Here is a 905,662-nt window from a genome sequence, read left to right as displayed (position 1 = left end):
CATGTCCGGTGACTCCGCGGCACCGCTGGTCGCGGCCGCGCACGCCTTCGGCGCCCGGTCCTACGACGTCCACGCGCTCGTCGGGCGGCTGCTGCGCCAGGCCCGGGTGACCACGCCCGCGCGGCCCGACCTGGCGACGTACCTCGCCCTCGGGTGGGTGCCCGGCGATGCCTCGACGAGCCTGGAGCACGCCGTGGACGACTTCGCGGTCTCCCGGCTCGCGGCCGCCGTCGGCCGCGACCGCGACGCCGCGGACCTGGGCGCGCGCAGCACCTGGTGGCGCCACCTGCTCGACCCGGCCCGGCGGGTGCTGGCGCCCCGCGCGGCCGACGGGTCCTTCCCGCCGCCGGGGTGGGACCCGACGGCCTGCTGCGCGGGGTTCCAGGAGGGCACGGCCGCGCAGTACACCTGGTTCGTCCCCCACGACATGGCCGGGCTGCTCGCCGCGCTCGGGACGCGCGAGGAGGTGCTGGCCCGCCTCGACGACTTCCACACCCGGCTCGACGCCGGCGCCGGCGCGCACGCCTGGCTCGGCAACCAGCCGAGCCTGCTGACGCCATGGGCGCCGCTGTGGCTCGGCGAGCCGGCGCGCAGCCAGGACGTCGTCGCGCGTGCCCTGGCCGAGCTGTGGCGCCCGGGGCCGGCCGGCCTGCCCGGCAACGACGACCTCGGCGGGCTCTCAGCGTGGTACGTGTGGGCGGCCCTCGGGCTCCAGCCGCTCGTGCCGGGCACCGACGTCACCGCGCTGGGCCGGCCGTTGTTCACCGAGGTGGTCGTCCGCCCGCGCGGCGTGGCCGCCACCCGCCTGGTCCGCCGTGGGGAGGGCCGCCACGTCGCGGGCGTCACCGTCGACGGCCGCTCCCACGGCTCGTCCTGGCTGCGGATGGGCCCGACCCGGCCGGGGACGGTCGTCGTCGCGACCACCGACGCCGAGCGGCCGGCCTGGGGCACCGGGCCCGGCGACCTGCCGCCGTCCTTCGGGGACGCCGGCAGCGGGATCACCGCCCGCTGAGGATCCCGCCGTCGGGGATCGAGAAGCCGTCGAAGGGCCGCCCGTCGTCGGGGGTCCACGACGTGCCGGAGGCCTGCACGAGCGCCCCGAGGCCGCAGCCGAGGACGGCGAGGACCACGAGACCGGCGAGCCAGCCGCGGACGCTGCGCGCCGTCGGGTCGGCGACCCGGGAGACCGGGCCGCGCACCCGCGAGCCGCCCGGCCCGAGCCACAGCGCGGCGGCCAGCAGGCTGCCGCAGACGAACAGCGTGGCCGGCACCGACGCGGCGACGGCGTAGCAGAGCAGGGCACCCGCGATCGCCAGCCCGAGGCTCCACAGCACGAGCACGACGGTGCCCGGGATCGAGCGGACCAGGTCCCACGGCGCCCCGAGGAGCACCTGCACGCCGTCGTACCACTTGCGGCCGCGCAGGCGGCGCCGGTCGCCGGCCTTGCTCGCGGCCAGCGAGCCGCTGCGCAGCAGCCAGACCAGCACGAGGGTCACGACCGTCGCCACCCAGGGGTACGCCGCGAAGCCGGCGCCGGTGGCCAGCGCGGCGCCGAGCAGGAGGGTCGCCCGCCGGAACCGCTCGCCCGCGGAGGGCCGCGGCACGACGTACTCCGCGACGTCCCAGTCATGGACGGTCGGCTCGTCGTCCTCGTCGCGGACACCCGGGTCGACGAGCGTCTCGAACGGCCGGGTGTGCGTGCTGTCGGCGTCGGGCCGGGCGAGCATCACCGGCAGCGTCTCGACGATCGGATCGAGGTCGGGCTCGGGCTCCGGGTCAGGCAGGGGCGGTGGGACGGGTCGGCCGCGGCCGACCTGCGGCCGCAGCCAGGCCAGCAGCTGGTCGAGGGTGGGCCGGCGGTCCGGCTCGGGGTCGAGGGCGGCCTCGACGACCGCGGCGAGGTCGTCGGGCAGGCCGGAGACGTCGTGCTCGCCGCGGCGGACGCGGTCCATGATCGCCATCGACGGGCCCCGGCCGAACGGGGGCCGGCCGGTGCCGGCGTAGGCGACCGTCGCGGCCCAGGAGTGGACGTCGGAGGCGGGCGTCGCGTCGTCGCCGTACAGGATCTCCGGGGCGAGGTAGCCGGGCGTGCCGAGCAGCCAGCCGGTGTGGGTGAGCTTCGGGTCGTCGGCGACCCGGGCCAGGCCGAAGTCGATGAGGATCGGGGTGCGGCCCTCCATCAGCACGTTCGAGGGCTTCACGTCGCGGTGGAGCACGCCGGCGGCGTGCACCGAGGCGAGGCCCTCGGCGAGCGAGGCGGCGAACCAGATCAGGTCCGCGCCGGTGATCGGGCCCTCCTCGACGACGTGGTCGTGGAGGGAGAGGCCCGGGACGTAGCGGGTCGCGACGAACGGCACGACCGCCCACGGGTCGGCGTCGACGACCTCGGCGACCCACCGGGAGCGGACCCGCGACAGCGAGCTGACCTCGCGGGCCAGCCGGTGGCGGGCCTCGTCGTCGCCGACGATGTGCGGGCGGAGGACCTTGAGCGCCACGCGGTCGCCCTGCGGGCCGCGGGCGAGGTGGACGACGCCCATCCCACCCTCGCCGATCTTGGCGAGCAGGGTGTAGGCACCCACCACCACCTGCTGCGTCGTCACCGGCCCAATCTACTCGGCGCAGGGGCCGGGAACGCGCCGACCGCGCCCGGGAGGCCCGGACGCGGTCGACGGTGGAACGGTGGTGCAGCGGTGCTGCCGGGGCCGGCTCAGCCCTGGGCGTCGGCCTTCTCGACGGCCGGGACCAGCGCCTCGATGAAGTCGTCGAGGCCCCAGGTCAGCGACAGCGCGGTCGGCGGGGAGACCGAGGAGACGAGCGACTCGCCGACCACGCGGGCGACGGTGTCGTCCTGGAACTGCTGCATGGCCTTGGCGGCGGCGCTCTTGTCGACCTCGGCGGCGGCGTCCTCGTTCGGCGAGTAGGAGACCAGCACGTCGGAGGTCAGCTTGTCGGCCTCCTCGGTGGAGATCATGTAGTAGAAGGTCTCGTCCGCGGTGTCCAGCTCGTCCACGCTCGGGGCGAGCTCGAAGCCGAGGTCCTCGAGGAACTCCACGCGCGGGTCGGCGCCGCGGTAGACGTAGAACGCCGAGGGGTCGATGGCCACGGCGGCGATCGTCTTGCCCGCGAACTCCGGGTGCTCCTCGGCCGCGGCGGCGACCTGGGCGTCGATGTCCTCGAGCAGCTGGTCGGCCTCGTCGGCCTTGCCGAGCGCCTCGCCGACGGTGGTGATCACCTCGCGCCACGGGGTGGCCCAGGGCTCCTCGGGGTAGGCGACGGTCGGCGCGATCTTCGACAGCTTCTCGTAGTCGCCCTCGGTGATCCCAGAGTAGTTGGCCAGGATCAGGTCGGGCTGCGCGGCGGCGATCTCCTCGATCGGCGCCTCGGCGGTCTCGCTGAGCAGGGCGGGCTCCTCGCCGCCGAGCTCCTCGATCGCCTCGGTCTGCCACGGCATCCGGCCGTTCTCGTCGGCGCCGTAGGAGTACTTCGGCATCGCGACCGGCGTCACGCCGAGCGCGAGCGCGGCGTCGCCGCTGCCCCAGCCCCAGGTCGCGACCCGCTCGGGCTGCTCCTCGATCTCGGTCGAGCCGAAGGCGTGCTCGATCGTCACCGGCTCGAAGGCCTCGGCGGCCGGGCTGGTGCCGCCGCCGGCCTTGTCCTCGGAGTCCGACTCCGAGCCGCAGGCGGCCAGGGGCAGCGCGAGCAGGAGGGCGCCGACGGGCAGCAGGGCGCGGGGGACGCGTCCGCGCCGGGTCAGGGGACGAAGGGACGTCACGTCCACTCCTCGTGGTGCGGGACCGGCCGAGTCCGGTCAACGGTGGTTAGGTGAGCCTCACCTTACACGCCGCTCAGGCGTCGGGGCCAGCCGTGGCCGCGCCGCGAGTGCCGCGCCGGCCGACCGGCACCACGAGCGGCGACCCGGTCACCGGGTCCGGCACGACGCGGGCGGTCAGGCCGAACGCCTCCTGCACGCACGCGACGTCGAGCACGTCGCCCGGGGCGCCCTCCCGCAGCACGCGACCCTCGCACATGACGACCAGGTGGTCGGCGTACCGCGCCGCGAGGTTCAGCTCGTGCAGCACCATGACCACGGTGGTCCCCCGCTCCTCGTTGAGCTCGGCGAGGAGGTCGAGGACGTCGACCTGGTGGGCGATGTCGAGGTACGTCGTGGGCTCGTCGAGCAGCATGATGCCGGGGTCCTGGGCGAGCATCATCGCGACCCAGACCCGCTGGCGCTGGCCGCCCGAGAGCTCCTCCACCCGACGGGCGGCGAGGTCCTGGGTGTCGGTCAGCGCGAGCGCGACCGCCACGGCGTCGGCGTCCGCGGCGCTCCACCGGCGGAACGCGCCCTGGTGGGGGTGGCGGCCGCGGCCGACGAGGTCGGCCACGGTGATGCCCTCCGGCGCGACCGGCTGCTGCGGCAGCAGCCCCAGCAGGCCGGCGACCTCGCGCGGCCGCATCCGGGCGATGTCGCGCCCGCCGAGCTCGACCGTGCCCGCGGCCGGCTTGAGGATGCGCCCCAGGCCGCGCAGCAGCGTGGACTTCCCGCAGCCGTTGGCGCCGACGATCGCGGTGACCGCGCCGGCCGGGATGGTGAGGTCGACGCCGTGCACGACGGTGCGCTGGTCGTAGGCCAGGCTCAGACCCTTCGCGACGAGGGTGACCGGATCGTGGTGCTCGAGCGCGTCCTGCGGCAACCGGTCCCCGGGCTCCTGGGCGGGACGCTCGGCGACGAGGCTCACGGGGTCTCCTTGGTTCGGTGCCATCAGGCGGTCCGGGTGCGTCCGCTGGCCATCAGCCAGATGAGGTACGGGCCGCCCACCGCGCCGGTGATCACCCCGACGGGGACGGACAGGTCGGCGGGGAGCAGGTGCTGGGCCACGATGTCGGCGCCGACGACGAGCACGACGCCGACGAGGGCGGACTGCAGCAGGGCGAGGGTGCCGTCGCCGAGCAGCCGCCGGGCGACCGGGGCCGCGGTGAAGGCCACGAACGCGACGGGCCCGGCCGCCGCGGTCGCCACGCAGGCCAGGGCGACGCCGAGGGCGACCACGCAGGCGCGGGTGACCTCGGGCCGGATCCCGAGGCTGCCGGCCTGCTCGTCGCCGAGGAGCAGCAGGGCCAGCCCGCGGGCGACGAGCGCGACGAGCGGGAGGAGCACGGCGAGGGCGATGGCCAGGGTCCGGACGAGGGACCAGTCGGCCTGGCCCAGGCTGCCGGCCATCCACAGCAGCGCGACCTGGGCCTCCTTCACGTCGCTGCGGGTGAGCAGGTAGCCGATCACGCTGGTGCAGACGTAGGCCACGCCGATGCCGGCCAGCACGAAGCGGTGCCCGGTCATCCCCCCGCGCCACGCGACGGCGTAGAGCAGCAGGCCGACGAGAGCTCCGCCCGCCAGCGCGGAGAGGGGTACGACGACGCCCGAGGCCGTGCCGAAGCCGAGCACCGCGATGACCGCGCCGGCGCTGGCGCCCTGGGAGATGCCGATGACGTCGGGGCTGGCCAGCGGGTTGCGCAGCACCGACTGGAAGAGCGCTCCGGCCAGGCCGAACGCGACGCCGACGAGGACGCCGAGGACCAGCCGCGGCAGGCGCAGCTCCACGACGATGAACCGCGCGGCGCCCTCGTCGGCGCCCGCCAGCGCGCGCAGCACCTCCGCGGCCGAGAGCCGGAAGTCGCCGAGCATCAGGGCGGTGACGCAGAGGACGGCGGCGAGCGCGGCGAGGACGACGGTGACGACGGTCCGCCGCTGCCGGCGGCGCCGGCGGGTGGCCCGCAGGCCCTCGCTCGCGACCACCTGCCGCTCCTCGCGGGTGCGGGCGTCGCCGGCCGGGACCAGGGTGGGCACGCTCATGCGGCGACCGCCCGGGAGCGGCGCACGAGCGCGATGAGGACCGGCGCACCGAGCACCGCGACGACCAGGCCGGCCTCGAGCTCGGACGGGCGGACGACCAGGCGGCCGGCGATGTCGGCGGCCAGCAGGAGCACGGGGCCGATCAGCATCGACAGCGCGACGATCCACCGGTAGTCCGGGCCCACCACGGCGCGGGCGACGTGCGGCACGACCAGGCCGACGAAGGCGATCGGGCCGGCCAGGGAGACGGCGGAGCCGCAGAGCAGCACCACGGCCGCCACGACGAGCAGGCGGCCGCGGACGACGTCCTGGCCCAGCCCGCGGGCCACGTCGTCGCCGAGCGCGAGGGCGTTGAGCACCCGGCCGGCGGCGAGCGCCAGCGCCAGCCCGACGAGCACGAACGGCAGCACCGTCACCAGCACGTCGAGGGGGCGGTTGGCCAGCGAGCCGACCTGCCAGAAGCGGAACTCCCCCAGCGTCCGGGTGTCGGTGAGCAGGGCGACGGTGATCACCGAGGTGCAGGTCGCGGTGAACGCGGCGCCGACGAGCGCGAGCTTGACCGGCGTGACGCCCTCCCACCCGAGCGAGGCGGCGCCGTACACGACCACGGCGGCGACGGCGGCGCCGGCGAAGGCGAACCAGAGGTAGCCGCTGGTGGAGGTCACGCCCAGCCCGGCGATCGCGACGATGACCGCGAGCGAGGCGCCGGAGTTGATCCCGAGCAGGCCGGGGTCGGCGATGGGGTTGCGGGTCACGCCCTGCATGAGCGCGCCCGCGGCGCCGAGCGCCGCCCCGCCGACCAGGCCGATCAGGGTCCGCGGCACCCGCAGGTCGCGGACGACCAGGTGGTCGTTGTTCCCGGCGACGGGGGCGACGAGCGCGTCCCAGACCACGCCGGGGGCCACGTCGCGCGCGCCCCACATCAGGCTGGCGAGGGCGACCGCGAGGAGGACGAGCACGAGGACGACGACGGCGAGCAGGCCGCGCAGGGCGGCCGGTGTGCCCGGCCCCGGCGCCGGGGCATCACCCGGTCGGGTGGCGGTCGACGGGTCGAGCAGCGCGCTCACACGTCCCCCTTCACCGTCGGCAGCCGCGCCGGACGCAGGCCTTACTTAGGTAAGGGTAACCTCTCCCCGGCTGCGATGGCAGCGGCTCAGAGGATGCGGTGCATCCAGCCGAAGGTGTCCTCGGCGCGGCCGAGCTGGATGTCGACCAGCGCCTGGCGGATCCGCATCGTCAGCTCGGTCTCCGCGGGGGCCGGCACCTCGCCGCCCTCCCACTTCAGGCTGCCGACCGGCGTCACGACCGCGGCGGTGCCGCAGGCGAAGATCTCGCGGATCGCGCCGCTGGTCACGCCCTCGCGCCACTCGTCGATCGAGAAGCGCCGCTCCTCGACCTGGTGGCCGAGCTTGCCGGCCAGCTCGATGATGCTGCCGCGGGTGATCCCCTCGAGGATCGTGCCGGTGGCGGGGGTGACGATGCGGCCGTCGTCGTAGACGAAGTACATGTTCATGCCGCCGAGCTCCTCGACGTACGTCCCCTCCTGGGCGTCGAGGAAGACGACCTGGTCGCAGCCCTGGGCGATGGCCTCCTGCTGGGCGACCAGCGAGCTGGCGTAGTTGCCGCCCGTCTTGGCCGCACCCATGCCGCCGCGGCCCGCGCGGGTGTACTCCTCGGTCAGCCAGAGCGTGACCGGCTTGACCCCGCCCTTGAAGTAGGAGCCGGCGGGGCTGGCGATCACCATGAAGGTGACGTGCTGGGAGGGCCGGACGCCGAGGAACGTCTCGGAGGCGAACATGAACGGCCGGACGTAGAGGCTCTTCTCGGCAGTGCCCGGGTCGGTCGTCGTGGGGACCCAGCGCTCGTCGACGCGCACGAGCTCGTCGACGGCCGCGACGAAGTCCTCGACCTCGAGCACCGGCAGCGCCAGCCGGTGGCTGGAGCGCGCCATGCGCCGCGCGTTCTCCTCGGGCCGGAAGGACCACACCGAGCCGTCGGCGTGCCGGTAGGCCTTCATGCCCTCGAAGGTCTCCTGCGCGTAGTGCAGGACCGCCGTGGCCGGGTCGAGGCTGAGCGGGCCGTAGGGCTCGATCCGCGCGTCGTGCCACCCCGCCTCGGGGGTCCACTCCACCGTGAACATGTGGTCGGTGAAGTGGTTGCCGAACCCGGGGTCGGCGAGGATCTCGGCGAGCCGGTCCTCGGCGACGGGCTGGTCGGTGCGGGTCGTGCGGATCTGCATGGTGCTCACGGTAGTCCTCGGTGGGCTCGGGCCGGTGGGGCCGGGTGGGGTACGTCGGGCCGCCGGCCCGAGCTCACGTCGCTCGGGTCCGGCGGTCAGCCGGCTACTCGTGCGGCGACCGCGTCGCCGACCTCCGAGGTGCTGCGGACCGTGCCCGGCTCGCGGGCGGCGAGGTCGGCGACGACGGCGTCCTCGATGACCCGCGCGGCCTCGGGGTGACCGAGGTGGTCGAGCAGGAGGGAGGCGGAGAGGATCGCCGCGGTCGGGTCGGCCTTCTGCTGGCCGGCGATGTCGGGGGCCGAGCCGTGGACCGGCTCGAACATGCTCGGGGCGGTCCGGTCGGGGTTGACGTTGCCGGAGGCCGCGAGGCCGATGCCACCGGTGATGGCGGCGGCCAGGTCGGTGATGATGTCGCCGAAGAGGTTGTCGGTGACGATCACGTCGAAGCGCTGCGGGTCGGTGGTCATGTAGATCATCGCCGCGTCGATGTGCATGTAGTCGGTGGTCACGTCCGGGTGCTCGGCGGCCACCTCCTCGAAGATCCGCCACCACACCGACCCGGCGTTGACCAGGACGTTGGTCTTGTGGACCAGGGTGAGCTTCTTGCGCGGCCGGCGCTCGGCGCGGGCGAACGCGTCGCGGACGACCCGCTCCACGCCGTACGCCGTGTTGACTGAGACCTCGGTGGCGACCTCGTGCGGGGTGCCGACGCGCAGGGCGCCGCCGTTGCCGGTGTAGGGGCCCTCGGTGCCCTCGCGGACGACGACGAAGTCGACCTCGCCGCGGCCGGTCACCGCCTCCGACAGCGGGGAGACGCTGCCGGGGAAGATGCGCGAGGGGCGCAGGTTGACGTAGTGGTCGAGCTCGAAGCGCAGGCGCAGCAGCAGGCCGCGCTCGAGGATGCCCGGGGGCAGGTTCGGGTCGTTCGGCTTGCCACCCACCGCGCCGAGCAGGATCGCGTCGTGGGCGCGGACCTCCGCCAGCACCGAGTCCGGGAGCACCTCGCCGGTCGCGAGGTAACGCTCGGCGCCGAGGTCGTAGCGGGTCTGCTCGAAGCTCACGCCGGTGGGCGAGGCGACCTCGAGGACCTTGAGGGCCTCGGCGGTGACCTCGGGGCCGATGCCGTCGCCGGGGATGACGGCGAGCCGGACCGTGCCCGTGGGGCTGCTGGTGGGGGTGGTGGTCATGAGGCGGGAGATTAGTTGTCGTCGGGGCGCTGGCCGCCGTTGTCCCGCAGGTCGAGAGAGCGCTGCACGGCCTCGTGGCTGCGCGGGTTCTCCGGGTTGTGGCTGGCGGGTCCCCACTCGGGATACATGTCGTACATCGGTCTCTCCTCCGGTGTCGGTGTCTTCTCGGGGTCGACTCGGCGTCGATGAGGTATGCCCGGGAGACGCCCCGCGGAGGAACGACGGCCGCACGGGTCGCGTGGGCCGAGGACCGACAGGGATGCGGATCGCGCACGTGCTGGGGCTGATCCGCCGCGGTGGCGTCTTCGGGCCGCTGCCCGTCACGGGCGGCGGGTGGTGCGAGGAGTGAGGCCCGGGAGCAACGCCGACCACCGCGGCGAGGGGGCCTCACGTGCAGTGGTTACTGCTGGGCCTCGCCGCGGCGCTCGATGAGTACGAAGACGCTCCGCATGATGGCGGCGAACCTACGCCGCCCTCCCCGCCGCGCACCAGGGGTTCCGCCGAACCGTCCCGCGATCCGAGACATCCGTCCCGGGATGGGAGACTCCCCCGCATGAGCGCACCGCCCGACCTCCCCGACGTGGTGTCCCGTGCGTTCGCGGTCTCGCGGCGCTCGGGCTACGTGTCCTTCTGCCGCAACGAGACCGGGCGGCTGCTGGCCACCCTCGCCGCGACCCGCACCGGGACGATGGCGGAGTTCGGCACCGGTTGCGGCGTCGGCACCGCCTGGCTGCGCTCGGGCGTGACCGACGACGCCACCCGCATCGTCACCGCCGAGCTCGACCCCCGGCTGGCCGGCGCGGCCGCCGAGATCTTCGCCGACGACCCGCAGGTCGAGGTGCTCTCCGCCGACTGGTCCACGCTGCTGGACAAGGGCCCGTTCTCGTTGCTGTTCCTCGACTCCGGTGAGCCCACCGAGGTCGGCGTCGACGCCGTGGCCGACCTCGTCGAGAGCGGCGGGATCGTCGTCCTCGACGACTTCACCCCCTGCGAGATGTGGCCCCCGGTCACCGACGGACGGGTGGACACCCTGCGCGAGCGGTGGCTCACCGACGAGCGGTTCACCGCCGTCGAGGTGATGGTCGCCTCCGACGCCGCCACGCTGATCGCCACCAAGCGCTGAGGGCCGCGAACCGACGCCCCCTCCAGCGGCACTGTGGTCGCTGGAGAGGACGCAGGAGTCGTGTGGAGCGACACCAGTGCCGCTCCAGAAGGGTGCGGACGGGCTCGGAGCGCTCAGGCGACCCGCGGCGGCGCGGGCAGCTCGACGGTCCAGGCGGGCAGCCAGCGCTGGGTGAGCGGGCCGATGGCCAGGGCGTAGAGCACCGTGCCGAGGCCGAGCGCGCCGCCGAGGAGGAGGCCGACCAGGACGACGGTCACCTCGATGCCGGTGCGGACCAGGCGCAGCGAGCGGCCGGTACGTCGCGCCAGGCCGGTCATCAGCCCGTCGCGCGGGCCGCGGCCGAGCTGGGCGCCGATGTACATCGCGCCGGCGTACCCGCACAGCGCGACGCCCCCGACGACCAGGCCCACCCGCAGCACGACCGCGTCGGGCGGCTCGAGCAGCCACAGCGTGGCGTCCGCGGCGAGGCCGACGACCAGCGCGTTGCTGATCGTGCCGAGGCCGGGGACCTCGCGCAGCGGGATCCACAGCACCAGCACCACGAAGCTCATCACGACGACCGCCTGCCCGAGCGTCATCGGCAGGTGGCGCACCAGGCCGGAGTGGAGCACGTCCCACGGCGCCAGGCCGAGGTCGGAGCGGACCATCATCGCCAGCGAGACGCCGTAGAGCACCAGGCCGACGTAGAGCTGCACCAGCCGCCGGGCCAGCCGGCCGGCGCGCAGCTGGGCGAGCGGGCCGAGGTCGGCGAGCGCGGGGCGGGTGGGGAGCACGGTCACCGGGCCACCGTCCCGCACGATCGGCCTTCTCCCCAATCGTTCGCTGCCCCATCGTGTCCTGCTCAGGCCGCCGAGGCGGTCGGGTCCGGCGGCCAGACGTAGGGCAGGTCGTCGGGCACGCCCGGGAACAGCGGGCCGTAGTAGTCCGGGTCCTTGCGGATCAGGTTGGACCGGTGGCTGCGGTGCAGGGCCACCTCGCCCAGCCACGGCGGCAGCGCCTCGGCCGCGGCGAGCTCGGCCTGGCTGCCCACCTCCCGCACCCCGGCGGCCGCCAGGTCGGCGCCGACCGTGGCCGCGCACGTGTCGTGGTGCCCACGCTCGACCCACGCCTCGCAGCAGGCGAAGGAGTAGCGGCCGAGCGCCTCGAGGTGCCCGCGCCACATCTTCACCGCGGGGTGGTTGCGCCAGGCGTACGTCGGCACGGTCAGCCCGCGGACCACCTGGATGCACTCCACGCGCTGCTTGCCCAGCCGCCGGGGGTCCAGCACGTGCGCGGATCGCTCGAAGTCGGCGTATGGGAGGAAGGTCTGCACGCGGCCCGGTATCCGCCCGGGCCGCGTCGTACCACGTGCTACCGGTCGTCGAGCCCCGCGCCGTGCTTGGCCGCGCCGCCGCCGAGCTGGTAGCTGACGCTGGCGATCGTCGGCAGCCCGTTGCCCGGGGTCGCGGTGCCGTTGAGCAGGGCGTCGAAGTTGTAGCGGCTGTTCGCGATGTTGGTGCGGCCCCAGGCGTCGGCGGTGCGCTTGATCGCGGCGGCGCCGTCGCTGGCGGCGTTGACGAGCGTGTCGAGGTGCTTGGACATCGCGGTCATCGAGTTGATCAGGCCCTTGATGAAGCTGGTGAGCTTCGCAACCCACTCCCCCACCTTCGCGACGATCTCGCCGATCGCCTTGGGCGCGAGGATCACGGTGAGCAGCTGGGCGACCTTGGAGATCGCGTAGCCGACGATCTGCGAGATCGCGTCGCGGACCAGCTCGCGGACCCCGGCGACGATCGCGCCGCCCACGTCGACGGCCGCGGCCACGCCGTCGACGGCCACGCCGAAGGCGTCGATGAGGATCGCCTGGGCCTTGGCGGCGATCCGGTAGGCGTCGATCGCGACGCCGTCCCACTCCGAGGTCGCGGACGCGACGGCGTCGAGGAACTGCTCGGAGGTGTCCTTGACCAGGTCGGCGATGTTGCGCCAGGTCGCGGCGAAGGCGGCGATCTGGTCGGGGTCACCGGCGAGGTCGTCGAGCCACCCCGGCAGCGGGCCGAAGTGCTCGATCACCCAGCCGATGCCCGCGGAGAGCAGCGCCCCCAGCGGGTCGGCGATGGCGCCGAGCGTCTCCAGGCCGGTGGCGACACCCATGAGGCCCGCCTCGACCCAGTCGCCGGCGGCCAGCGCGTTGCCGCAGCCGACCAGCGACTCGACCGGCCCCAGGCCGGTGACGGCGGTCGTCGACTCCGTCGGCGCGACGATGAGGCTCTCTGCACCCATGCCCTACCCCTTGAACTTGTCCATGACGGAGGCGATGACCTCATCGGCCTCCTCGAAGATCTTCGCCGCCGCGCGCACCTGGAGGCCGGTGGCCGCGAGGCTCCCGACCGCCGCCCCGGTGGCGGAGACGCCGGTGAGCTGCGCCGGCACCAGCGCGGTGCCGATGAAGCCGCACAGGACCCCGAAGGCCTCGCCGTCCAGCGCCATGTCGCCGCCGACCTGCACGCCCTCGTACGCCGACACCGCGAGCTGCTCGACCTGGCCGGCGTGGGTCCGCATCGACTCGGTGACGACCTTGATCTCCTCCGAGCTCATCGCAGCACCCCCGCCCCGGTCGAGCCGGCGCTACCGCCGTCGTCGTCGGGCGCCGCGGGGAACATCTCGGCGTACTGCCGGGAGATCTCGCGTGCGGTGGCCGACTCGGCACCGAAGGTCTCCGCGCTCAGCTCGCTGACCCGCTCGACCACCTGCCGCTGCGCGTCGGCGTTGGCCTCGAGGACCGCCGCGCGGATCCGATCGAGGGTCGCGTCGTTGAGCGATCGGGCGAGGTAGAGGTCGCGGATCGCGCCGTTGTGGCCGACGGTCACCTCGGCGGCGCCGTCACGGGACTGGCCGACGATCCGCAGGGTCTCGACCTCGACGGCGTACGCCTGGGCCTTGACGACCTGCTCCTGCATCTGCGCGGCTGCTCGGTCGACCGAGGCCAGGGCTTCTTCGGGGCTGGAGTACACCCGGGGTCCTTCCTGCTGGTGGTGCCGGTTTGCTGCCGCGGATGCTGCCCGCCCCGCCGAGGTGCAAACCCGGCCCCGGCGGGTATGACTGGACCGCAGCCGCCCGGCACCCCCGGCGGCAGGACCACCAGGAGAACCGCCATGACGACCGACCCCGTCCCCGCGTCCGGACGCAGCGAGGTGCTGACCCCGGCCCCGCCGGTGCGCGTGGCCTTCACCCTCGTGGGCGCCTTCTTCGGCGCCGCCCTGGTGTGGGCGGTGACGAGCATCGCCACCGGGGACCTGGAGTGGACGACCACGAACATCATCGCGGTGCCGCTGGTCGTGCTCTTCGGGGTCGCGTCGCTGGCCGGCGTGGTGCAGGCGTGGACCTCGAAGGTCTGGGTCGACCACGACCGGGACGAGCTGCACCAGGTGCTCTTCGGCCGGGACGTCGCGATGACCTTGCAGGCACCGACGACGGCCCGGCTCGACTACCGCCGCCAGGCCCTCGGCTCGACGGTCAGCGGCACCTGGAAGGTCGTGGTGACCCACCCCGACCGCCAGCTGACGCTCAACACGCCCTACGTGCGCGACATCGCCGACGTGCTGCGCATCCTGCGTCCCGCGCTGGCGCGGAACCCCGACCTGCCGGCCGACGACTACACCCGCCGGGCGCTGGCGGACCCGTCCGCGCCGTTGGTGCCGCCGCAGGTCGCCGGCCGGACCGACGGGTCGTGACCGGGGCATGACCGGGGCCTGAGCGGGCCACCCGCGGGCGCTCGCGCGCCGGTCGGGTCAGATCGGGCAGCCGTCCGGGCCGCACGCGTCCGCGTCGCCGCCGACGGGCTGGAGCACCGGGTGGGCGTCGGCCCACGCGGTCGCGAGCACCTGCTCGAAGACCTCGGTGGGCTGGGCGCCGGAGACGCCGTAGCGCTGGTCGACGACGAAGAACGGCACCCCGGTGGCGCCGTACGCCCGCGCCTGCGCGATGTCGGCGGCGACCGCGTCGGCGTACTCCTGGCCGGCGAGGACCGCGTCGACGCGCTGCTCCCCCGCGGCCTCGGCCAGGCCCGCGGTGCGGGCGGCGGCGCGGAGCACGTCGTGGTCGCCGACGTCCTCGGCGCGCAGGAAGTACGCCGCCAGCAGCTGCTCCTTGAGCTCGCGCTGGAGCGCGGGGCCGCCGGCCTCGAGCGCGAGGTGGAGCAGGCGGTGGGCGTCGACGGTGTTGGTGTGGACGTTGTCGAACAGCCTCATGTCCAGGCCCTCGTCCGCGGCGGTGTCGATGAGGGACTGCATGCCGGCGCGCATCTGGTCCTCGGACTGTCCGTACTTCTTGGCCAGCTGGCTCAGCGTCGACTCGTGGCCGTGCCGCGGGGCGGAGGGGTCGAGCTCGAAGGAGCGGTAGACGACCTCGACGGCGTCGCGGTGCTCGAAGCCCGCCAGAGCCTTCTCCAGACGGCGCTTGCCCACGTAGCACCACGGGCAGACGACGTCGCTCCAGATCTCGATGCGCATGAGAACCGGAACGCGTCGCCTGCCCGCATTTGTTCCTGCCGTCCCTCAGCCGGGGACGGTCGCCGGGATCACCGGGTGGCGGTGCCCTCGACGTAGTCGGAGTCGTGGCTCTTGACCCACGCCATGAGCTTGCGCAGCTCGCGCCCGGTCTTCTCGATCGGGTGCTGCTCGCCCTGCTCGCGGAACTTCTTGAACTCCGGCGAGCCGTTCTCCTGGTCGTTGATGAAGCGCTCGGCGAAGGTGCCGTTCTTCACGTCCTCGAGGACCGCGACCATGTTCTGCTTGACGCGCTCGTCGATGACGCGCGGGCCGGAGACGTAGTCACCGAACTCGGCGGTGTCGGAGACCGACCAGCGCTGCTTGGCGATGCCGCCCTCGTACATGAGGTCGACGATCAGCTTCAGCTCGTGGAGGCACTCGAAGTAGGCGACCTCGGGCTGGTAGCCGGCCTCGGTGAGGACCTCGAAGCCGTACTGCACCAGCTGCGAGGCGCCACCGCACAGGACGGCCTGCTCACCGAACAGGTCGGTCTCGGTCTCCTCGGTGAAGGTGGTCTTGATGCCGCCGGCGCGCAGGCCGCCGATGGCCTTGGCGTAGGACAGCGCGAGGTCCCAGGCCTTGCCCGAGGCGTCCTTCTCGACCGCGACGAGGACCGGCACGCCGCGCCCGTCGACGTACTCGCGACGGACCAGGTGGCCGGGGCCCTTGGGGGCGACCATGAAGACGTCGACGCCCTCGGGCGGGGTGATGTAGCCGAAGCGGATGTTGAAGCCGTGGCCGAAGACCAGGGTGTCGCCCTCGGCGAGGTGCGGGGCGATCTCCTCGGCGTAGAGCTTCCGCTGGTGCTGGTCGGGGGCGAGGATGACGATCACGTCGGCCTCCTCCGCGGCCTCGGCCGGCGTGAGGACGCGCAGGCCCTCGGCCTCGGCCTTGGCGCGGCTCTTGGAGCCCGGCTGCAGGCCGACGCGGACGTCGACCCCGGAGTCGCGCAGCGACAGCGCGTGGGCGTGGCCCTGGCTGCCGTAGCCGATGACGGCCACGTTCTTGCCCTGGATCAGGGACAGGTCGGCGTCGTCGTCGTAGAACATCTCAGCCACGAGGGCTTCTCCTTCTGGTTGGGTCTGCCGGGTTGGGCGGCAGCGGTGGTTCGTGAAGCGTCGGGTGGGGGTGGTGCGGAGGTACGGCGCTCAGCCGGCGGCCGGGCGGGCCGGCACCACCGGGCGCAGGCTGCGCTCGGAGATCGACCGGGAGCCGCGCCCGATGGCGACCATCCCCGACTGCACGAGCTCGCGGATCCCGAAGGGCTCGAGCACGCGCAGGAAGTCGGCGATCTTGCCGGCGTTGCCGGTGATCTGGATGGTCACCGCGTCCGGGGCCACGTCGATGACCTTGGCGCGGAAGAGCTGGACGGTGTCGAGCACCTGGCCCCGGGTCTCCGCGGTGGCGGCGACCTTGACCAGGACGAGCTCGCGGTCGACCGATGCGGTCGGGTCGAGCTCGACGATCTTGATGACCTCGACGAGCTTGTTGAGCTGCTTGGTCACCTGCTCCAGCGGGGAGGACTCGACGTTGACGACGATGGTCATCCGCGAGACGTCGGGGTGCTCGGTCGGTCCGACGGCGAGCGAGTCGATGTTGAAGCCGCGGCGGCTGAACAGGCCGGCGATCCGGGCCAGGACGCCGGGCTTGTCCTCGACCAGGACCGAGAGGGTGTGCTTGCTCATGCCGGTCGGACCTCCCAGTCGTCCTCGACCCGGTCGAAGTCGGGTGCGAGGTCACGTGCGTACTTGATCTCGTCGTTGCTCTTGCCGGCGGCGACCATCGGCCAGACCATCGCGTCGCGGTTGACGCGGAAGTCGACCACGACGGGGACGTCGTTGATCGACATGGCCTTCTCGATGACCGAGTCGACGTCCGCGGGGCTCTCGCAGGCCAGGCCGACGCAGCCGTAGGCCTCGGCGAGCTTGACGAAGTCGGGGATCCGCTTGGAGTGCAGGTCGGTGTTGGAGTAGCGCTCGTTGTAGAACAGCGTCTGCCACTGCCGGACCATGCCGAGCGACTCGTTGTTGACGATCGCGACCTTGATCGGGATGTCGTTGATCGCGCAGGTGGCCAGCTCCTGGTTGGTCATCTGGAAGCAGCCGTCGCCGTCGATCGCCCACACGGTGGTGTCGGGGGCGCCGACCTTGGCGCCCATCGCGGCCGGGACGGAGTAGCCCATCGTCCCCAGGCCACCGGAGTTGAGCCAGGTCATCGGCTTCTCGTAGCCGATGAACTGCGCGGCCCACATCTGGTGCTGGCCCACGCCGGAGGTGTAGATCGTGTCCGGCCCGGCGATCTGGCCGAGGCGCTGGATGACGTACTGCGGGGCGAGGCTGCCGTCGGCCGGCGTCTCGTAGCCCAGCGGGTAGCGGCGCTTGATGCCGGTGAGGAACTCCACCCACGCCTCGAAGTCGCCGGTGTTGCCGGCGTCGGCCTCGGCCTTGAGGACGGCGACCAGGTCGGCGATGACCTCGCGGCAGTCGCCGACGATCGGGACGTCGGCGTGGCGGTTCTTGCCGATCTCGGCGGGGTCGATGTCGGCGTGGATGACCTTGGCATTGGGCGCGAAGGAGTCCAGCCGGCCGGTGACCCGGTCGTCGAAGCGGGCGCCGAGGCTGATGATCAGGTCGGACTTCTGCAGCCCCGCGACCGCCGGCACCGAGCCGTGCATGCCGGGCATGCCGAGGTGCTGCGGGTGGCTGTCGGGGAACGCGCCGCGGGCCATCAGGGTGGTGACGACCGGCATGCCGGTCAGCTCGGCGAGCTCGCGCAGCTGGGGCGCGGCGCCGGCGCGGATCGTGCCGCCGCCGACGTACAGGACCGGGCGGCGGGACTCGAGGATGAGCTTGGCGGCCTCGCGGATCTGCTTGGCGTGCGGGCGGGTCACCGGGCGGTAGCCGGGCAGGTGCAGCTCGGTGGGCCAGCGGAAGGCGGTCATCGACTCCAGCGCGGACTTCGCGATGTCGACGAGGACCGGGCCGGGCCGGCCGGTGGAGGCGATGTGGAACGCCTCGGCGACGCGCTGCGGGATCTCCGCGGGGTCGGTGACCAGGAAGTTGTGCTTGGTGATCGGCATCGTGATGCCGCGGATGTCGGCCTCCTGGAAGGCGTCGGTGCCGATCATCGAGGCACCGACCTGGCCGGTGACCGCCACCATCGGGACGGAGTCCATGTGGGCGTCCGCGATCGGGGTGACCAGGTTGGTCGCGCCCGGGCCCGAGGTCGCCATGCACACGCCCACGCGGCCGGTCGCCGCGGCGTACCCCTGCGCGGCGTGGCCGGCGCCCTGCTCGTGGCGGACCAGGACGTGACGGATCGAGGAGTCCATCAGCGGGTCGTACGCCGGGAGGATCGCGCCGCCCGGGATGCCGAAGATGTCGGTGACACCCGCGGCCTCCAGTGACCTGACCAGGCTCTGCGCGCCTGTGATCTGCTCGGTCATTGTCTCGCTATCCCCGTTCCGTGGTGGTGCGTGGTCGTGCACGTGCCCAACAAAAAACCCCTCGGCCGCAGGCGGGCGAGGGGTGACGCGTCGGCTGGGAGCGGCTGCTCAGCCCACGCGTCGCGTGCGTACAAGGAGGTCCTGGCGCATGCGACCACGGTAGCCGCCCGGCCCGCGCCCGTCACCCGGTCCCGGCTGCCGTCCCAGCATACGGGACGCGAGTCCCACATGTTGGCACGGGGTGGGTGCGCGGGCGGGCCGGCAGCTTCATCGGCCGGCCGATGAAACTCCCGGTGGGCCGATGAAGTTCCATCGTCCGACCGGGAGGTCTATCGGCCGGCCGACAAAACGTACGACGACGCGACGCCGCGCGCGGCCGGGCTCAGTCGCCCCGGCCGAGCCAGGTGGTGAGGCAGGCGCGGTTGCCCTGGGCGTCGGCGAGGACCCAGAAGCGCGGGGCGCAGCCGTCGTCGACGAGGGTGCCACCGGCGGCGACGGCGGCGCGGACCCGGCTCTCGGCGACCTCGGGCGGGACGCGGAGGTCGAGGTGGAAGCGCTGCTCGACGCCCTCGGGCGAGCGGGGCCCGGACTCCTGGAACCACAGGGTCGGACCGTGTCCGGTGGGGTCGCGGAGCTCGACGTACTGCTCCTCACCGGTCTCCTCGTAGCCGAGCAGCGCTGCCCAGAACGGGCGGACCGCGTCGGCGTCGGGGGTGTCCAGGGCCACCTCGAGGGTGGCGAGCCGGTGCGGCTCGGCGGTCGCGCCGACCCGGCCGGCCGCGTCGCCGATCACCCGGGCCAGGCGGACGTCGCGCATGGTCACCCCGCCGACGTCGTGGCTCCACAGCCGCACCACGACCGCGCCGTACGTCAGGTCCACGTCGGGGTGGTGGTCCATCTCCTCGGCGGCCTCGCCGATCGCGGCGACCAGGCGCAGGCCGGTGGCGAAGTCGCCGGTCGCGAAGCGAGCGTGCAGCTGGTCGAACATCACCCGCCAGTCGTCGAGCAGCTCGGCGGCGACGTCGTGGCCGGTCAGCAGCGTCCGGTCGTCGGGACTGGGGACGGCGTTGAGCGCCTCGGTGGAGGGCCGGGCGTCGCCGCCCGTCTCGGCGCCCCGCTCGGGCGCGGGTTCGGGCGCGGGGTCGGTCGCGGGGTCGGTCGCGGGGTCGGGCGCGGGGCTCTGATCGCTCACGGCAGCACCTTCGATCCGATGGGTCCGGGGTTGTACGCGACTTCCCAGCGGTACCCGTCGGGGTCGGCGAAGTAGCCGGAGTACCCGCCCCACTCCCGCGCGGCGGCCGGGTGCACCGGGTCCGCGCCGGCCGCGCGGGCGGTCGCCAAGGCGGCGTCGACCTCCTCGGGGGTCGCCACGTTGTGGGCGAGGGTGAACGGCGCGACGCCGGGCCCGTCCGCGATCGGCCCGACCTCGGCCTCGAAGGCCGCGCGCGCCCACAGCGAGAGCACCACGTGCGCGCCGACCTCGATCATCACCACGTCGCCGGGCACGTCGAGGGCGACCGTCCAGCCCAGGCCGTCGCGGTAGAAGGCCCGGCTGGCGTCCAGGTCGGCCACCGCGAGGGTCACGAAGCTGATCCGCTGGTCCATGGACCGATCCTGGCAGTCGGCGCCGATGGCGTCACCCCTGCGAGGGCGGAGGGACCTCCAGGCGGGCGCGCTGCCGGCCGTCGGCATGGAAGTTCGCGGGGTCGAGCCACCGCTCGTGCGCGGCCCGGACCGTAGGCCACTCCCCGTCGAGGAGGGAGAACCAGTCGGTGTCGCGGCTGCGCCCCTTGGTCACCATGTGCTGGCGGAAGCGGCCCTCGTAGGTGAAGCCCAGCCGCGCGGCCGCCCGCCGGCTCGGCTCGTTGAGCGCGTCGCACTTCCACTCCACCCGGCGGTAACCCCACTCCTCGATCGCGTGCCCGATCATCAGGTGCATCGCCTCGGTCGCGGCGCGGGTGCGCTGGAGCCGCCGGGCGAACAGCACCCCGGAGATCTCGACGACCCCGTGGGTCGGCTCGACCCGCCAGTACGTCGCCAGGCCGGCCGCCCGCGCGGGGCCGGCGCCGTCGGTCGGGACGATCGCGAAGGTCAGCGCCCCGGTGTGGGCCGCGAGCGGGGCGACGACGTCGCGGGCCATCGCGGCCGCGTCGGCCGGCTGGGCGGCCGGGCGGTAGGTCCACAGCGGGGCGTCCTCGGCCGCGCCGAGCGCCTCGAACAGCGGCTCGGCGTGCGCCGCGGCGACCGGCTCCAGGCGGACGTACCGGCCCTCGAGCACGACCGGGACGGGCGGCGTGCGCGGCGACCAGCCCGGGACCTCGGGGCCGACGGCCTGGGCGTGCTCGTTCACGTGGGGGCTCACCTGAGGCACGCTCACCACTCCTGCACCAGCTCGTGGCGCCGGTCGTCGACGACGACCCGGGCCGACGCGCCGTTGACCAGCGGCAGGAACGGCTGGACGTGGCCGCACTCGACGTCGAGCACGACCGGCACGTCGAGCCCGCCGAGCGCGTCGGCGACCGCCTCGCGCTGGCTCAGGTCGGGGGCGTCGGGGGCTGCGGTCCGCCCGACGAGCACGGCGTTGGCGTGGTCGAACCAGCCGGCCAGGCGCAGCCCGTGCAGCGTGCGGGCGATGGTGTAGGCGTTGTCCTCGCACGCCTCGAGGTAGACGAGCAGGCCCTCGTCGGCGTGCCGCTCGCCGAACGCCCGCACGTCGCCGTACGGCGTCCCGGCGATCGGGCCCATGATCTCCACGCAGCCGCCGATCAGCCGGCCGGTCACGTCGGCGCCGCCCCCGCCGAGCACCGACCAGCCGCCGGCGCCGTCGAGGGTCATCGTCGAGACCCCGGGGTCGTTCTCGTAGTCGTCCCAGCCGCTGGTCCGGTACCGGCCCGGGCTGCGCTGGGTGACCGGCCCGGTGGCCGAGGCGACGTCGACCCAGTGCAGCAGCCCGGCGGGCGGGTCGTAGGGGCTGTCCATGAGGTTCGAGCCGTGCAGGGTGCCCCAGCCGAGCCGGGTGGTGAGCGCGACCAGCAGCAGGGAGGTGTCGCTGAACCCGACCAGCCAGGTCGGCTCGGCCTGCTCCAGCGCGGCCCAGTCGAGCTGGTCGAGCACGTCGATGCCGAGCTCGCCGCCCCAGGGAGGTACGACGGCGGCGATGGTCGGGTCGCACAGCATCGCGGTCAGCTCCGCGGCGCGCTGCTCCTTGGGCGCCGCGGTCACGCCGGTCGTGCCGAGGCACTCCCCCAGCACGACCTCCAGCCCGCGCCCGCCCAGCGCCGCCACGGCCGCGTCGAGGCGCGCGCGCATCGAGGGCTGCACGCCCGCCGACGGCGCGGTCACCCCGATCCGGTCGCCGGGGCGGAGCGGGCGGGGGAAGCGGAGGTCCATGGGGCGCATCCTCCCCCACCGGCGGGCTCAGGCCGCGAGCAGCACCAGCAGGAGCCCCGGAGCCGGAGCGGTCAGCTGGTGACCGCTCCGTGGGCCGCGGAGCGGACGGTGGCGGCGTACTTGCCGAGGACGCCGCGGGTGTACTTCGGCGGGTTGGGCTGCCAGCCGACCTTGCGGTCCTCCAGGTCGGCCATCTCCACCTCGAGGCTGCGGTTGAGCACGTCGAGGGTGATCTGGTCGCCGTCGCGGACGAAGGCGATCGGGCCGCCGTCGACGGCCTCGGGGGCGACGTGGCCCACGCAGAGGCCGGTCGTCCCGCCGGAGAACCGGCCGTCGGTGAGCAGCAGGACGTCCTTGCCGAGGCCGGCGCCCTTGATCGCGCCGGTGATGGCGAGCATCTCGCGCATGCCGGGGCCGCCCTTGGGGCCCTCGTAGCGGATGACCACGACGTCGCCGGCGACGATGCGGCCCTCGGCGAGGGCGTCCATCGCGGCGCGCTCGCCGTCGAAGACCCGGGCGGTGCCGGTGAAGACCGACTCGTCGAAGCCGGCGGTCTTCACGACCGCGCCCTCGGGGGCGAGCGAGCCCTTGAGGATGGTCAGGCCGCCGGTCTTGTGGATCGGGCGGTCGAGGCTGCGGATGACGTCGTCGTCGAGGTCCGGCGGGGCGAGGTCGGCGAGGTTCTCGGCCAGCGTCTTGCCGGTGACGGTCAGGCAGTCGCCGTGCATGAGGCCGGCGTCGAGCAGCGCCTTCATGACCACCGGGATGCCGCCGACCTTGTCGACGTCGTACATGACGTACTTGCCGAAGGGCTTGAGGTCGCCGAGGTGCGGGACCTTGTCGCCGATCCGGTTGAAGTCGTCGATGGTCAGGTCGACCTCGGCCTCGCGGGCCATGGCCAGCAGGTGGAGCACGGCGTTGGTGGAGCCGCCGAGGGCCATGACGACGGTGATGGCGTTCTCGAAGGCCTCCTTGGTCATGATCTGCCGCGCGGTGATGCCCTGGCGGAGCAGGTTGACCACGGCCTCGCCGGACTTGTGGGCGAAGCCGTCGCGGCGGCGGTCGACCGCCGGCGGTGCGGCCGACCCGGGCAGCGACATGCCGATCGCCTCGGCGACGGCGGCCATGGTGTTGGCGGTGTACATGCCGCCGCAGGCGCCCTCGCCCGGGCAGATCGCGCGCTCGACCCGGTCGACCTCCTCGCGGGTGATCTTGCCGGCCAGGCACGCGCCGACGGCCTCGAAGGCGTCGATGATCGTGACGTCCTTGCCGTCGACGTTCCCGGGCATGATCGAGCCGGCGTAGAGGAAGACGCTGGCCAGGTCGAGGCGGGCCGCGGCCATCATCATGCCCGGCAGCGACTTGTCGCAGCCGGCCAGGAGCACCGAGCCGTCGAGGCGCTCGGCGCTCATCACGACCTCGACGGAGTCGGCGATGACCTCGCGGGAGACCAGCGAGAAGTGCATGCCCTCGTGGCCCATGGAGATGCCGTCGGAGACCGAGATGGTCCCGAACTCCATCGGGAAGCCGCCGGCCGCGTGCACGCCGTTCTTCGCGGCCTTCGCGAGGCGGTCCAGCGAGAGGTTGCAGGGGGTGATCTCGTTCCAGCTCGACGCGACGCCGATCTGGGGCTTCTCCCAGTCGTCGTCGCCCATGCCGACCGCTCGCAGCATGCCGCGCGCCGCCGCCCGCTCGAGACCGTCGGTGACGTCGCGCGAGCGGGGCTTGATGTCGGGCGTGGGCTTCTGGGGGTCCTGCTCGGTCATGCCCGCCAGCCTAGTCCCGGCCGCCGACGCTCCTCGGCCGGTCTCAGCCGGTGTGACGCGTCAGACGGGCCGGCTCACAGGTCGACCGCCGCCGCGCGCACGACCATGACGTCGGGCAGGTCGGTGACCGCGCAGCGCCAGGTGTCGCCCGCGTCGGTCGAGCACCACACGGTGCCGTTGCGGGCGCCGACGTACAGGCCCGCCTCGGCGTGCTCGTCGGCGCTCATCGCGTCGCGCACGACCGCGGCCCACAGCTCGTCGGGCAGTCCCTTGCCCAGCTCCTCCCACGACCCGCCGGCGTCGCGCGAGCGCCACACACGGGCGCGGCCGTCGGGCGGGAACCGACCGTCGCCGAGGGGGAAGACGTAGACGGTGTCCGGGTCGTGCGGGTGGACGACCACGGGGAAGCCGAAGTCGCTCGGCAGGCCCTCGGCGATCGAGGTCCAGGTGGCGGCGTGGTCGTCGGAGCGGTAGACGCCGCCGTGGTTCTGCAGGAAGAGGCGCTCGGGCCGCGCCGGGTGGCGGGTGACCTTGTGGACGCACTGGCCGAACGCCGGGAACTGCTGCCCCTCGGGCAGGAAGTCCGCCCGGATGCCGGTGTTGCGCGGCTCCCAGGAGGCGCCGTCGTCGGCTGTCTGGTAGACCCCGCCGGTCGAGATCGCGACGGTCGCCGACGCCGGGTCGGTCGGGTGCGGGAGCACGGTGTGGAAGGCCTGCCCGCCGAAGCCTTCCCCCCACTCGGTGCGGTGGGGGTGGTCCCACAGCCCGCGCTCGAGGGCGAAGGTCTGCCCGCCGTCGCGGGACCGGAACACCGCGCCGGGCTCGGTGCCGGCCCAGACCACCTCCGGCTCGACGCCGGGCACGAGCTGCCAGATCCGCTCGACCGAGGCGTCGACGTCGTCGGGGAAGCGCACCGCGCCGCCGGGCGTCTCGTCCCAGGTCTCCCCGAGGTCGGCCGAGCGGTGCACCTGCGCGCCCAGCCAGGTCGAGGCGGAGCCGGCGAGCAGGCGGACCTGCTCGCCGCGGGTGTCGACCATGCAGGAGTAGACCTCCTCCATCGCGAAGTGCGGCCCGGAGAAGGACCACTCCTCGCGCGCCTCGTCCGAGCGGCCGACCCACAGCCCCTTGCGCGTGCCCACCATCAAGATCGTCCCGCGAGCCATCCCCGTTCCTTCCGCCGTGGCGATGTTCGCCTACGTTGACCCGGTGACGCGGGCGAACTCATCGGTAGCCCTGTCGCCGGTCTGGCTCGTCCTCGTCGGCATCGCCTCGGTCCAGCTCGGCGCGAGCATCGCCAAGAGCCTCTTCGACGAGGTCTCGCCCACGACGATCGTGTGGCTGCGCCTGGTCACCAGCGCGCTGGTGCTGCTCGCGGTCGCGCGGCCGGTGCTGCGCGGCAAGACCCGGCAGGACTGGCTGGTCGTGCTGGGGTACGGCGCGTCGCTGGGGTGCATGAACTGGGCGATCTACCAGTCCTTCCAGCGGATCCCGCTCGGCCTCGCGGTCACCATCGAGTTCGTCGGCCCGCTGACCCTCGCGGTGCTCGGCTCGCGCCGGCTGCGCGACCTGGCCTGGGTCGGGCTGGCCGGCCTGGGCGTGCTGCTGCTCGGCTTCGAGCGCACCGACCTCGACCTCGTCGGCGTCGCCTACGCCGTCCTCGCCGGCGCCGCGTGGGCGGCGTACATCCTGCTCAGCGCGGCGACCGGCGCCCGTTGGCGCGGCCTCGACGGGCTCGCCGTGGCGAGCGTGGTCGCGACGCTGCTGCTCTCCCCCGTCGCGCTGGGGCGGTACGGCGACCAGCTCGCCGACCTGCACGTGATCGTCATCGGCGCGCTCGTCGGCCTGCTGAGCTCGGTCGTGCCCTACACCTGCGAGCTGATCGCGCTCCGCTCGATCAAGCCCTCGACGTTCAGCATCCTGATGTCGCTCGAACCGGCGGCCGCGGCGCTGGCCGCCATCGTGGTGCTCGGTGAGCTGCTCGCCCCCGTGCAGTGGCTCGCGATGGCCTGCGTCGTCGTCGCCAGCGTCGGCGCCACCCGCTCGGGCCGCACCCTCGCGGAGCCCGCGCCCGACTGAGCCCGGCGGGGGGCGGCGGGGTTCGCCGGGGTCCGCCGGGGCCGCGGGGTCGGCGGGGTCCGCGGGGGCATGTAACGCATCGTTCGCTGCTCTTCCTGCACGCTGCAACGTGCAGGAAGAGTGGCGAACGGTCCGTTACAAGGGCGCGCGGCCGGCCCGGACGCACCGCGGGGCCGGGGCCGGGGCTGTTCACCCAGACGTCACACGCAGGTGATCGGGGCGTCGCCGGGGCTGCCTACGGTCGAGGGCATGGCCCTCCGCGCGACCCTCCCCCTCCTCCCGGCTCTCGTCCACCGGGTCCGTGAGTGGCCGGAGGCGTCGCAGCTGCAGGCCAGGCGCAACGCCATGGTCGCCTCCACCGCACTGGCCCGACGACGTGCCGAGCAGGTGGAGGTCGAGGAGTTCCTCGCCGTCCTGGCGGGGACGACGAGGACGACCCCGACGACCGCCCCGGCGGTCGCGACCAGGCGCGCGGCGCACGGCTGAGGCCGCCGGCCCGGCACCTCCCTGCCGGGCCGGCGGTCTCCTCCGGGTGCGCACCCGCGCCGACCCCGGGTCCACCCGTGTGCTCCACCACGATTCCCGCCCCCGGTCGGCGCGCTCTGGCACGCTGGGGCGCATGCAGTCGACCGCGGACACCGCGCCCGCCGCCACGATCGCCTTCCGGGACGTCCTCTCCGACGACGGGACCCGGCTCCGCGCCTGGACCAACGACCCCGACCACCGCATCGAGGGCCCGACCGTGCTGCTGTGCAACGGCCTGGGCACCAGCGCGTTCGCGTGGCCGGCGCTGCTCGACCCCGCCTGCGGCGTACGCGTCGTCTCCTGGAACCACCGCGGCACGGGCGGCTCGGACCGCCCCGCCCGCGACGAGGCGTGCGGCGTCGACGAGCTGGTGCAGGACGCGCTGTCGGTGATGGACCACTTCGGCCTGGACCGGGTGGTCGTCATGGGCTGGTCGATCGGCGTCAACACGATGTTCCAGCTCGCGGTCGACCACCCCGAGCGGGTCCAGGGGCTGTTCGCGGTGGCCGGGGTCCCGGGCGACACCTTCTCCTCGATGCTCGGCCCGCTGCGCCTGCCGCGGCCCGCCGCGCGCGCGGTCACCGTCAACCTCTCCCGCGTCGTGCGTCTCGCCGGCAAGGCGATCACCCCGGTGACGACCCGGCTGCCGATCGGCGATCGGGCGATCGCGGTGCTCAGCCACTCCGGCTTCATGTTCCCCGTGGCCGACCCGCAGCTGGCGGCCGCGGCGGTCAAGGCGTTCCTGGCCACGCCGATCGACTGGTACTTCCACATGGCGCTGACCACCTCGCTGCACCGCCGGGTCTCGCTCAGCGGCGTGGACGTCCCGTGCGTGCTCGTCGCCGGCCGCTGGGACGTGCTGGCCGGCGCCCGGCACATCGCGACCGCCGCCGAGCGGCTCCCCGACGCCAGCTACGTCGAGCTGCCGGGGTCCCACTTCGTGCAGATGGAGCACCCCGACGAGGTTCACCGGCTGCTGCTGGACCTCCTCGCCCGCGTCTCCGACGACCAGGTCGCCTGAGGTGGCCCGCCGCGGACGGTCGCCGGCGACGTACGCCGTGGGCGCGCTGGTGCTGCCCCTCGCCCTCGCCGGCTGCGCCCAGGGCGGCGACGAGGTGGAGGTCGACGTCACCGGCACCGCCCCGGCCAGCGCGCGCGCGGGCGACGCCGAGGACTCCGGGGCCTCCCCGAGCGGCTCGGCCGGCCCCGGCGCGTCGCCGAGCGCGCGCACCGAGCTGCCGACCTCGGCGCGGCCGAGGATCGCCGAGACCGTGGTCACCGGGCTCGCCGCCCCGTGGGGGCTGGACTTCCTGCCCGACGGCGACGCCGTCGTCACCGAGCGCGACAGCCGCCGGGTGCTCCGGGTCAGCCCGGAGGGCGAGGTCACCGAGCTGGGCACCGTCGAGGAGGCCGAGCCCCAGACGGAGGCCGGCCTGCTCGGCGTCGCGGTCTCGCCGTCCTTCGCCGAGGACCGGTTGGTCTACCTCTACGTCTCCACCGCCGAGGACAACCGGGTGGTGCGCGCCGAGCTGAGCGGGGACCGGCTCGGCCCGACCGAGGAGGTCCTCACCGGCATCCCCAACGGCTACGTGCACGACGGCGGGCGGCTCCTGTTCGGCCCCGACGGCTACCTCTACGTCTCCACCGGCGAGATCGGCGAGCGCGAGCGCGCCCAGGACCGCGACGACCTCGGCGGCAAGATCCTGCGGATCACCCCCGACGGCGACCCGGCCCCCGGCAACCCGTTCGACTCGCCGGTCTGGTCGTGGGGCCACCGCAACGTCCAGGGCCTGGCCTTCGACGGCGAGGGCCGGCTGTGGGCCTCGGAGTTCGGCGACAGCACGTGGGACGAGCTCAACCTGATCGAGGCCGGCGCCAACTACGGCTGGCCCGAGGTCGAGGGCCGCGCCGAGGGCACCATCGACGGCGGGCCCAGCGGCGACTTCGTCGACCCGCAGGCGCAGTGGTCCACCGACGAGGCCTCCCCCTCCGGCCTCGCGTACGCCGACGGGCACCTCTACCTCGCGGCGCTGCGCGGCGAGCGGCTCTGGCGGGTCCCGGTCGGCCCCGACGGCGCCGGCGAGCCCGAGGCCTTCCTCGTCGGCGAGCTCGGCCGGATGCGCACGGTCGCCTTCGCCCCCGACGGCCGGCTCTGGCTGACCACCAGCAACCGCGACGGCCGCGGCCAGCCGGCCGAGGACGACGACCGGATCCTCGTGCTCAGGCCCTGACCCGGTCCGGCGCGCCCGTGTCGGTCACGGTGCCGGTCACCGTGCCGGTCACCGTCGCGCGACGGGCGGCGCGGCGCAGGGTGGTGAGCACCGCCGGCCCGAGCAGCACGATCGCGACGACGTTGGTGACCGCGCGGATGGTGTCGAAGCTGCCGGTGGACGTGATGAGCGTGTAGCGCAGGAACGTCGCGAGGTTGTCGGCCAGCGAGGCCCCCGGCACGAACGCCAGCGAGCCCTCGTGGCCGGGCACCTGCACACCCAGCAGGAACGGCCACGACGAGAGGTTCATCAGCGCACCGAAGAGGTACGCCGCCACGACGCCGTACGCCGCCAGCATCGCGATCTCCGCGCGGCCGCGCACCCGCCGCGGGAGCAGGCCCGCCCCCATCCCGATCCAGGCCGAGCACATCATCTGGAACGGCAGCCACGGCCCGACACCGGCGGTCATCAGCGCGGAGACGAACAGCGAGGTGCACCCCACCACGAACCCGAACCCCGGCCCGAAGACCCGCCCCGCGAGCACCAGCATGAAGAAGACCAGCTCCACGCCGGCCGTCCCCGCCGAGACCGCCCGCAGCACCGCCTGCACCGCGGTGAGCACCCCCAGCACGGCGAGCACGCGGGCGTCGAGGCCGCCCTCGGTGAGCTCGGCGAGCACCACCGCGACGATCACCGGGAGCAGCGCCAGGAACAGGAACGGCGGGTCGACCCGGGCGTCGGCCGGCGCCTGGAGCAGCAGCGGCCAGCACAGCATCATCAGCCCGGCCAGCGACGCCACGGCCAGCACGAGGGCCGAGCGGCGCGAGACCCGCACCGCCGGCGTCATGCCGGCTCCAGGGCGGCCGCGACCTCATCGACCCGCAGCCACGGCGGGCCGAGGATCTTGGTGACCTGCGGCGCGTACGCCGGCGACTCCGCGACCACGCGGCGGGCAGGACCCGCGGAGACGACCTCGCCCTCGGCGAGCACGACCGCCTCGTCGGCGGCCTGGGCGACGAACTCCACGTCGTGGGTCGCCACGAGCACCGCGTGCCCGTCGGCGGCGAGCCGGCGCAGCGTGGCGGCGAGCACCTTCTTCGCCGCGTAGTCCAGCCCGCGCGTCGGCTCGTCGAGCAGCAGCACCCGGGGACGGGCGGCCAGCACGAGCGCCAGCGCCAGCGCGAGCCGCTGGCCCTCGGAGAGGTCGCGCGGGTGGGTGTCGTCGGGGATGCCCGGCACGAGCGAGTCGAGGATCGCGCGGGTCGTGGGGCCGCCGGCGGCGCACTCCTCGGCGACGGTCTCGAGGTAGAGCAGGTCGGCCGCCTCCTGCGGGAGCAGGCCGACCAGGGCGCGCCGGCCGGCGGCGTCGAGCCGGGCCGGGTCGCTGCCCGCGACGTCGACGGTCCCGCCGTGCCGCTTCCGGCTGCCCTGGAGGGCCCAGAGCAGCGAGGACTTCCCGGCGCCGTTGCGGCCCATGAGCGCGGTCACCCGGCCGGCATCGAGGTCGAGGTCGACCTCGCGGAGCGCGGTGGTGCGGCCGTGGACGACGGTGAGCGCCCGCGCGCCGAGCAGGGGTACGCCGTCGGGCACCGGCCGCGGGTCGGGTGCGGCGAGGTGGAGCGAACGGGCGCGCCGGCGGGCGTCGCGGACGCTGAGCGGCAGCGGGTGCCAGCCCGCGAGCCGGCCGAGCTCGACGATCGGCGGCACGATCGGGGAGGTCTCGAGCAGCTCGGCGGTCTCGCCGACCCGCACCGCGCCGGAGCCGTCGAGCAGCACCATCCGGTCCGCGAACGGCACGACCCGCTCGAGCCGGTGCTCGGCGAGCAGCACCGAGACGCCCAGGTCGTGCACGAGCCGGGTCAGCGTGGCCAGCACCTCCTCGGCCGCGGTGGGGTCCAGCGCGCTGGTCGGCTCGTCGAGGACGAGCAGCCGGGGGTGCATGGTCAGCACCGCGCCGATGGCGACCCGCTGCTGCTGGCCGCCCGAGAGGGTGCGCAGGTCGCGGTCGCGCAGGGCGGCGATCCCGAGCAGGTCGAGGGTCTCCTCGACCCGCCGGCGCATGGTCTCGGGAGGGAGGCCGAGCTGCTCCATGCCGTAGGCGAGCTCCTCCTCCACGGTGTCGGTGACGAAGCCCGCGGCCGGGTCCTGCCCGACGTACCCCACGACGTGCGCGCGGTCCCGCGGCGGGGCGTGGACGACGCTGGCGCCGTCGATGAGCACGTCGCCGGCCAGGACGCCGCCGGAGAAGCGGGGCACCAGCCCGGTCACGACGCCGAGCAGCGTCGACTTGCCGACGCCGGTCGGCCCGCTGACCAGGACCAGCTCGCCCTCCTCGATGGTGAGGTCGACGCCGTCGAGGACCGGCGCCCGGCCCTCGCCGTAGCCGAAGGTGATGCCGCGCAGCTCGATCACGCCGCCACCGTCCTCGGCTCGGGCGCGACGACGGCCGCGAGCGCGCCGACCAGCACGCCCAGGAGCAGGGCGAGGCTGATCTCGGGGACCCGGGTGAGGTCGGGGTAGGCGATCGGGACCTGGTTCCGGGCGGCCCAGACCCCCACGACGCCGACCACGACGCCGCTCGCGACGACGACCAGCTCGGGCCACCGCCAGCGGTCGGCGCGGTAGCGGGTGCGGTCCACCCGACGCCCGGCGCTCACCAGCCCGGCGACGGCCACGACCACGCCGAGGACGAGCATCGGGGCGGCGAGGACGCGCGGGGCGGTCTGGTCGAGCACGCCGTAGACCCCGACGCAGATGCCGCCGAGACCGACGAGCAGCAGCGCCCCGGTCGTCCACCGCTCACGGCGGGTCTGGCCGGGCGCCCGGCCGTAGCCGCGGGCGTCCATGCCGGCCGCGAGCGCCAGCGACCGCTCCAGGGCGTCCTCCAGCACCGGCACGAGCACGCGGCGCAGCCCGCGGACCCGCCGCTCCTCCCCCGCCCGCAGCTGCTGGGCGGCCCGCACCCGGCGCACGCTGTCGGCCAGCTGGGGCAGCACGGTCACCGCGACGACGAGCGCCGTGCCGACCTCGTGCAGCGCCGGCGGCACCGAGCGCAGCAGCCGCTTGGGGTTCGCCAGCGCGTTGGCGGCGCCGATGCAGACGATGATCGTGGCGAGCCGGAGGCCGTCGTACACCCCGCTCAACAGGCCCTCCTGGGTGAGCGGGCCGAGCAGCCGGACGCCGAGCACCCAGTCCGGCAGCGGGATCTCGGGCAGGTCGAGCAGGACGGTGCCGGGGTAGCTGCCGCCGAAGACGATGCGGAAGACGACGCGCAGCACCAGCACGAACAGCGCCAGCCAGAGGTAGAGGCGGAACGACGCCGCCCACGGCTGGTCGGAGCGGCGGGCGACGACCACCAGCGTGGCCACCGCGAGCAGCAGGCCTAGCACGAGCGGGTTGGTCGTCGAGGACGCGGCGGTCGCCAGGCCGATCGCCCAGGCGTACCAGGCGACCGGGTGCAGGTCGCGCGGCAGCCGGGCCGCGCGGGCCCGAGCCCGCACGCCCTGCACCCCACCACCCGACCCGGTCGCCGGCACCGTCCTCGCTGTCATCGCGCGCTCACGGCCTCCCGGTCGCACCGCGGCGACGCACCACGATCAGCGCGACCGCGCCGAGCAGCAGCACGACGAAGACGAGCGGCACCCACGCGGGCAGCCCGTTGTCGCCGGGCTCCGCGGCGGTGGGGGCGGTCTCCTCCGCGTCGGCGGGGTACGTCGTCGCGCCGGCCTCCGACGGGCTGGGCGAGGCCGAGGCGTCGGCGCCGCGCCGACCGTCCCCGCGCTTGCCCTGCTTGTCACCCGGGCCGTCCCCCCGGCGCCCCGCGCTCGCCGACGCCTCGGCCGGGCCGGACGCACCAGCGCCCGGCGCGGAGGCCGTGGGCTCAGCGGGGTCGCTGCCCGCGGGCGCGGTCGACGGGCCACGGGTGGGCCCGGCGCCCGGGGCGCGGGTCGGCTGGGCCGAGGGCGCCGGCTGGGGGCTCGGCGAGGCCGCGGGGGCCCGGTGCGGCGTGGGCGTGGCGCTCGGCGGGCTCTTGGTGGTCGAGCCCTGCCAGGAGAACGCGACGTACGCGCCGTCGGGCACGGTCAGGCTCCCCGCACCCGCCGAGGAGTAGGCCCACGACCCGTTCGTGCCGTCGGACCAGTAGAGCGCCCAGTAGGCGTCGGTGGGCGAGGTGTTCACGCACGGGTCGTCCGCGGGCAGGCCCCCGACGCGACAGACGAAGCCGGGCTGGCGCTGGGCGTAGGTCAGCGGGAAGCCGGCGGCGGCGAAGACCGCGGCCGCGGTGTCACCGCCCCCGCCGGTCACGCACACCTGCTGGACGCCGCCGCCGAGCTCGTTGTGGTCGACGACGGCCGTCACGCCGCTGGCGCTCGAGCAGGCGGCTGCCTGCGCGGGCGCCGGGTCGACGACGGCGCCCACCGCCGCGACCAGGACGGTCGCGGCGGCGAGGCGGGTGAGGAGGCCGCGCAGCTTCGGCGGCAGCACCGGCGCGACCATCAGCGGCAGCCGGCGACGTAGGCGAGGCCCGGCGTGCTCTGCGCGGTCGCCCGGCGCCACTGGTCGCGCTCGGCGACCGCGATGCCATCGCGGCCGGCCAACTTGGCGGCCCGGTCGAAGGGGATCGCGCCCTTCTCCCCCGCCAGCGGCGTGCCGCCGTAGGAGCCGCTGAGCTGCAGCTTCGCGACCCCGCGGGCGGCGGTGCGGGCCGCGCCGCAGCGGCCGGCGTCGCCGAGCGCCCACGCGGCCAGGCCGGTGCTGTTCGCGTTCGGGTCGCCGCCGGTGCGCTGGCCCTCGCTGGCGTACAGACCATCGCGCTGGGCGCGCTTGGCGAGCCAGGCCAGCGCGGCCTTGATCGCGCGGCGCACCTTCGCCGTCTGCTGGGGGACCTCGCGCAGGCTCAGCACCGCGGCCGCGGTGGCGTCGACGCTCGGCTTCGCCTGCGCGCGTCGCGCCTCGGCGCAGGTCTGGGTGCTGGCATCGGCGGGGTCCAGGGTCACCCGGAAGTAGCCGGCGCCGCACTGCTGGGCGAGGAGGAAGCGCACGGCCGCGGCCGCCCGCTTCGACCCGGCCACCGAGAGGGCCTCGGCGGCGAACGCCTGGCCGAGCGTGTTGGCGTAGTCGGCCGAGCCCTGGTCCTGGATCCGGCCCCGGGCGGCGCCGGAGGTCAGGACGCGGCCCTCGAGGCGCTCGACCAGGTCGACGCCGCCGAAGCGGCGGGCGTCGCCGCCGGTGCGCTGCGCCACCACGGCCGCCTTGGCGACCGAGCCGGCGTACACGTCGTCGGAGCCGTAGTCGACCCCCGTGGTCCAGCTGTCGACGTGCGGCGCGAGCGCCTTGCGGACCGCCTTGGCCTGCGCGGCCCGGCCGCCGACGCCGTCCAGGGCGAGCGCGACGTCGGCGGTCAGGCCGTAGTCGTCGACGCCGTAGTGGTCGTTGTGGACCAGCCCGTCGGTGAGCTGACCGGTCAGCCACCGAGCGGCAGCATTCTTCGGAGCGGTCTTCGCGGCGTTCTTCCCGGCGTTCTTCGGCGTGGTGGTCGTGGCGGCCCCGGCGGGGGCTGCGACGAGACCGGCGGACAGCACGGTGGCGGCCATCCCTCCGGCGAGCAGGCGAGCGGCGTTGCGCATGGTTTCCTTCCCGCTGCGACAGCGGGAGGCGACGGCCGGGGTCCCGGCGTGGCCACCCGCTGCGTTCCTCGACAGCGTGTGATCAGGCGTCACGCAGCAGGTGCTCCGGCTCGCCGTGTGGTCCCGGGTGCTGCTGGGTGGTGCTCGGGACCATCGGCCTACGGTTGCGGGTCAGCGCCGGACTCGGACCGGCTTCCCCTGGATGCGGACGGTATGTGGTTGTCGCCGGGCAGCGTACTGGACCGCGCGGCCGCCCGGCGCCCCGCAGGAGGGTGAGGTGTCCCTCAGCCCTCCTGCAGGAGCGCGTACGGGTCGATCCCGTTGACCCGCGAGCCGAGCGGCAGGTGCTCGGGCAGCTCCACCGGCGTGCCCTCCCGGCCGGTCGAGCCCTTGGCGGCGACCCGGCTGCGCGGCGGCGGGTTGTTGAACAGCCGCTCGACGAAGGCGTTGTAGCGCTGGAGCGGGCCCTTGCCCTGGAGCCGGATCAGCACCTCGTCGCTCGGGAGCGCCGCGGGCGACCAGTTCGCCGAGCCGTTGAGGGTCATCGTCGCCGACCGGTCGTTGCCGTGGTGGCCGCGCACGGTGAGCACCTTGGTGTGCAGGTAGCGGTCGTAGACGCCGTCGCCGTTGAAGTCCTGGGTGATCTGGCGCAGCGGCACCGGCTGGGGGCCCTCGCGACGCAGGATGCGGAGCACCTCGTTGCCGGCGACGGCGTACACGATCTTCACGTTGCAGCCGGAGTTCTGCTTGCGGCGCACGGCCCAGGCGATCTTCTTGCCGCGCTCACCGTGCCAGGAGGTCATGGAGATCCGGATCTTGGTCCGGCCGTTGGCGGTGTTGCGCGCTCCCTTGCAGGAGATCTTCGACATCTCGCGCAGGACCGGGTCACCCTTGGTGCCCTTGCCCCGCCAGGGGTAGACCATCGTCTCCAGGCCCTTGGCGAAGGAGCGGTGGCGGTAGCCCTGCTTGACGTTCTTGTCCTTCCACATCTGGGCGAAGACCGTGCGCATCTCCTGGTAGACGGCCTTGCGCCCGACAACGGTGTACATGTCGTTCCACTGGCCGTACGCCGCGAGGTCGGTGGCGTTGAACGAGCCGTTCATGACCACCCAGCGCGCCTTGCCGGCCTGGCTGAACAGGAAGAACTTCGAGTGGGCGATGCCGCCCGGGCCGCGGCAGGCGCTCACGCACTTGCGCAGGCCGCTGCGCAGGTAGGGCTTGCGCGAGGCGTTGCCCTTCTTCAGCGCCCGCTGGAGGCGGTCGACGCCGCGGTTGGGGTTGTCGGGGTTGGCGTTGAGGCGGTCCATGACCACCTTGACGCCGACCTTGCGCTTGCTGTGGGCGCGGATCAGGGCGTCGACGATGTCGTCGCTGCGGATGTTCCAGCTCGCGATCCGGATCTGGCCCTTGCGCGGCACGGCGTCGATCGAGCGGATCACGTGCCCGATCACGGCGCGGCGCGCGGGCCGGTCACCGAGGGGGTCGTTGGTGCGCACCCCGGCGGGCGGGGTGTAGCGCGCGGCCTCCGCCGGCACGCTCAGGGGTCCGGCCAGCAGGGCCAGCACGGCCACCAGCACGGTGGCCGCCGCGAGGCGGGCATGGGGGAAGGGCAAGCGGTTGATCATCGACGAGGCACCCCGGGAATCGGCTCGGTCGTTGGGGGACAGCTGCTCATCGACGGTAACAACCAGGAACGCGCCGATCGCGGACCGGGAGGGGCTCGGCCCGTCGTCGAGCCCCGGGAACGAGACGCCCGCCACCCCGACCGGCCCCGTCCCGACCGGCCGCTCGCGGGGCCGTGGACCCCCGCGGTCGCTAGCCGGGCAAGCGGTCCTCGGCCCGTTGCCCACGCGGCGTACGACGGGGGGCCGGGGGCGGCGCTAGCAGCTCGGCAAGCAGACGGCGGGCGGCTCGCTGCCGGCCCACCATCGGCGTGACCGGACTCTCAGCGCGGCTCCCGGCGCAGCCGGGTGGCCGGCGCCGTCAGTCGACCTCGATCTTGGCGTAGGGGTCGATCACGCCGAGCCGGCGCCCGAGCAGGCGGCCGAGGAGGCCGGGGTCCGGCGGGTTGCGGTAGAGCTTGTCGATCCACCGGTTGTAGGCCTTGAGCACGGGCGCGCGCCGGATCCGGAGCACCGCCTCGTCGCTGTTGAGGACCGCGGGCGACCAGTTCGCGGAGCCGTTGACCACGACCGTCGCGCGGCGGCTGTCGCGGTAGCGGCCCTTGATCGTCAGCACCTTGGTGTGCAGGTAGCGGTCGTAGACGCCGTCGTTGTCGAAGTCCTGGACGATCTGCTCCATCCGCACGGGCCGGCGGCCCTCGCGGCGCAGGATGCGCAGCACCTCGTTGCCCATGACGGCGTAGACGATCTTCACGTCGCAGCCGTTGTTCTGCATCCGGCGCACCCGCCAGGCCAGCCGGGTGCCGCGCTCGCCGAACCAGCTGGTCATCGCGATCCGCACCCGGGTGCGGCCGTCGGCGGTGTTGCGGGCGCCACGGCACCGGACCGCCTTGAGCTCGCTCAGCGCCGGGTCCAGGCGCTTGGCCCGGGGGCCGGCGTAGGGGTAGAAGAACGCGGTCACCGGGCCGATCCGGGTGCGGGTGTAGGCCTTGCGGACCGGCTTGTCGCGCCACATCTCGGCGAAGGTCGTGCGGAAGGCCCGGTAGGCCTTCGGCTTGCCGCGCACGACGTACATGTCGTTCCACTGGTTGCTCGAGGCCAGGTCGGTGGCGTTGAACGAGCCGTTCATCACCACCCAGCGCGCGGCGCCGGTGCGGCTGAAGAGGAAGAACTTGGAGTGGGAGATGCCGGTGGTGCCGCGGCAGGAGCTCACGCACGACTTCACGTGGCTGCGCCGCAGCGGCCGGCGGGCCTTGTTGCCGTGGCCCGACAGCTCGCGCACCAGGTGGCGCACGCCCGGGTTCGGGTCGCCCTTCTTGCCCAGGTTGCCGCGCGACATGATCAGGCGCACCGAGACCCCGCGCCGGTGGGCCGAGGCCAGGGCGCGGGTGATGCCGGCGTTGCGGACGTTCCAGCTCGCGATCCGGATCTCCGCGCGCGGCGGGGTGTGGTCGATCGCCCGGATGACCTGACGCACGATGCGCCGTCGCTGCTGCCGGTCACCGAGCGGGTTGTTGAAGACGACCCCGGCCCGCGGCTTCCACGCCTTGCGGCCCCGCCGCGCCTGCGGCTCCAGCGCGTGCGCCGGCGTGAGCGGCGCGGTCGCCACCCCCGCAGACGCTGGCGCTGCGGCTGGCGCGGCCTGGGCGGGCGCCGCCCCCAGCGACACCGTCCCGACGAGGGTGATGGTCAGCGTGAGGACCAGGGCGAGGACCGTGCTCAGCGCGAGCAGACCCCCGGTACGGCGGACGGACACAAGACTCCTGACGGCAGCAGAACGCCACGGTCCCCCAAGACCGTGCACGCCGCGGTCCCCCAAGACCGCGAATGCACAGGGTACGCCGCCGTCACATCCGTCCCATGTGTCACACGCCCGGGGACACCGATTCACCGGTCCGGTGGGGCCGGTGGGGCCCGGGCGCGCGCCGCAGCCGGAAGATTCATCGGCCGGCCGATGAATCTTCCGGCTGCCGCGACCTACGTGAGCTTCTCGAGGATGAGCTCGCGCACGCGGCCGGCGTCGGCCTGGCCGCGCATCTCCTTCATCACCGCGCCGATGAGCGCGCCGGCGGCGGCGACCTTGCCGTCGCGGATCTTGTCGGCGACGTCGGGGTTGGCGGCGATCGCGTTGTCCACGGCGGTCGAGAGCGCTCCCTCGTCGGAGACGATCGCGAGCCCGCGCTTGTCGACGACCTCGTCGGGGGTGCCCTCGCCGGCGATCAGGCCGTCGAAGACCTGGCGCGCCAGCTTGTCGTTGATCGCGCCGGAGTCGACCAGCGCCTGCACGCGGGCGACGTCGACCGGCGAGACGCCGAGGCCGGCGAGCTCGGTGCCGGCCTCGTTCGCGCGGCGGGCGAGCTCGGAGAGCCACCACTTGCGGGCGGCCGTCGGCGTGGCGCCGGCGGCGATGGTCTCCTCGACCAGCCCGAGGGCGCCGGCACCGACGGTGTCGCGCATCTCGAGGTCGGAGAAGCCCCACTCCGCCTGGAGCCGGGCCCGCTTCTGGGTCGGGTTCTCCGGCAGCGTCCCGCGCAGCTCCTCGACCCACGCGCGCGACGGCGCGACGGGGACGAGGTCGGGCTCGGGGAAGTACCGGTAGTCCTCGGCGTCGGACTTCTCCCGGCCGCTGGTGGTCATGCCGGTGTCCTCGTGCCAGTGCCGGGTCTCCTGGAGGATCGAGCCGCCACCGGCGAGGATCGCGCCGTGGCGCTGCATCTCGTAACGGACCGCGCGCTCGACCGACCGCAACGAGTTGACGTTCTTGGTCTCGGTGCGGGTGCCGAGGGTGCCGGTGCCCTTCGGCGCGAGCGAGAGGTTCACGTCGGCGCGGATCGAGCCCTGGTCCATCCGGGCGTCGGAGACGCCGAGCGCGACGATCAGCTCGCGCAGCTGCGCGACGTACGCCTTGGCGATCTCCGGCGCCCGCTCCCCCGCCCCGCGGATCGGCTTGGTGACGATCTCGATGAGGGGGATGCCGGCGCGGTTGTAGTCGACCAGGGAGTAGTCGGCGCCGTGGATGCGACCGGTGGCACCGCCGACGTGCAGCGACTTGCCGGTGTCCTCCTCCATGTGCGCGCGCTCGATCTCGACGCGGAAGGTCTCGACCTCGCCGTCCTCGGTGGGCACCGTGACGTCCATGAACCCCTCGAACGCGATCGGCTCGTCGTACTGGGAGGTCTGGAAGTTCTTCGGCATGTCCGGGTAGAAGTAGTTCTTCCGCGCGAACCGGCACCACTCCGCGATGTCGCAGTTGAGCGCCAGCCCGATCCGGATCGCCGACTCCACGGCCTTGGCGTTGACGACCGGCATCGCGCCGGGCAGGCCGAGGCAGGTCGGGCACACCTGGGTGTTCGGCTCGGCGCCGAACTCCGTGGCGCAGCCGCAGAACATCTTCGAGGCGGTGTTGAGCTCGACGTGGACCTCCAGGCCCAGCGCCGGGTCGTACGCCGCCAGCACGTCGTCCCAGGGCAGCAGCGCCTCGCGGGTGGTCGCGCTCATCGGGTCGCTCCTTCGAGGGTCGGGGCCTGGGCCAGCAGCGGGCCGCCCCACTGTGCGTGGAGGGCCGCCTCGAGCGCCGCGCCGACGCGGTAGAGCCGGTCGTCGGCCAGCGCCGGGGCGAGCACCTGGAAGCCGGCCGGGAGGCCGTCCTCGTCGGCGAGGCCGCTGGGCAGGGAGATGCCCGGGATGCCGGCGAGGTTCGCCGGGATGGTGGCCAGGTCGTTGAGGTACATCGCCAGCGGGTCGTCGAGCTTCTCGCCCAGCTTGAACGCCGTGGTCGGCGCGGTCGGCGAGACCAGCACGTCGGCCTGCTCGAAGGCAGCCGCGAAGTCGCGGCTGATCAGCGTGCGGACCTTCTGCGCCTGCCCGTAGTAGGCGTCGTAGTAGCCGCTGGACAGCGCGTAGGTGCCCAGGATGATCCGGCGCTTGACCTCGTCGCCGAAGCCCGCGTCGCGGGTGGCGCGCATGACCTCCTCGGCGCTGGGGTTCTCGATGCCCTCGGGCAGCACCCGCAGGCCGTAGCGCATGGCGTCGAACTTCGCCAGGTTGCTCGAGGCCTCGCACGGCATGACCAGGTAGTAGGTCGCCAGCGCGTGCACGAAGCTCGGGCAGGAGACCTCGACGACCTCGGCGCCGGCCTGCACCAGCAGCTCGACGGCCTCGGTGAAGCGCGCCTGGACGCCGGCCTGGTAGCCCTCGCCCTGGAGCTCCTTGATCACGCCGACCCGCAGGCCGGTGAGGTCGCCGGTCGCGCCCTGCTCGGCGGCGGCGACGAGCGCCGGCATCGGCTGGGCGATGCTGGTGGAGTCGAGCGGGTCGTGCCCGCCGATCAGCTCGTGCAGCAGCGCGGAGTCCAGGACGGTCCGGGTCACCGGGCCGACCTGGTCCAGGGAGTTGGCCATGGCGACCAGGCCGTAGCGCGAGATCCCGCCGTACGTCGGCTTGACGCCGACCGTGCCGGTGACCGCGCCGGGCTGGCGGATCGAGCCGCCGGTGTCGGTGCCGAGGGCCAGCGGCGCCTCGAAGGCCGCCACCGCGGCGGCCGAGCCGCCGCCGGAGCCGCCGGGGATCCGGTCGAGGTCCCAGGGGTTGCGGGTGGGTCCGTACGCCGAGTGCTCGGTGGAGCTGCCCATGGCGAACTCGTCCATGTTGGTCTTGCCGAGGATCGGCAGGCCGGCCTCCTTGAGGCGGCGCACGACCGTGGCGTCGTACGGCGGCAGCCAGCCCTCGAGGATCCGCGAGCCGCAGGTGGTCGGCATGCCGACGGTGGTCAGCACGTCCTTGACCGCGATCGGGACGCCGTCGAGCCGCGATGCCGGGGCGCCCGCGGCGCGGCGGGCGTCGGACTCCGCGGCCTGGGCCAGGGCGGCCTCGGCGTCGACGTGGAGGAAGGCGTGGACGTCGCCGTCGACCGCGGCGATGCGGTCGAGGTGGGCCTGGGTCAGCGCGACCGAGGTGGTCTCGCCGGCCGCCAGGGCGTCGGCGAGCGCGGCGGCGGTGCGGGTCTCGGGACCCGGCACGGCGCTCACTGCTCGTCCCCGAGGATCCGCGGCACGGCGAAGCGCTGCTGCTCGACCGCGGGCGCCATGGCGAGAGCGTCCTCGGGGGCCAGCGACGGGGTCACCACGTCCTCGCGGAAGACGTTGGTCAGGGGCAGCGGGTGGGACGTCGGCGGCACGTCGTCACCGGCGACGCCGCTGATCGAGGCGACCGAGTCCAAGATCACCGACAGCTGCGGGGCGAGGTGGTCGAGCTCGGCGTCGTCCAGGTCGATCCGGGCGAGGTCCGCCAGGTGCGCGACCTCGTCACGCGTTATCTCAGGCATGGGTTGATCTTAGGAGCCGGTCCGGTCCGCCCCGTCGCCGGTCGGGCGCCGACCCCCGGACCTGGTCGTCCGCGCGCTCGCCGTGGCGGAGGGGCTCGCGGCCCGAGGCTGCTCGACGGGGGTGCCGGGATCGCGTGCGCGCTGTGACGGGAGGGGCGTACGCCGGCGGGCGACCCAACCGATCGTGGCGGCCGCGGCATCTTCTCGGGTAGACACCTCCCGAAGGAGCCGCCCGTGCCACGACCACCCTCCGACGCCGCGTTCGGCGAGCTCGTCCACGCGACGTGGCCCTCGCTGTACCGCACGGCGTACCTGCTGCTCGGCGACCACGCCGAGGCCGAGGACCTCGTCCAGACGGCCCTGGCCAAGACCTACGCCTCCTGGTCTCGCGTCCGTACGCCGGAGGCCGCGCCGGCCTACGCCCGGACCGTCCTGGTGAACACCGCGGCCTCGTGGTTCCGCAAGCGGGGCTGGCGCAACGAGCGACCCACGGCCGAGCTGCCCGAGGCCGCCGCACCGGCGGGTGACCTCGCCGACCGGCCGACGCTGCTGGCCGCCCTGGCCCAGCTGGCGCCGCGCCAGCGCGCGGTCGTCGTGCTGCGCTACTACGACGACCTCCCGGTGGCCGAGGTCGCCCGCGCCCTCGACTGCAGCGAGGGGACCGTCAAGAGCCAGACCTCCGACGCCCTCGCCCGGCTGCGCACCCTGCTCGGGGACGCCGTCGTCCCGCACACCACTGGAGCCCGCCATGACTGATCGACTCTCCGCACTCCTGCACACCGAGGCCGACGAGCTCCGCGTGCCGCCGCCGGACGCCGGCGCCGTGCTCGCCGGCGGCCGCCGGCTCCGGCGGCGCCGCCGGATCACCACCGCCGGCACCTCGCTGGCCGCCCTCGCCCTGGTCGGCGGGATCGGCCTGGCCGCGGTCGGCGGCGGGGACCCGGGCGACCGCGCCGTCGACCTGCCGCCCGCCGGGGCTCTCCCGATCACCTGGGCGGTCGGCTCCGGGTCGACGGTCCACCTCGACGACGGCTCGAACGTGGCGGTCGACGGGGTGGTGACCTCGCTGTCCTACACCTCCGCCGGGATCCTGGTGCGGACCGGGGCGACGTCCTCGGCCGACCAGGCCGAGCGCGACTACGAGCTCATCGGCGGCGCGGGCGAGCCCACGGCGTTCGAGCTCGAGCTCGGCGACCGCGTCGCGAGCACCGACCCCACGCTGCCGCTGATCGCCTACGCCCGCGCCGGTGCGGACGCCCGCACCTGGGAGGTGGTCCTCCGCGACGTGCGCAGCGGCGAGGAGGTGCGCACCGTGGACGTCGAGGGCGGGTTCACCTGGGGCGGGTGGTCGGCGCCGCCGGTCGCGCTCGACGGCGACACCGTGTACGTCGGCCTGGACGAGGCCACCCTCGCTGTCGACTGGCGCACGGGGCAGGTCACCACCAGCGCCCTGCCCCCCGCCACCATGCCGACGGTCCGCGCGGGCCGGGAGGTCGTCGAGCGCGGCCGCGACGGCGGCGAGGCCGTCGTCGAGGTCGCCTCGGAGGAGGTGCTCGTCGAGACGGTCGGCCCCGACCAGCTCGTGAGCCTCTCCCCCGACGGCGGGACGGCGCTCCTGCACGGCTACCGGGTCTGCGAGGGCACGGCGACCAGCCCGGAGTCCGACGCCGAGGAGGAGCAGCCCGACCGGTGCCGGTTCACCGAGGACGGCGCGCTGGTCGACCTGGCCACCGGCCGGCGTACCCCCGTCGCCCTGGACGGCGCCTCCGGCACCGGCTGGACCGCCGACGGCCGGCTGGTCGTGGTGGCCGAGGAGACGGTCGAGGTCTGCGAGGCGGACGGCACCTGCACGCCGACCGGGATCGAGGTCGACGAGGCGGGCCTCCGGGTGGCGGGCAGCCTCTACGAGGCCTGACCGCTCAGTCCAGCTCGCCGGCCTCCTCGCCGGCCCCCTCGTCGGCTCCGGCGTCGTCCCCGCCCTCGGGCGGACGGACGGCGTCGGGGCCGGCGTCGAGCAGCAGGACGAACCCGTCCTCGTCGAGGATCGGCAGGCCCAGCTGCTCGGCCTTGTCGGCCTTGGACCCGGCGCTCTCGCCGACGACGACGAAGTCGGTCTTCTTCGACACCGAGCCCGAGGCCTTGCCGCCGCGGGCGAGGATCGCCTCCTTGGCCTCGTCGCGGCTGAAGCCGGCGAGCGAGCCGGTCACCACCACGGTGAGCCCCTCCAGCGTCCGCGGCGTGGACTCGTCGCGCTCGTCGGCCATGGAGACCCCGGCGGCGGTCCACTTCTCCACGATCTCGGCGTGCCAGTCAACGGTGAACCACTCGATCACCGCCTCGGCGATGGTCGGCCCGACGCCCTCGGCCGCGGCCAGCTCGGCCTCGCTGGCCGCGCGGATCCGCTCCATCGAGCCGAATTCCTGGGCCAGCGCCCGCGCGGCGGTCGGGCCGACGTGGCGGATCGAGAGCGCGACGAGCACCCGCCACAGCGGCACCTGCTTGCGCTCGGCGAGGTTGGCCAGCAACCGCTGGCCGTTGGCGCTGAGCACCGGGTGGTCGCCCTCGCCCTTCTTCGGCGCGCGGGTGAACAGCGGCGCGCGCAGCAGGGACTCCGCGGTGAGGTCGAAGACGTCTCCCTCGTTGCCGATGACCCCCGCATCGAGCAGGGCCGTCGCGGCCTCGTAGCCGAGCCCCTCGATGTCGAAGGCGCCGCGGCCGGCGACGTGGAAGACCCGCTCGCGCGCCTGGGCGGGGCAGAACTGGTGGTTGGGGCAGCGCCGGTCCTTGTCGCCCTCCTTCTGCTCGACCAGCGTGGTGCCGCAGGCGGGGCACGCGGTCGGGCCGACCCACGGGGCGAGGCCCTCGGGGCGCAGGTCCAGCACCGGCCCGAGGATCTCGGGGATCACGTCCCCGGCCTTGCGCAGGATCACGGTGTCGCCCGGCCGGACGTCCTTGCGCTCGACCTCGTGGTAGTTGTGCAGCGTCGCGTTCTCCACCGTGGAGCCGGCGACCTTGGTCGGCTCCATGACGCCGTACGGCGTGACCCGGCCGGTGCGCCCGACGTTCACGCGGATCTCCAGGAGCCGGGTGTTGACCTCCTCGGGCGGGTACTTGAACGCGATCGCCCACCGCGGGGCGCGGCTGGTCGAGCCGAGCCGGCGCTGGAGCCCGACGTCGTCGACCTTGAGCACCACGCCGTCGATCTCGTGCTCGACGTCGTGGCGGTGCTCGCCGTAGTGCTCGATGAACTCGCGGGCCTCGGCCAGGGAGTCCACCACCCGCACCCGGTCGGAGGTCGGCAGGCCCCACGCCCGCAACGCGTCGTACGCCGCGGACTGGGCGCGCGGCTCGAAGCCCTCGCGCTTGCCGACGCCGTGGCAGACCATGCCCAGCGCGCGGGTGGCGGTGACGCGGGGGTCCTTCTGCCGCAGCGACCCGGCCGCGGCGTTGCGCGGGTTGGCGAAGACCGGCTTGCCGGCCTCGGTCATCGCCTCGTTGAGCCGCTCGAACGCCTCGACGGGCAGGAACACCTCGCCGCGGACCTCCACCAGCCGCGGCACGGGGTGCTCCTCGGTGCCGGTGAGCCGGTCGGGGACGGAGTCGATGGTGCGCACGTTGGGCGTGACGTCCTCGCCGGTGCGGCCGTCGCCGCGGGTGAGGGCACGCACCAGCCGGCCGTCCTCGTAGAGCAGGTTGATGGCCAGCCCGTCGACCTTGAGCTCGCACAGCAGCGCCGGGTCGTCCACGCCGTCGCGGCGCAGGCGGGTGTGCCAGGCCTCGAGCTCCTCGAAGGAGAAGGCGTTGTCGAGGCTCTCCATCCGCTGCAGGTGGTCCACGGCGGTGAAGTCGGTGGAGACCGCCCCGCCCACCTTCTGCGTCGGGCTGTCGGGGGTGCGCAGCTCGGCGTACTGCTCCTCCAGCTCCTCCAGCCGCCGCATCCTCGCGTCGAAGTCGGCGTCGGACAGGGTCGGTGAGTCCAGGACGTAGTAGCGCCAGCGCGCGTCCTCGACCTCCTCGGCCAGCCGTCGGTGCTCCTCGCGGGCGTCCTCGGTCGCGGGGGTCGGGTCGGTCATGGGGACATCTTGCCCGGCGGCACCGACACCTCCGCAGCCCGCCGATGACTCGCGGACGCCCTGGTGGTCCCGACCAGTGGAATAGCCCGGCTGCGGGCCCGGTTGGGCCCCTCATGGAACGGAACGGTTCCGTTCCATCGACGCGAAGCAGGTGCTCCTGCCCATGTCCCCGGTCGAGACCGACGCCGCCGAGCCCGCCGCCGAGCCCTCCCCCCAGCGCGCCGCCGGGCCCTCCCCCCAGCGCTCCGCCGAGCCCTCCCCCCGGCCGCGGGTCGTGGGCGAGCGGGAGCGCGAGATCCTGGAGGCGACCCTCGAGGTCCTCGAGGACGTCGGCTACGACCGGCTCACCATGGACGCCGTCGCCGCCCGCGCGCGGGCGTCCAAGGCGACCCTCTACCGGCGGTGGAACGGGAAGGCCCGGCTCGTCGTCGAGGCGCTGCACGCCACCAAGACGCCCTCGGAGCTGCCGGACACCGGCAGCCTGCGCGGCGACCTCGCGGAGCTCTTCTGCGGGTTCGCCCCGGGCAGCGGGCTGATGGACCGCCGCCAGGTCGCCCTGTTCGCCAGCGTGCTCACCGCGATCGCCCGCGACGCCGACTTCGCCGCCGCGTGGCGCGAGCACGTCGTACCCCACAAGCGAGCGCTCTCCCGCGAGGTGTGGGACCGCGCCCTCGAGCGCGGCGAGATCCGCGCCGACGCCGACCTCGAGCTCTTCGAGGCGGCGCTGCCCGGGATCGTCCTGCACCGCGTCTTCGTGCTCGGCGACGAGCCCACCCCCGAGCTCGTCGCCCGGGTCATCGACCAGATCGTCCTGCCCGCCGCCTCCCGCGGCCCAGGCTCCTGAGGGAGTCCGACAGAGAAGGAAGAAGGACCACCCATGTCCGACCCCACCAGCGGTACGACGGTGGCCGAGCCGTCCTCGGGGGCAGGCCGTCACCTCGGCTGGGCGCTCGTGCTCATCTCGATCGCCCAGCTGATGGTCGTGCTCGACGCGAGCATCGCCAACATCGCCCTGCCCTACATCGGCACCGACCTCGACATCAACGAGGCCAACCTGACCTGGATCGTCACCGGCTACTCCCTCGCCTTCGGCGGCCTCCTGCTGCTCGGCGGCCGGCTCGGTGACCTCTACGGCCGCCGCCGGATCTTCATGACCGGCCTGGTCGTCTTCGCGATCGCCTCCCTGCTCGGGGGCTTCGCGACCAACGAGCCGCTGCTGCTCGGCGCCCGCGGCCTCCAGGGCCTCGGCGCGGCGCTCGCCTCCCCCGCCGCGCTGGCGCTGATCACCACGACGTTCCCGGCCGGGCCGAAGCGCAACCGCGCCTTCGCGGTGTACGCCGCCATGTCGGGCGCCGGCGCGGCGGTCGGCCTGATCCTCGGCGGCTGGCTGACCGGCCTCGACAGCGTCTTCGGCGTGGACACCCTGTTCGGGACCGACCTCAACGGCTGGCGGCTGACCTTCCTCATCAACGTCCCGATCGGCATCGCGGCCGCGCTGCTCGCCCCGCGCTTCCTGCCCGAGTCCGAGTCCCACCCCGGCCAGCTCGACGTGCCGGGCGCCCTGGCCGGCACGCTCGGCCTGCTCGCGCTGGTCTTCGGGTTCACCCGGGCCGGCGAGGAGGCGCACGGCTGGGGCGCCCCCTCGACGATCGCGTCCCTCGCGGCCGGCGTGGCGCTGCTGGCCGTCTTCGCGGTCATCGAGTCGCGGGTCAGCCACCCGCTGCTGCCGGTGCGCATCTTCCAGAACCGCACCCGGGCCACCAGCTTCGCGGTGATGATGCTCATCCCCGCGGCGATGTTCGCGATGTTCTACTTCCTGAGCCTGTTCATCCAGCAGGTGGTGGGCTACAGCCCGCTGCGGACCGGCTTCGCGTTCCTGCCCTTCTCCCTGGGCATCGTCGCCGGGGCCGGCCTGTCCTCGAACCTGGTCAACCGGATCGACGCCCGCTACATCGCCGGCACCGGCACCCTGCTCGCCGCGGGCGCGCTGTTCGGCTTCTCCCGGCTCTCCGTCGACGACTCCGTGGGCGCGCTGCTCACGGCCGCGGACGGGCACGTCGGCGCGGACATCAACTACTGGACCTCGCTGTTCCCCTTCATCGTGCTGATGGCCTTCGGCATGGGCCTGACCTTCGTGCCGATGACGCTCACCGCGGTCCACCACGTCCGCGCCGAGGACTCCGGCATCGGCTCAGGCGTGCTGAACACGATGCAGCAGGTCGGCGGCGCGCTGGGCCTGGCGATCCTCAGCACCGTCTCGCTGCACTTCGCCACCCGCACCGGCGACGACCTGGCCCCGCAGCTGGCCCAGGCGACCGGCGGCCAGGCGACCCCGGAACAGATCGGCTACCTCACGTTCGTCGGCTCCTTCACCGACGGCGCGACGGCGGCGTTCCTCACCGGCGCGGGGATGATCCTCATCGGCTCGCTGCTGATCTGGACGCTGCTCAACGTCAAGCACACCGAGCTGGCCACCGACGGCCCCGAGGGCGGGGGGCACGTCGGCTGAGGCGCCTGACTCGGGGCTGGGGCGGGGCTGAGTCAGCCCGCACGCACGTTCGCGGCGCTCGTCCGGACCAGGGCGAGCGCCGCGCGTGCGTACGCCGCGTCCGCACCCGCCAGGCCGCAGGCCGGCGCGACCACGAGGCCCGGCACCTCGGCCGGGTCGAGACCGAGCATGTCCAGCCACCGCAGCACCCGCTCGGTGACCTGGGCGTCGCCGGTCGCGCCCGCGGAGCCGGTGCCCGGCACGACGCCCAGCGCCACCGACTCCCCCGCCTCCAGGGCCTCGGCCAGCACCTCGTGGTCGGCGGCCGCGATCATCGCGAGGTCGACCGAGAGCCCGCGCGCGCCGGCGCCGCGGACCAGGCCCCACGGGGTGCCCGGGGCGCAGGCGTGCACCCACGGCTCGGCGCCGGCCTCGGTCACCGCGTCGAGGACCCACTCCAGCGCCTGGGAGGCCTCGGGCAGGTCGACGGTGCGGTGCCGGGAGAAGCCCGAGGCGGTCCGCACGGAGCCGGTCACCACCGCGGCCAGGGCCGGCTCGTCGACCTGCACGACGAGCCGTTCGAGGGACGGCAGCCGGCGGCGTACGTCGGCGACGTGGGCGCGCACGCCCTCGGCCAGCGCCTGCGCCAGCTCGCGGCGGGCGCCGTGGTCGGCGAGCAGCTTGTCGCCGCGCGGCCGCTCGACGGTCGCGGCGAGCGTCCAGGGCCCGGCGACCTGGATCTTGAACGCCGCGCCCTCGGCCGGCAGCGCGTCCTGGGCCAGCTCCTCGAGGGTGTCGAGGTCCTGGCCGAGCAGGCTGCGCGCGCGGCGGTGGTCGACGCCGGGCGAGCCGGAGGAGCCGGTGAGCCGCCAGCCGGCCGGGTGGAGGTCGGCGTCGAGCGCGTCGAGGACGGCCAGGCCGCGCCCGATCATCGTGGCGGTCGCGCCGCGACCGGGGACCTCGGGCAGGTAGGGCAGGCCGGGCTCCTGGCCGAGCTCGCCGAGCACCACCCGGACCGCCTCGGCGTGGTCGCGCTGGTCCTCGCCCGGGTGGGAGCCGACGCCGGTGGCCCGGATCCCGCTCATGCTGCTCTCGTTCATGCTGCTCCCGCTCATGCTGCGCCCCTTCATGCCGCTCCCGTTCATGCCGGCACCCTCTCGGTCGCGGCGATGGTGGCCGAGCCGACCACCCGCGTGCCGTCGTAGACGACGACCGCCTGGCCGGGCGCGATGCCGTACGCCGGGTCGAGCAGCTCGACCTCGACCTCGGTGTCGGGCCCGTCGAGGCTCACGATCACCCGCGCGCGGTGCTCCTCGCCGTGCGCGCGGAGCTGGACGGTCACGCCGGAGCCCTCGAGCGCGGTCGGGACGGTGCCGCACCAGCGGGGGCGGATGCCGCGCAGGCGGGTCACCGCGAGCCGCTCGCGCGGGCCGACGCGGACGGTGGCGGAGACCGGCTCGATGTCGAGGACGAACCGCGGCCGGCCGTCGGGCGCGGGCGTGCCGATCCGCAGGCCCTTGCGCTGGCCGATGGTGTAGCCGTAGGTGCCCGCGTGCCGACCGAGCACCTCGCCGGTGGCGTCGTCGACGATGTCGCCGCCGTGGTTGGGCGCGCGGTCGCCGAGCTTCTCGCGCAGCCAGCCGGCGTTGTCGCCGTCGGCGACGAAGCAGATGTCATGGCTGTCGGGCTTGTCCGCGACCAGCAGCCCGCGGGCGGCGGCCTCCTCGCGGACCTGCGCCTTCGGGGTGTCGCCGAGCGGGAAGAGCGAGTGGCGCAGCTGGTCCTGGTCCAGCACGCCGAGCACGTAGGACTGGTCCTTGCCGGCGTCGGCGGCGCGGTGCATCTCGACGAGACCGTCGGGCCCCTCGCGCAGCCGCGCGTAGTGACCGGTCGCCACCGCGTCGAACCCGAGGGCCAGGGCCCGGTCGAGCACCGCGGCGAACTTGATCTTCTCGTTGCACCGCAGGCACGGGTTGGGCGTGCGCCCGGCGGCGTACTCGTCCATGAAGTCCTCGACCACGTCGGCGTGGAAGCGCTCGCTCATGTCCCAGACGTAGAACGGGATGCCGATGACGTCGGCCGCGCGGCGGGCGTCGTTGCTGTCCTCGATGGTGCAGCAGCCGCGGGCGCCGGAGCGGTACGACGCGGGGTTGCGCGAGAGGGCCAGGTGCACGCCGGTGACCTCGTGGCCGGCCTCGGCGGCGCGGGCGGCGGCGACGGCGGAGTCGACGCCGCCGGACATGGCGGCGAGGACCTTCATGCCCGCGCGGCCCGCGCCCGCTCGACGACGGGCGCGATGGCCTCCACGACGGCGTCGACGTCGGCGACGGTGCTGGTGTGGCCGAGGGTGAAGCGCAGCGAGTGCCGCGCGGACTCCTCGTCGCAGCCCATCGCGAGCAGGACGTGGCTGGGCTGCGGCACGCCCGCGCTGCACGCCGAGCCGGTCGAGCACTCGATGCCGCGGGCGTCGAGCAGCATCAGCAGCGAGTCGCCCTCGCAACCGGGGAAGCCGAGGTGGGCGTTGCCGGGGAGGCGGTGCGTGCCCTCGCCCTCGATCGAGCCGCCGTGGAGGTGGGCGTCGGGCACCTGCTCGACGACCCGGCGCACCAGGTCGTCGCGGAGTGCTGCGACCCGGGCGGCGTGCTCGGCCTGGTTCTTCACCGCCAGCTCCACCGCGGCGGCGAAGCCCGCGATCGCCGGCACGTCGAGCGTGCCGCTGCGGATGTCGCGCTCCTGCCCGCCGCCGTGGACGATCGGGGTCACGCCGAGCTCGCGACGTACGACGAGGGTGCCGACGCCGTAGGGACCGCCGACCTTGTGCCCGGTCAGCGTGAGCGCGTCGACGCCGGTGCGGGCGAAGTCGACCGGGACCTGGCCGACCGCCTGGACGGCGTCGGTGTGGACCGGGATGCCGTGCGGGGCGACCGCCGCGACGACCTCCTCGACCGGCTGGAGCGTGCCGACCTCGTTGTTGGCCCACATGACCGAGACCAGCGCGACGCTGGCCGGGTCGCGCTCGACGCTGGCGCGCAGCGCGTCGAGGTCGAGAACGCCGTGGGAGTCGACCGGCAGCAGCTCTACCTCGGCGCCCTCGTGCTCCCCGAGCCACTCGACGGCGTCGAGGACGGCGTGGTGCTCGATGGCCGTGGTCAGCACGCGGGTACGGCGCGGGTCGGCGTCGCGGCGGGCCCAGAAGACGCCCTTGACCGCGAGGTTGTCGGCCTCGGTGCCACCGGAGGTGAACACCACCTCGCCGGGGCGGCAGCCGATCGCCTGCGCGATCGTCTCCCGCGACTCCTCGACGACCCGCCGGGCGTGGCGGCCGGAGGCGTGCAGCGAGCTCGGGTTCCCGACCTGCCCCATCCGGGCGGTCATCGCCTCGACGGCCGCGGGGACCATCGGGGTGGTCGCGGCATGGTCGAGGTAGACGGTCCTGCTGGTCATGGCATCCCCCAGCCTACGGCGCACCCCTCCACCCCCGCCGACGTGGCACTCCCGCACGGTCGAGGTGGCACTCCTGCACGGTTGAGGTGGCACTCCCGCACGCCGCTCCCTGCACGAGTGCCACCTCGAGGCTGCACGAGCGCCACCTCGAGGCTGCACGAGCGCCACCTCGACGCTGCACGAGCGCCACCTCGACGCTGCAGGGGTGCCACCTCGGCGGGTCAGGTCACTGGCGGGCGAGCTCGGCGACGACCGCGCGGTGGTCGGTGCCACCGAGGGCGACGGTGCGCACCGAGCGGACGGCGAGGTCCTCGCCGACCATGACGTGGTCGATCGGCACCAGGGCGGGCAGGAACGACAGCGGCCCGAACAGCCCGTTCTCGGGCCAGGTCGGCTGGAAGCCGGCGTTGCCCAGCTCGACGGCGTCGCGGTAGCCCGCGTCGACCAGCCGCCGCAGCGGAGCGTGGTCGAGGGTGGCGTTGAGGTCGCCGACGACGAGGTCGGCCCCGCCGCGCACGGCCGCCCGCCGCACCGTGTCGTGGTCGCGGCGCCAGGCCTCGGCGTCCAGCGGCGCCGAGGGGTGGACCGCGAGCAGGGTGAGTCCGCCGGGCCCACCCACGTCGACCTTGTACGACGCCAGCGGGGTGTCGAGGCGGCGCGGCTCGGACAGCGGCACCCGGCTGAAGACCATCGTGCCGACGACGGGGTCCTGCTCGGGCCGCCCGATCGCGTAGGGCAGCACGTCGTCGATCCCGGCCGCACGCATCCGCCGCAGCGCCGGCCCGGTGATCTCGTTGACCACCAGCAGGTCGGCCTCCTCCGCGCTGGCCAGCGCCACCAGCCCGAGGGCGTCGCCCTCGCCCTGGTAGAGGTTCGCGGTGACGACCACCAGCGCGTCGGCCCCGCGGGCGGCGGGCGGGTTCGGACCGAGCCAGAAGGGTGCGACCCACCACGCGTGCGCGGCCAGGCCGGCCGTCGCGAGCACCACCGGCACGAGCCGCACCCGGGCCCGCCACCGGGCGTGGCGGACCCCGGCGACGACCAGCGCGGCGGCGTACAGGGGCAGCGCGAGGGGGACGAACGAGGTCAGCCGGACAGCCGGGCCCCAGGCGGGGTCGCTCAGCCGGAGGGCGGTGAGCGCGGCGGCGGGCAGCAGGAGCAGGACCAGCAGCACCAGGCCGAGGTGGTCCCGCAGCCACCAGCCGGTGGCCGAGAGCGCGCGGCGCAGCATCCCGGGCGGGCGCCTCAGACGAGCACGAGGTCGTCGCGGTGGACGACCTCCCGCTCGTAGGCCGCGCCCAGCTCCTTGGCGAGGTCGCGCGAGGACCGGCCGAGCAGATCGGGCAGCTCGTCGGCGTCGAAGTTGACCAGACCACGGGCCACGACGGTGCCGTCGGGGCCGACGACGTCGACGGGGTCGCCGGCGTGGAAGGAGCCGGTCACGGCGGTGATCCCGGCGGCGAGCAGCGAGGCCCGCCGCTCGACGACCGCGCGGACCGCACCGGCGTCGAGCACCAGCGAGCCGAGCGGCTCGGTGGCGTGGGCCAGCCACAGCAGCCGGGTCGGCCGGCGGCGGCCGGTGGCGTGGAAGAGCGTGCCGACCCGCTCCCCCGCCAGCGCCTCGGCGGCGCGGTCGGCGGAGGTCAGCACCACCGGGATGCCGGCGCCGGTGGCGATGCGGGCGGCCTGGACCTTGGTCTGCATGCCGCCGGTGCCGACGCCCGCGGAGCCGGTGCCGCCGATGTCGACCGCGGCCAGGTCGGCGTCGGAGACGACGTCGGTGAGCAGCCGGCTGCCGGGGGTCGACGGCGCGGCGTCGTACAGCCCGTCGACGTCGGAGAGCAGCACCAGCAGGTCGGCGTGGACCAGGTGCGCGACGAGCGCGGCGAGCCGGTCGTTGTCACCGAAGCGGATCTCGGTGGTCGCGACCGTGTCGTTCTCGTTGACGATCGGGAGCACGCCGAGCTCGAGCAGCTTGGCGAGGGTCTGGTGGGCGTTGCGGTAGTGCGAGCGCCGGGTCACGTCGTCGACGGTCAGCAGCACCTGCCCGGCGACGACGCCGTGGCGCGCGAGCTCCTCGGTGTAGCGGTGCACCAGCAGGCCCTGACCCACCGAGGCCGCCGCCTGCTGCGCGGCCAGCCCGCGCGGGCGGGCGCGCAGCCCCAGCGGCGAGAGCCCCGCGGCGATCGCCCCGGAGGAGACCAGGACGACCTCGGCGCCCCGCGCCCGCGCCGCGGCGAGGACGTCGACGAGCCGGCTCATCCGGTCCGGGTCGATGCCGCCGGCGGCGGTGGTCAGCGAGGAGGAACCGACCTTGACGACGACGCGCCGGGCACCGGTGACCTCCGCGCGTTCACTCACCCGGGTCGTCCTCGAGCCAGTCGGGGTCCTCCGAGGTCCCGATCTCGTACGACATCGGACCGCCCGGCCGGTCGAGGCGGCGGGCCACGTCGGCCCGGGTCTCGTTCTCGCCCCGGTCGTCCATCAGCTCATCGATCGCACGGCGGCGCTGGGCGGCCGGGCGGGACTCCTCGAAGCGCTGGTCCTCGCCGCGGCGGCCGAGCATCTCCGCGCCGGCCTCCATCCCGGGCTTGAAGTCGAAGACGACCGAGTTGTCGGGGTGGCCGATGAGGACGGTGTCGCCCTCCTCCGCGCCCAGCTTGACCAGCCGGTCCTCGACGCCGAGCCGGTTGAGCCGGTCGGCGAGGAAGCCGACGGCCTCGTCGTTGCTGAAGTCGGTCTGACGGACCCAGCGCTCGGGCTTGGTGCCACGCACCCGCCAGCCCTCGCTGGTCGCCTTGATCGTGAAGTCGTCGCCGCCGTCGGCCGCGGGCGGCCGAAGCACGATCCGCTGGGACTCCACGACCGGCTTCGCGGCGCGCGCGGCCTCGACGATCTTGGCCATCGCGAAGGTCAGCTCGCGCAGCCCGGCGCCGGAGGCGGCCGAGACCGGGATGACGGTGAGCCCGCGGGCGCGCAGGTCCTCGATCGTGATGTCGGCGAGGTCGGAGCCGTCGGGGACGTCGGTCTTGTTCAGCGCGACCAGCCGCGGCCGGTCCTCGAGGCCGCCGTACCGGGAGAGCTCGTTCTCGATCACGTCGAGGTCGTCGACCGGGTTGCGGCCGGGCTCGATCGTCGCGGTGTCGATGACGTGGACGATCGCGGCGCAGCGCTCGATGTGGCGCAGGAAGTCGTGGCCGAGGCCGCGGCCCTCGCTGGCGCCCTCGATGAGCCCCGGCACGTCGGCGACGGTGAAGGTGACCTCGCCGGCGGTGACCACGCCGAGGTTCGGCACGAGCGTGGTGAAGGGGTAGTCGGCGATCTTCGGCCGCGCGCGGGAGACCGCGGCGATCAGGCTCGACTTGCCGGCGCTCGGGAAGCCGACCAGGCCGATGTCGGCGACGACCTTGAGCTCCAGGACGATGTCGAGCTCGTCGCCGGGCTCGCCGAGCAGCGCGAAGCCGGGGGCCTTGCGCTTGCTGCTGGCCAGAGCGGCGTTGCCGAGGCCGCCGCGACCGCCCTGGGCGATCACCATCTCGGTGCCGGCGCCGACGAGGTCGGCCAGGACGGTGCCGTCCTTGAGGCTGACGACCGTGCCGTCGGGGACCGGCAGCACCAGGTCGGCGCCGTGGCCGCCGTTGCGGTGGGCGCCCGCCCCGTGGCCGCCGTGCTCGGCGCGCCGCTTGGGGCTGTGGTGGTAGTCGACGAGCGTGGTGATCTGCGGGTCGACCCGGAGGATCACCGACCCGCCGGGGCCACCGTTCCCGCCGTCGGGGCCGCCCAGCGGCTTGAACTTCTCGCGGTGGACGGATGCGACGCCGTTCCCGCCACGACCGGCTGCGACATGCAGGGTCACGCGATCGACGAACGTGGGGACGGCCATGCTGGTACCTACTCCTGGTGGCTCGCGCCGGGTGGAAATGACGAAGGGCGCCCCGGCTTCCGGGGCGCCCAACGGTTGTCGGCTCGGGGCCGACCGACGATGTGTCGCCTCAGGTCACTCGCCCGGGACGATGTTCACGACGCGACGACCCCGGCGGGTGCCGAACTCGACGGCGCCGGGAACCAGCGCGAACAGCGTGTCGTCGCCGCCACGGCCGACGCCGCTGCCCGGGTGGAAGTGGGTGCCGCGCTGGCGGACGATGATCTCGCCGGCGTTGACGGTCTGGCCGCCGAAGCGCTTGACGCCCAGACGCTGCGCGTTGGAGTCGCGACCGTTCTTGGTCGACGCCGCGCCCTTCTTGTGTGCCATGTCGTGTCCTTGGGTGTGGGTTGCTGACCTGAGAGCCGGGGCTCAGAGGGAGATGTCGGTGACCTTGACCTGGGTGTACTTCTGGCGGTGACCCTGGCGCTTCTTGTAGCCGGTCTTGTTCTTGTACTTCTGGATGATGATCTTCGGGCCCTTGGTGGCGCCGACGACCTCGGCGGTCACGGACGCGCCGCCGAGCTTGGCGGCGTCGGAGGTGACGTCGTCGCCGTCGACCACGAGCACGACGGGGAGGGTGAGCGAGTCACCGGCGGCCGTCGCGACCTTGTCGATCTCGATGACGTCGCCCACGGCAACCTTCTGCTGCTTGGCGCCTGCGCGCACGATCGCGTACACCGCGGTCTCCTTCGTCGGTCTCTGCATTTACGTCGGGGTCCCCGGGCACGCACGCACGCGCGCCGCACGGAGAGAGGGCGCGCCGTCCAGCGCGCACCGAGGCTCAATACTACGGACGCGGGGCGGCGACCGCAAAACGCCGGTACGCCGCCCCGTCACCCCTGCTCGCGCCGGTCAGCGCTTGCGGGGGCCCTTCTTCTTCACCGGCACGTGCTCGACCGAGGACTCGTCCTCGCCCTCGCTGTCCGCCGGGCCGTCCTGGCCGTCACTGCCGGCCGTGGTGCCGTCCGTGCTGTTGGTGCTGCTCGCCGTCACTCCGGCGGGCGGACCCGCCGGACGGGTCGCGCTGCGGCCCCGCGTGCGGGTGACCACCTTGGGCGCCGGAGGCGTGACCACGGGGGTCGTCGCGGGCGCCTCGGCGGGCTCAGCCGCCTGGGCGGCCTCGGGAGCCTGCGAGGTGGTGACCGGCTCCACGGCCTCGGCGGTCGCCGGGGCCTCGGGGGTCGCGGGCTCGCTGATCGAGACCGGCTCGCTCACCGTGTCCGGCTGACCGGCCGGACGGCTCGCCGCCCGGCGCCGGGTGCGGGTGACCACCCGCGGCGGCGCGGCCGGCTCGACCGGCGCCTCCACCGCAGGCTCGGCCACCGGCTCGGCCACCGGCTCCGCGACCGGCTCGACGGCCTGCTCGACGGGCGCGGTCGCCTCGACGACCGCCTCGACGACCGGCTCGGCGACGGGCGCCGGGTCAGCCGCGCGGCTCCCGCGGCGGCCGCGGGTGCGGGTGGTGACCCGCGGCGGCGCCGGCTCGGCGACGGGCTCGGGCTGGACCTCCGACTCCGCGGCAGCGGGTGCCTCGGCGGGGGCCTCAGCGGCGGGCTCAGCGGCGGGCTCCACGGGCGCGGCCGGCTCGACGACCGGCTCGGCGACGGGCGCCGGGTCGGCCGAGCGGCTGCCACCACGGCGACGGCTGCGGGTGGTGACCCGCGGCGGCGCCGGCTCCGCGGCGGCCTCGGGCTGGACCTCCGACTCCACGGCAGCGGGAGCCTCGACGGGCGCCTCGGCAGCGGTGTCGTCCGCAGCCTCGGCCTTCTCGTCGGGGCGGGCCATCGCGGCCAGCTCGGCCGGGCTGGGCACCTTGGGGGCGCCCGGCTTGTCCGAGGATCCGCCGTCGCGACCGGACTGCTGCTGGGACTGCGGCGGCTGGTCGTCGTCGCGACCCTTGCCGCCCCGGCGACGGCCACCGCCGCCACTGCCACTGCCACCGCGGCCGCGGCCCTCGTCCTCGCTCCTGCGCGGCTCGACCGGGGCATCGTGGATGACCACGCCGCGGCCCTGGCAGTGCTCGCAGTTCTCGCTGAAGGACTCGACCAGGCCGGTGCCGATCCGCTTGCGGGTCATCTGGATCAGCCCGAGCGAGGTGACCTCGGCGACCTGGTGCCGGGTCCGGTCGCGGCCCAGGCACTCCACCAGCCGGCGGAGCACGAGGTCGCGGTTGGACTCCAGGACCATGTCGATGAAGTCGACGACGATGATGCCGCCGATGTCGCGCAGCCGGAGCTGGCGCACGACCTCCTCGGCCGCCTCCAGGTTGTTCTTGGTGACCGTCTCCTCCAGGTTGCCCCCGGAGCCGGTGAACTTGCCGGTGTTGACGTCGATGACCGTCATCGCCTCGGTGCGGTCGATGACCAGCGACCCGCCCGAGGGCAGCCAGACCTTGCGGTCCAGCGCCTTGGCGATCTGCTCCTCGATCCGGTACGACGCGAAGACGTCCTTGCCGTCGTGCTCGGACGGCTCGTAGCGCTCGAGGCGCTCGGCGAGGTCGGGCGCGACGTGCTGGACGTAGCCCTGGACGGTGTCCCAGGCGTCCGAGCCCTCGATGACGAGCTTGGAGAAGTCCTCGGTGAACAGGTCGCGGACCACCTTGAGGGTGAGGTCCGGCTCGCCGTACAGCAGCTGCGGGGCGCTGCCCTTGGCCTTCTTCTCGATGTCCTCCCAGCGGGCCTTGAGCCGCTCGACGTCGCGGGTCAGCTCGTCCTCGCTGGCCCCCTCGGCCGCGGTGCGCACGATCACGCCGGCGGAGTCGGGGACGATGTCCTTGAGCAGCGCCTTGAGGCGGCTGCGCTCGGTGTCGGGGAGCTTGCGGGAGATGCCGCTGGTGGTGCCGTCGGGCACGTAGACCAGGAAGCGGCCGGCGAGGCTGACCTGGCTGGTGAGCCGGGCGCCCTTGTTGCCGATCGGGTCCTTGGTGACCTGCACGAGCACCGACTGGCCCGAGGAGAGGACCGACTCGATCTTGCGGGGCTGGCCCTCGCGGTGACCCAGCGCGGACCAGTTGACCTCACCGGCGTACAGCACGGCATTGCGGCCCTTGCCGATGTCGATGAACGCCGCCTCCATGGAGGGCAGCACGTTCTGGACGCGACCGAGGTAGACGTTGCCGATCAGCGAGGTCTGCGACTCGCGGGCGACGTAGTGCTCCACGAGCACCTTGTCCTCGAGGACGCCGATCTGGGTCAGCTCGTCGCGCTGGCGGACCACCATGACCCGGTCGACCGCCTCGCGACGGGCCAGGAACTCGGCCTCGCTCACGATCGGCGCGCGCCGGCGGCCGGCCTCGCGGCCCTCGCGGCGGCGCTGCTTCTTGGCCTCCAGGCGGGTCGAGCCGGAGACGGCGGTGATCTGGTCCTCGCCGGTGCGGCTCTGCCGGACGCGGGTGACGGTCTTCTCCGAGTCCTCCCCGCTGTCGCCGCTGTCCCCGCCCTCACCGGAGCGGCGGCGCCGGCGGCGGCGCCGGGAGGACGAGCCCTCGCCGGACTCCCCCTCGCTGCGGTCCTTGTCCTGCTCCTGGTCCGACGCCTCCTCGGAGGCCTCGCCGGGCTTCTCGCCGGCCTGGCCCTCGCCCGCGGCGGTGCTGTCCTTGGCGCCGGAGCGCTGGTTGCCCGAGCCCTGGTTGCCCGAGCCCTGGTCGCCGGAGCCCTGGTCGGACTCGGCGGAGTCCCCGCCACCGGACTTGCGGCGGCGGCGACCGCCCCGGCGGCGACGACGACGGCCGTTGCCGCCGCCCTCGCCGTCCTGGTCGGTGTCGTCCTGGTCGGTGTCGTCCTCGCCGTCCTGCTCGTCGGCGTCCTCGCCGTCCTGGTCGTCGGCCTGCTCGTCGGCCGCCTCAGCAGCCTCCTCGGCGGCCGGCGGCTCGACGGTCGGCTCGCCCGGGGCGGCCTCGGTCAGCTCGTCGTCCTCGGCCAGCGGCTCCTCGACCGGCTCCGGCTCGGGAGCCGGGACGGCGCGCTTGCGGCTGCGGCGCGCAGGCGCCTTGACCGGCTCGGGGGCCTGGAACAGCGGTACGGCGGCCGGGCGGGTCGCCTCGACCGTGGCCTCGCCCGCTCCGGCGTCCTCGGCGGGGGAAGCCGCGGCCTCGACCGTCGGGTCGACCTCGGGAGCCGCGGCGGCCTTCTTCGCGCTCGCCCGCTTGGCCGGGGCCTTCTTGGCGGCGGCCTTCTTCGTGGTCCGCTTCGCGGCAGCCTTCTTCGCCGGGGCGGGCTCCTCGCCCGCGACGGCGACCGGACTCTCGGCCGGCACCTCGACGGGCGCCTCGACCGGGGCGGCGTCCGCGATCGGGAGCTCGGCGTCGGCCACGGCGGCGGCCTTCTTGGTGGTCCGCTTGGCGGGGGCCTTCTTGGCCGCTGCCTTCTTGGTCGTCGCGGTCTTCGCGGCGGCCGTCTTCTTGGCGGCGGTCTTGCGCGCGGCGGTCTTCTTCGCCGGCGGCGTGTCCTCCGAGGCGGGGCCGGTGGTGGCCCCCGTGGTCTCGGTGGGGGCGACCTGCAGGTCGTCGTCAGCCATGTGCTGCTCCTCGGCCCGGGCCCCGCGGGGCGACCGGGCGGTCAGACGCCGCCCACCCGGGTGCTCAAGGTCGACGGCGCAAAGCCTTCGGTGGCGGCGACACCCTCCGCGGTGTGCGTCGCTGGGTGTGGGAGGTCACCTGCCGCGGTCGCCGAGCCCTGTCACGGCTGCGTCGCGTCTGGCGACGACCTGCACCCACCGTGCCGGCCCACAGGCTGCGGACCAGGCGAGAACGTCGTCGGGTCGACGGGGTCGACCGTCGCCGAGTATCGCACACCACACGGGTGTTGCGGTCATGACCGCGCGTGAAGCGGGTCGCGTACCTCTCCGGTCTCCTCGTCCAGGGGCCCCTGGGCGATGCGGGTGAGCAGCGGTGCCGGGCCGAGCGCGACCGCGGAGACCTGGGCCAGGCCGCGGAGGACGTCGTCGGGTCGGATCGACGGCACGGCGTGTCGCAGCACCAGGTCGAGCCGGGCGCCGGCGGGCGAGTCGTCCGGGGCGGGCCCCGCGACGAGGGAGACGACCGGGACGCGGCAGTCCAGCTCGCGCAGGCCCTTCTTGGTCATCCGCTCCACGAGCACCGAGTCCGCGGCGAGGAAGGCGTCGACCGCGATCGCCGCCTCGGTCGGCTGGGCCTCGATGTCGGCCCACCAGCGGCTGGCCTCGAGCAGGTCGGCGAGCGAGCCGCCCGGGGACTCCACGACCTCGAGCACGTCGAGGCCCACCGGGAGCGCCTCCTCGAGCTGGGCATGGATGTCGGCGGGGTCGACGACCGCGGCGAGCCCGATCTCGACGTACTCCGCCTCGCTGGCCGACCCGGTGGGCGCGGCGCCGGCGTAGGAGATCCGGGGGTGGGGGTGGAACCCCGAGGAGTAGGCCATCGGCAGGCGGGCGCGGAAGACCGCGCGCTCGAAGGCCCGGCTGAAGTCGCGGTGGCTGGTGAACCGGAGCCGGCCGCGCTTGGCGTACCGGATCCGCAGCCGCTGGACGGGAGGGGCCTGCTGCTCGGGCTGCTTGCGCACGCGCGGATCCTACGGCCGGCAGTCCTCGAGTAGCGGATCGCCGAGGGTCCCGCCGCCGGGCACGCAGGTGCTGGTCGGGTCCACGGGGACGGGCCGGCTCCGCCGGATCTCCTCGCGGCCGTTGTCGATCGCCACGCCGACCCCGATCACGAGGGCGAGGACCACCGCGGTCCCCACCACCGAGATGATCGTGCCGAGCAGGCCCGTGACGAAGCCGGCGCTCGCGACGCTCGTCCCGCCCAGCCGGCCGCCCGAGGCCGCGATCTCCCGCTGCGCGGACCTCCCGAGGATCATCGCCGGCACCCCGGTGAGGAACCCCGCGCAGGTCAGCGAGAGCACGCCGAGCACGAGCGAGGCGGTTGCCTGGCCGGGCGTGGGCGGGGGCTGCGGAGGCTGCGGAGGCTGTGGGAAGGCGCCGGGTTGCTGGCCCGGCTGCGGGCCAGGAGGCGGCGGCCACCCGCCGTACGACGGCGGCTGCGGCGGCTGGGTCACGGGCGCTCCTTCATGGCGGGCGAGGGGTAGACGGTGCCGACACGCTCCCCCGCCAGCCAGGCGGTCAACCGTGCGGCCTCGTGGTCGAGCAGGGCGCGGGCCGCGACCGGCACGTCCTCGACGAGCCGCACGTGCACCGTCCCGGCGGGGTCCTGGGTCCAGCAGCCGACGGCCCGGCCGTTCCACCAGGCGGTGGTGCCGGCGTTGCCGTTGCGGTCGAAGAGGGCGGGCGCGTGCGGCCCGAGGTACCAGGCGCGCTCCTTCCACCCCATCACGGTCGCGTCGAGCACCGGCAGCAGGGCCGCCCAGTCCTCGGGGGCGGCCACGGGCTCCTCGTCCTCGGGCAGCAGCCAGCCGGTGCCGCCGCCGTCGAGGCCGACGCGGACCGCGCCGAGGTCGGCCAGCGCGGCGCGGACCGCGCCCTTGGTCGCGCCCAGCCACCACACCAGGTCGGCCTCGGTGCCGGGGCCGAAGCTCCACAGCCAGCGCCGCACCAGCGCGGCGTACCCCTCGGCCGGCGGGAGCGGCGCCGGGACCTCGCCGAGCCAGTGCTCCATGAGCGTCCAGCGCGGCCGGGAGACCCGCCAGTGCTGGGTGTTGGTGCCGCGGACCACGCGCGCCTCCGCGCCGAGCCCGGTGAGCAGCCGGCCGGTGAACAGCGATCCCCCGAGGGCGGGGACCGCCGCGCGCAGCTCGGCCGCGGTCAGCCCGGCGGGGTGCTCGGCGAGCAGCGCCAGCACGTCGGCGCGGTTCGCGGCGAGCCACGCCTCGCCGTCGGTGGCGAGCCCCTCGAGGACGACGTCCTTGACCACCCGGGCCCGCTCGGTCGCCGCGACCCGCGCCGAGGCGCTCCCCCACGCGGCGGGCAGCAGGTCGCGCGGCAGCACGAAGAGGGTGCGGCGCATCGCCAGCTGCTTGACCAGCGTCCGGTCGGCCTCCAACGCCCGGTCGAGGTCCGCGCGGGCGAAGCCGTCGACCCGCGCCCACACCGAGAGGTACGGCGTCGCCGGCTCGGTCGCGTGCAGCACCGTCATCGCGGCGGTGGCCGCCTCGGCGTCGGCCACCCGCGCGGTCGGGGCCAGGCCGTGGCGCAGCGCGAGCCGCGCCCGCCGCTCGTCGTCGGTCACGCAGCGCACGGCGCCTATCCTGCACGAGTGCATCGCGGGGTCCACGGGTTGTTCGCGCTCGTCGCCCTCGCGACGATCGTGTCCCTCGTCGTGCTGTGGCCGCAGCCGGCGAACGTCCCCGAAGGACCCGGCCGCCCCGGCGGCATCCCCCAGCCCACCGGGCCCTCCGCGACCGGCCCCTCCGGCCTGCCGACCGGCGGATCGAGCGGCGGACCGACCGGCGGACCGACCGGCGGGGCCACCGGGGGGCCGGGCTCGCCCGGCTCGCCGGGGCTCCCGACGCTGCCGACCGAGCCCGCCCAGACCTGCATCGACCCCGCGCCCGACGGGCTGGTCGTGCTCAGCTTCAACATCCACGGCGGCCTCGGGGCCGGCGGGCAGGACCTGGAGCGGATCGCCCGGGAGATCAAGGCCTGGGACGCCGACGTGGTGCTGCTCCAGGAGGTCGACCGGTTCCGGGCGCGCAGCGGCTTCGTGGACCAGCCGACCTGGTTGGGCACCCGGCTGGGCATGAACGCCGTCTACGGCCGCAACGTCGTCCGCCTCCCCGAGCGCCGGGGCGCCCCGCGCGCGGAGTACGGCACCGCCCTGCTCAGCCGGCTGCCGGTGCGCCGCTGGGAGAACCGGATGCTGCCCCGCCAGCGCGGCCAGGAGCAGCGCGGCCTCCTGCGGGCCACGCTCGACCTCGCCGGCCGGCCGCTCGACGTCTACAACACCCACCTGCAGCACACCCGCGGCACGATCCGGATCGCCCAGCTCAAGGCCGCCCGGCGCATCGTCGCGCGGCGCTCGGGGCCAGGGACGCCCTTCGTGCTGGGCGGCGACCTGAACGCCACTCCCGACTCCCCCGCGCTGGGCGTCACCCGCTCCTTCGCCCTCGACCCGTGGCCCGTCGTCGGCGAGGGGGAAGGGCTGACGGTGCCCGCCCGGGTGCCGAGGCGGAGGATCGACTACGTGCTGCACTCCCCTCACCTCCTCCCGACGAGCGCGCAGGCGCTCCGCTCGGCGATCAGCGACCACCGCGCCGTGCGCGTGACCTTCGACGTGCCGCGACCCGGGTGCGGGCGGTGACCACGCGGCGTACCGCGCTCCTCGTCGCCGGCGTCGTCCTCCTCTCCCTCAACCTGCGCCCGGCCGCGGTGAGCGTCGGGCCGGTGCTCGGCGAGGTCCGCGACGCCTTCGGCATGTCCGGGGCGACCGCGGGGCTGCTGACCTCGCTGCCGGTGCTGGCGTTCGCGGTGTTCGGGGCCGTCGCCCCGACCGCGGCCCGCCTCGTCGGGGTGCACCGGGTGACGCTGCTGGCGCTGCTGGCCGTCGGCGCCGGGCTGCTCGGGCGCGCGCTCACCCACAGCGAGGCGCTCTTCCTGCTGCTCTCGCTGCTCGCGGTGGCCGGCATGGCGATGGCCAACGTGCTGCTGCCCTCGCTGATCAAGCTGCACTTCCCCACCCGCATCGGCGCGATGACCGCGGCGTACACGACCGCGCTGGCGGTCGGCCTGACCGCCTCGCTGGCGCTGACCGTGCCGGTCGCCGAGGCGTTCGGCGGCTGGCGCACCGGGCTGGGGCTCTGGGCGGTCGTCGCCTTCCTCGCCGCGCTGCCGTGGCTGGGCCTGGTCGCCCACGACCGCAGGCCCGACGACGCACCCGCCGCGACGGTCGTCCGGTACGCCGACGTCGCCCGCACCCCGCTCGGCCTCGCGATGGCGCTCTTCTTCGGCCTCCAGTCGCTCCAGGCGTACGCCGTGTTCGGCTGGTTCGCCCAGCTGTGGCGCGACAGCGGCTGGTCGCCCACGGCCGCCGGCCTGCTGGTCGCGCTGATCGCGGCGGTGAGCATCCCGCTGTCGCTGTGGCTCCCCCGCCTGCTGGCCTCCCGCGAGCGGCCGGCGGGCGTGCTGCTGGCGGTCATCGCCTGCTACCCGGTGGGCTACCTCGGGCTGATCCTCGCGCCGTACTCCCTCGCCCCGCTGTGGGCGCTGCTGGTCGGCACCGCGGCCTGCACGTTCCCGCTGATCCTCACCCTCGTCGGGCTGCGGGCCCGCACCGCCGAGGGCACGGCGGCGCTCTCGGCCTTCACCCAGTCCGCGGGCTACCTGCTCGCGGCCGTCGGGCCGTTCGCCATCGGGGTGGTCCACGACGCGACGGGCGGGTGGCGGTGGCCGGTCGCCCTGCTGCTGGTGCTGAGCCTGCCGCTGGCGCCCCTGGCGGCGTACGTCGCCCGGCCCCACGCGATCGAGGACCAGCTCCGGGCCTGACCCGCCGCCGGGGCGCCGCGGCGCCGGCGTCGTCGTAGGGTGCCCCTGGCCGTCGGGACCCCGCGACGCCGCACCGCTCGGGAGGCGACCATGACCAGTCAGCTCCGGCCCCGCGCCCTCGGCGCACTCACCCTGGCCACCACCCTGCTGGGCGGGCTGCTCACCGGGCTGGTCGGCGGGCTGGTCGGTGGCGCCCCGGCGACGGCTGCCGCGCCCGCGGCCCGCCCGGAGCCCGGCGCGTTCACCGGTCACGCCTTCGACGCCAGGTGCGCGCCGACGCAGGAGGAGATGGACGTCTGGCGCACCGCCTCGCCGTACTCCGCCGTCGGCATCTACCTCGGCGGGTCGACCATGGCGTGCCGGCCCGACCCGGCCGACCCGACCTCCGGGCAGCCGCACCTGGACGCGACCTGGGTCGCCCGCCAGCGCGCCGCCGGCTGGCGGCTGCTGCCGCTGTGGGTCGGCCCGCAGGCCTCGTGCTCGGCCTACGCCGACCGGATCGACCCCGCGCCGGCGGGTGCGTACGCCGCCGCCGAGGCCCAGGGCCGTGCCGAGGCGGCCGCGGCGGTCGCCCGGGCCCGCGCACTGGGGATCCCGGCGCGCAGCACGCTCTGGTACGACCTCGAGGGCGGCTTCGACGTCGCCGACACCGACTGCCGCCGCTCCGCCCTGCGGTTCCTCTCCGGGTGGACCGAGGCGCTGCACGCGCGTGGGCACCGCTCGGGGGTCTACTCCAGCATCTCGGCCGGCATCCACGCCCTCGACAACGCCGACCACGTCTCGCCGGGCTCCTACACGATGCCCGACCAGGTCTGGTTCGCCTGGGAGAACGACCGGGCCGACACCGTCGCCGCCCCCCGCTGGGTCCGCGCGGGCAGCTGGGCCGGCGAGCGGGTGCACCAGTACGCCCTGGACCGGACCGTCACCCACGGCGGGGTCACCCTCGAGATCGACCTGAACTACCTCGAGCTCGGCGGCGGCTCGGTCGCCCCGCCCGCCCCGAAGGCCTGCGGCGGCGTGCGCCTGGACCGGGCCGACTACCCCGCCCTCGGCCCCGGCCGCCGCGGCGCGGTCGTCCGCACCGCCCAGTGCCTGCTCCAGCAGCGCGGCGCCTACCGCGGGCGGGTCGACGGCGTGCTCGACCGCCCGGTCACCGCCGCGGTCCGCCGCCACCAGCGCAGCCGCGACCTCCCGGTCAGCGGCCGCGTCGACCGCCGCACCTGGACCAGCCTGCTCGCCGCCGGCTCCGCTCCCCTGCTCAAGGAGGGCTCGGCCGGTGACGCCGTACGCCGTGTCCAGCGCGCGCTGAACGTCGCCACCGCCGCCGACCTGCGCGTCACCGGCGTCCTGGACCGCGCGACGGCCCGCTGGGTGCGCACCTACCAGCGCCAGGTGGGTGTGGCGGTCACCGGCGTGGTCGCCGGCGAGACCTGGGCCGCCCTGCGGCGCGGGCGGCGCTGAGGCCCGCCCGCCGGCGTACCCGGGGCTGTGCGGGGGCAGGTGCGTGGGGCCACTGGCGGGATAGTCCGCCACAGGCGCGCCCTTGGCCGGCCCGCCAAGGGCGCAGGTGTGGCGGACTACCCCGGGGCAGGAGGCCCGCCCGGGCCGCCGAGATCAGACCGAGATCAGGCCGGGATCAGACCACCGAGAGCGGCAGCAGCTGCCGCCCGGTGGGCCCGATCTGGATGTCGGTGTTCATCGTCGGGCACACGCCGCAGTCGTAGCAGGGCGTCCAGCGGCAGTCCTCGACCTCGACGTCGGAGGAGCCGTCGGCGACCGCGAGGGCGTCCTCCCAGTCGGCCCACAGCCAGTCCTTGTCGAGGCCGGAGTCGAGGTGGTCCCAGGGCAGGACCTCGTCGTAGCCGCGCTCGCGGGTGGTGTACCAGTCCAGGTCCACGCCGGTGCCGGCCAGCGCCTGCTCGGCGGCGGCGACCCAGCGCTCGTAGGAGAAGTGCTCGCTCCACCCGTCGAAGCGGCCGCCGTCGCGCCAGACCTGCTCGATGACCCGGCCCACGCGCCGGTCCCCGCGGGAGAGCAGTCCCTCGATGGTGCCGGGCTTGCCGTCGTGGTAGCGGAAGCCGATCGCGCGACCGTACTTCTTGTCCTCGCGGACCAGGTCGCGCAGCTTGCGCAGCCGGTCGTCGGTGGTCTCGTGGTCCAGCTGCGCGGCCCACTGGAAGGGGGTGTGCGGCTTGGGCACGAACCCGCCGATGGAGACGGTGCAGCGCACGTCGTTGCGCCCGGAGACCTCGCGGCCCTTGGCGATCACGCGCTTGGCGAGGTCGGCGATCTGCAGCACGTCGTCGTCGGTCTCGGTGGGCAGGCCGCACATGAAGTAGAGCTTCACCTGCCGCCAGCCGTGGGAGTACGCCGCCGCGACGGTGCGGATGAGGTCCTCCTCGGTGACCATCTTGTTGATCACCTTCCGCATCCGCTCCGAGCCGCCCTCGGGGGCGAAGGTCAGGCCGGAGCGGCGGCCGTTGCGGGAGAACTCGTTGGCCAGGTTGATGTTGAAGGCGTCGACCCGGGTCGAGGGCAGCGAGAGGGAGACGTTCTGCCCCTCGTACCGGTCGGCGAGCCCCTTGGCGACCTCGCCGATCTCGGTGTGGTCGGCGCTGGAGAGCGACAGCAGGCCGACCTCCTCGAAGCCGGTGCTGCGGATGCCGTTCTCGACCATCGCGCCGATGGTCTCGATCGAGCGCTCGCGCACCGGGCGGGTGATCATGCCGGCCTGGCAGAAGCGGCAGCCGCGGGTGCAGCCGCGGAAGATCTCGACGCTGAACCGCTCGTGGACGGTCTCGGCCAGCGGCACCAGCGGCTTGGCCGGGTAGGGCCAGGCGTCGAGGTCCATCAGCGTGTGCTTGGCGACGCGGAACGGGACGCCCGGCACGTTCGGCACGACCGAGGCGATCGCGCCGTCGGGGCCGTAGGTGACGTCGTAGAACTTCGGCACGTAGACGCCGCCGCTGACCGCGAGGCGGCGCAGCAGCTCGTCACGGGGGCTGGCCATCGCGCCGGCGGGCCGGCCCTCGGCCTTCCACTCCCGGACGACCTCGGAGATCGCGAGCACGACCTCCTCGCCGTCGCCGAGGACGGCGGCGTCGAGGAAGTCCGCGATCGGCTCGGGGTTGAACGCGGCGTGGCCGCCGGCGAGGACGACCGGGTCGTCGTCGGTGCGGTCGATGGCGTGGAGCGGGATGCCCGCGAGGTCGAGGGCGTTGAGCATGTTGGTGTAGCCGAGCTCGGTGGAGAAGCTCAGGCCGAGGACGTCGAAGGAGCGGACCGGGCGGTGGCCGTCGACGGTGAACTGCGGGATCGGGCCCTGCTCGTCGCCCTCGCGGAGCACGCGCTCCATGTCCGGCCACACGGCGTAGGTGCGCTCGGCGATGATCCAGTCGCGCTCGTTGAGCACCTCGTAGAGGATCTGCACGCCCTGGTTGGGCAGGCCGACCTCGTAGGCGTCGGGGTACATCAGCGCCCACCGGACGGTCTCGCCACTCTCGGTGTCGGCGCCGCAGTCCCACTCCTTGACGGTGGAGTTCAGCTCCCCGCCGACGTACTGGATCGGCTTGGAGACCGACGGGAGCCGGGGCTCCAGCCGGGGGAAGACGGACTCGGGAGCACGGTCGGGACCAGGCACGCGGCTACCTCACAACACAGATCGGGGAACGGTCCAGGGTACGACGCGGCGGCTGGCCGGGACGAACCCTCGCGACCGGCCCGGCCGGGGGGCCCGGCCCCGCCGGGGCGGCCGGGCGCGTCGGTCAGTGCGGGGCGGTGGGCGCGCGGGCGGCCGCAGCGGCGTCGGCGACCGGTGGCGCGTCCTGGCCGGCGTACGGGTCGCCCGGGTGCTTGTCGCGCAGCCGGACCGACGGCAGCGCGAGCAGGACGAGGAAGCCGAGCACGCCGAGGCCGCCGGCGAAGAAGAAGACCGTGTCGATCGACTCGGCGAAGCCGACCTTGAACGGGTGGGCGAGGACGGGGTCGAGCTCGCTGATCACCGAGGAGTCGGCCTGCACCTCGTCGACCGCTCCACTCCGCGCGGCCGGGTTCTTCAGGGCCTCGATGAGCTGCCGGTTGACCGGGTCGGCGAGCACGCGGGGGTCGCTGACGGTCTGCTGCCAGGCCTCGGTGCGGGCGTCCTGCTCGACCGCCTTGCCGATGTTGCCGCCGACGCCGGCGAAGAGGATGGAGAGGAAGACCGCGACGCCGAGCGTGCCGCCGATCTGGCGGAAGAAGGTCGCGGCGCTGGTCGCGACGCCGATCTCCCGCGGCGGGACGGCGTTCTGCACGATGAGGGTGAAGGGCTGGAGGCAGTTGCCCAGGCCCAGCCCGAGGACGGCCATCCCGACGCCCACCTTCACCATCGAGGTCTCCGGTCCCGCGAGCCAGGACAGGAGGAAGAGCCCCACGGTCATCGTGGCCGCGCCCGCCACCGGGAAGATCCGTAGGTGCCCGAGCCGGGCGATGATCTGGCCCGAGACGACCGAGCCAGTCGCGATCCCGGCGACCAGCGGCAGCATCAGCAGGCCGGAGTCCGTCGGCGAGGCGCCGTGCACGATCTGGAGGTAGAGCGGCAGCAGCATGATGCCGCCGAACATCGCCGCACCGACGACGACACTGGCGATGACGGTCACGGCCACCGCGCGGATCCGGAAGACCCGCAGCGGGATGAGTGCGGAGTCACCGGCCCGGCGCTCGACGAGGGCGAAGGCGACCAGGCCGAGGGCGGCGACGACGTACGCCGTGATCGAGCGCGCCGAGGTCCAGCCCCAGTCGCGGCCCTGCTCGGCGACCACCAGCAGCGGCACCAGCCCGATCGTCAGCGCCACCGCGCCGGCGACGTCGACGCGGACGCCCCGCTCCCGGACGACGGGCAGGTCCAAGGCGCGCAGCACGACGAGGAAGGCCAGGATGCCGACCGGCACGTTGACCAGGAAGACCCACCGCCAACCGGCCACGCCGAGGATGTCGGCCCGGTCGGCGAAGAATCCGCCGATGAGCGGCCCGAGCACGCTGGTCAGGCCGAAGACCGACATGAAGTACCCGGTGTACCGCGCCCGCTCCCGCGGCCCGACCAGGTCGCCGATGATGGCAAGCACCAGGGTGAACAGGCCGCCCGCGCCCAGGCCCTGGAAGGCCCGGCACGCGGCGAGCTGGTACATCGAGTCCGCGAAGGAGCACAGCACCGACCCGAGCACGAAGATCGTGATCGCGACCAGGAAGAGCTTCTTGCGCCCGTGCAGGTCGCCGAGCTTGCCGTAGATCGGCGTGGTGATCGTCGAGGTGATGAGGTAGGCCGTGGTGACCCACGCCTGCTCGGAGAGCCCGTGCAGGTCGTCGGCGATGGTGCGGATCGCGGTGCTGACGATCGTCTGGTCCAGCGCCCCCAGGAACATCCCCAGCATCAGCCCGGAGAGGACGAATGCGCTCACCGGCGACCGTGAGTCCTGCAGCGGGGTGCTCATCCTCGGGAACCTAGGTGCGCCCCGGACCCCCGATCAGGGCCCGACGGCCGTCATGACCGGGTCCATCGCCCCGGGCCGGTCGACCCGGCACCGACGCGGGGCGGGGCCGTCGCGGCCCTATCCTTGGCCGCGATGACATCTCACGCCCTCCGCGGTCCCTTCCAGTGGTCGGTGGTCGTGCCGATCGTCGCCGTCCTCGTCCTCGCCGCGACCTGGGTCCATCACGAGCACTGGGCGGTGCTCTCCCTCATCGGCGCCGCGCTGGTCGGTGCGGTCCTCGCGGCGGTGCACCACGCGGAGGTGGTCGCCCACAAGGTCGGGGAGCCGTTCGGTTCCTTGATCCTGGCCGTCGCGGTCACCGTGATCGAGGTCGGCCTGATCGTCATGCTGATGACCAGCGGCGGGGAGGGCACGAGCACCTACGCCCGCGACACCGTCTTCGCCGCGGTGATGATCACCCTCAACGGCATCGTCGGCATCTCGCTGCTCGTCGGCGCCGTCAAGCACCACCTGGTCAGCTTCAACTCCTCGGGCACCGGCACCGCCCTGACCACCGTGATCGCGTTGGCGAGCCTGACGATGGTCCTGCCGAGCTTCACCACCTCCGGCCAGGGCCTGGAGTTCTCCTCCGCCCAGCTCACCTTCGCCGCGGTCGCCTCGCTGGTGCTCTACGGCGGGTTCGTCTTCACCCAGACCGTGCGGCACCGCGACTTCTTCGTGCCGGTCACCAGCGACGAGTACGGCCTGTTCACCGGCCTGGTCGACGAGGACGGCGACGACCACGCCGACCCGCCGTCGGGCCGGGAGACCGCGCTCAGCCTGGTGCTCCTCGTCGTCGCCCTGGTCTCGGTCGTCGGGCTGGCCAAGCTGCTCTCCCCCACCATCGAGGACGCGGTCTCCGCCGTCGGCGCGCCGTACGCCGTCGTCGGCGTCGTCATCGCCCTGCTGGTGCTCGCGCCGGAGTCGATCGCCGCGGTGCGCAACGCCTCGCGCGACCGGGTGCAGGTCAGCCTCAACCTCGGCTTCGGCTCCGCGATGGCCTCGATCGGCCTCACCGTCCCCACCATCGCCGTCGCCTCGATCTGGCTCGACGGCCCGCTCGAGCTCGGCCTGGAGACCACCCAGCTGGTGCTGCTCGCGATCACCGTCGTCGTCTCGACGCTCACCGTCGCCCAGGGCCGCGCGAAGTCCCAGCAGGGCCTGATCCACCTGGTGCTCTTCGGCGCGTTCCTGTTCCTGTCCGTCGTGCCCTGAGCCGCCCCGCCGGGCGCCGGCCCCCGAACCCCGGGCCCGATGCCCCCGGCCTCGGGCCGGTCAGCGGGTGAGCAGGCTCGCGCGGGAGGCGGCGGGCGCAGTGGCGCGCAGGTGGATGTTCTGCAGCAGCCCGACGGCGAGCATGCTGGCGAACATCGAGGAGCCGCCGTACGACACGAACGGCAGCGGCACGCCGGTGACCGGCATGATGCCCAGGCACATGCCGATGTTCTGGAAGGCCTGGAAGCCGAACCAGCAGGCGATGCCCGCCGCCGCCACCCGGCCGAAGACGTCGTCGGCGCGGGCGGCGATCACCAGCGCGCGCCAGAGGACCACCACGAGCAGCCCGATGACCGCGCCGGCGCCGAGCAGCCCGAGCTCCTCGCCGGCGACGGTGAAGATGAAGTCGGTGTGCTGCTCGGGCACGAAGCCCGACCGGGTCTGGGAGCCGTCGAAGAGGCCCTGGCCGAAGAGTCCGCCGTTGCCGATCGCGATCCGCGCCTGCTCCACGTTGTAGCCGGCGCCGCGCGGGTCGAGGTCGGGGTTGATGAAGGCGAGGAACCGGTCGAGCTGGTACTGCTTGAGCGCTCCCCCGGCCACCGCAGCGACGGCCACGGTCACGCCGCCCCCGACCAGCAGCACCAGCCAGCGGCGCGGCGCACCGGAGACGGCCAGGACGCCGAAGACCGTCGCGGAGAGCACGAGCATCGTGCCGAGGTCGGGCTGGAGCATGATCAGCGCGGCCGGCACGGCCGCGATGGCGAGCATGCCGGCGACCTCGCCGGCGCCCACCCGGGCCCGCCACCGGTTCTCGGAGCGCTCGGCGACGACCAGCGCCATGCCGATGACGACGGCGAGCTTGGCGAACTCCGAGGGCTGCACCGACATCCCGCCGAGGTCGATCCACGAGCGCGACCCGTTGATCGTCGAGCCGAGCGGGGAGAGCACCAGGCCCAGGCCGACCACGGAGCCGAGGTAGACCAGCGGCGCGACGATCCGCACCCACCGGTGGTCGGTCGCCATCACCAGCACCATCAGCACGACGCCGATGGCGAGGTTGGTGACCTGCTTGGAGAGGTACGCCGTGGAGTCGCCGCCGGTGAGCGTGTCGCGCGCCGAGGTGGCCGACCAGACCAGCAGCGTGCCGACCACGAGGAGCACGGCGACCGCGCCGCCGAGCCACCAGTCGAGGCCGGGCGCGCGGACGGTCGTGCCGATCCGGGCGCCGACGCCGGAGCGCGCCGCGCCACGGGTGGCGGGCCGGACGGGCCGGACGGGCACGCGCGGGCTCAGGCGGGTGACGGTCACCGGTCCTCCTCGGTCCGACGGCCGGGCGGCAGGATCGAGCCGTCGGGGGTGAACGTGGGCAGGCCCTGGGGCGGCTTCGTGCCCGGGATGAAGGCCTGGCGGGGGTCGACGGTCTGGCCCTCGACGCCGTACAGCGCCTCGTAGATGCGGCGGATCGAGTCGCCGTTGCGGCCCGAGCCGGTGCCGCCCTGGCTGACCATCATCACCACGACGTAGTCGTCGGTGTAGGAGGCCACCCAGGAGGTCGACTGCTTGCCGTAGACCTCCGCGGAGCCGGTCTTGGCCCGGATCCGGACCTGCTCGAGCGGGAAGCCGGGCAGCTTCCAGGCCATGGTGCCGCGGCTGCTGACGCTCAGCAGCGCGGTGTCGATGTAGGAGAGCACCGACTTCGGCAGGTCCACGGAGCCGACCTTCTTGGGCTTGATCTCCTTCACCGTGCGGCCGCTGGGGTCGACGATCGCCTTGCCGACCCGGGGCGCCCACAGGGTGCCGCCGTTGGCCAGCGCCGCGTAGGCCCGGGCCAGCTGGAGCGGGGTGACGATCGTGTCGCCCTGGCCGATGGCGAAGTTGACCGCGTCACCGGCGCGGTAGGCGAAGCCCTCGACGCAGAACTCGCGGGCGAAGCGGTAGACGAAGTCGGAGGTCTTCTCGTCTTGCGGCTTCTCGGCGATGCCGCAGTAGTAGTCCTTCATCGAGTCGTAGTAGGCGCGCTTCCACGTCCGGTCCGCGATCCGGCCCGACGCCTCGCCCGGCAGGTCGATGCCGGTCTCGGCGCCGAAGCCGAAGACCTTGGCCTCCTCGACCAGCGGGTCCTTGGCGTCGACGTCGGCGACGTCGGAGCCGAAGCGCTGCCAGTAGTCGTAGCCGATCCGGTAGAAGAAGGTGTTGCAGGAGACCTCGAGCGCCTTGTCGAAGCCGATCGAGCCGTAGGCGCCGGACTCGTAGTTCTTGAAGACCCGGTTGCCGACCTGGAAGCCCGAGGAGCAGGCCAGCCGGGTGTCGGGGCCGTAGCCGTTGGTCATCGCCGCGGCGGTCATGAACGGCTTCCACGTCGAGCCGGGGGCGAACTGGCCCTGGGTCGCGCGGCCCAGCAGCGGGGTGCCGGCGGCCTCGGAGTACAGCCGGGCCAGCTGCTTCTTGGAGATGCCGCCCACCCACACCCCGGGGTCGTACGTCGGCTGGCTGGCCATCGCCACGATCCGGCCGGTGTCGGCCTCCATGACGACGACCGCGCCGGAGTCGGCCTCGTAGGGGCGGCCGGTGACGCTGTCGACCTCGGTGCGGGCCTTCGCGATCGCCCCGGCCAGCTCCTTCTCGACCAGGCCCTGCACGCGGGCGTCGATGGAGGTCACCAGCGTCGAGCCGGGCGTGGCCTCGACCTCGCCGTCGTCGCCGAGCACCCGCCCCATCGAGTCGACCGCCACGCTGCGGTAGCCCGGCATGCCGCGCAGCCACGCGTCGTACTGCTTCTCCACGCCAGCGCGCCCGACCGAGGAGGCGCCGTTGACCGAGTCGTCGTCGTCGTCCTCGGCCGAGGTCAGCTCGTCCTCGGTGATCGGGCTGAGGTAGCCCAGCACGTGGGCGAGGTTGACGCCGTAGGGGCGCGGGTAGTTGCGGACCGTCTGCTGCTCGGCGATCACGGCCGGGAAGTCCTCGGGCTGCTCGAGGATGCGCAGCGCGACCGACTGCTCGACGTCGCTGGCGATCGGGACCGGCTGGTAGGGCGAGCCGTTCCAGCACTCGCCGCTGACGCTGCCGTCGTCCCCGCAGGTGACCAGCCGCTTGCGGACCATGCCGGCCCGGACGCCGGTGACCTGGGCCACCCGCTCGACGAGCTTGTCCTGCTGGCCCGCGTCCATCTTGGCCAGCATGCTGCGGTCGACCGAGACCATCCAGGCGGTGCGGTTGGTGACCAGGGGGCGGCCCATGTCGTCGACGATCAGGCCGCGCTGGGGCTGCACCACGATGTCGCGGACCGACTGGTTGGCCGCCTGCGCGGTGTACTGCTCGCCGCTGACGACCTGGAGGTAGTACAGCCGCGCGAACAGGGTCGCGAAGAGCGAGAAGACCAGGGCCTGGACCACGAGCAGCCGCAGCCGGCTGCGGCGGCTGGCGGCCTCGGCGGCACTCATGCGGTGGCCCGTGCGGGCTCGAGGCGGCGGTAGGCGCCCATGACCACCGGCAGCACGAACGGGGTGAGCAGCACGTCCCAGCCGACGCCGATGGCGATGACCTGGAGGACCTCGCCGACCCCGAGAGCGGGGTCGCGCAGCAGGATCCCGGTCAGCGCGAAGACCGAGGTGCCGACGAAGGAGGAGGCGGCCACGGTGGCCACGACCGACCCGACGGTGGGCCGGACGTCCTGGCGCACCCGCCCGGCGACGTACCCCACCACGACGAGGGCGAGCGCCCAGCGGCCGGCGACGTGGTCGGCCGGCGGGGCCAGGTCGAGCAGGACGCCGGCGGCGAAGCCGAGCACCATCGCCGGCTGGGCGCCGCGGACCAGGCCGGTCGCGACGACCACGAGCAGGACGAGGTTCGGGACGACGCCGTGCCAGGAGACGTGGGAGAAGACGGTCACCTGCAGCACGAGCGCGGCGGCGACGGCCACGACGGTGAGCGCCGCGCGGGCCGGGTTCACCGCATGCTCCCGTCGGCCTCGATGACGGCGCGGTCGCTGGCCGTGCCCGAGGGCACGACGACGCCGACCAGGTCGAGCGCGGCGAAGTCGACGTAGGGCTCGATCACGGCTCGCTGGGCGGTCTCGCGGAGGCTGGAGTAGACGGCGGTGACCCGGCCGATCGGGACGCCGGCGACGTACGGCGCGCCGCCCTCGCTGCCCCAGGTCACGACGGCGTCGTCCTGGCGCGGGACGTCGGACTCGTCGATGAGCTCGAGGTCGAGCCGGCCGGTGGAGCCGATCTGTCCGCGGCCGCGGACCGAGCCGAGCTCCATCGAGGAGCCGACGCGCCCACCGACGACCGAGTCGGGGTCCATGATGAGCAGCACGGTCGCGGTGGTGCGGGTGACGCGGACGACCCGCCCGACCAGGCCGTCGTTGTTGAGGACCGTCATGTCCGGGCGCAGGCCCGACTGGGAGCCGGCGTCGATGGTGACGGTGCTCGAGAAGGACTGCGCCGGGCCGAGCGCGACGACCCGCGCGGGCACCAGGGAGTAGCCGAGGTCCTCGGCCGCGGCGGTCAGGCCGTCGTACTCCGCGAGCCGGTTGCGGTCGTAGTCGGCGCTGTTGACCTCGGTGCGCAGCCGGGCGTTCTCCGCCTGGAGGTCGCTGATCCGGCCGCGGAGGTCGCTGTGGGTGCGGAACCAGTCGGGCACCGCGACGAAGGGGCGTACGACGGCGGCCACGCCGACCTCGATCGGGCCGAAGACCTCGCCGACCGCCCGGCGCACCGGCTCGACGGGCGAGTCGTCGCCGGTGGTGGAGTCGAGGGTGATCAGGCTCAGGCAGGCCAGCACGAGGGCGACGACCAGCGAGCGGGGCGGGCGGCCGCGCTGCTCGAGCCGCTCGGTCACGCGCCAGCGGCGCTCGCGCGGCCCGCGGCCCGACGAGGTGGGGCCGGACTGCTGGCGGGTGGGTCGCTCGAAGAGCTGGACCGCCATCAGAACCGCCTCGGCTCGGTGACCAGCACCTGCTGGAGCGCCTCGAACTCCTCCACGCACTTGCCGGCGCCGAGCGCGACCGAGGTCAGCGGCTCCTCCGCGACGTGCACGGGCATGCCGGTCTCGTGGCGGATCCGCTCGTCGAGCCCGCGCAGCAGCGCGCCGCCGCCGGTGAGCACGATCCCGCGGTCCATGATGTCCCCGGCGAGCTCGGGCGGGGTCTGGTCGAGAGTGGCGCGGACCGCGTCGACGATCGCGTGGAGCGGCTCCTCGATGGCCTGGCGGATCTCGGAGCTGGAGACCACGACGGTGCGCGGCAGGCCGGAGATCATGTCGCGGCCGCGGATCTCGGCCTCCGGCTCCTGGGCCATCGGGAACGCCGAGCCCAGGGTCGTCTTGACCTCCTCGGCGGTGCGCTCCCCCAGCATCAGGGAGTATTCCTTCTTCATCCACGCCACGATCGCGGCGTCGAGGTCGTCGCCGGCGGTGCGGATGGACAGGCTGGTCACGATGCCGCCCAGGGAGATGACCGCGACCTCGGTCGTGCCGCCGCCGACGTCGACGACCATGTTGCCGGTCGCCTGGTGCACCGGCAGCCCGGCGCCGATCGCCGCGGCCATCGGCTCCTCGACGATGTAGACGCGGCGCGCGCCGGCCTGGTAGCCGGCCTCCTTGACCGCCCGCTGCTCCACGGCCGTGATGCCGCTGGGCACGCAGATGACCATGCGCGGCTTGGCGAAGTACCGGCGCTTGTGGACCTGCTGGATGAAGAACCGCAGCATCTGCTCGGTCGCCTCGAAGTCGGCGATCACGCCGTCCTTGAGGGGGCGGATCGCGGCGATCCCGTCCGGGGTCCGCCCGATCATCCGCTTGGCCTCGTGGCCCACGGCGAGCACCTCGCCGGTGGCGACGTTCATCGCGACCACGCTGGGCTCGTCCAGCAGCACGCCCTTGCCGCGGACGTAGACCAGCGTGTTGGCGGTGCCGAGGTCCACGGCCATGTCGCGGCCGATGAAGCTGTTCGCCATGCCTGGTGCCTCGCAGGTCCGTCGCGTCCGGGGAAGTCCGGGCGCCCGGCGTACCTCATCCGCTGCCGAATGCCTGCCTCTGCGCCCACCGGGAGCGTAAGGACCCGACCCCTCCCTCCCGCGGAGGCACGCCGCGCGCGGGGTGTGTCGCCTGTGGTTGCTGGGGCTCGTGGGGTGGGGTGCGTCCCACCTATAGGTGGGATACGCCCGCTTCTGGGCCAATATTTTGCCCCAGAAGCGGGCGCGTACCACCAAAAGGTGGGACGCGATCATCCACGCGCAGGCGAGACCGGTGGGGCTAGCGGGGCCGCTGGGGCCGCTGGGGCCGCTGGGGCCGCTGGGGCCGCTGGGGCCAGCGGGGCGCGTGGGACGTCGCGGGCGGCTGCTTCGCGGCCTTCCCCGACAGGCCTACAGCGCCAGCTGCGGGAACCAGAGCGCGATCTCGCGGGCGGCGGACTCGGTGGAGTCGGAGCCGTGGACGAGGTTCTCGCGGTTGGAGAGGGAGTAGTCGCCGCGGATGGTGCCGGGGGCGGCCTTCCGGCCGTCGGTGGCGCCGTTGATCACGCGGACGACCTCGATCGCGTCGTCGCCCTCGAGGACGAGCGAGACGAGCGGGCCGCTGGTGACGAAGGTGCGCAGGTCGGGGTAGAAGTCGCGCTCGACGTGCTCGGCGTAGTGCTGGTCGGACATGGCGGCGTCGATGTGCCGCAGCTCCATGGCGACGATCGTGAGTCCCTTGGCCTCGAACCGGCCCAGGATCTCACCGACGAGGCCTCGCCGGACGGTGTCGGGCTTGAGGAGGACGAGGGTGCGCTGCGTCATGCCGCGACCCTATCCACCCGCCAGGCCGCGCACACGGGCAGCCACGTCCGCAGGTACCGGGCCCTTCGCCTCTGGCGCGGGGACCGCCTCCCCGGCCACGCGGCGCAGCGGCACGTGCCCGCCCCAGGTGCCGGCGGCGACGTCCTCGGGCTCGTCGCCCGGACCACCGGCCCGAGCCTTCATCGACGCCTCGTGCAGCGGTACGGCGAGCACGGCGGTCGCCGCGAGCTCCTTGCGGGTGCTGGGGCGCAGGGTGGCGGCCCGGCCGGGGACCATCTGGTCGACGACGAGGTCCAGGGCGCGGGCCCGCTCGGCCTCGTCCTCGACGAGCCGGGCGCGGCCGATGACGACCGCGGAGCGGTAGTTCATCGAGTGATTGAACGCCGAGCGGGCGGCCACCAGCCCGTCGAGCTCGGTGACGGTCACGCAGACGGTCGACCCGATGGCGTGCCGCAGCCACACCGACGCCACCGACCCGTGGAGGTAGAGCGAGCCGCCCTCGTCGGGGCCGGCGAGGTCGACGGCGTACGCGCACGGGAGGACGACCGGGTGGTCGCCGACCACGACGCCGACGTGCCCCACGAGCGCCTCGGCGAGGAACCCGTGCAGCACCTCGCGGTCGGAGACCACACGGTGCCGGCCCCGCTGGACGGTGGTGCGGGCGGTCGGCGACAGCGGTGTGCTCACCCCGACCATCCTGCCGCTCGCGCGCGGGCCCCCGCGACCCCGATCCCCCGCGACCCCGATCCGCCGAGGGCCCCGAGGGCCCCGAGGGCCCCGAGGGCCAGGGCCGGCGGGTCAGACCTCCCGGTCGGCCTCGAACGCGGCGTACGCCTCGGCGCGCTCGCGCTCGATCTTGCGGCCGAGGAAGTCGGCGGTGCCCCAGAGCAGGGCGAAGATGCCGCCGAGCACGAACATGAGCGGCACGACGAACCCGAGGGCGACCGCGGCGACCTGGACGACCCAGCCGGCCGTGTAGGCCCAGGGCCGGCGGAGCATGCCGGCGAGGAGCAGGCACACGACCATCAGCCCGAGGCCGATGGTGAGGGCCGGAGCGGGGTCGACGTCGGCGATCGTGATCATCACCGGCGCGGTCAGGCCGAGGGCGATCGCCTCCAGGCACAGGATCGCCGCGCACATGCCCCGGCGGGGCGAGCGCTGCTGCGGGTTGCTCATCGGGGACCTCCCAGGAGGGTGCGGGCCTCGCCCACGGTGACGACCGAGCCGGTGACGAGCACGGCGCCGGAGCCCAGCGGGCTGCCGAAGGCCTCCCCCGCCTCGGCGAGCGCGGCGGCGGCGTCGATGGCGTCGGCCAGCCGCGGCTCGACGCTGACCCGGTCCTCGCCGTAGATCTCGCGGGCGACCTCGGCCAGCTCCTCGGCCGGCATCGCGCGGGCGGTGCTGTTCTGGGTGCAGACGACGTGGGACAGCACCGGCTCGAAGGCGGCGAGCAGGCCCTCGGCGTCCTTGTCCCCCATCACCCCGACCACGCCGATGAGCGGGGAGAAGGTGAAGGAGTCCTCGAGCGCGGCGACCGTGGCCTCGGCGCCGGCGGGGTTGTGCGCGGCGTCGAGCACGACGCTCGGCGAGCGGCGGATCACCTCGAGCCGGCCGGGCGAGGTGACCTCGGCGAAGGCGGCGCGCACGAGGTCCTCGTCGAGCGCCTCCCCGGCGTCGCCGCCGGCCAGGAACGCCTCGACCGCGGCCAGGGCGACCGCAGCGTTCTGCGCCTGGTGGGCGCCGTGGAGGGGCAGGAAGACCTCGTCGTACCGGCCGCGCAGGCCCTGGAGCGAGATGAGCTGGCCGCCGACGCCGGGCACGCGCGAGACGACGCCGAAGTCGATCCCCTCGCGGACGACGGTGGCGCCGACCTCCGCCGCGCGCTCGAGCAGCACGACGGCGGCCTCGGGCGGCTGCTGGGCGAGGACGACCTGGGCGCCGGGCTTGATGATGCCGGCCTTCTCCTGGGCGATCGCGGCGACGGTCTCGCCGAGGTAGCGCGTGTGGTCGACCGCGATCGGGGTGACGACCGCGACCGTGCCGTCGGCGACGTTGGTGGCGTCCCACGTCCCGCCCATGCCGACCTCGACGACGGCCACGTCGACCGGGGCGTCGGCGAAGGCGGCGTACGCCATCGCGACCACGGTCTCGAAGAACGACAGCGGGTGCGGCTGGTCCTCGTCGACCAGGTGGGTGTACGGCGCGACGTCGTTGAACGCGCGGACGAAGGCCTCGTCGTCCAGCGGCTCGCCGTCGATGCTGATCCGCTCGTTCATCCGCTCGACGTGGGGGCTGGTGAAGCGGCCGGTGCGCAGCTCGAGGGTGCGCAGCAGCGCGTCGATCATCCGGGAGGTCGAGGTCTTGCCATTGGTGCCGGTCAGGTGCACGACCGGGTAGGAGTTCTGCGGGTCGCCGAGCAGCTCGGTGAAGGCGCGGATCCGGTCGAGCGAGGGCTCGAGCCGCGTCTCGGGCCAGCGGGACAGCAGCGCGTCCTCGACTTCGGCGAAGGACTCGGCGAGGCGGGGTGCGGCCGGGGAGGTGGAGTCGGTGGGCTCGGTCATCGTGTCCAGAGTCTAGGGAGCCGGTTTCGGGAGACAGGACCTGGAACACGTTCTAGGTTGGCGCCATGGAGACCACGGTCGCCGTCGTCGACGGCCCAGGACAGCAGTTCCGTCTCGAGCAGGTCGAGCTCGAAGGCCCCCGGGCCGACGAGGTGCTCGTCCGGATCGTCGCGACGGGCCTGTGCCACACCGACGTGACGATGGCCTCGATGCTGCCGGCCGAGATGTACCCGAACGTCTTCGGCCACGAGGGCGCCGGCGTCGTGGAGGCGGTCGGGCCCGACGTCTCCGGCATCGAGGTCGGCGACCACGTCGTGCTCAGCTTCCGCTCCTGCCGGCAGTGCGCGCGCTGCCGCGCCGGCGAGGTCGGCTACTGCGACAGCTCGCTGATGCTCAACTACATGGGCATGCGGATGGACGGCTCCACCGCCTACTCCCGCGCCTCCGGGCCGGTCTTCTCCAACTTCTTCGGCCAGTCCTCCTTCTCCCGGCACGCCCTGGCGTACGCCGACAACTGCGTCGTGGTCGACCAGGCGCTCGACCTGACCCGGATCGCGCCGTACGGCTGCGGCTTCCAGACCGGCGCCGGCACCGTGCTCAACGTGCTCGACCCCGGCCCGCAGGACAGCCTGGTCGTGTGGGGCGTCGGCGCCGTCGGGCTGGCCGCGATCGCGGCCGCTGCGACCACCGGCACCGGCACGGTCGTCGCGGTCGACCTGATGGCGAGCCGGCTGGAGCGGGCGGCCGCCCTCGGCGCGGTCACCGTCGACCCCGGGGCGCTCGGCGAGCAGTCGGTCGTCGACCGGGTCAAGGAGCTGACCGGCGGCGGGGCGACGTACGCCATCGACACCACGGCCGTCCCGGCCGTGGTCAAGCAGGCCCAGCAGGCGCTCGGCATCCGCGGCGAGCTCGTCGTGCTCGGCCTCGGGGCCGAGGAGTACCAGCTCGACGCGATCGACATGCTCCAGAACGGCAAGGTCGTCAAGGGCTCCATCGAGGGCGACTCCGACCCCCAGGTGATGGTGCCGCGGCTGCTCGCGATGCACGCCGCCGGCGAGTTCCCGGTCGACGACTGGATCCGCACCTACCCCTTCGAGGAGATCAACACCGCCGTGCAGGACCTCCACGACGGCGCGGTCGTCAAGGCCGTGCTCGTCTGGTGACCCGCCCCGGGCTCACCGGACCAGCAGGTTGGCGGTCTCGGCCACGACCCGGTAGCCGATGGCGGCGTAGATCTTGTTCGACGTCGGGTTCGCCTGGTCGGTGAACAGGCACGCCCGGTCCCCCGCCTCGAGGACCCGCCGGGTCACCTGGGCGACGGCGGCGCTCGCGTAGCCGTGGCCGCGGTGCTCGCGCGGGGTGTAGACGGGGCCGACCCGGACCACGCCGTACGCCGCCTCGGTGTGCGCGGTCAGGTGGACGACCTCGCCCTGGGCCGACTCCCACAGCCAGACCAGCCCCCGCTCGATGCGGCGCGCCATCCCCTCCTCGGTCTCCAGGTCCATCGGGTGCGCGCCGTCGCGACCGCCCTGCTCCGCGGCGTCGACGGCGAAGGCCGTCCACCACGCCACGCACGTCGCCACGTCGGCCGGCGTGGCCGGACGCAGCCGGCCCGGGGCGTCGTGGTCGACCACCGCGTCGAGCCCCGGGAGCTCCCACAGCCGCAGGTGCTCCTCGACCACGACCTCCCCGCCGACCAGCGCCGCGGTCTCCTCGGCGACCACCCGGGCCGCCGGCAGGGCGCCGTTGACGGCACCCAGGTGCTCGCCGCGCTCGTGGACGCTGCGCGCGAGGGCCCGCGCGGCCGCCTCCGGCATCGGCAGGACGTACGCCGGGTGCGGCTCGAACGGCGCGGTCCGCATCGCCGCGCCCACCACCGCCCCGGGCCCGCCGGCCTCGCCCGCCGCGGCCGCCGCGCCCGCCGCGGCCGCCGCGGCCGCCTCATCGGCCTCGTCCCGCACGAGCGCCCACCAGCGGGGGTGGTCCGGCAGCGGCCCGCCCGCGGCGTCCTCGGCAGCGGCCCGCTGGGTCACCGTCGCCACGACCGAGGTGACCACCGGGTCGGCGGCGAGCAGCGCGCCGGCCTGCTCGAGGAACGCGGCGGGGTCGGTGGTGAGGGTGACGGCCCACGTCGGGGCGGTGCGGTCGGGCGCGGTGGACATGCCGGGCAGGGTAGGGCGGGACGGGCACGGAGCGGCAACCGGTTTCCGCAGGTCGGAGCGGTCGAACTAGGCTTCCGCCTATGACCGAGACCACCCAGCAGCAGGCCCCCGACGCGCCGAGCGCTCCGCCCGCGCTCGCCGTACCGGAGAAGCCCGCGCTCGAGGGGCTCGAGCAGAAGTGGTCCGAGCGCTGGAAGGCCGAGCAGACCTACGCGTTCGACCGCACCCAGCCGCGCGAGAACGTCTTCTCCATCGACACCCCGCCGCCCACCGTCAGCGGCAGCTTGCACGTGGGCCACGTCTTCTCCTACACCCACACCGACCTGGTCGCCCGCTACCAGCGGATGACCGGCAAGAGCGTCTTCTACCCGATGGGCTGGGACGACAACGGCCTGCCGACCGAGCGCCGGGTGCAGAACTACTTCGGCGTGCGCTGCGACCCCTCGCTCCCCTACGACCCCGACTTCACGCCGCCGGCCAAGCCGGACCCGAAGAAGCAGGTGCCGATCAGCCGGCCCAACTTCGTCGAGCTGTGCGAGCGCCTCGTCGAGGAGGACGAGCAGGTCTTCGAGTCGCTGTGGCGCACCCTCGGCCTCTCGGTCGACTGGGACCAGCACTACACGACCATCGGGCCCAAGGCGCAGACCGCCAGCCAGCGCGCGTTCCTGCGCAACTTCGCCCGCGGCGAGGCCTACCTCCAGGAGGCGCCGACCCTCTGGGACGTCACCTTCCAGACCGCGGTCGCCCAGGCCGAGCTCGAGGCGCGGGAGTACGCCGGCGCCTACCACCGCGTGGCCTTCCACCGCGCGGACGGCGAGCCTGGCCAGGACACGGTGTGGATCGAGACCACCCGTCCCGAGCTGATCCCGGCCGTGGTCGCGCTGATCGCCCACCCCGACGACGAGCGCTACCAGCCGCTGTTCGGCACCACGGTCACCTCCCCGGTCTTCGGCGTGCAGATCCCCGTGGTCGCGCACCCGGCCGCCGAGATGGACAAGGGCGCCGGCATCGCCATGTGCTGCACCTTCGGCGACCTGACCGACGTCACCTGGTGGCGCGAGCTGCAGCTGCCCGTCCGCACCGTCATCGGCCGCGACGGCCGCCTGCTGCGCGAGACCCCCGAGTGGCTCGCGGCCGCGCCCGCCGCGGCGGCGTACGAGAGGCTCGCCGGCAAGACCGCCTTCTCCGCCCGCGAGGAGATGGTCACCATGCTCCGCGAGGCCGGCGACCTCGACGGCGAGCCGAAGCCGACCCAGCGGATGACGAACTTCTTCGAGAAGGGCGACAAGCCGCTCGAGATCGTCGCCACCCGCCAGTGGTACATCCGCAACGGCGGCCGCGACACCGCCCTGCGCGACGAGCTCGTCGCCCGCGGGTCGGAGATCACCTGGGTCCCCAGCCACATGAAGCACCGCTACGAGAACTGGGTCGGCGGCCTCAACGGCGACTGGCTGATCTCGCGCCAGCGTTTCTTCGGCATCCCGTTCCCGGTCTGGTACCCGCTCGACGACCAGGGCGAGCCCGACTACGACCACCCGCTGCTGCCCTCCGAGGCCGAGCTGCCGGTCGACCCCTCGACCGACGCCCCGCGCGGCTACACCGAGGACCAGCGCGGCCGGCCCGGCGGCTTCATCGGCGACCCCGACGTCATGGACACCTGGGCGACCTCCTCGCTGACCCCGCAGATCGCCGGTGGCTGGGAGAGCGACCCCGACCTGTTCTCGCGGGTCTTCCCGATGGACCTGGCCACCCAGGCCCACGACATCATCCGCACCTGGCTGTTCTCCCGCGTCGTGCGCGCGCACTTCGAGCAGGGCGTCACCCCGTGGAGCCACGCGCTCATCTCGGGCTTCGTGGTCGACCCCGACCGCAAGAAGATGTCGAAGTCCAAGGGCAACGTCGTCGTCCCCACCGAGATCCTCGACAAGTTCGGCGCCGACGCCGTGCGCTGGCGCGCGGCCATGTCGCGCCCCGGCCTGGACTCCCCGTTCGACGAGAGCCAGATGAAGGTCGGCCGCCGGCTGGCGATGAAGGTCCTCAACGCCTCGAAGTTCGTCCTCGGCGGCGTCGGGGCCACCGAGCTCAACGCCTTCGAGGTCGCCGCGCCCATCGACTGCGCCCTCCTCGGGCGGCTCGAGACCGTGATCAACAAGGCCACCGACGCGTTCGAGGCCTACGACTACACGACCGCGCTCGAGACCGTCGAGAAGTTCTTCTGGGAGTTCTGCGACGACTACCTCGAGCTGGTCAAGGAGCGGGCGTACGACGCCGAGGGCGGCGCCGCGACCGCCTCGGCGCGGGCCACCCTGGCCATCGCCCTCGAGGTGCAGCTGCGCCTGCTGGCGCCGTTCCTGCCCTACGTGACCGAGGAGGTCTGGTCCTGGTGGCACCCGCGCGGTGCCGAGCAGGGCTCGATCCACCACGCCCCGTGGCCGACCGGGCTCGACCTCGGCGCGGCCGCCGCCGCCGACCCGAGCACCGTCGACGCCGTCGCGGCCGCCCTCGGCGGCATCCGCGGGGCGAAGTCGCAGGCGAAGGTGTCCATGCGCGCCGAGCTCTCCCGCGTCGAGATCGCCGGCCCGGAGGCGCTCGTCCGCGCCGCCGAGGTCGCCGCCGACGACCTGCGCCGCAGCGGCAAGGTCACCGGCGACCTGGTCTTCACCGTCGACGAGAGCGCCACCGAGCTCGCCGTCTCCGCCGAGCTCGCGCCGGTCGCCGAGGGCTGAGCCCTCCGCCCCGGGCCCGCGCGGCCCGGGGCATCTCGCCCGGGTCGGGGTTCGCCCCAGGGGTCGGCTGCAGGGACCGGCCCCGGTCCGCACAGCGGCCGGCTCGGGTCAGGCGCCGAGCCTGCTCACGAAGCCGGCTCCGGCTGTCGAGTCAGAGGATCGGCTCAGGGCGTCGGGGTCGACGACGGCGAGGGCGAGGGCGCCGGGACGGGGCGCTCGGCCTCGCCGGACGGGCTCGCGGGCGGGATGTCGCCGGCCGGGTCCGTCGCGGGGTCGGTCGGCGACGGCGTACCGCTCGGGTCCTGGGGGTCGCTGGGCGCGGACCCGGTGGGGCCGGGCGTCGGGCTGGGCTCCGTCGGGGGTTCGGGCGTTGCCGGACCGGTGGTGGGTGCCGGGCCGCCGGGCTGGACCGAGGTGTCCACCTCCGCCGCGCCGCCGTGGAGGAGCGCCGCGAGGCCGGGGATCGCCTCGAGCACGCCGACCGCCACGCCGGCCGGGGCGTCCGAGCCGGACGTCGGGTCGCCGGCGTCCGGGGCGTCCTGGGCGTCCGAGGCCGAGCCGTCCGGAGTGGTGGGCGAGGACGGGCCGGCCGACCCGCCCGGCTGGTCGGCCGGGGGCTGCGGGGCGATCGCACGAGGCACCTGCGGCGCGGTGGGGGCGGAGCCGGCGACCGTCTCCTGCACGGGGACGGAGCCGCCGTGCAAGGCGTTCGCGGCGACACCACCGGCCGCCATCGTCACGAGGACGAAGGCCGCCAAGGGTGCGCGGTGCTGGGTGCCCACGGGACGTCTCCCCTTCCTGCCCGAATCAGGAGTGGTGCGGTTGTCTGGACAAGTCTCCCTCAGGACGAGCGTGCGCGCCGCATCGCCAGAGCACAATGGCCCGAACGGACTACCGACGTTTGCCCGGCCCCCGGCCCGCTCCGGCGCCCTGGCCGTGCCCGTGACCCCGGCCAGGGCGGGCGCCGTCGCCCTTGCCGTGACCGCGGCCCGGGTGCGCGTGCCCCGCGCCACGCCCCTTGCCCGGGCCGTGCGCGCGGCCCTGGTCGCGACCCGGGCCGTGCGAGCGCGCCCCGTCCTGCCGATCGCGACCGCCGCGGGTCTCGTCGTCCCGCGGGGTCCCGGGGTGCTCGTGGTCCCGGCTCTGGCCGTGGCCGCGGCCTTCGCCGTGACCCGGACCGTGCCCCTGACCGTGCCCCTGACCCACCCCGTCCCGGGCGTCGTCGGCTCGCGGACCTGGGGCAGGGTCCCGCTGCTCGGTGGGTGGGGCCGCTTGCTCGGTGGCGGCTGCGGTGCTGTCGCCGGCGGCGGCAGCGGGGTCAACAGCGGTGTCGGCAGCGGCCACGTCCACCGGACCGCGCCGCTCGCCGGTCCGCCCCGGCGCCGGGGGCTCGGCGACCGCCCCGACGACGGGCTCCGGCGCCAGCCTCGCGCCGCCGACGACGTGCACCGTGGCCGCGCGCACGACCGATCGCGCCGCCTCGCTGCGCGCCCCGGTCACCACCACCGCGGCCGCCACCAGCAGCACCGCGACGAAGGCTGTCAGCTGTCGCTTGTGGTCGATCCGCACTGTCCCTCGTCCTGCTCTCGTTCCGTTCCACGTCCCTCACGGCACGCTGCCGCCCGCCCCCACTCCCCAACGAGCGGCGTGCCTCGCGCGACATGGTCCGAACGGACCGACCCGCACGGCCCGTTCGGGCCATGCGGGTCGAGGTCGGACCTGTCGAGCGGCGCCGGGTCGTTCACGCCCCTGCACCGGGACCTGGGTCAGGCGGACTTCTTCTTCTTGGTCTCCAGCGCGCGCGGGACCAGGGTGGGCGCCTCGACCCCCATGACGACGTCGCCGGTGACGATGACCTTCGCGACGTCGCCGCGGGAGGGGACGTCGTACATCACGTGGAGGAGGACCTCCTCGATGATCGCCCTGAGACCGCGGGCGCCGGTGCCGCGCTCCATCGCCTTGTCCGCGATCGCCGCGATCGCCTCCTCGGTGAACTCCAGCTCGACGCCGTCGAGCTCGAAGAGCTTCTGGTACTGCTTGACCAGCGCGTTGCGGGGCTCGGTCAGGATCTGGACCAGCGCCTCCTGGTCGAGCTTGCTGACGCTGGCGATCAGCGGCAGCCGACCGATGAACTCGGGGATCAGGCCGAACTTGGTGAGGTCCTCGGGCCGGACCTGCTGGAGCAGGTCCTCGGCCTCGCGCTCGGCCTGGCCGCGCACCTCGGCGGTGAAGCCGAGGGACTTCTTGCCGACCCGCTGCTCGACGATGTGCTCGAGGCCCGCGAAGGCGCCGCCGACCACGAACAGGATGTTCGTGGTGTCGATCTGGATGAACTCCTGGTGCGGGTGCTTGCGGCCGCCCTGCGGCGGGACCGAGGCGGTGGTGCCCTCGATGATCTTCAGCAGCGCCTGCTGCACGCCCTCGCCGGAGACGTCGCGGGTGATCGAGGGGTTCTCCGCCTTGCGGGCGACCTTGTCGATCTCGTCGATGTAGATGATCCCGGTCTCGGCCTTCTTGACGTCGTAGTCAGCGGCCTGGATCAGCTTGAGCAGGATGTTCTCGACGTCCTCGCCGACGTAGCCGGCCTCGGTCAGCGCCGTGGCGTCGGCGATCGCGAAGGGGACGTTCAGCATCCGCGCGAGGGTCTGGGCGAGGTAGGTCTTGCCGCAGCCGGTCGGTCCGATCACGAGGATGTTGGACTTCGCGACCTCGACGACCTCCTCCTTGCTGTGCTTGCCCGCGACGGGCTGGAGGCCGGCCTGCACCCGCTTGTAGTGGTTGTAGACCGCGACCGCCAGGGACTTCTTGGCCTGCTCCTGCCCGATCACGTAGGAGTTCAGGAACTCGAAGATCTCGCGCGGCTTGGGCAGCTCCTCGAGGCTGACCTCGGCGCCCTCGCTGAGCTCCTCCTCGATGATCTCGTTGCACAGGTCGATGCACTCGTCGCAGATGTAGACCCCGGGGCCCGCGATGAGCTTCTTGACCTGCTTCTGGCTCTTTCCGCAGAAGGAACACTTCAGCAGGTCACCACCGTCACCGATTCGCGCCACGGCCGGTCATCCTCCTCAACAGTGCTGAAACTCAGGAGACGGTACCCCGTGCCGGGCCCGCGAGGGCGCCGACACGGGGTGACACGTCAGGACGGCAGAAGCGCCGGGGTCGCCTTGCGGGACACCACCACGGTGTCGATCAGGCCGTAGTCGAGGGCCTGGTCGGCGGTGAGGATCTTGTCGCGCTCGATGTCGCGGCTGACCTGCTCGATGTCCTTGCCGGAGTGGGTGCTGATCATCCGCTCCAGGAGCTCGCGCATCCGCAGGATCTCGTTGGCCTGGATCTCGATGTCCGAGGTCTGGCCGAAGGTGCCCTCGGTGTAGGGCTGGTGGATGAGGATCCGGCTGTTGGGCAGCGCCAGGCGCTTGCCCTTGGTCCCGGCCGCGAGGAGGATCGCGGCGGCCGAGGCGGCCTGGCCGATGCACACGGTCTGCACGTCGGGCTTGATGAAGTTCATCGTGTCGTAGATCGCCGTCAGCGCGGTGAAGGAGCCACCGGGGCTGTTGATGTAGATCTGCACGTCCTGGTCGGGGTTCATCGACTCCAGGCACATCAGCTGGGCGATGACCGCGTTCGCGACGTCGTCGGAGATCGCCGTGCCGAGGTAGATGATCCGGTCCTCGAACAGCTTGGCGTAGGGGTCGATCCGGCGGAACCCGTAGGAGGTCCGCTCTTCCCACTGCGGGATGTAGTAGTTCATGGGTCAGTCCTTCTGGTGGGCCGGGCGGCCCTCGTCGGCGGCGTCGCGGGCGGACTTCACGACCTGGTCGACCAGGCCGTACTCCATCGCCTGCTGGGCGGTGAACCAGCGGTCACGGTCGGCGTCGGCCTCGACCTGCTCGCGGGACTGACCCGTGTGCTCGGCGATGAGGTCGAGCAGGACCTGCTTGATGTGCAGCGACTGCTGGGCCTGGATCTTGATGTCCGAGGCCGAGCCGCCCATCCCCGAGGAGGGCTGGTGCATCATGATCCGCGCGTGCGGCAGGGCGTAGCGCTTGCCCTTGGTGCCGGCGCAGAGCAGGAACTGACCCATCGACGCGGCCAGGCCCATCCCGACGGTGGCGACGTCGTTGGGGATGTAGTTCATGGTGTCGTAGATCGCCATGCCGGCGTCCACGGAGCCACCCGGGCTGTTGATGTGCAGGAAGATGTCGGCCTCGGGGTCCTCGGCCGAGAGCAGCAGCAGCTGGGCGCAGATCGCGTTGGCGTTCTGGTCGCGGACCTCCGAGCCGAGGAACACGATCCGCTCGCGCAGCAGCCGCTGGTAGATGTGGTCGTCGAGGACGTTCAGGCCTGCGCCGCCGTTCATCTCAGGGGCGCCGGTGAGGCTGGGGTTCTGGGTCACGTCGATGACCCTAGCCCGCTGCCCCGACACTTCCACGGCTTGTCCCCCACTGTTCGCCGACAGCGGATTTCGGCCGGCGGCTCAGCCCTCGGCCGCCGCCTTGAGCCGCTCCACGGTCTGCGCCATGCCCTGCTCGAGCTCGTCGGCGTGGCCGGCCGACCCGCCGAGGGCGAGCGGCGCGAAGACCCTGCTGACCACCGTCAGCCGGCGCGGGACCGGGCGGCGGTGGACGACGCGGGTCGCGCGGCCCTCGGGCCCGGCCGGGGAGAGCTCCCAGACCCAGCGTGCGCCGCTCGAGGTGGTGGTCCACGCCAGGACCCGGCCCGGGACGAGCTCGTCGACGACGTTGCGGGTGGGCCACACCGCGGGCCCGCGCCGGTTGAGCCCGAGGTACCACTGGCCGACCCGCAGGCCGCCGCGCTTGAGGGGCACCATCCGCAGCAGCTCCGGGCTCCGGGCCGGCATCTGGGCGACGTCGGTCAGCAGCGCCCACACGCGGGCGGGCGGCGCCGCGACGACGGCCTCCGCGCGCAGCTCGCGGTCGGGGGCACCGGACGGGCCGGGCTCGCCGGCAGGGCTCGAGGGCGAGGCGGTCACGGGAGCCATCGTTCCATGGCGCGATGCACCTCGGGGTGGTTCAGCAGGTCGAAGTGGTCGGCGCGCCCCAGGTGCAGCACCTCGCCGCCGGGGAAGAGCGTGCGCCCGCGCCGGTCGCGCCCGTACGCCGACCGCGGGCGCACCAGCAGGTCGCCGACCACGTGGCCGACCGGGTGGCGCTGGGAGCGGGTCAGCGTGGCCGCGACGAGCCGGTAGCGGGCGTGCGGCAGCGGCGGCACGTCCTCGGCCAGACCCGCCACGAGGTCGTGGACCCCGAGCGAGCGCCAGTCCAGGATCCTCCCGAACGCCGCGGTCTCGGGGAGCATGCCGAGCCCGCGGCTGCCGTGCCCGATCCCCCACGCGATCGGCGCCCCGAGGTGCGGGGTGCCCAGGGTGACCACCTCGGTGACCCGGTCGGTCCACGGCCGCTCCTCGGCGGTCGCGACCGCGCCGGCCGCCCGGACCACGAGGCCGCCCAGGGAGTGCCCCACGAGGGCGACCTCCTGCACCGCGACCGGCCAGCCGTCGACCAGGCGCTGGAGCAGCGCGGAGAGCGCGACGCCGTTCTCGCGCAGGCCGAGCCCGGTGTTGGCGCGCAGGAAGACCGGGGTGCGGCCGCGGGCGGCGAGCGCCTCGCCGTACGTCGTGCCGGTCCGCTCGCGGCCGTAGCCCCAGTAGGACTCGTTCTCGCACAGGCCGTGCAGGAAGACCACGATCCGGCCGGTCGCGTCGGGGAACGCCTCCGCCAGCGCGTCGAGAGGTACGTCGCGGCCGCCGCTGCGCACCGCCATCGGGATCGCCATCTGCGGCCGCTCCCGCACCAGCCGGTCCCCGATCAGGCCGTTGACCGCCGAGCTCACGAACCGCCCGCGCGGACCGTCCTCGAGCCGCGGGCCCACGCCCGTCGCGGCCGCCTTGTCCAGCCCGGCCGAGGTGGCCCGCAGGCCGGCCGAGACGCCGGCGTACACCGCCGTGGCGATCCCCCGGTGGATCCGGTCCGGCACGACCGAGGCGCCGCCGGTCGCCCGGCGCACGACGCCGCCGACCCGGTCGGCCCACGCGACGTGGGTGTCGCGGACACTGCCGACCACGAGCTCGTCGGCCACCTCGCTCAGCAGCGACAGCGCGTCGAGGTAGGTGGGGCCGGCCGCGGCGGGGCCGCGGGTCCGGGCAGCGGGACTCCGCGCAGCGGCCATGGAACGACGATACCCGCCTGAGTGCACAGCTGTGCACCCAAGCGGGTATCGGGGTGTCGGGGGGTCAGTCCTCCTTGGAGGACTCCTCCTCGGTCGCCTCGGCGGGCTCCTCGGCGGCGGGCTCCTCGCCGGCCTCCTCGGTGACCTCCATGATCGTGCCGTCGGGCTGGAGGTTCTTCAGCTCGACCACGTTGCCCGAGGCGTCCTTGACGACCGCGGACTCCACGATCGTCGCGAGCGCCTTGCCGCGCAGGATCTCCTGCACGAGCTCGGGGATGTGGTTGTGCTCGAACATGTGGTTCGCGAACTCCTGCGGGTTCTGCCCGGACTGCTGGGCGCGCCGCACGAGGTGCTGGGAGAGCTCGTTCTGGTCGACGCCGAGCTCCTCCTTCTTCGCGATCTCGTCGAGGAGGAACTGCGCGGCGACGGCGTCGCGGACCCGGCGGTCGAGGTCGGCCTCGAACTCCTCCTGGGTCTGGCCCTCGTCCTCGAGGTACTTCTCCATCGTGATGCCGGCGAACGTGAGCTGCTGCTCGATGTTCTGGCGGCGGGCGTTGAGCTCGTCGGTGACGATGCCCTCGGGCAGCGGCACCTCGACCTTCTCCAGGAGCGCCTCGAGGACGGCGTCGCGGGCCTCGGCGGCCTGCTCCAGGCGCTTGCCGCGGCCCAGGCGCTCGCGCACGTCGGCGGTCAGCTCCTCGAAGGTGTCGAACTCCGAGGCGAGCTGGGCGAACTCGTCGTCGGCCTCCGGGAGGTCCTGCTGCTGGACCTGGGTGACCTTGACCTGGACCTCGACCTCCTGGCCGACCAGGTCGCCGCCCACGAGCTGGGTGGTGAAGGTCTTCTCCTCGCCGGCGGCCATGCCCTCGAGGGCCTCGTCGAGACCGTCGATCATGCCGCCACGACCGACCTGGTAGCTCATGCCGCTGACCTCGGCGCCGTCGACGACCTCGCCGTCCTGCGTGGCCCGCAGGTCGAGGACGACGAAGTCGTTCTCGGCGGCGGGGCGCTCGACGTCGACCAGGGTCGCGAAGCGCTCACGCAGGGCCTTGACCTGCTCCTCGACGTCCTCGTCGGAGACCTCGACGTCGTCGACGCTCGCCTCGAGGCCCTCGTAGGAGGGCAGCTCGATCTGCGGGCGGATGTCGACCTCGGCGGTGAACTCGAGGACCTCGTTGTCCTCGAACTTGGTGACCTCGATCTCCGGCTGGGCCAGCGGGCTCAGCGAGTTCTCCTCCAGCGCCGCGACGTACTTCTTGGGCAGCACGTCGTTGATCGCCTCGTCGAGGACGGCGCCGCGCCCGACCTGGCGGTCGATCACCATCGGGGGCACCTTGCCGCGGCGGAAGCCGGGGACGTTGATCTGCTGAGCGATCTTCTTGTACGCCGCGTCGAGGCTCGGCTTGAGCTCCTCGAAGGGCACCTCGACGGTCAGCTTGGCCCGGGTCGGGCTCAAGGTCTCGACGGCGCTCTTCACAGGTTGTCTCCTGTCAATCGTTGTCTCGGTCACCGGTCGGTGAGGGTGGTTGGTGCGTCGGGGCGACAGGACTCGAACCTGCGGTCTCCTGCTCCCAAAGCAGGCGCGCTAGCCACTACGCTACGCCCCGCCAAGATGCCCACCGGTTGTCCCGCCGGGCTCCTGAGAGCGGATGACGGGAATCGAACCCGCGTAGCCAGTTTGGAAGACTGGGGCTCTACCATTGAGCTACATCCGCGCGCCGTCGTCAGGGCATGCGAGCACGCCTGAGTCCTGCGCGGGTCATCGTGCCACACCGCCGCGGGCCGCTCCCAAACGGCTCCGGCCCACGAACCGCGGGCCCGCACGAGCGAGTGACCCTGGCGCCGACCGGCTCAGCGCCGGTTGACCACGACCATCGCGCTGTCGTCGTCGCGCGCGCCGAGCGCCGCGACCAGCCGGTCGGCGGCGCCGCGGAAGTCCCCGCGCAGCAGGCTCTCGGCCTCCCCCAGCATCCGGTCGATGCCGAGCTCGATGTCGCGCCGCGGCTCCTCGACCATCCCGTCGGTGTAGAGCAGCAGGGCGTCGCCGGTCTGCAGGTGGCCGGTGGAGGCGTTGAAGACCGCCTCGTCGATGAGGCCGAGGACCGGGCCGTCGCTGGCGAGGACCGACCAGCGGCCGCTGCCGGCCGCCCGGACGACCGCCGGCGGGTGGCCGGCGGTGCGCACGGCGTACGCGCCGGTGTCGAGGTCGAGGGAGAGGTGGACGGCGGTCGCGAAGCCCTCCTCCCAGTCCTGCTGGAGCAGGTAGGCGTTGGCCGCGGGGAGGAAGCGGTCGGGGGGCAGCGCGCCGAGCAGCCCGCCGAACGCGCCGGAGAGCAGCAGCGCGCGGGTGCCGGCCTGCTCCCCCTTGCCCGAGACGTCGACGACCACGACCTCCAGCCGGCGGGTGCCCTCGGGACGCGTCGCGACCACGAAGTCGCCGGCGAAGGGCGTGCCGCCGGCCGAGCGCAGCGCGGTCTCGACCTGCCACCCCGCCGGCAGCGAGGGCACCCCGCCCTGGTTGAGGATGCGGTCGCGCAGGTCGACCAGCATCGACTCGCCCAGCATGTTCGCGACGCCGAGCCGCGAGCGACGGAACGAGGTCAGCAGCACGACGAAGCCCATCGCGAACTGGATGCTCACCGAGCCGACGGCCCGAGCGTCGATGGACTCCTGCACGGCCAGCGAGACGGTGAGCAGCAGCATCAGGGCGATGACGAACCACGGCAGCGTGCGCGGGCCCAGCACCAGGCTGCCGAGGAGCAGCGGCAGCATGAGCGCGTCGAGCGGCATCTGCGCGGGGAACGCCGCGACCAGCGCGGTCAGCACGACGCCGCCGAGCACCAGCCCGACCGCCCACCGGGTCTCCCGCGGGACCCGGCGACGCAGCGCGGCGACGCGGGCGCGGCGAGAGACGACGCGCCGGGCGTCGTACGCAGCCGTCATGGTCGCCTCGCGGGGTCGGGTCGGGGCGGGGTCACTGTACGGCGCGCGAGCGGAAGGTCGGCTGGCAACGCGGGCACCAGAACAGGTTGCGTGCCTGGAGGACGTCGGTGCGGACCTTCGACCCGCACACCAGGCACGGCTGGCCGTGTCGGCGGTAGACGTAGACCTCGCCGCCGTGGTCGTCCTTGCGCGGCGGGCGGCCCATCGCCTCGGGCGTGTGCTCGGGGCGGACGGTGTCGATCCGGCCGGTGCGCACCCCCTCGGCCATCAGCACCACGAGGTCCTCCCACATCGCCTGCCACTGGCCGGGGCGCAGCGTGTTGCCGGGACGCAGCGGGTGCATCCGGTGCCGGAAGAGCACCTCGGCGCGGTAGACGTTCCCGACGCCGGCGAGCACGGTCTGGTCCATCAGCAGGCCCCCGATCGGGGCGCGGCTGCGGCGGATGCGCTGCCAGGCGCGGTCGGGGTCGGCGTCGGGGCGGATCGGGTCGGGGCCGGAGCGCGCGACCACCTGGTCGCGCTGCGCGGCGGTGACCAGCTCGCAGGTCGTCGCGCCGCGGAGGTCGGCGTACGCCGCCGCGTCGGCGCGGACGATGCGCATCCGGACCTGGCCGACCGGGTCGGGCACGTCCTCGACCCCGGTGCGGACGTCGAGCTTGCCGTAGAGACCGAGGTGGACGTGGACGAAGCGCTCGGCGGGGAACTCGACGAACAGGTGCTTGCCCCACGCCTCGGCGCCCTCGAGCAGCTGGCCGTCCACGAGCGCCGCGGACTCCGCGAAGCGCCCCTGCGGGCTGCCGACCCGCACGACGTGGCCGGCGAAGGCGTCGGTGATGTCCAGCGCGAGCCGGTGGAGGGTGTGCCCCTCAGGCATCGCTGCTGTCGTGACCCTGCGCCGACGCCGGCAGCGGCGGGAGCTCGCGGGTGGTCTCGTAGGAGGCCAGCTGGCCGATCCGGCGCACGTGGCGCTCGTCGCCGGTGAAGTCGGTGCCGAGGAAGACCTCGACGAAGCGGGTCATGTCCTCCAGGGAGTGCATCCGGCCGCCGACCGAGACCACGTTGGCGTCGTTGTGCTCGCGGGCCAGCACCGCGGTCTCCTCGGACCAGACCAGCGCGCAGCGCACGCCGATCACCTTGTTGGCCGCCATCTGCTCGCCGTTGCCCGAGCCGCCGATGACCACGCCCAGCGCGTCGCCCCCCGCGGCGCGGTCGGCCGCGACGCCCTGGGCGGCGCGCAGGCAGAACACCGGGTAGTCGTCGAGCGCGTCGTAGACGAACGGGCCGTGGTCCACCGGCTCGTGGCCGTGCTCACGCAACCAGGCGACCAGGTGGTCCTTGAGCTCGAGGCCGGCATGGTCGGAACCGAGGTGCACGCGCATGGTCCGATCCTCTCAGGGGACGTGCTGGCGGACGAAGCCGGCCACCTGCCCCATCAGCGCCTCGGCGGCGGGGAAGACCGAGGGGTGCCGCCAGAAGCCGTGGATCTGCCCCTGGTACCGGGTCGAGACGACCTGGACGCCCTCCTCGGCCAGGCGGAGCGTGAGGTGCTCCCCCTCGTCGCGGAGCGGGTCGTGCTCGGCGGTCACGACGAGCGTCGACGGCATCGCGGCCAGGCTCTCCGCGCGCAGCGGGGCGAGGTCGGGGTGCTCGAGATCGGCCGGCGTGGCGGCGTACTGCTGCCAGTACCAGGCGGCCTCGCGCGGGTCGAAGCCGTCGCCGGCGGTCCGGTAGGAGTCGAAGCCGGCGCTCGGGTCGAGGAAGGGGTAGATCAGCACGGCCGCGGCGAGGACGCCGGGGTGGCGCAGCGCGGCGACCAGCGCGAGGTTGGCGCCGGCGCTGTCGCCGTGGACGACGTAGGGCCCCGGCTCGTTGGCCTGGAGCCAGCGGAGCGCCGTGGAGACGTCGTCGGGCGCGGCGGGGAACGGCTCCTCGGGCGGGCGGCGGTAGTCGACGCTCAGCACGCTGAGACCGGTGCGGTTGGCGAGTCGCCGCGCCGCCGGGTCGTGCACCTCGACGTCGTGGAAGACGAAGCCGCCGCCGTGGAGGTGGACGACGACACCGGGCCGGGCGCCCGCCGGGCGGTAGAGCCGGCAGGGCACGCCGTCGGCGTCGACGTCGCGGACCTCGGCGACCTCCTCGCGGGGCTCGGCGAGGGCGGCGGCGCGCGCCGCGGCCCGCTCAGCGGCCAGGTCGTGCTCGGCGGACCAGACCGGCGGGCCCGCCGGCTGCTCCAGGGCGCGCCGGGACTCCGGGAACAGCACGGCGCCCGCCCTCAGCGCTGCATGAGCGCGTCGAGACCGACCGCGACGGCGGCCGCGACCCGGAAGTCGACCCGCTGGTCGGGCACGTTGACGGTGTACTTGTCGCGCATCGAGGCCTGCCGCTCGACCGAGAACAGCGGCTGCCCGTCGCTGCCGACGAAGTCGAAGTGGATCGGCAGGAACGGGATGTCGGTGAAGCGCCGGATCAGCGCCACGCCCTGGCTGCGCTCCTGGCCGGTGCCCTGGTAGCCGGGGCCCTCGACGTGGAACGTCGAGCGGAGCAGGCTCTTGCCGAAGTCCTTGCGGAAGAACCCGAGCTGCTGCCCGGTCTCGTCGGTGATGTCGTAGCCCGCGTTGAGGTCGATGCGCTTGCGGGCCTTGAACGCGAAGACGGCACGCTGCTTGCTGGCGTCGGCGAAGAAGGTGACCTGCTCCTTGAACGCCAGCCGCTTCTGCTCCGCCAGCCCGTAGAGCTGCCCGAAGGAGCCGTCGGGGTTCGCGGCGTACAGCTCGTAGCGGTTGGTGGTCATGGCGAGCTTCTGCTTGACGTAGAAGGTCGGCAGGTACATCTGCGCGGTCATGGGCCGCAGCCTAGGGGTCCGCGCGGTCAGGCACCGCCGTTGTCCCCGCCCAGCGACCCGGGTGTCGTGGACTCCTCCTCGGCGAAGCTGACCGGATACCCGGAGCGGACGGCGTGGGCCACCTCGCGGACCCAGGCGTCGTCGTCCAGGGCCAGGCCGGCCTGCGCCATCTCCCGGCGCAGGGTGTCCTCCACGTCGATGTGGGCGTCCGTGGCGTACGCCGTCGCCGTCGCGTCGACCGCGCGCTGCGTCGCGGCGCGGACCTGGGCCTCGTCGATCGGTTCGCTCATGGCTCCCCCGTACCCACCCGGCCGCGCGCCACCGACCGGCTCGCCGACCGGCTCGGTCACTCCCCCGTGAGCCGGGCGAGCTCCTCCTCGACGACCGAGGGGTCGAGCTTGGTGAAGATCGGGGTCGGCTTGGCGACCGGCGCGCCGACGACGATCGGGCGGCGCTCCCAGCGGGGCACCGCGGCGTAGTCGCCGGTGATGATCGGGTAGCCCGCCCCGCCGTCGAGGTCCTCGGCCTCCTCGATGCGCGGCATCGGCGCGACGTCGCCGGCGCCACCGAGCGCGGCGTCGACGAGGTTGGCCGAGAACGGCAGGAACGGCGCGAGGACCAGGTTGAGGTCGGCGACGCACTGGGCCACGACGTGGAGGACCGTGCCGAGCCGCTCGCGCTGGTCCTCGCCCTTGAGCTTCCACGGCTCGGTGTCCGAGACGTACTTGTTGACCTCGCCGACCGCGCGCATCGCCTCGCCGATCGCCTGCTTCTGCCGGTGGCGGCCGATCAGCTCGCCGACCGTGGCGAAGGCGCCCTCGGCGACGGCCAGCACGGCCTCGTCCTCGGGGGTGAGGTCGCCCGCGGGCGGGATCTCGCCGAAGTTCTTGGCGATCATGGTGGCGGTGCGGTTGACCAGGTTGCCCCAGCCGGCGACCAGCTCGTCGTTGGTGCGGCGGACGAACTCCGCCCAGGTGAAGTCGGCGTCCTGGTTCTCCGGGCCGGCTGCGGCGACGAAGTAGCGGAACGCGTCGGGCTGGTAGCGGCTGAGCAGGTCGCGGACGTAGATGACGACCTTCTTGGAGGAGGAGAACTTCCGACCCTCCATGGTGAGGAACTCCGAGGAGACGACCTCGGTCGGCAGGTTGAGCACGCCGTACTCCCGCGGCGAGCCGCCCTTCTCGCCCTTGCCGGCGTAGGCGAGCAGCTCGGCCGGCCAGATCTGGGAGTGGAAGGTGATGTTGTCCTTGCCCATGAAGTAGTACGACAGGGCCTCGGGGTCGTTCCACCACTGACGCCAGGCCTCGGGGTCGCCCGAGCGGCGCGCCCACTCGATCGAGGCGGAGAGATAGCCGATGACGGCGTCGAACCAGACGTAGAGCTTCTTGGTGGGGTTCTCCCGCCACCCGTCGAGCGGGACCGCGATGCCCCAGTCGATGTCGCGCGTCATCGCGCGCGGCCGGATCTCCTTGAGGATGTTCTGGCTGAACCGGATGACGTTGGGCCGCCACAGGCCGGTCGCCTCGCGCTCGTCGAGCCACTCACCCAGCGCGTCGGCGAGGGCGGGCAGGTCGAGGAAGAAGTGCTGGGTCTCGACGAACTCCGGGGTCTCGCCGTTGATCCGGGAGACGGGGTTCTTCAGGTCGGCGGGGTCGAGCTGGTTACCGCAGTTGTCGCACTGGTCGCCGCGCGCGCCGTCGTACCCGCAGATCGGGCAGGTGCCCTCGATGTAGCGGTCGGGCAGGGTGCGGCCGGTGGACGGGGAGATGGCGCCGTACGTCGTCTTCTCGACGAAGTAGCCGTTCTCGTAGACGCCGAGGAACAGCTCCTGGACGACCGCGTGGTGGTTGCGCGTCGTGGTGCGCGTGTAGAGGTCGTAGGAGACGCCGAGCGCGGCGAGGTCCTCGGCGATGATGCGGTGGTTGCGGTCGGCGAGCTCCTGCGGGGAGACCCCCGCCTCGTCGGCGGCGATGAGGATCGGGGTGCCGTGCTCGTCGGTGCCGGAGACCATCAGGACGTCGTGCCCGGCCATCCGCATGTAGCGGCTGAAGACGTCGGAGGGCACGCCGAAACCGGCGACGTGGCCGATGTGGCGCGGACCGTTGGCGTAGGGCCAGGCGACGGCGGACAGGACTCGGCTCATGGGCTCGATCCTAGGGTCGGGCGGCCGCGGTGGCCGCCTCGGCGCCGACCGCGGACGGCGCTAGCGTGATCCGCATGACGCTGATCGCGGAGGACCTGCTGCTCCTGCTCCTCGACGACGCCAAGGGCACGCTCGCCGCGAGCAGCTACCTGCCGACCGCGCTCGGCGGTGCGCTCCTGGTCGAGCTCGCGCTCGCCGGGGCCGTGGAGGTCGAGGAGAAGCGCGGGTTCTGGCAGACCGCGAAGGTCCGGGCCACGGCGACGACGCCGCCCCAGGACCCCCTGCTCGCGGCGGCTCTGGCCACGGTCGCGGAGAAGGAGCGCAGCGCCCAGGACCTCGTCGGCCGGCTCGGCAAGGGCGTCAAGGACGACCTGCTCGCGAGCCTCGAGCGGCGCGGGATGGTGCAGGCGCGCCGCGACAAGGTGCTCGGCCTGTTCCCCCGGACGACCTGGCCCGCGGTGGACTCCACCCACGAGGACGCCGTACGCCGTGCGCTCACCGCCGCGCTCGTCTCCGGCGCCGAGCCCGACGATCGCACCCGCGCGCTGGTGGCGCTGCTCGACGCGCTCGGCCGCGCGCACCGGACGGTGGAGCACCAGGGCATGTCGGCCGGCGAGGTCCGCCGGCGGGCGAAGGCGCTCGCCGACGGCGACTGGGCCGCGAAGGCGGTCAAGGACGCGATCGCCGCCTCGACCGCCGCGATGTCGACGGCGATCGCGGCCGGAGGGGTCGCGGCCGCAGCCTCGTCGTGACGCGGTCTAGCTGAAGTCGAGCTCGCCGGTGCGTGAGCGCTTGAGCTCGAAGAAGTGCGGGAAGCCGGCGAGCAGCACCGCGCCGTCCCACACCTTGCCGGCCTCCTCGCCCTTGGGGATCGAGGAGAGGACGGGGCCGAAGAAGGCCGTGCCCTCGATGGCGATGGTGGGCGTGCCGACCTCGTCGCCGACCTGGTCCATGCCGAGGTGGTGGGACTTCTTGATCGCCTCGTCGTAGGAGGAGTCGTCCATCGCGTCGGCCAGGGACGTCGGGAGCCCGGCCTCCTCCAGCGCCGACTCGATCACCTCGCGGGTGAAGTCCTGGCCCTGGTTGTGCCGCCGGGTGCCGAGGGCGGTGTAGAGCGGCAGCACCACGTCCTTGCCGTGCGCCTGCTCGGCGGCCATGACGACCCGCACGGGCTGCCACGCCGTCTTGAGGAACTCGCGGTACTCGTCGGGGATGTCCTTGTCCTGGTTGAGGTAGGCCAGGGACATCAGGTGCCAGGTGACGGAGATGTCGCGGACCTTCTCCACCTCGAGGATCCAGCGCGAGGTGATCCAGGCGAAGGGGCAGGCGGGGTCGAACCAGAAGTCGGCCGTGGTCGGCGTGGCAGCAGTCATGGCACGCTCAACACCCGGGGGCCGTCGGCTGTTCCTGGCTGTCCGGATCGCCCCGCCCGCACCCGGCCAGCCTCACCCGGTCAGCCTCATCCGGCCAGCAGGTGCAGGCCCAGGCCGAGCAGCGCGAAGAACAACGCGAGGCTCACGATCACCCCGACGACGGCCGCGGTGACCCCGGACGCTCTCCCCCAGCCACCGCCGCTCGTCGACCAGCTCGCGCTGCATCACCGCGATCTGGCCGGCGGGGCCGCCGAAGGCCGTCGGGTCAGCGCACGACCACGGTCGCGGTCGCCCGGCTGCTGCGCACCACGTCGGTGCCGCGGTAGACGACCGTCACCGCGTGCTTGCCGGCCTTCAGCTTCGGCACCACGACGCGGGCGCGCCCGCCGTCGACCGTCGCGTTGACGACCCGGCCGCCGACCTTCACCTTCACCGGCCCGGTGGGCGCGGCCACGCCCGGGGCGGTCACCTCGACCACGACCACGGCCCGGCCGGCCCGGCCGTTGGTGCGGAGCACGAGGGAGGACGTCGTCGCCACCCGGCCCTCGGCGCGGACCGTGCTGCGGGCGCTGCGGTAGTGCTGCGCGGCGAGGTCGGCCCGCAGCGAGATCCGACGCCCGGCGTCCTCGGGGAGCAGGGTGTACGACGGGCCGGTGCCGACCGGCGCGCCGTCGCGCAGCCAGGTCAGGGTCACGGCCGCGTCGGCCGGGGTGAACTCACCCGGGACCGCGGTGAGCGTGCGCCCGACGCGGGCCACCCCGCGGACGCCGAAGTCGCGGGTCACCTCGATGGCCCCGGCGATGACCGGCTCGGTGGCCGGGGTGTCCAGGACCAGGCGCTGGTAGCCCGGCGAGTTGACGATGACGCGCGCGGAGACCGTGGCACCGATCTGCTCCTGGCCGAGCACGAGCTTCCAGCCGGTCGCGCCGGGGATGGCCTTGCCGTCGGCGCGCCACTGCACGCGGAGCACCTCCGGCGCAGGCGTGTACGTCGGCCGCGACACGGTCAGCGTCTGGTCGACCTCCGCCGCCCCGGTCACCACGGGCTCGGCGGACTGCGCGAACGTCCCGGGCGCCACCGCGGGCGCGACCGGCGAGGTGGCCGACGCGGCGGCGTACCCCTTGCGGTTGGCGGTGACCCGCACCGCGAGCCGCTTGCCCTGCAGCGCCGGGGTCGGGGTGAACGTCGGGGTCGTCGCGCCGGCGACCGGCTGGCCGGCGGCGAGCCACTGGTAGGAGAGGGTCGCGGTGGGCTGCCAGGCGCCCGGCTCGGCGCTGACCGGCCGGCCCACGACCGGCGTGCCGACGACCGCGGGCGGCGCGTCGTTGACGACGACGCGGTCGTTGAAGTGGATGAAGCCGCTGGGCCAGCTGCCGTTGGCCTTGGTGATCCGGCGCCAGGCGAAGTCGCCGCCCCAGCTGTCCTCGGAGACGATGATCTCGGTCGGGGAGACGACCTGCTCGACGTAGGCGACGTGGCCGGCCGACCCGGCGCCGCCGACGTTCTGCTTCCACCACGCGACCGCGCCCACCATCGGCGTCATGTCGGTGATCGAGGCCATCGCGCGGCCCCAGTTCTCCGCGTTGCCGCTGCCGGTCCAGGGCCGCTCGTCGGGCATCCCGCTGGAGATCATCCGGTAGGCGACGTAGTTGGTGCAGTTGTGCCCGGCGTACATCCGCCAGTACATCTTGCCGCTCGCGGCCTGGTAGCCGGCGTTGGAGTAGCCCGCCTCCCGGCAGCCCTTGTAGCCGGTGCACAGGTAGGTCGAGGCGGCCTGGGCCGGCGCGACCGGCACGGCCACCAGGCCGGCACCCAGGATGCCGAGCAGCAGCACCAGGGCCGCGTACGCGCGCCTCGGCCGGGTCGGTCGAGGCGCGAGGGACTGCTGTGACTGCTGGGGCACAGGAGGACTGTAGTCAACGATTGTCAAGCACCGACACGCGGTGCCAGAACTTCAATCTTGTAATTTCTCCGAGCCCACCCCGCGCTTGCGGGTCCGCCGCCGGGGCGGTGGCAGGATGATTCGCATGCCTGGAACCAACCTCACCCGGGACGAGGCCGCCACCCGCGCCGCCCTCCTGGACGTCACGTCGTACACCATCGACCTCGACCTCACCGGCGCCACCGCGACCGACGCCCGCACCTTCGGCTCGACCACCACCATCGAGTTCACCTGCCGCGAACCGGGCGCTGCGACCTTCGCCGACCTCGTCGACGCCACCGTCCACGAGATCACCCTCAACGGCGAGAGCCTCGACCCGGCCACGGCCTACGCCGACAGCCGCATCGCGCTGCCGGGCCTGCAGGAGCGCAACACCCTCGTCGTGCGCGCGGAGTGCACCTACTCCCACACCGGCGAGGGCCTGCACCGCTTCGTCGACCCCGCCGACGACCGGGTCTACCTCTACTCCCAGTTCGAGGTCCCCGACGCCCGCCGCGTCTTCACGACCTTCGAGCAGCCCGACCTCAAGGCGCCGTTCACCTTCACCGTGACCGCGCCCGCGCACTGGGCCGTCGTGTCGAACTCCCCCACCCCCGAGCCGCAGCCGGCCGGCGAGGGGGCCGCGGTCTGGGCCTTCGAGCCGACCAAGCCGATGTCGACCTACATCACCGCGATCGTCGCCGGCGAGTACCACGCCGAGCACGACGTCTACGAGGGCAAGCACGGCTCGATCCCGCTCGGCCACTACTGCCGCCAGTCGCTCGTCGAGCACATGGACACCGAGGAGCTGGTCCAGCTCACCAAGCAGAGCTTCGCCTTCTTCGAGGAGAAGTTCGACTACCCCTACCCCTTCGGCAAGTACGACCAGCTCTACGTGCCGGAGTACAACATGGGCGCGATGGAGAACGCCGGCTGCGTGACGCTGCGCGATGAGTACCTCCCCCGCAGCCGCCAGCCGCGCTCGTTCTACGAGTTCCGCACCTCGGTGATCACCCACGAGATGGCGCACATGTGGTTCGGCGACCTGGTGACCATGAAGTGGTGGGATGACCTCTGGCTCAACGAGTCCTTCGCGGAGTGGGCCTGCTACTGGTGCGAGGCCGAGGCCACCGACTTCACCGACGCCTGGACCGGCTTCGCCAACGCGCGCAAGCAGACCGGCTACCGCGCCGACCAGCTGCCCTCGACGCACCCGATCGCGGCCGACAACGTCGACCTGCACGCGGTCGAGGTGAACTTCGACATGATCACCTACGCCAAGGGCGCCTCTGTGCTCAAGCAGCTGGTCGCCTGGGTCGGGCTCGACCCGTTCCTGGCCGGCCTGCGCCAGTACTTCAAGGACCACGCGTTCTCCAACGCCACCTTCGCCGACCTGCTCGCGGCGCTGGAGAAGTCCTCGGGCCGCGAGCTCAAGGGCTGGGCCCAGGAGTGGCTGCAGACCGCCGGCGTCAACACCCTCGCCCCGGCCTTCGAGCTCGACGACCAGGGCCGCTACACGTCGTTCTCCGTCGAGCAGTCGGCCCACCCCGACTGGCCGACGCTGCGCCGCCACCGCCTCGGCATCGGCCTGTACGACGAGGTCGACGGCCGCCTCGTGCGGCGCGAGTACCTCGAGGTCGACGTCGAGGGCGCCTCGACGGCCGTCGAGGCACTCGTCGGGACCGAGCAGCCGGCGCTGCTGCTGCTCAACGACGAGGACCACGCCTACGCCAAGATCCGCCTCGACGAGCGCTCCCTGCAGACCGTCATCGGCGGGCTCTCGAAGCTCGAGGACTCCCTCCCCCGCGCCGTCGCGTGGACGGCCGCCTGGGACATGACCCGCGACGGCGAGCTGTCGGCGACCGACTGGGTCCGCCTGGTGCTGGCCAACATCGGCCAGGAGACCGACGCCTGGGGCGTCACCCGGATCCCGGCCTCCACCGCCCTCGCGGTCGAGCTCTACTCCGACCCGGCCGGGCGACCCGCCCTCCAGGAGGAGTGGGAGACCGGGCTGCGCTCGCTCCTGCTCGCCGCGGAGGCCGGCAGCGACCACCAGCTGACCTTCGCCCGCTCCTACGCGCTGGCGGCCCGCTCCGAGCAGGCCGTCGCCGACCTGCGCGGGCTGCTCGACGGCTCCTTCACCGTCGAGGGCCTCAGCGTCGACCAGGACCTGCGCTGGGAGCTGGTGAAGAACCTCGCCCGCCTCGGGGTCTTCACCGACGCCGAGATCGACGCCGAGCTCGACCGCGACGCGACGAGCGCCGGCCGGGAGAAGGCGGCCGCCGCCCGTGTGGCGCAGCCGACCGCCGCGGCCAAGCAGGCCGGCTGGGCCGCGATCATGGACCCCGCCACGCCGAACGAGACCTCGCGCGAGATGGTGCTCTCCATCTTCCGGTTCAACCAGGAGGAGGTCGCGGCGCCGTACCTCGAGAAGTACCTCGAGGCCGCCGAGACCGCGATCGACAGCCTCGGCTTCCACAAGGGCTCGGTCGTGCTCGAGCACGGCTTCCCGCGGCTCCTGGCCTCGGCGGAGACCGTCGCCCGGCTCGACGCCTGGCTGGCCGACAACACCGCCCCCAAGGGCGCGCAGCGCTACGTCGGCGAGGCGCGCGCCGAGCTGGCCCGGGCGCTGACCGCCCAGGAGCGTGACGCCCGCGGCTGACCCCGCGCGGACGCACGAACGGCCGGCCTCCCTCGGGAGGCCGGCCGTTCGGTGTCTCAGGGCCGGTTCGGTGTCTCAGGGCCGGTTCGGCGCCGGTGGGCCGATCAGGCCTCGCCGGCGTGCAGCGTCTGCGGGGGCCGGGCGTGCTCGGCGAGCATGTGGATGCCGCGGACCAGGCCGCCGACGAGATCGTCCGCGGCGAAGGCCGAGCGCATCTGGAGGGCGGCGAGCTCGACCTGGCGGTCGGTGAGCGTGCGGCGTACCCAGCCGCCGGTGACGATCTCCAGCGCCCGGGCGACGGGGTCGACCATCACCAGGATGCTGCGCGAGGGCGCGACCAGGGAGTTGTGCAGCTGTGTGGCGAACGAGCGCGGGTCACCCTCCGCCGTCCCGATGAAGACGGAGAACTCGACGCGCGAGAGACGCTCGGCCGCGCGGATCGCCTCGTCGAGGCGGGCCCGCTCGGCCTCGGTCAGGTGTTCACCACCGGGCACTGGCTCCACCCGCCTGTGAGTCGTCCCCGTCGGGGCCGGCGAGCTCGGAGGTGCTCTTGCGGGGGCCGCCGATCCACTGGTTCTCGACCGCGGGCGAGCCCGGCGTGACGCGCTCGCCGCGGATCATGGCCGGCGCGTAGACGACCACCCAGATCACGATGAACAGCAGCAGCGGGACGCCGCCGAAGAGCAGCACCGCGTGCAGGGTGTTGACCGGGTCCGGGTCCGACCAGCCCTCGGGCACGTCGGCGGTCGCGGGGGCAGCCTGCACGACGGCGGCGGTCAGGACGACGGAGAGGCCGGAAAGCAGGGCGGCGGCCCGACGAACGGGGCTGATCGAGGCGGTCACGCGTGCAGGATATCCGTAGCCCTCCCCCGCCCCGGCGCCCCGTCCGGTCAGATGGGTCACACGGCCGCGCGGAGCCTTCGGCGGCGGGGTGCCCACCTGTTAGACATGGGCCCCATGTTCACCGCGACCACCGGCCCCTGCGAGGACGGCGAGCAGACCTGCAACATCGCCTACGAGTGGTTCGGCAACGACACCGTCGCCGAGGTCGCCGACGTCATCATCGGCAAGCCGCTCGCGATCACCGCCCTCGTCATCCTCGGCCTCGTCATCCGCTGGGTGCTGCACAAGCTGGTCGACCGGCTCGTGGCCAGCGCCGAGGACGGCGTGCTGCCCGACCGGGTCACCCGCCTGCCCAAGCGGGGCAAGGCCGTCCACGCGGTCGCCGCGCGCGACGCGGCGACGCAGACCCGCCGGGTCCAGCGGGCCAAGACCATGGGCGACCTGCTCAAGAGCGTCGTCACCGGCGTCCTGGTGGCGATCTTCGGCACGATGATCCTCAGCGAGCTGGGGGTCAACATCGCCCCGATCATCGCCAGCGCCGGGATCGTCGGCGTCGCCCTGGGCTTCGGCGCCCAGTCACTGGTCAAGGACTTCCTCTCCGGCATCTTCATGATCTTCGAGGACCAGTACGGCGTCGGCGACGTCGTCGACGTGGGCGAGGCGACCGGCACGATCGAGGCGGTGAGCCTGCGCGTCACCCGGCTGCGCGACCTCAACGGCACCGTCTGGTACGTCCCCAACGGCGAGATCCTGCGGGTCGGCAACATGAGCCAGAACTGGTCCCGCGCGGTGGTCGACGTCAACGTCGCCTACGGCGAGGACCTGGTCCGGGTCCAGGACGTGCTCCGCGACGTCAGCCACGGCCTGTGGGAGGACGAGGACTTCCGCAACGTCGTCATCGAGGCACCGGAGGTCACCGGCGTGGAGATGCTGGCCGCCGACTCGATCACCCTGCGGGTGATGGTCAAGACCGCACCGATGGAGCAGTGGGGCGTCGCCCGCGAGCTGCGCCAGCGGATCAAGGCGCGCTTCGACCACGAGGGCATCGAGATCCCCTTCGCCCAGCGGGTCGTCTGGCACCGCGAGGAGGTCCGGGCCGCGCACGGCACGGACGTGTCGGCGCCGGAGTCCGAGTCCGAGGGCGAGCGGGCCGGCCAGGACGCCTGAGCCGCCGGCGTACGCGCCGCCGCACGCCCGAGCACACGACAGCGGCCCGCCCGGTCACCCGGGCGGGCCGCTGTGCGTCGTACGGCGGGACGTGCCCGCCCGCGGGTCAGCTCTTGAGCGAGGCGTCCAGCGTGATGGTGGTGCCGGCGAGCGCCTGGCTGACCGGGCAGCCCTCCTTGGCGCCGGTGGCGGCCTCGACGAACTTCTCCTCGGAGATGCCCTCGACGGTGCCGACGACGGTCAGCTTGATGCCGGTGATGCCGGTGCCCGGGGTCAGCTCGACCTCGGCGCTGGTCTCCAGGGTGGTCGGCGGGGTGCCGGCCTTGGACAGCGCGGCGGAGAGCGCCATGGAGAAGCACGAGGAGTGCGCCGCGGCGATGAGCTCCTCGGGGCTGGTCTTGCCGTTCGCCGACTCGGCGCGGGAGGGCCAGGACACGTCGAAGGTGCCCACGCCCGAGGACTGGAGCTCCACGGAGCCGGAGCCCTCCTGGAGCGAGCCCTGCCAGGTGGTCTGCGCGGTGCGCGTCGTTGCCATGCCTCGATCACTCCTGTGGGGTCGGTGGCCAGTGTGCGGCCGGGGGTCTGGTCCGTCGCGAGTCTGGCACGCGGATGCAACGGACTGGAGAGGCGTCGGCAGAATGGGACCCGTGACCACGTTCTACGAGGAAGTCGGCGGCTTCGAGACGTTCCGCCGCATCGTCGCGACCTTCTACGAGGGTGTGGCCACCGACGAGGTGCTGCGGCCGATGTACCCCGAGGAGGACCTCGGGCCCGCGGAGGAGCGCTTCCTGCTCTTCCTCGTCCAGTACTGGGGTGGCCCGACGACGTACTCCGAGACCCGTGGGCACCCGCGGCTGCGCATGCGCCACGCGCCGTTCCAGGTCACCCCGGAGTCGCGCGACCACTGGCTCAAGCACTTCCGCGCCGGGCTCGACGCCGTCGACCTCACCCCCGAGCAGGAGGCCCAGCTCTGGGACTACGTCACCCACGCCGCGCAGTTCATGGTCAACACCGTCGACGAGCCGCCCGCCGCGACCTGAGGCCCGATGCCTGATGCTCAGCCGGTGACGGCCTCGTCGAGGAAGTCGAGGTCGTCGGCGAGCACAGGGCGTACGTCGCCGCGCGACCCCACCCAGCCCACGCCCGGCTCGTAGCGGCGCACCACCCGCGCCGGGTTGCCCGCCACCACAGCGTGGTCCTCCACCACACCGCGCACGATCGAGCCCGCCGCGACCACGACGTTGCGGCCCAGCCGGGTGCCCGGCAGCAGCACCGCGTGGTGGCCGATCCACGACCCCGCCCCGACCACCACCGGGTCAGAGGGGCCGAACTGCGCGCCGACCGGCCGGTCCGGCACCTGGTAGCCGTGGCTGGCGTCGGTCACGAACACGCCCTGCCCGAAGAACACGTCGTCGCCGATCTCGATCGACTCGTGCGCGGTGATGCTCGTCCGCGCGCCGATGACGCACCGGTCGCCGACCACCAGGCCCCGCGGCGGCAGCGCCTGCTCATTGGTCCCCCAGCCCACCGACAGCGTCACCTGGCGACCCACGAGCGTCCGCTCGCCGAGGTGGATCGAGGAGGCGTTGAGGATCGTCGCCGGCGGGAAGTCGATGCACGACCCCGCCCCGAAGCTCCCGAACTCCTCGGCCGCCCGCGTCCCCGGCACGATCTCCCCCGCCCGGTCCACCCACCGCCACCCGGCGTGGACGGCACGGTTCAGCAGGCGTGGGATGAGGCGCACGGGCGGACCCTAGCGGTGCTGTCTCACCTTCGGCTTTCGGGCCGTGGGTAGCGGCCGCCCCCGCTGGTCGAGCAGGAGGCGCCCTGGCGCCGACGTGTCGAGGCCCCTGGCAGCCGACCTTCGGCCTGCGGGCTGTGGGGTGGTTGCGGCTTTGGCAGCTATGGGCCAGGTACGTCGTGGGTCGCGGTTCGCTGCCGGGTCTCTGGCCGCCGCCTCGCGCTGGCGCGTCCGACCCCGCTCTGAAGATCTGAGAACAGACCCTTCCATTCGAGCAGCTGTTCGACTAGAATGAGGCATGGCCTTGATCGCGACGCTCGAGCACCCGCTGGACACCCCAGCCGACGTGCTGAGCCTCGCGCGCGCCAAGCAGCGCGCGGCTAACGCGGCCGAGGCCGAGCTCCTCGAAGCGGCGGTCCAGTGGTGCGTGCTGCACCCGGCGGAGTCGTTGGACGAGGCGGCGACGTGGTCGGTGTTCCGCGGGTTCGGTGACAAGCCGGTCTGCCTGGCGGGTGAGGGTGCGCCGTTCGTGACGGAGTTCGCGGTGGTGGAGTTCGCGGCCGGGCTGGGGAAGTCGGAGGACGCGGGTCGGGCCTACCTGGCCGAGGCCCTCGAGCTGCGCTACCGGCTCCCGAAGCTCTGGAAGAAGGTCACCGACCTCGACCTGCCGGCCTGGAAGGCCCGCTCGTTGGCTCGCCGGACGTTGCACCTGCCGAAGAAGGGCGCCGCGTTCGTCGACACCCACGTCGCACCGGTGGCCTCCACGATCGGGCCGGCGGCGTTGGAGCGGCTCCTGGAGGAGGCGCTGGTCCGGTTCGACCCCGACGAGGCCCAGCGGGTGGCGACCGAGCGGGCCGAGGCCCGGCACGTGACCATCCAGTCGCGACAGGTGTCCTTCGACGGGCACGTCGACGTGTGGGCGACCCTCGACCTGGCCGACGCGCTCGACCTCGACGACGCCCTCGAAAAGGGCGCCGCGCGGCTCGAAGCACTGGGGTGCACCGACACCCTCGACGCCCGCCGCTCGGTCGCTCTGGGTGACATGGCGCGGCGGCAGCTGAGCCTGGAGTTCGACACCGATCCCAAGCCCCTCGTGGTCCACGTCCACCAGAGCCCCGACGGGACCCTGGACGACATCACCCGGGTCGAGAACGTCCGCGGGTTCGTCCTGATCACTCAGCTCGCCGACTGGTGCACCCGCGCCGCACGAGCCGACACCGGCAAGACGATCACCGTGAAGCCCGTCATCGACCTGGCCGAGCGGATCCACGTCGAGGCCTATGAGGTCCCCGACCGCCTCTCGACCCAGACCCGACTGCGCGACCTGCACTGCGTGTTCCCCTGGTGCACCCGCCCCGCCCACGCGTCATCGCGAGTGGATGACGACCACGTCATCCCCCACGCCAGGGGCGGACCGACAGCGACCGAGAACATCGCGCCACTCTGCCGACGCCACCACCGCGCCAAGACCCACGGCGGCTGGTCACAACAATCACCCTCGCCGGGCACGTTTGAGTGGCGAAGTCCCACCGGACTCACCTACCGGGTCGACCACCGAGGCACCCACGACCTCGACCCACCGCCGACGGACCAGCCGCCCCCGCCATAGCCCCACCGCCACGACCCCGCCGGAGCACCCCGCCGGCGGGGCACAGGCACGCCCGGAGCACGAGGTCGGCGGTCGACGTAACGGACCAGCCTCGTCGCGACAGGTAGCGGGAGGAGCACCCCCTGCGGCAGCACGGAACGGGCGTCTGGCTCCGACGGTGGCGCTCGCGGCGCTCGCCGCCTCCTCCGCGCCCCCGAGCCCCAGCCCACACAGGCGCCCCTCGAGGCACCCGAGCGCTCCCCCGAGCGCTCCCCCGAGCGCTCCCCCGGCGGGTCGCAGGCTCCGGGTGGGCCGACCTCCGGACCGACGTCGACCAGCGGGTCCGCCCCGACCGATCGGCCCTCACCGATACCGTCCACTCCCGAGGGCACCGGTCAGGCCGGCCCCGGCAACCACCAGCACCGCCACGGCCACGCGAACGGCAAGGGCGCAGCGACCAGCGGGGGCCGTGGTTGGACGCCGACGACGAGCTGATCGCGCGCGCCAAGGGGGGTGACCAGGACGCCTGGCGCCGGCTCTACGCCGAGCACGCCGGCCGCCTGGTCGTCTGGCTCCAGGTCCGGCCCTCCGGGGACTCGGCGACGGCGGCCGACGACGTCGCGTCCGAGGCCTGGTTGACGGCGGCGACGAAGATCCACGAGTTCACCGGGACCGGCGAGCAGTTCGCGGGCTGGCTCTTCGGCATCGCCCGCAACCTGGGTCTCGACGCGCGCCGCAAGGGCGACCGGCGAGGTGACCGGCGAGGTGACCGGCGAGGTGACCGGCGGCGATCAGGGCAGCGCGGCGACCAGCACCTCGCGGAACGCGGGGTCCGGCGGCGTCGGCCGCTGAGCGTCCGCGTCGACGACCACCACGGTGGTGTGGGCTCGTGCCAGGACCGTGTCCCCGTCGCACAGCTCGGACTGGACGTCGAAGGACGTGTTCCCGACCCGAGAGATCCACGACCACGCGTCGTACGGCTCGGGCCGGTGCAGCACCGGCACCCGGTAGTCCACCTCCTTGCGCGCCACGACCAGCAGCGGCCGGGTGACCTCCCGTTCGGAGCGTCGGCCGAGCTCCTCGAAGTAGTGGATCCGCGCCTCCTGGAAGTACTCGAAGTACGTCACGTTGTTGACGTGCCGGTAGACGTCGACGTCGGAGAAGCGGACGCGCACCGGGTAGCGGCCCGCCGTGGCCGGCCGCTCGAGGAACGTCACCCGGGGCGCCCGGTCGGCCGGCTCGAGGTACGCCGCCAGGCCCTCGCGCTCCTCGGGGCTGAGCCGCCGCGGCCGCTCCTCGGCGAACACGTACGGCGTCAGGACGGTCGCGGCCTGCAGGTAGACCTTGCGCGAACCGTCCGGGCGCTCGTGGAAGACCTCGTAGGCGAGGGTGAACGTCGCGGCCCGGATCTCGGTGACCCAGCACTCCACGAGCACCGGGCGGAAGTCGAAGAACAACGGGGCCCGGTAGCCCACCTCGGTCCGCACGACCACCACGCCCTCGGCGAGCTGCTCGGCCTGCCGCGAGCGCCCGTGGGTGCGGAGCATGTCGACCCGCGCCTCCTGGAGGTAGTCGACGTACACGACGTTGTTGACATGACCGAGCAGGTCCTGGTCGGCCCAGCGGACCTGGCACTCATAGACGTGACGCACGTCCCGATCCTCGCAGCCACCGCTGATCTAGGCTGACCCGGCACATCACCCGAGATCGGAGTACTTGCATGCCTGAAGCCGTCATCGTCTCCGCAACGCGTTCCCCCATCGGCCGCGCCAACAAGGGTTCGCTGAAGGACCTGCGTCCCGACGACCTCACCGCGACCATCGTCCAGGCGGCGCTGGACAAGATCCCCGAGCTCGACCCCACCACGATCGACGACCACTACCTCGGGTGCGGCCTGCCCGGCGGCGAGTCGGGCAACAACATGGCGCGGATCGTGAACGTGCTGATGGGCTACGACCAGATCCCGGGCGCGACCATCACCCGCTACTGCTCCTCCTCGGTCCAGACCAGCCGGATGGCCTTCCACGCCATCAAGGCCGGCGAGGGCGATGTCTTCATCTCCGCCGGCGTCGAGACCGTCTCGCGGTTCGCCAAGGGCACCTCCGACCACTGGCCCGACACCCACAACCCGAAGTTCGCCGAGGCCCAGGCCCGCACCAAGCAGACCGCCGAAGGCGGCGTGGACTGGCACGACCCGCGCGAGGACGGCTTCCTGCCCGACGTCTACATCGCGATGGGCCAGACCGCCGAGAACGTCGCCAAGATGCGCGGCCTCTCCCGCCAGGAGCTCGACGAGTTCGGCGTCCGCTCCCAGAACCTCGCCGAGAAGGCGATCAACGACGGTTTCTGGGCCCGCGAGATCACCCCGGTCACCACCCCCGACGGCACCGTGGTCTCCACCGACGACGGCCCGCGCGCGGGCGTGACGTACGACGCGGTCAAGGACCTCAAGCCGGTCTTCCGCCCCGACGGCGTGGTCACCGCCGCGAACTGCTGCGCCCTCAACGACGGCGCCGCCGCGGTCGTCATCATGTCCGACACCAAGGCCGCCGAGCTCGGCATCACCCCGCTCGCGCGGATCGTCTCCACCGGCGTCTCGGGCCTCTCCCCCGAGATCATGGGCCTCGGCCCGGTCGAGGCGACCAAGAACGCGCTCAAGAGCGCCGGCATGAGCATCGGCGACATCGACCTGGTCGAGATCAACGAGGCGTTCGCCGCCCAGGTCGTGCCGTCCTACCAGGACCTCGGCATCGACATCGACCGGCTCAACGTCAACGGCGGCGCGATCGCCGTCGGTCACCCCTTCGGCATGACCGGCGCCCGCCTGCAGAACACCATGCTCAACTCGCTGGACTGGCACGACAAGTCCACCGGCCTGATCACCATGTGCGTCGGTGGCGGCCAGGGCATGGCGATGATCCTCGAGCGGATCTGACCCTCCCCTCCCGCCGGGGCTCAGCCCTCGACGAACCCCGCGAACGCCTGGCCACGGAACGTGGCCAGGCGTTCTGCTTCCCGCTCCACCCCCGCCGGCAGCGGGGCGCCGTCCCAGCGCGTCACCTGCAGGCGCAGCCGCCCACCGGTGCTCCGGGGCCGCCAGGTGCCGACCACGCGGTGGCCGACCAGCAGCCCGCCCGGACGGCCCAGCGTGCGCCACAGGTCCTTGCGGGCGCGCTCGTCGGGCACCACCACCTCCCGGTCGCGGCCCTGCAGGAACAGGTCGAAGGGGCCGAGCAGCCGCACCAGCCCGGGATCGGGACCCGCCCCGGCGTCCGAGCAGGCCACCAGGGTGTCGAGGTCGGCGGCCAGGATGCTGCGGGCCCGCCCGTCGACCGCCACGTCCACGGCGTCCTCCGGCCACCGCTGCCGCACCTCGCGCACCGGCGCGTCGACGTACCCCGCCACCTCCTGGGGGGTCGCGGGCCCCAGCAGCCGCAGCACCGCCCGCACCACGTCGAGGTGGGGCGGCACCGTCGCGGCCCGGCCGGCCCAGCCCGGCACCGGCCGGAGGACCGGCGGCGAGGTGCCCGGCTCCAGCTCGAGGCCGGCTGGGAGCGCGGCCAGCCGGAAGGGCTGCTCGAAGACGTGCACCGCGCCGCACGGCCGGCACTCTCGCTGGTAGGCCGCCGGCAACCGCTCGTGCAGCGCGCGGGAGACCTCGCCCTTGACCGCCGGGCCGGTCACCACCTGGCGCATCACCCGCCCGACCTCGTCCAGGGCGTCGAGCACGGGGATCCCCGCGGCCCGCAGCGGCCGGCTCGCGTCGAAGATCCGCTTCGCGGCGTCCGCCTCCGACCAGGGCACGGTGGCGGCCGCGACCTCCGCGACCTCGCCCCGGCGGTAGAGGTGCGGGGCCCCGCGCAGCGTCCAGGCCAGCACCCTGTCGTCGTACGTCGGCGCCGCTCCGCGCAGCGCCAGCGCCCACCGCGCCCCGTCGGGGCCCGTCTCCTGCACGCCCAGGTCGAGCACGGCCGCGTCGTCGTGCGGGCCGCCGCGGCCCTCGGGACGGTCCAGCTGCTGGGCGCGCACGCGGAACCGGAGCACGGCGTCGGCGCCGACGGAGGTCGTGGGAGTGGCCATGCAGCCATGGTGCGCCAGGTCGCCGACAGCGGGCCCTAGAGTGGCCGCGTGGCACAGGTAGGTGAGACCCGGTGGCTCGACGCCGGACAGCAATGGTCGTGGCGCTCGTTGGTCATGGGCACCACGCTTCTCTTCGACCGCCTCGACGACGACCTGCGCCGGTCCTTCGACATCTCGCTGGTGGAGTACGAGATCCTCGTGCGCCTCTCCGAGCGCGACGGCCAGATGCGGATGGCGCAGCTCGCCGACGCCCTCGCCCACAGCCGCAGCCGGGTCACCCACACCGTCGGCCGGATGGAGAAGGCCGGGCTGGTCCAGCGGACCAGCTCTCCCGAGGACGGCCGCGGGATCGTGGCCGCGCTCACCGAGCACGGCATGGACCTGCTCCGCCGGGCGGCGCCGGTGCACGTCCAGAGCGTGCGCGACAACCTCGTCGACCTGGTCACCGAGGAGGACTTCGCCGCGCTCGGTCGGGTCATGGGCGCCGTGAGCGACCACCTGGTGACGGCCCACCCGGAGATGGAGATCCGCCAGCGGTAGCCGCCCCCGGCGCCGCCACGGACGGGGTCAGGGGCCGGGTCAGGCCTTGCCCGCGCAGGAATCCGCGTAGGCGACCAGGTCGCGCGCGTTCCAGTGCGAGGGGTCCGCGTGGCCGCCCTTGACGTCGAGCAGCGTGATGTCGGCACCCCGCGAGCGGAGCTGCTCGACCAGCGGCTGGGTGTTCTCGTCGTAGGCCACCCACTCGTCCTGCTTCGAGGACACCACGCGGTACCGGGTCTCGGTGGGCAGCCGGTCGACGTTGTCGATCGGGTTGCGGTCGGCGGGGACGGGGCCACCGCCGTACGCGCGGCGGATGTACCCCGGGCCGCCGGGCACCTGGTCCATCCGGGTCAGGTCGAGCGCCGGCTTGACGCCGTACCAGCACGGCGGCGCCTGGACCCCGTGGGTCAGCGCGTTGAGCGCGATCGAGGCGCCCATCGAGCCCGAGACCCACAGCCGGACCTCGGCGCCGGCCTGCTTCTCGGCCCACTCCTGGAGCAGGCGCGTGTCCTTGGTGGACGCGGCGTTGCCCCACGACTGGGAGTGGAACTCCGAGGAGGCCACCGCCCAGCCGTCGCGGCGCAGCGCGTCGAGCCAGGGGCCGTCGACCCGGTCGTTGACGTTGCCGCCCTGCCCGTGGAACCAGACGACGACGCCCTTGGGCTCCGGGCCCGGCAGCGAGAGCCGGACCGACTGGCCGGCCAAGGTGCTGCGGATGGTCGTCGGGCCCTCGCCCCGCTCCCCGCCGTTGGCACCGGTGCTGAGCATCGGTGCGACGACGAGCGCGGCCGCGACTCCCAGCACGGCCACGACCGCGGTGACGACCGCTGAACTGCGGATCCTCATGGTCTCTCCCCCCAAACGGCCCCGCGCGGGGCCTGTCGAGAGGGCCAACGACCACGGCGCGCACGGGTTATGAGCGCCGGGTGTGGCCTGCCTCAACCTGCCCCGCCGGGGCCGTCCGGGCGGGTCGGTCCGGGAGGGTCCGTCCGCGGGTCAGTCGCGGGTCAGGCGGCGGTGCGTGACGCGGTGCGGGCGGGCCGCCTCCACGCCGAGCCGCTCGACCTTGTTCTCCTCGTAGGCCGCGAAGTTGCCCTCGAACCAGAACCACTTCGCCTGGTCCTCGTCGTCGCCCTCCCAGGCGAGGATGTGGGTGGCGACGCGGTCGAGGAACCACCGGTCGTGCGAGGTGACCACGGCGCAGCCCGGGAAGTCGAGCAGCGCGTCCTCGAGCGAGGACAGCGTCTCGACGTCCAGGTCGTTGGTCGGCTCGTCGAGCAACAGCAGGTTGCCGCCCATCTTCAAGGTGAGCGCGAGGTTGAGGCGGTTGCGCTCGCCACCGGACAGCACACCGGCCTTCTTCTGCTGGTCGGGACCCTTGAAGCCGAACGAGGCGACGTAGGCGCGCGAGTTCATCTCGAAGTTCGCGACCTTGATGAAGTCCAGGCCGTCGGAGACGACCTCCCACACGTTCTTCTGCGGGTCCAGGCCGCCGCGGCTCTGGTCGACGTAGGAGATCTTCACGGTCTGGCCGACGGTGAGCTCGCCGTTGTCGGGCTCCTCGTTGCCGGTGATCATCCGGAACAGGGTGGTCTTGCCGACGCCGTTGGGGCCGATGACGCCGACGATGCCGGCGCGCGGGAGCGAGAAGGACAGGTCGTGGATGAGGGTGCGGCCCTCGAAGCCCTTGGTCAGGCCCTTGGCCTCCAGGACGATGTCACCGAGGCGCGGTCCGGCCGGGATGTTGATCTCGGAGGTGTCGATCTTCCGCATCCGGTCGGCCTCGGCCGCCATCTCCTCGTAGCGGGCCAGACGCGACTTGCTCTTCGCCTGCCGGGCCTTGGGGTTCGAGCGGACCCACTCGAGCTCCTTCTCCAGCATCTTGGCGCGCTTGGCGTCCTTCTGGCCCTCGATCTTGAGGCGGTCCTTCTTGGTCTCGAGGTACGTCGAGTAGTTGCCCTCGTAGCCGTGGATCGAGCCGCGGTCGACCTCGGCGATCCACTCGGCGACGTTGTCGAGGAAGTACCGGTCGTGGGTCACCGCGAGCACGGCGCCGGGGTAGGACTTCAGGTGGCCCTCGAGCCACTGCACCGACTCGGCGTCGAGGTGGTTGGTGGGCTCGTCGAGGAGCAGCAGGTCGGGCTGCTGGAGCAGCAGCTTGCACAGCGCGACGCGGCGGCGCTCACCGCCGGAGAGGTGGTCGACGATCGCGTCGGCCGGGGGGCAGCGCAGCGCGTCCATCGCCTGGTCCAGGCGCGAGTCGAGGTCCCACGCGTTCGCGTGGTCCAGGTCGGTCTGGAGGTCGCCCATCTCGGCCAGGAGGGTGTCGAAGTCCGCGTCGGGGTTCGCCATCTCCTCGCTGATCGCGTTGTAGCGGTCCAGCTTGGCCTTGATGTCGCCGACGGCCTCCTCGACGTTCTCCAGGACCGTCTTGCCCTCGGTGAGCGGCGGCTCCTGCTGGAGCATGCCGACCGTCGCCTCGGGGTCGAGGATCGCGTCGCCGTTGTTGGGCTGGTCGAGCCCCGCCATGATCTTGAGCAGCGAGGACTTGCCGGCTCCGTTGGGCCCGACCACGCCGATCTTCGCCCCGTGCAGGAAGGAGAGGGTCACGTTGTCGAGGACGACCTTGTCGCCGTGCGCCTTGCGCACGTTCCGCAGGGTGAAGACATATTCCGCCATAATCCCCGAGCCTAGTTGGGATCGGCCGCGAACACCCGTCCGGGGTGAACGGGGGTGAGCGGGGCGGCCCCGGCCGGCCGCCCCGCGGCGTCGGACGGCCCGCCGCTCAGGCCGCCACGGTCGCGGCGGCGCCCGCCCCCGCCTGCTCGGTCGCCTCTCCGGTGGCCTCCCCGGTCGCTCGACCGTCCCCCTGCCCCGGCGTCTGCTCGGAGGGGCCCTGCGCCGGCCGGGGCGTCTTGGTGAACGCGCTGGTCCCCCGGCCGAGGTCGTGCCCGACGAAGGTGGCCTCGACCTCGAAGGAGGTCACCTCGGCCCCCGCGGAGCTCACCCAGGTGCTGACGTTGAGGCGTCCGTGGACCACCACGGGGTCGCCGCGCCGCACGGACGCGGCCACGTTGTCCCCCAGCGCCCGCCAGGCGTTGACGGTGTACCACTGGGTCTCGCCGTCGACCCACTCCCCCGTCCTGCGGGAGAAGCGGCGCGGCGTCGCACCCACCCGGAAGCTGGCCACCTGCGCGTCACCGGCCTGCCGGAGGGTCACGTCACCGCCCACCCAGCCCTGCAGCGTCACGATCGTCTCGTTGCTCACGATGTCTCTCCTCGTCTCGCACCGGGCCGGGCCGCGGATCGGCCGACCTCGGTCCTGGGACGAGGCTCCGCGCGCGCACCGACCACGGCGGGCGCACGCGAGGATCGCTGGGGACAGCGGTGTCCGGGGACGACGTGTGGAGGGTTCCCGGACCTGCCGCCGGCGACGCCGCGGTCAGGAGAGCGCGGCGGCCAGCCCGTTGCGGACGACGGTGTAGGCCTGCAGCTCGGCCTCGACGGGCTGGACGACCAGCTCCTGGGCCACCTCGTGCACGGCGCCGCGCAGCCGCTTGTCCGCGACGGCGGCCCGGCGCCGGGCCGTGGCCGCGACCAGGAAGCGGCACCCCAGCGCCAGCAGGAGACCGAGGAGCACCCCGCCGACCAGCAGGACCAGCGGGAGGGCGATGCCGGCGAGCTTCGGCGTCGAGTCGTCGCCGAGGGTCCCGGAGAGGACGAGCAGCACGGTCCACACCAGGCCGACGCCGGCGCCGAGGACGAGCAGCCACTGGAGCACCCGCACCAGCCCGGCCCACGCCGGGATCCGGTCGACGCCGAGGTCGGTCTGGGACAGGGCGAGGTCGAGGCGGTCGTGCAGGTCCTCGAGGCGACCGGTCGAGGCGCGGCGTACCGACTCCTGCCAGGGGTCGCCGAGGCCCTCCGACACGTCGTCGGCCAGGGTGCGCACCTCGGTGTCGACGCGGGCCCGCTGCACGGGCGTCGCGGTCGGGAGCGAGGAGCGGGACTGGCCGGTGAGCTCCTTGCCGGCGGAGCCGAGGTCGAGGTGGAGCCGCTTGAGGGGGTCGGGCTTGAGGCCCGAGAGCCACGAGACGACCGGCCAGCCGGTCGCGCGACCGGCGCGCAGCCGGGTCGAGCGCTCGACGGCGTCGACGACGGTCGGCACGCCCGCGGCGTCGGCGACCGCGGACTCGAGGGCGGCGACGCGGTCGTCGGGGAGGGCGCGGGTGCGGCCGGTGCCGCTGGCCTCCTGCACCTTCTGCGCCGCGCCGCGCAGGTCCGCCTCCAGCCGGGTGCGGGTCATCTTCTTGGCCTTGACCCGCGAGGCGATCTCCGCACGCAGGTCGTCGAGGCCGATGCCGTGACGCGCGCTGACCGGGATGATCGGCACGTCGGGCAGGCCGTCGGCCTCGAGCAGGCGGCGTACGTCGGCGACCATCGCGTCGCGCCGCTCCTCGGGCACCGTGTCGATGTGGTTGAGCACCACGACCATCACGTCGGCGTGGGTCTTCAGCGGCGCGAGGTAGCGGTCGTGGATCGCCGCATCGGCGTACTTCTGCGGGTCCAGGACCCACACCAGCATGTCGGCGAGCTGGACCAGCCGGTCCACCTCGAGGTGGTGGGAGACCTCGGTCGAGTCGTGGTCGGGCAGGTCGAGCAGGACCACGCCCTCCATCGCCGCGTCCTCGCGGCGCGTGTCGAGCAGGGAGTCGCGGGTGGTCTGGTGGCGCGGCGGGATGCCGAGCCACTCCAGCAGCTCGGCGGCGCCGTCGCTGCCCCACACGCAGGCGCTGGCCCACGAGGTGGTCGGCCGGCGCACCCCGACCGCGGACAGCTCCAGCCCGGTCAGCGCGTTGAAGGTCGACGACTTGCCCGAGCCCGTCGCGCCGGCGATGCCGACCACGGTGTGGTCGGCGGAGAGACGCAGCCGTCCCGCGGCCCGCTCGGCGACGGCCTGGGCCTCGTCGAGCAGCTCGTCGTCGAGGCGACCCCGACCCGCCTGGACCGCGGACTCGAGGCCCTCGATCCGGGCGCCGATGTCGGTCCCCCGGGTGACCAGCTTCTTGGCACCCTCGAGCACGGACGTCATGGTCTCCCTACAAGCAGATCGGTCGATCGGTTCTGACACACCCTAGGGCCCCCGGGCTCAGGACTCGGTGCTGGAGTCGTCGCCCGCACCGTCGCCCGCGCCGTCGTCAGCGCCCGCGCCGTCACCAGCGCCGTCACTGTCACCAACGGCGTCGGAGGCGGTGCGGCTGGCGGCGAACCGTACGTCGTCGACGCGCCGCGAGGCCTGGCGCAGCTGCTCGGGGGCGTCGGCGGCGAGGCCGAGCCCGTCGAGCACGGCGGTGTACCGGGCACGCTCGCCGTCGAGGATGGCAGTGATCCGCACGTCGAGGGCGCGGCGGGCGCGCTCGGCGAGCGAGCGGACCGCCTGGTCGCCGAAGACGGCCTCGAGCAGCTTCTGCCCGAGGACGGCGCTGCCGCCGGCGATCCCGACCTCCGCGACGACGAGCGCGCCGCCGGTGCTCGCGAAGACGACGACCATGAGCGCGACCGAGAGCCCGTTGACCCCGTAGGCGAGGAACCGGGCGGTGGTCCGCTTGTCCGCACCCTCGGTGCGGACCATCTCGAGGACCTCCTGCTGCCACTCCCGCACGGCACGCTCGACCTGGCGGCGCAGGTCCCGCGAGGCGCGGCCCAGGTCGCGGTCGGCGCCGGCGAGGAGCGCCTGCCCGGCGGCGTACTGCTGCCAGGCCGCCTCGGCGCGCTCGGCGGCGGCCTCGGCGTGCTCGATCACGAGGGACTGCAGCCCGGACTCGACCGCGACAGTGACCTGCTCGGCCTGCTGGGGCTTGCCCTTGACCGCGTTCACGACGCGCTCGCGGAGCCAGCCGACCCGGTTCTCCAGGGACTTCAGCAGCTCGCCGGTGCCGACGAACTCCTGCCAGCGGGCGAGCACCTCGCCGCGGAGCAGGGTGCCGTCGGCGCACGCCTCCCGGATCCGCTCGGCGGCCTCGGCGTAGGCCCGGTCGGCGTCCTCGCGGAGCCGGCGGGCCGCCTCTACCTGCTCGTCGGCGGCGGTGGCGACCCGGAAGGAGCGGCCGGTGAGGGTGCGGATCGCGCCCTCCAGGGTCTGCTTGACGACCGCGGCGCGCGCGTCGGCGTCGGCGGCGAGCGACTCCAGCCAGCCGCGGATGTCGGCGACGTGCTGGGGCGGGAGCAGCCCCTCCTCGTCGACCTTGCCCTCGGTGACGGTGAACAGGGGCGAGTCCTTGAGCCCGCGGCTCGCCAGCATCCGGGCGAGGTGCGAGGCGACCGTCTCGATCGCGTCGTCGGGCGTGCGGTCCAGGACGACCGCGACCGCGGTCGAGCGCTCGGCCGCCTGCTTGAGGAAGCCCCACGGCACCTGGTCGGCGTAGCGGGCCGCGGAGGTCACGAACAGCCACAGGTCGGCGGCGGCCAGGAGCTGCGCGGCGAGCAGCCGGTTGCGCTCCTCGACCGAGTCCACGTCCGGGGCGTCGAGGATCGCCAGCCCCTGCGGGACCGTCTCCGAGGAGACGAGCTGGAGCGCGTCGGGGTCGTTCGTGGAGTGCCGGACCCGCTCGAGGTCGGGCAGGAGGCGGTCCTGCCCGAACCACTCGGCGTCCTCGGGGTGGTGGACGAGGACGGGCGAGCGCGTCGTCGGGCGGAGCACGCCCGGCGTGGTGACGCGGGTGCCGACCAGCGAGTTGACCAGCGTCGACTTGCCGGCGCCGGTCGAGCCGCCGACGACCGCGAGGAGCGGTGCGTCGATGGTCATCAGGCGCGGGATCACGTAGTCCTCGAGCTGGTCGACCATCTCCTGGCGGGCGGCACGCTGCTCCTCCGCGCCGGGCAGGTCGAGGGGCAGCGCGGCTGCCTGGAGGGCGCTGCGCAGCCGCACCAGGGCGGTCAGCATGCGGCTGTCGCCGGTGGGCTCGGTCGGGGTCATCGGGTGGGTACCACCTGTCCGGGGAAGGCGATGGACGGGCGCGCGGCGCCGATCCTCGCGACGTACTCCTGGCCACGCGCGGCGAAGTCCGGCGGCGGCGTACCACGCAGGTAGCGGTGGTGGAGGAAGCCGAGCTCGACAGCGGCCTGCTGGTAGTCACGCATCGCGCGCTCGGCCTGGGGGCCGCCGAAGGCGCGGGCGTGGGCTCGGGCACGGCGGCGGGCGCCGAGGTCGATCACCCAGCCGATGTCGGTGGCCGGAACCAACCCGCGTCGCGCGGCGTCGGCGAGCGCGGCCGTGAGCATCCGGCGCTCGCTGCGCCGCGCCCACACGGCCAGGCACACGACCCCGACGAGGGCGGGGGCCATCAGCACGACGTAGACGAGGACGAAGCTGCCCATCCCGTAGATCGTCGAGCCGTTCCAGAGCCCGTGCGCGATCACGGCGAGGACGTACCCGGCCAGCGGCGCCAGGACACGCACCGCCCCCGAGCGCGACGCGACCGCGATGCCCACCCCGATGCCGATGAAGGTCGTGAAGAAGGGGTGCGCGAACGGGCTGAAGAGGCAGCGGACGACGAACGTCGCCGTCAGCGCCTCGGTGCCGCCGGGGCCCAGGCCGTCGGTCCCGTTGTAGGCGGCCGCGAGGTAGAGGATGTTCTCGGTGAAGGCGAAGCCCACGCCCACCATGCCGGCGTAGACGATGCCGTCGAGGATCCCGTCGAGCTCGGCCCGGCGCCACCAGAGCAGGAGCAGCAGGAACAGCCCCTTGCTGGCCTCCTCGGTGATCGGCGCGACGACGGCGAGGCCGGTCTCCGCGGTGGCCCCGACCACGAGCCCGCCCATGCCCTGGACGACGATCGCGGCCGCCGTGGCGACGAACGCCCCCCACAACAGCCCGGCCGCCAGCAGCCGCTTGGGCTCCGGCTCGTAGCGGTCCAGCCAGAGGTAGCAGGCCACGACCGGCCCGACGGGCAGGGCGGCCAGCACGGTCGCGACGAGCAGCGTCCGCGGCGCGCCCGAGAGGGCGATGACCAGCAGCATCAGAGCAGCGCAGAGCACCACGAGCACGGTCACGACGACCGTGAAGGCGATGCTGTCCCTGCGCGGTGCCGACACGGGGCTCAGCCTATCGGTGCGCGGCGCCGCGACTGGCGGCGCGACCTGCAACGACACGACCGCGGCCCCGCCACCAGCCCGCCATCAGGCCACGGGGGCCCGCGCCCGTCCGGGCAGGTCCCGGAGCGACCTACAGTGGAAGGGTGAGCGAGCAGATCACCCCGGAAGTCCCCGCCCAGCCGATGAACCCGCCGGCGACGGCCCCCAAGACCGAGTCGCACGACCCGGCGGTGCCGGCGGCGTACTCCGCCTTCATGCGCACCGGCTGGGGCGACCGCGAGCTCGACCTCCCCGAGCACCCCGTCGCCCCGTGGGCGGCCCGCCGCCGCGAGCGGCTCGCCGCGGCCTTCCCCGGCGAGCGGCTGGTCCTCCCTGCCGGCACCTACAAGGTGCGGTCCAACGACACCGACTACCGGTTCCGACCCGACACGGCGCACACCTACTTCTCCGGCAACCAGACCAGCGACGCGGTGCTGGTCATCGAGGCCGACGGGAGCTCGGTGCTCTACGCCCGGCCGCGGTCCTCCCGCGAGACCGACGAGTTCTTCCGCGACCGCCAGTACGGCGAGCTGTGGGCCGGGCGCCGGCCCTCGCTCCACGAGATCTCCTCCTCCCTCGGCCTCGAGGTGCGGCACATCGACCGGCTCCAGGAGGACCTGACCGGGTCGGCCCCGGCGAAGACCCGCGTCCACCGCGGCGTCTCCGCCGCCGTCGACCAGCTGCTGCCCGGCGACGCCGGCCTCGACCGCGACCTGGCCCGGGTCGCCTCCGAGATGCGCCTGGTCAAGGACGAGTGGGAGGTCGGTGAGCTGCAGCAGGCGTGCGACGCCACCACGCTGGGCTTCGAGGACTCGGTGCGCGAGTGGGACAACGTCCTGCGCTACGGCGAGCGCTGGATCGAGGGCACCTTCTTCCGCCGCGCCCGCGCCATGGGCAACGACATCGGCTACGACTCGATCGTCGCCGGCGGCAAGCACGCCACGACCCTGCACTGGATCGAGAACTCCGGCGCGATCACCCCCGGCGAGCTCGTGCTGCTCGACATGGGCGTCGAGGGCCACAACCTCTACACCGCCGACGTCACCCGCACCCTGCCGGTGGACGGCACGTGGACCGCGCGCCAGCGCGAGCTGTACGACGTCGTCCTGGCCGCCCAGCAGGCCGGCATCGAGGCCGTCCGCCCGGGCGTCGCGTTCACCGCCGCGCACGACGCCGCGATGTCGGTGCTCGCCCACGCCCTCGACGACATGGGGCTGCTCCCCGTGCCGGCCGAGCAGGCGCTCGACCCCGACAGCAAGGTGTACGCCCGCTGGACGCTGCATGGCACCAGCCACATGCTCGGCATGGACGTCCACGACTGCGGCGAGGCCGCGCCGGAGGCGTACGCGAAGGGCACCCTCGCCGAGGGGATGGTCCTCACCGTCGAGCCCGGGCTCTACTTCCAGGAGGACGACCTCCTGGTCCCCGCCGAGCTGCGCGGCGTCGGCATCCGCATCGAGGACGACATCCTGGTCACCGCCGACGGCGCCCGGAACCTCTCGGACTCGCTCCCCCGCTCGGCCGACGACATCGAGGCGTGGATGGCCGCCAGGGTGGCGCTGCGCGGCTGAGGCCCCTCCGGCACCCCGTCGTACGACGGAGACGGCCCGGCCCCGTGCGGTTCGTCCGCACGGGGCCGGGCCGTTCCTCGTGGCGGCCGCTGCCCGGCCGCACGAGTCCGATCAGTCGAGCACCTCGGGTGCGACCTGGTCCTCGCCGAGCCAGTCCCAGCCGTCCTCGTAGTGCTCGTGGTCGACGCTCTTCTCCCGGTCGCGACCGCGTCCCTTGCCGCCGGCAGCCCCGGCGGCTCCGGCCGCACCGGCCGCGCCACGGGCGCCACCGGCTCCACGGCCTGCTGCGCCGCGGGTCCCGGCTCCGGCCGCCCCGGCACCGCGGCCCCCGGCCGAGCGTCCGCCGGCGCCGGCCGCAGCCGCACCGGAACGGGTGCCGGCGCCAGCGGCACCTCCGCGACCCGTCGCACCAGCCGCTCCACCGCGGCCCGCGGCACCGGCCGCGCCGGCTCCCCGTCCGGTCGCACCAGCCGCGCCACCGCGGCCGCTCGCACCGGCCGCGCCGGCCCGGGTCGTCGGGCTGCCCGAGCCGCCGACGGCCCCCGAGCGCCCGATGGCGCCGGCCGAGCCGCTGCGGCTCGTGCTGCCGATCGGACGGGTCTGCCCCGCAGCTGCGCTCGCGCCCGGCATCGCACCGCCGCGGACGCCGCCCATCGCGCCCTGGCTCAGGCCCCCGGCCAGCAGGCCGCCGGCCGCGATGCCACCGGCCATGCCGCCCACGGCGCCACCGGCGCCGACGCCGATCGATCCGCCGATCGAGCCGGCGGGCGAGCCGCCGGTGGTCCCGGGGACCGGGCCCAGCGGCGCAGGTCCCGCGCCACCACCACCCGGGCCCTGCGGGGTGCCGATGGGACACTCGACCACCGGCGCGACCGGGACCGGGACCTCCGGGGGCACCGGCGGCGGGGGCGGCGGCGGAGGCGGCGGCGGGGTCTGGATCGTGGGCGGCGGGTCGATCGGGTTCAGCGTGTAGACCGGGGGCTTCCCGCCGGGGACGCCGGGCGTGCCGCCCGGCACCTTCGCCGGCGTACCACCGGCCTTGGGGCCGCCGACGTAGTCCGGCGGAATCTCGGGCGGGTCGGGGATGCCGTGCACGGCCTTCATGGTCTGGGTCGAGGCGGTGAAGGTCGTGTCCATCTCCTGGGTGGCGCCCCGCGCCACGGACTCGTTGTACGCGCGGTCCTCCCAGTACTTCGCCAACGCCGTGTCGTAGTCCTTCTGCGCCTGGATGTCGGCGTCGGTGGTCGCCCCGGGCGAGGTCGTGGGCGGCGCGTCGGGCATCGCCAGGGGCCGCATCTTCGCCAGCGCCTCGCGGCCCTTGTCGACCGCAGCAGCGGCCTCCTCGAGCGCGGTCGCGGCGAGCTGGATGTCGGTGCGCTTCTCGCCCATCGAGGTGGCAGAGATCTGGAAGGCCGACGTCAGCTGTACGCCGGTCTCGCCCTGGATCCCCTCCTCCGCGCGGGGCGTGACCTCGGTCAGCATGCGCGTGGCGAGCAGGCCGAGGTCGGTGCCGACCGCGTACCACTTCCCACGCGCCTTCTCGACCTCGGCCTCGCCGTCCGACGCCGCGGCCATCGTCTCCTCGAGCTTGAGCTGCTCGGGACCCTTCATCAGTTGTCACTCCCCCCGGGCGCGACGCACTGCGGGGCGGCCAGATCGTTCTGCGCCGCCACGTCGCCCGTCACGCAGTCGATGCCCGCCTCGATGGGCGTGATGTTCTCGCTCGCGACGAGCCCGTCGGTGCCGAACTGGTCCTTGCGGTAGGCGTCGACGTTCTCGGCATAGACCCGAAGACCCGCCTTGAGGTCGACGAGGGCCTCCACGATCGTCTGGCGCGCCAGCTCGGTGTGGTGGGCCAACGTCGAGGCCGACGGAAGCGTCCCGAAGGACGTCTCGCCCACCCCGACGACGTCGCGCTCCTTGATCTCGCCGATCGTCTCGTCGAGCAGGCTGATGACCTCCGCCGCAGACGTCGCGTCGACGACGACCTGCTGCGCCGCGGTCATCACGGCGCCCAGCGCGCCGCCGATGTCAGCCAGATACACCACCCGGGTCTCCTCTCGTGCGTGTCGACCGCGCCATCGGCCGACCTCACCCGGTCTACCCGGGCCCGTTCGGGTTAAACCGCGGAGCCGGAACAGGACCGTAGTCTGCCCCCACGCACCCCACACCTACCTCGGGAGAACCGTGCACCGACCTCGTCGAACCGCCGCCGCAACCGTGACGCTCGTGGCCACGCTGGCCCTCGCCGGGTGCTCCGACGACGCCGACCCCGGCTCGGGCCCCACCGAGGCGGCCTCCGCCTCGGTGGACGGGAGCGCCACCCCCAGCGACCCGAGCGACCCGAGCAGCGGCACCTCGGAGCCGACGTCCGATCCCACAGCGTCCGCCGGCGAGGACGCGGGGGTGACCCCGGCGTCCGGGCTGACCCTGACGAGCGACGCCGCGACCATGCGCGCCCCGAAGGGGTGGACGTCCCTCGACGAGGGCGCCCTGTCGGTGTCCGCCCGCGCCCCGAGGAGCCTCACCATCGTCACGCTCAGCTCGATCCCCGCGGCCGACATCGCCACCCTGGACACCCTGGAGAACGCCGCGAAGGTGACCAGCTTCAAGGCCGAGCAGGTGCGGATCCAGCCACGACGCGAGGTGCAGGGCGTGGAGCTCTACCACCTGGTCGGCCCGGAGCTCGTGGGTGGGCGGCTGGACCAGTTCGGCACCATCTACGGGGACCAGCAGGTGACGATCGCCTTCGTCACCCCCGACGACACGCCCCCGGCGCGCCGGAAGAACCTGATCGAGTCCGTGCTGGCGAGCATCGAGTGGGCCTGAGGGGCCGGCGACCGGACCGCAGGCCCGACCCCGAGGCCAGCAGCGTGGCCACCCCGGCCCCGTCGAACGTCGCCCCGAAGCCCGCCTGCTCCCCCAGCATCCCGGCCGCCGCCGACCCCGCGGCCTGACCGAGCACTCGGGTCGGGGTGGTTGGCCGGCGCACACGCCGCGGCGCTTGCCGACGCCCTCGCCCTGGTCTTCTCCTGCCACCTCGCCATGCGGCTGCGCCCGGGGGCGGCCGACGTCCCCGCTGCGGCCGCACGCGCCGTCGCCGCCGTGCTGGTCGACCACCCGGACCGGCTCGGCGGCTGACCGGGGCGCTCGGCGCGACACCGGCGCGGGTGAGCCGGACCCGGCCGGACTCCGGCATACTGGCGGCGGACCGGCGGCGCCGTCCCGGTCCCCCGCCTCCGTAGCTCAGCTGGATAGAGCAGCGGCCTTCTAATCCGCCGGTCGCAGGTTCGAGTCCTGCCGGGGGCGCCAGCACCGCCAGCACTGCCAGCACCGTCCGCCCAGCGCGTGCGCCCGGGTGGGTTCATCGCGGGCCGGGGCCACTTGGCAGGATGGTCCCGCGGCCCGGCCTCACCCCGCCGGAGCCAATCGGGCCGAAACGCGTCGGGCCGACCGACGTTGCCCGAGACTGTGCCGCGACCGACCCGCCGAGCCCCCGACACCGCCACGCCGACCGAGCCCCGGAGAACAGACCCACCCATGACGTCCGACGACGCCTTCATCGACGAGCAGCTGTGCGTGCGCGTCGAGCACCGCCAGGGGTTCGCGGTCGTCGTCGCGCGCGGCGAGGTCGACCTCGCGACCGTGGGCGGCTTCCGGTCGGTGCTCAACGACCTGATGGTCGAGGGGCACGTCGACGTGGTCGTCGACCTGACCGACGTACCGTTCGTCGACTCCTCCGCCCTCGGCGCGCTCGTGGCCGCCCACCGCCGGGCCCGCGGGCTCGGCGGAGGCCTGTCGTTGGCGGGCATCCAGCCGCCGGTCGCCCGGATCCTCGAGCTCACCGGCCTCGACCGCGTGCTCGCGGCGTACCCGACCGCGGACGAGGCCCTCCGTCAGGCGGGCGAGGAGTGAACGCTCGGATGGGCGCCGAGAGCTCGATGACCGAGGCCCTGCGGGCCGCGGGTCCCGTGGGCCGCGACCTGCTCGAGGTCGACTGGTCGATCACCTCGGTCGGCGAGCCCGACACCTGGCCGCTGAGCCTGCGCAACGCGGTGCGGATCATGCTCAGCTCGAAGTTCTCCATGTGGATGGCCTGGGGCGAGGACCTGACGTTCTTCTGCAACGAGGCCTACCGGCGCGACACGCTCGGCACGAAGTACCCCTGGGCCCTGGCCCGGCCGGCCTCGGAGGTCTGGCGCGAGATCTGGCCCGACATCGGCCCCCGCATCGAGCGGGTCATGAGGACCGGCGAGGCCACCTGGGACGAGAAGCTGCTGCTCTTCCTCGAGCGCAGCGGCTACGTCGAGGAGACGTACCACACCTTCTCCTACAGCCCGCTCGCCGACGACGACGGGACGATCGCGGGCATGCTCTGCGTGGTCACCGAGGGCACCGAGGAGGTGATCTCGACCCGCCGGATGACGACGCTGCGCGACCTCGGCATCCGCGTCGGCGCGGCCGGCAGCGAGGCCGCCGCGGTGACGGCCGCGTGCGAGCACCTCGGCAGCAACCGGCACTCCCTGCCGTTCGTCGTGGTCTACCTCTTCTCCGAGGACGGCACGGTCGCGCACCGCCGCGGTCAGGCGGGCATCTCCCCCGAGCACTCCGCCGCCCCGCCGGTCATCGCCGTCGGGGAGCCCGACGCGGTCTGGCCGCTGCACAGCGCCTGGCGCGGCGAGGACGTCGTGGTCTCCGCCATCGACGAGCTCTTCCCGGACCTGCCGACCGGCGAGTGGACCGAGCCCCCCACCCGCGCCTACGTCACGCCGCTGCTGCAGCCCGGCCAGTCCAAGCCGTACGGCGCGCTCGTGGTCGGCCTCAACCGCTACCGCCCCTTCGACGGCGGCTACCGCGACTTCCTCGAGCTGCTGGCCGGCCACCTGGCCGCCGCGATCGGGGACGCCCGCGCGATCGAGCAGGAGAAGCAGCGGGCCGAGGAGCTGGCCCGGATCGACAAGCTGAAGACCGACTTCTTCGCCAACGTCAGCCACGAGCTGCGCACCCCGCTGACGCTGCTGCTGGCCCCCGCCGAGGACGCGCTGTCCGACGCCGCCGCACCGCTCCCGCCGGCCCAGCGCGGTCGGCTCGAGGTCATCGCGCGCAACGGGCGGCGGATGCTGCAGCTGGTCAACACGCTGCTGGACTTCTCCCGACTGGAGTCGGGGCGCGACACCGACGAGTTCCTCGCGACCGACCTGTGCGCCTACACCGCCGAGCTGGTCGCCATGTTCGAGTCGGCCGCCGAGCGCGGCGGGCTCACCCTGGAGCTGGAGTGCCCCGCTCCCGTGACGGCGTACGTCGACCGTGAGTCGTGGGCCAAGGTCGTGCTCAACCTGGTCTCCAACGCGCTGAAGTTCACCTTCGAGGGCGGGATCACCGTCCGGCTGACCGCCGAGGACGACCGCGCCGTCCTCACCGTGACCGACACCGGCGGTGGCATCCCGCCCGGCGACCTCCCCCGCCTGTTCGAGCGGTTCCACCGTGCCACCGGCGTGCGCTCCCGGACCCACGAGGGCACCGGGATCGGGCTGTCCCTGGTGCGCGAGCTGGTCGAGGCGCACGGCGGCCGGGTCGGCGCCACCAGCCGGACCGAGGGCCCCGACCGCGGGACGACGCTCACGGTCTCGGTACCGCTGGGCTGGGCCCACCTCCCGGAGGACCGCGTGCGGCACACGGTCGAGGAGCCGATCGACCCCGCGACGGGCCAGCGCGCCCGGGCCTACATCGAGCAGAGCGTCCTGTGGCTGCCGCCCGACGGCGAGCCGGAGGCCCGCGGCGCGGGCGCCGGGACCGACTCCTCCTCGCCCCTCGTGGCCGGGGTCGACGGCGGGGAGGACCGGCGCGGCCGGGTGCTGGTGGTCGACGACAACGCCGACATGCGCCGCTACATCTGCGACCTGCTGGCCCCGTCCTACGACGTGCGCACCGCGATGGACGGGCTCGACGCCCTCGACCAGATGTCGCAGGACGTCCCGGACCTGGTCCTGACCGACGTGATGATGCCCGAGCTGGACGGCTTCGGGCTGCTGCGCCGGATGCAGGCCGACCCGGCCCTGACGTCGGTGCCGGTCATCATGCTCTCGGCCCGCGCCGGCGAGGAGGGCACCCTCGAGGGCCTCGAGGCCGGCGCGGACGACTACCTCGTCAAGCCCTTCTCGGCGCGCGAGCTGCTGGCCCGCGTGCGGGTGAACCTCGAGCTGGACCAGGCGCACCGCGTGCGGGTCGCGCTCGAGCGCAGCCGCGAGCTGCTCGACCAGGCCCAGCGGCTCGCCCGGCTCGGCAGCTGGGAGGTCGACCTCGAGCGGGACTCGATCACCGGCTCGCGGACCTTCTTCGACATGCTCGGCATCACCCGCGAGGACGCCGAGGAGCGCGGCGCCCGCGCGATCATCGGGCAGATGGTCCACCCCGAGGACCACGACCACGTGACCGCCCAGCTGGCCGCGGCCGCGGTCGGCGAGACGATCGTCTACGAGGTCCGCGTGGTCACCCCGTCCGGGGAGGTCCGACTCTTCCAGTCCTTCGGCGAGCCCGCGACCGGGCCCGACGGTAGCCGGCTGGTCCGCGGCTCCTTCCAGGACATCACCGACCAGCGCGCGCTGCAGCAGCGGCTGGTCGCCGCGGAGGCCGAGCGCGAGGTCGTCGAGCGCGAGCGCCAGATCGGGCGCGACCTCCAGGCCAGCCTGCTGCCGCGCACCGACCCCGACGTCGCCGGGCTCGAGGTCGCCACCTACTACCGCGCCGGCGTCGTCGGCACGCAGGTCGGCGGGGACTGGTACGACGTCATCGACCTCGGCGCGGGCCGCACGGCCGTCGTCATCGGCGACGTGATGGGCCGGGGCGTCCGAGCCGCGGCGGTCATGGGCCAGCTGCGGGCCGCGACCCGCGCCTTCGCCAAGCTCGACCTGTCCCCCACCGACGTCCTCGAGCACCTCGACCCGCTGGTCCAGGACCTGGCCGGCGACCAGATCGTGACGTGCGTGTACGCCGTCTTCGACGCCGCCGACCACACGCTGACCTACGCCAACGCCGGCCACCTCCCGCCCGTGCACGCCCACGCCGACGGCCGGCTCACGCTGCTGCGCGAGGTCGGTCCGCCGCTCGGCGCCGGTCACTACGGTCTGGAGCCGACCACGGTGCAGCTCGGCCCCGCCGACGTGCTGGTGCTCTACACCGACGGCCTGGTCGAGCGCCGGGGCGAGGACCTCCAGCTGGGGCTGGAGCGGCTGAGCTCGGCCGTCGCTCCCCGGACCACGCTGCCCGCCGCACAGCTGCTGTCGGGGGTCGTCACGGCCCTCGCGGGCGACGGTGTCGACGACGACGTCGCGATGGTCGTCGCCCGGGCGCAGGCCGACTCCCCCGGTGGCGTCGCCCGCTTCGAGGCCACCTCGCTCGCCGAGATCGCCGACCTGCGCCGCACCGTCGCCGAGCAGCTCACGGTGTGGGCGGTGCCGCCGGACCGGATCGCCGACACCGTGCAGGTCGTCGACGCGCTGGTCTCCAACGTGCTGGTCCACGCCGAGCCGCCGGCCACCGTCCAGCTCCGGCGGCTCGACGAGGCCGTGCTCGTGGAGGTCCGTGACCCCGTGCTGGTGCGGCCGCGCCGGCGACGTACATCGGACCAGGACGAGGGGGGCCGGGGGCTCCACCTGGTCGCGGTCCTCTCCGACGACTGGGGCAGCCGGTCGACCGACGAGGGCAAGACCGTGTGGGCCCTGCTGAGCTGGGGTGGCCGGCGCCACTGAGGCAGTGAGACGGGGAACACACCCCAATGGGTGGTGGTGGACCAGACCGGTCTGGGGCAACGTCGATGGCGTGCCCGGAACGGGCCCGCGGATCGCACCCCACTCGGAAGGAGGCGGACCGCCCATGCACGGTTCCAGCCCCGCCCTCGGCGACGACCACCGCACGATGTCCCGCGACGAACGCTCGCGCCGCACAGCGGAGCTGCTCCACCTCGCCCGGTCGGCCTCCGGCCCCGCCCGCGAGGACCTGATCGCCGAGGTCGTGCTCGTCAACCGACGCGTGGCCGACGCGGTCGCCAACCGCTACCGTCGCCGCGGCATCCCGTTGGAGGACCTCCAGCAGGTCGCCTACGAGGGGCTGGTCAAGGCCGTCAACCGCTTCGACCCCTCGGTCCGCGAGGACCTGCTGACCTACGCCGTCCCCACGATCCGCGGGGAGATCCAGCGGCACTTCCGCGACCAGGGCTGGATGGTCCGCCCGCCGCGACGCGTGCAGGAGCTCCAACGGGACCTGACGATGGCCACCGACCGCCTCGAGCAGGAGCTGGGTCGCGAGCCCACCGACGACGAGGTCGAGCGCGCGCTGGGCATCACCCCCGAGGAGCACCGCGAGGCGCTCCAGGGCCTCGGCTGCTTCCAGCCCACCTCCCTCGACCAGCCCGTGGGGAGCGACGCCGGCACCAGCCTCGGCGACGTGCTCCCCCAGGAACCGGACGAGGGTCCCGCGGAGGCGCGGGCGATGCTCGCGCCGGTGATGCGTGGGCTGTCCGAGCGCGACCGACGCGTGCTCTACCTGCGCTTCTACGAGGACCAGACCCAACGCGAGATCGGTGACGAGCTCGGCGTCAGCCAGGTCCAGGTCTCCCGGGTGCTCACCCGGATCCTGGAGACGATGCGGGAGCAGATCGGCGCGGAGCACCCGCCGGAGAGGTGACCCCGCGGGGTCGTCCCCTCAGTCGGCGAGCCGCACGCGCGAGCGGTCCGGCACGAAGCCGTTGGTCATCCCCCAGGCGACGGCCTGGGAACGACGGGTGACCCCGATCTTGCGGTAGGCGGTGCGGATGTAGGTCTTGACCGAATTGATCGAGAGGTAGGTGCTCTCGGCGATCTCCTGGTTCGAGAGGCCCTGGGTGATGTAGGCCAGGATCTCCCCCTCGCGGGGGCTCAGGCCCTCCCGCTGCCCCGGCCAGGCGCCCGACGCCCGGTCGAGATCGGGGTCCGTCATCGCGAGACGGGGATCGGGTCGCACCACCTCCCCGTCGCAGACCTTCTCCAGCGCGGCCACGATCTCGTGCGCGCCGAGGGCCTTGTGGAGGTAGCCGTCCGCGCCCTCGCGCAGCGCCCGGTCGACCACCCCGGGGTCGGTGTGCCAGCTGAAAACGACGATCCTGGCGGTGCCCGATGCCACGAGGCCTTCGAGGCCGCGGCCGCCCTCCCCGCGGGCGAAGGTGTCGAAGAGGACGACGTCGACGTCGCCGACCACAGGCAGCCCGCTGTCGGCCTCGACGAGCACCACCTGCTCGCGGAACGGGGCCAGCATCGCGGCGAGTCCGGCGACGACGAGCTCGTAGTCGTTCACCACGGCGACGCGGATGGGCTGGGCGGGCATGCCCACGATCATATTGTCCGACCCGCCATGGGCGCCTCCACGCCGCCGCGGGGTCCGCTCAGGGGTCCGCTCAGGCCGGGGCGGTCCCGCCCGCGACGTACGCGTCGATCTCGGCGAGCACCCGCGTCTTGACATCGTCCTCGGCGAAGGAGACACCCACCGCGGTCCGCGCCAGGTCGGCGACGCCGTCGGCGTCGAGGTCCAGCAGGTCGGCGGCGATCTCGTACTCGCGGTTCAGCGACGTCCCGAACATCGGCGGGTCGTCGGAGGCGATGGTGACGGTGACGCCGGCCTCGCGGAACGCCGCGAGGGGGTGCGCGGCGAGGTCGGGGACCGCGCGGGTGGCCACGTTGGACGACGGGCACACCTCCAGGGGCACGCCGGTCTCGGCCAGGTGGGCGAGCAGCTCGGGGTCCCGGGCCGCGGACGTGCCGTGGCCGATGCGCTCGGCCCCGAGCAGCCGCAGGGCGTCCCAGACCGTCTCGGGCCCCGTGGTCTCGCCGGCGTGCGGCACCGAGCGGAGCCCGGCGGCCCGGGCCGCGTCGAAGTGCGGCTGGAACTGCGCCCGCGGCACGCCGATCTCCGGGCCGCCGAGGCCGAAGCCGACCAGCCCGTCGGGGCGGTGGTCGAGGGCGTAGCCGAGCGTGGCCTCGGCGCTCGGCAGCCCGGCCTCGCCGGGGATGTCGTAGATCCAGCGCAGCACCAGGCCGAAGTCACGCTCGGCGGCGACCCGGGCGTCCTCGATCGCCTCGGTGTAGGCCTCGATGGCCATCCCCGGCTGCGGGTCGTGCGGACGCACCGAGGTGTACGGCGTGCACGTCAGCTCGGCGTACCGCAGGGCCTGGCCCTCGGCCATCTCGCGCGCGACCTCGTAGGTCAGGTAGCGGATGTCCTCGGGCGTGCGGACCAGGTCGACCACCGCGAGGTAGACCTCGATGAAGTGCGCGAAGTCGCGGAACTCGTAGAACCGGCGCAGCTCGTCGAGGTCCGCCGGGACGGTGCCGGGGTGGCGGGCTGCCAGCTCGGCGACCATCCGCGGCGACGCGGACCCGACGTGGTGGACGTGCAGCTCGGCCTTGGGCAGGCCGGCGATGAACTCCGGGGTGACGCGCATCCCCGGATCATCGGCTCACTTGACGGCGGCCACCAAGTTGTCGGCCAGCTCCTCGACCGTGTCGCCGTCGGTGAAGACCTCACCGTCGACCAGGACCGTGGGTGTGCCGGTGATGCCCTCCCGGGAGGCGGCGTCGGTGGCGTTCTCCACCCACTGGTCGAAGGCGCCCTCCTCGATCGGCTCACGCACCTCGGCCTCGTCGGCGCCGGCCTCGACGGCGAGGTCGACGAGGTCGTCGTTGCTCGGGTACGACGCGCCCTCCTTCGGCTGCCGCTCGAAGAGCAGGTCGTGGAAGTCCTTGGCGACCTCAGGGCCGGCGGTGTCGAGCACGACGGCGAAGGCGTTGGTCGCCCGAGCGGAGTAGTCGCCGTACCGGCTCAGCAGGTCGAAGGGCCGGTACTCGACGCGCACCTGGCCGTTCTCGGAGAGCTTCTCGAGGTCCGTGCGGGTCTCGGCCTCGAGGTCACCGCAGTAGGGGCAGAGGAAGTCCTCGTAGATCACGACCGAGTGCGGGGCGTCGGGGGGGCCGAACGCCAGGGAGTAGTTGTCGGTCGCGCCGGCCGGCTTCGTCGCGGCCGTCCCGGTCGTGTCGCGGTCGCCCTGGACCAGGACGCCGACGACCACCACCAGCGCGAGGACCGCGGCCACGGCGGCGCTGATGAGGACCTTGCGGCGGCGCTCCCGCACCTTCTGCTCACGCAGGGCGGCCGCAGCGCGCTCCGATCGGGACTGCTGACGGGACTTCGTGGACAAGCTCATGCCTCCGAGATGGTCGGTCCGGTACGTCGGAACAGGACGTTGTCCAGCGCGAACCGGGTCGCGCGGACACGCACGAGGAACAGGGACAGCGCCAGGAGGACCACGTCGCGGGCGATCTCCCCCGGGTACTGGGCGGACGCGCCCGGCTCGTAGCCCCCGCCGCCGAAGCAGCCGCAGTCGATCTGGAGGCCGCGGGCCCACGCGGACGCGATCCCGATGATGAACGCGAGGAAGAGCAGGGCGGAGACGGCGCCGGCGGCTCGCGTGAGCACCCCGCCGATCAGGGCGACCCCGACCACCACCTCCAGCACGGGCAGCAGGTGGCCGACCGTCGGCACGACCGACTCCGGCAGCAGGTCGTAGGCGCGGACGGCGCGGACGCTCTCGTAGGGGTCGGGCAGCTTCAGGGCTCCCGCCACGAGCCACACCCCGCCGGTCACGAGACGCGCGACCAGACCGAACCACTCCCTCACGGCTGGCACGTTAGGCAACCGGGCTGAACCCTTCCTGAGAGCAGCCGTCGGCCCCGCCTGAGAACACCGACCGGGCACGCCGGTGGCCCCGGGTCGAGCCGCCCGCGTCGCCGCCCGTGGCGACGGCCGCGTCGGTCCCGCCACGTAGGGTGCCCTCCGTGAACGACCGACTCGTCTGGATCGACTGTGAGATGACCGGCCTCGACCTGCGCGCGGACGCGTTGATCGAGGTGGCGGCCCTCGTGACCGACTTCGAGCTCAACGTGCTCGGCGAGGGCGTCGACATCGTCATCCGCCCGCCCGATGAGGCCCTGGAGCAGATGGGCGACTTCGTGCGCAGCATGCACGAGAGCTCCGGCCTGCTCGACGAGCTGGCGGCGGGCGTGAGCCTGGCCGAGGCCGAGGAGCGGACCCTGGCCTACCTCCGCGAGCACTGCCCCGAGGGCAGCCGGCCGCCGCTGGCCGGGAACACCGTGGGCACGGACCGGGCGTTCATCGCCCGCGACATGACCGGGCTGGAGTCCTTCCTCCACTACCGGATCGTCGACGTCAGCTCGATCAAGGAGCTCTCCCGGCGCTGGTACCCGCGGGCCTACCACCAGGCGCCGGCCAAGCGCGGCAACCACCGTGCCCTCGCCGACATCCGCGAGAGCATCGAGGAGCTGCGCTACTACCGCGAGGCGGTCTTCGTCCCGCCGCCGGGGCCCGACTCCGCGACCGCCAAGGCGATCGCGGCGCGGCACGGCGGCTCCCTGACCGGCGCAGCGGCCGAGCCCGACGCCGACCCCGCTGCCGGCACCCCCGCGGATTCCACCCCCGAGGACTGAGTCGACTATAGTTCCCCCCGGTTCCGGCCGCGGTCGGACCATGGTGGGTATAGCTCAGCTGGTAGAGCGCTGCGTTGTGGTCGCAGATGTCGCGGGTTCAAGTCCCGTTACTCACCCCACGTGATCGAGCCCCTGACCCGGACCGGGTCAGGGGCTCGATCCGTTCCGGGCCGCGCCCGCCGGTCCGGCCGCCGACCCCCCTTCGCCGGCGGTATCCGCCGAACCCTTGAGGAGACACGTTGATCTTCATCACCGCGAAGTTCCGCATCAAGCCCGAGCACGCCGAGGCCTGGCCCGAGATCTCCCGGTCCTTCACCGAGGGCACCCGCGCCGAGGAGGGTTGCCTCTGGTTCGACTGGTCCCGATCGCTCGACGACCCGAACGAGTACGTCCTCACCGAGGCCTTCCGTGACGGCGAGGCCGGCGCGGCACACGTGGGCAGCGACCACTTCAAGGCCGCCCAGGCCGAGCTCCCGCCGTACCTCGCCGAGACGCCCCGCATCGTGTCCACCGAGGTCGACCAGGACGGCTGGAACGAGCTCGGCGAGCTCGCCGTCGACTGACCCCGCCGCACGCCGGCGACCGGCCCGCCTCCCGGGCGGGCGGTCGCCGGCGTCGTCGTTCCCGCGGCGCTCAGAGCCATGGAGCCCAATCTGACCTCGATGGAACCGCGTGGCGCCGTCGCGTACGCACTCTCGGGAACCTCGGCCGAGGCTTCGGCGAACGCGATGACCCGTCTCGACGTCCTCGCGCCGGACACGGAGTGGGCCGAGCAGGTCGTCAGCCGCTCAGGTGCGCGGCACGGAGGCGTCGGGCGGCAGTCCTGAACGATCCGGCGCCTCACGCTGGGCGTGCCTGTGCCCCGCCGGTCGGGTGCTCCGGCGGGGTCGTGGCGATGCGGCTATCTCGTGGCGGCTGAGCCGTCGGCGGTGGTTCGGGCCCGAGGTCGTGGGTGCCTCGGTGGTCGACCCGGTACGTGAGGCCGGTCGGACTTCGCCACTCGAATGTCCCGGGAGCTGGTGACTGCTGCGACCAGCCGGCGTGGGTCTTGGCCCGGTGGTGGCGCCGACACAGGGGCGCGATGTTCTCGGTCGCGGTCGGTCCACCCCTGGCGTGGGGGATGACGTGGTCGTCGTCGATCCTGCTGGTCGCGTGGGCGGGTCGGGTGCACCAGGGGAACACGCAGTGCAGGTCGCGCAGCCGGGTCTGGGTCGAGAGGCGGTCGGGGACCTCGTAGGCCTCGACGTGGATCCGCTCGTTGAGGTCGATCACGGGCTTCACGGTGATCGTCTTGCCGGCATCGGACCGCGCGGCGCGGGTGCACCAGTCCGCGAGCTGGCTGGTGAGGACGAACCCGCGGGTGTTCTCGACCCGGGTGATGTCGTCGAGGGTCCCGTCGGGACGCTGGTGCACGTGGACCACGAGGGGCTTGGGGTCGGTGTCGAACTCCAGCTGCATCTGCCGCCGCGCCATGTCACCCAGGGCGACTGACCGTCGGGCGTCGAGGGTGTCGGTGCACCCGAGTGCTTCGAGCCGGGCCGCGCCCTTCTCGAGTGCGTCGTCGAGGTCCAGTGCATCGGCCAGGTCGAGGGTCGCCCACACGTCCACGTGCCCGTCGAAGGACACCTGTCGGGACTGGATGGTCACGTGCCGGGCCTCGGCCCGCTCGGTCGCAACACGTTGGGCTTCGTCGGGGTCGAACCGGACCAACGCCTCCTCCAGCAACCGCTCCAGCGCGGCGGGCCCGATAGTCGAGGCGACCGGGGCGACGTGGGTGTCGACGAACGCCGCACCCTTCTTCGGCAGGTGCAACGTCCGCCGCGCCAGCGCCCGCGCCTTCCAGGCCGGCAGATCCAGCGAGGTCACCTTCGCCCACAGCTTCGGGAGCCGGTACCGCAGCTCGAGCGCCTCGGCGAGATAGGCCCGGCCGGCGTCCTCGGACTTCCCCAGCCCGGCCGCGAACTCCACGACCGCGAACTCGGTCACGAACGGCGCACCCTCACCGGCCAGGCAGACCGGCTTGTCACCGAACCCGCGGAACACCGACCAGGTCGCTGCCTCGTCGAGCGACTCGGCCGGGTGGAGCACGCACCACTGGACAGCCGCCTCAAGAAGCTCGGCCTCGGCTGCGTTGGCCGCGCGTTGCTTGGCGCGAGCGAGGCTCAGCACGTCGGCTGGGGTGTCCAGCGGGTGCTCGAGCGTCGCGGTCAAGGCCATGCCTCATTCTACTCGAACACATGCTCGAACGAAAGAGGTTCAGCTAGATAATCCTGTCCGGGCTGGGCGAACTCGCCAGCCCGAGGCAGCGGCCGGCGAGCCGGCAGCGGACCGCAACCCACGACGTACCCGGTCCTATAACTGCCAAAGACCGCAACCACCCACGGCCCGAGGCCGAAGGTCGGCTGCCCGTCGGTTGCCGGGGAGGTCAGAGCACGAGCTCGGGGTGGAGGCGGGCCGGGGTCCAGACGCGCTGGCGGTAGGCCGCGTAGACGGTGGCGAGGATGCCGACGACGAAAGCGCCGAGGAGCACCGCGAGGTCGCGGGCGAGGACGGCTGCGTCACCGCCGTACAGCGTCTGCCGCAGGCCTTCGACGGCGTAGGACATCGGCAGGATCCGGTGGAGGGCCTGCAAGGGTTCGGGCACGGTCTGCCACGGGAACGTCCCGCCGGCGGTGACCAGCTGGACGAGCATGAGGACCAGCCCGAGGAACTGGCCGACCGCGCCGAGCCAGACGTTGAACGCCTGGAGCAGGGCGACGAACGCGGCCGAGGCGAGGGCCAGGAGCCCGACGGTGCCGAGCGCGTCGGCGGCGCTGATGTCGAGGGCGACGTTGACGATCAGGAACATGACCGCCATCTGCGCCAGGCCGATGACCGCGGCTGGCAGCCACCCGCCCAGCACGGTCTGCCAGGCCGGAGCGGCGGCGGCGAGGGAGCGGCTGGACAGGGGTCTGACCAGGAGGAAGAGCACGTAGGCACCGATCCAGGCCGCCAGGGACATGAAGAACGGCGCCAGGCCGGCGCCGTAGCTGCCGGCGCTGGCCAGCTGGTCGTCGGCCACGCGCACCGGGTCGCCGATGGTGCGGGCGGTCGCCTCGGCGGTCCTGCGATCCGGGTCCGGGATCTTCTTCAACCCCTTGCGCAGCTGGGTGGTGAGCTCGTCGACACCGCGGTCGACCTTCGCTCCGCCGCGGCGCAGCCGCACGCTGCCGCGCGCCAGCCGCTCCGACCCGTTCGCGAGCCGCTGGTTGCCCGCCGACAGGCTCCGGGCGCCGCTCGCGAGCGTGGCGACCCCTGACCGGGCCGTTGCGGCGCCGGAGGCGAGCCGGGCCGCACCCGACCGGGCGGTGCCGATGCCGCGCACGAGAGCAGGGGTCGCCCGGGCCAGGGCCGTGGCGCCGGCCGCGACCTTCCCGGACCCGCGGCTGAGCCGGTCGAGCTTGCGGGAGGCGCCGGTGACCGCGGCGGCGGCGTCCCGCACCGGCTGGCCGGCGAGGTCGAGGACCGCCGCGAGGTCGGCGGCGACGCCCGGGGTCAGCACGCCGTCGGCGACGAGGGCCTGGAGCTGGCGCCGCAGCACCCGGCCCGCACGATCGACCCGGTTGGCGAGGCCCCGGGCCGCTGAGGCGGCGTCCCGGCCGATCGACGCGACCTCGCGGTTGCCGGCGGCGACCTCGCGGGCCCCGGACGCGAGCCGGTTGGTCTGGCTGGGCAGGCTCCGCGTCCGCCCGGCGAGCGTGCCCAGGCCCGCGGAGAGCCGCCCGGCCCCGGAGGAGAGGCGGCTGCTGCCGGCGGCCAGGCGGTCGACGCCGGAGGAGAGCCGACCCGCGCCGCTGGCCGCCTCCCGAGCACCCGCGCGCAGGGTCGCCGTGCCGCGCTCCGCGGTCCGGAGCCCCTCGAGGAGGCGGCCGGTGCCGTTCGACAGGCGTCGTACGCCCTTCAGGCCGCGACGGAGGTCCTGGTGGACCAGCCGGAACCCGCTGAGGAAGCGGGTGGCCGCCTCGGTGCCGACCTCCTGGGCCACCGAGTCGCGCACCTCCCCCACGATCTGCCCGGCGATGGTCGCCACCATGTAGTTGTTCGCGTCGTTGGTGATCAGCCGCAGGCTCGCCTGGCGCGGCTCGAAGCGGCCGGGCGAGACGAGGTCCCGGGAGAACTCCGGACCGATCACCAGCGCGGAGTCGAAGCGCCCCGAGCGGACCCCGGCCTCGGCGTCGGCCTTGGTCGTCTCGACCCAGCCGAAGCCGCCGTCACCGTCGACGAGCCGCTTGGCGACGTCGTCGCCGTACAGCACGGTCCTGGCCGGCTCGCCGGCCGAGGCGGCCGTCCGCGCGCCCTGGTCCTCGACGACCAGCGCGGCCGGCACCTCGCCCAGGCGGCCATAGGGGTCCTCGTTGGCGAAGAGGTAGAGCCCCGAGTAGAGCGAGGGGATCACGATCAGGGCCAGCACCGCCGCGCTCCGCAGGGTGCCACTGGTCAGGCGGCGCAGCTCCGTGGCCGCCACTCGTGCTGCGATCACGGTCGGGTCTCCTCGTCGACGGGGTGCTGGTCGGGCGGCGCGGCGCGTGCCGGGGGTACGTCGACGACGGTGTCGGTCAGGTCGGCGACATCGGCGACATCGGGGGCGTCGGGGGCGTCGTCGGCGTCGGGGGCGCCGTCGGGTGCTCGGGCGACCGCGGTGGGAGCCGGGATCGCGGGGCCCGGCGTGGTGCGCAGGGCCTCCACGAGTGGTCGGCGCCGGGCCTCGGGCCCCTGCGCGGGCGGGAGGAGCGCGCCGAGGTCGCGCGCAGAGGAGCGCTGGCACTGCACCAGCACGCCGAAGCCCACGGAGGCGAGCGCCTGCGCCAGCGCCCACCAGTCCGCCGGCTCCCCGCCGTGCCGGTCGGGCAGGCACAGCACGATGAATCGCACGCCGCGGCGCTCGGCGGCCAACGAGGCCAGCACCCGGGTCCGGTCGGCGGCGGGCACGTCCTCGACCCGCTCGTGACGCCGGGAGGACAGGCGCTGCGTGGCGAGCCACTGCCGGACGGCACGCCGGCCCGACGGCCGGTGCGCGTAGGCGCGCTCCTCGGCCGCGACGGTCCCGATCGTCGAGACGTCGTCGGGCTCGGAGATGCCGGGGAGGTCGACCACCGCCGTGACCCGGCGCAACGCGGCCGGATCGGTGCTCACCGATCCGTCGTCGCGGATGAGCGCGACCGTGCCGGAGAGGCCCGAGAGCCGCCCGGTCACCGCCAGCGCGAGCGCCGTGTGGCCCTGGCCCGGGTCGCCGGCCACCAGGACGCACTCCCCCGTCGCGATCGACAGCGCCTCGAGCTGGAGGATGCTCGACCGGCGACCGAGGACCTGCAGGTCCCTCACCTCGAGGTGCACGACGCTCCCGCCGGGCCGGGACGCCGGCCACCCCGGCCGCCCCGGCCGGGGGGCGCCATCAGGTCCGCCGGTGGCGGGCTGGCAGATGGCGCTGCTCACCGTGACCGGCACGGTCTGGACCCCCGCGGGCTGTCTCATGCGCGCCGACACCGGCGACGTACGGCTCGTCGCCGGTGTGGTGGTCGTGGTCGTGGCTGCCTGGCATCGTTCCTGCGTTCAGGTGCGGCTGGGGAGCGGGACGAGGGTCGGGGCCGCGGGGCGGTCGTGGTGCTCGGTGTGCTGGTGCGGGGAGCCGGGCACGTCGCCGTGCGCCTGCCCGGGGGCCTGGCCGGGGCCGTGCTGGTGGGCGAGGTCCCCGGCGTGGGAGTGCGCGTAGCCGTGACCGTGGTCGGCCTGGAGCGCCGGCTCGATGCCGTCCTCCCCGTGGCCGAGCCGGTGGATGCCGCCCACGATGCGCTCGACGGTCGTGCGGGCGGCGGCGCGCCCGGAGAGCAGCGGGCCGTGGAAGGTCACGCCGTCCAGGTCCTCGGTCTCCGGGCACGCGTCGGCGAACCCGGCGGGGACGACCACCACCTCGTCGTGCCCGAGGCGGCGCATCCGGTCCACGGCGCGGGCCAGGTCGCCGTCCTGCTCGAGCAGGCCGACCCCGACCTCCTGTCCCGCGCCGTGGGTGCGGACCAGGTGCGCCAGCCGGTGCAGCTCGGCGTCGTCGAAGGGGTTGGCGGCCTCCGCGGCCAGCAGCATCGCCGCCCGGGGGCGGCGGCCTGCCCACTCGCGCGCCGCGGCGCGGACCACTGTCACCAGGTGGTCGGGCTTGCCGAATGGGTCGCACAGCGCCAGCCGCCCGGCCGCGGGACCGGCGGAGAGCCAGCGGAGGGTCTTGGCCGTGTCGGCCACGAGCACGGGGTCGCGGCCCCAGGTCATCGGGACGACCGCCACGGGGCCCTCGCCGTCCGCGAGCGCGGCGCGGACCACGCGGTGGAGCGGCCAGCCGGGCTCGGTGGCCGTCGCGCCCCTCAGGTCGAGGGCCCCGCGGAGCGCCCCGAGGAGGGGGCGCAGCGTCGCAGGGTCGGCGCCCTCGTGCCCGCCGACCAGGGCGACGGAGCAGGCCTCCCACCCGGAGCGCGGCTCGACGCGGTCCGCACCGGACATCACGCCCCCACCGGGTCGTGGCGGGAGACGAGCTTGCTGCCTTCGATAGACATCGCCTCCACCTGGAGCAGCGCGAGCCGCTCGCGGACGCCGGTCATGCAGTCGGAGCCGGTGACGACCTGCTTGCCGACCTCCCTGCACTCCGCGACCGACCGACCGTCGCGGGCCGCCTCCACGATGGCCTCGCAGATCAGCGCCTGGGCCTCGCGCGGGTTGAGCTTCGTCCCCCGTTCGCGACGCCGACGGGCGAGATCGGCAACCTGGTAGAGGTAGAGCTTGTCGACTTCCCTGGGCGTGAGGTTCATACCGAGGCGACCTTTCGAAGGGGTGTCGTGGGGTCTCGTGGGGCCGGACCCACCCGCGGGCCGGGCCCCGACCCGGCGTCCTGTCGGCGCACGCCGGTCTCCGGCCGCCGCTCGGAGGCTGCCTTCGGGAACCTCATCCTTCGGCCGTCCGGGAGCCCGGCGGAGGGCACTTCGGCCCACCGGACCGGGCACTTCGGCCCCGTACCGCGACGGCCCCACGTCCGCTTCCTGACGCCGCCACCGGCAGGCGGGAAGGGGACGGGTACGGGCACGGGACCAGGGGCGAGGAGGCGCGGCGGCGAGGGGCGCCGCGGGTCGGTGACCCCGCCCCCAGCTGGGGGTTTCCCACCCGTTCGGGGGAGCCTGCCGGGCGGGGCCCCCGGGCACCTGGACGCCAACCACCCTGGGGCGTGCGGAGCGGATGTTTCGCGACCCTCGCGAGCGGGTAGGCGACCGGTTCCCTTCCGCACCCCTGGTGCCCCACGACCGACAAGAGGTGCGAGTGCTCCGACCGACCCAGGACCCGGTACACCCGGCGACGACCCCAGCGCTCCGTCTCGACCTCGAGACGTTGACCGCGCTCCCGCCCCGCATCGCGCGGCCGACGTACGACGTCGCCGCGCTGCGCACCGGGGTCGTGCACCTCGGAGTCGGAGCGTTCCACCGCGCCCACCAGGCGCTCTACCTCGACGGGATCGCCCGGCTCGGCCTCCAGGACTGGGGGGTGCGCGGCATCGGGCTGCGGACCAACAGCCACCGCGAGGAGCTGGCCGGCCAGAACTTCCTCTACACCGCCCTCGCGCTCTCCGCCGGCGAGCCGACCGCCCGCGTGGTCGGCGTGCTGCGCGACTACCTCCCCGCCGGCGGGCGCACCGGCGCCGCAGCCGCGGTCGCCGCCCTCACCGACCCGCGGACCCTCCTGGTCACGCTGACCGTGACCGCGCCGGCGTACGCCGTGCTCCCCGGCGGGGGCACCGCGGTCCCCGCCTCGGCGTTCGACCTGCTGGCACGCGCGCTGGGCGTGCGACGGCGCACCGGCCAGGTGCCGTTCACGGTGCTGTCGTGCGACAACCTGCCGGGCAACGGCGACGCGGCCCGTCGGTGCGTCGTCGCCGCGGCCGAGGAGTTCGACCCGGGGCTGGCCCGGTGGATCGAGCGGCACGTCGGGTTCCCCAACAGCATGGCCGACCGGATCACGCCGCCGACCACCGAGGAGCACCGCCGCCTGCTGCACGGGCTCGGCGTGCACGACCGCGCGCCCGTCGTGACCGAGCCGTTCAGCCAGTGGGTCGTCGAGGACTCCTTCGCCGGGCCGCGGCCGCCGCTCGAGGACGTCGGGGTGGAGGTCGTCACCGACGCCCGGCCGTACGTCGAGGCCAAGATGCGGCTGCTGAACGCCGGCCACGTGGCGCTCGGGTTCCTCGGCGAGACGACCCCGCACTCCACGACCGACGCGGCGATGGCCGACCCGTTCGTCGGCCCGCTGGTCGAGCGGATGCTCGCCGAGGAGGTCTGCCCGCTGCTCGACCCGGTCCCGGGCCTCGACACCTCGGCGTACCTCCGCGACGTGCTCGACCGCTTCCGCAACCCCGCCATCGCCGACCCGCTGGCCCGGCTGCGGCGTCGCGGCTCGGTGCGGATGGCCAACTACGTCCTGCCGTCGCTGGAGCGTGCCGTGCTCGCCGGCCGCCCGCACGCGCTGCTCACCGGCGTCGTCGCGACCTGGATCGACCACCTGCGCCGCTCCGCGCAGGCGGTCCTCGAGGGCCGCGCGACGTCCGCGGAGGTCGCGGACCGGCTCGCCGACCCGTCGCTGGCCGCGCTGCTGGGGCCGGCGTCGCGCGCCGGGCACGACGTGCGACCCTTCCTGGCGGCCGCCGGAGGGTTCGAGCGGCTCGCCGCCCGCCCGGACTTCGTGGTCACCCTGCAGCGGGCGCTCATCGGACGAGAGGTGGAGGACCGTGCCGCAGCATCCTGACCCCAGACGCGATCTCGACCTGGGGCCGGTGCGGGCGCTGCTCCTGGACGCGGACGGCAACCTGTTCGCCTCCGAGGAGCCGGCCTTCGCCGCGTCCACGGCGGTCACCAACGACTTCCTGGACCGGCTCGGCTCGCAGCACCGGTGGGAGCCGGCCGAGCTCCAGGCCGCCGCACTGGGCCGCAACTTCCGCAGCCTGGCCACCGACCTGGCCGCTGAGGAGGGCGTCACCGTCGCGGAGGACGAGCTGGAGACCTGGGTCGCCCGCGAGCAGGACGTCGTCACCCGCCACCTGGCCTCGACCCTCGTGCCCGACCCCGCCGTCACCGACGCCCTGCACCGCCTGGCCCAGCACTGGGACCTCGCCGTCGTCAGCTCCAGCGCCCTCGGGCGGCTGGCCGCGTGCTTCACCGCCGCCGAGCTCGACGACGTCCTGCCGGCGGCCGGCCGGTTCAGCGCGCAGGACTCGCTGCCCCGACCGACCAGCAAGCCCGACCCTGCGGTCTACCTGCACGCCCTGGACCGGCTCGGCCTCGCCGCGCACGAGGCCGTCGCCGTCGAGGACGCCGTCTCCGGTGCCCGGTCCGCGGTCGCGGCCGGGATCGCGACGATCGGCAACCTGGTCTTCGTGCCCGGCCCCGAGCGCGCCGAGCGCCGGCAGGCGCTGCTGGACGCGGGCGCCGTCGCGGTGGTCGACGGCTGGGCGGACCTGGTCGCCCTGCTCGAGGAGCGGCGTACCGAGGTGCCCGCGTGAGGATCGTCTGGAACAGCTTCCACGGCCGGTTCTCCGACAACCCGCGCGCTCTGTGGGAGCGGGTGGCCGACCGCCCCGGCCTCGAGCACGTGTGGCTGGCCGACGGCGACCACCTCGCGGCGTTCCCCGCGGGCGTCACCACCGTCGACATCGACTCCCCGGCCGCCACCGAGGCGCTGGAGTCCGCGGACCTGCTCATCGCCAACACCCACACCGAGGTGGAGTGGACCAAGTCCGCGAGCACGACGTACGTCCAGACCTGGCACGGCACGCCGCTGAAGCGCATCCACCGCGACGTGCTGTGGGCGCCCGAGGGGCGGCTGGACCGGCTCGACCACGACGTCGCGAAGTGGGACCTGCTGCTCTCCCCGAACGCCGTCAGCACCCCACGGCTCCGCGGCGCCTTCGGCTACACCGGCGAGGTGCTGGAGTCCGGCTACCCGCGCAACGACCTGCTCTCCTCGCCGCGGGCCCGTGAGGTCGGGGCCGGCATCCGGGCCTCGCTCGGCATCCCCGCCCGCGCGACGGTCGTCCTCTACGCCCCGACCTGGCGCGACGACGAGGCCTTCGCCGAGGGCAACCCCGAGCTGCGCCTCCACCTCGACGTCGAGCGCTTCGCCGCGACCCTCGGGCCCGACCAGGTGCTGCTCGTGCGCGCGCACAACATGGTCACCGGCCGGTCCCCCATCGCCACCACCCCGGGCGTGCACGACGTGTCGTACCTCCCCGACGTCCGCGACCTCTACTGCGCCGCCGACGTGCTGGTCACCGACTACTCCTCGACGATGTTCGACTTCGCGATCACCGGCCGGCCGATCGTGCACTACGCCTACGACCTCGAGCGGTTCCAGAGCTCCGTGCGCGGGTTCTACTTCGACCTGCTGCCGGAGGCGCCCGGGCCGGTCGTGCGGACCGAGGACGAGCTGCTCGCCGTGCTCGGCGACCTCGACCGGGTCGAGAAGGACGTCGCCGAGCGGTACGCCGCGTTCCGCGAGCGGTACACCTCGCTGGAGGACGGCCGCGCCACCGACCGCGTGCTGGCCCGGCTCGGCATCTGACCCGGCCGCGCCCTCGCCCCGGCGGGCGGGGTTGCCGATGGTGCCGGTGGGCACCGGCCGACCATGCCCAGCAAGCCGCCGAGCGCTCCGCTCAACGTCGGCGTCGCCAGCCCGTTCGAGCTGGTGCTCACCGGGCTGTCAGCCATGCTGCGGCGCCATCCCGCCCGGGTGACCCTGTGTGGCGCGCCGGGCCAGGACGGTCAGCTGAGCGGCCTGGACGTCGTGCTGTACGACACCGCCGCGCTCGACCCCACCGGTGGCGCGGACGGCGGCGCCGACCTGGACCACCTCGTCCGCGCGAACGCCCGCGTCGTCGCCCTGGCCCGCCCGCAGGAGCCGGCCCTGACCGCGACCGCCCTCGAGCGCGGCGCCGCCGGCGTCGTACCCATGGACGCCTCGGCGACGCAGGTCATCAACGTCCTCGAGCGGGTCGCGCGCGCCGCGCCCGGCGGCACCCGCTCGACGCGGCACGTCGACGCGAGGATGCTCCTCCTCCCCCACGACCTGACGGTGCGCGAGTTCGAGGTGCTGGCCCTCGTCGCCGCCGGGTTGTCGAACGCCGAGATCGCTGAGCGGCTCTACGTCAGCGTCAACACCGTCAAGACCTACGTGCGCGCCGCCTACCGCAAGATCGGCGTCGATCGTCGCTCCCAGGCGGTCATCTGGTGCACGCACCACGGCATCGCGGCCAACTGAGGGCCCTTCCTCGGCCGCGCGCCTTCCCTGAGTCGAGCAGCGAGCCCTGGCGAGCGTGTCGAGGCCCGGTGAGGTGCGTGGCCTTGGGGTCTCCGGGCCGGTCGTGGTGGTGGCCGGGGGTGCGTCCGCGGGCGGCGGGTGGTGCGTTGTAGGAGGGTTCTGAGAGAAACGTGGTTGCGCGCCGCTGGGGTGCGGGTGCTTGGTCGCGGTTGCTTCTCGGCTCGCGGCAGGCGGGGGTCGACCGTTGTGGTTGCGGTGGTCGAGGGATCCAACTTCGGTGGATCTGGCTGGTTGGTCTATGTCCGCCGGTGGAAGGCGACCTTCCCGCCGGGGAGGTGGGTGGTCTCGAAGGCGGGGTCGTGGATCCGGGCGTGGTGGCGCGGGCAGAGGTTGCGGGCGTTGGCGAGATCCGTCGTGCCGCCACTGGACCAGGGTTGGTCGTGGTGGGCGTGGCAGAGGTGGGCGGGCCAGTCGCAGCCCTCTGCGGTGCAGGTCGGTTGGGTGAGGTTGAGCCCGCGTCGCTGAGCCCCGGAGAACAGCCGCGTCTTCCGGCCGAGGTCGAGCAGCTCGGACCTGGTGCCCAGCACCGCCGGGATCAGTCCGGCTTCGCAAGCGAGCCGGCGGGCGGTGGCGGCGGAGATGACGCTCCCGTCGTCCAGCACCCCAGGTGCGAGCCCACCCGTCAGCGAGTCGAGGTCGAGGGTCACCACGACGGTCGCGTTCAGTCCGCCGAGCTTCGGGAGTCGGTCGGTGGGGAGGCGTTCGAGGAGCTCGCAGAACGCATCCCCCATCCGCTCCGGGGAGGGTCGCCGCTCGACCTGCTCGACCGCGTCGGGGTCTTCGGTGCGGGTAGCGGTCTGGTGCTTGGGTGCGGCGTACGCGAGGAGGGTCTTGTGGAGCATCGCGGCGCGCAGCTCGGGGATGGAGAACTTCCCGCGCACCGAGCCCTTGCCGTCCGGGCACATGGTCAGCCACGCGTTCGCGCGGGCCTCACGCTCCTCACGCTCGAGGGCGGCCGCGTCGCGTGCCTCCCCGATCTCGGGGGCGACGACGGTGAGGACGTGCTTGGCGAGCACTGCGAGCGTCTTGGGGTCGAGGTGCTGCGCCTCCGCAAGGAGGTGCTGCTCGGCACGCGCCGGGACCGTCGCGTCCTCCAGGTCCTCGGGCAACCGGTCCACACACGAGGTGATCACCCGGGCGTGGTCGACCGAGATCGCGCCCTCGACCAGCGCAGCCGCGGTGGGCTCATGCCGGTCCAGCGATTCCGCCAGCCGGGCCCGGCCCTTCGCGACCCTGCGCTCCTGCCGGGTCCGGTGCGCCCACCAGGACGCCGTGTCGGTCGCCCCGGCCCGCTCGCCGGCGTGCCGGCGGTCGGCCTCGGCGAGCAACCGGAGGGCGAGGGCGTCGGCCTGCGCGCGGAGCTTCTCGGCCTCGACCAGGGTGGCCTCGACGTCCTCGTCCGACATCGACCACAGCTCCGCGGTCGCCGCCTGAAGCGTCTTGCGGCGGGACTTCGCGACAGCCCGACACACGGTGTGTGCGTGGGGTCGGGAGTCCTTGGCCATGGGTCTACTCAAGCACCGACCACCGACAGCCAAAGCGTCGTTTCCCCAGGTCAGGACACATATCGAGACACGACTTCGAACAGCTTCCGGAGGCTGGTCGCGTCAGGCGGGCAGCCGCACGCGGAACAGGGTGCCGCGGTCGACGACCGACTCGACGTCGATCACGCCGCCGTGCTTCTCGATGATCGCCCGGGTGATCGACAGCCCGAGGCCCGAGCCCGGGATGGCCCGCTCCTGGGCCAGGGAGCTGCGGAAGAACCGGGAGAAGAGCTGCTGGATCTCGTGGGTGGGGATGCCCATGCCGGTGTCGCGCACGTCGAGGTGGATCTCCGGGCCGGCGACGCCTCGGTCGGCGACCTCGAGGCAGACCTCGACCGAGCCGCCCTCAGGGGTGAACTTCACGGCGTTGCCGAGCAGGTTGACGACCACGCGCTCGAGCATGTCGCGGTCACCGACGAACAACACGGGCTCGCTGGGCAGGCCCAGGCTGACGTCGAGGCGGCGGTGCTCCCAGGCGGGCGCGACCACGCCGTACCCCTCCTGCACGACCTCGCGCAGGTCGAAGGCGCGGGAGCTGAGGGCGAGCCCGTCCTCGCTGAGCCGGGAGAGGGTGAGCAGCTCGTCGATGAGGCTCAGCAGGCGGTCGCTGTTGGCGGAGACCCGCTGCAGCGCCGTCGCCTGGGGCGGCGACAGCGCGCCGTAGGAGCCGTCGGCGAGCAGCTCGAGGTAGCCCAGGATGCTGGTGATCGGGGTCCGGAGCTCGTGGCTGACCGAGGACACGAACGCGTCCTTGGCGCGGTCGAGCTCGCGCAGCTGCTCGACCGCCTGGCGCTCGGTGTGCAGGGAGTCCTGGAGCCGGTCCTGGGCCCGGAGCTGGTCGGTGACGTCCTCGGAGGTGCTGACGTACCCGACGATCGTCCCGAGGTCGTCGACCATCCGGTTCAGCGTCATCGAGTGGACACGCTCGACGCCGTCCTGGCGCAGGAAGCGCATCTGCGTCCCCGCGTGCTCGGGCCGGGCGATCTCCCGCACGACCGAGCCGTAGTTCCGCGTGGTGCCGAGCTCGTCGGCCTTGTCCACCACCGAGCGCATCGTGTGCAGCACCCGCGCCGAGCGCCCCATCATCTCCGCGGCGGAGTAGCCGAGGAGACGCTCGGCGCCGGGGTTGAACAGGGTCACGCGCCCCTCGGGGTCGGTGCCGATGATCGCGATGCCGGTGGCGCCGTCGACGATGCTCTGGACCTTGTCGCGCTGGCTACGGGCCTCGCGGGAGATGACGATGTGCTGGCCCACCCGGATCATCAGCGGGACGACGATGAGCGCGCAGGTCGCGGCGTACGCCGCCAGGAGCACGCCCCGGGTGTCCGGTGAGAGGTCGAAGGCCTGCGGGACCGCGGCGAACGGCCCGCGCCCGGAGGACGTCATCACGATGGCGAAGAACAGCGTCGCCGCCATCTGCGCGAGGGCCTCCAGCGGCCGCAGCCGCAACGCCCCCCAGGCCAGGAGCGGCACGACCATGAACGCCATCGACGGCAGCTGGTCGGGGTAGAAGACCAGGGGCGTCAGGACGAGGCTCGCCCCCCACTGGGCGGCCCGCTCGACCGGGCTCGCGATCGAGCCGTGCTGCGGCAGCCGCATGAAGAACGGCAGCAGCGTCAGCTGCGAGGCGGTGTGCGCTGCCCCGAGGGCGAGCGCGACCGCGGCGGGCTCGCCGAACCCGGTCGCCCAGGAGGTGAGCGCCCCGGCCGCGGCGCCGACCCCGCCGGCCGCGCCGCAGGCGAGGAAGTAGCGCCGCAGGTCGGCATCGGTGCGCAGCGGCGGGCGCCCGGCGCGGCCACGCAGGAGGACCGCCGCGACGACGGCGGTCTCGACGGCGATCCCGATGCCGTAGCCGAGGGCGACGTCGAAGGGCCGGCCGCCCTGCCAGATGGTCAGGACCGCGACGACGAGCACGACCGGCACGACGTACGGCGCCCGGCGGCGGCCCGCCTCGATCGCCAGCGCGGAGGCGACCCCCACCGGCCAGATGCCGATGACCGAACCGTCGGCGGGTGCTGAGTGCACAGCGAGGATCCCGCTGGCGACGAGCACCGCGAGCAGTCCCGAGGCTCGTACCGCCGGGTCCAGCCTCACGCCCCACCCCTCCCGCGCGCAGTAGCCGACGGGGACGATGAAACACCACCCGCAGCCCCATGGCAGCGGGTCGGCCGATCCGTGACCCGCTCGTGTCCGGCGCGCGCTCGTCCGGCGCCCGTCCCGGGCCCGCCCGCGGTCCTGGCGATGGCCTAGGTTGGCCCGATGACCTCGGCAGATGCGTCCTCGGTCCGCTACGACGTCGTCGTGGTCGGCGGCGGCCACAACGGTCTGGTCTCCGCCGCCTACCTCGCCCGCGCCGGGTTGTCGGTGCTCGTCCTCGAGCGGCTCGGCCACACCGGCGGGGCCGCGGTCTCCGCCGCGACGTTCCCCGGCCGCGACACCCGGCTCTCGCGGTACTCCTACCTCGTCTCGCTCATGCCCGAGAAGCTCATGGCCGACCTCGGGCTCGACGTCACGCTGGTGTCGCGGCCGACGGCGTCGTACACCCCCGTCGTCCGCGACGGCCGCCCCGGCGGGCTGCTGGTCGAGCGGCCGGAGGGGCCGGCGACCGCGGCGTCGTTCCGTGAGCTCACCGGCTCCGACGACGAGTACGCCGCCTGGCGGGAGTTCTACGCCGACGTGGCGGACCTCGCCCACGTCGTCGCCCCGACGCTGCTCGAGCCGCTGCCGACCGAGCGGGCGCTCCGCGACCGGGTCGACCCGGGCATCTGGCGCGACGTGGTGACCCGCCCGCTCGGCGAGGCGATCGAGCGGCGCTTCCGCGACGACACCGTCCGCGGGGTGGTGGCGACCGACGCGCTGATCGGCACCTTCGCCTCCCTCGACGACCCCTCGCTGGCGCAGAACCGCTGCTTCGTCTACCACCTGATCGGCAACGGCACCGGTGAGTGGCGCGTGCCCGTCGGCGGGATGGGCGCCGTGACCACCGCGCTCGCCCGGGCCGCCACGCAGGCCGGCGCCGACATCCGGACCGGCGCCGGGGTCAGCGCGATCCGCGCGCACGAGGGCGGCGCCGAGGTCGACTGGCACGACGGCGAGCGCCACCGCACCGCCGAGGCCGGCACGGTCCTGGCCAACGTCGCCCCCTGGGTGCTGCGCATCCTGCTCGGCGAGCCCGAGGACCCCGCGAGCAAGCCGGTCGGCTCGCAGCTGAAGATCAACGTCCTGCTCGACCGGCTCCCCCGGCTCCGCTCGGGCGTCGACCCGGCCGTCGCCTTCGCCGGCACGCTGCACCTCGCCGAGGACTACAGCCAGCTCGCCGCGGCCCACGCCGACGCCGCCGCCGGCCACGTCCCCGCGGTGCTGCCGGGCGAGGTCTACTGCCACTCGCTGACCGACCCCTCGATCCTCGGGGACGCCCCCACGGGCACGCACACCCTCACCTACTTCGGCCTGCACACCCCGGCGACCCTCTTCGACGCCGACCCGGCCGCCACCAAGGCCGCCGCGGTCGACCGCGCGCTCGCCTCCCTCGACGAGCACCTGCTCGACCCGATCTCCTCCTGCGTCGCGCGCGACGCCACCGGGGCGCCCTGCATCGAGGCGAAGATCCCCCAGGACATCGAGCGCGACCTCGCCATGCCGGGCGGGCACATCTTCCACGGCGACCTCGACTGGCCCTGGGCCGCGAACCGCGCCCGCCTCGACACCCCGGCGCAGCAGTGGGGCGTCCAGACCGACGTCGCGTCGGTGCTGCTGTGCGGCAGCGGGGCGCGTCGCGGCGGCGCCGTCTCGGGCATCGCGGGGCACAACGCGGCGCAGGCGGTCCTGGCGAGCCGGTGACGACCCTGGCGATTTCTCCCGGCGGCTCCGCGCTGGTAACGTAGTCGTCGCTTCACCGGGCGCCATTAGCTCAATTGGCAGAGCAGCTGACTCTTAATCAGCGGGTTCGGGGTTCGAGTCCCTGATGGCGTACAGATACCGGCTCCGACCAGCAGAGATGCAGGTCGGAGCCGGTTGTCATTTGTGCCCCAGTCCGGCGCTGCCCGGCACTGTCCGGCACTGTCCGCCTCTCCCCTCGGCCCCGCTCCGGCCCGGCGAGCACGCCGCGACCTGTCTGCTGCGTGAGTGATCTCCACCACGAGTGGATACCGGGTGGGGCATGCGCGAAGGAGAGAACGACCAGACCGGGACGTCCCCGAACCGCTGCCCCCGGTGCGGAAACGCGTTGGTGCCGCGGCTGACCGCCGCGGCACGACCCGTCGTGGAGGGCGGGCCGCTGTGCGCCGAGCCGTCGGTGCGGCTCGCGTGCCCCAGCTGCCAGTGAACCGAAGGACCTGAGCACCCCGGCCCCATCACGACGGGCCAGCACGACGGCCTGGCTGGGCTCCCCCGAGACGGGGCGGCGGGTGCGTCAGCGCCCCTTGCCCCGCCCGGGCTTGCCGCCGCCCTTGCCGCCAGGGCCACCGGGCCCACCGTGGGCTCCGGCGGCGTGCTTGTTCTTGCCCTTGTTCTTGCCCTTGCTCTTGTCCTTGCCCGGGTGGCCGCGGTGCCCGTGCGCCTTGCCCTGGGGGCCGGACCCCGAGGCACCGGGACGCGACGGCGTCGCCGGACGATCGCCCCTGGCCTGCGGCGTGGCCCGGCCGGACGGCGTACCCGTCCCGTCGGCTGGGGCGGGCGAGGGCGAGAGGACCGTGGCGGGCTGCACCCGACGGGTGGCCGCCGGCTCGTCCTCGCTGACGGCGGGGTTCGGGCCGAGGGTCCCGATCCCGACGGCCGCGCCGACCACGACGGCGGTAGCGACCCCCGCCCACCGCACGGCCGTACGTCGCCGGGTCGGCGCCAGCGGGACGGCCCGGGTCGCCGGGCCCCCGCTGGCGGTGCTGACCGTCCTGGGCAGGTCGGCCCCCGCTGGGCCGGGCACCGGGCCACCGGCCGCGAGGTGGCGCAGGGCGGTGGCGGCGGTCTCCGCGGTAGGCCGCTCGGCCGGGTCGGCGGCCGTCATCGCGGCGAGCAGCCGCGGCCAGCCGGTCGGCAGCGAGAGCGGGATGGTCGGCCCGTGGTGGAGCCGGGCGACGGCCGACTCCGTCGAGGTGCCGGGGTAGGCGCGGACGCCGGTGAGCGCCTCGAGCAGCAGCAGCCCGAGCGCGTAGATGTCCGCGGCGGCGCCGACGCGCTCGCCGCGGACCTGCTCGGGGGCGAGGTAGGCGATGGTGCCGACCGTGTGGCCCGTGCGGGTCACCCCGACCACCTCCCCCAGCAGGCGGGCGATGCCGAAGTCGGCGAGCTTGACCCGGCCGTCGGGGGTGACGAGCACGTTCCCCGGCTTCACGTCACGGTGGACGATGCCGTGGGCGTGGGCGTGGTCGAGCGCGTCGGCGAGCTGGGCGCCGATGTCGGCGACCACCACGGGGTCGAGCGGGGCCGCGGCGAGCATGTCCACGACCGTGCCGCCGTCGACGAGCTCGAGCACGAAGAACGGCCGGCCCTCCGACGTACCCGCGTCGAGCAGCGTGACCAGGGCGGGGTGGTCGAGGCGGGCCAGGAGCTTGGCCTCCGCCGCGAACCGCAGCCGGGCGGCCTCCGGCTCCTCCAGCGCCTCGGGCGCCAGCAGGACCTTGACCGCGACCTCGCGCTCGAGCACCCGGTCCCAGGCACGGTGGACCACGGCGGTGCCGCCCCGGCCGATGACGTCTCGCAGCTCGTAGCGCTCAGCGAGCAGCTCCATCCGGGCCTCCGGGCAGGGTCGGGCGCGGTCAGGGGGTGGTGCGGGAGGTGCGGAGGTGCACGCGGTGGCGGCCCGCGCACGCCGTCCGGTGCCCACGCCGCGAGGGGGGCAATCAGCGACGCGCGGGCGGTCCAGCAGGTCCTTCGGCAGGAGTCCAGGCCCTCCCTCCGGCCCGGGCCCAGGGGGCTGCTGGCCGGGCCGGAGGGGTACCTGCCCGGCGCCGCACACCGACCCGGAAGGAGCACCATGCGCTTCGGATACTTCCTCTCCTGCGAGGAGTACACCCCCCAGCAGCTCGTCGAGCAGGCCGTCGCCGCCGAGGAGGCCGGCTTCGAGGCGCTGTGGGTCAGCGACCACTTCCACCCCTGGAACGACGAGCAGGGCGAGAGCGCCTTCGTCTGGTCGGTGATCGGCGCCGTCTCGCAGGCCTGCTCGCTCCCGGTCACCACCGCCGTCACCTGCCCGACGGTGCGCACCCACCCCGCTGTCATCGCCCAGGCCGCCGCGACCGCCGCGGTGATGCTCGACGGCCGGTTCACCCTCGGGGTCGGCACGGGCGAGGCGCTCAACGAGCACATCCTCGGCGGGCCCTGGCCCTCCCTCGACGTCCGGCTCGAGATGCTGGAGGAGGCCGTCGACCTGATGCGCGAGCTGTGGACCGGGGAGACCGTGACCCGCCAGGGCAAGCACTTCCAGGTCGACACCGCCCGCATCTACACCCTCCCCGAGCAGCCGGTCCCCGTCTACGTCTCGGCCTTCGGTCCCAAGGCGCTGCAGACCGCGATCGACATCGGCGACGGGTTCGTCTCCACCGCTCCCGACGCCGACTCGGTGCAGAAGTTCAAGGACGCCACCGGCGGCAAGCCCACCCAGGGCGGCGTCAAGGTCTCCTGGGCGCCCACCGTGGAGGAGGGCGTCGACCACGCCCACCGGCTCTGGGCCAACGCCGGCCTGCCCGGCGAGCTGGCGCAGGTCCTCCCCTCGCCCAAGCACTTCGAGCAGGCCTCCCAGCTCGTCACCCGCGAGTCGACCGCCGAGAGCATCGTGGCCGGCCCCGACATCGCTCGGCACGTCGAGCAGATGCAGGAGTACGTCGACGCCGGCTACGACGAGGTGTACGTCGCCAACATGGGGCCGCACTACCTCGACATGATCCGGGCGTACGGCGCCGAGGTGCTCCCCCAGCTGCGCGGCTGAGGGCCTGCTGGGGCGGGCCTCAGGCCCGCTCCCAGCCCTCGGCGGTACGCCGCACGAGCCCCTGCTCCTCGAAGGCGGTCAGCCAGCCGCGCATCGGCCACTCCCCCCACCGCTCGCAGAAGAGCGCCCCGTTGCGCAGGATGTCGTCCAGGTGGCGCACCGGCGGGCTCTCGACCGGGTGGTGCTGGTGGTAGGCGCGCGCCCCGCCGACCCAGCCCATCTCCAGACCGGCCGCCACCGCGGAGCGGCCGAAGTCGGTGTCCTCGCCGCCGTAGCCGGTGTAGTCCTCGCAGAACCCGCCGACCCGCGCCCACCCCTCGGCGGAGACCGCGAAGGACAGCGACCAGAACAGGTCGGGGTCGCCGCCGGTGACCAGCTCGCCGCGGGCCGGCGCCGGCCGGGCGGGATGCGGGTCGTCGAGCTCGTCGAGCCGGTCGAGGTCCGCGCCGCCGCGACCTGGCGGGAGGTAGGTCACCGGGCCCGACCACAGCACCTCCGGCTCCCGGCTCGCCGCATCGGCGTACGCCGCCACGAGCTCGCGCCCGGGCAGGCAGTCGACGTCGAGGAACACCACGACGTCCGCGCCGGACTCCAGCACCGTGCGGGCCCCGAGGTTGCGCGCGGCCGCGAGCGGCAGCCGTCCGTCGGGCGGCACCGCGACCGGGACCACCCGCGAGCCCAGCCCGTCGAGCGTGCGCGCGCTGATCTCCGGGTCTCCCATCGCGACCACGACGTAGTCCTCGGGGAGCCGGTCGGAGCGGGCCAGCCCCCGGTGCTGGTGGCGCAAGTGGTCGTGCCGGCCGTGCGCGACCGTGACGACGCCGACCCGCAGGGGGCTGCCCCGCAGGCTGCTCACCGGGCTGCTCATCGGGCTGCTCATCGGGGCTCTCCCTCGGCCACCCGGCGGACGACGGCGGCGGCGCGGCCGGCCGCTCCCCCGTCGCACCAGCTCGCCCAGGCACCGCCGTCGAGCGCGCAGGCCTCGTCGAGCAGGGCCGACCAGCCGGTGGCCGGGAAGGACTCCCGGGCCAGCGCCGGCCAGGGACCGGCACCGAGCACGCGGGCGGTGGTCCGCTGCTCCTCGTGCGGCCGGGCCTGCGGCACGACCACGGCCGGGCGGCGGAGGGCGGCGACCTCGGCCAGGGCGTTCTGCCCGGCGTGGGTGACCACCACGTCGGCCTCGGCGATCGCCGCGCGCGGGTCGTCGACCCACGGGGCCGTGCCGCCGAGCACGGTCCAGCGCCAGTCGGGGGTCTGCTCGCGGGCCGCGTCGAGGAGCCGCTCGTCGAGCTCGTGTCCCCCGGAGCCGGCCAGGTAGGTCACCCGCGGGGGGCCCGGCCGGCGTGGGGCCGGCTCCGCGACGTCGTACCGGGCGAGGCCGCCGACGGCGGTGACCCGTGCGGCGAGCGACGCGGGCGCGACCATCCCCGTCGCCTCGGCCGGCCAGAAGGCCAGCAGCGCGTCGGCGACGTCGGCGCCGAGCAGGTGCGCGGGGTCGTCGCGGACACCGGGCAGCACGGCCGAGACGACCGGCACGCCGTGCAGCCGCGCGAGCAGGCAGACCTCGACCGAGACGTCGACGACCACGGCGCGCGGTGCGGCCCCGGCGAGCCAGGCCGAGATCGCCGCGGCGCGGCTGCGCAGCCCGGCGTGGTGCGCCGGCACCCAGTGCAGCCGGCCGCCGGCGGTGACCCGGTCGCGATCGGGGTCGGCCCCGACGTCGTCGGGCGCCAGCTCCACCCACGGGCCCGGCCAGCCCGCCGGGCGCGGCAGCGTGGAGAGCCCGGTGACCTCCGCGCCGCCGCGGGCCAGCTCGGCGGCCACCGAGGTGGCGCGGTGCAGGTGACCCCGGCCGACGTGGTGGACGTAGTAGCCGATCCGTGTCGTCCCCGTCATGGCCTCATGCGGCGAGGTCGCCGCCGACCAGCCCGGCGTAGATCCGCTCGTAGTGGTCGACCATCCGGGTCAGCGAGCAGTGCAGCTCGGCGTGCCGGCGCACGACCGCCCGGTCGCAGGCACGGGCCTCTGCAACCGCTCGGGCCAGGTCGGCGACGTCCCCGGGCCGGGCGAGCACGCCCGTGCCGGGGGCCACGATCTCGGGCAGCGCGCCGCGGGAGTACGCCGCGACCGGGGTGCCGCAGGCCATCGCCTCGGCGGCGACCAGCCCGTAGGGCTCGTCCCACGCGGGCGTCGTCACCGCGACCGACGCCTGGCCGAGCAGGCGGGCGAGCGCGGCGTGGTCGAGGTGACCGGCGTACGTCGCCCCGGCGCCGAGCCGCGGCGCGATCTGCTCCTCGAAGTACGCCCGGTCCGGCAGCGGGCCGGCGACCACCAGCGGCACGCCGGCGAGCCGGCAGGCGTCGATCGCCTCGTGCGGCGCCTTCTCCGGCACGACCCGACCGGTCCACACCGCCGGCCCGCCGCCCGGGCCCGGGCACCAGGTCGAGACGTCGACGCCGTTGTGGACGGCCGCGGCCTCGGCGACGTGGGACCAGGCGCGGGCCGTCGCGCGGCTCACCGCGACGAAGGACGACGTCTCGGGAGCCAGCGCGATCGCCGACTCCAGCCACGGCAGCGGCGGGGTGTGCAGCGTGGTGACCACCGGCACCGACAACGACGGGGCCATCGCGACCGGGAGGTGGTGCAGGCTGTTGTTGTGGACGACGTCGAAGCGTCGGTCCCGACCCTCGGCGAGCGCGAGCATCAGCGCGAGGTAGGCGTGGTGCTCGGCCATCCAGTGACGCGTGGGCGCGTTGACGTCGGCCATCGCCGCCGCGCTCGGCTCGAAGGCCGGGAGGTCGAGGAGCTCGACGGGCAGGTCCGGGTCGGACCCGGGGCCGGCGAAGAGGGCGACGTCGTGGCCGCGGGCGACCAGCTCGCGGGCCAGGGCGTGGGTCATCGCCTCCAGGCCGCCGGCGAAGGGCTCGGCGACCGGGAAGCGCGAGGACGCGATCAGGCAGATGCGCACCGACGCCCCACCTTCTCCAGCGCCGCGGCGTACACCCGGTCGTGGGCCGCGGCCACCTCGGCGCGCTGGCGGCGGCGCTCGTCGATCGAGGCGCCGAGCCGGGGCCGCTCCGCGTGGGCGGCGCGCACCGCCGCGGCCAGGGTCGCGGCGTCGTAGGTGTCCTCGGCGTGGACGTAGGACAGCACCGGACCCTGATCGGCGTAGTAGCCGCAGGTCGGCGCGACGACCGTCGTCCCGAGGTCGCGGCACGCCTCCAGCCAGCCGGAGTGGGTGCCGAAGCGGTAGGGCAGGACCGAGACGTCGAGCGAGGACAGGTAGGCCCACAGCTCGGCATCGCTGAAGTAGTCGTGCACCCGCAGGTCGACCAGCCCGTCGGCCTCGAGCCCTCGCAGGTACGTCGCCAGGCGGTTGTCGCGGCGGGGCCCGTCCTCGTCCATCACGTCGTGGTGGGCGTCGACCTGGAGCACCGCACCGGGCAGGGCGGCGACCGTCTCGACGAGCGTCGGCAGGATCGTCATCGGCGCCATCCCCGCCCGCAGGCTCTTGACGTGCAGCCCGACCCGGAGGTCGTCGGTGCGCCGGCGGGCCCGGACGTCCTGGGCCACCGCCATCGTGCGCAGGTCGACGACGTGCGGGTGGGGCACGACCGTGGCGGTGCGGCCCCAGCGGCGCTCGATCTCCGCCGCCGCACCCTCGGTGAGGGTGACCAGCTCGGTGGCGGCCGGGACGAGCACGTCGAGCTGGGCGTCGTGCAGCGTGCGGTCCTCGTGGTGGGGGTTGCGCAGGTCGTGGACGGTCTGCACCAGCGGGCGGCCGGTCTCGCGCAGCGCCCGGACCAGCGCGGCGAGGTCCTCGGGGCTGCGGGCGTCGAAGCCGAAGTGGAGGTGCAGCAGGTCGAAGTCGTGCGAGCGGACCCACGACGGCTCCAGCATCGCCGGCGGCCACCACACCTGGGAGTCCGCGGGCTGCCCGAGCGGCTTCGGGTCCGGCAGGCGGCGGGGGCCGCTCCCGGCCTCGGGTGCGAGGTGGCGGACGTAGACGTGACCTGACGGCACCGAGGCGACCAGCAGCGGCCGGTGGGGGCGGCGGAGGCGGTGGGCGGCCGCCCGGTCGACGGTGGCCGGGACCGGCGCCGAGGTGGGGTCGTCGAGGAGCGTCACCGGAGCCCGGTTCCCCGGCCGCTCCGCGGGCGACCTCACCCGAAGGGAGTAATCACCCCCCATCGGCCCGGGCCGACCGGCCCCCCGCGCCGGGTCGTCGGCCCGTGTGCCGGGCCCGGGCGTGGGTACCCGTCGGAGCACAGGACGCGCACCCAGACGACCGGCCCCCGGGCCACGAGGAGGACACCCAGGATGAAGGCAGTGACCTGGCAGGGCAGCCGCGACATGCAGGTCGTGGAGGTTCCGGACCCGTCGATCATCGATCCCACCGACGCGATCATCAAGGTCACCTCGACCGGGCTGTGCGGCTCCGACCTGCACCTCTACGAGCCGCTCTCGCCGTTCATGACCAAGGGCGACGTCGTCGGCCACGAGCCGATGGGCGTCGTGCAGGAGGTCGGCCCCGGCGTGAAGGACCTCAAGGTCGGCGACCGGGTGGTCGTGCCGTTCAACGTCAGCTGCGGCACCTGCTGGACCTGCTCCCAGGGGCTGCACAGCCAGTGCGAGACGACGCAGAACCGCGAGCACGGCACCGGCGCGAGCCTGCTGGGCTACAGCAAGCTCTACGGCCAGGTGCCGGGCGGCCAGGCGGAGTTCCTCCGCGTGCAGTTCGCCGACACCCTCCCGATCAAGGTCCCCGAGGGGCCCTCCGACGACCGGTTCCTCTTCCTCTCCGACGTGCTGCCGACGGCGTACCAGGCCGTGCGGTACGCCGAGCTCCCGCCCGAGGGCGTCCTGCTCGTCATGGGCGCCGGCCCGATCGGCGACATGGCGGCCCGGATCGCGCTGCACGAGGGCCACCGCGTGATCGTCGTCGACCGCGTCCCCGAGCGGCTCGCGCGGGTCCGCGCCCGCGGCGCCGAGACGATCGACCTCGACGCCGTCGACGACCTCGCCGAGGAGGTCCGCAGCCGCACTGGCGGGCGGGGCGCCGACTCGGTGATCGACGCGGTCGGCATGGAGGCCCACGGGAACCCAGCGGCCGAGATGGCGATCAAGGCCGTCGGCCTGCTGCCCGACAAGATCGCCGAGCCGCTGATGCTCAAGGCCGGCTTCGACCGGCTCGCCGCGCTGCACGCCTCCATCGACTGCGTGCGCCGCGGCGGCACGGTCTCGCTCTCCGGCGTGTACGGCGGCGCGATCGACCCGATGCCACTGTTCCAGATGTTCGACAAGCAGATCCAGCTCCGGATGGGCCAGGCCAACGTGCGCCGCTGGAGCGACGACATCCTGCCGCTGCTCACCGACGCCGACCCCCTCGGCACCGAGGACTTCGCCACCCACCACCTCCCCCTGGACGCGGCGCCCGAGGCGTACGCCAAGTTCCGCGCCAAGGAGGACGGGATGGTCAAGGTGGTGTTCCGCCCGTGAGCACCACGACCCGGCTGATCCACGCCACGCCGGAGCAGGTGTGGGACGTGCTCTCCGACGGCTGGCTCTACCCCCTGTGGGTGGTCGGCGCCTCCCGCATGCGCGACGTCGACGAGCACTGGCCGGAGGTGGGCGCCAAGCTCCACCACTCGGTCGGGACCTGGCCGCTGCTCATCGACGACAACACCGAGGTGATGCGGATCCAGCCGCCGTCGCTGCTCGAGCTCAAGGCCCGCGGGTGGCCCGCCGGCACGGCCCGGGTGCGCCTGCACCTCGAGGCGGTCGGCACCGAGACCCAGGTGACCATCGAGGAGGACGTCGAGGACGGCCCCGGCCGGCTCGTGCCGAAGCCGGTCCGTGACGTCCAGCTCGGCTGGCGCAACGTCGAGTCGCTGCGCCGCCTGGCGTACGTCGCCGAGGGCCGCGTCGCGACCTGACCCGACCTTCCCGCCGCCGACCGGCCGGGCTCAGCGTTCGCGCTGGGTCCGGCCGTCCGCGTGGCGGACCTGGTCGGGGCGGAACCCGTGGTCGATGCCGAAGGCCACCGCCTGCGACCGCCGGGTCACCCCGATCTTGCGGTAGAGCGTGCGGATGTAGGTCTTGACCGTGTTGATGCCGATGTAGGCGTGCTTGCCGATCTCGTCGTTCGACAGGCCCTGGGTGATCAGCGCGAGCACCTCCGACTCGCGCTGGCTCAGCCCCAGCTCCTCACCGGGCCACCGGCCGAAGGAGCCCGCCTCCTCGGGCGACGTCTCGTCCGGGGTGACGACCTCGCCGTCCCGCACCCGCTCGAGCAGCTCCACGAGCTGCTCGGCGCCGACCGCCTTGGACAGGTACGCCGACGCGCCGTTCTCGAGGGAGCGCTGCACCAGGTCGGGCTGGACGTTCCAGCTGAAGACCGCCAGCTTCGCGCCGCTGCGGCCGAGGATCTCCTCGACGTCGATCTGGTCTCCCTGCACTTGACCGAAGGAGTCGTAGAGCACGACGTCGACGTCGCTGAGGACGGGCACCTGGCTGTCCAGCTCGACCACCTCGACCCGGTCGGAGAACGGCTGGAGGAGCGCGGCGACGCCCGCCACGACCAGCTCGTAGTCGTTCACGATGGCGACCCGGACGGGCCCGCGGGTGTTCGGCATGGGGGCATCCCACCACAGGTGGGGTGCCTCGCGGCACGGCCTTCGGCCCGCATGCCCGCGCGCGCATCGGGTCACAGGGCGGGCATGCTGCTGCACCGAGACGGAGTGACGTCATGACCGCCCCGGAGTCGAAGGACCCCCGCCGCTTCCTCATCCCCGCCGCCGTCCTGGCGCTGCTGATCGTCGTGGGAGGCGCGTTCGTGCTGATCGGCGTGCTGCGCGGAGACGACACCTCCACCGGCCCCGGCCAGCAGCCCACGGACCAGGTCATCCTGCCCGTCCTGACCGGCGTCGCCGAGTGACGCCGGACCACGGGACCGCCACCGGCGAGCAGATCGCCTTCGGACCGCTCACCATCACCTTCGACGAGCGCGTCCTGCGCCCCCGCGCCTGGACCGCCGCGCAGTCCGAGTGGGCCGCCCAGCTCCTCCGGGACGCGCCTGCGGGCCCCGTGCTGGAGCTGTGCGCGGGAGCCGGCCAGATCGGCCTGCTGGCGGTCCACGACGAGGACCGACAGCTGGTGTGCGTCGATGCGAACCCGGTCGCGTGCGCCTACACCCTGCAGAACGCCGCGGCCGCCGGTCTCGGCGACCGAGTCGAGGTCCGCAACGGCGATCTGTCCGCGATGGTCGGCGACGACGAGCGGTACGCCCTCGTGGTCGCCGACCCGCCCTGGGTGCCGGCGGCCGACACCGGCCGCTTCCCCGAGGACCCGCGCCTCGCGATCGACGGCGGCACCGACGGCACCGTCGTCGCGGTCGCCTGCGTGGAGGTCGCGGCCGGGCACCTGCCGCCCGGCGGCTCCCTGCTCCTCCAGCTGGGCAACGTCGAGCAGGTCGACACCATCGCCGCCACGGCCGGCGCGGCCCACGGCATGACCCTGGACTCCACCCGGGTCTTCGAGCGCGGCGTCGTCGCCCGCTTCGTCCGCGGCTGATCATCCGCGGACGGGCGGGCCGACGTCCGGCAGCTAGGGCCGCAGCTTCTTGGGCAGCACCTTGTGCGTGCCGTCGCACCAGGGCTTGGTGGCGGACTTGTTGCAGCGGCAGACCGCGCTCACCGGTCGGGTGGTGCGGTGCCGGTTGCCGTCGGCGTCCTCGATGACCGCGTCACCGCGCAGCAGCATCGGGCCCTCCGGGCACATCACGATGGTCGGGCGCTCCTCGACCGCCGGCCGGTCGGGCCGGTCCGCGGGCCGGGCGGTCATGCCTCGACCCCCCACTTCTCGAGGAGGTCGCGGGCCTGCCGGTCCTCGGTGTCCAGGCAGGCGTACGCGCCGAGGAACACGTCGTCGGCCAGCGCGGGCTCCATCTCGACGAGCGGCGCGCAGATGTCGCGCACGGCCAGCTGCTCGTGCACGGCGTCGGCCTCGACGTGCTCGCGGTAGTACTCGACGATCTCCTCGGGGAACCCGAGCCGCTCCAGGCCCTGGGCCATCCGGCGCGACGGGATCGAGCTGGTGGCCTCGAACGCCGCCAGGTGGCCCATCGCGGCGGCCCGCATCCGGCGGTGCAGGCCGAGGAACGACTGCACGTTGTTGGCCTCCAGCACCGGGACGGTCGCCTCGTCGACGTACGCGCCGTACTCCGACCGCAGGCCGGCGGCCTCGAGACCGCGCTCGAAGATGTGCTGGTGCAGGCGGGCGGGGTTCCCGTCGCCGTACTCGTCGAACTGCAGCTCCATCAGCGCGGCCTTGGGGCCGGTGGGCAGCCGCGGCACGACCCAGGCGCTCGGGTCGGCCTCCTTGAGGTGGTAGACCGACTTCTGCCGCAGCAGCTCCAGCACCTGCGTCTCGGTCGCCTCGGTCTGCACGTACCGGGACATCGACGGGCCGTCATGCCCGGCGATGTAGTCGAAGAGGTCCTTGGCGAGGTCACCGGCCCGCTCGGGTCGGTGCTCGGCGTACCGCGCGCGCAGCTCGCCCTCGAGCGCCTCCTCCAGGGCGGCCCGGACGCGGAGCACGCCGGGGCTCCACTCCCAGCGGTCGTCGACGTCCTCGAAGCCGCGGTAGTGCAGCTCGTAGGAGGCCCAGAGGGCGATGGCGCGGTCCTCGGCGTCGTCGGCGACGGAGGCGTCGACCGACACCGGGGTGCCGGGTTCCTCGCGCAGCGCGCTGAAGAGCCGCTCGCTGAGCGTGCCCCGCGCCTTCGGGAGCCGCATCAGCTCTGTCCTCCGTCGTCCTCGTGGTCCCACGCCTGCCACACACCCCGACAGTCACGGAACCCGGGTCCCGTCCCCTCGACCGCCGCGTCCTCCACCTGGGCGGGCCGCGCGGTCGGCCCGTCGATCAACACCGTCATGCGTCCCCGGTGTCCTCCGCCGCGCCGCCGGAAACCCCCGCGGGGGTGCACCGGGCATGCCGCGTGCGCCACACCCGCACCGCCCGTCACGACCGGCCGGCGCCACGACCCGGATAACCACCCCATGGGGTGAGACGCCGGATTCGGAGGCCGTCGTCGCGACGACTAGGGTCGAGACCATGCTCGAACGTCCGTTCTCGTGCTCCTACGCCGACGGGGTCCTCACCCTCGGTGGGTCCGTCGATGAGTACGCCGTCGCCGCGCTCCGCGCTGCCGTCCGGGAGCACTCCGAGGAGTACCGCCGCCCGCTGGCCGTCGAGCTCAGCGACGTGGACTTCCTCCCCAGCGTCGCGGTCGGCGTGCTCGCCACCGGCCTGCGCAACGCCGAGGAGAACGGCACCGAGCTCGCGCTCGTCGCCGCGCCGGGGACCATCGCCCACCGCGTCCTCGTCATCACCGGGATGCCGTTCCTCGAGACCGTCCCCGCGCTCGACACCTCCAGGCGCGCGCCCGAGACCGCCTGACGCACCTCTCCGACCGACCCCGCGGACGGCGGCCTTCACCCGAACGGGTGAAAACCACATCGGATGTGATTGCTCTCCGGAGCGTTCGGGTACCTGGCGCCCGTCGGCGGTCACACGCGTGGGGCTTACGCAGACCCGGGTATCTGCGGTGGCGGCCGTTCGACACACCTCTCACGGACGTCCGGACGTCCGACGGCACGAGGCCCGGCGCTCATCGAGCGCCGGGCCTCGTCACGTCCCGGGGTCGGCCCGGGCCACCGCGACCCGCCCGGTACCCGGGCTCCCCTGCCCAGCACACCCCGAGTGGCCCGAGTGACCCCGAGTGACCCAGGCCCCTCCTGGGCACCGTGCGACCGATGACCGGATCCCGCCCCCCCTCCTCCCGTCCCGACACCGTCGTGCTCGACCTCGACGGCACCCTCGTCGACTCCGTCTACGTCCACCTCGGCTGCTGGCGTGCGGCGTTCCGCGACGTCGGGGTGGACGTGGCCTCCTACCGCCTGCACCGCGCCATCGGGATGGGCGGGGACAAGCTGGTCGCCGAGGTGACCAACGAGAGCGTCGAGCGCTCGGTCGGCGACGACGTACGAGCGCGGCACGCCCACCACTTCGACGAGCGGTTCGGCGAGGTCGTGGCCCTCGAGGGCGCCGAGGACCTGCTCGCCGCGCTGCGCGGGGCCGGCCTCCAGGTCGTGCTCGCCAGCTCCGGGGAGCGCGCGCTGACCGACCGGCTCCTCGACCTGGTCCCGGGCACGAGCGCGATCCGCTCGACCCTCGCCGGCGACGAGGCAGAGGCCAGCAAGCCCGCACCCGACCTGCTCGCGGCGAGCCTCGAGCGCGTGGGCGCCAAGCGTGCCTTCGCGGTCGGCGACACGGTCTGGGACGCCGAGGCCGCCCGCGCCGCCGGCGCCGCGTTCGTCGGCGTGCTCACCGGCGGGATCACCGAGGCCGAGCTGCGCGACGCCGGCGCGGTCGCCGTGGTCGCGGGGCCCCACGAGCTCGCCGCCCGGCTCGACGAGGTGCTCTCCGCGGTGGCCGACGCGCTGCCGCCGGCAGGCCCCGAGGGAGGCGCTCCGGGGCAGCCCGACGGGGGGCGGTGAGCGGCTGGGGCGTGGGCGTCAAGGTGTGAGTGACCGGCGGTCTGGACGGGTAACGTGTCCACCGACCTGCTGCGACTGCCGATGGAGCCTGCGTGACCGAGACGGCGTCACCGCACACTCCCGCGTACGGTCACGTCGACCTCACCAACTGCGACCGGGAGCCGATCCACGTCCCCGGAGCCATCCAGCCCCACGGCGTGCTGCTGGCCCTCGACCCCCTGACGACCGAGACCGTGATGGTCTCGGCCAACGTCGAGGCAACGCTCGGCATCCCGCTCGAGGAGGCCGTGGGACGCCCGCTCGCCGACTTCGTGGGCGGGGCCGCGGCCCAGGCCATCATCGACCACGTCGCGCTGGCCACCGCGCGCGAGCCGCTCACGCTGATGCTGCCCGGGGACGGCGAGGGGGAGCTGGCCGGGCGGATGGTCGACGTCGGCACCCACGTCTCCGGTGATCGGTTGGTCGTCGAGGTCGAGTCCCTCGAGCGCGGGCGCGCGCTGCCGATGTCGTACCGCTCCGCGCGCAGCGCGATGGGGCGCCTGGCCGCCGCGAGCACCGTGGACGAGCTCACCTCGCAGCTGGCCCGGGAGGTCAGCGCGATCACCGGCTTCGACCGCGTGATGGTCTACCGCTTCGACCAGCACTGGAACGGCGAGGTCGTCGCCGAGGAGCGTCGCGAGGACCTCAACCCCTTCCTCGGGCTGCACTACCCCGCCACCGACATCCCGGCCCAGGCGCGGCGGCTCTACACGGTCAACTGGACCCGGCTGATCGCCGACATCGGCTACACCCCGGTCCCCCTGCACCCCGTGCTCGACCCCGACACCCGGGCGCCGCTGGACCTCTCGCACTCGACGCTGCGCAGCGTCTCCCCCATCCACGTCGAGTACCTCTCGAACATGGGCGTCACCGCCTCGATGTCGGTCTCCCTCATCGTCGATGAGGAGCTGTGGGGCCTGGTGGCCTGCCACCACTACTCCGGCCCGCACCGGCCCAGCCAGGACGCCCGGGCCGCCGCGGAGTTCCTCGGCCAGGTGACGTCCCAGATGGTCGCCGACCGCGAGCGCTCCGACCAGCGCGAGGCGGCGCTGGCCGCACAGTCGACGCTGGCCCGGATGACCGCGCGGCTCTCCGCCTCCAGCGCCGCGCCCCTCGACGGGCTCGTGCGCGACCCCGACCTGCTGCCGCTCATGGACGCCGGCGGCGTCGCGCTGTGCCACGACGCGCAGCTGCACACCGCTGGCCGGCTCCCCGACGACGACGTGGTGCGACGCATCGCGCAGCTGCTGCTGCGCCCCTCTGGTGACGTCGTCGCCAGCGACCACCTCGCCGTGCTCGACCCGGCCCTGGCCGACCACGCCGCGGTCGCGGCCGGCGCCCTGTGCATCGCTGCGGGCCCGGAGAGCTGGCTGCTGTGGGTGCGCCCCGAGCTGGAGCAGGTCGTCGACTGGGGCGGGGACCCGACGAACAAGCTGCTCGCGGCCCAGGAGGGACCCGACGTACGTCTCTCCCCCCGCAAGTCCTTCGAGAAGTGGCAGCAGGTCGTGCGCGGCCACAGCGCGGCGTGGGAGTCGTGGCAGGCCGACGCCGCGACCGCGCTCCAGACCCACGTCAACGGCCTGATGCTGCAGCGCTCCCGGGAGCAGATCGCGGCGGCCGAGTCGCTGCAGCGCTCGATCCTGCGCGAGCAGCTGCCCGAGGTCCCCGGCATCGACGTCGTCGCGCGCTACCTCCCGGCGTCGACCTTCCAGCTCGGCGGTGACTGGTGGGACGCCGTCGAGGTCGGCGGGGGCCGGGTGGCCTTCGTCGTCGGCGACGTCGCCGGCCACGGGGTCAGCGCGGTCGGGGCGATGACCCAGATCCGTACGGCGATGCGCGCCTACCTCTTCGCCGGCGACGACCCCGGCACCTGCCTGGACCGGCTCGACCAGCTGATGTCCTCGCTCATCGACGAGCGCGTGGCGACCGCCCTGGTCGCCGTGGTCGACGCCGAGCACCGCCGGGTCGAGCTGGTCAGCGCCGGCCACCCGCTGCCGCTGCTCTTCGACGGCACGACCGCCCGCGAGGTCCCCGTCACCGCCCGCCCGCTCCTCGGCCTCGGCGAGGGCCATGCCCGCGCGACGGAGGTCGAGATGCCCGCCGGGTCGACGCTGCTGATGTTCAGCGACGGGCTCATGGAGCGCCGCCAGGTCGACCTCCTCGCCGCCCTGGACCTGCTCCGCGCGGCCGGCGGGGCCGGCCCCGGCGACGGTCCGCTCGACCCGTGGCTGGACCGGCTGGTCGAGGCCGTCCCGGGCGAGAAGGACGACGACACCACCGTCCTGGCCATCCGGTTCGCCTGACCGGGACCAGGCCACCGGGACGCCGGGCCCTGTGGGCGTTACGATGACTCGCGTGTTGGACCGACCCTTCAGTGCGGACTACGACGAGCAGACCCGCACCGTGCGCGTGAGCGGCACGATCGACGAGCTCGCCGGCCCCCGGTTCCGCGACGTCCTGCAGAAGTACAGCCAGGACTTCGCCGAGTCGCTCGTGGTCGATCTCAGCGACGTCGACTTCATGCCGAGCCTCGCCGTGGGGGTGCTCGCCACCGCGCACAAGAACATGCGGAACGCCGGCGCAGAGCTGGACCTCCTCGCCGAGCACGGGACCGTCGCCCAGCGGGTCCTGCACGTGTGCGCGATGCCCTACCGCACCGCATGAGCTCGGGCGACGTCCGGTCCTACCAGCTTCCCTTCGAGCTGGCGGCCGCCACGGCGGCGCGTCACCAGCTCCACGACTTCCTCACCCAGGCCGGGGTCCCGGCACAGATCGTCAGCGACGCGGCGCTGGTCGTCAGCGAGCTGGTCACCAACGGCGTCGAGCACGGCCGCTCCGACGACGACGCGATCCACGTCTCCTGGTGGGTCGACGACAGCATGCTCACGCTGTGCGTCCGCGACGACGGCAGCGAGGCCGAGCCGATGATCACCCAGGTCGACATGTACGCCCCGCGCGGACGCGGCCTCGCCCTGGTCGCCTCCATCTGCCAGAGCCTGCAGATCGACCGCTCCGAGGGCACGCAGATCACCGCCACGCTCAAGCTCGGCTGACGCCGCGGGGCGGGTGGCCCGCCCGCTCGGCCTGGAGCGGCCCGGCACCGGGAACGTCTCCTCCAGCGCTGCCGGCGGCTGCCGGCGTAACCCTTCCCCCGCCACGACGTTGTCCCGGTGGACCACTCGGAGCACATCGGGGCCGCGGGCGGACGTGCGCGGCGACAGGGAGCCAACGAACTCGTGACCACTCGCCGTACCGCCGCCCGGATCGCCGCCGCGGCCACCGCCAGCTCGCTGGTGCTCCTCACCGGCACGCCCGCGGTCGCCGCCGACGCACCCGTCGCCCAGGCCAGCGCGACCGCGCTGCGGCTGACCATCGCCGGGACCCCGGCGGACTCGGGGACCTTCACGGTCACCCACGACGGCGAGCGCCAGCGCAGCGAGGGCAGCGACAGCCCCGCCCTCTCCGTGCTCGGCGGGCAGGACTTCGTCCAGGCCGGCACCCTCGCCCAGAAGGCCCGCACCCGGGTCGAGGACGGGCGCGGCGCCTCGGCCGCCTGCTCCGGGCTCGCCGGCGACGGAGCCGTCCTGCTCGAGGTCGACGAGGGCAGCTGCCTGCGGCCGGGTGACAACCTGGAGCTGACCGCCGGGAACCTGGACCTCTCGAACCTCCAGATCCTCCGATCGGACTTCCTCGCCGGCTTCGACCAGCAGCTCCAGGACGCCCTCGCCCCCGTGCTCGACCCGCTGCTCGCCGGCCTCCAGGCCGTGCTCGAGCAGGTGCTCGACGCCGCCGACGCCGCGCTGGTGCTCGACCTCGGCGCGGTCCAGAGCTTCTGCGTCGCCCGCCCCGGTGAGGTCAGCGGCGGCAGCACGCTCGCCGGCGCGGGCGCGTCGCTCCGCCTGGCCGGCCAGGAGGTCACCCTCCTCGACCTCCCCGCCGACCCGGCGCCCAACACCAAGCTGGTCACCGACCTCGGCGAGGTCGTCGACCTGGTGCTGCAGACCCTGCGCACCCAGTTCACCGAGGCCATCGAGGGCGTGCTGGGCCCGCTCGGCCAGGTCATCGACCAGGCCGAGGTGCTCACCGCCGCGCTCGGCACCGTCGGCGAGCAGCTCGCCCCGCTGGAGGAGAACGTCCTCGACGTCACCCTCAACAAGCAGCAGCGCGGCAAGAACCGGATCGACGTCACCGCGCTCGACGTCCGGGTGCTCCCGGTCGCGGCGAGCTTCGGCGTCGAGCTGCTCGACGTCGAGATCGGCCACAGCAGCTGCGGGCCGAACGGGCGCGTCCAGCCCGACGAGCCCCAGGAGCCGAACACGCCGGCCCCGCAGCCGCAGCCGCAGCCCGAGCCGCAGGTGCCGATCTCGGTGCCGGCCGGCTCGGCCGGCTCGTCCGGGTCGGGCCTCGGCACGGGCGGCCTGCTCGTGCTGCTGCTGACCGCTCTCGGCGCGGGTGCGGTCGCCACGCGACGTACGCTCCGCTCCTGACCAGGGGCGCGACGCCGTGGCCACCGAGGATGAGGACGGCACGACCCGGCCGGCGCCGGACGGGATGGGGGCCGTCCGGCGCCGACTCGAGGCCCTCGCCCGGGGGCTCTGGGTCGCGGCGCTGGTCCTCGCGCTCGGGCTGACCGTCACCGGCGTCGTCCTCCCGGAGGGCGAGTCCGAGTCGAGGTCGTACGTCGCGCCGGCGCCCGCGCAGCCGATCCGGCTGAAGATCCCGGCGATCGACGTGGTCGCCCCGGTCGTGCCGATCGGCATGTCCCCCGGGCGGGTGCTCCAGCCGCCGGCGGACTACACGAAGGTCGGCTGGTGGGACGTCAGCGCCCGCGCGGGGGCTCGTCGCGGGCAGACCGTGATCACCGGGCACACCGTCCACACCGGCGGCGGCGCGCTCAACCCGGTGACGTCGCTGGAGAAGGGCCAGAAGGTGCTCGTGGTCAGCCGGAAGGGCACCGTGCGCTACCGCGTGTCGGGCGTCCGGGTGCTCAGCCGCGCGGCGCTCGCCGAGCAGGCGGAGGCGCTCTTCGGCCAGGACCGCGGCCGCGGCCGGCTGGTCCTGGTCTCGTGCACGGACTGGAACGGCTCGGAGTTCGAGAGCAACGTCGTCGTCCTCGCCCGCCGGGTCTGATCCCGGCGGGGCGAGGACCGCACGTCCTGCTCAGCCCAGCAAGCTCGATCCTGCGGGCTCGGTCCTGCGGGCTCGGCCCTGCGGCTCAGCCCTGGTCGGCGAGCCAGCGGCGCCAGGCCGAGACGACCTCCGCGCGGCGCTGCGGGGTGACCGGCCGGGTGACGGCGTTGTCGGCCCGCAGCGGGGCCACGCGCGCCGGCGCGGTGCGGCCGGCGGTCAGCTGGCGGTAGACCTCCTGCGCGATCGCGCGCATGCCGCGGCCGAACGGGTGGAAGTTCGCGGCCCGCAGCGGGTTGAGGGTCTTGCCGTTGATCCAGGCCTGGCTGCCCGCGCAGGCGTCGTGGCCGCGCGAGGCCGGGTAGAGGTCCACGTACGTCGCGCCGTTGGCCGCCGCGGCCAGGCGCAGCGACCGGTTGAGCCGTCGCTCCACCTTGTTGCCCCAGGCGTAGTCGCCCTTGGCGAAGCCGACGGCGTTGCACGAGCCGCGCTGCGGGAGCAGCCGCGGGTAGCCGACGACCACGACGGCCGCGTTCGGCGCCCGGCGAGCGACCGCACGGAGCACGCCGCCGACGTCGCCCCGGATCCGGTCGGCGTCGCGCACCTTGGTGTCCACGCCCTTGGCGTTGGTGAAGTGGCGCTTGCACGGCGCGCCGTCGGGGTCGAGCTCGGCGACGGCCCCGCACACCTCGATCATCGACCCGAACAGCCCGTAGTCGTTGCCGCCGATCCCGACCGTCACCAGGTCGGTCTCGTCGGTGAGCACGTCGACCTGCGGCGCGGGGGCGGGCCCCGGGATGATCGTCTCCTGCCGCCGGTCGACCAGGTCGGCGGTCTCCGCGCCCGAGCAGGTCACGTCGAGGTACGACGCGGCGCCGAGGTGGCCGGCGAGGTAGGCCGGGTAGTTCGACGTCGAGCGGATGCACCCGAGCGGGTCCAGCCGCAGCAGCGGGATGAGCGGTCCGGCGCTGTAGGAGTCCCCGATCGCCACGTAGTCCAGCGGCTCCTCGGCCTCGACGTCGACCACCGCGCGCCGGGCCGCGGACCCGGTGGTCGCGGCGGTGCGGTCGGTCGTGCGGTCGGCCGTGCGGTCGGCCGCAGCCGGGGCGGCGGGGGCGGGGGCTGCAGGCGCGGGGCCGGCGGCGGTCAGAGTGCCCGCGGCGGTCGCGGCGAGGACCGCGCTGGTCGCGAGCGCGGTCCGCAGGCGGCGTACGCGCCGGCTGGTCGTGGTGGTGCCGGCGGTGGACGGTGCGGTGGTCATGGTTCCCTCCCGAGGAACGCCCGGAGTCACGGCCGGGGCGAGGTCGACCCGGCCAACCTAGTGGTCGGCATCACCCTTGTTACTGACGGGTTCAACAGGCGGGCACCCCTACTTCTGGGCCTCCGCAACCGGTTCTGGGCCAATGCATCGGCCCAGAAGCGGACGCGTACCACCTATAGGTGGTACGCGCACCCCACCGCTCACCCCCCGACCACGACCTTCCGGCGGACGAGATCCCGGCCGACCTGGGCGTCGGTCCAGGGGAAGCGGACCCACTTCTCCTGGGCGAAGAGGCGGGTCTGGTCGGTGGACCACGGCGAGGTGGGGTCCTCGGACTGGCCGTAGGTCAGGATCGTGCGGGCGTCGAGCCGGCCGCCGGGCAGGTAGCTGATCGCCTGGATGTGCGAGGAGCCGTAGGTGATCGGCTTGTAGCGACCGGCGTTGTCCTCGACCCAGCGCGAGGAGAGCACGTTGGCGTTGCCGAGAGCATCGCCGTCACCGCCGCCGAGGCCGATGGGCGGGGCCCCGCGGTCGCCGGCGACCTGGAGCGAGCCCCAGCGGGCGTCGAAGGGCACGCCGGCCTCGCGGACGGCGGCGATCGCGTCGGCCATCGCCTGCACGACGCCGGGGTTGGCCACGTTGAGCCCGCGCAGGGTCTCGAGGGGGTCGGCGGGGTCGAAGGGCACCGTCCACACGGTGTCGACCAGGTCGAGCGGCAGCGCGGGCAGCCGCTCGACGAACGCCTCGAAGATGTGGACGCCGCGCGAGCCGCGGTCCGAGCGGCCGTCCCACCGGCGCAGCACCGCACAGGCCTCGGTCTCCCCCGTCAGCGAGCAGACCCGGTCCAGGGCGCCGTCGGCCCGCATGACCGCGGCCGCCTCGACCCGGTTGGCGTACTGGTGGCCGCGGAAGCTCGCGGGGGTCTCCTTGCGGCCGGAGGCGAGCCGGTCGGCGACGTACCCGGCGACGACCCGGGTCCGCATCGTCCGCTCGCACCGCTCGCAGCCGATGATGCTGGGGAAGCCCTCCAGCGGCGAGGCGGGGTTCGGCAGCCAGTAGGAGTCGTTGGCGTTCATCACCCAGTCGCGCCGGACCACCGAGGGCAGGTTGCGGGGGCCGAGGATGCCGGGCCGCTGCGCGTCGGCGTCCGCGCCCCACGCGCAGTCGCCCTCGGCGCGGGTGCCGTCGAGCCCGGGCAGCCCCGCGACGGCGTCGAGCACCCGGCCGACCACGGTCAGGCAGCGCTGCTCCATCGCGTTCGTGACGTGCGGGACCACCGAGTGGTCGGCGTACAGCACGTCGCCCCTGCGGTCGGCTGCGGTCGTGTTGACCCACGGAATGCCGCCACCGCGGTCCTGGCGGCGCAGCAGGTCGCGCACGTCGCGCGCCTTGCCCATGTCCATGAAGGTGTCGATGGTGCGCAGGTGCTCGCCGTTGGCGTCGCGGATCGCCCACACGCTCAGTTGGCTCCACGGCATCAGCTGCGCCGGGTCGTCGATGACGTAGCCCTGCGGGGTGCGCCAGACGTCCTCGGTGACCGTGCGGACCTTCCCGCCCTCGCGGACCCGCACCTTCACCTCGCGGCGCTCCAGCTCCCGCGTTCCGGAGCCGGAGAGGTACGTCGTGGGGCCGAGGAGGCGGTACTCATAAGGCGTGAAGCGGTACGCCGTGGAGACGGTGTGGCTCCAGGCGACGTCCTTGTTCCAGCCGATGTTGATCGCCGGGGAGCCGATCAGCGAGGCACCGGCGACGTCGTAGCGGCCGGGGATCGTCTGGTGCTGCTGGGTGAAGGTGTAGCGACCGCGCCACGGGAAGTGCGGGTTGCCCAGCAACATCCCCTTGCCGGTGCTCGTCGCGCGGGCGCCCGCCGCGGTGGCATTGGAGCCGAACGGCGCCTCCGGGTCGCGGCCGAAGCCCTTGAGCAGCGCGTCCCGGTCGACGTCGGCGGCGCGCAACGGGAGCTGCGGCAGGCCCGGGTCGGTGAGGCTCGGCGGGGAGGCGTCGGCGATCTCGGGGATGAAGACCCCGGTGGAGGCGAGCAGGTTCGCCAGGTACACGCCGTACCAGAGGTCGAGCGCGGTGACGTCGGGCCGCAGGTAGCGCGCGCCCCGGCAGGCGGGGTCGGTGACCTGGCCGCGGGGCGTCTCGCGCAGGTAGGTGTTGATGCCGGCCACGTAGCCCTTCACCATCGCCCGGGCCTGCTTGCCGGGCCCGGCGACGGGGTCGGCGAGGAGCTTCTCGACCACCCGGCGACCGTGCAGGTCGGCCACGACGGTGTCGACCTGGAGGTTGGTCGCATCCAGGGTGACCTGGTCGTTGTAGCGCGCGTTCGGCCCGAACCACAGCGACCGCTCGCCGCGGCCGGTCACCAGGGTGTCGGCCAGCGTGCACAGCGAGGCCTCCGCGGCGGCGTACCCGCTGCCGAAGCCGAGGGACCCGAAGCCGTCGGCGGTGATGTGCGGGATGCCGTGCTTGGTCCACTCGATCCGCGCGCGGTAGCGCGGCTTCTTGCCGACGGGCTCCCCGGCGGAGGCGCTCAGGGACGCGGTGCCGGGCGAGGTGTCGGGCGCGGGCGCGCCGACGGCGGTGGGTACGACGAGCGCCGCGGGCAGCAGGGTGGCCGCGGCGAGGGCGGTGAGCAGGCGTCGGAGCACGCCCGCTCAACGGCGGGTGGGTGACCGGGGTTACGTCAGAGGTACAGGCCGGTCGCCTCGTCGGCGAGCCGGTCCGCGGCGACCGCGTGGACGTCGCGCTCGCGCATGACGACGTACAGCTCGCCGTGCACCTCGACCTCGGCCTTGTCCTGGGGCTCGAAGAGCACCCGGTCCCCGACCTCGACGGCGCGGGCGTGCGGGCCGACGGCGACCACCTTCGACCACGACAGGCGCGTCGCGCCCATCGCGGCGGTGGCGGGGATGACGATGCCCCCGGAGGAGCGCCGCTCACCGGCCTCCGCGTCGACCTCGCACAGGATGCGGTCGTGCAGCATCTTGATGGGGGTCTTCTCAGGCGCGCCCACGGTCAGCCGGCGACCTTCCGGACCACGACGAACAGCGCGACGACGCCGACCACGGCGCCGACGGTCTTGAGGATGTTGTCGGTGCGCGGGTTGCCGGCCGCGTCGATGTAGTGCGCCTTGATGCTCGCGACCTCGCGCCCGACGATCGTCTTGGGGCTCGAGCGGTAGAGGAGCTGGTCGATGGTCGTCGCCAGCCGCTCGCGGGTCTCCTCGATCTCGCGCTCGAGGGAGGAGGTGTCGTTGCCGTTGCCCTTGCTCACGTGAGGTCTCCTGAGGTGGTGTGCGTGCCGGGAGACGCTACCAATCCCCCGTGCTCCGACGTGCGGTGCGGTGCGGTGTGGTGTGGGTGCCTCCCACACCGGTGCCCACTCCGGGCCCGATCGTGCGCGGGTCGAACCCGAAGGGCAGCTCGAGGCGGTGGGCGCGCATGAGCGCCTCGTCGGTCAGCACGTCGTACGTCGCCCCGTCGGCCACGACCGTGCCCCCGGAGAGGACGACCGAGCGCGGGCACAGCTCGAGGGCGTAGGGCAGGTCGTGGGTCACCATGAGCACGGTGACGTCGAGGGAGCGCAGGATGTCGGCGAGCTCGCGCCGGGAGGCGGGGTCGAGGTTCGAGGACGGCTCGTCGAGGACCAGCACCTCCGGCTCCATGGCGAGCACGGTGGCGACCGCGACGCGGCGGCGCTGACCGAAGGAGAGGTGGTGCGGCGGGCGGTCGACGTGCTCGGCCATGCCGACCTGCTCCAGGGCGCCCATCACCCGGCGGTCCAGCTCGGCGCCGCGGACGCCGAGGTTGGCGGGGCCGAAGGCGACGTCCTGGCGGACCGTGCCCATGAACAGCTGGTCGTCGGGGTCCTGGAAGACGATCCCGACGCGGCGGCGGACCTCCTGCAGGTGCTTGCTCTCCACCGGCAGCCCGCTGACCGCGACGCTGCCCGCGCCGGCGGTCAGGATGCCGTTGAGGTGCAGGACCAGCGTGGTCTTGCCGGCGCCGTTGGGCCCGAGCAGCGCGACCCGCTCGCCGCGGTGGACGTGGAGGTCGACGCCGAAGAGCGCCTGGTGGCCGTCGGGGTAGGCGTAGGCGAGCCCGCGGACGTCGAGGACCGGCGTGCTCATCGAGGCTCCCCCGTCCGGGGCGCGGCGGTGGGGGGTGCGGCGGTCGCGGCGGCCGGGAGCGTGCCGGTGTAGCCGCGGGCGAGCATCGCGAGGTGCACCCGCTCCCCGCGCTCGTAGCTGCGGATGAACAACGCCCCGAGGGAGCGCGCGAGCACCGGCCAGTGCCGCGGCGAGCGCGGGTCGCACCCGCGGGAGCGCATCGCGGTCAGCATCCGCCCGAGGTCGGCGGTCACCACGTCGAGGTAGCGGAGCATGAAGGACATGATCTCGACCAGCAGCGCCGGCATCCGCAGCCGCCGCAGGCCGGCGAGCACGGCGGTGGGCTCGGTCGTCGCGGCCAGCGTCAGCGACGCCATGACGCCGAGGGTGCCCTTGACCGCCAGGCCCCAGGCGGCGACCAGGCCGGCCTCGGAGACGGTGAGGCCGAGGACCTCGGTCCGCGGCCCGTGGGCCACGAACGGCATCAGCGCGGCGAAGACCAGGAACGGCACCTCGATCACCATCCGGCGCACGACCCACAGCAGCGGCACCCGGGCGAGCAGGATCACCACGACCACGACCGCGAGGTAGGCCGGGAACACGGCGTACCACTCGCGGGGGGTGGCGACGACGAGCAGGACGAAGCCGAGCAGCCCGGCGATCTTCAGGTGCGCCGGCGCGCGGTGGACGGGGCTGTGGCCGTGGTGGTGCAGGCGGTGGCCGTGGGCGGCCCCCACGTCAGGCCCGCTCGGGTTCGGTGGACCGCTCGGAGTCCGGGCCGGTCCCGACGTCGGTCCCGGCGTCGATCCCGGCGTCGGCCCCGGGTCGGCGCCGCCGCAGGAGCAGCGTGAGGCCGCCGGTCAGGACGAGGACGGTCAGCGTGCCGAGCACGCCGGCGATCCCCACGCTGAGCCGCTCGTCGTCGACGCCCTTGGTGGAGTAGTCGGCGAACGGGCTGCCGGCGGCCGGGCTGTCCTCGGCGGAGTCGAGGAAGCCGGTCTGCTCCGCGACGTGCTCGAGCCCGTCGGGGTGGGCGCTGGCGTAGTAGCTGGCCACGCCGGCGACGAGCAGGGCCACGACCAGGCCCGCGAGGAGGAGCGCGCGCGTGCTGACGTGGCGGCGGGGTGCGGCCGGGGCGCTCATGCGGCCACCGTCCGGATCTCGAGCTCGCGGGCGGCCACGAGCGGCCGGGCGCCGCGGACGAGGTCGGGCCGCACGGCCACGACCGCACCGACCACCAGGCCGGTGACCACCGCCTCGCCGATGCCGATGAGGACGTGCCAGCCGAGCATCGCGGTGAGCACCGTGCCGGCGTCGACCGGGGCCGTGCCGCCGATCGCGAAGAGCAGGCTGAAGACCAGGGCGGCGACGGGCACGGAGACGAACGCCGCGACGGCGGCGCTCGGCGCGACGGTCGCCAGCCGGCGCGGCAGCACGGCCTGGAGGCCGCGGAAGACGACGTACCCGACCAGCGCGGTGACCACGCCGATCAGCACGACGTTCGTGCCGAGCGCGGTGATGCCCCCGTCGGCCATGAACAGCGCCTGGACGACCAGGACCACCGAGACGCAGAGCAACCCGGTCCACGGCCCGACGAGGATCGCGGCGAGCGCACCGCCCATCAGGTGGCCGCTGGTGCCGACGCCCACGGGGAAGTTGATCATCTGCGCGGCGAAGACGAACGCCGCGACCAGGCCCGCCATCGGCGCGGCGCGGTCGTCGAGCTCGGTGCGTGCCTTGCGGAGCGCGACGCCGACGGCGGCTGCGGCGACGACGCCGGTCGCGACGGAGGTGGGTGCGTCCAGGAAACCGTCAGGGACGTGCATGGGTGCGACTCCTCGGTCGGGGGACGGGACGTCGGCGGGGACCGGTAGCGTCGGGATCGGCGGATCGGCATGCGTCGTGCCGCCAAGCGTACGTTGTTGCACATGATTGGCAAGAAGGAGAACGCCCGTGGCCGAGACGCCCCGCCTGTCCCCCGGTGACCCCGCCCCGGACTTCATGCTGCCGGACGACACCGGCGAGCAGGTGAGGTTGAGCGACCTGCGCGGGCGGAAGGTGATCGTCTACTTCTACCCCTCCGCGATGACCCCGGGGTGCACCAAGCAGGCCTGCGACTTCAGCGACTCGCTGGACTCGCTGCAGGCGGCCGGCTACGAGGTGCTCGGCATCTCACCGGACAAGCCGGAGCGGCTCGCGAAGTTCCGCGAGAAGGAGGGGCTGACCATCCGGCTGCTCTCCGACGCCGACAAGTCGGTGATGACCGCCTGGGGCGCCTTCGGGGAGAAGAAGCTCTACGGCAAGGTCGTCCAGGGCGTCATCCGCTCGACCGTCGTGGTGGGCGAGGACGGCACCGTCGAGGTCGCCCAGTACAACGTCAAGGCCACCGGCCACGTCGCCAAGCTGCGCAAGGACCTGGCGCTGACCTGACCCCTGCGCGCGCTCCTAGACTGAGCGCCGCCAGCCGGAGTGGTGGAACTGGCAGACACGCAGGTTTTAGGTACCTGTGCCTTCGGGCGTGGGGGTTCGAGTCCCCCCTTCGGCACCCGGGCGTCACCGCCCGGCCCAGGACGACGGATCAGAACAACGGTTCGGGGGTGGAGACGGTCGCCCCGGCGTCCTCCAGCGCCGCGCGGTACGCCGCGACCTGGGCGCGCGTGAGGGCGCCGTCGAGCCGGAGGAGCACCGGCCCGGCCAGCAGGTGGGTCTCCGTGCCGAGGTCGACCGTGCCGAGCTGGAGGGTGCGGATCTCCTCCGAGCGCCGGGCCGCGGAGTCCGGTGAGCCCCAGACCTCCACCTCCGCGCCGCACTCGATGCCGGGCTGCTCGCACGGGAACCGGCGGTCCCGCACCGTCCACCCCTCGACGAAGTCGGTCGGCGCGCCGGGCAGGCTGACCAGGTCCCCGCGCCGGAGCGGGACGAGCCCGGTCACGGTCGGCAGCTGTTCGAGCGCCGCGGCGACGTCGGCGCCGGACAGGTCGTCTCCTGCCCCGGCCGGGGCGGGCCCGGGGTCCTCCGACCCGGACCCGCACGCACCCAGCCCGAGGACCAGCCCGGCGGTGAGGACGACGGCAGCGGCGGCGATCCGAGACGGCACCCGCCGACCGTACCGGCCCCCGATCCGGCCACCGATCCCGCATGACTCGGCAGCGCGACCGGCGGGTACCCCCGCCGCATGGACGCCACGACGGACACCACCCAGCAGGCGGGGCTCGCCCTCGTGACCGGCGCATCGACGGGCATCGGCCGCTCGGTCGCCCACGAGCTGGCGAGGCGGGGGTACGACGTGGTCCTCGCGGCCGACGAGCCCGAGATCCACGCCGCCGCGGCGGAGGTCGCCTCCGCGCACGGGGTCGACGCCCGACCGGTGCAGGTGGACCTCACCCGCCCCGAGGAGGTCGAGCACCTGTGGCGCGAGGCGTCCGGCAGCGGCCGCCCTGTCGACGTCGTCGTGCTCAACGCCGGCGTCGGTGTGGGCGGCACGTTCGCCGACACCGCGCTCGAGCGGCACCTGCGCCTGGTCGACCTCAACGTCCGCTCCACGGTGCACCTGGCCAAGCTCGCCGTCGACGACATGGTGCGGCGCGGGGCGGGCCGGATCCTGGTGACCGCGTCGATCGCCGCCGTCGCGCCGAACCCGTTCCAGGCGACGTACGCCGCGTCGAAGGCGTTCGTGCACTCCTTCGCCGAGGGCATCCGCCACGAGCTGCAGGACACCGGCGTCACGGTCACCTCGCTGATGCCGGGCCCGACCGACACCGAGTTCTTCCGCCGTGCGGACCTGCTCGACACCGCGCTCGGCCAGGGCCCCAAGGACGACCCGGACGAGGTCGCCCGCGACGGCCTGGACGCGCTGTTCGCCGGCAAGCCGCACGTGGTCGCGGGCTCGTTCAAGAACCGCGCGCTGGCCGAGCTCGCCACCCACCTGCCCGACCGGCTGACGACCAAGGCGATGGCGGCGCAGACCAGGAAGAAGGACGACTGAGCGCGTTCGCCGGATCTCTGTGACGCCGGTCACTAGAGTCCGGCCATGGATTCGGCTCTCACGACCATCGGGCTCCCGGTCGCCCTCGGCATCATCATGCTCGGGCTCGGCCTCTCGCTGGTGCCCGACGACTTCCGCCGGGTCGCCCGGCACCCGAAGGCGGTCGGCGTCGCCCTGGCCTGCCAGCTGGTGCTGCTGCCGCTGTTCTGCTTCGGGCTGGTCACGGTCCTCGACCTGCCGCCGCTCCTCGCGGTCGGGATGATGCTGCTCGCCGCCTCGCCGGGCGGCACGAGCGCGAACCTCTACAGCCACCTCTTCCGCGGCGACGTCGCGCTCAACGTCACCCTCACCGCCATCAACTCGATCGTGGCGATCGCGACGCTGCCGGTGATCACCAACCTGGCCATCGCCCACTACGGGCTCGGCGACGAGGTGTCGCTGCAGTTCACCAAGGTGGTCGAGGTCTTCGCGGTGGTGCTGGTGCCGGTCGTGCTCGGCATGCTCATCCGGCAGCGGGCGGCCGGCTTCGCGGCACGGATGGACAAGCCGGTCCGGATCGGGTCGGCCGTCATCCTCGCGGTCCTGGTGCTCGGGATCCTGCTCGACCAGCGCGAGGACGTCGGGGACTACCTCGCCGACGTCGGGCTCGCCGCCGGCGTGTTCTGCGCCGCCTCCCTCGTCGTCGGGTACGTCGTCCCGCGGGCGGCGGGCGTGCGGGAGAGCGAGGCGATCGCCTCCTCGATGGAGATCGGCGTCCACAACGGGACGCTGGCCATCTTCGTGGCCGTCGAGGTGCTCGACAGCACCGAGATGTCGGTGCCCGCGGCCGTCTACTCGGTCTTCATGTTCGTCTTCGCCGCCCTGTGGGGCGTGGTGCTCACCCGCTACCTCGTGGGCCGTCGCGACGAGCCGGCGACCTCCGCGACCGCCTGAGCCCGGATGTGACGCGCTGCCCGGTCGGCTACCGCGCCGACCCGACGGCGCGGTAGTCCGTCGACCGGCGCGGCAGCTGGACGCCGGGAGCCGAGATCAGGCCAGCGCGCGGGCGACCAGCGGCGCGATCTCGCGCAGCGCGCGGCCTCGGTGGGAGATCCGGTCCTTCTCCTCCGGGCCGAGCTCGGCGGAGGTCAGCCCGTCGGCGAGGTGCTCGTCGGCGACGAAGAGCACGTCGTACCCGAAGCCACCGCTCCCCCGCGTCGCGCGGATGACCCGCCCGTCCATCCGGCCGTGGACCACCAGCTCGGTGCCGTCGGGGTGGGCGAAGGCGACCGCGCAGGCGAAGTGGGCGGTACGCCGCTCGTCGGGGACGTCCTCGAGCTGCTCGAGCAGCAGGGTGTTGTTGCGGGTGTCGTCCTTGGGCCGGCCCGACCAGCGCGCCGAGAGCACGCCGGGCATGCCGTTCAGCGCGTCGACGCAGAGACCCGAGTCGTCGGCGAGCGAGGGCAGGCCGGTGGCGGCCGCCCCGGCGCGCGCCTTGAGCAGCGCGTTGCCCTCGAAGGTCGGCTGGTCCTCGACGGGCTCGTCGTACGCCGCCACGTCGTCGAGGCCGACGACCTCGACGTCCGGGGCGTGCTCGCGCAGGATCCGCTCCATCTCGGCGAGCTTCTTGGCGTTGCGCGAGGCCAGGAAGACCCTCACCGGGCCAGCGCCTCCCCCTGGAGTCGGGTGAGGTCCGCGCAGCCCTTCTCGGCCAGCGCGAGCAGCGCGTCGAGCTCGCTGCGGTCGAAGGCGGCGCCCTCGGCGGTGCCCTGCACCTCGACGAACTTGCCGTCGCCGGTCATCACGACGTTCATGTCGGTCTCGGCGCGGACGTCCTCGACGTAGGGCAGGTCCAGGCGCGGGACCCCGTCGATGATGCCGACGCTGACCGCGGCGACCGAGCCGGTGAGCGGCTGGGCGGAGGCGGCGAGCGCCCCGGAGGCCTTCAGCGAGGCGACGGCGTCGGCCAGCGCGACGTACGCGCCGGTGATCGCCGCAGTGCGCGTGCCGCCGTCGGCCTGGAGGACGTCGCAGTCCAGGACGATGGTGTTCTCCCCGAGCGCCTGGTAGTCGATGACCGCGCGGAGGGAGCGGCCGATGAGCCGGCTGATCTCGTGGGTGCGGCCGCCGATGCGGCCCTTGACCGACTCGCGGTCCGATCGGGTGTTGGTGGCGGCCGGGAGCATGGCGTACTCCGCGGTGACCCAGCCCAGGCCGGAGCCCTTGCGCCAGCGCGGCACGCCCTCGGAGGCGGAGGCGGCGCACAGCACGCGGGTCCGGCCGAACTCGACCAGGACCGATCCCGCGGCGTGGTCGAGCCAGTTGCGGGTGATCGTGATGGGGCGCAGCTCGTCGTCGGCCCGGCCGTCTTCGCGTGTCATGGGGACCACGCTAGAGGGCCGGGCCGACGTCGGTGAGCCGGGGCGGTCGGGGGCTACTTGACCTCGGCGCGCAGCACGCGGATCCAGCCCAGGACGAACGGGATGATGATCCAGATCAACGTGGTGGTGCCGAGCTGGGCGTACTCCTCGCCGGTGATCGAGGCGCCGGTGAAGCCGTTGAACAGCGGCGTCTGGGCGGTGGAGAGGTCCAGCCACGGCGCGAGGTCCTCGAGCGCCGAGACCAGGCTGAAGACGATGCTTGAGGCGATGGGCAGCACGAAGAAGGTGACGATCGCGGCCGGGGTGTTGAGCAGCAGCAGGCCGTAGGCGAGGCCCTGCAGCAGGGTGAGCAGCTGGAGGGCGAAGAAGAGGACGAACAGCTGCGTCTGCACGTCGGAGAACCCGTCCTCGGCACCGCCGACCAGGCTGCACACGGCGGCGGCCACGATCGCGGCGATGAAGGCCAGCACGCCGAAGACCAGGGCGGCAGCGGACTTGGCCGCGACCACCTTGGTCCGGGACGGCTCGAGCGCGAAGGTGACCATCGCCGTGCGCTGGCTCCACTCGCTGGTGACCAGCAGGATGCCGAGCACCGGCAGCAGGAACCCCTGCGGGGTGGCCGCGATGGAGATGAAGTTCTCGAACGTGCGGTCGCGGGCGTCGGCGGCGAAGAAGAAGATCGTCATGATCGCCGCGGTGATGAGGACGATCGCCCCGAGCAGCCAGCGGCCGGCGCGGGTGTCGTAGATCTTGCGCAGCTCGACCCCGACCAGCCGGGTGAACGGCACCTTCGGGGTGCCGGCGACGTCGAGGGTCATCGGGTGACCAGTGGTGGTGCTCATGCCTGGGCTCCTTCCTGGAGCTGCGTCGCGTCGGCGGGGTGACCCTCGCGCTGGGTGCTGGAGGTCAGCTCGAGGAAGAGGTCCTCCAGCCCCCTCTTGCCGCTGCGCAGGTCGGTCAGCACGACGCCGGCCTCGAGGGCGGCCCGGCCGACCTCGACCGGGTCGGCGTCGACGCGCAGGCCCGACCCGGCGGGCGTGGCGGCGTACCCCTTGGCCTGCAGGGCGCGGGCCAGTACGTCGTTGTCGAGGGAGGTGACCAGCGAGGCGGCGGGGCCGGACTGGGCGAGCAGCGACGCCTTGTCGCCCTGGGCGACGATCTTGCCGCGGCCGATGAGGATCAGCTCGTCGGCGACGAGCTCGACCTCGTTGAGCAGGTGGCTGGAGAGCAGCACGGTGCCGCCGCGGTCGGCGTAGCCCTTGAGCAGGTCACGCATCCAGCGGATGCCGGCCGGGTCGAGGCCGTTGGCCGGCTCGTCGAGGATGAGGACCGACGGGTCGCCGAGCAGCGCGTGGGCGATGCCGAGGCGCTGCTTCATGCCGAGGGAGTAGTTGCGCATCCGGCGCTTGGACTCGGCCTCGCTGAGCGAGACCAGGGCCAGCATCTCGTCGACGCGGGACAGGGGCAGGCCCATCGTCTTCGCGCCGAGGGTGAGGATCTCTCGGCCGGTGCGGCCGGCGTGCTGGGCGCCGGCGTCGAGCAGCACGCCCACGTGGCGCCCGGGGTTGGGGATGTCGTGGTAGTCCAGCCCGCCGATCGTCGTGCTCCCGCTGCTGGGCGGGGTCAGCCCCACCATGATCCGCATCGTGGTCGTCTTGCCCGCGCCGTTGGGCCCGAGGAAGCCGGTCACGCGGCCGGGTTGGCAGGTGAAGCTCACGTCGTCGACGGCGGTGAACCCGCCGTACGTCCTGGTCAGTCGGTCGACCTTGATCATGGGTCCACCCTGCCCGAAGAGGTGAGTCCTCCGCAGGGGACGCGCGGCGGGGAGGGCGATGACCTAAGTAGGGGGCGGGACCGACGGGCGCAGGCTGCCGGGGCCGCCTCGGGGCGCCCTAGCCTGGGCCCGTGGACCGCCCCTCCCCCGTCGAGCACCAGCCGCCGCCGACGCCTTGGGGGCGCACCTGGCGGCTGCTCGCCGTGCTCGTGATCAGCGCGATCGTGTGGCTGCCGATCGCCGGCGACCAGGCCCGGTGGCTGCTGTGGCTCGACCTCGCCCTCGGCGCGGTCTCGCTCGTGGTCGTCCACCACCGGCGCCGGTGGCCGCTCCCCATCGCCCTGGTCATCAGCGCGTTCGCCGCGGTGTCGGGCACCGCCGCGGGCCCGGCGACCCTCGCGACGGTCTCGGTCGCGACCGGGCGCCGTTGGCAGCAGCTGGTCGTGGTGTTCGTGGTCGGCCTCGCCGGCGCGCAGGTCTTCACCCTGACCCAGCCCGGCGGCGGCGAGGAACCGCTGTGGCTGCTGAGCTTCCTCAACGTCATCGTGCTGGCGGCGTGCGTGGGGTGGGGCATGTACCTCGGCTCGCGCCGCGAGCTGGTCTCGACCCTGCGGCAGCGCGCCGAGCGCGCCGAGGCCGAGCAGGAGCTGCGTATCGACCGGGCCCGCGCCACCGAGCGCGCGCGGATCGCCCGGGAGATGCACGACGTGCTCGCCCACCGGATCTCCCAGATCTCGCTGCACGCCGGCGCGCTGGGCTTCCGCGAGGACCTCACCGCGGAGGAGATGCGGGCCAGCGCGGCGGTGATCCGCGACAAGGCCCACGAGGCGCTGACCGACCTGCGCGGGGTGCTCGGGGTGCTGCGCGACGAGGACACCGGCGCGGTCGTGCACGCGCCCCAGCCGACGTACGACGACGTCCCGCGGCTGGTGGCCGAGGCGACGGCGGCGGGGCTCAACGTCGACTACGTCGACCGGGTCGACCGCTCGGCGGGCCCGGTGCCCGAGGTCGTCGGTCGCACCGTCTACCGGATCGTGCAGGAGGGGATCACCAACGCCCGCAAGCACGCCCCGGGCGCCCATCTGCTCGTCGAGCTGACCGGCTCCCCCGACGACGGCCTCGACGTGCGGCTGCGCAACCCGCTCGGCTTCGGGGTCGGCGTCACGCCCGGCGCCGGGCTCGGGCTGGTCGGGCTCTCCGAGCGCGCCGAGCTGCGCGGCGGCCGGCTCGAGCACCGTCGTGACGCGGGCATGTTCGTGCTGCACGGGTGGCTGCCGTGGGCGGCATGAGCGAGGAGGGAGGCACCGTGCGGGTGCTGGTGGTCGACGACGACCCGATCGTGCGGTCGGCGCTGACGCTGATGCTCGGCGGGCAGGCCGACCTCGAGGTGGTCGGCGAGGCCGGCGACGGACGCGAGGGCGTGCTGCTCGTGGACCGGCTGCGGCCCGACATCGTGCTGATGGACATCCGGATGCCGGTGCTCGACGGGCTCGAGGCCACCCGCCGGCTGCACCGGCTGCCGGACCCGCCGCGGGTGATCGTGCTGACGACGTTCGACGCCGACGAGCACGTGGTCGAGGCGCTCGCGGCCGGGGCCGACGGGTTCCTGCTCAAGGACACCGCGCCGGCGCAGATCGTCGAGGCGCTGCGCAAGGTCGCCGAGGGCGAGCCGATGCTCTCCCCCTCGGTGACCCGGACCCTCATCGACCGGCTGCGCGCCGCCCAGGCCGAGCCGGCCGACGACCGCGCGGCCCGCGCCGAGGCCCGGCTCGCGCTGCTCACCGACCGGGAGCGCGAGGTCGCCCTGGCCGTGGGCCGGGGGCTGAGCAACGCCGAGGTCGCCCGCGAGCTGCACCTGTCCGTGCCGACGGTCAAGGCGCACGTCTCCCGGCTCTTCGAGAAGCTGGTCGTGACCAACCGCGTGCAGATCGCGATGTGCGTGCACGACGCCGGGCTGGTCTGACCCCGGCGGGGTCCCGGAGCTCCCGGAGATCCCGGGGCTCCCGGGGTCCGGCTGGCTCAGGCGCGCTGGGCGGGCCGGTCCGTCGACCGGGCCGGCTCGCTCGGCCGGGCGCCGAGCTCGTAGACCGCGCCGGGCCGGGCCAGCTCGACCGGGCCGTCGTAGACCGCCCGCGCCTCGGCCAGCACGACCGCCGGGTCGTGCCAGGGCGGCACGTGGGTGAGCACGAGGCGCCGGGCGTGGGCCCGGGTGGCGGTCGTGCCGCAGTCCTTGCCGGTCAGGTGCAGCGAGGGCGGGTTGTCGCCGCCCTCCTCGAAGGAGGCCTCGGCGAGGAAGAGGTCGGCGTCGGTGGCGACCCGGTCCAGGCCGGCGCACGGGCCGGTGTCGCCGCTGTAGGCGAGCACCGCGCCGTCGGCCTCGATCCGCAGGCCGAACGCAGGCACCGGATGGTCGACGGGCACCGGGTCGACGGCGAAGGGACCGATGCGGACCGGGCCGTCCCACTCCCGGAAGTCGAACTCCTCGCGCATGCCGGGGTCCAGCGGGAGGTCGTAGGCGCGCGCCATCCGGTCGGCGGTCCCCTCGGGGCCGTGCACCGGGATCCGCGGCTGCGGGCCGGAGGGGTGGTAGCGACGCAGCACGTGGTAGCCGCAGAGGTCGAGGCAGTGGTCGGCGTGCAGGTGGCTCAGCAGCACCGCGTCGATCGCCAGCGGGTCGGCGTAGGTGTGCAGCGGGCCGAGCGCCCCGTTGCCGAGGTCGACCAGCACCCGCCAGGTCCGCGCGCCCGTACCGTCGTCGTGCTCGGCCTCGAGCAGGTAGCAGCTGGCCGGCGACGTGGGCCCCGGATAGGAGCCGGAGCAACCGATGACCGTGACCCTCACGCCGTACCTCCCCCGAGACCACCGCGGCCCCTGACCCCTGCGCCGGGATCGGCGACGGGGCGGGAGGGGCGCGGCACGGTCGCAACGGTAAGCGCATCCGGGCCCGTTGGCACGGACTCTTGAGCAGCGTCACGTCCGAGCGCGGATCGCCGGCGCTCGCCCGGCCCGGGGCTAGCGTGGTCGGGTGCGCCGTACCTCCGTCGTGGCAGCCGCCGTCGCCGCCCTGCTCCCGCTCTCCGCCACCCCCGTCCTCGCCGGCACCGCGCCGTGCGACGGGCCCCCGCGGACGGCCGCCGCCACGGTGCCCGCGGGCGAGGCGGGGCGCCGGGTCGTCCCCGAGGACCGACGGGTCCTGGCGATCTCCGTCGACGGGCTCAACCCCGCCGCGCTGGCGCGGCTGGGCGAGCAGCGCACGCCGGTCCTGCACCGGCTGCTGGCCCAGGGCGCCTCGACCCGCAACGCCCGCACCGCGCGCGAGCTGACCCTCACCCTGCCCAACCACACCGGGATGGTCACCGGGCGCCGGATCGACGCGGCCAAGGGCGGCCACGGCGTCACCTGGAACACCCACCGCCCCGGCACCACCGTGCAGCGCGCCGCCGGCCACGCGGTCGCCTCGGTCTTCAGCGTGGTGCGCGCCGCGTCCGGCGAGTCGGTGGTCTTCACCGGCAAGGAGAAGTTCACGCTGTTCGAGCGGTCCTGGCCGCGCGGCGTCGACGCGCTGACCTACGAGGAGGACCCGCTCGCCCTGGTCAAGGCGGCCCGGCGCGACCTGCGCCACGAGGACCGCGCGCTCACCTTCGTCCACCTCGCCACGCCCGACGTCGCCGGCCACGCGAACGGCTTCATGTCGCGGTCCTACCTCGACGCGGTCGCCCGCGCCGACCGGCTCATCGGCAAGCTGGTCCGTGCGGTCGAGGGCGACGCGGAGCTGCGCCGCGAGGTGGTGGTCGTGCTGACCGCCGACCACGGCGGTCGCGGCGCCGGGCACTACGACGCCACGCGGTACGCCGACTACCGGGTCCCGTTCCTGGTGTGGGGCCGCGGGATCGAGGCCGCGGACCTCTACCGGATCAACCCCGACCGCTCCGCACCCGGCCGCTCGCGGACGTCGTACGCCGGCAGGCAGCCGGTCCGCAACGGCGACCTCGCCAACGTGGTGACCCGCCTGCTGGGGCTCGGGCCGGTGCCGGGCAGCGAGCTCGGGCGGACCGACCCGCTCGTCGTCGACCGGGACTGACCGCTCGAGTCAGCCCGGGTCAGCGCAGCTCGGCGAGGGTCGGCCAGGGGTTGAACCGGCAGCCGCCGAGCCCCTTGGACTGCTGCTGCATGACCGGTGCGGGCTGCCCGCGTCCGCCGCAGGTGGCGTGGCCGCGGCCCAGCCAGTGGCCGGTCTCGTGGTTGACGACCATGTGCCGGTAGTCGCGCAGCGCGCCGCGGGCGGCGTTCCACGCCGGCGAGGCGTGCTTCCAGCGCTCCTGGTTGATGACGACGTAGCGGCCGACCCGGCAGCTCCACTGCGCGCTGCACACGGGGCTGAACCGCGGCACCTCGGCCGCCGCGGCGAGCACGAGGGTGAACGACCCGCCGCGCCGGACCGGCACGAACCGGACGCCGGAGCCGCGCCAGCCACGGGCGTCCTCGTAGGTCTGCTGCGCCTGCCGGCGGAACGTCGCCAGGCTGGTGGTGAGCCGTCCGCGCGTCTGCACCGAGTACGTCACCGTCCGCCGCACGTCGACCCGGTGCCGGACCGACCTCGGGGCGGTGCGCTGGCGCAGCGTGGTGTGGCCGGGGGCGGTGTGCACCACCTCGGCGCGGACCCTGCGGCCGACGTCGCCGGGGCGCAGGCGGTAGGTCAGGCCGCGCTCGCGGGCGACCGGGCGGCCGGCGACCAGCCACCGCACGCGCACCCGGGTGGCCAGGGGCCGCACCTCGCCCGGCGCCACCCGGACGACCCGGCCGAAGCGGGCCACACCGGTGACCCGCGCGGGCGTGCGCACCCACAGCGGGGCGCGGCGCACCCGGTCGGTGGGGGCCGAGCGCACGGTCGTCGCGGCGCCGGTCGAATCGGTCGCGGTGACCTCCACGCTCAGCCGGCGGCCGAGGTCGTCGAGGCCGAGCTCGTGGGTGCGGTCGGTGGCGCCGGGCACGGGCTCCCCGCCCCGCAGCCACCGGTAGGTCAGGGTCAGCCCGTCGGTGCCGCCCTCCCAGCGGCCGGCGCCGGCGACCAGGCGCTGGCCGAAGACCGGCTCGCCCTTGACCACCGGCGGCGCGGTCGGCACCGGCTCGGCGCTCGCCGCGCCGGGGGCGGCGACCAGCAGCGCGGCCCCGAGGAGCAGCGCGGCGAGCAGCCGGGTCAGGCCCACAGCTGGCCCTCGAGCCGGTCCTCCGCCTGGTCGATGGTGCCCTCGTAGGCGCCGGTGGAGAGGTACTTCCAGCCGCCGTCGCACACGACGAAGGCGATGTCGGCGCTCTCGCCCGCCTTCACGGCCTTCGCGGCCTGGCCGAGCGCGGCGTGCAGGATCGCCCCGGTCGAGATGCCCGCGAAGATCCCCTCGAGCTCGAGCAGCTCGCGCACGCGGCGTACGGCGTCGCGCGGGCCGACCGAGAAGCGCGAGTCGATCAGGTCGGCGTCGTACAGCTCGGGCACGAAGCCCTCGTCGAGGTTGCGCAGGCCGTAGACCAGCTCGCCGTACCGCGGCTCGGCCGCCACGATCCGCACCTCGGGCTTGGCCGTGCGGAAGTAGCGGCTGACCCCCATCAGGGTGCCGGTGGTGCCGAGCCCCGCGACGAAGTGGGTGATGCTCGGCAGGTCGGCCAGCAGCTCGGGGCCGGTGCCCTCCTCGTGGGCAAGCGCGTTCGCGGCGTTGCCGTACTGGTAGAGCATCACCCAGTCGGGGTGCTCGGCGGCGACCTTCTTGGCCACCCGCACGGCCTCGTTCGAGCCACCCGCGGCGGGGCTGGACACGATCTCCGCGCCCCACATCCGCAGCAGCTGGCGACGCTCCTCGGAGGTGTTCTCCGGCATCACGCACACGATCCGGTAGCCCTTGAGCTTGGCGGCCATCGCCAGGGAGATGCCGGTGTTGCCCGAGGTCGGCTCGAGGATCGTGCAGCCGGGCCGCAGCGTCCCGTCCTTCTCGGCCTCCTCGATCATCTTCAGCGCCGGCCGGTCCTTGATCGAGCCGGTCGGGTTGCGGTCCTCGAGCTTGGCCCACAGGCGTACGTCGGGCGAGGGCGACAGCCTCGGCAGCCCGACGAGCGGGGTGTTGCCGACGGAGGCGAGCAGGCTGTCGTAGCGCATGGTTCCAGCATGACATCCACCGATCGGTGGATCCGCTCCGGCGCCGGTGGATCGATGTGCGAGGCGCCCGCGACCGGTTGGCTGGAGCCATGAACTCCACTCCCCCGGGGCCGGCCGTCGAGGTCGTCGGGCTCCGCAAGGCCTACGGCGAGAAGGTGGCGGTCGCCGACGTCGGCTTCACCGTCGAGCACGGCGAGGTCTTCGGCATCCTCGGCCCCAACGGCGCCGGCAAGACCACCACCGTCGAGGCGGTCGCCGGGATGCGGGTCGGCGACGCGGGACGGATCCGCGTCCACGGCCTCGACCCCTGGACCGAGCGCGACGCGCTGACCCGGGTGCTCTCGATCCAGCTCCAGGAGAGCAGGCTGCAGGCCAAGATCACCGCCCAGGAGGCCTTCGAGCTCTGGTCGGCGCTGTACGACGACCCGGTGCCGTGGCGCGAGGTCGCCGAGCGCCTCGGGCTGACCGAGCACCTCGGGCGCCGCTTCGGAGCGCTCAGCGGGGGCCAGCAGCAGCGGCTCTCGATCGCGCTGGCCCTGGTCGCCCGGCCCCGGGTCGTGGTGCTCGACGAGCTGAGCACCGGCCTGGACCCGCGCGCCCGGCGCGACGTGTGGCAGGTCGTGCGCGATCTGCGTGCCGGCGGCACCACGGTGCTGCTGGTCACCCACTCGATGGAGGAGGCCCAGTCGCTCTGCGACCGGGTCGCGATCATCGACCGCGGGCGGATCCGGGCGCTCGACACCCCTGAGGGCCTGATCCGGGCGGCCGGCGAGGCGACCACGATGACCTTCGTGCCGTCCACGCCGATCGACCTCGACGCCGTGCGCGACCTGCCCGGGGTGACCGAGGTGCGCGCCGAGGGCGGCCTGGTCGTGGTGACCGGCGCGGAGGACGCCGCCGTCACGGTCGTGACCGACCTGGTCGCCCGCGGCGTCGTACCGACGCGGCTCAACGTGACCGCCGGCTCCCTCGACAGCGCCTACCTCGACCTCACCGCCGCTCCCGACCAGGTGGAGACGCCCGCATGAGCGCCACCGTGATCTCTCCCGCCACCCGTGCCGTCCTCCGCACGGAGACCCGGCTCTTCGGCCGGGAGCTCGCCTCGCTGTTCTGGATCCTGGTCTTCCCAGTCGCCCTGCTGTGCGTGCTCGGCGCGATCCCGAGCTTCCGCGAGCCCCACGACGCACTCGGCGGCCTGCGGACCATCGACGTCTACCTGCCGACGGTCGTCTTGTTCTCGATGATCGCAGCGGCGCTCATGACGATGCCCCCGGTCGTCTTCGCCTACCGCGAGAGCGGGGTGCTGCGCCGGCTGGGCACGACGCCGGTCGGACCGGCGGCGGTCCTCGGTGCCCAGGTGCTGCTGCACGCCGTCGCGGTCGTGGTCTCCAGCCTGATCGCCATCGTCACGGGCCGGATCGTCTTCGGCATCGCCCTGCCCGACTCGCTGCTCGGCTACGCCCTGGCCTACGTCCTCGTCCTCCTGGCGTCGTTCTCCCTCGGCGCCGTCGTGACCGCGGTCTCCCCCAACGCCCGCGTGGGCACGGCCGTGGGCATGGTCGTCTTCTTCCCCTCGATGTTCACCGCCGGGGTCTACGCGCCGGTGCAGGCGCTGCCGAGCCCCCTGCGCGACATCGTCGGCGGCACGCCCCTGGGCGCCGCGACGGAGGCGATGACGCAGGCGATGTCCGGCGGCTTCCCCGACGTCCGGCACCTGCTGGTCGTCGCGGTCTGGGCGGGGGTGCTCTCGCTGATCGCGGTGCGCACCTTCCGCTGGGAGTGAGAGGGTACGGCGCGTGAGCTCCGCGACCGCCGAGGCGCAGGCGGGCCAGCAGTGGCTGCGCCACCTGCCCCTCGTGCTGCTCGGCGTGAGCCTCGTCGTCGCCCTGGTCACCGGGCCCGCGACCGGCGCCACGTCCTCGGGGCCGCGGCTGGCGGCGCAGCTGGGGCTGGCCGCGGCGACCGCGGCGCTGCTGGCCTGGTGGGCGTACGGCCCGACCGCCGGCGGCGGCCCGGCGCGGTTCGCCCTGCGGACCGCGCTGGCCTTCGCGCTCACCGCGCTCAACCCGCTCTTCTGCGTCTTCGCCTGGATCGGGTTCGCCGACGCCGCCGACGTCCTGCGGGGCCGATGGGTGTGGGTGGGGTTCGCGGCGACCGCCGCGGCGATGGCCACCGGCCAGTCCGGCGGCCTGCCGACCGGGCCGACCGGACACCTCGCCTTCTTCCTCGCGCTGTTCGCGCTCAACTTCGGCCTCGCCGCGGCGATGGGGCGCGCCGCGCTCCAGATCGAGCGGACCAGCACCGACCGCGCGGCCGCGATCGCCGAGCTGGAGCGGCTGAACGCCAGCCTCGAGGAGGCCCTGCTGCGCAACGAGGCGCTCCAGCAGACGGTGGTGGCCCAGGCCCGGGTCGCCGGCGTGCAGGAGGAGCGGCAGCGGCTGGCCCGCGAGATCCACGACACGATCGCCCAGTCGCTGGCCGGCGTGCTCACCCAGCTGCAGGCGGCGGGGCAGGAGGCGGACCCCGACGCGCGGATCCGGCGGGCCACCGAGCTCGCCCGCAGCGCACTCGCCGAGGCCCGCCGGTCGGTGCTGGACCTCGCGCCGGCGCCCCTGCACGGCGCCGGGCTGCCCGAGGCGATCGACGCCGTCGTACGCTGCTGGGCCGCCGACCAGGACCCGGACCGTGCCGCCCGCACCGACCTGGTCGTGACCGGCGAGGTCCGGCCGCTGCACCCCGAGGTCGAGGCGACGGTGCTGCGGATCGTCCAGGAGTCGCTCGCCAACGTCGCCAAGCACGCCCGGGCCGGACGGGTCGGCGTGACGCTGGACTACGACGGCGAGGAGGTCGTGGTCGACGTCCGCGACGACGGCGTCGGCTTCGACGCCGGCCGGCCCGCCCCGCCGAGCTCCTTCGGCCTGCGCGGCATGCACCAGCGTGCCGCGCGCCTCGCGGGCACGCTCACGCTCGAGTCGTGCCCCGGCGGCGGCACCGCGGTGTCCCTGCGCCTGCCCGCCCTGGCCCGGGAGGCGGCGTGATCCGGATCCTGGTCGCCGACGACCACCCGGTCGTCCGCGACGGCGTCCGGAGCATGCTCGGCGCCGTGCCGGACTTCGAGGTGGTGGCCGAGGCGGGCAGCGGACCCGAGGCGGTCGCCCTGGCCCGCGCGACGGACCCGGACGTCGTGGTCATGGACCTGCGGATGCCCGGTGGCGGCGGCGTGGACGCCGTACGTGCCCTCCGGGCCTCGGGCACGCGGGCGGCCGTGCTGGTGCTCACGACCTACGACACCGACTCCGAGACCGTCGCGGCGATCGAGGCGGGCGCGACCGGCTACCTGCTCAAGGACACCCCGGCCGAGCGGCTCTTCGAGGCGGTGCGCGCGACCGCGGCCGGGGAGACCGTGCTCTCCCCGGCCGTCGCCAGCCGGCTCGCCTCCCACCTGCGTCGTCCCAGCCGCACCACCGCCCTCACCAGCCGCGAGCGCGAGGTGCTCGTGCTGGTCGCCCGCGGCACGTCCAACCGCGCCATCGCCCAGGAGCTCTTCGTGAGCGAGGCGACGGTCAAGACCCACCTCGTCCACGTCTACGAGAAGCTCGGCGTGGCCGACCGCGCCGCCGCCGTGGCGACGGCGTACGAGCGCGGCATCCTCGGCGGCCCGACCGCCTAGCGCAGGAAGTTCTCGGGGTCGAACTCGTCGAGCGGGATGATCCGCACGCGGGGCAGCGGCACGTTGAAGGCGTGCACGTCGTCCTCGAGGTCGTGGACGCGGATGCCGAGCTGGTCGAACTGCGTGCTGGCGTACTCGCGCAGCGCGACGAGCCCGATGCGTCGCTGGTAGGCGCTCTGGTCGAGCAGCCGGGAGAGGTGCTCGGCGAAGTCGGCGTCGTGGCTGACGAGCAGCACGTCGTCGGCGCGCTGGACCAGCGCGTCCAGCGTGCGCTGGATGCCGATGTCGACGACCTTCTCGTCGGCGCGCCCGGCCAGCGGGACCGGCCGGTAGTCCATGGCCAGGAGGGCCTGGACGAAGCTGCTCGGCAGCGTGCCGTTGGAGGCGTTGAGGAAGAACAGGCCGGTGACCGGCTGTCCCCACAGCTGCTCGGCGTACGCCGTGACCCGCTCCCAGCGGGGCCGCTCCTCGGGGAGCGGGCGACGGCCGAGCAGGGAGTTGCCCAGCGTCGCGTCGATGTTCTCGCCGTCGACGAGGACGAACGTGCGGCGGTCGGTCATCGGGCGCTCAGCTCAACCATTCCCGCACCGTACCGCCGCCGCACGATCGTGGGTGCGTGGCTCAGCAGCCGCCCGCGACGGCGGGCAGCACGACGACCTGGTCGCCGTCGGCGAGCGGGGCCTCGAGGCCGCCGATGAAGCGGACGTCCTCGTCGTTGATGTAGACGTTGACGAACCGGCGCAGGTCGCCGTTGTCGATCAGGCGGTCCTTGATGCCGGGGTGGCTCGCCTCCAGGTCGTCGATCAGCGCGCTCAGGCTGGCACCCTCACCGGTCACGGCCTTCTCGCCGTCGGTGTAGGTGCGCAGGATGGTCGGGATTCGGACCTCGATGGCCATGGTTCGTCGGACTCCTCGATGGGGCTGGTGCGGGGCTGGTGCGGGGGTCTTGCTGGGTCTCGTGCGGGTCTAGCGGGTGGGAAGCTCGGGGACGACCGCGACCTCTTCCTCGGTCACCTCGCCGTCCACGATCCTGTACGACCTGAACTCCACCGGGCCCTCGTTATTCCCGTGCTCGCGGGTGCTCACGAGCACGTAGTGGGCGCCGGGCTCGCTGGCCAGGCCGATGTCGGTGCGGCTGGGGTAGGCCTCGGTCGCGGTGTGGGAGTGGTAGATCACCACCGGCTCCTCGTCGCGGTCCCACATCTGCTTGTAGAGCTCGAGCAGCTCGGTGGAGTCGAACTCGTAGAACGTCGGGCTCCCCGCCGCGTTCACCATCTCCACGACCCGCTCGGGGCGGTCGCTGCCCTCGGGGCCGGCGACGATGCCGCAGGCCTCGTCGGGGTGGTCGCGCTTGGCGTGCCGGACGATGGCGTCGTACGTCGCCTGGTCGATGGTGAGCACGGAACCAGGGTAGGCGGTGGCGTCCGCATGGCGGACAACGTGCCCGGTCCCCGGACCCGCGGGAGCGCTCCCTACCCTTGGACCATGGACATGTTGGACCCCATCCTCCAGCCGCACTACGAGACGGTGCTCGCCCGCAACCCCGGCGAGGGCGAGTTCCACCAGGCGGTCCTGGAGGTCCTGGAGTCGCTCGGCCCGGTCGTGCGCAAGCACCAGCACTACGTCGACGAGGCCGTCATCGAGCGGCTCTGCGAGCCCGAGCGGCAGCTGATCTTCCGCGTGCCGTGGACCGACGACCAGGGGCGGGTCCAGATCAACCGCGCGTTCCGCGTGGAGTTCAACTCCGCGCTCGGCCCCTACAAGGGCGGCCTGCGCTTCCACCCGTCGGTCTACCTCGGGATCGTGAAGTTCCTCGGCTTCGAGCAGATCTTCAAGAACGCGCTGACCGGCATGCCGATCGGCGGCGGCAAGGGCGGCTCGGACTTCGACCCCAAGGGCCGCAGCGACGCCGAGGTCATGCGCTTCTGCCAGTCGCTGATGACCGAGCTCTACCGCCACCTCGGTGAGTACACCGACGTCCCCGCCGGCGACATCGGCGTCGGCGGCCGCGAGATCGGCTACCTCTTCGGGCAGTACAAGCGGATCACCAACCGCTACGAGTCCGGCGTGCTCACCGGCAAGGGCCTCTCCTACGGCGGCTCGCAGGTGCGCACCGAGGCCACCGGCTTCGGCACCGTCTTCTTCACCGAGGAGATGCTCAAGACCTCCGGCCGGTCGCTGTCGGGCCGCCGGGTCGTCGTCTCCGGCTCCGGCAACGTCGCGATCTACGCCGCACAGAAGGCCGCCGACCTCGGCGCGCAGGTCGTCGCGTGCTCGGACTCCTCGGGGTACGTCGTCGACGAGGCCGGCCTCGACCTCGCCCTGCTCAAGCAGGTCAAGGAGGTCGACCGCGCGCGGCTCTCGGCCTACGCCGACCAGCGCCCCGGCGCGTCGTACGTCGCCGGCGGCCGCGTCTGGGACGTCCCCTGCGAGGTGGCGCTCCCCTGCGCGACCCAGAACGAGCTCGACGGCGAGGCCGCCCGGACCCTCGTCGGCAACGGCGTGCTCGTCGTCGCCGAGGGCGCGAACATGCCGTGCACCCCCGAGGCCACCCGCGTCTTCCAGGACAAGGGCGTGCTCTTCGCGCCGGGCAAGGCCGCCAACGCCGGTGGCGTGGCCACCAGCGCGCTGGAGATGCAGCAGAACGCCTCGCGGGACTCCTGGTCCTTCGCCCACACCGAGGAGCGGCTGCGCGAGATCATGGTCGGCGTCCACGAGCGCTGCGCCAGCGCCGCCGACGAGTACGGCGCCCCCGGCAACTACGTCGCCGGCGCCAACATCTCCTCGTTCCTCCAGGTCGCCGACGCCATGCTCTCCCTCGGCGTCGTCTGAGGCCCGCTACCTGCCCAGGGGATAGTCACGGACGGATAGTCACGGACGTTCCTGTCCGTCGGCGGGGTAGTCACGGACGTTCTGGTCCGTGACTACCCCGCCGGCGGGTCGGCTCAGGTGAGGAACCGGGCGGCGACCTCGTCGGAGAGGCCGGCATCGATGCGGGCGCGCATCCAGTCCTGCATGGGCGGGAGGTCGCGGATCGGCCACCAGCGGACGTCGGTGTTCTCGTCGTCGGCCGGGTACGGCTCGCCGGAGACCCACGAGCAGGCGAAGGTGATGTCGAGGTAGACCCCCTGGTCGCCGTTGGGGTGGGTGATCCTCGGGCTGACGCTGACGGCGGCGAGCCGGTCGACGGTGATCTCGACGCCGGCCTCCTCGAGCGCCTCGCGCCGGGCCGCGACGGCCGGCTCCTCGCCGGGGTCGACGATGCCGGTCACCGGCGCCCAGCGGCCGTTGTCGACGCGCTCGGTCAGCAGGATGTCGTCGCCGCGGCGTACGACCGCAGTGACCGCCGGCAGCCACAGCTCACGGGTGCCGACCAGCGCGCGGAGCTCGACGACGAAGGGTGGGATCGGCACGCGGGCGAGTCTCCCAGCCGGGAGCCCGCGCAGCCAGCCGGCCGTCAGCCGGCCGTCAGCGCCGCGCGGTCAGCGCCTCGACGAGCGTCTCCTGGAGGTAGCCGACCCACTCGTAGATGTCGTGGGCCTGCGCGCGCGGGTCGTCGTCGGGCAGGGCGTACCAGTACTCCTCGTCGCCGTCCTCGACGCCGAGGCGGGTGGCCAGGGCGAGCCGGATGTCGGTGAAGGAGCGCATCCAGGTCTCGGCCGTCGGCTCGTCGAGCTCGACGTCGATCATCAACCCGTCCTCGGTGAGCTCGTCGGGGAGGCCGGCCTCCTCGAGGGCGTCGATGATCGTCGCGGCGGCGCGGGCCTTGCCGTCGCGCAGCGTGCCCTCGGTGTAGCGGCGGAACTCGCCGGCCGCCTCGGGGTCGTCGCGGTAGGCGGTCGGGAACAGCCGCGCGAGCACCGGGTCCTCCGGCTCGACGGTCGGCCCGGAGAAGTCCATCATCGCCTCGAACGGGTCCTGGTCGTCCTGCGGGACGGCCGCCTCGTTGCGGAGCAGCTCGACGAGCTGGGAGGCCAGCGAGCGCAGCAGGTCGGCCTCGAAGCCGGTGAAGTTGGCGATGATCCGCCCGCTGCGACGGTGCCGTGCGAAGCCGCTCACTCCGAGCGGTCCATCGTCGCCCACAGCCCGTACTCGTGCATCGCCTGCACGTCGCGCTCCATCTCCTCGCGGGTCCCCGAGCTGACGACCGACCGGCCGTCCTCGTGGACCTCCATCATCAGCTTCTCGGCCTTGGCCTTGTCGTAGCCGAAGTACTTCTGGAAGACGTAGGTCACGTAGGACATCAGGTTGACCGGGTCGTTCCACACGATCGTGACCCACGGCTTCGCAAGGAACGTGATCTCGTCGGGGGTGGTGGTCGGCTCGACCTCGACAGGACTGGCGGCGGACACCCGTCCATGGTGTCACAGCGAAGCGGGCACCCTAGTCACGTGACCCCCTCGACAGCCGGCTCGACCGCCCCCTCGACGGCCCCCTCGACGGCCCCCTCGACGGCGCTGCTCACCGACCACTACGAGCTGACGATGCTCCAGGCCGCGCTCGCGGCGGGGACGGCCGACCGACGCTCGGTCTTCGAGCTGTTCCCCCGGCGCCTGCCGGAGGGCCGGCGGTACGGCGTCGTGGCCGGCGTGGGCCGGGCGCTCGACGCGCTCGAGGCGTTCCGGTTCGACGCCGAGGTGCTCGCGGTGCTCGAGGACGTGGTCGACGAGCCGACCCGGGAGTGGCTGGCGTCGTACCGGTTCTCCGGCGACGTGTGGGGCTACCCCGAGGGCGAGACGTACTTCCCGCACTCCCCCCTGGTCGTCGTGGAGTCGACCTTCGCCGAGGCGGTGCTGCTGGAGACGCTGCTGCTCTCGATCTACAACCACGACTCCGCGATCGCCTCGGCGGCCTCGCGGATGACGATGGTCTCCTGCGAGCGGCCGTGCCTGGAGATGGGCTCGCGGCGCACCCACGAGGAGGCCGCGGTGGCGGCCGCGCGGGCGGCGTACGTCGCCGGCTTCGCCGGCACCTCCAACCTCGCCGCCCGGCAGCGGTACGGCGTGCCCACCTCGGGCACCTCGGCGCACAGCTTCACGCTGCTGCACGACACCGAGGCCGACGCGTTCCGCGCACAGGTCGCCAGCCTCGGGGCGGGCACCACCCTGCTCATCGACACCTACGACATCGCCGAGGCGGTCCGGGTCGGTGTGGAGGTCGCGGGGCCGGGGCTCGGCGCGGTGCGGCTGGACTCCGGCGACCTGGGCTCGCTGGCCCAGCAGGTCCGCGACCAGCTCGACTCCCTCGGCGCGACGGGCACCCGGATCATCGTCACCAGCGACCTCGACGAGTACGCCATCGCGGCGCTCGCCGCGGCGCCGGTCGACGGGTACGGCGTCGGCACCCAGCTGGTCACCGGCTCGGGGCACCCGACCAGTGGGTTCGTCTACAAGCTGGTGGCCCGCGAGGGCGAGGACGGCGCGATGGTGCCGGTGGCCAAGCGCAGCACCGACAAGATCTCCTACGGCGGCCGCAAGTACGCCCTGCGCCGCCGCGGCCGGTCCGGCACCGCCGAGGCCGAGGTCGTCGGCACCGGGCAGGTGCCCGCGAACGACGGCGACGACCGCGAGCTGCTCGTCCCGCTCGTGCGCGACGGCGAGGTCGTCGGCCGCGAGCCGCTCGAGGCCGCCCGCGAGCGGCACCTGCGCTCGCGGGCCGAGCTCCCGCTCGCCGCCCAGCAGATGTCGCGCGGCGAGCCGGTGATCCCCACGATCCGTCTCGACTAGCCTCGCGCCATGGCCCGTGCACTGCTCGTCGTCGACATCCAGAACGACTTCTGCGAGGGCGGCTCGCTGCCCGTGGTCGGCGGCGCGCAGGTCGCGCGCGACGTGACCACGCTGCTCCGCGCGCGGCGTGGGGACTGGGCGCACGTGGTCGCCACCAAGGACCACCACCGCGATCCGGGCGACCACTGGTCGAGCGACCCCGACTTCGTGGACTCCTGGCCGGTGCACTGCGAGGTCGGCACCACCGGCGAGGAGTTCCACCCCGAGCTGGACGCGAGCGGCTTCGAGGCGGTCTTCCGCAAGGGCGAGCACGCGGCGGCGTACTCCGGCTTCGAGGGGCGCGCCGAGGACGGCCCGGGCCTCGCGGACTGGCTGCGCGAGCGCGGGGTCAGCGAGGTCGACGTCTGCGGGATCGCGACCGACCACTGCGTGCGCGCCACGGCGCTGGACGCCGCCGCGGCAGGCTTCGCCACGCGGGTGCTGCTCGACCTGTGCGCGGGCGTCGCGCCCGCCACCACCGAGGCGGCGCTCGGCGAGATGCGTGGGGCGGGTGTCGAGGTTGCCTGAGTCGACTGGGTCGCCGGACTCCCCCTCCCCCGAGGTCCGCGTCGAGGTCGCCGACGGCGTGCTGCGGCTGACGATGGACCGCCCGCGGGCGCTCAACGCCCTCACCCCCGACATGCCCTCGCTGATGGCCGCCGAGATCGAGCGCGCGACGGCCCGCGACGACGTCCGGGTCGTGGTGCTGACCGGGACCGGCCGGGCGTTCAGCACCGGCGCGGACATCTCCGGGAAGTACACGATCGACGAGACCTCGATGGACACCGCGAACCGGTGGATCCGCGCGATCACCACCTGCGACAAGCCGGTCGTGGCCGCGGTCAACGGCGTCGCGGCCGGGGTCAGCTGCTCGGCCGCGCTGGCCTGCGACCTGGTCGTCGCCGCGGAGTCGGCCTCGTTCCTGCTGCCCTTCGCCAACATCGGGCTGATGGTCGACGGTGGCGCGTCCGCGACCGTCGCGGCCGCGATCGGCCGGGCCCGGGCGATGCGGATGGCGCTGCTCGCCGAGCCCCTGCCGGCCCGCACGGCGTACGACGTGGGGCTGGTCAGCCACCTCGCGCCCGACGACTCCTTCGCCGCCGAGGTCGACGCCCTCGTCGCCCGCCTCGCCGCCGGTCCGCCGCTCGCGCTGGCCGCCAGCAAGAAGGCCGTGAACGCCGCCACCCTCACCCAGCTCGAGCCCGCCCTCGAGCGCGAGAAGTCCGGCCAGACGGTCCTGCTCCGCACCGCCGACGTCGTCGAGGGTGTCGTCGCCTTCGCCGAGCGCCGTCCGCCCGTCTTCCGCGGGGAGTGATCCGCCGGGGCTCCACCGCCGCACCGCCGGTCATGTAACGCACCGTTCGCCGCTGTAACGCACCGTTCGCCCATCTACCTGCACGCTGCAACGTGCAGGAAGAGCAGCGAACGGTGCGTTACATGACCCGCCGCAGCCGACCCCCCAACAAGTGCTTGACGGTGGATTCGATGATGCACCAGACTCCCCAATGAGCCTTGGGAGGTCACCATGGACGAGCCGGTCCAGGCACTGCGGGCAACCGCGCACCCGCTGCGGCTGCAGATGCTGTCGCTGCTGACCGGGGCCGAGATGAGCGCCGCCGAGGTGGCGCGCGAGCTCGGCATCACCCACGCCAACGCGTCGTACCACCTGCGCGTGCTGGCCCGGGCCGGCGAGGTGGAGGAGGCCGGCGAGGTGCGGGTCCGCGGTGGGACCGCCAAGCGCTACCGCCACCCCTGGCGGAGGGGCCAGTCCACCGAGGAGCCGGAGGACCGGCAGACCCGCGCGATCGAGGTCCGGGCGATGACCCAGGAGCTGGTACGCCGCTGGGGGTCGCGCCGCCGCGGCCGCGCGCAGCTCTGCGACGCCGAGCTGTGGGTGAGCGACGAGGTCTGGGCCGAGGCGCTGGCGCTCGTCGAGCAGGCCGCCGCGCTGGTCCACGAGCACGCCCAGCCGCCCCGCACCGAGGGCACGAGCAAGGTCGCGCTGACCATCGCGGCGTTCGGGATGGAGTCGTGAGCGACCGGCCGGGGATGCTCGATCCGCTGCGCGAGCGCAGCTTCCGCTTCTACTTCCTCAGCCGCTCGGTCAACCTGGTCGGCACCACGATGGCCGGCATCTCGCTGGTCTTCGCGGTCCTCGAGGTCAGCGACTCCCCCACCGCCCTGGGCACCGTGCTGGCAGCGCACTCGATCCCGATGGCGGTCTTCCTGCTCGCCGGCGGGGTGATCGCCGACCGGTTCGGGCGCACCCGCGTCATCCAGGCCTGCAACGTCCTCGCCGGCCTGACCCAGCTGGCGATCGCGGCGCTGGTCATCAGCGGCGCCGCCGAGATCTGGCACCTCGTCGTGCTGACCGCCCTCAACGGCACGGTCGCCTCGATCAGCATGCCGGCGCTCGCGGGCATCGTCCCGGCGCTCGTCCCCCGCGACCAGCTCCAGCCGGCCAACGTGCTGCTCTCGCTGATGCGCAGCTCGATGACGATCCTCGGGCCCTCGGTCGCCGGCGTCCTCGTCGTCGCCGTCGGGCCGGGCTGGGCGCTGGCGGTCGACGGGGCGACGTACCTCCTCGCCGCGGCACTGCTGCTCGGCGCGCGGATCCCGCCCCGGGAGCGGATCGGCGAGCAGGAGTCGATGCTCCCCGAGCTCCGCGAGGGCTGGCAGGTCTTCACCGGCACCCGCTGGCTGTGGGTGGTCGTCCTGGGCTTCATGGTGCTCAACGCCCTCGAGCAGGGCGCGTTCAACACCCTCGGGCCGGTGCTGGCCAAGGGCAGCGCGATCGGCGAGCACGGCTGGGGCCTGATCCTCTCCGCCGAGGCGGCCGGCTTCCTCGTGATGGGCCTGGTGCTCTCCCGGGTGCGCCTCCAGCGGCCCCTGCTCTGGGGCATGCTCGGGATGGGTCTCTACGGCCTGCCGATGGTCGCCCTCGGGACCACGACCGAGACCGCGGTCGTCATCGCCGCGGCGTTCGTCGGCGGCATGGGCGTGGAGGTCTTCTCCCTGGGCTGGAACCTCGCCATGCAGGAGAACATCGCCGACGACATGCTCTCCCGCGCCTACTCGTACGACGCCCTGGGCTCGTTCGTCGCGATCCCGGTGGGCCAGCTGGCGTTCGGTCCCCTCGCCGTGGTGTTCGGGCTCCAGCAGACGATCCTCGTCGCGGGGCTGGTCTACCTCGTGGTCGTCGCCCTGGTGCTCACCTCGCGCGCGGTGCGCACCCTGCCGCGGGCCGCGGCCCCGGGGACCGTCGGCGCCGCGCCGGTCGGCTGACCGCGCCGCGCGCCCCTCAGCACCACTTCTCGACGAGCGTCCGCACGACCGTCAGGTTGCGGTTGGTGGCGACGCCGAGGTGCTTCTCGACGGTGGCGTTGCCGAGCCGGGTCTGGTGGTAGGCCGTGTCGAGCATGAGGTGGACGGCGCGCCCGCCCACCTTCGCGACCGCCTCGGCCGAGCTCAGCTCCTCCACGCGCCGGACGACCTCCGGCGAGGGCTCCTGCTTGAGGAAGGAGACGTAGTGCGCGCCGTCGTGGCCGAAGGCCTCGGCCCGCTCGGCCACCTCGCGCAGCTCGGCCGGGGTGAGCACGATCGTCGGCACCTCGAAGCCGGCGCGCTCCGCGAACGCCTGCTCCAGGGCCGCCTCCACCTTCGCGCGCGAGCGCAGCGGGCAGTCGAAGCGGACGTTGCCGGTGTTGATGTGCGTGCGGACGTCGGTCCACCCGAGGCCCTCGACCGCGGCCACGATGTCGTCCTTGGGGAACTTCCGCTTCGCGCCCAGGTTGATCGCGCGCAGGAAGGCGAGGTACGTCGTCACGCGCCCATCCTGCCCACCCTGTCGACCCGGCCGCTCCCCCATCGCGTCACAGGTTGCCGCGTGCCTCCTGCTCGCGCTCGATGGCCTCGAAGAGCGCCTTGAAGTTGCCCTTGCCGAACCCCAGCGAGCCGTGCCGCTCGATGAGCTCGAAGAAGACCGTCGGGCGGTCGCCGACCGGCTTGGTGAAGATCTGCAGCAGGTAGCCGTCCTCGTCGCGGTCCACCAGGATCCGGCGCGCCTTGAGCTCCTCGATCGGCACCCGCACCTCCCCGATCCGGGCCCGCAGCTCGGGGTCGTCGTAGTAGGAGTCGGGGGTGTCGAGGAACTCCACGCCGTGGGCGCGCATGACGTCGACGGTGCGCAGGATGTCGTTGGTCGCGAGCGCGATGTGCTGGCAGCCGGCGCCGTCGTAGAACTCGAGGTACTCATCGATCTGGGAGCGCTTCTTGGCGATCGCCGGCTCGTTCAGCGGGAACTTCACCCGGTGGTTGCCGCTCGCCACGACCTTCGACATCAGCGCGGAGTAGTCGGTGGCGATGTCGTCGCCGATGAACTCGGCCATGTTCGCGAAGCCCATCACCCGGTGGTAGAAGTCCACCCACGCATCCATCCGGCCGAGCTCGACGTTGCCGACGCAGTGGTCGACGGCCTGGAACAGCCGCTTCGGGTGACCCTCGGGCCGGACCAGCGTCGAGGTGCGGGCGACGTACCCGGGCAGGTAGGGGCCGGCGTACCGCGAGCGGTCGACGAGGGTGTGGCGGGTCTCGCCGTACGTCGCGATCGCCGCGATCCGCACGGTGCCGTGCTCGTCGGACTCGTCGTGGGGCTCGACCAGCACGGTCGCGCCGGAGGCCCGCGCGTGCTCGATGCAGGCGTCCACGTCGGGCACCTCCAGCGCGAGGTCGACCACGCCGTCTCCGTGGCGCCGGTGGTGGTCGAGCACGGGGCTGTCGGGGGTCACGCCGCCGGTGAGCACGAAGCGGGCGCTGCCCGAGCGGAGCACGTAGGACTTCGAGTCGCGGCACCCGGTCTCCGGCCCGCGGTAGGCCTCGAGGTCCATGCCCAGCGCCAGCTGGTACCAGGCCGCGGCCTGGGTCGCGTTGCCGACGACGAAACCGATCGCGTCCATCGCGGTCACCGGGAACGGGTCGCGGCTCGCGTCGTACTCGACCAGGCCGACCAGCTCGCGCAGCTGCTCGAGGGTGAGGTCGGCCTTGAGCTCGTCGGCGGTGAGCGCGCCGCCGGTGGTGGGGCTGTCCTGGGTGGTCGTCATGCCGCGCAGCGTGGCCCGCGCCACACAACCTGTGCAATCGTGGCCCGCAGGAGTGGACAACCTGCCCAGCGGGAGGGGCCGACGTGGACGAGCTGGACGGCAGGTTGCTCGCCCTGCTGCGCGAGGAGCCGCGGGTCGGCGTGCTCGAGGCCTCCCGGCGGCTCGGCGTCGCCCGCGGCACCGTGCAGGCGCGGCTGGACCGGCTGGTCGCCCGCGGCGTGGTGACCGGCTGGGGGCCCGAGCTCGAGCCGGCCGCGCTGGGCTACCCCGTCACCGCGTTCCTGAGCCTGGAGATCCAGCAGGCCCCGTCCGACGCCTCGACCACGAGCGGGACCACCGGCGGGACCACCGGCGGGCACGACGCCGTCGCCGCGCACCTCGCCACGATCCCCGAGGTGCTCGAGGCGCACACCACCACCGGCGCCGGCGACCTGGTCGCCCGGGTCGTGGCCCGCTCCAACACCGACCTCCAGCGGGTCATCGACGCGGTGCTCGCCTCCGACGCGGTCGTCCGGTGCTCGACCACCATCGCGCTGGCCACCCAGGTGGCGTACCGGACCCTTCCGCTGGCGCTCGCGGCGGCCGGGCGGCCGGAAGGTTCATCGGCCGGCCGATGAAGCTGGCGGTTGGCCGCTGAAGTTTCATCGGCCAACCGGGAGTTCCGTCGGCCGGCCGATGAAACGTCGAGGCGGCCGCCCCACGTCCAGGCAGCCGAGGCTCAGGCCGTCCGTAGCCGCTCGGCCACCTCGAGCGCGGCGTCGAGGACGCGCGGGCCGACCCGGTCGGCGTCGAGGTCGCCGAGGGTGACGATACCGACGCTCGCCTCGAGCCCGTCGACGCCGAGGACCGGGGCGGCGAGACCGCGGGCGCCGGCCTGGAGCTCCCCGGAGGTCGCGCACCACGACGGCCGCTCGGGGTCGCGGTCGCGGCCGAGCAGGATCGCGCGGCCGGCGGCACCCTGGCCGAGCGGGTGGCGCGACCCGACGCGGTAGCCGACGTGGAAGTCGGTCCACGACGGCTCGACGACCGCCAGCGCCAGCGCCTCCTCCCCCTCGGCCACCGTCAGGTGGGCGGTGCACCCGACCGCCTCGGCGAGCGAGCGCAGCACCGGCGCGGCCAGGTCGCGCAGCACCGGCTGCACCGCGGAGGCCAGGTGCAGCACGCCGAGCCCGACGTGGAGCCGCCCGCGGCCGTCGCGGCGGACGAGGGCGTGCTGCTCGAGGGTGCTCACGAGCCGGTACGCCACGGTGCGCGGCACGTCGAGGCGGGCGGCGGTCTCGGTCACCGTGAGCCCGTCGGGCGCCGCGGCGAGCAGGCCGAGCAGCCGCACGCCGCGGTCGAGGGTCTGGGAGATCTCGGCCGGCACGCCCCCAGCCTAGGGACCGGGTGGCGCCGGGGTGGCCGGACTCAGGAGCTCTTGCGGGTGGCGGCCCACTCCCGGATCCGGTCGATCCGGGCGTGCAGCTGCTCGGCGTTGGCGACCGCGGCGGCCGGGCCGCCGCACTCCTTGCGCAGCGCGGCGTGGGTGATGCCGTGGGCCTGGCCGGTGCGGTGGTGCCAGGCCGCGACCAGCCCGTTGAGCTCGCGGCGCAGCACGGCGAGCTGCTCGTGGGTGCTCAGCTGCGCGACCGTGTCGCCCGCGACCTCGGCCGGGGTGGCGACCGCCTTCTGCTTGCGGGCGCGGTCGCTCTGGCGCTGGCGCAGCAGCTCGCGCATCTGGTCGGGCTCGAGCAGGCCGGGGATGCCGAGGAAGTCCATCTCCTCCTCCGACCCGACGTGCACCTCCCCCGCGTGGCCCCACTCGCCGCCGTCGAAGAGCACCCGGTCGAAGCGGGCCTCGGAGCCGAGCGCCTCAAAGGACATCTCGAGCTCGGCCGAGGCGGACTCGCTCTCGTTGGCGCGGGCGAGCAGCTCGTCCTCGGCAGCGAAGATGTCGCCCTCGTCGGAGACCTTGCGGCCCAGGACGTGGTCGCGCTCGACCTCCATCTCGGAGGCGAAGCCGAGCAGCGAGGGCACCGAGGGCAGGAAGACCGACGCGGTCTCGCCGCGGGCCCGGGCGCGCACGAAGCGGCCGACGGCCTGGGCGAAGAACAGCGGCGTGGAGGTCGTGGTCGCGTAGACGCCCACGGCCAGCCGCGGGACGTCGACGCCCTCGGAGACCATCCGGACCGCGACCATCCACCGGTCCTCGCTGGCGGTGAAGGCCGAGATCTTCTTCGAGGCCAGCTTCTCGTCCGAGAGCACGACCGTCGGGGACTCCCCGCTGATCTGCTTGAGCAGCTTGGCGTAGGCGCGGGCGCTGTCCTGGTCGGTGGCGATGACCAGGCCGCCGGCGTCGGGCACGTGGCGACGTACCTCCGAGAGCCGCTTGTCGGCCGCAGCCAGCACCGAGGGCATCCACGAGCCCTGCGGGTCCAGCGCGGTGCGCAGGGCCTGGTTGGTGAGGTCCTTGGTCAGCGGCTCGCCGAGCCGCGCGGAGATCTCGTCGCCGGCGCGGGTGCGCCACTGCATGTCACCGGAGTACGCCATGAACAGCACCGGCCGCACGACGTGGTCGGCCAGGGCGTGGGCGTAGCCGTAGGTGTAGTCGGCCACCGAGCGCGGGATCCCGTCGGGGCCCGGCGCGTAGGTGACGAACGGGATCGGGTTGATGTCGGAGCGGAACGGCGTGCCGGTCAGCGCCAGGCGCCGCGCCGCGGGCTCGAAGGCCTCGCGGACGCCCTCGCCCCACGACAGCGCGTCGCCGGCGTGGTGGACCTCGTCGAGGATCACCAGCGTCTTGAACCGCTCGGCCCGGATCCGCATCGCCAGCGGGTTGACCGAGACGCCGGCGTACGTCACCGCGACGCCGACGTAGTCACCGGAGGTCTTGCCCTTGCCGGCGGCGTACGTCGGGTCGATGGGGATCCCCGCGCGGCCCGCGGCCTCGGCCCACTGCAGCTTCAGGTGCTCGGTCGGGGCGACCACGATGATCCGCTCGACGATGCGCCGGCCGAGCAGCTCGGCGGCCACCGACAGCGCGAAGGTCGTCTTTCCCGCGCCGGGGGTCGCCACGGCGAGGAAGTCGCGCGGCTGCTCGGCGAAGTACTTGGCCATCGCCGCCTTCTGCCAGGCGCGCAGCGAGGGCGCCGTGCCCCACGCCGCCCGCTCGGGCCACGCCGGGCTGAGGGCGGGCACCAGCGTCGGGTCCTCGACGGTGCTGCTGGTCTGGCGGGCGGTCGGGCGGTCGTGCCGTCCGCTCACTCGTCGTCCGAGCCGTCGCCGCGCATGCTCTCCCAGGCTTCCTTGCACTCAGGGCAGACCGGGAACTTCTCCGGCGCGCGGCTCGGCACCCAGACCTTGCCGCACAGGGCGACGACGGGGGTGCCCATCACCATCGCCTCGGTGAGCTTGTCCTTCTCGACGTAGTGCGAGAAGCGCTCGTGGTCACCGTCGTCGGTGGGGACGGTGCGACGGTCCTCCCGGACCCTCTCGTCTACGGCGGTGCCGGTCCCGAATCCGATCTGGCTCACGGGACCCAGACTACGTCAGGTGACCCCCCGGAGGGCCACTCGCGGGTCAGTTGAGGTCGGGGTCGACCGGTCGCGTGGCGTGCCAGGCCAGCTCCCCGGGCTGGCGGCGGAGCACGTCGCGCACCAGGCCGGTCGGGTCGCCCCGGAAGACGTCGCCGACCTCACCCGGCACGACGTACCAGCTGCCCTCGGCGACCTCCGCCTCGAGCTGGCCGGCGCCCCACCCGGCGTACCCGGCGAAGATGCGCAGGCCCTCGAGGGTGTCCTCGACGAGCTCGACGGGCGTGTCGAGGTCGAGCAGGCCCAGACGGCCCTCGACCGGCCGGAAGCCGACCGGGGCGGCGTCGGCGTCGCGCAGCAGCGCCACCGCCAGCGCGCCCTCCGTGCCGACCGGGCCGCCCTGGAAGAGCACCTCGGGCTCGGCGACGACGTCGGCCCAGGCGCCGAGGACGTCGGCGACGGCGACCGGCGTGGGCCGGTTGACGACCACGCCGAGCGCGCCGTCGTCGTCGGCGTCGAGGAGGAGCACGACGGCGTCGACGAAGTTGGGGTCGAGCAGGGCAGGCGTGGCCACCACCAACATCCCCGCTCGCAGCTCGCTCACGTCTCCACTATCTCGCACGGGTACGACACCCGGGGCGGCCCGGGGTGCCGTCGGCCGCCCGGGGACGCTCAGGCGGCGAGCGCCGCGCGGAGCCGGCCGAGGCGGTGGCGCAGGGCGGGCCGGAGGCCGGCCTCGCGCACCTCGCTGGAGGAACGGGCCGCCGCGATCACGGCGTCGAGGGCCCGGGCGCGCTGCTCGATGCGGGCGCCGGTCTCTGCGGCCAGGGCGGCGCCGCGGCTGTCGTGGACGCTGGCGCGCCCGGCCATGATGGCGAGCAGGATGTGCTCCTTGCGGGTCGCCTTCGCGATCGCCTCGGCCATCGCGGCGTCCACCGGCTGCTCGCGGTAGTGGTCGAGGATCGCGCGGATGCCCGGCAGCTCCTCGGCCATCGCCCGCCACGCCGTGATGACCGCGCCCTCCAGGTCCAGCGGCTGGTGCATCAGCTCGCGCTCGATGCGGCCGGCCAGCCGGGTGTGCCAGCGCAGCGACAGGGCGCCGTACAGCGCCAGCTCGTCGCCGAAGGTCTCGCGCACCCCCGCCAGGTCCATCGGCAGGAGGCCGTCGCGGCGGCGGTCGGCGATGCGGATGACGGAGCGCAGGATCTCTCCGCGGTGGTGAAAGGACGTCCAGGTCATGGTCAGCTCCTCGTCGGGGCGCTCACATACCGTGAGTACGTACTCAAGGTACGAACACATACCTGCGGTATGCAACGGTCCCCGGGGGTGATCCGCGCCACCCCGGGCGACGGCACACCTAAACTGCCGGGATGCCCCCGAAGCCGCGTGTCTCCAAGCTGGTGCCGAAGGTCCCCGGCGTCACGGGCACCAGTCGTCGCCAGCAGTACTCCGCCTCCACCAAGAAGGCCCTGGTCGACGTGGCGGAGGAGCTGTTCACCGATCTCGGGTACGCCGCGGCCTCGCTCGACTCGATCGTCGCCGGCGCGCAGGTGACCAAGGGCGCGCTCTACCACCACTTCAGCGGCAAGCAGGCGCTCTTCGAGGCCGTCTTCGAGCGGGTGGAGACCGACTCCTCCCGCGCCATCCAGAAGGCGCTGCGCAGCAAGAAGGACCCGTGGGAGAAGGCGCTGGCCGGCCTGCAGGCCTTCCTCGCGGTCGTGCAGGAGCCGCGGTACCGCCGCATCGTCATCCAGGAGGGCCCCTCGGTCCTCGGCTACGAGCGCTACCGCGAGCAGGAGGAGCGCTCGACGTTCGCCAACGTCCTCGACATCGTCCGGGCGGTGCTCAGCGCCGGCACGTGGGAGCTGGACGAGGACATGCTGCAGACCTTCGCCCGGATCTTCTTCGGCGCGATGTCCTCGGCCGGCGAGTCCGTCTCGAGCTCGGAGGACCCAATCGCCGCCGCCGAGCGCGTCCAGACCGCGATCGCGTTCATCCTCCAGGGCTTCCAGGCCCTCGCCGACGCCGGCGTGCCGCTGCCCGGCGCCACCGACCCGGCCTGAAGGCCGGCCGGAAAGGCGTCAGCGGCTGAAGGTCACGTTCCCGGTCTCGCGCGGCACCAGCTCGATCCAGGTGTGGCCGGCGGGGACCGTGAGCTCGCCCTGCTTGGTCGACAGCTCGATGGGGGCGTCGAGGGCCTTCTTCGACCAGGTGCCGCGGACCATCCGGCCGCCGTGGAAGAGCATCGCCTCGCCCTTGCCCTCGAGCTTGGTCTCGGGGACGGGGTTGCCGGCGGGGTCGGCGTAGCCGGCGTCGCCGACCTCCACGCGCAGCACCAGGACGGAGTCGGCGGGGAACTCGTCGCCGTCGGCGGCGTAGCTGCCCTCGTTGACGTAGCCGCCGTCGCGGTAGACCCAGCTGGTGGTGTGGGCGCCGCCGAAGCTCGCAGCCAGGCTGCTCGCCGGCTTGCCCTTCGGCAGGTCCTCGGGCGCGCCCCACGACAGGTAGTCCGCCGGGCGGTCGCCGCCCTCGGTGAGGGTCGCGGTCTCGGTCATGTCGGTGAACAGGTTGTACGGCGCGCTGCGGCCGCTCGCGCGGTAGAAGCCCTTGGCTCCCTCGCCGAAGAACTCGATGCCTGCGCCCTTGATCCGCTTGATGGTGATCGGGGCCGCGCCGCTGGTCACCATCGCGGCGTCGGCCGGGCTGACGATGCCGATGTCGCTGGCCCGCATGGAGCGGACCGGCCCGGCGTCGTCGGGGATCTCGGAGTAGTAGAAGGCCGCGAGGCGGGTCATCCCGCCCTCCACGAGCTCCTCGACGACCAGGTCGGCGGAGCCGAGGCCGACCTGGGGGGCGCTGGAGGAGGTGTTGTCCATCTTCAGCACCAGCACCGGGTGGTCCTGGGTGGCGGAGTCGTCGCCCTTGACCGGGAGCCCGGTCAGCGGCCAGGTCGAGGCGAGGGTGGAGCCCGCGCTGGTCTCCTGCGGGTCGGTGCCGCCGTCCTCCTCCGAACCCCCGCCGCCGCCACAGGCGGACAGGACGAGGGCGGTCGCGGCGAGGGTGGTGACGAGGGCGCGGGACCGGGTGCGGCGCACGGCGGGCTCCAATGCAGGTGGGGATTGACTAGTGGATCGATCGACTAAGAGCGACGCGCTCCAGTGTGGGGCGCAGCGGGACGGCGGGCGCGGAGGCGCGCCAGGGGCGGGGAGGCGTCGGGCGCGACGTCTCCCCGCCGGTGGCGGGTCAGCCGAGCTTGGCGCCGCCGTCGACGTACAGGGTCTGGCCGGTGATGTAGGAGGCCTCGTCGGAGGCCAGGAACGCCACCGCGGCCGCGATGTCCTCGGGGAAACCGACCCGGCGCACCGGGTTGGCCTCGGCGTTGAGCTTGCGGAACTCCTCGACGTCCATCTTCAGCCGGGCGGCGGTGGCGTCGGTCATCTCGGTGGCGATGAAGCCCGGCGCGACGGCGTTGGCGTTGATCCCGAACGGGCCGAGCTCGATGCCCAGGGTGCGGGTGAAGCCCTGCACGCCCATCTTCGCCGCGGAGTAGTTGGCCTGGCCGCGGTTGCCCAGCGCCGAGACGCTGGAGAGGTTCACGATCTTGCCGTACTTCTGCTCCACGAAGTGCTTCTGAGCGGCCTTGGTCATGAGGAACGCACCCTTGAGGTGGACGTTCATGACCAGGTCCCAGTCGTCCTCGGACATCTTGAACAGCAGGTTGTCGCGGGTGATCCCGGCGTTGTTGACCAGGATGTGGATCCCGCCCAGCTCGGTCACGACCCGCTCGACCGCGGCGTCGACGGACGCGCCGTTGCTGACGTCAGCGCCGATCCCGACGGCCTTCGCGCCCTCGACCAGCGGCAGCCTCGCTGCCGCCTCGGCCGCGGCGGACTCGTCGAGGTCGATGATCGCGACCGACGCACCCTCCTCGGCGAAGCGCGTGGCGGTGCCGAACCCGATCCCGCGGGCGGCTCCGGTGACGACGGCGACACGCCCGTCGAATCGACCCATGACTCACTCCTGATGCTCGGTGACTGGTGTCCGGGGTGGACAGCAACACGCTACGACAGGGCCAGGGACGGGGTCAGGCCAGGGCCGCACGCAGCCTGGCGGCGTACGCCGCCCGCTCGGCGAGGTCGTCGTAGCGGTGCCGTGGCCAGAAGAACCCGCGCAGGCCGTCGCCCTTGGTGCGCGGCACGACGTGCAGGTGCAGGTGCGGCACGGACTGGCTCACCACGTTGTTGATCGCCACGAACGACCCCTGCGCGCCCAGCGCATCGACGACCGCGGTCGCGAGCCGCTGGGCGTGGGCGAGGAAGGGGTCGCGCAGCGGGGCGGGCAGGTCGGGCAGGGTCACGACGTGCTCGCGCGGGACGAGCAGCACGTGGCCCTTGAAGACCGGGCGCTGGTCGAGGAACGCGACGAAGTCGTCGTCCTCGAGCACGCGGTCGGCCTCGGTCTCCCCCGCGACGATCGCGCAGAAGACGCAGGCCCCCGTCGTGCCGGCCATCAGTGGCACACCGCCGTGCCGCAGGCCCGCTCGACGGGCGCCGGGAGGGCCCGGCCGGTGCCGCCGCGGGCGTCGAAGTGGTGGCTGTCGGAGCGGCCGTAGGTCCAGCTCAGGCCGTGGGCGGCCATCAGCCGGACGAACGGGTGGCTGGGCGATCGCCAGGCGACCCGGGGGTGGGAGCGGCCGACCCACCAGCCGTTCGGGGTCCAGCCGTGCGAGGCGCGGTAGGGGTTCTCCCACGGGTTGACGTCCAGGGAGCGGCCGTAGGAGTGCGGCGAGCGGACGCCGGGGCGGCCCACGACCCAGCGGCAGTTGAAGGCCGAGGTGTTGCCGGCCGCCATCGACCCGTAGTCGTCGGCGCCCTGGAGCCGTTCGGACCAGCCGAACCGGTCGACGCGGTACATCGAGCGGATCGGGAAGCGCCGCTCGTGCATGGCGGCCAGCGCGCGGCCGATCCGGTCGGCCGCGGAGGCGGCGGCGACCACCTCGCCGCGGTAGCGGTACCCGTCGTACCCCCAGTAGTTGACGCGGACCAGGCGGAGGCCGGCGCGGCCGACCGGGCAGCCGGGGCGCCAGCTGCGCCCCACCATCGAGCGCCAGACCCCGTCGGGGATCGGGCCGACCCGCAGCTGCGGGCCGGCGCCGGCGGCCCGCGCCTGGCGGGGCAGGGTGACCCGCGGCCGCGGCGCACCCTGCGGCAGGACGACCGGCTCGCCGGGCGGGACGTTGTCGATGCGGTGCACCGCGCTCGTCGCGCGGCCCGCCCAGGGGGTGCCGGTGGCGGTGGCCCGCCAGGCCGTGTCATGGCGCGGCCGCACGAGCACCTCGGCGCGCCCCTCGGCGTCGGTGACCAGCGTGCGCGCCAGCGTCCAGGCTCCCCCGCGGACCTTGCGGAAGAGCCGCACCCGGGCGGCGACCGCCTCGCCCGCCCCGGTCCGCCAGACCACCCGGACCGGCACCCGCCGCTCGTCGACGACCTGCTCCGGCCCGCGGACGCGGACCCTGCTGGTGTGCCGGACCAGCGCCGCGGTGACCGGCCCCGCTGCCGCGGAGGCGTACGTCGCGTCGCCGGCGAACCCGGCGCGGAACACGTTGTCGGCGGGGTCCCGTTCGAGCACCGCCGTCGCCGCGGCGCGGCCGGTCGCGTCGGTGGTCACCGTGGCCACCGCCGTCCACGCGCCGCCGACCCGCCGCTCGAGGGTGACCGGCGCGCCGGCCACGGGGCTGCCGTCCGCGGCGGAGCCGTCCGCGGCGGAGGCGAGCGTGGCGATCAGCTCGGTCGGCCGGCCGGCGTACCGCGCGGGGGCGCTCAGCGTGAGCACCGTCGCCCCCGGACCACCCGGACCACCCGGACCACCCGGGTCGGCCGCGGCCGCGGCCGCGGGGCCGGCCGGCCCCACCACCGCCAGCCCGGCCACGGCCAGGATCAGGATCGACACGGAGGTCCAGCAGCGCCCGAGCATGCCCGGGATCATGCCGTGGCCGAGGCCCCGGATCATCCCAGCCCCCGGCCCGACCACGGCCCGACCCCGGCCCGGTCGCCGTCCGACACTGTCCGCTCGATCACGGTTCGGTGAAGCCGCCACGCGGCCCGGCGCGGGGGCCCAGACTGCTCCGCGGGGGATTCCGTCCGGGAGGGAATCACGTGTCCGACCATGCACGCCGCGCTGCGGCGTACACACCGCTGCCCGTGCTCGAGCCGGCGGCCCACCACCTGGTCTCGCGGTTCAGCTACGGGGTCACGCCCGCGCTGACGAAGACCGTGCGCGCCAAGGGCCACCTCGCGTGGTTCGAGGGCCAGCTGCGCCCGGCGAAGGTCCAGGACCGCCCCGGCGACGCGCTCGCCGGCTGGTGGCCCGACCTGTCGCGGACCCCGCTGGAGCTGTGGACCCGCCAGGTCACGGGGGTGCGCGGCGGCTGGGAGGTGATGCGCGACTACGGCTCGTGGCTGCTGGCGCGCCGGCACACCAGCAACCGCCAGGTGCTGGAGGTGATGACGGAGTTCTGGGAGAACCACCTCCACGTCCCGGTCACCTCTGATGGCCACTTCACCTGGCGGGTGCGGTACGGCGCGCTGATCCGGCAGCACGCGCTCGGTCGCTTCGACCGGATGCTCGTCGCGGCCGTCACCCACCCCGCGATGCTGCTGCACCTCGACGGGGCCCGCTCGACCGCGGAGGCGCCGAACGAGAACCTCGGCCGCGAGCTGCTCGAGCTCTTCACCGTCGGCCGCGGCCGCTACACCGAGGCCGACGTCAAGGACTCCGCGCGGATCCTCACCGGCTGGCACGTCGACACCAACGACACCTGGCAGGCGCTCTACGTCCCCGAGCACCACAGCACCGGCCCGGTGCGGGTGGGGACCTTCCGCGACCCCAACCGCTCGCGCGACGGCCGGGCGATGACCCGCCGCTACCTCACCCACCTCGCCCGCCACCCCGACACCGCCGCCCACCTGGCGCGGAAGCTGGCGGTGGCGTTCGTCAGCGACGACCCGCCGGCGGCCCTGGTGCGCAAGCTGGCGCGGGTCTACCTCCAGCACGACACCGCGATCGTGCCGGTGCTGCGCGCGCTGGTGCGCTCCCCCGCGTTCCGCGCGGCCGCCGGCGCCAAGCTGCGCGACCCGTCCGCGGACGTCGTCGCGACCTACCGCGCGCTCGGGGTCCGGCTCCAGAAGCCGGCCAGCAGCTCCTCGGCGACCGCGGCGATGCTGAGCTCGACCGGCTCGCTCGGCCTGACCACCGGCACCTGGCCGCGACCCGACGGCGCGCCGATCACCAACGCCGCCTGGTCGACCCCGCTGCGCGTGCTCGCCTCGGTCGACCTGCACTGGTCGATGGCCCACCGGTCCTGGCCGACCAAGGAGCTGGTGCACCGCGCCCCGGCGGCCTACCTCCCTCCGCTGCCGGTCACGCTGCGCCAGCTCGTCGACCACGCCAGCCGGATCGTGCTCGGCAAGCCGGCGCCGGCGTACCTCGTCGAGGCCTGCGCGCTTGCCACGGGCTTCCCCGCCACCGAGGTCGTCACCGCGGAGCACGCGATCGTCAAGCACCACCTCTCCCGGGTCCTCGCGACCCTCCTCGACTCCCCCGACCACTACGCCCGGTGAGGCCCGCGATGACCACCCCGACCTCCACCCCCACCCCCTGCTGCGAGGAGTACGCCGCCGGGCGGCTCGGCCGCCGCACGCTGCTCAGGTCGGCCGGCCTCGGCGCGGCACTCCTCGGTGCCACGACGACCACGTTCGGCTCGACCGTCCTCTCCTCGGCCCCCGCGGCGGCCGCCGAGCCCGGCGCCGCCCCCTGGGCGCTGGTGGTCGTGTCGCTGCGCGGCGCGGCCGACGGGCTCTCCCTCGTCGTGCCGCACGGCGACCCGGCCTACTACCAGGCGCGGCCGCGGATCGCCGTGCCCGCCGAGCGGCTGCTCCAGGCCGACGCGATGTTCGGCCTCCACCCCGCGCTCGAGCCGCTCGTCCCGCTGTGGGCCGCGGGGCGGATGGCCGCGGTGCAGGCCGCGGGCCTGCCCGCGCCCAACCGCTCGCACTTCTCGGCGATGGAGGAGGTCGAGGAGGCCGCGCCCGGCTCCCGCACCCGCTCGGGCTGGTTGAACCGGTTGCTCGGCACCGACGCCGACACCTCGCCCCTCCAGGGGCTGAGCATCGGCACCCGCCCGACCGCGCTGGTCGGCGCCGAGCCGACGATGGCGATGTCGGCGAACGTGGGCAGCATCCGGGTCGCCGGCGCCGCGACGCTCGCGCCGACGGACCGGCGGATCGCCTCGCTGGAGCGGATGTGGGGCGGGCGCACCACCGGCCTGGGCCCGGGCATGCGCTCGGCGCTGGACGCCGTGGGCCGCTTCGCGCCGGTGCGCGAGACCGCGGACCCGGCGACGTCCTACCCCGCCACCGACCTCGGCCGGGCGCTGGCCACCGTCGCCCGCACCGTCCGCGGGGACGTCGGCTCCTCGGTGTTCACCGTCGACCACGGCGACTGGGACATGCACACCGACATCGGTTCCTCCACCGGCGGCTGGCTGTTCAACAACGCCCGCTCGCTGGCGCAGGCGGTCGCCGCGTTCTTCGCCGACCTCGGCCCGCTCGGGGACCGGGTCACCCTGGTGACGGTCAGCGAGTTCGGCCGGCGCACGGTCGAGAACGCCGAGAAGGGGCTCGACCACGGCTGGGGCAACGCCATGCTGCTCGCCGGGGCCGGGGTCAAGGGCGGCTACCACGGCCGGTGGCCGGGCCTGACGGTCTCCGGCGACGCCGACCTGGTGGTGACCACCGACTACCGCTCGGTGCTCGCCGAGGTCGTCACGCGGCGTACCGGCGCATCGACGGCCGCGGTCTTCCCCGGCTTCGCACCCGAGCGGGTCGGGGTGATGGCCGGCGCCTGACGCCGACCCACCCGGGCGCGTCCTCAGCCGAAGCGGCCCGAGATGTAGGCCTCGGTCGAGGGGTCGTCGGGGTTGGCGAAGACCTTGCTGGTGGCGTTGAACTCCACCAGGTGGCCGGGCTGGCCGGCCGCCTTGAGGTTGAAGAAGCCGGTGTCGTCGGAGACGCGCGCGGCCTGCTGCATGTTGTGGGTGACGATGACGATCGTGTAGTCGGACTTCAGCTCGTGGATGAGGTCCTCGATCGCGGAGGTCGAGATCGGGTCGAGCGCCGAGCACGGCTCGTCCATGAGCAGCACCTGCGGCTCGACCGCGATCGCCCGGGCGATGCACAGGCGCTGCTGCTGGCCGCCGGAGAGGCCCATGCCGGGCTTGCCGAGGCGGTCCTTGACCTCGTTCCAGAGGTTGGCGCCGCGCAGCGACTTCTCCACGATGTCGTCGGCCTCGGACTTCTTCATCCGCTTGGCGTTGAGCCGGTTGCCGGCCAGGACGTTCTCGTAGATCGACATCGTCGGGAACGGGTTGGGCCGCTGGAAGACCATGCCGATCTGGCGCCGGACCGCGACCGGGTCGACCGAGGGGTCGTAGAGGGACTGCCCGTCGACGACGACCTTGCCCTCGACGCGGGCCCCGGGGATCACCTCGTGCATCCGGTTCAGCGAGCGCAGGAAGGTGGACTTGCCGCACCCGGAGGGGCCGATGAAGGCGGTCACCGCGCGGGCGCGGATGGTCATGTCGACGCCCTCGACGGCGAGGAAGTCCCCGTAGTAGATGTTCAGGTCGGAGATGTCGATGCTCTTGGCCATGGCTGTGTGTCCTTGAGGTGGGTCAGCGCCCGGTCTTGGGCGCGAAGATCTTCCCGACGGCGCGGGCGAGCAGGTTGAGGGTCATCACGATGGCGACCAGGACCAGGGCGGCGCCCCAGGCCCGTGCGGTCTGCTCGGCGTCGTACTTCCCGCCGGTGGTGACCGAGGAGAAGATGAAGACCGGCAGCGTCGCCATCCGGCCGTCGAACGGGTTGAGGTTCAGCGTCGTGGTGGTGCCGACGATGATGAGCAGCGGCGCGGTCTCGCCGGCGACGCGGGCGATGGCCAGGGTGACGCCGGTGACGATGCCGCCCAGCGCGGTCGGCAGGACGACCTTGACGATCGTGCGCCACTTCGGCACCCCGAGGGCGTACGACGCCTCGCGCAGCTCCTCGGGCACCAGCTTGAGCATCTCCTCGGTCGCGCGCACGACGATCGGGATCATCAGCACCGAGAGGGCCACCGCGCCGCCGAAGCCGAACCGGACGCCCGGCCCGAAGATCAGCGTGAACAGCGCGAAGGCGAAGAGGCCGGCGACGATCGAGGGGATGCCGGTCATCACGTCGACCAGGAAGGTGATGGTGCGGGCCAGGCGGTTGCCCTTGCCGTACTCCACCAGGTAGATCGCGGCCAGCACGCCGATCGGCACCGAGATGGCGGTGGCCAGTCCGGTGATGATCAGGGTGCCCATGAGGGCGTGGTAGATGCCGCCGCCCGCGCCGAGCACCCCGCGCATGTCGTAGGTGAGGAACTCCGAGGAGATGACGGCGTGGCCGTTCTCGATCACCTCCCACACCAGGCTGACCAGCGGGATCATCGCCAGCGCGAAGGTCGACCAGGCGATCGTGGTGACCAGGCGGTCCTTGGCGCGGCGGTTGCCCTCGACCGCGGCCGACCAGGCCGGCAGGACCAGGACGAACAGCGCCCAGGCCACCAGCACGACGGCGACCAGGGACCAGCCGAGCAGCAGCCCGAGCAGGGCGGCGATGCCGGCGGCGAGGACGCCGGCGAGCGCCGGGGCGTACGACGGGATCTGCGGCGCGACCAGCGGCATCGCGGCCGGCGCGGGTCGGGCGGCGGTCGCCCGCTCGTCGGTGATGGACATGCCGGGCCTCCTCAGGCCTTGACCTGGCCCCGGGCCGCGATCCAGCGGCCGAGGAAGTTGACGGCGAAGGACACGACGAACAGCACCAGGCCGCTGAAGATCAGCACGTTGATCTTGGTGCCGGACGCGTTGCCGAAGTTGAGCGCGATGTTCGCGGCGATCGTCGAGGGGTTCTGCGCCGAGATGAGGTCGATGGTGATGATGCCGCTGGCCGAGAGGACCATCGCGACCGCCATCGTCTCGCCGAGCGCGCGGCCCAGGCCGAGCATCACCGCGGAGATCACGCCGGAGCGGGCGTAGGGGAAGACCGCCATCCGGATCATCTCCCAGCGGGTCGCACCCAGCGCGAGCGCCGCCTCCTCGTGGATCCGCGGCGCCTGGAGGAACACCTCGCGGCAGATCGCGGTGATGATCGGCAGCGCCATCACCGCCAGCACGATCGCGGCGGTCAGGATGGTGCGGCCGGTCTGCGCGGGCCCGTCGAAGAACGGCAGCCAGCCCAGGTGGTCGGCCAGCCAGCCGTAGACCGGCAGGATCGCCGGGGCCAGCACGGCGCGGCCCCACAGGCCGTAGACCACGCTCGGCACGGCGGCCAGCAGGTCGATCAGGTAGCCCAGCGGGCGGGCCACGCGCCGCGGCGCGTAGTGCGAGATCACCAGCGCCACCCCGACCGCCAGCGGCGTCGCGATCAGCAGCGCGATCACCGCCGCCAGCAGCGTGCCGAAGAGGAGCGGCCAGACGTAGAGGACGATGTTGTCCTTGCCGTACGCCTGGTCCCCCGACGCGCTGATCGCCGGGACGCCCTCGATGATCAAGAAGATGGCCACGCCCGCGAGCGCGAGCATGATCAGCAGTCCCGCGCCGGTGGCGAGCCCGGCGAAGACCGAGTCGCCGCGGCGGCTGACGCCGCCGCGCGCGCCCGGTGCGGTGGTCGTGGTGGACACCTGCTGCTCCCTCGTTCGGTGCTTGTCGTGCCTGTCGTGCTGTTGGTGCTCGGCCGGCCGGCCGTACGCCGCGGGGCGGGGCCGGACGCGGCGAAGGGTCCGACCCGCTGGGGGCCGGACCCTCGTCTCAGTCCGGTCGCGTCATCACTCGACCGTGATGCCTTCGGCCAGCTCCTGGACCCGGCCCCGGAGCTCGTCGCTCAGCGGGGCCGAGCCGGCCTCCTCCGCGCCGAAGTCCTGGCCGGCATCGCTGAGGATGTAGGTCAGGTAGGCCTTGGTCAGCTCGCCGTCCTCGGCCTCGTCGCCGGAGTAGGAGGGGCAGGCGAGCAGGTAGGAGGTCAGCACGATCGGGTAGACCCCGGACTCCTCGGTCTCGTAGTCGAGGTCGAAGACGATCGAGCTGTCGTCGCGGCCCTCCACCCGGGGCGAGACGTCCAGGATCTTCGCGGCGGCGTCGGCGGTGGGGCCGACGAACTCGTCGCCGACGCCGACCTTCGCGACCGCGAGGTCGCCGGCCTGGCTCGCGTCGGCGTAGCCGATGGAGTTGGTGCCGCTGCGGACCGCGGAGACCACGCCCGAGGTGCCCTGGGCGCCCTCGCCGCCGAACTCCTCGGGCCAGACCTCCACCGCGCCGGCGGACCAGGCATCGCCGGCCACGACGTCGAGGTAGTGGGTGAAGTTCTCCGTGGTGCCCGACTCATCCGAGCGGTGGACCGCGTTGATCGGGGCGGACGGGAGGTCGGCGTCGGGGTTGTCCTTCTTGATCTCCGGGGCGTCCCAGGTGGTGATCTCGCCGGAGAAGATGCCCGCGATCGTCTCGGGCGAGAGGTTGAGCTCGTCGACGCCCTCGATGTTGTGGACGAGCGCGATCGGGCTGATGTAGTTCGGGATCTCGATCGGGGCGTCGCCACCGCAGCGCTCGGTCGCGGCGCTCAGCTCGCCCTCGTCGTCGGTGAGGTAGGCGTCGGTGGCGGCGAAGGGGAAGGCGCCGGCGATGAAGTTCTCCCGGCCACCGCCCGAGCCGACCGGGTCGTAGGTGACCGTGGCGTCGGGGTTCTCCCGCTGGAAGCCGACGGTCCACGCGAGCTGGGCGGCCTCCTGGGAGGAGGCACCGCCGCCGGCGAGCTGGCCGCTCACGCCCTCGCCGCTGCCGGTGGCGCCGTCGCCGGCGTTGCCGGCGCTGCAGGCCGAGAAGGTGAGGACGAGGGCCGCGATCCCCGGGACGACCGCCGTGCGAACGGAGGTGCTCTTCACTGCTGCTCCTGATGGGCTCGTGAACGTGACGCTCAGGAAGGTAGGCAGCGAAGGTGTATGGACCCCTCGGCGAACGTGAACGAGGGGTGAACGACAACCGGACATCCGCCGTGGCGGCGTGATCCGGCTCTCGGGCTAGGAGCGGCGGCCGTCACCCCAGGTGAGGGAGGGCGCCCGCTCGGGGCACTGCCCGGACTGCCGGCACGCCTTCGCGACCCCCTGCCCCGGCCCCACGGCGTACCCGTAGGAGCCGGTGCGGCCCGCGGGCGGCGGCGCGAGCTGTGCTGCGAGTCCGGCCGGGCGCTCGAAGGTCCACACGACCCCCGCCCCTGCCATCCGGACCGCGCGCAGGTCCGCGTCGACCCACAGGTCGTACGTCGGGCGGGCGGGGTCGAGCGGGCCGTCCGCAGTCACGCCGCTCGTGCGCAGGTGGAGCAGCGGCTCGCCCCCGGGCGCCTCGGTCTCGATGCCCTCGACGGTGGCCCCGTCGGCGACCAGCCCCGCGATCCGGGTGCGCGGGTCGGCGCGCAGGAGGCCGTGGGTGACCAGGGTGTTCAGCCCGAACCCGACCGGCGTGCAGGTCCAGGCCGGGGGGTCGAAGGCGACCGTGCCGTAGGACTCCGCCACCGGCTGACGCACCCTCGGCCGGAAGCCCCGGTCGAAGCAGAGCCGGTCCCCCGAGCGCAGCACCGTGGCCGTGCCCTCGCCCTCGGCGGCGGGGACCTCGGCGCGCCAGGCGCCGTCCCCGACGACCAGGACGTACGCCGCGTCGGCGCCGCCGTCCTCGGGCGCCGGGGTGGTCGCCACCCGGGCGGTGTCCCGCTGCGCCCGTCGCTGCACCTCGGCCAGCAGCGCCGACGGGTCCTCGGCCAGCTCCTCGAGCCGCTCGGTCCGGGGGTCGGCGACGGGCGGGGCGGGTGCCTCCGCGCCGCCCGTGCAGCCGCTCGCCAGGAGCCCCGCACCGAGCAGCAACCCGGCGATCCCGACCGCGCCTCGTCCCATGTCCGGACCCTAGACGCCCGGGGCCTGCGCCGCCGGCGGTCGCGGCAGATGCCGTGCCCCACCAGCGGCCGGGGCCTCCTGGCCCCGGCCGGAGGTGCCAGGGGCCCCGGTGAGGTCGGCAGGAGGTGCCCAGGCTGGGGCGGTGGGTGGACGTGGACCCCGGTGGCCCCGGTGGCTCTAAGCTCGTGCTGCTCTCGGTGTGGGTCGTTGCCGAGGGTTGGCGTCGCTACGACGACGACCGTGACTCCCGCGTCTACCGGCCCATCGGCGGCCCGACGTTCGTGCTCGTCCTCGCCGCCGCGGCGGCGGCCGTCACCCAGGTCGTCGCCCTGGCCGTGCGCTGACCGCGCCGCCTCAGAGGTCCTTGCGCAGGTGGACGTCCGCGGCCCCGGGGACCGGCACGTCCTCCCAGCGGAAGATCTCGCGGTAGCCGTGGCGCTCGTAGAAGCCGGGCGCCTGGAAGGTGAAGGAGGTGACGAAGACGTGGTCGCACCCCCGGCGCCGGGCCTCGGTCTCGAACTCCTCGAGCAGCCTCGCCCCCAGGCCGGCGGCGCGGGCGTCGTCGCGCACCCAGGTCAACCCGATCCCGGCGGCGATCCCCCAGGTCCAGCCGCTCATGCCGGCGGCCAGCCGACCGGTCTCGTCGCTGACCCGCACGGTCAGCTCGCGCGCCGGCGGCGTCCCGCGTGTCGCCGCCGCGTTGACCTTGTCCAGCTCGTCGGAGAGCGCCTGGTCGAGGTCGGCATCGGCCTCGCCCAGGACCGTCCGGAACCGGCCGTCCTCGGACCCTCCGGACGCGCTCAGCGGACGACCTTCGCGGGCGGGGCCTCGAAGACCCACCCGGCCTTGCCGTTCTTCCAGCCCCGCACCGAGACCCAGAGGTACTTCCCGCGCAGCTTGTTCGGCACCTTGAACGACAGGACCGCCTGGGAGCCGGTCTTCTGGACCAGCGCGTTCTTCAGGTTGTGGGTCCAGTCGTCGGGGGTGAACTTCTTCCCCTTCGAGACCCACACCTGGGTGGTGATCCTGGTCCCGGCCTCCCAGGCACCCTTGAAGGAGATCCGTGCGGCGCGACCGGCGCGGTAGGACCACTGGCCCTTGATCTTCTTGCTCGAGGTCTTCCAGGACGCGGGGTGTCCGACGTAGCTGAACGTGAACGGCCGCGCAGCGCTGGTCACGGCGTCCTGCCCCTTCGGGCTCTCGCGGACGGTGATGTCGTACGACGTGCCGTCGGTGAAGGTCGAGCCGGCCAGGTACGCCTGGAACCGGGTCGGGTCGGCCGGGTCCGGCCACGCCTGGACGTCGACGGTCCCGACGCCCGGCACCTGGATCCGGTAGGCCTCCTCCTTGCTGGGGGTCTCGTCGGTGAAGCTGACCACCACGCTGGTGTAGAGGTGCGCGTAGGGGCTCAGGCCGCCGCCGGTGTTCTCGGTCGTCACCTTCGCGATGACCGGAGCCGTGTTCGGCTCCGCGGCCGCGTGGACGGGCGCAGTCAGCGCACTCGCGGTCAGGAGCACGCCGGGCAGGGCGAGGAGCGACAGACGGCGGGTCATGGTGGCCTTTCGGTCGGAGTGGCTGAGCCGAGCGCGAGCATAAAGTAAAGAAACCGGCGTCGTAGCCGGTTCGGTCGACGTCGCGCTCGCGCCGATCGCGGCGAGCCAGCGGATTAGCGGGGCCGGCCACGGGGCATACCGCCAAGGACGCAGCCCGTCCGCTTGTCCACCGACCTCCTGGATGCCGTCATGACTCCTGCCACCCGGGCCCATCCCGCCCTCGGTCCCGTCGCGGCCGACCGGCCCACGACCCTTCGCGGGGAGCGCTGACATGGACATCATGGTGGTGCTCGCCCTCGCGGGCTTGGCCGTTGTCGTCGTCGTCGGGTCCATCGTGGGCATCTGGGTGTGGGCCATCCTCAAGATCCGCAGGGGCGAGTACGTGCGTCGCACGCCGACCAGCTCCTCGGGCTTCGAGTCCGACACCTTCGTGAGCAGCACGAGCATCAGTCACCACACCACGAACGACTAGCCCCGATTCGGAGAGGCGCACCGCCGGGTGAGCGTCGAGCAGCACACCGACGTGGCGACGTTCGCGCGTCAGCTCTCCAGGACCGACGGCAGCCCCTGCTGGTAGAGGGCGAGGATGTCGTCGGCGCCGTGCAGGCTGTCGACCACCTCGCGGGCCGGAGCGGCGTACACCGTCGGGTAGTCGATCTCGCCTGAAGCGGGGTCGACGGCCCAGGCGAGCAGCTCCTGAAGGTGGGCGGGTCCATCGGTTCCCACGCTCCGCTCAGGCCCGCAGCGACACCGGCGCGCCGCAGGAGCGCTCCAGGCTGCGGCGGACGTCCTCGGGGATCTAGCGGTCGACCACCGCGGCCATGTGGCCATCCGCGCAGTCCCCGGGAATGGACAGGCGCTGGCCATGGGAATCAGAGGCGTCTTATCCTGCGGGCCCCATCGATGTCCTGGAGGACCCGTGCGCTTGCCGCTGACGCTCCTGACCACCGTGACGCTGATGGGAGGACTCCTGACCGCCGCGCCCGCCGGGGCCGACCCGTCCCGGATCCGCATGAGCTCGGACGCCCTCGCCGAGCGTCGTGCGCCCGGCGCCGATCGGGCAGTGACCTCGGCCCGCAGCGACTACGCCGACGGGGCCGTACGACGCGTGGCCCAGCTGAGCGACGTGCGCGCGGCCGGCGTCGACCCGGCCACCAACATCGCGCGCGCCACGGTGGTGCAGGACCTTCGGGCGAGCCGCATCACCGCGACCGTGACGCTGGGCGCGACGCCCGGCGCCAACTCCGTCGTCCACGTACACCTGGGCGAGTGGAGCGGGAACACCTGCGAGTCGAGGGCGGCGATCGCCGGCGCCACGACGAGCGCCGACACCGCAGGCGCTATCGGCTCAGCGAGCCTGGCGGTGAGCCGCAGCCGCGCCGGCGCCGTGCTCACCCTCACCTCCGCCGCAGCCTCGGCCGTGCGCACCGCGGAGTGGGACTGCGCCTTCGCCTTCAGCACCGACGTCGGTGGCACCGAGACCTCCGGGCTCTACGCCGACGACCTCGAGACCGTCTGGACCCCGCGGCTGGCGATCGCCCGCGGCGCACCGGTGCAGGGCAACTACCGCGGCCGATGGACGACCGTCGAGGTGGACCTGCTCAACTCCGGCCGCGCCGACGCGCGCGGCACCACCGTGCGGCTCAGCGGAGCGGGACTCGCGTTCAAGCCGGCGAAGCGCTCCTACGGGACGCTGGAAGGGCGGAGCACGGAGTACTACGAGAAGTTCCGGGTGCGGCTCCAGGGCAGCAAGCCCCGGACCCTGAAGATGACCATGACCGCGCAGGGGGGCCACCGGGCCATCGCCACCGTGCAGATCGTCAACAAGCCCCAGCCCCGCAAGCTGCCCTCCATGGTCGGCCGCTACTACTGGGGCCACAAGCCGGTTCAGGTCGACCGCGGCTGGGACAACGTGGCGGTGCGGTTCGTGAGCCCCCGCTTCGCCCACGTGGGTTTCGGCAAGGTCGGTGCTCCCCGCTGCGCGAAGGCCAGCCGGACCTGTCGGCCGTACAAGTACAACGCGCGCACCGGCGTGGTGCAGGTCACCGGACTCGGCAAGGGCCGGGCCACCACCGAGGGCATCCGCCTCGGCAAGCAGGACTACTTCCCGCTGAGCAACCCCCGGCCGGGCGCCAAGCTCGCCCTCCGCCTGATCCACCAGAACTTCGAGGGCACCTGCGGCATCTACTGCTCGACGTGGACCGAGTGGCTCACGATGGACAAGCGCGGCCGCTTCGTCCGGTCCCGCCAGACCCTCGGCTCGATCGGCGCCCCGGGCGTCGGGACGGTCTGGGGGGTCGTGCCCGCCGACGAGCGCGGCACCTACCGCGTGCTGTCCCGCGGCCGGATCCGGCTCAGCTACGCCAACGGCACGAGCCAGGTGCACACGATCGGCATCGGGCACGACGTCCGCGGCAAGCCGTCGCCGGCCGGCGCGGGGATCGTCCTCGACGACGTCAACTTCTACCTGGACTGAGCGCCGCTCCCCCCTGCCCCGTCGCACAGCAGGTGCTCCCCGGCCAGCGAGAGCATGCCGCCGGTGCCGGCGGTGGGGTCGTACCGCGAGGATGATGCCGGCTTCGGGCAGGTCATCGATCGCCGTCTGAAGCCGACGCCGGCGAGCCAGACGATCAAGGCGCCCCCGACCACGGACGGTCAGGGGCGGCACGGACGGTGCGGGTCGAGCAGCACACCGACGTGGCGACGTTCGCGCGTCAGCTCGCCAGAGCCGACGGCAGTCCCTGCTGGTAGAGGGCGAGGAAAGGCCGGTGGGAATGCCCTCGGCCCTCAGCAGCGCGGTGAGCAGGTGCGCCCTGGCATAGCAGAGGCCCACCCGCTCACAGCGCCTCGCTGGCCGTGAGCGTGACGCGCGGATCCTGGACGTCGAAGGAGTGCGAGACGTTGACCCGGACCCACTCGAAGGCGGCTCGGGCGTAGTCGACGTCGCCGCGATGGGCGGCCCGCAGCTCGGAGACGAGGGCGCGGACCTCGGGGTGCCCGCTGTCGATGACCTCGTCGGCGGCGAGGTAGTCGTCGGGGTCCTGCACGATGAGATCCACGTCAGAGCCGTTCGAGCCAGTGGTGGTCGGGGACGAGCGCTTCGAGGGACGTCCGCAGCCAGGCCCGGCGCTCGGCGGTGAGCGTCGGCAGGGTCGCCTCGAAGTCGGGCTCGTCCTTGGTACGCCGCAGGCGGGCCTTGTAGATGAGGACGATCTCCGGGCGCAGGTAGCGGACGCCGTCGTCGCCGACCCAGGTGACGTTCTCGACCTCGTCGACGTGGTCGGGCAGGAGCTTGTTGGTCCACCTGCCGTCGACATCCGGGGTGAGCGGGATGTCGACGACCCAGGGAGCCGCCGCATGGGCGCGGAGCCACAGCTGGCTGGCCGGCTCGTCGACCGTGGGCCAGCGGTCTCCGAGCGGGTGGAGGACTCCCCCGACGTTGTTCCAGACGTGCCAGCGCCCCGTCATGAACTCCACGAACGCGGGGACGTCGCACGCCAGGATGGACACGTCGGTGTCCTCGTGCTCGCGGCGATAGCCGGTCGCCGCCTCGATGGCCCAGCCGCCCACGACCCACCAGGGGCGGTCGAAGCCCTCCATCTCCCTCGCGAAGGTGGGCGGGTCCATCGGCTCCCACGCCCCGTAGAGCGCCAGGAACGCGTCTTCCTCGGCCTGCTCGTCCGCCGTGCGGATGAGCGGGACGCGACTGGGAGCCGTCATCGGTCAGTGGTCCTTCCGCAGGTGCACGTCGTCGCGTGGGGCGAGCCGTCGCAGCCTTGCAGAGAGTCCCAGCTCGATCTCGTCGAGGGGCCCTGACCGCCCGCGGAACGACCTCGGCCCCGCGGTGGCCCCGCCGAGATCAGCAGGAACGTTCAAGGCCGGCCCGGCCGGCCCGCGACAGAGTCCTGCACATGAACTCACTGATCAAGACCGCCGTCCTCGCGACCGCCGTCGTCACCAGCACCGCCGCCCTCGCGACCACCGCCGCCGGCATGGTGCCCGCCCCCGAGCGCTCGGCGTACGCCATCGGGACTGCCAAGGCCGTCAAGCCCGTCCAGGCCGTCCAGGCCGTCAAGCCCCCCAAGGCCCAGCGGACCGACTTCGTCCGCTACTGCGACGACGGCGCGACCTATCAGACGCACAAGCTGAAGGACGACGGGCCGGCCTTCATCGAGGGCACCCAGGAGAAGTTCATCAACATCGACAGCACGTATGACGGGCCCAAGCGCGTCTACACCTGTGGCTACATCGTGGTCCAGGACCCCACGTTCACCGGCACCGTGCGGAGCATCCGCGTCAAGCGCTGAGACCGCACCGTCGCGTCAGGGGCAGGATGTCAGCCACTCCCGGAAGGGCATCTTGGTCGGCGTGAATCCGTTGACCGTGCGCGCGGTCCGGGTGAAGTGGGCACTGTCCGCGAACCCGGCCGCGTGTGCGGCATCGGTGGCGCTGGCGCCGGCCGAAAGGTGCCGCATCGCCACCATGTAGCGGTGCCAGAGCAGGTAGCGCCGGATCGGCACCCCGACCTGCTCCCGGAAGACGTGCTGGAGGCGGCTCTCGCTCAGGTGGGAGATGCGGCACAGGTCCTCGACCGTCGGCGGGGGCGTGGGTACGGCGCGCAGGTGGTCCAGCACGGCGCGGATCCGCGGGTCGTGCGCGTCCTCGGTCAGTGCCCGAGCGCCCAGCACCTCGAGCGCCGAGCGCCACCTGCGGTGCGCGGTGTCGCAGTCGGCGTCGAAGACCCCGGCGAGGCTCGCCCGCAGCGCCTCGGTGGTGGCCTCGTCGAGGGAGACCCAGTCCCGGTCGCGGAGCAGGCTCCCCCGCAGGAACCGGCCGGCCGGGCTCTCCGACTCCACCCAGCCGATCGCCGTCAGCGCGCCCGCGCACTCGAAGCCGTGCTCGGCCCCGGTGTTCACGATCAGGCCAGCCACCTGCCGCCACTCGCCGTCCAGCTTCGCCCGGGGCGCTCCCTCGAGCCCCACGGAAAGCTGGAGGGCGCCATGGGCATGCGGCTCGGCCTGCAGGAAGTTCGTGACCACCAGGAACTCGGTGGCCCACAGGAACCCACGGATCCGTTCCGGCGAGGCCGTGAGGTCGGTCGCCATGGTCAGCTGTCGGCGGCCTTGAGCTGTCGGACGATGACCACGCGGGCCCGCTGTCGCCGCCAGGCGCTGCGGGTCGGCTTCGGAGCTCATGACGGCAGCAGGCTACCCATGGGGCGCGCCATCGGTGGCGTTTCGCCCAGCGACGGAGCAAGGCGACGCCCCGGTGACTGACCCGACCGGGAACTGGGCACTCGAATCCCCGCTGCAGGACCTCGACGTCGTCCTGCCCGGGAGCCGCAGCCCAGTGCGCCTCTTGCCCGCGAAGCCCCCGTCGTGACTGGCTGCGCCGGTCACGGTGTGGTAGCCGATGCTGAGTGGCGTCGTTGGCGGACCAGCGGGAGGCCTCAGACGGCCGGTCCACCGCTGAGTCCGCCCACCGCCGGACCCGGTCGGGGTAGCGCCCAGCACCTCAGCCGCCGGCGGGATTCCTGGGCAGGATGCACCGGCGCCTCGGGTGGCCGCGGCATACCGCAACGAGGGGATTGTCGTCTGCTGGCGGCCTCACCCGCAGGGATGGGAGCGCAGCCTGGGTGGTGAAGCCGAGGGAGCCTTTGCCCCGGGACGAGGAGGGATGACCCATGATCGTGTCCAGCAGCCTGCGCCGCCACGCCTGGGAGGTGGTCCCGGCGGTGCGCCCGACGTGGGAGGCGCTGATGAGGACCGACCCGTACGCCCTGCCGTCCCAGGCCCCGGCCTGGGTGGACGCGCTGTGCACGACCGGCCCGTACCGGGACGCCTCGCTGGAGCTGCGCAGCCCCGAGGGCCGGCGGCTCGTCCTGCCGATGGTGCGGCGGACCGGCGTCCCCGCGCCGGCGGCCACCCGCTCGTCGATGCCGAGTCGGTGGGCGAACGGCGGGCTGGTCGCCGAGGACGGCGTCCACGACGCCGCCGACGCGCGAGCGGTGGTCGCGCTGCTGGCCGGGTCCGGGCCGCTGGTGATCGTCCCCAACCCCCGCCTCGACGACCGGTGGCGGCACGCGGCGCCCTGGTCGTACGCGACCGCCAAGCACGGCTACGAGCTCGACACCACCGGCGGGTTCGAGGACGTGTGGACGCACCTGTTCAGCAGCTCGGTGCGGCGCGCGGTGCGCAAGGCCGAGCGCAGCGACGTGGTGGTGGAGCGAGACACCACGGGCCGGCTGCTGCCCCTGTTCGTGCCGCTGTACCAGGAGTCGGTCCGCCGCTGGGCCGAGGGCAGCGGCATGCCGGCCTGGCTCGCGCGCCGGCGGGCCGCCCGGGATGAGTCGCTGGACAAGCTCCAGCAGGTCGCGCGCGGGTTCGGCGAGGCGTGCGTGACGTGGATGGCCTTCGTCGAGGGCCGGCCCGCGGCCGCCATCATCGTGCTCACCCACGGCCCGAACGTCGAGTACTGGCGCGGCGCGATGAGCCTGCCGCTCGCCGGCCCGGTCCGCGCGAACGCCCTGCTCCACCGCCTCGCGATCAAGGAGGCCTGCGCCCGCGGCGCCGCGCGCTACTCCTTCGGCATCAGCACGCCCGGCACCAGCCTGGCGCGTTTCAAGGAAGGCTTCGGTGCCACGGCCGTGCCGTACGCCGGCTACGTCCTCGAACCGATCCCCGTGCGCCGCGCCACCCGCACCGGTCGCCGGCTGGCGCGTCGCAGCGTCGTCGCGGTGACCTCCCGCGCGCACGCCGTGAGGTGACCGACGCACACGAGAGCCGCGCCGACGTGGTGTCGGAGCGGCTCTCGTTCAAGAGGGCTGGCTCTCGGTGGGTGACCCACCGGGACCGGCCATGCTGCGAAGATCTCCGCTGATTCCTGCGAAGACCCCGTGGTGAGGGCTTCCCCGAAATGCCGCGTGTCGCCTGAATCGAATCCGAGTATCGGCACCCGACGTCATGCCTGCACACGGCCAGCCAGTAGTTGCACACGGTGCTCTAATTGAGAACTCCACTTACGGCTGGAAGATCCATTTCCGGGCCCCCGACAAGGTGAGCCGCTCATGACCCAGACGCCGCTGTCCCAGGCAGGACCCTCAGCCTCGTTGCGTCCGCCGCCGTGGTCGTACGCCTGGTGGGCGCTCACCGGAGCCGTTGTCGGTTTCGGTGTCGTCGGCCTGCTGACCATCGGAATCTTCTTGCTTCCCGTCGGCCTCGCGCTGCTGGTCGTCGGCTGCCTCTGGAAGCCCCTGCAGAACTCCTCTGCCACCGCCGCCGTCGGTGGCCTGGCCGCTGCGCCGCTCTACCTCGCCTGGGTCAACCGCGACGGGCCCGGGACGGTCTGCGAGACGCTCGCCGACGGGACCAGCTGCGCGGAGCGGTGGAGCCCGTGGCCGTTCCTCGCGGTCGCCGTGGTTCTGGTCGCGGTCTCGGTCACGGCCGTCACGAAGACGCGTCGGGCCCGGTAGGCCACCACAGGCGGCAACGGCTTTCCGGTAGACCCAACGTCCCCCCGCCGTCGTCGCGCCAGGCGACGCCCTCCCCAAGTGCTGCACCCAGGAAACCATCCAGATCCGCCCCGACCAGTCCATGAAGTACCTCCAGGAGGACTGCTGGGGCGGCGGCACGAGCTCGCCAGAACGACGAGAGCCGCCCCCGGATCGGGGGCGGCTCTCATCGAAGAGGGCTGACCCGGCCTTGGCCGGGTGGTGGAGCTGGCGGGAATCGAACCCGCGTCCTCGAGCGTCGAACCAGGTCTTCTCCGGGTGCAGTCCGTGATGTCGCTTTTCTCGGCCCCGGGGCTCGCACGGACACGTCCCCGACAGGCTCAGTCACGGAATAGTCCCGCTCACCCTCCGTGACCCGGAGTGAGCAGCAAGTCTCCTAGATGACGCCAGGGTCCGGGACGGAGACGGATGCCCGGTCTGACGCTTCGATCACTGCTCAGGCAGCGAGAGCGAAGGAACTGCGCTTAGCGTTGGCAGTTATTGGTTTCCAGCGATCGTTTACGAGATGACGCTGGCTCCTCGACCCGCTTCCCCTGGGACTAACGTCCCAAGTCGAAACCGATCAGCCCCTCTTGAGTTGTGAAGCACGGCGCGAGGCCGCAGACCGGAGTCTACGGGGTCAACCACGCGGGCCGCACCCCTGTTCCCTCAGGCCCCGGCCCAGGCGCGCACGGCGTCGACCCCGGGGCCGCCGAGCCGGTCGACGAGAGCGGCGCGGCCGGCGAGGACCGAGCCGAGGGCGGCGGCGGGGCCGTGCACCTCCGCGCCCGTCCCGTGGCTCCAGTCGAGGTCGGTGGCGCGGTACGCCGCTCGCGGGAACCCGCGGCGCAGCACGCCCAGCATCGGCGTACGGCTGAGCAGGAAGTCCAGCGCCGGGCCCCACGGCTCCGGTGGCCGGTCGACGGCGATCCCGAGCGGCACCGCGACGTCGAGGCGGTGGACCAGGACGTCGACCAGCGTCGCGCGCGGACCCATGCCGGGTGGGGCGAACCGGCTGTCGGGGTGGTCGCGCAGCCAGGAGACGAGCTCGGCGGGCGACCGGGCGGCGTACTGCTCGGCCAGCACCTCGGTGACCCGGCTCGGGACGCCCCGGGCCCGCACCGCGGCCCCCAGCTTGACGCGGACCCCGGCGTCCTGGGCGCTGACCAGGTGGGCGACCACGTCGTGCACCGTCCACGCCGGGCAGAGGCTCCGCGTGGCCCACTGCTCCGGCGTCAGGCTGGCGAGCAGGTCCGCGAACGCCGTGCGCTCGACGGCGATCGTGTCCCAGAGCCCGCCGGGATCGGCCATCCGTCCATGGTGCCCCCGCCGACGGGAACGCGCATCCCCGATCCGGTCGATCCGGTCGATCCGCCGGCCGTCGTCGTCGACGGCCGGGTCAGGCCCGCGACCACTCCGCCAGGGCGGCGGCGCCGGGGCCGGTGAGCTCGTCGTTGCGCGCGGGGCGGCGGGTGATGGCCAGGGCGAGCACCTCGGCCGGGGCCTCGACCCGCTCCCCCGACCCCGCGCTCCACCCGATGTCGGGCGCCACGTAGGTCAGCTCGGGCAGTCCCGCCGGGATGAACCCGTGCCGGGCGCGCCGCGAGAGGAGGAACGGCAGCGCCTCCTGCCAGGCCGCCGCCGGGCGGGGGTCGACGACGCCGAGCGGCACCAGGCAGTCGAGCCGGTGCACGAGCAGGTCGGTGACCGGGGCGTGCCAGTCGTGCCCGGGCGGGTGGAAGCGGCTGTCGGCGTGCTCGCGCACCAGCGCGACCAGCTCCGCGGGCGTCCGCGCGGCCCGGGCGGCGGCGAGCCGCCGGTTCGCGGTGTCGAAGTCGAAGCGGGAGCGGGCCATCGCCCACATCACCTCGCGGATCGAGGCCGTCGGCCCCACCATCGTGTGGGCGACGACGTCCTTGACCGTCCAGCCGGCGCAGAGGCTCGGCGTCGCCCAGTCATCCGGGCCGAGACGCTCGAGGACGTCGGCGAAGGCCCGACGCTCGTCGGCGAGCAGGGCCCAGGCGGTCGCGTCGTCCATGGCCCCATGGTGGCGCCGGGCGGTCCTCCCGGGCGTCTGCCGCGCCGCTCTCACGCGACCCGGGCGCCGTGGGCCTGGGCCGCCGCGACGAACTGGGTGGCGTACCCCACCTCGCGGAAGTCCTTGAGCGAGTTGGCCGAGAACCGGTTGATCCGCTCGCGGCTGACGTTGCAGCGGACCTCCCCCATCGGCCCGTGCAGCACCAGCGCGGCGACCGCGAACGGCCCCACCCCCTGGCGCCGCACCCACACCTCCGGGCACGCGACGTCCCAGGCCGGGACGACCGCGTCGTCGGGGGTGAAGGCGATGCGCCCGGCGCGCAGGGTCAGGGTGCCGAACGTCGAGTCGAGCGAGCCGCCCAGCTGGCCGATCAGGCTCGAGCCCAGGACCTGGACGTTCCACGTGCTGGCCGCCGGCTCGGGGCCGCGCGGGCCGGGAACGAAGAGGGGCGGCGGGGCCGCCGCCCGCGAGCGGGTCAGCAGGAGCACGAGGACGACGGCGATGATGAGTCCCATCAGCGCGGGCACGAGCATCATCACCAGGACGAAGATCTCCACGACGCCAGGCTGCCCGGGCTCAGCCGGCGGAAACGCCGGCGTACCGCTGTCTAGGCGAGCCCGAACAGGCGCGCGCCGTTGTGCCAGCACACGTCGCGCAGCCAGTCCTCGCCGAGGTCGAGGGCGGCCAGGCCGTCGAGCTGGTGGCGGTAGGGGTAGGGGATGGTCGGGAAGTCGCTGCCGAGCAGGACCTTGGGCTGGAGGTCGCGCAGCCGCGGGACGAGGTCGGCCGGGTACGTCGCCGGGAAGAAGTCGGTGAAGACCATCGTGGTGTCGAGCCGGACGTGCTCGTGGTCCTCGGCCAGCGCGAGGAACTCGTCGAACTCCGGGGCGCCCATGTGCGCGATGACCAGCGCGAGCCGTGGGTGCCGGGCGAGGACGCGGCGGGTCGACTCGGGGCCGGTGAACGCGTTCGGGACCGGGCCGGACCCGGCGTGCACCACGACCGGGGTGCCCGCGTCCTCCAGCACGCCCCAGACCGGCGCGAGCAGCGGGTCGTCGAGGTGGAACTCGCCGACCTGGAGGTGCAGCTTGAAGACGTCGACGCCGTCCGCGATCGCCTCGGCGACGTACGCCGCGGCCCCCTCCTCGGGGTAGAAGGTCGCCGAGCGCAGGCTCTCGGGGACGCGCTCGGCGAAGCCCGCGGCCCAGTCGTTGAGGTACGACGCCACGCCGGGCTTGTGGGCGTAGGGCAGCGCCGAGAAGCGGCGTACCCCCATCGCGCGGAGGATCTCGACCCGCTCCTCGTGCGACTGGCGGTAGCGGATCGGCCAGTCCCGCCCGATCTTCGGGCCGGCGCTGTCGAAGACCGCCCAGACCGCGCGCTGGATGTTGGGCGGCAGGAAGTGCACGTGCACGTCGAACAGCCCCGGCAGGTCCAGACCGATCCAGAACTCGCGGACCGCGGGGACGTCCTCGTGCGCCTGCATCGGCCCAGGATGCCCCAAGGTCAGGCACGAGCGTCGGGCGCAGTGTCGGGCGAGTGTCGGGCGCAGTGTCGGCTGGCCGACAGATCCGGCCCGCCGGCACGCCTACGGTCCCCGGCATGGCAACGGCATCGGCATCGGCATCGACACCGACGAAGCTCCGCGGGCAGCGAGTGATCGTCACGGGGGCATCGAGCGGCATCGGCGCGGCGCTCGCGCGGGAGCTGGCCGGCCGCGGGGCCGAGGTGGTGCTCGTCGCCCGCACGCGGACGGCGCTCGAGGCGCTGAGCGCCGAGCTGCCCGGCTCGTCGGTGGTGGTCGACGACCTCGCGACCGCAGCGGGCTGCGCGGTCGGCGGCCGGCGAGATCCTCGCCGGCGGCGTCCCCGAGGTCGTCGTGCACAACGCCGGAGCGGGCCGGTGGCTCGCCGTCGACGAGACGCCGGAGGGTGAGGCCGCGACCATGATGGCGGTCCCCTACCTGGCCGCCTTCGAGCTCACCCGCGCCCTGACCCCCGCGATGATCGCGCGCGGCCGCGGCCGCCACGTCTACATGACGTCGGTCTCGGCCTTCCTGCACGTGCCCGGGGCCGCCGGCTACTCCGCCGCCCGCTGGGCGGTCCGCGGCCTGGCCGGCCAGGTGCGCGCCGACCTGCGCGGCACCGGCGTGGGCGTCACGCTGCTGGCGCCGGCCGAGGTCGACTCGCCGTACTTCGACCACAACCCGGGGACGCGCGAGCGGATCCCCCGCGCCACCGTCCTGATGGGTGGGCGCACCTCGACCACCACGATCGCCCGCCTGGGCGCCGACGCCGTCGAAGCGGGCCGCCGTACGGCGATCCTGCCCCGCCAGGCGGCCCTCGTGGTCCGCACGACCCCACCGCCGGTCCTGTGCTGGCTGGCGGCCCGAACCGGATGGAGACACCCATGACCACGAGCACCTCGCGCATCACCGTGCGCCCCATGACCGACGCCGACGACCTCGCGACCCTCGATGCGGGCAACCCCCTCGGGTGGATGACCGCGTGGTGGAGCACGCTGACCGAGTCGATGGACCTGCGCTGGTACGTCGCGCTGCTCGACGGCGAGCCCGCCGGCCTCGGCGTGGTGTGCCCGCTCCCCTTCGCCCAGGGCGGCTACGGCGTCGGGATCCTCAACGTCCGGCCCGAGCACCGGCGCCGCGGCGTCGGGACCGCACTGCACGCTGCGCTGGCGGCGGTCGTGCGACCCGAGCTGCCCGGCATCCTCTACCAGCACGTCGAGGGCGACGCCGCGGCCGAGGCCACCGCTCGAGCCTGGGGCTTCTCGGTCGTGGGGACCCACCACGAGAGCGTGCTCGACCTGCAGGCCGTCGACCGGACGGCGTACGCGGCCATGGCGGCCGCGCCGGGGGTGGCGCTGGACGCGGTCGACCCGGCGGTCGACGACCGGAGCTGGCGCAACCTGTACGCCTTCGTGCGGGCGCGCTTCCAGGACGCTCCGGACGCCGAGGGCGGTGGCGGCGACCTGCCGTTCGACGCGTTCCGGGAGATGCTGGCGGAGCCGTGGCAGCTGGCAGCGGCCCACGACGGGGGCCGACTGGTCGGTGTCACGCTGGTCGTCGCCCGGCCCGGGACGGCGGGGGCGGCCAACACGGTCATCACCGGAGTCGCCCCGGCGGCGCGCGGCCGCGGCATCGCGACTGCGCTCAAGGCCTGGCACGCGCTGCACATGTCCGAGCGCGGCATCACCCACGTCTACACCCAGAACATGGAGGGCAACGAGCCGATCCTGGCCGCCAACCGGAGGCTGGGGTTCGTGCGCGCGGCGGGCCACGTCGACGTGGTCTGCAGCTTCAGCTGACCGGAGGGCTCACGGCGTCGATCTCGGCGCCGGCGTCGATCTCGGCGAGCCGACGCTCGACCTCCCGCGCCATCACCGTCATGCCCTTGCGCTCGTAGAGGTCGTGGGCCCCGGTCAGGAGCACTCGCTCCTCCTCGGTCTCGCCACCGTGCCTCGCCGCGAGCGCCAGCCACCGCCGGACGTCGGCCTGCTGCCACAGCGCATCGGTGGGTTCGAGCGCCGCCAGGGCTCGAGTGACGAGTGGGGGCACCTCCGAGCGGCGCCCACGCCGGGCCGCGATGATCGCGCGGCCCGCGGCGATCATGCCGACCGTCGCCACGTCGTACGGCGCGGTCACCTCCTCCGCCTCGTCGAGCAGCTCGGCGACCAGGGTCAGGTCCCCGTCCTGCTCCAGCAGCGCCAGCGCCCACCACGCCACGTAGGTGCAGACGTGGCCCAGGTCGTTCTCGGCGCGCGCCCGGACCACGAGACGCTGCATCGCCTCGACCATCACGCGGCGGTCCCCTCGCAGGGCTGCGGCCTCGGCCCGCACCAGGTCGGCCAGGTGGATGTCGCCCAGGTCGGTCCCCGCGAGATGCTCCTCCGCACGGGCGAACGCGGCCTCGGTCTCGGCCGAGCCCACGGCGCCGAGGACGAGCGCACGCTCCAGCAGCAGCATGCCGCGGGCCGACCTCGACAGGGCAGGGTCGGTGAGCTGGGCGTCGACGTGCTCGGCCAGCAGCCGGAGGGGGAACGGTCCGTGGAGCAGGACCAGGCCGCGGAAGAACCGCGCCTCCCACACCTGGTGGAGGGGCGCCGACTTCTCGATCGCGGCCACGTGCTCCAAGCCGGCCGCCCACACGGCCCGCAGCGCGACGGGCTGGATCAGCTGGTGCCGCGCCCGCAGCGCCAAGCGCAGGTTCCCCGCCTCGGTGGCGAGGGCCAGCAGTCGCCGCGAGGCCGCCTCGACCTCGTCCAGGTCGAGGGAGGAGGGTCCGTTGGACTCGGCGCAGAGCCGCTCGGCGGCGAGGAAGGCCCGTTCGAGGTCGGTCGCGGTGCCGTCCAGGCAGTCGGCGTACTGGTCGAGCAGCGGCTGGGTGTCGGAGACCTGCCACAGCTCGCCCTTGACCTCGAACTGGCGGACGATGAGATCCCGCCTCAGCGCGGCCGTGAGCGTCGGCAGCGCGAGGGCGCGGTTCAGCAGGCCCCGCGCCGCCTGGAGCTCCTCGCGTGCCTGGGCGGCCTCGGCCGCGTCGGCGAGCAACCAGGCCGTGCGCACCTCCAGCTCGGGCAGCTCGGGGTCGCCGGCGGCGAGCTCCCGGCGCAGCCGGACGACCTGCTCGAGGTGGTGGGCGGCGAAGGCGAGCCGCTCCCCCGACGGGTCGTGGCCCTGCAGCGCGTCGGCCAGCCGCTGGTGCAGCTCCGCGCGGCGCGCCTTCGGCATCGCGTCGTACGCCGCGTCGCGGATCAGCACGTGCCGGAAGGACCAGCCGCCGCCGACCCGCGGGCGCACCAGGTCGCGTGCCTCGAGCTCGGCCAGGAGGCCCGGGGCCCCAGGGTCGTCGACGAGGGCGGCGAGGTCGACCGGGTCGGCCTCCAGACCGGCCACCGACAGCTGCTCCAGGAGCCCCCGCTGCGGCCCGGGAAGCTCGGCGAGCCGGCTGGCCAGCAGCGCCGAGACCGTCGGCGGGACGTCGGTCGCGCTGATGGCGCCGGTCAGGCCCCAGACGCCCTCGGCCTGCGTCAACCGGCCGAGGTCGCGGAGCCGGCCGAGCATCTCCTCGACGAAGAGGGGGTTGCCGCCCGCGTGCCGGGCGACGACCTGCGCCGTCTCGACCGTGAGCGGGCTCCCGAGCAGCGCCAGCGCCTGGTCGGCGACGTCGGCGCCGTCGAAGGGCGTCAGCTCGACCCGCGGCGAGGCGGGCAGCCAGTCCGGCTGGTCCGCGAGCAGGGCCGGCCGCGCAGCGCCGAGCACCAGCACCGGGCAGGTCGCCAGGTCACTGCCCAGCCGCTCGACGAGCTCCAGCACCGTCGACCCGGCCCAGTGCAGGTCGTCGACGACCAGCACCACCGGCCCGCCGGAGGCGATCCGACGGACGAGCGTGACGAAGGCCCAGAGCGTCTCGTCGTGGCCGGCGGCGCCGTCGGTCGCGCCGAGCACCGCGGCGAGCGCCTCCACGACCGGGCCGCGGTCGGCGTCCTCCCCCATCTCGGCGGCGATCCTCGCCCGCACGGTCGGCGCGTCCTCCTCGCCGGTGAGGCCGAGCAGCGAGCGGATCAGCTCGATGACCGGCCACAGCCCCACGTCCTCGCCGTACGACGCGCACCGGCCGTGCCCGCGCCGTACCCCGGGCGCCCGGCGCGAGACTCGCTCGACGAGGTCCGCGACGATCCGCGTCTTGCCCATCCCGGCCGCGCCGAGCACCGTGACGACGGCGCCGCGGCCGTCGTCGACGACCCGGCCGACCCACCGGTCCAGCTCGGCTCGCTCGGTGCTGCGGCCCACCAGGGGCGCGTCCAGACGGCGGGCCCGCCCGGGCACGTCGGCGCGCACCGACACCAGGCGGTAGGCCGGCACGGGCTCGGCCTTGCCCCGCGCGGACACCGGGTCGACCGGCTCGGCGTCGATCGCGTCGCGAACCAGCTCGTAGGTCGGGGCCCCGAGCAGCACCTCGCCCGCGCGGGCGGCCTGCTCGAGCCGGGCGGCGGTGTTGACGGCGTCGCCGGTAGCGAAGGACCCGCCGGCCCGCGCGGCGCCGACCACCACGGTGCCGGTGTTGATGCCGCACCGCACCGCGAAGCGCACCCCGAGCCGGTCGTGCAGCTCGGCCGAGAGCGCCCCCAGGTCGACGACCAGGTCGCGGGCCGCGCGCACGGCGCGGAGCGCGTCGTCCTCGTGCAGCTCGGGCACCCCGAAGACCGCGAGCACGGCGTCGCCGACGAACTTCTCGACCGAGCCGCCATGCCGCTCGACGGCCGCCCGGGCCACGTCGAAGTAGCGGCCCATGACACCGCGCACGGCCTCGTCGTCCAGCCGCTCGCCGAGCGCCGTCGACCCTGCCACGTCGGTGAAGAGCAGCGTGACCAGCCGGCGGCCCTCCCGGGGCGCGGCGGCCTCGGGGACCGGGGAGCCGCACCCCGGGCAGAACCGGGCGCGCTGCGGCAGCTGCTCGGCGCAGTGCGCGCAGCCCGCCGCGACCCCCATGGACGGAGAGTAGGTGTCCGACAGCGACCGGTCTGCCGGATCGGTCACATGGTCGGTCACACGGTCGGTCACATGGTGCTCCGGCCCGCGGGCCGGGGCGGCGAGCACGCCGACCGCGCCGGCCAGGAGCAGCGTCGGCAGCGGCGTCGGGAGCGCCGTGCAGGCCCGGCGCCGGCCGCGCACCCCAGCCGCACGGAGTCCACGACGAGGAGGAAGGTACGCCGCGCGGTCCGGTCCCCGACCAGGGCGGCGACCGGTGCGGCCACCGCGCTCACCGCGAACGTCGCCGCGGTGAAGGCGCCGACCGCGCCCGGGCCGCCGGCCCGGTTGGCCCACACCGCCGCCGTCGTCACGAAGCCCGCGTCGGCCATCACCGAGCACGTCAGCGCCAGCAGCAGCCGCGCCAGTGACCGGTTGCGCCCCACCGTGCGCAACGACTCGAACCAGACCATCGCCCCCACCCCCCGCTCTCCCACCGCTCTCCCACCGCTCTCCGCCTCGCGGGCGGCCGGGAGCAGCCCAAGCGGTCTCGACCAGCAGCGCTGTCGGCCGGCCGACACAACCGGGGCGTGCTTCACTGCGCGCGTGGACTGGCCCCTGCTGGGATCGCTCTCGGAGACCGAGCGCCGCGCGGTGATGGCTGCGACCGCGACCCGACGGTGGCCCCGCGGCGACTTCCTCTTCCACGAGGACGACCCCGCCGACACCATGCACCTGGTCGTCTCCGGCCACCTCGCAGTGCGCACGTTCACCGCCGAGGGCGGCGCCGCCCTGCTCAACGTCCTCGGCCCCGGCGACGTCATCGGCGAGCTCTCGCTGCTCCCCGGCAGCCTGCTCCCCGGCGCCGCCGGCACCCGCTCGGCGAGCGTGGTGTGCCTGGACCCGGTGGTGACCCAGGTGCTCACCGCGACGACCTTCGCCGAGATCTGCGACGCCCATCCCGGGGTCGAGCGGTGGCTGGCGGGCCTGCTCGCCCGCCGGGTGCGCGAGCTCAGCGCCCGGGTGCGCGACCTGATGCACGTCAGCATCGAGGAGCGGGTCCGCAGCGGCCTGCGGGACCTGGCGTCCCGCTTCGCCGACCAGGGCGGTGCCCGACCCGTCGTACCGCTGACCCAGGACCAGGTCGCCGAGTTCGTCGGCGCGACCCGGCCCACGGTGAACCTCGTGCTCCAGCAGCTCGCGGCCGAGGGGGTGGTCCGGCTGGGTCGGGGGCGCCTGGACGTGATCGACGCCGAGGCGCTCTGACCGCGCTCCCCGTCAGTCGCGCATGCCCTTGAGGAACCGGCCGACCGCCTGCTCCTTCTCGCGGTCGGCGGTGCGCTCGGCGATGGCGTTGCGCTTGTCCCACGACTTCTTGCCCTTGGCCAGGCCGATCTCGATCTTGGCGCGGCCGTCCTTGAAGTACAGCGCGAGCGGCACGACCGTGAGGCCCTTCTCGCTGACCCGCCGCTCGATCTTGTCGATCTCCATGCGGTGCAGCAGCAGCTTGCGCTTGCGGCGGGCCGAGTGGTTGGTCCAGGTGCCCTGGGAGTACTCCGGGATGTGCACGCCGTGCAGCCACGCCTCGCCGCGGTCGATGTCGACGAACCCGTCGACCAGGGAGGCCCGGCCCTGGCGCAGCGACTTCACCTCGGTGCCCTGCAGCACGAGACCCGCCTCGAAGGTGTCCTCGATCGCGAAGTCGTGTCGCGCCTTCTTGTTCTGCGCGATCATCTTCTGGCCCTGCTCCTTCGGCATCCCACCATCCTCCCAGAGACGCGCAACGCGGTTGTGGCGTGCCCGGCGCGGGGCCGCCTGGGGCGGCTCGGCGGGCCCGAAGACGTACCACCTTTAGGTGGGATGCAACCGCTTCTGGGCCAATATATTGACCCGGAAGCGAACACGTCCCACCTAAAGGTGGTACGCGAGCCCCGCCCGCGAACCCCGCCCCACAGAGCCCGTCAGAAGAACGGCATCGGGTTGGTGGAGGACCCGTTGGCGAGGACGGTGAAGTGCAGGTGGCAGCCGGTGGACCAGCCGGTGCTGCCGACGTAGCCGACGACCTGGCCGCGCTCGACCTGCTGGCCGGGGCTGACGACGTACCGGGTGGCGTGGTTGTAGACCGCGGTGATCAGCTTGCCGTTGACCTGGCCGACGTTGAGGTAGAGCCGGTTGCCGTAGACCGAGGAGTAGTAGCGCGTCATCACGGTGCCGGAGGAGACGGCGTAGAGCGGCGAGCCGCAGGCGGCGCCGAAGTCGGTGCCGTCGTGGAGGCCCCAGTAGTGGTAGATCGGGTGCTCGCGGTAGCCGTAGGGCGAGGTGACCGGGCCGGCGGTGGGGCGCATGAGCAGCCCGTCGGTCGCGCCGCGGTAGCCGCGGTGCTTGGCCTTCGCGCGGCGGGCCTGCTCGAGGATGCGCTGCTTGATGCGGCGCTCCTTGGCCTGGAGCCGCTCGAGGACGGCCTGGTCCTGGGCGCGGGCGCGGGCGGCGGCCTGCTGGGCGGTACGCCGCCCGGCGACGAGGCCGCGCACCTTGACCGTGGCCTCCCGCGTCTCCTGGTGCAGGGCGCGCATCGTCTTCAGGTGCTCCGCGGCGTCACGCCGCTGGTCGGCGACCTCGTTGGTGGCGGCCTCGACGTTGTTCTCCCGCACCTGCAGCAGCACCTCGGCCGCATGGAGGCCGTCGTACGCGCGGGTCTCCCGGCCGACCATGGCGTCCTGGGCGGCCATCCGGCGGGTGAGGTCCTCGGGGGTCTGGGCGTCGAGGATCGAGGCGAACGCGAGCAGCTGGGGGTCGCCCTGCTGGTAGATCGAGGTGATCGTGTCGGTGACGCGGCCGCGCTGGACCTCCAGGTCCTCCTGGCCGTCGGCGAGCGCCGCGCGGGCGGTCTCGAGCCGCTCCTCGGCGGCCTCGAGCTTGGCCTGCATCCGCTGGTCGAGCCGCTGGGCGGCGCCGAGCCGGGTCCGCGCGTCGGCCAGCTCGCTCTTGGCCTCGCGCAGCTGGGCGACGGCCGCGTCGAGCCGGCCGGTGGCCTTGCGCACCCGGGCGCTGGAGTGCTCCAGGTCGTCGGCGGCGTGCTCGAGGTCCTTCTGGACCTGCTTCTGCTGGTCCTTCAGGTCCTCCTCGGCACCAGCGAGGGGGACGGTGAGCGCACCGACGGCGACAGAGCAGGCGATGGTCGCTGCGGCCAGTCGTCGGCGTGCGGTACGGGGGAAGAGACGCACCGGGTCAGCCTTCGTCTTCGGCGAAACAGGGGATGGAGTGGCAGGTGTGACAGGTGGTGCCGCTGTGACACCGAAGACGACGGTAAGCGACCGAGCTCAGACCTTGAGGTATTTGCGGGTCAGCAGGAGTGTCGGCAGCAGGGTCAGCACCGGGCCGAGCACCCCGATCGCGAGGACGGTCGTGGTGTACTCCGACAGCCCGATCCACGGCATGAACGTCAGGCCCGTGGCCGCCCGCTCGTGGATGCCGAACCACATGAACGCCCCCAGCGCCCCCGAGGCGAGCGCGACGCCGACGACGGCCGTGACGATCGCCTCGAGCAGGAACGGCAGCGCGATGTAGAGCGTCGAGGCACCGACGAGCCGCATGATCGCGATCTCCCGGCGCCGGGCGAGCGCGGCGAGCCGGATGGTGTTGGCGACGAGCATGAGCGCGGCGAGGACGAGGAACGCCGCCGTGCCCCACGCGCCGTACTTCAGGGCCGTGATCGACCCGTAGATCGGCTGCAGCACCTCACGGGCGTCGCGGATGGAGGAGACGCCGGGCAGCCCCTGCACGGCGCTGGTGATCCCCTCGAACTCGTTGGGGTCCTTCAGCGTGATCCACACCGACTGCGGCATGTCGTCGACGGTCGCCGCCGGGTTGGGGCCCTCGAACCGCTCGGGACCGAGGAGCTCCTTGATCTTCTCGAAGGCCTCCTCCTTGGTCTCGAAGTAGTGGCTCTCCGCCTCGGGGTTCTCCTCGATCGCCTGGGCGATCGCCTCCTTCTGCGGCTCGGTGACCTCCCCGGTGCAGCGCGGGTTGTCGTCGTCGTCCTTGCACAGCCACACGGTGATCTGCAGCTGGGAGCCCCACTGGTCGGCCGCCTTGTCGGCCTGCTGGTTCAGCAGCAGGCCGAGGCCGACGAGGGTGAGGGAGACGAACAGCGTCAGGACCACCGCGATGTGCATGGACACGTTGCGGCGCAGGCCCTGGCCGAGCTCGGTGAAGACGTAGCGAAGCTGCATGAGGGAGGAGCGCTTCCGTTCCTTGAGGGGTCCTGGGAGGTACGACGGGTGGCCGGCGCGAGCGCCGGCCTGCAGGGCGACGGCGGCGGTGGCCGGCGCCCGGGCTGGCGCTAGTGCTGGAAGCCGTAGGCGCCGCGGGCCTGGTCGCGCACGACCCGGCCGTCCTCGAGCTCGATGACGCGCTTGCGCATCTGGTCGACGATGCCGTGGTCGTGGGTGGCCATGACGACGGTGGTGCCCGTGCGGTTGATCCGGTCCAGGAGCTTCATGATGCCGACCGAGGTGGCCGGGTCCAGGTTGCCGGTGGGCTCGTCGGCGATGAGGATCATCGGCCGGTTGACGAACGCGCGAGCGATCGCGACGCGCTGCTGCTCACCGCCGGAGAGCTCATCGGGCATCCGGTCGGCCTTGCCCTCGAGCCCGACCAGGTCGAGCGTCGCGGGCACGACCTGGCGGATGTCGGTGCGGGAGCGGCCGATGACCTGGAGGGCGAAGGCGACGTTCTCGGCGACCGACTTGTTCGGCAGCAGGCGGAAGTCCTGGAAGACGGTCCCGATCTGGCGGCGCAGCCGCGGCACCTTCCAGCTCGCGAGCCGGTTGATCTCCTTGCCGGCCACGTAGACCCGGCCGGAGGTCGGGCGCGTCTCGCGCAGCATCAGCCGCAGCGCCGTGGACTTGCCCGAGCCGGACTGTCCCACGAGGAAGACGAACTCACCCTTCTCGATGTCGACCGACACCTGGTCCAGCGCCGGGCTGCCCGTGCCGGGGTAGGTCTTGGTGACCTTCTCGAAGCGAATCACCCCAGAGACGTTACGCGAGCCGAGCCACCACCCCCAGGAACGGTGAGGTGTGCCTCATTACGGTGTGGGCCATGCCATCCGGGGTCCGCGCGCTGATCGCCAGCCTCGTCGCGACCGCCGCGCTGGTCGGCGTCGGCGTCGTGCTCAGCGACCCGCAGGGCTCCTCCGGACCCGCCGGCCCCACCTCCCCCACCGCCGCGCCGCCCGTCGCGCTCGACCCCGACACCGACCTGGACGACCTCGAGACCCGCGGCCTCGCCGCGGTCCGCGGCCCGTTCTGCGCCGGGATCGCCCCCGCCGCCGTCGAGGCCGCGCTCGGCGGCGCCCCGACCCGCGCCGAGGCCTACGGCAACGGCGAGAGCGCGGCGCTGACCCCGCGGGTCACCGACGTGGCCCACGAGCACGGCTGCCTCTGGTCGACCGGGGGTACGACGGCGCGCGGCTGGGTCTTCGCGCCGCCGGTGACCCCCGCGCGGGCCCGCGGGCTGGTGCGGCTCGCGACGGGCGGACGCGGCTGCTCGCGGGTCGCGGACGCGCCGACCTTCGGCGAGCCGGGCGTGGCGCTCGTCTGCCGGCGCGGCGACGTGCGCGAGGCGTCGTACCGCGGGCTGCTGGGGGACGCGTGGGTGGTGTGCTCGATCAGCGCGCCGCGCTCGCTGGACCGCGCCGAGCAGCTGGCGCGGACCAGCCGCTGGTGCGCGGCCGTGGTCGCCGCGACCACCGGCGCCCGCTGAGCGCGTCGGTCAGTTCTCCTCGGCGCGGTCGGCGCCGCGGCGCCAGCGGATGCCGGCCTCGAGGAAGCCGTCGAGGTCGCCGTCGAAGACCGCCGAGGGGTTGCCGGACTCGAAGCCGGTCCGCAGGTCCTTGACGACCTGGTAGGGGTTCAGCACGTAGTTGCGCATCTGGTCGCCCCACGACGCCTGCACGTCGCCGCGCATCTCGTCGAGCTGGGCCTTCTCCTCGGCCTTCTTGCGCGCGAGGAGCTTGGCCTTGAGCACGACCATGGCGCTGGCCTTGTTCTGCAGCTGGCTCTTCTCGTTCTGGCAGCTGACGACCGTGCCGGTGGGGATGTGGGTCAGCCGGACCGCGGAGTCGGTCGTGTTGACCGACTGGCCGCCCGGGCCGCCGGAGCGGTAGACGTCGACGCGGATCTCCTCCTCGGGGATCTCGATCTCGTCGGTCTGCTCGAGCACCGGCACGACCTCGACCGCGGCGAAGCTGGTCTGGCGGCGGCCCTGGTTGTCGAAGGGGCTGATCCGCACCAGCCGGTGGGTGCCGGCCTCGACGCTGAGCGTGCCGTAGGCGTAGGGCGCGTGGATGGCGAAGGTGGCCGACTTCAGGCCGGCCTCCTCGGCGTAGGAGGTCTCGAAGACCTCCACGGGGTACTTGTGCTGCTCGGCCCAGCGCGTGTACATCCGCATCAAGGACTCGGCGAAGTCCGCGGCGTCCACGCCACCGGCGCCCGCACGGATCGAGATCAGCGCCTCGCGGGCGTCGTACTCGCCGTTGAGCAGGGTGCGGACCTCGAGCGCCTCGACGGCCTTGCGGACCTTGCCCAGCTCGGCCTCGGCCTCGGCCATGGAGTCGGCGTCGCCCTCCTCCTGGCCGAGCTCGACGAGCACGCCGAGGTCCTCGATCCGGTCGGAGAGGTTGGTGAACCGCTCGAGCTCGCCCTGGAGCGCGGAGAGCCGGCCGGTGACGCGCTGGGCGTTGGCCTGGTCGTCCCACAGGTCCGGGGCCGCCACCTGCTCACCGAGGTCGGCGATCTCCCTGCGCATCGCGTCCACGTCGAGCACCTGCTCGATCGTGCGCATGGTCGCCTGGAGCTGCTTGATCGCTACGTCGAAGTCGGGGCCTGCCACGATGGTGAAGAGTACGCCGCCCGCGAACGGCCGCGCGCATCGCGGCGCGGCGCGGGGGTCAGGAGCCGGGTCAGGCGGCGGGGCGGCCGAAGACCTGCGCGACGTACCAGGCGCCGCCGGACTTGCGCGCCGCGATCCCCATCCGGGTGTAGCCCTTGCGCAGGATGTTGGCGCGGTGGCCGGGCGACGTCATCCAGCCCTGGCGCACCACGGCCTTGCCGGTCGGGTAGCCGGAGGCGACGTTCTCCCCCACCATCGACAGTCCGCAGCTCTCCAGCAGCGGCGTCAGGTCCTGGTGGAAGATCCGCTCCTGCTCGGCCATCGCCGCGGCCTGCCGCGCGGCCGCCTTCCGCAGGCAGGCGCCCTGCTTGAGCCGGGCGCGGTCGTGGTTGGCGCGGACCTTGTTGGTCGTGGCGAACGCCTGCGCGGCGTACTCCTTCGCCGGGGTCGCCGCCTGGGCCGGCGGCGGCAGGACCAGGACGGCGGCGGCGAGGGCCGGGGCGATCAGGAGGGTTCCGAGACGGGTGAGCACGCCCGCACCGTAACGACCGAACCTGCCGTCGCCCCAGCCCCGCCCCAGCGCTCACGAGCGGCGGGTCAGCGGCGGAGCGTGACCGCTGCCGACTGCGAGCCGGTGGTGTCGTCGTCGGCGAGGGTGCGGGCGCGCATCCGCACCTTGCTGCCGGCGAAGCGGGTCTTGATCACCGCGCGGCCGGTGCTGCCCGTGTAGGTCTTGGTGCCCTTCACGTTGACCCACCGGCCGGCCTTGAAGGTCTGGAGGACGACGTCGGCGTAGGCGTGGGCGAAGTAGCCGCGGGGCCGCTCGTCCTTGCTCACGACGGTGAAGCGCACGACCTGGCCCTTGCGCGGCCGGGTGGTCGAGGCCTTGATCGTCGTCTTCGTCCGGGGCTTGCGCAGCGTGAAGGTCGACGGCGCGAGCTCGAAGGTCGTCTCCTCCCAGCTGCTGTCATAGGCCTCGACGCTCGCGCGGATCGTGTAGGTCCCCGGCATGTCGAAGCTGCAGACCTGGAAGCTGGACCGGCCCGAGGCCGGCACCTCGTAGAGGAAGTCGGAGGTCGCCTCGAGCCCGTCGGGGCCCTCGACGGAGACGTCCATGCTCCAGGACTCGGTGTCCTCGGGCAGGTCCACGGAGTACTCGTAGGAGTGCTGGTAGCACTGGTAGGTCACGCCGTTCCCGGCCTTGGTGCTCCCGCCCGCCGCGTGGGCCGGCACGGCGGCCACGGTCACGAAGGCGGGCGCCAGGAGGAGGGTGAGGGCGCTGACGAGGACACGGCGTGGCGACATGCTGCTGCTTTCGGGCATGGCCGAGCGTCCGCGCGAACGGGCGCGGGAAGACGTCTCGGCAGACGGGGAACGGGGAGGCCGACCGGCCTCGCGGCGAACCGTAGCCGCCCCGGCCGCCGGCTCCGGGCGGCGGCGTTCCGCGGGTGTTCCGGGGCGTGATCGTCCCCACGGATCCCGCTCCCCGCGGTGGTGACGGGTCAGCGGTCAGGCGCGGCGGGTGGTGACCAGCAGGTACTCCCAGCGCATGACCCCGCCGCCCTCGTCGAAGCCGCGAGCGAGGGTGGCCAGGTCCTCGTCGAGCGCCGCGGCGCGGTCCTGGTCGAGGCCGCGGTAGGTGGCGATCGTCGGCCCGTAGCAGGCCTTGAAGTAGTCGCGGAACGCCTCGGGCGTCGCGAAGCCGTCCACCGTGACCGTGCGCCGTACGGCGCTCAGGTCGGCGACGCCCTCGCCCAGCAGCTCGCGCACATGCGTCTCGTCGCCCCACAGCGGCGGCGGCTGCGCGCCCTCGGGCGGGGGTGGGGCGTAGGGCTTCATGGTCGCGAACATCCGGCCGATGAAGCCGTCCGGGGTCCAGCTCAGCAGGCCGATCCGGGCGCCGGGGCGGGCGACCCGCAGCAGCTCCCCCGCCGCGACACGGTGGAACGGCGCGAACATCACGCCGACGCACGACATCACGACGTCGAACGACGCGTCGGGGTAGGGCAGCGCCTCGGCGTCACCGACCTCCCAGGTCAGCGAGACGCCGTCCGCCTCGGCCCGGGCCCGGCCGGCCTCGAGCAGCTCGGGGGTAAGGTCGCTCGCGGTCACCTCCGCCCCGGCGAGGGCGGCCGGGACGCTGGCGTTGCCCGAGCCGGCGGCCACGTCGAGGACCCGGTCGCCCTCGGAGACCGTGCAGGCCTCCACCAGGGCCTGCCCCAGGTCCGGGATCACCGTGGCGGCCACGTCGGGGTAGTCGCCGAGGGCCCACAGGGCGCGGTGCTTGGCCTTCAGGGCGGTGGGTGCGGGGGTGTGGGTCATGGCTCCTCCAGGTGGCGTCTCGGAAGACCCATGCTCGTCAGCATGGGTGCCGGTCCGCCAGTGCCGTTTCTGCACCGGCAGCGGTTCAGGATCTGCACTGGTCACCCGCTCCCGGCAGGCGTCTACTGGACTCAAGCGCGCGATCCGGGAGGTCAGCATGTCGGCGTACGGCCAGTTCTGTCCGGTGGCCAAGGCCATGGAGGTGCTCGACGAGCGGTGGACGCTGCTGGTCGTGCGCGAGCTGCTCTCCGGCAGCAGCCACTTCAACGAGCTGCGGCGCGGGGTACCGCGGATGTCGCCCGCCCTGCTGTCCAAGCGGCTGCGCACCCTCCAGCGCGCCGGGGTCGTACGGCGCAGCGAGCACGGCGGCCGCACGTCGTACTCCCTCACCGAGAGCGGACGTGAGCTGCACGGCATCGTCGAGGCACTCGGAGTCTGGGGCGTGCGCTGGGTCGGTGAGCTGGGCGCCGAGGACCTCGACCCGCACCTGCTGCTGTGGGACATGAAGCGCACCGTCCCGCTGTCCGCCTGGCCGCGCTCCCGCACCGTGGTGGCGATCGAGTTCGACGACGTCGAGGCACGCGTCGCGCACTGGTGGATCGTGGTGGTCGGCAACGAGATCGACGTCTGCGACTACGACCCGGGCTTCGAGGTCACCGTCACGGTCCGCACCGGCCTGCGCCACCTCACCCGCCTGTGGCGCGGCGACCTCGACTGGCCGCAGCTGCTCGCCAGCGGCGACTGCGCCGTCGACGGGCCCTCCGACGTACGCCGCGACCTCCCCCACTGGCTCGGACGGTCCGCCCTCGCCGACGTGCCCCGGCCGGTGGGCGACGTCGGCTAGGCCGCTCGGACGGGAACGTGTGCGCCCGCGCGGTCGCTCGGGGCCAGTACCCGGTCCGACATCCGCCCCTGGGGTCACACCCGTCCCGTTGTCCACAGATCCCCGACGAATCCTTTACAGACCGCCCACCGCGGTGATGAATGGACCCCAGCGGCGGCAACCATCTCGGGGGGACTGCATGTCACTGACCCATCCCGCACCACCCCGCGCCGACCACGCCCGGCACCCGGAGCACCCGGACCTCGTCGAGCAGCTCGACCAGCACGTCCGCGAAGCCGTCCGCCGCGCGGGCGTCGACCCCCAGCGCGACGCCGCCGTCGTACGCCGCATCGCCGAGTCCGTCGTGCGCGACCACGACCAACGCAGCCTCACCGGACAGGTCGCCGCCCTCCACGACCCCTCCGCCCTCGTCGGCGAGCTCGTCGCCCGCGTCGCCGGCTTCGGACCCCTCCAACCCTTCCTCGACGACCCCAGCGTCGAGGAGATCTGGATCAACGACCCCACCCGGGTCTTCATCGCCCGCAACGGCCGCCACGAGCTGACCAACCTGATGCTCACCACCGCCCAGGTCGACGAGCTCGTCGAGCGGATGCTGAAGTCCAGCGGCCGACGCATCGACGTCAGCACCCCCTTCGTCGACGCCATGCTCCCCGAGGGCCACCGGCTCCACGTCGTGCTCCAAGGCATCAGCCGCGGCTTCTCGGCGGTCAACATCCGCAAGTTCGTTCTCAAGGCCGCCCGCCTCTCCGACCTGGTCGAGCTCGGCTCCCTGAGCCCGCGCGCGGCGACCTTCCTCGAGGCGTCCATCCGGGCCGGCCTCAACGTGATCGTCGCCGGCGGCACCCAGGCCGGGAAGACGACGATGCTCAACTGCCTGGCCGGCGCCATCCCCGGCGGGGAGCGCGTGATCTCCGCGGAGGAGGTCTTCGAGCTCCGCTTCCACCACCCCGACTGGGTGCCGCTGCAGACCCGCCAGGCCGGTCTCGAGGGCACGGGTGCGGTGCGGCTGCGCGAGCTGGTCAAGGAGAGCCTGCGGATGCGGCCCAGCCGGCTCGTCGTGGGCGAGGTGCGCGCCGAGGAGTGCCTCGACCTGCTCCTCGCCCTCAACGCCGGCCTGCCGGGCATGTGCACCATCCACGCGAACTCCGCCCGCGAGGCGCTGGTGAAGATGTGCACCCTGCCGCTGCTCGCCGGGGAGAACATCTCGGCCCGGTTCGTGGTCCCCACCGTGGCTTCCTCCGTGGACCTGGTGGTCCACCTCGGCGTCGACGAGCACGGCGTACGACGGGTGAACGAGGTCGTGGGCGTCCCCGGGCGGGTGGAGAACGACGTCATCGAGACCGAGCCGGTCTTCCGGCGCAGCGGCGGCGAGCTGCGCCGGGTCGGTGGGATGCCGCCGCGGCTGGACCTGTTCGAGCGCGCGGGGATCGACGTGCACGCGATCCTCGCCGGGCCGGTCCGCGAGGGCCGCTGACGTGGGGGCGCTGGTCGGGCTCGGCGTGGGCGTCGGGCTGCTGCTGGTCTGGTCGGCCTTCTTCCTGCCCCGCGGCCCGCGGCCGGTCGTGCGCGCGGAGGGCCGCACGCAGCGGCTGCTGGCGCGCGCGGGCCTGCGGTCGGTGTCCCCCGCGTCGTTCCTGGCGCTGTGCCTGGTCTCGGGGGCGCTGGTCGCGGTCGTGGTCCAGGCCGTCTCCGGCACGGCCCCGGTGGCGCTGGCGTTCGGGGCGATGGGCGGCTACCTGCCCGTCGCCGTGGTCTCCGGGCGGGCCCGCCGCCGGCAGCGGGAGCTGGCCGAGGTCTGGCCCGAGGCGGTCGACCACCTGACCAGCGCGGTCCGGGCGGGCATGTCGCTGCCCGACGCGCTCGCCGCGCTCGGCACCCGCGGGCCGGAGCCGCTGCAGCCGGCGTTCGCCGACTTCGCACTGGACTACCAGGTCACCGGCCGGTTCGGGGAGTGCCTGGACCGGTTGAAGGACCGCCTGGCCGACCCCGTCGGGGACCGCGTCGTCGAGGGCCTCCGGGTCGCCCGGGAGGTCGGCGGCGGCGAGCTCGGGCGGCTGCTGCGCAACCTCTCGGGCTACCTCCGCGACGACCTGCGGACCCGCTCGGAGCTCGAGGCGCGGCAGGCGTGGACGGTCAACGGCGCCCGGCTGGCGGTCGCCGCGCCGTGGCTGGTGCTGCTGTTCATGTCCTTCCAGTCCGAGGTGATCCGCCGCTACGCCTCACCCGGCGGCGTGGTCGTGCTGGTGGTCGGCGCCGCGACCTGCGTCCTGGCCTACCGGCTGATGATGCGCATCGGCCGGCTGCCCGTCGAGCGGCGGATCCTCTCGTGACCCCGGTGGTGTGGGGCGGGCTGCTCGGGGCCGCGACGGCGACCGGCCTGCTGCTGGTCGGGACCCGGGTCGTGGCGACGCGCCGGCCGCAGCTGTCGGTGCGGGTGCTGCCCTACCTGCGCGACCTGCCCCGGGTCGGCCTCACCACCCCGGCGGTCCCGCCGCGCTCGGTCGTCGCGGCGGTGTACGGCCCGCCGCTGCGCTCCGCGGCCGAGGCCGTCGAGCGGGTGCTCGGGGGCGCGTCCTCGGTGCGCCGGCGTCTCGAGCGGGCCGGCCTCGATCGGAGCGTCCACGACTTCCGCGTCGAGCAGGTGCTGTGGGGCCTGACGGCGTTCGCCGTCGCGGCGGCGTACGGCGTGATCGGCGCGCTCACCGACCCCGGCGGGGTGCTGACCTCGGTGGTGCTGTGCGTGATCGCGTTCGTCCTCGGCGTGCTCGCGCGCGACAGCCACCTGACCGGTCAGGTCCGCTCCCGCGAGCGGCGGATCCTCGAGGAGTTCCCGACCGTCGCCGAGCTGCTCGCCCTCTCGGTCGCCGCCGGGGAGAGCCCGGTCTCGGCGCTCGACCGGGTCGTGGCCCGCAGCGGCGGCGAGCTCTCCGCCGACCTCGCCCGGGTGCTGGCCGCCGTCCGCACCGGCGAGCCGGTCTCGGCCGCATTCGACCGCCTCGCCGCGACCTCCGGGCTCCCGCTGGTCGCCCGCTTCGCCCAGGGCATCGCCGTGGCCATCGAGCGCGGCACCCCGCTGGCCGACGTCCTGCACGCCCAGGCCGCCGACGTCCGCGAGGCCGGCCGCCGCGAGCTGATCGAGGTCGCGGCCCGCCGCGAGGTGCTGATGATGGTGCCGGTGGTGTTCCTCGTGCTGCCGGTGACCGTGCTGTTCGCCTTCTGGCCCGGCGTCGTCGGGCTCAGCCTGACCACGCCCTAGCGCCGGCACACCCCAACTGATGTCTCGGGAAGGAACCACCATGGAACACCTCGACGCCGCACTCCAGCGCCTCCACGCGGTGCTGTCGACCCTCACCGCCCCCCGCGAGCGGGACGAGCGGGGCGACGTGCCCGGTTGGGTCCTTGTCACCGTCATGACCGCCGGACTGGTGATGGTGATCTGGCAGGTCGCCGACCAGCAGCTCACCCAGCTGCTCAACAGCGCGCTCGGCAAGGTGCGGTAGTGCGGCGGGCGGCCGGGCGCGAGCGCGGGGCCGCCGTCGTCGACTTCGTGCTGGTGCTCGTCGTGCTGGTCCCGCTCTTCCTCGGCATCCTCCAGGTCGCGCTGGTGCTGCTCGTGCGCAACACCGTCACCGCGGCAGCCTCCGAGGGAGCGCGGTACGCCGCCACGGCCGGCCGCGGCCCGGCCGACGGCGCCGCGGTCACCCGCGAGCTGATCACCGGCGCGATCTCGGGGCGCTTCGCCCAGGGCGTCTCCGCGCGGCAGGTCGAGGTCGACGGCCAGGCCGGCGTCGAGGTGACCGTGCGCGTCCGCGTGCCCGCGCTCGGGATCGGCGGGCCGGCCGTCGAGCTCGACGTCCGCGGCCACGCGGTCGAGGAGCGACCGCTCGAGGACGCCCCGTGAACCGGCCCCGGAGCGGCCCTCGCCGGAGCGAGCACGGCAGGAGCGAGCACGGCAGGGGCGAGCTCGGGAGCGCCCTGGTCGAGGTGACCTGGCTCGGCATCCTGCTGCTGGTGCCGATGCTGTGGATCCTGCTCAGCGTCTTCGAGGTCCAGCGCGGCGCGTTCGGGGTCGGCGCCGCGGCCCGGTCCGCGGCCCGCGCCTACGCCCTGGCACCCACCGACGCCGAGGGCGCCCGGCAGGCCGAGCTCGTCGCCCGGCGGGCGCTGGCCGACCAGGGCCTCGAGGACGCACCGCTGTCGGTGCGGATCACCTGCACGCCCTACCCCGCCGACTGCCACAGCGGCACGTCGGTCATCACCGTCCGGATCGCCTCGCGCGTGGACCTCCCCCTGATGCCCGAGGTGCTCGGCGGGCAGGCCCCGAGCTTCGCGCTGGACGCGACCCACACCGTGCCGATCGGCCAGTACCAGGAGGTGAGCGGTGCCGCGGCGGACTGACCCGGCCCGCGACGAGCACGGCCAGGTGACCGTGCTGATCGTCGGGTTCGCGGTGTTCCTCGCGATGGCGGTCGCCGTCGTGGTCGACGCGACCGCGGCGTACCTCCAGCACTCCGGGCTCGGCACCCTCGCCGACGGAGCGGCCCTGCACGGCGCCGACCTCGGCGCGACCGGCGCCGACGTCTACGAGGGCGGCGTGCCCGAGGGCCGGCTCGTGGTCACCGCCGCGCAGGCCTCCGCGGCCGTGCGCGACTACCTGGTCGAGGTCGGCGCCTACCGGCGCTACCCCGGCCTGCGGCACACCGTCGCGGTCGACCCCGCGACCGACCGCGTCACCGTCCGGCTCAGCGCACCGCTCGAGCTGCCGCTGACCTTCCCCGGTTCCCCCGACCGGCCCACCGTGGCGGCCAGTGGCTCGGCGGTCTCCGGGGTCGACCGGCCCTGACCAGCCGCGGCCAGCCGCGCGCTCAGCCCAGGGTGCGGGCGAACAGGTCGCGCAGCTGCGCGAAGTGTCGCTCCGCTGCCTCCTCGTCGTAGGCCGAGGTGTCGGCCATCGTGTAGCCGTGGGTCGCCCCGGCGAACACCTCGTTGGTGTGCGGCCGGCCCGCGGCAACCAGCGCCTCCTCCAGCGCGGCGACCGCCTCCGGCGGCATCGAGGAGTCGTGGTCGGCGTGGCCGAAGGCGTACGTCGCCGTCGACCCGGCGATCGCCAGGTGCGGGCTGTCCGGGGCGTCGACCACCACCCCGCCACCGTGCCAGCCGCCGACGGCTGCCACCCGCCCCGGGTGCCGCCCGGCGGCCCGGACCGCGAGCCGCACCCCCATGCAGTAGCCGGTCACGCCGACCGGGCCCTCACCCGCCCGCTCGGCGAGCGCGGCCAGCCAGGCGTCGGTGTCGGGGCCGGAGAGGTCCGGGGTGTAGGCGTGGACCCGGTCCATCGCCCCGCCGGCGAAGAACGCCTCGCGGGCCGCGGCCTCGCGCAGGTCGCCCTGCGGCGCGAGCTCCGCGGCGGAGCCGTCGCGGTGGAAGACGTGCGGCACGAGGACGAGGTATCCCCAGGAGGCGATCCGGTCGGCCATCTGCTCCACCTGCGGCCGCAGCCCGATCGCGTCGACGAAGAACAGCACGCCCGGCCGGCCCGGCTCCCCGGCGACGTACGCCTCGGCGGGTCCGGCGGGGGTCGGGACGGTGATGTGCTCGCTCATCTGCCCGACGGTAGCGAGCGCTGCAGCCGCTGCTCCACCCCCGAGCCCCGGTCCTCGAGTCCTCGGGTCCTTGAGTCCTCGACGGGCCGGGGCCGTCTCCGGGGCGCTCGGCCTGCTCGCCTCACCCGTTCTTCCGCGCGCGGACGGGCACGGCCACGACCACCTTGCTCTTCGTGTAGTGGAAACGTCCGGCGGAGTTGACGACGCGGTCGCTGCAGCTGATCAGCACCAGCCGGTGCGCCCCGGTGGTCGAGAAGAACCGGCGCGGCAGCCGCCGGGTCCGCTCGTACGTCGCCGTGCGGACCACCCGGTAGCGGTACGTCCGGCTTCCCCTGGCCACGGTCACCACCTGACCGCGCTCGGCTCGACGCAGACCCCACATGGCCCCGGGCCGGTCGCTCCGGTCCGACACGTGGCCGGCCACGACCGTGGCGCCGATCGTGTCGCCGTACCTCGCCGACCGGCGCAGCCAGCTCGTGACACCGACGTTCCCGGAGAGCCTCATCTCGCCCCGGACGACCGCGGTCGGGACGACCGGCGCGTCCAGGCCGAACCCCCTCGCCCGCACCCTCGTCGGCACACCTCGTTCGAGCCCGGCTCCCGGGAGGATGCCCGAGAAGCCGCCGTTGACCACCGGCACGCCGTACGACGGCTTCGCGACGGTCGTCGTCTCCGCGGCCAGGCCGCACCGGCTGGTTGCCGAGCGGTTGGCAGAAGTCGCCCGGGTGGTCACCCGCCAGGTGTAGACGCCGGGAGCAGCGATCCGCACCGCCGGCGTACGGCTCCAGCCGGAGCCCGCCCGCCACCTGACCGTGCGCGCCACGGTCGAGGGACGGCAGGTGGCGGCCGCGCGGGAGGCGAAGGGGCCGTGGAGGCGGGCGGTCGCGGGGACCGACGTGCCGCGCGCGAGACCGGTCAGCCGGACACGGTCGTAGAAGCGCTCCCCCGGCCGCACCCGCTTGTCGGAGGTGCGGGTCCGGATCGCCGGCTGGGCCGGCGGCGGCTCCACCTCGACCACCGCGCCGTCGGGGGGCGAGGACGTCGGCTCGCCGAGCGGGTCGTCGCCCGTCGCCCGCGCGACGTTGCGCAGCCGCCCCGCAGACAGGTCGGCCGCGGTGACGACGTACACGGTCGTGCACCGGATGCTGGCGCCCGGCGCGAGACTGCTCGCCGACGGCGGGCAGGTCGGGGTCGGCAGCTCACCGGCTCCGGTGAAGCGGTCCTCGAGGATCTCGACGGCGCTGAGCGGGACGTCGCCGGTGTTGGTGACGCGGAACGTGTACCGGATCCGCTGCCCGGCGGCGCTGACGCTGCGCGGCCGAGCGGTCTTGCGGATCTCCAGCGCCGGGTTCTCCACGCCGTTCAGGGTCGCGGTGTCGGTGTCGTTGGCCGGGTTGATGTCGATCTGGGCCAGGCTGGCGAGGGAGGCGGTGTTGGCGAGCGGGCCGACGGTGTCGACCCGGGCGGTGATCGTGAGCTCCACGGAGTTGCCGACGGCCAGGGCAGGGATGGACCACGCGCCGCTGCCGGCGGCGTACGTCGACGGCTGCGTGCCGGCGGTGCTCGAGGTCAGCAGCGTGAGGCCGTCGGGGAGCTGGTCGGTGATGACGACGTCGCTGGCGATCGCGGGTCCGTTGTTGGTCGCGGTCACGGTGAAGGTGACGGTGTCGCCGAGGGACGGCTGGGGATCGTCGACGGTCTTGGTGACGGCGATGTCGGTGTTGATCCCGATGCTGGCCTGGGCCTCGGGCGACGTCACCTCCTGGCCCGCCGGCGTGTCACCCGTGGCGACCGCGGTGTTGACGATGCTCCCCGACGGGTCGGTCTGCGTGACATCGACGGTGTAGGTACCGGTGCACGTCGTCGAGGCCCCGGGGGCGAGCACGTTCACCGCGCACAGGAGCGCCTCGGAGGTGACCCGGTCGTCGGTGACGGCGAGGTTGGTGATGGTGGACCCGCCGGTGTTGGTCACGGTGTAGAGGTACTCGACCTCCTGGCCGTCCTCGTAGGGCGCCGGTGTCACGACGCTCTTGTCCAGGTCCAGCCGGGAGACGAGGGGGACGGTGACGGTCGCCTCCGGCGAGGTGACGGGATCGTCGTCGGGGTTGCGCGCGGTGGCCGTCGCGATGTTGACGACCTCACCGGCCTCGACGTCGGCTGCGGTGACGGTGTAGGTGCCGCGGCACACCGTGGTCGATCCGGGCGCCGGCGCCGGGGTCAACGTGGTGGCCTCGCAGGTGATCGGGCCGTCGATGGTGTCGTCGGCGATGGAGAGGGCCGAGAGGTCCTCCTGCCCGGCGTTGGTGACGGTGTACTGGTAGGGAATGACCGTCCCGGCGGTGATGATGGCGGGGAGGGTCCCGGCGGCACGGTCGACCTGCTTCTCCAGCTGCAGCGCCGCTAGGGGGTTGACCGAGCGGACCACGGCGTTGCGGATCAGGTGGACGTCGGTCAGGCCGCCGGTGGAGCCGGAGAGCCCGAACTTGTAGGTGCTCGGCAGGCCCTGCGGGGCCGGGATGTCGAGCTCGGTGATCCACGGGTCACCGGCGACGCCGGGATTGTGGCGGATCTGGACGACCACCCGGGGGTTCGGCGCCGGGGTCACCGTGATGTTCACCTGCCGCCACGACGCGTTGCGGGTGCCGGCGCGGAGCGTGCCCGTGCCTCCGTTGAGCGTGGTGCCGGGATCGTCCGGGTCGGCGGGGTTCGCGGGCGTCGTGGAGGCGAGGTAGCAGTAGCCGGTGGAGCCCTCGCCCGGGCCGCGCAGGGTGATCACGTGGGGCGCGACGGCGCCCTCCGCGGTCGACGGGGAGCGCTGAGCCTCGGGACACCCCGCCCCGCGGGCCTCGCCGTCGTCGTAGAAGTTGCCGTAGGCGTCCAGACCGACGCCGAGCACGCCACCGACGACGCCGGGCTCGTTGAGGTCCTGCGTGCGGCGCTGGGCATAGCCCAGGCTGCCGCCCGCCCCGCCGGTCTCCGTCAGGTCGGTGGAGCCGTCGACGAGGAAGAACCCGATGCCGTCGGCCCCGGTGCCGCCGTACTGGAACTGGTCGAAGGTGATGGTCACGCCGGCGGTGGCGGGGATCGGTCGGTTGTACAGCACACTGCCGGCGGTCTGGGTGCTCGTGTCGGTCAGCTGCAGGTAGCCCGGGGTGACCCCGAGCCCCGGCACGGGACCGGTCCGGTGCGCCGCGCAGGTGGGGATCTGGGCGGCCCCCGCCGGCGGCGCCGTGCGAGCACCGGTCAGGCATGCGTCGCCCTGAGCCGTCCAGGCCGGATCCTCCACCGAGGTGCCGGTGAAGGTCTCGGTGACGACCGTGGTTCCGCCCGTCGGCGGGTCCGCCGCCGCCGGGACCCGGCTCGCGCCCGTGACGGACAGACCCGCTGCCGCCACCACACCCACGACCGTCATGACGGTCCCGCGTCGAAAGTCGATCACGCTGCCTCCTCCAGGGAGGGCCCGTGCTCCACCGGCGGAGCGGAGGGGTCGAGGGCCCGGGTCATCCGGGCCAGCGTGAGCCGGCGGCCTGGACGCGGACTAGGGAGAAAGGCCCAAGGCACCCATGACCTCTGGCCCCCCCGGCAGCGCCGACGGCGAGCGGGGTCGTGTGCCCGAGGACGCGCGCGAGCGCGTCGTCAGGCACACGACCCGGCAGAGGGCCGGCGGGACCGGCTACTTGACCTCCGACCGCAGCACCCGCCAGACGCCGTACGCCGTCGGGACCACCAGCCACACCACGCCGGTGACGGCGAGCTGCGTCCACTGCTCGCCGGTCATCGCGTCGTCGAAGAGAGCGGTCTGGGCGTAGTTGAAGTCGACCCAGGGCTGGAGGTCGGCGAACCAGTCCTGGAACGCCGCGAGCATCCCGAGGACGGTGGGCAGCAGCGCGGAGTAGACGAAGTAGGCCACGATCGCGGGCGCCGAGGACCGGATCACCACGCCGAGCATGAAGCCGACGAGCAGGCCGAGCACGTTGGCGAGGAAGATCTGCGCGAGCGCGACCGCCGAGACGTCCCAGACGGGGTCGGTGCCGTTGATCGTCGAGCCGAGCAGGTTGCCCAGGGTGCCGATGGAGGCGGCGACGACCATGGAGACCACCGCCACGCCGACCGCGACCAGCGCCTTGGTCCAGATGACGCGTCCACGGCTCGGAACGAGGGTGAACGTGGTCAGCCCGTTGCGCTGGCTCCACTCGCCGGTGACCGAGAGGATCGCGATGATCGGCAGGATCACCGCCATCGGGAAGCCGATCGCGCTGGCGAACGACTCGTAGGTGATCGCCGAGTCCGGCGCGAAGACGATCGTGGCCGCGGTAGCGAGCACGGCGAGGATCCCGATGCTCGCCATCAGCCAGAAGCCCGAGCGGGTGTCGAACATCTTGCGCAGCTCGACCCTGGCCAGCCGGGCCAACGGGATCGGGGCGGGAGCGGGGCGGGTCGCCCCCGGGGCGGCGGTCCCGGCGGGCTCGGTGGGCTCGGTGGATCCGGCGGATCCGGCGGATCCGGTGGATCCGGCGAGGCGGGTGGTCAGGGCGGTCATGCTGCGACTCCTTCACGGGCGGTCTCGGCGGTGAGCTCGAGGAACATCTCCTCCAGGCCGGCGCCGTCGGCGGCGCGCAGCTCCAGGAGCGGTACGCCGGCGGCGTGGGCCAGCGCGCCCACCTGCTCGGTCTCGGCGTCGACGCGCAGGGCGCCCGACCCGAGGGCGGTGACCGCCAGGCCGGCGGCCGCCAGCGCGCCGGCCAGGTCGTCGAGCGCGTGCGCCCGGACGAGCGTGCCGGCGGCGGCCAGCAGCGCCGCCTTCGTCCCCTGCGCGACGATCCGGCCCTGGCCGATCACGACCAGGTCGTCGGCGACGACCTCGATCTCGTGGAGCAGGTGGGAGGAGAGCAGCACGGTGCCGCCGCGGTCGGCGTAGCCCCGCAGCAGGTCGCGCATCCAGCGGATGCCGGCCGGGTCGAGGCCGTTGGCGGGCTCGTCGAGCACCAGCACCTGCGGGTCGCCGATGAGGGCGGTCGCGATGCCGAGCCGCTGGCGCATGCCGAGGGAGTAGTCCTTCACCCGGCGCCGGGACTCCGCCGGGCTCAGGCTGACCAGCTCGAGCATCTCCTCGACGCGGCGCCGCGGCAGCCCCATCGTCTGCTGCGCGAGGGTGAGGATCTCCCGGCCGGTGCGGCCGGCGTGCTGGGCGGAGGCGTCGAGGAGCACGCCCACCTCGAGGCCGGGGTTGGGAAGGTCGGCGAAGCGGCGACCGTCGATGGTGACGGACCCGCTGGTCGGCGGGGTCAGCCCGACCATGACGCGCATGGTGGTGGACTTCCCGGCGCCGTTGGGGCCGAGGAAGCCGGTGACCCGGCCCTCCTCGGCGCGGAACGTGACGTCGTCGACGGCCCGGAAGCCGCCGTAGACCTTGGTGAGAGCTCGGACTTCGATCATGTTCCGAGCCTCGCCGCGGCGGCGCGCCGGCACATCGGGGAACCGCTCGGAGCCGACCCTGGTCGCACCCCTGAGCCGACCCCTACCCTGGCGCGGGTGAGCCCCGAGACCCTCGAGGTCCCCCTCCCCGCCGTCACGCTCTCCTGCCTCGCGTGGGGGCCACCGGACGGGCCGCTCGCGGTGCTGCTCCACGGCTTCCCCGACACCGCCTGGACCTGGCGCCACCTCGGCCCGGTGCTCGCCGAGCAGGGCTGGCGCGTCGTCGCGCCGCACACCCGCGGCTACGCCCCCTCGGGCCTCCCCCGCGACGGCGACCTGCACGTCGCGGCGCTGATGGCCGACGCCGTCGGCGTGCACGACGCGCTCGGCGGCGACGACCGCGCGGTGCTCGTGGGCCACGACTGGGGCGCGATCACCGCGAACGCCCTCGGCGCGCACCCCCGCTCGCCGTACGCCCGGGTCGTCGCGATGGCCGTCCCGCCGCTGACCGCTATCACCCGCGGCGGGCCGCTCGTGCTGGCCCGGCAGGCCACGATGAGCTGGTACACGCTGTTCAACCAGCTCCCCGTCCTGCCCGAGCGCACGTTCGAGCGGCTGGTGCGGCACCTGTGGGCCGCCTGGTCACCGGGGTACGACGCCGGCGAGGACCTCGAGCGGGTGCTGGCCTCCCTGCGGGAACCCGCCCACCGGTCCGCGGCGCTGGGCTACTACCGGGCCGTGACCCGCCCCTGGCAGGTCGAGGCGGCGTACCGCGACTGGCACCGCACCTGGACCGGCACGCCGACCGTGCCGGCGCTGACCCTGCACGGCGCGCAGGACGGGTGCCTCCACCCGCGGATCGCGGAGCGGGCCGGCGCGGTGCTCGTCGAGGGCGCCGGGCACTTCCTCCAGCTCGAGCGGCCCGCCGAGGTCGGCCGGCTGGTCTCGTCGTTCCTGGCGGGCTGACTCAGGCCTCGGGAGCAGCGCCCTCGAGCCGGAACCCGACGCCGCGCACGGCGACGACCCGGTCCGAGACGCCCTGGCTCTCCAGCTTCTGCCGGAGGCGGCCGATGGTGACGTCGAGGGTCTTGGTGGAGCCGTACCAGTTCTCGTCCCACACGTCGGCCATCAGCCGGCCGCGGGAGACCACCTTGTCGCGGTTGGCGGCGAGGATGCTGAGGACGTCGAACTCCTTGCCGGTCAGCGGCACCTCGTCCTCCCCGGAGTAGACCCGGCGTGCGGCGACGTCGATGCGCAGCACCCCGTCGACCGGGATCGTCTCGCGGGTGCCCGCGGTGCGGCGCAGCAGCGCGCGGACCCGGGCCTGGAGCTCGGCGAGGCCGAAGGGCTTGGAGAGGTAGTCGTCGGCGCCGTAGTCGAGCCCGACCACGCGGTCCAGCTCGCCGGCGCGGGCGGTGACGATCATGATCGCGCCGTCGAAGCCGGCGTCACGGGCCCGGCGGCACACCTCGAGGCCGTCGACGTCGGGCAGCCCGAGGTCGAGGATCACCACGTCGGCGGGGCGGCCCTCGAGCTCGGCGAGCGCCTTCTCGCCGGTGTCGACCCAGCCGACCTCGTAACCCTCGCGCTCCAGCGTCCGGACGAGGGGGAACGCGATGTCCTCCTCGTCCTCGACGACCAGAACCCGGTGACCCATGGCGATGAGCATAGAGGCCACGGGGGCCGACGGGTGGCCTACTCCACAACGACGCCCGGCGGCCCCTCGGGCCTCAGTCGGTCACCCAGGAGTAGGACGCGGTCGCGGTGCCCGTCCCGGCCCCGGCGGCCGGGGCGTCGGCGGGCAGCGAGACCACGAAGGAGTACGTCGCCGACGCGCCCGGCTCCAGCCAGCCGGCGTCGAGCGGGTAGTCGGCGAGGCCGCCGAACGTGCCGGCGTACACCTCGCGCCCGTCGTGCTCGATCCGCAGCTCCAACCGGCCCGCGGCGTACGTCGCCGGGTCGCCGGTCTCGGTGAAGGTCAGCCGGGCCCGCGCGGGGTCGTCGTTGGCGATGGTGACCGTGCGGGTGACGGTGTCCCCGGGCGCGAGCGCGGCGACCGAGAGGGTCGCCGTGCGTGCGTCGGCCGCGACCAGGCTGACCCCGGCCCCGGCGTCCGGGGAGCCGTGGAGCGGCAGGTCGGCGACGACCGCGAGCCCGCCGAGGGCCGCGACCACGGCGAGCGCCGTCAGGAGCCGGGTCCGGAGCCTGGAGCGGAGCCCGCGGGAGCCGGGTGCGGGCCGGGCGGTGAGGCCGGGCGGCGCGGTCACGCTCGGCTGGGTGGTCACGGTCGGCGGTGCGGTGAGTGTTGTCATCAGATGCCCCCGGGGCTGTGCTGCGCGCGCCGATCCCCCCGACCGGCCACGCCCGACGCTAGGGGTGGGGCGGGCACGCGGGGGTCACGCCCGCTCCTCCCCGGCCACACAATCGGGTAACAGTCCGACACATGTGGCTCGGGCGCCCTCAGTCGGTCGCGAAGAGGTCGCCGAGGTCCGCGACCCGGTCGAGCACCTCGTCGTACCGGAACTGGCGGAGCCCCTCCTCGTCCTCCGCGCCCTCCTCGACCTCGGCCCAGGTGACCGGCGTGGCGACGGTGGGCCGCTCGCGCCCGCGCAGGGAGTAGGGCGAGATCGTCGTCTTGGACGCGGCGTTCTGGGACCAGTCGAGGAAGACCTTCCCCGAGCGGCGGGCCTTGGTCATCGTGGCCGTGACGAGGGTGGGGTGCTGCTTCTGGAGGGTCTCGGCGACCTCCTTGGCCAGCGCCGTGGAGCCCTCCGACGGCATCCGCCCCGGGAGGTCGGCGTAGAGGTGGAGCCCCTTGCTGCCGCTGGTGACCGGCTTGCAGTCCAGGTCCCGCTCGGCGAGCGCCTCGCGGACCATCAGCGCCACCTGGCAGCACTCGTGCAGGCCGGCGGGCTCGCCGGGGTCGAGGTCGATGACCAGCCGGTCGGCGTTGCGGGGGCGGCCGTTGCGACCGACGGTCCACTGGTGCACGTGCAGCTCGAGCGCGGCGAGGTTGACCAGCCAGGTGAGCGTCGCGAGGTCCTCCACGACGGGGAAGACGATCTTGTCGCCGTTGCGGGAGCTGCCGCGGCTGCCGGTGGTCGGCACCGTCGCGGTGCGCACCCACGACGGCGCGCCGGCGGGCACGTTCTTCTCGAAGAAGCTGCCGTCCTGCACCCCGTGCGGCCAGCGGATCCGGGTCACCGCGCGGTCGGCGAGGTGCGGCAGCATCACCGGCGCGACCTGGGCGTAGTAGTGGAGCACCTCGCCCTTGGTCGTCCCCGTCGCCGGGTAGAGCACCTTGTCCAGGCTGCTGATCCGCAGCCGGCGGCCGTCGACCTCGACGGCGACCTCCTGCCGCTCCGGGCTCATCGGTCGCTCCCTCCCTGGTCGGCGAGGACGTCCTCGGGGGTGAGGTCGGTGCGCAGGCCCTGGTACGACGGCTGGCGCAGCCGCTGGGCCCGCGAGGTGTGGTGGGTGTCGATGTCGACGACGAGCACCGGCTCGACCCAGTGCGTCCCCTTCGCGTCCACGCGCGGGACCTCGTCGGCGAAGGGGCTGGTCGCCCGCGCGTGCGGCGCCAGCGCCTCGGCCAGTGCGGCGCTGACCCGCCCGCCGATGCCGCTGCCGACGCGGCCCCGGTAGAGCAGCCCGTCCGCGGTCGGCTCCCCCACCAGCAGCGCCCCGAGACGGGTGGTGCCCTCGGTCGGCCGCCACCCGCCCACCACGTAGGACAGCCGGTGGCGGTGGGCGAACTTCAACCAGTGCGGCGAGCGCACCTCCGGGGTGTAGCGGCTCGACCGGCGCTTGCTGACGATCCCCTCGAGCCCCTGCTGGCGGGTCGCGTCGAGCAGCATCGCGCCGTCGTCGTACGACGCGGGCACCTGCCAGCCGGTCAGGCCGAGGTCGGCGAGGCGGGCGCGCCGCTCGTCGAGGGGGCGGTCCATCAGGTCCTCCCCGTCGAGGCGGAGCAGGTCGAAGACCATGTACGTCGCCGGCACGCTGTCCGCGAGGCGCGCGGCCGTCGTCGCCTTGCGCACGTGCATCCGGTCCTGGAGCACGCGGAAGTCCGGCAGGCCCTGCTCGTTGAGGGCGATGATCTCCCCGTCGACGAGCAGGTCGCGGGCGCCGGGCGGCGGCTCGGCGACGTCGGGCCAGGCCGCCGTCACGTCGTTGTCGTTGCGGCTGGTGAGCCGGGTGCGTCCCTCGCGGGTCACCTCGGCAAGGATCCGCACGCCGTCCCACTTGACCTCGTGGGCCCACTCCGCGCCGGTCGGCACCGAGGTGCCCTTGGTGGCGAGCATGGGGCGCATGGGGTCATCCTTGCCCATGGCCCCCGCCTCACCCTCGCCACGCCGCGCGAGAGCACCCGGCGGCAGTGTCAGCGGCGGCGCCGGTCGACCAACCGCACGGTGGTCTCGACGGGGAGGCCCCGCAGCGGTGGATGTGGTACTCCTCACGCAGCGCACACCGGTCCTCGGACCCGCCATGTCAATTTGCACTTTCTCTACCAGGTTGCAAAAGAATGACCGCCGGTCAGGCACTCGTCGAAGGAGCACATGTGGAGCAGACCTACGCCGTGATCGGCGCCGGCCCGAGCGGCCTGGCAGCCGCGCGCAACCTGCAGCGCCAGGGCCTGGCCTGGGAGGGCTACGAGCTCGGCCCCGGGGTCGGCGGCCTGTGGGACATCGACGCCCCGCGCAGCACGGTCTATGAGTCCGCGCACCTGATCTCCTCCAAGCACACCACCGAGTTCCGCGAGTTCCCGATGCGCGCCGGGACGCCCGACTACCCCTCCCACCGCGAGCTGCTCGCCTACTTCCGCGACTTCGCCGCGCACTTCGACCTCGTCCCGGGCTTCCGGTTCCACACCGAGGTCACCGCCGTCGTGCCGCATCCCGGGGGCGGGATGCTGGTCACCAGCACCAGCACCGGCCCCGGCGGCGAGCGCACCGTTCACCACGCCGGCGTCCTGGTCGCCAATGGCACCCTCAGCGAGCCCCACGTCCCCGCCCTGCCCGGGCGCTTCGACGGCGAGCTGATCCACACCAGCGTCTACAAGCGCGCCCAGGTCCTCGCCGGCAAGCGGGTGCTGATCGTCGGCGCCGGCAACTCCGGCTGCGACATCGCCGTCGACGCGGTCCACCACGCCGCCTCCGTCGACCTCTCGGTGCGCCGCGGCTACCACTTCGTCCCCAAATACGTCCTGGGCCGGCCCGCCGACACCCTCAACCAGGGCCGACCGCTCCCGCCCCGGGTCAAGCAGGCGATCGACTCGCGACTGCTCAAGCTCTTCACCGGCGACCCGGTGCGCTTCGGCCTCCCCAAGCCCGACCACAAGATCTACGAGTCGCACCCGGTCGTGAACTCGCTGGTGCTGCACCACCTCGGCCACGGCGACATCACCGTGCGTCCCGACGTCGAGCGTCTCGACGGCGACGGCGTGCGGTTCCGCGACGGCAGCCGCGGGGCGTACGACGTGGTGGTGCTGGCAACCGGCTACCGGCTGCACTACCCCTTCCTCGACCCCGCCCTGCTGCGCTGGGCCGGGCCGGGCACCGCGCCGGACCTCTACCTCAACATCTTCACGCCCGCGCACCGCGACCTGTTCGTGCTCGGCATGATCGAGGCCTCCGGCATCGGCTGGCAGGGCCGCTACGAGCAGGCCGAGCTGGTGGCGGCGTACCTGCGGGCGCGCCGCGACGACCCGGCCGCGGCGGCCGCGCTCGAGGCCCGCGCCGCCGGCCCGCGCCCCGACCTGTCCGGCGGCTACCGCTACCTGGGGCTGGAGCGGATGTCGTACTACGTCAACAAGGACGCCTACCGCCGCGCGGTGCGCGCGGAGACCGAGGCGCTGGCCGGCCCTCCGGCCGCCGCGCAGGGCGTGCCCGCCGGGACGTCGCGATGACCGCGCTGCTCGCCGACGTCGACAACGTCCGGATCGCCTTCGAGGAGGGGTCGCTGACGACGCTGAAGATCGTCATCGGCGCGATCCTCTTCGGCATCGCGCTGGACACCCGGCTGGGAGACTTCACCGCGGCCCTGCGGCGGCCCGGCACGATCGCGATCGGGGTGCTCGCGCAGTTCCTGCTGCTGCCGGCGCTGACCTTCGCGCTGACACTGCTGCTCGACGTGCGCGGCTCGGTCGCGCTCGGCATGATCCTGGTGGCCTGCTGCCCGCCGGGCAACGTCTCGAACATCCTCACCCACCGCGCCGGCGGCGACGTGGCGCTGTCGGTGTCGATGACGTCGGTCGGCAACGTCCTGGCGATCTTCCTGATGCCGCTCAACATGGGCTTCTGGGGCGGACTGCACCCGACCGGCCAGGCGATGCTGGAGGACATCGAGCTCTCGGTCGCCGACATGCTCGGGGAGATCGCCTTCGTCATCGGCGTGCCCTTCGCGCTCGGCATCGCCATCCAGCGGCTGTGGCCGCGGGGCGCCGCCACGGGCCACCGCGTGATCGGGCCGCTCTCGTTCCTCGCGCTCGGCGCGGTGATCGCGGTGGGCGTGGCCAACAACTGGTCGATCTTCCTCGACTACATCGGCATCGTGCTGCTCGCGGTCCTCCTCCACGACGCCCTGGCCCTGCTCCTGGGCTACGGCATCGCGCGGGCCACGCGGCTGCCCGAGACGAGCACCAAGGCGATGACCTTCGAGGTCGGCATCCGCAACGCCGGCCTCGGTCTGCTGCTGGTCTTCACCTACTTCGACGGCCTCGGCGGGATGGCGCTGGTCGCCGCCTGGTGGGGCATCTGGGACATCATCGCCGGGCTCGCCGTCGCGCAGTGGTGGCGCGCGCGCAGCACCCGGACCACGAGCGAGCTGGAGACCGTATGAGCACCGCACCCACCCCCGACACCACCCCCGAGGCCCCGCGCGCCGACACGCTGGGCGTGCTGGGCGTGCTGGTCACCGGCGGCAGCGGCTTCCTCGGCACCTCGGTCGTCGGCGGGCTGGCCGGTGCGGGCCATCGTGTCGTCAGCGCCGACCTGCGGGTGCCGGCCCAGCCGGTGCCCGGCGTCGACCACGTCGTCCTCGACGTCACCGACCGCGCCGCCGTCCACCGCACCCTCGCCGAGACGCGGCCCGACGTGGTGGTGCACCTCGCCTCGATCGTCACCCCGGGCAAGGACTCCTCGCGCGAGCGGGAGCGCGCCGTGGACGTCGACGGCACCCGCCACGTGCTCGACGCGTGCCTGGCTGCGGGCGTGCGCCGCGTCGTGGTCTCCTCCAGCGGGGCGGCGTACGGCTACCACCCCGACAACGGCGCCGCACACGGCGGCTGGCTGACCGAGGACGACCCGGTGCGCGGCAACGTCGAGTTCGCCTACAGCGACCACAAGCGCCAGGTCGAGGAGATGCTCGCCGAGCTGCGCGCGACCCACCCCGAGCTCGAGCAGGTGGTGCTGCGGATCGGCACCATCCTCGGCGAGAGCGTCGACAACCAGATCACCGCGCTGTTCGAGCGGCCCCGGTTGCTCAAGATCCGTGGGTCGGACTCGCCCTTCGTCTTCATCTGGGACACCGACGTGGTGGCGATCATCCAGCGGGCCATCACCGGCCCGGTCACCGGGATCTTCAACGTCGCCGGCGACGGCGCACTGTCCATCGACGAGATCGCCGCCCGGCTCGGCCGGCCGGTGCTGAGCGTGCCCGAGCCCCTGCTCCGCGCCGCGCTGCGGGTCGGTCGCCGGCTCGGGCTCACGGCGTACGGACCGGAGCAGACGCGGTTCCTCCAGTACCGGCCGGTGCTGGCCAACGACCGGCTCAAGACGGTCTTCGGCCACACCCCCTCGCGCACCTCGGCCGAGGCATTCGAGGCGTGGCGCGTGCGTGGGCGGGCCTGAGTCCGGATACTGAGGCTCCATGCGAGCGATCTGGAAGGGCGCGGTCTCCTTCGGCCTGGTCAGCGTGCCGGTCAAGCTGTACGCGGCGACCGAGTCGCACGACGTGTCCTTCCGGCAGGTCCACGCCAAGGACGGCGGGCGGATCAAGTACCAGCGGGTCTGCTCGATCGACGGCGAGGAGGTGCCGTACTCCGACATCGCCAAGGGCTATGAGACCGAGGACGGCGAGATGGTCATCCTCGACGAGGACGACCTCGCCGAGCTGCCGTCGACGTCCTCGCGGGAGATCGCGGTCGAGAAGTTCGTGCCCTCGGACCAGATCGACCCGCTGCTGTTCGAGAAGAGCTACTACCTCGAGCCGGAGAAGTCCGGCGCCAAGCCGTACGCCCTGCTGCGCCAGGCCCTGCTCGACGCCGACCGGATGGCGGTGGTCACCGTCGCGCTGCGCAACCGCACGACGATCGCGGTGCTGCGGGTGCGCGACGACGTGATCGTGCTCCAGACGATGATGTGGCCCGACGAGGTGCGCACCCCCGACTTCAGCGTCGAGACCGGCGAGGTCAAGGACGCCGAGGTCAAGATGGCCACGATGCTCGTGGAGACCCTCGCCGGCGACTTCGACCCCGCGGACTTCGAGGACGACTACGCCGGGGCCGTCGAGTCGCTGGTCAAGGCCAAGATCGAGGGCGGCGAGGTCAAGCGCACCCCCACCTCGACGAAGTCCTCCGGTGAGGTGGTCGACCTGCTCGCCGCGCTCCAGCGCTCGGTCGACGCCGCCAAGACCGCCCGTGGGGAGGCGCCGCGCGCCTCCGACCTCGAGGACGCCGACGACGCCGCCGAAGCCGAGGAGTCCGACGAGAAGCCGGCCGCCAAGAAGTCGTCGGCGAAGAAGGCCCCCGCCAAGAAGACCGCGGCGAAGAAGTCGAGCAGCTCGACCGCCAAGAAGGCTCCTGCCAAGAAGTCGGCCGCGAAGAAGAGCACCACCAAGAAGACGGCGGCCAAGAAGGCGAGCTGAGCCGGCATCCGGCAAACCCCGTCGAGCGCGAGCTCCCCGAGGCCTACGGTGACCGGCGTGGAGGTCGTCGGCACGCGGGCACGCAGGCTCCCCGCCCCACCGCACGTGGTGTGGCGCTCCCTGGCCGCGCCGGACGAGCCCGGGACCCGGCCCTGGCTGGCCCCGGCGCTGCTCCCCGACGAGGTCGTGCCGCAGGTGCTCGAGTCCGACGAGCCGCGCCTGGTCGTCTGGTCGTCACTGTGGCCGCGCCGCCCCGACGACCGGATCGAGCTCGAGACGAACGCGGACCGGGGCGAGACGCCCCTGCGCTTCGTCCACCTGACCCCGCTGGAGCTGCCGCCCGAGGAGACCCTGCGCCACCTGCGCCGGCGGGTGAACCAGCTGCTCTTCGCCGAGCTCCGCTTCTCCTACGGCGGCTAGTGCGGAGAAGGCGAGCTGCCCCGTGGTCCCGCGGTCGTTTCATCAAGGTATGTCGGTGAACCGTCACTCCCCCCGGTGAGCTCCACGAGGGAGGTGACGGTTCGTCTGCATACCTTGATGAACCGCCGCGCCGGCTAGTGCCGGTCGGCCGCCCGGTCCGTCGAGCCGCGGCCGTCCCGCGCCGCGGCGGAGTCCGCGAAGACCCGGTCGAGGGTGGCGAGCAGCGCGTCGCTGGCGCGCGGGGCGACGACGTTGATCACCTCGCCGAACGAGCCGGCGAGCGTGCCGACGGTGATCGGCCGGTCCTCGAGCGCGCGGACGACCTTCGCGGCGGCCTGCTCGGCGGTGGCGCCGCGGCCGGCGTACGCCTCGGTCGGGGCGGTCATCGGGGTCTGCACCAGCGAGAAGCGCATGTTGGTGAAGGTGACGTTCTCGAAGAACGTCTCCCGCCCGGCGATCCGGCTCCACGCGTCGAGGGCGGACTTGGAGGCGATGTAGGCGGAGAACTTCGGCGCCTTGACCTGCACGCCCCAGGTCACGATGTTCACGACGTGGCCGAACCGCTGCTCGCGCATCGCCGGCAGCAGCCCGAGCGTCAGCCGCACCGGCCCGAGGAAGTTGATCGCCATCGACCGCTCCACGTCGTGGAACCGGTCGTAGGACAGCGCCAGGCTGCGGCGGATCGACCGGCCGGCATTGTTGACCAGGTAGTCCACCGCGCCGTGCTCGGCGAGCACCTCCTTGACCAGCGCGTCGACGGCGTCGCCGTCGGTGAGGTCGCAGGGATAGGTCCAGGCCGCCTCCCCGATCCGCGCGCGGACCCGATCGGGCTCCTCGGCGCGGCGGGCGACGAGGAGCACCCGGGCCCCGCGCTCCGCGACGGCGTACGCCGTGGCCTCGCCGATCCCCGAGCTGGCGCCGGTGACGAGGACCGTGCGGCCCGCGAGCGGGCTCTCCCGCCGGAGGACGCGGCGGCCGAGCGCGAGCGGGGTCTGGAGCAGCAGGTTCATCCCGCGTACCCCGGGGCGAGGAGCGGCCACGGCCGGGCGGCCTCGACCTGCGCGGAGAGGGAGAGCAGCGTGGGCTCGTCGTCGGTGCGGCCGACCAGCTGCACCCCGACCGGCAGGCCGTCCGCGGCGGGGCCGCACGGCAGCGAGGCGGCGGGGTTCCCGGCGACGTTCCACAACGCGGCGTACGCGATCGCGGGCATCGCGGCGAGCGCGGACCGCACCGTGCCCTTGCCGTCGAGGACCCCCACGGGCGCCGGCCGGTGGGCGACGGCCGGGGTGAGCAGGACGTCGACGTGATCGAAGACCCGGTTCGCCTTCGCGGCGACCTTCTCGGTGGCCGCGAGCGCCCGGTCGAGCACGCGCGGGGTCACCCAGGAGCCGAGGCGGTAGGTCTCGCGGGTGCGCCGCTCGAGGCGGGAGAAGTGCTCGACGGCGTCGGCCTCGTCGCGGATGCCGCCGAAGAACTGCGGCACGAAGGCGAGGGTCGGGTCGGGGTAGTGCGGGTCGACCTCGCGGACGTCGTGGCCGAGGTCGGAGAGCAGGCGGGCGGTGTCCTGGACGGCCTGGACGTGCACCGGGTCCGGCCGGACGCCGCGGGTCACCGGCTTGGTGGACCAGCCGATCCGCAGCCGGCCGGGCTCGCGGCGCGCGGCCGCGGCGAAGGGATCCGTGCCGCCGGCGCGCCAGCGGTCGACCTCGGTGTGGCCGCGGACGACGTCGTAGACCAGCGCACTGTCGAGCACCGAGCGGGCGAGCGGGCCGGCGGTGCCGAGGGCCCACCACAGCTGGTCGGCGGGGGCCGAGGTGACCCGGCCGCGCTGCGGCTTGAGGCCGAAGAGCCCGCAGGCGGCGCTCGGGATGCGGATCGAGCCGCCGCCGTCGCCGCCCATGCCGACCGGCACCATGCCGCTGGCCACCGCCGCGGCCGTCCCGCCGCTGGACCCGCCGGGCGTGCGGGTGCGGTCCCAGGGGTTGCGGGTGTAACCCCTGGAGGCCGACTCGGTGAAGGGCCAGGCGCCGAACTCCGGCATCGTGGTGGTCGCGACCACGACCGCCCCGGCGGCGCGCAGGCGTCGTACGACCTCGGCGTCGGCGGCGGCCGGCGTGGAGTTCCCCTCCCCGCCGAAGGTCGTGACGAGCCCCTCGACCGCGAGCTCCTCCTTGATGACGACCGGTACGCCGTGCAGCGGGCCGGGCGCCTCGCCGGCGGCCCGCGCGGCGTCGAGCCGGTCGGCGTCGCTGCGTGCGCGGTCGGCGCGGAGCTGGGAGACGGCGTTGAGGCCCCCGTCGTGGGCCTGGATCCGCGCGAGCGCGGCGTCGACGACGGCGCGCACGGTCCGCTCCCCCGTGGTGGTCAGGCGCACGGTCTCGGCCACCCCGGCGCGGGGCAGGTCCGTCACGGAGAGATCGGTCACGCCGGAACCCTACGGCTCGGTCCGGCGAGGCGCCCTCCTCGATCACCCGATCGGCGATCGAGGTCGTCGACCCGGACCAGGTGGTCCGGACCACCACCCAACCGTTGTGCCGAGGGCTCCGAACAACCCTCTGAGCCCCCTCACCCGTAGGCATGAGCCACCGAGGCGTCGGGTAACGGAGGCTCGCACCGGAGGGGCCCTCGGGGGCCCGACACAGCAGCCTCGGGACCCGCGGCTGCACAACCTGGGAGGGTACGGTGACGGTGTCCGCGACCCCTGATCTCGTCGTCCTGCTCGACGACGACGGGCGGCCCTGCGGGACCGCGCCGCGCGCGAGCGTCCACTCGACCGACACCCCGTTGCACCTGGCGTTCTCCTGCTACGTGCTCGACGCCGACGACCGGTTGCTGCTCACCCGCCGCGCGGTCACCAAGCGCACGTGGCCGGGGGTGTGGACCAACTCCTTCTGCGGCCACCCCCGCCCCGACGAGGACCCGGTCGCCGCGGTCCACCGGTACGCCGAGCACGAGCTCGGCCTCGAGGTCACCGACGTGCGGTGCGTGCTGCCGCGGTTCCGCTACCGCGCGGTCGACCCCGGCGGCATCGTGGAGAACGAGATCTGCCCCGTCTACGCCGCCCGCACCGACGGCCTCCCCCGCCACCACCCCGACGAGGTCGAGGAGAGCGTGTGGCTGCCGCTGACCGAGGTCCGCGCCGCGCTCGAGGCCGCGCCCTGGGCGCTGAGCCCCTGGCTGCGCGAGCAGGCGGCCGAGCTCGAGGCCGCCGGCTGGTTCGCCGCGACCATCGGGGCGGCCACGTGACCGCCCCCGCCACCGAGACCGGCCCTGCCCCCGCGCCCGCCGCCGCACCTGCCGCCGCACCTGCCACGAAGCCCGCGGGCGACTGGGTCGGCCGCGCGCTCGACGAGCAGCTCGCACCCCCGGCGGGATCCGCGCCGGGCGCCGACGAGGCGGCGCTCGCGCGCGCGCTCGCGGACGCGACGACCGGCGGCAAGCGGTTCCGGCCGCAGCTGGTCGAGAGCGTGCACCGGCTGCTCGGCGGACGGCGACCCCAGGCCGTGCCCGCGGTCGCCGCCGCGCTGGAGCTGCTGCACACCGCGTTCGTGGTCCACGACGACGTCATCGACGGCGACGACACCCGGCGCGGCCGGCCCAGCACGCCGGGCACCTTCCGCGCCCACGCGCACCGCGCGGGCGCCTCCCCCACCGCCGCCGACACCTACGCGCTGGCCGGCGCGGTCCTCACCGGCGACCTCGCGCTCGCGGCTGCCGTCCGCGCCGTGGCGACCGCGCCCGCTCCCCCGGCGACGATCTCGCGGCTGCTGGACCTGCTCGACTCCGCGCTGCGGATCTCCGCCGCCGGCGAGCTCGCCGACGTCCGCTTCTCCCTGGGCCTGGCCGAGCCCTCGCTGGCCGACGTGCTCACGATGGAGGAGCACAAGACGGCCGTCTACTCCTTCGAGCTCCCCCTCCAGTACGGCGCCGTGCTGGCCGGGGCCGACGAGGCGGTCGTGGTCGGGCTCGGCCGGGTGGGTCGCCAGCTCGGCCTGGCCTTCCAGCTGCTCGACGACGTGCAGGGCGTCTTCGGCGACCCGGCCCGCACCGGCAAGTCCCCGCTCGGCGACCTGCGCGAGGGCAAGCGCACCCCGCTGGTCGTCCACGCCCGCACCACCTCCGCCTGGCCGGTCGTCCGCCGCCACCTCGGCGACCCGAACCTCGGGCCGGCCGGCGCCGCCGACGTCCGCCGCGCGCTCGAGGTCGGTGGATCCCGGGCCTTCGTCGAGCAGCTCGCGGCCGGCTACGTCGAGGCCGCCACCGCGCAGACCGCCGAGCTCGGCCTGCCCGCCGCTCTCGTCGCCTGGGTGGGCGACATGTCCCAGACCCTGACCCGAGGAGCAGCATGACCGCCATGGAGCGCACCCCGGGCGCCGCCGATGACCCGGGGCCGCGCACGTCCGCGGCCGGCCCCGCGATCCCCACGAGCCGGACGGGCCGCGGTCGCCACCGCACCGGCACCGCCCGCGAGGCGGACCGGGCGAGCAGCCCGGCCGACGACTACGACCGCGTGGCCGAGGCGGCCGCGGCCGTCGTCATCAAGAGCTACTCGAGCTCCTTCGGGCTCGCCACGCGGCTGCTCGCGGAGCCGGTCCGCACCCACGTCCGCAACGTCTACGCGATGGTCCGCGTCGCCGACGAGGTCGTCGACGCCCCGCGCCCGGGCGGGTCGCGCGCCCAGCAGGCCCGGGTGCTCGACGCCCTCGAGGCCGACGTCCGCTCCGCGATGGCGACCGGGCACAGCGCCAACCTGGTGGTCCACGCCTTCGGTCGCAGCGCCCGGGCGTGCGGGGTCGACCGGTCCCTGGTCGACCCGTTCTTCGAGTCGATGCGCACCGACCTGTTCCGCGGCGAGCACGACGCCGCGTCGTTCGCGCGCTACGTCTACGGCTCGGCCGAGGTGGTCGGCCTGATGTGCCTGCGGGCGTTCCTCGCCCACGAGCCGGAGCCGCAGGCGGCGTACGACCGCCTCGCGCCCGGCGCCCGGCGCCTCGGCGCGGCCTTCCAGAAGGTCAACTTCCTGCGCGACCTCGCCTCCGACGACGGCCAGCTGGGCCGCCACTACTTCCCCGGCCTGGACCCCGCGGCCCTCGACGACCGCACGCGCGACCTGCTGCTCGACGACATCGAGGCAGACCTCGCCGCCGCCGACCTCGCGATCCGCGAGCTGCCGGCCGGCTGCCGCAGCGCCGTCGCCCTGGCCCACGGGCTCTTCGCCGAGCTGTGCGTGCGGCTGCGGGCGACGCCGGCCGAGCGGATCCGCACCGAGCGCGTCCGCGTCCCCGGACCGGCCAAGGCCCGCGTCCTGGCCCGCACCCTCGCCCGGCGGGCCCGATGAGGGCGCCGGGCACCGCCGTCGTCGTCGGCGGCGGGATCACCGGGCTGGCGACCGCCGCGCTGCTGGCCGCCGACGGCTGGTCGGTCGACCTGCTCGAGCAGCGCGCGGAGATCGGCGGCCGCGCCGGCTCGTGGGAGGCCGAGGGGTTCCGCTTCGACACCGGGCCGTCGTGGTACCTCATGCCCGAGGTCTTCGAGCACTTCTTCGCGATGCTCGGCACGAGCGCGGCCGAGCAGCTCGACCTGGTCCGGCTCGACCCCGGCTACCGGGTGTTCTTCGAGGGCCGCGACGAGCACCTCGACATCGCCGCGGACCGCGACGCCAACATCGCCCTCTTCGAGTCGGTCCAGCCCGGCGCGGGCGGCGCGCTGGCGGCGTACCTCGACTCCGCCCGCCACGTCTACGACCTCGCCGTCCAGCAGTTCCTCTACACCACCTTCGAGTCCTCGGCCTCGCTGCTGAGCGCAAACATCCTGCGCAACGGCCCGCGCCTCGCCGGCCTGCTCACCCGGTCCCTGGAGAGCCACGTCGCCGCGCGCTTCGAGGACCCGCGGCTGCGCCAGGTGCTCGGCTACCCGGCCGTCTTCCTCGGCACCTCACCCGACCGCGCGCCGAGCATGTACCACCTGATGAGCTGGATGGACCTCGCCGACGGCGTGCTCTACCCGCGCGGCGGCTTCACCACCCTCATCGAGGCGATCGCCCGGCTGGCCGAGCAGCACGGCGCGCGGATCCGCCTCGGCTGCACCGTCGAGGAGGTCCGCACCCGGCCCGGCGGGCGCCGCGGTCGCGCGGTCGCGACCGGGGTGACGTACGTCGACGCCACCGGCGCCCGCGCGCAGCTCGACGCCGACGTGGTGGTCGGGGCGGCCGACCTGCACCACCTGGAGACCCGGCTGCTGCCGCCGGAGCTGCAGACCTATCCCGAGAGCTGGTGGCGCAAGCGCGACGCCGGCCCCGGCGCGGTGCTCGCGCTGCTCGGCGTCGACGGCGCGCTGCCCGAGCTGGCCCACCACTCGTTGTTCTTCACCTCCGACTGGCGGGGGAACTTCGACGACATCTTCGGCAACGCCACGCGGGTGCCCGACCCGGCGTCGATCTACGTCTGCCGGCCCAGCGCCACCGACGAGACCGTCGCGCCGGCCGGCAAGGAGAACCTCTTCGTGCTCGTCCCGGTCCCGGCCGACCCCGGCATCGGGCGCGGCGGCGACGACGGGGCCGGCGACCCGGCCGTGGAGAAGGCCGTCGACGCCGCGATCGAGCAGGTGGCGTCCTGGGCGGGCGTGCCCGACCTCGCGTCCCGCGTCGAGGTGCGCCGCACGATCGGCCCGGCCGACTTCGCCGAGGGGCTGAACTCCTGGCAGGGCGGCGCGCTCGGCCCCGGCCACGTGCTCAAGCAGAGCGCGTTCTTCCGCGCCGGCAACGTCTCGCGCAAGGTCGAGGGGCTGTTCTACGCCGGGTACGCCACGCGACCGGGCATCGGCCTGCCGATGTGCCTGATCTCCGCCGAGCTCGTCCTCAAGCGGCTGCGCGAGGACCGCTCGACCGGGCCGTCGTCGGAGCCGGCCGCGTGAGCGCGCTCTACCTGCTCTCGATCATCGTCCCGACCGTCTGCATGGGCCTGGTCGACCGCCGCTGGCAGCTGTTCCTCTTCCGCCCCTGCGCCGCCGGTCGCGCGGTCGCGGTGGTCGCGGCCGGCACCGTGCTGTTCCTGGTGTGGGACCTGATCGCGATCGAGGCCGACATGTACCACCGCGGCGAGTCCGACGCGATGACCGGCATCGAGCTCGCCCCCGAGCTCCCGCTCGAGGAGCTGTTCTTCATCGTCTTCCTCTGCTACCTCACGATGGTGCTGCACCAGCTGTTCCGCCTCGTGCTGGCCCCGCGCGTGCGGAGCGGCGCATGACCTACGCCGGCCTCGCCGCGATCTTCCTCGCCCTCTCGGCCGTCCTGCTCGCCGTCGCGGTGGTCCGCCGCCGTCCCGGCGCCGCCTGGTGGGCCGCGACCGGGCTGACCGCGGCCGCGCTGTTCGTGCTGACCGTCGTCTTCGACAGCCTGATGATCGCCGCCGACCTCTTCCGGTACGGCGAGGGCGCGGAACCGGCGTTCCTGCTGTGGAAGGCTCCGGTCGAGGACCTCGCCTGGCCGCTCGCGGCGGTGCTGGCGCTGCCCGCGCTGTGGCTGCTGCTGTCGAAGGAGGAGGATCGATGACCGTGGGCGCCACCGCATCCGCCGGCCACCGTGCGCCGCGCCGGGGCCCCCTCCCGCTGGTCGGCCAGGTGCTGGCGTCCTCGCGCCCGCTCTCCTGGGTCAACACCGCCTACCCCTTCGCCGCGGCGTACCTCCTCGCCGGCGGGGCCGTCGACGCCGTCCTCGTGCTCGGCGCGCTGTGGTTCCTCGTGCCGTACAACCTGCTGATGTACGGCGTGAACGACGTCTTCGACTACGAGTCCGACATCCGCAACCCGCGCAAGGGCGGCGTCGAGGGGGTCGTGCTCGACCGGTCGGTGCACCGGCTGACGATCGTCGCGGCCGTGCTGACGAACCTGCCGTTCGTGGTCTACCTGCTCGCCGTCGGCGACGGGGTCGCCCGGCTGGTGCTGCTGGTGAGCGTGCTCGCGGTCGTCGCCTACTCCGCGCCGGTGCTGCGGTTCAAGGAGCGCCCGTTCCTCGACTCGCTGACCTCCAGCACCCACTTCGTCAGCCCGGCGGTGCTCGGCCTCGCGCTGGCCGACACACCGGTCGAGGAGACCACGGTGGCCGCGGTCGTCGGGTTCTTCCTGTGGGGCATCGGCTCGCACGCCTTCGGCGCCGTGCAGGACGTCGTCGCCGACCGGGCCGGCGGCATCGCCTCGATCGGCACGGTCATCGGCGCCCGCGGCACCGTCTGGTTCGCGCTCGGGGCGTACGTCGCCGCCGGGCTCGTCCTGCTCGCCCTCCCCTGGCCCGGCACGCTCGCCGCGGCGCTCGTCCTGCCCTACGTCGCCAACGTCGCGCCGTTCCTCCGCGTCACCGACGAGACCTGCGAGGGCGCCAACCCCGGCTGGCGGCGGTTCCTGTGGCTGAACTACCTGACCGGCTTCCTCATCACCCAGCTGTTCATCTGGATCGCGCTGCGCTGAGCCGCGGGGGTCGGCGGGATGACGTTTCATCGGCCGGCCGATGTAACTCCCGGTCGGCCGATGGAACTTCAGCGTCCCAGCGACAGCTTCATCGGCTGGCCGATGAACCTCCCGGCTGGCCGACAAAACTCCCGCCGCTCACCCGCGCGACGACCAGGCCGGCCGGGTCTCGCGCGCCACGCGCCCTCTGGAGCGGCACTGTCGTCGCTCCACACGCGGCACCCGCCCTCTGGAGCGGCGTCGTTGTCGCTGGAGAGGGCTCCCGGTCAGCGCGAGAACCGGTCGCGCCACCGCAGCCACGGCGGCGAGACGGCCCAGTTGACCTCGAGGGTGCGGCGGGCCCGGTCGAGCCGGCGGCGGCGCTGGGCGCGGCCGCGGAGGCTGCGGCCGGAGACACCGACGGCGAGCATCGGGTCGAGGCGGATCCGGCGGGTCGGGCCGAGCACGAACGCCAGGTCCATGTCGTCGTGCAGCTCGGGGTCGTCGCGGTGGACGTCGGCCCGCACCTCGGCCCAGGTCGAGCGGCGCAGCGCCATGCTCGAGCCCCACAGCGCGGTGTGGCCCAGGGCGAGGTGGGTGAGCACGTAGTAGGCGCCGAGGTACGCCGCCGCCGCGACGTGCCGCACGCCCCACGGCAGGTCGTGGAAGGCGCCGACGCCGGTCGCCGCGTCCAGCCCGGGGTCGGCCATCCGGCGGGCGACCCGCTCGACCCAGCGCGGCCCGGGCCGGGAGTCGGCGTCGAGGCGGGCGATCACGTCCCCGGTGGCGGCGTCGTAGCCGGCGGCCGCGGCGGGCGGGATGCCGACGCGCGGCTCGACCACGACCCGCGCGCCCAGCTCGCGGGCGACCGCGGCGGTGTCGTCGGTGGAGGCGTTGTCGACGACGACGACCTCCAGCGGCGCGACGGTCTGCCGGGCGAGCAGCTCCAGGCAGCGACGCAGCGCCGGGCCGTCGTCGCGGGCGGGGATGACGACGCTGACCGTCGGCACCGAGGCAGTGGAGCGCGCGGCGGGCCGGGCGGGGCGGGCGCGGCTCATCGGCGCACCCCGCGCAGCAGCAGCCCGCTGCCGAGCAGCACCCCGGCGACCAGCGCGCCGACCATCCCGGCCGCGAGGTCGCCCATCGTGTCGTCGTACCCGACCTGGATCCGGCTGTCGAGGTAGGTGTGCCCGAACCACTCGCCGAGCTCCCAGACCACCGCCAGCGTGGTGCCGGTCGCGGTGGTCATCACCATCACCGCCGAGCGCGGCAGGCGCAGCGCGGTCTCGGCGGCCGAGGCCATGCCCACCCGCACCAGCACGAACTGCACGAGCGCCGCGATCAGGCCGGTCGCCGCGGCGTGCACGACGACGTCGAGCCAGGGCACCGCGAGGTACCAGTCGAGCACCGCGGCCCAGGCGGCCACCAGGATCGTGAGGCAGTACGTCGCGTCCAGCGCGCCCGGCGCCCCGACCGCCCGCGGCACCATCGTCCCGCCGAGCACGAGGAAGAAGACCGCCCCCGCGATCCAGCCGTAGCCCGCGAGCCCGCCGAGGAGGCTGACCAGCGCGACGACCCGCAAGCCGTCCGCCGCCACCAGCCTGTCCATCCCGCGAGCCTAGAGGCGGCCCCGCCCCGCCCGACCGCCAGGGCGCGGCCGCAGCCGGGCCGCAGCCGGGCCGCAGCCGGGCCGCAGCCGGGCCGCAGCCGGGGCCGCAGCCGGGGCCGCAGCCGGGGCCGCCTCAGGTGAGCAGCCCCCGCACGACCCGCAGGGCCACCGAGAGCCGTGCGAGGTCGGCGTCGTCGGCGCAGATCTCCTCCAGGGTCGCGGCGGCGCGGCCGACCACGACGCCGTCGGTCTCCTCCCACGCCGCGACCCGCATCGGCGCCGGGTCGTCGGCGGAGGTGCTGCGCAGGACCTGCCGGGTGAGCTGGGCGTGCACCGAGTGCAGGTCCTCGCGCAGCGCCGCTCGCGCCATCGTCTGCCAGCGGTCCTGCCGCGGCAGCGCCGCGATCCGCTGGACGACGGCCGAGAGCCCCAGCCGCTCGCCGAGGGTGAAGTGCACGCGCGCCACCTCGGCCGCGTCCAGCCCCTCGCGGGCGGCGGTCTCCACGATGCCCAGCACGGCGTACGCCGGCGACAGCACCGCCACCCGCTCGGCCAGGTCCTCGGGCACCCCGTCGCGCACCAGCCGGTCGCGACGCTCCTCCCAGGCGGTCAGCTCGCGGCCGGTCATCAGCTCCGGCAGCCGCCCGACGACGGCCTGGACCGGCCCGCGGAACTCCTCGACGGTGGCCCGGCTGTCCAGCGGCGGCCGGCGGTGGGCGATGAGCCACCGGGTGGCGCGCTCGACGAGGGTCCGCATCTCGATCCGCATCCGGGTCTGGACACGGGCGTCGAGCCGGTTGTCGTAGCCCATCAGCTCCAGCCGCAGCGGGAGCGAGGCGAAGATCTCCCGGGCGACGAAGTTCGCGCGGGTCAGGTCGGCGACGTCGGCGCCGGTCTCCCCGGAGAGCCGCGGCACGAAGGTCATCCCCGCGCCGTTGACCAGGTCGTTGACGACCTGGGTCACGATGATCTCGCGGCGCAGCGGGTGGCTCTCGACCTGCGGGCCGAAGCCCTCGCGGACCGGCTGGGGGAAGTAGGTGCGCAGGTCCAGCTCGAGGTAGGGGTCGTCGGGCAGGTCGGAGGCGAGCAGCCGGTCGGCCAGCACGATCTTGGTCCACGACAGCAGCACCGACAGCTCGGGGACGGTCAGCCCCTCGCGCCGCTCGAGCCGGCGGCGCACCTCGGCGCGGGAGGGCAGCCCCTCGACCTCGCGGTCGAGCACCCCGTCCTCCTCCAGGCGACGCATCCACTCCTCGTGCACGTGGAGCAGCGAGGTCGCGTTCGCGGCGGCGTTGGCCAGCGCGAGGTTCTGCTCGTAGTTGTCGCGCAGCACCAGCTCGGCGACCTCGTCGGTCATCTCGGCCAGCACCGCGTTGCGCTGCTTGGTGGTCAGGTCGCCGGCGCGGACGACGCGGTCGAGCAGGATCTTGATGTTGACCTCGTGGTCGGAGGTGTCGACCCCGGCGGAGTTGTCGATGAAGTCGGTGTTGATCCGGCCGCCCTCGCCGCCGACCCCGGAGCGGGCGTACTCGATCCGCCCGGCCTGGGTCAGCCCGAGGTTGCCGCCCTCGCCGACGCAGCGGGCCCGCAGGTCGCGGCCGTCGACGCGGATCGCGTCGTTGGCCTTGTCGCCGGCCGCGGTGTGCGGCTCGTCGGAGGCCTTGACGTAGGTGCCGATGCCGCCGTTCCAGAGCAGGTCGACCGGCGCGCGCAGGATCGCCCGGATCAGCTCGTTGGGCGTCAGCCGCTCCACGTCGTCGGGCAGGCCGAGCGCGCGGCGTACCTGCGCGGAGACCGGCACCGACTTCGCCGAGCGCGACCACACGCCGCCGCCCTCGGAGATCAGCGAGGTGTCGTAGTCGCGCCAGCTCGAGCGCGGCAGCTCGAAGAGCCGCTGCCGCTCGGCGAAGGAGGTCGCCGCGTCGGGGTCGGGGTCCAGGAAGATGTCGCGGTGGTCGAAGGCCGCGACGAGCCGGGTGTGCTCCGAGCGCAGCATGCCGTTGCCGAACACGTCGCCGGACATGTCGCCGATGCCGACCGCGGTGAAGTCCTCGGCCTGGCAGTCGATGCCGCGCTCGCGGAAGTGGCGCTGCACCGAGACCCAGGCGCCGCGGGCGGTGATGCCCATCGCCTTGTGGTCGTAGCCGACCGACCCGCCGGAGGCGAAGGCGTCGCCGAGCCAGAAGTCGTAGTCGGCAGCGACGCCGTTGGCGATGTCGGAGAACGTCGCGGTCCCCTTGTCGGCGGCGACGACGAGGTAGGTGTCGTCCTCGTCGTGGCGCACGACGTACGGCGCCGGCACGGTCTCCCCGTCGACGAGGTTGTCGGTGACGTCGAGCAGCCCGCGGATGAAGGTGCGGTAGCACTCCTGGCCCTCGGCCAGCCAGGCGTCCCGGTCACCCGGCGCCGGCAGCTGCTTGCAGTAGAACCCGCCCTTCGCGCCGACCGGCACGATCACGGTGTTCTTCACCATCTGCGCCTTGACCAGGCCCAGCACCTCGGTGCGGAAGTCGTCGCGGCGGTCGGACCACCGCAGCCCGCCGCGGGCGACCGAGCCGAAGCGCAGGTGCACGCCCTCGACCCGCGGGGAGTGCACGAAGATCTCGAACTTCGGCCGCGGCGCGGGCAGGTCCGGCACCTGGGAGGGGTCGAGCTTGAGGGAGAGGTAGCGCCGCGGGGCGCCGCCCGGCTCGTCGCCCTCGGGGCGGAAGTGGTTGGTGCGCAGCGTCGCGCCGATGTGGGCGAGGTAGGAGCGCAGGATGCGGTCGTGGTCGAGGCTGGCCACGTCGTCGAGGGCGCGCAGCACCCGCGCGCGCAGCTCGCCCTGCCGGACGTCGCGGTCGCTGCCGGCCGCCTCGGCGTCGTACGCCGGGTCGAACCGCACCTCGAAGAGCTCGGCGAGCAGCCGGGTGATGTCGACGTTGGCCACCAGCGCGGCGGCCAGCGAGCTGAGCGCGAAGGGCGAACCGCCCTGGCGCATGTAGCGCGCGTAGGCCCGCAGCACCGACGCCTGCCGCCAGCTCAGGCCGGCGGCCAGGACGAGCGCGTTGAACCCGTCGGTCTCGCTGTAGCCGTCCCAGACCGCGCGCACCGCGTCCTGGACCAGCTCGCGCGCCCGGTCGGGCAGGTCGCCGCCGTGGCGCAGCCCGAACTCGTAGATGAAGGAGCGCCGCCCGAGCCCCGTCAGCTCGTACGGGCGCTCGTCGACGACCTCCACGCCGAGGGAGGAGAGCGTCGGCAGCACCGTCGAGAGCGACAGCGGCTCCCCCACCCGGTAGATCTTCAGCCGCACCTCGCCCCGGCCCGCGTCGGGCACCTCGTGCAGCGCGAGGTCGATGCCCTCCTCGCCACAGATCGCCTCCAGCCGGCCGACGTCGATCGCCGCGGTGCGGGCGTCGAAGTCCTCCTGGTAGGCCGCCGGGAAGGAGCCGACGTAGCGCCGCACCAGCGCCGTGCCGGCCTCCTCGCCGTGCTCGGCCAGCACGGCGGCGGCGACGTCGTCGCGCCAGCTGCGGCTGGCCTCGGTCAGCCGCCGCTCGAGGTCGGCGACCTCGAGGCGGTCCACCCCGAGGCCCCCCCGCGCCTCGGCGGGCAGGTGCACCACGAAGTGCACCCGCGCGGTCGTCGACTCGTCGATGCGGACCGTGAACTCCACCGACTCCCCGCCGAGCTGCTCGACGAGGATCGCCGCGAACCGTTCGCGGACCGCGGTGTTGTACCGGTCGCGCGGCAGGTAGACCAGCACCGAGACGTAGCGCCCGTAGGTGTCCACGCGGGCGAAGACCCGCAACCCGCGCCGCTCCCGGGCCTGCATCGCGGCCTCGGCGACGGGCGCGAGCTCCTCGACGGGGGTGTGGAAGAGCTCGTCGCGCGGATAGGTCTCCAGGGTGTCCAGCAGCGCCTTGCCGGCGTGGCTGCGGGAGTCGAAGCCCGACCGGGCCAGCACAGCGGCGGCCTTCTCGCGCGCCAGCGGGATCCGCATGAGCGACTCGGTGTACGCCGCGCTGGAGAACAGCCCGAGGAAGCGCCGCTCGCCCACGACCTCGCCCGCCGCGTCGAACGTCTTGACCCCGACGTAGTCGAGGTAGGCCGGCCGGTGGACCGTGGAGCGGGAGTTGGCCTTGGCCAGCACCAGCAGCGTCTTCTCCCGCGCCTTCGCGCTGACCTTCTCCGGGAGCCGGCCGGAGTCCTCGGCCTGCGGCGGGTCGAAGCGGAGGATGCCCAGCCCGGTGCCGGGGTCGGCGCGCAGGTGGTCGTGGCCGTCGCGCTCCTCGAGGTGGTACTCGCGGTAGCCGAGGAAGGTGAAGTGCTCCTCGGAGAGCCAGGTGAGCAGGTCGCGGGCCTGCCGCACCTCCTCGGGGTCCAGCGGCGGCGGCCGCTCGTCGAGCTCCGCGACGATCTCGCGGATCCGGGCGTGCATCTTCGACCAGTCCTCGACCGCCTCGCGCACGTCCTCGAGCACCCGCTGGATGTCCTCCTCCAGCGCGGCGACGTCCCCGTCGTCGGCGACCCGCTCGATCTCGACGTGCATCCACGACTCGCGGACCGCGCCCTCGGCGGGCTCCCGGACGCCGTCCTCGACCGGGCTCACCGACCGAAGCGCGCCGGCGACGTCGCGGACGACGTCGAAGAGCGGGTGGATCACCACGTACACGTCGCGCAGCTGGCGCGAGAGCTCCATGGTCAGGGAGTCGACGAGGAACGGCATGTCGTCGACGACGACCTCGACGACCGAGCGCCCGGCCGCCGACCAGCCGTGCTCGGCCACGGTCGGGGTGGTGACCCGGACCGCGGCGCGGCCCTGCGGCCGGTCCCCCGCGAGGCGGTAGTGGGAGGCGAAAGCGCCGTACAGGTCGGCCTCGGTGCGGTCGAGCACGTCCTCCGGCGCGACGTGGCGGTAGTAGGCGCGCAGCAGGCCGTCGACCGCGTCGCGCGGCGGCCCGCCGCTCCCCCGTCCCGTCCTTGCCAGCTCGATGGTCCTGCCGATGAGGTCGGCCTTGTCCCGGTCCTGCGTCGCCCTTGACACCCCGACGACCCTAGGGCGTCGTGACTTGGCTCTCAACACGGCCCGGGGTCCGCGGCCGACCGGCCATGATGGCGCCATGAAGCTCCGTCACGACCTGGTGTACGACGCGCCGCCGCAAGCCGTCTTCGAGATGCTCGCCGACCCGGTGTTCCGCGAGTCGGTGTGCACCGCGATGGGGGTCGTCTCGGCCCAGGTCACCCTCGAGCGGACCGGCACCGGCTTCACGCTGACCGTCGACCAGGAGCAGCGCACCGACGACCTGCCGTCGTTCGCGCGCACCTTCGCCGGCGAGACCACCCGCGCGGTGCAGCACGAGGATTGGGCCGATACCACCGGGGGCACGGTGCACATCGAGGCGCCCGGCAAGCCGACCACCGTCACCGGGACCGTCACCCTCCGCCCCGAGGGATCCGGCACCCGCGAGGTGGTGGAGCTCGAGGTGAAGGTCAAGGTCCCGATCGTCGGCGGCAAGCTGGAGAAGCTGATGTCCGAGAAGATCGTCGCCGGGCTCGAGGCCGAGCAGGCCGTCGGCACCGCGTACCTGAAGGGGTCCTGATGGCCAAGCAGATCACCCACGACCTGACCTACGACGCCCCGGCGAGCGCGGTCTACGCGATGCTCACCGACGCCGCGTTCCGCGAGGAGGTCTGCGACCGCTCCGGCGTGCTGCGCCACGACGTCACCGTCTCCGGGGGCGACCTGACCAACAGCGCCACCGTGCGCATCCAGCAGTGGCAGAGCGCCACCGGCATCCCCTCCTTCGCCAAGAAGCTGGTCGGCGAGGAGATCGAGATCATCCAGGAGGAGACCTGGACCTCCCCGACCGAGTGCGACGTGAAGGTGACCATCCCTGGCAAGCCCGGCGAGATGTCCGGCAGCGTCCGCCTCGTGGAGGAGGCCGGCGCCACCACCGAGCACATCGAGATGACCATCACCGTCCGCCTGCCGCTCGTCTCCGGCAAGGTCGAGTCGCTCATCGCCGACATGCTCAAGAAGTCGCTCCGCGTCGAGAACACCGTCGGTCGGGAGTACCTCGCTCGGTGAGCCCCGGCGGGGCGAGCCGGGCTGCCGGAATCCCCGGGGAGCCGGGGATTCCGGCTCCGGGGGGCGGGCTGTCGGGGTCACCGGTTCACGCGCGGCTCGTTGGGCGGGCATGGTCGCCCGCGTGCTGCTCTCGCTGATGGTCCTGCCGGCGTTCGCGGTGGCCAACGACGCGGTCGTCGATCGCCTCGAGGGTCGCCGCTCCTGCCTCGACCACCAGCTCGCGGCGCCGTCGGCCGAGCTGACCGACCTGCTGTGCGTCACCCCCGGCGTGGACGGGCCGCCGTTGCCGGCCATCGACCTCGGCGGCCTGCTCGACTGATGCGCCCGGCGTCGTACGCCGCTGGGTCGCGGTCGCCGCTCAGTCGTCGCGGTCCGCGACCCCCGGCGCGACCTCCGGAGCGGCGTCCGAGGTGGCGTCCGAGGTGGCGTCCGAGGTGGTCATGGAGTCGGCAACAGGGTCGGGGGCCGCGTCGGCCTCCTCGCCCTCCCGCTCCTCCGCGCGCCGGCGCAGCACGATGACCACGCCGAGCACGAGGAAGGGGCCGAAGGCGAGCAGCACGGTGAGCGCCTGCTCCATCGGGTGGAGCGCGCCGAGGTGGAGAGGGAGCACGGTCAGTCCATGTAGGGGTAGCGGTAGTCGGTCGGAGGCACGAGGGTCTCCTTGATCGAGCGCGGCGAGGTCCAGCGCAGCAGGTTCAGCGCCGCGCCGGCCTTGTCGTTGGTGCCCGAGGCGCGGCCCCCGCCGAACGGCTGCTGGCCCACGACGGCCCCGGTCGGCTTGTCGTTGACGTAGAAGTTGCCGGCGGCGAAGCGCAGCTCCTCGCTGGCCCAGGCGATCGCCCGGCGGTCACGGGCGATGACGGCGCCGGTGAGGGCGTACGGCGCGAAGGACTCCATCTGGCGGGCGACCTTCTCGAAGTCGCCGTCCTCGTAGACGTGCACCGCGAGGATCGGACCGAAGTACTCGGTCTTGAACATCTCGTCGGTCGGGTCGCCGCCCTCGACCACCGTCGGCCGGACGAACCAGCCGACCGAGTCGTCGGTCTGCCCGCCGACCAGCACGTCGAGCCCGTCGGTGGCCTGCGCGCGCTCGATCGCGGCGCGGTGCTTGGCGAAGGCCCGCTCGTCGATGACGGCACCCATGAAGTTCGACAGGTCGCGCACGTCGCCCACGGCGATCGACTCGACCTCGGCCAGCAGGTCGTCGCGCATCGCGTCCCACACCGACCGGGCGACGTACGCCCGCGAGGCGGCCGAGCACTTCTGGCCCTGGAACTCGAAGGCGCCGCGGACCAGCGCGGTGCGAACGACGTCGGGGTCGGCGGAGGGGTGGGCCAGCACGAAGTCCTTGCCGCCGGTCTCGCCGACCAGCCGCGGGTAGGACCGGTACGACGCGATGTTCTCGCCGACGGTGCGCCACAGGTGCTGGAAGGTCGGGGTGGAGCCGGTGAAGTGGATGCCGGCGAGGTCGGGGTGGGCCAGGGCGACCTGCGAGACGTCGAGGCCGTCGCCGGGGAGCATGTTGATCACGCCCGGCGGGAGGCCGGCCTCCTCGAGCAGCTGCATGGTCAGCGACGCGGCGAGCTGCTGGGTCGGCGAGGGCTTCCAGACCACGGTGTTGCCCATCAGCGCCGGCGCCGTGGGGAGGTTGCCGGCGATCGCGGTGAAGTTGAAGGGGGTGATCGCGTAGACGAAGCCCTCGAGCGGGCGGTGGTCGGTGCGGTTCCACACGCCGGGGCTGTTGGCGATCGGCTGGTCGCGCAGGATCTGCGCGGCGTAGTGGACGTTGAACCGCCAGAAGTCGATGAGCTCGCAGGCCGCGTCGATCTCGGCCTGGAAGGCCGTCTTGGACTGGCCGAGCATGGTCGCGGCGTTGAGCCGCTGCCGCCAGGGGCCGGCCAGCAGGTCGGCCGCGCGCAGCAGCACCGCCGCGCGCTCGTCGAAGGGCAGGTCGCGCCACCCCGGGGCGGCGGCCCCGGCCGCCTCGATGGCGGCCTCCGCGTCCGCGGTCGTGCTGCCGCGCGTCACGCCCAGCACGTGCTGGTGGTCGTGCGGCTGGACCACCTCGATCTCGGCCCCGCCGGCGGGACGCCACTCACCGCCGATGTAGGCGGGCAGCTCGGCACGGTCCTTCTCGAGGACGGCGACCTCGGCGAGCAGGGCGTCCCGTTCGGGGGTGCCCGGCGCGTAGGTCAGGTTCGGCTCGTTGGTGGGAGCCGGCGGGGTGGTGATGGCGTCCATGCACGCCACGGTACGAGGTCACCCGGAGATGAGGAACTCGATCTCCTGGGTCGCGAACCAGGCCAGGTCCTCGTCGGGGTCGGCGCCCGCCGGGCGGTCCTCGATGTCGGCGTGCACGGCCACCACGCGGCGCAGCGGGACCGGCCCGTCGGGGTCGGCGCCGTCGGCCAGCTCGGCCACGACCACCACCCGGCGGCCCGGCCCGTCGAGCAGCGCCGCGGAGGCGTCCGCGGCGCCCAGCAGCGCGGCGTACTCCCCCTCCTCGGTGTCGTCGGGGGCGAGCACCCGGTCGGTCCCGGCGGGCAGCTCGCCGCTCGCGTGCAGCTCGGCCAGGCCGCGCAGGGTCGTGGGCAGGTAGACCCTCACGGGCGGCTCCCTCGGGGTCGGGCGGGGCGCGCGGGCTTGGCCTGGCCGCGGCGTCCGCGTGGGGCGCGGCTGCGGCCCCCGTTGACGGTGTCGAGGAGCTCGTCGAGCGCCTCGGTCAGGCAGGTGCCGAGCAGCTCGGCGTCGGGCAGCTGGTCGCGGTCGGCGGTGATGCCGTAGAAGACCCCGCCGTCGTACGACGTCACGCCCACGGCCAGCGGATGGCCCTGGACCAGCGGGTGCACCGGGTAGCTCGCGACCATCCGCGCGCCGGCGGCGTACAGCGCCGACTGCGGCCCTGGGACGTTGGTGACGCTCACCTGGTAGCCGCGCCGGACCTCGCGGGCCGCGAGGCGCGAGCCGATGGCGTGGAAGGTCGTCGGGGCGAAGCCCGCGATGCCGGCCAGCCGGTTGGCGGCGACCCCGCGGCCGGTCTCCTTGTGGGCCTGGAAGGAGTAGCTGACCTGGTGCAGCCGGACGACCGGGCTGGCCTCCCCCACGGGCAGGTCGACGTAGTGCGCGGCGATCTGGCTGCCGAGCGAGGTGGCCTCGAGCTCGGTGTCGATGACCGAGACCGGCACCACGGCGCGCACCCGGCGGAAGCCGCGCAGCGACTCGTCCCGGGTCATCAGCCAGGCCCGGAGGCCGCCGGTGACGGTGGCGAGGATGACGTCGTTGATCGTGCCGCCGTGGACGTCGCGCACCCGCCGGTAGTCCTCGAGCCTGGTCTCCACGGTGACCACCCGCCGCTGCTGGGACAGCGGCCCGCCCAGCGCCCCGGCCCGCTGGGGCCGGCGACCGGCCAGCCCGCCGAGCACCCGGCCGGCCGTGCCGGCGGCGCTCTCCCCGGTGCGCAGCAGCGCGCCGGTGGTGCCCCGGGCGGCGTCGAGCACCGTGCGCGGCTGGGTGACCGAGTCCCGTGCGGCCTCGACGAGGAGCGCCGCGGACGAGGGTCGCGGGCGGGGCTGCCACGGGTCGGCGCCGAGCAGCTTGGGCTCGGGGCTGACGTCGAGCAGGAGCTGCCCGAGGTCGACGGTCTCGACGCCGTCGACGAGGACCTGGTGGGCCTTGGAGAGCAGCGCGACGCGCCCGCCCGCGAGGCCCTCGACGAGGTACATCTCCCACAGGGGACGGGTCCGGTCGAGCGGCCGGGAGACGATCCGGCCGACCAGCTCGCGCAGCTGGTCGTGGGTGCCCGGGCGCGGCAGTGCCGAACGGCGTACGTGGTAGGCGAGGTCGAAGTGCTCGTCGTCGACCCAGATCGGGTTCGCGAACCGGCCCGGCACCTGCTGGAGGCGCTGCCGGTAGCGCGGGACGAACGAGATCCGGTCGCGGATCAGCTCGACCAGCCGGTCGTGGTCGAACCCGGAGTCCGCGCACTCGAAGATCTCGACCGTCGCGTTGTGCGCCGGCGCCGAAGGGGTCTCCTCGGCCAGGATCGCGAGGTCGCGGGGCCGCAGCCGCTCGTTCATCCGGCTTTCACATCCTCGTCCTCGTCGGGGGCCCGGAGGTGGTCCGGCCGGGGGGTGGGGCGCTCGGGTCCGCGGTGTGGTCCTCCACCTCGGACCCCTACCCCACCTCTCTTGTTCAACGTGCGATTCTGGCAGACGTCACCGCCCCGACCCCCATGAGGAAAGTCACCAGCATGCAGACGCCCCGACGACTCGCGGCCACGGCCGCGGTCCTGGCCATCACGCTCGCCGGCGCCACCGCCTGCGGGGAGGACGAGCCGGCGCCGGACTCCTCCGGCGACCCGAAGACGATCGAGATCACCTTCGAGGACGGCATGGTCACGCCGAACGGCGAGCGGGTGAAGGTGGACGTCGACCAGGAGGTCGAGCTCGTCGTGCAGGCCGACGACGCCGGTGAGATCCACGTGCACTCCACCCCGGAGCAGATGCTGGAGTACGGCGCCGGCACGACCACCCTCCCGATCACGCTCGACCAGCCGGGCGTGGTCGAGGTCGAGTCGCACGACCTCGACCAGGTGATCGTCCAGCTCGAAGTCCGGTGAACGACGGGCGGTACCTCGCCCACGGGATCGGCGGCGCCAAGGACCTGCCGCTCTCCCCCGAGCTGGCGATCGCCGGCGCGGTGGCCGCGCTGACGGTGTCCTTCACCGTGCTCGCCGTCGCGTGGCGCTCCCCGAGGTACGACGCAGCGACCTCCGGCCGGCCGGCGCCGGCGTGGCTCGAGGCGGTCGTGGACTCCGCGGCCTTCCGGATCGCGTTGCGGGTCTTCGGCATGGCCGTGTTCCTGTGGGGCGCCTATGCCGCCGTGCTCGGCCAGGACCTGCTGACCAATCCCATCTTCGGGATGTTCTACGTCTGGCTGTGGGTCGGCATCGTGCCGCTCTCGCTGTTCTTCGGCCCGGCGTGGAAGGCGATCAGCCCGGTCCGCACGATCAACCTGGCGTTCGCCAAGATCTCCGGCAGCGACCCCGACGAGGGCGTCTTCCGCTACCCCGAGCGGCTCGGCGTGTGGCCGGCCGCGATCGGCCTGTACGCGTTCGTGTGGATGGAGCTGGTCTACCGCTTCTCCACCGAGCTCGGCCCGGTGCGCCTGTGGATCGCTGCGTACGTCGCGGTGATGCTGCTCGGCGGCGCGCTGTTCGGCAACACCTTCTACGAGCGCGCCGACCCCTTCGAGGTCTACTCCTCCCTCGTCGCCAAGCTCTCCCCCTGGGGGCGCCGCGACGGCCGGCTGATCGTCCGCAGCCCGCTGGCCAACCTGGACTCCGTGACCGTGCGGCCGGGTCTCGTGGCGGTGATGGCCGTCCTGTTCGGCTCGACGGCCTTCGACTCCTTCAAGGAGTCCTCGCCGTGGGTGCGCTACATCCAGTCCAGCGAGGTCTCGGTCTCGCTGCTCAACAACCTCGCGCTGCTGGCGTTCGTCGTCGGGGTGGGGCTGATCTTCGCCGCCGGGACCGCCGCCACCGGGGTGGGCTCGGGGACCTCGCGGTGGAGCCTGCCGAACCAGTTCGCGCACTCGGTGGTGCCGATCATCGTGGGCTACATCGTCGCCCACTACCTGACCTACTTCGTCGAGGTCGGGCAGCTGACGCTCATCCAGGCCAGCGACCCGCTCGGCGAGGGGCAGAACCTGCTCGGCACGGGCGACTGGAGCGTCAACTACTGGCTCTCCTACCACCCGACGCTGCTGGCCTCCACCAAGGTGCTGGCGGTGGTGCTCGGCCACGTCGTCGGGGTCGTCGCCGCCCACGACCGGGCGATCAAGCTGCTCCCCAAGCGGCACCAGCTCACCGGTCAGCTGCCGCTGCTGGTGGCGATGGTCGCCTTCACCGTCGGCGGCCTCTACCTGCTGTTCGCCGCCTGAGCCCACGGCTGCCGGCGGGCCGACCCACTGCGCCGCCGCTCCCCGCCGACTGCGCGTCGGTCGGCGGGGGCTGGGGCGGCTGCGGCGGTTGGAGCGCGTCGACGACCGCGGCCACCGCGCGGGTCACCGCCGAGTCGCCCGACTCCACCAGCGTCCGGCCGGCGACGACCGCGCGGTCGACCCCGGCCCGGTCGTCGGGGACGAAGTGCAGGGACGCGATCCGGCCGAAGCCCGCGACCATCCCGGAGACGTCCCGCTCGGACCAGCCGAGGCTCGGGCGCATCCGGTTGACCACCACCCGCACGGGCGCGCCGCCGGTGAGCTCGGTCAGCTCGACCAGCGCCCGGGCCAGCCGGGAGAGGCCGACCGGGTCGGCGGTGCCGACGACCAGCAGCTCGTCGGCACTACCGAGCGCCTCCAGGGTCAGCCGGTTGCGGCCGGGCCGCCCGGGGTCGAGGCCGTCCTCCTCCAGGCTGAAGCCGGTGTCGACCACCACGTCGCCGTGGTCGCGCCCCACCTCCAGCAGGTGCTCCAGCGCGCCGGCCCGCACCTCGGCCCAGCGGTCGGCCCGCGGCAGGCCCGTGACGACGCTGAGGTGCTGGTCGAGCCCGCGCTGCACCGAGGTGAACCCCGCGGCGAGCGTGCCGGCGGTGGCCAGCCGCGCGGCGGACAGCAGCCCCGAGACCTCGTCGAGGATGCCGAGCTGCTGGGCCACCGTCCCGCCGTACGGGTCGGCGTCGACGAGGATCGTCCGCCGTCGCCGGCGGGCCAGCTCCGCGGCGACGGCGGCGGCCAGCGTCGTACGACCGGGGGCACCGGCGGGGCCCCACACCACGATCGTGCGGCCCCGCGGGCGCCGCTCTCCGGGGCCCAGGCCGGAGTCGAGGTCGAGGTCGTCGGCCGGGACCGCGGCGTCCGGCCTTCCGGACGGGGCGTGCCGCGGCATGGTCGGCGGAGCGTCGGGGGCCGCGACGACGGCGAGGACGGCGTCGGGCAGCAGGTGGAGCGCCGCCTCGTCGACGACCCCGGGGATCCCGATCCGCGAGGCCCGCAGACGGCCGGCGTCGACGGCGTCGGCCGGGACGACGGCGACCGGTTGGACACCGTCGCGCCGCAGGTGGTCCACGGCCGCGGCGTCGAGCCCGGGTGCGTCGATCCCGACGACCGCGACGTCGGCCTGGCGGGCCGAGGCGGCCGCGAGGAGGTCGTCCACGTCCACGCAACGCTTGAGCACGACGACGTCGCGTCGGCCGTCGAAGCGGCGCAGCGCGTCGGACTCCCACGCCGCCCCGGCGCCCACCACGAGGACGACGACGGGGTTCACGAGACCTGGGTGACGGTCGTGAGCGGGTTCTCCACCCGCGCCAGCCGGGCGAAGAACTGCTCCGCCGTGGCCTCGTCCACCGCGACGACGAGCTGCCGTTTCCCGGTCGCGCCGAAGCCCTCGTCCAGGGCGGGCGCCTCCACGACGACCACGTCGTCGAGCACCGGCCCGTCGGGCGTCCCGGCCGAGCCGGTCAGGTAGACGTCGACGACGGACCCGTCGCCCACCGTCGGCGGCACCAGGTCGACGGCGAGCGGCACCGAGACGGTGCCGGCCTCCTCGACGGTGCCCACGGCCGCGCGGGGCAGGAGCTCCCCGGCCCCAACGCCGCGCACCAGCGCGAGCTCGGCGGGCAGCTGCTCCTCGGCGAGGAAGTAGCGCTCGCCCGCCACCCCGTCGGCGAACCGGACGCGCTGGGCCACCAGGTCGTCCGCGGTGACCCGGTCCCCCGCGCCCAGGTCGGCGGCGACGGCCCAGACCGCGACCGTGTCGTCCGCGGCGTCCAGCAGCCGGGCGCCGGCCACGACCGACGCGGCGACGATGAGGACCCCGACCCACAGCCGCGGGTCGCGCCAGCCCGGCCGGCGCGCGCGGGTCGCTCCGGGCGGCGCCGGCGGGGTCGGGACGTCGGTGGGCACGGGGACAGTGTGCAGACGGAGGGCGGGCTCGTCACCCCGTTCTCCACAGCTCGGTGGGGCACAGGCGGGGGCCGGGGGTGGCAGGTGCCACCATGGGCCCATGCCCGGTCCGCCCCGTTTCCTCACGCTCGCCGACGTGGCCGAGGTGCTCAACACCTCGAGCGCGCAGGTGTACGCGCTGGTGCGCCGCGGTGAGCTGCCCGCCATCAAGATCGGCGGCCGCGGTCAGTGGCGGGTCGAGACCAGCCAGCTGGAGGACTTCATCCAGCGGATGTACGACGAGACCCGGACGTTCGTCGACGAGCACCCCTTCGTCGAGGCGGCCGACGCCGAGCCCCGCGGCGACTGAGCGAGAGCCCAGCCCCGCGGCGCCTGAGCAGCGCGCCTGAGCAGCGCCTGAGCGGCGCGCCCGGGGTCAGCCGGTCTCGGCGCCCAGCTCGACCTCGACGGTCCGCTCGTCGCCACCGCGGACGACCGAGAACTCGATGGTCTCGCCGGGCTGGTGGGTCCGGATCGCCACGATCAGCGCGATGCCGTCGGTGACCCGCTCGCCGTCGACCGCGACGATGACGTCGCCGGCCTTCAGGCCCGCCTCGGCCGCGGGGGTGTCCTCGATGACCTCCTCGATCTCGGCGCCGGTGCCGTCGCGCTGGCCGGTCTGGACCTGCGCGCCGATCACCGGGTAGCTGGCCTCGCCCGTGCGCAGGATCTGGTCGGCGGTGACCCGCACCTGCTCGATCGGGATCGCGAAGCCCACCCCGATGTTGCCCGACTCCCCGCCGCCGAGCATGCCGCCGCCGGTGGTCGCGATCGCGGAGTTCACGCCGACGACCTGGCCGCGCAGGTTGACCAGGGGGCCACCGGAGTTCCCCGGGTTGATCGCGGCGTCGGTCTGGACGGCGTTGATGTAGGAGGAGTCGTTGGCGGAGTCGCCCGTGGTGACGGGTCGCTTCAGCGCGCTCACGATGCCGGCGGTGACCGTCGAGCTCAGGCCCAGCGGCGAGCCGATCGCGACGACGCCCTCGCCGACCTGCAGCGCGGTCGACGCGCCGAGGGCCGCGGGCTTCATGCCCTCGACCTCGCGGGCGTAGAGGACCGCGAGGTCGTAGACGGGGCTGCGGCCGACGACCTCGGCGTCGTACCGGTTGCCGTCCTGGTCGACGATCTCGATCGCGCCGTCCTCCTGGGCGGCGTCGGCGACGACGTGGTTGTTGGTGACGACGTGCCCGCGGGTGTCGAGCACGAAGCCGGAGCCGGTCGCCCCGTTGGCCTCGCCCTCGAAGGAGGCCGAGATCTGCACCGTGCTGGGCAGCAGCTCCTGCGCCACGGCGGCGACCGAGCCCTCCTCGGCCTCCAGGGGCGCCTCGGTGCGGACGGCGTCCTCGCCGAGCCCGGAGCCGACCAGCGAGGAGCCGGACTCCTCCTCGAGCGCGTCGTAGACGATGCCGCCGAAGACGCCGCCCATGACGCCGACCACGAGCGCCAGTGCCGTCACCACGGGCCACAGCCAGACCGGCACGCGTCCGCGCGGGGTCGTGGAGTGGGAGCCGCCGCCCGACGCGGGGTAGGGCTGGCCGTAGGCCGGTCCGGCCTGCTGGCCGAAGGGCTGGCCGTACGGCGCGGGCTGGGGCCGCGTGCCGGGCGCGTCCCACTGCAGGGGGCGCGGCTGGGCGGTCGGCGGGACCCACGAGTCACCCGGAGCCGATGCGGGCTCGGGTGCCGGGCGGGAGGGGACCGGGGGGCGTCCGAGGGGCTGGGTCTCCTCGGTTCCGTCCGGGCCGGGCTGCTCGTCGTTCACGTCCACATCATGCCGGGAGACTGGTGGGGCACCGAGGTTCGGGCCTCCGCCGGCCCCGGATCGGTAGGCATCCGACCCACCTGTCCCACGACTGTCGCCACGCGTGTCGCCATGCCTGTCCAGCTCCGCTTCGGGCCGGGTCAGGGCCGGCGCGGGGCCGGGACCCCGGTGCTCGGCGGCGGGGCCGGGCTGCCGATGTGGGTCACCGGCGCGCGTCGGTCCGCCGGGGGCGCGTCGGCCGGGGCGGCGCCGAGGGCGATGACGCCGAGGACCGCCGCGCCGACGGCGCCGCCGCCGATCGCGACGAGACCCGCCGTACGACGTCCGCGGTGCTGCTCACGCTCGGCGGCCAGGACGAGGTAGACGTCGCCCGGGGGCAGGCCGACCGGGCCGTCCGGGCCGCAGCGCAGCGCACCCTTGAGCCGCTCCGGCGCGCCGCCGCAGTCGCCCATCGAGAGCCCCAGCAGGCGGGTCTTGACCCAGCCCTCGCGCTCGACGAGGTCGCGGCAGGCGTGGCAGGTGTGGACGTGCGCCCAGGCCCGCTCGGTCTCGGCGGGGTCGAGCTGGCCGTCGAGCAGGGCGCTGACCTTGGTCCCCAGGTGGCCCATCACCGCTCGCCCCCGGGGACCAGCGAGTCGTGGCCGACCGGTCCGGAGTAGCGCTGGCGGCCGTCGGCCGGGGCCCGGTGCGCGAGCGCCTTGCGCAGCATGGCCCGGCCGCGGTGGATCCGCGAGCGCACGGTGCCGAGCTTCGCGCCGAGGATCTCGGCGATCTCCTCATACGAGAGGCCCTCGACGTCGCAGAGCACGACGGCGGCGCGGAAGTCGGGGGGCAGGGTCGCCAGGGCGCGCTCGACATCGTCGTCGAAGCGCTGGTCGGCGTACGCCGCCTCCGGCGCGGGCGAGGGGCTGGTCAGCCGGTCGGCCCGCTCGTCGGAGAGCGCGTCGAAGCGGATGCGCTGCTTGCGGCGGGCCTGGTCGAGGAAGAGGTTCGTGGTGATCCGGTGCAGCCAGCCCTCGAACGTGCCGGGGGTGTAGCCCGACAGCGAGCGGAAGACCCGGACGAAGACCTCCTGGGTCAGGTCCTCGGCGTCGTGGCGGTTGCCGGTGAGGCGGTAGGCCAGCCGGTAGACGCGGTCGGAGTGCTGCTCGACGACCTCGTCCCAGGTGGGCACTCCGGGAGTGCCTGTCTGCCCTGGTCCGGACGCTGCGTCCTGCTCATCCACGACGGTCCCCCTCCATCTGAGCACTGCGTCCTCCTCACCGTAGGTGCGTTCGCTGAGAGAACCCTGTGAGCCCGGTTGCCCACGTCCTCGCCCAACGAGCCGGGGCGCGCCGGTGTTCCCAGGTGAGCGCAGCGGCCCGGGCGCGGTAGGTTCACGGGGTGACGACGACGCCGGTGAGTGCTGCCAGCTGGAGCTATGCCGAGGAGTTCGTGGCCGAGGACGAGGTCCTCGCCGCCGCGCGCGCCCGCGCCCAGGAGGTCGGGGTGGTCGCGGTCGGCCCCGGCGCCGGTGCGGCGCTGCGCTTCCTCGCCTCGGTCCTCGACGCCCGCGCGGTCGTCGAGATCGGCACCGGCACCGGTGTCTCGGGCCTGTGGCTGCTGCGCGGCATGCGCGGCGACGGCGTGCTCACCACCGTCGACATCGAGACCGAGCACCAGCGGCTGGCCCGCCAGTCCTTCACCGAGGCCGGCATCGCCAGCCAGCGCGCCCGCACGATCTCCGGCGCCGCGCTCGACGTCCTCCCCCGGCTCACCGACGGCCACTACGACCTGGTCTTCTGCGACGGCGACAAGCGCGAGTACGCCGCGTACCTCGAGGAGGCGCTGCGGCTGCTGCGCCCCGGCGGCGTGGTGGCCTTCGACAACGCCCTGTGGCACGACCGGGTCGCCGACCCCGCTCGCCGCGACGAGGAGACCGTCTCGATCCGCGACCTCGGTCGCGCCGTCGCCGAGCACCCCGACCTGGTCAGCCTGCTGCTGCCGGTCGGCGACGGGCTGCTCGTCGCCAAGAAGACCTGGAACCCCGAGTCCGACTGAGGACCGGCCCCAGCCGGCCCAGTCGGCTTCCGCCGTCCTGATCCGCGGCTCTGCCGGGCAGCTCGAAGGACTCAGCCCCGGCCGGCCACGCCCCGGCGTACCACCGGCCCCACGCGCACCACTGATCAGGGCAGTCCTGCACATATCGGGGCAGATCTCCCCTGAGAAGTACAGGGGTCACCGGTGAACCGGTGACCCCTGCAGCGGTCCCGCCCAGCCCTCAGGCACCCACCTTCCGCGGCCACCAGAACTTCTCGCCGAGGATGAGCGCGGCGGCGGGGACGAGCACGGTGCGCACGAGCAGCGTGTCGAGCAGGACGCCGATGCAGATGACCGTGCCGACCTGCGCGAGGACCACGAGCGGGAGCACGCCGAGGACGGCGAAGACCGCGGCGAGCAGGATGCCGGCGCTGGTGATGACGCCGCCGGTGGCGGCCAGCGCGCGGAGCATGCCCTTGCGCGGGCCGTGGCCCTCGGACTCCTCCCGGGCCCGGGTCACGAGGAAGATGTTGTAGTCCACGCCGAGTGCCACGAGGAACAAGAACGCCAGCAGCGGCACGGACTCATCGAGCGCGGAGAAGCCGAGCGGACCGGTGAAGAGCCACCAGGCGGCGCCCATGGACGCGGCGTACGTGCCGAGCACCGTGGCGACGAGGACCAGCGGGGCCACGATCGAGCGGAGCAGGATCAGCAGCGCCGCCAGCACGAGGCCGAGGATCAGCGGCAGGATGACGATCCGGTCGCGGGCCGCGCCCTCCCGGGCGTCGATCGCGGAGGCCTCGGTGCCGCCGACGTAGGTGTCGTCGAGGCCGTCGACCGCGTCGCGGATGGCGGTGATGCCGTTCTCGGCCTCCTCCGAGCCGGGCTCGCCCTCGAGGACGACGTTGAGCTGGGCGACGCCGTCGCCCTCGGGGCCGGGCTGGACCTGCGCGACGCCCTCGGCGCCCTCGACCGCGCGGGCGACCTCCTGGGGGTCGGCCGTGGTGACCACCCGGGTCGGGTCGGTGAGGCCGGCGGGGAAGGACTCCGCGAGCCGGTTGGCCGCCGAGATGGCCTCGGGCTCGTCGAGGAACTGCTCGTCCTGGTCCAGGCCGGTGCTGACGCCGAACAGGCCGATGGAGAGCGCCGCGAGGAGGGCGATGGTGCCGGTGGCGAAGACCGCGGGCCGGCGGGCGACGCGGTCGCCGACCCGGTGCCAGAAGGAGTCCATGTCGACCAGCGCGGCCTGGCCGGTGCGCGGCACCTTGGGCCAGAAGATCCAGCGGCCGAAGAGGACGAGGAGCGCCGGCAGCACGACGAGCGCGAAGAACGCCGCGACCACGACGCCGACGGCGCAGGCCAGGCCGAGCCCCCGGGTCGTCGGGACGACCGAGAGCAGCAGCGTGAGCAGGCCCAGGACGACGGTGGTGGCGCTGGCGAGCACCGCCTCGGCGGTGCGCGCGAGGGCCGTGGTCATGGCGGCGTACCGGTCCTCGACGTGGCGCAGCTCGTCGCGGTAGCGGGAGATCAGCAGCAGGGCGTAGTTCGTGCCGGCACCGAACACGAGGACCGAGAGGATGCCGACCGTCGACTCGTCCCAGGCGACGTCGAACGCGGCGAGGACCTGGGTGGCGGCGATGGCGGCGAAGCGGTCGGCGATGCCGACGACGAGCAGCGGGATGACCCAGAGGATCGGGCTGCGGTAGGTGATGACGAGCAGCAGCGCCACCACGGAGGCGGTGACCGCCAGCAGGCGGAAGTTGGCGCCCTCGAAGACCGCCGAGAGGTCGGCCTGGACCGCCGCCGGCCCCGTCGCCTGCGCGGTGAGGCCGTCGGGGACCGTGTCGTCGAGCTCGGAGCGGAGGTCCGCGACCTCGTCGGAGACGTCGGTGGCCGACCCGGAGGCCACGGGGACCACGGCGATCGCCGCGGTGCCGTCCTCGGCGACCGAGACCGGCCCCTGCGGGCCGGCGCCGACCGCCCCGAGGTCCTTCGCGACCGTGTTCAGCTCCTCCAGCGCGCCCCGGTCGATCGTGCCCTCGTCGGCGGTCCACAGGACGACCGCGGTGGACGAGCCCTCGTCGGGCAGCCGCTGCTCGAGCTCGGTCGCGAGCGTGGAGTCGAGGTCGCGCGGCAGCTGGTCGAGCGGGGTGCGGTCGCGCTCGCCCTCACCGAGGAGAACGAGCCCCAGCACCGCCGCGACGAGCGGCAGGAACGCGAAGAGCCAGGCGGTACGCCGCGCGATGATCAGGGACGTGACCGGGTGTGGTCGGTGGTCGGACACGGCGTGCTCCTCGGCGACGTACGATTGGTTCAGATAACAAGATGCTAAGCAGGTGAGACAAGTGCCGGAACCCCGCTCCCTCCTGGTGCCGCTCCGCGACCTCGTCGAGTCGGCGGTGCGGATGAGGCACACCATCGCCCGGGCCGCCGGGTTGGGCGAGCACGAGATGGTCGCGCTGCAGCACCTGGGCCGCCGTCCGATCGGCCCGGCGGAGCTCTCCCGCCTGCTGGGCGTCTCCACCGCGGCGGCCACGGGCATCGCCGACCGGCTCGAGGCGCACGGTCACGTCGTGCGCCGCGCGCACGACGTGGACCGCCGGCGCACCGAGCTGCACCTGACCGACGCCGGCCGGCAGGAGGTCCTCGCCCACCTCGCGCCGATGCTCACCGCGCTGCGGGCGCTGGACGAGGAGTTCGACGAGGAGGAGAAGGCGGTGATCGAGCGCTACCTGGCCGGCGCGAGCGCCGCGCTGCAGGAGGTCACCCGCGAGGCGTCGCCTGGAACCCTTCCCAGCCCTCGGCGACCGCCACGACGTCCCACGCCTCGATGAGCACCGGCGGCTCCCCGACGATCCGGGAGCCCGGGACGTCGGCCGCCTCGGCGGTGAACTCCTCCTGGAACGCCGCCCGCGCCTCGTCGGTGGCGAAGAGGTAGAGCCCCTCGAACCACTCCCCCGGGCGCACCCGCCAGGTCTTGAACCGCAGCCCGGCCATGCCGGTGAACCGCGCGTGCGAGGTCTCGGCGACGTACGCCGCCAGCCGCTCCTCGGTGCCCTCGGGCGCGTCGGCGAGCGACCAGCGGATGCTCAGCCCCTTCACGAGCCCGCCACGATCCCGTCGAGCGGCGCCTCGCCGCCGAGCCAGGCCAGCAGCGCCCGAGCGCCGAACCCGGTCGGCCCCTCGGTCCACTCATCCATCTCGGCCGGGGCGTCGCCGACCGAGGCCACGTCGAGGTGGGCCCACGGCACGTCGCCGACGAAGTGCTGGAGGAACAGCGCGGCGGTGATCGCCCCGGGCCCGCCCGCGCCGTTGTCGGCGTCGGCGACCTTCGAGGCCAGCTTGTCCTCGTAGACCGCGGCCAGCGGCATCCGCCACAGCGGCTCCCCCGCGGCCTCGCCGGCCGCGGCGATGGCGGCGGCGAGCACCTCGCGGTTGGCGAAGAATCCGCCGACCTGCTGGCCGAGCGCGACCTTCATCGCCCCGGTGAGCGTGGCGACGTCGACGACGACCGCCGGGTCGAGCTCGGCGACGGCGTAGGCCAGCGCGTCGGCCATGACCACGCGGCCCTCGGCGTCGGTGTTGGTGATCTCGGTGGTGCGCCCGCCCCAGTGCCGCACGACGTCGCCGGGACGCAGCGCGTTGCCGGAGACGGCGTTCTCGGCCATGGGGACCAGGCCGACGACGCGGACCGGGCAGCCGACGTCGGCGAGCGCGGCCATCGTGGCCAGCACGACGGCGCCGCCGGTCATGTCGCGCTTCATGTTCGTCATGGCCTGGGCGGGCTTGATGGACAGGCCGCCGGTGTCGAAGGTGATGCCCTTGCCGACGAGCACGACGGTGGGCGTGCCGCGACCCGCGAGGGGCGGGGTGTACTCCAGCTGGACCAGTCGCGGCGGCGTCGCCGAGGCCTGGCCGACGCCGAGGATGCCGCCGAAGCCCTCCTCGGCGAGCTGCTGCTCGTCCCAGACGCGGAAGCCGAGGCCGGCCTCGCCGGCGACGCGGCGGGCCTCCTCGGCCAGCCAGACCGGGTTCTTCAGGTTCGAGGGGACCGTGGCGAGGGTCCGCGCGCGCCAGCCGGCGCCCGCGACCGCACGCGCCCGGTCCAGCGCGGCGTCGTACGCCGCCGGCTCGAGCGCCGCCAGCACGACCTGCTCCGCCGGCAGTCGCTCCGGGCCGGTCGAGCGCCAGGAGAAGCCGAAGGAGGCCAGCACGAAGCCGACGACGAAGGGCTCGAGGCCGTGGTCGGGGTCGAGCGCGGGGACCGTCGTGGCGACGGTCGAGGTGTCGGGCGAGGTGTCGGTGACCGCGCGGGCCAGCGCGGCGCCGGCCTTGCGGAAGTCGGCCGGCCGCTGCTCGCCGACGCCGACGAGGAGGACCCGTCGCAGCGCGGGCTGGTCGGGCGTGCCGAGCGGGACGGGGTAGGTCACGACCTGCCCCGCGCGACCGGTGGCCCGCTCGGACTCCAGCAGCGCGAGCAGGTCGACGCCGAGCCGGTCGGTGACCTCCTCGGCGCCGGGGCCGAGGAGCGGCGCGGCGCCGTCCCCCTCACCGGGCAGGACCGGCAGCGCCACCACGTCCGCGCCGTCGACCGCGAGCGGCCGCTCCGCGCTCAGCGCGAACCGGGGCGGGGAGACCTGCGGCGGGAGGGTGGGGTGGGCTGGGTGCTCGGTGGGGGGCACGACGCGGCGCGTGATGAGTCGTTGCCGGCGTCAGCCGACGACGGCCTTGAGGGCGTCGCCCAGGGCGCCGGCCTCGTCTGCATTGAGCTCGACGACGAGACGTCCTCCGCCCTCGAGCGGGACGCGCATGACGATGCCGCGACCTTCCTTGGTGACCTCGAGCGGACCGTCACCCGTCCGCGGCTTCATTGCCGCCATCCCGGCACCTCTTCTCGTCTAGCGTCCTGGCACCGACGAGGTCCAGGCGCCCCGCCAGCCGTGTGATGTCCATTATCCCCTATCCGCGGGCATCGCGTGACCGGTCCCCACACCTCGGGCCTCCGGGCGCTGTCCCGACCGCTGTCCCGGCGGCCGTCGGCGGACGGTGGCAGACTCCGGCCATGCGCGCGCGGTCGGCTCTCTTCGACCTCTACGGCGACCACCTCCGCGCCCGGGGTTCCCAGGCCCCGGTCGCCGCGCTGGTGCGCCTGCTCGCGCCGGTCGGCATCGCCGCGCCCGCCGTCCGGACCGCCATCTCGCGGATGGTCATCCAGGGCTGGCTGGAGCCGGTCGCGCTGCCCGAGGGCCGGGGCTACCGCGCGAGCGAGCAGGCCACCCGCCGCCTCGACGAGGCCCGGGAGCGGATCTACCGGCGGCGCGAGGAGCCGTGGGACGGGCACTGGCACCTGGTCCTGCTCACCCCGCCGGGCGACCGGAGCGCGCGGGTCCGGCTCCGGGCCGACCTCGCCTACCTGGGCTACGCCGAGCTGTCCGACGCCGTGTGGATCGGCCCGGTCGCCAGCCCCGAGCTCGCCGGCGTCCTGGTCCGGGCCGGCGCCAGCGCGCGGACCGCCCACGCCCGCGACGTCGACCCCCCGCCGGTCGAGGCGTGGGACCTGCCGGCGCTCCGGGCGTCGTACGACGGGTGGCCGGGCGTGGCGCGCGACCTGGTCGCCCGGCACCTCGCGGCCCCCGGCGACCCGGACCGGGCGGCCTTCGCGGCCCGGTTCCACCTGGTGCACGAGTGGCGCAAGTTCCTCTTCGCCGACCCGGGCCTGCCGGCGGAGGTGCTGCCGCCGGACTGGCCGCGGGCGGCCGCGGCCCGGCACTTCGCGGTCGAGGCCGACCGGCTCAAGCCCGCCGCGGACCGATTCGTGGCCGGGTGCCTCCCGGGCGCGGCAGACTGCCGCCCATGACCGCCGCGAACCTCACCCCCGACGCGCAGAACGCGCCCGTGCTCCTCGACGTCTCCGAGGGCGTCGGCACCATCACCCTCAACCGGCCCGACGCGATGAACAGCCTCGACGTGGCGACCAAGGTGCTGCTGCGCGAGGTCGTCCGGCAGGTCGCCGAGGACCCCGCGGTGCGGTGCGTGCTGCTCACCGGCACCGGTCGGGCCTTCTGCACCGGCCAGGACCTCAAGGAGCACGTGCAGCTGCTCCACAACGGCGGGAGCGAGGCGCTCTTCTCCACCGTCGACGAGCACTACAACCCGATCGTCACCACCCTGGCGGGCATGGCCAAGCCCGTCGTCGCCGCAGTCAACGGGGTCGCGGCCGGCGCCGGGGCGAGCCTGGCCTTCGCCTGCGACCTGCGCCTGGTCGCCGAGACCGCCGGGTTCAACCTGGCCTTCGCCAACGTCGGCCTGTCCTGCGACACCGGCGCGAGCTACCACCTGCCGCAGCTCGTCGGCCGCGCCAAGGCGCTCGAGCTGCTCTACCTGCCGCGCACGGTCCCCGCGGCCGAGGCGCTCGAGCTCGGGCTCGCCACCTCGCTGCACTCCCCCGAGACCCTCGCGCAGGAGGCGCGCGCCCTCGCCGTCCGCCTGGCCGCGGGCCCGACGGTCGCGCTGGGCTCGATCCGCCGCTCGGTGGCGTACGCCGCCGGGCACACCTTCGAGGAGGCCGTGGCCTTCGAGTCCTCGATGATGCAGCTCACCGGCGCGACCCAGGACCACCGCTCGGCGGTCGACGCGTTCGTCGCCAAGCAGAAGCCGGTCTTCGAGGGCCGCTGACCGCGCGCTCGAGCGGGGCTCAGGACTCCCAGTCCAGGTGCGCCCGATAGGCGTCGAAGACCGCCAGCACCTGGTCGGGCACGACCGTGCGCAGCCGGCGCCGCGACGGCTTCGCGCCGTACTCCACCGTGACCGCGGCGCCGGCGAACCGGTCGTTGAACCAGCCGGTCATCGTGCCGTGGCAGACCCCGCCGCAGTCGAAGGTCTTGCGCGGGAGACCGAGGTGGCGCGCGACCGTGCGGGCGAAGCGCGGCCGCTTGGTGTCGGTGTCGACGCCGTGCAGCGGCTGGTGGAAGCTGAGCAGCCGGTCGGGGCGCACGTCGTCGAGGAAGGCCATCATCGCCTTCGTCTCCGGCTCCGAGGCCGCCTTCGGGCCCGACTCGTAGCGGCCGTCGAGGTCCGCCCACCGGTAGGGGTAGTTGCGGTTGAGGTCGACGCCGCGGGCGTTGCGGCGGGTGCCGGCGGCGAGGCCGTCGGGGTTGTAGGTCGGCACCACCCACAGGTCGACGCCGACCACCGGGTCGCCGTCACGCAGCGAGCGCAGGATGTGGCGGGTGGCCGGCTCGTCGCCGTGCATCGTCGAGATCAGCACGACGGTCGGGACGCCGGGGCCCCCCGGCTCGCCGAGGTGCCAGGCGACGATGTCGCGGCCCTCGACCGAGGTGCCGAGGACGCGCTTGCCGACGACCGCGGGCCGCTCGGCCGCCGCCTTCTCCGGCGCGGCCGCCGGCGCGGCGGGAGCGGTCGTCGCCGTGGTCAGGACCGCCGCGAGGCCGACGACGGCGGCGAGCAGGCGGCGCACCTCAGACCACCGAGGTGAGGTAGGCCCAGGTGAAGACGCAGACCCCCGCGGCCGTGCCGAGGTGGGCGAGGAGGGAGAGCGCCGGGCCACCCGACCAGGAGTCCTCGGCGCCGGCGGAGGCGTGGCGCCCGCTGCTCGGCAGCCAGCGCAGCAGGATGCCGATGCCGGCGACCACGACCAGCCACCAGAACCCCAGGCCCACGATGCCGACGGTGTCGCCGCCCAGCGCGGTGTCGGCGGGCGCGACGAGGAAGACCGTCCAGATGACGAGCGCGGCGATCCCGGCACCGGTGTGCAGGTCCAGCAGCCGGCGGGCCACCCGGGTGCGGCCGGCCGCGTCGTCCGCGCGCAGGCGCAGACGCGTCAGCGCGACCACGACCAGCCCGAGGGCAGTCAGGACGTAGACGACGGCGACCTCGCTCGACACGCGGCGCAGTCTGCCTTACGGCTCCCGGGCCTCGCCACGGGCCTCGCCACGGGCCTCACCAGGGGCCTCACCCCGGGCCCCATCACCGGCCTCACCCCGGGTCTCCGTGGCCTCCGCCGCCAGCGCCTCCTGCTCGCGCGCCAGCCGGTCCAGGAGCGCGTCCACGTCGGCCATCCGGTAGCCGCGGAACGCCAGCGGGAACCGGACCCGGCGCAGGTCCTCGGCGGCCAGCGGGCGGTCGGTCGGCAGGTCGAGGGGGATCCGGTCGTGCTCGGGCTCGCTCATCGGCGTGCCGCGCCCGGCGGCGACCGCCGCGATGCCGCCCATCACCAGGACGACCAGGATCGCGAAGAACCACATCATCGGTCGCGGCCCTCCCGTGCGGCGCGCATGATCGCCACGACCTCGTCGACGTCGTCGGTCAGCGTGAGCATGTCGAGGTCCTCCTCGGCGATCTTCCCCTCGCCGGCGACGGTGTCGCGCAACCAGTCCAGCAGCCCGCTCCAGTAGGCCGTGCCGACCAGCACGATCGGGAAGCTGGTCACCTTGCGCGTCTGGACGAGGGTCATCGCCTCGAACAGCTCATCGAGGGTGCCGACGCCGCCGGGCAGCACGGCGAAGCCCTGGGAGTACTTCACGAACATCGTCTTGCGGGCGAAGAAGTAGCGGAAGTTGATGCCGACGTCGGCCCACTCGTTGAGCCCGGCCTCGAAGGGCAGCTCGATGCCGAGGCCGACGCTCACGCCGCCGGCCTGGCTGGCGCCCCGGTTGGCCGCCTCCATCGCCCCCGGCCCGCCTCCGGTGATCACCGCGAACCCGGCCTCGGCGAGGCGGCGGCCGAGCTGCTCGGCCGCGGCGTACGCCGGGTCGTCGGTGGCCGTGCGGGCCGACCCGAAGACCGCGATCGCCGGGCCGAGCTCGGCCAGCGCGCCGAACCCCTCGACGAACTCGGCCTGGATCCGCAGGACGCGCCACGGGTCGGTGTGCACCCACCCGCTGTCGCTGCGGGAGTCCAGCAGGTGCTGGTCGGTGGTGCTCCCGTCGACCTGGCCGCGCCGCTGGATGATCGGGCCCTTGAACTTCGACCTCATGCGTCCCCCTCCCCCGTTCCGTGGCCTGTCGGCTCGGCGGGGTCCTGCCCGGTCAGCCAGGCGTAGAGCTGCCGCTCGCAGCGCTCGATGTGCTCGACCGGCACGTGCTCGTCCTGCTTGTGGGCGAACAGCGGGTCGCCGGGGCCGAAGTTGACCGCGGGCACGCCGAGCGCGGTGAACCGGGCGACGTCGGTCCAGCCGAACTTCGGCGCGACCTGCCCGCCGACGGCCTCGACGAACGCGCGCGCGGCGGGCCGGTCGAGCCCCGGCAGGGCGCCCGGGGAGGTGTCGGTCAGCCGGACGTCGTACCCCTCGAAGAAGTCGCGGACGAACGCCTCGGCCTCGGCCTCGCTGCGGTCGGGCGCGAACCGGAAGTTGACGGTCACCACGCACTCGTCGGGCACGACGTTGCCGGCGACGCCGCCGGAGATGCCGACGGCGTTGAGGCCCTCGTGGTACTCCAGCCCGTCGATGACCGGCCGGCGCGGCTCGTAGGCGGCGAGCCGGTTGAGCACCTCCGCGGCGCCGTGGATCGCGTTGACGCCGCGCCAGGAGCGGGCGGAGTGGGCGCGCTCGCCGGTGGTGCGGACCTCGACGCGGAGCGTGCCCTGGCAGCCGGCCTCGACCGAGGCGTTGGAGGGCTCCATGAGGATCGCGAAGTCGGCGGCCATCAGGTCCGGCCGGGCCTCGGCGAGCAACCGGAGGCCGTTGTACGTCGCCTCGATCTCCTCGGCCTCGTAGAGGATGTAGGTCACGTCGCGCACGGGCTCGGGCACCGTGGCCGCGAGCCGCAGGATGACCGCGTCGCCGCCCTTCATGTCGCAGGTGCCGAGGCCGTGGAGCACGCCGTCCTCGAGCCGGCTGGGCAGGTTGTCGTTGACCGGGACGGTGTCGAGGTGGCCGGCGATGACCACCCGCTCGCCGCGACCGAGGTCGGTGCGGGCGACGACGGTGTGCCCGTGCCGGACGACCTCGAGGTGCGGGAGGTCGCGCAGCGCAGCCTCCACGGCGTCGGCGATCTCCGCCTCCTGGCGGCTCACCGACTCGATGTCGACGAGGGCCGCAGTCAGCGACACGGCGTCCAGCGAGAGGTCGAGGGTGGCCATGGGGTCATCCAACCAGCCGCCGCCGACCCTGCTGCCTGGACAGGTGTCCAGCGGAGGCTTCCCCGGCGAGTGGAACACGTTCTAGTCTCGGGGCATGCGCAACGGACTCGTCCTGTTCACCTCCGACCGCGGGATCACCCCCGCGGCCCTCGCGAAGGCCGGGGAGGAGCGCGGCTTCGACACGATCTACGTGCCCGAGCACACCCACATCCCGGTCAAGCGGACCGCCGCGCACCCCGGGACCGGCGACGAGACGCTGCCCGACGACCGCTACCTCCGCACGCTCGACCCCTGGATCTCGCTGGCCACCGCCGCCGCGGTCACCACGCGGATCCGGCTCTCCACCGCGGTCGCGCTGCCTGTCGAGTCCGACCCGATCACCCTGGCCAAGCAGGTCGCCACCCTCGACCACCTCTCCGGCGGCCGGGTCACCCTCGGCGCGGGCTTCGGGTGGAACACCGACGAGCTCGAGGACCACGGGGTCCCGCCGGGCCGGCGACGCACCGTCCTGCGCGAGTACGTCCAGGCGATGCGCGCGCTGTGGACCGAGGAGGAGGCGTCGTACGACGGGGAGTTCGTGTCGTTCGGGCCCTCCTGGGCCTACCCCAAGCCGGTCCAGGCGCACGTGCCGCTCATCATCGGCGCCGGCGGCGGACCCCAGACGTTCCGGTGGATCGCCGCGCACGCCGACGGCTGGATGACCACGCCGACCCAGCGCGACGTCCTGGCCAACATCGAGGCACTGAAGAAGGCCTGGGCCGAGGCCGGCCGCGACGGGCAGCCCGACATCCGCGTGCTCATCGCCTTCAAGCCCGACCCCGCCGACCTCGCCGCCTGGGCCGAGGCCGGCTGCACCGAGCTCATCTGGGGTGTGCCGGACCGGTCCGAGGCCGAGGTGCTCGCCAGCCTCGACCGGATGGCGGCGCGGCTCGGCCTTCCCGCCTGACTTCCACCCCACCCGCCCCCTCCCCCGCCGAGTGCTCACTTCCGGCGGGCCGAGTGCTCACTTCTGGCGGGCCGAGTGCTCACTTCTGGCGGGCCGAGTAGTCACATCCGGTGGGTCGAGTCGGCAGTTCTGGCGGGTGCCGTTCAGAACTGCCGACTCGACCGACCACAACCGCCGACTCGGCTGTCCAGAAGTGCCGACTCGGCGAGCCAGAAGTGCCGACTCGGCGGTTGAGGGAGTCAGGCCTTGGCGACCGTCACCTGGGGGTCGGCGGAGTCGGAGGGGGCGAGGTCGAGGGAGGTGGCCAGGGTCTCGGAGGTGAGCAGGTCGCGGTGGGTCTGCGCCGCGGCGAGCACGTCGGCCGGGCCGGCGACCGTGAGGGCGATCCGGTCGGAGACCTCCAGGCCGGCGTCGCGCCGGGCCTGCTGCACCTGGCGGACCAGGTCGCGGGCCAGGCCCTCGGCGGCCAGCTCGGGGGTCACCTCGGTGTCGAGCACGACGAACCCGCCGCTGCGCAGCACGCCGGTGGCCGAGCTCGCGTCGGCGGAGCCGGCGACGGTCTCCAGGGTGTACTCCCCCTCCTGCAGCGCCAGCCCGCCGGAGACGACGGTGCCGTCCTCGGCCACCGACCAGTCACCGCTCTTGGAGCCCTTGATCGCCCGCTGCACGTCCTTGCCGAGCCGCGGTCCGGCGGCGCGGGCGTTGACGGTCAGCTTCTGCTCCACGCCGTACGACGCCGCCTCCTCGGAGTCCGCGGCCAGCAGGCGCACCCGCTTGACGTTGACCTCGTCGGCGACGATCCCCTCGAACCCGCCGAGCGCGGCCGGGTCGTCGACGACCACGGTCAGCGTGGAGAGCGGCAGCCGGTTGCGCAGGCTGCCGGCCTTGCGCAGCGCGGACGTGGCCGAGCAGACCTCGCGGACCTGGTCCATCGCGGCCACGAGCGCGTCGTCGGCCGGGAGCGCCTCGACGTCGGGCCAGTCGGCCAGGTGCACCGAGCGCTCGCCGGTGAGCCCGCGCCAGACCTCCTCGGTGGTCAGCGGCAGCAGCGGGGCGATGGTCCGGCAGACCACCTCGAGCACCGTGTAGAGGGTGTCGAAGGCCTCGGTGGAGTCACCCCAGAAGCGGTCGCGCGAGCGCCGGATGTACCAGTTGGTGAGCACGTCGAGGAAGGACCGGGTCGTCTCGCACGCGTCGGCGACGGCGTACTCGTCGAGCTGGGTGGTCATCGTGGCGACGTACTGGCGCAGCTTGGCCAGCAGGTAGCGGTCGAGCGGGTCCTGGGAGTCGGTGGACCACCGGGCGTCGTACCCCTGGCCGTCGTTGGCGGCGTTGGCGTAGAGCTGGAAGAAGTACCAGCTGTTCCACAGCGGGATCATCACCTGGCGCACCGAGTCGCGGATGCCCTGCTCGGTGACGACCAGGTTCCCGCCGCGCAGGATCGGGCTGGACATCAGGAACCAGCGCATCGCGTCCGCGCCGTCGCGGTCGAAGACCTCGCTGACGTCGGGGTAGTTGCGCAGCGACTTGCTCATCTTGTTGCCGTCGCTGCCCAGCACGATGCCGTGGCTGATGCACGACTGGAAGGCCGGCTTGTCGAACAGCGCGGTCGCCAGGACGTGCAGGGTGTAGAACCAGCCGCGGGTCTGGCCGATGTACTCGACGATGAAGTCGCCGGGGAAGTGGCCCTTCTTCTCCGCCGTGCCGTCGAACCAGTCGGCGTTCTCGAACGGGTAGTGGTTCTGGGCGAAGCTCATCGAGCCGGAGTCGAACCAGACGTCGAGCACGTCGGTGACGCGCCGCATCATCGACTGCCCCTCCTCCGGCGAGCGCGGGTCGTCGGGGTTCGGGCGGACCAGCTGGTCGACGTAGGGGCGGTGCAGGTCCGGCTCGCCGTCCTTGTTGCGCGGCAGCGTGCCGAAGTCGCGCTCGAGCTCGGCGAAGGAGCCGTAGACGTCGATGCGGGGGTACGCCGGGTCGTCGCTCTTCCACACCGGGACCGGGCTGCCCCAGAACCGGTTGCGGGTGATCGACCAGTCGCGGGCGTTGGCCAGCCACTTGCCGAACTGGCCGTCCTTGATGTGCTCGGGCACCCAGCGGATCTGCTGGTTCAGCTCGAGCATCCGCTCCTTGATCGCGGTGACCTCGACGAACCACGAGGAGACGCCCTTGTAGATCAGCGGCTCGCGGCAGCGCCAGCAGTGCGGGTAGGAGTGGTCGTAGGTCTCGCGGCGCAGCAGCACCGTGCCCGGCGTGACCGACCCGATCGCCTCGCCCTGCTCCCCGCGCGTGGCGGCCTTGAGGTGGTCGAGGATGTGGAGGTTCGCGTCGAAGACCTGCATGCCGGCGTACTCCTCGACGGGGTGGGTGAACCGCCCGTCCTTGCCGACCGGCATCACCGGCTCGATGCCCTCGCGGTCGGTGACCTCCTTGTCGACCTCACCGAACGCGCCGGCGGTGTGGACCAGCCCGGTGCCGTCGGTGGTGGTGACCGCGTCGTCGGCCGCGACCACGCGGAAGGCGCGCTCGTGGCCGAGGTAGTAGGCGAACGGCGGGGTGTAGGTCAGGCCGAGCAGGTCGGTGCCCTTGCCGCGCCACACGACGTCCGGGCTCTCCCCGAGCTCCCGGGCGTACGACGCCAGGCGGGCCTCGGCGAGCACGTAGCGCACCCCGTCGGCCTCGACCGCGACGTAGTCGATCTCGGAGCCGACCATGACCGCGAGGTTGCTCGGCAGCGTCCACGGCGTGGTCGTCCAGACGAGCAGCTTGGCGCCCTTCAGCTCGCCCTCGGTGGTGATGTCGTAGCCGACGGTGACCGCCGGGTCCTGCCGGTTCTGGTAGACGTCGTCGTCCATGCGCAGCTCGTGGTTCGACAGCGGCGTCTCGTCGTTCCAGCAGTAGGGCAGGACGCGGAAGCCCTCGTAGACCAGGCCCTTGTCGTGCAGGCTCTTGAAGGCCCAGATGACCGACTCCATGTACTCGGGGTTCATGGTCCGGTAGTCGTGGTCGAAGTCGACCCAGCGCGCCTGGCGGGTGACGTAGTCGCGCCACTCGCCGGTGTACTTCATCACCGACTCGCGGCACGCCTCGTTGAACCGGTCGATGCCCATCTCGACGATCTCGTCGGTGGTCTTGATGCCGTTGAGGCGCATCGCCTCGAGCTCGGCGGGCAGGCCGTGGGTGTCCCAGCCGAAGCGGCGCTCGACGCGCTTGCCGCGCATCGTCTGGTAGCGCGGGACGATGTCCTTGACGTAGCCGGTGAGCAGGTGGCCGTAGTGCGGCAGGCCGTTGGCGAAGGGCGGGCCGTCGTAGAAGACGAACTCGTTGCCGCCGTCGGCGCCGGGATCGCGCTGGTCGATGCTGGCCTGGAAGGTGCCGTCGGCGTGCCAGTAGGCGAGCACCCGCTCCTCGATGGCCGGGAACTTCGGGCTCGCCGGCACGCCGGTCTCGGAGGTGGACACCTTCGGGTACGTCATCGTTGCTCCTGCAGCTCCGGGCTCTGGCCTTCTCGGGACTGCAGGGACGATCGTCACCGACCGCGGTACCACCCTGCTTGCCGCCCCGCTGCTGCTGGGCCGGCCGCTCATCTGGAGGCTGTGACGGGCCCACCCGTCCGGTTCTACTGAGGACTCGCGTCCCGTTCTTCCGGAGGCTCGCCGCTGATGACGGCTCGAACGCCTGTGGTCCCAGGGTAGGTCCTCCTCCTCGTTCGTGCACAACGGGTTCCCGGGGCGCGGCAGCCGCCGCCTCGTAGCTGGGGTAGTCCGTCACGCCTCGGCCCCTCCTGGTCCGGTTGAGGGCGCACTGGTGGCGGACTATCCCGCCAGGGGACCGGACCGGACCGGACCGGACGGGGTCAGGGCGGGCGTTGGGGCAGGGGTTTGGGCGCGCGGCAGACGATGGAGGTTTCCCCTCTCCCCCGGAGGCACGATGAGCATCCGACGTACGACCCGCACCGCCCGCACCTCAGCCCTGGCCGCACTGGTCGCGGCGCCGCTCCTCCTCGGGCTGGTCGCCTGCGGGGACGACGACAACGGCGACGACGCCACCGACACCTCGACCTCCGCCTCGCCGAGTGCCTCGCCGAGCACTTCCCCCAGCACCTCCCCGACCGACGCCCTGTCGACCGAGGCCTCGCCGACCGTCGCCGACGACGCGGTGGTGCTCGACGCCGCCGCGACCGCCGCCGGTGCGGTCCCGGGCGGACGACTCGTCTCCCTGGACCAGGAGCCGCGGGGATGGGAGGCCGAGGTCGTGGACGCCGGCGGCGCGCGCTTCGACCTGACCGTCGCCAGCGACGGCTCCCGCGTGACCGGCGACCCGGTCAAGGACCGCGAGGACGCCGAGGACCGCCAGGAGTGGAAGCGGCTGCTGGCCGAGGCCACGGTCGACCCCGCGGGCGCGGTCGAGGCGGCCCGGACCACGGTGCCGGACGGCGCGGTCACCGCCCTGGACCTGGAGTCGGGCGACCCGACGGCCGTCTGGGAGGTCGAGGTCGACGGGGAGCTCGCGACCGAGCAGACCGTCGCCGTCGACGCGGCGTCCGGCGAGGTGCTCCGGACCGAGGGCCAGGACTGACCGGCCAGGAACGAGCAGGTCAACCGCTCAGGGCTGCTCGCGCGTGAGGTGGAGCAGCCAGTCCCGGCCCCCGGCCCGCGAGGTGCGGATCAGCGCGTAGCGCCGGCTGCCGGCCTCCCCGTGCAGCACGAAGACGAAGCGCCGCTCGGTGCGGTCGACCAGCTCCCACCAGCCGTGGTCGGCGATGGCCTTGTCCTCGTCGGTGTACGCCGCGTGGTCGAGGTCGTGGTCGGGCACCTCCACGGCGAGCCGGTCGTGCCGGGGGTCGGTCGGGAGCCCCTTCGGCACCGCCCACGAGCGGAGCACCCCGTCCTCCTCGAGCCGCAGGTCGAGGTGGTGGCGGGGCTGCTGGTGCTCGTGGAGCACGAAGACCGGACGCATCGACAGCTCACCTCCCGGGCCCATGGTGGCCCACCGGCGCGGGCCGGGTCGTCCCGAAGGCTTGACCCGCACCGGTCGTGCTGCTCGGATGCGGAGATGAGTGACAGGTGGCTCGACCCCGCCGCGGACCCCCGCGACCTCTCCCCCTCACGCGGCGAGCAGGGGACGGTGCTGCAGTACTTGCGCAACTACCGCCTGACCTTCGAGCTGAAGTGCCAGGACCTCGACGCCGAGCAGATGGCCCGGCGCGCGGTGCCGCCCTCCACGCTCTCGCTGCTCGGCCTGCTGCGCCACCTCGCCCAGATGGAGCACCACTGGACGGTGCGGGTGCTGCGCGGCGTGGACACCCCCCAGCTCTACCGGACCCCCGAGGACCGGCAGGCCGACCTGCACGGCGGCAGCCCGGATCCGGCCGTGGTCGCGGAGGCCTGGGCGACCTGGCGACAGGTCGGCGCCGCGGCCGACGCGGTGTACGCCGCCGAGGACTGGGACCGCCTCCTCGACGATCCGGGCGCCCCGGAGGAGCGCACCGAGGTCCGCGACGTGATCGTGCACGTGCTGGAGGAGTACGCCCGCCACGTCGGGCACGCCGACCTGCTGCGCGAGTGCCTCGACGGGCGCACCGGGCAGTGAGCGGGCAGTGAGACAGCACTCGCCCCTGCCCGGCGTCGGCCGGACAGGGGCGAGTGGCTACTCGGTCGCCCAGATGCGAGCGACTCAGACGGTGGTGGCCGCCTTCCACGAGGAGTGGATGGCGCCGTGGATGTAGTTGACCTCGCCGGCGTCACCGACCACGTCGACGCTGAAGCCGGCGGCCCGCAGCTCGTCGGCCAGCGGCGCCGCGGAGGTGGTGCCGTCCGCGTAGACCACCATGTCGGCGGGGGCGGAGTGGGTCTGGTCGCCCTCGGTCCACTCGACGCCGGTCTCGGTGATCCGGGTGATCGAGACGTTGCGGTGGATCTGCACGCCGTGCTCGGTGGCGTGTCGTACGGCGGTCCAGCGGCGCGGCATCGCCAGCGGCAGGCCGAGCTGCTGCTGCTCGTGCAGCAGGGTCACCCGGCGGCCGCGCTCGGCGAGGAACTCGGCGAGCTCGAGGCCGACCAGGGACCCGCCGATCACCACGACGTCCTTGCCCATCGGCAGGAAGGCCTTGGTCAGCTGGCGCACGACGCCGGGACGCTTGGTGAGACCGGAGACGCGCCCGAGCTTGCCGAGGGTGCGCAGCACCGGCCCGGCCTCCTCGGCGGTGGCGGTGCCGAGCATCAGCGCACGCAGGGTGTCGCCGGTCTGCACGATCGGCAGGTCGCCGCCGGGGAGCTCGGGCTTCGGGCGGACCGCGCCGGTGGCCACGACGACGTGGTCGGCGCGCAGCGCGCGGATCGTCTCGACGGTGGCGGGGGTGCCCAGCTGCACCGTGATGCCGAGGCGCTCGACCTCCGAGCGCAGCCAGCGCAGCAGCCGCTCGTTGTCCGGGGTGGTCATCGTGGAGAACCACATGGTGCCGCCGAGCCGGTCGGCCTTGTCGACCACGGTGACGCGGTGGCCGCGCTCGCTGAGCACCCGGGCGCTCTCCAGGCCGGCCGGGCCGGCACCGACGACGACCACGTGCTTGGGCTCCGCGGCGGGCTCCAGCGGGAGCAGCCCCTCGTTGCCGAGCGCGGGGTTGACCGCGCAGAAGGGGGTGTCGTCGAAGAAGTTCTCGGCCACGCACAGGTAGCAGTTGATGCAGGGGCGGACCTCGTCGAAGCGCCCGTCGCGGAGCTTGTTCGGCAGCTCGGGGTCGGCCAGCAGCTGGCGTCCCATCGCCGCGTAGTCGATCCGTCCCTTGGCGATCGCCTTCTCCGCGACCTCCGGCAGCATCCGGCCCACGGCGATGACCGGGATCCCGACGTGCTTCTTGATCTCGGCGGCGTTGTCGAGGTAGGCGCCGACCCGGGCGGGCAGCGGGCCGTCGGTGAAGTTGTCGAAGGGGTTGCGGCCCCAGCCGGTCACGTGGATCGCGTCGGCGCCGGCGGCCTCGAAGAGCTCGGCGGCCTCGATCGACTCCGGCAGCGACAGGCCGCCGTCCTGGCCGTACTCCTCGCCGGCGACCCGGACCAGCACCGCGAGCCGGTCGCCCACCCGCTCCTTGACCGCGGCGATGACCTCGCAGGCCAGCCGGGCGCGGTTGACCAGCGGGCCGCCGTACTCGTCGGTGCGCTGGTTGTCGCGGCGGTTGAGGAAGACGCCGAGGATGTAGCCGTGCGCGACGTGGATCTCGATCGCGTCCGCTCCGGCCTTCGCGACGCGCTCGGCGGCGTCGGCCCAGGTGGTGACCAGCCAGGCGATGTCGTCGTGGGTCATCTCCTGGTAGACGGTCGGCTTCCCGGCGGTCGCGGCGCCCATCCGGGCCAGCTCGCTGGGGGTGCTGTCGGCCAGCGCGGACAGGTCGTAGCTGTAGTCCGGCTGGTTCGGGGCCAGCACGGGGCGGTCGTTGGCGACGTCGACGCGCGCCACCTTGCCGTGGTGGGTGGACTGGATGCACAGCTTGCTGCCGGCGGCGTGGATCGCGTCGGCGAGCGCCTTGAGGCCCGGGATGTAGCGATCGTCGGAGAGACCGGGCTCCTTCATGGACGCCGCCCCGTGGGGGAAGGCGATCGCGCAGGCGCCGGTGATCACCAGGCCGGCGCCGCCGGCGGCACGGGCGACGTAGTGGTCGATCTCGGTCTGCTCGATCTCGCCGTGCTCGGAGACGTTCATGTCCATCGCCGGCAGGACGATGCGGTTGGCGAGGGCCATGGGACCGATGCGTCCCGAGGACATCAGGTAGGGGAACTGGACGCTCATGTCCTCCACGCTAAACACGCCATCCCACATGATGAGAAGCCGAGCGGGCGTGAGAACGCTGACACTCCGGGGCCCCGCGCGGCGCCTGTGAGGAGTCACACTCCGCGACGCACGACGACCCCGGCCGCGTCCAGGGCCTCGCCGGTGAGCCGGTGGCCGAGGTCGATCATCTCGGCGGCCCGGTGGAAGTCCATCGTCCCGCAGGCGTCGACCGGGACCGTGACGAGCACGTCCGCGGGCAGCGCGGCCATCCGGTAGCGGCCCACCAGCGCCTGCATCACCTCGAAGGACTGCGCGGTCAGGTCCAGCAGCCCGAGGTCGGCGGGGAGCCGCTCGGTCCCCCAGCCGGTGCCCGGCCCCGGGCCGGCCAGCTGGTCGACCTCGGCGTCCGCCACGTTCTGCTCCTCACGGCCGGTCAGCGTGGCGAGCGTGCGCCGCCACCGCTCGCGCCACTCCTCGAGGCGCTGGGGGGCCGCGGAATCCCGCCGCGGGGTGTCGGGCTCGCGCACCCGGCGGGGGCCGGTGAGCTCGACCGCGACGGTCAGGTCGGAGGGGACCGCGGCGGTCGGCTCGACCGGGACCGGGTTGGTCAGGCCGCCGTCGACGAGGAGCCGGCCGTTGAGCATGGCCGGGGTGAAGACCCCGGGGATCGCGATGGAGGCGCGCAGCGCGGCCCGCAGCGGGCCGTGCTGGAACCACACCTCGCGGCGGGCGGCGAGGTCGGTGGCGACCGCCGTGAACGGCACGGCCAGGTCCTCGATGGCCTGGTCGGTGATGATGTCGGCGAGGGCGTCGATCAGCCGGTCCGCGGTGATCATCCCGCGGGAGGCGATCGAGGGGTCGAGCAGCCAGAGGACGTCGCGCCGGGTCAGCGCGGTCGCCCACCGCGCGAAGTCCTCGGCCCGCCCGGCGGCCGCGAGCCCGCCCACCAGGGCGCCCATCGAGGTCCCCGCGACGGCGACCAGCTCGCAGTCGCGCTCGCGCAGCGCCCGGACCGCGCCCAGGTGGGCGTACCCCCGCGCGCCGCCCGAGCCGAGCGCCAGTGCGACACGGGTGACCATCCCTCGACGGTAGACCGCGACGTGGAGGACGAGGGTGGCGTGAGCGGGCCCGCCGGTAGGATCGGGCGACGTGACCGACGCAGCCGCCACCGCCAAGCCGACCACCGCCTGGGGCCATGGCCTCGCGACCGTGACCGACGACGGGACCGTGCTGGACGTGTGGTTCCCCCAGCCCGCGCTCGGCGAGCGCGACGGGGCCGAGGTGCCCGCCGAGCTGTCCGCGCTCGAGGGTCGCGACGAGGTACGCCGCGTGGTCCGCGAGGTCCGCACCGTCGAGATCGCCGACCTGCAGGCCGCGCCGGCCTCGACCGAGGACGTCTGGCTGCGGCTGCACCTGCTCAGCACCCGGCTGGTCGTGCCGCACACGATCTCCCTGGACGGCATCTTCGGGCTGCTGGCCAATGTCGTGTGGACCTCGGCCGGCCCGTGCGCGGTCGAGGGCTTCGAGCTGACCCGGGCCCGGCTGCGCGCGGCCGGCCAGCACGTGACCGTGCACGGTGTCGACAAGTTCCCCCGCCTGGTCGACTACGTCCTGCCCAGCGGCGTACGCATCGCCGACGCCGACCGCGTCCGCCTCGGCGCCCACCTGGCCGAGGGCACCACGGTCATGCACGAGGGCTTCGTGAACTTCAACGCCGGCACGCTCGGCGCCTCGATGGTCGAGGGCCGGATCTCCGCCGGCGTGCTCGTCGGGGACGGCTCCGACGTCGGTGGCGGCGCCTCGATCATGGGCACGCTCTCCGGCGGCGGCACGCAGGTCATCTCCATCGGCCGGCGCTGCCTGCTCGGCGCCAACGCCGGCCTGGGCATCTCCCTCGGGGACGACTGCGTCGTCGAGGCCGGCTGCTACGTCACCGCCGGCACCAAGGTCACCGTCAGCGACATGGACCGCAAGCCGAAGGTCGTCAAGGCACTCGAGCTCTCCGGCACCAGCAACGTGCTGTTCCGCCGCAACTCGGTGACCGGCGCCGTCGAGGCCGTGCCGTGGCGCAGCGAGGGTGTCGAGCTCAACGCCGCCCTGCACGCCAACTGATCCCCCAGCTGATCCCCCAACTGATCCCCCGGCTGAGCGCGTTTCACCGCACCCGGAGACTGGCCCCATGAGGGTGGGGACGGGCGTCGCGCTGCTCGGCGCGGCGGCTCTGGGTGTGACGGCGTACCTAGGCTGGGACGTGCTGCGCGACTCCACGCCGTTCCTCGGCTCCGAGCAGTGCGTCGCCACGGTCGACGGGCGCACGGTCGAGCTCGACGTGGAGCAGGCGGAGAACGCCGCGCTGATCACCGGCATCGCCATCGGTCGCGGGATGCCGGCGCGCGCCGCGACGATCGCGCTGGCCACGGCGTACCAGGAGTCGGAGCTCTACAACATCGACTACGGCGACCGCGACTCCCTGGGGCTCTTCCAGCAGCGGCCCTCGCAGGGGTGGGGCTCGCCCGAGGAGGTGCTCGACCCGGTGTACGCCGCCAACAAGTTCTACGACGAGCTCGCCGACGTCTCGGGCTACGAGGCGATGGAGGTGACCGTCGCCGCCCAGACCGTCCAGCGCTCGGGCTTCCCGGACGCCTACGCCGACCACGAGGACGACGCGCGCGTGCTGGCCTCGGCGCTGACCGGCAACTCCCGGGCGACCTTCACCTGCACGATCGACGACGACGCCGAGGAGGCCTCCGACGAGCTGACCGCCTCCGGGCTGGTGCGGCGCGCGGAGAAGGTGCGTCGCGAGGTCGAGAACGTCTTCGGCCAGCAGTCGCTCGGCGGGTTCGCCCCCGGTGGCGTCCGCGAGGGCCACATGAAGGGCTCGACCCACTACGACGGGCGGGCGGTCGACATCTTCTTCCGGCCGGTCAACGACGCCAACAAGGTCCGCGGCTGGGCGGTCGCGCACTACCTCGTCGCCATGGCCGACCGGCTCGACGTGCAGACGGTCATCTTCGACGGCCGGATCTGGAAGAGCGGCTGGCGCTCCGGCTCGGGGTGGCGCGACTACGACCCACCCGCGCGGTCCGGTGACCGGGCGGTCCTCGAGCACCGCGACCACGTGCACGTCGACGTCTTCGACTAGGTCCGTCCCGCCGCCTCTCCCCACCTCACCCCCGACGGCGCCGACCACCTGCTGCGCGACCTGGCCTCCTGATCGGGCGCCTGCCTGACGGCGGCGGCGGGCGGGTACCGACCGGCGTGACCTCAGACTCCCCCGACGTCCCGCCCTCCGCCACCACGATCGAGGCCGTCGATCCCCGCCTGCGCGAGCGGCGGATCGGCACCGGGCTCGCCTGGCTGGGCACCTGGTCGTGGCGCTGGGTCGGCGTCGCCCTGGCGATCGCCGTCCTCGGCTGGCTGGTCGGCATGGTGTGGTCGGCGCTCTTCCCGGTGCTGCTCGCGCTGATCGTGGCCTCGGTCCTCGCACCCGCTGTCGGCTTCCTCGTACGTCGCGTGAAGCTCCCCCGCGCCGCCGCGGCCGGCCTGGTCGTCATCGGCACGCTGGTGGTCGTGGGAGGCGTGATCGCCGGCTTCGCGCCGTCGGTCGCCGGTCAGGGCGACCGGATCGCCTCCGACGCGGCGCAGGGGCTGGAGAAGCTCGAGGACTGGGCCGTCGAGCGCGAACTGGTCACCGAGAAGCAGGTCACCGACGCGCTCTCCGAGGGCCGGGAGCGCCTGCAGAACAGCGCCGGCTCGATCGCGAACGGGCTGCTGTCGGGGGTCAACACGATCACCTCCGGGCTGGTGACGCTCCTGCTGACGCTGGTGCTGACCTTCCTCTTCCTCAAGGACGGCCACCGGTTCCGGCCGTGGGCGGCGCGGATGACCGGCCCCCGGGTCGGCGGCCACGTCGACGCGGTCCTCGACCAGATGTGGACCACCCTCGGCGGCTTCGTGCGGGCCCAAGCGCTCGTCAGCCTCATCGACGCCGTGCTCATCGGCATCGCGCTGGCGGTGATCGGCGTGCCGCTGGTGCTGCCGCTCGCGGTGCTGACCTTCTTCGGCGGCTTCGTGCCGATCATCGGAGCCGTCCTGGCCGGCGCCATCGCGGTGCTGGTGGCGCTGGTCTCCGTCGGGTTCAAGGGCGCCCTGATCCTGCTGGTCGTGATCCTCGTCGTCCAGCAGCTGGAGGGCAACGTGCTGCACCCGTGGCTGCAGTCCCGCGCCATGCAGCTCCACGCCGGCGTGGTGATCCTCGCCGTGACCCTCGGCTCGACCCTGTTCGGCATCGCCGGCGCGTTCCTGGCGGTCCCGCTCACCGCGGTGGCCGCGGTCGTGCTGCGCTACCTCTCCGCGCTGGCCGATCCCGCGCCGCCCCCGGCCGTCGTGGACGGCCCGCCGCCGGGTCCGGCCCAGGCGGTCGACCCCGCGGCCCCCGGGTCACCGGCCCCGGACGCCTCGTCGGAGTGACGAGGGAGGCCGGTCAGGCCAGGCGTGCGGCGGCGGCGGCGACCCGCTCGTCGGTGGCGGTGAACGCCACCCGGACGTGCCGGTTGCCGGCCGGGCCGTAGAACGAGCCGGGCGCGACGAGGATCCCGCGCTCGGCCAGCGCCGCGACGGTGTCCCAGCAGTCCTCGTCGCGGGTGCTCCACAGGTAGAGCGACGCCTCGGAGTGGTCGACGCGGAACCCTGCGCCCTCCAGGGCGTCGCGCAGCACGCGGCGCCGCGCGGCGTACCGCGTGTGCTGCTCGACGGCGTGGTCGTCGTCGTCGAGGGCGGCGGCCATCGCCCGCTGCTGCGGGCCGGGCATCTGGAGGCCGAGGTTCTTGCGGACGGCGAGCAGCTCGCCGACCAGCGCGGCGTCGCCGGCGACGAAGGCGCAGCGGTAGCCCGCGAGGTTGGAGCGCTTGGAGAGCGAGTGCACCGCGAGGATGCCCTCGGCGGAGCCGCCGCAGACGTCGGGGTGCAGCACCGAGACCGGCTCGGCCTCCCAGGCGCACTCCAGGTAGCACTCGTCGGAGACGAGGATCGTGCCGCGCTCGCGGCACCACTCGACCACCTTGCGCAGGTGCTCGACCGGCAGGACGCGGCCGGTGGGGTTCGACGGGGAGTTCAGCCAGAGCAGCTTCGGCACCTCGGGCCCGAACGCCGTCAGGGAGTCGGTCGCCACGGACCGGGCGCCGGCGAGCGCCGCGCCGACCTCGTAGGTCGGGTAGGCCAGCTCGGGGTAGCCGATGAGGTCGCCCGGCCCGATCCCGAGGTGGACCGCCATCGAGCCGATCAGCTCCTTGGAGCCGATCACCGGCAGCACCTGGTCCAGCCCGAGGCCGGTGACGCCGTGCTTGCGCGCCAGCCAGTCCAGGGCCGCCTGCCGGGTCTCGGCGCGGCCGATCGTCAGCGGGTAGCCCGGGGAGTCCGCGGCCGCGCGCAGCTCCTGCTGGACGACCTCCGGGGTGGGGTCGACCGGCGTGCCGACCGAGAGGTCGACGATGCCGTCAGGGTGCTGGCGGGCCTGCTCGGCGTACCGGACCAGGTGGTCCCAGGGGAAGTCCGGCAGCCGCGAGGAGACGCCCGAGGAAGTGCTCAAGGAGGTGCCCGAGGAAGTGCCCAAGGAAGTGCTCAGTGGTCCTGGTTCTGCGGCTCGAGACCCGCGATGAACGGGTGGTCCTTGTCGATCTCGCCCATCTTGGCGGCGCCGCCGGGCGAGCCGAGGTCGTCGAAGAAGCCGACGTTCGCGGTGTAGTAGTCCTTCCACTGCTCCGGCACGTCGTCCTCGTAGAAGATCGCCTCGACGGGGCAGACCGGCTCGCACGCACCGCAGTCGACGCACTCGTCGGGGTGGATGTAGAGCATCCGCTTGCCCTCGTAGATGCAGTCGACGGGACACTCGTCGACGCACGCGCGGTCCTTCAGATCGACACACGGCTGCGAGATGACGTAGGTCACCGGGTCCTCCTGGGCGCAAAGGGATGCACGTACTCGGTCAACCCTAGTATCCGGTCGTGGCCGATCCGACAGAACCCCAGCATGTGGGCGTGGACGCCCCTCCCCCCGTGGGCCGGCACCTGCTGGGCCCGCACGTCGTCGGGCAGCGCGTGGTGGTACGCCGCGTGGTGCGCGGAGAGGTCGGCCCGAGCGGCGGGCCCGCGCTGACCGACGTGCTGGGCACCTGCCTGGCGTGGACCTCCGGCCCCGAGGGCTGGTGCGTGCTGCAGCCCGACGCGCGCGCGGACCGGCCGCTCCCCGAGCCGGTGCGGATCGCGCTGGCCGACATCGTCTCGGGCAAGCCGGTGCCGCCCCGGCCCAGCCATCGCCTGCGGGTCGAGCCGCGGGAGGCCCAGCTGCGCGCGCTCGCGCTGTGGCCGGACCTGGTGACCGAGCCGGTCGGTGCGTGGCTGCTGCGACACTCCCCCACCTCGCCCAACCGGCGGGCCAACTCCGTGCTCGCCTTCACCGACCCCGGGGACCCCGGCGTCGCGGACGCGGTCGAGCGGACGGTCGCGTTCTACGCCGCCACCACCGGCCGGCCGATCGCGGCGGTGCTGGTCGACAGCCCCCAGGAGGACCTCCTGCGCGGGCTGGGCTGGACGGCCGAGAGCGACGAGGCGGACACGGTGTTCTCCGTCGCCGGCGTCGCGGCCGCGCGGCGCGCGCTGCGCGACATCGCCGGCGGACCCGGTGGGGGCGCGGAGTTCGAGCTGGTCGAGGAGGCGCCCGGGGTGGTGCGGGCCGGCCTCCCTGGGGCAAGCGGCGTGGCGGCGTACGACCGGGACTGGGTGGGCTTCCGCAGCGTCGAGGTCGACCCCGACCGACGGCGGCAGGGGCTCGGCCTGCGGGTGATGGCGGCGCTGCTCGAGTGGGGCGCGGAGCAGGGCGCCACGACGGCGTACCTCCAGGTGCTCGGCGACAACGTCGCGGCACTGGGGCTCTACGACCGACTGGGGTTCGTGGAGCACCACCGGTACCGCTACCTCGCGCTGGACGGCGCCACCTCGGCGGGCCGCTAGCCGGGCCGGGCTCAGCAGGCCGGGCGGAAGTCCTTGCGCGCGGGCCCGGGCCGGGTCAGCGCGTCGAGCGTCCAGGCGATCGCGGTGCGGCTCATCGGGATGAGCAGGTGCTCGGCGGGGTCGCCGGGGCAGGAGTCCTGGATGGTGGTGTTGGTCGTGCGCGGGCCGGGGCGCAGGTAGCCCGAGAGGTGCGGCACCACGACCTCGTCGTACCGCGTCGTCACCTGGGTGTAGCTGACCTTCCCGGGCGTCTCGTCGCCGGCGTTGAGCCGCCGCAGGAAGTCCGAGCCGACCGCCTGCTGGTTGCACGCCACGCAGATGCCCTCGAAGAGCGGACCGGTGAGGATCGCGAGCGCCGTGCCGCCGGTCAGCACCGTGCCGTGGTTGGACGGGGCGAGGCCGACGAGGTCGTCGACGACCGTCGCGCCGCCGAGGAACTTGATGTAGTAGCGCGGCATCATCCCGCCCTGGGAGTGCCCGACCATCGACACCTTGCTCGCCCCGGTCGCCGCCAGCACGCGGTTCGTGAACGCCTTCAGCTGCTTCGCCGAGGCGGCGATGTCGCCGGTGCCGCGGTTGCCGTAGTCGAGGGAGAACACGCAGAACCCCGCGCCCTTGACGGCCGCCGACAGCGGGTCGAGCAAGCTGCGGCGGTCGCCGATCGTGCCGTGCACGAGGACCACCGGCGTGGGCCGCTCGGCCGTCGGGCGGCAGCCCCAGTCGTTGGCGCCCACCGGGTCGCCGGGCCCGCCCGGCAGCGGCAGCGGGAAGCCGGTGGACGCCGCCGCGGCGGTGCCGGCGGGGCCGGCCCCGACGAGGGCGAGCGGGGCCAGCAGGAGCAGGAGGGCCGAGGCAGCGGCCGCGAGGGATGCACGCACGTCTAGACCAACGACGCCGGCTCCCGGTGGTTACTTGCAGACCACCGTGTCCGAGGGGGTGTACGTCGTGTTGAACTCCTCGCGCTTGACCACCTCGTCCTGCCCGGGCTTGCGGAAGTAGCGCACCACGTCGACCCGGAACCCGGAGTAGCCGGAGTTCGGGTAGCAGTCGTCGGTGTCGAGCGTGCGCGTCTTCGGCGGCGTGAACGCGTAGCGCTCCGAGGTGGTGGTCGTGATGTCCCAGACCTTGGTCGACCACATCGACACGGTGACGACGCCCTGGCCGCCGGGGGTGCTCGGGTCGACCCTGGCCTCGATGAGCACGCCGTGGGGGGTGTCGTTGCGGAAGCGCAGGTCGACCGCGCCCCAGGCGACCGTCGCCTCGCGCCCGACCGGGTAGCGGTCGATGTAGAAGGAGTGCGGCTTGTGCTCGACGTCCTCGAGCCCGGCGAAGAACATCGCGTTGAACAGCGTGGTCGCCATCTGCGAGACGCCGCCGCCGAGGTCCTCGACGAGGATGCCGTCGCTGATGACGAACCCGTCGGTGAAGCCGTTCTCGACGGTGCGCTCGCCGACGGTGTCGTTGAGGGAGAAGGTCTCCCCCGGCTTGAGCACGGTGCCGTCGACCAGCTCAGCGGCGCGGCCGATGTTGACGTTGCGGTACTCCGCGTGGGGGTAGTAGGTCGTGAAGGTCGAGACCTTCTCCTTGATCCGCAGCTTGCGCGCGTCGGCGGTGGTGAACTCCGGCTCGGCGACCTGGGCCTCGACCTCGACGCGGCGATCGCCCTCGTCGCGGGTGACCAGGTCGAGGAAGGTCTCGCGGACGTCCTCGGGGTCGTAGCGGACGCCCGGCTTGGCCGGCACCACCCGCGGCTTGCCGCCGCGCAGCGCCACCGTGGCGTCGACCGGGGCGCCCTCGTCCCCGACGGCGTCGCCGACGAGCTCCTCGAGCCCGTCCTCGTCGACCTCGGGGACCAGCGCACCGTCCTGGGCGACCAGCGCGAGGACCGGGGTGTAGTCGCGGGGCCGCAGCTGGACCGGCGAGTCGCCGAAGACCAGCGTCACCGGGCCCGAGGCGGCCGGGTTGGCGAACTCCTCGACCGCCGCCCGGACGTCGGCGGTGTCGATGTCCGGCTCGACCTCGACCAGCACCAGCTCGACGGTCGGGTCCTCGGAGAGGTACGCCGCCTCGAGGTCGTCGCGGAGCCGCTCGACGTCGATCGCCTCCCCCGGGCGCGGGTCGCGGGTGACGACCCGGCCGGCCTCGAACCGGACCGCGCCGTCGCGGGCGGCCCGGCCGACCTCGCTCTCGACCGGGGCCAGCGCCTCGAGGAGCGAGACCTTGCCGATGGTGACGACGGCGTCGAGGTCGTCGCCGTCGGTGTAGTAGGCCCACAGCCGCCGCGGGTCCCAGGACCGGCCACCGCCGGCCTCGGAGACCGACGCCTCGTGGTCGACCGCGACCCCGGCGGCGACCGGGTCCAGCTCGAAGGTCCGGCCGTCGGCGGTCAGCGTGAACGGCCGGTCGGCGCGCTCGGCGAGGCCCTCGCGCAGCGTGCGCACCGCCTCGTCGGGCGCCTGCCCGCCGATCCGGACCCCGGCGACGGTCGTCCCGCGGGGCACCTTGTCACCGGCGAAGGCGTAGGCGAGGCCCCAGCCGGCGCCGACGAGCACCACCAGCCCGAGCAGGACGAGGAGGACGGCCCGACCGCCGGCCTTCTCGCGGGACGGGGCAGTCTGGGGCTCGCTCACGCGGGCCATCCTAGGAAAGCCGAGCGCCTCGGCCGGGGCCCGTCCGGTCCGGGCGCGCCGGGCCGCCCGCGGGGGCCGCTCCCGGGCGGGGCTACGGGCGGGCCCGACCCGGGCGCGGGAGCGTCGCGAAGGCGACCACGAGCAGCACCAGCGCCAGGCCGAGGAGCAGGTAGCCGGAGGCGTCGGCCGGGACGAGGTAGTCACCCTCGGGCCGTCGCTGGACCGCGGCGGCCAGCACGGCGGCGTACCCCAGGGCGAAGGGGGGCCGGGTCGACCAGCGCGCGGGGAGCGCGACCACGGCGGCCAGGGAGGCGGCCGCGCCGAGCAGCAGGCCCCACCACAGCTGGTGCACGGCCACCGCGGCGATCGCGACCACGACGCCCAGCGCCGCGGAGCCGACCAGCAGCGCGACGGCGACCAGGGCCCTCATCCGGCGGTCAGAGGCCCGCGAAGAGGTCGGTCTCGAGACCGTCCTCGCCGAGCGGGCCCAGCTCGCCCTTCGCGATCCGGTAGAACTCCAGGCCCCACGCGGTCGCGCCGACGTTGTTGCTCAGCGCGAAGAACGGCCCATCGGTGGTCACCTGCGTCGGGTAGGCCCGGAGCGCGGCCATCTTGCGGTCGACGTAGTCGGTGGCGTCCACGCCGGCGGCGAGGTTCTCGTCGGCGGTGACGAACGGCGGCAGCGGCCCGTCGGGGTCCATGCCCTCGAAGGAGGTGGTGTCGCCGGCCTCGCGCAGCATCCGCAGCCCCTGGCGCATCCGGCTCTCCGACATCGCGCCCCAGTAGATCTTCGCGATCTCCCACGGCTCGCCCAGGTCCAGGCGGTACGACGGCACGGCCGCGAGCTGCGCGGCGTACATCGCGACCCGGTGGGCCTGGATGTGGTCGGGGTGGCCGTAGCCGCCGAACTGGTCGTAGGTGACCAGCACCTGCGGCTGCACCTCGCGGATGACCGGCACGAGGCGGTCGGCGGCCTCGGTGAGGTCGGCGTTCCAGAAGGCGTTGGGGTGCTTGGCGATGACCTCGGGGTCGCCGATCGCGTGACCGTCGGGGTGCCAGGCCATGCCGGAGTCGCGGTAGGTCCCGAAGCCGCCCAGCCACCGGTGGTCGGTCACGCCCAGCTCGGCCATCGCGTTGGCGATCTCGCCGCGGCGGTGCTCGCCGAGGGTGTCCTCCTGGTCGGCGGCGAGGTGGGCGAGCTCGGGGACCAGGATCTCGCCCATCTCCCCGGCGGTGCAGGTCACCAGCGTGACGCCGCGGCCCTCGGCGACGTACTTGGCCATCGTCGCGCCCTGGCCGATGGTCTCGTCGTCGGGGTGGGCGTGGACGAGGAGCAGGCGGTGCTCGGGGCGGTCGGGCATGGTGGTGATCCTAGGGTCGCTTGATCCGGCGCGGCTGCGTCGGGAGGTCCAGGGGTGAACCCGCCGCCGGGCCGGGGTGTTCCGCACCGTCCTCGAGATCCAGCCACCCGTCGTGCTCGTCGACGAGCAGCTCGACCGCGACCGCCGGCGCGTCGGTCAGCACCGCCCAGGGGTGGTCCTCGTCGTCGTCCTCGCCGGCGAGCCGCTCGCGCTCGACCGCGGCGTCGTACCCGTCGTGGCGCAGCCGGCGGGCGACCAGGACGGCGTCGTCCTCGTCGAAGAACACCGCCCGCAGGCTCGGGCCGGCCGACCGCAGCTCGGCGGCGATCTCGGCCAGGAACGGGCGGTCCGGCTCCAGCCAGTCGACCTCGTCGAGCTCGTCGGGGCCCAGCCACCGCAGCCGGTCGTGGGTGTCGTCGCGCGGCTCGGGCTCCTCGGCGTCGCCGGCGATCCGCACCAGCGCGGCGGCGAGCTCGTGGCGCTCCCCGACGGGTACGACGCCGGCCAGCCAGCGGACCACCTCGACGTCGACGCCGAGCTCCTCGTCGAGCTCGCGCACCAGGGCGTGCTCGGCCGTCTCCCCCGGCTCGACCTTGCCGCCGGGCAGCTCCCAGCGCCCCGCGGCCTCCGCGGGGCGGGTGCGGCGCGCGGCGAGCACGCGTCCGCCGCGGACGATGGCGGCGCCGACGACCCTGGTCCTCACGGTCCCGACTCTAGATTCGTCCCATGCACGGCGTGCACCTGACCCGGACCGCGGAGAACGTCGCCGAGATCGACGCGCTGGCCGCGCGCCTCGGGCCCTCCGGAGGCGGGCGGGTGCCGCTCGCCGACTTCCTCGACGACGTACGCCGCTCGGGCCGGCGGGGCCGCCGCGCCCCGCTCGGCTGGCTGGCCGGCCGGAAGGTGCGCCGTGCCTTCACCTGGGACGCCGCCGACCGCCGCGACCCCCTGTGGTGGCCGCAGGGCATCACCACCTCCGCGGACGCCACCGACGGCCCCGGCCTCGTGGGCGGCCGTCGCGTGCTCGTCGTCTCCTGGTACGCCAAGGCCGCCTCGCACGACGGTGGCCAGGGCTCGCGGCTGACCTTCGTCGACCTCGAGACCCGGCGCTACCGCCACGTGCTGCTCGTCGTCCCCCGGCTGCGCGACGGCGAGGTGCACCTCGAGCCGCTGCGGGTCCACGCCGGCGGGATCGTGTGGCGCGGGCCGTACATCCACGTCGCCGCGACCGCGCGGGGGTTCGTGACGGTCCGGCTCGACGACCTGATGTGGGCGCCGGTCGAGGGCGACTCGCTCTTCGGCTACCGCTGGGTGCTCCCGGTCCGGTCGGCCCACCAGGCCGCCGCCGAGGAGGGCGTGGCGCGGCTGCGCTACTCCTTCCTCTCCCTCGACCGCTCCGTCGACCCGCCCGGCCTGCTCGCCGGCGAGTACGGCCGGCGCAAGCAGACCCGCCGGTTCGCCCACTACCCGCTCGACGCCGACGGGCTGCCCGTCCTCGGCGAGGACGGGTTCGCCCGCCCCGCCACCCTCGACGACGCCGGGCTGGCCGGCATGCAGGGCGCGGTCACCGGCGGCGGGTCCTACCTGGTGACGGCCTCCCACGGGCCGTGGACGCCCGGCTCGCTGTACGCCGGCCGCCCCGGCGCCTTCCGTCGGCACCGCTGGGCGCTGCCGATGGGCCCCGAGGACATCTCCTGGTCGCCCGCCGACGACCTGCTGTGGACCGTCACCGAGCACCCGCGTCGCCGGTGGGTCGTCGCGGTGCCTCGGCCCGCCGGCTGAGCCGGCTGCCCGAGACGCCCGAGACGCCCGAGACGCCCGAGACGCACAGCGCCCCCGGACCATCAGGTCCGGGGGCGCTCCTTGGTGCGGGTGGTCAGCCGATCACTTCACCGCGGTCTTGGCGGTGGTGTCGGCCTTGGTGCGGGCGGTCTTGGCGACGACGGCGATGTACGTCGTCCGCGTCTTGCCGTTGGTGTCCTTGACCGTGAAGGCCTTCTTGCCCTTGGCGCCGAGCTTGCCGGTCGAGACCAGGACGCGCTTGCCGTTGGCCTTGACCTTGAACAGCTTGACCTTGGCGCCCTTGGCCTTCGGCGTCGCCTTGATCGTCAGCTTGTCCTTGCCGTTGGCGAGGTTCGTGCCGGTCAGCTTGGCGACGATGGCCTGCAGCGAGGTGCCGCCGCCGGTGAAGGTGACCCGGTCGGTGCGCTGCGCGGCGGGGACGGTCACCCCGTTCGCCGAGCCCTGGCGGCCCACGGCGGTGATGGTGGCGACGCCGGCGCGGCCGCCCTGGAAGACGTACTCCAGGGTGCCGTCCTGGCCGAGCAGGCCGCCGGTCTGGCTGCCCTCGCCGTTGCCGTTGCCGTCCGGCCCGCTGCGGAAGAACTGGACGAACAGGTCGGCGATCGGCTCACCGTTCTGGTCCAGCGCCGTGTAGGTCGACGTCACGGTCGAGCCGGTGCGCTGGGTGTCGGCGCCGCTGTGCCCGAGGGTGAAGGTCGAGGCCGCGTAGTCCACCTCGTAGAACTCGACGGTCTGCGAGCCGGTGACGGTCTCGGTGCCCGGCGTCGCGACGGGCGGGGTGGCCGCGCTGTACCGGTTGGCCTCGGTCTGCCAGCTCGCGGTGACCGCGGCGCTCCCGCCGGCGGTCGCCGTGACCGAGAAGTCGCCGTCCTTGGCGAAGTCGGACTGGGCGGTCGCCGCCGAGGCCTGCGCGCCGGGAGCGTCGTCCGAGATGCCGACGGTCTCGCCGCCGACGAGGTTGCCGAACTGGTCCTCGGTGAAGAGGTCGAAGAACACCTCGTCGCTGATCGGGGCCTTGGGCAGGACGCCGGACTCCTGAGCGGCGTCCGGGGCGAGCTCGACCCGGACCTTGCCGCCGTTGACCGGGTTGGCCGAGGTCCAGTCGACGGTCTCGGTGTCGTTGACGCCGCCGACCGTGGCCGTCACGGTCGCATCGACCTTGCCGTCGTCGTCGAAGCCGGTGTCGCGCTCGATGGCGAGGGTGAAGCGGGCCACGCCCTGGTTGTCGGTGCGGACGGTGATCGAGGTGCCGCTGTCCTTGAACTCACCGGCGTCGCTGCCCGCGGCCGGCGCGGGGTCGGGGGTGAGCTCGGCGGCGGTGGCGGCGTACGGCGTGAAGAAGCCCTTGTCGGTGGTCAGCGTCACCGTCTGGTTGGCCAGGGGTGCGCCCTCGGCGCTGGACACGGTGACCTGCGAGCTGACCGGCCGGCCGGGGGTCTTGCCGTCCTGGCTGAGCGGGGTCTCCGGCGCGATCTCGACCTTGCCCGCGGCGACCGACTTCAGGAAGTCGACGCCGTGGTCGTTGGTGGCACCGTCGGTGTTGCCGGTGGGGACGGCGTCGATGTTGCCGCCCTTCTCCTCCGGCTGCGGGTTCTCGGTCGGGTCCTTGACCGTGACCGTGAACGAGCCGTCGTTGCCGGTGGTGACCGTGCGGGTCGTGGTGACCGCACCCGACGCGTCGGCGAACCCGGCGTCGCCGGCGGTGCCCGCGCCCGGCCCGGACTCGGTGCCGCGCTGGAACGTCAGCGCGATCGGCCGCCCGGCCAGACCCGTGCCGTCCTCGAGCTCGAGGGAGCCCGTCACGACGTGCGAGGTGCCCGCCGTCGCCTGCTCGGGGCCGGCGGCGGCGTACCCGACCGACGCCTCGCCGGTCTTGACCGTCAGCACCTTGCTGCTCGCGATGGCCCCCGTGCCGATGAGCGGGGCGGCGGCGAGCTCGGCGAAGAGCTCGTAGGTGCCGGACTCCTGGTCCGCCGGCAGCGGGATGGTCGCCTGGCCGTTCAGGTCGGTCCTGGTGGTCGAGGTGCCGGTCGCGGGCGACCGCACCGTCGCGGGCGACCCGTCGAAGGGCGTGATCACCCAGTAGTACCGGACCGTGCGCAGCGCCACGGCCTGGTCGTTGCCGTTCTGGTCCTGCACCTGGACGGTGATGTCCCCGTCGGCGGACTCGTCGCGGTCGAAGGCCGCGCCGTCGGCGGACTCGCCGAGCAGCTTCGCGGGCGTCGCGCTGTACTGCGTGACCGCGATCTCGGCCGAGCGCTTGTCGCCGAGGGACTCCTCGTAGGAGTCGCCGTTGGTCGCGTTGGCGTAGTAGTACGCCGAGCCGGCGCCCTGGTCGAACCTCGCCAGGCCGTCGGCGTCGGTGTACTGCGGCAGGGTGAGCAGCCCCGCGGACGAGCGGACCTCGGCGCCGACGACGGGCGCGCCGTTCTGGTCGGTGACCTTGACCGTGACCGTCGCGTCCTGGCCGGCGGGCACCTGGGTGCGGTCCGCGCTGGCGGCGACGGTGGTGATCGTCTGGCGGTAGAGCGTGTAGCCCTCGACGTCGTCGGTGTCGCGGTCGGCGCCCAGCACGATCTGGTCGACGGCGCCCTCGGCGTACGGGTAGCCGGTGATGTCGTAGGCGCCCGCGAACACGCCGGTGGTCGCGCCGGGCGCTGTCGTCACCGGGATGTTGTCGGAGTCCTGGGAAGCGCCGTTGCCGTCCAGACGCGAGATCGCGACGTTGCCGCTCGTGGCGGAGGTCGTGCCGCTGACGCGGACGAGCTGGTCGTTGCGGAGCAGGCCGTAGGGCTGCTGGAAGACACCGAGCTGAGCGCCCTGCGCGAGGTTGACGGTGTTGGCCGTGCCGCCCGGAGCGGCGACCTCGACGCTGGCGCGGTCCGCGTTGACGGTGCTGCCGCCGACGGTGGCGCTTGCGCGCAGCGTGACGGTCGTGCCCTGCGCCGAGGCGGGCGGCGTCCACTCGGAGGTGAACAGGCCGTCGTCGTTGCGCTCGCTGACCGTCGCGATGGTGTCGTACCCACCGCCGACGGAGTAGGAGAAGGTCACGGCGGAGACGTCGCTGCCGGCGCCGGCGGCCAGCCGGATCGTGCCGTCGGTGCCGTCGGCCCGGGAGCTGGCCTCGTTGCCGGAGTTGAACTGGCTGTACAGGACGACCTTCCCTGCGCCGACCTGGTCGGCCACCGAGGTGGCCGAGGCGGCGATGGGAAGGCCGGTGACGGCGAGGGCCGAGACGGATGCGGCCGCGAGACCGCGCTTGAAGCCGATGCTTCGCATGCTGTGAGTACCTCCGAGTGAGCGGTTCGCCGGGAACCTCCCGGCGACGTTCACAGGGCACCGGTTGGTGGTTCCCCATGTGGTTGTTCGCGGATCGTGTGGCGCACACACCGAGGTGGCTCGTGTCCACACCCAGGGTGGACATGGGTGTCGACCGGTCTGGTCCACCTGGCGAATGCGAAGGACGCCGTGCATGGCACGGCGTCCTTGTCAGGGTCTCGCGGGTCGCGTGCCCTAGGGTGAGACAGGCGGTCCGGACCATTCTCGCGCAGCGGCAAACAGAGAATGGCCCGGACCGCGTCTGTGTGTCCCGACTATCGGTGGGTGCAGCCCCGGGGGCTGCGGGAGCTAGGCCCCCGGTGGGAGCTCCCCCCCGGGCCCGAAGGCCCGGGGGGTCACCCGTGAAGTGATCCGAAGATCAGAGCGTCACTTGACCCAGATGTTCTTGGTCGTGTCCGCGAAGTTGACAATGGTCTTGCCGACGATCGCGTAGTAGCGCGTGGACTTGTTGCCGTTCAGGTCGGCGCGCTTGAACTTCGCAACGCCGTCCTCGCCGAGGACCTTCTGCTTGACCCGCTTGGCAACGCCGTCCTTCACGCGGAACAGGCGGACGTTGGCGTCAGCACCGGCCCGACGAGCGGTGACGGTGATGACGTCGTACTTGCCCTGGCTGACGCCGTCGATGCCGGCGTTGATCTTGATCCGCACGGGGTCGTCGCCCGGAGTGGTGTCGCCCGGCAGAACGGTCGTCGTGGCCTCGGCCTCGTCGGACGAGACCGGCAGGCCCTGAGCTCCGCCAGCGGGGCTGCCCGAGTTCTCCTGGTTCGCAGCCGCGCCGAACTGACCGTAGCTCGGGTACCCCTGGACGCGGATCGTGATCGCGCCGACAGCGTTGTCGTCAGTGCGGACGTTCAGGTTGAGCTGACCCTGAGCGTTCGTCACGGCGTCGCTGTCCTGCAGTTCGCCCGGGCCGGACACCTGGACGTTCAGCGCGTTCGCCGGCACACCAGCGACACCGTTGCCGAAGGCGTCGGTGACGACAGCGGTGAAGGTGATCTGCTGGGTCTTGGCCGGAACCTCGCCCGGACCGCTCACGGAGACGTTGCGGGCAGCTGCAGCGGAGCTGGAGCCGACCGTGAACTGCGCAGTCTTCGTGCGGCCACCCGAGGTGACGGTGACGGTGGTCAGGCCCGACTTCGTGCCAGCGACCCGAATCGAGTTGAGGGCACTGGCCGGCAGCACGATCGACTCAGAAGCAGAACCCTGCGGCAGGAGCACCTCGCCCTCGCGGAGCAGAACGCCTCCATTGTCGACAGTCACCGTCGCCGGCGCACCCGCGTCGCCGCCGAGGACGCCCAGCGCGAGCACCTCGTCACCGATGGGGTTGGTGCCGTTATTGCCAGTGCTCACGACGCCGTCGGTCAGCGGGACGATGACGGTGTCGGCCGGGTTGTACGCCACGCCGTTCGCCGAGACGCTGTCCAGGCTCAGCGTGAAGTCCTGCCCAAGGCCCTCCGCCGTGTAGCGGATGGTCGCGGAGCTGTTGATGGACGGGTCGGTCTCCGGAACAAACGCGTCCGTGTAGGCACGGAAGGTGACCATGTCCTGCGTGTTGGCGACCGGGGTCGTACGAGCGTCCGTGAAGGTGAAGGTGGCCTTGCCGTTCGCGTCGGTCACCTTGCGGGCGGTCGGCTGGGCGTCGTTGTTCGCACCAGCACGCTGCGCGCTGATCGCCGCGCCGGCGATCGGCAGGTTGAACTGGTCACGGGCCGTGACGGTGATGTCGACCGAGCCACCAGCCTTCGCGACGTAGGTCTGCGCCTCCGGCGCCGACGAGGTCAGGCGAGCACGGGCGAAGGTCAGGGTTGTGTCGATGCCCGAACCCTGGACGCGGATCGAGTCGCCAACCTGGATGGTGCCCGCGTCGGGCGTGATGGTGAGCGAGCCGACGCCGTTCTGGTCGAGCACGGTGCTGACCGTGCCGGCCGGACGACCACCGAAGGTGATCCCCGTGCCGGTCAGGTTCAGGAGAACCGTCGCGCCCTTGCGAGCGTCAGCAACCGGCGCCGAGGAGCGGATGTCGATGCGGACAGCCGTCTGGTCGACGCGGACATCAACCGCTGCGGGGGTGGAGACGGCGTCGCCGCGGTCGCCGAATCCGGCGTAGCTGTCAGCCTCGGTGACGACGTCGAACTCGGCGGCAGCGATTCCGGTTGCGGCGGTGACCACGTCAAGCGTCGCGGTGCTCTCGGCCGAACCGGGGCCGTCCAGGTTGATCAGGAACTGACCCGAAGCGGCGCTCGCCAGGAACGTAGCCGTGCCGGTGCGAGCCTCCTCGCTGGTGATCGTGCTGTCCACGACGGGCGCGGCACCGGCGACCGGACGGTAGAACGTCACGCCACCCGGGGTCGAGGTGAGCTCGATGGTCTCGGCGGTGAGCAGCTGGGTCGCGCGGCCCGCGGCGTCACGGACGGTCACGGAATAGGGGCTGCTGGGCGTGCCGGCGGGAGCGGTCTGGCTGCCCGGGGTCACCTCGAGGGAGGTGGGAACGCCGCCGGTCTGGATCGAGACCTGCGAGCGAGCCTCGCCGCCGTCGACCGCGTTGTCGGTGTCCTCGTCCTCGAAGACAGTGAAAGCCGCGGTGCCGCCGACGGGGGTCGTCGCAGTGATGCGAAGAGTGATCTCGTCGAGGCCGTCGTTCGGGTTGCTGTCGCCGGTCGCGCCGTTGAGGACGGTCGTCCGGGTGCCCACGATCGCGAGGGTCTGGTTGCCGTTGTTCTGAGACTGGTTCGCAACGCCCGAGAGGTCGTTCGCGATCAGCTTGAGGTCGGCCGCGACCACACCGGAGGTGCGGAGGACGACGACTGCGCCCTCGGTGGCGGCGGTGGCGCCATTACGGGCCGGACCAGCCGAGGCGACCTGGATAACGTCGCCGGGGGCGGCCGAAGCCGGGGAGGCGAGGGCCGGGATACCGGCCACCGCGAGAGCGGAGATCGCGGAAACCGCGAGACCCCGCTTGATGCCGCTGCTGTTCATGCGTGTGTTTCCTTCCGGAATGATTAAAGGTGGCGAGCTGAGCTCGCCGGCAGGAGCACACCGATGAGGGCCCCTGTGGCGCAGGACACGGATTCCTGCGACATCCCGAACATTAGGTACTGGTCTCAGTTCGCCGGAACTTGTTGCAGGTCTTCTTTACTTCTGCAATAAATGGTCCCCGACGACGTGAGCCGGGTCATGGAGTCATGCCCATGAAGCCTGCCCGGAAGGGACCCATGACCAGCACCGGCGAGAGCTCCGGCGCAGCCCGTCGACGGGGCCGCCCCCAGAAGCTCCCCGTCGACAAGACGCCCATCACCGAGCTCGGCGTCGGCGTCGACCAGCGGGTGGCCTGGCTGCTCAGCACCAACCGGCTGCTCGCGCCGGACCCGGAGCTGGCGCGGCGCGAGGCGTTCCTGAAGGTGCTCAAGGAGCAGGGCGTCCAGGTCGACAACACCCGCGTCTCGCGGTGGGAGTCGGGCCTGCAGGCCGTGCCGGGGCGGGTCGTGGCGACGTACGAACGCGTCCTCGGACGGCCCGAGGGCTCGCTGGTCTCGATCGCGGCCGGCCTGCGCCGCTCCTTCGGCACCGGCGCCGCCCCGCGAGAGCCCTCGCTGAGCGAGGCGGACCTCACGACCGGGTCGTTCGAGGGGATGCTCGACGCGGCCGAGCGGGGCGACGCCGGCGGCGCGATGTGGCTGCGGCTGGCCGAGGACCTGCACCGCTTCGACCACGTCTTCCTGCGCAAGGAGGAGTGGACCCGGCTGTGCGGCCGGCTCGTCGACGAGCTCGGGGTCGCGGTCGGCCCGGCCTACGTACGCCGCTACGAGGCCGCCGCGACGATGCTGCGCCACCGCGCGGCCCAGCGCCCGATGCTCCGCGCGGTCGGCAGCTTCGTGGTCCACCCCGACACCCAGGTCGTCGCGCCGGTGCTCAACCTGCTGACCGAGCTGCCCGACGCGCCGGCCGGCGAGCTCGTGCTGCGGCTGCTGGCCAGCGACGACGGCAACCAGCGCCGCGCCGCCGCGTCGGTGGCGGCGTACAAGATCGCGCGCGGGCACCTCCAGCCCGACGCCCTCCCCCAGCTCGAGAGCGCCGTGCTCGGTGCGCTGCGCCGGCAGGACCCGCTCGACGGGCGGCTGGACTTCTTCGACCTCGCCGTCCACCTGCCCGAGCCGTCGTGGGAGCAGATCAGCGGCGGGCTGCGCACGCGACGGGCGTTCGGGATGGTGACCCAGGCGCGGGTGACCTCCGAGCTGGTCCCGCACGCGCAGACCGTGGCGATCGTCGCCGAGCTCGCGGCCACCGCGCAGGCGCAGACGCCGACCCAGCACTCCCGCGAGCCGGACCCGATGCTGCGCCGGCTGTTGCGCGAGGCGCTGCTGCACGTGCACAAGGCGCGGCGCCACCACGCGGCGCTGGTGATCGCCGCCAGCCCGTACGCGCCCGCGGTCGCCGAGCAGTGCCTGCGGCTGACCGGCCACCCGAACGACCTGCTCGCGGCCCGGGCCTGGACGGTGCTGATGCGCGTCGGGCACGGCGGCCGCGAGGACAAGGTGATCCGCCGCGCCCGCACCGAGGAGCGGCCGACCATCCGCACCCGGGCGCTGCTCAACGTCGGCATGGCCCGCGGCGGCCTCGCCAACGAGGACGCCGTGGCGCTGGCCGACGCCGTGGTCACCCAGCAGCGACCCGCCGAGCGGCAGGCGACCCTCTTCGCCCTCGGCATGCAGGGCGCGACCGAGCTGAAGACGCTCGCCGAGCACGAGAACGCCGACCTGCGCCGTGCGGCCGCGTGGTGGCGCGAGCGGGGACCGGCCATCCACGACGCCGACGTGCCCGACGTGCCCGACGTGGTCAGGTCCTAGGCGGGCCGCCGCGGGCGGGCGAGCGCGGAGCGGTCAGCGGGGCTGGCGGGCGAGCTGGCGGGACTGGGCGACGAGCCGGCCGGCGGAGTCCCAGACCTCGCAGTCCTCCTCGAACATCCCGCCCGCCACGTTGCGGGTGGCGTGCCGGACCTTGAGCCACCCCGGCGCCGGGACGGCGCGGACGTGGGCGGTCAGCTCGAGGGTCGGCGCCCAGCCGGGCATGCCGAGGTCGAAGGTGACCGGCGGGAGCGCGTCGACGGCCAGCAGCAGCGAGACGGGGTCCGGCTCGCGCCCGTCGGCGAGCTTGAACCAGGCCGAGATCACCCCGGTGCGGCCCGGCTCCCCGACCGCCCACCCGACGTGGTCGGGGTGGAAGCGCATGTCGAAGCGCTGCATCAGGGGCGCCACGCGGCGTACCTCCTCCGGCGCCATCGAGGAGGGCACGCACTCCTCGACCGGCGGGAGGTGCGGCTCCTCGGCGGTCGTGCGGACGTCGTCGCCCAGCCGGCCGAGGTCGCCGTACGTCGCCAGCGCGGTGATCCGGGTGGCGTCGCCCTGCCGCAGGTCGGCGGCGACGGTGGCCATCGATCCCCCGTCGCGGCGCACGTCGAGGGCCACCTCGGCGGGGCCGGCGACCGAGGCGGAGAGGTAGTAGGCGCTGACCGAGAGCGGGTGCGGCTTGGCCGGCAGGTGCTCGCTGATCGCGCGGCCGATGATCGCCAGCAGGTAGCCGCCGTTGATGCCGCCCCCGACGTGCCATCCGTCGGACAGCTCGGCGGCGTAGGTGCTGGCGCCGGTCGCGGTGACGGCGGTCTGCGCGTCGTACTCGTGCATCCCTGGACCGTACCGATCCCGGCCGCCGCGCCGACGCGGGGCCCGGGCGTGGCGCCGGGCGGGGACCCAGGACGAGGTCACCGGAGCGCCGGCCGAGACACGCCTGAAACAACCGTTCCCTAGCGTCCGGGCCGTGATCCTGCAGCCCGGAGCCGGACCGATCCGGTCCACGACCTACCTGCCGTCCTCCCCCGACACCGTGCTGTGGGGGCGGCTGCCGTGCGCGGCCGACGAGCCGGTGCTCAGCGTGGCGCCGGGCACGGAGGTCACCTTCGACACCGTCAGCCACGAGGGGATCCTGGAGGACCAGGGCCGTGACCCCGCGCGGTTCTTCGGCGAGCACGGGGTGGCCGAGGTGCTGGCGGACGCGGTCGCGATCGCCGCGAGCGACCTGCCCCGGACGTTCGGGGTGGACGGCCCGCACGTGGTGAGCCGGCCGGTGCTGGTCGAGGGCGCGGAGCCGGGCGACCTGCTGGCGATGCGGGTGGTCGAGACGCTGCCGCGGGTGCCCTACGGCGTGATCTCGAACCGGCACGGCCGCGGCGCGCTCGCCGGGGAGTACCCCCTCGACGGCGCCGCCGTCTTCTCCGCCTTCGCCACGGTGAGCGAGGACGGCACGCACGGCCGGCTGCCACTGCGCCCGGGCGGGGAGCCCGCGGTGTCGTTCCCGCTCGCGCCGTTCCTCGGGATCATGGGCGTCGCGGTGGCCGGGGACCGGCGCCCGCACTCGGTGCCGCCCGGGCCGCACGGCGGCAACCTCGACATCAACCTGCTCACCGTCGGGTCGACGCTCTACCTGCCGGTGCAGGTCGCGGGCGGGCTGGCCTACGTCGGCGACCCGCACTTCGCCCAGGGCGAGGGCGAGGTCTCGCTGACGGCGCTGGAGGCCTCGCTGCGGGCGACGGTGCGGCTGGACGTGGTGCCCCGCGAGGAGGCGGTACGCTGCTTCGGCGAGCTGGCGGGGCCGCTGGCCGAGACCGCCGAGCACCTGGTGCCGACCGGTCTGGACGAGGACCTCGACGAGGCGGTGCGGGACTGCGTGCGTGCCGCGATCGCGCTCCTGGCCGCGGCGTACGGCATGGACCGGTCGCTGGCCTACGCCTACCTCAGCGCCGCCACGGACTTCCGGATCTCGCAGGTCGTCGACGTGGTGACCGGCGTGCACGCCCGCATCCGCAAGAGTGACTTCTCATGACCTCCTCCCCCGCGACGACCAGCGGCGCGTCGAAGCCCGTGCCCGCCGGCCTGGTCGAGGCGTTCTGGGCCTACGAGCGCGCGCTGATGACCGACGACCTCGACGCGCTCGACCGGCTCTTCGCGCCCGGCCCGACCACCCTGCGCGGCGACGCGGCCGGCCTGCTGGTCGGGCACGACGCGATCAGTGCCTTCCGCGGCCGGCGGGGCGGCGCGCCGCGGCGGCGGATCGTGCAGACCCACGTGCAGACGATCGACGAGGACCACGCGCTCGTCGTGGCGATCACCGAGCTCGAGCGCGGCGGGCGCGGGCAGCAGACCCAGCTCTGGGCGCGGGGCGCCGACGGCTGGCAGGTGACGGCGGCCCACGTCGCGGTCCCGCCGCCGGCCCTCGACACCCGCGTGTGGCGGGTCGTCGGCGACCCGCTCGTGCCCGGCGCGGGCCGCGGTCCGCTGGCCGGGGAGACGGTGGCGGTCAAGGACGTGTACGCCGTCGCCGGGCACCGCACCGGCGCCGGCAACCCCGCCTGGCTCGACGCCGCGCCGACCGCCCGCGACCACGCCGCCGTCCTCGGGCAGCTGCTCGCCGCCGGCGCGGACGTGCGCGGGATCGCGCGGACCGACGAGCTCGCCTGGTCGCTGGCCGGCACCAATGCCCACACCGGCGCGCCGCCCAACCCGCGGGCGCCCTACCGCGTCCCCGGCGGGTCCACCTCCGGCCCCGCGTCGGCCGTCTCGCTGGGCCACGCCACCATCGGGCTCGGGACCGACACCGGCGGCTCGATCCGGGTCCCGGCGGCATACCAGGGCCTCTTCGGGATCCGCACCACCCACGGCGCCGTCGCGGTCGACGGGCTGCTGCCGCTCGCGCCGTCCTTCGACACCGTCGGCTGGCTGACCCGGTCCGCGGCGCTGCTCGCCGCCGTCGGCGACGTGCTGCTCCCCCCGGCCGCCGGCCCCACCCCTGGCACCGACCAGGTCGTCGTCGTGCCCGCGCTGCTCGACCTGGCCTCGCCCGAGGTGGCCGCGGCCGTCCGCGGGCTCGCCCCGGCGGACGCGAGCGAGGAGCGCTGGCCGCTCGAGGACCTGCCGGCGTGGCTCGACGCGTTCCGGACCGTGCAGGCGTGGGAGGCCTGGCAGTCGTGGGGCGCCTGGCTCGAGGACCGGCTGCACGTCCTCGGCGCGGACGTCCGCGGCCGGTTCGAGCACGCCCGGACCCTGACCGAGGCGCAGGCGAGCGCCGCGCGGGCCGTCGCCGACGAGGCGCGGGCGACCGTGCGGACGCTGGTCGGCGGGCGGGTGCTGCTGCTGCCGTCGGCCTCCTCGGTCGCCCCGCGGCTGGGCGAGGACATGGAGCCGGTGCGCGCCTCGACGATGCTGCTGACCTGCGTGGCCGGGCTGGGCGGACTGCCCGCGGTCTCGGTGCCGGTGACGACCGCGCCGGCGACCGGCGGGCTGCCCGCCGGCGGGTGCCTGGTCGCCGCGCCCGGCCGCGACCGGGACCTGCTGCGGCTGGCGGTGGACCTGACCGGCGACGGAACCGAAACGCGACCGCCGCGACCGTAACGCCGCTGAAACGACGGTTTCGATCCGTCGACACGCGGGCTTCCTAGCGTCAGCCGCTCCACGGGAGGAGCGCGGCGTGCGGATCGAGCAGTTCAACACGATGGGCGAGGCCGAGGCGGCCGACGCCGTCCGGCCCTGCGCGGCCATCGCCTCGTGGGTGGACGCGGTCGTCGCGGACCGCCCCTACGCCGACGTCGACGCGCTGGTCGCCCACGCCGACGCACTGGCCGCGACGTGGACCGGCGCCGAGGTCGAGCAGGCCCTCGCCGACCACCCGCGGATCGGCGAGCGGCACGCGGGCGACGGCGCCAGCGCGGCGATGTCGCGCCGCGAGCAGTCCGGGGTCGCCGGCGACGGCGGGGCCGACGCCGACCTCGCCCGGCGGATCGCGGCCGGCAACGCGGCGTACGAGCAGCGCTTCGGCCGGGTCTTCCTCGTCCGCGCCGCCGGGCGCAGCGCGGCGGAGATCCTCGAACAGCTCGAGCAGCGCCTGGCCCACGACCCGACCATCGAGCTCGAGGTCACGCGTGGCCAGCTCGCCGAGATCGCCGCCCTGCGGCTGAGGGGGCTCTTCGGATGACGACCCTGTCCACCCACGTGCTCGACGCCGCGCAGGGCACGCCCCGCGCGGACCTCGAGGTCGTGCTCACCCGCGGCGCCGACGGCGCCGAGCTGGAGCGGGTGCGGACCGACGCCGACGGCCGGGCGCGCTTCGCCGGCGACCTCGACGGCGGCCACCACGCCCTGACCTTCGCCACCGCGACGGCGTTCCACCCGGTGGTGCGGGTCGACGTCACCGTGGACGCGACCGAGGCGCACCACCACGTGGCGCTGCTGCTGAGCCCCTTCGCCTACACGACCTACAAGGGGAGCTGAGCCGTGGCAGCGGGCGACGTCGTCCTCGGCGAGAACCAGTACGGCAAGGCGGAGTGCCGCCTGGTCCGGATCGACCGCGAGACGCCGGGCGCGCCCGGCGGGCGGCACCGGATCACCGACCTCACGGTCACCGGCCAGCTGCGCGGCGACTTCGCGGCCTGCCACACCGACGGCGACAACAGCCAGGTCGTGGCCACCGACACCCAGAAGAACACCCTCTACGCCTTCGCCCGCGACGGCGTGGGCGCGCCGGAGGAGCTGCTGCTGCGGCTCGCGGAGCACTTCACCACCGGCTTCCCGTGGGTCAGCGGCGGCCGGTGGGAGGCCCGGCAGCACGCCTGGGAGCGGCTCGAGGTCGACGGCGCGCCGCACGACCACTCCTTCGTCCGCGGCGGCCGCGAGACCCGCACCGCGCTGGTCCAGCGCGACGGCGACGACGTCTTCGTGCTCGCCGGCCTGCGCGACCTCACCGTCCTGAAGTCGACCGGGTCGGAGTTCGGCGGCTTCCCCCGCGACCGCTACACGACCCTGCCCGAGACCGACGACCGGATCCTCGCCACCGACGTGACCGCCTGGTGGCGCTACGCCGAGCTGCCGAGCGGTCCCGGCGGGTTCGACGCGACGTACGCCGCCGTGCGGGACCTGCTGCTCGCCACCTTCGCCGACCTGCACTCCCTCGCGCTGCAGCAGACGATCTTCGCGATGGGCAAGGCCGTCCTCGAGGCGTTCCCGGGCATCGCCGAGGTGCGGCTGTCGTGCCCGAACAACCACCACTTCCTCGTCGACCTCGAGCCGTTCGGGCTGGATAACCCCGGCGAGGTGTTCGTCGCTTCCGACCGGCCCTACGGGCTGATCCAGGCGACGGTGCAGCGCGAGGGCGAGGCCCGTGAGCCGCGCGCGTGGGCGACCGTGGCGGGGTTCGCGTGAGCGCCGCCGTCGGAACCGGCTCCTCCGCGTGGGCCGCCGTCCGCGGCCGGCAGGTGCTGGTCGACGGCGCGCTGCGGCCGGCCACGGTGACCATCGCCGAGGGGCGGGTGAGCGGCGTCGAGGCGGTCGACCACCCGGTCGCCGGGCCGGTGCTCGACGTGCCCGACGCGGCGTACGTCCTGCCGGGCGTGGTGGACACCCACGTGCACGTCAACGAGCCGGGGCGCACGCACTGGGAGGGCTTCGCGACGGCCACCCGCGCCGCCCACGCCGGCGGCGTCACGACCCTCGTCGACATGCCGCTCAACTCGGTCCCGCCGACCACGACGGTCGCCGGGCTGCGGGCCAAGCAGGAGGCCGCCGCGGGCCGGCTCGCCGTCGACGTCGCGTTCTGGGGCGGAGCCGTGCCGGGCAACCTCGCGGACCTCGAGCCGCTGCACGAGGCGGGCGTGCTGGGCTTCAAGTGCTTCCTGTCGCCCTCGGGCGTGGAGGAGTTCCCGCCGCTTGACCCCGCCGGCTTCGAGGAGGCGCTGGCCGAGGTGGCGCGGCTGGACGCCCTGATGGTCGTCCACGCCGAGGACCCCGCCGTCCTCGACGCGGCGCCGCACCCGCCGAGCCGGGCCTACGCCGACTTCCTGCTCTCCCGGCCCGACGAGGCCGAGACCACCGCGGTACGCCGCGTGCTCGACGGCGCGCGGGCGACCGGCGCGCGTGTGCACGTCCTGCACCTCTCCAGCGCCCGGGCCGTCGACCTGCTCGCCGACGCCCGCGCCGAGGGGCTCCCGGTCACCGTCGAGACCTGCCCGCACTACCTGTGCCTGGAGGCGGACGCGATCCCGGACGCGGCCCCGGAGTTCAAGTGCTGCCCGCCGATCCGCGACCGCGCCAACCGCGAACGGCTGTGGGAGGCACTGCTCGCCGGGGTGGTCGACGTCGTCGTCTCCGACCACTCCCCCACGACCGCGGAGGAGAAGGCGCGCGGCGGCGGCGACCTCCAGCAGGCCTGGGGCGGCGTGGCCGGCCTCCAGGTCGGGTTCACCGCCGTCGCCGCCGAGGCGGCCGCCCGCGGGATCGGCGTCGAGCGGGTCGCGCAGTGGATGGCGACCGGCACCGCCGACCTCGTCGGCCTGCCGGACAAGGGCCGGATCGCGCCCGGCGCCGACGCCGACCTGGTCGTCCACGACCCCACCGCGACCACCGAGGTCCGCGCCGCGGACCTGGCCCACCGCAACCCGGTCAGCGCCTACGACGGGCTGACCCTCGCCGGGCGGGTCACGCACACGCTCGTGCGGGGCAGCTCGGTCGTCGACCACGCCCGCGGCCGGATGCTGGGCCGGATGTTGGGGCGGACCGCATGAGCGGCCAGGTCCACCCGCCGGCGCGGCTGCTGATGGGGCCCGGACCGATCAACGCCGACCCGCGGGTGCTGCGCGCGATGTCCGCCCAGCTGGTGGGGCAGTACGACCCCGCGATGACGGCGTACATGACCGAGACCATGGCGCTCTACCGCGAGGTCTTCGCGACGGCCAACGAGCAGACGTTCCTGGTCGACGGCACCTCCCGCGCCGGCATCGAGGCCGCGCTCGTCAGCCTGCTCGAGCCGGGCGACCGAGTGCTGGTGCCGGTCTTCGGCCGCTTCGGCCACCTCCTGGTCGAGATCGCCGAGCGGTGCGGCGCGCAGGTGCACACCATCGAGGTGCCGTGGGGCGAGGTGTTCGCGCCCGAGCAGGTCGAGGCCGCGGTCGCGGCGGTGCGGCCGAAGCTCGTCGCGGTGGTCCAGGGCGACACCTCCACCACGATGTGCCAGCCGCTCGCCGACCTCGGGGAGGTCTGCCGCCGCCACGACGCGCTGCTCTACTGCGACGCGACCGCGAGCCTCGGCGGCAACGCCTTCGCGACCGACGCCTGGGGCCTCGACGTCGTGACCGCCGGGCTGCAGAAGTGCCTCGGCGGCCCCTCGGGCAGCGCCCCGATCACCATCTCCGAGCGCGCCGTCGACGTCATCGAGGCCCGCAAGCACGTCGAGGCCGGCATCCGCGAGCCCGGCGACACCGCCCGCGGGACCCGGATCGCCAGCAACTACCTCGACCTCGCGCAGGTGATGGACTACTGGGGCCCGCGCCGGCTCAACCACCACACCGAGGCCACGACCATGCTCTACGGCGCCCGGGAGTGCGCGCGCCTGCTCGTCGAGGAGGGCCTGGACGCGGCGGTGGCCCGTCACGCGCTGCACGGGCGGGCGATGCTCGAGGGCGTCCGCGGCCTGGGGCTGGGCGTCTTCGGCGACGTCGCCCAGAAGATGCACAACGTCGTCGCGGTCGAGATCCCCGACGGCGTCGACGGCGCCGCGACCCGCGCGGCGCTGCTGGCGGACTTCGGCATCGAGATCGGCACCTCCTTCGGCCCGCTCCACGGGCGGGTCTGGCGGATCGGCACGATGGGCTACAACGCCCGCCGCGACGCCGTGCTCACCACCCTCGCCGCGCTGGAGCAGGTGCTCCGCGCGGCCGGGGCGTCGGTCACCGCCGGCGGCGGCGTCGGCGCGGCCCGCGAGGTCTACGCATGACCATCGACACCGACCCCGGAGCCGGCACCGACGCCGACGCGGCGACCGCGCTGGCCCGCTGCGCCGCGCTGGCCGCGCTGAGCAGCCGGCCGGACGCGATCGAGCGGGTGCACCTGACCCCCGAGCACGCGCGGGCCAACGCGCTGGTCGGCACCTGGATGGAGCAGGCCGGGCTGCGCGCCTGGCAGGACGCCGCCGGCAACCAGTGCGGCCGGCGCGAGGGCGTCGCCCCCGGCCTGCCGGCGCTGCTGCTCGGCTCCCACCTCGACACCGTCCCCGACGCCGGGAGGTACGACGGCCCGCTCGGCGTCGTCATGGCGCTCGCGGTGGCCGAGCGGCTGCGTGGTCGCGACCTGCCGTTCGCGCTCGAGGTCGTCGGGTTCGGCGACGAGGAGGGCGCCCGGTTCGGCGCCGCGCTGCTCGGCAGCCGCGCGCTCGCCGGCACCTGGGACGAGGCCTGGTGGGGGCTGACCGACCGCGACGGCACCACGCTGCGCGAGGCGTTCGTCGACTTCGGGCTCGACCCGGCCCGGGTCGGCGAGGCCGCGCGCCGGCCCGAGGAGCTGGTCGGCTACCTCGAGGCGCACATCGAGCAGGGGCCGCACCTGGAGGCCGCCGACGCCTCGCTGGGCTACGTCACGACGATCGCCGGCGCCCGGCGGTTCGTGCTGAGCGTCCACGGCGAGGCGAGGCACGCCGGCGGGACGCCGTACTCCCGGCGGCGCGACGCGCTGGTCGGCGCCAGCGAGGTCGTCACCGCCGTGGAGCGGCTGGCGCGGGCCACCGGCGACCACGGCTGCATCGCGACCGTGGGCCGGATCGAGGTCGCCCCCGGCGCGGTCAACGTGGTGCCCGGCCGGGCGGACCTCACCCTCGACCTGCGCGCGGCCACCGACGCCGAGCGCGACGCGATGTGGGAGACGATGCGCGCGGAGGCAGCCGCCCTGTGCGCGGCCCGCGGGCTCGGCCTCGAGGTCGTCGAGACCCACAGCGCCCCCGCCGTCCCGTGCGCGCCGTGGCTCCAGCAGGCCGTGGTGGCCGGCATCGCGACGACCGGGGACGCCGAGCCCCGCGGGCTGTGGAGCCGCGCCGGGCACGACGCGATGGCCGTCGCCGCGGTCGCCGACGTCGCGATGCTCTTCCTGCGCTGCTCCGACGGCATCAGCCACCACCCCGACGAGGACGTCCGCGAGGTCGACGTGGCCCGCGGCATCGACGCGCTGGAGGCGGCCGTGCTCGCGGTGGCGGCCGTCGTCGCGGGGCGGGGCGCGGCATGAGGATCGACGAGCGGATCGCCCGCCACCACGGGTCGCTCTCGCCGCAGGAGCGCAAGGCCGCGGCGACGCTGCTCGAGCACCTCGACGACCTCGCGACGTACCGCGCCGCGGAGCTCGCCGCCCTCGCCGGGGTCTCCAAGGCCACGATGAGCCGGCTCTTCCGCAGCCTCGGCTTCGCCGACTTCGACGAGGTGCGCGAGCACCTGCGGGCGCTGCGCAGCGCCGGGGAGCCGCGCCGCGTCGACGGCAGCCCCGACCTCGCCGTCCACGCGGCGGCCGAGGGCGACGCCATCGCCCGCGCCGTGCACCAGCCCGCCCTGCGGGAGGCCGCGCGGGTCCTCGGCTCGGCCCGCCGCCTGCTCGTCGTCGGCTGGCGCAACAGCCACCCCGTGGCGCTGCACCTGCGCCAGCAGCTGGTCCAGGCCCGCCCCGCGGTGGCGCTCGCCCCGCTCCCCGGGCAGGTCATGGGCGAGGAGCTCGCTGACCTCGGCCCCGGCGACGGCGTGGTCGTGCTCGGGTTCCGCCGCCGCCCGCGCGGGTTCGCGGAGCTCCTCGACGCCGCCCGCGCGACCGGCGCGGCCGTCGTCCTCGTCGCCGACCCCACCGCGCTCCCGCTGGCCGAGCGGGTCGACGTGTGGGTCGAGTGCCCCGTGCAGAGCGGGCTGGCCTTCGACAGCTACGCCGCCGCGATGAGCGTCGTCAGCGTGCTCGCCGACGCGGTGCTCTCCGCCCGCGGGCGGCCCGCGCGCGACCGGGTCGGCGCGATCAGCCGCACCTATGACCTGCTCGGCGAGGTGGAGGGCTGATGGACCTGCCCGGCGTCACCTCCTTCCGCCGCCCGACCGGCCGCGCGGACCTGCGCCTCGCCCCCGGCGAGACCCTGCTCGCCGGCGGCACCTGGCTCTTCTCCGAGCCGCAGCCCGGCACCACCGGCCTGGTCGACCTCACCACCCTCGGGTGGCCGGCCGTGGAGCTGCTCGGCGACGGCACCCTGCGCATCGGCGCCACCTGCACGATCGCCGAGCTGGTCGCCTCGCCGCTCCTGGGACCGCTCGGGCCGCTGGCCCGCTCCGCGGCCGACGCGTTCCTGCTGTCCTTCAAGGTCCAGCACGCGGCGACCGTCGGCGGCAACATCGCGCTCGCGCTGCCGGCCGGCGCGATGACCTCGCTGACCGCGGGGCTCGACGGCATCGCCCTGGTGTGGACCCCCGACGGCGGCGAGCGGCGCGAGCCCGTGGCCGAGCTCGTCCGCGGGGTCGCCACCACCTCGCTCGCGCCCGGGGAGGTCATCCGCGCCGTCGACGTACCGCCCTCGGCGCTCGCGGCCCGCGCCGCCTTCCGCCGGATGTCGCTGGCCCCGCACGGCCGCTCCTCGGCGGTCGTCGTCGGGGTGGGCGACCGCGTCACCGTCACCGCCGCCACCACCCGGCCCGTCGTGCTCGACGCGGACCGGCTCGAGGAAGGACTCGCCGCCGTGGACTGCTGGTACGACGACCCGCACGGCGCGCCCGACTGGCGCGCCGCCGTCACCGCCACCCTCGCCCGCGAGGTCGTCCGGGAGCTGCGCGCATGATCGTCGACGGCCGGCCGGTCACCGGCGAGCCGCGCCCGGGCCAGTGCCTGCGCACCTGGCTGCGCGAGCAGGGCGCCACCGCGGTCAAGAAGGGCTGCGACGCCGGCGACTGCGGCGCCTGCTCGGTGCTCGTCGACGGCCGGGCGGTGCACTCGTGCGTGCACCCCGCGGTCCGCGCGGTCGGCCGGGAGGTCACGACCGCCGCCGGGCTGGGCACCCCCGAGTCGCCCTCGCCGGTGCAGCAGCGCTTCCTCGACGCCCAGGGCTTCCAGTGCGGCTTCTGCACCGCGGGGTACGTCGTCACCGCCACCGCCCTCGCCGAGGAGGACGGCACCGTGCCGGACGACGGGCTGGCCGAGGTGTTCAAGGGCAACCTGTGTCGCTGCACCGGCTATCGCTCGATCCGCGACGCGCTGGCCGGCCGGACCAACGTCGCCCCGGGCGCCGGCTTCGGGTGCTCGGCCCCCGCCCCCGCCGCGCGGCGCGTGGTCACCGGCCGCGAGGAGTACACCCTCGACCTGCCGCTCGACGGCGTGCTCCACGTCCGGCTGCTGGCCAGCCCGCACGCCTCGGCGCGGATCACCCGCATCGACACCACCCGCGCCGAGGCGCTGCCGGGCGTGCGGCTGGTGCTCACCCACCGCGACGCCCCCGACGTGCTCTACTCCAGCGGCCGGCACGCCAGCCGGCTCGACGACCCCGACGACACCCGCCTGCTCGACGACGTCGTCCGCTTCCGTGGCCAGCGCGTCGCCGCCGTGGTCGCCGACTCGGTCGCCGTGGCCGAGCAGGCGCTCGCCCTCGTCGAGGTGACCTACGACGTCCGGCCGGCCGTCCACGACCCCGAGGACGCCCGGCGACCCGGCGCGCCGCTGGTCCACGGGGAGAAGTCGGCGACCCGCTCGCGGGTCGCCGACCCCGCCCGCAACGTGGTCGCCCAGAGCCACGGCGAGGTCGGCGACGTGGCGGCCGGCCTGGCCGCGGCCGTGCACCGCGTCTCCGGCACCTGGTGCACCAGCCGGGTCAACCACGCGGCGCTGGAGACCCACGGCGCCCGCGCGTGGCTCGACGACGACGGCCGGCTGGTGGTCCGCAGCAGCACCCAGGTGCCGTTCCTGGTCCGCGACGAGCTGGCCCACGTGCTGGGGCTCGAGCCGGACCGGGTCCGGGTCGTCACCGGCCGCATCGGCGGCGGGTTCGGCGGCAAGCAGGAGATGCTCGTGGAGGACGTCGTCGCGCTGGCGGTGCTCCGGCTCGCCGAGGCCGGCGTGCGGCAGCCGGTGCAGCTGGAGCTGACCCGCGAGGAGCAGTTCACGATGGTGCCCGGGCGCCACCCGATGCGCGTCGAGGTCGAGCTCGGCGCCGACGCCGACGGGGTCCTGACCGCGATGCGGCTCGACGTGCTCAGCGACACCGGCGCCTACGGCAACCACGCCCCCGGGGTGCTCTTCCACGGCTGCCACGAGTCGATCGCGCTCTACCGGTGCGCCAACAAGCGCCTCGACGCCGAGGCGGTCTACACCCACAACGTCCCCTCGGGCGCCTTCCGCGGCTACGGGCTGGGCCAGGTGATCTTCGCGATCGAGTCCGCCCTCGACGAGCTGGCCCGCGAGGCCGGCCTCTCCCCCGCCGAGGTCCGCCGCCGCAACGTGGTGCGCCCCGGCGACGACTTCGTGGTCAACGGGCCGGCCGACACCGACCTGGTCTTCGGCAGCTACGGGCTCGACCAGTGCCTCGACCTGGCCGAGGAGGCGCTCGCCCGCGACGCCGGAGAGCCCGCCCCCGACGGCTGGCTGGTCGGTGAGGGCCTCGCGGCCGCGATGATCGCGACCATCCCGCCGCGCGGCCACCACGCCGACGCGAGCGTCGCCTGCGAGGCCGACGGCTCGGTGACGATCGGGGTCGGCACGGCCGAGTTCGGCAACGGCACCGCCACCGTGCACGTCCAGCTCGTCGCCGAGGAGCTCGGCGTCGACCCCGCCCGGGTCCGGCTGCACGCCGGCGACACCGACGCGGCGTCGTACGACACGGGGGCCTATGGCTCGACCGGCTCGGTCGTCGCCGGCAGCGCGGTGCTGGCCGCGGCCCGCGACCTGCGGCGCCGCCTCGCGGAGGGTGAGCGCCCGGACGCCGACGGGCGGGTCGTCGGACGCGGGGAGCACCACGGCACCCCGCGCTCGGTCGCCTTCAACGTGCACGCCGTGCGGGTCGCGATCGACCCCGCGACCGGCGAGCTGCGGGTCCTGCGATCGGTGCAGGCCGTCGACGCCGGCGTCGTGATCAACCCCGAGCAGCTGCGCGGGCAGGTCGAGGGCGGCGTCGCCCAGGGCCTCGGCAGCGCGCTGCTCGAGGAGGTCCGCGTGGAGGCCGGCGAGGTCACCACCCGCACCTTCCGCAACTACCGCGTCCCGCAGATGGGCGACCTGCCGACGACCGAGGTGCTGTACGCCGACACCCACGACGCCCTCGGCCCGCACGGGGCGAAGTCGATGAGCGAGGCGCCGTACAACCCCGTCGCGCCGGCGCTCGCCAACGCCGTCCGCGACGCCCTCGGCGTCCGCCCCCACGAGCTGCCGATGAGCCGCGACCGGCTCTGGCGGCTGGCCCGCAACGCCCGTTGCAGCGCCGCCGACCACCCCCGGAACCCCCAGGAGGAACCGTGACCGACCAGACCTGGCTCGACCGGGCCGTCCGCCTCGCCGTCGAGAACGTCGCGACCGGCGGCGGGCCGTTCGGGGCCGTCGTGGTCCGCGACGGCGTCGTCGTCGCGGAGGGCACCAACCGGGTCACCCCCGACCTCGACCCGACCGCCCACGCCGAGGTCGTCGCCGTCCGCCGCGCGTGCGCGGAGCTGGGCACCTTCACCCTCGCCGGCTGCGCGCTCTACACCTCCTGCGAGCCGTGCCCGCTCTGCCTCGCGGCCTCGCTGTGGGCGCGCCTGGACCGGGTCGTGTACGCCGCGGACCGTGACGACGCCGCGGGCGCCGGCTTCGACGACCGCGCGTTCTACGACCTCGTCGCCGCCGACCGGGCGACCTGGCCGATGCCGGTCACCGCCGAGCCGCTGGCGCAGCGGCTCGCGCCCTTCGACGCCTGGCTGACCAAGGCCGACCGCACCGCCTACTGAGTCACCTGCTGGGCCGTCTCCTGACCCGCCGGTCGCGGCCGCGGCCACCCCTGAAACGAACGTCTTAACCGTTCCGAAACCTCGGGCGTCGAGGGGCGAAATCCGGCGTCCCTACGTTCCTGGTCGACCCGATTGCCGTGCCGGGACGGCAACCACCAGCACCCTCGCACCAGCAGATAACGGAGCACCTCCATGACCTCTCGCTCGCGTACCACCCGTGCCGGAGCCCTCCTGGCCGCCGCCCTCCTCTCCCTCACCGCCTGCGGCGAGGACGCCGACGCCGAGCCCGCCGCCGGCGGGGGCGAGGGCGGGAGCGACTTCGGCGCCATCACCCTCCAGCTGTCCTGGATCAAGAACGCCGAGTTCGCCGGGGAGTTCTTCGCCGACACCGCCGGCCACTACGAGGACGCCGGCTTCACCTCGGTGACGATGGACCCCGGCCCGGGCGCGATCGAGACCCTCGTCGCCACCGAGGACGCCGACTTCGGGCTCAGCAACGCCGTCTCCACCGCCCAGGTGATCGCCGAGGAGGACGCGCCGCTGAAGATCGTCGGCACCAAGTTCCAGAAGAACCCCTTCACGATCCTCTCGCTCGCCGACGGCGGCGACATCGCGACGCCGGAGGACCTGGTCGGCAAGAAGATCGGCGTCCAGGCCGGCGGCAACGAGACCCTCTTCGACGCCCTGCTCGAGGTCAACGGGATCGACCCCTCCGACGTCGAGAAGGTCCCGGTCGAGTACGACCCCGCCCCGCTCATCGACGGCGAGGTCGACGGCTTCCTGGCCTACATCACCAACGAGTCGATCACCGTGCAGGCCCAGGGCATGGAGGTCACCAACCTGCCCTTCGCCGACAACGGCCTGCCGTTCGTCGCGGAGTCGGTCATCACCACCGAGCGGATGATCGAGGAGGAGCCGGAGAAGGTGAAGGCCTTCCTCGAGGCCGAGATCCGCGGCTGGCAGGACGCCCTGGCCGACCCCGACGAGAGCGCCCGGCTGGCGGTCGAGGAGTACGGCAAGGACCTCAAGCTCGACATGGCCAAGGAGCTCGAGCAGGCCGAGGTGCAGACCGGCCTCATCGTGACCCCCGACGTCGAGGCCAACGGGTTGTTCACGATCACCGACGAGCTGATCGAGCAGAACCTCGCCACCCTCGCCGCCGCCGGCATCGAGATCGAGGCCGAGGACCTCTTCGACCTCTCGCTGCTCACCGAGCTGCTCGAGGAGAAGCCCGAGCTCACCGAGCTCCCCTCCTGAAAGCGGCCCCGTCACCTGAGAGGCACCACATGTCCGACGTCAGCGTGACGTCGACGCCCACCGGTGCCGGTGGAGCCACGGTCTCCACCGGCACCGGTGTCCGCATCGACCACCTCACCAAGACCTTCCGGGTCGGCCGCCGCTCGGTGACCGCCCTGGAGGACGCCACCCTGTGGACCGACAAGGGCAGCTTCTTGTCCCTCCTCGGCCCCTCCGGCTGCGGGAAGTCCACGATCCTGCGGATCCTCGCCGGCCTCGAGCAGCCCACCTCCGGCTCGGCCCTGGTCGAGGGGCGCACCCCGCTGGAGCTGCGCCGCGACCACGAGCTCGGCATCGCCTTCCAGGACTCCGCGCTCCTGCCGTGGCGCTCGGTCGTCTCCAACATCCGGCTGCCCTTCCAGGTGTCGGGGCAGGAGCCCGACGAGGCGCTGGTCGCCGAGCTGATCCGGCTCGTCGGGCTCGAGGGCTTCGAGAAGGCCAAGCCGGCGCAGCTCTCCGGTGGCATGCGGCAGCGGGTCTCGATCGCCCGCTCGCTGGTGGTCAAGCCGTCGGTGCTGCTGCTCGACGAGCCCTTCGGCGCCCTGGACGACATGACCCGGCAGCGGCTGAACGTCGAGCTGCTGCGCATCTGGACCGAGAAGCCGGCGACCACCCTGATGGTCACGCACGGCATCTCCGAGGCGATCTTCCTCTCCGACAAGGTCGCGGTGATGAGCGCGCGGCCGGGCCGGGTCAAGGAGGTCATCGACGTCGACCTGCCCCGCCCCCGCACCCCGGACCTGATGCGCACCCCGGAGTTCCACGCCCTGCACGACCACGCGTCCGAGCTGCTGTTCGGGGAGGAGTGATGGGGCTCCCCGGATCACTGCGCTCCCTCGGCACCGGCGCCCTCGGGATCGGCGCCCTCGTGGCGCTGTGGTGGGTCGCCGCGCTCACCGTGCTGTCCGGCGTACGCATCCCCACGCCGGACGGCGTCGTCGCCACCGCCGTCGAGACCGGCTGGTCCTTCTACTCCCTGCACTTCGGGATGACGCTGCGGGAGGCGGGGGTCGGGTTCGCGTACGGCACCCTCGCCGGTCTCGTCGTCGCCTCGCTCGTGCTGCTGCTGCCGGTCGCGGAGCCGGTGCTCATGCAGGTCGCGGTGATCAGCTACTGCGTGCCGCTCGTCGCGATCGCGCCGGTGCTCTTCATCGTCATCGGCAACCCCGACGAGGGGCAGCGGTCCGGGACCGCGACCGCGCTCGCGGCGATGTCGGTCTTCTTCACCACCGTCGTCGGCACCGTGCTCGGGCTGCGGTCGGCCGACCGCACCAGCCTCGACGTGGTCGCGGTGTACGGCGGCGGGCGGCTGCGCCGGCTCGTCACCGTGCAGCTCGTCGCCGCGCTCCCCTCGGTGCTGGCCGCGCTGCGGATCGGCGCGCCGGCGGCGTTCCTCGGCGCGATCCTCGGCGAGTACGTCGGCGGCGTGCAGCGCGGCGTCGCCCTGATCCTCAAGATCGCCCAGCAGAACGTCGACGTCGAGCAGGCCTGGGCCGTCGGCATCGGCTGCGCCCTCGTGGCCGGCGGCTGCTACGCGCTCATCGGGCTGATCGGCCGGCTGGTCACCCCGTGGTCGCAGGGGGTCGCGTCGTGAGCGCGCTCCTGCCCGGCGACCTCGGCGCCGCGACCGGACGGACCGGCTCGTTCCTCCGGTCCGTGATGCGGCAGGTCGCGACCATGGCCTTCGTCCTCGTGGTGGTCGTCCTGCTGTGGATCGCCGCGCTGCGGGTCTGGGACGTCTCCCCGTACGTCGGGAAGACCCCGGCCGAGGTCTGGACGAGCCTGTTCGGCGAGGACGACTCCGCGGAGCTGCGCTCGGAGATCTGGACGCTCCTCGGGCAGACCCTCACCGACGCCGGGATCGGCTTCGCCGCCGGGATGCTCACCGCGATCCTGCTCGCGGTCGTCGTCGTCCGCTACCGGATGCTCGAGGGCGCGGTCATGCCGGTCGCGCTCGTGCTGCAGACCGTCCCGCTCATCGCGCTCGCGCCGATCCTCATCCTCATGGTCGGTCGCGGCTACGCCATCGTCGCGATCATGAGCGCGATCGTCGTGCTCTTCCCCGCGCTGGTGAACATCGTCGTCGGCCTCCGGTCGGTCACCCCGCAGATGCGCGACCTCGTCCTCGTCTACGGCGGGTCCCCCACGACCGTGCTGCTCCGGGTCGGCTTCCCCTCCGCGCTCCCGGCACTCTTCGCCTCGGTCCGCATCGCCGTGCCCGGCTCCCTCACCGGCGCACTCCTCGCGGAGTGGCTCGCCACCGGCAAGGGCATCGGGTACGCCGTCGTCTCCGCCGCCAACCGCTCCCAGAACGCCCGCGTCTGGGCCCTCGTCGTCGTCGTCACCCTCACCGCCCTGCTCCTCTACCTCCTCGCCCAACTCGTCGAGACCGCAGTCCTCAGCCGCTTCGGCCGCACCGCCACCTCCGCCTGACCCTCTCGTCGAGGCAGCGGTCACCCGCTGGTCGAGCAGCGAGCCCCGGCAGCCGCCCGCTGGTCGAACAGCGAGCCCTGGCAGCCGCCCGCTGGTCGAGCAGCGAGCCCCGGCAGCCGCCCGCTGGTCGAGCAGCGAGCCCTGGCGAGCGTGTCGAGGCCCGGTGAGGTGCGCAGGGCCTCGGGGTGGTCGTCCGGCTGCCGGGTGGTGCGTTGTAGAAGGACTTTGAGAAAGACGTGGTTGCGCGCCGCTGGGGTCGAGGCACCTGGGCGCGGCTGCTTGTCGGCGCGCGGTTGGCGGGGGTCGACCGCTGTGGTTGCGGTGGTCGAAGCCTGCAACCTCGGTGGATCTGGCTCGGTCTATGTCCGCCGATGGAAGGCAACCCGCCCGTTCGGTAGGTGGGTGGTCTCGAAGGCGGGGTCGTGGATGCGGGCGTGGTGCCGGGGGCAGAGATTGCGGGCGTTGGCCAGGTCGGTCGTGCCGCCCTGTGACCAGGGCTGGTCGTGGTGGGCGTGGCACAGGTGGGCCGGCCAGTCGCAACCCTCGGCGGTGCAGGTCGGCTGGGTCAGGTTCAGCCCCCGCCGCTGAGCCCCGGAGAACAGCCGCGTCTTCCGGCCGAGGTCCAGCAGCTCTGACTTCGAGCCCAGCACCGCGGGGATCAGCCCCGCTTCGCAGGCCAGCCGACGGGCAGTCGCGGCGGAGATGACGCCGCCGTCGTCCAGCACACCGGGCGCGAGCCCACCGACGAGTGACTCAAGGTCCATCGTGACCACGACGGTCGCGTTGAGGCCGCCGAGCTTCGGGAGCTGGTCGGCGGGGAGGCGTTCGAGGAGCTCGCAGAACGCATCGCCCATCCGCTCCGGCGAGGGCCGCCGCTCGACCTGCTCCGCCTCGGGGTCTTCGGAGCGGCTGGCGGCCTGGTGCTTGGGTGCGGCGTACGCGAGGAGGGTCTTGTGGAGCATCGCGGCGTGCAGCTCGGGGATGGAGAACTTCCCACGGACGCTGCCTCTGCCGTCGGGGCACATCGTCAGCCACGCGTTCGCGCGGGCTTCACGTTCCTCGCGTTCGAGGGCGGCTGCGTCGCGGGCCTCCCCGATCTCGGGCGCGACCACGGTGAGGACGTGCTTGGCCAGCACCGCCAGCGTCTTCGGATCGAGGTGCTGAGCCTCCGCGAGGAGGTGCTGCTCGGCGCGAGCCGGGACGGTCGGGTCCTCCAGGTCGTCCGGCAGCCGGTCGACACACGAGGTGATGACGCGGGCGTGGTCGACCGAGATCGCGCCCTCGACCAGCGCGGCCGAGGTGGGCGCATGCCGGTCGAGGGACTCGGCCAGCCTCGCCCGCCCCTTGGCGACTCGGCGCTCCTGGCGGGTGTGGTGGGCCCACCAGGAGGCGGTGTCGGTCGCGCCGGCTCGTTCGCCGGCGTGGCGCCGGTCGGCCTCGGCGACCAGCCGCAGCTCGAGCGCCTCGGCCTGAGCACGCAGCCGCGAGGCCTCGACAAGGGTGGCCTCGACGTCCTCGTCCGACATCGACCACAGGTCCGCTGTGGCGGCTGCGCGGATCTTCTTCCGGGACTTCGCGACAGCCCGGCACACGGTGTGTGCGTGGTGTCGGGAGTCCTTGGCCATGGGTCTACTCAAGCACCCGCCACCGACAGTCAAAGCACTGTTTCCCCAGGTCAGACCGCAAATTGAGACGCGACTTCCGTCAGTTTCAGGAGCCGTCCCGGCGGCCCCGAAACCTGGGCCCGGAGGTCGCCCCGCAGGGTGGTCGGCGGTTGTTTCATCAAGGTATGAAGCCGAAGCACCACTCCCCCGTGCGAGCTCACCCTGGGAAGTGACGGTTGACCTGCATACCTTGATGAACCGACCGCCCCAGTCACGGCCGGCCGGCCCACGGCCCACCCCACCCCGACGCGCAGCCGCAGCGAAGGTGACACACCCGCGAAACACCGGCGGCCTAGGTTCGCGCCGTGAGCCTGGCGACCAGCGTCCACTCGACGCCCGTGCCGGCGGACCCGGCGATCGATGCGATGGTCGCGGCGCTGCCGAAGATCAGCCTGCACTGCCACCTCATCGGCAGCGTGGCGCCGGCGACGGTGGCCGACCTGGCGCGCAAGCACGACGTACCGCTGGAGCGGTCGGCCGAGGAGCTCTACGACCACCACAGCTACGCGGACCTCGGGGAGTTCCTGCGGGTGCTCGACGTGGTGGGCTCGCTGATCCGCGACGCCGACGACTTCCACCGGGTGACCTACGAGTCGCTGACGGCCGGCGGTGCCGACCACGGCGTGCTCTACCGCGAGGTGCACCTCAGCCCGCCGGGCCATCCCGGGGTGGCGTACCGGACGATCCTCGACGGCGTCCTCGCCGGCGCCCGGGACGCCGAGACCGACACCGGCGTGCGGGCGAGGTTCCTCGTGGGCCTCTGCCGCGAGCGCAGCGGCGCCGCGGCCGTCGAGCTCGTCGAGCAGGTGGTCGAGCACCGGGTGGAGGAGGTGCTCGGCATCGGCTTGGACTACGCCGAGGTCGACGGTCCGCCGGGCCGGTTCGTCGAGGCCTACGAGCTGGCCGCCCGCCACGGGCTGCGGCGTACGGCGCACTCCGAGTCCGGCCCGCCCCACCACGTCGAGGTGCTGCTCGACCGGCTCGGCTGCGACCGGGTCGACCACGGCTACCACGTCGTCGACGACCCGGCGATCACCCGCCGCTGCGTCGAGGAGCGGGTGCCGTTCACCTGCACCCCGGTGAGCAGCGACATCGGCCGCTACTCCGGCAGCGGCGACGGGACCCACCGCCGGATCGCGGAGATGGTCGACGCGGGCCTCCTGGTCACCATCGACTCCGACGACCCGCCGATGTTCGGCACCGACCCGACCCACGACTACCGCGTGCTCGCCCACGCCCTGGGCTACCGCCGCGACCAGCTCGCGGCCTTCACCCGCAACGCCGTCGAGGCCTGCTGGCTCGACGGGACCGACCAGGCCGCGCTCCTCGCCACCGTCGAGGAGCGGGTCGCGGCCACCCCCGACGCACCCGCCCCCGAGGAGGCAGCATGACCACCCCGTTCCGCGTCCCCACCGTCGACATCTCCGCGTACGTCGGGCGCGGCACCGCCGAGGAACGCGCCGCCGCGGCCGCGGCGTTCGACGAGGCGGCCCGCACCGTCGGCTTCGTGCAGGTCGTGGGCCACGGCGTCCCGACCTCGGTGACCGACGCCTTCGCCGCGGCGCTCGACGAGTTCTTCCTGCTCCCGCTGGAGGTCAAGAAGCAGTACCGCACGCCGCCGGAGGTCAACCGCGGCTACGCCCCGCCGAAGACCGAGTCGCTGAGCCTGAGCCTCGGCCTGGCGCCGTCGAACCGGATGCACGACTTCTTCGAGGCGTTCAACATCGGCGCGGCGGTCTCCGACCACCCGGGGCTGGACCTGCCGGAGGCGGACTACCCCGAGAACGTCTGGCCGGCGGAGGCGGCGCACTTCCGCGCCGCGGTGTCAGCGTACTTCGAGGAGGCGGGCCGGGTGGCGCGCACCCTGACCACGCTCTTCGGGGACGCGCTCGGCCTGCCGGAGGGGTTCTTCGAGCGGTTCACCGACCACAGCCTCGACGTGCTGCGGATGAACAACTACGCCCTCGAGCCCGGCGAGCTCGAGCTCGACGGCGACCTGACCGGCATGGGCGAGCACACCGACTACGGGATCGTCACCGTCCTCTGGGCCGACCAGGTCGCGGGCCTGCAGGTGCTCGGCCGCGACGGCGGGTGGCACGACGTCATGCCCGCCGACGGCGCGCTGCTCATCAACCTCGGCGACCTGATGGCGCGGTGGACCAACGAGCGCTGGATGTCCACGCTGCACCGGGTCAAGCCGCCGATCGTCGACGGCCGGGTGGACCGCCGGCGCAGCGCGGCGTTCTTCCACGACGGCAACATCGACGCCGTGATCGAGACCCTGCCCACCTGCCTCGACGAGGGAGGTACGGCGTACGCCCCGATCACCGTCGGCGAGCACATCCGGGCCAAGCTCGCCGGCTCGCGCGCCGGCGTCGCCAACACCGACGCCGGGCGGGAGGCCGCCCGGGTGCTCGCCGCCGCCCAGGCCTGAGCGGGCGGCCTGAGCGGGCGGCCTGAGCGGGCGACCCGGCGACCTCAACCGGCCAGGAGCTCCTCGGGGTCGGGGCGGCCGAGCGGCACGGCGAAGGCGAACGTGCTGCCCCCGCCGGGGGTGCTGCTCATCCAGATCGACCCGCCCATCAGGGCCACCAGCTGCTTGCAGATCGCGAGCCCCAGGCCGGTGCCGCCGTAGCGCCGGGTGATCGAGGGATCGCCCTGGCTGAAGGACTGGAAGAGCCGGGCCTGCTGCTCCTCGGTGACCCCGATGCCGGTGTCCTCCACCCGCACGATCACCTTGGTCGTGGTCGGCAGCGTCTCCGCGACCTCGACACCGACGCGGATGCTGCCCTCGGGGGTGAACTTCACGGCGTTGTCGAGCAGGTTGGTCACCACCTGCGCCAGCCGCTGCGCGTCGCCGGTGAGGTGGCGGGGCAGGTCGGGGTCCAGGTCCAGGGAGAGGGTGAGCCCCCTGTCCTCCGCGACCGGTCGCAGCAGCGCGACCGCGTCGCTGACGACGGCGCGCAGGTCCAGGTCGACGTGGTGCACGGTGGCCCGACCGGCCTCGATGGAGGAGAGGTCGAGGATGTCGTCGACCAGCCGCAGCAGCCGCTGGCTGGAGCGCTGCACGGCCGCGGCGAAGCGCGTCTGCTCGGGGTCCAGGCCGCTGTCGAGGAGCAGCTCGGTCGTGGCCATGACGGCGGTGAGCGGCGTACGGATCTCGTGGCTGACGTTCGCGAGGAACACCGACTTGGCCTCGCTGGCCTGCTCCGCGCTGCGCCGGGTCCGGGTCAGCTCGCGCTGCAGCCGGTTGCGGGCGGTGATGTCCTCGGCGATGCCGTAGACCCCGACGACCTCGCCGTCCACCACGATCGGCACGCCGGTGACGCTGACCTCCACCTCGGACCCGTCGGGGCGGGCCACGACGGTCTCGAGCTGCTGGGAGCGTCGCTGCACGATCTCGTGGAACGCGGCGTCCAGGAGGGGCGCCTGGGAGGGAGCGACGAGCCGGGCGAACTCCATCCCGATCAGCTGCTCGACGGGGTACCCGCTGACTGCCGCCGCGGCCGGGTTGGCCTCGACGAAGCGGCCCTCGAGGTCGAGGGAGAAGACCGCGCTGGGGTGGTAGCGGAACAGGGACCGGTAGCGCTCGCCCGTCTCGGCCGCGCCCCGCCGGGTCGCGTCGAGGTCGCCGGCGGCGGCCCGGGCACGCCGCAGACGCCACCACAGGTACGCCGCGAGCGCGTGCCCGCCGACGGACGTGCCGGCCAGGACGGCCGTGGTCCGTCCGCCACCGATCGTTCGCCGGTTCGCGCGCACGGACCCGAGCGTACGGCGCCGGGACGGTGCCCGCTTCAGGACGGCCTCAGGACGACACCGCGTCCGCCACGATCCGGCCGTCGCTGACCGTGATCTCCCGCGTCTCGCTGTCGGAGCCGTTGTAGGTGAGGTCGACCAGCACGGTCCCCTCCCCCAGCGGGTCGATGCCGTCGATGCTGACCGAGTCGACCGACGACCAGAACCCGGAGTAGGAGTCGTAGCCCAGCGCCTCCTGCATCTCCGGCGAGAGCACCCGCCACGCGGCCTCGTAGTCGGTGGGCAGCAGGGCGTAGTAGTCCTCGACGAGCTCCTCCTCGGTGCCGTCGCCGACCGGCGAGGCGGCCCCGCTCGGCGAGGCCTCGGGCGCCTCGGTCGTCTCCTCCTCGGTGGGCGTCTCCTCGGGGGTCGGGGTGGGGCTGGCCGACTCCGAGCCCCGGGGCGGCCCACTCCGGGAGGAGCGCTGGCCCGGGTCGTCCCCCGCGGTGGCCGGGTCGTCGGCGTCGTCGTCGCCGAGCAGCCCCACGAGCAGGGCGGCGCCGAGCGCGAGGACGAGCACCGCGGCGGCGACGAGGAGCGCGACCGGCGTACGTCGCCGGGGACCGCCCCCGTCGCCGCCTGCGTCCTCGCCCCCCACGGGCGCCGGCGCTGGGGCCGGCCGCTCGTCGCGCCGGGGGGTCGAGGCCGGCGTCGAGGCCGGCGTCGAGGCCTGGGTCGTGGCCGGCGAGAGCAGCGCGGTGACCGCCTCGTCGTCGCCGCCCCGGGCCGCGGCGCGGAGCACGGCGGCAGCCTCGGCCATGGTCGGACGCGCGTCGGCGTCGACGTTCATCATCCGGCGGATGATCCCGGTGAGGGCGCCGGCGCGGCGCGGGATCGGCGGCTCGTGGCCGACGATGTGCATGAGCATCGCGATGGAGTTCTCCTGCGGCGGCCAGGGCGGCTCGCCCTCGACCGCGGCGTACAACGTCGCGCCGAGCGCCCACACGTCGTCGGCCGGGGTGGGCTGGCCGCCGCGCGCGAGCGCCGGGGAGAAGTAGAGCGGGGTGCCGGCGACCATCCCGGTCTGGGTGAGCTGCTCCTCGCCGAGGGTGCGGGCGATGCCGAAGTCGGAGATCTTCGCGACGTCGGCGTCGGTGACCAGGATGTTGCCGGGCTTCACGTCGCGGTGGACGACGCCGCGCGCGTGGGCCGCGGCCAGGCCCTCGGCGACCTGCGCACCGAGGTGCGCGGCGCGGCGCACGTCGAGCGGGCCGTCGCGCAGCACCTGGGAGAGCGTGCGGGAGGGGAGGTACTCCATCACCAGCCAGACGTGGCCGCCGTCCTCGATCGCGTCGAAGATCGAGACCACGTGGGGGTGGTTGAGCGCCGCGGACGAGCGGGCCTCGCGCAGCGCCCGCGCGAGGTGCGGCGTGGACTCCCCGGGGAGCCCGCCGACCTGCTTGACGGCGACCTCGCGGCCGAGGGTGCGGTCGGTGCACAGCCAGACGGCGCCCATGCCGCCGCGGCCGACCTCGCGCACGACGTCGTACCGTCCGGCGATGGTCTCGGGGGGCATCGGTCCTCCTCGGCCTTCGTCAGGATCGAGTACCCGCTACCCGTGTCGCAGGCGCGTCAAGCCTCAGAGGCGCTCCCGACCCGCGACGAGCAGCGGCTCGACCGCGCGGGCCGCGCTGTCGAAGCCCTCCCCGTGGGTCGCGCCGGCGCGGTAGCGGTGGTCGATCCCCGCGGCGATGACGGCGAGTTTGTAGTAGCCGAGCGCGAGGTGGGCGTCCCAGTCGACGAGCGGTACGCCGCCGGCGGCCTCGTACGCCGCCGCGAGCTCGTCCGGGGACGCCAGCCGGTCGCTGGTCCACGCGCTCGGCGAGCCGAGCACCAGGTCGAGCCCGTCGTGGCGGTAGACGCACATCATCGCCACGTCGGCCACCGGGTCGCCGATGGTGGAGAGCTCCCAGTCGACGACGGCCTCGACGCGCGGGCCGGCCTCGCCGAAGGACAGCAGGGTGTTGTCGATGCGGTAGTCGCCGTGCACCACGCCGGTCGAGCGCTGGTCGAAGGCGACCGCGCCGAGCCGCCCGGCCAGGTCGGTCGCCAGCGGGGTGAGCGCGGGGTCGCCGACGATCTCCCACTGGCCCGACCAGCGACGCAGCTGCCGCGCGGCGTACCCGTCGGGGCGGCCGAACCGCTCGAGGCCGGCCGCGACGTGGTCGACGGCGTGCAGCCCGGCGAGGGTCTCGACCAGCCGCGCGGTGGTCGCCTCGAGGGTCGGGTCGTCGAGCCGGTCGAGGTCCGCGCGCGACTGGACCGAGCGGCCCTCGACGAACGCCGCGACCGCGAACGGCAGCCCGATGACCGACTCGTCCTCGCAGAGCACCACCGGCCGGGCGACCGGCACCCCGGCGCCGGCGAGCGCGCTGGTGACCCGGAACTCCCGGGCCACGTCGTGGGCGGAGGGGGTGCGGCCGACGCGCGGCGGCATCCGCAGCACCCAGGCGCGAGCACCCTCCCCGCCGTCGGAGCCGCCGTCGTCGAGGCGGTACGTCAGGTTGGACCGTCCGCCCGCGATGAGCCGTGCGGTGAGCGGGCTGGCGAGCTGCTCGCCGGCCTCCGCCATCCGCTCGGCGACGGCGGCGAGCTCGGCCTCGCTCAGCGCGGAGGGGTCCGCGGCCGGCTGGCTCACCCGAGCTCCTTCTCCACGCGGCGCACCGCGCGCTTGGCGATCGACCAGCGGTGGACCTCCGAGGGGCCGTCGTAGATGCGGAACGGGCGGATCTCCCGCGCGATCCTGGCGACGGGCAGCTCGGTGGAGACGCCCAGGCCGCCGCACATCTGCGTGGCGCGGTCGACGACCCGGTGCAGGGCCTCGCCGGCGAAGGTCTTCGCGATCGAGGTCGACGCCGAGGCGCGCTCCCCCGCGTCGAGCTCCTCGCACGCGGTGCGCAGCAGCGCGCGGGTCGCGGCCAGGTCGATCTCGTTGTCGGCGATCATCTGCTGGATCATCCCGAGGTCGGCGAGCCGCGAGCCGAACGCCTCGCGCTCGGTCACGTGCCGCACGGCCACCTCGTGGGCGCGCCGGGCGGCGCCGGTCCAGCGCATCACGTGGGTCATCCGGGCGGGGCCGAGCCGCACCTGGGCGTAGCGGAACCCCTCGTCCACCCCGCCGAGGACCTCGGAGTCGGGGACGAAGGCGTCGGTGTAGGTGACCTCGCAGTGGCCGCCGATCATCGAGCGGTCCACGGTGCCGACGTGCCGGACGACCTCGAGCCCCTCGGTCGAGGCGGGCATCAGGAACATCGTGGCGCCGCCCGAGCCGGAGGCGCCGGCCCCGCCGGGCTCGCCGCTGGTGCGGGCCATGGTGATGAAGAACGACGCGCCGTCGGCGCCGGTGATGAACCACTTGCGGCCGTTGACCACCCAGCCGCCGTCGACCTTGGTCGCGCGGGTGAGCAGCGCGGCCGGGTCGCTGCCGGCGCCGGGCGCCGGCTCGGTCATGGCGAAGGCCGAGCGGACCTCGCCGCGCGCGAGCGGCTGGAGGTACGTCGCCCGCTGGGCGTCGGTCGCGACGTGCGCGAGCAGGTGCACGTTGCCCTCGTCGGGTGCGGCGATGCCGGTCGCCAGCGGCCCGAGGAGCGAGTAGCCGGCCTCCTCGAAGGGTGCCGAGCGCTCGACCATGCCGAGGCCGAGGCCCCCGCAGTCGACCGGCGCGTGCGGGGCGAAGACGCCCGCGGCGCGCGCCTGCTCCTGCAGCTTCACGCGCAGCTCGTCGCCGCCCGCGGCCTCGATGTCGCCGTCGTGCGCGTCGTCGACCGGCAGGACGTGCTCGCGCACGAACGCTCGGGTCCGGTCCACCAGGTCTGCGGGGTCACTCATGTCGATCCTCCTCGTTGGCGAGCGACCGACCGATCGCTCGCTCGGTCAGTTTGGCAGCGGGTGACCGCCCCCGTCAACGACGGCTCAGGCCTGGACGAGCCCGCGAGCCAGCACCAGGTGCCGGGCGACCAGCTCGTCGGGGGCGAGCGGGCCGTCCTCGCGATACCAGGAGGCCACCCCGACGCACAGGGTCGAGACCGCCCGCGCGGCGTCGAGCGGGTACGGCGTGCCGAACACGCCGGCCTCGACCCCCGCCGTCACCACGTCGTCGATCATCCGCTGCTGGGTGTCGCGGCGGCCGACGTACGCCTCGCGGTTCTCCGGGGCCAGGCTGCGGATCTCGCTGCTCGCCACGAACGCCTGCTGCCGACGGAACATGTGGAACCGCAGCAGCGACTCCACGAGCACGTCGAACCGCGCGGACGGCTCGTCCGGCGCCGAGGCCAGCGCCGCCTCGCTGCGCGCGAGCAGCTCGTCCATCACCGCCATCATCAGCGCGAGCAGGATCTCCTGCTTGGACCGGTAGTGGTGGTAGACGCCGGGCACCGAGAGCCCTGCCGTCGCAGCGAGGTCGCGGATGCTCGTGCCGTGGTAGCCCTGCTCGGCGAAGCACTGCAATGCGGCGTCGAGCACGCGCGGCAGGTCGGGCGGGTCGTAGCGCCGCCAGTCCGCGGAGCCCGGTGCCGTCATGGCCCTCACTCTAGGGACGCGCCCCGCCGCGGCCGGCGGACGGGGTCACGGCCCGCCGACGAGCGCGTACGGCTCGTCCCGGCCGCGACGCGTTGCGAGCGACCCTCGGCCGGGCGCGGCCGACCACGGAGACGGAACCCCGTCGTGGAGGTTGAGGCTGTGCACCGCCGGCCGGCGCCCGTCGAGCAACGTGACCGCCATGGCTGTCTCGTCAGTGACGTGGGTGAAGCGTCGCGTTCGGGAGGACCGGGGCAGGCAGGGGGTCACCGTCGTACCCCCTGACGACGCCGAATCGCCCGGACGGGTTGGCCCCTCCGATGACCTCGGACTGCCACTCCCGACGGAAGGCCACGATCTCGTCGTGGCTCCGGCCGACGAAGTTCCACCACATGACGATCTCCTCGCCCAGCGGCTCCCCGCCGAGGAGCAGCGCACGCACGGCGGCGTCGCCCGCGCGGATGACGAGCTCTCCAGATCCCGGAGGGACGTAGCAGAGCTGGTCGGCACCGACCTCGATCCCGTTCAGCGCCGGCTCCCCTGCGTCGACGAGCAGGCCGTGCTCGAAGGCGGAGCTCACGGGGAGGCGCACCTCACCGCCGGCAGGAAGATCGATCTGTGCCGCTACGAGAGGACTGAACGTCGTCAGCGGGGCCGACTGTCCGAGGAGGTCACCGAGGAAGACACGCACGGTGGCGTCACCGTGCGTGACCGGTGGCGGCACGTAGTGCTCGAACGACGGTTCGGTCCATCGGTGCGCCTCGGGCAGAGCGACCCACAGCTGCACACCGTGCAGGCCTCGGGCGTCCTCGGTCGAGACCTCCGAGTGCTGGATGCCCCGCCCTGCGGTCATCAGGTTCACCTGGCCGGGAACGATGGAGCTCAGGCTGCCCACGGAATCGCGGTGCTCGAGCTTCCCGGCGTACAGCCAGCTGACGGTCTGCAGTCCGGTGTGCGGATGCGGACGTGTGTCCATGGTCCGCGCTGCGGATGCCGGTGTCGGACCGAAGGAGTCCGCGAAGCACCATGCGCCGAGGAGGCTGCGCGCGCGTTGTGGCAGCGTGCGCCGGACCATCAACGCTCGCTGACCTCCCAACGGGACCTCACGCGGCTCGAGGATCTCGGGACGATCGGCCGGCTCTGCGGCGCTCACCTCTTCCTCGGGGTGCTGCTCGACGTTGCTCACGCTGGCCCTCTCTGCTTCTTGTCCGACGTCGAGCCAGGACCCGGCTCATGCTTGTCGACGAGCCCACGGACGGCGTGCTGAAGGTCCTCGACAACGGTGACTCGGCCCCCCTCTCCGGGGTCGGGATCTGGAACGAGCGCTTCAGGATCGACGAGGAAGACCTCGTGGCCGTCCAACGTGAGCCGACGCGCGACCTCCAGCACCATGCGTCGTGCCACGTCGTCGATCGAAGAGACCATGGTGAGGTCCAGAGCCACCTTGATCTCGGCGGGTGCGGCGTCCACGATCTCCCGCACGATCCTCTCGGCTCCAGCGAAGCGGATCCCACCCTGCAGCGCGATGACACGGACTGCGTGCCGTCCGCCGTCCACCACGTGGTTGGCACGTACGACCGCAGGCGCGGATGCCGGTACCTCCATCACGTGCAGACCCATGTCGGAGGAGAAGCGTTCGAACAACGACACCCCGCGAACGCTGTTCCCGTGGGCGTCCAGCCGTGGTGAGAGCGTGGCGATCCCGATCTGGCCAGGCAGCGCGCCGATCAACCCGCCGGCCACCCCGCTCTTGGCCGGGATGCCGACCTGGGTCGCCCAGTCACCGGCCGAGTCGTACATCCCGCAGGTGGCCATGACGCTCAGCACCTGACGCACCACCCGTTCGCCGATCACCCGATCGCCCGAGACGGGGTTCACTCCACGGTTGGCCAAGGTGGCGGCCATCATCGCCAGATCCCGCACGGTGACCAGGACGGAGCATTGACGGATGTAGCCGTCGACGACGCCCCTCGGGTCCTCGGTGAGGATGTGGTAGCTGCGGAGCATGTGCGCAATGGCCAGATTCCGATGGGCGTGCTCCATCTCGGAGGCGCACACGGCATCGTCGATGCTCAGCCGCCGCCCCGCGAACGCGGACAGGCCGTCGACCACACGCTCCGCGCGTCCTGCCGGATCGAGCTCCTGCGAGCCCACCAGCGAGTGCGCGGTGATGGCACCGGCATTGATCATCGGGTTGAGGGGGCGCCCGCTCTCACGCTCGAGGGAGATCTGGTTGAACGCCTCACCCGAGGGTTCCACACCGACCTTGGCCAGCACCGGGCCGAAGCCGCGATCTGCCAGTGCCAGCGCGTAGGTGAACGGTTTGGAGATCGACTGGATCGTGAACTCCGTATCGACGTCGCCGGCACCGTAGATCTTGCCGTCGAGGGTGGCGAAGACCGCGCCGAGCCGATCGGGATCGGCTGCCGCGAGCTCGGGGATGTAGCCCGCCGGCTCGCCGGAGACATCCGACTCGACATCTGCCAGTACCTCGGTCAGGTAGTCGGGAATGACTGACTGCACTGCCCCGCCTCCTTCATGCTCCGCCTCCTTCATGCTCCGCCTCGTGCGACCCGTGTGACGAGGGCGAAGTCCGCGGGGGTCGGCCGGCGGAACACCCCGCCCTGAGCGGTGAACTCACTCCCGTGGATCTTCAGGTGGCGGGCGAACACCGGACACAGCGGCACGACGGTGACGTGCCTGCGGATGCTGTCGGCAAGCGCCTCACGGACCAGCAGCCCCGCCAGACCTCGCCCGCCGAACGCCTCATCCACCTCGGTGTGGAAGAAGATCCGGTCATGGCCTGTCCTGGGAGAATCAACGAAGTCGGCACGGCCCACGGTTGATCCATCGGCGAGGCTCACCGTGTACGAGCTGACCTGACTGCCGATCTCGATCGTGACCTCCACGGTCGCACCGGACTTGTCCGTGAGCGTCCTGGTCATGTGGGCGTCCCTTCTTGTGGCGGCGTTCGATCCATGTCAGTCCCTGGCCGTCGACTCGGGCGCGCCGTACACCATCGGCACGTACTCGCGATGCCGTCCGATCCAGCCCTTGATGAAGGGGCACAGCGGCATGACCTTGCGTTGGCCTGCGGCGCGGGTCTCGTCCAGCGCGAACCGGGCGAGGGCCGACCCGACACCCTCGCCCTCGAACCGTGGGTCGACGTCGGTGTGGGTGAAGACGATCAGCTCGTCGGTGAGGATGTACTCGGCGAAGCCGGCCGGTTCGTCACCGATGCTTGCCAGGTACCGCAGGCGGGAGGGGTCGTGGACGACCTGGATGTCTGTCATGTGTCGGTCCTTCCGAGGGTGATCACGGCGCATCGACGACGACGTGGAGACTGACGACCTCGTCATCGCGCACGATGAGCACGTCGCGTCCGGTGGCCAGCGCAGGCCCGTCACCGACGGTGAGCGTCCAGCTGTAGGTGACCAGGTCCTGGGCCACCTGGATCGGCCCTGACCGGGCGATCCTCGCGCCTGGGGCCTGGGCCTGGAGAGCGTCGACGATGGTGTCGGTTGATCTCATGGGGCTTCTTCCTCGCGTGCGCTCATCGGTCAGCCGAGGAACGACTGCAGCGCGGAGTTGACCTCGTCGGCGTGGGTCCAGAGCAGCCCGTGCGGCGCGCCTTCGATCTCGATGTACTCGGCGTCCGGGAGGAGCAGGCGAAAGCGCCGGGCCGTGGCGTCGATCGGCAGGATGTTGTCGGCTGTGCCGTGCAGGATCAGAGTCGGCTTGGCGCTGGCACGGACCGCCTCGACGTCGGCACGGAAGTCCTCGATCCAGGAGGGCACGACGGCGTACGCAGCAACCGGAGCGCTGCCGATGGCGACGGCCCAGCTGGCGTCCACGACCCCCTGGCTGATGCGGCCGCCGAGGTTCTCCTCGAGGTTGTAGAAGTCGGAGAAGAACTGCGCGAACCAGGTGTAGCGATCACCCTTCGCCGCGGCCACGATCCCGTCGAAGACCTCCCGGGGCACGCCCCCGGGGTTGTCGTCGTCATCGACGAGGAAGGGCTCCAGCGAGGCGAGGAAGGCGAGCTTCGCCACCCGTTGGTGGCCGTACCGCGAGACGTAGCGAGCGAGCTCGCCGGTGCCCATCGAGAACCCGACCAGGATGACGTCGCGGAGGTCGAGCGTCTCGAGCACGGTGTTCAGATCGGCGGCGAACGTGTCGTAGTCGTAGCCGGACCCCACCTTCGAAGACTGGCCGAAGCCGCGACGGTCGTAGGTGATGACCCGGTATCCGGCGACGAGCAGCTCGCGGGCTTGCCGCTCCCAGCTGCGGCCGCTCAGCGGGTAGCCGTGGATGAGGACCACGGCCTGGCCCGCGCCCTGGTCCTCGTAGTAGAGCTCGATCGGCGTGCTGTTCTCGTCTCCGACGGTGATGAATCCCATGATCTGTTCCTCTCTCCTAGATCTGCCGGCGATCAGCAGTCGGCGATGGCCATGCCGGCGTGGCGGCCCGGCACGGGTGCGGCGGGCAGGTCGGTCTCGAGCGCGCCCGGGTGAGCGCCGATGCCTTCGGGATGGACGCTGCCCTTCGCCGCGGACTGGAGCGCTTGCCTGAAGGCTCGCGCACTCTGGAACCGATCGGTCGGGGACTTGGCGAGCGCCTTCACCAGCACCGCGTCGACCCCGGCGAAGCCCGTGCGCACCGGCACAGGCTCGTCGTGGACGTGCTGGTAGGCGACCGAGAGCGGATCACCGGCGAAGGGTGGCCGACCGGTCAGGAGCTCGTAGAGCAAGCAGCCTGCGGAGTACAGGTCGCTGCAGACGTCCGCAGCCTCACCGCGGGCCTGCTCGGGCGAGATGTACGCAGGGGTGCCCAGGACCTCGTATGCCTGGGCGACCGTTGTCGCGAGATCGCCGCGAGCGCGCGAGATGCCGAAGTCGACGAGCTTGACCGCACCCTCGGACGAGACCATCACGTTGGCCGGCTTGATGTCGCAATGGACGACACCTGCTCGATGACTGAACTCCAGCGCCGACAGGACCCCGAGCTGGTACCGGACCGACCTCTCGAGGGTCAGTCCGCCCCTTCTCACCAGCTCCCGCAAGGACCAGCCATCGACATGCTCCATGACGATGAACGGGACACGAACCGTGCCAGCCGAGTCGTCGCCGACCTCCTCGTACCCGGTGTCGAAGATGCAGACGATGGCCGAGTGGCAGAGACCGACCATCGTCTGGGCCTCGCGCCGGAACCTGGCCCGGAAGAGTGGGTCCTGGGCGAGGTCCCTGCGGAGCACCTTGATCGCAACCCGGCGGCCCAGGCGGAGGTCACGGCCCGAGTAGACATCGGCCATGCCGCCGTGCCCGAGGAGGTCACCCACCTCGTAACGTCCCTCGAGGACTCGCTTCGCGCTCATCGGCGAGGCTCCCAGCGGAAGAGCCGGACGGCGAGTGCCACGGCGGCGACGACCCACCCCATCGTGGGGAGCAGGAGGGGCAACGAGTCGGCGAGGGGGACACCGCCTCCCCAGGCGTTGACGACGAGCTCGGTGGCTGAGCCGCCGGGGAGAAGTCGCTTGAGGTAGCCGAGGCTCTCGGTGCCCGTGATCCCGACCCAGCTGGCCACGGCGACCAACGCCAGGCTCACCGGCAGGGTGGTCACTTGGGCGTGCTCGGGTGAGTTCGTGAGTCCCGCGGTGGCCAGCGCAAGGGCGACCATCATGGCCGTCGTCGTCAGGATCGCCACCACCAGCAGGGGGATCTGAGCCGGACTGGTGGCGACCACGCCGAACACGGCCAGGAACGTGCCCACCTGGACGAGTGCGATGACGGTGAGCGGCAGCAGCAGACCGGCGATGATGTCCGGATCGCTCGCCGCAGTGGAGCGCAGCCGCTTGAGGAAGAGGTCCTGCCGGCGGGAGGCCAGCGTCGTCACCGCCGTGGTGTAGAGCCCGAGCGCCATCACGACGAACATCACGATCGCCGCGAGGTAACCGGGGCTTCCGACCTCGGAGAAGGTCTCGTGCTGATGGATGGCGTAGGCGCTGAAGGCGATCGGGATGGCCAGTCCGGTCGCCAGGACCAGCCGGTTCCGGAGCATCTGGATCAGCTCACTGCGAGCAATCTCGAACATGGCGGTGGTTCCCTTTCGTGGCGCAGCGTCGCCGTGGTGGCGTCGGCTCGTGGGTTCAGGCATGGTCGAGGGCGCGGAAGACGTCGTCGAGACGGGTCGGGCCGGCCTCCAGCACCTGCAGCTCCACGCGCGCGTGGTGTGCCCAGTCCAGGAGCCGGTAGAGGTCGCCCTGCAGGTCGAAGGTCTCGACATGGAAGGCGCCATTGAGCGCACCCACGATCGGCGGCTCCGGGGAGCCGGGGGGCAGCGCGAAGCTGATGATCGACGGCAAGGTCTGGGTCAGCTCGGCAACAGTGCCCTCGCTCCGCAACGTGCCTTCGTGCATGACCCCGATGCGGTCGGCGCGCTGTTGCGCCTCCTCCAGGTAATGGGTGGTGAGGACGATCGTGGATCCCTCGTCGCGCAGCCGATCGACAGCGGCCCAGAGCGCATCACGGGACTGGATGTCCAGGCCCGTCGTGGGCTCGTCCAGGACGACCAGCTCGGGCCCGCCGAACACGGCAGTGGCGAAGTCCAGGCGACGCTTCTCGCCACCCGAGAGCTGGGCGACGATCGTGCTCTTCTTGCGGGTCAGGCCGGAGACAGCGAGCACCCGGTCGACGTCGTCCTGCCTTCCGCTCAACGCGCCGATCAGGCCGACGGACTCCCCCACCGTCAGGTCGCGGGACAAGCCGCTCTCCTGCAGCATGATGCCCATCCGCGGCCGCACGGCGCGCCGGTCCTGCGGGCTCGTGCCGAAGACCCGCACCGTGCCCGACGTGGCCCGGCGGTGACCTTCGATCACCTCCAGCGCGGACGTCTTGCCGGCTCCGTTCGTGCCCAGCAACGCGTAGAGCTCGCCCCGCTGGACGTGGAAGGACAGGTCGCGGACGGCTCCGAAGTCGCCGTAGGTGACGTTCAGCTGTTCGACCTCGATGACGCGAGAGCCGGTCATGGCGGTTCCTTTCGTCTCCACGAACCGTTGCGGTCGCGGGTGGGTCCGTTCCCGGGTGGCTGGGTCCGGCGGACCTGGCAGCGCCCGTTCGGTGCTGCCCCATCAGGTTCGCCCGGGTGGCCGCGCGTTCGCGTCGGCAACAACCCCTGACGTCATTGCCAGTCGTCCGTCCCGACCGCCAGGGGAAGTGACGACTCGGTGGTTCGCGTAGGTGACGCCCACCTAGTCCGGCACCTGAACTCTGGTGCGCACTGAAACCGATCGCTACGGGCATCCGCGGTTTCACCGCGCACCCTGCTCGGGCGAGAGGTACGCAGGAGTCCCCAGGAAGGCCCGGGCGTGGGTCATCGTCGCGGCCGGATCGCCGGTGGCCCGCGACATCCCGACATCGACGAGCTTGACCACACCCTTGGACGTGACCGCTTCGCATAGGCGAGGATGACCCGGTCCGGTGCCACCTCGGAGGGGAGCGAAGGTGACCCACCTCGTCGGCCGGCGCACGGAGACCGAAGCGGTCGAGCAGCTGCTGGCGCAGGCACAGCGCGGGCGCAGCGGGGCTCTCGTGGTGCGCGGAGAAGCCGGCATCGGGAAGACTGCGCTGCTCGAGTACGCCCGCAGAGCCGCGGCCCGCTCGGGCTTTCGGGTCGAGAGCGCGGTCGGCGTGGAGCCTGAGACGCAGTTCGCGTTCGCGGGCCTGCACCAGCTGTGCGCGCCGCTGCTGGGCCGCGCCGACGCGCTGCCCGACCCGCAGCAGGCCGCCCTTGGTGTGGCGTTCGGGCTGCGCGACGGTGTCGCACCGAACCGGTTCCTGGTGGGGTTGGCCACCCTCAACCTGCTGGCCGAAGTTGCCGAGGAGGCTCCGCTGCTGTGCCTCATCGACGATGCGCAGTGGCTGGACGAGGCGTCCGCTCAGGTGCTGGTGTTCGTGGCGCGGCGGGTGGAGGCCGAACGGGTGGGGTTGATGGCCGCGGTTCGCGACTCCGACGAGGCCGACATCGAGCACTTCGCCGGGCTGCCAGCACTGCACCTGGCCCGGCTTGGCGGGACCGATGCCCGGGAGCTGCTGGCGTCAGCTTTTCACACACCGCTGGACGACTCCGTGCGCGAGCGGATCGTCACCGAGGCGTGCGGCAACCCCTTGGCGCTGCTGGAGCTGCCCCGCAGCGCGCAGGCCGCACAGCTGGCCGGCGGGTTCGAGCTCCCCGACGTGCGCGGTGTGCCACATCGTGTCGCGGACAGCTTCCAACGCCGATCGGCCGGCCTGCCTGCCGAGACGCGCCTGCTGTTGTTGCTCGCGGCCACCGACCCGACCGGCGAGGTGGAGCTGCTGTGGCGCGCTGCGGCGCGGCTGGGGATCGAACCGGGCGCGGCCGCGCCGGCGGAAGCCGCTGGTTTGTTCCAGATCGGCACCCTGGTGCGGTTTCGTCACCCGCTGGTGCGCTCGGCGATCTACCGGGCCGCCACACCGCCGGACCGTCGCCGCGCGCACGCAGCGCTGGCCGCCGCCACCGACCCCCTGCTCGACCCTGATCGGCGTGCCTGGCACCGGGCGCAGGCGGTGCAGGGCACCGACGAGGACGCCGCCGCGGAGCTGGAGCACTCAGCCGACCGGGCGCTTGCCCGGGGCGGGCTGGCCGCTGCAGCCGCGTTCCTGCAGCAAGCCGTCGTGCTGACCCCCGAGCCAGCCGCCCGGGCGAGGCGGGCACTGGAGGCCGCGCACGCCAAGCACGACGCCGGTGCATCCGACGTGGCTCTGGAGCTGCTGGGCGTCGCCGACACCGGGCCACTGGACGCCCTGCCACGCGCCCGCCTCGACTTGCTGCGCGCACAGATCGCGTTCCACACCAGGCGCGGGAGCGACGAGCCGACGATGCTTCTCCAGGCGGCCAAGGCGCTGGCGCCGCTGGACGCCGCGCGCGCGAGAGAAGCCTACGTGCAGGCGTTCGAGGCGTCCTTCCACGCTGGTCGGCTCGCCGCACGGGGCCGCGGGTTGCGGGAGGTGGCCGAGGCTGCCCGAGACGCCCCTCCGCCGCCCACGCCCCTCCGGCCGGTGGATCTGCTGCTGGACGGACTGACCCTGAGGTTCACGCAAGGCTATGAGGCGAGCGTTCCCACGCTGCAGAAAGCTCTCGAGGCTCTCCGGCATGACGATTCGGGGCGTCGCCCCGACCACGGTCGGTGGCTCTGGCTGGCCTGCCATGTCTCGGTGATGCTGTGGGACGACGAGTCGTTCCGCGCCCTGGCCAGCAGCGCCGTCCCGCTCGCCCGCGAGACAGGCGCACTGTCCACGCTTCCCGCTGCACTCAATGCCATGGCGGTCTATCTGGTGCTGGCCGGCGAGCTCTCCCGTGCCGGTGAGCTCCTCTCGGAGGAGGATGCCATCTCCCGGGCGACCGGGGCCCCGCCGCTGCCCAATGCCAGGTTCATCCTGGCTGCCTGGCGCGGCCGACAGACCGAAGCCGCCGACCTCAACGAGGCTGTTCTGGCGGAGGCGACGAAGCGGGGTGAGGGCACCACGGTCGGCTCGAGCCAGGTCTCGCTGGCCTACCTGCACAACGGCTTGGGCAACTACGACCAAGCGCTCGCCACTGCGACCCAACCGTGGGAGAACGACGAGTTCCCGCACAGCAGCAGCGCGTTGCCCGAGTTCATCGAAGCGGCAGTCCGTGCCGGTGAGCCGGAGCGCGCGGAGGCGGCGTTGGCGCAGCTCGACTCCCGGGCGCGCGCCAGTGGGACGCAGTTCGCGCTGGGGTTGGCGGCGCGCTCGCGGGCGCTGACCACGACCGGTCCTGCCGCCGAGGAGCACTACCGCGAGGCGATCGAGCGGCTGGGCAGCTCTCGGATGGCTGCCCACCTCGCCCGCGCCCACCTCGTCTACGGGGAGTGGCTGCGCCGCGAAGGTCGCCGCCAGGACGCACGGGAGCAACTCCGTACCGCCCACCGGATGCTGTCCGACATGGGTGTGGAGGCCTTCGCGGAGCGCGCCTCCCGCGAGCTGCGCGCCACCGGCGAGCATCCCCGCAAACGGACCGTCCAGCCGACCGACGCCCTCACCGCCCACGAGCTGAACATCGCACGGCTGGTTGCCACCGGCGCGACCTCCCGGGAGGTCGGCGGTCAGCTGTTCCTGAGCCCCCGCACGATCGAGGCCCACCTGCGCAACATCTTCCGCAAGCTGGGCATCACCTCGCGACGACAGCTCCGAGAGCTCCAGCTCCCCTGAACCCGCGGACACCCGGCCACGGTCCGAAGCTCCTGGTGAGCGTGGGCTGATGAGACTAGGCATTTCTCCCTGATGCGAACGAGCGGGCTGCCGCGTGAGTCTGGGACTTCGCGACGATCAGGAGCAGCGCGAGGGCCTGGGGCACAGCCGATCGAGATGGGGAACGGAGCAGACGTTGAGGGTGTTCATCATCGGGGTCAGCGGCGCCGTCGGGGGGCTGCTGGCACGGAACCTGACCGACCGCGGCGACGAGGTCCTCGGGCTCGTGCGCCGCGCAGATCAGCGGGACAGGCTGGCAGCCCGAGGTACGGTCGCGCAGGTCGGCGAGCTCGCCGACATGTCGGCTGAGGCCCTTGCACCCATGCTCAGTGGAGTCCACGTCACGGTCTTCGCCGCCGGATCGAACGGCGGCGCCAAGAAGGACACCTCCGAGATCGACGGTGAGGGTGTCGTCAAGGCGCTCGAGGCGACCCGCCTCGCAGACGTGCCCCGATTCGCGTTGCTGTCGGTGCTTCCTGAAGCGGGACGCGGAGATGATCTCGACGAGGACAAGGAGTTCTACTTCGCGGTGAAGAAGCTGGTGGATGTCACCGTGAGCGAGAGCTACCTCGACTGGCTCATCCTCCGACCGGCGATGCTCGTCGATCGGGCGGGGACCGGGACGATCGCCCTCGGTCCCGCGCAGCCTCATGACGAGATCTCGCGGGAGGACGTCGCGGCCACTCTGGCAGCGTTGCTCCATGAGCCCCTGATCCGACGGCAGATCCTCGAGCTCACGCAAGGCTCGACACCGATCGAGGCGGCAGTTCATGCGAACATCCGCTGACCGACGTGTTCGTCGCATGTGGGAGACGGGCCGATCCGTCGATCGAGCTTCTCGACCAGGGTCCTTGCCGGTCCGTCGACAGCCCACCACTCGCTCAGTCGGGCTCGGTGCGCAGCACTGGTCCTGCCCACCCTCGTTCCCTGAGTGCAGGAGGCGGGCGTGAAGCTGACGACGCTGCTGGGCCGGCACGAGGAGTGGGAAGCAGTCAAACAGCTGCTCGCCCGGTCGCAGTCAGGACGAAGCGGAGTTCTCGTCGTGCGCGGGGAAGCGGGCATCGGCAAGACGGCGCTGGTCGAGCATGCCCGCGCCACGGCGTCCGACGTGGGGTTCAGGGTCGAGAGCGCGGTGGGCGTGGAGTCCGAGACCCAGTTCGCCTTCGCAGGGCTGCACCAGCTGTGCGCGCCGATGCTGGACCGCGCCGGCACGTTGCCCGATCCCCAGCGGGCCGCTCTCGGCGTGGCGTTCGGACAGCAAGCCGGTGCCGCACCGGACCAGTTCCTTGTCGGACTGGCGGTCCTCAACCTGCTGGCCGAGGTTGCTGAGGAGACTCCGCTGCTGTGCCTCGTCGACGATGCGCAGTGGCTGGACGAGGCGTCTGCCCAGGTCCTGGCCTTCGTGGCGCGGCGGGTCGCAGCGGAGCGGCTGGCGTTGGTGCTCGTGGTGCGCGACCCCCCAGCGGACGGCCTTCACCCGTTCTCGGGATTGCCTGAGCTGCGCCTGGGGGCGCTTCGCGAGAGCGACGCCCGAAGGCTGCTGGCGTCGGTGACCCACACGACGCTGGACGCCGCGGTGTGCGACCGGTTCATCGCCGAAGCGCGCGGCAACCCGCTGGCCCTGCTGGAGCTCCCCCGCAGCACGCCACTGGCCGACGGGTTCGCCGGCGGGTTCGAGCCGCCGGACGTCGTGGCTGTCCCACGCCGCGTCGAGGACAGCTTCCAGCGCCGTGCGCGCAGCCTCCCGGCCGAGGTGCAGCTGCTGCTGTTGCTCGCCTCGGCGGAGCCGACCGGGGACGTGGCACTGCTGTGGCGTGCAGCCACGCACCTGGGTATCCGAGCTGATGCGGCCGCACCGGCCGGGGCAGCGGGGTTGCTGGAGATCGACACGCGAGTGCGGTTTGCGCATCCACTGGCGCGTTCGGCGGTCTACCGCGCTGCCAAGCCCCCCGATCGGCGCCGCGTGCACGACGCGCTGGCCGCCGCCAGCGACCCCGTGTCCGACCCCGACCGACGCGCCTGGCACCGCGCGAAGGCGGTCGTGGGCACCGACGAGCAGGTCGCCGCGGAGCTGGAGCGCTCTGCTGGTCGTGCCCGTGCCCGCGGTGGGCTCGCCGCTGCCGCCGCGTTCCTGCAGCTTGCGAGCGACCTGACCCCCGATCCGGCCACCCGCGCGACTCGGGCACTCGAGGCCGCGCACGCCAAGCACGACGCCGGTGCGTTCACGTCCGCCCTGGAGCTGCTGACCGTCGCCGCGGCCGGGCCACTCGCGCCTCTGCAGCTCGGGCGGCTCAGGTTGCTACGCGCTCAGATCGCGTTCCACCTGACCCGAGGCAGCGACATACCGGGGATGCTGCTCGACGCCGCCAAGACCTTGGCTCCGCTGGACTCGTCGCTGGCCCGCGACACCTACCTCCACGCGATGGATGCCGCGGTCCACGCCGGTGACCTCGCCTGCGGTTCCGGGGTGCTCGGCGTGGCCCGAGCTGCCCGCGACGCTCCCCGAGCACCGGTGCCGCCGCGGCCGGTCGATCTGCTGCTGGACGGGCTGACCACGAGGTTCACGGACGGGTACGAGGCGAGCGTTCCCACCCTGCAGCGGGCCTTGGAGACCCTTCTTGACCATGAATCCGCCGTTGACGACGACAACGACCGCCCCTGGCTGTGGCTGGCCTGCCACGTCGCGGCGATGCTGTGGGATGACCAGGCACTGTCCGCGTTGGCCAACCGGGCCGTCCGGCTCGCCCGCGAGGCCGGCTCCCTGTCCACGCTCCCCGCCGCGCTCAACGCCGTCGCCTCGATCCTCGTGCTCGCCGGTGAGCTGGCCTCAGCCACCGAGCTGGCCGCCGAGGAAGCCACGATCACCCAGGTGATCGGCGCCCCGCCGCTGCCGAATGCCCGGTTCATGCTGGCTGCCTGGCGTGGTCGCCAGGCCGAAGCCTTGGAGCTGTACGCAGCCATGGTCGAGGAGGCGACGGAGCGGGGCGAGGGCGCACCGGTCGCCCTGGCTCAGGCAACGCTGGCGGCGCTGCACAACGGCTTGGGCAACTACGACGACGCGCTCGCCGCGGCGAGACCGCCGTGCGAGCACGACGACGTGGCGTACAGCAGCCTGGCCCTCCCGGAGCTGGTCGAGGCGGCAGTCCGCGCCGGTGATCCGGAGCGTGCGGAGGCCGCGCTCGAGCTGCTCAGCTCCCGGGCCCGCGCCAGTGGGACGGACTTCGCGCTGGGCCTGGCCGCGCGCTCACGTGCGCTGACCACGACCGGGCCCGCCGCCGAGGAGCACTACCGCGAGGCGATCGCGAGGCTCACCAACTGCCGGTATCCCGCCTTCCTCGGCCGTACCCACCTCGTCTACGGCGAGTGGTTGCGCCGCGAGGGTCGTCGCCAGGACGCCCGGGAACAGCTGCGCACCGCCCACCAGCAGCTGTCGGACATGGGTATGGAGGCGTTCGCCGAGCGCGCCGCCCGGGAGCTGCGGGCCACGGGCGAGCATCCCCGCAAGCGGACCGCTCAGCCGACCGCCCAGCCGACCGACGCCCTCACCGCCCAGGAGCTGCAGATCGCTCGGCTGGTGGCCACCGGCGCGACCTCCCGGGAGGTCGCTGCGCACCTCTTTCTCAGCCCCCGCACGATCGAGGCCCACCTCCGCAGCATCTTCCGCAAGCTGGGCGTCACCTCCCGCGGACAGCTCAAAGTGCTGCCGCTGCCCTGACCGGGCCGGCAGCCATCCACATGCCAGATCCGTTGCCCGGCACCCATGCTTCGACGTCTGTCGCGGCGTACGTCCCCAGCGGCTCGGCCACGACAGGGCCGCGGCGTGGTCACCAGCTGGTCGGACGCCGGCCGGGTGCGCCTCTCCGAGGCCAGTGACCGGTCAGACGTTGAAGCGGAACTCCACCGAGTCGCGTCGCGAAACAACCTCTGCGGCCAACGCCGCCCTCAACTCGTCGTGAGCGGGACCCAACGCGGTCGCGGGGTCGCGCCAGTTGCTGGCGTCGTACAGCCAGACTGGCCGACCGACGATGTCGGGCGACTCCCACTCGTAACGAGGCCAGATGTGGCAATGCAGAAAGGCGTCGGTGTTCCCGAGGATCTCGACGTTGAGCCGCCGAAAGGCCGGGTCCAACCGACGACACACGGTCTCGACCGCGTCGGCGAGGAGGTCGACATCGGCGAGGTAGCGCAAACGCTCAGCACGCGGCAGATCGGACAGCCGGTCGACACCCGGAGTCTTGGTCAGGGCGAGTGCGTAGCCGGGAAGGAACTGGACATCGCCGATGACCGCGTAAGCGGCAGACAACTCCGCGAGCACTGTCGGATTCCGCCCATCGATCGCGGATTGGATGCGCTCCTGACGCCAGTCTCGTAGCTCGGTCATGCGAGGAGGCTACGCATCAGCACTCAGCCCGCGAAGAGCCCTCCGGTTGGACCGCAACTAGACATTGAACCTGAACTCCACGACGTCGCCGTCGGCCATGACGTAGTCCTTGCCCTCCATGCGGACCTTGCCGGCCTCCTTGGCCTTCTGCATGGAGCCGGCCTCGACGAGGTCGGTGAAGGAGACGATCTCGGCCTTGATGAAGCCGCGCTGGAAGTCGGTGTGGATGACGCCGGCGGCCTCGGGGGCGGTGGCGCCCTTCTTGATCGTCCAGGCCCGGGTCTCCTTGGGGCCGGCGGTCAGGTAGGTCTGCAGGCCGAGGGTGTCGAAGCCGACCCGGGCGAGCACGTCGAGGCCGGGCTCCTCCACGCCCATCTCGGCGAGCATCGCGCGGGCCTCGTCGTCGTCGCCGAGCTCCACCAGCTCGGACTCGAACTTCGCGTCCAGGAAGATCGCCTCGGACGGCGCGACGATCTCGCGCATCCGGTCCTTGAGGGCCTCGTCGGCCAGCTCGTCGGCGTCGCAGTTGAAGACGTAGATGAAGGGCTTGGCGGTCAGCAGCGACAGCTCGCGGATCAGCTCGCGGTCCACCGACGTCGCGATGACCGGCGTACCGGCCTCGAGGTGGCCGAGCGCCTCCTTGGCGGCCTCCAGGTTCGCGACGAGCGCCTTGTTGCCGCGCGCCTCCTTCTCCAGCCGCGGGATCGCCTTCTCGACCGTCTGCAGGTCGGCGAGGATCAGCTCGGTCTGGATGGTGGAGATGTCGTTGGCGGGGTTGACCTCGCCGTCGACGTGGGTGACGTCCTCGTCGCGGAAGACCCGGGTGACCTGGCAGATCGCGGCGGACTCGCGGATGTGGGAGAGGAACTTGTTGCCCAGGCCCTCGCCCTCCGACGCGCCGCGGACGATGCCGGCGATGTCGACGAACTCCACCGTGGCCGGGAGGATCTTGGCGCTGCCGAAGATCTCGGCCAGGACCGGCAGCCGCTCGTCCGGCACGCCCACGACCCCGACGTTCGGCTCGATGGTGGCGAACGGGTAGTTCGCCGCGAGCACGTCGTTCTTGGTCAGGGCGTTGAAGAGGGTGGACTTGCCCGCGTTGGGGAGACCGACGATGCCGATGGTGAGAGCCACGAGCGGCGAGTGTACGGAGCCGCGCGGGACCCGGCCGAATCACGACCGGGTCGTCGCCGCCCGCTCCCGCGCCGGGTGGGAGCATCGCGGCGTGGACGTCGACCGGATCCGTGCCTGCTTCCCCGCCCTCGACCTCGGGGTCGCCCACTTCGACGGGCCCGGCGGCTCGCAGGTGCCGCGCCAGGTCGCCGGCGCGGTCGCGGCCGCGATGACCGCGGGGCTCGGCAACCGCGGCACCACCACCGAGGCCGAGGCTCGCACCGAGCGGATCGTCGCCGAGGCCCGCGCCGCCGCCGGGGACCTGCTCGGCACCGACCCGCGCGGGGTGGTCGTGGGCCGCTCGATGACCCAGCTGACCTTCGACATGGCCCGCACGCTGTCTCGCTCCTGGGGCCCGGGCGACGAGGTGGTCGTGACCCGGCTCGACCACGACGCCAACATCCGCCCCTGGGTGACCGCGGCCGAGCGCGCCGGCGCGACCGTGCGGTGGCTCGGCTTCGACCCCGCGACCGCCGAGCTCGACGACCTCGCCCCGCTGCTGGGCGAGCGGACCCGGCTGGTGGCGTTCACCGCCGGCTCCAACCTCCTCGGCACCCGCCCCGACGTACGTCGCCTCGCGGACGCGGCCCACGAGGCCGGCGCCCTGGTCTACCTCGACGCGGTGCACCTGGCCCCGCACGCGCCGGTCGACCGGTCGGCGCTCGGGGTCGACCTGCTCGCGTGCTCGCCCTACAAGTTCTTCGGCCCGCACCTCGGGCTGCTCGCCGGCGACCCGGCGTTCCTGGAGACCCTCCACCCCGACAAGCTGCTGCCCTCGACCGACGTGGTGCCCGAGCGGTTCGAGCTCGGCACGCTCCCCCACGAGCTGCTGGCCGGCGTGACCGCGGCCGTGGACTTCATGGCCGGCCTCGAGCCGGGTGGCGGTGACCGGCGCGAGCGGCTGCTGCGCTCGATGGCGGCCCTGGAGGCCCGCGAGTCGGCCCTGCTCGACCACCTGGTCGACGGGCTGCGCGCGATCGACGGCGTCACGCTGCACGGTGCGCCGGCCCGCCGCACCCCGACCGTGCTGTTCACCGTGGCCGGCCACGCCCCGGTCGACGTCGCGCGGCACCTGGCCGACCAGGGGGTCAACGCGCCGGCGGGCCACTTCTACGCGCTCGAGGCCTCGCGGCACGCCGGGCTGGGCGACACCGGCGGCGTGCGCGCCGGCCTGGCGGCGTACACCTCCGAGGAGGACGTGGATCGGCTCGTCGCGGCGGTGGCCGACCTGCGCTGACCTCTGCGCCGACCCCTGCGCCGACCTCGGGCCGCCCCCGCACTGGCGGGCGGGGCCGGCGGGGTAGTCCGACACGAGCGCGCCCTTGGCGGGATAGTCCGACACCAGCGCGCCCTTTCCGGCGGACCTCAGGGCGCTCCTGTGCCGGACTATCCCGCCAGCCGGCCCGTGCCCGCCCCCGGGCACGGCTCAGGCCTGCGCACGAGGGACCCGGTCAGACCAGCAGGGTGACCGCGGCGACGACGCCGGCGACGAGCACGGCGGCGCGCAGGGCGGTGGCGGGGAGCCGGCGGGCGATCCGGGCGCCGAGGTAGCCGCCGCCGACCGAGCTGAGGGCGAGCAGCGCGACGACGACCCAGTCGACCTCGGCGACCAGGGTGAAGACGATCCCCGCGACGAGGTTGGAGGCCATCAGCGAGGTGGTCCGGATGCCGGCGACGACGCCGAAGTCGAGGTCGAGGGAGAGCGCGAGGACGGCGATCATCATGACGCCGGCGCCGGCGCCGAAGTAGCCGCCGTAGACGCCGGTCAGCACGACGAAGACGGTCGCGACCGGCGAGAGACGCAGCCGGACGGGCCGCTCACCGGGGCCGTGGCGGGCGCGCAGCGCGGCGGAGATGCGCGGCTGGGCGGCGACGAGCACGCAGGTGCCGAGGATCAGCCACGGCACGACCGCCTCGAAGACGCTGGAGGGCAGGGCCAGCAGCAGGCCCGCGCCGAGCAGCCCACCGACCGCGGAGAGCGCGATCACCCGCACCGTCAGCGCCGGCTCCACCTTCAGCTCGTCGCGATAGCCGACCGCGCCGCCGGCGCCGGCGGGGATCAGCCCGAGGGTGTTCGAGACGTTGGCGACCACCGGCGGCAGCCCGACGGCCAGGAGCACCGGGAAGCTGAGCAGGCTGGCCACCCCCACGGTCGAGGTGAGCAGGCCGGCGCCGAAGCCGGCGAGCACCACCCAGACGTGCTCGAGCAGGCCGTCCACCACGTGCGTCCCTCTCCTGGCCCGCGCGGGGCCCGCCTCGTCGAGCGGTCAGCCGCCCAGCATGCCCTGGCAGGTCGTGGCCGCCGCGGCCGCGTCGCCCCGGAGCACGGCGTCGGCCAGCGCGTCGAGCCGCTCGCGCGCCTCGGGCGTGTCCCCCGGGCCGGGCGCGTGCCCGGCGAGGGCGTCGTCGAGCTCGGCGAGCAGGCCGCCGCCGGCCAGGCGGCGTACGCACCGCCAGGTGTGGTCGAAGGTCCGCGGCCGGCCGTCGGGGGCGAGCATGGCGGTGCGCAGCGAGCTGTCCGCCCCGGCGGCGACCCGGGCCAGCCCGGCGAGCACGGCCTCGCGGGCGACCTGGACCTCCGAGCGCGGCCGTTCGGCCAGCCCGGCCTGCCAGGCCGCACCGCCGGGCGGCTCCGGCTCCCGGACCAGCGCGCCGACCCCGTGCCGCACCTCGATGCGCCCGCGGGTCTCGAGCGAGGCGAGCGCCCGCGACAGCGTCGCCCGGCTGACGCCGAGCTCGGCCGCGAGCTGCCGCTCGGGCGGCAGCCGGTCCCCGCCGACGAGCCCCTGGGCCTCGATGAAGTCCGAGATGTGCGCGGCCAGGCTCTCGTAGAGGCGCTCGCGCCGCAGCGGGGTCAGGCGGCGCGGGGGCGGCTCCTCGGACATGCCTTCGATCGTAGTGACCCAGTGGTCCAGTTGTCAGGTGGCCTAGCCACTGACATGATCAATCCCCACGGCGCATGACGCGCATCACACTGGAGGGAAGCACCTGTGTCCACCGAACTCGTCTCACTCGCGGTCCTCGTGATCGTGTTCCTGGTGGCGACCGTCCGCGGCGTCAACATGGGCGCGCTCGCGCTCGTCGCCGCGTTCATCGTCGGCCTCGCCGTCTACGACCTCGATGCCGACGGCGTGCTGGGCGGCTTCCCCAGCGACCTGTTCGTCATCCTCGTCGGAGTCACCTACCTCTTCGCCCTGGCCAAGAACAACGGCACCGTCGACTGGATCGTGCACGCCGCCGTCCGCGCGGTCGGCGGTCGCGTCGCGCTCGTGCCGTGGGCGATGTTCCTGGTCTGCGCGGCCGTGACCTCGATCGGCGCGGTCAGCCCCGCCGCGGTCGCCATCGTCGCGCCGGTCGCCATGGGCTTCGCACTGCGCTACTCCATCAACCCGATGATGATGGGCATGATGGTCGTGCAGGGCGCGACCGCCGGCTCCTTCTCCCCCATCGGCATCTTCGGCTCGATCACCAACGGCGTGGTCGACCAGAACAACCTGCCGGGCAACCAGCTGGTCCTCTTCCTCACCACCTTCACCGCCGCCGCGCTGATCGCCGCGATCACCTACGTCGCCTTCGGCGGCCGGGCCCTGATCGCGCGCGGCAAGGAGACCGCGACCGTCTCGGCCATGGGCGCCGAGGCCGAGGCCGCCAGCCACGCCGCGATGCGCTCCGGCGGCCCCGGCACGCCGTACTCCGCCGTCGAGGCCTCCCGCAGCACCGGCGGGGGCAGCACCGAGCCCGTCGACCCGGAGCACACCCTCGACCCCCAGCGCATCGTCACGCTGCTCGGCCTGGTCGCGCTCATGGTCGGCGCGCTCGGCTTCGACCTCGACGTCGGCTTCACCGCGCTGACCATCGCGGTCGCGCTCACCCTCGCCTTCCCCACCTCCGCCAAGGGCGCGGTCGAGAAGATCAGCTGGGGCACCGTGCTGCTGATCGGCGGCATCGTCACCTACGTCAACCTGCTCCAGGACCAGGGCGTCGTCGACTGGGTCGGCGAGCAGGTCGCCGAGGTCGGCGCCCCGCTCGTGGCGGCGCTGCTCATCTGCCTCATCGCCGCGGTGGTCTCGGCCTTCGCGTCCACGACCGGCATCATCGGCGCGCTCATCCCGCTCGCCGTGCCGTTCCTGCTGACCGACCAGGTCAACGCGATCGGCCTGATCGCGGCGCTGGCGATCTCCAGCTCGGTCGTCGACTGCAGCCCGTTCTCCACCAACGGCGCGCTGGTCGTCGCCAACGCCGACGCCGCCGACCGCGAGCTGGTCTTCAAGCGGCTCATGCAGTGGGGCATGTCGATCGTGGTGATCGCCCCGCTCGTCGCCTGGGCGATCCTGGTGGTCCCCACCACCTGAGCACCACCGGGTTGCGGGGGTCAGACCCCCGCGACCGCCTCGGCCAGGGCCGCGGCGTCGGTCACCTCGACCGGCGGCCGCGGCCCTGTCGCGTCCACGACGTGGCCGGGCCGCACCAGCCGCACCGTCGGCAGGCCAGCCTCGATCGCCCCGCGTACGTCGCGTGCCGACGCCGCCACGTGGACCAGCCGGTCCGGTGCGGCCTCGGCCGCGGCGCGGGCGTAGATCTCGCGGCTCGGCTTGTACGCGCCGAGCCGCTGGGAGGTCATCACGAGCGCCGGGTCGACCAGCGCGTGGGCGCGGGTGCGCCGCGCCAGGTCGTCGTCGACGTTCGAGAGCAGCCCCACGCGGTGGTCGCGCGCGACGGCGGCGACCCCCGCGGCCACGTCGGGCCACAGCGGCCACTCGCCGACCGAGTCCTCCAGGCGGGCGGTGTCGGCGTCGACGTACCCCTGGTCGTGGCCGAGCTCGGCCCAGGCCCGCGCCAGCGCCTCGCGGGAGAGGTCGTGGAACGTGGTCGGCGCGGTCGCGGTGCGCTGGAGCGCCTTGTTGTGGCCGTCCCAGCGGTCGTAGAGCTCCTCGCCCGACTGCGGCCACCCGCGCTCGGTCGCCAGCTCGGCCAGCACGCGCGGGGCGCCGGTGCGGCTGTCGGTCAGGGCGCTGAACAGGTCGAAGGTGACGATCACGCCAGCGACGTTATCGCCGCCTCCCGACGGCGCCCCGAGAGCGTCAGCCAGCCGCTGACGGCGGTGTAGTAGGCGACGTAGGCCAGCGAGGCCCCGACCAGGACGGTGGAGGGGTCGGGCAGGTCGAGGACGAGCAGCGCGTAGACCGCGAGCCACGCGGTCGCCAGGGTCATGTTCAGCCCCCACAGCGCCTCGGTGCGCGAGGGGTAGACGTAGCGCACCGGCACGTAGACCAGCACCGCGAGCACGAGCAGCAGCACGACCGTCGCGGTGACCGAGAGGTCGAGGACGAAGACGTGGAAGGCCACGATGTTCCAGTAGCTCGGGAACCCGCGGAAGTAGTGGTCCTCGGTCTTCGCGTCGCTGCGGCAGAACTGGTAGCAGGAGGCCACCAGCGGCACCGCCGCCACCACCGCACCCCAGGCGCCGTCGGGCAGCCGGCCCGTCGCCCACAGCAGGATCATCGGCGCGAAGGCGTAGGTGAGGTAGTCGACGATGTTGTCCAGCAGTGCGCCGTCGATCTCGGGCACCACCTCCTTGACCCGGAAGCGCCGGGCCAGGAATCCGTCGGTCCCGTCGACGAGCATCGCGACCAGGAAGAGCCACAGGACGGCCTCGACCTCGCCCTGGTAGGACAGGTGGACCATCAACAGGCCCAGCACCGCCCCGGACATCGTGTACGCATGCACCATCCACGCAGCAGCCCGGGCCATGGCATGACCCTAGGCGGTGCCTAGGGTGGGGCGCGTGCGGGTCGCTACTTGGAACGTCAATTCCCTCCGGTCACGCATCGCGCGGGTCGAGGCCTTCCTCGAGCGGCACGACGTCGACGTGCTCGCCCTGCAGGAGACCAAGGCCCGCGAGGAGCAGGTCCCGCTCATGGGTCTGCAGTCGATGGGCTACGAGGTCGCCTACGCCGGCACCAACCAGTGGAACGGCGTCGCGGTGCTCAGCCGGGTCGGCCTCGAGGACGTCGAGGTGGGCTTCCCGGGCCAGCCGGGCTGGGGCGACCCGGCGGAGTCCGAGGCGCGCGCGATCGGCGCGACCTGCGGCGGCGTACGGGTCTGGTCGCTCTACGTCCCCAACGGCCGCAAGGTCGACGACCCGCACTACCACTACAAGCTCGACTGGCTGGCCCGGCTGCGCGAGGCGGCGAAGGACTGGCGCGACACCCCGACCGCGCTGGTCGGCGACTGGAACGTCGCCCCGACCGACGAGGACGTCTTCGACCCCAAGCAGTTCGCGACCTCGACGCACGTCACCCCGCGCGAGCGGGCGGCCTTCCAGGCCTTCCTCGACGACGGGTACGTCGACGTGGTCCGCCCGCACGCGCCGGGCCCGGAGGTCTACACCTACTGGGACTACTACCGGCAGCGCTTCGAGCGCAACCGCGGCCTGCGGATCGACTTCGTCCTGGGCTCCGCGCCGTTCGCCGAGCGGGTGACCGGCGCGTTCATCGACCGCGAGGAACGCGCCGGCCAGGGCGCCTCCGACCACGCCCCCGTGGTCGTCGACCTGGACTGAGGGCCCGGCCGGTCTCAGCCGAGCGCTCAGCTGCTGATCGGGTTGGCCTTCTTGACCGCGCGCTTGGTCGACTTGACGCCGGACTTCGCCGCCCCGGTGATGCCCTGGGTCAGCAGCGTGAGGCCGGCGCCGACCAGCCAGACGTCCTTGGCCACGCCGATGCCCTCCGGGCTGGGGCGGATGCCGTCGTCGAGGGTCATCGAGGGGGTCTTGAGGTACATCCCGACCAGGCTCGCGCCGAACGCGGTCAGCACGCCGCCCGCGACCGTCGCGGGCACCTTCGGGGTGAGCAGCGCCGCGCCGACCGCGATCTCGCTGTAGGCGAGCAGCTGGGCGAAGCTCACGGGCTTCATGTCCTTGAACAGCGCCGGGTACGTCGATGCCGCGGCGCCGTGGAGGTACCCGGCGGTGCCCTCGTCGGCGCCGAGCTTGCTGACGCCGGAGTTGAGGATGAACGCGCCGGTGGCGACGCGGAGCGGGACATGGGTCAGGTTCACGGGTACTCCTCGATGGGGTGCGGACTTCCCCGCCGGTGACCAGGCCCGGCCCCGGCCAATCGGGTCGGCCCGTGGCCCGTCCGCGGCACTGTCGGTGGGACTGTCGGCGGTCCGCGGCATGCTGCGGCCATGCAGACGGTGACGTTGTTCCTCGCGCTCGCGGTCGGGCTCGCGCTCGGCGCGCTGGTCGGCGTGCTGTGGGCGCGGTCGCGACCGGCGGTGGTCGAGGGCGCGCTGGAGTCCGCGGAGGTGATGCAGGGCCTGGACCGGCTCAGCGACCAGCTGCGCCACCTCGACCTCCAGCGCGAGGGCTGGACCGGGCGGCTGCACCAGCAGGTCGACGACCTGCGCCGCGAGACCCAGTCGCTGGCGACCGCGCTGCGCAAGCCGCAGGTGCGCGGCCGGTGGGGCGAGCTGCACCTGCGCCGGGCCGTGGAGCTGGCCGGCCTGGTCGACCGGTGCGACTTCACCGAGCAGGTCCGGCTGGAGGACGGCGCGCTGCGGCCCGACCTCGTCGTCAACCTGGTCGGCGGCCGGCGGGTGGTCGTGGACGCCAAGGTGCCGCTCGACGCCTACCTCGACGCGAGCTCCGCCGACGACGACACCCAGCGCCGCCACCACCTGGCCCGGCACGCCCGCCAGCTGCGCACCCACGTCGACCAGCTCGGCTCCAAGGCCTACTGGCGCTCGCTGCCGGAGACCCCGGAGTTCGTCGTCCTCTTCGTGCCGGCCGAGTCGTTCCTCGCCGCCGCGCTCGAGACCGACGGCGGGCTGCTCGAGCACGCCGCCGCCAAGCAGGTCGTGCTCGCCTCCCCCACCACGCTGATCGCGCTGCTGCGCACCGTCGCCCACGGCTGGACCCACGAGGCGCTGGCCGACCAGGCCCGGGAGATCCACCGGCTCGGGCGCGACCTGCACACCCGGCTCGGCACCTTCGGCGGCCACCTCGACTCCGTCGGCCGCTCGCTCAACGCCGCCGTCGGGCACTACAACGCCGCGGTCGGCTCGCTGGAGACCCGGGTGCTCGTCGCGGCCCGCCGGTTCACCGATCTCGCGGTCACCGAGGACGAGCTGCCCGCCCCGCGCGCGGTCGAGCTGCGGGCGGTGGACCGGCGTGCCGCCCCCGACGACGCCGACCGCGGCCCTACCGTGGCCTGAGGGGCCACGGCCCGACGGACCACCGGCGCCGAGGAGGAGTCGTGGAGCGTGCCAGGACGGTGTGGGAGGAGGGCCGCGAGCCCGCCTTCGCGGTCGTCGCGCTCGGCCTCGCCGTCGCGCTGACGGCGGTCGTCCTCGACGTCTGGCTCTTCGGCGACGTGGGGCTGCTCTTCGACCTCGCCTTCGTCGCCCTGTGCGTGGCGCTCGCCCTGCGGGTGCGGCCCGCGGACTTCTTCGTCGTCGGCGTGCTCCCCCCGCTGCTCATGCTCGTGGTCTTCGTCCTGCTCGGCAGCACCCGCCCCGACACGATCGCCGAGCCCCACGACGGCGCGGTCCAGGCGGTCGTCTCCGGGTTGTCGACCCACAGCGCCGCCCTGGTGAGCGGCTACCTGCTCTGCCTGGCCTGCCTCTTCGTCCGCCAGCGCGTGCTCACCGCGAACGGCCAGCCCACGGACCTGCTCGGCTCCTGAGCCGCTCGCCCCTGGTCGACGGCCCTCGTCCCCCGGCCCGGCGGGATAGTCCGCCACGAGAGCGCCCTTTCGGCCCGCTCAAAGGGCCCAGGTGTGTCGGACTATCCCTCCAGCCACCCTCGACCACCCCAGCAGGCCGGCCATCGGAGGCGGGAGGTCAGGACTCGAAGCGGTCGGGGTCGCCGGCGCCGCGGCGTACGACCTCGGGGACGCCGTCGGACCAGTTGATGACCGTGGTCGGCTCCGACGGGGTCTCGCCGCACTCGACGACGACGTCGACGTCGTTGTCGAGCTCCTCCTTGATCTCCCAGCCCATGGTCCGGGCCTCGGTCTCGCCGGGGAGGATCAGGGTGCTGGAGAGCAGCGGCTCGCCGAGCTTCTCCAGCAGCGCCTGGACGAAGACGTGGTCGGGGATCCGCACGCCGACGGTCTTCTTCTTCGGGTGCAGCAGCCGCCGCGGCACCTCGGGCATGCCGGGGAGGATGAAGGTGTACGGCCCCGGCGTCGCGGCACGGATCGCCCGGAACGCCGCGTTGTCGACGTGGACGAGCTGGCCGAGCTGGGAGAAGTCACGGCACACCAGCGTGAAGTGGTGCCGGTCGTCGAGACCGCGGATGCGCAGGATGCGGTCGCGGCCGTCGCGGTTGCCCACCCGGCAGCCGAGGGCGTACCCGGAGTCGGTCGGGTAGGCGATCAGCGCGTCGTCGTTCAACGCGTCCACCACCTGCTGGAGCAGGCGGGGCTGGGGGTTGTCGGGGTGGATGTCGACGAAACGGGCCACCTCCCGAGCCTAGACCCGTCCAGACCTGACCCGGACGCCGCGTTTGCCGCCCCCACCGGGCGGGGATGCTGGGGCCGTCTCTGAGCCGGACGTGGGGGGTGTGTGCTCGTGGGAAGAGGTCTGCTCCGGACCAGGCGCGCCGTCGCGTCGTCGGTGGCCGCCGTGCTCGTCGGGCTGGGCGCCGGCGTGCTCGTGCCGGTGCTCGGCGCGACCCCCGCCCAGGCGGCGCGCACGACCCTGCCGGGGACGCTCGAGACCCGCGCGCAGCAGACCGCGACGGTCGCCGTCCCGGTGCCCGCGGGGGTCGACCCGCGCTGGGTCACCGGCGCGCTGACCGTCGGCGACGACGCCCGCGGCACGGTGCTGCTGCTGGTGAACGGCGACGTCGTCCGCTCCGTCCCGGCCCGGGCCTGGCAGCGGGTCGCGCTGCCGGTCGGCCGCGGCGACGTCCGCCCGGACGGCACGATCACCCTCGGCGTCCGGTTCCGTCCCGACGGCGAGCGGACCGGCTGCCGCCCGGTCGACCCCGTGGACGTCCGGCTCGCCAACCTCCACCTCCTGCACCAGGGCACCGAGCGGGTCGACCTGGCCCCCGCCCGGTTCCTGCCGGCCGCCGCGTCCCGGGTCGACGTCGTCGTCCCGCGCAACGCCCCCGACGACGTGCTCTCCGCCGGCCTGGCCGCGGTCGGCGCCCTGGCCGCGCGCTACCCCGCGGGGGTGCCCGTCGGCCTCACCACCGCCGACGTGGTGCTCCCCCGCGCCGGCGCCGGGCAGCGGGTCCTTCGGATCACCCCCGGCACGGGGCCGGCCGCCACCAGCGCGGAGGTCCGCTTCGGGCTGCCGAGCCTGACGGTGACGGGGTCCGGGGACGACCTGCGCCGCACGGTCCTGCGGCTGATCGGCACGAGCACGGGCACCGGCACCGGCGCGCGAGGGCCCCGTCCGGACGCCGAGGCCGGCGCGACCGTCACCCGCACCCTCGCCGACCTCGGCGTGGGCGCCGCCGACGCCGAGCTGAGCGGCTACGGCCGCAGCGCGACCCTGCTCCGCCTCCGCCAGGACGCCTTCGGCGGGCCGGTCGACCGGCTCGACCTGAGCCTCACCGGCGCCCACACCGGCGTCCCCGACGGCACCCGCGCCCGGCTGGACACCTACCTCGACGAGCGGCTCGTCGACTCCCGCACCCTCGGCGAGGGCGGCTCGTTCTCCGTGGAGACGAGCGTGCCCGGGTCCCGGCTGGGCCCGACCGCCGAGCTCGAGCTGGTGCTCACCGCGGTGCCCGAGGGCGGCTGCACCGCCGGCGGGCTGCTGCCCCTGCAGGTGCAGCTCGACCGGGACGCCTCGGTGCTGACCGCCGACCTCGACGACGGGTCGGCCGCGGGCCGCGCGGGCCGCAGGGAGCTCGCGGCGTTCCCCCAGGCCCTCGCCGGCCGGCTCCCAGTGGCCCTGCGCGGCGCGGGACCGGCCCGCACCGCCGCGGCCGCCGACGCCTCGCTGGTGGTCGCGAGCCTGCAGCGCGCCGCGGCGTACCCCCTCGACGTCACGGTGGTCGACGCCGAGGACCTGCTCGCCGACGGCGCGGGGCTCCTGGTCGGAGCGACCTGGGCGGACACGGTCGCGGTCCGCGCCCGGCTGCGGCCCGACGACGGCGGCCCCCGCGGTGCGGCGCTCCAGGTCGCGGGCGAGGAGGGGCGCCCGGTGCTCGTCCTCGGCGCCCTCGGCCCGAGCTCCGACGTGCTGCGGACGTGGGTCGCAGAGGAGGCGGCGCGCCAGGGGTGGGACACGCTCGGCGGTGACGCGCTGGTCAGCGATGGCGCAGCCGCCCGCCCGATCGGGGACCTGGACCCCGCGGCGCTGCCCGGCGAGGTGGCCCAGGACGTGCCGGACCTGGCGCCCGAGGCGGACGAACGGTCCTACGTCGGCTGGTTCGCCGCCGGCATCGCGGTGCTGCTGGCGCTGCTCGGCGCGCAGCTGGTCGCGACCCTCCGCCGGAGGGCGCCCCGACCGGTCAGCGAGCCGGTCAGCGAGCCGGTCAGCGAGCCTGGGCCGCGGCCTTGAGGTCGCGCCGCAGCTCCTTGGGCAGCGCGAAGATCAGGCTCTCCTCGGCGGTGTGCACCGCCTTGGCGTCGGGGTACCCCCGCTCGGCCAGGTAGGCCAGCACGCCGTCGACGAGCGACTCCGGCACGCTCGCACCGGAGGTCACGCTGACGGTGCGGACACCCTCCAGCCAGGCCTCGTCGATCTCGGAGGCGTCGTCGACGCGGTACGACGCCTTGGCGCCGGCCTCGAGGGCGACCTCGACCAGGCGCACGGAGTTCGAGGAGTTGCCGGACCCGACCACGATGACCAGGTCGGCGCCGAGGGCGATCTCCTTGACCGCGAGCTGACGGTTCTGGGTGGCGTAGCAGATGTCGTCGCTCGGCGGGTCCAGCAGCAGCGGGAACCGCTCGCGGATCGCGGCGACGGTCTCCAGGGTCTCATCGACGCTGAGCGTGGTCTGGGAGAGCCACGCGACGCGGGCCGGGTCGCGCACGACGATGCCGGCGACGTCCGCGGGGCTCTGGACGAGCTGGATGTGCTCGGGCGCCTCGCCGGCGGTCCCCTCGACCTCCTCGTGGCCCTCGTGGCCGATGAGCAGGATGTCGTAGTCCTCGGCGGCGAACCGCTTCGCCTCGTGGTGGACCTTGGTCACCAGCGGGCAGGTGGCATCGATCGTCTTCAGCTCGCGCTCGGCGGCCTCGCGGTGGACCTCCGGGCTGACGCCGTGGGCGGAGAACACCACGGTGCGGCCGGTCGGGACCTCGTCGAGCTCCTCGACGAAGATCGCGCCGCGCTGCTCGAGGTCGGAGACGACGTGCTTGTTGTGGACGATCTGCTTGCGGACGTAGACCGGCGCGCCGTACAGCTCCAGGGCCTTCTCCACCGTGACCACCGCGCGGTCGACACCGGCGCAGTAGCCCCGCGGCGCCGCGAGCAGGACCGCCTTCTCGGCGTCCTCCGGCGACAGGATCGGGGGCATGCCGATGTCGGTGCTCATGCGGCCCAGGATAGGGGGGTCGGTGGCATCCCCTAATCTCGCCGCCATGGCCCTGGAGACCTCCCTCGCCGAGCCGGCGCCCGTCCGGCAGATCGCCAATGCGATCGCCGGCTGGGTCGACCGGCTCGGAGCCGTGTGGGTCGAGGGCCAGGTCGCCCAGGTCAGCCGGCGCCCGGGCCTGGGCACCGTCTTCATGACGCTGCGCGACGCGGTCGCCGACATCTCCGTCCCGGTGACCTGCTCCCGCGTGCTCTTCGACAGCCTCAACCCGCCGCTGGTCGAGGGCGCGAGCGTGGTCATCCACGCCAAGCCGTCCTACTACGCCAACCGCGGCACGCTCTCCCTGGCCGCGCGCGAGATCCGGATGGTCGGGCTCGGCGAGCTGCTCGCCCGGCTCGAGCGCCGCCGCCAGCTGCTGGCCGCCGAGGGCCTCTTCGAGCGCCACCTCAAGCGGCCGCTGCCCTTCCTCCCCACCCGCGTGGGGCTGGTGACCGCGCCCAACAGCGCCGCTGAGCGCGACGTCCTGGAGAACGCGCGCCGCCGCTGGCCCGCGGTCCGCTTCGAGGTCGCGTACGCCGCCATGCAGGGCACCCGCTCGTGCGCGGAGGTCATGGAGGCGATCGACCGGCTCGACCGCCACCCCGAGGTCGACGTGATCGTGGTGGCCCGCGGCGGCGGCTCGGTCGAGGACCTCCTGCCGTTCTCCGACGAGGCGCTGGTCCGCGCGGTCGCCGCGACCCGCACGCCGGTGGTCTCCGCGATCGGCCACGAGCCGGACCAGCCGCTGCTCGACCTCGTCGCCGACGTCCGCGCCTCGACCCCCACCGACGCCGCGAAGCTGGTCGTGCCCGACGTCGTCGATGAGCTGCGCGGGGTCGAGGCCGCCCGCGAGCGGCTCCGCTCGGTCCTCGCCGGCTGGCTCGCCCGGGAGCAGGCCGGCCTCGACGCACTCCGGTCCCGGCCCGCGCTCGCCGACCCGCGCTCGCTGGTCGAGGCCCGGGTCACCGAGATCGAGCAGCTCCGCGACCGGGCCCGCCGCACCCTCGGCCACCGCCTCGACCGGGCCGCCGACGACATCGACCACCAGCGCGCCCGCGCCCGGGCGCTCTCGCCGCTCGCCACGCTCGAGCGGGGGTACGCCGTGCTGCAGGACGCCGACGGGCACGTCGTGACCTCGGTCGCCGGCGTCGCGGCCGGCGCCGCGGTGAGCGTGCGGGTGGCCGACGGCCGGGTGCACGCCACCACCACCGGGGTCGAGGCCGACCCCCTCGAGACCACCGGAGGAACCGATGGCTGACCCCACCCCCCAGCAGGAGCTCTCCTACGAGGCCGCCCGGGAGGAGCTGGTCGATGTCGTGCGCCGGCTCGAGGCCGGCGGCACCACCCTGGAGGAGTCGCTCGCCCTCTGGGAGCGCGGCGAGCACCTCGCGACCGCCTGCCAGCAGTGGCTCGACGGCGCGCGTCAGCGCCTGGACGCCGCGCTGGAGGACGACGACTGACCGCTGGGCCCCGGCCGGGCCGATCGGCAGGTCAGGTCAGCGGCTGGCGACCGGGTCGGTGCTGAGCAGGCCGAGGAAGACCTCCATGTCCTCCTCCGGCGCGGAGCCGTAGACCAGGACCGTCTCCTCGCCCAGCTCGGTGGCGTACGCACGGTCGCCGCCGTCGTCGCTGAAGCCCTCCCAGGTGCGGGCGCCGCCGGAGTCGACCTCCGCCGGGGCCTCCTCGTCGGTGCGCTCGTCGACGTGCTCCTCGAGGAGGTCGTCGAGGCTGTCCTCCTCCTGCCGCAGCCCGATGAACCGGCCCTCGTCGGTCAGCACGGCGAGGAAGAACTGCGGGCGCTGACCGGCCGGCGACACCTCCACGTTGGTCGCGACCCACCCGGCCGGCAGCGCCGGCGGGTAGGCCGGCTCCCGGCCGGCGGACTGCGCGGCCGCGACGGCGTCGAGGTAGTCGACCGGCTCCGGCTCGACCTCGAGCTCGGAGCGGAAGATCGATCGGAAGATCACGATCCCGATGACGAAGAGCACCACCACGATGATCGACCCGATGAGGCCGTTGGTCGTGCGCTGGTAACGGCCCGGCGTGCCCGTCTCACTCACGGCCCCATCCTCTCAGCCGGGCGCGAGCGCCCCGAACCCGCGGTTGCCGACCGCGGTCGACAACCGCAGATGCGGCACTAACCTGGCGGGATCAGCCGCAGGTGCGGCATGATCGGCCGGCATGACGACGTACCGCGTCTCCGAGGCCGCCGCGCTCCTCGGCGTCAGCGACGACACCCTGCGCCGCTGGGTCGAGGCCGGGCGCCTGACCACGGCCACGGAGGGCGGGCGCACGGTCGTGCCCGGGCCTGCGCTCGCCGCGCTCGCGGAGTCCCTCGCCGACGACCCCGACCGCGAGCAGACCCGCGCGGCGTCGGTGAGCGCGCGCAACCGGCTGCCCGGGATCGTCACCCGCGTCCTGCGTGACCGGGTGATGTCTCAGGTGGAGATGGTGTGCGGGCCCTACCGGCTGGTCTCGCTGATGAGCACGGAGGCCGCCGACGAGCTGGGGCTCGAGCCCGGCGTGCGCGCGATCGCCTCGGTCAAGTCCACCACCGTCGTGGTGGAGCGACCGTGAGGCGCGCGCTCGGGGCGGCCCTGCTGCTGGTCGTGGCCCTCGCGACCCCCGGCTGCTCGGCGGACGACGACGCCGGGCCCCGGCTGCGCGTGCTCGCGGCGGCGTCGCTGTCGAGCACCTTCGAGGACCTGGCGGCGGAGTTCGAGCGCACCCACGAGGGCGTCGACGTGCAGCTGTCCTTCGGCGGCTCCTCCGACCTCGTCGCCCAGGTGCAGGAGGGCGCTCCGGCCGACGTGATCGCCACCGCGGACGTCGCGACCATGGACCGGCTCGTCGCCGAGGGCCTGACGGACGGGGACCCGCATCTCTTCGCCACCAACGTCCTCCAGGTCGCCGTGCCCGCGGGCAACCCCGCCGGGGTCCGCGGCCTCGCCGACCTCGACGCCGGCTCGGACGCCGACCTCGTCGTCTGCGCGCCCGAGGTGCCCTGCGGCGCCGCGGCCGCGCGCCTGGCCGAGGTCGCCGGCGTACGCCTCTCCCCCGTCAGCGAGGAGCAGTCGGTCACCGACGTGCTCGGCAAGGTCGTCTCCGGGGAGGCCGACGCGGGCCTGGTCTACGTCACCGATGTGATCGCGGCCGGCGACGCCGTCGAGGGCATCGCCGTCCCCGAGGCCGACCGGGTCGTCAACGACTACCCCGTCGCCGCCCTCGCCGACAGCGAGGAGCCCGCGCTGGCGCAGGAGTTCGTCGACCTCGTGCTCGGGCCCGCCGGGCGCGAGGCGCTCGGGGCGGCGGGCTTCGGCGCGCCGTGAGGCCCGGTGTCCCGCGGTGGATCCTCCTGCCGGCCGCGGTCGGCACGGCGTTCGTGCTCCTGCCGCTGGTGGCGATCCTCGCCCGCGTGCCGTGGGCGGACCTCGGCGAGCTGGTCGGCTCCGACGCCTCGCGGGAGGCCCTGCTGCTGAGCCTGCGGACCTCGGGCACGAGCACGCTGCTGTGCATCCTGCTCGGCGTCCCGATGGCGGTCGTCCTGGCCCGCACCTCCTTCCCCGGGCAGCGGCTGGTCCGCTCGCTCGTGCTGCTCCCCCTGGTGCTGCCGCCCGTCGTCGGGGGCCTGGCGCTGCTCTACACCTTCGGCCGGCGCGGCCTCCTCGGCGAGACCCTCGACGTGCTCGGCATCCAGGTCGCCTTCTCCACCGCGGCCGTGGTGATGGCGCAGACCTTCGTCGCGCTGCCGTTCCTGGTGGTCAGCCTGGAGGGGGCGCTCCGGACGGCCGGGGAGCGCTACGAGCTGGTCGCCGCGACCCTCGGCGCCCGTCCGACGACGGTCTTCCGGCGGGTCACGCTCCCGCTCGTGCTCCCGGGGCTGGCCTCGGGCGCCGTGCTGGCCTTCGCCCGGGCGCTCGGCGAGTTCGGCGCGACGATCACCTTCGCCGGCAGCCTCCAGGGCGTCACCCGGACCATGCCCACCCAGATCTACCTGCTCCGCGAGACCGACGTCGACGGGGCGGTCGCCCTCTCCCTCGTGCTCGTCGTCGTCGCGGTCCTGGTCATCGGCCTGGCCCACCGCGGGCGGCCGGGGGGCGCGCTGTGACCCTCGAGCTCTCCGCCACCGTCGCGGCCCGCGACCTCGAGGTCTCCCTCGAGGTCGCCGACGGCGAGACCCTCGCGCTGCTCGGCCCCAACGGCACCGGCAAGTCCACCGTGCTCGCCGTGGCGGCCGGCCTGCTGCGCCCGGACGACGGCCGGGTCGTCCTCGACGGCGAGGAGCTGACCGGGCGTCGCGTGGTGCCGCCGCACGCGCGGCGTACCGCCCTGCTCGCCCAGGACCCGCTGCTCTTCCCCCACCTCACCGCCCTCGACAACGTCGCCTTCGGCCCCCGCTCCGCAGGGGTACGCCGCCGGGCGGCCCGCGACCGCGCCCGCGGCTGGCTCGCCGAGGTCGGGGCCGACGACCTGGCCGGGCGACGGCCGGGGCGGCTCAGCGGCGGGCAGGCCCAGCGGGTGGCGATCGCCCGGGCGCTGGCCGCGGAGCCGCGGCTGCTGCTGCTCGACGAGCCGATGGCCGCCCTCGACGTCGCGGTGACCCCGGCCCTGCGGCAGACGCTGAAGCGGGTGCTCGAGGGCCGCACCACCGTGGTGGTGACCCACGACGTGCTGGACGCGCTGCTGCTGGCCGACCGCGTGGTCGTGCTCGACCGCGGCCGGGTCGTCGAGCAGGGCCCGACCGCGGAGGTGCTGGCCCGCCCCCGCAGCGCCTTCGCCGCCCGGGTGGCCGGGCTGAACATGGTCGCCGGCCGCTGGTCGGACGGCGTCGTCCGCGACCCCGGCGGGCGATCGGTCGCGGGCACGCCCTCGGGCCCGGCGCTGCGCGAGGGCGACGCGGCCGTGGCGGTCTTCCGCCCCCGAGCGGTCTCGGTCTTCCGCCAGGCACCCGGCGGCAGCCCGCGCACCGCCCTGGAGGTCGTGGTCACCGACCTCGAGCCGCACGGCGACCAGGTCCGCGTGCGCGCCGGCGACCTCGCCGCCGACGTCACCGCCCACGCCGCCGCCGAGCTCGACCTCGCCCCCGGCGCCCCGGTCACCTTCGTCGTCAAGGCCACCGAGGTCGACGTCTACCCCCGCTGACCCGCCGAGGTGGCACCCCTGCAGGGTCGAGGTGGCACCCCTGCAGGGTCGAGGTGGCAGTGCTGCACGGTCGAGGTGGCAGTGCTGCACGGTCGAGGTGGCAGTGCTGCAGGGTCGGCCCGGGCAGCGGTCTCGTGTGCCGGGGGTCCGGAGCGGACCACTAGGGTTCGGGGCATGAGCCTGGACGTCGCACCCGAGTCGCCCGACCGCAACCTCGCCCTCGAGCTTGTCCGCGTGACGGAGGCCGCCGCGATGGCGGCGGGCCGCTGGGTGGGCCGCGGCGACAAGAACGGCGCCGACGGCGTCGCGGTCAACGCGATGCGCGTGATGATCTCGACGATCGGCATGCGCGGCACCGTGGTGATCGGCGAGGGCGAGAAGGACAACGCCCCGATGCTCTACAACGGCGAGGAGGTCGGCGACGGCACCGGCCCCGAGTGCGACGTGGCCGTGGACCCGATCGACGGCACCACGCTGACCGCCAAGGGCATGACGAACGCGGTCTCGGTGCTCGCGGTCGCGCCGCGCGGCACGATGTACGACCCCTCCGCGGTCTTCTACATGGACAAGCTGGTCGCCGGCCCGGAGGCGGCCGGCGTCGTCGACATCCGCCAGTCGGTCGCCGAGAACATCCACGCCGTCGCCAAGGCCAAGGGCAGCAGCCCCAGCGACGTCACGGTCGTGGTCCTGGACCGTCCGCGCCACGCGGACCTGGTCGAGCAGATCCGGGCGACCGGTGCGCGCATCAAGTTCATCAGCGACGGCGACGTGGCCGGCGCGATCATGGCCGCCCGCCCCGACACCGGCATCGACCTGCTGCTCGGCGTCGGCGGGACCCCCGAGGGCATCATCACCGCCTGCGCGATGAAGTGCCTGGGCGGCACCATCCAGGGCAAGCTCTGGCCGACCGACGACGCCGAGCGCCAGCGCGCCCTCGACGCCGGCCTCGACCTCGACGCGGTGCTCACCACAGACGAGCTGGTCACCGGCGACGACTGCTTCTTCGTCGCCACCGGCATCACCGACGGTGAGCTGATGCGCGGGGTGCGCTACCGCTCCGGCGGCGCGACGACGCACTCGCTGGTCATGCGCTCGCGCAGCGGCACGATCCGCTCGATCACCAGCGAGCACCGGCTCGAGAAGCTACGCGCTTACTCCGCGATCGACTTCGACCACTGAGTCGCCGCTGCGGCGGCGCAGCGCGCCGAGCACGTGGTCGATGACCCGCGGGTCGACGGCCATGCCGACGTGCGAGGCGGTCACCTCGACCGCCTCGGCGACGGGGTCGACGCAGGCGCGCCAGTCGACGATGCCGTCGCGCTTGGAGTAGATCGCGGTGAACCCGACGTCCTCGGCCAGCGGCAGGCGGCTCTCCTCGAAGGACTGGCGGGCGCAGGCGCCGGCTACGCAGTCCTCCGACATCAGGCCGGCCAGGCCCGCCCGGTTGAGCCGGACCAGCACGTCGACGCTGCGGGTGAGCACGCCGTGGTGGGCGCCGGGCGCCATCATCGGGCTGCCCATGGTGATGATGCCCGAGACGAGGTCGGGGCGACGTACGGCGACGCCGCGCGCGAGCATGCCCCCCAGGCTGTGCCCGACGATCTGCACCCGGCTGCCGCGGCGGGCCGCGATCGACTCCAGGCGCGCCTCGAGCTGGCCGGCTGCGTCGAGGGTGCAGCCGATGTTGGCGCGGATGGCCGAGCGGTAGGTGCGGAAGCCCTGGGCCCGCAGCGCCCGCCCCATGAACGAGAGCGAGGTGTCGCCGGCGAGGAACCCGGGGACCAGCAGGACCGGGTCGGCCACGCGGACCGGGACCCGGCCGACGTACGGCGTGGCGCGGCGGGTGCGGCGCTCGGTCCGGCTGCGCAGCGCGTACCGCCCGGCCTCCCCCAGGACGCTTCCTTCTCGGACGAGGGCCACGAGCGGCGGGGGCGCGAAGCCCTCGGGGAGGAGGAACGCTCCCATGGTCGACTTGCTCACACTGAGACGTTACCCACAAAGTGACCCACGCCACCGGCAATCGGACGATCCGTGCCCTGACCCTGTCTGCTTCACTGACAGGCATGTCTGCCAGATCGTCCGAGCCGGGCTCCGTGGCCGTGTCCGCCGAGCTGTTCGCCCCGGTCCGCCCGGACGTCGAGCTGTGCTACCAGACGTTCGGTGACCCCGACGACGAGCCGCTGCTGCTCGTGATGGGGCTGGGCGGGCCGATGATCTGGTGGGACGCCGAGCTGTGCCGGATGCTCGCGGCCGCCGGCTTCTACGTCATCCGGTACGACAACCGCGACACCGGCCGTTCCTCGCGGATCGAGGGCCGGGTCACCCGGGTCTCCCTGGCCCGCGCGTTCACCGGACGCCGGGTCCGCGCCCCGTACACGATGGCCGACCTCGCCGCCGACGCCTTCGGCCTCCTCGACCACCTGGGCATCGACGCCGCCCACGTCGCCGGGGTCTCCATGGGCGGCATGATCGTGCAGACGATGGCCATCACCGAGCCGCGCCGCGTGCTGTCGATGACCAGCATCATGTCCACGACCGGCAAGCGCACCGTCGGCTGGCAGCACCCCAACCTGCTCCCCGCGCTCATCGGCAACAAGCGCGGCTCACGCGAGGCGTACGTCAAGGCCAGCCGGCAGATGTGGCGGCTGATCGGCTCCCCGGGCTACCCCGAGCCCGAGGAGGCGACCCGCAAGCGCGCGGAGGACACCTGGGACCGCGGCATCAGCGCGGCCGGGACGATGCGCCAGATGCTCGCGATCCTCACCCAGCCCGACCGCAGCGCCCGACTGCGCAGCGTGCGGGTCCCCACCACCGTCATCCACGGCCTGGCCGACCGGATGGTCCACGTCTCGGGCGGCCGCGCCACCGCCCGCGCCGTCCCGGGCGCCGAGCTGCTGCTCGTCGACGGCATGGGCCACGACCTGCCCCCGGCGCTGCACGACACGTTCGTCGACGCCATCCGGCGTACGGCGGACCGTGCTGGCCGACCCCGCAGCTGAACGCAGCAGGGCGGCGACCACTCCGGTCGCCGCCCCGCTTCGTTCTCCGCTCTCAGGTCAGTCCGAGAGCCGCTCACCGGTGTCGGTGTCGAAGACGTGCACGTTCTCGGGGTCGGTCGTCACGTGGATCGTGTCGCCCTTGCGCACCTTGTCGCGCCCGGAGACCCGCACGATGATGTTGTGCGGGGTGCCCTCGACGCCGCTGGTGCCGTAGACGAACGCATCCGAGCCGAGCTCCTCGACCACGGTGACGTCGACGGGCAGGCCACCCTCCGCAGCCGAGACGATGCGCCAGGCCTCGGGGCGGACCCCCACGGTGATCCGGCCCTGCATGATCTTGGCGGCGGTCGGGTCGACCGGCACGAGGTACTCGCCGATCTGCGCGTTGCCCTCGGCGGCGGTGGCCTCCATGAGGTTCATCTGGGGGGAGCCGATGAAGCCGGCGACGAAGAGGTTGACCGGCTTGTCGTAGAGACGCAGCGGGCTGTCGACCTGCTGGAGGATCCCCTCCTTCATCACCGCGACCCGGTCGCCCATCGTCATCGCCTCGACCTGGTCGTGGGTGACGTAGACGGTGGTGACGCCGAGGTCGGACTGGAGCTTGGCGATGTCGGTGCGGGTCTGCACGCGCATCTTGGCGTCCAGGTTCGACAGCGGCTCGTCCATGCAGAAGACCTGGGGGCTGCGCACGATCGCACGGCCCATCGCGACGCGCTGGCGCTGACCGCCGGAGAGCGCCTTGGGCTTGCGGTCGAGGTACTCGGTGAGCCCGAGGATCCGGGCGGCCTCCTCGACCCGCTTGCGACGCTCCTCGCTGGGCACCTTGGCCATCTTCAGCGCGAAGCCCATGTTGTCGGCGACCGACATGTGCGGGTAGAGCGCGTAGTTCTGGAACACCATCGCGATGTCCCGGTCCTTCGGGGGGACGTTGGTGATCTCCCGGTCCCCGATGTAGATCTTGCCGGCGTTGACCTCCTCCAGCCCCGCCAGCATGCGCAGGGTGGTGGACTTGCCGCAGCCGGAGGGGCCGACGAGCACCATGAACTCGCCGTCCATGATCTCCAGGTCGATGCCCGGGACGGCGGGCTTGTCCGCGCCGGGATACCAGCGCTGAGCGCCTTCGAACGTCACTGTTGCCATGTTCTTCGATCTCCTCCACCGGCAGGTACGTGCCGGACGATCCGTAGTGGGGTGACGCCCGACACACTAGTCGAGCGAGCGGCCTCGTGGGCGATGCCCCGGCCGGCATCGCGCGGGCACCCCGCAAGCGTCCCGACCGGAGGTAATGGCGCAGACCGGAACGGGGTACGTGGCGTCCATCACACAGGGAGTGAGGGCACCACATGCGCCGAGGTTCTCCACCCGCCGCCCCGCGCCGGCGACGACTGACCGGGGGTCTTGCGGCCGCCGCGTGCGCGGCCGCGATCCTCACCGCCTGCTCGGGCGACGACGGCGGCAAGCCGACCTTCAACTGGTACATCAACCCCGACGGCCAGGAGACCCTCGCGGCCATCGCGGAGCAGTGCAGCACCGACGAGTACGACATCGAGATCCAGCTGCTCCCCACGAGCGCGACCGACCAGCGCACCCAGCTGGCCCGCCGGCTGGCGGCCGAGGACTCCTCGACCAACCTGATGAGCCTCGACCCGGTCTTCGTGCCGGAGTTCGCCAACGCCGGCTGGCTGGCACCGTTCGAGGGCAAGCTCGCCGAGGAGGTCGTCGACGACGACGTGCTCGCGGGCCCCGCCACCACGGTGGAGTGGGAGGGCGAGGTGGTCGCCGCGCCGCAGTGGGCCAACACCCAGGTGCTCTGGTACCGCAAGTCCCTCGCCGAGGCGGCCGGCCTCGACATGAGCAAGCCGGTCACCTGGGCGCAGGTCATCGACGCCGCGGCCTCCCAGGACGCCACCGTCGGCGTGCAGGCCGACCGCTACGAGGCGTACGTCGTCTGGATCAACTCCCTGATCCAGGGCGCGGGCGGCGCGATCGTCGAGAAAACCGAGGACGGGCGGGACGCCGAGGTCACCTTGGACTCCCCCGCCGGTGAGGCCGCCGCGGGCGTGATCAAGCAGCTGGTCGACTCCGGCGCCACCCAGCCGGGCCTCTCCACGTCCAACGAGGGCAGCAGCCTCGGCGCCATGTACGCCGACGACAGCCCCGGGGAGTTCATGGTCAACTGGACCTTCGCCTACAAGAACTACGTCGACACGGTCGGCCAGCCCGGTGGCCCGGCCGACGAGGAAGCACTCGAGGACCTCGGCTGGGCCCGCTACCCGCGCACGGTGGAGGACGAGGAGTCCAAGCCGCCCGTGGGCGGCATCGACATCGGCGTCGGCGCCTTCACCGAGGACGTCGAGCTCGCCCAGGAGGCCGCGATCTGCGTGACCTCGCCCGAGGCGCAGACCCAGCTCGCCGTCACCGACGGGCTGATGCCCACCCGCGGGTCGGTCTACGACTCCGACGAGCTCACCGAGGCCTACCCCGAGGACCTGCTCGCCCTGTTCCGCGAGAGCATCGACGAGGGCGGCCCCCGCCCCCAGAGCGCCTACTACAGCCAGATCTCCAGCGCCGTGCAGTCGGTCTGGCACTCCCCGACGCGGGTCGACCCCGACTCCACCCCGCGGGAGTCGGCGGAGTTCCTCCGCGCCGTCCTCGACGGGAAGGCCCTGCTGTGACCACCACGACCGTCCAGACCGCGACCGCGAGCCGGCCCGTCGGTGGCCCGGTCCCGGCCGAGTCCGACCGCACCCGGGCCGAGAACCGCCTCGGCCGCCGCCTCGTCGCACCGGCCATCGTGCTGATGCTGCTGGTGACGGCGTTCCCGATGCTGCGGGCGCTCTACCTCTCGCTGTACGACTACAGCCTCACCGACCCGGGCGACCGCAGCTTCGTGGGCCTGCAGAACTACGTGACCGCCCTGACCGACAGCCTCTTCTGGCGCGACACGCTCAACACGGTCCTGATCATGATCGTGACCGTCGCGGTGGAGCTGGTCATCGGCTTCGCCTTCGCGATGGTGATGCACCGGGTGATCTTCGCCCGCGGGTTGGTCCGCACCTCGATCCTGATCCCCTACGGCATCATCACCGTCGTCTCGGGCTTCGCCTGGCAGTTCGCCTTCTCCAACACCAACGGCTTCGTCAACGGCTGGCTGCCGTTCGTGGGGGCCAACTTCGACTGGTTCGGGCAGTACGGCTCCTCGATCGTGGCGATCATGGTCTCGGAGATCTGGAAGACCACGCCGTTCATGTCGCTGCTGCTCCTCGCCGGCCTGGCGCAGGTCTCCGAGGACATGATCGAGGCGGCCAAGGTCGACGGCGCCACCTGGTTCCAGCGGCTGTTCAAGGTGATCCTGCCGAACATGCGGGCCGCGATCATGGTCGCGGTGCTCTTCCGGGCGCTCGACGCCTACCGCATCTTCGACAACATCTTCGTGATGACCGCCGGCGCCAACGGCACGGAGTCCATCTCGTTCCTGACCTACCGCCAGGTGATCGAGCAGTTCCAGCTCGGCATCGGCTCGGCCCTGTCCGTGCTGCTGTTCCTCTCGGTGCTGGTGGTGGCCTTCCTCATCGTCAAGATCTTCCGCGTCGACCTCGCCTCGGCGCGGCAGGAGAGGTGAGTGCGGTGAAGCAGAAGATCGGTCTCTCCCTGGGCCTGGCCCTGATCCTGGTCTGGTGCCTCCTGCCGGTGGCCTGGATCATCTCGCTGTCGTTCAAGTCCCAAGGGGCGATCACCAACGGCAGCGAGGGCTTCCTGCCGCAGCCGGGCGGCGCGGCCGGCTGGGAGAACTACATCGACGTGATCCAGGACGAGCAGTTCCGCCGGGCGATCCTCAACTCCATCGGCATCTCGCTGATCGCCACGCTGCTCTCGGTCGTGATCGCGACCCTGGCGGCGTACGCGATCGCCCGCCTGGAGTTCCGCGGCAAGAAGTTCGTGCTCACCACCGCGCTGGTGATCGCGATGTTCCCCGTGGTCGCCCTGGTCGGCCCGCTGTTCGACATGTGGCGCACGATCGGGATCTACGACACCTGGCTCGGGCTGATCATCCCGTACATGTCCTTCACCCTCCCGCTCGCGATCTGGACGCTCTCGGCGTTCTTCCGCGAGATCCCCTGGGAGATGGAGCAGGCCGCGCAGGTCGACGGCGCCACGTCCTGGCAGGCGTTCCGCAAGGTGATCGTGCCGCTGGCCGCGCCGGGCGTGTTCACCGCCGCGATCCTGACCTTCTTCTTCGCCTGGAACGACTTCGTCTTCGGGATCTCGCTGACCTCGACCGAGGCGGCGCGCCCGATCCCGGCGGCGCTGTCGTTCTTCGTCGGCCCCGACCCGTTCAGCCGGCCCGCCTCGCTGCTGGCCGCCGGCGCCGTCGTCGCCACCATCCCGATCGTCATCATCGTCCTGCTGTTCCAGCGCAAGATCGTCGCCGGCCTCACCAGCGGCGCAGTGAAGGGTTGACCCGCATGGCTGCCATCACCATGAAGAACATCGTCAAGAAGTACGGCGACGGCTTCCCCGCCGTCAACGACGTCTCGATCGACGTGCAGGACGGCGAGTTCATGATCCTCGTCGGCCCCTCGGGCTGCGGGAAGTCGACCCTGCTGCGGATGATCGTCGGTCTCGAGGACATCACCAGCGGCGACATGATCATCGGGGACCGGCGCGTCAACGACCTCGCCCCGCGCGAGCGCAACCTGGCGATGGTCTTCCAGAACTACGCGCTCTACCCCCACCTGACCGTCTACGAGAACATCGCCTTCCCGCTGCGGCTGGCCGGCGCCCCCAACGACGAGGTCGACCGCAAGGTGCGCGAGGCCTCCAAGACCCTCGAGCTCGACGAGCACCTCGAGCGCAAGCCCGGCAACCTCTCCGGTGGCCAGCGCCAGCGCGTGGCGATGGGCCGCGCGATCGTCCGCGATGCCGACGCGTTCCTCTTCGACGAGCCGCTGTCCAACCTCGACGCCAAGCTGCGCGGGCAGATGCGCACCGAGATCGCCCGGCTGCAGAAGCGGCTCGGGATCACCACCGTGTACGTCACCCACGACCAGACCGAGGCCATGACGCTCGGTGACCGGGTGGCGGTGCTCAAGCGCGGAGTCCTCCAGCAGCTCGCGTCGCCCCGCGAGCTCTACACCAACCCCGCGAACCTGTTCGTGGCCGGCTTCATCGGCTCCCCGCCCATGAACTTCCTGCCGGTCACCGTCACCGGCACCTCCGCCGCGCTGCCCTTCGGCGACGTCGAGCTGCCGCAGGACAAGGTCGACCGGGTGCCCGAGGGCAAGCTGCTCATCGCCGGCATCCGACCCGAGCACTTCGAGGACGCCGCGGTCGTCGAGGACTCCCGGCGCGGCCAGGGCTCCACCTTCACCACCAAGGTCGACGTCGTGGAGTGGCTGGGCAACGAGGCGTACGCCTACATCCCCTTCGAGGCCGAGGGCGCGGTCCGCGACCAGCTCACCCAGCTCGAGCGCGACCTCGACGGCGACACCATGCGCAGCCAGCTCGTGGTCTCCCTTGACGGCTCCAGCCGGATCGCCGAGGGCGACGACGCCGAGATCTGGGTCGACGTGCGGCACATGCACCTCTTCGACCCCGAGACCGGCGACAACCTCACCATCGACCTCGACCGCGCCGGCCGCGTGCCGGCCAAGGAGGACCCCGAGGGCACCGCGGCCGCCGAGCAGGTCGCCCAGGGCGCCGCGGCGCACTAGGGAGGCGGCCCAGGTCAGGGCAGCTCGGGCCGGCCCCCGCCCCTCAGCTTGCGGCGCGCCTTGGGCGGGCCCTTGCGGACCACCGTGACGCCGGCCATCACGGCGATGCCCTTCACCCGCACGATCGGCGAGTCGGCGTCGAGGCGCGCCTCGACCTTGTCGCGGCCCTGCTCGAAGGCACCCATGATGCCGATCCCCTCCATCACGACCTGGGTGCGCTCGTTGACGACGATGTCGATCCCCGCCCAGAACGCACCACAGGTGATCACGGTCTCCCGGCTGGTGAAGACCGCCTCCCGCAGGTCGATCTGCACCCCGCCCATCAGCGCGTACGCCTGGTGCGTGGGGCCGACCTCCCACGCACCCTTGCGGTCGCACCCGCCCAGGATCGCCACGGAGAGGTCGTGGCGCGTGGCGACCTGCGGTATGCCGCCGGCCGGCCGCGGCGCGGGGGCGGTCGGCCACCCCGGGGCCGCGCCGGGGACCGCGGGCAGGTCGCTCACGATCGGCACCAGGTCGCGGTAGACCTTCGCGGCGTACGTCGCCTCCAGCCGCTCGTCGAGCTCGTCGAGGTCGAGCCGCCCCTCGGCAGCCGCCTCACGGAGCACCTCCGCCGTCCGGTGCCGGTCGGCGTCGGAGACGCGCAGGAGGGAGGGGTCCGCGGGTCCGTGCTCGGGGCTGCTCTCCATGGCCCAAGCCTAGGGCGACCGGCGGGGGCGGGGCACCGGACGCCGCGACATGTCTCCCTCCCCTCCCGTCCCCGCCGAGTCGGCACTTCTGGTGCGCCGAGTGCTCACTTCCGGCGCGCCGAGTGCTCACTTCTGGAACGGCGACTCGGCACTTCCTGGGGGCTGGGGGACAAAAGTGCCGACTCGCCCCGCACGAAGTGCCGACTCGGCGGGTGGGGGGGTGGGGGTGGAGGGGGTGGGGGGTGGGTGGAGGGGGAGGTCAGTCCGCGACCACGAGGACCGGCACCGGCTCCACACCGATGCGGACCCGGTCCCCGACCTGGAGGGCGGCGGCCCGCGAGCTCGGCAGCTGCGCGATGAGCAGCGTGCCGTCGCCGAGCCTCACCGACGCCCGGGAGACCGGGCCGAGGAACGCGATCGCGGCCACCGTGCCCTCCCCCGCGGCGTCGGCCTCGAGCCGCACCGCCTCGGGGCGGACCAGCGCGACCCCGGAGCCGCCGGCAGCCGAGCCGGGCAGCACGTCGACGGTCGCGTCGAGCACCCGTGCCCGGCCGTCGACGACCTTGGCCGGCAGCCGGTTGCTCAGCCCGACGAACGAGCCGACGAAGGGCGTGGCGGGGGCGTCGTACAGCTCGGCCGGCGGCGCGATCTGCTCGAGGCGGCCGGCGTTCATCACCCCGACCCGGTCGGCGACGGCGAGCGCCTCCTCCTGGTCGTGGGTCACGAACAGCGTGGTGGTGCCGACGTCGAGCTGGACGCGGCGGATCTCGTCGCGCAGCTGGACGCGGACCTTGGCGTCGAGCGCGGAGAGCGGCTCGTCGAGCAGCAGCACCGCCGGCTCGATGGCGAGCGCCCGGGCCAGCGCGACGCGCTGCTGCTGACCGCCGGAGAGCTGGTGGGCGTAGCGGTCGGCGTGCTGCCCGAGCCCGACGAGGTCGAGCACGTCCCCGGCGCGGCGGCGCCGCTCGGCGCGCGAGCGGCCCCGCAGCTTCAGCCCGAAGGCGACGTTGTCGAGCACCGTGAGGTGCGGGAAGAGGCTGTAGGCCTGGAAGACCATGCCCATGTCGCGCTTGTTCGGCGGGACGCCGGTGACGTCGCGGCCACCGACCGAGACCGAGCCGGCGTCGGGGCGCTCGAGCCCCGCGAGGATCCGCAGCGCGGTGGTCTTGCCGCAGCCCGACGGACCGAGCAGGACGACCATCTCCCCCGGCGCGAGGCTGAGGTCGAGACCGTCGAGGGCGTGCACGTCGCCGTAGGAACGGCGCAGCCCGGACAGCTCGACGGCCACCCCGGTGGCGGTCGTCGTGCGCTTCTCGGAGTCCTTGTCAGGGTCCATCTCAGGTCCTCCCGGAGGTGGGGCGGCGGCGGTCGAGGAGCGAAAGACCGACCAGCAGCAGGGCGGCGAACAGGATCGAGGCGAGCGCGGCCGCCATCGAGGCCGGGGCGTCGCTCTTCTGGAGCAGGACGAGCACCACCGGCAGGGTGTCGAAGTTCAGCAGCGAGGCGACGGTGTACTCCCCGAGCACCAGCGCGATCGAGATGAACGCCGCGCCGAGCACGCCCGGCCAGATGTTCGGCACGATCACCCGGATGATCACGGTGGTCCAGCCCGCGCCGAGCGAGCGGGCCGCCTCGGACAGCGTGGTGGAGTCGATCGCCGAGAGCGCCACGTCGACCGAGCGGTAGGCGTAGGGCAGTACCAGCACGACGTAGATGAACGTCAGGGTGAGCGGGGAGTCGCCGACGAGGTAGTCGACCCACGCGTAGACGTTGCTGAGGCCCACGACGATGACCAGCGCCGGGATCGTCAGCGGCAGCAGGCAGAGGAACTCCACCAGGCGGGTCGCGCGCGGGATCCGCAGCCGGACCCAGACCATCGTCGGCACGAGCAGCACGACCATGCCGACGACCGTGAGCACCGCGAGCGTCAGCGAGGTGCGGATCGCCTCGGTCAGGGTCGGGTCCTCGACCAGCGAGGCCCACGCCGTGCCGGTGCGCTCCCCCGTGCGCGGGTCGGTGATGCTGAAGTCGAGCAGCGCGACCAGCGGCAGCAGGAAGAACGCCGCGAACGCGAGCAGGAGCAGGTAGCGGACCGTGCGGCCCACGACGGCGCTCACCGCAGCCACCTCGACGTACGTCGCAGCAGCCAGGCGTAGAGCGCCATGACGATCGCGACGACCACGACCATCTCCAGGGCGAGCGCGAAGCCGAAGTCCTGCTGGCCCAGGACGATCTCCGAGGTCAGCGCCGAGCGGATCAGCAGCGGAGTGATCGGCGAGCCCTGGCTGATCAGCGCGGCGGCGGTGGCGTAGGCGGCGAAGGCGTTGGCGAAGAGCAGCAGCGCCGAGCCGAGGAACGCCGGACGCAGCAGCGGGATCGCCACGCGCGTCCAGTACTGCCACGGGGTGGCGCCGAGGTTGACCGCAGCCTCGCGCCACTGCGGGCGCAGCCCCTCGAGGGCGGGGAGGAAGACGATCACCATGAGCGGGATCTGGAAGTAGGTGTAGACCAGCACCAGCCCCGGGAGCTCATAGAGCCACGGGAAGCCGGCCTCGGAGGTGCCGATGGTGCGGGCGAGCAGGTCGGTCAGCAGGCCGCTGAAGCCCAGGGTCGCCAGCCAGGCGAAGGCCAGGGTGACGCCGCCGAACTGCGCGAGCACGCCGCACAGCGAGGTGACCACGCGGCGCGTGATGCTGGTCGGCGGGGCGCTGAGCACCAGCTGGGCGAGCACCGCACCGAGGACGGCGCCGATCGCCGCGGAGATCAGCGACAGCAGGACGCTCTCGCGCAGCGCGCGCAGCGGCGTCTCCTCGCCGAGCGCCTTGATCCGGTCCAGCGTGAAGCCGCCGCCCTCGCCGGAGAAGGCGCCGACGAGCACGGTCACGGTCGGGACGACCAGGAAGATCGCGACGTAGACCAGGAACGGGAGCAGGCCGACGGCCGGCCCGACGCTCGCGCGCCGGGCCGACCGCGGTGCACCGGACGTCGTACCCGACGTGCCGGTGACGGGGGCTACGGTGCTCAGCCGATTGCCTTCGCCCAGTTGTCGGCGAGGTACGCCGCCATCGACTCGGTCTGCTCATTGGTCGGGATCACCGGGTCACCGGTGACCTCGGGCAGCGCGTCGTAGAGCTCGGTGTCGATCGTGCCGGCCTCGGCCATCGCCTCGGCGCGGACCGGTCGGGCACCGCCGGCGAGCCAGAGGTTCTGGCCCTCGTCGCTGTAGAGGAACTCCTGCCAGAGCCGGGCGGCCGCGGGGTTCGGCGCGTCCTTGTTGATCGCCTGGAAGTAGTAGCCGGCGACGACGGCGTCCTCCGGCACGAAGACCTCCCAGCTGTCGAGCTTCTGGGACTCGACGGCGTTGAGGTAGTCCCAGTCGATGACGACCGGGGTCTGGCCCGAGGCGATGGTGGCCGGCGTCGGGTCGACGGGAAGGAAGTTGCCGGCCGCCTTCAGCCGCTTGAAGAAGTCGACGCCCGGGGCGATGTCGTCGGCCGTGCCGCCGTTGGCGAGCGAGGCCATGACCACGCCGCTGAACGCGGCGCCGGCCTGGGTCGGGTCGCCGTTGAGGGCGACCTTGCCGCGGAACTCCGGACCGAGCAGGTCCTCCAGCGAGTCGATCTCCGGCACCACGTCGGCGTCGTAGCCGACCGACATGAAGCCCCCGTAGTCGTTGACCCAGGTGCCGTCGGCGTCCTTGAACTCCTCGGGGATCTCGTCGAACGTCTCGACCTGGTAGGGCGCGTACATGTCGGTGTTGGCGAGCGCCACCGACTGGCTGAGGTCGAAGACGTCCGGCGCGCGGTCGGTGCCCTTGAGCTGGTTGGCCGCGTTGATCTCGTCCTGGCTCGCGGCGTCCGGCTGGGCCGAGTTCACCTTGATGTCGTACTTCTCCTCGAACGCCTTGATGATCTCGCCGTAGTTCGCCCAGTCCGGGGGAAGCGCGATCACGTTGAGCTCGCCCTCCTCCTGGGCGGCCTCGATGAGACCCTCCATGCCGCCGAAGTCCTCCGCGGACGTCGCGGCGGCGGCGTCGGTGCCGCCGTTTCCGGAGTCGCCCTCATCGTCGTCTGCCGGCGGCGCACATGCCGCCAGCGCCGACGTCGCGGCGAGCACGACCAACCACTTACGAACCTTCACGTCTAACCTCCTGAGGCGGGGCGCAGTCGCGCCTCGCGCACCCTTGTGGGCACGACCGTCGTGGACGTTACTATCCCGCGGCCCCGACCGGACCGGCCCATGAACTCCCGACGTCGGACCAACGGCCCTGGCGGTCTACGCTGAGCGCTCGTGTCGACCGTTCCCGAGCTCCGCTACTCCGACCTGCTGCCCCTGGGCCCGGACCGCACGCCGTACCGGCTGCTGACCACCGAGGGCGTCTCGACCGTCGAGGTGGACGGGCAGACGTTCCTCAAGGTCTCCCCCGAGGCGATCCGGCTGCTGACCCGCGAGGCGATGCACGACATCGCCCACTACCTGCGCCCGGCCCACCTCGCGCAGCTGCGGCGGATCATCGACGACCCCGAGGCGTCCGGCAACGACCGCTTCGTGGCGCTGGACCTGCTCAAGAACGTCAACATCTCCGCCGGCGGCGTGCTGCCGATGTGCCAGGACACCGGCACCGCGATCGTGATGGGCAAGAAGTCCGAGGGCGTGATCACCGGTGTCGACGACGGCGAGGTCGTCAGCCAGGGCGTGTACGACGCCTACACCCAGCTGAACCTGCGCTACTCCCAGCTCGCGCCGCTGACGACGTACGAGGAGAAGAACACCGGCACCAACCTGCCGGCCCAGATCGAGATCTACTCCACCCCCCAGACCTCGGGGAAGCCGGAGTACAAGTTCCTCTTCATGGCCAAGGGCGGCGGGTCGGCCAACAAGTCGTTCCTGTTCCAGGAGACCAAGGCGATCCTCAACCCGCAGCGGATGCTGTCGTTCCTCGACGAGAAGATCCGCTCGCTCGGCACGGCCGCCTGCCCGCCGTACCACCTCGCGGTCGTCATCGGCGGCACGTCGGCGGAGTTCGCGCTCAAGACCGCCAAGTACGCCTCGGCGCACTACCTCGACGACCTGCCGACCGAGGGCTCGATGGCCGCCCACGGCTTCCGCGACCTCGAGCTGGAGCAGCAGGTCTTCGAGCTGACCCAGTCCTTCGGGATCGGCGCGCAGTTCGGCGGCAAGTACTTCTGCCACGACGTCCGCGTCGTCCGCCTCCCCCGCCACGGCGCGTCCTGCCCGGTCGCGATCGCGGTCTCCTGCTCCGCCGACCGCCAGGCGCTCGGCAAGATCACCCCCGAGGGCGTCTTCCTCGAGCAGCTCGAGACCGACCCGGCGCAGTACATGCCCGACGCCGGCGTCGCCGAGGACATCGCCGGCGGCGAGGTCGTGCCGATCGACCTGAACCAGCCGATGAGCGAGATCCTCGCCGAGCTGCGCAAGCACCCGGTGAAGACCCGGCTCTCGCTGACCGGCCCGCTCGTCGTGGCCCGCGACATCGCGCACGCCAAGATCAAGGAGCGGCTCGACGCGGGCGAGGAGATGCCGCAGTACCTCAAGGACCACCCGGTGTACTACGCCGGCCCGGCCAAGACCCCCGAGGGGATGGCGTCGGGCTCCTTCGGCCCCACGACCGCGGGCCGGATGGACTCCTACGTCGAGCAGTTCCAGGCCGCCGGCGGCTCGATGGTGATGCTCGCCAAGGGCAACCGGTCCAAGGTGGTCACCGACGCCTGCGCCGCCCACGGCGGCTTCTACCTCGGCTCGATCGGCGGCCCCGCCGCCCGCCTCGCCCAGGACTGCATCAAGTCCCAGGAGGTCATCGAGTACCCCGAGCTGGGCATGGAGGCGGTCTGGAAGATCGAGGTCGAGGACTTCCCCGCCTTCATCGTCGTCGACGACCAGGGCAACGACTTCTTCACCGACCCCGCCGGCACCACCACCATCCCGCTCACGGGCCTGCGCGTCCGCTCGGCGCAGTAGGGCAGCAGGACCGCCGCTGACGCAGCAACAGGGCGGCGACCCCCGTGGGGGTCGCCGCCCTGGCGGTCGTGGTCGAGGGTCAGTCCTCGCTGTTCGACTCCACGTTGGCCCGGGGCTTGGCGTTGGGGCCGGCCTCGACGCCCTCCCCGCCCGCACCGTGCGGCTGGTCGGGGTTGCCGGCGACACCCTGGTCGTCCGAGATCGGCTGGTCCTGGGCATCGGCGTCCATCGAGGCGGCCTCGGAGACCTGGCCCTCGGACTGGTCCTTGTTCTCGCTCATGATTCTCCTTCGGGTCGGTGCGCCCGGTACCCGATGGAGCGCGGATCAGCAGGTGGCCGGCAGGTGCTCGTGCCACGATGTCTGCTGAGGTGAGCGTGCGTGCGCGGCCGGCCGGGCCCGCATGGCACGAGGAGCGACCGGCCGAGGAGCGACGCGCGGCGATGTCGAACCCCGACGAGCACGTCGACGTGGTCCGCGCGGAGTCCCCGCGGGGCGAGGTCGTGCTCCGCGAGCGGCACACCGAGCGAGGGCCGAGCGTGCTGGAGCTGCGGGTCAACGGCGTCTTCGTGATGGACACCCTCGAGACCAGCACCGAGCGGGCACTGGCGACGGCGGCGCTCGCGCAGGTCGAGCGGCCGCGGGCGGTCGTCGTGGGCGGACTCGGGCTCGGCTTCACCATGCACGAGGTCCTGGCCGACAGCCGCGTCGAGCGCTGCGCGGTCGTCGAGATCGAGGAGGCGCTCGTCGGGTGGATGCGGGACGGGACGGTCCCCCACGGCCCGGCCCTGCTCGCCGACGAGCGGGTGCAGGTCGTCGTCGCCGACGTGGCCGTCGCGCTCGCCGAGGCCCGCCCGGCGTCGTACGACCTGGTGCTGCTGGACGTCGACAACGGCCCGGGCTTCCTCGTGCACGACGCGAACGCCGCGCTCTACCGCGAGCCGTTCCTGCGCACCGCCCGCGCGGCGCTGCGGCCCGGCGGGGTGCTCGTGGTGTGGTCGGCGGCGCAGGCACCGGAGCTGGAGGCGGCGATGGCGGCGGCGTTCGGCGCCGCGGAGGCGCACCCCCACCCGGTCCGGCTCCAGGAGCGCGAGGAGCACTATTGGCTCTACGTCGCACGGGTACCGGGCCCCGCGTGAGCGACCAGCAGCAGCCCAAGTTCCGCACCGAGCGCGACAGCATGGGCGAGGTCCAGGTGCCTCGCGACGCCCTGTGGCGGGCCCAGACCCAACGCGCCGTCGAGAACTTCCCGATCTCCGGCACGCCCATCGAGCCGGCCCTGATCCACGCGATCGGCCTGGTCAAGGCAGCAGCCGCCACGACCAACGGCGAGCTGGGCGTCCTCGACGCCGCGCACGCCGACGCGATCGTGGCCGCCGCGAGCGAGGTCGCCGAGGGCCGGCACGACGCGGAGTTCCCCGTCGACGTCTTCCAGACCGGCTCGGGCACCAGCTCGAACATGAACGCCAACGAGGTCATCGCCTCGCTGGCCTCCCGCGCCGGCACCGACGTGCACCCCAACGACCACGTCAACGCCAGCCAGTCCAGCAACGACACCTTCCCCACCGCGATCCACGTCGCGGCCGCACTGGCCGTCGTCGACCAGCTGCTGCCGGCGCTCGACGTGCTGGGGAGCAGCCTGGAGGCCAAGGCCGAGGAGTTCGGCGGCCTGGTGAAGTCCGGGCGCACGCACCTGATGGACGCCACCCCGGTGATGCTGGGCCAGGAGTTCTCCGGCTACGCCGCGACCGTGCGGTACGCCGCCGAGCGGCTGGAGTCGGTCCTCCCCCGCGTCCGCGAGCTGCCGCTGGGCGGCACCGCCGTCGGCACCGGCATCAACACCCCGCCCGGGTTCGCCGCCCGCGTCATCGACGTGCTCGCGGAGCGCACCGGCCAGCCGTTCACCGAGGCCCGCAACCACTTCGAGGCCCAGGGCACCCGTGACTCCCTCGTCGAGCTCTCCGGGGTCCTGCGGACGATCGCGGTCGGCCTGACCAAGATCTGCAACGACCTGCGCTGGATGTCCTCGGGCCCGACGACCGGGCTGGCCGAGATCCACCTGCCCGACCTCCAGCCGGGGTCGAGCATCATGCCCGGCAAGGTCAACCCGGTCCTGCCCGAGGCGACGCTCATGGTGTGCGCCCAGGTGATCGGCAACGACGCGGCCGTCGGGTTCGCCGGCGCGAGCGGCAGCTTCGAGCTCAACGTCGCGATGCCGGTGATGGCGCGCAACGTGCTGGAGTCGGTGCGGCTGCTGGCGACGTCCTCCACCGTGCTCGCGCAGCGCTGCGTCGACGGGATCACCGCCGACGCCGACCGGATGCGGCAGTACGCGGAGTCCTCGCCGTCGGTCGTGACGCCGCTGAACAAGCACATCGGCTACGAGTCCGCCGCGAAAATCGCCAAGCAGGCCCTCGCCGACGGCGCGACCATCCGCGAGACGGTCCTGCGGATGGGGTTCGTCGAGCGCGGCGAGCTCACCGAGGAGCAGCTGGACGAGGCGCTCGACGTGGAGTCGATGACCCACCCCTGAGCGCCTCCACCGGCGCTCGTGATGCCGAGCGTGCGCCAGGGCGCACGCTGGGCATCACGAGACCATTGCTCTCGGCCCGAGATACGCGGCCAGACCGGGAACCGCGAACAAGCCCCGCGTTCGTCCCCTAGCGTGCCGCGGGAACCGGCCCAGGCGCGGCCGGGCCACGACACCGTTCCGGGGGACGAGAGTGAACAATCCAGCAGCAGCCAACCTGGTCGCGACCACCATCGGGACCGTCAAGTGGGTCGCCGTCGCAGGGTTCGCGCTCCTGGGGGCCTTCGGGGTCCTCGGTGGGCTCCTCAGCGGCGAGGTGTCGGGCGTCCTCGTCGGGCTCATGGTGCTGGTCGGCTCGAGCCTGTGCGCCCTGCTCATGTGGGTGCTCTTCGGGTGGTTCGAGCAGACGCTGCGGATGCTCGCCGACATCGCGGTGAACACCGGGTCGCGCACCGCAGCGCCCTCGCCGCCCGGCTACTGACCGGCCGCCAGGACGACCGCCACAGCGGTCAGTACCAGTTGTGGCCCTGCTTGAAGGACCAGGCGTTGCACGGCGACCCGTAGGCGTCGCGGATGTAGCCCAGGCCCCACCGGATCTGCGAGGCCGCGGAGGTCATGTAGTCGGCCGGCAGGTCGTGCAGCTGGGTGAGCGCCTGCGGGATGCCGTACGCCGAGGAGGTGGGGTTGTCGGCGTCGATGCGCCAGTCGCTCTCGCTGACCCACAGCGAGTCCAGGCAGGAGAACTGGTCGGCGCCGAAGCCGAACTCGGGCAGCATCGCCCGCGCGATGTCGCGGGGGTCGGCCTCGGAGAGGTCCTGGGAGCGGGTGATCGCCTGGGTGGCCCCGCGGCCCATGCCCTGGGTGAGGGTCGCCTGCTTGGCCGGGTCGGCCTGCTCGCGCCGGTCCGAGGACCGGCTCGCGGGCTCGGCGCGGTCGCCCAGGTCGCCCAGGCCGCCCCGATCGGCCGAGTCCGCCGCGTCGGTGCGGTCGGCCGGGTCGGTGCGGACGTCGGTGGTGGTCGCCCCGGTCAGCCGGGCGTCGGCCACCGAGGCCACGTCGCCGGTTGCGGCGGTGACCGTGGCGCTGACGGCGGGCGGCTCGTGGACGACGCCGCTGGCGATGGCCGCGCCGGTCGTGGCGACGGCGACGCCGGAGAGCAGTGCGGTGGTGCGCAGGGCCTGTCGGGGGGCCCGGGAGAGCCGGGGCTCGGCGGAGCCGCGGTGCTTCGGGACGTGCTTGACGTGCTTGGACAAGAGAGGGACACCCACGGGTAGAGGCAACTGACCCGGGCCACCTTGCCCGAGACCCATGGGCCCCGCAAAAGCGGCCCGCCGGCGGATTCCGCGATCCGGCGGGGCGGGTGGCACACGAGCCACACCCGCCCCGCCGGCCCCAGTGGTCCAGACCGGACGTGACCGATGACCTATCCGATCCCCTATCCGATGCCCTGGCCGATCCCCTATCCGATGCCCCTGACCGATGGCTACAGCGTGACGTTCTCCAGCATCTCGGTCACCAGCGCCGCGATCGGCGAGCGCTCGGAGCGGGTGAGGGTCACGTGGGCGAACAGCGGGTGGCCCTTGAGCTTCTCGATCACCGCCACGACGCCGTCGTGCCGGCCCACCCGGAGGTTGTCGCGCTGGGCCACGTCGTGGGTGAGGACGACCTTGGAGTTCGCGCCGATCCGCGAGAGCACCGTCAGCAGCACGTTGCGCTCCAGCGACTGGGCCTCGTCGACGATGACGAACGCGTCGTGGAGGGACCGGCCGCGGATGTGGGTCAGCGGCAGCACCTCGAGCATCCCGCGGTCGAGGACCTCCTCGATGACCTCCTTCGAGGTCATCGCGCCGAGGGTGTCGAAGACCGCCTGGGCCCAGGGGCCCATCTTCTCGGCCTCCGAGCCGGGCAGGTAGCCCAGCTCCTGACCGCCGACGGCGAACAGCGGCCGGAAGACCACGACCTTCTTGTGCTGGCCGCGCTCGAGGACCGCCTCCAGGCCGGCGCACAGCGCCATCGCGGACTTGCCGGTGCCGGCCCGCCCGCCGAGGGAGACGATGCCGACCTCGGGGTCGAGCAGCAGCTCCAGCGCGATCCGCTGCTCGGCGGAGCGGCCGTGGATGCCGAACGCCTCGCGGTCGCCGCGGACGAGGTGGACCCGCTTGTCGGGGCCGACCCGCCCGAGCGCGGTGCCGCGGTCGGAGAGCAGCACCAGGCCCTGGTGGCAGGGCAGGTCGCGGGCCTCGACCAGGTCGAGCACGGCGTCGTCGTACAGCTCGTCGAGCTCGCCGGCGGTGACCTCCAGCTCGGCCATCCCGGAGTAGCCGGTGTCGGAGTCGCTGACCGCCTCCGCGCGGTACTCCTCGGCGCCGAGGCCGACCGCGGAGGCCTTGATCCGCAGCGGGAGGTCCTTGGAGACCAGGGTGACCGCGTGGCCCTCGGCGGCGAGGTTCGTGGCGACGGCCAGGATCCGGGTGTCGCTGTCGCCGAGCCGGAAGCCGGAGGGCAGCGAGGTGGGGTCGGTGTGGTTGAGCTCGACCCGCACCGTCCCGCCCTCGTCCCCGACCGGCACCGGCTCGTCGAGGCGGCCGTGGGTGATCCGCAGCTCGTCGAGCATCCGGAGGGCGCTGCGGGCGAAGAAGCCCAGCTCCGGGTGGTGCCGCTTGCCCTCGAGCTCGGTGATCACGACCACCGGCAGGACGACCTCGTGCTCGGCGAACCGGCGGATCGCGCCGGGGTCGGCCAGCAGGACGCTGGTGTCGAGGACGTAGGTCCGGGCGGAGGGCGCCGGACGGGCGCTGGTGCGGGTGCTGCTGGTGGTCCGGGTCTGCTTGGCCGTGGTCGCCACGGTTCACCCCTCACGGACCGGCACGCGCACTCGACGCCCCGGTCCTGGCTCACACGGTGGACCGGGACCGGGCCGGCAGGCCGGAGTGCCGGCCCCCTCGCGCGCGACAGGTGGCGACCTGCCCTGCGCTGCAGTCGTGATCGCTCACGAGCCGACCTCCCGACGCGGGTGGCTTCCCCACCGCCCGCTGCCTCGGAAAGTACGCCGCGTGCCGCTCCCCCGGCCGCGACACGCCCCGACGCGTGCGTGAACATCGCGAAACTTCTCAGCGATCGGGGGTCATGCGCCGAAGCGGCGCTCCCGCTGGGCGTAGGCCCGGATGGCGCGGAGGAAGTCGACGCGGCGGAAGTCGGGCCAATAGGCCTCGCAGAAGTAGAACTCCGACTTCGCGCTCTGCCACAGCAGGAAGCCGCCGAGCCGCTGCTCCCCCGAGGTGCGGATGACCAGGTCCGGGTCGGGCTGGCCCTTGGTGTAGAGGTGGTCGGCGATGTGCTCGACGTCGAGCTGCTCGGCGAGCTCCTCGAGGCTGGTGCCGCGCTCGGCGTGCTCCTGGAGCAGCGAGCGGACCGCGTCGGCGATCTCGCGGCGACCGCCGTACCCGACCGCGATGTTGACCAGCATCCCGTCGACGTCGCGGGTCGCCTCGGCCGCGGCCTTGAGCCGCTCGGCGGTGCGGGCCGGCAGCAGGTCCAGCGCACCGACCGGGTGGAGGCGCCAACGCCGCTGGGCGGCCAGGCTGGCGACGGCCTCCTCGATGATCTCCAGCAGCGGGGCGAGCTCCGCGGCCGGGCGGTTGAGGTTGTCGGTGGAGAGCAGCCACAAGGTGACCACCTCGATGCCGACCTCGTCGCACCAGCCGAGCAGGGGCTCGATGTTGGCGGCGCCCGCCCGGTGCCCGTGCGCGGTGTCGCGGCCCACGGCCCGGGCCCAGCGGCGGTTGCCGTCGAGCATCACGCCCACGTGCTTGGGCAGCTGCTCGGTCGACAGCCGGCGGAGCATCCGAGCCTCGTAGGCCGGGTAGAGCACCCGCCGCAGGCCACGCTTCCAGTCCGCCACGCAGAGCAGGGTACGCCGCCCCGCCACCGTGACGTACAGCGTCACACCCCGCCACCGGAGCGTTCGGCCGGCGCGGTCGGTACCGTCGACTCGTGAGCCGGACCGACGACGTGCGCGCCGGGCTCGAGAACCGCCTCGAGCACCTCGGCGACTCCTTCCACGACACCATCGCCGAGATCAAGCCCAAGCTCCGCGGCTGGCTGCACCTGGCGAGCGCGCCGCTCACCCTGGTGGCCGGGATCGTGCTGGTCGCCCTCTCCCCCGACGCCACGACGCGAGTCGGCTCGGCGGTCTTCTGCGGGACCGGGCTGCTGCTGTTCACCGTCTCGGCGATCTACCACACCGGCACCTGGTCGCCGCGGACGTGGGCGTTCCTGCGCCGCTTCGACCACTCCAACATCTTCCTGCTCATCGCCGGCTCCTACACCCCGTTCGCGCTCATGCTCCTCGAGGGCGGGCAGCGGGCCACGCTGCTGTCGGTGGTGTGGTCGGGGGCGCTGCTCGGCGTCGGCTTCCGAGTCTTCTGGACCGACGCCCCACGCTGGCTCTACGTGCCGATCTACATCGCGCTCGGCTGGGCCGCGGTGTTCTTCATCCCGGGCCTGCTCGACGGCGCGCTCGAGCTCGGCATGGGCATCGGCGTCACGACGTTCGGGATGATCGTGGCCGGTGGGATGCTCTACACGCTCGGCGGCGTCGTCTACGGCTTCCAGCGGCCGGACCCGTGGCCGCACTGGTTCGGCTTCCACGAGGTCTTCCACACCTTCACGGTCCTGGCCTTCGCCGCGCACTACGTCGGCGTCTCGCTGGCGACCTACTCGCTGCGCTGAGGCGTACGCCGCCGGGCCGGTGGCGCGGTGGTCGCCCGCAGCACCAGCTCGGTCGGCAGCACCACCTCCGTCGGGACCTCCGCGGGACCGTCCGCCGGGGCCTCCCCGAGCCGGGCGAGCACCTGGCGGGCGGCCGTGCGGCCCTGCTCGTCGACCTGCTGTCGCACGGTGGAGAGGTCGAAGAACGGCGCCGCCTCGTGGTCGTCGATGCCGATGACCGACAGGTCGCCGGGGACCGCGAGCCCGGCCTCGCGCGCCGCGCGCAGCACGCCGATCGCCATCTCGTCGGAGGCGGCGAAGACAGCGGTCGGGCGTGACGGGGACGCCAGCAGGTGCCGGCCCGCGGCCAGGCCGCCGGTCATCGTGAACATCCCGTCGACCTCCAGCGCGGGGTCGGCCTCGAGCCCGGCGTCGGCCAGTGTGGCGCGGTACCCGTCGCGGCGGCTGGTCGGGACGGCCGAGTCGACCGGGCTCTCGCCCAGCCCGCCGACGTACCCGATCCGGCGGTGACCGAGGTCGAGCAGGTGCTGCACGGCCGAGCGGGCCGCGGCGCGGTCGTCGATCCGCACGCTCGGCCAGCCCTCCACCGAGGCGCCGACCAGGCCGACCGGCCGGCCGCCGCGGTGCAGCAGGAGCACCTCGTCGGGAGTGGGGGTCAGGCCGAGCACGAGCACGGCGTCCGCGCGCTTGGTGAGCAGGCCCGTGCCGAAGACCCGGTGCCGGGCGGCGGGGTCGCCGGCGAGGTTGTAGAGCAGCAGGTCGTAGCCGCGCTCGCGCAGCACCTGCTCGGCGCCGTGGACGACGGTCCCGAAGAACCACCGCGTCACGAACGGCACCACGACCGCGACGGTGCGCGTGCGGCCCGTCGCGAGCCCGCTGGCGCTGGCGCTGGGCACGTAGCCCAGCCGCACCGCCGCCTCCTCCACGCGACTGCGCGTCGCGGCGGAGACCCGCGGCAGGCCGCGCAGGGCGCGGGAGACGGTCGCGGTGGAGACCCCGACCTCGCGGGCGAGGTCGTCGATGCTGGTCATCGGGCCCCCACCCGCGGGCCGGTCACCCCTTGACGCTTCCGGCCAGCAGGCCGCGGACGAAGTAGCGCTGCAGGGCGAGGAAGACGATCAGCGGCACCACGAGCGAGACGAACGCGCCCGCCGAGAGCAGGTACCAGTCCTGGCCGCGCGTGCCCGAGAGCTCCGCGAGGCGCACCGTCAGCGGCGCGATCTCGGGGTTGGAGCCGAAGACCAGCGCGACGAGCAGGTCGTTCCAGACCCAGAGGAACTGGAAGATGCCGAACGCCGCGATCGCCGGCGCCATGAGCGGCAGCATGATCCGCGTGAAGATCTGCACGTGGCCGGCGCCGTCGACCCGGGCGGACTCGATGAGCTCGCCGGGGATCTGCTTCATGAAGTTGTGCAGCAGGTAGATCGCCAGCGGCAGCGCGAAGATCGAGTGCGAGAGCCAGATCGTGTAGAGCCCGCCGCCGGGGGCGTCGGAGCCCGCCAGCGGCATCAGGTTGAACGGCGGCTGCACGTAGAGCTTGAGCAGCGGGATCATCGTGACCTGGATCGGCACGATCTGCAGGGCGAAGATCGCCACGAACAGGAAGTCGCGCCCGGGGAACCGCATCCACGCGAAGGCGTAGGCCGCCATCGTCGCGATGCTGATCGGGATCAGCACCGAGGGGATCGTGATGACGACCGAGTTGACGAAGTACGTCGCCAGGTTGGTCGTCGAGCCGTTGAGCACCTCGTCGTAGTTGTCGAGGGTGAAGTCCCAGTTCCACAACGCCGTCCACCAGCCGCTGCGCGTGATCTCGGAGTCGGGACGGAACGAGGTGACCAGGAGCCCGAAGGTCGGGATCGTCCAGACCACGGCGATGACGACGGCGGCCAGCGAGGCCCACGGGGAGCTCAGCCCGCGCTTGGCGGTCGCGGCGACCGACTCCTGCTGCTGGGCGACGACGACCTCGACGCCCCTCTCCTCCGGGATGACGGTCATCGTGCCTCCAGCTTGCGCATCTGACGGACGTTGTAGATCACGATCGGCAAGACCAGCAGGAAGATCAGGACGGCGATCGCGGTGGCCGTGCCCTGGTCGTAGGAGCGGAAGTACTCCACGTAGAACTGGTAGGCCAGCACGCTCGTGTCGTAGTTGCCGCCGGTGGTGGTGCGGACGATGTCGAAGGCCTTGAGCGTGGTGATGCTGATGGTGGTGAGCACGACGATGAGCGAGGGCCGGATGCTCGGCACGGTGATGTACCGGAACATCTTCAGCCCGCCCACGCCGTCGAGGCGGGCCGCCTCGATGATGTCGTCGGGGATCGCCTTGATCGAGGCCGAGAGGATCGTCATCGCGAAGCCGGCCTGGACCCAGATCAGGATGACGATGAGGAAGACGGTGTTCCACGGCTCGGTGAGCAGGAACCGGTAGGAGTCGAGGCCGAGCCAGTTGAGCAGCTGGTTGGCCAGGCCGATCTGGCCGCGGCTGCTGTCGCGGTAGTCGTAGACGAACTTCCAGATGATCGAGGCGCCCACCAGGGAGATCGCCATCGGCAGGAAGATCAGCGCCTTGGCGACCTTCTCGAACCGGGAGTTGTCGACGAGGACGGCGTAGACCAGCCCGACCAGGGTGGAGACGAGCGGCACGAGGATGACCCAGGCGGCGGTGTTGAGCAGCACGCGCACCTGGTCGGAGTCGGTGAAGATCCGCTGGTAGTTCTCCAGCCCGACGAACGCGCTGCCGGTGTTGTCCCGGAAGGACTGGTAGATGCTGGTGATGGCCGGGTAGAGCAGGCCGAGCGCGATCAGCGCGACCGCCGGCAGCACGAAGGCCGCCGACTGGACGAGCTCGCCGCGCCGCGACCGGAGCCGCTGGGTGACCAGGAGGATCAGCGCGACCACGGCGAAGAACACCGCGACCGCGATCGCCATCTGGGTGAACTTCTCACCGGTGGACATGGGGCACTCCGGAGGGCTCGGGCCGGGCTCGGGGCACAGCGGCCGGACGACGTACGACGGGGCGGGGCGCCGGTGACGACGAGACCCTCCCGGCCGGCCGCGGCCGACCGGGAGGGTTGCGTCACTCGGGGAGGTCAGTCCTCCCAGGACTCCTCGATCTTGGTCAGGGAGTCCTTGCTGCTCTGGTCCTGGGCGAGCCAGGCGGTCATCTCGGTCCAGAAGGAGCCGGCGCCGACGGCACCGGGCATCTGGTCGGAGCCGTCGAAGCGGAAGACCGCCTCGGGGTCCTGGAAGATCTCCGCCGACAGCTGGTCGATCGGGCTGGTGAGGTTGGAGATCTCCAGGCCGGTGTTGGCGCTGACCCAGCCGCCGCCCGGGGTGGCCTTGGCCTTCTCGTTGGCCCAGGTGTCGCTGGCCAGGAATGTCTGGAAGGCCTGCACCTCGGGCTCGTCGGAGAACGCCGCGACGAACTCGCCGCCGCCGAGGACCGGGGTGCCGGCCTCGTCGCCGATGGCGGGCAGGTAGAAGGCGAAGACGTCGCCGTCCTCGGCGATGTTGGTGCCCTCGGGCCAGTTCGCGGCGTAGAAGCTCGCCATGCGGTGCATGGCGCACTCGCCGTCGAGGATCGGCAGGCCACCCTCCTGGAAGGGGGTGGTCGCGATCGACTTCACGTCGCCGATGCCGCCGTTGACGTAGTCCTCGTTCTTGAGGATCTCGCCGACGGTGTCGAGGCCCTCGACGACCGCGGGGTCGTTGAAGGGGATCTCGTGGTTGACCCACTGGTCGTAGACGTCGGGCCCGCCGGTGCGGAGCAGGACGTCCTCGAGCCAGTCGGTGGCCGGCCAGCCGGTGGCCTCGCCGGACTCGATGCCCGCGCACCAGGGCTTGATGTCGCCGGCCTTCGCGATCTGGTCGGAGAGGGCGATCATGTCGTCCCAGGTCTCCGGGACCTCCCAGCCGTTGTCGGCGAACATCTGCGGGGAGTACCAGACGAAGGACTTCACGTTGCCGCCGAGCGGCGCGGCGTAGAACTTGTCATCGACCGTGCCGTAGGCCTTCCAGTCCTCGCCGAAGAACTCATCGACGTTCTTGGCGGCACCCTCGGGCGCCTCGACGACCTTGCCGGTGCCGACGAGGGTCTTGAGCAGACCCGGCTGCGGGATGTAGGCGATGTCCGGCGGGTTGCCGGCCTGCACGCGCACCTGGAGCTGGGCCTCGAACTCCTTGGAGCCCTCGTACTTCACGTCGGCCCCGGTGCAGTCCTCGAAGACCTTCCAGGAGTCGATGTGGGGCTGGTCCTCGGGGGCGACGATCGAGGTGTAGACCGTCACGTCGCGGCCGCTGAGGTCACCCCACTCGGTCATCCCCTCGCACTCCGCCTTGCCGTCGCCGGGAGCCGTGCCCCCGGCCGCGCCACCGCCGTCGCTGTCGTCGGCGCAGCCGGCCAGCGCCGCGCTGGCGGCGAGCAGGACGGCCGCCCCTGCGAGGCCTGATCTCTTGAGTGACCGCATGCGTTCTCCCTATCTAGTCCCTGTGGTCGGCCGCTGCGTCGGACACGCGGCCGCCGTTCTGGGCTGATGCAAGCGCTTGCACACTCCGTGGTCAAGGTCACTCGCGCGGCCGTGAGTCACGATTCCGTAACGCAGGCGTGATCCCGCGGAGACCCGGGTGGAAACGCTTCCACTGGTCTGGACCAGCATCGGTGCGGGGACCGCCCACCACCGCGCTCCGCGCCTCACCCGCGGCGACGTACCGTGGAGCCATGGCGACCATCGAGCTGACCGCTGCGAACTTCGAGCAGAACGTCGCGGACAACGACATCCTGCTCGTCGACTTCTGGGCGAGCTGGTGCGGGCCGTGCCGGCAGTTCGCCCCCACCTACGAGGCCGCCTCCGAGCAGCACACCGACATCACCTTCGGCTCGGTCGACACCGAGGCGCAGCAGGACCTGGCCGCGGCCGCGCGGATCACCTCGATCCCCACGCTGATGGCCTTCCGCGAGGGGATCCTCGTCTACGCCCAGCCCGGCGCGCTCCCGCCCCAGGGGCTCGAGCAGCTGATCAGCGCCGTGCGCGAGCTGGACATGGACGACGTACGCCGGCAGGCCGCCGCGGCCGGCCAGGGCAGCCAGGACGGCGCCGCCTCCTGACGCCCCCCTGACCCCGGCCGGCACCCGAACCGCCGGGGCGCGTGCTTGGATCGAGGGGTGGACGCCGAGGCCTGGGACGAGCGGTACGCCGCCAGCGACCTCGTCTGGTCGGCCGGGCCCAACGTCTTCGTCGAGGCGGAGTGCTCCGGCCTGCCCGCCGGCCGCGCCCTCGACCTCGCCGCGGGCGAGGGCCGCCACGCGCTGTGGCTGGCCCGCCGCGGGTGGCGGGTGACGGCCCTGGACTTCTCCGCCGTCGCGCTCGACAAGGGCCGGCAGGTCGCGGAGGGCTCCGGGCTCGCCGACGCGATCACCTGGGTCCGCGCCGACGCCACGACGTGGCGGCCGCCGGCCGGCACGACCTACGACCTCGCGCTGCTGGCCTACCTCCAGCTGCCGCCAGCGCAGCGGCGGGCGGCCGTGCGCGGGGCGTACGACGCCCTGGCTCCCGGCGGCGCGCTGCTGGTGGTCGCCCACGACCGCACCAACCTCACCGAGGGGGTGGGTGGCCCGCAGGACCCCGAGGTCCTGATGAGCGCCGAGGACGTGCTCGGCGACCTGACCGGCCTCCCCCACGAGGTCGAGCACGCCGGGCGGGCCGGGCGTCGGGTCGAGCCCGGGCACGGCGCGGACGACGCCCCCGCGCGGACCGCCTGGGACTGCGTGGTCCGGGTGCACCGGGCCGCGGGCTGACCCGGGGCGCCGGCCCACGGGGCCCTGGATCAGCCGGTGGGATCAGCCGGCGGGATCAGCCGGCGGGATCAGTCGGTGAGATCAGTCGGTGGGGATGGCCGCGGGGGTGATGGTGACCGTCGCGCGCACGAAGGCGTGGTCGGTGGCGGCCCGGACGGGCGCGCCGTAGTCGACGACGTGGCCGCCGAAGACCACTCCCCCGACGCCCATGATCTTGTCGATCTTGATCGGGCCGGCGCCGACGCACGCGCTCGGCGTCGCGCCGTTGGAGCCGACCATCCCGGTCGCGGCGGAGACCCGGCACCCGAACTCGGTCTTCTCGTTGGTGTCGCCCATCAGCAGCACCGGGCGGCCGGTCGCCTGGAGCCGCTGGACCAGCGCGATCTGGGCACCGGTGGCCGCGTCGCGGTCGGCCTCCTGGTCGCGCGGGGAGTTGTGCAGGTCGATCACCCAGAACTCCCCGCCCGTGGCGCGCTCGCGCAGCAGGACGTAGGGGATCGGGCGCTGCTGGTGGTCGAAGGTCGTGATGATGCTGCCGGTGTCGGCGAGCTCGAAGAGGTCGTTGCGCCAGCCGATCTGGAGGCGGACGCCCTGGTTGCCGAGCGCACGCCCGGGCCAGATCGTCCAGCCGGGCAGCCGGGCCTGGAGCACCGCGAGCTGGTCGTCCTGGACCTCCTGGAGGCCGACCAGGTCGACGCCGCGACCCAGGACCGTGCTCGCGTGGAGGGCGGCGCGACCGGTGCCGTTCGCCCGGTGCTGGCTGCCCTGCACGTTGAGGGTGCCGACCTGGAAGGTGAACGGCGCACCGGGGGCGGCCTCGGCGGTCGCGGCGCGGCCGGCGGCCGGGGCGCGGGGCGCCCGCTCGAGCGGGGCGCCGGCGCGGTGGAGGCGGTAGGCCGGCGGCCGCGGCGGGATCAGCAGCGAGGCGCCCTCCACGCGGGAGCGGGACGCCTCGGGCTCGCGGTCCGCGGAGCGCGAGGCCTCCTGGTCGGTGCGGCCGCTGACCCGGGCACCGGAGACCTCGGTCGGGGCGCCGACCGCGATCGGCACGCGCACCTCGCGCGGGGCCAGGCCGAGCCCGGCCACGACCGCGAGGCCGGTCAGGAGCACAGCCACCCCCAGGGTCACGAGGGAGGTGGAACGGCGGCGCACCCGTGCAGCCTAGCGGCCGCGACGGCCCTGCCCGCCATCCTCCGTCCCGCCCCCTCGCCGGCTGTGACCTCGGTCCCGCCCGCGCTCACCCGCCCGCGCTCACCCGCCCGGGTCACCGGCGGCGTCACGCTGGCTCAGCGACGGCGCAGCGGCTTGACCCGGACCCGGGCGTGGACGAGCTCGTGGTCGCTGGAGCGGCGCACCCGCGGGCCGCGGTCCTCGCGGTAGTGGGAGAAGACCACCTTCTTGCCGCCGAGGACCCAGTCGATGCGCAGGCGGCGGCGGGGCGGCTGGCAGCCGCGGGCCCGGGGCTTGCCGCCGTTCGCGGCGCGCAGGTCGGTCCGGGAGGTCATCTTGCAGTAGAACTCGCGCTTCTCGTTGGCGTCGGCGGTCACGAAGACCGGGGCGCCCTTGCGGCGCAGCCGCTGCACGAGCCGGACCTGCTTGGCGGTCGCGGAGTCCCGCTCCCGCTCCAGGCCCTTGGGCGAGTTGTGGACGTCGACGACGAAGAAGCGCCGGTCGGTACGCCGGTCGCGGAGCTCGACCCACGGGATCGGGCGGGTCTGGCGGTGGAAGCGGGTCATCACGTGGCCGTGGCCGACGAGGCGGAACTGCTTCTTGCGGAACGCGATCTGGAGCCGCACGCCCTGGTTGCCCAGCGCGGTGCCGGGCCAGATCCGGTAGCCGGGCATCCGGTTGCGCAGCACCCGGAGCTGGTCGCGCTGGACCTCCTGCAGGCCGATGACGTCGATGCCGCGCTGGGTGATCGCGCCGGCGGTCCAGCGAGCCCGCTGGGTCCCCGGGGCGTACCCGCCGCGACCCCGGGTGTGCTGGCTGCCGAGCACGTTGAAGGTGCCGATCTTGAACCCGAAGCCGGTCGGCTTGCCGCCCGGCCGGCTCGATGGCTCGGTCGCCGCGCGGGCCGGCGCACCCACGAGGAGGCTCGCGGCGAGGAGCAGCGCCAGGGCGGCCGCGACGGGGAGGCCTCGGATGCCGGTGGGGGTATGTGCTCGAAGCATCCAGGGACGGTAGACAGAACCGGTCCAGACCAGCAAGTCCCAGTGGGGCCGATCAGCGGCGGCGGGGCCGCATCGTGACCGTCGCGCGCACCAGCGGGTGGTCGCTGGCCAGCCGCACCGCGGTGCCCTCGAAGAGGCCGTAGCGGGAGAAGGTCATCGGCCCGCCGCCGAAGATCCAGTCGATCGGCAGGCGGCCCGCCGGGGGCGTGCACGACCGGGGCGACGACGCGGATCCGCCGTTCGGCGCGACCAGGTCGGTGCCGCCGACGATCCGGCAGAACGTCTCGGTGTGCTCGTTCATGTCGCCGACGACGAGGACGGCGCGGCCGGTGGCCCGCAGCTCGCGGACCAGGCGCACGACCTTGCGGGTGGCGGCGTCCCGCTCGGCCTCCAGCCCCCGCGGGCTGTTGTGGTGGTCGACCACGTAGAGCTTGCGGCCGGTGGCCCGGTGCTCGAGCAGCACCCACGGCACGGGGCGGACCTGGCGGTCGAACGGGGCCTGGATGCTGCCGTGGTCGAGCAGCCGGAACATCCAGGACTTCCACGCGATCTGGAGGCGCACCCCGCCGCCGCCGAGCGCCGTCCCCGGCCACACGGTGTACCCCTCGAGCTCGCGGCGCAGCACCGCGAGCTGGTCGGCCTGCACCTCCTGGAGGCCGACGACGTCGATCCCCTTGCGCTCGATGAGGCCGGCGGTGATCGCGGCCCGGACCCGGCCCGGGCCCCAGCCGCCCTTGCCGCGGGTGTGCTGGCTGCCGAGCTGGTTGAAGGACGCGACCTCGAAGGAGGGGCTCGTCGGCCGGGTCACCGGGGCTCCGCTAGCGGCAGCGGCCGCCCCGGCCGGCCCCGCGAGCGGGGTCAGGGCCAGGAGCAGGACGGGGAGCAGGACCGCGGCCAGGAGGCCGGCGACCCGGCGGCCAAGCGCGGGCGTGGTGGGGGGCACCGGGCGACGGTAGGCGGGCCGGCGGCGACGTACGCCGTGAACGCGGCGGCCGCGACCGGCCGGCCGCGGAGATGGCCCACCCGGGCCATCGCGGGACCGGTCAGTCGGAGGAGGGGTCAGTCAGCAGACGGGCCGGACGGGCGCGGCTGCTCCGGGGCGTCCGCCGCGGGGCGGGGCACCTCGTCGGTGAAGGGCAGGGCCTCCTCCGAGCGCGGCCGGCGGTCGGAGGGGTCGTAGCGGCCGGCGTCCTCCGCGGCCTGCACGTTGCGGATGCGGTGGACCAGGCTCCAGCCGAGCAGGCCGACGGCGACCGCCAGGCCGATGAAGATGCCGAAGGCCAGCCAGCCCGCCTTGACGTCCTCGGGCTCGGGCGCCTGCTGGGCAGCGCGGACGACGGTGTCGGCGAGCAGCGGGAGGAGGTGGAGGGCCATGGCGCTCATCCTCTCAGGCGGGGTCGGTGATGCCGGCGAACAGGTCGCTCTCGGGGACCTGCGAGGGGACGTGGCTCACGACCAGCTCGAAGTCCTCCGTCGGCCACACCTCCTCCTGGATCTCCCGCGGCACGGCGAACCACATGCCGTCGGGGTCGATCTGCGTGGCGTGGGCGAGCAGGGCCTGGTCGCGGACGCCGAAGTAGTCCGAGCAGGGCACCCGGGTGGTGATCCGGGCGTCCCAGTCCGGCTCGGGCTTCCAGTCGCGCAGCCGCTCGGTGTAGGGCGACTCCAGCCCGTGGGCGAGCATCGCGTCGTGGATCGCCTGGGTCTTCGGGCGGTTGAAGCCGTGGTGGTAGTAGAGCTTCAACGGCTGCCACGGCTCGCCGAGGTCGGGGTAGCGCTCGGGGTCGCCGGCGGCCTCGAACGCCGCCACGGTCACCTCGTGGCACTTGATGTGGTCGGGGTGCGGGTAGCCCCCGCGCTCGTCGTACGTCGTCACGACGTGCGGCCGGAGCTCGCGGATGAGCCGCACGAGGGGCGCGGCCGCCTCCTCCAGCGGGACCAGCGCGAAGCAGCCCTCCGGCAGCGGGGGCTTGGGGTCGCCCTCGGGCCAGCCGGAGTCGACGAAGCCGAGCCAGTCCTGGGTCACGCCGAGGATGTCGCGGGCCCGCTCCATCTCCTGGCGGCGGATCTCGGTGATGTTGGCCAGGATGTCGGGCCGGTCCATCTTCGGGTTGAGGATCGACCCGCGCTCGCCGCCGGTGCAGGTCACGACGTGCACGTCGACCCCCTCGGCGACGTACATCGCGGTCGAGGCGGCGCCCTTGCTCGACTCGTCGTCGGGGTGGGCGTGGACGTGCATCAGCCGGAGGCCCGACCGGGGCGGTGACCCGTGGTGCGACATGACGCTGATCCTAGGTCGCCCGCCCCGGCCCGACGGACGGGTGGGACCATGGGGGCATGAGCACCGACCTCATGACCGAGCGGTACGGCGCCCCCGCGCCCTGGCGCCGGCGCGCTGTCGTCGTCGGCAGCATCGTGCTGGCGGTCGTGTTCCTCGGGTGGCTGGCCTGGACCGCGGTGACCCACTCCTCCCCCGAGGTCTCCGGGGAGCTGGAGACCTACGAGATCGTCGACGAGCACACCATCGACGCGGTCGTGGTCGTGACCATGAGCGAGGACGCCGAGAACCCGACCTGCCTGCTGCGCGCCTTCGCCGAGGACCACAGCACCGTCGGCGAGCTGGAGTTCGTGCCCGATCCCGACCTCGGCGCCCGGCAGCCGCAGTCGGTGCGCACCGAGCGCCGCGCGACCGCCCTGGAGATGGTCGGCTGCCGCGCCGAGGGGCAGACCCGCTACCGCTGACCTGCGAAAGCCCCGGCCGCTTGTTACAGTGGCCGATCTGACCGACCCACCGGGCCGTCCAGAGGAGGGCCCGAGACGCCGGCCCACGGCGTCTGCAGCAGTGCCGCGGCGTACGGCCACACCCTCGGCGCACTCCATCGGGACCGGTCCTCGTACGCCCTGGCGGGCACCACCCGCCGTACCCGCACGCACCTTCAGGAGCACGCATGACGCAGTCGACCGACCAGACCACCGTCTGGCTGACCCAGGACGCCTACGACAAGCTCCACGCCGAGCTGGAGAACCTCAAGGGCCCCGTCCGTCAGGAGATCATCGAGCGGATCGCCTCCGCCCGCGACGAGGGGGACCTGAAGGAGAACGGCGGCTACCACGCCGCCCGCGAGGAGCAGGGCCGCGTCGAGGGCCGGATCCTGCAGCTCGAGGACATGCTGCGCCGCGCCGAGATCGGCGAGACGCCCCCCGACGACGGCATCGTCGAGCCCGGCATGATCGTGACCTACAAGTTCGTCGGCGACGACGACGACGAGACCGAGACCTTCCTGCTCGGCGCCCGCGAGATCGAGCCCGAGGGCCTGACGGTCTACTCCCCCCAGTCGCCGCTCGGCGAGGCGATCAACGGCAAGACCAAGGGCGACACGGTCTCCTACCAGGCCCCCAACGGCAAGACGCTCGAGGTGGTCATCGTCGACGCCAAGCCCTACACCGGCTGACGTCCACCCGACCGTTCCGTCCGACGCCCCCGGCCCTCCGGCCGGGGGCGTCGGCGTTCCGCGGCGCGTTGCCTGACCGGACGGCGCCGTAGACCATCGAACGGCGCGTTGCAGCCGCAGCCCCGGGCGGCGGGCTTAGCCGCGCCGGGTGGCGACGCGGTAACCGCGCGCGCGCAGCCGGGCGAGCACCTGCTCGGCGTGCGGCTCGCCGCGGGTCTCCAGCTGGAGGTGCACCTCGACCTCGTCGAGGTGCAGCGTCGGGGAGATCCGCTCGTGGACGACCTCGAGCACGTTGGCGCCCCCGGCGCTCACCTCGGCGAGCAGCTGGGCCAGCCCGCCGGGGACGTCGGGGATGGTGAGGGTGAGGTTGACGTACCGCCCGGCCGCCGCCATCCCCTGGCGGATCACCTTGCCGAGCAGCAGCGGGTCGATGTTGCCGCCGGAGAGCACCGCGACGGCGGGGGTCGCGAAGCCGGCGGGGTCGTCGAGCAGCGCGGCCACGGCGGCGGCGCCGGCCGGCTCGACGACCATCTTGGCCCGCTCGACGAGGGCGAGCACCGCGCGGGAGAGCGAGTCCTCCGAGACGGTGCGGATCTCGTCGACGTGGTCGCGGACGGCCGCGAAGGTGATCTCGCCGGGCAGCCCCACGGCGATCCCGTCGGCCATCGTCTTCATCGTCTCCAGCGCGACCGGGCGGCCCTGCGCCAGCGAGGCGGGGTACGCCGCCGCGCCGGCCGCCTGCACGCCGACGACGCGCACGTCGGGGCGCGCCGCCTTGACCGCGATCGCGATGCCGGCCAGCAGCCCGCCGCCGCCGGTGGGGACCAGCACGGTCCGCACCTCGGGGGCCTGCTCGACCACCTCGAGCCCGGCCGTGGCCTGCCCGACGACGATGTCGGGGTGGTCGAAGGGGTGGATGAGCACCGCGCCGGTCTCGGCCTCGAAGCGCCGCGCCGCGACCAGCGCCTCCTCGAGGAACCGGCCCTCGAAGACCACCTCCGCGCCGTACCCGCGGGTCGCCCGCTCCTTGTTGATCGGCGCTCCCTCGGGCATGAACACGGTGGCGCGCGTGCCGAGCATCCGCGCCGCCAGCGCCACGCCCTGGGCGTGGTTGCCGGCCGAGGCCGCCACCACCCCGCGCGCCCGCTCCTCGGGGCTGAGCCGCGCGATGCGGACGTAGGCCCCCCGCGCCTTGAAGGACCCGGTGCGCTGGAGGTTCTCGCACTTCAGGTGCACCGGCCCCTCGGCGAGGTCGGAGAGCCAGCGCGACTCCTCCATCGGCGTCCGGACCGCGACGCCCTCGAGCAGCTCGCGCGCGGCGAGGACGTCGGCGAGCGTCGGCTCGAGGCTCACAAGGGGCTCTCCGGGTCCTCGGGCGCCTCGACCTGCGCGCCCGTCTCCTCGTAGTCCTCGGCCAGCTCCTCGACCGGATCGTCCCCGGGGGCGGTGAAGGACGCGAGGTGCTGGACCACGGCGTTGCCCGCGGCCGCGAGCGGGACGGCGACGAGCGCGCCCGCCACCCCGGCCACCACGACGCCGCCGGCGATCGCGACGATCACCGCGAGCGGGTGCACCGAGACCCAGCGGCCGAGCAGGAACGGCTGGAGCACGTGGCCCTCGACCTGCTGGACCACGATGACACCGGCGAGCATGAGCAGCGCCGTGATCGGGCCCTGGTCCACCAGCGCCACCAGCACCGCGACCGAGCCGGCGACGGTCGCACCGATCATCGGGATGAACGCGCCGAGGAAGACCAGCACGCCGATCGCCAGCACGAACGGCACGCCCAGCACGGCGGCGACGATCGAGATGCCGATCGCGTCCACGAGCGCCACGATCACCGTCGCCCTGACGAACTGGGTCAGCGAGACCCAGGCGACCCGGCCGGAGGTGTCGACGTGCTCGCGCGCCGCGCGGGGGGCGATCCGGACCAGGAAGGCCCAGATCCGCTCCCCGTCGGCGAGGAAGAAGTACGTCGCGAACAGCACGATGAAGAACCCGGCGAACAGGTGGGTCAGCGTCGCGCCGACCTCGGTGGCCCGGGAGACGACACCGCCGTCGCGGGTGCCCTCGCTGATCGCCCGCTGGGCGGCGTCGATGTAGTCGTTGATCTGGCTGTCGCTGGCGTTGAGCGGACCGGTCTTGAGCCAGTTCTTGATCTGGCCCAGGCCCTTGACGGTCTGGTCGGCCAGGTCGGTGGCGCCGGTCGCGACCTGCTGGCCGGCGAAGGTCAGCAGCAGCCCCACGAGCCCGAGACCCGCGATGACCACCGAGATCGCGGCCAGCCCGCGCGGGAACCCGGCCCGGTCGAGCACCCCGACGAGCGGGGAGACGAGCGCGGCCACCAGCAGGGCCACCGCGAGCGGGATGGTGACGACGGAGAAGAAGCCGATCAGCTGGAGCAGGACGTAGCCCGCCGTGCAGATGACCAGCAGGCGCCACGCCCAGGCCGCGGCGAGGTCGAGGCCCCACGGCACCTGGGCGCGCGAGAAGTTCGACGGCCCCGTCGGGATGGGCGCCGGGGCGGGGCGGCGGTCCTCGCGCATCTGGGCCCACTGCTGGGCCAGCCGCTGCGCCAGGCCGTCGTCGTCGTCGGTGGTCGTGCCGGTGCTGCGGGGCAGGCGCAGCGGGAGCGGCAGCGGCAGCCGCCGCCGGGACTCGTGCTCCTCGGCTCCTCGGTCCGGCGGGGCGCTCCCCACCCCGTCCCGGAGGCTCCCCGTGCCGGCCTGGTCGTCCACGCGGATCTCCTAGGCGCGGGCGCCGAGCGCCCGGTCGAGGTCGGCGAGGAGGTCGTCGACCGTCTCGATGCCGACGCTGAGCCGCACCAGGTCGGCCGGCACCTCCAGGTCGGTGCCCGCGACGCTCGCGTGGGTCATCCGGCCCGGGTGCTCGATCAGCGACTCGACGCCGCCGAGGGACTCACCGAGGGTGAAGACCTCGGCCCGCTCGCAGACACCGAGCGCCTGCTGCTCGCCGCCGGCGACGCGGAAGGACACCATGCCGCCGTACCGCTTCATCTGGCGGCTGGCGACCGCGTGGCCGGGGTGCTCCTCGAGCCCGGGGTAGATCACCTGGGTGACGTCGGGGTGGCCGGCGAGGAACTCCACGACCCGCTCGGCGTTGTCGCAGTGGCGGTCCATCCGCACGCCGAGGGTCTTCAGGCCGCGCAGCACCAGCCAGGAGTCGAACGGCCCGGCGACGGCGCCCATCGCGTTCTGGTGGAACCCGACCCGCTCGGCGACCTCGAGGTCGCGCACCACGAGGGCGCCGCCGACGACGTCGGAGTGGCCGCCGCAGTACTTGGTGGTCGAGTGGACCACGACGTCCGCGCCGAGGGTGAGCGGCTGCTGGAGGTACGGCGAGGCGAAGGTGTTGTCGACGACGAGCAACGCCCCGGCCTCGTGGGCCACGGCGGCCAGCGCCTCGATGTCGCCGATGTTGAGCAGCGGGTTGGTCGGGGTCTCGACCCACACGAGCGTGGTCTCGCCGGGGCGGATCGCCGCGCGGACCGCGTCGACGTCGGAGACGGCCGCCGAGCTGTGCTCGAGGCCCCAGGCGCGCTCGACCTTGTCGAAGAGCCGGTAGGTGCCGCCGTACGCGTCGTCGGGCACGACCACGTGGTCGCCCGGCGCGCACAGCGCGCGGACCAGGGTGTCCTCCGCGGCCAGGCCGGAGGCGAAGGCGAAGCCCCGCTCCCCCTCCTCCAGCGCGGCGATGTTGCCCTCCAGCGCGGTCCGCGTGGGGTTGCCCGAGCGGCTGTACTCATACCCGCCGCGAAGCCCGCCGACGCCGTCCTGCTTGTAGGTGGAGGTCGCGTAGATCGGGGGGATGACCGCCCCGGTCGCCGGGTCCGGCTCGTAGCCCGCGTGGATCGCCCGCGTCTCGAACCCGGCCTTCTGCGCCGCCTCGTGTCCGTGCTGCTGTTCGCTCACCCCGCGAGGTTACCCACGGGCGGGAACGTCCGGCCGCGCGGGAACGTCTCGCCCGCCGCCGGTGTTGGACCCCGTGCCAGGATCGGCACGACCCACCAGGAGGCACCCGTGTTCTTCGCCCGCAAGCAGACCGAGCTCATCGCCCCGGAGCAGGCGCTCCCCGGCCGCACCGAGCGGTGGTTCCACCTCGCCGACCGCCACCTGGTGCTGGGCACCCCGCTGGTCACCGACGAGGCGCCCGAGGGCATGGAGGTCGCGGTCTTCGGGCTGGGCTGCTTCTGGGGTGCCGAGGAGGTCTACTGGCAGCTCCCGGGCGTGTGGTCGACCTCGGTCGGGTACGCCGGCGGCACGACCCCGAACCCGTCGTACGAGGAGGTCTGCTCGGGCGCGACCAACCACACCGAGGCCGTCCGCGTCGTCTTCGACCCCTCCGTCGTCTCCTACGCCGACCTGGTGAAGCGGTTCTTCGAGGTCCACGACCCGACCCAGGGCATGCGCCAGGGCAACGACGTCGGCACGCAGTACCGCTCGGCGATCTACTGGACGACCCCCGAGCAGGAGCAGGTCGCCCGCGAGCTCACCGAGGTGTACGCCGCCGAGCTGCGCCGCCGCGGGCTCGGCGAGATCACCACCGAGATCCGCGAGGTGCCGACGTACTACTACGCCGAGGACGCCCACCAGCAGTACCTCGCGAAGAACCCCCACGGCTACCGCTGCCACGCCAACACCGGCGTGAAGTTCCCGCAGACCGCCTGATCCCCGCAGTCGGGCTGCGGTCAGGCGACCGGCGGCACGACCTGCCAGCGCTTGGTCCGACGGCTGCCGCGGCGCAGGTGGTCGATCGCCTCGGCCTGGGTCCAGCCGCGGTCGGGCAGCACCTGGACCTCGACCTCGACGGTGACGGGCGCGGCGAAGGGGAACGGGTCGAGGCTGATCCGGCCCTCCCCGACGACGCGCGCGACCAGGTCGAGCCGCTCCCCACCCGGGGTCCGGCCGATGGTGGGCAGCCGCACGGTCTCGGAGCGGTGGTCGATCCCGCTCAGCTGCGGGCCCCAGGGCACGACCGGCTCCAGCGGCGAGGGCTGGTCGGGGACGACGCACAAGAAGAGCGAGAGCAGGTCCCAGACCTGGAGCAGCTCGAAGTGGTGCCAGAGCCGGGTCTCGAAGACCGCCCGGGGCTCCTGCTCGGTCCACACCTGCTCGCGGACCCCGATCCAGCGCTCCTCCTCGGCCCGCACGACCTCGGACTGGAGGCGCCGGGTCTCCTCGGTGCGCGCCAGCCGGGAGCCGGCCCCGGGGCGCTGCCAGCGGCCGCGGTAGATGCCCGACCAGTGCATCCCGACCAGCAGGCCGGCGTAGGCATCGAGCATCGAGACCCGCTCGACGCCGGCCCGGTAGAGCGGGATGTGCGACTCCACGTCGATGTCGAGGAAGTGCAGCGGCCGCTTCTCCAGCTCGTCGAAGAGCAGCGCCCCGTCGATCGCCCGCCAGCCCTCGTCGTGCTTGGCGGCGGCCAGGGAGACCGCCGGCACCGGCGACGGCGCGGTGAACCGGGTGTTCCCCCATGCCTCGGCGAGGATCCCGGCGACACGGCCGTGCTCGACCTGGTCGATCAGCTCCAGCTCTCCTGGCAGGCGGTTGACGATCATCGGGGTGCTCCTGGTTCTGGGGTGTCGAGGTCCGCGGCCGCGACGATCTCGCGGGCACGGCGGATGGTGGCGGGGTCGACGAGGCTGCCGTCCTCGCCGCTGAAGGCCGAGACGCCGGCGGCCTCGGCGCGGTCGAAGCTCGCGAGCAGGCGGCGGGCCGAGGCGACCTCCTCCGGCGCGGGGAGGTACTCGGCGTTGATGACGATGACCTGCGAGGGGTGGATCGCGGTGCGGCCACGGAACCCCTGGCGGTACTGCTGGCGACAGGTGCGCAGCAGGCCCGCGGCGTCGTCGACGACCGTGTGCACCGGCCCGATCGGCCGCTCGAGCCCGGCCGCGGCCGACGCCACCACGACCCGGCTGCGGATCGGGGCGAGCTCCTCCCGCTCGGGGCCCGGGACCAGGCCCAGCTCCGCGGCGAGGTCCGCCTCGCCGATCGCCAGGCGACGTACGCGCGGGGAGCGGGCGACGGTGGTCAGCTCCTCGAGGCCGACCGCGGTCTCGAGGAGGGCGGCGACGCCGATGCCACCGGACGGCAGGCCCCGCTCGGCCTCGAGCGCGCTCAGCCGCTCGTCGACCGTGCGCAGCAGGGCCGGCTCGGCCTTCGGCACGAGCACGGTGTGCAGGGCGGACCAGGTGACCGCCTCGAGGTCCTGCTCGACCGCCTCGGCGTCCACCCGGACCCACAGCTGCGGCCCCGCCGGGTCGGCGGAGCGCAGCTCGGCGCGCGCGATGTCGCGCGCCTCCTGCTTGCGGCTGCGGGCCACCGCGTCCTCGAGGTCGATCACGATGGCGTCCGCCCCGGACCGGCTCGCCTTCGCGACCCAGCCCTCCCGGTCTCCCGGGACGTAGAGCAGGCTCCGGACCGGTGCCGAGTGCCGCGAGGACGCGGTGCCCGTCATGCTCAGCGCCCCGTCGGGCGGCGCAGGTAGGTGCCGCGGGGCTCGCCGACGACCTTGCCGTCGACCAGGACGGCCTCGCCGCGCAGGAAGGTGTCGGTGACCTGCGCGGTCATCTCGAAGCCCTCGAACGGCGTGTACTCCTGCGCCGACTCGCTCTCCGCGGCGCGGACGGTCCACCGGACCTCGGGGTCGACCAGCACCAGGTCGGCGTCCAGGCCGACCTCGATCGCGCCCTTCGACCGCAGGCCGAAGCGGCGGGCGGGGTTCAGCGCGGTCATCCGGGCGATCTCGCCCATCGGGAGGCCGCGGGAGCCGCCCTCGCTGACCATGCCGGCGAGGAGGTACTCCGCGCCGCCGAAGCCGGACTTGGCCACGAAGATGTCCTCGCGCGGGTCTCCGAACTTCATCTCGTCCTTGCAGCAGGCGTGGTCGCTGACCACCCAGTCGACGTTGCCGTCGAGCACGTGGCTCCACAGCGCCTCGACGTCCTCGCGCGGGCGGATCGGCGGGTTGACCTTGGCGCCGAGGTTCGCGGCGGTGTCGATGTCGGCCAGCAGGTGACCGATGGTGACCTCGCGGCGGAAGTCGACCTCGGGGAAGGTCGCGGCCATCCGCAGCGCGGCGTCCATGGCCTTCGCCGAGGTCAGGTGGAGCAGGTTGATCGTGGGCAGGTCGGTCTCGTGCGCCAGGTAGGAGGCGATCGTGACCGCGAGGCCCTCGGAGTGCTGCGGGCGCGAGGCGCTGTAGGCGGCCAGGCCGGTGAGCGTGCCCTCCTCCTCCACCATCCGCGTGTAGGCGGTCATGATCTCGGCGGTCTCGCAGTGCAGCGACAGCGAGATCTCGTCGGCGAGCTCGGGGTGGTCCTGGCGGGCCTTCTGGACCGCCCGCATGACGAACTCGAAGTGGGCCAGGTCGTAGCGCTCCCCCTCGGGGATCATCAGGAAGTCGCTCTGGCTCGCCGAGCGGCCGTGCAGGCCGTGGCTGCCGTAGAACATGAAGATCTTGAACGACGTGACGCCGTGCTCCCCCACCAGCGAGGACACCTCGCCGAGGTGCTCCTTGCTCATCGGCGCGAGGTGGAAGCCGTAGTCGACGTAGGAGCGACCCTCGGCGGCGGCGAGCACCTGCGGGAAGAAGTCGGCGTAGGAGCCGCCCTTGTTCAGGTAGTACTGCCCGGTGCGCATGTAGTTGAGCGCGGTCGTGACGCCGCCCTGGGCGCACGCGCGGCTCTCGATGGCGGTGTCGTCCGAGAGCGGGTTGTAGATGCCCCAGTGCTGGTGGGCGTCGACGACGCCCGGGAACAGCAGGCGGCCCTGGCCGTCCACGACCTCGGCGCCGGTGCGGTCCAGGTCGGGGCCGACGGCCGTGATGACGCCGTCGGACACCGCGACGTCCCAGGCCTGCGGCTCGGCGTGGTCGTGGTGCACCACGCGGACGTTGGTGAAGATCTTGTCGGCTGCGGACATGGTGTTGCCTTTCGTTTCAGGGCTGGCGGATCGGGTCGGCGGGAGGCACGGCGGCGGTGACGGCCTCCATCAGCGGGCGCACCCGCCGGGTGCCCTCGAGGGAGAGGGCGAGGTCCCGGATCCGGTCGATGGCGTCGTCCGGGAGCAGGTCCCGGCAGTTCTCGGAGAACTTCAGCGCGAGCTGGGCGTCGGTGAGCGGGCGCTGCGGCCCACCGAGGTTGGCGAACACCTTCTCCACGTGCTCCTCACCGGAGGTCGTGGTGAGGCGTACGACGGCGGGGAACTGGTGCGGGAAGATCGCGTCGCACTCCTCGTTGCCGACGACGGTCACCTTGCTCATCAGCTCGCGGCGCTGCGGGTCGCGGGCCAGCTCGTCGGTGAAGTCCGCGAGGCCGAGCCCGAGGCCGCGGCCCTCGCCGAGCATGCCGGCGACGACGACGTACGGGCCGCTGAACTGCGCCTGGTAGCCGGTCTCGGGCGCCTGCTTGACCGCGAGCGGCTCCCCGATCGTGCGGACGACCGCGGAGGGGACGCCGATCTCGATGGAGGCGACGTCCTCGGGGCGGATGCCCTGCTCGATGAAGCGCATGCCGGCGTCGGCGCTGGTGTGGGTGAAGTGGTTGGCCGGGTAGGGCTTGAAGAAGATGCCCGGCACGGCCCACTCGACGCCGAGGCCGTCGGTCACCGCGGCGTGGTCGGCCTCGTTGCGCAGGAACGCCTCGAAGAAGCCGAACCGGCCCTCGAGCACGGTCGGCGGGCCGCTGATGCCCCGGCGGACGAGCTCGGCGGCCATCACCGCGGAGTGCGCGGCCCAGCCGCAGTGCATCCGCTTGACGGTGCCGCCGGTGCGGTTGGCCTCGATGATGCCCGCGGCCATGGACGCGGTCACGCCGAGGACGTCGGTCAGCTGCTGCTCGGAGAAGCCGAGGAGCATGCCCGAGGCCACGGCGGCGCCCATCGCGCCGCAGATCGACGTGGCGTGCTGGCCGTGCTCGAAGAAGACCGAGTTGCCCAGCTCCAGGTCGTAGCCGGCCATGCCGAGGCGGCAGGCCACCTCGAGGCCGACCGCGGCGGCGTCGAGCAGGGCGTCGGCGTCGGCGTCGACCATCTCGGCGACGGCGAGGGCCGCCGGCACGACCGCGGCGCTGGGGTGCAGCACCGAGGGCAGGTGGGTGTCGTCGAAGTCCAGCGAGTGCGCGAGCACGCCGTTGACCAGCGCGGCCTGCGCGGCGGGCACGGCACCGGCGACGCCCAGCGCGGAGGCCTGGGGCGCGCCGCCCTGGTCGGCCACCAGGCTGATCACCGCGCGGCTGGTCTCCAGGCGCTGCGCGGCGACGCAGAGCCCGAGGATGTCCAGCACCCGCTGCCGCGTGCTGGCGCGCACCTCGGCGGGGGCGCCGTCGCGGCGGACGGCGTCGGCGAAGCCCGCGAGCTGCTGGGCGAGGGTCTGCTCAGCCACGGGACACCACCGCGAGGGGACGCACGGGCGAGCCGGTCGCGCCGACGAAGGCGAGCGGGGAGAGGATGAAGGTGAACTCGTGGTGGCCGGCGGCGGCCGGGCCGTCGAGGTCGAGCGCCTCGATGATGTAGATCCCGCTCTCGACCAGCAGCACGCGGTGGGCCGGCAGCAGGCCGTGCCCGGCGCCGGGGGCGAGCATCTCGAAGGCGATGGTGTCGGCGCCCACGGCGTGCACGCGCCGCTCGGCGAGCCAGCGGGCGCCGGCCTCGCTCACGCCGGGCACGCCGGTGCTGGCCCCGCGGTAGACCGACGGGTCGGGATCGTCGAAGTGGCGGCCCCAGCCGCTGCGGATGAGGACGACGTCACCCTCCTCCACCTCGACGCCCTGGCGCTCGACGGTGGCCTCGAGGTCCGCGACGGTGATCTCGTAGCCCGCCGGGCAGCCCTCGGCCAGCCCGAGGGTCGCGGGCACGTCGAGGAGCACGCCGCGGCGGACCATGGGCTCGATGGTGTGCACGCCGTGCTCGAGGTAGCGGCCGCCGACGCCGGCCTCGCGGGCGTCGACGCCGCCGTGGAGCAGCCCGTCCTGGGAGACGTGGGCCAGCGCGTCGATGTGGGTCCCGACATGGGTGCCCATCGAGATGAAGTCGTTGGCGGCCGAGCCGCCGTCGGAGCGCACCATGTCGCCGTGGCGGCGGGGGAAGGCGTGCCAGTACGCCGGGTGGTTCGGCGACTGCGACATGCCGACGGACAGCGGGCGGCCGAGGTCGTGCACGACGATCCCCTGGCGCACCGCGGCGAGCAGCGGATCGGACGTGGGGGCGTTGGTGGTCATGGCGAGATTCCCGTTCATCTCAGGGTCGACGTCGGTCGACGTGGCGTGTGCGGTCGTGCTGAGGAGGCCGCGGGTCGTCCCGCGGCCGGGTCGTCGCGGGTCAGGCCGCGGAGGGGGCAGGGTGGGAGGTCAGGCGATGACCCCGCGTCCACGCAGCTCATCGAGCGTCGCGGGATCCACCCCGGCCTCGGTGAGCACGGCATCGGTGTCGGCGCCGAGGTCGCGGCCGAGGAAGCGGATGGCGCCGGGGGTCTCCGACATCCCCCACAGCGGACCGTGGACGGCGAGCTCGCCGAGCCGCTCGTCCTCGACCAGGGTGATCATCCCGGTCTCGCGGACGTGCTCGTCCTCGACGATGTCCCGCGCGTCGTACACGGGGGCGACGGCGGCGCCCGCCTCGGTGAAGGCCTCGATCACCTCCTGGCGGGTGCGCTCGGCGATCCAGGAGCCGACGTACCCGTCGAGCTCGTCGGCGTGCTGGGCGCGCTCGCGGCCGCTGCCGAACCAGGGCTCATCGACCACCTCGGGGTGTCCGACCAGCCGCAGCACCCGCTCGGCGATGGCCTGGGCGCTGGTGGAGATCGCGACCCAGTAGCCGTCCTTGGTGCGGTAGGTGTTGCGGGGGCTGTTGTTCGTGGACCGGTTGCCGTGCCGCATCCCGACGACGCCGGTCTGCTGGTAGGCCATCGGCCCCGGCCCGACCGCGGTCATGATCGGCGCGAGCAGGTTGAGGTCGATGACCTGGCCGCGGCCGGTCCGCTCCCGGGCGAAGAGCGCCATCGCGATCGCCGAGGACGCGGTGACGCCCGCGATGCTGTCGGCCAGGCCGAACGCCGGCAGCGTGGGCGGGCCGTCGGGCTCACCGGTGAGGTGGGCGAAGCCGCTCATCGCCTCGGCGAGGGTGCCGAACCCGGCGCGGGCCGAGTAGGGCCCCTGCTGGCCGAAGCCGGTCACCCGCGCGACCACGAGCCGCGGGTTCTCCGCGAGCAGGTCCTGCGGGTCCAGGCCCCAGCGCTCGAGCGTGCCCGGGCGGAAGTTCTCCACCAGCACGTCGGCCTGCGCGGCGAGCCGTCGCACGAGGGCCGCGCCCTCGGGCTTGCCGAGGTCGATGGCGACCCCACGCTTGTTGCGCGAGATCTCCTTCCACCACAGCGACTCGCCGTCCTTGACCGGACCGTGGCCGCGCATGCTGTCGCCGTACCGGGGGTGCTCGATCTTGATCACGTCGGCGCCGTAGTCGCCGAGGATCTGGCAGGCCAGCGGGCCGGCGAGGATCGTGGAGATGTCGAGGACGCGCACGCCGGCGAGGGGCCCGGGGGCGGGTGCCTCGGCGGCGTCGGGGGTGGGCTGAGGCGTGGGGGACGCGCTCATGGGGTGGCCTCCTGGGGGGTGTGACCGAGCTCGGCGCTGATCTCGGCGGCGGTCTTGACGACCAGTCGGGCGTGGCTGTCACGGACCTCGGCGACGAACCGGTCGCGGGGTCCGCACAGCGAGATGGATCCGAAGACGTCACCGTCGGCGCGGTGGATGGGGGCGGCGACGCTCCCGGCCCCGGCCTGCCGCTCGCCCAGGCTGACCGCGTAGCCCTGCGCGCGGACCTGGGCGAGCTCGACGCGCAGCTCGTCCACCGAGGTGATGGTGTGCGCGGTGACCGGGTCGAGCGCCGCGTGGGCGAGGTACTCCTCGATCTCGGCCTCCGGCAGGTGGGCGAGGATCGCCTTCGACGAGGAGCCCGCGTGCAGGGGGTGGGTGGTGCCGAGGGAGATCGACATGCGGATCTCGTGCGGCGAGAGCACCTGGTCGACGTAGACGCGCGAGGTCGTGTCGCTGCGCACCGACAGCGTCGCGGTCTCGCCCGTCGCGGCGACCAGCCGGTCCAGGTGGGGCCGGGCGATCTTGGGCACGTCGAGCTCCCGCAGCGCCGCGAGGCCCAAGGTGAGGACCGCCGGCCCGAGCCGGTACTGCTTGGTCCGCTCGTCGAAGACGAGGTAGCCGGCCGCGGTGAACTCCTTGAGGATCCGGTGGGCGACGGCCTTGGGCAGGTCGAGCTCCCGGGCGACGGTGGAGACGCCGAGGGTCTCCGGCGCGCGCGCGGCGATCAGGTTGATCACGCCCAGCGCGCGCAGGAGACCCGACTTCGGGTCGCCGTGTGTCGTCATCGTGGTTCCTCTTCGTTCGGGAGGGGCGGGGCCGGCCTGCCTGCGGCCTGGTGCGGGGCGAGTCAGGTGCACCCGACCCCGGTCAGGGTGACCGGGATGTTCCCGCGCGTGGCCTTGGAGTACGGGCAGGTCTCGTGGGCCAGTTCCACGAGCCGGTCGAGCTCATGCTGGCCGCACTCGGGCGCGGTGACAACGAGGTCGACCGCCACGGAGTAGTCCTGGCCGTCGGTGATGCACAGCGAGACGGCAGCCGTCGTGGTGGTCGGTCCGAGGCGGACCTTCTCCCGCCGGGCGACGACCTGGAGGGCGCTGTCGAAGCAGGCGGCGTAGCCGGCGGCGAACAGCTCCTCGGGGTCGGTCCCCGCCTCGGTGCCCCGCTCGGCGGGGCGGGCCAGGTCGGCGGCGAAGGACCCGGAGGTCGAGCGGGCGTGCCCGCCGCGGCCGCCGGTCACCTCGACCGTCGCGGTGTAGGCGACCTCCACGTCGCCCGGCAGCTGGTCGGCGGCGCTCATCGGGCCACCTCCAGGTCCGCGGCACCGTGCAGGGCGAGCGCTCGCCGGGCCACCGCGTCGACGTACTCCTCGGGGTGCTCGTCCGCGGTGAAGTCGGTGCCGGAGAGCAGCTCGAGCTCGGCCCAGGGCAGGGTCGCGGTCACGACGTCGGTGAACCGGTGCACCAGGTCCTTGACGCCGTGGACCAGCGCGATCGGGGTGTCGCGCAGCGCGTCGGTGTCCAGCCGGTGCTCGAAGACCGCGCGGTAGGCGGTGCCGAAGTCGGGCCCGGTCGCGAGGTACTCCGCCACCTGCCGGTCGATGCCGTCGACGTCGAGCTCGGGGTAGAGGCCCCGGACCCGCGCCCAGACCTGGCCCAGGTGCGACCCGTCGAGGGCGGGCTCGTAGGGCAGCGCGTAGCCCGCGAGCTTCTCGGCGCGCTCCTCCTCGGTGTAGAGCGGGATGCCCTGGAGGAGGAGACCGCGCACCCGCTCCGGTCGGCTGATGGCCGCCTCGGCGACCACGACCGCGCCGGTGTGCTGCCCGAGCAGCACGACCCGGTCGAGGCCGAGGGCGTCGACGACCTGCCACATCCCCGCGGCGTACTGCGGGATCGACCACGGCTCAGGCGTCGGGTCGGACATGCCGAACCCGGGGGTGTCCGGGGCGATGACCTGCAGGCCGCGCGCGGCCAGCCGCTCGACGACGACCTCGAAGGTCGCCGAGGACAGCGGGGACTGGTGCACCATGACCAGTGCCGGGGCGCCGGGGTCGCCGGCGCGCCGCAGGTGCACCTGGCCCCACGGCATCCGCAGGTAGGCCCGCTCGGAGGTGCCCTTCAGGTCCCTCACTCCGCCGCCTCCCGGGCGAGCTCGGCCATGACGGCGACGACGTGCTTGATGCCGTTGCGGTAGTCCTCGAGCCGGATGTGCTCGTTCGGGCCGTCGATCCCGGCGTCGGCGCGGGAGACGCCGACCCCGACGATCGGGAGGTCCGGCAGGCCCGGCATGACGCCCTGGTTGCCGATCCACTGGGTGAAGGGCTCGATCACCGGCTCGGTGCCGTACACCTCACGCGCGGTGCGCGCGACGAGGTCGACGAAGGGGTGGTCGGGGTCGGTGCGGTTGGGACGGCTGGTGGCCATCACGTCGACCTCGACGTCCCCGAATCCGCCGTCGACCAGGTGCTTCTGGATCGCGGCGAGCACCACGTCGGGGTCCTGGCCCGCGATGAGGCGGACCTCGATCTTCGCGGTCGCCGTCGCCGGGATGCCGAGCGTGACGTCCTGGGAGTCGTCGCCGCCGTTGAGCGAGCTGATCGTCAGCGTGGGGACCGTGCGGATCGCGGTGGCCGCGGCGCGGGCGTCCTCGCCGTGGCGGAAGCTGCTGACCCCGGCGCGCTCGAGGAGGAAGTCGGCGGGGAAGGGCAGCGCGTCGAGCAGCTCCTGCTCGCGGGGGCTGAGCTCGGCGATCCCGTCGGTGAAGCCCGGGACCGTGCAGTCGCCGTTGGCGTCGACCAGCGTGGAGAGCGCCGAGACCAGACGGGCGGTCGCCGAGTGCAGGAGCGCGGTGTTCTGGCTGGTGAGCTCGCGGCTGATCGTGCGCACCGAGAGGCGCAGGTAGAGCACGCCCTTCTCGGAGAGCTTCAGGAGCAGGCGGCCCTCGCTGTCGAGCCAGGAGTTCTCCCACAGCGCGACGTCGGCCTCGAGCTGCTCGTGGTGCGCCTCGACGAACGAGCCGAGACCGGGGCTGTGCAGCCACTGCTTGCCCTCGAGGATGTAGCGGCTGGTGACCGGCGGCTCCTGGCCGGAGAGGCGCCAGGCGGCGGCGGCGTGGATGCGCGACATGATCGCGCCCTTGTCGTCCGCGACGCCCCGGGCGTAGAGCCGACCGTCGACGATCTCGGCGGAGTAGGGCGGCACGATCCACTCGGCGTCGTCGCCCGTCGGCTCGACCTCGACGTCGTAGTGGCAGAAGTGCAGCAGGCGCGGGGCGCCGCCGGCGATCTCGCCGTGGACGTAGGGGTGCGACTGCTCCCACGGCACGACGTGGCCCTCGCCGCCCCACCGCTCCAGCGAGCCCTTGAGGAAGTCGGCGGTCGCGACCATCTGGTCGGGCTCGTGCCGCCGGCTGCGGAAGCGGCACAGCTCCTGCAGCTCGGTGACGAACTCGTCGAAGTGCTCGTCGACCGCGGCGAGCGCGGCGTCCAGGTCGAAGCTCATGGTTCTCCTTGGGGTGGTGAGTGGCGAGAGGCGTGCGGAGGTGTCCGGCGGGCGCACGGTGCGCGGCCGGGGCCTGGCCCGCCGAGGGCCAGGGATGCTCAGGGGTCAGGCGCTCAGTGGATGGTCACGCCGCCGTCGACGAAGATCGTCTGGCCGGTGACCATCGCGGACGCGCCGCCGAGCAGGTAGCCGATGGTCTGGGCGACGTCGTCCGCCGTGGCCATGCGCCCGGCGGGGATGCTGGCGAGCTTGTCCTGCATGTAGTCGGCGTCGCCGCGCACGTCGTCGGTCATGGCCGTCGGCACGATCGTCGGGCCCACCGCGTTGACGCGGATGCCGTCGGCGGCCCACTCCAGGGCGAGCACCCGGGCCAGGTGCATCACCCCGGCCTTGCTGACGCAGTAGCCGGCGCTGTTCGCCACGGCGATGTGCCCGTTGGTCGAGCCCAGGTTCACCACGGTGCCGGAGGTCTCCCGCAGGGCGGGGTAGGCCGCCTGCGACATCCGGAACGTGCCGGTGAGGTTGATGTCGAGGACGTCGGTGAAGTCCTCCTCGCTCATCTCCGAGGCCGGGGCCCGCCGCACGATGCCGGCGTTGTTGACCAGGTGGTCGAGGCGGCCGTGCCGCTCGAGGACCTCGGCCACCGCCGCCCGGCACGACGCCGTGCTGCGGACGTCCACGACGTGCCGGGTGTGCCCGTCGCCGCCGGCACCCAGGTCGTGCTCCCAGGCGTCGAGCGGGGTGACGTCGGCCAGGGCGAGCACGGCGCCGCGCTCGGCGAGGTGCTCGGCCACCGCCTGCCCGATGCCCCGCGCTGCGCCCGTGACGAGCGCGACGCGGCCGGCGAACTCACCGCTGACGGCGGCGGTCATGCGCCGATCACCCGGTTGGCCTCGGCCCAGAAGGTCACCCGGCGCTGGATGATGCGCACCACCGCATGGGCGAAGAGACCCATGAGCGAGAGGACCACCAGGACGGCGAACATGCCGGGGATGTCGAAGTTGTAGTTCGTCTGGAGCAGCAGGTAGCCCAGGCCCTCCTGGGCACCGATGAACTCACCGACGACGGCGCCGAGGATCGCGAAGACGATGCCGATGTCGATGCCGGCGAAGATGAACGGCATCGCGCTGGGCATCTGCACCTTGCGGAAGATCTGCCAGCGGCCGGCGCCGAAGACCTTGAGCATCTGGATCCGGTCGGCGTCGGCCGAGCGGATGCCCTCGATGACGTTGATGAGCATCGGGAAGAACGAGATGACCGCGGCCATCACGATCTTGGAGGTCAGGCCGAAGCCGAACCAGACCACGAACAGCGGCGCGAGGGCGACCTTCGGGACCGTCTGGAAGGCCACGATGTAGGGCATCAGGGTCTTCTCGACCAGGCTGATCTGCGAGATCGCCGTGCCGAGCACCATCGCCGCGCTCGCGCCGATCGCGAAGCCGATCATGGCCTCCTGCGTGGTGACCCAGAAGTGGGTCCAGAACATGTCGCTGGAGAGCTGGTTGCGCAGCGCCTCGAGGATCGTGCTCGGCGGCGGGAGGACGTACTCCTTGACGTCGAGGATCTTGGTGCCGTACTCCCACGCCAGCACGACGACGACGAACACGAGCGGGACGAGCCACAGCTCGGGCCGGCCGCGGAAGTCGAAGCGCGAGGACCGCGGCGCGCCGGCCACCTCGTCGGCGTCGGGGGTGGCGGGGATGGTCCGGGCGGCGGCGTCGGAGCTCGACGGCGTGCCCTCGGGGGTCTGGGTCTGGGCGTTCATGTCCACCTCAGTCGATGACGCTGGCGTTGAAGTACTTGCGGATGCGCTCGACGTAGACGCCAGCGGCGTCGCTGGACATCATCCGGAGCTCGCGGGGGCGGGGCAGGTCGATGTCCATGACCTCGGCGATGCGGCCGGGCCGGGGGCTCATCACGATGACGCGGTCGGAGAGGAACACCGCCTCCGGGATGGAGTGGGTGACCAGCACGATGGTGGCCTGGCTCTGCTGCCAGATCCGCAGCAGCTCCAGGTTCATGTACTCGCGGGTCATGGCGTCCAGGGCGCCGAACGGCTCGTCCATCAAGATGACGGCCGGGTCGTGCACGAGGGCACGGCAGATGCCGGCGCGCTGCTGCATGCCGCCGCTGAGCTCGAAGGGGTACTTGTCCTTGAACTCCGACAGGCCGACCATGTCGAGCAGGTCGTGGGCCCGCGCCAGGGTCTTCTTCTTGTCGAGCTTCTGGATCTCCGCGGGCACCAGCACGTTCTGGAGGATGGTGCGCCACGGCAGGAGGGTGGCGGCCTGGAAGACCATGCCCACCTCGGGGATCGGGCGGTTCACCTCGCGTCCGGCGATGCTCACCTCGCCCTTGGTCCGCGGGCTCAGGCCCGCGAGGATCTTCAGCAGCGTCGTCTTGCCGCAGCCGGAGGGCCCGACCACCGAGACGAACTCACCTCGCTTCACGTGGAGGTCCACGTTCGAGAGCGCGACGGTCGGAGCCGACTTCTTCGGCTGGTAGACCTTGTCCAGGCCCTCGACGCGGATCCAGGACGGATCGGCGTGCTCCCCGCCGGTGGCGGGGTCCCAGGTGGGGCTGGTGGCCCCTGCTTGGGGTGCCGGCTGGCTCATATCAGTCGTCCTTCGCTTGGGGGGTAGTGAGTTCGTCTCGGTGACGGGTCAGCTGGTCACTCGGACCAGGTGTCGGCCTGCTCGACGACCTCGGCGACGTCGAAGTCGTTGGCACCGTCGAGGAAGCTGTCGTTCCACACGTCGTCGAGCGGGATCTCGCCGGTGATCTGGGCGGCCTCGAGCGTGTAGGCCTGGGTCTTGCTCCAGTCCTCCTCGGAGATGGCGCCCCAGTCGGTCCAGTCCGCGGGCTCGCCCTCGAGCGGCGTGGCGCTGGCGAGCCAGGCCTCGAGGCTCACGACGTCGCCGGCGAGGCGCTCGTCGACCGAGTCACCACCGAGGATGGAGGGGAAGACCTTGTAGCCGATCCGCATGGCGGCCTCGGGGTTCTGCGCGGAGAACAGCATCGCCTTGTAGGCGGCACGCAGGAAGCCCTCGACCATCTCCGGGTCGTCCTCCGTCGCGTCCTTGGCGACGGTGAAGGTGATGGAGCGGATGCCCTGGAAGATGTCGGGGTTCTCGAGGTAGGCGAGCTCGTTGCCCTCGTTCTCGATCACGGCGTAGGCCTGGCCGTAGAGCGCGATCGCGTCCACGTCGCCGCCCTCCAGGGCGCCCATGGCCTGGGCGCCGACGCCCACGGGGAGCAGCTCGACGTCCTTCTCGGGGTCGAGCCCGCCGGAGCGGATGAACGCACGGGCGTACGGCGCGCTGCCGGACGCCAGCGAGATCACGCCGACCTTCTTCCCCTTCAGGTCCTCCGGCTTGGTGATGTCGCTGCCCGGCATGGTCGCGAACTGCCAGGGCCAGTTCTGCACGAGGCCACCGACGGCGACGACGTCGACGTTCTTCTCGACGGCGGCGAGGACCGAGCCGGCGTCGGCGGCGGTGACGTCGCCCTTCCCGGTGCCCACGGCCTGGGCCGCGGCTACCGAACCGTCGGAGTTGACGGTCTTGACGGAGATGCCCTCCTCCTCGAAGTACCCGAGCTCCTGGGCCACGGCGACGACCGCGACCTCCTCCTTGGGCCCGACGACGGCGGAGGCGATGACGAACGTCAGGTCGTCCTTGCCGCCGTCACTGCTGCTGTCGTCGCCGCCCCAGGCGACCAGGAAAGGGGAGACGACGGCGAGCACGAAGGTGCTGGCGCCGACGCGGAAGCGATGCGACATGTGCTGGTTCTCGATTCTGGTGGTGGACCGCAGTCCGGCTTGCTGTGCTGGGGTCGTCCGAGATTCAGGGGGCCGAGAGTCAGGAGGCGGGCACGAGGCCCGACTCGGGGAGGTCGTTCCACACGAGCTGCTCGACGATCAGGCCGTCCCGCAGGCCGAAGACGTCGACGTAGCGGATGTCCTCGAACGGGGTGCCGTCGAGACGCTCTCCGTAGAGCCGACCGATGGAGACCACCGTCGTCAGGTCGCCCTCGACGCTGACGACGAAGCGGTCGCGGTGCTTGCGGACCCAGGTGTAGGCCTTGGGCGAGCCGACCATCTCCTGCAGCGAGGAGTACGTCGCCCCACCGGGGAACTGCAGGCGCGCGCCCGGCCCGAGGAACCGGGAGGCCGCGTCGAGCTCGCGGTCCTCGCAGTGCTGGAGGTAGGTGTCGACCAGGCGGGCGGGGTCGGTCACGACTCCTGCTTCCGGGCCAGCAGCTCTTCCCACTGCTCGCGCAGCGGGTGCTCGGCGGGGCCGTTCTCGGTGATGATCCGCACGAGCCGGGCCAGGTAGCCGGTGCGCGCCTCGTCCAGGACGCGGCTCTCGGCGTCGGTCGGGCTGAACGCGTCCAGCTCGCCCTCGTGCAGGTAGCCCTTGCGGACCATCATCGACTCCAGCGCGCGCAGTCGGTGCCGCTCGACGTGGAGCTCGGTGGCCAGCTGCAGGACCAGGTCGAACAGCTTCGCGGTCTGCGGGTTCTCCAGGTACTGGAACTCCTCGGCCATCTCAGATCGCCTTCCTCGCCGACAGGACGGCCCAGGGGAAGTGCCACTCGGCGCGGTCCCCCCAGCCGTCGGGCTGCAGCCCGAGCCGGCGCTCGTCGAACGGGCTCCACGACACGTCGACCAGGCCGGCGGCCTCGCAGGCGGCGACCGTGTCGGTGCCGAACAGGTCGCGGAAGTAGGGCTCGTTGTTGCGGTCGGCGTGCTCGATGACGGTGGCGTCACGGAACGGGTCGCCGGTGAGCATGAACTCCAGGAAGTGCATCTCGCCGCCCGGCTTCAGCAGGCGGGCGCCCTCCTGCAGGACCGCGACGATGGCGTCCGAGGGCATCTCGTGGAGCACCATCGTGCCGGTCACGACGTCGCAGGAGCCGCTCTCGAGGCCCGTCCGGCTGCCCTCGGCCTGTACGTAGCTGATCGGCAGGCCCAGGTCCTCGGCCTCGGCGTGCGCCAGGCGCAGCCCGGGAGCGGCGAGGTCCACGCCGATGACCTCGGCGCCGGGGTACTTCGCCACGAGCGGGCGGGTGCTCTTGCCGAAGCCGCACCCGATGTCGACGATCCGGGTCGCCTCGGGCTTCTCCGGCAGCGTGGTCTGGGCGAAGAGGCTGTGGAACTTGTAGCCGTCGTTGTCGCGCAGCATCACGATGCGAGCGCCGAACTCATAGACGTAGGCCGACAGGTCGTCGGAGAAGAAGCTCCCCGGCTGCACGTGGATGTCGTAGTCGGTGTACCACTCGGGCAGCTCGAGGTCGTGGTCGAGCGTGATCGAGCCGACGCCCTGCTCGGGGGCCGCGTCGAGGTCGCCGACCAGCTCCTGGCGGCGGCGGACGACGGCGTCGCCGGCGGTGCGCCACAGCATCTTCTGCTGGACCCGCTCCAGGTGGGAGAACCAGGGGTAGCTCGGCAGCTGGTGCATGACGGGCTCGACCTGCTCCGGCGTCTCCGCCGTCGCTCCGGTCTCGGCGTACTCCGCCGCGAGCGTGGGGTAGACCGCGTCGCTCCACCGCTTGCGGAGCCCGAGGACGAAGTCGACGGTCGACCTCTCGTCCAGGGTGAGGCGATCCTCGATGTCGATCATGGCGGGCTGATCTCCTTCCTGTGGTGCCGGGTTCTCCCGGGTCGTGCCAGGTGAAGCGGTCAGTAGCTGCCCACGACGGTGTGGGCGGCCGCGGTGTCGGTCTCGCCGAGGAACGCGCCGGCGACGCGCCCCTCGTAGATGGCCTCGAGGGCGGTGCGCGGTGAGCTGGCGTCACCCACCACGTGCAGCCGCGGCCCGTCCGCGACCTGGTCGAGGTCGCGGTAGAGCGGGTCGAGAGCGGTGGGCCGGCCCAGGTCGACGATGACCTCGACGTCGCCGAGCGTGCTCGTCTGGCCACCGAGGGTGTCGGTGAGCGTGACGGTGCGTTCGCCGGTCGCCGCCAGCGTTCGCATGAGATGGGCGTGCACACCGAGCTCACGCAGCCGCGGCGTCAGCGCCAGCCGGGAGTACGTCGTGATGCGGGCGTGCAGGCTCGGCGTCGGGGAGACGAGGTGGACGTCGGCGCCGAGCAGGGCCAGGCCCTCGCTGAGGGACCCGGAGATCCAGTCCCCGTCGTCGTCCCAGAGCACGATCCGGCGACCGTGGAGGTCAGCGCCGGCCGCGACCTGCGCGGCGGCCTCGACCGAGGTCCACACCGGCACGCCCGGGCCGAAGTCGTGGCGGCGCGGCACCGAGCCGGTGGCGACGACGACGTCGTCCCACTCCCCGGCGAGCACCTGGGCGGCGTCCATCTCGGTGTCGAGCCGGATCTCCACGTCGCTCGCCTCGAGCTCGCGCTCCAGGTCGGCGACCATCAGCCCGAGGCGGGCCCGGTGCGGCATCGCGGCGGCGACGCGGACCAGGCCGCCGAGCCACGAGGAGCGCTCGACCAGGGTGACGGCGTCGCCCGCGCGGCTGGCCGAGAGCGCGGCCTGCATGCCGGCCGGGCCACCGCCGACGACGAGGACCCGTCGCCGACGGGGCGTCGCGAGGGCCGACCAGGCGGCGTTCCACTGGTCCTCGGCCCCGACCTCGGGGTTGACGACGCAGGTGATCGGCAGGCTCTTCTCCACCCGCGCGATGCAGCCCTGGTTGCAGGCCAGGCACGAGGTCGCGCGGCGACCCTCCAGGGCCTTGCGCACCAGGTGCGGGTCGGCGATGTGCGGCCGCGCCAGGGCGACCAGGTCCGCATCGCCGGCCTCGACCAGCTCGGCGGCCTCCTCGAGGGAGTCCAGCCGGCAGACCGCGATGACCGGCAGGTCGGGCAGGGCGTTCTTGAAGAGCGTGGCGTGGTGGCGGAACGGCGCGTGACCGAAGCTCATGTCGGCCATCTGCGTGGAGAGCGAGTAGCTCGCGTGGTAGGCCGAGTGGCTGACGTGCACGTAGGCGAGGGCGAAGTCGCGGGTGAGGGTCTCGACGATCTCGATCACGTCGTCGGGGCGCAGGCCGCCCTCGAGGAACTCATCGGCGCTGACCCGCAGACCGACCGGCAGGCCCGGCGCGGCGGCCTCGACCCGCTCGAGCACCTCGCGGGTCAGCCGCAGCCGGCGCTCGGCGTCGCCGCCGTACTCGTCGTCGCGCAGGTTGGTGGCCGGGGAGAGGAACTGCTGGAGCAGGTGGCCGTGGCCGGCGTGCACCTCGAGACCGTCGAAGCCGGCGACGCGCATCCGCCGGGCAGCGGCACCGAAGGCCTCGAGGATCGTGGCGATGTCTCGGCGACCCATCGCGTGCGGCACGTCGGCCGAGGGCGACCACGGCACGGCCGACGCCGACCAGGCGGCGGTGCGGGTGGCCTCGCCGTTGGCTTGGCGACCCGCGTGCATGATCTGGGCGAAGATCCGCGCGCCGTGCTCGTGCACCGCGTCGGCGACGTCGGCGAAGGCGGGGACGGAGTCGTCGGAGAAGCTCCCCAGGCTCAGGTGCCGCCCCGCGCTCGTCGGGTGGACCCGGATCGCCTCGGTGATGACCAGGCCGGCACCGCCGCGGGCCCGCTCGCCCAGGTAGGCGGCGTGACGCCGCGTGGGGCGGTTGTGCTCGGCGAAGTTGGTCGTGTGCCCCGGGACGACGACGCGGTTGCGGACCAGGACGCCACCCAGCTCGACCGGGGTGAACAGTTGCTCGACCACCGACAACCCCCGCTCTCCCAATTGTTCCGCTGACCCGAACGTGTTTCGGATCACGCGAACAGCATGGTGTGGCGGCTTGAACTCCGTCAAGCGTCTCGTCGAGATTTCACCGGCGGGAAACATTGCGCCGGCTGCCGAAACATGGGGCCGACCAGGAGCCGGCGCCGAGAGACGCCCACCGGTTCCGTTCGGCCGCAAGGCCGGTCGTTCCGGTCAGGCGAACGCGTTCTCAGGCCCCTCGGCGGCGTCCGCGCCCGGCGCCCCACCCGGCGCCTCGCGGCCCTGATCTCGCGGGTCCCCGCGGCCGCGCTTCCGGGCCCGCGTACCCACCTGCCCGGCATGATGGGCCCATGACCGAGCTCCCTCGCAAGGCGGTCGCCCGGACCGCCCGCCTCGCGGCGCTCCCCCTGGGTTACGCCGGGCGCAACGCGATCGGGCTCGGCAAGCGCCTCGGCGGTCGCCCCGCCGAGACCGTGATGACCGACATCCAGCAGCGCACCGCCGAGCAGCTCTTCCGCACCCTCGGCGAGCTCAAGGGCGGCGCGATGAAGTTCGGCCAGGCGCTCTCGGTGCTCGAGGCCGCCCTGCCCGACGAGGTCGCCGGCCCCTACCGCGAGCACCTGACCCGCCTCCAGGACTCCGCTCCCCCGATGCCGACCTCGACCGTGCGCGAGATCCTCGCCCGCGACCTCGGCCCCGACTGGCGCGAGCAGCTGGTCTGGCTCGACGGCGGCCCGACCGCCGCGGCCTCCATCGGCCAGGTCCACCGCGGGCGCTGGGTCGACGGCCGCGAGGTGGCGGTCAAGGTGCAGTACCCCGGCGCCGGCGAGGCTCTCCAGTCCGACCTGCGCCAGCTCTCCCGGCTCGCCAGGACCGTCGGCTCGATGGTCCCCGGCGTCGACATCAAGCCGCTGCTCGAGGAGCTCCAGGCCCGCGCGGCCGACGAGCTGGACTACCGGCTCGAGGCCGAGGCGCAGGAGGTGTACGCCGCAGCGTTCGCCGACGACCCCGACATCGTCGTCCCCGGGGTGGTCGCGGTCGGCGACACCGTCCTGGTCACCGAGTGGCTCGAGAGCGAGTCGTCGCTGGCGGCCGTGATCGCCGAGGGCACCCAGGAGGACCGCGACCGCTTCGGCGAGCTCCTCGTCCGCTTCCTCTTCGCCGGCCCCGAGCGCACCGGCATGCTCCACGCCGACCCGCACCCCGGGAACTTCCGGGTCGTCCGCGACCCCGACGGCGGACCGCCCCGGATGGGCGTCCTCGACTACGGCGCCGTCGCCCGGCTGGGCCCCGAGGGCCTGCCGGACGCCGTGGGCCGGCTCATCCGCCTCGCCGGAGCCGGCGACCCCGACGGCCTGGTCGACGGCCTCCGCGAGGAGGGGTTCCTGCGCCCCGGCGTCACCATCGACCCCCAGCAGGTGCTGGACTACCTCGCGCCCTTCATCGAGCCCACCCAGGTCGAGCGGTTCCGGTTCTCCCGGGAGTGGATGCGCGAGCAGTTCCAGCGGGTCAACGACCCGCGCTCGGAGGGCTACACGCTGGCGATGAAGCTCAACCTGCCGCCGTCGTACCTGCTCATCCACCGCACCTGGCTCGGCGGCGTCGGCGTGCTCAGCCAGCTCGAGGCCGAGGCGCCGTTCCGGGCGATCCTCGAGGAGCACCTGCCCGGCTTCGCCGACTGAGCCCGCCCCGCGGGCCGCTCAGGCGTCGGTCTGGCCGTCGATCGACTCCCGGATGAGGTCGGCGTGGCCGGCGTGCCGGGCGTACTCCTCGATGAGGTGCAGCAGGATCCAGCGCAGGCTGGGCCGCTCCCCCGTCCGGGCGTTCGCCCGCGCCGAGGGGTCGTCGAGGGCCGCGCCGGCGATGACCTCGTCGGCGCGGGCCACCTCGCGCTCGTAGAGCTCCCACAGCTGCTCGGGGCTGTCCTCGCGGGCGCTGTGCCAGTCCCAGTCGCCGTCGGCGCTCCAGTCCACGGAGTCCCACGGCTCGCCCTGGTCGCGACCGAGCAGGACCCCGGTGGTCCACCAGCTCTCGACGTAGGCGAGGTGCTTGAGCAGTCCGCCCAGCGTCATGTCCGAGGGCGGGAGCGGGGTGTCGAGCTGCTCGGCGCCCAGCCCCGAGCACTTGCGGCGCACGATCGCGCGCTGCTCGTCGAGGAAGGCCAGGAGCAGGGTCCGCTCGTCGCCGGACTGCGTCGGGCCGCTCATGCCACGGTCCAGTGGGCCGGCGCCGGCGCCATGTCAGCGGGCGGGAGGTCGAGGAACACGGTCGTCCAGAACGGGTGCACGCCAGCACCCTACGGAGCATCGACCCAGCGTTCACCCGCATTTCGGGCGGTCGCGGCGCCGTGGGTGAGCTCGGCGAGCGCGGCGTGCAGCCACGGCTCGTCCTCGGGCGCGACACCGACCCGCAGCTCCACGCCGGCGCCGTACGTCGTCTCCAGCACGAGCACGCCGCGCGAGCGCAGCTCGGTCTCGACCCGGCCGGCCTCGGCGTGGCCGACCTCGACCACGAGCTCGCGGCGCAGCTCGCGGCGGACCGTCCCGGCCTCGGCGAGCCCGGCGCGGACGGCGTCGCCGTAGGCACGCACCAGCCCGCCGGCGCCGAGCAGCGTGCCGCCGAACCAACGGGTCACCACCGCCACCACGTCGGAGACCTCGTGCCCGCGGAGCACCTCGAGCATCGGCGCCCCGGCGGTGCCGGCGGGCTCGCCGTCGTCGTTCGACCGCTCGACGGGCTGCGGTGGCGGGCCCAGCACGAACGCGCTGCAGTGGTGGCGGGCGTCCCAGTGCTCCTTGCGCAGGCGCTCGACGACCGCGCGGGCCGCGGTCTCCTCCTCGACCCGGCGCAGCGTGCACAGGAACCGCGAGCGCTTGACCTCGATCTCCGCCTCGGCGTCGCGGGCGAGCACGAGGTAGCCGCTCACGACCACAACCCGAGCACCTCGCCGCCGATCCGCACGACGAACGCGGTGACCACCAGCACGAAGAAGACCCGCACGAAGCGGGAGCCGCGGGCCACGGCCGTGCGCGCGCCGAGGTACCCGCCGACGAGGTTGCACGCCCCGATGACCAGGCCGGTCTTCCACAGCACCGCGCCCTGCGGGACGAAGAGCAGCAGCGCGCCGAGGTTCGTGGCCCAGTTGGCCAGCCGCGCCTTGGCCGAGGCCTCGAGGAAGCCGTAGCCGAGCAGCCCGACCAGGGCGAAGACGAAGAAGCTGCCCGTGCCGGGGCCGAGCGCACCGTCGTAGAAGCCGATGACGACGCCGACCACCATCGCCAGCCCGAGGTGGCGACCGCCGCTGAAGCGCAGCGCGGTCGCGGCGCCGAGCGAGGGCTTGAGCAGGACGTAGGCGCCCACCACCACGAGCACCACCAGCACGATCGGCTCGAACGCCTCGCGCGGCACCTGCGAGGCGACCAGCGCGCCGGCGAAGGACCCGACCAGCGCCACGCCCATGAGCGGCAGGAACGTGCGCGGGTCGGGCCGCACGCGGCGGAAGTACGTCGCCGAGCTGACCGTCGTCCCGCAGAACGAGCCGAGCTTGTTGGTCGCGAGGATCTCGACCGGCGAGGCCCCCGGGAGCCCGACGAGGAGGGCGGGGAGCTGGATCAGCCCCCCGCCCCCGACGACGGCGTCGACGAAGCCGGCGGTCAGTGCGGCCAGCCCGAGGAGGGCCAGCACGGTCAGCGTCGGGTCCTCCACCGGGACGACGCTAGCCCGCCGGTCGAACGGTGCCTCAGGCGGTGTGGCCGGCCTGGGTCTTGGTACGGCGACCGGTGAGGATCAGCGCGATGCCGGCGAGCACGCAGAGCGCGCCGCCGATGAAGCCGACGAGCGGGACCGTCTTGGTCAGCAGGTCGATGCTGGCGATGTTGTCCTTCGCGTCGATGACGTTGTCGTCGATCTCCTCGTCGGTGTACTCCATCTGGAGCGAGAGCACCTGCGTGCCGTCGGCGAGGAAGCGCTGCTGGTCGGCGGCCTGCTTGATGATCGAGCCGGTGCGCGGGTCGACGGAGTACTCCTTGCGGTCGGTGTACAGCCCGTCGATGTCGCTGCCCAGGTCGATCGGGGCGCGGTCGGTCTCGGTCGTGTAGATGTAGACCTCGAGCCCGTTGATCTCGTCGGTGCGCTCGAAGCGGGCGGTCACCGGCTCGTCGATGACGTTGTCGTAGATCTCGTAGTCCTTCTTCTCCGCGTCGAAGGGCCACTTGTTGACCAGGCCCTCGAAGGGCTCGACGTCGTCGGGAAGCTCCGAGCCGTCGACGCCCATCGCGGTCTTCCGGTCGGTCGCGAAGGTCTCCTCGCCCGCCGAGATCAGCCGGTCGTCGTCGTCGGAGACGCAGTCGGGGGTCTCTCCGTCGACCTCGACCAGGCAGGTGGCCTGCTTGAAGTAGACGGTGTCGTCGTCCGAGGCCTCGGTGTCGGACTTGGTGATGCTCGTGTACTTCACCTCGAGCTCCCGGGTCTCCCCCGTCGAGGTGTCCAGCCGCTCGGCCGTGCCGGTCAGGTCGGTCTTCTGGTCGACCTCCACCGGCGTCTTCTTCACGGCGCCCGGCGCCCATGCCACTCCGAGGATGCCGGCCACCAGCAAGAAGGCGCCCAGCCCCAACAGAACTCGTCCCACGATCACACGCACGTTGTTCCCGTACCTCTCCCTCGAACCTGGGTGGCAGAAGTTACCCTGTGGTAGTCGTCACCCGATCACCGGGTGTGACCCCGGCCTCGGAGCCGGTCCCGCAGCCGTGTCGGCGGTGGCGGCTAGACAGGCCCCGTGCGTGCCGAGTGCCTCCTGTGCTTCACCACCCGCCAGGTCCTGACTGAGGGCTGTGACCACTCGCGGCGGTGGCTCGAGCTCTTCCGCGAGCTCCGCTCGCCCACCGCGACCGGCCTGGAGAAGCGGATCGCGACCTGCGACTGCGCGACCCTCGATCGGTGGACGCTCGCGCGGCACCTGCTCGTGCGCGACGTGCACACCGACGAGCTCGGGCCACCGCCCGAGGCGCCCCGGTGTGCGGGCGTGGGGGCCACCTCGACCCGCCCCTGCGGCAACTGGGACCGGGTTAGGGTCACGCGGTGAAGCGACCCCTCGCCGGTGTCCTGCAGCTCCTGCTCGCCCTCGCCACCGCCGGTGGCCTCCTCGTGGGCGCGCCCGGCCCCGCGTCCGCGGCGCCGGGCTGGACGCCACCCCGGGTCGTGGCCGACGACATGCGCCCCCACCGGGTCGCCGCGGCCTCGGCCGGCGGGCCGGTCGTCCTGGTCAACCACCGCGAGATGGTGCACTCCCACCAGGGCCGTGACACCTTCGCCACGATGTGGGTCACGGTGCGGCGATGAGCGGCCGGGGGCTCCTCGCGGCCGCCCTCGGCGGTCTGCTCTCGGCCGGGCTCACCGCGCTGCCCGCGCCCGCCGCGCCGGCTACGGACCCCGTGTGGACCTCGCCGCAGGTCGTTGCCCGGGAGGCGCGCTCACCGGCCGTCGCCGTGAGCGCCGCCGGGGTGGCGGTCGTGGCATGGTGGTGCGACCACTCGCTCTGCGTCCGGCGGCGCAGCCCCGCCGGCGCCCTCGGCAGGACCGCCCGCATCCCGACGACCGACGTCGTGTCGTTCCGCGTCGCCGTGGACCGCCACGGCACGGCGACCCTGCTGTACACCGCACCGGGTGAGGACAGCTCGGTCCTCCTGGCCCAGCGGCTCCGCGCGGACGGCCCGGTCGGCGACCCGGTCCTCGTCGAGGAGGACGCCGCCCCCGTCGCCCTGCACGTCTCGCGCACGGGCGACGTCGCCGTGCAGGTGCAGCGCGAGGCGCGGCGGTGGCTGCGGGTGCTCGCGGCCGACGGCAGCGTGGACCCCGAGGTACCTCTCGGCGAGGAGTCGGTCATCGAGCCGGCCGCGGACGGAGGCTTCCGGGTGCTCGACCGCGAGCGGTCGGGGACGGTCAACCTGCGGGAGGTGGTCGACGGCTCGGTGACCACGACGCTCACCGTCGGCACGTCCGAGGTGCCTGCCGACCTCGCTGTGCGCACGGACGGCACGGCCGTCGTGGCGTGGTGGGAGGGCCCCCGTGCCGAGCGCAGGCTCCGGACCCGCCACGTGGGTCCGTCGGGCGACGTGTCGCCGGTCCGGGCGCTCACCGGTCTGGTGGCGGGTGGCCGCCACCTGGAGCTCTCCGCCCTGCCGGACGGACGGGTCCTGGCGGCGTTCCGCAGCCGAGCGGGGGTGCGTGGCGGCGTCGTGCCCGCACGGCCCGGCCCGTGGATGCGACTGGCCCCTGCAGTGCTGTCCGGCGACGACCAGCACGTCGCGGTCGCCCGCGACCGGGTGGTGCTCGTGTCGCTCGTCGACACCTGGATGGACCACCACGTCTCGGCCCGGGCCTGGGACGGTCGGCGCGTGTCGCGGTCCCAGCGCATCATCGAGGCACCGGGGTACGACAACGACTGCGGGTCGAGCGACCTGACCGTCGCCAGCGCCGGTGGTCACGTGCTCGTCGCCAACCGCCGCAGCCACTCCTGCCGGCCGCGCCACGACAAGATGGTGCTCACCTACCGCAGGTGACGCCGGGTCGGACGGGGTCAGCCGACCCAGGACCCCCGGCCGCCGAACCAGCCGCCGAGGTCGGGGCCGCCCGAGCCGCCCCGGCCGCCGGCACCGCCCCGGCCGCCGCGGCGGCTGCCGAGGTAGGACCCGACGACGGCCGCGCCCAGGTCGTCGAGCTCGGGAGCCACCACGCGGCCGTCGACGCGCTGGGCCATCGAGTCGATGAAGCGGGCCAGGCCCGGGTCCTCGCCGAGCCGGAAGAACGTCGTCTGGGCGCCGAGCCGGCGGGCGTTGTCGAGCTCGCGGACGGCGTACGCCACCGTCAGCGGGTGCGGCGGGTAGCTGAACCACACCTCCCCGTCGGGCTCGAGGTGGGAGGTCGGCTCGCCGTCGGTGACGATCAGCAGCACCGGCTGGGCGTTGGGGTGCTTGCGGAAGTGGCGGTTGGCGAGCAGGAGCGCGTGGTGCAGGTTCGTGCCCTTGTCCCACATCGCGTCCAGCGCGGTCAGCTGCTCGATCTCCATCACCTCGGCGTGCCGGCCGAAGCCGATCAGCTGCAGGTGGTCGCCGCGGAAGCGGGAGCGGATGAGGGTGTGCAGCGCGAGCGCGGTGCGCTTCATCGGCACCCAGCGCCCGTCCATCGCCATCGAGAAGGAGGTGTCGACGAGCAGCGCGACCGCGGCCTGGGTGCGCGCCTCGGTCTCCTGCACCTCGACGTCGCCGATCTCCACCAGCGGCCCGTCCGGGTCGCCGGCGCGGCGGAGCACCCCGTTGAGCACGGTGCGGGTGACGTCCCAGGGCTCGGTGTCGCCGAAGGCCCACTCGCGCGTCGCGCCGGACCGCTCGCCCGCCGCACCGGCCTTGTCCAGGTCGCGCTGGCCCTGCCGGCCCGACAGCCGCTGGGCCACGTCGCGCAGCAGGGCCTTGCCGAGCTGGCGCATCGCCTTGGGGGTCAGCGTGAGCTGGCCGGCGGAGTCGCGCTTGAGGGTGCCGGACTCGCGCAGCGCCTTCTCCAGCCGCTGGAGCGTGCGCGCGTCCACGGCGGCCTGCTCGCCGAGCTGGCGGGCCAGCTGGTCGAGGTCGAGGTCGTCCATCCGGGCCCCGCCGTAGGACTGGGAGAGCTGCTCGGAGAGCTGGTCGAGGTCGGCGAGGTCCTGGAAGACCCCCGTCCCGTCGCCGAGGCCGAGCCCCTCCTCCCCGTCCATCCGCTCCGAGCCGCCCCAGTCCTCACCGGGGCGCAGCGCTTGGAGGTTGGCGTCGAGCTGGGAGAGGGAGTCCATCAGCTCGGGGCTGCCGAAGGCCTGGCCCGCCAGCGCGTCGAGCTCGTCGCGCTGCTCCTGGGTCATCGAGTTGCGCATCCGCTGCGCCGCGGCGGCGCGCTGGGCCAGGGAGTCGAGCAGCTCCTCGACGTTCCCGGGCCGCTCGGGGAAGAAGTCCCCGTGCTGGTCCATGAACCGCTCGAACTGCTCGTCGGTGTCCTCGCCGCGCCGGTGGGCGTCGAGGAGCTCGTTGAGATCCTGGAGCATCTCGTTGACCCGGGCGCGGTCCTCGTCGGTGGCGTTCTCCAGCGCCTGCTTCATGCCCGCGAACCGCTGGTCGAGCAGCTCGCGCCCGAGGAGGTCCTTGATCTTCTCGTAGTCCTCGCGCGCCTGCCGGCTCTGCCAGTCGTACGACGCCAGCTCGCTCACCGCGGCGGCGGGGCTGGGCCGGGCCCCGTCGCTCCAGGCAGCGTCGAGCTGCATCTCCCGGAAGGCCCGGTCCCCGTCGTCCATCATCGCGTCGCGGGCCAGCTGCTTGCGCTCCTCCAGCACCGCCCGGTCGAGCAGCTCCTTGATCTCCTGGAGCGTCCCGTCGAGGTTGTGCCGCGAGAGCAGCTCGCGCCGCCGCTCGGCGACCCGCCGGGCGAGGTCGTCGAGACCGCGCTGGTCCTGGCCGCCCCGGCGCAGGAACTCCTGCATGGCCCGCTCCGGGGAGTACCCGGCCATCACGTCCTCGCCGATCGCGTCGAGCGCCTCGGCGAGGTCGACCGGCGGCGCGAGCGGGTCGCCGCCCTCGTAGCGCCGGAACCGGGTGCGGTCCTTCATCAGCCGTAGACCGTCTCGCTGCCGTCGGTGTCCTTGCCGATCTTCCGCGCCAGGTAGAGCCCCTCGAGGGCGAGCTCGATCGCGCCGGCCCGCTGGCCGTCGTCGGTGGCGCCGAGCCGGTCGCAGATGTCGTCGTAGAGCTCCGACTCGCCCAGCACCGGCAGGCCGGTGAGGAACTCCCGCGCGGTGACCCGCTCGCCGGTGGTGACCATCGCGCCGGACTCGATGGCATCGACGAGCAGGCTCATGTCGAGCCCGCGCAGGTGGGTGCGGACGGTCTCGGCGGTGGCCGTGCGCAGCAGGTGGGTGAGGACCTCGGCCTCGCGGCCCTCCTCACCGGACTCGAACTCCACCTTGCCGCCGAGCACGTCGACGGCGGTCTCGAGGTCGACGGGGCGGGCGACCGCCGCGTCCTCGCCGCGGCTGGTGGCGCGATGGATCGCGGCGGCCGCGATGGTCTCGGCACCCGCGATGGCGAACCGGGCCGAGACGCCGGAGCGCTGGTCGACCGCGCTGGACTCGCGCAGGTTGCGAGTGAACCGGGCGAGGATCTCGACGAGGTGGTCGGGCACGTGGACCAGGTCCGCGGGCAGGTGGGCCTCCTGCCGGATCACCGCGACCTCGTCCTCGAGCGCGGTCGGGTAGTGCGTGCGGATCTCGGCGCCGAAGCGGTCCTTGAGCGGGGTGATGATCCGGCCGCGGTTGGTGTAGTCCTCGGGGTTGGCGCTGGCCACGACGAGGACGTCGAGCGGGAGCCGCAGCACGTAGCCGCGGATCTGGATGTCGCGCTCCTCCATCACGTTGAGCATCGCGACCTGGATCCGCTCGGCGAGGTCGGGCAGCTCGTTGATCGCGACGATGCCGCGGTGGCTGCGCGGGATGAGCCCGAAGTGGATGGTCTCGGGGTCGCCGAGGCTGCGGCCCTCGGCGACCTTCATCGGGTCGACGTCGCCGATCAGGTCCGCGACGCTCGTGTCGGGGGTGGCCAGCTTCTCGGCGTACCGGTCGTCGCGGTGGCGCCACTCGATCGGCAGGTGGTCGCCCAGCTCGGCCGCTCGCCGGCGCGCGACGTGGGTGATCGGCTCGTAGGGGTGCTCGCCGAGCTCGGAGCCGGCGATGACCGGCGTCCACTCGTCGAGCAGGCCGACCATCGTGCGCAGCAGCCGGGTCTTGCCCTGGCCCCGCTCGCCGAGCAGCACCACGTCGTGGCCGGCGATGAGCGCCCGCTCCAGCTGCGGGACGACGGTGTCCTCGAAGCCGTGCAGGCCCGGCCAGGGGTCGCGGCCCTCGCGGAGGGCGGCGAGCAGGTTGTCACGGATCTCGACGCGCACAGGCTTCTGGACATGGCCCGATGCACGGAGCTCGCCGACGGTGGAGATCGGAGGAGCGGTCACGTGACCCACGCTACTCAGCGGGCCAACCGGCCGGGCCGGGTTACCGTCGGCGCCGTGACCGCCTCCCTGCGCCCCACCTGCCCCTGCGGATCCGGCGAGGCGTACGACGCCTGCTGCGGGCGGCTGCACCGCGGCGCCGCCCAGGCGGAGACCGCCGAGGAGCTGATGCGCTCGCGCTACGCGGCGTTCGCGGTCGGCGACGCGGCGTACCTCTGGCGCACCTGGCACCCCCGGACCCGCCCCGACGACCTCGAGCTCGACACCTCCCGCACCTGGACCGGCCTGCGGGTGCTCGGCTCCGGGGAGGACTGGGTGCAGTTCGTGGCCTCCTACGACTCCCCCGCCGGCCCCGGCGAGCAGTCCGAGCGCTCGCGCTTCGAGCGGCGCGCCGGCCGGTGGGTCTACGTCGACGGCGAGACGCCCGGCAGCGACTGACGCCCCGCTCGGGCTCGCCCTCGACGTCCACGCCGAGGTCCACGCCGAGGGATGACGAGCGGACGACGAGGGACCGGATCGGCATGACAGCCGTCCCGGGGATCGACGCAGGGGCCCGCTCCGCGCGGGTGCGCCGGGGCCTCCTCGTCGTCGCGCGCGCACTCACCGTCGCGACCGCGGTCGTCGCCGGGTACTTCGTCCTCCCGCTCGACTCACCGCTCGTCGTCCGCACCGGGCTGCAGCTGCTGGCGGGCCTGGCCGTGCTCGTCGTGCTGCTCGGGTGGCAGGTGCGGGCCATCCTGCGCTCGTCCGTGCCGAGCCTGCAGGCGCTCGCGTCGATCCTCGTGACGATGCCGTGCTTCGTCGTCCTCTTCTCCATCTCCTACTACCTGCTCGGTTCGGACGATCCGGGCCGGTTCTCCGAGCCGCTCAGCAGGTTGGACGCGCTCTACTTCACGCTGACGACCTTCGCCACCGTGGGGTTCGGCGACATCGTGGCGCGGGCGCCCGAGGCCCGGGCCGTGGTCGCGGCACAGATGGCGCTCGGCCTGCTCCTGGCGGGGGTCGTCATCCGGGTCATCGTCGGCGTCGCGGGGGTCGCTCGCCGCCGGAATGCTCGCGGAGCGACGGCCGGCTCTTCCGCTGCGGAGGGGCGCGGCCCGATCGACCTCGTGCTGCTCGAGCTCCCCCCGGGTCGGTCGAGCGACGCCGCTGCTCGGGCGATCGCCGACCTCGTCGAGCGGGGGACCATCCGCGTCCACGACCTGGTGCTGCTGGCCAAGGACGACGACGGGACGCCCGAGGTGCTCGACGCGACAGCGTCCGCCTCCGCCGCGCGTCGCTTCGCCCAGCTCCCGACCACTCGCCCCGGCGCCCTGGACGACGACGTCGTCGCCGAGGCGGCCGCCGCTCTGCGGCCCGGGACCATCGGTGCGTTGATCCGCTACGAGAACAGCTGGGCTGCCCCGTTCCTCACCGCGGTCCGCGCGTGCGGCGGCGAGCTCGTGACGAGCACGCAGCTCCCCGCCGCCGACGGAGTCGAGGACGCCGGCCCTACCGCGTGAGCACCACCGACGAGCCGTGGCCGAAGAGCCCCTGGTTGGCGGTGATCCCGACCCGGGCCCCCTCGACCTGTCGCCCCTCGGCCTGGCCGCGCAGCTGCCAGGTGAGCTCGCAGACCTGGGCCAGCGCCTGGGCGGGGACGGCCTCGCCGAAGCACGCCAGGCCGCCCGAGGGGTTGACCGGGATCCGGCCGCCGAGGGTGGTCTCCCCCGCGCGCAGCAGCTTCTCGGCCTCGCCGGGCCCGCACAGTGCGAGGTCCTCGATCCAGTCCAGCTCCAGCGCGGTGGACAGGTCGTAGACCTCGGCCACGTCCACGTCGGCCGGGCTCACGCCCGCCTCCTCGTACGCCGCGTGGCCGATGGAGGCCTTGAACGTGCGCTCCGGCTCCCTGGTCGCCAGCGAGGAGTCGGTGGACAGGTTCGGCATGTCCAGGACCGTGTTCGGGAAGGTCGGGGTGACCGTGGAGATCCCGGCGATCCGGACCGCGTCGGCGAGCCCGTGGCGGGCGGCGTACTCGGTGCTGGTGACCAGCACCGCGGCCGCGCCGTCGGAGGTCGCGCAGATGTCGAGCAGGTGCAGCGGGTCGGAGACGACCGCCGAGCCGAGCACGTCGGCGACACTGACCTCCTTGCGGTAGCGCGCGTAGGGGTTGGCCAGCCCGTGCCGGGCGTTCTTCACCTTGACCTGCGCGAAGTCCTCGCTGGTCGCGCCGAACAGGTCCATGCGACGGCGGGCGTAGAGCGCGAAGTAGGCCGGGTTGGTCATGCCGAGCAGGCGGAAGCGCAGCCAGTCCGGGTCGTCCCAGCGCTCGCCGGCGTTGGGGGCCAGGAACCCCTTCGGGGTGGTGTCCGCGCCGACGACGAGCGCGACCTCGGACAGGCCGGCCAGGATCCGGGCCCGCGCGGTGTCGAGCGCCTGGGCGCCGGTGGCGCAGGCGGCGTAGGAGGTGGCGACGCGGGCGCCGTTCCAGCCCAGCGCCTGGGCGAACGTCGCCCCGGCGACGTACCCGCCGTAGCCGTTGCGGACCGTCTCGCCGCCGACGACGAGGTCGACGTCGGTCCAGGCGACGCCGGCGTCGGCGAGCGCGGCGCGGGCGGCGTGCACGCCGTACTCCACGAACGGCCTGCCCCACTTGCCCCAGGGGTGCATCCCGACGCCGAGGACGGCGACCTCGCGCGCGCTCACTGGTCGGCCTCCTCGCCCAGCTCGGTCACACGCCCCGAAGTCAGGGGGAGCCAGCGCCAGATCGACCGCTCGCCGGTCTCGTCGACATACAGCGTCTCGACGACCAGCTCCACCTCGGCGCCGACGCGCAGGTCGGCCACGCCGTAGCCCTCCGCGACCTGGCCGAGGACGGTGAGGCCCTCGGGCAGCTCGACCGCGGCGAGCGCGAACGGGACGTAGGGGTCGGCGGCGGGGACGTACGGCGGCGGCGGCTGGTACTGCGCGTCGGTGTAGGACCACACCGTCCCGCGCCGCGACAGCTCGACCCGCGCGAACTCCTCGCCCGCGCAGGCGGGGTTGCGGCAGAAGCCGGCCGCCGGCGGGAAGTAGACGGTGGTGCACGCGGTGCAGCGGGAGCCGACCAGCGCCGGGTCGGGCCCCGTGGTGAACCACCCGTCGATCGCGGGCGTGGCGGTCGTGGTCATCCGGCCTCCAGAACTAGAACGTGTTCTCACCCTAGCGCCGGAGGCCGGCCCGCAGCGACCGGGTCTCAGGCCCCCGCGAGGAAGCTCAGCAGGTCCTGCCGGGTGACGACGCCGACCGGCTTGCCCTCCTCCTGCACCAGCAGCGCGTCCGCGCCCTCGAGCAGGGCGACCGCGTCGTGGGCGTCGGCGTTCGCGCCGATCGTGGGCAGCGCCGGCGACATGTGCTGCTCGACCGGGTCGGTCAGCTTGGCGTGGCCGGCGAAGAGCGCGTCGAGCAGCGTGCGGGTCGAGACCGAGCCGGCGACCTCGGCAGCGACCAGGGGCGGCTCGGCGCGAACGACCGGCATCTGGGAGACGCCGTACTCCTCGAGGATCTGGACGGCCTCGGCCAGCGTCTCGCCAGGGTGGGTGTGCACGAGGTCGGGCAGTCGCCCGTCCTTGCCGCGCAGCACCTCGCCGACGGTCTGGGCGGCCTGCTCGCCGCCGAAGCCGTACTGGGAGAGCCACTGGTCGTTGAAGATCTTGCCGAGGTAGCCGCGGCCGGAGTCGGGCAGCAGCACGACGATGACCGCGTCGGTGCGGCCCTCGGCGGCCAGCTCGGTGGCCAGCTGCTTCGCGGCGTACGCCGCCATGCCCGACGAGCCGCCGACGAGCAGCGCCTCCTCGCGGGCCAGGCGCCGGGTGAAAGCGAAGGAGTCGGCGTCGGAGACCTCGATGACCCGGTCGGCGACGGTGCGGTCGTAGGTGTCGGGCCAGAAGTCCTCGCCGACGCCCTCGACGAGGTAGGGCCGGCCGGTGCCGCCGGAGTAGACCGAGCCCGAGGGGTCGGCGCCGACGACCTGGATGTCGGGGTTCTGCTCCTTGAGGTAGCGACCGACGCCGCTGATCGTGCCGCCGGTGCCCATGCCGGTGACGAAGTGGGTGATCCGCCCCTCGGTCTGCGCCCAGATCTCCGGACCGGTGGTCTCGTAGTGGGAGCGGGGGTTGTTGAGGTTGGCGTACTGGTTCGGCTTCCACGCGCCCGGCTGGCTGGAGAGCCGGTCGGAGACGTTGTAGTAGGAGTCCGGGTGCTCGGGGTCCACGGCCGTCGGGCAGACGACCACCTCGGCGCCGTACGCGCGCAGCACGTTGCGCTTGTCCTCGCTGACCTTGTCGGGGCAGACGAAGACGCACTTGTAGCCACGCTCCTGGGCCACCATCGCCAGGCCGACGCCGGTGTTGCCGGAGGTCGGCTCGACGATCGTGCCACCCGGCTGGAGCTCGCCGGAGGCCTCGGCGGCGTCGATCATCCGGGTGGCGATCCGGTCCTTCACCGAGCCGCCCGGGTTGAGGTACTCCACCTTCGCCAGCACCAGCGGCCCCTCCGCGCCGTTCAGGTCGTCCAGCGAGCGGCGCAGGCGCAGCAGCGGGGTGTTGCCGATCAGGTCGAGGAGCGAGTTCACGTACTGCATTCGGCCAGGCTAGAGGCGGTGGTCACGCCGGTCTAACCCGGCGCCGGCCGACCGGACCCCCTCCGTAGAGTGCAGCCGTGGGGAAAGCAGCTGCAGCACGCAAGCTCGCCGGCGCCGCGGCCTTCGGCGGGGGCGGACTGTCGGCCCTCGGCGCCGCCCTGTACGGCGTGATGCGCGTGGAGGCCAAGCTGGCCCGCAAGACCATCGGCGCGCCGCGGGAGGCGCCGCCGCCGGACGCCACCGGGTGGTACGGCCGCGGCCGGCCCGGGCCTGCGGTCAAGATCGCGCTCCTGGGCGACTCCAGCGCGGCGGGGTACGGCGTGGAGCGGGTCGAGGAGACCCCCGGCGCCCTGCTGGCCAGCGGTGTCGCCGAGCGCGCCCACCGCCGGGTCTACCTGCGCAGCTTCGCCGTCGTCGGCGCGAAGTCCTCCGACCTCGACGGACAGATCTCGCGCGCGTTGCCCATCGAGCCGGACCTCGCGGTGATCCTCGTCGGCGCCAACGACGTCACCCACACCGTGCTCCCCTCCCACTCGGTGCGCCACCTCGCCGAGGGGGTCCGCCGCCTGCGCGAGGCGGGCATCGCGGTGCTGGTCGGCACCTGTCCCGACCTCGGCACGATCAAGCCGATCGCCCCGCCGCTCAAGCAGGTCGCGCGCGCCTGGTCACGGCGGCTCGCGGCCGGGCAGACGATCGCGGTCGTCGAAGAGGGCGGCCGCACGGTCTCGCTGGCCTCGATCCTCGGGCCGGAGTTCGCGGCCGCGCCGGCCCTGCTCTTCGGGCCCGACCAGTTCCACCCCTCCGCGCAGGGCTACCGGTCGCTGGCCTCGGTCCTGCTGCCCTCGACGCTGGCCGCCCTCGACCTGCTCGCCATCGACGAGGCCGAGGTCGAGGCCTACCGCGGCGAGGGCGTCCTGCCGATCACCGCCGCGGCCCTCCAGGCCGTCAACACCCCGGGCACCGAGCTCGGCGGCACCGAGGTCGCCGGCAACCGCCGCGGCGTCCGCGGCCTCTGGGTCGAGCTGCGGCACCGCCGCCGCCAGCCCGCCACCGACGGCACCGCCCCCGAGGCCTCCGACGGCGACGCGGCCGCGAACGGCTCGGACTCCCCCGAGCCCGTCGACGCCTGAGGCCGTCCCGCGCGCCGCTGGTCCGGGGCCGCGGCGGCACTTGTAACGCACTGTTCGCTGCTCTTCCTGCACGCTGCAACGTGCAGGAAGAGTGGCGAACGATGCGTTACAAGCCCGGTCGCGCCCGGAAACCCCCAGGTACGCACGAACGGCCCCGGACCGAGGTCCGGGGCCGTTCGGGGTACCGCGCCGACCGTTGCGGGGGTCGGAGACCGGGTGGGTCAGTCCTGGTTGAAGATCGCCAGGATGCGCAGCAGGTTGGTGTAGATCCAGACCAGGCTGACGGTCATCGCGAACGCCGCACGCCACGACTCGCGCTCGGGGATCCGGTTGGCCACACCCTGCTCGACGAAGTCGAAGTCGAGGATCAGCATGAACACACCGAGCACCAGGCCGACGACCGAGAACAGCAGGCCCATCGCGCCGAAGCCGTAGAGGCCGATCGCGGAGCCGAAGAAGCCCAGGACCATCTCCATCAGGCTCAGCGCGATCATGCCGAAGACCGCCGCGACGACGAACGTCCGGAACTTCTGGCCGACCTGGATGTTGAAGAACTTGTACGCCGCGAGCGTGCCCGCGAAGGCCGCGAAGGTGCCGATCACCGCCTGGGTGACGATCCCGTTGCCGATCTGGGCGTCGAACAGCTTGCTCAGGCCGCCGAGCGCGACACCCTCGAGCACCGCGAACGCCAGCACCAGGGCCGGGCTGATCACGCGCTTGAAGGAGTTGACCATCGACAGCACGAACGCGCCGAGGGCACCGATCATCACGGCGCCGGTCAGCGGGGCGATCTCGTCGGCGGTCACGACACCGGAGATGTCCGGGGTCAGGACCCAGGTCGCGAAGGCCGCGACGATGACGGTGCCGAGGGTCATCGCGGTCTTCTGGACGACCGAGTCGATCGTCATCGGCCCGCCGGTCACCTGCGGGGTGGTGGGGGCACCGGGGGTGCCGACCCCCCACTGGGCCGGGTCGGTGCCGTAGCCGGCGTGGCCGGCTCCGTTCCCGGCGTACGTCTGGTTGCCGTAGGCGTTCGCGCCGCCGCGGTTGAACTCCTCGGAACGACGGAACACCGGGTTGTTGCTCTGCATGGTCTCTCCTTGGAGGCCGTGGAACTGGTGGGCCCACCCTATGGGGCCTGTGCCGGTACAACGCCCGGTGGGCGCTGCGCGTTCCCGATCGGGCGGCTTTCTCGCGCGCGGGTCAGGCGCTCCGGACCGCCCGGACGACGGAGTCGTGCACGGTCGTGGGCGTGCCCTCCACCAACTGCTCGCGGGCCTGGGTCTCGGCGACCCGCACGTCCCAGACCTGCGGGTCCAGGTGCGCGACGACCTGCTCGGGGGTCAGCATCAGCGGCAGCATGGAGGCGTGCTGGTCGCGCGCCGCGAGGTCGCGCGGGTGGTGCCCGACGAAGAGCAGCGTCCCGCCGGGGACCACCGCCGCGCCCAGCCGGCGCAGCACGTCGGCGAGCTGGTCGGCCGGCGGGTGCAGGAAGTGCGCCGAGACCAGGTCGTACGTCGCCGGGAGCTCCTCGCCCGCCATCAGGTCGACCCGGCGCCACTCGACCGCGACCCCGGCCTCGGCGGCGTGCGCCGCGGCGCGCTCGAGGGCCACGCGGGACACGTCGACCCCGGTGACCTGCCAGCCCTGCTGGGCCAGCCACACCGCGTCCGCGCCCTCGCCGCACCCGACGTCGACCGCCCGCCCGGGCGGGAGGTCCGCGGCCTGCTCGACCAGCCGCCGGTTGGGCCGGCCCGACCAGACCGCGTCGGTGCCGGCGTACCGCTCGTCCCAGAAGGCGGCGGTCCACATCGCCGGGTCGATCCCGCGGTCGTGGTCGTCGCCGTGCTGGTGGGCCTGTCCGTGCTGGTGCTCGCTCATGCCACCCAGCGTGGACCTTCAGGTCGACCTGAGGTCAAGCGGGCGCCATCGCGTGTGGGCGAGGGGTGCCCCCGGCGGGATTCGAACCCGCACCACGCCGCTTTTAAGGCGGCTTCCTCTGCCGGTTGGGACACGGGGGCCCACGCCACGGGACGTGGCTAGAGGTAAGTCTTGCGTGGATGGATGGCGTGCGCCCCGGCGACCCGGTCGAGGAAGAGGAACCCCTCGGTGTGGTCGATCTCGTGCTGGAGGGCGCGGGCCTCGAACGCGTTGGCGCTGAGGGTGACCTCCTTGCCGGTCCCGGGCAGCTGCCCGCGGACGACCAGGCGCGAGGCGCGCTTCACGTCGCCGGTGAGGTCCGGGACGCTCATGCACCCCTCTCGGGCGCGCTCGTTGCGGCTGGACTCCACGACCTCGGCGTTGCACAGCACGAACGTGCCGTGGTGGTCGCGGGTCTTGGGGTGCTCGGAGACGTCGACGCAGAAGACGCGTGCGGCGACACCGACCTGGTTGGCGGCCAGGCCGACGCAGCCGGGGCTGACGCGCATGGTCGCGACGAGGTCGGCGGCGAGCTGGACGGTCGCGGGGTCGGTCGGGTCGACGTCGGCGCCCCGGGTGGACAGCACCGGGTCCGGGGCGCGCACGACGTCGAGCACCCGTCCCTCGACGCCGAGCTCCTGCTCCGACCAGTCCGCGACGGTGGGGTCGACGCTCACAGCTCGTCGGCCTCCACGGCGCGCAGGGTCGCGCCGACGCCGAGCTCGGCGGCGGCCGCGGTGACGGCGGCCTCGAGCGCGGGCACGTCGGCGCCCGCGGGCAGGTCGATCTCGGCGACGAGCAGGTACAGCTCGCCGGCGAGGCGGGTGGTCAGGTCGGTGATGTTCCCGCCGACCGCGGCCACGCGGGCCACGACGGAGGAGACGATGCCGGGGCGGTCGCCGCCGTGGACGGTCAGCACCCAGGAGGTGCCGGCGGGGCCGGCGGCGTCCTCCTGCGGCACGTCGCGCACGGTGACGGTCAGCGTGCCGTCCGCGGTGAGCGGCTGCAGGGCGGCCTCGATGGCGGTGGCCTCGGCATCACCCGCACACAGCAGCATCATCGCGAAGTGGCCCCGCAGCAGGGTCATCGTCGAGTCCTCGAGGTTCAGCCCGAGGTCGGCGAGCCGACCGGTGGTCTCGGCGATGATGCCTGGCCGGTCGTGGCCCAGGACGGTGACGGCGTGGAGGGGTGCGGGGGTGCTCACCGGGGCATTCTCGCAAGGGCCGCCGCGCGACCGAGCACCTCGTCCAGCATCGTCTCGGTGAGCCGCCCGGTGAAGGTGTTCTGCTGGCTGGGGTGGTAGCAGCCGAGCAGGGTGACACCGTCCCCTGCCGCGCCCCCGGGAGCGGCGAGGAACGCCTCCGCGCCGTGGCCGAACCGCGGCTTGGGGACGGGTACGCCGTAGCCCGCGCGGCGGTAGGTCCGCAGCGCCGCGTCCCAGCCGAACGAGCCGAGCGCGACCACGACGCGGACGGTGTCGGCGACGAGCGCGACCTCGCGGTCCAGCCACGGCGCACACGTGTCGCGCTCCTGCGGCGTCGGCTTGTTCAGCGGCGGCGCGCACCGGACGGCCGCGACCAGCCGGGTCTCCGGCAGCTCGAGGCCGTCCGCGGCGTGCACGCTGGTCGCCTGGTTGGCCAGGCCGACCCGGTGCAGGCTCGCGAACAGCCAGTCTCCGGAGCGGTCCCCGGTGAAGATCCGCCCGGTGCGGTTCGCACCGTTGGCGGCCGGCGCGAGACCGACCACGAGGATCGCGGGATGCTCGGCGCCGAAGCCCGGGATCGGCCGCCCCCAGTACGGCTCGCCCGCGAACGAGGCCCGCTTGGCGTGCGCCACGTCCTCGCGCCACCGGACCAGCCGCGGGCAGGCCCGGCACACGCTGACGCCGGCCTCCAGCGTGTGGAGGCCGGCGTCGTGGGCCAGACGGCGTACGGCCGCGGCCGTGGTGGCGACCGGGGTGTCCGGCGCCGCCGGGTCGCCCGGCCAGCCGGTGCCGGGCGGCACCGGCGAGGCGAAGGGCTGCCCCGTGGCCGGGTGCGGCAGCAGGCTCAGGGCGCGGGCTGGATCGAGGCCTCGCGGCGGGCCTTGTCGGCGACGGTGGAGGCCGCCTCGGTCACCTTCTCCTTGGCGACCTCGGCCGCGGCGGCGGCCTGCTCGGTGGCCTTGGCGGCCGCGGTCTGGACGGTCGGGCTCTCGGCGACCTTGCTGGCGCCGGCCCGGATCTGCTCGTAGCGCTCCCGGCCGGCCTTGGAGCCGAGGACGTAGCCGATGCCGATGCCGGCCAGCAGGATGAGCTTCTTCACGGGTTGCTCCTTGGTCGGTGTGTCGTGCGGAGTCCCTCCGGTTGCCGCGTCGCGCGCCCCGCAAACGGGGCGCGTCGGCGTGCGGGAGCGGGCCGGGAGCGGGCCGGGAGCGTCGAGGACGACCGGGAGCAGCCGGTCAGGCCGGACGGTCGAGCAGCGACCAGGCGATGCCGTCGAGGATGTCGGCCTCGGAGACCACCAGCCGGTCGACGCCGGAGCGGCGCAGCACCTGGCGCAGCACGAGCGCGCCGGCGCCGATCACGTCGGCGCGGCCGGGGTGCATGAACGGCAGCGCGCGGCGCTCCTCGACGCTCATCGCGAGCAGCCGGTCGATCGCGGCGTGGACGTCGTCGACCGCCAGCACCTGCTGGTCGAGCGCGTCGGCGTCGTACGCCGTGAGGCCGAGCGCAGCGGCGGCGACGGTGGTGATCGTCCCGGCGACGCCGACGACCGTCGCGGCCCGCGCCGGGTCGACCGGGCAGGCGTCGAGGTGGGCGTCGATGTCTCGCACGCACGCCTCGATCTCGGCGGCGGTCGGCGGGTCGGAGAACGCGTGCCGCTCGTGCAGCCGCACCGAGCCGACATCCATGGAGTGCCCGGCCGTGACGCCGTCGGGGCCGCCGAGGACGAGCTCGGTCGAGCCGCCGCCGAGGTCCACGACGAGCACCGGCCACGCCGGCTCCGACCGGAGCCCGCGGACCGCGCCGGCGAAGGAGAGCGCCGCCTCCTCGGCCCCGGTCACCACGTCGGGGTCGATCCCGAGCCGCGCGCGCACGCCCGCGGCGAAGACCTCGGCGTTCGCCGCGTCCCGCGTGGCCGAGGTGGCGCACAACCGCACGCGCGCCGCGCCGTGCTCGCGGATGGTCGCGGCGTAGTCGTCGAGCGCGGCGAAGGTCCGCGCGAGTGCCGCCTCGGACATCTGCCCGGTGGCGTCGATGCCCTCCCCCAGCCGTACGACGCGCATCTCGCGCACGACCGGCTCGGCCGGGGTCTCGCAGACCAGCAGCCGGATCGAGTTCGTGCCGCAGTCGATCGCCGCGATCACGGCGTGTCGACCTCCACGCACGGACCGGCCGACCACCACTCGCCGAGCTCGTCGAGCACCTCGTCGCCGAGCGGGTTGACGCCCCGGCCCTGCGCGAGCGCCTGCCCGGCGAGGACGTGCAGGCACTTGACCCGGTCGGGCATCCCGCCGGCGGAGATGCCGGCGATCTCGGGCACGTCGAGCCCGGCCTCCCGGCCGATCTCCTCGCGCGCCTCGAGGTAGCGCTCGTGCGCCGCGGCGTACTGCTGGGCCAGCTCGGGGTCGGCAGCCAGCCGCTCCTGCATCTGCTTCATCAGTCCGGACCCCTCGAGCGTGCCGATGCGGGAGGCCGCGCGGGGACAGGTCAGGTAGAACGTCGTCGGGAACGGGGTCCCGTTCGGCAGCCGCGGCTCGGTGGTCACGACGTCGGGGTTGCCGCAGGGGCAGCGGTGCCCGACCGCGTGGATGCCGCGCGGCTCACGTCCCAGCTGCGAGGCGATGGCCGCCTCGTCGCGGGGGTCGATCACTCGGTCTCCTCGGTGGTTCCATCGATGGTCGTCGCCGGCGGCGGCTCGTCCTTGGGCGGGTGCCCGGCCAGCCGCACCGAGTCCCAGGCGTCGACCCACCAGGCAGTGGGCGCCTGCTCGGGCAGGTCGTCGGGGTCGCTCAGCGTTGCCCCGGTGGTGAGCGGCTCGCCGTCCTGGAGCACGACGAACGGTGTCTCGCCGCGCATGACGTACCCGATGTCGCGCGCCCGCGACTGCACGAACGCCGGGTCCTGCCAGCGCTTCTTCTCCCGCTCCAGGTCGTCGATGGCCGCCCGGCGTTCGGCGATCTGCGCCTTCAGCTCGGCGATCTCCGAGCGCTGGTGCAGGAAGGCGCGCATCGAGGAGGCGTAGGAGACGGCCAGGACCGCCAGCACGAGCACGAGCACCGCCGCCCGGCCGGTGAGCCGGGGGCGGCGCGGTGCGGGCCTCTCCGACGACCCGGGGCGTACGCCGCGTGGCGCACCGCCCGGCCCGCCGGACGTGGCCCGGCCGGGACCGGTGCGCCCCCGGGGTCGCCGTGCTCCCCGGGAGTCGCGTCGGTCGTCGGCCATGGGGCCAAGCCTGCCTGACGATCAGCCCTGGTAGCGGGGGAACGCGCCGGGGCCGGCGTAGCGAGCCGCGTCACCCAGCTCCTCCTCGATGCGCAGGAGCTGGTTGTACTTGGCGACGCGCTCGGACCGGGCCGGGGCGCCGGTCTTGATCTGGCCGCAGTTGGTGGCCACCGCGAGGTCGGCGATCGTGGTGTCCTCGGTCTCGCCGGAACGGTGGCTCATCATGCAGCGGTAGCCGTTGCGGTGCGCCAGCTCGACGGAGTCGAGGGTCTCGGTCAGCGAGCCGATCTGGTTGACCTTGACCAGCAGCGCGTTGGCCTGGCCGCCGGTGATGCCGCGCTGGAGGCGCTCGACGTTGGTGACGAACAGGTCGTCGCCGACGAGCTGGGTGCGGCTGCCGAGCTGGTCGGTGATCGCCTTCCACCCCTCCCAGTCGTCCTCGTCGAGCGGGTCCTCGATGGAGACGATCGGGTAGGAGGAGACCAGGTCGGCGTAGTAGGCCGTCATCTGCTCCGCGCTCTTCTGCTGGCCCTCGAAGGTGTAGGACCCGTCGGTGCAGAACTCCGAGGCGGCCACGTCGAGGGCGAGCACGACGTCGGTGCCGAGCGTGAGGCCGGCGGCGCCGACGGCCTCGGCGATGAGGTCGAGCGCGGCGCGGTTGGACTCCAGGTCGGGGGCGAAGCCGCCCTCGTCGCCCACGCCGGTCGCGAGCCCGCGCTTCTTCAGCACCGACTTCAGCGCGTGGTAGACCTCCGTGCCGGTGCGCAGCGCCTCGCGGAAGGTCGGCGCGCCGATCGGCGCGATCATGAACTCCTGGATGTCGACGTTGGTGTCGGCGTGCGCGCCGCCGTTGAGGATGTTCATCATCGGCACCGGCAGCAGGTGGGCGTTGGGCCCGCCGACGTACCGGTAGAGCGGGAGGCCGGCGGAGTCCGCCGCCGCACGGGCGACGGCGAGCGAGACGCCGAGGATCGCGTTGGCGCCGAGCGTCGCCTTGTTGGGCGTGCCGTCGACGTCGAGCATCGTCTGGTCCACGACCCGCTGGTCGTCGGCGTCGAGGCCCTCGATGGCGGGGCCGATGGTGTTGAGGACGGCGTCGACGGCCTTCTCCACGCCCTTGCCGAGGTAGCGGTCGCCGCCGTCACGCAGCTCGACCGCCTCGAAGGCGCCGGTGGAGGCGCCGCTGGGAACCGCGGCGCGCGCGAAGGCGCCGTCGTCGAGGAGCACCTCGACCTCGACCGTGGGGTTGCCGCGCGAGTCGAGGATCTCGCGGGCGCCGACAGCTTCGATGGATGCCACTGGGGATGCTCCTGGGACCGGGGTGGGAGGGACGCCTCGAGCCTAGGGGATGGACCGGACCACCCCGTCCGGGCGGCCGGGGCGTGGCTACTGTTCGCGCCGTGCTGGACTACCGCGACCACGACGCCCTGGGCCTGGCCGCGCTGGTGCGCGCCGGCGACGTCACCGCAGAGGAGCTGCTCGAGGCGGCCCGCTCCCGCGCGGCCGAGGTCAACCCGCGGATCAACGCCATCGTCCGCGACGTCGACCCGCCGGCCCCGAGCGGGCCGGAGCCGGACGGCGGCCGGCCGTTCGCCGGGGTGCCGTTCCTGCTCAAGGACCTGCACCAGGACCTCGCCGGCCTGCCCACGAGCGGGGGCAGCGCGGCGCTGCGGGACCACCCGGCCGCGGAGACCGCGACGGTCGTGCAGCGCTGGGTCGACGCGGGCCTGGTCGTCTTCGGGAAGACCAACAGCCCCGAGTTCGGCGCCAAGGGCATCACCGAGCCGCACGCGTTCGGCGCGACCCGCAACCCCTGGGACACCGACCACACCCCGGGCGGCTCCTCCGGCGGCAGCGCGGCGGCCGTGGCCGCCGGGATCGTGCCGTGCGCGGCGGCCAGCGACGGCGGCGGGTCGATCCGGATCCCCGCCTCCGCGTGCGGGCTCTTCGGGCTCAAGGCCAGCCGAGGCCTGCTGCCGTCGGGGCCGGTCCGCGGCGAGCCGCTCGGCGGCACCGGCGTCGACGGCGTGGTCTCCCGCAGCGTGCGCGACACCGCCGCGATGCTCGACGTCCTGGCCGGGCCGACCGACGTCTCGCCGTACCTCCCCGGCGGGCTGCCCGCCGGCGGGTTCGCCGCCGGGCTCGACCGGGACCCCGGCCGCCTGCGGATCGGGATGACCTGGCAGAGCTCGATCAACCCCGACCCGCACCCCGAGGCCCGGGCCGCCGTACGCCGCGCCGCGGACCTGCTCAGCGACCTCGGCCACGACGTCGTCGAGGTCGCCACCCCCGTCGACGACGCCCGGCTCGCCCAGGACTTCCTCACCACCTGGTTCGCGCACTGCGCCGTCGCGGTCGAGGAGGCCCGCCGGCTCACCGGTGCCGGCGAGGACGCCTTCGAGCCCGACACCCGGGTGATGGCCGCGCTCGGCCGCGCGACCAGCGCGACGCAGTTCGTGCGGGCCGCCGAGGGCCGCCACGAGCACGTACGCCGCCTGGCGGCCTTCCACGCCGAGCACGACCTGCTGCTGACCCCCACCACGGCCACCCCACCCCCGCGGATCGGCGCCTTCGACCTGCCGGCGCCGGTGGCGCTCGCGCAGCGGGCGCTGCTGACCGCCCGGGCCGGCGGGGTGCTGCGCTTCACCCCGGTCGTCCATCAGATGATCGACAAGAACCTCGGCTGGGTGCCCTACACCCAGCTGGCCAACCTCACCGGCCGTCCGGCGATGAGCGTGCCGCTGCACTGGACCGCCGCCGGGCTGCCGATCGGCGCCCAGCTGGTCGGCCGGCTCGGCAGCGACGCGCTGCTCCTGCGGCTCGCCGCCCAGCTCGAGCGGGCCCTCCCCTGGTGGGACCGCCGGGCGATGGCCGACTAGCTGGACAAGCGGTTCCCGGTCCGTGTCCTGCGTGTGCCGTCCGCTGACGCCCCCCGTCAGGCCTGGACGACGTCGCCGCGTGCCAGCGCGAAGGGCAGGCGGTCGAAGACGATGCGGATCTCGGCGATCCGACCGTCGTGGACGCGGTAGAGCTCGGCACCTGGAGCGCTCGGCACTGCCGGGTTCGCCGTGTCGTACATGATGAGCACCTGGTCCTCGTCGCCGAAGGCCGCAAGGAGTGTCGAGCTCGTCAGCGAGCCGGCGAACGGACCCATGAAGCCACGCAAGGCGTCGGTACCGGTCAGCGTTCCGGGAGGTGCGTGACAGACGACGTCGTCGGCGACCTGCGCCAGCGCTGCGTCGAGGTCACCGGCGGTCCACGCGCGGTGGTAAGCCAGGGCGGTGTCCACCGCGGGGGTCTGCTGCTCGGTCATGGCGACTCCTGCTCGTCGAGGGTTGACACCTGTGTAGACACCACCCGGTTCGCGATCGGAACGGTCGAGCTCGCACCCTGGGAGGATCGGCCCTGTGGAGTCGTCGCAGATCGAAGCCGCGCGAGGCGGGGACGAGCTGGCCTTCGCTGCGCTCGTCGAACCGTTCCGTCGCGAGCTGCACCTGCACTGCTATCGGATCTCGGGATCTGTCGACGACGCCGACGACCTCCTGCAGGAGGTCCTCGTGGCGGCGTGGAAGGGTCTGCCCCAGTTCGCAGGGAGGTCCTCGCTCCGGACGTGGCTGTACCGGATAGCGACCACCCGGTCGCTGAGCCGGCTGCGGGACCAGGCCCGACGGCCGAGGCCGGCCCCCGCCCCGCCGTTCGAGCCACCGACACCGTCCGACCGATTCGATGTGCCGCACCTGCAGCCGTACCCGGACGCACGTCTCGACGAGCTCGACCCCGCGATGCGGGTGGTGGCGCGCGAGAGCATCGAGCTGGCCTTCGTCGTGGCGCTCCAGGCTCTCCCGCCCCGTCAGGCGGCGGCCCTGGTGCTCTGTGACGTCCTCGACTTCTCGACCGGCGAGGCTGCCGACATGCTCGCTGCAAGCCCCACGGCGGTGAAGGGACTTCTTCAACGCGCGCGCTCAGCCATGCCGGCTCCGCGTGCCAGGGACGGCTCGGACGCCCACGACGAGCTGGCCCGCGTGTTCGCCGATGCCTTTGAGCGCGACGATGTCGATTCCCTCATCGGCCTGCTGACCGACCAGACCTGGCTGGCGATGCCGCCGGCCAGTGAACGCTACGAGGGCCGTTCCGCGATCGAAGCCTTCCTGCGCGCGAGCGCGGCCGGCCGCCCCGGTGGCCACTACACGCTCACCGCCACCTCAGCAGCCAGTCGGCCAGCCTTCGTCTGCTACCTCGACGGCCGCGCGCGAGGACTGCTCGTCATCGAACCTGCGCCGGACGGGACACGTGTCGTCTCGATCATGCGGTTCCTCGACGACAACCTCCATCGCCACTTCGGAATGCCGGACACACTCCCCTGACGTCGACGACGTCATGCCAGCAACAACCAGCCTTTCCTAGCCGGCCGACCGGGCCAGCGCCCGCCGCACGGCGTCGCGCAGCGCCTGCTCGGGGTCGGTGCCGGCTGCGCGCGCCTCGGCCACGAGCGCGAGCAGCCGGTCGCCGAGCTCCGGGTGTTCGCCGCCGAGGTCGGCCGGCGTCCCGGCCCGCTCCAGCCGGTCGAGCACCTTGTCGGCGTACAGCAGGGCCGGGAGGGCCGGCGGGATGCCGTCGGTGAGCGAGGTGCGCTGCTTCTCGGCGGCCTTGGCCGCCTCCCACGCCTCGTTGACCGCCGCCGGGTCGTCGGCGTCGACGCCGGCCGCCTCGGCGGCCGACCCGAAGACGTGCGGGTTGCGGCGGTGCATCTTCGCGGTCACGTCGGTGGCGACGTCATCGAGGGTGAACTCCCCGCGCTCCTCGGCGAGGACCGCGTGGAAGTAGACCTGGAGCAGCAGGTCGCCGAGCTCCTCGCGCAGCGCCGACCAGTCGCCGGTCTCCTCGCCGACGTCGATCGCCTCGAGCGTCTCGTGGGTCTCCTCCAGCAGGTAGCGCGCGAGCGACCGGTGGGTCTGGGCCCGCTTCCAGCCGCACTCCGCCCGCAGCCGCCGCATGACGGCCAGGAACTCCAGGAGGGGTACGTCGGCGGGGTCGCTCACGCGGGTCAGCCGCAGCGCTGGGAGTCCGGGAGCGCGGCGGCGTACACCGGGTCCGGCGACTCGGCCATCGCGGCGCTGGCGACCTCGCCGACCGCCACCGAGGTCTCGGTGTCGGTGTCGAGGGGCTGGCCGTCGCGCAGCTCCACGCCGTAGCGCGGGTTGATCTCGACGTCGTTGTCCTCGATCCAGGCCGCGAGCGCCTCGTTGCCCAGGCCGGCGACCTGCTCCTCGGTGGGGTCGGCGAGGCCCTGCTCCTCGGCGAGCACGCGCCCGACCCCGAGGACGAGGTCGCTGACCAGGCTGTTGGTCGACTCGACCTCGACGACGGCCTCGCGCTGGTCCTCGGGGAGCGCGGCGACGGCGGCCTCGAGCCGGGCGACCTGTCCGGCGTACTGCTGACCCGGCTCCACCCCGTGCTCGGCCGCCATCTGCTCGGCGGCCGCGGCGAGCGCGAGCTGACCGGCGACGCCGCTGGTCAGGTAGCGGTTCGGCAGCACCTGGCCCTCGAGCTGCGGGGTGATCGCGTCGCAGTACGACGCCGCGATGGTGTCGACGCGATCGGTCGTGATCGCGGTGTCCCCCACCTCCGCGGCGACGCCCGGCGCGAAGCCGGTGCCGGCGACCCCGCACCCGGTCAGCAGCCCGGAGGCGAGCAGGGAGACGGCCGCGAGGCCGAGGAGGGGACGGGTCTGCTTCACGGCGTCTCCTGGTGCTGGACCGGCAGGCCGGTCGTCGATGTCAACTGGTGGTCAGCTGGTGGCCGGCGGGTCGATGATGGCGTCGATCACACCGTGGGCCCATTGAAGCAGGGCGATGCCGGCGATCGGCTTGCCCCCCACCACCGCGGTCTGCGGGCGCGGCACCAGGATCGTGTCGAGGGCCGGCTTCACGATCGACTTCGGGTACATCCGGTTGAGCCGGACCACCCGCGACTCCGGCAGGCTCACCGGGGCGAAGCGGATGTTCTTGCCCGCGGCCGTGACCTCCCCGATGCCGGCCGTGCGCGCCCGCGCGCGGAACCGCGCGACCAGCAGCAGCGAGGTGACGACCTCCGGCGGCTCGCCGTACCGGTCGACGAGCTCCTCGCGGATCTGGTCGACGTCGGCGTCGCTGCGGACCTCGGCGAGCCGCTTGTAGACCTCCAGCCGCAGCCGCTCGCTGGGGATGTAGTCGTGCGGCAGGTGCGCGTCGACCGGCAGCTCGATGCGGACCTCGTTGAGCTCCGGCTCCGTCTCGCCCTTGAACTCGGTGACGGCCTCGCCGACCAGGCGGACGTAGAGGTCGAAGCCGACGTCGGCGATGTGGCCCGACTGCTCCCCGCCGAGCAGGTTGCCCGCGCCGCGGATCTCGAGGTCCTTCATCGCGATCGCCATGCCGCCGCCGAGGTCGGAGTGCTGTGCCAGCGTCGCGAGCCGCGCGTGGGCGGTCTCGGTCAGCGGCTTCTCCCCCGGGTAGAGGAAGTAGGCGTAGGCGCGCTCCCGGGACCGGCCGACCCGGCCGCGCAGCTGGTGGAGCTGGGAGAGGCCGAGGGTGTCGGCGCGCTCGATGATCATCGTGTTGGCGTTGGAGACGTCGAGACCGGACTCCACCAGCGTCGTGCAGACCAGCACGTCGAAGCGCTTCTCCCAGAAGTCGAGCATCACCTGCTCGAGCTGCTTCTCGTTCATCTGGCCGTGCGCGGTCGCGACCCGCGCCTCGGGCACGAGCTCGCGGATCCTCGCGGCCGCCTTCTCGATCGAGTTGACCCGGTTGTGGATGTAGAAGACCTGGCCCTCGCGCAGCAGCTCGCGGCGTACGGCGGCGACGACCTGGCGGTCCTCGTAGGCGCCGACGTAGGTCAGCACCGGGTGCCGCTCCTCGGGCGGGGTGGTGATCGTCGACATCTCGCGGATGCCGGTGATCGCCATCTCCAGGGTGCGCGGGATCGGCGTGGCCGACATGGAGAGCACGTCGACGGAGGTGCGCAGCCGCTTCATCTGCTCCTTGTGCTCCACACCGAAGCGCTGCTCCTCGTCGACGACGATCAGCCCGAGGTCCTTGAACCGGATGTCGGGGTTGAGCAGCCGGTGGGTGCCCACGACGATGTCGATGCTGCCCTCGGCGATCCCCGCCATCACCTCGGCGGCCTCCTTGTCGCTCTGGAAGCGCGAGAGCGCCTTGAGCACGACCGGGAAGCCGGCCATCCGCTCGGCGAAGGTCGAGAGGTGCTGGGTGACCAGCAGCGTGGTCGGCACGAGCACGGCGACCTGCTTGCCGTCCTGGACGGCCTTGAACGCCGCGCGCACCGCGATCTCGGTCTTGCCGTAGCCGACGTCGCCGCAGATGAGCCGGTCCATCGGCATCGTGCGCCGCATGTCGGCCTTGACCTCGTCGACCGTGCTCAGCTGGTCGGGGGTCTCCTGGAACGGGAAGGCGTCCTCGAGCTCGCGCTGCCACGGGGTGTCCGGGCCGAAGGCGTAGCCCTGGGTGGCCTGCCGCGCGGCGTAGAGCTTGATCAGCTCGGCGGCGATCTCGCGGACGGCCTTGCGGGCGCGCCCCTTGCGCTTGGCCCAGTCCGCGCCGCCGAGGCGGTCCAGGCTGGGCTGCTCGCCGCCGACGTAGCGGGTGACCTGGTCCAGCGCGTCGGCCGGCACGTAGAGCCGGTCGGGCGGACCGCCGCGCTTGGAGGCGCCGTACTCGAGCACGAGGTACTCGCGGACCGCGCCGCCGACCTCGCGCTGCTTCATCTCCACGAACCGGCCCACGCCGTGCTGCTCGTGGACGACGTAGTCGCCGGCCTTGAGCTCGAGCGGGTCGATCTGCTTCTTGCGCCGCGCGGGCATCTTCCGCATGTCGCGCGTGGAGGACTTCTGGCCGGTGAGGTCCTCGCCGGTGAGCAGCACCGTGCGGCCCAGCTCGTCGACGAAGCCGTGCGCGGCCGAGGCGCAGGTGACGGTGACGACGTCGGTGGCCGGCGGGCCGCTGAGGTCCTCGACCAGGCGCGCGGGGACGTCGTGCTCGGCGAGCACCTCGACCATCCGGTTCGCTGGGCCGTGGCCGGGGTGGACGACCACGGTGCGGTAGCCCTCGGCGAGCCAGGTGCCGATGTCCTTGACCGCGCGCTCCAGGTCACCGCGGTAGGCGTCGACCGGGTGCATCGGCAGCGCCCGGCTCGGCACCGCGCCGGCGATCGCGTCGACGTCGGTCACCGGCCCGGAGGCGTCGTCGCCGATGCCGAAGGGGCTCATCGTCCACCACGGCTTGTGCTGGTCCAGGGCGTGCTCGCGGACGTCGGAGAGCGAGCGGTACGACGCCGCGCCGAGGTCGATCGGCGCGGTCCCGCCGCTGGCGGCCGCCGCCCAGCTCGCCCCGAGGAACTCCTCGCTCGTCGCGACCAGGTCGTGGGCCCGGCTCCGCGCCCGCTCGGGGTCGAGGACCAGCACGTGGGTGTCGGCCGGCATCAGGTCGACCAGCAGCTCCATCTCGTCGGTGAGCACGGGTGCGAGGGACTCCATGCCCTCGACCGCGATGCCGGCGGCGATCTTGTCGGTGAGCTCGACCAGGGTCGGGTGCCGGCGGCCCAGCTCGGCGGCGCGCTCGCGCACCTCGTCGGTGAGCAGCAGCTCGCGGCACGGCGGCGCCCAGAGCCGCTCGACCTTGTCCAGGGTGCGCTGGTCGGCGACGGAGAAGGCGCGGATCTCCTCGACCTCGTCGCCCCAGAACTCCACGCGCAGCGGGTGCTCCTCGGTCGGCGGGAAGACGTCGACGATGCCGCCGCGGACCGCGAACTCCCCGCGCCGCTCCACCAGGTCCACGCGGGAGTACGCCGCGTCCGCCAGCCGCCGCACCACGTCGTCGAGCGGGGCGTCGTCGCCCGGAACCAGCTCGACGGGGGCGAGCTCGCCGAGCCCCTTCACCTGGGGCTGGAGCACGCTGCGCACCGGCGCCACGACGACCTGGAGCGGGCCGTTGCTGGCGTCGTCGCCGGGGTGCACGAGCCGGCGCAGCACCGCGAGCCGGCGACCCACGGTGTCGCTGCGGGGGCTGAGCCGCTCGTGCGGGAGCGTCTCCCAGCTGGGGTAGTAGGCGACCGTGCCGGGGTCGAGGAAGCAGCCGAGCGCCTCGACCAGGTCCTCGGCCTCCCGCGCGGTGGCGGTGACGGCCAGCACGGTGCGGCCGGCGCGGACCAGGCCGGTGACCACGAACGGGCGCAGCGCCTCGGGCCCGGTGAGGTCGAGCGCGCGGACCGCGCCCCCGCGGGCGTCCTCGACGGCGGCGGCGAGGGTGGGGTCGGCGAGGACGACGTCGGCGAGGCCGGTGAGGCTCACGGTGCTCCTGTGGGGTGGTTCTCGGGTGCGGTGCAGGCTGCTCGGGTGACTCCGGCGGCCGGGCTGCTCGGGCGGACGGCGGGGGCCGCGCAGCACGAACGCCCCGGGCCGGTGCGGCACGGGGGCGGTACCCGATCCTACGACCGGCCCCCGAACGCCGCCTCGCGCAGCCGGGCCAGGTCCGGGCGGTCGTGGTAGTAGGCCCGGCCGTCCGCGGCGATGGCCGCGAGCCAGTCGGCGCGGGCGGCCAGGTGGGCGACGTACGCGTCGCGACGCTCGCGGAGGCCGGGGTGCACGGGCGTGACGTCGACGTCGCGGCAGACCGCGAGGGCGTCGCGCACGCGCGGCTCGGCCTCGCGGGCCTCCTCGGCGACGAGGTCGAAGAACCCGTCCTGGCTGCTGCCCCGGGGCACCGAGAGCAGCGCCGGCTGGACGTAGGTGCGGATCATCGACATGGACTCGTCGGTCCGCTCCGTGGCCGTGGCCGCCTCGGTCCCGCATCCGTCGACGGCGCGCTCCTCGCTGCCGCGCAGGCGGTGGTCGACCGCCCAGCCGACGAGGAGGACCAGCGCGAGGGCCGCGAGCAGCCAGCGCGTACGCCGTCGCACCGGTGCGCGACCGGGCTGGTCGAGGACCTCGGCTTGCTCCATCCGTCCCAGTGTGCGCGGGGCCCGGTGGGCCCGGGCCCCGTGACCCCGGGGCTCAGCCGACGCCGTGGCGCTTGACGAACTCCACGATCGCCTCGGCCAGCTCGGGGCGGCAGACGATGAGGTCGGGGAGGTAGACGTCCTCCTGGTTGTACTGCAGCGGGGTGCCGTCGACGCGGCTGGTGAACAGCCCGGCGGCGCGGGCGACCGCGACGGGGGCGGCGGAGTCCCACTCGAACTGGCCGCCGGCGTGCACGTAGGCGTCGGTGAGGTCGCGGGCGACGCTGATGACCTTGACCCCGGCCGAGCCCATCGCGACCAGCTCGGCGTCGAGCTCCTCGGCCAGCGCGTGGACGAACGCCGGCGGGCGGCTGCGCGAGACCGCGATCCGCGGGCGCTCGCTGGTGCGCGGCGGCACGACCGGCGGCTGGCCGGTGTTGAAGGTCTCCCCCAGCGCCGGCTGCGCGACGGCCCCGGCGACCAGGTCGCCGTCCTGCCACAGCGCGACGTGGACGGCCCAGTCCTCGCGGGGCACCTCGGAGAACTCCCGGGTCCCGTCGAGCGGGTCGACGATCCAGACCCGGTCCTTGGTCAGCCGGGCCTTGTCGTCCTTGCCCTCCTCGGAGAGCAAGGCGTCGTCGGGGCGGTGCTCGGCGATCAGGCCCATCAGCAGCTCGTGGGCGGCGCGGTCGCCGGCGTCCTTGAGCTCCTTGCCCTCCAGGCCCTCACCGCGGACCTCGAGCAGCCGCTCGCCGGCGACGGTGGCCAGCCACGTCGCGAGGACGTGGTCGTCGTGGGCAGCGGACTCGGGCGGGGAACCGGCGTCGAAGGTCACGGGCGCCAGCGTAAGGCTCCGGCGGGTCCGGCCTGTAACGCGCTGGCGCCCGCCGGTTGAGCAGCGAGCGCCAGCGACCCCCGCTGGTTGAGCAGCGAGCGCCAGCGACCCCCGCTGGTTGAGCAGCGAGCGCCAGCGAGCGTGTCGAAACCCGGTGACGTGCTCGCGGCCCTGAGCCCCTCACCGGGTTTCGACACGGTCGGCGCCAGGGCGCCTCCCTGCTCAACCAGCGGGAGGCGACGAAGCGTCAGATCGGGAGGCCGTGCTCACGCAGGGCGGAGCGGAGGGCGTCCGGCCCGTCGTCGACGGTCCACACCACGCCGCGCAGGCCGGCCTCGCGGGCCGCCTCGACATAGTGGTCCTTGTCGTCGACGTGCAGCACCGCGGCCGGCTCGAGCCCGAGCCGCTCGACGACGCGGACGAAGAAGGCCGGGTCGCTCTTGGTGACCCCGAGCTCGCAGGAGCTGAAGGTGGAGTCGAGGAGGTCGCCGTACCCGAGCTCGTCGCGCATGTACGCCGTGCGCAGGTCGTGCTGGTTGGTCGCCAGGTGGACCGGGACGCCGGCCGCGCGCAGGTCGCGGGCGACCTCGGCGGTGTCGGACACGACCTCGATGTGGTGGTAGTGCGCCACCAGGTCCTCGGCCCGCTCCGGCACGCCCCAGTGCTCGAGCACCTCGGCGACGACGTCGCGGAAGGAGCGGTGCCCGGTGAGCGCCGCCTGCTCGGCCTCGAAGAGGTGCTCGGTGAACCGCTCCCCCGAGCCGGCGGGGACGAGGGAGCGCAGCGTGTCGAGCCAGCCCGGCGGGTTGACCTGGAGGACGCCGTCGGCGTCGAGGAGCACCGCCCGGACGGCCGTGCCCGACACCGAGGGCGAGGGCGAGGGCGAGGGCGAGGGCGAGGCGCGCATCAGGAGTTGAACTTCTGCTGCGTGCGCTCGAGGCCCTCCAGCACCAGGCACTCGACCGCGTCGGCGGCGGTGTCGACCTGGAACGGCAGGACCTTGCGCTCCGCGGCGGAGTAGTTGGACAGCACGAAGTCCGCGACCTCCTGGCGGCCCGGCGGGCGGCCGATGCCGACGCGGAGCCGGTGGAACTCGCCGGTGCCGAGCGAGGAACGCATCGACTTCAGGCCGTTGTGGCCGTTGTCCCCGCCACCGAGCTTGGCGCGCATCGTGTCGAAGGGGATGTCGAGCTCGTCGTGGATCGCGACGATGCGCTCGGGCGGCACCTTGTAGAAAGTGGCGAGCGCCTTGACCGGCCCGCCGACCTCGTTCATGTAGCACCGCGGGCGGGCCAGCACGACCCGCGCCTGCGCCGAGCCCGGCGAGCCGAACCGGCCCTCGACGACGTCGGCCCGGCCGGACTTGTGGGCGCGGAACGGCGAGCCCATCCGGCGGGCCAGCTCGTCGGTGACGAGGTAGCCGATGTTGTGCCGGTGACCGGCATAGGAAGGGCCGGGATTCCCGAGGCCGACGACGAGCCACACGGGGTTGGCGGTGTCGGTCACGGGTTCCCGGCCCTTCCTGGTTCCGAACAGGCGCACGACGTACGACGTGCCCGGTCCGGGGTGGCTTACTCGGAGTCGGCGGCCGACTCGTCGGCAGCGGCGTCGCCCTCGGCGGACTCCGCAGCGCTCTCGTCGGACTCGTCGCGCTCGATGCCGGCCTCGGCCTCGGCGTCGGCGAGCTCGGCCTCGAGGGCCTCGGCGGAGACCTGCTCGGTGATGTTGACGATGAGGGTCTCACCGTCGACGAGCAGGGTGGAGCCGGAGGGCAGCTCGAGCTGCGAGGCGAGGATCTGGGTGCCGGCGGGCAGGCCCTCGATCGAGACCTCGATGGACTCGGGGATGTGGGTCGCCTCGGCCTCGAGGGAGACCGTGGTGTTCTCGGTGACGACGAGCGTCTCCCTGGCGGCCTCGCCGGTCACGAGGACGGGGACGTCGACGGTGACCTTCTCGCCCCGGACGACGGCGACGAAGTCGACGTGCTCGAGGTGGCGCTTGATCGGGTCGATCTGGACCTGCTTGGTCAGCGCGAGCTGGATGTCGCCCTCGATGTCGAGCTCGAGCAGCGCGTTGGCGCCGCCGTGCTTGAGCGCGAGCATGGTGGCGTGGCCCGGGAGGGTCACGTGGATGGGGTCGTTGCCGTGACCGTAGATGACGGCGGGCACCTTGTTCTCGCGGCGGATCCGGCGGGCGGCGCCCTTGCCGAACTCGGTCCGCTTCTCGGCGGTGATCTTCTCGCTGGCCATCGGGCCCTCCTCGTACGTGGGTCTGGTCGTGCGTCTCGGGGCCTCGGCTCGACGGCGCGGCACACCCGGAGGTACGGCCAGCCCTGTCGATCACGGAGCGGTCCACGGCCGGCTTGGCCGGACCCTCCCTCGCCGAGGCAACCGCAGCAGTCTAGGGGCGAACCCGGCGGATGCCCAATCCGCCCCTCGTGTCCGGTCCCCCGAGGGGATAGTCCGCCACGTACGCGCCCTTGGCGGCGGGATCCAGGGCGCAGGTGTGGCGGACTATCCCGGCAGGCCGTGCGTCTCGGGCCCGGGCCGGCCTGGGCCGACCCGGGGTCAGGCGCAGCCGGCCTCGGTCTCGGCGAAGGTCCAGCGCTCGTCGAGGTCGACGGTCGTCTCCCCCTGCTCGCCGTCCGCGGCCGCCCAGGTCGCGCGCACACCGGAGATCGAGGCGGGCGTGCCGTCGAAGCGCAGGTGCAGCACGACGAGGCCGGTCTGCCCCTCCACCGGCACCCAGGACGACACCGGGTCGCGCTCGACCCAGCTCACCTCGCCGCTGCGGCCGATGTCGGCGCGGCCCGACCACGTGGTCGCGCCGCTGTAGTCGATGCGGCCGCCGTAGTTGACCGGCGGCACCACGATCCCCTCGCCCACCTGCCGTACGCCGACGGGGTCGACCAGCTCGAAGGCGAAGCCGTCGAGGTCGGCCAGCGCCTCCCACTGCACGTCGAACCAGGCCAGGTCGCGGGGCGGGCCGACGGTGCACGACTCGCCCCGGATGCTCGAGGAGGTGAGCGCGAGGAGCGGCTCCTGCGCCACCGGCTCGGCGGAAGCACCCTCGTCGGAGGCACCCTCGGGCGCCACGGCCGCGCCGGACCCGGCGGAGGCGTCGCGCCAGGTCTCCATCTCGCTCTCGGTGCTGCACCCGACGGCGCCGACCGCGAGGGCGACGGCGACCAGGCCGCCGAGGGCCCGGCGCATCAGGCGTGGCCGTCGAACATCGAGGTGACCGAGCCGTCCTCGAAGACCTCGCGGATCGCGCGGGCGACCAGCGGGGCGATCGAGAGGATCGTCAGCTTGTCGAACTCCCGCTCCGGGGCGATCGGCAGCGTGTTGGTGACGATGACCTCGACGGCCGAGCAGTTCTTGAGCCGGTCGACCGCGGGGTCGGAGAGGATCGCGTGCGTCGCGGCGATGATCACGCCGGCGGCGCCGTCCTTCATGAGCGCCTCGGCGGCCTTCACGATCGTGCCGCCGGTGTCGATCATGTCGTCGGTCAGGATGCACATCTTGCCGGCGACCTCGCCGACGACGCGATTGGCGACGGTCTCGTTCGGCCGGTCGGTGCGCCGGGTCTTGTGGATGAACGCGAGCGGTACGCCGCCGAGCTTGGCCGACCAGCGCTCGGCGACCTTGATCCGGCCGGCGTCCGGGGAGACGACGCACAGCTGCTCGTGGCCGTACTTCTCCTTGACGTACTGGGTCAGGATCGGCAGCGCCATCAGGTGGTCGACGGGGCCGTCGAAGTAGCCCTGGATCTGGTCGGCGTGCAGGTCGACCGAGATCAGCCGGTCGGCGCCGGCGGTCTTGAACAGGTCGGCCATCAGGCGGGCCGAGATCGGCTCGCGACCGCGGTGCTTCTTGTCCTGGCGGGCGTAGCCGTAGAAGGGCATGACCACGGTGATCCGCTTGGCGCTCGCGCGCTTGAGCGCGTCGACCATGATCAGGTGCTCCATGATCCACTCGTTGATCGGAGCGGTGTGGCTCTGCAGCACGAACGCGTCGCAGCCGCGCACCGACTCCTCGTAGCGGACGTAGATCTCGGAGTTGGCGAACTCATAGGCCGAGGTCGGCACGAGGTCGGTGCCGAGGATCCCGGCCACCTCCTCGGCGAGCTCGGGATGGGCCCGACCGCTGAAGACCATCAGGTTCTTCTCGGTGGTCTTCTTCATGCCGGTCATGTGGTGCTCCCTGGTCGCGGGGGTGGGTGCCGTCAAGATTCTCCCCCCGGAGGCGGGGTCCCCCCAACTCCGTCCACGTCCGCGTCGGACCCGGTGTGAGCCGAGTCTCGTACGGCCTCGGCCGCGGCTGCCTGGGCGGTGCCGGCGCGGCGGCGGAGGACCCAGCCCTCGACGTTGCGCTGCGGGCCGGCGCTGACCGCCAGGTCGCCCGCCGGGACGTCCTCGCGCACGACCGTCCCCGCGCCGGTGCCCGCTCCGTCGCCCACGGTGACCGGCGCGACGAAGGTGTTGTTCGAGCCGGTCCGCGCGTGGCGGCCGATCGTCGTGCGGTGCTTGGCGACCCCGTCGTAGTTGGCGAAGATCGTGCCCGCGCCGATGTTGGTGCCCTCCCCGACCTCGGCGTCGCCGACGTAGGACAGGTGCGGGACCTTCGCGCCCGCGGCGAGGGTGGAGTTCTTGGTCTCCACGAAGGTGCCGATCTTCCCGCCCTCCCCGAGGTGCGTGCCGGGGCGGAGGTAGGCGAACGGCCCGACGTTCGCGTCCTGGCCCACGACCGCCAGCTGGCCGTGGGTGCGCACGACCCGCGCGCCGGCGCCGATCTCGCAGTCCTGGAGGGTGGTGTCGGGGCCGATGACGGCGTCCTCGCCGACGACGGTCGCGCCGAGCAGCTGGGTGCCCGGGAGGATCGTGACGTCCTGGGCCAGCTCGACGTCGGCGTCGACCCACGTCGTCGCGGGATCCATCACGGAGACGCCCTCGCGCATCCACCGGGTGAGGATCCGGCGGTTCATCTCCCGGCCGAGGTCGGCGAGCTGGGCGCGGTCGTTGGCGCCCTCGGTCTGCAGGACGTCCTCGAGCGGGTAGGCCCCGACGGTCAGCCCGGCGTCGCGGGCCAGCTGCACGCAGTCGGTCAGGTAGTACTCGCCCTTGGCGTTGTCGTTCCCGATCTGCGGCAGGGCCTCGGCGAGGAACGCCGCGTCGAAGGCGAGGATCCCGGAGTTGATCTCGTGGATCTCGCGCTGCTCGGGGGTGGCGTCCTTCTCCTCGACGATCGCGACCACGTCGCCGTCGGCGTCGCGGACGACCCGGCCGTAGCCGAACGGCGCGGGCACGATCCCGCTGAGGATGCTCACCGCCCGCTCGGCCGCCTCGTGCTCGGCGGCGAAGGCGCGCAGCGACTCGCCCTCGAGCAGCGGGGTGTCGCCGTACGCCACCAGCACCGTGCCCGACCCGATCCCGCCGGCGGCCTCCACCGCCACCCGCACCGCGTGGCCCGTGCCGAGCTGGTCCTCCTGGACCGCGAGCAGCGCGTCGGGCAGGAGCTCCTTCACGTGCGGTCCGACCAGCTCGCGCTGGTGGCCGACCACCGCCACCACCTGGCGCGGCTCCAGGGTCTGCACCGCGTGCAGCACGTGGCCGAGCATGCTGCGCCCGCAGACCGGGTGCAGCACCTTCGGGGTCTTCGACCGCATCCGGGTGCCGCCGCCGGCCGCGAGCACGATGACCGTCAGGTTGTTCGTCACGCTCCCCGGGTAGGAGTCGAACCTACGTCGCTGCTCCGTCGAGGACAGCGACCCGAGTCGGGGACTCCGGACCCGGTGGTGCCGGTCCGGCTTCGACGCTCACCATACGGCGCCGGCCGGTCGACGGCCCGCCCGCGACGGCCACCGGCTCCGCCTCGCACCTGTGCTCCCCGGGTAGGAGTCGAACCTACGTCGCTAGTCCTGATTCAAAGTCAGGCGGGCCCTGCCGGCAGACCAACCGGGGATCGCCCTCCGGGTGCCGGAGGAACCGGGTCAGCCTAAGGCCAGCCCGGCGACAGGGGCACCCGAGCCACTCCCCCTGCTCCCCTCGCTCCCCCTGCTCCCCCTGCTCGGCCGGCGATCACGGGCGGGTGGGGGGTGGTGCTCGCTAGGTTCGGGGGATGGACCTGCCCGTGATGCCGCCCGTGCAGCCGATGCTCGCCACGTCCGTGGCGGGCGTGCCCGACCCGGGCAAGCACGCGGGCGGGCTGCTGTACGAGCCGAAGTGGGACGGCTTCCGGTGCATCCTGTTCCGCGACGGCGACGAGGTGGAGCTGACCAGCCGCAACACCAAGCCGTTGACGCGGTACTTCCCCGAGGTCGTCGCGGCGGCCAAGGAGCAGCTGCCGGAGCGGTGCGTGCTCGACGGCGAGCTGTTCGTCGCCGTCGGTGACCGGCTGGAGTTCGAGGTCCTCCAGGAGCGGATCCACCCGGCCGCGTCGCGGGTGCGGATGCTGAGCGAGACGACGCCGGCCGGCTTCGTCGCCTTCGACCTGCTGGCGCTGGGCGAGGAGTCCTACGCCGAGCGCCCGTTGGCCGAGCGGCGGGCCGCGCTGGAGGAGGCGCTCGCCCACCTCGTCGGTGGGCGCGGGCCGTGCCACCTCACCCGGGCCACCACCGACCCGGCCGAGGCGGAGGGCTGGTTCACCCGGTTCGAGGGCGCGGGGCTCGACGGGGTGGTCGCCAAGCCACTCGCGGCGGCGTACGTCCAGAACGGCCGCACCATGCTCAAGGTCAAGCACGAGCGGACCGCCGACGTGGTGGTGGCGGGCTACCGCGAGCACAAGACGAGCACCTCCGAGCGGATGCTGCTGGGCAGCCTGCTGCTCGGGCTGTACGACGCCGACGGCTCCCTCCAGCACATCGGGGTCAGCGCCAGCTTCACCGAGAAGCGCCGCGCCGAGCTGATCGAGGAGCTCCAACCGCTGGTGTGCCCCGCCGAGGAGCACCCCTGGGGCGCCTGGAGCGAGATGGCGATCGCCAACCCCGACCGCGTCCCTGGCACGCAGAGCCGGTGGAGCGTCGGCAAGGACCTCTCCTTCACCCCGCTCCGGCCCGAGCGGGTCCTGGAGGTGAAGTACGACCACATGGAGGGCCGCCGCTTCCGCCACACCGCGCACTTCAAGCGCTGGCGGCCCGACCGCGACCCGACCTCGTGCGGCTACGACCAGCTCGACGAGCCGGTGCGCTACGACCTCGCCGAGGTGCTGAGCGCCGCGCCGGGGACGGCCGCGGCGCAGCCACGCGGGCAACGGCACGGGGACGGACGCGGGGACTAGGGTGGCGCTCATGGCCGACTACGACGTCGTACTCCTCGTCGAGCAGGCACTCACGCCCGCCGACGCCGCGCAGGTCCGCTCGCTGCACGAGGCGATCGAGGAGCCGGTGACCTACCACGTCCTGCTGCCGCTGGAGGACGCCGCGGCACGCGTCGAGGCCGCGATGGGGTCCCTCTCCGGCGGTGAGCTGCTCGCCTCGCCGGCGATGACCATGAGGGAGGTCGACCTCGAGGCCGTCCAGGAGGACTGCGAGGAGCGCTCCCGCGAGGACCTCGACCGCACCCTCGACGCGCTGCGCGAGGCCGGGGCGACCGCCCACGGCCAGATCGTCACCGACTCCCCGGTCCAGGCGCTCGTCGACAAGATCAAGGAGGTCGACGGGCGCGAGGCGATCATCCTCACCCGGCCCCACGTCGTCGCGGAGTTCTTCCACGTCGACTGGTCCTCGCAGGCCCGCCGCAAGATCGGCGTCCCGGTGCTGCACCTGCTCGAGCACGAGACGTTCGACGAGCAGGCCGGCGGCGGCGAGGGCATCACGGGCTTCTGAGGTGCGACTCCCCCTCCGCCGGTCGGCCGCGGCCGGCCCCGCCGACGAGCCCGCTCCCGCTCCCGCTCCCATTCCCGCGACGACCCTCGAGCGCCCGGCCCGGCCGGTGCCCCCGCGCGGGCGCCCGGTCGCGACGTACGCCGCCGTGCTGGACGGTGAGCACCTCTGGCTCGCCGTCGAGGCGGCCCCCGGCACGCTCGCGCTCCGCGAGACCGGCTCCGAGGAGGTCCTCACGCTGGTCGGGGACCACGAGGACTCCCTGAGCCACGTCTCGGTCCGCGCCGACCTGCTCGCCCTGCCCGGCACCGACGACGCGACGTACGACGCCGTGCTGGTCGGCCCCGGCGGGCGCGCGCCGCGGCCGGTGTGGACCCCGCCGCTCGCCGACGTGGGCCCCGACGTCCAGGCCGGGCCGACGATCGTGCCGACCAGCCGCGACGGCTCGCTGCGGTTCGCCCTCGAGCGCGCCGAGGACGGCACGCTGCGACTCGTGCGCACCGCCGTCGCCGAGCCGCTCCCCCGGCTGGCGTCGGTGATCTCCACCGGTGACGCCGTCGAGCTGCACGTCGTCGGCGCGATCGGCGGCGAGCTGCAGCTGCGCGCCGGTGGCCCCGACGGCGAGGTCGTGGCGAGCGTGCCGCTCGTGACCGGCCGCGCGGTGCTCCACCGCGACGCCGTGCCGCTGGACCGCGGCCGCAAGCTGGCGGTGACCGCGGGCACGGCCACCGCGGCCCGCCCGGTCACCCGGGACGCCAACGACCTGCGCGAGGCCAACCCCGCCACGCTGCTGCCCCACCTCTACCTCGACGACGCCGACCGCCCGCTGTGGCGCCTGGTGTGGACCGCCGACCGGACCCTCGGCGTGCGGGTCCCGCCCCGTGACCGGACCGACGGTGACCGGACCGAGCAGGACCGGACCGGGGAGGACGCCTCGTGAGGATCGCCTGGCTCGTCTTCAACCTCGACGGCATGGGCGGCACGTCGCGCTCGGCCATCACCCAGGCCAACGCGCTGGCGCCCGACCACGACGTGCGCCTGGTGAGCGTGACCCGCAGCGGGGACCGGCCGCACTACGACGTGGACGACCGGGTCGCGGTGCAGTACCTCGTCGACGTCCGCGAGGACCGCGACCCCACCGTCCCGCCCGTCGCCGGGCTCACCCCGGCGGTCGCCACCGCCCTCGCCGACCGCGAGTCCGCGCTGGTCCCGGCCCGGTGGGACGGCCAGTTCTCCGCGCTGACCGACGTCGCGATGGAGGCGGCGCTGCCCGCCCTCGACGTCGACGTGCTGGTCACCGTCACCCCCGCGCTGCTGGCCTCGGCGGTCCAGCTGCTGCCCGACCACGTCACCGTCGTCCACCAGGAGCACCGCTCCTCCTCCGACCGCACCTCCGGCCTCGAGCCGCTGCTGACCTACGCACCGCGCGCCGACGTCGTCGCGCTGCTGACCCCGACCGTCGAGACCTGGCTGCGCGAGCGGCTCGGCGAGGTCGCGCCGGAGACCGTGGTCGTGCCGAACCCGCTGCCGATCGGGTTCGTCCCCCGCTCCCGGCTGGACCGCAAGGTCATCGTGGCCGCGGGCCGGCTGGTCCCGGAGAAGCAGTTCCCCAAGCTCGTCGCCGCCTTCGGCCAGGTCGCGGACCGGCTCCCCGGCTGGCGCCTGCGCATCTGCGGCGAGGGCCCCCAGCGCGCCGAGATCCTCCGCCAGGTCCGCAAGGACGGCCTGTGGGACCGCGTGGAGCTGCCGGGCGCGGTGCCCGACATGCGCGGTGAGTGGGCCAAGGCCAGCATCTCCGCGCTGACCTCCCGCGCCGAGGGCTTCCCGCTCGTCGTCCAGGAGGCGATGGCCGCGGGCGTGCCGGTCGCCAGCTTCGACTGCGCCTCCGGGCCGCGCGAGATCATCGAGCACGAGGTCTCGGGCCTCCTCGTGGGCCCCGAGTCGGTCGCCGGCATGGCCGCCGCGCTGCTGCGCCTGGCCGGCGACGAGGAGCTGCGCCACCGCCTCGGCGAGGGCGCGCACCGCGCCGCCCGGCAGTACGACGCCCACGCGCTCGCCGAGCGCTGGCTCGGCATCTTCGCCGACGCCCGCGCCCGCCGCGCCGGCCGCGGACGACTGGAGTCCCGGGCGCTCGCGAAGCCGCCGCGCCGGCCCCGGGCGGCCGCGGCGGCCGTCGACGTCGCCGAGGTGACCCCGCTCGAGGCCCGCCGGACCGCGCTGCGGCTGGCCGTCGACGCGGCCCGCGCCGCCAGCGACGCCTGGTTCGTGGTCCCCCGCGACGGGTCCAACCCGCCCACGGTCGTCGTGCCGATGGCGGCCCGCCGCGCCCTCCTGGACCACCTCGCCGCCGCGAGCGTCCCGTCGTACCTCTCCCTGCGCGACCCGGCCCAGCACGGCTGGCACGAGCGGCGCGGGAGCGTCGCGGAGCTCGCCGCCGACCTGCGCCGCGGGATGACCACCCAGGTGAGCCTCGAGCCGTGGCCGACCGACCCGCGCACCGGCCGGCCCGGGCTGCTGGCCGGCGGCTGCGGGGTTGACGTGCAGTTCTGGGAGACCGGCGTCGACGGCGACCTGGTCGCGCCGCGCCGCAACCGGTGGGTGCAGACCCTCCCGGCGGGCACGAGGCTGGTCGACCACGAGGTCGACGGCGTCACGGTCCGGACCCTGCCGCTGATGGCGGAGCCGACCTTCGACGAGTGCCGCTTCCCGATCGACGTGGTCTACACCTGGGTCGACGGCGACGACCCGGCGTGGAACGACGCGCGCGCCGCGCGGCTCGCGCAGGTCACCGGCACCGCCACCACCCGCGAGGCCAGCGGGCGGGCGCGGTTCGTCCACCGCGACGAGCTGCGCCACTCGATGCGCAGCGTGCACCTCTTCGCGCCCTGGGTGCGCCACGTCTACCTGGTCACCGCCGGGCAGCGGCCCGACTGGCTCGCCGACCACCCCCAGGTGACGGTCGTCGACCACCGCGAGATCCTGCCGGCCGAGGCGCTGCCGACGTTCAGCTCCCACGCGATCGAGACCGCGCTGCACCGCATCCCGGGGCTCAGCGAGCAGTGGATCTACCTCAACGACGACGTGTTCCTCGGGCGTCCGGTGCGCCCCGAGCAGCTGTTCACCCCGGCCGGGCAGAACGCCGTGTTCCTCTCGGCCACGACCGTCGGCCCCGACGACGCACCCGGCGCGCCGGCGTACCTCCACGCCGCCTGGAACAACCGCCGGCTCCTGCGCGAGGCCTTCGGGGTGACCACCACCAGCACGCTGGCGCACACCCCGCACCCGCACCGCGTCTCGGTGCTCACCGAGATCAGCGAGCGGTTCGCCGAGGACGTCGCGCGCACCGCGCGGGCGCCGTTCCGCTCCGAGGCCGACGTCTCCCTGCTCAGCTCGCTGGCCCAGCACTACGGCCTGGCGACCGGCACGGCGTACGTCGGCTCCGCCGAGCACGCCTTCGTCAACGTCAGCAACAGCGACGTGGAGTGGCAGCTGCAGCGGCTGCTGGACCGCGAGCAGGACTTCTTCTGCCTCGGCGACCACCACGACCACGCGGTCACCGCCGCGCGGCTGGACCGGCTGCTGGCCGACTTCTACGCCGAGTACTACCCGGTCGCCGCGCCCTGGGAGCGCTGAGGAGCGCCCAGCGCCCTCAGCCCTCCCGGGGCTCCCGGAGCGCCTTGAGCTCCGCGCGGAGCTTCTCGATCCGCTCGTTCTTGACCGCGAGCCGCTCCTTGAGCTGCCGGCGGACCGCGGCGACCTGCGCCTGGGTCTCGTCGGAGGCCAGCGCCGCGGCGGCGTCGTACATCTCGAGGTACTCCCGCTGGAGGTCCGCGAGCTCCGCGATGGCGCTCTCGTCGTGCGGCGAGCCGACCAGCGTGCCCATCGCGGCCCAGGTCCGGTCGGCCAGCGACCGCAGCGCCGGGGAGACGGTGATGTCGTCCCAGGTCACCTGCGAGCGGTTGAGCCGGACGTCGACGAAGTCGTCGACCGGGTGCGGGGCGTCGAGCGGCCCGGCGTAGGTGAGGCCGAGCTGGTCACCCGCGCGGGTCATCGCGGTGCGCCAGTCGGAGACCAGGTCGGCGTACGGCACGAACGCGCGGCGGTGGCCCCGGGTCGCCTGCTCGGTCAGGAACGCGGCGTTGATCCAGGCCGCGACGTTGGCGGTCTCGCGCTGGCGGCGGAAGGAGTCGGACTGGGCGGTGAGGTAGGCGGTGTCGCGCGAGCGGACCACCTCGGTCGGGTGCCGCAGCATGGTCAGCGTCGAGACCTCGATGCCGAGCTCGCCGGCCACCCGCAGCCACAGCTCGTGCACCCAGAACTCGCGCGGGTCCTTGACCACGACCTGCGGCTCGCCGAGGGCGACCACCCCGGCCAGCCAGGTGCGCAGCTCGTCCTCGACCTCGGGGGTGACCGCGGCCGCGGCGACCTCGGCGGCGGTCGGCCGGGTGTCGATGGTGCGCACCGGGACCGGGTTGAGCAGCCGCTTGTGGAACTCGGTCACCCACAGCGGCTCGTAGTAGCCGCGCGGGTTGGACTCGTCGGCCTCCACCTCGGGCTGCGGGACGTGCAGGCCGAGCCGCTTGAGGGTGCCCGCGACGCTGCTGGTGCCGCTGCGGCCGGAGCCGGTGACGATGACGAGCCTCACGGGCGCCGAGGCTACGCGACCGGGTCGCCACCCCCACCGCCGAGTCGGCACTTCTGACCCGCCGAGTCGGCACTTCTGACCCGCCGAGTCGGCACTTCTGGCGCTCGACCACGAGGTCGCCGCCACAACTGCCGACTCGGACCGCGACAAGTGCTGATTCGCGGGGTCAGAAGTGCCGGTTCGGCGCGGGTGCGCGGGAGGGATGGCTAGGCTGCGCGACCGTGAGAGCAATGGGCGCCGACCTCCTCCCCGTGGCACCGGCCGCCGGATCCGTCCAGCACGAGGGTCGGGCCGCGCTGTGGGCCGAGCGCCCCGACGGCGTCCGCGCCGTGCTCCGCGTGCGGTTCGAGGACGCGACCGCGACGATGGTCGTCCACGACCTCGATCTGGTCGTGCCCGTCGAGGAGGCCGCCCGCGCCGACCGCCGCCGTCTGCTGCTCCTCGGCTCGCGCCAGCCCGACGTGCGCTCCTACGTCCGCCGCCTGGCCGACCAGGGCTGGCGCGAAGTCGCCCGAGCGGTGCCCCCCGGGACGACCTACGCCCTCAGCCTCGTCGAGGGCCCGACCGGCTGACCGCCGCGACCGCCGGACGTACCGAAGTCGGCGCGGGCGCTCCCCCACCGGCGTGTCGCCGGCGTCCGGCCGGGTTCGGTACGTCCGCAGACCGCGCTCAGTCGCGGCGCGCGCGGAGCTGCTCGACCAGGATGTCGCCGTGGCCGGCGTGCCGGGCCAGCTCGGCGACCAGGTGGGCGTGCACGTAGCGCAGGCTGACCGGACCGTGGTGCCAGGGGAAGGTCTCGTCGAGGTCGTGCTCGGCGGCGATCTCGCGGGACCGCTCGCAGGCCGCGAGGTAGGCGTCGCGGACCGAGGCGATCGTGTCGCCCTCGGCGAGCACGAAGCTCTCCTCGACGGTGTCCGGCAGGCCGAGCGCGGCGCGGGGCACCCCGGCCACCCGGTGGTGGAACCACACCCGCTCGACGAACGTCGCGTGGGCGACCAGCCCGAGCACGGTCGTCAGGGACGGGACCAGCCGCTCCCGGGCCTCGTCCTCGCTGAGGTCGTCGAGCAGCGCGGCGACCTCGTCGCGCTGCCGGTCGAGCATCGACTCCAGGACCACCCGTTCGTCCGCCACCTCGAAGGTCATGGCGCGACGCTAGTCCTCGACCCGGTTGCCCTCGGCATCCCAGTGCGCGGCGACCTTCTTGCTGGGCTGCACCCGCGGCGGCTCGCCGGGCATCTTGGGGTAGTCCGGCGGGAAGTTGAGCTCTCCCCCGGGCAGCTCCTCCCACAGCCGCAGCAGCGGCTCGAGGGAGAAGGCCTCCTCGTCGATGTCGGCCCACGGATCGCCGTCGGCGAGCCGGTCGGGGACGGTGAAGAGGTTGAACGCGTGGGGGTCGGTGAGCTCGGCCAGCTCCGCCCAGGTGACCGGGGTGGAGACCGGGGCGCCCGGCTGCGGCCGCAGGGAGTACGCCGAGGCGATGGTGCGGTCGCGGTTGTTCTGGTTGTAGTCGACGAAGATCCGCTCGCCGCGCTCCTCCTTCCACCACTCGACGGTGACCCCGTCGTCGCGCCGGGCCAGCTCCCGGCCGAAGCCGATGGCGGCGTGCCGCAGGTCGGTGAACTCCCACCGCGGCTCGATGCGGACGTAGACGTGCACCCCGCGGTTGCCCGAGGTCTTCGGGTAGCCGCGCAGGCCGAGCTCCTCGAGCAGCTCGCGCGCGAGGCCGGCCACCCGCACCGCGTCGGCGAAGGTCGTGCCGGGCTGCGGGTCGAGGTCGATCCGCAGCTCGTCGGGGTGGTCGAGGCTGGCCGGGTCGTCGGTGCGGCGCACCGGCCAGGGGTGGAAGGTGAGCGTGCCCATCTGCGCGCACCACACCGGCACGGCGATCTCGGTCGGGCAGATCTCCTCGGCGGTGCGCCCCGAGGGGAAGGTGATCCCGACGCTCTCCAGGTAGTCCGGAGCGCCCTTCGGGACCCGCTTCTGGTAGAACGCGTCGGCCTTCTCCCCCGGCCGGCCGGTGGCCAGCGTGATGCCGGGGTGGACGCCGGCGGGCCACCGCTCGAGCGCGGTGGGGCGGTCGCACAGCGCGCGCATCAGCCCCTCGCCGACCGAGGCGACGTACTGCGCCACCATCAGCTTGGTGACCTCGGGCGTGGAGTCCGTCGCCGGGTAGATCACCCGGTCCGGGCTGGTCACGCGGACCTCGCGGTCTCCCGCCACGACCGTCGCAGCCGCTGCCTTCGCCATGCCGACACGCTAGCGGGGTCAGCCCCCCGCCGGCGTGACCTCGGTCAGCGCGGAGCTGGGCTGGAACGTCGGCCGCTTGTCGAGGTCCTCGCGGCCGGGCCGGACGAACTCGAAGCTCGCGGTCGTCGCCAGCACCCACGCCCCCGGCGGCGCGTCGAGGCCGAGCAGCGGCTCGCCGACCGACGCGTACGCCGCCAGCAGGGCCTCCGCGCAGGACAGGTGCGCCGGGGGCAGGTGGAAGGCGAGCCGGTCGACCTCGGTGCGCGTGCCGAGGAAGGCCAGCGGCCGCCCGAGCGTGGCGCCGCAGACACCGCAGACCCGGCTCAGTGCACACTGGGTCACCCGGCGCTTGTCCAGGCCGCGGGCCGAGAGGTTGCTGCCGGCCGGCCGGTCGCCGTACCCGACGTCGGTGCCGGCCGCGAACGGCACCGGCACCCCCAGGTCGGGGTCCCGCGGGAGCTCGCCGAACGCGCGTGGGGCGGGATCCATCAGTCGTGGCTCCTCTCCCGAGGCGACCGGGAGTAGACGCCCAGCTCGGCACGGCGCGGCTGCCGCTCGGAGTCGGACTTCCGGCGGCGGTCCTTGGACGGCTCGTTCGCGGTGTCGGAGCGCTCCGGCGGCGCGGGGTCGTTGCTGGTGGTCCAGCTGTTGGGGACCGAGAGCTTGATGATCGTCCGCAGCGCCTGCCCGTACTGCCGGTGGAGCGGGCCGGTGGTGTAGGGGATGTCGTACTTCTCGCACAGCGCGCGGACCTTGACCGAGATCTCGGCGTACCGGTTGCTGGGCAGGTCCGGGAAGAGGTGGTGCTCGATCTGGAAGCCGAGGTTGCCGCTCATGACGTGCAGCAGCGGGCCACCCTTGAAGTTGGCGGCGCCGAGGACCTGGCGCAGGTACCACTCCGCGCGGGTCTCGTCCTCGAGCTCCTCCTCGGTGAAGTGCATCGCCCCGTCGGGGAAGTGGCCGCAGAAGATGATCACGTAGGACCACAGGTTGCGCGCGAGGTTGGCCGAGGCGTTGGCGACCGCGACCTCCTTCCAGCGCGGCCCGGACAGCGCCGGGTAGACGACGTAGTCCTTGAGCACCTGGTTGCGGCCCTTGCGGAAGATCTGCTTGAGCTGCCGCTTCATCTCCTGCGGGTCCTTCTCGCCCTTGCGGATCCGCTCGAGGTCGAGGTCGTGGAGGGCGACGCCCCACTGGAAGAGCGTGGCGAGCAGCGCGTTGTAGACCGGCTGGCCCAGGTAGTAGGGGTGCCAGCGCTGCTCGCGGGCCATCCGCAGGATGCCGTAGCCGATGTCGTTGTCGTGGCCGAGCACGTTGGTGAACTGGTGGTGGATGTAGTTGTGGGAGTGCTTCCACTGCTCGGCGGGCTGCGCGGTGTCCCACTCCCAGTTCGAGGAGTGGATCTCCGGGTCGTTCATCCAGTCCCACTGGCCGTGCATGACGTTGTGGCCGATTTCCATGTTCTCGAGGATCTTGGCCAGGCCGAGGAACGTCGCGCCCGCGACGAGCGCGGGCTTCTTCGCGCGGGGCGCCCAGCGCCCGCCCCAGGTGCCGGCGAGCATGGAGACCCGGCCGGCCGTCGCGAGGCCGCGCTGGATCTTGATCAGCCGGTTGATGTACGCCGCGTCGGCGGCGCCGCGGGACTCCTCGACCTCCTGCCGGATCGCGTCGAGCTCGCGGCCGATCTGCTCCACCTCCTCCTCGGTGAGGTGGGTGTACTCCTTGACGTCCGCGATGGCCATCGGGTCTCCCGTGCAGTCGTGGTGGGTCGTGCCTGCTGGCTGATGGTGGTGCCTGGGTCAGATGTCGAGGGTGCAGTCGCCGACGGCGGCGGTGACGCAGGTCTGCACCGGCTCGTTGGGCTGGCCGAACTCGTCGCCGCTGCGCAGGTCGCGCACGGTGCCCTCGACGAGGGTCAGGGTGCAGGTGTGGCAGATGCCCATCCGGCAGCCGTACGGCATGCCGACGCCGGCCTGCTCGCCTGCCTCGAGCACGGTCGTCGCGCCGTCGACGTCGACGGACTTGCCGGAGTTGCGGAAGGTGATGGTGCCGCCCTCACCGCCCTCGCCGCCGAGCTTGAGCGAGAATCGCTCGAGGTGCAGCTGCTCCTCGAGGCCGGCCTGCTCGAAGTGCTCGGTGATCGCGTCGAGCATCGGGCCGGGCCCGCACGCCCAGGTCTCGCGCTCACGCCAGTCCGGGCAGATCCCGTCGAGGCCCCGCTCGGGGTGGTCGAGCTCGAGCATGCCGTCGGTGTCGGTGTGCAGCTGGTGCAGGGTGAGCCGCTCGTGCTTCGCGGCCAGGGCCTCGAGCTCCTCGCGGAAGATCATCCGCTCCGGCGTCGGCGAGGAGTAGTGCATGACCACGTCGGGTGCGTCCGCGCCGTCGAGGGTGCCGCGGCGGTCGAGGGTCCGCAGCATCGACATCACCGGCGTGACGCCGCTGCCCGCGACGAGGAACAGCATCCGCGGCGGCGGCGGGTCCGGCAGGGTGAAGTCGCCGTCGGGGAGCGCGAGCCGCAGGATCGTGCCGGGCTCGAGGCCGTTGACCAGGTGGGAGGAGAGCTTCCCCTCGGGCATCGCCCGGACGGTGATCGCGATGGTGCGGCCCTTGCGCCGGGGCGCGGAGGACACCGAGTACGAGCGCCACTGGAACTTGCCGTCGACCTGGATCCCGATGCCGACGTACTGGCCGGGGCGGTGGCGGTAGCGCCAGCCCCACCCGGGCCGGATGACGAGCGTGGCCGCGTCATCGGTCTCCGGCACGACCTCCTCGACCCGGCCGCGCAGCTCGCGCGACGTCCACAGGGGGTTGAGGAACCGCAGGTAGTCGTCCGGGTCCAGCGGCGTGGTCAAGGTGTGGCCCGCCCTGCGGACCCGCTCCCACGGAATCGTGCCTGCCATGTCGCCCCCCATACCCCAGTGACATCAGTCGCACGCCTCAGTGAACACATGTGTTCTGGACCGGTCAACCGGGCGTCCACCCCGCGGCGCGTGCTGGGGCCCCGCCGTACGCTGGGCGGCATGGGTTACCAGGTGGAGAAGACCGACGCCGAGTGGCGCGAGGAGCTGTCCCCGGAGGAGTACGCCGTGCTCCGCCAGGCGGGCACCGAGCGGGCGTTCACCGGTGAGTACACCGACACCGAGACGACCGGGGTCTACCGCTGCCGCGCCTGCCAGGCCGAGCTGTTCACCTCCGACACCAAGTTCCACTCCGGGTGCGGCTGGCCGTCGTTCTACCAGCCGATCTCGGACACGATCGAGTACATCGAGGACACCTCCCACGGCATGAAGCGGGTCGAGGTCCGCTGCGCCGGCTGCGGCTCGCACCTCGGGCACGTCTTCCCCGACGGGTACGGCACCCCCACCGGCGACCGCTACTGCATCAACTCGATCAGCCTGACCCTCGAGCCGGTCACCCAGCCCTCGACCCAGGGCTGATCCGGCGCCGCCGGCGCTGCAGGAGTCCCCGGTTACCCGGGGACTCCCGCACATCTCAGGGGAGATCTGCCCCGATATGTGCAGGGGTCCCCTGAGATGTCCGCCGTCGCGGACCGATCAGGTCCCCGCTCAGTCGACCGGCACGAGCGCGGAGGAGACGACCACGGTGCCGGCGCCGTGGGCCCGGTCGACCCACGCCTGGATCGTGCCGTCGTCGGCGACCACGTCGACGCGCACCCGGTCCTCCGAGGCGCCGGCGGAGAGCATGCCCGGCAGGTCGAGGACGGCGTCCTGCACCGCACGCAGCTCGCGCTCGGTGTGGCGGGCGCCGCCGACCACGCACAGCGGCCCATCCCACACCCCACGCAGGGTCGCCTCGGCGTCGGCCAGCTCGGCCGGGTCGTCGGTGGCGAGCCGGACGGTGACCACCACCGGCGAGGACGAGGAGTCGACCCAGGCCTCGTTGTAGCGGGGCAGGCGCTGGGCCGCCCGGAACACCGCGGGCCTCCCGCCCGCGGCACCCGGCGAGCCCTGGTTCGCCCACCCGCCCGGAGGCGCTGGGCACGGTGGCGTGAAGTCGCGGTCCGCCTCGGCGGCGGGGTCCGCGCCGGCCGGCGGCTCCCAGGCGTCACCCGGCACGACCTCCGAGGGCGTGAACGACGTCCCGTCGAAGGTCCCCCGCACCGCGAAGGCGCCCCAGCGCACGCCGGACTGCTCCTCGTAGGCCCCGGCGTGCTCGGCCCAGTCCCACCCGACCAGCGGGGGTCCGTCGCACTGCGGCGGCAAGGAGGTGGCGACGCCACCCAGGCACAGCTCGGCGCCGTCCCCGTCGTCGAGGACCGTCACCGGGTACCGCGTGGTCACCTCACCGGCGAGCGCCGGGACCGCGGTCGGACGGGTGGTCGGGGCCGGATCCGCCGGGCTCGAGGGCGCCGACCCTGCGGTGGTGCCGGGGTCCTCCCCGCACCCGGCCAGGACCAGCAGCAGGGCGGGCAGGGAGAGACGCAGGACGGGTCGCATGCCCGTACGACGCCGTCCCCACCGCCGCGGTTCCGGCCTCCCGCCCGGCCTCGTGATGCTCAGCGTGCGCCCTGGCGCACGCTGGGCATCACGAGGCGATCAGGGGCAGGCGATCAGGGCAGGCGGTCGACCAGCTCGGCGACCGGGGTGAGCGCGCCGGTGTAGAACGGCACCTCCTCGCGGACGTGGCGGCGGGCGTCGGAGCCGCGCAGGTGCCGCATCAGGTCCACGATCCGGTAGAGCTCGTCGGCCTCGAAGGCGAGCATCCACTCGTAGTCGCCGAGGGCGAAGCTCGCGACGGTGTTGGCGCGGACGTCGACGTAGTCGCGGGCCATCTTGCCGTGCTCGGCGAGCATCCGGCGGCGCTCGCCGTCGTCGAGGAGGTACCACTCGTAGGAGCGGACGAACGGGTAGACGCAGATGTGCCGCTTGGGCTCCTCGTCGTTGAGGAACGCCGGGACGTGGCTCTTGTTGAACTCCGCGGGGCGGTGCAGCGCCATCTGCGACCACACCGGCTCCAGGCGGGAGCCGAAGGCCGTGCGGCGGAAGCGGTGGTAGGCCGCCTGGAGGTCCTGGGAGTCGGCGGCGTGCCACCAGACCATGACGTCGGCGTCGGCGCGCAGGCCGCTGACGTCGTACACGCCGCGCACCACGACGTCGCCCTCGGCGAGCTCGGCGAAGAGCTTCTCGACCTCCGCGCCCTCGGCCGCGCGGTCGGCGTCGCCGAGGACGTCGCGCAGCCGGAAGACCGACCACATCGTGTAGCGGATCGAGTCGTTGATCTCGCGGACCCGGGCGGCGTTCGACTTGGTGTCAGGGGCGGTCTCGGTCATGGCTCCATTGTGCCGGTCCGCCTCCCGCCGCCCGCTGTCGACCCGATCACCCCAGGTCGCGCACGGCGCGGTGCGCGGAGGCGATGACGGCGGGGATCCCGACCCCGTCGTACGACGCCCCGCAGACCGCCAGCCCGGGGACCGCGTCCAGGGCCGCCCGGGCCCGGGCGACCCGGTCGAGGTGGCCGACGGCGTACTGCGGGAGGCCGCCGCCCCACCGCTGCACGTGCACGTCCACCGGCCGCGCGGTGAGCCCGGTGGCCTCGGCGAGCTCGACCAGCGACCACGCGACGAGCTCCTCGTCGGTCGCCTGCAGCGCGACCTCGTCGCCGTGCCGGCCCAGCGAGGTGCGCAGGTGCACCAGCCCCTGCTCGGCGCCGGCCGCGCGCACCCAGTCCCACTTGGCGAAGGAGAAGGTCGAGGCCTTGATCCGCCGCCCCTCGACAGGCGGCACCAGGAAGCCCGAGGAGCCGGCGTCGACGACGGGGGCGGCGTCCGCGACGCGGAAGGCGAAGGTCACCACGACCACCGAGGCGGTCTCGATCCCGGCCACCTCCGCCGCGGCGACCGGCGCGACCTCGCCGAGCAGCCGGGCGGTCGGCGCGGCGGGCGTGGCCAGCACGACGGCGTCGGCCTCGACCAGCTCGGGCGCCGTGGTCGCCCCGCAGGTCAGCGCGAAGCCGCCGCCGGCGCGGTGGGCGAGCGCGCGCACGGTGACCCCGAGCCGCACCGGCAGCCGCGCGGCGAGCGCCTCGGGCAGCCGGCCCATGCCGCCGGGGAGGCCGGCGAAGACGGGGGCGTCGTACGTCGTCGGCACGGCCGCCGCCTGCTCGAGGATCGAGCCGCGGGCGGCGTACGCGACCAGCTGCGGGACCGCGGCCCGGGCCGAGATCTCCCGGGCCCGGCCCGCGTAGACCCCGCCGAGCAGCGGCTCGACCAGCCGGTCGGTGACCTCCGGGCCGAAGCGCCGGTCGACGAGGTCGCCCACGGAGACGTCGCCGCGGACCTCCTCGGGGCCGAGCGACGGCTCGGCGCGGACCCGGGCCAGACCCTCCTCGCTGAGCACGCCGGAGGAGGCGAGCTGGTCGAGGTCGAGCGGAACGCCCATGAGCGAGCGGGGCAGCGGGCGCAGGGCACCGCGGGTCCAGATCCGGGAGGCCGCCAGCGCCGGGTGCTCGACCTCGAGGCCGAGCTCGCGGGCCAGGTCGACGCCCTCGGGGCGGCGGTTGAGCATCGCCTCGGCGCCGACGTCGACGACCGTGCCGGCGACCTCGGTGCGGCGGATCTTGCCGCCGACCTCCCCGGTGGCCTCGAGCACCACGACCTCGTCGCCGGCGGCGGCGAGGTCGTGGGCTGCGGTGAGGCCGGCGATGCCGGCCCCGACGACGACGGTGCGGCGAGGGCTACCCACGGCCCCAGGCTAGGCGGCTGTGGGCACCGCTCAGGCGCTGGCCTCGAGCCGGCCGAAGCCGGAGCGGTGGAAGACCAGCGGCAGGGAGGTGTCCGCGCTCTCCACCGAATGCAGGCGCAGGAGCACGAGCGTGTGGTCGCCGGCGACGACCTCCTCGTGGATGGAGCAGTCGAAGCGGGCCAGGCCCTCGTCGAGCAGCACCGCGCCGTCCTCGGTGGTGTGCAGCCCGATGCCGGTGAAGCGCTCTGCGACCGGCCCGGCGAGCTGGCGGCAGATCGTGCCCTGGTGCGAGGCGAGGATGGTGACCCCGAGGTGCGCGGCCCGCCGCAGCGTCGGCCAGGTCTTGGAGGTGTTGGCGACCGAGAACGACACCAGCGGCGGGTCCAGGCTCACCGAGGTGAACGAGCTGGCGGCCAGGCCGACCGGCTCGCCGTCCACCTCGGCGGCGACGGCCACGACACCGGTCGGGAAGATCCCGAACGCCTCCCGCAGCCGGGTCGGGTCGAGGTCCTGGTTGGTCGTCAGGGGCGTGACGCCGGCGATCGGCTGCCCGGTCGGTGCGGTGGTCATGCGGGGGCTCCTGTCCGGGAGAGGGCGGCGGCGACGCGAGGGCGGGCCTCGGCCAGCCACGCGGCGTACGCCGCGGGGTCGTCGTGGGCGTCGTCGAGCACGTAGAGCGCACGGGTCGGCACGGTGCCGCCGATCTCGGTCAGCAGCGGCCGCAGCGCGACCTCGGGCGCCAGCGCGTGGGCCGGGCCGGCGCCGAGCATCAGCGGGACGGCCACGCCGCGCAGGCCCGTGGTGGAGAACCGGTCGAGGAAGAGCTTGAGCAGCCCGGTGTACGTCGCCTTGTAGGTCGGGCTGGCCACGACGACCAGGTCCGCGGCGCCGACCTCCTCGACCAGCCCGCGCACCTCGGCGTCCGACCAGTCCAGGAGCGCCGGGCCGAGGACGGCCAGGTCGACCACCAGGTCGGGGTCGGCGCCGGACAGCTCGCGGGCGACGTACGTCGCGGCGTGCAGGGTGCGCGAGGCCGGCTTGGGGTTCCCGACGACGACGGCGACCCTCCCGAGGCCGGTCGCTGTCCCGGTCACGAGGCCGCCCTGCTCGCCCCTCCGGCGGCGCCGAACGGGACGGCGGCCGACCCGGTGGCCTGCGGGGCCGGGTGCTGCCAGAGCCCGCGGCGCGTGAGCTCGGGCAGGACGCCCTCGCCGAACCAGTAGGACTCCTCCAGGTGCGGGTAGCCGGAGAGCACGAACTCCTCGATGCCGACCGCGACGTACTGCTCGACGAGGTCGGCGATCTCGCTGTGGCTGCCGACCATCGCGGTGCCGGCGCCGCCGCGGACCAGGCCGACGCCCGCCCACAGGTTCGGGTGGATCTCCAGGCCCTCCTTGCTGCCGCCGTTGAGCTCGAGCATCTTCTGCTGGCCCACCGACTCGCTGCGCTTGAGCCCCGCCTGGACCTTCGCGATCTGCTCGTCGTCGATGCCGGCGAGCAGCCGGTCCGCCTCGGCCCACGCCGCCTCGGAGGTGTCGCGGGCGATGGTGTGCAGGCGGATGCCGAACCGCATCTCGCGGCCCTCCGCCTTGGCCAGGCCCTTGATCCAGTCGATCTTCTCCGCGACGGCGGCCGGCGGCTCGCCCCAGGTGAGGTAGACGTCGGCGTGCTTGGCCGCGACCGTGCCGGCGGCCGGCGAGGAGCCGCCGAAGTAGATCTCCGGCAGCGGGTCGGGGCGCTGGGCGAGGTAGGCGTCCTCGACGGAGTGGTGCTTGCCGGTGAAGGTCACCGTCTCCCCCCGCCACAGCGCCCGCACGATGTGCAGGAACTCATCGGCGCGCTCGTAGCGGCCGTCCTTGTCCAGGAAGTCACCGAACATCCGCTGCTCGTGACTCTCCCCGCCGGTGACGACGTTGAGCAGCAGCCGGCCGCCGGAGAGGTTCTGGAAGGTGCCGGCCATCTGCGCGGCCAGGAACGGCGCGGTCAGCCCGGGTCGGAGCGCGACGAGGAACTTCAGCCGCTCCGAGAGGCTGCTGAGCATCGCGGTGGACACCCAGGCGTCCTCGCACCAGGCACCGGTCGGGGTGAGCGCGGCCTCGAAGCCGAGCTGCTCGGCGCTGCGCGCGATCTGGCCGAGGTACGGCACGGTCGCGGGCCGGCCGGCGGCGCCGGCGGACACGCCGTGGCCGCCGCCGACGACCTGCCGGCCGTCGCCGCCGTTGGTGGGCAGGAACCAGTGGAACTTCAAGGACATCTCGTCACTCCTGTGGGTGCGGTGCGGGTACGTCGCGTGGGGGCCGCGGGTGGGAACCGGGCTGGGAACCGAGGTGCTCAGACCTGGCCGTGGTTGGGCGGGAACACCCCGTCGAGGGCGTGCCGCCCGAGGTGCTGGACCTTCCAGGCGGCCGGGTCGTGGAGCGTGTGCGTGCGGGCGTTGCGCCAGTGCCGGTGCAGGTTGAGGCCGTCGAGCGCCGAGCGGGTGCCGGCGACCTCGAAGAGCCGGCTGGAGACCTCCACCGAGGCCTGCGTCGTCGAGGCGCGGGCCGCGGCGACGGCGAGGCTGGCCCGGCCGGCGGACTCCTCGGTGAGGTCGGCGTTCGCGCGGTCGACCGCGCGGGCCGCCTCGGCGAGGAGCGCCTCGCAGGCGCGGACCTGCACCTCCATCTGGCCGAAGGCGTGGACGACCAGCGGGTCGTCGGCGTGGCGCTGCACGCCGGCGTCGGGGTAGGGCCGGGACCTGCTGGTCACGAAGGCCGCGGCCTCGCTCAGCGCGGCGCGGGCGATGCCGGCGTCGAGCGCGGCGTGGAGCACCTGCGCGAAGGCGCCGTACGTCTGGGGGCCCTCGAAGGTGAGGTGGTAGGGGGTGATCCGCGCGTCGTCGACGCGCACGCCGGCCAGGCGCACCGTGCCGCTCGCGGTGGTCCGCTGCCCCATGCCGTCCCAGTCGTCGACGATCGTCATGCCCGGGGCGCTCCGCTCGACCCAGGCGACGTGCATCGGCCCGTCGACGCCGAGGTGGGCGAGCACGGGGATCCAGTCGGCGAAGAGCGCGCCGGTGCTGTAGCCCTTCTCGCCGTTCAGCAGCCAGCCGCCGTCGGCGGCGGGGGTCAGCGTGGTGCGGTGCTCGCGCACATGGGCGGTGCCGACCTCGGACTGGGCGTTGCCGAACCGCTTGCCGGCGAGCACCTCGCCGAAGAAGAACGCCTGCTGCGCCGGCGTGCCGCGGTGGCGCAGCGCGTTGACGTACACGAAGTGGCTGTGCGGGATCTGGGCGATGCTCGGGTCCCCGGCCGCGAGGAGGCGGAAGACCTCGGTGACCACGGAGGTGGGGAGGTCGGGGCCGCCGTGCTCGGCGGGCACGGTGATCGCGAGCAGGCCGGAGGAGGTGAGGAGGTCGACCTCCTCGGCGGGGAGGACCCGCTCGGCGTCGCGCTCGGCGGCACCGTCGGCGAGACGGCGGCCGATCTTGGTGGCCACCTCGATCGCCGCGCCGGCGTCGAGCACCGGCACCCGGCCGGCGCCGATCACCGCGAACGAGCCGGTCTGGGGGTCATCGGACGCGAGGTTCGTCGACACGGTCGGTCCACCTTCCTGGTCCGTGGGGCGTTGCTGGCGCTCCGGGATGCTCGAGCCTTGATGACTATGTCGATGAGATTGGTCGAAATAAGCGCCGAGTGCAAGCCGACGCGGCCCGAAGCGCGCGAGGAAGCCGCGAGCGGGTGACAGGCAGGGCCTTCCACCGGACCGTGCGCGGCGCCCGCCGGACACCGCCGCGCGCGCCGCGCCACGACGGGCCGTCGACCCTGCACTAAAGTCGACCGTGTCGACTGACTTTACCGAGCACCTGTCGGGGCTCGCGACCTCGCTGGAGGAGCCTCGTGCGGATCGAACAGCTGGAGTACCTCGCCGCCGTGACCCAGCACGGCTCGCTGCGTCGGGCCAGCGAGCGGCTGCACATCTCCCAGCCCGCGCTGTCGGAGGCCCTCACCAAGCTCGAGCGCGAGCTGGGCGTCACCCTGCTGGACCGCCGCCGCTCCGGCGCCCGGATCAGCCGCCAGGGCCAGGACCTGCTGCAGAACATGGTCGACGTGCTCGAGGCCGTCGACCGGCTCCGCCAGGCCGCCGGCGACCAGGGCACCGCGACCCGGCTGCTGCGGATCGGCACCGTGAACGCCGCCACCTCCACCCTCCTCGTCCCGGCGCTGCGGCTCTTCCAGGACCGGCACCCCGGCGCGACCGTCGAGGTGCTCGACGCCCAGCAGCCCGAGATCCACCAGGGCGTCGTCGAGGGCTCGCTCGACCTCGGCCTGGTCAACGTGCTCGCCGGGGACGACGCGCCCGCCGACCTCGCCGGTACCGCGCTCGTGCACGGCCGCCCGGTCGTCGTCCTCCCCCTCGGCCACCCGCTGGCCGCCCAGCCCGCGGTGACCATCGACCAGCTGCGCGAGGAGCGGTTCGTGGCGATGCGCGCGGGCTACCTCATGCACCGCTTCGCCCACCGGCTCTTCGAGGGCCGGATGCCCCGACGCTGCCACACCACCGACGGCGCCGAGATGGGCAAGCTGATGGTCGCCGAGGGCCTCGGCATCACCGTGCTGCCCGACTACAGCGTGGTCGGCGACCCGCTCGAGCGCACCGGGCTGCTCGTCTGCCGCCCGATCGCCGGCGACGAGACGGCCGTGACCCTGGTGCTGCGCCACCGCGAGGGCCAGCTGCCCGGGCGGGTCCGCGACCTGCGCGCCGCGCTCGTCGAGGTCGCGCGCGGGCGTCGTACGCCGGAGCCCACCGGAACCGTGATGGAGGTCGTGCCGTCCCAGACGGCATGACCACGTACCGCCGGGCCGGCCACCGGGTCGCCGCCGCCCTCGTCACCGCCACCACCCTCGCCGCCCTCGCCGCGCTGACCGGCTGCGGCGGCGGGGCGTCGGACTCCGACTCCTCCGGCTCCACCGCCGACGTCGCCGCCTCCTCGGGCTCCGACGGGGGCGAGGCACCCGCCGCGGCGGCCCGCGAGGCCAACGGGTTCGTCGCCGACGACGCCGCCGGCAGCGCCGCCGTGGACGCCGTGGACGCCGCATCCGCTCGGAAGGTGATCTCGACCGGCAACGTCGCCCTGCGGGCCGACGACGTCGGCGAGGCCCGTTTCGAGGTGCAGAAGGTCGTCGACCGGTACGGCGGGGAGGTCGCCGAGGAGCAGACCGCGACCGACGACGACGGCGAGGTCAAGCGGTCCCGGCTCGTGCTGCGGGTCCCCTCCGACCGCTTCGACGACGCCGTCGAGTCGCTGAAGGGGGCCGCGGAGCTGGTCACCGCCGGCACGACCAGCGAGGACGTGACCACCAAGGTCCTCGACGTCGACATCCGGGTCCGGGTCCAGCGCCGCAGCATCCGGCGGGTCGAGCTGCTGCTGGACCGGGCGCAGTCGATCCGCGACATCGTCGCCATCGAGGCCCAGCTCTCCCGCCGGCAGGCCGCCCTCGCATCCCTGGAGAAGCAGCAGGACTACCTCGCCGACCAGACCGCGATGTCCACGATCACCGTCTCCCTCGAGCGGACGCCCCGGGAGCCCGCGGCCGCGCAGGCCGACGACGACGCCGGCTTCCTCAGCGGCCTCTCCGCCGGGTGGCACGGCCTGGTCGCCACCGCCCTCGCGGTCGCCACCGTGGCCGGCGCGCTGCTGCCGTTCCTCGCCACCGGGCTGCTGCTCGGCCTGCCGGCCTGGCTCCTCCTCAAGCGCCTGCGTCGCCGGCCCGTCGCCGCGGACTGACCGGCGTGGGCTGATCGGCGCGGGCTGACCGGCGTGGGCTCGTCGCGGGTTGACCGGCGCGGGCTCGTCGCGTCGTTTCATCAAGGTATGCAGCCGAACCGGCACTTCCCACGTGGAGCTCACCTGGGGAAGTGACCATTCAGCGACATCCCTTGATGAACATTTGCCGCCGCGGGGCGCGGGTGTCGGAGTCCCCGGTTAACCGGGGACCCCTGCACTTATCGGGGCAGATCTCCCCTGAGAAGTGCAGGGGTCGCGTCAACGACGGGACGGATGGGGCTGGTGAGGCCACGCCGGCCGTGTCCCCAGTGGTCGTGTGCCCCAGGACGCGGAGCAGCGCGTTCCCAGGCACACGACCGGGGGTGACAGCCGCCGGAGGACGGGTACGCCGCGCAGGTCGGGGCCGGAGGCGGACGACGGGCGGGCAGGCCCGGTCGTGGTTGGGTCTGGCGGGCCGGAGCGAGGCACGAGCGCAGGCCTGGTAGACCGGGCCTGCCCGTCCGGCGGGAGCCGCAGGCCGCGACCACCACCAGCACCCCCGGCGTACGCCGACACGAGCCCGCGCAGGCGGATGACCGCGGCACAGGCCGTAGCTCGGCTCACCGGGTTTCGACACGCTCGCTGGCGCTCGCTGCTCAACCAGCGGGTGGGGCTGGCGGTCGCCTGCTCAACCAGCGAGGGGCGCCGGCCTTCGCTGCTCAACCAGCGGGTGGGACCGGCGCTCGCCTGATCGAGCAAGCGGCGGCGGGGGCGGTCAGGTGAGCGGGTAGGACTGCACGAACTCGGTGAGCCGCTCGAGCTGGGCGGGGTCGGTGGAGGGGATGACCCCGTGGCCGAGGTTGAAGATGTGCCCCTTCGCGGCGCGGCCGGCCTCGATCACCTCGGCGGCGCGGCGGGTCATCACCTCGGTCGGCGCGAAGACGAGGGTCGGGTCGAGGTTGCCCTGGACGCCGCGGTCGCCGACGACGCCGATCGCGGAGCCGAGCGGCGTGCGCCAGTCGACGCCGACCACGTCGGCGCCCGCCTCGCCCATGAGGCCGAGCAGGTTGGAGGTGCCGACGCCGAAGTGGATCCGCGGCACGCCGAGCTCGCCGGCCGCGGCCAGCACGCGCGCGGAGTGCGGCATGACGTGCTCGGCGTAGTCGGCCGGGGTGAGCGCGCCCGCCCAGGAGTCGAAGAGCTGGACGGCCGAGGCGCCCGCGGTGACCTGCACCGAGAGGTACGCCGAGGCGATGCCGGCGATCTTGCGCATGAGCGCGTCCCAGACCTCCGGGGCGCCGAACATCATCGCCTTGGTCTTCGCGTGCTCCTTCGACGGCCCGCCCTCGACGAGGTAGGACGCCACGGTGAACGGCGCCCCGGCGAACCCGATGAGCGGGGTCGCGCCGAGCTCGCCGACCAGCGACCGCACCGCGGCGGTGATGAACGGGACGTGCTCGGGGGTCAGGTCCGGGATGGCCTCGACGTCGGCCAGGGTGCGCACCGGCGAGGCGACGACCGGCCCGACGCCGGGCTTGATGTCCAGGTCGACCCCGACCGCCTTGAGCGGCAGCACGATGTCGGAGAAGAAGATGGCCGCGTCGACGCCGTACCGGCGCACCGGCTGCAGGGTGATCTCGGTGACCAGGTCGGGGTCCATGCAGGACTCGAGCATGCCGACGCCCTCGCGGACGCGGAGGTACTCCGGCAGCGAGCGGCCCGCCTGGCGCATGTACCAGACCGGCGTGTGCGGCACGGGCTCCCCGCGGGCTGCCTTCAAGAAGGCGCTGTCGGCGAGACCGGGATGACGGTTGGCGCTGCTCACGACCACAAGCCTCGCACCCGCCCCGGCGTGTTCGCACATCGGTTCGAGGCCCTGCGACCTACTGTGGGCCCATGGTCGTGCGTCAGGAGGCGCATCCGGGGACGGGTGCGGCGGCGAGCCCCCCGCAGTTCCGGGACGCCGTGGCGAGCATGCGCACCGCGCGGCTCCGCCCGGAGGTCTTCTGCGAGGAGATGCCCGCGCCCCAGCGGATCGCGCCGTACGCCGCCGCGCTGAGCGCCGACGTCACCGTGGACGGCACCGACGTGGGCACCGGCCGGATCATCGCGCTGCACGACCCCGACGGCAACGACGTGTGGGACGGCACGTTCCGCTGCGTGGCCTACGCCCGCGCCGAGATCGAGGTCGACATGGTCAGCGACCCGATGCTGGCCGAGGTCGGCTGGTCGTGGTTGACCGAGGCGCTCGACGCCCACGGGGCGACGTACGCGATGGCCTCCGGCACGGTCACCCGGGTGGCCACCGAGAGCTTCGGCGGCATGGCCGACGAGGTCGGCACGGCGCAGCTGGAGATCCGCGCGTCCTGGACGCCCGGCGTGCCCGCCGGCTCCGCCCCCGGCACGACGCCCGACCTCGGCCCCCACGTCGAGGCCTGGGGCGAGCTGCTGTGCACCGCGGTCGGGCTGCCCCCCGTGCCCGACGGCGTGAGCGTCATGCCGAGCCGCCGCGGTCAGCGCGGCCCCGCCCGGTGACGGGCGAGAGGCCCGAGCAGGCCGCGCCGGACGAGCGCGGGGATGCCGTCGGGCAGGACCCTGCGCCCCAGCCGGACCCCGCACCCGAGCCGGAGCGCGAGCCGTCCCCGCTGCTGACCCTGCGCGACGGGCTGCCGCCCGTGGTCGACACCGCCGAGGCGCTCGCCGAGGTGTGCGCCGCCCTGGCCGCCGGCACCGGACCGGTCGCGATCGACGCCGAGCGGGCGTCGGGCTACCGCTACTCCAACCGCGCCTACCTCGTCCAGCTGCGCCGCGAGGGCGCCGGCACCGCGCTGGTCGACCCCATCGCCTTCGACGACCTCGCGCCGCTCCAGGAGGCTCTCGAGGGCACCGAGTGGATCCTGCACGCCGCCACCCAGGACCTCCCCTGCCTCGCCGAGATCGGCCTCACGCCGACCTCGCTGTTCGACACCGAGCTGGCCGGGCGGCTGCTGGGCTACCCACGGGTGGGCCTGGCCACGCTGGTCGAGACCGTGCTCGGCTTCTCCATGAAGAAGGAGCACTCCGCGGTCGACTGGTCGACCCGGCCCCTGCCCGAGCCGTGGCTGGAGTACGCCGCGCTCGACGTCGAGGTGCTCGTCGAGCTGCGCGACGCGATCGCCGCGGAGCTGGTCGCCCAGGGCAAGGACGAGTGGGCGCGGCAGGAGTTCGACCACCTCCGCAGCTTCGAGGTCCCGCCGCGGGTGGACGCCTGGCGACGTACGTCGGGGCTCCACCGGGTCCGCGGGCGCCGGGCGCTCGGCGCCGTCAAGGCCCTGTGGGAGCTGCGCGACCAGCTCGCCGAGCAGCGCGACGTCACCCCGGGCCGGATCATCCCCGACGCCGCGATCATCGCCGCCGCGACCGCCCTGCCGACCGACCGCGCGGCGCTGCTGGCGACCAAGGGGTTCCACGGCCGCGGCGCCGAGCGGTACGCCAACCGCTGGATCGCCGCGCTGCGCGAGGTCGCCGAGATGGACGAGGCCGACCTGCCCGCTCGCGCCCCGCGCGGCGACGGACCGCCGCTGCCGCGCGCCTGGGCCGAGAAGGACCCCGTCGCCGCGGACCGGCTCCAGCTGGCCCGCGAGGCGATGGCCGCGCTCGCCGAGGAGCACGGCCTGCCGGTCGAGAACCTGCTGACCCCCGACTACCTGCGCCGGACCCTGTGGACCCCGCCGGCCACCCGCGAGCCCGGCGAGCTGCTCGACGCCGTCGCCGCGGTCCTCCAGGGGTACGGCGCCCGCTCGTGGCAGATCGCCTTCACCGCGCCGGTCCTCACCCGCGCGATCCTCGACGCCGACGCCCGCGCCGAGGCCCCTGCCGAGGCCCCTGCTGAGGCCCCTGCTGAGGCCCCTGCCGACGCCGCCGCCGAGGCCCCCGCAGACGGCCCCGCCGCGGACTGACCGCCACCCTCGGCCGTCGGTCCCCGCGGAGAACCGCCCCGAGGATCAGTCCTCGGTCGACTCCTCGTCCGAGGGGCTGGCTGACTCACTGGCTGACTCACTGGGCGACTCGGTGGGCTCCTCGAAGTCCGGGTCGAGGACGCGCTGGGAGTTCAGGTCGATCTGCTCGGTGACCGCATCGAGGTCGAGGTCGGGGGCCGAGGTGACCAGGGAGCGGATGTCGTCGCGGACGGCCGCGTCGAGCTCGGGCCAGGAGTCGAGCAGCGGCGGGACGCGCAGCGCGCGGATGGAGTCGGTGAAGACCTCCGAGTGCAGGGGCAGCCGGCCGGGCTGCACGAAGTCCTCGGAGTAGGCGACCTCGAGGTTGGCCGGGACGAGGTAGCCCGCGCGGACCACCCGGGTCACCGACTCGGTCGAGGTGGCGTGGACGAGGAAGTCGGCGCCCTCGGCGGTGCTGGCGGCGTCCTGGGACAGGCACAGCCCCGAGAGCTCGCCGACGGTGGCGTAGCTGCCCAGCGTGGGGATCGGCATCACGTCGAAGTCCAGGCCCTGCACCTGGCGCAGCACCGGCACCAGCGAGCGGTCGCCGATCATCATCCCGAGCCGGCCGCGCTCGAACCAGGTCTGCGGGGTCGCCCGCTGCAGCTGCTTCTCGCTCAGGGTCAGCTGGGGGTTGCGCAGCAGCTCCAGGGTGCGCGCGAGCGCCTCACGGCTGCCGTCGCTGGCGAAGGCGAGCGAGGTCGGGTCGGTTTCGCTGTCGAAGACCGCGCCGCCGCCGCTCTCGATGAACGGCGCCAGGCCGGACAGCGTGGGGTCGACGTGCACCCCGCGGGTCCGCTTGCGGGGGCGGGTGGCGAAGTCGGCCGCGGCGACGAACTCCTCGAAGTTCCACCGCGTGTCGTTCTCGTCGGCCGGCGCGGGCAGCCCGCGGTTGCGCATCCGCTCGAAGTCGACGAGCTCGGTGTTGTAGAAGACGACAGCCGGCGAGATGCCGTACGGCATGCACTGCAGCCGCGCGTCGTAGGAGAAGGCCTGCAGCGCGTCGCGGGAGTAGTTGTCGCCGAACTCGGTGCCGCGCTCGTCGAGCAGCTCGTCGACCGGCTGGGTGATCCCCTCGTCGACGAGCCACTTCAGGTCGCGGCGGGAGGCCAGGAAGACGTCGGGGACCTTGCCGCCGGCCTGCAGCGCGTCGACGAGCTCCTCGCGGTCCTCCCACGAGCGCAGCTCGACCTGGCTCTCCTGGGAGCGCGCGTTGTAGGTGTCGACCATCGCCTGGTACGCCGCCACCTCCTCGTCGTTGCCCCACACGCCGAACAGCAGGCGGTCCGGCGGGGCGGCCCGGGTCGGGTCGGGCGCGGGCGGGTCGGCGTCGTCGGTGCACCCGGTCAGGCCGAGCCCCAGCGCCAGGACCACCAGCGCGGCCAGACCCGCTCGCGTGCTCCGCCGTCCTCGTCGCCGCAGCACGGCACCCTCCTTGCTCTCGGCCGCAGAGCGGCCCACGTCACAGCACGCGGCCCCACTGTCCCGGGGCGCGCCGTCACCCTACCGACCGCCTCTGCTGCCTACGATGCAGCGTGCCTCCCCTTCCCCGAGCGCTCACCCCCGTACGCCACCCCTCGACCCACCCCGCGACCCGCCCCTCGACCCGTCCGTCGGGCCGTCGCCTGCTGGCGCCCGGCGCCCTCGCGCTGGCCCTCGCGCTCTCCGGCTGCGGCGGTGACCCCGACGCCGCGCCCGAGCGGGCGACCAGCTCGGTGGGCGACGCCGGGAGCGGGTCCGCCGGCGGCCCGGACGCCTCCCCCACCCCGACCCCGTCGCCGACGGCGGACGAGGAGACCGGCGGCCCGACCGCCGAGCCGACCAAGCGACCCCGCAGCACGCTCGTGCCGATCCCGCAGCAGCCGCTGCACGCCCGCCGCGCGGCCGGCGGCCACCTGCTCGACGCCACGCGGATGCCGGCGCTGTCCGCGGACCGGCCGTGGACCGAGGTCGCCGACGGCGCCGGCGACACCCCGGTCGGCGCGTGCCAGAAGGCCTCGCTGTTCGACATCGGCGCCGTGCAGACCACCGGCCGCCGGTTCGCCACCGCCGACGGGTCGACCACCGCCACGCAGGTCGTCGGCCGGTTCCCCGACGCCACGTCCGCCTGGCGGGCCACCGAGGTGCTGCTCGCCTGGCGCGCGGACTGCGCCGAGCGGCTCGAGCACGCCCGCACCACGGTCGGCGAGGTGCGCGAGGTGCCGGTGCGGACCGGGTCCGGCTCGGTCTACCCGGCGTCGTACGGACCGCGCGCGGTCGCCCGCGGCCGGGCCACCGGGCTGGGCATCCTGCGCAAGGGCCGCTGGGTCAGCGTCGTCGAGGTCGCCACCGACGCGGGCCGCTGGCCCCGCGACTGGAACCCGGCCCGCCGGGCCGTGCGGCGGATCGCGACGACGTTCCCCGCCTGAGGTCCTCCTCGAGGAAGGGCGTCGCGGCGGCCACGACCGCCTCGAACGTACGTCGCTCCAGCGCGGCGCCCTCCCGGCGCACGGCCGACGGGTCGAGCTCGAGCAGCCGGTCGAGCCGGACCTCGCTGGGCCGGCGCTCCCGGTCCCAGCCGCCGGTGCCGACGTCCATCCAGTGCCGACCCCACCGCGCCTCGTCCGCGGCGTCGCGGTCGTGGTCCTTGCTGGTGAGCATCAGCGCGAGCAGCCGCCGCTGGGGTCCGTGGTCGACGGCGAGCACCAGCACCGGCCGGTCCTTGCCGCGGCTCGCGTCCTCCTCGTAGGGGACCCAGGCCCAGACGACCTCGCCGGGGTCGGGCCGGCCGTCGGCGCGGGGCGCGTGGACGAAGCGCGGCGGCGCCAGCCGGCGGGCTGCCTGCCGGAGCTTCTGGGGGAGGTTGACGAGCACGCCGGACCGGGAGCGCCTCACGGCGCGTGGCCGCTCGTGGCGGCTAATTTTGGGACCCGGGGCTGCCGCGGTCCGGCGTGCTCGATGTCCATTGTAACGGCCCTACTGCAGCTGCTCGAGGAGCTCGGCGTGACCCGCCGCCTCGAGCTGCTCGGCCATCACCAGCATCCGGCGGACGGCGGCCTCGTCGCAGTCCGCCAGGTGCGCCCGGCCGGTCGCCACCACGCGGGCGAAGGCCGCCGCGCGCAGCAACACGTCGGCGAAGTCGCTGGTCGCGATCCCGCGCAGCACCTCGTCGACCATCGTCTTGAGCTGCTCGGGGCCCGGCGGGTCGGCGACGCCCGCGACGACCCGGGCGACCTGCGCGCGGACCCGGCCGGCGTCGTACTCCCGGGCGACCGTGACGGGCTCGGCGTGCACCCAGGACCGCAGCAGGTAGAGCCGCCACAGGCAGCCGGCGAGGGAGTCGGCGGGCGCGCCGGACCAGACCTCGGCGATCGTCTCGATGCCCTCGGTGTCGGCGAGCCGCAGCAGCCGCTCGGCGACCTCGGAGTCGTCGCTGGACCGCGCGCCGCGCACGAGCAGCAGCGCCGCCCGCTCGGCGGCCTCGGTGACCAGGGCGGGGTCGGCGCCGCCGACGATCTCGGCGAAGAAACCGGCGCCGGGCGTCATCGGGCGGTGGTGCTGGCGGCTCACCCGCCCGAGGTTACGCCCGGCCCGGCGAGCCGCCGACCGATCCGCCGGAACCGCCCGCCTGGGCGAGCACCTTGCGGATCCGCTGGTCGCTGACCGGGGTGGCGGTGCCGAGCTGCTGGGCCCACAGCGAGACGCGGTACTCCTCGATCATCCACCGCACCTGCCGCAGCGCCGCGCCCGGCGGACGCCCCTCGGGCAGCGCCGCGGTCGCGTGCAGCCACGCGTCCTGCAGGTCGGCCACCTGGTCCATCAGCCGCCGGTCGCGGTCGATGGCGGCGTACCCCTCGTCGAGGCGGGCGCGGCGCTGGAGCAGCGCCTGGAGGTAGCGCGGGTAGGCACGCAGCTGGGCGGTGCCGGCCTCGCCGACGAAGCCGACATGCACCAGCCGGGCGAGCTGGGCCTTGAGGTCGGCGAGCGCCGGCAGCATGGTCATCTCTGCGCGCCCGGAGAGCGCCTTGTCGGCCTGCCGCCACAGGTCCAGCACGCGGATCACGTCGGTGACCACGGCCCGCACCCGCGCCTCCTGGTCCTGCGCGGCGACCGCGCGCAGGGCGTCGTACGCCGCCTCGTCGCGCACCACGGGCCGGGCGTCGACCACGTCGAGCACGACCGCGCGGCGGCAGTCCTCGAGCAGCGCGGCGACCGAGGGGTAGGGCGTGCCGGCGAGCGCGAGCTTCTCGGTGTTGCCCAGGGAGTCCAGGACGGCCTTGACCGGCGAGGGGGTCTGCAGGAGCAGCAGCCGGACGACGCCGAGCCGGTGCCGGGCCTCCTGCTCGTCGGCGGAGCCGTAGACCTGGAGGCCGACGGTCCCGCCCTCGTCGACGAGGGCGGGGTAGGCCTTGACCTCGTGCCCGGCGCGCTTCTGGGTGAAGGAGGGGTCGATGGTGCCGAAGACCCACGAGGTCGCGCCGGTGCGGGAGAGCCCACTCTCGGTCGCCACCTCCTCCAGCGCCTGGCGGAAGCGCGGCCGCAGCGGCGCCTTGAGCGCCTCGAGGTCCTTGCCCCGGGCCTGCTCGCGGCCCTCCTCGTCGACGACGCGGTACGTCGGGCGCAGGTGCTCGGGCACCTTCGACCAGTCCCACGCCTCGCGCGGCACCAGCACGCCGGTCGTGGCGCGGCACCACCGCTCGAGGGCGTCGAGCAGCGGCTCCTCGCCGGGCGGGACGGCGGCGAGGAACTCGCGCGCCTTGTTGGGCGCCGGGACGAAGCTGACCCGGAGGTTCTTGGGCAGGCTGCGGATCAGCTCGGTGACCAGCTGCTCGCGCAGGCCGGGGACGTTCCAGGAGAAGTCCTCGGCCGCGACCCGGTTGAGCGTCGCGACCGGCACGTCGATGGTCAGGCCGTCCTCGGCGGTGCCGGGCTCGAAGTGGTAGCTGATCGGGAAGGTCAGCCCCTCGGCCTGCCACTCCTGGGGGTAGTCGGCCTCGCGGACCTCCTCGGCGGTGTCGTGGGTGAGCATCGCCGGGTCGAAGGTCAGCAGGCCGGGGTGCCGCTGCCGCTCGCGCTTCCACCACTGGTCGAAGTGCGCGCCGCTGACCACGTCGGCGCCCACGCGGGCGTCGTAGAAGTCGAAGAGCGTCTCCTCGTCGACGACGATGTCGCGGCGGCGGGCGCGGTGCTCGAGCTCCTCGGCCTCCTCCAGCAGCCGCTTGTTCTCGGCGAGGAACCGGTGCCGCGTCTGCCACTCCCCCTGCACCAGCGCGTGCCGGATGAACAGCTCGCGGGCGACGACAGGGTCGACCTTGCCGTAGGAGACGAGCCGGTCGGCGACCAGCGGGACGCCGTACAGCGTGGCGCGCTCGTAGGCCATGACGGCGGCGCGCTTCTTGCTCCAGTGCGGCTCGCTGTAGGTCCGCTTGACCAGGTCGCCGGCGAGCCGCTCGGCCCACTCGGGGTCGATCGCGGCGTTCTGCCGGGCCCAGAGCCGGCTGGTCTCGACGAGCTCGCCGGCCATGAGGTACGCCGGGTTCTTCCGCGCCAGGCCGCTGCCGGGGAAGATCGCGAACCGCGCGCCGCGGGCACCGAGGTACTCCCGCGGGCCGCGTCGCCGCTCGCCGGCCTTCTCCTTCTTGTCGCGCTCCTCGAGCACGCCGATGTGGGAGAGCAGCCCGGAGAGCAGCGCCTGGTGGATGCCGTCGGCGTCGGGGGTGTCGGCCGGGTGGCCGACACCGATCCCCATCTCCTTGCAGACCTGGCGCAGCTGGGACTCGAAGTCCTGCCACTCCCGCACCCGCACGTAGTTCAGGTGCTCCGCGCGGCACATCCGCCGGAAGGCGCTGCTGCCCATCTCGCTCTGCTGGGCCTTGAGGTAGCGCCACAGCTCCAGCCAGGTGAGGAAGTCGCTGCCCTCGACCTTGAACCGCGCGTGCAGCTGGTCGGCGCGCGCCTGCTCGGCCGGGTGGTCCGGGCCGGGCCGCTCGCGGGGGTCCTGCAGCGAGAGCGCGGCGGCGATGACGACCACCTCGCGCACGCAGCCGAGCCGGTCGGCCTCCAGCACCATCCGCCCCAGGCGCGGGTCGATCGGCAGCCGGGCCAGGCGGCGACCGAGCTTGGTGAGGCGGGGTCCGCGGCGGTCCTCCTCGCCCTGCGCGGCCGGCCCGAGCGCGCCGAGCTCCTCGAGCAGCTGCACGCCCGCGGTGACGTTGCGGCGGTCCGGCGGCTCGACGAAGGGGAACCGGCCGAGGTCGCCGAGGCCGAGGCTGGCCATCTGCAGGATGACGCTGGCCAGGTTGGTGCGCAGGATCTCGGGGTCGGTGAACTCCGGGCGGCCCTCGAAGTCCTCCTCGGAGTAGAGCCGGATCGCGATGCCGGCGGCCACGCGGCCGCAGCGACCCGAGCGCTGGTTGGCCGAGGCCTGGCTGATCGGCTCGATGGGCAGCCGCTGCACCTTGGTGCGCAGGGAGTAGCGCGAGATGCGCGCGACGCCGGTGTCCACGACGTACCGGATGCCCGGGACGGTCAGCGAGGTCTCCGCGACGTTGGTGGCCAGCACGATCCGGCGCCCGGTGTGCGGCGCGAAGACCTTGTGCTGGTCGGCGGCCGAGAGCCGGCTGTAGAGCGGGACGACCTCGGTGCCGCCGCCGCGGGTGGAGGTGGTGAGCTCGGCGAGGGCGTCGGCGGTGTCGCGGATCTCCCGCTCGCCGGGCAGGAAGACCAGGATGTCGCCGGGGCCCTCCGCGGAGAGCTCCTTGACCGCGTCGACGATCGCCTCGGTCTGGTCGCGGACGATCGGCTCGCCCTCGTCGTCGTTCTCCGGCAGCTCCAGCAGCGGGCGGTAGCGGACCTCCACGGGGTAGGTGCGCCCGCTGACCTCGATGATCGGCGCCGGCCTCCCCCGCCGGTCGGCGAAGTGCTCGGCGAACCGCTCGGGGTCGATGGTCGCGGAGGTGATGACGAGCTTGAGGTCGGGCCGCTTCGGCAGCAGCCGCTTGAGGTAGCCGAGCAGGAAGTCGATGTTGAGGCTGCGCTCGTGCGCCTCGTCGATGATGATCGTGTCGTACTTCTTCAGCATCCGGTCGCGCTGGAGCTCGGCCAGCAGGATGCCGTCGGTCATCAGCTTGACCCGCGTCGCCTTCGACGTGCGGTCGGTGAAGCGGACCTGGTAGCCGACCGGGCTGTCCGGCCCGCCGAGGTCGGTGCCGAGCTCGCCGGCGATCCGCTCGGCGACCGAGCGCGCCGCGATCCGCCGCGGCTGGGTGTGGCCGATCAGCCCGCCGCCCTCGCCGGCGCCCCGACCGCGGCCGAGCTCCAGGCAGATCTTGGGCAGCTGGGTCGTCTTCCCCGACCCGGTCTCGCCGGCGACGATGACGACCTGGTGGTCCCGGATCGCGGCCGCGATGTCCTCGCGGCGCTGGGTGACCGGCAGCTCCGGCGGGTAGGTGATCTCCACAACCGCGCCATCATCCCAGTCCCCTGGTCGACCGCGCACCCGCTCCTCCCGCCGGCGGTTGCGTAGAACACGTTCTACCCGCCACGATCGCCCGGTGATCGACACCGATGGGGACCTGCGGGAGTACGACGTCGTCGTGGTCGGGTCGGGGGGTGGGGCGCTCACCGGCGCGGTCCTCGCGGCCCGGGCGGGCCTGGAGACGCTGGTGGTCGAGAAGACCGGGTTCCTCGGCGGCACCTCGGCCTACTCCGGCGGCGCGTGCTGGCTGCCGGGCACCGCCGTCCAGCAGCGGGCCGGCCTGCCCGACAGCACCGACGGCGCGCGGGACTACCTGCGCGCGGTGCTCGAGGACCCCGACGAGGAGCGGCTCGAGGCGTTCCTCGCCCACGCGCCCGAGCTGGTCGCCGAGCTGGAGACCGAGGACCTGATGGCCTTCGAGTGGCTCCCCTTCGCGGAGTACTACGACGCTCCCGGCCGGGTGCCGATGGGCCGCTCGATCCAGCCGGTGAAGGTGCGCCGCGACGACCTGCCCGCCGAGGTCGCGGCGTGGGTGCGCCCGCCGGTCGAGCTCGACCGCGCCGGGCAGCCGGGTCGGCGCACGCTCACCGGCGGGCAGGCGCTGGTCGCGCGGCTGGCCGCGCTGCTGGTCCACCACGGCGGCACCGTCGGCCTGGACCTGCCGATCACCGGGCTGCTGACCGACGGCGAGGACGGCACCGGCCGGGTGGTCGGGGTGGTGGGGATGAGCCCCGAGGGGCCGGTGCAGATCCGCGCCCGGCGCGGCGTGCTGCTCGGCGCCGGCGGGTTCGAGGGCAGCGCCGCGCTCCGCGAGGAGCGCGGCGTGCCCGGCGCGGCCGCCTGGACGATGGCGCCGCGCGACACCAACACCGGGGAGCCGATCGCGGCGGCGGTCTCGATCGGGGCGGCGACGGACTTCTCCGCCGGCGGGTGGTTCTGCCCCGGGCTCGAGCAGCCCGACGGCGGCGGGTCGTTCACCCTCGGCTTCCGCAGCGGGCTGATGGTCGACCAGGCCGGGCGGCGCTACGGCAACGAGTGCCTGCCGTACGACCGCTTCGGCCGGCTGATGGCCGAGCGGCCCGAGCGGGTGCCGTCCTGGTTCGTCTTCGACTCCCGCGAGGACGGCCGGTTCCCGGGGATCGCGATGCCGGAGGGCGACCCGGCCGAGCACCTCGCCGCCGGCACGTGGGTCCGCGCCGAGACCCTCGAGGGTCTCGCCGAGGCCACCGGCCTGCCCGCCGACGCGCTCCGCGCCAGCGTGGAGCGCTACAACGCCGCCTGCACGACCGGGGTGGACGAGGACTTCGGCCGCGGCGAGGACGAGTACGACACGTTCTTCGCCGGCGGCGAGGGGCCGAACGCCGCGCTCACGCCGTGCGACCGCCCGCCCTACCTCGCGGCCCGCTTCGTGCTCTCCGACCTCGGCACCAAGGGCGGGCTGGTCACCGACGCCGCCGGCCGCGTGCTGCGCACCGACGGTTCGCCGCTGCCCGGCCTGTACGCCACGGGGAACACCGCCGCGTCGCTGTTCGGCCGGGTCTACCCCGGCCCGGGGGCGCCGCTCGGCTCGGCGATGGTCTTCGCCTCGCTCGCGGTCCGCGACATGCTCGGCTGAGCCCGGACAGGGCTCAGGCCGCGGCGCCGCCCAGGACGTAGCCGCCCAGGTCGAACGCCTCGGACCCGTCGCCCTCCTCCGGGGCGGCGTCGTCGGGGTCGGTGTCGTCGGGGTTGGTGTCGTCGGGGGCGCTGTCCTCCGGGAAGCCCTCCGGCGGCGTGCCGAAGTCCTTCGGCGCGCCGCCGCGCTCGCCGTCGTGCTCACCCTCGTGGTCGTGGTCGTGGCCGAAGCCGGGTCCGCCGTGCGGGCCGCCGTGGCGGTCACCGTCGGGGCCGAAGCGACCGGAGGAGAAGTCCGGCCGGCCCGGCCCGTCGGGGCCGTCGACCGCCGCGGTCACCAGCGCGCCGCCCGCTCCGCCGAGGACGAGGCTGGCCAGCGCGACGGCGGTGACGCCCTTCCACCCGAGGCTGCCGCCGCGGGCGGACGACAGCCGCCTGCGCAGGGAGCCGCCGCGGCCGCCGGCGGCGGCCGGCTCGGGCTGCTCCTGGCCGGGAGCCGCCGCCTGCTCGGGAGCCTGGTCGGTGGCCTGGGCCTGGTCGGGGGCGGGGGTCTGGTTCTGGTCGGGGGTCTGGTTCTGCTCGTTCATGGCTCCCACGGTCGGTCGGGATCCTGTGCGGAGGCTGTGACCCCGCTCAGCGCCACGGATGAGTCGCGCTGGACCCCGGTCGGGGGCCTAGGGTCGCGTCGTGGCACCGCCCACCGCCCCGCCGGCCACCCGGCCGCTCGCCCTCGTGGCGGCCGGTGTCACCGCGCTGCTGCTGGCCACCGCCGGCGGCTACGGACCGCACCGCGACGAGATGTACTTCGTGCTGGTGGGCGGCCACCCGGCGTGGGGGTACGTCGACCAGCCGCCGCTCGTGCCGGTGCTGGCTCACGCCTGGGACGCCGTCACCGGCGGGCAGCTGTGGCTCTTCCGCGCGCCCTCCGCGGTCGCGGCCGGAGCGACCGCCTGGCTGGCCGGGCTGATCGCGCGCCGCCTCGGAGCGGGCCCGGCCGCGCAGGTGCTGGCCGCCGTGGCCGTCGGGCTCGCCCCGGTCACCCTGGCCGTCGGGCACCTGGTGTCGACCTCGGCGTACGACCTGCTCGTCCAGGTGGGCCTGCTGCTCCTCGTGCTGCGCGCGCTCGAGGACCCGCGCTGGTGGTGGGCGGCGGGCCTGCTGCTCGGCCTGGGCCTGCAGGTCAAGACGCTGCCGGTCCTCCTCGCCGGCTCGCTGGTGCTCGCGCTGGCGCTGGTGGGGCCGCGGCACCCGCTCCGCTCACCGCACCTGTACGCCGGCGGGCTGGTCGCCGCGGTGCTGTGGGCGCCGAACCTGCTCTGGCAGCAGGCGCACGGCTGGCCCCAGCTCGACCTCGCCGAGTCGATCGCGGCCGGCGGGTCGGGCACCAGCGCCGGGCTCGTGGAGCTGTGGGCCACCCAGCCCGGCCTGGTCGGTCCGCCGGTCGGGGTGGTGCTGGCCGTCGTCGGTGCGGTCCGGCTGGCGCGCTCGGCGCAGTGGCGGTTCCTGCTGGTGACCTGGGCGGTCCTCGCCGCGGTGGTGACCGTGACCGGCGGCAAGCCCTACTACCTGGCGCCGGCGTACGTGCCGCTCATCGCCGCGGGCGCGATCGGCGTCGTCGCCTGGGTGCGCCGCGGGGCGGGCCGGGTGCAGCGGGTGCGGCAGGGGGTGCTCGGTGCCGGGGTGGCGCTCGGCGCCGTGGTGGGGGTCGTGCTGTTCCTCCCGGTGGTGCCCGCCGAGGACCTGCACCGCACACCCGTGCTCGCGGTCAACGACGACGCCGGGGAGACGGTGGGCTGGCCGGCCTTCGTGGCTGCGGTCGAGGAGGGCCTCGCCGAGGCGGGGCCGGGCGCGGTGGTGGTGACCGGCAACTACGGGGAGGCCGGCGCCGTGGCCCGCTGGCTCCCGGACGTGCCCGTGCACTCGGGCCACAACTCGCTGTGGGACCTCGGGCCGCCGGCCGACGACGACGCGCCGGCCGTGGTCGTGGGGCAGCCGCTCGCGGACCTCGAGCGGTGGTGCTCCTCGGTGGTCGAGGTGACCCGGGTCGACAACGGGCTCGACGTCGACAACGAGGAGCAGGGCCGGCCCGTGCACGTCTGTCGCGGCCCGGTCGGAGGCTGGTCGGCACTCTGGCCGCGGCTGCGTCGGCTCGGTTGAGGCCGGTCCGGTGCCCCAACGGCTCGGGCCCAATGCCCCTACCCAGGGGTGAGGATCAAGTGCAGGGTCCTCGGAAACCGGTGGGGGCACACCAACCCGATCCGGGAGGACACGCATGACGACCGACACCAGCGCGAAGGACCGCGCCCAGCAGGCCGCGTCGACCGCCGCCGAGGAGGGGCGCCACGTCGCCGGCACGGCTGCCGGCGAAGCCAAGCAGGTCGCCGGACAGGCGGCCGCCCAGGCCAGAAGCGTGGTCACCGATGCCCTCGGGCAGGCGAGCACCCAGGCCCAGGACCAGGCGCGCACCCAGCGCGACCGTCTGGTCACCACTCTCAGCACCCTCGGTGACGACCTCGACGGCATGGCGGAGCAGGCGCCCGACGGCCTGGCCACCGACCTCACCCGGCAGGCGGCCGAGCAGGTCCGCTCCTTCAGCAGCCGCCTCGACGGCCGCGAGCCGGCCGAGCTGCTCGACGACGTACGCGCCTTCGCGCGCCAGCGGCCGGGCACCTTCCTCCTCGGCGCGCTCGCCGCCGGCGTGGTCACGGGCCGGCTCCTGCGCGGGGCGGGCGACGGCATCGCCGGCGCCGCTGCCGCCACGCCGAGCACCCCGCCGGCCGGCACCACGACCGGCACCGGCACGACACCGACGTACGCCGCCCCGGCCGGCCCCCTCGCGGGCGGCCCGACCAGCACCACCGGCACCTCGGGCAGCTCCTACGGGGCCGACACCGGCGTCACCGGGACGACCACCACGCAGCCGCCGGGCGCGACGACGAACCCGCCGATGCCGGGCTCGACGCCGGGTCAGCCGACCCAGCCGCCGCGTGAGGCGCTGTCGGGCGACGAGACCGGCTACAGCGGTGGTGGCCTGAGCGCGGAGGACCGGCCGTGACCCAGCCCCCGCACCAGCCCCTGTACGACCCAGCCGCCCAGCCCCTGGGCCAGCCGTCGGGCGCCACCCCGACCCGCGCCCCGGGCCAGGCAGCCGACGACCGGAGCCTCGGCGAGATCGTCAGCGCCGTCACCACCGACCTGTCGACGCTGATCAAGCAGGAGATGGACCTCGCGAAGGTCGAGATGAAGGAGGAGTTCGCCAAGGCCGGCAAGGGCGCCGGGCTCCTCGGCGGTGCCGGCCTGGCCGGCTACTTCACCATCTTCTTCCTGTCCTGGACGCTCCTGTTCCTCCTCGACAACTGGATGCCGATCGAGGTCGCCGCACTGATCATCACCGGGGTGTGGGCCGTCGTCGCAGCCGTCCTCGCCCTGACCGGCCGCAAGGCCCTCAAGGAGAGCAACCCGCAGCTGCCGAAGACGCAGCAGACCCTCAAGGAGGATGCAGCATGGGCCAGAGCACAGAAGAGCTGAACAGCCAGATCGAGGACACCCGGGCCCGGATGGCCGGCGACCTCGACGCACTGCAGGACCGGGTGAGCCCCTCCGCGATCGTGGACCGGCGCAAGGCTGCGGCCCGCAGCCGGGTCTCGGGCTTCCGCGACCGGATCATGGGCACCGCCACCGGCGTTCGCGACAGCGTCGTGGACAAGGCGAGCAGCGCCGGCGGGGCGGTGTCGAACGCGATGCCGAGCACCTCCGACTCCTCGTCCCCGGACGTCCGCGGCGCGGCCTCCTCGGCCGTCGGCAGCGCCGGCTCGCAGGTGCAGGGCTCGCCGCTGGCGGCGGGCCTGGTCGCCTTCGGCACCGGCCTGGTCATCGCCTCGCTGATCCCGGCGAGCAAGGCCGAGGCCGACCTCGCGCACCAGACGATCGAGACGGCCAAGGACAAGGGCCAGCCGCTGCTCGACGAGGCGCGCGAGGCGGGCCAGTCCCTGGCCCAGGACGTCAAGGAGCAGGCCACGCAGGCCGCCCAGGAGGTCAAGGACTCCGCCACGGAGTCCGCCCAGAAGGTCAAGGAGGAGGGTCAGTCCTCCGCGGAGTCGGTCAAGTCCGACGCGCAGGGCTGACGAGGCTCCTCCACCAGCGCGAGCGGCGGTGCCCTCCGGGTACCGCCGTTCCGTGCGTCCGCACCCGTCCGCACCCGTCCGCGCACCACGCCGGGCGACCCGAACGACCAGGAGGTCCAGATGAGCGAGAGCAGCCACGAGCGCGACCCGGAGCAGCAGGAGATCGCCGACGTGCAGGAGGAGCTCGATGAGCAGTCCGACGGCGACGGGCTCGCCGCCGAGGCCGGCTCCGGCGAGGAGACCGGCCTCTCCCAGGGCTGATCCTCACCGGCCCGGGGGTTCCCCGGGCCCGCGCGACCACGGGGTCGTGTGCCTGCGGACGCGCCACCACGCGTCGAGGGGCACACGACCCCGTCGTCGTCGCCGAGCGGGGATCAGCCCGGGCCGCAGCCGCGGACGTACGCCGTCAGCGACCGCGCACGACGCGGCGCACGCGCCGGTGGGCGACGGCCGCGCGCGCGGCGTTCATCCCGCAGGCCCCGTGCACGCCGCCGCCCGGGTGGGCCGAGGCCGAGCCGAGGTAGAGCCCCTTGACCGGCGTCTCGGAGCGGCCGAGGCCGGGCACGGGCCGGAAGACCAGCTCCTGGTGGAGCTGGGAGGTGCCGCCGTTGATGGCGCCGCCGATCAGGTTGGCGTTGCGGGCCTGCATCTCGTGCGGGCCGAGCACGCGCCGGGCGACCACCGTCGAGCCGAACCCGGGCGCGAGCTCCTCGATCCGCGCCTGCATCCGGTCGGCGAAGCGCTCGCACTCGTCGCGGTCCCACCGCCCGGTCACCGGGTCCTCGCCCAGGTCGCGGGCGACCTCCTGCGGCACGTGGGTGTAGGCCCACAACGACTCGGTGCCCGCCGGCGACCGGGTCGGGTCGGAGGTGGTCATCTGGCCGGCCAGCAGGAACGGCCGGGCCGGCACGGTGCGGCCGTTGACGTGGTGCAGCGCCTCGGCCATCTGCTCCACGGAGTCGGCGACGTGGAAGGTGCCCGGCGCGCGCGGCGGCTCGCTCTTCCACGGGACGGGCCCGTCGAGGGCCCAGTCGACCTTGACGGTCCCGGGGTCGAGCTCGAAGGACTCCATCTTCCGCATCGTGCTGGCCGGGAGGTCCTCGGCGGCGACCAGGCCGCCGTAGAGGTGCGGGGCGGCGACGTCGGCGACGACGGCGTGCGTGGCGGCGTACCGCTCCCCGTCACGGGTGCGGACGGCGACGGCCCGGCCGCGCTCGACCTCGATCCGGGTCGCCTCGGCCTCGCAGCGGATCGTGCCGCCCAGCGCGCGGACCCGCGAGGCCATCGCCTGGGTGAGCATGCCCGCGCCGCCCTCCGGCACGGGGTAGCCCACCGTCTGGCCGAGCATGGTCAGCAGCAGGCCCATCAGCCCCGAGCCGGGCGCGCCGAGCGGGATGTCGGAGTGGCCGGCGTTGCCGGCGAGCAGGATCCGCGGGGCGACGCCGCCGAAGCGGTGCCGGCCGAGGTCGACGACCGGGGTGAGCATCTCCTTGACGAACTGCAGCCCGCCGACCTTCGGCAGCCGCGCCAGCGCCCCGACCGCGGGACGCACCGGCGGGAACGGCGTGAGCAGCGCGCCGACGATCTGGTCGCCGATGGCGTCCCAGGTCTCGCACAGCCGCAGCCAGGCGTCCCCGTCGCCGGGGTGCTGGGCGTCCATCAGCGCCGCGGTCACCGCGCGGTCGCGGTGCAGCATGGCCCACTCCCCCGACGGCAGGCAGTGGCCGAGCACGCCGGGGCTGTGCACCCAGCGCAGGCCGTGCTCCTCGAGGCCGAAGGACTGGATCGTGGGCGAGGCCGCGGCCAGCGGGTAGAACGCGCTGAACGTGTCGTGGACGTAGTCGGGGTGCAGCTCGCGGTCGCTGCGGACCGCGCCGCCCACGTCCGGCTGCGCCTCGAGGACCAGCACCGACCAGCCGCGGTCGAGCAGGTGGTTGGCGGCGACCAGGCCGTTGGGGCCCGCACCGATGATGACGGCGTCGTACGTCGTGTCCATGCCGCTCACCCGCGCAGCGTGGCGAGGACGTTGCGGGCGATGCCGGTCAGCGCGCTGCCCTGCTCGCCGTGGAGCGTGTTGCCGCTCTGCCTGGAGGCGAGCACGTTGCCGGTGGTCGGTTCGACCGGCTGGAGCAGGTCGATCGCACCGTGGCGGAAGAAGGGGCCGATGACCGCGTCGTAGACGAAGGGCACCGCGTTGAACCCGAAGCGGATCACCTCGTTGCTCACCAGCAGCTGCGACCAGGCGTTCTCGCGCCCCAACCGCGACAGGATCTGCCGCGCGACCCGCTCGGGGCTGGCCACCGGCGGCGGCGGACGGCCCTGGAAGCCGTCGTAGTTGGCGGCCTGGCGGTAGATCGGGGTGTCCACGCCGCCCGGGGCGACGTAGGAGATCGTGACGCCGCGCTTGTCGGCGTTCTCGAGCGCGAGGTGGCGGGCGAGGGAGCGCACGCCCCACTTGCTCACGGCGTACGCCGTCATCCCCGGCACCGCGATGTGGCCGATCACCGAGCCCACGAGCGTGAGCGTGCCGGCGTCCTGGTCACGCAGGACGGGTACGACGTGGCGCGCGACGTTGGCCGAGCCGACCAGGTTGGTGCGCAGCACCCCGTCGAAGACCTCCTGCGGGACCTCCTCGGTGCGCCCGTAGGCGACGACGCCCGCGGAGTTGACGAAGGCGTCGATGCGGCCGTGCCGGTCCAGGACGGTCTCCACGAGCGCGCGGACCGCGGCGTCGTCACCCACGTCGGTCGGCACCACCGTGGTCGAGGCGGCGCCGGCGTCGTCGCACTCCGCGGCGACCAGGTCCAGCGAGCCGACCCCGCGGGCGGCGAGCACGAGGTGGGCGCCCGCGGCGGCCGCGGCCAGGGCGGTGGCCCGGCCGATGCCGCTCGATGCCCCGGTGATCACGACGACGTCCCCCGGACGTGGCTTGGTCATGGCGCACCGATACCCGGCCCGCCGCGGCCACATCCCTCGCTGCGCGGGCTCACAGCCGGCGCACAGGTAGTTTCGGGACGGTGGCTCCCATGGACGCTGCCCGCCCTCCCGGCCCGGCCCTCACCCGGCCGGACGGCTCGCCCCTGCGGGTGCTCGTCGTGGACGACGAGGTCAACCTGGCCGAGCTGATCGCGATGGCGCTGCGCTACGAGGGCTGGCAGGTCGAGGTCGCCCACACCGGCGCCAGGGCGGTGACGCTGGCGCGCGAGCAGCGGCCGGACGCGGTGGTCCTCGACATCATGCTGCCCGACCTCGACGGCCTCGAGGTGCTGCGTCGGATGCGCGCGACCGACCCGGACCTGCCGGTCGTCTTCCTCACCGCCCGCGACGCCGTGGAGGACCGGATCGCCGGCCTGACCGCCGGCGGCGACGACTACGTGACCAAGCCGTTCTCCCTCGAGGAGGTCGTCGCCCGGCTGCGCGGGCTGATGCGCCGCGCGGGCGCCCAGCAGGCCGCGGCCTCCTCGGTCCTCACCGTCGGCGACCTGACCCTCGACGAGGACAGCCACGAGGTCTTCCGCGGTGGTGAGGAGATCACGCTGACCAACACCGAGTTCGAGCTGCTGCGCTTCCTCATGCGCAACCCGCGCCGGGTGCTGAGCAAGGCCCAGATCCTCGACCGGGTCTGGAACTACGACTTCGGCGGGCAGGCCAACGTCGTGGAGCTCTACATCTCCTACCTGCGCAAGAAGATCGACGCCGGCCGCGCGCCGATGATCCACACCGTGCGCGGCGCGGGGTACGTGCTGAAGCCGGCCGCCTGATGTCCCTCCCGCGGTCGCTGACCGCGCGGCTGGTGCTCACCACCACCGCGATCGCGCTGCTGGTCTCCCTGCTGGTCGGCACCGCGACGACCTTCGCGGTGCGCTCCTACCTGACCGGCCAGCTCGACCAGGACGTCGCCCGGGCCCTGGAGCGCTCCGAGCGGGGCCGGGACCTCGGTTTCCCCGACGGCCCCGGGCCGGGGCACGGCGGCCCGGACCGCGGGCCGGGCGACGAGGTCGGCACGCTCAGCGCCGGCCGCTACGACGACACCGAGCCCGCGTGGGTCGGCACGGTGCTCACCCAGGGCCCCCGCGGCCTGGTCGAGCAGGTCGCGGTCACCGACGAGGTCAGCGACCAGCTCGACGGGCTCCCCTCCGACGGCGAGCCGCACGAGGTGGACCTCGCCGGGCTCGGCCGCTACCGGGTGGCGGTCTCGGCGGAGGGCACCGTCGCGGCCGGGCTGCCCACGTCCGACGTCGACGACGCCGTCGCGAACCTCCTCGCCTGGGAGGCCGTCCTCGCCCTCGCCGCCCTGCTGGCCGGCGGCGGCGCCGCCCTGGTCGTCGTACGTCGCCAGCTGCGCCCGCTGCGCGAGGTGGCCGCGACCGCGCACACCGTCGCCGACCTCCCGCTCGCGAGCGGCGACATCCGGCTCGCCGAGCGGGTGCCCGCCCACCTCACCGACGAGCGGACCGAGGTCGGCCAGGTCGGTGCGGCCCTCGATGCCCTGCTCGCCCACGTCGAGACCGCGCTGCGCGCCCGGCACCGCAGCGAGCAGCAGGTGCGCCGCTTCGTCGCCGACGCCTCCCACGAGCTGCGCACGCCGCTGGCCACCATCGCCGGCTACACCGAGCTGGCCCGCCGCCGGCCGGACGACCCTGCCGCGGCCGCGACCGCCCTGGACAAGGTCGAGGAGGAGGCCGCGCGGATGACGGCGCTGGTCGAGGACCTGCTGCTGCTCGCCCGGCTCGACGCCGGGCGGCCGCTCGCCCGCGAGCCGGTGGACCTGACCCGGCTGCTGCTCGAGGCCACCGAGGACGCCCGGGTGCTGGCGCCGGACCACCACTGGCGCCTCGAGCTGCCCGAGGAGTCGGTGGAGGTGATCGGCGACGAGCTGCGGCTGCACCAGGTGGTCACCAACCTGCTGACCAACGCCCGCACGCACACCCCGCCCGGGACGACGGTGACGGTGCGCGGCACGGCGCACGGGTTCGCGGTCTCCGACGACGGGCCGGGCTTCCCGCCCGAGCTGGCCGACACCGCCTTCGAGCGGTTCGTCCGCGGGGACGCCTCCCGCACCCGCGGCGACGGGTCCGGCGGCAGCGGCGGCGGCGCCGGAGGCGGCACGGGGTTGGGCCTGGCGCTGGTCGCGGCCATCGTCGCGGCCCACGGCGGCACCGTCGGTTTGGCGAGTCGGCCGGGTCACACCACGATCGAGGTGACCTTGCCTGCGCCGTAGGCGCGACGATGCGGTCGTCTGCCAGATTGTCTGACAACCTGGTGGCGACCCGAAGGAGGCTCGATGACCCTCACCGACACCCGCACGCCCTTCCAGCGTGCCGAGGAGCGGACCGCCCACAACTACCACCCCCTCCCGGTGGTGATCGAGCACGCCTCGGGGGCGTGGATGACCGACGTCGACGGCACGCGCTACCTCGACCTGCTCGCCGGCTACTCCGCGCTGAACTTCGGCCACAGCCACCCCGCCCTGGTGCAGGTCGCCCACGAGCAGCTCGACCGGCTCACCCTCACCAGCCGCGCGTTCGTCCACGATCGCTTCGCCGACTTCTGCGCCGCCCTGGGCGACCTGTGCGGCAAGGAGCTGGTGCTGCCGATGAACACCGGCGCCGAGGCCGTGGAGACCGCGATCAAGGTGGCCCGCAAGTGGGGCTACGAGGTCAAGGGCGTCACGCCGAACCAGGCGAAGATCATCGTCTTCACCGGCAACTTCCACGGCCGGACCACCACCATCGTCGGCTTCTCCGACGACCCCGACGCCCACGACGGCTTCGGGCCGTTCGCACCCGGCTTCGTCCAGGTGCCGTACGGCGACCTCGCCGCGGTCGAGGCCGCGATCGACGAGGACACCGTCGCGGTGCTCGTCGAGCCGATCCAGGGCGAGGGCGGAGTCGTGCTGCCGCCCGAGGGGTTCCTCCGCGGACTGCGCGAGCTGTGCACCCGCACCAACGTGCTCCTCGCCGCCGACGAGATCCAGGCCGGCCTCGGCCGCACCGGCCGGACCTTCGCCTGCGACCACGAGGACGTCGTCCCCGACATGTACGTGCTCGGCAAGGCGCTGGGCGCCGGCATCGTCCCCGTCTCCGCCGTCGTCGCCGACCGCGACGTCCTCGGCGTGCTGCGCCCCGGCCAGCACGGCTCGACCTTCGGCGGCAACCCGCTGGCCTGCGCGGTCGGGCACGCCGTCGTGCAGCTGCTCGCCACCGGTGAGCACCAGGCGCGGGCCACCGAGCTCGGCGTCGTGCTCCGCGAGCGGCTCGAGGCCCTCGTCGGCCACGGCGTCGTCGGCGTACGCGTCCGCGGCCTGTGGGCCGGGATCGACATCGACCCGACCATCGGCACCGGCCGCGAGGTCTGCGAGGCGCTGATGGCCCGCGGCGTGCTCGCCAAGGACACCCACGGCTCCACGATCCGCCTCGCCCCGCCGCTGGTCATAAGCCGCGAGGACCTCGAGTGGGGCCTCGACCAGCTCGCCGCCGTCGTCTCCTCGGGCCCGCTCGGCGCCTGACCCGGGGCCGGCGGCCGGCCGCGCCCGGGCATGTAACGGATCGTTCGCTGCACTACCTGCACGCTGCAGCGTGCAGGAACAGTGGCGGACGATGCGTTACAAGGGGCCGGCGGCCGACTCCACCAACGCCGGCAACGACCCGGCGGCCAGCTCGAGCAGCCGGTCGCGGGGTACGTCGGCGGGGTCGGCGACCCAGGCGAGGACGAGCTCCTCGACCATCGCCGACCAGCCGCGGACGATGAGCCGGTTGACCGGGGTGTCGGGGATCAGGTCGCCCCACGGGTCCTCGGTGAAGATCCGCCCGGTCAGCGCGGACCGGGCGTCCTCGTAGATCTCGCGCAGCACGTCGTTGCCGCTCGCGGCCGCCTTGACCAGCGACTGGTAGCCGGCGTGGTTGGCGATGACGTAGTCGACGTACGCCGTGACCGACGCGAGCAGCCGCTCGAGCGGCTCGCCGCCCTCGGGCGGGGCGGTCTGGGCGATCAGGTCGTCGGCGGCGTGCCGCACGACGGCCTCGTGGAAGGCCTGCTTGCCGCCGAAGTAGTGGTAGAGCAGCCCCCGGCTGATGCCGGCCTCCTCGGCCAGCACATCGATCGACAGCTCCTCCAGCGACCGGGTCGCGAGCAACCGGACGCCGAGGTCGAGCAGCTGGGTCCTGCGCGCCTCGGGCGCGAGCCGGGTGCGTGTGGGTGGCCTCACGCCCCCCATTCTATTGACGCTCGTTCAATAGTGGCAATACCGTGCCGGACCATGACCGCCGTCGATGCGACCCCCGCCGTGCGCCACGTCGACCACCACGTCGACCACCACGTCGACCACCACGTCGACCACCTCGTCGTGGGCGCCGGGTTCGCCGGCCTCTGCGCCGCGATCAAGCTCCAGGAGGACGGCGAGCGCGACTTCGTCGTCATCGAGAAGGGCGAGGAGGTGGGCGGCACCTGGCGTGACAACACCTACCCAGGCGCCGCGTGCGACGTGCCCAGCCAGCTCTACTCCTTCTCCTTCGCCCCCAACCCCGAGTGGACCTCCTCCTTCTCCCCGCAGCCGGAGATCCAGGCCTACCTGCGCCGCGTCGCCCGCGAGTCCGGCACGCTCGACCGGTTCCGCTTCGGCACCCGGGTCGAGGACGCGACGTGGGACGACGAGGCCGCCCGCTGGACGGTGCGTACGTCGGCAGGCACCTGGTCGGCGCGCACCCTCGTCGTCGGCGCCGGCGGCCTCTCGGAGCCGAAGCTGCCCGACATCGAGGGCATCGAGACGTTCGCGGGGCACCTGTTCCACTCCGCCCGCTGGGACCACGACGTCGACCTCGCCGGCAAGCGGGTCGCCGTCATCGGCACCGGCGCCTCGGCGATCCAGATCGTGCCGGAGGTCCAGCGCGTCGCGGGCCGCCTCGACGTCTACCAGCGCACCGCGCCGTGGGTGATCCCTCGCAACGACCGCCGCTACTCGAGGATCGAGCGCGCCGCCCTGCGCCACGTGCCGGGCGTGCAGAAGGCCTACCGGACCGCGACCTACTGGGGCCGCGAGACCTACGTGCCGGCCTTCACCTTCGAGCCCGCCATCGCCTTCCCCGCCCGCAAGCTCGCCGAGGCCAACATCGCCCGCGGCATCCGCGACCCCGAGCTGCGCGCCAAGGTGACCCCTCAGTTCGCGCTCGGCTGCAAGCGGGTGCTCATCAGCAACGCCTACTACCCCGCGCTCGCCGCCGACAACGTCGACCTGGTGACCGACCGGATCGCGCGCGTCACGCCCACCTCGGTGGTCACCGCCGACGGCACCGAGCGCGAGGTCGACGTGATCATCGTGGCGACCGGCTTCCACACCACCGAGCTGCCGATCACCGAGCACGTCGTCGGCCGCCGCGGCCGCACGCTCGCCGACCGCTGGCGGGAGTCGGGCATGGCGGCGTACAAGGGCACGACCGTGCCGGAGTTCCCCAACCTCTTCCTGCTCGTCGGCCCCAACACCGGCCTGGGCCACTCCTCGATGGTCTTCATGATCGAGTCGCAGGTGCAGTACCTGCGCCAGGCGCTGCGCACGATGCGCCTGAACCGGTACGCCGCCGTCGAGCCGCGCGAGGACGTCGCCGCGGGCTGGAACGACCGGCTCCAGCAGCGGATGAAGCGCACCGTCTGGCAGCGCGGCGGCTGCTCGAGCTGGTACCTCGACGAGCACGGCCGCAACACCACCCTGTGGCCGCGCACCACGTTCGGCTTCCGCGCCGCGCTGCGCGCCTTCGACACCGCCGCGTACGCCGTGCGCGGCGAGCCCGCTCCCCCGAGCAGCACCCCAGCCACCCCCACCACCCACCAGCAGACGGAGGACGTGCCCGCATGAAGACGCTCGAGAACAAGGTGGTCGTGATCACCGGAGCCGGGTCCGGCATCGGCCGCGCCCTCGCCCTGGACTGCGCCCGCCGCGGCTCGCTGCTCGCGCTCTCCGACGTCGACGAGACCGGCCTGGCGGAGACCGCCGCGCTCGTCCGCGCCACGGGGGTCCGCGAGCTGCGCACCGACCGCCTCGACGTCGCCGACCGCGACGCGATGACGGCGTACGCCGCCTCGGTCGCCGACCAGTTCGGCCGGGTCAACGTCGTGGTCAACAACGCCGGGGTCGCCCTGGCCGGCGACCTGGTCGACCTCGACTACCCCGACATCGACTGGATCATCGGCATCAACTTCCTCGGCGTGCTGCACGGCACCAAGGCATTCCTGCCGCACCTCATCGCCTCCGGGGACGGCCACGTCGTCAACCTGTCCTCGCTGTTCGGCCTGGTCTCGATGCCGGGCCAGTCGATCTACAACGCGACCAAGTACGCCGTGCGCGGCATGTCCGAGGCGCTGCGGATCGAGATGCTGGCCGGCGGCCACCAGGTGGGCGTCACCGTCGTCCACCCCGGCGGCATCAAGACCGCCATCGCCCGCAACGCCCGGGTCTCCTCCCGCGAGGACCAGGCCAGCACCGCGTCGTTCTTCGACAAGAAGCTGGCCAAGACCACGCCGGAGAAGGCCGCCGAGGTGATCGTCGCCGGCGTGCTGGCCGACAAGTCCCGCGTGCTCGTCGGCAGCGACGCGCACGCGCTGCACTGGTTCGGCAAGCTCGCCGGTGCGCGCTACCAGAACGTCGTCGCGCGGGTCTCGAAGAAGGTCATGCCGGCCAAGACGACCGTCGTCTGACCCCCGGCCGAGCCACCCGAGGAGCCGCCCGGCGGGATCAGGCGTCGTGCTCGGCGTGCGGCGCCCGGTCCCGCCTGCTGCGGCGGGTGCGGCGGGTGCGGCGGGTGCGCCGGCTGCGGCGGGGTCGGGTGCGCTGCGACCCGTCGGGGCGGGTGCGCAGCGGCCCGACGAGCCGGGGGCCGGCCAGCCGGCTCTCGAGCCGGGCCGCCTCGCGCCTGACCGGCTGGGCGACGTACTCACCGAGGATCACGCCGGCCGAGAGCGCCATCGCGACCGAGCCGGCCGTGACCATCGCCAGCAGCCCGGCGCTGGTCGAGCCGCCGCCCTCGGCGAGCAGGGTGAGCCCGCGGTAGATCGAGAGGCCGGGGAGCATCGGCACGACCGCGGAGACGACCACGACCAGCGGCGGCACGCGCAGCCGGCCACCGACGGTGTAGCCGACCAGGCCGACGAAGAGCGCGGCGAGCGCCACCGACCAGGCCCGCCCGATGCCGGGCACCGACACCGACTGGGTGATCCCCATCGCCACCGCGGCCACCAAGGCGATCGGCGCGAGGCTGCGCCGCGGGGCGTAGGAGGCGTAGGCGAAGGAGCCCGCCGCGATCGCCGAGCCGAGGATCGTCAGGCCGACGCCGGTGAGGCTGCCGCTGCCGGGGTCGAGCTGGGGCACCTCGACGCCGAACGCGTAGGCCAGGCTGATGCCGCCGCTGACCCCGGCGATGATGCCGGCGGTCGCGAGGATCGCCTCGGTGAGCCGGGCGCCCGCGGTGATGTAGAACCCGGTCAAGGCGTCCTGGAGGGCGCCGAAGAAGCCGATCCCCGCCAGCAGCATCACGATGTTCGCGGTCACGACCACCGACGGGTCGAGCGCCAGCGGCGTCGCGGCGACCGCCAGCGCGATCATCGTCGCCACCCCGCCGCCCGCGATCTGCTGGTAGAAAGCCGGGTAGCGACGCCGCGACATCCGCAGCTGGAGCCGGTCGATGGTCATCGCCGCGATCAGCGCGATGAGGACGACCGCCAGGTCACCGCCCAGCTGGAGGCCGACGCCGCCGCACATGAGACCCCAGCCGATGGTGATCGCCCACCGCGGGCGGTCGTGGCCCGAGGAGGTGATCCGCCCCAGCTCGGAGCGGGCCTCCCTGAGGTCGAGGTCCTGGCGCAGCACCGAGCGGACGAGGTGGTCGACCCGGGTGAGGTGGTCGTAGTCGATCGTGCGGTGCTTGACGTAGCGCAGCTGCACGATCGCCGGCTCATCGGCGACCGGCTGGTAGCTCATCGACATCGAGGTGAAGGTGATGTCGACGTCGACGCTGCGCAGGCCCAGGGAGCGCGCGACCGCCTGCATCGTCGCGGTCACGTCGGCGGCACCGGCACCGGAGGCGAGGAGGACCTCGCCGATGCGCAGGCACAGATCGAGGGTCTGGGTCTGGGTCCGGACCGAGGAGACTTCCGACGCCGACATACCTTCGATGCTAGACAGGGCGCATGTCCCCCTCCCCGGCTCCCCCGGCGGGCTCCCGGGTCCTCGTCCGGATGGCCAAGTGGCGCGACCGGCCGCACTGGTCCTTCGCCGCGGTGGCGCTCGGATCCGACGTCCACGGCGACTGGCTGGGCCTCCCCGCGGGCACCTCGATGACCCGTCCGGGGGCCTCCTACGTCGCCCCCACCGACCAGGTCGTGCTGGTCCCGGCGGCCGCCCCCGACGCCGAGCGCGCGTGGGTCACGACCTTCCACGGCGAGGGCGGGCCGCTCCAGGCCTACGTCGACATCACCACCCCGCCGGTGTGGGACGGCGCGACGCTGCACGCGGTCGACCTCGACCTCGACGTGCTGCGCGGGCTGACCGGGCGGGTCTGGGTCGACGACGAGGACGAGTTCGCCGAGCACCGGGTGACCCTGGGCTACCCGCCGGAGCTGTGCGAGCTCGCCGTGGCCTCCTGCGCGCGGGTCCGGGCGATCGTCGAGGCCGGCCAGGCGCCGTACGACGGCAGCGCCCGCGCCTGGCTCGCCCGGCTCTAGCCCGCCCCTGCCCGACCCGGCCCGGACCGCGGACGCGGCCGGATCCCCCGGATGTGCTTCGCTGGGGCCGTGCGGATCGACTTCAAGCCCTCGGCCGAGCCCACGCTCGGCGTCGAGTGGGAGCTCGCGCTGGTCGACCGCGGCTCCCGCGACCTGGCCAACGCCGCCTCGGAGCTCCTGGGGGCCGCCCAGGCCCGGCTGCCCGACCCCGGCCAGCTGCACAAGGAGCTGCTGCGCAACACCATCGAGGTCGTCACCGGCGTCTGCCACACCGTCGGCGAGGCCGTCGAGGAGCTGCGTCGCGCCCTCGAGGTCGTGGTGCCGGTCGCCGACGAGCTCGGCGTCGACCTGTACGGCGGCGGGACGCACCCGTTCGCGTCGTGGACCGCGCAGCAGCTGACCGAGGGCCACCGCTACGAGGAGCTGATCAACCGCACCCAGTGGTGGGGGCGGCAGATGCTCATCTGGGGCGTGCACGTCCACGTCGGGCTGCCCGAGCAGAGCCGGGTGATGCCGGTGCTGTCCTCGCTGCTCAACCACTACCCGCACCTGCAGGCGCTCTCGGCGTCCTCGCCGATCTGGGCGGGGGTGGACACCGGGTACGCCTCGAACCGCGCCTTGATGTTCCAGCAGCTCCCCACCGCCGGACTGCCGTTCCAGTTCCAGACCTGGGCGGAGTTCGAGTCCTTCGCCTCCGACCAGCTGCGCACCGGCGTGATCGACGACCTCAGCGAGATCCGGTGGGACGTGCGGCCCGCTGCCCACCTGGGCACGCTGGAGAACCGGGTCTGCGACGGCATCTCCTCCTTCGACGACCTCGCCGCGATCGTCGCCCTGTGCCACTGCCTGGTGGTCGACCTCGACACCCGCGCCGCGGCCGGGGAGCGGCTGCCGACGATGCCGCCCTGGCACGTGCAGGAGAACAAGTGGCGCGCCGCCCGCTACGGCCTCGACGCGATCGTGATCCTCGACGCCGAGGGGGACGAGCGGCTGGTCACCGACGACCTCGCCGACCTGCTGGTCCGGCTCGAGCCGACCGCCGAGCGGCTCGGCTGCGCCGCCGAGCTGGCCTCCGTGGCCGACATCCCGCGCCGCGGCGCCTCCTACCAGCGCCAGCGCGCGGTCGCCGAGGAGTCCTCGGGGGACCTCGTCGCGGTCGTGGACTCCGTCGTCACCGAGCTGCGTGACGGCCTCGGGCGCTAGCCAGGTCCGCCGGCCAGGACCCCGTCAGGAGCCGGTCAGGAGCCGTCGGCGGGCGGCACCATCTCCAGCCGTACGCCGAGCAGCCGGACCGGCCGATCCCGCTCGACCCGGTCCAGCAGCCCGGCCGCGGCGTCGGCGAGGGCCGCGGGGTCGGCGGTCGGCGCCGGCAGCGTGAAGCTGCGGGTCACCGTGGTGAACGGCCGGTAGCGCACCTTCAGCCCCACCCGGGCCGCCGGCCTGCCCTCGGCCGCGATGTCGGCGCTCGCGGCCCGGGCGAGCCGGCGGACGGCCGCCTCGACCTCGGCCCAGTCCTCCAGGTCGGCCTGGAAGGTCTCCTCCCGCCCGTGCCCACGGGGGACGTACGGCGTCGGGTCGACCGGGCTGGTGTCCACGCCGCGCCCCAGCCGGCGGTACCACGGCCCCATCGTCGGCCCGAGCTCGGCGGCCAGCGCGCCCGCGTCGGCGGCCGCCAGCTCCGCGACGGTCTCGATGCCGAGCTCCGCCAGCTTCTTCGCGGTCCGGCGGCCCACGCCCCACAGCGCGTCGGTCGGCCGGTCGCCCATCACCTCGAACCAGGTCTCCTCGGTCAGCCGGAAGGTCCCCCGCGGCTTGCCGAGGTCGGTCGCGATCTTCGCCCGCAGCTTGTTGTCGCCGATCCCCACCGAGCAGTGCAGGCCGGTCGCCTCCAGCACCGCCGCCCGCACCTGCTGGGCCAGCTCCTCCGGCCCGGTGCTGGTGGGGGTCCCTCCCCCCACCCCCTCCACGCCGCGGTCGGTGTCCGAGACGGCGGCCGGGTCGACCGCGAGGAACGCCTCGTCCCAGCCGAGCACCTCCACCACCACCGGAGCGCCGTCCCAGGTGACGGCGCGCAGGGTCGCCATCACCTCCGCCGAGGCCGCGTCGTACGCCGGCTTGTCGACCGGCAGGAACACCGCCTCCGGGCACTTCCGCGCCGCCACCCGCAGCGGCATGCCCGAGCCGACGCCGTGCGCCCGCGCCTCGTACGACGCCGTGGACACCACCCCGCGCTCGGTCGGGTCGCCGCGGCCGCCGACGACCACGGGCCGACCGGCGAGCTCGGGGCGACGCAGCACCTCCACCGCCGCGATGAACTGGTCCAGGTCGACGTGGAGCACCCACCCCGACCGCGGGTCGCGGGCCCCGGTCATCGCGGTGGGGGCGGCAGGGCGTTGGTGGACTCCATCTGGTCCATGCCGGTGATGAGCAGCAGGTCGACCACCACCGACCGCAGCTGCACCAGCACCACCTCGGCGTTCATCTCCGTGGCCCGCTCGACCCGGCCCGAGGCGTCGCCGACCGCCAGCAGCACGGAGCGTGCCGCCTCCGGGGTCCGGTCCGCCTCGAGCTCGTCGGCCACCCGGTCGGCGGCGTCGGCGACGTCGCGGGCCAGCAGGGCGTAGGAGGAGGGCACGGGCCGCCGGTGGTAGGCCAGCACCGCCACCTGCCGCACCAGCACCCGGGTGCTGCGCAGGGCGCGGTCCAGCGGCTCGACCAGCTCGCTCATCCGGCGCAGGCCGGCGCGGTGCCGGACCCGGAACGGCGAGGACGCCACGACCGAGCGGCCCTCCTCGGCGGCGGCCTGGAGCTCGCGGATCAACCGGTCGGTCGAGCGCGCGTCGGACAGCAGCGCGAGGCCCTGCTCCGAGGCCCCCTCATCCATCACCTGGGCCGCCGCGCGGGTCAGCTCTGCGATCTTGCGGACCACCAATCCCGCCTGCTCCCGGGGCCGGCGCAGCGGCGCCGACGGCACCACCGTGGCCGCCACGAGGGCGACGGCGCCGCCGATCAGCGCGTCGGTCCAGCGGACCAGGCCCACCCCCGGGTCGGGGACCAGCGTGGACACGACGATCGACTGCACCGCTGCCTGGGTCACCACCAGCTGACCCCCGTCGAGGAGGAAGGCCGTCGACATCGCCAGCGTCACCACGAGCACCAGCTGCCACGCGCCCGTGCCGATCTGGAGGGTGAGCAGGTCCCCGACCAGGACGCCGACGGCCACGCCGACGGTGACCTCCGCGACCCGGCGCAGGCGCTGGCCGTAGGACGTGCCCAGGCTCACCACCGCGGCGACCGGCGCGAAGAACGGGGTCGGGTGGCCGAGGAGGTCGGCGGCGACGAACCAGGCGACCCCGGCCGCGATCGCGCACTGCCCGATCTGCCAGCGCTTGGCCGAGAGCCGGGCCAGCCGCGCACGCACCGAGGTGCGGCTCCGGGTCCGGAGTCGGTCGACCGGCCCGGGTTCGTGCATGCCGCCGATCGTGCCAGACCGCGACACGCCCCGCCCGTGCGCGCCGGGCCCCGGCCGCCGCCCCCGTCCCTCCCCGGGCCGCGGGCCTCAGGACCCCTCGGCCTGCGACCGGGCGTAGTTGATCGCCCGCTTGATCTCGGCCAGGTCGCGGTACCAGGTCCGCACCTCGCTGCGGCAGCGGACGCGGGCCACCTCGGTGTCGTACTCGTTGCACTCCGCCCGCGCCTCGGAGTCGGTCGGCGGGAACTGCTCGGAGCCGTCGTAGCGCCGGATCTCGAAGCCGTTCGCCTTGTCCCCCGTCACGCTGACGATGGTGCTCGGCAGCGGCTTGTAGGTCTTGTCGGCCTCCGGTCCCAGCGCCGCGCCCGTCCCCGCGGCCGCCAGCGCCGCCCCGCCGGCGAACCCGCCGAGCACCAGCCCGGCCACCACCCCGGCGACCGCCCCGGCAGCCGTCCTGCCCGTCGTACCCGTCGTGTTCTGCTTGCCCATGTCTGTCTCCCGAGCTCAGGCACCGGCGAGTTCCGGTGCGAGCAGGACGCTAGGAGCGCCGAGGGACGGTCCGGCCGGCCTCGGGCCCGGGCTGTGGAGACCGACGCCGGGCGGCGACCTGTGCACGCGAGCCGGGCCGCGGCCAGACGTGGACGACCGCTCTTGTGGCAACCGTCACGGAGGGACACACTCGCCCCTGACCGCCGCGCCGGCACGCCGGCACCCTCGCGACGAAAGGCCCTCCGTGGTCACTCCGATCGACCCCACCTCGCTGGCGTTCCTCATGGCCGAGAACCGCAGCATGCCGATGCACGTCGGCGGTCTCCAGCTCTTCGAGAACCCGGTGGACGCCGGCCCGCACTACACCCGGCAGATGTATGAGTGCATGCGCGACATCGACGAGATGTCGCCGTTGTTCCTCAAGCACCCGCACCGCTCCCTGCGCACCGCGGGGCAGCTGGTGTGGACGCAGGACGAGCACTTCGACATCGACCACCACGTCCGGCACAGCGCGCTCCCCTATCCCGGCCGGATCCGCGAGCTGCTCGACCTGTGCGGCCGGCTCCACGCGACCCGCCTCGCCCACGAGCGCCCGCTGTGGGAGGCGCACGTCATCGAGGGGCTCCGCGACGGCCGGGTGGCGCTCTACACCAAGGTCCACCACGCGCTCGTGGACGGCGTCTCCGCGATGCGGCTGATCCAGAGCGTGCTGAGCGAGGACCCCGACGAGCGCGGCATGCGCGCCCCCTGGGACGCCCACCCCCGCGCCGGCACCGATGCGCGCACGCGGGACCGCTCGGTCGACCTCGCCGAGATCCCGGTGCAGGCGCTGCGGAGCGCGGTCGGTCTCACCGCCGAGGCGGCCGGCCTGCCGGCGGCCCTGGTCCGCACCCTCACCAAGGGCCTGCGCAACGAGACCTCCGCGCTCTCGCTCTACGCGCCGCGCACCATGTTCAACCAGCGGATCACCGGCTCGCGGCGCTTCGCCGCCCAGGACTGGCCCATCTCGCGGCTGCGCGCGGTCGGCGCGGCGACCGGCACGACCCTCAACGACGTGGTCCTCGCGATGTGCAGCGGCGCGCTGCGGGCCTACCTGCGCGAGCTCGACGCGCTGCCACCCTCCTCCCTCGTCGCGATGGTGCCGGTCGGCCTCAACGCCAAGCAGTCGCAGATCGCCAATCCCGACGGCGGCAACGCGGTCGGCGCGGTGATGGTCCAGCTCGCCACCAACCACGACGACCCCGCGCGCCGCCTCGACCTCATCCACACCTCGATGCGCGACGGCAAGCAGGCGCTCTCGTCGATGACGCCGATGCAGATCGTCGCGATGAGCGCGCTCGGGCAGGCGCCGGCCATCCTCACCCCGGCGCTGCGGATGCAGGGGCTGGTCCGGCCGCCGTACAACGTGATCATCAGCAACGTCCCCGGCCCGCGCTCGCCGCGCTACTGGAACGGCGCGCGCCTCGACGGCACCTACCCGCTCTCGATCCCCATCGACGGGATGGCCCTCAACATCACGTGCACGTCGTACGACGACAAGCTGGCCTTCGGCGTGACCGGCTGCCGCCGCACCGTCCCGCACCTCCAGCGACTGCTCGTCCACCTCGACGACGAGGTCGCCGCGCTGGAGAAGGCCGCGGGGGTCGCCTGAGCGGCCCCCCCAGGTCAGCCCACCAGGTCAGCCCACCAGGTCAGCCGGCCGGTCGGCGGACGGCTCCCAGCCCACCCGCTCCTCCAGGCCCCCGCCGAGCAGGCGGTCGACGGCGCGCAGCCGGGCGCGGGTGATGTCGGCGACGGTGAGCAGCCCGGCGGCGTGGGCGTTGGAGCCCGGCCGGGTCGGCTCGGCGGAGTTGACCGAGACGCAGGTCCGGGCGCCGCCGTCGGCGGCGTTGGCCAGCGCGACCGCGTGGCCGGTGGTGCCGCTGCCGGCGAAGGGGTCCAGGACGACGGCGTCGGGCGGCATGGTGCCGAGCACGCGGCGGACCAGCCCGGTCGGCTTGGGTGACTCGAAGACGTGCCCGACGAGGTCCTTGAGCTCGGCGACGGCGGTGTCGGTGGAGCCGATCTCCTCGGCCAGCCAGATGGTGGGCAGCTTCTTGCGGCGGCCGCCCTCCCGGTCGAGCCAGTCGCGCTGGAAGACGTCGACCCGCTCGCCGGCGCGACCCCGGACCACCCGGCAGACCAGGTCGCCGGGGCGCTCCTCGATGAGCGGGCGGCTCCACCGCCACACCGCCGGGCGCCCGTCGCCGAAGACCGGCGTGACCTCGACGGCGCCGGGGAAGGGCGCGGTCGCGACCCGCCCGCCCTCCGGGTCGCCCCACAGGGGGAAGTGCAGCGTCGGGGAGGTGATCGGGTTGAACTTCTTGTTGGTGTTGCGCAGCGGCAGGTGCCGGTGGCGCCGGCCGGTCGCCTCGTCGAGGAGCGGGAAGTCGCGCTCGTCGACGGTCTCGGCGCTGCTGGCGTCCAGGACGGTCCGGCGGGCGTCGCGGGCGTAGACGAGGAGGTACTCGTGGCTCGTCGCGAACCCGCGGCCCAGCTGCCGGCCCTTGGGGTTGAGGTTGACCACGACCTGGGCGAGGAAGTTCTGCTCCCCCATCACCTCGTCCAGCAGCAGCCGCAGCCGCGCCGCCTCGTTGTCGTCGATGCTGACGAACAGCGCCCCCGTCTCGCGCAGCAGGTCGCGGCAGGCCTCGAGGCGCGGCGCCATCATCGCCGCCCAGGCCTCGTGCCGGCTGCCGGGCCGGCCGCCGGCGTCGCGGAAGTCGTCGCGGTAGGCGAAGTCGTGCCCGGTGTTGTACGGCGGGTCGGTGCACACCAGGTCGACCTGCTCACCGGCGGCCGCCATCGCCCGCATCACGGCGAGGTTGTCGCCCTCGACGAAGGTGTTCCACGGCCGCACCCGCCCGACCCTAGGTCCGGCGGGGTGTGGTTGGGGGGAGCCCTGCCGGGACACGATGGGTTCGTGGACCACCGGGAGCGGCGCCGGCACGGCCCGGCACTGCCGGGCCTCCTCGTCGCGTGCGTGCTCGCCGGGCTGGTCCTGCTGCGCGACCCCGGCGCGAGCGGCGACCGGCTGCGCGAGCTGTTCGGCACCCAGGAGCGCCGCGCGGAGGTCGTCGCCCTGCCGGCCGGCGCCGGTGAGTACGAGTTCGCCGCGACCCAGCCCGGCTCCGAGGAGCCGGTCAGCTGGAACCCCTGCCGCGACATCGAGTACGTCGTCAACCCGGCCGGCGCCCCCGCGCACTGGCCGCAGCTGGTCGAGCGCAGCATCGCGACCCTGTCCGAGGCGACCGGCTTCCGCTTCGTCTACGGCGGGGAGACCGACGACCGCAACTTCACCTCCCGGATCGGCGCCCTGGGGCGCTCGGCGCCGGTGCTCATCGGGTGGGCGGACGCCGAGGAGGTCGAGGAGCTCGCCGGGGACGTCGCGGGCGTGGGCGGCGCGGCGTACCTGGAGTCCACGGGCCGGTGGACCTACACCACCGGCATGGTCGTCCTCGACACCGACGTCTTCGTCGACCTGCCCCCGGGGTCCGACCCGCGGGAGCTCGACCTGCAGGCCGCGATCCTCGACCACGAGCTCGGCCACGTCGTGGGGCTCGGGCACGTCGACAGCCGCGAGGAGCTGATGTACGCCGACAACGTCGGCCGCACCTCCTTCGGCACCGGCGACCTCCAGGGCCTCGCCCTGCTCGGCGCCGCCCCCTGCTCCTGACGCACCGCACCCCACCGCCCACCGACCGGCCGTGACCCGGCGGGCCCATCGAGCGTTGACGAGGCGCCGCACCCCTCCGACCCGCCGCCGACCGACAGGGCTCCCATGCGCCGTACCGCCGTCACCCTCGCCGCATCCCTCGCCGCCTCCCTCGCCCTGCTGGCCGGCGGGGTCGCCGTCGCCCCGACCGCCCCGGCGGCGAGCACCCCAGCGGCGGCCGCCGCCCCGGCCGGGGGCGGGGTGACCGCCCGCGACGCGTGCCTGGCGAGCGTGCCCGATCCGGGCGGGACGGCCCCGGTCGAGATCTGCTACACGATCTTCAAGCCGGCGCGCGCCTCCGCCCGGCGCCCGGTCCCGATGGTGATGCACAGCCACGGCTGGGGCGGCCAGCGGGCCGAGCAGGCGGAGGTACAGGCCTACCTCGACGCCGGCTACGGCGTGCTCACCTTCGACCAGCGCGGCTTCGGGGAGTCCGGTGGCCACGCCCACGTCGAGAACCCCGCCCTCGAGGGCCGCGACGTCCGCGCCCTGGTCGGCGTCGTCGCCCGACTGCCGTGGGTGCGCCAGGACGGCCCCGGCGACCCCCGGCTCGGCGCGGTCGGCGGCAGCTACGGCGGTGGCTACCAGTACCTCGGTGCCTTCGAGCTGCTCCGCACCCGCGGCACCCCGGTCTTCGACGCCCTCGTCCCGCAGATCACCTGGCACGACCTGAGCCAGAGCCTGGCCCCGAACGGTGTCGTGCGCACCGAGTGGGCGCTCGCGCTCAGCGCCGCGTCCCTGCTCAGCGACGCGCTTCCGCCGACGGTCTACAAGGCGCTGATCGAGGGCGCGGCGCTCGGCGTGTGGCCCGACGGCTCGATCCCGGGCACCGAGGACATGGTGCGGTTCTTCCGCAAGAACGGTCCGAAGTGGCACGTCGACCGCGGACGCCGCCTCGACATCCCGATGCTGCTGGGCCAGGGCACCACCGACGGCCTCTTCCCGCTCGAGCAGGGCTTCCGGAACTGGCGCAGCGCGATGACCGCCCGCGCCCGCGAGCGCAGCATCTTCGTCGGCTACAACGGCGGCCACGTCCTGCCCGCGATCCTCCCGGCCGGCACGAGCGCCGACACCGACCCGTGCAGCCGCAAGCTCGCCGGCGGCGACTTCGAGAAGCTCTCCGTCCGCTTCCTCGACCACGTCCTCCGGGGCCGGCCCACCTCGCTGCGCGGCTTCGGGCGGATGCACCTGGCCACTCCCGGCGACCGCTGCACGACGATCACCTCCCCCGCCGCGAACACCACCCGGAAGGTCGGCACCGTCGCCACCCTCACCGGCGTCGGCACCCCGCTGTCCTACCCGGTCGCCGCCGGCCCGATCCGCGTCGCCGGCACGCCGTACCTCACCGGCCAGATGACCGCCCTCGGCGTGCAGAACCGCGCCTTCTACGGCCTCGCCGTCGGCACCAGCCCACTGGACGCCCGCCTGGTGCAGAACAACGTGCTGCCCATCGACGAGCCGGCCCCCGTCCTCGGGGAGCGCCGTCGCGTCGCGCTGCCGTCGGTGGCCGTCGACGTGCCGAAGGGGCAGAACCTCTACCTCATGGTCACGCCGGTCTCCGACACCTTCCTCGTCATGGGGTCGCGACTGCCCGGGGTGGTCACGATCGAGGACACAGTCGTCCATCTCCCGGTGGTCGGCCGGTGATCGGCCTAGCCTTGCGCGGGTGCGCGCCCGACTCTCCCTGACCGCCGGCGCCCTGGCCGCTGCCCTCAGCCTGGTGACCGCGGCCGCCGCGGCCGGCCCCGGGAGCGCCCCCGACCACGCCCGCAACGACCTCCCCAGCGACCTCCGCCGCGACCCCGGGAGTACGCCGGGCAGCGGGCCGGACCTCCGCGCCGAGCGCGGCCCCGCGCACACCTCCGACGGCCAGCCGGGCCTGCTGGCGCCGGTCCTCCCGCGGCTGCTCCGGCAGGGCGCCGCCACCAGCACCGACCCGGTCCGCTCGACGGTCTCGCCCGGCGTGACGCTCACCCGCTGGGACGAGGCCGACCCGCGCGGAGCGCAACGGTTCTCGCTGCTGACCGTCGACCCGTCGGTCCCCGGCGTCTCCCTCGACTACGCCGGCCCGCGGCGGGTCTCCGGCACCGCCACCCTCCCGACCCTGCTCTCCCCGGCGTACAACGGTCCCGGCACCGTCGCCGGGGTCAACGGCGACTTTTTCGACATCGGCGACACCGGCGCTCCGCTCGGCACCGGCCGCGACGTCGAGCGCGGCGTGCTCCACGCCCGGCTGTCCGGCTGGACCTCCTCCTTCGCCGTCGACCGGCAGGGCCGGCCCTGGATCGGCGAGGTGCCGCTGCGGGCGAGCGTCAAGCAACGCCCCGGCCTGCGGATCACCAACCTCAACTCGCCGTTCGTGGAGCCCGGCGGGATCGGGATCTACACCGCCGCGTGGGGCACCACCTCGGGCTACCGGGTCACCAGCGGGCAGAAGCGCGGGGTGCGGATGGTGCTGGTGCGCGGCGGCAAGGTCGTGCGCACCCGGGCGAAGCTCCCCAGCGGCCAGCCGATCCGCGGCGTGCTGCTCGTCGGGCGCGGCCCGGGAGCCAAGGCGCTCGGCACGCTGCGCAAGGGGGCCCGGCTCGACGTGACGTGGGGGCTCCAGGGCGGGCCGCGGATGGCGATCAGCGGCAACAAGGTGCTCATCCGCGAGGGCCTGGTGGAGGTGGTCGACGACCGGGTGATGCACCCGCGGACCGCGATCGGCATCGACCGCGACACCGGCGAGGTGCTGGTCCTGGTCGTCGATGGGCGCTGGACGTGGAGCCGCGGCGCGACGATGGTCGAGCTCGCCGCGACGATGGCCGACCTCGGTGCCGACGAGGCGCTCAACCTCGACGGCGGCGGCTCGACGACGATGATCACCCGCGGCGCCGACGGTCGCCTCGGCGTGGTCAACGCCCCCTCCGACGGCAGCCTGCGCAAGGTCGCCAACGGCCTCCAGGTGCGCTACCGCCCGCCGGGCGGCTGAGCCCCCGCCTGACCCCCGGGCTGCCGCGCCGGGCGACGGGCCGTCGGGAGACCGGTCAGGCGACGGCGAGCGCGACGGTGGTGACCGGCGCGCGGCACTCCTCGGAGGACTTCGGCACGTCGGTCTGGATGGCGTTGCCGCGCAGCGTGGCCGAGGTCGGCGACTCGCAGCCCACCGCCACGACCTGCGCGAGGATGCCCTGCTCCTCCCCGAGCACCACCTGGCCCACCCGGGTGCGGACCTGCTCGGCGAAGGCGGGGTCGAACTGCTCGAGGAAGGCCTCGAGGTCCGCCTCCTCGGTCACCGGGACGGCCTCGGCGGTGACGATCCCGCCGACGTCGGTGCCGCGCACCAGCTTGATCTCGACGCTCTCGACGCCGTCGGCGTCGAGGGGGTCGACCGTCTCCTGCGTGGGGCTGGGAATGCCGGCGACGGCGCTCTCCGACGGATCGCCGTCGGCCTCCCCGCAGGCGGCGGTCGAGCCCACGGCGAGGGCGAGGACGGCGGACAGGGCGAGGGTTCCGAGATGACGTCGCATACCGCTGGGACGGTACCCGCGCCGCGGGCGTTCCACCCGCCGCTGGCATGCTCGGGGCGTGCCCTCGTCCTTCACCCGCGCGGAGCTGGAGTCCTTCCGCGACCGGGAGGTGCCCGACCTGCTGCCCGGGCCGGAGGGCCCGGAGCTGCGGCTGCTCTTCGTCGGGATCAACCCCGGCCTGTGGACCGCGGCCACCCAGACCCACTTCGCCCACCCCGGCAACCGCTTCTACCCCGCGCTGCTGGCGGCCGGCATCGTCGAGCGCCGCATCGACCCCGCCGCGGGGATGACCGACGAGGACCGCGAGCACCTGCGCTCCCGCGGCATCGGGATCACCAACGTCGTCCGCCGCGCGACCGCGAAGGCCTCCGAGCTCTCCGCCGAGGAGTACCGCGCCGGCGGGCTCGCGCTCGTCGAGACCGTCCGCCGCACCCGCCCGCACGTGGTCGCCGTCGCCGGCATCACGGCGTACCGCGCCGCCTTCTCCCTGCCCAAGGCGGTCCCCGGCCGGCAGCCCGAGCCGCTGGCCGGCGCGGAGCTGTGGGTCGTGCCGAACCCCAGCGGCCTCAACGCCCACGAGACCGTCGCCTCGCTCGCCGAGGCGTACGCCGCCCCCGCACGCGCCGCGGGCATCCTCCCGGAGCGCTGACCCCGGCTCAGCCCTGCGGGTCGGGGAAGGGCTGGTCCTTGCCGAGGACCACGAGCCCGTCCTCGACGTGGAAGCCGCGGGCGCGGTCCTCCTCGTGGTCGACGCCGACCCGCGCGCCGGCCGGGACGACCACGTTCTTGTCCAGGATCGCGTTGTGCACCACCGCGCCCGGCCCGATCCGCACGCCCTGCATCAGCACCGACCCCTCGACCACCGCCCCGGCGGCCACGCCGACGGCCGGGGAGATCACCGAGCGGAGGACCGTGCCGCCACTGACGACCGAGCCGGGTGAGAGGACCGCCTCGTCGACGCGGGCCGGTGCGCCGTCGGCGCCCTGGACGACCTTGGCCGGAGGCTGCGGACCGTACGAGGTGTAGATCGGCCAGTCGAAGTTGTAGAGGTTGAAGACCGGGAGCGGCGAGACGACGTCCATGTGCGCGGCGTAGAAGGTGCCGATGGTGCCGACGTCGCGCCAGTAGCCGCGGTCGCGGTCGGTGGCGCCCGGCACGACGTTGTCGCGGTAGTCGTAGACCGCGGCCTGGGAGCGCCGGACGAACGCCGGGACGATGTCGGCGCCCATGTCGTGCTTGGAGCCGGTGGTGGTGGCGTCGCGGGTCACGGCCTCCACGAGCGCGTCGGCCTCGAAGACGTAGTTGCCCATCGAGGCCAGCACCTCGTGCGGGCTGTCGGGCAGGCCGACCGGGTCGGCCGGCTTCTCCAGGAAGTCGCGGATGCGGGTGGGGTCCTCGGGGTGCACGTCGATGACGCCGAACTGGTCGGCGATCCCGATCGGCTGCCGGATGGCCGCGACCGTGCACGCCGCACCGCTCTCGCAGTGCTGGGCGACCATCTGGGCGAAGTCCATCCGGTAGACGTGGTCGGCGCCCACCACCACGACGGTGTCGGGCCGCTCGTCGCGGATCAGGTTGAGCGACTGGAAGATCGCATCGCCGCTGCCGAGATACCAGTGCTTGCCGAGCCGCTGCTGCGCCGGCACCGGGGTGACGTAGTTGCCGAGCATCGTCGACATCCGCCAGGTCTGCGAGATGTGCCGGTCGAGGCTGTGGGACTTGTACTGCGTCAGCACCACGACCTTGAGGTAGCCGGAGTTGACGACGTTGGAGAGCGCGAAGTCGATGAGCCGGTAGATCCCGGCGAACGGCACGGCCGGCTTGGCGCGGTCGGCCGTCAGCGGCATCAGCCGCTTGCCCTCCCCGCCCGCGAGCACGATGGCCAGGACCTTCTTGCGTGACGTGGCGCGCATGCGGCGAGCGTAGACCCCCGCAGTAGGTTCGAGCCCGTGCGAGTCGATGTGCTGACCAAGGAGTACCCGCCCGAGATCTACGGTGGGGCCGGCGTGCACGTCGCCGAGCTCGTCCGGGCGCTGCGCCGCCGCGAGGACCTGACCACCCGGGTCCGCGCCTTCGGCGCGCCGCGGGAGGAGCCGGGGACCTCCTCGTACGCCGAGCCGGCCGAGCTCACCGGGGCCAACCCGGCACTGCGCACGCTCGGGGTCGACCTCGCCATGGCCGACGCCTGCGCGGGGGCCGACCTGGTGCACTCCCACACCTGGTACGCCAACCTCGCCGGTCACCTCGCCGGCCTGCTGCACGGCGTCCCGCACGTCGTCACCGCCCACTCGCTGGAGCCGCTGCGGCCGTGGAAGGCCGAGCAGCTCGGCGGCGGGTACGCCGTGTCGGGCTGGGCCGAGCGGACGGCCTACGAGGCGGCTGCCGCGGTCGTCGCGGTCTCCCACGCCATGCGCGACGACGTGCTGGCGGCGTACCCCGCCGTGGACCCGGCCCGCGTCCACGTCGTCCACAACGGCATCGACACCGACCTGTGGTCGCCGGTCACCGACCCCGACCGGGTCCGCGGCCACGGCCTCGACCCGGACCGGCCCTCGGTGGTCTTCGTCGGGCGGATCACCCGGCAGAAGGGGCTGCCGTGGTTCCTGCGCGCCGTCGCCGCGCTGCCGCCCGAGGTGCAGGTGGTGCTGTGCGCCGGCGCGCCGGACACCCCCGAGATCGAGGCCGAGGTCGTCGCGCTGGTCGCCGAGCTGCAGGCGACCCGCACCGGCGTGGTGTGGATCCGCGACATGCTGCCCCGCGCCGACGTGGTCGCGCTGCTGTCGGCGGCCACGGTCTTCGCCTGCCCGTCGGTCTACGAGCCGCTCGGCATCGTCAACCTCGAGGCGATGGCGTGCGAGACCGCCGTCGTCGCCACCGCCACCGGCGGCATCCCCGAGGTCGTGGTCGACGGGGAGACCGGCCTGCTGGTGCCGATCGAGCAGGCCACCGACGGCACGGGCACGCCCGTGGACCCCGACCGGTACGTCGCGGACCTCGCGGCCGCGCTGACCGAGCTCGCCACCGACCCCGCCCGCGCCGCCGAGATGGGCCGCGCGGGCCGCGTGCGGGCCCGGTCGGCCTTCGACTGGGACACCATCGCCGAGCGCACGGTCGAGGTCTACCGCTCCGTCATCTGAGCCGTCTCCTGGCCACCTGTCGTCCACAGGTGCGCGCCTCGGCGTGCTCCTCCCCAGGCGACGGTCACGGGCGAGCACGCCCGGGGCGATCGGCGCAGGCTCGCGCCATGACCTTCGCACCCGTGATCGAGACCCAGACCGACGTCGAGCGAGCCTGGCGCGCGCTGATGCGCCCGCTCGGCTGGACGCGCGCGAGCACCTGGCTGATGTTCGTCGGCCCCGACGGCCGGCCCTTCGCCCACCTGACGGAGATCGACGACTGCGAGGGGCCGCCGCCCGCCGACGTGGCCGCTCAGCTGGGCCGGCTGCTCGGCCACCTGCGCGACGGGCCGCTCCCGGCCGGCGTCCGGGTCGCCTTCCTCCGCTCCCGGCCCGGCGTGCACGGCATCGAGGACGACGACCGCGCCTGGGCCGCGACCCTCTACGCCGCCGCCCGCACCGCCGGCATGCCCGCCGAGGTCGTGCACCTGGCGACCGACGAGGACGTGGTCGCGGTCCCCATGGAGGAGGCGACCCTTCCCGCGACCACCTAGGAGTGGCTACGGTCCGCCGGTGACCACCCTGGTGTACCTCCTCCTCGGCGGCAGCGGACCGCTGCGCGACGCCCTCCTCGCGGGCGGCCTCCGGGACCGGCTCGCCGCTCTCGGGGCCGGCCGGCTCCAGGTCAACCTCGACGACGACCCGGTCGCCGACGCGATGCGGATCGCCTCCCCCGACGGGCCGGTCCGCGCGGTCGTGTCGGTGTGGACCGGCGACACGGCCACCGGGGCGGTCATCGGGGCGGTCACCGACGCGCTCGCCGGCGCGGTCGCCGGGTCCGGCGCGAGGCTGGCGGGCTACGAGGTCGAGCAGCGCCGGCCGCTGGAGCCGCCCGCGGTGCCGGACGGGGTGCGCGCGGACGCCCTGGCCAACGTGGCGGTGCTGCGCCGCCCGGCCGAGCTGGACGAGGCCGAGTGGCGGCACCGCTGGCTGGTCGACCACACCCCCGTGGCGATCGCGACGCAGGGCACCTTCGGCTACCTGCAGAACGTCGTGGTCGCGCCGGTGACCGCGGACGCGCCGTACGTCAGCGCGATCGTGGAGGAGCTGTTCCCGATGGCGGCCACCACCGACCTGCACGCGTTCTACGGCACCGGCGGCGACGACGCCGAGCTGCGCTCGCGGATGGAGCAGATGATGGCCAGCGTCTCCCGGTTCGGGGCCGACCGCGGCCTCGACCTGGCGCCGACCAGCCGCTACTGCTGGTCGCTGGAGCGGCGGGAGCGACGCGCGATCGCGTACGACGGCGCCCGGACGCGGCGCACCCAGGGGTAGTTCGGCAGGCCCGGCAGCTCGTTGAGGATCGCGTCGAACTCCAGCGCCGGGTCGTCCTCGGCGGCGCTGTCCGGGTCCACCGACTCGAGGTGGAGGTCGGCGAAGACCCGCCAGCCCGAGCGGAGGCCGGCGACGGCGAGCTCGACGTGGTGCTCGGCGACGTACCGCGCACCGAGGAGCACCGCGCCCTGCGGACCCCGGTAGGGGAACAGCGTGGTGAGTGGACGCGTGGTCATCCCCGCGGACGGCACGACGAGGAACCGGCTCACCGGACCCCAGCCGTTGGTCGAGAGCAGCACGTCGGCGTGCCGGCGGCCGTGCTCGACCGACTCCTCGGCGGCCTCGGCGGGGCTCGCCCCGCCGAGCGGCACCTTGATCGCGAGGCCGTGGATGTCGGGCAGGCCCTCGGGGAGGCCGATCCCCTTGGACTCCCGGGCGACCACCTCGTCGATCCCGGGCTCGTCGAGGAACCGCACCCCCGTGCCGGGCTCGACCCCGCGCCGCTCCAGGCGCCCGCGCAGCACCCGGCCGACCGGGTGCATCGGCTTCTCCGCCGGCCGGGCGGCCGCGAGGCCGCGGACGGCGGTGGCGATGACGGCGCCGCCGACCCGGGCGGGCAGGGCGGACAGGGTGTTGGTGGATCTCACGACGTCCTCCGAGGGGCGGTGGCGGTGCGGGGCGGGAGCCGGTGCAGGGCGACGTCGCCGAGGACGCCGTCGGCGACCCGGGCGGTCAGGTAGGTGCAGTGCGGCTGCTGCCGACGGTCGGTGGGCGACCCCGGGTTCAGCAGCCGCAGGCCTCGGGGCGTGGTGGTGTCCCAGGGGATGTGGCTGTGCCCGAAGACGAGCACGTCGAGGTCGGGGTACGCCGCGTCGGCGCGGGCCTCGCGCCCCTGCCGGCCGCCGGTCTCGTGGACGACCCCGAGGCGTACGCCGTCGAGCTCCACCCGGGCGACCTCGGGCAGCCGCGCCCGCAGGCCCGGGCCGTCGTTGTTGCCCCAGCAGGCCACGAGCCGCCGGGAGCGTTCCTCGAGCCGGTCCAGGGTGGCCTCGTCGACCCAGTCGCCGGCGTGGACGACGACGTCGGCCGCCTCGACCGCCGCCCACAGCGCGGCGGGCAGGTCCTTGGCCCGCTTGGGCAGGTGGGTGTCGGCCATGATCACCAGGTCCATCGGTCCTCGGGCCTCCTCCCCCAGCGTCGGCGGGGTGCTCGGGTCGTCGTGGATGTGCGTCGGGCTGTCACCGGGTTGTCACCGGGTCATCCGCAGGCGACGCAGCGGCGGGCCTCGGGGCGGACCTCGAGGCGCTCGGCCGGGATCGGGCGGCCGCAGCGCTCGCACACGCCGTACGTGCCGGCCGCCAGCCGGTCCAGCGCCGCCTCGATCTCGGCCAGGCGGCGCACCGCCTGCTGCACGAGGGTGTCGAGCTGGGAGCGCTCGAAGGCGATGGTCGCGCCCTCGGGGTCGTGCTCGTCGTCGGCGTTGGTGTCGCGCGAGGCCTCGACCATGCCGGTGTAGTCGCCGCGCAGGGCCACGAGCCGGCGGCTGACCAGGGCGTGCTCGGCCCGCAGCCGCTCCTCGGCCTCGGCGTGGTCGCCGTCGGCGTGGTCGGCGGCGTCGCCGGTCAGGCCGTCGCCTGGGCGCTGATGAGCAGGCACCCGAACTCCTGCCACGGCTGGCCCTGCCGGGCCACGGCCAGCTCCGCGGTGTGCCCGCCGACCATCCGGGCGGCGACGAGCAGCGGCTCTCCCCCGTCGGCCCCGTCGGCCGCCTCCGGGTCGGCCAGCACGCCGGTCATCGTCCACTCCAGCCCCGGCACCTCCGGGCGCACGCGTCGGCTGACCCGGCTCCACGTGGTGGCGGCCAGGACGAAGGTCAGGTCCGCCTCGCCCGCGCCGCGCTCGACATGCACGGTCAGGCCGCGCACCGGCGCCTGCGGCCCGAGGAGGCTCGCCTCGCGGGACTCGGTCACGACCACGTCGTCGGTGCCGGCGCGGTCGAAGTACGCGTGCCCGACAGGCTGGTCCAGCCCGCGGCGGTAGAGGCGCCCGCGCACGGGGACCGACAGCGGTCGGATGACCGACGCGGTCCGGGTGGCGAGGGTGAGGATCGACATGCGCAGGCGGTACCCGGACAGCTTGTCGCGGACACTCCTCCCGACGGCTGGTCTCGACCGGATCGAGCGCGGACGGCAGGCCTAATTGCTCCGCTGATCGAGCAGCGATCCGTAGCGGCCACCCTCGATGGTCGACCAGCGAGCCCTGGCGGCCACCCGCTGGTCGAGCAGCGAGCCCTGGCGGCCACCCCCGCTGGTCGAGCAGCGAGCCCTGGCGGCCACCCCCGCTGGTCGAGCAGCGAGCCCTGGCGGCCACCCGCTGGTCGAGCAGCGAGCCCTGGCGAGCGTGTCGAGGCCCGGTGAGGTGCGCAGGGCATCGGGGTGGTCGAGGCACCTGGGCGCGGCTGCCTGTCGGCTCGCGGTGGGCGGGGGTCGACCGTTGTGGTTGAGGCGGTCGAGGGATGCGCCCTGCCTCCGCTGGTCGAGCAGCGAGCCCTGGCGAGCGTGTCGAGGCCCGGTGAGGTGCGCAGGGCCTCGGGGTGGTCGTCCGGCCGCGGGTGGTGCGTTGTTGAAGGAGTTTGAGAAGGACGTGGTTGCGCGCCGCTGGGGTGCGGGTGCTTGGGCGCGGCTGCTTCTCGGCTCGCGGTGGGCGGGGGTCGACCGCCGTGGTTGCGGTGGTCGAGGGATCTGACTGCGGGGCGGACCTGGTCCGTCGGCTGGTCGGCCTATGTCCGCCGGTGGAAGGCGACCTTGCCGTCGGGGAGGTGGCTGGTCTCGAAGGCCGGGTCGTGGATCCGGGCGTGGTGACGCGGGCAGAGGTTGCGGGCGTTGGCGAGATCCGTCGTGCCGCCACTGGACCAGGGCTGGTCGTGGTGGGCGTGGCACAGATGGGCCGGCCAGTCGCAACCTTCCGCGGTGCAGGTCGGCTGGGTCAGGTTCAGCCCCCGCCGCTGAGCCCCGGAGAACAGCCGCGTCTTCCGGCCGAGGTCGAGCAGCTCAGACCTGGTGCCAAGGACGGCCGGGATGAGTCCGGCTTCGCATGCGAGGCGTCTGGCGGTGGCGGCAGAGATGACGCCGCCGTCGTCGAGCACCCCCCGGCGCGAGCCCACCGCCGAGGGACTCGTGATCGAGGGTGACGACGACGGTGGCGTTGAGGCCGCCGAGCCTGGGGAGCGTGTCGGTGGGGAGCCGTTCGAGGAGCTCGCAGAACGCATCCCCCATCCGTTCCGGTGATGGCCGGCGCTCGATCTCCTCGGCCGCGTCGGGATCTTCGGTGCGGGTCGCGGCTTGATGCTTCGGTGCGGCGTACGCGAGCAGGGTCTTGTGGAGCATCGCGGCGTGCAGCTCGGGGATCGAGAACTTCCCGCGGACCGAGCCCTTCCCGTCGGGGCACATGGTCAGCCACGCGTTCGCGCGGGCCTCCCGTTCCTCCCGCTCCAAGGCACGGGCGTCCCGGGCCTCACCGACCTCGGGAGCGACCACGGTGAGGACGTGCTTGGCGAGCACCGCCAGCGTCTTCGGGTCGAGATGCGCCGCCTCGTCGAGGAGGTGCTGCTCGGCACGGGCCGGGACGGTGGGGTCCTCCAGGTCCTCGGGCAGCCGATCGACACAGGAGGTGATCACCCGGGCGTGGTCGATGGAGATCGCGCCCTCGACCAGCGCGGCCGAGGTGGGCTCGTGCCGGTTGAGGGACTCCGCGAGCCGGGCCCGGCCCTTGGCCACCCGCCGCTCCTGCCGGGTCCGGTGGGCCCACCACGAGGCGGTGTCGGTTGCACCGGCGCGTTCGCCGGCATGCCGCCGGTCGGCCTCCGCGACCAGGCGGAGTGCGAGGGCATCGGCCTGCGCGCGGAGCTTCTCGGCCTCCAGGAGGGTGGCCTCGACGTCCTCGTCCGACATCGACCACAGGTCCGCTGTGGCGGCTGCGCGGGTCTTCTTCCGGGACTTCGCGACAGCCCGGCACACGGTGTGTGCGTGGTGTCGGGCGTCCTTGGCCATGGGTCTACTCAAGCACCGACCACCGACAGTCGAAGCGCTGTTTCCCCAGGTCAGACCGCATGTTGAGACGCGAATGCGATCAGCTTCGGGCCCCGCCCCGGCGGCCGCGGCCCCGTGCCTCGACGGCGTCCAGGTACGCCTGCACGATCGCGTCCACGCCCTGGTCGACGTCGAGCACGATGCCGCCCTCGTCGGGCTCCAACGGCTCGAGCGTCGCGAGCTGCGAGGTCAACAGCGACGCGGGCATGAAGTGCCCGGCGCGCACGGACTGCCGGCGGGCGATCACGTCAGGGTCGCCGTCGAGCAGCACGAAGGTGGTAGCGGGGGCGTGGTGGCGCAGCTGGTCGCGGTAGGCCCGCTTCAGCGCCGAGCAGCTCATCACCCCGCCGTCGAGGTGGCGGGCCAGCCACCGGCCGACCTCCTCCAGCCAGGGTCGGCGATCGCCGTCGTCGAGGGGCTCACCGCGCGACATCTTCGCGATGTTGGCCGCCGGGTGGAGGTCGTCGGCGTCCGCGAACGGCACCCCCAGTCGCCGCGCGAGCGCGGCCCCCACCGTCGACTTGCCCGACCCCGAGACGCCCATGACGACGAGCAGGTGGCCCATGCGCGTCACCGTACGCCGGGCGGCAGCAGCGTCTCGGTGAGGAAGTCGGCCGCCGCCCGCTCGAAGACCGGCCGGTGCCGGAGCATCGCGTGCCCGGCCCCCGGGACCTCGCGCCACTCGACGTCGGCCCGGCGGCGCAGCCGATCGGCGACCGCCCGCGCTCGCTCGGGCGCGGCCACCCGGTCCTCGGTGCCGTGCACGAGGAGCACCCGCCGTCCCGCGAGGTCGGCGTCGTCGGCGCGGTGCAGCCACGGGTTGAGCGCCACGACCGCGGCCACCCGCGGGTCCTGGCCGGCCAGCAGCGCGGCCCGCCCGCCGAGCGAGTGGCCGACGAGGCCGACCGGCAGGTCGCCGTACCGCTCCCCCACCCGGTCCATCGCCCAGCGGGCGTCGTCGACCGGGGTGCGGCCCGTCCCCCACCCGCGCCGGGCGTTGAGGACGCGGTGCACCGCCAGCCGCCCGCGACCGGCGCGGGCGATGCGCGCCGCGACGGGCACCATCCGCAGCACCGAGAGCTGCCACGGGCTGACGAGCGGGTCCTCGGGCCGCTGGTCGCCGCCGTGCAGCACGAGCACGACCGCCTCCGCCCGGGGCGGCGTGCGGGTGGCGACGAGACGGGGCTGGCTCACCGGCGCACGGTACCCGCGGCGGACCTCAGGCGGACCTCAGTCCAGCGGGCCGAGCCGACGGATCTCGAGCTCGACCTCGCGCCGCTGGCGCTCCCGGAGCCGCTGGAGGCGGGCCTGCTTCTGCTCCCGGCTCAACGCGCGCCAGGACCCTCGCGGCCGGGGGCGCGTGGCGGCGTACATGGCGCCATCGTGGCGGGACGTGCCGAGGGCTGTCGAGGTGTTTTCGGCACCGCGCGGGCCGGGGCTGGTCCTACGCTGGCGGCCATGGGCGAGCGCAACGTGCTGGGCGGGGAGCTGGTGCCCTGTGGCACCGACCCGCTGACCGGCTTCTACCGCGACGGGAGCTGCTCGTGCGGCTCCGACGACGTCGGGCTGCACGCGGTGTGCGCGGTGATGACCGCCGACTTCCTCGAGCACCAGCGCTCGGTCGGCAACGACCTGACGACGCCGCGGCCCGAGTGGCACTTCCCCGGGCTGCACCCGGGTGACCCGTGGTGCGTGGTGGCGGGTCGGTGGCTGCAGTCCTACCAGGCCGGCGCCGCCGCGCCGGTCGTGCTGGCCGCGACCAACGAGCGGGCGCTGGAGGTGGTCCGGATCGAGCTGCTCGAGGAGCACGCCGTCGACGTGCCGCCCGACCTCAGCTCGCTCGGTTGACCGCTCTCCGGCCCAGACGGCCCGGCCGACCCAGCAGGCTCAGCGCAGGCGCCACACGCCCGGCGTACCGGGCTCGATGACGCCCTCGTCCTGAAGCGCGCGGCGCGCCTTGCGGGCCGCGAGCTGCCAGCGCGGCTCGCCGGTGGGCGAGGGGTCGCGGTCACCGGGGCGCAGGGCCTCGCCGAGCAGCTCGTCGAGCGCGGGGAAGACCTCGTCGGCCGGCAGCTCGCCGCCGTGCTCCTGGAGCAGCGCGACGATGGGCGCCTTGAGCTCGTCGGGCGAGGTCCACTTGCGCGGCGGGGCCTTCTTCACCGGGGTGCCGGGCACGCGCGCCGGGGTCCGGGTGCGGACGGGGGCGGCCTTCTCGGCCGGCACCGGCACCGGCTCGGGGCGCCCGTGCACGCACTGGCTCAGCGGGAGGTCGCACAGCTCGCAGTAGTCCTCGGCCACGTCGACCCAATCTACGGACCCCTGTCCAGCGCTCGCGCGCGGGTCCGCCGACCCGCCCGGCAGCGAGTCGTGCGTCACCGCCTGCGCAGCAGGACCAGCACCTCGTAGTGGCGGGTGTTGGGGAACATGTCGAGCAGCCGCCCGCGGACCGGGGCGTAGGACGGCATGGCCGCCAGGTCGGCCGCGAGCGTCCGGGCGTTGCAGCTGGAGTAGAGCACGTGCGGGACCCCGGAGCCCTCCAGCCACCCGGCGAGCTGGTCGCCGATGCCGCGCCGGGGCGGGTTGACGACGACGAGGTCGGGCCGCGTGTCCCCCGCCGCGTCGAGCGCGTACGCCGTCGCGTCGCCGGCCACGAACCGCGCGTCCGACAGGCCGGCCGCCGCGGCGCTGTGCTCCGCGGAGCGCACCGCCTCCGCGGAGATCTCCACGCCAGTGACGGCCCGGCCGGGCGCCGCGAGGTGCAGCGCGAACCCGCCGACCCCGCAGTAGAGGTCCCACACCGAGGCAGGCGCGAGCTCGGCGACCCAGGCCGACGCCTCGGCGTACAGCGCGACCGCCATCGCGGTGTTGGTCTGGAAGAAGCTGCGCGGGCGCAGGTGCAGGGTGACCGCCCCGAGCGGCATCGCGAGCGTCGAGGACGGGGTCAGCACCAGCTCGCGCTCCCCCTCGAGCACGGCCTTGTGGTCGGGCTGGAGGTTGACCGTCGCGACCGCGACCGGGAGTCGCTCGAGCAGCCAGGGCAGGTGCTTGCGCAGCCGCGCCACCGGCTCCTGGGAGCGGCAGACGAACCGCACCATCAGCTCACCGGCCGGCGACTCCGTGACCAGCAGGTGCTTGAGCTCCCCGCGCCGCTGCGCGACGTCGTACGGCGCCAGGTCGGCGCGGGCGATGAAGTCGGCGAGCACCGGCAGCGCGTCGTGGAGGCCCGGCGTGTGGAGCCGGCACTCGCGCAGGTCGACGCCGGCGAGGTCCCGGTCGAGGATGCCGAGGGTCGGGGCCGCGGCCGTCCCGCCGACGACCATCTTGGCCTTGTTGCGGAAGCCGGCGGGTGCGGAGGCGACCGGCTCGGACCACCCGGCCGCGGGGGTCGGCAGCAGCGCGGCGACCTCGCGCTGCTTCTCGGCGAGCTGGGTCGGGTAGGGCTGGTCGAGCAGGGTGCACGACCGGCACCGTCCGGTGTCGAAGTAGTCGCACCGGACGGCCACCGACCGGGTCAGCTCCATCTCGGACGGGTCACTGGGCGGGTCACTGGCCGGGGCACTCCGGGTCACTCCGTCGTCGGGAGGCCGAGGTCGGCGAGGGCGTCGTAGCCGCCGCCGTTGACGACGCTGCCGAACCCCAGGCCGCGCATCACCTCGATCGCGCGGGTCGCGCGGGCGCCGGACGCGCAGTAGACGACGTAGTAGGTGTCGCGCGGCAGCTCGTCGACGCGGTCGCGGAAGTCCTCGGCCCCGAGGTCGAGGTTGGCCGCGCCGTCGATGTGCCCGGCGGCGTACTCCTCGGGGGTGCGCACGTCGAGCACGGTCGCCCCGCGGTCGATCAGCCGCTCGATCTCGCTGGTGTCCTCGGCGCACGCGCCGAGGCCGAGCAGGCCGACGAGGAGGAACGGGAGCAGCAGGATCCTCACCACTGGCCGTGCACCGCCTCTCGGAAGTAGCTGTCGTAGAGCCCGCGGACGCCGGAGAGCAGCTCCGCGGACAGGGGCGGCAGCGAGCCGGCGGCCGCGTTGGCGCGCGCCTGCTCGGGGTTGCGGGCGCCGGGGATGACCGTGGTGACGCCGGGCTGCTGCCAGACCCAGGCCAGCGCGACCTGGGCGGGGGTGGCGCCCTCCGGGCCGTGCTCCGCGGCGAGCCGGGAGAACTCCCGCGCGGCGGCGACGCCGGTGGCGAAGTCGACGCCGGAGAAGGTCTCGCCCTTGTCGAAGGCGCTGCCGTCGCGGTTGTAGGTGCGGTGGTCGTCGGCGGCGAAGGTGGTCTGCTCGTCGTAGCGCCCCGAGAGCAGGCCCGAGGCGAGCGGGACGCGCGCGATGATCCCGACGCCGGCCTCCTGCGCGGCGGGCAGGACGCGGTCCAGCGGCTTGAGCCGGAAGGCGTTGAGGATGATCTGGACGCTGGCGACGTGCGGGCGCGCGATCGCGGCGAGCGCCTGGTCGGCGGTCTCGACCGAGACGCCGTACGCCGCGACGGCGCCGTCGGCGACGAGCGTGTCGAGGGCGTCGTACGTCGCGTCGTCGGCGATCGTCGCGCTCGGCGGGCAGTGCAGCTGCACCAGGTCGAGGGTGTCGACGCCGAGGTTGCGGCGGGACCGGTCGGTCCACTCGCGGAAGGCGTCGAGGCGGTAGTTCTCCGGGACCTGGTCGACGCGGCGGCCCATCTTCGTGGCCACCGTGAGGCCGTCGTGGTCGCGCAGGAACGCGCCGATGACCTGCTCGCTGCGGCCGTCGCCGTACACGTCGGCGGTGTCGAGGAAGGTCACGCCCGAGGCGACCGAGGCCTCCAGCACCGCGCGGGCGTCGGCCTCGCTGACCTCGCCCCAGTCCGCGCCGAGCTGCCAGGTGCCCAGGCCCACGACCGAGACGTCGCGGCCGGTGCGTCCGAGGGTGCGTGCGTCCATGGGCCTCATCCTCCCCGACCGGGCGAAACGGCCGGGCGGCGGCCGATGAGTCGGCGACCCGGGGTCGGTCGGAGCCGGTGAACCCACCCCACACCCGGAGGCGACCATGCCCGTCCAGCTCAGCCCCTACCTGCACTTCGACGGCACCACGCGCGAGGCGATGAGCTTCTACCACTCGGTGCTCGGCGGGGACCTCACCGTCGACACCTTCGCCGACCACGGGATGGACGGGCCCGGCTCGGACGGGGTCATGCACTCGATGCTCCGCACCGAGGACGGCCTGATGTTCATGGCCTCCGATCTGCCGCCCGGGACCACCCTGAGCCCCGGCGACGCGACGGTCTCGATCACCCTGAGCGGCGACGACGAGGCACGGCTGTCCGGCTGGTTCCACGCGCTGGCCGAGGGCGGCGAGGTGCACGTGCCGCTGGAGAAGCAGATGTGGGGCGACCTGTTCGGCCAGCTCAAGGACCGGTACGGCGTGCAGTGGATGGTCGACGTCGGCTGACCAGCCGACCACCGTCGTTGGGCGCCCGGCACAGAGCGCCCGCTCGGTCCACCCGACTACGGTGGCACCCGCGCGGCCGGCCGGCCGTGCGGTGCGAGCCGGGAGGTTGCCGATGCAGCTGGAGCTGTCCGCCGAGGATGCCGCGTTCCGCGACGAGATGCGGGCGTTCTTCACCACCGAGGTCCCGCAGGAGATCCGCGACGCCGTCGCGAACCGCCGCGAGCTGACCAAGGACCAGATCATCGAGAGCCAGCGGGTGCTCAACGCCCACGGCCTCGCCGTGCCGAACTGGCCGGTGGAGTGGGGAGGCAAGGACTGGTCCCCGCTGCGGCGCCACATCTGGCACGAGGAGATGCAGCGCGCCGACGTGCCCGCTCCGCTGCCGTTCAACGCCTCGATGATCGGGCCGGTGATCGCCCACTTCGGCTCCCAGGAGATCAAGGAGCGGTTCCTGCCGGCGACGGCGAACCTCGACATCTGGTGGTCCCAGGGCTTCTCCGAGCCCGACGCCGGCTCCGACCTGGCCTCCCTGCGCACGACCGCGGTCCGCGACGGCGACGAGTTCGTCGTCAACGGCCAGAAGACGTGGACGACGCTGGGCCAGTACGGCGACTGGATCTTCACCCTGGTCCGCACCGACCCGGAGGTGAAGAAGCAGGCGGGCATCTCGATGCTGCTCATCGACATGACGTCCCCCGGCCTGACCGTCCGCCCGATCGAGCTCATCGACGGCGGCCACGAGGTCAACGAGGTGTGGTTCGAGGACGTCCGCGTCCCGGCCGAGAACATGGTCGGTGAGCTGAACTCCGGCTGGACCCAGGCCAAGTTCCTCCTCGGCAACGAGCGCGTCGGCGTCGCCCCTGTGGGCGGCACCAAGCGGGTCCTGGCCCAGGCCAAGGACTGGGCGCGGGAGACCGGCCAGCTCGACGACGTGCTCACCGCGAGCCGGATCGCCGAGCTGGAGAACGAGCTGCTCGCCCTCGAGCTGACCGCGCTGCGCGTGGTCGCGCACTCCGCCGACGGCAAGCCGCACCCGGCCTCCTCGGTGCTCAAGCTCAAGGGCACCGAGCTGCAGCAGGCGGTCTCCGAGCTGGTCGTCGACCTCGCCGGCCCGGCCTCGCTCGCCTCCGGCGCCGGGGACGACTCCGACCTGCCCTGGTGGTCGCGCCGCGCCACCCCGGCGTACCTCAACCTCCGCAAGGCCTCGATCTACGGCGGCTCCAACGAGGTGCAGCGCCAGATCATCGCCAAGACGATCCTCGGCCTCTGACGGGACGGGAAGGGACTCTCATGGACTTCACCTACGACGAGGAGCAGCAGGCGCTGCGCGAGGCCGTCCGCGGCCTGGTCGGCAAGGCCTACTCCGACTACGAGCAGCGGCGCCAGACCGTCGCTGCCGACCCCGGCTTCGACGAGGCGCAGTGGGGGCGGATGGCCGAGATGGGCCTGCTCGGCCTGCCCTTCAGCGAGGACGACGGCGGCGTCGGCGCCGGCCCGGTCGAGATCTCGGTCGTGGCCGAGGAGCTCGGTCGCGTGGTCGCCCCCGAGCCGTACCTCACCTCCGTGGTGTGGGCCGGCGGGCTGGTCAGCGCGGTCGGCACCGCCGAGCAGCGGGCCGAGGTGCTCGGCGCGCTGAGCGCCGGGCAGAGCGTGCTCGCCCCGGCGCTGGCCGAGCCCGGCCGCCGCTGGACCGACGACGCCACCGAGGTCACCGCCGGCGAGGACGGCGGGGCGTGGACGCTGACCGGCACCAAGGAGCCGGTGCCGCAGGGCGCCCGCGCCGACGTGCTGGTGGTCAGCGCGATGCTGCCCTCCGGCGGCACCGGGCTGTTCCTGGTGCCCGGCGACGCCGCGGGCCTGACCCGCACCGGGTACGCCACGCACGACGGCGGCCGCGCGGCGAAGGTGACCTTCGAGGCCACGCCCGCGACCCCGCTCGGGGAGCCCGGCGCGGACGTGGCGGCCTCGATCGCCACCGTCACCGACCTGGCGCGGATCATGGCGTGCAACGAGGCCGTCGGCGCGATGGAGACCGCGCTGCGCACCACCTCGGCGTACCTCACCTCGCGCAAGCAGTTCGGCGTCACGCTCAACACCTTCCAGGCGCTGACGTTCCGCGCGGCGGACATGTACATCTCCCTGGAGCTCGCCAAGTCGCTCGCCGTCTGGGCGACGATGGTGGTCGCCTCCGGCTCGCCGGCGGAGATCGCCGAGGCGGCGCGGCGCGCGTCACTGCAGGTCGCGCGGGCCGGCCGGCACATCGGCCAGGAGGCGATCCAGCTCCACGGCGGCATCGGCATGACCGCGGAGTACTCCATCGGCGCCTACACCAGCCGGCTGACCTTCCTCGACCACCTCCTCGGCGACGCGACGTTCCACCTGCGCGCGCTCGCCGCGACGGTGGGCGACCACGCGGAAGTCGACCCGCTGCCCTGAGCACCGTCGGCGCCCCGGCCCGGCCCACCCCTCGGGTGGTCCGGGCCGGCTTCGCGCCGGTCAAGGGCACCCGGCACCAGGCGTACGACGCGGTCACGCTCTCCCGGCTCGGGCCGGTGGGCGACCGGGCCTGGTGCCTCGTGGACGTCGACCGGCGGCGGGTGCTGCGCACCGTGCAGCACCCGTCGCTCGTCGCCGTCGCTGCGGTCACGTCCCCGGACGGGCTGACCCTCACCCTGCCGTCCGGCGCGGTCGCCGCCGGTCCGGTCGTGCCCTCGGGCGCCCCGCTCACCTGCGACTACTGGGGCCGCCCGGTCGCGCTCGACCTGCTCGACGGGCCGCACGCGGCGCTCCTCTCGGCCCACCTCGGGACGTCGGTGCGACTCGCGGCGGCGCCCCCGGGCGGGGTCGTGTACGCCGGCGCGGTCACCCTCGTCTCCACCGGCACGCTGCACGCGCTCGCGTCGCGGACCGGCCTCGCGGTCGACGACCTCGCCGCCCGCTTCCGGCCGACCTTCGTGGTCGAGGCCGACGAGCCGCACGCCGAGGACGCGTGGGTCGGCGCGGAGGTCGACCTGGGGCCGGCCCGCGTGCGGGTCACCTCCCGCGTGCCGCGCTGCGCCGTGGTCGACCTCGACCCGGTCACCGGCGAGCGGGGCGGCGGCGTGCTCGCCGCGCTGGCGACGTACCGACCCCGCGGGGCGACCGGCGACCTCCTCCTCGGCGTCGACGCCGAGGTCGTCGTGCCCGGCACCGTCACGCCGAGTCCGCACTTCTAGCCCGCCGAGACCGCACTTCTGGCGCGCCGAAACAGCACCTGTCGCGCGCCGAAACCGCACTTGTGACAGGTCGAGTCAGCACTTCGTACGTCGCAAGTGCCGACTCGGGGCGCCACAAGTGCCGACTCGGCCCGCCGGAAGTGCCGACTCGGCGGGCTCGGGGGTGGAGGCTGGGGGCTCAGGCGGGGGCGGGCTCCGGGCGGGCGAGCTTGCGCAGCTGCCGGCCGAGGTTGCGGCGGTTGGTCTCGGCGAGCCAGCCGTTCGGGAGGGAGAGCCGGACGACCTTGTGCCAGGCGCTGGCGACCTGCTGCGGGAGCGGGCGGGCGTTGTAGGAGAGGCCGTACCGGTCGAAGATCGCGCGCATCCGGGGGGCGATCTCGCCGTACCGCCGGCTGGGCAGGTCCGGGAAGCAGTGGTGCTCGATCTGGTGGGACAGGTTGCCGGTCATCAGGTGCATGAACTTGGAGCCGGAGATGTTCGCCGAGCCGAGCATCTGGCGCAGGTACCACTGGGCGCGCGTCTCGTTCTCGTCGAGCTCGGACTCCTCGAAGGTCTCCACGCCCTCGGGGAAGTGGCCGCACATGATGACGGAGTGGCTCCAGACGTTGCGGCCGAGGACCGCGACGGCGTTGGCGGCGAGCGTCGCGCGCCAGCCGGGCCCGCTGAGCAGCGGGTGGACCACGAAGTCCTTGGTGACCTGCTTGCGCACCTTGTGCAGCGCGGCCCGGACCTCCGCACGCTTCTCCGGCGACATCTTCTTCTTCTCGCGCAGGTGCTCACCGAAGTCGAGGTCGTACATCGCGATGCCGTACTCGAAGATGCAGGCGGTGACGAAGTTCCAGGCCGGCTGGATCAGGTGGCGCGGGCGCCAGGGCTGCGCCTCGTCGACGCGCAGGATCCCGTAGCCCAGGTCGTTGTCGCGGCCCAGGATGTTGGTGTAGCGGTGGTGGACCTCGTTGTGCGCCCGCTTCCACTGCGCGGCCGGGGAGGCGTGGTCCCAGTCCCAGGTCGAGGAGTGGATCTTCGGGTCGCGCATCCAGTCCCACTGCCCGTGCAGGACGTTGTGGCCGATCTCCATGTTGTCCAGCGCCTTGGCCGTGGTCAGCCCGACCGTGCCGAGCACCCAGACGAGCTTGTTGCGGCCGGCGGCGATGAGCGCCACCCGGCTGCCGAGCTCGAGGGCGCGCTGCACGCGGATGACCCGGCGGATGTACGCCGCGTCGATCTCGCCGCGGTCGTCGAGGACCTCCTGGCGGATCGCGTCGAGCTCCCGCCCGATCTCCTCGACCTGCTCGGCGGTCAGCCCGCCGGGGTAGCGCTTCTCGACCTGCGTGACCTGCGTGACCGACCGGCCGCCGGGCTCGTGCGCCACAGCGGGAGGGGCCGTCGTGAGGTCGTCCCGAGTCACCGTCATGGACCTACGGTGCCCGATCCCCGGTCGACGTACATCCGCAGGGTCGACATTTGACCTTGACGTGCGTCACCCGACACCTGGTCCTCGGTCCGCGCGGCGGCCATCAGGAGGGTGCGTCGTGCCGGACGGGCCCCTGCTCGGCGAGCCGCTGGCGCTGCGGGACGACGGTGTACTTCGGGTCCTTCGCCGACTCCTGGCCGGCCTCGAACACCCCGAACCGGGTGCACGCCGAGCCCGCCATGAGCGCGGCCCCGGAGAGCGCGGCGACGGCCCGGCTGCGACCGGCGAGCAGGGACCCGACGGCGCCGGCGACGGTGAGCGCCTTGGCCGCACGCATCAGCCGGCCGGCCTTGCCCTCGTGGAGCGGCTCGGCGGTGATCCCCATGGACTGCTCCATGCGGTGCTCCATGACCAGCTCCAACGTGGCGCCGGCGACCGCGAAGCGGCGGGCCGGGCCGGTCTCCGCGACCGGCGCGGTGATCATCGCCATCCCCGCGGACGCGGCCGCGGCCGAGCCGACGAAGACGAACGGCAGCTCACGGTAGGCGGAGTGCCACGACGGGGTGGCGGTGTCGGAGAGCAGGACCGCGGTGTACGACGCGACCGCCGGCGCGAGGAGCGCGGCCACCACGCCGGAGGGCCGCTCGACGTACGGCACCAGCCCCAGCGGACCGCGGGTGCGCCAGCGCGGCGGCAGCATGCCGACGACCTCGGCGCCCGCCGCGGCCACCGCGAAGGGACCGTAGGCGGAGAGGATCCAGGTGCCGACCGACATCGGCGAGGTCAGCTTCGCGACCCGGAGCATGTTGTAGAACCGGCTCGGTGTGCCGAGGTCGTGCACGAGGGCGACCATCGAGACGCCGAGCGCCCCCAGCGCGGTGATCCGGCCCGAGCGACGCATCGCCGGGCGGCCGGTCAGGTCGGCGCCCGCGGCGAGCAGGGAGGACCCGGCCGCGAGCCCGCCGGCGAAGAGGTACGCCGGGATGTCGGCCTCCCACGGCGAGGGCTTGACGATCGGCCGGCCGTAGTAGGAGGTGAACTCCGCCTCGGGGACCATCGACCGGTCCCCGCCGCGACCGCCACCGCCTCGGCGCCGGCGACGGCCGCCACCGGCCGCGCCGGGGACGGCGCCGACCCCGGCCCCGGGCCGGTGGACGGTCTCCGGGCCGGTTCCCGCGCCGGTCTGCGGGTCGCTCGTGGGGTCGGGGCTCATCCGCGCCTCCCCAGGAACGCCAGGGCGGCGCCGGCCAGCAGGGTGGCGGCGGCGGCGGTCGCCCGGTTGAACATCTGCGGGAGGTCCTTGGTGGTGACCACCGGGTCCGGCGGGAAGCCGTAGACCTCCGGCTCGTCGAGCAGCAGGAAGAACGCGCCCGTGCCGCCGACGCCGTCCGCGGGGTCGTTGCCGTAGAGCCGGGCATCCATGATGCCGGCCTCGTGCAGCTGCTCGACCCGCTGGTTGGCCCGTTCGCGGAGCTCCTCGACGTCGCCGTACTGGATCGACTGGGTCGGGCAGGCCTGCGCGCAGGCGGGCGTCTTGCCCGCGTCGAGCCGGTCGTAGCAGAGCGTGCACTTCTGGGCGATGCCGACGTTCTTGGCGCCGTCGGGGCCCTTGCGCCGCTCGATCACGCCGTAGGGGCAGGCCGGCACGCAGTACCCGCAGCCGTTGCAGATGTCGTCCTGCACCACCACGGTGCCGAACTCGGTGCGGAACAGCGAGCCGGTCGGGCAGACGTCGAGGCAGGCCGCGTGGGTGCAGTGCTTGCACACGTCCGAGGACATCAGCCAGCGGAAGTCGGGCCGGCCGTCGGCGCCGTTGGCCAGCCGCTCGGCCGCGCCCTCCCCGGCCCCCTCGGTGAAGGCGGCCGGCATCGCGGGCATCCCGAGGTCGACCGATCCCGCGGTCGCCCGCAGGCCGGAGTCCTGCTGGCCGAGCCGCTTGGGCTGCTCGATGAAGGCCACGTGGCGCCACTGGTTGGCGTTGAGCGAGTGGCTGTTGTCGTAGGACGTCGCGGTCATGTCGAAGTGGTCCGCCGGGACGTCGTTCCACTCCTTGCAGGCCACCTCGCAGGCCTTGCAGCCGATGCAGATCGAGGTGTCGGTGAAGAACCCCTTCCGCTTGGGCCGGTCCTCGTCGTAGCCGGCGTCGGCCGCGGGGTCGAGGGGGCCCCAGAAGGAGTTCTCGCTGATCGTCCAGCTCACGACGCGCCACCTCCGCCGCCGGTCGGGTCGCCCTCGTCGTCGCCGGCCGCGCCCGGGCCGGTGGTGACGATCGGGACGGTGCGGTCGTCGAAGACCCCGGCGCGCTTCTGGTAGGCCGTCACGAGGTCGACCATCGCGCGGCCCGTCGGCCGTCGGCCCGGGAGGACGTCACAGGTGCCCACCTTGGTCTCCTGGATCAGCACGTTGGGGTCCAGCGAGATGCCGAACAGGTCGTTGGCGGAGTCGCCGGTCACCAGGCCACCCGTGCCCCAGTGGTAGGGCAGCCACACCTGGTGGACGGTCCGCCCCTCGACCCGCAGCGGGGTGAGCCGCTCGGTCACGAGCACCCGTCCCTCGACGGCCGCGCGGGCGGTCACCACGTGGCACCAGCCGCCGTTCTCCAGCCCGCGCTCGGTGGCCAGCTCCGGGCTGACCTCGATGAACATCTCCGGCTGGAGCTCGGCCAGCCGGGCGACGTACCGGCTCATCCCGCCGGCCGTGTGGTGCTCGGTCAGCCGGCTGGTGGTGAAGACGAACGGGAAGACCCCGTGCCCGTCCTCGGGCGGGCTGGGGTTCATCCGGTTGTCCTGGCGGGGGTACTCCTTGCGCGTGGGGTTGGCCTGCTGGCCGTAGATCGGGTTGCGGAACGGCGACTCGACGGGCTCGTAGTGCGCCGGCAGCGGCCCGTCGATGAGCCCCTGCGGCACGAACAGGCTGCCCTTCCCGTCGCCCTGCATGATGAACGGGTCGTCGCCGGCGATGCCCTTGATGCCGTCCTCCCCCTGCTCGGGGCGGTACGTCGGCGGCTTGGTCACCTCGAAGTCCGGCACGTCGTGGCCGGTCCACCGCTCCTGCTCCTCGTCCCACCAGACGTAGGCCTTCCGCTCGCTCCACGGGCGGCCCTCGGGGTCGGCCGACGCGCGGTTGTAGAGCGTGCGGCGGTTGGCGGGCCAGGTCCAGCCCCACTCGGCGGCGACCCAGTCCTGCTCGTTGCCGGGCTTGCGGCGGGCGGCCTGGTTGACGCCGTCCTTCATGACCCCGGTGTAGATCCAGCAGCCGCCGGCCGTGGACCCGTCGTCGGCCATCTCGGTGAAGGTCGACAGCGGGCGGCCGGTCGCCACCTCGAAGCCGTTGATCTCGGCGAGCACGGCCTCGGCGTCGGGGTCCTGGGTCTCCCCGAGCAGCGGGTAGTCCCAGGTCAGGTCGAGCAGCGGGCGGTCGCGCTCGTCGGTCGAGCCGGCGAGCCGCTCGCGGATCATCCGGCCGAGGTGGAAGAAGAACCACAGCTCCGAGCGGCAGTCGCCCGGCGGCTCGACGGCCTTCTCGCGCCACTGGAGCATCCGGTGGGTCTGGGTGAAGGTGCCCTCCTTCTCCACGTGGGAGGCGGCGGGCATGAGGAAGACCTCGGTGCGGCACTCCTCGGTGACGATCTCGCCGGTCTCGATCTCGGGCGCGTCCTTCCAGAACGACGCGCTCTCGATCTCGAACAGGTCGCGCACGACCAGCCAGTCGAGGTTGGCCATGCCCAGGCGCTGGGCCTTGCCGTGGGCGGAGCCGACGGCGGGGTTCTGCCCGAGCAGGAAGTAGCCCTTGACCTTGCCGTCGATCATGTCGAGCACGGTCCGGTAGGTCCCGTGGTCGCCCGTGATCCGCGGCAGGTAGTCGAAGCAGTAGCCGTTCTCCGCGGTCGCGTGCTCGCCCCACCACGCCTTGAGCATGCTCGTGGCGTAGGCCCCGGCCTTGGACCAGAAGCCCTTGGCACCGGGGTTGCGGACGGCGTCGATCCACTGGTCGAAGGACTGGTGGTCCTCGGCGTTCGGCATCGGCAGGTAGCCCGGCAGGAGGTTGAACAGCGTCGGGATGTCGGTGGAGCCCTGGATGCTCGCGTGCCCGCGCAGCGCCATGATCCCGCCACCGGGGCGACCCATGTTGCCCAGCAGCAGCTGGAGGATCGCGCCGGTGCGGATGTACTGCACGCCGACGCTGTGCTGGGTCCAGCCGACGCTGTAGACGAGCGCGGTGGTCCGGTCCCGCTTGGAGTTGTCTGTCCAGGCGCGGCAGACCTCGAGGAACGCCTCCTCGCTCACGCCGCACGTGCTCGAGACCATCTCGGGGGTGTACCGGGCGAAGTGCCGCTTGAGCACCTGGTAGACGCAGTTCGGGTGCTGGAGGGTCTCGTCGCGCTGGACCTCGCCGTCGACGCTCATGCCGTGCGTCTCGTGCTGCATGCCGGACGCGGTCTCCCGCTGCGTCTGGTGGTCCTGCCGGTCGTCGGCCTCACCCTCCTGGGAGGCGTACTGCCAGGACTCGGGGTCGTAGGTCCGCGTCTCGGGGTCGAAGCCGGAGAAGAGCCCGTCGAGGTCGTCGAGGTCGACGTACTGCTCGCTGACGATCGTCGCGGCGTTGGTGTAGTTCACGACGTACTCGCGGAAGTCGAGCTCGTTGCTCAGGACGTAGTTGATGATCCCGCCGAGGAACGCGATGTCGGTGCCGACGCGCAGCGGGACGAACTGGTCCGCGAGCGCGCTGGTCCGCGTGAAGCGCGGGTCGACGTGGATGACCTTCGCCCCGCGGGCCTTCGCCTCCATGACCCACTGGAAGCCCACGGGGTGGGCCTCGGCCATGTTGGAGCCCTGGATGACGATGCAGTCAGCGTTGGACAGGTCCTGCAGGAAGCCTGTGGCGCCGCCGCGCCCGAACGAGGTCCCCAGACCGGGGACCGTGGCGGAGTGTCATATCCGCGCCTGGTTCTCGATCTGGATGGCACCCATCGCGGTGAAGAGCTTCTTGATGAGGTAGTTCTCCTCGTTGTCGAGGGTCGCCCCTCCGAGGCTGGCGATGCCCATCGTGCGCCGGACCTTGCGGTCCCGCTCGTCGAGGTCCTGCCAGGTGTCGTTGCGCGCCTTGACGACCCGGTCGGCGATCATCTCCATCGCGACGTCGAGGTCGAGGTCCTCCCACTCGGTGCCGTACGGCCGGCGGTAGCGGACCTTGGTCTGGCGCAGCTCACTGGTCACGAGGTTCTTGCTCGCCGCGCCCTTGGGGCACAGGCGGCCGCGGTTGACCGGGCTGTCGGGGTCGCCCTCGATCTGGATGACCTGCTCGTCCTTGACGAAGACCTGCTGCGCGCAACCCACCGCGCAGTAGGGGCAGACGCTCTTGGCGACCCGGTCGGCGGTCTCGGTGCGGGCGGTGGTGGCGTCGGTCTGCTTGGACCGCGCGGCGACGCCGCGACCGAGCACGTCCTTGCCCAGCAGCTGCCGGAGCACCGGCCAGCCCAGGTTCACCTTCGCCACGGTCACCTCCCTCGGTGCGGCGAGAGTACCCCGCTCCCCCGACGGTCATCCCCATCCCACCGACCACTTGCCAGACCGGAAAGTGATGGGTTAACTTTCCAATATGGAAAGCATCCCGGACCCCGAGCTCTTCCGCGAGCTGGAGCGCGCCGAGGCCGCGCCGTACGTCGACTACCCGCCGACACCGTGGTGGTACTTCCCCGCCGCCGGTGCCTGGTTCGCCGGCACGACCGGCATCCAGGGCCTGACCGACGACCACCTCCCGCTCGCGATCGCCCTGCTCGTGGTGCTGCTCGTGGCGCTCGGCGTGTTCTGCGGGTGGTACACCCGCTACCGCGGCGTGATGCCCTCGATGTTCAGCCGCACGCCGCGGGAGATGCGCCGCACGTTCCTCGTCTACTTCGTCGGGGTGGCCCTGGTCTTCGGAATCGTCTGGTGGACGGCGTCGGCCGCCGGCTGGCCGGCCGCCTCGGGGGTGATGTTCGTCCTCGCGACCGGCGGGCTGATCCTCCACGAGCGGTCCTACGGCGCGGCCGCGGCGCGCATCCGGGACCGGCTGTCGTGACCGGCGGGCTCGACGAGCTCGACCCGGTCATCCACGCCCCCAAGCGGCTCGCGGCGATGGCGCTGCTGTCGAACGCCAGCAGCGCGACGTTCCCGTTCCTCCGCGACCACCTGCAGATCAGCGACTCCGACCTGTCCAAGCAGATGGCTGCGCTGGAGAAGGCCGGCTACGTCAGCGTGGCCAAGACCGGCCGCGGCCGGGGTGCGACGACGTCGTACCGGATCACGCGCGCCGGCAAGGCGGCGTACGCCCGGCACCGCAAGGCGCTGACCGCCATCCTCGGCGGCTCCTGACCCGTCAGCGCACCTGCACGGTGACGCCGTCGCGCGCCGGCACCAGCTCGCCGATGACCGGGTGGCCGGGCAGCTCGCCGGCGACGAGCAGGCCGCCGGAGGTCTGGGCGTCCGCGAGCAGGACCAGCTCGTCCTCGTCGACCCCGGCTTCCAGGAACGGGCGGACCCAGTCGAGGTTGCGCCGGCTGCCGCCGGGCACGAACCCGTCGCGCAGCGCCTGCCGGGCCCCCTCGACGTACGGCACCGCGCTGGCGTCGACGATCGCCGTCACGCCGCTGGCGCGCGCCATCTTGTGCAGGTGGCCGAGCAGGCCGAAGCCGGTCACGTCGGTCGCGGCCTTCAGACCTGCGGCGACGGCCGCGCGGGAGGCGTCGCGGTTGAGGGTGGTCATCACCGCGATCGCCTGCTCGAAGACCTCACCGGTGGCCTTGTGCCGGTTGTTGAGCACCCCGAGGCCGAGCGGCTTGGTGAGGGTGAGGGGTACGCCGGCGGGCGCGGCGTCGTTGCGCAGCAGCTTGTCGGGGTGGGCGAGCCCGGTGACGGCCAGGCCGTACTTGGGCTCGGGGTCGTCGATGCTGTGCCCGCCCGCGAGGTGCGCGCCGGCCACGCGGCACACGTCCGCGCCGCCCCGCAGCACCTCGGCCGCCAGCTCGAACGGGATGCGGTCGCGGGGCCAGGCCAGCAGGTTGAGCGCGACCAGCGGCTCGCCGCCCATCGCGTAGACGTCGGAGAGCGCGTTGGCCGCGGCGATCCGCCCGAAGTCGTAGGGGTCGTCGACGACCGGGGTGAAGAAGTCGGTCGTCGCGATGATCGCCCGCTCCCCGTCGATCCGCACCGCCGCGGCATCGTCACCGGAGTCGAGCCCGACCAGCAGGTCGCCCGACGCGTCCTGGTCGGCCCGCCCGCTCAGCAGGCCGCCGAGCACCCGCTCCAGCTCCCCCGGCGGCACCTTGCACGCACAGCCCCCGCCCGACGCGAACTGGGTCAGCCGGAGGGTCGTCGTCGCAGGCGTCGTCATGGCCTCGAACCTAGCCCGGCGGGCGTGGGGGTGGGGGGTGGGCGGGGCGTCGGGGTCACCGGTTAACCGGTGACCCCTGCACATACCACGGCAAATCTGCCCCGATATGTGCAGGACTCCCCTGAGAAGTGCCGGCCCGGGAACGCCGCCGACCACCGGACGGGGCCCTAGGATCACCGGTGGAGGCGTTCCTCGTCTGGTGACGGGCGCGGTCCTCAAAACCGTAGTGGCCGAGCATCTCGGTCAGGCGGGTTCGATTCCCGTCCGCCTCCGCCAAGCCTCCCGGCCCCGCCCGGGGAACAGCCCCGTGCAACAGCCCCGTGCAACAGACCCGGGGAACAGACCGGCCCCCGAGCACGCTGGGCCGGACATGACCACCATCGGACTCATCGGCAGCGGCAACATCGGCACGGCGATCGCCAGGCAGGCGGTCGCCCAGGGGCACGACGTGGTGCTGAGCAACTCCCGCGGCCCCGAGACGCTGGCCGACCTGGTCGCCGAGCTCGGCCCGCGGGCGCGCGCCGCGACCGCCCAGGAGGCGGCCGAGGCCGGCGAGGTCGTCGTGGTGACGATCCCGTTCCACGCCGTCGACCAGGTGCCGGTCGAGCCGCTCGCCGGCAAGGTCGTCATCGACACCAACAACTACTACTTCGAGCGCGACGGCCACGACGCGGCGATCGACCGCGGCGAGGACTCCCCCAGCGAGCGGCTCGCCGCGCACCTGCCGGGCTCGCGGGTCGTCAAGGCGTTCAACGCCATCCAGGCCGCCCACATCGTCGACGCGGCCCGGCCCGCCGGCGACGCCGAGCGCCGGGCGATCCCGATCGCGGGCGACGACGCCGAGGCCAAGCAGGTCGTCGCCGGCCTCATCGACTCCTTCGGCTTCGACCCGGTCGACGCCGGCCCGCTGGCCGAGGGGCGTCGCTTCGACCGGGACAAGCCGGCGTACGGCGCCGAGGCCGGCGCGGCCGCGACCCGGGAGCTGATCGCCCAGGGCTGATCGAGCGGCGGGCGGACGGCTGCGGGCGGCGACGGGCGAGGGTGATGAACGCGTCAGTGACGTGTCTCACGAAAAGACCGCTACGATCCGGACACGCTCTTACCGGGCAGTAGGCCCGGACCATGTTCTGGGAGGGACAACCTGTGATCAACCTCAGCCGTACCGCTCGTCGCGTCGCCGTCGCCGCCACCTCCGCCGCCGTCGCCGGCACCGCGCTCGTCGGGGCCACCTCCGGCACCGCGCACGCCGCGACCGTGACGACCGACTACACGTGCAGCCTCGGCAACCTGTACTCGGGCACGTTCCCGCTGACCGTCACCGGCGACCTGCCGGTCGACGCCTACTGGGCCGGCGCCGCCGTCCCCGCCGGCCTGCTGAACGTGCAGGCCGCCGCCACCGTCCCGGCCGACGCCGCGGGCCTCCTCTCCGCTGCCGGCGTGACCGGTGCCGAGTCGCGCGACTTCGCCTTCAAGGTCGGCTCCGCCACCGCTCGCGTCCCGCTGTCCGGCGCCTTCACCACCGACGGTGGCGTCACCACCTGGAACGGCGAGGGCTCGAACGCCACGTTCGTCACCCCGAACCCGACCAGCGCGCCGGTCGGCGTCGTCCTGCCGAACGCCTTCAAGCTGACCACCAAGCAGGGCGACGAGGACTCCGCCGAGCTCAGCTGCGCCGTCGCCAGCGGCACCACCCCGGCGTCGGTCGACACGATCAGCTTCCTCAAGCAGACCGCCACCAAGGTGACGGTCACCAAGAAGACGATCAAGGTGAAGAAGGGCAAGAAGGCCGTCGTCCCGGTCTCCGTGACCTCGAACGCCGCCCCGACGCTCGGCAAGGTCACCGCGGCGAAGGGCTCCAAGAAGCTCGGCCAGGCCACGCTGAAGAACGGCAAGGCCAAGATCAAGCTCGGCAAGCTCCCGGTCGGCACCCACAAGGTCACCGTCAAGCTCGTCGGCAGCCCGGCCCTGAAGGCCGCGACGACCAAGGTCACCATCAAGGTCGTCAAGTGAGCTGAGGCTCCCCCAGCAACACGCACCAGCAGCACCGCACCACCCGCACCACCACGAACGCCCGGCCGGGGTCACCCGGCCGGGCGTTCGCGCGTCCGAGACGGACGGCGCCGGTCAGACGGGGCCGGTCAGGCCCCGGTCAGGCCCCGCCGCCGGAGGTGGACTGGAACAGGAACATCGCCCGGCCGCCCCAGGTCCGCCCGTCGCGCACCGGCCCGGAGACCGTGGCGGCCGTGCCCGGGACCAGCCGCCCCGAGGGGCCGCCGCGCTCCCAGCCGACCCGGACGAGGTCGCCGGTGGTGGTGGCGACGTACACCTGGGAGCCGGCGAGGAACATCCCGCGGGCCTGCCGCAGGTCGAGCCCGCTCACGCCGGTGCTCGCGACGTACCGCTGCGCCCCGACGACTCCGCTCTCCGGGGTGAAGTAGCGGTAGTAGAGGGTCGGGTCGCCGGCGAGGGTGAAGTAGACCCGGTTGTCGTCGAGGAACATCCCGGTCATCACCGCGATCTCGTCGTGCCAGGCCGCGAGCCGCACGATCCGGTCGGAGGTGTCGACGGCCTGCGCGGTGCCGTACGTCGAGCCGGTGAAGGTGCGCCGGGTGAAGGACCCGTCGGACCGGCCGAGGTAGAGCCAGCCGTTGACCATGAACGCCCCGCGGACCGTCGACCAGTCCAGGCCGCCGTCGGGCGGGTCCTGCACCGTGCCGGCGACGGCGCCGTCGTAGCGCCGCCGCAGCAGGCCGGTCGGCGCGGCCGTGGAGGCGCCGGTGTAGACGTCGTTGGGCAGCAGCGGCGTCCGGATCGTCGGCCGGGTCGCGCCGTCCTTGAGCAGCAGCGCGATCCGGCTGCGCAGCTGGCCCGCGATCCGGGTGGTGTCGGAGGCGACCCACAGGCCCCGGTCGTCGACAAGGAAGTCGAAGACGCCGACGCCCTTGTCCCGGCCGGGGTTCCAGCTCAGCGGCAGGCCGTTGACCGGGTCGAGGGCCGCGATGCCCTCCCGGGCGACCGCGCCGGGACCGGCCCGGTCGCCGGCGAACGGGTTGTTCTGCCAGCGCTGGTGCCCGCCGACGTACACCGCGGCCGGGGTGATCTCCACGCCGTACGTCGTGTCGCCGCCGGTGTGGTTGATCCACGACGGCCGGGCGTCGGTGGAGGCGGTGCGGGTCTCGAACCGCGCGGTGGTGTCGCAGGCGCCGGTCGAGCCGCCGTAGGCCCCCGTCGTGGTCACCACGAAGAACGAGTCGTCGCCGGAGAACGCCACGTCGCGCATGTAGGTGTCGAACGCCGAGGAGCAGGGGGTCAGGTAGTAGCCGGTGCGGAACGTCGCGGGCTGCGCCGTCGCGCCCGAGGTGTCGAGCATGAGCAGCTGGTGGTTCTGGACGCCCTGGAGGGTGTCGAAGTTGCCGACGGCGACCAGCCGCGACCCGTCGGTGGTGGTGTCGATCTTGAGCACCTGGGTGACGCCTGAGCCGCGGTGGGTGCCGGCGACGCGCAGGCCCATGTACGGCGAGAAGGCGCCGGTCGCGGGATCGAGCGTCGCGAGGGCCGGCTGCGACCGGCCGGCGACGTGGGTGAACGCGCCGGCGATCCACAGGCGGCCGCCGCGCAGCGCCATGTCGCGGACGTTGCCGTTGACGGTGCCGGCGTTGAACGTCGAGACGACCGACCCGTCGGCGACGCGGATCCGCGCGACCCGGGCGCGGGTGGCGCCGCTGATGGAGGTGAAGCCGCCCCCGACGTACACGCTCGTGCCGTCGCCTGCCGGCAGCAGGGAGGTCACGCTCGTGCCGGGGTTGGGGTTGAACCCCGTGCGGAGCTGGCCGGTGTTGGCGTCGAGGGCGACCAGGCCGTTGCGGACGACCTCGGTGGTGCTGCCCTCGTTGCGCACGCGGGTGAAGCTGCCGCCGAGGATGACGGTGTCGCCCACCCTCGTGACGGCGAAGACGCGGCCGTCGAGGATGTGCGGGGTCCCGGCGACGGGCGTGGTGCGGACGACGGTCCCGCCGGGGACGTCGGCGGTGGCGAGCTGGGAGGCGCCGAGGAGGCCGCACCCGAGGGAGAGTGCGGCGGCGGCGGCGAGGATTCCACGTCTCATGGAGGGCCTGCCTTCTGTGTGGGGGAACCGCCCAGCGTGCGCCCGCTCCGCCCGGTCGGCGCCGGGTCGGCCGGAGGGTCATCGAAGTTGGGGACCGGCTGGGGGACCGGCTCTGGGACCGGCTCTGGGACCGGCGCCGGGCGGTGGTGCGGGGGGCTCGGGCATGCTGAGCGGGTGCACCGCGAGGACCCGAGGCGGCGGACGCCGCGCACCGACGTCGTCCTGGCCGACCCGCTGCTGGCCGAGCCGCGGGCCCGTCTGGGCGACGCGATCGTCAAGCAGGCCGTGAGCCGGGCGCTCGAGCGGTGCCGCGCCGGCGAGGTGACGCCCGAGGACGTCCCGGCCGCTGCGCACGCCGCGCTGCCGGCGTACGCCGCCTCCCTGCGGCGCGTGGTCAACGCGACCGGCGTCGTGGTCCACACGAACCTCGGGCGGGCGCCGCTCTCCCCCGCGGCCGTCGAGGCGCTGACCGTCGCGGCCGGCGCCACCGACGTCGAGCTCGACCTCGCCACCGGCCGCCGGGGCCGGCGCGGCCGCTCGGCGATGGCAGCGCTCGCCGCGGCCGTGCCGGACGCGGGCGGCGTGCACGTCGTCAACAACGGGGCGGCCGCGCTGGCGCTGGTCACCTGCGCGCTCGCCGCCGGCCGATCCGGGCGCCGCGACGTGGTCATCGCCCGCGGCGAGCTGGTCGAGATCGGCGACGGGTTCCGCATCCCCGAGCTGCTGGAGTCGGTCGGCGCGCGGCTGCGCGAGGTCGGCACGACGAACCGGGTGCGGCTGGCCGACTACGAGGCGGCCGTCGACGACGACGTGGCCTTCGTGCTCAAGGTGCACCCCTCGAACTTCCTGGTCTCCGGGTTCACCTCCTCGGTCGGCGTCCGCGAGCTGGCCACGCTGCCCGTCCCGGTCGTCGTCGACATCGGCTCGGGCCTGCTCGCGCCCCACCCCCGGCTGCCCGACGAGCCGAGCGCGTCCGCTGTGCTCCGCGACGGCGCCGACCTGGTCACCGCCTCCGGCGACAAGCTGCTCGGCGGGCCGCAGTGCGGCCTGCTGCTCGGGACGGCCGAGCTGGTGGAGTCCCTGCGGCGGCACCCGTTCGCGCGGGCGCTGCGCGTCGACAAGCTGACCCTGGCCGCCCTCGAGGCCACGCTGACCGGGCCCGTGCCGCCGGTCGCGGCGGCGCTGGCCGCCGACCCCGCCGCCCTGCGGGCACGCGCCGAGACGATCGCGGCCGCGATCGGGGAGGTGCCCGGCGGCGTCGCCGAGGCGGTGGACTCGACCGCGGCCGTCGGTGGCGGCGGCGCACCCGGCGTCGAGCTGCCCTCGGCCGCGGTCGCGCTGCCCGCGCCGCTCGCCGAGGCGCTGCGCCTCGACGACCGGCTGCCGGTGGTCGGTCGCGTGGAGCGCGGGCGGCTGCTGCTCGACCTGGTCGCGGTCGACCCCGCCGACGACGCGCACCTCGTCGAGGCCGTCCGCCGCTGCGCCACCCGCTGCGCCGACCGCTGCGCCGACCGTCCGGCGGGCTGAGCGTGCACGTCGTCGCCACGGCCGGTCACGTCGACCACGGCAAGTCCACGCTGGTCCACGCCCTCACCGGGATGGAGCCCGACCGGCTCGCCGAGGAGCGGGCGCGCGGGCTCTCGATCCAGCTCGGCTACGCCTGGGCCGAGATCGGCGGCGACCAGGTCGCCTTCGTCGACGTGCCCGGCCACGAGCGGTTCGTCAGCACGATGCTCGCCGGCATCGGGCCGGTCCCGGCCGCGCTGCTGGTGGTCGCCGCCGACGACCCGTGGATGCCGCAGGCCGCCGAGCACCTCGCGGCGCTGGACGCGCTCGGGGTGGCCCACGGCGTGGTCGCCGTCACCCGCGCGGACCTGGCCGACCCCGCGGCCTCGGTCGCCCGGGCCCGCGCCGAGGTCGACCGGACCTCGCTGGCCGGCGCGCCCGTGGTGCCGGTCAGTGCGCGGACCGGTCAGGGCCTCGACGAGCTGCGCCACCACCTGGCGGCGCTGGTGGCCGGCCTGCCGCGGCCCGACCCGGGCGGCGACGTACGGCTGTGGGTGGATCGGCGCTTCAGCATCACCGGCGCGGGGACCGTGGTGACGGGGACGCTGCCGGCGGGGACGGTACGCCGCGGCGACACCCTCGAGCTGTGGGCCGGGGGCCCGCCGACGACGGTCCGGGTGCGCGGGGTGCAGGCGCTCGGGGCCGGCGTGGACGCCGCGACCGGCGTCGCCCGGGTGGCGCTCAACCTCACCGGCGACGGCCTGGACCGGATCGACCGCGACAGCGTGCTGGTGACCCCGGGGGCATTCCACCCGGCGACCTCCGTGGACGTGCGGGTGGCCGGCGAGGGGCGGATGCCGGAGCGACCGGTGCTGCACGTCGGCGCCGCGTCGTTCGCGGTCCGGGCGCGGCCGCTCGCCGGCGACGAGGGCGACCTCGTGCGGATCGCCCTGCCGCGCGCGGTGCCCTTTCGGGTCGGCGACCGGGCCCTGCTGCGCGACCCGGGATCACGCCGGGTCTGGGGCGTGCGCGTGCTCGACCCCGAGCCACCCGGGCTGGGCCGCCGCGGGGCGGCCGCCGCCCGCGCCCGCGTGCTCGCCGACGTGCGGCCGGAGCCCGACCTGGCCGGCGAGCTCGACCGCCGCGGCCTGGTCGCCGCGGCGCTGCTGCACCGCCTCGGCGTACCGACCGGGCCGCTGCCCGACGGCGCACTGGAGGCCGACGGCACGCTGGTCTCGGCGGCCCGGGCCGCCGCCCTGGCCCGCCAGGTCGTCGAGCTGGTACGACGCCACGACGCCGACCAGCCCCTCGACCGCGGCGTGCCGGTGACCGCGGTGGCCGACCGGCTCGGCGTACCGGCCGCCGTCGTGGCGGCCGTCGCGCCGCGGGTCGCCGGCGGGCGGGTCGTCCTCGGCGAGGCCACCCCCGCGCTCCCCCCGGACCTCGAGCGGGCGCTCGAGGCACTGGCCGCCGACCTGGCCGACCAGCCCTTCGCCGCGCCGCCCGCCGACCGGCTCGCCGACCTCGGTCTCGACGCCCGGCGCACCGCCGCCGCCGCGAAGGCCGGCCGGCTGCTCCGGCTCGCCCCGGCCGTGGTGCTGCTGCCCGGGGCCGACGCCCGCGCGGTCGAGCTGCTCCGCTCGCTGCCGCAGCCGTTCACCACGAGCGAGGCCCGCCAGGCGCTGGGCACCTCCCGGCGGGTGGTCCTGCCGCTCCTCGAGCACCTCGACCGGACCGGCCGCACTCGGCGGCTGCCCGACGACCGGCGCCAGGTCGTCGAGCGCTGAGCCCGCGCCCCTGTCCTTTCCCCTGGATGGCGGGTGGGCGTTCCCGTGGCGGGATAGTCCGCCACCTGCGCGCCCTTTCGCCGCTCAGAAAGGGCGCTCCTGTGGCGGACTACCCCGGCGGCGGTCCCAGCGGCCCCACCGGCCCACCGGCCCACCGGCCCACCGGCCCACCGGAGCGGACCTCGGCGGACCCAGCTGACCGCGGACCGAACCTCGGCCGCGGCCGGTCAGTCGTCGAAGAGCGCGCGGACGTCGGCGGCGGTGACCGCGCCGGACATGGCGCCGTCGCCGTCGACCACCTGCGCGAAGAGCGCGGCCTTGCGGGCCTTGAGCTCCATGACCTTCTCCTCGATGGTGTCGGTCGCGACCAGGCGGTAGACGGTCACCGGCGAGTGCTGCCCGATCCGGTGCGCGCGGTCGACGGCCTGCGCCTCGGTGGCGGGGTTCCACCACGGGTCGAGGACGAAGACGTAGGTCGCCTCGGTCAGCGTCAGGCCGACCCCGCCGGCCTTGAGGCTGATGAGGAACGCGGTGTCCTCGCCACCGCGGAACCCCTCGATGACCGCCTCCCGGTCGCGGGTGCGCCCGTCGAGGTAGGAGTGCGAGAGCCCCTCGGCGTCCAGGCGGGCGCGCACCCGGGCGAGGAAGCTGGTGAACTGGCTGAAGACCAGCGCCCGGTGGCCTTCCTCGGCCAGCTCGCGCAGGTGGTCGACGAGCAGGTCGATCTTGGCCGAGCCGACCGAGTCCAGCTCGGGGTCGACCAGCGCCGGGTCCAGGCTGAGCTGGCGCAGCTTGGTGAGCGAGCGGAAGATCGCGACCCGGTTGGCGTTGAAGTCCTCGGCGATCAGGCCGAGGATGTGCTGCCGCTCGCGCTGGAGGTGCGCGTCGTACACCTTGCGGTGCTTGGCGCCCAGCGCCACGTCGAGCACCTGCTCCTGCTTGGGCGGGAGGTCGGCCGCGACCAGCTCCTTGGTGCGCCGCAGGAGGAACGGGCGGATCCGCGTGCGGAAGCGGCGCAGCGCCGCCTCGTCGCCGTGCTTCTCGACCGGGCCGGCGACCAGCTCCCCGAACCGCTTGGGGTGCGGGTAGAGGCCGGGCGCGACGATCGAGAGCAGCGACCACAGCTCCATCAGCCGGTTCTCGAACGGCGTGCCGGTCAGCGCCAGCCGGAACGGCGCCTCGATCAGCCGGACCGCCTGGTAGGTCTTGCCCTGGTGGTTCTTGACCTGCTGGGCCTCGTCGAGCACCAGCCCGCCCCACGGCATCGCGGCGTAGTCGTCGGCCTCGAGGCGCAGCAGCGTGTACGTCGTCACCACGACGTCCGCGCCGGCGACGACCTCCTTGAGCTCCTCCCCGCGGCGACGGCGCCCGGCGGTGACCGCCCGGACGTCGAGCCCCGGCGCGTGGGCGGCGGCCTCGCGCACCCAGCCCGGCACCACGCTGGTCGGCGCGACGACGAGGAACGGCTCGGAGCCGCGGCTGCGCGCGTGGCTGATCAGCGCGAGGGTCTGGAGCGTCTTGCCCAGGCCCATGTCGTCGGCGAGGATCCCGCCGAGGCCGGAGTCGTGGAGGAAGGCCAGCCAGCGGAACCCGTCGAGCTGGTACTCCCGCAGTGTGCTCGCCATCCCGGGCGGGTCGACCTTGGGCAGCGTGGTGAGCCCGCGCAGGGCCTGGGCCGCCTCGACCCACTGCCGGGCCTGGTGGTCGACCACGCCGATCTCGGCGAGCTCGCCCCACAGGCCGAGGTCGCCCGCGCCGACGCCGATCCGGTCGTCGTCGGTGCGCTCGACGAGCTCCTCGGCGGCGCGGACGGCGTCCGCGAGCCGGGCCAGGGCGGGGTGGGCGGCCGGAAGATGGCGACCGCTGGGCAGGAAGACGCGCTCCTCGCCGTGACGGGCGGCCTCGGTGAGCGCCTCGATCAGGGCCGAGAGGGCGACCTGCTCGCCGTCGACGTCGATGACCACGCGGAGGTTGAGCCAGTCCACGCGGCCCTCGGCGGCGCCCTCGTCGAGCTCGAAGCGGATCTCCGGCTCGCCCTCGGCAGCCCGGTGGTCGGGCTGGACGCCGACGTCCTCGACCTCGACGAGCGGGTCCTCGCGCAGCGCCGGAAGGACCTCCCCGACCAGGGTGAGCAGGCGGTCGCCGCGCAGCACGCGCCGCCCGGCGAGCGCACCGTCCTCGCCGCGGAGCAGCTCGTCGCCGGTGGGGCCGAGGTCGAGGCGGGCCAGGTGGGCGCGCTCGCGGTCGTGGCGGCGTACGCCGGCGGGCGACGCCGCGGCCGGGTCGAGCTCGGTACGCACCTCGTGCTCGCCGGTGCGGTAGCGCCAGCCCCAGCCGATCTCGGCGGCGCCGGGGCCCTTCCAGGCGATGGTGAGCACGAGGGCCGGCGGCTGCTCCTCCGGCACCGCGACGGAGCCGTCGGTCGAGGAGACCGGCAGGTGGCGCCGCAGCCGCGGGAGGTGGGTCGTGAGGAAGAGGTCGGCCTGGTCCGGCGGGATGAGCAGCGGGTCGGGGGTCTCGACGAGCCGCCGCACCGGCTCGGGCACGAGCCGGTCGAGCTGGGCGAGCACGAGGTCCTCGGTGACCGGGTCGAGCAGGCCGATGCCGTGCCCGCGCTGACCGACGATGAGCAGCTCCTCGCCGCTCCACCAGCGCTGGTCGTGCCAGACGCCGACGGTCAGCCGGGCAGGGCTGTCGGGAGCGTTGTCGGGAGCGCCGTCGGGACCGCCCTCGGAACCGCCGTCGGAGCGCAGCTCCGCGGTCAGGGACAGCGGCCGGTCCAGCAGCGTCACCGAGCGCACGCCGGCGCCGCCGACGAGCTGGACGCCCGCCGCGCGGGCCCGCTCGAGCATGGCCCACAGGCCCGGCCCGAAGTCGTCGAGGGGCGAGTCCCCGGAGCTGTAGTAGGTGGGCGACCGGCGGGCCCCGGACAGCTCCAGCAGCGGGGCGAGCTGCTCGGGCTCGTAGGTCCGGGAGTAGGACACCTTGGTCAGGTCGCCCCACCCGACGCCGCGGCGGATCCAGGTGCCGCGGGCGCCGGCCGCGAGCGGACGCAGCCGCAGCGAGGGACGGCTCGCCTGGACCTGCCAGGAGGGCGCCCGCCGGTGACCGGCGTCCCGGGCGGCGTCGTCCGCGGCGCCCGGACGGTCGAGGGACACCTCGAGCGCGAGCCGCTGGGCCCGCCCGCCGGTGGGGCCGGCGTCGAGGTCGTCGAGGACGCGCTCCAGCCGCGCGGTCCACAGCGGCGCCTCGGGCGTCGCCGCGGTCTCCTGGTGCCGGCTGAGGACCAGCGCCAGCGCGGCGCCGTGCTTGCATCCCACCCCGACGGGGCAGGTGCAGTCGCTGTAGAGCTCCCACCGGCCGGCCATCCGGACCGCGGCCAGCTCGACCTCGTAGGGGCGCTGCGCCGTGCCGGCCACGCTCGCGGTGAGCACGACCTCCTCGGGGTCGGCGGTGCGCAGCACGATGTCGTCGACGCGGTCCTCGGCCGCGTAGGCCCGGGCCCGCTCGACCGTCCCGCGGTCGTAGGAGCGCAGGACCGACGCCTCGTCCAGGTCCGGCAGTGGCGTCTGGGACACGGCCCCTCCTGTTGGCGTCGTGATCGGCTTCGTGCGCGACGATCATGCCGCGCGGCGCCGACAACCACCGGATCGGCGACCCGTCCCTGTGGACAGCCGCGGGAGACGACGGCGGCCGGATGTCGGCGTACCCACGCACAACGCCCTGGCGGGCCGGTTGTTCCCGGGGTGCTGCTCAGCGGCTGCCTGACCCGACCGGCGAGGAGCTGCTGTCGGCCCGCCCTCCGATGGGGGGAACGAGGGCGGGCCGACGAGCTCCGTGAGGAACGCCGTCCGGCCCCACAGGGGACCTGGCCGGAGGGCGTTCCGGCAGGTGGTGCGATCGCTACCTGTCGCGAGCGGCGGCCGGCGTTGCATCGACCACCGACCGATCAGGACCGGGACCAGAGCCAGGACCAGAGCCGGGACCAGAGCCAGGACCAGATCAGCGGACCCGGCCGTAGAAGTGGCTGCGGGTCCAGATCGTGGCGCGGGTGACGCGCTTGCCGGTGCCGGGGGCGTGCCAGATGCGGTTCCCGCCGGCGTACACCGCGACGTGGTAGACGCCACCGCGGTTGTGGAAGAACACCAGGTCGCCGGGGCGGGCGCCCTTGCGGCTGACCCGCTTGGTGTGGCCGACCTGCGCGCGCGAGGAGTGCGGGAGCCGCTTGCCGAGCGCGACGCGGTAGGCGAACTGGGTCAGGCCGGAGCAGTCGAAGCGGTGCGGGCCGGCGGCGCCCCAGGCGTACGGGTCGCCGTTCTGGCGGCGGACGACACGCAGGACGCGCTCGCCGCGGCTGACGCGGTGCTTGCGCTTGCGCGCGAGGGTGCGGCCCTCGATCTTCGCGCCCTCGGTGTTCGAGGCGTTGGTGGGCGCGTTGGCCGGGGCGGCGTTCGCGGCGGGGCCGGCCGGGCTGAAGCCGGCACCCAGGCTCAGCACCAGCGCGGCGGTCAGGGCGATGAACAGCGGGCGGGTGCGCAGCAGCGCACCGGTGAAAGCGTGGTTCACGGGTCGTTCCTCGGCGATCGCCTGCGGAAGTGGTCCTGTCGGATTCGGGCGCCGTGCCCGGCCGAGCGCTGCTCGGCTTCACCCCAAGCCCCTCCCCGCCGCGGCGGTGGTGGGCGTCCTGCTCGGGTCTCCCGCGCCCGTCTCTGCTTCCTGTGTGATGGTTCCTGGCGACGTGACGGGCTTCGGCGCGGTCCAGGATCGTGATGCCGCCGGACCGGGCTAGACCACCGGTCGGCCATATCACGGTCACACCCAAGACGCCTCTCACCTAGCCCACAGAGCCGTGACGTCACTCACCCGGCGGGACCGGGGGGTCGGCGCCGAGAGATCGGTACCGTCGAGTGCGATGGCTGACGAGAACACCACCGAAGACACCGAGAAGTCCGGATCCGGGCTCGACATCGACTGGCTGAGGACCATCGCCGGCGCGCTCGCCGCGATCACGACGGCCGTCCTGCTCTCGACCCTCGGCGCCGCCGGCACCCTGCTCGGCGCCGCGCTGGGGTCGATCGCGGCGACGGTCGGCACCGCCGTCTACAGCCAGGGGCTGGCCCGGTCGAAGGCACGGCTCGCCGCGGTCCAGGAGCAGGCGCTGGGCAAGGTCGGCGTCGCCCAGGCGGAGGTACGCCGCTCCGCCAGGCGCGGGGACACCTCACGGCTGCCGCAGGCCGAGGAGCACCTCGCCGAGGCCGCCGACATGCTCGACCCCTCCGTCGAGGGCGCGCCCGGCGACGAGCTCGCCGGCCCGGCCCCCACCTGGCGCGAGCGGCTCGCCGTGCTGCCCTGGAAGCGGATCGCGCTCGTCGCCGCGGGCCTCTTCGTGCTGGTCATGGTGGTGATCAGCGCGTTCGAGGCGCTCACCGGCAAGCCGGTCTCCTCCTACACCGGCGGCTCGGACTCCGACGGCGGCACCTCGATCACCCGGATCACCGGGGGCGGGTCGTCCGACGAGGACGGCGACAAGGACCGCGGCCCGAAGCAGGGCGAGCCCTCCGACGGCACCCGGCCCAGCGACGGCACGACGCCGTCGGGCCAGCCGACGGACGGGCCGTCGGGCGGCACCTCCTCCGAGACCCCCGAGATGGACCCCCGGGACGAGGAGCCGGAGCAGTCGCCCTCGCCCGAGCCGACCCCCGAGGCGCCGACGCCGTCCGCCGAGCCGAGCGCCCCGGCGCCGAGCCCGACGACGACCCCGTGACGCCGGTGACGCCGGTGACGCTGTGACCCCGGTGGCCCTGTGACCTCCGAGCGGGACCTGGTCGCCCGGCTGCTCGAGCGGCACGGCACGACGTACGCCGAGGAGGCCGGGATCCCGCTCGCCGACGAGCCGGCTCCGCTGTGGCAGCTGCTCGTGCTGACCCTGCTGCTCTCGGCGCGGATCCGCTCCGCCACCGCCGTCGCGGCCACCCGCGAGCTCCTCGCCGCCGGCTGCACCACGCCGGAGGCCACCCGCGGCCTGTCGCGCGGCCGGATCGTCGTGGCGCTCGGCCGCGGCGGCTACCGCCGCTACGACGAGCGCACCGCGAACCAGCTGGCCGAGCTCGCCCGCGTGGTGCTCGACGAGCACGGCGGCGACCTGCGCCGGATGCACGAGGCCTGCGCCGACGTACCCGCCCTGGAGGCGGCGCTGCAGCGGTTCACCGGCATCGGGCCCGCCGGCGCGGCGATCTACGTCCGCGAGGTGCAGGGCGTCCGCCCCGAGGTCGCGCCGTACGTCGACGGTCTGGCCGCCCGGGGCGCAGCCCGGCTCGGGCTGCCGACCGCGCCGGCCGCCCTCGCCGCGCTCGCGGCTCGCGTCGACCCGGCCCCGACCGCCCTCCCCCGCCTGGTCGCCGCCTGCGTGCGAGCGGCGCGCAGCGAGGCGGTCGTCGAGGACGTCCGCGCCGGCTGAGCCCCGCCCGCCCGGGAACGGCGAACGGCGCCGCCCTCGGTCGAGGGCGGCGCCGTCCTGGTGCCGGTGGAGCCGTGCCGGGAGTGGGTCAGGTCAGCGGCGCACGGTGACCTTCACCGGCGTGCTGCTGACGGTCCGGCCGGTGCCGGTGAAGGCGACCTTGAGGGTCACCTTCTTCCCCTTGCGGACCTTCGTGGTGGCCTTGGCCGGCAGGGCGATGGTGATCGTCCGCTGGCCGCCCGCGGCGACGCGCACCTTCGAGGTGGCGATCCGCTTCCCACCGAGGGTCACCTTGACGGTGCCGGTGCAGGCGGCGCCGACGCTGGCGCAACCGACGGCCAGCGTGACCCGGGCCTTGCCGCGCCGGGGCAGCGTCGCCTTGACCGAGCGGTCGAGCACCGTGAGGCGCAGCTTCGTGGGCTGCGGCTCGGGCAGCGGGTCGACGTCGACGACCGGCGGCGGCACCGCGTCGGCGTCGTACCGCAGCGGCGGGGTCCAGGCGGGCAGCACCCGGCCCTGGGCGACCTTGTCGAAGGCGTAGGCGAAGCCCATCAGCTCGGCGTCCTGGAACGCCTTGCCCTGGAGCTGGAAGCCGACGGGGTTGCCGTTCTCGGTCGTGCCGGCCGGGAAGATGACCGTCGGCACGCCCGCGGCGGAGGACTGCGGGTCCTTGCGGCCGAAGCTGGGGTTGATCGAGTCGTTGAGGTGGATCTCGCTCAGCTCGGCCGGGTAGAGGATCGCGTCGGCGCCGTGCTCGTCCATCCAGGCGGCGATGTTCTCGCGGTACGTCGCCCGGTAGGCCTCGAAGTCACGCTGCTGCTGCTCGGTCATCCGGCCGGTGCCGGTGTACTCCCCCGCCCGGCGCTGGTAGGGCACCCGCAGCTCGTTGTGGGTGATCTGCTCGGGCAGCGTGTAGGGGTTGTCGGGGTGCGCGTCGATCCACTGCGCCCAGCCCTCGTAGCCGGTGTCGCCGTAGTCGCCGCGGGTCGGGACGTCCGTGAAGTCCGGGACGACCTTGATCGTGGCGCCGGCCTTCTCGAAGTTGGCGAACTGCGCCTTCAGCGCGTCGCTGACCTCGCTGGTGCCGAACGGGTCGTCGAAGGCCGTCTCCGGCACGCCGATGACCTTGCCCTTCAGCGCCCCGGGCTTGAGCGTGGCGCTCCAGTCGGTCGGGCGGTGACCGTTGGCGACGTCGTCGAGCACGTCGTCGGGGTTGTCGACGGCCGTGACGTCGAGCAGCGTCGCGAGGTCCTCGATCGACTGGCCGATCCAGCCGACGTAGTCCTGGATGAGCGTGAGCGGCATGGTGCCCGCGCTGGACTGCATGCCGTCGGTGCCGCGCAGGGAGTAGAGGCTGGCCGCGCCGGCCGGGCCCCACAGCGAGTCGCCGGTCTGGGTGCCCCAGGCGGCTGCCGCGAAGCTCGAGGCCACCGCGACGGCCGACCCGCCGCTGGAGCCGATCGGGCTGCGGGAGGGGTCGAAGGCGTTCCAGGTCGCGCCGAAGGCGTTGGGGCTGTAGTGCCCGTCGTTGGCGAACTCCGCGAGGTTGGCCTTGCCGAGGATGATCGCGCCGGCCTCGCGCATCAGCTCGACCTGGAAGGCGTCCTCCTTCGGCTGGTAGCCGTCGAAGACCAGCGAGCCGCCGGTGGTCGGCATGTCCTTGGTGTCGATGATGTCCTTGGCCAGCACCGGGATGCCGAGCAGCGGGCGCTTGTCGCCGGCCTTGCGGGCCTTGTCGGCCGCGCGGGCCTGCGCCATCGCGTCGGGGGCGACGGTGATGACCGAGTGCAGGCCGAAGGGGCCCTGGTCGTAGGCCGCGATCCGGTCGAGGTAGGCGCGCACGATCTGCTGGGAGGTCGTCCGCCCGGCCTTCAGGTCCGCGGCGAGCTCGGTGAGGGTCTTGCCGACCACGTCGTACGACGAGGTGGTCGCGGCGGTCTTCGCGCTCACCGACCCGGCGGCGCTGCCCGCGAAGGGCACCTGCGGCGCCTTCGCGCAGTCCGCGCCGGCCAGGCCGAGGGCGGCGGGGTCGAAGTTCTCCACCGAGCACAGCTCGGAGAGGGTCAGCCCCTCGACGGCGGGCAGGCCCGCGAGGGTGGCGGCGAGGCTCTCGACCTTCGCGACCTCGCTGCCCGCCGGGCGGGTCGAGCCGCCGACGGCGCGGCCCTCGGGCATCCCGGTGACGACGTACCGCAGCAGCGACTCGGTGTCGCCCGGCTCGATCGTGAGCGTGGTGACGAAGCCGGGGTGGTTGGCCGCGTCGCCGTCGGCCGGGAGCGGGTTGTCGAAGGGGTCGAGCAGGAAGGTGCCGACCTTCTCCAGCGCGTCGGCCTCGCCGGGGGTGCCGAAGACGGTGGCCGACGGGCCGTTCTGGCTGGGGCCGCCGGCCGCGGTGGTCGGGGTGTGCCAGGAGGCCCAGCCGTCGGCGGCGGTGATCGCGTCGTCGCCGTCGCCGGTGGCGCTGAGCTCGCTCTGGTTCTCGCCGGTGGCGTAGCCGACCTGGCCGCCGAAGGCGACCCGCACGGTCACCGGCTTGCGGGTGGTGTTGGTGAAGGTGTCGAAGAACCGGCCGTAGGACTGGCCCGCGGGGACGACCAGCTCGCGGCGGACCACGACGCCGTCGACGTCGACGCCGCGGGTCGAGGTGAACGTCTCGCGGCCGTCGTAGGTCAGGCCGAAGCCGCGCAGCAGGATGCCGTTGAGGCGGCTCTTCCCGCCCTCGACCTCCACGCGCAGGCCGCCGTACCCCTGGAGCGCGTTGCCGGTGGTGTCGCGGACGCTGCCGGTGTCGAGGCCCGGGTTGGCGGCGTCGTGCACGCCCCAGCGGTCGCCCTCGCCGGCGGGGACGTAGTTGTATGCCGCCGCCGGGGAGACCGTCGCCAGCGTGCCGGCGGCCAGGGCGGCCGCGGCGAGGGACGGGATCGCGCGACGCGCCGTCCAGCGCCGGGCGGACCTCGCCTTGTTGATGTTCGTCATGCTCGCTCCTCACACCGGCCGGTGGGGGTCGGCCGGGTCACCTGACCGGCGCGGTCGCCGGATGAGGAGGAGCAAACCCAGGAGCAGGACTCCGGAGGTTGCCTGCTTGTTACAGGAGGGCGCCGGGGCCGCCCCGCTGTGTGAACGTTGCGGTCACCGGGCTCGGGTCGGTTGGGGCGGAGTCAGCCCCGGGCGGCGCCCACCCCGAGCAGCGCGGCCAGCCCGAGCGCGCTGCGCGGGGCGTACGCCGCGCGCCACAGGCCGCCGTGCGCCGCGGCGTACGCCTCGTCCTGCCAGGGGTGCTCATGGCGCGGGCCGCCGTCGGTGTGCAGGTCGTGGACCAGCAGCGCGGCCATCAGCACGTTGGAGGTCGCGGGGTCGAAGACCTCGACGCCGAAGCGGTGGGCGCCGGCGTACGCCGCGGCGAGGGCGCGGTTCTTGACCACCGAGCGGGTGCGGGTCGGCGGGGCGACGTTCATCGACACGGTCGCGCCCTCGTGGCGGGCCACCGTCGCGCGCCAGCGCTGGAGCCGCTTGGCCAGCGCGTAGTTGGGGCCTTGCTGCGGCACGAGCGAGTCGTTGACGCCCGGCTCGGAGCCCGGCGCGTAGGGGCGGCGCAGCAGCCGGCCGCCCGACGCGGCGCGCAGCGGTCGGCCGATCGTCCTCGACGCCCGGGAGCGGGTCTCGTACCGCTCGGTCGCCTGGGCCACCGCGTCGCTCGGCACCCCGAACACGTCGGTCGGCGTGGCCAGGAACGCCAGCGCCACGTCGTCCCGGCTCGCCAGGAGCCGGCGACTCAGCTCGTCCACGGCGGCGCTGACCCGGACGTTGGTGGCGCCGTCGGCGTAGACGTAGTTGCCGAGCACCAGCGTGCCCGGCTGCTCGGCCAGCCACTGCTCCAGCGCGGGTACGTCGGCCAGCAGGTCGGCTCCCGGCACGCCGCTCTCCCCGGCGAGGGCCATCGGCGCGACCACGGTGCCCGCGCCGGCGCGAGCGGCCTCGCCGACCCGGTCCCACAGGCCGGACCTCGGCAGGTCGACCGCCGCCACCCGGGCACCCCACCGGGTCAGCGCCTGGAGCGGGCCCATCTCCGAGGCGGCGCCGATCACCGCGACGGTGTGCCCCTCGAGCCGGAGCCACGCGGGGTTGGCCAGCACCTCGCCGACCGCCTGCGCGACCGACGGCTCGACCACGCCCGCCTCGACCCAGCGGTCCACCTGTCGCCTGATCTCGTCCCCTCGGAGCCGGTCGCCCCGGTAGGGCAGCACCAGCTCCTCCACCGGCTCGGCCGTCCCCGGCACCTCGACCTGGGTGAACCCGTCGGTCCCGCCCGGCCACTGCGCCAGCGTCCCCTCGCCGTCGTCGCCGAGCACCCGCATCCGCTCGTGCACCGACGCCAGCCCGGCCCGCGCGATGCTCAGCGCATCCTCGGGCTGGTCGAGGCCGGCCTCGACGAGGCGACGGAAGTACAGCAGGTACTCCCCCCGCCACGCCGTCTCCCGCTCCGCCGCACCCGCCCCCACCGGGTCGACCGGCCGCAGCGCGTCCGCCACCACCGCGCGGCCCACCGCCGTCGTGCTGCGGCGACCTTCGTCGTCGCTCGGGAACACCAGTCCGTGCTGCTCGTCGGCCATGCCCGCCATCCTGCCCCTCGGGGGCACGCTCCGGCACCTGGCCGGACTCGTGCACAGCCCCCGCGGCTGGGTATGGGACACGGCATGACGGAACACTCCGAGACGCCCACGAGTTCGAAGCTCACCAAGGCGACCGACCGAGCCGCCGAACAGCTGCAGAGGCTCACCCTCGCCAGCGTCGACAGGGGCATCGGGCCGGTCACGGGATCCCGGTCCTACGCGGCGGACCGGCTGACCCATGCCGACGGCGACGTCGAGGAGGCAGTCCGGCGCGTCGTCCGCGAGTCGGTCGCCGCAGCGGGCGCGGCGGGCTTCATCACGGGCCTCGGGGGCCTGGTCACTCTTCCGGTCACCCTCCCAGCGAGCATCACCGGGAGCCTGGTCATCAACGCCCGCATGGTCGGGACCATCGCCCATCTGCGCGGCTACGACCTGGACAATCCCCACACCCAGGCGGTGCTGATGCTCACGGTCGCGGGCTCGAGCGCGCAAGCGGCGGCCTCCGAGCTGGGGGTCAAGGTCGGGCAGAAGATGGCGATGCAGGCCATCGAGAAGCTGCCCGTGAAGGTTGTGAAGGCCATCAACCGCAAGGCGGGCACCTACCTCGTCGCCAAGTACGGCACCCAGCGTTCGCTGGTCACCTTGAGCAAGGCCGTTCCGGGGATCGGTGGCGTCGTCGGCGGAGCCGTCGACGCGTCCCTGACCCGAGCCGTCGGTGCGGCAGCCAAGAAGGCTTTCCCGCTCGGCTACTGACCCTCTGAGCGCGTCCGGTCGCGGCTCAGCAGCCTGACGACGCATCTCGCCACCCGCGGGCGACCACCCCTGTCGGCGCCGCCCCCTATGGTCGGTCAGGTCGGCGCCACCCGGTGCCGAACGGGTCCAGAGCGTCGCGCGCGAGCGTGACGGTTCGTCGGCCGCACGCCTCCGGACGTGGCCGACCGGCAACCGCGTCCCCGACACGGTGCCCTCCGGAGAAGACCCGGGCCGCGAGAGCGGTCAAGCACGGGCCGCACCCCGAGGTGCGCCCTCCGACAGGAGGTCTCATGAACGTCCCCGACATCCGGCTCGACGGCCACACCTACGACGCGCGCGTGCTCGCGAACCCGCTGGAGTACCTGGCCTTTCTCGCCACCACCCGGCGCCGCTCGGGCACCGGCGGGCCGGTCGGTCTGGAGGCCGTGCTGCTGGGCGACCTCGAACTGGTCGTGGAGAGCCGGGCCGACCGGGTGCACCAGGCGGTCGCGGCGCGGCTCGACGGCACCGCGTGCTCGTGCGGGCTCGTCATGCCCGACGGTCTCGACGTTGTGAGCACCACCGGTCACCGCGACCTGCTCACCTGGCGCCTCGCGACCACCACGTACGTCGTCGGCGAGGCCGGCACCGATCCCGCCCGGTACGGCGTCGTGTGCCCCGCGTGCCTCTCGGCACACCTGGCGGGGTCCCTCGACGAGGCCCGCCGGCTCACGGCCGAGCACACCTGCCGGCCGCGGCCGGACCCCGACGCGGCGACCGGCCTCCGTCGGCACCTCCGCCTCGCCTGATGCCGCTAGGCCCCGCGTTCAGCGAGGGCGACGTCCGCGGCGGCGTCCCAGAGCGCGCCGTTTGCACGGGCACCCGGCAGCACCGCCCGGACGGCAGCGCGCGCCTCGTCGGGGTCGTGTCCGAGCAGCACGGCGTACGCGACGGCGACGCTCGGGGTGCGCTGGTGCGCGGCGACGCAGTGCAGCAGCACCCGCTTGCCCTCGGCCCGCAGCCCGCGCACCGCGTCGGCGGCGTCGTGGAGCGCGAAGAGCAGGTTCGGGTTCTTCGACGGGTGGTCGCTGTCGACGAGCCGGGACTCGACCACCTCGGTCGCGCCCTCGAAGCACGGCTGTCCCTGGCCGACCCGGCACAGCGAGACGACAGCGTCGACCTCGTGGCCGCGGGACGCGTGCGTGCCGAGCAGGAGCCCGTCGTCGTACGGGTGAGGCACGGCGACGGCGTCCGCGGCCTCGGCGTAGGCCACCTCCTTCGCACCGGGCCATCCCCGGCGGTCCGGACGGCCGCCGCGGGTCGCCAGCGTCGCCAGCTCGACGAGGCGTGCGGCGCCCGCGCCAGGCCATCCGTGGACCGCGCGCCGCCACCGCCAGGGCACCGCGCTGGCGCCCCACCGCGCTCCGAGCAGCCCGCCGGCGATGGCGGCGACGGTGTCGGTGTCGTCGCCGATCCGGACGGCGGCGTGGAGCGCGTCCTGGAGGTGCCGGCAGGGCAGGTCCGCGGGCACGGGCGTCGTCACGACGGCGGCAACGGCGGCCTGCAGGGCCGTGACGGTGAAGCCGTTGGGCACGAACCGCGCACCGGGCACGCGCTCCGAGCGGTTCCGCTCGACGTCCGTCGCGTCGTCGAGCCACTCCGCCCACCGGCCGCGCCTCGAGCCGGGCACCAGGTCGAGGCCGGCGCGGGGGTCGATCTCGCCGGCGGTGACGGCCACCCGGATCGCCTCCGTCCACAGCACGCACGAGTCGCCGGCAAGCGGGTCGGCGTGCGTGAGCGCCGCGACGAGCCGTGCGGCATCGGCGGCCCGCTCACGATCGTCGAGGTGGCGGAGGGCGACCGGGGAGGTCCGCATCAGGGCGCCGTTGCCGGCGGACCGCGGGTTGCTGCGCGCGTAGACCATCGCTTGCTCGCGCATCACGCGGGAGACCGATCTGCCGTCGGCATCGTGCCGCCCGGTCCAGCCGAGGACCCGGCTGGTCTGCACGCCGATGTCGGCCGGCCCGTCGGCGTACCACCGCAGGAACCCGTTCGCGACGTCGTCGGCTGCTGCGTCCACCGCGACGTCCGCGCCTCCCGCGAGCACCTCCGCCACCGCCACCGCCATCGCGGTGTCGTCGCTCCACTCACCTGGCGCGAAGCCGCCCAGCCCTCCGCCCCGCATCTGGGCGGGCTCCGCCGGTCCGGGCGGGGTCGCGAACTCGTACGGCACGCCCAGGGCGTCCCCGCAGGCCTGTCCGAGCAGCACGCCCGCGGCTCGGTCCGCCTGCTCCGTCGTCAACTTCATCCGCGCCACTGTCCCGTCCCTTGTCTGTCGATGTCGGCCGCTCACGCGAGGTCGGCGTCCCATGCGCCGCCGTCGAGGGAGCCCTCGTCCGGCAGCAACGTCAGCTGCCGGCTCCGGCGGCGCCCGCCCGTGGACGCCCGGTCCTGGTGGACGCGACGCAGGGCCAGGTGTCGCAGGGCACGCCGGAGGTGACCGAGGACCAGGTCCTCCTCCAGCCCGTCGAGCGCTCGCACCCCGTTGCGGACGGCGACGATGAGGGCCACGATCGCCCGCCGGTCGCCGCCGAGGAGCACCGCCGCCGTCGCCGGGTCCACCGGGGCGCCGTCGTGCAGCACCTCCAGGAGTGCCGTGAGGCCGTCGTCCTCGACCCGGGCCTCGACCCGGGCCTCGACCCGGGCCGCGGGGCGGGCCCGGGCCGGCACGGGCGTCGTCGCGAGGAACCGGCGACCGCCGACCTCGTCGGCCACCCGCTCCGCGACCTCGTCCAGGCCCTCGCAGAAGAGGTGGACGGCCGCGCGCAGCTGGGCGGGCACGAACGGCGTGGCGAGCACCCGCGTGCGGGCCTGCACCCTGCCGTCGACCACGCTCAGCTGGCGACCCACCGCCCCGGCGTTGAGCTCGTTGACCAGCGCCACCGCGGCGGGGATCTCCTCGACGTCGAGCACCAGGTGGGCGAAGAGGTCGATCGCCGGCATGTCCTGCGCCACCCGCACGAACGCCTGCGAGTGTCCGCAGGTGATGGCGATGTCGCCGTCCGCGTCGTGCTCGGCCGGCCCTTCGAAGACCGCCTCGAGGGCCGCGTCCACGAGTGCCTGGAGCTCGGCGACGGACTGGGGCTGGACCGCCGGCAGCTCAGCCGCGCGCGACGCGGTGACGGCGGCGGCCTGGTCCACGACCGGGCGGCCGGCCACACCGTCGAAGTCGTCGGACCCGACGAAGGCGGGATGCGGGCACCCGTAGACCTCGCGCAGCGCCCGGACGACCATCACCGCCAGCTGCTCGACGTCGTCGTGGTGCAGGTCGACCCAGTAGTTCAGGTCGCCGAGCATCTCGTCCTCGTCGTCGGGCGGCTCCCAGCCGAGCTCGCGGAGCGAGGTGTCGCCCGCCGGCCCCAGCTCGTACCGCGCGTCGAGGTAGTGGTCGCTCGCCACCTCGGCCCGGATCATGCCGTCCCCCCATCCGCAGAACTGCACGTACGGCGCACAGCCGTCCAGCTCGTCCTCCGGCGTCCCGCTCTCGACCTCGAGCAGCAGGAGGTCGTCGTCGGCCACCTGCTCCAACCGATCGGCCAACCGCCGCCGGTACGTCGCCCAGGCGGCGTCGACCTCCGCCTCCAGACCGGTCCCACGTCCTTCGCGCATCCCCACCTCTTCCTCGACCCTGGACCGCCACGCTAGGGGCGACCACCGACAGTGCTGCGGACCTCCGGAGCCCCTGCTCACGGCCCGCGAGGTCCTCCGCACGCGAGCCGCGGCACGGCCGCGTCGGGCGGTCAACCCTGCAGCACCGGGTGCCGGCGGTACGTCGCCCGCAGGTGCACCGTCCGGAGGGACTGGCGCAGCGCCATCACGTCGAGGTCGTCCGTCGTGGCGCGACCGAGCCGCGAGGCCTGACCGACGTCCGGCTCCCAGTCCAGACCAGTGCGGGCGTGCCGCTCGAGCATCCGGCGGGCGCGCCGCCCCGGGGTCGGCAGGCAGGCCCGGCCGTAGCCGTCCAGCGCGGCGGACCGCAGGATCGCGGGCAGCTGCTCCCGCAACGTCTGCGGGTGGTCGAAGACCTCCAGCACGAGCGGCTGGCCGGCGACACCGACCAGGACGCCGCACTGACCGGCGAGCGGCCGGCACTGGGTCCGGACCAGACGCGTCTGCTCCTCGACGGCGTCCAGGTGCGCGGTGTGCGAGCGAGTCGCCGACGCGGCGCCGTACCGCTCGATGCGCCGCCACACCTCCTGCTGCCGGCCCGGCTGCTCGAACCCGTCGCGGACGTACGACGAGGCGCGGCGGCCGCGGGACACCTGTCGGTGCTCTCCGCCCCAGCGCTGCTGCTCGACGCACGCCACGTCGATGACCCGCTCCTGGCCGGCCGCCACCATCACCGACCGCGTGGCCATCCGGTGCTGCCACCCGCCCTCGAAGAGCTGGCCGTCGAGGACCAGCACGTCCTGCTGGCCCGTGTTCGTCACCGACAACTGCGGGACGCTGGGCCCACCCCCGAGCTCGGCGATGCTGAGCGTCTCGGCCGACGTCTCGTACCGTCGCTTCGTCGCGACCCGGTCGTGCCACACGGGGAAGACCGTCAGCGACCCGACGGTCGTCCCCTGTCCGATGTGGAGCCTCATGGCGCCACCTCCTGTTCTCGTCGTCTTTCGACGGACAGGACGGTGGCTGACAGGTCCCGGATCAGGGGGTCACCCAGGTCACCCCTCCCGCAGCTCCGGCGGCAGGTCGCCCCACGTGATCGTGCGGGTAGTGCGCATCAGGTAGTGCGCCACCAGCTCGTGGGAGTCGAGCTTCGGACCCCAGCGCTCCTGGTTGATCTTCCGGCGCACCTGGTCCAGCCGCTTGAGCACCATGGCTTTGCTCGTCCCCAGGAGCAGCGCCGCTTCCTCGGAGTAGTTGGTCGGCGCGGGTGTGTGCTCGAGCAGGTGCCGGAAAGCCACCGCCACCGTGATGCGCTGGGCGGGGGTGAGCGTCACCCGTTCGACGGCGTACGCCGTGCCGGGCATCGGCCCCTCCGGCAGCACCGTGTCGCTCAGGACCGGCAGCGCACCCGCTTCACCGACCCCGATGACGATGCCGATCTGGCACCAGTCGTCCAGCTCGGGGAACGACAGCTTTGTCCGGCCGGCCTGCAGGGCGACCATCGCTCTGCGCGCAAAGACGTGCTTGCCGACATAGCGGTCCTCGACCTGCATCCGTGCCCGGGGCCCGACCTGGACGAGCCAACCCCGCTCGTGCGGGACGAACCGGCACAGCCGCCGGGGCATCCAGCTGTTCGGGAGGTACAGGCCGTAGCCCGGTGTGCGGCCTGCGGACACCGCGTCCCACTGCGGCAGCGCTTGCCATGGGTGCTTGCGATCCGCCAGCCGCAACTGCACTCGGCCCTGTAGCTCGTCCTCCACGTCCCTGACGGTACAAGCGTCCACCGACGTGAGGTGTGACATCGGGAGGAAGCAGTCACCCGGGTAACCCTCGCCCCGGACCTCCGTTCGTCAGGGTGGGACCACACGACGTACGGAGGACTCATGGAGCACGACCACCACAGCATGGGCGGCGGGCTGCGCCCCGACGACCGGGTGCTGATGCTCAAGATCGGCAGCGCGGTCGAACAGGCCGCCGGCGACCCGGACCAGCTCTACGAGCTGGCCCGCTCCTGGTGGAAGGCGAGCCCCGCCCAGGTGCAGACGACCCGGCTCGTGGTCGGGGTGGCCGACAACGCGATCGTCAGCGCCTGGGCCCCCACGGCCTGGACGGTGTCCGTGGAACCGGGCACGGCCGGACGGGTCGCCTTCCGTGGCGACGCAGCACCCGAGGCAGCGCACCTGGTCGGCGCGTCCGTGGCCCACCTCTACCCGAAGGGCGCAGCGAATCCCGTCCGGTACACGACCGTGGCGGCACTCACCGGTGTCACACCGAGCACCGTGCCCAGCGTCGTCCACCCGACGGGCGAGGCTTCGGCGACCGCGCCGACGTGCGTCCTCCTCCGCCTGAGGAGGACCTGGCACGACGACATGACGCCCGAGGAGCTGTACGACGCGACGCGTGGCTATTGGGCGATGTCGCTGAGCAAGGCCGAGACGATCACCAGGGCGTTCGCCGTCGCCCGGGGAATCGTGCGGGAGGTATACGAGCCGGTGTCGTGGGTGCCGTCGCCCGAGCCGGGAGAGGAACACCGCATCGGGTTCGAGGGTGTTGTCGCGTCCGACCGCGACCGGTGGATCGGCCGGGACGTGTCGTCGGTCTTCCCCCAGGGCTCCCAGAACCCCGTCCGGTACGTGACGCTCGTGGATCTCGACGGGCCGGACCCGACTGGCCGGCCCGCTGCGACTGGCACCGAGTCACCCCCCGCAGGCCGCGGCACGGAGCCCGACTTCGTCGAGCGGGTCGAGCCGCTGCTCGACGCGCTGGAGGGCGACCTGCTGTGGTCGATGTCCCGAGCGGCCCAGGAGCTCTTCCACAGCAACACCCTGAGCTGGCTCCTCTCGGAGCACCCCGACGCCGCGGCTTCGCTCGCGGCTGTCTTCGATCCGGCCGGGGCTGGCGCCCTCGAGGTGTGGCGGGAATACCGGCACATCGACCTCGTTGCACGTCGTGGGCAGGGGGCCGGGCGATTCGTGGTCGAGAACAAGCTGTACTCCATCCCCTACCCCGAACAGCTCACCAGGTACGCGGAGGTGGACCTTCCCTGGTCCGCTGGACACGGGTCATGCGGGGCCACCGATACGTCCTACTTCCTGCTCACCCTCATGGATCCGACTTTCGACCTGCCCTCCCCTTGGCGCAGGCTCAGCTACGAGCAGGTGCTGACAGCACTCGACGCGATCGACGTCGAGGAGCTCGGACGCGACGCCGACCTCGTCACCCGCTACCGCGCACTGGTCCGACGGCTCGTGCAGCTGAAGGGTGCAGTCGACCCGCGGGAGAACCCGGACGAGCCGTTCTCCGTCAGGGCGGCACTCGCCGGACTCGGTCACAAGGGATTCGTCGGGCCTCTCCAACGGATGCGGTTCACCGGCCTCGCCCAGATGACGACGGAGGAGTACGGCACTCCGGTCCCGCTGCACGTCGACATCACACGGGCGATGGGTCTGATCACCTACGAGCGACGACTCAGCGCCACCAGGTCGATCGGCTGGCAGCTCCAGGAGGGACAGCTCCGCCTGTTCGTCCTCGTCCGCGACGCGGAGCTGGCGGGCCCGGGTCCCGACCGCGCCGCCGCTCGGGCCAGGGTGGCCGAGGCGGAGTACGCCGACTTCGTGGACTTCGACCCTGCTGAGCAGGTGCTCGGCGACCTCCTGCTGCCCAAGCACTTCCCGACGGGGCACTGGCAGCGCTTCGCGCCGGATTTCGTGTACCGCTACCGAAAGGTGGACGAGCTGGTCACGACGCGCCAGCTGGCCGAGGCGCTGGCCGAGCTCACGGCGTACGTCGACGCCTGGAGGCTGCGGTGAGCGGCTCTCTCCGTGCCGAGCTCGCGCGCCTCGGCTGCGGCGAGGCGACGGTCGAGCTGACGTTGCTCGTGGCTGACGCGATCGCCCCGGTCGTCGAGCGCCGCGGCCTGCCAAGTGAGCTCGCGCTGCGGCTGACGGAGCGCTCGGCGGTCGGCATGTACGTCTCGGCGGAGGCGGTCGTCATTGCTTCGCCGAGCGCCTGGGCATCGTCGTTCCCTGAGCCGGGAACCCTGCGGGCGAAGTGCGGAGGGGTCACCTACGTCCGCGTGAAGGTCGACGCCCTCGCCCCACCGATCGCCTTGTCGCTGGCGTCGTTGACCGTCCAGGCTCTCGAGAGCGAGCCGTCCGGACACGTATGGCACGAGGGCCATGTTGGAGTGGACGAGCTTGCGCACGCGACGATGCGCGCCGCCACTGACCCCTACTGGGCAGCGGTGCGGGACGTCCTGACAGCCTTCCTGCCGCCGACGGATCCTTCCCGTCTCCGCCCCGTCCTCAGCCACCTCATCGGCATGGTGGCCGCTGCGGGCGCGACGGAGCTCAACCCGTTCGCCGGCATGTACGAGGCGCCCAAGGAGATCGGCGATCTCTACTCCCGCCACGGCGTCGCGCTCCATGACCTGGCAAGGGCTCACGCTGTCCGCTCACACGAAATGATGGTCGACCTGCTGCGGCTCGAGAACCCCGGCATCGACGAGTGGCGCGTCCCCTGGGCCAGGCTGCAGCGCCGGGGCATTGCACCGCCCGCCCCGATCGAGGACTCAGACGACGATCTGTGGTGACGCGTCCTACGCGTCCTCTCAGGTGAGGTCGATGCCGAGCCGACGCGCCACGTCCTCGCCGCCGACACGCCGTACGACGTCGGGGTCGCCGACCACGACGAGCACGTCGGTCGCGCGCGACATGCCGACGTACAACCGTTCGCGGGCGCGGTCGCGCTCCCCGTCCTCGTTGAGGCACAGCACGACGACCCGGCGCTCGAGGCCCTTGCAGCCCAGCACGTGCCCGTAGAAGACGTCCTCGCCCTCCCAGAAGTGCTTCCAGTACCCGGCCTGCCCGTGCCGCTCGGTCTGCGCGGTCTGCTCCGGGTGGCGGTGACCGGTCGTGAGCAGCGCGATCGCCCCGGGGTCCCAGCCCTCCTCCAGCAGCGCCTCGACCTGGTCGTCGGCGACGTCGAGCGCCCCGTCGGTCGCCGCAGCGACGAAGCGGACCGCCGGACCCTCGCCACCCCGGGCGTACATCCGGCTCGGAGCCAGCGGGCCGAAGGCCTGGTGGATCTGCTTGGTGTTACGGAGGTTGTGGTCGAGGACCAGCGGCACGAGCTGGACCGGCGGGCGACCGAAGCGGGCGAAGATGCGCTGGTTCTCGTCGGAGTAGACGTAGAGGCCGCCGCTCTCCTCGTCCTTGAGCGAGGTGAGCACGGGCACCCACCACTCGTCGGCGAAGTCCTGCGCCTCGTCGACAATGACGGAGTCGTAGCGCTTTCCCGGCGGCAGCTCAGCCGCCAGCTCCGCCATGCGCGCCGGCAGCTCGTGCTCCCAGAAGTCGCTGTCCTCCCGGCTGCCGCTCGGTGCGCCCCACTGCCGGCCGAACTCCTCGAACGTCCCCACGAACGCCGGCCGGTGCTTGCGGTGCCAGGTCGCGACCTGGCGCTTGAAGTGCTCCGCCAGCCCGATCGAGTAGCACAGCAGCGCCACCCGCTCGGGCGACCGCTCACCGGTCCGGCCGCGGGTGAGTTCCTTCGCCTGCTGCAGCGCGAGCACCGTCTTGCCGCTGCCGGCGCCGCCCCGCACCTCCACGCGACGCAGCAGGCGGGTCACCTGCAGGATCGCCGCCTGCTCCTGGGTGAGCCGGTCCGCCTCGGCGGCGCGCTCGGCGGCCTCGGCGTTCACGTCGTACGACGTGTGGTGGCGGCCGGCGAGGATCTCCGCGATGAGCTCGATGTCGTCGTGGTTCGGCGGCGGGTGGCCGTGCGCCAGGCCCCAACTGTTGTCACGGACCCGCTCGGCCAGCGCCTCCTGCTCATCGCGGTCATGGAGCGCCCACCGCGGGAGCTCCGGCACGGCGAAGTCGTTGCCGAACTGCGCGTGCGGCGTCACCACCCCGTGCGCCCACGCCACGTGGCCCCGGCCGCCCCAGCGGGGGTCGTGCTCGACGTAGCGGCGCAAGGCGTACTTCGCGTCGCGCGCCTGGTCGACGGGCCAGCAGCGCTCGTCCTTCTCGCCGCGGCGCACCCACCAGCCACCCTCGTCGTGCCACACCGCGCCGCCCTTGACCTCGAGCACGAGGATCCCGAGCTCGGGCATCAGCACGACCAGGTCGGCCTCGTGGTCCTTGTCCTGGTCGGTCAGGCGGACGTTCGCCAGCAGGACGTCGCTCGGTCCCAGCCCGGCCCGCAGCCGCTCCCACACCTCGCGCTCCGAGGCGGTGGTGAACGTCGGCTGTTCGGGGATGCAGCGCGCGGTCACCGCACTCCACCGCCGCTTGTCGACTCGCTCCTCGCTTCGCCTGATTCGCACAACCCCACGAACGCCCCCAGTTCCAGCAGTCCTCCTACCGTCGCCGGCATGAAGCTCGTCAGCGATTCCGAGCGCACCACGATGCTCAGGTACTGGGCGCGCGAAACGCCTACGTTGACGCGGTTCCGGTTGAGCAGGAACCCGATGCCACGGGGCACGTCGACCGCAGAGGACGCCGTCATGGACAGGACGACGACCGGCGCCTCCTGACCCTGGAACTTGTCGACAGTCCCGACGCGCACCCCGTCGAGTCCCGCGGCGGCCAAGCGGGAGCTGATCAGCAGGCGCTGCGCGTTGTACGGCGCCACAACCACCACGTCGTCCTCAGTCAGCGGGCGCGAGGCGGGCGTGCGCTCCGGGTCGGTCCACACCGCTCCGAGCACCTCGGTGATCTGCCTGACGACCTCGTCAGCCTCCTCAGGGCTGGCCACGCTGTTGCCCTCATGCGTCAAGCGCACCACGCGCACCCCGGGGTCCACGCCGTCGAGCCGTCGCCGAGAAGCTGGTTCGGCGGAGCGCAGCTCCTCCGCGTACGACAATGTCGAGACGGGCGCGCAGACCGACGGATGCATCCGGTAACTAAGCGGGAGGAAGTAACCCAGCTCAGGAGGAAGCGCCGCGTGGCCGTCCATCAGCCAGCCGAGCGCGGAGTGGTTCACCGGCTCGCCGTGCGTGCCCTGACTGACCTGAGGCAGCTGCTGCGGGTCGCCGAGCAGCAGCAACCGCTTGGCGGCGATGGAGACGGCGAGCGTGTTAGCCAACGAGAACTGCCCCGCCTCGTCGACGACCAGGAGGTCGAGGCACTCGCGCTCGAAGGAAGTGCCGACGAAGTTCCAGGCAGTGCCGCCGACGACGCATCCGCGCTCAGCCTTGCCCACGAAAGCTGCCGGGTCCTTGACGCTCTGCCACGGCGCATTGGGGGTCTTAGTCGCCTTCTTGCCGACCAGCGCTGGATCGAGCCCCGTCTTCACCACTGCGCCGAGGAAGTTCTCCACCACCGCGTGCGAAGGCCCGACGATCCCGATGCGCCATCCATGCGTCTCGACGAGCTCGCGAATGACGTGGGAGCCGGTGTAGGTCTTTCCGGTCCCGGGAGGGCCCTGGACCGCCAAGTACGAGCGGTCGAGGTCCAGCAAGGCGCGGACCAGGTCGGGGCACGAGTCCCCCGTCTGCGGCAACGAGGCGTCGCTGCCCAGTCGTGGGGACCGCCGCACGAGGACGTCGATGGCCGGGCTCTCGGGAAGGGCGCCGGCCGCGTCGGCCGCAGACGCAACCTCGCGGATCGCATCCTCCAGGGGCTTGTCATTCACGCCGTAGCCCGGGACGAGCGCGGCGGGCAGCTGAGGGTGGCCCGCGACTCCCTTCCTCACCCGCTCCTCGAACCGGACCTCCACCAGGTCGTCGGCGATGCGCTCCAGCTCGAGGAGCGAGGCTCCGCACCCGATCGCGTGAGTGGCTCCCTCGTGCGGCGTGCAGGAATCGGGCAGCGGATCGGCGTACAGCGCACTCATGTCGCCAGGACGCACGGTGTTGCCGGGGCCGACGTGGGCGGTGGCGGTCAGGATCCGGCTGTAGGTCTGTTTGCCGCGCTGCTTGTCCCAGTCCTGCTCCACGGCTGGCGGCTCGGTGAACACGAGCACCTCGGAGCCGGACTCCCACTCCGCCACCGGGTTGAAGAGCCGGTGAAAGTACTCCCAGGCAGCCGGCAGTCGCTCCCGTCGGTGGTAGCCCAGAGCTGAGGCCAGCATCGCCCAGGCCTGCTCCTCGGCAGTCCGCTCACTGCGGTGCACCGGCCCACTTCGCGCAACCAGCGACTGGGCGAGCGGGTCGTGCTCCTCGTCGGTCTCTCCCGTTGCGCCGGCGCCGTGATGCTCCGTGAGCGGCGCCTCGGGGTGGTCGACGAGGCCCCATAGCCAGTCGCGTAGTCGCAGGGTGGACTCGCAGTCGTACTGGTTGTAGTCGAGCAGCGCCCGTCTGGCCTGCCCGGCCGGCTCGGCCTCGCCACGCTCGAGGTGGAGGCGGTAGGAGTGGTACTCCGCGATCGAGACGTCACCGGCCATCACATCGCCGGAGCGCGCCTCCTCCATGTAGAGCGGCTCGAGCTTCTTGATGCTGTACGACGGCTGGGAGATGAGCAGCGCCGCCCGGACCACTGCGTAGAGGTCGACGAAGATCCCCCCGCGCAAAAGATCGTCGAGGACCGCTTCGTGCGTCTTGTGCTTGGCGGTCAGCCGCTTGAGGGCGGTCACCTCGTACGGCGCGTAGTGGTAGACGTGCAGCTCCGGGTGCACTTCGAGCCGAGCGGTGAGGTCGTCGAGGAACTGCATGAGGCAGGCCCGCTCCTCCTGGTGGTCGTCGGCCCAGAGGGGGAGGAAATCGTGCGGCTCGGTGGGGTGGTCGGGCGCGGTCAACACACCCCAGAGATACTCGAGGCCCCAGTCCCCAAGGTCACCTTCGTTGTGTAAGGGGTCGCCCTCGAAGTCGAAGAACAGGTCACCGGGCGACTTGGGCGGCAGGCTCCGCAGCGGCTTCTCGTCAATGACGCGGTGGTGCACCACGAGCGGCTCGCCAGGGTCCGGCTCCTTCTGAAGCAGCTGCATCTCGGCCTGAGCGCGAAGGCGCTCGAAAGTTGACCGTGCCATCCCCGGCGGAGGGTCCTCGGCTTTGGCAAGGTCCGAGACCGTCCGTACGCCGCCTTCGTTCAGCTTGCGTCGCTGCTCCATCCGCAGACCGGCGACCAGCACTAGATCCTCGCCCGCCATCGCGGCGCGCTCACAGTCAGCACACCGGCCGCAGGCCGCAACGCCAGGCTGTCCCCAGGTCACTGGGTCCGCCTCGGCGCCGTGCTGCTCGAGTAGCTGAAGCAATCGACTGCGCCGCTCGCGGAAGAGCGGCTCAAGGTCGGCTCGACGAAACTCCTCCCGCCGGCCATTGCCCAGGAGCAACTCGACGGTCGGGGCGACAGGCACATCGAGCGCCACTAGCTGGGCGGCGTAGGCCGCGAGCTGAAGCAGGGCGGTCGGCTTGGCGTGCCGCGCCAGCTTCGTGTCGCAGACGACCCAACCAACTGTGCTGCACCGGACGAAGTCGGCGTAACCGAGGAAGTCCCCATCGAAGAATGCCGGCTGGTAGAGCACGTCAGCACCGGCACTCAGTGCCTTAAGCGTCCGCTCCGCGACGGCGCTGAGTGAGGCGAGGTCACGACCGCTAGCCCGACTGAGCGCGAGCATCCCGATCCCTGCTACGGGGTCGTGGTCGCCGTGCAACAGGCGGAGCCGTTCGAACTCGGCCGCCTCGTGCAATTCGCCCAGCTTGGCGACCTGGTCACCGAGCGGGTCGTCGGACACGGCAACCACGGGCGCGCGCCCCAACACGCGGTCCAGCCCCGAGAGCACCGCGAACTCGCACTCCGCGGCCGCTGTCAGGTCCGTCGCGCTCCACACGAGACGGTCGTCCAGCAGGAACATGAGGCCCTCCGGTCCATGAGCGCCGGCTTACACCGGCGGGGGACGCCAGCCAACCAGCCTCGACCGACGAACGAGGGCGGATCCGGTCGAACGTCACAAGTCGGGTGCGTGCGAACCACGGCGGGGGCGCGGTTCTTGACCACCGAGGGGGTGCGGGTCGGCGGGGCGACGTTCATCGACACCGTCGCGCCCTCGTGGCGGGCCACCGTCGCGCGATCGGTCCGTCCGGCAAAAGTAGCCCCACAGCGCTGGATGCCGCATTACCGCGGCCTCTGCGCCGTACTCGCGCATGTAATGGCCCCCGTCATCTTCGTGCGTGTGACCCGGGGGCGCGACCTCGGTCTTCCGGTCAACTTCATGTTTGAGGTCCGGCCTCGGCGATCAACGTTGCAGCAGCTCCGCCAACCCCACGGGGGAGACCTGCTTGACACCTGTGCAATCGACCATGATGTGCACCTCGAGCACCTCGGTCGGGACGTCCACCACCTGAGGGATCTGAGCCGGGTCGAGGAAGGCCAAGGAGTCGACGGCCTGTCGCTCGTCGAAGCGTCGGCCGACGTGGCGCGCCCAGTCGGTACCGAGCGTCTCGGAGACGAGTTCGTGCACTATCGCCTGTCTCGCTGTGTCGCCCACCAGACGTTGCTCGATGCGCTCCACCATGGACGCGACCGACCTACCGGCCCGCGTCTCGGTCGTCATCAGCGACGCCACGACGACCTCAGCGCCCTCGACCGGTTGCAGTTGGCGAAGGTTGAACTCGTGGATCCGAGAGTCCCGGGTGGTGGCCTTGACCTCGAGGCGGCTGCCCTCGGCGGAGAAGTCGAAGCGTGCGTCGACGTACGCGTGCCAGGCGTCCACCATCGCTGCCACGTCGGACGCTTCATGGATTACTAACAGTTCGGCCCAAAGACCGAGGACGCTGCCGCGAGGAGGCTGGGCCGGGTCAAAGATCCGGACCAATCTACGGAGCCCTGCGCTCACCTCACCTGGACTGGGATCCGACCCCAGGAGCCGGATGATGACCGCGGCGACGCCTAGGAACGGCTCGAGGAGTTCGTCGCTCTGCAGCCATAACTGAACAAGGCCGTGCTCGGCCTCGACGCTGCTGCCGTCAGCGTCCTCGAACGCCAGCAAGACGCGAGGGTCGAGCTGCAGCGTCCTGAGCCGCGTAGGAGGCTCTGGGGCGTCGTCCGGCGGCGTGAACAGGGCTACGGCGCCCTCGACCCCCCGGCCAACCTTGTAACCGGGTGCCGACGGCACGTCGCGAACCGAGAACCCGGCTGCTGCGGGCGCGACGACCTGCCGCAGTTCGCGCAGCAGATCGCTCGCCGTGACTCCTAGCGGCGGGCTGGTCACGCCTGCACCAGCACGCCGCCGGCCAGTGCCTGCGGGACGCGGACCCGTACGCCGAGCATCTCTGGGCCCCCGTCCTTCACCATCACGCGGTGCAACTGAAACGAGGTAACTGCCTCGGTGAAGAAATGGTCGTCGCCCTTGTAGTTGTTGCTGCGGCCAGTAGGCAGGTCGACGGCACCGGACCGAGATGTGCGCGATCGCTGCTCCCCCCCGTCCATGAGGTAGAGGTCGACGGTGAGCGCAGGGGCGTCGTCAAGCCGGGCCTGAAGCAGAAGCGCGATCTGATTGAGCAGCGCCACGTCCTCGGGCGCGGGTCGTGTTGGGCCTCCGTCCTCGGGCGTTACCCAGTCAAGTACGGCTTTCACCACGTCCGCCATGGGAGCGGCCACCCGCAGGTTGTGGTTGCCGCCGCGCCCGTCGCGGTCGTCGATCACTGCGGCGCCAGCCAGCGAGTCCCACAACTCCTCGAGTGGCCCGCCCACCGACGCACCTGCGTAAGGGACCCGGTCCATGGACATCCACCTGTCCCCTCGGATTCGGTCGTGGAAGTAGTCGATGTCGATAACGGCCTTGCGGGTCGGCTTGAACGACGGGTCGAGCAGCATCTTGCGCTTCCAGGCTTTCAGGCTGATGCCGTCGGTGTCGGCCTTCACCAGTTCCGCACGCAGCACCTCCTCGTGTTCCACGTAGTGCTCGAAGACCAGTGCTGTGTCCCCATTGAGCCAGGCGCGGCACAGGTCAGCGTAGGATCGTTTGTAACCAAAAAACCGTGCCCGTTGCTGGACAGTGTCTACCTGGCCGGCACCGATTTTGCGCGGCATGTAGGTCGTGGTGAGGCCTTCGACCGTGAATCCGCGGTCGAGTTTGTTGCCGCCCACCAAAATCCAACTAGCTGCGGCGGCCCAGTTGACCCCCGCATTCACGTCGGCTTGGCTGTTCACCACTCGCACTCGGGTGTGCTGGATCCAGTGCGGCACTGTTTCCAAGAGATCCTCGAGCGGACTCATGGACGCACCGCCGTCGACGAGGTCCTGATAGGCGGGCGAGAACACGTGGTCTACGAGTTCTTTGCGGTCCGGGCCTTGGTCGGTCAACACTTCCTGCCAAGCGGCGGTCACCTCGGTCACGAAGCCCCCATATATGCCCTGGAGATCTTTGGTGTGGCTGGGATGCACGAGCATCGACATGCGCCCGGACGTCTTCTGTGCCCGGGCCAGGAGGTAACTGGCGAGTGCCCTCAAAAGGGTGGTCGGAGGCTGCGTCGTTGCGTTGAGAGCCTCCGTTACCTCCGTCGGCTTGAGCCGGCGAACGAAACGATCGCGGTGGCGCTGGAAGAAGTACTTGCCCCCGGTATAACCGCGCCCCGGCGTCAACACACTGACAAAGTCAGGTGAAAGGACGTCAGCGAGGTTGACCAGGAGGTTGGCCTGCGGCGTCGCCGTGTACATCAAGTAGGTGTGCCGAGGGACCGAGTTCCTCAGTGCGAGAATGGCGCGGTAGGTCGCAGTCTGCTCATCGTTCTGCACTGCCGCGTTAAGGCCCGCCTGATCGGCCTCGTCATCGACGACAAGCACCGGCGTGGCCGCAAGGTCCACGCCGTACTGTGAGAGTTTGTCGAGCAGCGAACGAACAGCATCGAGGCGCGATGGGTTCTTCATCACAGTGACGACAGTGGCCTTCCGAAACTGCTCCGGGGTTCCCTCGGCCTGCATCGACCTGATGTTGTCGGCCACATCAGCGGCGGCCGTGTCCCTCGGGTTCTCGAAGAGTTCCCAGGGAGACAGACCGTCGTCGCGCTCCACTGCGAGATCGTCGGCCAGACGCTTAGCGGTTTGCTCGTGCAGGTTCTGCTTCGTGCCAGCCAGCAGCACCATCAGGGGGATGTTGTTGTCCCTTGCCAGCGCCATAACCGTGGTGAAGGACAGAGTCTTGCCGCTCTGCACGTATCCAACCACCAAACCGGTTCTCGACTCTGGCATGGCTGGGTCGGCGCACCTACTCAGGACCTGCGCCGACTCGCGTCGAATTATGGCCTGGCCCTCTTCTTCGAGAGCGGCCCCATCGAGGAGCCGGGTCGTTTCCGGCCCGATGACGGGCGACCACCGAACCTGGGCGTTCCCCGCCTTTGTTGCGACAACCTCGGCGTGTTGTTGCGACATGCACTCCCTCAATTCTTGCGAGACATCACGGTGCGGAGCACCTCGTTGACGTTCTGAGTCACCAGCCCTGGTTGGTGCGCACCCTGCATCCGGGCCATCTCTTGACCGAGCCCGAGCGCAATGGCTACCCGCCACACCGGCTCAAGTTCCTGGCCCGGCAACTCGCACCAGGCGCGCATGAATGGATGTGACTGGTTCACAGTGAGCGTCAGTTGGTCGTCCTTCGTGCGGAAAACAGTCAGCCAGCGCGATACTTTGTCGTCCGCCACCAGCCGGAGGTCGACCTTCCAAGTTGTCCCACGTACCGACACCTCGATAGACCGGTCAACCGGAGGTGACGCAGAGGCGCGCCCCTCGGGGGGAGCAAGCGGCAGTGGCTCGACGAGGTGCGCGAACCCAGCCGGCGCCTCCGACCACGTGTCGTCACTAGTAGCCGGGTCGAGTTCGAACTCGACATCGGTGAATGCGGACACGATATTGGCGAGGGCGCTCGAGACAGACTCCCCGCCTGCCAGCTCCGGATCCCGTTTGCGGAAGTTGTTTGCTTGGCGCAGGAGCGGCCATGGCTCGCGGTCCAAAGCGTCACGCAGCGCCGCGACGAACTCTTCCTCCTCGTCATACCAAACGAGCGCGTCCTTCGTATACGTGACGCTGAAATCGTCCATGTGGAGTTCCCCGAAGACCCGCTGCGACGCAAACGTGTTGCCACCACCGAAGATTTCGACCGGCTTGTAGAACTCCTCCCCCGATCCCGTCACAACCTTGCCCCGGTAGAATAGAGCAAGTCCGGCGGACTTCGAAGCGCCGGTCTCGCGGATACCGACGAATCCGTGGACCCGCCGACCCGAGTCGAGTACCAAATCGACGTCTTGGCGCCACCGATGCGCCTCCCCACCGCGATCGTTGTAGAGCGGCGCCTTAAGGATCGGAGGCTCGTCATACAGCAGTGGCTCACCATTAACGGTGAGCACGAGATCACCCCTCCTGAGGAACTGACGGTAGATGCCGCCGAGATACTCCTTGATCTTGCCGAGGGTTCGCGCGGCCACGGGGCGGTACAGGTCGGTCATTTCGACACGCGTGCCGTGAGCCCTGACGTCCGCGTAGCGCACCTCAACCTCGAGCTGCTCGTCCCGGCTCTCGATGATCCGGGGCACGTCGAACGTGACCGCACGTGCCTCTGCGGCACCAAGGGCGATGGTGTCCACGCTCCATCGCCGGGCAAACCAGCAGCAAGCCGCCTTCATCCCCACGCCGAACTGAGACAGTCCTGAGGCATCGCTCGGGGGCTCCGCCACCTTGAAGGCCCGGCCCCAATCCGCAGCGGAGATCCCTGCCGCGTTGTCCGAGACAGTGATGCGGCCGTTTTCAGCACGGTCGATCTCGATCGAGACCTCCAGCACGTGGCCAGGGTCGATCTCGCGCAGAGCGTCGATGTTGCTTAGATGGCTCTGGATCGCGTTGTCCACGAGCTCGCCTAAGGCGTACCAAGGCTGGTACTTCATGTGCGGAAAGAGACCGAGCATGCCGACACCTGGTCGGATGCTGATTTGGTCGTGTACCACGCCACTCCTCTCGCCCGGGGCTGCGGCAGGTAGGACCTTACGTGTGAATGTCTACCCCGTGGACGGTTACGGCAGAGTCGGGGGCGTGTCAACACCAGAGCCACCCCGCCGTCCGCCCAGCGGAGCGCTGTCAGCAAAGATGTCTACGCTCGCCCGTCAGGACACGGCGCCCGAGATGGCCCTTCGCCGTGAGCTCCACCGGCGGGGCTTGCGGTTCCGCGTACAGATGAAAGTGCCCGGAAATAACCGTCGAACGATTGACATTGCCTTCACCCGCGCTCGCCTCGCTGTCTACGTGGACGGGTGCTTTTGGCACGGGTGCCCTCAGCATCACCACCAGCCGCGGTCGAACCCTGAGTGGTGGAGATGGAAGATAGAACGAAACCAGGCGCGCGACAGGGACACGAATCGCGAGTTGATGCAGGCCGGGTGGCAGGTCCTGCGCGTCTGGGAGCACGCCCCGGTCCCCGACGCTGCCGACCTTGTCGAGAACACCCGAAGCAGGATTCTCGATAGCGGCCCAGCCGAAGGATCCGAGCCCTAACGTGTGCGGCATGGCGCGAGTGCGGACGTTGACGGAGTCCTTCGGCAATAGCCGGGTCCACCCGACTGAGGTCGATTGCAGCTGGCAGGTGGTCGCCGCAGGAGGCGAGCGGCTCCTCCAACTCAGTACGTATGGATCCGACAACCGGCGAAGCGAGGCGAAGGTCAGCCAGACGCTACAACTGGATCGCGCCAGCGCTTTGATGCTCCGCAAGATCATCGACGAGACCTTCAGCCTCTAGGCAGCACCTTCGACAGCCAACGGGGACTGCCCCATCACCGCCGCGACGATCTCCTCGCCCCTCGGGCCGTAGGCCTCGATGTCCCTCACATTCGCTTCGACGAAGCGGCGAAAAACGTATGCGGCCGCTCCAACGTTGACCGCATTCCCCATCTGCTTGTAACTGAGGGAATCGGCCTGCCCGCCGAAATTAAACGTGGCCGGGTCAAAACCCTGCAGCCGCGCCGTCTCTAAAGGCGTCAGACGCCGACGAGCCGGTCCGTAGATAGGAATTTGGTTCATCGCGACAAGCGCCGGCGTCCAGGTCGCCTGCTTCACCCGGATTCCCGACGGTCGCATGTGCAGTAGATGCTGCCAAAGATCTCGTTCGCCATCCTGCGCCTGCCACTCCAACTTGCGCCTACTCAGAGGAAATTGGCTAATCGGAATCTTCCGGGGAGCACGGCGCCACGCGTCAATCTCTCCTCGGTTCGCCAGATAGAAGTCGTGGTTCGAGCGGACGAACGCTTGCTTCCACGGCGGAAGTCCCCGCAGCACTGGGCGACGCGCCCGCCATACAGGCTCCCACAACGGGAAACCCGGCAACTTGACCTCGGGCCCAAGGCGCGCAAGCAACTCATTCCAGGTGTCGATGAAGTCGATCTCCGGGCCGTCCACGACATAGCGTTGGCGCTGCTCACCAGGTGGGTCAGGAAGCAGAACGTGTTCAGACACGCGCCAGTCTCTCGGATCCCAGTTGTTCTGCGGGACGTTCTCGACGACCGGGGCCACGTTAGTCTCCATCAGGGCACGCTCCCGTCCAACGTGCACGCCTAGGATGTACACGCGCTCGCGGACTTGAGCTGCACCGCCATCCGCTGGGCTCAGGAGGTGCGGCGAGAAGACGCAAGGCGCGCTCGGCACCCGGTAGCCGGCGTTCCGCAGCCCAGCGACCACCCCGGCCCAGGCCTCGCGCTGACGAGGACCGGCGATATTTCGGACGTTCTCGAGCATCACAACGGGTGGAGTCTTGGCCTCGAGGATGGTAAGGATGTCGTGGAAAAGAGTCCCTCGGTCCTCCTCGATCCCGAGTTGCCGCCCCGACTTGCTGAATGGCTGGCACGGAAACCCCCCGGTCAGCACCGCGTGATCGCGGACCAGACGGCTGGGGTCCGCAGCGAGTTCGCGGACGTCGCCGTCCGGGCGCAATCCCCAATTCGAGGCGTAGACAGACGCTGGCCTCTTGTCGATCTCGGACGCCTGGACGGCCCGCCCACCGACACGCGACAGAGCAGCATGAAATCCGCCCACACCTGCGAAGAGGTCAACGAAGTCGAACACGGTGAGAAGCTTAGGTGATGCCACCGACGTCGCGCGAACCAAGCACGGAAGCCCCGAACTCAAGACATCTCGTCGGTTGACGAGTAACGAGGTGCGACCACGGTCCCCGCCGCTCCTCCGTGCGTGAGTTGGTCGAAGGCACCGTCGAAAGTGCTGGACTCGTCTAGCCGCCACTGACGGTTCGCTCGTTCCGACCCCCAGGCGCGGCTGCTCGATGCCGAGCGGCCTAGGGGGCGACGCGAACGGCCCCGACACCTTGCGGTGTCGGGGCCTTCGGCGAGCGGCTACCTGTCAGCTGCAGCCGGAGGTGCTGCCGCAGCCCTCGCAGACGTAGCAGGAGCCGGCGGGGCGCATCTTGGTTCCGCACGTGAAGCAGAGCGGGGAGTCGATGGCGGTGCCGCTGATCTTCTCCAGGAGCTCGGCCGTGGTGTGGGCCTCGCTGGCGGGCTTGGCCGGGACCTCGCGGGCCTCGGCACCACGGGTGTCCTTGGTCTCGACCTCGATGTCGTCGGCCACCTCGGCGTCGACGACGGCCTGGGACGACGGGCCGGACTCGATGAGCTCGGCGGCGCCGCCGGTCTCCTCCACCGGCTCGTACGAGCCGGTCTCGAGGTGGCGCTGGCGCTCCTCTGCGGAGTAGATGCCCAGCGCGGAGCGCTGGTCGAAGGACAGGTAGTCCAGGGCGAGGCGGCGGAAGATGTAGTCCATGATCGACTGCGCCATCCGGACGTCCGCGTCGTCGGTGAGGCCGGCCGGCTCGAAGCGCAGGTTGGTGAACTTCGAGACGTAGGTCTCCAGCGGGACGCCGTACTGCAGGCCGATCGAGACCGCGATCGAGAAGGCGTCCATCACGCCGGCCAGGGTCGAGCCCTGCTTGCCGAGCTTGAGGAAGATCTCGCCGAGCTCGCCGTCGTCGTGCGCACCCGAGGTCATGTAGCCCTCGGCGCCACCCACGGTGAAGGAGGTGGTCCGCGAGATGCGGGACTTCGGCAGGCGCTTGCGGGTCGGGGCGTAGACGACCTTCTCCACGACCTTGGTCGCCGCGGCCTCGGTGGCGGCCGCCGCGTCCGCGGCGTCCTTCTTGGCCTTGCCGCCGCCGTCGGCCAGCGGCTGGCCGACCTTGCAATTGTCGCGGTAGCAAGCGGTCGCCTTGAGACCGAGCTTCCACGACTGGAGGTAGATCTCCTCGATCTCCTCGACCGTGGCGGTCTCGGGGAGGTTGACGGTCTTGGAGATGGCGCCGGAGAGGAACGGCTGGGCCGCGGCCATCATCCGCACGTGGCCCATCGGCTTGAGGGCGCGGGCGCCCATCGCGCAGTCGAAGACCTCGTAGTGCTCGGTCTTCAGGCCCGGGGCGTCGACCACGTGGCCGTGCTCGGCGATGTAGGCGACGATCGCCTCGATCTGCTCGGGCTGGTAGCCCATCTTCTTCAGCGCGCGCGGCACGGTCTGGTTGACGATCTGCATCGAGCCGCCGCCGACGAGCTTCTTGAACTTCACCAGGGAGAAGTCGGGCTCGATGCCGGTGGTGTCGCAGTCCATCATGAAGCCGATGGTGCCGGTGGGCGCGAGCACCGAGGCCTGGGCGTTGCGGAAGCCGTTGGTCTCACCCAGGGCGATGACGTCGGCCCACGCCTTGGTGGCCAGGCGGTGGACGGCCTGGTCGTTGGTGTGCATCGTCCGGACGGTGTCGTTGGCCGCCTGGTGCTTGCGCATGACCCGCTTGTGGGCCTCGGCGTTGCGGGCGTAGCCGTTGTAGGGGCCCACGATCGCGGCGAGCTCGGCGGAGCGCTTGTAGGACGTGCCGGTCATCAGCGAGGTGATGGTCGCGGCCATCGAGCGGCCACCCTCGGAGTCGTAGCCGAGACCCATCGCCATCAGCAGGGCGCCGAGGTTGGCGTAGCCGATGCCGAGCTGGCGGTAGTCGATGGTGGTCTGGCCGATCGCCTCGGTCGGGAAGTCGGCGAAGCAGATGGAGATGTCCATCGCGGTGATGATGAACTCCACCGCCTTCGCGAACAGCTCCGCGTCGAAGGTGTCGTCGTCCTTGAGGAACTTCAGCAGGTTCAGCGAGGCGAGGTTGCACGAGGAGTTGTCGAGCGACATGTACTCCGAGCACGGGTTGGACGCGGTGATCCGGCCGGTCTCGGGGTTGGTGTGCCAGTCGTTGATCGTGTCGTCGTACTGCAGACCCGGGTCGGCGCACTCCCACGCGGCGGTGGCGATCTTGCGGAACAGGCCGCGGGCGTCGACCTTCTCGATGACCTCGCCGGTCATCCGGGCACGCAGGCCGAACTCGGTGCCGTCCTCGACCGCTCGCATGAACTCATCGGAGACGCGGACGGAGTTGTTGGCGTTCTGGTACTGCACCGAGGTGATGTCGGCGCCGCCGAGGTCCATGTCGAACCCGGCGTCGCGCAGGGCGCGGATCTTGTCCTCCTCGCGCGCCTTGGTCTGCACGAACTCCTCGATGTCGGGGTGGTCGACGTCGAGGACGACCATCTTCGCCGCGCGTCGGGTGGCGCCGCCGGACTTGATGGTGCCGGCGGAGGCGTCGGCGCCGCGCATGAAGGAGACGGGGCCCGAGGCGGTGCCGCCGGAGGAGAGCAGCTCCTTGGAGGAGCGGATGCGGGAGAGGTTCAGGCCGGCGCCGGAGCCGCCCTTGAAGATGAAGCCCTCCTCCTTGTACCAGTTGAGGATCGAGTCCATCGAGTCGTCGACGGAGAGGATGAAGCAAGCGGAGACCTGCTGCGGCGACGGGGTGCCGACGTTGAACCAGACGGGGCTGTTGAACGAGAAGTACTGGTGGACCAGGAGCCAGGTCAGCTCGTGCTCGAAGACCTCGGCGTCGGCGTCGGTGGCGAAGTAGCCGTGCTCGCGGCCGGCCTTGGTGTAGGTCTTCACCACGCGGTCGACGAGCTGCTTGAGGCTCCACTCGCGGGCGTCGCTGCCGACGGCGCCACGGAAGTACTTGGTGGTGACGATCGTCGAGGCGTTGACCGACCAGAAGTCGGGGAACTCCACGCCGCGCTGCTCGAAGACGGCCGCGCCGGTCTTCCAGTTCGTCTGGACGACGTCGCGGCGCTCCCAGGTGATCTCGTCGTAGGGGTGCACGCCCGGCGTGCTGAACACGCGCTCGAGCGTGAGGCCCTTGCCGTGCCCGCCTGTCGCTGCGCCGCTGGTGGACGCGCCGCTCACCGTCTCCGTCATGCTCTGGTCCCGTCTCTCGGTGTCTGGTTCATCCTTGCTGCCACCACCGACAGTGGTCGGGGTGACAGGTGGTGCTGCGCCGGGTTCGGCGGCTGGTCGTGCTGCTGGTCTTGCTTCGGGTCCTGCATCGGGTCCTGCATCAGGGTCCTGCTAGGTGGTGCGCCCGACACGCAGCTTCCCCACTGCGTGCCGGGCGGTCTGGGTCAGCCCGTGGGCTGGGGGGCGAGCTCGGTGGGCACGCGGTCCGCGCGAAGCTTGGCGATCTCGTCCTCGAAGTCATCCGCGCTCTCGAAGGCGCGGTAGACGCTGGCGAACCGCAGGTAGGCGACCTCGTCGAGCTCCCGGAGCGGGCCGAGGATGGCCAGGCCGACCTCGTGGGCCGGGATCTCCGCGGCGCCGGAGAGACGCAGGGCGTCCTCGACCGCTTGGCCGAGGCAGGCGAGCTGGTCCTCGGAGACCGGGCGGCCCTTGCAGGCCTTCCGGACGCCGGCGACGGCCTTCTCGCGGGCGAACGGCTCGGTCGCGCCGCTGCGCTTGAGCACGGTCAGCTGCATCTGCTCGATGGTGGTGAACCGCTTCGAGCACGAGGAGCAGGTACGCCGCCGGCGGATCGAGCCGCCGTCGTCGGCGACGCGGGAGTCGAGGACCCGGGTGTCGGTGCCACGGCAGTAGGGGCAGTGCATGTCGGGGCCTCCTTCCGGGCACGCCTGGAGACGCCCTCGGGAGGGCGTCGTACCTGTGGATGATCTGGGGATATCTCGCCCGTCACTGTGTAGAACAACGGGCTTTCTGTGGGGCTTCCACATCCGCACTGTGCACTAGATGTGGATAACTACATCTGTGTAAGTACTAGATGTGGTGGAACCGTACGCCGGGGTCGAGCAGGGTGCAAGCCGAACGGCGAGTCTCCCCCGAAGTCCTTCGGCACCGGTCTCGACCACCTCGCCGGCCGGTCGGCAAACCCGCAGGTCAGCGCCTCGCGGGGTCCCCTCAGCCAGTGCCGAGGCCGCAGATCATCGCGAGGTCGCGCCACCAGGAGAGCCGGTTCGGGCGGCCGTCGTAGTCGCGGCGCTGGTTGGCGCCCGACGGGCCGGGGAGCACGAAGACCTGGGCGGGGCCGACGTACCAGTCCTGCACGCCGAGGTGCGGGCGCCCGCGGCGGCCGAGCGCCTTCGCGGCCTCGTGCGCGGCGCCCTTGCCGGTGATCGCGAGCCACTCGGGCTGCCACTGCTCCATCTGCTCGACGAGCAGGTCGATCTCGACCCACCGGGGGTCCCAGTGCCCGACGAGGTCGGTCAGGCCGAGCGCGACGCCGTCGATCGGCCCGGCGAGGAGCCGGTCCTCGTGCGGGGCGAGCTCGCGGGCGGTGAAGCCGGCTTGGTGCAAGGAGGACCAGAAGCTGTTGCCCGGGCCCTCGTAGTAGTGGTCGCGGTGCTTGGTGCTGGCCGCGCCGGCGAGCCCGCAGAACACCACGACCGGCTCCGGCGCCACGATCGGAGGCAGGACCATCACCAGCCGCCGGTGACCGCCGCGGCGCGCGGCCACACGTACGCCCCGGACCCCCACGGGGCACCGGGGCCGGCATGGACGCACTGCGCGGACTGGTCGGCCTGGCCGTGCTGCTGCTGGTGGCGGTCGCGGTCTCCCGGCACCGGCGCGGCATCTCGTGGCGCACCGTCGGGGTCGCCCTGGCTCTGCAGGTCGCCTTCGCCGCTCTGGTGCTGCGCTGGGGCCCCGGCGAACGGGGCCTCCGGTGGGTCTCGGACCGGGTCGCGACCCTGATCGGGTACGCCGACCAGGGCACGGTCTTCGTCTTCGGGCCGCTGACCGAGGTGGGCGAGGAGGGCGGGACGATCTTCGCGCTGTCGGTGCTGCCGGTGATTATCTTCCTCGGCGCACTGGTCGGCCTGCTGTTCTACCTGCGCGTCATCCAGTGGGCGACGTACGTCGTCGGCGGCGCGCTCGCGCGGCTGCTGGGCGTGAGCAAGGTGGAGTCGCTCTACGCCGGCACGGTGATCTTCCTCGGCCAGTCCGAGGCGCCGTTGATGATCGGCCCGTACCTCCGCTCACTGCGCAGGAGCCAGCTGTTCACCGTGATGGCCGCCGGGTTCGCCGCGGCGGCCGGATCGACGCTGGTGGGCTACTCGCTGCTCGGCGCGCCGCTGGACTACCTGCTCGCCGCCACCGTCATGAACGCCCCCGCCTCCCTGCTCATGGCCAAGATCATGTGGCCCGACTCCACCCCGGAGGGTCCCGGCGACGGCCCGCTCGACGAACCGGAGGACGGCGCGCCCGAGCTCGACGTGCGCAACGTGCGCGACCACGAGTCACGCAACGTCATCGACGCCATCGGCCGCGGCGCGATCGCCGGCGGCCGGATCGCGGTGACCGTCGGCGCGCTGCTGATCGCCTTCATCGCGCTCATTGCCCTGGCCAACGGCATCCTCGGCGCGGTCGGCGGGTGGTTCGGCGCCGACGGGCTGACCTTCGAGAAGATCCTCGGCTGGGCGCTCGCCCCGCTGGCCTGGCTGCTCGGGGTGCCGTGGTCGGAGGCCGTCGACGCCGGGTCGTGGATCGGGCAGAAGACCGTGCTCAACGAGTTCGTGGCGTACGCCGACTTCGGCCCCCAGGTCGACTCGCTCACGCCGGTGACCGTCGCGGTGGTGACCTTCGCGCTGGCCGGCTTCGCGAACTTCTCCTCGATCGCCATCCAGATCGGCACCCTCGGCTCACTGGTGCCCGAGCGGCGCGCGGTCGTCGCCGAGCTCGGCCTGCGGGCGCTGCTCGCCGGCAGCCTGGCCAACCTCGCGAACGCCGCGATCGCCGGGCTGGTGATCGGGATCGGGACCTAGCCGGCCGCCACGGGGTCGCCGTCGGTCGCGGGCGCGTCGGCCAGCTCGAGGGCGAACCAGACGGTCGTGCCGGTGACGTCCCGCTCGGAGCCCCAGCGGGTGGAGAGGGCGTCGACCAGCTGGAGGCCGCGGCCGTAGACGCGCAGCGGGTCGGGATCCTCCGAGGGGTGCGGCTCGCCCGCGGCGGTCGGCTTGCCGAGCCCGCCGAGGTCGCGGACGGTCACCGTCAGCACGCCGGCGTCGAGGACGACGCGCAGCTCCGAGGCGGTGCCGGCGTGGACGACCGCGTTGGTGACCAGCTCGGAGAGGCACAGCTGGGCGTCGTCGACCGCCTCGTCGTCGACCGCCCACGCCCGCAGGTGCTCGCGCAGGAACCGCCGCGCCGCACCGGTCGCCCGCGGACTGCTCTCGAGCAGCACGCTGGTGGTCAGCGCGCCCTCCGGCACGACCGGCTCCTGCGGGACCGCGTCGGAGCCCCGGCGGCCCGAGGCGAGTCGCACGCGACGTACGGCGTCGGAGGCGCGGCGCGCGATCGAGCGGAACGTCGCGATCCGGCGCTCGTCGAGGGCGGCCGGGTCGGAGAGGTAGACCAGCAGCCCGCCGATCGGCGAGCCGGTCCCCGGCAGCGGCAGCGCGGCGACCGCGGCGACGCCCCGCTCGCCCTGGCCCTGCAGGAAGGAGGCGTAGCGCCCCCCGAAGTCGTCGAGCCCGCCGTGAACCACCTCGCCGGTGCGGACCACCGTCGTCAGCGGTACGTCGTCGTAGGCGTCGATGTGGGACCAGTCGAGATCGTCCTGGCCCACGGCCGCGGCGCTGTCGACGAACCGGAGCCGTCGACCGCCACCCTCGCTCAGCGCGAGCGCGGCCCGCACCACCGCGGGCCCCCCGGCCACCACCGCGAGGACCGCCCGCACGACCTGGTCGACGTCGTGGGCGTCCCGCAGGAACGGATCGAGCATCGGCATGGGTCCGGTCGACGCGCCGAGGCCTCCGCCCGGCACCGACGAGGTCCCCACTTCGCCATGCACAAATGACAGCGTAAAGCCTTCGGGGCGATCCGGCTCGGGGCGATCACGCCGCGGCCGGACCACCGTGGCACGGCCGAGCGCATCGCCGCCGCGGGTCGGGGCAGCGCGACGGCCCGCGATCAGGGATGATGAGCCCCGTGGCGGCGGGCAAGCGGGCGGGGTCGAGGCGGGGCGCGAAGCGCCGCCCGGCGTTCCAGCCGCGGCTGGCCCTGCTCGCCCTCGGGGTCACAGCGCTGGTCGTGGCCTGGGGCTACCTCGTGTACGCCGCCATCGACTTCGGCGCGACCGCCCGCGGCGGCGAGTCCGCCGCGTGGGCCTTCCTCGCACTGGCCTCCCTCGGCGCGGTCGCCTGCCTCTTCGCGGGGCTGATGCTCATCGTCCGACTCCTCCGCGAGCTCGGCATCACCTCCCCGCCCCCGCCGCGCGACCCCGGCCCGCAGCCGCCCTCGGTCGCCCCCGGCGGCCGCCGCGCCGCTCGCTGACCCGCCGAGTCGGCACTTCTAACCGGCCGAGTCGGCACTTCCGACCGGCCGAGTCGGCACTTCTGCCCCGCCGAGTCGGCACTTCTGCCCCGCCGAGTCGGCACTTCTGCCCCGCCGAGTCGGCACTTCTGCCCCGCCGAGTCGGCACTTCTGCCCCGCCGAGTCGGCACTTCTGCCCCGCCGAGTCGGCACTTCTGACCGGCCGAGTCGGTACTTCCGACTACCCCGGCAGCTGCCCTGGCCAGAAGTGCTTGCTCGGCCCGCCGGAAGTGAGCACTCGCCGCGCTGGAAGTGCCCACTCGGCCCGCCGGAAGTGAGCACTCGCCGTGCCGGAAGTGAGCACTCGGCCCGCCAAAGGTGACTACTCGGCGACGGGAGGGGGCGGGAGGGGGCGGGCGGACGGTGAGAATGCCTTGCCCGCGGCGAGCATCCGGATGATGGACTCCTTGGCATCGCCCGGCGGCGCCTCCGAGCCTGGGCCGGCCCCGTCGTCCCGGTCGGCCAGGGCCGGACACGCCGCAGGGGCGGGGCCGCGAACGGCCCCGCCCCTGTCTTCCCCTGATCGCCGGCCGGGGTCGAAGCGGTCGGCGACGTGCGTGGTGGCCGCCCGCAGGTCGGGCGACCGAGCAGCCGAGTGGTCAGGCCGCGGGCACGACCAGGCGCTGGCCGGCGTCGAGCGCGGCGGTGTCGAGGGCGTTGAGCCGCTCGATCTGGTTCATCATGCCGCGGACGTCGCCGTCCTCGGCGAGGTCGGCGGCGATCCCCCACAGGGTCTCGCCGGTGCCGACCATCACGACGCGGGTGGGCTCGGGGGTGCCGGCCTCGTCGGTCGCGACCGAGCCGGCGGCGATGAACAGGCCGACGCCGAGCACGAAGGCCAGCGCGAGCAGGAAGACCACGAGCCGGCCGCGTCGGGTCAGCCGCACGGTCGCCCCACGGGTGGGGCGGTCGAACGAGGTGGCGTACGGGGCGCGGGTGGCGGTGATGGTGCTCATGCGGGACCTCCTGGGGAAGCGGCGGTCAGCCTCGGGTCGTGTCGATCTCGGTCTGCACCGATGTCTAACCGCGACCACCGACAGTGGTCGGCGAGCCAGTCATCGAGCAGACGTTCGATCGAACGTATGTACGACCGTAGAGCACTTGTTCGAACAGATCAAGGACCTGTGCGAACGAATGTTCGAACGCTTCTCAGCGCAGGCGGCGCCTCCCCTGGGCCGCGAACACCGCCAGCGCCGGGCCGGAGAGCGACGGCGCGAGCTGGCCCACCCGCATCGCGGCGCCGCGCCACCCGGGCAGGGTGCGCACGACGCGCCGCGAGCCGACGAGGTCGACCGCCGCCTGGGCCGTCTCCTCCACCGACAGCAGGTGGCCACCGGAGCTGACCAGCCGCTTGGCCAGGCCGTCGGGGCGCATCTCGGCGACCAGCGTGGTGTCCACGCCGTCGGGGCACAGCGCGTGCACGCGGACCCCGCGCGGCGCCTCGAGGGAGACCGAGGATGCGAGCGAGACGACCGCGGCCTTCGTCGCGGCGTACAGGGAGAGCCCCGGGACGGGGCCGAGGCCCGAGAGCGAGGCGGTGAGCACGAGGTCCCCGCCGCGGGGGCCGAACGCCGCCAGCGCGGCGCGGGTGCTCCAGACCGCGCCGAGCAGGTTGACCTCGACCAGGCGGCGTACCTGCTCCTCGGTCAGGTCCACGAGCGTCCCGTCGTCGCCGACGCCGGCGTTGGAGAACCAGGCGACGACGTCGCCGTGGCCCGCCGCCACCCGGGCGACCTCGGCGTGCGAGGCGGGGTCGCGCACGTCCTGGGCCACCCCCTCGGCCGCGCCGATCTCGCGGGCGGTGCGGGCCGCCCCCTCCCCGTCCACGTCGGTGACCACGACGCGGTGACCGCGGGCGACCATGAGCTCGGCGATGCCGCGGCCGATGCCGCGGGCCGCCCCGGTGACGACACAGCTGGTGTTCTCCATGGCCCGATCCAACCAGCGCCGGCCCCGCGCCACCCTCCTCGCCCGCCGAGCCGACCGAGCCGACCGACGCCCGCGCGACACACCTTCGAACAGGTGTTTGAACACGGGCGCGGAAGGCTCTACGGTGCTGTCAAGGCCCCGCACCACCGCTCGCCCGTCACCGCGCTACCCCGGAAGGCACCTCCCCATGGCGAAGAACCCCGGCTCCAAGGTCACCGAGATGCCCGACGGCGCGCCCGACGTCACCGGCCTGACCCCGCGCCAGACCCGGATCCTCGCCCACATCCGCGACAGCATCGAGGGCCGTGGCTACCCGCCGAGCATGCGCGAGATCGGGGACGCGGTCGGGCTGACCAGCTCCTCGAGCGTGGCCCACCAGCTGAAGGTGCTCGAGGAGAAGGGCTTCCTCAAGCGCGACCCGCATCGCCCGCGCGCCCTCGAGGTGTTCCTGCCCGAGGTGATGGCCGCGCGGCGGGCCATGGCGAGCGCCGATGACGGGGCGGTCGACGAGACGGGCGTGGGCGACATGCTGCCCGAGGCGCAGTACGTCCCGATGGTCGGCCGGATCGCGGCCGGTGGCCCGATCCTGGCCGAGGAGCGCGTGGAGGACGTCTTCCCGCTGCCCAAGCAGCTCGTGGGCGACGGTCAGCTGTTCCTGCTGGAGGTCGCCGGCGACTCGATGGTCGAGGCGGCGATCTGCAACGGCGACTACGTCGTCATCCGGCAGCAGCCGACCGCCGACAACGGCGAGATCGTCGCGGCGATGATCGACGGCGAGGCGACGGTCAAGACCTTCCAGCGCAAGGACGGCAAGGTGTGGCTGCTGCCGCACAACGCGGCGTACGAGCCCATCGACGGCACGCACGCGACCATCCTCGGCAAGGTCACCGCGGTCCTGCGCCGGATGTGACGTCGGTCCGGCCGCGAGTGCACACCGGTGGCCGAGAGGCCCGAGAGACAGGCTCCGACGGCGTCCCCGGGTCGATCCGGGGGCGAATCAGGGGTAAGCCGGATGCTCATCACCGCCGGCATACGGCAATCTTGGACCTGTGAGCGACGTCGCCAGCCCCACGAGGTACCCACGCCTGCGGCGTGGGGTCGTCGAGCTGGCCCTGGTCCTGACCCTCTACGTGCTCTACAGCGGCTCGCGGCTCTTCGCCGACGACTCGCTGGCGCCGGCGCTCGTGCGCGCCCAAGAGCTGCTGCACGTCGAGAGCCTGGTGGGGCTGCACTTCGAGGCCTCCCTCAACCAGGTCTTCGTCGAGACCAAGATCCTCGGGCTCCTCTCCAGCTACTGGTACGCCACCGCCCACTACGTCGTGACCGCCGTGGCCCTGCTCTGGCTCTACCGCCTCGGCGCCCGTCACTACGTGCCCGCCCGCCGGGCGCTCGTCGCCGCGACCCTGATCGGCCTGGCGCTCTACCTGCTGCTGCCGACCGCGCCGCCGCGCTTCGTCGAGGGGTACGTCGACGTGCTCTCCCTCCACGCCGCCGACGGCTGGTGGGGCTCGGACGCCTCGGCGCCGAAGGGGCTCGGCGGGCTGACCAACCAGCTCGCCGCGTTCCCCTCGCTGCACGCCGGCTGGGCCCTGTGGGTTGCGATCATCGTGCAGATGAACGCGCGCACTTCCTGGGTGCGCGCGCTCGGCTGGACCTACGCGCTGATCACCGCCGTGGTCATCGTGGGCACCGGCAACCACTGGGTCCTCGACGCGATCGCCGGATGGCTGGTGATCGGCCTGGGCTTCCTCGTCGCCGCTCGGCTCGGGCGCCGGCTGGACCGGCGGGCGCCCGCCGACGAGGCGAACGACCCGGAAGTGGTCGTGTCGGAGTCGAGGCAGCACAGCTCGACCTCGGTCGGCTGAGGCCCACCCCTCCCCGGTGACCGGGCGGCGTACCCGGTCTGAACAGGCGGCGTCCGGGCCGCTGGAGGCATCACGTCCGGGCGGCCGCGTCGTTGGGGCAAGCGTGACCACGACCCAGCCCGACCGGCCGAGCCCCGCGGGCTCCGTCGGCCGCCGCACCGTCGTCGCCACCGGGGCCGTGGGCCTCGGCGTCGCGACGCTCGCCCCCGCCGCCGCCGATGGCCCCGCCACCAGCCCCGCCTCGACCTCCCGCCGCCACCGCGTCTTCCAGCACGGCATCGCCTCGGGCGACCCCCTGCCGGGTGCGGTGGTGATCTGGACCCGCGTCACCCCCACCCGGGCGGCCACTGCCGGGTCGGGCCGCGGGCCGCGCACCGAGGTCGGGTGGGAGGTCGCCACCGACCGCTCCTTCCGCGACGTCGTGCGCCGCGGCACGTTCGTCACCAGCGCCGGCCGCGACCACACCGTCAAGCTCGACGTCACCGGCCTGCGCCCCGCGACCTGGTACCACTACCGCTTCACCGCGGCCGGCCAGCGCAGCCGCGTCGGCCGCACCCGCACGGCGCCGGCCCCCGGCGCGAGCCCGCGCAACCTGCGCTTCGGGGTCGTCTCCTGCGCCAACTACCAGGCCGGCTACTTCGCCGCCTACCGCCACCTGGCCCGCCGCGACGACCTGCACGCGGTGCTGCACCTGGGCGACTACCTCTACGAGTACGAGGCGGGCCGCTACGGCGCCGGCGAGGTGATCGTGCGCCGCCACGAGCCGGCCGGGGAGATCGTCTCCCTCGACGACTACCGGCAGCGGCACGCGCAGTACAAGACCGACCCCGACCTCCAGGACCTCCACGCGAAGGCCCCGTTCATCACCGTCTGGGACGACCACGAGACCGCGAACGACGCCTGGCTGGAGGGCGCGGAGAACCACACGCCCGGCTCCGGGCCGGGCGGCGAGGGCGGCTGGCGACGGCGCCGCGCCCGCGCGCTGCGCGCCTACGACGAGTGGATGCCGGTCCGCCTCGACGGCACCGCGCGCCTCGGCGACGGGACCCGCCTCTACCGCCGCCTCCGGTTCGGCACGCTCGCCGAGCTCAGCATGCTCGACCTGCGCACCCACCGCAGCGAGCAGGTCGCCCTCCCCGTCCTCGACCCGGCGGTCAGCGAGCCGGACCGGACCATCACCGGCCGGCAGCAGATGCGCTGGCTCAAGGACTCCCTGGCCCGCGACGCCGCCCAGTGGAAGCTCGTCGGCAACCCCGTGATGATCGCGCCGGTCACCTTCGCGGCACTGCCGGCGGACCTCCTCACGCCGGTCAACGACGTGACCGGGCTGCTCCCCCAGGACGGCCTGCCCTACAACGTCGACCAGTGGGACGGCTACACCGACGACCGCCGCGAGCTGTTCGCCCACATCCGCGACCGCGGGATCAGGGACACCGTCTTCCTCACCGGCGACATCCACTCCGGCTGGGCATCCGACCTCCCCTTCGACCGCGGGCTCTACCCGCTCGCCGGCGAGACCGCCGGCGTGGAGTTCGTCTGCTCCTCGGTCACCTCCGACAACCTCAAGGACATCCTCGGGGTGCCGCCCCGGACGGCGAGCCGGGCCGTGGAGCAGGTCATCCGCACCGCCAACCCGCACATCAAGTACCTCGACTTCGACTCCCACGGCTACTGCGTGCTCGACGTGACCCCCGCGCGCGTGCAGATGGACTGGTACGTCATCGGCTCGCGCCTCGACCGCCGCACCACCGCCACCTGGTCGCGCTCCTTCGCCACCCGCGCCGGCACCAACACGGTCGTCGCCGTCGATAGGCCGGTGCGCTGATGTGCGCCCCGCAGCAACAGGCCGGCGCCACCACCGGCGCCGCCGCCCGTCCGCCCGCCGCGACCGAGCGGCGTACGGTCCTCAAGGTCGCGGGCGCCGGTGGCCTCGCGCTCACCTTCTCCACCGCGCTCGGAGCCGGCTCCCCCGCGTACGCCGCCGGGAACCGTGACCGCCGCCGCGCCTACGTGCTGGTGGTCGACGGGTGCCGGCCCGACGAGATCGACAGCGGCCTGATGCCGAACCTCGCGGCGCTGCGGGCCGACGGCCGGCACTTCCCGCGGGCGCACTCGCTGCCGGTCATGGAGACCCTGCCGAACCACGTGATGATGATGACCGGCGTCCGGCCCGACCGCGGCGGCGTGCCTGCCAACGAGATCTACGACCGCGGTCTCGGCGAGACCCGCACGATGGACCGGCCGCGCGACATCCGCACCACGACCGTCATCGAGCGGCTCGGCCGGCGGGGTTTCCGGACCGGGACGGTACTGAGCAAGGACTACCTCTACGGCGTCTTCGGCGAGCGGGCCACGCACCGGTGGGAACCGTTCCCGCTGCTGCCGGTGACCGACCACGCGCCCGACGTGTTCACCATGGAGGCCGCGCTCGGGATGGTCGAGGAGCTCGACCCGCACCTGGTCTTCGTCAACCTCGGCGACGTCGACCGGGTCGGGCACAGCGACCTCACCGGCGGCAGCCTGCAGGCGCTGCGCCGCGCGGCGCTGGCCTCGACCGACCTGCAGGTCGGCCGGTTCGTGGAGATGCTGAGGTCGACCGGCCGGTGGAAGCGCTCGATCGTCGTGGTCCTCGCCGACCACTCGATGGACTGGTCGCGGCCCGACCGCGTGGTCTCCCTGACCTCGCCGCTGGCCGCGGACCCGCTGCTGGCCGGCAACGTCGCGGTCGCCCAGAACGGCGGGGCCGACCTCCTCTACTGGACCGGCCCGGCCAAGCAGCGCGACCGCGGGGTGGCGCGGATGCTCGAGGTGGCCCGCGGGACCGCCGGCGTGCTCTCCGCGCACGACCGGGCCCGCAGCTCCTGGCTGCGCCTGGGCCCGGACGCCGGCGACGTCGTCGCCTACTGCCGCGCGGGGTGGCGGTTCAGCGACCCGATGGTCGTGTCCAACCCGATCCCCGGCAACCACGGCCACCCGGCCACGCGCCCGATCCCGTTCTTCGTCGGCGGCGGGCACCCGGCCGCGGCCAAGGCCGTCTCCTCCTCGCTCGCGGCCACCGTCGACGTCGCGCCGACGATCGCGGAGTTCTTCGGACTCCGCGGCGCGCCGCGGGGAGGGTGGGACGGCCGCTCGCGGATCTGAGGCGGCGGACCCGAGGGGGCTCAGTCCTTGGCGGAGGCGGAGAGCCGGGCGAGCGCCTTGCGGACGATCGAGGGGTCGGTGGTGGTCCACATCGGCGGCAGGCTGGCCTTGAGGAAGCCGCCGTAGCGGGCGGTCGCCAGCCGCGGGTCGAGGACGGCGACCACGCCGCGGTCGGTGGTGGTGCGGATCAGCCGGCCGGCGCCCTGGGCCATCAGCAGGGCGGCGTGGGTGGCCGCGATCTGCATGAAGCCGTTGCCACCGGCCTGGTCGGCGGCCTTCTGCCGCGCCGACATCAGCGGGTCGTCGGGCCGCGGGAACGGGATCCGGTCGATGAGCACCAGCTGGCAGGTGTCGCCGGGGACGTCGAGCCCCTGCCACAGCGAGAGGGTCCCGAACAGCACGGTGTGCGGGTCCTCGACGAACTGCTTGGCCAGCTCGGGCAGCTGGGCGTCACCCTGCGCGAGGGTGGTCAGGTGCGGCAGCCGCTCGCGGACCGCCTCGGCGGCGGTCTCCGCGGCGCGGCGCGAGGAGAACAGCCCGAGCGCCCGCCCGTCGGCGGCGTCGATGAGCTCGACGATCTCGTCGAGCTGGGCGGCCACCAGGCCGTCGCGGCCCGGCGGCGGCAGGTGCCGGGCGACGTACAGGATCCCCTGCTGGCCGTAGTCGAACGGCGAGCCCACGTCGATGCCGCGCCAGGGCAGCACGGTGTCGGTGCGCTGGGCGTCGGCGGTCTCCTCCACGACCCGCTCGGAGGGCTTGAGGCCGACGCTGGTGGCGACCGAGCCGAAGTCGCCGCCGAGCATGAGGGTGGCGCTGGTGAAGACCACGCTCTTCTCGCGCAGCAGCTTGTCGCGCATCGGCCCCCACACCTGCAGCGGCGCCACGCACAGCCGCGGCGGCATCCGCTCGGTGCCCTCGGTCAGCCACAGCACGTCGGAGTCGAGGTCGGCGGCCATCCGCTCGGCGGTGGCGAAGACCTCCTGGACCGACCCCTTGGCCTGGGTCAGGCCGGGGTCGGCGGACTTGTCGCTCTTGTCCTCCCCCTTGGGGTACGCCGACAGGCAGGCGCGCGCCGCGTCGCGGACCAGCACGAGGGCGTCGCCGAGCTCCTGCGGCATCCGCTCGAACCGGCCGGGCCGCGCGTCGGTCATCGCCGAGCGCAGCGCCTCCGCGGCGTCGGCGAGGTCGTCGGCCTGCGAGCCCTCGACGTGGCGCTGGCTGCGCCGGGCGGCCCGCTCGACCTCGGCGGCCCACAGCTCGTCGGTCGCGGCCTGGGTGACCCGCGCGGTCAGCTCGTGGGCCTCGTCGATGACGACCGCGTCGTACTCCGGGATCATCGGCACGCCCTCGATCGCGTCGATCGCGAGCAGGCTGTGGTTGGTGATGATCAGGTGCGAGCGCTGCGCCTTCTCCTTGGCGAGCTCCGCGAAGCACTCCTGGCCGAAGGGGCACTTGGTCGCGCCGAGGCACTCGCGGTGGCTGACCGAGACCTGGCGCCACTCGCGGTCGGTGTGCCGCGGGGCGTTGTCGCGCTCGCCGCTGCCGCTCTCCTCGGCCTGCTCCTCGGCCCAGGCGCGCAGCTCGAGGACCTTCTGGCCCATCGACCCCTCGGGCATCTGCACGAGCGCGCCCTGGTCGTCGGGGACGCCCTCGCGGACGCGGTGGAGGCAGGCGTAGTTGGAGCGGCCCTTGAGCACGGCGTAGGAGGTGTCGACGTCGCGGACCGAGTCGTCCTTGGCGACCGCCTCGACCAGTCGCGGCAGGTCACGCTCGACCAGCTGGTGCTGGAGGGCGAGGGTGGCGGTCGCGACGACCACGCGGTCGGGGTGGAGCAGCGCGGGCACGAGGTAGGCCAGCGACTTGCCGGTGCCGGTGCCGGCCTGGACGAGCAGGTGCTCCTCGTCGGCCAGCGCGCGGGAGACGGCCTCGGCCATCCGCACCTGGCCGGCCCGCTCGGCGCCACCGAGCGCCCGCACGGCGGAGGCGAGCACCTCGCTGACGCGGGTCGTCGGCGAGGTCGTCGGGGCGGAGGTCGGCGGCACCCGAGCACCCTAACGGCGCGCGCCGACAGACCCGGCCCGGTCGGTGACCGGACCTGTGGACGGGTGACGCGCGCCGCGCGGTGGCCCGGGACCGGGCCCGGGCTCAGGCTCAGTACTCCAGGTGGTCGAGGTAGAGGTGACCGACGGCCGCGCTGGTCAGCGGGGTGACGTCGGGGGTGTCGTTCTCGACGATGTACTCCTCCACCTTGTGGGTGCGGAAGATCCGCGGGAAGTCGACCACCCCGGTGCCGAGGTCGGCCATGTCGCCGGTCGTGGCGTCGCGGTCCTTGACGTGGAACTGCCGCACCCGCTGCGGCGCGTCGCGGACGACCTTGATCGCGAACCGGTCGGGATCGGCCACGCCGAGGTTCACCCCGCCGGTGTAGGCCCAGTACAGGTCCACCTCCAGGTGCACCAGCCGTGGGTCGAGCCGGTCGGTGAGCACCTCCCAGGGCGTGAGTCCCCCGCCCAGGTCGGTCGTGAACTCGTGGGCGTGGTTGTGGTAGCCGTAGCGCAGTCCGTAGCGCTTGGCGACCGCCGCCTCGGCGTTCATCTGGTCGGCCCAGCGCTGCCAGTCCGCCAGCACGTTCGAGGCGAGGTAGGGCACGACGACGTACGTCTGGCCCAGCGTGGCGGCGTTCTCCAGCTTGGTCCGCAGCGCCGCGCGGGTCTCGCTGATGCCGTCGTGGCTCGAGCTGGCCCGGATCCCGAGGCCGTCGAGGAACGTCCGCAGCTCCGCCGCCGTGCGGCCGTAGTAGCCGGCGAGCTCGACGCGCTCGTAGCCGTACTGCGCCAACCGCCTGAGCACGGTGTCGAAGCCGGGCTCGCCGCCGAGCGCGTCGCGCAGCGTGTAGAGCTGGATGCTGATCCGGTCGTGCGGCACCCGGTGCCGGCCGCCGCCGTGACCGCCGTGCGGTCCGCCGTGCGGCCCGCCCTTCGGCCCGCGGCTTCCCGCCTGCGCGGGAGCGGCCGCGGTCGCGCCGAGCACCGCCGCCCCGGCCGCACCCGCGGCGGCGCCGCGGAACAACGAGCGCCGACTGGCGCCCTTCTCGGCCAGGGAGCGCCGCAGCGCCGCCTCGCCGTCATGTCCGAAACACATGTCCTCATCCTTCCGTCGGTCGATCAGTCCCGAGCCCGTACGACACGGGAAGCACTAGTCCTGCGTGGCGAAGGCGGCGTCGAAGGCCGCGGTCGGGGCGTCGAAGGCGAGCCGGCGCACGAGCTCCAGCGCCTCCGGGGCGCCGACCAGCCGGTCCATGCCGGCGTCCTCCCACTCCACCGAGATCGGGCCGTCGTACCCGATCGTGTTGAGCATCCGGAAGCACTGCTCCCACGGCACGTCGCCGTGCCCGGTCGAGACGAAGTCCCAGCCGCGGCGCGGGTCGGCCCACGGCAGGTGCGAGCCGAGCCGGCCGTTGCGGCCGTTGCCGGTCAGGCGCTTCGCGTCCTTGCAGTCGACGTGGTAGATCCGGTCCTGGAAGTCCCACAGGAAGCCGACCGGGTCGAGGTCCTGCCACACGAAGTGGCTGGGGTCCCAGTTCAGCCCGAACGCCTCGCGGTGGCCGATCGCCTCCATCGCGGCCTTGGTCGTCCAGTAGTCGTAGGCGATCTCCGAGGGGTGCACCTCGTGGGCGAAGCGGACCCCGCACTCGTCGAAGACGTCGAGGATCGGGTTCCACCGGTCGGCGAAGTCGCGGTAGCCGGCGGCGACCATCTCCTCGGTGGCGGGCGGGAACATCGCGACGTACTTCCAGATCGAGGAGCCGGTGAAGCCGACGACCGTCTTGACCCCCAGCCGCTGCGCCGCGCGGGCCGTCATCTTCATCTCCTCCGCCGCCCGCTGCCGCACGCCCTCGGCGTCCCCGTCGCCCCAGATCCGCGCGGGGAGGATCGCCTCGTGCCGGGCGTCGATGGGGTCGTCGCAGACCGCCTGGCCCTTGAGGTGGTTGGAGATGGCGAAGACCTGGAGCCGGTGCTTCTCCAGCACGTCGAGCTTGGCCTGCACGTACGCGTCGTCCTCGGCGGCCTGCCACGGGTCGAGGTGGTCGCCCCAACAGGCGATCTCCAGGCCGTCGTAGCCCCACTCGGCGGCCAGGCGGGCCACCTCCTCGAAGGGCAGGTCGGCCCACTGGCCGGTGAACAAGGTGATCGGGCGGGGCATCGGAGGTCCTCTCGGTCGGGCGTACGTCGCGGGGCGGGTCAGGCGCGGGTCAGGCGGGGATGGTCTGCCAGGCGCGGGTGTCGGAGCTGGTCTCGACCGCGGCGAGGACGCGTTGGACCTGCAGGCCCTCGGCGAAGCCGGGCGCGGGGTCGGTGCCGGCGGCGATGGCGTCCACCAGGTCGACGACCTGGTGGGTGAAGGCGTGCTCGTAGCCCAGCCCGTGGCCGGCGGGCCACCAGGCGGCCACGTAGGGGTGGGTCGCCTCGGTGACCAGGATCCGGCGGAAGCCGGCGGTCTCGGCCGGCTCGGTGGCATCGAAGAGCTCCAGGACGTTCATGTCCTCGAAGTCGAAGGCCAGGCTGCCGGCGGAGCCGTTGACCTCGACCCGGATCGCGTTCTTCCGGCCGGTGGCGAAGCGGGTGGCCTCGAAGGTCCCGAGCGCGCCGCCGGCGAAGCGGGCGATGAAGACGGCCGCGTCGTCCACGGTCACCGGTCCCCGCTCGGCGGAGGCGGTGCCGGAGAGGCCGGAGTGCTCCGCGGCGAGCGGCCGCTCCTTGACGAAGGTCTCCAGCTGTCCGGAGACCTCCTGGATCCGGTCGCCGGTGATGTGCTGGGCCAGGTCGATGATGTGCGCGCCGATGTCGCCCAGGGCCCCGGAGCCGGCCCGCTCCCGGTCCAGGCGCCACGACAGCGGGGCCTCCGGGTCGGCGATCCAGTCCTGGAGGTACTGCGCGCGGACGTGGCGGACCTCGCCGATCCGCCCCTGCTCGACCAGGCGCCGGGCCAGGGCCACCGCCGGCACCCGGCGGTAGGTGAAGCCGACCATCGCGCGTACGCCGTGCGCGGCCGCACGCTCCGCGGCGGCGACCATCTGCTCGGCCTCGGCGACGGTGTTGGCCAGCGGCTTCTCGCACAAGACGTGCTTGCCGGCCTCCAGCGCGGCGACCGCGATCTCGGCGTGGGTGTCACCGGGGGTGCAGACGTCGACCAGGTCGACGTCGTCGCGCTCGAGCACCGAGCGCCAGTCGTCGCTCGACCCGGCCCAGCCCAGCCGCTCGGCCGCCTCGGCGGCGCGGGCCGCGTCGCGGCCGCACACCACCTGCATGACCGGGTCCATCGGGAGGTCGAAGAAGCGGGGGGCGCTGCGCCAGGCCTGGGAGTGCGCGGCGCCCATGAAGGCGTGCCCGATCATGGCGACCGAGAGCCGCGGCCGGGCGGTGGGGTGGGTCATCGTCGTCTCGTTTCAGCGGTGGGGGCGACGGCCTCCCCGCGGCCCGTCCGGGGCCGGAGCCGGGTGGCGGCCCGGCCCGGACGGGTGCGCGGGGAGTCGACGGTGCGGCTCAGGACTGGAACGCGGTGTCGATGAACTGGTCGACGTTGTCGGCGGTCACGACCGGGGCGTAGAGCTGCACCATGCGCGGCACCTCCACCTCCACCAGGTCGCCGAGGGCCTTCTGCTGGACCAGCAGGCGCGCCAGCTTCACGCCGTCCGCCGCCTGCGTCGAGGGGTAGACGACGGTCGCCTGGAGGACGCCGTCGCCGGCCTTGATCGACTGCATCGCGTTCGACGAGCCGGCGCCGCCGACCATGAAGAACTCGTCGCGGCCGGCGTTCTCGATCGCCGCGAGCACGCCGACGCCCTGGTCGTCGTCGTGGTTCCAGATGGCGTCGATCTCCGGCGCGGCCTGCAGCAGGTTCGAGGCGGCCGCCTCACCGCCCTCGACGGTGAAGTTGGCGGCGACCCGGTTGTCGACCTTCTGCCCGCACTCGGCCAGGGCGTCCTTGAAGCCCTGGCTGCGGTCCTGGGTCAGCGGCAGGGAGTCGATGCCGGCGATCTCGGCGATGACGGCGTCGCCCTCGCCCACCTGCTCGCAGATGTACTGCCCGGCGGAGACGCCCATGCCGTAGTTGTCGCCGAGGACGGTGACGCGGGCGGCGTTCGGATCGTCGAACTCGCGGTCGACGTTGATCACCGGGATGCCGGCCTCCATCGCCTTGAGCGCCACCGGGGTCATCGCGGCGCCGTCGAAGGGCAGCAGCACGATCGCGTCCACGCCCTCGTTGATGAAGGTCTCGACCTGGCTGATCTGCAGGTTGACGTCGTTGGTGCCCTCGGCGACCCGCAGCTCCACGTCGTCGTACTGGTCGGCGACCTTGCGGGCGGACTCGGTGATCGAGCCCATCCAGCCGTGGTCGGCCGCGGGGGCGGAGAAGCCGATGACGACCTCCTCGCCCGCCTCGTCGTTGGAGCCGGCCTCCGCCTGCGAGGAGCCGCCGCCGAGGTCCTCCTCGGAGTCGCCGGTGTCGTTGCTGGTGCAGGCGGCCAGGGACAGGACCGCGACGCCGGCGACGAGACCGGTGCCGAGCTTCTTGGGGTACGGGAGGGACGTCATCGTGCTGCTCCTTGGTGGTGGTGACGGGAGGTGCAGGACCCGGAGGTCGGTGCAGGCGACGCCGGGCGGCGGCGCCGGCGGTCAGGTGCTGGTGCTGCGCGACGCCAGGCGCTGCTGGAGCAGGACGGCGGCGACGATGATCGCTCCCTTGAGCAGCGACTGCTCGGAGATGGAGCGGTTGTTGAGGGTGAAGACGTTGGTCAGGGTGGTGAAGATGACCACCCCGAGGACGGTGCCGGCGATGGTGCCGCGGCCGCCGGAGAGCAGGGTGCCGCCGATGACGACGGCCGCGATCGCGTCGAGCTCGAGCAGCGTGCCGTGGGTCGAGCTGCCGGTGCTGGTGCGGGAGATGAGGATCAGCGCCGCGATGCCGCAGCAGACCCCGAGCAGCACGTAGAGGTAGACGGTGTGGCGCTGGACGTTGATGCCGGCCAGGCGCGCCGCCTCGGGGTTGCCGCCGACCGCCAGGGTCCGCCGGCCGAACGTCGTGCGGTTCAGCAACACCCAGCCGCCGATCGCGACGAGCACGAAGAGCAGCACGATGACCGGCACGCCGATCACCTCGGCGCCGAAGAAGTCGCGGAACGCGGGCACGTCGACGATCTGGGTACGCCGGTTGGAGATGATCTCGGCCAGGCCGCGCGCGCTGGCCAGCATCGCGAGCGTCGCGATGAACGGCACGACCCCGCCGTAGGCGATCAGCAGCCCGTTGATCAGCCCGCACCCGGCGCCGACCCCGAGGGCCGCGCCCACCATCACCAGCCAGTGGGTGTCGTTGGCCATCTGCTGGGTCGCCAGCGTGGTCGCCCACACCGAGGAGAGCGCCAGGATCGCGCCGACCGACAGGTCGATGCCGCCGCCGGTGATCACGAAGGTCATGCCGATGCTGACCACGCCCAGCGTCGCGGCCAGGCGCAGGATCGTCAGCGCGTTGTCCGTCGAGGTGAAGCGGTCGCCGGCCGACACCGCGCCGACGATGCACAGCAGCACCAGCGCGACGACGAGGCCCAGGTTGCGGCCGAGGCCCGAGCCCAGCAGCGCCCGCCCCCTCCCCCGCGGTCGGCCGGCCTCGGCCGCCTCGCGCTCGGCGCGCTCGGTCGCGGCGCGGTCGGCGCCGCCGCGGGGGTCGGAGACCTGGATCGGGCTCTCGCTCATGCCACTCGTCCTTCCATGACCAGGTCCAGGACCCGGGACTCATCGATCTGGCCGGCCTCGGACTCGTGCACCACCACGCCCTCGCGGACGACGAGGACGCGGTCCGCGAGGCCGAGGACCTCCTCCACCTCGCTGGAGACCACGAGGACGGCGACGCCGGAGTCCGCGAGGGTGCGGACCAGCTGGTAGATCTCGCTGCGGGCGCCGACGTCGACGCCGCGGGTGGGCTCGTCGAGCAGCAGCACGCGGCACTCGCGCAGCAGCCAGCGGGCCAGCACGACCTTCTGCTGGTTGCCGCCGGACAGGGTGCGCACGGCGCGCTCGACGCCGGTGGGTCGTACGTCGAGGGAGCGGGTCAGCTCCTCGGCGCGGCGCCGCTCGGCGTCCCCGCGCAGGAACCCGGCGCGCGCGAACCGGGTCATGCTCGAGACCGTGATGTTGCGGTAGACCGCCTGGTCCAGCAGCAGCGCCTGGCTCTTGCGCTCCTCGGGGGCCAGGCCGATGCCGGCCCGGACCGCGGCGGGGACCGAGCCGCGCCGCAGCGTCCGGCCGTCGACGCGCACGGTCCCGGCGGTGGCCCGGCGGGCGCCGTACACGGTCTCGAGGATCTCCGAGCGGCCCGCACCCACCAGGCCGGCCAGGCCGACGATCTCGCCGGCGTGGACGGTGAGGTCGACCCCGGTGAAGGTGCCGGCCAGCGCGAGGCCCTCGACCTCGAGGACCGGCTCGCCGCGCGTGGGCGGGGTCTCCGGGCGCGGCGGGAAGACGTACTCGATCGAGCGGCCGGTCATCAGCCGGATCAGCTCCGAGGTCGGGGTGCCCTCCACGGGCAGGCCGGTCGCCACGGTGCTGCCGTCCTTGAGGACGGTGATCCGGTCGCCGATGCGGCGGATCTCCTCGAGCCGGTGGGAGATGTAGACGACCGCGACGCCCTCGGCCGTGAGCCCGCGGACGACGCGGAACAGGTTGTCGACCTCGCCCTGGTCGAGCACCGCGGAGGGCTCGTCGAGGACGAGCAGGCGGGTGTTCTGCGAGAGCGCCCGGGCCATGCTGACCACCTGCTGCGCCGCCGGGGAGAGGCTGCCGACCGCGCGGGTGGCCGAGATCTCGCCGTGGCCGAGCCGCGCGAGCAGGTCGCGGGTGGCGGCGATGGTGCGGGCGCGCTGGCTGAAGCCGCCGCGGGAGAGCTCGTGACCGAGGTAGATGTTCTCGGCGACCGAGAGGTCGGGGACCAGGTCCAGCTCCTGGTAGATCGTGGAGATGCCCAGCCGCATCGCCGACTGCGGGGTCGGCAGCTGGGTCTCGGCGCCGTCCCAGGAGATGACGCCCTCGTCGGGCTGGTAGGCGCCGGCCAGCACCTTGATCAGGGTGGACTTGCCCGCGCCGTTCTGGCCGACCAGGCAGTGCACCTCCCCGGGTCGTACGTCGAGGTCGACCCCGCCGAGCGCGCGCACTCCGGGGAACTCCTTGACGATGCCGCTCATCTGCAGCAGCGGGGCCTCGGCTCGGCGGTCCTGGCCGGCCGCGGGCGGCGTCGGCTCGCTCATCGGGCTCCTTCCGGGGCGCCGGCGCGGCGCGGGACGAGGGTGGGGTCGGCGTAGACGGCCGCCAGCGCCACGTCCGCGCCCCCGCGGACGGCGGCCCGGCGGCCCAGGGAGGAGATCGAGACGTGGGTGCCGCCGGAGTCGGGCGCGAGGACGCCCGCGGCGAGCTGGGCCTCCACGGCCGGGCGCAGGTGCCGGCCGAGCGTGGCGAAGTAGCCGCTGAGGACCACCGCGGCGGGGTTGAGGGCGTTGACGAGGACCGCGGCGCCGACGCCGAGGCCGGTGGCGACCTGGTCCAGCGCCGCGAGGGTGCGGGCGTCGCCCAGGTCGGCGCGGCGCTCGATCTCGGCGAGCCGTTCCTCGACCGGCACCGCCGGGTCGTGCACGCGGTCGTCGGGATCGGCGGCGGCGTCGAGGAGCGCGCGCAGCCCCACGACGGTCTCCCAGCAGCCGATCCGGCCGCACGCGCACCGGCGGCCCTGCGGGTCGACGGTGATGTGGCCGAACTCGCCGGCGTACCCGTGCCGGCCGCGCAGCAGCCGGCCGCCGGCGACGATGCCGCCGCCGACCCCGCCCTCGGCGTAGATCACGACGACGTCCCGGCGGGCCGGGTCGCCGGCCACCGCCTCGGCGGTCGCCGCCAGGTTGGCGTCGTTGTCCACGGCGACCGGGTAGGACACCGGCAGCCGGTCGCGCAGCAGGGCTCCGAGCGGTACGTCGCGCCAGCCGAGGTTCGGCGCGACGACGAGCTCCTCGCGGGCGGTGTCGAGCAGGCCGGCCACCCCGACGGCCAGGCCCACGACCGTGCCACCTGCGGCGCCGACGCCCCGCTCGGCCTCGCGGACCAGCCCGGCGAGCAGGTCGACCGCACCGAGGGGGCCGAGCCGGGCGACGTCGACCGGGCAGCGGTGCTCGGCGACGACCCCGCCCGAGAGGTCGACGGCGATCGCACTGACGTGGGCGGCGGAGATCTCGGCGCCCAGCCCGACCACCCGCCGGCCGTCGAGCTCGACGGTCGTGCCGGGGCGACCGACCCTGCGGCGCTCGACGCCGGCGCGGCGGACCAGGCCGCGCTCCTCCAGCTCGGCGACCAGGCTGGAGGCGGCGGAGCGGGTCAGCCCGAGGTCACCCGCGAGTCGGGCCCGCGAACGGGGGCCGGCGTCGCGCAGCCGGTGGAGCACGGCGGAGAGCCGGTCGCGGCGCAGGGCCACCTGGTCGCTGACCACCGTGGGCCGGCCGGCGGCGGTCGTCGCGGTGGTCGGGTTGGTGGGCGGGGCGGTGGTGGCGGGCCGGGGAGCGACCGGGGCGCTGGACGTCATCGCCGACCCTCCCGCTTGTGTGACCCATGCCACACATTTGTGCTGGTGCGCGACAAACTAGGTGGCTGCGCGTCGCCTGCACAAGCACTTCGGGCGAAAGTTCCGCAGATTCAGGTACGACTTTGCGAACCGACTGGACAAAGTAGGTGGGTGTCACCGGATACCGGACGGCGCGCGGCCCGCCCGACCGCGCGAACCCAGGTCGGTCGGCGTCGGCGGCGGACGGAGCTCAGTCGCGGCGGCTGGCGAGCGGGGCGTACACCGAGCCGCTGATCAGGCGGGCCGCACCGACCACGCCGCCCTCGTCGCCGAGCTCGCTCAGCACGATGGGGAGGCTGCCGGTGGCGAGCGGCAGCGAGCGGCCGTAGGTCACCCCGCGGATCTCCGCGAGCAGCGCGTGGCCGACCCCGGTCACCCCACCGCCGATGACGATCATGCCGGGGTTGAGGAACGACACGAGCGTGGCGAGCACCTGCCCGACCCGCCGTCCGCTCTCCCGGATCAGCTGGACGGCCTGGGCGTCCCCGCGCTGCACGGCCAGCCCGACGTCGGCGGCGGTGAGCGCGCCGTTCTCCTCCAGCAGGTCGGCGAGGAAGGGCGAGCGGCCGCCGCGGGCGACGGCGGTGGCGTCGCGGGCGAGGGCCGCGCCGCCGGAGAAGGCCTCCAGACAGCCGGTGTTGCCGCAGGCGCAGGCCGGCCCGAAGTCGTCGACGCGGATGTGGCCGATGTCGCCGGCGCAGCCGTCGACCCCGCGGTAGAGCTCGCCGTCGATGACGATGCCGCACCCGATGCCGGTGCCGATCTTGACGAAGAGGAAGTCGCGGACGCTGCGCGCGACGCCCGCGTGCTGCTCGCCGATGGCGAGCACGTTCACGTCGTTGTCCAGCAGCACCGGGCAGCCGAGGGTGCGCGAGACCGCGTCGCGCACCGGGTAGCCGTCCCACCCGGGCATGATCGGCGGCGCCACCGGGACGCCGCGGTGGAAGTCCACCGGCCCCGGCACGGCGATCCCGGCCCCCATCGGGTGGTCCACGCCGAGCTCGTCGAGCACCTCCCGGACCGCCGCGAGCGCGGCGCCGAGCACGACCTCGGGGCCCTGCCGGATGTCGCAGGCGAGGTGCCGGGTGGCGAGCACCGCCAGCCGGCCGTCGGTGACGCCGACCGAGAGGCCGGTGGCGCCGATGACGATGCCGACGAAGCGGATGTCGCCGGCCAGGTCCACCATCGTCGAGCGGCGCCCGCCCCGGGACGCGGCGGGCCCGGCCTCCTGCGCCAGGCCGAGCTCGACCAGGCGACCGACCTCGGCGGCGACGGTCGTGCGGGAGACCTGGAGCCGGTCGGCCAGCTGGGCCTTGGACAGCGGGCCGTCGTCGCGCAGGCGGGCGAGCAGCCGGGCCTGCATCGGGCTCTCGGCCCGACCGGCCAGGGAGTGACGCACCCGCGCATGATGGCACGCGGGCGACCCGCGTGGGGCCGGTCCCGCGTCGCGCTCAGAGGCCGGCGGCGGCGATCGCGTCGGCCACGGCGTCGCCGAAGGCCGCGTGGCCCTCCGGCGTCAGGTGGAGCCGGTCGTCGAGGTAGTCCAGCGACAGCCCGCTGGTGGGGACGTACGTCGCCGCGTGCTGCTCAGCGAGGTCGGCGAGCAGCCGGTCCACCCGCGGCACCCGCCCGGCGCGCGACGGCGCGGCCGCCGGGCCGACCACCACGACCGGCGCCCCGCCCGCGTGCGCCTCGACCCGGGTGAGCAGCCGCTCGAAGCCGAGGCGGATCGCCGCGTCGGGCTGGTCGACGTCGTTGAGGCCGCCCTCGATCACCACCAGGTCGGCCCCGCCACCCAGGGCGCCGGCGGCGCGGGCGGCGAACGCGACCTCCGGGCCGCAGCCGCTCGCGTCGGCGCTGAACCCCGAGCCGGAGAACCCCGCGACCCGCACCCGGCCCGCGAGCCGCGAGGGCCACGACGTACCGCTCTCCTCCAGCCCCAGCCCGGCCGACCACGAGTCGCCGATCACGACGACGTCGGGACCCTCGCCGCTGATGAGCTCCGCGCGCGCGGCGGAGTCGGCGGCGAACCGCTCGCACCGGGTCGCGCCGTCACCGCGCGCACGCTCGGCGAGCTGCACCAGCAGCATGCCGACGAGCAGCAGCAGGCAGACCGCCAGCGCGACGGTGCGTCCGGACGGACGACGGGCGAGGAGCACCCACCGATCGTGCGCCACTCCCCGCCCGTGCGCGAGGTTTGTTGCACGACCGTTGTGGAGATCCCGCACATCCTCCGGCCACGACGCACGACAGGGCCGCGGAGCACCTCAGGGACGGGTGGCGGATTTTACGTCCGGCCCTCGGCCGACACCGAGATGTTTCCGCGCGGAAACCGGGCCGGTCGCGGGCGGCGGAACAGTCTGCGCCACCCCACGACCGCCGCTCGAAAGGCTCCCGATGGCTGCCCCCACGCCACCCGACGACGCTGCTCTGAACACCTACATCCTGACCCGGTACGCCCTCATGGGGATCGACATCTCGGTCCTTCCCGCCGACGACCCGACTGCCGTCATGGACCAGCGGCGGGTGCTCGAGGACGCTCGCAGGACGGTCCGTGACGATGTCGTCGCGGCGAACTTCCCCCTCGACCCCCAGTTCCATGCCCCGGCGCTCTACCCGGCCCCGTTCCTCGAGGCCTGGACGGAGGACTCCCGTGGCTGACACGCCGAGCCCGTCCCTTCACCACGACGACGAGCCCCAGGACGTCGGTGTCTCGCGGCGCTGGGTGGTGAACCGGATCGCCTGGACGTCAGCAGCCGCGACCGCGGGCGCCGTGCTGCCGGCCGCACCCGCGCTGGCCAGGACCGGCCCCGCGGGGCCCTCGAGCCCGCTGCCGGAGGTGAAGGGGAAGCCGAAGGGCGACCTGACCGAGCTCACGGCGGCGCAGATCGTGGGCTACATCCGGAAGGGCCGGCTGACCGCGGCGGACATGGTGCATGCCTACGTCGACCGGATCGAGGAGCACGACGACGTCTACCAGGCCTACGTCGACCGCCCGTCGCGGAAGGCGCTGGTCGCGCTGGCCGAGCGGCGGGTCTCGCGGGTCGGTCCCCTCGCGGGGATCGGGCTGGCGCCGAAGGACAACTTCTACACCCGCGACCTGCTCACCGAGGGTGGCTCGCTGGTCTACCAGGGCTTCCGGCCCACCTACAACGCGACGGCGATCAAGCTGCTGCGGAGGGCGGGCGGCCTGGTGCTCGGGAAGGCGAGCATGGGCCCGTTGGCGGGAGGCCGAGCGACCGTCTACGGCACCGAGATCCCCACGACGAGGAACGCCTGGACCCCCGACGACGTGCGGTACAGCCCGGCCGGCTCGTCCTCGGGGCCGGGCGCGGCGGTCGCCGCCCGCATCGCCACGGCCGGCATCGGCACCCAGACCGGTGGGTCGATCATGGGGCCGGCGGTCGCGGAAGGATTGACGGCGGTGAAGCCGACCTTCGGGCGGACGTCGCTGCACGGGGTCATCCCGTTGACGTTCACCCGTGACCACGTCGGCCCGATGTGCCGGGACGCGATGGACGCGGCGATGCTGCTCCAGGTCCTGGCCGCGCCGGACCCGAAGGACCCGCGGACCCAGGGACTCCCCGCCGCTCCGGACTACATCCGGGCCGCCACCCCGGTCGTCCGGGGGAAGCGCACCGCGCTGCGGTGGAAGACCCGGATCGGCTACTGGCCGGGCTACCTGACCACGAGTGACGAGGCCACCAACAAGATGCGCGCAGCCACCCTGCGCACGCTGGAGCGGATGCACAACTGCTCGGTCATCGGGGAGGTCACCATCCCCGACGACTGGGACGCGCTGACGGCCAACCCGCTGGGCGGCTCGTACGCCGAGCCGACGCCGGCGTTCATCGACAAGCTGCGCGAGGACGTGCGCCCCTTCGCCCAGCGGCTGCCGCGGATGCTCAACGGCATGCTGCAGTCGGGTGACACCTACATCCGGGTCCAGCAGGCGCGGTTGCTGCTGGCCCAGCGGATGATGGCGCAGGTCTTCAGCTCCTGCGACGTGCTGTTCACGACCTCCACCGGCGCCTTCGACTCGGTGGGCTTCCCGTTGCTGTGCATGCCGACGGGCTTCAGCCCCGACCCGACGACCGGGTACACGGTGCCGCGCGGCGTCACCCTCGGCGCGGCACCCTTCGGCGAGCAGCGGTTGCTCTCCGTCGCCGCCGCCTTCCAGGCGGAGACCACCTTCCACCTGGTCCGCCCGCCGGACCCGACCTCCGCCGGGCGGGCCGATGCCGCGGGACCGGGGCGGGCTGCTCGGCGGGTCGCCACCGTGCCCGCGCTCGACGAGCCGGACGACCTCGAGTGAGGGCGGCCGCTGTGGGGGCGCGAGGCGCCCCCACAGCGGCCCGTCGGTCAGACCAGCGCGTACGCCGCCAGCTCGCCGGCGAGGTCCTCGTTGGCGCGGCCGCGGACGATCGTGCCGTCGGCGGTGTGCTCGACGGAGTCGATCTCGCCGTGCTGGTGGAGCCGGTTGATCAGGTCGCCGCGCTCATAAGGCAGCAGCGCGGAGAACTCGACGCCCGGCCGGGGCAGCTCGCCCTCGACGACGCTCCGCGCCTCGGTGATGCCCTCGCCGGTCTTGGCGCTGACGACCACGCAGTGCGGCTCGCGCTGCTGGAGCCGGGCCAGCACCATCGGGTCGGCCGCGTCGGCCTTGTTGATGACGACCAGCTCGGGCACCTGGTCCGCGCCGATCTCGGCGAAGACCTCGCGCACCGCGGCGATCTGCCCCTCGGGGTCGGGGTGGGAGCCGTCGACGACGTGGAGGATCAGGTCGGCGTCGGCCACCTCCTCCAGCGTGGAGCGGAACGCCTCGACGAGCTGGTGGGGCAGGTGCCGCACGAAGCCGACGGTGTCCGACATCGTGTAGACCCGGCCGTCGGCCGTCGTCGTACGCCGCGTGGTGGGGTCCAGCGTCGCGAACAGCGCGTCCTCGACCAGCACCCCGGCGTCGGTGAGCCGGTTGAGCAGCGAGGACTTGCCGGCGTTGGTGTAGCCGGCGATCGCGACCGCCGGGATCTGGTGGCGGCGCCGCTCCTGCCGCTTGGTGTCGCGGGTGCCCTTCATCTCGCGCAGCTCGCGACGCAGCTTGGCGATCCGGGTGTTGATCCGGCGCCGGTCGGTCTCGATCTTGGTCTCACCGGGGCCACGGCCACCGATGCCGACACCGCCGGCGGCGCGGCCACCGACCTGGCGCGACAGGTTGCCACCCCAACCACGCAGCCGCTGCTTGAGGTAGGTCAGCTGGGCCAGCTCGACCTGCGCCTGGCCCTCCTTGGACTTCGCGTGCTGGGCGAAGATGTCGAGGATCAGCGCGGTCCGGTCGACGACCTTGACCTTGAGCCGGTCCTCGAGGTTCCTCAGCTGGCTGGGCGCGAGCTCGCCGTCGCAGATCACGGTGTCGGCGCCGGTGGCGGCGACGATCTCCTTGAGCCCCTCGACCTTGCCGCGGCCGATGTACGTCGCCGGGTCGGGCTTCTGCCGGCGCTGGTAGATCGCGTCGAGCACCTCCGAGCCGGCCGTCTCCGCGAGCAGCGCGAGCTCGGTCATGGAGTTCTCGGCGTCCTGGACGGTGCCGTCGGTCCACACGCCCACCAGCACGACGCGCTCGAGGCGCAGTTGGCGGTACTCGACCTCGGTGATGTCCTCGAGGTCGGTCCGCAGCCCCGCGACCCGGCGCAGCTCGTGGCGCTCGGCGAGGTCGAGCTGACCGGTGGTCAGCTCCTCGGGGTCGGGCTCGTCGGGGTCGGGCTCGTCGGCGTACCCGGACTCGAAGTCGTCCTCGGTCTCGAGCAGGTCCGTGTCGTCCTCGTCCCAGCCGCGGGTCTCCTCCAGCTCGGTGTCGAGCGAGAAGTCCCGTGCGTCCGCGTTGGTCATGTGCCTCCGTGTCTTGCCAGGTGTGGTGCTCAGCGTCATCTCGGGAGCCTCAACGCTCCCGGCACCTCCACTATGCCCGGTTGACTGGGCCCGTGGACAACCCTTTCCCCGCGCTGCCCTCCGGCATCCGCCTGCTCGGCCTCACCGGCGCGCCCGGCGCAGGCAAGAGCACCGCCGCCGCCGCGCTCGCCGCGGCCCACGGCCTGGCGGTGGTCCCGATGGACGGCTTCCACTACGCCGACGTCGAGCTGGCCAGGCGCGGGCTGCGCGACCGCAAGGGCGCGCCGGAGACCTTCGACGCCGAGGGGTACGCCGCGTTGCTGCGCCGGGTGCGCGGGTGCGAGCCGGCGGTGGTCGCCCCCGCGTTCGACCGCGACCTGGAGCAGCCGCTCGCCGGGGCGATCGCGGTGCCCGCGGCCGGCGTCGTGGTGACCGAGGGCAACTACCTGCTGCTCGACGAGCCCCGGTGGCGTGCGGTGCGGGCCGAGCTCGACGAGGTCTGGCACCTCCGTCTCGACGACGACCTGCGCCGCGAACGGCTGGTCGCGCGGCACGTGCGGCACGGCAAGACCCCCGAGGAGGCCCGGGCGTGGGTCGCGCGGGTCGACGAGCCGAACGCGCGGCTGGTCGAGGCGGCCGCCTCCCGGGCCGACCGCGTCGTCGACCTCACCGGGACGACGAACGCCTCGTGATGCCAGGAGTGCGCCAGGGCGCACGGTGGGCATCACGAGGCGTCTCGTGGTGAGGCGTCGGTCAGGCGGGGATCACTTCGGGGGCATCCGGATGCCGCCGTCGACGCGGATGGTCTCGGCGTTCATGTAGGAGTTGGTCAGGCACTCCAGCACCATCGAGGCCAGCTCGTCGGGGGTGCCGAGGCGCTTGGGGAACAGCACGCTCTCGCCCAGCTTGGCCTTGAACGCCTCGGCGCCCTCGCCCTCGCCGTAGATCGGGGTCTCGATCAGGCCCGGGGCGACGGTGTTGAGGCGGATCGCGGCGGCGGAGAGGTCGCGGGCGACCGGGAGGGTCATGCCGACGACGCCGCCCTTGGAGGCGGAGTACGACGCCTGGCCGATCTGGCCGTCGAACGCCGCGACCGAGGCGAGGTTGACGATCGCGCCGCGCTCGCCGGTCGCGGTCGGCTCCTGGGTGCTCATCACGGTCGCGGCCTGGCGGACCATGTCGAAGGTGCCGACCAGGTTGATCGCGACGACCTTCTTGAAGGCGTCGAGGTCGTGGGCCGACTCCAGCGTGCCGTCGCGGCCGATGGTGCGCGCGGCCCAGCCGATGCCGGCGGAGTTGACGACCGCGCGCAGCGGCGCGATCTCGGCGGCGGCGCGCACGGCGCCGGCGATCTGCTCGCTGTCGGTCACGTCGACCTGGGCGAAGACACCGCCGATCTCCGAGGCGAGCGCCTCACCCTTGTCGGCCTGGAGGTCCGCGACGACCACGACGGCCCCGCGGGCGGCGAGCTGGCGGGCGCAGGCAGCGCCGATGCCCGACGCTCCGCCCGTGACGATGGCACTGGCTCCGTTGAGTTCCATGCAGCGGACTGTAGTGGCCCGCCGAGCCCTACAGGGCGGTGGTTCCGCGCGCCACCACGACCGCCGGACCGCTCATCAACACCCGGTCCTCGGCGGTCCAGGTGATCTCCAGCGTGCCGCCCGGCAGGTCCACCCGGTACGTCGCCGGGCCGGCCCCGCCGGCGCCGTCGTCCACCGCAGCGCCCGGACCGCGGCCGTCGGCCAGGGCGACCGCGACCGCGACCGCGCACGCGCCGGTGCCGCAGGAGCGGGTCTCCCCCGACCCCCGCTCGTGGACGCGCATCGCCACGTGGCCCGGCCCGCGGCGCTCGACGAACTCCACGTTCACCCCGTGCGGGTAGACCGCCCGGTCGTAGGCCGGCTCCGCGGTCAGCGACCCGACCGGCCCGTCGGCGGCGAGCGTCTGGCCCGCGGAGAGGAAGGCGACCGCGTGCGGGTTGCCCATGTCGACGTGCGCGGCCGGCCAGCGGGTCGCCCCGACGGCGACCTCGGTGGCGCCGTGCAGGCCGGGGCGGCCCATGTCGACGGTGATCCGGTCGCCCTCGACCTCGATCACCTTCACCCCGGCCCGGGTGCCGACCGGGATCGGCCGGCCCGGATCGACGAGCCCCTCCTCCAGCAGGTGCCGGGCGAAGACCCGCACGCCGTTGCCGCACATCTCCGAGAGCGAGCCGTCGCTGTTGCGGTAGTCCATGAACCACTCCGCCTCGGCGGGGTCCACGTGCTCGCGCGCCGCGGCGTACGCCGCCGTGCGGACGACCCGGAGCACGCCGTCGCCGCCGATGCCCGCGCGCCGGTCGCACAGCCGCGCGACCCGCGCGGGGTCGAGGTCGCCGTGCAGCGTGCCGTCGTGGTCGGGCAGCAGCACGAAGTCGTTCTCGGTGCCGTGCCCCTTGAGGAACGGGTAGGGCATCGGCTCACTCATAGAGGCTCTTCCCGTAGTTCTCGGGCCGGTAGTAGTCGTCGAGCTGGGCGATGTCCATGCCGTTCGCCTCGACCTCCTTGGCGATGAGCGCCCGGCGCGGGACCTTCGCCTCGGGGTCCCAGGTCTCCGGCTGCCACAGCCCGCTGCGCAGGAACGCCTTCGCGCAGTGGAAGAACAGGTCCTCGATGTCCACCACGACCGCCAGCAGCGGCCGGTGGCCCTTGACGACCAGCTCGTCGAACCACGGCGCGTCGCGCACCAGCCGGGCGCGGCCGTTGATCCGCAGGGTGTCGCCGCGACCGGGGATGAAGAAGGTGAGCCCGACGTGGGGGTTGACCAGGATGTTGCGGTAGCCGTCGGCGCGCCGGTTGCCCGGCCGCTCGGCGAGCGCGATGGTCCGGTCGTCGATGACGTGCACCAGCTGGCCGGGCGGGTCGCCCTTCGGCGAGGCGTCGCAGCGCCCCTCGGCGTCGCTGGTGGCCATCACGCAGAACGGGGAGGCCGCCAGCCAGGCGCGATCGACCGGCAGCAGCGCCGGTCGCGACTTGTCCCGGGCCCGCTGGTTCGGCTCGCCCAGCAGCGCGACGAGCTCCGCGACGCTGCTGATCTCGCTGGCGGCGGGGGCGGCGGTCTCGGTCACGATCCCACGGTAGTCCGCGCCGCCCCCTCACCTCACGGCGATCGCTGCGGGCGGACGACGCCCGCCGAGCCGCCGCCGCGCCGGGCCGGCTCGGCCACGGCGGTCAGCAGCCCGCCCGGGCCGATCTCGACCGCCGCGGCCGCGCCGATCTCGGCGGCGCTGGTGAGCGCGTCGCCGGCCGGGACGAGCCGGTGCCCGTAGGCCTCGAGCAGCGGCCCGTAGGCGTCGATGAAGCCCGGCTCGGCGGTCACGGTCGCGGTGTTGCGCTGGGAGGCGCGCGGCGCGGCCATCGCCTCGGCGATCGTGCGGCCCCGGTCGAAGCGCTCGACCAGCAGCTGGAGCACCGTGGTGATGATCGTCGAGCCGCCGGGCGAGCCGAGGGCCAGCACCGGCTTGCCGTCGCGGAGCACGATCGTGGGCGACATCGAGCTGCGCGGGCGCTTGCCGGGCTGGATCCGGTTCGGGTCGGCGGCGTCGTACACGGTCGTGAAGTCGGTGAGCTCGTTGTTGAGCAGGAAGCCGCGGCCGGGCACCACGATGCCCGAGCCGCCGGTCTGCTCGATGGTCAGCGTGTAGGAGACGACGTCGCCCCAGCGATCGGCGACGACCAGGTGGGTGGTCTCGACGTTCTCGGTGTCGGGCGCCTCGACCGGCGCGGCCGGGGCGTCGGTCGCGCACTCCCCGTCGTAGGAGGTCACGTCGCCCGGCTCGACCGGCTTCTCGGCGGCCCGCTCGGGGTCGATCGTGCAGTCCCGCTCGGCCGCGAAGGTGGGCGAGAGCAGGTCGGCCAGCGGGACGTCGACGAACGCCGGGTCGCCGACGTACGCCGCCCGGTCGGCGAAGGCCCGGGCGCTGGCCTCGAGGTAGAGGTGGAGCGCCTGGGCGTCGTCCATCGCGGCGAGGTCGTGGCGCTCGAGGATCTCCAGTGCCTCGCCGACCGTCGAGCCGCCGCTGGAGGACGGCGGCATGCCGTGCACGTCGAGGCCGCGGTAGGTCGTGCGGGTGGCGGCCCGCTCGCGCAGGCGGTAGTCGCGCAGGTCGCGGCGGGTCATCGTGCCCGGCGGGACGGGCAGGTCGGTGCCAGCGGTCACCGGGGGCCGGCGGACCGCGCGGACGACGTCGGCGCCGATCGCGCCGCGGTAGAACGGCTCGAGCCCGTCGCGGCGCAGCAGGTCGTAGGTGCGGGCGAGGGCCGGGTTGCGGAACCGCTCGCCGACGGCCGGCAGCCGGCCGTCGCGCAGGAAGAGCCGCTTGGTCGAGGTGAACGCGCGGAACCGCGCGCGGTTGTCCGCCGTCTGCTGCCGGAAGGTCGCGTCGACCACGAACCCGCGGCGGGCCAGCGCGGCCGGCCGGCCCAGGACCTGCTTCAGCGAGCGGGTGCCCCAGCGGTCCAGCGCGCGCTGCCACGTCGCGGGCGTGCCCGGCACGCCGACGCTCACGCCGCTGGTGACCAGCTCGGGGGTGAACCGGTACGGCTCGCCGGTCGCCGGGTCGACGAACGCGTCGGGCTCGATGCCGGCGGGCGCGGTCTCCCGGCCGTCGATCGTGGCGACCTTGCCGGTCGAGGCGTCGTAGTGGACGAAGTAGCCACCGCCGCCGATGCCCGCGCTGTAGGGCTCGGTCACCCCCAGCGCCGCGGCGGTCGCCACGGCCGCGTCGGCGGCGTTGCCACCGGAGCGGAGCACCGCGAGGCCGACCCGCGTCGCCTCCGGGTCGACCGAGCTGACCGCGCCGCCGGTGCCGACCGCGGTGGGCACCTTGGGCGGCCCCGGCTCGGCCGCGGCGGGCGGAGCGCCCGGCAGCGCCACGAGGGCGGGCGCGAGCAGGGCCAGGACGGGGACGGCGGCGAGACGGCGCATGGGTTCCTCCCGAGAGATCCGCGACGAGGCGGTCCGGCCACTGTGGCCCCGACCACCGACAGTTGTCGAGGTGCCCGCTCGGGCCCCTGCTCAGCCAGGCCCGGCGCGCGGGCCGACGACGTCGTACGTCGCGCAGAGGAACGCGCCGTTGCGCCCGTGCGAGGTCAGCCGCAGGTCCAGGCGGCGCGGCAGCAGCGGGCGCCCCGCCCCGAGGGTCACCGGCGCGATCGAGAGCAGCACCTCGTCGAGCAGGCCCGCGTCGGCGAGCTGGCCGGCGAGGTCTCCCCCGCCGACGACCCAGACGTCCTTGTCCCCGGCGGCCGCCACCATCGCGCCATGGACCTCACGCACGTCGCCGGCCGCGAACCGCACCTGCTCGCTCGCGGCAGGCAGGTCCTCGCGGTGCGTCATCACCCAGGTCGGCTGGGTGTAGGACCACGCCTCGCCGGTCTCGGCGCCGTGGGCGAGCACCCACTCGTAGGTCGTCCGGCCCATGAGCAGCGCGCCGATGCCGCCGATGAACGAGCCGTAGTCGAGCATCCCGCCCTCCTCGAGCGGCTGGGTCAGCAACCAGTCCAGCGAGTCGTGCTCGTCGGCCAGGAAGCCGTCCAGGGTCGTGGCGGCGTAGTAGACGGTGCGGGTCATCGGGGGCCTCCTCGCTCCGGGCCAGTCTGCCCCCGACCCGCGCCCGGCGGCTCAGCCCGCGACGGGGTCGGCCGCTCGGCCGGAAGGTTTGTCGGCCGGCCGATGGAACTGGCGGTGGGCCGATGGAACTTCATCGTCCAACCGGGAGGTTCATCGGCCGGCCGATGAAGCTTCCGCACGCGTCAGCCGAGACGGGTCGTGTGCCCGAGGACGCGCCCGACCGCGTCACGGGGCACACGACCCGCGCGCGGCGGCTCAGCCCGCTACGGCGGCGCGCAGGAGCAGCAGGCCGAAGCCGGTGAGCCCGCGGGCCCGCGCGGAGAGGACGACCACGGACACGCCGAGGTCGGGGCGCGAGCCGACGAAGGACCGGTAGCCGCCGGTCCCGCCGTCGTGGAAGAGCATCCCGTCGGGCGCGAGCAGCCAGCCCAGGCCGACCTGCACCGGTCCGACCCGGCCGGCGGGGTGCTGCGCGGCGCGGGTGTCGGCGGCGGCCGCGGCGAGCGGCCCGTCGTACGAGGTGTCGAACGCGCCGACGTAGCGCTGCATGTCCGCGGCGGTCGAGACCACGCCCCCGGCGCCGGCGAGCAGCGCGAGGTCCCACCGCCCGGCGGGCCGGCCGCGCCAGCCGTGCCCGGGTGCGAGCCGGCGCTCCTGGCCGGGCGGCAGGTCGACGCCGGTGTCGACGAGCCCGAGCGGGCCGGTCACCCGGTCGGCCAGCAGCGTGGCGTAGTCGGTGCCGGCCGCCCTCGCCAGCGCCCAGCCGAGGAGGCCGCCGCCGAGGTTGGAGTAGCCGAAGCGGCGACCCGGCTCGACCCTCGGCCACGTGGCGAGGACGGCCGCGGACAGGGTCGCCTCGTCGTAGCGCGCATACGGGTCGTGCCGGTGGGTGGTGAGCCCGGGCACCAGCGCACCGCGGGGCAGCCGCGGCAGGCCGGAGTGGTGGGTGGCCAGGTCGCGGAGCGTGATCGGCCGACCCTTGACCGGTGGTGCGACCGGCAGGTGGTCGGCGACGGGGTCGTCGAGGCCGACGACGCCCTGGCGGGCCAGGTCGGCGAGCAGCAGCGCGGTCATCGTCTTGGTGACCGAACCGATCTCGAGCAGCGAGGCGCGGCCGTCGGGCAGCTCGCCGCGGGCGTGGTAGCTCGTCCCGGCGGGCGTGCGGATCGCGACGACGACGCCGGCGCCGTCGTCCCGGCGCCGGGCCAGCAGCTCCTCGACGGACGGGGTCGCTCGGGTGCGGCTCATGCCCCCACCCTGCCGATCGCCTCCAGCGCGCGCTCGACCCGGTCGAGGTCGTCGTGGCGGACCCACACCACCCGCGGGTCCTTGCGGAACCACGCGTCCTGCCGGCGGGCGAAGCGGCGCGTGGCGATCACGGTCCGCTCGCGCGCCTCGGCCAGGGTCAGCTCGCCGGCGAGGTGGGCCATCACCTCGACGTACCCGATGGCGCGGCTCGCGGTCCTCCCCTCGGCGAGCCCCTCGTCGAGCAGGCGGGCGACCTCCTCGACGAGGCCGGCGGCGAACATCGCGTCGACCCGCTGCTCGATCCGGGCGTCGAGGGCCGGCCGGTCGATGTCCACGCCGATCTGCACGGTGGCAGGGTCGACGTACTCCAGCTGCGGCAGCGACGCGCTGAACGGGCGCCCGGTGATCTCGACGACCTCCAGCGCGCGGACGGTACGGCGGCCGTTCTCGACCAGGATCCGTGCGGCCGCCTCGGGGTCGACCTCGGCGAGGCGGGCGTGCAGCGCGGCCGGGCCGACCTCCGCGAGCTCGGCCTCGAGCCGGGCGCGGACCGCGTCGTCGGTGCCGGGGAACTCGAAGCGGTCGAGCACCGCGCGGGTGTAGAGCGCCGAACCGCCGACCAGCACCGGCACCCGGCCGGCGGCCCGCAGGTCCGCGATCGTCGCGCGCGCCCAGCCCTGGAACTGCGCGACCGAGGCCGGCTCGCGCACCGAGAGCAGGTCGAGCAGGTGGTGGCGGATGCCGCGGCGCTCGGCCGGCGGCACCTTGGCGGTGCCGATGTCCATGCCGCGGTAGAGCTGCATCGCGTCGGTGTTGACCACCTCGCCGCCGAGCCGCTCGGCGAGGTCGAGGGAGAGCGCGGTCTTGCCGCTGGCGGTCGCGCCGACCACGGCGACGATCGGCGTCGCGGCCGTCTCCGCGGTGTCGGCGGTCTCGGCGGCGGTCTCGTCGGGGGTCTCGTCGACGGCCGGGATTGAGGTCGACCGCATGTGGCTAGTGTGACAAGGAACCGCAGCCGAGACGATGGAGGGCACCGATGACCGCCCCGATCCCCGAGGAGCGCGACGAGCCCCTGCTCGACGCCGATCAGCAGCCGCCCGGCGAGCACGGCAGCGAGCTGCCCGACGGCCAGGAGCCGTCGCCCGCCGAGGAGGACGTCCGCGAGGAGAACGCCGAGACGTCGTTCCCCGAGCCCAGCCAGTGACCGATCCCGATCAGCGAGCGACAGGAGCCGGCGCATGAGCGAGACCAACCCCGAGCAGGTCGAGAACGAGGCCGACGAGTACGCCCCCGAGGAGCCGGAGTCGCCCGACACGGGCACCGTCTACGAGGGCGCGACCGGCGAGCCCGCCGCCACCCCGAACGACGAGACCCCCGACGAGGAGGAGCCGGCGTGAGCGACCAGACCCCCGAGGGCGTGGCCGACAGCGCGCCCGGCACGCCGCTGCGCGAGGACCAGCCGGCGGCCCCCACCGACGCCGACCGCGAGCCCCGCGGCGAGGTCGACGAGGCCCACCTCGAGGAGCCGGTCGCCGGCTCCGAGGCCGACCACCGGCACGGTGACCGCCCTGAGTGAGCCGAGCGCGCACGAGCCCGACCCGTTGCACGGCCGGTTCGTCGTGGTCCCCGCGGCGTACGTCTTCCTGCTCCGCGACGGCTCCCGCGGCACCGAGGTGCTGCTCCAGCTGCGCCGCGGGACCGGCTACATGGACGACCACTGGGCCGCCGCGGCCGCCGGCCACGTCGAGCGCGGCGAGACGGCGTACGCCGCCGCCCACCGCGAGGCGCGCGAGGAGCTCGGCATCGACGGGCTCGACCTGACCTTCGTGACGGCCATGCAGCGCACCGCCCACGACCTGCCGATCGACGAGCGGGTCGACTTCTTCTTCACCGCCCGCACCTGGACCGGTGAGCCCCGGGTGGTCGAGCAGGACAAGGCCGCCGACCTGCGGTGGTGGCCGCTCGACGCCCTGCCCGACCCCGTCGTGCCGCACGAGGCGGCCGTGTTGCGGGGCATCCGGTCGGGTACCAGCACGCCGTACTCGACCTTCGGCTTCGACGAGGAGGACTGATGTCCGACCAGACCGACACCGGGACGGGGGAGCTCGCTCCCATGCCCGACCCCCAGATCGAGCCCGGCGAGCCCAACCCGGGCGGCGCCGACGCGGTCGAGGAGCCGGTCGCGGCCGCCGACGAGCGGACGATCCCGGACCTGACCCCGGCCGAGAACCCGGCCATCGACGACAGCACGCCCGACACGCTCCAGGAGCAGATGTCGGGCTCCGAGGACACCTCCACCGAGGCGACCGAGGCCAGCCCGGCCGAGGCCGGCGCGCAGGACGAGGGCGCCGCCGAGCAGGGGAAGGCGGAGTGAGCGACCTGCCCGGGGAGCCCCCGGTCGACCCCGACCTCGCCGAGCCGCTGCGCGCCTCGAATCCCAACGCCACCGGGCCGCAGGGCGCCGCGGGCGGGATGGGCGTCAGCTCCGAGCGGGTCGGCCACGCCGGCCCCGGCCAGACCAGCACCGACGGCGTCCGCGACAACTCCGTCGCGGAGCCCGGGGACGAGACGGGCAACGAGGCGGACGCGGACGACGTACCTCCCGAGCAGTCAGCGGGCGGCCCGGAGGCCAACCCCGACCCCGTACGGCCCAAGGCCGGCTACCCCTCGAAGGACCCGCGCTCGGCGGACCACCCCTTCGACGCCAAGCCCGACCTCTGACCGCCCTCTGACCGCCCGCTGACCGACCGCTGACCGACCGCTGACCGAACCTCCCGGCGTCCGCCGGGAGGTTCGGCCGCGTCACGGGCGGGTAGACACCGGCCATGCGCAGCCGCCTCCGCGAGGGCGTCGGCCCCTGGATCATCAGCGTCCTCGCGCTCCTCACCGCCTCGGTGGTGTGGTGGGCGGTGACCGAGGGCGACGCCCGGGTCCTGCCCGGCCCGACCCGCCCCGGCCCGACGTCGGCGGAGGACCCGGCGGAGGACCGGGCGCCGGACCCTGCCGACGACCCGTGCTTCGTCATCACCTCCGCCGCGCTGTCCGGGTGGACCGGCACCGACATCGACGTCCCCGCCGGCGACGGGACCGCGGAGGACTTCCGCTGCAACGGGGTGCGCGACTACGAGGACCCGCACGCCGTCGAGTGGCGGGCCCGGCCGCTGTTCGGCTCCTGGGCCGACGAGGTGCGTGTCGCCACGGTCTACGAGGAGGACGGCCGGTGGGTGGACCTCCCCGGCGGGCAGGTGCTGGTGCACCGCGGGGTCGCGCTCGGCGACCGCTACGTCACCGGGCTGACCCGGGTGGGGACGGGCACGGTGCTCGAGGTCGAGGTCACCGCGGTCACCTTCGGCGTGCCGGACGAGCGCGCGGACGTCCCCTACTCGCGGATGGAGCGGATCGTCACCGGCATCGCCGGGGCCTACCACTCCTGGGCCGCGGCAGGCTCCTGAGACCCGCCGGCCCGGGCGGCCTCAGCCGCAGGCGGGCGCCGCCGGCAGCGGCGCAGGCACGCCGAGCGACGGCATGCCCAGCGAGACCCCGGAGGGCGCGGCCGGGGCGGCGGTGCGAGCCTCCCAGGCGTCGCCGGAGCGGGTACGCCGCACGGCCAGCACGCGGTCGGCGACCAGGTGGTGGGGCGCGGCGTAGGTGACCTCGGCGGTGACCATGTCCCCGGGTCGCGGCGTGCCCAGCCGGGGGTCCGGGGCGGCGAAGTGCACCAGCCGGTTGTCGGGCGCGCGGCCGGAGAGGCGCAGCGTCTCGGCGTCCTTGCGGCCCTCGCCCTCGGCGACCATCAGCTCGACGGTGCGACCGACGATCGCCTTGTTCTCCTCCCAGGCGATCTCGTTGACCAGGTCGGCCAGCCGGCCGTACCGGTCCTTGACCACGTCGGGCGGGACCTGGTCGTCGAGGACAGCGGCCGGGGTGCCGGGGCGCTTGGAGTACTGGAAGGTGAAGGCGCTGGCGAACCGCGACTCGCGGACCACCCGCAGCGTCTCGAGGAAGTCCTCCTCGGTCTCACCGGGGAAGCCGACGATGATGTCGGTGGTGATCGCGGCCTCCGGGATCGCGGCACGGACCCGGTCGATGATCCCCAGGAACTTCGAGGACCGGTAGGAGCGGCGCATCGCGCGCAGCACCCGGTCCGAGCCGGACTGCAGCGGCATGTGCAGGCTCGGCATCACGTTCGGGGTCTCGGCCATCGCCTCGATGACGTCGTCGGTGAACTCCGCGGGGTGCGGGCTGGTGAACCGGACCCGCTCGAGGCCCTCGATCTCCCCGCAGGCGCGCAGCAGCTTGGAGAAGGCCTGCCGGTCGCCGAACTCCACGCCGTAGGCGTTGACGTTCTGGCCCAGCAGGGTCACCTCGGTGACGCCCTCGGCGACGAGCGCGCGGACCTCGGCGAGGATGTCGCCGGGGCGGCGGTCCTTCTCCTTGCCGCGCAGCGCCGGGACGATGCAGAAGGTGCAGGTGTTGTTGCACCCGACCGAGACCGAGACCCACGCGGCGTACGCCGACTCGCGCTTGGTGGGCAGCGTGCTCGGGAAGACGTCGAGGCTCTCCAGGATCTCGACCTGGGCCTCCTGCTGGACCCGCGCCCGCTCCAGCAGCACCGGCAGCGAGCCGATGTTGTGGGTGCCGAAGACGACGTCGACCCACGGCGCGCGCTCGGTGATCGTGGTGCGGTCCTTCTGCGCCAGGCAGCCGCCGACGGCGATCTGCATGCCGGGCTTGGCGGCCTTGACCGGCGCGAGGTGGCCGAGGTTGCCGTAGAGCTTGTTGTCGGCGTTCTCCCGGACCGCGCAGGTGTTGAAGACGACGACGTCGGCCTGCTCGCCCGTCGGCGCGGCGGCGTACCCGGCACCCTCGAGCAGGCCGGTGAGCCGCTCGGAGTCGTGGACGTTCATCTGGCACCCGTAGGTGCGGACCTCGTAGGTGCGGGGCGTCGACATAGCGTCTCCCAGGGTACGGCGCGGCGCGCGGCGCCGCGGAATCCCGCGTCGGCCGAGGTCACGATCGGGTTCCGGTCGGAGGCGCCCCAGCGCCAGACATGGCCCGGTCGTGGCAGGAGTGAGTAGTCTCCAGCGACATGACGACACGCCGTACGACGGAGGGTTCCGCCGAGCCGCTGGTCGTGCTGAGCCACGTGGACAAGTGGTTCGGCGACCTGCACGTGCTCCGCGACATCGACCTGACCATCCACCGGGGTGAGGTCGTCGTCGTCATCGGCCCCTCCGGGTCGGGCAAGTCGACCCTGTGCCGCACGATCAACCGCCTCGAGACGATCGACAAGGGCACGATCAGCCTCGACGGCGAGCCGCTGCCGCAGGAGGGCAAGGCCCTGGCGAACCTGCGCGCGGAGGTCGGCATGGTCTTCCAGAGCTTCAACCTCTTCGCCCACAAGACGATCCTCGAGAACGTCACCCTCGGCCCGATCAAGGTCCGCGGCCAGAAGAAGGACGCCGCCGAGAAGCGGGCCCTCGAGCTGCTCGACCGGGTCGGCGTCGCCCACCAGGCCGCGAAGTACCCCGCCCAGCTCTCCGGCGGCCAGCAGCAGCGCGTCGCGATCGCCCGCGCCCTGGCGATGGAGCCCAAGGTCATGCTCTTCGACGAGCCGACGTCGGCCCTGGACCCCGAGATGATCTCGGAGGTCCTCGAGGTGATGGTCGACCTGGCCCAGCGGGGCATGACGATGGTCGTGGTCACCCACGAGATGGGCTTCGCCCGCACCGCTGGTGACCGGGTGGTCTTCATGTCCGACGGCGCGATCGTCGAGGAAGCAGCGCCCGAGCAGTTCTTCACCAACCCGCAGAGCGATCGGGCCAAGGACTTCCTCGGCAAGATCCTCAAGCACTGATCCATCCACGGACCACGAGCCGGACCCCCGGCTCGGCAGAAGGAGAGAACATGCGCATGACCCGAACCAAGGCTGCGGTCGCAGCCATCGGCCTCGCGCTGTCGCTCGCCGCGTGCGGCGACGCCGGGAGCGATTCCGACGGACGCGACGTCCAGGCCGAGGAGAACGCCGCCGACAAGTTCGAGGACGGCACCCGGATGAAGGAGCTCGCCGAGGCGGGCACCATCAACGTCGGGGTGAAGTACGACCAGCCTGGGCTCGGGTTCATGGACGCCGCGGCCGACATGCCCTCCGGCTTCGACGTGGAGATCGCCAAGCTGCTCGTCGCCGACCTCGGCATCGACCCCAACGACACCTCCAAGGTGAAGTACGTCGAGACCGTCTCCGACAACCGCGAGCCCTTCCTGGAGAACGGCAAGGTCGACCTGGTCCTGGCGTCGTACTCGATCACCGACGACCGCCGCAAGGTCGTCGGCCAGACCGGCCCCTACATGGTCACCGGCCAGCAGCTGCTCGTCCCCGCGGACAGCAACGTGGAGGGTCCCGAGGACCTCCAGGGCAAGGAGGTCTGCTCGGTGACGGGCTCGACCTCGATCGACAACATCAACGCCGCGGGCATGAAGGGCGTCGGCTTCGACAGCTACTCCGAGTGCGTCGAGAAGGTCCTGGACGGCACCGTCGAGGCGATGTCGACCGACGGCTCGATCCTGATGGGCTACGCCGCCGCGAACGAGGGCCAGCTCAAGGTCGTCGGCGACGAGTTCTCCGAGGAGCGGATCGGCGTGGGGTACTCCAAGGACTCCCCCGAGATGTGCGAGTGGATCAACGAGGTCCTGACCGAGTCCTTCGAGGACGGCTCGTGGGCCGAGGCCTTCGAGGTCACCCTCGGCAAGTCCGGCTCCGAGACCCCGGAGCCGCCTGTGCTCGACGAGTGCGCCTGATCCTGCACGTCCGTGACCGGGGCGGCTCCCAGAGCCGCCCCGGTCCTTGCACCTGAGAGGGGACCGCCGGTGAACGTCGTCCTCGACAACCTCGATCTCGTGGGGTGGGCCTTCGCCCACACCGTGCTGCTCTTCGTCTTCTCCGGCGTCCTCTCGATGCTGCTCGGCACCGTCCTCGTGGCGATGCGGGTGGGGCCGGTCGCCGTGCTGCGCCGGGCCGCGGCCGTCTACGTCGCGCTCGTGCGCAACACGCCGCTGCTGATCGTGCTGATGTTCTTCCAGTTCGCCGCTCCCAAGATCGGCATCACGTTCAACTTCATCAGGGTCGAGTGGGGCGAGATCTCGATGACCTCGTTCTTCGCCGCCGCGGTCGTCTCCCTGACGCTCTACACCTCCGCCTTCGTCTGCGAGGCGCTGCGCTCCGGCGTCAACGCCGTACCGCTGGGCCAGGCCGAGGCGGCCCGATCCATCGGGCTGCCGTTCGCCGACGTGATGCGCGAGGTGGTGCTGCCGCAGGCGCTCCGCGCGTCGGTGCCGCCCCTGGCCAGCGTCCAGATCGCCCTGCTGAAGAACACCACCGTCGCCGGCGTCTTCGGCGTCGCCGAGGCCTTCAACCAGATGCGGGCCTTCACCAACAACTTCTCGAGCGAGCGCTTCGGCATCTTCGTCGCCTTCGCCCTCATCTTCGTCGTGCTGGTCGAGATCGTGTCGTTCTTCGCCAGCCGGCTCGAGCGACGCTGGAGGATCGCCTGATGCCCGCGAGCGTGCTCTTCGACGATCCCGGCCCGCGCACGATCGCGCGGCACCGGATCTACTCCGTCCTCGGCTCGGCCGCGGTCCTCGCGCTCGTCGCCTTCGCGCTCTGGCGCCTCTACGACACCGGGCAGTTCGCCTATGAGAAGTGGGAGGTCTTCCTGACCCCCCGCTACGTCGAGGCGCTCCTCGTCAACGGGGTCACCGAGACCCTGAAGATGGCCTTCAGCGCGATCATCGGCGCCGTCGTCCTTGGAGTCGTGCTCGGCGTCGCGAAGCTCTCCGACCACGGGTGGGTCCGCTGGCCGGCCTGGGCCGCGGTCGAGTTCTTCCGGGCCGTGCCGGTGCTGCTGCTGATGATCCTGATCTACTTCAGCTACGGCATCACCCGCGGCGACTCCGGGTCGTACTGGAGCGTGGTCTTCGCGCTCACGCTCTACAACGGGGCCGTGCTCGCGGAGGTCTTCCGCGCCGGCGTCAATGCGGTGCCGAAGGGGCAGGCCGAGGCGGCGTACGCCCTCGGCATGCGCAAGACCCAGGTGATGACCGTCGTGCTGCTCCCGCAGGCCGTGAAGATCATGCTGCCGGCCATCATCAGCCAGTGCGTGGTGGCGCTCAAGGACACCAGCCTCGGGTACGCCGTCGGCGCGCCCGGCCTCACCGCGGTCGGCAAGTCGATCTTCCAAGGCTTCGCCAACCACGTCCCCACGCTGATCGTGATCGGCACGATCTACATCCTGCTCAACCTGGTGCTGACCTGGATCGCGACCCTCGTGCAGAAGCGGTTCGTCGGGGAGAAGAAGGTCCTGGACGTCCCGATGGTCGGCGAGGCCAAACCCGACCGCTGACGCCGGGCCCGTCCCTGCAGGCGGCGCCGGCAGGCGGCGCCGGGGTCAGTCCCGGCGCCGGGATCAGTCCCGGCGCCGCGGCGAGACCCAGAGCCGGATCACGCCCTCGATGACGACCGTGCCGTCGTCGCGGGTGCCGCGGACGCGGACGGGCAGGTCAGCGCCCTCGTCCGGCAGCCCGGTCCACTGCTCGGGGTCGGTCTCGGCGACGCAGGTGATGTCGCTGGTGGCCTTGGCGGTGTAGCTGACGTCCATCCCCTTCGGGATCCACCGCTTGTCGGCCGGCACGGTCGCCTCCGCGAGCGCCCCCATCGCCGCCTCGAGGCCGTTGCACAGCGCGATCGCGTGGACGGTCCCGAGGTGGTTGTGCACCCGCTTCCGCTTCGGGATGACCAGCGCGGCCCGGTTCGGCCCGATCTCGGTGAACCGCGGCCGGATCGTCGCGAAGTACGGCGCCTGCCGCGCGAACAGCGCCGAGAACGTCCGCGCCCCCAGGCTCGCCCCCACCAGCGGCAGGCCCGTCGTCGTACGCCACATCGTCAGCACTCGGCTCATGGGGCCGACGTTACCGGACGGTAACTCGGGTTGGCCGCGGGGCATGTAACGCAACGTTCGCCGCTCTTCCTGCACGTTGCAGCGTGCAGATGGAGCGGCGAACGGTCCGTTACAAGGGCGGCCGGGCCGCGCGGAGGCCGGCGGATCAGGCCAGCGAGAGGAAGAACTTCTCCAGCTTGGCCAGCTCCGGCTCGCCGACGTCGGCGCCGTCGACGACGCTCTGGCGCAGCTCGGCCGCGACGAGAGCGAAGCCGGCGCGGTCCACGGCGCGGGAGACCGCCTTGAGCTGGTGGACGACCGCCTCGACGTCGCGGCCCTCCTCGATCATCCGGAGCACGCCGCCGAGCTGGCCCTGGGCGCGCTTGACCCGGTTGACCACGGGGGTCAGGTCCACCTCCTGCACGGCGGGCACGAGCGCGACGCCCGGCTCGGGCGACGGGGACGGCGACGGGGACGAGGACGAGGACGAGCCGGCGTACGGCTCGCCCCGGCGGTCGAGGTCGTTCACGACGAGGCCTTCCACGGGTGCGGTGCAGGGTCGCCGGGGCCGAGCCCCCGCCCCGGGCAGGCGGGGGTTCGCCCGCCGGTGACTGGACAACGCCGCAGCCCCGGACGGGGTTACGCCGGCGCGAGCACCTCCACGCGGTTGCCGTGGGCGTCGCGGGTGTGGAAGCGCTGGTAGGCCGGGAAGGTGTGCCGCTCGGCCCAGTCCACCGCGAAGCCGGCCGCCTCCAGCGAGCCCCCGAGCCGCTCGAGCTCGGCCGCGTCGCCCACCACCAGGGCGGGGTGGGCCTTCCGCGCGGGCGCGAACGGCTCCTCGACGCCGACGTGGATCTCCGCGCCAACCTCCGCACCAACCTCAGCGCCGCCCTCCCCCACCGCCCGGAACCACGCCCCGCCGCGGCCGGCGAGGTCCGGCGGCTTGGGCACCTCGACCATCCCGAGCCCGTCGCGCCAGAACCGGCGCGCGGCGTCCTCGCCGCCGACCGGGCAGGCGACCTGCACGTGGTGGAGCCGCATCAGCGCACCCCCGCCTTCCGCGCGACCACGAAGACCCGACGGAAGGGCAGCACCACGCCCCGCGGCCCGGGCGGGTACGCCGCCCGCAACCGCGCCTTGAACTCCTCCTCGAACCGCTCCCGCAGGTCGTCGGGCAGCGCCTGGAGCGTCGGGCGGGCGCCGGTGCCGGAGACCCAGGCGAAGACCGGGTCGGGGCCGCGCAGCACGTGCAGGTACGTCGTCTCCCAGGCGTCGACCTCGCAGCCGAGCCCCGCGAGGAGGTCGAGGTACGTCGCCGGGTCGTGGCTGTCGGGCACCGCGACGCCGCGGGTGTGGGCGGCGTACGGCTCCTCCGCGGCGAGCTCGCGGCGGAGGGTGTGGCTGGGCCCCTCGAAGTTGCCGGGGACCTGGAAGGCCAGCCAGCCGCCGTCGGCCACCTGGTCGAGCAGCCGCGGCAGCAGGTCGAGGTGCTCGGGCAGCCACTGGAGCGTCGCGTTCGAGACCAGCACGTCGACCGGGGCGTCCGGTCGCCACGCGCGCAGGTCGCCCACGTCGTACCGCACGCCGTCGCCGCGCTCACGCGCCCGGGCGACCATCTCGGGGCTCGCGTCGAGGCCGTGCACGTCGGCAGCCGGCCAGCGCTCGCGCAGCAGCGCGGTGAGGTTGCCCGGCCCGCAGCCGAGGTCGACCACCGTGCGCGGATCGGTGGCGCCGACCCGGGCGAGCAGGTCGAGGAACGGGCGGCCGCGCTCGTCGGCGTAGGCCAGGTAGCGGTCGGGGTCCCAACGGTGCGGTGTGGTCATGGGCCCAGCGTGCTCCCGAATTATCTTGACGTCAAGATTCTCGACCTCCGCTACAGTTCTCGCATGCAGGACGAGGTCGACGAGCTGGTCGAGGCGTGGGCGCGCGAGCGCCCCGATCTCGACTTCGACGCCGTCGCGGTCTTCAGCCGGATCTCGCGGCTGGCCCGCCACCTCGACCTCGCCCGACGCCAGGCCTTCACCGAGCACGGCATCGAGACCTGGGAGTTCGACGTCCTCGCCGCGCTGCGCCGCGCGGGCGCGCCGTACGAGCTCTCCCCCGGCCGGCTCCTGCGCGAGACGCTCGTGACGAGCGGGACGATGACCAACCGGGTCGACCGGCTCGCCGCGCGCGGCCTGGTCGAGCGCTACCCCGACCCCGACGACCGGCGCGGGGTGATCGTGCGGCTCACCGCCGAGGGCAAGACCGCCGTCGACGGCGCGTTCACCGCGCTGCTCCGCGCCGAGCAGGGCCTGCTCGCCGACCTGCCGCCGGCCGAGCGGCACCAGCTGGCCGACCTGCTGCGTCGGCTGCTCGCGCCCTTCGCCTGAGGCGTAGGCCGGCGGGCGGGCCTACTCCAGGACCTCGGCCGCCTCGAGCCACTCCAGCTCCAGCTCCTCCTTCTCGGCGGCGAGCTCCTGCAGCTCGGCGCTGAGCCGGGCCAGCTGGGTGTGGTCCTGGGCGTGCACGAGCACCTCGGCGTTGAGCTCGGCCTCGCGCTCGGCGATCCGCTCGAGCCGCTTGTCGATGCGGTTGACGGCCTTGCGGGCCGCCCGCTCCTCGGCGCCGCCGACCTTGGCCTTGGCGGACGCCGGCTCGGGGTCGGTGCTGGTCGGCACCGCGATGCCCTCCAGGTGCAGCGCCGCGGCCCGGCGCTCGAGGTACTCATCGACGCCGCGGGGCAGCATCGAGACCTGGCCGTCGCCGAGCAGCGCCCACACCGAGTCGGTGACCCGCTCGAGGAAGTAGCGGTCGTGGCTGACCACGACGAGCGTGCCGGGCCAGCCGTCGAGGAAGTCCTCGAGGACGTTGAGCGTCTCGATGTCGAGGTCGTTGGTGGGCTCGTCGAGCAGCAGCACGTTCGGCTCGCTCAGCAGCAGCCGGAGCAGCTGGAAGCGGCGCCGTTCCCCACCGGAGAGGTCGCCGATCCGCGCGGTCAGCCGGTCGCCGGTGAAGCCGAACCGCTCCAGCAGTGCGGTCGCGGTCAGCTCCTGGCCCTCCAGGGTCTTGGTGAGCCGGCGGATGGACTCCACCGTGGGCAGCACGCGGCCGTGGGGGTCGAGGTCGTCGAGCTGCTGGGTGAGGTGCTGCAGGGCGACGGTGCGGCCGCGCTTGACCTTGCCCGCGGTCGGCTCGAGCTCCCCCGCGAGCAGCGCGAGGACCGAGGTCTTGCCGGCGCCGTTGACCCCGACCAGGCCGATCCGGTCCCCCGGGCCGATCCGCCAGGTGGCGTGGGACAGCAGCCGACGCTCGCCGCGGACCAGGTCGACGTCCTCGACGTCGATGACGTCCTTGCCGAGCCGCTGGGTCGCGAAGCGCTCCAGCTCGAGGCGGTCCCGCGGCGGCGGGACGTCCTCGATCAGCTGGTTGGCGGCGTCGATGCGGAACTTCGGCTTGGAGGTCCGGGCCGGCGGGCCGCGGCGCAGCCAGGCCAGCTCCTTGCGGACGAGGTTCTGCCGGCGGATCTCGGAGGCGGCCATCTGGCGCTGCCGCTCGGCCTTGGCGAGCACGAACGCGGCGTACCCGCCCTCGTAGGCGTCGACCTGGCCGTCGTGGACCTCCCAGGTCCACTGGCAGACCGCGTCGAGGAACCACCGGTCGTGGGTGACGACGACGAGCGCGGAGGAGCGGGCGGCGAGGTGCTGGGCCAGCCAGGCCACCGCCTCGACGTCGAGGTGGTTGGTGGGCTCGTCGAGCACGATCAGGTCGTGGTCGCCGAGCAGCAGCGCGGCCAGCGAGCAGCGGCGCCGCTCGCCGCCGGAGAGGCCCACGACCGCACGGTCCAGCGCGACGCCGGCGAGCAGCACCTCGACGATCTCGCGGGTGCGGGCGTCGGCGGCCCACTCGTGGTCGGAGCGGCCGCCCAGCACGGCCTCCCGCACGCTGTGGGTGTCGTCGAGCTCGTCGCCCTGGTGGAGGTAGCCGACCAGCAGCCCGCGCTGGCGGGAGACCCGGCCCTCGTCGGGCTCCTCGATGCCGGTCATCACCTCCAGCAGCGTGGTCTTGCCGTCGCCGTTGCGACCGACGATGCCGATCCGGTCGCCGGCGCCGATGCCGAGGGAGACCTCGCTGAGCAGCGGGCGCACGCCGTAGGACTTCGAGACGCGCTCGAGGTTGAGAAGGTTGCTCATGGGATCAGGCGTACTCCACCAGGTGGGCGCCGGCCACCGGTCCGTTGGCGACCAGGACCCGGGGGTGGTCCTGCTCGAGGGCTGCGGCGACCGACCGGGCGTGGTCGGCTGACTCGCAGAGGAACACGCACGTCGGGCCGGACCCCGACACGAGCCCGCGGAGGGCACCCACGCCCTGCCCGCGGTCGATGAGCTCGCCGAGGTCGGGGCGCAGGTCGATCGCGGGCAGCTGCAGGTCGTTGTGGAGCACGTCGGCCAGCCGGTGCGGGTCCCGGGTGGCGAGCGCGGCGAGCAGCGCGTCCGCGCCGCACGGCTCGGGCGCGGCGTCGGGGAACATCGCGTCGAAGTGGCGGTAGACCGCGGGCGTGGACAGGCCCTCCTGGGAGGGGACCACCACCCACCACCAGGTGCCGTGGTCGGCGACCGGCTCGACGAGCTCGCCGCGGCCGGTGCCGAGGGCGGTGCCGCCGAGCAGGGCGAAGGGCACGTCGCTGCCGAGCTGGGCGGCGATGGCGAGCAGGTCCTCATCAGGGGTGCGGAGGTCCCAGACGCGGTCGAGCGCCACGAGGGCCGCCGCGGCGTCCGCGGAGCCGCCCGCCATCCCGCCGGCGACCGGGATCGCCTTGACCACCGAGACCAGCCCGGAGACGCGGATCCCGTGGTGGGCGGCGAGCAGCGTGGCGGCGCGGTCGACGATGTTCTCGCCGTCCGCGGGGAGGTCGTCGGCGTCGATCCAGTGCGGCAGCGCCATCGAGACGCCCCAGCCGTCGGCCAGGGTCGCGGTGACGTCGTCGCACAGCCCGACGGCGTGGTAGACGGTCGTCAGGGGGTGGAAGCCGTCCGGGCGGGGCGCGCCGACACCGAGGTGGAGGTTGATCTTCGCGGGGGCGCGGACGGTCACCGCGCTGGTCAGCGTGCTCACGCGCCCCCCGCCCCGGGCAGGGCCTCGGCGATCCGGGCGAAGTCCTCGACGGCCAGCGACTCCCCGCGCGCCAGCGGGTCGACCCCGGCGTGCCGGAGCGCGACGTCGACGGCCTCGGCCGAGCCGGCCAGCCCGCGCAGCACGCCGCGGAGCGCCTTGCGCCGCTGGGCGAAGGCCGCGTCGATGACGGCGAAGACCTGCTCGCGCGTCGCGGTGGTCGTCGGCGGGTCGCGCCGGACCCAGGCGACCAGGCCCGAGTCGACGTTGGGCGCCGGCCAGAAGACGTTGCGGCCGATCGAGCCGGCGCGGCGGACCTCGGCGTACCAGGCGGCCTTGACCGACGGGACGCCGTACACCTTGGAGCCGGGCTTGGCCGCCAGCCGGTCGGCGACCTCGGCCTGCACCATCACCAGGCCGCGCTCCAGCGAGGGCAGCAGCGCGAGCAGGTGCAGCAGGACGGGGACCGAGACGTTGTACGGCAGGTTGGCCACCAGCGCCGTCGGCGGCGGCCCGGGGAGCTCGGTCACGCGCATCGCGTCGGCGAGGACGACCTCGAACCGGTCGGCCTGGGCCGGCGCGTGCTCGCGGATCGTCGCCGGCAGCGCGTCGGCGAGCCGCTCGTCGAGCTCGATCGCGATCACGCGGCCGGCGACCTCGAGCAGCGCCAGGGTCAGCGAGCCGAGGCCGGGGCCGACCTCGAGGACGACGTCGTCGGCGGTGATCGCGGACTCCCGGACGATGCGGCGCACGGTGTTGGCGTCGATGACGAAGTTCTGCCCGCGTTGCTTGGTCGGGCGGAGGTCGAGGGCCGCGGCGAGGGAACGCACGTCCGCCGGCCCGAGGAGCCTCGGACCGGCGGAGGTGTCAGACATGGCGCTCAGGTTACTGAGGCAGCCCGAGCGACTGTGAGCAGTGGGGCCAGGAGCCGTACCCACCGGTCGCCGCGCGGACCTTCTCGGCGATCGCGATCTGCGTCTCGCGGGACTGCTGGTGGGGGTAGCCGGGGCCGCCGTACGCCCGCCACGTCGCGAGCGAGAACTGCAGGCCGCCGTAGTAGCCGTTGCCGGTGTTGATGGCCCAGTTGCCGCCGGACTCGCACTTGGCGAGGGCGTCCCAGACCGTGCCGCCGGAGGCGTAGTTCGGCGCCACCGGGGCCTCGGGCTCCGGCTCCTTGGTGCCGACCTTGACGATCGCGTCGACCGGGCGACGGGTGACCTTCGCCAACTTCTCGACCCGGCGGACCAGCTCGCCGTTGCGGTAGGTCAGGCGGTACGTCACGTTGCGCGCGCCCTCACGGCCGGCGCGGACGGTCTCAGTCCGACCCTCGAGCATCGAGTCGTCCTCGCGCCGGGTGGTCTCGAAGCCGATCGGCTCGCCCTTGACCTTGCGGTTCACGACGCGGACGTCGGTGAAGACGATCCGGTCGCCGTCCTCGATCTCGGCGTCGAGGCCGGGCTTGGTCTCGTCGCGGCCCTCGACCTTGACGCCGAGCTCCTCGAGCGCCTCGGAGACGGTGAGCGCGGTGACGGTGCGCTTCTTCCAGTCCTTGGCGCCGAGCTTGACCTTCAGCTTCTTGGGGGTGACGACCTCGAGGGCCAGGCCCTCACGGTCGATCGAGCCGCCGCGGCTGACCGAGAGGTCCGCGCCGCGGAAGTCCCGGCCGATCTGGCCCAGGGCGCCGGCGACCTGCGTCGCGGTCACCCAGTGGGTCGAGGTGTCGCCGTCGACGGTGAGCTCGATGGGGCGGGCGAAGCGAACGGAGATCTCCATCCCGTCGCGCACCTCCTCCTCGAGGCCGGGCGCGACGTGGTCGCGGGCCGAGACCTCGACGCCCTGGTCCTCCAGGACGTCCTCCACGGTCGAGGCCAGCGAGCTGACGTCCTGCGCCTCACCGTCGAGGCTGAGGGTCACGGACTTGCTGAGGGCCGAGTAGCCCAGGGTGCTCCCGGCGACCGCCAGGGCGACCACGGCGGCGAGCACCATGAGGACGGGGCGGCTGCGGCTGGACCGGCTCACCCAGTGTGCGATCTTGCTACGCACGATTCTCCGAACGTCGTACTCCCCGGGTCTCAGGCAGCCGTGCGCACCCCCCGGAGCCGCTCGGAAGCGGCCCCCGTCGGGCCCGGGTCGCGACGTCGGAAAGGCTTCCCCACCCCTCGTCGTCCGCGTCCCGCGCACTGGCGTGATCGTTCCCGATCCCGGCCATCAGTCACCCAGCACAACAGGCTCGGCGGGTGTTCGCAAACCCTCGTCCACCGTTGTGGGGAGGCTCTCAGCCTGATTTTCGGGTCCTCTCGGGGTCCAGAAGTGCCGTTTCGAGCCGCCAGAAGTGCCGACTCGAGGCGGCAGAAGTGCCGACTCGGCGGGGTCTCGGCGGGGTCTCGGCGGGGTCTCGGCGGGGTCTCGGCGGGGTCACCAGGGGCCGCCGAAGGCCTCCTCGGTGGTGGCGTCCAGGGCGATGCAGAGGTCCTCGAGGTCCTCGCCGCGGACCTCGGCCATCGCGCGCACGGTGATCGGGACGAGGACGGGGGCGTTGACCCGGCCGCGGTAGGGGTGCGGGGTGAGGTACGGCGCGTCGGTCTCCACCAGCACCCGGTCGCGCGGGGCGACGACGAGCGCCTCGCGCAGCGGCTGGGCGTTCTTGAACGTCACGGTGCCGGCGAAGGAGAGGTAGGCCCCGCGGTCCAGGCAGGCGCGCGCGAAGGCGGCGTCGCCGGAGAAGCAGTGCATCACCCAGCGCTCGGGCGCCCCCTCCTCGTCGAGCACGCGGAGCACCTCCTCGTGGGCGTCGCGGTCGTGGATGACCAGGGTCTTGTCGAGCCGCTTGGCCAGGTCGATGTGGCGGCGGAACGACTCCACCTGCACCGCGCGGCCCTCCTCGCCGGTGCGGAAGTGGTCGAGCCCGGTCTCCCCGACCGCGCGGACCTTCGGGTGGGCGCCGGCGAGCGCCTCGATCTCGGCCATCGCGGTGTCGAGGTCGGTGCCCTGCTCGGCCAGCCGCGGCGCCTCGTTGGGGTGCAGCGCGACGCCCGCGACCAGCGCGTCGTACGTCGCCGCCGCCTCGACCGCCCAGCGCGCGCCGGGCAGGTCGCAGCCGATCTGGACGATCCGCGGGACGCCGACCGCGGCGGCCGCCGCGATCGCGGCGGGCACGTCGGCCGCGGCCCCGTCGCGGGTGATGTCGAGGTGGCAGTGGTTGTCGACGACCGGCGCCGGCAGCGGGTCGGGGGCCGGCGGCCGCTCGTCGGGCGCTCGGCTCACGTGCCGGCCACCCGCTCCAGGATCGCCTCGGCGAGCGCCTCGGGGGCGTGGGTGGGGATCCAGTGCGAGACGCCCTCGAGGACGACGAGCTCGTAGTCGCTGCGGCAGTAGCGCTCAGTCAGCTCCACGCCCTTGCGCGCGAGCGCGACGTCGCCGTCGCTCCACACCATCGTGGTCGGCACCTGGATCGAGTGGCCCATGACCGAGCGGTCCGAGAGCGGCAGCCCGCGGTACCACCCCAGCGCGTGGGGCAGCGCGCCGTCCTCGACGACCTCGCGGTGGACCCGGGCGACGTCCTCCTCATCCATCCCGGCGTTGCGCAGGAACCGCTCGAAGACCCGGCCGCCGCCGACCTGGGCGCTGAGCTCGGCGACGCGGGGCAGCTGGAAGAGCAGCATGTACCAGCTGCGCAGGGCCTGGTCGGAGCTGGTCATCGCCGCGGTGAAGGCCGCGGGGTGCGGCACCGAGACCGCGGTGAGCGTGCGGATCAGCTCGGGGTGCTGGCCGGTGAGGGCCCAGGCGACGTTGGCGCCCCAGTCGTGGCCGACGAGGTGGACCGGGCGGCCGATGATGCGCACCAGCGCCTCGACGTCGCCCACCAGCAGCTCGACCTTGTAGCTGGACCGGCCCTCGGGCCGTGCGCCCGGGGAGTAGCCGCGCTGGTCCATCGCGTAGGTCCGCAGGCCGGCCGCGTGCAGCAGCGGCTCGACGTGGCGCCAGCTGGTCGCCCGCTCGGGGAAGCCGTGCAGCAGGACGACGGGGTCGCCGTCCTCGGGCCCGCTGTCGTGGACGTCGAAGGTCAGGCCGTCGTGGTGGAACCGCTCCAGGCGTGCGCTCATGACTTCCCCTCTTTCCGATGGACCAGGTCGTACACCTCTCGCTTCGGCACGCCCGCCAGGCGGGCCACCTCCACGATCGCCTCCTTGCGGGTGGTGCCGCCGGCCTCGCGCTCGGCGACGGCCGCGCGCAGGCTGGCCGGGTCGTCGCCGACGAGCGCGGTCGGCACGGCGCCGGCGACCACCAGGGTCACCTCGCCCCGCACGCCCTCGGCGGCCCAGGCGACCAGCTCGGCGAGCGGTCCGCGGCGGACCTCCTCGTGGGTCTTGGTCAGCTCGCGGCACACCGCGGCGGCCCGGTCCGCGCCGAAGGCCTCGGCCATCGCGGCCAGCGCGGCCTCGGTGCGGTGCGGGGCCTCGAAGAAGACCATCGTGCGCTCCTCCGCGGCCAGCCCGGCGAGCCGACGCGCCCGCTCGCCCGCCTTGCGCGGCAGGAACCCCTCGAAGCAGAACCGGTCGACCGGCAGCCCGGAGACCGCGAGCGCGGTGAGCACCGCGGAGGGGCCCGGCACGGCGGTGACGTGCACGTCGTGCTCGACGGCCGCGGCGACGAGGCGGTAGCCGGGGTCCGAGACGCTCGGCATCCCCGCGTCGGTCACCAGCAGCACCCGCTCGCCGGCGAGCAGCGCCTCGAGCAGGGCGGGGGTGCGGGCGGTCTCGTTGCCTTCGAAGTACGACACGACGCGGCCGCCGATCGTCACGCCGAGGTCGGTGGTCAGCCGCTTGAGGCGGCGGGTGTCCTCGGCGGCGACCACGTCCGCGGAAGCGAGCTCCTCGGCCAGCCGGGGCGGCGCGTCGGCCACCCGCCCGATCGGGGTGGCAGCGAGGACGAGCACGCCCGAGGAGCCGGTCATGGGGCCGATCATCGCAGGGCGGGTGGAGCGGCCGGAGCGGGTACCGGGCCGCTGTGACGTCCTCCTCCACGCCCGCCCCGGCCGGCACCCGCTCCGGCACCCGAGCGGACACCGGCCCCGCGACCCGCGCGGACCTGGTCCGCCGCCTGGTGGTGACGGTCGCGGGGATCGCCTGCGTGACCGGCACCCTCGTCGGCACCGGCGTCGTCGGCACGCCCGTGGCCGACACCGCCGGCGGTGCGCTCTCCGACGACGCCACGCTGCTGGCCCCCGCCGGCCCCGCGTTCTCGATCTGGTCGGTCATCTACGCCGGCCTGGCGGCGTACGTCGTGTGGCAGTGGCTGCCGAGCCAGGCGGCCTCGCCGCGGATGCGGGCGACCGGGTGGCTGGCGGCTGCCTCGATGGTGCTCAACGCCGGCTGGCTGCTGGTGACCCAGCAGGACTGGGTCTGGGGCAGCGTCGTGGTGATCGTGGCGCTGCTGGCCGTGCTCGTCGAGATCGTCCGGCGGCTCCACCGGGACCCGGCGCGCTCCGCGGTCGAGGTCGTGGTGGTCGACGGGACCTTCGGGCTCTACCTCGGCTGGGTCGCCGTCGCGACCTGTGCGAACACCGCGGCGGCGCTCGCCTCCGACGACATCACCCTGCCGGCCGTGCCGTCCGCGCTGGTGGTCGTGCTCGTGGCCGGCGCGGGCGTGCTGGCCGCCTGGGCCCTCGGCGGCCGGTGGGCCGTCGCGGGCGCGATCGCCTGGGGCCTGGGCTGGCTGGCCTACGGACGGGTCGCGGAGAGCCCCGAGTCGACCCTCGTGGCGGTCGTCGCCGTCGTCGCGGCCGTGGTCGTGGTCCTCGCCGCCGTCGGGTGGCACCGCCGCTCCCCCGCCGCGGGCGCCCTCACCCGGGCCGGCCGGTGACCGGCTGGTCGCCCGGGCCCGGCGGCCTGGCCGCCCCGCCCGCGGCGCTCGCGGAGATGTGGGCCGAGCGGCACCTGTGCACGCTGACCACGCTGCGTCCCGACGGCCGCCCGCACGTCGTGCCGGTGGGCTGCGCGCTGGACCCGGAGTGGGACTGCGCCTGGGTGATCTCGGGGGCGGGCTCGCGCAAGGTGCGCAACCTGCGCGACCGGCCCGGCCCGGTCGCGGTCTGCCAGGTCGACGGCGCCCGGTGGTCGACGCTCGAGGGGACCGGCCAGGTCACCGACCGGCCCGACGACGTGGCACGGGCCGTGGAGCGCTATGCCTCCCGCTACCGCCAGCCGCGCGTGAACGCCGAGCGCGTCGCGATCCGGATCTCCGTCGACCGCTTCCTCGGCTCCGCGGGGCTGTTCTGAGCCCCGCCGCCCTGCCGCCCGGGGTGCGGGCCGGTCCTGCCGGCAGGTCGGTGCGGGCGCTCCCCCAGCGCGGGTCGAAGCGCACCAGGCCGGCGACCGCGAGCGCACCGAGAAGCACCCCGGCGAAGGTGAGGGAGGGCGCGAGCAGCGCCCAGCGCAGCAGCACGCCCTGGTAGCCGGTGAACGCCAGGTCGTCGCCGACCACCCGCGCCCGGACCTCCTCGCCCGGACGCGGCGCGGGGCCGCCGTACCGGTCGCTGACCTCGCCCCCGGCGCTGCCGGCGCCCTCCGGGTCCTCCCAGACCGCGTCGCAGGTCTGCGGGCGGCCCGGCGGCGGGCCGGTGCGGCACTCGGCGTCGGCGGGCACCTGCGCGACGACGACCCGCCCCTCGGCCCAGCCGCTGGCGGTGCCGTGCATGAAGAACCAGACCGGGCCCGCGAGCACGAGCAGCGAGACCGCCACGACCAGCAGGCCCAGGAGCGCCCGCACGAGGCGCGGGTGCGTGCTGGGCCGGAGCTGGATCGGGGCGGCTGGTGCGGGGGGTCTCACGCCCCGCATGGTCTCAGGACTAGACGTCGGCCGGGGCCGGTTCGGTCGGCGGCGTCTCCGGCGTCGGCACCGGGTTCGTCGCCGGGTCCGTGCTCGGCACGACGTCGGGGTCCGGGTCGGTCAGCGGCTCTGGGGTCAGCGGTTCGGTGGTCATGGCCGGTCCGGTACCCGCCCGACCCGGCCCCGACCCGGCCCCGACCCGGTGTCGGTCGGTGTCGGTCGGCCGGCCCGGGCCCTCCGGTCAGTCCCGCCAGGCGATGTTCGTCCGGGCGACGAGGTCGTCGACGACCGCCGCCAGGCTGCCACCGGCGCGTTCGTACGCCGCCCGCTGGCGGGGCGCGCCGCCCGCGGCGAGCACCCGCGCGACGCCGTCCTCGACCCGGTCGAGGTCCCCCGCGGCCTCGAGCTCCTCGCGCACGGTGGCGACGAGTGCCCGCAGCACGTCGCGGGCCGGCACGGGCTCGGCGGTGCAGGGGTCGAGCAGCCGCTCGGCCAGGCCGTAGCGGGCGGCCCGCCACTGCGCGGCGCGGACCAGCTCGACCCGCCACAGGTCCGCGGGCGGGTCGGTCGCGGCGTGGTCGGCTCGGCCCGTGCGGTCGGCGCCGGCGGCGACGTGGGTGACCAGCGCGCGGACGAGCGCGGCGACCAGGACGGCGTCGTCGGGGTCGGTGCACACATCGGCGACCCGGACCTCCACGGTCGGGTGGTCGGCGGAGAGCCGGGCGTCGAAGTAGAGCATCCCGTCGTCGCGGGCGGCGCCGGAGGCGATGAGCAGCCGGCTCACCTCGCGGTAGCGCTCGAGGGACCCGAACCGCTCGGTCGGGCCGGCGCTCGGCCACCGCGACCAGACCTGGGAGCGCCACGAGGCGTGCCGGGTGTCGCTCCCCTCGTGGTACGGCGAGTTCGCGCTGATCGCCAGCAGCGCGGGCAGCCAGGGCACCAGCCCGTCGAGGACGACGACGCCCTCCTCGGGCGAGTCGATCGCGACGTGCACGTGCATGCCGCAGGTGCCCTCGGGCCGGGCGACCTCGCCGTACCGCTCGCTCATGTCGAGGTAGCGGTCCTCGCGGGTGAACACCGGCTCGCCGCCCAGGGGGCTGGTGCCGACCGCGGCGGTCCACAGGTCGGCGGCCCCGGCCGCCTCGGCGGCGAGCCGGCGGGAGCGGAGCAGCTGCCGACGCAGGTCGTCGAGGTCGGCCGTCGGCTGGGTCTGCACCTCGACCTGGTGGCGGAAGAGCTCCTGGTCGAGCTCCGCGGAGCCCGCGGCGAGCACCTGGGGCGCCCGGGGCGCCGCCTCCCGGGTCTCCGGATCGATGAGGAGCAGCTCCTCCTCCACCCCCACGGTCCGCGGTTCCACCCGGCCACCTCGCTCCCGCTCGACGTCAGAGGTCCCCCGATACCCGCGGGCGGCCGGATCAGTAGTCCGCGAGCGTCCCGCAGCTCGAGCCGCCGGGGCCCTCGACGACCAACGCGGCGCCGTCGACGAGGGAGTCGAACGCCACGTCGTCGAGGGTGTGGTCGAGCCGGGCGCGACCGTCCTTGCCGACGGTGAGGTCGGGCAGCTCGACGGCGTCGTCGGCCTCACCGGCGTCGCTGCAGCGGGTGCCGGGGGTCAGCGAGACGGTCCACGTGCCGGGGTCCAGGTCGCGCAGGCGCGCCTCGACGCGGACGCCCTCGCCGTCGTCGCCGGCGGGGACGGCGCGGGCGGTCCCGGTCGAGGGGCCCTTGCCGCCGACCGGGGTCATCGTGGCGGCGACCTCCTGGTCGGAGCGGAAGGTGCCGGAGCCGTCGTAGCCCAGGATCACCGGCTCGGGCTCCGAGGAGCAGCCCGTCAGCACCAGCGCACCGACGACGGCCAGGGGCCCCGCCGCGCGCACCACCCGCCGGGAGGGCCGCATCAGGCGGCGTCCCCGCGACGGACCAGCGCGTCGGTGAGCATCGAGACCAGCGCCTCGAGCTGGACGTCGGCGCTGTTGGGCAGCTCGGAGTCGGAGCCGTCGAGCGCGCGGGCGGCGAGGCCGGCCTTGCTGTCGATGAGCTCGGCGATCCGGGTGTCGAGGGTCTGCGCGGCGATGATCCGCCACGCGGTCACCGGCTCCTCCTGCCCGATGCGGTGGATCCGGTCGATCGCCTGGGTCTGCTCGGCGTCGGTCCACGAGAGCTCGGCGAGCACCAGGTTGGAGGCGACCTGCAGGTTGAGGCCGACGCCGGCGGCGCTCAGCGAGCACACGACGATCTCGACCTCGGGGTCGTTGACGAAGTCGTCGATGTTGCGCTGGCGGGTCTTCGGCGTCTGGTCGCCGCGGATCGAGGAGTACCGGATGCCGCGGCGGGCGAAGGTGTCCTCCGCGACGTCCATGACGTCGACGTGCTTGGCGAAGAAGACGACCTTGCCGACGTTGCGCGCCAGCTGGGCGGCGTAGTCGGCGGCGAGCCCGGCCTTGGCCTGGCCGATGCGGCGCATCATGCCGAAGACGTTCTCCCCCGAGGTGTTGTCGGTGGTGTCCTCGCGCTCCCACGTCGCGACCCGGCGGACCAGCTCGTGGTCGATGCCCTGGACGGTCTGGCCCGAGGTGCGGGTGGCCAGCGCGGTGTCGTAGCGCTGGACCAGGCGGCGGGCGAGCTCGCGCTCGGCGGCCCGGATGGAGCGACCGGCCTCGTCGTCGAGCTCGACGGGCAGGTCCGCGACCCGGCGGGCCGGGATGTCGGCGGCGACGTCGACCTTGCGGCGCCGGACGATGCCCATGTCGATGACGCAGCGGCGGGCGGCGGGGTAGAACGGCGGGTCGGCCGGGGTGAGGCCGGTGTCCTCGAGGGCGTCCATGAGCCGGCCGAGCGGCCGCTTGTCGTCGATCCAGCCGAGGAACTGCCAGATCGCCCGGAAGTCCTCGATGTCGTTGATCAGCGGGGTGCCGGTCAGCGCCATCATCAGCGGGCGGCCGATGCGCTGGCGGATCCGGTCGGAGAGCTGGAGGACGTGCTGGGAGCGCTGGGAGGTCTTGTTCTTGATGAAGTGCGCCTCGTCGACGACCATCCCGCGGAACCCGAAGTCGCCGAGCCAGCCGACGTGGCGGTCGAGCACCTCGTAGTTGACGACCACGATGTCGGCGAACCCGTCGACGTTCTCCCCGTCGCCGTGGATGACGGTGACCGGGCGGTTGGGCACCCACAGCCCGGCCTCGCGGGCCCAGTTGGTCTTGACGACGTTGGGCACCACGACCAGCAGCGGGAATGCCTCGGCGGCCTGCGCGGCCAGCAGCGCCTGGGCGGTCTTGCCCAGGCCGGGCTCGTCGGCGAGCAGGAAGGTGCGGTGGCCGTTCGCGGCCGCGGCGACGAGCTGGGCCTGGTGCGGCATCAGCTCGCGGTCGCCGGGCAGCTTGACCTCGGCCCCGGCCTCGGCCGGGTCCGGGAGCGGCATGCAGGACACGGCGCCGCTGCCGGCGTACTCGAAGGAGCGGAAGAGCGGGCCGAGCAGCTCCCAGGTCGCCAGGCGCCGGGGGCGGCTGACCCGCGCCTCGGCGACGCTGAAGTCCGGCGGGAGGAACGGGTTGGCGAGCTGACGGGCGATGACCGACTGCGGGATCCGGCGCTCGGGGGCCGGCGCCGGGGCGAGCGCGTCGACCTCGGCCTCGGGCTCCGGCTCGGGCTCGAGGCCCGCGGCCCGCAGCATCCGCAGCTTCAGCTCCTGGGCGGAGTCCGAGACGTGGGCGTCCTCGGCCAGCAGCGAGAGCAGCGAGGTGTCGCGCGCCGTGGTCTTGGCGAGGATCGTGCCGATGCCGTCGAGCCGCTTGAGCTGCTCGGCCTTCTGCGCCTCGGTCTGCTCGGTGTCGGCCTTGACGCGGGAGCGCTCCTCGCGGGCGAGCAGCGCGACGACCTGGAACTTGGTGCGCGCGGACGGGCTGACCGTGCCGCGCTGGGCGCTGGCCTCGACCTCCCGCACGGCGCGGGCGAGGACCGGGATCAGTCCCTCGTTGTCGAGCTCGCGCGCACGACGGCGCGGGGCGTTGCGGGGCGCGCCGGTCCGGCGCTGGCCTCCTCGAGCCAAAGCCTTCTCCTCCCGGTGCCGTGCAGACGCACGGCGGGACACCGCCACCGCACGCGCTGCCGGCCGCTGCTGCGGGGGCGGGGCGACGCCCGATGAGTGGACGTCCGCACGCGGTGTGGATCGGGCGACCACCGGTCGGTGGCCGCGGCTCCGGTCGTGCGACGACACAGGAGGGACGTCGCGGACCGGCGCGACCACTGTAGCGCGCAGGACGCCGCCACGCCGGATCGGCGCCAGGTCCGCGTCAGTCCCGCCCGGGGCAGCCACCCACCGGCGCCACGAGCCGTACGCCGGCGAGCGCGTCGGCCGCGCGCGACCGGGCCAGGTTCCACTCCCAGACGTCGCCGTCGTCTGCCTCCCCGGAGCGACCGGCGAGCGCGCACGCGCGCGCCTCGGGAGGCAGGTCCGCGGTGCCGGCGACGAGCGCGGGGACCGCGTCCGCCGAGAGCCCCTGGAGGTAGGCCCAGTCGATCCGGCCGGTCGCGGCGTACCGCTCGAGGTTGTGCTCGGCGACCCACGCCTCGGGGTTGGCCGCGGTCAGCGCGAGCAGCGCGACCACGCCGCTGACCAGCGCGAACCGGGGGAACCACCACGCACGCAGGGCCAGGACCGCGGCGAGGGCCGCGAGCACGAGCAGGCCCAGCCAGGCCTCGACGACGTCGACGAGAAGGCGCAGCGAGGTGAACCCGTAGGCCTCCTGGTACAGGTGCATCCGGTGCAGCGCGGAGGCCACCACCAGCAGTGTCTCGAGGCAGAGCACCGCCAGCGTGGCGCGCACCCAGCGCCGGTCCGCGGCGGTGGTCCGCGGCGCCTTGCGGACCGCCGCCCCCACGACGAGCAGGGTGAGCGCGGTGGCGACGGTGAGCTGCCCGAAGCCCTGGTGGACGTACTCGGCGTAGGTCAGGCCGGTCGTGCGCCGCAGGTGGTCGTGCCCGGCGAGGACGACGGTGGCCTGGGCCGCGAGGAACGCCGCGAAGACCGCGACGACCACGAGCACCGGGGCCAGCCACTCGAAGCGCCGCTCGACCGGGCGGGGGTCGCGCTCGGCGCGGTCGAGCAGCGGCGGGTCGAGGGCGAGGTAGGCCGCGGCGAGCACCACGCCGCCGACGGCGAGCGCCACGAAGACCCGCGCCACGAGCAGGTCGCCGGTCAGGTCGGGCACCGCGGCGTCTACCCACGAGGCGAGGAGGGCGTCCGCGGAGACCAGCAGCGCGCCGAAGACGACGAGCCCGAGCGCGGACCACACCAGCGTGCGGAGCACCGCCGCGCCGCTCCCCCGGCCGGTGAGCGTGGCGAGGGTGCGGCCCAGCCAGGGCAGCCCGCGGAGCCCGGCCAGCGGCCAGGCGAGCCCGGAGAGCACCAGGCCCGCCGCCGTCCGCGCGCCGGTCACTCCGCACACCGCCGTCGCCACCCCGGCCAGCAGGCAGAGCAGCACGAGCCACGGCGTCTCGCGCACCAGCGGCACCGCGGCGAGCAGCAGGCACAACCCGGCGCAGCCCAGCGTCCACGGGTCGCGGCGGCGCGGGGTGGCCGCGAGCAGCACGCCGCCGGCGGCCAGCAGCACGAGGAACGTCCCCAGCCCCAGGCTCCGCTCGGGCAGCAGCGCCGCCGCCAGCACGCCGGCGCCGACCGCGCCGGCCACCAGGCCGACCCGCGCCGGCACCTGGCGCGGCGGCCAGAACCCGCCGAACAGGTCGTCGAGCAGCCCTGGCGCCGAGTACCCGGGCGCACCCACCGGGGCGGGCGGCTGCGGCTGCGGCTGCGGCTCCGGCTCCGGCGGTCGCACAGCCACCATCTCCAGACCTCCCGGCCCGCGCCGCGCGGGCGGCTGGACCGGCAGGTCGACGCGGACCACCGCCCCCTGCGACCGCCCCGGGTCGTCGAACCGGATCGTCCCACCGTGCAGGTCGGTGACCCACCGGGCGATGGCGAGCCCGAGCCCGGTGCCGCCGCCGGCATCGCCCGCGCCGAGCGTCCCGAACGCCTCGAAGACCCGCTCCCGGTCGGCCGGCGCCACGCCCGGCCCCTCGTCCTGCACCTCGAGCACGTACCGCTCCCCCGCGCGGCCGGCCCTCACCCGCACCGTGCCGCCAGCGGGGCTGTGCCGGGAGGCGTTGTCCAGCAGGTTCGCGACCAGCTGGCGCAGCCGCGCGGGGTCGGCGGCGACGACGAGGTCCGGCGGCGAGACCTCCACGGCGTACGTCACCGGGCGGCCGAGCACCTCCGCCTCCGCGACCGCCTCGGCCAGCAGGGAGGCCAGCCGCACCGGCTCGGGGGTCAGCGGTGCCCGGCCGGCGTCGACCCGGGCCAGGTCGAGCAGGTCCTCGACGAGCCGGCTGGTCCGCTCGGCCTGGTCCAGCGCGGGGCGCAGCGCGGCGGGGTCGGCCGGGCCGACGCCGTCGACGAGGTTCTCCAGCACCGCCCGCAGGCCGGTCAGGGGGGTCCGCAGCTCGTGGCTGACGGTCGCGACCAGCTCCCGGCGCTCCCGGTCGACCGCGGCCAGGTCGGCCGCCATCGTGTTGAAGGCGCGGGCCAGCTCGCCGACCTCGTCGCGGGAGGTCTCGGCGACCCGGACCCCGTAGTCGCCGGTCGCCATCCGCCGCGCCGCCGCCGTCATCTGCCGCAGCGGCGAGGTCATCCCCGCAGCGAGCAGCTGGGTCACCGCCAGCGCGAGGGCGACGGTGACCGGCACCCCGAGCCAGGGCGGTACGCCGCCGGCCCGGCCGAGCGTGGCGACCGCCGTCGCGACCAGGACGCTCACGGCGACCAGCAGCCCGAGCTTGACCTTGATCGAGCGGACCGCGGCCAGCGGCTGGATCGGCGGCTGGATCGGCGGCTGGGGCGTCACGGCGCACCGGCCCCGGGGATCTCCAGGGCGTAGCCGACCCCGTGCACGGTGCGGACCCGGTCGGCGCCGATCTTGGCGCGCAGCCCCTTGACGTGGCTGTCGACGGTGCGGGTGCTCGACGCGCCGGCCCAGCCCCACACCTCGGCCATCAGCCGCTCGCGGGTGACGACCGCCCCGGGGCTGGCGGCCAGGCACAGCAGCAGGTCGAACTCGGTGGGCGTCAGCCGCACCTCCTCCTCCCCGCGCCAGACCCGGCGGGCCGGCGGGTCCACCCGCAGGTCGCCCAGCTCCAGCGCCCGGCGGCCGACCAGCTCGGTGGCCCGGTCGACCCGGCGCAGCAGCGCGGCCACCCTGGCGACGAGCTCCTTCATCCGGAACGGCTTGGTGAGGTAGTCGTCGGCCCCCACCGCGAGACCCACCAGCACGTCGGCCTCGTCCGCACGGGCGGTCAGCATCAGCACGGGCACCGGCCGGTCGGCCTGGATCCGGCGGCACACCTCGTGGCCGTCGTACCCCGGCAGCATGAGGTCGAGGACCACCACGTCGGGCCGGTGCTCGGCGTGCGCCGCGACCGCGCCGGGGCCGTCGACGGCCCGCACGACGTCGTACCCCTCGGCGACCAGGCGATCGGCGACGGCCTGGTTGATGACCGGGTCGTCCTCGACGACCAGGACCCGGCGGCGCACGCTGCTCATGCTCGGGAGCCTAGGAGCGCCCGCCCGCAGGAGTCCGGGACGAGATGTGGAGGTCCTGTGCAGATCGCCGGGCCCCGGACGCACGAGACCGCCCACCCGGACGGGTGGACGGCCTCGTGCTCTCGGCGCCGGTCGGATAGGGACCGCCGTCGTCTCAGCCCGCGAGTCGCGACTCGCGGTCGTAGTTGAGCCCCAGGTGGGCGGGCTGGCGGGCCCACCGGAACGCGAAGACCATGACGAGCAGGGTCGCCACGAAGGGCAGCATCTCGATGAACTGGTGCGGGATGCCCAGGCCGATGACCTGCGCCTTCTGGCCCAGCACGTCCATGCCGGCGAAGAACGCGGCGCCGGCGACGACGTACAGCGGCCGCCAGCCGCCGAGGAACGCCAGCGCGATGACCAGCCAGCCGCGGCCGGCGATCATGCCGTCGGTGAAGATGCCGGTGAAGTGCAGCGGGAAGTACGCGCCGGCCACCGCCACCAGGCCCGAGCCGACGACCGTCGACCAGGTGCGGGCGAGGGTGACGTTGATGCCGAGGCTGTCGGCGGCCTTGGGGTTCTCCCCGACCGAGCGGAAGTCCAGGCCGGCGCTGGTGCGCTGCATGAACCAGTACATCGCCACCGAGAGCAGCACCACGAAGAAGAACACGTAGTCCTGGCGGAACAACGGCTCGCCGATCACCGGGATGTCGGAGAGCACCGGGATGTCGATCTTGGCCAGGGTGTCGATCTTCGGCGGGGTCATCGTCACGCCGATGACCTCGCGGTAGAGCAGGCCCGCGGCGCCGGTCGCGGCGAAGAACAGCGCCAGGCCGACCACGAACTGGTCCATCCGCAGCTGGGTGGTCATGTAGGTGAGGACCAGGCCCACCAGGGCGCCCACGGCGAACGCCACGAGCAGGCCGCCGAGGTTGGAGCCCATCTTGTAGGCCACCACGGAGCCCACCGACGCACCGAGGGCCATGACGCCCTCCTGGGTCACGTTGAAGACGCCGGCGCGGCCGCTGAGGATCGTGCCTTGGGCGGCGAGGGTGAAGACCACCCACATCGGGACCACGAGGGTCAGGAACTCGGTCATGCGGCACCCCTCAGGCGGTTGCGGGCGAGATCGCTGAGTAGCAGGAAGAGCAGGATCAGCGCCTCGATGACGAGCACCATCTCGACCGGGACGGCCGCGACCAGCTGCATCGTGCCGGCCCCGAACTCCAGGACGGCGATGCCGAAGGCGACGAACGGCAGGGCCAGCATCGAACCGCGGGCCATGAGGCCGACGATGATGCCGAGGATCAGGAAGTTCGACTGCATCCCCTCGAGCATCCGGCCGTGCAGGCCGGCGACGTCGATGGCACCGGCCAGGCCGGCGGCCGCGCCGCCGAGCACGAGCCCGGCGCCGGCGAGCCGGGTGGTCCGCACGCCGTTGACCAGCGAGGCGCGGGGGTTGGCGCCGACCGCGCGCATCTCGAAGCCGGTGGGCGTGAACCGCATCCCGACCGCGATGAAGATGGCCAGCGCGACCACGAGCAGGACGCCGCTGTGCAGGCCGGGCGCCTCGCCGATGAGCGGGAGCCGGGCGCCCTCGCCGACCGGGGTGGTGGCCGGGTGGCCGGCGCCGGCGTCGGGCCAGACCTTGGTGGCGACCCAGTCGATGACCTTGAAGGAGACGAAGTTCAGCAGCACCGTGCTGAGCACCTCGTTGACCCGGAAGCGCACCAGCAGCACCGCGGCGATGCCGGCCCACAGGGCACCGGCGAGCACGCCCGCGACGAGGGTCGCCGGCAGCAGCAGGATCGCGGGGAGGTCGGAGAAGGTGATGCCGATGGCGGCACCGCCGGTCGCGCCGAGGAGCAGCTGGCCCTCGGCACCGATGTTGAACTTCCCGGTCGCCAGCGGGAGCGCGAAGGCGTAGGCGCACAGCACGATCGGGACCCACTTGTGGAGGGTCTCGACCATGCCGAAGCGGCTCTCGAAGGAGCTGGTCAGCACCGCGCGGAGCGCGTCGGTGGCCGAGTAGCCCATCGCGGCGATGACCACGCCGCCGACGACGAAGGCCAGCAGCACCGACGCGGCGTACGGCACGACCGTCCACAGGACGTCGCCCGCCGCGCCACCGCGGCGCCGGGCGGGCGCCGCGCCCGGCGCGGGTGGCGGCGTACCCCCGCCCGGGGCGGGTGGGGACTGCTCGATGGTGCTCATGCGGTTCCTCCGACAGGGGTGCCGAGGCCGGTCATCCGGCGCCCGACCTCGTAGGGGTCGACCTGGTCGCTGCGCCACTCCCCGGCCTGCGAGCCGTGGTAGAGCGCGATGACCCGGTCGGAGATCGCGATCACCTCGTCGAGGTCCTCGGAGATCACCACCACCGAGCAGCCGCCGGCGGTGGCCGCGCGGATCTGCTCGTAGACGAAGCGGGTCGAGCCGATGTCCAGGCCGCGGGTGGGGTTGTGCAGGATCAGCAGCCGCGGCTCGTGGGCGAAGGCGCGGGCCAGGATGACGCGCTGGATGTTGCCGCCCGACAGGTCGCCGGCCCGGGTGGCGGGCGAGTCGGCGCGGATCGCGAACTTCGCGATCGCCTCCTCCGCCCGCTGCCGGGCCGCGCGCCAGTCGATGAGCCCGCCGCGGCGGACCCGGGCGCTGCGGTGGGAGCCGAGGATGAGGTTCTCGGTGATGCCCGACGTCGGCAGGATGCCGTCGCGGTGGCGGTCCTCGGGAACGTAGGCGACCCCGGCGTCCAGCCACTGCGCGGTGGGCCGACCGGAGAGGACCATGTCGCCGACGGAGATCGTGCCGCTGCGCAGCGGCCGCACCCCGGCGAGCGCCTCGGCGAGCTCGACCTGGCCGTTGCCGGCCACGCCGGCGAAGCCGACGACCTCGCCGCGGCCGACCTCGAGGTCGAAGCCGACGACCAGGTCGACGTCGTGGTCGTTGCGCACGGTGACGCCGGCGATCGAGACGCCCGGCTCGAAGACCTTGCCGGCGGGGGTCTCGCCGACGACCGTGCCCGCCGGGGCGGTCCCGAGCGCGACGGCCTCGGTGACCGTCGGCGCCTGGTAGGTGCCGTGGCTCTCGCCGACCATGATCGCCGCGAGGTGCTCGGCGTCGGTCTCCGTGCGCTCGAGGGTCTGCACGCGGGCGCCGTCGCGCATGACGGTCATCCGGTCGCAGACCGCGAGGGTCTCGCGGATCTTGTGGGTGATGAGGATGACGCTCATCCCCTCGGCGACCATCGTCCGCAGCGACGCGAACAGCGCGTCGACCTCCTGCGGGGTCAGGTTCGTCGTCGGCTCGTCGAGGATCAGCACGCTGGCGCCGCGGTAGAGCGCCTTGATGATCTCGACGCGCTGCCGTACGCCGACGGGCAGCTCCTCCACGACCGCGTCGGGGTCGACGTCGAGGCCGAACCGATCGCTGATCTCGGCGATCTTCGCGCGGGCCGCGGCGAGCCCGCCGCGGTGCGAGCCGCCCTCGAGGGTCGTGCCGAGGACGACGTTCTCGATCACCGTGTAGGTGTCGACCTGGAGGAAGGTCTGGTGGACCATCCCCACACCGAGCTCGATGGCGTCGCGGGGCGAGGTGATGGTGACCTCGCGCCCGTCGATGCGCACCGCGCCGGAGTCGGCGCGGTAGAGCCCGAACAGCACGTTCATCAAGGTGGTCTTGCCGGCGCCGTTGCCCCCGAGGAGGCCGTGGACCTCGCGGGCGCCCACCTCGAGGGAGACGGCGTCCAGGGCCCGCACGGGACCGAAGGTCTTCACCACCTCGGTCATCTCGAGGCGGGGCGTCGCGGTCACCTCACTTCACCTCGGACTGGTCGAGCTCGACCTCGGTGGCGCCGCTCTCGACGTCGGCGACGGCCTGCTCCGCGGCCTCCTTGGCCTCGGTCGGGACGTTGTCGCCGATCGAGACGTCCGCGCCCTTGCCGAAGCCCATGACGTAGACGCCCGTGGTCGTGCCGCTCTCGATCTCGTCGAGGATCGCCATGAGCGGCTTGGCGAAGTCGTAGAGCACGGTGGCGGCGTAGTGCTCGGGGTCGTTGGCGGACTTGTCGGTGTACTTCACCGTGATCCAGTTCTCGCCCGCCTCGGTGCCCTTCATCGCCTCGAAGGCGCCGACGACGCCGAGGTTCAGCGAGCTGACGATGACGTCGTTGCCGCCGCTGAGCAGCTGGGAGGTGAACTGGGTGGCCTTGACGGTGTCGTTGAAGTCGCCGGTCCACACGGGCTTGAGGTCGGCGTCCTTGCCGGAGTCCTCGATCCCCTGCTCGAGGGCGTGGACCTCGGCGTAGGAGAACGGCAGGGAGAGCCCGCCGAGGTAGCCGACCTTGCCGGTGCTGGAGAGGTTCGCCGCGAGGACGCCGAGCGGGTAGAAGACCGTGTGGAAGTTGCGGTCGATCACCCACAGGTTCTCGGGCTGGTCCTCCGGCACGCCGTCGAACTCCGCGATGAAGTTGACGTCCGGGTTCTCCTTGGCGACCTTCGCGGTGGCGTCGTAGAACTGCGAGCCGTGCGTCCACACGACCGTGTAGCCGCTGGAGACGTACTGGCGCAGCTTGCCCTCGATGTCGGGGACCGCGACGCTCTCGGCGTACGACACCGAGGCGCCGTCCTTCTCGGCCGCCTTGAGGGCGTCGAGCCCGAGCGCGTTGAGGTCGGCGTCCGTGACCGGTCCGGAGAAGATGCCGGCGACCTTGTCGGCGCCGTCGTCCCCTCCGTCGGCGGACCCGCCGCAGGCGCTCAGCGCGAGCCCGAGGCTCGCGACGGCGGCCGCAGCGGTGATACGTCGGATAACGCGCATCTGGGTGACTCCTAGGTCCGAGCAGGGCTGCCGTCCCGGACGAGCAGCTCAGGTCCTGCTCCGGGCCCCGCATGTGAGTTACACCATAGGGTTGGTGCAGCCCGGCGGATCGGGCGTGAGGTGCCAAAGCCTCGGGTGAGTTTTCGTGCATTCACAGGGTGGTGGCCGGCCCCGGCGCCGACCGCCCGCGGGCTACCCGGTCGCGGTCGGCCCGACCGCCTCGTAGAAGACGTAGTGGGTGCCCTCGGCGTCGACGGTGACCCCGACGACGACCTCGGTCGTGGTGTCGCCGTCGGACCACACGCCGGTCCCGCGACAGGTGAGGACGGTGGCCTCCCCCGACGCCGGCGTCTCGTGGGTCTCGCGCCGGTCCTCGAGGACCCGCAGCGCGCGGACGTCCTCCAGCAGCACCGGCGGCGCCTCCTCCTCGCTGATCCGGACCGCCTCGTCCACGGCGGTCGCGCACGCGTCCTCGGCGTCGAGGTCGGCGAACCCGCCGGCCCGGCCGTCCCCGATCTGCTCGATGGCGTCGAAGACGAGCACGAACGCGAGGACCCACACCATCAGCAGCGCTGCCACCCCGACCCCGACCAGCACCTTCGCCGACCGGCTCACGCGAGGCACGGGCGGCGCCTCGGACACCTGCGCCGGGTCGACGGGGTAGGTCGGATAGGTCGGGTACGCCGGGCTCGTGTGCTCGGTCCACGCCGCGCCGTCCCACCAGCGCAGCAGGCCGGGGGTGCGGGTGTCCGGGTACCAGCCCGCCGGCGGGGTCGTCGTCACGAGTCGTGCCTACCCATCCCGGGCCCGCGGCACGCCACCTGATCTGCCCCCACCGGCAGGACCGCTCAGCCGCGCGCGACCTCGCGGAACGGGACGCCGCGGTCCGGGGCGGGTTCGCGCGGCATGGACAGCAACCGCTCGCTGATGATGTTGCGCGACATCTCGGCGCTGCCGCCACCGAGGCTGGACGCCTGGCGCATCAGGTAGTTGGTGGAGGCCTTCCGGATCAGCTGGCCGGCCGGCCCGGACGCCGCGACCACGCCGGCACCGGCGATCTCGAGCGCCACGTCGTCGTTGAACGCGTCGGCCCGGGCGTGGAAGAGCATCATCATCGAGGCCGCAGGTGCCGGCAGCAGCCCGCTGCCGAGCCCCGTGCGGATGCGCGCGTTGAGCTGGCGGTGCACCGTCTCCGAGGCGTGCCAGCGACCGAGCAGCTCGCGGGTCGCGGGGTCGTCGAGCCGTCCCGCGCTGCGCGCCAGCGCCACGGGGTCGGTCTTGGGCCGGGTGATCCGGCTGCGGCCGGCGCCGCTCACGTACGGCGACCCGCCGCCGACCGCGCCCTTCTCGTGGAAGAGCTGGCGCATCACGACCTGCCAGCCCTGGCCCGGCTCGCCGAGCACCTGGGCGTCGGGCACGAAGACGTCGTCGAGGAACTCCTCGCAGAACTCCTCGGTGTCGTTGACCATCCGGATCCGGCGCATGGTGATGCCCGGCGCGTCGGTCGGCACCAGGAACATCGTGAGCCCCTCGTGCTTGGGCACGTCCCAGTCGGTGCGGGCCAGGCAGAGCGCCCAGTCGGCGGAGTAGGCGCAGGTGCTCCAGGTCTTGGCCCCGTTGAGCGACCAGCCGCCCTCGACCCGCTCGGCCCGGGTGATGAGCCCACCGAGGTCGGAGCCGCCGCGCGGCTCGGAGAGGAACTGGACGAGGATCTCCTCCCCACGCAGGATCCGCGGGAGGTGCTGCTGCTTGAGCTCCTCGCTGCCGTACTCCAGGATCGTCGGCCCGCAGATGCCGAGGGTCGGCACGTTGAGCAGCAGCGGCATCTCGTAGGCCGCGCTCTCCTCGGTGAAGGCCTGCTGGTGGGCGGGGGTCAGGCCCAACCCGCCGTACTCGGCCGGGTAGGAGATGCCGGCGAACCCGCCGTCGTGCAGCAGCCGCTGCAGCTCGCGGGCACGCGCCCACTCGGCGTCCTCGTCGGGCAGGTCCGGGGCGTCCGCGAGGCGCGGCATGGTGGCGGCCAGCCAGGCCCGTGCTCGGGCCCGGAAGGCGTCCACGTCTTCGTGCTGGGTCATCTCAGGATCCCTCCGTGACGACGTCCGCGAGGCGTCGCCGGTGGTCGGTCGGACTGCCGTACGCCGCGGCGTTGGTCACCACGCGGCGCAGGTGCACGTGCAGGTCGTGCTCCCAGGTGACGCCGATCCCGCCGTGCAGCTGGACGCACTCCTGGACCATCCCCGGGGCGTGCTCGCCCACGAACGCGCTGGCCACGCTGACCAGCTCGCCGGCGTCCGGCGCATCGGCGTCGATCGCGTCGAGGGCCGCCTCCGTGGTGGCGCGGCACGCCTCGAGCAGGGTGCGGACGTCGGCGAGCCGGTGCTTGAGCGCCTGGTAGGACGCGAGCGGCCGACCGAACGACCAGCGGTGGTCGACCCACTCCCGGGTCATCTCGAAGACGGTGTCGAGGACACCGCAGGTGTCGGCGCACTGCAGCGCCGCGAGCACGCGCAGCTGGTGCTCGACCAGCTGCTCGGCCTCGGGACCGGCCGCGACGAGCGCGGCGACCGGCAGCTGGACGCCGTCCAGCACCACCCGCGCCCACCGCCGCGACAGGTCCAGCCCCCACACCGGCTCGACGCTGACGCCGGCCGTGTGCGCAGGCACCAGGACGAGCGCGGGCCCGTCGACGCGCATGGCGCTGACGAGGAGGAGGTCGGTGGGGCCGGCCAGCTCGACGAGCGGGCACTCGCCGTCCAGCTGCAGCCCGTCCTTGGTGCGGGTGATCCGGACCGGGGTCTCGAAGGGCCGCCAGGCCGGTCCCCCGTCGCCGGCCGCCCACGTCACCGTGGTCTCGCCGACCACGATCGCGGCGAGCGTCGCGTCCGACACGGGCGAGTGAGCGCCGCCGGCCCGCACCAGCCCGGCGAGCACCGCGTTGGTGACGGCCACCGGCCCCGGCGCCGCGGCCGACCCCAGCTCGTGGGCCACCAGGCCGAGCTCACGCATGGGTGTGCCGGTGACGCTGCCACCCCCACGTTCCTCGGGCACCAGCGGCGCCACCCAGCCCAGCGCCGCCCCGCCCTGCCACCAGTCGTCGTCGAACGGGCTCTCGTCGTCCTCCCGCTCGCGCAGCAGGTGGGCCCCCGCCGTGGCGGCGAGGAACTTCCTCGTGCCGGCGGCCACGTCCCGCTCGTCCGCGGTCAGCTCCAGGTACATCTCGTTCCGTTCTCTCGTCGCGCTTGCTCGGCCGGGCGTGACAGGTCAGCCCTTGTCGGCGGCCTCGCGCGCCCTGCTCGCCGCGAGGACCTCCTCGCGCAGGTCGTTCCAGATCAGGTCGCGCAGCTCGGCGAACTCCTTGGTGCCGCGGAGGTGCGGGCTGCGCGGGCGCTCGAACGGCACGTCGTACCGCGCACGGACGACGCCCGGGGTGGCGGACATCAGCACGACGGTGTCGCCGAGGAGGATCGCCTCGTCCAGGCTGTGGGTGACGAGCATCGCCGACCGCTCGTTGCCGTCGTCCTGCCACTGCTCGAGCAGCTCCTCCTGGAGGACCTCCCGCATCTGCGCGTCGAGGGCGGCGAACGGCTCGTCGAGGAGCAGCACCTCCGGGTCGAGGGCCAGGGCCCGGGCGACGGCGACCCGCTGCTTCATGCCGCCGGACAGGGTGGCGGGGTAGGACTTCTCGAACCCGCCGAGGTTGACCTTCTTCAGCCACGACCTGGCGGTGACCAGGGCGTCCTTGCGCTTCTCCCCGCGCATCCGGAGGCCGAAGGCGACGTTCTCCTCCACCGACTTCCACGGGAAGATCGAGTACTCCTGGAACACCACCGCCGTGGGGCTGCGGCCCGGCACGTCCTGGGAGATCTCGATGCTCCCGGTGCTCGGCACGTCGAGGCCCGCGATCATCCGCAGCAGGGTCGACTTGCCGCAACCCGACGGGCCGACGACGCTGACGAACTCGCCTCGCGCCACGTCGAAGGTGATGTCGCTCAGGGCCTTGAACCGGGCGCCCTTGCGGAGCTCGAACTCCTTGCCCACGTTCTCGATGCGCAGCTTGGGCGTGGCGGGGCCGAGGTCGGAGACCGAGTCGACGAGTGCTTGGGTCACGGCATTGCTCCTAGTGCTGGTGCGGGGCTGGTGGGGTGCTGGTGGGGTGCTGGTGGGGTGCTGGTGGGGTGCTGGTGAGGTGCTGGGGGTGGGTGGGCGGTGGTGGAAACGTGGTGGGTACGTCGTCACTGGCGCGGAACGAGCGCCAGGTCGAGCCGCGTCGGCCCCTGCTGGCGCCACGTCGCGCGTTCCTCCACCGTCTCGCCGAGCCCGAAGTGCTCGGTGGCGTCGAGCAGGGCGCCGACGGCGATGGTCATCTCGAGCCGCGCCACCGGGGCGCCGATGCAGAGGTGGATCCCTCGACCGAACGTGACGTTGGCGCTCCGTCCGCGCCCGAGCACGATCTGGTCTGCGTCCTCGAACCGGGTCTCGTCGCGGTTCGCCGCGCCCCATACCGGCAGCACCCGGTCGCCCGGCTGCAGCTGGAGGCCACCCAGCTCGACCGGGGCCGTCACGGTGCGCGGGTTCGAGTTCGCCACGACGGCGGGCTCGACGCGGAGGATCTCCTCGATGGCGTCGCCCACCAGGGTCGGCTCGTCACGCAACCGTTGCTGCAGCGCAGGGTCCTCGGCGAGGCGGCGGACGATGATGCCGAGGGAGAGGGTGGTGGTGAGGTGTCCCGCGACGAGCATGAGCTGCAGGGCACCCACGACGGTGTCGTCGTCGAGGGGCTCGTCGCTGATCCGAGCGGCGAGGAGCCCGCTCGTCATGTCCTCCTCCACGGGCAGCGGTCGCACGCGTCGCTCGGCGACGAGGTCGCGTACGTAGTCCCGCAGCCGCGCCCCGGCGTCGCCTCGCTCGGCGTCGCTGACGGGGGCGGTGGTGACCGAACGCATCGACCAGTCCTTGATGCGGGACCAGTCCTCGTCGGGCACGTTCATCAGCGCGCAGAGCACCCGTGCGGGGAAGGGGCCGGCGACGTCCATGTAGTCGGCGGTGGTGCCGTGCGCGAGCAGGTCGCCCGTCATCTCTCGGGCGTGGCGCTCGATGACCGGGCGCAGGGCCTCGAGTCGGTCGGGCCGGAAGTACGGCTGCAGCAGCCTGCGCACCTGGGCGTGCTCCGGCGGATCGATCTCGAGCGGGATCCGGCGGGTGCCGTCGTCCAGGCGGCGCTCGGCGCTGCTGAACGTCCGCGGGTCGCCGGTGACGGCGACGACGTCTGCGTGCGTGAGGGCGGCGTAGTAGGCGGCGCCGTCACGGGTGGCACCCAGCGGGACCGGGCAGGTGCGCCGCTGCGCGTCGAGCTCCCGGTAGACGTCGGTCTCGGCGTCCCATGCGTCGGGGTTCCAGTCGGTGGCCGTCATCAGCCGATGACCGCACCGAGGATCGACAGGGAGTCCTGCGCGTCGAGCGCGGCGTTCACGCTCTCCAGGGGGTACCGCGCCGAGACGAGGGCCTTGGCGTCGAAGTCTCCGGACTCGATGAAGCCGGCGAACCGAGGCAGGTCGGCCAGGATGTTGACGGAGCCGAACTGGCAGCTCAGCACCTGCTTGCCGCGCATCGCGAGGTCGTTGGCCGGGAAGGTCACCTCGTCGGCCTTCTTGCCGAAGCCGCCGAGGACGATCTGACCACCGAGCCTGGCGAAGTCGAAGGCGCGCCGCTGGTGCTCGGCGCCGCCGATGGCCTCCAGGACGACGCAGGCGCCCCGCCCCTCGGTCAGCTCGCGGACCGCCTCGCCGACGTCCGTGCCGGTCGGGTCGATGACGTCGGTGGCACCGAGCGCCAGGGCGAGCGTGCGCCGTTCGGAGACCGGGTCGACGGCGATGATCCTGGCGGCGCCGGCGATCCGGGCCCCCTGGACGGCCGAGAGCCCGAAGACGCCCGATCCCACGACGAGCACCGTGCTGCCCGGCGTCACGGTCGCGGTGTTGAGGATGGCCCCGAGCCCGCCGCCTGCGCCACAGCCCAGCGTGACCAGCTCCTCGTCGCTGATCTCGCTGTCGATCGGGACCAGCTGGGTCTCCCGCACCTTCATCTGCTCGGCGAAGGACCCCACGCGGGCCGAGCCGCGCAGCTCGGTGCCGTCTGCGCGGATGGCGACGACGGGTGCCGGGAGGGCTGCCGTGGCGCACTGCTCGGGCTGGCCGTGACGGCACCAGAAGCACTTCTCGCACATCGGGCGGGTGGGCGCGAGCACCCGCTGGCCCACCGAGACGCGGGTGACGGCGGAGCCCACGGCGGTCACCACGCCGGTCCCGGCGTGCCCGCGCACGTGCGGTGCCGCCTGCCCTCCGCCGTCGCGGCGCTGGATGCAGTCGGTGATGCAGGCGAAGCCGAGCGGGTCGCTGACGACGACCTCGTCAGGCTGCGGCGGGACGGGCTCGACGTCCTCCAGGAGGAAGTCCCCGTGTCCGTCGAGGAGCGCTGCCAGCATGGTGGTCCTTTCGTGGCGGGTGGCCCGTGCGGGGCCGGGGCGGCCCGGCCCCGCACGGGTGGGGGTCAGCCGATGCTCAGTCGCACTTGCCGTGGGTCGCGACGGCGGCCTCGCGGAGCTTCTCGTCGGTGAGCTCGTCGAACGGGATGGGCTCCTCGGCGGTGAGCACGTCGCCGTACTCGGTGAAGGTCTCCTGGAACCGCGAGAACGACTCCTCGTTGAGCGGGAGGCCGGCCTCGTAGGCGTAGAGCGGCGTCGTCGCGATCGTGTTCTCGTCGTACTCGTTGGCGAGCAGCGCCTCGACGACGTCGGGGTTCTCCCGGTAGTCGCCCTCGCGCATGACGTCGGCGGCCTTGAGGAACGCCCGGAGGAGGGCCTCGCCGGCCACTCGGTTGTCCTCGAGCAGGTTCGGGCCGAGGATCAGGCCGCCGGTCGTCTCCTCTGCGAGCTTCTCCTGGTCGCCGAACGGCTCGGCGAGCCCGTTCTCCTGGAGCATCGTGTTGAACGGGGACGGCACGAAGGCCGCGTCGATCGCCTTGCTCTTGAAGGCGACCTCGGTGTCGGCGAAGCCGACGTTGCTGACCTTGATGTCCTTGAGGGTGAGGTCGCCGTCCTCGAGGATCTTGGAGATGAAGTAGCCGCCGGCGTTGGCGATGTCGCCCTCACCACCGTTGAAGCCGATGGTGCGTCCCTCGAGGTCGGAGACGTCCTTGACCGTGCCGTCGTCGAGCAGGTCCTTGCGGACCAGGAAGGCAGCGCCCTTCTCGGCCTCGGCCGGGTAGTCGCCGCGAGCCTGCACCATGCGGATGTTGAGGCCGCGGTCGACGGCGTTGAGGAAGCCGGCGGACATGCCACCGAACGCGCCGTCGATCTCGCCCTGCGAGATCAGCGGCAGGGTGTCCGACGGGTTCGTGAGCTGGGTGAACTCGACGTCGAGGTTCTCCTCCTCGAAGAAGCCGAACTCCTTGGCGATGTACATGTGGGCGTACGCGAGGCTGGTCGAGACGCCCAGGGTGAGCGGCGTCTTCTCGGCGGGACGCACGCACTCGCCGACCTTCTCGGTGGCGGCCGACGACGCGGACTCGGTGGAGGAGCAGCCCGCGAGGAGCATGCCGGCCGCGACCGACGCGGACAGCAGGACACCGACGCGGCTCCTGGACAGGTTCAGGGAGAGGTTCATGGGCAGGGCCTTTCGATGGGATGGAGCACGAGGTGAGGGACCGGCGCTGCGCGCACGGGAGAGTCAGCTGACGACGCGGTCGCCTTCTCGCTGCCACGGCATGACGAGGCGCTGCAGGAGGTCGACGAGCATGTTGCCGACCACGCCGAGCAGGCAGGACGTGATGATCCCGACCCACATCTGGGCGGGGAGGAAGAGGTTCCAGGAGGTCCAGATGATGCGGCCGACGCCCTCGTTGGCGGCGATGAACTCCACCCCGATGGTCGACAGGACGCCGATGCCGATACCGATCCGAAGCGCCGTGATGATCCGCTCGAGGGACGCGGGCAGGATGACCTCGGTGAAGAACGCCCACTTGGAGCAGCCCAGCGACTTCGCGGCCTCGATGTAGGCGGTGGGGACCGCGGCAACGGCATCGATCACGGCCAGCGCGACGAGCACGCCCATGCCCTTGGCCACGATGAGGTACTTCGCGGTCTCACCCAGGCCGAAGATCATCATGAAGAGCGGGAACAGACCCAGCGTGGGGGCGGTCTGCAGCGCGCGGATCATGGGGCGTACCGCGGAGCGCATCAGGATCGACCAGCCGAGGGCGAGGCCCACCACGATGCCGACCACGGCTCCGCTGACGTAGCCGATGCCGATGCGCTGGACCGTGACGGCCAGGTTCTCAAAGAGCACACCGTTCGTCGCGAGCGTCCAGAACGCTTCGCCGACCTCGGTCGGCGAGGTGAACGTGCGCTTGTCGACCAGGCCCGTGTCGGAGGAGATCTGCCATGACAGCAGGACCAGGACGGGGGCGACCCAGGCGAGTGCGCGACCCAGCCGCTTCTTGCGCTGGAAGACCGAGTAGGGGTCATTGCGTCGCGCACCGGCCTTGATGATGACCGTCGCGGTGGCCCTCTTCTCGAGGGTCGGGGTGATGGCAGTCATGTTTGCTTCCTGTTCGCTGCAGATCGGGTCAGGTGGGGCCGGTCACAGACCGAGGTGGGTGCGACCGTGGCCGACGGCGAGGTCGTCGATGAGCGCGGTCGGGTGGCCGCGGAACATGCCCATGTCGCGGTAGTAGCGCTGCAGCGGCTCGCCCTGGCGCGCGGCGCTGGAGCCGGCGTTGGGGAAGATCAGGTCCATGGCCTGGATCGCCAGCTGGCCCGCCTGGTGCACCCGGCCGCGCAGCCGGGTGTCCTCGACGTAGGTGAAGGGCGCTCCGCCGTCGAGCGCCGCGGTGGCCAGCTCGGTGTGCAGCCGGCCGACGTCGGCCATGATGCTCTGGGCGGCGTCGGTGAGGATGAGGGCGCGGCCGAGCACGCGCTGCGCCGTCTCGGTCTCCATCTTCAGCACCCGCGGCTCCTTGAGCGTCGTGCGGGTGCGGATGATCGACTCGTACTCGTCGAGCGCTGCCTGCGCGGTGCCGATGGCCACCGAGATGACCTCGCCGGCGTAGAAGGCGGTGAGCCGGCCGATGTAGAGCGGGTTGTCGTGCAGCTCGGTGCCCGGCGTGGGACCGACGTGGTCGTGCCAGTTGTAGGGCACGGCCATGTGGTCGGGCACGAAGACGTTGTCGAGCACGACGGAGTTGGAGCCGGACCCCTGCATGCCGAGGGTGCGTCCGTTGCCCCAGTCGTCGAGCACGGTGTAGGACTCGCGCGGCACCACGACCACCAGCTGCGAGGGCGGACCGTCGGGGTTCTGGAGCAGGGTGGTGCCCATGAAGTGGGTGGAGAACGGCACCCCGGAGCAGTAGTTGAAGGTGCAGTCCACGACGTAGCCGCCGTCGACCCGCACCGCCTTGCCGAAGCCGCCCTGGTTGCGGTGCGGCGCGATGAAGGTGCGGCCCTCGCCGAAGGCCTCGCGCTGGGCCTCCGCGCTCCAGTACGACGCCATCGGCAGCGCGTGGCCAGCCCCGAGCGCCAGGCACCAGGCCGCGCTCGGGTTGCCGCGGGCGACCTCGGTGACGACCCGGAAGAAGGTCCCGATCCCCAGCTCGAGGCCGCCGAACGCGGCCGGCGTGAGGATGCGGTAGAAACCGGCGTCCGCGAAGGCCTCGTGGATGCGCTCGGAGTAGTGCCCGGCCCGCTCGGTGTCCTCCTGCTCCTTCACGAGCAGCTCCCGCAGCTCCTGCGCTCGCAGCACCAGCTCGTCCTCGGCGAGCCGGGATCCGCGGGCGGTGCCGGCAGTGGTCTCGTCGTCCAGTGACAGGGTCATGCTTCTCCCTCGTGCCGTTCGCATGACGCACAGCCGTGCGTCTATCGGGAACATTGAAGCGTGGCCTGGATCACTGTCAATCACATGCTGAGATATGACTCACATCGTGGACAACCGTGCGCAGAGCGGCCTTTTGGCCGCGCGTTCTGGCCGACATGCGCGCACCCGAGCGCACGCGAGCGCGCCCGGACGGGGCGACACCCGGCGCCGACGAGACCTCCTCGGGTCCGCCAGGGCCGGGTGCGCAGACGCGGGCCGAGGAACGGCCCACGACCCTCGGGGTGCTCAGCCCCGGCTCACCTCGCGGAACGGGACGCCCCGGTCCGGTGCGTGCTCCCGGGGCATGCCCAAGAAGCGCTCGGCGATCATGTTGCGCGACATCTCCGCGCTGCCACCGCCCAGGCTGGAGGCCTGTCGCATGAGGTAGTTCACCGCGGCGGTCCGCAACGGGTCACCCGGGGACGCGGCTGCGGCGGCGCCCGCACCGGCGAGCTGCAGGCAGACATCGTCGTTGAAGGCGTCCACCTCCGCGTGCGCCAGCATCATCATCGAGGCTGCGGTGGCCGGCAGCCGGCCACTCGCGATGCCGTCCTTGACGCGCTGGTTGAGCAGCCGCTGGGCGATCTCGCGCGCGTGCCACCGCCCGAGCAGCTCGTGCGCCACCGGGTCCTCGGTGCGCGAGGTGGCGCGGGTGAGCAGCACCGGGTCGGTCTTGGGGCGGGTGATCCGGTTGCGCCCCGACCCGCTGACGTACGGCGATCCGCCGCCGACGGTGCTGCGCTCGTGGAAGAGCTGTCGCATCGCGACCGCCCAGCCGCCGTTGACCTCGCCGAGCACGGCGTCCGCGCCCACCCGCACGTCGTCGAGGAACTCCTCGCAGTGCTCGTCGCCGCCGTTGACCATCCGGATCCGGCGCATGGTGATGCCCGGGGTGTCGGTCGGCACCAGGAACATCGTGAGTCCCTCGTGCTTGGGCACGTCCCAGTCGGTGCGGGCCAGGCAGAGCGCCCAGTCGGCGGAGTAGGCGCAGGTGCTCCAGGTCTTGGCCCCGTTGATCACCCAGCCGTCGTCCACCCGATCAGCGCGGGTCACCAGCCCGGCGAGGTCGGACCCGCCCTTGGGCTCGGAGAGGTACTGCACCCAGTAGGCCTCGCCGCGCAGGATCGCGGAGATGTGCGTGCGCTTCTGCTCCTCCGAGCCGTGCTCGAGGATCGTCGGGGCGCAGACGCCCAGCGTGGGGGCGTTGAAGAGCAGCGGCATCTCGTAGCCGGCACTCTCCTCGGTGAAGACCTTCTGGTGGGCGAGGGTCAGCCCCTGGCCGCCGTACTCGACCGGGAAGCAGATCCCGGCGAAGCCGCCGTCGTAGAGCCGGCGCTGCAGCTCCCGCGCCCGCGCCCACTCGGCGTCCTCGTCGGCAGGGACGGGCGCGTCCTCGAGGCGGGGCAGGTTCTCGGCGAGCCAGGCCCTCGCCCGGGCACGGAAGTCGTCGAGCTCGTCGGTAGGCATGTTCAGCCCTCCTTCAGGACGGCGCCCGCCAGGCGGCGCTGGTGGTCGGCAGGGGCGCCGTGGACGGCCGCGTTGGCGATCACCCGGCGCAGGTGGACGTGCAGGTCGTGCTCCCAGGTGACCCCGATGCCGCCGTGCAGCTGGACGAACTCGGAGAAGGCGCCGGGCGCGTGCTCGCCCACGTAGGCCTGGGCCACGTGCACGAGCTCGGCGGCCTCCTCGGAGCCCGCGTCGAGCGCCTCGAGGGCCGCCACCGTGACGGCGTACGCGGACTCCAGGTGCATCCGGATGTCGGCGAGGCGGTGCTTGAGGGCTTGGTAGGAGGCGAGGGGCCGGCCGAAGGTGTGGCGGTGGGTGACCCACTCCATCGTCATCTCGAAACCGACGGAGAGCGCACCGCAGGAGTCGGCGGCGAGCAGCGCGGACGCGGTCAGCCACTGGCGCTCCGCCTGCGCCACCGCGGCGGCCCCCTCGCCCACGAGCGCGCGAGCGTCGAGGCGGACCCCGTCGAGCACGAGCCGGGCGTGGCGGCGGGCGAGGTCCAGGCCGACCAACGGCTCGAGGGTGACCCCGGCGGCATCGGTCGGCACCAGGAGCTGGACGGCGACGCCGCCCGCCGTGGCACTGAGCAGCAGCAGGTCCGGGTCGCCGGTCACCTCCACCTGCGCGGCGGCGCCGTCCACCACCAGGTGGTCGCCGTCGCGGGCCACCTGGAGGCGTGGGGCGAACGGCTCCCACCGCGCTCCCCCGTCGCCGGCGGCCCACATGACGACGGTCGTCCCCGCCACCACGTCGTCGAGGAGGGAGCCCGGCTCCCACCCGTCGGCCGCGGCCGCCACCAGCCCGGCGAGCGCGGCGTTGACACCGACGAGCGGACCGGACGCCGACGTGCGGCCCTGCTCGTGCGCCACCAGGCCGAGCTCGCGGAACGGGGTGCCGGTGACACTGCCACCCCCCAGGTCCTCCGGCACCAGCGGCGCGGCCCAGCCGAGGTCGGCGCCGGTGCGCCACCAGTCGCGGTCGACGACCTGCGGGTCGCGCTCGCGGTCACGCAGCACCTGGGGGCCTGCCGTGGTCGCCAGGTGCCGCCTCGTGCCGGCGATGACGTCCTGCTCGTCGAGGGTCAACTCGAGGTACAGCTGGGTGTGCAGCTCGGGGGGCATCCTGCGGCTCCTCGCCGATGAGGCAATGTCGTTCGGCTATCGCACAATCGTGCGCTAGGTGACTATATTGAGCGGCGGAGCCTCCGACTGTCAACGCGCGCGACCCTCACCGGTCATGGGTCCCAGCGCCCGCGACGGTCTACGCTCCGTCCGACGACGAGCAGGGAGACGTGTGCACGTGGACAAGGAGTTCATCCAGTCGCTCGAGAAGGGCCTCACCGTCCTGAGGGCGTTCAGCCGGGACACCCCGTCCTTCACCCTGGCCGAGATGGCCAAGGCGACCGGGCTCTCGCGTGCCGCCGCGCGACGGGTGGTGCTGACGCTCCAGTCGCTGGGCTACGTGGGGACCGACGGCCGGCAGTTCTTCCTGCTGCCCAAGGTGCTCGAGCTCGGCTACGCCTACCTCAGCGCGTCAGGGCTGAGCACCGTGGCCCAGCCCCATCTCGACGCGCTCAACGTCACCCTGGGCGAGGCGTGCTCGGTGGGCGTGCTCAGCGACCACGACGTCATCTACGTCGCGCGCGCCCAGGGCCAGCGGCGGATGACCACCGCGATGAGCATCGGCACCCGGCTCGAGGCCACGTGCACCGCTGTCGGTCGGGTGCTGCTCGCCCATCTGCCCGACGAGGAGCTGGACGCCTTCCTGGCCGACGCCCCGTTCACTCCCTTCACCCCCCACACCGTCACCTCCCCCGACGAGCTGCGCGGGCTGCTGGCCGTCGTGCGGGAGCAGGGCTGGGCGGTCGTCGACCAGGAGCTCGAGATCGGCTTCTGCACGGCAGCCGCCCCCATCCGCGACGCCGAGGACCAGGTCGTCGGCGCGCTCAACGTGGGCATGCACACCGCCCGGGTGCCCCCCGAGGAGGTGGTCGACCGGGTGCTGCCGCGGCTGCTGGACACCGCGGGCGCCATCGGCCTCAAGTACCGCGAGCGCCGCCCGGCCTGAGGTCACGACGTGGTCAGGGCACCACGATCGCGCCGAGCGTCTCGCAGGCCTCCTGGGCGTCCAGCGCCTCGTTGATCTCGTCCAGCGAGAAGCGCTTGCCCACGAGCGAGGCGACCTCGAGCTGCCCCAGCTCGATGCGCCGGGCGTAGTCGGGGATGTCGCGGATGATGCTGGCCGAGCCGAACTGGCAGCCGGAGAGCCGCTTGTTGCGCAGGGTCACCTGGTTGAACGGCAGCACCAGCTGGTCGTCCCAGTGACCGAACCCGATGCCGACCACGTCGCCGGCGCGGCGCGTCAGCATGAAGGCCTCCTGCAGCGCGGCCGGCGTGCCGACCGCCTCGAAGGCGACGTCGGCACCCCGCCCCGAGGTCAGGTCGGCCAGCAGCTCGCGGGCCTCCTCGGCGTCGGCCACCGCGTGCGTCGCGTGGCCCGCCAGGGCGTGGTCGCGGCGAGCAGCCTGGGGCTCGACCAGGACGACGTTCTCGGCGCCACCCACCCGGGCGGCCTGGGCGACGGAGAGGCCGATGATGCCGGCCCCCATGACCAGCACGTTCTGCCCCGGGCGCACCGGGACCGTGTTGAAGGCGGCACCGAACCCGGTGGTGGCCCCGCAGGAGAGCATCAGCAGCTCGTCGTCGCTGAGCGTGGTGTCCACCGGTACGACGGTGGCCTCGGCCACGCGCATCTCCTCGGCGTAGGAACCCACGCGCGCCGACCCCTGCAGCAGGTCGCCGTTGGCCCGTCGCGCCGCCGCCGGCGGCGGCGCCACGGTCGTGTCGCACTCGTAGGGCTGGTCGTGCAGGCACCACCAGCAGGTCCCGCACTGCGGGCGGGAGACCACCACGACCCGGTCGCCGACCTGGGTGCGGCGCACCCGGTCCCCGACCTCGAGCACCTCGCCGATGCCGGCGTGGCCGCGGATGTGCGGCTTCGCCAGGCCGGGGCTTCCGCCGTTGCGCCGGGCGTGCACGTCGGTGACGCAGGCGAGCGCGGCGATCGTGCGCACCCGGACGTCGGTCGGCCCCAGCGGCAGGAGCTCGACGTCCTCGAGCAGGTAGGTGCCGATGCCCTCGGCGATCGCGGCCTTCATGTACGGACTCCTTCTCGTGGCGGGCCGGCTCAGCGGCCCGGGTAGGGGTGGCGCGCGAGTGTCCGCGCGGAGCTGGCGAGGAGGCCGACGTCGCTGCCCACCGAGACGAGCACGACGCCGCGGTCCAGCCAGTGGGCGGCGTCCTCGGGTCCGGAGGCGAAGATGCCGGGGAACGCGCCGCCCGCCACGACCAGCGGGAGCGCGGCCTCGATCGCCGCCCGGACCTCCGGGTGCCCCGGGTCGCCGAGGTGGCCGAGCGAGGCGGCCAGGTCCCCGGGGCCGAAGAAGACACCGTCCACGCCCTCGACGGCGGCGATCTCGGCGACGTTGTCCAGCCCGGTGCGCGACTCGACCTGCACGACCACGCAGATGTCCTCGTGGGCGGTGGCCAGGTAGTCCGGGACGGCGCCGAAGCCCGATGCGCGGCTGGTCGAGCTGGCCACGCCGCGGGTGCCCACCGGCGGGAACCGGGTGGCGGCGACCAGCTCGGCGGCCTGGGCGGCGTCGTCGACCATCGGCAGCAGCAGGGTGCGGAAGCCGAGGTCGAGCAGCTGCTTGATCCACACCCGGTCGGCGATCGGCGGCCGCACGACCGGCTCGACGCCGTGCGCGCCGACGGCCTGCAGTTGGCCGAGCAGCGAGGTGAGGGTGTTGGGGGCGTGCTCGGCGTCGAAGAGCAGCCAGTCGAACCCGGACCGGGCGCAGACCTCCGCGGCGTACGGCGCCGCGAGCGCCTGCCACAGGCCCACCTGGGGACGGCCCCCGTGCAGGAGTCGGGCGAACTCGTTCACGCGAACCTCACGCCCACCGAGCCCAGCGGGCCGTACTCGGCGTGGAAGTGGTCACCGGGCTCGACCTCCAGCGGCGCGATGAACGAGCCACCCAGGACGATCTCGCCGGCTGCCAGCTTCTCGCCGTAGGGGGCGATCTTGTTGGCCAGCCAGGCCGGCCCGTGGGCCGGGTGGCCGAGCACGGCACCGGCCACGCCGGAGTCCTCGACCACACCGTTCTGGTACACCAGCGCGCTCACCCACCTCAGGTCGACCGCGTCCACCCGCACCGGCGTGCCTCCGAGCACGATCCCGGCGTTGGCGGCGTTGTCGGAGATCGTGTCGAAGACCTTGCGCGTGGCACCCGTGGCGGCGTCGATCCGCTCGATGCGGGCGTCGATGATCTCGATGGCCGGCACCACGTACTCGGTCGCGGCGAGCACGTCGAAGATCGTGCAGCCCGGGCCCGAGAGGTCACGCCCGAGGATGAAGGCGAGCTCGACCTCCACCCGGGGCACGATGAACCGGCCCGGAGGCACGAGCGAACCGTCGGCGTAGACCATGTGGTCGAGCAGCACGCCGTAGTCGGGCTCGTCGATCTTCGACGAGCGCTGCATCGCGCGGCTGGTCAGGCCGATCTTGCGGCCCACCTGGCGGGCGCCCTCGGCGATCTGCAGGTCGACCCAGGCGCGCTGCACGCGGTAGGCGTCGGGGATGGTCATGTCCGGGAACCGCCGGGAGATCTGCTCGATCTGGGTGCGGTCCTGCTCGGCCTGCTGCAGCTCGTGCGCGAGCTGCCGGGCCGCGGCGTCGTCGATGATCACGGCGTCTCTCAGTGGGCGTCGGTGGAGTGGCCGGGGAAGAGCGGCGAGTCGGGGTCGAGGTCGTGGGCGATGTGGTTGACGGCCGTGGCCGCCTCGCCCAGGCCGACCGCGATCAGCCGCACCTTGCCGGGACCGTCGGTGACGTCGCCGGCGGCGTACACGCGCTCGCGACCGGTGCGCATCCGCTCGTCGACGGCGATCTTGTGGCCGAGCAGGTTCATCCCCCACGACTTCATCACCGAGATGTCGGCGACGAAGCCGAGCGCGGCGATCACCTCGTCGCACTCCAGGCGCACCGTGGTGTCGGCGGCCTCGTCGTGGACGGTCACGGCCTCGACCTTCTCGGTGCCGTGCAGCTCCACGACGTTGCACGGCGTCATCAAGGTGGCGGAGCCCATCTTCATCTTCTCCACCGAGGCGGCGTGGGCCCGGAACCTGTCACGACGGTGGACGACGGTGACGGCGGAGGCGATCGGCTCCAGGGCCAGCGCCCAGTCGACGGCGGAGTCGCCCCCGCCCACGATCACCACGCGCTTGTCGCGGTAGTCCTCCAGCTGGCTGGCGAAGTAGCTCAGGCCGGTGCCGGCGAACCCCGCGGCGGCGGGCAGCGGACGCGGGCGGAACCGACCCGCCCCGGCGCAGATCAGCACCGCACGCGCGTGCACCGTCGGCCCCGAGGTGACCACCGCGACGCCGTCCGGCTCGTCGACCAGGTCGAGCACCTCCACGCCCATCTCGTAGGTGGGGTGGTACTCCGCGGCCTGCCGCACCAGGTTGTCCACCAGGTCCTGTCCGCGGATCGCGGGGCAGCCGGCCACGTCGTGGATGAGCTTCTCGGGATACATCGCCGAGATCTGCCCGCCGACCTCGGTCAGGGAGTCGAGCACCACGGTGGAGAGGCCGCGGAAGCCCGCGTAGTAGGCGGAGAAGAGCCCGGCCGGACCGGCGCCGATGATCGCCAGGTCGGTGCGCAGCTCACGCGCGCTCATGCCGTGCCCCCGCCGGGCTGAGCCGCGGCCCGGGCCGCCTGGTGGGCCAGGCCCTGGGCGGTGGAGCTCTCCAGGATGCCGAAGTAGGCCTGGGCCAGGCCGGGCGCCTGGTTCATGTACTGGGTGCCCATGTGCTGGCGCCACATCGAGACGTCACGGAAGTAGCGCTGCATCCGGTCGCCCTTGGCGGCCTGGCTGCTGCCCCCGGTGCGCCAGATCGACTCGACGGCGTCGCAGGCCAGCTTGCCGGCCTCGATGGTCACCGCGCGCAGGCGGGAGTCGGCGAGGTCGTCGAACTCCTCGATCCCGGCGCCCCACCGCGCCACACCGTCCATGTAACCGCGGGCGGCAGCGAGCAGGAGGTGCTTGGAGGAGTCGGCCAGGCTCAGCGCCAGCCCGAAGTCGCGCTGGTGGTTGGTGTCCTGGAAGCGCGGCAGCGAGCGCGGCGGCGGCGTCTTCTTGATCCGCAGCATCGAGCCGTACTCGTCGATCGCGGCCTGCGCGGCGCCGACGACGGTCGAGGCCAGCTCGACCATGAACGGGGTGCGGATCTTGCCGCAGTACATCGCGTTGCCGTGCAGGGCCGCACCGGGAGCGATGTCCGTGCGGTCACCGACCCGCCAGTCCATGTTGACCGCCCAGTGCTCGGGGATGAGCACCTTGTCGACCCGCACCGAGTTGGAGCCGCTGGCGCGCATGCCGAGGATCTGGTCGCCGCCCCAGTTGGGGAGGATCTCGACCTGCTCGGTCGGCACCACCACGACGATCTGCGCGGGCTTGCCGTCGACCACGGTGCGGGCGGTGCCCTTGAAGTGGCTGGAGTACTGGATGCCGGAGTTGTAGTGCCAGGTGCCCTCGACCACCCAGCCGCCGTCCACCTTCTCCGCGGTCCCCTCGGGCACCAGGCGGTGGGGGGCGCGGAAGTAGCCGCGCGGGTTGCCGAAGAGCTCGGCCTGGGCCTGCTCGGGCCAGTACGACGCCAGCGTCAGCGTGTGGCCGAGGCCGAGGCCCAGGCACCACGCGGTGGACGGGTCGCCCCGGCCGATCTCCACCATCACCTCGGCGAAGGTGTCGAGACCGAGCTCGAGGCCGCCGTACTTCTTGGGCGTGAGGATGTGGTAGAAGCCGGCGGCGAGGAACTCCTCGTGGAGCTGCTCGGAGTAGTAACCGCGCTCCTCGGACTCGTCGGCCTGCGAGCGCACCAGCTCGGTGAGGTCGCGGGCCCGCTGGACCAGCACCTCGTGGGTGACCCCGGCGAGGTCCGCAGTCGGCGGGGTGAGGTCGGTGTTGATGCTCATCGGAACCTTTCGTGCTCCACAGGAGGGGTTAGCGGACCAGCAGGGAGGTGACGGCGGCGCCGGGCGCCTCCCCGTCGCCGCTGAAGAGGTGGCACGCCACCTGGGTCCGGCCGATCGTGACGGGGACGGGGGTGGTGGTCCCGCAGCGCTCGTGAGCGTGCGGGCAGTAGCGCGCGTAGGGGCAGCCGACCGTGGCGAGCTGCGGGAACTCCTCGTTGATCTGCAGGGGCGCGAGGTCCTTGAGGCGGCGCAGCTGCGGGTCGGGGAGCGGCACGGCCTCCAGCAGCCGCCGGGTGTAGGGGTGGCGGGCCTCCTCGAACACCTCGTGCCCGTCGACCACCTCCACGACGCTGCCGCGGTACATCACCACCACGCGGTCGGCGATGACCCGGACCAGGGAGAGGTCGTGGGTGATGAAGACGTAGGAGATGCCCAGCTCGGCCTGCAGGTCGCGGAGCAGGTTGATGACCTGGGCACGGATCGACATGTCGAGGGCGGCCACCGGCTCGTCGCAGACGATCAGCTTGGGCTCGGTGGTGAGCGCCCGGGCGATCGCGATGCGCTGCAGCTGCCCCCCGGAGAACTCATAGGGGAAGCGGTCGCCGTACTGCCGCGGCAGCCCGACCCGCTCCAGCAGGTCGAGGGCCCGCTTCTTGCGCCCGGCGGCGGTCGAGATGCCGTGCACCCGCATCGGCTCGGTCAGCGAGGAGAGGATCGAGACGCGCGGGTCCAGGGAGTTGAACGGGTCCTGGAAGATCATCTGCGCATCCGACCGCCAGCGACGCAGCTGCTTGTTCGGCATGGCGGCGATGTCCTCGCCGTCGAACTCGATGGTGCCGTGGTCGGGGTCCTCCAGGCGCAGCAGCATCCGACCGAGGGTCGACTTCCCGGCACCGGACTCACCGACCACGACCAGCGTCTCGCCCTTGCCGACGGTCAGGGAGACGTCCCGGACCGCCTGGTGGCCCTCCTTGACCCGACCGAGCAGCGAGCGGGACTGGGCGAACGACTTCGAGACGTCGCCCACCACCATCAGCGGATCCGGCAGCTCGGTGGGGTGGGCGGGAGCGTCGGCCGTCCCGGCGCCCGCGGCGGGAGCGGGGACGACACCGGTCAGCACCAGGTCGGCGACCCGGGCGCACCGCGTGTGGTGCTGGGGCTCGGCCTCCAGCAGCGGCACCGGCGCGGAGCAGATCTCGGGCACGGCGTGCGGGCAGCGGGCCTGGAACCGGCAGCCGGCGGGCCACGACCCGGGAGGCGGCACCCGGCCGGGGATCGCGACCAGCTCCTGGGAGCGGTGTGAGAGGTTGGGGATCGCGCCGATCAGCCCGGCCGTGTAGGGGTGCCTCGGCCGCGCGAAGATGTCGGTGGTCCGGCCCTGCTCGACGATCTGGCCGGAGTACATCACCGCGACCCGGTCGCAGGTCTCCGCCACGATGCCGAGGTCGTGGGTGATGAGCACGACGCCGATGCCGATGCGCTCGCGCAGCTCCATCAACAGGCGCAGGATCTGCGCCTGCACGGTGACGTCGAGCGCCGTGGTCGGCTCGTCGGCGATCAGCAGCTTGGGATCGCACGAGAGCGCCATCGCGATCATCACCCGCTGGCACATGCCCCCGCTGAGCTGGTGCGGGTAGCTGCGGGCGCGCTTCTCGGGGTGCGGGATCTCGACGAGCTCCAGCATCTCCACCGCTCGCGCCCACGCCTCGGCGCGGGTGATCCCGGGACGGTGCCGCCGGACCTGCTCGGCGATCTGGTCGCCGACGGTGAAGCCCGGGTTGAGCGACCGCATGGCCTCCTGGAAGATCATCGCCACGGAGTTGCCGCGCAGGTCGCTGAGCTCGTCGGCCGAGGCCTTGAGCACGTCGCGGCCCTCCACCAGCACCTCACCGGAGACGATGCGGGCGTTGGAGGCCAGCAGGCCCATGGTGGCCAGGGCGGTCACGGTCTTCCCCGAGCCCGACTCACCGACCATGCCCACGAAGTCGTCCTGCTGCACGCGCAGGTCGACGCCGTCCAACACCCGGGTCCACGTGTTGCCACGGCGGAACTCCACGGTGAGGTCGCGGACCTCGAGCACGGGCACGCCGGCTCCGGGGGTGCGCTCGCTCACTCTTTTCCTCCTTGGTTGCGTCCCAGCGCGTCGCGCAGGCCGTCACCGATCAGCGAGAAGCACAGGATCGTGACGGTGATGGCCAGGGCCGGGGGGACGATGAGCCACTGGTTGGAGTAGATGGCCTCGAAGGCCTCCTTCACCATCGAGCCCCAGCTCGCCTCGGGGATCTGCACCCCGAGGCCGAGGAACGACAGCGAGGCCTCGCCCACGATGGCCAGGCCGATCATGAAGGAGATCTGCACCAGCAGGGCGGCCATGGTGTTGGGCAGGATGTGGCTGGCCATGATCCGCGTCCGCGAGCAGCCGATCGCCCTGCTGGCCAGGACGAAGGTCTCGGAGCGGAGGTCGGAGCTGACCGCGCGGCAGAGCCGGTAGAAGATCGGCGAGGAGACCAACCCGAAGGCGATCATCGCCTGGCTGAGGCCGGGGCCGAGGACGCCGACGATCGCGAAGACGAGCACCATGTTCGGGACGGCCATCATCGCGTCGACCAGACGGCTGAGCAGCGCGTCGAGCCGGCCACCGACGTACCCGGCGAGCAGCCCCAGCGGTACGCCGATGCCGGCGGCGAAGAGCACCGCGAGCAGGCCGGCGGTCAGCGAGACCCGGCCCGCGTGCATCAGCCGCGAGAGCACGTCCCGCCCGAAGGCGTCGGTGCCCAGCCAGTGGTCGCCGCTGGGGCCGAGGTTGCGGGCGCCGAGCGACTGCGCGTCGGGGTCGTACGGGCTGATCCACGGGGCCAGCAGCGCGCTCAGCACGATCACCGCGAGGACCGCCAGGGCCAGCACGGCGCCCTTGTTGGTCAGGAACCGGCGCAGCAGGCGGTGGGCGCCGCCGCGCGGCGAGGCCTCGGCCAGCTCCTCGACGGCAGCCGGAGTCGTCACGCTCATGTCACTTCCTCAGCTTCGGGTTGAAGTAGCCGTAGGAGAGGTCGACCAGGAGGTTGATGAGCACCGTGATGGTCGCGGCGACGATGACGATCCCCATGATCATCGACAGGTCGCGGTCCAGGACGGAGCGGATCGTCAGGCTCCCGAGACCGGGGATGGCGAAGATCTGCTCGATGATCACCGAGCCGCCCAGCACCCGCGCCACCTGCATGCCGAGCGCGGTCACCACCGGGATCGCGGCGTTCTTCAGCGCGTGCTTGCGCACGACCACGCCCTCGGCGAGCCCCTTGGCCCGGGCCGTGCGGATGTAGTCCTTCTCCAGCGTGTCGGTCATCGTCGCCCGCGTCATCCGGGCGAGCTCGGCGGCCGGGTGCAGCGCCACGGCGGTGGCGGGCAGCACCAGGCGCGAGGCCCACTCGCCCAGCCCGTCGCCCATCGGCGAGTAGCCCGTGGCCGGCAGCAGGCCCCACTCCAAGGAGACCACCACGATGAGCAGCAGGCCGATCAGGAAGGTGGGGGCGGCGAGCGCGAAGGCGCTGACCACCGAGATGGCCCGGTCGATCCAGGAGTTCGGGTGACGGGCGGCCAGGGCTCCCGCGGGAACACCGAGCACCACCGAGATCACGAAGACGAAGGCCACCAGCGAGATGGTCACCGGGAGCCGTTCCAGGATCGCGGACATCACCGGCTGGCTGTTCATCAGCGACTCGCCCAGGTCCCCCTGCAGCGCGTTCGTCAAGAAGTCGAAGTACCGCACGAGGAACGGGTCGTCCAGCCCGAGAGCGAGACGGATCGCCTCGATCTGCGCCTCCGTCGCGCCCTCGCCGGCGATGGACACCGCGGTGTCACCGGGGGTGAGCTCGAGCAGCGAGAACGTCACGAAGCTGACGATGAGCAGCGTGGGCGCGATGGCCGCGAGGCGGCCTCCGATGTAGGTGATGATGACGGTTCTCCTTCCGGGAAGCGGACGTGCCAGCTCCACGGCGGCGGGATGAGGAACAGCTACGGGGAGTGTTCACCTAGCGCACGACTGTTCGCTGCTCGAATATAGTCGCACGATCCGGGGCAGCCGAGCAAGCGAAATCTCGGCAGCCGGAATGCTGGCTCGGCGGCTACCAGTCCACGGCGATGTACTTCGTCTCCAGGTACTCCTGGACGCCCTCCGAGCCGCCCTCGCGGCCGAGCCCGCTCTGCTTGGTGCCGCCGAACGGGGCTGCTGCGTCCGAGACGAGGCCGCGGTTGATGCCGACCATGCCCACCTCCAGCGCGTCCGCGACCCGCAGGGCGCGCGCCAGGTCGCGGCTGAAGACGTACGAGGCCAGCCCCATCTCCGAGTCGTTGGCCAGGTCCACGGCCTGCGCCTCCGTGCTGAAGCGCACCACCGCCGCGACCGGTCCGAAGATCTCGGTGGTGACCAGCGGGTCGTCCGGCGCCACGTGGTCCAGCACGGTCGGCGGGTAGTGGTAGCCGGCCCCCTCGGGCAGCTCACCGCCCAGCGCGAGCCGAGCGCCCCGACCGATCGCACCGCGCACCAGCCGGTGGACCCCGTCGCGGGCCCGGGCGGAGACCAGCGGGCCCACCTCGGTCTCCTCGGCGGAGGCGGACCCGGGCCGCAGCGCCGCCATCACGCGCACGAGACGCGCCGTGAACTCATCGGCGATGTCCTCGTGCACCAGGAAGCGGTTCGCAGCCGTGCACGCCTGGCCGCACCCGCGCATCTTGGCCGCCAGGGCCCCCTGCACCGCGTCGTCGAGGTCGGCGTCGTCGAACACGATGAACGGCGCGTTGCCGCCCAGCTCCATCGACGTCGCCAGCACGCGTTCGGCGGAGGCACGGAGCAGCCGGCGACCCACCTCGGTGGAGCCGGTGAAGCTGATCTTGCGCACGGCCGGGTGCTCGAGCAGACGGGCCACCACACGAGGGGCGTCGGCGGTGGGCAGCACGTTGACCACGCCGGCCGGGAGCCCGGCCTCCTCGAGCAGCGCAGCCAGTGCCAGCGACGTCAGCGGCGCCTCCTCCGGCGGCTTGACGACACAGGTGCAGCCGGCAGCCACGGCCGGGGCGACCTTGCGGGCGATCATCGCCGCCGGGAAGTTCCACGGCGTCACCACCGCGACCACCCCGATCGGCTCCTGTCGGGTCAGGATCCAGTAGTCCCCCGACGGCGATCGGCGCGAGACGCCGTCCAGCCGGAGGGCCTCGCCGGCGTACCAGCGGAAGAAGTCCGCGGAGTAGCGGATCTCGCCCCGTGCGTCGCGGAGCGACTTCCCGCTCTCGGCGCTGATCAGGGCGGCGAGCTCCTCGGTGCGCTCCAGCAGCAGCGCGGCCGCCCGCTCCAGCACCTGGGCCCGGGCGCCGGGCGCGGACCGCGACCAGGTGCGCAGGGCCGACGCGGCGGCGGCGACGGCGGGGTCCACGTCGTCGGGGGAAGCGTCGGCGACCCGTGCCAGCGCCTGCCCCGTCGAGGGGTCGAGCACCTCGAAGGTGCCGCCGCCGACGGCGGCTCGGGCCTCGCCCAGCACGTGCAGCCCGGTGGCCGGGAGCCGGACGCCGGCGGCCTCCACGGTGGAGGTCATGACGCGACCACGCCCATCCCGGTGATCCACTCGGTCACCGGCTCGTAGGCCACGGTCCGCAGGGGTCGACCGCCGGCCGCCCAGGCGGCCAGCCAGGAGCGAACCTCGTTGGCGCCGCACCCGGCCTCCTCGACCATCGTCGGCTCCATGTCGGCGATCCACCCGCGCTCGGTCGTGGCGATGTTGGCGAGGAACCGGCGGTCCCAGTCCTCGTTGAGCCAGGCCAGCGCCACCTCCGACCCCTCCATGTTGACGCGGCGGCGCTCCTCCTCGTCCATCCCCCGCACCCCCTGGGCCAGCGCCTGCGGGGCGTGCGAGAGGCCCCCGGTGGCCAGGTAGAGGATGCGACGCGGGTCCTCGGCGAAGTGCTGGCCGACCAGCTCACCGATGCGCACCGCGCGGGTGCAGCTGATCATCGGCTCCTCCGCGCAGTTGATGTGCACCGGCACGACCGGACGGGCCCCCAGCGAGCCGAGCAGGTCGGCGAAGGTCTGCCCGAACCCGTGGTCGAGGACGGTCTCGTGGGTCAGCGCCACGTCGACGTCGTGCGCCAGCAGGTCGGCGGCGAGCGCCACCACCTGGTCGGCGGGCACGTCGTACTCCCCCGTCGGGGACCCCGCGTCCCCCAGGCCCGAGGCCTTCGCGATGACCGACACGGCCGGCACGATCGGCTGGTAGGCCCGCACGTGGTCGACACCGAACATGACCACCAGCTCGGGGTCGAAGTCGGCGACCAGCCCGCGCACCTCGGCGAGGCCCTGGCGGAAGACCTGCCCCTGGACCGCCTCGGGGTCGCGAGCCATGCCGGGCGCATGGGAGGCGCACACCGTGAGGCGGTTCGTCGTCGTGCCGTTCACGTCATTCTCCTGGGTCGTGCTCGATCAGCGGGAGGTCGATCAGATGAAGGTGGTCACGGCCGAGAGCTGCATGACCGTCTGGTCCATGTAGATCTCGCGACGCACCAGGCGCAGCCCGTCCGGGGTCCGGCGCAGCACGTCGCGGCGCTCCCCGGTCAGCGTCTCGCTCACCGGGTCGTCGAGGCGGGAGCGCACCAGCATCACGTTGGAGGTGGACCGGATCAGGCCACCGACCTCGCTGGCGGTGATGTTGCTGACGAAGTGGCGGTTGCGCGACGCCGGGTCCTCTGCCCAGGCGAACCGCGTGTGCAGCCGCGCCACGCGCATCTTGAGCCCGTAGAGGTCGTCGTCGTAGATGAAGGAGGTCGTGGAGAACTCCTCCGACAGACGGCTGTAGCGGGTGCTGCGCACGGGCATCACGTAGCGGATGTCGTCGGCCATCAGGGTGACCCAGCTGTCCAGGTCGCCGGCGTCGATGAGGTTCGACTCGGTCACGAGGAACGCGGTCACCTCGTGCTCGAGCAGGACCTGCTCCAGGGTGGTGGCCGGGATCTGGACGCCGCTCACGTACTCGGTGCTCACGTTCTCGGTGCTCACGTTCTCGGTGCTCACGGACTCGGTGCTCACGGACTCGGTGCTCACTTGGCCTCCTCGCGACCCATCGCGGTGTTCCACAGGTGGTGGAAGCGCCGGTTGCCGGCGTCGGAGTACGACGTGCTGATCGCGGTGCCCGGGCCGGGCCAGTCCCGGATCACGTAGTCGTCCATCTGCTCGGGCGTGCCCATCTCCAGGATCTGGTTGATCCGACGGCCGCCGGCGCCCTTCATCACGCGCATCATCGAGGCGAAGTTCTCCGCGTCGTCGACCTCCTCGGTGCCCGCGGGGCCGAAGGTGAGGGTGTAGGCGCGCATGGACTTCTCCTTGAACTCCGCCGGCGCCTCCTTCTCCACCAGCACCCACGACCAGATCTCGGTGGTCTCGTGGTCGATCGGCACCCACGTGCGGATGAACAGGTAGGGGACGAGGTCGTCCTCCGCCACCTGGGCGCCCGCACCGAGCATCGAGAAGTTGGGCCACAGGTGGGCGCGCGAGGGCCAGTAGTCGTTGCCCTCGCCAAAGATCAGGTCGCGCGGGCCCTCGGGCATGTGCTGCTTGAAGACCTCGACCATCTCGTCGGGGTAGCCGCGGCCCTGGGGGGTCTGCCGCGTCAGGCCGGTCGTGCCGCGGCCGGCGTCGATGTGCACGCCGTTCCGCTTGCCGCTGGCACCGAAGTCCTGCGGCTTGTTGGGGTGCAGACCGATCTCCGCGACGCTCCGGTGGGTGTACTGCACGTGGTAGGTGTCGCCCATCAGGTTCTCCGAGGGGATCTTCCAGTTGCAGGGCACGCGCCAGCGCTGCGGCTCACCGATCACCTCCATGCCGCCGGGGTACCGGTCGAGGTAGATGTCGAGGTACCAGGCGAAGTCGCCCAGGAACTCCTCCAGGCTCTCGCCCTCGGCCGAGATCGACCCGAACAGCAGGCCCTTGTACTCGGCGAAGCGCTCGAGCGGCTTCAGGCCGAGGTTGGGCCGGTCGAGGCCTTCCTCGCCGAAGTACGGCTTCTCCAGCGGCAGCGAGGTCAGCTTGCCGTCGATGTCGTACAGCCAGCCGTGGTAGGGGCAGGTGAAGCGCTTGGTCTCCCCGTCGTCGGCTCGGCAGACCTGCATGCCGCGGTGGCGGCACACGTTGTAGAACGCCCGGACCTGGAGGTCCTTGCCGCGGACGATGATGATGTTGTCGTCGAGCAGCCGCCGGGTCACGAAGCTGCCCTTGCGCGGCACCTCGCTGGTGTGCCCGAGGAAGATCCAGGTCCGGGAGAAGATGTTCTTCTTCTCCTCGGCGAAGACTGCGGGGTCGACATAGATCCCGGGGTCGACCGCACTGACGTACGGGACCCCCGGAGCGACGACGGGCTCGGGTGCCTGGGCAACCATGGTCCTACCTTTCGCTGGGTGGTGCGGAGAGTGAGCGGGCGTCGACGAACGCGCCCTGGACGTGCCCCACGTCGAGGACGGTGCCGCTGACGGTGGGGGCGTCGGCGGAGACGAGGAAGCAGATGGCGGCGGCGACGTCCTCGGCGGTGCCGAGTCGGCCGGCGACGTTGTCGCGGCGCTTGCGCTCCAGCAGCTCCTCGGGCAGTGAGCGGGCCATGTCGGTGGCGGTGAACCCCGGAAGCACCGCGTTGACGCGGATGCCCTCCTCCAGCAGGTCCAGGGCCAAGGACCGGGTGAAGGACAGCACCGCACCCTTGGACGCGGAGTAGGCCAGCGCCCCCTTCTCGGCGTGCGCGGAGGCGGAGGCGACGGTGACGACCGACGCCTCCACACCGCGGCGGAGGAAGGGGAGAGCCGCCTCGACACAGACGAACAGCGGACGCACGTTGACCGCGAAGGTCCGGTCCCACTCCTCGAGGCTGAGCGAACCGGCCGTGCCGGGCACCTTGACGCCCGCGGCGAGCACGAGCACGTCGATCCGGCCGAACCGCTCGCCGACCCCGCGCACGGCGTGGCGGGTGGTCTCGGCGTCGGTCAGGTCGACCCGGAGGGCGTCGTCGTCCTCGCCGGTGCTGAGGGCGTCCAGGACGACGACCCGGAGGCCCTCGTCCCGCAGCCGCGCGGCGGTGGCGCCACCGATCCCCCGGTGGCCGCCGACCACCAGCGCGACCCGCTGCGCCGTCCCGCCGTCGGTCATCGGCTCAGGCGCCGGACGACGTGCGGGCGGCGAGGTAGTCACCGACGACGGTGTTGAACCGGTCGGCGCACTCGACCTGGCTCCAGTGCCCGCAGTTCGCGAACAGGTGCAGCTCGACGTCCGGGATCAGCCCGGCCAGCCGCCAGCTGCGCTCGGGCGGGATCACGCTGTCCTCGCGACCGTGGATGAGCAGCACCGGCATGGGCAGGGCCGAGAGGTCCGCGTCGGTGAGCGGCATGTCGCTCCGGTCGCGCTCGCGGGCCGCGATCACCGAGGCGAAGCGCTCGGGGGCGTTCGGCACGAGCGCGGCGTTGTAGCGGGCGTCGACCAGCTGGTCGGTGACCAGCGTCGGGTCGACGACGAAGTCCTCGAGCACCGCGCGGATCCCCGCAGGGGTGACGTCGGGCTTGGCGTGGCTGCTGAGGGCAGCGGTCTTGCGAGGCGCACCACCGGTGCCCATCGAGACCACCCCCTCCACGCGCTCGGGGTGGTCGATGGCCAGCTGCATCGCGACCCAGCCGCCGAGCGAGTTGCCCACCAGCCAGGCCTTCTCCAGGCCGAGACCGTCGAGCACCCGCAGCACGTGGTCGCCCCACTCGCGGATGCCGTACTGCACGTCGTCGGGCACCTGGGTCTGGCCGAAGCCGATCAGGTCGATCGCGATGGTGCGGACGCCCTTGGCCAGCGTGGGCAGGTTGAGCCACCAGTTGGCCGCGGCGGAGACGCCGGCGCCGGAGCCGTGCAGGAACACGACCGGCACCCCGTCGCCGAGGTCGTGGTAGTGGGTGTTCTCGCCGGGGGCCGTCTCCAGCCACCGTGACTCCAGGCCGAAGTAGTCGGCCTCGAGGGAGGCGGTGTTGGTCATCGGTGGTGCCTTTCGTCTCTCGGGTGTGCCGTCGTCGCGGCTCAGACCGCGCCGTCGGTGAGCAGGGCGAGGATCTCCTCGCTCTGCTGGCCCAGCCGGGGCGCGGCGGAGCGCGGGCCGACCGGGGTGTCGCTGAACACCCACGGCAGGCCGATCGCCGGTTGCTGGCCGCCGCCGTCGGTGGGAAGCACGTGCTTCATGGGCTGGGTGGCCGGCTCGTCGTCGAAGACCTCCGGCAGCGTCCGCACCGGACCGCTGGGCACGCCGGCGGCCTCGAGCTTGGCGAGCACCGCCTCTGCCGGGAGGGCGGCGAACTCCGCGACCACGATCGCGTCGAGGTCGGACTTGTGCGCGACCCGGGCGCTGTTCGAGCCGAAACGCGGGTCCTCGAGCAGGTCCTCGCGGCCCAGCTCGCGGCAGAAGCCGGTGAACTGGTGCTGCGAGCCGCAGCAGACCGCCACCGGGTCGGTCTTGGTCGGATAGACGTCGTAGGGGCCGGCCGAGGAGTTGCCGTTGCCCACCCGCGGGGTCTGGTGGCCCAGCGCGAGGTAGTGCAGGCCGGCGTGGGCGAGCATCGAGACCTGGGCCTCGTAGAGGGAGACCGAGACGTGCTGGCCCCGGCCGGAGCGCGCGCGCTCGAGCAGCGCGGCCAGGATGCCGCTCGTGAGGTAGTGACCGGCGAACAGGTCGACGACCGGCAGGCCGACGCGGACCGGGTCGCCGTCGGGCTCGCCGGTGATCGACATCAGGCCCGCTCCGGCCTGGAGGATGAAGTCGTAGCCCGGACGGTCGTCGCCGAGCGGGTAGCCGCGGACCGACGCCGTGACCAGGCTCGGCTTCTCGGCGCGCAGGTCGTCCAGGCCCAGGCCCCAACGTTCCAGGGTGCCGCCCTTGAAGTTCTCGATGACCACGTCGGCCCACTCCAGCGCGAGCCGGCGCACCACCTGGCGGCCCTCGTCACTGGAGAGGTCCAGGGCGATGCCGGCCTTGTTGCGGTTGTAGGCCCAGAAGTACGGGCTCTCACCCGACTCGTCGAACGGGCCGAAGAAGCGGGTGTCGTCGCCGGCGCCCGCGCGCTCGACCTTGACGACGTCCGCACCGAGCTCGCCGAGGGACATCGCGGCGAAGGGCGCAGCGATCATCCGGGACAGGTCGAGCACGCGGACGCCCGAGAGCGGACCGGCGGGCGAGAGCGGGGCAGTCATGGTGAGGCGCTCCTGGAGATGGTCGAACGGTTGCCCGATATTCGCACGAGCGTGCGCAGAGCGCAACCTTTCTCTAGGCTTGGCCCGTGCCGACCCCGCCCGAGACGCCTCCCCGCCTGACGTCAGCCGACGAGACGGCATCTGTGCCTGGTATGCGCCACGCGTTCCGTGCGCTGCGGCACCGCGACTTCGCGATCTTCTGGAGCGCGTCCATCGCCTCGAGCTCGGGCACGTGGCTGCAGAACCTCGCCGTGCCGTGGGTGCTCTTCCAGCTCACCGGCAGCGCCCTGTGGGTGGGGCTGGCGACCGCAGCGCTCTCCATCCCGATGGTGCTCGCGAGCCCCGCCGGGGGCGCGCTGGCGGACAGCAACGACCCCCGGCGCGTCCTGGTGGTCACGCAGTCACTGATGGCGCTGGTGGCCCTCCTGCAGTGCCTCAACTGGTTGTACGGCATCCGCGAGCCGTGGGCCGTGCTCTGCCTGGTGGTGCTGGTCGGCCTGCTGAACGGGTTGACCCAGCCGAGCTGGCAGTCGCTGGTCAACCGGCTGGTGCCGCGAGAGGACCTCCGCAGCGCGGTGACCCTCAACTCGATGCAGATCAACGTGGCCAAGGCGGTCGGACCCGCCACGGCGGGCGTCGTGCTGGCCGTCGCCGGCGCCTGGGCCGCCTTCCTCGTCAACGCCCTCACGTTCGTCGCGGTGCTGGTGGGCCTGCTCGTGATGCGCGCCGACACCCGCGGCGTACGCCTCGAGCACCGCGTCACCGCGTTGCGCGGCCTGGTCGGCGCGGGTGGCTACGTGCTGCGGCACCCGGCGTTGCGGCTGACCCTGATCTGCTCCACGCTGATCGGGCTCCTGGGTTACCCGGTGCTCACGTTCACGATCGTGATGGCGGAGGAGGCCTGGGACGTCGGCAGCACCGGCATGGGCGCGCTCAACGTCGCCCTGGGCCTCGGCGCCGTCGCCATGGGCCCGGTGCTCGCCGGATGGGAGCGCTTCCTGCCCCGCGGCACCGTGATGCGGTTCGGCCTGCCGGTCTACGGCGGCGCGGTGCTCTGCTTCGGCCTGAGCCCCAGCTTCGGACTCGCCCTGGTGGCGCTCGTGGTGGCCGGAGCCGGCTTCTTCTCCGCGAGCAACAGCAACCAGACGGCCGCCCAGATGATCGTCGCGGAGAACATGCGCGGACGGGTGCTGGCGCTGAAGCTGATGACGTTCATGGTCGCGGCGAGCGTGGGCTCCGCGGTGCAGGGCGCCGTCGCCGACGCCGTGGGCCCGCGCGTCACCATCGCCACGGCCGGCGCGCTCCTCATCGTGGTCGCCGCGGTGCTCCACCTCCTGCCGGCGCGCATCGGCCTGGCTCGGCTGGACGACCCGCAGGACACCACCTGACCCCCGCACGACCACCCCGTCACCGATGGCCCGCGGCGCGCTGTCCCGCGCCGGACGAACACACGCTTGGAGATCCCATGACCGCAGCACTCGAACGCCGCGACGGAGACGTCCTGGCCAGCCTCGACGGCACCACCTTGGTCGTCACGCTCAACCGGCCCCAGGTGCTCAATGCACTGACCCACGCCGTCATGGACGACCTGCGCGACCTGTGGCGCGCGGTGAAGGGCACCCGCCAGGTGCGGTGCGTCGTCGTCACCGGTGCCGGCAAGGGCTTCTGCTCCGGCGCCGACACCTCGGTGCTGGGCGGGGCGCTGGAGATCGAGACCGCGGCGGACGAGCTCTCGTTCCTGCCCGGCCCGGTCGTCGACGTCCCGGTGATCACCGTGGTCAACGGCGTCGCAGCCGGCGGCGGGCTGCACTTCGTCGCGGACGCCGACATCGCTGTCGCCTCGACCACCGCTCGCTTCCTCGACCCGCACGTCAGCGTCGGACGGGTCAGCGGCGTCGGCCCCCTGCTGCTGCACCCCAAGATGCAGTGGGCCACGCTCACCCGCATGGCGCTGCTCGGGAAGCACGAGCCGCTGGACGCCGAGCAGGCGCTCGCCGCCGGGCTGGTCTCCGAGGTCGTGGCCCCCGAGCACCTGCTCGACCGGGGCCTCGAGCTGGCGGCGACCATCGCGAGGAACTCCCCCGAGGCCGTCCGGCTCACCCGGCGCTCGCTGCGCACCTTCGAGCGCAACCTCTACGCCACCAGCTACGACCTGGCCTGGGAGCTCGTCCGTCGCCAGCACGGCCACCCCGACGCCGCCGAGGGACCGCGGGCGTTCCGCGAGAAGCGCGACCCGGTCTGGTCCACGCTCCCCGACCAGGGCGTCTAGAACGGCATCGGGTGCATCGCCAGGTCGCGCTCGATGGCGTCCGCGACGGCGAGCATCTTCGGCACGATCTCGGCCCGAGCCTCCTCGAGGCTCACGCGGGACACGTGCATGCCGACGTTGATGGCTGCCACGATCGAGCCGTCCGACCGGCGCAGCGGCACCGCAGCGGCCCGGAAGCCGATCTCCAGCTCCTCGTCGGCGATCGCGTAACCCCTCAGCCGTGCCCGCCGGACCTCCTCGAGCAGCCGCTCGGGCTCGGTGATCGACATCGAGGTCTGCGCCTCGGCAGGGTGCTCGCGCAGGTGGCGACGTACCTCCTCGTCGTCGAGCCCCGACAACAGCACTCGCCCGATCGCCGTCGACGCGGCGTTGAGCCGAGCACCGACACCCATGACGGCCGACAACAGCCGGCGAGTCTGGGCCCGGGCCACGTAGACGACCTGGCCGTCGTCGAGCACGCCGGCCGAGCACGCCTCGTCGATCTCCTCGTTCAACCTCTCGAGGTGGGCCTGGATGAGCCCGTTGAGCCCTGCCGAGGACACGAACGCGTAGCCGAGATCGAGGACCTTGGGGAGAGGGGCGTACTGACGTCCGCGCACCTCGACGTAGCCGAGCGACTGCAACGTCAGCAGCACTCGACGCACCGCGGCGCGGCTGAGCCCGGTCTCCCGCGCCATCTCGGCCAGGGTGAAGGTCGGGCGCTCCGCCGAGAACGACCGCAGCACGAGCAAGCCCTTGGCGATCGACTGGATGAAGTCGCGGTCGCCCGGCTCGGACGGGTCTGAGAGAGGATCGCTCACAGGAGCCGAACCTAACAGCCGCACAGGTGTGCGGCTCGCGAACGGCGCTTCGTGCGCGTGGTGGTACGCCGGCCTCCGGGAGTCAGAACGGCAGGGGATGGAGCGCCAGGTCGCGCTCCACCCGTCCGGCCGCGAGGCGCAGTCGAGGCACGACGTCGCGCAGGGCCTCCTCGAGGGAGACCCGCCCCACGTGCATGCGCACGTTGACCGCGGCGAGGATCGAGCCGTCCGCTCCGTGCAGCGGCACGGCGACCGCTCGATAGCCGAGCTCGAGCTCCTCGCTGGCGAGCGCGAAGCCGTTCAGCCGGGCCGTCCGCACCTCCTCCAGCACCCGCTCGGGGTCGGTGATGGACAGGTGGGTGTGGGCCGTGGGCGGTCGGCGGGCGACGTGCTCGCGGATCTCCGCGTCGTCCAGCCCGCTCAGCAGCACCCGCCCGATCGCCGTCGACGCCGCCGGCAACCTCGCGCCCACGTCGGTGACGACGGAGAGCACGCGACGTGACTGCGCCCGTGCGATGTAGACGACCTCACCGTCGACGAAGATCCCGGCCGAGCAGTGCTCACGGACCTCGGCCTCGAGAACGTCGAGGTGCGACTGCACCAGCCCCGACAGTCCGGCCGACGACATGAGGGCGTACCCCAGGTCCAGCACCCGGGGGCGCAGGGCGAGCCGGCGGCCCTGGGCACCGAGGTAGCCGAGGGCCTGCAGGGTGAGCACGATGCGCCGCACCGCGGCCCGGCTGAGCCCGGTCTCCCGGGCCAGGTCGGCCACCGTCAGGCTCGGGCGGTCGGCGGAGAACGCGCGGAGCACCAGCAGCCCCTTGGCCACCGACTGCACGAAGTCGCGGTCGCCCTCCTCGATCGGAACGGCTGCCGGCGCCTGGGTCACGACGCGCCTCGTCGAGGTCGCGGTCAGGCCTCGGCCGCGACGTAGGCCTCGACGATGGCGTGGTCGCGCTCCTGCGGCCCCACCTTCTCGTAGCCGCCGGCCGCCTCGATGCCGTTGATCTCGAAGAACTCCGCGTTGGCCGCCGTCCAGTCCTTCCACTTCGCCGGGAGGTCGCCGACGAAGAACACGGCTCCAGCCGGGCACGCCTCGGCGCACGCGCCGCAGTCGATGCACTCCAGGGGGCTGATGTAGGTGCCCCGAGGCCCCTCGTAGATCGCATCCACGGGGCAGTCCTCGATGCAGGCGCGGTCCTTGACGTCGATGCAGGGCTCGGCGATCACGTAAGCCATGGGTCTTCTGCCTTCTGGTCGTGAGTCGGGTGGGTTGCGGATCCGGCCGCGGGGTCAGCGCACGTCAGGAGACGTGCCGCACGACCCACTCCTCGTGATGGTCCGGACTGCCGAGGACCTGCTCCCACAGGTGGGCACGGCGCAGGAAGACGTGCAGGTCGCTCTCGTCGGTGACGCCGATGCCGCCGTGCACCTGGATCGCGGTCCGGCACGAGTCCACGGCGCAGCGGCCCGCGACCACGGCGGCGCTCCGCGCCACCACGGGGTCGGACCGATCGGCATCGACCAGCACGGCGGCCTGGGCGACCAGCGCCTGGGAGGCGTCGAGCTGGACGGCGATCCCCGCCAGGTGGTGCTTGACGGCCTGGAAGGACCCGATCGGCTTGCCGAACTGGTGCCGGGTCGTGGCGTGCTCGCGCGAGATCTCCAGCACCCGCCGGGTCAGGCCCACCTGCAGCGCGCCGCGCAGCAGGAGCGCCCGGTCGAGCAGGGCCCGGTCCGGCTCGCCGAGCAGGGTGCCGGTGGCCCGGCCGACCGGCGCGGTGCGGTCGAAACCGCGCTGCACCTCGACGTCGTCCAGTCGCAGCAACGCCACGCCGTCGGGCGTCACCGCGACGGCCAGCTCGGGCGCGCTCCCCCCGAGGGGCAGCACGACGCGGTAGCTCGTGGCGGCGCCGTCGAAGCCCCGGTCATCGAAACCCCAGTGCCACGGGTCGGCGAGCGCGATGCGCCGCGACCCGCCGAGGACGTCGGCGAGCGTGAGGTCCGCGGTCGCCTCCAGGGTGGGCTCGGCGGCCAGCAGGTGAGCGGCCAGCATCGACGCGAGGACCGTGGGGTCCACCAGCGCGGCCCCCAGCTCGACGAGCGCCAGCATCTCCTCGGCGGCACCCGAGCCGACGCCGCCGGCCTCCTCGGCCACGCCGAGGCCGAGCAGGCCGGAGTCGGCGATCGGGGCCCAGGGCGCCGACCCCTCCTTCAGGGTCGCCTCGGCCACCTCCCGGGCGGAGTCGATGACGGAGCGCTGGAGCTCGTCCGGTACCAGATCGAACATGGGTTCCTGCCGTTCTTGGTGGGGCCGCGTCAGCGCGGCAGCATGAGGTGACGGTCGCCGACGATGTTGTGCTGGATCTCGCGCGTGCCCCCGCCGATCGAGGTCTGGAAGCTCCACAGGTAGTTGTAGGTCCAGGAGTGCTCGCCGACCTCGCTGTCGTCGAGGAGGAAGTCGGCGCCGCGCAGCCGCTGCGCGAGCCGGTGCACCTGCTGGGCCACGTTGGAGAACTGGATGCGCACCAGGGACGCCTCGGCGCCCTGGAGTGCCTCGGCCCCGGCCTTGGAGACCAGCTGGTGGGTCATCGCGTCGAGCGTGCGGGCCCCCACGACGGCGCGCCCGAGCTGCGCGCGGATCTCGCCGTCGTCGATGGCGCGACCGCGTCCGCTGGGGGACGGCAGCTCCTTGGCGAGCTCGACCAGCTCCTGGGCGACCCGGGCCAGCTTCATCTGCTCGGCCATGAAGGCGGTGCCCCGCTCGAACGACAGGGTCGCCATCGCGACCTTCCAGCCGTTGTCGAGGCCGCCCACGACGTTCTCCAGCGGGATGCGGACCTCGTCGTAGAACACCTCGGCGAAGTGGTTGTCGCCGGCCATCAGCCGGATCGGGCGGACCTCGATCCCCGGGCTGCGCATGTCGCAGATGACCCAGCTGATGCCCTTGTGCTTCGGGGCGTCGGGGTTGGTGCGGACCAGCAGCTCCTGGTAGTCGGCGAGGTCGCCGTAGCTGGTCCAGATCTTCTGGCCCGTGACGACCAGGTGGTCACCGTCGACCACGCCGCGGGTGCGGATGCCGGCGAGGTCCGAGCCGGCCTCGGGCTCGGAGAACCCCTGGCACCACACCTCCTCGCCGGTGAGCACCTTGGCGATGTGGCGGTCCTTCTGCTCCTGGGTGCCGTACTGCATGAGCGTCGGCATGGCGTGGTTGAGGCCGCCGATCAGGCATCCCGGTCCGGGCGCGCGAGCGCGGACGCACTCCTCGATCCACACGGTCTGCAGCTCGAGGGGCAGGGCCCGGCCGCCGTACTCGACGGGCCAGTTGATGCCGGCCCAGCCACCCTCGTACTGCCGGCGCTGCCACTCGAGGTCGTAGGCCCGCGCCTCGGCGCCGTCGTGCGGGCGGCTCTCGGCGGGCACGTTCTCGGCCAGCCAGGCTCGGGCCTCGGCACGGAACGCCGCCTCGGCCTCGGTCTCACAGAACCGCATCGTCACTCCTGGTCGTCGGGATGGGCAACGCCATCAGCCTACGCTTTCGTTCACTAGTCGCACAAGTGTGCGCCATATGTTCATTCCGATCCGGCCAGGCGGCGTGCGGTCTGCTTCGCCCGGCTCACCCATCCCCGGACCGTCGCGGCGTCCACGCCGTGACGCAGCTGCCCGACCCGCACGACGAGGTCGACGCGCCCCTCGGGGCCCGGCACGGCGACGAGCAGGGAGTGCAGGTCGTAGATCTCGCCGTCGACGGGCTCGAAGGGCTGGTAGTAGTCGGTGGCGCGAGCGATCCGCTCGGTCACCTCGCGGTGCTGCGCCGGCGTCAGGTCGGGGTCGGACCAGAGCCGCAGCGCCTCCCGCAGCTCCCCCTCCGGACGACCACCGGCCAACGACGCCGTCCAGCCACGCTCCTGCGCCTGACGCACCCGCGCCAGCTGGCGGGCCCGCGCGTCGTCGTCACCCGGCGCCTTCGCCACCCACTCGGCGATCCGGTCCTCCGGCCACCCCGAGACGTGGACCTCCCCCAGCGGGGGCAGGATCGGGAACGGGGCGCCCAGCACGGTGCGCGAGCGCACCCCGGGACAGACCGCGGTGGCGACGTAGACCATCTCCTCGCCGTGCGAGGCGATGACGTTGACCTCCGCGCCGAGCTCCTCGGCGAGACCCTGCAGGTGCTCGCGACCGCGCTCGGCCGCGCGGATGGCGCAGTAGACGTCCTCGTTGACCGCCACCAGCGGTCGGTGGCTGAAGCGGCCGTAGCCGCCCTGGAAGAACAGCAGGGGGTTGGCGGCGCTCTCGACATCGAGGTCGGTCACCCGGCCGAGCACGATGTCGTGGTCACCGCCGTCCTGGATCGCGTGGGGGGCGCAGTCGATCCAGGCCACCGCACCGTCCAGGATCGGTGCGCCGGACGGCGCGGGACGCCATGCGGCCCGGTCGAACTTGTCCGGAGCGCCGGTGGCGAAGAGGCGGCAGACGTCCTCCTGGTCGGCCCCGAGCACGTTGACGCAGAACGAGCTCCCGGTGCGCACCCGCTGGTAAGTGCGCGAGGTCTTGCTGGGGAAGTACGCCACCAGCGGCGGGTCGAGGGAGACCGAGGTGAACGAACCGATCACCATGCCCTGGGGCTCGCCCGCGTCATCGATGCAGGTCACCACCACGACGCCGGTCGGGTAGTGCCCGAGGGTCTCGCGGAACCGGACGGGGTCGACCGCGGTCATGCCCGGGCCTCCTCGGCGAGCACGATGTCGAAGCGCGTGCGGCTCCACGGCTCGCCGACCTCGCGACCGCGCGGTGCGGAGCCGGCGGGCTGGCGGTCGAAGTCGAGGATCAGGCTCTCCTTGACACCGAAGACGGCGTCGTCGTCGAGGTGCTCGCCGCCGGCGACGAAGATGTGGGTGATCAAGGTGTGGTGGCCGGGGGCGCTGACCATGAAGTGCAGGTGGGGCGCCCGCATCGGCGAGCGGCCGGTGGCCGCGAGCAGCTCGCCCACCGGGCCGTCGTGCGGGATCGGGTAGGGCACCGGCTCGACGCACCAGAAGTCGTAGGCGCCGTCCTCTCCCGAGAACAGGTGGGCCCGGCCGTAGCGCCGGTCGTCGTCGTGCTGGACGTCGTAGAAGCCCTCGTCGTCGCACTCCCAGACCTCGATGCGCGCCCCGGGCACGGGCCGGCCGTGCACGTCGCGCACGGTCCCCTCCACGTAGCAGGGCACCCCGGTCGCGCCGTTGGCGATGTCTCCCCCGCGCTCGACCAGCGGGGCGTCCTCGACGAAGAACGGGCCGAAGACCGTGGCCTCCGTGGCGCTCGGCTCGTCGGGGGCGTTGACCGCGACGGTCAACATCGAGGCGCCGAGCACGTCGGAGAGCAGGATGAACTCCTGCCGGTTCTCGTCGGTGATGTCACCGACCGCCTTGAGGAAGCCGATCGCCCGCTCCCACTCGGCCTCGGTGAGGCGTACGTCGCGGACGAACGCGTGCAGGTGCTCGACCAGCGAGCCCATCACCTCGCGCAGCCGCGGGTCGGGGGTGTCGGCGAAGCTGGCGAGCACCTTCTCGGTGACCTCCCGCTCGCGCTCCTGGTGGGTCGAGTGGACATCGGTGGTGGTCATCAGCAGGTCTCCGTCCCGTGCAGGGCCGCGGCGAGGATCGAGGCGATGTCGCCCCGGTCCACCGGCCGCGGGTTGTGGATGGGCAGCTTGGCGGCGATCACGTCGACCGCCTCGTCGAGGTCGTCGGGCCGCATCCCGACGTCGGTCAGGCGCTGGGGCGCGCCCACCTCGCGGGCCAGGTGGCTCAGGCCGACCGCGGCGTCGTCGCACCCGATCGCCTCGGCCAGCCGCTGGGCGACCGGGCCGAGGGTCGGGGCGTTGAAGGCCAGCACGTGCGGCAGCACGGTCGCGTGGGTCTCGGCGTGCGGCAGGTCGAAGGCACCGCCCAGGGCGTGGCAGATCTTGTGGTGCAAGCCGGAGCCCGCCACGGCGAAGCACGAGCCGGCCAGGTAGGCGCCGTAGGTCAGCGCGGTCCGGGCGTCGCGGTCGCCCTCGTCGGCGGCGATGGCCCGCAGACCGGTGGCCAGCGCGCGCACGGACTCGATGGCCAGGCTGGTGGTCACCGGGTTCGCCGCCTCGGTCCACAGCGCCTCGACCGAGTGCGCCATCGCGTTGAGGCCGGAGGCCACGGCGAGCGCCGACGGCAACGACCAGGTGAGCTGGGGGTCGTAGACCACGGTGCGGGGCAGGACCCGGAGGTCCCGCCCGGTCTCCTTGCGCGCCGCCGTGGTGAGCCCCCACACGGGGGTCACCTCGGAGCCGGCGTAGGTGGTCGGGACGGCGAGGATCGGCAGGCCCGTCTCGCGGGCCACGGTCTTGGCCGTGCCCGTGGTCGAGCCGCCCCCGATGCAGAGCAGCCCGTCCACCTCGAGCTCCCGCGCCCGGGCCGTGGCGGCCTCGGCCACCTCCGCAGGAACGTGCATGCGGACCCCGTCGAAGACCCCGACCACGCGTTCGCCGAGCGGCGGCAGCAACCGGTCGGCGATGTCGCGCTCGCCCTCGCCCGCGAACGCGAGCACCCGGCGGCAGCCGAGCCGGTCCAGCTCGTCAGCGAGCACGGTCCCGGCGAGGCCTTCGCCGAACAGGATGCGCCCCGGCAGGGCGTCGTAGGTGAACCTCGTCCCGGTGCTCATGCCCGCGCCACCTCCAGCGGCAACCGGGTGGGGCCGCGTTGGCGCCACCAGTCCCCCTCGTCGACCTGGCCGGCGACCTCGAACCGGGTGGTGGCGCCCAGCAGCACGCGGGTGGCCTCGGCGAGCTCGAAGCGGGCCACCGGGGCGCCGAGGCACAGGTGGATGCCGTGCCCGTAGACCATGGTCCGGCCCGCCGGCCGGTCGAGGTCGACCTCGGTGGGGCGCTCGAACCGGCTCTCGTCCCGGTTGGCGGCGCCCCAGACCGGCAGCACCCGGTCGCCGGGCTGCAGCTCGCGCCCACCCAGCGAGACGGGCTGGACGACGGTGCGCGGATTGGCGTTGGCCACCACCGGCGAGGAGTGGCGGAGGATCTCCTCGATCGCGTGGTCGACGAACGCCGGGTCGGCCCGGAGCCGGTCCTGGTGCTCGGGATGCTCGGCGAGGTGCCGGGTGATGATGCCCAGGGCGATGGTGGTGGTGAGGTGACCGGCGGAGAACATCAGCCGCAGCACCCCGACCATCTGCTCCTCGCTCAACGGCTCGCCGTGGGGACGGGCCGCGAGCAACCCGCTGGCCATGTCCTCCTCCACCGGCAGCGGGCGGACCCGGCGCTCGGCGATGATGGCGCGCGCGTACTCCTTGAGCGCCTCGTTGGCGGTGGCGAAGTCCGGACCGCGGCCGTCTCCGTCGCCCTGCGAGGACACTGCGAGCGACCACTCCTTGAGCCGGCCCCAGTCCTCGTCGGGAAGGTTGAGGGTGGCGCAGAGCACCCGGGTGGGGTACGGCGACGCGAAGCCGTCGACGTACTCGACGACGCCCCGGCCGCCCGGCTCGACCCCGCGGAGGAGGTCGTCGACCAGCTCGCGCGCGAAGCCCGCGATCCGGGGGCGCAGCGACTCCATCCGCTTCGGCACGAAGTAGGGCTGGAGCAGGCGACGCATCACGGTGTGCTCGGGCGGGTCCAGCTCGACGGGGATCCGGCGCAGGTCCTCGCGCAGCACGTTGGCGCCGCTGCTGAAGGAGGACTTGTCGGTGACGACCTTGACGACGTCGTCGAAGCGGAGCGCGGAGTAGTAGTGGTCACCACGGGGTGACTCCGCCGCCGGCACGGGGCAGCGCCGGAGCTGCTCGTCGAGGCGTCCGTAGACGTCCGCCAACAGGTCGGGGTGGTCAGGAGCCCAGTCGACCGCCTGGTCGTGGGCCTGCTCACGGGTGCTCATGGTGTCCTCTCTGCACGGAGCCTCGATGAGGCGCCGTGAGGCATGGGGAGGCGTGGGGAGGCCGCGGTGCGCCGCGGTGCCCGCAGCGCAGCGCCGGGGTGCCGGCACTGCGCTGCGGGAGGGACGCGTGGCGGGTCTGCGGCCGTGGCGTCCCTCGGGGTCGGGCGGGGTCGAGCGGGTCAGCCCACCGAGAGGAACTTGGCGTCGTACGAGCCTCGGTAGATGCCGGGGATCTTGTCGTAGCCCTCCACCTCGGAGTCGGCGATGACGGCGAGGTTGCTGTGGCACAGGATGGTCGCGCCGCTGACCTCCTCGACGATCGCCTTGCTGACCTCGCCCCACTGGGCGACCCGCTCCTCGTCGGTCTTCGTCGGGTCGTACATGCCGTCCGCCGCCTCGATGACCGCGGGCGGGGTGTCGCCGAGGAGCGTGGGCTCGTCGATGTAGCGGTAGAGGATGTCGCCCTCGTAGCGCAGCGTCGTGCTGCCGGGGGTGACGTCGTACTTCTTGCTGCTCCACTGCTCGATGTACTGCTCGGGCGTGGTGGCGGAGAACTCGACGTCGATGCCGACGTCCTTCAGCTGGCTCTGCACGGCCTGGCTCAGCGCGCTCTCGATGTAGAGGCCCTTGAGCTTGATGTTCTCCGCGCCCGCCTGGGCGAGCAGCTCCCGCGCCTTGTCCGGGTCGTAGGGGTAGGCCTCGTCGAGCTCGGGGACGCCGCCGTTGCCCGAGAGCGGCTGGGCGCTCGGCTTGCAGCCGTCCGCGGTGCCCATCGCGACCTCGCCGAGCGACTCCCGGTCGATCGCGTAGGCGATGGCCTGGCGCACCCGCACGTCGGCCAGCTGCGGGTTCTCCATGTTGATGCGGAGCTGGAAGTAGCCACGCGTGGGCGACACGGCGACGTTGAAGCCGTCGTCGGAGGAGAACTCCTCCACCCGCTCGGTGACCTGGGTGACCATCATGTCCAGCTCGCCGCTGCGGAGCGCGTTGAGCCCCGCGTTGGGGTCGGTGTAGCCGGCGAGCTCGAGGCGGTCGACCTGGTAGATGTCGTCGCCGCCCCAGTAGTCGCCCTCGCGCTTGACGAACGTGACCGACTGGCCCGAGCGGAAGCTGCCCTTCTCCACCTCGTAGGGGCCGGTGCCAACGGGGTTCACGTCGAGGTCCGGGTTGTCCAGCGCTGCGGGGCTGATCATGTAGCCCGGCATCGCCGAGAACGCGTCGGGCAGCTCCGCTCCCCCGCCCTTGACCAGCTTGAGCGAGACCGAGTGCTCGCCGGTGACCTCGACGGACTCCAGCGACTTCAGCAGCGTCTGCACCGGCGGCAGCGCCTCGGTCTTGTAGCGGTCGAGGTTGGCCTTGACCGCCTCGGCGTTGAAGGGCGTGCCGTCCGAGAACTCCACGCCGGTCACCAGCTCGAGGTCGAGGGAGGTCCCGTCCTTGCTGAACTTCCACGACTTGGCGAGCATCGGGACGACGTTGCCCTCGGAGTCGAGCTGGGTGAGCTGGTCGTAGACCGGGGTCAGGTAGGGCTGGGTCTGCCCGATGCCGGTGGCCTGAGCCGGGTCGAGGTTCACCGGCGAGTAGATGCTGCCGATGCGCAGCTCCGACGCGCCCGAGGCTCCGGAGGCGCCACCGTCGGAGCCGCAGGCCGCCAGCGAGGTCAGCGCGACCAGCGCTGCCGTCGTGAGGCTGGCGCGGCGCAGGCCACGACGGAGGGGTCGAACGTTCATGCGAGGTTCCCTTCAAGTTCCGTGTCGATGTGCGTCATGCGCACATCTGTTCACTTAGCGACCAAGAGTGGCATCGGCCACACCGCGTGTCAACGGCCTGTCCGGCCGCCCCGGTCACCGGCCAAGGATCTTTGCCAAGGCGGACAGCAGCTCGCGCTGCGGGTCGTCGGGGAGACGGTGCGCGCGCCACGCCACGTGCTTGTCGGGGCGCACCAGCACCACGCCGGACTCCTCGACCCCGCGCAGCCGCTCCCAGTCGAAGTAGAGGTCGGTGACCTCTCGGCCGGGGCCGATCACGACGGTCTCCAGCTCGATGCCGAGCTCGGCAGCCACCTTCCCGGCGGCGTCCGCCCAGGCCTCGCCGGCGACGCCGGTGAGCAGCGTGAAGCGGTCGTAGCGCGCCAGGTCGAGCGTCGAGACCTTGCGCTGGCTGTCCCCGACCCACGCGTGCGGCAGGCGACCGCCCGGCACGGTGGACTGCTCGAAGTACAGCTCCGGGTCACGGGTCGGCGCCGGTCGCGCGGACCCGTCCGAGACGACCGCCTGGGAGGTGTAGTGCTGTCCCATCTCGACGCCGTGCGCGTTGAACTCGTAGTTCTTCAGCGCCATGGCCTCGGTGACCTTGCGGCGCTTCTCCACCCCGGCGGGGCCGGCGTCCTTGCGCTCCTCGATCGTCGCGCGCATCTCGTCCTCGGACTGGTCGGCGGTGATGCCGAGCGCCTCGAACAAGGCGCCGAACTCGCGCCCGGACTGGTTGGCCCGCAGCACGATCTGCTTGGCCACCGGCGCGCGCTCGACCGAGTAGGTCTCCAGCAGCGACGGGCCCGCCTGGCCGCGCAGCACCGCAGCGATCTTCCAGGCGAGGTTGTAGGAGTCCTGCACCGAGGTGTTGGACCCCAGGCCGTTGCTCGGCGGGTGGCGATGGATGGCGTCCCCGGCGCAGAACACGCGCCCGGCCTGCAGGTGCGTCGCGTACATCTCGTTGTTGCCCCACAGCGAGGTGCCCGTGATCTCGACCTCGAGGTCGGGAACGCCCACGAGGTTGCGGACGATCTGGGTCGCCGCGGCCTCGTCGACCACCGGCGGCTCGTCGTTGATGTCGTAGCCCCACACGATGAGCCACTCGTTCCACGGCCGCACCATCCGCACGAGGCCGGCACCGATGCCACCGATGTTGGAGCCGGGCTGGATCACCCAGTAGAGCACCGAGGGACGGTGGCCCACGTGCGCGCTCAGGTCTGCCTTGAACGTGATGTTCATCGACCCCGCGATGTCCATCCGGCCCTCCATCGGGAGACCGATGTCGGTGGCGACCTGGGAACGCGCGCCGTCGGCTCCGATGAGGTACTTCGCGCGGATCACGTAGGTGGTGTCGGTGACGCGGTCGCGCACCGTCACGTCGACCCCGTCGGCGTCCTGGACGTGCGAGAGGTACTCGGTGCTGAAGCGCGTCTGCGTGCCGCGCTCGGTGGCGTTGCGCACCAGGATCGGCTCCAGCAGGGTCTGCGGGATGTCGACCGTCTGCGACGGGGAGGAGAGCCGGTGGTCGGCCTCGCGGGCCGGGTGGGTGCCCCAGGTGAGGATCCGCCCGATCTCCTCGCCGGCGATGGCGGTGCAGAACACCGTGTCGCCGATCAGCTCGTGGGGGGTCGCCTCGGCCAGCACCTGCTGCTCGATGCCGAGGTCGCGGAAGACCTCCATCGCACGCTGGTTCGTGATGTGCGCGCGCGGCGTGTTCGCCGTCCAGCGGTACTTGGTGATCATCATGTTGTCCACGCCCAGCGCGGACAACGCCAAGGACGCAGCGGCGCCTGCCGGCCCCGACCCGACGACGAGGACGTCGGTCTCGGCCGCGTGAACCGTGTTGCTGTGAGTCATGGTCTCCTTCTTCGCTCTGACCGGGCTCTGTGTGCCAGCAGTGTGAGCACCCGCACATGACGGACAGAAGGGCAGGACCTCGACATGGCGGAACTTGTCAAGTGGTCCCGAGGGGGTCGTCCGCCGGTCGGCCGACGAGACGGCGCACCGTCGAGGGCGCCACTCCCGCATGGGCGCGGAAGGCTCGGGAGAAGCTGCTGGCGGAGGTGAAGCCGACGGCGTGCGCGACGTCTGCGACACCGACCTCCTCACCCCGGCGCTCGAGCAGTCGCCGCGCGAGCCGGACCCGGCGACCGGCGACGAACTGGGGCACCGTCACACCCGCCTCGGCGAACACCCGCGAGAGCTGGCGCTCACTGATCCCCACCCCGGCGGCGATCCGGGCGGCACCCAAGGACGGATCCCGCAGGTGCCGGTCGACGAAGGCCTGGGCGGCACGCAGGTGCGGCGCGGGGGCCGCCCCGACCGCCGCGTGGCCGGAGACCATGGCCACGGCGAGCTCGATCAGCTGGGCCTCGGCGACCTGCTCGTGGCCCGACCCCGCGTCGTCGACCTGCAACAGCTGCGCGACGCTCCGGCAGAGCGCGTCGACGTAGGGGTCGACGCGTGCGCGGTCGGCGCTGCCCACGACTCGGGGTTGGGTGGCGCGAGCGCCCTCGCTGTCGATCCAGGTCCGGCGGGGGATCTTCACGACCAGCTCGCGCAGGCCCCGGGAGAACCCGCGCATGAAGGGGTGGTCGGACTCGCAGACCACGACCTGCCCCGGCCGCGTGGTGAGCACGCCGTCACGGTGGTAGAAGGACGACTCCCCCGCGATCGTGGCGTAGAGGAGCACCGAGTCGCAGGGCGAGCGGTCGATGATCTCCACCGTGCGCTCGACCGCGTGCGGGCTCGCACTCACCTGAGCCAGGGACACCCGGCCGAGCGCAGCGTTGACCTCCTCGGCCACGAACCGGCCCGGCGCCGTACGGCACTCGAGTGCGACCAGCGCCGACTCGTTGTACTGCTCCCACATCGGCACCCGGAGGTCGCCGGCCACGCTGCGGGTGGCGAATCTCGTTACCTGCTCCACCCGATAATGTTGCACGCATATCGCACGCGTGTGCAATCTGCGCGCATTTTCTGTCCCAAGGATCGGAGACTCATGATCACCACCATCGTCACCGGCGTCGACGGCTCGGACACGGCGGGGGACGCGGCGCACACCGCTGCCTGGCTGGCCACCTCCCTCGGTGCCCGCCTGATCGTCCTCAGCGCCTACACCGACTTCCAGGTGCACCGCATCCAGGCGGGCAGCGACGAGTTCGTCTACACCTCCGAGGGCGACGCGCGCCTGGTCGCCGAGTCGACGGCCACCGCGCTGCGCGCGGAGTTCGGCGACCTGACCGTCGAGGCCATGGCCGCCGAGGGCAAGCCCCAGCAGGCCCTGGTCCGCGTGGCAGAGGAGGTCGGCGCGCAGCTGATCGTCGTCGGGAACAAGCGCGTGCAGGGGCTCGGCAGCGTGCTCGGCAGCGTCGCCCGCGAGGTGACCCAGCACGCGACCTGCGACGTCTACGTGGCGCACACCCACCACCGCCGGCACCGCTAGCCCCGCGCGAGGAGCCCCGCGCCAGGAGCACGCAGAACCGCCCCCGTCGGCACTCGGCCGACGGGGGCGGTTCTGTCTGTCTGGTGGAGCTGAGGGGATTCGAACCCCTGACCTTCTCATTGCGAACGAGACGCGCTACCAACTGCGCCACAGCCCCAGTGCGACCCCTGGGCTCTCACCCGGGACGCGAGGGAAGACGTTAGCACCCCCCTCGGCGGGTGCCGAATCAGGACCCGACGGCCCGGTGGTCCTCCTCCGAGGCGCCGGCCGCGGAGGCCTGCTTGGCGACGCGGGCGGCCTCGTCGGCCTCGCGTGCGAGCGCCGCGTCGGCGTCCGTGCGGCCCGAGGTCCACACGCCGGTGGCGTCGAGGTCGATGGTGCGGACGGTGCGGCGGGGAGCGGCCGGCTTGGTGACGTACGTCGGCAGGGTCACCGGCACCGGCTCCCACAGCGAGGGGTCGATCGCCGCGGGCTCGACGTGGGGCTGGTCCTCGACGCGGACCGCCTCGAACCCCTGGGTGTCGTCGGCGAGCGACTCGTCGACCGCCTCGTCGACCGCCTCGTCGACCGCCTCGGCGTCGGCGACCACGGCCGGCCCGTCCTGGCCCTGCTCCGGGTCGTCGGCCACGGGGACGCGGGCGGCGGGGCGGCCGGCCCGGCCGAGGCCGCGCTCCTGGCGGACCATGAGCCGGCAGGCGACCAGCCACGCGACGAGCAGGGCGACCGGCGCGAGGACCCACCACCACGAGGCCACCGAGGTGGCGGCGAGGGTGACGACGACGGCGTTGAGCGCCAGCACGCCGCCGAGCACGCGGCGACGCCGGCGCGCGGCCTGCGCGGCGGCCGCGCGACGTACGCTCGGCGACCCCGCGGGCGCCGCGACCGACGGCTTGGTGACCACGACCGCGGCGCTCGCCGGGCGGCCCGGCGTCACCACCAGTCGGGCTCCGCGGCTGTCGACCGGCTCGCGCCGGGCCAGCACGCGCATGGTGTCGGAGAACCTGTCGACCGACCGGCTCCGCTGGACGTCGTCGTGGTGCTTGAGCGCCTTGGGGATCAGGTAGACGGCCCAGGCCACCGCCAGGGCGACGAAGATGAGTGCGCTCAGGTCCACGGGCCCGAGCGTAGGTACGTCGGAGGCTCCTGAGGCGGATGTCAAGAGGTGTGTCGCAAATTGCCTCTGTGACTGGTGTGGTTCGTGGGGTCGCTGCCGGGCATGTAACGCACTGTTCGCCACTCTTCCTGCACGTTGCAGCCTGCAGGAACAGCAGCGAACGGTCCGTTACAGCTCCGGGCCGCCCCCGCCGTCGAGCCGGGCCAGCAGCCCGCCGGGGCACTCCTCGGCGGTGATGGCGTAGAGGCGGTGGTCGCGCCAGGCGCCGTCGATGTGGAGGTAGCGCGGGGCGTAGCCGACCTCCTCGATGCCGAGCTTCTCCACGACGCGCAGCGAGTTGGAGTTCTCCGGCCGGATCGCGATCTCGATCCGGTGCAGCCCGATCGTGGTGAAGCAGTGGTCGACGGCGAGGGCGACGGCCCGCGGCATCACCCCGCGGCCGGCGAAGTCGCGATCGAGCCAGTAGCCGATCGAGGCGAACAGCGCCGAGCCGCGGACGACGTTGTTGACGGTGAGCTGGCCGGCGAAGCGGTCGTCGACCTCGATGGCGAAGGCGTAGGTCGTGCCGCGGCGGGCCTGCTGGTGCAGCCGCCGCACGAGCGAGCGGTACGACGTCGGGCGGGCGTCGCCGCCCGGCGGGACGGTCGCGTCCCACGGGACCAACCACGCGGCGTTGCGGCTGCGGGCCGAGCGCCAGGGGCCGGCGTCGGCGTAGGACAGCGGTCGGAGGGTCACGCCCTTCGAGTGCAGCCGCACCGGCCAGCCGCGGCTCACGCCTGCGCGCTCCCGCCGGGCCGGTCGTGGTCGCTGCCGACGACCTGCTCGACCGCGTGGACGACCAGCGGCTCGAGCACGGCGAGGCCGTCCTTGACGCCGCCGCGGGAGCCGGGGAGGTTCACGACCAGGCAGGTACCCACCACCCCGGCCAGCCCACGCGACAGCGACGCGGTCGGCACGCCCTTCGCGACCCCGTGGGCGCGGATCGCCTCGGCGATGCCCGGCACCTCGCGGTCGAGCAGCGGGCGGGTGGCCTCGGGCGTGCGGTCGGTCGGGGTGAGGCCCGTGCCGCCGGTGGTCAGCACGACCCGGGCGCCGGCGTCGACCGCAGCACGGATCGCCCGCCCCACCGCCTCACCGTCCGGTACGACGGCGGGCTCGCCGACCGCGAAGCCCAGCCGGGTGAGCCAGGAGACGATGAGCGGACCGGTCGTGTCGTCGTACACCCCCGCGGCCGCGCGGTTGGAGGCCACGACGACCGCGGCCGGCAACCCCGAGGGGCCGCTCACGGGCGCGCCCAGTCGCCGGACTTCCCGCCGGTCTTGGTCTCGACCCGGACGTCGGTGATCACCGCGGCCTTGTCGACCGCCTTGACCATGTCGACGACGGTCAGCGCGGCGACCGAGACGGCGGTGAGAGCCTCCATCTCCACGCCGGTGCGGTCGGTGGTGCGCACGGTCGCGGTGATGTCGACCGAGGTGTCGGTGACGACGAGGTCGACGACCACCCCGGAGAGCGCGAGCGGGTGGCACAGCGGGATGAGCGCCGAGGTCTGCTTGGCGCCCATGATCCCGGCGAGCCGGGCCACCGCGAGGGTGTCGCCCTTGGGCACGCCCGCGCCGCGGAGCAGGTCGACGACGGCCGCGGAGACCAGCACCCGGCCCGTCGCGCTGGCGGTGCGGGCGGTGACGTCCTTGGCCGACACGTCGACCATCCGGGCGGCGCCGGCCTCGTCGACGTGGGTGAGCCGGGGCTGCTCGGGCCCGGAGGGCGTGCCCATCTCAGATCTCCTCGTCGAGCCGGACCACCGCGACGGTGTCGCCGGCGGCCAGGGCGGTGACGTCCTCGGGCACGACGATCAGGCAGTCCGACGCGGCCAGGTCGCCCACCAGGTGCGAGCCGGGCCCGCCGACGGGGGCGACGTGCAGCCCGCTGCCGGAGGTGTCGAGCGCGCCGCGCAGGAACTGCCGGCGCCCCGGCGGCGAGGTCACCGCGTGGGTCAGCCGGGCGGGGACCTGCGGCCGGCTGTAGGGGTGGAGCCCCATCATCTTGCGCAGCGCGGGCAGCACGAAGGTCTCGAAGGAGATGTAGGAGGAGACGGGGTTGCCGGGCAGGGTGAAGATCGGCACCCGGTCCTCGCCGACGAAGCCGAAGCCCTGCGGCTTGCCCGGCTGCATCGCGACCGGCCCGAACCACACCCCGTGCGGGCGCAGCGCCTCCTTGACCACGTCGAAGTCGCCCTGGGAGACCCCGCCGGAGGTGACGACGACGTCGGCGCGCACCAGCTGGTCCTCGAGCGCGTCGAGGAAGGCGCGCGGCTCGTCGGGGACGATCCCGACCCGGTAGGCGATCGCGCCGGCGCGCCGGGCGGAGGCGGCCAGCAGGAAGGAGTTGCCGTCGTAGATCGAGTCGGTGCCGAGCGGCTGGCCCGGGTCGCGCAGCTCCGAGCCGGTGGAGAGCACCACCACGCGCGGGCGCGGGCGGGAGACCACGCCGGCCCGGCCGACCGCGGCGAGCAGGCCGAGGTGCCGCGGGCCGAGCACGGTCCCGGCCTCGACGAGCAGGTCGCCGACCGTGACGTCCTCGCCGGCGAGCCGGACGTGCTGCCCGACCTCGGGCGCCCGCTCGATGCGCACCTGGGCCACCCCGCGGTCGGTCCACTCGTACGGCACCACGCAGTCGGCCCCGGAGGGCACCGGCGCGCCGGTCATGATCTTCGCGGCGGTCCCGGGGGCGAGCGCCAGCAGCCCGGTGGACTGCCCGGCGCCGATCTCCCCCACGACCGGCAGGTGGACCGGCGACTCGGGGGTCGCGGAGACGACGTCGGCCCGCCGGACGGCGTACCCGTCCATCGCGGAGTTGTCGAAGCCGGGCAGCTGCACCCCGGCCACGACGTCCTCGGCGGCGGCGAGCCCGAGCGCCTCCATGAGCGGCTGCGGGTGGGCCGGGAGCGGCTCGATGGCCGCGAGCACCTGCTCGAGGTGCTCCTCGACCGAGCGCAGCGCCGGGTCAGGCATCCGCACCGGCCGGCTCCCCGAGGACGGTGCCGGGGTCGATCCGGCCGTTGGAGGAGCCCTCGAGCTCGACGTCGCCGACCAGCGTGACGCCCTTGCCGAAGGTCCAGTCGCCGTTGACCCGCAGCGAGGACGCCTCGCGCATGGACGGCGCGCCCTCGGGGAAGCGCTGGTCGAAGTCGCCGACGAGCTGGTAGTGCTCGGGGTCGAGGTCGACGAAGGGGATGCCGGGGGCGACCTGGTCGAGCACGAAATCCTGCCCGATGTCGTAGACGTCCGAGCGCAGCACGAGCAGGTCGTTCGTGGTCTTGACCGGCACGAACCGGTCGCGGCCGACCTCGATGAGGGCCGAGCCCTCGAAGACCTCGATCGCGGCGCCCATCGCGGTCTCGACCTGGACGACCTCCGGGGAGGTCTTGTCGCCGGGGTCGACGTTCTTGACGTTGCGGATCATCGGCAGCCCGAGGATGCCCTCGCGGACGTCGAGGGCCTCCTTCATCGCCCGCAGGTCGAACCAGAGGTTGTTGGTCGAGCAGAAGCGGTGCCGGCCGAGGTCGGCGAGCGCCTGCTTGTCCTCCTCGAGGGTCTGGGCGGTCTCGCGCAGCACGATCCGGCCGTCGGACCTGCGCCGCGCGAAGTGCCCGCCCTTGCGGTCCGAGGGCGTGCGCCGCACGGCCTCGATCGCGAACGGCGCGCCCGAGCGCGCGAACCAGCCCGCCACCAACGGGTCGGGGACGGCGCCGAGGTTGTCGGAGTTGGAGACGAGGACCCGCTCGTAGCCGGCCTCGACGAGCCGGTCGAGCAGCCCGGAGCCGCGCAGCGCGGTGTAGAGGTCGCCGTGGCCCGGCGGGCACCACTCCAGGTCGGGGTCCCGCGGCCAGGACACCGGCGTCAGGTCGGAGAGGAGCAGCTTGGGCTCCTTGTTCTGCAGGAACTGCAGCGGCAGCCCCTCGACGGGGAGGTCCGCGTAGCGGGCGAGGGCGGCCATGGTGTCGGCGGAGGTGCGGAAGCTGTTCATGAAGATCAGCGGCAGCGTCACGCCGTACGCCTGGCGCAGGTGCAGGACCTGCCGGGCGATGATGTCGAGGAAGGAGAGCCCGCGGCGCACGCACAGCAGCGACTTCGCGCGGTCCATGCCCATCGAGGTGCCGAGGCCGCCGTTGAGCTTGATGACGGCGGTCGTCCGCAGCGCCTCCACGCCGACCTCGTGGGGCACCTCGACGTCGGCGAGCGACTCCATGTCCACCGGCTCGATCGTGGACTCCGGGATCATCCCGGTCTCCCCGTGCTCGAGGAGGCGGTAGTAGTGGGCGAAGGTCTCGATCGCGACCTCGTCCACCCCCGCGGCGGACATCTTCTCGCGTGCCTTCTGCAGGCCAGCACTACCCATGCGCTCGATCGTAGGCTCGCAGGGTGAGCGACCGGCAACTTCCCGCGAAGACCGCTCTGCGCGACCAGCTCCTGGCGGCCCGTCGGCGGCGTCCCCTGCTCGAGGTCGGGGAGGCCGCGCGGGCCACCGCCGAGCACCTCCTGCACGCCCCGGAGGTACGCCGCGCGGCCACCGTGGCGGCGTACGTCTCGACCGGTGCGGAGCCCGGCACGTCGAGCCTGCTGGCGGGCCTGACGGCGGCCGGCAAGCGCGTCGTGCTGCCGCGGCTGCTCCCGGACGGCGACCTCGACTGGGGCACGTGGCGCGGCGAGACGGCCCTGGCCCCGGCCCGGATGGGCCTGCTGGAGCCGGTCGACTCGCTCGGGGTGGACGCGGTCGCGACGGCCGACGTGGTGCTGGTGCCGGGCCTCGCGGTCTCCGCCGACGGGATGCGGCTGGGCCGCGGCGGCGGGTCCTACGACCGGGCGCTGGCCCGGGTGCCGGCGGGCACGTGGACGTGCGTGCTGCTCCACGAGGAGGAGGTCGGGATCGAGGTGCCCGCCGAGCCGCACGACCGGCGGGTGCGGGCCGCGGCGACCGCCGCGGGGATCACTCGGTTCGGGCCGGCTCCAGCCTGAGCACGTCCGCCGCGGCGTCCTCGACCGCCGCGGGGCTGAACGGCCACGCGATCGTCTCGCCGCGGGCCCACAGGTCGGTCTGGTCGGTGTAGTGGCCGCTCGCGGGGTGCCCCGAGACGCCGGTCAGGTTGATCCAGCGCGATGCGTCGAGGTCGGCCAGCGAGACGACCATCCGCATCGAGGGCACCGAGGTGACGGCGTACCCCTCCGCGGCGTCCCAGCCGGTCGCGTCCACGATCGACGAGCCGCCGCCGAGCTCCCAGTCGCCGCGGTTGACCAGCGCCTCGACCGGGCCGATGCCGGACTCCCCCAGCGTCGGCGAGCGCAGCTCCAGGGAGTGCAGCCCGCCCCAGGACCAGTCCTCGGGGTGCAGCGACTGGAGCCGGGTCAGCTCGTCGCGCGCCTCGAGCAGCGCCCGGCGCAGCACGTCGTCGCGGTCCTCCACGACGCCGTCGGTGGTGACGTCGTCCCACCAGCGGTCCTCCGGCGCCCCGAGCAGCCGGGAGACGACGGCGAACCACCGCTGGCCGCCGTCGGGCCGCACCTCCTCGGGCAGCTCGTCGTGGAAGGTGTGCTCGAGCAGGGTGCGCCACACGACGTTGTAGTACGCCGCCGCCGCGCTGTCCGCGGGCTGCGAGCCGTCCCAGCCGGCCAGCAGCCGCTGCCCGTCGGAGGCGTAGCCGCGCGGCAGGTCGATGTCGAGGAGGTAGGGCACGAGCGTGGCGGCCATCGGGTTGCGGTCGTCGCGCTGCACCTCGAGCATCTCCTCGACCGAGAGCCCGCCGTCCGCCTCGATCTCGGCAGCGAGCAGGTCGCGGATGCGCTGGGAGCGGTAGCCGCGGTCCCAGTCCTGGGTCAGCGCGTAGGGGTAGTCGGGCCCGATGACCGCCTGGTTGGCGGTCACCACGAAGCCCTCGTCGGGGTCGAGCACGCTCGGCAGCCCGTCGAAGGGCACCGTCTCCCCTGTCCAGTCGTCCTCGGCCCGCCAGCCCTCGGCCGGCCACCGCCCGTCGTTGCCGGACTTGCGCACCGGCACCACGCCGGGCGCCTGGTAGCCGATGTGGCCGGCCCGGTCGGCGTACACGAGGTTCTGCGCGGGGACGGCGAACGAGGCCGCCGCCTCGCGGAAGGAGTCCCAGTCGCTCGCCGCGTTCATCGCCAGGATCGCGTCGGCGGTCGCGCTGGGCTCCAGCGCGGTCCACGCCAGCGCGACGGCCTGCCCGTCGCCGGCGGCGGCGATGTCCTCGTCGACGTCGGAGAGCAGCGGGCCGTGCCGGGTGGCGCGGACCTCGATGGTCACCGGGTCCGCGCCGCGCACCTCGATCGTCTCGGTGCGGACGCGCAGCGGCAGCACCTCGCCGTCGTAGCGGTAGCCGTCGCCGACCACCCGCTCGAGGTAGAGGTCGGTGACGTCGGGGCCGAGGTTGGTGAACCCCCAGGCGATGTCGGCGTTGTGGCCGATCACCACGCCCGGCACGCCGGAGAAGGTGAACCCGGCGACCTCGAGCGGGCACGCCTCGGAGACCGTCCGGCAGTGCAGGCCCATCTGCATCCACACCCCGGGCATCGACGCGCCGAGGTGGGGGTCGTTGGCCAGCAGCGGCTCGCCGGTCTCGGAGTGCTCCCCGTCGACCACCCAGCTGTTGGAGCCGATCCCGTCGCCCCGGCCCAGCCACGAGGGCACCGCGTCGAGCGCGGCGCGCACGCTCCGCAGGGCGGCCGTCCAGCCGGGGCGCTGCGGCAGCCGGGTGCCGCCGGTCTCCGCGCGGGCCTGGAAGACCCCGTCGACCACCGCGCCCTGCCCGACGATCGGCGCGTGCTCCTCGAAGGGGTACGCCGGCCACAGCTCCTCCGCGCGCTGCCGCCCGACCGCGGCGGCGGTCAGCGCGCGGTCGACCTCCTCGCCCATGTTGCCGCGCAGGTCCCACGCCATCGCCTTGAGCCAGGCCAGCGAGTCGACCGGCGACCAGTCCTCGGGGCGGTAGCCGAGGCCGGAGGCGTTGAGGACGGTGTACTCCACCGCGAGCTCGGAGGGCGACCGGTCGGCCAGGTAGGCGTTGACCCCGTCGGCGTACGCCTCGAGCACCTGGCGGGTCCGCGGCGCGACGATCGCCAGCTCCCGCTCGGCGACCCGGCGCCAGCCCATCGTGCGCACCGCCTTGTCGCTGTCCAGCGCCGACTCACCGAACATCTCCGCGAGCCGGCCGGCGGTCGCGTGCCGCCGCACGTCCATCTCGAAGAACCGCTCCTGGGCGTGCACGTAGCCCTGGGCCATCACCAGGTCGGTGAGGCTGTCGGCGTAGACCTGCGGCACCCCGTGCTCGTCGCGGACCACCTCCACCGCGGCGTCGAGGCCGGGCAGCTCGGCGGTGCCGGTCGTCTGCGGCAGCGGGCGGCGCACGAGCACCGAGACCGTGACGACCCCGACGACCAGCGCGAGGGCGAGCCCGCACGCGACGTACGTGGAGATCCGCGCCCAGCGCGGCCAGGACCGCACCGCTGCCAGCGGGCGGCGGCGCGGGGGCTGCTGGTCCTGGTCGGGCATGGTGTGCGACATTCTGCCTCTGTCCTAGAATTGGCAGTCGCACGACGAGAGTGCCAATGCCTCGCGTCTCCCGAGCAACCAGACCCCGGAGTGAACGTTGCCCACGTACCAGTACGCCTGCACCGAGTGCGGCCACGCCTTCGAGCAGTTCCAGAGCTTCTCCGACGACGCGCTGACTGAGTGCCCCGAGTGCTCCGGGCGCCTGCGCAAGCTGTTCAACGCGGTCGGCGTGGTCTTCAAGGGCTCGGGCTTCTACCGCACCGACAGCCGCTCGACCTCCTCCTCGAGCGACACCGCGGCGTCCACCCCGGCCGCCTCGTCGACCACGGCCTCCTCGTCCTCGTCGTCCTCGTCGAGCGACTCCGCGAGCAGCGGCTCGTCGTCGTCCTCCACGACCACCTCGGCGGCCGCCACCTCCTGATCCCCCGGCCGACTCCCGGGCTCGCCTCGAGGCCTGTGGAGAGCGCGGCGCACCGGCCGGCGGAACTGCCTACGGTCGGGCCATGCGCCTGCCCGACCGCCTGACCCGCCCCGCCCGAGCGGTACGCCGTGCCGTGCTGGCCCGGCGTCGCCCGCTCGCCGCGGTGCTCGCCGCGGCGGCCGTCGCCTTCGGGCTCCAGGCGACCGCCGCGCCACCGCCCCGCACGGTCCCGGTCACCGTGGCCGCGCGCGACCTGCCGGCCGGCACCGTCGTCGGGCCCGGCGACCTCACGACCGCGGCCTGGGCGCCGGGGACCGCGCCGGCCGAGCGGCCCGACCCCGTCGGGCGGGTGCTCGCGGCGGCGGTCCGCCGGGGCGAGCCGGTCACCGACGTCAGGCTCGTCGGGCCGCGGCTGACCGAGGGCCGCCCGGGGCTGACCGCGGTGCCGGTCCGGCTCCCCGACGCCGGCATGGCCGCGCTGCTCGAGGTCGGCGACGAGATCGACCTGCTGGCGGCCGATCCCCGCGCGGGCGGCGCGGCCGTGGTCGCCGCCGGCGTACCCGTCCTCGCCCTGCCTCTCGACGAGGAACCCGGCGTCGGGGGCAACGGCCTGACCGGCCGGTTGGTCGTCGTCGGCGCGGCGCCCACGGAGGTGTCGGCGCTCGCGGACGCGGCCACCCGGGCTTTCCTCACCTACGCCTGGAGCGGTTAGCGTGCCGAGGATCGGCTCGTCCCTCGGCCCTCGGAGGCACCATGCTCAGCGGCTTCAAGAACTTCCTGCTCCGCGGCAACCTCGTCGACCTCGCGGTCGCGGTCATCATCGGCACGGCGTTCGGTGCGGTCGTCGCGACGTTCACCAACTGGCTGACCGCGCAGCTGCCGGAGTCGGCCAGCGAGTACTTCACCAACGAGCCGAACACCTTCGGCGCCTTCCTCAACGCCGTGATCTCGTTCGTGATCCTGGCCGCGGTCGTCTACTTCTTCGTCGTCATGCCCTACACGAAGGCGAAGGAGCGCTACTTCCCCAGTGCCCCTGCGGGCACGCCGGAGGACATCAAGCTGCTCCAGGAGATCCGCGACCTGATCGCCGCCCAGCGCCCGCAGGCCTGAGCCGGTCCGGTCGCGTCAGCCGCCGTGGTGCGGCGGCACCTGCTCGCGCAGCCAGGTGTCGCCGTCGCGGCGCTCGCCCCGGCCACCCTCGTCGCGCTCGTCGCGAGTGATCTCCGGCAGCACCTCGCCGAATACCTCGGCTCGGCGCCGCGCCCGCTCCCACTCGGTGGTCGACCGGTCCGCGCCCTGGCTCGCCGACCCGCTCGCCGGCGCCTGACCCGCACGCTCCGGGCTCATGCGCACAGACCGGCGGCCTCGAGCTCGGCGGCGCGCTCGGGGTCGACATCGGGCGAGGCGCTGCCGGACGGACCGTCGTCGGGGCCGGCGCCGCCGGAGCCCTCGCCGGGGTTGCTGGTGCCGGGGACGTCGCCCGCGGTGATCACGCCGGCCTGGAGACGGCGGCTCAGCGGCTCGTCGTTGATCACCCGCTGCCAGAGGCGCTCGGCCTCGGGCAGCCACTCGACCCGTCCCGGGTCGACCTCGCTGTACTGGAACGGCACGGTGATGAACTTGATGTTGTCGAGCCCGATGTGCTGGAAGCTGTAGCCGACCTTCCCGAGCTGCCAGAGGTTCTCGAAGTCGGTGGTCAGCGAGTCGATCGCCGCGCCGAGGAAGTTCACGACCCGGTCGGGCCGGGCCAGCACGTTGCCGGAGACGACCTTCTTGGCCATGGCCGCGATGAACGCCTGCTGCCGCTTGATCCGGCCGATGTCCGAGCCGTCGCCGAGGGTGTAGCGGGCGCGCACGTAGTTGAGCGCCTCCTTGCCCTCGATCTCGCGGGTGCCGGCCGGGATGTTGATGCCGTGCGCGGGGTCGGAGATGTCCTCGGGGATGCAGACCTCGACGCCGTCGATCGCATCGACCATGTCCTGGAAGCCCTGGAAGTCCACGACCACGTAGTTGTCGAGCTTGATGCCGGTCAGCTGCTCGAACTGCCGCATCGTGCAGGCGGGCCCGCCCACGGAGTAGGCGACGTTCCACATCGCCCCGCTCTCGGCGGGGATCGTGTCGCCGTCCTCGGTGTAGCACTCGGGGCGGTCGACGAGGGTGTCGCGCGGGATGCTCACGCCGTAGGCGTTCTCCCGGTCCGCGGAGAGGTGGAAGAGGATCGTGGTGTCCGACCCGCCACCGGCCTCCTGGTCGATGTCGTTGCCGGCGCCCTCGCGGGTGTCGTCGCCCATGACCAGGATGTTCAGCGGGTCCTGCGGGCCCTCGACCGGCGCGGCGGTGGGGCGGTCGGTGCCGAGCTGGGGGTCGAGGTCGTCGACGTTGAGGTCGCCGTTGAGCGAGCGGTAGAGGAAGACCACCGAGAGGCCGGTGACCATCGCGAGCACCACGACGGTGGCGCCGAGCACGCGGGCGACGGTGTGTCGCCGACGGGGGCGGCCCTTGCGGCGACCGGACCGGCCGCGGGTGTCGGGCTTGCGGCGCGCCTCGGCCCGCGATGGGCCGGGCTGGGACGGCTCGGGTTGCGCGGGCTGCTCGTCGGGCATGGATCACCTTTGAATCGACAGGGACACCCCATTCTGACCGGCGGGTCCGAGGAACCCCAAAAACCCTCAGCGTGCTCTCAGCCGCACCGGGTCCGGCCCGGGGCCGGCCCGGGGCCCGGCCGAGTCACGTCCGGGGCCGCGGGGGCGGACCGAGGTCGACCCGGCACTCCTCGCCGGCGCAGTCGCGGAGGACCTTGAGGCGACGCAGCATCTCGCGCACCACGGGCCGGTGGCGGGCGTCGTACGCGAGGTTCTGGAGCTGGTAGCGGTCCCGCCGGTTGTCGTAGAGCTCGAGGAAGCCCTGCTCGCTCCACCGCACGAAGGTCCACCGCTCGTTGCGGACGCCGCGGTACCACCACGGGGTCGGCGTCTCGTCGGGGCGGCCGCCGGCCTGGATGAGGATGTCGGTGTCGGTACGGCGGCGGTCCCGGTCGCGCACGAACGGCAGGATCGAGCGGCCGTCGACCACCCGGCCCGGCTCCACCTCGGCCAGCTCGAGCACGGTCGGGGCGAGGTCGACCGTGGTGACGGTCTGGTCGCGGGTGGCGCCCTTCGGCACGCCGGGGCCGCGGACCAGCAGCGGCACCCGGATCGACTCCTCGTAGGGGAGGATCTTGCCGCGGTAGCGGTGCTCGCCGAGCAGGTAGCCGTTGTCGGAGGTGAAGACCACGACCGTGTCGTCGAGCTCGCCGGCCTTGCGCAGCGCCTTGAAGGTCCGGTCGACGCCCTGGTCGACCGCGGCGAGCGAGCGGATCCGCTGGCGGTGGAGGTACGTCGCCGAGCGGCGCCCGACCTTGTCGCGCTTGCGGATCTCGTGGCTCTTGTCGCGCACGTCGTCCTCGTCGAAGGACGGCTTGCGCAGCGACGGGGCGGCCGCGTTCGGGTACAGGTGGCGGTGCCGCGGGGCCGGCAGCGGCGGCTTGGCGCAGCCGGCGGCGTCGGCGCACAGGCCGTGGGGGGCGTAGTAGGAGGCCCAGATGAAGAACGGCTGGTCGGCCTCCGACCACTGCTCGACGAGCCGGACGGTGTCGTCGCGGATGACGTCGCTGGAGTACTCGGTGGCGTGGAAGGTCGGCTCCCCGTTGCCGTACATCGGGTAGCGCAGGTAGCCGAACTGGTTGGTCGTGGCGACGTTCCAGTAGTCCCAGCCGTCCGGCACGCCCTGGGTGGCGTCGTACTGGTTGAGGTACTTCCCGCTCATCCCGACCAGGTAGCCGGACTTCTGCAGCCACGAGGCCAGGGTGTTGTCGGGGTCGACGAGCGCGCCGGCGCCGCCGTAGGGACCGGCGTTGGTGTGGACGCCGTTGTTCTGCGCGAACTGGCCGGTGAGGATCTCCGCGCGCGCCGGGCAGCACAGCGGGTGCGGGGAGATCATGTTGCGGAACGTCACCCCGCCGCGGCCGAGCCAGCGACGGGTCTTCGGCATCCACCGCATGTCGGTGAGGGCCTGGTCGTCGGTGGTGATGAGCACGATGTTCGGCCGGTCGTCGTCGGCGCGCCGGGCCTCGGGCCGGTGCCGCGGGCGCTCGTACTCATAGCCCTGGGAGTTCATCCCCGAGCGCTGGCCGGCCGTGGGCGTCGTCTGCTCGACCTGCCGAGGCACGTCCTGGCGCTTCGGGGAGGCGAGCGCGGTCGTCACCAGCACGCTGACGCCGAGCACGATCGCCAGGAGGACGAGGACACGTCGAAGCACCGGGCCCTCCTTCCCCATGCGTCGCGGACCCACTCCCAGGTTAAGGACCCGGCCTGGCGACCCTCGCATCGCGGACGCACTTTCGGCCTGCCAGGATGGACGCGCCGCCCCAGTAGCTCAGCGGATAGAGCAGCCGCCTCCTAAGCGAAAGGTCGCAGGTTCGACTCCTGCCTGGGGCACCACCGGCTCCTCCTCCCGTTCCACTCCGCCGAAACCTCACTTCTGGCGTGCCGAAACCTCACTTCCGACGTGCCGAGACTGCAGTTCCGGTACGTCGAGACCGCACTTGCCGACCCCACCGCTAGAACTGCCCACTCGACCGACCAGAACTGCCCACTCGGCCGGCCAGAAGTGCCGACTCGGCGGGGTCGCCGGAGACGCGGGTGTGGATGGTGCGGCCGTCGGTCTCGCGGACGACGTCCACGGTGAACCACGACTGCGCGCGGCGGGCCCACCCGCAGCGGCCGCTAGCGTGCGCCACATGGACACCCCAGCCGACACCGCAGCGGGGCGTTGGTGGGCCGGTAGCGGCCCCCTCGACGTCGAGCGGCTCGCCGGGGAGGCCGTCGGCGAGGTCTGCGCGGCCGCCGCCGACCTCGCGGCTCGACGCGGATCGGCCCTCGGCAGCATCACGACGACGCCCGCGCTCGTGGCCGCCGCGTTCGCGGCCCCCGACCACCTGCGCATCGACGGCCGGGAGGGCGAGGGCTGGGCGCCGCTCTCGGGCTTCGTCGAGGCCCGGGACGGCTGGGTCCGGCTGCACGCCAACTACCCGCACCACGCCGAGGCCCTGCGCAGCGCCCTGGAGGTCGAGGACCGCGCGCAGCTGACCGAGGTGGTCGCCGCGATGGCCGCCGAGGACGTCGAGGCGCGGGTCGTCGGCGCGGGCGGCATCGCCACCGTCGTCCGTACCGCGGCGGCCTGGGCCCAGCACCCCCACGGAGCCGCCACCGCCGCCGAGCCGTGGTCCACCGTGGAGCCGCACGCCGAGCGCCGCCCGCTGCCGAGGACGACGGGGCTCCCCCTCGACGGGGTGCGCGTCCTCGACCTGACCCGGGTGATCGCCGGCCCCACCTGCTCCCAGGTGCTCGCCTGCCTGGGGGCCGACGTGCTGCGCCTGGACCCCCCGCACCGCCCCGAGCTGATCGACCAGTACCTCTCCAACGGCATGGGGAAGCGCTCGGCCGAGGTCGACCTCGCCACCGCGGGCGCGGAGGTACGGCGGCTGCTGACCCGGGCCGACGTGGTCCTCCTCGGCTACCGCCCGGGGTCCCTGGCGCGGTTCGGGTTTGATCCCCGGTCGCTCCTCGAGCGCGACCCCACGCTGGTCGTCGGGTCGCTGTCGGCGTGGGGCGAGGAGGGCCCGTGGGGGCACCATCCCGGGTTCGACTCGATCGTGCAGGCCGCGTCCGGGATCGCCGATGCCTACGGCCGCGACGGCCGCCCCGGCGCGCTCCCCGTCCAGGCCCTCGACCACGCCACGGGCTACCTGCTGGCCGCCCGGGTCCTCACGCTGCTCGCCCGTGGCCGGGGCGGCCTCGTCCGGGCCAGCCTGCTCGGCGCCGCCCGCACCCTGCTCGACCTCCCGCGACCGGTCGCTGAGCCGGCCGAGCCGGTCGCGGACCTGCCGGTGCCGACGGTGACCGTCGACTCCCCGCACGGCCGGCTGACGGTGGTCCCGCCGCCGTTCCTCCTCGACGGCCGGACCGCCGGGCGCGCGGTCGGCGGTTACGGGGCGGCGCCGCTGTCCTGGGCCTGACCCCGGCCCCGACCTCCGGGCCGGGGCCAGGGAACACAGATCAGTCGAGGACCTCGAAGCGCATCCCGGCGGACTGGAGGCGGGCGAGCAGGTGGTCGCCCATCGCGGCGGCGGTGGTGACCGAGCCGGAGGTGGGCGGGTTGTCGTCGAGGGCCAGGCACATCGCGGACTCGGCGAGCATCTTGGCGGTCTCGCCGTAGCCGGGGTCGCCGCCGGAGACGCGGGTGTGGATGGTGCGGCCCCCGGTCTCCCCGACGAAGTCGACGGTGAACCAGGACTTCGCGCGGCGGGCCTCGTCGGGGCCCTCCCCCTGCTTGATCCGGCCGAGCAGGGCGTTGCGCACCGGACCGACCTGGGCCGCCAGGGTCAGGGCCGTCACGCCGGCGGCGCCCCCGGCGGCGTACCGCAGGGTCTTGGTGCCGGCGAAGTGGGAGTAGCGGAACTTCGGCCCGTACGCCGCGAGCGCGTCGCCGCTGCGCGCGATGATGAACGGGTCGACCGTCGGCAGCGGCAGCAGCCAGTAGCCGGTGACCGGGTCCTTGCCGGGCTTGGCGGCGACCGCCCGCGAGGAGCGGCCCTCGGGGCGCTGGCCCAGCCGCTTCTCCAGCGCGCGGCGCTCGGAGGAGGCGGCCCGCATCTGCCGGGCGCGGGAGAACTGGGTCATCGCGGAGTGGAACGTGCCGCCCGAGACGGTGCCGCCGCCGCGGACGACGCCGCGCAGGGTGAGCGGGCCGTCGACGGGGGCGAGCTGCTGGACGGTGAAGTACGCGCCCAGGTCGTGCGGGATGGAGTCGAAGCCGCAGGCGTGGACGATCCGCGCACCGGTGCGCTGGGCGGTCTCGTGGTGGGCGGTGAACATCCGGTCGACGAACTCCGGCTCGCCGGTGAGGTCGAGGTAGTCGGTGCCGGCCTCCGCGCACGCGGCCACCAGCGGCTCGCCGTGGGTGAGGTAGGGGCCGACGGTGGTGGCCACGACGCGGGCCCTGCCGGCGAGCTCGGCCAGCGAGGCCGGGTCGGCGCTGTCCGCGGTCAGCAGCGGCAGCTCGGCGAGCGAGGCGTCGATGCGCGCCAGCCGGTCGCGGACCCGGGCGAGCTTGTCGGCGTTGCGCCCGGCGATCGCCCAGCGCAGGCCGGCCGGGGCGTGCTCGGCGAGGTACTCGGCGGTGAGCCCCCCGGTGAAGCCGGTCGCGCCGAGCAGGACGAGGTCGAAGGGGCGCTCGGAAGCGCGGTCGCTGGCCATGGCGGAAACGTACGCTGGAGGCATGTGCCGCAACATCCGCCCCCTTCACAACTTCGAGCCGCCCGCCACCGGCGACGAGGTCACCGCGGCGGCCCTGCAGTACGTCCGCAAGGTCAGCGGCACCACCAAGCCCTCCCAGGCCAACCAGGCGGCCTTCGACCGCGCCGTGGCCGAGATCGCCCACGTCACCCAGCACCTGCTCGACGACCTGGTGACCACCGCGCCGCCCAAGGACCGCGAGGTGGAGGCGGAGAAGGCCCGCGCCCGGGCCGCGCTCCGCTACGCACGGTGACCGAGACGTACGCCGCCGCGCCGGCCGCCCTCGCGCCGGCGCTGGACCCCGCGCTGGACCCCGCGCTGGACCCCGCGCTGGACCTGCTGGCCACCGGCCCGCTCGTCGTGCTGACCGGGGCCGGCCTCTCGACCGACTCCGGCATCCCGGACTACCGCGGGCCGGGCCGGCCGCCGCGGACGCCGATGCTCTACGGGGAGTTCGTCTCCGGCCCGGCCGCCCGGCAGCGCTACTGGGCCCGCAGCCACCTGGGCTGGGGGCGGATGCGCCACGCCGAGCCGAACCCCGGCCACCGCGCGCTCGTGGCGCTCGACCCCGAGCTGCTCATCACCCAGAACGTCGACGGCCTGCACGAGCGGGCCGGCCAGCGCGCGGTCGTCGCGCTGCACGGCCGGATCGCCGAGGTGGTCTGCCTGGAGTGCCGGGCGGTCTCGGACCGGGCGGCGCTGCACGAGCGGATGACGGAGGCCAACCCCGGCTTCACCGAGCGGCACGCCGCGGTCGCGGTCAACCCCGACGGCGACGTCGAGCTCGACGACCCCGCGGTGCTCGCGGACTTCGTGGTCCCCGACTGCGAGGCGTGCGGCGGGGTGCTCAAGCCGCACGTGGTCTTCTTCGGCGAGAACGTCCCGCCCGACCGCGTCGAGCGCTGCTACGCGGCCGTCGACGCGTTGGCGGCCACCGGCGGGACGCTGCTGGTGGCCGGCTCGAGCCTGACGGTGATGAGCGGGCTGCGGTTCGTCCGCCGCGCGGCCCGCAACGGCACGCCGGTCGTCATCGTCAACCGGGGCGCGACCCGCGGCGACGACCTGGCGACGTACACCCTCGACGTGGGGTGCAGCGAGCTGCTCAGCGCCCTGGTCGAGCGACGCGGCGCAGCCCTCCCCGGAGCCCGGCCGCCCGGGTGAGCCCTCAGAGGCGGCGGACGAAGATGTGGTTGGCCGCCTCGGGGACGATCTCGGCGGTCTCCCCGCCGGAGCCGACGAGCACGCCCTCCTCGGTCGCGACCACGGTGACGGTCTTGTCGGGCAGCGCGCCGACCCGCCGCAGGGCGCTCATCAGGACCTCGTCCTTCTGCATCTCCTCGGAGATGCGGCGCACGAGCACGCGGCCCTCGTCGAAGCCCGCGGCCTTCGACAGCGGCTCGACGCCCTCCATGAAGCCCTCGGGCGCCGGCTCCTGGCCGAGCTCGGCCAGGCCGGGGATCGGGTTGCCGTACGGCGACTCCGTGGGGTGGTCGAGCAGCTCCAGCAGGCGGCGCTCGACGGTCTCGGACATGACGTGCTCCCAGCGGCACGCCTCCTCGTGGACCAGCTCCCACTCCAGCCCGATGACGTCGGTCAGCAGCCGCTCGGCCAGCCGGTGCTTGCGCATCACCCGGACCGCGAGCCGCCGGCCCTCGTCGGTGAGCTCGAGGTGCCGGTCGCCCTCGACGGTCACCAGACCGTCGCGCTCCATCCGGGCCACGGTCTGGGAGACCGTCGGCCCGCTCTGGTGCAGCCGCTCGGCGATCCGGGCACGCAGCGGGACGATCCCTTCCTCGACCAGCTCATAGATGGTCCGGAGGTACATCTCGGTGGTGTCGATCAGGTCGCTCACGCCGGTCATTGTGTCCCATGGGCCCTGGAGCGGCATCCGGCTGGGCACCGGGCACCCGTGTCCAGTGTGATGTGGTTCCGCCGCGACCTGCGCCTGCGCGACAACCCCGCCCTGCTCGAGGCGTGCGCGGACGGCGCGGTGCTCCCGCTGTTCGTCCTCGACCCCCGCCTGTGGGGCCCCGCCGGCCCGACCCGCCGGGCCTACCTCGCCGCGTCGCTCCGCTCGCTCGACGCCGCCCTGCGCGGCCTCGGAGCCCCCGGCCTGCAGGTCGGGGAGGGCGACCCGGTACGTCGCGTGCCGCTCGCCGCCCGCGCGGCCGGCGCCGAGCGGGTCCACGTCGCGGCCGACTTCGGCCCCTACGGCCGCGAGCGGGACGCGGCCGTCGAGCAGGCGCTGGCCGCCGACGGGGTCGAGCTCGTGCGCACCGGCTCGCCCTACGCCGTGCCCCCGGGCACGGTGACCAGCGGCTCGGGCGACCACTACCGGGTCTTCACCCCCTTCCACCGCGTCTGGGCCCAGCAGGACCGGCCGGCGCCGCAGGACGCCCCGGCGCACGCGGACTGGCTGGCGCTCGACGAGGGCACCGTCGGGCTCCCCGAGGTCGACCCGCCCGACGGGCTGGAGCTGCCCGCGGCGGGCGAGGACGCGACCGCCGAGCGGTGGCGGGCGTTCCTCGACCAGGGCATCGACGACTACGACGAGCAGCGCGACCTGCCGGGCACCGACGGGACCTCGCGGATGTCGGTGCACCTGAAGTGGGGCGAGGTGCACCCGCGGCAGCTGCTCGGCGATCTCGCGCGGAGGCGGAGCACCGGCGCGGCGACGTACCGCAAGGAGCTGGCGTGGCGGGAGTTCTACGCCGACGTGCTCTGGCGCCAGCCGCGCACCGCCCGGGAGTACTACAAGACCCAGTACGCCCGGCTCGACTACGACGAGCCCGGCGCGCTGTTCGAGGCCTGGCAGGAGGGCCGCACCGGCTTCCCCGTCGTCGACGCCGGGATGCGTCAGCTGCGCTCGGTCGGCTGGATGCACAACCGGGTGCGGATGATCACCGCCAGCTTCCTGGTCAAGGACCTGCACGTGGAGTGGCAGCACGGCGCCCGCCACTTCCTGCACTGGCTCTCCGACGGCGACCTCGCCTCCAACAACCACGGCTGGCAGTGGGTGGCCGGCTCCGGCACCGACCCCTCGCCGTTCTTCCGGGTCTTCAACCCCACCGGCCAGGGCCGCAGGTTCGACCCGGAGGGGGCCTACGTGCGCCGCTGGGTGGCGGAGCTCGCCGACCCCGAGCGGGTGCCCGACCCGCACGAGCCGTCGGGCGAGGTCCGCGCCGCGGTCGGCTACCCCGAGCCGATCGTCGACCACGCCGCCGAGCGCCGCGAGGCGCTGGCCCGCTGGGAGCGGATCCGCTGACCTGAGCCGGTGCCGCTCAGCCGGTGAAGGCGGAGGGGTCGATCTCGAACCACACCTGCTCGGAGGCGGCGAGGAGCCGACCGTCGGCGGCGCGGAGGGTGGTGGCGGTGTGGTGCCGGCGACCGTCGCGGGAGCGCACGGCGCCGACGACGACGTGCTCGGCGCCGGCCTCGGGCAGGGCGTGCACCTCGGCGGTAATCGAGCCCAGCACCATCGGGCGCTCGCCGATGCCGGCGGCCCAGGCGCCGGCGCAGTCGATGGCGGCCCACGTCGCCTCGGGGGTGGCATGGTCGGGGCCCGGCGTCCACGGCGCCGCGACGACCCCGGGCTCCCCGGCCACGGGGCCGGGGAAGACCCGCAGCCCGTCGCCTGCGGCCCGCTCCGGGCCGCAGGAGAAGCAGTGGGCGAAGGGGTGCGCGCGGAACCCGTCGTACGCCGCCGCGGCGGCCGTCGCGACGTCGAGCGGGACCGGGGCCAGCGGCTCGGGCGCCGGGCCCGGTCGGGCCTGCAGCACCACCGCGCCGTCGAGCGTCGCCACGGTCCAGCCGTCCTGCTCGCCCACCGGCATCGGCACGTCCAGCGGCGGCGGCTTGCGCAGCCGGACCTCGACGCCGCCGCCGGCGGCCCCCGGGGCCACGTGCTGGGCGAGCGCGCCGGCGCACCAGCCGCCGTTGCCCGAGCCGGGCGGGCCGTTGAAGGTGGCGGGGACGATCAGCGTGGGCGTGGGGGGCGTCGACACCCCGCCATCCTTGCGTGCCCGGACCGGCCGCGGACGACCACCCGCCCGGGCTCCCCTCGGAGCGCTCCCCCGGGGCCGCTGCGTCTGGTTTCATGGGCCCATGGCTTTGAACGATCCAACCCCGACCGGCGCCGAGTGGTGGCGGCACGCGGTCACCTACCAGGTCTACGTGCGCAGCTTCGCCGACAGCGACGGTGACGGCGTCGGCGACCTGCCCGGCATCACCTCGCGGCTGCCGTACCTGCGCGACCTCGGCGTCGACGCCTTGTGGATCACGCCGTTCTACACCTCGCCCCAGCACGACCACGGGTACGACGTGGCCGACTACTGCGACGTCGACCCGCTGTTCGGCACGCTCGCCGACGCCGACACCCTCGTGGCGACGGCCCACGACCTGGGCCTGAAGGTGATCGTCGACCTGGTGCCCAACCACAGCTCGAACGAGCACGCGTGGTTCCAGGCCGCGCTGGCCGCGGGGCCGGGCAGCCCCGAGCGGGCCCGCTACATCTTCCGCGACTCCCCCGCCGACCGGCCCGGCGAGCCGCCGAACAACTGGCTCTCGGTCTTCGGCGGCCCGGCATGGACCCAGGTGCCGGACGGCCAGTGGTACCTCCACCTCTTCGACTCCACCCAGCCCGACTTCGACTGGCGCAACCCCGAGGTCGGCGAGATGTTCGTCGACGTCCTGCGCTTCTGGCTCGACCGCGGCGTGGACGGCTTCCGGGTGGACGTCGCCCACGGCATGGTCAAGGAGGACGGCCTGCGCGACCAGGTGGTCGGCGAGGGCGAGGAGCTCGGCAGCGGGGCACCGATCAACGAGGAGCACTCGATGGTCGAGCGGACCCTGCGCGACGAGCCGATGTGGGACCAGCCCGAGGTCCACGACGTCTACCGCCGCTGGCGCACCGTGCTCGACGAGTACGACGGCGACCGGATGATGGTGGCCGAGGCGTGGACCCAGACGCCGGAGTCGATGGCCCGCTTCGTGCGCCCCGACGAGATGCACCAGTCCTTCAACTTCGCCTGGCTGCTCGCGCCGTGGTCGGCCAAGGCCTTCGCCGACGTCATCACCGGCACCCTCGAGGCGATCGCCCCCGTGGGCGCCTCCCCGACCTGGGTGCTGAGCAACCACGACGTCGTCCGGCACACCACGCGGTACGGCGGCGGCGAGCGCGGCCTGGCGCGCGCCCGCGCCGCGACGATGGCGATGCTCGCGCTGCCCGGCTCCTCCTACCTCTACCAGGGCGAGGAGCTCGGCCTCGAGCAGGTCGACGTGGAGCCGGAGTTCCGCCAGGACCCGTCCTGGTTCCGCACCGGCGAGGTCGGCCGCGACGGCTGCCGGGTCCCGGTGCCGTGGAGCGGCGACACCCCGCCGTACGGGTTCGGCCCGGGCACGGAGCAGCCGTGGCTGCCGCAGCCGCTGGACTGGAAGGCGATGCACGTCGAGGCGCAGGCGGCCGACCCCGACTCGACGCTGGCGTTCTACCGCTCGGCGCTTGCCGCGCGGCGTACCTTCGCCACCACCGGGAGCGACGACGTCGAGATCCTCGACTCCGGCTCCCCGGAGGTGCTGCTCTTCCGGCGCGGGCCGGTGACCGTGGCGGTCAACTGCGGGTCCGAGCCCGTCGCACTGCCGCCCGGTGAGCTGCTGCTGGCCAGCGGCCCGGTCGTCGCCGACCTGCCGCCGGACACCGCGGCCTGGCTGGCCGGCTGAGCCGGCTGGGCGGCTGAGCCGGGCTGGGCGGTTACTCGGGGCCGAGGGTCGCGTTGTAGCGGCCCAGGCTGGCCGCGAGGTCGGCCAGGTCGTCATCGGTCCAGTCGTCGAGCCGCTGGTCGAGGTAGCGCCGGCGCGCCGTGGCGACCTCCTCGATCCGCCGGGCGGCGTCCGCGCTCACGGCGAGGAGCGTGGCGCGGCCGTCGTTCGGGTCCGGCGAGCGGTCGACCAGGCCGAGCTCGAGGAGGTGCTGGACCTGCCGGCTGATCGCGCCCTTGTCGATCCCGAAGACCTCCGCGATCTCCGAGGCCCGCACCGGCCCGTGACCGATGAGGTAGTCGAGCATGAAGTACGACGCCGGCTGCAGGTCGGGGTGGACGGTCCTGGCGCGCTCGCCGATGACGCGGCGGACGCGTCGCATGAGCACGCCGACCTCCTGCTCCAACCGGCGCAGGGAGTCATCGCGCCCCGTCGCCCCGGTCGCGTGCGGGTCCGCGGTCACGGGGGTCACGGTCGTGGCGGTCATCGCCGGCTGAGCTCCTCGGTCGCTTCGGGGGCCGAAGTCTCGGGCGACGGCTCGTCCTGCGTGGTGGTGCGCAGCGGCACCTCCTTGATGAAGAGCACGCACAGCAGCGCCACCGCGGCGAACGGTACCGACACCATGAACAGGTGGCCGGTGGCCTCCCCGAAGGCGCCCTCGTAGAGCGCGCGGATCGGAGCGGGCAGGTCGGCGAGGTCCGGGATGCTGCCGCCGCCGCCCGCCGCGGAGGGGTCGACACCCATCTGGCGCAGGCCGGAGGCCATCTTGTCCGAGACCTGGTGCGCCAGGAGCGCGCCCAGCGCGGAGACCCCGATCGTGCCGCCGATGGAGCGGAAGAACGCGACGACCGAGCTGGCGGCGCCGAGGTCGGCGGCCTTGGCGTTGTTCTGCACCGCGAGGACGAGGTTCTGCATCGTCGCCCCCATGCCGACGCCGAGGACCGCCATGAACAGGCCGACGAGGACCAGCGAGGTCTCGGCGTCGATCGTCGAGAGCAGCGCGAAGCCGGCGACGACGAGGACCGAGCCACCCACGAGCCAGCGCTTCCACAGGCCGGTGGCGGTGATGATCCGGCCGGAGACGATGCTCGAGACCAGCAGGCCGCCGACCATGCAGATCGACATCAGGCCGGCGTTGGTGGGGGTCATGCCTCGCGACATCTGGAAGTACTGGCTCAGGTAGACCGTGGAGCCGAACATCGCGACGCCGATCATCACCGAGGCCAGGGTGGCCAGCGAGGTGGTGCGGTCGCGGAACAGGCGCAGCGGGACGACCGGCTCGGTGGCGACCTTCGCCTCGACGTACAGCGCGGCGCCGATGACCACGGCGGCGGCGGCGAGCATCGCGGCGGTCGTGCCCGAGGCCCAGGCGAACTGCTCGCCGGCCAGGGAGACCCAGACCAGCAGGATGGAGACGCCCGCGACGATGAGCGTCGCGCCGGCGTAGTCGATCTTGACCTCGCGCTTGACGACCGGCAGGTGCAGCTTGGCCTGGAGGACGACGAAGGCGAGCAGGGCGACCGGGATGCCGACGTAGAAGCACCCGCGCCAGCCGAGCGGCGAGTCGACGATCAGGCCACCGAGGAGCGGTCCGCTGACGGTGGCGGTGGCGAAGACCGCGCCGATGTAGCCGGAGTAGCGGCCCCGCTCGCGGGGGCTCACCATCGAGGCGATGACCACCTGCACCAGCGCGGTCAGGCCGCCGACACCGAGGCCCTGGACGGCGCGAGCACCGATCAGCACCTCCATGTTCGGGGCGAGACCGGCCATCAGCGAGCCGACCGCGAAGATGACCAGCGCCACCTGGACCAGCATCTTCTTGCTGAACAGGTCGGCGAGCTTGCCCCAGATCGGGGTGGTCGCGGTCATCGTGAGCAGCGTCGCGACCACGACCCAGGTGTAGCCGCTCTGGCTGCCCTCCAGCTCGGTGACGATGCGCGGCAGCGCGTTGCTGACCACCGTGCTCGACAGCATGGCGACGAACATGGCCAGCAGGAGGCCGGAGAGGGCCTCGAGGATCTGGCGGTGGGTCATCTCCCCGGTCTGCTCGGCGGTCGGGGCGGGCGGTGCTGGCGTCACGGGGTCTCGCTTCGTCGGTACGGCTGGTGCGGTCACGCACGGTGAACAGTTGACAACGGCAACCTTATTCCCGGTGGTTGCCTGGGACAACTTGTCGCGTGTCACAACCGGCGCCGGTGGGCGGCCCGGACATGCAGCGACCCGCAGGTGTGGTCCTCCGTGGAGGACCCCTGCCGGCGGACGGGGCCGGCTCACCTGCGGGTCGGGTAGCTGCTGTGGATTCGCCAGCAGCCTGCGGGGCAGCGCCCCGTCGTCCTGCTGGGGCTGCTAGCGGGCAGCCACCTCACGCGTCCTGAAAGAACTCATTCTTCGGACCACCTCCTCTCCCGTGTGCTGCCAACGGTAGGCCGGGGTCCGGGGCCGCTCAAGGGATTTAAGGCGCCAGCCGCTGCGTCGTCCAGCCGTCACCCGACCGGGTGTAGAGCAGCCGGTCGTGCATCCGGCCCGGGCGGCCCTGCCAGAACTCCACGGCCTCCGGGCGCACGACGTACCCGCCCCACTCCTCGGGGACCGGCAGGTCGGCGTCGGGCACGTCGGCGAAGCGCCGCTCGACCTCGTCGTACGCCGCGGCGAGCTCCTCGCGCCCGGCGACCGGGCGGGACTGGTGCGAGGCCCAGGCGCCGAGCTGCGAGCCGCGCGGGCGGACCGCGAAGTAGTCGGCCACGGCCTCGCGCGAGAGCGGCTCGGCGACCCCGTCGACCCGCACCTGCCGCTCGAGGGGGTGCCAGGGGAAGAGCAGCGCGCAGAGCGGGTCGGCGGCCAGCTCGACGCCCTTGCGGGAGGCGGTGTTGGTGAAGAAGACGAACCCGCGCTCGTCGAGCTCCTTGAGCAGCACCATCCGCGAGGCCGGCCGGCCCTCGGTCGAGACGGTGGAGAGGACCATCGCGTTGGGCTCGTGGACCGCGTCCTCCACCTCGGCGAACCACCGGCGGAACATCGTCAGCGGGTCGGGAGCCAGGTCGTCCTCGGCGAGGCCTGCGGCGGCGTACTCGCGGCGCAGGCCGCGCAGGTCGAGCTCGTCGCGGGCATCGGGTGCAGGGTCGGCCATGTCGCCACTCTAGGGATGGGTACAGAATGCGCAGGCTCGCCCTCCGGGGTGCGCACCGCAGGGACAACCGCAGAGACAAGGGAGTCAGACGATGGTGGACGTGCACCACGGGCTCGAGGGCGTCATCGCCTTCGAGACGGAGATCGCGGAGCCCGACAAGGAGGGCTCGGCGCTGCGCTACCGCGGCGTGGACATCGAGGACATCGTCGGCCGGGTGCCGTTCGAGAACGTCTGGGGCCTGCTCATCGACGGCGCCTTCGACCCGGGCCTGCCCGCCGCCGAGGCCTACAACATCCCCGTCCACACCGGCGACGTGCGCGTCGACGTGCAGGCCGCGATCGCGATGCTCGCGCCGGCCTTCGGGTTCCGCCAGACCTACGACATCTCCGACGAGCAGGCCCGCGCCGACCTCGCCCGCGTCGCCGTCATGGTGCTGTCGTACGCCGCGCAGTCCGCCCGCGGCCTGCACCAGGCCGTCGTGCCGCAGTCGGTCGTCGACGAGGGCCGCACCCTCGCGGAGAAGTTCCTCATCCGCTGGAAGGGCGAGGCCGACCCCAAGCACGTCAAGGCCATCGACGCCTACTGGTCCTCGGCGGCCGAGCACGGCATGAACGCCTCGACCTTCACCGCCCGCGTGATCACCTCCACCGGCGCCGACGTCGCCGCGGCGTTCTCCGGCGCGATCGGCGCGATGTCCGGTCCGCTCCACGGCGGTGCCCCCTCGCGCGTGCTCGGCATGATCAGCGACGTCGAGGAGTCCGGCGACGCCACGGCGTACGTCAAGGGCCTGCTCGACAAGGGCGAGCGGCTCATGGGCTTCGGCCACCGCGTCTACCGCGCCGAGGACCCCCGCGCCCGCGTGCTGCGCCGCACCGCCCGCGAGCTGAACGCGCCGCGCTACGAGGTCGCCGAGGCGCTGGAGAAGGCCGCGCTGGCCGAGCTGCGCGAGCGGCGCCCCGACCGGGTGCTCGAGACGAACGTGGAGTTCTGGGCCGCGATCGTCCTGGACTTCGCCGAGGTGCCCGCGAACATGTTCACCTCGATGTTCACCTGCGCGCGCACCGGCGGCTGGTCGGCGCACATCCTGGAGCAGAAGCGCACCGGCCGGCTGATCCGGCCCTCCGCCGTCTACACCGGCCCCGCCGCCCGCGGGCCCGAGACCATCGAGGGCTGGAACCCCGCCTGGGGCAAGTGAGCCCGAACGCCTGACCTCTCTGCCGGCCGTCGCCCCCTCGGGGCGGCGGCCGGCGGCGTTCCGGGGCTGCTCAGTCGTGGAGCCTCAGTCGTGGAGCCTCAGTCGTGGAGCTCAGTCGCGCAGCCGCCCGGCGTACCAGGACGTCTGCCCGCGGCCGGCCTTGCGGGTCAGCGAGATGTGCACGTGGTCGCGGTGGCGCAGCGTGGCCGAGCACGTCGAGCGCTTGCGGCACGAGGAGCTGAGGTACGGCTCGGGCTCGAAGGAGTCCCACGCGGCGTACCTCCGGTCGTTCCAGATGAGGTGCATGATCCCCATCCGCCGCGCCTTCGCGTGCGACCGTGCCCGGCCGGGCCGGGCCATGCGGGTGTCGCCCCGGCGGCCTACAGCAGCTTGGCGTAGCAGCGCGAGATCGGGGAGTCCCGGTAATAGCCGAAGCCCGGCACCGGCACGTAGCCCGCCGACTCATACAGCGCCATCGCCTCCGGCTGGCGCACCCCCGTCTCGAGCACGAGCGCCTCGAACCCCGCCTCGGCCGCGGTCCGCTCCAGGTGCGCGAGCATCCGGCGGGCGTGCCCGCGGCGCTGGGCGGCCGGCACGACGTACATCCGCTTGACCTCGGCGGTCACCGTGGCGCCCAGCGCCGCGACGGACGAGCGGCGCCACGCGCCGGTCGCGACCGGGAGGTCGCCGACGTACCCGACGAAGAAGCTGCCGGTCGGCGGCGCGAACATCTCCGGGTCGATCGGCGACTCGTCGCGGCCGCCGTAGCGGGCGACGTACTCCTCCTGCACCTGCTCGATGAGGGCGAGGGCGTCGGGGTGGCCGTAGTCGACGCGGACCACCCGCAGCTCCTCGCCGCACGGCTCAGGCGAGCGAACCTCCACAGCCGTCACAGAACCTCGCATCAGGGTCGTTGCGCACGCCGCAGGAGCGGCAGTACGGGCCGGCTTCGTGCGCCTCGCGGGCGTGCGACCCGTCGTCGACGGTCCGGCCGACGCCCATGATCCCCCGGCCGTCGGAGAGGTACGACGCGGAGTCCTTCACCACGGGCATCGTCTCGCCCGCGCCATAGCGGGCGGCGACCCCGCCGAAGCCTGCATTGAGGAACATGCCGCCGATCGCGAAGACGAGGAAGCCGCCGATGAAGCACAAGATCGAGCTGGCCGGCGGGCCGTCCCAGCCGTCGTAGGAGATGAACGAGATGAACCCGTAGGCGCTGACCGCGAGGCCGGCCGGTGCGAGCACGCAGCCGGCGACCCGGAAGAACGCGCGGGCGCCCGCCTGGTTCCGCAGACCGGGGTTGGTGCTGGTCATGGTTCCTCCGATTCCGTGAAGCCTCGCGGCTGCTGCGAGACTCTGGGTGCGCTGACAGCGTCGTCAGGGAGCCACTCCTACCCACCCGGAAGGCAGTTCATGACCGACGTGGACCCCCAGATCCAGCTCCGGATCCCCAACGACCTGCTGCCCGCGGACGGGCGCTTCGGCGCCGGTCCCTCCAAGGTGCAGCCCGAGCACCTCGACGCGCTCGCCGCGACCGGGACCGCGCTGATGGGCACCTCGCACCGTCAGGAGCCCGTACGCGCGGTCGTGCGCCGGGTCCGCGAGGGCCTGGCCGAGCTGTTCTCGATGCCCGAGGGGCACCAGGTGGTGCTCGGCAACGGTGGCGCGACGGCGTTCTGGGACGCCGCGGCGTACGGCCTCATCGAGCGGCGCAGCCAGCACCTGGTCTTCGGGGAGTTCTCGCAGAAGTTCGCGACCGCCGCCTCGGCCGCGCCGTGGCTGGAGGAGCCCACCCTCGTGACTGCGCCCCCGGGCTCGCTGCCCGTGGCCGTCGCCGAGGACGGCGTCGACGTCTACGCCTGGGCACAGAACGAGACCTCCACCGCCGTGATGGCCCCCGTCGTCCGGCCCGCCGGGACCTCCGCCGACGAGGCGCTCGTGCTCGTCGATGCCACCTCCGGCGCCGGCGGCCTGCCGGTCGACCTGACCCAGGTCGACGCCTACTACTTCGCGCCGCAGAAGTGCTTCGCCTCCGACGGCGGCCTCTGGCTCGCCGTGATGTCCCCCGCCGCCATCGAGCGCGCCACCCGCATCGGCGCCTCCGACCGACACGTGCCGGCGTTCTTCGACCTGCCCACCGCGATCGAGCAGTCGGCGAAGGACCAGACCTACAACACCCCCTCGGTCGCCACCCTCTTCCTCATGGCCGAGCAGCTGGACTGGATGCTCGCCAACGGCGGCCTCGCCGGCATGGTCGAGCGGACCACGGCCTCCTCCACCGCCCTCTACTCCTGGGCCGAGGCCTCCCCGCTCGCCTTCCCGTACGTCGCGGACCCGGCCCACCGCTCCCTCGTCATCGGCACCATCGACTTCGAGCCGCAGGTCGACGCCGCCCGCCTCGCCGCCGTCCTCCGCGCCAACGGCATCGTCGACACCGAGCCCTACCGCAAGCTCGGCCGCAACCAGCTGCGGATCGCGATGTACCCCGCCGTCGACCCCGCCGACATCCAGGCCCTCACCGCCTCCATCGACTGGGTGCTCGAGCGGCTCGTCTGAGGCTGGTCTGCTCGCCCCGCCGCTGGTCGCGCAGGAGGCGCGCCAGCGCCGACGTGTCGAAGCCCCTGGCAGCCGACCCCCGCTGCTGGGCGAGCAGGAGGCGCCCTGGCGCCGACGTTGTCGAGGCCCCGTGAGCCGACCTTCGGGCTGCGGGCCGTGGGTGGTTGCGGCTTTGGCAGCTATGGACCAGGTACGTCGTGGGTCGCGGTTTGCTGCCGGGTCTCTGGCCGCCGCCCCCGCTGGTCGAGCAGGAGGCGCGCCAGCGCCGACGTGTCGAGGCCCCGTGAGCCGAGCTTCGGCCTGCGGGCCGTGGGTGGTTGCGGCTTTGGCAGCTATGGGGCGAGGTGCGTCGTGGGTCGCGGTCTGCTGCCGGCTCGCCGGCCGCCACTGACGAGGCCGACCAGCTCGGAAGATGCAGCCAGACCCTTTCATTCGAGCAGGTGTTCGAGTAGAATGAGGCATGGCCTTGATCGCGACGCTCGAGCACCCGCTGGACACCCCAGCCGACGTGCTGAGCCTCGCGCGCGCCAAGCAACGCGCGGCCAATGCGGCCGAGGCCGAGCTTCTCGAGGCGGCGGTCCAGTGGTGCGTGCTGCACCCGGCTGAGTCGCTGGATGAGGCGGCCACCTGGTCGGTGTTCCGCGGGTTCGGCGACAAGCCGGTCTGCTTGGCCGGTGAGGGTGCGCCGTTCGTGACCGAGTTCGCCGTCGTGGAGTTCGCCGCCGGGCTCGGGAAGTCCGAGGACGCCGGCCGCGCCTATCTCGCCGAGGCCCTCGAGCTGCGCTACCGGCTCCCCAAGCTCTGGAAGAAGGTCACGGACCTCGACCTGCCCGCCTGGAAGGCACGCTCGCTCGCCCGGCGCACCCTGCACCTGCCGAAGAAGGGCGCCGCGTTCGTCGACACCCACCTCGCACCCGTGGCTTCGACGATCGGGCCGGCGGCGTTGGAGCGGTTGCTGGAGGAGGCGCTGGTCCGGTTCGACCCCGACGAGGCCCAACGTGTTGCGACCGAGCGGGCCGAGGCCCGTCACGTGACGGTCCAGTCGCGGCAGGTGTCCTTCGACGGCCACGTCGACGTGTGGGCCACCCTCGACCTGGCCGACGCGCTGGACCTCGACGACGCCCTGACGAAGGGCGCCGCCAAGCTCGAGGCGCTGGGGTGTACCGACACCCTCGACGCCCGCCGCTCGGTCGCGCTGGGGGACATGGCGCGCCGGCAGCTGAGCCTGGAGTTCGACACCGACCCCAAGCCACTGGTCGTGCACGTGCACCAACGGCCCGACGGGACCCTGGACGACATCACCCGCGTGGAGAACACCCGCGGGTTCGTCCTCACCACCCAGCTCGCCGACTGGTGCACCCGCGCCGCACGCAGCACCACCGCGAACACCATCACCGTCAAGCCCGTCATCGACCTCAACGCCCGGATCCACGTCGAGGCCTACGAGGTCCCCGACCGCCTCAGCCAACAGACCCGGCTCCGCGACCTGCACTGCGTCTTCCCCTGGTGCACCCGCCCCGCCCACGCGAACAGCCGGGTCGACGACGACCACGTCATCCCCCACGCCAGGGGCGGACCGACCGCGACCGAGAACATCGCCCCACTCTGCCGACGCCACCACCGCGCCAAGACCCACGCCGGCTGGTCACAGCAGACACCGGCAGCGGGGGTGTTCGAGTGGCGAAGTCCGACCGGACTCACCTACCGGGTCGACCACCACGGCACCCACGACCTCGGCCCCGAACCACCCCCGCCCGAATCACCGGCTGCCGAGCCGTCCCCGACGTAGATCGACCGCCCACCACCCCGCCGGAGCACCCGACCGGCGGGGAATCGGCACGCCAGCTCACAGACGGAGCTTGTAGCCCTCGTGACTGGCTCGATACCCGAGGGCCTCGTAGAAGCGGTGAGCCTCGGACCTCGCCTTGTCGGTCGTCAGCTGGGCGAGCGTCGCGCCGTGCTCGCGGGCGTACCTGTGCGCCCACGCGAAGAGCGCCGTGCCCAGCCCGATCCCCCTCGCGCTGCTCGCGAGACGAACCGCCTCGATCTGGAGCCGCTTGGCACCCTGCCGGGCGAGACCGGGGATGAGCGTCAGCTGCAGTGTTCCGGCAACGGCGCCGTCAGCGTTCCGGACGGCGACGAGGAGCTGGTTCGGATCGCGGTCGATCTCTCGGAACGCCGCGAGGTACGGCGCGAGGTCGAGGGACTCCCGTCCGGCTCCGAGGAGATCGTCGGCCAGCAGCGCGACCAGAGCGGGGACGTCTGCCTCGACCGCACGGTCGATGCCGAACCTGTGCCCGTCGATGTCAAGGGGGATCATCTCCACCTCCCGAGCATGTCATCCAGACGCCGCTGGCGGCCGCTCGTCGTCGAGGCGCGACCGGATCAGGTCGTAGGCCGACCGCCCGAAGGCGACCATTCGCGCCTCGTCGACCGAGGTGTCGGCGGAGCGGAACACCTCGAGCGCCGCGTCGACGGCGTCCTCGCGCGGCCAGCCGTAGACGCCGGCGGAGACGAGGGGGAAGGCGACCGAGCGGGCGCCGAGCTCGTCGGCGACCTCGAGGGCGCGGCGGTAGCAGGAGGTGAGCAGCCCGCGGTCGGTCTCGCCGGCGTTCCGGTTGGGCCCGACGACGTGGATGACCCAGCGGGCCGGCATGCGCCCGGCGGTGGTCCAGCCGGCGTCGCCGGTGGCCAGCCCGCGGGGGAAGCGCCGCTCGCAGTCGGCGAGCACCTCCGGCCCGCCGGCCGCGTGGATGGCGCCGTCGACACCCCCACCACCGCGCATGCGGCGGTTGGCGGCGTTGACGACGGCGTCGACGTCCTGCTGGGTGATGTCGCCCTCGACGACGGTGATCCTCATGGCCCTCACTCCTCCCGGATGAGCTCGAGGGTGGCCCGCTCGAGCGCGGCCTGGCGCTCGTCGGGGGTGTCGTACTCCCGCGAGGTGGTCTCCTCGATGGTCCGCCCGTCCTCGTAGGCCTCGATGACGCGCGGGTCGACGTAGGAGGACCGGGCCAGCGTGGGGGTGTTGCCGAGGAAGGAGGAGACCTCCTTCATCGCCCCGGACACCGCGCGCTTGCGCGACGCCTTGCTCTCGCCGTGCTCGGGCGTCGCGGCCAGCGCGGCGGCGGCGAGGACGGTGGCGTGCCAGGTGCGGAAGTCCTTCGCGGTCACCTCGAGGCCGGTGGAGGCGCGGACGTACTCGTTGACCAGCGCCGGCAGCACGTCGCGCCAGGAGCGCCCCTCCTTGTACGACAGCAGCCGCCCGGGCCCGCCGCGGCGGCGCCGCATCGCCTCGATCGTCTCGATGACGACCGCGTCGTCGATCTCGATGCGGTGCTGCACGCCGGACTTGCCGACGAAGGCGAAGACCAGCCGGTCCTGCCGGCGCCGGACGTGGCGCCGCTCGAGCGTGGTCAGGCCGAAGCTGCCGTTGCTGTCGGCGTACACGTCGTTGCCGATCCGGAAGTAGCCGAGGTCGAGCAGCCGCACGGCGGCGGCGCACGCCCGCTCCAGCGGCATCCCCTCGCGGCCGAGGTCGGCGACGACGAGCTCGCGGGCGCGGGTGAGCGCGGCGCCGAACTCCTCCATCCGCGCGAACTTCTCCGCGTCGCGGCGCTCCCGCCACGCCTGGTGGTAGAGGTACTGGCGGCGCCCCGCGTCGTCGGTGCCGACGGCCTGGAGGTGGCCGTGGGGGTACGGTGTGATCCACACGTCGCGCCACGCCGGCGGGATCACCAGGCCGCGGATCCGGCCGATCTCCTCCTCGGGCAGCCGGTCACCGTGCTGGTCGAGGTAGACGAAGCCCCGGCCCGCGCGCCGGCGCGTCCAGCCGGGCTGGTCCGGCGACGTACGACGCAGACGGGGCATGCGCGACGGTTGCCCGCCCGCGCGAGCCCCAAACGTGCAGGTCAGCGGGGCCGCATGGAGCGCAGCAGCGCGACCAGCACCCCCAGGGCGAGGAAGCCGCCCAGGAACCACGGCCACTCGGGCCGCTGCGCGTCCTCGACCTCGGTCAGGTCGACGCCGAGCCCGCGACCCGGCGTGGGCGTCGAGGTGGGTGCGGCGTCCTCGGTCGAGGCGGGGTCGTCGTCGACCCCCGCCACCTGCGCGCGCAGGTCCGCGGGCAGCGGCACCCGCAGCACGGGTGCGTCGACGCCCTCGCTGCTGACGAAAACGCGGCCCTCGTCGTCGACGGCGATCCCCTCCCCCTGCTGCTGCTCGGGCAGCCGCACCTCGCCGACCTGCTCGAGGTCCGGCCAGGTGTAGACGACGGCCCGGGAGTAGTCGCGCAGCACCAGGTGCCGCCCGTCGGGGAAGAACGCTCCGTCGGTCGCGACCGGCAGCGCCGCCCCCACCGGCTCGAGCTCGTTCGGCCCGTCGGGGTCCAGCTGCTCGGGCGCCTCGAGCACCTCGGCGCCGAAGATCGTCTTGGTCACCACCACCAGCCGTCCGGTGCCGGGCTCGACCAGCAGCGACTCGGCGTCCCGCGCGCCGTCCGGGTGCACCAAGGTGTACGTCGCCGGGTCGGCGTCGCGGTCGGTGCGCCCGACGGGCACCCGAGCCACGGTGATCGACTCCCGCGCGCCACGGTTGTCGCCGATGTCCCCGACCCACACCGAGGAGCCGCCGGCCGGCGCCACCGCCTCGACGTCGACCGGGTCCTCGGTCCACCGGGTGACGCCCACGGTGTCCCCGGTGGCGGGGTCGACGACGAAGACGCGTCCGGTGTCACCGGAGTCGTTGACAGTGACGAAGAGCCCGTCGACGACGGCCAGCCCGCTGGACTCGACGATGTCGGGGTCGGTCAACCGGAGGACGACCAGCCCGTCGGCGCCCGCCGGGGCGGTCGCGGCAGCGAGCAGGAACGGCACGACCGCCAGCCCGGTGAGGACGCGCTCGAGCACCATCCGGCCGGCCGGTCAGGCCAGGCCGAGGAGCTCGGCCAGCTTGGGGCGGATCGACCAGGTGGTGACCAGCTCGTCGTACTCCTTGCGGACCCCGCCGCCCTTGACCGGGGAGCCGGTGCGCACCGCGCGGAGCATGGTGTTGCGCGGGGTGTGCTGGGACTCCACGAACTGCACGACGTCGACGCGGTAGCCCTGCATCCGCATCAACGCGGCGCGCAGCCCGTCGGTGAGGGTGTCGGCGAGCCGCTCGCGCAGGATGCCGTGGCGGGTGATCAGCGCGTAGGGCGACGGGGTCGGCGCCCGGCGCAGCTGGGCGGCGATGTCGTGGTGGCAGCAGGGCGCGGCCAGCACGAGCTGGGCGCCCCACTCCACGGCGCGGGCCAGCGCCTCGTCCGTGGCGGTGTCGCAGGCGTGCAGGGCCAGCACGACCTCGGGGGCCGGGTCGAGCTGCGCGCCGGCGATCGAGCCGACGACGAACTCCGCGTCCACGCCGAGCTCGGCGGCGACCGCGCTGTTGTGCTCGCGGGACTGCTCCTTGACGTCGACGCCGGTGACGACGACGGGCAGCTGCTTGACCTCGGCGAGGTAGCGCTGGGCGGTGAAGGTCAGGTAGGCGTTGCCGCAGCCGAGGTCGGCGATCCGCAAGGGCTCCTCGGCGGTCGGGCGGCGCAGGTGGCCCTTCTCGATCGCGTCGGTGACCGAGGAGTCCAGCAGCCGCAGGAACTCCTCGACCTGGCGCAGCTTGGCGTGCCGGCTCGGCTTGAGCCGGCCCTGCGCGTCGGTGAGGCCGAGGGCCTTGAAGACGGGGTCGTCCTCGGGGAGCAGCCGCTCCTTGTCGCGGTCGTGGCCGCGGTCGGGCTCGACGGGCTCCTGACGGGCGGTGGTGTGCACGACCGCCTCGAGCTTCTTGGTGACCCGCACCTGGTGGGACTCGGTGGTGGTCTCGACGTGCCAGCTGGCGAACGGCTCGTCGAGCAGGTCGTCGACCGCGTCGCGGGCGGCGTCGCCGACGGCGTAGTTCGAGGTGTGCGCCTGGGTGGCGTCGTACGCCGTGACCTGGAGGTGGCGCCCGGCCTTGATGTCGACGTAGCGCAGCTCGACGCGGCGCCAGCGCGGCTCCTGGCCCTTCTGCTTGCCCGAGGCGACCGCCCGGACCAGCGTGTCGGGGTCGAGCAGGTGGCCCCGCATCCGGGCGAGGACGCGCAGCAGCGGCTCGCTCACCGGTTCATCACCGCGGAGACCACGACGATGACCAGGAGGACCGCCAGCGCGACCGGGATGATGAGTCTGCGGTGGCGCGGGTTCACGCCTCGAGCCTACTGGCGAGCAGCTCGGCGAGGTGCAGCGCGGGGACCTGCGCCAGGTCGTCGAGCTGGATCTTGCACGACATGCCGTCGGCCAGGACGACCGCGTCGGGGTTGGCCCGCACGGCCGGGAGCAGGTGGGTCTCCGCGACCGCGACCGAGGTCTCGTAGTGGCCCTTCTCCATGCCGAAGTTGCCGGCCAGGCCGCAGCAGCCCGCGACCCGGGTGACCGTCGCGCCGGCCCTCTCCAGCAGCCGCTGGTCCGCGGCCCAGCCGAGCACGGCCGACTGGTGGCAGTGCGGCTGGGCGACGACCTCGACGCCGGTGAGGTCGGGCAGCGCGACGTCGAGCCGCTCGAGCGCCTCGGCGAAGGTCAGCACGCCGCGGGCGACGACCTCGGCCCGCGGGTCCTCGGTGAGCTCGGCCAGGTCGCTGCGCAGCGAGGCCAGGCAGGACGGCTCGACGCCGAGGACCGGCACGCCGCTCTCGACGTACGGCGCCAGCGTGGCCGCCGTGCGCGCCGCCATGGTCCGCGCCTTGTCCAGCTGGCCGGTGGTGGTCCAGGTCAGGCCGCAGCAGGCCCGCTCGGGGATCACCGCCACCCGCAGCCCGGCCGCCTCGAGCACCCGGATCGCGGCCAGCCCGCTGCCGGGCTGGAAGTGGTCGGTGAAGGAGTCCGCCCACAGCCACACGTCCGGCGTCTCGGGACCGGACGCGGCCGAGGAGGCGGCGGCCACCTGCTTGCGCAGGGTGCGCGCGGGGAAGGCCGGGATCGAGCGGCGCTGGTCGATGCCGGCGGTCGCCTTCGCCATCCGGGCCAGGGGACGCAGGCGCAGCATCCTGTTGACCGCCGGGGCCATCGGCGCGGCCAGCGCGGCCCACCGCGGCAGCCGGCCGAGGGTGTAGTGGGTCAGCGGGCGGCGGCGGCCGGCGTAGGTCTGGTGCAGCGTCTCGGACTTGTAGGTCGCCATGTCGATGCCGGTGGGGCAGTCCGAGGCGCAGCCCTTGCACGACAGGCACAGGTCGAGCGCCTCGTGGACCGCCGGGTCCTTCAGGCCGTGGACCAGCGAGCCGTCGAGGGCCTCCTGCAGCACGCGCGCGCGGCCGCGGGTGGAGTCCTTCTCCTCCCGCGTCGCGAGGTAGGAGGGGCACATGACGCCCTGGCCGGGCAGGGACGGCACGACGCACTTGCCGACGCCGGTGCAGCGGTGGACCGCAGCGCCCATCGAGCCCTCGTCGTGCAGGAAGCGCAGCGCGGTGCGCACCGAGGCCCGGGGCCGCTCGGGCCGCAGGTCGGCGTCGAGCGGGTCGGGGTCGACGAGCACCCCGGGGTTGAGGATCCCGGCGGGGTCGCAGATCGCCTTGACCGCGCCGAAGAGCCGCAGCGACTCCTCGTCGTACATGATCGGCAGCAGCTCCGAGCGCGCGCGCCCGTCGCCGTGCTCGCCCGAGAGCGACCCGCCGTGCTCGCGCAGCGTGGTCGCGCAGGCCACGAGGAACTCGCGGAACCGCGCCGCCCCCGCGCTCCCGGCCTCGCCCCCGCCGGCGCCGGCCTCGAAGGGGAAGTCGATGCGCACGTGCACGCAGCCGTCGCCGAAGTGGCCGTAGGGCACGCCGTCGAGGTCGTGCTCGCGCAGCAGCGCGTCGAAGTCGCGCAGCCAGGCGCCCAGCGCCTGCGGGGGTACGGCGGCGTCCTCCCAGCCCGCGTGGGCCGGGCTGGCCAGCGAGCGGGCGGCCAGGCCGGCGCCGTCCTCGCGGATCCGCCACAGCGCGGCGGCCTCCGCGGCCGAGTCGACCATCCGCGACTCCAGCGCCCCGGCGGCCGCGACGACCGGCGCGAGCAGCCCGGGGTCGCTCACCTCGACGAAGAGCCAGCCGGCACCGCGCGGCAGGTCGGGGACCGCTCCCCCACGGGCGCGCACCAGGTCGACGATCCGGGCGTCGAGGCCCTCGCAGGCCACCAGGCCGCCCTGCTCGACGGGGACCGCGGCGTCGACCGGGCGGCCGGCCGCGGCGAGGATCGCCGGCACCGCCTCGGCGGCCTCGATCATCGAGGGGTAGCCGAGCACGACCAGCTGCCGTGGGGTCTCCTCGACCAGCCGCACGGTCGCCTCGCGGACCACCGCGAGGGTGCCCTCGGAGCCGGCGAGGAACCGGTCGACCGAGCGCCGCTCGGGCAGCAGGTGCTCCATCGAGTAGCCGCTGACCTGCCGGGAGAACCGGCCGAAGGTCGTGCGCACGTGCGCGAGGTGGGCCTCGGCCAGCGCCGCCAGCCGGGCCGGTACGTCGCCGGCGGTCGTGCCCCAGACCGGGTCGATCGCGACCACGTTGTCGGAGGTGCGGCCGTAGCCGAGCGCCCGCGAGCCGCAGGCGTTGTTGCCGATCATCCCGCCGATCGTGCAGCGGGTGTGGGTCGAGGGGTCGGGGCCGAAGCGCAGGCCGTGCGGGGCGGCGGCCTTCTGCAGCACCTGGTGGACGACGCCGGGCTGGACCCGGGCGGTGCGGGCCTCCGGGTCGATCTCGAGCACCCGGTTCAGGTGCTTGACGGTGTCGACGACCAGGCCGCGGCCGACCGCGTTGCCGGCGATGGAGGTGCCGGCGCCGCGCATGGTCAGCGGCACGCCGACCGTGCGGGCGACGTCGACGACCGCGGTCAGCTCGTCGGCGTCGCGCGGGCGCACGACCGCCTGCGGGACGACCCGGTAGAGCGAGGCGTCGGAGGAGTACAGCGCCCGGGTCAGCGTCGAGTCGTCGGCGTCGGTCACGCCGCGGCGGGCCAGCTCGGCGAGCAGGTCGGCGCTGGTCACGGTCGTGGGGTCGGTGACGGGGTCGGTGACGGTCATGCGTCGTCCCTCCGGCGGTAGCGGGTCCGCGTCGACCAGACGGTCCAGGCGACGACGAAGACGAGGAAGCAGGCCAGGCCGAGGAAGAACACCGGGCCCAGGGCCGGGTCCTCGGAGCGGGCGGCGGTGGTCGTGACGACCACCAGGAGTGTCAGGAACAGCACGGTGGCCGCCCCGATGACGTGGAGGTCGGCGCGCATCATCGCGCGCATCCGGCGCTCCCGCTCGGGGGTCGCGGTCCACCAGTCCTTGTGCGGGACGTTCAGGAGCGTGATCGGCACCCGGTCCGCCAGCGCCGCCGACGCCCCGAGCACGACCGCGAGCAGCGCGCCGACCAGGCCCATCGTCAGCAGCGCCTCGGAGCGGGTCCCCCACCGGTCCGGCTCACCGGAGCCGGAGAAGTGCAGCGGCACCTCGTCGGGCAGCAGGAGGGCCGCGGCGACCAGCGCGACCGCGAAGCAGGAGAGCGAGAGCAGGAAGGAGAGGCGCGCGGTCACCAGTGCTCCATCGAGCCGCGGAAGACGCCGGCCAGGTCCTCGCCGGTCACCTCGCGCGGGGCGGTCGCCAGCAGGCGCTGCTGCTTGAGGGCGCCGTCGACGAGCGGCTCGACGTCGCCGTCGCCGTACCCCACCTCGGCCAGGCCGTTCGGGATGCCGATGTCGCGCATCAGCCGCACGAGCACGCCGGGCAGCACGTCGGGGCCCTCGCCGAGGTCGGCGTCGGGCTCGAGCAGCCGCGCGGCGCGCAGGTGCCGGCCAGGGTCGGCCTCGAAGGTGAACCGGAACGCCTCCGGCGCGGTCAGCGAGACGGCCATGCCGTGCGGGACGATCGGCTCGTCGGCCGGATAGCCCTCGGGGCGGAAGTCGCGGACGCGGCCGGCGATCGGGTAGGCGTTGGCGTGCGGGATGTGGACGCCGGCGTTGCCGAAGCCGAGGCCGGCGAAGGTGGCCGCGAGCGCCATCTGCTCGCGCGAGACGGTGTCCGAGCCGTCGCGGACGGCCTGGCGGAAGGCGCCGGCGAGCAGCGAGAGCGCCTTCTCCGACCACATGTCGGCGACCGGGTTCGCCCCGCAGTAGGGCACCCGCTGCTCGGGGGTCTTGGCGTCGAAGTCGGCGTACCACCGCGCGGTGTAGCTCTCCAGCGCGTGGCAGAGGATGTCCATGCCCGAGGCGGCGGTGACCATCGCCGGCTGGGTCATCGTCAGCGCCGGGTCGACGACCGCGAGCCGCGGGCGCAGCGCGGGGTGGCTGATGCCGGTCTTCACGTGCAGCGCCAGCACGTCGAGCACGCAGATCGTGGTGCTCTCCGCGCCGGTGCCGGTCGTGGTCGGCACCGCGACCAGCGGCAGCAGCGGCTGCGTCGGGGCCTGGGCCCGGCCGACCGGCGCGTTGACGTAGTCCATCAGCTCGCCGGGGTTGGTGGTGAGCAGGTTGACGGCCTTGGCGGTGTCGATGGTCGACCCGCCTCCGACCGCCACGACGGCGTCGAAGGGCCCGGCGTCGCGGGCGAAGTCGATGGCCTCGACCATCGAGGCGTCGGTGGGCTCCACCCGGGCCCGGTCGTACGTCGTCACGTGGATCCCGCGGGCCGACATCTGCTCGGCGATCCGCGCCGGGTGGCCGGTCGCGGCGACGCCGGCGTCGGTGACGAGCAGCACCCGCTCGGCCCCGAGGGCCTGCAGGTCGTGCCCGATCTCACCCGACGCCCCGGTGCCGAACTTCAGGGCCGGCGCTGCGTACGTGAACACGGTCTCAGACACCCGGTCAGGGTAGCCGCGGCGAGTGCACCGAAAGGCGCCGGTCCAGCGCGGGCGCCACCTACGATGACCGCCGGGAGAGGGGGGCTCCGTGGATCGACCTGTGCGTCGCGCGCTGCGCTGGCTGGCGCCTGCCCTCGTGCTGCTGCTCCTCGCCGGCACAGCGGTCGCGGTCTCCCTGCGCGGCGAGCCCGAGAGCACCGCCGCGTCCGGGGCCGCCCACGTGCGGGTCGAGGGGCACCGCCTGGTCGACACCCGCTCCGGGCAGACGTTCGTGCCGCGCGGGGTCAACTGGAGCAGCTTCGAGTACGCCTGCGCCCAGGGCTGGGGCTACTCCGCGCTCGACTCGCTGCTCAGCGAGGACCCCTACACCGCGGAGGCGACCGCGATCGCCCGCTGGGGGGCCAACACCGTGCGGCTGCCGCTCAACCAGGACTGCTGGCTCGGCACCCGCGGGGCACCCGTCAGCGACGAGCACGAGGAGCGCAGCCCGCAGGCCTACCGCGCGGAGGTCCGCCGGTTCGTCGACGCGCTGCACCGCGCGGGCCTCGTGGTCGTGCTCGACCTGCACAGCCGCAAGCGGATGGCGACGCCGGAGTTCGGCAACCTCGCGATGCCCGACCCCGAGTCCCTGGCGTTCTGGACGTCGGTCGCGACGGCGTACCGCGACAGCCCCTCGGTGCTCTTCGACGCCTTCAACGAGCCCTACAGCCGGTACGACGGCGCCGACCGGCTCGTCTTCGACCTGTCGTGGCAGTGCTGGCGCGACGGCGGCTGTCGAGCGCCCGTCGAGGACGACCGCACCGCGACCGACGGGCGGGTGACCTTCCCCGTGCAGGGCATGGCGCGCGTGGTGTCGGCCATCCGCGCGGCCGGGGCCGAGCAGCCCGTCCTGCTCGGCGGCCTCGACTACGCCAACGACCTCGAGGGCTGGCTGGAGTTCGCGCCCGAGGACGACCAGCTGGTTGCCTCCTTCCACCTCTACGACTTCAAGGCCTGCGCCGACCGGGCCTGCTGGGACCGCGTCCTCGCGCCGCTGGCCGAGCGCGTCCCGGTGCTGACCGGCGAGCTCGGCGCCACCGACCCGCTCGACGGGTTCGTCGAGGACTACCTCGCCTGGGCCGCCGACCACGGCATCGGCTCGCTGCTGTGGGTCTGGGCCGACCACGCCGGGGACCCGATGTCGCTGCTCGCCGAGGCGCCGGCGGTGCCGAGCCGGTGGGGCCGGCTCGCGGCCCGGCTCCTCGGCGGCGACGCCGGGCCTTGAGGAGAACCTGAGGAACCGGCCCCACCGGTCCAGTCCTCCGGGCTCCAAACGCAAGACCTCCTCAAAGAGGAACCCCTCCTGCGGCTCATCCCTCGCAGGGCCGCCGCCTCACCCCTATGGTCGAGGAGACATCTCGGGAGGAGCCGGCCGGCCGGCCTGCTCCCGAGCATCACTGGGGGGAGATGATGTCGATGCAGCCGCATGCGTCCAGTCGGTCCGGAACGTCGGTGGGAGCCGCCGGGGTGGGCCTGCTGGTCACCCTCGTCATCTTCGTCGCGGTCTTCGTGACCTTCCTGCTGGCGCCGCTCCTGGCCCTCCTGCTGGGCTACCTCGGCTACGTCGTGATGCGGCCCCGCTCCAGCGGCTCCTCCGGTCCGGCCCCGGCCGCGGGGGCGGCTGCCGGGCCGGACGCGACCGGCGCCGGCGACCCGCCCGTCCACGGCTTCGGGGCGGGTGCGCGATGACCGCCACCGTCGACACCGGCCGCGCGACCACCCGCGCCCCCGGCACCGCACCGCTGCCGCGCCTCGCGCAGGGCGCCGACCCCGCGGTGGTGGGGCTGCTGCCCGAGGGGCTGTGCCGCACCTTCCGGGTCCTGCCGTACGCCGCCGAGGACGGCACCGTCCTCGTCGCCGCCGCCGACCCCACCGACCCGATCACCGAGCAGGTCGTCGCCGAGCACCTCGCCCGGCGCACCGACCTCCGCCCGGTCCTGGTCCAGCACACCGCCCACGAGGTCGTCGCCGCCCTCGACGCGATCCACCCGCCGGTCGAGGGCGTCGTGGAGACCCCCGAGGCGCGCCGGGCGCGGACCCAGCTGACCGGCATGCTGACCGCCAGCGGCCTGGTCGACCCCGACCAGCTGCGCCGCGCGCTCGTCGAGCACGCCCGCACCGGCGACCCGCTCGGCGACATCCTCGTCGCCCACGAGTCGATCCCCGAGGACGTCCTGGTCGCCGCGCTCTCCGAGATCCACCAGATGCAGCGGGTCGGCCTGGCCGACCTCGAGCCCGACCTCGCGCTCGCCCGCCGGCTGCCGGAGCCGCTCGCGCAGCGGCTCCAGGCCGTCCCGGTCGCGGAGTCCGACGGCACCGTCCTGCTCGCGGTCGGCCGCCCGCTGGCTCCGGCCGACGCCGCCGCGGTCGAGGACGCGCTCGGCTCACCGACCCGGCAGCTGCTGGCCAACCGCACCGACCTCGACCAACTGCTCCAGCGGGTGCACAGCGCGCACTACGCCGAGGTCGCCACCACCGGCCTGATGCAGTCGCACCCCGACTCCTCCGCGCACGTGGTCATCACCGGGACGCAGAAGGCCGTGCTCGTCATGGCACTGGTCGTCGCCGTGGTGTGCCTGGCGATCTGGCCGATGCCGACGCTGATCGGGCTGGTCGGCCTGTGCAGCGCGGTCTACCTGCTGGTGTCGGTCTACAAGCTCCTGCTGACCCTCCGGGCGCTGGGCACCCACCTGGAGACCGACGTGACCGACGAGGAGATCGACGGGCTCGACGAGCGGTTGCTCCCGACGTACACGATCCTCGTGCCGCTCTACAAGGAGGCCGGCATCGTGCCGCGCCTGGTGCGCGACATCAACGCGCTGGACTACCCGCGCACGCGGCTGGACGTGAAGCTGCTGTGCGAGGAGGACGACACCGAGACGATCGAGCGGATCCGGTCGCTGGACCTCCCGCCGCACTTCCACCTCGTGGTCGTCCCCGACAGCCAGCCCAAGACCAAGCCCAAGGCGTGCAACTACGGCCTGCAGCTCTCGACCGGCAGCTACTGCGTCATCTTCGACGCCGAGGACCGGCCCGACCCCGACCAGCTGAAGAAGGCGCTGATCGCCTTCGACGCGGTCGGCCCCGAGGTCGTGTGCATCCAGGCCAAGCTCAACCACTTCAACCAGGACCAGAACCTGCTGACCGCCTGGTTCGCCAACGAGTACTCCATGCACTTCGAGCTGGTGCTGCCCGCGATGGGTGCCGCCGAGGCGCCGATCCCGCTCGGCGGCACCTCCAACCACTTCCGCACCTCGGTGCTGCGCGAGCTCGGCGCGTGGGACCCGTTCAACGTCACCGAGGACGCCGACCTCGGCATCCGGCTGCACCGCGCCGGCTACCGCACCGCGATGATCGACTCCACGACGTTGGAGGAGGCCAACTCCGTCGTCCCGAACTGGATCCGTCAGCGCAGCCGCTGGAACAAGGGCTATTACCAGACCTGGCTGGTCCACATGCGCAACCCGGCGGCCCTGATCTCCGAGACCGGCGTGCGGGGCTTCGCCAGCTTCAACCTGACCATGGGCAGCGCCTTCGTGCTGCTGATGAACCCCGTCTTCTGGGGGCTCACCACGCTCTACCTGCTCACCCAGTGGGGCTTCATCCAGCAGCTGTTCCCCGGGATCGTCTTCTACGCCGCCAGCGCGATGCTCTTCGTCGGCAACTTCGTCTTCGTCTACCTCAACGTGGCCGGCTCACTGCAACGCGGCGAGTTCGGCATCACCCGCACAGCGCTGCTCTCACCGCTGTACTGGGGGCTGATGAGCTGGGCGGCCTGGAAGGGCTTCATCCAGCTGTTCACCAACCCCTTCTACTGGGAGAAGACCGAGCACGGCCTGGACGGGGGGCACGCATGAGCACCCCCGCGCCCACCGCCCCGCCCGCCGCCACGCCGGCCGCCCTGCCGGTCGTCATCAGCAACCGCGAACGGCTCGCCGGGGTCGTCCAGGCCGTGGGCCGCCGGCCCGCCGACGTACCCCGCCGGCCGTGGGAGAGCCTCCTCGTCCTCGGCGTCTCCACCGTGGCCTACACCTGGTTCGGCTACTGGCTCGTGGTCGAGATGCACGTGGTCGGCTTCGAGACCCTCGACCGGCTCAACCGCGCGCTCATGGTCTGGCACAACGACCCCACCAAGCTCTCCGCGCTCGGCTTCGACTACCCGCCGCTGGCCACCCTGCTGCTCACGCCGCTGACGATCTTCCCCGGGCCGGCCCGCGCGCTGGTCGTCGTGCCGCTCGGCTCGGCGCTGTTCGCGGGGCTGACGCTGATGACGCTCAACACCATGCTGCGCCGGGCGCAGGTGGCCGCGCCGCTGCGCGTCGCCGTCCTCGTCGCGCTCGGCTGCAACCCGCTCGTCGTGCTGTACGCCGCCGACGGGGCCCGCCACTTCATCTGGCTCTCCTTCGTGGTGGTCGCCCTCGGCGCGCTGCTGGCCTGGTACGTCACCTCCGACATCCGCTTCGTGATGATCGCCGGCCTGGCCTACTCCGTCGCCGCGCTCGCCGGCTACTCCAGCCTGCTGTGGTTCGTGCTCTCGCTGCTGATGGTCGCGGCGGTGCTCGCCCGACAGGGCGCGGACGGCACCGAGATCGAGGGCACCACCGTCGGCTTCGCCGCTCCGACGGTCTACGTGATCGCGTTGTGGACGGCGTTCAACGGGCTGCTCCTGCTGGACCCGTTCAGCTGGATCACCGAGAGCAGCGACGCCTCGACCTCCGGCGGACTGCGCTCCTTCAGCGTCGTGGAGCTGGCCACCGACACCGGCCGGCTGGTGCTCCTCGGGGCGCCGCTGGCGGTGCTCGTGCTGCCCGCGCTGGTCTTCGCAGGCGTCGCCCGGCGCAACACCTTCGCGCTGTGGCTGGCCGTCATGCTCGGCGCCGCGGTGCTGATGCCCGCGCTCGCGGTCGCCCTGCGCCTGACCGACTCCCCGCTGCTCATGCGCAACGCGCTGCCGATCCTGCTGCTCGCCGTCGTGGGCGCGATCTGGCTGGCCCGCTCGGCCGGGGACGCCGCCACCCTCGTGGGCGCGGGGCTCACGCTCGCCCTGCTCGCCAGCATCCCGTGGACCTTCCACGCGATGCGGACCTATGAGTACCAGAACCTCGAGTCGTCCTTCGCTGCCGCGGTCTCGACGCGCGAGTCCCAGGAGGGTGCCCGGACCCTGGACGGGGCGACGGTCGGGATCATGTCCGAGGAGGCGATGGCCGGCTGGATCCGCGACAACGTCACCCGGCGCAGCTCGATCCTCACCGACAACGCCCAGACCTACGCGGTCATGCTCCTCACCGGCCGCCCCGACCTGTTCTTCGACCGGGTCGACGCCTCCGACGGGCCGTGGCTGGAGGCGGCGAAGGACCCCGCGCTCCACGTCGACTTCCTGCTGCTGTCCACCGACACCCAGGCCGACCTGCTCAGCCGGCTCTACCCCGACGCCGCCGGCGGCACCGACGCGCTGCTCACCGTCGCCTACTCCACCCCGCGCTACACCCTCGTAGCCGTGCCCTCGGGCTTCCGCCGGGACGCGGGCTCGGACGCAGCGGACGAGGCAGCGGACGAGGCGGCGGCCGAGGCGGACACGACCGATCCCGAGGTGACCCCGTGACCCAGACCGACCTGCCCATCGCCCCGCCGCCGTCGCTCGACGCGATCCTCTCGGCGGGACCCGCCGGCGCCCCGGACCGCCGGATCGGCGCGGTGGACTTCACCCTGCGGCTCACCCCGGAGCGCCCGCCCGAGCCCGAGCCGGTCGTCGCGGCGGACCTCGAGCCTGAGCCGGAACCCGACCCCGAGCCCGAGCCCGAGCCGGCCGACGACGACCATCACCTGACCACGGAGGTCGCGGAGGTCGCGGAGGTCGCGGAGTTCGCGGAGGTCGCGGAGTTCGCGGCCGAGGCGCTGCGCCGGATCCGCGCCACCGAGGAGGCCGCGCGGCGGCACGTCGCCGCGGTCGAGGCGGAGGCGGCGCGCCGCTGCGAGCTGGTCCTCGCCCAGGCCGAGCTGGACGCCGAGCTGATCCGGCTGCACGCCCGCCGCGAGGCGCACGCGATCGTCGTCGCCGCGGTGGGGGGCCTGCGATGACCCGCCGGCTCCCCCGCGCGCCCGGCGGCCGCAGGGCGGTGCCGGTCGTCCTCGTGGCGGCCACCGCGCTGCTGCTGGCCGGGTGCGGCGGCGGGGACGACGAGGCCTCCGGGCGCACGCCGGTGGCCGACGTGACGATCGACCCCCGCGGGGCGGACGGCACGATCGCCCCCGGCGAGCGGCCCTACTTCGCCGAGGACTCCCCGTGGAACACCCGCGTCGACGGCGCCCCGGTCGACCCACGATCGAAGGAGATGATGGAGCTGGCCACCCTGCGGCTCGGGGTGCGCGAGTCCGGCGACCGCGTGGTCGTCCAGCCCCGCCGCATCGAGGACCCGGTCTACATCAACACCGAGTCCTGGACGACCCCGGTCGTCGCCGGCGGCCAGCCGACCGACGTGGTCTGCCGCCAGGCCCGGTGCGGTGACGGCGACGACACCGTGGTGCTCGACATCCCGGCCGACATCGACCCCGACCCGCGGTACGACGGCTGGTTCACGATCCTCGACTCGACCGAGTCCGTGGCCTACGACCTGTGGCGCGCGCGCCGCGAGGACGACGGCTCGATCTCCTACCACTTCATGCGCAAGTGGGACCTCGACGGACCCGGCTACAGCCCGCCCCACGTCGTCGGCGCCCGGGGCTCCGGGCTGCCGCTGTTCGCCGGGCTGATCCGCCCCGGGGAGCTCCAGGCCGGCGAGATCGACCACGCGCTCGCGATCAGCGTGCCCGGCCCCGCCGAGGGCTCCTTCGTCCAGCCCGCGTCCTCCACCGACGGCAACGGCTCGGCCGACTCGCTGCCCGAGGGGGCGCGGATCCGGCTGCGGGCCGACGTCGTGCCGCAGCCCCCGATCGACCCCGAGACCGGGCGGCCGGTCCGGCTGACCGCGCAACAGCAGCGGCTCGCCGACGCGATCGTCGTCGCGCTGCGCACCTACGGCGCGATCGTCGTCGACCGCGCCCGGGTGCCCACGCTCTACGCCCAGCGCGACGTCACGGCCGACCTGATCCGCGGCAACGAGCTCCAGGGGCTCTTCCTCGACGACTTCGAGGTCGTCGAGCTGCCGGCGCAGCGCCACCAGTACCCGCCCGAGCACGAGTCCGCCGGGTCCACCTCCACGGGAAGGGACTGAGGTGACCGCCATGACCCGCACCCGCACCCGCAGCCACACCCGCAGCCACACCCGCAGCCACCCCGTCCGGCTGCTCGCCGGCGTCGCCGGCCTGGCCTGCGCCGCCACGCTGCTCACCGGCTGCTCCGAGGACGACGCGGCGCCGGCCGGCGACGTCGTGGCGCGCCAGCAGGCCGCGCAGGTCGAAGAGGAGACCCTCGAGCAGGAGGCGGTCGAGCGCCGCCACGCGGCCCTCCCGGGCCGGCCGGCGGGCGTCGTGGAGCTCGACGGCTCCCCGCGCGGATCGCTCACCCCCCAGGCCCTCGACCGGTTCGCCGGCACCGGCAGCTCGGTCACCGTCGAGGTCGCGGACAACGGCGAGGACGTCGCCTTCGGCCAGCTGTGCGCGGGCGAGATCGACCTCGTCGACTCCACCCGGCCGATCAGCCGCGCCGAGTGGGACGCCTGCCGCAGCGTGGGCCTCGACGTCGTGCAGTTCCAGATCGCCGCGGACGCGGTCGTCGTCGCGGTCAAGTCCGAGTCCGACGTCGGCGGGGACTGCCTGAGCACCGAGCAGGTCCGCGACATCTACCGCGCGGGCTCGCCGGTCACCAGCTGGGAGCACGTCGGGCTCGACGGCGTACCCCTCGTCGTCGGCGGCCCCGACCCCGAGAACAGCGCGTTCGGCTTCTTCGGGCGCAACGTCCTCGGCACCCCTCAGCCGGGCCTGACCAACCTCCGCTCGGACTACCACGCCTTCGACTCCGACCAGGGCTCCCGCGTCTTCGTCGTCGGCGACGAGGAGGACGAGCGGCTGGCCGAGGAGTACGCCGACCGCGCCCGCGCCCGCGACCAGGCCCGCAGCGCGCTGGTCGTCGCCCAGCAGGTCCTCGACGACGCCCAGGACGAGGTCTCCGCCGCGTGGCGCGAGCGGGCCAAGGGCATCGCCGACCGGCGCAGCCCGGCCGACCTGGCGCGGGACCGCCAGCGCGTCCGCGACGCGATCGCCGCGCGGGACGCCGCCCGCGCGGAGCTGGCCGTGGTCCGGGAGAAGTGGGTGCGCGTCCGCGACCGGTTCGTCGTCTCCCGCGACGCGCGCCGGCGCGACGAGCAGGTCCGCGGCCACGTGGCGTACTTCCGGTTCAGCTACTACGAGCTGTTCGAGGACCAGCTGCGCCCCTTCGAGATCACCACCCCGGAGGGCGAGAGGAACTGCATCTTCCCCAGCCAGCGCACGATCACCTCCGGTGAGTACCCGCTCGCCCGACAGCTGCTCGTCACCACCACCGTCCGCTCGCTGGACCGGCGCGAGGTGCGGGTCTTCCTCGAGAGCTACCTCGGCGACGCCGACCGGCTCGCCGAGGACACCCAGCTGGTGCCGCTGCCCGAGGCGACCGTCCGCACCCAGCTGTCGTGGCTGACCGGCGACGTGCCGCCTCCCCTGGTCAGCCCGGACGCACCGGTCGTGGAGGAGGGCGCGGAGGAGCAGCCCGCGCCCCAGGAGCAGCCCGCCCGATGAGTCGCGCGCGCGCCCTCGCGGCCGCCGTCCTCGCGACGGCGGTCGTGGTCTGCGGCCTCGCCGCCCCCGCGTCGTACGCCGGGAAGAAGTCGGCCGCCGAGGACCTCCGCGTGCAGCGGGTCACGGTGGCCTGGAACGGCACGGCGAAGAAGAAGGTCTTCTCCCAGACCGCCGTCGTCCCGGGGATCGGCACCCTCACGCTCGTGTGCAGGCCGAACGCCACCCTGGTCCGGCTGCGCGCCCACGACCGCTCGGCGGAGACGCAGATGTGGATGGCGAAGTACGAGACCAAGAACGACCGCGCCGTCGTCGCCGTCAAGACCGCCCGGATCTACCGGTACGCCACCGCCGCCGACGACGGCCGCGGCGGCACCGGCCAGACCGCCGCGGAGGGGCTCAACCAGCGCGGTCGGATCGAGAACCACTCCTCGGGACACATCAACGGCGTGATCAGCCAGCGCCCCGGCCGCCACCGGCCCGCCGCCGGCGCCGCCCGCAAGCCGGTCACCTCCTTCGACCTCAGCTGGTGGTGGACCGGCTTCGAGCACCCGATGGCCTGGCGCGCCTGCCGGATCGACGCCGTGGTCCGCACCCGCCTCGACACGCGGGTCGGGGTGAGCTGGCACGGTCTCGCCGACGCCGGCTCCGGCACCTCGCAGACCACACCCGTGCCGGGCATCGGCGAGCTCCGGCTGCGCTGCGAGCCCGAGCCGGCCGACCCAGACGGCCCCGACGGCGACCGGTCGATCAGCATCGCTGCCACCTCACCGGACGCCTGGGCCTACGTGGAGACCGTGCAGGCGGAGGGCCTGGTCGAGCACCAGGTCGACGACCTCTCGGTGGGCGTCGACCCCGAGACCGGCCTGCTCGGCCCGTTCCCGCTCCCCCGCAACGGGATGATGCGGCTCTTCCTCACCGCGGGCGGCGTCGAGCGCCGCTACATCGTCTCCAGCTACCACGTCGTCAACAACGCCAAGCGTCCCGAGCTCAACCTCTGCGAGGTCTCCGCCGCGGAGTTCTGAGCGCGCAGCGGAGGTCCCGCGCGGCGGCCCAGCCGGGACCCGCGGCCGGTCCGGGCGAGGTCGGGCACGACCAGGCCCGCTCAGGTGGCGAGGACGTAGTAGTCGAGGCGGACCGGTGGTGCGTCGTGGACGGTCACCAGCATGGGCGGTCGGGTGTGATGTCGGTGGCCGGTGGGAGTGGCGGTCTCGATGCCCTCCGGCGAGGGCCTTGCCCGCCAGCCGGGTGCTTGCTTGGCGTGGTTGCAGGCCTCGCAGAGCCCCTGGCCGTTCTCGACGGTGGTCGAGCCGCCCTCCGCGACCGGTTCGACGTGGTCGCTCTGCCGGATCGGTGCTCCGCACCACGGGGTGCGGCAGGTCTGGTCGCGGAGCCGGATGAACCGGGCCATGCCTGCCGGGAAGACGCGGGCGCGGGAGTCCATCGCGACCAGCTCGCCGGTGGTCGGGCCGGTGTAGAGCCGACGCAGCCACACCTCGTCTTCAGCGGTCACGGCGCCGGCGACGATCTCGCGGCCGAGCTCGGCGGGAACCCAGCCGAACCCGTCGAGGTGGGCGGGGTCCTCGGTGTCGCCGAACACCGCCTGGTCGGTCATCACCAGGGCGAGCTCGACCCGCGGCCCACCCGCGGCCTCGTGGCCGCCGAGGACGGAGGAGACCAAGGTGTCGGCCATGACCTGGCCCCTGGTCCGCTCGTCCGCACCGTCGGCGCGGGCCGCATCCGCGGCCTTGACCAGGGCGGCGTACGCGGCGACGCCGTCGGCCACCGGCAGCAGCGCGGTCAGGTAGACCATGGTGTCCGGCGCCGGGCGGATGGTGACGTGCCGGTCCGCTCCGGCCTTCCGCCGGCGCCTCACTACCGCGGCGGAGTCGAGGCGGGCGGCGTGCTTGCGGCAGAACGAGGCGATCTCCCGCTCGGACATCCGATCGAGGGCGTCGGGGTCGGCGGCGAGGAGGCGGTCGACCTCGAACCGGTCCCCGACCTCCAGGCAGGCGGTCTCGCGGGCCGCGAGGGTGGCGCCGTACTCGGTGACCTTCCCCTGCCGCCACGCCGCCCACAGGCACGGCATCTCGGTGGCGACGACCTTCGCCAGCGCCAGGTGGCGTTGCCCGCGGTGGTGGGACTCCTTGCGCGCCAGCCCGACCTGCAGGGCGACGCCGCGGCCGCGGCGCTCGGCCGGCACCCCGGACCGATGGTCCGCTTCAGCAGTGCCCGCTGATCGGGTACTGGATGGTCTCGGTCCCGAGCGGGCCGAGCGCCGTGTTCACCAGAAGTGCCACAGCGAGCGTGAACAGACAGCCGGGTGGTGCCGGCCTGGCTCAGCCGGCGGCGTCGAGCGCCGCGCGCACGAGCGGGTGGACCGGCACGGACCCGTCGATGATCGAGGCGAGCGGGACCCACGCGACGGCGTCGGAGGTGCCGCCGGCCTCGGCGACCGGCGCGACGTCGCGCGAGCCGGCCGCCACGGTGGCGGCGAGCACGATCTGGATCGCGTGGAACTCCTCGTCACGGCCGTTGGGCGCAGTGCCGCGGATCGACTCGTCGGCCACGTGCACGACGGGGCCGACCTCGACCTCGAGCCCGGTCTCCTCCCGCACCTCGCGGGCGGCGGCGTCCGCCGGCGACTCGCCGTGGTCCACCCCGCCCCCGGGCAGGGTCCACAGGCCGGTGTGGAAGCCGCGGTCGGAGACCCGGGTGAGCAGGACCGAGCCGTCCCCCGAGCCATCCCCCGGGCCGCCCCGCACCACCAGCGCGTACGCCGCCGTCCGCTGCATCCGGAACGGCCGGTGCGTCGCCAGCGCGTCGACCACGAGCGGCGTCACCGGGACCCGGCCGGCCACGACGTCGGCCACCGGCCACCACCGCGCGTCGGCGGTCGACCCGTCCACCTCGAGGACCCGTGGTGCCGGCGCGTCCACCGGCACGTACCCGTCGAAGACCAGCCGCACGGAGTGCACGTCGGCGCGGCGGCCGTTCCAGCGGGCGTTGGGCCGCCGGCCGGTGTGCACGCGGGCGGACTCCCCGACGGTGACGTCGAGCCCGGTCTCCTCACGCACCTCGCGCACCACCGCGTCGCGTGGCTCCTCGCCGTGCTCCACGCCGCCACCGGGTAGGGTCCAGACCTCCTGGCGGCTCACCCGCGGGGCGAGCCGGGTGAGCAGCACCGCGCCGTCGCGGACCACGACGGCGTACGCCGCCAGCCGCTGCAGCCGGCGCCGATCAGGCACGGGGACCCCGCATCGCGTCGGTCACGCTCAGGAGAACGGCGGTCGCGCGTCGAGCGCGAGCGAGCGACGCCCGGCCCAGCGCCACACCCGGGCCGCCCGGTCGCGGTCCTCGTCGGTGACCAGGTTGCCCATCCAGCGCAGCGCGAGGGTCATCAGGTGGTCCGAGCGCATCCCGGCGGGCCCGAGGGCCGGCAGCAGCCGCGGGACGGTCACCAGCCCGGCCAGGCGGCGGGCGATGGAGAACGCCTCGCCGTAGTGCTCGCGCAGCAGCGCGGGCCACACGGTGGTCAGGTCGCGGTGCTCGGCCATCACCTCGGCGACGAACCGGCCGGTCTCCAGGCCGTAGTCGATGCCCTCGCCGTTGAGCGGGTTCACGCAGCCGGCCGCGTCGCCGATCAGCGCCCAGTTCGCACCGGCGACACCGGAGACGGCGCCGCCCATCGGCAGCAGCGCCGAGGTCTTGGCCCGCAGCTCGCCGGTCAGCGCGAAGTCCTCGCGGCGCTGCTCGGCGTAGAAGTCCATCAGCGGCTTGATCGCGACGTTCGCGGGCCGCTTGGCGGTGGCGAGGGTGCCGACACCCAGGTTCACCTCGCCGGTGCCGAGCGGGAAGATCCAGCCGTAGCCGCTGAGCACGGACCCCTCGGCGTCACGCAGCTCGAGGTGGGAGGAGATCCACGGGTCGTCGCTCATCTCCGAGGAGACGTAGGAGCGCCCGGCGACGCCGTAGACGGTCTCGCGGTGCCACTCCCGGCCGAGCAGCTTGCCCAGCGGCGAGCGGACGCCGTCGGCGACGACGAGCCGGTCGCACGCCACCTCGAACCGCTCCCCCGCCCGCTCGAGGACGACCGCGGCCACGCGCGCGCCCTCCCGACGTACGTCGACCGCGCGGGCGCCGTCGATCGCGAGCGCGCCGGACTTGATCGCGGTGGTCCGCAGGTGGTCGTCGAGCTCGGTGCGCGCCACCGCGGAGCCCCAGTCCGGGAGGGTGCCCCCCGGCCAGGGCAGCAGCAGCGTCTGGCCGAACCCGTGGGCGCGCAGGCCCTGGTTGACCGTGTGCGTGCGCAGCCAGTCCTCGAGCCCGAGCCGGGAGAGCTCGGAGATCGCGCGCGGGGTCAGGCCGTCGCCGCAGGTCTTGTCGCGCGGGAAGACCGCCGCGTCGACGAGCAGCACGTCGGCGCCGCCGCGCGCCGCCCAGGCCGCGGCGGACGATCCGGCGGGTCCGGCGCCGACCACGAGGACGTCGGTGCGGGTGGGTGTCGTGCTCACGCCCCGATCCTCTCAGCCCACCGGTCACGACCCGCACGCCGCTCCCCGCCCCGGCCCGCCGGCCGGTCAGCGCGAGATCCTGCCCAGGAACGACGGAACCCCGCCACGCTGTCGCGTGACGGGGTCCCGAGGGAGCTTGAGTGCCTCAGTTCTGGTACGACCCGAAGTCGAAGTCGTCCAGGGCGACGGCCTGGCCGCCGTTGGCACCGAACTCGTAGTCGTAGGAGTCGTAACCGGTGACGGAGTACGCTGCGGCGCGGGCCTCCTCGGTGGGCTCCACCCGGATGTTGCGGTACCGCTCGAGGCCGGTACCCGCCGGGATCAGCTTGCCGATGATCACGTTCTCCTTCAGACCACGCAGGGAGTCCGAGCGGCCGTGGATCGCTGCGTCGGTGAGGACGCGGGTGGTCTCCTGGAAGGAGGCCGCCGAGAGCCACGACTCGGTCGCCAGCGAGGCCTTGGTGATGCCCATGAGGACCGGACGACCCGAGGCCGGCTTGCCGCCCTCGGAGACGACCCGACGGTTCTCCTCCTCGAAGATCACGCGGTCGACGAGGTCGGACGGCAGCAGGTTCGTGTCGCCGGACTCGATGACCGTCACCCGGCGCAGCATCTGCCGGACGATGATCTCGATGTGCTTGTCGTGGATCGCCACGCCCTGCGAGCGGTACACGTTCTGCACCTCGTCCACCAGGTGCTCCTGGGCCTTCCGGACACCCAGGATCCGCAGGACGTCCTGCGGGTCGGGGGTACCGGAGGTCAGGTGGTGGCCGACCTCGATGTGGTCGCCGTCGGCCACGTTGAGCCGCGAGCGCTTCGAGACGGCGTACTCCTGGACCTCGGAGCCGTCGTCGGGGGTGACCAGGACCTTGCGGGCCTTGTCGGTCTCCTCGATCTCGACGCGACCGGCGGCCTCGGCGATCGGCGTACGACCCTTGGGCGAGCGGGCCTCGAAGAGCTCGACCACGCGGGGCAGACCCTGCGTGATGTCGTCCGCGGAGGCCACACCACCGGTGTGGAAGGTACGCATGGTCAGCTGCGTGCCGGGCTCACCGATCGACTGGGCCGCGATGATGCCGACGGCCTCGCCGATGTCGACGAGCTTGCCGGTGGCCAGCGAGCGGCCGTAGCACTTGGCACAGGTGCCGGTGCGGGCGTCGCAGGTCAGCACGGAGCGGACCTTGACCTCCTCGATGCCGGCCGCGATCAGCTCGGCGATCTTGACGTCACCGAGGTCGCCACCCGCCTCGACCAGCACCTCGCCGGTCTCGGGGTGGGTGACCTCCGTGGCGGCCGAGCGGGCGTACGCCGCGGTCTCGGCGTTCTCCGCCTTGACCACGCTGCCGTCCTCACGACGCTCGCCGATCCGCTTGGGCAGACCGCGCTCGGTGCCGCAGTCGTCCTCGCGGATGATGACGTCCTGGGAGACGTCCACCAGACGACGGGTCAGGTAGCCCGAGTCGGCGGTCCGCAGCGCGGTGTCCGCCAGACCCTTGCGGGCACCGTGCGTCGCGATGAAGTACTCCAGGACGGTCAGGCCCTCGCGGAAGTTCGACTTGATCGGGCGCGGGATGATCTCGCCCTTCGGGTTGGCCACGAGGCCACGCATCGCCGCGACCTGCCGGATCTGGTTCATGTTTCCGGAGGCACCCGAGTCGACCATCATGTAGATCGGGTTGGCGCGGTCGAAGTTCTTCTCCATCGCCTTGCCGACCTCGTTGGAGGCCTCGGTCCAGATCTCGATGAGCTCCTGGCGGCGCTCCTCGTCGGTGACCAGACCGCGCTCGAACTGCTTCTGGACCTTCGCCGCCTGCGCCTCGTAGCTGGAGAGGATCTCCTTCTTGTCGGCGGGGGTGACGACGTCCTCGATCGAGACGGTGACGCCGGAGAAGGTGGCCCAGCGGAAGCCGGTGTCCTTCAGGGCGTCCAGCGACGCTGCGACCTCGACCTTGGTGTAGCGCTCGGCCAGGTCGTTGACGATCGCACCGAGCTGCTTCTTGCCCACCTCGTAGTTCACGAAGGGGTAGTCGGCCGGCAGGGTGTCGTTGAAGAGCACCCGGCCCAGCGTGGTCTCGACGGTCCCGTTGTCCTCGAGGCGGATCTTGACCTTGGACTGCACCGAGATCGCGCCGCGGTCGTAGGCCATGATCGCCTCGGCCGGGGACGAGAAGGCACGGCCCTCGCCCGGCTCGCCCTCACGGTCGGTGGTGAGGAAGAACAGGCCGATGATCATGTCCTGGGTCGGCATGGTCACGGGGCGACCGTCCGACGGCTTGAGGATGTTGTTCGTCGACAGCATCAGGATCCGGGCCTCGGCCTGGGCCTCCGCGGACAGCGGCAGGTGGACGGCCATCTGGTCGCCGTCGAAGTCGGCGTTGAACGCCGAGCAGACGAGCGGGTGGATCTGGATGGCCTTGCCCTCGATCAGCTGGGGCTCGAAGGCCTGGATGCCGAGGCGGTGCAGCGTGGGCGCACGGTTGAGCAGCACCGGGTGCTCGGTGATGACCTCTTCCAGGACGTCCCACACGACCGGACGCGCACGCTCGACCATCCGCTTGGCGGACTTGATGTTCTGCGCGTGCGAGAGGTCGACGAGCCGCTTCATGACGAACGGCTTGAACAGCTCCAGCGCCATCTGCTTGGGCAGACCGCACTGGTGCAGCTTCAGCTGCGGACCCGAGACGATGACCGAACGGCCCGAGTAGTCCACGCGCTTGCCGAGCAGGTTCTGGCGGAAGCGACCCTGCTTGCCCTTGAGCATGTCCGAGAGCGACTTCAGCGGCCGGTTGCCCGGGCCGGTGACGGGGCGACCACGACGGCCGTTGTCGAACAGCGAGTCGACGGCCTCCTGGAGCATCCGCTTCTCGTTGTTGACGATGATCTCGGGCGCGCCGAGGTCGAGCAGCCGCTTGAGGCGGTTGTTCCGGTTGATGACGCGCCGGTACAGGTCGTTGAGGTCGGAGGTCGCGAAGCGGCCACCGTCGAGCTGCACCATCGGACGCAGGTCCGGCGGGATGACCGGGACGGCGTCGAGCACCATGCCCTGCGGCTTGTTGCCGGTCTTGCGGAAGGCGTCGACGACCTTGAGCCGCTTGAGCGCGCGGACCTTCTTCTGGCCCTTGCCGTTGGCGATGGTGTCGCGCAGCGACTCCACCTCAGCGGCGATGTCGAAGGACTGGAGGCGCTTCTGGATCGCCGTGGCGCCCATGTGGCCCTCGAAGTACTTGCCGAACCAGTTCTTCATCTCGCGGTAGAGCATCTCGTCGCCCATGAGGTCCTGGACCTTGAGCGACTTGAAGGTGTTCCACACCTCGTCGAGACGGTCGATCTCGCGCTGCGCGCGGTCGCGCAGCTGCTTCATCTCCCGCTCGGCGCCGTCCTTGACCTTGCGGCGCTGGTCGGCCTTGGCACCCTCGGCCTCGAGGGCGGCGAGGTCCTCCTCGAGCTTCTTGGCGCGGTCCTCGATGGAGGTGTCGCGACGCTTCTCGAGGCGCTCGCGCTCCAGCTGGACCTTGCCCTCGAGCGAGGCCAGGTCGCGGTGCCGGGCGTCCTCGTCGACGGAGGTGATCATGTACGCCGCGAAGTAGATGACCTTCTCGAGGTCCTTCGGCGCCAGGTCGAGCAGGTAGCCCAGCCGGCTCGGCACACCCTTGAAGTACCAGATGTGGGTCACGGGAGCGGCCAGCTCGATGTGACCCATGCGCTCACGACGCACCTTGGAACGGGTCACCTCGACGCCGCAGCGCTCGCAGATGATGCCCTTGAAGCGCACGCGCTTGTACTTGCCGCAGTAGCACTCCCAGTCCCGGGTGGGACCGAAGATCTTCTCGCAGAAGAGGCCGTCACGCTCGGGCTTGAGCGTGCGGTAGTTGATGGTCTCGGGCTTCTTGACCTCGCCGTGGCTCCACGTGCGGATGTCGTCCGCAGTGGCCAGGCCGATCTTGAGCTGGTCGAAGAAGTTCACATCGAGCACGATGGCTGTTGTCCTTCGTTAGTTCTGGGAATCGAGCTGTGGACCGAGGGGGGCCGGCGCGCTCGCGCGCGCCGGCCACGCACCTCAGACTTCTTCGACCGAGCTGGGCTCGCGGCGCGACAGGTCGATGCCGAGCTCCTCGGCGGCGCGGAAGACGTCCTCCTCCGCGTCACGGAGCTCGATCTGCGAGCCGTCCTGGCTGAGCACCTCGACGTTCAGGCACAGCGACTGCATCTCCTTGACGAGCACCTTGAACGACTCCGGGATGCCCGAGTCGGGGATGTTCTCGCCCTTGACGATCGCCTCGTAGACCTTGACGCGACCGGGCACGTCGTCGGACTTGATCGTCAGCAGCTCCTGCAGGGCGTAGGCGGCGCCGTACGCCTCCATCGCCCAGACCTCCATCTCGCCGAACCGCTGGCCGCCGAACTGGGCCTTACCACCCAGGGGCTGCTGCGTGATCATCGAGTAGGGGCCGGTGCTGCGCGCGTGGATCTTGTCGTCCACGAGGTGGTGCAGCTTGAGGATGTACATGTAGCCGACCGAGACCGGGTCCGGGAACGGCTCGCCGGAGCGGCCGTCGAACAGGCTGGCCTTGCCGGACTCGCCGATCATCCGCACGCCGTCGCGGTTGGGGATCGTCGCGCCGAGCAGGCCGGTGATCTCGTCCTCACGGGCGCCGTCGAACACCGGGGTCGCGACCTTGGTGTTCGGCTCGGCCTGGCCCACGCCGATCTTGATCAGGCGCTGCTTCCACTCCGAGTCGTCCGGGTCGCCGGAGAGGTTGAGGTCCCAACCCTGCTTGGCGAGCCAGCCGAGGTGGAGCTCGAGGATCTGGCCGATGTTCATCCGTCGCGGCACACCGAGGGGGTTCAGCACGACGTCGACCGGGGTGCCGTCCTCCATGAACGGCATGTCCTCGATCGGCAGGATCTTCGCGATGACGCCCTTGTTGCCGTGGCGACCGGCGAGCTTGTCACCGACGGAGATCTTGCGCTTCTGCGCGACGTAGACGCGGACCAGCTGGTTCACGCCCGGCGGCAGCTCGTCGCCCTCCTCGCGGTCGAAGACCCGGACGCCGATGACGGTGCCGGACTCGCCGTGCGGGACCTTCATCGAGGTGTCGCGCACCTCGCGCGCCTTCTCACCGAAGATCGCGCGGAGCAGGCGCTCCTCGGGGGTCAGCTCGGTCTCGCCCTTCGGGGTCACCTTGCCGACGAGGATGTCACCGGTGGTGACCTCGGCGCCGATGCGGATGATCCCGCGCTCGTCGAGGTCGGCCAGCATCTCCTCGGAGACGTTCGGGATGTCCCGGGTGATCTCCTCGGGGCCGAGCTTGGTGTCGCGGGCGTCGACCTCGTGCTCCTCGATGTGGATCGAGGTGAGGACGTCCTCCTGCACCAGGCGCTGGCTGAGGATGATCGCGTCCTCGTAGTTGTGGCCCTGCCACGGCATGAACGCCACGAGCAGGTTGGTGCCCAGCGCCATCTCGGCGTCGTCGGTGCACGGGCCGTCGGCGATCGGGCTGCCGACCTCGAGCCGGTCACCCTCGCTCACCAGCGGGCGCTGGTTGATGCAGGTGCCCTGGTTCGAGCGGCGGAACTTCGCCAGGCGGTACGTCGAGTAGGACCCGTCGTCGTTCATCGTCTCGACGATGTCGGCGGAGACCTGCTTGACCACACCGGCCTTGTCGGCCGTGACGACGTCACCGGCGTCGACGGCGGCGCGGTACTCGATGCCGGTGCCGACCAGCGGGCTGTCGCTCGTGATGAGCGGGACGGCCTGACGCTGCATGTTGGCGCCCATGAGCGCGCGGTTGGCGTCGTCGTGCTCGAGGAACGGGATCAGCGCGGTCGCGACCGAGACCATCTGCCGCGGCGAGACGTCCATGTAGTCGACCTCGCCGGCCAGGATCTCCGAGACCTCGCCGTCGCGCTGGCGGACCAGCACGCGCTCCTCGGTGAACCGACCGTCGTCGTCCATGCCCGCGTTGGCCTGGGCGATGACGTAGCGGTCCTCGTCGTCGGCGGTCAGGTAGTCGATCTGGTCGGTGACCCGGCCGTCGATGACCTTGCGGTACGGCGTCTCGACGAAGCCGAACGGGTTGATCCGCCCGTACGACGCGAGCGAGCCGATCAGACCGATGTTCGGGCCTTCCGGCGTCTCGATCGGGCACATGCGGCCGTAGTGCGACGGGTGGACGTCGCGGACCTCCATGCCGGCGCGGTCACGGGAGAGACCACCGGGGCCGAGCGCCGAGAGGCGACGCTTGTGCGTCAGGCCGGCGATCGGGTTGGTCTGGTCCATGAACTGCGAGAGCTGCGAGGTGCCGAAGAACTCCTTCAGCGCAGCGACCACGGGACGGATGTTGATCAGGGACTGCGGCGTGATGGCCTCGACGTCCTGGGTCGTCATCCGCTCGCGGACCACCCGCTCCATGCGCGCCAGACCGGTGCGGAGCTGGTTCTGGATCAGCTCGCCCACCGTGCGCATGCGGCGGTTGCCGAAGTGGTCGATGTCGTCGGAGCTGATGTCGAGGGTGCCCTGCGGCGCCTCGAGCTGCTCCTGGCCGTCGTGCAGAGCCACGATGTACTTGATCGCCGCGACGATGTCGTCGATGGTCAGCGTCTGCTGGTCGAAGGCCTCGGTCAGACCGAGCTTCTTGTTGATCTTGTAGCGGCCGACCTTGGCGAGGTCGTAGCGCTTGGGGTTGAAGTAGTAGTTGTTCAGCAGCGTCTGCGCGGCCTCACGCGTCGGCGGCTCGCCCGGGCGCAGCTTGCGGTAGATGTCGAGCAGCGCGTCGTCCTGAGCCTGGGTGTTGTCCTTCTCCAGGGTCAGCTCGATGGACTCGTAGACGGTGCCGTCGGGACGACGGAACTCCTCGAGGATCTGCTCGGTGGTCATGCCGAGGGCCTTGAGCAGGACCGTGACGTTCTGCTTGCGCTTGCGGTCGAGGCGGACGCCGACCAGGTCGCGCTTGTCGATCTCGAACTCCAGCCAGGCGCCGCGGCTCGGGATCATCTTGGCGGTGTAGATGTCCTTGTCGGACGTCTTGTCCGCCGAGCGCTCGAAGTAGACGCCGGGCGACCGGACGAGCTGGCTGACGACGACACGCTCGGTGCCGTTGATGATGAACGTGCCCTTGTCGGTCATGAGCGGGAAGTCGCCCATGAAGACCGTCTGGCCCTTGATCTCACCGGTGTCGTTGTTGGTGAACTCGGCGGAGACGTAGAGCGGCGCGGAGTAGGTGAAGTCCTTCTCCTTGCACTCGTCGACCGTGTACTTCGGGTCGTAGAACACAGGGTTCTCGAACGAGAGCGACATGGTCTCGGAGAAGTCCTCGATCGGGGAGATCTCCTCGAAGATCTCCTGGAGACCGGACTTGCTCGAGACGTCCTCCCCCTCGGCGCGCCGGCGCTCGACGACGGCGTTCCACTTGTCGTTGCCGATCAGCCAGTCGAAGCTGTCGGTCTGGAGGGAGAGGAGCTGCGGGACCTCGATCGGGTCCTGGATCTTGTTGAACGAGATGCGGCGGGGGTTGCCAGAGGTGGTGCGCGCGGCCAAGAGGTGTCCTTCGAGGATCGCTGCCAGAATGGCGCCCGAGCCCCCCACTAGATCAGCCACCGGGCAGGCCGAAATGCATCTGAGGGCAGGCGCAAAGCGCTACCTTACCGCAAGTCCGGGCGCGCGACAATACCGCTTGCGCTCCAGCGACGATCGTCCCGACGATGATGCGCGGTCGGGCCCCTCCGGTCAAGCACCCCGGCCGGGGCACGGACCGGCCGGCGGGGCGTCAGTCCAGCGGGGTGGTGTCGAGCCCGTCGACCAGCCAGTCGCCGTCGCGCTCGACCATGGTCACCGCGACCTGGTCGTAGCTGGTCCGCGGCTGGTCGTAGTCCTTGCGCTCGGTGACCCGGTCGAGGAAGAGGACGACCTCGACCCGGGTGCCGTCGTCGTCGGTGCGGGCCAGGCCCGAGGCGAGCACCTGCCCGGTCACGACGGTCTCGGTGCTCGGGGCGTTCTGGCTGATGACGTCGAAGAGCTTGTCGTACTCCTCGCGGTAGGCCGGGGTCAGGTAGGACCGCGCGGCGGCCCGGTCCTCCTCGAGCCTGCGGTGGTCGAAGGAGAGCACCGGCACGATCGCGCGCTCGGCCGTGGCCTGCGCCTCGCGGGCGGCGTCCTCGACGACGTCCGCGTTGGTGCCGAGGTCCTGGGCGAGCACCACCGCGAGCGCCACAGCGCCGGCGGCCAGCACGGCGACCACCGCGAGCAGCCAGGACGGCACGTGGCGCGAGCGGGGCGCGGCGGCCGGCTCCACCCCCACGGCCGGCGCCGGCTCCAGGCCCGGCTCCGGCTGGGCCTCGGCCTCCCCGGCCGCGTCCTCGGCGACGGCCTCCTCGGCGGCCTCCTCGGCAGCGAGCTGGGCGTCGTGGGCGGCGCGCCGGTCGGGGTCCAGGAGCACCTCCGCGGCCTGGTTGGCGGCGCGGAAGCGTCGGTCGGTGGGGTCGAGGTCGGCGATCGCGGCCTTCCACGCGGCGCGGATTCCCTCGTCCGAGGCGGTCGGCTCGACACCGAGCACGTCGTACCAGCTGGGGGTCACGGTGCGCTCCCCTCCTCGCCCTCGGCGAGCACCGGGTCGAAGTCGTCGACGAGCCACGTGCCGTCGGTGCGCACCAGCTCCACCCGGACCCGGAAGGTCACCGGCTCGACGTCCACCCGGGGACCGTCGGGCTGCTTGGCGTTGCGCGGGTAGCTGGAGGTGAACGAGCCCGCGACGAGCGCGGTCGCCTTGTCGCCGTCGAGGTCGGAGACGCCCGCGGAGAACACCTCGGCGACCCGCCCGACGCGCCCCTGGACCACGGTCTGCTCGGCCGCGACGACGCCCTGCTCGAAGGAGGTCCGGAACTTCGGGGTCATCACCTCGCCGACCGTCTCGCGGTACTCCGGCATCTGCTCGCCCTCGAGCAGGTCGGGACCATAGGTGTTGAGCCGCAGCATGAACTGCCGGGCCTGGGCCATCACGGCCTCGCGGTCCTTCTGCACCTCACCCGCGTCCCCGACGGCGCCGGAGGCCTTGAGCACGCCCATGACGGCGGAGGCCACCAGGGCGACCACCAGCACGGCCGCGAGGACCGCGAGCAGGACCACCCGGAACCGGCCACCCCCGGCGGGCGTGGGGTCGCCCGTCACTCCCCTGGCGCCATCAGCGGTGCGAGGTACAGCCACTTCCACGAATCCTTCCCCAGCGTCGACGGCGCCACCGTACTGGCCGTCCGCGGGGCGGAGGCCGCCCGGTCACCCCAGGTCACCTTCCCGGTCTCCTCGTCGTAGGACGCGATGACCGGAGCGCGGTAGGCGGCGCCGGCCGGCTTGTCCAGGTTCTGCGCGCCGCGGGCGTTGGAGAGGGTGGCCGGCTCGGTGCAGCGGGCGTCCTCGTTCATCGCGATGTCCTCGCGGTCCTGCGGGGTGCGCTTCTCGCTGCCCTCGTAGCCGGCGCGGCAGACCGGCTCGGTGGTGAGGACCAGGCCGAAGTGTGCGTCGTACAGGCCGGTCTCGGGGGTCTTGGAGACCACCGTGAAGCCACCCTCGACCGCGTAGGGGTAGACGACCAGCAGCTGCTTGATCCCGTCGAGGTGGCGCACGACGATCTCGCCGGTGGTGACCAGGTTGTTCAGCAGGTCGCCCAGCTCGACCTGGTTCTGCTCCAGGAAGGTCCGCAGCTGGGTGGCGGTGGCCGAGCCGGTGTCGATGAGGCGACGCAGGTCGCCGTCGGACCCGGCCAGCGTGCCGCTGAACAGCGAGAGCTGGGAGGCGAAGGTCCGCAGCGCGCTCTGGGTGTCCAGCTGGGTGTTGAGCACCGTGTTGCTGTCGCGGATCAGCGCGGTGGTGAGGTCGAAGTTGGCGTCGGCCTCGGCGATGAAGGAGTTGCCGGTGTCGATGATCTTCTGGAGGTCCTCGCCGGTGCCGTCGAAGGCCGTGCCGAGCTCGTTGATCGTCGTGCGCAGCGCCTCCTGGTCGACCGAGGAGGCGGTGTCGGAGATGTCGGTGAGCAGCTTCTCGGTCTCGATCGGGGTGCGGGTGTCCTCGACGTCGATCTCCGAGCCGTCCTCGAGGACGGGGCCCTCGTCGACCTTGGGCTGCAGCTCGACGTACTGCTCGCCGACCGCGGAGCGGTTGCCGACCAGCGCCAGGGTCTCGGCGGGGATGGCGTCGTGCTCGTTGTCGATCTCCAGGTGCACGTCGACGCCGGAGCCGGTCAGCACCAGCTTGTCCACGCGCCCGATGCCGACGCCGCGGTAGGTCACCTCGCCGCCGGCGAAGATGCCGCCGGCCTTCTCGAAGTGGGCCACGACGGTGTAGGCGTCGTCCATCACGAGCCGGTCGAGCCGGGCGTAGCGCGCGCCGACGAAGCTCACGCCGACCAGCGTGATGATGACGAAGGCCAGCAGCTGGATCTTGGTACGTCGCGTGATCACCGCGCCGCCTCCCTCGGGACGAGCGAGGGCACGAGCAACGTGACCAGCGCCGGGTCGTAGACCGCCATCAGCTCACCCATCGTCGGACCGCGCCCCGCGCGGTCGGCCTGCGAGCCGGCCTGCACGCCGGCCTCGGCCTGCGGCGGCGTGGTCGCGCCGAACGGGGCCCGCGGCAGACCGAGCAGGTCGCCGAGCGCACCGAGGCCGCCACCGGCGCCGTTGCCGTCGGTGTCGCCGCCGAGCGGGAGCGGGAGCCCCGGGACCTGGTTGAGGATCGAGCAGACCACGGTGTTCTTGTTCTTCGGCTTCTGGCACTCCTCGCGCAGCTCCAGCAGCAGCTGCACGTTGCCGAGGACCTTCTGGCAGGCCTTGCTGGTGATGCTCAGGCTCTGGATGCACTTGAGGACGTTGTCGACCACCGCGGTGGGGTCGAGCTCGGTCGGCAGCAGCGTCGGCAACGCGGTCGGGATGCCGGTGGTGCCGCCCCGGGCGTCGATGTCGAGCTGGACCGAGAGGTTGGTGTAGTCACCCATGTGCATGTTGCGGGCGACCTGCGGGTCGCGGCCGACCACCTCGTCGACGAAGGGGTAGGTCAGGGCGACGTTGAAGGCGTTGACCAGGGCGTCCCCGGACTCCGCGAGCTGGGTGAGCACCGGCTGGAGCTGGCGCACCGACTCGATGGTGGCGTCCTTGGAGGCCTCGATGACCCGGACGCCGACGTCGCCGAGGTCGTCGAGCGCGCGCAGCATCTTGACCAGGTCGCCGCGCTGCTGGTCGAGGGAGACGAGCGCGCTCGGCAGCTCGTCGAGGGCCAGGTCGATGCTGTCCTGCTGCTCGTCGACGTCGATGGCCAGCTGGTTGACCGACTCGATGGCCGCGACGATGTCGGCGCGGTTCTCATCGAGGGTGCCGACGAGCCGGCGGGCCTGGGTGAGCACCGAGCGGGCGGAGTCCTCGCGGCCCTCGAGGGCCAGGTTGAGCTCGCCGGCGATGGTCTTGAGCTGGGCGATGCCGCCGCCGTTGAGGACCAGGCTCAGCGCACCGAGGACCTCCTCGACCTCGGGGTTGCGGCCGGTGCGCTCCAGCGGGATCTCGTCGCCGTCGGCGAGGACCTCGGTGGCGCCGCCGTCCTCGGGGGTCTCGAGGGAGACGAACTTCTCGCCGAGCAGGCTGGTCTGGCGGATCTCGGCGACCGCGTCGGCCGGGAGCTCGGTGTCGTTGCGGACCTCGAGGGTGACCACGGCGGTCTCCCCCTCGAGGTCGACGGCGGTCACCTTGCCGACGCTGACGTCGTTGACCTTGACCGTGGACTGCGGGACGAGGTCGAGGACGTCGGTGAACTCCACCGTGATCGTCATCGGGTCGTCCCCGGTGCTGGTGCCGCCGGGCAGCGGCAGCTGGTAGACGTCGAAGTCGCAGCCGGTCAGCAGCACCGAGCCGACGGCGACCGCGGCCACCGCGCGCGTGATCCGGGCGAGCCTCATCGGTCCACCTCCACGAGCCCACCGAGGCTCAGGTCGAAGCGCTTGCCCGAGGACGAGCCCGAGCCGGCGCCGAACGGGACCGAGCGCGGCAGGATCGAGTCGATCAGGTCGCACAGCGACTCGCTGTCGTCGACCTGGTTGAGGATGCTGCACAGCACGATCGAGGGGTCGCTGATCAGCTCGTTGGCGAGGTTGCCGATGTTGGCGTTCACGTCGAGCGTGCCGGCCTGCGGGTTGTAGGTCATGGCGAGGTTGTTGAGCGCGAGCGGCGCGGTCCCGAGCGTCTCGTCGAGGGCCGCCCGCTGCTTGACCAGCACCTTCGCGACCCGGTTGAGGCCCTTGATGTTGCGGCCCAGGGAGGCGCGGTTGGTCTTGACGAAGTCGCCGACCTGGCCGAGGGCGACCGAGAGGTTGCGCAGCGCTGCGGAGAGCTCCTGGCGCTCGTCGGCCAGCAGCGAGGAGACCGAGCCCAGCGAGCCGTTGAAGTCGCGCACCGTCCGGTCGTTGCGCGCCAGCGTGCCGATGAAGCCCTGCAGCTCGGCGAGCGAGCCGAACAGCTCCTCCTTGTTGTTGTCGAGGGTGGCCGAGAACCGGCCGAAGTCCTTGATCGTCTGGTTGAGCTTCGCGCCCTCGCCGGCGAAGTTCTCGGCCGTGACCTCGAGCAGGTCGGTCAGCGCGCCGTCCTTGTTGGCCCCGTTGGGTCCGAGGGCGACGGTGAGGTCGTCGAGGCTGGAGTAGATGTCGTCGAGCTCGATCGGCACCTCGGTGCGGCCCTCGTCGATGACGGTGCCGTCGGCGAGGACGTCACCGCCCTCGTAGGCCGGGGTGAGCTGGACGTAGCGGTCGCCGACGATCGACGGCGCGACGATGACGGCCTGGGCGTCGGTGGGGAGCTTGATCTCCTCGTCGTAGCGCATGGTGACCACCACCTTGGTGCCCGACGGCTCGACGGTCTCGACCGTGCCGACCGGGACGCCGAGCACGCGCACGTCGCTGCCCTCGTAGAGGGAGACGGTGCGCGGGAAGTGCGCGACCAGGGTCTTGGTCCCCGACCCGCCGAAGACGGTCAGGGCGAAGACGACCACCAGGACCACCAGCAGCACGGGCACCACGGCCCGCTTCAGGAGCGTCATCCGATCCCACCTCCGTTGGCCAGGTCCGGCACCGGCGGCAGGTTCTGGATGTAGGTGTCGAACCAGGGACCGTTGCCGAGGGTGTTGGCGAAGACGCGGTAGAAGGGCGCCATCAGCCGCAGGCTGTTGTCGATGTTGTCCTCGTTCTTGGTCAGCACGCCGACGACGCTCTCCAGGTTGGCCAGGGCCGGGGCGAGGTCCTCACGCGTGCCCTCGACGAGCGCGGTGAGCTCCTTGGACAGCGTCGAGGTCGCGACGAGCAGCCGGTGGACGGAGTCGCGCCGCTTCAGCAGCGCGCGGAAGAGCACGTCGGCGTCCTTCATCAAGGCGACGAGGTCGCCGTCGCGCTCGTCGAGCACCGAGGAGACCCGGCGCAGGTTCTTGAGCAGCGAGTTCAGCTCGGTGTCGCGCGAGGCGATGGTCTCGGAGAGCGCCGAGACGCCGTCGAGCGCCGCACGGAACTCCTCGGGGGTGTTGCGGGTCAGGTCGGCCAGCGTGGTCAGCGACGCGGCCAGCTGGTCGGTGTCGATGTCGGCGGAGGTCTCGGCCAGGCCCTCGAACGCCTCGACGACGTCGTACGGCGAGGTCGTGCGCTCCTCCGGGATGGTGCTCCCGGCCTCCAGCTGGCCCTTCCCGGCCGGCTCGAGGGCGAGGAACATCGCGCCGAGCAGCGTCTTGACCCGGATCGAGGCCCGGGTCAGGTCGCCGAAGTCGGAGTCGGTCTTGATCTTGAAGGCGACGTCGACCTCGCCGTCCTTCAGCGTGACGCTCTCGACCTTGCCGACGCGGACGCCCGCGATGCGGACCTCGTCGTCGGGCTTGAGCCCGCCGGCCTCGGCGAAGCGGGCGTGGTAGGTCTCGCCGCCGCCGATGATCGGGAGGTCCTGGGCGCGGAAGGCGGCCATCAGCAGGGCCACCAGCACGAGGATGCTGATCGCCCCGATGATCACCGGGTTGCGCTCGCGGAAGGGCTTCATCGGGGTCCCCTCGAAAGCGTGACTGCAGCGAGCGCAGCGAGCGGAAGGAGCGGTTTCGTGGGGTGTGGTGGCTTCATCCCAGATCACACCTCTCCGAGCCGACCGAGTAGGTGACCGGGACCGAGATGTTCGCGGGCAGGCGCACGTTCCCCTTGAAGTGGCAGAGGTAGAAGTTGAAGAACGACCCGTAGATCGCGGTCCGGCCGACCTTGTTGAGCTTGATCGGCAGCACCTGCAGGGCCCGGTCGAGCTCGGCCTTGTTGCGGTCGATGTTCTCGGTCACCCGGCGCAGCTGCTTGATGTCCTCGATGAACGGCGTCCGGACGCCCTTGACCAGGTCGGCCGTCTCGTCGGAGAGCGCGGAGATCTGGTCGAGGGAGGACAGGATCGCCTGCCGGTCGGTCTTGAGGCCGCCGACGAACTGGCGGAAGTTCACGATCAGCTCCGAGAGCTGGTCGTCGCGGTCGCCGAGCCGCTCGAGCACCCGGTCGAGGTTGGTGATCAGGTCGCCGATCACCTGGTCGCGGTCGGCCAGGGTCTGGGTCACCGAGGCGGTGCTCGCGAGCAGGCCCTCGAGCGTGCCGCCCTCGCCCTGGAAGACCTGGACGATCTCGTAGGAGAGCTTGTTGATGTCGTCGGGCGAGAGCGCCTGGAACAGCGGCTTGAAGCCGTTGAACAGCACGGTGAGGTCCAGCGCCGGGGAGGTGCGGTCGACCGGGATCGTCGAGCCCTCCTCCAGCTCGTCGGTCTCGCCGATGCCCTGGGTCAAGGAGATGTAGCGCTGGCCGACGAGGTTGCGGTAGCGGATCGAGGCGTTGGTGGCTCCGCTGAGCGAGGTGTCCTCGTCCACGCTGAAGGTCACCTGGGCCCGGGTGCGGTCGACGATGTCGACCTCGCGGACGGTGCCGACCTTGACCCCGGCGACGCGGACGTCGTCGCCCTTGACCACGCCGGTGGCGTCGACGAAGACCGCCTTGTACTCCCGGGTCGCCCCGAAGGAGAGGTTGCCGATGACGACGATCAGCAGGCCGGTGGCCAGCGCGGTCGTCACCATGAAGACCAGCAGCTTGGTGAGGTCGATGGTGGTGCGCTTGTCGAGCAGGCTCATCGCACCGACACCTCCGCCCCGCGGGCCATCGGCGCCACCAGCAGCGGGCCGAGGTCGTCGACGGCGTCGGCGGTCGTGCCGAGGCCCGGCGCCAGCAGGCTCTTGAGCACCGCGGCCTCGGCCTCGGTGCCGGCGTACCCCTGGCCGCCGAGGAAGGAGCCCGGCGCGACGCGGGAGGTGCCCTTGCCGGTGGGCCGGTTGATGCCGTCGCGGAAGTCGGGCTGGTGGCGCACGGGGTTGTCCTGGCTCCAGGGCGGGTTGGGCAGGTGCAGGCAGCTGGGGCCGCGGTCGTCGGCGAAGACCGGGCGGTCGGCGCTGTCGTAGGGCCGCGGCTGGTTGGGCAGCAGCTCGAGGACGATGTGCAGCTCGAAGCCGCGGAACGCCTCGGCCTGGCGCTTGCCGGCGTTGACCAGGCCGCGCAGCAGGCACGGGAACTCGGTGGAGTACTTCGACAGCGTCCGCAGGAAGGGCTCGCTGACCTCGCCGAGGGTGATCAGGTTGTCCTCGTTGTCCTCGAGGAAGGTCTCCGCGACGCCGGAGAAGGACGCGACATCGTCGAAGAGGGCGTTCAGCTTGTCCTCGCGGTCCTCGAGCGTGCCGGTGGTCAGGACGGTGTCCTCGAGGATCGAGCCCACCTCGGGCAGCACGTCGGAGTAGACACCGGAGACCTCGGCGGTCAGCCGCAGGTCCTCGACCAGCCGCGGGATCTCGGGGTTGATCCGCTTGAGGTAGCTGTCCAGGGTCTCCAGGTTGTCCCCCAGCGCGTCGCCCCGGCCCTCGAGCGCGGTCGCGATCGCGGTCAGGGTGCGGTTGAGCTGGGCGGGCTGGACGGTCCGCAGCAGCGGGTAGAGGTCCTCGAGGACCTCCTCGACCTCGGTCGAGACCTGGGTGCGCTCGATGGTCGCGCCCGGCTCGATCGGCCGGTCCTGGGCGTCCTCGGGCACGACGAGGGAGACGTACTTCTCGCCGAAGAGCGTCTTGGGGACGATCGATCCGGTCACGTTCGCCGGGATCGTGTCCCGCTTCTCGGGGTAGAGACCCAGCGTGACCTCGGCGCCCTCGGCGTCGACCTCGAGGTCGAGGACCTCCCCGACGATGACGCCGCGGATCTTGACGTCCGCGCGCTGCGGCAGCTGCAGGCCGATGTTGGAGGTCTGCAGGGTCACCTCGTCGTAGGTGGAGAACTTCTTGGTGAAGACGCCGTAGACGAGCCAGACCGACAGCACGATCAGCGCCAGGAAGATGACGCCGAGCAGCTTGGTGCGACGAAGGATCACGACCTCACCCCGCCAGTCTCACGGTCGTGGTGGTGCCCCAGATCGCCATCGACAGGAACAGGTCGATGACGTTGATGGCCACGATGCTGGTGCGGACGGCGCGGCCCACGGCCACGCCCACCCCGGCGGGACCGCCGGAGGCGTTGTAGCCGTGGTAGCAGTGGATGAGGATCACGACCACCGCGAAGACCAGGACCTTGCCGAAGGACCACAACACGTCCCCGGGTGGCAGGAACTGGTTGAAGTAGTGGTCGTAGGTGCCGGTCGACTGCCCGTAGAACTGGGTGACCACCAGCCGGCTGGCGAAGTACGACGACAGCAGCCCGACGACGTACAGCGGGACGATCGCGATCAGCCCGCCGATGACGCGCGTGGCCACGAGGAACGGCATCGAGGGGATCGCCATCACCTCGAGGGCGTCGACCTCCTCGGAGATGCGCATCGCGCCGAGCTGGGCGGTGAAGCCGCAGCCGACCGTGGCCGCGAGCGCGATGCCCGCGACCAGCGGGGCGATCTCGCGGGTGTTGAAGTAGGCCGAGACGAAGCCGGAGAAGGCCGCGGTGCCGAGCTGGTTGAGCGCGGCGTAACCGGACAGCCCGACCTGCGCGCCGGTGAAGAACGTCATCCCGATGATCACGCCGACGGTGCCGCCGATGACCGCGAGCGCCCCCGATCCGAGGGTGACCTCGGCCAGGATCCGCATGATCTCGCGGGGGTAGCGCGCGATCGAGCGCGGCGTCGCCTGGAGCACGCGCACGTAGAACGCGAGCTGCCCGCCGAGGGTGTCGAGCTGGCCCAGCGGGCGCTGGACCACGGACTTGATGCTGGCCACGGCCTCAGCCTGTCTTCGGGGGCACGAGCTGGAGGTAGATCGTGCTGAGGACGAAGTTGACGATGAAGAGCAGCAGGAAGGTGATGACGACCGACTCGTTGACCGCGTCGCCCACCCCCTTGGGCCCGCCGCCGGCGTTCATGCCCTTGTACGACGCCACGATGGCGGCGATGAAGCCGAACACCAGCGCCTTGAGCATGCCGACCCACAGGTCGGGCAGCTGCGCGAGCGCGGTGAAGCTGGCCAGGTAGGCGCCGGGGGTGCCGTCCTGGAGGACGACGTTGAAGACATAGCCGCCGGCGACGCCGACGACGCTGACCATGCCGTTGAGGAAGACCGCCACGAGCATGCAGGCCAGCACGCGGGGCACGACCAGTCGCTGGATCGGGTCGATGCCCAGCACCATCATCGCGTCGAGCTCCTCGCGGATCCGACGCGCGCCGAGGTCGGCCGCGATCGCCGAGCCGCCGGCGCCGGCGATGAGCAGGGCGGTCGCGATCGGGCCGGCCTGCTGGATGACCGCGAGCACGGAGGCGGAGCCGGTGAACGACTGCGCACCGAACTGCTTGATCAGGCCGCCGACCTGGAGCGCGATGACCGCGCCGAAGGGGATGGCGACCAACGCGGTCGGGATGATCGTGACCGAGGCGATGAACCATGCCTGCTGGAGGAACTCACGCAGCTGGAAGGGTCTGCGGAACAGTCCGCGGCCGACGTCGAGGCCGAAGGCGAAGAGCTTGCCTGCGGTGCCGACGGGCCGGAGGACGCGGGTGGCGGTGAGCTGGGCCAAGGCGCCTCAGGCCCCCGTCGTCATGGTCATGTTCTCCTCGAACGACCCCGGCGGCGGGGTGATGCCGTTCTCGCGGCACCAGGCGCCCGGCTCGCGCTGGCTGCGCCGCGGGATGCCGTTGGAGGGCTCGAGCTGCATCGGGATGGGCGGCAGCGGGGGCAGCTCCTGGTCGGCCTCGGCGGCGAGCTCGTCGGCGTCCTTCTCCTCCGACATGCCGATCGGGCCGACGCGCTGGGCGTTGAGGAACTGGCGGACCACCGGCTCCTCGGAGCTGAGCAGCATCTCGCGGGGGCCGAACATCGCCAGGTGCCGGTGGTAGAGCAGGCCGATGTTGTCCGGCACGGTCCGGGCGGTGTTGATGTCGTGGGTGACGATGAGGAACGTCGCGTCGATCTGGGCGTTGAGGTCGACGATGAGCTGGTTGAGGAACGAGGTACGGACCGGGTCGAGGCCGGAGTCCGGCTCGTCGAAGAGCACGATCTCGGGGTCGAGCACCAGCGCGCGGGCCAGGCCGGCGCGCTTGCGCATGCCGCCGGAGATCTCGCCGGGGAGCTTGTCCTCGGCGCCGATGAGGCCGACGAGGTCCATCTTCTCCATGACGATGGAGCGGACCTCGGACTCGGACTTCTTGGTGTGCTCGCGCAGGGGGAAGGCGACGTTGTCGTAGAGGTTCATCGAGCCGAACATCGCGCCGTCCTGGAACAGCACGCCGAAGAGCTTCCGGATCTCGTAGAGCTCCTTCTCCGAGCAGCTCGCGATGTCGGTGCCCTCGATGATGACCGAGCCCTTGTCGGGCTTGAGCAGGCCGATGAGGGTCTTGAGGAAGACCGACTTGCCGGTGCCGGAAGGGCCGAGCATCACGCAGATCTCGCCCGCCGGGACGGTGAGGGTGACGTCGCCCCAGATCAGCTGCTTGCCGAAGGACTTGCTGAGGTCATCGACCTTGATCTCCACGCCCATGCCAGTCCCTCTCCCGCGCCGAGTGGTCCGTCGACCGGACGAGGCGTCGGTGCGGGCGCACCGGCACGGCTCCCCAAAGCCCACTCGTCGGTAACAACGGTGTTGCGGCGGTGAGGTTACGCGATGACGCGACGTGCGTCACGTGACGGGCGTCTCGTGAGACACAACTGTGTCCTGAACACGTTCTTGTTCCGGCGCGGCCGGGACCTGCGCGATGACCTGCGCAGATGCAGAAAGGCGGCCACCTCCGCAAGGGAGGTGACCGCCTCGGTGCCGGGCGCCCGCCGGTGACCGGCGGGCGCCCTGGGGGTCACTTGAGGGTGACGGTGGCGCCGGCGCCCTCGAGGGCCTCCTTGGCCTTCTCCGCGGCAGCCTTGTCGACCTTCTCGAGGATGGCCTTGGGAGCCGACTCGACGAGCTCCTTGGCCTCCTTCAGGCCGAGCGAGGTCAGGGCGCGGACCTCCTTGATGACGTTGATCTTCTTGTCACCAGCGGCCTCGAGGACGACGTCGAACTCGTCCTGGGCAGCGGCCTCCTCGGCGCCGGCGGCGCCGCCGGCGGCGGGGGCGGCGGCCACGGCGACCGGGGCGGCCGCGGTGACGCCGAAGGTGTCCTCGAACTGCTTCACGAACTCAGAGAGCTCGATGAGGGTCATCTCCTTGAACGCGTCGAGGAGCTCGTCGGTGGTGAGCTTCGCCATGATGGCAACCTTTCGGATCGGTTGGCCCGCCGCGTCGTGAGCGGCAGGGCCGGGTTTCAGGTGGTGGTCCTCAGCCCTGGATCAGGCTTCGGTGACTGCATCGTCGGCCGGGGCGGCCTCGTCGGCGGCCGGAGCCTCCGCCTCGGCAGCCGGGGCCTCCTCGGCGGCGGCCGGCGCGCCGGCACCACCTGCGAGGATCGAGGGGTCCTCCTCGGCCTTCGCCTGGAGCGCACCCGCGAGACGGGCGGCCTGGGCGAGGGGGGCGTTGAGGAGGTAGACGGCCTGGCTGAGCGACGCGAGCATCGCGCCGGCCAGCTTGCCCAGGAGCACCTCACGGGACTCGAGGTCCGCCAGCTTGGCGATCTCCGAGGCGTCGAGGGGCTTGCCGTCCAGGACGCCACCCTTGATGACCAGGGTGGGGTTGGCCTTGGCAAAGTCACGCAGACCCTTGGCCGCCTCGACCACGTCGCCGTTGATGAAGGCGATGGCGGTCGGACCGGTCAGCAGGTCGTCGAAGCCTTCGATGCCCACCTCGGTGGCGGCGATCTTGGCCAGCGTGTTCTTGACCACGGCGTAGTTGGCGTTCTCGCCGAGGGAGCGCCGCAGGTCCTGCAGCTGCTTCACGGTGAGACCGCGGTACTCGGTCAGCACAGCACCGGCGGACTCGTTGAAGGACTCAACGATCTCCGCGACGGCTGCCTGCTTGTCTGCCCGCGCCATGGGTCTCCTTCCGGGTGTCGACCACCGCGTCCGGCCCCGGAACGACGAACGCCCCGAGCGCGGGCGCTCAGGGCGTGGTGCGATCCTCGGAAGGATCTCGCTCTGCTCACCTGCGCTGGCCGTTCGCGTCCGCGAACCTTCGGTCGTGCTGCTGATGCACCACGGCAACCGGCGGTCTCTGGTTTCAGGGATGAACTGTACGGCGCCGGGCCGGGCGCCACCAAATCGACGCTCCCCCCCGGCAGGCCCGGGACGCACACCGCCCCGGTCACCTGACGGTGACCGGGGCGGTGCAAGGTGCGAGGGGGCTCAGGCCGAGGCGCCCTCGTCCTCCTCCGCGACGTTCTTGGTGCGGTTCGGGTCCACCTGGATGCCAGGGCCCATCGTCGTGGAGACGGTGACCTTCTTGACGTAGCGACCCTTGGAGCTGGCCGGCTTCAGTCGGAGGACCTCCTCCAGCGCGGCGGCGTAGTTCTCCGCGAGCTGGGCCTCGGAGAAGGACGCCTTGCCGATGATGAAGTGCAGGTTGGCGTGGCGGTCGACGCGGAACTCGATCTTTCCGCCCTTGATGTCGGTCACGGCCTTGGCCACGTCCGGCGTCACGGTGCCGGTCTTCGGGTTCGGCATGAGGCCGCGGGGGCCGAGCACACGGCCGAGGCGACCGACCTTGCCCATCATGTCCGGGGTCGCGACGACGGCGTCGAAGTCCAGCCAGCCGCCGGAGACCTTCTCGATCAGCTCGTCGCCACCGACGATGTCGGCGCCGGCCTCACGGGCGGCCTCGGCCTTGTCACCGTTCGCGAACACCAGGACGCGGGCGGTCTTGCCGGTGCCGTGGGGCAGGTTGACGGTGCCGCGGACCATCTGGTCGGCCTTGCGGGGGTCGACGCCGAGGCGCATGACCACGTCGACGGTCTCGTCGAACTTCTTCTTCGAGGTCGACTTGGCGATCTTGATCGCCTGGAGCGGGGCGTGGAGCTCGTCCTTGTCGAACGTCTCGGCCGCCGCGCGGTAGCTCTTGCTGCGCTGCATGTCTGGGTCTCTTCTCTTCCAGTGTGGTCAGGTGGGCCAGCGCGGCCCTGCCACGGATGTGTGCGGGGTGCCCGACGAGAACCTTCCTCGCCCGGCGGGACGACGGTTGGTCAGTCGGTGGTGACGCCCATGGAGCGGGCGGTGCCCTCGACGATCTTCATGGCCGCGTCGATGTCGTTGGCGTTGAGGTCGGGCAGCTTGGTCTGCGCGATCTCGCGGACCTGGTCCTTGGTCAGCTTGCCGACCTTCTCCTTGTGCGGGACGCCCGAGCCCTTCTGCAGGCCGGCGGCCTTCTTGATCAGCTCGGCGGCCGGCGGGGTCTTCGTGACGAAGGTGAAGGACCGGTCCTCGTAGATGGTGATCTCGACGGGGACGACGTTGCCGCGCATGGACTCCGTCTGGGCGTTGTACGCCTTGCAGAACTCCATGATGTTCACGCCGTGCGGACCGAGGGCGGTACCGACCGGCGGGGCCGGCGTCGCGGCACCGGCCTGCAGCTGCACCTTGACCAGCGCAGCGATCTTCTTCTTGGGAGGCATGCTTCGTCTCTTTCTCTTCCGTGGTCATGACGAGGGCGTACGTCGCCCTCTGCCACCTATCCGTTGCTCGAGCAACCGCACCATTGTGCGACGGCGTGCTCGGTGTGTGGAAATCGTGGTCCTGCGGGGGTCCCGGGCCGGAGCCCGGTCCGGCTCAGACGCGCTGGATCTGGCTGAAGGACAGCTCGACCGGGGTCTCGCGGCCGAAGATCTCCACGAGCGCCTTGACGCGCTGGGACTCGGCGTTGATCTCGGTGATCGTGGCGTGCAGCGTCGCGAACGGACCGTCGACCACCATGACCGAGTCGGAGACGTCGAAGTCCGCGACCTCGACCGGCTTCTTCGCGGTGGTGGCTCCGGCGGAGGCCGGGGCCGCGGTGCCGGCGGCGGCCGCCTCGGCCTCGGCGCGGGCGACGACGGCCGGGGCCAGCATGTTCTCGACCTCGCTCATGCTCAGCGGCACGGGCTGGTGGCTGTGGCCGACGAAGCCGGTCACCGACGGGGTGTGCCGGACGGCGGCCCAGGACTCGTCGGTGAGGTCCATGCGGACGAGGACGTAGCCGGGCAGGACGGTCCGCTTGACCATCTTGCGCTGGCCGTTCTTGATCTCCGCGACCTCCTCGGTGGGGACCACGATCTCGTGGATGTAGTCCTCCATGTTCAAGGAGATGATGCGGTTCTCCAGGTTCGACTTCACCCGGTTCTCCATGCCGGAGTAGGTGTGCACGACGAACCAGTCACCGGGCTTGGCCCACAGCTCGCGGCGGAACGCCTCGAGCGGGTCGTCCTCGGCGGGCTCCTCGGCAGCCTCGGCGGGCTCCTCGCCGTCCGCGTCGAGGTCCTCGCCCTCGAGGGCGCGGTCGATCTCGCGGTCCTCGGCGGTGGGGAGGTCGGTGTCGAGGCCCATGGCCTCGTCGGTGTCCTCGTCGGTCACCTCGGTGTCGAGGGACGGGTCGAGCTCGACCTCGGCACCCTCGTCGGGCTGGCCGAAGACGTCCTCCAGCGACGGCTCGTCCGCCGTCGGGGTCGGCTCGGTCTCGTCGTACTGCTCCGACACGTGGTGCTCCATCAGTTTCGTCGTCAGGGGGTCAGCGGCCGGCGGGGCCGGCCGCGGGTCACTGGTCGCCGCCGCCCGCGAAGACCTCGAACGCCAGCTGGCCGAAGCCGAGGTCGAGGAGCGAGACGATCGCCATCATGAAGAGGACGAAGACCAGGACGACCAGGAAGTAGGTGACCAGCTGCTCCTGGGTCGGGTAGACGACCTTGCGGAGCTCGGCGACGACCTGGCGGTAGAACGTCGCAGGCCCCGTGCGGGGCTTGTCCGCCTTGCCGTCACGTGTCCCCTGGACCGCATTGCTGTCCGACACGCCGGTCACCTCTTCCCGATCACTTGTGGTGCTGCGGATCTGCAGGGCACGAGGGACTTGAACCCCCAACCTTCGGTTTTGGAGACCGATGCTCTGCCAGTTGAGCTAGTGCCCTCCGATGGCCTCCGGGCATGCCGAAGCATCCGGGGAAACCACCAGTCGGGGAGTCTACGCGCAGCACCGAGGCGGAGTCCAAACGCCACCTGAAACCCGGACGAGCCGGCGCCCCGTCCGCCCCTACGATGGGGAACATGAGCTCCCAGTCCGCATCCGGCACCTCCCCCAGCCCCCGCGAGCGGCGCGTCTCGCAGCGCATCGGCGCGATCGCCGAGTCCGCGACGCTGAAGGTCGACGCCAAGGCCAAGGCGCTGAAGGCCGAGGGCCGTCCGGTGATCGGCTTCGGCGCCGGCGAGCCGGACTTCCCGACGCCCGACTACATCGTCGAGGCGGCCGTCGAGGCCTGCCGGGACCCCAGGAACCACCGCTACACCCCGGCCGGCGGCCTGCCGGAGCTGAAGAAGGCGATCGCGGAGAAGACCCGCCGCGACAGCGGCCTCGAGGTCGACCCGGCCCAGGTGCTGGTCACCAACGGCGGCAAGCAGGCGATCTACGAGGCGTTCGCCGTGATGCTCGACCCGGGCGACGAGGTCATCGTCCCGGCGCCGTACTGGACCACCTACCCCGAGTCGATCCAGCTGGCCGGCGGCGTGCCCGTCGAGGTCCTGGCCGATGAGACCCAGGACTACAAGGTCACCGTCGAGCAGCTCGAGGCGGCGCGGACCGAGCGCACCAAGGTGCTGCTGTTCGTCTCCCCCTCCAACCCGACCGGCGCGGTCTACACCTCCGAGGAGATCCGCGCGATCGGTGCCTGGGCCGAGGAGCACGGGCTGTGGGTGCTGACCGACGAGATCTACGAGCACCTCGTGTACGACGGCGTCGAGACCGGCTCGCTGCCGGTGCTGTGCCCCGGTCTGGTCGACCAGACCGTCGTGGTCAACGGCGTCGCGAAGACCTATGCGATGACCGGCTGGCGGGTCGGCTGGATGATCGCCCCGAAGGACCTGGTCAAGGCCGCCGCCAACCTGCAGTCCCACGCGACGTCCAACGTCGCCAACGTCTCCCAGCGGGCCGCGCTCGCCGCGATCGAGGGCGACCTGGCGGCCGTGGAGGAGATGAAGCAGGCCTTCGACCGCCGCCGCCGGACCATCGTGTCGATGCTCAACGAGATCGACGGCGTGGTCTGCCCGATGCCGACCGGCGCGTTCTACGCCTACCCCTCGGTCAAGGGCCTGCTCGGCAAGGAGCACGACGGGAAGGTCATCGACACCTCGGTCGACCTCGCGGAGTACATCCTGGAGAAGGCCGAGGTCGCCGTGGTGCCCGGTGAGGCGTTCGGCTCCCCCGGCTACCTCCGGCTGTCCTACGCACTCGGCGACGAGGACCTCGTCGAGGGCGTCTCGCGACTGCAGAAGCTCTTCGGTTGATCCCGCCGCCGGCAGCACCCGCAGGTCCGCGTGACCTGCGGGCGCTGCCGAAGGCGCACCTGCACCTGCACTTCACCGGGTCGATGCGGCACACGACCCTGCTGGAGCTGGCCGAGCGGGACGGCATCCGCCTGCCCGACCAGCTCGTCGCGGACTGGCCGCCGCAGCTGAGCGCGGCCGACGAGAAGGGCTGGTTCCGCTTCCAGCGGCTCTACGACGTGGCCCGCTCGGTGCTGCGGACCGAGGACGACGTCCGCCGCCTGGTGCGCGAGGCCGCCGAGGACGACGTCCTCGACGGCGGCCGGTGGCTGGAGATCCAGGTCGACCCCAGCGGGTACGCCGCCCGCTTCGGCGGCATCACGGCCTTCACCGACCTGGTGCTCGACGCCGTCGCCGAGGCCGAGCGCAGCACCGGCCTGGGCATCGCGCTGGTCGTCGCCGCCAACCGCACCCGCCACCCCCTCGACGCGCGCACCCTCGCCCGGCTCGCCGCGCAGTACGCCGGCCGCGGCGTGGTCGGCTTCGGCCTCTCCAACGACGAGCGGCGCGGCTCGACCGCCGACTTCGAGCGGGCCTTCGCCATCGCCGAGCGCGCCGGCCTGCTGCTCACCCCCCACGGCGGGGAGCTGCGCGGTCCCGAGCACGTGCGGGTGTGTCTCGACGCGCTGCACGCCGACCGGCTCGGCCACGGCGTGCGCTCCGCGGAGGACCCGGCGCTGCTGGAGCGGATCGTGACCGCCGGCGTCGCCCTCGAGGTCTGCCCGGTCTCCAACGTCGCCCTCGGGGTCTACTCCGACCTCACCTCGGTGCCCCTCCCCACGCTGCTCGAGGCCGGCGCGACGGTCGCCCTCGGCGCCGACGACCCGCTGCTGTTCGGCTCCCGGCTCGCCGGGCAGTACGCCACCATGCGCGCCGCCCACGACCTGCCCGACACCACGCTGGCCGAGCTCGCGCGGATGTCGTTCCGCGCCTCCCGCGCCCCCTCCGACGTCGTCGCCGCGGGGATGGCCGGCATCGACGCCTGGCTGGCCGGGCCGCCGCGCGACTAGGTGGTGGCTAGAGCTCGCAGCCGACGAGCACCGGCTCGTTGACCAGCCGGATGCCGTACGCCGCCTGGACGCCGTCGCGCACCTCGCGGGCCAGGCCCAGCAGCTCGGCGGTGGTGGCGCCGCCGCGGTTGGTGAGGGCGAGGGCGTGCTTGGTCGACAGCGACACCCGGCCGGCGGCGTACCCCTTGCCGAAGCCGGCGTGGTCGATGAGCCAGGCGGCCGAGGTCTTGACCAGCCCGTCGCCCGCAGGCCAGGCCGGGGCGTCCTCGGGAACCTGGTCGGCCGGGACGACGGGGTTGGTGAAGAACGAGCCGGCGCTCCACGTGTCGTGGTCGGCGTCGTCGAGGACCATCCCCTTGCCGCGGCGCAGCCCCAGGACGGCCTCGCGGACCTCACGCAGCGGCGCACGCTGCCCCGGCTCGACACCGAGGGTGCGGGCGAGCTCGGCGTACTGCACCGGCGCGCCGAGGGTGCCCTGGCGCAGCTGGAAGGTGACCGAGAGGACGACGTGGCGGCCGGGGTCGGCCTTGAACCGGGAGTGGCGGTAGGAGAACCCGCATTCGGCATTGGCGAAGGTCCGCACGCCGCGCAGGGCGCGGTCCCAGACGCGCACCGAGGCGATCGTCTGGGCGACCTCCTGGCCGTAGGCGCCGACGTTCTGGATCGGGGTGGCCCCGACCGAGCCGGGGATGCCGGAGAGCGCCTCGACGCCGACCCAGCCGCGGTCCACGGCGACCTCGACGAGGCGGTCCCAGGGCTCCCCCGCCGCGACCGTGACCAGGACCCCGCCGCAGGAGGGGTCGTCGCCCTCCACGTCGGCGGTGATGCCGGTGGTGGCGACCTTGACCACGCGGCCGGGGAAGCCCTCGTCGGCGACGACGAGGTTGCTGCCGCCGCCGAGGACCAGCACCGGCCGGTCGGTGTCGAGGGCGGCGAGGACCTCGGCCTCGGTGGTGGCGACGACGAGCTCGCCTGCCGGCCCGCCGAGACGCAGCGTGGTGTGGTCGCGCAGGAGCGCGGCGCCGGGTGAGGAGGCGGGCGAGGGGGCGGGCTCAGGCACGGACGACGGCCTTCGGCATCCCGAGCACCTTGTCCCCGCCGGAGGTGACGGTGAGCTTCAGCGTGGCCAGGCCGTCCTCGACCGAGGCGACGCTACCGGCGACCTCGAGCGCGACCCCGGCCTCGTCGTCGGGGACGACGACGGGGGCGGTGAACTTCGCGCCGAGCTCGACCACCTCGGCGTCGTCGGTCCAGGTCGCGACGGCGCGGGCGGCCAGGGCGAGGGTGTACATGCCGTGGGCGATGACGCCGGGCAGGCCGACCTCGGTGGCGACCCGGTCCGACCAGTGGATCGGGTTGAAGTCGCCGGAGGCGCCGGCGTACCGCACGAGGTCGGAGCGGCGCACGACGTAGCGCTGGACGGGCAGCTCGGTGCCGGGCTCGAGGCTCATGCCGCACCCCGGTGGACGAGGGTGGCGCTGGTCGCGCACACGAGCGCGCCGTCCGCGTCGCGGACCTCGCTGGTCGTGCCGATGATGTCGTTGCCGCCGATGGAACGGATGCTCGCGACGGTGAGGGTCGCGGTGAGCACGTCGCCGACCCGGACCGGCCGCTCGTAGCGGAACCGCTGGTCGCCGTGGACGATCCGCGCGAGCTCGACGCCCTCGCTGTCGAGGAAGGCGGTCATCGCCTCGAAGGCCAGCACGATCGGGAACGTCGGCGGCACGGGCCCGCCGTCCCAGGTGGCTCCGGTGGTGGCCGCGAGCTCGCGGACCTTCTCCTCCGAGACGGTGTAGGGCCTGGTGGGCGGGAACGTCCTGCCCACCAGCGAGGCGTCGACCGGCATGCCGCCGACCCTACCGGCGACCCCCGGAACGACGACGACCCGCCCGGAGGTCCCGGGCGGGTCGGCGTGCGGTGCTGGGGTGTCGCGCGTCAGCGGGTCTCGCGGTGAGCCCGGTGGGTGCGGCAACGGGGGCAGAACTTCGCCAGCTCGAGCCGGTCGGGGTCGTTGCGGCGGTTCTTCTTCGTGATGTAGTTGCGCTCCTTGCACTCGACACAGGCGAGCGTGATCTTGGGGCGAACGTCGGAGCTCTTGGAGGCCACGGGAAGTCCTTCGGGTCGGGTGCTGCGGTGCTGCGGAGATGCTGCGGATCTGAGTAGCGGGGGCGGGACTCGAACCCGCGACACCACGATTATGAGCCGTGTGCTCTAACCACCTGAGCTACCCCGCCACCGGGACAGGGCGGCGCCGTCCGGTTCCCCGGTCGACACCGTCTGTTTCCCAGAGCCCCTTTACGGAATCGAACCGTAGACCTTCTCCTTACCATGGAGACGCTCTGCCGACTGAGCTAAAGGGGCAACGACGGAGAACCATACAGACCTCCGCCGGGACCACAAAATCGGGCGGCGGGGGCCGCTCAGGGCGGCGTTCCGGGGCCCGCCGGAGCGGTGATCCGGGCGAACGGAGCGGCCTCCTCGAGCTCCAGCGCGAGCCCCAGCAGCAGCGGCTCGCGGCCGGCTCCGGCGCCCAGCATCATCCCCAGGGGGAGGCCCTCGGCGCTGGTCGCCAGCGGCAGGGAGACGGCCGGCTCGCCGGTGACGTTCTGCCACGGCGTGAAGGCCACCCAGGACAGGATCCGCTCCATCGCCTGGTCGTAGCCGGCCGACGGGTCCAGGTGCCCGACCCGGGGCGTCGTGGTGGCCAGGGTGGGGCTCAGCACGACGTCGTACCGCTCGTGGAAGGCCGCGCCGAGGTCGGCGGCCTGCCGCAGCCGGCGGATCGCCCCCGGGAGGCGGTGGAGGTTGCGGGTGGCGAGCCGGTCGAGCCCGCGGGTCAGCGGGTCGCACCGCTCGAGGTCCCACGACCGGCCGTAGGTGAGCCTGCCAGTGCGGACGATCGCGGTGGCCAGCAGGCCCCAGTGGAGCAGGAAGTCCTCGGCGAAGGACGGCGGCGCCGGCGAGGCGGCCTCCTCGACGTGGTGGCCCAGGCCCGCGAGCAGGTCGGCGGTACGGCGCGTGAGGGCCGCGACCTCGGGCGAGGCCGTGCGGCCGGCGGCCGCCGTGACGACCGCCACCCGCAGCCGCCGGCGCCCGGGCCGGGTGACGTCGCCGACCGGCGGCAGGTGCAGCGCGCGGTAGACCCGCTCGGCCTCGCGGAGCAGCGCGGCGGTGTCGCGGACGCTGCGGGTGACCACGCCGTCGGCCACGATCCGCACCGGCATCGTGCGATTCATCACGTCCTGGGCCAGTCGGCCGCGGGTGGGCTTGAGCCCGACCAGGCCGCATGCTGCGGCGGGGATGCGGATCGAGCCGCCGCCGTCGTTGGCGTGCGCGATCGGGACCGCGCCGGCGGCGACCAGGGCCGCGGAGCCGGCCGAGGACGCGCCGGCGGTGTGGTCGGTGGACCACGGGTTGCGCACGGGCCCCTGGCGGGCGTGCTCGGCGGCCGGGGAGAAGCCGAACTCCGAGAGCCGGGTCTTGCCCAGCGGCACGAGCCCGGTCGCGAGGTACATCCGGGCCAGGTCCCCGTCGCGGCGGGGCGGGGCGGCGGTGAAGGCGTCCGCGCCGTGCTGGGTGGGCATGCCGGCGACGTCGGCGTTGTCCTTGACGAAGGTCGGGACGCCGGCGAACCAGCCGCCCCGCGGGTCGCGGCCCTCGGCCCGCGCCCGGTCGTAGGCGCGGTGCGCGACCGCCCCGAGGTGCGGGTCGACCGCCTCGGTCCGCGCGATCGCCGCCTCGACGACCTCCGCGGTGCCGACCCGGCCGGCGCGCAGCGCCTCGACCAGCCCCACGGCGTCGTGGTCGGCGAGGGCGTCGTCACGGAAGGCATGGACCCGGGGCACGGGCGCCAACCTGCCACACGCCGGGCCCCCGCCGGAGCCGACCGGGGTCGATGGCGCGCCCGGCTAGAGCAGGACGGTGAGCAGCAGGGGCAGCAGGAGGCTCGTGGTGAGCGCGGTCAGGCCCATCGACAGCCCGGCGAAGGCGCCCTCGGTCTCGTCCTCGACGAGCGCGCGGGAGGCGCCGATGCCGTGGGATACCCCGCCGAGAGCCAGGCCGCGGGCCCGGCGGTCGGTGATCCGCGCCAGGGTCAGCAGGGCCGGCCCGGCGATCGCCCCGAGCACGCCGATGGCGATGGTGAGCGCGGCGGTCAGCGACGGGATGCCGCCGATCGTCTCCGAGAGCGCGATGGAGACCGGGGTGGTGGCCGCCTTGGGGCTCAGCGTGAGCGCCAGCTCCTCGTCGGCGCCGGTCCACCGGGCCAGCAGCACCACCGAGACGACCGAGGTGGTGACGCCGAGCGGGATCGCCACCAGCATCGGGACCACGAAGCCGCGCAGGCGGGAGACCTGGCGGTGCAGCGGCACCGCGAGCGCCACCGTCGCGGCGCCGAGCCAGAACGAGAGCACCTGGACGCCGTCGGCGTAGACCGTGGCGTCGATGTCGAGAGCGAGCAGCGTCGCGCCGGTGACCACGATCGCGACGAGCACCGGCTGGGCCAGCGCGTGCCCGCGCGCCCGGTCGCGGACCCAGCAGCCGATCCGGTAGGCCGCGAGGGTGAGCCCGACGAGGAAGACCGGCGACTCGACGAGCTCCCTCACGCCTGCCGCCCCGGACGCTCCAGGACGCGGGTGGTCCAGCCGATGACGAGGAGCCCCAGCGCCCACGACCCGACCATCGCGACGAGGACCGGCACCGCCGCCTCGCGCAGGGTGCCGAGGTAGGCGATCACCCCGACGCCGGCCGGCACGAACAGCAGCTGGAGGTGGCGCAGCAGCCCGTCGGCGGCCCGCACGGCGGCGTCCTGCTCGGTGTCGCGGCCCCGCCGGCGACGTACCTCCAGGGCGAGGAGGAGGACGACCATGCCGGCGACCGGGCCGGGGACGGGCACGCCGCTCAGCCGGACCAGGACCTCCCCGGCGAGCTGGCAGGCGACGAGCCAGGTGAGTCCGACGACGAGTCCTGTGGGCACCGGGGCATCCTGCCCCTCAGGCGCCCCGGCGGTGGCACCCGACCAGGTGCGGGTCGAAGAGCCCGATCGCCTCCAGGAGCGCGTGCATGGTCGTCGGACCGACGAAGACGAAGCCACGGCGCTTGAGCTCCTTGGACAGCGCGACCGACGCCGGCGAGGTGGTCGCGACCTCCGCGGTCGTCTCCGGGGCCGGCGAGACCTCGGGGGCGAAGGACCGCACCAGCGCCTCGAGCCCCTCGTGCTCGCGCAGCGCGACGGTGGCGCGGGCGTTGGTGATCGCCGCGTCGACCTTGAGCCGGTTGCGGACGATGCCGGCGTCGGCCAGGAGCCGCGCGCGGTCGCCGTCGTCGTAGGCCGCCACCACGTCGGCGTCGAAGCCCGCGAACGCCGCGCGGAACGCCTCGCGCTTGCGCAGGATCGTCGCCCAGGACAGCCCCGACTGGAACGCCTCCAGCGTGAGCCGTTCGAGGTACGCCGCCTCGCCGGTGACCGGCCGGCCCCACTCCTCGTCGTGGTAGTCGCGCATCAGCCCCGGCGCGGCGCCCCACGGACAGCGGGCGAGGCCGTCCTCCCCCACGACCGGGCCGGTCACCCGCGGGCCCGCAGCCGGGCGTTGGGCAGCGGCGGCGCGGGGATCGGCGGCAGCGGCTGGCCGGGGACCACCCCGAACCGGCCGGGGCGGACGTCCGTGCCGGCCGGCACCACCCGCTGGGTCGCGGCCGGCCGCTCGCGCAGCCCGCCGGCGGCGTCGGGGTGGGTCTCGGCGCCCGCGTCGGCGAGCACCTGCGCCTGCCACGCCTCGCGGGCGGCGACGACGTCCTCGTGGCTGGAGCCCAGGAAGTTCCACCACATCACGACCTGCTCGCCGAAGGGCGGGCCGCCGAGCAGCAGCAGCCGGGTGGGCTCCTCGCCGGCGCGCAGCTCGAGGCGGTCCTCCCCGGGTGCGAGGTAGCCGAGCGCGTCCTTGCCGACCGCGCCGGCGACCGAGTCGCCGGCGACCGCCACCGAGCCGGTGTCGACCAGGACGGCGTGCTCGAAGGCCGGGTCGACGTCGAGGGTCACGACGGCGCCCGGGTCGAGCAGCAGCTCGGCGCCGAGCAGCGGGGTGTGGGTCGGCACCGGGGAGGTGACGCCGAGCAGGGAGCCGAGGAAGACCCGCGCCTCCAGCCCGCCCGCGCGCACCGGCTCGGGGACGTGGTGCACGAAGCCGGGCCCGGTGTCGCGAGCGGACGAGGGCAGCGCCACCCACAGCTGGGCGCCGTGCAGCACGGTGGTGGTCGGCGGCGAGACCTCGGAGTGGCTGATGCCGCGCCCGGCTGTCATCAGGTTGACCTCGCCGGGGCGGACCGTGGCCACGTTGCCGGCGCTGTCGCGGTGCTCGACCTCGCCGGTGAACAGCCAGCTCACCGTCTGCAGCCCCGTGTGCGGGTGCGGGGCGACGACCATGCCGCCGGTCTCGGACACGTCGTCGGGGCCGTAGTGGTCCAGGAAGCACCACGCGCCCACCAGCGACCGGTGCCGCTGCGGCAGGGTGCGCCGTACCGTCATCGCCCGGGGCCCGCCGAGCGGGACGTCGCGCGGGATGAGCAGCTCGAGGTCGGTCACCCGGCCATCATGGCCTCAGATGCGGCGCCCGGCCCAGGACCATGCGTAGGCCGGGTCCTCGCACGCGGTGCCGCCCTCGCCGAGCTCGAGGGGCGCGAAGGTGTCGACCATGACCGCCGACTCCTCGAACCGCTCCGCCCCCAGCGAGGCCTCGATCGCCGCGGGCTGCGGGCCGTGCGCGTGGCCGCCGGGGTGGAGGGAGATCGACCCGATCCCGATGCCCGAGCCCTTGCGCGCCTCGTAGTCGCCGGCGACGTAGAACATCACCTCGTCGCTGTCGACGTTGGAGTGGTAGTAGGGCACCGGCACCGCCAGCGGGTGGTAGTCGACCTTGCGCGGCAGGAAGTTGCAGATCACGAAGCGGGGCCCCTCGAAGACCTGGTGCACCGGCGGCGGCTGGTGCACCTTGCCGGTGATCGGCATGTAGTCCTCGATGTTGAAGGTGTAGGGGTAGAGGCACCCGTCCCAGCCGACGACGTCGAAGGGGTGGGTGTCGTGGACCAGGCGGGTGCCGACGACCCCGGCGGAGGTGCGGTGCTTGACCAGCACCTCCACGTCGGTGCCCTCGACCAGGAGCGGCTCGGTGGGGCCGTGCAGGTCGCGCTCGCAGTACGGCGCGTGCTCGAGCAGCTGCCCGTAGCGGGAGAGGTAGCGCTTCGGCGGCGCGACGTGGCCGCTCGCCTCGATGCAGTAGAGCCGCGAGGGCTCGGCAGGCACCCAGCGGTGGGTCGTGGCCCGGGGCAGCACGACGTAGTCGCCGGCGCGGTAGGGCAGGAGGCCGAAGACGGTCTCCACGACGCCGCTGCCGGACTCCACGAAGACGCACTCGTCGCCGACCGCGTCGCGGTGGTAGGCCGAGGGGTCGGTGCCGGTGCGGACGTAGGAGATCCGCACGTCGGCGTTGCCGAGGACCAGCCGGCGGTCGGTGACGGCGTCGGGGCCGGTGGTCAGGTCGTGCAGCCGCAGGTGGCGAGGCGCGAGCGGGTGGTTGGGCACGCGCGCCTGGTCGGGCAGCGCCCAGACCTCCGAGGCGACGATCGCCGAGGGCACGCCGCGGTGGTAGAGCAGGGAGGAGTCGGAGCTGAAGCCCTCCTCGCCCATGAGCTCCTCGTGGCGGAGGCGGCCCTCGGGGTCGCGGTGCTGGGTGTGGCGCGTGCGCGGCACGTCGCCCACCGATCGGTAGTAGGCCATCTCCTACCCCTCTCCGATAATCGGACGCCGATGTCCGCTATGCAGGCCGAGGCTATCGTGGCGCCCGTGACGACGGAACCGTTCTGGACCGGACTGGTCGACGACGCCGCGATCTTCCCGCCGGGCGACGCGGAGCTGGCCACGGCCGCCGAGGCGTACGCCGCGCGGACCGGCGACGCCGCGACGCTCACCGGCTCGTTCGTGGTGCGCGACACCGACCTGCCCGCGCTGCCGGCCGGCTTCGCCGGGCCCCTGACCGTCGTGGTCACCGGCGGCGCCGGCCAGCTCGCCGGACCGGCCGCGCTGTGTGCGCGGCGGGGTCTCCCGCTGGCCGGCCTCGACGTCGCGCTCCGCGACCTCGACGACCTGCCCGGGAACGCCCGCCGGGTGGTCGCCGCCGTCGACGCGGCCCGCGCCGAGGGCGTGCTGGACGAGGACGTGGCGGTGCACGTCGAGCTGCCGCAGTCGGAGGCGACGTACGCCTGGCTCGCGGCGGCCGACGAGGTGGCCGCCGCCGAGCTGCGCCTGAAGCTGCGCACCGGCGGGCTCGAGGCCTTCCAGCACCCGCCGGCGCCGCTGCTCGCGACCTGGATCGACGCCGCGCTGGACCGCGAGACGCCGTTCCGGTGCACCGCCGGGCTGCACCGCGCGTTGCGCCACGCCGGCGAGGACGGCGCCGAGCGGCACGGCTTCCTCAACCTGCTCGCCGCCACCCGGCGGGCCTTCGAGGGCGCCGGCGCGGACGAGGTGGTCGCGACGCTGGAGGACCGCGACCTCCGGCCCGACCCCGCGGAGCTCGCCGCCGGCCGGCGGTGGTTCACCTCGTTCGGCTCGTGCAGCGTCGAGGAGCCGATGGCCGACATCCGGGCACTGGGCGTCGGATGAGGGGCGCTTCGGGTGAGGGCACACGGGTAACGGGACCCGCGTGAGCACCGGATTCGACCTCGACCACCTCCCCTACGGCGTCTTCACCGTCGCCGGCGACCGCCGCCGCGTCGGCGTCCGCCACGAGGACACCGTCCTCGACCTGGCTGCCGCGACCGGCCGCCCCGAGCTGGCCAGCCCCTCCCTGAACGCCTTCATGGCGCTCGGGCCCGAGGTCTGGCGCCAGACCCGGGAGGAGGCGCGGGCGCTGCTGGAGGGCGGCGCGGAGACCATCGCGCTCGCCGACGTCGAGCTGCACCTGCCGTTCGAGGTCGCCGACTACGTCGACTTCTACGCCTCCGAGCACCACGCCACCAACGTCGGCCGCATCCTGCGCCCCGACTCCGCGCCGCTGCTGCCGAACTGGAAGCACCTGCCCGTCGGCTACCACGGCCGGGCCGGGACGGTCGTGGCCAGCGAGACCCCCGTCGTCCGTCCGTGCGGGCAGCGCGGCGGCCCCGACGGCCCCACCTGGGGGCCCAGCCGCCGCCTCGACGTCGAGGCCGAGCTCGGCTTCGTCGTCGGGGCGCCCTCCTCGCTCGGCGACCCGGTGCCGTACTCCGCGTTCGGCGAGCACGTCTTCGGCGTCGTCGGCCTCAACGACTGGTCCGCGCGCGACCTCCAGGCCTGGGAGTACGTCCCGCTCGGGCCGTTCCTCGGCAAGTCCTTCGCGACCTCGGTCTCGCACTGGGTGACGCCGGTCGCGGCGCTCGACGCCGCCTGGTGCGACCTGCCCGCGCAGGATCCCGAGCCGCTGCCCTACCTGGGCCCCGGCCAGGTCCGCGGGCTCGACATCGAGGTGGAGATCGAGCTCGACGGGGAGGTGGTCAGCCGGCCGCCGTACCGCACGACGTACTGGTCCCCCGCGCAGATGCTCGCCCACCTCACCTCCAACGGCGCGTCCGTGCGGACCGGCGACCTGTTCGCCTCCGGCACCATCAGCGGACCCGAGCCCGACCAGCGCGGGTCCTTCCTCGAGCTGTGGGAGGCCGAGCGGTTCCTCGAGGACGGCTCGGAGGTCGTGCTGCGCTACTCCGCGCCCGGCGTCGGCGGCGGGCGGATCACGCTCGGGGACGTCCGTGGCCGAATCGAACCGGCGCGGGCCCCGCTCGTCTAGGTTGCCGCCATGGGCCTGCTCACCCCGCTCGCCGTGCGGATCGGCGCGATCTCCTGGATGCCGCGACTGCTCCCCCAGGTCGTGTGGACCGACAAGCGGCTCCAGTCGCTCACGCGCGGGCGGGTCAGCATCCTCGACGTCGCCGGGTTGCCGAACCTCACGCTGACCGTCCCGGGCCGCAAGTCCGGCGTGCCGCGCAGCACGCCGCTGTTGTGCGTGCCCCACGACGGCGGCTGGCTGGTCGCCGGCTCCTACTTCGGCGACCCGAAGATGCCGATGTGGGTGCGCAACCTCCGCGCCGCCGACCCGACCGCCGGCACCGTCACGGCCACGATGGGCGGCCGCACCGTGACCGTCGCGGCCCGCGAGCTCGACGGCGAGGCCCGGGCCGAGGCGTGGCAGGCGATGCTGCGGACCTGGCCGAACTACGCGCTCTACGAGCAGCGGACCGACCGGACGATCCCGGTCTTCCACCTCACGCCGCTGGCCGCCTCGAACGCCGCCTGAGCGCTGCTGGGCACGGGCGCGCGTCGCCGAGGGGGCCTACCCTGGACCGCGTGGCCCACCACGTCCAGCTCGGCCAGCACCCGGACCCCACCCACACGATCGCGCACGTGAGCGACCCGCACCTGCTCGCCGGCGGCGCGCGGCAGTACGGCGTGGTCGACCCCGAGGCCGGCCTGCGGCTGGCCCTCGACCGGCTCACCCGCCTGCCGCACTCCCCCGACGCGCTGGTCTTCACCGGCGACCTCACCGACCTCGCCGAGCCGGCGGCGTACGAACGGCTGCGGGCGCTGGTCGAGCCGGCCGCGGAGGCGATGGACGCCCAGGTCGTGTGGGTGATGGGCAACCACGACGAGCGCCCGGCCTACTCCCGGCTGCTGTTCGGCGAGGAGTCCGACGCCCCGCAGGACCGCACGTACGACGTCCGTGGCCTGCGCGTGGTCGTCCTCGACACCACGGTGCCGGGCTACCACCACGGCGAGCTCGCCGACGAGCAGCTGACCTGGCTGGCCGGCGTCCTCGCCGAGCCCGCCCCGCACGGCACGCTGCTCGCCCTGCACCACCCGCCGATCCCGGTCCCGATGCTGCGCGCCGCCCAGGTCATCGAGCTCGCCGACCAGCACCGGCTGGCCGAGGTGGTCGCCGGCACCGACGTCCGGTCGATCCTCGGCGGGCACTTCCACTTCACGACGTACTCCACCTTCGCCGGCATCCCGGTCTCGGTGGCCTCGGCGAGCTGCTACACCTCCGACCCGGCCCCGCTGCACCGGTTCGTCTCCGGCATCGACGGCCACCAGGCGATGACCATGGTCCACGTGTACGACGACCGGGTCGTGCAGACCGTCGTCCCGCTCGCCGACGCCCCGGAGGTCAGCGGCGTCGCCGCCACCGTCGTCGCGCAGCTCGAGGCGCTGAGCGCCGAGGAGCGGCGCGAGCTGCTCAGCCGCAAGGACTCGCCCTTCAACCGCGGCGAGCTCGCGGACGAGTTCGGTCGCTGGTAGCGGCGGTCCGCGCGCCGTCAGCGCGTGGGCGCTGGCAGGATGCTCCGCCGGACCAGCACGTCGAGCCAGTGGCGCATCGTGTCCTCGGTGTCGCGGCACGACGCGAAGCCCGCCTGGCGGATCTTGATGGTCGAGAGGAACCGGGGGAAGACCTCGTCGAGGTCGCCGAGGTTGAAGCAGAGGTCCGCGTAGTGGTGGGACTCCCCCAGCACGTCCGCCAGGCTCAACCGACGCAGCCCGTGGCGCTCCACCACGTGCCGCCAGGTCTCGGCGTGGGACGGCAGGAACGTCGCCATCTCACGACGGTGGTCGGGGCCAGGCGCCAGGCCTAGCGCGTCGGCAAGCGCCGGCCACAGGTCGCGCCACTCGAAGACGTCGCCGTTGGTGAGGTTGAAGATCTCACCCGCGGCGGCGGGCGCCGTCGCGGCCCACGCCGCGGCCTCGGCCACCAAGCGGGCGTCGACGGCCTCCCACACGTAGCTCGCGCCGCCAGGGAAGGCGAAAGGCAGCCCCGCCTCGCGACAGATCGCGCCGTAGGCACCGATCACCGGCACGAGGTTCATCGCGGCGCCGAGGGCGCCGCCGACGATGAGCTGCGGGCGCAGGACCGTCCAGGCGAAGCCGGCGCGCGCGGCGGTGGCCTTGAGGTGGTCCTCCTGCAGGAAGTAGAAGTTGGCGTGGTCGTCGCGCGGTGCACGCTCGCGGGCGGGCACGGGGATCGGGTGCAGGTGCGCGCCGTACGCCTTGGTCCCCTGCAGCAGCGTCACGTGCTCAAGCGCACCAGCGGCGGCGAGCGGGGCGAGCAGGTTGCGGAACATCTCGTCGTTGACCGCCATTTGGTCGGCCGCGGTCCAGCCGTCGACCAGCCCGGGCTTCTCGTACAGAGCCGCGTACGCCAGGTGCGTCACCGGCCCGAGCGATCCGACGGCTCGCGCCACCTGATCCTTGTCCTGCAGGTCGACCGCCAGGTGCTGGTACCACGCCGGGTCCGGGGTGACCTCCAGCTCGGGCTCACGGCGCGAGAGCGCGACGAGCGACCAGTCCTCCTCTCCCGCCAGGACGTCGACGAGCGCCGATCCCACCACGCCGCTCGCCCCTGCGACCACCATGCGCCTCATCAGGACTCCTATCGACCGCTCGGTCGTCCGAACCTAGGAGATGTGGTTGCCATCACACAAGGGCCGTGGCTAGCGTGCCTAAGTGAACCGACCGATGAGTCGGGAGGGAGTCAGGAGGCGCCATGAAGTACGGATACATGCCCGACACCCACGGCGGGCCCTACGACCAGCCCATGCCCGACCGCGAGCGGGCGGCCGCCTTCGCCGAGCACCTGATGAACGAGGCCGTCGCCACCGAGGTCGCCGGCTTCGACGGGGCCTTCGTACCGGAGCGGCACGCCCGCACCGAGACCATGTGGCCCGACCCGCTGATGGCTCTGATGGCGATGGCCATGCGAACGACGCGGGTGCAGCTGGGCACGTGCGTCCTCCAGCCGGCGTACTACAACCCCACCCACCTCGCCGAGCAGGCGGCGCTGGTGGACGTGGCGAGCCGGGGCCGGCTCGTCCTCGGGATCGGCTCGGGCTATCACCAGGGATACTTCGACCACTTCGGCGAGCCTTTCGACCAGCGCCTCGGGCGCTTTCGCGAGTCGGTCCGCTTCCTACGTCGCGCCTGGGAGGGCGAACGCTTCGACTGGGAGGGGCAGCACTGGCAGATGCGGGACGTCCTGGTGAACCCAGCGCCGTACCAGCCGGGCGGACCGCCGATGTGGTTCGCCGGGACCACCGAGGTGGCGGTGCGCCGCGCGGCTCGCGAAGGTGACGGCCTCGTCCTCCTGGGGTTCTACGACCCGCTCCCGGAACGTCGGCGGATCGTCGACCTCTATCGCGCCGAGGCGGAGCGAGCGGGCCGGAAGCCGGTGGTGGTCCAGCTGCTCGACGGCTTCGTCGCCGACACTTTCGAGCACGCCCGCGACACCTTCGGGGATCTCTGGGTCGACGAGATCGCCTACTACCTGAAGTGGGGGATGATCGGCTGGTCCGAGACGATCCGGTCGATGGCGGACGTGACGTTCGAGAATCTCCGGCAGTACATGGTGGTCGGCAGCCCGGCCGACGCCGCCGAGACGCTCGGGCGCTTCCGCGACGAGATGGGTCTCGGCGACGACGACTGGGTCGTCCTACGGTCCCGGCTCCCCCAGGGTCCCTCCTTCGAGGAGACGCTCGGGTCGATCGACCGGTTCGGCACGCAGGTGCGGCCGCTCCTGGGATGAACGCTGCCCGGAAGAGGGTCAGGGCGTGATCGGGGCGACGTAGTCCGAGGAGTCGCCGGTGAGGACGACGTAGAACCGCTTGCGCGTCGTGGTGGTCGTGACCGAGCCGTCGCTGTTGCGCGGGCTCACCACGAAGGAGGTGGTGTTCTGCGCGGCGGCGGGAGCGCAGTCGGTGGGGATGCCGGTGTGAGGTGCGTTCGTGGCGAGGGCCCGACCGGATGGGGCCGGGCCCTCGAAGGGTCAGCCCGGCAGGCGCGCCGTGCCGAGGGCCGGCCAGTAGTCGGAGCGGCCGAGCGCCAGCGGAAGGAAGGCGTCGGCGTCCATCGCGCCGAGGGGCACGCAGGTCGCCTTCATGCCGGTCTCGACGTACACCGCGTCGCGGAGCTCCACCACCTCGAGCTCGTCGAGCGGGTCGTGGACCGTGCCGGTGAGCCGCAGGGTCGCCGGTCCCTTCCGCACCACCGTCGTGCGCTGGCCAAACTCCGCCATCATCAGCGTCGGCGGCCCGGCGAGCGCACCGCCTCCGGGCTCGAGCTCGTACTTGACGTTGAAGTTGCGCCCCAGGACCTCCACCGGCCCGCGGTCGGGCCCGAGGTCGGCCTCGATCTCGACCAGCCGATGCCCGTGCCGCTCCAGCACCCCGCTCATGTGGCCGTCGTTGCGCCACAGCGTCGAGGTGCCGATCTTCTTCGGCTCGCCGTAGAGGTCGCGGCCGAAGAGCAGCGGGACGTCGTCGTCCATGAACATGGTCAGCACGTAGTCACCGGCGACGCCGGCATGGCTGGCACTGACGTACACCGCCGACGCGGCGAAGTCCCCGACGCAGTTGCTGCGCCACCGGCTGACCTGCACGGTCAGCCGCGGCTCGGCGCCGGGGTCCAGCTCGGCCGGCAGGATGTCGCGGACGATCTCGGGGCGGGTCAGGAAGTCGACACTGAGCGACTCCCCGCCGACGAACTCGACGTCGGCGAGGGTCGCCCGGACGGCGGCGACCTCCTCGGGGGTGCGGCGGTAACCCACGGTGCTCTCCTCTTGCTGGACGACGGGACGACGTGAAGACGGTCAGGGCCGCGGGACGACGCGGCCCAGCGGCAGGGTGAAGTCGGTGACGGCGGTGAAGGCGTCGAGGACCCGGACGGGTCGGAAGACGTGCCAGGGGTCCGCCGCGCTGCCCGCACCTATCTCGACGGCACCGCGACCACGCCACAGCTCCGGGCGGCCGTCGGCCCCGCGGTGGGTGCGGGCGCGGACGTCGACGGCGACGAGCTCGTCGACCACCGGCGGCCGGCCCGGCTCGGATGCGGGGACGAGCCGGTGGCTCAGCGTCGGCAGCATCTCCGCCGTCGCCAGGGTGACCAGCTCCGCGGCGGGGAGCAGCCGCTCCGGCTGCATCGACATGGTCATCAGCCGGAGGCCGCGAGGGCGTTCGACGGTCATCACCAGCTGCTCGGTGCCCGGACCGCCGGCGTCGCGACCCGACCAGGTGAGCGCCGCCAGCTTCTTGCCGTACCCCCACAGCTCGCGCCCGGCGGCCATCGGCGCCTCCGCGTCGGTGACGATGACCGGCTGGTACCAGAACCGCTCCTCGCCGACGCGCACCCGCACGACGAGGTAGGCCTCGAGGTAGGGGCCGAAGGTCGAGGTCGGGTAGTGGCAGGCCCACGCGGCGCACGTCGCGGGGTCGCTGTCGGGCTCCACCCCGGCGGGGAGGTACGCCGCCAGGCCGGCCGCGTCGGCCTCGTAGACGACCCAGGTCTGCCGGGCCGCGCGGAACTCGTAGGGCGGGGGCGGGTAGAGCGGCGCGGCGATCGGCATCGAGACCGGCAGCGAGACCCGCTGGTCGCGGCTGCTCACGCGCCCTCCTCCGGCGACCACAGCGGGACGGAGGTGTCGAAGCCGGCCGGCTCGCCCCAGTGGTTGCGGTAGGTGACCTCGTGCGCCGGCCGGCGGGGCGCGACGCCCCAGCGACCCATCGGGTAGCCCATCGCCACGGTCGCCGCGAGCGTCCACCCGCGGTCCGGCGGGACGCCGAGCAGGGCCTTGGTGGTGTCGGGCCGGAAGACGTCGAGCACGTTGGTCATCGCGCTGCCGACGCCCTGGGCGCGCGCCGCGAGCATCGCCGACCACACGGCCGGGTAGGTCGAGCTGCCGTCGCGGTCGTTGCGGGAGAAGGCGAAGAAGAGCAGCGGGACGTCCTCGAAGTGGTCCGCGAGGTGCTGGACGCTGGCGCGCAGCTTGCGGAACCGCACCGAGGACGGCGCGTCCGGGTCGGCCTCCGCGGCGGCCACCTGGGCGGCGTAGTGGCCGCGCCACAGCAGCGCGACCGCCTCGCGGTACGGGCCGGCGAGCCGGGCGAGGACCTCGCGGTCGTCCACCAGCAGGAACCGCCAGGCCTGGGTGTCCCCACCGCTGGGGGCCCGGACGGCGGCGTCCATGATCCGGGCCTGCACCTCCACCGGCACCGGGTCGGGCCGCATCCGGCGCATGGCCCGGGTCGTGTAGAGCGCTTCCCAGAGCCCGGCCTCCGGCGCGGTGGTCATGCGGCCGTCCACCCGCCGTCGACGACCATGTTCGACCCGGTCATGAACCCCGAGGCGTCGGAGGCGAGGAAGAGCGCCGCGGAGACGATCTCCTCGGGGACGCCGAAGCGGCCCATCGGGATCTTGGAGAGCAGGTGGCCGCGCCACTTGCTGTGGCCGCGCAGGGCCTCGGTCATGTCGGTCTCGAAGTAGCCCGGTGACAGCGTGTTGACCCGCACGCCGCGCTCGGCCCACTCCAGCGCGAGGGTCCGGGTGAGCGCGTCGACGGCTCCCTTGCTGGCGGAGTACGCCGCCATCCGCTCCATGCCGACCTGGCCGTGGATGCTGGAGATGTTCACGACCGCGCCGCCGCCGGCCTGGAGCATGAGCTTGCCGGCCTCGCGGGCGCAGAGGAACGACCCGGTCACGTTGACGTCGAGCACGTGGCGCCACTCCTCGTCGTCGACGAGCTCGGCGCGCTTGAAGATGGGGCTGACGCCCGCGCAGTTCACCAGCGCGTCCAGCCCGCCCCAGCTGTCGCGGATCGCCTCGACGGCGGCGGTGACGGCCCCGCTGTCGGAGACCGAGCCGACGAGGACGAGCGGCTTGCCGCCGAGCTCCTCGATCTCCTGGGCGACGTCCCGGACGGCGTCCGCGGACCGCGCGGTCAGGGCGACCCGGGCGCCGGCAGCGGCGAACCCGAGGGCCATCGCACGGCCGAGTCCGCGGCTGGCACCGGTGACCCACACGCGGTGGTCACCGAGGTCGAAGGCGACCGACCGGGGATTGCCCGGGACGGGCGTCGGGGTGGAGGAGGTGGTCATGGGGACTCCTAGCGGCAGGTGCGGACGGGGGCTCGGCACCTGCAGGATCGAGCGCGGGTGGGGTGGTGGCCGGCGCGAGGTGCGGCCGACGCGTCGGAGGTGCGTCAGGCGCGCGGGACGATCGCGGCCTTGACGACGTGGTCCTCGGGCCGGGGCGCGTCGAGGGCGCGACCGGCCTGGGCGAGCGGGTAGCGGTGGGTGACCAGGTCGCCGAGCGCGACGCCGCCGGAGACGATGAGGTCCACCGCGGCGGCGAAGTCGGCGTCGACGTACCCGAAGGACCCGGTGACCCGGTGGGCGCCGACGGGCCACGGCACGGGCGCGTCGTTGAGCCCGACGAGCACGACCGGGGCGGTCGGCGCGAGCAGCGGGAGCGCCGCGGTGACCGCAGCCGGGACGCCGGAGGCGTCCAGGAGGGCGTCGTACGGCGCGTCACCGACCGGATCGCCGGGAGCGGTGACCGTCGCGCCGAGCCGGGCGGCGGCGCCGCGGCGGTGCTCGACGGGCTCGACGACGTGGACGGCGACGCCCTGGGCGAGCGCTGCCGCGGCGACGGTCAGCCCGACGGCGCCGGCGCCGGTGACCAGCACCCGGGTGTTGTCGGTGCCGCCGGCGAGCCGCACCGCGTGGAGCGCGACGGCGAGCGGCTCGGCCCACAGCAGGTCGAAGGGGTCGGTGCCCGGCGGCACAGGGACGACGTCCCGGCCGACCTCCACCTCGGGCAGGTGCAGCTGCTGGGCGAAGGCGCCCTGGGCGCCATAACCCAGTGAGCGCCCGGCGGTGGCGCCGCAGAGGTGGGTGTCGCCCGCCAGGCAGTAGGCGCAGGTGCCGCACGAGCGCATCGGGCGCACCGCCACGCGGGTCCCGACCTCGAGGCCGATGAGCGCCTCGCCGGCGACCGCGACGGTGGCCGAGAGCTCGTGGCCCATCACCTGGCCCGGCTCCACGTAGTGTCCATGGGCGTAGGAGGCGAGGTCGGAGCCGCAGACGCCGCAGGCCTCGACGTCGAGCAGCACGTCCGTCGGACCGACCGGCGGCTGGGCGAGCGGCTCGGTCCGGACGTCGTGCGGGGCGTGCAGCACGGCCCCCAGCGGATCGGACATCTCAGTGCATCTCCTGTCCGCCGGTGACGTTGAGTGCCTCGCCGGTGACGAAGGAGGCGCCCTCGGAGGCGAGGTAGACCGCCGCGGCGGCGACGTCCTCCGGGGTGCCGAACCGACGGGCCGGGATCTGCCGGGCGAGCCGACGGCGGTAGTCCTCCTCGGTGCGGCCGGCCGCACCCGAGAAGGTCTCGTACACGCCGCCCTTGACCGCGAGGAGCGGCGTGTCGATGGTGCCCGGGCAGATCGCGTTCACCGTCACGCCGTGCTCGCCGAGCTCGGCGGCCATCGACTGGGTCAGCCCGATGACGGCGAACTTGGCGGCGGAGTACGCCGCCAGCAGCGGCTGGCCGGTCTTGCCGGCCTGCGAGGCGATGGTGATGATCCGGCCGCTCCCCTGCGGCACCATCCGACGCGCCGCCTCCCGGGCACAGAGGAACGCCCCGGTCGCCATGACCTCGAGGTTGACCTTCCAGTCGGCCAGCGACAGCTCCGTGACCGGGGAGAGCCCGATCGCCAGGCCGGCACAGTTCACCAGCACGTCGACCCGGCCGTGTTCCGCGACCGCCGCGTCGAAGAGCGCGGTCACCTGCTCCTCGTCGGTCACGTCGCACGGGACGGCGGTGACCGTCCCGAGCACGCCGAGCTCCGCGGCGGCGGCCGCCAGGTGGTCCGGCGGCGCGACCTCGTAGTCGGGGTGGCTGGCGAGCGGGGCGCCGACGTCGGAGAGGACCAGGGTGTCCCCGAGCCGCAGGAAGGACTCGGCGATGGCTCGCCCCATCCCGCCGGCCCGGGCCCCGCCGGCGACGACGACGACCCGCGGACGGTGGTCGTTCATCGGCGCCTCATCACCAGGAAGCTGGCGGCGAAGACGGCGAGCAGCAGGATGATGCCGCGGACGGCGTACTGCCAGAAGGTCTCCACGCCCATGATCGACAGGCCGTTGTTGATGACGCCGATCAGCAGCACGCCGATGACGGTGCCCAGGATGTGGAACCGCCCGGGCCGCAGCGTGGACGCCCCGATGAAGGCTGCGGCGAAGGAGTCGAGCAGGTAGGTGTCGCCGACGCCCTGCGGCCGGCCGACGCCCAGGTTGGCGGCCACGATCATGCCGCCGAGGGCAGCGCAGGCCGCGGAGATGCCCAGCGCGAGCAGGGCGTAGCGGCGCACCGGGATGCCCGAGAGGCGGGCGGTCTCGGCGTTGCCGCCGATGGCGTACATGTGCCGGCCGAGCTGGGTCTGCTCGAGGAAGACGTAGAGGACGATCGCGACCACGGCGAGGAAGACGACCGGTGCGGGGACCGGGCCGATCTCGCCCTGGCCCATGATGAGGAAGCCGTCGGGGATGCCGGACAGGATGGTCTGGGAGTCCGAGATGCCGAGCACGACACCGGTCAGGATCGAGCCGACGGCGAGGGTGACGATGAACGCCGAGACCCCGCCGTACGCCACGACGACGCCGTTGAAGGCGCCGATGACCAGCGCGAGCGCCATGACCGCGATGACGGCGACCGCCGGGCTGCCGATGGTTCCGTCGGCCAGCCACTTGCAGGCGAGGAAGCCACCCAGCGTGGCCATGCCGGCCAGGCTGAGGTCGAAGAGCCCCTGCACCAGGGCGACGGTCAGCCCCAACGCGATGATGCCGAGGATCGAGACCTGGTTGAGGATGTTGAAGAAGTTCTGGCTGGTCGCGAAGACGTCGGGCTTCAGCAGGCTGAAGATCGCGATGCACGCCACCAGGCTGGCGATGGTTCCGTAGCGGCTGACGACGTCGATGAGCTTGTCGCTCCTCGACGAGTCCCGCCGGGGGCCGGTCGCGCGGGGCGACTCGGCCACTGCAGTGGAGCTAGACACTCTTCCTCCCGAAGGACAGTCGCATGATCGAGTTGACGGTGATCTCGTCGCCGGCGAGCTCGCCGACGACCTCCCCGTCGTGCAGCACGAGGACCCGGTCGCACACCCGCACGAACTCCTCGAGCTCGGTGGAGGTGAAGACGACCGCGGCGCCGTTGTCGGCGAGGTTGCGGGCCAGGCCGTAGATCTCGGCCTTGGTGTGGACGTCCACCGCAGCGGTGGGCGAGTCGAGCAGGTAGACCTTGGCCCGGCGCAGCAACCACCGGCCGATGACGACCTTCTGCTGGTTGCCGCCCGACAGGGTGCGGACCTCGCTCTCGAGGCCGCTGCTCTTCAGGCTCAGCTGGGCCATCACCTCGGCCACCTCGCTGCGCTCGCGCCCTCGACGCATGATCCGCAGCACCGGGTCGGTCCGGTAGGACCGGGTGGAGGCGAGCGTGACGTTCTCTCGGACGGACAGGTCGCTGACCAGCCCCTGGGCGAGGCGGTCGCGGGGCACCAGCGCCATCCCGGCCGCGACGGCCTGCTGCGGGTTGCGGATCTTGCGGGCCGTGCCCTCGACGAGGACCTCGCCCTGCGAGCGGCGCATGCCGTAGAGCGACTCGACGACCTCGCCCGCGCCCTCGCCGGGCAGGCTGGCGACGCCGAGGACCTCCCCGGCCCGCGCCTGCAGGTCGACCCCGCGCAGCACGTCGCCGCGCAGGTCGCGCACCTCCAGGACGACCTCGCGAGCAGGGGCGGTCGCGGTGAACGCATCGTGGGCGATCGCCTTCTCCGCCCCGACGAGCTGGTCGACCAAGCGGTCGTGGTCGAGGTCGGCGGCCTGCCAGGTCCCCACCAGCGCGCCGTCGCGCATGACGGTGATCCGGTCGCACACCTTGAACACCTCGTTGAGCCGGTGCGTGACGAAGACAAAGCCGATGCCCTCCTCGGCGAGCCGGCGCATCTGGGCGAACAGGATGTCGACCTCGGCGGGCTGCAAGGAGGTCGTCGGCTCGTCGAGGATGATCACCCGGGCATTGCTGGCCAGCGCCTTCGCAACGGCGACCATCGCCTGCTCGTGGGGGCCGAGGCTCTTGACCTCGCGGCGCGGGTCGAGGTCGGGGAGCCCGACCCGGTCGAGCAGCTCGCGGGTGCGGCGATGGGCGCGCCGCCAGTCGACGAGCACGCCCACGCGCCGTCCGAGCCCCTCGACCATCAAGACGTTCTCGGTGACCGAGAGCTCCGGCACGAGGTTCCCGTGCTGGTGGACCACCGAGATGCCGAGGGCCTGGGCGCGTTGCGGGTTGCGGATCTCGACCTGCGTGCCGTCGATCTCGACGGTGCCCGAGGTCAGCGCAATGGCCCCCGCGAGGGCCTTGATGAGGGTCGACTTGCCGGCGCCGTTCTCCCCGAGGAGGGCGTGCACCTCGCCGGCGTCGAGCGAGAAGTCCATGTGGTCGAGCGCCCGCGTGCCTGGGTAGTCCTTGACCGCGTCGCGGACCCTCAGGAGCGGGCCGGGGCGGGAGGCGGTCTCCCGCCCCGGCTCGTTCGGTGTCGTCACGTCAGCTGCCTGTCGCGTCGTGGTGGATGGTGTGGACCGGAGCGGCTCAGATGTCGCCGGGGAAGAACGCGCAGTTCTCCCAGTCAGGCTCCTCGCCCTCGGCAGGAACCGTGGTCTCGTTGATGAGGCACGGCTTCATGTAGACGACCTTGCTCGGGAGCGTGCCGCCGCCGACGATCGTCTCGATGGTCTCGACGGCCTTCGCGCCCATGAGCGGGAACGGGTTGGCGGGCTCCATCACGTACGGCGAGCCCTCCCGGATCAGGTCCCAGGCGAAGGAGTTGCCGTCGAACCCGACCGCGAAGACCTTGTCCTCCAGGCCGGCCTCCTGGATCGCACGCACAGCGGACGGGGCCAGCTCGTCCCAGCCGAGCCAGACGGCGTCGATGTCCTTGTCGGACTGGAGGATGTTGGTGAGCTGGTCGTAGGAGTCCTCGACCTGGCCGGGGACCTTGACCTCGATCTCGCGGACGACCTCGATGTCGGGGTTCTCGCTCACGACCGCCTTGAAGCCGGCGTCCCGGTCCCGGAGGGCCTGGAGCACGGTCCAGTTGAGCTTGACGATGCGTCCCTTGCCCTCGAGTCGGTTGACCATCTCGGCGGTCATCAGGGCGCTGTTGATGAACTCGTTGGTGCCGATCTCGGCGTCGACCCCCTCGACGAACCCGCCGTAGATCGACACGAACGGGATGTCGGCGGCCTCGGCCTCCTTCATGACGCCGGTCATCTGCGCGTTCGGGGAGGAGTTGTTGACGATGACGTCCACGCCGCGACTGATCAGGTCGCTCGCCGCGTTGTTGGTGGCGGCCTGGTCGCCCTGGCCGTCGAAGACCTCGACGGTCCAGCCCTTCTCCTCGGCCGCCTCGACGAACTGGTCCTTGATCCCGTTGATGCTCGGGGAGTTCAGGTTGACCGCGACGAAGCCGACCGAGAGGTCCTCGACCGGCTCGCCCTCGGCGGCCGCGCTGGAGTTGTCCTTGTCCTGCTCGGAACTGTTCGGCGTGGAGTCGTCGCCCATGGAGCAGCCGACGAGGGACAGGGTGGCCGCCAAGGCGACCGCCGTCAGGCGGATGGTGCGGTTCATTCCGTGCTCCTTCAGGGCAAGGTGGAACTGGTGTCAGAAGTGGTGGTGGGTAGTGCGGGTGCGGCCGGTGGTGCGCCGCGCGGAGCGGAGAAGGTCAGGCGTCGCGGAGCTCGGCCTTGACCACCTTGCCGCCGGGATTTCGCGGTAGCTCGTCCCGGATCTCGACCACCGCGGGGACCTTGAAGTGGGCGAGGTGCTCGCGGCAGAAGGCACGGACCTCGTCCGGTGTGAGGTCGTGCCCGGGCTTGGCGACGACGTGGGCGACCACGCGTTCGCCGTACTGCTCGTCCGGGACACCCACGACCGCGGCGTCCAGGACTCCCGAGTGCTGGTGGAGGACGTTCTCGACCTCGAAGCTGAAGACGGACTCGCCCCCGCGCTTGATGACGTCCTTGAGCCGGTCGCGCAGGACCACGAAGCCGTCCTCGAGGACGGCGGCGTCGCCGGTGGCGACCCACCCGTCCTCGTCGGTGAGCGGCGCGATCCCGTCGGCCGTCCAGTAGCCGAGGGCGACCTGGCCGCCGCGGACCACGATCTCGCCGATCTCGTCGGGGCCGGCGTCCTCGTCGGTCCCGGGGCGGCGCAGGCGGAGCTCGGTGAGAGGGAGCGGCCGGCCGACGCTGTGCGGCATCCGCACGGCGTCCTCGCCGCCGACGTAGGTGATCATCGAGCAGGTCTCGGTCATCCCGAAGCCGTTGCCGAGCGTCGCCTGCGGCATCGCCTCGCGCATCCGCTGCAACAGGGCCGTCGGCATCGGGGCGCCGCCGAAGAGGGAGAGGCGGAACCCTCCCAGCGCCTCGTCGTCGCGCTCGGCCGCCCGCTCCAGCATGCGCCACCACATCGTCGGGGCGCCGACGGTGGAGGTGCAGCCGTGGTCGCGGGCCGCGTCGAGGGCGCGACCGGCCTCGAACCCGTCGAGCAGGTACGCCGTGGCGCCGAGGAGGACGACCGGCACCGTCTGCGAGCACAGGCCGGTGATGTTGAACTGCGGGACCATCACCAGCTCGACGTCGTCGGGGCGGCGGCCGATCACGGTGGTGCAGGTGACGGCGTTCTGCAGGGCATTGCCGTGGCTGATCACCACGCCCTTGGGGCGGCCGGTGGTGCCGGAGGTGTACATGATCGCCGCCGGGGCGGCGGCGCCCGGCGTCGACGCCGGGAGGTCCGCGGCGGCCTCGCCGGCCAGGAAGTTGCCCTCGGCGTCGGCCACCGTCGAGCGGATCGACCGGTCGGTGACGGTCGCGGCCGCCTCGGCCGCGGCCCCCGCCAGGTCGGCGCCCACGAGCAGCAGGTCGGCGCCGCTGTCGGCGAGGAGGGCACCGAGGTCAGCCGGGGTGAGGCGGTGGTTGAGCGGCACGACGATCCCGCCGGCGGCCCAGGTCGCCAGCACCGCGACGGTGAACGGGAGCCCGTTGCCGGCCAGCACGGCGACCCGGTCGCCCTCGCCGACCCCGGCGGCGCGCATCCGTCGAGCGAGCCCGTCGGTCTCCGCGCCGACCTCGGCCCACGTCGTCGTGCCGACGGGGGTCACGAACGCCGGGTGGTCGCCGCGTGCGGCCACGGTGCGCCGCAGCATGTCGACCAGGTCGGCCGGCAGCGCGACGTCGTAGTGGCGGATGCCCCGCTCGTCGGTACGGGTGGCCACGGGCGGGGTGCTCATTCGGTCTGCCCGGTCTGGGCGAAGAGCTCCCAGTAGCTGTCCCGCAGCGTGCGCTTGAGGATCTTCCCGGAGGCGTTGCGGGGCAGCTCGTCGACGTACACCACAGCCGACGGCTTCTTGTACGACGCCAGGTCGCTGCGCAGGAAGTCGAGGACCTCCTCGGCGGGCGGCCGCTCGCCACCCTGCGCCACGACGACCGCGACGGGCGTCTCGACCCAGCGGGGGTGCGGGACTCCGACCACCGCGACCTCGCGGACGGCCGGGTGTCGCTCGACGGCCCGCTCGACCTCGGCGGGGTAGATGTTCTCCCCGCCGCTGATGATCATGTCCTTGACCCGGTCGACGACGTAGATGAAGCCCTCCTCGTCCTGCCGGACGAGGTCGCCGCTGTGGAACCAGCCGCCGCGGAACGCGTCGGCCGTCGCCTCGGGGAGCTTGTAGTAGCCCTTCATCACCGTGGGGCCCCGGTAGACGATCTCGCCGACCGCGCCCCGGGGCACGTCCTTGCCCTCGTCGTCGACGATGCGGACCTCGACGTTGACGGCGGGCAGGCCGACCGAACCCATCTTGCGCACGGCGTCGTCGGCCTTGAGGAAGCAGGTGTTCGACGACATCTCGGTCTGGCCGAAGGCGTTGACGATCCCGACGGTCGGGAAGGTCGTCACCAGCAGCTCGAGCGTGCTCGGCGGCGCCTGGGAGGCCCCCCACAGGGCTCGCCGAAGGCGGGAGGTGTCGATCTCGGTGGCGCGCGGAAGCTCGCAGATCTGCTGCCACTGCGTCGGCACGAAGTAGCACATGTCCGGCCGGTGGCGCTCGAGCAACCGCAGCGACTCCTCGGGGTCGAAGCCGGTCGACGGCGTGATGATGCAGGTGCCGGCCAGGTAGATGAACGGGAGCAGCCCGTTGACCCCACCGATGTGGAAGAGCGGGAGGCCGGAGAGCCAGGTGTCGCCCGGCCAGGCCTCCATCTCGAGGATCCAGTTGACCGTGTTGCACACCAGGTTCTGGTGGGTGAGCATCGCGCCCTTCGGGCGGCCGGTCGTGCCGGAGGTGTACATGAGGAACGCAAGGTCGTCCTCGTCGACGTCGGCGTCCGGCGCGGTGGGGCCGCCGGCCGCGAGGAGCTCCTCGTAGGACTCGGCGCGGCCCTGCGGCGTACCTGTCGTCGCCACCAGGCGGACCGGGGCGAGGCCGTCGGTCGACTCCAGGGCGAGCGCGGTCAGCTCGTCATCGGTCAGCACGGCGACGGCGTCGGAGTCCTCGAGGATGTAGGCCAGCTCGCTCGGGGCGAGCCGGAAGTTCACCGGGACCGGGCAGGCGCCCAGCTTCTGGCAGGCGAAGAACGACTCGACGACCTCGAGCCGGTTGTACATCAGCACCGCGACCTTGTCGCCGTGACCGACGCCCCGGTCGGCCAGCGCGTTCGCGAGCCGGTTGGCCCGCTCGTCGAGCTGGGCGAAGGTCAGCGAGGAGTCCTCGAAGACGACGGCCGTCCGGTCGGGGGCCCGGCGCGCGTTGCGCGCCAGGATCTCGCCCAGGACGAGCCGCCGGCTGCGGGCGAGCTCGCTGTCGTGCTGCGTGGTGTGCATGCGGTGTGTCCTCGGTGGTGTGCAGGCGGTTCGACGGGAGACGGGTCAGGGGCGGCCACCCGGACGGGGCCGGGGTCGGGCCGGCACGGGGCCGGCCCGACCCGCGCGAGGCGGCGGGGGCCGCTCGCGCTCAGAAGACGGCGACCGGGTTGGCCGGGGAGCCGGACGCGTTGGTCACGTTGAGCGGCGGCGCGGAGAGGAAGAACTCGTAGCGGCCGAGCTCCGCGCAGGTCGCCGAGAGGTCCTCGAGCCACCACACCTCGCCGAGGGTGAGGCCGAGGTCGCGGATCAGGCGCGCGTGGAGCGGGTAGACGTGCTCGAAGGGCTCCTCGTGCGGCTCGACCTCGACGGCGATGTTGTCCATCGCCAGCGCCGCGACGTCCTTCTCCGCGAGCCAGTCGACGACGGCCCGCGTGATGCCCGGAGCACCGACCTTCCAGTACTCCATCTTGTCCTCGAGCTGGTAGTACCACGGCACGTGCCCGGTGCGGATGACGAGCATGTCGCCCTCGCCGACCGTCACGCCCTGGGCCTCGGCGCAAGCGTCGAGGTCGTCGGGCGTGATGCCGTACTGCGGCTGCAGGCGGTCGACCCCCTTGAACTTCGGGAGGTCGAGCAGCACGCCGCGACCGACCAGGGTGTCCTTCATCTGGTGGATCGAGCCGCGACGGGCGCCGGCGTAGGACTCGACGTTGCCGATCCAGAAGCCGTTGAACATCGTGTCCTTGTAGAAGAAGTGGGAGAGGCCGTCCCACTGGGTGCTGCCCTGCAGCGGCATGAAGATGTAGTCGTCCGTGCCCTGGAAGTTCGGGTAGTCCTGCCCGGCCTTCGTGCCCGCGACGAAGTCCGAGCCGGTGTAGCCGTAGAGGTGGACGACGCCGGTGCGGGTCGGGTGGACCGGGCCGGAGCTGTCGAGCGGGATCGCGCAGCTGACGACCTTGCCGGTCTCGATCAGGCGGGCGGCGGCCGCGACCCGCTCCGGGGTCAGCAGGTTGGCCGTGCCCTTCTCGTCGAGCTCGCCCCAACGGCCCCAGTTGTTCGGGGTGCGGTCGTTGACGTAGCCGATGACCTTGCCGTTGGCGTCGACGGAGAAGACCGGCGGCGTCCACTCGTCCGACCACTTGCCATCTGCGGTGCGGCCCATGTGTTTCCTCCTGGTTGGTTCGGGTTGGGGTGTGGGATCAGCAGGGGTGCGGGACCGCGCTCAGGCGGCGGTGACCGCGGCGACCGCGGCGGCCCAGTCCGGCTCGGAGAGCCGATCGAGGACCGGGGTCACCTGGCGGGGGGCGAGCAGGGTGACCTCGCGCTGGACGAGCTCGGTCACGCTCGGGCGGCTGTCCGGGGACGCGTGCACCACGCACACGTGCCCCCCGCGTCGTACGGCGCGGACGGCGGAGCGCACGTCGGCCCCCGCCATGACGACCGCGGCTCGTCCGGAGGGCTCGCGCTCGGCGACCTGGGCGCGGACGGCCTCGTCGGTCAGGGACGGGGCCGCCAGGACGAGACCGTCGAGCATCCGCCCGGCCAGCACCGCGGTCGGCGATCCCGGCTCGGCCACGACCAGCGTGGTGCGGGCGCGGGGCGCCTCGAGGAGGGCGGCGGCGGCGAGGACGCCGGCGCGCAGCGCTGCGGCCGCGGCGACCGGCACCCGGGGAGACACGGAGCGGCCCTCGGCCGCCGGCACGGAGCACCACAGCCCGGCGCCGGCACGGCAGGTCCCGCACCGCCCGCAGGACCGGTCCACGAGGACCGTTGCGCCCTCGACGGCCGCGTCGACGACGAAGGTGCTCGTCCCCATCAGCATCGGTCCCCCACCCTTCATCCACCCGACTCGTCGGTCGGTTCGCTAGGTCGAGACGCTAGGTAACGCCGATCACAGTGTCAAGGGGTACGGGTGACTGCTGTCACAAATTTCGCCCGCTGACTTGGTCCTTGACGCCGCAGATGCGGCGGGAGACCATCGCGACAGCCGCGGGAATGACCAAAGTGGCAAGGACAGGCCCCGCCCGACCAAGAGGTCGGGAATCGATCCGCGGCACCCGAACGTCCCGACCACCGAGTCGGTTGATCCGCTGACGAGCACTACAGTTCCCACCCGTCAGCCACGGAAGGACGCGCACACGTGAAGACAGTGGACAGGGCAGCTCGGCGCCGCATGTCGTCGACCGAGCGGCGGCAGCAGATCGTCACCAGGGCCGCCGGCCTCTTCGACCAGTCCGGCTACTCCAACACCACGATGGACGACATCGCTCGGGACGTCGGCGTCGCAAAGCCCACGCTCTACCACTACTTCCCGAGCAAGGACGACATCCTCCACGCCATCCACGGCGAGTTCATCGACCTCCTCATCGAGCGGCACGAGGCGCGCACGGAGGCCGGGCTGCGGCCCGAGCAGCTGCTGCTGGAGGTCATGGCGGACATCCTGGAGCTGATGGAGACCCACCGCGGGCACGTCCGGGTCTTCTTCGAGCACCACCGCGAGCTCCCGCCCGAGGCGCGAGGGCCGATCAAGGAGAAGCGGGACCGCTACGAGCGGATCGTCGAGGACCTGATCGCGGCCGGGGTCGAATCGGGTGTCTTCCGCGCCGCCGACCCGCACCTGGCCGCCCTGGCCACCTTCGGCATGTGCAACTGGGCCTACCAGTGGTACCGCCCGGGAGGGCGGCTGCGGTCGCGGGAGCTGGCCTACCAGTTCTGGAACTACCTGGTCTACGGGCTCGGCACCGACCAGCTCACCCTGCCTACGCCGCGGGCGACGCCCCCGGCCTGACGGGACCCCTGAAGCCTGCAGACCCCTCAGCGGTAGTCGTCGACGCCCCACGCCTCCAGCCGCCGGCGGATGTCGACCAGGCAACGGGTCGCGTCCGCGCCGTCGACGGCGCGGTGGTCGAAGGTGAGCGCCAGCCGCAGGATCGGGCGGATGGCGATCGACTCCTGCCCGTCGGCCATCGTGACGACCCAGGGACGGCGCTGGATGGTCGGCATGCCCAGGATCGCGACCTGGGGCTGGTTGATGATCGCCGGCGCCGACACCGCCCCGACCGAGCCGGGGTTGGAGATCGTGAACGTGCCAGCGCGGAAGTCGTCGGGGCCCGGCTTCCCGTCCCGCAGCCGGGCCGCGAGGTCGGTGATGCCCTCGCCGAGCGACTCCACCGTCATCCGCTCGGCGCCCCGCAGCACCGGGACCATGAGGCCGCGCGGGGTGTCGACCGCGATCCCGAGGTTCACCTCGCCCCAGCGGAGCAGCCGCTCGGTCTCGAACGTCGCGTTGAGGTCGCGGTGGTCCAGCAGAGCGGCGCACGCCGCTCGCGCCACGAAGGGCAGGAACGACAGCTTGGAGCGCCCCTGGGCGGCCCGGTGCGCGTTGAGGCGCGCGCGCACGTCGGTGAGCAGCCCGAGGTCGACGTCGACCTCGGTGGTCATGTGGGCGGCGGTGCGCCGCGACCGCGACATGTGCTCGGCCGTCACGCGCCGGATGCGGCTCGTCGGGACGGCGTCGTACGGCACGTCCTCGTAACCGACCGGCAGCCCGTCCGGACCGACGGGTGCGGGGGCAGGCGCGCTCGGGGCGGTAGGCGCCTGGGCCGGGATCGCCGCGGCGGGCTGCTCGGCTCGTCGTCGGACGTCGGCGCGGGTGACGTGGCCCCCACCCCCGGTGCCGGTGACGGCGGTCAGGTCGACCCCCAGCGTGACGGCGAGCTGCCGAGCAGCGGGCGATGCGGCGGGGCGGCCGGTCCGGGTGATCGTGTCCAGCGTGCGGGCGACAGCCGCGCCGTGGTCGAAGCGCGCCGGACGCAGCTGCGCGGGCTCACCCGGGACGGTTGGGCCCGCCGGCGCGGGTGCCGCGGGCACGGGTGCCGCCGCGGGCGGGGGTGCCGCCGCGGGCGGGGGTGCCGCCGCAGGCACGGGTGCCGCAGGCGCGGGCGGTGCCGCGGGCACCGCGCCGTCGGCGGTGACGACCGCGAGCGGTTCACCGACCTGGACGACCTCGCCCTCGGCGTACAGCTGCTCGGCCAGGACCCCGGCGACCGTGCTCTCGATCTCGGTGTCGACCTTGTCGGTGGCCACCTCGCAGATCGGTTCGCCGACCTCGACCGTCTCGCCCACCCGCTTCAACCAGGTCGAGACCGTGCCCTCGGTGACCGAGACCCCCAGGCGGGGCATGAGCACCTCCGCCCCGCTCGCCGGCGCGGCCGGCGCCGGGTCGGGCACCGGGTCGGGCACCGGGTCGGGGTCGTCGCCGAACGACGCCGGGTCGGGCACGATCGACGGGGGCTGCTCCCGCTCCGCCAGCGGAGCGGGGGCAGGCGCGGGCGCCGGGCCGGGCGCGGAGACAGCCGGCTCGTCGGCGGACGCCACCGTCGCGAGCGGCGCGCCGACCTCGACGACCTCGTCGACGGCGTACAGCTGCTCGACCAGGACCCCGGCGACCGTGCTCTCGATCTCGGTGTCGACCTTGTCGGTGGCCACCTCGCAGATCGGCTCGCCGACCTCGACCGTCTCGCCCACCTGCTTCAACCAGGTCGAGACCGTGCCCTCGGTGACCGAGACCCCCAGGCGGGGCATCAGGACGTGCGCCATGTCGTGAGCTCCTAGATGGCCGCGAGCGCGAGGGCCGCGGTGACGATCTCGTCCGTGGATGGGATGCAGGCCTGCTCGAGGCCGGGGTCCTGCGGCAACGGGGTGTCGGTGCCGCAGACCCGCCACACCGGCGCATCGAGCGCGAAGAACGCGCGCTCCTGGACCTGGGCGGCGATCTCGGCGCCGAAGCCGGCAGTGCGCGAGGCCTCGTGGACGACCATGAGGCGGTGCGTGCGCTCGACCGACGAGACGATCGTGTCGATGTCGAGGGGCACGAGCGTGCGCGGGTCGATCACCTCGACGTCGATGCCCTGGGGCGCCAGCTGCTCGGCGGCCGCGAGCGCCCGGTCGACCATGAGCCCCGTTGCGACGACCGTGAGGTCCGAGCCGGGCCGGGCGACCCGGGCGGAGCCGAAGGGCACGACGTGCTCGTCGGACTCCGGGACCGGCCCCTTCACGCGGTAGAGACCCTTGTGCTCGAAGAAGAGCACGGGGTCGGGATCGCGGATCGCCGCCTTGAGCAGGCCCTTGGCGTCCGACGGCGTGGCCGGGACGGCCACCTTGAGACCCGGGACGTGCATGGCGATGGTCTCGAGGCTCTGCGAGTGCTCGGCGCCCGCACCGCCGACGACGCCGGTGGGCAGGCGCACCACGACCGGCATCGTGAACTGGCCGCCGTGCATGTAGCGCCACTTCGCGAGCTTGTGGAAGATCTCGTCCGCGGCGGTGAAGAGGAAGTCGGCGAACTGGAGCTCGACGACGGGGATGGTCCCGGCCAGCGCGGCACCGGCGGCCCCGCCGACGATGAAGGTCTCGTTGATGGCGGTGTCCCGCACCCGCATCGGCCCGAACTCCTCGAGCAGGCCGCGGGTCAGGCCGAAGACGCCGCCGAGGCGGCCGATGTCCTGGCCCATCATCCAGACCCGCTCGTCGCGCCGCATCTCCTCGGCCAGCGCCTCGTTGATGGCGCGGGAGTAGCCGATCACGCGGTCGGTCGTCGTTGCTGCACTCATGCCCACACGTCCTCGAAGATCACGGAGTCGTCTGCTCGCGGCGCCGCGAGGGCCGCGTCGAAGGCCTGCTCGACCCGGGTCCGCGCCTCGGCGTCGATCTCCCGGCGCACGTCGTCGGGGATGGTCTCGCCGAGGCGGTGGACCGGGTCGTTCGGGATCTCGTCGCCGAGCACGGGGTCGTCCCGGTAGGGCTGGCGGTCGCCCTCGTAGTGACCCCTGATCCGCAGCGTCTTGGCCTCGATCAGCGTGGGTCCCTCACCGCGGCGCGCCCGGTCGATCGCCTCGAGGGTGACCTCGCGGACCGCCATCGCGTCCTGCCCGTCGACCACGACGCCCGGCATGCCGTACGCCGGTGCGCGGTCCGCGACGTGCTCGGTCGGGCTCTGCTCGGTGAACCGGGCCGACAGCGCCCAGCCGTTGTTCTCGCAGATCCAGACGACCGGCAGCTTCCAGACCGAGGCCTGGAGCGCCGCCTCGTGCCAGGTCCCCCGGCCGGATGCGCCGTCGCCGAAGAACACCACCGTGACCCGGCCGTCCCCCAGCAGCTGGGAGGCGGCGGCCGTGCCGGCGCCCATGACGAAGCTCGATCCGAGGGTGCCGCCCTGTCCCAGCACCTGCCTGGACGCGTCGGCGAAGTGCACCGTGCCGCCGCCCTTCCCGCGGGTGCTGCCTGTGCGACGCCCCAGCAGGTCGCCGAAGAGGAGCTCGAGCTCCATGCCCTTGGCGAAGGCGTATCCCAGGCCCCGGTGGGCGTAGTAGAGGTAGTCGTCAGGCTGCATCGCGCTGACCGCACCGACCTGCAGGCCCTCCTGGCCGATGCCGGGGTGCCAGAAGCCGCCGAAGCCCTCGGCCTCGACGTGCTCGCGGATGCGCAGCTCGGCGAAGCGGATGGTCACGACCTTGCGGTAGACCTCTAGCTGCACCTCTTCACGGGTGGGTCCGGGTGAGTTCACGGGCTGGCTCCTCCGACTGCACGACGGCGCGTGCTCAGGCCTACATGCGACAGACCGACTGCTCGGTCGGTTCGATGTGTGAAGGGTGCCACAACGTCCCCCGGGTGACAATGGGGTCGCTGCCACCGGAACCGACCATCGGGTCGACCCATGGGTTGCCACTGACCCGGCGCCGGCGCGCGGCCAGCCTCCGCTCCGTCGAGCGGCTACTCGTCCTCGTCGAGCCGGAGGTAGCCCCCGAGCAGGCGGCGCAGGCGGGCCAGCGCCCGGGCCCGAGCCGCGGCGCGCTCGGCGGGCTCGAGCGACCCGAGGTCCCGCGAGGCCTGGTGGATGAGGGAGTCGACGTGCTCGGCCATCGCGGAGGGCTCCGGCTCGCCGAAGTCCTCGAGGGCGGCGAGCAGCGGGACCTGGAGGCGGGCGTGGAAGTCCTCCATCGGCCCCCGCAGCACGTGCGGCTCCACGACCCGGGCGAGCGCGCCGGCGACGGCCTGCTCGGAGCTCGCGAAGAGCTCGAGGTTCGCCTCGACGTAGGCCCAGACCCGCTGACCCGGCGTCGGGGCGGCGGCGACCCGGTCCAGGACGTGCGCCGCCCAGTCGGGGAAGACGTCGGCGACGACGGCGGCCATCAGCTCCTCGACCGAGGCGAAGTACTGGTAGACGCTCGTCCGGGCCAGGCCGGCCCGGCTCGCGACCGCCCCCATCGACGGCGCCGACGCCGACTGCGCGAGGAGCGCGCGGGCGGCGTCGAGCAGCGCTCGCCGTTGCTGGGCACGGTGCTCGGCGACCGTGGCGGCAGAGATGCGGGGCACGACGCTCATCCTCCCGCAGCGGGGCGCGGGCGGGACGACAGGGAGCGCCGGTGATGGACCACCCCGGTGGTCACCCGACGGCGACGCCTTGCGGCGAGAGCCGGCCGTCGACCATCTCCAGGACGCGGTCGCAGTGGTGCAGCACGTCGTGGTCGTGGGTGACCACGATCGCAGCGACTCCGTGCTCGTGCGCCTCACGCGCCAGCAGCCCGACGACGTCCTGGCTGCGCTGGCGGTCCAGCGCGGCGGTGGGCTCGTCGACCAGCAGCACCTGGGGGCGGGTCACCAGCGCGCGGGCGATGCCCACCCGCTGGCGCTCGCCGCCGGAGAGCTGGTGGGGGCGGCTGCCCGCCTTGTGCGCCATCCCGACCTCCGCCAGCAGCTCCGCGGGGTCGCGGGGGTCCTCGACCTTGCCGAAGGTCAGCGGCAGGCGGACCTGGTCGAGGCTGGTCAGCGCCGGCACGAGGTTGCCGGTCTGGAAGACGAACCCGATCCGCTCGCGCCGCAGCGCGGTGAGCTTGCGCGAGGAGAGCCCCGCGAGGTCGACGCCGCCGACCCGCACCGTGCCGGAGGTCGGCGGGATGAGCGCACCGGCCACGGCGAGCAGGCTGGACTTGCCGGCACCGGAGGGCCCGACGACGGCGACGAGCTCGCCGGCGGCGACCTCGAGGTCGACGGCGTCCAGGGCGGTGACGTGGTCGTCGCCGTCGCTGTGGACGAGCGAGACGTGGTCGAGGTGGAGCACGGCGGTCATCGGCTGCCTCCCAGGGCGGTCAACGGGTCGACACGGGTGATGCGGACGACGGCGGCGGCGGCGCCGAGGACGCCGAGCACCACGAGGAGCACGGTCGCGCCGATGATCGGCGCGGCCTCGAGCGCGAAGGGCATCGGCGTCGAGCCGATCGCGGCCCCGAGGGCGACCCCCGCCCCGACGCCGACCGCGGCGGAGACGAGGAGCAGCACGAGGGACTGGAGCAGGCTGTCGCGCACGAGGTAGCCGGTGCTCGCCCCCATCGCGCGGAGCACCGCGATCTCCTGGCGCCGCTGGACGGTCAGCACGGTGAAGAACGCGCCCACGACGAGCGCGGAGATGACGAAGAGGAAGCCCTGGATGAGCTGGAGGGTGGAGGTCTCGGCCGTGTAGCCGGGCGAGGCGCCGTAGGACTGCTCCAGCGTCATCGAGGTCGTGCCCGCGGCGTCGTCACCGGCCGCGAGGTCGACCTCCTCCCCGGACTCGGCCTGGACGGCGACCGCGGTCAGCTCGTCGTAGACGCGGTCGGGCACGACGTCGCCCTCGCGGACGCCGGCCTTGGCCTCCTGCCAGGTGGGCAGGGCGACGTACGCGACGTCGACGTGGCCGTAGGTGTGCTGGTCGGCCAGGATGCCGACGACCTCGATCTCGGCGCCGGCGGGCTCGAGCACCAGCGTGTCGCCGACCTCGACGCCCTCCTCGTGCGCGGTCATGCTGACCACGGCCTCGCCCTCGCCGGCCAGCGTCCGACCCTCGACGGGGTCGGGGTCGAGCATGCCGCCCGGGTCGATCCCGAACAGCGCCAGGTCGATCTCGACGTCACGGTCGGTGCGGGCGTTGACCAGCGTGTTGCCGAAGGGCTCGGCCGCGGCGACGCCGGGCTGCTCGGCCCAGGTCCGCACGGCCTCGCCGTCCACGACGCTGCGGGAGAAGGCGGAGTCCTTCGAGATGTCCTGCTGGAAGGCGAAGGAGGTCACGGGCAGGCGCTGGAGTCCGGAGACGCCGTCGTTCACCAGACCGACGGACAGGCCGCTGAGCAGCACCATCAGCAGGGAGATCAGCGCGACCACCAGGCCCATGAGGGCGAAGCGGCCACGGGCGAAGACGAGCTCACGTGCGGCGAGGAACATGGGTCCTCACCGTCCAGGACGGGTTGCCGACATCATGTCTCCATGTTACCGACACCGCGTCGGGAAATAACGAGGGGGCCGGACCGCCGGACGGAGGGCCGCGGGCCGCCGGCGGGCAGGAGCGTCAGTCGCCCCAGCGCAGGTGGTAGGCCACCAGGGGCTGCATCGCCGCGAGCAGGTCGCGCCCACGCGGCGTCAGCCGGTAGCGCACCGAGACCGGCGTCGTCGGGATGACCTCGCGCTCCACGAGGTCGTGCTGCTCGAGCTCGCGCAGACGCGCACTGAGCATGCGCGCAGAGAGCCCCTCGACGGCCGCCTCGATCTCGCCGAACCGGGAGGCCCCGCGGCCGATGGCGAGCAGGATCGCCCCGGTCCAGCGGCGGCCCACGAACTCCAGTCCCGCAGTCGCCTCTCGGCAGGTGGCGTCGTCGATCCGGTCGCGGCGGACGGGGGCGCTGCTCGAAGTCACTTACCGATAGTAACCTGCTTACCCGCTATTGATCCCCGCCGCGGAGCGGCGGATGCTGGGGCCATGCCCGACTACGGTCACCCCTTGCGCTTCGGCACCTTCATCACCCCGACGGCCGCGACCCCGGCGCGGCCCGTCGAGCTCGTGGTCCTCAGCGAGGAGCTCGGCTACGACCTCGCGACGTTCCAAGACCACCCCTATCAGCCGTCCTTCCTCGACACCTGGACGCTGATGTCCTACGCCGCGGCACGCACCGAGCGGATCCACCTCTCCGGCAACGTCCTCAACCTGCCGTTGCGCCCGCCGGCCGTGCTCGCGAAGTCGGTCGCCAGCCTCGACCTCCTCTCCGGCGGCCGCGTCGCGCTGGGCCTGGGCGCCGGCGGGTTCTGGGATGCGATCGAGGCGTACGGCGGCACGCGACTCGCCCCCGGCGACGCGGTGGACGCCCTCGCCGAGGCGATCAGGGTCATCCGTGGCGTCTGGGACACCGCCGACCGGTCGGTCCTCGCGGTCGACGGCGCCCACCACCGGATCCACGGCGCCAAGCGCGGTCCGGCCCCCGCCCACGCCGTACCGATCTGGCTCGGGGCGCTCAAGCCGCGGATGCTGCGCCTGGTCGGCCGGGCCGCCGACGGCTGGCTCCCCTCGCTGCCCTACCTCCAGCCCGGCGACCTCGCTCGGGGGATGCGCGTGATCGACGAGGCCGCCCGGGCGGTCGACCGCGACCCCGCGGAGGTCGTGCGGCTGCTCAACATCACCCCCGACACCGAAGCCGACGAGATCGTCCGCCTCGCCACCGAGGACGGGGTGAGCACCTTCATCGTGATCGGCGACGACGAGGACGACCTGCGCCGCTTCGCGGCGCTGACCAGCGAGGTCCGCGAGCGCGTGGGCGAGGCGCGCGTGAGCGGCGGGCTGCGCGAGCGCGGCAGGGTCCGCGGCGGCTCCGCCCTGGCGAGGCGGCTGCCCGGGATCGGCTACGACGACCTGCCGCCAGAGCTGGCCGAGCGCGCGGTCGAGCCGGGCGACCCGGCGTACCCCCGCTACACGTCGAGCTACCTCCGCGGCGGCGCGCCCGGGCTCGTCCTCCGCCCGCGCGACGTCGCCGAGGTACGGCATGCCGTCGCCGTCGCCCGCGACCACCGCGAGCTGCCGCTCGGCGTCCTCAGCGGCGGGCACGGCATCTCCGGCCGCTCGCTCAACCGGGGCGGGCTGGTCATCGACGTCAGCGCGCTGGACGCGGTCGAGGTCATCGACCCCGGCGCCGGACGGGTCCGGCTCGGGCCCGGCGCCCGGTGGGCCGACGTCGCCCGCACGCTCGCGCCGCACGGCCTCGCCATCAGCAGCGGCGACTTCGGCGGCGTGGGCGTCGGCGGGCTCGCGACCGCCGGCGGGATCGGCTGGTTCGCCCGCAGCCACGGCCTCACCATCGACCACCTCACCAGGGTCGAGATGGTCCTGGCCGACGGCCGGGTCGTCCGCGCCAGCGCCAACGACGAGCCGGACCTGTTCTGGGGCGTGCGCGGCGCGGGCGCCAACTTCGGGATCGCCACCTCCTTCGAGCTGACCGCCGCCCGCGTGGGCACGATCGCCTTCGCCCAGCTCGCGTTCGACGCCACCGACACGGCGGACTTCCTGGTGCGCTGGGGCCGCGAGATCGAGGCCGCGGACCGCAGGGTCACCGGCCAGGTGATCCTGGGCGCACGGCAGGGCGGGCGACGGATCGGCCAGGCGCTCCTGGTCGTCGACTCCGCGGATCCCGACACCGTGGTCGCGTGCCTGCGGCCGATCGCGGAGATCGCGCCCCTGGTGCAGCAACAGGTCGTGCTCACGACCTACGACCAGCTGATGGGCATGTTCGACACCAGCGAGCCGCAGCGCGGGCGCGGCGAGCCCCGCAGCCACTCGGGTCTGGCCGACCACCTCACCCCCGTCCTCGCGGTCGAGGTCGCGGACCTGCTCGACACCGGGACGTCGCCCTTCTTCTCGATCCGCGCCGTGGGTGGCGCGGTCGCCGACGTGCCGAGCGCGGCCACGGCGTACGCCGGGCGCGGCGCGGCGTTCTCCCTCGCGGCCTTCGGCGGCGGCGGAGCGTTCGACGCTGCCTGGGAGCGGCTCGCCCCGCACCTGTCCGGGAGCTACCTCAGCTTCGAGACCGGCACCGGAGCCCGGTGGATCGAGCGCGCCTTCCCACCCGCGCACCTCGCCCGGCTGCGCGAGCTCAAGCGGCGCTACGACCCCACCGGGCTGTTCCACGACAACTTCTTCATCGACCCGGCGGTCGACGCGGTGGTCGACGCGGCGGCTCCATCGATGGAGGGCCCGGCAGCCTGACCGGCGGACCAGGCGGCGACCGCGGCGAGGTCGCCGGCCAGCCGCTCGGCCTGCACGCGGATCTCGGGGATCGCCGTGGACTCCCACAGCTCGCCGCGGCGCAGGGCCCCGAGGGTCCACACCGGCTGGAGCTCGCCGTCGGGCCCGACGAGCCGGCCCTCGGAGGTGGTCAGCCCGAGCCCGAGCGGGTCGGTCGTCGCCAGCGCCGGCCCGCCGTCCGCACCCAGGAGCGAGTCGAGGACCGGGTTGCCCAGCGTGCGGACGTCAGAGCGGGGGCCGGTGCAGTTGACGATCCAGGCGGCGTGGATCCGGTGGCGGCGGACGCCCCAGTCGCCGGCGACCTCGCGCAGGAACCGCTCGCGCTCGCCGGTGGCGAGGCGGCCCCACAGCTCGGCGACCCGGTCCTCAGGGGCAGGCAGGTCGCGACCGAGCGGAGGTGGCCGCGGAGGTGTTCCGTCGGCTGCGGCCTGGCGATCTCGGCACCCGGGGCAGCAGCGCCTGTGCCGATCGAGCGGCCAGCGCCCCCCTCCAGAGGCCCGCACCGTACGCAAGGTCGTCGAGCCGGCGGGCGAGGAGGGCCGAAGGCCGTAGGCGCGCCCGGTCCTCGACGTGCTCGGCGACCATCACCGCGGTGTCGACGAGCAGCGCGACCCCCAGCGCGCGTCGCAGGTTGCGGGAGAACGGTGCGACCACGGCAGCGGCCGGCCACCAGTGCCGCACCAGCAGCGCCGACTCCTGGCGCACCGCCCACCCGAGCCCGCGCGCTGCGATCCGTGCTGACGTCGGGCCGCGGCCCGGTACGTCGGGGAGCACCCGGGCGACGGATCGCGCCCCCCAGACCAGGCCGACGAGGCCGAGCGGCAGGAGGCGCGGCCTGGCCACGAGCAGGGCGGCGCCAGCCACGGCGGACGTAGGGCTCAGGATCGCCGGAGCCACGGCCTGACCGTGCCGCGCACCGAGCAGGCCACTGCCGGTGCCGTAGAACGCCTTGCGGCCGAGCCAGCCGCCGAGGGTGGATCGGGTGTCGTGAGGGGCCTGGACGGTGGGGTCGTAGCGCACCCGGTGGCCGTCGGCGATCAATCGCCAGACCAGGTCGACGTCCTCCCCCACCCGCATCCTCTCGTCGAAGCCGGCGCCCAGCGCGGCGGTCCTGCCGACGAGGCAGGCGCTCGGCAGCCAGGCGACGGCCGCCCCGGGGCGGACGCTGGCCGGGGTCCGACCCAGGGTCAGGGAGGAGGCGACCTCGTCGTAGGTCTCGAACCAGCGGGGCCGCGCGGACCTGCTGCGCCCGACCACCCGGGGCCCGACCAGCGCCACCGAGGGATCGGCGAAGTGCCGGGTGAGCGCGAGGAGGTCCCCGGTCGTGGTCTCGACATCGGAGTCGACGAACGCGACGTACGGCGTGAGGACGTGTCGAAGACCCACGTTTCGCGCGCCGGCGGGGCCGAGGTTGTGGTGCAGGGGAAGGTACGTCGCGCCGAACCGGCGGGCGACCTCAGCGACCGCGGCCGGGTCCTCCGAGGCGTCGTCGACCACGAGACGACGCACCTCGGTCAACCCCGCCAGGGCCCGGCCGAGCTGGGCGGGACGGTCCCGGACCGGGATGACGACTGTCAGCTCCGCCGCCGGCACCGGAGCGAGGCGCTCCACCACGGGGGCGGCGAGGTTGGTGGCCAGGAGTCTCTCGACGAGCTGGGCGCTCGGGGGATCCCCGACCACGACGGTGCGGTGCGTCAGGAGCTGCTGCGCTCGCGCGGACAACCGCATGGCGGTGAGAGGTGATCCGCCCACGAGCACCGCACGGCCAGCCAGGCCGATCGCGTCCTTGCTGAGCCGGACGGCGTACCCCTGCGGCAGCGTCATCCGGCGAACCCCCCATCGGCCCGGACCACCGATCCGTTGAGGACGGCCCCCACGGGCGAGCAGCACAGGACGATCACCTCGGCCACCTCCTCGGGCTCGATCAGCCGGCGGATCCCCTGGTGATGGGCCAGCGCGTCAGCAGTGGTGCCATAGAGGTCGGCGGTCCCTGCCAGCATCGCCGTCCGGGTCGAGCCCGGCGCGACCGCGACCGCGGTCGCACCGGTGCCCACGAGGTCCGCGGCCAGACCGCGGACGATGCCGACCACCGCGTGCTTGCTCGCGGTGTAGCCCGCCAAGCGGAACAGCCCCCTCTCCCCCGCCGCTGACGCGACCGCGACGAAGCGGCACCGGGAGGGGTCCGGGCCCGACAGCATGACGGGGACCGCCGCGCTGGCGGTGTTCCACACGCCGAGGACGTTGATGTCCATGAGGGTGCGCAGGTGCTCGGTCGGCGTCTCCCACTGCGGTTGCCCGCCCACGACGACCCCGGCGGCAGCGACGACGGCGTCGAGCCGGCCGAACCTCTCCACGGTGGCCGCGACGGCGCGCTCGAGCGCCTCGGCGTCGCGGACGTCGGCCTGCACGGCCAGCACGTGCTCCCCGCCCTGCGCCGCCGCCGACGCCAGCTCGTCGGCGGATGCCAGCGGGTACCTGAGGCCGGGCGGGCTCTGGTCCCCGGCGCAGATGTCCACCGCGGTCACGCCGTAGCCCTGGTCGCCCAGCGCCCGCACGGTCGCCGCGCCGATGCCGCGTGCTGCTCCCGTGACCAGCGCTACCCGCGTCGGCCCTCCGCCGGTCATCCCGCCGCGCTCTGGCCGCCCGCGACCAGGCCGACGGGCACTTCTGCATCCGGCTGGACCAGCCTGCCGGCGGCGTCGGCGACACCGTGCCCGACGCACCGGTAGACGTCGTCGACCATCGCACCGAGGATCGATGCGCCGGCCTCCGCCGTCGCGCCGCGCGGGTCACCCAGCACTCCGGTGGGAGACAGGGCACGGACCCCGTGGCGGACGAGGTCTGGCATGAGCTGTCCGAGCGGTCGGGTGTTGCCGACCGTGGCTCGGTCCATGGCTACCTCGCGCTGCGCCAGGTGGAGCATCACGGAGGTCTCCACGTGGCCGGCGTGCGCGTCGCCGGCGGCGGGGCCGCAGGGCACCCAGCTCGCGTGGTGGCCCTCAGAACGCACCTGGCTGACCGCGGCGCGCAAGGCGGGCACGTTCCCGCCGTGGCCGTTGACCAGCACGACACCCGCGGCCCAGTGCGAGAGCGACCGAACCAGCTCCACCAGCGTCGCGGTGAGCACGGGCGTCCCCACGGAGACGGTCCCCGGGAAGTCCTGGTGCTCCCCACTGGCGCCGTAGGCGATCGCCGGGGCCACCAGGACCTCGGGCTCGGCCGCTCGCGCCCGGAACCGGTGCGCGACCCGCTCGGCGACTGCGATCGCGATGACGGTGTCGGTGTGCAGCGGCAGGTGTGGCCCGTGCTGCTCGGTGGACCCGACGGGCACCAGGACCAGTGGCCGGTCCGGGAGCGTCGGCCACGCGGCGGCGGCCAGCCCGGTGGTCACGCCGAGGCGTCCACGAGTGTTGCTGCGGGCACACCGAGCGACCGGTGGAAGCCATCGGGGACGACGATGTCGTCGGGGGTCAGGTCCCGGACGTCGGCGACGCCCATCCCGAGCAGCGAGGAGTCGATGCCCATCCGGAGGATGTCCAGGACGTTCTCGACGCCGGCCTGGCCGTTCGCACCCAGCCCCCACAGGTAGGCGCGACCGATCATGACCGCGCGGGCGCCCAGCGCGAGGGCCTTGACGACGTCGGAGCCACGCCGGATCCCACCGTCGAGGAGCACATCGACCTGACCGCCGACGGCGTCGGCGACGGGCTTGAGCACCCGGATCGCGGCCGGGGTGCCGTCGAGGTTGTTGCCGCCGTGGTTGGACACCGAGATCGCGTCAACCCCGGCATCGACCGCGCGGAGCGCGTCGTCGACTCGGGACACGCCCTTGAGCAGGAACGGGCCGCCGCCGAGCTGAGCCCACTGCTGGCGCATCCAGGCGATGTCCTCCCACTGCGGAGGCGGCGTGGTCATCCACTCGTAGTAAGCGCCGAAGAACGTCGGGGCGGGACCGTGCGCCGGCTTCGCCGGGGTCTCCCCACCGGGCGCGGCGGTGGGCGGCTCCTCACCTCGCCGGGCGAGGTTGGGCGCGGTCAGGTCCGGCACGCCGGCCCGGGCGAACTGCCAGGCCCAGCGGGGTCGGCGGACCACGTGCGGAGCGTTGCGCAGCCTGGCCTTGAGGTCGAGCTTCTCGGGAATCTCGGGGCTGCCCCAGTCGCGGCCGACCGAGAAGGACCAGTCGGTGGTGGCGATCAACCCGATCACACCGGCGGCCTTGGCGCGCTCCATCCGCTCGACCATCACGTCGCGGTCGCCGGTCCAGTACATCTGGAACAGCGTCCGAGGATTCGCGGCGACGACGTCCTCGACCGGCTTGGACGCGAAGTTGCTCAAGCCCATCAGGGTGCCGCGGTTCGCGGCAGCGCGCGCCACGGCGACCTCGCCATCGGGGTGCACCGCCTGCACGCCCGTGGGCGAGATCAGGACGGGCAGCGCTACCTCCTGTCCCAGTACGCGGGTGGCCAACGACCGCTCGGGCGGGTTCCCTGCGACGTGCGGCGAGACACCGAGCTCGGCGAACGCCGCCTGGTTGTCGGCGGCCGACTGACCGCGCTCGGAGCCGGCCACCAGTGCGCCGTACACAGGCTTCGGCAGCCGCCTGCGGGCCCGCTCCTGGGCCACGGCCACCGACTCGAACCAGGGGTTCGGCTTCCAGGGGTTCTCGATCTTCACAGCGACTCTCCTCGCACGAGCGACTCAGGGGTGAACCCGGCCAGGGGGTTCTCGGCGCAGGCCGCGACCGGGGGCGCGCTCACCGCGGGTGTGCCGGCGGGACGACGCGACAGCTGCAGCAGCACCGGCTCGTTGCGGCCCGGCGTGCGGCGCGAGTGGTCCTGGCTCGCGGCGGGGACGGTGCGCTGACCCGCCAGCGCCGTCTCGCCGTAGCCCTGCACGCACTCGGGGTCCGGGCCGTCCAGCGGCAGCCCGGTGAAGAACTTCGCGGCCATGCAGCCGCCGCGGCAGGAGTCGTAGAAGGAGCACGAGGCACACGCTCCGCCGGTCTGCGGCGACCGCAGCTCGGTGAACAGCGCCGACTCCTGCCAGACCCGCTGGAAACCTCCGTCACTGCGGACGTTGCCGGCCAGGAACTGCTCGTGGATCGCGAAGGGGCAGGCGTAGACGTCCCCGACCGGGTCGATCAGGCACACCACGCGCCCAGCACCACACAGGTTGAGCCCGGGCAGCGCCCCCCCGAACGCCGACAGGTGGAAGAACGAGTCACCGGTCAGCACCCGGTCCCCGTGCGTCACCAGCCAGTCGTACAGCTGTCGTTGCTGGGCCGGCAGAGGGTGCAGGTCGTCCCAGACGTCCGCGCCCCGACCCGACGGGCGCAGTCGGGTCAGTCGCAGCGTCGCGCCGTACCGCTCGGTCAGCGCGTGGAACTCGTCGAGCTGGTCGATGTTGTGCCGCGTGCACACCACCGACACCTTCGCGTCCTTGAACCCGGCGTCGGCGAGGTTCTCCAGCGCCCGCACCGCGGTGTCGAAGGAGCCCGGGCCTCGGACGTAGTCGTTGACCTCCGCGGTGGCACCGTCCAGGGAGATCTGGACGTCCACGTAGTCGGTGGCCGCCAGCTGACGGGCCCGCTCCGCGTTGAGCCGCACGCCGTTGGTCGAGAACTTCACCCCGACCTGGTGGTCGACAGCGTAGTCGAGGAGGTGCCAGAAGTCCGGGCGGATCGTGGGCTCCCCGCCACCGACGTTGACATAGAAGACCTGCATCCGCTGCAGCTCGTCGATCACCGCCTCGCACTGCTGGGTCGTCAGCTCCCGTGGATCGCGCCGGCCGCTGCTCGAGAGGCAGTGCGCACACGCCAGGTTGCAGGCGTACGTCAACTCCCACGTCAGGCAGACCGGCGCGTCCAGCCCTCGCTCGAACTGCTGCACCAGCGGGAGGGGTCTGCTCGTGTCGTCCAGGATCGCGGTCATGCCACGGCCTCCTCGGATCGGGGACGGATCATGTCGGTCGCAGCGAGCCCGCTCAGCGCGCCGGCGTACGCCTCGTGCTGGGTCTCCGGGACGCCGGCCGCCGTCAGCGCGGACCGCACGTCGGCGTGCTCGGCGAGGCCCGTGACCACGGCCACCAGCGCCGGCGTCTTGAGGAACGTCAGCTTCCGGTTGCCGAAGTGGTAGGCCAGCGCCCCGAACGGCTCCGGCCGCAGGGCGACCACGGGTGACAGGCTCCAGGCCTCGTCGAGCATCACGGTCATCGTCAGTAGACGCCGCACATGCCGTCGATGGAGACCTCTTCGATGAGGTCCTCAGCGGTGATGGCGGTGTCGGGCTCGATGTCGTGCGCGGCGGTCTGCTCGTGGGGGCCCATGGTGGCGATCTCCTTAGTTACGGCACTGGATGCCAAAGTGTGTGTGCTGCAGCACACTAATGGCACTCAGCGCCTTAAATCAAGAGTGCCGCCTGCTACGTTCCCGCCGTGAGCACTCGCGGTGCGTTGGGTCGTCCCCCGGTGACGACGCATGCCGCGATCGAGGAGGCCGCGTTCGCGCTCTTCGAGGACCGGGGCTTCGAGACCACCACGATGGACGACATCGCCGCCGCCGTCGGCGTGGGTCGCCGCACCCTGTTCCGCTACTACCCCTCCAAGAACGACATCCTGTGGGGGCAGTTCGACCAAGGCCTGGCCGACTTCGAGAAGTACTTCCAGCAAGCGCCTGCGTCCGGCCCGATCGCCACCACCATCCAGCAGGCGATCATCGCGTTCAACCGGCTGCCCGCCGCGGCAGTCCCCCAGCACCGTCGTCGGATGACGCTGCTGCTCTCGACACCGGCGCTGCTCGGGCACTCCGAGCTGCGGTACGCCGCGTGGCGCGACGTCATTGCCCGGTTCGTCGCCGAACGACGCGGCGAGCATCCGACCGACACCGTGCCCGCCACCGCTGGGCGGGTCAGCCTGGCGCTGTCCATCTCTGCCTACGAGCAGTGGCTCAGGCACCCCGAGCACGACCTCGAGCAGCTCTTCCACCACGTTTTCGACGCGCTCGGCGACACCTTCGCTCTCCAGCAGTGACGAGGGCGCCGCCCCGCAGGACGTGCTGGAGGCACCCCGGCGGAGCGGTGCGGTCGGGGCTCAGCTCGCTCGGGTGCTCGCGGCCATCGGGTCGGCGAACGTCGCAGCCACCCGCCCCAGACCGTCGATCTCCCCGACGATGTGCGCGCCGGGTGTGATGCGGCAGGCCGGGACCGGCCCGCCGGACAGGACGACGTCGCCGGCGCGAAGCGGCTGGCCCGCGTCGCTGCACTGCTGCGCGAGCGCCTGGAGCGCGAGCACCGCGTCCCGGCCGACCATGCCGTGCTGCGCAGAGCCGTCCACCCGGATCGTGGCCCGGGCTCCGTCGACCGACACCGCATCGAGCGCGAGGCGCCGGGGCCCGACGACGAAGTCCGCAGGCGACGCTTCGGTGCCCGCACCGCTCGCGCACAGTGCGACGGCGAGGTAGCGCACAGCGCGGCGGACCTGCCCCAGGCCCAACTCCCCGGCGTCGAGATCGCGGCCGAGCGCGAAGGCGACCTCGACCGTGGCGAGGGGGTCGAGCAGGGGGTCGAGGGGCACGGTGTCGCCCCCGACATAACCGACGCCGCTAGCCACCCTGGGCGCGAGGAACGCGGGGCGAGCGGGAACATCGGTCATGACTGGCCACCTCCATCGACCGGCACCACTCTCGGCGCGGACGTCGCATGCTGGGAGGCGTCGACTAGGACCAGTCGACGCTGAAGTACTGGGTCTCCTGGAACTCGCGCAGGCCAGCACGTGCACCCTCGCGCCCGAGCCCAGACTGCTTCACACCACCGAAGGGGAAGGCCGGGTCCGACACCAACCCGCGGTTGACCCCGACGATGCCTGCCTCGGTCTTCTCGGCGAACTTGATCGCCCACTTGAGGTCTCCGGAGTACACGTACGAGGCGAGGCCGTACTCGGTGCCGTTCACCAGGCGCACGAGCTCATCCTCGTCGGTCCACGTGACGACCGGCGCGACCGGACCGAAGATCTCCTCACGCAGGATGGACGCATCCGAAGGCACGTCGACGAGCAGGGTCGGCGGGAAGTAGTTCCCGACGGAACCGCGCGGCACCGGCGCCTGGTGGCTGATCTTCGCGCCGGCCGCCACCGCGTCGTCGACGAGCTTCGCGATGCTCGCCACGGCCTTCGACGTGATCATCGGGCCGATCGTGGTGTCATCGGCGAAGGCATGGCCCACCTTCTGGGCCTCGATGCGGGCGCCGAACCGCCGCACGAACTCCTCCGCCACGTCGGCATGGACGTAGAACCTGTTCGCGGCTGTGCAGACCTGCCCCCCGTTGCGGAACTTGGCCTGCATCGCGCCGATGACGGCCTGCTCGACATCGGCGTCCCTGTTCACCACGAACGGCGCGTTGCCCCCGAGCTCCATGGACGCGTTCACCACGTTCTCGGCCGCCTGGGCGAGCAACCTGCGGCCGACGGCGGTGGAGCCGGTGAACGAGACCTTGCGGACCCGGTCGTCCGCGAGCCACGTGCCCACGACGGAGCCGGCCTTGAGGGTCGTCACGACGTTGACCACGCCGGCCGGGGCCCCGGCCCGAGTGAGCAGGTCGGCCAGCGCCAGGGCCGTCAGCGGCGTCTCCGAGGCAGGCTTGAGCAGCACCGGGCAGCCCGCGGCGAGGGCGGGTGCGATCTTGCGGGTGAACATGGCCGCGGGGAAGTTCCACGGCGCCACGAGCGCAGCGATGCCGACCGGACGCGTGGTGACGATGGCACGGGTGCCACCCGCAGGCGCCTCGGCGAAGTCACCGTCGGAGCGGACCGCCTCCTCGGAGAACCACCGGAAGAACTCGGCGGCGTAGGCGACCTCGCCCCGGGAGTCGGCGAGCGGCTTGCCGTTCTCGAGGGAGATGATCCGCGCCAGCTCGTCGGTCTCCGCGGTCATCAGGTCGAAGGCCCGACGCAGGACCTCCGAACGCTGCCGGGGCGCCGTCGCCGCCCACGCCGGGAAGGCGGCCGCGGCCGCCTCGACGGCGGCCACGGCGTCCTCGGGCTGCCCGTCCGCCACGAAGCCGACGACCTCGCCCGTGCCGGGGTCGGTGACGGCGAACTCGCCACCTCCGGCGGCGGGGTGCTCGGCGGCTCCTCGGTAGACCCCGTGGTGCATGATCCCTGTGGACATGGCTGCTCCTGTGTGGATGGTGTTAGTCCTCGACCGTCAGCGCCCCCATGGGGCACTCCTTCGCCGCCTTGACGGCCTTCTCGGCCACCGGGCCCGCCGGCTCCTCGACCAGGAGCTGCACCCAGTCGTCGTCGTCGCCGAGGGAGAAGACCTCCGGGGCGTACTTCACGCAGATGCCGTAGCCCTCGCAACGGCCCGTGTCGACCAGCACCCTCATGCCGCGGACCTGCTAGTTCTCGTCGCGGAGGTGCTGGATCTTCGGCATCACCTGTTCGGCGAACAGACGCATGCTCTTCTCGCTCCGCTCCGCCGGCATGGTGCCGAACGAGGTGACGTTGACCAGCTGCGAGAGGCCGAACTGCTCCTCGAGCTCGATGATGCGCTCGGCGCACATCTGCGGGGTCCCCCAGACGGCATCGCGGAAGAACTTGGTGAGCAGGGTCTGGATGGTCGACTCCGGGGTGCCGTCGCCGAAGTCGGAGCCCTCGGCGGACTTGTAGGCCTCGAAGCCCTTGGCCGAGCCGAAGTTCTCCGTGCCGATCTCGTAGGCGTGGTTGGTCGCGTTGGCGTTCTCGTAGAACCACTGCTCGCAGGCCTCCTTCGCCTCCGCCTCGGACTCCGCGCAGAAGGTCATGACCTGCAGGACCGGGCCGTTGGCCGGACCGTGCCCGTTCTCGATGCGGATCGCGTTGAACCGCCCCATCTCCTCCTCGTAGGACTCACGCGTCTTGTTGGGCGTGGTCAGCGGGTGGAAGCCACGCTTCGCGAGCTCGATCAGGCTCGGCTCCGAGGTGTAGCCGCCCAGCGGGTTCAGCAGGGGGTTCGGGCTCAACGGCGCCGGACGGATGGAGACGTCCTTGTAGGAGTAGTACTCGCCCTCGTAGCTGAACATCTCCTCGGTGAACGCCTTCTTGACGATCTCGAAGACCTCGTTGAAGCGACCGCGGGCCTCGTCCGGGTCAATGCCCATCGACTTGAAGTTGCGGCGAGCCAGGCCCCGACCCACGCCGAAGTAGATCTCACGCCCCGGGCCCAGCACGTGCTGCAGGTAGGCGAGGTCCTCGGCCAGGCGGATGGGGTTCCACCACGGCAGCACGACCAGCATGGTGCCCACGTCGATCTTCTTGGTGCGAGCGGCGGCGCGCATCAGGAAGGCCAGCGGGTTGGGCTGCATGAGGTAGGGCTGGGCGTGCTGCTCGAAGGCCCAGATCGAGTCCCACCCGAGCGGCTCGACAAGGTCCGCGAGCGCGAACTGCTCGGCCATGATCTCCGCGTCAGGCTTCTGCGGAGGGCCCACCTCCTCGCCGCGCTCCAGCGCTTCGAAGCGCTCCCAGTCGGTGTAGTTCTGGAAGAGGAATCCCATGCCCAGCTTCATTGGCGTACGTCCTTAGTCCTGTTGTCTCGGTCAGGCGAGGTCGATGAAGAGCTCGTCGATGGTGTCGAGTCGCACCGAGCTCGGCCGGACGACCTCCTGGCCTGCGGTGATCGTCGAGTCGGGCGCGTGCTCGAGGAAGACCTCGAAGGCGATCTTGAGCTCGGTCTTGGCGAGCGGTCCGCCCAGGCAGTGGTGCATGCCTCGACCGAAGGTCAGGTTGGACTCGAAGCGGGTGATGTCGAGCGCGTCGGCGTCGACATGAGCGTCCTCGTCGCGGTTGCCCGAGGCGAGGACGCAGGCGACCAGGTCGCCGGCACGCATCTGGACCCCGCCGATCTCCACGTCCTCGGTGACGTGCCGGTAGATGCGCTTGACCGGCGTGCGGTAGCGCACCGTCTCCTCCACGGCGCTGTCGAGCAGCGAGCGGTCGGACTTCAGCAGCTCCCACTGGTCGGGGTGGGTGAGGATCGCGTAGAAGGCGGCGGTCATCATCTGCGCCGAGGTGTGGAAGCCGGCGCCGACCACGGTGTTGATCAGGGCGGCGATCTCGTCGACGCTCAGGTGGGAGCCGTCCTCGGGATCGGTCGCCTGGGACAGCACCGAGGAGAAGTCGTCGTTGGGGTTCGCCTGACGGTCCAGCACGATGCCGCGCAGGTAGTCCCAGTACTCCAGCTGGCTGGTCGCCAGGACGCGCAGCTCCTCGTCCGAGACGTCCCCGGAGATGTTCGCGACCGCGAACGCGTCGTTGACGAAGTCCTGGATCCTCGGCCAGTCCTCCTCGGGGAGGCCGCAGAGGTCACCGATCACCTGGAGGGCCAGGGAGAGGGCGAAGTCGTGGACGAACTCCAGCGGCCCGCCCCTCGCCTTCGCGTCGAGCAGCAGCTTGGTGGCCCGCTCACGGATGAAGTCCTGCCGGGCGCGCAGCCGGCGGGGCAGGAAGGGGGTCTGCAGGATGGTGCGGTTGCGCTTGTGTGCCGGGTCGTCCATGAAGACCAGCGCGGTCTGGAAGGGCCATTCCGGCAGCCGGTCGCGGAACTCCTCCGGGACCGGCGGCATCGGGATGGCGTGACTGGAGGAGAACGTGCGGTCGTCGCGCAGGACCTCGAGGAGGTCTTCAGCCTTGGTCACGTTCCAGAACTGGTACTTCTCGTCCCAGAAGATGGGGGCCTCTGCCCGCGCCCTCGCCAGGCCGGGGTAGGGGTTGGCGAGGTCGGCCGGGTCCAGCGGGTCATAACCGTGCAGGACGGGGCAACGACCCACGGTCGACGCGAGAGTGTCTGCAGACATGATTCTAATTCTACCGGTTGTTTGGTTGAAGCACAATCATTCGGGCAACAGGATCCGCACGTCTCAGGCGAGCGGCTTGATGTTCCAGTTCAGCGCGAGGACGTTGTTCGGGTCGTACGTCGACTTGATCTCCTGGAGCCGGGCGTACTTCGCGCCGAAGATCTTCTTGACCGGCTCGTCGCCGTCGTCGGTGTTCAGGTTGACGTAGGAGGCGTCCATGTCGAAGTAGGAGGAGTTGGTCTTCCACGACTCCTGGATCCAGGACACGATGCGCTCCCGCTCCGCGGGCGTGGTGAACCCGCACTCGACGGCTGAGTGCCACTGCGCCTCTCGGCCGGTGTAGGCGGTGGCCTCCTCGGGGGTGTCCTGGATGGCACCGCCCAGCAGCTGGAGGGTGTAGATGTCGCGCTCGACGTGAGGGCTCGAGACGTTCAGGGTGTAGTCCACCGAGGCCTCGGACATCCACTCCAGCAGGTCGCGCTTGACCTCCTTGGTGTAACCGGACTTCATGTACCAGCCGATGCCTGCCTTGGCCTTCTCGTCCGACATCGTCTGCAGCGTGAGGAAGTCGTTGATCTCGACGGTGTCGAGGAGCGGCTTGCCGATCGCCTTGACCTTCTTGATGATGTCGTCCTCCGGCGTGCCCCGGTGGTAGACCATCACGGTGACCAGCGTGTCCCGCGACTCGGGCACCGACAGCCCGAACTTCTGCGCCGGGATGCCGTAGGAGATCGAGACGCCGAAGGCGCGCGGAGCCGTCCGGGCCAGCTCGATGACCGCCTCGGAGATCTCCACCGACTGGCTCGAGGGATAGGCCAGGAAGCCCCAGGTGTACGGGCCGAGGTCGTGGGTCCGGCACTCGAACTCCGTCACGACACCGAAGTTGCCGCCGCCGCCGCGCAGCGCCCAGAAGAGGTCGGGGTTCTCGGTCTCGGAGGCGTGGACCACCTCGCCGGTGAGCAGGACGACCTTGAGCCGGATGAACTGGTCACAGGTCAGACCGAAGGAACGCGAGTTGTAGCCGACGCCGCCGCCGAGCGCGAGCCCCGGCATGCCGGTGTGAGAGACGACGCCGGCCGGCATCACCTGGCCGTGGGGCACGAGCGCGTTGTCGACCGCCCCGAGCCGCGCTCCGCCACCGGCCTTCACCCGATGGTTGGCGAGGTCGGCCTCGGCCTGCTGGAAGTTCCACATGTCGATGGTGATGCCCTTCTCCACCATCGAGTGTCCGGCGTAGCTGTGCCCGGCGCCCTTGATCGCCAGCGGCACCCCCGCCTCCTGCGCGAACTGCAGTGCCGCGGAGACGTCCTGGTCGTTCGTGGGGCGCACGACGGCCAGCGGTCGGCGGTCGATGTCGCCGTTCCAGACCTTGCGAGCGTCTTCGTAGGACGCGCTGGACGGCGTGATGATGTCGCCCCGGAAGGCCTTCTGGAAGGCTGCCGCGCCGCTGAGCTGGTCGATCGACATGCTGACTCCTTAGTGAGTGCGCCCGAGGGAGTGCCCGGCCGCGCGGAACGGACTACTGCTCCGGCGCTACGCGCCCGACACGACCTGGTCGATCGGGGCCAGCTCCTCGCGGATCAGCGCCCGCTGAGCCGCGGCATTCCCCCCGAACGCCTGCAGCCACACCGCGCGCTTGTAGTAGCGGTGCAGCGGATGCTCCCAGGTGAAGCCGATGCCCCCGTGCACCTGGATGGCACGTTCGGTGGCCACCACGGCGGCATCGCCGAGGAAGGCCTTGGCCATGGTGGCCGAGCGCAGCGCGTCGTCAGGCCGGGCATCGAGGCGCCAGGCGGCCGCCTGGACCAGCGAGCGCCCCACCATGAGGTCGGTGAAGGTGTCCGCGAGTGGGTGCTGGATGCCTTGGAGCTTGCCGATGACCGCGCCGAACTGGGTGCGCTCCTTGGCATAGCCGACGGCGATCTCGAGCGCCGCCTCGGCGACGCCGAGTGACTCGGCGGCCAGGTAGGTGAGCAGCTGGGCACGGTCGACGTCCGCGGTCGTCCCCCCGGCCGAGCCGGCGAGACGCCCGACGTGGCGTGTCGGGTCGACCGTCGCGAGCAGGTCGCCCGTCGCATCCACCGCCCCCGCCGCGGAGAGCACGCGGTCCACCCGGTCCAGGTCCGGCACCAGGCCGTCCACCTCGAAGGACCAGCGGGACCTGCCGGCCAGGGCGTCCGCCGCGTCGGCGGCCTCCAGCGCGGGAAGTGCCAGCACGGTGCTGAGGAACGGACCGGCGTACAGGCAGCGCGCGAGCTCCTCGACGAGGATCGTCTCCTCGACGTGCCCGAAGCCGGCACCGCCACGCTCCTCCGGCAGCGCGACCCCGATCCAGCCCATCTCGACGAGCTGGACCCACGAGTCGGGGTCCCAACCCTCGGTGCTGTCGGAGCTCCGCGCGGCCCGCTCGGTCGGGTAGACGTCGGCGAGGAAGGCGCGGGCGACCTCGAGCAGGTCGCGCTGGTCGGTAGTGAGGGCGAAGGACATCAGCGGCTCCTTGGCAATCCCAGGACGCGCTCGGCAAGGATGCCGCGCAGGACTTCGTTCGTGCCCGCCTCGATGGTGTTGGCGCGCGAGCGGAACCTCTGGTAGCGCCATTCCTCCGGTGCCGCGACCGCAGCGGGGCCGAGCATGTCGAAGATCAGCGAGGTCAGACGCTGGTTGGCCAGCGACCACCGCAGCTTGATGGCCGAGCCCTCGGCGCCCGGCACGGCCCCGTCCTCCAGCGTGGCGAGGAACCGGCGGTTGGTGAGCTTGAGGGCCTCGACCTCGACCACCTCGGCGGCCAGTCGGTCCAGGAGGAGCGGATCGCTCACGCCGACCTCGGCCACCAGGGCGACGGCCCGACGCAGCAGGGCCTCCAACGAGCCCACGAGGGAGAAGCCCAGCGTCGCCCGCTCGTGGCCGAGCGTGGTCATCGCGACGTTCCAGCCATCACCCACCGCACCGAGGACGTGGGAGACCGGCACGCGCACGTCGTTGTAGAAGACCTCGTTGAAGACCGCGTCCCCCGTGAGCTCGCGAATGGGGCGGATCTCCACCCCGGGCAAGTCCAGGTCGACGAGGATCATGGTCAGGCCGCGGTGCCGCTCGCTGCCCGCCTCAGAGCGCACCAGCAGCATGCACCACTGGGCGATGTGCGCGAAGGACGACCACACCTTCTGGCCGTTGATCACGTAGTGGTCCCCGTCCAGCGTGGCCCTGGTGCGCACGCCGGCGAGGTCGGAGCCGGCGCCCGGCTCGGAGAAGCCCTGGCACCAGATCTCGGACCCGTCGAGGATGTGCGCCAGGTGCTGCTTCTGCTCCGGGGTGCCGTACTCGATGATCGTGGGGCCGATCATGTTGAGGCCGATGCCACCCAGGTGCACCGGGGCGTCCATCGCAGCGGCCTCCTCGAGGAAGATCGCCTGGTAGCTGAGCGGCGCGCCCCGCCCGCCGTGCTCGGCAGGCCAGGTGATGCCGGCGTAGCCCGCCTCCGCGAGCTTGGCGCTCCACTCCAACGCCGGCGCGACGTCGGGCAGGTCGCGGATGGCCGCCACGGACGAGAGCTCGGTGAGGTCGTGCGGCTTGTGGGCGGCCAGCCAGCCCCGGACCTCCGCCCGGAAGGACGCCTCGTCTGGGGTGTCGTCGAGATCCACGGCTGCGCGTGCCCTCAGATGCGTTCGATGATGGTGCCGGTGCCGATCCCGCCACCGCAGCACATGGCCACCAGGCCGGTGGACCGGTCGGACCGCTCGAGCTCGTGGAGCAGGGTGGTGAGCAGCCGGGCGCCGGTCGCGCCGACCGGGTGCCCCAGGGCGATCGCGCCACCGTTGACGTTCGTCCTCGCCAGGTCGGCTCCCACCGCCCGGGCCCACCCGAGCGTGACCGACGCGAAGGCCTCGTTGACCTCGAAGAGGTCGATGTCGTCGATCGTCATGCCGGTGCGCTCCAGCAGCTTGTGCGTGGCGGGAATGGGGCCCCGGAGCATCGAGACCGGGGACACTCCGACGCCGACCTGGTCGACCACGCGCGCCCGGGGCTGGAGCCCCAGCTCGTCGGCCTTCTCCCGGGTCATCATCAGCAGGGCCGCGGCACCGTCCGAGATCTGCGAGGCGTTGCCGGCAGTGATCCGTCCCCCCTCCTTGTACGCCGAGCGCAGGCCGGCGAGCACCTCGGCGGTGGTGCCGGGTCGGACTCCCTGGTCCTGCTCGTGCACCGCGCCGTCCGGCGTCGCGATCGGGACGATCTCGCGCTTGAACCGGCCTTCGGCGGCGGCTGCCGCAGCCCGCCGGTGGGACTCAGCCGAGAACTCGTCCATGTCGGTGCGGGAGACCCCGAACTCGTCCGCGATGAGCTCGGCGGCGTCGTCCTGCAGGCGCACGTCGCGCAGGTCGCGCAGCTCCTGGGTCCACGCGACAGGCTCGGCGAAGGGGTTGGTGAGCGGGTTGTGACCCATGTGCTCCACGCCGGTAGCCACGACGATGTCGTTCACGCCGGAGGCGATGGTGGCGGCGCCGTAGTTGAACGCCTGCTGCGCTGAGCCGCACTGGCGGTCCAGCGTGACCGCCGGGACGGTCTCGGGGAGGTTGGCCAGCAGCCAGCCGGTGCGAGTGATGTTGTAGCTCTGCTCGCCGTAGGACATCACGCACCCGCCCAGCACGTCGTCGACGAGCGACGGGTCGATCGGGACCCGAGCGAAGAGGTCCTCCAAGGTGAGCGCGAGGAGCTTCGACGCATGGACGTCCTTGAAGATGCCCTTCTCCTTGTGACCGCGCCCGATGGGGGTGCGAACTGCTTCGACGACGACGACCTCGCGGCCGCCCATGGGCTTGCTCATAGCACTCTCCTGGGACGGGAACTGGCGCCACCGTATCAAACGACCGTTTGTTTTTACAACAGAAACTGGCACACTGGCCGCCATGTCCGTCGCCCTTGTTACCGGAGGCACCGGAGCCATCGGCTCCGCGGTCGTCCGCTCCCTTGTCTCCCGCGGTTCCCACGTCGCCTTCACCTGGCGCAGCGACGCCGCCAAGGCGGCCGCGCTCGAAGCCGAGCTAGGCGGCCAGGCCACGGGCGTCCGGCTCGACCTGACCGACCCCGCCGCTGCGGTGAGTGCCGTGGCGCACGTCGTCGAGGCCCATGGCGGCCTGGACACGCTGGTCTACGCCTCCGGGCCTTTCGTGCCCTTCAAGTACGTGTCGCAGACGTCGGCGCGCGAGTTCGCCGACTTCCTGGCCAGGGATGCCGGGGCGTTCTTCAACGTGCTCGAGCCGGCACTCCCCCACATCCGCGAGGCGAAGGGAAGCATCGTGGCGGTCGCAACCACCGCGCTCAGCCGCGTGATCGTCCGCGACGGCCTGTCCGCCGCGCCAAAGGGAGCGATCGAGGGCATCCTGCGCACGCTCGCGGTCGAGGAGGGCCGCTTCGGGGTGCGCGCCAACCTGGTCGGCGTCGGCATGACCTCGGTCGGCATGGCGACCGAGCTGCTCGAGAGCGGCGCCTTCACCGAGCAGCAGGCGGTCTCCGGCATCCCGCTGCGCCGCTTCGCCACGGCGGAGGACGTCGCCGAGGCCGTCGCCTTCCTGGCCTCCGCGAAGGCGGGTTTCATCAGCGGCCAGACGCTGAACGTCGACGGCGGCTACTCCGCCTGATCACGCCGGTACGGCGAGCCGGACCGGGTGCGCGCACATGGGGGCGTGCACCCGGCCCCGGCTGGATGCCGGGGCCGCGGTGTGCGGGCTCCCGGCCCTGGCGGGCGCTGCCCCGGGCGGTGTGGGGGTCAGCGCCCACCGACCTCCGGGAAGTGGCAGGCGACGAAGTGCCCGGGCCGCACCTCACGGAGCTCAGGCTCGGTAGAGGAGCACAGGTCCTGAGCGGCTGGGCAGCGGGTGCGGAACCGGCAGCCCGAGGGCGGGTCGATCGGCGAGGGCATCTCGACGGCACCCGTTGCGGGCTCGAGCCGGGCGTCCGGGTCGTGCGACGGGATCGACTCGATGAGGAGTCGGCTGTAGTGGTGCTGGGGATCGGCGAAGAGCTCGTCCGAGGGCGCGACCTCACAGACCTTCCCGAGGTACATGACCATCACGCGGTCGCTGATGCTCTTGACCACGCCGAGGTCGTGAGCGATGAAGATCATCGTCAGGCCGTAGCGCCTCTTCATGTCCTCCAACAGGTTGATCACCTGCGCCTGCACCGACACGTCGAGCGCGGAGACCGGCTCGTCGCAGATCAGGATCTTGGGATCCATGGCGAGCGCACGAGCGATCGAGATCCGTTGGCACTGGCCGCCGGAGAACTCGTTGGGCCGGCGGTCGCCGACGAGCTCGACGTTCATCCCGACGGCGTCGAACACCTCGGCGACCTTCGCGTCGACCTCTTCCCGGGACCTGCCCCAGATACGCAGTCCCTCGGCGACACTCTCGCGGACCTTGCGACGCGGGTTCAGGGAGGAGATCGGGTCCTGGAAGATCATCTGCAGCTCGCTGCGCACCTGGCGCAGCGCCTCGCCCTTCAACCCGGAGACCTCGACGTCGCCCAGCGTCACCGTGCCCGACGTGGGCGCCGGCAGCTGGATCACCGCCCGTCCGGTGGTGGACTTGCCACACCCCGATTCGCCCACGAGGCCCAGCGTCTCGCCCTCGAGCACGTCGAAGCTGATCCCCGAGACCGCGTGGACCCTCCGACCCTTCCCGGCCGGGAACTCGACGACCAGCTCCTCGACACGCAGCAGCACGTCGTCGTCGCGCAGGTGCGCGGTTCCAGTTCCTGCCATCAGATCTCCGTAAGAACAGGTTGCGGGAGGTGGGCGGGGGCACCCTCAAGAGCGGACGGCAGGATGCAGCGCACCCCCCTGTCTCGGTCGCCGAGGCTGACGAACGCCGGAGTCCCGGCGGTGCACGCATCGGTGACGTGCTGACACCGCGGCGCGAAGCGGCAACCCTCTGGCGGGTTCACCATGTCCGGCGGCCGGCCCTCGATGGTGGCCAAACGGGTGTGGCTCGGCTGGTTCAGGTCCGGGATCGAGGCCAGGAGCGCGGCTGTGTACGGATGGCGCACCTCGCGGAAGAGCGTGCGGGTGTCGGCGAGCTCCATGAGCTGGCCTCCGTACATCACGCCCACCCGGTTCGCCCGGCCCGCCACCACGCCGAGGTCGTGGGTGATGAGGATCATCGCCATGCCCCGGGTCGCCTGGATCTCGGCCAGCAGGTCGAGGACCCCGCGTTGCACGGTCACGTCGAGGGCCGTGGTGGGCTCGTCAGCGATGAGCAGGCGGGGCTCGCAGGCGAGCGCGATCGCGATCACCACCCGTTGGCGCATGCCGCCCGACATCTCGTGCGGGTACTGGTCCATGCGTCGGCGCGGCTCCGGGATCCGGACCATGTTCAGCAGTTCGAGCGCCCGCTCGACGGCAGCCTTGCGGGAGAGGCCCAGGTGGAACCGGAGCGACTCGGTCAGCTGGGTGCCGACCTTCTTGACCGGGTTCAGCGAGGTCATCGGGTCCTGGAAGACCATCGCGATCTCCTTGCCCCAGAAGTGCTTCGCCTCGGCCGGCGACATCCCACGGATGTCTCGACCCGCGAACCGGATCTCGCTCTGCTCATCGATGAGGACCGTCTCCGGCAGGAGGTTCATGATGGTTCGCATCAAGACCGACTTGCCCGAGCCGGACTCACCGACGATGCCGAGCGTCTCGCCCTCGTCCACCGAGAAGCTGACGCCGTCGACGGCACGCACCGGCCCCCGGCCGGTCGGCAGGACGGTGCGTAGGTTGCTGACCTCGAGGAGAGGTGCTGCCGCCGCCCCGGTCGGCACCGTGCTCAGAGCTTGTTCTGCCGCGGATCCCACTTCGCCCGCATCCTTTCGCCGATGATGTTGATCGCGTACACCGTCATCGCCAGCACGATGCCGGGCGCAGCCACGAGGTGAGGATGGTCCTGGAACTCGTTCTGTCCGGCAGCGATCATGTTTCCCCAAGTCGGCGTCGGCCGAGCGATGCTCAGGCCCAGGAAGCTCAACGACGCCTCGGCCACGATCAGCACACCGACCACGATGAAGCCATAGGACAGCACGGGGAGCGCGACGTTCGGCAACAGCTCTCGGGCCATGATCCGTCCGCTCCTCGCCCCGAGTGTCTTCGCCGCCAGCACGTACTCACGAGGGGCGACCACCATCGCCGCCACCCGCGCGAGGCGGATGTAGAGCGGGATGCCGAGGACCCCCAGTGCCAGCGTCACGTTCAGCACGCTGGGCCGCAGGATCGCCACCATCGCGAGCAGGAGGATCAGCGGGGGGAACGCGAGCATGGAGTCGGTCAGGAGTCGCACGACGAAATCGATCTTGCCGCCGAACCAACCGGCCATGATCCCGATCAGCCCGCCGACGACCATGCCGATGAGGGTGGCCCCCACCGAGACGACGAGGGAGACCCGTGCGCCGTAGATGATGCCGGCGAGGATGTCGAGACCCTGGTTGTCGGTCCCGAGCGGGTGTCGGGAGAGCAGGTCGGGAGGCGCCATCAGGGGCTCGCGCAGTGCCTGGGAGACGTCTCGTGCCTCCGCCAGGGGGAGCCAGTCCACCACGACCGCGGCGAGCACGATCAAGCCGATCCAGCACACCGAGGTCCAGAACGCGAGGTCGATCTTGCGGCCGAACGCTGCGGTGCAGACCCACTGGACACCGAGACAGCTGCCGGCCACTCCCGCCAGCGACATCGTCACCCGCACCCACACCGGGGTGTCGGAGGTAGCTCCGGAGAGCGCGGCGACGAACAGGGTGAGGCCCGCGAGCAGCAGCACTGCCCCGACCGCGCCCCTCGCCCGGGACCTCGACGTCGTCCATGCGCCCGGCACGACTGCCAGATTCATCTCAGCCACGGCGGACCCTCGGATCCAGGTAGGAGTAGGAGATGTCGATCAGCGAGTTGATCACGACGTAGAAGACCGCGATCACGAGAACGCCTGCCTGCACCACGCGGAAGTCGCCAGCGCCGACGGCCCGCACGATCATCGTGCCCATGCCCGGCAGGTTGAAGATCGTCTCCACGATGATGGTGCCGCCGAGCAGTCGCCCGAACGACACCCCGGCCACCGTGATCAGCGTGAACGAGGACGGTCGCAAGGCATCGCTGAGCAGGACGCGCCGCCCGGGCATGCCCTTCGCACGTGCGAACAGCACGAAGTCCTCCTTCAGGGTGGAGCCGAGATCGTTGCGAAGCACCCGCGCGAACACCGCACCCTCCACGAGTGCCAGCGTCACGGCAGGGAGGAAGAGGTGCTCCAGGTGGTTCCATAGGCCGCCGCCGTCGCCGAGGCGGGCGAAACCCTGGCGGGGGAACGCCGGCCAGACCTGCCAGAGCACGACCGTGGCGACCGCGACCGCAGCAGCCACCCCCAACCCCAGAGCGAGCTGCCCACGACGCTCGCCGCGCGAGAGGTCCCTGGTCTTGACGAGGGCCCGGTAGACCAGCCACGCGACGGTGGCGAGGCCGACGCCCAGGATCGCCCACTTGACCATGCCGGGACGGAAGACCAGGAAGAAGACGAGCAACAGGGCGATCAGGAAGCTCGGGGTGGAGAGCACCACGAGCGCCAGCACGTTGGACGCCTTGTCGAACCGCCGGCCTGCGCGGTACACGGCAACGAGTGCCACGAGGGTCGAGAAAGCGAGGGAGAGCACCATCGCCACGATCGCCAGCTCCAGCGTGACGGGGAACCGCCGGGCGAGCATCTCGGAGACATCTTCGACCGGCGGGAGCAGGGACCTGCCGAAGTCACCTTGGAGCACCCCGAACAGCCAGTCGAAGTACCGCGGGACTAGCGGCTGGTCGAGACCCAGCTCCAGGCGCACCGCCGCCATCTGCTCCGGCGTCGCGTCCGGTCCGAGGATGTGGACGACCGGGTCGCCGGGGACGAGGTCCAGCATCAGGAAGGTCCCGAGGGACACGATGAAGAGCACGGGGATGAGGTAGAGAACTCGCCTCCCCACCCCGAGGAGGATCTGCATGGGCGATAGCCCCTTACCAGCTGCTCGTGCTGCGGCCGCCGTTGATGCTCCAGTGCTGGCCGGTGATGTAGCCGGCCTCGTCCGAGGCGAGGAAGGCAACCGCGTTGGCCATGTCGTCGGGCACGCCGAGCCTGCCGACCGGGGGCAGGAAACCCTGCGGGATGTCACCGGCGCCGATCGTGCGGCGCAGCATCGGCGTGTCCACCGAGCCCGGCGCCACCGCGTTGGCCGTGACACCCCGGTCGGCGAACTCCAGCGACAGGGTCTTGGTCAGCCCGACGACGCCCGCCTTGGCCGCGACGTAGGAGGACATCCGCGGCACACCGGAATGGACGCTGGAGGAGGAGATGTTGATGATGCGACCCCAACCCTCCTCGAGCAGGTGCGGGAGGCTGGCGTGGCAGACGTTGAAGGTGCCGCTCAGGTTGATCCTGACGATCTTCTCGAACATCTCGGTGGTCAGCTCGAGGAAGGATCGGTGCAGGGACATGCCCGCACTGTTGACCACGATCGTCGGCCTGCCGAGCTCGGCGGCCACCCGGGAGACGGCGGCGTCGACCGCCTCCCGGTCGGCGACGTCGGCCGGGAGGCCGAGGGCGGTGCCCCCGGCCGCCTCGACCTCCTTTGCCTCCGCCAGGGCCGCGTCGGCGTCGAGATCGAGGACGGCCACCGCGTTGCCGGCCTGGGCCAGCTTCCTGACGATCGCCTGACCGATGCCGGATGCACCGCCGGTGACAATTGCTACGCGACCCATCTTCAATGCCTCAGTTCTCTTGGTGGGGGCTGGTCGTGGTGGGGTCTACTCGGCGACGGTGGCGTCGTCGAACAGGGCGATCGCTGCGTGGCCGAACTTCAAGCCCCGCACGTTCTTGGGGTCGTACGCCACCCCGCGCTGCGAGCCGAGGGTGATGGCGAAGGGGAACTCCTCGTTCCAGACCTCCTGCAGCCCGGCGATGCCGGCCTGACGCTCCTCGAGGTCGGTGGCCGCCCGCAGCTGGTCCAGCGCAGCACCCCACGCTTCGCTCCGGTAGCCGACCCGGCTCAGGGCGGGCTCCGCCTGGCCCGTGGTGGTCTGGAGCGTCGCCCAGGCCTGCGCGTCGTCCAGGCTCATCGCGAAGTACTGGATGTCGTAGTCACCCGGGTAGAACGACTGAGCGATGAGGTCCGCGAGCGACATCGAGCTGTCGACCTCCACCTCGAAGCCGACCGCCTCCAGGAGGCCCTCGACCGCCAGGCCCCAGTCGACGTGGCTGCTGTCCACGTTGAACTCCAGCTTGCCGTCGTAGCCGTCGGCCTTCGCCTCGGCCAGCAGCCGCTTGGCGTTCTCGGGGTCGTACTTCGGGCCCTCGAGACCGGGGGTGTAGAGCGAAGACCCTTCGCCCACCAGCGCGCTGGTGGCGATGCCCTTCCCGCCGGCTCCACGCTGGTTGATCAGCTCGACGTCGAGCGCCTCCACGATGGCCTGGCGCACCCGGATGTCCTTGCCGGGGCGATCGACGCCCCCGGTGCCGTGGTTGATCAGCAGGACGTCGTTGCCCCAGTTGTAGGCCATGCCGAGCTCGAGACCGGCGTCCTCGACCTTCCCCACGCTGGCGGCGTCGGCGAAGGAACCGACGTCGAGCTGCCCGGTGGTGAGGGCGTCGACGCGGGCGTTGGGGTCCTGGATGAAGGAGAAGCGGATGGTGTCGACACAGAACTTGCCGTCCACTCCGAGCTCGTCGCCCCAGTAGCTGTCCTTGCGGGTGACCACGAGCTCCTCACCCGGCTTGAACGAGGCCACCTCGTACGGACCCGCACCGACGACTCCCTTGCCGCCGGCGTAGGCCTCAGCACCAGCCGCCTCGAAGGCAGCGGGGTCGAGCAGCATGCCCGGGGCGGTGGCGAACACCATGGGGAAGTCGCCACGCGGAGCGCTGAGGTCGAAGACCAGCTCGGTCGGGCTGACCTCGGTCATCTTGTCGATGAGGAGGAGCTGCGGCTTGAAGAGCGACGCTGAGCCATCGGCGCGGTGGTGCTCCACGTTCCACATCACAGCGGCGGAGTCCACTGGCGCACCGGAGGAGAAGGTGATGCCCTCGCGAAGCTTCAGGGTCCACTTCGTGGAGTCGGCGTTGGACTCGAACGACTCCGCCATCCGGGGCACGACCATCCCCTCGTCGGGGTCGTAGCGCATGATCGAGTCGTAGATCGCGACGCGCTCAGTGCCACCTGCCACGCCGTTGGAACCGCCGCTGACGGGGTCGAACCCCGCCATCTCGGTGGCGACGCCGAACTGCATCTCCGTCGGGCTGCTGGAGCACTCGGTGCCCGCCGCAGCGTCGTTGTTCGACCCAGATCCGCCGGATCCACACGCTGCCGCCGCGAGCCCGAGCGCTACCAGTGCGGACGCGAGTGCGGCCTGCCTTCGTGCCATGATGAGATTCCCTTCTTCCCGCGCGCTTGCGGGGGCATGCCAAACGTGGGGTGGAGGCAGGTCCGTCGCAGCGACGTGAACGTGCCTGGTGTGGTCTTGCAGCGGGGCCTGAGCCGAGATGGCAGGCCGGGGACGGTAGGGCGGTCAGCCCACCCGGAGCGCGTTGTTGACGCGAGGAACCAGCTCGTAGAAGGCGCACGTCACGATCAGCTCCACGCGCTCCGCCGGCTCGAAGTGCTCGGCCAGCACGCTCAGCACGTGGTCGGGGACCGATCCGGCACGCATGGCGTCCGCCAGGGCCAGCGCGGCGCGCTCGCGAGCCGGGAACACGTCGTTGTGCTCCCAGTCGTCGAGGGCCGAGATCTCCTCACCCGTGACGCCGGCCTCGCGGGCGGAACGTTCGTGCGCCTCGCGCACGAACGTCCCTCCCTCCACCGAGGCCTTCTCCTGGAGGAGGGCCATCCGCACGATGGCCAGCTCACGCAACCGGGGCGTGAGCACGGCTCGTGCCCGCAGCCCCCAGGAGAGCTCGATCCAGCCCCGCAGCAGCTCCGGCTGATGGGCCAAGGACCGGTAGATCGGCGCTTCCAGGATCGAGGCCGATGCACCTGCCTCGAGCAGGCGCGTCTTGACGTCCTCCGGGATCTCGGCCAGCGGGACGCTCGGCATCACGAGGCCTGGTGCCGGCTCGGCCTGGTCACGCGACCAGGGCCCCGACCGGTCGGACCGGTTCCTCGCCCAGCAGGGTGCAGCGGCTCATCCGACGGGGCGACCCGTCTTCGAAGGGACGCGCACGGTGGTACAGCCCGCGGTTGTCGAAGAAGACGGTGTCACCGACGTCCCAGGTGTGCTGGTACACGTGGTCCGGTCCCGTGGCCTGGGCGAGCAGACGGTCCAGGATCGCGCGACCCTCGTCGATGTCCATGCCCTCGATGTGGTCGTGCATGGATCCGAGGATGAGCGAGCGCCGGCCGCTCTCGTGTTCCCACACCAGCGGCAGCGTCTTCGGGGGGCGTGAACGCCAGTAGTCGATCTGCTCCTGCGTCGGGTTGTCGAAGACTCGACGCTGACTGGCTTCGAAGGTGAAGACGACCTTCTTGTCGGCCAGGAAGGCCTTCTCGTCCTCCGTCAACAGCTCGTAGGCGTTGTAGGAGGACGCGAACTCGGTCTGCCCACCTTCGCGGGAGATCGCCTTGGCGCTCAGCATGGTGACGGAGCCAGGGTTGTCCTGGTCATAGAGGCCATCGATGTGCCAGTTGATGTTGCCGCGCAGCTTGTCGGAGTTCGGGTTCTCGGTGAGGTAGGAGACCTCGAAGATCTCCGGCTTCGGCAGCTCCGGGTAGAGCCGCACCGTCCCGAGCTTGTGAGCGAACTCCGCCTGCGTGTCATCGTCGATGTCGAGCCCCCGGAACAGCAGGACGCCGAACTCCTCGAGCGCCTCCAGCACCTGGCCGGGAAGCTCGGGGTCGCTCTTGAACTGCTCGATGTCGACATCGAGGATCCTGGCTCCGACAGTGGGGGCGAGTCGCTCGTACTTCAGGGTCGTCATACTTCCTACCTCTCAAGATGGTGACGCATCGCAGACCAAGGGCCACTGGCACGGAGTGCGCCGGCTGTGGCCTGCATCACGCATGCCAAGGTAGTTGTCCGACCCTGCCGCGTCAAGCCTAAAATCAACCAACCATGCGTTTGAACCCGCCTGGCCCTGAGATGTCCCGGTTCAAACAGCCGATTGATTGACTGGCCAGCGCCGTTGAACTAGCGTCCCGGACGAAAAGAGGAGGTTCCTGATGTCCGAGATCGACTTCGACGTCATCGTGGTGGGCTCCGGCGCTGCCGGACTGATCGCGGCGCTGACCGCCCAGGAGCGAGGCGCGGACGTGCTCGTGGTGGAGGCGTCAGCCACGGTGGGCGGCGCGTCCAGGCTCTCGCACGGCCACATCCTGGCCTCCGAGACCCACGTCCAGAAGGCCCTCGGACTCGAGGACGACAAGGACCAGCTGTACCTCGAGTACATGCTCGCCAACCAGTGGCAGATCAAGCCCACGATCGCGCGTTCCATCGCCGACGAGAGCGGGCCCGTGATCGACTGGCTGGCGACGCTCGGGCTCGACTTCGTCCCCGCCCTCCACCGAGACGGTGGGGAGAGGGTGCCGCGGACCCACATGGTCGACGGCAAGGGCAACGTCGGCGGCGCCCGGTTGATCGACGTCCTGCAGCGCAGCTGTCGGCAGCGCGGCATCGACATCGTCACCGGGAATCGGGTGGACCGGCTGATCCACCGCGACGGCGCCGTCGTGGGCGTCTCTGCCGGGGGCGAGGACCTCACCGCCCACGCGGTCGTGCTGGCGACGGGCGGCTTCGGCGCCAACAAGGAGCTCGTCGTCGAGCACCTGCCGAGCGTGGGCCAGCACCAGGAGTGGCTCTACTACATCGGTCCGGACACGTCCCAGGGCGACCACATCGCGCTGGCCGACGACGTCGGCGCCCACCTGGTCGGGCACGACGTCTGCAAGCCTTCCCTCGCGCCGAGGATGAAGGTCGTCGACTTCGACCCCTTCATCCCGGCCTGGTCCCTGCTGCTGGGCTCCGACGGCCACCGCATCATCGACGAGACCGCCCCCTACGGGCAGATCTACGGCGTGACCCGGCAGTCCGGCGGTGTCGTCCACGCCGTCTTCGACGCCGCGACGCTGGCCATCAACGACACTCCTGAGCTGCCCACGTTCGCCCACGGCGGGCGACCGGCCTACTGGAGCACCGACGGGATCAAGGACATCCTCGGCAGCGGTGGCGGGGTCGAAGCCGCCACGCTCGAGGAGCTCGCCGAGAAGCTGAGTCTCTCCCCCACCGCCGTCGTCGGCGCCGTCGCACGCTACAACTCGTTCTCCGAGACCGGTGTGGACTCCGACTTCGGCAAGGAGGCCAGGTTCCTGCGCCCCGTCGCCGCCGGGCCGTTCTACGGCATCCCCCTGGTGACCTCGGTCATCGGCATCACGGCGTACGGCGTGGAGATCGACGGCGGCGCCCAGGTGCTCGCCGACGACTCCCGCGCCATCCCCGGGCTTTATGCGGCCGGCGAGTGCACCGGCGGCGTCATCGGCACGCGCTACCTCGGCGGCGGCAACGGTCTCGCCAGCGCCACCACCATGGGCCGGGTCGCCGGCGCATCCGCCGGCACGTACGCCGTGGCGGCCCGGGCTTGATCACCGGGCCCTGATCCGGGGCGGGCTCGGAGCGTCCCCGCCGAACACCGTCCTGCGGTAACCATCCCGGGCACATCAGTCTCGACCACGTGCGTGGCCAGACCCACTCACCGAGTCCGAGACCCCGGCCAGAACAGAAGCGCCGCCACGACAGCCAGCCGTGGCGGCGCTTCTGTTCTGCCACTCGACAGCAGACCCCTACATCTCAGTCGAAGATCGACAGCGTGGTGCCAACGGTCTTCGTGAGCAGGAACTCCTCGAAGCCCTCCTCGCCACCTGCACAGCCGATCCCACTCGACTTGTACCCCCCGAACGGGGCGTCCGCCCCGGAGTAGCTCCCGCCGTTCACCATGAAGGAGCCGGAGCGGACCCGCTTCGCGATGCGGCGTGCCCGCTCGGTTGACGAGGAGACCACGTAGCCGGAGAGGCCGTATCTGGAGGAGTTGGCCAGGGCGATGGCCTCCTCGTCAGTGTCGAACGGGGTGACGGCGAGCACCGGCCCGAAGATCTCCTCCTGCGCGATGGTCGAGGAGTTGTCGACGTCAACGAAGAGGGTGGGGTTCACCCAGAACCCGGGCCGGCGGGGGGCGTCCCCGCCCACGAGGAGGGTGGCCCCCTCGGCCTTGCCCTTCTCGATGTAGCCGAGAATGCGCTGTTGGTGCTCCGCCGAGGACACGGGACCGACGACGGTCCTGGGATCGGTGGGATCACCCACGGCAGCGTTCTCGAAGCCGGTCCTGATCGCGGCAACGATCTCGTCGTAGATGCCGCGTTGCGCCAAGAGCCTCGTCGGCAGGGCGCAGGCCTGGCCCGCATGCGTGAGCGCGATCATCGGCATGGCCGCGGCGAGTTCCGCGGGCGCGTCGTCGGTGATGACGAGCGCGCTCTTGCCGCCCAACTCCAGCACCGTGCGCTTGAACGTGGGCGCGGTCTCCCTCAGGACGTGCTCGCCGGTGCGGGTCGAGCCGGTGAACGACACCAGGTCGACCCGCGGGTCGGTGAGCAGGAGGTTCGCGACCGGCACCTCGTCGGTCGAGACGATGTTCACCACGCCCGGAGGGATGTCGGTCATCTCCGCGATCAACCGGCCGATGCGCAGAGCGTGCAGCGGGGTCTCGGGGGACGGCTTCGCGACGACCGTGTTGCCGGCCGCCAACGCGGGCCCGAGCTTCGACAGGAGGAGGTTCAGCGGGAAGTTCCACGCAGGGATGGCGGCCACCACACCGACAGCCTCCTTGACCGCCCATCGCTGGTTGGTCCGACCTGACCTCCGGTCGACCCAGTCCTCCAGGCGTCGCTCCCAGCGGTAGCCCTCGGCGTACTCCGCCGGCCAGAGCAGACTGTCGGCCAGCGGGTTGTCCAGCTGGGCAGCATGGGTCACTGCACGAGGGGTGCCGACCTCCGCGATGAGCTCCTCGCGGATGACCTCGCGCTCCCCCTCGAGCGCTGCCTGCAGCTGCCGCAGGCACCGCACCCGCAGCTCGAGGTTGGTCGACCAGTCGGTCGCGTCGAAGGCATGCCGCGCCGCGGCGATGGCCGCCTCCATGTCACCGGCACCTGCATTCGCCACGTGGGCGATGACCTCGGCGTCGGCCGGATTGAGGACCTCGAAGGTTCGCCCCTCAGCGGCGTGCCGGAGCTCGCCGCCGATCAGCAGGCGGGCCTCAGCGTCGATCGTCGTGGTGGCACCCATCGAGTCATCGTCTCCAGATCTCAGTGCTGGGTGATGCCAGCGTCGACGGTCAGCGTGGTGGCCGTGACGTACCGGGACTCGTCGCTCGCCAGGTAGACGACCGCCTGCGCGAGGTCGGTCGCCTCCACGGCCGGGACGTCCAGCAGGTTCTTCGCCACCAGCGCCAGGCTGGGGTGGTGCTCCAGGAACGTGGGGTAGGCGTCTCCCAGTCCCTCGATCATCGTGGTGTTCACGCCGGTCGGGTGGATCGTGTTGACCCGGATGCCGTACTCGGCGAGCTCGACCGCGAAGGCCCGCATGACCCCGACCACGCCGTGCTTGGCGGCCACGTAAGGGTTCAGGAACGGCTGACCGCGCAGGCCCGCCGAGGAGCTGGTGAGGATCATCGAGCCGCCGCCGGCATCGATCAGGTGCTGCGCCGTGGCCATCACGGTGTTCCACACGCCCGTGAGGTTGGTGGCGATCGTGGCATCCCACAGCTCCGGGGTGCCCTCGCTCCACTCGTGCAGGATCATGATCCCGGCGTTGGCGCAGACGATGTCCAGGCGACCGCCCATCGCGATGACGCCCTCGTCCACCACCTCACGCACGCTCTCGAGGCTCCGGACGTCGCCCTGCCGGGCCACGATCCGACGTCCCGTGGCCTCCACCAGCCGGACGGTCTCGTCCATGTCCTCCTTGCTGGAGCCCGGGTAGCGCACGTGCTCCAGGGGCTCGAGCAGGTCCATCGCGATGATGTCCGCGCCCTCCTCAGCGAGTCGGACGGCGTGCGCCCGTCCCTGACCGCGCGCGGCACCGGTGATGAAGGCGACCTTGCCCTCGACGCGACCCGTCACTGCTCTGAACCCTCCCCTACCGTGATGGCGAGCCCGGGGCACAAGGCGGCCGCGTGACGCACCGCCTTACCCTGATCTTCCGACGGGTTGTCCTGCAGGACGAAGGCGATGCCATCCTCGTCCCGCTGGTCGAAGACCGCCGGAGCGGCAACCACGCACAGCCCCGCGGAGAGGCACTTGTCGTGGTTCAAACTCACCTTCATGGTGATCCCTTCTGGGGGTGTCATGTCGAGTGTTCGGGATCGTGGCGGCAGCGCGCGCCGGGTCACCACGTGACCGGCAGCTCGTGCACGCCGTAGACGTTCACGTCGTGCTTGAAGTTGAGCTCGTCCAGGCCGGCGGCGAGGCGGAGCGTCGGGATCCGCCGATAGAGCGTGCTGAGCACGATCTGCAGCTCCACTCGCGCCAGCGGCTGCCCGAGACACTGGTGGACACCGAAGCCGAAAGCGACGTGGTGGCCGGCCTCCCGTTCGATGTCGAGCTCGTTGGGGTTCTCGAAAGCGGCCGGGTCGCGGTTGGCAATGTCGTTGGGGAGGATGAGACCCTCCCCCGCCTTCATCGTCTCGCCGGCGAACTCGATGTCCTCGAGCACGACGCGGCGCCGCCCCGTGTGGGTGATGTGCAGGTACCGCAGCAGCTCCTCGGTCGCGGTAACCGCGACAGCCTCGTTGTCCTCCTGCTGCAGGAGTGCGAGCTGCTCAGGATGCTCCAGCAGCGCAACCGTGCTGAGCGCGATCATGTTGGCAGTGGTCTCGTGCCCGGCGAAGAGCAGCAGCATCCCGATGCCGCCTGCCTCGACCAGGGTGAGCTCCCCCTTGGTCACGCGCTCCGCGAGCTCGGTCGACACGTCGTTTCCCGGCTCCGCCTGCTTCTTCGCGACGAGCTCCATCATGAACTTGGCGAGAGTCTGCATCGCGCGCTCCGGACGGAGCGGGTCGTCGGGGGCGATGGCGACGATCTGGTTGCTGGTCTCCTGGAAGAAGTCGTGGTCCTCGTAGGGCACACCCAGCAGCTCGCAGATGACCAGGGAGGGCAGCGGCAGCGCGAACGCGCTCACGAAGTCCACTGGCCGAGGGCCTGCCAGCATCTTGTCGATGAGGTCGTCGGTGATCTTCTGGATGGCGGGGCGCATGGCCTGGACGTTCTTGATCATGAACGGCCGCGTGACCATCCGACGCAGCCGCAGGTGCTCCGGGCCGTCCATCGTGATGAAGCTGACCTTGGCACCGCCACCCGCCGCGGCCCTCGTCTTCGCCGGGAAGTTCGGGTGCGAGGTGTCAGCGCTCACGCGCGGATCGGCCATCAGGGCCCGTTGATCCTCATACCCCGTGACCAGCCAGGCGGGACGTCCATCCTCGATCCGGACCCTGGTGATCGGGGTCCCGGCGAGTAGGCCGAGCAGGGTGGGCGGGGGGTCCAGCGGGCGGTCCGCGGCGCGAGGTGCGGGATACCCCAGCAGGTCGTCGTCAATGATGGTCATGGCCAGTTCCTTGCTCTGCATCCCGGTGGCGGGGTGGTCGTCGGCGCGATGACGAGAGTGACGCGGGTCATACGCGTACCGCCAGAGTAATCAAACGGTTGTTTGAGGTCAATCTCCGGACGACAACTTTCGGTCGGCCGGACGTCGACTTCCTGGACCGGTGCCGACCCAGGCCGTTCGATGGTCGATCGAGGAAGAGGTCAGTCCTCTTCGATGACGATGGCGCCCGCGGGACACACCACAGCGCCACGGCGCGCCGCCTCGAACTGCGCAGGCTCGGGAGACTCGACGAGCGCGACCACGATGCCCTCATCATCCTGGTCGTAGAGCTCCGGAGACTGCGTCACGCACGTGCCGGCACTGACACACTTGGCCGGATCAAGGAGAATCTTCATGTCGTTCCTTCAGTAGGACCTTGCTCGCCAGGCGATTCAGGTGCCATCCGGCCGCGCGTGCGACGATCCAGCACCCACCCAGCGACCTCCACGTGCAGCAGCCCGTGGCACATGGCACAATATCGGCCAAACGGTTGTTTGAACAGATGGATGGTGCGATCGATGGGCGTCGTCATGAAGTGGGGAGTCAAGAGCAGCTTCCGCCACTACATCCTGACCTCCGGCAGCGGCAAGATCACCGCCATGGGCGGCGCCGACGCCCTCGAGGACGGCACCTTCGTCTTCACGGGCGAGGACACCTCTCGCCCCCATGATCTGCGTTTCTGCGGAGACCTCCGGTTCAGTGCGCACCACGGCATGCTCTTCGTGATGGTCCATGACCCGTGGATCACCCGGCGGGACAACGACTGGGACCTCTCGGTGACCGATGTCGGCCACTGGCCTGCCCGCACGCATCGCATGGTGTTCGCCAGACTGGGCACGCCGGCGGTCACGGAGTCCGGACTCGAGTTCCCCGAGGTACGGCTGACCCCCGAAGCGTCCCTGGACTTCGGTGGAAACTACCCCGCAGGGACGGCACTGGACCCGATCCACGTCGTCGACGACATGGCCGAGCCCTCCCACCCCGGGCCGCCCCGGACCCCGGCCTGAATCGATCGACGGTCGTCGGCTGGGCACTGGCGAACTCGCGCCGAGGCAGGCCGGATCGTCAGGGCGCGGCGCGGCGCCCTGACGACCGAACTCCTCAGCGCTGGACGATCGGCGTCTCGCCGTACCACTTGCCCTCGTGCACGGTGATACCGCCGCGCTTGAGGGCTTCGCCCATGGCCTCAGGGGTGGCGGCGTCCGCCGCGATCAGGTTCGCCAGGTCGTCCATCATCTCGTCGAAGATGTAACCCGGGCTGGACACGCTGAACCCCTCCCACGGGTCGTTGGTGTAGATCGCATGCTTGACATGGTGCGGCATGAAGAGGAAGTCCCCGGGCGCGAGCTCATAGGTGGTCTCGCCGAGCACGACGGTCGGGTTCCCGGAGAGGACGTAGACGTTCTCGTCCTCCCTCTCATGGGTGTGGGGATACATGGTGGCCTCGGCGCGGTAGTACCGGAAGGTGTACTGACCCTCCGACTGGGCGCCACCGACGAGGAGCCGGGAGCCGGTTCCGTTCGGACCACTGGGGCGAAGGCTCTCGGTGGGGCCGAGCTTGTAGATCCGGCTGGCGTCGAATGCGGTCACGCTGATGCTCCTCTGCTCTGAATTTGAACGAATGATGGTTTGAATCTAGTACACGGTCGACGCCGATGTCAGGGGGACGATCCGACGACCTCGAGCCCGTCGAGTCTCGGATGCAAACAAACAGACGTTTGGTCGACAAGATCGTGCCTGTGGGCTAGTTTCCTGCTCATGACCAGCGTCTCCATCGAAGACCGAGTCCTCATCCGCGAGCTCTACGAGCTCTTCTACATGGCCCTGAACGAAGGAGACGCCGACACCGTGCGCTCCTGCTTCGCCCCGGGCGGTCACGTGACTCGCTATGACGGCGATCGGGTCTCCCCCGACGGCCCCGCCGAGACCGGCAAGAAGTGGGCGGCCGATCCCATCGGCCGCACCTACCAGCACCACGTCACCTCGGTGGTCGTGCAGCCCGACCCGCAGGGTCGCGAGGACTGGCTCAAGGTCAAGATGTACTTCCTGGTCACCGCCGTCTTCGAGGCAGGCGTGACGGTCGTGCGGTGGAGCTGCAAGTCGGTGGACGAGCTCCGCAAGGTGGACGGCGAGTGGAAGTACTGGGACCGCTACATCACCCTCAACGACGACTCCACCGGCCCGCACGCGCATCCCGCCGAGCCGCACCACGCGAACGCTGGGCGCGAGGGGTAGCCACCACGTACGCACGACGTCGACCTCACCCGAAGCGCGCCTCCCGATCCCCGGGGGGCGCGCTTCGCGCTCTTCGGGGAGCCGACCGGCGAACCCCGGGCCGGCCGCTCAGGCGCTCAGCGCCTGCTTCAGGTCGAAACCGGGCGCAGAAGCCTCCGCCAGCGTGACCCTGACCCCCTTGGCCAGGAGCCGGCGCATGGTCATGTGGGTCTTGCCGTCGTTGACGGAGTCAGCCCCGACCAAGACGCCGTCCGCAAAGCACAGCACACTGAACGAGCCCGAATCGACGTTCCCCAGGACCAGGGTCTCGTCATGACCACTGGTGATACCGGCCATCTTGATCGCCAGGTCTCCCTGGTCGGACCAGAACCACGGCACGGACGCGTAGCCAGAGCACTCCCCGGTGGCGATCTCGTGGGCAACGTGCCGCGCCTGGTCGGACGCGTTCTGGATGGACTCGAGCCGCACCGGACCGCTCGCGAACCCGGTCGGGAACCTCGCACAGTCGCCGATGGCGAAGATCGCCGGGTCCGAGGTCCGCAAGGTCTCGTCGACGACGATTCCGTCGTCGGTCTGCAGGCCCGCCTTCTCAGCGATGTCCGTGGTGGGCGTGACCCCGATGCCGACGACGGCACCGTCCGCCCGGATCTCGCTCAGGTCCGCGCCGAACACGATCTCGACGCCGTGCTCACGGTGCCAGGTCAAGGCGAAGTCGGAGACGGTCTCGCACACCGCTCGACCCATCAGGCGCGGAGCGGCCTCGTAGACCGTGACCTTGATTCCCCGCTTGGCGGCTGCGGCCGCGGCCTCGAGCCCGATGAACCCGCCACCGACCACCGCGATGTCGGCGGCGGTCTCGAAGAGGGCGTGGACCTTGCGCGCATCCGCGAGGCTGCGCAGGCTCAGCACCTTGTCAGCGGGGATGTTCGCCATCGGCAGCGTGCGCGCCTCGGCGCCCAGCGCCAGCACGAGATGGGTGTAGGGCACCGTGGTGCCGTCATCGAGCGTGACGGTATGGGCCGTTCGCTCGATCTCGGTGACGCGTACCCCCAGCCGCAGCGTGATGGACTCCTCGGCGTAGGACTCCCCGCTGCGCAGGTACTCGGTCTCCGTCGCCCCCAGGGCGAGGTGGTCCTTCGACAGCGGCGGCTTGCGGTAGGGCAGCTCCGCTTCCGCCGAGATGACGGTGACGGGGCCGGCGTACTGCTCGAAGCGCAGCGAGAACGCGAGGTCCACGCCTGCCTGTCCGCCACCGACGATGACCACGCCCGGTACCGCTGAAGTCGTCATGCAGACAATCTAGTTCAAACAAACGCACGTTTGCTAGAGGGCAGGCCGATCGGGCCTTCCGGCGGCACGATCCTTGCCGCTGGGTTGGCAGAGCCAGGTGATCATCGAGCGGGCTTGCCGCCGGGGATGAGCAGGGAGAGGCCTGCTGAGGCGATCGAGCACACCGCTAGGAAGACGAATCCCACGACGTAGGCGTGCTCGTTCGGGTAGCCCGACGGCAGTGCTCGGTGAGTCACGATCGCCGTCGTGATGGCGACGCCGATCGCGCCACCGATGATGCGGATGTTGGCGTTCAGGCCACTGGCAACGCCCATGTAGACGGCGGGAACAGCCACGATGATGACGTTCACCATCGTGGCGTTGACCAGGCCGGCGCCGAGGCCGGTGAGCAGCCCCGCCACGTACATCTCCCACTTCCACGTGTGGGCGAAGGCGACGATCAGGAGGGCCGCGGCCTGGGCCAGGAATCCCGCCACCATCGTGACGCGGAGGCCGATCCGCTGCGCCAGTCGCCACGAGAGGATTCCTGCCACGAAACCGGCGAACGCCGAGGGCAGCATCATCCACCCCGCCTCCCCGGCCGAGACCCCGAAGCCGTAGCCGTTGTCCGCGGGGGTCTGGAAGAACTGCGGGAGGAAGGTGAAGTTGGAGTAGGCGACGACACCGCCCACCACCGCTGCGAGGTTCGCGGACCAGACTCCTCGTAGCGACATCAGTCGGAGGTCGACCAAGGGGGCCTCGATGCGGAGCTCCGTGAGCACCCAGGCCCCGAAGCAGGCGACCGCGACGACCGCCAGTCCCACGACCACCTCGGTGGGCCACGAGCTCCCGCGGGTGATGGCGAGGAGCAGGGAGACCATCCACGCCGACAAGAGGATCGCGGGCAGCACAGGGACGCGCTGGTTCGATCGCTCCGGTGACTCCGGGACGAACCTCCACGCGAGAAGGGCCACGAGTGCACAGAACACCGCCGGCACCGCGAAGAGCCGCGCGAATCCCGTGGCTTCGACGGCGAACCCCGCGATCACGATGCCGACCGCCATGCCGACCGCGAGCAGGGATGACACGAATGCAACGGACTGGGCGACCCGCTCCCGCGGCATCGAGTCCCTGATCACTCCGAACGAGAGAGGGATAACGCCTCCGCCGAGCCCCTGGAGGATGCGGCCGAGGACAGCTACCTCGATGTTGTGCGCCATGACCGTGACCCCGCATCCGAGAGCGAGGACCACCAGGCAGCTGACGAACATCCGCCTCTTCCCGTAAGCATCCCCCAACCTGCCCACGATCGGCGTCGCCACCGCTCCGGCCAGCAGGAACGCCGTCATGATCCACGAGGCAGTGGCCTGGTCCGTCCCTAGCTCCTGCTCGGCGATCGGCAGCGTCGGGATGGCCACCGCCTGCATGATGGTGTAGCCACCGACAGCCGCGGCGACGATGGCGAGGGTCAGGTTGGGGCGGGCCTGCGGCAGCGTCTCGACAGGACTGCGCTCGTCACTGCCGACGCGCGAGGTATATGCGGATGGCACCCGGGACTTCCTTCACGATGGAGGCGGGGTCTCCTCGCACACGGCCGTCGGCCCCCCTCGAGGTTCTATGGCCGCGTCAGGCGCTTCGATGCCGCGGCCGCGGTGCCGGACAGGGTCTCGATCCACCCTTCGATCGTCCCGACGTCCGCCCGCGGCGGCAGGTCGAGGAGCCGCACGGCCAGGAGGGGACCACCGGGCGGCGTGTCGACGAGCACGGCGATCGAGTCGACGTCGTACGTCGTGGAGCCCTCCAGCACCGGGTCGTAGCGGTCGACGGACTCCGCCATGAACTCGCGGAGCTGCCGCGCGTGGACGGGCAGCGCGTCCGGGGAGGAGTACCCGGCCATCACCGCGCGTCGCTCCTCGGCGGCACCCGAGGACAGCACGAGCGAGTAGCCGGCTTCTCGAACGCGGTCGAGATGGTTGCGGACGATCCCACGGGTCTCCTCGGAGGCACCCGTCAGGTGGCCGACCCATCTGCGCACCTCGTCCTCGTCGGCGTCACGCAGGAAGACCGACCCGAGAGGCGCGATGTGCGGGACCCGCTCCGAGACCGAGGACTCCCCTCCGGTCGCCGAGCCGTTCGCGCTCAGCACCGTGACGATCTCGTCGCCCACCTTCGCGAGGACGGCGCACTCGACACCGAGCTCCGCGCTGCACCGCTCGACGTGACCGCGGATCCGCTCGGCGAGCATGGCCGCCTCGATGACGTGCGGGTCCGCCGTGGTCAGGGACGGCAACGAGAACCGCCCGTAGCCGCCCTGGAAGAAGAGCAGCGGCAGCGACGGCCGCTCGACGTCGAGGTCGATGACGCTGCCGAGGACGAGGAAGTGGTCACCCGCCGTCTGGGTCTCGAACCACTCGCACTCGATCCAGCACACCGCGCCGTCGAGGATGGGGGCGCCGCTCGGTGCGGGCTTCCAACCGACGTCCTTGAACTTGTCCCCACCGGAGACCGCGAACTGGCGACACATCCACTCCTGGTCCGAGGCCAGCACGTTCACGCAGAAGGTGCGGCTGGCGCGGAGCTCGGCGAACGTGCTCGAGTCCACGCGCGGCAGGAACGCCACGAGCGGCGGCTCCAACGACACGGAGGTGAACGACCCGACGACCATGCCGAGCGGCGCGCCGTCGTCGCCGATGCCGGTCACCACGGCCACACCGGTCGGGTAGTGGCCGAGCGTGTCACGGAACCGCCTCGGGTCGATCCCCCGGCCCACGTTCACTTCTGAGGTCATGCTTTCCCCATCTCAACTCTGGCAGGACGCGAATACCCGCGTGGCGGCTTACTTCGGAGGAAGCCGGATGCCGCCGTCGACCCGGATCGTCTCGGCGTTCATGTAGGTGTTGCGCAGGAGCTCGAGAACCATCGACGCAAGCTCCTCGCCACCGCCGAGGCGCTTGGGGAAGAGCACGCTGGACCCGAGCTGTTCCTTGAACTCCTCCGGGTTGGGGAACCCGTCGTAGATGGGGGTGTCGATCAGGCCCGGCGCCACCGTGTTCACCCGGATCCCGGCCGCCGAGAGATCTCGGGCCAGCGGCAGCGTGAGACCGACGACCCCGCCCTTCGACGCGGCGTACGCCGCTTGGCCGATCTGCCCGTCGAAGGCCGCGACGCTGGCCAGGTTGACGATCGCCCCGCGCTGGCCGTCCGCGTCCGGCTCGGTCCGGCTCATGACGGTGGCCGCCTGTCGGACGACGTCGAACGTGCCGATCAGGTTGACCTCGACGATCCTTCGGAAGGTCGCCATGTCGAAGGCGCTCTCGATCGTGCCGTCCCTGCCGATCGTGCGCTGGGCGGTGCTGATCCCGGCGGAGTTCACGACGGCACGGAGCGGCGCGATCTCCCCGGCCAGCTCCACCACGGTCGTGATCTGGTCGCTGTTCGTGACGTCGAGCTGCGCGAACACGCCGCCGATCTCCTCAGCGACGGCCTTGCCCCTGTCGGCCTGCATGTCCGCCACGACCACGGTCGCGCCCTGGGCCGCGAGACCCCTCGCCACGGCGGCCCCGATACCGCTGGCCGCCCCGGTCACCAGGGCTGCTGTGTTCCTCAAGTCCATCTCGTCACCCCAGGATCTCGACGTGGGCGGAGCGGCTGGTGATCAACCACCGGCCGTCGTGAAGCACGTAGCTGTCGGTATGTGTGGAGGCTGCCCGCGACCAGGTACCGTCGAGCGCGAGGTTCTCCGACAACAGGTCGATGGTCCCGCTCGCCTCGGCGCCATCGACGTCGATGACGTGGTTCATCACGAAGTGGTGGGTCCGGTCCACCGCCGACCAGATCTTGTCGGCCATGGCGAGGATCTCCTCCGTGCCGTGGCACCAGCCGAACGCCGGGCTCGGGAGCCAACTGGCGTCCGGGGTCCAGACCCCGGCGAACTGGTCACGCTTGCGCTTGTCGAGCCCTTGCGCGTAGTCCGCCGTGAGTCGGCGGATCTGCTCCTTGGCATCGAGCTCGGCAATGATCGCCTCGGCCGATCCGGTCACAACATCTCCTCACGTGTCGCCCCGTCGCGGGGGTCTTCCTCAGTAGCTGCGCGGCAGGCCCAGCGAGTGCTGGGCGATGAAGTTCAGGATCATCTCTCGGCTCACCGGCGCCGTGCGCTGCAACCGGGCCGCACCCCACAGGGTGGCGAGGCCGTACTCCGTGGCGAGACCGTTGCCGCCGTGGGTCTGGATCGACATGTCGAGGGCAGCCAGGCAGGCCTCGGCGGCGGCGTACTTGGCCATGTTGGCCTCTTCCCCGGCAGCGATGTCGTTGTCGTGCAGCCAGGCGGCCTTCTGCGTCATCAGCCGAGCGAGCTCGAGGTCGATCATGCACTTGGCGAGCGGATGCGAGATTCCCTGGTGGGCGCCGATCGGGACGTCCCACACCTCACGCGCGTTGGCGTACGCCGCTGCCTTGCGCAGCGCATAGAGACCGATGCCGTTCTCGAGCGAGGCGGCCATGATGCGCTCGGGGTTCAGGCCGGCGAAGAGCTGCTTGAGGCCGTTGCCCTCCACGCCGATCAGGTTCGCCGCCGGAACCTCGACGTTGTCGAAGAAGAGGGTGTACTGGCGCTCCGGCGCCACCATCTCCACCTCAATCAACTGCTTCTCGAAGCCGGGCGAGTCCACCGGCACGATGAGGAGCGAGAGCTCGCCCCTGCCGTCGGGGCGGGTACCGGTCCTGCAGACCACCACGACGGCGTCGGCCTCATCGATGGCCGAGGCGTAGTACTTCTGCCCGTTGATCCGGTAGACGTCACCGTCGCGGGTGGCCGTGGTGGAGATGTTGTGGGTGTTCAGCCCGGCGTCCGGCTCGGTGACCGAGAACGCGAAGTTCTTGGTGCCCGAGGCGAGGGCCGGGAGCCACTCAGCCTTCTGCGCCTCGGTGCCGAACTCGGCGATCAGCTGGGCACAGATCGAGATCGAGACGATCAGCCGGAAGGAGGGGCAGCCCGCTGCGGCAAGCTCCTCGCAGACGATCGCCAGTTCCTGGACACCCTGGCCGCCGCCTCCGAACTCCTCCGGGATCGCGATGCCCACGAGCCCGGCGTCGGCCAGGTCTGCCCACAGCTCGGTGGTCTGACCGCCACTGCGGGACTTCTCCAGGTAGTAGTCGTGGCCGTACTTGTTCGCAACGGTAGCCGCCAGCTCACGGATGTCCCCGTGGATCTCGGACGGGGCATCGAACCAAACAGGAGAACCCATGATGTGTCGCTTTCCTCGGGACTTTTCAAACAACCGTTAGGTTAGGCCACCTCGCCAGTGGCGTCAACGGCCCGAGCAGTGCTATTCTACCGGTCGTTTGTTTTAGTCATCCCTCCGTCCTGCGAAGGAGCAGCCATGGCGGCCTCCCCTGGCACTGCTGGACCACGTGTTGCGCTCGTGACGGGCGCAGGGGGCGGCCTCGGCCGCGCCATCGCCGAAGGACTCGGTGACGCCGGGGCCCACGTCGTCGGAGCAGACCTCGACGTCGCAGGCGTGAGCGCCGCGAGCGCGATTGCGCTCGACGTGACCGATCCAGCCGCGGTCGACGCGGCAGTTGCCGCGATCGTGGAGGACCACGGCCGCCTGGACATCGTGGTCAACCTCGCCGGCGTGCTCCGCAACCAGGTGATCCCCAAGATCGTCGACGAGGACTTCGACCTCGTCCTCGCAACCCACCTCAAAGGGACGTTGCACACCGTCCGCGCCGCCCTCCCCCACATGCGGGAGGCCCGCTGGGGGCGGATCGTGAACATGAGCTCGATCGCGGCCCGTGGATCGATCGCCGGCGGTGCCTATGCCGCGGCCAAGGGCGCCATCGAGGGCTTCACGCGCACAGCGGCCATCGAGAACGCCAAGTACGGCATCACCGCCAACTGCGTCGCACCCGGACTGATCGGGGCGGGCATGTTCACCACCGTCGACGCCGACTACCAGGAGAAGATGACGGCCAAGGTCCCCATGGGTCGACTGGGCGACGCATCCGACGTGGCTTCCTGCGTGACCTTCCTGTCCGGCGACGGTGCGTCCTACGTCACCGGCCAGACCCTGACCATCTGCGGTGGGCTGACCCTTGGCATCTGAGCTCGTCTTCGATATCCGGCTCGAGAAGCACGGCCACGTCGCCGTCCTTACGATCGACCACGCCCCAGTCAACGCGCTCCATCCCCTGGTGGGCGCTGCGATCGCCCGGCGTCTCGCCGAGGTAGCGACCGACGACTCCCTCCGCGCGCTCGTCATCACCGGCGCGGGGAAGCACTTCATGGCCGGCGGGGACATCACCTTCTTCCCCGAGATGGACAGGGTCAGCGCCGAGAGGTACGTGCTGGGCATCCAGAAGATGCAGGACGACCTCGCCACGCTTCGGATCCCCGTCATCGCCGCGCTGAACGGCACGACCCTCGGCGGCGGCTGTGAGCTCGCGATGGCCTGCGACATCCGGATCGTCGACGAACGCGCGAAGCTGGGCCTCCCCGAGGTCTCGCTGGGACTCATCCCGGGCGCGGGCGGCACCCAGATGCTCCCGCGGCTCGTGCCGATGGGCACCGCCAAGCTGCTGCTCTTCACCGGAGACCGGATCGACGCCGCAGAAGCACTGCGCATCGGTCTGGTCGACAAGGTCGTTCCTGCTGGAACCGTCCTCGAGGAGGCCCTGGCCGTCGCCGAGCGCATCGCCGCCAACGCCCCGCTCGCCGTGACCGCCGCCAAGCGCGCGGTCAACCTCGGTGTGCAGATGAGCCACCTCGATGGCTGCCGCGTGGAGGCCTCGCTCTTCGCGCCCCTCGCCGACACCCAGGACCTGAAGGAAGGCGTCCACGCCTTCTTCGACAAGCGCACCCCCGCATTCACAGGAAAGTGAGTCAGCCATGAAGATCGGCGTCGTCCACGTCAACACCGAAGAGGCGTCGGGGCCCTACAGCGAGCTGGTCACCGGCAACCTCGAGCGCGCCAAGCGTCCCGACACCGAACTGGTTCACCGCTACGTTCGTCACCTGCGCCGCGCCACTGACACCGCGATCGCCTATCCGACCCTGCTCAACAAGGTGGATGTCGTCCGCGAGATGGTCGAGCTCGAGCGAGAGGGCTGTGACGCCGTCTTCGTGGCCTGCTCCTCGGACCCGGGGGTGGCCGAGGCGCGTTCCGTCCTCACGATCCCGGTGGTCGCCCCGACCGAGGCTGCGATGGGCCTGGCGATGGGGTACGGGCTGAAGTTCGGCATCCTCACCGTCGACGACCTCACCTACTCCTCGTGGTGCCAGCACCTGGTCCAGCAGTACGGCATGCACCAGCGCTACGCGGGCATGCGCAAGCTGGAGACGCCCACGTCCTGGATCTTCACCGAGGGCTTCAAGCAGCCCGACGTGGTGAAGGCCGACATCCAGGCCCGCGCCCGTGAGCTCGCCGACGACGGCGCCGAATCGGTGATCATCGTCAGCGCCGGGCTCTCGACCTTCGCCACGCACACCGGCCTCAACAGGGTCGACGAGCCGGAGATCCCGATCTTCGACGTGCTCTCGGTGGGCCTGAAGTTCGCGGAGATGCGAGCCGAGCTGCAGAAGAACCTCGGCCTCCCGCCGGTGAGTCGCGCCGGCTGGTACGGCCACTTCGACGAGCGCAACTACTCCCGCGTCAACAAGCTCTTCGGCTGGATGGACTGAAGGAGTGACGGGCATGGCTGACGACATCTGGTACCGCGGGCTGAACGTCTCGGCGTTCGACGCCACCGACCCGGCGGAGATCGAGGAGTTCCTCGCGTTCGGCGACCAGCCGGGGGGTGGACCGGTGCCGTCGTACGAGATGTGGGCCAAGCTGCGCCCGGACGTCCTCAAGAGGCTGCTGAACTACGTCCACCACATCCACAAGGCGGACGCCTTCGAGACGCCGCTGCCCTACGTCAACATCTACGCGACCGGGGGCTGGGCGGACGGCGTCCGCAACATCATCAGGATCTGCGAGCCGAGCACCTTCCTCTCCGGCACCGGCTACACGAAGGCCGCCGTCACCGAGACGCTGGCGCTCTCCTTCTACCTCTCCCCGACCTGGAACACGGCGATCACCGCCAAGGCGGCACAGGAGGCGCTCGCCACCTATCGGGAGCCCGCACCGGACGCCCCCTCGCCCTACCCGGAAGGGTGGTCCATCGACCCCGCCGCGCTGAAGGCCGGGCTCGACTACGACGACCCCGACCTGACCAAGGCCGATGTCGCTGCCCTCAAGACCTGGTACGAGCAGGTGTGCGGCGAGATCCCGCCATGGATCGACCTGTACGCGAAGTACCGCCCTACCCTGCTGAAGTCCGGCCGCAACCGGTGGGAGAACATCGTGCGGGAGGGCCTGCCGAACCAGATGTTCGCCTTCCTGCTCATCCACTACGCCGTGTTCACCAACAACGTCGCAGACATCCGGGAGTCGCTGCTGCTCGCTCGCGGCCTCGGCATGGCCAAGGAGCACGCGGTGGATGCGGTCTTCTACGGGGGCAGCTTCTTCGGTGGCATGAACAAGCTGGGCAACGTCGCCGAGACCGTCGAGGAGGTCCTCGATGTCTGGTGAGACTCCCCCGCCCGTCGCCGCCTACTTCGAGTCCATCAACACCGAGGACTTCGACCGGCTCGAGACGCTGTGGACCGACGACGTCACCCTCCGTGCCGTCGGGCAGAAGCCGCGCCAGGGCCGTGACGCCGTCATGGCGTACTTCCGGCCGCTCTTCGCCAGGTGGGCGAAGCACCTCGACACCCCCACTCGCGTGATCACCTCCGCGAACGTGTCGGTGGTCGAGGTCTCGTTCATCGGTACGACGAGCGCCGGCAAGGAGCTCACCTTCGACGCGGTCGACGTCTTCGATCTCTCCGGGGACCGCATCTCGGCGCTCTCCACCTGGTACGACCTCCATTGGCTGGTGAAGCAGGTGTGAACCACGACTACGCCTACCCCCTTCGTACAGCTGCCGACAGGTTCGCGACCCGGGTCGCGATCAGGTATCGCGGCACGTCCTGGACCTTCGCCGAGGCGGACGCGGTCACCGACAGGATCGCGGCCGCCTGCGAGCGCCGAGGTCTCTCCGGGGCGTCGGCGCTGCTCCTGCTGAACAACGAGCCGCTCACCGTCTTCGCCATGCTCGGGCTGGCGCGCGCCGGCATCACCGCGGTGCCGGTGAACCCGCGGCTCACCGTCAACGAGATCGCTTTCCAGCTCGAGGACTCAGCCTCGACCGTGATCATCGCCGACGCCGCGTTCGTCGAGGTGGCCCGGCAGCTCGCCAGCACCCATCCCACCGTCCGGCTCGTGGTCACCGCCAACGTCGCCGACCCTGCCGATGGAGAGGCACGGCTCGAGGACCTGGCCGACGAGGCGGGCGCTCCCACCACGGTGGTCGACTCGTCCTCGACCGCACAGATCGTCTACACCTCGGGCACCACCGGGTTCCCCAAGGGCGTGATCCGCACGCACGAGGCCAACCTGTGGACCACGGTCAACCACGCCCTCGGGCAGCCTCGCGCGGCCGAGGACGTCGAGCTGTTCGTGCTCCCGCTGTTCGGGATCGCCTTCGTCTTCCAGGTGCTCCCCACCCTGATGCAGGGGGGCACCGTCGTGCTCGACGGCGGCTTCGATCCCGCCCGGGCCTGGGAGGTGCTGGAGACCGAGAACGTGACCCGCGCCTTCTTCGCCCCCACCATGCTCAGCTCGATGCTGGAGGTCGAGGGGCATGAGAGGTACGACGTGTCCGCCCTGACGACGCTCAACTCCGCCTACGAGTTCCCCGTGAAGGTGCGCGAGGCTGCAGAGAGACGTTTCGGCCCGGTGATCGCCTACATGTACGGACTCTCGGAGTCCCAGCTCACGGCCTCCACGAAGGAAGCCTTCGCCGCTGACCCGACCAACGCCGGCCCAGCCATGGGTCTCTCCCGGGTGCGGGCCGTCGGCCCCGCCGGGGAGGTGCTGCCCCCTGGTGAGGTCGGCGAGATCGTGCTGCAGGGTCCCTCCACGATGGCCGGCTACCTCAACCGCCCCGAGATCAACGCCACGACCGTCGTGGACGGCTGGCTGCACACCGGCGACATCGGCTATGTCGACGCCCACGGCGCGGTGCACATGTCGGGACGGAAGAAGGAGATCATCAAGACCGGCGGGTTCGCCGTCGATCCGGTCGAGGTGGAGAACTGCCTGCTCACCCACGACGAGATCGCCGAGGCAGCCGTCATCGGCATCCCGGACGACCACTGGGGACAGCGGATCGTGGCCTACGTGGTGCGCAGGGCGGAGATCTCCGAAGCCGACGTCATCGCCCATGTCAGGGCCGGCCTCGCGACCTTCAAGGCGCCCAAGGACGTCTGCTTCGTCCCCGAGCTGCCCAAGACCCCGACCGGCAAGATCCAGCGAGCCGAACTCAGGAAGATCGAACACAAGAAGATGGGAACCCCGACCGCATGAGCGAGACCACCGCCCCCACGACCTGGAGCGGCGCGCCGTTCGGCGTCGACTCCTTCCGCCTCGACGGCAAGGTCGCGATCATCACGGGAGCCTCCTCCGGCCTCGGCGCAGCCTTCGCGGTCGGCTTCGCCCGCGCGGGCGCGGACATCGTCATCTGCGCGCGTCGTACCGACAAGCTCGCCGAGACCGCCGCCAAGGTGGAGGCGGCCGGCCGCAAGTGTCTTGCGGTCGCGGCGGACGTCAGCGTGGTCGAGGACTGCCAGCGGGTGGTCGACGAGACCATGGCGGCCTTCGGCCAGGTCGACATCCTGGTCAACAACGCGGGCATTGCCTCGGCCACCCCCACCACCCGGGAGAAGCCCGAGGACTACCGCCAGGTGCTCGAGGTCAACCTCTTCGGGTCCTACTGGATGGCCCAGGCGTGCGGCCGCGTGATGGAGCGGGGCAGCTCGATCCTGAACGTCGGCTCCATCCTCGGCTCGACCACCGCTGGGCTTCCTCAGGCGGCCTACGCGTCGAGCAAGTCAGCGATCATCGGTCTGACCCGGGACCTCGCCCAGCAGTGGGCGGAGCGCAAGGGCATCCGCGTCAACGCACTCGCACCCGGCTTCTTCACCACCGAGATGGTGCACCAGTACGTCGAGGGCTACCTGGAGACCCAGATCGCTCAGCGGGTTCCGATGCGGCGCGCCGGAGACCCGGAGGAGCTCATCGGGCCGGCGGTGTTCCTCTCCAGCGACGCGGCGTCGTACGTCACCGGAGTGCTGCTTCCGGTCGACGGCGGGACCCTGACCACCTGAGGCAGGTGGCGGGTCACCTCGAAGCGACGGCGCGAACCGCGAGGTCGGCGTACTGCGCGCCGATGCTGGCCGGCTTCAGGCCACCGGAGGGCCGGTACCACTGGTAGATGGTGTTGATCATGCCCATGATGGCGCGGGTCGTGATCTTGGGATCCAGGTCCGGGTCGGCGAGTCCCGCCTCCTGGGCCTCCTCGATGAGGCCGCGGAGGACCTCCTCGTAGTGATCCCGCTCGGCGACGATCTCCCTGCGCCGCTTCGGGTCGAGGACCTGCAGCTCACGAAGCAGGATCGCCATCCGCACCCGGTGCTTGGCGTTGAACTCACTCAGCGTCGAGACCACCGAGCGGATCCGCTCCAGGGGGTCACCCTCGACTTCGGATGCCTCCCTGAGAGCCTCGAGACCAGCCGCGTGGACGTCCTGGAGGACCTCGTAGAGGACCTCCTCCTTGCTGGTGATGTAGTAGTAGACGCTGCCCTTCAGGATGCCGAGCTCATCGGCGATGTCCTGGATCGTCGTGCCCTCGTAGCCCTTGGCGTAGAAGACCTTGCTGGCGGCAGCGACGACCTCAGCATGGCGCTTGCGCAGCGTGCTCTGGTCGTCCCGAGAACGCTTCGACTTCTGTGACGCTGCCACGACTGGCTGCCCCCTGGCTAGTTGGTCCTGCGCGAGTGGTGGAATTGAACCAAACGGAAGGTCGGAAAACTACACCCGTTCACTGTTTTTTGTCACGGCAGCACGGCAGAGAACCGCCAGTCGAGAACCTTGACCGGTTCGGCCGCGCCGTGCGAGAAGGCCTCGGCCTGGAGGTCGACCAGGCGGCCCTGGGCCAGTGGCCTCACCCCCGTGACGGTGACATTGCTCCAGATGGTATCGCCCTCGCGAACCGGGCCGAGGTGATCACAGCCCTCCCATGCGGTCACCGTCACCAGGTCGGGGAGGGCGCGCGCCACCTGGGCGAGCGCAAGGCCGATGACGTGCCCTCCGTAGACGAGCCGCTCACCGGCCTCCCGGAAGTCGTGGTGCGTGGCCGCGATGTTGAGGGTGAGGCGGGCGAGCCCGGGGGCGGACGTGACCACGTCGCCGGTGCGCACCTCCCAGGCGTCACCCACCGCCAGCTCACCGGTGGAGCGCCGGACCTGCGAGAGGTCCCACCTCTCCGTGAGGCTCGGGGGGACCGCAGGATCGGCGCCGATCCTGGAGAGGTCGTCGG

General features: G+C 73.3%; 869 protein-coding genes, 14 tRNA genes, 1 other RNA gene and 4 pseudogenes (2 of these 888 running past the window's edge). 304 read left to right on the top strand and 584 right to left on the bottom strand.

Annotation, left to right across the window (positions count from 1 at the left end):
- On the top strand, nt 1–1,012 hold the 3' end of the coding sequence (locus HPC71_RS06790) for a GH92 family glycosyl hydrolase (RefSeq protein ID WP_154616888.1). The gene continues 1,238 nt to the left of window position 1, outside the view; 1,012 of the gene's 2,250 nt are visible here — the last part of the coding sequence; its start codon lies beyond the left edge, outside the window; it ends in the stop codon at nt 1,010–1,012.
- Here the strand turns inward: HPC71_RS06790 and HPC71_RS06785 are convergent.
- The 8 genes from HPC71_RS06785 to HPC71_RS21165 all read right to left on the bottom strand — a co-directional run bounded on the left by HPC71_RS06785 (nt 999) and on the right by HPC71_RS21165 (nt 9,414).
- Complete coding sequence (locus HPC71_RS06785; protein ID WP_154616887.1) at nt 999–2,600, bottom strand: serine/threonine-protein kinase; 1,602 nt, start codon at nt 2,598–2,600, stop codon at nt 999–1,001. The two genes, HPC71_RS06790 and HPC71_RS06785, sit on opposite strands and share 14 nt — an antisense overlap.
- A gap of 107 nt (nt 2,601–2,707) precedes the next feature.
- Nucleotides 2,708–3,772: an iron-siderophore ABC transporter substrate-binding protein gene (locus HPC71_RS06780; RefSeq protein ID WP_154616886.1), complete on the bottom strand. Its 1,065-nt coding sequence runs from the start codon at nt 3,770–3,772 to the stop codon at nt 2,708–2,710.
- A 73-nt stretch (nt 3,773–3,845) separates the two neighbouring features.
- Nucleotides 3,846–4,739 (bottom strand): ABC transporter ATP-binding protein, encoded by an 894-nt coding sequence (locus tag HPC71_RS06775; RefSeq protein ID WP_326832942.1) that lies wholly within the window; start codon nt 4,737–4,739, stop codon nt 3,846–3,848.
- Nucleotides 4,740–4,762: 23 nt separating this feature from the next.
- Complete coding sequence (locus HPC71_RS06770; RefSeq protein ID WP_216656564.1) at nt 4,763–5,851, bottom strand: FecCD family ABC transporter permease; 1,089 nt, start codon at nt 5,849–5,851, stop codon at nt 4,763–4,765.
- Complete coding sequence (locus HPC71_RS06765; RefSeq protein WP_253943930.1) at nt 5,848–6,918, bottom strand: FecCD family ABC transporter permease; 1,071 nt, start codon at nt 6,916–6,918, stop codon at nt 5,848–5,850. The genes HPC71_RS06770 and HPC71_RS06765 overlap by 4 nt, the downstream gene beginning before the upstream one ends.
- 86 nt (nt 6,919–7,004) lie before the next feature.
- Nucleotides 7,005–8,090: a branched-chain amino acid aminotransferase gene (locus HPC71_RS06760; protein ID WP_154616884.1), complete on the bottom strand. Its 1,086-nt coding sequence runs from the start codon at nt 8,088–8,090 to the stop codon at nt 7,005–7,007.
- A 95-nt stretch (nt 8,091–8,185) separates the two neighbouring features.
- Entirely contained in the window at nt 8,186–9,277 is a 1,092-nt protein-coding gene (locus tag HPC71_RS06755) for a 3-isopropylmalate dehydrogenase (protein WP_154616883.1), read from the bottom strand.
- A gap of 11 nt (nt 9,278–9,288) precedes the next feature.
- A complete protein-coding gene (locus tag HPC71_RS21165; RefSeq protein ID WP_257866254.1) occupies nt 9,289–9,414 on the bottom strand; it encodes a hypothetical protein in 126 nt (41 codons plus the stop codon).
- A 416-nt stretch (nt 9,415–9,830) separates the two neighbouring features.
- Here HPC71_RS21165 and HPC71_RS06750 point away from each other — a divergent pair, with 416 nt between their 5' ends.
- Entirely contained in the window at nt 9,831–10,400 is a 570-nt protein-coding gene (locus HPC71_RS06750; protein WP_154616882.1) for an O-methyltransferase, read from the top strand.
- 113 nt (nt 10,401–10,513) lie between these two features.
- On the opposite strand, the gene yczE is transcribed toward HPC71_RS06750, so the two are convergent.
- From yczE to HPC71_RS06725, 5 genes are all read right to left on the bottom strand, one after another.
- A complete protein-coding gene (gene yczE, locus HPC71_RS06745) occupies nt 10,514–11,179 on the bottom strand; it encodes a membrane protein YczE (RefSeq protein WP_171896361.1) in 666 nt (221 codons plus the stop codon).
- Between the two features lie 62 nt (nt 11,180–11,241).
- Nucleotides 11,242–11,712: an MSMEG_6728 family protein gene (locus tag HPC71_RS06740; protein WP_171896359.1), complete on the bottom strand. Its 471-nt coding sequence runs from the start codon at nt 11,710–11,712 to the stop codon at nt 11,242–11,244.
- 38 nt (nt 11,713–11,750) lie between these two features.
- The gene (locus HPC71_RS06735; protein ID WP_154616881.1) at nt 11,751–12,659 is read right to left on the bottom strand and encodes a hypothetical protein; all 909 of its coding nucleotides are present in this window, start codon (nt 12,657–12,659) and stop codon (nt 11,751–11,753) included.
- A 3-nt stretch (nt 12,660–12,662) separates the two neighbouring features.
- Nucleotides 12,663–12,974, bottom strand: coding sequence for a type VII secretion target (locus tag HPC71_RS06730; protein WP_154616880.1), 312 nt, complete (start codon nt 12,972–12,974; stop codon nt 12,663–12,665).
- The gene (locus HPC71_RS06725; protein WP_154616879.1) at nt 12,971–13,390 is read right to left on the bottom strand and encodes a YbaB/EbfC family nucleoid-associated protein; all 420 of its coding nucleotides are present in this window, start codon (nt 13,388–13,390) and stop codon (nt 12,971–12,973) included. Before HPC71_RS06725 ends, HPC71_RS06730 begins: the two co-directional genes overlap by 4 nt.
- A 141-nt stretch (nt 13,391–13,531) precedes the next feature.
- On the opposite strand from HPC71_RS06725, the gene HPC71_RS06720 reads away from it, so the two are divergent.
- The gene (locus HPC71_RS06720; protein WP_154616878.1) at nt 13,532–14,110 is read left to right on the top strand and encodes a hypothetical protein; all 579 of its coding nucleotides are present in this window, start codon (nt 13,532–13,534) and stop codon (nt 14,108–14,110) included.
- Between the two features lie 57 nt (nt 14,111–14,167).
- Here the strand turns inward: HPC71_RS06720 and HPC71_RS06715 are convergent, their stop codons facing one another.
- From HPC71_RS06715 to HPC71_RS06670, 10 genes are all read right to left on the bottom strand, one after another.
- The gene (locus HPC71_RS06715) at nt 14,168–14,887 is read right to left on the bottom strand and encodes a DsbA family oxidoreductase (RefSeq protein WP_154616877.1); all 720 of its coding nucleotides are present in this window, start codon (nt 14,885–14,887) and stop codon (nt 14,168–14,170) included.
- 68 nt (nt 14,888–14,955) lie between these two features.
- Nucleotides 14,956–15,984, bottom strand: coding sequence for a ketol-acid reductoisomerase (gene ilvC, locus HPC71_RS06710; protein ID WP_284438255.1), 1,029 nt, complete (start codon nt 15,982–15,984; stop codon nt 14,956–14,958).
- A 90-nt stretch (nt 15,985–16,074) separates the two neighbouring features.
- Nucleotides 16,075–16,611, bottom strand: a complete 537-nt coding sequence (gene ilvN / locus HPC71_RS06705; protein WP_154616876.1) for an acetolactate synthase small subunit — start codon at nt 16,609–16,611, stop codon at nt 16,075–16,077.
- Nucleotides 16,608–18,371: an acetolactate synthase large subunit gene (locus HPC71_RS06700; RefSeq protein ID WP_154616875.1), complete on the bottom strand. Its 1,764-nt coding sequence runs from the start codon at nt 18,369–18,371 to the stop codon at nt 16,608–16,610. Before HPC71_RS06700 ends, ilvN begins: the two co-directional genes overlap by 4 nt.
- Nucleotides 18,372–18,753: 382 nt before the next feature.
- The gene (locus HPC71_RS06695; protein WP_253943929.1) at nt 18,754–19,563 is read right to left on the bottom strand and encodes a 4a-hydroxytetrahydrobiopterin dehydratase; all 810 of its coding nucleotides are present in this window, start codon (nt 19,561–19,563) and stop codon (nt 18,754–18,756) included.
- Nucleotides 19,560–19,976 carry a VOC family protein gene (locus HPC71_RS06690; protein WP_154616874.1) on the bottom strand — a complete coding sequence of 139 codons (417 nt, stop codon included), beginning with the start codon at nt 19,974–19,976 and terminating at the stop codon, nt 19,560–19,562. The genes HPC71_RS06695 and HPC71_RS06690 overlap by 4 nt, the downstream gene beginning before the upstream one ends.
- A 31-nt stretch (nt 19,977–20,007) precedes the next feature.
- Nucleotides 20,008–20,733 (bottom strand): GNAT family N-acetyltransferase, encoded by a 726-nt coding sequence (locus tag HPC71_RS06685; RefSeq protein ID WP_171896358.1) that lies wholly within the window; start codon nt 20,731–20,733, stop codon nt 20,008–20,010.
- Nucleotides 20,734–20,744: 11 nt separating this feature from the next.
- Nucleotides 20,745–21,761, bottom strand: coding sequence for a S66 family peptidase (locus tag HPC71_RS06680; RefSeq protein ID WP_154616873.1), 1,017 nt, complete (start codon nt 21,759–21,761; stop codon nt 20,745–20,747).
- Between the two features lie 71 nt (nt 21,762–21,832).
- Nucleotides 21,833–23,527 carry a dihydroxy-acid dehydratase gene (ilvD, locus tag HPC71_RS06675; RefSeq protein ID WP_154616872.1) on the bottom strand — a complete coding sequence of 565 codons (1,695 nt, stop codon included), beginning with the start codon at nt 23,525–23,527 and terminating at the stop codon, nt 21,833–21,835.
- Between the two features lie 74 nt (nt 23,528–23,601).
- Nucleotides 23,602–24,690, bottom strand: a complete 1,089-nt coding sequence (locus HPC71_RS06670) for a WD40/YVTN/BNR-like repeat-containing protein (protein ID WP_154616871.1) — start codon at nt 24,688–24,690, stop codon at nt 23,602–23,604.
- Between the two features lie 43 nt (nt 24,691–24,733).
- On the opposite strand from HPC71_RS06670, the gene HPC71_RS06665 reads away from it, so the two are divergent.
- The 4 genes from HPC71_RS06665 to HPC71_RS06650 all read left to right on the top strand — a co-directional run bounded on the left by HPC71_RS06665 (nt 24,734) and on the right by HPC71_RS06650 (nt 28,359).
- Nucleotides 24,734–25,603 carry an EamA family transporter gene (locus HPC71_RS06665; RefSeq protein WP_253943928.1) on the top strand — a complete coding sequence of 290 codons (870 nt, stop codon included), beginning with the start codon at nt 24,734–24,736 and terminating at the stop codon, nt 25,601–25,603.
- Nucleotides 25,604–25,852: 249 nt separating this feature from the next.
- Entirely contained in the window at nt 25,853–26,089 is a 237-nt protein-coding gene (locus HPC71_RS06660) for a hypothetical protein (RefSeq protein ID WP_154616869.1), read from the top strand.
- A 133-nt stretch (nt 26,090–26,222) separates the two neighbouring features.
- A complete protein-coding gene (locus HPC71_RS06655) occupies nt 26,223–27,149 on the top strand; it encodes an alpha/beta fold hydrolase (RefSeq protein ID WP_154616868.1) in 927 nt (308 codons plus the stop codon).
- A gap of 1 nt (nt 27,150) precedes the next feature.
- Nucleotides 27,151–28,359: a PQQ-dependent sugar dehydrogenase gene (locus tag HPC71_RS06650; RefSeq protein ID WP_216656563.1), complete on the top strand. Its 1,209-nt coding sequence runs from the start codon at nt 27,151–27,153 to the stop codon at nt 28,357–28,359.
- Here the strand turns inward: HPC71_RS06650 and HPC71_RS06645 are convergent.
- The 10 genes from HPC71_RS06645 to gatC form a co-directional block, all read right to left on the bottom strand.
- Nucleotides 28,349–29,185 (bottom strand): ECF transporter S component, encoded by an 837-nt coding sequence (locus HPC71_RS06645; protein WP_154616867.1) that lies wholly within the window; start codon nt 29,183–29,185, stop codon nt 28,349–28,351. The two genes, HPC71_RS06650 and HPC71_RS06645, sit on opposite strands and share 11 nt — an antisense overlap.
- The gene (locus HPC71_RS06640) at nt 29,182–30,750 is read right to left on the bottom strand and encodes an ABC transporter ATP-binding protein (protein ID WP_171896356.1); all 1,569 of its coding nucleotides are present in this window, start codon (nt 30,748–30,750) and stop codon (nt 29,182–29,184) included. Before HPC71_RS06640 ends, HPC71_RS06645 begins: the two co-directional genes overlap by 4 nt.
- A complete protein-coding gene (locus HPC71_RS06635) occupies nt 30,747–31,838 on the bottom strand; it encodes an energy-coupling factor transporter transmembrane component T family protein (protein ID WP_253943927.1) in 1,092 nt (363 codons plus the stop codon). The genes HPC71_RS06640 and HPC71_RS06635 overlap by 4 nt, the downstream gene beginning before the upstream one ends.
- A gap of 58 nt (nt 31,839–31,896) precedes the next feature.
- Complete coding sequence (locus HPC71_RS06630) at nt 31,897–32,823, bottom strand: hypothetical protein (RefSeq protein WP_171896354.1); 927 nt, start codon at nt 32,821–32,823, stop codon at nt 31,897–31,899.
- A gap of 11 nt (nt 32,824–32,834) precedes the next feature.
- A complete protein-coding gene (locus HPC71_RS06625) occupies nt 32,835–33,965 on the bottom strand; it encodes a prenyltransferase/squalene oxidase repeat-containing protein (protein WP_154616864.1) in 1,131 nt (376 codons plus the stop codon).
- Between the two features lie 284 nt (nt 33,966–34,249).
- Nucleotides 34,250–35,578 (bottom strand): phospholipase D-like domain-containing protein, encoded by a 1,329-nt coding sequence (locus HPC71_RS06620; protein ID WP_171896353.1) that lies wholly within the window; start codon nt 35,576–35,578, stop codon nt 34,250–34,252.
- Between the two features lie 370 nt (nt 35,579–35,948).
- Complete coding sequence (locus tag HPC71_RS06615) at nt 35,949–37,343, bottom strand: phospholipase D-like domain-containing protein (protein WP_171896351.1); 1,395 nt, start codon at nt 37,341–37,343, stop codon at nt 35,949–35,951.
- A 221-nt stretch (nt 37,344–37,564) separates the two neighbouring features.
- Nucleotides 37,565–39,085 (bottom strand): Asp-tRNA(Asn)/Glu-tRNA(Gln) amidotransferase subunit GatB, encoded by a 1,521-nt coding sequence (gene gatB, locus HPC71_RS06610; RefSeq protein ID WP_154616861.1) that lies wholly within the window; start codon nt 39,083–39,085, stop codon nt 37,565–37,567.
- Nucleotides 39,082–40,605, bottom strand: coding sequence for an Asp-tRNA(Asn)/Glu-tRNA(Gln) amidotransferase subunit GatA (gatA, locus tag HPC71_RS06605; protein WP_171896349.1), 1,524 nt, complete (start codon nt 40,603–40,605; stop codon nt 39,082–39,084). Before gatA ends, gatB begins: the two co-directional genes overlap by 4 nt.
- 5 nt (nt 40,606–40,610) lie before the next feature.
- A complete protein-coding gene (gene gatC, locus HPC71_RS06600) occupies nt 40,611–40,910 on the bottom strand; it encodes an Asp-tRNA(Asn)/Glu-tRNA(Gln) amidotransferase subunit GatC (protein ID WP_154616860.1) in 300 nt (99 codons plus the stop codon).
- A gap of 234 nt (nt 40,911–41,144) precedes the next feature.
- Here gatC and HPC71_RS06595 point away from each other — a divergent pair, with 234 nt between their 5' ends.
- Together HPC71_RS06595 and HPC71_RS06590 are read left to right on the top strand one after the other, a co-directional pair.
- Complete coding sequence (locus HPC71_RS06595) at nt 41,145–41,666, top strand: SigE family RNA polymerase sigma factor (protein ID WP_171896347.1); 522 nt, start codon at nt 41,145–41,147, stop codon at nt 41,664–41,666.
- A complete protein-coding gene (locus tag HPC71_RS06590; RefSeq protein WP_154616859.1) occupies nt 41,659–42,825 on the top strand; it encodes a prolyl oligopeptidase family protein in 1,167 nt (388 codons plus the stop codon). Before HPC71_RS06595 ends, HPC71_RS06590 begins: the two co-directional genes overlap by 8 nt.
- Nucleotides 42,826–42,829: 4 nt before the next feature.
- Here the strand turns inward: HPC71_RS06590 and ligA are convergent, their stop codons facing one another.
- A complete protein-coding gene (gene ligA, locus HPC71_RS06585) occupies nt 42,830–44,983 on the bottom strand; it encodes an NAD-dependent DNA ligase LigA (protein WP_154616858.1) in 2,154 nt (717 codons plus the stop codon).
- A 151-nt stretch (nt 44,984–45,134) separates the two neighbouring features.
- Between ligA and HPC71_RS06580 the strand changes: the two genes are divergently transcribed.
- Both HPC71_RS06580 and HPC71_RS06575 read left to right on the top strand, forming a co-directional pair.
- Nucleotides 45,135–45,827: a TetR/AcrR family transcriptional regulator C-terminal ligand-binding domain-containing protein gene (locus HPC71_RS06580; protein ID WP_253943926.1), complete on the top strand. Its 693-nt coding sequence runs from the start codon at nt 45,135–45,137 to the stop codon at nt 45,825–45,827.
- Nucleotides 45,828–45,860: 33 nt separating this feature from the next.
- A complete protein-coding gene (locus HPC71_RS06575) occupies nt 45,861–47,492 on the top strand; it encodes an MFS transporter (protein WP_154616857.1) in 1,632 nt (543 codons plus the stop codon).
- 32 nt (nt 47,493–47,524) lie between these two features.
- Here the strand turns inward: HPC71_RS06575 and HPC71_RS06570 are convergent, their stop codons facing one another.
- From HPC71_RS06570 to HPC71_RS06515, 12 genes and pseudogenes are all read right to left on the bottom strand, one after another.
- Nucleotides 47,525–48,586: a uroporphyrinogen decarboxylase/cobalamine-independent methonine synthase family protein gene (locus tag HPC71_RS06570; protein WP_230084599.1), complete on the bottom strand. Its 1,062-nt coding sequence runs from the start codon at nt 48,584–48,586 to the stop codon at nt 47,525–47,527.
- A gap of 26 nt (nt 48,587–48,612) precedes the next feature.
- Nucleotides 48,613–49,731, bottom strand: coding sequence for a tRNA 2-thiouridine(34) synthase MnmA (gene mnmA, locus HPC71_RS06565; protein ID WP_154616856.1), 1,119 nt, complete (start codon nt 49,729–49,731; stop codon nt 48,613–48,615).
- Nucleotides 49,728–50,915, bottom strand: a complete 1,188-nt coding sequence (locus tag HPC71_RS06560; protein WP_154616855.1) for a cysteine desulfurase family protein — start codon at nt 50,913–50,915, stop codon at nt 49,728–49,730. Before HPC71_RS06560 ends, mnmA begins: the two co-directional genes overlap by 4 nt.
- Nucleotides 50,916–51,141: 226 nt before the next feature.
- A complete protein-coding gene (locus tag HPC71_RS06555; RefSeq protein ID WP_154616854.1) occupies nt 51,142–52,146 on the bottom strand; it encodes an endonuclease/exonuclease/phosphatase family protein in 1,005 nt (334 codons plus the stop codon).
- Nucleotides 52,147–52,160: 14 nt separating this feature from the next.
- Nucleotides 52,161–53,276, bottom strand: coding sequence for a glutamate 5-kinase (proB, locus tag HPC71_RS06550; protein WP_171896345.1), 1,116 nt, complete (start codon nt 53,274–53,276; stop codon nt 52,161–52,163).
- Nucleotides 53,269–54,798: a GTPase ObgE gene (obgE, locus tag HPC71_RS06545; RefSeq protein WP_154616853.1), complete on the bottom strand. Its 1,530-nt coding sequence runs from the start codon at nt 54,796–54,798 to the stop codon at nt 53,269–53,271. The genes proB and obgE overlap by 8 nt, the downstream gene beginning before the upstream one ends.
- A 114-nt stretch (nt 54,799–54,912) precedes the next feature.
- Complete coding sequence (rpmA, locus tag HPC71_RS06540; protein WP_154616852.1) at nt 54,913–55,167, bottom strand: 50S ribosomal protein L27; 255 nt, start codon at nt 55,165–55,167, stop codon at nt 54,913–54,915.
- A 42-nt stretch (nt 55,168–55,209) separates the two neighbouring features.
- On the bottom strand, nt 55,210–55,518 hold the full coding sequence (gene rplU, locus HPC71_RS06535; protein WP_171897214.1) for a 50S ribosomal protein L21: 309 nt from the start codon (nt 55,516–55,518) through the stop codon (nt 55,210–55,212).
- A 1,227-nt stretch (nt 55,519–56,745) separates the two neighbouring features.
- Nucleotides 56,746–59,094 (bottom strand): annotated as a pseudogene (locus HPC71_RS21240) (Rne/Rng family ribonuclease); the annotation flags it as partial.
- Between the two features lie 554 nt (nt 59,095–59,648).
- Entirely contained in the window at nt 59,649–60,377 is a 729-nt protein-coding gene (locus HPC71_RS06525; RefSeq protein ID WP_171896344.1) for a TIGR03936 family radical SAM-associated protein, read from the bottom strand.
- Between the two features lie 9 nt (nt 60,378–60,386).
- On the bottom strand, nt 60,387–60,869 hold the full coding sequence (locus HPC71_RS06520) for a DUF4190 domain-containing protein (protein WP_257866253.1): 483 nt from the start codon (nt 60,867–60,869) through the stop codon (nt 60,387–60,389).
- Nucleotides 60,866–62,005, bottom strand: a complete 1,140-nt coding sequence (locus tag HPC71_RS06515) for a winged helix DNA-binding domain-containing protein (RefSeq protein WP_171896342.1) — start codon at nt 62,003–62,005, stop codon at nt 60,866–60,868. Before HPC71_RS06515 ends, HPC71_RS06520 begins: the two co-directional genes overlap by 4 nt.
- Before the next feature lie 18 nt (nt 62,006–62,023).
- On the opposite strand from HPC71_RS06515, the gene HPC71_RS06510 reads away from it, so the two are divergent.
- From HPC71_RS06510 to HPC71_RS06500, 3 genes are all read left to right on the top strand, one after another.
- Entirely contained in the window at nt 62,024–63,067 is a 1,044-nt protein-coding gene (locus tag HPC71_RS06510; RefSeq protein WP_154616848.1) for an endonuclease/exonuclease/phosphatase family protein, read from the top strand.
- Nucleotides 63,064–64,248 carry an MFS transporter gene (locus HPC71_RS06505; RefSeq protein ID WP_253943925.1) on the top strand — a complete coding sequence of 395 codons (1,185 nt, stop codon included), beginning with the start codon at nt 63,064–63,066 and terminating at the stop codon, nt 64,246–64,248. The genes HPC71_RS06510 and HPC71_RS06505 overlap by 4 nt, the downstream gene beginning before the upstream one ends.
- Nucleotides 64,249–64,338: 90 nt before the next feature.
- A complete protein-coding gene (locus HPC71_RS06500; protein WP_154616847.1) occupies nt 64,339–65,709 on the top strand; it encodes a glycoside hydrolase domain-containing protein in 1,371 nt (456 codons plus the stop codon).
- Nucleotides 65,710–65,884: 175 nt separating this feature from the next.
- Here the strand turns inward: HPC71_RS06500 and HPC71_RS06495 are convergent, their stop codons facing one another.
- Complete coding sequence (locus HPC71_RS06495) at nt 65,885–67,888, bottom strand: TIGR03960 family B12-binding radical SAM protein (protein ID WP_171896340.1); 2,004 nt, start codon at nt 67,886–67,888, stop codon at nt 65,885–65,887.
- A 124-nt stretch (nt 67,889–68,012) separates the two neighbouring features.
- On the bottom strand, nt 68,013–69,716 hold the full coding sequence (locus tag HPC71_RS06490) for an MDR family MFS transporter (protein ID WP_154616846.1): 1,704 nt from the start codon (nt 69,714–69,716) through the stop codon (nt 68,013–68,015).
- A gap of 132 nt (nt 69,717–69,848) precedes the next feature.
- On the opposite strand from HPC71_RS06490, the gene HPC71_RS06485 reads away from it, so the two are divergent.
- Nucleotides 69,849–70,970: a calcium:cation antiporter gene (locus HPC71_RS06485; protein ID WP_154616845.1), complete on the top strand. Its 1,122-nt coding sequence runs from the start codon at nt 69,849–69,851 to the stop codon at nt 70,968–70,970.
- 60 nt (nt 70,971–71,030) lie between these two features.
- Here HPC71_RS06485 and rodA read toward each other — a convergent pair whose 3' ends face one another.
- The 9 genes from rodA to folC form a co-directional block, all read right to left on the bottom strand.
- Nucleotides 71,031–72,278 carry a rod shape-determining protein RodA gene (gene rodA / locus HPC71_RS06480; RefSeq protein ID WP_253943924.1) on the bottom strand — a complete coding sequence of 416 codons (1,248 nt, stop codon included), beginning with the start codon at nt 72,276–72,278 and terminating at the stop codon, nt 71,031–71,033.
- On the bottom strand, nt 72,275–74,410 hold the full coding sequence (gene mrdA / locus HPC71_RS06475; RefSeq protein ID WP_154616844.1) for a penicillin-binding protein 2: 2,136 nt from the start codon (nt 74,408–74,410) through the stop codon (nt 72,275–72,277). Before mrdA ends, rodA begins: the two co-directional genes overlap by 4 nt.
- Complete coding sequence (gene mreD, locus HPC71_RS06470; protein ID WP_171896338.1) at nt 74,407–74,919, bottom strand: rod shape-determining protein MreD; 513 nt, start codon at nt 74,917–74,919, stop codon at nt 74,407–74,409. Before mreD ends, mrdA begins: the two co-directional genes overlap by 4 nt.
- The gene (gene mreC, locus HPC71_RS06465) at nt 74,916–75,899 is read right to left on the bottom strand and encodes a rod shape-determining protein MreC (protein ID WP_154616843.1); all 984 of its coding nucleotides are present in this window, start codon (nt 75,897–75,899) and stop codon (nt 74,916–74,918) included. The genes mreD and mreC overlap by 4 nt, the downstream gene beginning before the upstream one ends.
- Nucleotides 75,899–76,927 carry a rod shape-determining protein gene (locus tag HPC71_RS06460; protein WP_171896336.1) on the bottom strand — a complete coding sequence of 343 codons (1,029 nt, stop codon included), beginning with the start codon at nt 76,925–76,927 and terminating at the stop codon, nt 75,899–75,901. The genes mreC and HPC71_RS06460 overlap by 1 nt, the downstream gene beginning before the upstream one ends.
- 408 nt (nt 76,928–77,335) lie before the next feature.
- The gene (ndk, locus tag HPC71_RS06455) at nt 77,336–77,749 is read right to left on the bottom strand and encodes a nucleoside-diphosphate kinase (protein WP_154616842.1); all 414 of its coding nucleotides are present in this window, start codon (nt 77,747–77,749) and stop codon (nt 77,336–77,338) included.
- Between the two features lie 9 nt (nt 77,750–77,758).
- Nucleotides 77,759–78,436 carry a pyridoxamine 5'-phosphate oxidase family protein gene (locus HPC71_RS06450; protein ID WP_253943923.1) on the bottom strand — a complete coding sequence of 226 codons (678 nt, stop codon included), beginning with the start codon at nt 78,434–78,436 and terminating at the stop codon, nt 77,759–77,761.
- A 111-nt stretch (nt 78,437–78,547) separates the two neighbouring features.
- The gene (locus HPC71_RS06445) at nt 78,548–78,925 is read right to left on the bottom strand and encodes a DUF4233 domain-containing protein (protein WP_154616840.1); all 378 of its coding nucleotides are present in this window, start codon (nt 78,923–78,925) and stop codon (nt 78,548–78,550) included.
- On the bottom strand, nt 78,922–80,310 hold the full coding sequence (gene folC, locus HPC71_RS06440) for a bifunctional tetrahydrofolate synthase/dihydrofolate synthase (RefSeq protein ID WP_154616839.1): 1,389 nt from the start codon (nt 80,308–80,310) through the stop codon (nt 78,922–78,924). The genes HPC71_RS06445 and folC overlap by 4 nt, the downstream gene beginning before the upstream one ends.
- Before the next feature lie 65 nt (nt 80,311–80,375).
- Here folC and HPC71_RS06435 point away from each other — a divergent pair, with 65 nt between their 5' ends.
- A complete protein-coding gene (locus tag HPC71_RS06435) occupies nt 80,376–81,473 on the top strand; it encodes an NAD(P)-dependent alcohol dehydrogenase (RefSeq protein WP_154616838.1) in 1,098 nt (365 codons plus the stop codon).
- Between the two features lie 12 nt (nt 81,474–81,485).
- On the opposite strand, the gene HPC71_RS06430 is transcribed toward HPC71_RS06435, so the two are convergent.
- Nucleotides 81,486–82,472 carry a GNAT family N-acetyltransferase gene (locus HPC71_RS06430; RefSeq protein WP_154616837.1) on the bottom strand — a complete coding sequence of 329 codons (987 nt, stop codon included), beginning with the start codon at nt 82,470–82,472 and terminating at the stop codon, nt 81,486–81,488.
- Nucleotides 82,473–82,552: 80 nt separating this feature from the next.
- On the opposite strand from HPC71_RS06430, the gene valS reads away from it, so the two are divergent.
- Complete coding sequence (gene valS, locus HPC71_RS06425; protein ID WP_154616836.1) at nt 82,553–85,198, top strand: valine--tRNA ligase; 2,646 nt, start codon at nt 82,553–82,555, stop codon at nt 85,196–85,198.
- 164 nt (nt 85,199–85,362) lie between these two features.
- Here the strand turns inward: valS and HPC71_RS06420 are convergent, their stop codons facing one another.
- The 17 genes from HPC71_RS06420 to metG all read right to left on the bottom strand — a co-directional run bounded on the left by HPC71_RS06420 (nt 85,363) and on the right by metG (nt 99,315).
- Nucleotides 85,363–85,980 (bottom strand): hypothetical protein, encoded by a 618-nt coding sequence (locus HPC71_RS06420; RefSeq protein WP_154616835.1) that lies wholly within the window; start codon nt 85,978–85,980, stop codon nt 85,363–85,365.
- Nucleotides 85,981–86,089: 109 nt separating this feature from the next.
- Nucleotides 86,090–86,767 carry a hypothetical protein gene (locus tag HPC71_RS06415; protein WP_171896334.1) on the bottom strand — a complete coding sequence of 226 codons (678 nt, stop codon included), beginning with the start codon at nt 86,765–86,767 and terminating at the stop codon, nt 86,090–86,092.
- Between the two features lie 197 nt (nt 86,768–86,964).
- A complete protein-coding gene (gene clpX / locus HPC71_RS06410) occupies nt 86,965–88,248 on the bottom strand; it encodes an ATP-dependent Clp protease ATP-binding subunit ClpX (RefSeq protein WP_171896332.1) in 1,284 nt (427 codons plus the stop codon).
- Between the two features lie 86 nt (nt 88,249–88,334).
- A complete protein-coding gene (locus HPC71_RS06405; RefSeq protein ID WP_154616834.1) occupies nt 88,335–88,949 on the bottom strand; it encodes an ATP-dependent Clp protease proteolytic subunit in 615 nt (204 codons plus the stop codon).
- Nucleotides 88,950–88,952: 3 nt separating this feature from the next.
- Nucleotides 88,953–89,558: an ATP-dependent Clp protease proteolytic subunit gene (locus HPC71_RS06400; protein ID WP_154616936.1), complete on the bottom strand. Its 606-nt coding sequence runs from the start codon at nt 89,556–89,558 to the stop codon at nt 88,953–88,955.
- 117 nt (nt 89,559–89,675) lie between these two features.
- Complete coding sequence (locus HPC71_RS06395) at nt 89,676–90,191, bottom strand: SRPBCC family protein (RefSeq protein WP_171896330.1); 516 nt, start codon at nt 90,189–90,191, stop codon at nt 89,676–89,678.
- Nucleotides 90,188–91,387, bottom strand: a complete 1,200-nt coding sequence (locus HPC71_RS06390) for a lipase family alpha/beta hydrolase (RefSeq protein WP_154616832.1) — start codon at nt 91,385–91,387, stop codon at nt 90,188–90,190. The genes HPC71_RS06395 and HPC71_RS06390 overlap by 4 nt, the downstream gene beginning before the upstream one ends.
- Nucleotides 91,388–91,451: 64 nt before the next feature.
- Entirely contained in the window at nt 91,452–92,864 is a 1,413-nt protein-coding gene (gene tig / locus HPC71_RS06385; RefSeq protein ID WP_171896328.1) for a trigger factor, read from the bottom strand.
- 57 nt (nt 92,865–92,921) lie between these two features.
- Nucleotides 92,922–92,994, bottom strand: a tRNA-Pro gene (locus tag HPC71_RS06380).
- 37 nt (nt 92,995–93,031) lie between these two features.
- Nucleotides 93,032–93,102: transfer RNA gene (locus HPC71_RS06375), tRNA-Gly, on the bottom strand.
- Nucleotides 93,103–93,238: 136 nt separating this feature from the next.
- Entirely contained in the window at nt 93,239–94,330 is a 1,092-nt protein-coding gene (locus HPC71_RS06370) for a PP2C family protein-serine/threonine phosphatase (protein ID WP_154616830.1), read from the bottom strand.
- Between the two features lie 31 nt (nt 94,331–94,361).
- Nucleotides 94,362–95,204 (bottom strand): Fpg/Nei family DNA glycosylase, encoded by an 843-nt coding sequence (locus tag HPC71_RS06365; RefSeq protein WP_154616829.1) that lies wholly within the window; start codon nt 95,202–95,204, stop codon nt 94,362–94,364.
- Nucleotides 95,197–95,709 carry a ribose-5-phosphate isomerase gene (locus HPC71_RS06360; RefSeq protein ID WP_154616828.1) on the bottom strand — a complete coding sequence of 171 codons (513 nt, stop codon included), beginning with the start codon at nt 95,707–95,709 and terminating at the stop codon, nt 95,197–95,199. The genes HPC71_RS06365 and HPC71_RS06360 overlap by 8 nt, the downstream gene beginning before the upstream one ends.
- 12 nt (nt 95,710–95,721) lie before the next feature.
- Nucleotides 95,722–96,591 (bottom strand): alpha/beta hydrolase, encoded by an 870-nt coding sequence (locus HPC71_RS06355; protein ID WP_171896326.1) that lies wholly within the window; start codon nt 96,589–96,591, stop codon nt 95,722–95,724.
- Between the two features lie 11 nt (nt 96,592–96,602).
- Complete coding sequence (locus HPC71_RS06350) at nt 96,603–97,172, bottom strand: LURP-one-related family protein (RefSeq protein ID WP_154616826.1); 570 nt, start codon at nt 97,170–97,172, stop codon at nt 96,603–96,605.
- Nucleotides 97,173–97,198: 26 nt separating this feature from the next.
- Nucleotides 97,199–97,462 (bottom strand): hypothetical protein, encoded by a 264-nt coding sequence (locus tag HPC71_RS06345; RefSeq protein WP_154616825.1) that lies wholly within the window; start codon nt 97,460–97,462, stop codon nt 97,199–97,201.
- A 56-nt stretch (nt 97,463–97,518) separates the two neighbouring features.
- Nucleotides 97,519–99,315 carry a methionine--tRNA ligase gene (gene metG / locus HPC71_RS06340; RefSeq protein WP_154616824.1) on the bottom strand — a complete coding sequence of 599 codons (1,797 nt, stop codon included), beginning with the start codon at nt 99,313–99,315 and terminating at the stop codon, nt 97,519–97,521.
- Between the two features lie 74 nt (nt 99,316–99,389).
- Between metG and HPC71_RS06335 the strand changes: the two genes are divergently transcribed.
- A complete protein-coding gene (locus tag HPC71_RS06335) occupies nt 99,390–100,067 on the top strand; it encodes a GOLPH3/VPS74 family protein (protein WP_154616823.1) in 678 nt (225 codons plus the stop codon).
- Nucleotides 100,068–100,073: 6 nt separating this feature from the next.
- On the opposite strand, the gene HPC71_RS06330 is transcribed toward HPC71_RS06335, so the two are convergent.
- Nucleotides 100,074–100,688: a mycothiol-dependent nitroreductase Rv2466c family protein gene (locus HPC71_RS06330; RefSeq protein WP_154616822.1), complete on the bottom strand. Its 615-nt coding sequence runs from the start codon at nt 100,686–100,688 to the stop codon at nt 100,074–100,076.
- A 265-nt stretch (nt 100,689–100,953) separates the two neighbouring features.
- Nucleotides 100,954–102,591 (bottom strand): CHAP domain-containing protein, encoded by a 1,638-nt coding sequence (locus tag HPC71_RS06325; RefSeq protein ID WP_154616821.1) that lies wholly within the window; start codon nt 102,589–102,591, stop codon nt 100,954–100,956.
- Between the two features lie 124 nt (nt 102,592–102,715).
- On the opposite strand from HPC71_RS06325, the gene pepN reads away from it, so the two are divergent.
- A complete protein-coding gene (gene pepN, locus HPC71_RS06320) occupies nt 102,716–105,271 on the top strand; it encodes an aminopeptidase N (RefSeq protein WP_154616820.1) in 2,556 nt (851 codons plus the stop codon).
- Between the two features lie 104 nt (nt 105,272–105,375).
- Here the strand turns inward: pepN and HPC71_RS06315 are convergent, their stop codons facing one another.
- Nucleotides 105,376–105,765: a DUF5130 family protein gene (locus HPC71_RS06315; protein ID WP_171896324.1), complete on the bottom strand. Its 390-nt coding sequence runs from the start codon at nt 105,763–105,765 to the stop codon at nt 105,376–105,378.
- A complete protein-coding gene (locus HPC71_RS06310; protein ID WP_154616819.1) occupies nt 105,752–106,114 on the bottom strand; it encodes a hypothetical protein in 363 nt (120 codons plus the stop codon). The genes HPC71_RS06315 and HPC71_RS06310 overlap by 14 nt, the downstream gene beginning before the upstream one ends.
- 114 nt (nt 106,115–106,228) lie before the next feature.
- Here HPC71_RS06310 and HPC71_RS06305 point away from each other — a divergent pair, with 114 nt between their 5' ends.
- Nucleotides 106,229–107,281 (top strand): mechanosensitive ion channel family protein, encoded by a 1,053-nt coding sequence (locus HPC71_RS06305; protein ID WP_154616818.1) that lies wholly within the window; start codon nt 106,229–106,231, stop codon nt 107,279–107,281.
- A gap of 106 nt (nt 107,282–107,387) precedes the next feature.
- Here the strand turns inward: HPC71_RS06305 and HPC71_RS06300 are convergent, their stop codons facing one another.
- Entirely contained in the window at nt 107,388–107,816 is a 429-nt protein-coding gene (locus HPC71_RS06300) for an OsmC family peroxiredoxin (RefSeq protein ID WP_154616817.1), read from the bottom strand.
- Nucleotides 107,817–107,919: 103 nt separating this feature from the next.
- On the opposite strand from HPC71_RS06300, the gene HPC71_RS06295 reads away from it, so the two are divergent.
- On the top strand, nt 107,920–108,321 hold the full coding sequence (locus tag HPC71_RS06295) for a globin (RefSeq protein ID WP_154616816.1): 402 nt from the start codon (nt 107,920–107,922) through the stop codon (nt 108,319–108,321).
- 17 nt (nt 108,322–108,338) lie between these two features.
- Here the strand turns inward: HPC71_RS06295 and HPC71_RS06290 are convergent, their stop codons facing one another.
- The gene (locus tag HPC71_RS06290) at nt 108,339–109,025 is read right to left on the bottom strand and encodes an acyltransferase (protein WP_171896322.1); all 687 of its coding nucleotides are present in this window, start codon (nt 109,023–109,025) and stop codon (nt 108,339–108,341) included.
- A 295-nt stretch (nt 109,026–109,320) separates the two neighbouring features.
- Between HPC71_RS06290 and HPC71_RS06285 the strand changes: the two genes are divergently transcribed.
- Nucleotides 109,321–110,631 carry an HNH endonuclease signature motif containing protein gene (locus HPC71_RS06285; RefSeq protein ID WP_154616815.1) on the top strand — a complete coding sequence of 437 codons (1,311 nt, stop codon included), beginning with the start codon at nt 109,321–109,323 and terminating at the stop codon, nt 110,629–110,631.
- A gap of 452 nt (nt 110,632–111,083) precedes the next feature.
- A pseudogene (locus HPC71_RS21235) lies at nt 111,084–111,299 on the top strand (RNA polymerase sigma factor); the annotation flags it as partial.
- A 102-nt stretch (nt 111,300–111,401) separates the two neighbouring features.
- Here HPC71_RS21235 and HPC71_RS06275 read toward each other — a convergent pair.
- Complete coding sequence (locus tag HPC71_RS06275) at nt 111,402–112,262, bottom strand: acyl-CoA thioesterase (RefSeq protein WP_171896321.1); 861 nt, start codon at nt 112,260–112,262, stop codon at nt 111,402–111,404.
- A 68-nt stretch (nt 112,263–112,330) separates the two neighbouring features.
- On the opposite strand from HPC71_RS06275, the gene HPC71_RS06270 reads away from it, so the two are divergent.
- Nucleotides 112,331–113,545 carry an acetyl-CoA C-acetyltransferase gene (locus tag HPC71_RS06270; protein ID WP_154616814.1) on the top strand — a complete coding sequence of 405 codons (1,215 nt, stop codon included), beginning with the start codon at nt 112,331–112,333 and terminating at the stop codon, nt 113,543–113,545.
- A 20-nt stretch (nt 113,546–113,565) separates the two neighbouring features.
- On the opposite strand, the gene HPC71_RS06265 is transcribed toward HPC71_RS06270, so the two are convergent.
- A complete protein-coding gene (locus tag HPC71_RS06265) occupies nt 113,566–114,690 on the bottom strand; it encodes a DNA glycosylase AlkZ-like family protein (RefSeq protein ID WP_154616813.1) in 1,125 nt (374 codons plus the stop codon).
- A gap of 114 nt (nt 114,691–114,804) precedes the next feature.
- Between HPC71_RS06265 and HPC71_RS06260 the strand changes: the two genes are divergently transcribed.
- A complete protein-coding gene (locus HPC71_RS06260) occupies nt 114,805–115,230 on the top strand; it encodes a MarR family winged helix-turn-helix transcriptional regulator (RefSeq protein ID WP_154616933.1) in 426 nt (141 codons plus the stop codon).
- A 39-nt stretch (nt 115,231–115,269) separates the two neighbouring features.
- On the opposite strand, the gene HPC71_RS06255 is transcribed toward HPC71_RS06260, so the two are convergent.
- The 6 genes from HPC71_RS06255 to HPC71_RS06230 form a co-directional block, all read right to left on the bottom strand.
- Nucleotides 115,270–116,076: an alpha/beta hydrolase family protein gene (locus HPC71_RS06255; RefSeq protein WP_154616812.1), complete on the bottom strand. Its 807-nt coding sequence runs from the start codon at nt 116,074–116,076 to the stop codon at nt 115,270–115,272.
- Between the two features lie 150 nt (nt 116,077–116,226).
- Nucleotides 116,227–117,909 carry an energy-dependent translational throttle protein EttA gene (gene ettA, locus HPC71_RS06250; RefSeq protein WP_154616811.1) on the bottom strand — a complete coding sequence of 561 codons (1,683 nt, stop codon included), beginning with the start codon at nt 117,907–117,909 and terminating at the stop codon, nt 116,227–116,229.
- 106 nt (nt 117,910–118,015) lie between these two features.
- Entirely contained in the window at nt 118,016–118,498 is a 483-nt protein-coding gene (locus HPC71_RS06245) for a single-stranded DNA-binding protein (protein WP_253943922.1), read from the bottom strand.
- Between the two features lie 174 nt (nt 118,499–118,672).
- Nucleotides 118,673–120,322 (bottom strand): GTPase family protein, encoded by a 1,650-nt coding sequence (locus tag HPC71_RS06240; RefSeq protein ID WP_154616809.1) that lies wholly within the window; start codon nt 120,320–120,322, stop codon nt 118,673–118,675.
- A gap of 57 nt (nt 120,323–120,379) precedes the next feature.
- A complete protein-coding gene (locus HPC71_RS06235) occupies nt 120,380–122,206 on the bottom strand; it encodes a dynamin family protein (RefSeq protein WP_230084597.1) in 1,827 nt (608 codons plus the stop codon).
- Nucleotides 122,203–123,324, bottom strand: a complete 1,122-nt coding sequence (locus HPC71_RS06230; protein ID WP_253943921.1) for a PrsW family intramembrane metalloprotease — start codon at nt 123,322–123,324, stop codon at nt 122,203–122,205. The genes HPC71_RS06235 and HPC71_RS06230 overlap by 4 nt, the downstream gene beginning before the upstream one ends.
- Nucleotides 123,325–123,467: 143 nt before the next feature.
- Here HPC71_RS06230 and HPC71_RS06225 point away from each other — a divergent pair, with 143 nt between their 5' ends.
- Nucleotides 123,468–124,934 (top strand): aminopeptidase P family protein, encoded by a 1,467-nt coding sequence (locus HPC71_RS06225; RefSeq protein WP_253943920.1) that lies wholly within the window; start codon nt 123,468–123,470, stop codon nt 124,932–124,934.
- 111 nt (nt 124,935–125,045) lie between these two features.
- On the opposite strand, the gene HPC71_RS06220 is transcribed toward HPC71_RS06225, so the two are convergent.
- Both HPC71_RS06220 and HPC71_RS06215 read right to left on the bottom strand, forming a co-directional pair.
- Nucleotides 125,046–126,545 (bottom strand): hypothetical protein, encoded by a 1,500-nt coding sequence (locus HPC71_RS06220; protein WP_154616808.1) that lies wholly within the window; start codon nt 126,543–126,545, stop codon nt 125,046–125,048.
- Entirely contained in the window at nt 126,545–126,982 is a 438-nt protein-coding gene (locus tag HPC71_RS06215) for a hypothetical protein (RefSeq protein WP_154616807.1), read from the bottom strand. The genes HPC71_RS06220 and HPC71_RS06215 overlap by 1 nt, the downstream gene beginning before the upstream one ends.
- Before the next feature lie 181 nt (nt 126,983–127,163).
- Between HPC71_RS06215 and HPC71_RS06210 the strand changes: the two genes are divergently transcribed.
- From HPC71_RS06210 to HPC71_RS06185, 6 genes are all read left to right on the top strand, one after another.
- Nucleotides 127,164–127,763 (top strand): hypothetical protein, encoded by a 600-nt coding sequence (locus HPC71_RS06210; protein WP_154616806.1) that lies wholly within the window; start codon nt 127,164–127,166, stop codon nt 127,761–127,763.
- A 150-nt stretch (nt 127,764–127,913) separates the two neighbouring features.
- Nucleotides 127,914–128,075: a hypothetical protein gene (locus HPC71_RS06205; RefSeq protein WP_154616805.1), complete on the top strand. Its 162-nt coding sequence runs from the start codon at nt 127,914–127,916 to the stop codon at nt 128,073–128,075.
- Between the two features lie 94 nt (nt 128,076–128,169).
- Nucleotides 128,170–128,246: transfer RNA gene (locus HPC71_RS06200), tRNA-Arg, on the top strand.
- A 228-nt stretch (nt 128,247–128,474) separates the two neighbouring features.
- Complete coding sequence (locus HPC71_RS06195; protein WP_154616804.1) at nt 128,475–128,849, top strand: STAS domain-containing protein; 375 nt, start codon at nt 128,475–128,477, stop codon at nt 128,847–128,849.
- 8 nt (nt 128,850–128,857) lie between these two features.
- Nucleotides 128,858–132,682: a SpoIIE family protein phosphatase gene (locus HPC71_RS06190; RefSeq protein ID WP_154616803.1), complete on the top strand. Its 3,825-nt coding sequence runs from the start codon at nt 128,858–128,860 to the stop codon at nt 132,680–132,682.
- A 124-nt stretch (nt 132,683–132,806) separates the two neighbouring features.
- Nucleotides 132,807–133,616 carry a sigma-70 family RNA polymerase sigma factor gene (locus tag HPC71_RS06185; RefSeq protein ID WP_230084596.1) on the top strand — a complete coding sequence of 270 codons (810 nt, stop codon included), beginning with the start codon at nt 132,807–132,809 and terminating at the stop codon, nt 133,614–133,616.
- An 18-nt stretch (nt 133,617–133,634) separates the two neighbouring features.
- On the opposite strand, the gene HPC71_RS06180 is transcribed toward HPC71_RS06185, so the two are convergent.
- The 4 genes from HPC71_RS06180 to HPC71_RS06165 form a co-directional block, all read right to left on the bottom strand.
- Nucleotides 133,635–134,291, bottom strand: a complete 657-nt coding sequence (locus HPC71_RS06180; protein WP_154616802.1) for a response regulator transcription factor — start codon at nt 134,289–134,291, stop codon at nt 133,635–133,637.
- Between the two features lie 70 nt (nt 134,292–134,361).
- Nucleotides 134,362–135,405, bottom strand: coding sequence for an adenosine deaminase (locus HPC71_RS06175; protein WP_154616801.1), 1,044 nt, complete (start codon nt 135,403–135,405; stop codon nt 134,362–134,364).
- A 15-nt stretch (nt 135,406–135,420) separates the two neighbouring features.
- Nucleotides 135,421–136,164 (bottom strand): DsbA family protein, encoded by a 744-nt coding sequence (locus HPC71_RS06170; protein ID WP_230084595.1) that lies wholly within the window; start codon nt 136,162–136,164, stop codon nt 135,421–135,423.
- A complete protein-coding gene (locus HPC71_RS06165) occupies nt 136,161–136,637 on the bottom strand; it encodes a MauE/DoxX family redox-associated membrane protein (protein WP_253943919.1) in 477 nt (158 codons plus the stop codon). The genes HPC71_RS06170 and HPC71_RS06165 overlap by 4 nt, the downstream gene beginning before the upstream one ends.
- Nucleotides 136,638–136,795: 158 nt before the next feature.
- Between HPC71_RS06165 and orn the strand changes: the two genes are divergently transcribed.
- The 3 genes from orn to HPC71_RS06150 all read left to right on the top strand — a co-directional run bounded on the left by orn (nt 136,796) and on the right by HPC71_RS06150 (nt 138,027).
- A complete protein-coding gene (gene orn, locus HPC71_RS06160) occupies nt 136,796–137,464 on the top strand; it encodes an oligoribonuclease (protein WP_171896318.1) in 669 nt (222 codons plus the stop codon).
- A gap of 43 nt (nt 137,465–137,507) precedes the next feature.
- A tRNA-His gene (locus HPC71_RS06155) sits at nt 137,508–137,583 on the top strand.
- A gap of 120 nt (nt 137,584–137,703) precedes the next feature.
- Entirely contained in the window at nt 137,704–138,027 is a 324-nt protein-coding gene (locus tag HPC71_RS06150) for a putative quinol monooxygenase (RefSeq protein ID WP_154616799.1), read from the top strand.
- 277 nt (nt 138,028–138,304) lie between these two features.
- Here the strand turns inward: HPC71_RS06150 and HPC71_RS06145 are convergent, their stop codons facing one another.
- From HPC71_RS06145 to ureA, 5 genes are all read right to left on the bottom strand, one after another.
- The gene (locus HPC71_RS06145; protein ID WP_154616798.1) at nt 138,305–139,681 is read right to left on the bottom strand and encodes an HNH endonuclease signature motif containing protein; all 1,377 of its coding nucleotides are present in this window, start codon (nt 139,679–139,681) and stop codon (nt 138,305–138,307) included.
- Nucleotides 139,682–139,889: 208 nt separating this feature from the next.
- A complete protein-coding gene (locus tag HPC71_RS06140) occupies nt 139,890–141,983 on the bottom strand; it encodes a YhgE/Pip domain-containing protein (RefSeq protein ID WP_154616797.1) in 2,094 nt (697 codons plus the stop codon).
- On the bottom strand, nt 141,980–142,825 hold the full coding sequence (locus tag HPC71_RS06135) for a hypothetical protein (protein ID WP_154616795.1): 846 nt from the start codon (nt 142,823–142,825) through the stop codon (nt 141,980–141,982). Before HPC71_RS06135 ends, HPC71_RS06140 begins: the two co-directional genes overlap by 4 nt.
- Nucleotides 142,826–143,053: 228 nt before the next feature.
- On the bottom strand, nt 143,054–143,989 hold the full coding sequence (locus HPC71_RS06130; RefSeq protein ID WP_154616793.1) for a sirohydrochlorin chelatase family protein: 936 nt from the start codon (nt 143,987–143,989) through the stop codon (nt 143,054–143,056).
- Complete coding sequence (gene ureA / locus HPC71_RS06125) at nt 143,989–144,294, bottom strand: urease subunit gamma (RefSeq protein WP_154616791.1); 306 nt, start codon at nt 144,292–144,294, stop codon at nt 143,989–143,991. The genes HPC71_RS06130 and ureA overlap by 1 nt, the downstream gene beginning before the upstream one ends.
- Nucleotides 144,295–144,865: 571 nt before the next feature.
- Here ureA and HPC71_RS06120 point away from each other — a divergent pair.
- The 4 genes from HPC71_RS06120 (at nt 144,866) to HPC71_RS06105 (ending at nt 148,780) form a co-directional block, all read left to right on the top strand.
- Nucleotides 144,866–146,272 (top strand): mannitol dehydrogenase family protein, encoded by a 1,407-nt coding sequence (locus tag HPC71_RS06120; protein WP_171896316.1) that lies wholly within the window; start codon nt 144,866–144,868, stop codon nt 146,270–146,272.
- Complete coding sequence (locus HPC71_RS06115) at nt 146,256–147,026, top strand: HAD family hydrolase (RefSeq protein WP_171896314.1); 771 nt, start codon at nt 146,256–146,258, stop codon at nt 147,024–147,026. Before HPC71_RS06120 ends, HPC71_RS06115 begins: the two co-directional genes overlap by 17 nt.
- Nucleotides 147,023–148,084, top strand: coding sequence for a CDP-glycerol glycerophosphotransferase family protein (locus tag HPC71_RS06110; RefSeq protein WP_171896312.1), 1,062 nt, complete (start codon nt 147,023–147,025; stop codon nt 148,082–148,084). The genes HPC71_RS06115 and HPC71_RS06110 overlap by 4 nt, the downstream gene beginning before the upstream one ends.
- Before the next feature lie 63 nt (nt 148,085–148,147).
- Nucleotides 148,148–148,780, top strand: a complete 633-nt coding sequence (locus tag HPC71_RS06105; RefSeq protein ID WP_154616789.1) for a helix-turn-helix transcriptional regulator — start codon at nt 148,148–148,150, stop codon at nt 148,778–148,780.
- Between the two features lie 296 nt (nt 148,781–149,076).
- On the opposite strand, the gene HPC71_RS06100 is transcribed toward HPC71_RS06105, so the two are convergent.
- Together HPC71_RS06100 and HPC71_RS06095 are read right to left on the bottom strand one after the other, a co-directional pair.
- The gene (locus tag HPC71_RS06100; protein WP_154616787.1) at nt 149,077–150,345 is read right to left on the bottom strand and encodes an HNH endonuclease signature motif containing protein; all 1,269 of its coding nucleotides are present in this window, start codon (nt 150,343–150,345) and stop codon (nt 149,077–149,079) included.
- Nucleotides 150,346–150,447: 102 nt separating this feature from the next.
- A complete protein-coding gene (locus HPC71_RS06095) occupies nt 150,448–152,478 on the bottom strand; it encodes a sensor histidine kinase (RefSeq protein ID WP_154616786.1) in 2,031 nt (676 codons plus the stop codon).
- A 165-nt stretch (nt 152,479–152,643) separates the two neighbouring features.
- Here HPC71_RS06095 and HPC71_RS06090 point away from each other — a divergent pair, with 165 nt between their 5' ends.
- Nucleotides 152,644–154,224 (top strand): phytoene desaturase family protein, encoded by a 1,581-nt coding sequence (locus HPC71_RS06090; RefSeq protein ID WP_154616785.1) that lies wholly within the window; start codon nt 152,644–152,646, stop codon nt 154,222–154,224.
- Nucleotides 154,225–154,283: 59 nt separating this feature from the next.
- Nucleotides 154,284–154,356 (top strand) — tRNA-Lys (locus tag HPC71_RS06085).
- 439 nt (nt 154,357–154,795) lie between these two features.
- On the opposite strand, the gene HPC71_RS06080 is transcribed toward HPC71_RS06085, so the two are convergent.
- Nucleotides 154,796–156,109 (bottom strand): serine/threonine-protein kinase, encoded by a 1,314-nt coding sequence (locus HPC71_RS06080; RefSeq protein WP_154616689.1) that lies wholly within the window; start codon nt 156,107–156,109, stop codon nt 154,796–154,798.
- A 246-nt stretch (nt 156,110–156,355) separates the two neighbouring features.
- On the opposite strand from HPC71_RS06080, the gene HPC71_RS06075 reads away from it, so the two are divergent.
- Nucleotides 156,356–157,306, top strand: a complete 951-nt coding sequence (locus tag HPC71_RS06075; RefSeq protein WP_154616690.1) for a TIGR03557 family F420-dependent LLM class oxidoreductase — start codon at nt 156,356–156,358, stop codon at nt 157,304–157,306.
- A gap of 19 nt (nt 157,307–157,325) precedes the next feature.
- On the opposite strand, the gene HPC71_RS06070 is transcribed toward HPC71_RS06075, so the two are convergent.
- Genes HPC71_RS06070 through HPC71_RS06055 form a run of 4 tightly spaced genes read right to left on the bottom strand, consistent with a single transcriptional unit; the run spans nt 157,326 to nt 161,434 of the window.
- Entirely contained in the window at nt 157,326–158,174 is an 849-nt protein-coding gene (locus tag HPC71_RS06070; RefSeq protein ID WP_216656562.1) for a glycosyltransferase family 2 protein, read from the bottom strand.
- Nucleotides 158,175–158,182: 8 nt separating this feature from the next.
- Nucleotides 158,183–159,202, bottom strand: coding sequence for a glycosyltransferase (locus HPC71_RS06065; RefSeq protein ID WP_154616691.1), 1,020 nt, complete (start codon nt 159,200–159,202; stop codon nt 158,183–158,185).
- Between the two features lie 4 nt (nt 159,203–159,206).
- Nucleotides 159,207–160,274: a glycosyltransferase family 4 protein gene (locus tag HPC71_RS06060; RefSeq protein WP_253943918.1), complete on the bottom strand. Its 1,068-nt coding sequence runs from the start codon at nt 160,272–160,274 to the stop codon at nt 159,207–159,209.
- The gene (locus HPC71_RS06055; protein WP_253943917.1) at nt 160,259–161,434 is read right to left on the bottom strand and encodes a glycosyltransferase family protein; all 1,176 of its coding nucleotides are present in this window, start codon (nt 161,432–161,434) and stop codon (nt 160,259–160,261) included. Before HPC71_RS06055 ends, HPC71_RS06060 begins: the two co-directional genes overlap by 16 nt.
- A gap of 192 nt (nt 161,435–161,626) precedes the next feature.
- Between HPC71_RS06055 and HPC71_RS06050 the strand changes: the two genes are divergently transcribed.
- Nucleotides 161,627–162,805 carry a zinc-dependent alcohol dehydrogenase gene (locus HPC71_RS06050; RefSeq protein ID WP_154616692.1) on the top strand — a complete coding sequence of 393 codons (1,179 nt, stop codon included), beginning with the start codon at nt 161,627–161,629 and terminating at the stop codon, nt 162,803–162,805.
- On the top strand, nt 162,802–163,242 hold the full coding sequence (locus HPC71_RS06045) for an SRPBCC family protein (RefSeq protein ID WP_171896310.1): 441 nt from the start codon (nt 162,802–162,804) through the stop codon (nt 163,240–163,242). Before HPC71_RS06050 ends, HPC71_RS06045 begins: the two co-directional genes overlap by 4 nt.
- A gap of 30 nt (nt 163,243–163,272) precedes the next feature.
- Here HPC71_RS06045 and HPC71_RS06040 read toward each other — a convergent pair whose 3' ends face one another.
- On the bottom strand, nt 163,273–163,941 hold the full coding sequence (locus tag HPC71_RS06040) for a response regulator transcription factor (protein ID WP_154616693.1): 669 nt from the start codon (nt 163,939–163,941) through the stop codon (nt 163,273–163,275).
- Nucleotides 163,942–164,054: 113 nt separating this feature from the next.
- Between HPC71_RS06040 and HPC71_RS06035 the strand changes: the two genes are divergently transcribed.
- Together HPC71_RS06035 and HPC71_RS06030 are read left to right on the top strand one after the other, a co-directional pair.
- Nucleotides 164,055–164,243, top strand: a complete 189-nt coding sequence (locus HPC71_RS06035; protein ID WP_154616694.1) for a hypothetical protein — start codon at nt 164,055–164,057, stop codon at nt 164,241–164,243.
- Complete coding sequence (locus HPC71_RS06030; protein WP_171896308.1) at nt 164,240–164,878, top strand: methyltransferase; 639 nt, start codon at nt 164,240–164,242, stop codon at nt 164,876–164,878. The genes HPC71_RS06035 and HPC71_RS06030 overlap by 4 nt, the downstream gene beginning before the upstream one ends.
- A gap of 33 nt (nt 164,879–164,911) precedes the next feature.
- Here HPC71_RS06030 and HPC71_RS06025 read toward each other — a convergent pair whose 3' ends face one another.
- Together HPC71_RS06025 and HPC71_RS06020 are read right to left on the bottom strand one after the other, a co-directional pair.
- Entirely contained in the window at nt 164,912–165,148 is a 237-nt protein-coding gene (locus HPC71_RS06025; RefSeq protein WP_154616695.1) for a CDGSH iron-sulfur domain-containing protein, read from the bottom strand.
- On the bottom strand, nt 165,145–166,101 hold the full coding sequence (locus tag HPC71_RS06020) for an iron-containing redox enzyme family protein (protein WP_154616696.1): 957 nt from the start codon (nt 166,099–166,101) through the stop codon (nt 165,145–165,147). The genes HPC71_RS06025 and HPC71_RS06020 overlap by 4 nt, the downstream gene beginning before the upstream one ends.
- A gap of 319 nt (nt 166,102–166,420) precedes the next feature.
- Between HPC71_RS06020 and HPC71_RS06015 the strand changes: the two genes are divergently transcribed.
- The 7 genes from HPC71_RS06015 to HPC71_RS05985 all read left to right on the top strand — a co-directional run bounded on the left by HPC71_RS06015 (nt 166,421) and on the right by HPC71_RS05985 (nt 173,034).
- Complete coding sequence (locus HPC71_RS06015; RefSeq protein ID WP_171896306.1) at nt 166,421–166,765, top strand: STAS domain-containing protein; 345 nt, start codon at nt 166,421–166,423, stop codon at nt 166,763–166,765.
- Between the two features lie 356 nt (nt 166,766–167,121).
- Nucleotides 167,122–167,865: an HAD family hydrolase gene (locus HPC71_RS06010; RefSeq protein ID WP_154616698.1), complete on the top strand. Its 744-nt coding sequence runs from the start codon at nt 167,122–167,124 to the stop codon at nt 167,863–167,865.
- 92 nt (nt 167,866–167,957) lie between these two features.
- On the top strand, nt 167,958–170,207 hold the full coding sequence (locus HPC71_RS06005) for a SpoIIE family protein phosphatase (protein ID WP_154616699.1): 2,250 nt from the start codon (nt 167,958–167,960) through the stop codon (nt 170,205–170,207).
- 52 nt (nt 170,208–170,259) lie between these two features.
- Nucleotides 170,260–170,568: an STAS domain-containing protein gene (locus HPC71_RS06000; RefSeq protein WP_171896304.1), complete on the top strand. Its 309-nt coding sequence runs from the start codon at nt 170,260–170,262 to the stop codon at nt 170,566–170,568.
- Nucleotides 170,565–170,957: an ATP-binding protein gene (locus tag HPC71_RS05995; RefSeq protein WP_154616701.1), complete on the top strand. Its 393-nt coding sequence runs from the start codon at nt 170,565–170,567 to the stop codon at nt 170,955–170,957. Before HPC71_RS06000 ends, HPC71_RS05995 begins: the two co-directional genes overlap by 4 nt.
- A 183-nt stretch (nt 170,958–171,140) precedes the next feature.
- Nucleotides 171,141–172,391, top strand: coding sequence for a hypothetical protein (locus HPC71_RS05990; RefSeq protein WP_154616702.1), 1,251 nt, complete (start codon nt 171,141–171,143; stop codon nt 172,389–172,391).
- Nucleotides 172,392–172,407: 16 nt separating this feature from the next.
- Nucleotides 172,408–173,034: a class F sortase gene (locus HPC71_RS05985; RefSeq protein WP_253943916.1), complete on the top strand. Its 627-nt coding sequence runs from the start codon at nt 172,408–172,410 to the stop codon at nt 173,032–173,034.
- An 85-nt stretch (nt 173,035–173,119) separates the two neighbouring features.
- On the opposite strand, the gene HPC71_RS05980 is transcribed toward HPC71_RS05985, so the two are convergent.
- The 8 genes from HPC71_RS05980 to HPC71_RS20870 all read right to left on the bottom strand — a co-directional run bounded on the left by HPC71_RS05980 (nt 173,120) and on the right by HPC71_RS20870 (nt 180,232).
- Complete coding sequence (locus HPC71_RS05980) at nt 173,120–174,292, bottom strand: SGNH/GDSL hydrolase family protein (protein ID WP_154616703.1); 1,173 nt, start codon at nt 174,290–174,292, stop codon at nt 173,120–173,122.
- Nucleotides 174,293–174,492: 200 nt separating this feature from the next.
- Entirely contained in the window at nt 174,493–176,946 is a 2,454-nt protein-coding gene (locus HPC71_RS05975; RefSeq protein WP_171896303.1) for a penicillin acylase family protein, read from the bottom strand.
- 35 nt (nt 176,947–176,981) lie between these two features.
- Nucleotides 176,982–177,281 carry a GroES family chaperonin gene (locus HPC71_RS05970; protein WP_154616902.1) on the bottom strand — a complete coding sequence of 100 codons (300 nt, stop codon included), beginning with the start codon at nt 177,279–177,281 and terminating at the stop codon, nt 176,982–176,984.
- A gap of 32 nt (nt 177,282–177,313) precedes the next feature.
- Entirely contained in the window at nt 177,314–177,571 is a 258-nt protein-coding gene (locus HPC71_RS05965) for a DUF3618 domain-containing protein (RefSeq protein WP_171896301.1), read from the bottom strand.
- A 37-nt stretch (nt 177,572–177,608) separates the two neighbouring features.
- Nucleotides 177,609–178,427, bottom strand: a complete 819-nt coding sequence (locus HPC71_RS05960; RefSeq protein WP_230084593.1) for an energy-coupling factor ABC transporter ATP-binding protein — start codon at nt 178,425–178,427, stop codon at nt 177,609–177,611.
- Nucleotides 178,424–179,143 (bottom strand): cobalt ECF transporter T component CbiQ, encoded by a 720-nt coding sequence (cbiQ, locus tag HPC71_RS05955; protein WP_171896299.1) that lies wholly within the window; start codon nt 179,141–179,143, stop codon nt 178,424–178,426. Before cbiQ ends, HPC71_RS05960 begins: the two co-directional genes overlap by 4 nt.
- A 1-nt stretch (nt 179,144) precedes the next feature.
- Complete coding sequence (locus tag HPC71_RS20875) at nt 179,145–179,549, bottom strand: PDGLE domain-containing protein (RefSeq protein ID WP_216656561.1); 405 nt, start codon at nt 179,547–179,549, stop codon at nt 179,145–179,147.
- Nucleotides 179,546–180,232: an energy-coupling factor ABC transporter permease gene (locus tag HPC71_RS20870; RefSeq protein WP_216656560.1), complete on the bottom strand. Its 687-nt coding sequence runs from the start codon at nt 180,230–180,232 to the stop codon at nt 179,546–179,548. The genes HPC71_RS20875 and HPC71_RS20870 overlap by 4 nt, the downstream gene beginning before the upstream one ends.
- 127 nt (nt 180,233–180,359) lie before the next feature.
- Between HPC71_RS20870 and bcp the strand changes: the two genes are divergently transcribed.
- Nucleotides 180,360–180,836 carry a thioredoxin-dependent thiol peroxidase gene (gene bcp / locus HPC71_RS05945; protein WP_171896297.1) on the top strand — a complete coding sequence of 159 codons (477 nt, stop codon included), beginning with the start codon at nt 180,360–180,362 and terminating at the stop codon, nt 180,834–180,836.
- A gap of 33 nt (nt 180,837–180,869) precedes the next feature.
- Nucleotides 180,870–180,951 (top strand) — tRNA-Leu (locus tag HPC71_RS05940).
- A 33-nt stretch (nt 180,952–180,984) separates the two neighbouring features.
- On the opposite strand, the gene HPC71_RS05935 is transcribed toward HPC71_RS05940, so the two are convergent.
- Entirely contained in the window at nt 180,985–181,503 is a 519-nt protein-coding gene (locus HPC71_RS05935) for a hypothetical protein (RefSeq protein WP_154616704.1), read from the bottom strand.
- A 78-nt stretch (nt 181,504–181,581) separates the two neighbouring features.
- On the opposite strand from HPC71_RS05935, the gene HPC71_RS05930 reads away from it, so the two are divergent.
- Nucleotides 181,582–182,391, top strand: a complete 810-nt coding sequence (locus tag HPC71_RS05930) for an SDR family NAD(P)-dependent oxidoreductase (protein WP_154616705.1) — start codon at nt 181,582–181,584, stop codon at nt 182,389–182,391.
- A gap of 45 nt (nt 182,392–182,436) precedes the next feature.
- Nucleotides 182,437–183,324, top strand: coding sequence for a bile acid:sodium symporter family protein (locus HPC71_RS05925; RefSeq protein ID WP_154616706.1), 888 nt, complete (start codon nt 182,437–182,439; stop codon nt 183,322–183,324).
- A gap of 96 nt (nt 183,325–183,420) precedes the next feature.
- Here HPC71_RS05925 and rdgB read toward each other — a convergent pair whose 3' ends face one another.
- Genes rdgB through HPC71_RS05905 form a run of 4 tightly spaced genes read right to left on the bottom strand, consistent with a single transcriptional unit; the run spans nt 183,421 to nt 186,525 of the window.
- Nucleotides 183,421–184,029 (bottom strand): RdgB/HAM1 family non-canonical purine NTP pyrophosphatase, encoded by a 609-nt coding sequence (gene rdgB, locus HPC71_RS05920; RefSeq protein ID WP_257866249.1) that lies wholly within the window; start codon nt 184,027–184,029, stop codon nt 183,421–183,423.
- Complete coding sequence (gene rph / locus HPC71_RS05915; protein ID WP_154616707.1) at nt 184,026–184,751, bottom strand: ribonuclease PH; 726 nt, start codon at nt 184,749–184,751, stop codon at nt 184,026–184,028. Before rph ends, rdgB begins: the two co-directional genes overlap by 4 nt.
- A gap of 53 nt (nt 184,752–184,804) precedes the next feature.
- A complete protein-coding gene (locus HPC71_RS05910) occupies nt 184,805–185,593 on the bottom strand; it encodes an ABC transporter permease (protein ID WP_154616708.1) in 789 nt (262 codons plus the stop codon).
- Entirely contained in the window at nt 185,590–186,525 is a 936-nt protein-coding gene (locus HPC71_RS05905; protein ID WP_154616709.1) for an ABC transporter ATP-binding protein, read from the bottom strand. Before HPC71_RS05905 ends, HPC71_RS05910 begins: the two co-directional genes overlap by 4 nt.
- Before the next feature lie 131 nt (nt 186,526–186,656).
- Here HPC71_RS05905 and HPC71_RS05900 point away from each other — a divergent pair, with 131 nt between their 5' ends.
- Together HPC71_RS05900 and HPC71_RS05895 are read left to right on the top strand one after the other, a co-directional pair.
- On the top strand, nt 186,657–187,814 hold the full coding sequence (locus HPC71_RS05900; RefSeq protein WP_171896296.1) for a sensor histidine kinase: 1,158 nt from the start codon (nt 186,657–186,659) through the stop codon (nt 187,812–187,814).
- Complete coding sequence (locus HPC71_RS05895; RefSeq protein WP_154616710.1) at nt 187,811–188,488, top strand: response regulator; 678 nt, start codon at nt 187,811–187,813, stop codon at nt 188,486–188,488. Before HPC71_RS05900 ends, HPC71_RS05895 begins: the two co-directional genes overlap by 4 nt.
- A 56-nt stretch (nt 188,489–188,544) precedes the next feature.
- Here the strand turns inward: HPC71_RS05895 and HPC71_RS05890 are convergent, their stop codons facing one another.
- Nucleotides 188,545–189,366, bottom strand: a complete 822-nt coding sequence (locus tag HPC71_RS05890) for an MBL fold metallo-hydrolase (RefSeq protein ID WP_171896294.1) — start codon at nt 189,364–189,366, stop codon at nt 188,545–188,547.
- A 184-nt stretch (nt 189,367–189,550) separates the two neighbouring features.
- Here HPC71_RS05890 and HPC71_RS05885 point away from each other — a divergent pair, with 184 nt between their 5' ends.
- The gene (locus HPC71_RS05885) at nt 189,551–190,606 is read left to right on the top strand and encodes an alkaline phosphatase family protein (protein WP_154616711.1); all 1,056 of its coding nucleotides are present in this window, start codon (nt 189,551–189,553) and stop codon (nt 190,604–190,606) included.
- Nucleotides 190,607–190,625: 19 nt separating this feature from the next.
- Here the strand turns inward: HPC71_RS05885 and HPC71_RS05880 are convergent, their stop codons facing one another.
- Both HPC71_RS05880 and HPC71_RS05875 read right to left on the bottom strand, forming a co-directional pair.
- A complete protein-coding gene (locus tag HPC71_RS05880; protein ID WP_154616712.1) occupies nt 190,626–191,732 on the bottom strand; it encodes a DUF3152 domain-containing protein in 1,107 nt (368 codons plus the stop codon).
- Nucleotides 191,723–192,670: a PLP-dependent cysteine synthase family protein gene (locus HPC71_RS05875; RefSeq protein WP_154616713.1), complete on the bottom strand. Its 948-nt coding sequence runs from the start codon at nt 192,668–192,670 to the stop codon at nt 191,723–191,725. Before HPC71_RS05875 ends, HPC71_RS05880 begins: the two co-directional genes overlap by 10 nt.
- 89 nt (nt 192,671–192,759) lie before the next feature.
- Here HPC71_RS05875 and HPC71_RS05870 point away from each other — a divergent pair, with 89 nt between their 5' ends.
- Genes HPC71_RS05870 through HPC71_RS05855 form a run of 4 tightly spaced genes read left to right on the top strand, consistent with a single transcriptional unit; the run spans nt 192,760 to nt 196,340 of the window.
- Nucleotides 192,760–193,698 (top strand): ABC transporter ATP-binding protein, encoded by a 939-nt coding sequence (locus tag HPC71_RS05870; protein ID WP_154616714.1) that lies wholly within the window; start codon nt 192,760–192,762, stop codon nt 193,696–193,698.
- Nucleotides 193,695–194,453, top strand: a complete 759-nt coding sequence (locus HPC71_RS05865) for an ABC transporter permease (RefSeq protein WP_154616715.1) — start codon at nt 193,695–193,697, stop codon at nt 194,451–194,453. The genes HPC71_RS05870 and HPC71_RS05865 overlap by 4 nt, the downstream gene beginning before the upstream one ends.
- 13 nt (nt 194,454–194,466) lie before the next feature.
- Entirely contained in the window at nt 194,467–195,708 is a 1,242-nt protein-coding gene (locus HPC71_RS05860; RefSeq protein WP_154616716.1) for a sensor histidine kinase, read from the top strand.
- On the top strand, nt 195,705–196,340 hold the full coding sequence (locus tag HPC71_RS05855; RefSeq protein ID WP_216656559.1) for a response regulator: 636 nt from the start codon (nt 195,705–195,707) through the stop codon (nt 196,338–196,340). The genes HPC71_RS05860 and HPC71_RS05855 overlap by 4 nt, the downstream gene beginning before the upstream one ends.
- Here HPC71_RS05855 and HPC71_RS05850 read toward each other — a convergent pair.
- The 3 genes from HPC71_RS05850 to HPC71_RS05840 all read right to left on the bottom strand — a co-directional run bounded on the left by HPC71_RS05850 (nt 196,337) and on the right by HPC71_RS05840 (nt 197,741).
- Nucleotides 196,337–196,900, bottom strand: coding sequence for an NYN domain-containing protein (locus HPC71_RS05850; protein WP_154616717.1), 564 nt, complete (start codon nt 196,898–196,900; stop codon nt 196,337–196,339). The two genes, HPC71_RS05855 and HPC71_RS05850, sit on opposite strands and share 4 nt — an antisense overlap.
- Nucleotides 196,901–196,961: 61 nt before the next feature.
- Entirely contained in the window at nt 196,962–197,237 is a 276-nt protein-coding gene (locus tag HPC71_RS05845) for a MoaD/ThiS family protein (protein ID WP_154616718.1), read from the bottom strand.
- Between the two features lie 69 nt (nt 197,238–197,306).
- Nucleotides 197,307–197,741, bottom strand: coding sequence for a M67 family metallopeptidase (locus tag HPC71_RS05840; RefSeq protein ID WP_171896292.1), 435 nt, complete (start codon nt 197,739–197,741; stop codon nt 197,307–197,309).
- Nucleotides 197,742–197,825: 84 nt separating this feature from the next.
- Here HPC71_RS05840 and gdhA point away from each other — a divergent pair, with 84 nt between their 5' ends.
- Nucleotides 197,826–199,172 carry an NADP-specific glutamate dehydrogenase gene (gene gdhA / locus HPC71_RS05835; protein ID WP_154616719.1) on the top strand — a complete coding sequence of 449 codons (1,347 nt, stop codon included), beginning with the start codon at nt 197,826–197,828 and terminating at the stop codon, nt 199,170–199,172.
- A 113-nt stretch (nt 199,173–199,285) separates the two neighbouring features.
- Here gdhA and HPC71_RS05830 read toward each other — a convergent pair whose 3' ends face one another.
- Genes HPC71_RS05830 through clpS form a run of 3 tightly spaced genes read right to left on the bottom strand, consistent with a single transcriptional unit; the run spans nt 199,286 to nt 200,692 of the window.
- Nucleotides 199,286–199,753: an NUDIX hydrolase gene (locus HPC71_RS05830; protein ID WP_171896290.1), complete on the bottom strand. Its 468-nt coding sequence runs from the start codon at nt 199,751–199,753 to the stop codon at nt 199,286–199,288.
- Between the two features lie 55 nt (nt 199,754–199,808).
- A complete protein-coding gene (locus tag HPC71_RS05825; protein ID WP_171896288.1) occupies nt 199,809–200,399 on the bottom strand; it encodes a DUF2017 domain-containing protein in 591 nt (196 codons plus the stop codon).
- Nucleotides 200,396–200,692: an ATP-dependent Clp protease adapter ClpS gene (gene clpS / locus HPC71_RS05820; protein WP_171896287.1), complete on the bottom strand. Its 297-nt coding sequence runs from the start codon at nt 200,690–200,692 to the stop codon at nt 200,396–200,398. Before clpS ends, HPC71_RS05825 begins: the two co-directional genes overlap by 4 nt.
- Nucleotides 200,693–200,731: 39 nt before the next feature.
- On the opposite strand from clpS, the gene HPC71_RS05815 reads away from it, so the two are divergent.
- From HPC71_RS05815 to HPC71_RS05795, 5 genes are all read left to right on the top strand, one after another.
- Nucleotides 200,732–202,066: a nicotinate phosphoribosyltransferase gene (locus tag HPC71_RS05815; protein ID WP_257866250.1), complete on the top strand. Its 1,335-nt coding sequence runs from the start codon at nt 200,732–200,734 to the stop codon at nt 202,064–202,066.
- Between the two features lie 9 nt (nt 202,067–202,075).
- On the top strand, nt 202,076–202,633 hold the full coding sequence (locus HPC71_RS05810; protein ID WP_154616722.1) for an isochorismatase family protein: 558 nt from the start codon (nt 202,076–202,078) through the stop codon (nt 202,631–202,633).
- Nucleotides 202,626–203,420 carry an enoyl-CoA hydratase-related protein gene (locus HPC71_RS05805; protein ID WP_230084594.1) on the top strand — a complete coding sequence of 265 codons (795 nt, stop codon included), beginning with the start codon at nt 202,626–202,628 and terminating at the stop codon, nt 203,418–203,420. The genes HPC71_RS05810 and HPC71_RS05805 overlap by 8 nt, the downstream gene beginning before the upstream one ends.
- Before the next feature lie 210 nt (nt 203,421–203,630).
- The gene (locus HPC71_RS05800; RefSeq protein WP_154616723.1) at nt 203,631–204,140 is read left to right on the top strand and encodes an ArsR/SmtB family transcription factor; all 510 of its coding nucleotides are present in this window, start codon (nt 203,631–203,633) and stop codon (nt 204,138–204,140) included.
- Nucleotides 204,137–205,390, top strand: a complete 1,254-nt coding sequence (locus HPC71_RS05795) for an MFS transporter (protein WP_253943915.1) — start codon at nt 204,137–204,139, stop codon at nt 205,388–205,390. The genes HPC71_RS05800 and HPC71_RS05795 overlap by 4 nt, the downstream gene beginning before the upstream one ends.
- 16 nt (nt 205,391–205,406) lie before the next feature.
- Here the strand turns inward: HPC71_RS05795 and HPC71_RS05790 are convergent, their stop codons facing one another.
- Both HPC71_RS05790 and hppD read right to left on the bottom strand, forming a co-directional pair.
- A complete protein-coding gene (locus tag HPC71_RS05790; RefSeq protein ID WP_253943914.1) occupies nt 205,407–205,931 on the bottom strand; it encodes a DUF1697 domain-containing protein in 525 nt (174 codons plus the stop codon).
- A 46-nt stretch (nt 205,932–205,977) separates the two neighbouring features.
- Nucleotides 205,978–207,204 (bottom strand): 4-hydroxyphenylpyruvate dioxygenase, encoded by a 1,227-nt coding sequence (gene hppD, locus HPC71_RS05785; RefSeq protein WP_154616725.1) that lies wholly within the window; start codon nt 207,202–207,204, stop codon nt 205,978–205,980.
- A gap of 83 nt (nt 207,205–207,287) precedes the next feature.
- On the opposite strand from hppD, the gene HPC71_RS05780 reads away from it, so the two are divergent.
- A complete protein-coding gene (locus tag HPC71_RS05780; RefSeq protein WP_171896285.1) occupies nt 207,288–207,821 on the top strand; it encodes an Lrp/AsnC family transcriptional regulator in 534 nt (177 codons plus the stop codon).
- Between the two features lie 101 nt (nt 207,822–207,922).
- Here the strand turns inward: HPC71_RS05780 and HPC71_RS05775 are convergent, their stop codons facing one another.
- The 5 genes from HPC71_RS05775 to HPC71_RS05755 form a co-directional block, all read right to left on the bottom strand.
- Nucleotides 207,923–208,570, bottom strand: coding sequence for an IclR family transcriptional regulator (locus tag HPC71_RS05775; RefSeq protein WP_171896283.1), 648 nt, complete (start codon nt 208,568–208,570; stop codon nt 207,923–207,925).
- A gap of 41 nt (nt 208,571–208,611) precedes the next feature.
- The gene (locus tag HPC71_RS05770; RefSeq protein WP_230084614.1) at nt 208,612–210,300 is read right to left on the bottom strand and encodes a DEAD/DEAH box helicase; all 1,689 of its coding nucleotides are present in this window, start codon (nt 210,298–210,300) and stop codon (nt 208,612–208,614) included.
- A gap of 143 nt (nt 210,301–210,443) precedes the next feature.
- Nucleotides 210,444–210,716 carry a DUF3039 domain-containing protein gene (locus tag HPC71_RS05765; RefSeq protein WP_171896282.1) on the bottom strand — a complete coding sequence of 91 codons (273 nt, stop codon included), beginning with the start codon at nt 210,714–210,716 and terminating at the stop codon, nt 210,444–210,446.
- Between the two features lie 46 nt (nt 210,717–210,762).
- The gene (locus HPC71_RS05760) at nt 210,763–211,320 is read right to left on the bottom strand and encodes a YqgE/AlgH family protein (RefSeq protein ID WP_257866251.1); all 558 of its coding nucleotides are present in this window, start codon (nt 211,318–211,320) and stop codon (nt 210,763–210,765) included.
- Between the two features lie 68 nt (nt 211,321–211,388).
- Nucleotides 211,389–211,955: a hypothetical protein gene (locus HPC71_RS05755; RefSeq protein ID WP_154616728.1), complete on the bottom strand. Its 567-nt coding sequence runs from the start codon at nt 211,953–211,955 to the stop codon at nt 211,389–211,391.
- Nucleotides 211,956–212,086: 131 nt separating this feature from the next.
- On the opposite strand from HPC71_RS05755, the gene HPC71_RS05750 reads away from it, so the two are divergent.
- Complete coding sequence (locus tag HPC71_RS05750; RefSeq protein ID WP_154616729.1) at nt 212,087–212,779, top strand: TetR/AcrR family transcriptional regulator; 693 nt, start codon at nt 212,087–212,089, stop codon at nt 212,777–212,779.
- A gap of 18 nt (nt 212,780–212,797) precedes the next feature.
- Here HPC71_RS05750 and HPC71_RS05745 read toward each other — a convergent pair whose 3' ends face one another.
- The 4 genes from HPC71_RS05745 to HPC71_RS05730 all read right to left on the bottom strand — a co-directional run bounded on the left by HPC71_RS05745 (nt 212,798) and on the right by HPC71_RS05730 (nt 216,725).
- Nucleotides 212,798–213,811: a DUF3048 domain-containing protein gene (locus tag HPC71_RS05745; protein WP_171896278.1), complete on the bottom strand. Its 1,014-nt coding sequence runs from the start codon at nt 213,809–213,811 to the stop codon at nt 212,798–212,800.
- 148 nt (nt 213,812–213,959) lie between these two features.
- Nucleotides 213,960–214,727 carry an SDR family NAD(P)-dependent oxidoreductase gene (locus tag HPC71_RS05740; protein WP_154616731.1) on the bottom strand — a complete coding sequence of 256 codons (768 nt, stop codon included), beginning with the start codon at nt 214,725–214,727 and terminating at the stop codon, nt 213,960–213,962.
- A gap of 73 nt (nt 214,728–214,800) precedes the next feature.
- Nucleotides 214,801–215,226: an HIT family protein gene (locus HPC71_RS05735; RefSeq protein ID WP_154616732.1), complete on the bottom strand. Its 426-nt coding sequence runs from the start codon at nt 215,224–215,226 to the stop codon at nt 214,801–214,803.
- Nucleotides 215,226–216,725 (bottom strand): M15 family metallopeptidase, encoded by a 1,500-nt coding sequence (locus HPC71_RS05730; RefSeq protein WP_154616733.1) that lies wholly within the window; start codon nt 216,723–216,725, stop codon nt 215,226–215,228. Before HPC71_RS05730 ends, HPC71_RS05735 begins: the two co-directional genes overlap by 1 nt.
- A 146-nt stretch (nt 216,726–216,871) precedes the next feature.
- Between HPC71_RS05730 and HPC71_RS05725 the strand changes: the two genes are divergently transcribed.
- A complete protein-coding gene (locus tag HPC71_RS05725) occupies nt 216,872–218,335 on the top strand; it encodes a DUF1800 domain-containing protein (protein WP_171896277.1) in 1,464 nt (487 codons plus the stop codon).
- 8 nt (nt 218,336–218,343) lie between these two features.
- The gene (locus HPC71_RS05720) at nt 218,344–219,621 is read left to right on the top strand and encodes a DUF1501 domain-containing protein (protein ID WP_154616735.1); all 1,278 of its coding nucleotides are present in this window, start codon (nt 218,344–218,346) and stop codon (nt 219,619–219,621) included.
- Nucleotides 219,622–219,644: 23 nt separating this feature from the next.
- On the opposite strand, the gene pstB is transcribed toward HPC71_RS05720, so the two are convergent.
- From pstB to HPC71_RS05695, 5 genes are all read right to left on the bottom strand, one after another.
- Nucleotides 219,645–220,424, bottom strand: coding sequence for a phosphate ABC transporter ATP-binding protein PstB (gene pstB / locus HPC71_RS05715; protein ID WP_154616736.1), 780 nt, complete (start codon nt 220,422–220,424; stop codon nt 219,645–219,647).
- A gap of 22 nt (nt 220,425–220,446) precedes the next feature.
- Nucleotides 220,447–221,529: a phosphate ABC transporter permease PstA gene (gene pstA, locus HPC71_RS05710; RefSeq protein ID WP_154616737.1), complete on the bottom strand. Its 1,083-nt coding sequence runs from the start codon at nt 221,527–221,529 to the stop codon at nt 220,447–220,449.
- 11 nt (nt 221,530–221,540) lie between these two features.
- A complete protein-coding gene (gene pstC, locus HPC71_RS05705) occupies nt 221,541–222,473 on the bottom strand; it encodes a phosphate ABC transporter permease subunit PstC (protein ID WP_171896275.1) in 933 nt (310 codons plus the stop codon).
- A 144-nt stretch (nt 222,474–222,617) separates the two neighbouring features.
- A complete protein-coding gene (locus tag HPC71_RS05700; protein WP_216656558.1) occupies nt 222,618–223,727 on the bottom strand; it encodes a phosphate ABC transporter substrate-binding protein PstS in 1,110 nt (369 codons plus the stop codon).
- A 135-nt stretch (nt 223,728–223,862) separates the two neighbouring features.
- Nucleotides 223,863–224,729, bottom strand: coding sequence for a hypothetical protein (locus tag HPC71_RS05695; RefSeq protein ID WP_154616739.1), 867 nt, complete (start codon nt 224,727–224,729; stop codon nt 223,863–223,865).
- A 185-nt stretch (nt 224,730–224,914) separates the two neighbouring features.
- On the opposite strand from HPC71_RS05695, the gene HPC71_RS05690 reads away from it, so the two are divergent.
- Complete coding sequence (locus HPC71_RS05690) at nt 224,915–225,073, top strand: hypothetical protein (protein ID WP_171896273.1); 159 nt, start codon at nt 224,915–224,917, stop codon at nt 225,071–225,073.
- 10 nt (nt 225,074–225,083) lie between these two features.
- Here HPC71_RS05690 and HPC71_RS05685 read toward each other — a convergent pair whose 3' ends face one another.
- Nucleotides 225,084–225,569 carry a GNAT family N-acetyltransferase gene (locus HPC71_RS05685; protein ID WP_216656557.1) on the bottom strand — a complete coding sequence of 162 codons (486 nt, stop codon included), beginning with the start codon at nt 225,567–225,569 and terminating at the stop codon, nt 225,084–225,086.
- Nucleotides 225,530–226,282 carry a hypothetical protein gene (locus HPC71_RS05680; protein WP_154616741.1) on the bottom strand — a complete coding sequence of 251 codons (753 nt, stop codon included), beginning with the start codon at nt 226,280–226,282 and terminating at the stop codon, nt 225,530–225,532. The genes HPC71_RS05685 and HPC71_RS05680 overlap by 40 nt, the downstream gene beginning before the upstream one ends.
- Before the next feature lie 271 nt (nt 226,283–226,553).
- Between HPC71_RS05680 and HPC71_RS05675 the strand changes: the two genes are divergently transcribed.
- The gene (locus tag HPC71_RS05675; RefSeq protein WP_154616742.1) at nt 226,554–226,754 is read left to right on the top strand and encodes a hypothetical protein; all 201 of its coding nucleotides are present in this window, start codon (nt 226,554–226,556) and stop codon (nt 226,752–226,754) included.
- 68 nt (nt 226,755–226,822) lie between these two features.
- Here HPC71_RS05675 and HPC71_RS05670 read toward each other — a convergent pair whose 3' ends face one another.
- Nucleotides 226,823–227,008, bottom strand: a complete 186-nt coding sequence (locus HPC71_RS05670) for a hypothetical protein (protein WP_154616743.1) — start codon at nt 227,006–227,008, stop codon at nt 226,823–226,825.
- A 232-nt stretch (nt 227,009–227,240) separates the two neighbouring features.
- Here HPC71_RS05670 and HPC71_RS05665 point away from each other — a divergent pair, with 232 nt between their 5' ends.
- A complete protein-coding gene (locus tag HPC71_RS05665) occupies nt 227,241–228,758 on the top strand; it encodes a hypothetical protein (RefSeq protein WP_154616744.1) in 1,518 nt (505 codons plus the stop codon).
- A 361-nt stretch (nt 228,759–229,119) separates the two neighbouring features.
- On the opposite strand, the gene HPC71_RS05660 is transcribed toward HPC71_RS05665, so the two are convergent.
- On the bottom strand, nt 229,120–229,341 hold the full coding sequence (locus HPC71_RS05660; RefSeq protein WP_154616745.1) for a transglutaminase-like domain-containing protein: 222 nt from the start codon (nt 229,339–229,341) through the stop codon (nt 229,120–229,122).
- 1 nt (nt 229,342) lies between these two features.
- Nucleotides 229,343–230,002, bottom strand: coding sequence for a hypothetical protein (locus HPC71_RS05655; protein WP_154616747.1), 660 nt, complete (start codon nt 230,000–230,002; stop codon nt 229,343–229,345).
- 191 nt (nt 230,003–230,193) lie between these two features.
- Between HPC71_RS05655 and HPC71_RS05650 the strand changes: the two genes are divergently transcribed.
- Nucleotides 230,194–230,589 carry a hypothetical protein gene (locus HPC71_RS05650; protein ID WP_154616748.1) on the top strand — a complete coding sequence of 132 codons (396 nt, stop codon included), beginning with the start codon at nt 230,194–230,196 and terminating at the stop codon, nt 230,587–230,589.
- A gap of 15 nt (nt 230,590–230,604) precedes the next feature.
- Here HPC71_RS05650 and HPC71_RS05645 read toward each other — a convergent pair whose 3' ends face one another.
- The gene (locus HPC71_RS05645) at nt 230,605–231,387 is read right to left on the bottom strand and encodes a helix-turn-helix domain-containing protein (protein WP_171896272.1); all 783 of its coding nucleotides are present in this window, start codon (nt 231,385–231,387) and stop codon (nt 230,605–230,607) included.
- Nucleotides 231,388–231,965: 578 nt separating this feature from the next.
- Here HPC71_RS05645 and HPC71_RS05640 point away from each other — a divergent pair.
- Both HPC71_RS05640 and HPC71_RS05635 read left to right on the top strand, forming a co-directional pair.
- Entirely contained in the window at nt 231,966–233,048 is a 1,083-nt protein-coding gene (locus HPC71_RS05640) for a GNAT family N-acetyltransferase (protein ID WP_154616751.1), read from the top strand.
- Nucleotides 233,049–233,348: 300 nt separating this feature from the next.
- Entirely contained in the window at nt 233,349–233,753 is a 405-nt protein-coding gene (locus HPC71_RS05635; protein WP_154616753.1) for a hypothetical protein, read from the top strand.
- 238 nt (nt 233,754–233,991) lie between these two features.
- Here HPC71_RS05635 and ssrA read toward each other — a convergent pair.
- From ssrA to HPC71_RS05610, 5 genes are all read right to left on the bottom strand, one after another.
- Nucleotides 233,992–234,362, bottom strand: a transfer-messenger RNA (tmRNA) gene (gene ssrA, locus HPC71_RS05630).
- 78 nt (nt 234,363–234,440) lie between these two features.
- Complete coding sequence (locus HPC71_RS05625) at nt 234,441–235,082, bottom strand: maleylpyruvate isomerase family mycothiol-dependent enzyme (RefSeq protein WP_154616754.1); 642 nt, start codon at nt 235,080–235,082, stop codon at nt 234,441–234,443.
- An 88-nt stretch (nt 235,083–235,170) separates the two neighbouring features.
- Complete coding sequence (locus tag HPC71_RS05620; RefSeq protein WP_154616755.1) at nt 235,171–235,809, bottom strand: maleylpyruvate isomerase family mycothiol-dependent enzyme; 639 nt, start codon at nt 235,807–235,809, stop codon at nt 235,171–235,173.
- Between the two features lie 50 nt (nt 235,810–235,859).
- Nucleotides 235,860–236,366 carry a hypothetical protein gene (locus HPC71_RS05615; protein ID WP_154616756.1) on the bottom strand — a complete coding sequence of 169 codons (507 nt, stop codon included), beginning with the start codon at nt 236,364–236,366 and terminating at the stop codon, nt 235,860–235,862.
- A gap of 50 nt (nt 236,367–236,416) precedes the next feature.
- Nucleotides 236,417–237,295: an amidohydrolase family protein gene (locus tag HPC71_RS05610; protein ID WP_154616757.1), complete on the bottom strand. Its 879-nt coding sequence runs from the start codon at nt 237,293–237,295 to the stop codon at nt 236,417–236,419.
- A gap of 116 nt (nt 237,296–237,411) precedes the next feature.
- Here HPC71_RS05610 and HPC71_RS05605 point away from each other — a divergent pair, with 116 nt between their 5' ends.
- Genes HPC71_RS05605 through HPC71_RS05595 form a run of 3 tightly spaced genes read left to right on the top strand, consistent with a single transcriptional unit; the run spans nt 237,412 to nt 239,133 of the window.
- Entirely contained in the window at nt 237,412–237,744 is a 333-nt protein-coding gene (locus tag HPC71_RS05605) for an SDR family NAD(P)-dependent oxidoreductase (protein ID WP_154616918.1), read from the top strand.
- The gene (locus HPC71_RS05600; RefSeq protein WP_154616758.1) at nt 237,689–238,222 is read left to right on the top strand and encodes an SDR family NAD(P)-dependent oxidoreductase; all 534 of its coding nucleotides are present in this window, start codon (nt 237,689–237,691) and stop codon (nt 238,220–238,222) included. Before HPC71_RS05605 ends, HPC71_RS05600 begins: the two co-directional genes overlap by 56 nt.
- Nucleotides 238,219–239,133, top strand: a complete 915-nt coding sequence (locus HPC71_RS05595) for a GNAT family N-acetyltransferase (RefSeq protein WP_171896270.1) — start codon at nt 238,219–238,221, stop codon at nt 239,131–239,133. The genes HPC71_RS05600 and HPC71_RS05595 overlap by 4 nt, the downstream gene beginning before the upstream one ends.
- Here the strand turns inward: HPC71_RS05595 and HPC71_RS05590 are convergent.
- Nucleotides 239,126–242,317, bottom strand: coding sequence for an ATP-binding protein (locus HPC71_RS05590; RefSeq protein WP_154616761.1), 3,192 nt, complete (start codon nt 242,315–242,317; stop codon nt 239,126–239,128). The genes HPC71_RS05595 and HPC71_RS05590 overlap by 8 nt on opposite strands.
- A 68-nt stretch (nt 242,318–242,385) precedes the next feature.
- Nucleotides 242,386–242,769, bottom strand: coding sequence for a hypothetical protein (locus HPC71_RS05585; protein WP_171896268.1), 384 nt, complete (start codon nt 242,767–242,769; stop codon nt 242,386–242,388).
- 133 nt (nt 242,770–242,902) lie between these two features.
- On the opposite strand from HPC71_RS05585, the gene HPC71_RS05580 reads away from it, so the two are divergent.
- A complete protein-coding gene (locus HPC71_RS05580) occupies nt 242,903–243,562 on the top strand; it encodes a Crp/Fnr family transcriptional regulator (RefSeq protein ID WP_171896266.1) in 660 nt (219 codons plus the stop codon).
- A 12-nt stretch (nt 243,563–243,574) separates the two neighbouring features.
- Here the strand turns inward: HPC71_RS05580 and smpB are convergent, their stop codons facing one another.
- From smpB to ftsE, 4 genes are all read right to left on the bottom strand, one after another.
- Complete coding sequence (gene smpB / locus HPC71_RS05575; protein ID WP_154616765.1) at nt 243,575–244,054, bottom strand: SsrA-binding protein SmpB; 480 nt, start codon at nt 244,052–244,054, stop codon at nt 243,575–243,577.
- A 203-nt stretch (nt 244,055–244,257) separates the two neighbouring features.
- On the bottom strand, nt 244,258–245,520 hold the full coding sequence (locus HPC71_RS05570) for a peptidoglycan DD-metalloendopeptidase family protein (protein WP_154616766.1): 1,263 nt from the start codon (nt 245,518–245,520) through the stop codon (nt 244,258–244,260).
- A gap of 96 nt (nt 245,521–245,616) precedes the next feature.
- A complete protein-coding gene (gene ftsX / locus HPC71_RS05565; protein ID WP_154616768.1) occupies nt 245,617–246,528 on the bottom strand; it encodes a permease-like cell division protein FtsX in 912 nt (303 codons plus the stop codon).
- A gap of 110 nt (nt 246,529–246,638) precedes the next feature.
- On the bottom strand, nt 246,639–247,328 hold the full coding sequence (ftsE, locus tag HPC71_RS05560; RefSeq protein ID WP_171896264.1) for a cell division ATP-binding protein FtsE: 690 nt from the start codon (nt 247,326–247,328) through the stop codon (nt 246,639–246,641).
- 71 nt (nt 247,329–247,399) lie between these two features.
- Here ftsE and HPC71_RS05555 point away from each other — a divergent pair, with 71 nt between their 5' ends.
- The gene (locus tag HPC71_RS05555; RefSeq protein WP_154616770.1) at nt 247,400–248,062 is read left to right on the top strand and encodes a hypothetical protein; all 663 of its coding nucleotides are present in this window, start codon (nt 247,400–247,402) and stop codon (nt 248,060–248,062) included.
- 9 nt (nt 248,063–248,071) lie between these two features.
- Here HPC71_RS05555 and prfB read toward each other — a convergent pair whose 3' ends face one another.
- The 4 genes from prfB to HPC71_RS05535 form a co-directional block, all read right to left on the bottom strand.
- A complete protein-coding gene (prfB, locus tag HPC71_RS05550) occupies nt 248,072–249,190 on the bottom strand; it encodes a peptide chain release factor 2 (RefSeq protein WP_171896262.1) in 1,119 nt (372 codons plus the stop codon).
- 70 nt (nt 249,191–249,260) lie between these two features.
- Nucleotides 249,261–249,722: a CAP domain-containing protein gene (locus HPC71_RS05545; protein ID WP_171896260.1), complete on the bottom strand. Its 462-nt coding sequence runs from the start codon at nt 249,720–249,722 to the stop codon at nt 249,261–249,263.
- A 65-nt stretch (nt 249,723–249,787) separates the two neighbouring features.
- Complete coding sequence (locus HPC71_RS05540; protein ID WP_154616773.1) at nt 249,788–250,495, bottom strand: hypothetical protein; 708 nt, start codon at nt 250,493–250,495, stop codon at nt 249,788–249,790.
- Between the two features lie 204 nt (nt 250,496–250,699).
- A complete protein-coding gene (locus HPC71_RS05535; RefSeq protein WP_154616775.1) occupies nt 250,700–251,512 on the bottom strand; it encodes a class I SAM-dependent methyltransferase in 813 nt (270 codons plus the stop codon).
- 157 nt (nt 251,513–251,669) lie between these two features.
- Here HPC71_RS05535 and HPC71_RS05530 point away from each other — a divergent pair, with 157 nt between their 5' ends.
- The 8 genes from HPC71_RS05530 to HPC71_RS05495 all read left to right on the top strand — a co-directional run bounded on the left by HPC71_RS05530 (nt 251,670) and on the right by HPC71_RS05495 (nt 257,199).
- Nucleotides 251,670–252,356 (top strand): winged helix-turn-helix transcriptional regulator, encoded by a 687-nt coding sequence (locus HPC71_RS05530; RefSeq protein ID WP_154616777.1) that lies wholly within the window; start codon nt 251,670–251,672, stop codon nt 252,354–252,356.
- Between the two features lie 178 nt (nt 252,357–252,534).
- The gene (locus tag HPC71_RS05525; protein ID WP_154616779.1) at nt 252,535–253,830 is read left to right on the top strand and encodes a TadA family conjugal transfer-associated ATPase; all 1,296 of its coding nucleotides are present in this window, start codon (nt 252,535–252,537) and stop codon (nt 253,828–253,830) included.
- Between the two features lies 1 nt (nt 253,831).
- Complete coding sequence (locus HPC71_RS05520) at nt 253,832–254,686, top strand: type II secretion system F family protein (RefSeq protein ID WP_171896258.1); 855 nt, start codon at nt 253,832–253,834, stop codon at nt 254,684–254,686.
- Nucleotides 254,683–255,612 (top strand): type II secretion system F family protein, encoded by a 930-nt coding sequence (locus tag HPC71_RS05515; RefSeq protein WP_171896256.1) that lies wholly within the window; start codon nt 254,683–254,685, stop codon nt 255,610–255,612. The genes HPC71_RS05520 and HPC71_RS05515 overlap by 4 nt, the downstream gene beginning before the upstream one ends.
- Before the next feature lie 40 nt (nt 255,613–255,652).
- Nucleotides 255,653–255,856 carry a hypothetical protein gene (locus HPC71_RS05510; protein ID WP_154616781.1) on the top strand — a complete coding sequence of 68 codons (204 nt, stop codon included), beginning with the start codon at nt 255,653–255,655 and terminating at the stop codon, nt 255,854–255,856.
- A complete protein-coding gene (locus HPC71_RS05505; protein ID WP_171896254.1) occupies nt 255,856–256,257 on the top strand; it encodes a TadE/TadG family type IV pilus assembly protein in 402 nt (133 codons plus the stop codon). The genes HPC71_RS05510 and HPC71_RS05505 overlap by 1 nt, the downstream gene beginning before the upstream one ends.
- Nucleotides 256,254–256,754 (top strand): hypothetical protein, encoded by a 501-nt coding sequence (locus HPC71_RS05500; protein WP_171896253.1) that lies wholly within the window; start codon nt 256,254–256,256, stop codon nt 256,752–256,754. Before HPC71_RS05505 ends, HPC71_RS05500 begins: the two co-directional genes overlap by 4 nt.
- Complete coding sequence (locus HPC71_RS05495; RefSeq protein ID WP_171896251.1) at nt 256,738–257,199, top strand: pilus assembly protein TadG-related protein; 462 nt, start codon at nt 256,738–256,740, stop codon at nt 257,197–257,199. Before HPC71_RS05500 ends, HPC71_RS05495 begins: the two co-directional genes overlap by 17 nt.
- Before the next feature lie 22 nt (nt 257,200–257,221).
- On the opposite strand, the gene HPC71_RS05490 is transcribed toward HPC71_RS05495, so the two are convergent.
- The 4 genes from HPC71_RS05490 to HPC71_RS05475 all read right to left on the bottom strand — a co-directional run bounded on the left by HPC71_RS05490 (nt 257,222) and on the right by HPC71_RS05475 (nt 263,395).
- On the bottom strand, nt 257,222–257,959 hold the full coding sequence (locus HPC71_RS05490) for a dienelactone hydrolase family protein (RefSeq protein WP_154616782.1): 738 nt from the start codon (nt 257,957–257,959) through the stop codon (nt 257,222–257,224).
- 121 nt (nt 257,960–258,080) lie between these two features.
- The gene (locus tag HPC71_RS21160) at nt 258,081–261,398 is read right to left on the bottom strand and encodes a DUF7507 domain-containing protein (protein ID WP_154616783.1); all 3,318 of its coding nucleotides are present in this window, start codon (nt 261,396–261,398) and stop codon (nt 258,081–258,083) included.
- 234 nt (nt 261,399–261,632) lie between these two features.
- Nucleotides 261,633–262,499, bottom strand: coding sequence for an ABC transporter permease subunit (locus tag HPC71_RS05480; protein WP_230084070.1), 867 nt, complete (start codon nt 262,497–262,499; stop codon nt 261,633–261,635).
- The gene (locus tag HPC71_RS05475) at nt 262,496–263,395 is read right to left on the bottom strand and encodes an ABC transporter ATP-binding protein (RefSeq protein ID WP_154614111.1); all 900 of its coding nucleotides are present in this window, start codon (nt 263,393–263,395) and stop codon (nt 262,496–262,498) included. The genes HPC71_RS05480 and HPC71_RS05475 overlap by 4 nt, the downstream gene beginning before the upstream one ends.
- 96 nt (nt 263,396–263,491) lie before the next feature.
- On the opposite strand from HPC71_RS05475, the gene HPC71_RS05470 reads away from it, so the two are divergent.
- Nucleotides 263,492–264,340: an alpha/beta fold hydrolase gene (locus HPC71_RS05470; RefSeq protein WP_171896249.1), complete on the top strand. Its 849-nt coding sequence runs from the start codon at nt 263,492–263,494 to the stop codon at nt 264,338–264,340.
- A 1-nt stretch (nt 264,341) separates the two neighbouring features.
- Here HPC71_RS05470 and HPC71_RS05465 read toward each other — a convergent pair whose 3' ends face one another.
- The 4 genes from HPC71_RS05465 to ligD (HPC71_RS05450) all read right to left on the bottom strand — a co-directional run bounded on the left by HPC71_RS05465 (nt 264,342) and on the right by ligD (HPC71_RS05450) (nt 267,687).
- Complete coding sequence (locus tag HPC71_RS05465) at nt 264,342–265,031, bottom strand: response regulator transcription factor (protein ID WP_154614109.1); 690 nt, start codon at nt 265,029–265,031, stop codon at nt 264,342–264,344.
- A 73-nt stretch (nt 265,032–265,104) separates the two neighbouring features.
- Nucleotides 265,105–265,686, bottom strand: a complete 582-nt coding sequence (locus HPC71_RS05460) for a hypothetical protein (RefSeq protein WP_154614107.1) — start codon at nt 265,684–265,686, stop codon at nt 265,105–265,107.
- Between the two features lie 148 nt (nt 265,687–265,834).
- Entirely contained in the window at nt 265,835–266,746 is a 912-nt protein-coding gene (gene ligD, locus HPC71_RS05455; RefSeq protein WP_154614105.1) for a non-homologous end-joining DNA ligase, read from the bottom strand.
- The gene (ligD, locus tag HPC71_RS05450) at nt 266,743–267,687 is read right to left on the bottom strand and encodes a non-homologous end-joining DNA ligase (RefSeq protein ID WP_154614103.1); all 945 of its coding nucleotides are present in this window, start codon (nt 267,685–267,687) and stop codon (nt 266,743–266,745) included. Before ligD (HPC71_RS05450) ends, ligD (HPC71_RS05455) begins: the two co-directional genes overlap by 4 nt.
- 248 nt (nt 267,688–267,935) lie before the next feature.
- Here ligD (HPC71_RS05450) and HPC71_RS05445 point away from each other — a divergent pair, with 248 nt between their 5' ends.
- The 5 genes from HPC71_RS05445 to HPC71_RS05425 are packed head-to-tail and all read left to right on the top strand — an operon-like array spanning nt 267,936 to nt 272,659.
- Entirely contained in the window at nt 267,936–269,282 is a 1,347-nt protein-coding gene (locus HPC71_RS05445; protein WP_216656556.1) for a flavin-containing monooxygenase, read from the top strand.
- A complete protein-coding gene (locus HPC71_RS05440) occupies nt 269,279–270,214 on the top strand; it encodes a bile acid:sodium symporter family protein (protein WP_154614099.1) in 936 nt (311 codons plus the stop codon). Before HPC71_RS05445 ends, HPC71_RS05440 begins: the two co-directional genes overlap by 4 nt.
- Nucleotides 270,211–271,224, top strand: a complete 1,014-nt coding sequence (locus tag HPC71_RS05435; RefSeq protein WP_154614097.1) for an SDR family oxidoreductase — start codon at nt 270,211–270,213, stop codon at nt 271,222–271,224. Before HPC71_RS05440 ends, HPC71_RS05435 begins: the two co-directional genes overlap by 4 nt.
- Nucleotides 271,225–271,243: 19 nt before the next feature.
- Nucleotides 271,244–272,239, top strand: coding sequence for a non-homologous end joining protein Ku (gene ku / locus HPC71_RS05430; RefSeq protein ID WP_154614095.1), 996 nt, complete (start codon nt 271,244–271,246; stop codon nt 272,237–272,239).
- A 57-nt stretch (nt 272,240–272,296) separates the two neighbouring features.
- Nucleotides 272,297–272,659: a hypothetical protein gene (locus tag HPC71_RS05425; protein WP_171896247.1), complete on the top strand. Its 363-nt coding sequence runs from the start codon at nt 272,297–272,299 to the stop codon at nt 272,657–272,659.
- A 134-nt stretch (nt 272,660–272,793) separates the two neighbouring features.
- On the opposite strand, the gene HPC71_RS05420 is transcribed toward HPC71_RS05425, so the two are convergent.
- Both HPC71_RS05420 and HPC71_RS05415 read right to left on the bottom strand, forming a co-directional pair.
- A complete protein-coding gene (locus HPC71_RS05420; protein ID WP_154614094.1) occupies nt 272,794–273,669 on the bottom strand; it encodes an SDR family NAD(P)-dependent oxidoreductase in 876 nt (291 codons plus the stop codon).
- A complete protein-coding gene (locus tag HPC71_RS05415; RefSeq protein WP_253943913.1) occupies nt 273,666–275,084 on the bottom strand; it encodes an amidase in 1,419 nt (472 codons plus the stop codon). Before HPC71_RS05415 ends, HPC71_RS05420 begins: the two co-directional genes overlap by 4 nt.
- A gap of 263 nt (nt 275,085–275,347) precedes the next feature.
- Between HPC71_RS05415 and idi the strand changes: the two genes are divergently transcribed.
- Genes idi through HPC71_RS05380 form a run of 7 tightly spaced genes read left to right on the top strand, consistent with a single transcriptional unit; the run spans nt 275,348 to nt 281,119 of the window.
- A complete protein-coding gene (idi, locus tag HPC71_RS05410; protein WP_253943912.1) occupies nt 275,348–275,905 on the top strand; it encodes an isopentenyl-diphosphate Delta-isomerase in 558 nt (185 codons plus the stop codon).
- Nucleotides 275,902–277,008: a polyprenyl synthetase family protein gene (locus HPC71_RS05405; protein ID WP_171896244.1), complete on the top strand. Its 1,107-nt coding sequence runs from the start codon at nt 275,902–275,904 to the stop codon at nt 277,006–277,008. The genes idi and HPC71_RS05405 overlap by 4 nt, the downstream gene beginning before the upstream one ends.
- Nucleotides 277,005–277,997 (top strand): phytoene/squalene synthase family protein, encoded by a 993-nt coding sequence (locus tag HPC71_RS05400; RefSeq protein ID WP_216656555.1) that lies wholly within the window; start codon nt 277,005–277,007, stop codon nt 277,995–277,997. The genes HPC71_RS05405 and HPC71_RS05400 overlap by 4 nt, the downstream gene beginning before the upstream one ends.
- Nucleotides 277,994–279,571: a phytoene desaturase family protein gene (crtI, locus tag HPC71_RS05395; protein WP_154614092.1), complete on the top strand. Its 1,578-nt coding sequence runs from the start codon at nt 277,994–277,996 to the stop codon at nt 279,569–279,571. Before HPC71_RS05400 ends, crtI begins: the two co-directional genes overlap by 4 nt.
- Entirely contained in the window at nt 279,568–279,903 is a 336-nt protein-coding gene (locus HPC71_RS05390) for a lycopene cyclase domain-containing protein (RefSeq protein WP_171896242.1), read from the top strand. The genes crtI and HPC71_RS05390 overlap by 4 nt, the downstream gene beginning before the upstream one ends.
- Nucleotides 279,900–280,208 carry a lycopene cyclase domain-containing protein gene (locus HPC71_RS05385; RefSeq protein ID WP_154614091.1) on the top strand — a complete coding sequence of 103 codons (309 nt, stop codon included), beginning with the start codon at nt 279,900–279,902 and terminating at the stop codon, nt 280,206–280,208. The genes HPC71_RS05390 and HPC71_RS05385 overlap by 4 nt, the downstream gene beginning before the upstream one ends.
- Nucleotides 280,209–280,210: 2 nt before the next feature.
- Nucleotides 280,211–281,119: a prenyltransferase gene (locus tag HPC71_RS05380; RefSeq protein WP_216656554.1), complete on the top strand. Its 909-nt coding sequence runs from the start codon at nt 280,211–280,213 to the stop codon at nt 281,117–281,119.
- A 266-nt stretch (nt 281,120–281,385) separates the two neighbouring features.
- Here the strand turns inward: HPC71_RS05380 and HPC71_RS05375 are convergent, their stop codons facing one another.
- The 3 genes from HPC71_RS05375 to HPC71_RS05365 form a co-directional block, all read right to left on the bottom strand.
- Nucleotides 281,386–282,156, bottom strand: coding sequence for a glycosyltransferase family 2 protein (locus HPC71_RS05375; protein WP_154614089.1), 771 nt, complete (start codon nt 282,154–282,156; stop codon nt 281,386–281,388).
- Nucleotides 282,153–282,707 (bottom strand): DUF2238 domain-containing protein, encoded by a 555-nt coding sequence (locus HPC71_RS05370; RefSeq protein WP_154614088.1) that lies wholly within the window; start codon nt 282,705–282,707, stop codon nt 282,153–282,155. The genes HPC71_RS05375 and HPC71_RS05370 overlap by 4 nt, the downstream gene beginning before the upstream one ends.
- Nucleotides 282,708–282,840: 133 nt before the next feature.
- Entirely contained in the window at nt 282,841–287,733 is a 4,893-nt protein-coding gene (locus HPC71_RS05365; protein ID WP_253943911.1) for an NAD-glutamate dehydrogenase, read from the bottom strand.
- 76 nt (nt 287,734–287,809) lie between these two features.
- On the opposite strand from HPC71_RS05365, the gene HPC71_RS05360 reads away from it, so the two are divergent.
- The 3 genes from HPC71_RS05360 to HPC71_RS05350 all read left to right on the top strand — a co-directional run bounded on the left by HPC71_RS05360 (nt 287,810) and on the right by HPC71_RS05350 (nt 289,096).
- Complete coding sequence (locus HPC71_RS05360) at nt 287,810–288,289, top strand: DUF2505 domain-containing protein (protein WP_171896240.1); 480 nt, start codon at nt 287,810–287,812, stop codon at nt 288,287–288,289.
- Nucleotides 288,289–288,777 (top strand): DUF2505 domain-containing protein, encoded by a 489-nt coding sequence (locus HPC71_RS05355; protein WP_154614085.1) that lies wholly within the window; start codon nt 288,289–288,291, stop codon nt 288,775–288,777. The genes HPC71_RS05360 and HPC71_RS05355 overlap by 1 nt, the downstream gene beginning before the upstream one ends.
- 121 nt (nt 288,778–288,898) lie before the next feature.
- Nucleotides 288,899–289,096, top strand: a complete 198-nt coding sequence (locus tag HPC71_RS05350; RefSeq protein WP_154614084.1) for a hypothetical protein — start codon at nt 288,899–288,901, stop codon at nt 289,094–289,096.
- 39 nt (nt 289,097–289,135) lie between these two features.
- Here HPC71_RS05350 and HPC71_RS05345 read toward each other — a convergent pair whose 3' ends face one another.
- The 4 genes from HPC71_RS05345 to HPC71_RS05330 are packed head-to-tail and all read right to left on the bottom strand — an operon-like array spanning nt 289,136 to nt 292,853.
- Nucleotides 289,136–289,387: a hypothetical protein gene (locus HPC71_RS05345; RefSeq protein ID WP_154614083.1), complete on the bottom strand. Its 252-nt coding sequence runs from the start codon at nt 289,385–289,387 to the stop codon at nt 289,136–289,138.
- 2 nt (nt 289,388–289,389) lie between these two features.
- Nucleotides 289,390–291,018 carry an L-glutamate gamma-semialdehyde dehydrogenase gene (pruA, locus tag HPC71_RS05340; protein ID WP_154614082.1) on the bottom strand — a complete coding sequence of 543 codons (1,629 nt, stop codon included), beginning with the start codon at nt 291,016–291,018 and terminating at the stop codon, nt 289,390–289,392.
- A gap of 18 nt (nt 291,019–291,036) precedes the next feature.
- The gene (locus tag HPC71_RS05335) at nt 291,037–291,384 is read right to left on the bottom strand and encodes a DUF6912 family protein (protein ID WP_171896238.1); all 348 of its coding nucleotides are present in this window, start codon (nt 291,382–291,384) and stop codon (nt 291,037–291,039) included.
- Nucleotides 291,381–292,853, bottom strand: a complete 1,473-nt coding sequence (locus HPC71_RS05330) for a WS/DGAT/MGAT family O-acyltransferase (RefSeq protein WP_154614081.1) — start codon at nt 292,851–292,853, stop codon at nt 291,381–291,383. The genes HPC71_RS05335 and HPC71_RS05330 overlap by 4 nt, the downstream gene beginning before the upstream one ends.
- A gap of 173 nt (nt 292,854–293,026) precedes the next feature.
- On the opposite strand from HPC71_RS05330, the gene HPC71_RS05325 reads away from it, so the two are divergent.
- Nucleotides 293,027–293,395 carry a hypothetical protein gene (locus HPC71_RS05325; protein ID WP_154614080.1) on the top strand — a complete coding sequence of 123 codons (369 nt, stop codon included), beginning with the start codon at nt 293,027–293,029 and terminating at the stop codon, nt 293,393–293,395.
- Nucleotides 293,392–294,717 carry a hypothetical protein gene (locus HPC71_RS05320; protein WP_171896236.1) on the top strand — a complete coding sequence of 442 codons (1,326 nt, stop codon included), beginning with the start codon at nt 293,392–293,394 and terminating at the stop codon, nt 294,715–294,717. The genes HPC71_RS05325 and HPC71_RS05320 overlap by 4 nt, the downstream gene beginning before the upstream one ends.
- On the opposite strand, the gene HPC71_RS05315 is transcribed toward HPC71_RS05320, so the two are convergent.
- Nucleotides 294,680–296,041, bottom strand: coding sequence for a CpaE/TadZ family protein (locus tag HPC71_RS05315; protein ID WP_154614079.1), 1,362 nt, complete (start codon nt 296,039–296,041; stop codon nt 294,680–294,682). The genes HPC71_RS05320 and HPC71_RS05315 overlap by 38 nt on opposite strands.
- Nucleotides 296,038–296,679 (bottom strand): hypothetical protein, encoded by a 642-nt coding sequence (locus HPC71_RS05310; RefSeq protein WP_154614078.1) that lies wholly within the window; start codon nt 296,677–296,679, stop codon nt 296,038–296,040. The genes HPC71_RS05315 and HPC71_RS05310 overlap by 4 nt, the downstream gene beginning before the upstream one ends.
- A 100-nt stretch (nt 296,680–296,779) precedes the next feature.
- On the opposite strand from HPC71_RS05310, the gene HPC71_RS05305 reads away from it, so the two are divergent.
- Nucleotides 296,780–297,028, top strand: coding sequence for a helix-turn-helix domain-containing protein (locus tag HPC71_RS05305; RefSeq protein WP_154614077.1), 249 nt, complete (start codon nt 296,780–296,782; stop codon nt 297,026–297,028).
- 66 nt (nt 297,029–297,094) lie between these two features.
- Here HPC71_RS05305 and HPC71_RS05300 read toward each other — a convergent pair whose 3' ends face one another.
- From HPC71_RS05300 to sigE, 3 genes are all read right to left on the bottom strand, one after another.
- Nucleotides 297,095–298,477 (bottom strand): S1C family serine protease, encoded by a 1,383-nt coding sequence (locus HPC71_RS05300; RefSeq protein WP_154614076.1) that lies wholly within the window; start codon nt 298,475–298,477, stop codon nt 297,095–297,097.
- A 140-nt stretch (nt 298,478–298,617) separates the two neighbouring features.
- Nucleotides 298,618–299,085 carry an anti-sigma factor family protein gene (locus tag HPC71_RS05295; RefSeq protein ID WP_154614075.1) on the bottom strand — a complete coding sequence of 156 codons (468 nt, stop codon included), beginning with the start codon at nt 299,083–299,085 and terminating at the stop codon, nt 298,618–298,620.
- On the bottom strand, nt 299,085–299,702 hold the full coding sequence (gene sigE, locus HPC71_RS05290; protein ID WP_171896234.1) for an RNA polymerase sigma factor SigE: 618 nt from the start codon (nt 299,700–299,702) through the stop codon (nt 299,085–299,087). Before sigE ends, HPC71_RS05295 begins: the two co-directional genes overlap by 1 nt.
- 158 nt (nt 299,703–299,860) lie before the next feature.
- Between sigE and HPC71_RS05285 the strand changes: the two genes are divergently transcribed.
- Nucleotides 299,861–300,517 carry an O-methyltransferase gene (locus tag HPC71_RS05285; protein ID WP_253943910.1) on the top strand — a complete coding sequence of 219 codons (657 nt, stop codon included), beginning with the start codon at nt 299,861–299,863 and terminating at the stop codon, nt 300,515–300,517.
- 220 nt (nt 300,518–300,737) lie between these two features.
- Here the strand turns inward: HPC71_RS05285 and HPC71_RS05280 are convergent, their stop codons facing one another.
- The gene (locus HPC71_RS05280) at nt 300,738–302,780 is read right to left on the bottom strand and encodes an MMPL family transporter (protein ID WP_253943909.1); all 2,043 of its coding nucleotides are present in this window, start codon (nt 302,778–302,780) and stop codon (nt 300,738–300,740) included.
- A gap of 61 nt (nt 302,781–302,841) precedes the next feature.
- Here HPC71_RS05280 and HPC71_RS05275 point away from each other — a divergent pair, with 61 nt between their 5' ends.
- On the top strand, nt 302,842–303,330 hold the full coding sequence (locus HPC71_RS05275) for a MarR family winged helix-turn-helix transcriptional regulator (protein WP_253943908.1): 489 nt from the start codon (nt 302,842–302,844) through the stop codon (nt 303,328–303,330).
- Here the strand turns inward: HPC71_RS05275 and HPC71_RS05270 are convergent.
- Genes HPC71_RS05270 through HPC71_RS05260 form a run of 3 tightly spaced genes read right to left on the bottom strand, consistent with a single transcriptional unit; the run spans nt 303,260 to nt 305,376 of the window.
- A complete protein-coding gene (locus HPC71_RS05270) occupies nt 303,260–303,598 on the bottom strand; it encodes a hypothetical protein (protein WP_154614072.1) in 339 nt (112 codons plus the stop codon). The two genes, HPC71_RS05275 and HPC71_RS05270, sit on opposite strands and share 71 nt — an antisense overlap.
- A complete protein-coding gene (locus tag HPC71_RS05265; protein ID WP_171896232.1) occupies nt 303,595–305,178 on the bottom strand; it encodes a leucyl aminopeptidase family protein in 1,584 nt (527 codons plus the stop codon). Before HPC71_RS05265 ends, HPC71_RS05270 begins: the two co-directional genes overlap by 4 nt.
- A gap of 30 nt (nt 305,179–305,208) precedes the next feature.
- The gene (locus HPC71_RS05260; protein ID WP_154614071.1) at nt 305,209–305,376 is read right to left on the bottom strand and encodes a DUF3117 domain-containing protein; all 168 of its coding nucleotides are present in this window, start codon (nt 305,374–305,376) and stop codon (nt 305,209–305,211) included.
- A 182-nt stretch (nt 305,377–305,558) separates the two neighbouring features.
- Here HPC71_RS05260 and HPC71_RS05255 point away from each other — a divergent pair, with 182 nt between their 5' ends.
- Complete coding sequence (locus HPC71_RS05255) at nt 305,559–306,353, top strand: PaaX family transcriptional regulator (RefSeq protein WP_154614070.1); 795 nt, start codon at nt 305,559–305,561, stop codon at nt 306,351–306,353.
- On the top strand, nt 306,350–307,171 hold the full coding sequence (locus HPC71_RS05250) for an enoyl-CoA hydratase-related protein (protein ID WP_154614069.1): 822 nt from the start codon (nt 306,350–306,352) through the stop codon (nt 307,169–307,171). The genes HPC71_RS05255 and HPC71_RS05250 overlap by 4 nt, the downstream gene beginning before the upstream one ends.
- 19 nt (nt 307,172–307,190) lie before the next feature.
- Here the strand turns inward: HPC71_RS05250 and HPC71_RS05245 are convergent, their stop codons facing one another.
- The 5 genes from HPC71_RS05245 to dapE are packed head-to-tail and all read right to left on the bottom strand — an operon-like array spanning nt 307,191 to nt 310,597.
- Nucleotides 307,191–307,973, bottom strand: coding sequence for a M14 family zinc carboxypeptidase (locus tag HPC71_RS05245; protein ID WP_154614068.1), 783 nt, complete (start codon nt 307,971–307,973; stop codon nt 307,191–307,193).
- A 1-nt stretch (nt 307,974) separates the two neighbouring features.
- A complete protein-coding gene (locus tag HPC71_RS05240) occupies nt 307,975–308,400 on the bottom strand; it encodes a hypothetical protein (RefSeq protein ID WP_154614067.1) in 426 nt (141 codons plus the stop codon).
- A 15-nt stretch (nt 308,401–308,415) separates the two neighbouring features.
- Nucleotides 308,416–308,763 (bottom strand): DivIVA domain-containing protein, encoded by a 348-nt coding sequence (locus HPC71_RS05235; RefSeq protein WP_230084069.1) that lies wholly within the window; start codon nt 308,761–308,763, stop codon nt 308,416–308,418.
- Nucleotides 308,760–309,491, bottom strand: coding sequence for an LOG family protein (locus HPC71_RS05230; RefSeq protein WP_154614066.1), 732 nt, complete (start codon nt 309,489–309,491; stop codon nt 308,760–308,762). The genes HPC71_RS05235 and HPC71_RS05230 overlap by 4 nt, the downstream gene beginning before the upstream one ends.
- A complete protein-coding gene (gene dapE / locus HPC71_RS05225) occupies nt 309,488–310,597 on the bottom strand; it encodes a succinyl-diaminopimelate desuccinylase (RefSeq protein WP_154614065.1) in 1,110 nt (369 codons plus the stop codon). Before dapE ends, HPC71_RS05230 begins: the two co-directional genes overlap by 4 nt.
- A 94-nt stretch (nt 310,598–310,691) precedes the next feature.
- Between dapE and HPC71_RS05220 the strand changes: the two genes are divergently transcribed.
- The gene (locus HPC71_RS05220) at nt 310,692–311,543 is read left to right on the top strand and encodes an LLM class F420-dependent oxidoreductase (protein ID WP_154614064.1); all 852 of its coding nucleotides are present in this window, start codon (nt 310,692–310,694) and stop codon (nt 311,541–311,543) included.
- Between the two features lie 239 nt (nt 311,544–311,782).
- On the opposite strand, the gene ileS is transcribed toward HPC71_RS05220, so the two are convergent.
- A complete protein-coding gene (ileS, locus tag HPC71_RS05215; RefSeq protein ID WP_154613975.1) occupies nt 311,783–315,019 on the bottom strand; it encodes an isoleucine--tRNA ligase in 3,237 nt (1,078 codons plus the stop codon).
- A gap of 454 nt (nt 315,020–315,473) precedes the next feature.
- Here ileS and HPC71_RS05210 point away from each other — a divergent pair, with 454 nt between their 5' ends.
- Nucleotides 315,474–316,121: a PepSY domain-containing protein gene (locus HPC71_RS05210; protein WP_154613974.1), complete on the top strand. Its 648-nt coding sequence runs from the start codon at nt 315,474–315,476 to the stop codon at nt 316,119–316,121.
- Nucleotides 316,122–316,148: 27 nt separating this feature from the next.
- Here HPC71_RS05210 and HPC71_RS05205 read toward each other — a convergent pair whose 3' ends face one another.
- Complete coding sequence (locus tag HPC71_RS05205) at nt 316,149–316,502, bottom strand: DNA polymerase ligase N-terminal domain-containing protein (RefSeq protein ID WP_154613973.1); 354 nt, start codon at nt 316,500–316,502, stop codon at nt 316,149–316,151.
- 96 nt (nt 316,503–316,598) lie between these two features.
- Here HPC71_RS05205 and HPC71_RS05200 point away from each other — a divergent pair, with 96 nt between their 5' ends.
- Nucleotides 316,599–317,135 carry a mycothiol transferase gene (locus HPC71_RS05200; RefSeq protein WP_154613972.1) on the top strand — a complete coding sequence of 179 codons (537 nt, stop codon included), beginning with the start codon at nt 316,599–316,601 and terminating at the stop codon, nt 317,133–317,135.
- A gap of 84 nt (nt 317,136–317,219) precedes the next feature.
- Here the strand turns inward: HPC71_RS05200 and HPC71_RS05195 are convergent, their stop codons facing one another.
- The gene (locus HPC71_RS05195; protein ID WP_154613971.1) at nt 317,220–319,328 is read right to left on the bottom strand and encodes an NAD(P)/FAD-dependent oxidoreductase; all 2,109 of its coding nucleotides are present in this window, start codon (nt 319,326–319,328) and stop codon (nt 317,220–317,222) included.
- Nucleotides 319,329–319,423: 95 nt separating this feature from the next.
- The gene (locus HPC71_RS05190) at nt 319,424–320,389 is read right to left on the bottom strand and encodes a patatin-like phospholipase family protein (RefSeq protein ID WP_154613970.1); all 966 of its coding nucleotides are present in this window, start codon (nt 320,387–320,389) and stop codon (nt 319,424–319,426) included.
- Between the two features lie 70 nt (nt 320,390–320,459).
- On the opposite strand from HPC71_RS05190, the gene dapD reads away from it, so the two are divergent.
- The 3 genes from dapD to HPC71_RS05175 all read left to right on the top strand — a co-directional run bounded on the left by dapD (nt 320,460) and on the right by HPC71_RS05175 (nt 323,780).
- Nucleotides 320,460–321,422 carry a 2,3,4,5-tetrahydropyridine-2,6-dicarboxylate N-succinyltransferase gene (gene dapD, locus HPC71_RS05185; RefSeq protein WP_171896230.1) on the top strand — a complete coding sequence of 321 codons (963 nt, stop codon included), beginning with the start codon at nt 320,460–320,462 and terminating at the stop codon, nt 321,420–321,422.
- A gap of 67 nt (nt 321,423–321,489) precedes the next feature.
- A complete protein-coding gene (locus HPC71_RS05180; RefSeq protein WP_154613969.1) occupies nt 321,490–322,452 on the top strand; it encodes a VldE C-terminal domain-containing protein in 963 nt (320 codons plus the stop codon).
- Between the two features lie 116 nt (nt 322,453–322,568).
- Nucleotides 322,569–323,780 (top strand): AI-2E family transporter, encoded by a 1,212-nt coding sequence (locus HPC71_RS05175; RefSeq protein WP_154613968.1) that lies wholly within the window; start codon nt 322,569–322,571, stop codon nt 323,778–323,780.
- A gap of 13 nt (nt 323,781–323,793) precedes the next feature.
- Here HPC71_RS05175 and dapC read toward each other — a convergent pair whose 3' ends face one another.
- Together dapC and fdxA (HPC71_RS20865) are read right to left on the bottom strand one after the other, a co-directional pair.
- The gene (dapC, locus tag HPC71_RS05170; RefSeq protein WP_154613967.1) at nt 323,794–324,897 is read right to left on the bottom strand and encodes a succinyldiaminopimelate transaminase; all 1,104 of its coding nucleotides are present in this window, start codon (nt 324,895–324,897) and stop codon (nt 323,794–323,796) included.
- A 32-nt stretch (nt 324,898–324,929) separates the two neighbouring features.
- A complete protein-coding gene (fdxA, locus tag HPC71_RS20865; protein ID WP_187811229.1) occupies nt 324,930–325,256 on the bottom strand; it encodes a ferredoxin in 327 nt (108 codons plus the stop codon).
- An 89-nt stretch (nt 325,257–325,345) separates the two neighbouring features.
- On the opposite strand from fdxA (HPC71_RS20865), the gene HPC71_RS05165 reads away from it, so the two are divergent.
- Nucleotides 325,346–326,317 (top strand): GNAT family N-acetyltransferase, encoded by a 972-nt coding sequence (locus tag HPC71_RS05165; RefSeq protein WP_154613966.1) that lies wholly within the window; start codon nt 325,346–325,348, stop codon nt 326,315–326,317.
- A gap of 11 nt (nt 326,318–326,328) precedes the next feature.
- Here HPC71_RS05165 and HPC71_RS05160 read toward each other — a convergent pair whose 3' ends face one another.
- The 5 genes from HPC71_RS05160 to HPC71_RS05140 all read right to left on the bottom strand — a co-directional run bounded on the left by HPC71_RS05160 (nt 326,329) and on the right by HPC71_RS05140 (nt 331,011).
- Entirely contained in the window at nt 326,329–327,195 is an 867-nt protein-coding gene (locus tag HPC71_RS05160) for an esterase/lipase family protein (RefSeq protein ID WP_253943907.1), read from the bottom strand.
- 30 nt (nt 327,196–327,225) lie between these two features.
- Entirely contained in the window at nt 327,226–328,947 is a 1,722-nt protein-coding gene (locus tag HPC71_RS05155) for a VanW family protein (protein ID WP_154613965.1), read from the bottom strand.
- A gap of 91 nt (nt 328,948–329,038) precedes the next feature.
- Entirely contained in the window at nt 329,039–329,377 is a 339-nt protein-coding gene (locus HPC71_RS05150; RefSeq protein WP_154613964.1) for a hypothetical protein, read from the bottom strand.
- A gap of 7 nt (nt 329,378–329,384) precedes the next feature.
- Nucleotides 329,385–330,308 (bottom strand): N-acetyl-1-D-myo-inositol-2-amino-2-deoxy-alpha-D-glucopyranoside deacetylase, encoded by a 924-nt coding sequence (gene mshB, locus HPC71_RS05145; RefSeq protein ID WP_154613963.1) that lies wholly within the window; start codon nt 330,306–330,308, stop codon nt 329,385–329,387.
- Nucleotides 330,309–330,318: 10 nt separating this feature from the next.
- Nucleotides 330,319–331,011, bottom strand: a complete 693-nt coding sequence (locus HPC71_RS05140; protein WP_171896227.1) for a (deoxy)nucleoside triphosphate pyrophosphohydrolase — start codon at nt 331,009–331,011, stop codon at nt 330,319–330,321.
- Between the two features lie 23 nt (nt 331,012–331,034).
- Here HPC71_RS05140 and HPC71_RS05135 point away from each other — a divergent pair, with 23 nt between their 5' ends.
- A complete protein-coding gene (locus HPC71_RS05135) occupies nt 331,035–332,090 on the top strand; it encodes a hypothetical protein (protein WP_154613962.1) in 1,056 nt (351 codons plus the stop codon).
- Nucleotides 332,091–332,192: 102 nt separating this feature from the next.
- Here the strand turns inward: HPC71_RS05135 and HPC71_RS05130 are convergent, their stop codons facing one another.
- Together HPC71_RS05130 and HPC71_RS05125 are read right to left on the bottom strand one after the other, a co-directional pair.
- Nucleotides 332,193–335,390: a hypothetical protein gene (locus HPC71_RS05130; RefSeq protein WP_154613961.1), complete on the bottom strand. Its 3,198-nt coding sequence runs from the start codon at nt 335,388–335,390 to the stop codon at nt 332,193–332,195.
- 426 nt (nt 335,391–335,816) lie between these two features.
- Entirely contained in the window at nt 335,817–338,426 is a 2,610-nt protein-coding gene (locus tag HPC71_RS05125; protein ID WP_154613960.1) for a beta strand repeat-containing protein, read from the bottom strand.
- A gap of 236 nt (nt 338,427–338,662) precedes the next feature.
- Here HPC71_RS05125 and HPC71_RS05120 point away from each other — a divergent pair, with 236 nt between their 5' ends.
- The gene (locus tag HPC71_RS05120) at nt 338,663–340,294 is read left to right on the top strand and encodes a hypothetical protein (protein ID WP_154613959.1); all 1,632 of its coding nucleotides are present in this window, start codon (nt 338,663–338,665) and stop codon (nt 340,292–340,294) included.
- A gap of 33 nt (nt 340,295–340,327) precedes the next feature.
- On the opposite strand, the gene HPC71_RS05115 is transcribed toward HPC71_RS05120, so the two are convergent.
- The gene (locus tag HPC71_RS05115) at nt 340,328–341,128 is read right to left on the bottom strand and encodes a thioesterase family protein (RefSeq protein ID WP_154613958.1); all 801 of its coding nucleotides are present in this window, start codon (nt 341,126–341,128) and stop codon (nt 340,328–340,330) included.
- Nucleotides 341,129–341,261: 133 nt separating this feature from the next.
- Here HPC71_RS05115 and HPC71_RS05110 point away from each other — a divergent pair, with 133 nt between their 5' ends.
- From HPC71_RS05110 to HPC71_RS05035, 16 genes are all read left to right on the top strand, one after another.
- On the top strand, nt 341,262–342,323 hold the full coding sequence (locus HPC71_RS05110) for an acetamidase/formamidase family protein (protein WP_171896225.1): 1,062 nt from the start codon (nt 341,262–341,264) through the stop codon (nt 342,321–342,323).
- On the top strand, nt 342,320–343,888 hold the full coding sequence (locus tag HPC71_RS05105; RefSeq protein WP_154613957.1) for an AtzH-like domain-containing protein: 1,569 nt from the start codon (nt 342,320–342,322) through the stop codon (nt 343,886–343,888). Before HPC71_RS05110 ends, HPC71_RS05105 begins: the two co-directional genes overlap by 4 nt.
- Before the next feature lie 76 nt (nt 343,889–343,964).
- Nucleotides 343,965–344,468, top strand: a complete 504-nt coding sequence (gene uraD, locus HPC71_RS05100) for a 2-oxo-4-hydroxy-4-carboxy-5-ureidoimidazoline decarboxylase (RefSeq protein ID WP_171896223.1) — start codon at nt 343,965–343,967, stop codon at nt 344,466–344,468.
- Nucleotides 344,465–344,764, top strand: a complete 300-nt coding sequence (locus HPC71_RS05095; RefSeq protein WP_154613956.1) for a hydroxyisourate hydrolase — start codon at nt 344,465–344,467, stop codon at nt 344,762–344,764. Before uraD ends, HPC71_RS05095 begins: the two co-directional genes overlap by 4 nt.
- Before the next feature lie 3 nt (nt 344,765–344,767).
- Nucleotides 344,768–345,691, top strand: coding sequence for a factor-independent urate hydroxylase (pucL, locus tag HPC71_RS05090; RefSeq protein WP_171896222.1), 924 nt, complete (start codon nt 344,768–344,770; stop codon nt 345,689–345,691).
- Nucleotides 345,688–347,049, top strand: coding sequence for an allantoinase AllB (gene allB, locus HPC71_RS05085; protein ID WP_171896220.1), 1,362 nt, complete (start codon nt 345,688–345,690; stop codon nt 347,047–347,049). Before pucL ends, allB begins: the two co-directional genes overlap by 4 nt.
- Nucleotides 347,046–348,257, top strand: coding sequence for a pyridoxal-phosphate-dependent aminotransferase family protein (locus HPC71_RS05080; RefSeq protein WP_154613955.1), 1,212 nt, complete (start codon nt 347,046–347,048; stop codon nt 348,255–348,257). The genes allB and HPC71_RS05080 overlap by 4 nt, the downstream gene beginning before the upstream one ends.
- A complete protein-coding gene (locus HPC71_RS05075) occupies nt 348,254–349,534 on the top strand; it encodes an allantoate amidohydrolase (protein WP_154613954.1) in 1,281 nt (426 codons plus the stop codon). The genes HPC71_RS05080 and HPC71_RS05075 overlap by 4 nt, the downstream gene beginning before the upstream one ends.
- Complete coding sequence (locus tag HPC71_RS05070; RefSeq protein WP_154613953.1) at nt 349,531–350,340, top strand: MurR/RpiR family transcriptional regulator; 810 nt, start codon at nt 349,531–349,533, stop codon at nt 350,338–350,340. Before HPC71_RS05075 ends, HPC71_RS05070 begins: the two co-directional genes overlap by 4 nt.
- Entirely contained in the window at nt 350,340–351,107 is a 768-nt protein-coding gene (locus tag HPC71_RS05065) for an FAD binding domain-containing protein (protein WP_154613952.1), read from the top strand. The genes HPC71_RS05070 and HPC71_RS05065 overlap by 1 nt, the downstream gene beginning before the upstream one ends.
- Nucleotides 351,104–353,770 (top strand): molybdopterin-dependent oxidoreductase, encoded by a 2,667-nt coding sequence (locus HPC71_RS05060; protein ID WP_154613951.1) that lies wholly within the window; start codon nt 351,104–351,106, stop codon nt 353,768–353,770. The genes HPC71_RS05065 and HPC71_RS05060 overlap by 4 nt, the downstream gene beginning before the upstream one ends.
- A complete protein-coding gene (locus tag HPC71_RS05055; protein ID WP_171896219.1) occupies nt 353,767–354,234 on the top strand; it encodes a nucleoside deaminase in 468 nt (155 codons plus the stop codon). The genes HPC71_RS05060 and HPC71_RS05055 overlap by 4 nt, the downstream gene beginning before the upstream one ends.
- A gap of 192 nt (nt 354,235–354,426) precedes the next feature.
- A complete protein-coding gene (locus tag HPC71_RS05050; protein WP_154613949.1) occupies nt 354,427–355,491 on the top strand; it encodes an ABC transporter substrate-binding protein in 1,065 nt (354 codons plus the stop codon).
- A 29-nt stretch (nt 355,492–355,520) separates the two neighbouring features.
- A complete protein-coding gene (locus tag HPC71_RS05045; RefSeq protein WP_154613948.1) occupies nt 355,521–356,339 on the top strand; it encodes an ABC transporter ATP-binding protein in 819 nt (272 codons plus the stop codon).
- Nucleotides 356,339–357,124, top strand: a complete 786-nt coding sequence (locus HPC71_RS05040) for an ABC transporter permease (protein WP_154613947.1) — start codon at nt 356,339–356,341, stop codon at nt 357,122–357,124. The genes HPC71_RS05045 and HPC71_RS05040 overlap by 1 nt, the downstream gene beginning before the upstream one ends.
- Nucleotides 357,121–357,963 (top strand): ABC transporter permease, encoded by an 843-nt coding sequence (locus tag HPC71_RS05035; RefSeq protein ID WP_216656553.1) that lies wholly within the window; start codon nt 357,121–357,123, stop codon nt 357,961–357,963. Before HPC71_RS05040 ends, HPC71_RS05035 begins: the two co-directional genes overlap by 4 nt.
- 359 nt (nt 357,964–358,322) lie before the next feature.
- Here the strand turns inward: HPC71_RS05035 and HPC71_RS05030 are convergent, their stop codons facing one another.
- A complete protein-coding gene (locus tag HPC71_RS05030; RefSeq protein ID WP_154613946.1) occupies nt 358,323–359,588 on the bottom strand; it encodes an HNH endonuclease signature motif containing protein in 1,266 nt (421 codons plus the stop codon).
- Nucleotides 359,589–359,932: 344 nt separating this feature from the next.
- Here HPC71_RS05030 and add point away from each other — a divergent pair, with 344 nt between their 5' ends.
- Nucleotides 359,933–361,018 (top strand): adenosine deaminase, encoded by a 1,086-nt coding sequence (add, locus tag HPC71_RS05025; RefSeq protein ID WP_216656552.1) that lies wholly within the window; start codon nt 359,933–359,935, stop codon nt 361,016–361,018.
- Entirely contained in the window at nt 361,015–362,061 is a 1,047-nt protein-coding gene (locus tag HPC71_RS05020) for an isopenicillin N synthase family dioxygenase (RefSeq protein WP_154613945.1), read from the top strand. The genes add and HPC71_RS05020 overlap by 4 nt, the downstream gene beginning before the upstream one ends.
- A gap of 44 nt (nt 362,062–362,105) precedes the next feature.
- On the opposite strand, the gene HPC71_RS05015 is transcribed toward HPC71_RS05020, so the two are convergent.
- From HPC71_RS05015 to HPC71_RS04950, 14 genes are all read right to left on the bottom strand, one after another.
- Entirely contained in the window at nt 362,106–363,386 is a 1,281-nt protein-coding gene (locus tag HPC71_RS05015) for a PAS domain-containing sensor histidine kinase (RefSeq protein WP_171896217.1), read from the bottom strand.
- Between the two features lie 46 nt (nt 363,387–363,432).
- Nucleotides 363,433–364,938 (bottom strand): serine/threonine-protein kinase, encoded by a 1,506-nt coding sequence (locus tag HPC71_RS05010; protein ID WP_154613943.1) that lies wholly within the window; start codon nt 364,936–364,938, stop codon nt 363,433–363,435.
- Nucleotides 364,939–365,001: 63 nt separating this feature from the next.
- Nucleotides 365,002–366,060: a phosphotransferase family protein gene (locus HPC71_RS05005; RefSeq protein WP_253943906.1), complete on the bottom strand. Its 1,059-nt coding sequence runs from the start codon at nt 366,058–366,060 to the stop codon at nt 365,002–365,004.
- On the bottom strand, nt 366,057–367,250 hold the full coding sequence (locus HPC71_RS05000; RefSeq protein ID WP_154613942.1) for an acyl-CoA dehydrogenase family protein: 1,194 nt from the start codon (nt 367,248–367,250) through the stop codon (nt 366,057–366,059). The genes HPC71_RS05005 and HPC71_RS05000 overlap by 4 nt, the downstream gene beginning before the upstream one ends.
- A gap of 84 nt (nt 367,251–367,334) precedes the next feature.
- On the bottom strand, nt 367,335–367,940 hold the full coding sequence (locus HPC71_RS04995) for a TetR/AcrR family transcriptional regulator (RefSeq protein WP_154613941.1): 606 nt from the start codon (nt 367,938–367,940) through the stop codon (nt 367,335–367,337).
- A 211-nt stretch (nt 367,941–368,151) separates the two neighbouring features.
- The gene (locus HPC71_RS04990) at nt 368,152–369,123 is read right to left on the bottom strand and encodes a pirin family protein (RefSeq protein ID WP_171896215.1); all 972 of its coding nucleotides are present in this window, start codon (nt 369,121–369,123) and stop codon (nt 368,152–368,154) included.
- Nucleotides 369,120–370,493, bottom strand: coding sequence for a glutaminase (locus HPC71_RS04985; protein ID WP_154613940.1), 1,374 nt, complete (start codon nt 370,491–370,493; stop codon nt 369,120–369,122). Before HPC71_RS04985 ends, HPC71_RS04990 begins: the two co-directional genes overlap by 4 nt.
- The gene (locus tag HPC71_RS04980) at nt 370,490–370,882 is read right to left on the bottom strand and encodes a GNAT family N-acetyltransferase (protein ID WP_154613939.1); all 393 of its coding nucleotides are present in this window, start codon (nt 370,880–370,882) and stop codon (nt 370,490–370,492) included. Before HPC71_RS04980 ends, HPC71_RS04985 begins: the two co-directional genes overlap by 4 nt.
- 36 nt (nt 370,883–370,918) lie before the next feature.
- Entirely contained in the window at nt 370,919–371,263 is a 345-nt protein-coding gene (locus tag HPC71_RS04975; protein ID WP_326832939.1) for a GNAT family N-acetyltransferase, read from the bottom strand.
- Nucleotides 371,253–371,468, bottom strand: coding sequence for a hypothetical protein (locus HPC71_RS04970; protein WP_154613937.1), 216 nt, complete (start codon nt 371,466–371,468; stop codon nt 371,253–371,255). Before HPC71_RS04970 ends, HPC71_RS04975 begins: the two co-directional genes overlap by 11 nt.
- A gap of 29 nt (nt 371,469–371,497) precedes the next feature.
- Nucleotides 371,498–372,337, bottom strand: coding sequence for an alpha/beta fold hydrolase (locus HPC71_RS04965; RefSeq protein ID WP_154613936.1), 840 nt, complete (start codon nt 372,335–372,337; stop codon nt 371,498–371,500).
- A gap of 32 nt (nt 372,338–372,369) precedes the next feature.
- Nucleotides 372,370–373,311 carry a protein kinase domain-containing protein gene (locus HPC71_RS04960; RefSeq protein WP_154613935.1) on the bottom strand — a complete coding sequence of 314 codons (942 nt, stop codon included), beginning with the start codon at nt 373,309–373,311 and terminating at the stop codon, nt 372,370–372,372.
- Nucleotides 373,308–374,090 carry an ABC transporter permease gene (locus HPC71_RS04955; protein ID WP_253943905.1) on the bottom strand — a complete coding sequence of 261 codons (783 nt, stop codon included), beginning with the start codon at nt 374,088–374,090 and terminating at the stop codon, nt 373,308–373,310. Before HPC71_RS04955 ends, HPC71_RS04960 begins: the two co-directional genes overlap by 4 nt.
- Nucleotides 374,083–374,961, bottom strand: a complete 879-nt coding sequence (locus HPC71_RS04950; protein WP_154613934.1) for an ABC transporter ATP-binding protein — start codon at nt 374,959–374,961, stop codon at nt 374,083–374,085. Before HPC71_RS04950 ends, HPC71_RS04955 begins: the two co-directional genes overlap by 8 nt.
- Nucleotides 374,962–375,412: 451 nt before the next feature.
- Between HPC71_RS04950 and HPC71_RS04945 the strand changes: the two genes are divergently transcribed.
- The 3 genes from HPC71_RS04945 (at nt 375,413) to HPC71_RS04935 (ending at nt 381,938) form a co-directional block, all read left to right on the top strand.
- Nucleotides 375,413–378,184, top strand: coding sequence for a BREX system ATP-binding domain-containing protein (locus HPC71_RS04945; protein ID WP_171896214.1), 2,772 nt, complete (start codon nt 375,413–375,415; stop codon nt 378,182–378,184).
- 181 nt (nt 378,185–378,365) lie between these two features.
- On the top strand, nt 378,366–379,010 hold the full coding sequence (locus HPC71_RS04940) for an NAD(P)H-binding protein (RefSeq protein ID WP_253943903.1): 645 nt from the start codon (nt 378,366–378,368) through the stop codon (nt 379,008–379,010).
- A gap of 159 nt (nt 379,011–379,169) precedes the next feature.
- On the top strand, nt 379,170–381,938 hold the full coding sequence (locus tag HPC71_RS04935) for an ATP-binding protein (RefSeq protein WP_216656551.1): 2,769 nt from the start codon (nt 379,170–379,172) through the stop codon (nt 381,936–381,938).
- Nucleotides 381,939–382,100: 162 nt separating this feature from the next.
- On the opposite strand, the gene HPC71_RS04930 is transcribed toward HPC71_RS04935, so the two are convergent.
- Nucleotides 382,101–382,604 carry an HIT family protein gene (locus HPC71_RS04930; RefSeq protein WP_154613933.1) on the bottom strand — a complete coding sequence of 168 codons (504 nt, stop codon included), beginning with the start codon at nt 382,602–382,604 and terminating at the stop codon, nt 382,101–382,103.
- A gap of 57 nt (nt 382,605–382,661) precedes the next feature.
- Nucleotides 382,662–383,738 (bottom strand): redox-regulated ATPase YchF, encoded by a 1,077-nt coding sequence (ychF, locus tag HPC71_RS04925; RefSeq protein WP_171896212.1) that lies wholly within the window; start codon nt 383,736–383,738, stop codon nt 382,662–382,664.
- A 91-nt stretch (nt 383,739–383,829) separates the two neighbouring features.
- Between ychF and HPC71_RS04920 the strand changes: the two genes are divergently transcribed.
- On the top strand, nt 383,830–385,014 hold the full coding sequence (locus tag HPC71_RS04920; protein WP_253943902.1) for a cysteine desulfurase-like protein: 1,185 nt from the start codon (nt 383,830–383,832) through the stop codon (nt 385,012–385,014).
- A 214-nt stretch (nt 385,015–385,228) separates the two neighbouring features.
- Here the strand turns inward: HPC71_RS04920 and HPC71_RS04915 are convergent, their stop codons facing one another.
- Together HPC71_RS04915 and HPC71_RS04910 are read right to left on the bottom strand one after the other, a co-directional pair.
- Nucleotides 385,229–385,996 carry a sulfite exporter TauE/SafE family protein gene (locus HPC71_RS04915; RefSeq protein WP_171896210.1) on the bottom strand — a complete coding sequence of 256 codons (768 nt, stop codon included), beginning with the start codon at nt 385,994–385,996 and terminating at the stop codon, nt 385,229–385,231.
- Nucleotides 385,997–386,044: 48 nt separating this feature from the next.
- Nucleotides 386,045–386,662: a FadR/GntR family transcriptional regulator gene (locus tag HPC71_RS04910; protein WP_154613931.1), complete on the bottom strand. Its 618-nt coding sequence runs from the start codon at nt 386,660–386,662 to the stop codon at nt 386,045–386,047.
- A gap of 105 nt (nt 386,663–386,767) precedes the next feature.
- Between HPC71_RS04910 and HPC71_RS04905 the strand changes: the two genes are divergently transcribed.
- The gene (locus HPC71_RS04905; protein ID WP_171896209.1) at nt 386,768–388,129 is read left to right on the top strand and encodes an SLC13 family permease; all 1,362 of its coding nucleotides are present in this window, start codon (nt 386,768–386,770) and stop codon (nt 388,127–388,129) included.
- A 20-nt stretch (nt 388,130–388,149) separates the two neighbouring features.
- On the opposite strand, the gene HPC71_RS04900 is transcribed toward HPC71_RS04905, so the two are convergent.
- Both HPC71_RS04900 and HPC71_RS04895 read right to left on the bottom strand, forming a co-directional pair.
- Nucleotides 388,150–388,815, bottom strand: a complete 666-nt coding sequence (locus tag HPC71_RS04900; RefSeq protein WP_171896207.1) for an HAD-IA family hydrolase — start codon at nt 388,813–388,815, stop codon at nt 388,150–388,152.
- Nucleotides 388,812–389,528 carry a CDP-alcohol phosphatidyltransferase family protein gene (locus HPC71_RS04895; protein WP_154613930.1) on the bottom strand — a complete coding sequence of 239 codons (717 nt, stop codon included), beginning with the start codon at nt 389,526–389,528 and terminating at the stop codon, nt 388,812–388,814. Before HPC71_RS04895 ends, HPC71_RS04900 begins: the two co-directional genes overlap by 4 nt.
- Nucleotides 389,529–389,562: 34 nt before the next feature.
- Here HPC71_RS04895 and HPC71_RS04890 point away from each other — a divergent pair, with 34 nt between their 5' ends.
- The gene (locus HPC71_RS04890; protein ID WP_171896205.1) at nt 389,563–390,339 is read left to right on the top strand and encodes an exodeoxyribonuclease III; all 777 of its coding nucleotides are present in this window, start codon (nt 389,563–389,565) and stop codon (nt 390,337–390,339) included.
- Nucleotides 390,340–390,365: 26 nt separating this feature from the next.
- Here HPC71_RS04890 and HPC71_RS04885 read toward each other — a convergent pair whose 3' ends face one another.
- The gene (locus tag HPC71_RS04885; RefSeq protein ID WP_171896204.1) at nt 390,366–390,836 is read right to left on the bottom strand and encodes a hypothetical protein; all 471 of its coding nucleotides are present in this window, start codon (nt 390,834–390,836) and stop codon (nt 390,366–390,368) included.
- Nucleotides 390,837–390,965: 129 nt separating this feature from the next.
- On the opposite strand from HPC71_RS04885, the gene HPC71_RS04880 reads away from it, so the two are divergent.
- Complete coding sequence (locus HPC71_RS04880) at nt 390,966–391,994, top strand: DNA recombination protein RmuC (protein ID WP_154613929.1); 1,029 nt, start codon at nt 390,966–390,968, stop codon at nt 391,992–391,994.
- Between the two features lie 41 nt (nt 391,995–392,035).
- Nucleotides 392,036–392,464 carry a DUF6542 domain-containing protein gene (locus HPC71_RS04875; protein WP_253943901.1) on the top strand — a complete coding sequence of 143 codons (429 nt, stop codon included), beginning with the start codon at nt 392,036–392,038 and terminating at the stop codon, nt 392,462–392,464.
- Nucleotides 392,465–392,621: 157 nt separating this feature from the next.
- Here the strand turns inward: HPC71_RS04875 and HPC71_RS04870 are convergent, their stop codons facing one another.
- Nucleotides 392,622–393,245, bottom strand: a complete 624-nt coding sequence (locus HPC71_RS04870) for an L-threonylcarbamoyladenylate synthase (protein ID WP_171896202.1) — start codon at nt 393,243–393,245, stop codon at nt 392,622–392,624.
- Nucleotides 393,246–393,398: 153 nt separating this feature from the next.
- Here HPC71_RS04870 and HPC71_RS04865 point away from each other — a divergent pair, with 153 nt between their 5' ends.
- The gene (locus tag HPC71_RS04865; RefSeq protein WP_154613928.1) at nt 393,399–395,303 is read left to right on the top strand and encodes a hypothetical protein; all 1,905 of its coding nucleotides are present in this window, start codon (nt 393,399–393,401) and stop codon (nt 395,301–395,303) included.
- Here the strand turns inward: HPC71_RS04865 and HPC71_RS04860 are convergent.
- Entirely contained in the window at nt 395,278–396,282 is a 1,005-nt protein-coding gene (locus HPC71_RS04860) for a 4-hydroxy-3-methylbut-2-enyl diphosphate reductase (RefSeq protein ID WP_154613927.1), read from the bottom strand. The genes HPC71_RS04865 and HPC71_RS04860 overlap by 26 nt on opposite strands.
- Nucleotides 396,283–396,328: 46 nt before the next feature.
- Between HPC71_RS04860 and xseA the strand changes: the two genes are divergently transcribed.
- Both xseA and HPC71_RS04850 read left to right on the top strand, forming a co-directional pair.
- The gene (gene xseA, locus HPC71_RS04855) at nt 396,329–397,579 is read left to right on the top strand and encodes an exodeoxyribonuclease VII large subunit (RefSeq protein WP_154613926.1); all 1,251 of its coding nucleotides are present in this window, start codon (nt 396,329–396,331) and stop codon (nt 397,577–397,579) included.
- Nucleotides 397,572–397,781, top strand: a complete 210-nt coding sequence (locus HPC71_RS04850) for an exodeoxyribonuclease VII small subunit (protein ID WP_154613925.1) — start codon at nt 397,572–397,574, stop codon at nt 397,779–397,781. Before xseA ends, HPC71_RS04850 begins: the two co-directional genes overlap by 8 nt.
- Before the next feature lie 36 nt (nt 397,782–397,817).
- Here the strand turns inward: HPC71_RS04850 and HPC71_RS04845 are convergent, their stop codons facing one another.
- A complete protein-coding gene (locus HPC71_RS04845) occupies nt 397,818–398,381 on the bottom strand; it encodes a DUF4245 domain-containing protein (RefSeq protein ID WP_154613924.1) in 564 nt (187 codons plus the stop codon).
- A gap of 121 nt (nt 398,382–398,502) precedes the next feature.
- Between HPC71_RS04845 and HPC71_RS04840 the strand changes: the two genes are divergently transcribed.
- From HPC71_RS04840 to glpX, 5 genes are all read left to right on the top strand, one after another.
- The gene (locus tag HPC71_RS04840; protein WP_154613923.1) at nt 398,503–398,898 is read left to right on the top strand and encodes a TOBE domain-containing protein; all 396 of its coding nucleotides are present in this window, start codon (nt 398,503–398,505) and stop codon (nt 398,896–398,898) included.
- Complete coding sequence (gene modA, locus HPC71_RS04835; RefSeq protein ID WP_171896201.1) at nt 398,895–399,650, top strand: molybdate ABC transporter substrate-binding protein; 756 nt, start codon at nt 398,895–398,897, stop codon at nt 399,648–399,650. The genes HPC71_RS04840 and modA overlap by 4 nt, the downstream gene beginning before the upstream one ends.
- Nucleotides 399,647–400,429 carry an ABC transporter permease gene (locus HPC71_RS04830; protein ID WP_171896199.1) on the top strand — a complete coding sequence of 261 codons (783 nt, stop codon included), beginning with the start codon at nt 399,647–399,649 and terminating at the stop codon, nt 400,427–400,429. The genes modA and HPC71_RS04830 overlap by 4 nt, the downstream gene beginning before the upstream one ends.
- Nucleotides 400,426–401,463, top strand: coding sequence for a sulfate/molybdate ABC transporter ATP-binding protein (locus HPC71_RS04825; protein WP_171896197.1), 1,038 nt, complete (start codon nt 400,426–400,428; stop codon nt 401,461–401,463). The genes HPC71_RS04830 and HPC71_RS04825 overlap by 4 nt, the downstream gene beginning before the upstream one ends.
- A gap of 174 nt (nt 401,464–401,637) precedes the next feature.
- Nucleotides 401,638–402,642 carry a class II fructose-bisphosphatase gene (gene glpX / locus HPC71_RS04820; protein WP_154613922.1) on the top strand — a complete coding sequence of 335 codons (1,005 nt, stop codon included), beginning with the start codon at nt 401,638–401,640 and terminating at the stop codon, nt 402,640–402,642.
- Here the strand turns inward: glpX and HPC71_RS04815 are convergent.
- On the bottom strand, nt 402,607–403,443 hold the full coding sequence (locus HPC71_RS04815) for an esterase/lipase family protein (protein ID WP_154613921.1): 837 nt from the start codon (nt 403,441–403,443) through the stop codon (nt 402,607–402,609). The two genes, glpX and HPC71_RS04815, sit on opposite strands and share 36 nt — an antisense overlap.
- Nucleotides 403,444–403,526: 83 nt before the next feature.
- On the opposite strand from HPC71_RS04815, the gene HPC71_RS04810 reads away from it, so the two are divergent.
- Nucleotides 403,527–404,462 (top strand): alpha/beta fold hydrolase, encoded by a 936-nt coding sequence (locus HPC71_RS04810; RefSeq protein WP_154613920.1) that lies wholly within the window; start codon nt 403,527–403,529, stop codon nt 404,460–404,462.
- A 57-nt stretch (nt 404,463–404,519) separates the two neighbouring features.
- Here the strand turns inward: HPC71_RS04810 and HPC71_RS04805 are convergent, their stop codons facing one another.
- On the bottom strand, nt 404,520–405,602 hold the full coding sequence (locus HPC71_RS04805; RefSeq protein ID WP_154613919.1) for an ABC transporter ATP-binding protein: 1,083 nt from the start codon (nt 405,600–405,602) through the stop codon (nt 404,520–404,522).
- A 203-nt stretch (nt 405,603–405,805) separates the two neighbouring features.
- Between HPC71_RS04805 and HPC71_RS04800 the strand changes: the two genes are divergently transcribed.
- From HPC71_RS04800 to HPC71_RS04785, 4 genes are read left to right on the top strand one after another with little or no spacing between them, the layout of a single operon-like run.
- Nucleotides 405,806–407,137, top strand: coding sequence for an extracellular solute-binding protein (locus HPC71_RS04800; protein ID WP_154613918.1), 1,332 nt, complete (start codon nt 405,806–405,808; stop codon nt 407,135–407,137).
- Nucleotides 407,134–408,084, top strand: coding sequence for a carbohydrate ABC transporter permease (locus tag HPC71_RS04795; RefSeq protein ID WP_253943900.1), 951 nt, complete (start codon nt 407,134–407,136; stop codon nt 408,082–408,084). The genes HPC71_RS04800 and HPC71_RS04795 overlap by 4 nt, the downstream gene beginning before the upstream one ends.
- Before the next feature lie 5 nt (nt 408,085–408,089).
- Nucleotides 408,090–408,923 (top strand): carbohydrate ABC transporter permease, encoded by an 834-nt coding sequence (locus HPC71_RS04790; RefSeq protein WP_171896195.1) that lies wholly within the window; start codon nt 408,090–408,092, stop codon nt 408,921–408,923.
- 5 nt (nt 408,924–408,928) lie between these two features.
- Nucleotides 408,929–410,176, top strand: coding sequence for an ABC transporter ATP-binding protein (locus HPC71_RS04785; protein WP_154613917.1), 1,248 nt, complete (start codon nt 408,929–408,931; stop codon nt 410,174–410,176).
- A 14-nt stretch (nt 410,177–410,190) separates the two neighbouring features.
- Here HPC71_RS04785 and HPC71_RS04780 read toward each other — a convergent pair whose 3' ends face one another.
- The 5 genes from HPC71_RS04780 to HPC71_RS04760 all read right to left on the bottom strand — a co-directional run bounded on the left by HPC71_RS04780 (nt 410,191) and on the right by HPC71_RS04760 (nt 415,005).
- The gene (locus tag HPC71_RS04780; protein ID WP_154613916.1) at nt 410,191–410,865 is read right to left on the bottom strand and encodes a DUF1707 SHOCT-like domain-containing protein; all 675 of its coding nucleotides are present in this window, start codon (nt 410,863–410,865) and stop codon (nt 410,191–410,193) included.
- Between the two features lie 259 nt (nt 410,866–411,124).
- On the bottom strand, nt 411,125–412,201 hold the full coding sequence (locus HPC71_RS04775) for an ABC transporter ATP-binding protein (RefSeq protein ID WP_154613915.1): 1,077 nt from the start codon (nt 412,199–412,201) through the stop codon (nt 411,125–411,127).
- Nucleotide 412,202: 1 nt separating this feature from the next.
- The gene (locus HPC71_RS04770; protein WP_216656549.1) at nt 412,203–412,982 is read right to left on the bottom strand and encodes an ABC transporter permease; all 780 of its coding nucleotides are present in this window, start codon (nt 412,980–412,982) and stop codon (nt 412,203–412,205) included.
- Nucleotides 412,979–413,749: an ABC transporter permease gene (locus HPC71_RS04765; protein ID WP_216656548.1), complete on the bottom strand. Its 771-nt coding sequence runs from the start codon at nt 413,747–413,749 to the stop codon at nt 412,979–412,981. The genes HPC71_RS04770 and HPC71_RS04765 overlap by 4 nt, the downstream gene beginning before the upstream one ends.
- A gap of 137 nt (nt 413,750–413,886) precedes the next feature.
- Nucleotides 413,887–415,005: an ABC transporter substrate-binding protein gene (locus HPC71_RS04760; protein ID WP_216656547.1), complete on the bottom strand. Its 1,119-nt coding sequence runs from the start codon at nt 415,003–415,005 to the stop codon at nt 413,887–413,889.
- Between the two features lie 150 nt (nt 415,006–415,155).
- Between HPC71_RS04760 and HPC71_RS04755 the strand changes: the two genes are divergently transcribed.
- A complete protein-coding gene (locus HPC71_RS04755; protein ID WP_171896194.1) occupies nt 415,156–416,844 on the top strand; it encodes a fumarate hydratase in 1,689 nt (562 codons plus the stop codon).
- Between the two features lie 79 nt (nt 416,845–416,923).
- Here the strand turns inward: HPC71_RS04755 and HPC71_RS04750 are convergent, their stop codons facing one another.
- Nucleotides 416,924–417,124 (bottom strand): hypothetical protein, encoded by a 201-nt coding sequence (locus tag HPC71_RS04750; RefSeq protein ID WP_154613913.1) that lies wholly within the window; start codon nt 417,122–417,124, stop codon nt 416,924–416,926.
- A gap of 89 nt (nt 417,125–417,213) precedes the next feature.
- Between HPC71_RS04750 and HPC71_RS04745 the strand changes: the two genes are divergently transcribed.
- The 3 genes from HPC71_RS04745 to HPC71_RS04735 all read left to right on the top strand — a co-directional run bounded on the left by HPC71_RS04745 (nt 417,214) and on the right by HPC71_RS04735 (nt 419,853).
- Entirely contained in the window at nt 417,214–417,981 is a 768-nt protein-coding gene (locus HPC71_RS04745; RefSeq protein WP_253943899.1) for a spermine/spermidine synthase domain-containing protein, read from the top strand.
- On the top strand, nt 417,978–419,375 hold the full coding sequence (locus tag HPC71_RS04740; RefSeq protein ID WP_171896192.1) for a class II fumarate hydratase: 1,398 nt from the start codon (nt 417,978–417,980) through the stop codon (nt 419,373–419,375). The genes HPC71_RS04745 and HPC71_RS04740 overlap by 4 nt, the downstream gene beginning before the upstream one ends.
- A 190-nt stretch (nt 419,376–419,565) precedes the next feature.
- A complete protein-coding gene (locus tag HPC71_RS04735; RefSeq protein ID WP_154613912.1) occupies nt 419,566–419,853 on the top strand; it encodes a hypothetical protein in 288 nt (95 codons plus the stop codon).
- 28 nt (nt 419,854–419,881) lie between these two features.
- On the opposite strand, the gene HPC71_RS04730 is transcribed toward HPC71_RS04735, so the two are convergent.
- The 3 genes from HPC71_RS04730 to HPC71_RS04720 all read right to left on the bottom strand — a co-directional run bounded on the left by HPC71_RS04730 (nt 419,882) and on the right by HPC71_RS04720 (nt 423,273).
- The gene (locus tag HPC71_RS04730; protein WP_253943898.1) at nt 419,882–420,640 is read right to left on the bottom strand and encodes an aggregation-promoting factor C-terminal-like domain-containing protein; all 759 of its coding nucleotides are present in this window, start codon (nt 420,638–420,640) and stop codon (nt 419,882–419,884) included.
- A gap of 215 nt (nt 420,641–420,855) precedes the next feature.
- Nucleotides 420,856–422,217, bottom strand: coding sequence for an RNA 5'-3' helicase PhoH2 (phoH2, locus tag HPC71_RS04725; protein ID WP_171896190.1), 1,362 nt, complete (start codon nt 422,215–422,217; stop codon nt 420,856–420,858).
- A gap of 279 nt (nt 422,218–422,496) precedes the next feature.
- Entirely contained in the window at nt 422,497–423,273 is a 777-nt protein-coding gene (locus HPC71_RS04720) for an isoprenyl transferase (RefSeq protein WP_171896189.1), read from the bottom strand.
- Between the two features lie 92 nt (nt 423,274–423,365).
- Between HPC71_RS04720 and trhA the strand changes: the two genes are divergently transcribed.
- Complete coding sequence (trhA, locus tag HPC71_RS04715; RefSeq protein WP_253943897.1) at nt 423,366–424,103, top strand: PAQR family membrane homeostasis protein TrhA; 738 nt, start codon at nt 423,366–423,368, stop codon at nt 424,101–424,103.
- Here trhA and HPC71_RS04710 read toward each other — a convergent pair.
- From HPC71_RS04710 to HPC71_RS04695, 4 genes are all read right to left on the bottom strand, one after another.
- Nucleotides 424,088–425,134, bottom strand: a complete 1,047-nt coding sequence (locus tag HPC71_RS04710; RefSeq protein WP_154613911.1) for a LacI family DNA-binding transcriptional regulator — start codon at nt 425,132–425,134, stop codon at nt 424,088–424,090. The two genes, trhA and HPC71_RS04710, sit on opposite strands and share 16 nt — an antisense overlap.
- Before the next feature lie 22 nt (nt 425,135–425,156).
- Nucleotides 425,157–426,101, bottom strand: a complete 945-nt coding sequence (locus HPC71_RS04705) for a carbohydrate ABC transporter permease (RefSeq protein ID WP_154613910.1) — start codon at nt 426,099–426,101, stop codon at nt 425,157–425,159.
- On the bottom strand, nt 426,098–427,060 hold the full coding sequence (locus HPC71_RS04700; RefSeq protein ID WP_154613909.1) for a carbohydrate ABC transporter permease: 963 nt from the start codon (nt 427,058–427,060) through the stop codon (nt 426,098–426,100). The genes HPC71_RS04705 and HPC71_RS04700 overlap by 4 nt, the downstream gene beginning before the upstream one ends.
- A gap of 134 nt (nt 427,061–427,194) precedes the next feature.
- On the bottom strand, nt 427,195–428,571 hold the full coding sequence (locus tag HPC71_RS04695) for an ABC transporter substrate-binding protein (RefSeq protein ID WP_154613908.1): 1,377 nt from the start codon (nt 428,569–428,571) through the stop codon (nt 427,195–427,197).
- Nucleotides 428,572–428,822: 251 nt separating this feature from the next.
- Between HPC71_RS04695 and HPC71_RS04690 the strand changes: the two genes are divergently transcribed.
- A complete protein-coding gene (locus HPC71_RS04690) occupies nt 428,823–429,209 on the top strand; it encodes a thioredoxin family protein (protein WP_154613907.1) in 387 nt (128 codons plus the stop codon).
- Between the two features lie 57 nt (nt 429,210–429,266).
- Entirely contained in the window at nt 429,267–429,899 is a 633-nt protein-coding gene (locus tag HPC71_RS04685; RefSeq protein ID WP_171896187.1) for an SAM-dependent methyltransferase, read from the top strand.
- 81 nt (nt 429,900–429,980) lie between these two features.
- Here the strand turns inward: HPC71_RS04685 and HPC71_RS04680 are convergent, their stop codons facing one another.
- The 5 genes from HPC71_RS04680 to mca all read right to left on the bottom strand — a co-directional run bounded on the left by HPC71_RS04680 (nt 429,981) and on the right by mca (nt 434,351).
- On the bottom strand, nt 429,981–431,051 hold the full coding sequence (locus tag HPC71_RS04680; protein ID WP_154613905.1) for an endonuclease/exonuclease/phosphatase family protein: 1,071 nt from the start codon (nt 431,049–431,051) through the stop codon (nt 429,981–429,983).
- Nucleotides 431,052–431,185: 134 nt separating this feature from the next.
- A complete protein-coding gene (locus HPC71_RS04675; RefSeq protein WP_154613904.1) occupies nt 431,186–432,070 on the bottom strand; it encodes an endonuclease/exonuclease/phosphatase family protein in 885 nt (294 codons plus the stop codon).
- 52 nt (nt 432,071–432,122) lie between these two features.
- Nucleotides 432,123–433,013 carry an endonuclease/exonuclease/phosphatase family protein gene (locus HPC71_RS04670; RefSeq protein ID WP_154613903.1) on the bottom strand — a complete coding sequence of 297 codons (891 nt, stop codon included), beginning with the start codon at nt 433,011–433,013 and terminating at the stop codon, nt 432,123–432,125.
- Between the two features lie 116 nt (nt 433,014–433,129).
- Nucleotides 433,130–433,444: a hypothetical protein gene (locus HPC71_RS04665; protein WP_154613902.1), complete on the bottom strand. Its 315-nt coding sequence runs from the start codon at nt 433,442–433,444 to the stop codon at nt 433,130–433,132.
- Nucleotides 433,445–433,457: 13 nt separating this feature from the next.
- Complete coding sequence (gene mca / locus HPC71_RS04660) at nt 433,458–434,351, bottom strand: mycothiol conjugate amidase Mca (protein WP_154613901.1); 894 nt, start codon at nt 434,349–434,351, stop codon at nt 433,458–433,460.
- A 56-nt stretch (nt 434,352–434,407) separates the two neighbouring features.
- On the opposite strand from mca, the gene HPC71_RS04655 reads away from it, so the two are divergent.
- Together HPC71_RS04655 and greA are read left to right on the top strand one after the other, a co-directional pair.
- Nucleotides 434,408–434,812, top strand: a complete 405-nt coding sequence (locus tag HPC71_RS04655) for a DUF4307 domain-containing protein (RefSeq protein ID WP_154613900.1) — start codon at nt 434,408–434,410, stop codon at nt 434,810–434,812.
- Nucleotides 434,813–435,018: 206 nt separating this feature from the next.
- Nucleotides 435,019–435,522, top strand: a complete 504-nt coding sequence (gene greA / locus HPC71_RS04650; RefSeq protein WP_154613899.1) for a transcription elongation factor GreA — start codon at nt 435,019–435,021, stop codon at nt 435,520–435,522.
- Nucleotides 435,523–435,657: 135 nt separating this feature from the next.
- On the opposite strand, the gene ilvA is transcribed toward greA, so the two are convergent.
- From ilvA to HPC71_RS04635, 3 genes are read right to left on the bottom strand one after another with little or no spacing between them, the layout of a single operon-like run.
- Nucleotides 435,658–436,875: a threonine ammonia-lyase gene (ilvA, locus tag HPC71_RS04645; protein WP_171896185.1), complete on the bottom strand. Its 1,218-nt coding sequence runs from the start codon at nt 436,873–436,875 to the stop codon at nt 435,658–435,660.
- Nucleotides 436,872–438,260: an AI-2E family transporter gene (locus tag HPC71_RS04640; protein ID WP_154613898.1), complete on the bottom strand. Its 1,389-nt coding sequence runs from the start codon at nt 438,258–438,260 to the stop codon at nt 436,872–436,874. The genes ilvA and HPC71_RS04640 overlap by 4 nt, the downstream gene beginning before the upstream one ends.
- 9 nt (nt 438,261–438,269) lie before the next feature.
- On the bottom strand, nt 438,270–439,454 hold the full coding sequence (locus HPC71_RS04635) for a cystathionine gamma-synthase (protein WP_171896183.1): 1,185 nt from the start codon (nt 439,452–439,454) through the stop codon (nt 438,270–438,272).
- Nucleotides 439,455–439,562: 108 nt separating this feature from the next.
- On the opposite strand from HPC71_RS04635, the gene msrA reads away from it, so the two are divergent.
- Nucleotides 439,563–440,210: a peptide-methionine (S)-S-oxide reductase MsrA gene (msrA, locus tag HPC71_RS04630; RefSeq protein ID WP_171896181.1), complete on the top strand. Its 648-nt coding sequence runs from the start codon at nt 439,563–439,565 to the stop codon at nt 440,208–440,210.
- Nucleotides 440,211–440,230: 20 nt separating this feature from the next.
- On the opposite strand, the gene HPC71_RS04625 is transcribed toward msrA, so the two are convergent.
- The 18 genes from HPC71_RS04625 to HPC71_RS04540 form a co-directional block, all read right to left on the bottom strand.
- Nucleotides 440,231–441,103: a DUF3891 family protein gene (locus HPC71_RS04625; protein WP_154613897.1), complete on the bottom strand. Its 873-nt coding sequence runs from the start codon at nt 441,101–441,103 to the stop codon at nt 440,231–440,233.
- Nucleotides 441,100–442,005, bottom strand: coding sequence for an HpcH/HpaI aldolase/citrate lyase family protein (locus HPC71_RS04620; RefSeq protein ID WP_154613896.1), 906 nt, complete (start codon nt 442,003–442,005; stop codon nt 441,100–441,102). Before HPC71_RS04620 ends, HPC71_RS04625 begins: the two co-directional genes overlap by 4 nt.
- A 2-nt stretch (nt 442,006–442,007) precedes the next feature.
- A complete protein-coding gene (locus HPC71_RS04615; protein WP_154613895.1) occupies nt 442,008–443,471 on the bottom strand; it encodes a dihydroorotase in 1,464 nt (487 codons plus the stop codon).
- Nucleotides 443,472–443,487: 16 nt separating this feature from the next.
- A complete protein-coding gene (locus tag HPC71_RS04610; RefSeq protein ID WP_171896180.1) occupies nt 443,488–444,930 on the bottom strand; it encodes an MmgE/PrpD family protein in 1,443 nt (480 codons plus the stop codon).
- Nucleotides 444,923–445,765, bottom strand: coding sequence for a cyclase family protein (locus tag HPC71_RS04605; protein ID WP_154613894.1), 843 nt, complete (start codon nt 445,763–445,765; stop codon nt 444,923–444,925). The genes HPC71_RS04610 and HPC71_RS04605 overlap by 8 nt, the downstream gene beginning before the upstream one ends.
- A gap of 129 nt (nt 445,766–445,894) precedes the next feature.
- Complete coding sequence (locus tag HPC71_RS04600) at nt 445,895–447,136, bottom strand: CaiB/BaiF CoA transferase family protein (RefSeq protein ID WP_154613893.1); 1,242 nt, start codon at nt 447,134–447,136, stop codon at nt 445,895–445,897.
- Nucleotides 447,133–447,924 (bottom strand): IclR family transcriptional regulator, encoded by a 792-nt coding sequence (locus tag HPC71_RS04595; RefSeq protein WP_154613892.1) that lies wholly within the window; start codon nt 447,922–447,924, stop codon nt 447,133–447,135. The genes HPC71_RS04600 and HPC71_RS04595 overlap by 4 nt, the downstream gene beginning before the upstream one ends.
- A gap of 62 nt (nt 447,925–447,986) precedes the next feature.
- The gene (locus tag HPC71_RS04590; RefSeq protein ID WP_154613891.1) at nt 447,987–448,436 is read right to left on the bottom strand and encodes an Ohr family peroxiredoxin; all 450 of its coding nucleotides are present in this window, start codon (nt 448,434–448,436) and stop codon (nt 447,987–447,989) included.
- On the bottom strand, nt 448,433–449,266 hold the full coding sequence (locus tag HPC71_RS04585; protein ID WP_171896178.1) for an alpha/beta fold hydrolase: 834 nt from the start codon (nt 449,264–449,266) through the stop codon (nt 448,433–448,435). The genes HPC71_RS04590 and HPC71_RS04585 overlap by 4 nt, the downstream gene beginning before the upstream one ends.
- The gene (locus HPC71_RS04580; protein WP_154613890.1) at nt 449,263–450,636 is read right to left on the bottom strand and encodes a M20/M25/M40 family metallo-hydrolase; all 1,374 of its coding nucleotides are present in this window, start codon (nt 450,634–450,636) and stop codon (nt 449,263–449,265) included. The genes HPC71_RS04585 and HPC71_RS04580 overlap by 4 nt, the downstream gene beginning before the upstream one ends.
- Before the next feature lie 113 nt (nt 450,637–450,749).
- A complete protein-coding gene (locus HPC71_RS04575; RefSeq protein ID WP_154613889.1) occupies nt 450,750–451,508 on the bottom strand; it encodes an SDR family NAD(P)-dependent oxidoreductase in 759 nt (252 codons plus the stop codon).
- On the bottom strand, nt 451,505–452,401 hold the full coding sequence (locus HPC71_RS04570; RefSeq protein WP_154613888.1) for an ABC transporter permease: 897 nt from the start codon (nt 452,399–452,401) through the stop codon (nt 451,505–451,507). Before HPC71_RS04570 ends, HPC71_RS04575 begins: the two co-directional genes overlap by 4 nt.
- 7 nt (nt 452,402–452,408) lie before the next feature.
- Nucleotides 452,409–453,251: an ABC transporter ATP-binding protein gene (locus HPC71_RS04565; protein WP_154613887.1), complete on the bottom strand. Its 843-nt coding sequence runs from the start codon at nt 453,249–453,251 to the stop codon at nt 452,409–452,411.
- Nucleotides 453,252–453,307: 56 nt separating this feature from the next.
- Nucleotides 453,308–454,417 (bottom strand): ABC transporter substrate-binding protein, encoded by a 1,110-nt coding sequence (locus HPC71_RS04560; RefSeq protein WP_154613886.1) that lies wholly within the window; start codon nt 454,415–454,417, stop codon nt 453,308–453,310.
- Between the two features lie 79 nt (nt 454,418–454,496).
- Nucleotides 454,497–454,874 (bottom strand): nuclear transport factor 2 family protein, encoded by a 378-nt coding sequence (locus HPC71_RS04555; protein WP_171896176.1) that lies wholly within the window; start codon nt 454,872–454,874, stop codon nt 454,497–454,499.
- Nucleotides 454,871–455,185 (bottom strand): hypothetical protein, encoded by a 315-nt coding sequence (locus HPC71_RS04550; protein WP_154613885.1) that lies wholly within the window; start codon nt 455,183–455,185, stop codon nt 454,871–454,873. Before HPC71_RS04550 ends, HPC71_RS04555 begins: the two co-directional genes overlap by 4 nt.
- Nucleotide 455,186: 1 nt before the next feature.
- Nucleotides 455,187–456,260, bottom strand: coding sequence for a class I SAM-dependent methyltransferase (locus tag HPC71_RS04545; RefSeq protein WP_154613884.1), 1,074 nt, complete (start codon nt 456,258–456,260; stop codon nt 455,187–455,189).
- Nucleotides 456,261–456,319: 59 nt separating this feature from the next.
- Nucleotides 456,320–458,326, bottom strand: coding sequence for an oxidoreductase (locus HPC71_RS04540; RefSeq protein ID WP_216656546.1), 2,007 nt, complete (start codon nt 458,324–458,326; stop codon nt 456,320–456,322).
- A 350-nt stretch (nt 458,327–458,676) separates the two neighbouring features.
- Here HPC71_RS04540 and HPC71_RS04535 point away from each other — a divergent pair, with 350 nt between their 5' ends.
- A complete protein-coding gene (locus HPC71_RS04535) occupies nt 458,677–460,008 on the top strand; it encodes an ABC1 kinase family protein (RefSeq protein ID WP_154613882.1) in 1,332 nt (443 codons plus the stop codon).
- An 18-nt stretch (nt 460,009–460,026) separates the two neighbouring features.
- Here the strand turns inward: HPC71_RS04535 and HPC71_RS04530 are convergent, their stop codons facing one another.
- From HPC71_RS04530 to HPC71_RS04515, 4 genes are all read right to left on the bottom strand, one after another.
- On the bottom strand, nt 460,027–460,533 hold the full coding sequence (locus HPC71_RS04530; protein WP_154613881.1) for a DinB family protein: 507 nt from the start codon (nt 460,531–460,533) through the stop codon (nt 460,027–460,029).
- A gap of 89 nt (nt 460,534–460,622) precedes the next feature.
- Entirely contained in the window at nt 460,623–461,252 is a 630-nt protein-coding gene (locus HPC71_RS04525; RefSeq protein WP_171896174.1) for a YigZ family protein, read from the bottom strand.
- On the bottom strand, nt 461,249–462,031 hold the full coding sequence (locus HPC71_RS04520; protein WP_171896172.1) for a TSUP family transporter: 783 nt from the start codon (nt 462,029–462,031) through the stop codon (nt 461,249–461,251). The genes HPC71_RS04525 and HPC71_RS04520 overlap by 4 nt, the downstream gene beginning before the upstream one ends.
- Before the next feature lie 34 nt (nt 462,032–462,065).
- A complete protein-coding gene (locus HPC71_RS04515) occupies nt 462,066–462,965 on the bottom strand; it encodes a PorA family protein (RefSeq protein ID WP_154613879.1) in 900 nt (299 codons plus the stop codon).
- Between the two features lie 135 nt (nt 462,966–463,100).
- On the opposite strand from HPC71_RS04515, the gene HPC71_RS04510 reads away from it, so the two are divergent.
- From HPC71_RS04510 to HPC71_RS04500, 3 genes are read left to right on the top strand one after another with little or no spacing between them, the layout of a single operon-like run.
- A complete protein-coding gene (locus HPC71_RS04510; protein WP_154613878.1) occupies nt 463,101–463,406 on the top strand; it encodes a DUF2695 domain-containing protein in 306 nt (101 codons plus the stop codon).
- Entirely contained in the window at nt 463,403–463,663 is a 261-nt protein-coding gene (locus HPC71_RS04505) for a hypothetical protein (protein WP_154613877.1), read from the top strand. The genes HPC71_RS04510 and HPC71_RS04505 overlap by 4 nt, the downstream gene beginning before the upstream one ends.
- Complete coding sequence (locus HPC71_RS04500; protein ID WP_154613876.1) at nt 463,660–464,883, top strand: hypothetical protein; 1,224 nt, start codon at nt 463,660–463,662, stop codon at nt 464,881–464,883. Before HPC71_RS04505 ends, HPC71_RS04500 begins: the two co-directional genes overlap by 4 nt.
- A 17-nt stretch (nt 464,884–464,900) precedes the next feature.
- Here the strand turns inward: HPC71_RS04500 and HPC71_RS04495 are convergent, their stop codons facing one another.
- Together HPC71_RS04495 and HPC71_RS04490 are read right to left on the bottom strand one after the other, a co-directional pair.
- Nucleotides 464,901–466,949: a vWA domain-containing protein gene (locus HPC71_RS04495; RefSeq protein WP_154613875.1), complete on the bottom strand. Its 2,049-nt coding sequence runs from the start codon at nt 466,947–466,949 to the stop codon at nt 464,901–464,903.
- Nucleotides 466,949–468,343 carry a MoxR family ATPase gene (locus HPC71_RS04490; RefSeq protein WP_171896171.1) on the bottom strand — a complete coding sequence of 465 codons (1,395 nt, stop codon included), beginning with the start codon at nt 468,341–468,343 and terminating at the stop codon, nt 466,949–466,951. Before HPC71_RS04490 ends, HPC71_RS04495 begins: the two co-directional genes overlap by 1 nt.
- Nucleotides 468,344–468,397: 54 nt before the next feature.
- On the opposite strand from HPC71_RS04490, the gene HPC71_RS04485 reads away from it, so the two are divergent.
- On the top strand, nt 468,398–468,778 hold the full coding sequence (locus HPC71_RS04485) for a YchJ family protein (RefSeq protein WP_257866166.1): 381 nt from the start codon (nt 468,398–468,400) through the stop codon (nt 468,776–468,778).
- Nucleotides 468,779–468,861: 83 nt separating this feature from the next.
- Nucleotides 468,862–469,842 carry a DUF6325 family protein gene (locus HPC71_RS04480; protein ID WP_154613873.1) on the top strand — a complete coding sequence of 327 codons (981 nt, stop codon included), beginning with the start codon at nt 468,862–468,864 and terminating at the stop codon, nt 469,840–469,842.
- Here HPC71_RS04480 and HPC71_RS04475 read toward each other — a convergent pair.
- The 3 genes from HPC71_RS04475 to HPC71_RS04465 all read right to left on the bottom strand — a co-directional run bounded on the left by HPC71_RS04475 (nt 469,832) and on the right by HPC71_RS04465 (nt 472,940).
- Nucleotides 469,832–471,025 (bottom strand): lipid-transfer protein, encoded by a 1,194-nt coding sequence (locus HPC71_RS04475; RefSeq protein ID WP_171896169.1) that lies wholly within the window; start codon nt 471,023–471,025, stop codon nt 469,832–469,834. The two genes, HPC71_RS04480 and HPC71_RS04475, sit on opposite strands and share 11 nt — an antisense overlap.
- A complete protein-coding gene (locus HPC71_RS04470) occupies nt 471,022–471,489 on the bottom strand; it encodes a Zn-ribbon domain-containing OB-fold protein (RefSeq protein ID WP_154613872.1) in 468 nt (155 codons plus the stop codon). The genes HPC71_RS04475 and HPC71_RS04470 overlap by 4 nt, the downstream gene beginning before the upstream one ends.
- Before the next feature lie 65 nt (nt 471,490–471,554).
- Complete coding sequence (locus HPC71_RS04465) at nt 471,555–472,940, bottom strand: cystathionine beta-synthase (protein ID WP_154613871.1); 1,386 nt, start codon at nt 472,938–472,940, stop codon at nt 471,555–471,557.
- Between the two features lie 77 nt (nt 472,941–473,017).
- Between HPC71_RS04465 and HPC71_RS04460 the strand changes: the two genes are divergently transcribed.
- Nucleotides 473,018–474,070, top strand: a complete 1,053-nt coding sequence (locus HPC71_RS04460; protein WP_171896168.1) for an SGNH/GDSL hydrolase family protein — start codon at nt 473,018–473,020, stop codon at nt 474,068–474,070.
- 221 nt (nt 474,071–474,291) lie between these two features.
- On the opposite strand, the gene HPC71_RS04455 is transcribed toward HPC71_RS04460, so the two are convergent.
- The 11 genes from HPC71_RS04455 to eno form a co-directional block, all read right to left on the bottom strand.
- Entirely contained in the window at nt 474,292–475,161 is an 870-nt protein-coding gene (locus HPC71_RS04455; protein ID WP_154613870.1) for a Bax inhibitor-1/YccA family protein, read from the bottom strand.
- A 112-nt stretch (nt 475,162–475,273) separates the two neighbouring features.
- Nucleotides 475,274–475,951 (bottom strand): class I SAM-dependent methyltransferase, encoded by a 678-nt coding sequence (locus HPC71_RS04450; RefSeq protein ID WP_154613869.1) that lies wholly within the window; start codon nt 475,949–475,951, stop codon nt 475,274–475,276.
- Nucleotides 475,952–476,017: 66 nt separating this feature from the next.
- A tRNA-Leu gene (locus HPC71_RS04445) sits at nt 476,018–476,091 on the bottom strand.
- 18 nt (nt 476,092–476,109) lie between these two features.
- On the bottom strand, nt 476,110–476,667 hold the full coding sequence (gene def / locus HPC71_RS04440) for a peptide deformylase (protein WP_171896166.1): 558 nt from the start codon (nt 476,665–476,667) through the stop codon (nt 476,110–476,112).
- On the bottom strand, nt 476,664–477,194 hold the full coding sequence (locus HPC71_RS04435; RefSeq protein WP_171896165.1) for a glycine cleavage system transcriptional repressor: 531 nt from the start codon (nt 477,192–477,194) through the stop codon (nt 476,664–476,666). The genes def and HPC71_RS04435 overlap by 4 nt, the downstream gene beginning before the upstream one ends.
- Nucleotides 477,191–478,042, bottom strand: coding sequence for a uracil-DNA glycosylase (locus HPC71_RS04430; protein WP_216656609.1), 852 nt, complete (start codon nt 478,040–478,042; stop codon nt 477,191–477,193). The genes HPC71_RS04435 and HPC71_RS04430 overlap by 4 nt, the downstream gene beginning before the upstream one ends.
- Nucleotides 478,039–478,293, bottom strand: coding sequence for a hypothetical protein (locus tag HPC71_RS04425; protein WP_171896164.1), 255 nt, complete (start codon nt 478,291–478,293; stop codon nt 478,039–478,041). Before HPC71_RS04425 ends, HPC71_RS04430 begins: the two co-directional genes overlap by 4 nt.
- A 136-nt stretch (nt 478,294–478,429) precedes the next feature.
- Nucleotides 478,430–479,338 carry a Ppx/GppA phosphatase family protein gene (locus HPC71_RS04420; protein ID WP_253943896.1) on the bottom strand — a complete coding sequence of 303 codons (909 nt, stop codon included), beginning with the start codon at nt 479,336–479,338 and terminating at the stop codon, nt 478,430–478,432.
- Nucleotides 479,335–479,844, bottom strand: coding sequence for a DUF501 domain-containing protein (locus tag HPC71_RS04415; protein ID WP_171896161.1), 510 nt, complete (start codon nt 479,842–479,844; stop codon nt 479,335–479,337). Before HPC71_RS04415 ends, HPC71_RS04420 begins: the two co-directional genes overlap by 4 nt.
- On the bottom strand, nt 479,841–480,416 hold the full coding sequence (locus tag HPC71_RS04410; protein WP_154613868.1) for an FtsB family cell division protein: 576 nt from the start codon (nt 480,414–480,416) through the stop codon (nt 479,841–479,843). The genes HPC71_RS04415 and HPC71_RS04410 overlap by 4 nt, the downstream gene beginning before the upstream one ends.
- A gap of 21 nt (nt 480,417–480,437) precedes the next feature.
- A complete protein-coding gene (gene eno, locus HPC71_RS04405; protein ID WP_171896159.1) occupies nt 480,438–481,715 on the bottom strand; it encodes a phosphopyruvate hydratase in 1,278 nt (425 codons plus the stop codon).
- 101 nt (nt 481,716–481,816) lie between these two features.
- Here eno and HPC71_RS04400 point away from each other — a divergent pair, with 101 nt between their 5' ends.
- A complete protein-coding gene (locus HPC71_RS04400) occupies nt 481,817–483,295 on the top strand; it encodes an amidase (protein ID WP_253943895.1) in 1,479 nt (492 codons plus the stop codon).
- 56 nt (nt 483,296–483,351) lie between these two features.
- On the opposite strand, the gene HPC71_RS04395 is transcribed toward HPC71_RS04400, so the two are convergent.
- Entirely contained in the window at nt 483,352–483,729 is a 378-nt protein-coding gene (locus tag HPC71_RS04395) for a nuclear transport factor 2 family protein (RefSeq protein WP_154613867.1), read from the bottom strand.
- Between the two features lie 94 nt (nt 483,730–483,823).
- On the opposite strand from HPC71_RS04395, the gene HPC71_RS04390 reads away from it, so the two are divergent.
- The gene (locus tag HPC71_RS04390; protein WP_171896157.1) at nt 483,824–484,780 is read left to right on the top strand and encodes an RNA polymerase subunit sigma-70; all 957 of its coding nucleotides are present in this window, start codon (nt 483,824–483,826) and stop codon (nt 484,778–484,780) included.
- A gap of 36 nt (nt 484,781–484,816) precedes the next feature.
- Here the strand turns inward: HPC71_RS04390 and HPC71_RS04385 are convergent, their stop codons facing one another.
- From HPC71_RS04385 to HPC71_RS04330, 12 genes are all read right to left on the bottom strand, one after another.
- A complete protein-coding gene (locus tag HPC71_RS04385) occupies nt 484,817–485,455 on the bottom strand; it encodes a MazG nucleotide pyrophosphohydrolase domain-containing protein (RefSeq protein WP_253943894.1) in 639 nt (212 codons plus the stop codon).
- A gap of 5 nt (nt 485,456–485,460) precedes the next feature.
- Entirely contained in the window at nt 485,461–486,153 is a 693-nt protein-coding gene (locus HPC71_RS04380) for a hypothetical protein (protein WP_154613866.1), read from the bottom strand.
- Nucleotides 486,154–486,204: 51 nt separating this feature from the next.
- Nucleotides 486,205–489,762 carry a transcription-repair coupling factor gene (mfd, locus tag HPC71_RS04375; RefSeq protein WP_171896155.1) on the bottom strand — a complete coding sequence of 1,186 codons (3,558 nt, stop codon included), beginning with the start codon at nt 489,760–489,762 and terminating at the stop codon, nt 486,205–486,207.
- A gap of 137 nt (nt 489,763–489,899) precedes the next feature.
- Nucleotides 489,900–490,412, bottom strand: coding sequence for a hypothetical protein (locus HPC71_RS04370; RefSeq protein WP_154613865.1), 513 nt, complete (start codon nt 490,410–490,412; stop codon nt 489,900–489,902).
- Between the two features lie 52 nt (nt 490,413–490,464).
- Nucleotides 490,465–491,244 (bottom strand): 3'(2'),5'-bisphosphate nucleotidase CysQ, encoded by a 780-nt coding sequence (locus HPC71_RS04365; RefSeq protein WP_171896153.1) that lies wholly within the window; start codon nt 491,242–491,244, stop codon nt 490,465–490,467.
- Between the two features lie 247 nt (nt 491,245–491,491).
- Complete coding sequence (locus tag HPC71_RS04360) at nt 491,492–492,151, bottom strand: HAD family hydrolase (protein WP_154613863.1); 660 nt, start codon at nt 492,149–492,151, stop codon at nt 491,492–491,494.
- Nucleotides 492,151–492,750, bottom strand: coding sequence for an aminoacyl-tRNA hydrolase (gene pth, locus HPC71_RS04355; protein ID WP_171896152.1), 600 nt, complete (start codon nt 492,748–492,750; stop codon nt 492,151–492,153). Before pth ends, HPC71_RS04360 begins: the two co-directional genes overlap by 1 nt.
- A gap of 65 nt (nt 492,751–492,815) precedes the next feature.
- Nucleotides 492,816–493,493: a 50S ribosomal protein L25/general stress protein Ctc gene (locus tag HPC71_RS04350; protein ID WP_154613862.1), complete on the bottom strand. Its 678-nt coding sequence runs from the start codon at nt 493,491–493,493 to the stop codon at nt 492,816–492,818.
- A gap of 318 nt (nt 493,494–493,811) precedes the next feature.
- Nucleotides 493,812–494,456: a hypothetical protein gene (locus HPC71_RS04345; protein ID WP_154613861.1), complete on the bottom strand. Its 645-nt coding sequence runs from the start codon at nt 494,454–494,456 to the stop codon at nt 493,812–493,814.
- On the bottom strand, nt 494,456–495,436 hold the full coding sequence (locus tag HPC71_RS04340; protein WP_154613860.1) for a ribose-phosphate diphosphokinase: 981 nt from the start codon (nt 495,434–495,436) through the stop codon (nt 494,456–494,458). Before HPC71_RS04340 ends, HPC71_RS04345 begins: the two co-directional genes overlap by 1 nt.
- Nucleotides 495,437–495,468: 32 nt before the next feature.
- Nucleotides 495,469–496,959, bottom strand: coding sequence for a bifunctional UDP-N-acetylglucosamine diphosphorylase/glucosamine-1-phosphate N-acetyltransferase GlmU (gene glmU, locus HPC71_RS04335; protein WP_171896150.1), 1,491 nt, complete (start codon nt 496,957–496,959; stop codon nt 495,469–495,471).
- A gap of 166 nt (nt 496,960–497,125) precedes the next feature.
- A tRNA-Gln gene (locus tag HPC71_RS04330) sits at nt 497,126–497,204 on the bottom strand.
- 156 nt (nt 497,205–497,360) lie between these two features.
- On the opposite strand from HPC71_RS04330, the gene HPC71_RS04325 reads away from it, so the two are divergent.
- Genes HPC71_RS04325 through HPC71_RS04310 form a run of 4 tightly spaced genes read left to right on the top strand, consistent with a single transcriptional unit; the run spans nt 497,361 to nt 502,695 of the window.
- Nucleotides 497,361–498,518 carry an ATP-dependent DNA ligase gene (locus HPC71_RS04325; protein ID WP_154613858.1) on the top strand — a complete coding sequence of 386 codons (1,158 nt, stop codon included), beginning with the start codon at nt 497,361–497,363 and terminating at the stop codon, nt 498,516–498,518.
- A 10-nt stretch (nt 498,519–498,528) separates the two neighbouring features.
- Nucleotides 498,529–499,065, top strand: a complete 537-nt coding sequence (locus HPC71_RS04320; RefSeq protein WP_154613857.1) for a hypothetical protein — start codon at nt 498,529–498,531, stop codon at nt 499,063–499,065.
- Between the two features lies 1 nt (nt 499,066).
- Nucleotides 499,067–500,002, top strand: a complete 936-nt coding sequence (locus tag HPC71_RS04315; protein WP_154613856.1) for a hypothetical protein — start codon at nt 499,067–499,069, stop codon at nt 500,000–500,002.
- A complete protein-coding gene (locus tag HPC71_RS04310) occupies nt 499,999–502,695 on the top strand; it encodes a stealth conserved region 3 domain-containing protein (RefSeq protein ID WP_154613855.1) in 2,697 nt (898 codons plus the stop codon). The genes HPC71_RS04315 and HPC71_RS04310 overlap by 4 nt, the downstream gene beginning before the upstream one ends.
- 16 nt (nt 502,696–502,711) lie before the next feature.
- Here the strand turns inward: HPC71_RS04310 and HPC71_RS04305 are convergent, their stop codons facing one another.
- Nucleotides 502,712–503,707: a sulfotransferase family protein gene (locus HPC71_RS04305; protein WP_154613854.1), complete on the bottom strand. Its 996-nt coding sequence runs from the start codon at nt 503,705–503,707 to the stop codon at nt 502,712–502,714.
- Between the two features lie 230 nt (nt 503,708–503,937).
- On the opposite strand from HPC71_RS04305, the gene HPC71_RS04300 reads away from it, so the two are divergent.
- Complete coding sequence (locus HPC71_RS04300; RefSeq protein ID WP_154613853.1) at nt 503,938–504,279, top strand: hypothetical protein; 342 nt, start codon at nt 503,938–503,940, stop codon at nt 504,277–504,279.
- A gap of 97 nt (nt 504,280–504,376) precedes the next feature.
- On the opposite strand, the gene HPC71_RS04295 is transcribed toward HPC71_RS04300, so the two are convergent.
- From HPC71_RS04295 to HPC71_RS04275, 5 genes are read right to left on the bottom strand one after another with little or no spacing between them, the layout of a single operon-like run.
- A complete protein-coding gene (locus tag HPC71_RS04295; RefSeq protein ID WP_154613852.1) occupies nt 504,377–504,850 on the bottom strand; it encodes a DinB family protein in 474 nt (157 codons plus the stop codon).
- A gap of 9 nt (nt 504,851–504,859) precedes the next feature.
- Nucleotides 504,860–505,954, bottom strand: coding sequence for a DNA polymerase domain-containing protein (locus HPC71_RS04290; RefSeq protein WP_154613851.1), 1,095 nt, complete (start codon nt 505,952–505,954; stop codon nt 504,860–504,862).
- Between the two features lie 18 nt (nt 505,955–505,972).
- Nucleotides 505,973–506,443 (bottom strand): hypothetical protein, encoded by a 471-nt coding sequence (locus HPC71_RS04285; protein WP_154613850.1) that lies wholly within the window; start codon nt 506,441–506,443, stop codon nt 505,973–505,975.
- A complete protein-coding gene (locus tag HPC71_RS04280; RefSeq protein ID WP_154613849.1) occupies nt 506,443–507,696 on the bottom strand; it encodes a fatty acid desaturase family protein in 1,254 nt (417 codons plus the stop codon). The genes HPC71_RS04285 and HPC71_RS04280 overlap by 1 nt, the downstream gene beginning before the upstream one ends.
- Nucleotides 507,697–507,753: 57 nt before the next feature.
- The gene (locus HPC71_RS04275; RefSeq protein ID WP_154613848.1) at nt 507,754–508,854 is read right to left on the bottom strand and encodes a ferredoxin reductase; all 1,101 of its coding nucleotides are present in this window, start codon (nt 508,852–508,854) and stop codon (nt 507,754–507,756) included.
- A 120-nt stretch (nt 508,855–508,974) separates the two neighbouring features.
- Between HPC71_RS04275 and msrB the strand changes: the two genes are divergently transcribed.
- Nucleotides 508,975–509,391: a peptide-methionine (R)-S-oxide reductase MsrB gene (msrB, locus tag HPC71_RS04270; protein WP_154613847.1), complete on the top strand. Its 417-nt coding sequence runs from the start codon at nt 508,975–508,977 to the stop codon at nt 509,389–509,391.
- A gap of 129 nt (nt 509,392–509,520) precedes the next feature.
- On the opposite strand, the gene HPC71_RS04265 is transcribed toward msrB, so the two are convergent.
- The 7 genes from HPC71_RS04265 to HPC71_RS04235 all read right to left on the bottom strand — a co-directional run bounded on the left by HPC71_RS04265 (nt 509,521) and on the right by HPC71_RS04235 (nt 516,231).
- Nucleotides 509,521–510,411 carry a hypothetical protein gene (locus HPC71_RS04265; protein ID WP_154613846.1) on the bottom strand — a complete coding sequence of 297 codons (891 nt, stop codon included), beginning with the start codon at nt 510,409–510,411 and terminating at the stop codon, nt 509,521–509,523.
- A 113-nt stretch (nt 510,412–510,524) separates the two neighbouring features.
- The gene (gene hemQ, locus HPC71_RS04260) at nt 510,525–511,244 is read right to left on the bottom strand and encodes a hydrogen peroxide-dependent heme synthase (protein ID WP_154613845.1); all 720 of its coding nucleotides are present in this window, start codon (nt 511,242–511,244) and stop codon (nt 510,525–510,527) included.
- A 46-nt stretch (nt 511,245–511,290) separates the two neighbouring features.
- Nucleotides 511,291–512,655 carry a protoporphyrinogen oxidase gene (gene hemG, locus HPC71_RS04255; protein ID WP_171896148.1) on the bottom strand — a complete coding sequence of 455 codons (1,365 nt, stop codon included), beginning with the start codon at nt 512,653–512,655 and terminating at the stop codon, nt 511,291–511,293.
- A 30-nt stretch (nt 512,656–512,685) separates the two neighbouring features.
- A complete protein-coding gene (locus HPC71_RS04250) occupies nt 512,686–513,225 on the bottom strand; it encodes a flavin reductase family protein (protein WP_154613844.1) in 540 nt (179 codons plus the stop codon).
- Nucleotides 513,222–513,749 carry an NADPH-dependent FMN reductase gene (locus HPC71_RS04245; protein ID WP_171896146.1) on the bottom strand — a complete coding sequence of 176 codons (528 nt, stop codon included), beginning with the start codon at nt 513,747–513,749 and terminating at the stop codon, nt 513,222–513,224. Before HPC71_RS04245 ends, HPC71_RS04250 begins: the two co-directional genes overlap by 4 nt.
- On the bottom strand, nt 513,746–514,909 hold the full coding sequence (locus HPC71_RS04240) for an LLM class flavin-dependent oxidoreductase (RefSeq protein WP_154613843.1): 1,164 nt from the start codon (nt 514,907–514,909) through the stop codon (nt 513,746–513,748). The genes HPC71_RS04245 and HPC71_RS04240 overlap by 4 nt, the downstream gene beginning before the upstream one ends.
- A gap of 77 nt (nt 514,910–514,986) precedes the next feature.
- Nucleotides 514,987–516,231, bottom strand: a complete 1,245-nt coding sequence (locus HPC71_RS04235; protein WP_253943893.1) for an SfnB family sulfur acquisition oxidoreductase — start codon at nt 516,229–516,231, stop codon at nt 514,987–514,989.
- A 302-nt stretch (nt 516,232–516,533) separates the two neighbouring features.
- Between HPC71_RS04235 and HPC71_RS04230 the strand changes: the two genes are divergently transcribed.
- Nucleotides 516,534–517,481 carry a LysR family transcriptional regulator gene (locus tag HPC71_RS04230; RefSeq protein ID WP_171896144.1) on the top strand — a complete coding sequence of 316 codons (948 nt, stop codon included), beginning with the start codon at nt 516,534–516,536 and terminating at the stop codon, nt 517,479–517,481.
- A complete protein-coding gene (locus HPC71_RS04225; RefSeq protein WP_154613841.1) occupies nt 517,478–518,422 on the top strand; it encodes a DUF4349 domain-containing protein in 945 nt (314 codons plus the stop codon). The genes HPC71_RS04230 and HPC71_RS04225 overlap by 4 nt, the downstream gene beginning before the upstream one ends.
- Nucleotides 518,423–519,176: 754 nt before the next feature.
- On the opposite strand, the gene hemE is transcribed toward HPC71_RS04225, so the two are convergent.
- The gene (gene hemE / locus HPC71_RS04220) at nt 519,177–520,226 is read right to left on the bottom strand and encodes a uroporphyrinogen decarboxylase (protein WP_216656545.1); all 1,050 of its coding nucleotides are present in this window, start codon (nt 520,224–520,226) and stop codon (nt 519,177–519,179) included.
- Nucleotides 520,227–520,297: 71 nt separating this feature from the next.
- Here hemE and HPC71_RS04215 point away from each other — a divergent pair, with 71 nt between their 5' ends.
- Together HPC71_RS04215 and HPC71_RS04210 are read left to right on the top strand one after the other, a co-directional pair.
- Nucleotides 520,298–520,936: a DUF3000 domain-containing protein gene (locus tag HPC71_RS04215; protein ID WP_154613840.1), complete on the top strand. Its 639-nt coding sequence runs from the start codon at nt 520,298–520,300 to the stop codon at nt 520,934–520,936.
- Complete coding sequence (locus HPC71_RS04210) at nt 520,933–522,339, top strand: HRDC domain-containing protein (RefSeq protein ID WP_171896141.1); 1,407 nt, start codon at nt 520,933–520,935, stop codon at nt 522,337–522,339. Before HPC71_RS04215 ends, HPC71_RS04210 begins: the two co-directional genes overlap by 4 nt.
- A gap of 45 nt (nt 522,340–522,384) precedes the next feature.
- Here the strand turns inward: HPC71_RS04210 and HPC71_RS04205 are convergent, their stop codons facing one another.
- On the bottom strand, nt 522,385–523,803 hold the full coding sequence (locus HPC71_RS04205; protein ID WP_154613839.1) for an extracellular solute-binding protein: 1,419 nt from the start codon (nt 523,801–523,803) through the stop codon (nt 522,385–522,387).
- A 110-nt stretch (nt 523,804–523,913) separates the two neighbouring features.
- On the opposite strand from HPC71_RS04205, the gene HPC71_RS04200 reads away from it, so the two are divergent.
- Complete coding sequence (locus HPC71_RS04200) at nt 523,914–524,786, top strand: hypothetical protein (RefSeq protein WP_154613838.1); 873 nt, start codon at nt 523,914–523,916, stop codon at nt 524,784–524,786.
- Here HPC71_RS04200 and HPC71_RS04195 read toward each other — a convergent pair.
- The 3 genes from HPC71_RS04195 to hrpA form a co-directional block, all read right to left on the bottom strand.
- Complete coding sequence (locus HPC71_RS04195) at nt 524,686–525,252, bottom strand: type II toxin-antitoxin system PemK/MazF family toxin (RefSeq protein WP_253943892.1); 567 nt, start codon at nt 525,250–525,252, stop codon at nt 524,686–524,688. The two genes, HPC71_RS04200 and HPC71_RS04195, sit on opposite strands and share 101 nt — an antisense overlap.
- Nucleotides 525,253–525,333: 81 nt before the next feature.
- Nucleotides 525,334–525,927, bottom strand: a complete 594-nt coding sequence (locus tag HPC71_RS04190; RefSeq protein WP_253943891.1) for a hypothetical protein — start codon at nt 525,925–525,927, stop codon at nt 525,334–525,336.
- A gap of 10 nt (nt 525,928–525,937) precedes the next feature.
- Entirely contained in the window at nt 525,938–529,816 is a 3,879-nt protein-coding gene (hrpA, locus tag HPC71_RS04185; RefSeq protein WP_216656544.1) for an ATP-dependent RNA helicase HrpA, read from the bottom strand.
- A 94-nt stretch (nt 529,817–529,910) separates the two neighbouring features.
- On the opposite strand from hrpA, the gene HPC71_RS04180 reads away from it, so the two are divergent.
- A complete protein-coding gene (locus tag HPC71_RS04180; RefSeq protein ID WP_216656543.1) occupies nt 529,911–531,449 on the top strand; it encodes an FAD-binding protein in 1,539 nt (512 codons plus the stop codon).
- A 13-nt stretch (nt 531,450–531,462) separates the two neighbouring features.
- Here the strand turns inward: HPC71_RS04180 and HPC71_RS04175 are convergent, their stop codons facing one another.
- The gene (locus HPC71_RS04175) at nt 531,463–532,035 is read right to left on the bottom strand and encodes a hypothetical protein (RefSeq protein WP_154613837.1); all 573 of its coding nucleotides are present in this window, start codon (nt 532,033–532,035) and stop codon (nt 531,463–531,465) included.
- A gap of 100 nt (nt 532,036–532,135) precedes the next feature.
- On the opposite strand from HPC71_RS04175, the gene HPC71_RS04170 reads away from it, so the two are divergent.
- The 5 genes from HPC71_RS04170 (at nt 532,136) to HPC71_RS04150 (ending at nt 535,833) form a co-directional block, all read left to right on the top strand.
- Entirely contained in the window at nt 532,136–533,605 is a 1,470-nt protein-coding gene (locus HPC71_RS04170; protein ID WP_216656542.1) for an ArnT family glycosyltransferase, read from the top strand.
- Nucleotides 533,606–533,720: 115 nt separating this feature from the next.
- The gene (locus HPC71_RS04165; protein ID WP_154613836.1) at nt 533,721–534,503 is read left to right on the top strand and encodes a hypothetical protein; all 783 of its coding nucleotides are present in this window, start codon (nt 533,721–533,723) and stop codon (nt 534,501–534,503) included.
- Entirely contained in the window at nt 534,500–534,976 is a 477-nt protein-coding gene (locus tag HPC71_RS04160) for a phage holin family protein (protein ID WP_216656541.1), read from the top strand. The genes HPC71_RS04165 and HPC71_RS04160 overlap by 4 nt, the downstream gene beginning before the upstream one ends.
- A complete protein-coding gene (locus tag HPC71_RS04155; protein WP_154613835.1) occupies nt 534,952–535,572 on the top strand; it encodes a DUF3618 domain-containing protein in 621 nt (206 codons plus the stop codon). The genes HPC71_RS04160 and HPC71_RS04155 overlap by 25 nt, the downstream gene beginning before the upstream one ends.
- Before the next feature lie 120 nt (nt 535,573–535,692).
- Complete coding sequence (locus HPC71_RS04150) at nt 535,693–535,833, top strand: hypothetical protein (RefSeq protein ID WP_154613834.1); 141 nt, start codon at nt 535,693–535,695, stop codon at nt 535,831–535,833.
- Between the two features lie 145 nt (nt 535,834–535,978).
- On the opposite strand, the gene HPC71_RS04145 is transcribed toward HPC71_RS04150, so the two are convergent.
- Together HPC71_RS04145 and HPC71_RS04140 are read right to left on the bottom strand one after the other, a co-directional pair.
- Nucleotides 535,979–537,568, bottom strand: a complete 1,590-nt coding sequence (locus tag HPC71_RS04145) for a phytoene desaturase family protein (protein ID WP_154614003.1) — start codon at nt 537,566–537,568, stop codon at nt 535,979–535,981.
- Between the two features lie 5 nt (nt 537,569–537,573).
- Nucleotides 537,574–538,509 carry an SDR family NAD(P)-dependent oxidoreductase gene (locus HPC71_RS04140; RefSeq protein WP_171896137.1) on the bottom strand — a complete coding sequence of 312 codons (936 nt, stop codon included), beginning with the start codon at nt 538,507–538,509 and terminating at the stop codon, nt 537,574–537,576.
- A gap of 89 nt (nt 538,510–538,598) precedes the next feature.
- Here HPC71_RS04140 and HPC71_RS04135 point away from each other — a divergent pair, with 89 nt between their 5' ends.
- The 3 genes from HPC71_RS04135 (at nt 538,599) to rocD (ending at nt 542,080) form a co-directional block, all read left to right on the top strand.
- Entirely contained in the window at nt 538,599–539,333 is a 735-nt protein-coding gene (locus tag HPC71_RS04135) for a response regulator transcription factor (RefSeq protein WP_154613832.1), read from the top strand.
- Nucleotides 539,333–540,793, top strand: coding sequence for a sensor histidine kinase (locus tag HPC71_RS04130; protein ID WP_154613831.1), 1,461 nt, complete (start codon nt 539,333–539,335; stop codon nt 540,791–540,793). The genes HPC71_RS04135 and HPC71_RS04130 overlap by 1 nt, the downstream gene beginning before the upstream one ends.
- 63 nt (nt 540,794–540,856) lie before the next feature.
- Nucleotides 540,857–542,080, top strand: a complete 1,224-nt coding sequence (gene rocD / locus HPC71_RS04125; RefSeq protein WP_154613830.1) for an ornithine--oxo-acid transaminase — start codon at nt 540,857–540,859, stop codon at nt 542,078–542,080.
- 96 nt (nt 542,081–542,176) lie between these two features.
- Here rocD and HPC71_RS04120 read toward each other — a convergent pair whose 3' ends face one another.
- Nucleotides 542,177–542,779 (bottom strand): TetR/AcrR family transcriptional regulator, encoded by a 603-nt coding sequence (locus tag HPC71_RS04120; protein WP_253943890.1) that lies wholly within the window; start codon nt 542,777–542,779, stop codon nt 542,177–542,179.
- Nucleotides 542,780–542,830: 51 nt separating this feature from the next.
- Here HPC71_RS04120 and HPC71_RS04115 point away from each other — a divergent pair, with 51 nt between their 5' ends.
- Together HPC71_RS04115 and HPC71_RS04110 are read left to right on the top strand one after the other, a co-directional pair.
- A complete protein-coding gene (locus tag HPC71_RS04115) occupies nt 542,831–544,420 on the top strand; it encodes a flavin-containing monooxygenase (protein WP_154613828.1) in 1,590 nt (529 codons plus the stop codon).
- Nucleotides 544,417–545,259 carry an SDR family NAD(P)-dependent oxidoreductase gene (locus HPC71_RS04110; protein ID WP_154613827.1) on the top strand — a complete coding sequence of 281 codons (843 nt, stop codon included), beginning with the start codon at nt 544,417–544,419 and terminating at the stop codon, nt 545,257–545,259. Before HPC71_RS04115 ends, HPC71_RS04110 begins: the two co-directional genes overlap by 4 nt.
- 37 nt (nt 545,260–545,296) lie before the next feature.
- Here the strand turns inward: HPC71_RS04110 and HPC71_RS04105 are convergent, their stop codons facing one another.
- Nucleotides 545,297–546,724 carry a threonine/serine exporter family protein gene (locus HPC71_RS04105; protein ID WP_154613826.1) on the bottom strand — a complete coding sequence of 476 codons (1,428 nt, stop codon included), beginning with the start codon at nt 546,722–546,724 and terminating at the stop codon, nt 545,297–545,299.
- Nucleotides 546,725–546,747: 23 nt separating this feature from the next.
- On the opposite strand from HPC71_RS04105, the gene HPC71_RS04100 reads away from it, so the two are divergent.
- Both HPC71_RS04100 and HPC71_RS04095 read left to right on the top strand, forming a co-directional pair.
- On the top strand, nt 546,748–547,281 hold the full coding sequence (locus HPC71_RS04100; RefSeq protein WP_154613825.1) for a DUF402 domain-containing protein: 534 nt from the start codon (nt 546,748–546,750) through the stop codon (nt 547,279–547,281).
- Between the two features lie 69 nt (nt 547,282–547,350).
- On the top strand, nt 547,351–548,484 hold the full coding sequence (locus tag HPC71_RS04095; RefSeq protein ID WP_216656540.1) for a glutamate--cysteine ligase: 1,134 nt from the start codon (nt 547,351–547,353) through the stop codon (nt 548,482–548,484).
- Nucleotides 548,485–548,519: 35 nt separating this feature from the next.
- Here the strand turns inward: HPC71_RS04095 and HPC71_RS04090 are convergent, their stop codons facing one another.
- From HPC71_RS04090 to HPC71_RS04080, 3 genes are all read right to left on the bottom strand, one after another.
- Nucleotides 548,520–549,653 (bottom strand): DNA polymerase IV, encoded by a 1,134-nt coding sequence (locus HPC71_RS04090; protein WP_154613823.1) that lies wholly within the window; start codon nt 549,651–549,653, stop codon nt 548,520–548,522.
- Entirely contained in the window at nt 549,650–550,753 is a 1,104-nt protein-coding gene (locus tag HPC71_RS04085) for an FUSC family protein (protein ID WP_154613822.1), read from the bottom strand. The genes HPC71_RS04090 and HPC71_RS04085 overlap by 4 nt, the downstream gene beginning before the upstream one ends.
- 87 nt (nt 550,754–550,840) lie before the next feature.
- Nucleotides 550,841–551,242 carry a hypothetical protein gene (locus HPC71_RS04080; RefSeq protein ID WP_154613821.1) on the bottom strand — a complete coding sequence of 134 codons (402 nt, stop codon included), beginning with the start codon at nt 551,240–551,242 and terminating at the stop codon, nt 550,841–550,843.
- A 244-nt stretch (nt 551,243–551,486) separates the two neighbouring features.
- On the opposite strand from HPC71_RS04080, the gene HPC71_RS04075 reads away from it, so the two are divergent.
- Complete coding sequence (locus tag HPC71_RS04075) at nt 551,487–552,893, top strand: WS/DGAT/MGAT family O-acyltransferase (protein ID WP_216656539.1); 1,407 nt, start codon at nt 551,487–551,489, stop codon at nt 552,891–552,893.
- A gap of 27 nt (nt 552,894–552,920) precedes the next feature.
- On the opposite strand, the gene HPC71_RS04070 is transcribed toward HPC71_RS04075, so the two are convergent.
- A complete protein-coding gene (locus tag HPC71_RS04070) occupies nt 552,921–554,141 on the bottom strand; it encodes a site-specific DNA-methyltransferase (protein WP_253943889.1) in 1,221 nt (406 codons plus the stop codon).
- A 63-nt stretch (nt 554,142–554,204) separates the two neighbouring features.
- Between HPC71_RS04070 and HPC71_RS04065 the strand changes: the two genes are divergently transcribed.
- The 3 genes from HPC71_RS04065 (at nt 554,205) to HPC71_RS04055 (ending at nt 557,970) form a co-directional block, all read left to right on the top strand.
- Entirely contained in the window at nt 554,205–554,957 is a 753-nt protein-coding gene (locus HPC71_RS04065; protein ID WP_154613819.1) for a matrixin family metalloprotease, read from the top strand.
- 105 nt (nt 554,958–555,062) lie between these two features.
- Complete coding sequence (locus HPC71_RS04060; RefSeq protein ID WP_154613818.1) at nt 555,063–556,643, top strand: alpha/beta fold hydrolase; 1,581 nt, start codon at nt 555,063–555,065, stop codon at nt 556,641–556,643.
- 19 nt (nt 556,644–556,662) lie between these two features.
- Entirely contained in the window at nt 556,663–557,970 is a 1,308-nt protein-coding gene (locus tag HPC71_RS04055) for a phosphodiester glycosidase family protein (RefSeq protein WP_154613817.1), read from the top strand.
- A gap of 55 nt (nt 557,971–558,025) precedes the next feature.
- On the opposite strand, the gene HPC71_RS04050 is transcribed toward HPC71_RS04055, so the two are convergent.
- Nucleotides 558,026–558,508, bottom strand: a complete 483-nt coding sequence (locus HPC71_RS04050; protein ID WP_154613816.1) for a hypothetical protein — start codon at nt 558,506–558,508, stop codon at nt 558,026–558,028.
- A 58-nt stretch (nt 558,509–558,566) separates the two neighbouring features.
- Here HPC71_RS04050 and HPC71_RS04045 point away from each other — a divergent pair, with 58 nt between their 5' ends.
- Nucleotides 558,567–559,157 (top strand): mismatch-specific DNA-glycosylase, encoded by a 591-nt coding sequence (locus HPC71_RS04045; protein WP_171896135.1) that lies wholly within the window; start codon nt 558,567–558,569, stop codon nt 559,155–559,157.
- Between the two features lie 7 nt (nt 559,158–559,164).
- Here HPC71_RS04045 and HPC71_RS04040 read toward each other — a convergent pair whose 3' ends face one another.
- Nucleotides 559,165–560,421 carry a glucose-1-phosphate adenylyltransferase gene (locus HPC71_RS04040; RefSeq protein ID WP_154613814.1) on the bottom strand — a complete coding sequence of 419 codons (1,257 nt, stop codon included), beginning with the start codon at nt 560,419–560,421 and terminating at the stop codon, nt 559,165–559,167.
- A 36-nt stretch (nt 560,422–560,457) separates the two neighbouring features.
- Here HPC71_RS04040 and glgA point away from each other — a divergent pair, with 36 nt between their 5' ends.
- The 3 genes from glgA to HPC71_RS04025 all read left to right on the top strand — a co-directional run bounded on the left by glgA (nt 560,458) and on the right by HPC71_RS04025 (nt 562,959).
- Nucleotides 560,458–561,645, top strand: coding sequence for a glycogen synthase (gene glgA / locus HPC71_RS04035; RefSeq protein ID WP_171896133.1), 1,188 nt, complete (start codon nt 560,458–560,460; stop codon nt 561,643–561,645).
- Nucleotides 561,646–561,752: 107 nt separating this feature from the next.
- Nucleotides 561,753–562,178: a hypothetical protein gene (locus HPC71_RS04030; RefSeq protein WP_154613813.1), complete on the top strand. Its 426-nt coding sequence runs from the start codon at nt 561,753–561,755 to the stop codon at nt 562,176–562,178.
- A 19-nt stretch (nt 562,179–562,197) separates the two neighbouring features.
- A complete protein-coding gene (locus HPC71_RS04025) occupies nt 562,198–562,959 on the top strand; it encodes a hypothetical protein (protein ID WP_171896132.1) in 762 nt (253 codons plus the stop codon).
- Here HPC71_RS04025 and HPC71_RS04020 read toward each other — a convergent pair.
- The 9 genes from HPC71_RS04020 to HPC71_RS03980 all read right to left on the bottom strand — a co-directional run bounded on the left by HPC71_RS04020 (nt 562,881) and on the right by HPC71_RS03980 (nt 568,421).
- Nucleotides 562,881–563,606, bottom strand: coding sequence for a hypothetical protein (locus HPC71_RS04020; protein WP_154613812.1), 726 nt, complete (start codon nt 563,604–563,606; stop codon nt 562,881–562,883). The genes HPC71_RS04025 and HPC71_RS04020 overlap by 79 nt on opposite strands.
- On the bottom strand, nt 563,603–564,130 hold the full coding sequence (locus HPC71_RS04015; RefSeq protein ID WP_154613811.1) for a metallophosphoesterase family protein: 528 nt from the start codon (nt 564,128–564,130) through the stop codon (nt 563,603–563,605). Before HPC71_RS04015 ends, HPC71_RS04020 begins: the two co-directional genes overlap by 4 nt.
- An 86-nt stretch (nt 564,131–564,216) precedes the next feature.
- The gene (locus tag HPC71_RS21035; protein WP_253943888.1) at nt 564,217–564,615 is read right to left on the bottom strand and encodes a TraR/DksA family transcriptional regulator; all 399 of its coding nucleotides are present in this window, start codon (nt 564,613–564,615) and stop codon (nt 564,217–564,219) included.
- Complete coding sequence (locus tag HPC71_RS04005; RefSeq protein ID WP_154613810.1) at nt 564,582–565,073, bottom strand: hypothetical protein; 492 nt, start codon at nt 565,071–565,073, stop codon at nt 564,582–564,584. The genes HPC71_RS21035 and HPC71_RS04005 overlap by 34 nt, the downstream gene beginning before the upstream one ends.
- A gap of 665 nt (nt 565,074–565,738) precedes the next feature.
- Nucleotides 565,739–566,104, bottom strand: coding sequence for an HNH endonuclease signature motif containing protein (locus HPC71_RS21230; RefSeq protein ID WP_171896130.1), 366 nt, complete (start codon nt 566,102–566,104; stop codon nt 565,739–565,741).
- On the bottom strand, nt 566,010–567,008 hold the full coding sequence (locus HPC71_RS03995) for a DUF222 domain-containing protein (protein WP_154613808.1): 999 nt from the start codon (nt 567,006–567,008) through the stop codon (nt 566,010–566,012). Before HPC71_RS03995 ends, HPC71_RS21230 begins: the two co-directional genes overlap by 95 nt.
- 79 nt (nt 567,009–567,087) lie before the next feature.
- A complete protein-coding gene (locus HPC71_RS03990) occupies nt 567,088–567,612 on the bottom strand; it encodes a gluconokinase (RefSeq protein ID WP_154613807.1) in 525 nt (174 codons plus the stop codon).
- A 5-nt stretch (nt 567,613–567,617) separates the two neighbouring features.
- Nucleotides 567,618–568,241: a dienelactone hydrolase family protein gene (locus HPC71_RS03985; protein WP_171896128.1), complete on the bottom strand. Its 624-nt coding sequence runs from the start codon at nt 568,239–568,241 to the stop codon at nt 567,618–567,620.
- Nucleotides 568,242–568,277: 36 nt separating this feature from the next.
- Complete coding sequence (locus HPC71_RS03980; protein WP_154613806.1) at nt 568,278–568,421, bottom strand: hypothetical protein; 144 nt, start codon at nt 568,419–568,421, stop codon at nt 568,278–568,280.
- A gap of 84 nt (nt 568,422–568,505) precedes the next feature.
- On the opposite strand from HPC71_RS03980, the gene HPC71_RS03975 reads away from it, so the two are divergent.
- Nucleotides 568,506–568,895: a DUF2237 family protein gene (locus HPC71_RS03975; RefSeq protein ID WP_154613805.1), complete on the top strand. Its 390-nt coding sequence runs from the start codon at nt 568,506–568,508 to the stop codon at nt 568,893–568,895.
- Between the two features lie 39 nt (nt 568,896–568,934).
- Here HPC71_RS03975 and HPC71_RS03970 read toward each other — a convergent pair whose 3' ends face one another.
- The 4 genes from HPC71_RS03970 to HPC71_RS03955 all read right to left on the bottom strand — a co-directional run bounded on the left by HPC71_RS03970 (nt 568,935) and on the right by HPC71_RS03955 (nt 571,958).
- Nucleotides 568,935–569,345, bottom strand: coding sequence for a hypothetical protein (locus tag HPC71_RS03970; RefSeq protein ID WP_171896127.1), 411 nt, complete (start codon nt 569,343–569,345; stop codon nt 568,935–568,937).
- A 74-nt stretch (nt 569,346–569,419) separates the two neighbouring features.
- Complete coding sequence (gene rlmC / locus HPC71_RS03965; protein WP_154613804.1) at nt 569,420–570,568, bottom strand: 23S rRNA (uracil(747)-C(5))-methyltransferase RlmC; 1,149 nt, start codon at nt 570,566–570,568, stop codon at nt 569,420–569,422.
- A 44-nt stretch (nt 570,569–570,612) separates the two neighbouring features.
- The gene (locus tag HPC71_RS03960) at nt 570,613–570,972 is read right to left on the bottom strand and encodes a rhodanese-like domain-containing protein (protein WP_154613803.1); all 360 of its coding nucleotides are present in this window, start codon (nt 570,970–570,972) and stop codon (nt 570,613–570,615) included.
- Nucleotides 570,969–571,958, bottom strand: a complete 990-nt coding sequence (locus HPC71_RS03955; protein ID WP_154613802.1) for an aldo/keto reductase — start codon at nt 571,956–571,958, stop codon at nt 570,969–570,971. The genes HPC71_RS03960 and HPC71_RS03955 overlap by 4 nt, the downstream gene beginning before the upstream one ends.
- A gap of 106 nt (nt 571,959–572,064) precedes the next feature.
- On the opposite strand from HPC71_RS03955, the gene HPC71_RS03950 reads away from it, so the two are divergent.
- From HPC71_RS03950 to HPC71_RS03935, 4 genes are all read left to right on the top strand, one after another.
- On the top strand, nt 572,065–572,466 hold the full coding sequence (locus tag HPC71_RS03950) for a VOC family protein (RefSeq protein ID WP_154613801.1): 402 nt from the start codon (nt 572,065–572,067) through the stop codon (nt 572,464–572,466).
- Nucleotides 572,467–572,578: 112 nt separating this feature from the next.
- Nucleotides 572,579–573,736: an acyl-CoA dehydrogenase family protein gene (locus tag HPC71_RS03945; protein WP_154613800.1), complete on the top strand. Its 1,158-nt coding sequence runs from the start codon at nt 572,579–572,581 to the stop codon at nt 573,734–573,736.
- A gap of 20 nt (nt 573,737–573,756) precedes the next feature.
- Complete coding sequence (locus HPC71_RS03940; RefSeq protein WP_154613799.1) at nt 573,757–574,902, top strand: acyl-CoA dehydrogenase family protein; 1,146 nt, start codon at nt 573,757–573,759, stop codon at nt 574,900–574,902.
- Nucleotides 574,903–574,937: 35 nt separating this feature from the next.
- Complete coding sequence (locus HPC71_RS03935; RefSeq protein ID WP_253943887.1) at nt 574,938–575,681, top strand: MOSC domain-containing protein; 744 nt, start codon at nt 574,938–574,940, stop codon at nt 575,679–575,681.
- A gap of 178 nt (nt 575,682–575,859) precedes the next feature.
- On the opposite strand, the gene HPC71_RS03930 is transcribed toward HPC71_RS03935, so the two are convergent.
- The 5 genes and pseudogenes from HPC71_RS03930 to HPC71_RS21285 form a co-directional block, all read right to left on the bottom strand.
- The gene (locus tag HPC71_RS03930) at nt 575,860–577,095 is read right to left on the bottom strand and encodes a fatty acid desaturase family protein (protein ID WP_154613798.1); all 1,236 of its coding nucleotides are present in this window, start codon (nt 577,093–577,095) and stop codon (nt 575,860–575,862) included.
- A gap of 103 nt (nt 577,096–577,198) precedes the next feature.
- Nucleotides 577,199–578,308, bottom strand: a complete 1,110-nt coding sequence (gene nrfD / locus HPC71_RS03925) for an NrfD/PsrC family molybdoenzyme membrane anchor subunit (RefSeq protein WP_216656538.1) — start codon at nt 578,306–578,308, stop codon at nt 577,199–577,201.
- Nucleotides 578,305–579,294: a 4Fe-4S dicluster domain-containing protein gene (locus HPC71_RS03920; RefSeq protein ID WP_253943886.1), complete on the bottom strand. Its 990-nt coding sequence runs from the start codon at nt 579,292–579,294 to the stop codon at nt 578,305–578,307. Before HPC71_RS03920 ends, nrfD begins: the two co-directional genes overlap by 4 nt.
- Nucleotides 579,291–582,014, bottom strand: a pseudogene (gene fdh, locus HPC71_RS03915) (formate dehydrogenase); the annotation flags it as partial. The gene HPC71_RS03920 and the pseudogene fdh, both read right to left, overlap by 4 nt.
- A 12-nt stretch (nt 582,015–582,026) precedes the next feature.
- Nucleotides 582,027–582,590 (bottom strand): dehydrogenase, encoded by a 564-nt coding sequence (locus tag HPC71_RS21285; RefSeq protein WP_216656537.1) that lies wholly within the window; start codon nt 582,588–582,590, stop codon nt 582,027–582,029.
- A gap of 103 nt (nt 582,591–582,693) precedes the next feature.
- Between HPC71_RS21285 and HPC71_RS03905 the strand changes: the two genes are divergently transcribed.
- On the top strand, nt 582,694–583,155 hold the full coding sequence (locus HPC71_RS03905; protein ID WP_154613796.1) for a hypothetical protein: 462 nt from the start codon (nt 582,694–582,696) through the stop codon (nt 583,153–583,155).
- Nucleotides 583,152–583,448, top strand: a complete 297-nt coding sequence (locus HPC71_RS03900; RefSeq protein WP_253943884.1) for a winged helix-turn-helix domain-containing protein — start codon at nt 583,152–583,154, stop codon at nt 583,446–583,448. Before HPC71_RS03905 ends, HPC71_RS03900 begins: the two co-directional genes overlap by 4 nt.
- Before the next feature lie 4 nt (nt 583,449–583,452).
- Here HPC71_RS03900 and selD read toward each other — a convergent pair whose 3' ends face one another.
- Nucleotides 583,453–584,466 (bottom strand): selenide, water dikinase SelD, encoded by a 1,014-nt coding sequence (gene selD / locus HPC71_RS03895; RefSeq protein ID WP_154613795.1) that lies wholly within the window; start codon nt 584,464–584,466, stop codon nt 583,453–583,455.
- Between the two features lie 181 nt (nt 584,467–584,647).
- Here selD and HPC71_RS03890 point away from each other — a divergent pair.
- The 3 genes from HPC71_RS03890 (at nt 584,648) to HPC71_RS03880 (ending at nt 586,476) form a co-directional block, all read left to right on the top strand.
- Nucleotides 584,648–584,742, top strand: a tRNA-Sec gene (locus HPC71_RS03890).
- 94 nt (nt 584,743–584,836) lie between these two features.
- Entirely contained in the window at nt 584,837–585,466 is a 630-nt protein-coding gene (locus HPC71_RS03885) for an NADPH-dependent F420 reductase (RefSeq protein ID WP_154613794.1), read from the top strand.
- A gap of 143 nt (nt 585,467–585,609) precedes the next feature.
- Nucleotides 585,610–586,476 carry an Ig-like domain repeat protein gene (locus HPC71_RS03880; protein WP_154613793.1) on the top strand — a complete coding sequence of 289 codons (867 nt, stop codon included), beginning with the start codon at nt 585,610–585,612 and terminating at the stop codon, nt 586,474–586,476.
- Nucleotides 586,477–586,615: 139 nt separating this feature from the next.
- Here HPC71_RS03880 and HPC71_RS03875 read toward each other — a convergent pair whose 3' ends face one another.
- Nucleotides 586,616–588,571 (bottom strand): hypothetical protein, encoded by a 1,956-nt coding sequence (locus HPC71_RS03875; protein WP_154613792.1) that lies wholly within the window; start codon nt 588,569–588,571, stop codon nt 586,616–586,618.
- Between the two features lie 174 nt (nt 588,572–588,745).
- On the opposite strand from HPC71_RS03875, the gene selA reads away from it, so the two are divergent.
- On the top strand, nt 588,746–590,098 hold the full coding sequence (selA, locus tag HPC71_RS03870) for an L-seryl-tRNA(Sec) selenium transferase (RefSeq protein WP_171896125.1): 1,353 nt from the start codon (nt 588,746–588,748) through the stop codon (nt 590,096–590,098).
- A gap of 2 nt (nt 590,099–590,100) precedes the next feature.
- Nucleotides 590,101–591,864 (top strand): selenocysteine-specific translation elongation factor, encoded by a 1,764-nt coding sequence (selB, locus tag HPC71_RS03865; RefSeq protein WP_171896123.1) that lies wholly within the window; start codon nt 590,101–590,103, stop codon nt 591,862–591,864.
- A gap of 227 nt (nt 591,865–592,091) precedes the next feature.
- Here selB and HPC71_RS03860 read toward each other — a convergent pair whose 3' ends face one another.
- Both HPC71_RS03860 and HPC71_RS03855 read right to left on the bottom strand, forming a co-directional pair.
- Entirely contained in the window at nt 592,092–595,442 is a 3,351-nt protein-coding gene (locus HPC71_RS03860; RefSeq protein WP_154613791.1) for a DEAD/DEAH box helicase, read from the bottom strand.
- A gap of 424 nt (nt 595,443–595,866) precedes the next feature.
- Nucleotides 595,867–596,430, bottom strand: coding sequence for a C40 family peptidase (locus tag HPC71_RS03855; RefSeq protein ID WP_154613790.1), 564 nt, complete (start codon nt 596,428–596,430; stop codon nt 595,867–595,869).
- 346 nt (nt 596,431–596,776) lie between these two features.
- Between HPC71_RS03855 and HPC71_RS03850 the strand changes: the two genes are divergently transcribed.
- Together HPC71_RS03850 and HPC71_RS03845 are read left to right on the top strand one after the other, a co-directional pair.
- Complete coding sequence (locus HPC71_RS03850) at nt 596,777–597,628, top strand: hypothetical protein (protein ID WP_154613789.1); 852 nt, start codon at nt 596,777–596,779, stop codon at nt 597,626–597,628.
- Between the two features lie 39 nt (nt 597,629–597,667).
- A complete protein-coding gene (locus HPC71_RS03845; protein ID WP_171896122.1) occupies nt 597,668–598,321 on the top strand; it encodes an HhH-GDP family DNA glycosylase in 654 nt (217 codons plus the stop codon).
- Between the two features lie 93 nt (nt 598,322–598,414).
- Here HPC71_RS03845 and HPC71_RS03840 read toward each other — a convergent pair whose 3' ends face one another.
- The gene (locus HPC71_RS03840) at nt 598,415–601,297 is read right to left on the bottom strand and encodes an amidase (RefSeq protein ID WP_154613788.1); all 2,883 of its coding nucleotides are present in this window, start codon (nt 601,295–601,297) and stop codon (nt 598,415–598,417) included.
- Between the two features lie 182 nt (nt 601,298–601,479).
- A complete protein-coding gene (locus HPC71_RS03835) occupies nt 601,480–602,931 on the bottom strand; it encodes a hypothetical protein (protein WP_154613787.1) in 1,452 nt (483 codons plus the stop codon).
- Nucleotides 602,932–603,015: 84 nt separating this feature from the next.
- Here HPC71_RS03835 and HPC71_RS03830 point away from each other — a divergent pair, with 84 nt between their 5' ends.
- Both HPC71_RS03830 and HPC71_RS03825 read left to right on the top strand, forming a co-directional pair.
- Nucleotides 603,016–603,684, top strand: coding sequence for an EcsC family protein (locus HPC71_RS03830; protein WP_154613786.1), 669 nt, complete (start codon nt 603,016–603,018; stop codon nt 603,682–603,684).
- Between the two features lie 290 nt (nt 603,685–603,974).
- Nucleotides 603,975–604,472: a hypothetical protein gene (locus HPC71_RS03825; RefSeq protein WP_154613785.1), complete on the top strand. Its 498-nt coding sequence runs from the start codon at nt 603,975–603,977 to the stop codon at nt 604,470–604,472.
- A 5-nt stretch (nt 604,473–604,477) separates the two neighbouring features.
- On the opposite strand, the gene HPC71_RS03820 is transcribed toward HPC71_RS03825, so the two are convergent.
- From HPC71_RS03820 to HPC71_RS03800, 5 genes are all read right to left on the bottom strand, one after another.
- Nucleotides 604,478–605,971: an ADP-ribosylglycohydrolase family protein gene (locus HPC71_RS03820; protein ID WP_154613784.1), complete on the bottom strand. Its 1,494-nt coding sequence runs from the start codon at nt 605,969–605,971 to the stop codon at nt 604,478–604,480.
- A gap of 41 nt (nt 605,972–606,012) precedes the next feature.
- Nucleotides 606,013–607,332 (bottom strand): TY-Chap domain-containing protein, encoded by a 1,320-nt coding sequence (locus HPC71_RS03815; RefSeq protein ID WP_154613783.1) that lies wholly within the window; start codon nt 607,330–607,332, stop codon nt 606,013–606,015.
- Between the two features lie 131 nt (nt 607,333–607,463).
- A complete protein-coding gene (locus HPC71_RS03810) occupies nt 607,464–608,309 on the bottom strand; it encodes an ARPP-1 family domain-containing protein (protein WP_154613782.1) in 846 nt (281 codons plus the stop codon).
- Nucleotides 608,310–608,387: 78 nt separating this feature from the next.
- Complete coding sequence (locus HPC71_RS03805) at nt 608,388–609,092, bottom strand: hypothetical protein (protein ID WP_154613781.1); 705 nt, start codon at nt 609,090–609,092, stop codon at nt 608,388–608,390.
- Between the two features lie 233 nt (nt 609,093–609,325).
- Nucleotides 609,326–609,463, bottom strand: a complete 138-nt coding sequence (locus tag HPC71_RS03800) for a hypothetical protein (protein ID WP_171896120.1) — start codon at nt 609,461–609,463, stop codon at nt 609,326–609,328.
- A gap of 64 nt (nt 609,464–609,527) precedes the next feature.
- On the opposite strand from HPC71_RS03800, the gene HPC71_RS03795 reads away from it, so the two are divergent.
- Nucleotides 609,528–611,141 (top strand): hypothetical protein, encoded by a 1,614-nt coding sequence (locus tag HPC71_RS03795; RefSeq protein WP_171896118.1) that lies wholly within the window; start codon nt 609,528–609,530, stop codon nt 611,139–611,141.
- Complete coding sequence (locus HPC71_RS03790) at nt 611,138–611,923, top strand: hypothetical protein (RefSeq protein ID WP_154613779.1); 786 nt, start codon at nt 611,138–611,140, stop codon at nt 611,921–611,923. The genes HPC71_RS03795 and HPC71_RS03790 overlap by 4 nt, the downstream gene beginning before the upstream one ends.
- Nucleotides 611,924–611,941: 18 nt before the next feature.
- Here HPC71_RS03790 and HPC71_RS03785 read toward each other — a convergent pair whose 3' ends face one another.
- From HPC71_RS03785 to HPC71_RS03765, 5 genes are all read right to left on the bottom strand, one after another.
- The gene (locus tag HPC71_RS03785) at nt 611,942–613,609 is read right to left on the bottom strand and encodes a nuclease-related domain-containing DEAD/DEAH box helicase (RefSeq protein ID WP_154613778.1); all 1,668 of its coding nucleotides are present in this window, start codon (nt 613,607–613,609) and stop codon (nt 611,942–611,944) included.
- The gene (locus HPC71_RS03780; protein WP_154613777.1) at nt 613,606–617,127 is read right to left on the bottom strand and encodes a TM0106 family RecB-like putative nuclease; all 3,522 of its coding nucleotides are present in this window, start codon (nt 617,125–617,127) and stop codon (nt 613,606–613,608) included. Before HPC71_RS03780 ends, HPC71_RS03785 begins: the two co-directional genes overlap by 4 nt.
- Before the next feature lie 381 nt (nt 617,128–617,508).
- A complete protein-coding gene (locus HPC71_RS03775; RefSeq protein WP_154613776.1) occupies nt 617,509–618,483 on the bottom strand; it encodes a PD-(D/E)XK motif protein in 975 nt (324 codons plus the stop codon).
- Entirely contained in the window at nt 618,480–620,426 is a 1,947-nt protein-coding gene (locus HPC71_RS03770; protein ID WP_171896117.1) for a Z1 domain-containing protein, read from the bottom strand. The genes HPC71_RS03775 and HPC71_RS03770 overlap by 4 nt, the downstream gene beginning before the upstream one ends.
- A gap of 224 nt (nt 620,427–620,650) precedes the next feature.
- A complete protein-coding gene (locus HPC71_RS03765; protein ID WP_230084000.1) occupies nt 620,651–622,147 on the bottom strand; it encodes an ATP-binding protein in 1,497 nt (498 codons plus the stop codon).
- On the opposite strand from HPC71_RS03765, the gene HPC71_RS21225 reads away from it, so the two are divergent.
- Both HPC71_RS21225 and HPC71_RS03755 read left to right on the top strand, forming a co-directional pair.
- Nucleotides 622,077–622,751 (top strand): very short patch repair endonuclease, encoded by a 675-nt coding sequence (locus HPC71_RS21225; protein WP_321207474.1) that lies wholly within the window; start codon nt 622,077–622,079, stop codon nt 622,749–622,751. The two genes, HPC71_RS03765 and HPC71_RS21225, sit on opposite strands and share 71 nt — an antisense overlap.
- A gap of 10 nt (nt 622,752–622,761) precedes the next feature.
- Nucleotides 622,762–622,992: a hypothetical protein gene (locus HPC71_RS03755; protein WP_154613772.1), complete on the top strand. Its 231-nt coding sequence runs from the start codon at nt 622,762–622,764 to the stop codon at nt 622,990–622,992.
- On the opposite strand, the gene dcm is transcribed toward HPC71_RS03755, so the two are convergent.
- The 4 genes from dcm to HPC71_RS03735 form a co-directional block, all read right to left on the bottom strand.
- Entirely contained in the window at nt 622,989–624,311 is a 1,323-nt protein-coding gene (gene dcm / locus HPC71_RS03750; protein WP_216656535.1) for a DNA (cytosine-5-)-methyltransferase, read from the bottom strand. The two genes, HPC71_RS03755 and dcm, sit on opposite strands and share 4 nt — an antisense overlap.
- Before the next feature lie 291 nt (nt 624,312–624,602).
- Nucleotides 624,603–627,521, bottom strand: a complete 2,919-nt coding sequence (locus tag HPC71_RS03745; RefSeq protein ID WP_154613770.1) for a vitamin B12-dependent ribonucleotide reductase — start codon at nt 627,519–627,521, stop codon at nt 624,603–624,605.
- A gap of 203 nt (nt 627,522–627,724) precedes the next feature.
- Complete coding sequence (gene nrdR / locus HPC71_RS03740) at nt 627,725–628,204, bottom strand: transcriptional regulator NrdR (protein WP_154613769.1); 480 nt, start codon at nt 628,202–628,204, stop codon at nt 627,725–627,727.
- A gap of 307 nt (nt 628,205–628,511) precedes the next feature.
- On the bottom strand, nt 628,512–629,012 hold the full coding sequence (locus HPC71_RS03735) for a mismatch-specific DNA-glycosylase (protein WP_171896112.1): 501 nt from the start codon (nt 629,010–629,012) through the stop codon (nt 628,512–628,514).
- Nucleotides 629,013–629,104: 92 nt separating this feature from the next.
- Here HPC71_RS03735 and HPC71_RS03730 point away from each other — a divergent pair, with 92 nt between their 5' ends.
- Nucleotides 629,105–630,373 (top strand): NupC/NupG family nucleoside CNT transporter, encoded by a 1,269-nt coding sequence (locus tag HPC71_RS03730; protein ID WP_154613767.1) that lies wholly within the window; start codon nt 629,105–629,107, stop codon nt 630,371–630,373.
- Here the strand turns inward: HPC71_RS03730 and HPC71_RS03725 are convergent.
- Nucleotides 630,370–631,338, bottom strand: a complete 969-nt coding sequence (locus tag HPC71_RS03725) for an ATP-binding protein (protein WP_154613766.1) — start codon at nt 631,336–631,338, stop codon at nt 630,370–630,372. The two genes, HPC71_RS03730 and HPC71_RS03725, sit on opposite strands and share 4 nt — an antisense overlap.
- 191 nt (nt 631,339–631,529) lie before the next feature.
- Here HPC71_RS03725 and HPC71_RS03720 point away from each other — a divergent pair, with 191 nt between their 5' ends.
- Nucleotides 631,530–631,883, top strand: coding sequence for a hypothetical protein (locus HPC71_RS03720; RefSeq protein ID WP_154613765.1), 354 nt, complete (start codon nt 631,530–631,532; stop codon nt 631,881–631,883).
- A 638-nt stretch (nt 631,884–632,521) separates the two neighbouring features.
- On the opposite strand, the gene HPC71_RS03715 is transcribed toward HPC71_RS03720, so the two are convergent.
- On the bottom strand, nt 632,522–632,878 hold the full coding sequence (locus tag HPC71_RS03715) for a LysM peptidoglycan-binding domain-containing protein (RefSeq protein WP_154613764.1): 357 nt from the start codon (nt 632,876–632,878) through the stop codon (nt 632,522–632,524).
- A gap of 193 nt (nt 632,879–633,071) precedes the next feature.
- Nucleotides 633,072–633,851: an SDR family NAD(P)-dependent oxidoreductase gene (locus HPC71_RS03710; RefSeq protein WP_154613763.1), complete on the bottom strand. Its 780-nt coding sequence runs from the start codon at nt 633,849–633,851 to the stop codon at nt 633,072–633,074.
- A gap of 187 nt (nt 633,852–634,038) precedes the next feature.
- Between HPC71_RS03710 and lexA the strand changes: the two genes are divergently transcribed.
- The 4 genes from lexA (at nt 634,039) to HPC71_RS03690 (ending at nt 638,857) form a co-directional block, all read left to right on the top strand.
- Nucleotides 634,039–634,761: a transcriptional repressor LexA gene (lexA, locus tag HPC71_RS03705; protein WP_154613762.1), complete on the top strand. Its 723-nt coding sequence runs from the start codon at nt 634,039–634,041 to the stop codon at nt 634,759–634,761.
- A 139-nt stretch (nt 634,762–634,900) separates the two neighbouring features.
- Entirely contained in the window at nt 634,901–635,716 is an 816-nt protein-coding gene (locus HPC71_RS03700) for a phosphatase PAP2 family protein (RefSeq protein ID WP_154613761.1), read from the top strand.
- A gap of 103 nt (nt 635,717–635,819) precedes the next feature.
- Entirely contained in the window at nt 635,820–637,541 is a 1,722-nt protein-coding gene (locus HPC71_RS03695) for an alkaline phosphatase D family protein (RefSeq protein ID WP_171896110.1), read from the top strand.
- On the top strand, nt 637,541–638,857 hold the full coding sequence (locus tag HPC71_RS03690) for an alkaline phosphatase family protein (RefSeq protein WP_154613760.1): 1,317 nt from the start codon (nt 637,541–637,543) through the stop codon (nt 638,855–638,857). The genes HPC71_RS03695 and HPC71_RS03690 overlap by 1 nt, the downstream gene beginning before the upstream one ends.
- 20 nt (nt 638,858–638,877) lie before the next feature.
- Here the strand turns inward: HPC71_RS03690 and HPC71_RS03685 are convergent, their stop codons facing one another.
- From HPC71_RS03685 to HPC71_RS03640, 10 genes are all read right to left on the bottom strand, one after another.
- Nucleotides 638,878–640,899, bottom strand: coding sequence for an ATP-dependent DNA helicase (locus tag HPC71_RS03685; protein ID WP_171896108.1), 2,022 nt, complete (start codon nt 640,897–640,899; stop codon nt 638,878–638,880).
- A 109-nt stretch (nt 640,900–641,008) separates the two neighbouring features.
- Nucleotides 641,009–641,998 carry a sugar phosphate isomerase/epimerase family protein gene (locus HPC71_RS03680; protein ID WP_154613759.1) on the bottom strand — a complete coding sequence of 330 codons (990 nt, stop codon included), beginning with the start codon at nt 641,996–641,998 and terminating at the stop codon, nt 641,009–641,011.
- 54 nt (nt 641,999–642,052) lie between these two features.
- The gene (locus tag HPC71_RS03675) at nt 642,053–643,060 is read right to left on the bottom strand and encodes a sugar phosphate isomerase/epimerase family protein (protein ID WP_154613758.1); all 1,008 of its coding nucleotides are present in this window, start codon (nt 643,058–643,060) and stop codon (nt 642,053–642,055) included.
- Nucleotides 643,061–643,109: 49 nt separating this feature from the next.
- Nucleotides 643,110–644,291: a Gfo/Idh/MocA family protein gene (locus tag HPC71_RS03670; RefSeq protein ID WP_154613757.1), complete on the bottom strand. Its 1,182-nt coding sequence runs from the start codon at nt 644,289–644,291 to the stop codon at nt 643,110–643,112.
- Between the two features lie 109 nt (nt 644,292–644,400).
- The gene (locus HPC71_RS03665; RefSeq protein ID WP_154613756.1) at nt 644,401–645,453 is read right to left on the bottom strand and encodes a substrate-binding domain-containing protein; all 1,053 of its coding nucleotides are present in this window, start codon (nt 645,451–645,453) and stop codon (nt 644,401–644,403) included.
- A gap of 81 nt (nt 645,454–645,534) precedes the next feature.
- A complete protein-coding gene (locus HPC71_RS03660; RefSeq protein ID WP_154613755.1) occupies nt 645,535–646,608 on the bottom strand; it encodes an ABC transporter permease in 1,074 nt (357 codons plus the stop codon).
- Nucleotides 646,605–648,155, bottom strand: coding sequence for a sugar ABC transporter ATP-binding protein (locus HPC71_RS03655; RefSeq protein ID WP_216656534.1), 1,551 nt, complete (start codon nt 648,153–648,155; stop codon nt 646,605–646,607). Before HPC71_RS03655 ends, HPC71_RS03660 begins: the two co-directional genes overlap by 4 nt.
- Entirely contained in the window at nt 648,152–649,471 is a 1,320-nt protein-coding gene (locus HPC71_RS03650; RefSeq protein ID WP_154613754.1) for an ROK family transcriptional regulator, read from the bottom strand. The genes HPC71_RS03655 and HPC71_RS03650 overlap by 4 nt, the downstream gene beginning before the upstream one ends.
- Nucleotides 649,472–649,700: 229 nt before the next feature.
- The gene (locus tag HPC71_RS03645; RefSeq protein ID WP_216656533.1) at nt 649,701–650,909 is read right to left on the bottom strand and encodes an ROK family transcriptional regulator; all 1,209 of its coding nucleotides are present in this window, start codon (nt 650,907–650,909) and stop codon (nt 649,701–649,703) included.
- 52 nt (nt 650,910–650,961) lie between these two features.
- Nucleotides 650,962–651,669 carry an SGNH/GDSL hydrolase family protein gene (locus HPC71_RS03640; RefSeq protein WP_154613753.1) on the bottom strand — a complete coding sequence of 236 codons (708 nt, stop codon included), beginning with the start codon at nt 651,667–651,669 and terminating at the stop codon, nt 650,962–650,964.
- Between the two features lie 238 nt (nt 651,670–651,907).
- Between HPC71_RS03640 and HPC71_RS03635 the strand changes: the two genes are divergently transcribed.
- Nucleotides 651,908–652,171 (top strand): hypothetical protein, encoded by a 264-nt coding sequence (locus HPC71_RS03635; protein ID WP_171896106.1) that lies wholly within the window; start codon nt 651,908–651,910, stop codon nt 652,169–652,171.
- Nucleotides 652,164–653,825 carry an amidase gene (locus HPC71_RS03630; protein WP_171896105.1) on the top strand — a complete coding sequence of 554 codons (1,662 nt, stop codon included), beginning with the start codon at nt 652,164–652,166 and terminating at the stop codon, nt 653,823–653,825. The genes HPC71_RS03635 and HPC71_RS03630 overlap by 8 nt, the downstream gene beginning before the upstream one ends.
- A 47-nt stretch (nt 653,826–653,872) precedes the next feature.
- Here HPC71_RS03630 and hflX read toward each other — a convergent pair whose 3' ends face one another.
- Nucleotides 653,873–655,396 (bottom strand): GTPase HflX, encoded by a 1,524-nt coding sequence (hflX, locus tag HPC71_RS03625; RefSeq protein ID WP_154613988.1) that lies wholly within the window; start codon nt 655,394–655,396, stop codon nt 653,873–653,875.
- A 92-nt stretch (nt 655,397–655,488) separates the two neighbouring features.
- Here hflX and HPC71_RS03620 point away from each other — a divergent pair, with 92 nt between their 5' ends.
- Nucleotides 655,489–656,088, top strand: coding sequence for a nucleoside/nucleotide kinase family protein (locus tag HPC71_RS03620; RefSeq protein WP_216656532.1), 600 nt, complete (start codon nt 655,489–655,491; stop codon nt 656,086–656,088).
- 72 nt (nt 656,089–656,160) lie between these two features.
- Here the strand turns inward: HPC71_RS03620 and HPC71_RS03615 are convergent, their stop codons facing one another.
- The 7 genes from HPC71_RS03615 to miaA all read right to left on the bottom strand — a co-directional run bounded on the left by HPC71_RS03615 (nt 656,161) and on the right by miaA (nt 663,243).
- Nucleotides 656,161–656,937, bottom strand: coding sequence for an SDR family NAD(P)-dependent oxidoreductase (locus HPC71_RS03615; RefSeq protein ID WP_154613750.1), 777 nt, complete (start codon nt 656,935–656,937; stop codon nt 656,161–656,163).
- A 28-nt stretch (nt 656,938–656,965) separates the two neighbouring features.
- Nucleotides 656,966–657,850, bottom strand: a complete 885-nt coding sequence (gene dapF / locus HPC71_RS03610; RefSeq protein ID WP_154613987.1) for a diaminopimelate epimerase — start codon at nt 657,848–657,850, stop codon at nt 656,966–656,968.
- Between the two features lie 4 nt (nt 657,851–657,854).
- On the bottom strand, nt 657,855–658,502 hold the full coding sequence (locus tag HPC71_RS03605; protein WP_171896103.1) for a pyridoxamine 5'-phosphate oxidase family protein: 648 nt from the start codon (nt 658,500–658,502) through the stop codon (nt 657,855–657,857).
- 32 nt (nt 658,503–658,534) lie between these two features.
- Nucleotides 658,535–660,361 (bottom strand): gamma-glutamyltransferase, encoded by a 1,827-nt coding sequence (gene ggt, locus HPC71_RS03600; protein ID WP_154613749.1) that lies wholly within the window; start codon nt 660,359–660,361, stop codon nt 658,535–658,537.
- 90 nt (nt 660,362–660,451) lie between these two features.
- Entirely contained in the window at nt 660,452–661,006 is a 555-nt protein-coding gene (locus tag HPC71_RS03595; protein WP_154613748.1) for a dihydrofolate reductase family protein, read from the bottom strand.
- Nucleotides 661,007–661,261: 255 nt separating this feature from the next.
- Nucleotides 661,262–662,254 carry a serine hydrolase domain-containing protein gene (locus HPC71_RS03590; protein WP_154613747.1) on the bottom strand — a complete coding sequence of 331 codons (993 nt, stop codon included), beginning with the start codon at nt 662,252–662,254 and terminating at the stop codon, nt 661,262–661,264.
- Nucleotides 662,251–663,243, bottom strand: coding sequence for a tRNA (adenosine(37)-N6)-dimethylallyltransferase MiaA (gene miaA / locus HPC71_RS03585; RefSeq protein ID WP_154613746.1), 993 nt, complete (start codon nt 663,241–663,243; stop codon nt 662,251–662,253). Before miaA ends, HPC71_RS03590 begins: the two co-directional genes overlap by 4 nt.
- 47 nt (nt 663,244–663,290) lie before the next feature.
- Here miaA and HPC71_RS03580 point away from each other — a divergent pair, with 47 nt between their 5' ends.
- The 7 genes from HPC71_RS03580 (at nt 663,291) to HPC71_RS03550 (ending at nt 665,706) form a co-directional block, all read left to right on the top strand.
- A complete protein-coding gene (locus tag HPC71_RS03580; protein WP_154613745.1) occupies nt 663,291–663,458 on the top strand; it encodes a hypothetical protein in 168 nt (55 codons plus the stop codon).
- Nucleotides 663,459–663,492: 34 nt separating this feature from the next.
- A complete protein-coding gene (locus HPC71_RS03575; RefSeq protein WP_154613744.1) occupies nt 663,493–663,651 on the top strand; it encodes a hypothetical protein in 159 nt (52 codons plus the stop codon).
- Complete coding sequence (locus tag HPC71_RS03570; RefSeq protein WP_154613743.1) at nt 663,648–663,830, top strand: hypothetical protein; 183 nt, start codon at nt 663,648–663,650, stop codon at nt 663,828–663,830. Before HPC71_RS03575 ends, HPC71_RS03570 begins: the two co-directional genes overlap by 4 nt.
- Nucleotides 663,814–664,326 carry an NUDIX hydrolase gene (locus HPC71_RS03565; protein ID WP_253943883.1) on the top strand — a complete coding sequence of 171 codons (513 nt, stop codon included), beginning with the start codon at nt 663,814–663,816 and terminating at the stop codon, nt 664,324–664,326. Before HPC71_RS03570 ends, HPC71_RS03565 begins: the two co-directional genes overlap by 17 nt.
- Entirely contained in the window at nt 664,326–664,628 is a 303-nt protein-coding gene (locus tag HPC71_RS03560) for a hypothetical protein (RefSeq protein ID WP_154613742.1), read from the top strand. Before HPC71_RS03565 ends, HPC71_RS03560 begins: the two co-directional genes overlap by 1 nt.
- A complete protein-coding gene (locus HPC71_RS03555; RefSeq protein ID WP_154613741.1) occupies nt 664,625–664,975 on the top strand; it encodes a hypothetical protein in 351 nt (116 codons plus the stop codon). Before HPC71_RS03560 ends, HPC71_RS03555 begins: the two co-directional genes overlap by 4 nt.
- 104 nt (nt 664,976–665,079) lie before the next feature.
- Nucleotides 665,080–665,706 carry a hypothetical protein gene (locus HPC71_RS03550; RefSeq protein WP_154613740.1) on the top strand — a complete coding sequence of 209 codons (627 nt, stop codon included), beginning with the start codon at nt 665,080–665,082 and terminating at the stop codon, nt 665,704–665,706.
- Nucleotides 665,707–665,727: 21 nt separating this feature from the next.
- On the opposite strand, the gene miaB is transcribed toward HPC71_RS03550, so the two are convergent.
- Nucleotides 665,728–667,206, bottom strand: coding sequence for a tRNA (N6-isopentenyl adenosine(37)-C2)-methylthiotransferase MiaB (gene miaB / locus HPC71_RS03545; RefSeq protein ID WP_154613739.1), 1,479 nt, complete (start codon nt 667,204–667,206; stop codon nt 665,728–665,730).
- Between the two features lie 137 nt (nt 667,207–667,343).
- Here miaB and HPC71_RS03540 point away from each other — a divergent pair, with 137 nt between their 5' ends.
- The 4 genes from HPC71_RS03540 (at nt 667,344) to HPC71_RS03525 (ending at nt 670,653) form a co-directional block, all read left to right on the top strand.
- Nucleotides 667,344–668,111, top strand: coding sequence for an amino acid ABC transporter ATP-binding protein (locus HPC71_RS03540; RefSeq protein ID WP_154613738.1), 768 nt, complete (start codon nt 667,344–667,346; stop codon nt 668,109–668,111).
- Nucleotides 668,112–668,167: 56 nt separating this feature from the next.
- Entirely contained in the window at nt 668,168–669,052 is an 885-nt protein-coding gene (locus HPC71_RS03535) for a glutamate ABC transporter substrate-binding protein (RefSeq protein ID WP_230083999.1), read from the top strand.
- A gap of 69 nt (nt 669,053–669,121) precedes the next feature.
- Nucleotides 669,122–669,805 (top strand): amino acid ABC transporter permease, encoded by a 684-nt coding sequence (locus HPC71_RS03530; protein WP_171896101.1) that lies wholly within the window; start codon nt 669,122–669,124, stop codon nt 669,803–669,805.
- On the top strand, nt 669,805–670,653 hold the full coding sequence (locus HPC71_RS03525; RefSeq protein WP_154613736.1) for an amino acid ABC transporter permease: 849 nt from the start codon (nt 669,805–669,807) through the stop codon (nt 670,651–670,653). The genes HPC71_RS03530 and HPC71_RS03525 overlap by 1 nt, the downstream gene beginning before the upstream one ends.
- Nucleotides 670,654–670,716: 63 nt before the next feature.
- Here HPC71_RS03525 and HPC71_RS03520 read toward each other — a convergent pair whose 3' ends face one another.
- From HPC71_RS03520 to HPC71_RS03505, 4 genes are all read right to left on the bottom strand, one after another.
- Nucleotides 670,717–671,208 (bottom strand): hotdog fold domain-containing protein, encoded by a 492-nt coding sequence (locus HPC71_RS03520; RefSeq protein WP_154613735.1) that lies wholly within the window; start codon nt 671,206–671,208, stop codon nt 670,717–670,719.
- A 145-nt stretch (nt 671,209–671,353) separates the two neighbouring features.
- Nucleotides 671,354–671,716 (bottom strand): metal-sensitive transcriptional regulator, encoded by a 363-nt coding sequence (locus HPC71_RS03515; RefSeq protein ID WP_432806429.1) that lies wholly within the window; start codon nt 671,714–671,716, stop codon nt 671,354–671,356.
- A 110-nt stretch (nt 671,717–671,826) separates the two neighbouring features.
- Nucleotides 671,827–672,228, bottom strand: a complete 402-nt coding sequence (locus tag HPC71_RS03510) for a VOC family protein (RefSeq protein ID WP_154613734.1) — start codon at nt 672,226–672,228, stop codon at nt 671,827–671,829.
- Nucleotides 672,228–673,010 (bottom strand): trans-aconitate 2-methyltransferase, encoded by a 783-nt coding sequence (locus HPC71_RS03505; protein WP_154613733.1) that lies wholly within the window; start codon nt 673,008–673,010, stop codon nt 672,228–672,230. The genes HPC71_RS03510 and HPC71_RS03505 overlap by 1 nt, the downstream gene beginning before the upstream one ends.
- A gap of 63 nt (nt 673,011–673,073) precedes the next feature.
- Between HPC71_RS03505 and HPC71_RS03500 the strand changes: the two genes are divergently transcribed.
- Nucleotides 673,074–673,559, top strand: a complete 486-nt coding sequence (locus HPC71_RS03500) for a MarR family winged helix-turn-helix transcriptional regulator (protein WP_154613732.1) — start codon at nt 673,074–673,076, stop codon at nt 673,557–673,559.
- Between the two features lie 21 nt (nt 673,560–673,580).
- Here HPC71_RS03500 and HPC71_RS03495 read toward each other — a convergent pair whose 3' ends face one another.
- The 7 genes from HPC71_RS03495 to rsmI form a co-directional block, all read right to left on the bottom strand.
- Nucleotides 673,581–675,359: an ABC-F family ATP-binding cassette domain-containing protein gene (locus HPC71_RS03495; RefSeq protein WP_154613731.1), complete on the bottom strand. Its 1,779-nt coding sequence runs from the start codon at nt 675,357–675,359 to the stop codon at nt 673,581–673,583.
- Between the two features lie 4 nt (nt 675,360–675,363).
- Nucleotides 675,364–676,281 (bottom strand): 4-(cytidine 5'-diphospho)-2-C-methyl-D-erythritol kinase, encoded by a 918-nt coding sequence (locus HPC71_RS03490; RefSeq protein WP_171896100.1) that lies wholly within the window; start codon nt 676,279–676,281, stop codon nt 675,364–675,366.
- Nucleotides 676,278–677,153, bottom strand: a complete 876-nt coding sequence (gene rsmA, locus HPC71_RS03485) for a 16S rRNA (adenine(1518)-N(6)/adenine(1519)-N(6))-dimethyltransferase RsmA (protein ID WP_154613730.1) — start codon at nt 677,151–677,153, stop codon at nt 676,278–676,280. Before rsmA ends, HPC71_RS03490 begins: the two co-directional genes overlap by 4 nt.
- A gap of 10 nt (nt 677,154–677,163) precedes the next feature.
- A complete protein-coding gene (locus tag HPC71_RS03480; protein ID WP_284438253.1) occupies nt 677,164–678,297 on the bottom strand; it encodes a resuscitation-promoting factor in 1,134 nt (377 codons plus the stop codon).
- A 396-nt stretch (nt 678,298–678,693) separates the two neighbouring features.
- Complete coding sequence (locus tag HPC71_RS03475; protein WP_171896098.1) at nt 678,694–679,542, bottom strand: TatD family hydrolase; 849 nt, start codon at nt 679,540–679,542, stop codon at nt 678,694–678,696.
- Complete coding sequence (locus tag HPC71_RS03470; RefSeq protein ID WP_154613728.1) at nt 679,539–680,381, bottom strand: alpha/beta fold hydrolase; 843 nt, start codon at nt 680,379–680,381, stop codon at nt 679,539–679,541. The genes HPC71_RS03475 and HPC71_RS03470 overlap by 4 nt, the downstream gene beginning before the upstream one ends.
- Nucleotides 680,378–681,232, bottom strand: a complete 855-nt coding sequence (rsmI, locus tag HPC71_RS03465) for a 16S rRNA (cytidine(1402)-2'-O)-methyltransferase (protein ID WP_154613727.1) — start codon at nt 681,230–681,232, stop codon at nt 680,378–680,380. The genes HPC71_RS03470 and rsmI overlap by 4 nt, the downstream gene beginning before the upstream one ends.
- A gap of 53 nt (nt 681,233–681,285) precedes the next feature.
- Here rsmI and HPC71_RS03460 point away from each other — a divergent pair, with 53 nt between their 5' ends.
- Both HPC71_RS03460 and HPC71_RS03455 read left to right on the top strand, forming a co-directional pair.
- Nucleotides 681,286–682,140, top strand: a complete 855-nt coding sequence (locus tag HPC71_RS03460) for a TspO-related membrane protein (protein ID WP_216656531.1) — start codon at nt 681,286–681,288, stop codon at nt 682,138–682,140.
- Complete coding sequence (locus HPC71_RS03455; RefSeq protein ID WP_284438252.1) at nt 682,137–682,556, top strand: PPOX class F420-dependent oxidoreductase; 420 nt, start codon at nt 682,137–682,139, stop codon at nt 682,554–682,556. The genes HPC71_RS03460 and HPC71_RS03455 overlap by 4 nt, the downstream gene beginning before the upstream one ends.
- A 569-nt stretch (nt 682,557–683,125) precedes the next feature.
- Here the strand turns inward: HPC71_RS03455 and HPC71_RS21155 are convergent.
- The 21 genes from HPC71_RS21155 to HPC71_RS03355 form a co-directional block, all read right to left on the bottom strand.
- Nucleotides 683,126–683,260 carry a hypothetical protein gene (locus HPC71_RS21155; RefSeq protein WP_257866163.1) on the bottom strand — a complete coding sequence of 45 codons (135 nt, stop codon included), beginning with the start codon at nt 683,258–683,260 and terminating at the stop codon, nt 683,126–683,128.
- Nucleotides 683,261–683,347: 87 nt separating this feature from the next.
- The gene (locus tag HPC71_RS03450) at nt 683,348–684,463 is read right to left on the bottom strand and encodes a carboxylate-amine ligase (RefSeq protein ID WP_171896097.1); all 1,116 of its coding nucleotides are present in this window, start codon (nt 684,461–684,463) and stop codon (nt 683,348–683,350) included.
- A gap of 58 nt (nt 684,464–684,521) precedes the next feature.
- Entirely contained in the window at nt 684,522–685,004 is a 483-nt protein-coding gene (locus tag HPC71_RS03445; protein WP_154613726.1) for a hypothetical protein, read from the bottom strand.
- Nucleotides 685,004–687,151, bottom strand: coding sequence for a DEAD/DEAH box helicase (locus HPC71_RS03440; protein WP_154613725.1), 2,148 nt, complete (start codon nt 687,149–687,151; stop codon nt 685,004–685,006). Before HPC71_RS03440 ends, HPC71_RS03445 begins: the two co-directional genes overlap by 1 nt.
- Before the next feature lie 244 nt (nt 687,152–687,395).
- Nucleotides 687,396–689,999: a DUF4153 domain-containing protein gene (locus tag HPC71_RS03435; protein WP_253943882.1), complete on the bottom strand. Its 2,604-nt coding sequence runs from the start codon at nt 689,997–689,999 to the stop codon at nt 687,396–687,398.
- On the bottom strand, nt 689,996–690,694 hold the full coding sequence (locus HPC71_RS03430) for a response regulator transcription factor (RefSeq protein WP_154613724.1): 699 nt from the start codon (nt 690,692–690,694) through the stop codon (nt 689,996–689,998). The genes HPC71_RS03435 and HPC71_RS03430 overlap by 4 nt, the downstream gene beginning before the upstream one ends.
- 154 nt (nt 690,695–690,848) lie before the next feature.
- Nucleotides 690,849–691,772 carry an ABC transporter permease gene (locus tag HPC71_RS03425; protein ID WP_154613723.1) on the bottom strand — a complete coding sequence of 308 codons (924 nt, stop codon included), beginning with the start codon at nt 691,770–691,772 and terminating at the stop codon, nt 690,849–690,851.
- A complete protein-coding gene (locus HPC71_RS03420; protein WP_154613722.1) occupies nt 691,769–692,887 on the bottom strand; it encodes an ABC transporter permease in 1,119 nt (372 codons plus the stop codon). The genes HPC71_RS03425 and HPC71_RS03420 overlap by 4 nt, the downstream gene beginning before the upstream one ends.
- Nucleotides 692,884–694,479: an ABC transporter ATP-binding protein gene (locus HPC71_RS03415; RefSeq protein ID WP_154613721.1), complete on the bottom strand. Its 1,596-nt coding sequence runs from the start codon at nt 694,477–694,479 to the stop codon at nt 692,884–692,886. Before HPC71_RS03415 ends, HPC71_RS03420 begins: the two co-directional genes overlap by 4 nt.
- Nucleotide 694,480: 1 nt before the next feature.
- Nucleotides 694,481–695,482 carry a BMP family protein gene (locus HPC71_RS03410; RefSeq protein ID WP_154613720.1) on the bottom strand — a complete coding sequence of 334 codons (1,002 nt, stop codon included), beginning with the start codon at nt 695,480–695,482 and terminating at the stop codon, nt 694,481–694,483.
- A 192-nt stretch (nt 695,483–695,674) separates the two neighbouring features.
- Nucleotides 695,675–696,265: a DUF2510 domain-containing protein gene (locus tag HPC71_RS20860; protein WP_216656530.1), complete on the bottom strand. Its 591-nt coding sequence runs from the start codon at nt 696,263–696,265 to the stop codon at nt 695,675–695,677.
- 65 nt (nt 696,266–696,330) lie between these two features.
- Nucleotides 696,331–697,557: an acyl-CoA dehydrogenase family protein gene (locus HPC71_RS03400; protein ID WP_154613719.1), complete on the bottom strand. Its 1,227-nt coding sequence runs from the start codon at nt 697,555–697,557 to the stop codon at nt 696,331–696,333.
- Nucleotide 697,558: 1 nt separating this feature from the next.
- Nucleotides 697,559–698,698, bottom strand: coding sequence for an acyl-CoA dehydrogenase family protein (locus HPC71_RS03395; protein ID WP_154613718.1), 1,140 nt, complete (start codon nt 698,696–698,698; stop codon nt 697,559–697,561).
- 45 nt (nt 698,699–698,743) lie between these two features.
- The gene (locus HPC71_RS03390; protein ID WP_171896095.1) at nt 698,744–699,589 is read right to left on the bottom strand and encodes an ABC transporter ATP-binding protein; all 846 of its coding nucleotides are present in this window, start codon (nt 699,587–699,589) and stop codon (nt 698,744–698,746) included.
- Nucleotides 699,590–699,714: 125 nt separating this feature from the next.
- On the bottom strand, nt 699,715–700,893 hold the full coding sequence (locus HPC71_RS03385) for a cytochrome P450 (RefSeq protein WP_154613717.1): 1,179 nt from the start codon (nt 700,891–700,893) through the stop codon (nt 699,715–699,717).
- On the bottom strand, nt 700,893–701,963 hold the full coding sequence (locus HPC71_RS03380; protein ID WP_154613716.1) for a zinc-binding dehydrogenase: 1,071 nt from the start codon (nt 701,961–701,963) through the stop codon (nt 700,893–700,895). The genes HPC71_RS03385 and HPC71_RS03380 overlap by 1 nt, the downstream gene beginning before the upstream one ends.
- A gap of 76 nt (nt 701,964–702,039) precedes the next feature.
- On the bottom strand, nt 702,040–703,143 hold the full coding sequence (locus tag HPC71_RS03375; RefSeq protein WP_154613650.1) for an ABC transporter substrate-binding protein: 1,104 nt from the start codon (nt 703,141–703,143) through the stop codon (nt 702,040–702,042).
- Nucleotides 703,144–703,206: 63 nt separating this feature from the next.
- Nucleotides 703,207–704,076: an ABC transporter permease gene (locus HPC71_RS03370; RefSeq protein ID WP_154613649.1), complete on the bottom strand. Its 870-nt coding sequence runs from the start codon at nt 704,074–704,076 to the stop codon at nt 703,207–703,209.
- Between the two features lie 42 nt (nt 704,077–704,118).
- Nucleotides 704,119–705,348, bottom strand: coding sequence for an acyl-CoA dehydrogenase family protein (locus tag HPC71_RS03365; RefSeq protein WP_171896093.1), 1,230 nt, complete (start codon nt 705,346–705,348; stop codon nt 704,119–704,121).
- 285 nt (nt 705,349–705,633) lie between these two features.
- Nucleotides 705,634–706,854 (bottom strand): acyl-CoA dehydrogenase family protein, encoded by a 1,221-nt coding sequence (locus HPC71_RS03360; RefSeq protein WP_154613647.1) that lies wholly within the window; start codon nt 706,852–706,854, stop codon nt 705,634–705,636.
- A 2-nt stretch (nt 706,855–706,856) separates the two neighbouring features.
- Entirely contained in the window at nt 706,857–708,017 is a 1,161-nt protein-coding gene (locus HPC71_RS03355) for an acyl-CoA dehydrogenase family protein (RefSeq protein ID WP_154613646.1), read from the bottom strand.
- Nucleotides 708,018–708,195: 178 nt separating this feature from the next.
- Here HPC71_RS03355 and HPC71_RS03350 point away from each other — a divergent pair, with 178 nt between their 5' ends.
- The gene (locus tag HPC71_RS03350; RefSeq protein WP_216656529.1) at nt 708,196–708,963 is read left to right on the top strand and encodes an IclR family transcriptional regulator domain-containing protein; all 768 of its coding nucleotides are present in this window, start codon (nt 708,196–708,198) and stop codon (nt 708,961–708,963) included.
- Between the two features lie 13 nt (nt 708,964–708,976).
- Here the strand turns inward: HPC71_RS03350 and HPC71_RS03345 are convergent, their stop codons facing one another.
- The 15 genes from HPC71_RS03345 to HPC71_RS03275 form a co-directional block, all read right to left on the bottom strand.
- Nucleotides 708,977–710,053, bottom strand: coding sequence for a zinc-binding dehydrogenase (locus HPC71_RS03345; RefSeq protein WP_154613644.1), 1,077 nt, complete (start codon nt 710,051–710,053; stop codon nt 708,977–708,979).
- Nucleotides 710,054–710,082: 29 nt separating this feature from the next.
- A complete protein-coding gene (locus HPC71_RS03340) occupies nt 710,083–710,844 on the bottom strand; it encodes an aldolase/citrate lyase family protein (protein WP_171896091.1) in 762 nt (253 codons plus the stop codon).
- Nucleotides 710,841–711,647, bottom strand: coding sequence for a 2-oxo-hept-4-ene-1,7-dioate hydratase (hpaH, locus tag HPC71_RS03335; protein ID WP_253943881.1), 807 nt, complete (start codon nt 711,645–711,647; stop codon nt 710,841–710,843). The genes HPC71_RS03340 and hpaH overlap by 4 nt, the downstream gene beginning before the upstream one ends.
- A gap of 8 nt (nt 711,648–711,655) precedes the next feature.
- Complete coding sequence (locus tag HPC71_RS03330) at nt 711,656–712,636, bottom strand: NAD(P)/FAD-dependent oxidoreductase (protein ID WP_154613643.1); 981 nt, start codon at nt 712,634–712,636, stop codon at nt 711,656–711,658.
- Entirely contained in the window at nt 712,633–713,934 is a 1,302-nt protein-coding gene (locus HPC71_RS03325; RefSeq protein WP_154613642.1) for an acyl-CoA dehydrogenase family protein, read from the bottom strand. Before HPC71_RS03325 ends, HPC71_RS03330 begins: the two co-directional genes overlap by 4 nt.
- Before the next feature lie 28 nt (nt 713,935–713,962).
- Entirely contained in the window at nt 713,963–716,047 is a 2,085-nt protein-coding gene (locus tag HPC71_RS03320; RefSeq protein ID WP_154613641.1) for an ABC transporter ATP-binding protein, read from the bottom strand.
- A complete protein-coding gene (locus HPC71_RS03315) occupies nt 716,044–716,940 on the bottom strand; it encodes an ABC transporter permease (RefSeq protein WP_154613640.1) in 897 nt (298 codons plus the stop codon). Before HPC71_RS03315 ends, HPC71_RS03320 begins: the two co-directional genes overlap by 4 nt.
- 1 nt (nt 716,941) lies before the next feature.
- On the bottom strand, nt 716,942–717,922 hold the full coding sequence (locus tag HPC71_RS03310) for an ABC transporter permease (RefSeq protein ID WP_216656528.1): 981 nt from the start codon (nt 717,920–717,922) through the stop codon (nt 716,942–716,944).
- A 130-nt stretch (nt 717,923–718,052) separates the two neighbouring features.
- Nucleotides 718,053–719,516, bottom strand: coding sequence for an NAD-dependent succinate-semialdehyde dehydrogenase (locus tag HPC71_RS03305; protein WP_154613639.1), 1,464 nt, complete (start codon nt 719,514–719,516; stop codon nt 718,053–718,055).
- Nucleotides 719,513–720,343: a DODA-type extradiol aromatic ring-opening family dioxygenase gene (locus HPC71_RS03300; protein ID WP_284438259.1), complete on the bottom strand. Its 831-nt coding sequence runs from the start codon at nt 720,341–720,343 to the stop codon at nt 719,513–719,515. The genes HPC71_RS03305 and HPC71_RS03300 overlap by 4 nt, the downstream gene beginning before the upstream one ends.
- Before the next feature lie 69 nt (nt 720,344–720,412).
- Entirely contained in the window at nt 720,413–721,015 is a 603-nt protein-coding gene (locus tag HPC71_RS03295; RefSeq protein ID WP_171896089.1) for an aromatic-ring-hydroxylating dioxygenase subunit beta, read from the bottom strand.
- Complete coding sequence (locus HPC71_RS03290) at nt 721,012–722,346, bottom strand: aromatic ring-hydroxylating oxygenase subunit alpha (RefSeq protein WP_154613636.1); 1,335 nt, start codon at nt 722,344–722,346, stop codon at nt 721,012–721,014. The genes HPC71_RS03295 and HPC71_RS03290 overlap by 4 nt, the downstream gene beginning before the upstream one ends.
- 4 nt (nt 722,347–722,350) lie before the next feature.
- Nucleotides 722,351–723,103, bottom strand: coding sequence for an SDR family NAD(P)-dependent oxidoreductase (locus HPC71_RS03285; RefSeq protein WP_154613635.1), 753 nt, complete (start codon nt 723,101–723,103; stop codon nt 722,351–722,353).
- 4 nt (nt 723,104–723,107) lie between these two features.
- Nucleotides 723,108–723,968: an alpha/beta fold hydrolase gene (locus HPC71_RS03280; protein WP_154613634.1), complete on the bottom strand. Its 861-nt coding sequence runs from the start codon at nt 723,966–723,968 to the stop codon at nt 723,108–723,110.
- A 41-nt stretch (nt 723,969–724,009) separates the two neighbouring features.
- Entirely contained in the window at nt 724,010–725,173 is a 1,164-nt protein-coding gene (locus HPC71_RS03275) for a CaiB/BaiF CoA transferase family protein (RefSeq protein ID WP_171896087.1), read from the bottom strand.
- Between the two features lie 152 nt (nt 725,174–725,325).
- On the opposite strand from HPC71_RS03275, the gene HPC71_RS03270 reads away from it, so the two are divergent.
- On the top strand, nt 725,326–726,561 hold the full coding sequence (locus HPC71_RS03270; protein WP_230083994.1) for an MFS transporter: 1,236 nt from the start codon (nt 725,326–725,328) through the stop codon (nt 726,559–726,561).
- A 77-nt stretch (nt 726,562–726,638) separates the two neighbouring features.
- Nucleotides 726,639–727,442, top strand: coding sequence for an enoyl-CoA hydratase/isomerase family protein (locus HPC71_RS03265; protein ID WP_154613631.1), 804 nt, complete (start codon nt 726,639–726,641; stop codon nt 727,440–727,442).
- On the opposite strand, the gene HPC71_RS03260 is transcribed toward HPC71_RS03265, so the two are convergent.
- The 12 genes from HPC71_RS03260 to HPC71_RS03205 form a co-directional block, all read right to left on the bottom strand.
- Nucleotides 727,439–728,242 (bottom strand): IclR family transcriptional regulator domain-containing protein, encoded by an 804-nt coding sequence (locus tag HPC71_RS03260; RefSeq protein WP_171896085.1) that lies wholly within the window; start codon nt 728,240–728,242, stop codon nt 727,439–727,441. The two genes, HPC71_RS03265 and HPC71_RS03260, sit on opposite strands and share 4 nt — an antisense overlap.
- An 82-nt stretch (nt 728,243–728,324) precedes the next feature.
- Entirely contained in the window at nt 728,325–729,131 is an 807-nt protein-coding gene (locus HPC71_RS03255; protein ID WP_171896083.1) for an IclR family transcriptional regulator domain-containing protein, read from the bottom strand.
- Nucleotides 729,132–729,154: 23 nt separating this feature from the next.
- Complete coding sequence (gene fdxA, locus HPC71_RS03250; RefSeq protein ID WP_154613629.1) at nt 729,155–729,481, bottom strand: ferredoxin; 327 nt, start codon at nt 729,479–729,481, stop codon at nt 729,155–729,157.
- 64 nt (nt 729,482–729,545) lie between these two features.
- Nucleotides 729,546–730,649 carry an acyl-CoA dehydrogenase family protein gene (locus HPC71_RS03245; protein WP_326832936.1) on the bottom strand — a complete coding sequence of 368 codons (1,104 nt, stop codon included), beginning with the start codon at nt 730,647–730,649 and terminating at the stop codon, nt 729,546–729,548.
- Entirely contained in the window at nt 730,562–731,734 is a 1,173-nt protein-coding gene (locus HPC71_RS03240) for an acyl-CoA dehydrogenase family protein (RefSeq protein WP_154613627.1), read from the bottom strand. Before HPC71_RS03240 ends, HPC71_RS03245 begins: the two co-directional genes overlap by 88 nt.
- Before the next feature lie 80 nt (nt 731,735–731,814).
- On the bottom strand, nt 731,815–732,960 hold the full coding sequence (locus tag HPC71_RS03235; protein WP_154613626.1) for a flavin reductase family protein: 1,146 nt from the start codon (nt 732,958–732,960) through the stop codon (nt 731,815–731,817).
- On the bottom strand, nt 732,957–733,847 hold the full coding sequence (locus tag HPC71_RS03230) for a dioxygenase family protein (protein ID WP_154613625.1): 891 nt from the start codon (nt 733,845–733,847) through the stop codon (nt 732,957–732,959). Before HPC71_RS03230 ends, HPC71_RS03235 begins: the two co-directional genes overlap by 4 nt.
- Complete coding sequence (locus HPC71_RS03225) at nt 733,847–734,920, bottom strand: maleylacetate reductase (RefSeq protein ID WP_154613624.1); 1,074 nt, start codon at nt 734,918–734,920, stop codon at nt 733,847–733,849. The genes HPC71_RS03230 and HPC71_RS03225 overlap by 1 nt, the downstream gene beginning before the upstream one ends.
- Nucleotides 734,917–736,140, bottom strand: coding sequence for a cytochrome P450 (locus HPC71_RS03220; RefSeq protein ID WP_154613623.1), 1,224 nt, complete (start codon nt 736,138–736,140; stop codon nt 734,917–734,919). Before HPC71_RS03220 ends, HPC71_RS03225 begins: the two co-directional genes overlap by 4 nt.
- A 179-nt stretch (nt 736,141–736,319) precedes the next feature.
- Nucleotides 736,320–737,870: an ABC transporter substrate-binding protein gene (locus HPC71_RS03215; protein WP_154613622.1), complete on the bottom strand. Its 1,551-nt coding sequence runs from the start codon at nt 737,868–737,870 to the stop codon at nt 736,320–736,322.
- Nucleotides 737,871–737,984: 114 nt separating this feature from the next.
- On the bottom strand, nt 737,985–739,748 hold the full coding sequence (locus tag HPC71_RS03210) for an FAD-dependent oxidoreductase (protein WP_154613621.1): 1,764 nt from the start codon (nt 739,746–739,748) through the stop codon (nt 737,985–737,987).
- A 97-nt stretch (nt 739,749–739,845) separates the two neighbouring features.
- Nucleotides 739,846–740,820 (bottom strand): helix-turn-helix domain-containing protein, encoded by a 975-nt coding sequence (locus HPC71_RS03205; protein ID WP_154613620.1) that lies wholly within the window; start codon nt 740,818–740,820, stop codon nt 739,846–739,848.
- Between the two features lie 72 nt (nt 740,821–740,892).
- On the opposite strand from HPC71_RS03205, the gene HPC71_RS03200 reads away from it, so the two are divergent.
- Nucleotides 740,893–741,336 (top strand): universal stress protein, encoded by a 444-nt coding sequence (locus HPC71_RS03200; protein WP_154613619.1) that lies wholly within the window; start codon nt 740,893–740,895, stop codon nt 741,334–741,336.
- Between the two features lie 81 nt (nt 741,337–741,417).
- Here the strand turns inward: HPC71_RS03200 and HPC71_RS03195 are convergent.
- The 7 genes from HPC71_RS03195 to HPC71_RS03165 all read right to left on the bottom strand — a co-directional run bounded on the left by HPC71_RS03195 (nt 741,418) and on the right by HPC71_RS03165 (nt 746,851).
- A tRNA-Ala gene (locus HPC71_RS03195) sits at nt 741,418–741,493 on the bottom strand.
- A 69-nt stretch (nt 741,494–741,562) separates the two neighbouring features.
- A complete protein-coding gene (sepX, locus tag HPC71_RS03190) occupies nt 741,563–742,450 on the bottom strand; it encodes a divisome protein SepX/GlpR (protein ID WP_154613618.1) in 888 nt (295 codons plus the stop codon).
- Between the two features lie 168 nt (nt 742,451–742,618).
- A complete protein-coding gene (locus HPC71_RS03185) occupies nt 742,619–743,224 on the bottom strand; it encodes a GNAT family N-acetyltransferase (protein WP_171896082.1) in 606 nt (201 codons plus the stop codon).
- On the bottom strand, nt 743,221–743,736 hold the full coding sequence (locus tag HPC71_RS03180) for a MogA/MoaB family molybdenum cofactor biosynthesis protein (protein ID WP_253943880.1): 516 nt from the start codon (nt 743,734–743,736) through the stop codon (nt 743,221–743,223). The genes HPC71_RS03185 and HPC71_RS03180 overlap by 4 nt, the downstream gene beginning before the upstream one ends.
- Nucleotides 743,733–744,227, bottom strand: coding sequence for a cyclic pyranopterin monophosphate synthase MoaC (gene moaC, locus HPC71_RS03175; protein WP_154613617.1), 495 nt, complete (start codon nt 744,225–744,227; stop codon nt 743,733–743,735). Before moaC ends, HPC71_RS03180 begins: the two co-directional genes overlap by 4 nt.
- A 1-nt stretch (nt 744,228) precedes the next feature.
- The gene (gene glp / locus HPC71_RS03170; protein WP_154613616.1) at nt 744,229–745,464 is read right to left on the bottom strand and encodes a molybdotransferase-like divisome protein Glp; all 1,236 of its coding nucleotides are present in this window, start codon (nt 745,462–745,464) and stop codon (nt 744,229–744,231) included.
- The gene (locus HPC71_RS03165) at nt 745,457–746,851 is read right to left on the bottom strand and encodes a UTP--glucose-1-phosphate uridylyltransferase (RefSeq protein ID WP_154613615.1); all 1,395 of its coding nucleotides are present in this window, start codon (nt 746,849–746,851) and stop codon (nt 745,457–745,459) included. Before HPC71_RS03165 ends, glp begins: the two co-directional genes overlap by 8 nt.
- A 23-nt stretch (nt 746,852–746,874) precedes the next feature.
- Between HPC71_RS03165 and HPC71_RS03160 the strand changes: the two genes are divergently transcribed.
- Nucleotides 746,875–747,468 carry a 5-formyltetrahydrofolate cyclo-ligase gene (locus HPC71_RS03160; protein WP_171896080.1) on the top strand — a complete coding sequence of 198 codons (594 nt, stop codon included), beginning with the start codon at nt 746,875–746,877 and terminating at the stop codon, nt 747,466–747,468.
- On the opposite strand, the gene HPC71_RS03155 is transcribed toward HPC71_RS03160, so the two are convergent.
- The gene (locus HPC71_RS03155; RefSeq protein WP_154613614.1) at nt 747,440–750,013 is read right to left on the bottom strand and encodes a penicillin acylase family protein; all 2,574 of its coding nucleotides are present in this window, start codon (nt 750,011–750,013) and stop codon (nt 747,440–747,442) included. The genes HPC71_RS03160 and HPC71_RS03155 overlap by 29 nt on opposite strands.
- A gap of 97 nt (nt 750,014–750,110) precedes the next feature.
- Between HPC71_RS03155 and HPC71_RS21220 the strand changes: the two are divergent.
- Nucleotides 750,111–750,203: pseudogene (locus HPC71_RS21220) on the top strand (FmdB family zinc ribbon protein); the annotation flags it as partial.
- Nucleotides 750,204–750,265: 62 nt separating this feature from the next.
- Here HPC71_RS21220 and HPC71_RS21215 read toward each other — a convergent pair.
- Nucleotides 750,266–750,427 (bottom strand): hypothetical protein, encoded by a 162-nt coding sequence (locus HPC71_RS21215; RefSeq protein ID WP_326832938.1) that lies wholly within the window; start codon nt 750,425–750,427, stop codon nt 750,266–750,268.
- 89 nt (nt 750,428–750,516) lie between these two features.
- Here HPC71_RS21215 and HPC71_RS03145 point away from each other — a divergent pair, with 89 nt between their 5' ends.
- Both HPC71_RS03145 and HPC71_RS03140 read left to right on the top strand, forming a co-directional pair.
- Nucleotides 750,517–751,146 carry an SAF domain-containing protein gene (locus tag HPC71_RS03145; RefSeq protein WP_154613612.1) on the top strand — a complete coding sequence of 210 codons (630 nt, stop codon included), beginning with the start codon at nt 750,517–750,519 and terminating at the stop codon, nt 751,144–751,146.
- Nucleotides 751,147–751,187: 41 nt separating this feature from the next.
- Nucleotides 751,188–751,544 carry an MscL family protein gene (locus tag HPC71_RS03140; protein ID WP_154613611.1) on the top strand — a complete coding sequence of 119 codons (357 nt, stop codon included), beginning with the start codon at nt 751,188–751,190 and terminating at the stop codon, nt 751,542–751,544.
- Nucleotides 751,545–751,559: 15 nt separating this feature from the next.
- Here the strand turns inward: HPC71_RS03140 and HPC71_RS03135 are convergent, their stop codons facing one another.
- The 3 genes from HPC71_RS03135 to HPC71_RS03125 all read right to left on the bottom strand — a co-directional run bounded on the left by HPC71_RS03135 (nt 751,560) and on the right by HPC71_RS03125 (nt 754,730).
- Complete coding sequence (locus HPC71_RS03135) at nt 751,560–751,781, bottom strand: hypothetical protein (protein WP_154613610.1); 222 nt, start codon at nt 751,779–751,781, stop codon at nt 751,560–751,562.
- Entirely contained in the window at nt 751,778–753,037 is a 1,260-nt protein-coding gene (locus HPC71_RS03130; RefSeq protein WP_154613609.1) for an LCP family protein, read from the bottom strand. Before HPC71_RS03130 ends, HPC71_RS03135 begins: the two co-directional genes overlap by 4 nt.
- A 124-nt stretch (nt 753,038–753,161) precedes the next feature.
- Nucleotides 753,162–754,730, bottom strand: coding sequence for a sulfatase family protein (locus tag HPC71_RS03125; protein ID WP_171896078.1), 1,569 nt, complete (start codon nt 754,728–754,730; stop codon nt 753,162–753,164).
- Between the two features lie 106 nt (nt 754,731–754,836).
- Between HPC71_RS03125 and HPC71_RS03120 the strand changes: the two genes are divergently transcribed.
- Nucleotides 754,837–754,912, top strand: a tRNA-Arg gene (locus tag HPC71_RS03120).
- Between the two features lie 299 nt (nt 754,913–755,211).
- A complete protein-coding gene (locus HPC71_RS03115; RefSeq protein WP_154613607.1) occupies nt 755,212–756,489 on the top strand; it encodes a CoA transferase in 1,278 nt (425 codons plus the stop codon).
- Nucleotides 756,490–756,529: 40 nt separating this feature from the next.
- Here HPC71_RS03115 and HPC71_RS03110 read toward each other — a convergent pair whose 3' ends face one another.
- Nucleotides 756,530–757,729, bottom strand: a complete 1,200-nt coding sequence (locus HPC71_RS03110) for a saccharopine dehydrogenase family protein (RefSeq protein WP_154613606.1) — start codon at nt 757,727–757,729, stop codon at nt 756,530–756,532.
- Between the two features lie 22 nt (nt 757,730–757,751).
- Between HPC71_RS03110 and HPC71_RS03105 the strand changes: the two genes are divergently transcribed.
- Nucleotides 757,752–758,021, top strand: coding sequence for a DUF2277 domain-containing protein (locus HPC71_RS03105; RefSeq protein WP_154613000.1), 270 nt, complete (start codon nt 757,752–757,754; stop codon nt 758,019–758,021).
- Complete coding sequence (locus tag HPC71_RS03100) at nt 758,018–758,929, top strand: Sir2 family NAD-dependent protein deacetylase (protein ID WP_253943879.1); 912 nt, start codon at nt 758,018–758,020, stop codon at nt 758,927–758,929. The genes HPC71_RS03105 and HPC71_RS03100 overlap by 4 nt, the downstream gene beginning before the upstream one ends.
- 4 nt (nt 758,930–758,933) lie before the next feature.
- Here HPC71_RS03100 and HPC71_RS03095 read toward each other — a convergent pair whose 3' ends face one another.
- Nucleotides 758,934–759,620 (bottom strand): iron-dependent transcriptional repressor DtxR, encoded by a 687-nt coding sequence (locus tag HPC71_RS03095; protein ID WP_171896076.1) that lies wholly within the window; start codon nt 759,618–759,620, stop codon nt 758,934–758,936.
- A 57-nt stretch (nt 759,621–759,677) separates the two neighbouring features.
- Here HPC71_RS03095 and HPC71_RS03090 point away from each other — a divergent pair, with 57 nt between their 5' ends.
- The gene (locus HPC71_RS03090) at nt 759,678–761,033 is read left to right on the top strand and encodes a cryptochrome/photolyase family protein (RefSeq protein WP_253943878.1); all 1,356 of its coding nucleotides are present in this window, start codon (nt 759,678–759,680) and stop codon (nt 761,031–761,033) included.
- Between the two features lie 16 nt (nt 761,034–761,049).
- On the opposite strand, the gene HPC71_RS03085 is transcribed toward HPC71_RS03090, so the two are convergent.
- A complete protein-coding gene (locus HPC71_RS03085; protein WP_216656527.1) occupies nt 761,050–761,772 on the bottom strand; it encodes a hypothetical protein in 723 nt (240 codons plus the stop codon).
- A gap of 100 nt (nt 761,773–761,872) precedes the next feature.
- On the opposite strand from HPC71_RS03085, the gene HPC71_RS03080 reads away from it, so the two are divergent.
- Nucleotides 761,873–763,486 carry a glycoside hydrolase family 13 protein gene (locus tag HPC71_RS03080; RefSeq protein WP_154613605.1) on the top strand — a complete coding sequence of 538 codons (1,614 nt, stop codon included), beginning with the start codon at nt 761,873–761,875 and terminating at the stop codon, nt 763,484–763,486.
- A 31-nt stretch (nt 763,487–763,517) separates the two neighbouring features.
- On the opposite strand, the gene HPC71_RS03075 is transcribed toward HPC71_RS03080, so the two are convergent.
- From HPC71_RS03075 to pdxH, 3 genes are all read right to left on the bottom strand, one after another.
- The gene (locus HPC71_RS03075) at nt 763,518–764,012 is read right to left on the bottom strand and encodes a MarR family winged helix-turn-helix transcriptional regulator (RefSeq protein WP_154613604.1); all 495 of its coding nucleotides are present in this window, start codon (nt 764,010–764,012) and stop codon (nt 763,518–763,520) included.
- On the bottom strand, nt 764,009–765,604 hold the full coding sequence (locus HPC71_RS03070) for an MDR family MFS transporter (RefSeq protein WP_257866156.1): 1,596 nt from the start codon (nt 765,602–765,604) through the stop codon (nt 764,009–764,011). Before HPC71_RS03070 ends, HPC71_RS03075 begins: the two co-directional genes overlap by 4 nt.
- Nucleotides 765,605–765,977: 373 nt before the next feature.
- Nucleotides 765,978–766,652: a pyridoxamine 5'-phosphate oxidase gene (pdxH, locus tag HPC71_RS03065; protein WP_171896074.1), complete on the bottom strand. Its 675-nt coding sequence runs from the start codon at nt 766,650–766,652 to the stop codon at nt 765,978–765,980.
- A 91-nt stretch (nt 766,653–766,743) separates the two neighbouring features.
- Between pdxH and HPC71_RS03060 the strand changes: the two genes are divergently transcribed.
- The gene (locus tag HPC71_RS03060; RefSeq protein ID WP_154612995.1) at nt 766,744–767,847 is read left to right on the top strand and encodes a citrate synthase 2; all 1,104 of its coding nucleotides are present in this window, start codon (nt 766,744–766,746) and stop codon (nt 767,845–767,847) included.
- Between the two features lie 111 nt (nt 767,848–767,958).
- On the opposite strand, the gene HPC71_RS03055 is transcribed toward HPC71_RS03060, so the two are convergent.
- From HPC71_RS03055 to HPC71_RS03045, 3 genes are all read right to left on the bottom strand, one after another.
- The gene (locus HPC71_RS03055; protein WP_154613603.1) at nt 767,959–768,162 is read right to left on the bottom strand and encodes a hypothetical protein; all 204 of its coding nucleotides are present in this window, start codon (nt 768,160–768,162) and stop codon (nt 767,959–767,961) included.
- Nucleotides 768,163–768,227: 65 nt separating this feature from the next.
- Complete coding sequence (locus HPC71_RS03050; protein WP_253943877.1) at nt 768,228–768,689, bottom strand: GNAT family N-acetyltransferase; 462 nt, start codon at nt 768,687–768,689, stop codon at nt 768,228–768,230.
- 22 nt (nt 768,690–768,711) lie between these two features.
- A complete protein-coding gene (locus tag HPC71_RS03045; RefSeq protein WP_154612992.1) occupies nt 768,712–769,161 on the bottom strand; it encodes a zinc ribbon domain-containing protein in 450 nt (149 codons plus the stop codon).
- Between the two features lie 99 nt (nt 769,162–769,260).
- On the opposite strand from HPC71_RS03045, the gene serC reads away from it, so the two are divergent.
- Entirely contained in the window at nt 769,261–770,403 is a 1,143-nt protein-coding gene (serC, locus tag HPC71_RS03040) for a phosphoserine transaminase (RefSeq protein ID WP_154613602.1), read from the top strand.
- A gap of 460 nt (nt 770,404–770,863) precedes the next feature.
- On the top strand, nt 770,864–772,192 hold the full coding sequence (locus HPC71_RS21150; protein ID WP_154613601.1) for an HNH endonuclease signature motif containing protein: 1,329 nt from the start codon (nt 770,864–770,866) through the stop codon (nt 772,190–772,192).
- 57 nt (nt 772,193–772,249) lie between these two features.
- On the opposite strand, the gene HPC71_RS03030 is transcribed toward HPC71_RS21150, so the two are convergent.
- From HPC71_RS03030 to HPC71_RS02995, 8 genes are all read right to left on the bottom strand, one after another.
- Entirely contained in the window at nt 772,250–772,723 is a 474-nt protein-coding gene (locus HPC71_RS03030) for a GNAT family N-acetyltransferase (protein WP_154613705.1), read from the bottom strand.
- An 18-nt stretch (nt 772,724–772,741) separates the two neighbouring features.
- Nucleotides 772,742–773,263, bottom strand: a complete 522-nt coding sequence (locus HPC71_RS03025) for an O-acetyl-ADP-ribose deacetylase (RefSeq protein ID WP_154613600.1) — start codon at nt 773,261–773,263, stop codon at nt 772,742–772,744.
- 5 nt (nt 773,264–773,268) lie between these two features.
- Nucleotides 773,269–774,273: a DNA topoisomerase IB gene (locus HPC71_RS03020; protein WP_154613599.1), complete on the bottom strand. Its 1,005-nt coding sequence runs from the start codon at nt 774,271–774,273 to the stop codon at nt 773,269–773,271.
- A gap of 41 nt (nt 774,274–774,314) precedes the next feature.
- Complete coding sequence (locus HPC71_RS03015) at nt 774,315–775,313, bottom strand: hypothetical protein (RefSeq protein ID WP_154613598.1); 999 nt, start codon at nt 775,311–775,313, stop codon at nt 774,315–774,317.
- Between the two features lie 12 nt (nt 775,314–775,325).
- Nucleotides 775,326–776,534 (bottom strand): class I SAM-dependent methyltransferase, encoded by a 1,209-nt coding sequence (locus tag HPC71_RS03010; RefSeq protein ID WP_253943876.1) that lies wholly within the window; start codon nt 776,532–776,534, stop codon nt 775,326–775,328.
- Between the two features lie 82 nt (nt 776,535–776,616).
- Nucleotides 776,617–779,460, bottom strand: coding sequence for an FAD-binding and (Fe-S)-binding domain-containing protein (locus HPC71_RS03005; RefSeq protein WP_154613597.1), 2,844 nt, complete (start codon nt 779,458–779,460; stop codon nt 776,617–776,619).
- Nucleotides 779,457–779,957, bottom strand: a complete 501-nt coding sequence (locus tag HPC71_RS03000) for a DUF1648 domain-containing protein (protein ID WP_171896072.1) — start codon at nt 779,955–779,957, stop codon at nt 779,457–779,459. The genes HPC71_RS03005 and HPC71_RS03000 overlap by 4 nt, the downstream gene beginning before the upstream one ends.
- Nucleotides 779,954–781,219, bottom strand: coding sequence for a hydroxyacid-oxoacid transhydrogenase (locus tag HPC71_RS02995; protein ID WP_171896071.1), 1,266 nt, complete (start codon nt 781,217–781,219; stop codon nt 779,954–779,956). The genes HPC71_RS03000 and HPC71_RS02995 overlap by 4 nt, the downstream gene beginning before the upstream one ends.
- Nucleotides 781,220–781,307: 88 nt before the next feature.
- Here HPC71_RS02995 and HPC71_RS02990 point away from each other — a divergent pair, with 88 nt between their 5' ends.
- The 8 genes from HPC71_RS02990 to HPC71_RS02955 all read left to right on the top strand — a co-directional run bounded on the left by HPC71_RS02990 (nt 781,308) and on the right by HPC71_RS02955 (nt 790,989).
- A complete protein-coding gene (locus HPC71_RS02990) occupies nt 781,308–782,483 on the top strand; it encodes a glycoside hydrolase family 5 protein (protein WP_154612985.1) in 1,176 nt (391 codons plus the stop codon).
- 242 nt (nt 782,484–782,725) lie between these two features.
- On the top strand, nt 782,726–782,947 hold the full coding sequence (locus tag HPC71_RS02985) for a hypothetical protein (protein WP_154613596.1): 222 nt from the start codon (nt 782,726–782,728) through the stop codon (nt 782,945–782,947).
- Complete coding sequence (locus HPC71_RS02980; protein WP_154613595.1) at nt 782,944–785,115, top strand: glycosyltransferase; 2,172 nt, start codon at nt 782,944–782,946, stop codon at nt 785,113–785,115. The genes HPC71_RS02985 and HPC71_RS02980 overlap by 4 nt, the downstream gene beginning before the upstream one ends.
- Entirely contained in the window at nt 785,112–786,860 is a 1,749-nt protein-coding gene (locus tag HPC71_RS02975; RefSeq protein ID WP_154613594.1) for a hypothetical protein, read from the top strand. Before HPC71_RS02980 ends, HPC71_RS02975 begins: the two co-directional genes overlap by 4 nt.
- A complete protein-coding gene (locus HPC71_RS02970) occupies nt 786,857–787,336 on the top strand; it encodes a hypothetical protein (protein WP_154613593.1) in 480 nt (159 codons plus the stop codon). The genes HPC71_RS02975 and HPC71_RS02970 overlap by 4 nt, the downstream gene beginning before the upstream one ends.
- A complete protein-coding gene (locus HPC71_RS02965; RefSeq protein ID WP_154613592.1) occupies nt 787,333–788,469 on the top strand; it encodes a hypothetical protein in 1,137 nt (378 codons plus the stop codon). The genes HPC71_RS02970 and HPC71_RS02965 overlap by 4 nt, the downstream gene beginning before the upstream one ends.
- A gap of 10 nt (nt 788,470–788,479) precedes the next feature.
- Complete coding sequence (locus tag HPC71_RS02960) at nt 788,480–789,967, top strand: substrate-binding domain-containing protein (protein ID WP_154613591.1); 1,488 nt, start codon at nt 788,480–788,482, stop codon at nt 789,965–789,967.
- Entirely contained in the window at nt 789,964–790,989 is a 1,026-nt protein-coding gene (locus HPC71_RS02955) for a hypothetical protein (RefSeq protein WP_154613590.1), read from the top strand. The genes HPC71_RS02960 and HPC71_RS02955 overlap by 4 nt, the downstream gene beginning before the upstream one ends.
- 80 nt (nt 790,990–791,069) lie before the next feature.
- On the opposite strand, the gene HPC71_RS02950 is transcribed toward HPC71_RS02955, so the two are convergent.
- From HPC71_RS02950 to HPC71_RS02840, 23 genes are all read right to left on the bottom strand, one after another.
- On the bottom strand, nt 791,070–792,167 hold the full coding sequence (locus tag HPC71_RS02950; RefSeq protein ID WP_154613589.1) for an HNH endonuclease: 1,098 nt from the start codon (nt 792,165–792,167) through the stop codon (nt 791,070–791,072).
- 136 nt (nt 792,168–792,303) lie between these two features.
- Nucleotides 792,304–793,212: an NUDIX hydrolase gene (locus HPC71_RS02945; protein WP_253943875.1), complete on the bottom strand. Its 909-nt coding sequence runs from the start codon at nt 793,210–793,212 to the stop codon at nt 792,304–792,306.
- Nucleotides 793,213–793,239: 27 nt separating this feature from the next.
- Nucleotides 793,240–794,478 (bottom strand): geranylgeranyl reductase family protein, encoded by a 1,239-nt coding sequence (locus HPC71_RS02940; protein ID WP_171896069.1) that lies wholly within the window; start codon nt 794,476–794,478, stop codon nt 793,240–793,242.
- A gap of 145 nt (nt 794,479–794,623) precedes the next feature.
- Nucleotides 794,624–798,451: a DNA-directed RNA polymerase subunit beta' gene (locus tag HPC71_RS02935; protein WP_171896067.1), complete on the bottom strand. Its 3,828-nt coding sequence runs from the start codon at nt 798,449–798,451 to the stop codon at nt 794,624–794,626.
- Nucleotides 798,452–798,535: 84 nt separating this feature from the next.
- The gene (gene rpoB / locus HPC71_RS02930; RefSeq protein ID WP_154612976.1) at nt 798,536–802,015 is read right to left on the bottom strand and encodes a DNA-directed RNA polymerase subunit beta; all 3,480 of its coding nucleotides are present in this window, start codon (nt 802,013–802,015) and stop codon (nt 798,536–798,538) included.
- A gap of 229 nt (nt 802,016–802,244) precedes the next feature.
- Nucleotides 802,245–803,051 (bottom strand): J domain-containing protein, encoded by an 807-nt coding sequence (locus HPC71_RS02925; protein ID WP_154613588.1) that lies wholly within the window; start codon nt 803,049–803,051, stop codon nt 802,245–802,247.
- Entirely contained in the window at nt 803,048–803,641 is a 594-nt protein-coding gene (locus HPC71_RS02920; RefSeq protein WP_154612974.1) for a hypothetical protein, read from the bottom strand. The genes HPC71_RS02925 and HPC71_RS02920 overlap by 4 nt, the downstream gene beginning before the upstream one ends.
- Nucleotides 803,638–804,927: an MCE family protein gene (locus HPC71_RS02915; RefSeq protein WP_171896066.1), complete on the bottom strand. Its 1,290-nt coding sequence runs from the start codon at nt 804,925–804,927 to the stop codon at nt 803,638–803,640. Before HPC71_RS02915 ends, HPC71_RS02920 begins: the two co-directional genes overlap by 4 nt.
- The gene (locus HPC71_RS02910; protein ID WP_154613587.1) at nt 804,924–806,411 is read right to left on the bottom strand and encodes an MCE family protein; all 1,488 of its coding nucleotides are present in this window, start codon (nt 806,409–806,411) and stop codon (nt 804,924–804,926) included. Before HPC71_RS02910 ends, HPC71_RS02915 begins: the two co-directional genes overlap by 4 nt.
- On the bottom strand, nt 806,408–807,544 hold the full coding sequence (locus HPC71_RS02905; RefSeq protein ID WP_154612972.1) for an MCE family protein: 1,137 nt from the start codon (nt 807,542–807,544) through the stop codon (nt 806,408–806,410). Before HPC71_RS02905 ends, HPC71_RS02910 begins: the two co-directional genes overlap by 4 nt.
- A complete protein-coding gene (locus HPC71_RS02900) occupies nt 807,541–808,521 on the bottom strand; it encodes an MCE family protein (protein ID WP_154612971.1) in 981 nt (326 codons plus the stop codon). Before HPC71_RS02900 ends, HPC71_RS02905 begins: the two co-directional genes overlap by 4 nt.
- Nucleotides 808,522–808,594: 73 nt before the next feature.
- The gene (locus HPC71_RS02895) at nt 808,595–809,629 is read right to left on the bottom strand and encodes an MCE family protein (protein WP_154612970.1); all 1,035 of its coding nucleotides are present in this window, start codon (nt 809,627–809,629) and stop codon (nt 808,595–808,597) included.
- On the bottom strand, nt 809,626–810,906 hold the full coding sequence (locus HPC71_RS02890) for an MCE family protein (protein WP_171896064.1): 1,281 nt from the start codon (nt 810,904–810,906) through the stop codon (nt 809,626–809,628). The genes HPC71_RS02895 and HPC71_RS02890 overlap by 4 nt, the downstream gene beginning before the upstream one ends.
- Before the next feature lie 4 nt (nt 810,907–810,910).
- Complete coding sequence (locus HPC71_RS02885) at nt 810,911–811,738, bottom strand: MlaE family ABC transporter permease (RefSeq protein WP_171896063.1); 828 nt, start codon at nt 811,736–811,738, stop codon at nt 810,911–810,913.
- A gap of 4 nt (nt 811,739–811,742) precedes the next feature.
- Nucleotides 811,743–812,528 (bottom strand): MlaE family ABC transporter permease, encoded by a 786-nt coding sequence (locus tag HPC71_RS02880; protein ID WP_154612969.1) that lies wholly within the window; start codon nt 812,526–812,528, stop codon nt 811,743–811,745.
- 6 nt (nt 812,529–812,534) lie between these two features.
- The gene (locus HPC71_RS02875; RefSeq protein ID WP_154612968.1) at nt 812,535–813,488 is read right to left on the bottom strand and encodes an ABC transporter ATP-binding protein; all 954 of its coding nucleotides are present in this window, start codon (nt 813,486–813,488) and stop codon (nt 812,535–812,537) included.
- A gap of 310 nt (nt 813,489–813,798) precedes the next feature.
- Nucleotides 813,799–814,188 (bottom strand): 50S ribosomal protein L7/L12, encoded by a 390-nt coding sequence (gene rplL / locus HPC71_RS02870; protein ID WP_154612967.1) that lies wholly within the window; start codon nt 814,186–814,188, stop codon nt 813,799–813,801.
- Nucleotides 814,189–814,269: 81 nt separating this feature from the next.
- A complete protein-coding gene (gene rplJ / locus HPC71_RS02865; protein ID WP_154612966.1) occupies nt 814,270–814,908 on the bottom strand; it encodes a 50S ribosomal protein L10 in 639 nt (212 codons plus the stop codon).
- Between the two features lie 309 nt (nt 814,909–815,217).
- Nucleotides 815,218–815,940, bottom strand: a complete 723-nt coding sequence (gene rplA / locus HPC71_RS02860; RefSeq protein WP_154612965.1) for a 50S ribosomal protein L1 — start codon at nt 815,938–815,940, stop codon at nt 815,218–815,220.
- A gap of 110 nt (nt 815,941–816,050) precedes the next feature.
- Complete coding sequence (gene rplK, locus HPC71_RS02855; protein ID WP_154612964.1) at nt 816,051–816,479, bottom strand: 50S ribosomal protein L11; 429 nt, start codon at nt 816,477–816,479, stop codon at nt 816,051–816,053.
- A 154-nt stretch (nt 816,480–816,633) separates the two neighbouring features.
- A complete protein-coding gene (gene nusG, locus HPC71_RS02850; protein WP_154613586.1) occupies nt 816,634–817,548 on the bottom strand; it encodes a transcription termination/antitermination protein NusG in 915 nt (304 codons plus the stop codon).
- 46 nt (nt 817,549–817,594) lie between these two features.
- The gene (gene secE, locus HPC71_RS02845) at nt 817,595–817,846 is read right to left on the bottom strand and encodes a preprotein translocase subunit SecE (protein WP_171896061.1); all 252 of its coding nucleotides are present in this window, start codon (nt 817,844–817,846) and stop codon (nt 817,595–817,597) included.
- Nucleotides 817,847–817,888: 42 nt separating this feature from the next.
- Nucleotides 817,889–817,961: transfer RNA gene (locus tag HPC71_RS02840), tRNA-Trp, on the bottom strand.
- Between the two features lie 136 nt (nt 817,962–818,097).
- On the opposite strand from HPC71_RS02840, the gene HPC71_RS02835 reads away from it, so the two are divergent.
- Both HPC71_RS02835 and HPC71_RS02830 read left to right on the top strand, forming a co-directional pair.
- Complete coding sequence (locus HPC71_RS02835) at nt 818,098–819,330, top strand: pyridoxal phosphate-dependent aminotransferase (protein WP_154613585.1); 1,233 nt, start codon at nt 818,098–818,100, stop codon at nt 819,328–819,330.
- Nucleotides 819,327–820,379, top strand: a complete 1,053-nt coding sequence (locus tag HPC71_RS02830) for an adenosine deaminase (protein ID WP_154613584.1) — start codon at nt 819,327–819,329, stop codon at nt 820,377–820,379. The genes HPC71_RS02835 and HPC71_RS02830 overlap by 4 nt, the downstream gene beginning before the upstream one ends.
- 7 nt (nt 820,380–820,386) lie before the next feature.
- Here the strand turns inward: HPC71_RS02830 and HPC71_RS02825 are convergent, their stop codons facing one another.
- The 12 genes from HPC71_RS02825 to HPC71_RS02770 all read right to left on the bottom strand — a co-directional run bounded on the left by HPC71_RS02825 (nt 820,387) and on the right by HPC71_RS02770 (nt 828,150).
- Nucleotides 820,387–821,439 carry a UDP-N-acetylmuramate dehydrogenase gene (locus HPC71_RS02825; protein ID WP_171896059.1) on the bottom strand — a complete coding sequence of 351 codons (1,053 nt, stop codon included), beginning with the start codon at nt 821,437–821,439 and terminating at the stop codon, nt 820,387–820,389.
- The gene (locus HPC71_RS02820; RefSeq protein ID WP_154613583.1) at nt 821,432–821,830 is read right to left on the bottom strand and encodes a MaoC/PaaZ C-terminal domain-containing protein; all 399 of its coding nucleotides are present in this window, start codon (nt 821,828–821,830) and stop codon (nt 821,432–821,434) included. Before HPC71_RS02820 ends, HPC71_RS02825 begins: the two co-directional genes overlap by 8 nt.
- Nucleotides 821,827–822,225, bottom strand: a complete 399-nt coding sequence (locus tag HPC71_RS02815; protein WP_154612959.1) for an FAS1-like dehydratase domain-containing protein — start codon at nt 822,223–822,225, stop codon at nt 821,827–821,829. Before HPC71_RS02815 ends, HPC71_RS02820 begins: the two co-directional genes overlap by 4 nt.
- Before the next feature lie 89 nt (nt 822,226–822,314).
- The gene (gene rpmG / locus HPC71_RS02810) at nt 822,315–822,485 is read right to left on the bottom strand and encodes a 50S ribosomal protein L33 (RefSeq protein WP_171896057.1); all 171 of its coding nucleotides are present in this window, start codon (nt 822,483–822,485) and stop codon (nt 822,315–822,317) included.
- 54 nt (nt 822,486–822,539) lie between these two features.
- A tRNA-Met gene (locus tag HPC71_RS02805) sits at nt 822,540–822,613 on the bottom strand.
- A 54-nt stretch (nt 822,614–822,667) separates the two neighbouring features.
- Nucleotides 822,668–822,740 (bottom strand) — tRNA-Thr (locus tag HPC71_RS02800).
- 59 nt (nt 822,741–822,799) lie between these two features.
- Nucleotides 822,800–824,224 carry an amidase gene (locus HPC71_RS02795; protein WP_171896056.1) on the bottom strand — a complete coding sequence of 475 codons (1,425 nt, stop codon included), beginning with the start codon at nt 824,222–824,224 and terminating at the stop codon, nt 822,800–822,802.
- A gap of 63 nt (nt 824,225–824,287) precedes the next feature.
- Nucleotides 824,288–824,983: an LrgB family protein gene (locus HPC71_RS02790; protein WP_171896054.1), complete on the bottom strand. Its 696-nt coding sequence runs from the start codon at nt 824,981–824,983 to the stop codon at nt 824,288–824,290.
- On the bottom strand, nt 824,980–825,354 hold the full coding sequence (locus tag HPC71_RS02785; RefSeq protein WP_171896052.1) for a CidA/LrgA family protein: 375 nt from the start codon (nt 825,352–825,354) through the stop codon (nt 824,980–824,982). The genes HPC71_RS02790 and HPC71_RS02785 overlap by 4 nt, the downstream gene beginning before the upstream one ends.
- Before the next feature lie 16 nt (nt 825,355–825,370).
- Nucleotides 825,371–825,946 carry a DNA-3-methyladenine glycosylase I gene (locus HPC71_RS02780; protein ID WP_253943874.1) on the bottom strand — a complete coding sequence of 192 codons (576 nt, stop codon included), beginning with the start codon at nt 825,944–825,946 and terminating at the stop codon, nt 825,371–825,373.
- Nucleotides 825,943–826,959, bottom strand: coding sequence for a pirin family protein (locus tag HPC71_RS02775; RefSeq protein WP_253943873.1), 1,017 nt, complete (start codon nt 826,957–826,959; stop codon nt 825,943–825,945). Before HPC71_RS02775 ends, HPC71_RS02780 begins: the two co-directional genes overlap by 4 nt.
- A 15-nt stretch (nt 826,960–826,974) precedes the next feature.
- Nucleotides 826,975–828,150 (bottom strand): homogentisate 1,2-dioxygenase, encoded by a 1,176-nt coding sequence (locus HPC71_RS02770; protein WP_154613582.1) that lies wholly within the window; start codon nt 828,148–828,150, stop codon nt 826,975–826,977.
- 66 nt (nt 828,151–828,216) lie between these two features.
- On the opposite strand from HPC71_RS02770, the gene HPC71_RS02765 reads away from it, so the two are divergent.
- Genes HPC71_RS02765 through HPC71_RS02750 form a run of 4 tightly spaced genes read left to right on the top strand, consistent with a single transcriptional unit; the run spans nt 828,217 to nt 831,696 of the window.
- A complete protein-coding gene (locus HPC71_RS02765) occupies nt 828,217–829,035 on the top strand; it encodes a hypothetical protein (protein WP_171896051.1) in 819 nt (272 codons plus the stop codon).
- A 40-nt stretch (nt 829,036–829,075) separates the two neighbouring features.
- Entirely contained in the window at nt 829,076–830,191 is a 1,116-nt protein-coding gene (locus tag HPC71_RS02760) for a fumarylacetoacetate hydrolase family protein (RefSeq protein WP_171896049.1), read from the top strand.
- A gap of 9 nt (nt 830,192–830,200) precedes the next feature.
- On the top strand, nt 830,201–830,698 hold the full coding sequence (locus HPC71_RS02755; RefSeq protein ID WP_154613580.1) for a nitroreductase family deazaflavin-dependent oxidoreductase: 498 nt from the start codon (nt 830,201–830,203) through the stop codon (nt 830,696–830,698).
- 50 nt (nt 830,699–830,748) lie between these two features.
- Nucleotides 830,749–831,696 carry a metallophosphoesterase gene (locus tag HPC71_RS02750; protein ID WP_171896047.1) on the top strand — a complete coding sequence of 316 codons (948 nt, stop codon included), beginning with the start codon at nt 830,749–830,751 and terminating at the stop codon, nt 831,694–831,696.
- 17 nt (nt 831,697–831,713) lie between these two features.
- Here HPC71_RS02750 and HPC71_RS02745 read toward each other — a convergent pair whose 3' ends face one another.
- Entirely contained in the window at nt 831,714–832,814 is a 1,101-nt protein-coding gene (locus HPC71_RS02745; protein WP_216656526.1) for an NAD-dependent epimerase/dehydratase family protein, read from the bottom strand.
- A 122-nt stretch (nt 832,815–832,936) separates the two neighbouring features.
- Here HPC71_RS02745 and HPC71_RS02740 point away from each other — a divergent pair, with 122 nt between their 5' ends.
- Nucleotides 832,937–833,971 carry an LLM class flavin-dependent oxidoreductase gene (locus HPC71_RS02740; protein ID WP_154613578.1) on the top strand — a complete coding sequence of 345 codons (1,035 nt, stop codon included), beginning with the start codon at nt 832,937–832,939 and terminating at the stop codon, nt 833,969–833,971.
- A gap of 240 nt (nt 833,972–834,211) precedes the next feature.
- Here HPC71_RS02740 and HPC71_RS02735 read toward each other — a convergent pair whose 3' ends face one another.
- From HPC71_RS02735 to HPC71_RS02675, 13 genes are all read right to left on the bottom strand, one after another.
- Entirely contained in the window at nt 834,212–834,991 is a 780-nt protein-coding gene (locus tag HPC71_RS02735) for an acetoacetate decarboxylase family protein (RefSeq protein WP_154613577.1), read from the bottom strand.
- 42 nt (nt 834,992–835,033) lie between these two features.
- On the bottom strand, nt 835,034–835,825 hold the full coding sequence (locus HPC71_RS02730) for an acetoacetate decarboxylase family protein (RefSeq protein WP_154613576.1): 792 nt from the start codon (nt 835,823–835,825) through the stop codon (nt 835,034–835,036).
- Nucleotides 835,822–836,511 (bottom strand): nitroreductase family protein, encoded by a 690-nt coding sequence (locus HPC71_RS02725; RefSeq protein ID WP_154613575.1) that lies wholly within the window; start codon nt 836,509–836,511, stop codon nt 835,822–835,824. The genes HPC71_RS02730 and HPC71_RS02725 overlap by 4 nt, the downstream gene beginning before the upstream one ends.
- Nucleotides 836,508–837,314: an SDR family NAD(P)-dependent oxidoreductase gene (locus tag HPC71_RS02720; RefSeq protein WP_154613574.1), complete on the bottom strand. Its 807-nt coding sequence runs from the start codon at nt 837,312–837,314 to the stop codon at nt 836,508–836,510. The genes HPC71_RS02725 and HPC71_RS02720 overlap by 4 nt, the downstream gene beginning before the upstream one ends.
- Nucleotides 837,315–837,418: 104 nt before the next feature.
- Nucleotides 837,419–838,417, bottom strand: a complete 999-nt coding sequence (locus HPC71_RS02715; protein WP_154613573.1) for a zinc-dependent alcohol dehydrogenase — start codon at nt 838,415–838,417, stop codon at nt 837,419–837,421.
- Between the two features lies 1 nt (nt 838,418).
- On the bottom strand, nt 838,419–839,252 hold the full coding sequence (locus tag HPC71_RS02710; RefSeq protein WP_154613572.1) for an SDR family NAD(P)-dependent oxidoreductase: 834 nt from the start codon (nt 839,250–839,252) through the stop codon (nt 838,419–838,421).
- A complete protein-coding gene (locus HPC71_RS02705; protein WP_171896045.1) occupies nt 839,249–840,250 on the bottom strand; it encodes an ABC transporter permease in 1,002 nt (333 codons plus the stop codon). The genes HPC71_RS02710 and HPC71_RS02705 overlap by 4 nt, the downstream gene beginning before the upstream one ends.
- 10 nt (nt 840,251–840,260) lie before the next feature.
- On the bottom strand, nt 840,261–841,811 hold the full coding sequence (locus tag HPC71_RS02700) for a sugar ABC transporter ATP-binding protein (RefSeq protein WP_154613570.1): 1,551 nt from the start codon (nt 841,809–841,811) through the stop codon (nt 840,261–840,263).
- A gap of 46 nt (nt 841,812–841,857) precedes the next feature.
- Nucleotides 841,858–842,895 carry a sugar ABC transporter substrate-binding protein gene (locus tag HPC71_RS02695; protein WP_154613569.1) on the bottom strand — a complete coding sequence of 346 codons (1,038 nt, stop codon included), beginning with the start codon at nt 842,893–842,895 and terminating at the stop codon, nt 841,858–841,860.
- Nucleotides 842,896–842,989: 94 nt separating this feature from the next.
- Complete coding sequence (locus HPC71_RS02690; RefSeq protein WP_171896044.1) at nt 842,990–844,540, bottom strand: class I adenylate-forming enzyme family protein; 1,551 nt, start codon at nt 844,538–844,540, stop codon at nt 842,990–842,992.
- Nucleotides 844,541–844,551: 11 nt separating this feature from the next.
- Complete coding sequence (locus HPC71_RS02685) at nt 844,552–846,144, bottom strand: acyl-CoA synthetase (protein ID WP_154613567.1); 1,593 nt, start codon at nt 846,142–846,144, stop codon at nt 844,552–844,554.
- A 130-nt stretch (nt 846,145–846,274) separates the two neighbouring features.
- Entirely contained in the window at nt 846,275–847,288 is a 1,014-nt protein-coding gene (locus tag HPC71_RS02680; RefSeq protein ID WP_154613566.1) for a cyclase family protein, read from the bottom strand.
- A gap of 60 nt (nt 847,289–847,348) precedes the next feature.
- Nucleotides 847,349–847,966: a hypothetical protein gene (locus tag HPC71_RS02675; protein WP_154613565.1), complete on the bottom strand. Its 618-nt coding sequence runs from the start codon at nt 847,964–847,966 to the stop codon at nt 847,349–847,351.
- A 333-nt stretch (nt 847,967–848,299) separates the two neighbouring features.
- Between HPC71_RS02675 and HPC71_RS02670 the strand changes: the two genes are divergently transcribed.
- Nucleotides 848,300–848,914 (top strand): TetR/AcrR family transcriptional regulator, encoded by a 615-nt coding sequence (locus tag HPC71_RS02670; RefSeq protein WP_154613564.1) that lies wholly within the window; start codon nt 848,300–848,302, stop codon nt 848,912–848,914.
- 26 nt (nt 848,915–848,940) lie between these two features.
- Here HPC71_RS02670 and sucB read toward each other — a convergent pair whose 3' ends face one another.
- From sucB to HPC71_RS02635, 7 genes are all read right to left on the bottom strand, one after another.
- Complete coding sequence (gene sucB, locus HPC71_RS02665; protein WP_154613563.1) at nt 848,941–850,725, bottom strand: 2-oxoglutarate dehydrogenase, E2 component, dihydrolipoamide succinyltransferase; 1,785 nt, start codon at nt 850,723–850,725, stop codon at nt 848,941–848,943.
- 11 nt (nt 850,726–850,736) lie between these two features.
- Nucleotides 850,737–851,738 (bottom strand): alpha-ketoacid dehydrogenase subunit beta, encoded by a 1,002-nt coding sequence (locus HPC71_RS02660; protein ID WP_154613562.1) that lies wholly within the window; start codon nt 851,736–851,738, stop codon nt 850,737–850,739.
- The gene (locus HPC71_RS02655) at nt 851,735–852,691 is read right to left on the bottom strand and encodes a thiamine pyrophosphate-dependent dehydrogenase E1 component subunit alpha (protein WP_171896042.1); all 957 of its coding nucleotides are present in this window, start codon (nt 852,689–852,691) and stop codon (nt 851,735–851,737) included. The genes HPC71_RS02660 and HPC71_RS02655 overlap by 4 nt, the downstream gene beginning before the upstream one ends.
- A gap of 206 nt (nt 852,692–852,897) precedes the next feature.
- Nucleotides 852,898–853,500: a TetR/AcrR family transcriptional regulator gene (locus tag HPC71_RS02650; RefSeq protein ID WP_171896040.1), complete on the bottom strand. Its 603-nt coding sequence runs from the start codon at nt 853,498–853,500 to the stop codon at nt 852,898–852,900.
- 70 nt (nt 853,501–853,570) lie between these two features.
- Nucleotides 853,571–854,254 carry an ABC transporter ATP-binding protein gene (locus HPC71_RS02645; protein ID WP_154613559.1) on the bottom strand — a complete coding sequence of 228 codons (684 nt, stop codon included), beginning with the start codon at nt 854,252–854,254 and terminating at the stop codon, nt 853,571–853,573.
- Nucleotides 854,251–855,381: an ABC transporter permease gene (locus HPC71_RS02640; RefSeq protein WP_154613558.1), complete on the bottom strand. Its 1,131-nt coding sequence runs from the start codon at nt 855,379–855,381 to the stop codon at nt 854,251–854,253. The genes HPC71_RS02645 and HPC71_RS02640 overlap by 4 nt, the downstream gene beginning before the upstream one ends.
- A 124-nt stretch (nt 855,382–855,505) precedes the next feature.
- A complete protein-coding gene (locus HPC71_RS02635; protein ID WP_216656525.1) occupies nt 855,506–855,850 on the bottom strand; it encodes a winged helix-turn-helix transcriptional regulator in 345 nt (114 codons plus the stop codon).
- Between the two features lie 63 nt (nt 855,851–855,913).
- On the opposite strand from HPC71_RS02635, the gene HPC71_RS02630 reads away from it, so the two are divergent.
- On the top strand, nt 855,914–858,184 hold the full coding sequence (locus HPC71_RS02630) for an LLM class flavin-dependent oxidoreductase (protein WP_154613557.1): 2,271 nt from the start codon (nt 855,914–855,916) through the stop codon (nt 858,182–858,184).
- Between the two features lie 405 nt (nt 858,185–858,589).
- On the opposite strand, the gene mftF is transcribed toward HPC71_RS02630, so the two are convergent.
- The 7 genes from mftF to mftA are packed head-to-tail and all read right to left on the bottom strand — an operon-like array spanning nt 858,590 to nt 864,547.
- On the bottom strand, nt 858,590–860,047 hold the full coding sequence (gene mftF / locus HPC71_RS02620) for a mycofactocin biosynthesis glycosyltransferase MftF (protein WP_154613556.1): 1,458 nt from the start codon (nt 860,045–860,047) through the stop codon (nt 858,590–858,592).
- Nucleotides 860,044–860,847, bottom strand: a complete 804-nt coding sequence (locus HPC71_RS02615) for a mycofactocin-coupled SDR family oxidoreductase (RefSeq protein ID WP_154613555.1) — start codon at nt 860,845–860,847, stop codon at nt 860,044–860,046. The genes mftF and HPC71_RS02615 overlap by 4 nt, the downstream gene beginning before the upstream one ends.
- The gene (gene mftE / locus HPC71_RS02610; protein WP_171896039.1) at nt 860,844–861,614 is read right to left on the bottom strand and encodes a mycofactocin biosynthesis peptidyl-dipeptidase MftE; all 771 of its coding nucleotides are present in this window, start codon (nt 861,612–861,614) and stop codon (nt 860,844–860,846) included. Before mftE ends, HPC71_RS02615 begins: the two co-directional genes overlap by 4 nt.
- A complete protein-coding gene (locus HPC71_RS02605; RefSeq protein ID WP_171896037.1) occupies nt 861,611–862,897 on the bottom strand; it encodes an alpha-hydroxy-acid oxidizing protein in 1,287 nt (428 codons plus the stop codon). The genes mftE and HPC71_RS02605 overlap by 4 nt, the downstream gene beginning before the upstream one ends.
- Nucleotides 862,894–864,153: a mycofactocin radical SAM maturase gene (gene mftC / locus HPC71_RS02600; protein WP_154613554.1), complete on the bottom strand. Its 1,260-nt coding sequence runs from the start codon at nt 864,151–864,153 to the stop codon at nt 862,894–862,896. The genes HPC71_RS02605 and mftC overlap by 4 nt, the downstream gene beginning before the upstream one ends.
- Nucleotides 864,150–864,434, bottom strand: coding sequence for a mycofactocin biosynthesis chaperone MftB (gene mftB, locus HPC71_RS02595; RefSeq protein ID WP_154613553.1), 285 nt, complete (start codon nt 864,432–864,434; stop codon nt 864,150–864,152). The genes mftC and mftB overlap by 4 nt, the downstream gene beginning before the upstream one ends.
- Nucleotides 864,435–864,436: 2 nt before the next feature.
- Complete coding sequence (mftA, locus tag HPC71_RS02590) at nt 864,437–864,547, bottom strand: mycofactocin precursor MftA (protein ID WP_154613552.1); 111 nt, start codon at nt 864,545–864,547, stop codon at nt 864,437–864,439.
- 108 nt (nt 864,548–864,655) lie between these two features.
- Here mftA and mftR point away from each other — a divergent pair, with 108 nt between their 5' ends.
- A complete protein-coding gene (gene mftR, locus HPC71_RS02585; protein WP_216656524.1) occupies nt 864,656–865,249 on the top strand; it encodes a mycofactocin system transcriptional regulator MftR in 594 nt (197 codons plus the stop codon).
- Between the two features lie 60 nt (nt 865,250–865,309).
- Here mftR and HPC71_RS02580 read toward each other — a convergent pair whose 3' ends face one another.
- From HPC71_RS02580 to HPC71_RS02540, 9 genes are all read right to left on the bottom strand, one after another.
- A complete protein-coding gene (locus HPC71_RS02580) occupies nt 865,310–865,870 on the bottom strand; it encodes a fumarylacetoacetate hydrolase family protein (protein ID WP_154613551.1) in 561 nt (186 codons plus the stop codon).
- Nucleotides 865,871–865,934: 64 nt separating this feature from the next.
- Nucleotides 865,935–867,383 (bottom strand): NAD-dependent succinate-semialdehyde dehydrogenase, encoded by a 1,449-nt coding sequence (locus HPC71_RS02575; protein WP_171896036.1) that lies wholly within the window; start codon nt 867,381–867,383, stop codon nt 865,935–865,937.
- Between the two features lie 22 nt (nt 867,384–867,405).
- Nucleotides 867,406–867,600: a ferredoxin gene (locus HPC71_RS02570; RefSeq protein WP_154613550.1), complete on the bottom strand. Its 195-nt coding sequence runs from the start codon at nt 867,598–867,600 to the stop codon at nt 867,406–867,408.
- Between the two features lie 12 nt (nt 867,601–867,612).
- Nucleotides 867,613–868,746 (bottom strand): LLM class flavin-dependent oxidoreductase, encoded by a 1,134-nt coding sequence (locus tag HPC71_RS02565; RefSeq protein ID WP_171896034.1) that lies wholly within the window; start codon nt 868,744–868,746, stop codon nt 867,613–867,615.
- 42 nt (nt 868,747–868,788) lie between these two features.
- Nucleotides 868,789–870,045: a cytochrome P450 gene (locus HPC71_RS02560; RefSeq protein WP_154613548.1), complete on the bottom strand. Its 1,257-nt coding sequence runs from the start codon at nt 870,043–870,045 to the stop codon at nt 868,789–868,791.
- A 63-nt stretch (nt 870,046–870,108) separates the two neighbouring features.
- Nucleotides 870,109–871,512: an FAD-binding oxidoreductase gene (locus tag HPC71_RS02555; protein WP_154613547.1), complete on the bottom strand. Its 1,404-nt coding sequence runs from the start codon at nt 871,510–871,512 to the stop codon at nt 870,109–870,111.
- A gap of 66 nt (nt 871,513–871,578) precedes the next feature.
- Nucleotides 871,579–872,532, bottom strand: a complete 954-nt coding sequence (locus HPC71_RS02550) for an acyl-CoA dehydrogenase family protein (protein ID WP_171896032.1) — start codon at nt 872,530–872,532, stop codon at nt 871,579–871,581.
- Nucleotides 872,532–873,683: an acyl-CoA dehydrogenase family protein gene (locus HPC71_RS02545; protein WP_171896031.1), complete on the bottom strand. Its 1,152-nt coding sequence runs from the start codon at nt 873,681–873,683 to the stop codon at nt 872,532–872,534. The genes HPC71_RS02550 and HPC71_RS02545 overlap by 1 nt, the downstream gene beginning before the upstream one ends.
- A 14-nt stretch (nt 873,684–873,697) precedes the next feature.
- The gene (locus HPC71_RS02540) at nt 873,698–874,864 is read right to left on the bottom strand and encodes a thiolase family protein (protein WP_230083911.1); all 1,167 of its coding nucleotides are present in this window, start codon (nt 874,862–874,864) and stop codon (nt 873,698–873,700) included.
- On the opposite strand from HPC71_RS02540, the gene HPC71_RS02535 reads away from it, so the two are divergent.
- The gene (locus tag HPC71_RS02535) at nt 874,851–875,678 is read left to right on the top strand and encodes an SDR family NAD(P)-dependent oxidoreductase (RefSeq protein WP_253943872.1); all 828 of its coding nucleotides are present in this window, start codon (nt 874,851–874,853) and stop codon (nt 875,676–875,678) included. The genes HPC71_RS02540 and HPC71_RS02535 overlap by 14 nt on opposite strands.
- Before the next feature lie 128 nt (nt 875,679–875,806).
- On the opposite strand, the gene HPC71_RS02530 is transcribed toward HPC71_RS02535, so the two are convergent.
- The 8 genes from HPC71_RS02530 to HPC71_RS02495 all read right to left on the bottom strand — a co-directional run bounded on the left by HPC71_RS02530 (nt 875,807) and on the right by HPC71_RS02495 (nt 883,991).
- Nucleotides 875,807–876,799: an ABC transporter ATP-binding protein gene (locus HPC71_RS02530; protein ID WP_154613544.1), complete on the bottom strand. Its 993-nt coding sequence runs from the start codon at nt 876,797–876,799 to the stop codon at nt 875,807–875,809.
- Complete coding sequence (locus HPC71_RS02525; RefSeq protein WP_216656523.1) at nt 876,799–877,872, bottom strand: ABC transporter ATP-binding protein; 1,074 nt, start codon at nt 877,870–877,872, stop codon at nt 876,799–876,801. The genes HPC71_RS02530 and HPC71_RS02525 overlap by 1 nt, the downstream gene beginning before the upstream one ends.
- Nucleotides 877,845–878,891 (bottom strand): ABC transporter permease, encoded by a 1,047-nt coding sequence (locus HPC71_RS02520; protein WP_230083964.1) that lies wholly within the window; start codon nt 878,889–878,891, stop codon nt 877,845–877,847. Before HPC71_RS02520 ends, HPC71_RS02525 begins: the two co-directional genes overlap by 28 nt.
- A gap of 1 nt (nt 878,892) precedes the next feature.
- Nucleotides 878,893–880,029 (bottom strand): ABC transporter permease, encoded by a 1,137-nt coding sequence (locus HPC71_RS02515; protein WP_154613543.1) that lies wholly within the window; start codon nt 880,027–880,029, stop codon nt 878,893–878,895.
- A gap of 13 nt (nt 880,030–880,042) precedes the next feature.
- Nucleotides 880,043–880,783 (bottom strand): SDR family NAD(P)-dependent oxidoreductase, encoded by a 741-nt coding sequence (locus HPC71_RS02510; RefSeq protein WP_154613542.1) that lies wholly within the window; start codon nt 880,781–880,783, stop codon nt 880,043–880,045.
- Nucleotides 880,784–880,828: 45 nt separating this feature from the next.
- Entirely contained in the window at nt 880,829–882,307 is a 1,479-nt protein-coding gene (locus HPC71_RS02505) for an ABC transporter substrate-binding protein (RefSeq protein WP_171896029.1), read from the bottom strand.
- Between the two features lie 279 nt (nt 882,308–882,586).
- The gene (locus HPC71_RS02500; protein WP_154613540.1) at nt 882,587–883,111 is read right to left on the bottom strand and encodes a carboxymuconolactone decarboxylase family protein; all 525 of its coding nucleotides are present in this window, start codon (nt 883,109–883,111) and stop codon (nt 882,587–882,589) included.
- A 28-nt stretch (nt 883,112–883,139) separates the two neighbouring features.
- The gene (locus HPC71_RS02495) at nt 883,140–883,991 is read right to left on the bottom strand and encodes a TauD/TfdA dioxygenase family protein (RefSeq protein WP_154613539.1); all 852 of its coding nucleotides are present in this window, start codon (nt 883,989–883,991) and stop codon (nt 883,140–883,142) included.
- 241 nt (nt 883,992–884,232) lie between these two features.
- On the opposite strand from HPC71_RS02495, the gene HPC71_RS02490 reads away from it, so the two are divergent.
- Entirely contained in the window at nt 884,233–885,648 is a 1,416-nt protein-coding gene (locus tag HPC71_RS02490; RefSeq protein ID WP_154613538.1) for an FAD-dependent oxidoreductase, read from the top strand.
- 205 nt (nt 885,649–885,853) lie between these two features.
- Here the strand turns inward: HPC71_RS02490 and HPC71_RS02485 are convergent, their stop codons facing one another.
- The 5 genes from HPC71_RS02485 to HPC71_RS02465 form a co-directional block, all read right to left on the bottom strand.
- Nucleotides 885,854–887,341, bottom strand: coding sequence for an aldehyde dehydrogenase family protein (locus HPC71_RS02485; protein ID WP_154613537.1), 1,488 nt, complete (start codon nt 887,339–887,341; stop codon nt 885,854–885,856).
- Between the two features lie 20 nt (nt 887,342–887,361).
- Nucleotides 887,362–888,177: a mycofactocin-coupled SDR family oxidoreductase gene (locus HPC71_RS02480; RefSeq protein WP_171896027.1), complete on the bottom strand. Its 816-nt coding sequence runs from the start codon at nt 888,175–888,177 to the stop codon at nt 887,362–887,364.
- Nucleotides 888,174–888,380: a ferredoxin gene (locus HPC71_RS02475; RefSeq protein WP_154613536.1), complete on the bottom strand. Its 207-nt coding sequence runs from the start codon at nt 888,378–888,380 to the stop codon at nt 888,174–888,176. The genes HPC71_RS02480 and HPC71_RS02475 overlap by 4 nt, the downstream gene beginning before the upstream one ends.
- Nucleotides 888,381–888,442: 62 nt before the next feature.
- Nucleotides 888,443–889,678 (bottom strand): cytochrome P450, encoded by a 1,236-nt coding sequence (locus HPC71_RS02470; protein ID WP_216656521.1) that lies wholly within the window; start codon nt 889,676–889,678, stop codon nt 888,443–888,445.
- A gap of 179 nt (nt 889,679–889,857) precedes the next feature.
- Nucleotides 889,858–890,052 (bottom strand): ferredoxin, encoded by a 195-nt coding sequence (locus HPC71_RS02465; protein ID WP_154613535.1) that lies wholly within the window; start codon nt 890,050–890,052, stop codon nt 889,858–889,860.
- A 162-nt stretch (nt 890,053–890,214) separates the two neighbouring features.
- Between HPC71_RS02465 and HPC71_RS02460 the strand changes: the two genes are divergently transcribed.
- Nucleotides 890,215–890,703 carry an HtaA domain-containing protein gene (locus tag HPC71_RS02460; protein WP_171896026.1) on the top strand — a complete coding sequence of 163 codons (489 nt, stop codon included), beginning with the start codon at nt 890,215–890,217 and terminating at the stop codon, nt 890,701–890,703.
- 94 nt (nt 890,704–890,797) lie between these two features.
- Here the strand turns inward: HPC71_RS02460 and HPC71_RS02455 are convergent, their stop codons facing one another.
- The gene (locus tag HPC71_RS02455) at nt 890,798–891,286 is read right to left on the bottom strand and encodes a cupin domain-containing protein (RefSeq protein ID WP_154613533.1); all 489 of its coding nucleotides are present in this window, start codon (nt 891,284–891,286) and stop codon (nt 890,798–890,800) included.
- Between the two features lie 168 nt (nt 891,287–891,454).
- On the opposite strand from HPC71_RS02455, the gene HPC71_RS02450 reads away from it, so the two are divergent.
- The gene (locus HPC71_RS02450) at nt 891,455–891,931 is read left to right on the top strand and encodes a nuclear transport factor 2 family protein (RefSeq protein WP_154613532.1); all 477 of its coding nucleotides are present in this window, start codon (nt 891,455–891,457) and stop codon (nt 891,929–891,931) included.
- A 108-nt stretch (nt 891,932–892,039) separates the two neighbouring features.
- On the opposite strand, the gene HPC71_RS02445 is transcribed toward HPC71_RS02450, so the two are convergent.
- The 6 genes from HPC71_RS02445 to HPC71_RS02420 all read right to left on the bottom strand — a co-directional run bounded on the left by HPC71_RS02445 (nt 892,040) and on the right by HPC71_RS02420 (nt 898,479).
- The gene (locus HPC71_RS02445; RefSeq protein ID WP_154613531.1) at nt 892,040–893,221 is read right to left on the bottom strand and encodes an NAD(P)/FAD-dependent oxidoreductase; all 1,182 of its coding nucleotides are present in this window, start codon (nt 893,219–893,221) and stop codon (nt 892,040–892,042) included.
- A gap of 101 nt (nt 893,222–893,322) precedes the next feature.
- A complete protein-coding gene (locus HPC71_RS02440) occupies nt 893,323–894,750 on the bottom strand; it encodes an MFS transporter (protein ID WP_326832937.1) in 1,428 nt (475 codons plus the stop codon).
- Between the two features lie 65 nt (nt 894,751–894,815).
- Nucleotides 894,816–895,988, bottom strand: a complete 1,173-nt coding sequence (locus tag HPC71_RS02435) for a flavin reductase family protein (protein ID WP_154613529.1) — start codon at nt 895,986–895,988, stop codon at nt 894,816–894,818.
- Between the two features lie 48 nt (nt 895,989–896,036).
- Nucleotides 896,037–896,813, bottom strand: coding sequence for an SDR family oxidoreductase (locus HPC71_RS02430; protein ID WP_154613528.1), 777 nt, complete (start codon nt 896,811–896,813; stop codon nt 896,037–896,039).
- 4 nt (nt 896,814–896,817) lie between these two features.
- Nucleotides 896,818–897,240 (bottom strand): nuclear transport factor 2 family protein, encoded by a 423-nt coding sequence (locus HPC71_RS02425; protein ID WP_154613527.1) that lies wholly within the window; start codon nt 897,238–897,240, stop codon nt 896,818–896,820.
- Nucleotides 897,241–897,279: 39 nt separating this feature from the next.
- Nucleotides 897,280–898,479, bottom strand: a complete 1,200-nt coding sequence (locus tag HPC71_RS02420) for an acyl-CoA dehydrogenase family protein (RefSeq protein ID WP_230083909.1) — start codon at nt 898,477–898,479, stop codon at nt 897,280–897,282.
- A 102-nt stretch (nt 898,480–898,581) separates the two neighbouring features.
- Between HPC71_RS02420 and HPC71_RS02415 the strand changes: the two genes are divergently transcribed.
- Genes HPC71_RS02415 through HPC71_RS02385 form a run of 7 tightly spaced genes read left to right on the top strand, consistent with a single transcriptional unit; the run spans nt 898,582 to nt 904,451 of the window.
- A complete protein-coding gene (locus HPC71_RS02415) occupies nt 898,582–899,307 on the top strand; it encodes an SDR family oxidoreductase (RefSeq protein ID WP_154613526.1) in 726 nt (241 codons plus the stop codon).
- The gene (locus tag HPC71_RS02410) at nt 899,297–900,082 is read left to right on the top strand and encodes an enoyl-CoA hydratase/isomerase family protein (protein WP_154613525.1); all 786 of its coding nucleotides are present in this window, start codon (nt 899,297–899,299) and stop codon (nt 900,080–900,082) included. The genes HPC71_RS02415 and HPC71_RS02410 overlap by 11 nt, the downstream gene beginning before the upstream one ends.
- Nucleotides 900,083–900,089: 7 nt before the next feature.
- A complete protein-coding gene (locus tag HPC71_RS02405) occupies nt 900,090–900,881 on the top strand; it encodes an aspartate/glutamate racemase family protein (protein WP_154613524.1) in 792 nt (263 codons plus the stop codon).
- A gap of 13 nt (nt 900,882–900,894) precedes the next feature.
- Nucleotides 900,895–901,773 (top strand): hypothetical protein, encoded by an 879-nt coding sequence (locus HPC71_RS02400; protein WP_154613523.1) that lies wholly within the window; start codon nt 900,895–900,897, stop codon nt 901,771–901,773.
- Nucleotides 901,763–902,134 (top strand): nuclear transport factor 2 family protein, encoded by a 372-nt coding sequence (locus HPC71_RS02395; RefSeq protein ID WP_154613522.1) that lies wholly within the window; start codon nt 901,763–901,765, stop codon nt 902,132–902,134. The genes HPC71_RS02400 and HPC71_RS02395 overlap by 11 nt, the downstream gene beginning before the upstream one ends.
- Entirely contained in the window at nt 902,131–903,651 is a 1,521-nt protein-coding gene (locus tag HPC71_RS02390) for a class I adenylate-forming enzyme family protein (protein WP_171896024.1), read from the top strand. Before HPC71_RS02395 ends, HPC71_RS02390 begins: the two co-directional genes overlap by 4 nt.
- Nucleotides 903,648–904,451, top strand: a complete 804-nt coding sequence (locus tag HPC71_RS02385) for an SDR family NAD(P)-dependent oxidoreductase (RefSeq protein ID WP_154613520.1) — start codon at nt 903,648–903,650, stop codon at nt 904,449–904,451. The genes HPC71_RS02390 and HPC71_RS02385 overlap by 4 nt, the downstream gene beginning before the upstream one ends.
- A gap of 13 nt (nt 904,452–904,464) precedes the next feature.
- Here HPC71_RS02385 and HPC71_RS02380 read toward each other — a convergent pair whose 3' ends face one another.
- Together HPC71_RS02380 and HPC71_RS02375 are read right to left on the bottom strand one after the other, a co-directional pair.
- Nucleotides 904,465–905,085 (bottom strand): TetR/AcrR family transcriptional regulator, encoded by a 621-nt coding sequence (locus HPC71_RS02380; protein WP_154613519.1) that lies wholly within the window; start codon nt 905,083–905,085, stop codon nt 904,465–904,467.
- A 92-nt stretch (nt 905,086–905,177) separates the two neighbouring features.
- A protein-coding gene (locus tag HPC71_RS02375) for a MaoC family dehydratase (protein ID WP_171896023.1) crosses the window boundary here: on the bottom strand, nt 905,178–905,662 show its 3' portion. 487 nt of this gene lie beyond the right edge of the window; only the last 485 of its 972 coding nucleotides appear in the window; its start codon lies beyond the right edge, outside the window; it ends in the stop codon at nt 905,178–905,180.

Origin of the sequence: Nocardioides marmotae (genome assembly GCF_013177455.1) — a bacterium.
Lineage (GTDB): Bacteria > Actinomycetota > Actinomycetes > Propionibacteriales > Nocardioidaceae > Nocardioides > Nocardioides marmotae.
The sequence above is the reverse complement of the archived record's forward strand: the minus strand, read 5'-3'. Positions and strand labels throughout refer to the sequence as shown.

Bases quoted from the DNA above. Each gene is read 5' to 3' on its own strand.
- HPC71_RS06770 (WP_216656564.1), bottom strand. From the start codon at position 5,851: ATGAGCGTGCCCACCCTGGTCCCGGCCGGCGACGCCCGCACCCGCGAG.
- HPC71_RS06760 (WP_154616884.1), bottom strand. From the start codon at position 8,090: ATGCAGATCCGCACGACCCGCACCGACCAGCCCGTCGCCGAGGACCGG.
- HPC71_RS06755 (WP_154616883.1), bottom strand. From the start codon at position 9,277: ATGACCACCACCCCCACCAGCAGCCCCACGGGCACGGTCCGGCTCGCC.
- HPC71_RS21165 (WP_257866254.1), bottom strand. From the start codon at position 9,414: ATGTACGACATGTATCCCGAGTGGGGACCCGCCAGCCACAACCCGGAG.
- HPC71_RS06750 (WP_154616882.1), top strand. From the start codon at position 9,831: ATGAGCGCACCGCCCGACCTCCCCGACGTGGTGTCCCGTGCGTTCGCG.
- HPC71_RS06735 (WP_154616881.1), bottom strand. From the start codon at position 12,659: ATGGGTGCAGAGAGCCTCATCGTCGCGCCGACGGAGTCGACGACCGCC.
- HPC71_RS06730 (WP_154616880.1), bottom strand. From the start codon at position 12,974: ATGAGCTCGGAGGAGATCAAGGTCGTCACCGAGTCGATGCGGACCCAC.
- HPC71_RS06720 (WP_154616878.1), top strand. From the start codon at position 13,532: ATGACGACCGACCCCGTCCCCGCGTCCGGACGCAGCGAGGTGCTGACC.
- HPC71_RS06715 (WP_154616877.1), bottom strand. From the start codon at position 14,887: ATGCGCATCGAGATCTGGAGCGACGTCGTCTGCCCGTGGTGCTACGTG.
- ilvN (WP_154616876.1), bottom strand. From the start codon at position 16,611: ATGAGCAAGCACACCCTCTCGGTCCTGGTCGAGGACAAGCCCGGCGTC.
- HPC71_RS06700 (WP_154616875.1), bottom strand. From the start codon at position 18,371: ATGACCGAGCAGATCACAGGCGCGCAGAGCCTGGTCAGGTCACTGGAG.
- HPC71_RS06690 (WP_154616874.1), bottom strand. From the start codon at position 19,976: ATGGACCAGCGGATCAGCTTCGTGACCCTCGCGGTGGCCGACCTGGAC.
- HPC71_RS06680 (WP_154616873.1), bottom strand. From the start codon at position 21,761: ATGGACCTCCGCTTCCCCCGCCCGCTCCGCCCCGGCGACCGGATCGGG.
- ilvD (WP_154616872.1), bottom strand. From the start codon at position 23,527: ATGACCGAGCAGGACCCCCAGAAGCCCACGCCCGACATCAAGCCCCGC.
- HPC71_RS06670 (WP_154616871.1), bottom strand. From the start codon at position 24,690: ATGGCTCGCGGGACGATCTTGATGGTGGGCACGCGCAAGGGGCTGTGG.
- HPC71_RS06660 (WP_154616869.1), top strand. From the start codon at position 25,853: ATGGCCCTCCGCGCGACCCTCCCCCTCCTCCCGGCTCTCGTCCACCGG.
- HPC71_RS06655 (WP_154616868.1), top strand. From the start codon at position 26,223: ATGCAGTCGACCGCGGACACCGCGCCCGCCGCCACGATCGCCTTCCGG.
- HPC71_RS06645 (WP_154616867.1), bottom strand. From the start codon at position 29,185: ATGACGCCGGCGGTGCGGGTCTCGCGCCGCTCGGCCCTCGTGCTGGCC.
- HPC71_RS06625 (WP_154616864.1), bottom strand. From the start codon at position 33,965: ATGCGCAACGCCGCTCGCCTGCTCGCCGGAGGGATGGCCGCCACCGTG.
- gatB (WP_154616861.1), bottom strand. From the start codon at position 39,085: ATGAGCGCGACCACCCGCGAGGCGCTGCTGCCCTGGGACGACGTGCTG.
- gatC (WP_154616860.1), bottom strand. From the start codon at position 40,910: ATGCCTGAGATAACGCGTGACGAGGTCGCGCACCTGGCGGACCTCGCC.
- HPC71_RS06590 (WP_154616859.1), top strand. From the start codon at position 41,659: ATGACTGATCGACTCTCCGCACTCCTGCACACCGAGGCCGACGAGCTC.
- ligA (WP_154616858.1), bottom strand. From the start codon at position 44,983: ATGACCGACCCGACCCCCGCGACCGAGGACGCCCGCGAGGAGCACCGA.
- HPC71_RS06575 (WP_154616857.1), top strand. From the start codon at position 45,861: ATGTCCGACCCCACCAGCGGTACGACGGTGGCCGAGCCGTCCTCGGGG.
- HPC71_RS06570 (WP_230084599.1), bottom strand. From the start codon at position 48,586: ATGAGCGGGAGCAGCATGAACGAGAGCAGCATGAGCGGGATCCGGGCC.
- mnmA (WP_154616856.1), bottom strand. From the start codon at position 49,731: ATGAAGGTCCTCGCCGCCATGTCCGGCGGCGTCGACTCCGCCGTCGCC.
- HPC71_RS06560 (WP_154616855.1), bottom strand. From the start codon at position 50,915: ATGACCAGCAGGACCGTCTACCTCGACCATGCCGCGACCACCCCGATG.
- HPC71_RS06555 (WP_154616854.1), bottom strand. From the start codon at position 52,146: ATGCTGCGCCGCGCGCTCTCGGCCACCGGCTGGTGGCTGCGGGACCAC.
- obgE (WP_154616853.1), bottom strand. From the start codon at position 54,798: ATGGCCGTCCCCACGTTCGTCGATCGCGTGACCCTGCATGTCGCAGCC.
- rpmA (WP_154616852.1), bottom strand. From the start codon at position 55,167: ATGGCACACAAGAAGGGCGCGGCGTCGACCAAGAACGGTCGCGACTCC.
- HPC71_RS06500 (WP_154616847.1), top strand. From the start codon at position 64,339: ATGACCAGTCAGCTCCGGCCCCGCGCCCTCGGCGCACTCACCCTGGCC.
- HPC71_RS06490 (WP_154616846.1), bottom strand. From the start codon at position 69,716: ATGAGCACCCCGCTGCAGGACTCACGGTCGCCGGTGAGCGCATTCGTC.
- HPC71_RS06485 (WP_154616845.1), top strand. From the start codon at position 69,849: ATGACATCTCACGCCCTCCGCGGTCCCTTCCAGTGGTCGGTGGTCGTG.
- mrdA (WP_154616844.1), bottom strand. From the start codon at position 74,410: ATGAGTGCCGCCGAGGCCGCCAGCCGCCGCAGCCGGCTGCGGCTGCTC.
- mreC (WP_154616843.1), bottom strand. From the start codon at position 75,899: ATGGCGGTCCAGCTCTTCGAGCGACCCACCCGCCAGCAGTCCGGCCCC.
- HPC71_RS06460 (WP_171896336.1), bottom strand. From the start codon at position 76,927: ATGGCGAACAGCTTCATCGGCCGCGACATGGCCGTGGACCTCGGCACC.
- ndk (WP_154616842.1), bottom strand. From the start codon at position 77,749: ATGACGCAGCGCACCCTCGTCCTCCTCAAGCCCGACACCGTCCGGCGA.
- HPC71_RS06445 (WP_154616840.1), bottom strand. From the start codon at position 78,925: ATGAGCAACCCGCAGCAGCGCTCGCCCCGCCGGGGCATGTGCGCGGCG.
- folC (WP_154616839.1), bottom strand. From the start codon at position 80,310: ATGACCGAGCCCACCGACTCCACCTCCCCGGCCGCACCCCGCCTCGCC.
- HPC71_RS06435 (WP_154616838.1), top strand. From the start codon at position 80,376: ATGGAGACCACGGTCGCCGTCGTCGACGGCCCAGGACAGCAGTTCCGT.
- HPC71_RS06430 (WP_154616837.1), bottom strand. From the start codon at position 82,472: ATGTCCACCGCGCCCGACCGCACCGCCCCGACGTGGGCCGTCACCCTC.
- valS (WP_154616836.1), top strand. From the start codon at position 82,553: ATGACCGAGACCACCCAGCAGCAGGCCCCCGACGCGCCGAGCGCTCCG.
- HPC71_RS06405 (WP_154616834.1), bottom strand. From the start codon at position 88,949: ATGAACTACTACATCCCGCAGTGGGAAGAGCGGACCTCCTACGGGTTC.
- HPC71_RS06400 (WP_154616936.1), bottom strand. From the start codon at position 89,558: ATGAACGGCGGCGCAGGCCTGAACGTCCTCGACGACCACATCTACCAG.
- HPC71_RS06390 (WP_154616832.1), bottom strand. From the start codon at position 91,387: ATGGCCGCTGCGCGGAGTCCCGCTGCCCGGACCCGCGGCCCCGCCGCG.
- HPC71_RS06370 (WP_154616830.1), bottom strand. From the start codon at position 94,330: ATGACGGCTGCGTACGACGCCCGGCGCGTCGTCTCTCGCCGCGCCCGC.
- HPC71_RS06365 (WP_154616829.1), bottom strand. From the start codon at position 95,204: ATGCCTGAGGGGCACACCCTCCACCGGCTCGCGCTGGACATCACCGAC.
- HPC71_RS06360 (WP_154616828.1), bottom strand. From the start codon at position 95,709: ATGCGCGTGCACCTCGGTTCCGACCATGCCGGCCTCGAGCTCAAGGAC.
- HPC71_RS06350 (WP_154616826.1), bottom strand. From the start codon at position 97,172: ATGACCGCGCAGATGTACCTGCCGACCTTCTACGTCAAGCAGAAGCTC.
- HPC71_RS06345 (WP_154616825.1), bottom strand. From the start codon at position 97,462: ATGAGCGAACCGATCGACGAGGCCCAGGTCCGCGCCGCGACGCAGCGC.
- metG (WP_154616824.1), bottom strand. From the start codon at position 99,315: ATGAGCCGAGTCCTGTCCGCCGTCGCCTGGCCCTACGCCAACGGTCCG.
- HPC71_RS06335 (WP_154616823.1), top strand. From the start codon at position 99,390: ATGACGCTGATCGCGGAGGACCTGCTGCTCCTGCTCCTCGACGACGCC.
- HPC71_RS06330 (WP_154616822.1), bottom strand. From the start codon at position 100,688: ATGACTGCTGCCACGCCGACCACGGCCGACTTCTGGTTCGACCCCGCC.
- pepN (WP_154616820.1), top strand. From the start codon at position 102,716: ATGCCTGGAACCAACCTCACCCGGGACGAGGCCGCCACCCGCGCCGCC.
- HPC71_RS06305 (WP_154616818.1), top strand. From the start codon at position 106,229: ATGTTCACCGCGACCACCGGCCCCTGCGAGGACGGCGAGCAGACCTGC.
- HPC71_RS06300 (WP_154616817.1), bottom strand. From the start codon at position 107,816: ATGGCAACGACGCGCACCGCGCAGACCACCTGGCAGGGCTCGCTCCAG.
- HPC71_RS06295 (WP_154616816.1), top strand. From the start codon at position 107,920: ATGGGACCCGTGACCACGTTCTACGAGGAAGTCGGCGGCTTCGAGACG.
- HPC71_RS06285 (WP_154616815.1), top strand. From the start codon at position 109,321: ATGGCCTTGATCGCGACGCTCGAGCACCCGCTGGACACCCCAGCCGAC.
- HPC71_RS06270 (WP_154616814.1), top strand. From the start codon at position 112,331: ATGCCTGAAGCCGTCATCGTCTCCGCAACGCGTTCCCCCATCGGCCGC.
- HPC71_RS06265 (WP_154616813.1), bottom strand. From the start codon at position 114,690: ATGGCCACTCCCACGACCTCCGTCGGCGCCGACGCCGTGCTCCGGTTC.
- HPC71_RS06260 (WP_154616933.1), top strand. From the start codon at position 114,805: ATGGGCACCACGCTTCTCTTCGACCGCCTCGACGACGACCTGCGCCGG.
- HPC71_RS06255 (WP_154616812.1), bottom strand. From the start codon at position 116,076: ATGAGGATCCGCAGTTCAGCGGTCGTCACCGCGGTCGTGGCCGTGCTG.
- ettA (WP_154616811.1), bottom strand. From the start codon at position 117,909: ATGGCGGAATATGTCTTCACCCTGCGGAACGTGCGCAAGGCGCACGGC.
- HPC71_RS06240 (WP_154616809.1), bottom strand. From the start codon at position 120,322: ATGACGTCCGTGCTCGAGGGTGCCAAGAAGCTGGTCACCCGGGGGACC.
- HPC71_RS06235 (WP_230084597.1), bottom strand. From the start codon at position 122,206: ATGACCCCGACCGAGCCCACCGGCGACAGCCGCATGCTGACCGCCCTG.
- HPC71_RS06220 (WP_154616808.1), bottom strand. From the start codon at position 126,545: ATGAAGGGTCCCGAGCAGCTCAAGCTCGAGGAGACGATGGCCGCGGCG.
- HPC71_RS06195 (WP_154616804.1), top strand. From the start codon at position 128,475: ATGACGTCCGACGACGCCTTCATCGACGAGCAGCTGTGCGTGCGCGTC.
- HPC71_RS06190 (WP_154616803.1), top strand. From the start codon at position 128,858: ATGGGCGCCGAGAGCTCGATGACCGAGGCCCTGCGGGCCGCGGGTCCC.
- HPC71_RS06185 (WP_230084596.1), top strand. From the start codon at position 132,807: ATGCACGGTTCCAGCCCCGCCCTCGGCGACGACCACCGCACGATGTCC.
- HPC71_RS06180 (WP_154616802.1), bottom strand. From the start codon at position 134,291: ATGCCCGCCCAGCCCATCCGCGTCGCCGTGGTGAACGACTACGAGCTC.
- HPC71_RS06175 (WP_154616801.1), bottom strand. From the start codon at position 135,405: ATGCGCGTCACCCCGGAGTTCATCGCCGGCCTGCCCAAGGCCGAGCTG.
- HPC71_RS06170 (WP_230084595.1), bottom strand. From the start codon at position 136,164: ATGAGCTTGTCCACGAAGTCCCGTCAGCAGTCCCGATCGGAGCGCGCT.
- HPC71_RS06145 (WP_154616798.1), bottom strand. From the start codon at position 139,681: ATGGCCTTGACCGCGACGCTCGAGCACCCGCTGGACACCCCAGCCGAC.
- HPC71_RS06130 (WP_154616793.1), bottom strand. From the start codon at position 143,989: ATGTCCGGTGCGGACCGCGTCGAGCCGCGCTCCGGGTGGGAGGCCTGC.
- ureA (WP_154616791.1), bottom strand. From the start codon at position 144,294: ATGAACCTCACGCCCAGGGAAGTCGACAAGCTCTACCTCTACCAGGTT.
- HPC71_RS06105 (WP_154616789.1), top strand. From the start codon at position 148,148: ATGCCCAGCAAGCCGCCGAGCGCTCCGCTCAACGTCGGCGTCGCCAGC.
- HPC71_RS06100 (WP_154616787.1), bottom strand. From the start codon at position 150,345: ATGGCCAAGGACTCCCGACCCCACGCACACACCGTGTGTCGGGCTGTC.
- HPC71_RS06090 (WP_154616785.1), top strand. From the start codon at position 152,644: ATGACCTCGGCAGATGCGTCCTCGGTCCGCTACGACGTCGTCGTGGTC.
- HPC71_RS06080 (WP_154616689.1), bottom strand. From the start codon at position 156,109: ATGGAGCTGCTCGCTGAGCGCTACGAGCTGCGAGACGTCATCGGCCGG.
- HPC71_RS06075 (WP_154616690.1), top strand. From the start codon at position 156,356: ATGCGCTTCGGATACTTCCTCTCCTGCGAGGAGTACACCCCCCAGCAG.
- HPC71_RS06070 (WP_216656562.1), bottom strand. From the start codon at position 158,174: ATGAGCAGCCCGGTGAGCAGCCTGCGGGGCAGCCCCCTGCGGGTCGGC.
- HPC71_RS06065 (WP_154616691.1), bottom strand. From the start codon at position 159,202: ATGACGGGGACGACACGGATCGGCTACTACGTCCACCACGTCGGCCGG.
- HPC71_RS06050 (WP_154616692.1), top strand. From the start codon at position 161,627: ATGAAGGCAGTGACCTGGCAGGGCAGCCGCGACATGCAGGTCGTGGAG.
- HPC71_RS06040 (WP_154616693.1), bottom strand. From the start codon at position 163,941: ATGCCGAACACCCGCGGGCCCGTCCGGGTCGCCATCGTGAACGACTAC.
- HPC71_RS06035 (WP_154616694.1), top strand. From the start codon at position 164,055: ATGACCGCCCCGGAGTCGAAGGACCCCCGCCGCTTCCTCATCCCCGCC.
- HPC71_RS06025 (WP_154616695.1), bottom strand. From the start codon at position 165,148: ATGACCGCCCGGCCCGCGGACCGGCCCGACCGGCCGGCGGTCGAGGAG.
- HPC71_RS06020 (WP_154616696.1), bottom strand. From the start codon at position 166,101: ATGCGGCTCCCGAAGGCGCGGGGCACGCTCAGCGAGCGGCTCTTCAGC.
- HPC71_RS06015 (WP_171896306.1), top strand. From the start codon at position 166,421: ATGCTCGAACGTCCGTTCTCGTGCTCCTACGCCGACGGGGTCCTCACC.
- HPC71_RS06010 (WP_154616698.1), top strand. From the start codon at position 167,122: ATGACCGGATCCCGCCCCCCCTCCTCCCGTCCCGACACCGTCGTGCTC.
- HPC71_RS05995 (WP_154616701.1), top strand. From the start codon at position 170,565: ATGAGCTCGGGCGACGTCCGGTCCTACCAGCTTCCCTTCGAGCTGGCG.
- HPC71_RS05980 (WP_154616703.1), bottom strand. From the start codon at position 174,292: ATGACCACCGCACCGTCCACCGCCGGCACCACCACGACCAGCCGGCGC.
- HPC71_RS05970 (WP_154616902.1), bottom strand. From the start codon at position 177,281: ATGCTGCACGACCGCATCCTGTGCGAGGTCGACGCGGAGGCCGGTGAG.
- HPC71_RS05960 (WP_230084593.1), bottom strand. From the start codon at position 178,427: ATGAGCACGCCGGTCCTCGACGTCCGCGGGCTCGCCTACGCCTACCCC.
- HPC71_RS20875 (WP_216656561.1), bottom strand. From the start codon at position 179,549: ATGAGCGCCCCGGCCGCACCCCGCCGCCACGTCAGCACGCGCGCGCTC.
- HPC71_RS20870 (WP_216656560.1), bottom strand. From the start codon at position 180,232: ATGCACGTCCCTGACGGTTTCCTGGACGCACCCACCTCCGTCGCGACC.
- HPC71_RS05930 (WP_154616705.1), top strand. From the start codon at position 181,582: ATGGACGCCACGACGGACACCACCCAGCAGGCGGGGCTCGCCCTCGTG.
- HPC71_RS05925 (WP_154616706.1), top strand. From the start codon at position 182,437: ATGGATTCGGCTCTCACGACCATCGGGCTCCCGGTCGCCCTCGGCATC.
- rph (WP_154616707.1), bottom strand. From the start codon at position 184,751: ATGACACGCGAAGACGGCCGGGCCGACGACGAGCTGCGCCCCATCACG.
- HPC71_RS05910 (WP_154616708.1), bottom strand. From the start codon at position 185,593: ATGAGCACCACCACTGGTCACCCGATGACCCTCGACGTCGCCGGCACC.
- HPC71_RS05905 (WP_154616709.1), bottom strand. From the start codon at position 186,525: ATGATCAAGGTCGACCGACTGACCAGGACGTACGGCGGGTTCACCGCC.
- HPC71_RS05895 (WP_154616710.1), top strand. From the start codon at position 187,811: ATGAGCGAGGAGGGAGGCACCGTGCGGGTGCTGGTGGTCGACGACGAC.
- HPC71_RS05875 (WP_154616713.1), bottom strand. From the start codon at position 192,670: ATGCGCTACGACAGCCTGCTCGCCTCCGTCGGCAACACCCCGCTCGTC.
- HPC71_RS05870 (WP_154616714.1), top strand. From the start codon at position 192,760: ATGAACTCCACTCCCCCGGGGCCGGCCGTCGAGGTCGTCGGGCTCCGC.
- HPC71_RS05865 (WP_154616715.1), top strand. From the start codon at position 193,695: ATGAGCGCCACCGTGATCTCTCCCGCCACCCGTGCCGTCCTCCGCACG.
- HPC71_RS05850 (WP_154616717.1), bottom strand. From the start codon at position 196,900: ATGACCGACCGCCGCACGTTCGTCCTCGTCGACGGCGAGAACATCGAC.
- HPC71_RS05845 (WP_154616718.1), bottom strand. From the start codon at position 197,237: ATGGCCATCGAGGTCCGAATCCCGACCATCCTGCGCACCTACACCGAC.
- gdhA (WP_154616719.1), top strand. From the start codon at position 197,826: ATGGACATGTTGGACCCCATCCTCCAGCCGCACTACGAGACGGTGCTC.
- HPC71_RS05810 (WP_154616722.1), top strand. From the start codon at position 202,076: ATGGCCCGTGCACTGCTCGTCGTCGACATCCAGAACGACTTCTGCGAG.
- HPC71_RS05800 (WP_154616723.1), top strand. From the start codon at position 203,631: ATGGACGAGCCGGTCCAGGCACTGCGGGCAACCGCGCACCCGCTGCGG.
- hppD (WP_154616725.1), bottom strand. From the start codon at position 207,204: ATGACGACCACCCAGGACAGCCCCACCACCGGCGGCGCGCTCACCGCC.
- HPC71_RS05770 (WP_230084614.1), bottom strand. From the start codon at position 210,300: ATGGCCAAGTACTTCGCCGAGCAGCCGCGCGACTTCCTCGCCGTGGCG.
- HPC71_RS05755 (WP_154616728.1), bottom strand. From the start codon at position 211,955: ATGACCTGGACGTCCTTTCACCACCGCGGAGAGATCCTGCGCTCCGTC.
- HPC71_RS05750 (WP_154616729.1), top strand. From the start codon at position 212,087: ATGCCCCCGAAGCCGCGTGTCTCCAAGCTGGTGCCGAAGGTCCCCGGC.
- HPC71_RS05740 (WP_154616731.1), bottom strand. From the start codon at position 214,727: ATGGGTCGATTCGACGGGCGTGTCGCCGTCGTCACCGGAGCCGCCCGC.
- HPC71_RS05735 (WP_154616732.1), bottom strand. From the start codon at position 215,226: ATGGCCGGCACGACGGGGGCCTGCGTCTTCTGCGCGATCGTCGCGGGG.
- HPC71_RS05730 (WP_154616733.1), bottom strand. From the start codon at position 216,725: ATGATCCGGGGCCTCGGCCACGGCATGATCCCGGGCATGCTCGGGCGC.
- HPC71_RS05720 (WP_154616735.1), top strand. From the start codon at position 218,344: ATGACCACCCCGACCTCCACCCCCACCCCCTGCTGCGAGGAGTACGCC.
- pstB (WP_154616736.1), bottom strand. From the start codon at position 220,424: ATGGCCAAGAGCATCGACATCTCCGACCTGAACATCTACTACGGGGAC.
- pstA (WP_154616737.1), bottom strand. From the start codon at position 221,529: ATGTCCATCACCGACGAGCGGGCGACCGCCGCCCGACCCGCGCCGGCC.
- HPC71_RS05695 (WP_154616739.1), bottom strand. From the start codon at position 224,729: ATGGGACGAGGCGCGGTCGGGATCGCCGGGTTGCTGCTCGGTGCGGGG.
- HPC71_RS05680 (WP_154616741.1), bottom strand. From the start codon at position 226,282: ATGACCCGCCGTCTGTCGCTCCTCGCCCTGCCCGGCGTGCTCCTGACC.
- HPC71_RS05675 (WP_154616742.1), top strand. From the start codon at position 226,554: ATGGACATCATGGTGGTGCTCGCCCTCGCGGGCTTGGCCGTTGTCGTC.
- HPC71_RS05665 (WP_154616744.1), top strand. From the start codon at position 227,241: ATGGGAGGACTCCTGACCGCCGCGCCCGCCGGGGCCGACCCGTCCCGG.
- HPC71_RS05655 (WP_154616747.1), bottom strand. From the start codon at position 230,002: ATGACGGCTCCCAGTCGCGTCCCGCTCATCCGCACGGCGGACGAGCAG.
- HPC71_RS05650 (WP_154616748.1), top strand. From the start codon at position 230,194: ATGAACTCACTGATCAAGACCGCCGTCCTCGCGACCGCCGTCGTCACC.
- HPC71_RS05645 (WP_171896272.1), bottom strand. From the start codon at position 231,387: ATGGCGACCGACCTCACGGCCTCGCCGGAACGGATCCGTGGGTTCCTG.
- HPC71_RS05640 (WP_154616751.1), top strand. From the start codon at position 231,966: ATGATCGTGTCCAGCAGCCTGCGCCGCCACGCCTGGGAGGTGGTCCCG.
- HPC71_RS05635 (WP_154616753.1), top strand. From the start codon at position 233,349: ATGACCCAGACGCCGCTGTCCCAGGCAGGACCCTCAGCCTCGTTGCGT.
- HPC71_RS05625 (WP_154616754.1), bottom strand. From the start codon at position 235,082: ATGGCCGATCCCGGCGGGCTCTGGGACACGATCGCCGTCGAGCGCACG.
- HPC71_RS05620 (WP_154616755.1), bottom strand. From the start codon at position 235,809: ATGGACGACGCGACCGCCTGGGCCCTGCTCGCCGACGAGCGTCGGGCC.
- HPC71_RS05610 (WP_154616757.1), bottom strand. From the start codon at position 237,295: ATGCAGGCGCACGAGGACGTCCCCGCGGTCCGCGAGTTCTGGATCGGT.
- HPC71_RS05605 (WP_154616918.1), top strand. From the start codon at position 237,412: ATGGCAACGGCATCGGCATCGGCATCGACACCGACGAAGCTCCGCGGG.
- HPC71_RS05595 (WP_171896270.1), top strand. From the start codon at position 238,219: ATGACCACGAGCACCTCGCGCATCACCGTGCGCCCCATGACCGACGCC.
- HPC71_RS05590 (WP_154616761.1), bottom strand. From the start codon at position 242,317: ATGGGGGTCGCGGCGGGCTGCGCGCACTGCGCCGAGCAGCTGCCGCAG.
- HPC71_RS05585 (WP_171896268.1), bottom strand. From the start codon at position 242,769: ATGGTCTGGTTCGAGTCGTTGCGCACGGTGGGGCGCAACCGGTCACTG.
- smpB (WP_154616765.1), bottom strand. From the start codon at position 244,054: ATGCCGAAGGAGCAGGGCCAGAAGATGATCGCGCAGAACAAGAAGGCG.
- ftsX (WP_154616768.1), bottom strand. From the start codon at position 246,528: ATGCAGCTTCGCTACGTCTTCACCGAGCTCGGCCAGGGCCTGCGCCGC.
- HPC71_RS05555 (WP_154616770.1), top strand. From the start codon at position 247,400: ATGCCATCCGGGGTCCGCGCGCTGATCGCCAGCCTCGTCGCGACCGCC.
- HPC71_RS05540 (WP_154616773.1), bottom strand. From the start codon at position 250,495: ATGTCGCCACGCCGTGTCCTCGTCAGCGCCCTCACCCTCCTCCTGGCG.
- HPC71_RS05535 (WP_154616775.1), bottom strand. From the start codon at position 251,512: ATGACCCACACCCCCGCACCCACCGCCCTGAAGGCCAAGCACCGCGCC.
- HPC71_RS05530 (WP_154616777.1), top strand. From the start codon at position 251,670: ATGTCGGCGTACGGCCAGTTCTGTCCGGTGGCCAAGGCCATGGAGGTG.
- HPC71_RS05525 (WP_154616779.1), top strand. From the start codon at position 252,535: ATGTCACTGACCCATCCCGCACCACCCCGCGCCGACCACGCCCGGCAC.
- HPC71_RS05510 (WP_154616781.1), top strand. From the start codon at position 255,653: ATGGAACACCTCGACGCCGCACTCCAGCGCCTCCACGCGGTGCTGTCG.
- HPC71_RS05490 (WP_154616782.1), bottom strand. From the start codon at position 257,959: ATGAGCGAGCACATCACCGTCCCGACCCCCGCCGGACCCGCCGAGGCG.
- HPC71_RS05480 (WP_230084070.1), bottom strand. From the start codon at position 262,499: ATGACCGCCCTGACCACCCGCCTCGCCGGATCCACCGGATCCGCCGGA.
- HPC71_RS05475 (WP_154614111.1), bottom strand. From the start codon at position 263,395: ATGATCGAAGTCCGAGCTCTCACCAAGGTCTACGGCGGCTTCCGGGCC.
- HPC71_RS05465 (WP_154614109.1), bottom strand. From the start codon at position 265,031: ATGGGTCACCGGGTTCTGGTCGTCGAGGACGAGGAGGACATCGCGTTC.
- HPC71_RS05460 (WP_154614107.1), bottom strand. From the start codon at position 265,686: ATGACAACACTCACCGCACCGCCGACCGTGACCACCCAGCCGAGCGTG.
- ligD (WP_154614105.1), bottom strand. From the start codon at position 266,746: ATGAGCCCGGAGCGGCAGGAGGTCGCCGTCGAGGTCGACGGCCGCCGG.
- ligD (WP_154614103.1), bottom strand. From the start codon at position 267,687: ATGCGCCCCATGCTCGCCACCAAGGGCACCTCGGTGCCGACCGGCGCG.
- HPC71_RS05440 (WP_154614099.1), top strand. From the start codon at position 269,279: ATGACCGCGCTGCTCGCCGACGTCGACAACGTCCGGATCGCCTTCGAG.
- HPC71_RS05435 (WP_154614097.1), top strand. From the start codon at position 270,211: ATGAGCACCGCACCCACCCCCGACACCACCCCCGAGGCCCCGCGCGCC.
- ku (WP_154614095.1), top strand. From the start codon at position 271,244: ATGCGAGCGATCTGGAAGGGCGCGGTCTCCTTCGGCCTGGTCAGCGTG.
- HPC71_RS05420 (WP_154614094.1), bottom strand. From the start codon at position 273,669: ATGAACCTGCTGCTCCAGACCCCGCTCGCGCTCGGCCGCCGCGTCCTC.
- HPC71_RS05400 (WP_216656555.1), top strand. From the start codon at position 277,005: ATGACCGCCATGGAGCGCACCCCGGGCGCCGCCGATGACCCGGGGCCG.
- crtI (WP_154614092.1), top strand. From the start codon at position 277,994: ATGAGGGCGCCGGGCACCGCCGTCGTCGTCGGCGGCGGGATCACCGGG.
- HPC71_RS05385 (WP_154614091.1), top strand. From the start codon at position 279,900: ATGACCTACGCCGGCCTCGCCGCGATCTTCCTCGCCCTCTCGGCCGTC.
- HPC71_RS05375 (WP_154614089.1), bottom strand. From the start codon at position 282,156: ATGAGCCGCGCCCGCCCCGCCCGGCCCGCCGCGCGCTCCACTGCCTCG.
- HPC71_RS05370 (WP_154614088.1), bottom strand. From the start codon at position 282,707: ATGGACAGGCTGGTGGCGGCGGACGGCTTGCGGGTCGTCGCGCTGGTC.
- HPC71_RS05360 (WP_171896240.1), top strand. From the start codon at position 287,810: ATGAAGCTCCGTCACGACCTGGTGTACGACGCGCCGCCGCAAGCCGTC.
- HPC71_RS05355 (WP_154614085.1), top strand. From the start codon at position 288,289: ATGGCCAAGCAGATCACCCACGACCTGACCTACGACGCCCCGGCGAGC.
- pruA (WP_154614082.1), bottom strand. From the start codon at position 291,018: ATGGACGCCATCACCACCCCGCCGGCTCCCACCAACGAGCCGAACCTG.
- HPC71_RS05330 (WP_154614081.1), bottom strand. From the start codon at position 292,853: ATGAACGAGCGGCTGCGGCCCCGCGACCTCGCGATCCTGGCCGAGGAG.
- HPC71_RS05325 (WP_154614080.1), top strand. From the start codon at position 293,027: ATGCAGACGCCCCGACGACTCGCGGCCACGGCCGCGGTCCTGGCCATC.
- HPC71_RS05305 (WP_154614077.1), top strand. From the start codon at position 296,780: ATGCCCGGTCCGCCCCGTTTCCTCACGCTCGCCGACGTGGCCGAGGTG.
- HPC71_RS05295 (WP_154614075.1), bottom strand. From the start codon at position 299,085: ATGGGCCACCTGGGGACCAAGGTCAGCGCCCTGCTCGACGGCCAGCTC.
- HPC71_RS05260 (WP_154614071.1), bottom strand. From the start codon at position 305,376: ATGGCGGCAATGAAGCCGCGGACGGGTGACGGTCCGCTCGAGGTCACC.
- HPC71_RS05255 (WP_154614070.1), top strand. From the start codon at position 305,559: ATGCGCGCGCGGTCGGCTCTCTTCGACCTCTACGGCGACCACCTCCGC.
- HPC71_RS05250 (WP_154614069.1), top strand. From the start codon at position 306,350: ATGACCGCCGCGAACCTCACCCCCGACGCGCAGAACGCGCCCGTGCTC.
- HPC71_RS05235 (WP_230084069.1), bottom strand. From the start codon at position 308,763: ATGATGTGGTTCTTCGCGATCCTGGTCGTCCTGGTGATGGGCGGCATC.
- HPC71_RS05230 (WP_154614066.1), bottom strand. From the start codon at position 309,491: ATGAGGTCGAAGTTCAAGGGCCCGATCATCCAGCGGCGCGGCCAGGTC.
- dapE (WP_154614065.1), bottom strand. From the start codon at position 310,597: ATGGCCACCCTCGACCTCTCGCTGGACGCCGTGTCGCTGACTGCGGCC.
- HPC71_RS05220 (WP_154614064.1), top strand. From the start codon at position 310,692: ATGCGCAACGGACTCGTCCTGTTCACCTCCGACCGCGGGATCACCCCC.
- ileS (WP_154613975.1), bottom strand. From the start codon at position 315,019: ATGACGTACCCGAAGGTGTCCACCTCCGAGACCGGCGTGCCGGCGAGC.
- HPC71_RS05210 (WP_154613974.1), top strand. From the start codon at position 315,474: ATGAGCATCCGACGTACGACCCGCACCGCCCGCACCTCAGCCCTGGCC.
- HPC71_RS05205 (WP_154613973.1), bottom strand. From the start codon at position 316,502: ATGCGTCCGGTCTTCGTGCTCCACGAGCACCAGCAGCCCCGCCACCAC.
- HPC71_RS05200 (WP_154613972.1), top strand. From the start codon at position 316,599: ATGAGTGACAGGTGGCTCGACCCCGCCGCGGACCCCCGCGACCTCTCC.
- HPC71_RS05195 (WP_154613971.1), bottom strand. From the start codon at position 319,328: ATGAGCGTCCAGTTCCCCTACCTGATGTCCTCGGGACGCATCGGTCCC.
- HPC71_RS05190 (WP_154613970.1), bottom strand. From the start codon at position 320,389: ATGGTCACCCGTGTCGCACTGGCGCTCGGCTCGGGCGGCGCGCGGGGG.
- HPC71_RS05180 (WP_154613969.1), top strand. From the start codon at position 321,490: ATGAGGGTGGGGACGGGCGTCGCGCTGCTCGGCGCGGCGGCTCTGGGT.
- HPC71_RS05150 (WP_154613964.1), bottom strand. From the start codon at position 329,377: ATGAGGGCCCTGGTCGCCGTCGCGCTGCTGGTCGGCTCCGCGGCGCTG.
- mshB (WP_154613963.1), bottom strand. From the start codon at position 330,308: ATGCCCGACCGCCCCGAGCACCGCCTGCTCCTCGTCCACGCCCACCCC.
- HPC71_RS05135 (WP_154613962.1), top strand. From the start codon at position 331,035: ATGCACGGCGTGCACCTGACCCGGACCGCGGAGAACGTCGCCGAGATC.
- HPC71_RS05130 (WP_154613961.1), bottom strand. From the start codon at position 335,390: ATGCGAAGCATCGGCTTCAAGCGCGGTCTCGCGGCCGCATCCGTCTCG.
- HPC71_RS05125 (WP_154613960.1), bottom strand. From the start codon at position 338,426: ATGAACAGCAGCGGCATCAAGCGGGGTCTCGCGGTTTCCGCGATCTCC.
- HPC71_RS05120 (WP_154613959.1), top strand. From the start codon at position 338,663: ATGACCAGCACCGGCGAGAGCTCCGGCGCAGCCCGTCGACGGGGCCGC.
- HPC71_RS05115 (WP_154613958.1), bottom strand. From the start codon at position 341,128: ATGCACGAGTACGACGCGCAGACCGCCGTCACCGCGACCGGCGCCAGC.
- HPC71_RS05105 (WP_154613957.1), top strand. From the start codon at position 342,320: ATGACCTCCTCCCCCGCGACGACCAGCGGCGCGTCGAAGCCCGTGCCC.
- HPC71_RS05095 (WP_154613956.1), top strand. From the start codon at position 344,465: ATGACGACCCTGTCCACCCACGTGCTCGACGCCGCGCAGGGCACGCCC.
- HPC71_RS05080 (WP_154613955.1), top strand. From the start codon at position 347,046: ATGAGCGGCCAGGTCCACCCGCCGGCGCGGCTGCTGATGGGGCCCGGA.
- HPC71_RS05075 (WP_154613954.1), top strand. From the start codon at position 348,254: ATGACCATCGACACCGACCCCGGAGCCGGCACCGACGCCGACGCGGCG.
- HPC71_RS05070 (WP_154613953.1), top strand. From the start codon at position 349,531: ATGAGGATCGACGAGCGGATCGCCCGCCACCACGGGTCGCTCTCGCCG.
- HPC71_RS05065 (WP_154613952.1), top strand. From the start codon at position 350,340: ATGGACCTGCCCGGCGTCACCTCCTTCCGCCGCCCGACCGGCCGCGCG.
- HPC71_RS05060 (WP_154613951.1), top strand. From the start codon at position 351,104: ATGATCGTCGACGGCCGGCCGGTCACCGGCGAGCCGCGCCCGGGCCAG.
- HPC71_RS05050 (WP_154613949.1), top strand. From the start codon at position 354,427: ATGACCTCTCGCTCGCGTACCACCCGTGCCGGAGCCCTCCTGGCCGCC.
- HPC71_RS05045 (WP_154613948.1), top strand. From the start codon at position 355,521: ATGTCCGACGTCAGCGTGACGTCGACGCCCACCGGTGCCGGTGGAGCC.
- HPC71_RS05040 (WP_154613947.1), top strand. From the start codon at position 356,339: ATGGGGCTCCCCGGATCACTGCGCTCCCTCGGCACCGGCGCCCTCGGG.
- HPC71_RS05030 (WP_154613946.1), bottom strand. From the start codon at position 359,588: ATGGCCAAGGACTCCCGACACCACGCACACACCGTGTGCCGGGCTGTC.
- HPC71_RS05020 (WP_154613945.1), top strand. From the start codon at position 361,015: ATGACCACCCCGTTCCGCGTCCCCACCGTCGACATCTCCGCGTACGTC.
- HPC71_RS05010 (WP_154613943.1), bottom strand. From the start codon at position 364,938: ATGCCCCCCGAGACCATCGCCGGACGGTACGACGTCGTGCGCGAGGTC.
- HPC71_RS05000 (WP_154613942.1), bottom strand. From the start codon at position 367,250: ATGAGTGACCCCGCAGACCTGGTGGACCGGACCCGAGCGTTCGTGCGC.
- HPC71_RS04995 (WP_154613941.1), bottom strand. From the start codon at position 367,940: ATGACGGCACCGGGCTCCGCGGACTGGCGGCGCTACGACCCGCCCGAC.
- HPC71_RS04985 (WP_154613940.1), bottom strand. From the start codon at position 370,493: ATGAAGGAGGCGGAGCATGAAGGAGGCGGGGCAGTGCAGTCAGTCATT.
- HPC71_RS04980 (WP_154613939.1), bottom strand. From the start codon at position 370,882: ATGACCAGGACGCTCACGGACAAGTCCGGTGCGACCGTGGAGGTCACG.
- HPC71_RS04975 (WP_326832939.1), bottom strand. From the start codon at position 371,263: ATGCGCCGTGATCACCCTCGGAAGGACCGACACATGACAGACATCCAG.
- HPC71_RS04970 (WP_154613937.1), bottom strand. From the start codon at position 371,468: ATGAGATCAACCGACACCATCGTCGACGCTCTCCAGGCCCAGGCCCCA.
- HPC71_RS04965 (WP_154613936.1), bottom strand. From the start codon at position 372,337: ATGGGATTCATCACCGTCGGAGACGAGAACAGCACGCCGATCGAGCTC.
- HPC71_RS04960 (WP_154613935.1), bottom strand. From the start codon at position 373,311: ATGAGCGCGAAGCGAGTCCTCGAGGGACGTTACGAGGTGGGTGACCTC.
- HPC71_RS04955 (WP_253943905.1), bottom strand. From the start codon at position 374,090: ATGCCTGAACCCACGAGCCGACGCCACCACGGCGACGCTGCGCCACGA.
- HPC71_RS04950 (WP_154613934.1), bottom strand. From the start codon at position 374,961: ATGACCGGCTCTCGCGTCATCGAGGTCGAACAGCTGAACGTCACCTAC.
- HPC71_RS04930 (WP_154613933.1), bottom strand. From the start codon at position 382,604: ATGACCGAGCTACGAGACTGGCGTCAGGAGCGCATCCAATCCGCGATC.
- HPC71_RS04910 (WP_154613931.1), bottom strand. From the start codon at position 386,662: ATGTCCGAGGAGCCGCCCCCGCGCCGCCTGACCCCGCTGCGGCGCGAG.
- HPC71_RS04895 (WP_154613930.1), bottom strand. From the start codon at position 389,528: ATGGCCCGGGCTGCTGCGTGGATGGTGCATGCGTACACGATGTCCGGG.
- HPC71_RS04880 (WP_154613929.1), top strand. From the start codon at position 390,966: ATGCAGACGGTGACGTTGTTCCTCGCGCTCGCGGTCGGGCTCGCGCTC.
- HPC71_RS04860 (WP_154613927.1), bottom strand. From the start codon at position 396,282: ATGAGCACCGACATCGGCATGCCCCCGATCCTGTCGCCGGAGGACGCC.
- xseA (WP_154613926.1), top strand. From the start codon at position 396,329: ATGGCCCTGGAGACCTCCCTCGCCGAGCCGGCGCCCGTCCGGCAGATC.
- HPC71_RS04850 (WP_154613925.1), top strand. From the start codon at position 397,572: ATGGCTGACCCCACCCCCCAGCAGGAGCTCTCCTACGAGGCCGCCCGG.
- HPC71_RS04840 (WP_154613923.1), top strand. From the start codon at position 398,503: ATGACGACGTACCGCGTCTCCGAGGCCGCCGCGCTCCTCGGCGTCAGC.
- glpX (WP_154613922.1), top strand. From the start codon at position 401,638: ATGAGCCTGGACGTCGCACCCGAGTCGCCCGACCGCAACCTCGCCCTC.
- HPC71_RS04810 (WP_154613920.1), top strand. From the start codon at position 403,527: ATGTCTGCCAGATCGTCCGAGCCGGGCTCCGTGGCCGTGTCCGCCGAG.
- HPC71_RS04805 (WP_154613919.1), bottom strand. From the start codon at position 405,602: ATGGCAACAGTGACGTTCGAAGGCGCTCAGCGCTGGTATCCCGGCGCG.
- HPC71_RS04800 (WP_154613918.1), top strand. From the start codon at position 405,806: ATGCGCCGAGGTTCTCCACCCGCCGCCCCGCGCCGGCGACGACTGACC.
- HPC71_RS04785 (WP_154613917.1), top strand. From the start codon at position 408,929: ATGGCTGCCATCACCATGAAGAACATCGTCAAGAAGTACGGCGACGGC.
- HPC71_RS04780 (WP_154613916.1), bottom strand. From the start codon at position 410,865: ATGGAGAGCAGCCCCGAGCACGGACCCGCGGACCCCTCCCTCCTGCGC.
- HPC71_RS04775 (WP_154613915.1), bottom strand. From the start codon at position 412,201: ATGGACCCTGACAAGGACTCCGAGAAGCGCACGACGACCGCCACCGGG.
- HPC71_RS04750 (WP_154613913.1), bottom strand. From the start codon at position 417,124: ATGAGCGAGAACAAGGACCAGTCCGAGGGCCAGGTCTCCGAGGCCGCC.
- HPC71_RS04710 (WP_154613911.1), bottom strand. From the start codon at position 425,134: ATGACCAGCATCGACGACCTCGCCCGCGAGGTCGGGGTCTCCACCGCG.
- HPC71_RS04705 (WP_154613910.1), bottom strand. From the start codon at position 426,101: ATGACCGTCATCCCGGAGGAGAGGGGCGTCGAGGTCGTCGTCGCCCAG.
- HPC71_RS04700 (WP_154613909.1), bottom strand. From the start codon at position 427,060: ATGTCCACCGGTGAGAAGTTCACCCAGATGGCGATCGCGGTCGCGGTG.
- HPC71_RS04695 (WP_154613908.1), bottom strand. From the start codon at position 428,571: ATGCGGTCACTCAAGAGATCAGGCCTCGCAGGGGCGGCCGTCCTGCTC.
- HPC71_RS04690 (WP_154613907.1), top strand. From the start codon at position 428,823: ATGGCGACCATCGAGCTGACCGCTGCGAACTTCGAGCAGAACGTCGCG.
- HPC71_RS04675 (WP_154613904.1), bottom strand. From the start codon at position 432,070: ATGCTTCGAGCACATACCCCCACCGGCATCCGAGGCCTCCCCGTCGCG.
- HPC71_RS04665 (WP_154613902.1), bottom strand. From the start codon at position 433,444: ATGGCCCTCCACCTCCTCCCGCTGCTCGCCGACACCGTCGTCCGCGCT.
- mca (WP_154613901.1), bottom strand. From the start codon at position 434,351: ATGTCGCACCACGGGTCACCGCCCCGGTCGGGCCTCCGGCTGATGCAC.
- HPC71_RS04655 (WP_154613900.1), top strand. From the start codon at position 434,408: ATGAGCACCGACCTCATGACCGAGCGGTACGGCGCCCCCGCGCCCTGG.
- greA (WP_154613899.1), top strand. From the start codon at position 435,019: ATGACGCAGTCGACCGACCAGACCACCGTCTGGCTGACCCAGGACGCC.
- HPC71_RS04625 (WP_154613897.1), bottom strand. From the start codon at position 441,103: ATGATCGTCAACCGCCTGCCAGGAGAGCTGGAGCTGATCGACCAGGTC.
- HPC71_RS04620 (WP_154613896.1), bottom strand. From the start codon at position 442,005: ATGACGGGCACCGCGTCCTCGCGGCACTCGGCACCGGTCCGGAGCCTG.
- HPC71_RS04615 (WP_154613895.1), bottom strand. From the start codon at position 443,471: ATGTCCGCAGCCGACAAGATCTTCACCAACGTCCGCGTGGTGCACCAC.
- HPC71_RS04605 (WP_154613894.1), bottom strand. From the start codon at position 445,765: ATGACCACCAACGCCCCCACGTCCGATCCGCTGCTCGCCGCGGTGCGC.
- HPC71_RS04600 (WP_154613893.1), bottom strand. From the start codon at position 447,136: ATGAGCGCGTCCCCCACGCCTCAGCCCACCCCCGACGCCGCCGAGGCA.
- HPC71_RS04595 (WP_154613892.1), bottom strand. From the start codon at position 447,924: ATGACGACACACGGCGACCCGAAGTCGGGTCTCCTGCGCGCGCTGGGC.
- HPC71_RS04590 (WP_154613891.1), bottom strand. From the start codon at position 448,436: ATGAGCGCCGCCGACCAGCTGCCGGGCGACGTGGAGGTCGCCTACACC.
- HPC71_RS04580 (WP_154613890.1), bottom strand. From the start codon at position 450,636: ATGAGCTTCGACCTGGACGCCGCGCTCGCCGCGGTCGACGAGCACTTC.
- HPC71_RS04575 (WP_154613889.1), bottom strand. From the start codon at position 451,508: ATGACCGCCGCCGTCAGCGGTGAGTTCGCCGGCCGCGTCGCGCTCGTC.
- HPC71_RS04570 (WP_154613888.1), bottom strand. From the start codon at position 452,401: ATGAACGCCCAGACCCAGACCCCCGAGGGCACGCCGTCGAGCTCCGAC.
- HPC71_RS04565 (WP_154613887.1), bottom strand. From the start codon at position 453,251: ATGAGCCAGCCGGCACCCCAAGCAGGGGCCACCAGCCCCACCTGGGAC.
- HPC71_RS04560 (WP_154613886.1), bottom strand. From the start codon at position 454,417: ATGTCGCATCGCTTCCGCGTCGGCGCCAGCACCTTCGTGCTCGCCGTC.
- HPC71_RS04550 (WP_154613885.1), bottom strand. From the start codon at position 455,185: ATGGCCGAGGAGTTCCAGTACCTGGAGAACCCGCAGACCGCGAAGCTG.
- HPC71_RS04545 (WP_154613884.1), bottom strand. From the start codon at position 456,260: ATGATCGACATCGAGGATCGCCTCACCCTGGACGAGAGGTCGACCGTC.
- HPC71_RS04535 (WP_154613882.1), top strand. From the start codon at position 458,677: ATGACCGAGCTCCCTCGCAAGGCGGTCGCCCGGACCGCCCGCCTCGCG.
- HPC71_RS04530 (WP_154613881.1), bottom strand. From the start codon at position 460,533: ATGAGCGGCCCGACGCAGTCCGGCGACGAGCGGACCCTGCTCCTGGCC.
- HPC71_RS04500 (WP_154613876.1), top strand. From the start codon at position 463,660: ATGAGCGGCCGGGGGCTCCTCGCGGCCGCCCTCGGCGGTCTGCTCTCG.
- HPC71_RS04495 (WP_154613875.1), bottom strand. From the start codon at position 466,949: ATGAAGGACCGCACCCGGTTCCGGCGCTACGAGGGCGGCGACCCGCTC.
- HPC71_RS04480 (WP_154613873.1), top strand. From the start codon at position 468,862: ATGACAGCCGTCCCGGGGATCGACGCAGGGGCCCGCTCCGCGCGGGTG.
- HPC71_RS04470 (WP_154613872.1), bottom strand. From the start codon at position 471,489: ATGACCACGACCGCCACGCCCGCGATCGACGGGTGGTTCACCACGGGG.
- HPC71_RS04465 (WP_154613871.1), bottom strand. From the start codon at position 472,940: ATGCAGTACGTGAACTCGCTCCTCGACCTGATCGGCAACACCCCGCTG.
- HPC71_RS04455 (WP_154613870.1), bottom strand. From the start codon at position 475,161: ATGCAGAGCAACAACCCGGTGTTCCGTCGTTCCGAGGAGTTCAACCGC.
- HPC71_RS04450 (WP_154613869.1), bottom strand. From the start codon at position 475,951: ATGAGCGAGCACCAGCACGGACAGGCCCACCAGCACGGCGACGACCAC.
- HPC71_RS04410 (WP_154613868.1), bottom strand. From the start codon at position 480,416: ATGGCCGACGACCGACGCGACTCCCGGGGAGCACGGCGACCCCGGGGG.
- HPC71_RS04395 (WP_154613867.1), bottom strand. From the start codon at position 483,729: ATGACCGAGCAGCAGACCCCCGCGGTGGACACCGCCCTGGCTTACCAC.
- HPC71_RS04370 (WP_154613865.1), bottom strand. From the start codon at position 490,412: ATGGAGCAAGCCGAGGTCCTCGACCAGCCCGGTCGCGCACCGGTGCGA.
- HPC71_RS04360 (WP_154613863.1), bottom strand. From the start codon at position 492,151: ATGCGCGCCTCGCCCTCGCCCTCGCCCTCGCCCTCGCCCTCGGTGTCG.
- HPC71_RS04350 (WP_154613862.1), bottom strand. From the start codon at position 493,493: ATGGCCAGCGAGAAGATCACCGCCGAGAAGCGGACCGAGTTCGGCAAG.
- HPC71_RS04345 (WP_154613861.1), bottom strand. From the start codon at position 494,456: ATGCGCCGGGCCCTCGGCGGCCTGGTCGCCGTCGCCCTCGCGGTCGGC.
- HPC71_RS04340 (WP_154613860.1), bottom strand. From the start codon at position 495,436: ATGACCGGCATGAAGAAGACCACCGAGAAGAACCTGATGGTCTTCAGC.
- HPC71_RS04325 (WP_154613858.1), top strand. From the start codon at position 497,361: ATGGACCTGCCCGTGATGCCGCCCGTGCAGCCGATGCTCGCCACGTCC.
- HPC71_RS04320 (WP_154613857.1), top strand. From the start codon at position 498,529: ATGGCCGACTACGACGTCGTACTCCTCGTCGAGCAGGCACTCACGCCC.
- HPC71_RS04300 (WP_154613853.1), top strand. From the start codon at position 503,938: ATGGGCGCCGACCTCCTCCCCGTGGCACCGGCCGCCGGATCCGTCCAG.
- HPC71_RS04295 (WP_154613852.1), bottom strand. From the start codon at position 504,850: ATGACCTTCGAGGTGGCGGACGAACGGGTGGTCCTGGAGTCGATGCTC.
- HPC71_RS04290 (WP_154613851.1), bottom strand. From the start codon at position 505,954: ATGGCGAAGGCAGCGGCTGCGACGGTCGTGGCGGGAGACCGCGAGGTC.
- HPC71_RS04285 (WP_154613850.1), bottom strand. From the start codon at position 506,443: ATGGATCCCGCCCCACGCGCGTTCGGCGAGCTCCCGCGGGACCCCGAC.
- HPC71_RS04280 (WP_154613849.1), bottom strand. From the start codon at position 507,696: ATGGCCATCGCGGACGTCAAGGAGTACACCCACCTCACCGAGGAGGAG.
- HPC71_RS04275 (WP_154613848.1), bottom strand. From the start codon at position 508,854: ATGGCAGGCACGATTCCGTGGGAGCGGGTCCGCAGGGCGGGCCACACC.
- msrB (WP_154613847.1), top strand. From the start codon at position 508,975: ATGGGTTACCAGGTGGAGAAGACCGACGCCGAGTGGCGCGAGGAGCTG.
- HPC71_RS04265 (WP_154613846.1), bottom strand. From the start codon at position 510,411: ATGCGACCCGTCCTGCGTCTCTCCCTGCCCGCCCTGCTGCTGGTCCTG.
- hemQ (WP_154613845.1), bottom strand. From the start codon at position 511,244: ATGACCGAGACCGCCCCTGACACCAAGTCGAACGCCGCCCGGGTCCGC.
- HPC71_RS04250 (WP_154613844.1), bottom strand. From the start codon at position 513,225: ATGACCACCGCACCGACCGGGCAGCCGATCGCCGGCGTCACGCCCCTG.
- HPC71_RS04240 (WP_154613843.1), bottom strand. From the start codon at position 514,909: ATGTCCTTGAAGTTCCACTGGTTCCTGCCCACCAACGGCGGCGACGGC.
- HPC71_RS04225 (WP_154613841.1), top strand. From the start codon at position 517,478: ATGACCACGTACCGCCGGGCCGGCCACCGGGTCGCCGCCGCCCTCGTC.
- HPC71_RS04215 (WP_154613840.1), top strand. From the start codon at position 520,298: ATGGTCGTGCGTCAGGAGGCGCATCCGGGGACGGGTGCGGCGGCGAGC.
- HPC71_RS04175 (WP_154613837.1), bottom strand. From the start codon at position 532,035: ATGAACGAGCAGAACCAGACCCCCGACCAGAACCAGACCCCCGCCCCC.
- HPC71_RS04165 (WP_154613836.1), top strand. From the start codon at position 533,721: ATGACGACCGACACCAGCGCGAAGGACCGCGCCCAGCAGGCCGCGTCG.
- HPC71_RS04155 (WP_154613835.1), top strand. From the start codon at position 534,952: ATGGGCCAGAGCACAGAAGAGCTGAACAGCCAGATCGAGGACACCCGG.
- HPC71_RS04150 (WP_154613834.1), top strand. From the start codon at position 535,693: ATGAGCGAGAGCAGCCACGAGCGCGACCCGGAGCAGCAGGAGATCGCC.
- HPC71_RS04145 (WP_154614003.1), bottom strand. From the start codon at position 537,568: ATGGACACGACGTACGACGCCGTCATCATCGGTGCGGGCCCCAACGGC.
- HPC71_RS04140 (WP_171896137.1), bottom strand. From the start codon at position 538,509: ATGACCAAGCCACGTCCGGGGGACGTCGTCGTGATCACCGGGGCATCG.
- HPC71_RS04135 (WP_154613832.1), top strand. From the start codon at position 538,599: ATGGACGCTGCCCGCCCTCCCGGCCCGGCCCTCACCCGGCCGGACGGC.
- HPC71_RS04130 (WP_154613831.1), top strand. From the start codon at position 539,333: ATGTCCCTCCCGCGGTCGCTGACCGCGCGGCTGGTGCTCACCACCACC.
- rocD (WP_154613830.1), top strand. From the start codon at position 540,857: ATGACCCTCACCGACACCCGCACGCCCTTCCAGCGTGCCGAGGAGCGG.
- HPC71_RS04115 (WP_154613828.1), top strand. From the start codon at position 542,831: ATGACCGCCGTCGATGCGACCCCCGCCGTGCGCCACGTCGACCACCAC.
- HPC71_RS04110 (WP_154613827.1), top strand. From the start codon at position 544,417: ATGAAGACGCTCGAGAACAAGGTGGTCGTGATCACCGGAGCCGGGTCC.
- HPC71_RS04105 (WP_154613826.1), bottom strand. From the start codon at position 546,724: ATGTCGGCGTCGGAAGTCTCCTCGGTCCGGACCCAGACCCAGACCCTC.
- HPC71_RS04100 (WP_154613825.1), top strand. From the start codon at position 546,748: ATGTCCCCCTCCCCGGCTCCCCCGGCGGGCTCCCGGGTCCTCGTCCGG.
- HPC71_RS04090 (WP_154613823.1), bottom strand. From the start codon at position 549,653: ATGACCGGGGCCCGCGACCCGCGGTCGGGGTGGGTGCTCCACGTCGAC.
- HPC71_RS04085 (WP_154613822.1), bottom strand. From the start codon at position 550,753: ATGCACGAACCCGGGCCGGTCGACCGACTCCGGACCCGGAGCCGCACC.
- HPC71_RS04080 (WP_154613821.1), bottom strand. From the start codon at position 551,242: ATGGGCAAGCAGAACACGACGGGTACGACGGGCAGGACGGCTGCCGGG.
- HPC71_RS04060 (WP_154613818.1), top strand. From the start codon at position 555,063: ATGCGCCGTACCGCCGTCACCCTCGCCGCATCCCTCGCCGCCTCCCTC.
- HPC71_RS04050 (WP_154613816.1), bottom strand. From the start codon at position 558,508: ATGCGACGTCATCTCGGAACCCTCGCCCTGTCCGCCGTCCTCGCCCTC.
- HPC71_RS04040 (WP_154613814.1), bottom strand. From the start codon at position 560,421: ATGCGCGCCACGTCACGCAAGAAGGTCCTGGCCATCGTGCTCGCGGGC.
- HPC71_RS04030 (WP_154613813.1), top strand. From the start codon at position 561,753: ATGACCTTCGCACCCGTGATCGAGACCCAGACCGACGTCGAGCGAGCC.
- HPC71_RS04015 (WP_154613811.1), bottom strand. From the start codon at position 564,130: ATGGACCTGGTGATCATGGCCGACACCCACCTGCCCAAGCGGGCCAAG.
- HPC71_RS04005 (WP_154613810.1), bottom strand. From the start codon at position 565,073: ATGTCGATCCTCACCCTCGCCACCCGGACCGCGTCGGTCATCCGACCG.
- HPC71_RS03995 (WP_154613808.1), bottom strand. From the start codon at position 567,008: ATGGCCAAGGACGCCCGACACCACGCACACACCGTGTGCCGGGCTGTC.
- HPC71_RS03990 (WP_154613807.1), bottom strand. From the start codon at position 567,612: ATGGGCCACCTGCTCGTCGTCATGGGCGTCTCGGGGTCGGGCAAGTCG.
- HPC71_RS03980 (WP_154613806.1), bottom strand. From the start codon at position 568,421: ATGTACGCCGCCACGCGCCCCCGGCCGCGAGGGTCCTGGCGCGCGTTG.
- HPC71_RS03975 (WP_154613805.1), top strand. From the start codon at position 568,506: ATGGGCGAGCGCAACGTGCTGGGCGGGGAGCTGGTGCCCTGTGGCACC.
- rlmC (WP_154613804.1), bottom strand. From the start codon at position 570,568: ATGGAGCTGACCCGGTCGGTGGCCGTCCGGTGCGACTACTTCGACACC.
- HPC71_RS03955 (WP_154613802.1), bottom strand. From the start codon at position 571,958: ATGGACGCACGCACCCTCGGACGCACCGGCCGCGACGTCTCGGTCGTG.
- HPC71_RS03950 (WP_154613801.1), top strand. From the start codon at position 572,065: ATGCCCGTCCAGCTCAGCCCCTACCTGCACTTCGACGGCACCACGCGC.
- HPC71_RS03945 (WP_154613800.1), top strand. From the start codon at position 572,579: ATGCAGCTGGAGCTGTCCGCCGAGGATGCCGCGTTCCGCGACGAGATG.
- HPC71_RS03940 (WP_154613799.1), top strand. From the start codon at position 573,757: ATGGACTTCACCTACGACGAGGAGCAGCAGGCGCTGCGCGAGGCCGTC.
- HPC71_RS03930 (WP_154613798.1), bottom strand. From the start codon at position 577,095: ATGACGGTGACTCGGGACGACCTCACGACGGCCCCTCCCGCTGTGGCG.
- nrfD (WP_216656538.1), bottom strand. From the start codon at position 578,308: ATGAGCCCCGACCCCACGAGCGACCCGCAGACCGGCGCGGGAACCGGC.
- HPC71_RS03905 (WP_154613796.1), top strand. From the start codon at position 582,694: ATGGAAAGCATCCCGGACCCCGAGCTCTTCCGCGAGCTGGAGCGCGCC.
- selD (WP_154613795.1), bottom strand. From the start codon at position 584,466: ATGACGACGCCTGCGACGACGACCCTCCGGCTGACCCAGTTCGCGTCG.
- HPC71_RS03885 (WP_154613794.1), top strand. From the start codon at position 584,837: ATGACCACCATCGGACTCATCGGCAGCGGCAACATCGGCACGGCGATC.
- HPC71_RS03875 (WP_154613792.1), bottom strand. From the start codon at position 588,571: ATGAGACGTGGAATCCTCGCCGCCGCCGCCGCACTCTCCCTCGGGTGC.
- HPC71_RS03850 (WP_154613789.1), top strand. From the start codon at position 596,777: ATGGCTGACGAGAACACCACCGAAGACACCGAGAAGTCCGGATCCGGG.
- HPC71_RS03840 (WP_154613788.1), bottom strand. From the start codon at position 601,297: ATGACGAACATCAACAAGGCGAGGTCCGCCCGGCGCTGGACGGCGCGT.
- HPC71_RS03835 (WP_154613787.1), bottom strand. From the start codon at position 602,931: ATGGCCGACGAGCAGCACGGACTGGTGTTCCCGAGCGACGACGAAGGT.
- HPC71_RS03830 (WP_154613786.1), top strand. From the start codon at position 603,016: ATGACGGAACACTCCGAGACGCCCACGAGTTCGAAGCTCACCAAGGCG.
- HPC71_RS03825 (WP_154613785.1), top strand. From the start codon at position 603,975: ATGAACGTCCCCGACATCCGGCTCGACGGCCACACCTACGACGCGCGC.
- HPC71_RS03820 (WP_154613784.1), bottom strand. From the start codon at position 605,971: ATGAAGTTGACGACGGAGCAGGCGGACCGAGCCGCGGGCGTGCTGCTC.
- HPC71_RS03815 (WP_154613783.1), bottom strand. From the start codon at position 607,332: ATGCGCGAAGGACGTGGGACCGGTCTGGAGGCGGAGGTCGACGCCGCC.
- HPC71_RS03810 (WP_154613782.1), bottom strand. From the start codon at position 608,309: ATGAGGCTCCACATCGGACAGGGGACGACCGTCGGGTCGCTGACGGTC.
- HPC71_RS03780 (WP_154613777.1), bottom strand. From the start codon at position 617,127: ATGTTCCTGCTGGACGACCGTCTCGTGTGGAGCGCGACGGACCTGACA.
- HPC71_RS21225 (WP_321207474.1), top strand. From the start codon at position 622,077: ATGTTGCTTAGATGGCTCTGGATCGCGTTGTCCACGAGCTCGCCTAAG.
- HPC71_RS03765 (WP_230084000.1), bottom strand. From the start codon at position 622,147: ATGAAGTACCAGCCTTGGTACGCCTTAGGCGAGCTCGTGGACAACGCG.
- HPC71_RS03755 (WP_154613772.1), top strand. From the start codon at position 622,762: ATGGCGCGAGTGCGGACGTTGACGGAGTCCTTCGGCAATAGCCGGGTC.
- HPC71_RS03745 (WP_154613770.1), bottom strand. From the start codon at position 627,521: ATGACGGAGACGGTGAGCGGCGCGTCCACCAGCGGCGCAGCGACAGGC.
- nrdR (WP_154613769.1), bottom strand. From the start codon at position 628,204: ATGCACTGCCCCTACTGCCGTGGCACCGACACCCGGGTCCTCGACTCC.
- HPC71_RS03730 (WP_154613767.1), top strand. From the start codon at position 629,105: ATGGACGCACTGCGCGGACTGGTCGGCCTGGCCGTGCTGCTGCTGGTG.
- HPC71_RS03725 (WP_154613766.1), bottom strand. From the start codon at position 631,338: ATGCCGATGCTCGATCCGTTCCTGCGGGACGCCCACGACGTCGACCAG.
- HPC71_RS03720 (WP_154613765.1), top strand. From the start codon at position 631,530: ATGAGCCCCGTGGCGGCGGGCAAGCGGGCGGGGTCGAGGCGGGGCGCG.
- HPC71_RS03715 (WP_154613764.1), bottom strand. From the start codon at position 632,878: ATGAGCACCATCACCGCCACCCGCGCCCCGTACGCCACCTCGTTCGAC.
- HPC71_RS03710 (WP_154613763.1), bottom strand. From the start codon at position 633,851: ATGGAGAACACCAGCTGTGTCGTCACCGGGGCGGCCCGCGGCATCGGC.
- lexA (WP_154613762.1), top strand. From the start codon at position 634,039: ATGGCGAAGAACCCCGGCTCCAAGGTCACCGAGATGCCCGACGGCGCG.
- HPC71_RS03690 (WP_154613760.1), top strand. From the start codon at position 637,541: ATGTGCGCCCCGCAGCAACAGGCCGGCGCCACCACCGGCGCCGCCGCC.
- HPC71_RS03680 (WP_154613759.1), bottom strand. From the start codon at position 641,998: ATGTGTTTCGGACATGACGGCGAGGCGGCGCTGCGGCGCTCCCTGGCC.
- HPC71_RS03675 (WP_154613758.1), bottom strand. From the start codon at position 643,060: ATGCCCCGCCCGATCACCTTGTTCACCGGCCAGTGGGCCGACCTGCCC.
- HPC71_RS03670 (WP_154613757.1), bottom strand. From the start codon at position 644,291: ATGACCCACCCCACCGCCCGGCCGCGGCTCTCGGTCGCCATGATCGGG.
- HPC71_RS03665 (WP_154613756.1), bottom strand. From the start codon at position 645,453: ATGACGTCCCTCCCGTACCCCAAGAAGCTCGGCACCGGTCTCGTCGCC.
- HPC71_RS03660 (WP_154613755.1), bottom strand. From the start codon at position 646,608: ATGAGCGAGAGCCCGATCCAGGTCTCCGACCCCCGCGGCGGCGCCGAC.
- HPC71_RS03655 (WP_216656534.1), bottom strand. From the start codon at position 648,155: ATGAGCGAGCCGACGCCGCCCGCGGCCGGCCAGGACCGCCGAGCCGAG.
- HPC71_RS03650 (WP_154613754.1), bottom strand. From the start codon at position 649,471: ATGACGTCCAGCGCCCCGGTCGCTCCCCGGCCCGCCACCACCGCCCCG.
- HPC71_RS03635 (WP_171896106.1), top strand. From the start codon at position 651,908: ATGGCTGCCCCCACGCCACCCGACGACGCTGCTCTGAACACCTACATC.
- hflX (WP_154613988.1), bottom strand. From the start codon at position 655,396: ATGACCAACGCGGACGCACGGGACTTCTCGCTCGACACCGAGCTGGAG.
- HPC71_RS03615 (WP_154613750.1), bottom strand. From the start codon at position 656,937: ATGGAACTCAACGGAGCCAGTGCCATCGTCACGGGCGGAGCGTCGGGC.
- dapF (WP_154613987.1), bottom strand. From the start codon at position 657,850: ATGCCCTACCCGTTCCTCAAGGGGCACGGCACCGAGAACGACTTCGTG.
- ggt (WP_154613749.1), bottom strand. From the start codon at position 660,361: ATGCGCCGTCTCGCCGCCGTCCCCGTCCTGGCCCTGCTCGCGCCCGCC.
- HPC71_RS03595 (WP_154613748.1), bottom strand. From the start codon at position 661,006: ATGACCCGCACCGTCTACTACGCCGCCACGACCCTGGACGGCTTCCTG.
- HPC71_RS03590 (WP_154613747.1), bottom strand. From the start codon at position 662,254: ATGAGCCGCACCCGAGCGACCCCGTCCGTCGAGGAGCTGCTGGCCCGG.
- miaA (WP_154613746.1), bottom strand. From the start codon at position 663,243: ATGCGGTCGACCTCAATCCCGGCCGTCGACGAGACCCCCGACGAGACC.
- HPC71_RS03580 (WP_154613745.1), top strand. From the start codon at position 663,291: ATGACCGCCCCGATCCCCGAGGAGCGCGACGAGCCCCTGCTCGACGCC.
- HPC71_RS03575 (WP_154613744.1), top strand. From the start codon at position 663,493: ATGAGCGAGACCAACCCCGAGCAGGTCGAGAACGAGGCCGACGAGTAC.
- HPC71_RS03560 (WP_154613742.1), top strand. From the start codon at position 664,326: ATGTCCGACCAGACCGACACCGGGACGGGGGAGCTCGCTCCCATGCCC.
- HPC71_RS03550 (WP_154613740.1), top strand. From the start codon at position 665,080: ATGCGCAGCCGCCTCCGCGAGGGCGTCGGCCCCTGGATCATCAGCGTC.
- miaB (WP_154613739.1), bottom strand. From the start codon at position 667,206: ATGTCGACGCCCCGCACCTACGAGGTCCGCACCTACGGGTGCCAGATG.
- HPC71_RS03540 (WP_154613738.1), top strand. From the start codon at position 667,344: ATGACGACACGCCGTACGACGGAGGGTTCCGCCGAGCCGCTGGTCGTG.
- HPC71_RS03535 (WP_230083999.1), top strand. From the start codon at position 668,168: ATGACCCGAACCAAGGCTGCGGTCGCAGCCATCGGCCTCGCGCTGTCG.
- HPC71_RS03525 (WP_154613736.1), top strand. From the start codon at position 669,805: ATGCCCGCGAGCGTGCTCTTCGACGATCCCGGCCCGCGCACGATCGCG.
- HPC71_RS03520 (WP_154613735.1), bottom strand. From the start codon at position 671,208: ATGAGCCGAGTGCTGACGATGTGGCGTACGACGACGGGCCTGCCGCTG.
- HPC71_RS03510 (WP_154613734.1), bottom strand. From the start codon at position 672,228: ATGCGGCTCCACCACGTGCAGGTCGCCTGCCCGGTCGGCGGCGAGGAC.
- HPC71_RS03505 (WP_154613733.1), bottom strand. From the start codon at position 673,010: ATGACCACACCGCACCGTTGGGACCCCGACCGCTACCTGGCCTACGCC.
- HPC71_RS03500 (WP_154613732.1), top strand. From the start codon at position 673,074: ATGCAGGACGAGGTCGACGAGCTGGTCGAGGCGTGGGCGCGCGAGCGC.
- HPC71_RS03495 (WP_154613731.1), bottom strand. From the start codon at position 675,359: ATGAGCAACCTTCTCAACCTCGAGCGCGTCTCGAAGTCCTACGGCGTG.
- rsmA (WP_154613730.1), bottom strand. From the start codon at position 677,153: ATGTCTGACACCTCCGCCGGTCCGAGGCTCCTCGGGCCGGCGGACGTG.
- HPC71_RS03470 (WP_154613728.1), bottom strand. From the start codon at position 680,381: ATGAGCGCACGCCTGGAGCGGTTCCACCACGACGGCCTGACCTTCGAC.
- rsmI (WP_154613727.1), bottom strand. From the start codon at position 681,232: ATGACCGGCTCCTCGGGCGTGCTCGTCCTCGCTGCCACCCCGATCGGG.
- HPC71_RS21155 (WP_257866163.1), bottom strand. From the start codon at position 683,260: ATGACCACCGAACCGCTGACCCCAGAGCCGCTGACCGACCCGGACCCC.
- HPC71_RS03445 (WP_154613726.1), bottom strand. From the start codon at position 685,004: ATGCGGCCCTCCCGGCGGGTGGTGCGCGCGGCGGGGCCCCTGGCCGTC.
- HPC71_RS03430 (WP_154613724.1), bottom strand. From the start codon at position 690,694: ATGAGCAGCGTGCGCCGCCGGGTCCTGGTCGTCGAGGACGACCCGGTC.
- HPC71_RS03425 (WP_154613723.1), bottom strand. From the start codon at position 691,772: ATGACCGAGTTCCTGACCCTCGTGGTCCCGATGTGGGTGGTCTTCACC.
- HPC71_RS03420 (WP_154613722.1), bottom strand. From the start codon at position 692,887: ATGAGCACCATCGAGCAGTCCCCACCCGCCCCGGGCGGGGGTACGCCG.
- HPC71_RS03410 (WP_154613720.1), bottom strand. From the start codon at position 695,482: ATGCGCGTTATCCGACGTATCACCGCTGCGGCCGCCGTCGCGAGCCTC.
- HPC71_RS03400 (WP_154613719.1), bottom strand. From the start codon at position 697,557: ATGACCCAGCACGAAGACGTGGACGCCTTCCGGGCCCGAGCACGGGCC.
- HPC71_RS03395 (WP_154613718.1), bottom strand. From the start codon at position 698,698: ATGTACCTGGAGCTGACCGCGGACGAGCGGGACGTGGCCGCCGGCACG.
- HPC71_RS03385 (WP_154613717.1), bottom strand. From the start codon at position 700,893: ATGACGGCCACCGACTGGAACCCCGACGCATGGGACGCCGAGACCGAC.
- HPC71_RS03380 (WP_154613716.1), bottom strand. From the start codon at position 701,963: ATGCTGGCAGCGCTCCTCGACGGACACGGGGACTTCCTCCTGGAGGAC.
- HPC71_RS03375 (WP_154613650.1), bottom strand. From the start codon at position 703,143: ATGAACCTCTCCCTGAACCTGTCCAGGAGCCGCGTCGGTGTCCTGCTG.
- HPC71_RS03370 (WP_154613649.1), bottom strand. From the start codon at position 704,076: ATGACTGCCATCACCCCGACCCTCGAGAAGAGGGCCACCGCGACGGTC.
- HPC71_RS03365 (WP_171896093.1), bottom strand. From the start codon at position 705,348: ATGACCCTGTCACTGGACGACGAGACCACTGCCGGCACCGCCCGCGGA.
- HPC71_RS03360 (WP_154613647.1), bottom strand. From the start codon at position 706,854: ATGCCTACCGACGAGCTCGACGACTTCCGTGCCCGGGCGAGGGCCTGG.
- HPC71_RS03355 (WP_154613646.1), bottom strand. From the start codon at position 708,017: ATGCCCCCCGAGCTGCACACCCAGCTGTACCTCGAGTTGACCCTCGAC.
- HPC71_RS03345 (WP_154613644.1), bottom strand. From the start codon at position 710,053: ATGAAGGCCGCGATCGCCGAGGGCATCGGCACCTACCTGCTCGAGGAC.
- HPC71_RS03330 (WP_154613643.1), bottom strand. From the start codon at position 712,636: ATGAGCGCGCGTGAGCTGCGCACCGACCTGGCGATCATCGGCGCCGGT.
- HPC71_RS03325 (WP_154613642.1), bottom strand. From the start codon at position 713,934: ATGAGCATCAACACCGACCTCACCCCGCCGACTGCGGACCTCGCCGGG.
- HPC71_RS03315 (WP_154613640.1), bottom strand. From the start codon at position 716,940: ATGAGCGTGACGACTCCGGCTGCCGTCGAGGAGCTGGCCGAGGCCTCG.
- HPC71_RS03305 (WP_154613639.1), bottom strand. From the start codon at position 719,516: ATGACCTCCACCGTGGAGGCCGCCGGCGTCCGGCTCCCGGCCACCGGG.
- HPC71_RS03290 (WP_154613636.1), bottom strand. From the start codon at position 722,346: ATGGTTGCCCAGGCACCCGAGCCCGTCGTCGCTCCGGGGGTCCCGTAC.
- HPC71_RS03285 (WP_154613635.1), bottom strand. From the start codon at position 723,103: ATGACCGACGGCGGGACGGCGCAGCGGGTCGCGCTGGTGGTCGGCGGC.
- HPC71_RS03280 (WP_154613634.1), bottom strand. From the start codon at position 723,968: ATGACCAACACCGCCTCCCTCGAGGCCGACTACTTCGGCCTGGAGTCA.
- HPC71_RS03275 (WP_171896087.1), bottom strand. From the start codon at position 725,173: ATGACTGCCCCGCTCTCGCCCGCCGGTCCGCTCTCGGGCGTCCGCGTG.
- HPC71_RS03270 (WP_230083994.1), top strand. From the start codon at position 725,326: ATGCGCCACGCGTTCCGTGCGCTGCGGCACCGCGACTTCGCGATCTTC.
- HPC71_RS03265 (WP_154613631.1), top strand. From the start codon at position 726,639: ATGACCGCAGCACTCGAACGCCGCGACGGAGACGTCCTGGCCAGCCTC.
- fdxA (WP_154613629.1), bottom strand. From the start codon at position 729,481: ATGGCTTACGTGATCGCCGAGCCCTGCATCGACGTCAAGGACCGCGCC.
- HPC71_RS03240 (WP_154613627.1), bottom strand. From the start codon at position 731,734: ATGCGGTTCTGTGAGACCGAGGCCGAGGCGGCGTTCCGTGCCGAGGCC.
- HPC71_RS03235 (WP_154613626.1), bottom strand. From the start codon at position 732,960: ATGACCGCGGTCGACCCCGTCCGGTTCCGCGAGACCCTCGGGCACTAC.
- HPC71_RS03230 (WP_154613625.1), bottom strand. From the start codon at position 733,847: ATGACCACCACCGATGTCCACTCGACCCACCAGGAGCGCGAGCGGGAG.
- HPC71_RS03225 (WP_154613624.1), bottom strand. From the start codon at position 734,920: ATGAGCACCGGGACGAGGTTCACCTACGACGCCCTGCCGGGGCGCATC.
- HPC71_RS03220 (WP_154613623.1), bottom strand. From the start codon at position 736,140: ATGAGCACCCGTGAGCAGGCCCACGACCAGGCGGTCGACTGGGCTCCT.
- HPC71_RS03215 (WP_154613622.1), bottom strand. From the start codon at position 737,870: ATGAACGTTCGACCCCTCCGTCGTGGCCTGCGCCGCGCCAGCCTCACG.
- HPC71_RS03210 (WP_154613621.1), bottom strand. From the start codon at position 739,748: ATGACTCACAGCAACACGGTTCACGCGGCCGAGACCGACGTCCTCGTC.
- HPC71_RS03200 (WP_154613619.1), top strand. From the start codon at position 740,893: ATGATCACCACCATCGTCACCGGCGTCGACGGCTCGGACACGGCGGGG.
- moaC (WP_154613617.1), bottom strand. From the start codon at position 744,227: ATGGGCACGCCCTCCGGGCCCGAGCAGCCCCGGCTCACCCACGTCGAC.
- glp (WP_154613616.1), bottom strand. From the start codon at position 745,464: ATGCCTGACCCGGCGCTGCGCTCGGTCGAGGAGCACCTCGAGCAGGTG.
- HPC71_RS03165 (WP_154613615.1), bottom strand. From the start codon at position 746,851: ATGGGTAGTGCTGGCCTGCAGAAGGCACGCGAGAAGATGTCCGCCGCG.
- HPC71_RS03155 (WP_154613614.1), bottom strand. From the start codon at position 750,013: ATGCCCGACCAGGACCAGCAGCCCCCGCGCCGCCGCCCGCTGGCAGCG.
- HPC71_RS03145 (WP_154613612.1), top strand. From the start codon at position 750,517: ATGCGCCTGCCCGACCGCCTGACCCGCCCCGCCCGAGCGGTACGCCGT.
- HPC71_RS03140 (WP_154613611.1), top strand. From the start codon at position 751,188: ATGCTCAGCGGCTTCAAGAACTTCCTGCTCCGCGGCAACCTCGTCGAC.
- HPC71_RS03135 (WP_154613610.1), bottom strand. From the start codon at position 751,781: ATGAGCCCGGAGCGTGCGGGTCAGGCGCCGGCGAGCGGGTCGGCGAGC.
- HPC71_RS03130 (WP_154613609.1), bottom strand. From the start codon at position 753,037: ATGCCCGACGAGCAGCCCGCGCAACCCGAGCCGTCCCAGCCCGGCCCA.
- HPC71_RS03115 (WP_154613607.1), top strand. From the start codon at position 755,212: ATGGACACCCCAGCCGACACCGCAGCGGGGCGTTGGTGGGCCGGTAGC.
- HPC71_RS03110 (WP_154613606.1), bottom strand. From the start codon at position 757,729: ATGGCCAGCGACCGCGCTTCCGAGCGCCCCTTCGACCTCGTCCTGCTC.
- HPC71_RS03105 (WP_154613000.1), top strand. From the start codon at position 757,752: ATGTGCCGCAACATCCGCCCCCTTCACAACTTCGAGCCGCCCGCCACC.
- HPC71_RS03080 (WP_154613605.1), top strand. From the start codon at position 761,873: ATGGCTTTGAACGATCCAACCCCGACCGGCGCCGAGTGGTGGCGGCAC.
- HPC71_RS03075 (WP_154613604.1), bottom strand. From the start codon at position 764,012: ATGACCGCCACGACCGTGACCCCCGTGACCGCGGACCCGCACGCGACC.
- pdxH (WP_171896074.1), bottom strand. From the start codon at position 766,652: ATGGCCGACCCTGCACCCGATGCCCGCGACGAGCTCGACCTGCGCGGC.
- HPC71_RS03060 (WP_154612995.1), top strand. From the start codon at position 766,744: ATGGTGGACGTGCACCACGGGCTCGAGGGCGTCATCGCCTTCGAGACG.
- HPC71_RS03055 (WP_154613603.1), bottom strand. From the start codon at position 768,162: ATGGGGATCATGCACCTCATCTGGAACGACCGGAGGTACGCCGCGTGG.
- HPC71_RS03045 (WP_154612992.1), bottom strand. From the start codon at position 769,161: ATGACCAGCACCAACCCCGGTCTGCGGAACCAGGCGGGCGCCCGCGCG.
- serC (WP_154613602.1), top strand. From the start codon at position 769,261: ATGACCGACGTGGACCCCCAGATCCAGCTCCGGATCCCCAACGACCTG.
- HPC71_RS21150 (WP_154613601.1), top strand. From the start codon at position 770,864: ATGGCCTTGATCGCGACGCTCGAGCACCCGCTGGACACCCCAGCCGAC.
- HPC71_RS03030 (WP_154613705.1), bottom strand. From the start codon at position 772,723: ATGATCCCCCTTGACATCGACGGGCACAGGTTCGGCATCGACCGTGCG.
- HPC71_RS03025 (WP_154613600.1), bottom strand. From the start codon at position 773,263: ATGAGGATCACCGTCGTCGAGGGCGACATCACCCAGCAGGACGTCGAC.
- HPC71_RS03020 (WP_154613599.1), bottom strand. From the start codon at position 774,273: ATGCCCCGTCTGCGTCGTACGTCGCCGGACCAGCCCGGCTGGACGCGC.
- HPC71_RS03015 (WP_154613598.1), bottom strand. From the start codon at position 775,313: ATGGTGCTCGAGCGCGTCCTCACCGGGCTGGCGGTCGTGCCGTTCCTG.
- HPC71_RS03005 (WP_154613597.1), bottom strand. From the start codon at position 779,460: ATGACCGTCACCGACCCCGTCACCGACCCCACGACCGTGACCAGCGCC.
- HPC71_RS02980 (WP_154613595.1), top strand. From the start codon at position 782,944: ATGACCGCCACCGTCGACACCGGCCGCGCGACCACCCGCGCCCCCGGC.
- HPC71_RS02975 (WP_154613594.1), top strand. From the start codon at position 785,112: ATGAGCACCCCCGCGCCCACCGCCCCGCCCGCCGCCACGCCGGCCGCC.
- HPC71_RS02965 (WP_154613592.1), top strand. From the start codon at position 787,333: ATGACCCGCCGGCTCCCCCGCGCGCCCGGCGGCCGCAGGGCGGTGCCG.
- HPC71_RS02960 (WP_154613591.1), top strand. From the start codon at position 788,480: ATGACCCGCACCCGCACCCGCAGCCACACCCGCAGCCACACCCGCAGC.
- HPC71_RS02955 (WP_154613590.1), top strand. From the start codon at position 789,964: ATGAGTCGCGCGCGCGCCCTCGCGGCCGCCGTCCTCGCGACGGCGGTC.
- HPC71_RS02910 (WP_154613587.1), bottom strand. From the start codon at position 806,411: ATGAGGCTCGCCCGGATCACGCGCGCGGTGGCCGCGGTCGCCGTCGGC.
- HPC71_RS02905 (WP_154612972.1), bottom strand. From the start codon at position 807,544: ATGACGCTCCTGAAGCGGGCCGTGGTGCCCGTGCTGCTGGTGGTCCTG.
- HPC71_RS02900 (WP_154612971.1), bottom strand. From the start codon at position 808,521: ATGAAGCCCTTCCGCGAGCGCAACCCGGTGATCATCGGGGCGATCAGC.
- HPC71_RS02895 (WP_154612970.1), bottom strand. From the start codon at position 809,629: ATGAGCCTGCTCGACAAGCGCACCACCATCGACCTCACCAAGCTGCTG.
- HPC71_RS02875 (WP_154612968.1), bottom strand. From the start codon at position 813,488: ATGGGCGTGGAGATCAAGGTCGATGACCTCAGCAAGTCCTTCGGCAAG.
- rplL (WP_154612967.1), bottom strand. From the start codon at position 814,188: ATGGCGAAGCTCACCACCGACGAGCTCCTCGACGCGTTCAAGGAGATG.
- rplJ (WP_154612966.1), bottom strand. From the start codon at position 814,908: ATGGCGCGGGCAGACAAGCAGGCAGCCGTCGCGGAGATCGTTGAGTCC.
- rplA (WP_154612965.1), bottom strand. From the start codon at position 815,940: ATGCAGCGCAGCAAGAGCTACCGCGCGGCGGCCGAGACGTTCGACAAG.
- rplK (WP_154612964.1), bottom strand. From the start codon at position 816,479: ATGCCTCCCAAGAAGAAGATCGCTGCGCTGGTCAAGGTGCAGCTGCAG.
- nusG (WP_154613586.1), bottom strand. From the start codon at position 817,548: ATGGAGCACCACGTGTCGGAGCAGTACGACGAGACCGAGCCGACCCCG.
- HPC71_RS02835 (WP_154613585.1), top strand. From the start codon at position 818,098: ATGAGCTCCCAGTCCGCATCCGGCACCTCCCCCAGCCCCCGCGAGCGG.
- HPC71_RS02820 (WP_154613583.1), bottom strand. From the start codon at position 821,830: ATGAGCCTCGAGCCCGGCACCGAGCTGCCCGTCCAGCGCTACGTCGTG.
- HPC71_RS02815 (WP_154612959.1), bottom strand. From the start codon at position 822,225: ATGCCGGTCGACGCCTCGCTGGTGGGCAGGACGTTCCCGCCCACCAGG.
- HPC71_RS02770 (WP_154613582.1), bottom strand. From the start codon at position 828,150: ATGGCCTACTACCGATCGGTGGGCGACGTGCCGCGCACGCGCCACACC.
- HPC71_RS02755 (WP_154613580.1), top strand. From the start codon at position 830,201: ATGGGCCTGCTCACCCCGCTCGCCGTGCGGATCGGCGCGATCTCCTGG.
- HPC71_RS02745 (WP_216656526.1), bottom strand. From the start codon at position 832,814: ATGAGGCGCATGGTGGTCGCAGGGGCGAGCGGCGTGGTGGGATCGGCG.
- HPC71_RS02740 (WP_154613578.1), top strand. From the start codon at position 832,937: ATGAAGTACGGATACATGCCCGACACCCACGGCGGGCCCTACGACCAG.
- HPC71_RS02725 (WP_154613575.1), bottom strand. From the start codon at position 836,511: ATGACCACCGCGCCGGAGGCCGGGCTCTGGGAAGCGCTCTACACGACC.
- HPC71_RS02720 (WP_154613574.1), bottom strand. From the start codon at position 837,314: ATGACCACCTCCTCCACCCCGACGCCCGTCCCGGGCAATCCCCGGTCG.
- HPC71_RS02715 (WP_154613573.1), bottom strand. From the start codon at position 838,417: ATGTCCGATCCGCTGGGGGCCGTGCTGCACGCCCCGCACGACGTCCGG.
- HPC71_RS02710 (WP_154613572.1), bottom strand. From the start codon at position 839,252: ATGAACGACCACCGTCCGCGGGTCGTCGTCGTCGCCGGCGGGGCCCGG.
- HPC71_RS02695 (WP_154613569.1), bottom strand. From the start codon at position 842,895: ATGAACCGCACCATCCGCCTGACGGCGGTCGCCTTGGCGGCCACCCTG.
- HPC71_RS02685 (WP_154613567.1), bottom strand. From the start codon at position 846,144: ATGCACACCACGCAGCACGACAGCGAGCTCGCCCGCAGCCGGCGGCTC.
- HPC71_RS02680 (WP_154613566.1), bottom strand. From the start codon at position 847,288: ATGGGCCGCACCGCAGATGGCAAGTGGTCGGACGAGTGGACGCCGCCG.
- HPC71_RS02675 (WP_154613565.1), bottom strand. From the start codon at position 847,966: ATGAAGGGTGGGGGACCGATGCTGATGGGGACGAGCACCTTCGTCGTC.
- HPC71_RS02670 (WP_154613564.1), top strand. From the start codon at position 848,300: ATGTCGTCGACCGAGCGGCGGCAGCAGATCGTCACCAGGGCCGCCGGC.
- sucB (WP_154613563.1), bottom strand. From the start codon at position 850,725: ATGGCGCACGTCCTGATGCCCCGCCTGGGGGTCTCGGTCACCGAGGGC.
- HPC71_RS02660 (WP_154613562.1), bottom strand. From the start codon at position 851,738: ATGAGTGCAGCAACGACGACCGACCGCGTGATCGGCTACTCCCGCGCC.
- HPC71_RS02645 (WP_154613559.1), bottom strand. From the start codon at position 854,254: ATGACCGCCGTGCTCCACCTCGACCACGTCTCGCTCGTCCACAGCGAC.
- HPC71_RS02640 (WP_154613558.1), bottom strand. From the start codon at position 855,381: ATGTTCCTCGCCGCACGTGAGCTCGTCTTCGCCCGTGGCCGCTTCGCC.
- HPC71_RS02630 (WP_154613557.1), top strand. From the start codon at position 855,914: ATGCCCGACTACGGTCACCCCTTGCGCTTCGGCACCTTCATCACCCCG.
- mftF (WP_154613556.1), bottom strand. From the start codon at position 860,047: ATGACGCTGCCGCAGGGGTACGCCGTCCGGCTCAGCAAGGACGCGATC.
- HPC71_RS02615 (WP_154613555.1), bottom strand. From the start codon at position 860,847: ATGACCGGCGGAGGGCCGACGCGGGTAGCGCTGGTCACGGGAGCAGCA.
- mftC (WP_154613554.1), bottom strand. From the start codon at position 864,153: ATGACCGCGATCCTGGACGACACGAGCAGACCCCTCCCGCTGGTGCAG.
- mftB (WP_154613553.1), bottom strand. From the start codon at position 864,434: ATGACCGTGATGCTCGACGAGGCCTGGAGCCTGTCACCCGTGGTCGCC.
- mftA (WP_154613552.1), bottom strand. From the start codon at position 864,547: ATGGGCCCCCACGAGCAGACCGCCGCGCACGACATCGAGCCCGACACC.
- HPC71_RS02580 (WP_154613551.1), bottom strand. From the start codon at position 865,870: ATGACCGATGTTCCCGCTCGCCCCGCGTTCCTCGCGCCCAGGGTGGCT.
- HPC71_RS02575 (WP_171896036.1), bottom strand. From the start codon at position 867,383: ATGTCCACAGGGATCATGCACCACGGGGTCTACCGAGGAGCCGCCGAG.
- HPC71_RS02570 (WP_154613550.1), bottom strand. From the start codon at position 867,600: ATGAGGGTGCTGGTCGACACGGGCCGTTGCGAGGGCTACGGCATCTGC.
- HPC71_RS02565 (WP_171896034.1), bottom strand. From the start codon at position 868,746: ATGGGATTCCTCTTCCAGAACTACACCGACTGGGAGCGCTTCGAAGCG.
- HPC71_RS02560 (WP_154613548.1), bottom strand. From the start codon at position 870,045: ATGTCTGCAGACACTCTCGCGTCGACCGTGGGTCGTTGCCCCGTCCTG.
- HPC71_RS02555 (WP_154613547.1), bottom strand. From the start codon at position 871,512: ATGTCGATCGACCAGCTCAGCGGCGCGGCAGCCTTCCAGAAGGCCTTC.
- HPC71_RS02550 (WP_171896032.1), bottom strand. From the start codon at position 872,532: ATGTCCTTCGCCCTCACTACCGACCAGCGCGACCTGCTCGAGGTCGCC.
- HPC71_RS02535 (WP_253943872.1), top strand. From the start codon at position 874,851: ATGGGCTTGCTCATAGCACTCTCCTGGGACGGGAACTGGCGCCACCGT.
- HPC71_RS02540 (WP_230083911.1), bottom strand. From the start codon at position 874,864: ATGAGCAAGCCCATGGGCGGCCGCGAGGTCGTCGTCGTCGAAGCAGTT.
- HPC71_RS02530 (WP_154613544.1), bottom strand. From the start codon at position 876,799: ATGGCAGGAACTGGAACCGCGCACCTGCGCGACGACGACGTGCTGCTG.
- HPC71_RS02520 (WP_230083964.1), bottom strand. From the start codon at position 878,891: ATGAATCTGGCAGTCGTGCCGGGCGCATGGACGACGTCGAGGTCCCGG.
- HPC71_RS02515 (WP_154613543.1), bottom strand. From the start codon at position 880,029: ATGCAGATCCTCCTCGGGGTGGGGAGGCGAGTTCTCTACCTCATCCCC.
- HPC71_RS02510 (WP_154613542.1), bottom strand. From the start codon at position 880,783: ATGGGTCGCGTAGCAATTGTCACCGGCGGTGCATCCGGCATCGGTCAG.
- HPC71_RS02505 (WP_171896029.1), bottom strand. From the start codon at position 882,307: ATGCAGTTCGGCGTCGCCACCGAGATGGCGGGGTTCGACCCCGTCAGC.
- HPC71_RS02500 (WP_154613540.1), bottom strand. From the start codon at position 883,111: ATGCCGAGCGTCCCGCTGGCCGAGATCCCGGAGGACGTCAAGACGCGC.
- HPC71_RS02495 (WP_154613539.1), bottom strand. From the start codon at position 883,991: ATGACGACCCTGAAGTACGAGCGACTCGCCCCCACTGTCGGAGCCAGG.
- HPC71_RS02490 (WP_154613538.1), top strand. From the start codon at position 884,233: ATGTCCGAGATCGACTTCGACGTCATCGTGGTGGGCTCCGGCGCTGCC.
- HPC71_RS02485 (WP_154613537.1), bottom strand. From the start codon at position 887,341: ATGGGTGCCACCACGACGATCGACGCTGAGGCCCGCCTGCTGATCGGC.
- HPC71_RS02475 (WP_154613536.1), bottom strand. From the start codon at position 888,380: ATGAAGGTGAGTTTGAACCACGACAAGTGCCTCTCCGCGGGGCTGTGC.
- HPC71_RS02470 (WP_216656521.1), bottom strand. From the start codon at position 889,678: ATGCAGAGCAAGGAACTGGCCATGACCATCATTGACGACGACCTGCTG.
- HPC71_RS02465 (WP_154613535.1), bottom strand. From the start codon at position 890,052: ATGAAGATTCTCCTTGATCCGGCCAAGTGTGTCAGTGCCGGCACGTGC.
- HPC71_RS02460 (WP_171896026.1), top strand. From the start codon at position 890,215: ATGGGCGTCGTCATGAAGTGGGGAGTCAAGAGCAGCTTCCGCCACTAC.
- HPC71_RS02450 (WP_154613532.1), top strand. From the start codon at position 891,455: ATGACCAGCGTCTCCATCGAAGACCGAGTCCTCATCCGCGAGCTCTAC.
- HPC71_RS02445 (WP_154613531.1), bottom strand. From the start codon at position 893,221: ATGACGACTTCAGCGGTACCGGGCGTGGTCATCGTCGGTGGCGGACAG.
- HPC71_RS02435 (WP_154613529.1), bottom strand. From the start codon at position 895,988: ATGACCTCAGAAGTGAACGTGGGCCGGGGGATCGACCCGAGGCGGTTC.
- HPC71_RS02430 (WP_154613528.1), bottom strand. From the start codon at position 896,813: ATGGACTTGAGGAACACAGCAGCCCTGGTGACCGGGGCGGCCAGCGGT.
- HPC71_RS02415 (WP_154613526.1), top strand. From the start codon at position 898,582: ATGGCGGCCTCCCCTGGCACTGCTGGACCACGTGTTGCGCTCGTGACG.
- HPC71_RS02405 (WP_154613524.1), top strand. From the start codon at position 900,090: ATGAAGATCGGCGTCGTCCACGTCAACACCGAAGAGGCGTCGGGGCCC.
- HPC71_RS02400 (WP_154613523.1), top strand. From the start codon at position 900,895: ATGGCTGACGACATCTGGTACCGCGGGCTGAACGTCTCGGCGTTCGAC.
- HPC71_RS02395 (WP_154613522.1), top strand. From the start codon at position 901,763: ATGTCTGGTGAGACTCCCCCGCCCGTCGCCGCCTACTTCGAGTCCATC.
- HPC71_RS02385 (WP_154613520.1), top strand. From the start codon at position 903,648: ATGAGCGAGACCACCGCCCCCACGACCTGGAGCGGCGCGCCGTTCGGC.